Annotated in this window: 796 protein-coding genes, 16 tRNA genes and 1 riboswitch (2 of these 813 running past the window's edge); of the genes, 359 read left to right on the forward strand and 453 right to left on the reverse strand. The window is 36.0% G+C overall.

Translation table 11 applies throughout. The annotated features are described in order from the left end of the window. Together GS03_RS00260 and GS03_RS00265 are read right to left on the reverse strand one after the other, a co-directional pair. Positions 1-264: the beginning of a hypothetical protein gene (locus GS03_RS00260; RefSeq protein WP_136150582.1), read on the reverse strand. The gene continues 585 nt to the left of window position 1, outside the view; 264 of the gene's 849 nt are visible here — the first part of the coding sequence; its start codon is at positions 262-264; its stop codon lies beyond the left edge, outside the window. Between the two features lies 1 nt (position 265). After that, on the reverse strand, positions 266-2,230 hold the full coding sequence (locus GS03_RS00265; protein WP_136150583.1) for a peptidylprolyl isomerase: 1,965 nt from the start codon (positions 2,228-2,230) through the stop codon (positions 266-268). Between the two features lie 241 nt (positions 2,231-2,471). Here GS03_RS00265 and GS03_RS00270 point away from each other — a divergent pair, with 241 nt between their 5' ends. Together GS03_RS00270 and GS03_RS00275 are read left to right on the forward strand one after the other, a co-directional pair. Beyond that, positions 2,472-4,061 (forward strand): peptide chain release factor 3, encoded by a 1,590-nt coding sequence (locus tag GS03_RS00270; protein ID WP_136150584.1) that lies wholly within the window; start codon positions 2,472-2,474, stop codon positions 4,059-4,061. Positions 4,062-4,137: 76 nt separating this feature from the next. Continuing rightward, a complete protein-coding gene (locus GS03_RS00275) occupies positions 4,138-4,353 on the forward strand; it encodes a signal peptidase (protein WP_136150585.1) in 216 nt (71 codons plus the stop codon). 85 nt (positions 4,354-4,438) lie between these two features. On the opposite strand, the gene GS03_RS00280 is transcribed toward GS03_RS00275, so the two are convergent. Beyond that, positions 4,439-11,452 carry a T9SS sorting signal type C domain-containing protein gene (locus GS03_RS00280; RefSeq protein WP_136150586.1) on the reverse strand — a complete coding sequence of 2,338 codons (7,014 nt, stop codon included), beginning with the start codon at positions 11,450-11,452 and terminating at the stop codon, positions 4,439-4,441. 452 nt (positions 11,453-11,904) lie between these two features. Between GS03_RS00280 and GS03_RS00285 the strand changes: the two genes are divergently transcribed. The 9 genes from GS03_RS00285 to GS03_RS00325 all read left to right on the forward strand — a co-directional run bounded on the left by GS03_RS00285 (position 11,905) and on the right by GS03_RS00325 (position 24,190). Then, on the forward strand, positions 11,905-16,854 hold the full coding sequence (locus tag GS03_RS00285) for a PAS domain S-box protein (protein ID WP_136150587.1): 4,950 nt from the start codon (positions 11,905-11,907) through the stop codon (positions 16,852-16,854). 3 nt (positions 16,855-16,857) lie between these two features. Then, on the forward strand, positions 16,858-17,280 hold the full coding sequence (locus tag GS03_RS00290; protein ID WP_136150588.1) for a response regulator: 423 nt from the start codon (positions 16,858-16,860) through the stop codon (positions 17,278-17,280). A gap of 11 nt (positions 17,281-17,291) precedes the next feature. After that, on the forward strand, positions 17,292-18,320 hold the full coding sequence (locus tag GS03_RS00295) for a PAS domain S-box protein (RefSeq protein ID WP_136150589.1): 1,029 nt from the start codon (positions 17,292-17,294) through the stop codon (positions 18,318-18,320). Positions 18,321-18,326: 6 nt separating this feature from the next. Next, positions 18,327-18,740 carry a response regulator gene (locus tag GS03_RS00300; RefSeq protein WP_136150590.1) on the forward strand — a complete coding sequence of 138 codons (414 nt, stop codon included), beginning with the start codon at positions 18,327-18,329 and terminating at the stop codon, positions 18,738-18,740. Positions 18,741-18,771: 31 nt separating this feature from the next. Continuing rightward, on the forward strand, positions 18,772-21,474 hold the full coding sequence (locus tag GS03_RS00305) for a PAS domain-containing protein (RefSeq protein ID WP_136150591.1): 2,703 nt from the start codon (positions 18,772-18,774) through the stop codon (positions 21,472-21,474). After that, a complete protein-coding gene (locus GS03_RS00310; protein ID WP_136150592.1) occupies positions 21,461-21,778 on the forward strand; it encodes an Hpt domain-containing protein in 318 nt (105 codons plus the stop codon). The genes GS03_RS00305 and GS03_RS00310 overlap by 14 nt, the downstream gene beginning before the upstream one ends. Before the next feature lie 10 nt (positions 21,779-21,788). Further along, a complete protein-coding gene (locus GS03_RS00315; RefSeq protein ID WP_136150593.1) occupies positions 21,789-22,505 on the forward strand; it encodes a LytR/AlgR family response regulator transcription factor in 717 nt (238 codons plus the stop codon). 266 nt (positions 22,506-22,771) lie between these two features. Then, positions 22,772-23,599: a T9SS sorting signal type C domain-containing protein gene (locus tag GS03_RS00320; RefSeq protein WP_136150594.1), complete on the forward strand. Its 828-nt coding sequence runs from the start codon at positions 22,772-22,774 to the stop codon at positions 23,597-23,599. Positions 23,600-23,818: 219 nt separating this feature from the next. Further along, on the forward strand, positions 23,819-24,190 hold the full coding sequence (locus GS03_RS00325) for a hypothetical protein (protein ID WP_136150595.1): 372 nt from the start codon (positions 23,819-23,821) through the stop codon (positions 24,188-24,190). Between the two features lie 51 nt (positions 24,191-24,241). On the opposite strand, the gene GS03_RS00330 is transcribed toward GS03_RS00325, so the two are convergent. The 23 genes from GS03_RS00330 to GS03_RS00440 all read right to left on the reverse strand — a co-directional run bounded on the left by GS03_RS00330 (position 24,242) and on the right by GS03_RS00440 (position 55,753). Continuing rightward, positions 24,242-30,115, reverse strand: coding sequence for a T9SS sorting signal type C domain-containing protein (locus GS03_RS00330; protein ID WP_136150596.1), 5,874 nt, complete (start codon positions 30,113-30,115; stop codon positions 24,242-24,244). Between the two features lie 422 nt (positions 30,116-30,537). Beyond that, positions 30,538-36,201 (reverse strand): T9SS type A sorting domain-containing protein, encoded by a 5,664-nt coding sequence (locus tag GS03_RS00335; RefSeq protein WP_136150597.1) that lies wholly within the window; start codon positions 36,199-36,201, stop codon positions 30,538-30,540. A 374-nt stretch (positions 36,202-36,575) separates the two neighbouring features. Continuing rightward, entirely contained in the window at positions 36,576-36,887 is a 312-nt protein-coding gene (locus GS03_RS00340; RefSeq protein ID WP_136150598.1) for a DUF3467 domain-containing protein, read from the reverse strand. Between the two features lie 112 nt (positions 36,888-36,999). Further along, on the reverse strand, positions 37,000-41,313 hold the full coding sequence (gene rpoC, locus GS03_RS00345; RefSeq protein WP_136150599.1) for a DNA-directed RNA polymerase subunit beta': 4,314 nt from the start codon (positions 41,311-41,313) through the stop codon (positions 37,000-37,002). Between the two features lie 258 nt (positions 41,314-41,571). Continuing rightward, entirely contained in the window at positions 41,572-45,384 is a 3,813-nt protein-coding gene (rpoB, locus tag GS03_RS00350) for a DNA-directed RNA polymerase subunit beta (RefSeq protein ID WP_136150600.1), read from the reverse strand. A gap of 248 nt (positions 45,385-45,632) precedes the next feature. Then, positions 45,633-46,007 carry a 50S ribosomal protein L7/L12 gene (gene rplL, locus GS03_RS00355; RefSeq protein ID WP_136150601.1) on the reverse strand — a complete coding sequence of 125 codons (375 nt, stop codon included), beginning with the start codon at positions 46,005-46,007 and terminating at the stop codon, positions 45,633-45,635. 53 nt (positions 46,008-46,060) lie between these two features. Beyond that, complete coding sequence (gene rplJ, locus GS03_RS00360; RefSeq protein WP_136150602.1) at positions 46,061-46,561, reverse strand: 50S ribosomal protein L10; 501 nt, start codon at positions 46,559-46,561, stop codon at positions 46,061-46,063. Positions 46,562-46,582: 21 nt separating this feature from the next. After that, positions 46,583-47,272: a 50S ribosomal protein L1 gene (gene rplA / locus GS03_RS00365; RefSeq protein WP_136150603.1), complete on the reverse strand. Its 690-nt coding sequence runs from the start codon at positions 47,270-47,272 to the stop codon at positions 46,583-46,585. A gap of 3 nt (positions 47,273-47,275) precedes the next feature. Next, positions 47,276-47,722, reverse strand: coding sequence for a 50S ribosomal protein L11 (gene rplK, locus GS03_RS00370; protein ID WP_136150604.1), 447 nt, complete (start codon positions 47,720-47,722; stop codon positions 47,276-47,278). A 65-nt stretch (positions 47,723-47,787) separates the two neighbouring features. Next, positions 47,788-48,339: a transcription termination/antitermination protein NusG gene (gene nusG / locus GS03_RS00375; protein WP_136150605.1), complete on the reverse strand. Its 552-nt coding sequence runs from the start codon at positions 48,337-48,339 to the stop codon at positions 47,788-47,790. 11 nt (positions 48,340-48,350) lie between these two features. Continuing rightward, positions 48,351-48,548 (reverse strand): preprotein translocase subunit SecE, encoded by a 198-nt coding sequence (gene secE, locus GS03_RS00380; RefSeq protein WP_136150606.1) that lies wholly within the window; start codon positions 48,546-48,548, stop codon positions 48,351-48,353. A gap of 16 nt (positions 48,549-48,564) precedes the next feature. Next, positions 48,565-48,635: transfer RNA gene (locus GS03_RS00385), tRNA-Trp, on the reverse strand. Between the two features lie 65 nt (positions 48,636-48,700). Then, entirely contained in the window at positions 48,701-49,888 is a 1,188-nt protein-coding gene (gene tuf, locus GS03_RS00390; protein WP_136150607.1) for an elongation factor Tu, read from the reverse strand. A 60-nt stretch (positions 49,889-49,948) separates the two neighbouring features. After that, positions 49,949-50,020, reverse strand: a tRNA-Thr gene (locus GS03_RS00395). A gap of 218 nt (positions 50,021-50,238) precedes the next feature. Continuing rightward, positions 50,239-50,319: transfer RNA gene (locus GS03_RS00400), tRNA-Tyr, on the reverse strand. Between the two features lie 23 nt (positions 50,320-50,342). Next, positions 50,343-50,416 (reverse strand) — tRNA-Thr (locus GS03_RS00405). A 91-nt stretch (positions 50,417-50,507) separates the two neighbouring features. Further along, entirely contained in the window at positions 50,508-50,810 is a 303-nt protein-coding gene (gene hpf / locus GS03_RS00410) for a ribosome hibernation-promoting factor, HPF/YfiA family (protein WP_136150608.1), read from the reverse strand. 32 nt (positions 50,811-50,842) lie between these two features. Continuing rightward, positions 50,843-51,739 (reverse strand): tyrosine-type recombinase/integrase, encoded by an 897-nt coding sequence (locus GS03_RS00415; protein WP_136150609.1) that lies wholly within the window; start codon positions 51,737-51,739, stop codon positions 50,843-50,845. A 73-nt stretch (positions 51,740-51,812) separates the two neighbouring features. Beyond that, positions 51,813-52,007 (reverse strand): 30S ribosomal protein S21, encoded by a 195-nt coding sequence (gene rpsU, locus GS03_RS00420; RefSeq protein ID WP_136150610.1) that lies wholly within the window; start codon positions 52,005-52,007, stop codon positions 51,813-51,815. A 143-nt stretch (positions 52,008-52,150) separates the two neighbouring features. Then, entirely contained in the window at positions 52,151-53,320 is a 1,170-nt protein-coding gene (locus GS03_RS00425; RefSeq protein WP_136150611.1) for an acyl-CoA dehydrogenase family protein, read from the reverse strand. Between the two features lie 29 nt (positions 53,321-53,349). Then, on the reverse strand, positions 53,350-54,231 hold the full coding sequence (locus GS03_RS00430; protein ID WP_246034109.1) for a helix-hairpin-helix domain-containing protein: 882 nt from the start codon (positions 54,229-54,231) through the stop codon (positions 53,350-53,352). Between the two features lie 3 nt (positions 54,232-54,234). Then, positions 54,235-54,462, reverse strand: coding sequence for a PspC domain-containing protein (locus tag GS03_RS00435; RefSeq protein WP_136150612.1), 228 nt, complete (start codon positions 54,460-54,462; stop codon positions 54,235-54,237). Positions 54,463-54,484: 22 nt separating this feature from the next. Next, positions 54,485-55,753: a DUF2851 family protein gene (locus GS03_RS00440; protein ID WP_136150613.1), complete on the reverse strand. Its 1,269-nt coding sequence runs from the start codon at positions 55,751-55,753 to the stop codon at positions 54,485-54,487. Between the two features lie 56 nt (positions 55,754-55,809). Between GS03_RS00440 and GS03_RS00445 the strand changes: the two genes are divergently transcribed. Further along, a complete protein-coding gene (locus GS03_RS00445; protein WP_136150614.1) occupies positions 55,810-57,459 on the forward strand; it encodes a PNGase F N-terminal domain-containing protein in 1,650 nt (549 codons plus the stop codon). Positions 57,460-57,543: 84 nt separating this feature from the next. On the opposite strand, the gene GS03_RS00450 is transcribed toward GS03_RS00445, so the two are convergent. The 6 genes from GS03_RS00450 to GS03_RS00475 all read right to left on the reverse strand — a co-directional run bounded on the left by GS03_RS00450 (position 57,544) and on the right by GS03_RS00475 (position 68,681). Then, positions 57,544-58,905 (reverse strand): pyridoxal-phosphate dependent enzyme, encoded by a 1,362-nt coding sequence (locus GS03_RS00450; RefSeq protein ID WP_136150615.1) that lies wholly within the window; start codon positions 58,903-58,905, stop codon positions 57,544-57,546. A 51-nt stretch (positions 58,906-58,956) separates the two neighbouring features. Then, positions 58,957-60,834, reverse strand: a complete 1,878-nt coding sequence (locus tag GS03_RS00455) for a putative porin (RefSeq protein WP_246034111.1) — start codon at positions 60,832-60,834, stop codon at positions 58,957-58,959. Positions 60,835-60,973: 139 nt separating this feature from the next. Next, a complete protein-coding gene (locus GS03_RS00460) occupies positions 60,974-62,887 on the reverse strand; it encodes a S8 family serine peptidase (RefSeq protein WP_136150617.1) in 1,914 nt (637 codons plus the stop codon). 129 nt (positions 62,888-63,016) lie between these two features. Beyond that, entirely contained in the window at positions 63,017-63,856 is an 840-nt protein-coding gene (locus tag GS03_RS00465; protein ID WP_136150618.1) for a DUF1735 domain-containing protein, read from the reverse strand. Positions 63,857-63,902: 46 nt separating this feature from the next. After that, on the reverse strand, positions 63,903-65,405 hold the full coding sequence (locus GS03_RS00470) for a RagB/SusD family nutrient uptake outer membrane protein (RefSeq protein ID WP_136150619.1): 1,503 nt from the start codon (positions 65,403-65,405) through the stop codon (positions 63,903-63,905). A 12-nt stretch (positions 65,406-65,417) separates the two neighbouring features. Further along, the gene (locus GS03_RS00475; protein ID WP_136150620.1) at positions 65,418-68,681 is read right to left on the reverse strand and encodes a SusC/RagA family TonB-linked outer membrane protein; all 3,264 of its coding nucleotides are present in this window, start codon (positions 68,679-68,681) and stop codon (positions 65,418-65,420) included. Positions 68,682-68,866: 185 nt separating this feature from the next. On the opposite strand from GS03_RS00475, the gene GS03_RS00480 reads away from it, so the two are divergent. After that, a complete protein-coding gene (locus tag GS03_RS00480) occupies positions 68,867-69,466 on the forward strand; it encodes a ribonuclease HII (RefSeq protein WP_136150621.1) in 600 nt (199 codons plus the stop codon). Between the two features lie 24 nt (positions 69,467-69,490). Here the strand turns inward: GS03_RS00480 and lipB are convergent, their stop codons facing one another. Then, on the reverse strand, positions 69,491-70,210 hold the full coding sequence (gene lipB, locus GS03_RS00485; RefSeq protein ID WP_136150622.1) for a lipoyl(octanoyl) transferase LipB: 720 nt from the start codon (positions 70,208-70,210) through the stop codon (positions 69,491-69,493). A 207-nt stretch (positions 70,211-70,417) separates the two neighbouring features. Here lipB and lysS point away from each other — a divergent pair, with 207 nt between their 5' ends. The 3 genes from lysS to GS03_RS00500 all read left to right on the forward strand — a co-directional run bounded on the left by lysS (position 70,418) and on the right by GS03_RS00500 (position 73,054). Next, positions 70,418-72,109 (forward strand): lysine--tRNA ligase, encoded by a 1,692-nt coding sequence (lysS, locus tag GS03_RS00490; protein ID WP_136150623.1) that lies wholly within the window; start codon positions 70,418-70,420, stop codon positions 72,107-72,109. 108 nt (positions 72,110-72,217) lie between these two features. Beyond that, positions 72,218-72,655 (forward strand): hypothetical protein, encoded by a 438-nt coding sequence (locus GS03_RS00495; protein WP_136150624.1) that lies wholly within the window; start codon positions 72,218-72,220, stop codon positions 72,653-72,655. 69 nt (positions 72,656-72,724) lie between these two features. Then, complete coding sequence (locus GS03_RS00500) at positions 72,725-73,054, forward strand: hypothetical protein (protein ID WP_136150625.1); 330 nt, start codon at positions 72,725-72,727, stop codon at positions 73,052-73,054. Between the two features lie 60 nt (positions 73,055-73,114). Here the strand turns inward: GS03_RS00500 and hemL are convergent, their stop codons facing one another. From hemL to GS03_RS00520, 4 genes are all read right to left on the reverse strand, one after another. Next, complete coding sequence (gene hemL / locus GS03_RS00505) at positions 73,115-74,401, reverse strand: glutamate-1-semialdehyde 2,1-aminomutase (RefSeq protein WP_136150626.1); 1,287 nt, start codon at positions 74,399-74,401, stop codon at positions 73,115-73,117. A gap of 28 nt (positions 74,402-74,429) precedes the next feature. Next, the gene (locus GS03_RS00510; RefSeq protein WP_136150627.1) at positions 74,430-75,323 is read right to left on the reverse strand and encodes a glucosaminidase domain-containing protein; all 894 of its coding nucleotides are present in this window, start codon (positions 75,321-75,323) and stop codon (positions 74,430-74,432) included. Then, positions 75,316-76,218 (reverse strand): 1-aminocyclopropane-1-carboxylate deaminase/D-cysteine desulfhydrase, encoded by a 903-nt coding sequence (locus GS03_RS00515; RefSeq protein ID WP_136150628.1) that lies wholly within the window; start codon positions 76,216-76,218, stop codon positions 75,316-75,318. Before GS03_RS00515 ends, GS03_RS00510 begins: the two co-directional genes overlap by 8 nt. An 80-nt stretch (positions 76,219-76,298) precedes the next feature. After that, positions 76,299-78,119: a T9SS type A sorting domain-containing protein gene (locus GS03_RS00520; RefSeq protein ID WP_136150629.1), complete on the reverse strand. Its 1,821-nt coding sequence runs from the start codon at positions 78,117-78,119 to the stop codon at positions 76,299-76,301. Positions 78,120-78,629: 510 nt separating this feature from the next. Here GS03_RS00520 and GS03_RS00525 point away from each other — a divergent pair. Next, positions 78,630-84,908, forward strand: a complete 6,279-nt coding sequence (locus GS03_RS00525) for a fibronectin type III domain-containing protein (protein WP_136150630.1) — start codon at positions 78,630-78,632, stop codon at positions 84,906-84,908. On the opposite strand, the gene GS03_RS00530 is transcribed toward GS03_RS00525, so the two are convergent. Beyond that, complete coding sequence (locus GS03_RS00530; protein ID WP_136150631.1) at positions 84,909-85,235, reverse strand: hypothetical protein; 327 nt, start codon at positions 85,233-85,235, stop codon at positions 84,909-84,911. 27 nt (positions 85,236-85,262) lie between these two features. Here GS03_RS00530 and GS03_RS00535 point away from each other — a divergent pair, with 27 nt between their 5' ends. The 3 genes from GS03_RS00535 (at position 85,263) to GS03_RS00545 (ending at position 88,040) form a co-directional block, all read left to right on the forward strand. After that, positions 85,263-85,445 carry a DUF5522 domain-containing protein gene (locus GS03_RS00535; RefSeq protein ID WP_136150632.1) on the forward strand — a complete coding sequence of 61 codons (183 nt, stop codon included), beginning with the start codon at positions 85,263-85,265 and terminating at the stop codon, positions 85,443-85,445. A gap of 21 nt (positions 85,446-85,466) precedes the next feature. Next, the gene (locus tag GS03_RS00540; RefSeq protein ID WP_136150633.1) at positions 85,467-87,443 is read left to right on the forward strand and encodes a urocanate hydratase; all 1,977 of its coding nucleotides are present in this window, start codon (positions 85,467-85,469) and stop codon (positions 87,441-87,443) included. 63 nt (positions 87,444-87,506) lie between these two features. After that, positions 87,507-88,040, forward strand: coding sequence for a DUF4136 domain-containing protein (locus GS03_RS00545; protein ID WP_136150634.1), 534 nt, complete (start codon positions 87,507-87,509; stop codon positions 88,038-88,040). A 32-nt stretch (positions 88,041-88,072) separates the two neighbouring features. On the opposite strand, the gene GS03_RS00550 is transcribed toward GS03_RS00545, so the two are convergent. From GS03_RS00550 to GS03_RS00665, 24 genes are all read right to left on the reverse strand, one after another. Further along, positions 88,073-90,127 (reverse strand): alpha-ketoacid dehydrogenase subunit alpha/beta, encoded by a 2,055-nt coding sequence (locus GS03_RS00550; RefSeq protein WP_136150635.1) that lies wholly within the window; start codon positions 90,125-90,127, stop codon positions 88,073-88,075. A 5-nt stretch (positions 90,128-90,132) separates the two neighbouring features. Next, complete coding sequence (locus tag GS03_RS00555) at positions 90,133-91,200, reverse strand: branched-chain amino acid aminotransferase (RefSeq protein ID WP_246034113.1); 1,068 nt, start codon at positions 91,198-91,200, stop codon at positions 90,133-90,135. Between the two features lie 4 nt (positions 91,201-91,204). Next, complete coding sequence (locus tag GS03_RS00560; protein WP_246034116.1) at positions 91,205-92,455, reverse strand: dihydrolipoamide acetyltransferase family protein; 1,251 nt, start codon at positions 92,453-92,455, stop codon at positions 91,205-91,207. A 31-nt stretch (positions 92,456-92,486) separates the two neighbouring features. After that, complete coding sequence (locus tag GS03_RS00565; RefSeq protein ID WP_136150637.1) at positions 92,487-93,083, reverse strand: acyltransferase; 597 nt, start codon at positions 93,081-93,083, stop codon at positions 92,487-92,489. Between the two features lie 40 nt (positions 93,084-93,123). Further along, positions 93,124-93,873, reverse strand: coding sequence for an enoyl-CoA hydratase/isomerase family protein (locus tag GS03_RS00570; RefSeq protein ID WP_136150638.1), 750 nt, complete (start codon positions 93,871-93,873; stop codon positions 93,124-93,126). 94 nt (positions 93,874-93,967) lie between these two features. Next, positions 93,968-96,463, reverse strand: coding sequence for a phenylacetic acid degradation bifunctional protein PaaZ (gene paaZ / locus GS03_RS00575; RefSeq protein WP_136150639.1), 2,496 nt, complete (start codon positions 96,461-96,463; stop codon positions 93,968-93,970). Positions 96,464-96,489: 26 nt separating this feature from the next. Then, complete coding sequence (gene pcaF / locus GS03_RS00580; RefSeq protein WP_136150640.1) at positions 96,490-97,692, reverse strand: 3-oxoadipyl-CoA thiolase; 1,203 nt, start codon at positions 97,690-97,692, stop codon at positions 96,490-96,492. 50 nt (positions 97,693-97,742) lie between these two features. Next, the gene (locus GS03_RS00585; protein ID WP_136150641.1) at positions 97,743-98,150 is read right to left on the reverse strand and encodes a PaaI family thioesterase; all 408 of its coding nucleotides are present in this window, start codon (positions 98,148-98,150) and stop codon (positions 97,743-97,745) included. Continuing rightward, positions 98,151-99,299, reverse strand: a complete 1,149-nt coding sequence (locus GS03_RS00590) for a 3-hydroxyacyl-CoA dehydrogenase NAD-binding domain-containing protein (protein ID WP_136150642.1) — start codon at positions 99,297-99,299, stop codon at positions 98,151-98,153. After that, entirely contained in the window at positions 99,300-100,085 is a 786-nt protein-coding gene (locus GS03_RS00595; RefSeq protein WP_136150643.1) for an enoyl-CoA hydratase-related protein, read from the reverse strand. 29 nt (positions 100,086-100,114) lie between these two features. Then, a complete protein-coding gene (gene paaD, locus GS03_RS00600; RefSeq protein WP_136150644.1) occupies positions 100,115-100,615 on the reverse strand; it encodes a 1,2-phenylacetyl-CoA epoxidase subunit PaaD in 501 nt (166 codons plus the stop codon). Positions 100,616-100,679: 64 nt separating this feature from the next. Continuing rightward, on the reverse strand, positions 100,680-101,432 hold the full coding sequence (paaC, locus tag GS03_RS00605) for a 1,2-phenylacetyl-CoA epoxidase subunit PaaC (RefSeq protein WP_136150645.1): 753 nt from the start codon (positions 101,430-101,432) through the stop codon (positions 100,680-100,682). A 1-nt stretch (position 101,433) separates the two neighbouring features. Next, the gene (gene paaB / locus GS03_RS00610) at positions 101,434-101,718 is read right to left on the reverse strand and encodes a 1,2-phenylacetyl-CoA epoxidase subunit PaaB (protein ID WP_210726624.1); all 285 of its coding nucleotides are present in this window, start codon (positions 101,716-101,718) and stop codon (positions 101,434-101,436) included. 9 nt (positions 101,719-101,727) lie between these two features. Next, positions 101,728-102,684, reverse strand: coding sequence for a 1,2-phenylacetyl-CoA epoxidase subunit PaaA (paaA, locus tag GS03_RS00615; protein ID WP_136150647.1), 957 nt, complete (start codon positions 102,682-102,684; stop codon positions 101,728-101,730). A gap of 87 nt (positions 102,685-102,771) precedes the next feature. Then, a complete protein-coding gene (gene paaE, locus GS03_RS00620) occupies positions 102,772-103,845 on the reverse strand; it encodes a 1,2-phenylacetyl-CoA epoxidase subunit PaaE (protein ID WP_136150648.1) in 1,074 nt (357 codons plus the stop codon). A 115-nt stretch (positions 103,846-103,960) separates the two neighbouring features. After that, positions 103,961-104,536 (reverse strand): TetR/AcrR family transcriptional regulator, encoded by a 576-nt coding sequence (locus GS03_RS00625; RefSeq protein WP_136150649.1) that lies wholly within the window; start codon positions 104,534-104,536, stop codon positions 103,961-103,963. 55 nt (positions 104,537-104,591) lie between these two features. Next, complete coding sequence (locus tag GS03_RS00630) at positions 104,592-105,239, reverse strand: response regulator (RefSeq protein WP_136150650.1); 648 nt, start codon at positions 105,237-105,239, stop codon at positions 104,592-104,594. Positions 105,240-105,485: 246 nt separating this feature from the next. Next, a complete protein-coding gene (locus tag GS03_RS00635) occupies positions 105,486-107,438 on the reverse strand; it encodes a tetratricopeptide repeat-containing sensor histidine kinase (RefSeq protein ID WP_136150651.1) in 1,953 nt (650 codons plus the stop codon). 2 nt (positions 107,439-107,440) lie between these two features. Continuing rightward, positions 107,441-109,336 carry a tetratricopeptide repeat-containing sensor histidine kinase gene (locus tag GS03_RS00640; protein WP_136150652.1) on the reverse strand — a complete coding sequence of 632 codons (1,896 nt, stop codon included), beginning with the start codon at positions 109,334-109,336 and terminating at the stop codon, positions 107,441-107,443. A 57-nt stretch (positions 109,337-109,393) separates the two neighbouring features. Continuing rightward, the gene (locus GS03_RS00645; protein WP_136150653.1) at positions 109,394-109,669 is read right to left on the reverse strand and encodes a hypothetical protein; all 276 of its coding nucleotides are present in this window, start codon (positions 109,667-109,669) and stop codon (positions 109,394-109,396) included. A 15-nt stretch (positions 109,670-109,684) separates the two neighbouring features. Next, entirely contained in the window at positions 109,685-111,106 is a 1,422-nt protein-coding gene (locus GS03_RS00650) for a hypothetical protein (protein ID WP_136150654.1), read from the reverse strand. Between the two features lie 63 nt (positions 111,107-111,169). Continuing rightward, positions 111,170-113,008 carry an outer membrane protein assembly factor BamB family protein gene (locus GS03_RS00655; RefSeq protein ID WP_136150655.1) on the reverse strand — a complete coding sequence of 613 codons (1,839 nt, stop codon included), beginning with the start codon at positions 113,006-113,008 and terminating at the stop codon, positions 111,170-111,172. A 26-nt stretch (positions 113,009-113,034) separates the two neighbouring features. Then, complete coding sequence (locus tag GS03_RS00660) at positions 113,035-113,424, reverse strand: hypothetical protein (protein ID WP_136150656.1); 390 nt, start codon at positions 113,422-113,424, stop codon at positions 113,035-113,037. 76 nt (positions 113,425-113,500) lie between these two features. After that, entirely contained in the window at positions 113,501-114,451 is a 951-nt protein-coding gene (locus GS03_RS00665; protein WP_136150657.1) for a GSCFA domain-containing protein, read from the reverse strand. A 123-nt stretch (positions 114,452-114,574) separates the two neighbouring features. Here GS03_RS00665 and GS03_RS00670 point away from each other — a divergent pair, with 123 nt between their 5' ends. After that, the gene (locus GS03_RS00670) at positions 114,575-116,326 is read left to right on the forward strand and encodes an ABC transporter ATP-binding protein (protein WP_136150658.1); all 1,752 of its coding nucleotides are present in this window, start codon (positions 114,575-114,577) and stop codon (positions 116,324-116,326) included. 105 nt (positions 116,327-116,431) lie between these two features. Then, positions 116,432-116,860, forward strand: coding sequence for a hypothetical protein (locus GS03_RS00675; RefSeq protein WP_136150659.1), 429 nt, complete (start codon positions 116,432-116,434; stop codon positions 116,858-116,860). 82 nt (positions 116,861-116,942) lie between these two features. On the opposite strand, the gene alaS is transcribed toward GS03_RS00675, so the two are convergent. Continuing rightward, the gene (gene alaS, locus GS03_RS00680) at positions 116,943-119,579 is read right to left on the reverse strand and encodes an alanine--tRNA ligase (protein ID WP_136150660.1); all 2,637 of its coding nucleotides are present in this window, start codon (positions 119,577-119,579) and stop codon (positions 116,943-116,945) included. Positions 119,580-119,766: 187 nt separating this feature from the next. Here alaS and GS03_RS00685 point away from each other — a divergent pair, with 187 nt between their 5' ends. The 5 genes from GS03_RS00685 to GS03_RS00705 are packed head-to-tail and all read left to right on the forward strand — an operon-like array spanning position 119,767 to position 123,022. Beyond that, positions 119,767-120,747 (forward strand): M23 family metallopeptidase, encoded by a 981-nt coding sequence (locus tag GS03_RS00685; protein WP_136150661.1) that lies wholly within the window; start codon positions 119,767-119,769, stop codon positions 120,745-120,747. Then, the gene (locus GS03_RS00690) at positions 120,747-121,079 is read left to right on the forward strand and encodes a MerR family transcriptional regulator (RefSeq protein ID WP_136150662.1); all 333 of its coding nucleotides are present in this window, start codon (positions 120,747-120,749) and stop codon (positions 121,077-121,079) included. The genes GS03_RS00685 and GS03_RS00690 overlap by 1 nt, the downstream gene beginning before the upstream one ends. A 27-nt stretch (positions 121,080-121,106) precedes the next feature. Continuing rightward, complete coding sequence (locus GS03_RS00695; RefSeq protein ID WP_136150663.1) at positions 121,107-121,700, forward strand: LemA family protein; 594 nt, start codon at positions 121,107-121,109, stop codon at positions 121,698-121,700. A 9-nt stretch (positions 121,701-121,709) separates the two neighbouring features. Beyond that, on the forward strand, positions 121,710-122,150 hold the full coding sequence (locus GS03_RS00700; RefSeq protein ID WP_136150664.1) for a TPM domain-containing protein: 441 nt from the start codon (positions 121,710-121,712) through the stop codon (positions 122,148-122,150). Beyond that, entirely contained in the window at positions 122,147-123,022 is an 876-nt protein-coding gene (locus GS03_RS00705) for a TPM domain-containing protein (RefSeq protein ID WP_246034118.1), read from the forward strand. Before GS03_RS00700 ends, GS03_RS00705 begins: the two co-directional genes overlap by 4 nt. A 61-nt stretch (positions 123,023-123,083) precedes the next feature. Here GS03_RS00705 and leuB read toward each other — a convergent pair whose 3' ends face one another. Genes leuB through GS03_RS00725 form a run of 4 tightly spaced genes read right to left on the reverse strand, consistent with a single transcriptional unit; the run spans position 123,084 to position 127,375 of the window. Next, positions 123,084-124,202: a 3-isopropylmalate dehydrogenase gene (gene leuB, locus GS03_RS00710; protein ID WP_136150665.1), complete on the reverse strand. Its 1,119-nt coding sequence runs from the start codon at positions 124,200-124,202 to the stop codon at positions 123,084-123,086. A 10-nt stretch (positions 124,203-124,212) separates the two neighbouring features. Further along, a complete protein-coding gene (gene leuD, locus GS03_RS00715) occupies positions 124,213-124,818 on the reverse strand; it encodes a 3-isopropylmalate dehydratase small subunit (protein WP_136150666.1) in 606 nt (201 codons plus the stop codon). Between the two features lie 2 nt (positions 124,819-124,820). Continuing rightward, the gene (leuC, locus tag GS03_RS00720) at positions 124,821-126,206 is read right to left on the reverse strand and encodes a 3-isopropylmalate dehydratase large subunit (protein WP_136150667.1); all 1,386 of its coding nucleotides are present in this window, start codon (positions 126,204-126,206) and stop codon (positions 124,821-124,823) included. A gap of 2 nt (positions 126,207-126,208) precedes the next feature. Then, complete coding sequence (locus GS03_RS00725) at positions 126,209-127,375, reverse strand: 2-isopropylmalate synthase (RefSeq protein WP_136150668.1); 1,167 nt, start codon at positions 127,373-127,375, stop codon at positions 126,209-126,211. Positions 127,376-127,527: 152 nt separating this feature from the next. Here GS03_RS00725 and GS03_RS00730 point away from each other — a divergent pair, with 152 nt between their 5' ends. After that, on the forward strand, positions 127,528-129,072 hold the full coding sequence (locus GS03_RS00730; RefSeq protein ID WP_136150669.1) for a hypothetical protein: 1,545 nt from the start codon (positions 127,528-127,530) through the stop codon (positions 129,070-129,072). Positions 129,073-129,108: 36 nt separating this feature from the next. On the opposite strand, the gene GS03_RS00735 is transcribed toward GS03_RS00730, so the two are convergent. Continuing rightward, positions 129,109-131,889, reverse strand: coding sequence for an outer membrane beta-barrel protein (locus GS03_RS00735; protein WP_136150670.1), 2,781 nt, complete (start codon positions 131,887-131,889; stop codon positions 129,109-129,111). Positions 131,890-132,129: 240 nt separating this feature from the next. Between GS03_RS00735 and GS03_RS00740 the strand changes: the two genes are divergently transcribed. Beyond that, the gene (locus GS03_RS00740; RefSeq protein WP_136150671.1) at positions 132,130-132,363 is read left to right on the forward strand and encodes a hypothetical protein; all 234 of its coding nucleotides are present in this window, start codon (positions 132,130-132,132) and stop codon (positions 132,361-132,363) included. A 69-nt stretch (positions 132,364-132,432) separates the two neighbouring features. Here the strand turns inward: GS03_RS00740 and der are convergent, their stop codons facing one another. From der to GS03_RS00760, 4 genes are all read right to left on the reverse strand, one after another. After that, positions 132,433-133,743 carry a ribosome biogenesis GTPase Der gene (gene der, locus GS03_RS00745; protein WP_136150672.1) on the reverse strand — a complete coding sequence of 437 codons (1,311 nt, stop codon included), beginning with the start codon at positions 133,741-133,743 and terminating at the stop codon, positions 132,433-132,435. Positions 133,744-133,886: 143 nt separating this feature from the next. After that, complete coding sequence (gene era / locus GS03_RS00750) at positions 133,887-134,771, reverse strand: GTPase Era (RefSeq protein WP_136150673.1); 885 nt, start codon at positions 134,769-134,771, stop codon at positions 133,887-133,889. A 359-nt stretch (positions 134,772-135,130) separates the two neighbouring features. Then, positions 135,131-136,795 (reverse strand): T9SS type A sorting domain-containing protein, encoded by a 1,665-nt coding sequence (locus GS03_RS00755; protein WP_136150674.1) that lies wholly within the window; start codon positions 136,793-136,795, stop codon positions 135,131-135,133. 229 nt (positions 136,796-137,024) lie between these two features. After that, positions 137,025-138,101: a DUF6600 domain-containing protein gene (locus tag GS03_RS00760; protein WP_136150675.1), complete on the reverse strand. Its 1,077-nt coding sequence runs from the start codon at positions 138,099-138,101 to the stop codon at positions 137,025-137,027. Positions 138,102-138,327: 226 nt separating this feature from the next. On the opposite strand from GS03_RS00760, the gene GS03_RS00765 reads away from it, so the two are divergent. Together GS03_RS00765 and GS03_RS00770 are read left to right on the forward strand one after the other, a co-directional pair. Continuing rightward, positions 138,328-138,747: a response regulator gene (locus GS03_RS00765; protein ID WP_168710251.1), complete on the forward strand. Its 420-nt coding sequence runs from the start codon at positions 138,328-138,330 to the stop codon at positions 138,745-138,747. 207 nt (positions 138,748-138,954) lie between these two features. Next, positions 138,955-139,197, forward strand: coding sequence for a hypothetical protein (locus tag GS03_RS00770; RefSeq protein ID WP_136150677.1), 243 nt, complete (start codon positions 138,955-138,957; stop codon positions 139,195-139,197). 266 nt (positions 139,198-139,463) lie between these two features. Here GS03_RS00770 and GS03_RS00775 read toward each other — a convergent pair. After that, positions 139,464-139,536, reverse strand: a tRNA-Met gene (locus tag GS03_RS00775). A 154-nt stretch (positions 139,537-139,690) separates the two neighbouring features. On the opposite strand from GS03_RS00775, the gene GS03_RS00780 reads away from it, so the two are divergent. Next, positions 139,691-140,143, forward strand: coding sequence for a KTSC domain-containing protein (locus GS03_RS00780; RefSeq protein WP_136150678.1), 453 nt, complete (start codon positions 139,691-139,693; stop codon positions 140,141-140,143). Between the two features lie 100 nt (positions 140,144-140,243). Here the strand turns inward: GS03_RS00780 and GS03_RS00785 are convergent, their stop codons facing one another. Continuing rightward, the gene (locus GS03_RS00785) at positions 140,244-141,098 is read right to left on the reverse strand and encodes a leucine-rich repeat domain-containing protein (protein ID WP_136150679.1); all 855 of its coding nucleotides are present in this window, start codon (positions 141,096-141,098) and stop codon (positions 140,244-140,246) included. A gap of 216 nt (positions 141,099-141,314) precedes the next feature. On the opposite strand from GS03_RS00785, the gene GS03_RS00790 reads away from it, so the two are divergent. Continuing rightward, positions 141,315-141,800, forward strand: a complete 486-nt coding sequence (locus GS03_RS00790) for a DUF1761 domain-containing protein (RefSeq protein ID WP_317128580.1) — start codon at positions 141,315-141,317, stop codon at positions 141,798-141,800. A gap of 59 nt (positions 141,801-141,859) precedes the next feature. After that, complete coding sequence (locus GS03_RS00795; RefSeq protein WP_136150680.1) at positions 141,860-143,005, forward strand: GNAT family N-acetyltransferase; 1,146 nt, start codon at positions 141,860-141,862, stop codon at positions 143,003-143,005. Here GS03_RS00795 and abc-f read toward each other — a convergent pair whose 3' ends face one another. Beyond that, positions 143,006-144,913, reverse strand: a complete 1,908-nt coding sequence (abc-f, locus tag GS03_RS00800; protein WP_136150681.1) for a ribosomal protection-like ABC-F family protein — start codon at positions 144,911-144,913, stop codon at positions 143,006-143,008. A gap of 88 nt (positions 144,914-145,001) precedes the next feature. On the opposite strand from abc-f, the gene GS03_RS00805 reads away from it, so the two are divergent. Beyond that, positions 145,002-145,385 (forward strand): DUF983 domain-containing protein, encoded by a 384-nt coding sequence (locus GS03_RS00805; protein ID WP_136150682.1) that lies wholly within the window; start codon positions 145,002-145,004, stop codon positions 145,383-145,385. On the opposite strand, the gene GS03_RS00810 is transcribed toward GS03_RS00805, so the two are convergent. From GS03_RS00810 to topA, 7 genes are all read right to left on the reverse strand, one after another. Further along, entirely contained in the window at positions 145,375-146,418 is a 1,044-nt protein-coding gene (locus tag GS03_RS00810) for an NAD(P)/FAD-dependent oxidoreductase (protein WP_136153031.1), read from the reverse strand. The two genes, GS03_RS00805 and GS03_RS00810, sit on opposite strands and share 11 nt — an antisense overlap. Positions 146,419-146,484: 66 nt before the next feature. After that, positions 146,485-147,399, reverse strand: a complete 915-nt coding sequence (gene porN / locus GS03_RS00815) for a type IX secretion system ring subunit PorN/GldN (protein ID WP_136150683.1) — start codon at positions 147,397-147,399, stop codon at positions 146,485-146,487. A gap of 48 nt (positions 147,400-147,447) precedes the next feature. After that, positions 147,448-148,992 (reverse strand): type IX secretion system motor protein PorM/GldM, encoded by a 1,545-nt coding sequence (porM, locus tag GS03_RS00820; protein ID WP_136150684.1) that lies wholly within the window; start codon positions 148,990-148,992, stop codon positions 147,448-147,450. Positions 148,993-149,048: 56 nt separating this feature from the next. Next, positions 149,049-149,696, reverse strand: coding sequence for a type IX secretion system motor protein PorL/GldL (porL, locus tag GS03_RS00825; protein WP_136150685.1), 648 nt, complete (start codon positions 149,694-149,696; stop codon positions 149,049-149,051). A 54-nt stretch (positions 149,697-149,750) separates the two neighbouring features. Next, positions 149,751-151,160 carry a T9SS ring complex lipoprotein PorK/GldK gene (porK, locus tag GS03_RS00830; RefSeq protein ID WP_136150686.1) on the reverse strand — a complete coding sequence of 470 codons (1,410 nt, stop codon included), beginning with the start codon at positions 151,158-151,160 and terminating at the stop codon, positions 149,751-149,753. A 241-nt stretch (positions 151,161-151,401) separates the two neighbouring features. Continuing rightward, positions 151,402-152,556: a formimidoylglutamase gene (locus GS03_RS00835; protein ID WP_136150687.1), complete on the reverse strand. Its 1,155-nt coding sequence runs from the start codon at positions 152,554-152,556 to the stop codon at positions 151,402-151,404. A 3-nt stretch (positions 152,557-152,559) separates the two neighbouring features. Beyond that, positions 152,560-155,061 carry a type I DNA topoisomerase gene (topA, locus tag GS03_RS00840; protein WP_136150688.1) on the reverse strand — a complete coding sequence of 834 codons (2,502 nt, stop codon included), beginning with the start codon at positions 155,059-155,061 and terminating at the stop codon, positions 152,560-152,562. A 214-nt stretch (positions 155,062-155,275) separates the two neighbouring features. Here topA and miaB point away from each other — a divergent pair, with 214 nt between their 5' ends. The 9 genes from miaB (at position 155,276) to groL (ending at position 163,556) form a co-directional block, all read left to right on the forward strand. Beyond that, positions 155,276-156,730 (forward strand): tRNA (N6-isopentenyl adenosine(37)-C2)-methylthiotransferase MiaB, encoded by a 1,455-nt coding sequence (miaB, locus tag GS03_RS00845; RefSeq protein ID WP_136150689.1) that lies wholly within the window; start codon positions 155,276-155,278, stop codon positions 156,728-156,730. A 2-nt stretch (positions 156,731-156,732) separates the two neighbouring features. Then, on the forward strand, positions 156,733-157,995 hold the full coding sequence (locus GS03_RS00850; protein ID WP_136150690.1) for a sigma-54 interaction domain-containing protein: 1,263 nt from the start codon (positions 156,733-156,735) through the stop codon (positions 157,993-157,995). Positions 157,996-158,048: 53 nt separating this feature from the next. Beyond that, the gene (locus tag GS03_RS00855; RefSeq protein WP_136150691.1) at positions 158,049-158,879 is read left to right on the forward strand and encodes a hypothetical protein; all 831 of its coding nucleotides are present in this window, start codon (positions 158,049-158,051) and stop codon (positions 158,877-158,879) included. Between the two features lie 61 nt (positions 158,880-158,940). Beyond that, complete coding sequence (locus GS03_RS00860; RefSeq protein WP_136150692.1) at positions 158,941-159,774, forward strand: hypothetical protein; 834 nt, start codon at positions 158,941-158,943, stop codon at positions 159,772-159,774. A gap of 41 nt (positions 159,775-159,815) precedes the next feature. Next, the gene (locus GS03_RS00865; RefSeq protein WP_136150693.1) at positions 159,816-160,319 is read left to right on the forward strand and encodes an LptE family protein; all 504 of its coding nucleotides are present in this window, start codon (positions 159,816-159,818) and stop codon (positions 160,317-160,319) included. Between the two features lie 9 nt (positions 160,320-160,328). Continuing rightward, positions 160,329-161,171 carry a tetratricopeptide repeat protein gene (locus GS03_RS00870; protein ID WP_136150694.1) on the forward strand — a complete coding sequence of 281 codons (843 nt, stop codon included), beginning with the start codon at positions 160,329-160,331 and terminating at the stop codon, positions 161,169-161,171. A gap of 3 nt (positions 161,172-161,174) precedes the next feature. Beyond that, positions 161,175-161,507: a preprotein translocase subunit SecG gene (gene secG, locus GS03_RS00875; protein ID WP_136150695.1), complete on the forward strand. Its 333-nt coding sequence runs from the start codon at positions 161,175-161,177 to the stop codon at positions 161,505-161,507. A gap of 120 nt (positions 161,508-161,627) precedes the next feature. Then, on the forward strand, positions 161,628-161,903 hold the full coding sequence (locus GS03_RS00880) for a co-chaperone GroES (protein WP_136150696.1): 276 nt from the start codon (positions 161,628-161,630) through the stop codon (positions 161,901-161,903). A gap of 21 nt (positions 161,904-161,924) precedes the next feature. Beyond that, positions 161,925-163,556, forward strand: a complete 1,632-nt coding sequence (gene groL / locus GS03_RS00885; protein ID WP_136150697.1) for a chaperonin GroEL — start codon at positions 161,925-161,927, stop codon at positions 163,554-163,556. Between the two features lie 49 nt (positions 163,557-163,605). Here the strand turns inward: groL and GS03_RS00890 are convergent, their stop codons facing one another. The 9 genes from GS03_RS00890 to xrtF form a co-directional block, all read right to left on the reverse strand. Further along, positions 163,606-164,286 (reverse strand): DedA family protein, encoded by a 681-nt coding sequence (locus GS03_RS00890; RefSeq protein WP_136150698.1) that lies wholly within the window; start codon positions 164,284-164,286, stop codon positions 163,606-163,608. A gap of 86 nt (positions 164,287-164,372) precedes the next feature. After that, complete coding sequence (locus tag GS03_RS00895; RefSeq protein WP_136150699.1) at positions 164,373-165,092, reverse strand: DUF2490 domain-containing protein; 720 nt, start codon at positions 165,090-165,092, stop codon at positions 164,373-164,375. 62 nt (positions 165,093-165,154) lie between these two features. Continuing rightward, positions 165,155-165,496 carry a heavy-metal-associated domain-containing protein gene (locus tag GS03_RS00900; protein WP_136150700.1) on the reverse strand — a complete coding sequence of 114 codons (342 nt, stop codon included), beginning with the start codon at positions 165,494-165,496 and terminating at the stop codon, positions 165,155-165,157. A gap of 39 nt (positions 165,497-165,535) precedes the next feature. Continuing rightward, entirely contained in the window at positions 165,536-167,557 is a 2,022-nt protein-coding gene (locus tag GS03_RS00905; RefSeq protein ID WP_136150701.1) for a TonB-dependent receptor plug domain-containing protein, read from the reverse strand. A gap of 51 nt (positions 167,558-167,608) precedes the next feature. Next, the gene (locus GS03_RS00910) at positions 167,609-168,010 is read right to left on the reverse strand and encodes an HYC_CC_PP family protein (protein ID WP_136150702.1); all 402 of its coding nucleotides are present in this window, start codon (positions 168,008-168,010) and stop codon (positions 167,609-167,611) included. Positions 168,011-168,063: 53 nt separating this feature from the next. Next, positions 168,064-169,419 carry an MBL fold metallo-hydrolase RNA specificity domain-containing protein gene (locus tag GS03_RS00915; RefSeq protein ID WP_136150703.1) on the reverse strand — a complete coding sequence of 452 codons (1,356 nt, stop codon included), beginning with the start codon at positions 169,417-169,419 and terminating at the stop codon, positions 168,064-168,066. Between the two features lies 1 nt (position 169,420). After that, positions 169,421-170,251: an ATP cone domain-containing protein gene (locus GS03_RS00920; RefSeq protein WP_136150704.1), complete on the reverse strand. Its 831-nt coding sequence runs from the start codon at positions 170,249-170,251 to the stop codon at positions 169,421-169,423. A gap of 56 nt (positions 170,252-170,307) precedes the next feature. After that, complete coding sequence (locus GS03_RS00925) at positions 170,308-170,754, reverse strand: exosortase F system-associated membrane protein (protein ID WP_136150705.1); 447 nt, start codon at positions 170,752-170,754, stop codon at positions 170,308-170,310. Then, a complete protein-coding gene (gene xrtF, locus GS03_RS00930) occupies positions 170,729-171,286 on the reverse strand; it encodes an exosortase family protein XrtF (protein ID WP_136150706.1) in 558 nt (185 codons plus the stop codon). The genes GS03_RS00925 and xrtF overlap by 26 nt, the downstream gene beginning before the upstream one ends. Positions 171,287-171,356: 70 nt before the next feature. Here xrtF and GS03_RS00935 point away from each other — a divergent pair, with 70 nt between their 5' ends. The 8 genes from GS03_RS00935 to rpe all read left to right on the forward strand — a co-directional run bounded on the left by GS03_RS00935 (position 171,357) and on the right by rpe (position 181,764). Then, positions 171,357-171,812 (forward strand): GAF domain-containing protein, encoded by a 456-nt coding sequence (locus tag GS03_RS00935; protein WP_136150707.1) that lies wholly within the window; start codon positions 171,357-171,359, stop codon positions 171,810-171,812. Between the two features lie 106 nt (positions 171,813-171,918). Beyond that, positions 171,919-172,188 (forward strand): 30S ribosomal protein S15, encoded by a 270-nt coding sequence (gene rpsO, locus GS03_RS00940; protein ID WP_136150708.1) that lies wholly within the window; start codon positions 171,919-171,921, stop codon positions 172,186-172,188. A 143-nt stretch (positions 172,189-172,331) separates the two neighbouring features. Continuing rightward, on the forward strand, positions 172,332-174,476 hold the full coding sequence (locus GS03_RS00945) for a polyribonucleotide nucleotidyltransferase (RefSeq protein WP_136150709.1): 2,145 nt from the start codon (positions 172,332-172,334) through the stop codon (positions 174,474-174,476). Positions 174,477-174,636: 160 nt separating this feature from the next. Next, positions 174,637-175,314, forward strand: coding sequence for a hypothetical protein (locus GS03_RS00950; RefSeq protein ID WP_136150710.1), 678 nt, complete (start codon positions 174,637-174,639; stop codon positions 175,312-175,314). Between the two features lie 103 nt (positions 175,315-175,417). Then, complete coding sequence (locus GS03_RS00955; RefSeq protein WP_136150711.1) at positions 175,418-178,969, forward strand: DUF2339 domain-containing protein; 3,552 nt, start codon at positions 175,418-175,420, stop codon at positions 178,967-178,969. Between the two features lie 171 nt (positions 178,970-179,140). Continuing rightward, complete coding sequence (locus tag GS03_RS00960; RefSeq protein ID WP_136150712.1) at positions 179,141-179,818, forward strand: hypothetical protein; 678 nt, start codon at positions 179,141-179,143, stop codon at positions 179,816-179,818. 172 nt (positions 179,819-179,990) lie between these two features. Beyond that, a complete protein-coding gene (locus GS03_RS00965) occupies positions 179,991-180,854 on the forward strand; it encodes a sigma-70 family RNA polymerase sigma factor (RefSeq protein ID WP_026707723.1) in 864 nt (287 codons plus the stop codon). Positions 180,855-181,101: 247 nt separating this feature from the next. Further along, positions 181,102-181,764, forward strand: a complete 663-nt coding sequence (gene rpe, locus GS03_RS00970) for a ribulose-phosphate 3-epimerase (protein WP_136150713.1) — start codon at positions 181,102-181,104, stop codon at positions 181,762-181,764. A gap of 165 nt (positions 181,765-181,929) precedes the next feature. On the opposite strand, the gene GS03_RS00975 is transcribed toward rpe, so the two are convergent. From GS03_RS00975 to mraZ, 15 genes are all read right to left on the reverse strand, one after another. Continuing rightward, positions 181,930-182,003: transfer RNA gene (locus GS03_RS00975), tRNA-Arg, on the reverse strand. 11 nt (positions 182,004-182,014) lie between these two features. Beyond that, entirely contained in the window at positions 182,015-182,464 is a 450-nt protein-coding gene (locus tag GS03_RS00980) for a GatB/YqeY domain-containing protein (RefSeq protein WP_136150714.1), read from the reverse strand. A gap of 136 nt (positions 182,465-182,600) precedes the next feature. Then, positions 182,601-184,571, reverse strand: coding sequence for a cell division protein FtsZ (ftsZ, locus tag GS03_RS00985; protein ID WP_136150715.1), 1,971 nt, complete (start codon positions 184,569-184,571; stop codon positions 182,601-182,603). A 131-nt stretch (positions 184,572-184,702) separates the two neighbouring features. Beyond that, positions 184,703-186,097, reverse strand: a complete 1,395-nt coding sequence (gene ftsA, locus GS03_RS00990; RefSeq protein ID WP_136150716.1) for a cell division protein FtsA — start codon at positions 186,095-186,097, stop codon at positions 184,703-184,705. A 6-nt stretch (positions 186,098-186,103) separates the two neighbouring features. After that, positions 186,104-186,826 (reverse strand): cell division protein FtsQ/DivIB, encoded by a 723-nt coding sequence (locus GS03_RS00995; protein ID WP_136150717.1) that lies wholly within the window; start codon positions 186,824-186,826, stop codon positions 186,104-186,106. Continuing rightward, entirely contained in the window at positions 186,823-188,163 is a 1,341-nt protein-coding gene (gene murC, locus GS03_RS01000; RefSeq protein ID WP_136150718.1) for a UDP-N-acetylmuramate--L-alanine ligase, read from the reverse strand. The genes GS03_RS00995 and murC overlap by 4 nt, the downstream gene beginning before the upstream one ends. A gap of 47 nt (positions 188,164-188,210) precedes the next feature. Continuing rightward, positions 188,211-189,302, reverse strand: a complete 1,092-nt coding sequence (murG, locus tag GS03_RS01005) for an undecaprenyldiphospho-muramoylpentapeptide beta-N-acetylglucosaminyltransferase (protein ID WP_136150719.1) — start codon at positions 189,300-189,302, stop codon at positions 188,211-188,213. A 4-nt stretch (positions 189,303-189,306) separates the two neighbouring features. Further along, positions 189,307-190,593, reverse strand: a complete 1,287-nt coding sequence (locus tag GS03_RS01010) for an FtsW/RodA/SpoVE family cell cycle protein (protein WP_136150720.1) — start codon at positions 190,591-190,593, stop codon at positions 189,307-189,309. Between the two features lie 69 nt (positions 190,594-190,662). Then, a complete protein-coding gene (gene murD / locus GS03_RS01015; protein WP_136150721.1) occupies positions 190,663-191,997 on the reverse strand; it encodes a UDP-N-acetylmuramoyl-L-alanine--D-glutamate ligase in 1,335 nt (444 codons plus the stop codon). Continuing rightward, positions 191,997-193,223, reverse strand: coding sequence for a phospho-N-acetylmuramoyl-pentapeptide-transferase (mraY, locus tag GS03_RS01020; protein ID WP_136150722.1), 1,227 nt, complete (start codon positions 193,221-193,223; stop codon positions 191,997-191,999). The genes murD and mraY overlap by 1 nt, the downstream gene beginning before the upstream one ends. Positions 193,224-193,229: 6 nt before the next feature. After that, complete coding sequence (locus GS03_RS01025) at positions 193,230-194,693, reverse strand: UDP-N-acetylmuramoyl-L-alanyl-D-glutamate--2,6-diaminopimelate ligase (protein WP_168710252.1); 1,464 nt, start codon at positions 194,691-194,693, stop codon at positions 193,230-193,232. Continuing rightward, a complete protein-coding gene (locus tag GS03_RS01030) occupies positions 194,690-196,708 on the reverse strand; it encodes a penicillin-binding protein (protein WP_136150723.1) in 2,019 nt (672 codons plus the stop codon). The genes GS03_RS01025 and GS03_RS01030 overlap by 4 nt, the downstream gene beginning before the upstream one ends. Next, a complete protein-coding gene (locus GS03_RS01035) occupies positions 196,699-197,046 on the reverse strand; it encodes an FtsL-like putative cell division protein (protein WP_136150724.1) in 348 nt (115 codons plus the stop codon). The genes GS03_RS01030 and GS03_RS01035 overlap by 10 nt, the downstream gene beginning before the upstream one ends. A 3-nt stretch (positions 197,047-197,049) precedes the next feature. Next, the gene (gene rsmH, locus GS03_RS01040) at positions 197,050-197,958 is read right to left on the reverse strand and encodes a 16S rRNA (cytosine(1402)-N(4))-methyltransferase RsmH (protein ID WP_210726618.1); all 909 of its coding nucleotides are present in this window, start codon (positions 197,956-197,958) and stop codon (positions 197,050-197,052) included. After that, positions 197,933-198,406: a division/cell wall cluster transcriptional repressor MraZ gene (mraZ, locus tag GS03_RS01045; protein WP_136150726.1), complete on the reverse strand. Its 474-nt coding sequence runs from the start codon at positions 198,404-198,406 to the stop codon at positions 197,933-197,935. The genes rsmH and mraZ overlap by 26 nt, the downstream gene beginning before the upstream one ends. A gap of 384 nt (positions 198,407-198,790) precedes the next feature. On the opposite strand from mraZ, the gene GS03_RS01050 reads away from it, so the two are divergent. Next, complete coding sequence (locus GS03_RS01050) at positions 198,791-199,555, forward strand: alpha/beta fold hydrolase (RefSeq protein ID WP_136150727.1); 765 nt, start codon at positions 198,791-198,793, stop codon at positions 199,553-199,555. Position 199,556: 1 nt separating this feature from the next. Further along, positions 199,557-200,177 carry a ribosome biogenesis GTP-binding protein YihA/YsxC gene (gene yihA, locus GS03_RS01055; RefSeq protein WP_136150728.1) on the forward strand — a complete coding sequence of 207 codons (621 nt, stop codon included), beginning with the start codon at positions 199,557-199,559 and terminating at the stop codon, positions 200,175-200,177. A gap of 4 nt (positions 200,178-200,181) precedes the next feature. On the opposite strand, the gene gldC is transcribed toward yihA, so the two are convergent. Continuing rightward, positions 200,182-200,517, reverse strand: coding sequence for a gliding motility protein GldC (gene gldC / locus GS03_RS01060; protein ID WP_168710253.1), 336 nt, complete (start codon positions 200,515-200,517; stop codon positions 200,182-200,184). Continuing rightward, positions 200,510-201,478 (reverse strand): gliding motility lipoprotein GldB, encoded by a 969-nt coding sequence (gene gldB, locus GS03_RS01065; RefSeq protein WP_136150729.1) that lies wholly within the window; start codon positions 201,476-201,478, stop codon positions 200,510-200,512. Before gldB ends, gldC begins: the two co-directional genes overlap by 8 nt. A gap of 91 nt (positions 201,479-201,569) precedes the next feature. Here gldB and nadE point away from each other — a divergent pair, with 91 nt between their 5' ends. Continuing rightward, positions 201,570-202,382: an NAD(+) synthase gene (nadE, locus tag GS03_RS01070; RefSeq protein ID WP_136150730.1), complete on the forward strand. Its 813-nt coding sequence runs from the start codon at positions 201,570-201,572 to the stop codon at positions 202,380-202,382. A gap of 75 nt (positions 202,383-202,457) precedes the next feature. Beyond that, positions 202,458-203,087, forward strand: a complete 630-nt coding sequence (locus GS03_RS01075; protein WP_136150731.1) for a response regulator transcription factor — start codon at positions 202,458-202,460, stop codon at positions 203,085-203,087. 28 nt (positions 203,088-203,115) lie between these two features. Here GS03_RS01075 and dnaG read toward each other — a convergent pair whose 3' ends face one another. The 5 genes from dnaG to GS03_RS01100 form a co-directional block, all read right to left on the reverse strand. Then, on the reverse strand, positions 203,116-205,095 hold the full coding sequence (gene dnaG / locus GS03_RS01080) for a DNA primase (protein WP_136150732.1): 1,980 nt from the start codon (positions 205,093-205,095) through the stop codon (positions 203,116-203,118). 113 nt (positions 205,096-205,208) lie between these two features. After that, positions 205,209-206,267, reverse strand: a complete 1,059-nt coding sequence (locus tag GS03_RS01085; RefSeq protein ID WP_136150733.1) for a coiled-coil domain-containing protein — start codon at positions 206,265-206,267, stop codon at positions 205,209-205,211. Between the two features lie 41 nt (positions 206,268-206,308). Then, on the reverse strand, positions 206,309-207,061 hold the full coding sequence (locus GS03_RS01090; protein ID WP_136150734.1) for a hypothetical protein: 753 nt from the start codon (positions 207,059-207,061) through the stop codon (positions 206,309-206,311). Beyond that, complete coding sequence (locus GS03_RS01095; protein WP_136150735.1) at positions 207,048-207,608, reverse strand: RNA polymerase sigma factor; 561 nt, start codon at positions 207,606-207,608, stop codon at positions 207,048-207,050. The genes GS03_RS01090 and GS03_RS01095 overlap by 14 nt, the downstream gene beginning before the upstream one ends. A 115-nt stretch (positions 207,609-207,723) precedes the next feature. Further along, entirely contained in the window at positions 207,724-208,704 is a 981-nt protein-coding gene (locus GS03_RS01100; RefSeq protein WP_136150736.1) for a polyprenyl synthetase family protein, read from the reverse strand. 109 nt (positions 208,705-208,813) lie between these two features. On the opposite strand from GS03_RS01100, the gene GS03_RS01105 reads away from it, so the two are divergent. Next, positions 208,814-209,641 (forward strand): hypothetical protein, encoded by an 828-nt coding sequence (locus tag GS03_RS01105; RefSeq protein ID WP_136150737.1) that lies wholly within the window; start codon positions 208,814-208,816, stop codon positions 209,639-209,641. 60 nt (positions 209,642-209,701) lie between these two features. On the opposite strand, the gene rlmN is transcribed toward GS03_RS01105, so the two are convergent. Next, a complete protein-coding gene (gene rlmN, locus GS03_RS01110) occupies positions 209,702-210,742 on the reverse strand; it encodes a 23S rRNA (adenine(2503)-C(2))-methyltransferase RlmN (RefSeq protein WP_136150738.1) in 1,041 nt (346 codons plus the stop codon). Between the two features lie 60 nt (positions 210,743-210,802). Between rlmN and GS03_RS01115 the strand changes: the two genes are divergently transcribed. Next, entirely contained in the window at positions 210,803-211,444 is a 642-nt protein-coding gene (locus GS03_RS01115; RefSeq protein WP_136150739.1) for an O-methyltransferase, read from the forward strand. Here GS03_RS01115 and GS03_RS01120 read toward each other — a convergent pair. From GS03_RS01120 to GS03_RS01130, 3 genes are read right to left on the reverse strand one after another with little or no spacing between them, the layout of a single operon-like run. Then, positions 211,430-211,990 (reverse strand): phosphatase PAP2 family protein, encoded by a 561-nt coding sequence (locus GS03_RS01120; protein ID WP_136150740.1) that lies wholly within the window; start codon positions 211,988-211,990, stop codon positions 211,430-211,432. The genes GS03_RS01115 and GS03_RS01120 overlap by 15 nt on opposite strands. Next, positions 211,990-212,313, reverse strand: coding sequence for a twin-arginine translocase TatA/TatE family subunit (tatA, locus tag GS03_RS01125; protein ID WP_136150741.1), 324 nt, complete (start codon positions 212,311-212,313; stop codon positions 211,990-211,992). Before tatA (GS03_RS01125) ends, GS03_RS01120 begins: the two co-directional genes overlap by 1 nt. Before the next feature lie 47 nt (positions 212,314-212,360). Continuing rightward, positions 212,361-213,113, reverse strand: a complete 753-nt coding sequence (locus tag GS03_RS01130) for a hypothetical protein (protein ID WP_136150742.1) — start codon at positions 213,111-213,113, stop codon at positions 212,361-212,363. 68 nt (positions 213,114-213,181) lie between these two features. On the opposite strand from GS03_RS01130, the gene pepE reads away from it, so the two are divergent. Then, positions 213,182-213,892, forward strand: coding sequence for a dipeptidase PepE (pepE, locus tag GS03_RS01135; RefSeq protein WP_136150743.1), 711 nt, complete (start codon positions 213,182-213,184; stop codon positions 213,890-213,892). Between the two features lie 29 nt (positions 213,893-213,921). Here the strand turns inward: pepE and GS03_RS01140 are convergent. Continuing rightward, positions 213,922-213,994 (reverse strand) — tRNA-Gly (locus tag GS03_RS01140). A 136-nt stretch (positions 213,995-214,130) separates the two neighbouring features. Continuing rightward, positions 214,131-214,796 carry a murein L,D-transpeptidase catalytic domain family protein gene (locus GS03_RS01145; protein WP_317128583.1) on the reverse strand — a complete coding sequence of 222 codons (666 nt, stop codon included), beginning with the start codon at positions 214,794-214,796 and terminating at the stop codon, positions 214,131-214,133. Positions 214,797-215,083: 287 nt separating this feature from the next. On the opposite strand from GS03_RS01145, the gene GS03_RS01150 reads away from it, so the two are divergent. Both GS03_RS01150 and gpmI read left to right on the forward strand, forming a co-directional pair. Continuing rightward, a complete protein-coding gene (locus tag GS03_RS01150) occupies positions 215,084-217,477 on the forward strand; it encodes a DUF5916 domain-containing protein (RefSeq protein WP_246034119.1) in 2,394 nt (797 codons plus the stop codon). A 41-nt stretch (positions 217,478-217,518) separates the two neighbouring features. After that, positions 217,519-219,045: a 2,3-bisphosphoglycerate-independent phosphoglycerate mutase gene (gene gpmI, locus GS03_RS01155; protein WP_136150746.1), complete on the forward strand. Its 1,527-nt coding sequence runs from the start codon at positions 217,519-217,521 to the stop codon at positions 219,043-219,045. Positions 219,046-219,070: 25 nt separating this feature from the next. On the opposite strand, the gene GS03_RS01160 is transcribed toward gpmI, so the two are convergent. Next, entirely contained in the window at positions 219,071-220,339 is a 1,269-nt protein-coding gene (locus GS03_RS01160; RefSeq protein ID WP_136150747.1) for an acetyl-CoA hydrolase/transferase family protein, read from the reverse strand. Between the two features lie 125 nt (positions 220,340-220,464). On the opposite strand from GS03_RS01160, the gene map reads away from it, so the two are divergent. Further along, positions 220,465-221,283, forward strand: coding sequence for a type I methionyl aminopeptidase (map, locus tag GS03_RS01165; RefSeq protein WP_136150748.1), 819 nt, complete (start codon positions 220,465-220,467; stop codon positions 221,281-221,283). Next, a complete protein-coding gene (locus GS03_RS01170; protein WP_136150749.1) occupies positions 221,283-222,053 on the forward strand; it encodes a class I SAM-dependent methyltransferase in 771 nt (256 codons plus the stop codon). The genes map and GS03_RS01170 overlap by 1 nt, the downstream gene beginning before the upstream one ends. Before the next feature lie 52 nt (positions 222,054-222,105). Here the strand turns inward: GS03_RS01170 and GS03_RS01175 are convergent, their stop codons facing one another. Then, positions 222,106-224,910, reverse strand: a complete 2,805-nt coding sequence (locus tag GS03_RS01175; protein WP_136150750.1) for a M16 family metallopeptidase — start codon at positions 224,908-224,910, stop codon at positions 222,106-222,108. Positions 224,911-225,099: 189 nt separating this feature from the next. Here GS03_RS01175 and GS03_RS01180 point away from each other — a divergent pair, with 189 nt between their 5' ends. From GS03_RS01180 to GS03_RS01195, 4 genes are all read left to right on the forward strand, one after another. After that, a complete protein-coding gene (locus tag GS03_RS01180) occupies positions 225,100-226,353 on the forward strand; it encodes a type IX secretion system plug protein (RefSeq protein ID WP_136150751.1) in 1,254 nt (417 codons plus the stop codon). A 69-nt stretch (positions 226,354-226,422) separates the two neighbouring features. Continuing rightward, on the forward strand, positions 226,423-226,809 hold the full coding sequence (gene apaG / locus GS03_RS01185; RefSeq protein ID WP_136150752.1) for a Co2+/Mg2+ efflux protein ApaG: 387 nt from the start codon (positions 226,423-226,425) through the stop codon (positions 226,807-226,809). A 143-nt stretch (positions 226,810-226,952) separates the two neighbouring features. After that, positions 226,953-228,581, forward strand: a complete 1,629-nt coding sequence (gene pruA / locus GS03_RS01190) for an L-glutamate gamma-semialdehyde dehydrogenase (protein WP_136150753.1) — start codon at positions 226,953-226,955, stop codon at positions 228,579-228,581. A gap of 111 nt (positions 228,582-228,692) precedes the next feature. Then, the gene (locus tag GS03_RS01195; protein WP_136150754.1) at positions 228,693-230,981 is read left to right on the forward strand and encodes a T9SS type A sorting domain-containing protein; all 2,289 of its coding nucleotides are present in this window, start codon (positions 228,693-228,695) and stop codon (positions 230,979-230,981) included. A 31-nt stretch (positions 230,982-231,012) separates the two neighbouring features. Here the strand turns inward: GS03_RS01195 and rsmG are convergent, their stop codons facing one another. Next, positions 231,013-231,642, reverse strand: a complete 630-nt coding sequence (gene rsmG / locus GS03_RS01200) for a 16S rRNA (guanine(527)-N(7))-methyltransferase RsmG (protein WP_136150755.1) — start codon at positions 231,640-231,642, stop codon at positions 231,013-231,015. Positions 231,643-231,752: 110 nt separating this feature from the next. On the opposite strand from rsmG, the gene GS03_RS01205 reads away from it, so the two are divergent. The 12 genes from GS03_RS01205 to GS03_RS01260 all read left to right on the forward strand — a co-directional run bounded on the left by GS03_RS01205 (position 231,753) and on the right by GS03_RS01260 (position 239,400). Then, positions 231,753-232,847 carry a fatty acid desaturase family protein gene (locus tag GS03_RS01205; RefSeq protein ID WP_136150756.1) on the forward strand — a complete coding sequence of 365 codons (1,095 nt, stop codon included), beginning with the start codon at positions 231,753-231,755 and terminating at the stop codon, positions 232,845-232,847. Positions 232,848-232,906: 59 nt separating this feature from the next. Beyond that, complete coding sequence (locus GS03_RS01210; RefSeq protein WP_136150757.1) at positions 232,907-234,091, forward strand: pyridoxal phosphate-dependent aminotransferase; 1,185 nt, start codon at positions 232,907-232,909, stop codon at positions 234,089-234,091. 11 nt (positions 234,092-234,102) lie between these two features. Then, positions 234,103-234,444 (forward strand): DUF6370 family protein, encoded by a 342-nt coding sequence (locus GS03_RS01215; RefSeq protein ID WP_136150758.1) that lies wholly within the window; start codon positions 234,103-234,105, stop codon positions 234,442-234,444. A gap of 69 nt (positions 234,445-234,513) precedes the next feature. Continuing rightward, the gene (locus GS03_RS01220; RefSeq protein ID WP_136153034.1) at positions 234,514-235,089 is read left to right on the forward strand and encodes a Crp/Fnr family transcriptional regulator; all 576 of its coding nucleotides are present in this window, start codon (positions 234,514-234,516) and stop codon (positions 235,087-235,089) included. 78 nt (positions 235,090-235,167) lie between these two features. Then, complete coding sequence (locus GS03_RS01225) at positions 235,168-235,884, forward strand: pirin family protein (RefSeq protein ID WP_136150759.1); 717 nt, start codon at positions 235,168-235,170, stop codon at positions 235,882-235,884. An 89-nt stretch (positions 235,885-235,973) separates the two neighbouring features. Further along, on the forward strand, positions 235,974-236,255 hold the full coding sequence (locus GS03_RS01230; protein ID WP_136150760.1) for a GNAT family N-acetyltransferase: 282 nt from the start codon (positions 235,974-235,976) through the stop codon (positions 236,253-236,255). Between the two features lie 8 nt (positions 236,256-236,263). After that, positions 236,264-236,671, forward strand: coding sequence for an OsmC family protein (locus tag GS03_RS01235; RefSeq protein WP_136150761.1), 408 nt, complete (start codon positions 236,264-236,266; stop codon positions 236,669-236,671). Further along, complete coding sequence (locus tag GS03_RS01240) at positions 236,671-236,898, forward strand: (4Fe-4S)-binding protein (RefSeq protein ID WP_136150762.1); 228 nt, start codon at positions 236,671-236,673, stop codon at positions 236,896-236,898. Before GS03_RS01235 ends, GS03_RS01240 begins: the two co-directional genes overlap by 1 nt. Beyond that, complete coding sequence (locus tag GS03_RS01245; protein ID WP_136150763.1) at positions 236,895-237,422, forward strand: NADPH-dependent FMN reductase; 528 nt, start codon at positions 236,895-236,897, stop codon at positions 237,420-237,422. Before GS03_RS01240 ends, GS03_RS01245 begins: the two co-directional genes overlap by 4 nt. A 38-nt stretch (positions 237,423-237,460) precedes the next feature. Then, on the forward strand, positions 237,461-238,330 hold the full coding sequence (gene fabD / locus GS03_RS01250; RefSeq protein ID WP_136150764.1) for an ACP S-malonyltransferase: 870 nt from the start codon (positions 237,461-237,463) through the stop codon (positions 238,328-238,330). Positions 238,331-238,405: 75 nt separating this feature from the next. Then, complete coding sequence (locus tag GS03_RS01255) at positions 238,406-239,086, forward strand: peptidoglycan DD-metalloendopeptidase family protein (RefSeq protein WP_136150765.1); 681 nt, start codon at positions 238,406-238,408, stop codon at positions 239,084-239,086. Between the two features lie 5 nt (positions 239,087-239,091). Continuing rightward, on the forward strand, positions 239,092-239,400 hold the full coding sequence (locus tag GS03_RS01260; protein ID WP_136150766.1) for a hypothetical protein: 309 nt from the start codon (positions 239,092-239,094) through the stop codon (positions 239,398-239,400). Positions 239,401-239,443: 43 nt separating this feature from the next. Here the strand turns inward: GS03_RS01260 and galE are convergent, their stop codons facing one another. Both galE and GS03_RS01270 read right to left on the reverse strand, forming a co-directional pair. Beyond that, a complete protein-coding gene (gene galE / locus GS03_RS01265) occupies positions 239,444-240,457 on the reverse strand; it encodes a UDP-glucose 4-epimerase GalE (protein WP_136150767.1) in 1,014 nt (337 codons plus the stop codon). 1 nt (position 240,458) lies between these two features. Then, positions 240,459-241,589, reverse strand: coding sequence for a DegT/DnrJ/EryC1/StrS family aminotransferase (locus tag GS03_RS01270; RefSeq protein ID WP_136150768.1), 1,131 nt, complete (start codon positions 241,587-241,589; stop codon positions 240,459-240,461). A 94-nt stretch (positions 241,590-241,683) separates the two neighbouring features. On the opposite strand from GS03_RS01270, the gene GS03_RS01275 reads away from it, so the two are divergent. The 3 genes from GS03_RS01275 to GS03_RS01285 all read left to right on the forward strand — a co-directional run bounded on the left by GS03_RS01275 (position 241,684) and on the right by GS03_RS01285 (position 245,466). After that, positions 241,684-242,919 (forward strand): 3-deoxy-D-manno-octulosonic acid transferase, encoded by a 1,236-nt coding sequence (locus GS03_RS01275; protein WP_136150769.1) that lies wholly within the window; start codon positions 241,684-241,686, stop codon positions 242,917-242,919. A 38-nt stretch (positions 242,920-242,957) separates the two neighbouring features. Next, entirely contained in the window at positions 242,958-245,099 is a 2,142-nt protein-coding gene (locus GS03_RS01280) for a S46 family peptidase (RefSeq protein ID WP_136150770.1), read from the forward strand. A gap of 157 nt (positions 245,100-245,256) precedes the next feature. Further along, entirely contained in the window at positions 245,257-245,466 is a 210-nt protein-coding gene (locus GS03_RS01285; RefSeq protein WP_136150771.1) for a hypothetical protein, read from the forward strand. A gap of 130 nt (positions 245,467-245,596) precedes the next feature. Here the strand turns inward: GS03_RS01285 and GS03_RS01290 are convergent. The 3 genes from GS03_RS01290 to mutS all read right to left on the reverse strand — a co-directional run bounded on the left by GS03_RS01290 (position 245,597) and on the right by mutS (position 248,618). Then, positions 245,597-245,682, reverse strand: a tRNA-Leu gene (locus GS03_RS01290). A 112-nt stretch (positions 245,683-245,794) separates the two neighbouring features. Next, positions 245,795-245,867 (reverse strand) — tRNA-Gly (locus GS03_RS01295). Between the two features lie 144 nt (positions 245,868-246,011). Next, the gene (gene mutS / locus GS03_RS01300; RefSeq protein ID WP_136150772.1) at positions 246,012-248,618 is read right to left on the reverse strand and encodes a DNA mismatch repair protein MutS; all 2,607 of its coding nucleotides are present in this window, start codon (positions 248,616-248,618) and stop codon (positions 246,012-246,014) included. A gap of 151 nt (positions 248,619-248,769) precedes the next feature. On the opposite strand from mutS, the gene GS03_RS01305 reads away from it, so the two are divergent. Then, positions 248,770-249,243, forward strand: coding sequence for a DUF1573 domain-containing protein (locus GS03_RS01305; RefSeq protein ID WP_136150773.1), 474 nt, complete (start codon positions 248,770-248,772; stop codon positions 249,241-249,243). 83 nt (positions 249,244-249,326) lie between these two features. Beyond that, positions 249,327-249,857, forward strand: a complete 531-nt coding sequence (locus GS03_RS01310; protein WP_136150774.1) for an RNA methyltransferase — start codon at positions 249,327-249,329, stop codon at positions 249,855-249,857. Here GS03_RS01310 and folK read toward each other — a convergent pair. After that, positions 249,854-250,990 carry a 2-amino-4-hydroxy-6-hydroxymethyldihydropteridine diphosphokinase gene (gene folK / locus GS03_RS01315; RefSeq protein ID WP_136150775.1) on the reverse strand — a complete coding sequence of 379 codons (1,137 nt, stop codon included), beginning with the start codon at positions 250,988-250,990 and terminating at the stop codon, positions 249,854-249,856. The two genes, GS03_RS01310 and folK, sit on opposite strands and share 4 nt — an antisense overlap. A gap of 178 nt (positions 250,991-251,168) precedes the next feature. Here folK and GS03_RS01320 point away from each other — a divergent pair, with 178 nt between their 5' ends. Next, positions 251,169-253,784 (forward strand): AsmA-like C-terminal region-containing protein, encoded by a 2,616-nt coding sequence (locus tag GS03_RS01320; protein ID WP_136150776.1) that lies wholly within the window; start codon positions 251,169-251,171, stop codon positions 253,782-253,784. A 60-nt stretch (positions 253,785-253,844) separates the two neighbouring features. On the opposite strand, the gene GS03_RS01325 is transcribed toward GS03_RS01320, so the two are convergent. Continuing rightward, positions 253,845-254,639: a DUF2797 domain-containing protein gene (locus GS03_RS01325; protein WP_136150777.1), complete on the reverse strand. Its 795-nt coding sequence runs from the start codon at positions 254,637-254,639 to the stop codon at positions 253,845-253,847. Between the two features lie 57 nt (positions 254,640-254,696). Here GS03_RS01325 and GS03_RS01330 point away from each other — a divergent pair, with 57 nt between their 5' ends. Continuing rightward, on the forward strand, positions 254,697-256,229 hold the full coding sequence (locus tag GS03_RS01330) for a GH3 auxin-responsive promoter family protein (protein ID WP_136150778.1): 1,533 nt from the start codon (positions 254,697-254,699) through the stop codon (positions 256,227-256,229). Between the two features lie 187 nt (positions 256,230-256,416). Further along, positions 256,417-258,624, forward strand: a complete 2,208-nt coding sequence (locus GS03_RS01335) for a TonB-dependent receptor domain-containing protein (RefSeq protein WP_136150779.1) — start codon at positions 256,417-256,419, stop codon at positions 258,622-258,624. Between the two features lie 35 nt (positions 258,625-258,659). Here the strand turns inward: GS03_RS01335 and clpX are convergent, their stop codons facing one another. From clpX to GS03_RS01365, 6 genes are all read right to left on the reverse strand, one after another. Beyond that, positions 258,660-259,895, reverse strand: coding sequence for an ATP-dependent Clp protease ATP-binding subunit ClpX (gene clpX, locus GS03_RS01340; protein WP_136150780.1), 1,236 nt, complete (start codon positions 259,893-259,895; stop codon positions 258,660-258,662). Positions 259,896-259,985: 90 nt separating this feature from the next. After that, positions 259,986-260,642 (reverse strand): ATP-dependent Clp endopeptidase proteolytic subunit ClpP, encoded by a 657-nt coding sequence (gene clpP / locus GS03_RS01345; protein WP_136150781.1) that lies wholly within the window; start codon positions 260,640-260,642, stop codon positions 259,986-259,988. A 257-nt stretch (positions 260,643-260,899) separates the two neighbouring features. Continuing rightward, entirely contained in the window at positions 260,900-262,234 is a 1,335-nt protein-coding gene (tig, locus tag GS03_RS01350; protein WP_136150782.1) for a trigger factor, read from the reverse strand. 80 nt (positions 262,235-262,314) lie between these two features. Then, positions 262,315-262,662, reverse strand: a complete 348-nt coding sequence (locus tag GS03_RS01355; RefSeq protein WP_136150783.1) for a phage holin family protein — start codon at positions 262,660-262,662, stop codon at positions 262,315-262,317. Between the two features lie 24 nt (positions 262,663-262,686). Beyond that, complete coding sequence (locus GS03_RS01360) at positions 262,687-263,454, reverse strand: alpha/beta fold hydrolase (RefSeq protein ID WP_136150784.1); 768 nt, start codon at positions 263,452-263,454, stop codon at positions 262,687-262,689. After that, on the reverse strand, positions 263,454-264,167 hold the full coding sequence (locus GS03_RS01365; RefSeq protein ID WP_136150785.1) for a pyridoxine 5'-phosphate synthase: 714 nt from the start codon (positions 264,165-264,167) through the stop codon (positions 263,454-263,456). Before GS03_RS01365 ends, GS03_RS01360 begins: the two co-directional genes overlap by 1 nt. Positions 264,168-264,261: 94 nt before the next feature. Here GS03_RS01365 and GS03_RS01370 point away from each other — a divergent pair, with 94 nt between their 5' ends. The 8 genes from GS03_RS01370 to murI all read left to right on the forward strand — a co-directional run bounded on the left by GS03_RS01370 (position 264,262) and on the right by murI (position 272,533). Continuing rightward, on the forward strand, positions 264,262-264,921 hold the full coding sequence (locus GS03_RS01370) for a CBS domain-containing protein (protein WP_136150786.1): 660 nt from the start codon (positions 264,262-264,264) through the stop codon (positions 264,919-264,921). A 2-nt stretch (positions 264,922-264,923) separates the two neighbouring features. Next, on the forward strand, positions 264,924-265,793 hold the full coding sequence (locus tag GS03_RS01375; RefSeq protein ID WP_136150787.1) for an NAD kinase: 870 nt from the start codon (positions 264,924-264,926) through the stop codon (positions 265,791-265,793). A 165-nt stretch (positions 265,794-265,958) separates the two neighbouring features. Next, on the forward strand, positions 265,959-266,645 hold the full coding sequence (porG, locus tag GS03_RS01380; protein ID WP_136150788.1) for a type IX secretion system protein PorG: 687 nt from the start codon (positions 265,959-265,961) through the stop codon (positions 266,643-266,645). A gap of 3 nt (positions 266,646-266,648) precedes the next feature. Beyond that, on the forward strand, positions 266,649-267,389 hold the full coding sequence (locus tag GS03_RS01385) for an isoprenyl transferase (RefSeq protein ID WP_136150789.1): 741 nt from the start codon (positions 266,649-266,651) through the stop codon (positions 267,387-267,389). Continuing rightward, a complete protein-coding gene (locus GS03_RS01390) occupies positions 267,322-270,096 on the forward strand; it encodes a BamA/OMP85 family outer membrane protein (protein ID WP_136150790.1) in 2,775 nt (924 codons plus the stop codon). Before GS03_RS01385 ends, GS03_RS01390 begins: the two co-directional genes overlap by 68 nt. Positions 270,097-270,132: 36 nt before the next feature. Next, positions 270,133-271,149 (forward strand): OmpH family outer membrane protein, encoded by a 1,017-nt coding sequence (locus GS03_RS01395; RefSeq protein ID WP_136150791.1) that lies wholly within the window; start codon positions 270,133-270,135, stop codon positions 271,147-271,149. Between the two features lie 37 nt (positions 271,150-271,186). Then, a complete protein-coding gene (locus GS03_RS01400) occupies positions 271,187-271,687 on the forward strand; it encodes an OmpH family outer membrane protein (protein ID WP_136150792.1) in 501 nt (166 codons plus the stop codon). A 66-nt stretch (positions 271,688-271,753) separates the two neighbouring features. Further along, a complete protein-coding gene (murI, locus tag GS03_RS01405) occupies positions 271,754-272,533 on the forward strand; it encodes a glutamate racemase (protein WP_136150793.1) in 780 nt (259 codons plus the stop codon). A gap of 83 nt (positions 272,534-272,616) precedes the next feature. Here murI and GS03_RS01410 read toward each other — a convergent pair whose 3' ends face one another. Continuing rightward, a complete protein-coding gene (locus GS03_RS01410) occupies positions 272,617-273,132 on the reverse strand; it encodes a gamma carbonic anhydrase family protein (protein WP_136150794.1) in 516 nt (171 codons plus the stop codon). Between the two features lie 44 nt (positions 273,133-273,176). Further along, the gene (locus tag GS03_RS01415) at positions 273,177-274,175 is read right to left on the reverse strand and encodes a PorP/SprF family type IX secretion system membrane protein (protein WP_136150795.1); all 999 of its coding nucleotides are present in this window, start codon (positions 274,173-274,175) and stop codon (positions 273,177-273,179) included. Between the two features lie 332 nt (positions 274,176-274,507). On the opposite strand from GS03_RS01415, the gene GS03_RS01420 reads away from it, so the two are divergent. The 4 genes from GS03_RS01420 to GS03_RS01435 all read left to right on the forward strand — a co-directional run bounded on the left by GS03_RS01420 (position 274,508) and on the right by GS03_RS01435 (position 278,818). After that, positions 274,508-275,404 carry a NifU family protein gene (locus tag GS03_RS01420; RefSeq protein WP_136150796.1) on the forward strand — a complete coding sequence of 299 codons (897 nt, stop codon included), beginning with the start codon at positions 274,508-274,510 and terminating at the stop codon, positions 275,402-275,404. Between the two features lie 65 nt (positions 275,405-275,469). Next, the gene (locus tag GS03_RS01425; RefSeq protein WP_136150797.1) at positions 275,470-277,488 is read left to right on the forward strand and encodes a thioredoxin domain-containing protein; all 2,019 of its coding nucleotides are present in this window, start codon (positions 275,470-275,472) and stop codon (positions 277,486-277,488) included. A 51-nt stretch (positions 277,489-277,539) separates the two neighbouring features. After that, positions 277,540-277,920 (forward strand): YtxH domain-containing protein, encoded by a 381-nt coding sequence (locus tag GS03_RS01430; protein ID WP_136150798.1) that lies wholly within the window; start codon positions 277,540-277,542, stop codon positions 277,918-277,920. 64 nt (positions 277,921-277,984) lie between these two features. Then, positions 277,985-278,818: a mechanosensitive ion channel family protein gene (locus GS03_RS01435; protein ID WP_136150799.1), complete on the forward strand. Its 834-nt coding sequence runs from the start codon at positions 277,985-277,987 to the stop codon at positions 278,816-278,818. Position 278,819: 1 nt separating this feature from the next. Here the strand turns inward: GS03_RS01435 and tsaB are convergent, their stop codons facing one another. From tsaB to GS03_RS01450, 3 genes are read right to left on the reverse strand one after another with little or no spacing between them, the layout of a single operon-like run. Continuing rightward, a complete protein-coding gene (tsaB, locus tag GS03_RS01440) occupies positions 278,820-279,485 on the reverse strand; it encodes a tRNA (adenosine(37)-N6)-threonylcarbamoyltransferase complex dimerization subunit type 1 TsaB (RefSeq protein WP_136150800.1) in 666 nt (221 codons plus the stop codon). Between the two features lie 19 nt (positions 279,486-279,504). Beyond that, entirely contained in the window at positions 279,505-280,830 is a 1,326-nt protein-coding gene (locus tag GS03_RS01445; protein ID WP_136150801.1) for an efflux RND transporter periplasmic adaptor subunit, read from the reverse strand. Between the two features lie 3 nt (positions 280,831-280,833). Then, complete coding sequence (locus tag GS03_RS01450; RefSeq protein WP_136150802.1) at positions 280,834-282,276, reverse strand: TolC family protein; 1,443 nt, start codon at positions 282,274-282,276, stop codon at positions 280,834-280,836. Between the two features lie 162 nt (positions 282,277-282,438). Between GS03_RS01450 and GS03_RS01455 the strand changes: the two genes are divergently transcribed. Further along, complete coding sequence (locus tag GS03_RS01455; protein ID WP_136150803.1) at positions 282,439-283,830, forward strand: DUF4403 family protein; 1,392 nt, start codon at positions 282,439-282,441, stop codon at positions 283,828-283,830. A gap of 9 nt (positions 283,831-283,839) precedes the next feature. Here GS03_RS01455 and GS03_RS01460 read toward each other — a convergent pair whose 3' ends face one another. The 25 genes from GS03_RS01460 to GS03_RS01580 all read right to left on the reverse strand — a co-directional run bounded on the left by GS03_RS01460 (position 283,840) and on the right by GS03_RS01580 (position 317,565). Beyond that, on the reverse strand, positions 283,840-284,118 hold the full coding sequence (locus tag GS03_RS01460; RefSeq protein ID WP_136150804.1) for a hypothetical protein: 279 nt from the start codon (positions 284,116-284,118) through the stop codon (positions 283,840-283,842). Continuing rightward, a complete protein-coding gene (locus GS03_RS01465) occupies positions 284,108-284,701 on the reverse strand; it encodes a DUF420 domain-containing protein (RefSeq protein ID WP_136150805.1) in 594 nt (197 codons plus the stop codon). Before GS03_RS01465 ends, GS03_RS01460 begins: the two co-directional genes overlap by 11 nt. Next, positions 284,694-285,377, reverse strand: a complete 684-nt coding sequence (locus tag GS03_RS01470) for an SCO family protein (RefSeq protein ID WP_136150806.1) — start codon at positions 285,375-285,377, stop codon at positions 284,694-284,696. Before GS03_RS01470 ends, GS03_RS01465 begins: the two co-directional genes overlap by 8 nt. A gap of 11 nt (positions 285,378-285,388) precedes the next feature. Continuing rightward, positions 285,389-286,048 (reverse strand): hypothetical protein, encoded by a 660-nt coding sequence (locus GS03_RS01475; RefSeq protein WP_136150807.1) that lies wholly within the window; start codon positions 286,046-286,048, stop codon positions 285,389-285,391. 88 nt (positions 286,049-286,136) lie between these two features. After that, the gene (locus tag GS03_RS01480; protein ID WP_136150808.1) at positions 286,137-286,499 is read right to left on the reverse strand and encodes a cytochrome C oxidase subunit IV family protein; all 363 of its coding nucleotides are present in this window, start codon (positions 286,497-286,499) and stop codon (positions 286,137-286,139) included. 20 nt (positions 286,500-286,519) lie between these two features. Then, positions 286,520-287,551 (reverse strand): cytochrome c oxidase subunit 3, encoded by a 1,032-nt coding sequence (locus GS03_RS01485; protein ID WP_136150809.1) that lies wholly within the window; start codon positions 287,549-287,551, stop codon positions 286,520-286,522. 43 nt (positions 287,552-287,594) lie between these two features. Continuing rightward, positions 287,595-288,176 carry a cytochrome c oxidase subunit 3 gene (locus tag GS03_RS01490; RefSeq protein WP_136150810.1) on the reverse strand — a complete coding sequence of 194 codons (582 nt, stop codon included), beginning with the start codon at positions 288,174-288,176 and terminating at the stop codon, positions 287,595-287,597. Between the two features lie 7 nt (positions 288,177-288,183). After that, a complete protein-coding gene (gene cyoE / locus GS03_RS01495; RefSeq protein WP_136150811.1) occupies positions 288,184-289,086 on the reverse strand; it encodes a heme o synthase in 903 nt (300 codons plus the stop codon). Positions 289,087-289,207: 121 nt separating this feature from the next. Beyond that, on the reverse strand, positions 289,208-291,328 hold the full coding sequence (locus GS03_RS01500) for an energy transducer TonB (RefSeq protein WP_136150812.1): 2,121 nt from the start codon (positions 291,326-291,328) through the stop codon (positions 289,208-289,210). Positions 291,329-291,431: 103 nt separating this feature from the next. Then, entirely contained in the window at positions 291,432-291,830 is a 399-nt protein-coding gene (locus tag GS03_RS01505) for a VanZ family protein (protein WP_168710254.1), read from the reverse strand. Beyond that, positions 291,802-292,182, reverse strand: coding sequence for a glycine cleavage system protein GcvH (gene gcvH, locus GS03_RS01510; protein WP_136150813.1), 381 nt, complete (start codon positions 292,180-292,182; stop codon positions 291,802-291,804). The genes GS03_RS01505 and gcvH overlap by 29 nt, the downstream gene beginning before the upstream one ends. Before the next feature lie 64 nt (positions 292,183-292,246). After that, positions 292,247-299,584 (reverse strand): T9SS outer membrane translocon Sov/SprA, encoded by a 7,338-nt coding sequence (sov, locus tag GS03_RS01515; RefSeq protein WP_394346361.1) that lies wholly within the window; start codon positions 299,582-299,584, stop codon positions 292,247-292,249. 3 nt (positions 299,585-299,587) lie between these two features. Continuing rightward, entirely contained in the window at positions 299,588-300,169 is a 582-nt protein-coding gene (ruvA, locus tag GS03_RS01520) for a Holliday junction branch migration protein RuvA (RefSeq protein WP_136150814.1), read from the reverse strand. An 83-nt stretch (positions 300,170-300,252) separates the two neighbouring features. Beyond that, on the reverse strand, positions 300,253-302,544 hold the full coding sequence (locus tag GS03_RS01525; protein ID WP_136150815.1) for an NADP-dependent malic enzyme: 2,292 nt from the start codon (positions 302,542-302,544) through the stop codon (positions 300,253-300,255). Positions 302,545-302,623: 79 nt separating this feature from the next. After that, positions 302,624-303,553: a tRNA epoxyqueuosine(34) reductase QueG gene (gene queG, locus GS03_RS01530; protein ID WP_136150816.1), complete on the reverse strand. Its 930-nt coding sequence runs from the start codon at positions 303,551-303,553 to the stop codon at positions 302,624-302,626. Continuing rightward, entirely contained in the window at positions 303,550-304,896 is a 1,347-nt protein-coding gene (locus GS03_RS01535; RefSeq protein ID WP_136150817.1) for a cytochrome P450, read from the reverse strand. The genes queG and GS03_RS01535 overlap by 4 nt, the downstream gene beginning before the upstream one ends. A 9-nt stretch (positions 304,897-304,905) precedes the next feature. Continuing rightward, on the reverse strand, positions 304,906-305,928 hold the full coding sequence (gene ruvB, locus GS03_RS01540; RefSeq protein WP_136150818.1) for a Holliday junction branch migration DNA helicase RuvB: 1,023 nt from the start codon (positions 305,926-305,928) through the stop codon (positions 304,906-304,908). An 80-nt stretch (positions 305,929-306,008) separates the two neighbouring features. Next, entirely contained in the window at positions 306,009-307,808 is a 1,800-nt protein-coding gene (locus GS03_RS01545) for a cytochrome c oxidase subunit I (RefSeq protein ID WP_136150819.1), read from the reverse strand. A gap of 26 nt (positions 307,809-307,834) precedes the next feature. After that, positions 307,835-309,016: a cytochrome c oxidase subunit II gene (locus GS03_RS01550; protein ID WP_136150820.1), complete on the reverse strand. Its 1,182-nt coding sequence runs from the start codon at positions 309,014-309,016 to the stop codon at positions 307,835-307,837. 19 nt (positions 309,017-309,035) lie between these two features. Beyond that, positions 309,036-310,562 (reverse strand): quinol:cytochrome C oxidoreductase, encoded by a 1,527-nt coding sequence (locus tag GS03_RS01555; protein WP_136150821.1) that lies wholly within the window; start codon positions 310,560-310,562, stop codon positions 309,036-309,038. Positions 310,563-310,589: 27 nt separating this feature from the next. After that, a complete protein-coding gene (locus GS03_RS01560; RefSeq protein ID WP_136150822.1) occupies positions 310,590-311,150 on the reverse strand; it encodes a c-type cytochrome in 561 nt (186 codons plus the stop codon). A 7-nt stretch (positions 311,151-311,157) separates the two neighbouring features. Beyond that, positions 311,158-311,697 (reverse strand): DUF3341 domain-containing protein, encoded by a 540-nt coding sequence (locus GS03_RS01565; protein WP_136150823.1) that lies wholly within the window; start codon positions 311,695-311,697, stop codon positions 311,158-311,160. A gap of 8 nt (positions 311,698-311,705) precedes the next feature. After that, positions 311,706-313,115, reverse strand: a complete 1,410-nt coding sequence (nrfD, locus tag GS03_RS01570; protein WP_136150824.1) for an NrfD/PsrC family molybdoenzyme membrane anchor subunit — start codon at positions 313,113-313,115, stop codon at positions 311,706-311,708. 31 nt (positions 313,116-313,146) lie between these two features. Then, the gene (locus tag GS03_RS01575; protein ID WP_136150825.1) at positions 313,147-316,191 is read right to left on the reverse strand and encodes a TAT-variant-translocated molybdopterin oxidoreductase; all 3,045 of its coding nucleotides are present in this window, start codon (positions 316,189-316,191) and stop codon (positions 313,147-313,149) included. A gap of 33 nt (positions 316,192-316,224) precedes the next feature. Then, entirely contained in the window at positions 316,225-317,565 is a 1,341-nt protein-coding gene (locus GS03_RS01580) for a c-type cytochrome (protein WP_136150826.1), read from the reverse strand. 217 nt (positions 317,566-317,782) lie between these two features. Between GS03_RS01580 and GS03_RS01585 the strand changes: the two genes are divergently transcribed. Further along, the gene (locus GS03_RS01585) at positions 317,783-318,172 is read left to right on the forward strand and encodes an SPOR domain-containing protein (RefSeq protein WP_136150827.1); all 390 of its coding nucleotides are present in this window, start codon (positions 317,783-317,785) and stop codon (positions 318,170-318,172) included. 14 nt (positions 318,173-318,186) lie between these two features. Further along, positions 318,187-318,564 carry a hypothetical protein gene (locus GS03_RS01590; protein ID WP_136150828.1) on the forward strand — a complete coding sequence of 126 codons (378 nt, stop codon included), beginning with the start codon at positions 318,187-318,189 and terminating at the stop codon, positions 318,562-318,564. 80 nt (positions 318,565-318,644) lie between these two features. Here GS03_RS01590 and infB read toward each other — a convergent pair whose 3' ends face one another. Genes infB through rimP form a run of 3 tightly spaced genes read right to left on the reverse strand, consistent with a single transcriptional unit; the run spans position 318,645 to position 323,162 of the window. Next, positions 318,645-321,407 carry a translation initiation factor IF-2 gene (infB, locus tag GS03_RS01595; RefSeq protein WP_136150829.1) on the reverse strand — a complete coding sequence of 921 codons (2,763 nt, stop codon included), beginning with the start codon at positions 321,405-321,407 and terminating at the stop codon, positions 318,645-318,647. A 38-nt stretch (positions 321,408-321,445) separates the two neighbouring features. After that, the gene (nusA, locus tag GS03_RS01600) at positions 321,446-322,687 is read right to left on the reverse strand and encodes a transcription termination factor NusA (protein WP_136150830.1); all 1,242 of its coding nucleotides are present in this window, start codon (positions 322,685-322,687) and stop codon (positions 321,446-321,448) included. Positions 322,688-322,694: 7 nt separating this feature from the next. Continuing rightward, entirely contained in the window at positions 322,695-323,162 is a 468-nt protein-coding gene (rimP, locus tag GS03_RS01605) for a ribosome assembly cofactor RimP (protein WP_136153037.1), read from the reverse strand. A 171-nt stretch (positions 323,163-323,333) separates the two neighbouring features. Here rimP and GS03_RS01610 point away from each other — a divergent pair, with 171 nt between their 5' ends. Further along, positions 323,334-324,158 (forward strand): universal stress protein, encoded by an 825-nt coding sequence (locus GS03_RS01610; protein WP_136150831.1) that lies wholly within the window; start codon positions 323,334-323,336, stop codon positions 324,156-324,158. 58 nt (positions 324,159-324,216) lie between these two features. Here GS03_RS01610 and GS03_RS01615 read toward each other — a convergent pair. Continuing rightward, a tRNA-Gln gene (locus GS03_RS01615) sits at positions 324,217-324,287 on the reverse strand. 221 nt (positions 324,288-324,508) lie between these two features. Here GS03_RS01615 and GS03_RS01620 point away from each other — a divergent pair. After that, positions 324,509-327,787 (forward strand): glycosyltransferase family 117 protein, encoded by a 3,279-nt coding sequence (locus tag GS03_RS01620; RefSeq protein ID WP_136150832.1) that lies wholly within the window; start codon positions 324,509-324,511, stop codon positions 327,785-327,787. A gap of 71 nt (positions 327,788-327,858) precedes the next feature. Next, complete coding sequence (locus tag GS03_RS01625; RefSeq protein ID WP_136150833.1) at positions 327,859-328,512, forward strand: polysaccharide deacetylase family protein; 654 nt, start codon at positions 327,859-327,861, stop codon at positions 328,510-328,512. Here GS03_RS01625 and GS03_RS01630 read toward each other — a convergent pair. Together GS03_RS01630 and GS03_RS01635 are read right to left on the reverse strand one after the other, a co-directional pair. After that, positions 328,509-328,805 (reverse strand): thioredoxin family protein, encoded by a 297-nt coding sequence (locus GS03_RS01630; protein ID WP_136150834.1) that lies wholly within the window; start codon positions 328,803-328,805, stop codon positions 328,509-328,511. The genes GS03_RS01625 and GS03_RS01630 overlap by 4 nt on opposite strands. Before the next feature lie 74 nt (positions 328,806-328,879). Then, positions 328,880-330,112 carry a metallophosphoesterase gene (locus tag GS03_RS01635; protein ID WP_136150835.1) on the reverse strand — a complete coding sequence of 411 codons (1,233 nt, stop codon included), beginning with the start codon at positions 330,110-330,112 and terminating at the stop codon, positions 328,880-328,882. 242 nt (positions 330,113-330,354) lie between these two features. Here GS03_RS01635 and polA point away from each other — a divergent pair, with 242 nt between their 5' ends. From polA to GS03_RS01705, 14 genes are all read left to right on the forward strand, one after another. Continuing rightward, the gene (polA, locus tag GS03_RS01640; RefSeq protein WP_168710316.1) at positions 330,355-333,216 is read left to right on the forward strand and encodes a DNA polymerase I; all 2,862 of its coding nucleotides are present in this window, start codon (positions 330,355-330,357) and stop codon (positions 333,214-333,216) included. A 111-nt stretch (positions 333,217-333,327) separates the two neighbouring features. Then, a complete protein-coding gene (locus GS03_RS01645) occupies positions 333,328-333,582 on the forward strand; it encodes an autorepressor SdpR family transcription factor (RefSeq protein ID WP_136150837.1) in 255 nt (84 codons plus the stop codon). Positions 333,583-333,584: 2 nt separating this feature from the next. Next, complete coding sequence (locus GS03_RS01650) at positions 333,585-334,241, forward strand: SdpI family protein (protein ID WP_136150838.1); 657 nt, start codon at positions 333,585-333,587, stop codon at positions 334,239-334,241. Positions 334,242-334,368: 127 nt separating this feature from the next. Continuing rightward, the gene (locus tag GS03_RS01655) at positions 334,369-335,271 is read left to right on the forward strand and encodes a nucleotidyltransferase domain-containing protein (RefSeq protein ID WP_136150839.1); all 903 of its coding nucleotides are present in this window, start codon (positions 334,369-334,371) and stop codon (positions 335,269-335,271) included. Continuing rightward, positions 335,264-336,721, forward strand: a complete 1,458-nt coding sequence (locus GS03_RS01660) for a B12-binding domain-containing radical SAM protein (RefSeq protein ID WP_136150840.1) — start codon at positions 335,264-335,266, stop codon at positions 336,719-336,721. The genes GS03_RS01655 and GS03_RS01660 overlap by 8 nt, the downstream gene beginning before the upstream one ends. Positions 336,722-336,726: 5 nt before the next feature. Beyond that, positions 336,727-337,665: a methyltransferase domain-containing protein gene (locus tag GS03_RS01665; protein ID WP_136150841.1), complete on the forward strand. Its 939-nt coding sequence runs from the start codon at positions 336,727-336,729 to the stop codon at positions 337,663-337,665. Positions 337,666-337,667: 2 nt separating this feature from the next. Next, entirely contained in the window at positions 337,668-338,435 is a 768-nt protein-coding gene (locus GS03_RS01670; protein WP_136150842.1) for a class I SAM-dependent methyltransferase, read from the forward strand. After that, positions 338,432-339,802, forward strand: a complete 1,371-nt coding sequence (locus GS03_RS01675) for a B12-binding domain-containing radical SAM protein (protein WP_136150843.1) — start codon at positions 338,432-338,434, stop codon at positions 339,800-339,802. The genes GS03_RS01670 and GS03_RS01675 overlap by 4 nt, the downstream gene beginning before the upstream one ends. 3 nt (positions 339,803-339,805) lie before the next feature. Then, positions 339,806-340,927, forward strand: a complete 1,122-nt coding sequence (locus tag GS03_RS01680) for a hypothetical protein (protein ID WP_136150844.1) — start codon at positions 339,806-339,808, stop codon at positions 340,925-340,927. Then, the gene (locus GS03_RS01685) at positions 340,920-341,666 is read left to right on the forward strand and encodes a glycosyltransferase family 2 protein (RefSeq protein ID WP_136150845.1); all 747 of its coding nucleotides are present in this window, start codon (positions 340,920-340,922) and stop codon (positions 341,664-341,666) included. Before GS03_RS01680 ends, GS03_RS01685 begins: the two co-directional genes overlap by 8 nt. Then, positions 341,663-343,213 carry a glycosyltransferase family 87 protein gene (locus GS03_RS01690; protein WP_136150846.1) on the forward strand — a complete coding sequence of 517 codons (1,551 nt, stop codon included), beginning with the start codon at positions 341,663-341,665 and terminating at the stop codon, positions 343,211-343,213. Before GS03_RS01685 ends, GS03_RS01690 begins: the two co-directional genes overlap by 4 nt. Then, positions 343,210-344,382 (forward strand): polysaccharide biosynthesis protein, encoded by a 1,173-nt coding sequence (locus GS03_RS01695; RefSeq protein ID WP_136150847.1) that lies wholly within the window; start codon positions 343,210-343,212, stop codon positions 344,380-344,382. The genes GS03_RS01690 and GS03_RS01695 overlap by 4 nt, the downstream gene beginning before the upstream one ends. A 6-nt stretch (positions 344,383-344,388) precedes the next feature. Then, positions 344,389-345,087, forward strand: coding sequence for a class I SAM-dependent methyltransferase (locus tag GS03_RS01700; RefSeq protein WP_136150848.1), 699 nt, complete (start codon positions 344,389-344,391; stop codon positions 345,085-345,087). After that, positions 345,084-345,992 carry a hypothetical protein gene (locus GS03_RS01705; protein ID WP_136150849.1) on the forward strand — a complete coding sequence of 303 codons (909 nt, stop codon included), beginning with the start codon at positions 345,084-345,086 and terminating at the stop codon, positions 345,990-345,992. Before GS03_RS01700 ends, GS03_RS01705 begins: the two co-directional genes overlap by 4 nt. Here the strand turns inward: GS03_RS01705 and GS03_RS01710 are convergent. Then, on the reverse strand, positions 345,989-346,924 hold the full coding sequence (locus GS03_RS01710) for an FkbM family methyltransferase (protein WP_136150850.1): 936 nt from the start codon (positions 346,922-346,924) through the stop codon (positions 345,989-345,991). The genes GS03_RS01705 and GS03_RS01710 overlap by 4 nt on opposite strands. 156 nt (positions 346,925-347,080) lie before the next feature. Here GS03_RS01710 and GS03_RS01715 point away from each other — a divergent pair, with 156 nt between their 5' ends. The 3 genes from GS03_RS01715 to GS03_RS01725 all read left to right on the forward strand — a co-directional run bounded on the left by GS03_RS01715 (position 347,081) and on the right by GS03_RS01725 (position 350,250). Further along, positions 347,081-348,064: an acyltransferase family protein gene (locus GS03_RS01715; protein ID WP_246034211.1), complete on the forward strand. Its 984-nt coding sequence runs from the start codon at positions 347,081-347,083 to the stop codon at positions 348,062-348,064. A 2-nt stretch (positions 348,065-348,066) separates the two neighbouring features. Then, entirely contained in the window at positions 348,067-349,590 is a 1,524-nt protein-coding gene (locus tag GS03_RS01720) for a B12-binding domain-containing radical SAM protein (protein ID WP_136150852.1), read from the forward strand. Between the two features lie 132 nt (positions 349,591-349,722). After that, a complete protein-coding gene (locus GS03_RS01725; RefSeq protein WP_246034124.1) occupies positions 349,723-350,250 on the forward strand; it encodes a methyltransferase in 528 nt (175 codons plus the stop codon). On the opposite strand, the gene GS03_RS01730 is transcribed toward GS03_RS01725, so the two are convergent. Beyond that, entirely contained in the window at positions 350,231-351,256 is a 1,026-nt protein-coding gene (locus tag GS03_RS01730; protein WP_136150854.1) for a LacI family DNA-binding transcriptional regulator, read from the reverse strand. The two genes, GS03_RS01725 and GS03_RS01730, sit on opposite strands and share 20 nt — an antisense overlap. A 270-nt stretch (positions 351,257-351,526) precedes the next feature. On the opposite strand from GS03_RS01730, the gene rplM reads away from it, so the two are divergent. The 4 genes from rplM to tsf all read left to right on the forward strand — a co-directional run bounded on the left by rplM (position 351,527) and on the right by tsf (position 354,321). Continuing rightward, positions 351,527-351,982 carry a 50S ribosomal protein L13 gene (gene rplM / locus GS03_RS01735; RefSeq protein WP_136150855.1) on the forward strand — a complete coding sequence of 152 codons (456 nt, stop codon included), beginning with the start codon at positions 351,527-351,529 and terminating at the stop codon, positions 351,980-351,982. Continuing rightward, positions 351,982-352,368 (forward strand): 30S ribosomal protein S9, encoded by a 387-nt coding sequence (rpsI, locus tag GS03_RS01740; RefSeq protein WP_136150856.1) that lies wholly within the window; start codon positions 351,982-351,984, stop codon positions 352,366-352,368. The genes rplM and rpsI overlap by 1 nt, the downstream gene beginning before the upstream one ends. Positions 352,369-352,542: 174 nt before the next feature. After that, a complete protein-coding gene (rpsB, locus tag GS03_RS01745) occupies positions 352,543-353,376 on the forward strand; it encodes a 30S ribosomal protein S2 (RefSeq protein ID WP_136153038.1) in 834 nt (277 codons plus the stop codon). A gap of 117 nt (positions 353,377-353,493) precedes the next feature. Further along, positions 353,494-354,321: a translation elongation factor Ts gene (gene tsf, locus GS03_RS01750; RefSeq protein WP_136150857.1), complete on the forward strand. Its 828-nt coding sequence runs from the start codon at positions 353,494-353,496 to the stop codon at positions 354,319-354,321. Between the two features lie 85 nt (positions 354,322-354,406). Here the strand turns inward: tsf and GS03_RS01755 are convergent, their stop codons facing one another. Beyond that, positions 354,407-354,592 carry a hypothetical protein gene (locus GS03_RS01755; RefSeq protein ID WP_136150858.1) on the reverse strand — a complete coding sequence of 62 codons (186 nt, stop codon included), beginning with the start codon at positions 354,590-354,592 and terminating at the stop codon, positions 354,407-354,409. A gap of 298 nt (positions 354,593-354,890) precedes the next feature. Then, entirely contained in the window at positions 354,891-357,008 is a 2,118-nt protein-coding gene (locus tag GS03_RS01760) for a M3 family metallopeptidase (RefSeq protein ID WP_136150859.1), read from the reverse strand. A gap of 103 nt (positions 357,009-357,111) precedes the next feature. Here GS03_RS01760 and GS03_RS01765 point away from each other — a divergent pair, with 103 nt between their 5' ends. The 3 genes from GS03_RS01765 to GS03_RS01775 all read left to right on the forward strand — a co-directional run bounded on the left by GS03_RS01765 (position 357,112) and on the right by GS03_RS01775 (position 359,291). After that, on the forward strand, positions 357,112-357,756 hold the full coding sequence (locus GS03_RS01765) for a queuosine precursor transporter (protein ID WP_136150860.1): 645 nt from the start codon (positions 357,112-357,114) through the stop codon (positions 357,754-357,756). A gap of 114 nt (positions 357,757-357,870) precedes the next feature. Next, complete coding sequence (locus tag GS03_RS01770; protein WP_246034126.1) at positions 357,871-358,647, forward strand: LuxR family transcriptional regulator; 777 nt, start codon at positions 357,871-357,873, stop codon at positions 358,645-358,647. A gap of 83 nt (positions 358,648-358,730) precedes the next feature. Next, positions 358,731-359,291, forward strand: coding sequence for a DNA-3-methyladenine glycosylase I (locus tag GS03_RS01775; protein WP_136150861.1), 561 nt, complete (start codon positions 358,731-358,733; stop codon positions 359,289-359,291). Here the strand turns inward: GS03_RS01775 and aat are convergent. The 3 genes from aat to GS03_RS01790 form a co-directional block, all read right to left on the reverse strand. Next, positions 359,254-359,931, reverse strand: a complete 678-nt coding sequence (gene aat / locus GS03_RS01780) for a leucyl/phenylalanyl-tRNA--protein transferase (RefSeq protein ID WP_136150862.1) — start codon at positions 359,929-359,931, stop codon at positions 359,254-359,256. The genes GS03_RS01775 and aat overlap by 38 nt on opposite strands. 111 nt (positions 359,932-360,042) lie before the next feature. Then, positions 360,043-360,417 (reverse strand): DUF3127 domain-containing protein, encoded by a 375-nt coding sequence (locus GS03_RS01785; RefSeq protein WP_136150863.1) that lies wholly within the window; start codon positions 360,415-360,417, stop codon positions 360,043-360,045. 2 nt (positions 360,418-360,419) lie between these two features. Then, positions 360,420-361,295, reverse strand: coding sequence for a flavin reductase family protein (locus GS03_RS01790; protein WP_136150864.1), 876 nt, complete (start codon positions 361,293-361,295; stop codon positions 360,420-360,422). 76 nt (positions 361,296-361,371) lie between these two features. On the opposite strand from GS03_RS01790, the gene GS03_RS01795 reads away from it, so the two are divergent. Further along, on the forward strand, positions 361,372-362,520 hold the full coding sequence (locus GS03_RS01795; protein ID WP_136150865.1) for a sensor histidine kinase: 1,149 nt from the start codon (positions 361,372-361,374) through the stop codon (positions 362,518-362,520). Here GS03_RS01795 and GS03_RS01800 read toward each other — a convergent pair whose 3' ends face one another. The 3 genes from GS03_RS01800 to greA form a co-directional block, all read right to left on the reverse strand. Continuing rightward, positions 362,521-363,672 (reverse strand): transglutaminase domain-containing protein, encoded by a 1,152-nt coding sequence (locus GS03_RS01800; protein ID WP_136150866.1) that lies wholly within the window; start codon positions 363,670-363,672, stop codon positions 362,521-362,523. It abuts the gene before it with no gap. Positions 363,673-363,747: 75 nt separating this feature from the next. Then, complete coding sequence (locus GS03_RS01805) at positions 363,748-364,137, reverse strand: HIT family protein (protein ID WP_136150867.1); 390 nt, start codon at positions 364,135-364,137, stop codon at positions 363,748-363,750. Positions 364,138-364,139: 2 nt separating this feature from the next. After that, entirely contained in the window at positions 364,140-364,616 is a 477-nt protein-coding gene (gene greA / locus GS03_RS01810; protein WP_136150868.1) for a transcription elongation factor GreA, read from the reverse strand. A 162-nt stretch (positions 364,617-364,778) separates the two neighbouring features. Here greA and GS03_RS01815 point away from each other — a divergent pair, with 162 nt between their 5' ends. Next, complete coding sequence (locus tag GS03_RS01815) at positions 364,779-365,252, forward strand: Rieske (2Fe-2S) protein (RefSeq protein ID WP_246034129.1); 474 nt, start codon at positions 364,779-364,781, stop codon at positions 365,250-365,252. 33 nt (positions 365,253-365,285) lie between these two features. Here the strand turns inward: GS03_RS01815 and GS03_RS01820 are convergent, their stop codons facing one another. The 5 genes from GS03_RS01820 to GS03_RS01840 all read right to left on the reverse strand — a co-directional run bounded on the left by GS03_RS01820 (position 365,286) and on the right by GS03_RS01840 (position 371,052). Then, positions 365,286-367,505: a TonB-dependent receptor gene (locus GS03_RS01820; RefSeq protein ID WP_136150869.1), complete on the reverse strand. Its 2,220-nt coding sequence runs from the start codon at positions 367,503-367,505 to the stop codon at positions 365,286-365,288. Between the two features lie 263 nt (positions 367,506-367,768). Next, positions 367,769-368,170: an alternative ribosome rescue aminoacyl-tRNA hydrolase ArfB gene (gene arfB, locus GS03_RS01825; protein WP_136150870.1), complete on the reverse strand. Its 402-nt coding sequence runs from the start codon at positions 368,168-368,170 to the stop codon at positions 367,769-367,771. Further along, positions 368,160-369,761, reverse strand: a complete 1,602-nt coding sequence (locus GS03_RS01830; RefSeq protein ID WP_136150871.1) for a DUF4301 family protein — start codon at positions 369,759-369,761, stop codon at positions 368,160-368,162. Before GS03_RS01830 ends, arfB begins: the two co-directional genes overlap by 11 nt. Then, positions 369,728-370,345 carry a nicotinamide riboside transporter PnuC gene (gene pnuC / locus GS03_RS01835; protein WP_136150872.1) on the reverse strand — a complete coding sequence of 206 codons (618 nt, stop codon included), beginning with the start codon at positions 370,343-370,345 and terminating at the stop codon, positions 369,728-369,730. Before pnuC ends, GS03_RS01830 begins: the two co-directional genes overlap by 34 nt. Further along, entirely contained in the window at positions 370,345-371,052 is a 708-nt protein-coding gene (locus tag GS03_RS01840; RefSeq protein ID WP_136150873.1) for a geranylgeranylglyceryl/heptaprenylglyceryl phosphate synthase, read from the reverse strand. Before GS03_RS01840 ends, pnuC begins: the two co-directional genes overlap by 1 nt. Positions 371,053-371,193: 141 nt before the next feature. Between GS03_RS01840 and GS03_RS01845 the strand changes: the two genes are divergently transcribed. Beyond that, on the forward strand, positions 371,194-371,481 hold the full coding sequence (locus GS03_RS01845) for a hypothetical protein (protein ID WP_136150874.1): 288 nt from the start codon (positions 371,194-371,196) through the stop codon (positions 371,479-371,481). An 81-nt stretch (positions 371,482-371,562) separates the two neighbouring features. After that, entirely contained in the window at positions 371,563-371,730 is a 168-nt protein-coding gene (locus GS03_RS13335; RefSeq protein ID WP_168710249.1) for a hypothetical protein, read from the forward strand. Positions 371,731-371,755: 25 nt separating this feature from the next. Here the strand turns inward: GS03_RS13335 and GS03_RS01850 are convergent, their stop codons facing one another. Then, positions 371,756-372,403, reverse strand: a complete 648-nt coding sequence (locus GS03_RS01850; RefSeq protein ID WP_136150875.1) for a 4'-phosphopantetheinyl transferase family protein — start codon at positions 372,401-372,403, stop codon at positions 371,756-371,758. Positions 372,404-372,540: 137 nt separating this feature from the next. Here GS03_RS01850 and ahcY point away from each other — a divergent pair, with 137 nt between their 5' ends. The 3 genes from ahcY (at position 372,541) to GS03_RS01865 (ending at position 374,949) form a co-directional block, all read left to right on the forward strand. Continuing rightward, positions 372,541-373,857 carry an adenosylhomocysteinase gene (gene ahcY, locus GS03_RS01855; protein ID WP_136150876.1) on the forward strand — a complete coding sequence of 439 codons (1,317 nt, stop codon included), beginning with the start codon at positions 372,541-372,543 and terminating at the stop codon, positions 373,855-373,857. A 132-nt stretch (positions 373,858-373,989) separates the two neighbouring features. Next, positions 373,990-374,457, forward strand: coding sequence for a nuclear transport factor 2 family protein (locus tag GS03_RS01860; protein WP_136150877.1), 468 nt, complete (start codon positions 373,990-373,992; stop codon positions 374,455-374,457). Positions 374,458-374,484: 27 nt separating this feature from the next. Then, complete coding sequence (locus GS03_RS01865; protein ID WP_136150878.1) at positions 374,485-374,949, forward strand: VOC family protein; 465 nt, start codon at positions 374,485-374,487, stop codon at positions 374,947-374,949. A 164-nt stretch (positions 374,950-375,113) separates the two neighbouring features. Here the strand turns inward: GS03_RS01865 and rpmA are convergent, their stop codons facing one another. Continuing rightward, a complete protein-coding gene (gene rpmA / locus GS03_RS01870; RefSeq protein WP_129434750.1) occupies positions 375,114-375,374 on the reverse strand; it encodes a 50S ribosomal protein L27 in 261 nt (86 codons plus the stop codon). Positions 375,375-375,395: 21 nt separating this feature from the next. Next, on the reverse strand, positions 375,396-375,872 hold the full coding sequence (gene rplU / locus GS03_RS01875) for a 50S ribosomal protein L21 (protein ID WP_136150879.1): 477 nt from the start codon (positions 375,870-375,872) through the stop codon (positions 375,396-375,398). 210 nt (positions 375,873-376,082) lie between these two features. Here rplU and GS03_RS01880 point away from each other — a divergent pair, with 210 nt between their 5' ends. Both GS03_RS01880 and GS03_RS01885 read left to right on the forward strand, forming a co-directional pair. Continuing rightward, the gene (locus tag GS03_RS01880) at positions 376,083-377,411 is read left to right on the forward strand and encodes a M16 family metallopeptidase (RefSeq protein ID WP_136150880.1); all 1,329 of its coding nucleotides are present in this window, start codon (positions 376,083-376,085) and stop codon (positions 377,409-377,411) included. A 14-nt stretch (positions 377,412-377,425) separates the two neighbouring features. Next, entirely contained in the window at positions 377,426-379,480 is a 2,055-nt protein-coding gene (locus tag GS03_RS01885; protein WP_246034130.1) for a M16 family metallopeptidase, read from the forward strand. Positions 379,481-379,527: 47 nt separating this feature from the next. Here the strand turns inward: GS03_RS01885 and GS03_RS01890 are convergent, their stop codons facing one another. After that, a complete protein-coding gene (locus tag GS03_RS01890) occupies positions 379,528-380,394 on the reverse strand; it encodes a DMT family transporter (RefSeq protein ID WP_136150881.1) in 867 nt (288 codons plus the stop codon). Positions 380,395-380,504: 110 nt separating this feature from the next. Between GS03_RS01890 and GS03_RS01895 the strand changes: the two genes are divergently transcribed. Continuing rightward, entirely contained in the window at positions 380,505-380,885 is a 381-nt protein-coding gene (locus tag GS03_RS01895) for a heavy-metal-associated domain-containing protein (protein ID WP_136150882.1), read from the forward strand. Positions 380,886-380,931: 46 nt separating this feature from the next. Here GS03_RS01895 and gldD read toward each other — a convergent pair whose 3' ends face one another. Genes gldD through mutY form a run of 4 tightly spaced genes read right to left on the reverse strand, consistent with a single transcriptional unit; the run spans position 380,932 to position 384,351 of the window. Next, positions 380,932-381,495: a gliding motility lipoprotein GldD gene (gene gldD, locus GS03_RS01900; RefSeq protein ID WP_136150883.1), complete on the reverse strand. Its 564-nt coding sequence runs from the start codon at positions 381,493-381,495 to the stop codon at positions 380,932-380,934. A 7-nt stretch (positions 381,496-381,502) separates the two neighbouring features. Further along, positions 381,503-382,798, reverse strand: coding sequence for a gliding motility-associated protein GldE (locus GS03_RS01905; protein WP_136150884.1), 1,296 nt, complete (start codon positions 382,796-382,798; stop codon positions 381,503-381,505). A gap of 25 nt (positions 382,799-382,823) precedes the next feature. Next, the gene (locus tag GS03_RS01910) at positions 382,824-383,261 is read right to left on the reverse strand and encodes a single-stranded DNA-binding protein (protein WP_136150885.1); all 438 of its coding nucleotides are present in this window, start codon (positions 383,259-383,261) and stop codon (positions 382,824-382,826) included. A 49-nt stretch (positions 383,262-383,310) separates the two neighbouring features. Then, on the reverse strand, positions 383,311-384,351 hold the full coding sequence (mutY, locus tag GS03_RS01915; RefSeq protein WP_136150886.1) for an A/G-specific adenine glycosylase: 1,041 nt from the start codon (positions 384,349-384,351) through the stop codon (positions 383,311-383,313). A 135-nt stretch (positions 384,352-384,486) separates the two neighbouring features. Between mutY and GS03_RS01920 the strand changes: the two genes are divergently transcribed. From GS03_RS01920 to GS03_RS01930, 3 genes are all read left to right on the forward strand, one after another. Next, positions 384,487-384,780, forward strand: a complete 294-nt coding sequence (locus GS03_RS01920; protein ID WP_136150887.1) for an HU family DNA-binding protein — start codon at positions 384,487-384,489, stop codon at positions 384,778-384,780. Positions 384,781-385,107: 327 nt separating this feature from the next. Further along, on the forward strand, positions 385,108-386,655 hold the full coding sequence (locus tag GS03_RS01925; RefSeq protein ID WP_136150888.1) for an Rne/Rng family ribonuclease: 1,548 nt from the start codon (positions 385,108-385,110) through the stop codon (positions 386,653-386,655). 216 nt (positions 386,656-386,871) lie between these two features. After that, entirely contained in the window at positions 386,872-389,160 is a 2,289-nt protein-coding gene (locus tag GS03_RS01930) for a DUF7619 domain-containing protein (RefSeq protein WP_136150889.1), read from the forward strand. 81 nt (positions 389,161-389,241) lie between these two features. Here the strand turns inward: GS03_RS01930 and GS03_RS01935 are convergent, their stop codons facing one another. Both GS03_RS01935 and GS03_RS01940 read right to left on the reverse strand, forming a co-directional pair. After that, positions 389,242-389,994 (reverse strand): SIMPL domain-containing protein, encoded by a 753-nt coding sequence (locus GS03_RS01935; RefSeq protein ID WP_136150890.1) that lies wholly within the window; start codon positions 389,992-389,994, stop codon positions 389,242-389,244. 50 nt (positions 389,995-390,044) lie between these two features. After that, positions 390,045-390,488 carry a nucleoside deaminase gene (locus GS03_RS01940; protein ID WP_136150891.1) on the reverse strand — a complete coding sequence of 148 codons (444 nt, stop codon included), beginning with the start codon at positions 390,486-390,488 and terminating at the stop codon, positions 390,045-390,047. A 37-nt stretch (positions 390,489-390,525) separates the two neighbouring features. On the opposite strand from GS03_RS01940, the gene GS03_RS01945 reads away from it, so the two are divergent. Continuing rightward, complete coding sequence (locus GS03_RS01945; RefSeq protein ID WP_136150892.1) at positions 390,526-392,325, forward strand: 1-deoxy-D-xylulose-5-phosphate synthase; 1,800 nt, start codon at positions 390,526-390,528, stop codon at positions 392,323-392,325. On the opposite strand, the gene GS03_RS01950 is transcribed toward GS03_RS01945, so the two are convergent. From GS03_RS01950 to GS03_RS01995, 10 genes are all read right to left on the reverse strand, one after another. Further along, positions 392,322-393,656, reverse strand: coding sequence for a deoxyguanosinetriphosphate triphosphohydrolase (locus GS03_RS01950; RefSeq protein WP_136150893.1), 1,335 nt, complete (start codon positions 393,654-393,656; stop codon positions 392,322-392,324). The genes GS03_RS01945 and GS03_RS01950 overlap by 4 nt on opposite strands. Before the next feature lie 240 nt (positions 393,657-393,896). Beyond that, the gene (locus tag GS03_RS01955) at positions 393,897-394,349 is read right to left on the reverse strand and encodes a GNAT family N-acetyltransferase (protein ID WP_136150894.1); all 453 of its coding nucleotides are present in this window, start codon (positions 394,347-394,349) and stop codon (positions 393,897-393,899) included. Positions 394,350-394,351: 2 nt separating this feature from the next. Then, entirely contained in the window at positions 394,352-394,840 is a 489-nt protein-coding gene (locus tag GS03_RS01960; protein WP_136150895.1) for an RDD family protein, read from the reverse strand. Positions 394,841-394,845: 5 nt separating this feature from the next. Further along, a complete protein-coding gene (locus GS03_RS01965) occupies positions 394,846-395,070 on the reverse strand; it encodes a hypothetical protein (protein ID WP_136150896.1) in 225 nt (74 codons plus the stop codon). Positions 395,071-395,194: 124 nt separating this feature from the next. Next, positions 395,195-397,615, reverse strand: coding sequence for a ribonucleoside-diphosphate reductase subunit alpha (locus tag GS03_RS01970; RefSeq protein ID WP_136150897.1), 2,421 nt, complete (start codon positions 397,613-397,615; stop codon positions 395,195-395,197). Positions 397,616-397,875: 260 nt separating this feature from the next. Further along, positions 397,876-398,853 (reverse strand): ribonucleotide-diphosphate reductase subunit beta, encoded by a 978-nt coding sequence (locus GS03_RS01975; RefSeq protein ID WP_136150898.1) that lies wholly within the window; start codon positions 398,851-398,853, stop codon positions 397,876-397,878. A gap of 346 nt (positions 398,854-399,199) precedes the next feature. Next, complete coding sequence (locus tag GS03_RS01980) at positions 399,200-399,712, reverse strand: hypothetical protein (RefSeq protein WP_136150899.1); 513 nt, start codon at positions 399,710-399,712, stop codon at positions 399,200-399,202. A 68-nt stretch (positions 399,713-399,780) separates the two neighbouring features. Continuing rightward, positions 399,781-403,176 (reverse strand): hypothetical protein, encoded by a 3,396-nt coding sequence (locus GS03_RS01985; protein WP_136150900.1) that lies wholly within the window; start codon positions 403,174-403,176, stop codon positions 399,781-399,783. A gap of 40 nt (positions 403,177-403,216) precedes the next feature. Further along, positions 403,217-404,470, reverse strand: a complete 1,254-nt coding sequence (locus GS03_RS01990; protein ID WP_136150901.1) for an aspartate kinase — start codon at positions 404,468-404,470, stop codon at positions 403,217-403,219. Then, a complete protein-coding gene (locus GS03_RS01995) occupies positions 404,470-404,943 on the reverse strand; it encodes a GNAT family N-acetyltransferase (protein WP_136150902.1) in 474 nt (157 codons plus the stop codon). Before GS03_RS01995 ends, GS03_RS01990 begins: the two co-directional genes overlap by 1 nt. Positions 404,944-405,050: 107 nt before the next feature. Between GS03_RS01995 and fbp the strand changes: the two genes are divergently transcribed. After that, entirely contained in the window at positions 405,051-406,058 is a 1,008-nt protein-coding gene (gene fbp, locus GS03_RS02000; protein WP_136150903.1) for a class 1 fructose-bisphosphatase, read from the forward strand. Between the two features lie 123 nt (positions 406,059-406,181). On the opposite strand, the gene GS03_RS02005 is transcribed toward fbp, so the two are convergent. Then, complete coding sequence (locus GS03_RS02005; protein WP_136150904.1) at positions 406,182-406,613, reverse strand: tellurite resistance TerB family protein; 432 nt, start codon at positions 406,611-406,613, stop codon at positions 406,182-406,184. A 149-nt stretch (positions 406,614-406,762) separates the two neighbouring features. On the opposite strand from GS03_RS02005, the gene GS03_RS02010 reads away from it, so the two are divergent. From GS03_RS02010 to GS03_RS02020, 3 genes are all read left to right on the forward strand, one after another. Next, on the forward strand, positions 406,763-407,356 hold the full coding sequence (locus tag GS03_RS02010) for a HupE/UreJ family protein (protein ID WP_136150905.1): 594 nt from the start codon (positions 406,763-406,765) through the stop codon (positions 407,354-407,356). Between the two features lie 97 nt (positions 407,357-407,453). After that, a complete protein-coding gene (locus GS03_RS02015) occupies positions 407,454-407,882 on the forward strand; it encodes a deoxycytidylate deaminase (protein ID WP_136150906.1) in 429 nt (142 codons plus the stop codon). Next, a complete protein-coding gene (locus GS03_RS02020) occupies positions 407,882-409,456 on the forward strand; it encodes a S41 family peptidase (RefSeq protein WP_136150907.1) in 1,575 nt (524 codons plus the stop codon). The genes GS03_RS02015 and GS03_RS02020 overlap by 1 nt, the downstream gene beginning before the upstream one ends. 21 nt (positions 409,457-409,477) lie before the next feature. Here GS03_RS02020 and GS03_RS02025 read toward each other — a convergent pair whose 3' ends face one another. From GS03_RS02025 to GS03_RS02035, 3 genes are read right to left on the reverse strand one after another with little or no spacing between them, the layout of a single operon-like run. Next, complete coding sequence (locus GS03_RS02025) at positions 409,478-410,086, reverse strand: FAD-dependent oxidoreductase (RefSeq protein WP_136150908.1); 609 nt, start codon at positions 410,084-410,086, stop codon at positions 409,478-409,480. A gap of 5 nt (positions 410,087-410,091) precedes the next feature. Then, positions 410,092-410,289 (reverse strand): hypothetical protein, encoded by a 198-nt coding sequence (locus GS03_RS02030; protein ID WP_136150909.1) that lies wholly within the window; start codon positions 410,287-410,289, stop codon positions 410,092-410,094. 38 nt (positions 410,290-410,327) lie between these two features. After that, positions 410,328-410,903: a MarC family protein gene (locus GS03_RS02035; RefSeq protein ID WP_136150910.1), complete on the reverse strand. Its 576-nt coding sequence runs from the start codon at positions 410,901-410,903 to the stop codon at positions 410,328-410,330. A gap of 88 nt (positions 410,904-410,991) precedes the next feature. On the opposite strand from GS03_RS02035, the gene GS03_RS02040 reads away from it, so the two are divergent. The 5 genes from GS03_RS02040 (at position 410,992) to GS03_RS02060 (ending at position 413,823) form a co-directional block, all read left to right on the forward strand. After that, the gene (locus tag GS03_RS02040; RefSeq protein WP_136153042.1) at positions 410,992-411,564 is read left to right on the forward strand and encodes a DUF3109 family protein; all 573 of its coding nucleotides are present in this window, start codon (positions 410,992-410,994) and stop codon (positions 411,562-411,564) included. 80 nt (positions 411,565-411,644) lie between these two features. Further along, positions 411,645-411,718, forward strand: a tRNA-Ala gene (locus GS03_RS02045). 71 nt (positions 411,719-411,789) lie between these two features. Beyond that, positions 411,790-412,545, forward strand: coding sequence for an enoyl-CoA hydratase/isomerase family protein (locus tag GS03_RS02050; RefSeq protein WP_136150911.1), 756 nt, complete (start codon positions 411,790-411,792; stop codon positions 412,543-412,545). Between the two features lie 60 nt (positions 412,546-412,605). Next, a complete protein-coding gene (locus tag GS03_RS02055) occupies positions 412,606-413,058 on the forward strand; it encodes a 6-pyruvoyl trahydropterin synthase family protein (protein WP_136150912.1) in 453 nt (150 codons plus the stop codon). 12 nt (positions 413,059-413,070) lie between these two features. Next, on the forward strand, positions 413,071-413,823 hold the full coding sequence (locus GS03_RS02060) for a UDP-2,3-diacylglucosamine diphosphatase (RefSeq protein ID WP_136150913.1): 753 nt from the start codon (positions 413,071-413,073) through the stop codon (positions 413,821-413,823). Positions 413,824-413,827: 4 nt separating this feature from the next. On the opposite strand, the gene GS03_RS02065 is transcribed toward GS03_RS02060, so the two are convergent. Beyond that, positions 413,828-415,096: an MFS transporter gene (locus GS03_RS02065; RefSeq protein WP_136150914.1), complete on the reverse strand. Its 1,269-nt coding sequence runs from the start codon at positions 415,094-415,096 to the stop codon at positions 413,828-413,830. Then, positions 415,097-416,791: a single-stranded-DNA-specific exonuclease RecJ gene (recJ, locus tag GS03_RS02070; protein WP_136150915.1), complete on the reverse strand. Its 1,695-nt coding sequence runs from the start codon at positions 416,789-416,791 to the stop codon at positions 415,097-415,099. A gap of 129 nt (positions 416,792-416,920) precedes the next feature. On the opposite strand from recJ, the gene ade reads away from it, so the two are divergent. Then, positions 416,921-418,543: an adenine deaminase gene (gene ade / locus GS03_RS02075; RefSeq protein WP_136150916.1), complete on the forward strand. Its 1,623-nt coding sequence runs from the start codon at positions 416,921-416,923 to the stop codon at positions 418,541-418,543. A 57-nt stretch (positions 418,544-418,600) separates the two neighbouring features. On the opposite strand, the gene rsmI is transcribed toward ade, so the two are convergent. Then, complete coding sequence (rsmI, locus tag GS03_RS02080; RefSeq protein WP_136150917.1) at positions 418,601-419,317, reverse strand: 16S rRNA (cytidine(1402)-2'-O)-methyltransferase; 717 nt, start codon at positions 419,315-419,317, stop codon at positions 418,601-418,603. A 79-nt stretch (positions 419,318-419,396) separates the two neighbouring features. Next, positions 419,397-420,284, reverse strand: coding sequence for a hypothetical protein (locus GS03_RS02085; protein WP_136150918.1), 888 nt, complete (start codon positions 420,282-420,284; stop codon positions 419,397-419,399). A gap of 198 nt (positions 420,285-420,482) precedes the next feature. Between GS03_RS02085 and GS03_RS02090 the strand changes: the two genes are divergently transcribed. From GS03_RS02090 to GS03_RS02120, 7 genes are all read left to right on the forward strand, one after another. Further along, positions 420,483-421,130, forward strand: a complete 648-nt coding sequence (locus tag GS03_RS02090; RefSeq protein ID WP_136150919.1) for a thymidine kinase — start codon at positions 420,483-420,485, stop codon at positions 421,128-421,130. A 9-nt stretch (positions 421,131-421,139) separates the two neighbouring features. Then, on the forward strand, positions 421,140-423,584 hold the full coding sequence (locus GS03_RS02095) for a bifunctional UDP-N-acetylmuramoyl-tripeptide:D-alanyl-D-alanine ligase/alanine racemase (RefSeq protein ID WP_136150920.1): 2,445 nt from the start codon (positions 421,140-421,142) through the stop codon (positions 423,582-423,584). A 61-nt stretch (positions 423,585-423,645) separates the two neighbouring features. Further along, positions 423,646-424,062, forward strand: coding sequence for a large conductance mechanosensitive channel protein MscL (gene mscL / locus GS03_RS02100; RefSeq protein WP_136150921.1), 417 nt, complete (start codon positions 423,646-423,648; stop codon positions 424,060-424,062). Positions 424,063-424,228: 166 nt separating this feature from the next. Next, positions 424,229-425,218, forward strand: a complete 990-nt coding sequence (locus GS03_RS02105; protein ID WP_136150922.1) for an aspartate-semialdehyde dehydrogenase — start codon at positions 424,229-424,231, stop codon at positions 425,216-425,218. Positions 425,219-425,328: 110 nt separating this feature from the next. Next, a complete protein-coding gene (locus GS03_RS02110; protein ID WP_168710255.1) occupies positions 425,329-425,682 on the forward strand; it encodes a hypothetical protein in 354 nt (117 codons plus the stop codon). A gap of 55 nt (positions 425,683-425,737) precedes the next feature. After that, positions 425,738-427,945, forward strand: coding sequence for a TonB-dependent receptor (locus GS03_RS02115; RefSeq protein WP_136150923.1), 2,208 nt, complete (start codon positions 425,738-425,740; stop codon positions 427,943-427,945). A 108-nt stretch (positions 427,946-428,053) separates the two neighbouring features. Next, complete coding sequence (locus GS03_RS02120; protein ID WP_136150924.1) at positions 428,054-428,434, forward strand: DoxX protein; 381 nt, start codon at positions 428,054-428,056, stop codon at positions 428,432-428,434. Positions 428,435-428,485: 51 nt separating this feature from the next. Here GS03_RS02120 and mtgA read toward each other — a convergent pair whose 3' ends face one another. Continuing rightward, on the reverse strand, positions 428,486-429,166 hold the full coding sequence (gene mtgA / locus GS03_RS02125) for a monofunctional biosynthetic peptidoglycan transglycosylase (protein ID WP_136150925.1): 681 nt from the start codon (positions 429,164-429,166) through the stop codon (positions 428,486-428,488). 3 nt (positions 429,167-429,169) lie between these two features. Further along, positions 429,170-430,285, reverse strand: a complete 1,116-nt coding sequence (locus tag GS03_RS02130; RefSeq protein ID WP_136150926.1) for an NAD(P)/FAD-dependent oxidoreductase — start codon at positions 430,283-430,285, stop codon at positions 429,170-429,172. A gap of 217 nt (positions 430,286-430,502) precedes the next feature. On the opposite strand from GS03_RS02130, the gene GS03_RS02135 reads away from it, so the two are divergent. Together GS03_RS02135 and GS03_RS02140 are read left to right on the forward strand one after the other, a co-directional pair. Further along, positions 430,503-433,973: a reprolysin-like metallopeptidase gene (locus GS03_RS02135; RefSeq protein WP_136150927.1), complete on the forward strand. Its 3,471-nt coding sequence runs from the start codon at positions 430,503-430,505 to the stop codon at positions 433,971-433,973. Between the two features lie 95 nt (positions 433,974-434,068). Continuing rightward, positions 434,069-435,979 (forward strand): S9 family peptidase, encoded by a 1,911-nt coding sequence (locus tag GS03_RS02140; protein ID WP_136150928.1) that lies wholly within the window; start codon positions 434,069-434,071, stop codon positions 435,977-435,979. Between the two features lie 52 nt (positions 435,980-436,031). Here the strand turns inward: GS03_RS02140 and accC are convergent, their stop codons facing one another. The 6 genes from accC to pdxA form a co-directional block, all read right to left on the reverse strand. After that, the gene (accC, locus tag GS03_RS02145; protein ID WP_136150929.1) at positions 436,032-437,378 is read right to left on the reverse strand and encodes an acetyl-CoA carboxylase biotin carboxylase subunit; all 1,347 of its coding nucleotides are present in this window, start codon (positions 437,376-437,378) and stop codon (positions 436,032-436,034) included. Between the two features lie 95 nt (positions 437,379-437,473). Then, positions 437,474-437,953 (reverse strand): acetyl-CoA carboxylase biotin carboxyl carrier protein, encoded by a 480-nt coding sequence (gene accB / locus GS03_RS02150; protein ID WP_136150930.1) that lies wholly within the window; start codon positions 437,951-437,953, stop codon positions 437,474-437,476. Between the two features lie 83 nt (positions 437,954-438,036). Further along, a complete protein-coding gene (locus tag GS03_RS02155) occupies positions 438,037-439,026 on the reverse strand; it encodes a beta-ketoacyl-ACP synthase III (RefSeq protein ID WP_136150931.1) in 990 nt (329 codons plus the stop codon). A 157-nt stretch (positions 439,027-439,183) separates the two neighbouring features. Then, the gene (rpmF, locus tag GS03_RS02160; protein WP_121312109.1) at positions 439,184-439,378 is read right to left on the reverse strand and encodes a 50S ribosomal protein L32; all 195 of its coding nucleotides are present in this window, start codon (positions 439,376-439,378) and stop codon (positions 439,184-439,186) included. A 9-nt stretch (positions 439,379-439,387) separates the two neighbouring features. Next, positions 439,388-439,927: a YceD family protein gene (locus GS03_RS02165; RefSeq protein WP_136150932.1), complete on the reverse strand. Its 540-nt coding sequence runs from the start codon at positions 439,925-439,927 to the stop codon at positions 439,388-439,390. An 84-nt stretch (positions 439,928-440,011) separates the two neighbouring features. Beyond that, complete coding sequence (pdxA, locus tag GS03_RS02170; RefSeq protein ID WP_136150933.1) at positions 440,012-441,058, reverse strand: 4-hydroxythreonine-4-phosphate dehydrogenase PdxA; 1,047 nt, start codon at positions 441,056-441,058, stop codon at positions 440,012-440,014. Positions 441,059-441,118: 60 nt separating this feature from the next. Between pdxA and GS03_RS02175 the strand changes: the two genes are divergently transcribed. After that, a complete protein-coding gene (locus GS03_RS02175) occupies positions 441,119-441,709 on the forward strand; it encodes a riboflavin synthase (RefSeq protein ID WP_136150934.1) in 591 nt (196 codons plus the stop codon). 36 nt (positions 441,710-441,745) lie between these two features. Here GS03_RS02175 and GS03_RS02180 read toward each other — a convergent pair whose 3' ends face one another. The 3 genes from GS03_RS02180 to mce all read right to left on the reverse strand — a co-directional run bounded on the left by GS03_RS02180 (position 441,746) and on the right by mce (position 442,710). Beyond that, positions 441,746-441,964 (reverse strand): hypothetical protein, encoded by a 219-nt coding sequence (locus tag GS03_RS02180; RefSeq protein WP_246034132.1) that lies wholly within the window; start codon positions 441,962-441,964, stop codon positions 441,746-441,748. A 218-nt stretch (positions 441,965-442,182) separates the two neighbouring features. Beyond that, positions 442,183-442,256 (reverse strand) — tRNA-Ile (locus GS03_RS02185). A 52-nt stretch (positions 442,257-442,308) separates the two neighbouring features. Then, positions 442,309-442,710: a methylmalonyl-CoA epimerase gene (gene mce / locus GS03_RS02190; protein WP_136150935.1), complete on the reverse strand. Its 402-nt coding sequence runs from the start codon at positions 442,708-442,710 to the stop codon at positions 442,309-442,311. Positions 442,711-442,895: 185 nt separating this feature from the next. Here mce and rbfA point away from each other — a divergent pair, with 185 nt between their 5' ends. Then, on the forward strand, positions 442,896-443,288 hold the full coding sequence (gene rbfA / locus GS03_RS02195) for a 30S ribosome-binding factor RbfA (protein ID WP_136150936.1): 393 nt from the start codon (positions 442,896-442,898) through the stop codon (positions 443,286-443,288). 6 nt (positions 443,289-443,294) lie between these two features. Next, the gene (locus tag GS03_RS02200; RefSeq protein WP_136150937.1) at positions 443,295-444,494 is read left to right on the forward strand and encodes an ABC transporter permease; all 1,200 of its coding nucleotides are present in this window, start codon (positions 443,295-443,297) and stop codon (positions 444,492-444,494) included. Here GS03_RS02200 and GS03_RS02205 read toward each other — a convergent pair. Next, positions 444,491-444,925: a lysozyme inhibitor LprI family protein gene (locus GS03_RS02205; protein ID WP_136150938.1), complete on the reverse strand. Its 435-nt coding sequence runs from the start codon at positions 444,923-444,925 to the stop codon at positions 444,491-444,493. The genes GS03_RS02200 and GS03_RS02205 overlap by 4 nt on opposite strands. Next, positions 444,885-445,877 (reverse strand): tRNA dihydrouridine synthase DusB, encoded by a 993-nt coding sequence (gene dusB, locus GS03_RS02210; protein WP_136150939.1) that lies wholly within the window; start codon positions 445,875-445,877, stop codon positions 444,885-444,887. The genes GS03_RS02205 and dusB overlap by 41 nt, the downstream gene beginning before the upstream one ends. A gap of 146 nt (positions 445,878-446,023) precedes the next feature. Between dusB and GS03_RS02215 the strand changes: the two genes are divergently transcribed. The 3 genes from GS03_RS02215 (at position 446,024) to thiL (ending at position 450,949) form a co-directional block, all read left to right on the forward strand. Beyond that, on the forward strand, positions 446,024-447,910 hold the full coding sequence (locus GS03_RS02215) for a hypothetical protein (protein ID WP_136150940.1): 1,887 nt from the start codon (positions 446,024-446,026) through the stop codon (positions 447,908-447,910). A 63-nt stretch (positions 447,911-447,973) separates the two neighbouring features. Continuing rightward, a complete protein-coding gene (gene lepA, locus GS03_RS02220; protein WP_136150941.1) occupies positions 447,974-449,770 on the forward strand; it encodes a translation elongation factor 4 in 1,797 nt (598 codons plus the stop codon). Between the two features lie 129 nt (positions 449,771-449,899). Then, positions 449,900-450,949 carry a thiamine-phosphate kinase gene (gene thiL, locus GS03_RS02225; protein WP_136150942.1) on the forward strand — a complete coding sequence of 350 codons (1,050 nt, stop codon included), beginning with the start codon at positions 449,900-449,902 and terminating at the stop codon, positions 450,947-450,949. 172 nt (positions 450,950-451,121) lie between these two features. Here the strand turns inward: thiL and GS03_RS02230 are convergent, their stop codons facing one another. The 11 genes from GS03_RS02230 to GS03_RS02280 all read right to left on the reverse strand — a co-directional run bounded on the left by GS03_RS02230 (position 451,122) and on the right by GS03_RS02280 (position 462,899). Continuing rightward, entirely contained in the window at positions 451,122-451,775 is a 654-nt protein-coding gene (locus tag GS03_RS02230; protein ID WP_246034134.1) for a response regulator, read from the reverse strand. Between the two features lie 8 nt (positions 451,776-451,783). Continuing rightward, complete coding sequence (locus GS03_RS02235) at positions 451,784-453,823, reverse strand: tetratricopeptide repeat-containing sensor histidine kinase (protein WP_168710256.1); 2,040 nt, start codon at positions 453,821-453,823, stop codon at positions 451,784-451,786. A 99-nt stretch (positions 453,824-453,922) separates the two neighbouring features. Further along, positions 453,923-454,186 (reverse strand): hypothetical protein, encoded by a 264-nt coding sequence (locus tag GS03_RS02240; RefSeq protein WP_136150945.1) that lies wholly within the window; start codon positions 454,184-454,186, stop codon positions 453,923-453,925. Between the two features lie 371 nt (positions 454,187-454,557). Then, entirely contained in the window at positions 454,558-456,564 is a 2,007-nt protein-coding gene (locus GS03_RS02245; RefSeq protein ID WP_136150946.1) for a tetratricopeptide repeat-containing sensor histidine kinase, read from the reverse strand. A 229-nt stretch (positions 456,565-456,793) separates the two neighbouring features. Beyond that, on the reverse strand, positions 456,794-457,192 hold the full coding sequence (locus tag GS03_RS02250) for a hypothetical protein (protein WP_136150947.1): 399 nt from the start codon (positions 457,190-457,192) through the stop codon (positions 456,794-456,796). Between the two features lie 17 nt (positions 457,193-457,209). Beyond that, positions 457,210-457,593, reverse strand: a complete 384-nt coding sequence (locus tag GS03_RS02255) for a hypothetical protein (protein ID WP_136150948.1) — start codon at positions 457,591-457,593, stop codon at positions 457,210-457,212. 85 nt (positions 457,594-457,678) lie between these two features. After that, the gene (locus GS03_RS02260) at positions 457,679-458,404 is read right to left on the reverse strand and encodes a hypothetical protein (RefSeq protein ID WP_136150949.1); all 726 of its coding nucleotides are present in this window, start codon (positions 458,402-458,404) and stop codon (positions 457,679-457,681) included. A gap of 72 nt (positions 458,405-458,476) precedes the next feature. Further along, positions 458,477-459,016 (reverse strand): hypothetical protein, encoded by a 540-nt coding sequence (locus GS03_RS02265; RefSeq protein WP_136150950.1) that lies wholly within the window; start codon positions 459,014-459,016, stop codon positions 458,477-458,479. A 379-nt stretch (positions 459,017-459,395) separates the two neighbouring features. Next, the gene (locus GS03_RS02270; protein ID WP_136150951.1) at positions 459,396-460,052 is read right to left on the reverse strand and encodes a response regulator; all 657 of its coding nucleotides are present in this window, start codon (positions 460,050-460,052) and stop codon (positions 459,396-459,398) included. A gap of 33 nt (positions 460,053-460,085) precedes the next feature. Then, positions 460,086-460,997: a LytR/AlgR family response regulator transcription factor gene (locus tag GS03_RS02275; protein ID WP_136150952.1), complete on the reverse strand. Its 912-nt coding sequence runs from the start codon at positions 460,995-460,997 to the stop codon at positions 460,086-460,088. Positions 460,998-461,357: 360 nt separating this feature from the next. Next, complete coding sequence (locus GS03_RS02280; protein WP_136150953.1) at positions 461,358-462,899, reverse strand: glycine--tRNA ligase; 1,542 nt, start codon at positions 462,897-462,899, stop codon at positions 461,358-461,360. A 98-nt stretch (positions 462,900-462,997) separates the two neighbouring features. Between GS03_RS02280 and GS03_RS02285 the strand changes: the two genes are divergently transcribed. Together GS03_RS02285 and GS03_RS02290 are read left to right on the forward strand one after the other, a co-directional pair. Then, entirely contained in the window at positions 462,998-463,681 is a 684-nt protein-coding gene (locus GS03_RS02285) for a ComF family protein (RefSeq protein ID WP_136150954.1), read from the forward strand. Between the two features lie 74 nt (positions 463,682-463,755). After that, the gene (locus GS03_RS02290) at positions 463,756-465,354 is read left to right on the forward strand and encodes an Ig-like domain-containing protein (protein ID WP_136150955.1); all 1,599 of its coding nucleotides are present in this window, start codon (positions 463,756-463,758) and stop codon (positions 465,352-465,354) included. Here the strand turns inward: GS03_RS02290 and GS03_RS02295 are convergent. The 7 genes from GS03_RS02295 to GS03_RS02325 form a co-directional block, all read right to left on the reverse strand. Next, a complete protein-coding gene (locus GS03_RS02295; RefSeq protein WP_136153045.1) occupies positions 465,351-466,121 on the reverse strand; it encodes a nitrilase family protein in 771 nt (256 codons plus the stop codon). The genes GS03_RS02290 and GS03_RS02295 overlap by 4 nt on opposite strands. A gap of 2 nt (positions 466,122-466,123) precedes the next feature. Then, complete coding sequence (locus GS03_RS02300; RefSeq protein WP_246034142.1) at positions 466,124-468,991, reverse strand: GH92 family glycosyl hydrolase; 2,868 nt, start codon at positions 468,989-468,991, stop codon at positions 466,124-466,126. 79 nt (positions 468,992-469,070) lie between these two features. Beyond that, entirely contained in the window at positions 469,071-469,832 is a 762-nt protein-coding gene (locus tag GS03_RS02305) for a succinate dehydrogenase/fumarate reductase iron-sulfur subunit (RefSeq protein ID WP_136150956.1), read from the reverse strand. 6 nt (positions 469,833-469,838) lie between these two features. After that, positions 469,839-471,848 carry a fumarate reductase/succinate dehydrogenase flavoprotein subunit gene (locus tag GS03_RS02310; protein ID WP_136150957.1) on the reverse strand — a complete coding sequence of 670 codons (2,010 nt, stop codon included), beginning with the start codon at positions 471,846-471,848 and terminating at the stop codon, positions 469,839-469,841. A 66-nt stretch (positions 471,849-471,914) separates the two neighbouring features. Further along, positions 471,915-472,580 (reverse strand): succinate dehydrogenase cytochrome b subunit, encoded by a 666-nt coding sequence (locus GS03_RS02315; RefSeq protein WP_136150958.1) that lies wholly within the window; start codon positions 472,578-472,580, stop codon positions 471,915-471,917. A 150-nt stretch (positions 472,581-472,730) separates the two neighbouring features. Then, positions 472,731-473,615, reverse strand: a complete 885-nt coding sequence (locus GS03_RS02320) for a hypothetical protein (protein WP_136150959.1) — start codon at positions 473,613-473,615, stop codon at positions 472,731-472,733. Between the two features lie 18 nt (positions 473,616-473,633). Continuing rightward, the gene (locus GS03_RS02325; RefSeq protein ID WP_136150960.1) at positions 473,634-474,488 is read right to left on the reverse strand and encodes a ChaN family lipoprotein; all 855 of its coding nucleotides are present in this window, start codon (positions 474,486-474,488) and stop codon (positions 473,634-473,636) included. 59 nt (positions 474,489-474,547) lie between these two features. Here GS03_RS02325 and GS03_RS02330 point away from each other — a divergent pair, with 59 nt between their 5' ends. Beyond that, entirely contained in the window at positions 474,548-475,840 is a 1,293-nt protein-coding gene (locus GS03_RS02330) for an aminopeptidase P family protein (protein WP_136150961.1), read from the forward strand. Between the two features lie 60 nt (positions 475,841-475,900). On the opposite strand, the gene GS03_RS02335 is transcribed toward GS03_RS02330, so the two are convergent. Continuing rightward, positions 475,901-476,290, reverse strand: a complete 390-nt coding sequence (locus GS03_RS02335; protein ID WP_136150962.1) for a DUF1398 domain-containing protein — start codon at positions 476,288-476,290, stop codon at positions 475,901-475,903. A 62-nt stretch (positions 476,291-476,352) separates the two neighbouring features. Between GS03_RS02335 and GS03_RS02340 the strand changes: the two genes are divergently transcribed. Further along, entirely contained in the window at positions 476,353-477,135 is a 783-nt protein-coding gene (locus GS03_RS02340) for an alpha/beta fold hydrolase (RefSeq protein WP_136150963.1), read from the forward strand. Between the two features lie 57 nt (positions 477,136-477,192). On the opposite strand, the gene GS03_RS02345 is transcribed toward GS03_RS02340, so the two are convergent. The 5 genes from GS03_RS02345 to GS03_RS02365 all read right to left on the reverse strand — a co-directional run bounded on the left by GS03_RS02345 (position 477,193) and on the right by GS03_RS02365 (position 486,486). Beyond that, positions 477,193-479,976, reverse strand: a complete 2,784-nt coding sequence (locus GS03_RS02345) for a PD-(D/E)XK nuclease family protein (RefSeq protein ID WP_136150964.1) — start codon at positions 479,974-479,976, stop codon at positions 477,193-477,195. A 63-nt stretch (positions 479,977-480,039) separates the two neighbouring features. Then, positions 480,040-481,434 (reverse strand): OmpA family protein, encoded by a 1,395-nt coding sequence (locus tag GS03_RS02350; protein ID WP_136150965.1) that lies wholly within the window; start codon positions 481,432-481,434, stop codon positions 480,040-480,042. Positions 481,435-481,557: 123 nt separating this feature from the next. Next, positions 481,558-482,757 (reverse strand): glycine C-acetyltransferase, encoded by a 1,200-nt coding sequence (gene kbl / locus GS03_RS02355; RefSeq protein WP_136150966.1) that lies wholly within the window; start codon positions 482,755-482,757, stop codon positions 481,558-481,560. Between the two features lie 61 nt (positions 482,758-482,818). Next, on the reverse strand, positions 482,819-485,965 hold the full coding sequence (locus GS03_RS02360; RefSeq protein WP_136150967.1) for a UvrD-helicase domain-containing protein: 3,147 nt from the start codon (positions 485,963-485,965) through the stop codon (positions 482,819-482,821). Further along, entirely contained in the window at positions 485,965-486,486 is a 522-nt protein-coding gene (locus GS03_RS02365) for a GNAT family N-acetyltransferase (RefSeq protein WP_136150968.1), read from the reverse strand. The genes GS03_RS02360 and GS03_RS02365 overlap by 1 nt, the downstream gene beginning before the upstream one ends. A gap of 98 nt (positions 486,487-486,584) precedes the next feature. Here GS03_RS02365 and GS03_RS02370 point away from each other — a divergent pair, with 98 nt between their 5' ends. Then, positions 486,585-487,193: a superoxide dismutase gene (locus GS03_RS02370; protein ID WP_136150969.1), complete on the forward strand. Its 609-nt coding sequence runs from the start codon at positions 486,585-486,587 to the stop codon at positions 487,191-487,193. A gap of 429 nt (positions 487,194-487,622) precedes the next feature. On the opposite strand, the gene GS03_RS02375 is transcribed toward GS03_RS02370, so the two are convergent. The 4 genes from GS03_RS02375 to purN all read right to left on the reverse strand — a co-directional run bounded on the left by GS03_RS02375 (position 487,623) and on the right by purN (position 491,664). Further along, entirely contained in the window at positions 487,623-489,521 is a 1,899-nt protein-coding gene (locus GS03_RS02375; protein ID WP_136150970.1) for an amidophosphoribosyltransferase, read from the reverse strand. A gap of 76 nt (positions 489,522-489,597) precedes the next feature. Then, positions 489,598-490,524: a PfkB family carbohydrate kinase gene (locus tag GS03_RS02380; RefSeq protein ID WP_136150971.1), complete on the reverse strand. Its 927-nt coding sequence runs from the start codon at positions 490,522-490,524 to the stop codon at positions 489,598-489,600. Between the two features lie 96 nt (positions 490,525-490,620). Then, positions 490,621-491,100 (reverse strand): ribonuclease HI, encoded by a 480-nt coding sequence (gene rnhA, locus GS03_RS02385; RefSeq protein WP_136150972.1) that lies wholly within the window; start codon positions 491,098-491,100, stop codon positions 490,621-490,623. Then, positions 491,101-491,664 carry a phosphoribosylglycinamide formyltransferase gene (purN, locus tag GS03_RS02390; RefSeq protein WP_136150973.1) on the reverse strand — a complete coding sequence of 188 codons (564 nt, stop codon included), beginning with the start codon at positions 491,662-491,664 and terminating at the stop codon, positions 491,101-491,103. Between the two features lie 173 nt (positions 491,665-491,837). On the opposite strand from purN, the gene GS03_RS02395 reads away from it, so the two are divergent. The 6 genes from GS03_RS02395 (at position 491,838) to GS03_RS02420 (ending at position 497,062) form a co-directional block, all read left to right on the forward strand. After that, positions 491,838-492,074 carry an acyl carrier protein gene (locus tag GS03_RS02395; RefSeq protein ID WP_007137004.1) on the forward strand — a complete coding sequence of 79 codons (237 nt, stop codon included), beginning with the start codon at positions 491,838-491,840 and terminating at the stop codon, positions 492,072-492,074. A 178-nt stretch (positions 492,075-492,252) separates the two neighbouring features. Then, complete coding sequence (fabF, locus tag GS03_RS02400; protein ID WP_136150974.1) at positions 492,253-493,506, forward strand: beta-ketoacyl-ACP synthase II; 1,254 nt, start codon at positions 492,253-492,255, stop codon at positions 493,504-493,506. 7 nt (positions 493,507-493,513) lie between these two features. After that, positions 493,514-494,254 carry a ribonuclease III gene (gene rnc, locus GS03_RS02405; RefSeq protein WP_136150975.1) on the forward strand — a complete coding sequence of 247 codons (741 nt, stop codon included), beginning with the start codon at positions 493,514-493,516 and terminating at the stop codon, positions 494,252-494,254. Positions 494,255-494,368: 114 nt separating this feature from the next. Continuing rightward, entirely contained in the window at positions 494,369-494,854 is a 486-nt protein-coding gene (locus tag GS03_RS02410) for an IPExxxVDY family protein (RefSeq protein WP_136150976.1), read from the forward strand. Positions 494,855-494,859: 5 nt separating this feature from the next. After that, positions 494,860-496,290 (forward strand): pyruvate kinase, encoded by a 1,431-nt coding sequence (pyk, locus tag GS03_RS02415; protein WP_136150977.1) that lies wholly within the window; start codon positions 494,860-494,862, stop codon positions 496,288-496,290. Between the two features lie 22 nt (positions 496,291-496,312). Next, positions 496,313-497,062 carry a Bax inhibitor-1/YccA family protein gene (locus tag GS03_RS02420; protein ID WP_394346376.1) on the forward strand — a complete coding sequence of 250 codons (750 nt, stop codon included), beginning with the start codon at positions 496,313-496,315 and terminating at the stop codon, positions 497,060-497,062. Between the two features lie 50 nt (positions 497,063-497,112). Here GS03_RS02420 and dinB read toward each other — a convergent pair whose 3' ends face one another. Further along, positions 497,113-498,195 (reverse strand): DNA polymerase IV, encoded by a 1,083-nt coding sequence (gene dinB / locus GS03_RS02425; protein WP_136150979.1) that lies wholly within the window; start codon positions 498,193-498,195, stop codon positions 497,113-497,115. 41 nt (positions 498,196-498,236) lie between these two features. Between dinB and GS03_RS02430 the strand changes: the two genes are divergently transcribed. Next, the gene (locus GS03_RS02430) at positions 498,237-498,704 is read left to right on the forward strand and encodes a CYTH domain-containing protein (protein ID WP_136150980.1); all 468 of its coding nucleotides are present in this window, start codon (positions 498,237-498,239) and stop codon (positions 498,702-498,704) included. On the opposite strand, the gene GS03_RS02435 is transcribed toward GS03_RS02430, so the two are convergent. The 11 genes from GS03_RS02435 to uvrC all read right to left on the reverse strand — a co-directional run bounded on the left by GS03_RS02435 (position 498,705) and on the right by uvrC (position 513,039). Further along, entirely contained in the window at positions 498,705-499,244 is a 540-nt protein-coding gene (locus GS03_RS02435; protein WP_136150981.1) for a septal ring lytic transglycosylase RlpA family protein, read from the reverse strand. It lies immediately after the preceding gene. A gap of 85 nt (positions 499,245-499,329) precedes the next feature. Further along, positions 499,330-499,752: a hypothetical protein gene (locus GS03_RS02440; RefSeq protein ID WP_136150982.1), complete on the reverse strand. Its 423-nt coding sequence runs from the start codon at positions 499,750-499,752 to the stop codon at positions 499,330-499,332. Positions 499,753-499,838: 86 nt separating this feature from the next. Beyond that, positions 499,839-501,482 (reverse strand): glucose-6-phosphate isomerase, encoded by a 1,644-nt coding sequence (gene pgi, locus GS03_RS02445; protein WP_136150983.1) that lies wholly within the window; start codon positions 501,480-501,482, stop codon positions 499,839-499,841. An 83-nt stretch (positions 501,483-501,565) separates the two neighbouring features. Next, on the reverse strand, positions 501,566-502,801 hold the full coding sequence (locus GS03_RS02450) for a M23 family metallopeptidase (protein ID WP_136150984.1): 1,236 nt from the start codon (positions 502,799-502,801) through the stop codon (positions 501,566-501,568). 9 nt (positions 502,802-502,810) lie between these two features. Then, complete coding sequence (locus GS03_RS02455) at positions 502,811-503,743, reverse strand: tryptophan 2,3-dioxygenase family protein (RefSeq protein ID WP_136150985.1); 933 nt, start codon at positions 503,741-503,743, stop codon at positions 502,811-502,813. Between the two features lie 3 nt (positions 503,744-503,746). Beyond that, positions 503,747-504,520 carry a DUF3108 domain-containing protein gene (locus tag GS03_RS02460; RefSeq protein ID WP_136150986.1) on the reverse strand — a complete coding sequence of 258 codons (774 nt, stop codon included), beginning with the start codon at positions 504,518-504,520 and terminating at the stop codon, positions 503,747-503,749. A 291-nt stretch (positions 504,521-504,811) separates the two neighbouring features. Further along, positions 504,812-505,972 (reverse strand): 4-hydroxyphenylpyruvate dioxygenase, encoded by a 1,161-nt coding sequence (gene hppD / locus GS03_RS02465; RefSeq protein WP_136150987.1) that lies wholly within the window; start codon positions 505,970-505,972, stop codon positions 504,812-504,814. Between the two features lie 99 nt (positions 505,973-506,071). Beyond that, complete coding sequence (locus GS03_RS02470) at positions 506,072-507,229, reverse strand: homogentisate 1,2-dioxygenase (RefSeq protein ID WP_136150988.1); 1,158 nt, start codon at positions 507,227-507,229, stop codon at positions 506,072-506,074. 232 nt (positions 507,230-507,461) lie between these two features. Continuing rightward, complete coding sequence (locus GS03_RS02475; RefSeq protein WP_136150989.1) at positions 507,462-508,937, reverse strand: amino acid permease; 1,476 nt, start codon at positions 508,935-508,937, stop codon at positions 507,462-507,464. A gap of 83 nt (positions 508,938-509,020) precedes the next feature. After that, on the reverse strand, positions 509,021-511,231 hold the full coding sequence (locus GS03_RS02480) for a patatin-like phospholipase family protein (protein WP_136150990.1): 2,211 nt from the start codon (positions 511,229-511,231) through the stop codon (positions 509,021-509,023). An 8-nt stretch (positions 511,232-511,239) separates the two neighbouring features. Next, positions 511,240-513,039: an excinuclease ABC subunit UvrC gene (gene uvrC / locus GS03_RS02485; protein WP_136153046.1), complete on the reverse strand. Its 1,800-nt coding sequence runs from the start codon at positions 513,037-513,039 to the stop codon at positions 511,240-511,242. A gap of 89 nt (positions 513,040-513,128) precedes the next feature. Here uvrC and GS03_RS02490 point away from each other — a divergent pair, with 89 nt between their 5' ends. Next, positions 513,129-513,695 (forward strand): 5-formyltetrahydrofolate cyclo-ligase, encoded by a 567-nt coding sequence (locus tag GS03_RS02490; protein WP_136150991.1) that lies wholly within the window; start codon positions 513,129-513,131, stop codon positions 513,693-513,695. On the opposite strand, the gene GS03_RS02495 is transcribed toward GS03_RS02490, so the two are convergent. Beyond that, positions 513,676-514,299: a lipoprotein signal peptidase gene (locus GS03_RS02495; RefSeq protein WP_136150992.1), complete on the reverse strand. Its 624-nt coding sequence runs from the start codon at positions 514,297-514,299 to the stop codon at positions 513,676-513,678. The two genes, GS03_RS02490 and GS03_RS02495, sit on opposite strands and share 20 nt — an antisense overlap. Positions 514,300-514,483: 184 nt before the next feature. Between GS03_RS02495 and GS03_RS02500 the strand changes: the two genes are divergently transcribed. Then, positions 514,484-515,728: an LVIVD repeat-containing protein gene (locus GS03_RS02500; protein ID WP_136150993.1), complete on the forward strand. Its 1,245-nt coding sequence runs from the start codon at positions 514,484-514,486 to the stop codon at positions 515,726-515,728. 47 nt (positions 515,729-515,775) lie between these two features. On the opposite strand, the gene GS03_RS02505 is transcribed toward GS03_RS02500, so the two are convergent. The 5 genes from GS03_RS02505 to gdhA all read right to left on the reverse strand — a co-directional run bounded on the left by GS03_RS02505 (position 515,776) and on the right by gdhA (position 524,180). Further along, positions 515,776-516,156, reverse strand: coding sequence for a TraR/DksA family transcriptional regulator (locus GS03_RS02505; protein WP_136150994.1), 381 nt, complete (start codon positions 516,154-516,156; stop codon positions 515,776-515,778). 7 nt (positions 516,157-516,163) lie between these two features. Beyond that, positions 516,164-519,565 carry an isoleucine--tRNA ligase gene (gene ileS, locus GS03_RS02510; RefSeq protein ID WP_136150995.1) on the reverse strand — a complete coding sequence of 1,134 codons (3,402 nt, stop codon included), beginning with the start codon at positions 519,563-519,565 and terminating at the stop codon, positions 516,164-516,166. Positions 519,566-519,724: 159 nt separating this feature from the next. Beyond that, on the reverse strand, positions 519,725-520,438 hold the full coding sequence (gene recO, locus GS03_RS02515; protein WP_136150996.1) for a DNA repair protein RecO: 714 nt from the start codon (positions 520,436-520,438) through the stop codon (positions 519,725-519,727). Next, entirely contained in the window at positions 520,438-522,714 is a 2,277-nt protein-coding gene (porZ, locus tag GS03_RS02520) for a type IX secretion system anionic LPS delivery protein PorZ (RefSeq protein ID WP_136150997.1), read from the reverse strand. Before porZ ends, recO begins: the two co-directional genes overlap by 1 nt. 122 nt (positions 522,715-522,836) lie before the next feature. After that, positions 522,837-524,180: an NADP-specific glutamate dehydrogenase gene (gene gdhA, locus GS03_RS02530; RefSeq protein ID WP_136150999.1), complete on the reverse strand. Its 1,344-nt coding sequence runs from the start codon at positions 524,178-524,180 to the stop codon at positions 522,837-522,839. Between the two features lie 264 nt (positions 524,181-524,444). Between gdhA and GS03_RS02535 the strand changes: the two genes are divergently transcribed. Then, the gene (locus tag GS03_RS02535) at positions 524,445-525,227 is read left to right on the forward strand and encodes a THC0290_0291 family protein (protein WP_136151000.1); all 783 of its coding nucleotides are present in this window, start codon (positions 524,445-524,447) and stop codon (positions 525,225-525,227) included. Between the two features lie 10 nt (positions 525,228-525,237). Here GS03_RS02535 and hflX read toward each other — a convergent pair whose 3' ends face one another. Continuing rightward, the gene (hflX, locus tag GS03_RS02540; protein ID WP_136151001.1) at positions 525,238-526,461 is read right to left on the reverse strand and encodes a GTPase HflX; all 1,224 of its coding nucleotides are present in this window, start codon (positions 526,459-526,461) and stop codon (positions 525,238-525,240) included. 202 nt (positions 526,462-526,663) lie between these two features. Between hflX and GS03_RS02545 the strand changes: the two genes are divergently transcribed. The 4 genes from GS03_RS02545 (at position 526,664) to GS03_RS02560 (ending at position 538,966) form a co-directional block, all read left to right on the forward strand. Next, entirely contained in the window at positions 526,664-535,171 is an 8,508-nt protein-coding gene (locus tag GS03_RS02545) for a fibronectin type III domain-containing protein (RefSeq protein WP_136151002.1), read from the forward strand. A 39-nt stretch (positions 535,172-535,210) separates the two neighbouring features. Continuing rightward, positions 535,211-536,128, forward strand: a complete 918-nt coding sequence (locus GS03_RS02550) for a PorP/SprF family type IX secretion system membrane protein (RefSeq protein WP_136151003.1) — start codon at positions 535,211-535,213, stop codon at positions 536,126-536,128. A 20-nt stretch (positions 536,129-536,148) separates the two neighbouring features. Beyond that, positions 536,149-538,023 (forward strand): OmpA family protein, encoded by a 1,875-nt coding sequence (locus tag GS03_RS02555; protein WP_136151004.1) that lies wholly within the window; start codon positions 536,149-536,151, stop codon positions 538,021-538,023. A gap of 322 nt (positions 538,024-538,345) precedes the next feature. After that, a complete protein-coding gene (locus GS03_RS02560) occupies positions 538,346-538,966 on the forward strand; it encodes a dihydrofolate reductase family protein (RefSeq protein WP_136151005.1) in 621 nt (206 codons plus the stop codon). A 149-nt stretch (positions 538,967-539,115) separates the two neighbouring features. Here GS03_RS02560 and GS03_RS02565 read toward each other — a convergent pair whose 3' ends face one another. The 3 genes from GS03_RS02565 to GS03_RS02575 are packed head-to-tail and all read right to left on the reverse strand — an operon-like array spanning position 539,116 to position 544,006. Then, positions 539,116-540,528 carry a DUF5689 domain-containing protein gene (locus tag GS03_RS02565; RefSeq protein WP_136151006.1) on the reverse strand — a complete coding sequence of 471 codons (1,413 nt, stop codon included), beginning with the start codon at positions 540,526-540,528 and terminating at the stop codon, positions 539,116-539,118. A gap of 6 nt (positions 540,529-540,534) precedes the next feature. Further along, positions 540,535-541,152 carry a hypothetical protein gene (locus GS03_RS02570; protein ID WP_136151007.1) on the reverse strand — a complete coding sequence of 206 codons (618 nt, stop codon included), beginning with the start codon at positions 541,150-541,152 and terminating at the stop codon, positions 540,535-540,537. A 10-nt stretch (positions 541,153-541,162) separates the two neighbouring features. Further along, positions 541,163-544,006, reverse strand: coding sequence for a carboxypeptidase-like regulatory domain-containing protein (locus GS03_RS02575; RefSeq protein ID WP_136151008.1), 2,844 nt, complete (start codon positions 544,004-544,006; stop codon positions 541,163-541,165). A gap of 139 nt (positions 544,007-544,145) precedes the next feature. On the opposite strand from GS03_RS02575, the gene GS03_RS02580 reads away from it, so the two are divergent. The 3 genes from GS03_RS02580 (at position 544,146) to amaB (ending at position 547,593) form a co-directional block, all read left to right on the forward strand. Further along, positions 544,146-545,267 carry an endonuclease/exonuclease/phosphatase family protein gene (locus GS03_RS02580; RefSeq protein ID WP_136151009.1) on the forward strand — a complete coding sequence of 374 codons (1,122 nt, stop codon included), beginning with the start codon at positions 544,146-544,148 and terminating at the stop codon, positions 545,265-545,267. Between the two features lie 69 nt (positions 545,268-545,336). Continuing rightward, on the forward strand, positions 545,337-545,873 hold the full coding sequence (locus tag GS03_RS02585; RefSeq protein ID WP_136151010.1) for a 3-hydroxyanthranilate 3,4-dioxygenase: 537 nt from the start codon (positions 545,337-545,339) through the stop codon (positions 545,871-545,873). A gap of 151 nt (positions 545,874-546,024) precedes the next feature. Further along, positions 546,025-547,593: an L-piperidine-6-carboxylate dehydrogenase gene (gene amaB, locus GS03_RS02590; RefSeq protein ID WP_136151011.1), complete on the forward strand. Its 1,569-nt coding sequence runs from the start codon at positions 546,025-546,027 to the stop codon at positions 547,591-547,593. Positions 547,594-547,651: 58 nt separating this feature from the next. Here amaB and GS03_RS02595 read toward each other — a convergent pair whose 3' ends face one another. From GS03_RS02595 to GS03_RS02620, 6 genes are all read right to left on the reverse strand, one after another. Next, entirely contained in the window at positions 547,652-548,473 is an 822-nt protein-coding gene (locus tag GS03_RS02595; RefSeq protein ID WP_136151012.1) for a hypothetical protein, read from the reverse strand. 196 nt (positions 548,474-548,669) lie between these two features. Beyond that, a complete protein-coding gene (locus GS03_RS02600) occupies positions 548,670-549,251 on the reverse strand; it encodes a PhnA domain-containing protein (RefSeq protein ID WP_136151013.1) in 582 nt (193 codons plus the stop codon). A gap of 3 nt (positions 549,252-549,254) precedes the next feature. Continuing rightward, entirely contained in the window at positions 549,255-549,749 is a 495-nt protein-coding gene (locus tag GS03_RS02605; protein WP_136151014.1) for a DUF6646 family protein, read from the reverse strand. 71 nt (positions 549,750-549,820) lie between these two features. Further along, the gene (locus GS03_RS02610) at positions 549,821-550,558 is read right to left on the reverse strand and encodes a metallophosphoesterase (protein WP_136151015.1); all 738 of its coding nucleotides are present in this window, start codon (positions 550,556-550,558) and stop codon (positions 549,821-549,823) included. After that, positions 550,551-551,702, reverse strand: coding sequence for an ATP-binding protein (locus GS03_RS02615; RefSeq protein ID WP_136151016.1), 1,152 nt, complete (start codon positions 551,700-551,702; stop codon positions 550,551-550,553). The genes GS03_RS02610 and GS03_RS02615 overlap by 8 nt, the downstream gene beginning before the upstream one ends. 19 nt (positions 551,703-551,721) lie before the next feature. Beyond that, complete coding sequence (locus GS03_RS02620; RefSeq protein ID WP_136151017.1) at positions 551,722-552,588, reverse strand: aldo/keto reductase; 867 nt, start codon at positions 552,586-552,588, stop codon at positions 551,722-551,724. Between the two features lie 232 nt (positions 552,589-552,820). Between GS03_RS02620 and GS03_RS02625 the strand changes: the two genes are divergently transcribed. From GS03_RS02625 to GS03_RS02675, 11 genes are all read left to right on the forward strand, one after another. Next, positions 552,821-553,825, forward strand: a complete 1,005-nt coding sequence (locus GS03_RS02625; RefSeq protein WP_136151018.1) for an AAA family ATPase — start codon at positions 552,821-552,823, stop codon at positions 553,823-553,825. Positions 553,826-553,849: 24 nt separating this feature from the next. After that, positions 553,850-554,716, forward strand: coding sequence for a DUF58 domain-containing protein (locus GS03_RS02630; RefSeq protein ID WP_136151019.1), 867 nt, complete (start codon positions 553,850-553,852; stop codon positions 554,714-554,716). 4 nt (positions 554,717-554,720) lie between these two features. Next, entirely contained in the window at positions 554,721-556,352 is a 1,632-nt protein-coding gene (locus GS03_RS02635) for a protein BatD (RefSeq protein WP_136151020.1), read from the forward strand. Then, positions 556,349-557,350 carry a vWA domain-containing protein gene (locus GS03_RS02640; protein ID WP_136151021.1) on the forward strand — a complete coding sequence of 334 codons (1,002 nt, stop codon included), beginning with the start codon at positions 556,349-556,351 and terminating at the stop codon, positions 557,348-557,350. Before GS03_RS02635 ends, GS03_RS02640 begins: the two co-directional genes overlap by 4 nt. Before the next feature lie 6 nt (positions 557,351-557,356). Further along, positions 557,357-558,394, forward strand: a complete 1,038-nt coding sequence (locus tag GS03_RS02645; RefSeq protein WP_136151022.1) for a vWA domain-containing protein — start codon at positions 557,357-557,359, stop codon at positions 558,392-558,394. Then, positions 558,395-559,156 (forward strand): tetratricopeptide repeat protein, encoded by a 762-nt coding sequence (locus tag GS03_RS02650; protein ID WP_136151023.1) that lies wholly within the window; start codon positions 558,395-558,397, stop codon positions 559,154-559,156. A gap of 36 nt (positions 559,157-559,192) precedes the next feature. Next, on the forward strand, positions 559,193-560,956 hold the full coding sequence (locus GS03_RS02655; protein ID WP_136151024.1) for a BatD family protein: 1,764 nt from the start codon (positions 559,193-559,195) through the stop codon (positions 560,954-560,956). Then, positions 560,956-561,702: a tetratricopeptide repeat protein gene (locus GS03_RS02660; RefSeq protein WP_136151025.1), complete on the forward strand. Its 747-nt coding sequence runs from the start codon at positions 560,956-560,958 to the stop codon at positions 561,700-561,702. The genes GS03_RS02655 and GS03_RS02660 overlap by 1 nt, the downstream gene beginning before the upstream one ends. A 100-nt stretch (positions 561,703-561,802) precedes the next feature. Beyond that, on the forward strand, positions 561,803-562,159 hold the full coding sequence (locus tag GS03_RS02665) for a hypothetical protein (RefSeq protein WP_136151026.1): 357 nt from the start codon (positions 561,803-561,805) through the stop codon (positions 562,157-562,159). Between the two features lie 55 nt (positions 562,160-562,214). After that, positions 562,215-563,234: a phenylalanine--tRNA ligase subunit alpha gene (gene pheS, locus GS03_RS02670; protein WP_136151027.1), complete on the forward strand. Its 1,020-nt coding sequence runs from the start codon at positions 562,215-562,217 to the stop codon at positions 563,232-563,234. 84 nt (positions 563,235-563,318) lie between these two features. Then, positions 563,319-563,726, forward strand: coding sequence for a hypothetical protein (locus GS03_RS02675; RefSeq protein ID WP_136151028.1), 408 nt, complete (start codon positions 563,319-563,321; stop codon positions 563,724-563,726). Here GS03_RS02675 and GS03_RS02680 read toward each other — a convergent pair whose 3' ends face one another. The 7 genes from GS03_RS02680 to GS03_RS02710 form a co-directional block, all read right to left on the reverse strand. Further along, positions 563,727-563,948, reverse strand: a complete 222-nt coding sequence (locus tag GS03_RS02680; protein ID WP_136151029.1) for a hypothetical protein — start codon at positions 563,946-563,948, stop codon at positions 563,727-563,729. A 1-nt stretch (position 563,949) separates the two neighbouring features. Continuing rightward, complete coding sequence (locus GS03_RS02685) at positions 563,950-564,945, reverse strand: NAD(P)H-dependent glycerol-3-phosphate dehydrogenase (protein ID WP_136151030.1); 996 nt, start codon at positions 564,943-564,945, stop codon at positions 563,950-563,952. Positions 564,946-565,007: 62 nt separating this feature from the next. Beyond that, positions 565,008-565,589, reverse strand: a complete 582-nt coding sequence (gene nadD / locus GS03_RS02690) for a nicotinate (nicotinamide) nucleotide adenylyltransferase (RefSeq protein WP_136151031.1) — start codon at positions 565,587-565,589, stop codon at positions 565,008-565,010. A 71-nt stretch (positions 565,590-565,660) separates the two neighbouring features. Beyond that, positions 565,661-566,230, reverse strand: coding sequence for a guanylate kinase (gmk, locus tag GS03_RS02695; RefSeq protein WP_136151032.1), 570 nt, complete (start codon positions 566,228-566,230; stop codon positions 565,661-565,663). An 18-nt stretch (positions 566,231-566,248) separates the two neighbouring features. Beyond that, positions 566,249-567,109, reverse strand: a complete 861-nt coding sequence (locus tag GS03_RS02700) for a YicC/YloC family endoribonuclease (RefSeq protein ID WP_136151033.1) — start codon at positions 567,107-567,109, stop codon at positions 566,249-566,251. A 35-nt stretch (positions 567,110-567,144) separates the two neighbouring features. Then, entirely contained in the window at positions 567,145-568,035 is an 891-nt protein-coding gene (locus GS03_RS02705; RefSeq protein WP_136151034.1) for a DMT family transporter, read from the reverse strand. Further along, positions 568,035-568,388: an arsenate reductase family protein gene (locus tag GS03_RS02710; RefSeq protein ID WP_136151035.1), complete on the reverse strand. Its 354-nt coding sequence runs from the start codon at positions 568,386-568,388 to the stop codon at positions 568,035-568,037. The genes GS03_RS02705 and GS03_RS02710 overlap by 1 nt, the downstream gene beginning before the upstream one ends. A 69-nt stretch (positions 568,389-568,457) precedes the next feature. Here GS03_RS02710 and GS03_RS02715 point away from each other — a divergent pair, with 69 nt between their 5' ends. Together GS03_RS02715 and GS03_RS02720 are read left to right on the forward strand one after the other, a co-directional pair. Further along, positions 568,458-568,913 (forward strand): DinB family protein, encoded by a 456-nt coding sequence (locus GS03_RS02715; RefSeq protein ID WP_136151036.1) that lies wholly within the window; start codon positions 568,458-568,460, stop codon positions 568,911-568,913. Between the two features lie 58 nt (positions 568,914-568,971). Further along, on the forward strand, positions 568,972-570,114 hold the full coding sequence (locus GS03_RS02720; RefSeq protein ID WP_136151037.1) for a cystathionine gamma-synthase: 1,143 nt from the start codon (positions 568,972-568,974) through the stop codon (positions 570,112-570,114). A gap of 43 nt (positions 570,115-570,157) precedes the next feature. On the opposite strand, the gene GS03_RS02725 is transcribed toward GS03_RS02720, so the two are convergent. From GS03_RS02725 to GS03_RS02750, 6 genes are all read right to left on the reverse strand, one after another. Beyond that, complete coding sequence (locus GS03_RS02725) at positions 570,158-571,051, reverse strand: DUF3078 domain-containing protein (RefSeq protein ID WP_136151038.1); 894 nt, start codon at positions 571,049-571,051, stop codon at positions 570,158-570,160. Between the two features lie 63 nt (positions 571,052-571,114). Further along, positions 571,115-571,624 carry a DUF2480 family protein gene (locus GS03_RS02730; RefSeq protein ID WP_136151039.1) on the reverse strand — a complete coding sequence of 170 codons (510 nt, stop codon included), beginning with the start codon at positions 571,622-571,624 and terminating at the stop codon, positions 571,115-571,117. Position 571,625: 1 nt separating this feature from the next. Next, a complete protein-coding gene (locus GS03_RS02735; RefSeq protein WP_136151040.1) occupies positions 571,626-571,949 on the reverse strand; it encodes an SUF system Fe-S cluster assembly protein in 324 nt (107 codons plus the stop codon). 5 nt (positions 571,950-571,954) lie between these two features. Continuing rightward, positions 571,955-572,374 carry a SufE family protein gene (locus GS03_RS02740; RefSeq protein WP_136151041.1) on the reverse strand — a complete coding sequence of 140 codons (420 nt, stop codon included), beginning with the start codon at positions 572,372-572,374 and terminating at the stop codon, positions 571,955-571,957. Next, entirely contained in the window at positions 572,371-572,808 is a 438-nt protein-coding gene (locus GS03_RS02745; RefSeq protein WP_136151042.1) for a hypothetical protein, read from the reverse strand. Before GS03_RS02745 ends, GS03_RS02740 begins: the two co-directional genes overlap by 4 nt. 168 nt (positions 572,809-572,976) lie before the next feature. Beyond that, positions 572,977-573,768 carry an aminotransferase class V-fold PLP-dependent enzyme gene (locus GS03_RS02750; protein WP_168710257.1) on the reverse strand — a complete coding sequence of 264 codons (792 nt, stop codon included), beginning with the start codon at positions 573,766-573,768 and terminating at the stop codon, positions 572,977-572,979. After that, positions 573,743-573,825: riboswitch (cyclic di-GMP riboswitch) on the reverse strand. Its footprint overlaps the gene before it by 26 nt. 474 nt (positions 573,826-574,299) lie before the next feature. Between GS03_RS02750 and GS03_RS02755 the strand changes: the two genes are divergently transcribed. Together GS03_RS02755 and GS03_RS02760 are read left to right on the forward strand one after the other, a co-directional pair. Continuing rightward, positions 574,300-575,640: a serine hydrolase domain-containing protein gene (locus tag GS03_RS02755; RefSeq protein ID WP_136151044.1), complete on the forward strand. Its 1,341-nt coding sequence runs from the start codon at positions 574,300-574,302 to the stop codon at positions 575,638-575,640. A 5-nt stretch (positions 575,641-575,645) separates the two neighbouring features. Continuing rightward, the gene (locus GS03_RS02760) at positions 575,646-576,026 is read left to right on the forward strand and encodes a hypothetical protein (RefSeq protein ID WP_136151045.1); all 381 of its coding nucleotides are present in this window, start codon (positions 575,646-575,648) and stop codon (positions 576,024-576,026) included. Between the two features lie 33 nt (positions 576,027-576,059). Here GS03_RS02760 and sufD read toward each other — a convergent pair whose 3' ends face one another. Genes sufD through GS03_RS02780 form a run of 4 tightly spaced genes read right to left on the reverse strand, consistent with a single transcriptional unit; the run spans position 576,060 to position 579,949 of the window. Then, complete coding sequence (gene sufD, locus GS03_RS02765; protein ID WP_136151046.1) at positions 576,060-577,376, reverse strand: Fe-S cluster assembly protein SufD; 1,317 nt, start codon at positions 577,374-577,376, stop codon at positions 576,060-576,062. Beyond that, positions 577,376-578,125: a Fe-S cluster assembly ATPase SufC gene (gene sufC, locus GS03_RS02770; protein WP_136151047.1), complete on the reverse strand. Its 750-nt coding sequence runs from the start codon at positions 578,123-578,125 to the stop codon at positions 577,376-577,378. Before sufC ends, sufD begins: the two co-directional genes overlap by 1 nt. 30 nt (positions 578,126-578,155) lie before the next feature. Then, positions 578,156-579,604 carry a Fe-S cluster assembly protein SufB gene (gene sufB / locus GS03_RS02775; RefSeq protein WP_136151048.1) on the reverse strand — a complete coding sequence of 483 codons (1,449 nt, stop codon included), beginning with the start codon at positions 579,602-579,604 and terminating at the stop codon, positions 578,156-578,158. A 15-nt stretch (positions 579,605-579,619) separates the two neighbouring features. Beyond that, complete coding sequence (locus GS03_RS02780) at positions 579,620-579,949, reverse strand: HesB/IscA family protein (protein ID WP_136151049.1); 330 nt, start codon at positions 579,947-579,949, stop codon at positions 579,620-579,622. A gap of 141 nt (positions 579,950-580,090) precedes the next feature. Here GS03_RS02780 and GS03_RS02785 point away from each other — a divergent pair, with 141 nt between their 5' ends. The 8 genes from GS03_RS02785 (at position 580,091) to GS03_RS02820 (ending at position 588,779) form a co-directional block, all read left to right on the forward strand. Then, positions 580,091-580,951, forward strand: a complete 861-nt coding sequence (locus GS03_RS02785; RefSeq protein ID WP_136151050.1) for an MBL fold metallo-hydrolase — start codon at positions 580,091-580,093, stop codon at positions 580,949-580,951. Between the two features lie 74 nt (positions 580,952-581,025). After that, a complete protein-coding gene (locus tag GS03_RS02790) occupies positions 581,026-582,600 on the forward strand; it encodes a S8 family peptidase (RefSeq protein WP_136151051.1) in 1,575 nt (524 codons plus the stop codon). Between the two features lie 45 nt (positions 582,601-582,645). After that, the gene (locus GS03_RS02795) at positions 582,646-584,508 is read left to right on the forward strand and encodes a M1 family metallopeptidase (RefSeq protein ID WP_136151052.1); all 1,863 of its coding nucleotides are present in this window, start codon (positions 582,646-582,648) and stop codon (positions 584,506-584,508) included. 78 nt (positions 584,509-584,586) lie between these two features. Then, positions 584,587-584,997 carry a hypothetical protein gene (locus GS03_RS02800; protein WP_136151053.1) on the forward strand — a complete coding sequence of 137 codons (411 nt, stop codon included), beginning with the start codon at positions 584,587-584,589 and terminating at the stop codon, positions 584,995-584,997. A gap of 2 nt (positions 584,998-584,999) precedes the next feature. Beyond that, entirely contained in the window at positions 585,000-585,389 is a 390-nt protein-coding gene (gene rnpA, locus GS03_RS02805) for a ribonuclease P protein component (RefSeq protein WP_136151054.1), read from the forward strand. A gap of 61 nt (positions 585,390-585,450) precedes the next feature. Further along, entirely contained in the window at positions 585,451-586,344 is an 894-nt protein-coding gene (locus GS03_RS02810) for a DUF4349 domain-containing protein (RefSeq protein WP_136151055.1), read from the forward strand. Beyond that, positions 586,328-587,965, forward strand: a complete 1,638-nt coding sequence (locus GS03_RS02815; RefSeq protein ID WP_136151056.1) for a S41 family peptidase — start codon at positions 586,328-586,330, stop codon at positions 587,963-587,965. Before GS03_RS02810 ends, GS03_RS02815 begins: the two co-directional genes overlap by 17 nt. A gap of 1 nt (position 587,966) precedes the next feature. After that, positions 587,967-588,779 carry an OmpA family protein gene (locus GS03_RS02820; protein ID WP_136151057.1) on the forward strand — a complete coding sequence of 271 codons (813 nt, stop codon included), beginning with the start codon at positions 587,967-587,969 and terminating at the stop codon, positions 588,777-588,779. Here the strand turns inward: GS03_RS02820 and GS03_RS02825 are convergent. The 4 genes from GS03_RS02825 to GS03_RS02840 all read right to left on the reverse strand — a co-directional run bounded on the left by GS03_RS02825 (position 588,776) and on the right by GS03_RS02840 (position 593,777). Continuing rightward, positions 588,776-589,222 carry a GNAT family N-acetyltransferase gene (locus tag GS03_RS02825; RefSeq protein ID WP_136151058.1) on the reverse strand — a complete coding sequence of 149 codons (447 nt, stop codon included), beginning with the start codon at positions 589,220-589,222 and terminating at the stop codon, positions 588,776-588,778. The genes GS03_RS02820 and GS03_RS02825 overlap by 4 nt on opposite strands. A gap of 4 nt (positions 589,223-589,226) precedes the next feature. Further along, positions 589,227-590,198 carry a DUF4837 family protein gene (locus GS03_RS02830; RefSeq protein WP_136151059.1) on the reverse strand — a complete coding sequence of 324 codons (972 nt, stop codon included), beginning with the start codon at positions 590,196-590,198 and terminating at the stop codon, positions 589,227-589,229. 39 nt (positions 590,199-590,237) lie between these two features. Then, positions 590,238-592,490, reverse strand: a complete 2,253-nt coding sequence (locus GS03_RS02835) for a LysM peptidoglycan-binding domain-containing protein (RefSeq protein WP_136151060.1) — start codon at positions 592,488-592,490, stop codon at positions 590,238-590,240. A gap of 99 nt (positions 592,491-592,589) precedes the next feature. Further along, complete coding sequence (locus GS03_RS02840) at positions 592,590-593,777, reverse strand: phosphoglycerate kinase (protein ID WP_136151061.1); 1,188 nt, start codon at positions 593,775-593,777, stop codon at positions 592,590-592,592. A gap of 219 nt (positions 593,778-593,996) precedes the next feature. Between GS03_RS02840 and GS03_RS02845 the strand changes: the two genes are divergently transcribed. Further along, positions 593,997-595,145: a DNA polymerase III subunit gene (locus GS03_RS02845; RefSeq protein WP_136151062.1), complete on the forward strand. Its 1,149-nt coding sequence runs from the start codon at positions 593,997-593,999 to the stop codon at positions 595,143-595,145. Between the two features lie 5 nt (positions 595,146-595,150). Then, complete coding sequence (locus GS03_RS02850; protein ID WP_136151063.1) at positions 595,151-595,537, forward strand: DoxX family protein; 387 nt, start codon at positions 595,151-595,153, stop codon at positions 595,535-595,537. A gap of 29 nt (positions 595,538-595,566) precedes the next feature. Here GS03_RS02850 and GS03_RS02855 read toward each other — a convergent pair whose 3' ends face one another. From GS03_RS02855 to GS03_RS02880, 6 genes are all read right to left on the reverse strand, one after another. Next, positions 595,567-597,828, reverse strand: coding sequence for a helix-turn-helix domain-containing protein (locus GS03_RS02855; protein WP_136151064.1), 2,262 nt, complete (start codon positions 597,826-597,828; stop codon positions 595,567-595,569). A 98-nt stretch (positions 597,829-597,926) separates the two neighbouring features. Continuing rightward, a complete protein-coding gene (locus GS03_RS02860; RefSeq protein WP_136153047.1) occupies positions 597,927-598,496 on the reverse strand; it encodes an OmpH family outer membrane protein in 570 nt (189 codons plus the stop codon). 237 nt (positions 598,497-598,733) lie between these two features. Next, positions 598,734-599,579, reverse strand: coding sequence for a class I SAM-dependent methyltransferase (locus GS03_RS02865; RefSeq protein WP_136151065.1), 846 nt, complete (start codon positions 599,577-599,579; stop codon positions 598,734-598,736). A 54-nt stretch (positions 599,580-599,633) separates the two neighbouring features. After that, positions 599,634-601,505, reverse strand: coding sequence for a tRNA uridine-5-carboxymethylaminomethyl(34) synthesis enzyme MnmG (mnmG, locus tag GS03_RS02870; RefSeq protein ID WP_136151066.1), 1,872 nt, complete (start codon positions 601,503-601,505; stop codon positions 599,634-599,636). 1 nt (position 601,506) lies between these two features. Next, the gene (ybeY, locus tag GS03_RS02875) at positions 601,507-601,929 is read right to left on the reverse strand and encodes an rRNA maturation RNase YbeY (RefSeq protein WP_136151067.1); all 423 of its coding nucleotides are present in this window, start codon (positions 601,927-601,929) and stop codon (positions 601,507-601,509) included. After that, entirely contained in the window at positions 601,922-605,317 is a 3,396-nt protein-coding gene (locus tag GS03_RS02880; RefSeq protein ID WP_136151068.1) for a DUF4175 family protein, read from the reverse strand. The genes ybeY and GS03_RS02880 overlap by 8 nt, the downstream gene beginning before the upstream one ends. Positions 605,318-605,449: 132 nt before the next feature. Here GS03_RS02880 and gltX point away from each other — a divergent pair, with 132 nt between their 5' ends. After that, positions 605,450-606,955 (forward strand): glutamate--tRNA ligase, encoded by a 1,506-nt coding sequence (gltX, locus tag GS03_RS02885; protein ID WP_136151069.1) that lies wholly within the window; start codon positions 605,450-605,452, stop codon positions 606,953-606,955. A gap of 34 nt (positions 606,956-606,989) precedes the next feature. Here gltX and GS03_RS02890 read toward each other — a convergent pair whose 3' ends face one another. Next, positions 606,990-607,604 (reverse strand): outer membrane beta-barrel protein, encoded by a 615-nt coding sequence (locus GS03_RS02890; RefSeq protein ID WP_246034154.1) that lies wholly within the window; start codon positions 607,602-607,604, stop codon positions 606,990-606,992. A gap of 90 nt (positions 607,605-607,694) precedes the next feature. Here GS03_RS02890 and GS03_RS02895 point away from each other — a divergent pair, with 90 nt between their 5' ends. Continuing rightward, on the forward strand, positions 607,695-608,681 hold the full coding sequence (locus GS03_RS02895) for an SPFH domain-containing protein (RefSeq protein ID WP_136151071.1): 987 nt from the start codon (positions 607,695-607,697) through the stop codon (positions 608,679-608,681). Between the two features lie 28 nt (positions 608,682-608,709). Here the strand turns inward: GS03_RS02895 and GS03_RS02900 are convergent, their stop codons facing one another. The 4 genes from GS03_RS02900 to GS03_RS02915 all read right to left on the reverse strand — a co-directional run bounded on the left by GS03_RS02900 (position 608,710) and on the right by GS03_RS02915 (position 611,591). Next, positions 608,710-608,964, reverse strand: coding sequence for a DUF6327 family protein (locus GS03_RS02900; RefSeq protein WP_136151072.1), 255 nt, complete (start codon positions 608,962-608,964; stop codon positions 608,710-608,712). Between the two features lie 2 nt (positions 608,965-608,966). Then, positions 608,967-609,320, reverse strand: a complete 354-nt coding sequence (locus GS03_RS02905; RefSeq protein ID WP_136151073.1) for a phage holin family protein — start codon at positions 609,318-609,320, stop codon at positions 608,967-608,969. Further along, positions 609,320-609,616 (reverse strand): YtxH domain-containing protein, encoded by a 297-nt coding sequence (locus GS03_RS02910; protein WP_136151074.1) that lies wholly within the window; start codon positions 609,614-609,616, stop codon positions 609,320-609,322. The genes GS03_RS02905 and GS03_RS02910 overlap by 1 nt, the downstream gene beginning before the upstream one ends. A 289-nt stretch (positions 609,617-609,905) precedes the next feature. Next, positions 609,906-611,591 carry a glutamine--tRNA ligase/YqeY domain fusion protein gene (locus GS03_RS02915; RefSeq protein ID WP_136151075.1) on the reverse strand — a complete coding sequence of 562 codons (1,686 nt, stop codon included), beginning with the start codon at positions 611,589-611,591 and terminating at the stop codon, positions 609,906-609,908. Between the two features lie 133 nt (positions 611,592-611,724). Between GS03_RS02915 and folB the strand changes: the two genes are divergently transcribed. Both folB and GS03_RS02925 read left to right on the forward strand, forming a co-directional pair. Next, complete coding sequence (gene folB, locus GS03_RS02920) at positions 611,725-612,084, forward strand: dihydroneopterin aldolase (RefSeq protein WP_136151076.1); 360 nt, start codon at positions 611,725-611,727, stop codon at positions 612,082-612,084. Between the two features lie 96 nt (positions 612,085-612,180). Continuing rightward, positions 612,181-612,251, forward strand: a tRNA-Cys gene (locus GS03_RS02925). A 67-nt stretch (positions 612,252-612,318) separates the two neighbouring features. Here GS03_RS02925 and GS03_RS02930 read toward each other — a convergent pair. The 4 genes from GS03_RS02930 to rnr form a co-directional block, all read right to left on the reverse strand. After that, on the reverse strand, positions 612,319-612,741 hold the full coding sequence (locus tag GS03_RS02930) for a hypothetical protein (RefSeq protein WP_136151077.1): 423 nt from the start codon (positions 612,739-612,741) through the stop codon (positions 612,319-612,321). Positions 612,742-612,751: 10 nt separating this feature from the next. Beyond that, positions 612,752-613,447 (reverse strand): LysE family translocator, encoded by a 696-nt coding sequence (locus GS03_RS02935; RefSeq protein WP_136151078.1) that lies wholly within the window; start codon positions 613,445-613,447, stop codon positions 612,752-612,754. A 99-nt stretch (positions 613,448-613,546) separates the two neighbouring features. Continuing rightward, a complete protein-coding gene (locus tag GS03_RS02940; protein ID WP_136151079.1) occupies positions 613,547-614,212 on the reverse strand; it encodes a head GIN domain-containing protein in 666 nt (221 codons plus the stop codon). A gap of 2 nt (positions 614,213-614,214) precedes the next feature. Continuing rightward, entirely contained in the window at positions 614,215-616,395 is a 2,181-nt protein-coding gene (gene rnr, locus GS03_RS02945; protein WP_136151080.1) for a ribonuclease R, read from the reverse strand. A gap of 732 nt (positions 616,396-617,127) precedes the next feature. Between rnr and rpiB the strand changes: the two genes are divergently transcribed. Genes rpiB through GS03_RS02965 form a run of 4 tightly spaced genes read left to right on the forward strand, consistent with a single transcriptional unit; the run spans position 617,128 to position 621,422 of the window. Then, positions 617,128-617,559 (forward strand): ribose 5-phosphate isomerase B, encoded by a 432-nt coding sequence (gene rpiB / locus GS03_RS02950; protein WP_136151081.1) that lies wholly within the window; start codon positions 617,128-617,130, stop codon positions 617,557-617,559. Between the two features lie 2 nt (positions 617,560-617,561). Next, complete coding sequence (locus GS03_RS02955) at positions 617,562-618,470, forward strand: cation diffusion facilitator family transporter (RefSeq protein ID WP_136151082.1); 909 nt, start codon at positions 617,562-617,564, stop codon at positions 618,468-618,470. Positions 618,471-618,474: 4 nt separating this feature from the next. Continuing rightward, positions 618,475-619,296, forward strand: a complete 822-nt coding sequence (locus GS03_RS02960) for an NAD(P)H-hydrate dehydratase (protein ID WP_136151083.1) — start codon at positions 618,475-618,477, stop codon at positions 619,294-619,296. Positions 619,297-619,298: 2 nt separating this feature from the next. Next, on the forward strand, positions 619,299-621,422 hold the full coding sequence (locus GS03_RS02965; protein WP_136151084.1) for a Tex family protein: 2,124 nt from the start codon (positions 619,299-619,301) through the stop codon (positions 621,420-621,422). A gap of 56 nt (positions 621,423-621,478) precedes the next feature. Here the strand turns inward: GS03_RS02965 and tatA (GS03_RS02970) are convergent, their stop codons facing one another. Then, positions 621,479-621,664 (reverse strand): twin-arginine translocase TatA/TatE family subunit, encoded by a 186-nt coding sequence (gene tatA, locus GS03_RS02970; RefSeq protein WP_136151085.1) that lies wholly within the window; start codon positions 621,662-621,664, stop codon positions 621,479-621,481. A gap of 169 nt (positions 621,665-621,833) precedes the next feature. Here tatA (GS03_RS02970) and GS03_RS02975 point away from each other — a divergent pair, with 169 nt between their 5' ends. Genes GS03_RS02975 through rfbD form a run of 8 tightly spaced genes read left to right on the forward strand, consistent with a single transcriptional unit; the run spans position 621,834 to position 630,086 of the window. Further along, on the forward strand, positions 621,834-622,703 hold the full coding sequence (locus tag GS03_RS02975) for a M23 family metallopeptidase (RefSeq protein WP_136151086.1): 870 nt from the start codon (positions 621,834-621,836) through the stop codon (positions 622,701-622,703). A 1-nt stretch (position 622,704) separates the two neighbouring features. Next, positions 622,705-624,192, forward strand: coding sequence for a GH3 auxin-responsive promoter family protein (locus GS03_RS02980; RefSeq protein WP_136151087.1), 1,488 nt, complete (start codon positions 622,705-622,707; stop codon positions 624,190-624,192). Positions 624,193-624,198: 6 nt separating this feature from the next. Next, a complete protein-coding gene (locus tag GS03_RS02985; RefSeq protein WP_136151088.1) occupies positions 624,199-625,074 on the forward strand; it encodes a carboxypeptidase-like regulatory domain-containing protein in 876 nt (291 codons plus the stop codon). A 42-nt stretch (positions 625,075-625,116) separates the two neighbouring features. Then, entirely contained in the window at positions 625,117-626,811 is a 1,695-nt protein-coding gene (locus GS03_RS02990; RefSeq protein WP_136151089.1) for a DUF6909 family protein, read from the forward strand. Between the two features lie 9 nt (positions 626,812-626,820). Then, positions 626,821-627,828, forward strand: a complete 1,008-nt coding sequence (locus GS03_RS02995) for a hypothetical protein (protein WP_136151090.1) — start codon at positions 626,821-626,823, stop codon at positions 627,826-627,828. Between the two features lie 6 nt (positions 627,829-627,834). Beyond that, entirely contained in the window at positions 627,835-628,692 is an 858-nt protein-coding gene (gene rfbA / locus GS03_RS03000) for a glucose-1-phosphate thymidylyltransferase RfbA (RefSeq protein ID WP_136151091.1), read from the forward strand. Between the two features lie 3 nt (positions 628,693-628,695). Continuing rightward, positions 628,696-629,247 carry a dTDP-4-dehydrorhamnose 3,5-epimerase gene (gene rfbC / locus GS03_RS03005; RefSeq protein ID WP_136151092.1) on the forward strand — a complete coding sequence of 184 codons (552 nt, stop codon included), beginning with the start codon at positions 628,696-628,698 and terminating at the stop codon, positions 629,245-629,247. Continuing rightward, the gene (rfbD, locus tag GS03_RS03010) at positions 629,241-630,086 is read left to right on the forward strand and encodes a dTDP-4-dehydrorhamnose reductase (RefSeq protein ID WP_136151093.1); all 846 of its coding nucleotides are present in this window, start codon (positions 629,241-629,243) and stop codon (positions 630,084-630,086) included. The genes rfbC and rfbD overlap by 7 nt, the downstream gene beginning before the upstream one ends. On the opposite strand, the gene GS03_RS03015 is transcribed toward rfbD, so the two are convergent. Further along, positions 630,078-631,328, reverse strand: coding sequence for an O-antigen ligase family protein (locus GS03_RS03015; protein ID WP_136151094.1), 1,251 nt, complete (start codon positions 631,326-631,328; stop codon positions 630,078-630,080). The genes rfbD and GS03_RS03015 overlap by 9 nt on opposite strands. A 178-nt stretch (positions 631,329-631,506) precedes the next feature. On the opposite strand from GS03_RS03015, the gene GS03_RS03020 reads away from it, so the two are divergent. Further along, positions 631,507-632,028, forward strand: a complete 522-nt coding sequence (locus tag GS03_RS03020) for a hypothetical protein (RefSeq protein ID WP_136151095.1) — start codon at positions 631,507-631,509, stop codon at positions 632,026-632,028. A gap of 2 nt (positions 632,029-632,030) precedes the next feature. Here GS03_RS03020 and GS03_RS03025 read toward each other — a convergent pair whose 3' ends face one another. The 4 genes from GS03_RS03025 to GS03_RS03040 all read right to left on the reverse strand — a co-directional run bounded on the left by GS03_RS03025 (position 632,031) and on the right by GS03_RS03040 (position 636,429). Further along, positions 632,031-633,113: a glycosyltransferase gene (locus GS03_RS03025; protein WP_136151096.1), complete on the reverse strand. Its 1,083-nt coding sequence runs from the start codon at positions 633,111-633,113 to the stop codon at positions 632,031-632,033. Positions 633,114-633,134: 21 nt separating this feature from the next. Continuing rightward, on the reverse strand, positions 633,135-634,316 hold the full coding sequence (locus GS03_RS03030; RefSeq protein ID WP_136151097.1) for an O-antigen ligase family protein: 1,182 nt from the start codon (positions 634,314-634,316) through the stop codon (positions 633,135-633,137). A gap of 99 nt (positions 634,317-634,415) precedes the next feature. Beyond that, complete coding sequence (locus tag GS03_RS03035) at positions 634,416-635,153, reverse strand: FkbM family methyltransferase (RefSeq protein WP_136151098.1); 738 nt, start codon at positions 635,151-635,153, stop codon at positions 634,416-634,418. Next, on the reverse strand, positions 635,146-636,429 hold the full coding sequence (locus GS03_RS03040) for an MATE family efflux transporter (protein WP_168710258.1): 1,284 nt from the start codon (positions 636,427-636,429) through the stop codon (positions 635,146-635,148). The genes GS03_RS03035 and GS03_RS03040 overlap by 8 nt, the downstream gene beginning before the upstream one ends. A 318-nt stretch (positions 636,430-636,747) precedes the next feature. Here GS03_RS03040 and GS03_RS03045 point away from each other — a divergent pair, with 318 nt between their 5' ends. The 7 genes from GS03_RS03045 to GS03_RS03075 all read left to right on the forward strand — a co-directional run bounded on the left by GS03_RS03045 (position 636,748) and on the right by GS03_RS03075 (position 644,149). After that, positions 636,748-637,485, forward strand: coding sequence for an FkbM family methyltransferase (locus GS03_RS03045; protein WP_136151100.1), 738 nt, complete (start codon positions 636,748-636,750; stop codon positions 637,483-637,485). Between the two features lie 11 nt (positions 637,486-637,496). Continuing rightward, a complete protein-coding gene (locus GS03_RS03050) occupies positions 637,497-638,456 on the forward strand; it encodes an NAD-dependent epimerase/dehydratase family protein (RefSeq protein ID WP_136151101.1) in 960 nt (319 codons plus the stop codon). A gap of 31 nt (positions 638,457-638,487) precedes the next feature. Then, positions 638,488-639,228, forward strand: a complete 741-nt coding sequence (locus GS03_RS03055) for a WecB/TagA/CpsF family glycosyltransferase (RefSeq protein WP_136151102.1) — start codon at positions 638,488-638,490, stop codon at positions 639,226-639,228. A gap of 58 nt (positions 639,229-639,286) precedes the next feature. Then, on the forward strand, positions 639,287-640,255 hold the full coding sequence (locus tag GS03_RS03060) for an NAD-dependent epimerase/dehydratase family protein (protein ID WP_136151103.1): 969 nt from the start codon (positions 639,287-639,289) through the stop codon (positions 640,253-640,255). Positions 640,256-640,449: 194 nt separating this feature from the next. After that, the gene (locus GS03_RS03065; protein WP_136151104.1) at positions 640,450-641,784 is read left to right on the forward strand and encodes an O-antigen ligase family protein; all 1,335 of its coding nucleotides are present in this window, start codon (positions 640,450-640,452) and stop codon (positions 641,782-641,784) included. A gap of 7 nt (positions 641,785-641,791) precedes the next feature. After that, positions 641,792-642,775, forward strand: a complete 984-nt coding sequence (locus GS03_RS03070; protein WP_136151105.1) for a UDP-glucuronic acid decarboxylase family protein — start codon at positions 641,792-641,794, stop codon at positions 642,773-642,775. Between the two features lie 126 nt (positions 642,776-642,901). Continuing rightward, positions 642,902-644,149 carry an undecaprenyl-phosphate glucose phosphotransferase gene (locus GS03_RS03075; protein ID WP_317128598.1) on the forward strand — a complete coding sequence of 416 codons (1,248 nt, stop codon included), beginning with the start codon at positions 642,902-642,904 and terminating at the stop codon, positions 644,147-644,149. Here the strand turns inward: GS03_RS03075 and GS03_RS03080 are convergent. The 4 genes from GS03_RS03080 to GS03_RS03095 are packed head-to-tail and all read right to left on the reverse strand — an operon-like array spanning position 644,146 to position 649,235. Continuing rightward, positions 644,146-645,330 carry a glycosyltransferase family 4 protein gene (locus GS03_RS03080; protein WP_136151107.1) on the reverse strand — a complete coding sequence of 395 codons (1,185 nt, stop codon included), beginning with the start codon at positions 645,328-645,330 and terminating at the stop codon, positions 644,146-644,148. The genes GS03_RS03075 and GS03_RS03080 overlap by 4 nt on opposite strands. Positions 645,331-645,375: 45 nt before the next feature. Further along, on the reverse strand, positions 645,376-646,461 hold the full coding sequence (gene wecB / locus GS03_RS03085) for a non-hydrolyzing UDP-N-acetylglucosamine 2-epimerase (RefSeq protein WP_136151108.1): 1,086 nt from the start codon (positions 646,459-646,461) through the stop codon (positions 645,376-645,378). A gap of 54 nt (positions 646,462-646,515) precedes the next feature. Next, positions 646,516-647,829 (reverse strand): phenylacetate--CoA ligase family protein, encoded by a 1,314-nt coding sequence (locus GS03_RS03090; protein ID WP_136151109.1) that lies wholly within the window; start codon positions 647,827-647,829, stop codon positions 646,516-646,518. A gap of 59 nt (positions 647,830-647,888) precedes the next feature. Beyond that, the gene (locus GS03_RS03095; protein WP_136151110.1) at positions 647,889-649,235 is read right to left on the reverse strand and encodes a T9SS type A sorting domain-containing protein; all 1,347 of its coding nucleotides are present in this window, start codon (positions 649,233-649,235) and stop codon (positions 647,889-647,891) included. A 112-nt stretch (positions 649,236-649,347) separates the two neighbouring features. Between GS03_RS03095 and purD the strand changes: the two genes are divergently transcribed. Further along, positions 649,348-650,622, forward strand: a complete 1,275-nt coding sequence (purD, locus tag GS03_RS03100) for a phosphoribosylamine--glycine ligase (protein WP_136151111.1) — start codon at positions 649,348-649,350, stop codon at positions 650,620-650,622. On the opposite strand, the gene GS03_RS03105 is transcribed toward purD, so the two are convergent. Next, positions 650,614-650,844 (reverse strand): DUF6341 family protein, encoded by a 231-nt coding sequence (locus GS03_RS03105; protein ID WP_136151112.1) that lies wholly within the window; start codon positions 650,842-650,844, stop codon positions 650,614-650,616. The genes purD and GS03_RS03105 overlap by 9 nt on opposite strands. 45 nt (positions 650,845-650,889) lie before the next feature. On the opposite strand from GS03_RS03105, the gene GS03_RS03110 reads away from it, so the two are divergent. Continuing rightward, positions 650,890-651,819 carry a DUF6427 family protein gene (locus GS03_RS03110; protein WP_136151113.1) on the forward strand — a complete coding sequence of 310 codons (930 nt, stop codon included), beginning with the start codon at positions 650,890-650,892 and terminating at the stop codon, positions 651,817-651,819. Here the strand turns inward: GS03_RS03110 and upp are convergent. Then, complete coding sequence (gene upp / locus GS03_RS03115) at positions 651,814-652,467, reverse strand: uracil phosphoribosyltransferase (RefSeq protein ID WP_136151114.1); 654 nt, start codon at positions 652,465-652,467, stop codon at positions 651,814-651,816. The genes GS03_RS03110 and upp overlap by 6 nt on opposite strands. A 108-nt stretch (positions 652,468-652,575) precedes the next feature. On the opposite strand from upp, the gene GS03_RS03120 reads away from it, so the two are divergent. After that, positions 652,576-653,181, forward strand: coding sequence for a DUF4254 domain-containing protein (locus tag GS03_RS03120; RefSeq protein WP_136151115.1), 606 nt, complete (start codon positions 652,576-652,578; stop codon positions 653,179-653,181). 57 nt (positions 653,182-653,238) lie between these two features. Beyond that, a complete protein-coding gene (locus GS03_RS03125) occupies positions 653,239-654,231 on the forward strand; it encodes a glycosyltransferase family 9 protein (protein WP_136153048.1) in 993 nt (330 codons plus the stop codon). 8 nt (positions 654,232-654,239) lie between these two features. Here GS03_RS03125 and GS03_RS03130 read toward each other — a convergent pair whose 3' ends face one another. Both GS03_RS03130 and GS03_RS03135 read right to left on the reverse strand, forming a co-directional pair. Beyond that, on the reverse strand, positions 654,240-654,728 hold the full coding sequence (locus GS03_RS03130; protein ID WP_136151116.1) for a hypothetical protein: 489 nt from the start codon (positions 654,726-654,728) through the stop codon (positions 654,240-654,242). Further along, positions 654,715-655,770, reverse strand: a complete 1,056-nt coding sequence (locus GS03_RS03135; protein WP_136151117.1) for a ferredoxin--NADP reductase — start codon at positions 655,768-655,770, stop codon at positions 654,715-654,717. The genes GS03_RS03130 and GS03_RS03135 overlap by 14 nt, the downstream gene beginning before the upstream one ends. Before the next feature lie 118 nt (positions 655,771-655,888). Here GS03_RS03135 and GS03_RS03140 point away from each other — a divergent pair, with 118 nt between their 5' ends. The 19 genes from GS03_RS03140 (at position 655,889) to GS03_RS03230 (ending at position 674,412) form a co-directional block, all read left to right on the forward strand. Then, positions 655,889-657,358 (forward strand): DUF5687 family protein, encoded by a 1,470-nt coding sequence (locus GS03_RS03140; RefSeq protein WP_136151118.1) that lies wholly within the window; start codon positions 655,889-655,891, stop codon positions 657,356-657,358. 46 nt (positions 657,359-657,404) lie between these two features. Beyond that, the gene (locus GS03_RS03145) at positions 657,405-658,103 is read left to right on the forward strand and encodes an ABC transporter ATP-binding protein (protein ID WP_136151119.1); all 699 of its coding nucleotides are present in this window, start codon (positions 657,405-657,407) and stop codon (positions 658,101-658,103) included. A 256-nt stretch (positions 658,104-658,359) separates the two neighbouring features. Beyond that, positions 658,360-661,194 carry a type IX secretion system periplasmic lipoprotein PorW/SprE gene (gene porW, locus GS03_RS03150; RefSeq protein WP_246034159.1) on the forward strand — a complete coding sequence of 945 codons (2,835 nt, stop codon included), beginning with the start codon at positions 658,360-658,362 and terminating at the stop codon, positions 661,192-661,194. A gap of 5 nt (positions 661,195-661,199) precedes the next feature. After that, positions 661,200-661,604 (forward strand): bactofilin family protein, encoded by a 405-nt coding sequence (locus GS03_RS03155; RefSeq protein ID WP_136151120.1) that lies wholly within the window; start codon positions 661,200-661,202, stop codon positions 661,602-661,604. Further along, entirely contained in the window at positions 661,573-661,809 is a 237-nt protein-coding gene (locus GS03_RS03160) for an AtpZ/AtpI family protein (RefSeq protein ID WP_136151121.1), read from the forward strand. The genes GS03_RS03155 and GS03_RS03160 overlap by 32 nt, the downstream gene beginning before the upstream one ends. Continuing rightward, the gene (locus tag GS03_RS03165) at positions 661,806-662,204 is read left to right on the forward strand and encodes a hypothetical protein (protein ID WP_136151122.1); all 399 of its coding nucleotides are present in this window, start codon (positions 661,806-661,808) and stop codon (positions 662,202-662,204) included. The genes GS03_RS03160 and GS03_RS03165 overlap by 4 nt, the downstream gene beginning before the upstream one ends. A 115-nt stretch (positions 662,205-662,319) precedes the next feature. Continuing rightward, on the forward strand, positions 662,320-663,441 hold the full coding sequence (gene atpB / locus GS03_RS03170) for a F0F1 ATP synthase subunit A (protein WP_136151123.1): 1,122 nt from the start codon (positions 662,320-662,322) through the stop codon (positions 663,439-663,441). An 87-nt stretch (positions 663,442-663,528) separates the two neighbouring features. Continuing rightward, a complete protein-coding gene (gene atpE, locus GS03_RS03175; protein ID WP_136153049.1) occupies positions 663,529-663,726 on the forward strand; it encodes an ATP synthase F0 subunit C in 198 nt (65 codons plus the stop codon). Positions 663,727-663,831: 105 nt separating this feature from the next. Then, the gene (locus GS03_RS03180) at positions 663,832-664,332 is read left to right on the forward strand and encodes a F0F1 ATP synthase subunit B (RefSeq protein ID WP_136151124.1); all 501 of its coding nucleotides are present in this window, start codon (positions 663,832-663,834) and stop codon (positions 664,330-664,332) included. Continuing rightward, complete coding sequence (gene atpH, locus GS03_RS03185; RefSeq protein ID WP_136151125.1) at positions 664,332-664,865, forward strand: ATP synthase F1 subunit delta; 534 nt, start codon at positions 664,332-664,334, stop codon at positions 664,863-664,865. Before GS03_RS03180 ends, atpH begins: the two co-directional genes overlap by 1 nt. Positions 664,866-664,888: 23 nt before the next feature. Beyond that, positions 664,889-666,463, forward strand: coding sequence for a F0F1 ATP synthase subunit alpha (atpA, locus tag GS03_RS03190; protein WP_136151126.1), 1,575 nt, complete (start codon positions 664,889-664,891; stop codon positions 666,461-666,463). Positions 666,464-666,532: 69 nt separating this feature from the next. Then, complete coding sequence (gene atpG, locus GS03_RS03195; RefSeq protein ID WP_136151127.1) at positions 666,533-667,393, forward strand: ATP synthase F1 subunit gamma; 861 nt, start codon at positions 666,533-666,535, stop codon at positions 667,391-667,393. A gap of 76 nt (positions 667,394-667,469) precedes the next feature. Continuing rightward, positions 667,470-667,907, forward strand: coding sequence for a GNAT family N-acetyltransferase (locus GS03_RS03200; RefSeq protein ID WP_136151128.1), 438 nt, complete (start codon positions 667,470-667,472; stop codon positions 667,905-667,907). Between the two features lie 50 nt (positions 667,908-667,957). Then, the gene (locus GS03_RS03205; protein WP_136151129.1) at positions 667,958-669,421 is read left to right on the forward strand and encodes a lipopolysaccharide biosynthesis protein; all 1,464 of its coding nucleotides are present in this window, start codon (positions 667,958-667,960) and stop codon (positions 669,419-669,421) included. 43 nt (positions 669,422-669,464) lie between these two features. Continuing rightward, entirely contained in the window at positions 669,465-669,899 is a 435-nt protein-coding gene (gene dut, locus GS03_RS03210) for a dUTP diphosphatase (RefSeq protein ID WP_136151130.1), read from the forward strand. A 53-nt stretch (positions 669,900-669,952) separates the two neighbouring features. Beyond that, positions 669,953-670,963 carry a sugar phosphate nucleotidyltransferase gene (locus GS03_RS03215; RefSeq protein ID WP_136151131.1) on the forward strand — a complete coding sequence of 337 codons (1,011 nt, stop codon included), beginning with the start codon at positions 669,953-669,955 and terminating at the stop codon, positions 670,961-670,963. A 26-nt stretch (positions 670,964-670,989) separates the two neighbouring features. Further along, complete coding sequence (locus tag GS03_RS03220) at positions 670,990-672,345, forward strand: tetratricopeptide repeat protein (RefSeq protein ID WP_136151132.1); 1,356 nt, start codon at positions 670,990-670,992, stop codon at positions 672,343-672,345. Then, a complete protein-coding gene (locus GS03_RS03225; protein ID WP_136151133.1) occupies positions 672,345-673,133 on the forward strand; it encodes a DUF4292 domain-containing protein in 789 nt (262 codons plus the stop codon). The genes GS03_RS03220 and GS03_RS03225 overlap by 1 nt, the downstream gene beginning before the upstream one ends. A 16-nt stretch (positions 673,134-673,149) precedes the next feature. Beyond that, positions 673,150-674,412, forward strand: a complete 1,263-nt coding sequence (locus GS03_RS03230; RefSeq protein ID WP_136151134.1) for a murein hydrolase activator EnvC family protein — start codon at positions 673,150-673,152, stop codon at positions 674,410-674,412. Positions 674,413-674,472: 60 nt separating this feature from the next. Here the strand turns inward: GS03_RS03230 and GS03_RS03235 are convergent, their stop codons facing one another. From GS03_RS03235 to GS03_RS03250, 4 genes are read right to left on the reverse strand one after another with little or no spacing between them, the layout of a single operon-like run. Next, entirely contained in the window at positions 674,473-676,626 is a 2,154-nt protein-coding gene (locus tag GS03_RS03235) for a hypothetical protein (RefSeq protein WP_136151135.1), read from the reverse strand. Positions 676,627-676,639: 13 nt separating this feature from the next. After that, positions 676,640-678,553, reverse strand: coding sequence for a transglutaminase-like domain-containing protein (locus GS03_RS03240; RefSeq protein ID WP_136151136.1), 1,914 nt, complete (start codon positions 678,551-678,553; stop codon positions 676,640-676,642). Positions 678,554-678,602: 49 nt separating this feature from the next. Beyond that, the gene (locus GS03_RS03245) at positions 678,603-679,112 is read right to left on the reverse strand and encodes an acyl-CoA thioesterase (RefSeq protein ID WP_136151137.1); all 510 of its coding nucleotides are present in this window, start codon (positions 679,110-679,112) and stop codon (positions 678,603-678,605) included. 60 nt (positions 679,113-679,172) lie between these two features. Next, positions 679,173-680,111: an HU domain-containing protein gene (locus GS03_RS03250; protein WP_136151138.1), complete on the reverse strand. Its 939-nt coding sequence runs from the start codon at positions 680,109-680,111 to the stop codon at positions 679,173-679,175. A gap of 101 nt (positions 680,112-680,212) precedes the next feature. Here GS03_RS03250 and dprA point away from each other — a divergent pair, with 101 nt between their 5' ends. Both dprA and GS03_RS03260 read left to right on the forward strand, forming a co-directional pair. After that, positions 680,213-681,355 (forward strand): DNA-processing protein DprA, encoded by a 1,143-nt coding sequence (gene dprA / locus GS03_RS03255; protein ID WP_136151139.1) that lies wholly within the window; start codon positions 680,213-680,215, stop codon positions 681,353-681,355. 36 nt (positions 681,356-681,391) lie between these two features. Continuing rightward, complete coding sequence (locus tag GS03_RS03260; protein ID WP_136151140.1) at positions 681,392-682,849, forward strand: hypothetical protein; 1,458 nt, start codon at positions 681,392-681,394, stop codon at positions 682,847-682,849. Between the two features lies 1 nt (position 682,850). On the opposite strand, the gene trpS is transcribed toward GS03_RS03260, so the two are convergent. Further along, positions 682,851-683,828, reverse strand: coding sequence for a tryptophan--tRNA ligase (trpS, locus tag GS03_RS03265; RefSeq protein WP_136151141.1), 978 nt, complete (start codon positions 683,826-683,828; stop codon positions 682,851-682,853). A 73-nt stretch (positions 683,829-683,901) separates the two neighbouring features. Here trpS and GS03_RS03270 point away from each other — a divergent pair, with 73 nt between their 5' ends. Further along, positions 683,902-684,642 (forward strand): lysophospholipid acyltransferase family protein, encoded by a 741-nt coding sequence (locus tag GS03_RS03270; protein ID WP_136151142.1) that lies wholly within the window; start codon positions 683,902-683,904, stop codon positions 684,640-684,642. A 95-nt stretch (positions 684,643-684,737) separates the two neighbouring features. On the opposite strand, the gene GS03_RS03275 is transcribed toward GS03_RS03270, so the two are convergent. From GS03_RS03275 to recA, 4 genes are all read right to left on the reverse strand, one after another. Continuing rightward, positions 684,738-686,363, reverse strand: a complete 1,626-nt coding sequence (locus GS03_RS03275) for a porin family protein (RefSeq protein WP_136151143.1) — start codon at positions 686,361-686,363, stop codon at positions 684,738-684,740. Beyond that, on the reverse strand, positions 686,360-686,911 hold the full coding sequence (locus GS03_RS03280) for an RNA polymerase sigma factor (RefSeq protein ID WP_136151144.1): 552 nt from the start codon (positions 686,909-686,911) through the stop codon (positions 686,360-686,362). Before GS03_RS03280 ends, GS03_RS03275 begins: the two co-directional genes overlap by 4 nt. Positions 686,912-686,932: 21 nt before the next feature. Next, positions 686,933-687,415 carry a hypothetical protein gene (locus GS03_RS03285; protein WP_246034161.1) on the reverse strand — a complete coding sequence of 161 codons (483 nt, stop codon included), beginning with the start codon at positions 687,413-687,415 and terminating at the stop codon, positions 686,933-686,935. 103 nt (positions 687,416-687,518) lie between these two features. Then, complete coding sequence (gene recA / locus GS03_RS03290) at positions 687,519-688,523, reverse strand: recombinase RecA (protein WP_136151145.1); 1,005 nt, start codon at positions 688,521-688,523, stop codon at positions 687,519-687,521. A 237-nt stretch (positions 688,524-688,760) separates the two neighbouring features. Between recA and GS03_RS03295 the strand changes: the two genes are divergently transcribed. The 3 genes from GS03_RS03295 to GS03_RS03305 all read left to right on the forward strand — a co-directional run bounded on the left by GS03_RS03295 (position 688,761) and on the right by GS03_RS03305 (position 691,247). After that, entirely contained in the window at positions 688,761-689,495 is a 735-nt protein-coding gene (locus tag GS03_RS03295) for a lysophospholipid acyltransferase family protein (RefSeq protein WP_136151146.1), read from the forward strand. A gap of 3 nt (positions 689,496-689,498) precedes the next feature. Further along, entirely contained in the window at positions 689,499-690,488 is a 990-nt protein-coding gene (locus tag GS03_RS03300; RefSeq protein WP_136151147.1) for an acyl-ACP desaturase, read from the forward strand. Between the two features lie 105 nt (positions 690,489-690,593). Then, complete coding sequence (locus tag GS03_RS03305; RefSeq protein WP_136151148.1) at positions 690,594-691,247, forward strand: HD domain-containing protein; 654 nt, start codon at positions 690,594-690,596, stop codon at positions 691,245-691,247. Between the two features lie 30 nt (positions 691,248-691,277). Here the strand turns inward: GS03_RS03305 and GS03_RS03310 are convergent, their stop codons facing one another. The 6 genes from GS03_RS03310 to GS03_RS03335 are packed head-to-tail and all read right to left on the reverse strand — an operon-like array spanning position 691,278 to position 696,665. Next, positions 691,278-692,060 (reverse strand): enoyl-CoA hydratase/isomerase family protein, encoded by a 783-nt coding sequence (locus GS03_RS03310; protein ID WP_136151149.1) that lies wholly within the window; start codon positions 692,058-692,060, stop codon positions 691,278-691,280. 12 nt (positions 692,061-692,072) lie between these two features. Beyond that, complete coding sequence (locus GS03_RS03315; RefSeq protein WP_136153051.1) at positions 692,073-693,485, reverse strand: sensor histidine kinase; 1,413 nt, start codon at positions 693,483-693,485, stop codon at positions 692,073-692,075. Positions 693,486-693,543: 58 nt separating this feature from the next. After that, positions 693,544-694,089: a CopD family protein gene (locus GS03_RS03320; protein ID WP_136151150.1), complete on the reverse strand. Its 546-nt coding sequence runs from the start codon at positions 694,087-694,089 to the stop codon at positions 693,544-693,546. Between the two features lies 1 nt (position 694,090). Continuing rightward, complete coding sequence (locus GS03_RS03325) at positions 694,091-694,738, reverse strand: hypothetical protein (RefSeq protein ID WP_136151151.1); 648 nt, start codon at positions 694,736-694,738, stop codon at positions 694,091-694,093. A 5-nt stretch (positions 694,739-694,743) separates the two neighbouring features. Then, a complete protein-coding gene (gene hemH, locus GS03_RS03330) occupies positions 694,744-695,757 on the reverse strand; it encodes a ferrochelatase (RefSeq protein WP_136151152.1) in 1,014 nt (337 codons plus the stop codon). A 35-nt stretch (positions 695,758-695,792) separates the two neighbouring features. Next, positions 695,793-696,665 carry an AraC family transcriptional regulator gene (locus GS03_RS03335; RefSeq protein WP_136151153.1) on the reverse strand — a complete coding sequence of 291 codons (873 nt, stop codon included), beginning with the start codon at positions 696,663-696,665 and terminating at the stop codon, positions 695,793-695,795. Between the two features lie 228 nt (positions 696,666-696,893). Here GS03_RS03335 and hemA point away from each other — a divergent pair, with 228 nt between their 5' ends. From hemA to GS03_RS03380, 9 genes are all read left to right on the forward strand, one after another. Then, positions 696,894-698,153 carry a glutamyl-tRNA reductase gene (gene hemA / locus GS03_RS03340; protein ID WP_136151154.1) on the forward strand — a complete coding sequence of 420 codons (1,260 nt, stop codon included), beginning with the start codon at positions 696,894-696,896 and terminating at the stop codon, positions 698,151-698,153. A 51-nt stretch (positions 698,154-698,204) separates the two neighbouring features. Further along, complete coding sequence (gene hemC / locus GS03_RS03345) at positions 698,205-699,131, forward strand: hydroxymethylbilane synthase (protein WP_136153052.1); 927 nt, start codon at positions 698,205-698,207, stop codon at positions 699,129-699,131. After that, positions 699,131-699,799, forward strand: a complete 669-nt coding sequence (locus GS03_RS03350; protein ID WP_136151155.1) for a uroporphyrinogen-III synthase — start codon at positions 699,131-699,133, stop codon at positions 699,797-699,799. The genes hemC and GS03_RS03350 overlap by 1 nt, the downstream gene beginning before the upstream one ends. A gap of 1 nt (position 699,800) precedes the next feature. Then, a complete protein-coding gene (hemE, locus tag GS03_RS03355) occupies positions 699,801-700,826 on the forward strand; it encodes a uroporphyrinogen decarboxylase (protein WP_136151156.1) in 1,026 nt (341 codons plus the stop codon). Next, positions 700,827-701,729 carry an oxygen-dependent coproporphyrinogen oxidase gene (gene hemF, locus GS03_RS03360; protein ID WP_136151157.1) on the forward strand — a complete coding sequence of 301 codons (903 nt, stop codon included), beginning with the start codon at positions 700,827-700,829 and terminating at the stop codon, positions 701,727-701,729. Between the two features lie 58 nt (positions 701,730-701,787). Beyond that, on the forward strand, positions 701,788-702,783 hold the full coding sequence (gene hemB, locus GS03_RS03365) for a porphobilinogen synthase (protein WP_136151158.1): 996 nt from the start codon (positions 701,788-701,790) through the stop codon (positions 702,781-702,783). Beyond that, the gene (locus GS03_RS03370; RefSeq protein ID WP_136151159.1) at positions 702,784-703,152 is read left to right on the forward strand and encodes a c-type cytochrome; all 369 of its coding nucleotides are present in this window, start codon (positions 702,784-702,786) and stop codon (positions 703,150-703,152) included. 19 nt (positions 703,153-703,171) lie between these two features. Further along, positions 703,172-703,642 (forward strand): methylated-DNA--[protein]-cysteine S-methyltransferase, encoded by a 471-nt coding sequence (locus GS03_RS03375; protein ID WP_136151160.1) that lies wholly within the window; start codon positions 703,172-703,174, stop codon positions 703,640-703,642. 67 nt (positions 703,643-703,709) lie between these two features. After that, on the forward strand, positions 703,710-704,423 hold the full coding sequence (locus GS03_RS03380; RefSeq protein ID WP_136151161.1) for a 3'-5' exonuclease: 714 nt from the start codon (positions 703,710-703,712) through the stop codon (positions 704,421-704,423). A 45-nt stretch (positions 704,424-704,468) separates the two neighbouring features. Here GS03_RS03380 and GS03_RS03385 read toward each other — a convergent pair whose 3' ends face one another. After that, positions 704,469-707,414, reverse strand: coding sequence for a S8 family serine peptidase (locus tag GS03_RS03385; RefSeq protein WP_136151162.1), 2,946 nt, complete (start codon positions 707,412-707,414; stop codon positions 704,469-704,471). Positions 707,415-707,610: 196 nt separating this feature from the next. On the opposite strand from GS03_RS03385, the gene GS03_RS03390 reads away from it, so the two are divergent. The 3 genes from GS03_RS03390 to GS03_RS03400 are packed head-to-tail and all read left to right on the forward strand — an operon-like array spanning position 707,611 to position 710,209. Next, on the forward strand, positions 707,611-709,050 hold the full coding sequence (locus GS03_RS03390; RefSeq protein WP_136151163.1) for a nucleoside recognition domain-containing protein: 1,440 nt from the start codon (positions 707,611-707,613) through the stop codon (positions 709,048-709,050). 8 nt (positions 709,051-709,058) lie between these two features. Next, the gene (locus GS03_RS03395; RefSeq protein ID WP_136151164.1) at positions 709,059-709,820 is read left to right on the forward strand and encodes a hypothetical protein; all 762 of its coding nucleotides are present in this window, start codon (positions 709,059-709,061) and stop codon (positions 709,818-709,820) included. Further along, positions 709,817-710,209 carry a hypothetical protein gene (locus GS03_RS03400; RefSeq protein WP_136151165.1) on the forward strand — a complete coding sequence of 131 codons (393 nt, stop codon included), beginning with the start codon at positions 709,817-709,819 and terminating at the stop codon, positions 710,207-710,209. Before GS03_RS03395 ends, GS03_RS03400 begins: the two co-directional genes overlap by 4 nt. Here GS03_RS03400 and GS03_RS03405 read toward each other — a convergent pair. From GS03_RS03405 to GS03_RS03425, 5 genes are all read right to left on the reverse strand, one after another. Then, the gene (locus GS03_RS03405) at positions 710,199-710,855 is read right to left on the reverse strand and encodes a 3-oxoacid CoA-transferase subunit B (protein ID WP_136151166.1); all 657 of its coding nucleotides are present in this window, start codon (positions 710,853-710,855) and stop codon (positions 710,199-710,201) included. The two genes, GS03_RS03400 and GS03_RS03405, sit on opposite strands and share 11 nt — an antisense overlap. Positions 710,856-710,858: 3 nt before the next feature. Beyond that, the gene (locus tag GS03_RS03410; RefSeq protein ID WP_136151167.1) at positions 710,859-711,557 is read right to left on the reverse strand and encodes a CoA transferase subunit A; all 699 of its coding nucleotides are present in this window, start codon (positions 711,555-711,557) and stop codon (positions 710,859-710,861) included. Positions 711,558-711,721: 164 nt separating this feature from the next. After that, positions 711,722-714,034, reverse strand: a complete 2,313-nt coding sequence (locus GS03_RS03415; protein WP_168710260.1) for a penicillin-binding protein 1A — start codon at positions 714,032-714,034, stop codon at positions 711,722-711,724. 4 nt (positions 714,035-714,038) lie between these two features. Then, the gene (locus tag GS03_RS03420) at positions 714,039-714,524 is read right to left on the reverse strand and encodes a gliding motility lipoprotein GldH (protein ID WP_136151169.1); all 486 of its coding nucleotides are present in this window, start codon (positions 714,522-714,524) and stop codon (positions 714,039-714,041) included. After that, positions 714,508-715,785 (reverse strand): PSP1 domain-containing protein, encoded by a 1,278-nt coding sequence (locus GS03_RS03425; protein WP_136151170.1) that lies wholly within the window; start codon positions 715,783-715,785, stop codon positions 714,508-714,510. The genes GS03_RS03420 and GS03_RS03425 overlap by 17 nt, the downstream gene beginning before the upstream one ends. Positions 715,786-715,953: 168 nt before the next feature. Between GS03_RS03425 and GS03_RS03430 the strand changes: the two genes are divergently transcribed. Next, positions 715,954-716,370: a lipocalin-like domain-containing protein gene (locus GS03_RS03430; RefSeq protein WP_136151171.1), complete on the forward strand. Its 417-nt coding sequence runs from the start codon at positions 715,954-715,956 to the stop codon at positions 716,368-716,370. Positions 716,371-716,405: 35 nt separating this feature from the next. Here the strand turns inward: GS03_RS03430 and trhO are convergent, their stop codons facing one another. The 12 genes from trhO to GS03_RS03490 all read right to left on the reverse strand — a co-directional run bounded on the left by trhO (position 716,406) and on the right by GS03_RS03490 (position 727,471). Then, a complete protein-coding gene (gene trhO, locus GS03_RS03435; RefSeq protein ID WP_136151172.1) occupies positions 716,406-717,764 on the reverse strand; it encodes an oxygen-dependent tRNA uridine(34) hydroxylase TrhO in 1,359 nt (452 codons plus the stop codon). A 155-nt stretch (positions 717,765-717,919) separates the two neighbouring features. Next, complete coding sequence (locus GS03_RS03440; RefSeq protein WP_136151173.1) at positions 717,920-718,330, reverse strand: BrxA/BrxB family bacilliredoxin; 411 nt, start codon at positions 718,328-718,330, stop codon at positions 717,920-717,922. A 133-nt stretch (positions 718,331-718,463) separates the two neighbouring features. Further along, positions 718,464-719,057: a bifunctional phosphoribosyl-AMP cyclohydrolase/phosphoribosyl-ATP diphosphatase HisIE gene (gene hisIE, locus GS03_RS03445; RefSeq protein WP_136151174.1), complete on the reverse strand. Its 594-nt coding sequence runs from the start codon at positions 719,055-719,057 to the stop codon at positions 718,464-718,466. After that, positions 719,054-719,806, reverse strand: a complete 753-nt coding sequence (hisF, locus tag GS03_RS03450; RefSeq protein WP_136151175.1) for an imidazole glycerol phosphate synthase subunit HisF — start codon at positions 719,804-719,806, stop codon at positions 719,054-719,056. Before hisF ends, hisIE begins: the two co-directional genes overlap by 4 nt. Next, the gene (gene hisA, locus GS03_RS03455; protein ID WP_136151176.1) at positions 719,800-720,513 is read right to left on the reverse strand and encodes a 1-(5-phosphoribosyl)-5-[(5-phosphoribosylamino)methylideneamino]imidazole-4-carboxamide isomerase; all 714 of its coding nucleotides are present in this window, start codon (positions 720,511-720,513) and stop codon (positions 719,800-719,802) included. The genes hisF and hisA overlap by 7 nt, the downstream gene beginning before the upstream one ends. After that, positions 720,510-721,088, reverse strand: a complete 579-nt coding sequence (gene hisH, locus GS03_RS03460; RefSeq protein ID WP_136151177.1) for an imidazole glycerol phosphate synthase subunit HisH — start codon at positions 721,086-721,088, stop codon at positions 720,510-720,512. Before hisH ends, hisA begins: the two co-directional genes overlap by 4 nt. Then, a complete protein-coding gene (gene hisB, locus GS03_RS03465) occupies positions 721,085-722,176 on the reverse strand; it encodes a bifunctional histidinol-phosphatase/imidazoleglycerol-phosphate dehydratase HisB (protein WP_136151178.1) in 1,092 nt (363 codons plus the stop codon). The genes hisH and hisB overlap by 4 nt, the downstream gene beginning before the upstream one ends. Then, positions 722,173-723,186, reverse strand: coding sequence for a histidinol-phosphate transaminase (gene hisC, locus GS03_RS03470; RefSeq protein WP_136151179.1), 1,014 nt, complete (start codon positions 723,184-723,186; stop codon positions 722,173-722,175). The genes hisB and hisC overlap by 4 nt, the downstream gene beginning before the upstream one ends. Beyond that, positions 723,179-724,468: a histidinol dehydrogenase gene (hisD, locus tag GS03_RS03475; RefSeq protein ID WP_136151180.1), complete on the reverse strand. Its 1,290-nt coding sequence runs from the start codon at positions 724,466-724,468 to the stop codon at positions 723,179-723,181. Before hisD ends, hisC begins: the two co-directional genes overlap by 8 nt. A gap of 15 nt (positions 724,469-724,483) precedes the next feature. Next, positions 724,484-725,341 (reverse strand): ATP phosphoribosyltransferase, encoded by an 858-nt coding sequence (hisG, locus tag GS03_RS03480; protein WP_136151181.1) that lies wholly within the window; start codon positions 725,339-725,341, stop codon positions 724,484-724,486. Positions 725,342-725,581: 240 nt separating this feature from the next. Then, positions 725,582-726,727: a lycopene cyclase family protein gene (locus GS03_RS03485; protein WP_136151182.1), complete on the reverse strand. Its 1,146-nt coding sequence runs from the start codon at positions 726,725-726,727 to the stop codon at positions 725,582-725,584. Continuing rightward, complete coding sequence (locus tag GS03_RS03490) at positions 726,728-727,471, reverse strand: transporter (RefSeq protein ID WP_136151183.1); 744 nt, start codon at positions 727,469-727,471, stop codon at positions 726,728-726,730. Positions 727,472-727,548: 77 nt separating this feature from the next. Between GS03_RS03490 and GS03_RS03495 the strand changes: the two genes are divergently transcribed. Further along, positions 727,549-729,420: an Nramp family divalent metal transporter gene (locus tag GS03_RS03495; protein WP_136151184.1), complete on the forward strand. Its 1,872-nt coding sequence runs from the start codon at positions 727,549-727,551 to the stop codon at positions 729,418-729,420. Between the two features lie 63 nt (positions 729,421-729,483). Continuing rightward, positions 729,484-730,137: a metal-dependent transcriptional regulator gene (locus tag GS03_RS03500; RefSeq protein ID WP_136151185.1), complete on the forward strand. Its 654-nt coding sequence runs from the start codon at positions 729,484-729,486 to the stop codon at positions 730,135-730,137. Here the strand turns inward: GS03_RS03500 and GS03_RS03505 are convergent. The 4 genes from GS03_RS03505 to GS03_RS03520 form a co-directional block, all read right to left on the reverse strand. Next, positions 730,134-730,259, reverse strand: a complete 126-nt coding sequence (locus tag GS03_RS03505; protein ID WP_136151186.1) for a FeoB-associated Cys-rich membrane protein — start codon at positions 730,257-730,259, stop codon at positions 730,134-730,136. The genes GS03_RS03500 and GS03_RS03505 overlap by 4 nt on opposite strands. After that, the gene (gene feoB, locus GS03_RS03510; protein ID WP_136151187.1) at positions 730,260-732,365 is read right to left on the reverse strand and encodes a ferrous iron transport protein B; all 2,106 of its coding nucleotides are present in this window, start codon (positions 732,363-732,365) and stop codon (positions 730,260-730,262) included. Positions 732,366-732,371: 6 nt separating this feature from the next. Continuing rightward, positions 732,372-732,608: a FeoA family protein gene (locus tag GS03_RS03515; RefSeq protein ID WP_136151188.1), complete on the reverse strand. Its 237-nt coding sequence runs from the start codon at positions 732,606-732,608 to the stop codon at positions 732,372-732,374. A 74-nt stretch (positions 732,609-732,682) separates the two neighbouring features. Next, entirely contained in the window at positions 732,683-733,357 is a 675-nt protein-coding gene (locus GS03_RS03520; RefSeq protein WP_136151189.1) for an SCO family protein, read from the reverse strand. Positions 733,358-733,528: 171 nt separating this feature from the next. Between GS03_RS03520 and GS03_RS03525 the strand changes: the two genes are divergently transcribed. Next, positions 733,529-735,583 carry a M13 family metallopeptidase gene (locus GS03_RS03525; RefSeq protein ID WP_136151190.1) on the forward strand — a complete coding sequence of 685 codons (2,055 nt, stop codon included), beginning with the start codon at positions 733,529-733,531 and terminating at the stop codon, positions 735,581-735,583. Positions 735,584-735,609: 26 nt separating this feature from the next. Here the strand turns inward: GS03_RS03525 and GS03_RS03530 are convergent, their stop codons facing one another. The 4 genes from GS03_RS03530 to GS03_RS03545 are packed head-to-tail and all read right to left on the reverse strand — an operon-like array spanning position 735,610 to position 739,406. Then, positions 735,610-735,861: a CBU_0592 family membrane protein gene (locus GS03_RS03530; protein WP_136151191.1), complete on the reverse strand. Its 252-nt coding sequence runs from the start codon at positions 735,859-735,861 to the stop codon at positions 735,610-735,612. After that, positions 735,858-736,661: an SDR family oxidoreductase gene (locus tag GS03_RS03535; protein WP_136151192.1), complete on the reverse strand. Its 804-nt coding sequence runs from the start codon at positions 736,659-736,661 to the stop codon at positions 735,858-735,860. Before GS03_RS03535 ends, GS03_RS03530 begins: the two co-directional genes overlap by 4 nt. Beyond that, complete coding sequence (locus tag GS03_RS03540) at positions 736,658-739,045, reverse strand: M20/M25/M40 family metallo-hydrolase (protein ID WP_136151193.1); 2,388 nt, start codon at positions 739,043-739,045, stop codon at positions 736,658-736,660. The genes GS03_RS03535 and GS03_RS03540 overlap by 4 nt, the downstream gene beginning before the upstream one ends. A 10-nt stretch (positions 739,046-739,055) precedes the next feature. Then, positions 739,056-739,406: a hypothetical protein gene (locus GS03_RS03545; RefSeq protein WP_136151194.1), complete on the reverse strand. Its 351-nt coding sequence runs from the start codon at positions 739,404-739,406 to the stop codon at positions 739,056-739,058. A gap of 379 nt (positions 739,407-739,785) precedes the next feature. On the opposite strand from GS03_RS03545, the gene GS03_RS03550 reads away from it, so the two are divergent. Both GS03_RS03550 and GS03_RS03555 read left to right on the forward strand, forming a co-directional pair. Next, complete coding sequence (locus tag GS03_RS03550; RefSeq protein WP_136151195.1) at positions 739,786-740,118, forward strand: single-stranded DNA-binding protein; 333 nt, start codon at positions 739,786-739,788, stop codon at positions 740,116-740,118. Between the two features lie 191 nt (positions 740,119-740,309). After that, on the forward strand, positions 740,310-740,738 hold the full coding sequence (locus tag GS03_RS03555) for a hypothetical protein (RefSeq protein ID WP_136151196.1): 429 nt from the start codon (positions 740,310-740,312) through the stop codon (positions 740,736-740,738). A 3-nt stretch (positions 740,739-740,741) separates the two neighbouring features. On the opposite strand, the gene GS03_RS03560 is transcribed toward GS03_RS03555, so the two are convergent. The 3 genes from GS03_RS03560 to metG all read right to left on the reverse strand — a co-directional run bounded on the left by GS03_RS03560 (position 740,742) and on the right by metG (position 744,299). Then, complete coding sequence (locus GS03_RS03560) at positions 740,742-741,428, reverse strand: HAD family hydrolase (protein WP_136151197.1); 687 nt, start codon at positions 741,426-741,428, stop codon at positions 740,742-740,744. Positions 741,429-741,660: 232 nt separating this feature from the next. Further along, a complete protein-coding gene (locus GS03_RS03570; RefSeq protein WP_136151199.1) occupies positions 741,661-742,176 on the reverse strand; it encodes a ferritin in 516 nt (171 codons plus the stop codon). 65 nt (positions 742,177-742,241) lie between these two features. Beyond that, entirely contained in the window at positions 742,242-744,299 is a 2,058-nt protein-coding gene (gene metG / locus GS03_RS03575) for a methionine--tRNA ligase (RefSeq protein ID WP_136151200.1), read from the reverse strand. A gap of 278 nt (positions 744,300-744,577) precedes the next feature. On the opposite strand from metG, the gene GS03_RS03580 reads away from it, so the two are divergent. The 4 genes from GS03_RS03580 (at position 744,578) to GS03_RS03595 (ending at position 748,912) form a co-directional block, all read left to right on the forward strand. Then, positions 744,578-745,474 carry a S66 peptidase family protein gene (locus GS03_RS03580; RefSeq protein ID WP_136153053.1) on the forward strand — a complete coding sequence of 299 codons (897 nt, stop codon included), beginning with the start codon at positions 744,578-744,580 and terminating at the stop codon, positions 745,472-745,474. A 23-nt stretch (positions 745,475-745,497) separates the two neighbouring features. Beyond that, on the forward strand, positions 745,498-745,857 hold the full coding sequence (locus tag GS03_RS03585) for a YraN family protein (protein WP_136151201.1): 360 nt from the start codon (positions 745,498-745,500) through the stop codon (positions 745,855-745,857). 128 nt (positions 745,858-745,985) lie between these two features. Continuing rightward, positions 745,986-748,172 (forward strand): M12 family metallo-peptidase, encoded by a 2,187-nt coding sequence (locus GS03_RS03590; RefSeq protein WP_168710261.1) that lies wholly within the window; start codon positions 745,986-745,988, stop codon positions 748,170-748,172. A gap of 56 nt (positions 748,173-748,228) precedes the next feature. Next, the gene (locus GS03_RS03595) at positions 748,229-748,912 is read left to right on the forward strand and encodes an alpha/beta fold hydrolase (protein ID WP_136151203.1); all 684 of its coding nucleotides are present in this window, start codon (positions 748,229-748,231) and stop codon (positions 748,910-748,912) included. Here the strand turns inward: GS03_RS03595 and mfd are convergent, their stop codons facing one another. Then, positions 748,913-752,275 carry a transcription-repair coupling factor gene (gene mfd / locus GS03_RS03600; protein WP_136151204.1) on the reverse strand — a complete coding sequence of 1,121 codons (3,363 nt, stop codon included), beginning with the start codon at positions 752,273-752,275 and terminating at the stop codon, positions 748,913-748,915. A 3-nt stretch (positions 752,276-752,278) separates the two neighbouring features. Continuing rightward, the gene (locus GS03_RS03605) at positions 752,279-752,872 is read right to left on the reverse strand and encodes a hypothetical protein (protein ID WP_136151205.1); all 594 of its coding nucleotides are present in this window, start codon (positions 752,870-752,872) and stop codon (positions 752,279-752,281) included. Positions 752,873-753,031: 159 nt separating this feature from the next. Here GS03_RS03605 and GS03_RS03610 point away from each other — a divergent pair, with 159 nt between their 5' ends. Beyond that, the gene (locus GS03_RS03610) at positions 753,032-753,970 is read left to right on the forward strand and encodes an L-threonine 3-dehydrogenase (protein ID WP_136151206.1); all 939 of its coding nucleotides are present in this window, start codon (positions 753,032-753,034) and stop codon (positions 753,968-753,970) included. Between the two features lie 63 nt (positions 753,971-754,033). Here GS03_RS03610 and GS03_RS03615 read toward each other — a convergent pair whose 3' ends face one another. The 3 genes from GS03_RS03615 to GS03_RS03625 all read right to left on the reverse strand — a co-directional run bounded on the left by GS03_RS03615 (position 754,034) and on the right by GS03_RS03625 (position 755,939). Next, positions 754,034-754,624: a globin family protein gene (locus tag GS03_RS03615; RefSeq protein ID WP_136151207.1), complete on the reverse strand. Its 591-nt coding sequence runs from the start codon at positions 754,622-754,624 to the stop codon at positions 754,034-754,036. A gap of 11 nt (positions 754,625-754,635) precedes the next feature. Further along, positions 754,636-755,070 (reverse strand): hypothetical protein, encoded by a 435-nt coding sequence (locus GS03_RS03620; RefSeq protein ID WP_136151208.1) that lies wholly within the window; start codon positions 755,068-755,070, stop codon positions 754,636-754,638. A 365-nt stretch (positions 755,071-755,435) separates the two neighbouring features. After that, positions 755,436-755,939 carry a nuclear transport factor 2 family protein gene (locus GS03_RS03625; RefSeq protein WP_136151209.1) on the reverse strand — a complete coding sequence of 168 codons (504 nt, stop codon included), beginning with the start codon at positions 755,937-755,939 and terminating at the stop codon, positions 755,436-755,438. 125 nt (positions 755,940-756,064) lie between these two features. Between GS03_RS03625 and GS03_RS03630 the strand changes: the two genes are divergently transcribed. Beyond that, positions 756,065-757,645: a L,D-transpeptidase family protein gene (locus GS03_RS03630; protein WP_136151210.1), complete on the forward strand. Its 1,581-nt coding sequence runs from the start codon at positions 756,065-756,067 to the stop codon at positions 757,643-757,645. 4 nt (positions 757,646-757,649) lie between these two features. Here GS03_RS03630 and GS03_RS03635 read toward each other — a convergent pair whose 3' ends face one another. The 7 genes from GS03_RS03635 to GS03_RS03665 form a co-directional block, all read right to left on the reverse strand. After that, the gene (locus GS03_RS03635; protein ID WP_136151211.1) at positions 757,650-758,588 is read right to left on the reverse strand and encodes a hypothetical protein; all 939 of its coding nucleotides are present in this window, start codon (positions 758,586-758,588) and stop codon (positions 757,650-757,652) included. 108 nt (positions 758,589-758,696) lie between these two features. Next, entirely contained in the window at positions 758,697-760,367 is a 1,671-nt protein-coding gene (locus tag GS03_RS03640; protein WP_136151212.1) for a sodium/sugar symporter, read from the reverse strand. Between the two features lies 1 nt (position 760,368). Beyond that, entirely contained in the window at positions 760,369-761,421 is a 1,053-nt protein-coding gene (locus GS03_RS03645; protein WP_136151213.1) for a UDP-glucose--hexose-1-phosphate uridylyltransferase, read from the reverse strand. Then, positions 761,405-762,592 (reverse strand): galactokinase, encoded by a 1,188-nt coding sequence (gene galK, locus GS03_RS03650; protein ID WP_136151214.1) that lies wholly within the window; start codon positions 762,590-762,592, stop codon positions 761,405-761,407. The genes GS03_RS03645 and galK overlap by 17 nt, the downstream gene beginning before the upstream one ends. Next, the gene (gene galA, locus GS03_RS03655) at positions 762,589-765,018 is read right to left on the reverse strand and encodes a beta-galactosidase GalA (RefSeq protein ID WP_136151215.1); all 2,430 of its coding nucleotides are present in this window, start codon (positions 765,016-765,018) and stop codon (positions 762,589-762,591) included. The genes galK and galA overlap by 4 nt, the downstream gene beginning before the upstream one ends. 4 nt (positions 765,019-765,022) lie before the next feature. Continuing rightward, a complete protein-coding gene (locus GS03_RS03660) occupies positions 765,023-766,021 on the reverse strand; it encodes a glycoside hydrolase family 53 protein (RefSeq protein WP_136151216.1) in 999 nt (332 codons plus the stop codon). Between the two features lie 2 nt (positions 766,022-766,023). Then, positions 766,024-767,070, reverse strand: a complete 1,047-nt coding sequence (locus GS03_RS03665) for an aldose epimerase family protein (RefSeq protein ID WP_136151217.1) — start codon at positions 767,068-767,070, stop codon at positions 766,024-766,026. 99 nt (positions 767,071-767,169) lie between these two features. On the opposite strand from GS03_RS03665, the gene GS03_RS03670 reads away from it, so the two are divergent. Next, the gene (locus GS03_RS03670) at positions 767,170-768,168 is read left to right on the forward strand and encodes a GntR family transcriptional regulator (protein WP_136151218.1); all 999 of its coding nucleotides are present in this window, start codon (positions 767,170-767,172) and stop codon (positions 768,166-768,168) included. Between the two features lie 51 nt (positions 768,169-768,219). Here the strand turns inward: GS03_RS03670 and GS03_RS03675 are convergent, their stop codons facing one another. Then, entirely contained in the window at positions 768,220-770,238 is a 2,019-nt protein-coding gene (locus tag GS03_RS03675; protein WP_136151219.1) for a M13 family metallopeptidase, read from the reverse strand. A gap of 213 nt (positions 770,239-770,451) precedes the next feature. Here GS03_RS03675 and deoC point away from each other — a divergent pair, with 213 nt between their 5' ends. The 18 genes from deoC (at position 770,452) to GS03_RS03765 (ending at position 788,495) form a co-directional block, all read left to right on the forward strand. After that, a complete protein-coding gene (deoC, locus tag GS03_RS03680; protein ID WP_136151220.1) occupies positions 770,452-771,354 on the forward strand; it encodes a deoxyribose-phosphate aldolase in 903 nt (300 codons plus the stop codon). 5 nt (positions 771,355-771,359) lie between these two features. After that, complete coding sequence (locus GS03_RS03685) at positions 771,360-772,826, forward strand: aldehyde dehydrogenase family protein (protein ID WP_136151221.1); 1,467 nt, start codon at positions 771,360-771,362, stop codon at positions 772,824-772,826. Between the two features lie 11 nt (positions 772,827-772,837). Further along, positions 772,838-773,719 carry an aldehyde dehydrogenase family protein gene (locus GS03_RS03690; RefSeq protein ID WP_136151222.1) on the forward strand — a complete coding sequence of 294 codons (882 nt, stop codon included), beginning with the start codon at positions 772,838-772,840 and terminating at the stop codon, positions 773,717-773,719. 269 nt (positions 773,720-773,988) lie between these two features. Further along, entirely contained in the window at positions 773,989-775,446 is a 1,458-nt protein-coding gene (locus tag GS03_RS03695) for a CoA-acylating methylmalonate-semialdehyde dehydrogenase (RefSeq protein ID WP_136151223.1), read from the forward strand. Positions 775,447-775,462: 16 nt separating this feature from the next. Continuing rightward, entirely contained in the window at positions 775,463-776,815 is a 1,353-nt protein-coding gene (locus GS03_RS03700; protein ID WP_136151224.1) for an aminotransferase class III-fold pyridoxal phosphate-dependent enzyme, read from the forward strand. Positions 776,816-776,835: 20 nt separating this feature from the next. Next, complete coding sequence (locus GS03_RS03705) at positions 776,836-778,278, forward strand: NCS1 family nucleobase:cation symporter-1 (RefSeq protein ID WP_136151225.1); 1,443 nt, start codon at positions 776,836-776,838, stop codon at positions 778,276-778,278. A 49-nt stretch (positions 778,279-778,327) separates the two neighbouring features. Further along, on the forward strand, positions 778,328-779,710 hold the full coding sequence (gene hydA, locus GS03_RS03710) for a dihydropyrimidinase (protein ID WP_136151226.1): 1,383 nt from the start codon (positions 778,328-778,330) through the stop codon (positions 779,708-779,710). Positions 779,711-779,714: 4 nt separating this feature from the next. Continuing rightward, positions 779,715-780,581: a nitrilase-related carbon-nitrogen hydrolase gene (locus GS03_RS03715; RefSeq protein ID WP_210726619.1), complete on the forward strand. Its 867-nt coding sequence runs from the start codon at positions 779,715-779,717 to the stop codon at positions 780,579-780,581. Positions 780,582-780,611: 30 nt separating this feature from the next. After that, positions 780,612-781,997 carry an NAD(P)-dependent oxidoreductase gene (locus GS03_RS03720; protein ID WP_136151227.1) on the forward strand — a complete coding sequence of 462 codons (1,386 nt, stop codon included), beginning with the start codon at positions 780,612-780,614 and terminating at the stop codon, positions 781,995-781,997. Positions 781,998-782,001: 4 nt separating this feature from the next. Continuing rightward, positions 782,002-783,270 (forward strand): NAD-dependent dihydropyrimidine dehydrogenase subunit PreA, encoded by a 1,269-nt coding sequence (preA, locus tag GS03_RS03725; RefSeq protein WP_136151228.1) that lies wholly within the window; start codon positions 782,002-782,004, stop codon positions 783,268-783,270. A gap of 85 nt (positions 783,271-783,355) precedes the next feature. Next, the gene (locus GS03_RS03730; protein ID WP_136151229.1) at positions 783,356-784,591 is read left to right on the forward strand and encodes a M20 family metallo-hydrolase; all 1,236 of its coding nucleotides are present in this window, start codon (positions 783,356-783,358) and stop codon (positions 784,589-784,591) included. A gap of 132 nt (positions 784,592-784,723) precedes the next feature. Continuing rightward, complete coding sequence (locus GS03_RS03735; protein WP_136151230.1) at positions 784,724-785,683, forward strand: 2-hydroxyacid dehydrogenase; 960 nt, start codon at positions 784,724-784,726, stop codon at positions 785,681-785,683. After that, positions 785,670-786,074: a hypothetical protein gene (locus GS03_RS03740; protein ID WP_136151231.1), complete on the forward strand. Its 405-nt coding sequence runs from the start codon at positions 785,670-785,672 to the stop codon at positions 786,072-786,074. Before GS03_RS03735 ends, GS03_RS03740 begins: the two co-directional genes overlap by 14 nt. Continuing rightward, complete coding sequence (locus GS03_RS03745; protein WP_136151232.1) at positions 786,064-786,462, forward strand: VOC family protein; 399 nt, start codon at positions 786,064-786,066, stop codon at positions 786,460-786,462. Before GS03_RS03740 ends, GS03_RS03745 begins: the two co-directional genes overlap by 11 nt. A 58-nt stretch (positions 786,463-786,520) precedes the next feature. After that, entirely contained in the window at positions 786,521-786,859 is a 339-nt protein-coding gene (locus GS03_RS03750; RefSeq protein WP_136151233.1) for a TM2 domain-containing protein, read from the forward strand. A 3-nt stretch (positions 786,860-786,862) separates the two neighbouring features. Further along, positions 786,863-787,267 (forward strand): DUF2752 domain-containing protein, encoded by a 405-nt coding sequence (locus GS03_RS13450; RefSeq protein WP_136151234.1) that lies wholly within the window; start codon positions 786,863-786,865, stop codon positions 787,265-787,267. Further along, positions 787,264-787,695 (forward strand): DUF4870 domain-containing protein, encoded by a 432-nt coding sequence (locus GS03_RS03760; RefSeq protein ID WP_136151235.1) that lies wholly within the window; start codon positions 787,264-787,266, stop codon positions 787,693-787,695. Before GS03_RS13450 ends, GS03_RS03760 begins: the two co-directional genes overlap by 4 nt. Then, positions 787,692-788,495 (forward strand): M48 family metallopeptidase, encoded by an 804-nt coding sequence (locus GS03_RS03765; RefSeq protein WP_136151236.1) that lies wholly within the window; start codon positions 787,692-787,694, stop codon positions 788,493-788,495. The genes GS03_RS03760 and GS03_RS03765 overlap by 4 nt, the downstream gene beginning before the upstream one ends. 15 nt (positions 788,496-788,510) lie before the next feature. On the opposite strand, the gene GS03_RS03770 is transcribed toward GS03_RS03765, so the two are convergent. The 18 genes from GS03_RS03770 to aspS all read right to left on the reverse strand — a co-directional run bounded on the left by GS03_RS03770 (position 788,511) and on the right by aspS (position 805,521). Then, positions 788,511-788,942: a LexA family protein gene (locus GS03_RS03770; protein WP_136151237.1), complete on the reverse strand. Its 432-nt coding sequence runs from the start codon at positions 788,940-788,942 to the stop codon at positions 788,511-788,513. Then, positions 788,933-790,207, reverse strand: coding sequence for a Y-family DNA polymerase (locus GS03_RS03775; protein WP_136151238.1), 1,275 nt, complete (start codon positions 790,205-790,207; stop codon positions 788,933-788,935). Before GS03_RS03775 ends, GS03_RS03770 begins: the two co-directional genes overlap by 10 nt. A gap of 106 nt (positions 790,208-790,313) precedes the next feature. Continuing rightward, positions 790,314-791,702 carry an NADH-quinone oxidoreductase subunit N gene (locus GS03_RS03780; protein ID WP_136151239.1) on the reverse strand — a complete coding sequence of 463 codons (1,389 nt, stop codon included), beginning with the start codon at positions 791,700-791,702 and terminating at the stop codon, positions 790,314-790,316. A gap of 10 nt (positions 791,703-791,712) precedes the next feature. After that, positions 791,713-793,149, reverse strand: coding sequence for a complex I subunit 4 family protein (locus GS03_RS03785; protein ID WP_136151240.1), 1,437 nt, complete (start codon positions 793,147-793,149; stop codon positions 791,713-791,715). A 10-nt stretch (positions 793,150-793,159) separates the two neighbouring features. Further along, positions 793,160-795,046, reverse strand: a complete 1,887-nt coding sequence (gene nuoL / locus GS03_RS03790) for an NADH-quinone oxidoreductase subunit L (RefSeq protein WP_136151241.1) — start codon at positions 795,044-795,046, stop codon at positions 793,160-793,162. A gap of 6 nt (positions 795,047-795,052) precedes the next feature. Continuing rightward, on the reverse strand, positions 795,053-795,373 hold the full coding sequence (gene nuoK / locus GS03_RS03795) for an NADH-quinone oxidoreductase subunit NuoK (RefSeq protein ID WP_136151242.1): 321 nt from the start codon (positions 795,371-795,373) through the stop codon (positions 795,053-795,055). Between the two features lies 1 nt (position 795,374). After that, positions 795,375-795,887 (reverse strand): NADH-quinone oxidoreductase subunit J family protein, encoded by a 513-nt coding sequence (locus tag GS03_RS03800; protein ID WP_136151243.1) that lies wholly within the window; start codon positions 795,885-795,887, stop codon positions 795,375-795,377. Then, a complete protein-coding gene (locus tag GS03_RS03805; protein ID WP_136151244.1) occupies positions 795,887-796,438 on the reverse strand; it encodes a NuoI/complex I 23 kDa subunit family protein in 552 nt (183 codons plus the stop codon). The genes GS03_RS03800 and GS03_RS03805 overlap by 1 nt, the downstream gene beginning before the upstream one ends. 12 nt (positions 796,439-796,450) lie before the next feature. Further along, on the reverse strand, positions 796,451-797,482 hold the full coding sequence (gene nuoH, locus GS03_RS03810) for an NADH-quinone oxidoreductase subunit NuoH (protein ID WP_136151245.1): 1,032 nt from the start codon (positions 797,480-797,482) through the stop codon (positions 796,451-796,453). After that, complete coding sequence (locus tag GS03_RS03815) at positions 797,475-798,524, reverse strand: 2Fe-2S iron-sulfur cluster-binding protein (RefSeq protein ID WP_136151246.1); 1,050 nt, start codon at positions 798,522-798,524, stop codon at positions 797,475-797,477. Before GS03_RS03815 ends, nuoH begins: the two co-directional genes overlap by 8 nt. Positions 798,525-798,533: 9 nt before the next feature. Next, positions 798,534-799,901 (reverse strand): NADH-quinone oxidoreductase subunit NuoF, encoded by a 1,368-nt coding sequence (gene nuoF, locus GS03_RS03820; protein WP_136151247.1) that lies wholly within the window; start codon positions 799,899-799,901, stop codon positions 798,534-798,536. Between the two features lie 4 nt (positions 799,902-799,905). Beyond that, on the reverse strand, positions 799,906-800,436 hold the full coding sequence (locus GS03_RS03825) for a complex I 24 kDa subunit family protein (RefSeq protein WP_136151248.1): 531 nt from the start codon (positions 800,434-800,436) through the stop codon (positions 799,906-799,908). 5 nt (positions 800,437-800,441) lie between these two features. Beyond that, positions 800,442-801,677, reverse strand: a complete 1,236-nt coding sequence (locus GS03_RS03830) for an NADH-quinone oxidoreductase subunit D (protein WP_136151249.1) — start codon at positions 801,675-801,677, stop codon at positions 800,442-800,444. After that, on the reverse strand, positions 801,678-802,217 hold the full coding sequence (locus GS03_RS03835; RefSeq protein ID WP_136151250.1) for an NADH-quinone oxidoreductase subunit C: 540 nt from the start codon (positions 802,215-802,217) through the stop codon (positions 801,678-801,680). It abuts the gene before it with no gap. Position 802,218: 1 nt separating this feature from the next. Continuing rightward, entirely contained in the window at positions 802,219-802,764 is a 546-nt protein-coding gene (locus GS03_RS03840; RefSeq protein ID WP_136151251.1) for an NADH-quinone oxidoreductase subunit B, read from the reverse strand. 13 nt (positions 802,765-802,777) lie between these two features. Then, positions 802,778-803,143, reverse strand: coding sequence for an NADH-quinone oxidoreductase subunit A (locus GS03_RS03845; protein WP_136151252.1), 366 nt, complete (start codon positions 803,141-803,143; stop codon positions 802,778-802,780). Between the two features lie 205 nt (positions 803,144-803,348). After that, positions 803,349-803,549, reverse strand: a complete 201-nt coding sequence (locus GS03_RS03850; protein ID WP_136151253.1) for a cold-shock protein — start codon at positions 803,547-803,549, stop codon at positions 803,349-803,351. A gap of 223 nt (positions 803,550-803,772) precedes the next feature. Continuing rightward, complete coding sequence (aspS, locus tag GS03_RS03855; RefSeq protein WP_136151254.1) at positions 803,773-805,521, reverse strand: aspartate--tRNA ligase; 1,749 nt, start codon at positions 805,519-805,521, stop codon at positions 803,773-803,775. A gap of 136 nt (positions 805,522-805,657) precedes the next feature. Between aspS and GS03_RS03860 the strand changes: the two genes are divergently transcribed. After that, positions 805,658-806,650, forward strand: a complete 993-nt coding sequence (locus tag GS03_RS03860; RefSeq protein ID WP_136151255.1) for a TlpA family protein disulfide reductase — start codon at positions 805,658-805,660, stop codon at positions 806,648-806,650. Between the two features lie 46 nt (positions 806,651-806,696). Here GS03_RS03860 and GS03_RS03865 read toward each other — a convergent pair whose 3' ends face one another. Then, on the reverse strand, positions 806,697-808,508 hold the full coding sequence (locus GS03_RS03865; RefSeq protein ID WP_136151256.1) for a GNAT family N-acyltransferase: 1,812 nt from the start codon (positions 808,506-808,508) through the stop codon (positions 806,697-806,699). A 218-nt stretch (positions 808,509-808,726) separates the two neighbouring features. Between GS03_RS03865 and GS03_RS03870 the strand changes: the two genes are divergently transcribed. The 3 genes from GS03_RS03870 (at position 808,727) to GS03_RS03880 (ending at position 811,579) form a co-directional block, all read left to right on the forward strand. Then, positions 808,727-809,488 (forward strand): exodeoxyribonuclease III, encoded by a 762-nt coding sequence (locus GS03_RS03870; RefSeq protein ID WP_136151257.1) that lies wholly within the window; start codon positions 808,727-808,729, stop codon positions 809,486-809,488. A gap of 75 nt (positions 809,489-809,563) precedes the next feature. Then, positions 809,564-810,529, forward strand: coding sequence for an OmpA family protein (locus GS03_RS03875; protein WP_136151258.1), 966 nt, complete (start codon positions 809,564-809,566; stop codon positions 810,527-810,529). A 15-nt stretch (positions 810,530-810,544) separates the two neighbouring features. Then, positions 810,545-811,579: an NADP(H)-dependent aldo-keto reductase gene (locus GS03_RS03880; RefSeq protein ID WP_136151259.1), complete on the forward strand. Its 1,035-nt coding sequence runs from the start codon at positions 810,545-810,547 to the stop codon at positions 811,577-811,579. Here GS03_RS03880 and GS03_RS03885 read toward each other — a convergent pair whose 3' ends face one another. The 4 genes from GS03_RS03885 to GS03_RS03900 form a co-directional block, all read right to left on the reverse strand. Then, positions 811,580-812,962, reverse strand: a complete 1,383-nt coding sequence (locus GS03_RS03885; protein WP_136151260.1) for a PQQ-dependent sugar dehydrogenase — start codon at positions 812,960-812,962, stop codon at positions 811,580-811,582. Positions 812,963-813,058: 96 nt separating this feature from the next. Further along, positions 813,059-814,888 (reverse strand): DUF4139 domain-containing protein, encoded by a 1,830-nt coding sequence (locus GS03_RS03890; RefSeq protein WP_136151261.1) that lies wholly within the window; start codon positions 814,886-814,888, stop codon positions 813,059-813,061. Positions 814,889-815,000: 112 nt separating this feature from the next. After that, positions 815,001-816,158, reverse strand: a complete 1,158-nt coding sequence (locus tag GS03_RS03895) for a hypothetical protein (RefSeq protein ID WP_136151262.1) — start codon at positions 816,156-816,158, stop codon at positions 815,001-815,003. Positions 816,159-816,177: 19 nt separating this feature from the next. Then, complete coding sequence (locus GS03_RS03900) at positions 816,178-816,897, reverse strand: SIMPL domain-containing protein (RefSeq protein ID WP_136151263.1); 720 nt, start codon at positions 816,895-816,897, stop codon at positions 816,178-816,180. A 149-nt stretch (positions 816,898-817,046) separates the two neighbouring features. Between GS03_RS03900 and GS03_RS03905 the strand changes: the two genes are divergently transcribed. Together GS03_RS03905 and GS03_RS03910 are read left to right on the forward strand one after the other, a co-directional pair. Further along, positions 817,047-818,870 (forward strand): tetratricopeptide repeat-containing sensor histidine kinase, encoded by a 1,824-nt coding sequence (locus GS03_RS03905; protein WP_136151264.1) that lies wholly within the window; start codon positions 817,047-817,049, stop codon positions 818,868-818,870. Then, positions 818,867-819,613, forward strand: coding sequence for a LytR/AlgR family response regulator transcription factor (locus GS03_RS03910; RefSeq protein ID WP_136151265.1), 747 nt, complete (start codon positions 818,867-818,869; stop codon positions 819,611-819,613). Before GS03_RS03905 ends, GS03_RS03910 begins: the two co-directional genes overlap by 4 nt. A gap of 1 nt (position 819,614) precedes the next feature. Here the strand turns inward: GS03_RS03910 and GS03_RS03915 are convergent, their stop codons facing one another. Genes GS03_RS03915 through panC form a run of 7 tightly spaced genes read right to left on the reverse strand, consistent with a single transcriptional unit; the run spans position 819,615 to position 826,984 of the window. After that, complete coding sequence (locus GS03_RS03915; RefSeq protein ID WP_136151266.1) at positions 819,615-821,564, reverse strand: transglycosylase domain-containing protein; 1,950 nt, start codon at positions 821,562-821,564, stop codon at positions 819,615-819,617. After that, positions 821,561-822,025 (reverse strand): gliding motility lipoprotein GldH family protein, encoded by a 465-nt coding sequence (locus GS03_RS03920; protein ID WP_136151267.1) that lies wholly within the window; start codon positions 822,023-822,025, stop codon positions 821,561-821,563. Before GS03_RS03920 ends, GS03_RS03915 begins: the two co-directional genes overlap by 4 nt. Positions 822,026-822,082: 57 nt before the next feature. After that, positions 822,083-823,444, reverse strand: a complete 1,362-nt coding sequence (radA, locus tag GS03_RS03925) for a DNA repair protein RadA (RefSeq protein WP_136151268.1) — start codon at positions 823,442-823,444, stop codon at positions 822,083-822,085. Then, complete coding sequence (locus tag GS03_RS03930) at positions 823,444-824,739, reverse strand: alpha/beta hydrolase (protein WP_136151269.1); 1,296 nt, start codon at positions 824,737-824,739, stop codon at positions 823,444-823,446. Before GS03_RS03930 ends, radA begins: the two co-directional genes overlap by 1 nt. Positions 824,740-824,798: 59 nt before the next feature. Then, complete coding sequence (locus GS03_RS03935) at positions 824,799-825,764, reverse strand: lysylphosphatidylglycerol synthase transmembrane domain-containing protein (RefSeq protein WP_136151270.1); 966 nt, start codon at positions 825,762-825,764, stop codon at positions 824,799-824,801. A 6-nt stretch (positions 825,765-825,770) separates the two neighbouring features. Beyond that, a complete protein-coding gene (gene panD, locus GS03_RS03940) occupies positions 825,771-826,121 on the reverse strand; it encodes an aspartate 1-decarboxylase (RefSeq protein WP_136151271.1) in 351 nt (116 codons plus the stop codon). Between the two features lie 14 nt (positions 826,122-826,135). Next, complete coding sequence (gene panC, locus GS03_RS03945) at positions 826,136-826,984, reverse strand: pantoate--beta-alanine ligase (protein ID WP_136153055.1); 849 nt, start codon at positions 826,982-826,984, stop codon at positions 826,136-826,138. Positions 826,985-827,090: 106 nt separating this feature from the next. Between panC and GS03_RS03950 the strand changes: the two genes are divergently transcribed. The 12 genes from GS03_RS03950 (at position 827,091) to GS03_RS04005 (ending at position 843,058) form a co-directional block, all read left to right on the forward strand. After that, entirely contained in the window at positions 827,091-827,897 is an 807-nt protein-coding gene (locus GS03_RS03950; RefSeq protein WP_136151272.1) for a glycogen/starch synthase, read from the forward strand. 18 nt (positions 827,898-827,915) lie between these two features. Continuing rightward, entirely contained in the window at positions 827,916-829,736 is a 1,821-nt protein-coding gene (locus GS03_RS03955) for a DUF4270 domain-containing protein (RefSeq protein WP_136151273.1), read from the forward strand. Positions 829,737-829,747: 11 nt separating this feature from the next. After that, complete coding sequence (gene glmS / locus GS03_RS03960; protein ID WP_136151274.1) at positions 829,748-831,598, forward strand: glutamine--fructose-6-phosphate transaminase (isomerizing); 1,851 nt, start codon at positions 829,748-829,750, stop codon at positions 831,596-831,598. A 279-nt stretch (positions 831,599-831,877) separates the two neighbouring features. Next, entirely contained in the window at positions 831,878-834,712 is a 2,835-nt protein-coding gene (locus GS03_RS03965; RefSeq protein ID WP_136151275.1) for a TonB-dependent receptor, read from the forward strand. Between the two features lie 30 nt (positions 834,713-834,742). Then, positions 834,743-836,182 carry an SGNH/GDSL hydrolase family protein gene (locus GS03_RS03970; RefSeq protein WP_136151276.1) on the forward strand — a complete coding sequence of 480 codons (1,440 nt, stop codon included), beginning with the start codon at positions 834,743-834,745 and terminating at the stop codon, positions 836,180-836,182. Positions 836,183-836,372: 190 nt separating this feature from the next. Then, positions 836,373-837,884 carry a F0F1 ATP synthase subunit beta gene (gene atpD / locus GS03_RS03975; protein ID WP_136151277.1) on the forward strand — a complete coding sequence of 504 codons (1,512 nt, stop codon included), beginning with the start codon at positions 836,373-836,375 and terminating at the stop codon, positions 837,882-837,884. Positions 837,885-837,979: 95 nt separating this feature from the next. Then, positions 837,980-838,261, forward strand: a complete 282-nt coding sequence (locus tag GS03_RS03980) for a F0F1 ATP synthase subunit epsilon (protein WP_136151278.1) — start codon at positions 837,980-837,982, stop codon at positions 838,259-838,261. Between the two features lie 181 nt (positions 838,262-838,442). After that, positions 838,443-839,597 carry an aminotransferase class I/II-fold pyridoxal phosphate-dependent enzyme gene (locus GS03_RS03985; RefSeq protein WP_136151279.1) on the forward strand — a complete coding sequence of 385 codons (1,155 nt, stop codon included), beginning with the start codon at positions 838,443-838,445 and terminating at the stop codon, positions 839,595-839,597. 3 nt (positions 839,598-839,600) lie between these two features. After that, positions 839,601-839,849 carry a putative signal transducing protein gene (locus GS03_RS03990; protein WP_136151280.1) on the forward strand — a complete coding sequence of 83 codons (249 nt, stop codon included), beginning with the start codon at positions 839,601-839,603 and terminating at the stop codon, positions 839,847-839,849. A 16-nt stretch (positions 839,850-839,865) separates the two neighbouring features. Further along, positions 839,866-840,483 (forward strand): dethiobiotin synthase, encoded by a 618-nt coding sequence (gene bioD, locus GS03_RS03995; RefSeq protein WP_136151281.1) that lies wholly within the window; start codon positions 839,866-839,868, stop codon positions 840,481-840,483. 115 nt (positions 840,484-840,598) lie between these two features. Further along, positions 840,599-841,870, forward strand: coding sequence for an adenosylmethionine--8-amino-7-oxononanoate transaminase (bioA, locus tag GS03_RS04000; protein ID WP_136151282.1), 1,272 nt, complete (start codon positions 840,599-840,601; stop codon positions 841,868-841,870). Between the two features lie 33 nt (positions 841,871-841,903). Next, on the forward strand, positions 841,904-843,058 hold the full coding sequence (locus GS03_RS04005) for a beta-ketoacyl synthase N-terminal-like domain-containing protein (protein WP_136151283.1): 1,155 nt from the start codon (positions 841,904-841,906) through the stop codon (positions 843,056-843,058). A 111-nt stretch (positions 843,059-843,169) separates the two neighbouring features. On the opposite strand, the gene GS03_RS04010 is transcribed toward GS03_RS04005, so the two are convergent. Continuing rightward, positions 843,170-843,637 (reverse strand): regulatory protein RecX, encoded by a 468-nt coding sequence (locus GS03_RS04010; protein WP_136151284.1) that lies wholly within the window; start codon positions 843,635-843,637, stop codon positions 843,170-843,172. Between the two features lie 321 nt (positions 843,638-843,958). Between GS03_RS04010 and GS03_RS04015 the strand changes: the two genes are divergently transcribed. Beyond that, the gene (locus GS03_RS04015) at positions 843,959-850,957 is read left to right on the forward strand and encodes a choice-of-anchor D domain-containing protein (protein ID WP_136151285.1); all 6,999 of its coding nucleotides are present in this window, start codon (positions 843,959-843,961) and stop codon (positions 850,955-850,957) included. A 54-nt stretch (positions 850,958-851,011) separates the two neighbouring features. Beyond that, the gene (locus tag GS03_RS04020; protein ID WP_136151286.1) at positions 851,012-856,453 is read left to right on the forward strand and encodes a T9SS sorting signal type C domain-containing protein; all 5,442 of its coding nucleotides are present in this window, start codon (positions 851,012-851,014) and stop codon (positions 856,451-856,453) included. Between the two features lie 63 nt (positions 856,454-856,516). Here the strand turns inward: GS03_RS04020 and GS03_RS04025 are convergent, their stop codons facing one another. The 4 genes from GS03_RS04025 to GS03_RS04040 form a co-directional block, all read right to left on the reverse strand. Then, complete coding sequence (locus GS03_RS04025) at positions 856,517-857,374, reverse strand: cupin-like domain-containing protein (protein WP_136151287.1); 858 nt, start codon at positions 857,372-857,374, stop codon at positions 856,517-856,519. A gap of 94 nt (positions 857,375-857,468) precedes the next feature. After that, positions 857,469-858,554, reverse strand: a complete 1,086-nt coding sequence (gene bioB / locus GS03_RS04030; RefSeq protein ID WP_136151288.1) for a biotin synthase BioB — start codon at positions 858,552-858,554, stop codon at positions 857,469-857,471. 82 nt (positions 858,555-858,636) lie between these two features. Then, complete coding sequence (locus tag GS03_RS04035) at positions 858,637-859,077, reverse strand: hypothetical protein (protein ID WP_136151289.1); 441 nt, start codon at positions 859,075-859,077, stop codon at positions 858,637-858,639. 109 nt (positions 859,078-859,186) lie between these two features. Then, a complete protein-coding gene (locus tag GS03_RS04040; RefSeq protein WP_136151290.1) occupies positions 859,187-860,119 on the reverse strand; it encodes a bifunctional riboflavin kinase/FAD synthetase in 933 nt (310 codons plus the stop codon). Between the two features lie 181 nt (positions 860,120-860,300). On the opposite strand from GS03_RS04040, the gene GS03_RS04045 reads away from it, so the two are divergent. Continuing rightward, positions 860,301-862,976, forward strand: coding sequence for a zinc-dependent metalloprotease (locus tag GS03_RS04045; RefSeq protein ID WP_136151291.1), 2,676 nt, complete (start codon positions 860,301-860,303; stop codon positions 862,974-862,976). 53 nt (positions 862,977-863,029) lie between these two features. Here GS03_RS04045 and GS03_RS04050 read toward each other — a convergent pair whose 3' ends face one another. The 4 genes from GS03_RS04050 to GS03_RS04065 all read right to left on the reverse strand — a co-directional run bounded on the left by GS03_RS04050 (position 863,030) and on the right by GS03_RS04065 (position 865,886). Then, positions 863,030-863,548: a hypothetical protein gene (locus GS03_RS04050; protein ID WP_136151292.1), complete on the reverse strand. Its 519-nt coding sequence runs from the start codon at positions 863,546-863,548 to the stop codon at positions 863,030-863,032. A 46-nt stretch (positions 863,549-863,594) separates the two neighbouring features. Beyond that, positions 863,595-864,161: an aminoacyl-tRNA hydrolase gene (pth, locus tag GS03_RS04055; RefSeq protein ID WP_246034165.1), complete on the reverse strand. Its 567-nt coding sequence runs from the start codon at positions 864,159-864,161 to the stop codon at positions 863,595-863,597. A gap of 138 nt (positions 864,162-864,299) precedes the next feature. Next, on the reverse strand, positions 864,300-864,905 hold the full coding sequence (locus GS03_RS04060; RefSeq protein WP_136151294.1) for a 50S ribosomal protein L25/general stress protein Ctc: 606 nt from the start codon (positions 864,903-864,905) through the stop codon (positions 864,300-864,302). A 39-nt stretch (positions 864,906-864,944) separates the two neighbouring features. Further along, positions 864,945-865,886 carry a ribose-phosphate pyrophosphokinase gene (locus GS03_RS04065; RefSeq protein ID WP_136151295.1) on the reverse strand — a complete coding sequence of 314 codons (942 nt, stop codon included), beginning with the start codon at positions 865,884-865,886 and terminating at the stop codon, positions 864,945-864,947. A 245-nt stretch (positions 865,887-866,131) separates the two neighbouring features. Between GS03_RS04065 and GS03_RS04070 the strand changes: the two genes are divergently transcribed. Next, positions 866,132-866,211 (forward strand) — tRNA-Leu (locus tag GS03_RS04070). A gap of 110 nt (positions 866,212-866,321) precedes the next feature. Here GS03_RS04070 and GS03_RS04075 read toward each other — a convergent pair. The 6 genes from GS03_RS04075 to serS all read right to left on the reverse strand — a co-directional run bounded on the left by GS03_RS04075 (position 866,322) and on the right by serS (position 873,567). After that, a complete protein-coding gene (locus GS03_RS04075) occupies positions 866,322-867,812 on the reverse strand; it encodes a glycoside hydrolase family 32 protein (RefSeq protein ID WP_136151296.1) in 1,491 nt (496 codons plus the stop codon). A 59-nt stretch (positions 867,813-867,871) separates the two neighbouring features. Next, positions 867,872-869,221 carry a magnesium transporter gene (mgtE, locus tag GS03_RS04080; protein WP_136151297.1) on the reverse strand — a complete coding sequence of 450 codons (1,350 nt, stop codon included), beginning with the start codon at positions 869,219-869,221 and terminating at the stop codon, positions 867,872-867,874. Then, complete coding sequence (gene rsmA, locus GS03_RS04085) at positions 869,211-869,990, reverse strand: 16S rRNA (adenine(1518)-N(6)/adenine(1519)-N(6))-dimethyltransferase RsmA (protein ID WP_136151298.1); 780 nt, start codon at positions 869,988-869,990, stop codon at positions 869,211-869,213. Before rsmA ends, mgtE begins: the two co-directional genes overlap by 11 nt. An 88-nt stretch (positions 869,991-870,078) precedes the next feature. Then, positions 870,079-870,390: a DUF4286 family protein gene (locus GS03_RS04090; protein ID WP_136151299.1), complete on the reverse strand. Its 312-nt coding sequence runs from the start codon at positions 870,388-870,390 to the stop codon at positions 870,079-870,081. Positions 870,391-870,434: 44 nt separating this feature from the next. Further along, positions 870,435-872,213, reverse strand: coding sequence for a tetratricopeptide repeat protein (locus tag GS03_RS04095; protein ID WP_136151300.1), 1,779 nt, complete (start codon positions 872,211-872,213; stop codon positions 870,435-870,437). Between the two features lie 82 nt (positions 872,214-872,295). Continuing rightward, positions 872,296-873,567, reverse strand: a complete 1,272-nt coding sequence (gene serS, locus GS03_RS04100; RefSeq protein WP_136151301.1) for a serine--tRNA ligase — start codon at positions 873,565-873,567, stop codon at positions 872,296-872,298. 177 nt (positions 873,568-873,744) lie between these two features. On the opposite strand from serS, the gene GS03_RS04105 reads away from it, so the two are divergent. From GS03_RS04105 to GS03_RS04120, 4 genes are all read left to right on the forward strand, one after another. Next, the gene (locus GS03_RS04105) at positions 873,745-875,667 is read left to right on the forward strand and encodes a M1 family aminopeptidase (protein ID WP_136151302.1); all 1,923 of its coding nucleotides are present in this window, start codon (positions 873,745-873,747) and stop codon (positions 875,665-875,667) included. A gap of 78 nt (positions 875,668-875,745) precedes the next feature. After that, positions 875,746-877,092 carry an RIP metalloprotease RseP gene (gene rseP, locus GS03_RS04110; RefSeq protein ID WP_136151303.1) on the forward strand — a complete coding sequence of 449 codons (1,347 nt, stop codon included), beginning with the start codon at positions 875,746-875,748 and terminating at the stop codon, positions 877,090-877,092. 84 nt (positions 877,093-877,176) lie between these two features. Further along, positions 877,177-877,250 (forward strand) — tRNA-Asn (locus GS03_RS04115). A 199-nt stretch (positions 877,251-877,449) separates the two neighbouring features. Beyond that, a complete protein-coding gene (locus GS03_RS04120) occupies positions 877,450-877,881 on the forward strand; it encodes a hypothetical protein (RefSeq protein ID WP_136151304.1) in 432 nt (143 codons plus the stop codon). Between the two features lie 291 nt (positions 877,882-878,172). Here the strand turns inward: GS03_RS04120 and GS03_RS04125 are convergent, their stop codons facing one another. The 3 genes from GS03_RS04125 to GS03_RS04135 are packed head-to-tail and all read right to left on the reverse strand — an operon-like array spanning position 878,173 to position 879,965. Then, a complete protein-coding gene (locus GS03_RS04125; RefSeq protein WP_136151305.1) occupies positions 878,173-878,949 on the reverse strand; it encodes an ImmA/IrrE family metallo-endopeptidase in 777 nt (258 codons plus the stop codon). After that, entirely contained in the window at positions 878,933-879,334 is a 402-nt protein-coding gene (locus tag GS03_RS04130; RefSeq protein WP_136151306.1) for a hypothetical protein, read from the reverse strand. Before GS03_RS04130 ends, GS03_RS04125 begins: the two co-directional genes overlap by 17 nt. Then, complete coding sequence (locus GS03_RS04135) at positions 879,324-879,965, reverse strand: hypothetical protein (RefSeq protein WP_136151307.1); 642 nt, start codon at positions 879,963-879,965, stop codon at positions 879,324-879,326. The genes GS03_RS04130 and GS03_RS04135 overlap by 11 nt, the downstream gene beginning before the upstream one ends. Before the next feature lie 141 nt (positions 879,966-880,106). On the opposite strand from GS03_RS04135, the gene GS03_RS13425 reads away from it, so the two are divergent. Together GS03_RS13425 and GS03_RS04140 are read left to right on the forward strand one after the other, a co-directional pair. Beyond that, positions 880,107-880,235, forward strand: a complete 129-nt coding sequence (locus tag GS03_RS13425) for a hypothetical protein (protein ID WP_262712313.1) — start codon at positions 880,107-880,109, stop codon at positions 880,233-880,235. 67 nt (positions 880,236-880,302) lie between these two features. Further along, complete coding sequence (locus tag GS03_RS04140) at positions 880,303-881,217, forward strand: hypothetical protein (protein ID WP_136151308.1); 915 nt, start codon at positions 880,303-880,305, stop codon at positions 881,215-881,217. A 163-nt stretch (positions 881,218-881,380) separates the two neighbouring features. Here GS03_RS04140 and GS03_RS04145 read toward each other — a convergent pair whose 3' ends face one another. Next, positions 881,381-881,731, reverse strand: coding sequence for a hypothetical protein (locus tag GS03_RS04145; protein ID WP_210726620.1), 351 nt, complete (start codon positions 881,729-881,731; stop codon positions 881,381-881,383). A 432-nt stretch (positions 881,732-882,163) separates the two neighbouring features. On the opposite strand from GS03_RS04145, the gene GS03_RS04150 reads away from it, so the two are divergent. The 3 genes from GS03_RS04150 to GS03_RS04160 all read left to right on the forward strand — a co-directional run bounded on the left by GS03_RS04150 (position 882,164) and on the right by GS03_RS04160 (position 884,974). Then, entirely contained in the window at positions 882,164-882,514 is a 351-nt protein-coding gene (locus tag GS03_RS04150; protein ID WP_136151309.1) for a hypothetical protein, read from the forward strand. A gap of 83 nt (positions 882,515-882,597) precedes the next feature. After that, complete coding sequence (locus GS03_RS04155; protein ID WP_136151310.1) at positions 882,598-883,074, forward strand: hypothetical protein; 477 nt, start codon at positions 882,598-882,600, stop codon at positions 883,072-883,074. 226 nt (positions 883,075-883,300) lie between these two features. Continuing rightward, on the forward strand, positions 883,301-884,974 hold the full coding sequence (locus tag GS03_RS04160) for a T9SS-dependent choice-of-anchor J family protein (protein WP_168710262.1): 1,674 nt from the start codon (positions 883,301-883,303) through the stop codon (positions 884,972-884,974). Between the two features lie 113 nt (positions 884,975-885,087). Here GS03_RS04160 and GS03_RS04165 read toward each other — a convergent pair whose 3' ends face one another. Continuing rightward, positions 885,088-885,540 (reverse strand): Hsp20/alpha crystallin family protein, encoded by a 453-nt coding sequence (locus GS03_RS04165; protein WP_136151312.1) that lies wholly within the window; start codon positions 885,538-885,540, stop codon positions 885,088-885,090. Between the two features lie 321 nt (positions 885,541-885,861). On the opposite strand from GS03_RS04165, the gene GS03_RS04170 reads away from it, so the two are divergent. Then, positions 885,862-886,206 (forward strand): toxin-antitoxin system YwqK family antitoxin, encoded by a 345-nt coding sequence (locus GS03_RS04170; protein ID WP_136151313.1) that lies wholly within the window; start codon positions 885,862-885,864, stop codon positions 886,204-886,206. Positions 886,207-886,278: 72 nt separating this feature from the next. On the opposite strand, the gene GS03_RS04175 is transcribed toward GS03_RS04170, so the two are convergent. The 4 genes from GS03_RS04175 to GS03_RS04190 are packed head-to-tail and all read right to left on the reverse strand — an operon-like array spanning position 886,279 to position 892,862. After that, the gene (locus tag GS03_RS04175; RefSeq protein WP_136151314.1) at positions 886,279-889,749 is read right to left on the reverse strand and encodes an efflux RND transporter permease subunit; all 3,471 of its coding nucleotides are present in this window, start codon (positions 889,747-889,749) and stop codon (positions 886,279-886,281) included. Between the two features lie 9 nt (positions 889,750-889,758). Further along, on the reverse strand, positions 889,759-890,898 hold the full coding sequence (locus GS03_RS04180) for an efflux RND transporter periplasmic adaptor subunit (protein ID WP_136151315.1): 1,140 nt from the start codon (positions 890,896-890,898) through the stop codon (positions 889,759-889,761). A 10-nt stretch (positions 890,899-890,908) separates the two neighbouring features. Then, entirely contained in the window at positions 890,909-892,255 is a 1,347-nt protein-coding gene (locus tag GS03_RS04185) for a TolC family protein (RefSeq protein ID WP_136151316.1), read from the reverse strand. A 10-nt stretch (positions 892,256-892,265) separates the two neighbouring features. Then, positions 892,266-892,862: a TetR/AcrR family transcriptional regulator gene (locus tag GS03_RS04190; protein ID WP_136151317.1), complete on the reverse strand. Its 597-nt coding sequence runs from the start codon at positions 892,860-892,862 to the stop codon at positions 892,266-892,268. 146 nt (positions 892,863-893,008) lie between these two features. On the opposite strand from GS03_RS04190, the gene GS03_RS04195 reads away from it, so the two are divergent. Both GS03_RS04195 and GS03_RS04200 read left to right on the forward strand, forming a co-directional pair. After that, on the forward strand, positions 893,009-893,983 hold the full coding sequence (locus tag GS03_RS04195; RefSeq protein WP_136151318.1) for a polyprenyl synthetase family protein: 975 nt from the start codon (positions 893,009-893,011) through the stop codon (positions 893,981-893,983). Next, on the forward strand, positions 893,976-894,332 hold the full coding sequence (locus tag GS03_RS04200) for a hypothetical protein (RefSeq protein ID WP_136151319.1): 357 nt from the start codon (positions 893,976-893,978) through the stop codon (positions 894,330-894,332). The genes GS03_RS04195 and GS03_RS04200 overlap by 8 nt, the downstream gene beginning before the upstream one ends. On the opposite strand, the gene GS03_RS04205 is transcribed toward GS03_RS04200, so the two are convergent. After that, positions 894,329-894,880, reverse strand: a complete 552-nt coding sequence (locus GS03_RS04205) for a hypothetical protein (protein ID WP_136151320.1) — start codon at positions 894,878-894,880, stop codon at positions 894,329-894,331. The two genes, GS03_RS04200 and GS03_RS04205, sit on opposite strands and share 4 nt — an antisense overlap. Positions 894,881-894,997: 117 nt before the next feature. Here GS03_RS04205 and GS03_RS04210 point away from each other — a divergent pair, with 117 nt between their 5' ends. The 9 genes from GS03_RS04210 (at position 894,998) to GS03_RS04250 (ending at position 907,097) form a co-directional block, all read left to right on the forward strand. Continuing rightward, a complete protein-coding gene (locus tag GS03_RS04210; protein WP_136153057.1) occupies positions 894,998-897,769 on the forward strand; it encodes a 2-oxoglutarate dehydrogenase E1 component in 2,772 nt (923 codons plus the stop codon). A gap of 12 nt (positions 897,770-897,781) precedes the next feature. After that, the gene (locus GS03_RS04215) at positions 897,782-898,375 is read left to right on the forward strand and encodes a hypothetical protein (RefSeq protein WP_136151321.1); all 594 of its coding nucleotides are present in this window, start codon (positions 897,782-897,784) and stop codon (positions 898,373-898,375) included. Between the two features lie 87 nt (positions 898,376-898,462). Next, complete coding sequence (odhB, locus tag GS03_RS04220; RefSeq protein ID WP_136151322.1) at positions 898,463-899,692, forward strand: 2-oxoglutarate dehydrogenase complex dihydrolipoyllysine-residue succinyltransferase; 1,230 nt, start codon at positions 898,463-898,465, stop codon at positions 899,690-899,692. Between the two features lie 184 nt (positions 899,693-899,876). Beyond that, positions 899,877-901,817 (forward strand): tetratricopeptide repeat-containing sensor histidine kinase, encoded by a 1,941-nt coding sequence (locus GS03_RS04225; RefSeq protein WP_168710263.1) that lies wholly within the window; start codon positions 899,877-899,879, stop codon positions 901,815-901,817. 6 nt (positions 901,818-901,823) lie between these two features. Further along, positions 901,824-902,579 (forward strand): LytR/AlgR family response regulator transcription factor, encoded by a 756-nt coding sequence (locus GS03_RS04230; RefSeq protein WP_136151324.1) that lies wholly within the window; start codon positions 901,824-901,826, stop codon positions 902,577-902,579. Positions 902,580-902,733: 154 nt separating this feature from the next. Then, the gene (locus GS03_RS04235; RefSeq protein ID WP_136151325.1) at positions 902,734-903,840 is read left to right on the forward strand and encodes a hypothetical protein; all 1,107 of its coding nucleotides are present in this window, start codon (positions 902,734-902,736) and stop codon (positions 903,838-903,840) included. Between the two features lie 195 nt (positions 903,841-904,035). Then, positions 904,036-905,217: an autotransporter outer membrane beta-barrel domain-containing protein gene (locus GS03_RS04240; protein ID WP_136151326.1), complete on the forward strand. Its 1,182-nt coding sequence runs from the start codon at positions 904,036-904,038 to the stop codon at positions 905,215-905,217. A 16-nt stretch (positions 905,218-905,233) separates the two neighbouring features. Further along, positions 905,234-905,770: a T9SS type A sorting domain-containing protein gene (locus GS03_RS04245; RefSeq protein WP_168710264.1), complete on the forward strand. Its 537-nt coding sequence runs from the start codon at positions 905,234-905,236 to the stop codon at positions 905,768-905,770. A 79-nt stretch (positions 905,771-905,849) separates the two neighbouring features. Then, positions 905,850-907,097: a TCR/Tet family MFS transporter gene (locus GS03_RS04250; RefSeq protein ID WP_136151328.1), complete on the forward strand. Its 1,248-nt coding sequence runs from the start codon at positions 905,850-905,852 to the stop codon at positions 907,095-907,097. Here GS03_RS04250 and GS03_RS04255 read toward each other — a convergent pair. Next, the gene (locus GS03_RS04255; RefSeq protein ID WP_136151329.1) at positions 907,060-907,497 is read right to left on the reverse strand and encodes a retropepsin-like aspartic protease; all 438 of its coding nucleotides are present in this window, start codon (positions 907,495-907,497) and stop codon (positions 907,060-907,062) included. The two genes, GS03_RS04250 and GS03_RS04255, sit on opposite strands and share 38 nt — an antisense overlap. A 100-nt stretch (positions 907,498-907,597) precedes the next feature. Between GS03_RS04255 and GS03_RS04260 the strand changes: the two genes are divergently transcribed. The 3 genes from GS03_RS04260 (at position 907,598) to GS03_RS04270 (ending at position 910,587) form a co-directional block, all read left to right on the forward strand. Then, a complete protein-coding gene (locus GS03_RS04260) occupies positions 907,598-908,368 on the forward strand; it encodes a TatD family hydrolase (protein WP_136151330.1) in 771 nt (256 codons plus the stop codon). Between the two features lie 64 nt (positions 908,369-908,432). Beyond that, on the forward strand, positions 908,433-909,569 hold the full coding sequence (locus GS03_RS04265; RefSeq protein WP_136151331.1) for a 1-acyl-sn-glycerol-3-phosphate acyltransferase: 1,137 nt from the start codon (positions 908,433-908,435) through the stop codon (positions 909,567-909,569). Further along, a complete protein-coding gene (locus GS03_RS04270) occupies positions 909,559-910,587 on the forward strand; it encodes an asparaginase (protein ID WP_136151332.1) in 1,029 nt (342 codons plus the stop codon). The genes GS03_RS04265 and GS03_RS04270 overlap by 11 nt, the downstream gene beginning before the upstream one ends. A 56-nt stretch (positions 910,588-910,643) precedes the next feature. Here the strand turns inward: GS03_RS04270 and GS03_RS04275 are convergent. Continuing rightward, positions 910,644-910,730, reverse strand: a tRNA-Ser gene (locus tag GS03_RS04275). Between the two features lie 140 nt (positions 910,731-910,870). Here GS03_RS04275 and GS03_RS04280 point away from each other — a divergent pair. Then, positions 910,871-911,575 carry a porin family protein gene (locus GS03_RS04280; RefSeq protein WP_136151333.1) on the forward strand — a complete coding sequence of 235 codons (705 nt, stop codon included), beginning with the start codon at positions 910,871-910,873 and terminating at the stop codon, positions 911,573-911,575. Here the strand turns inward: GS03_RS04280 and GS03_RS04285 are convergent. The 4 genes from GS03_RS04285 to GS03_RS04300 all read right to left on the reverse strand — a co-directional run bounded on the left by GS03_RS04285 (position 911,570) and on the right by GS03_RS04300 (position 917,677). Beyond that, positions 911,570-912,175, reverse strand: a complete 606-nt coding sequence (locus GS03_RS04285) for a hypothetical protein (protein ID WP_136151334.1) — start codon at positions 912,173-912,175, stop codon at positions 911,570-911,572. The two genes, GS03_RS04280 and GS03_RS04285, sit on opposite strands and share 6 nt — an antisense overlap. A gap of 9 nt (positions 912,176-912,184) precedes the next feature. After that, on the reverse strand, positions 912,185-913,654 hold the full coding sequence (rpoN, locus tag GS03_RS04290) for an RNA polymerase factor sigma-54 (protein WP_136151335.1): 1,470 nt from the start codon (positions 913,652-913,654) through the stop codon (positions 912,185-912,187). Positions 913,655-913,765: 111 nt separating this feature from the next. Further along, on the reverse strand, positions 913,766-915,199 hold the full coding sequence (asnS, locus tag GS03_RS04295) for an asparagine--tRNA ligase (protein WP_136151336.1): 1,434 nt from the start codon (positions 915,197-915,199) through the stop codon (positions 913,766-913,768). Positions 915,200-915,262: 63 nt separating this feature from the next. After that, on the reverse strand, positions 915,263-917,677 hold the full coding sequence (locus GS03_RS04300) for an efflux RND transporter permease subunit (RefSeq protein WP_136151337.1): 2,415 nt from the start codon (positions 917,675-917,677) through the stop codon (positions 915,263-915,265). A gap of 185 nt (positions 917,678-917,862) precedes the next feature. Here GS03_RS04300 and GS03_RS04305 point away from each other — a divergent pair, with 185 nt between their 5' ends. Then, positions 917,863-920,133, forward strand: a complete 2,271-nt coding sequence (locus tag GS03_RS04305; RefSeq protein ID WP_136151338.1) for a cation:proton antiporter — start codon at positions 917,863-917,865, stop codon at positions 920,131-920,133. On the opposite strand, the gene GS03_RS04310 is transcribed toward GS03_RS04305, so the two are convergent. Further along, positions 920,134-920,940 (reverse strand): class I SAM-dependent methyltransferase, encoded by an 807-nt coding sequence (locus GS03_RS04310; protein ID WP_136151339.1) that lies wholly within the window; start codon positions 920,938-920,940, stop codon positions 920,134-920,136. Between the two features lie 62 nt (positions 920,941-921,002). Next, a protein-coding gene (locus GS03_RS04315) for a DUF5686 family protein (RefSeq protein ID WP_136151340.1) crosses the window boundary here: on the reverse strand, positions 921,003-922,746 show its 3' portion. It continues 740 nt past the right edge of the window; the window shows 1,744 of its 2,484 coding nt (coding positions 741-2,484); its start codon lies beyond the right edge, outside the window; it ends in the stop codon at positions 921,003-921,005.

Raw genomic sequence — 922,746 nt, forward strand, 5'->3', positions numbered from 1 at the left:
ATTATACTCTCTTTTTTTAGCATCGCTGAGATTTCTCTCTGCAGCTTCAATCAGCAATTTTTGACTTGCCCAACGATCAATAAAATCACGAACCAAAAGCAAACTGTCTTCTTTTGAAGTTCCGGCAGGAACTAATTTTGCAATATCGCTTTTGTACAAATAATTTTTCCCTACTCTTGCAATTGACTGAGATTTTTGTTCTGGTTTGAAATAATTACACGAACAAACCATTAAAAAAATTAGGAAAAAACTATTGCGAATCATTTTATTGATTAAGCTGTTTCTTTATGCGATCAAAAGCTGCTTGGTTGACAGTTATGGTGAATTCCTTCTTTAAATCGGACACCCAACTTTGCTCCAGGTATTGCTGATATTCATTGATAAGTTTTCCTTTGGATTCCTCTAAGGTTTTAACTCCTGCTGGTATTACTTTATCCACTTTGGTGACAAAATAATATTCTCCTTCTTTAAAAACATCTGAAACACCAATATTGTACTTCATTGTTTTGGGCAAACCATCACTTCCTTCTTCAAAAGTACCGCTATTGGTCATTACGTTAATTACATTATTAACATTCAGTTTGTCTTTAATATCTTGTGGTTTCTCATTTTTCTTTAAAAATGCTTGTGCTTTCTTAATCATGTCTTGTTTAGTCGATGAAGCAATTGTCACCTCAACTCTTTTCTTCCACATGTGCTCCATTTTATGCTCATCATAAAATTTTTGCAAACCAATAGTGTCAGTTTTAGCACGATCCCAAATTTCTTTTTCCATTAAGTCAAAAAGCAATAATCCGTCACGATATTCTTCCATAACGTTAGCAAAATCAGGAAACTCCGTTTCCAAATTTTCATCGTAGTAAGCGGTTAATTGTTCGTCCAAAAATTTATCAAACAAAGTGTCAGCTAACTTTGACAACGGCTTTACTTTTATACCTGCTTTTTGTTGTTTGTCTATAAAATCAAGGAATGCTTTTCCATCTATTTTCTTATCATTAATCGTTAATAAAGCAGCCGTGTAATCATTCGCGTTTGCAGGAAGCGCCCATTTTGCCTCATAAAAATCGTTGGTAACCAATTTTGAAATCAATCCAAACTGTTTAGCATCTTTTTTATAGGTATATTTTTTTCTGAGTTTTTCATTTAAAGAAGCTGTGATTTTTTTAGATCTATCGTCTCTGCCGATTTTAGCTTCTAACTCATTTTTCATTTCATCCAATGATTTTACCGGATGCTTTTCTATCAACTTAACAATATGCCACCCGAAAGCTGAACTAAATGGTTTTGAAATGTCTTTAGGATTGGCAAGAGAAAAAGCAACATTCTCAAATTCTTCAGAACTCAATTGTCCTGAACTAAATTTATTCAACACGCCACCTTTTGAAGCAGAGGATTTATCTTCTGAGAATTGTTCGGCTAAATCTTCAAACTTTTCTCCCTGTTGAATTTTTTGATAAATTTCGTTGATGGTTTTTTCAGCATCTTTTTCAGTTTCTTCCGGTTTTGGTTTTAAAATCATAATATGAGCCACCGTAATTTCACCACGATTTGCTCTTATATCATTAATTTTCAGGATATGATATCCAAAACGAGTTCTGACAATTTTAGAGACTTTTCCTTTTTGCGTTTTGTAAGCTGCATTTTCAAATGGGTAAACCATTCTGAAAGCTGAGAAATAACCCAAATCTCCTTTATTTTCTTTAGCAGATGGATCTTCCGAATACTGAACGGCTAAGTTTCCAAAGTCTTCCCCGGCCATAGCTTTTTTACTGATATCTTCAATTTTTTTATAGGCCTTCAAAGTGTCTTCAGGCGAAGCATTTTCATCTACTAAAATAAGAATATGTGAAGCTCTGATTTCTTTTTGAAGTCGGTTGTATCCTTCTTCTACAAGTTCCTGAGTAATTTTTGTGTCGTTAAAATAGTTTTTGGCTAATTGTGCTCTGTATGATTTTAACTCATTTTTATATTGTGCTCCATCCTGCAAATTAAGCTTATAAGCTTTGTTTACTTTTAACTTATATCCGATAAATAGTTCTAAATATTGATTTAAATCTTTTTGAGAATCATCTTTTACCAAATCTAAATTCTTCTTGTAAATTCTGGAAAACTCGTCTGTATAATAAGGTTTATCATCGATTGTAAACAAAACTTCCTTCGTGTTATTTTGGGCATTCCCTGCAAATGACAGTAAAAAGAACAACCCTAAAAAAAACTGTTTTATATTCATGCTATAAAAAATTTATATACTAAAAACTATTAAATCCTGTGTTTTATAACTTCCAAAAATTACTTTAGGAAAGCACCGTAACAATCAACAAAAATAACAATTCAAACACATTATACAACTATCGCGACTAGTATTAACAAAATTTTATTAACACGAAAAAACTATAGAAAGATTTGAAATATAAACGATGCGGAAATAATCAGTAAATAATAGTATTTTTGCAACCAATTTATCAAAAATCATGAGTTTTTTAAAAGAGATAGAACGCCGCAGAACCTTTGGAATTATTTCGCATCCCGATGCCGGAAAAACCACGCTGACAGAGAAATTATTACTATTTGGTGGTGCTATTCAGGAAGCCGGAGCGGTTAAGAATAATAAAATCAAAAAAGGAGCCACTTCCGATTTTATGGAAATTGAGCGTCAAAGAGGAATTTCGGTATCGACTTCGGTTTTGGCATTTAATTATCAAGGTAAAAAAATCAATATACTAGATACACCGGGACACAAGGATTTTGCCGAAGACACGTTTAGGACACTGACTGCTGTTGATAGTGTTATTGTGGTAATTGACGTTGCCAAAGGTGTTGAGGAACAAACTGAAAAATTAGTTGCCGTTTGTAGAATGCGTCATATTCCGATTATTGTTTTTATCAATAAATTGGATAGAGAAGGAAAAGATGCCTTTGATTTGATGGATGAAGTAGAGCAGAAATTGGGATTGAGCGTAACGCCTTTGAGTTTCCCAATTGGAATGGGTTATGATTTTCAGGGGATTTATAATATTTGGGAACAGAACATTAATTTGTTTAGTGGTGATAGCCGCAAAAATATCGAAGATACCATTGCATTCTCTGATATTGAAAGTCCGGAACTGGAAAAAATTATTGGTGAAAAACCAGCGGTTAAACTGCGTGACGAACTGGAATTGATTTCAGAAGTGTATCCGGCATTTGACAGAGAGCAATACCTTGCCGGAAATTTGCAACCTGTATTTTTTGGTTCCGCTTTGAATAATTTTGGCGTTAGGGAATTGCTGGATTGCTTTGTTGAAATTGCTCCGGCACCGAGACCAAAGGAATCTGAAACACGTTTGGTGAAACCTGAAGAACAAAAGATGGCTGGCTTTGTGTTTAAAATCCATGCTAATATGGACCCTAAACATAGAGACAGATTGGCTTTCGTAAAAATTGTTTCTGGAACTTTTGAACGAAACAAACCCTATTTACATGTTCGTCAGGGAAAAAATTTAAAGTTCTCTAGCCCAAATGCTTTCTTTGCTGAGAAAAAAGAAATTGTCGACATCTCGTATCCGGGAGACATTGTAGGTTTACATGATACCGGGAATTTTAAAATTGGCGACACCTTAACCGAAGGTGAAATAATGAGTTTCAAAGGAATTCCGAGTTTTTCACCGGAACATTTTAGATACATCAATAATGCTGACCCATTAAAGGCAAAACAACTGGACAAAGGAATTGACCAGTTAATGGATGAAGGAGTAGCGCAATTGTTCACCTTGGAAATGAATAACAGAAAAGTAATTGGAACAGTTGGTGCGCTTCAATACGAAGTTATTCAATACCGATTGGAACATGAATATGGTGCTAAATGTAGTTATGAAACTTTTCCGGTACACAAAGCGTGTTGGGTAAAACCCGATGACCCAAAAGGTGAAGAATTTAAAGAGTTCAAAAGGATTAAGCAAAAATTCTTAGCTCATGATAAATATGGTCAATTAGTGTTTTTAGCGGATTCTGAATTCACCATACAGATGACCCAAAGCAAATTTCCATCTGTAAAATTATTCTTCACTTCTGAATTTGATTAATTAACTTTAATATAGCATTTAATTTTTTTACTTTTAAAAATGATTACTATATTTACAACTTGTTTATAAAATGTCTATGAAAAAGCTTTTGAAATTATATTTATTGTCGTTTATCTTATTGTCTGATTTTGTCGCTTTTGCACAACCTGGTGATGATGATGGTGGCGGTGGCGGTGGACTTGAAGGTGGTGACCCACAACCAGCACCTATAAATGGAAAATTAATACTATTAGCAATTGCTGGTGTTTTATTTGTAATTTACACCTTCAGAAAAAACAAAAGGATAGTTTAAATATTTAAATATATTTCCTTTCCAAAATAAAAAATCCATCACTTTATGTGATGGATTTTTTATTTTAACTATATTTCTAATTCAATTATCTAATTACTTTTTTAGTAACAGTTATTCCTTCTTCTGAGGTAATTTGAACCAACAAAACTTGATTTGTTAAACCATTACCAATTGTAGTTTGACTAGCGTTAATGTCTTTTCTCTCTTCTAACAATCTACCTCTGATATCAAATACTTTGATAGAACTCATAATAGTATTACCTGAATTAACTACGAACTCATTATTTTGGCTGTAAATAATTACATTATTAGTTGTAAATACTGGGTTTCGAATTCCTAATTGCGTAGTGTATACAATTTCAAAACGGTCAGAAAACGTTCCTGCTGTTGATGCAAAACTATATGCGCCCGTATTCAAATTGTGAATGACAGCCGTCAAATTGTCTTTCAGATAAATTGATTGTGCTCCTCCTGTAAATATTCCGTCTAAATGGTCAATAGCTATCGTATAGTCACCTGCATTTGCAACTTTAAAATTTAAAGGCACAATATCATTAATATCAAATGGCAATGCTCTTCCCTGAATTGCATAGCGAGTAGTCCCTATTAATGAAGTTAAAGCAATATCCCCATCATTAATATACCTTCCATCAATTCCGGAATCAACATCCTGAGTGGCATTGGTACAATAACCAACCAAAGTTTGAGAAAATGATCCTGTGGCATTAGTCGCGTTCAACCAAATTCTGTTTCTTTCAATGGTATCCGTATCATTTGTATTTTTAAAAAACTGATTGTCATGATTATTAACACGCATGGAGTTATTAAAATTAAGCGCCGTTCCATTTCCTGATCCTTCAACAAAGAATCCTTGACCAGTTTGAATAACACCATTCAAATCAGTAACCTCTGCTTCTCCATTATCAGTAAAACCCAATGAATTCCATGAGCAATAACTTGGACTAGAAGCATTATTGGTTTTTCTCCAAAAATAGAGTGTTCCGGTTATGTTAGTGCTATTAGCAGCAACAAAATTAGTTGCATTCAAAGGTGAAGGATAAGGGTTTCCAACCAGATTGAATCGGTTTCCGACTCCACCATCAACCATAGTCAAACTATAATTGCCATTATTAGGAACTCCTGTAAAACGACCTTCCCAAATGGCTGCATTGGTGGTTGGATGATTGTTGGGTATTCTGATTAAATAACCTTTGGCCGTAGCAAAAGTAGTAACTGCAGGGTTTACAACCGTATACAGATTGGTATTGCTAGTGGTAGCTGGAGCTACTATGGCTTCATAAGTGGTATAGGTATAAAACCGATTAGTCAAAGTTAAGGGTGAAAAATTCAAAAGTGTCTGACTACCGCTAACCGGACTCGACCATAAAGTATAATCCAAGCGTTTCAATAATGAACTATTGCGTTTCATAACTATGTCACCGGTATTCGGATTAGTAGTTCCTCCTTGAATCAAGTTGGCATTATTATTAAATGTGACTAAACTTCCTGCTGCTACTGTCATTGCCCCATTCAGATTTACTGTATCTCCAGAAGAAATGATTACAGTTGCATTATTAGTAACCGTTAAGGAGCAAGCAGTAATTCCTGCACCTCCCGAAGTGAAAGCCGTGGCTATAACTGCTGTAGTTGTTGCAGTAGGCGTTCCATTATCCCAGGCCGGAGTTGTTGCCGGAGCTGTAATAGTCCACGTTGTTGTAGCAATAGTAACAGTAGTTGCGCCGGAATAGACTTCATTACACGCACCATTTTGTACAACCGCTCTAAATTGAGTAGTTGCGGTTAATGGATTTGATGTAAAAGTTGTCGCAGTATTAGTGATGGGTGTCCAGGAAGTAAAAGGACTTACCGAAGATTCCCAACGGGTGATTGTTCCGGTATGTCCTGACAAACTCAATACTCCGCTTGTCGAACCCGGACAAATGGAAGTTCCTCCTGTTACATTGCCTCCCACAGTAGTAGGAAACACCAAAACATTGGCATTATCTGTTATAGTAATTCCGTTGCTATCTTTTACAGTAACTGTATAGTTGATTGTTCCGGCTGATGAAGTTGGAGGAGAAACTATAGCCTGAGTTCCCAATCCACCACTCCACAAATAAGTGTAAGGGGCATCTCCTCCGGTTGGTGTAGCTGTAAGTGTAACGGTGTCGTTCAAACAAAATGAACCATAGCCCGAAATCAAAACACTATAAGTTCCGCCTTTAATACCTGTAAATGCCGAAATTTGTCCTGCTGTTAATGAAGCTCCGGTTGTAGTAAAGCTGTTGCTGTCTAAAGCCGTGTATTTTATCCAGGGATTAGTAGCCTGATTGAAAGTTCCGTTTAACTGACCTCCGCTAATATCTCCTTCTGTTCCTGATATATCAGCTGCCACATAATTTGCGGTTACAGTAGCTACAGCTCCGGTTATTCCCGATTGTTTTACTTTCCAGTAACGTGTTATATTGTTGGTAGTACTGGAGTTATCAGGGTGAATAGCATCTATGACTGAAATTCCGATATAGGCGCTTGAAAAGGTTCCGGCTGTTACATTTACAGTAATAGGGGAATAATCGATAGTGTCTGTCATATCCCCTATTGGGAAAGTATATGAACCTGTTCCCGTATATGTTCTGCGTAACTCTCCTGTTCCGCTTGCAAAAATCATATTGGTGGTCGAAAAACTTCCCGAAACGGCGGATGCTCCCAAAAGTAAATTATAATTTCCAATATCTAAAATACCAGAAGTAAGGGTTAAGGTTCCATTTATGGTAGCATTTGTTGCTAAAGACACACCGCCTTCAGTATTATTAATTGTTAAATTATTGAATACTGGTGCAGCATTACCGGCAATAGTTTGGTGCTCACTCCCGATCATAACTATAGTTTTGCCTGTAAAATCTACAGATTGATTCAATGTTAAATTATCAGTAATATTTAAAGAACTTGGAAAAACAGCCCCTGTTCCATTAATAATTAAATTATGATAGGCTTGTAAACCAAAATTAGGATTAACAATTGTCTGACTAGTTCCCGAATAGATTACAGTATTTTCAATTGCTCCTGAACTAAAGCTTCCACTTAATGTAAATGTCCCACCTATTTGCATAACATTATCAGTTAATGGCCGTAAAGTAGCCCCTGAATTAATGGTGATATTATTGAAATTAGTGGAACCCGCCATAGTTGCATCAGCATTGGTAAAAATAACATTACTTGTCCCTGTTCCCGGATTGTAGGTTCCGTTGTTAATCCAGGCTCCAGCTCCATTGTTAACGGTAAACTGAGAATTGGCAGGAGCATTTAAAATCCCTCCTGCATCAATATTTAAAGACCCTAATAATACTAATGGATTTAATGTCGGATCATTTGGAGTCGTTGCTGCATCCGGAATATATACTACGGTAAGGTCAGATGGTGTGGCATTAGGTGTCCAGTTCGCAGCTGTAGTCCAGGAATCACTCACAGAACCATTCCACGTAAGTGAACCTGCAGCCGATTCATCTAATGTTAACAAAACCTGACCAAAGGTACCTGTGAAATAAAGTCCAACATTTACATTAGTCAATTCTACCCAGTTTTCGGTTGTATTATAATTTGATCTTCCTTGTTCTATAGTTGTAGTTGATGGCACTATATAAGCCCAGTCCACCAATTTGTTTTCGGCATTACTGTTCAATTCCGAATCTAAATAATGGGCTTTAATTACTGCTTTTGTCCCTGAAGCTCCTGTTTGAATAAAATCATAGGTTCTGCTTATGGCTCCTGTTCTCCAGTTTGGTGTAGTACCAATAGCAATTTTCAAACTCATGGATGTTGGTAAGGTTCCAATGTTAGGAAATATGATCGAAGTATAAGTGTTTCCGAATGTATAAAGTGTATTGGAAGTGATGCTGTTTCGGGTTACAATACCGGTCACATCTCCAATTCCTGTATTGGTAGCAACTCCGCCCATGGTTAATGTATAACTTCCCATAGTCAAACTTCCAACGGTTGAAGAAGGATTGGACGTAGGCAGATTCAGCACTTCATTAACTGTAATATTCCCAGCGGCCGAAGCACCTCCGGTAGATGATGACGTTAAATTTTGATAAGTTCCCGCCACTATTGTTTGGGCAGAAGAAGTAGCATTGTAATTTATGGTGCCTCCTGTTCCACTCCATGTTTTCCCTGATGGAATTGGTAACGAGCTTATATTTTGTGTAGCTATTGTTCCATTATTCGTAATAGTGGTTAAAGTCCCTGTTAAAGCATTGGTTCCCATATTAAGCGTTTGCCCCAAAGCTGTTGTCAAAGTTCCATTGACTACAACGGGATTCAAAATCGTAACAGTATTAGAAGCTATAGTATTAATACTTAAATTATTTAATAAATTGGTAGTTCCCAAAGTTGTTTGGTCAAAACTCAAAGATGGACTAACCGCTCCACTTATAGTTAAATTACTGGAAGCACTCCCTTTTAATCCCCCTGAAGTAGTATTGGTTATCGCTCCGTTAAGGGTTAATATATTACCATTGATATCAACTTTACCTCCGTTAATTGTTAAATCACTACTAACAGTTGTTGCTCCGGATAAAGTAGTATTTCCTAAAACTATAAAGTTCTCAGCTGTCCCGTTAAAAGATGCATAATTGGTTGAAGGATTGGCTACCATAACGATATCATCCAATCCAAATTCGTCAAAATCAGTACTGCCTGAAACAGCCGAACCTGTCCATCTGAAATAGTAATAATTGTTATTGGCTATGCTCAAACTGGTTAGAGTCACTACACGATAATAAGATTTCCAAGTGGGTGAGGCATCAGCTGTTGTCGGCGATGTTACATTTAGCCCAGATATTGAAGTATAGGTGGAATTGTCGGCCGAATGACTAAAATTAAAACTACTCGATGCCGCCTGATCATTGTAGATATATATTTTATAGCCGATACTTACCGAAGTTACCGGAGCTCCTGTTTGATTCTGAAAACGCAACGTAACAGAACCCGGGACAAAATCACTAGTGGCTGGTTTAATTCCTAAGGAGTAATTATTAGTAGAGGTATCAAAAGCATAAACACCCCCAACGCTAACAGCACCGGAAGCCGTTCCTCTGTCATAATCCTGACTGTCTGTACTGGTTCCTCCAAAAGAAATAGCGCCATCACTAAATCCGGTAATAGCCCAAGCATTAGAATTTAATTCCCCGCCAGTTAGTGTAGGTGACATTCCTGCCGCCTGATAAGTTCCTTCATTTACACCATCGACTGTTGTGTCAAAAGTGATAGAATTAACCGTATTGGTATTATAAATCTGCCAACCAACAGGAGCATTTAGTGTAGTTCTGTTTCCAGTTGCCGGACTTGTAGTTAAATAACTTTCAGTTCCGCCACTACCATTGTAATCATATACGGCTACATAATAATTTGTATTGGGCTGCAATCCTGTTATGCTTACCGTATTGCTGCTTCCTGAATAAATCACAAAATTGCCGGTACCAATTTCAGAACCTGCTCCAAAGGAATTAATAGACGCATAAGTTACTCCATCAACCGGGCTTGAATTAACTGCGCTGCCACTTCTGATTAAAACAATGTGATTGGCTCCGTTACCATTGGTCCAATTTACTGTAAATGTAGTTGACGTAACAGTTGTGAAATTCACCGATGTAGCTTGTGTACTTGGCTTTGCCGCAATAACAGTCGCAGAAACTCCGATTGTTTTGGTTGAGCCTCCCGTTGTTGTATGATCTATGGTTGTTGTATATAAACCGGAAGGAGCCGTTGATTTGACACGGGCATAAACTGTTACCGGTTGGCCCACAAGAACATTTCCGGTTCGGGTAAGTGTGATCGCTGCTGAATAAGTCGTTCCATTAGGTGAAACTTCAAAATTGGTCGGAGCAGTAACAATTACATCCGCAGTTAAATTATTGCCGCTTACCGTATAGGTTTGTGCTGAAGAAACAGTACCGGTTACTGTTGTCATATTTGTTAAACTACTGGTAGAAAGGCTTATGTTTGGTACGCCTGCAGGGTCAATAGTAAATGTTTGTCCATTAGAAACGGCAGCCCCATTTGCTACCGTAATAGCAGCCGATCCTGATGAGGTAATATCAGTTGACAATATAGCAGCTGTCAATTGTGTTGCCGACACGAATGTTGTAGCTCGGGTGCTGCCATTCCATTTAACAGTGCTGGTTCCATTTACAAAACCGGTTCCGTTAACTGTAAGTGTAAAAGCTCCGGCTCCTGCTACTTTAGAGGGTGGGGATATCGACGTAATTGTTGGTACAGCTACAGTTACTTTAACATTGTCAAAGGAAGCTGTTTGGTTATTTTTGGTACTTGAATTCCAGAAAGCTCCCATAATAGGCAAAACAGTTCCTGTATAGGTACTGTTGGTTGCGGTTCCCTGTGAAGTTAAACTTCCTGTATTAGGATCCAAAAATGTTGTCCCATCACTTCTCACAAACAATTGCCATGTATTTGTACTAGGTGTATAAGTTACTTTAACACTCAGATAGGCGTTACCAAAATCGGTTAATCCTGTGGTGTTTGAAGCTAAAATTTGTGTTGTTGATTGCAATCCTGCTGAATAACTAACCAATTTCAATGGGTCAGTTTTTCCGGAGTTTCCCAAAATTACAGCGTAACCTGTTCCTGAAGAATTAGTAGTTCCCGAAGTTCCGGCTAAGATAAAAGCATTTCCATAATTTCCTGAAGCAAAACCACTCGGATTGGGTTGTTGCTGACGCATGTTAAATGTCCAGGTAACTATTCCCGGATTTGCATTCAAGGTTGTGCTGTATGGAACCGCAAATGAACCTGTAGCAGTAGAGGAAAGTACCCATCCATTACTGTTGGCTGAAGCAGTTGCGTCATTTGATAGCGACATGATTCCCGAATTAATCCGAACACCATAATCAACTCCGCTGCTGGTTAGATTCCAATTGGCACTGGAGCCTACAGCACCCGTTGATGTAGTATAAGAAGCTCCTGCGGAAATAGTAAAAGTATCGCTAAAAACGGTGGCTTGTCCATAACCTAAAAAGCAAAATCCAAAACAGATTATTGCAAATGAGATTCTGGTTGAAGTAATGTGTAATAATTTTTTCATAACTGAGACGTTAAGATTAGAGTTTTGATTTATTGACAGTAAGTATTATCTATTAAAATGTAATTAGTACTAGTGAGTAGTATCTGCTCTGTTTTTAAGGATTACCGTATGCAAACTTAACGGCAATTCAAAGCAAAATTTTAAAATTTAGACGAAAGGCTACTTTACTTTCGTTGAATGGCATTTTACCTTAGGTGAATGGAAAAATATCCCGATTAAATGCTGAAACAAGTCTGCATTTACGTTTCATCAACTCTATAACAAATAAAAAAGGTAACTCACAAGAGATGAGTAAATAAGTAAAATTTTAAATATTGCAAGTCGCTTTTTTAACATTACAACATTAAACAAATACAAAAAAAATGTTAACTTTGAAAAACAAATGCCACTAAGAATATTAAATAGACAACTTATCTTTTTAAAAAAGACGATGTGTTATATCGCGTAAAAATATGATTGGTAAAAAGGCATTATTTGAGTTCTTTAAAATATCACCCACACCTAGTTTAGTGCTGTGTCCTGATGCGCCTAAATTTACCATTGCTGATGTTAATGAAGCCTATCTTGAAGCTACCAGTTCAAAACGGGATGATTTAATTGGAAAAGGGATTTTTGAAGCCTTCCCTGACAATGACTCCGACCCAACAGCTGATGGCGTTAAAAATTTATCGCAATCGTTAGATACAGTCATTAAAACAAACAAAAAGCATAAAATGGCAATTCAAAAATATGATATCCCTATTCGTGGGACATCTGAATTTGAATTGAAGTATTGGGAGTCTGAAAACATTCCTTTGTTTGATGATGACAAACAATTAAAGTTCATAATTCATTGTGTAAGGGATGTTACCGAGAAAATAAAAACAAAAAAACTAGTTAAAGAATTTGAATATTTTTTTACCAACAGTAATGACTTTTCGGGAATTGCCAATACAGATGGCTATTTTGAAATTATTAACCCCAGCTTTAACAAGGTTTTAGGATACACTCAAAACGAATTAGCTACAAAACCATTTATTGATTTTGTGCACCCTGATGACATTGAATATACAATGGAGGCTTATGAACAGTTAAAATCAGGGGCAACGGTAATCCATTTTATAAATCGCTACCGCAAAAAATGTGGTGAATATATATGGTTGGACTGGAATGCTACGCCCAATCCGCTTACAGGAAAACTCTATTGTATTGCCCGGGATGTTACACAACAAAAAATAGCGGAACTTGAAATTTTAAAAGCCAATAACAGGTTTAGTTCCATATTTAATTTCAGCCCGGTTGCCATTGCCATTACTAGCATTCCTGATGGAAAATTTGTGCAGGTAAATGATGCTTTTTGCAAAATGACCGGTTACCAAAGAGACAACTTAATTGGAAAAAAATCCGTTGATGTAAAAATTATCGATTCGGAAGCAAGGGAAAAATTAATTGCACGCATCATGGATCCAAATAACCATGGGCAAGATATAGAAGGAACTCTTAGAAAACCTAACGGAGAAATATTAGATGTCCTTTACAGGGCTGAAAAAATCGAAATAGAAGGTCAATCTTGTTTTGTATCGGCTTTGATTGACATTACTGCGCGAAAAAAGACAGAAGAAGAACTGAATAAGTTAAATGAGGAACTGGAAAAAAGAGTAAAAGAACGAACAAATGAAGTCGTTAAAGTACTTAAGGAAAACAATAATATTCTTGAAAGTATTGGTGATGCATTTTTTGCTGTGGATACCAATTGGACAGTTACTTATTGGAATCGAATAGCGGAGAGAGACCTAAGCGTGCTAAAACAGGATATCCTTGGTAAAAATTTATGGGAAATATTTTCAGATAGTACCGATTCTGAATCTTACAGAAAATACCATGAGGCTCTTTCAACCAATCAAGTGATGCATTTTGAAGATTATTACCAAGCTTTAAGCAAGTGGTATGAAATAAGTGCCTATCCATCAGAAAATGGTTTAGCTGTTTACTTCAAGGATATTACAGAAAGTAAAAAGGCCAAAAAATTAATCGAAGAAAGCAATGAACGCTTTGAATATGTGACCAAAGCTACTTTTGATGCCATTTGGGATTGGAACCTTAAAGAAGATAAAATTTATTGGGGTGATGGTTTTGAAAAAATATTTGGTTATAAACCGTCCAAACTTGAAAATGAAAGTGCCTCCTGGACCCAAAACATACATCCGGAAGATATCAAAAAATTAACGGAGAACTATTATACTATCGTTAAAAGCAAAGAAACCAATTGGATAGAAGAATACAGGTACAAAAAAAGCAATGGGCAATATGCTTATGTAATCAATAAAGGAATTGTAATTCGGGATATTGACGGCAGGGTTATCAGAATCATCGGAGCCATGCAGGACATTACCAAGAAAAAAGAGGAAGAGTTGCGATTAAAGCTATTAGAATCTGTAATCACTAATACCAATGATTCAATTTTAATTACTGAAGCGGAACCTTTTGATGAACCAGGACCAAGAATTGTTTATGTAAATGAAGCCTTTACCAAAATGACCGGTTATGCTGCTGAAGAAGTCATTGGAAAAACACCAAGAATATTGCAAGGCCCTAAAACAGATAAAGATGAGCTAAAGAAATTAAGTGCTGCTATACGCCAATGGCAACCTTATGAAGTAACCTTATTAAATTATAAAAAAAACGGGGAAGAATTCTGGATACACCTATCTATAAATCCGGTTTCCGATGCTACGGGATGGTTTACCCACTGGGTTGCTATTGAACGAGATGTAACACAAGAAAAAAGAGAAGAGGAAAGACTGAAATTATTAGAATCGGTAATTACCAACACCAACGATGCCATAGTAATAAAAGAAGCACACCCTTCGGACGAATCAGGTCGAAAAATTGTTTATGTCAATGAGTCATTTACCCGCATGAGTGGTTATGCTCCTGATGAAATTATTGGTAAAACACACAAATTATTACATGGGGCAAATACTGATGCTAAAGAGCTTGCCCGTTTTTACAAATCATTGGATGAATGGAAACCCTGCGAAATCACAATCATTAATTACACCAAAGACGGAAAAGAATATTGGGCAAACCTATCTTTGAACCCGGTTACTAATGACAAAGGTGAATACACGCATTGGATTTCAATAGAACGCGATGTAACCGAGAAAAAGATAGTTGAAGAAGAGTTACTGAAACGATTAAAAGAAATTTCCGATTATAAATATGCCCTCGATGAATCTTCCATTGTAGCTATTACCAATCAAAAGGGTATTATAACCCACGTGAATGATAATTTTTGCAAAATTTCCAAATATTCCCGTGAAGAACTGTTAGGACAGGATCATCGTATCATTAACTCCAACTATCATCCCAAGGAATTTATCAAAGAACTCTGGACAACCATTGCTAAGGGTAAAGTTTGGAAAGGCGAATTAAAAAACAAAGCTAAAGACGGGACAGCCTATTGGGTTGACACCACCATTGTTCCTTTTTTGAATGAAAATGGAAAACCATATCAATATGTAGCCATACGCTCTGATATAACCGAAAGAAAGGTTGGTGAAGAAGAATTATTCAAACGATTAAAAGAAATATCCGATTATAAATATGCCCTCGATGAATCTTCCATTGTAGCTATTACCGATCAAAAGGGAATTATAACCCACGTAAATGATAATTTTTGCAAAATTTCCAAATATTCCCGCGAAGAATTATTAGGTCAGGATCACCGTATTATTAACTCCAGTTATCATCCAAAAGAATTTATCAAACAACTATGGACCACTATTGCTAATGGCAAAGTATGGAAAGGTGAGTTAAAAAATAAAGCCAAAGATGGTACACCTTATTGGGTAGACACCACCATTGTTCCTTTTTTGAATGAAAATGGAAAACCATATCAATATGTAGCCATACGCTCTGATATAACCGAAAGAAAGGTTGGTGAAGAAGAATTATTCAAACGATTAAAAGAAATATCCGATTATAAATATGCCCTCGATGAATCTTCCATTGTAGCTATTACCAATCAAAAGGGAATTATAACCCATGTAAATGATAATTTTTGCAAAATTTCCAAATATTCCCGCGAAGAATTATTAGGTCAGGATCACCGTATTATTAACTCCAGTTATCATCCAAAAGAATTTATCAAACAACTATGGACCACTATTGCTAATGGCAAAGTATGGAAAGGTGAGTTAAAAAATAAAGCCAAAGATGGTACACCTTATTGGGTAGACACCACCATTGTTCCTTTTTTGAATGAAAATGGGAAACCATATCAATATGTAGCCATACGCTCTGATATAACCGAAAGAAAAAATCAGGATCTAAAAATAAAAGAAGCAACACAAACTTTATCTGATACCCTTGAAAGCATTCAGGACGGATTTTACACTCTGGATAAAGATTGGAATGTAAGCTACTGGAATAAAGAAGCCGAAAGATTATCAGGAAGAAGTAAAGAAGAGATGATTGGCAAAAACTTTTGGGATTTGTATGAGGGACGCATTTCTGAAAAAATTCATGATGCCTTTTACAAAGCCAAATTTCAAAATAAGCCTGTCCGCTTAGAAATATTTTCCAAAATATTAAATTATTGGTTTGAGTTAAATGCCTTTCCTTCGCAAATGGGATTGACTGTTTATTTCAAAAACATAACTGAAAGAAAGCATACAGAGTCTAAACTCAAAAAAATGAACCGATCATTGGAAAACCATGTCAAAGAATTGGCAATTTCCAATGAAGAGCTCGAGCAGTTTGCTTATGTAGCCTCGCACGATTTACAAGAACCTCTCAGAATGGTTACTAGCTTTTTGACTCAAATTGAAAAGAAATACGAAAATGTACTTGACGAAAAAGGTAAAAAATACATCTTTTTTGCCGTTGACGGAGCCAAACGAATGCGTCAAATTATATTGGATTTATTAGAGTTTTCAAGAATTGGCAAAAATGAAACCAAACTTGAAGAAGTAGATTTAAACACCATTATTGAGGAAATCAAATTGCTGTATAAAAAGCAGATAGAAGAAAAAAATGCTGAGATAAATTATACAAAACTTCCTGTAATAAAAACACATGCCGCTCCTTTAAAGCAGGTCTTTCAAAATTTAGTAAGCAACAGTTTAAAATATTCCAAATCAAACCAAGCGCCCATCATTACCATCTCGTGTCAAGAAAGTGCTTCTTCATGGAAATTTGAAATTAAAGACAATGGCATTGGAATCAATCAGGAGTATTTTGAGAAAATATTTATTATTTTTCAGCGTTTGCACAGTAAAGAAGAATATTCGGGAACCGGCATGGGGTTAGCCATCACGAAAAAAATTATAGAAAACTTAAAAGGCCAGATTTGGTTAGAATCTAAAGCGAAAGAAGGAACTACCTTTTATTTTACCATTCCAAAAAAAATAAATATTTAAGTCATGAAAGCAATTCACATTTTATTGGTTGAGGATAACGAAGGGGATATTCTTTTAACCACCGAGGCTTTAGAAGAAGGCAAAATAATTAATAAAGTAAGTGTCGTCAAAGATGGCAAACAGGCTATCGACTTCTTAAACAAAAAAGAGCCTTTTGAAAATGCGGACTTGCCCAATTTAATTTTGCTTGACATTAATTTGCCCAAGAAAAATGGTCATGAAGTATTGCAATATATTAAAGACAGTAAACATTTGAGATATATTCCCATAATCATGCTTACCACTTCTTCTTCGGAAAATGATATTATTAAAGCCTATAACCATTACGCCAATTGCTTCATTACTAAACCGGTTGATGTAAATGAATTCATGTTGGCTGTGGCTAAAATTGAGAATTTTTGGATTAACATCGTACAACTCCCTTAAATCTTATTAAAATGAAATTCATTAAAGACGATAAACCATACCAAATTGTAGTCATAGAAGACAATCCGGGAGATTATGTTCTGATTGAAGACTATTTACAAGAACATTTTGTAGCTCAGACGATTTCTTGGGCGAAAAATTTTAAAGAGGCAAAATCCATCCTAACTGATCCTTCATTCCATTGTGACCTGTTACTGTTAGACCTTTCTTTACCGGATAAAAACGGTGAAGAACTCATTAATGAAATGTCGTTACTCTGCCATGAGATTCCTTTAATCATTTTAACCGGGTATTCCGATTTCAATTTTAGTCTTAAATCCTTATCGCTTGGGGTTTCGGATTATTTGATAAAAGATGAATTAGATCCTCATTCATTGTATAAAAGTATTATTTACAATATTGAAAGAAAAAAAACATTATTACAACTAGAAACATCCGAAAGACGCTATAGCGATTTGTTTCACTTAAGCCCTCTGCCAATGTGGGTTTACGATATTGATACTTTAAGATTTTTAGATGTAAATTTGGCAGCAGAAAAGCATTACGGTTATTCTTTACAGGAATTTTTAGGAATGACTATCAAAGACATAAGACCGGCTGAAGACATACCGGAATTGATAAAGAGAATCGACTTACTAAATGCTAAACCGGGTGCTTATTCAATTGGGAATTTCAGGCATCAGAAAAAAAACGGTGAAATCATCAATGTTGAAATTCAAAGTAATGTCATTCCGTTTCAGAATACTACTGGTAGACTTATATTAGCTAACGATATTACTGAACGGGTAACTTATGTTGAAGCCATTGAAAAGCAAAATGAAAAATTAAAAGAAATTGCCTGGATTCAATCGCATGTTGTACGTGCCCCTTTAGCGAGAATGATGAGTCTGATTGATATTATTAAAAATTATGGTATCGATGATCATGATGGCGAAAGTCTTTTAGATAATTTATTGAAATCTGCCGAAGAACTTGATAGTATTATAAAAGATATTACCCAAAAAACGGAAGGAATACAACTGGATAAAAATAAGCCCTAAAATACAATGCTAAAAACCTTAAAAATACTTTTCATCGAAGACGACACTATTGAAGTTATGAAATTCAACAGAGTAGTTTCTGCTTTAGGACTAACTCATCAAATCATTGAATCTAACAACGGTGAAAAAGCATTAGCTTATTTAGAAAGCAAAAAAGACCTTCCTGATATTATTCTTTTGGATTTAAATATGCCAAAACTTAACGGAATAGAATTCTTAACCATTTTAAAAAATGATTCTTTACTGAGGTATATACCGATTATTGTATTAACTACTTCCAGCAATTTTAAAGATGTAAAAGAATGCTATAAAATTGGCATTGCCGGATATATCCTAAAACCATTAAAATATGAAGATTATGCTTCTAAAGTTCAAAAAATACTGGATTATTGGAGCTGTAATGAATTGATTTCTGAATAAATTAAACGTCTTTTGAAAGTATTGAAATCTTATGACTGATTTACAATTTGTTTTTACAGATACCAGTTTAAATACTATTTTTCCCTTTTACATCCTAATTGATGAAAATCTGACAATTAAGAGTTTTGGAAACAGTATTGCTAAGATGATGCCTGATTTGGAAGAAGACAAACTCTTTACAGATTATTTTACAGTCATAAGACCATTTAAAGAAAATGTAAATCCTAAGAACTTTAAAACATTACTCCATAAATCAATCATATTTACCTTTAAAGGATTTAATTCATTAACATTAAAAGGCCAATTCGAACGACAGAACAGCAGTTTTCTTTTTCTGGGCTCCCCATGGTTTATGTCTTTGGAAGAAGTAAGCCAAAAAAAATTAGAACCCTCTGATTTTGCCTTTCATGATTCTTTACTGGATATACTTCATGTTCTTAAAAATCAAGAAAAAAACAACAATGAATTAAAACGCTTAATCAAGACTATTGATGAACAAAGTAAGCAACTTAAAATTGACAAAGAAGAACTAAACAGACTTTCACTTGTTGCCAGTGCCAATAAAAACGGGGTGGTTTTTACCCAACCACAGGGAGAGATTTTTTGGTGCAATGAAGCCTTTGCGAATCTAACCGGATATTCTCAGAATGAAATTATAGGAAAGTCAATTATAGAGGTTGGCCGAGGTAAATTATCCAACAAAAAAGAAATTTACAAAATGGTCGAAGCGTTTTATAAAGGAAACGCTTTTGATGTTGAATATGTTTACGTAAAAAAACAAGGAGGAACATTCCGGTCCAAAATAACAGGTCAGCCTATTTTAGATTCAAAAGGTTTTGTGTCGCAATATTTTGCCATTATTGAAGACATTACCATTGAAAAAGAACGTGAAGAACAGTTAGTACTGCTGTCTTCTATTGCTGAAAAAAACAGCAATCCGGTATTTATATCAGACAAAGATGGAAAAATTGAATGGGTGAATTCCAGTTTTCTAGAATTGACCGAGTACAATTTGGAAGAAATAATAGGAGAAAGACCTGATACCTTATTACACGGACCTGAAACTAATTTGAAAACAGTTAATTATCTCAACGAGCAAATCAAAAACGGGCTACCATTTAATTGTGAAATTATAAACTATACCAAGTTCAAACAAGAATATTGGGTACGTATTCAAGGACAAGCCCTGCATGACGAATATGGGAAAATTAAAAAGTATTTTACAATACAGGAAGATATTTCTTTAGAAAAAGAATTTAGCCAACAGTTGATAGAATCACAAAACAGATTAAATTCATTGATTGCCAACCTGCAATCCGGAATTTTGTTTGAGGATGAAAACAAAAAAATACTTTTAGCCAATTCTAAATTCTGTTCGTTATTTAAAATTGAAGCTGATCCCGATTTATTAAAAGGCTTTGATAGTGAATTGATTGCTGTTGGAATTAAAGATTTTTTTAAAGACCCAAATCAATTTAAAGATAGGCTAACCGAAATTTTAAACCAAAAAGAAATTGTCATCGCCGAAACCATCGAACTGGCTGATGGCAGGGTTTTAGAGCGCAGTTTTATCCCAATATACAAAGGGGAAAAATTAGATGGCAATCTGTGGAGTTATGAGGATGTTACCATTAAGAAAAAATATAGAGAAAGCCTTGAAGCCGAAAGAGAAAAATACAGTAATATTATTGCTAACATGAATATGGGTTTATTAGAGGTTGACAATAATGATATTATTAAATTGGCAAATCAATCCTTCTTAGAGATGAGCGGATTTAAAATGGAAGAATTAATTGGCCATAAAACTTCTGAATTATTTGTAGACCCTCAAAATAAATTACTTCTCAGAGACAAAATAAAAGACAGAACAATTGGTTTATCCAATTCATACGAAATTATTATAAACACCAAGGAAGGAAAAGAAAAATACTGGTTAATCAGTGGAGCACCAAATTATAATGTAAACGGTGAAGTAATAGGTTCAATAGGTATCCATTTGGATATAACCGAACAAAAGAAATTGGAACTTCAAAAAGAACAACTTTTAAAAAGGTTAGAAATAAAAAACGAGCGCCTTAATGAATACGCTCACATGGTATCTCACGATTTAAAATCACCTTTACGAAGTATTCACTCTTTAATTACATGGATAAAAGATGATAACAAAGACCTCTTTAACGAAACAACCGTGCAGTATTTTGAATTGATAGAGGATAAAGTAGAAAAAATGGATAATTTAATTCAAGGGATTTTAACCTATTCTAAAGTAGATTCAAGCAAAGAACTTACTGAAAAAATAGACTTAAATGAAATAATCACTAATATAATCCAAATCATTCACATCCCGGAAAATGTAACTGTAACGATAAAAAAAGAACTGCCAATACTCGAAACTGACAGATTCAGAATGCAACAATTATTTCAAAACATAATAAGCAATGCGGTTAACTATATTGATAAAAAAGAAGGTTTTGTTGAAATAGATTATGAAGAAATTGGCAATGATTTTGTATTTTCAATTAAAGATAACGGGCAGGGAATTGATACTAAGTATCAAGTCAAAATTTTTGATTTATTTCAATCCTTTTCTGAAGAAGCAAAATCAACAGGTATAGGATTAACAATAGTAAAAAGAATTGTTGACAACTACAATGGCACTATTTGGCTGGAAAGTAGCTTAGGAATCGGAACCACATTTTTTATCAAATTACCTAAAGGTCATGGAAAAACCTAATATAGAATACATCAATAAACTTTCGAGAAATGAGGAGGTAATAAAACAAAAGTTTATAGCTGTACTCAAATTCGAATTACCCATAGAAGTTGATGCTTATTATGTCAGTTTGCATCTTAAAAAGTGGCCCCAAACTATGGAGTGCATCCATAAATTAAAACACAAGATAGCTATTCTTGGTCTTGAAAATAGTTATCATTTAGCAGATGAATATGAAAAGTCCGACCCAGGCAGTAGGAAAGATTTGCAACTAGCATTTGAAAAAACACTAACTTTAATGCTTCATTTTGTAAACGGCATTTAAATTAAAATTTATGAATTGTATTATTATTGATGACGAAATGATGGCAAGAGCTGTAATAGCTCAAATGATTTCTCTACACACTAGATTAAATATCTTAGAAGAATTTTCGAATGCCATTGAAGCAATCAAATACCTAAACAGAAATGATGTAGATGTCGTTTTTCTCGATGTACACATGCCCGATTTTACAGGTTTCGATTTTATTGATACAATAAAAGACCCTCCAAAAATTGTGTTGATTACTTCTGACAAGAATTTCGCTATCAACGCATTTGAATATGACTGCATAGTAGATTATTTGGTAAAGCCAATAACTGAGGACCGTTTTGAAAAAGCAATGCAAAAATTAAATTGGAGAGTTGATACTTCAAAAAATGGCAATACCATTGATGCTGATAAAACTTCAAATGACAAAACCAATGAATTTTATATTAACATTAGCAATCGCTTAATAAAAATTGACATTCCAACAATAACTGTTATTAAAGCCCTGGGAGATTATATAAATATAAAAACGGACACCAATTCCTATAAGGTGCATACCTCCTTAAAAAAAATTGAAGACAAATTACCCAAAGATTTATTTTTGAAAATACATCGCTCCTATTTAATCAATACAAAAAAAATTATTGATATTGAGGACAACAGTGTCTTAATTGGGAAAGATGTTATTCCTGTAAGTCGGGGAAATAAACCCGAACTAATGAAGAGACTTAATTTGTTATAGTCAAAAAAATTAAATTATAAATTCTTAAAAACGAGAGTAAACCATAAGCCATAAACTTAGCGTTTACTCTTTTTTTATGGTAATTATTGGCATTGAAATCAGATAAATTTGTTTTATATCGATTAAAAAAACCTTTTACCTCTTCAAAAATGCCATTCGGCTACAGAAAAGCAACACTCAGCTAAATTCAAAAAAAGACAATAGAAGTTTGCAATAGATTTGCCATATCAAAACCAAATAAGTACCAAAAACTAATTTGTATTATTATGAAAAACAATACTTCTATCCTATCGAAATCTGCCAATTATATTGGACTTTTCTTTCTTGTCGCAATTAGTACTTTTAAAATATATGCTTCTCCACTATCAATTACTAATGTCTCAGCCAATAAATCCAAATATTTTTTCGAAACTAATCGCGTTTGGATTAACGTAACCGGTGCACAAGGGGCCTTTTCACAAACCTTAATGGGTTATCGTACTGGCGCCACTGATGGCATTGATCATGGTTTAGACGGTGCCTATATGAATGATGGGGCTATCGCTCTGGCTTCTTTAATCGGTAATGTTCGCTATGCTATACAATTTAAAGGATTACCATTTACATCAGCCGATGTAGTACCGCTAAGTTTTAGTGCTAGTTATAGTGGCACGTACACCTTCGCTATTGATCATTTGGATGGCTTTTTTACTAATTCCAGCTTGGGCATATACATTCACGATACAGTAACAAACACATATAACAACTTAAAAACAAGTGGGTATACTTTTACTTCAGAAGCAGGGATGTATAATAGTCGTTTTGAACTAACCTACACTACAGGCTCCACAGCATTGGGAATAGGTCAAAATACATTTAATGCCGAAAATCTGAATTTATCACAAAATAATGATAATATAATTATCGACTCAGGAACAACTTTATTAAAAGACATTACCTTATATTCTATTAACGGAACCTTGTTATATCAAAATCACGATATTAATTCAAGTCAAACAACAATTAGTTCACTTATTTTAAGCCAACAACCTATAATTATAAAAGTTACCACAGAGGGTGGCATAACTGTTACCAAAAAGTGGCTCTATCTGTAAAGATAAATAAAGTCTGATTTCTTAGGGGGAATTAGAATATACTTTTCTTTTTAAGTATGCATGTTTTATTTGACACCTGAAACTGTCCCGAAGAATCGGGACAGTTTTTTAAAAGACCTGAAACGACTAGGCATTTACTGTACGATACTTGCGAATTACTCTTTTTGACCCAAAAAATTACCTGCTTAAAGGAAATATTAACCATTAAAAAGAATTGAAATGTTTTTTAAATCAAACTATGGTATTATAAAAGACAACTATTTAATACTTTACAATCTAAATAATGAAATGATTGCTATAAGTGCAATTAGCGAAATAAAAATTTGTGCCAGAAAAAATACCAACTGGAATTTGGTCAACTATTTCAAAAAGAAACTGTATGATTTTATTATTATTATGGATAGCCAGGAAAAAATTACATTTACATTTAGCAAAAAACATTTGCCTAAAATTATAGCATTTAAAACTCAAATCTGGCATACCAAATTCTGTCTAAAGGATTCAACTCTAAAAAAATCAGAAGATATTTCAGATGCAAATTTCACTTTTGAAAAAACCAATCCCCTTACAAACAAAAACCTCTCAGCCTGAAGACTCAGGAATGAGAGGTTTAGTACATTAAACTCTGCAATTGGAGGCAATCTATTGTATCACTTTCTTAGTGACTACCACGCCGTCTTCTGACGTAATTTGAACTAACAAAACCTGATTTGCTAACCCTTTGCCTATTTTCGTTTGATTAGAATTAATTTCTTTTCGCTCTTGCAATAGTCTGCCTTGAATGTCAAATACTTTTATCGAAGCCATAATGATATTACCCGTATTAACAACAAATTCGTTATTATGATTATAGATAACTACACTGTTAGCTGTAAAGATTGGGTTTTCAGTTCCTAATGGTAATGCATAAATAATTTCAAAACGATCGGCAAATGTTCCTGATTCAGATGCAAAGGAATAAGCACCTGCATTTAAATTATGAATAGTAGTTGTCAGATTATCTTTCAGATAGATTGATTGTGTTCCGTCTGTAAACAAACCATCAACATGGTCAATTGCTATAGTATAATTACCTGCAGTTGTAACCTTAAAATTTAGAGGTACTATATCATTAGCATCAAAAGGCAAAGATCTTCCCTGAATAGCATACGGCACCTCATTTATTAATGAACTCAAAGCAATTGCACCATCGTTAATATACTTTCCGTCAATGGTAGTATCAACTCCCTGAGTAGCATTGGTAATATAACCAACCATAGTCTGAGAGAATAATCCGCTGGAGTTAGTAGCGTTTAGCCATATTCTGTTTCTTTCAATAGAGTTTGTAGAAGGCGTATCTGATGTTTTGAAAAATTGATTATCATTATTACCAACTCTCATTGTATTATCAAAATTAACTGCTCCACTTCCGGTTCCTTCAACAAAGAATCCTTGACCGGTTTGAATGATATCGTTAGGATCAAAAACCTGAGCTTCGCCATTCCCAACAAAACCACCCATTGTCCACGTACAATAACTTGGACTTAAAGCATTATTAGTTTTTCTCCAAAAATACAATGTTCCTGTTATTGAAGAAGTATTGTTGCTATCACTAACAAAGGCCACAGCATCTATAGGAGATGGATATGGATTACCTATCGCATTAAAACGATCTCCAGTATGAGTAATCGTTACACTTTGTGTTCCGTTATGTGGTATACCTGTGAACTGTCCATTCCAAATAGCCGGTGCGGTTGGATGGTTGAAAGGCATACGAATTAAGTATCCTTTCCCTAAGGCAAAATCAGTAGTTGCATAGGCTGTAACTGGTTCGTAGAATCCAGTAGTTGCAGGAAAATTTATAGTTGAATTATAAGTATAAAAACGAATATTAGGGGAAACTGAAGTTAATGGTGAAAAATCAAACAAATTTTGTCCTGAAACAGGCGATGACCATAAAGTATAATCCAATCGTTTTAATGCCGAACTATCACGTTTAACAATAATATTCCCTGAATTAGTGTTTGTTGTTCCGCTTTGAATCAAATTAGCATTATTATTTAATGTAAATGTACTTCCAGTATTCACTGTTATTGCACCGCTCAAAGTAACGTCAACTCCTGAAGAAACAGTTACTGTAGCATTATTTGTTAATACCAGAGAGCAACCTGCTATATCAGAGCTTACCGTTCCCGTACTACCATCATAAACAACAGCTTTTGTACTTGATGGCGAACCGTTATCCCAAGTTGTTCCTCCATCTGTTGTAGTTGTCGTAGTAATAGTAATTACTGCTGGTGAAGAATTTGCTTCAGCACAACTTCCGTATTGAACTACTGCTCTAAAGTGTGTAGTTTGTGTTAATGCGCCAGATGTATGTGTATTGGTTGTATTTACAATAGTTGTCCAAGAAGAAAAAGGGCTTACTGAATATTCCCAACGAACTACTGTACCCGTTTCTCCCGATAAGGTTAATAAACCACTTGTTGAACCTGAACAAATATTAGCCGTTCCAGAAACAGAACCTCCAACTGATGCTTCAACAACAATTGTTGTGATAGCTGAATTTACTGAGGTACAAGTACCATTCTGAACCACTGCACGATAATCCCATGTACCGGCTGAAGAAGGTACTTCGCTATAGGTTGTTGCTGTGTTTACGATATCTGAATAGCCACCACCATTAACTTGTTTCTGCCATTTCACTACGCTTCCAGTGTGTCCACTTAAGGTCATGGTACCTGTATTACTGCCTTCACATATTGGGGTTGAACCCCCTGTAACGCTTCCTCCAACTGAAGTAGCATCTACTACTATTGTTCTGATGGCTGAATTTACTGAGGTACAAGTACCATTCTGAACCACGGCACGATAATCCCATGTACCGGCTGAAGAAGGTACTTCGCTATAGGTTGTTGCTGTGTTTACGATATCTGAATAGCCACCACCATTAACTTGTTTCTGCCATTTCACTACGCTTCCTGTGTGCCCGCTTAAGGTCATGGTACCTGTATTACTGCCTTCACATATTGGGGTTAAACCTCCTGTAACGCTTCCTCCAACTGAAGTGGCGTCTACTACTATTGTTCTGATAGCTGAACTTACTAAAGTACAACTATCGTTCTGAACTATAGCACGATAAACCCATGTACCGGCTGAAGAAGGTACTTCGCTATAGGTTGCTGCTGTGTTTACGATATCTGAATAGCCACCACCATTAACTTGTTTCTGCCATTTCACTACGCTTCCTGTGTGCCCGCTTAAGGTCATGGTACCTGTATTACTGCCTTCACATATTGGGGTTGAACCTCCTGTAATGCTTCCACCAACTGATGTAGCATCAACTACTATTGTTCTAATAGCTGAATCTATTACTGTACAACTGCCATTCTGAACCACTGCACGATAATCCCATGTTCCGGCTGAAGAAGGAACTTCGCTATAGGTTGTTGCTGTATTTACGATATCTGAATAGCCACCACCATTAACTTGTTTCTGCCATTTCACTACGCTTCCCGTATGGCCGCTTAAGGTCATAGTGCCTGTATTACTGCCTTCACATATTGGGGTTGAACCTCCTGTAACGCTTCCGCCAACTGAAGTAGCATCAACTACGATTGTTCTGATGGCTGAATTTACTGAGGTACAAGTACCATTCTGAACCACGGCACGATAATCCCATGTACCGGCTGAAGAAGGTACTTCACTATAGGTTGTTGCTGTGTTTACAATATCTGAATAGCCACCACCATTAACTTGTTTCTGCCATTTCACTACGCTTCCTGTGTGTCCACTTAAGGTCATAGTGCCTGTATTACTGCCTTCACATATTGGGGTTGAACCTCCTGTAACGCTTCCGCCAACTGAAGTAGCATCAACTACGATTGTTCTGATGGCTGAATTTACTGAGGTACAAGTACCATTCTGAACCACGGCACGATAATCCCATGTTCCGGCTGAAGAAGGTACTTCACTATAGGTTGTTGCTGTATTTACGATATCTGAATAGCCACCACCATTAACTTGTTTCTGCCATTTCACTACGCTTCCCGTGTGGCCGCTTAAGGTCATAGTGCCTGTATTACTGCCTTCACATATTGGGGTTGAACCTCCTGTAACGCTTCCGCCAACTGAAGTAGCATCTATTACTATTGTTCTGATGGCTGAATTTACTGATGTACAACTGCCATTCTGAACTACGGCACGATAATCCCATGTCCCGGCTGAAGAAGGTACTTCGCTATAGGTTGTTGCTGTGTTTACAATATCTGAATAGCCGCCACCATTTACTTGTTTCTGCCATTTTACTACGCTTCCCGTGTATCCACTTAAGGTCATAGTACCTGTATTACTGCCTTCACACATTGGGGTTGAACCTCCTGTAATGCTTCCGCCATTACTAGCATCTACTACTATTGTTCTGATGGCAGAATTTACAGATGTACAAGTACCATTCTGAACTACAGCGCGATAATCCCATGTCCCTGCAGATGATGGTACTTCGCTATAGGTTGTTGCTGTATTTACAATATCTGAATAGCCACCTCCATTAACTTGTTTCTGCCATTTAACTACGCTTCCTGTATGTCCACTTAAGGTCATAGTGCCTGTATTAGTGCCTTGACATATTGGTGTTGAACCTCCTGTAATGCTTCCTCCAACTGAAGTAGCGTCTACTGTTACCGTAGGTGAACCTGATACTGATGCTGTACAACCATTAGATTCCGTAACAGAAGTAAGCGTATAATTAGTTGTAGAACCAGGACTAACACTTATATTACTTCCACTTGTATAACTGTTAACTGTACCTCCGGAGTAAACAACTGTATAAGGACTTACACCACCAGTTATCGTAACAATTAAGTTACTGCTTGAACCAAAACAAATAGTATTAGTTCCGGAAAGCACAGCTGTTACCGCAGGGCATGAACCGCTTGTTACATTGATTATCCCCGAAGTAGCTGCAAAATAGGTGTTGTTTTTATAAGTAGCCGAAGAACTTGTGCTACCGTGTGAACCTGAAGGAGTTCCTGAACCACCTAGTGTAAGTGTTCCACTATCCGTATGAGTAAATGTAGAAAGATTAGCAATAACACCGCTGGCAATACTTAGGTTATTTCCAAAAGTAGTAGCAACATTAAATGTCTTTGTTCCGCTATTCGAAAGGGTTACATTATTAAATGTTGTGGATGTTGAACCTCCTATTGATTGGGTTGTTCCGTTAAAATTAAACGTTTCTGTTCCTTTAGTAAATGTTCCTCCATTGTTAGTCCAGTTTCCTCCAACATTAACTGTAAAAGTACCTGACATGGTCAATCCACCTACACTTATATTTCCAGCTACTGTTCTTGCTGCTCCTAAGGTCCAGGTTTTTGTTTGTGTTCCTGTAATAGTAAGATTATTATAACTTCTATCGGTAACAATTTGAGTATTATCTGTTGTACGGTAATATTCTATTGTACCATTAGTATTGATACTTGTAGTTGTCCAAGCACCTCCTGATTGGGTTGAAAAAGAAGCACTTGCAACTGGTCCTAATCCGTTTGCATCTATTGTTTTGATTAATCCGGCTGAACCCATTGTTAAGGTCGAGGTTCCTGTGGTACCACTTCTTATCTCTCCACTGGCATTTGAAAAATCTAATGTTCCGTTAACTACTAATGAAGCTCCACCATTTATCGTATGAATAAATGACCCTGCGTCAAAAGATGCGCCACTATTGACAGTGATATTGGAGCCTGAATTAATCACTCTTGCAATCCCCATTGTGATTTTACCCGTATTGGCAATTACAACTCCTCCGGTAGCGACAAACGGTGTTATCCATTCGATACCTGCATTAGTTGTACCAGATATCGTTCTTGCTGTAGCTGTATTGTATTGAAGTGTTGCTGCGCTACCGTATGTTGGAGCTGCAGAAGCAGTGGCTGTACCTTCCATTGAAAGAATGCCATTAACGGTTACTCCCGTTGTTGTTTTGGAACCACTATTGGAAAGAGTAAGATTATGATATGCTGCGCCCATCGATGTAGTAGTAGCAACCGTTTGTGTTCCCGCAGCATTATATTCAATTGTTCCAGTTCCTGAGGTAAATGTATAATTGCTGGTAGTGCTTATTGTACAAGATCCACCAATTTTTAAAATACCCCCACTTGTCATATTGAGTGCGGCATTTTTATTGGAATTACCCGTAAATGTTACATTTCCAGAAACAGTAAGAATACTTGAAGCATTGAAAGTTAAAGTTCCTGTTGAATTATTATCATTGGGATTAACTTGAATTGAAGAGCATGCAGCAGTATTAACATTTACTGTTACTGTTGCCCCACCCCTTATAATAACATTATCAGCGGATGTTGGTACAACGCCTCCTACCCAAGTACCTCCGACATTCCATAAACCCCCAGTTGTTGTACTTGATATTTGACCATAAATTCCCTGTAATCCAAAAAACAAAACAAACACTAAAAGCGATTTTGCCAATGTGGTCCTTGTAGTTTTACCGCAAGTTTTTGATAAAGTAATTGTTTTATTCATAGCGCTATTTTTAAAATTATCGAAATTAGTTTGATTGATGTATTGTATTATAAAATCATCCTTTAATATTTAAACAATTGCAAAAAATTCAAAAATAGTTGAATTTAATAAAACAAAAAAACAATTATCCGACTAAACTCATTTTTTATCGATTAACAACTTAATTTTAGATGATTTGTGCTAATTTTTGGCGTATAAATGAATATGATTTTAATTAACGTCTGTTTCCAATAATGCAAAACTAATTTTTCGTAATTAAATATTTACTATTATATCGGCAAAAATAATAATATACTCGTTTAACAACGTTAATTAATAAATAAGTCTTTCCAATAGTTATGAACACAGCTTATTAATCATTTATAAAACAAAAAATCCCCGCTAAAATAGCAGGGATTAAAAAATAATTTATGTCTAAGTAATTATCGTATCACTTTCTTAGTTACAACAATTCCATCATCAGATGTTATTTGTACCAATAATACTTCATTTGATAAACCAGCACTGATCTTAGTTTGGCTTGAATTAATGTCTTTTATATCTTGTAACAATCTGCCTTGTATGTCAAATATTTTAATAGATGACATTATAATATTACCTGAATTAACAACTAAATCATTGTTCTGAGGATAAATAACAACTGCATTTGGAGTAAATGATGGATTGTCAACTCCTAATGGTAAGGCGTATACAATTTCGAAACGGTCATTAAAAGTTCCTGCTTCTGAAGCAAATGAATAAGCTCCTGTATTTAAATCATGATACGTTGCCGTCAAATCATCCTTTAGATAAATTGGTTGCATATTATCAGCAAACAAACCATCAACTGCATTAATAGAAATATTATAGGTTCCCGTTGCATTTGTTTTGAAAGATAAAGGAACTACATCAACGGTATCAAAAGGCAATGCACGATGCTGAACTGATAATTCAGTAGCATCAACCAATGAATTTAATGCAAATGAAGTAGCACTATCATTAATAAATTCCCCGTCAAAATCTTCGTCTAATCCATTTGTAGCACCCGTTTTATACCCAAGTGCCATAGAACCTATTACACCTTCTGTATTACTTAAGTTTAACCAAATTCTGCTTACATCTATTGTATCTGTAACATTTGAATCTTTAAAGAATGTACCATTACCAATTACTCTTTGATCATTATTAAATTGTAAAGCTCCAGCAGTATTAGCTTTTACAAAAAATCCTTGCCCTGATTGTATTAAATCTGCAGGTTGTGGATCCAAAGGAGAAAGACTATTGTTAGGCCCATTATTAAACGTGCCATTAGTATAAGTGATATAGGCAGGGGCGCCAGATAAATTTCTTCTTCTCCAAAACCAAAGTTTTGGATCAATCACACCACTATTATTACTTAAAAAAGTAGCTATATCAATAGCTGACGGATAAGGGTTACCGACTGCATTATACCCATTTAAATCAGTTGATAATCCAACTGTATAGTTTCCATTATTTGGCACGCCTTCAAAAGTTCCCATCCATTGAGTTCCTGTTGAAGGGTTTACATAAGTAGGCCAATCATAACGTACGCGAATCAAATAACCTTTTCCAGTTGTAAACGGAACATGGTTTGCTTCTGTTCCGCCTACTCCATTAACTTGACCTGAAAAAGTACCAAAGCTAACAGCAGTATAATAATCATTAGCCGTATCATAAGTATAAAAACGATTGGAAGCAGTGTAAGGAGAAAAAGCATACAACTCTTGCCCAGTAACTGGAGTTGACCACAAAGTGTAATCAAAACGATATAGTTCAGATGTATTTCGTTCTACTTTGATATTACCCGTATTTGCATTTGCTGTGCCTCCTTGTAATAAATTAGCATTGTTATGCAGAGTGAATGTACTTCCTGAATCTACAGTTATGGCACCACTTAAAGTGACGTTAGCATTAGAAGCAACAGTAACTATTGCACTATTTGTTAATCTCAGCGTGCAGGCTTGGAAGTTCGTATTTATACTAGCATTACTGCCGTCAAAAATAGCAGCTTTGGTACTTGAAGGAGTACCATCTGACCAATTTACCCCACCATTTGTAGTGGTTGTAGTAGAGGCAGTTATGGTTGTATTTGCTGTAGTACTTATTCCATTCCCATCTCTAATTGTAAGAGTATATGTTACTGTCGATGTTGGACTAACAACCACCGGATTAGAAATAGTAGTACTACTCAAAAAAGTAGATGGTGACCAGCTATAAACAATAGTTGAATCACCAGTTACACTAGTTACACCCAAATTGACATTTGCAGTTCCAGGACATAATGACACTCCTCCACCAGTAATAGTCCCTGTTGGGTTAGCTCCTGTAATACCTGTGAAAACAGAATCAACTCCATCTGCTAATGTAGCTCCCGTAGCAGTTAAAGTTCCAGCATTTAAAGCACTATACTTTATCCATGGATTATTAGTTTGATTAAAAGAACCGCTTAATTGAGCACTAGAAATCAAAGCATCTGTTCCGGATCCTCCATTTAAATCAAAAGATGAACCAGTGATATAGGTTCCAGTTATTGTAGTAGTAAACGGAGCAGCTGTTATCCCCGATTGTCTAACCGTCCAAAAACGCGTTAAATAATTGGTTTGGCTATTATTACTTAAAATTTTACTGTCATTAACTTTAGCAGCTATGTAAGCATTGGTAAATGTGGCTCCGGATGAAGCACTGGCTGACGTAGTAACTGGAGTATACTGTGCATTATTTGCAGAACCCGTACTGTCACCTATTGGGAAAGTAAAGTTAGCCTGAGTATTGGAGGTCGTTAATTTTCTCAATTCACCACTTCCATCAGCAATAATCATTTTAGTAGTCGAAGGACCAGAAACTGTTATAGTCCCTGCTGTTCCTATAGTTAGATTACTGCTTCCTAAATCTATAGTTCCATCAGTTAGGGTTAAGTCTGTAGAAACATTTAAATCATTCCCAAGTACAATACTTCCTGAAGTTCTGTTAAGGGTAAAGTTGCTTAATAAGTTTGAGGTTCCCGGAGTTGTTTGGTCAAAACGAACGGTTCCAAAAGCACCCGTTCCGTTGATTATCATTTTGGAAGTGCTGTTTCCTCTAAATATCCCCGTACCCGATATGGTAGAGGAATTTCCGGCAACTCCCAAGGTTAGTGTTTTTCCGTTCAAATCCAAAACATCCGAACTGCCAGTTAGAGTAATTGCATTCCCACCATTTGGTCCGGCAGTCAATAAATCAACACCCAACTGAATAGTTCCTGAAGCCTTATTGGAAACAATATAATCGATATTGAAAGGTGCAGAAGCAGAATCTGAAACTACCTGTGTTCCGGTTCCTGTAAAAAACACTGCTCTGTTATTAGCATTAAAGGTATTATTGTCGGTAAAGTTACCCGTCACCTCTAAATCCCCGCCAACTGCAGAAGATAAATTTGTTATACCTGTAGTAACGCCATTCGTAAAATTAGTTCCTTTCAGACGTTTGGTGGCTGCTGTAAAATTGATGGTTCCGTTGTTAATAATGTCACCAACCACTTCAACACAAATTCCATTACCGCCATTGTCATTCGTAATTCCGTTGATATTGAAAATCGACCCTGAAGAAACCGTTAAGTTCCCTGCCATTTTACGGAAAGCATTGGCACTATTATTCACATCTAAAGTAGTAGCAGTACCATTCCCTACCTGAACGTGATTTGGGTATCCTGCTCCACTAGTTGTACTCCATTCTAAACTACGTCCATAATTTGTTACATTATAGATTAATGTGGAAGCAGGTCCATAGGTTGGCGCGTTAGTAGCAACAAACCCACCTGAGTTAAGCTGCAACGAAGTAACAATATTTGAAGCTGAACCAAAGTTCACACCTCCGGCCATAGTTACCGTCGGGAAATTAACGGTTCCTGAAACGACAGCCGTCCCTGCAAAAGCAACCGGACCAGCAGTAGAAGTAAAATCACCATTTGTTGCAGTAATTGTTCCACCGGTTGATACGGTAAAGGTTTTTGAGTTAAGGTCAAATTTTCCTGCAGTCAATACTACAATTCCTGTAGTACAGGCATTAGTTAAAGTCACGACATTGTTAGGCGATGTACCTGTATTGTTGATAGACAAACTATTTACAGTAGCCGGTAAACCAGTTCCTGTTGTTTGATTAGCAGTTCCGTTGTAAACATAGTTAGCTCCTGTATTAAAATTTCTGGTTGTAGTTCTAATAGATCCTGTAGCTGTCGACGAATAAATACCATCCGCATTTGCTGTTTTCAATGTAGCGCCACTTACAACCGTAAATATTCCTGCGCCCGTAATAAACGAAGTCCCCATGTCTACAGTAGAGCCTGAAGCAACTGTTAAATTCCCATTTGCACCTACAGTTATTGTACCCGTTCCTGTTGTGGTAATAGTTTGGGTACCGGTTCCGTTTAAGTTGATAGCTGTAACTGAAGCAGGAGAAAAACCTAACACTGCCCCATTTGCTACTGAAATATTACCTTTAATACTTGGAGCTGCAGTCATGTTTAAATTGAAAGTCCCTTGTGTTATTGTAAAGTTATCTATAGAAGTTGCAGTACCACCCGTTATTGATTGTGATCCATTCGCATCCCATTCAAAATTTGCATAAGTCCTTCCTGTAAATCCAGGAGCCTGGTTTACCGTTATTCTAAATAAACTTCCAGTTTGGAAAGTCACTTTTGAAGCTGGCTGACCTAAACCAAAAGGCGAAGATCCTGCATTTTGTTCAAAGGTTGAACCGCTAGCAAAAACCACTAAATTGGCAGTACCTGTTGTTCCAAAAATTGCCCCAGTATTTCCTGTTGTTTGAGTAAATTTCGAACCATTATTGAAAGTAAGTGAATTTGCATCTGTTGGCGATATGGTATTCACTGACGTTGAAAAAGTCATACTCCCACTAATACTTCCTGTCGCTCCTGTCATCAAAGCTAAATTCAAAGCACTAGCACCATTCGCGTTCAAAGCACTTCCAGAAGCTACTGATAAATCGAAACCTGCAGCACCATTGGCAATGGTTAAGGTATTTGCACTTGCGGCCTGTAAATTCACTGCGGTATTTCCCGAAACACTTAAAGCTCCAATTTGTTCGGCTGGAATATTGGTAACTGTTGTTGTCGCACCGTTATTAAAAACCAAATTATCATAAGCTCCCGCTGTTCTTGTAGGCGTCCAGTTAGTTCCTGTAGCCCATGAAGCGGTTCCCGTTTGGTTCCACGTATAAGTTGGAGTAGTAGCACCTACAGTATAGGTATAGTTTGTTCCACCACCGGCTACGTTTTGTCCGGAAGCGTTGTATAAGTTTAATGTAAAATAATCAGCCTGTGCCACTGAAGGTGCAGTCGCTTGATTCGAAGAAAAAATATAATAAGAAATATTGGCACTTGGAGTGTTAAAAGCTCCAGGTATAGTAGCGGTTAACGAGGTTCCTGATGTACTAAACGGAATAATAGTAGAGTTGGCAAAACCATCATTGGAATAACGCAAGTATAAAGTCTCGTTCGTACTTAAAACAGCCGAAATGGTAGCCGTAACAACTACAGACTGACCTACTCCGACCGATGCTGCTAATGGACTCTGAGAAGCCGCTGTAATATCTTTAGGATTATACGTGGTAGACAATACCGACATAAAATTGTTGGCAGTGGAGTTTCCTCCTACTATAAAAGTGTAATAAGAACCCGAAACTACTGCTGGTAAAGTACCTGTAGCTCCTCCTGAACTAGTATTGTAACGTGCTGAACTGGTAGCTGTTGCAGGATCGATATAGGTGTTGGTTGACAATTGCTGTGAAGCAGTATATGGCCTCCAGTTAGTTGTATAATTCGCACTACCTGCAACTCCTGTAGCAAATTCCCATAATCTACCGGCAGTTCCAGCGGAAGTCGCATTAACCTTAACATATCGAACACCTCCTCCTCGGGTTACCAAATTATAGGTTGTGTAACTGCCATTTGCAACTGACGAACCTAAGACAGTTGGTTGAGCATAAGCTAAATCGCTCGCTAAAATACAGAAAAACAGACAGGCAATTACTCCAAAAGAGCTCACAGAACGTTGCTTCAATGTTAAAAAAAGATGCGCAAAAATTTTCATAAATCGAGTGGTATTAAAATCTATTTTAATTTATAATTTGGTCAATAATAGCGTTTCAAATAATCGCAAAAAAAAGAACCTGAAAAACTTTTTTTCCAAGTTCATATTCATCCGAAATCGATTTAGGGGCGATAAAACTACAATAATATCCGTTAAAACAACATTTTAAGCCAATTATTTCTACGCAAACGTTTTCGCTGTAATATTAAACCTAAATCTCTTTTATAACTGTCATAGAATATAATACCCTAAAGCATAAAAAACAAAAATTAAAGCCAATAAAAAGCAGAAAACCAAGTTGTTAAATTCAAAAAAAAAACGGCTTCATCCAAAATTTCGGAAGAAGCCGTTTTGTTTTTAACAATTTTATCAATTTATGCCTGACCCGCAGTACCAAAATTCAAAGGAATTTGTGGTTGCTCTGTGTCTTTGATTTCCCCATTAACTTGTTCATATCGATGAATATTTTCACCCAATGCCTTCAGAAACCTTTTTGCATGTTGTGGCGTTAACACTATTCTTGATTTTACTTTTGCTTTTGGCACACCCGGCATAATCGTTACAAAATCAATAACAAACTCAGAAGCTGAGTGATTGATAATGGCCAAATTGGAATAAATTCCTTCGGCTGTTTTTTCATCCAATTCTATATTGATTTGCCCTTGTTGTTGATTATTATCGCTCATTGATATTAGATTTTAAATATTTAGCTATATTTTGTTACTCATAGTATTTAAAAAGCCACTAATTTAAAATTTAAAATAGTGGCTTTTATTTATTTAACTATTAATCTACTGATTAATAAATGTACTCTTCTTTACTAGCCATAATCTCGTTATAGTCTTCTTTAGAACCTACAATAGTATGATCGTAATCTCTCATACCTGTACCTGCAGGAATTCTATGTCCAACGATAACATTTTCTTTAAGACCTTCAAGCGTATCTACTTTACCAGCAACTGCTGCTTCGTTTAATACTTTTGTAGTCTCTTGGAACGATGCCGCAGAGATAAATGATTTAGTTTGTAACGATGCTCTGGTAATACCTTGTAACACCGGAGTTGCAGTAGCCGTAATTACATCACGAGCAACAACCTGATTTTTATCATTACGTTTCAATAAAGAATTTTCATCACGCAATTCACGTGGAGAAACAATCTGACCTGGTTTTAACACTTCCGAATCACCTGCATCTTCTACCACTTTCATTCCGTACAATTTATCATTCTCAACTAAGAAATCAGCTGTATGGATTAATTGCTCTTCAAGGAATAAAGTATCTCCCGGATCTTCCACTCTTACTTTACGCATCATCTGACGGATAACAACTTCAAAGTGTTTGTCATTGATTTTTACCCCTTGTAAACGGTATACTTCTTGAATTTCATTAACCAAATACTGTTGAACAGCTGATGGTCCTTGAATTCTCAAGATATCTTCCGGTGTAATAGCTCCGTCTGATAAAGGCACACCCGCTTTTACGAAGTCATTCTCCTGAACCAGGATTTGACTTGATAATTTCACTAAGTATTTCTTAACCTCACCAAATTTAGATTCGATTACAATCTCACGGTTACCTCTTTTGATTTTTCCAAAAGAAACTACACCATCGATTTCAGAAACTACCGCTGGGTTTGAAGGATTACGAGCTTCTAATAACTCGGTAATTCTTGGTAAACCTCCTGTGATATCTCCCGCTTTTGAAGAACGACGAGGAATTTTCACAAGGATTTTACCTGCTTTAATTTTCTCTCCATCTTCAACCATAAGGTGAGCTCCAACTGGTAAGTTATAAGAACGGATTAATTCTCCGTCTTTACCGTAAACCAATAAGGTTGGGATTAATTTTTTATTTCTTCCTTCCGAAATTACTTTTTCCTGGAAACCTGTTTGCTCATCGATTTCAACTTGGAATGATTGTCCTTGCTCTAAATCTTCGTAAGCAATTTTTCCTGTAAATTCAGAAACGATTACACCATTATATGGATCCCATTTACAAATAGTAGCTCCTTTTTCAACAGTATCACCATCTTTTACATTGATAACAGAACCATAAGGAATGTTATGCGTACTCAATAAGATACCTGTTTTAGCATCAATTAATTTCAATTCAGTTGAACGAGAAACTACGATGTCAACTTTTTCTCCGTCTGCATCTTCTCCAACAACCGTTTTCAAATCTTCGATTTCAAGTCTTCCTCCAAATCTTGCTACAATAGTAGATTCTTCTGAAACTCCACCCGCAACTCCACCAACGTGGAATGTACGAAGTGTCAACTGTGTACCCGGCTCTCCAATTGACTGTGCGGCAATTACACCTACAGCTTCACCTTTTTGAGTCATTTTACCTGTTGCCAAGTTTCTTCCGTAACATTTAGCACAAATACCTTTTTTAGCTTCACAAGTTAAAGGCGAACGAACATCTACTCTTTCGATAGGTGATTCTTCAATAGCTTTAACAATAGCTTCGGTAATTTGCTCACCAGAGTGAACTAATATTTCGTTATTCAATGGATTGATTACATCTTGCAATGCAACACGTCCAAGGATTCTTTCTCCTAAAGTTTCAACGATTTCTTCGTTTTTCTTCAAGGCAGAAACATCAATTCCTCTTAACGTACCACAATCTACAGAGTTTACAATTACGTCTTGAGAAACGTCATGTAATCTACGAGTCAAATAACCAGCATCAGCTGTTTTCAAAGCGGTATCCGCTAATCCTTTACGAGCACCGTGCGTAGAGATAAAGTATTCTAAGATAGAAAGACCTTCCTTAAAGTTAGAAAGAATCGGGTTTTCAATAATTTCTCCACCACCAGCAGTTGATTTTTTTGGCTTAGCCATCAAACCACGCATACCGGTTAACTGACGGATTTGTTCTTTAGAACCCCTTGCTCCAGAGTCAAGCATCATATACACTGAGTTGAAACCTTGTTGGTCTTCTCTAATGTTTTTCATTGCTAACTCAGTCAATTGAGCATTTGCAGAAGTCCAAATATCAATAACCTGGTTGTAACGTTCGTTATTGGTAATAAGACCCATGTTATAGTTCATAGAAATTCCTTCAACCTGAACACGTGCATCAGCAATCAATTGTGTTTTTTGCTCCGGAATTCTAATATCACCTAATGAGAATGACAAACCACCTTTGAAAGCGAATTTGTATCCCATATCTTTCATTTCATCAAGGAAAGCTGCCGTTGTAGGAACATCAGTTACTGCAAGGATTTTTCCGATAATGTCACGTAAAGATTTTTTAGTCAATACTTCATTGATATATCCTGCTGCAGCTGGTACTACTTCGTTAAATAATACTCTACCCGCAGTAGTTTGGATGATTTTGTATACTAATTCTCCATTCTCATTAAAATCTTTAGCTCTGATTTTAACACGAGCGTTCAATTCTAATTTTCCTTCATTCAAAGCAATGTTTACTTCTTCAGCAGAATAGAATGTCAAACCTTCACCTAAAATTTTCATTTCAGGAGTAGTCAATCTTTCTTTGGTCATATAATAAAGACCCAAAACCATGTCCTGAGATGGAACCGTAATTGGCGCACCATTCGCAGGGTTAAGGATATTATGAGAAGCCAACATTAACAACTGACACTCAAGAATAGCTTCTGGTCCAAGTGGCAAGTGAACCGCCATCTGGTCACCATCAAAATCCGCGTTAAAAGCCGTACATACTAATGGGTGCAATTGGATTGCTTTTCCTTCAATAAGTTTTGGCTGGAACGCCTGGATTCCTAATCTGTGCAAAGTAGGAGCACGGTTAAGCATTACAGGATGTCCTTTGATTACATTTTCAAGGATATCCCAAACTACAGGCTCTTTTTTGTCAATGATTTTCTTAGCAGACTTAACTGTTTTAACGATTCCTCTTTCGATTAATTTACGAATAACGAATGGTTTGTATAGTTCAGCAGCCATATCTTTTGGCAAACCACATTCGAACAATTTCATTTCAGGTCCAACAACAATTACCGAACGAGCAGAATAATCCACACGTTTTCCTAATAAGTTTTGACGGAAACGACCTTGTTTTCCTTTCAATGAATCAGAAAGAGATTTTAATGGTCTGTTTGATTCTGTTTTAACTGCAGAAGCTTTACGTGTGTTGTCAAATAATGAATCTACTGATTCCTGCAACATACGTTTTTCGTTTCTCAAGATAACTTCAGGAGCTTTAATCTCCATAAGTCTTTTCAAACGATTGTTACGGATGATAACTCTTCTGTACAAATCATTCAAATCTGAAGTCGCGAAACGACCACCATCAAGCGGCACCAACGGACGTAATTCTGGCGGGATAACAGGAACAACCTTCATAATCATCCATTCAGGACGATTTTCTCTGTTGTTATTTGAATCACGGAATGACTCAACTACCTGTAATCTTTTTAATGCTTCAGTTTTTCTTTGCTTAGAAGTTTCATTGTTAGCAGCGTGACGCAATTCGTATGACAATTCATTTAAATCGGTTCTTGCTAATAAGTCCATAATACATTCAGCTCCCATTTTGGCAACGAATTTATTTGGATCAAAATCATCTAAATATTGATTTTCCTGTGGAAGAGAATCAAGAATGTTCAAGTATTCTTCTTCTGTTAAGAAATCTAATCTTTGTAATGGTTCGCCTTCTGCATTAGTGGCAATACCAGCTTGGATTACTACATATCTTTCGTAGTAGATAATCATATCTAATTTCTTAGATGGCAAACCAAGAATGTATCCAATTTTGTTTGGTAACGAACGGAAGTACCAGATATGAGCGATTGGCACAACAAGATTGATGTGTCCAACTCTGTCTCTACGTACTTTTTTCTCAGTAACTTCAACACCACAACGGTCACAAACAATTCCTTTATAACGGATTCTTTTGTATTTTCCACAAGCACATTCAAAATCCTTTACAGGACCAAAAATTCTTTCGCAGAAAAGACCATCACGTTCTGGTTTGTGAGTTCTATAATTGATTGTTTCCGGTTTCAGAACCTCACCTCTTGACTCCGCCAAGATAGATTCCGGAGATGCTAATCCAATTGAAATTCTGTCAAATCTCTTGATTGTGTTTTTAGGATCTCTACTATTATTTCTATTATTCATCATAGTTTTTACTATTGATTTATTTGCAATTAAAATTGAATTTTAGATTTATGATTTTCCTCTCAAAAAGAGAGTATTTCATTCAGCTACTACCTCGAATTACTTCTCTAAACCTCAAGCCTCTTTCATCTTGAAGTGCTAGTTATAAAAACCAAAAGGTTTAATAAAAAATCGGAACGGTTTACGGGTATAAATCTTTAAAAACTTATTAATAAATAAGTATTCAGCCTCAAATAAATTAAGGCTGAACACCGATTCCCTTTATTCTTCTAATCTGATGTCTAATCCAAGACCTTTCAATTCATGCATCAATACATTGAATGATTCTGGCAATCCTGGTTCCGGCATAGTTTCTCCCTTAACGATAGCTTCGTAAGTTTTAGCTCTACCAATAACGTCATCCGATTTAACAGTCAAAATTTCTCTAAGCGTACTTGATGCTCCATAAGCTTCAAGTGCCCAAACCTCCATTTCTCCAAAACGCTGACCTCCAAATTGAGCTTTACCACCCAATGGTTGTTGTGTAATAAGAGAGTATGGACCAATAGAACGTGCGTGCATTTTATCATCAACCATATGTCCAAGTTTCAACATATAGATAACTCCGACAGTTGCTGCCTGATGAAAACGCTCTCCGGTACCACCATCATACAAATATGTATGACCAAAACGTGGAATTCCGGCTTCATCAGTCAATTCATTGATTTGATCTAAAGTTGCTCCGTCAAAAATTGGTGTAGCAAATTTTCTACCCAAGTTCATTCCAGCCCAACCAAGAACCGTTTCATAAATCTGTCCGATGTTCATACGAGAAGGCACACCAAGTGGATTCAATACGATATCAACCGGCGTTCCGTCTTCAAGGAATGGCATATCTTCATGACGAACGATACGAGCTACAATACCTTTGTTTCCGTGACGTCCAGCCATTTTATCACCCACTTTCAGTTTACGTTTCTTAGCGATGTAAACTTTAGCAAGTTTCAAGATACCGGCAGGTAATTCATCTCCAACAGTGATGGTAAATTTCTCTCTTCTTAAAGCACCTTGTAAATCGTTTAATTTGATTTTGTAGTTGTGAATTAAGTCGTTTACTAACGTATTTGACTCTTCATCTGCAACCCATTGTCCTTTTGTTAAGTGAGCGAAATCTTCAACAGCGTGTAACATTTTAAGAGTGTATTTTTTACCTTTTGGTAAAACTTCTTCTCCTAAATCGTTCATTACACCTTGTGATGTTTTTCCGTTTACGATAGTGAAAAGTTTCTCTACTAATTTGTCTTTTAAATCAACAAATTTGGTTTCGAATTCCATTTCTAAAGATGTCAAATCATCTTTATCCTTGGTTCTTTTCTTTTTATCTTTTACTGCTCTTGCGAATAATTTTTTATCTAAAACTACACCGTGCAATGATGGAGAAGCTTTTAATGAAGCATCTTTTACGTCACCAGCTTTATCACCAAAGATAGCTCTTAAAAGTTTTTCTTCCGGAGTTGGATCTGATTCTCCTTTTGGTGTAATTTTTCCGATTAGGATGTCGCCAGGTTTAACTTCGGCACCAATTCTAATCATTCCGTTTTCATCTAAATCTTTAGTTGCTTCTTCAGAAACGTTAGGAATATCATTAGTTAACTCTTCGTTACCTAATTTAGTATCTCTAACTTCCAAAGAATAATCATCAACGTGGATAGAAGTGAAAATATCATCACGAACTACTTTTTCAGAAATCACAATCGCATCCTCGAAGTTATACCCTTTCCAAGGCATAAAGGCAACTTTAAGGTTTCTACCTAAAGCTAACTCTCCATTTTGCGTTGCATATCCTTCACAAAGTACTTGACCTAATTTAACTCTGTCACCTTTTCTAACGATAGGTTTCAAGTTGATAGATGTACTTTGATTCGTTTTTCTGAATTTGATTAATTGGTATGTTTTTTCATCTGGGTCAAAACTTACCATTCTTTCCGCTTCAGTTCTGTCATACTTGATAGTAATCATATTAGCATCAACGTATTCTACAGTTCCTTCTCCTTCAGCATTAATCAATACTCTTGAATCAGAAGCTACTTGTTGCTCTAAACCGGTTCCAACGATTGGTGCTTCAGGACGTAACAATGGCACAGCCTGACGCATCATGTTTGATCCCATCAACGCACGGTTCGCATCATCATGCTCCAAGAAAGGAATCAATGAAGCCGAAATCGATGCAATTTGATTAGGCGCAACGTCTGTATAGTGAACTTGATTTGGATCAACTACCGGGAAATCACCTTCTTCACGGGCAATAACTTTATCAGCAGTAATTTTTCCTTTAGCATCCATTTCGATGTTTGCCTGAGCAATCATTTTTCCTTCTTCTTCTTCAGCGCTTAAGTAAATTGGCTCAGCATTTAAATCAACTACACCATTTTTAACTTCACGATAAGGAGTTTCAATGAATCCCATTCCGTTAACTTTAGCGTAAACACCAAGTGACGAAATAAGTCCAATGTTTGGTCCCTCAGGAGTTTCAATTGGGCAAAGTCTTCCGTAGTGCGTATAGTGAACGTCACGTACCTCAAATCCTGCTCTTTCTCTTGAAAGTCCACCTGGTCCAAGTGCTGATAATCTTCTTTTGTGCGTAATCTCAGCTAGTGGATTCGTTTGATCCATGAATTGAGATAACTGGTTCGTTCCAAAGAAAGAGTTGATAACTGATGATAATGTTTTAGCATTAATCAAATCGATTGGTGTAAACACCTCGTTATCTCTAACGTTCATTCTCTCACGGATAGTACGAGCCATACGCGCTAAACCAACACCGAATTGTTGTGACAATTGTTCTCCAACTGTTCTAACACGACGGTTTGATAAGTGATCGATATCATCAATATCTGCTTTCGCATTAATTAACTCAATCAAATATTTTACAATGGTGATGATATCTTCTTTGGTAAGCACTTGCTTTTCCATTGGGATATCCAAACCAAGTTTCTTGTTCATTCTGTAACGACCAACTTCACCTAAGTTATAACGTTGGTCAGAGAAGAACAATTTATCTATAATACCACGAGCAGTTTCTTCATCAGGCGGTTCTGCATTACGCAATTGTCTGTAGATATGCTCAACGGCTTCTTTTTCAGAGTTTGTTGGATCTTTTTGTAACGTGTTATGGATGATTGCATAATCGCCTTGATTAGCATCTTCTTTATGTAACAAAATAGATTTAACGTTAGAATCGATGATTTCTTCCACATTATCTTTATCGATAATGGTATCTCTATCAAGGATAATTTCGTTACGCTCGATAGAAACTACTTCTCCTGAATCTTCATCCACGAAATCTTCGTGCCAAGTATTCAATACTCTCGCAGCTAACTTTCTACCAATATATTTTTTAAGTCCTGTTTTAGAAACTTTAATTTCCTCAGCAAGGTCGAAAATCTCAAGGATATCCTTATCTCTTTCGAAACCGATTGCACGGAATAAAGTCGTTACAGGTAATTTTTTCTTTCTATCAATGTACGCATACATTACGCTGTTGATATCCGTAGCAAATTCAATCCAAGATCCTTTAAAAGGAATTACTCTTGCTGAATATAACTTCGTACCATTGGCATGGAAACTTTGACCAAAGAAAACTCCAGGTGAACGGTGTAATTGAGAAACTACTACACGCTCAGCACCATTGATTACAAAAGTACCGCTTGGCGTCATGTAAGGAATAGTTCCTAAATAAACATCCTGTACGATAGTTTCAAAATCCTCGTGTTCCGGATCTGTACAATAAAGTTTTAGACGTGCTTTCAAAGGCACACTATATGTTAAACCTCTTTCGATACACTCTTGAATTGTGTAACGTGGTGGGTCAACAAAATAATCTAGAAATTCCAATACAAATTGGTTTCTTGTATCAGTAATTGGAAAGTTTTCCATGAAGGTGTTGTATAACCCTTCGTTGCCTCTTTCGTCTGATTTCGTTTCCAATTGGAAGAAATCTTGAAAAGATTTTACCTGAACATCCAGAAAATCCGGATACTGTGGTATGTTTTTAGTAGAGGCAAAATTCAATCTTTCGGTCTGATTTGTTATCATCAATTGACAAAATTTTGATTAAAAAAAAGTAATTTTTTGTGTAAAAACACGGATCAATCCATACTTTCTTTTTGTAATCGATACATCTTTAAAATGAACCAAGTTCGCTCAATTTTTTTCTTCGTTATCGATCAAAAATTTTTCGTATTACTAATAAAACTGGATATAATTTTATTATACGAAAAATGGTTTAGGCCCTTGGACGCGTTTGTCCAAGGCCTAAACCTAGTTCTAAAACCGGGGTTGAATTACTTTAATTCAACAACAGCTCCAGCTTCTTCTAAAGATTTTTTCAAACCTTCAGCTTCTGCTTTAGTAACTCCTTCTTTGATGTTTGATGGTGCACCGTCAACAAGATCTTTAGCTTCTTTCAAACCTAAACCTGTTAATTCTTTTACTGCTTTTACAACAGCTAATTTAGAAGCACCAGCTTCTTTAAGTACTACTGTGAATTCTGTTTGCTCTTCAGCACCAGCACCAGCATCTCCACCACCAGCAGCAACTACTACAGCTGCAGCAGCTGGTTCGATACCATACTCATCTTTTAATATTGTAGCTAAATCGTTAACTTCTTTTACTGTAAGGTTAACTAACGTTTCTGCGAATTGTTTCAAATCTGCCATTTTTTCTATCGTTTAAAATGTTCTTTAATTATTATTTTTTTAGTCTGCTCTAATTATTCTGCTGTTTCGCCTTTTTGCTCTGCATTGTTTAATAATGCTGCAATAACACGTTTTGCAGGAGATTGAAGTAATCCAATGATTTCTCCAATAACTTCTTCTTTCGATTTCAATGAAGCCAAGCTATCGATAAGGTTATCTCCGATGTAAATTTCACCATTGATGTAAGCTCCTTTGAAAGCTGGTTTATCTGATTTTTTTCTGAAATCTTTGATAATTTTTGCCGGTGCATTAGCGATATCTGCAATAAAAATTGAAGAGTTACCTTTTAATACACTTGCCAAATCACCATAATTATTACTTGAAGCTTCCATTGCTTTTTCAAGCAAAGTATTTTTAACTACTTCTAATTTGATACCTGCTTTAAAGCAAGTTCTTCTCAAGTTAGAGGTTGTTTCAGCATTCAATCCTGAAGTATCAGCAATGTAAACTACATTTGCATTAGCCAACTTTGCAGTTAAATCTTCTATCGCGATTGATTTTTCTTCTCTTGTCATAATAAAATTTGTTTAACTAAATTATACCGCTTTAGGATCTAAAGCAATAGCAGGACTCATAGTACTAGACAAGTGAATTGACTTGATGTAAGTACCTTTAGCTGCAGTTGGTTTTAATTTAAGTAGTGTTTGAATAATTTCGTGTGCGTTGTCAACAAGTTTGTCAGATTCAAAAGAGATTCTTCCAATTCCTGCGTGAACGATACCGGTTTTATCAACTTTAAAGTCGATTTTACCTGCTTTTACTTCAGCAACAGCTTTACCAATTTCCATGGTTACTGTTCCAGTTTTAGGGTTTGGCATTAAGCCTCTTGGACCTAACACACGTCCTAATGGACCTAATTTACCCATAATAGCAGGCATCGTGATGATTACATCAACATCTGTCCAACCATCTTTAATTTTTTGAAGGTAATCGTCCAATCCTACGTGGTCAGCACCAGCAGCTTTCGCTTCTGCTTCTTTATCCGGAGTTACTAAAGCTAATACTTTAATATCTTTTCCTGTACCATGAGGAAGTGTAACAACACCTCTTACCATTTGATTTGCTTTTCTTGGATCAACTCCTAAACGAACAGCAATATCTACTGACTCATCAAATTTTGCAGAAGCAACAACTTTCAATAAAGACGAAGCGTCTTTTAAAGAATATAGTTTGTTTTTCTCAATTTTTGAAGCAGCTTCTTTTTGTTTTTTTGTCAATTTTGCCATGTCTTATCCTTTGTTTAGAGGAGAATCTCCAGTTACAGTTATACCCATAGATCTAGCTGTTCCAGCAATCATGCTCATCGCAGATTCAATTGTGAAAGCATTTAAATCAACCATCTTGTCTTCAGCGATTCCTTTAATTTGATCCCAAGTTACGTTAGCAACTTTTTTTCTGTTAGGCTCGCCTGAACCAGATTTCAATTTAGCAGCATCCATTAATTGAATAGCAGCAGGTGGAGTTTTTACAACAAAATCGAACGATTTGTCTTTATACACGGTAATTTGTACCGGTAACACTTTGCCAGGTTGATCTTGTGTTCTAGCATTAAATTGCTTACAGAACTCCATGATATTAACACCAGCAGCTCCCAGAGCAGGTCCAACCGGTGGCGACGGGTTCGCAGCACCTCCCTTAACTTGTAGTTTAACTACTTTACTAATCTCTTTAGCCATTGTTTTTTAAAAATTTACAATAATCTGTGGAAGCAAATTATTGCGGTTTATAATAGTGTAACAAATTATACTTTTTCAACTTGCATAAAGCTCAATTCTAATGGTGTTTTTCTTCCGAAGATTTTCACCATCACTTCCAGCTTACGCTTTTCTTCATTGATTTTTTCAATAGTTCCGTTGAATCCATTGAAAGGTCCATCAATAACCTTAATTGTTTCATCAATTTTGAAAGGTATTGCCTGAGTATCTGTGTTAACAGCTAATTCATCAACTTTACCTAACATTCTATTCACTTCTGACATTCTTAATGGCACAGGTTCTCCACCTTTTACTTCACCTAAAAAACCAATTACACTGGTAATCGATTTGATAATATGAGGTATCTCACCAACAAGATTAGCTTCAATCATTACATAACCGGGAAAATAAACTTTATCCTTAGCTATTTTTTTACCATCTCTTACCTGAACTACTTTTTCAGTAGGAACAAGAACCTGAGATACGTAATCCGACATTCCTAATCTATTGATTTCTGTTTCGATGTAAGCTTTGACTTTATTTTCTTGTCCACTTACAGCACGAACCACATACCATTTTTTTACATTATTATCTGCCATTTCAGAGAAATTTATGATTTAATCAAATTAAAAATCCCAGCAATTGCTTTTGCACACATTTCATCAACACCCCATGTTGCCAAGGCAAAAACTACTGAAAAAACAGCCACAATAATTGTGAGACGTTGTACTTCAGCCCATTCCGGCCAAGTAACATTTGATTTTAATTCGTCAAATGCTTCTGATATATAATTAACAACTTTTGTCATTGTATTTTTATTTTTGCACGGGCGGAGGGATTCGAACCCCCATCAACGGTTTTGGAGACCGCTATTCTACCCTTGAACTACGCCCGTTGATTATTACTAAAAAACAGCAGAGAAACCAATGTTCCTCTGCTGGATTCTTATTTATTTTATAATTATGCTACTATTTCAGTTACCTGACCAGCACCAACTGTTCTACCACCTTCACGGATAGCGAAACGTAAACCTACGTTCATAGCGATTGGGCTTAATAAAGCAACATCAATAGTTAAGTTATCACCTGGCATTACCATCTCTACACCTGTTGGTAAAGAAATAACTCCAGTTACGTCAGTTGTACGTACGTAGAACTGTGGACGGTAGTTATTGTGGAATGGTGTGTGACGACCACCTTCTTCTTTTTTCAAGATATAAACCTCAGCTTTGAATTTAGCGTGTGGTTTTACTGAACCTGGCTTAATAATAACCATACCTCTTTTGATATCAGCTTTATCAACACCTCTTAACAATAAACCTACGTTATCTCCAGCTTCACCTCTGTCAAGGATTTTACGGAACATCTCAACTCCAGTAATTGTAGAAGTTAATTTGTCAGCTCCCATACCAATGATTTCAACTGGATCTCCTGTATTAGCAACTCCTGTTTCGATACGACCTGTAGCAACAGTACCACGACCAGTAATTGTAAATACGTCCTCAACTGGCATCAAGAATGGTTTTGCGTTATCACGAACTGGTTCTTCAATCCATGCATCAACAGCAGCCATTAATTCGATGATTTTTGGTACCCAAGCAGGGTCATTATTCAATCCACCTAAAGCTGAACCTTGAATAACAGGACCATTATCTCCATCATATTCGTAGAAAGACAATAAGTCTCTGATTTCCATTTCAACTAATTCTAATAATTCCGCGTCATCAACCATATCCACTTTATTCATGAATACAACGATTCTTGGAATACCAACCTGACGTCCTAAAAGGATGTGCTCACGTGTTTGTGGCATTGGTCCGTCAGTAGCAGCTACTACTAAGATAGCACCGTCCATTTGAGCAGCACCAGTAACCATGTTTTTCACGTAATCCGCGTGACCTGGACAGTCAACGTGTGCATAGTGACGGTTAGCAGTTTCGTACTCTACGTGTGATGTATTAATAGTAATACCTCTTTCTTTTTCTTCTGGAGCATTATCAATTTGATCAAATGATTTTGCTTGACAATATCCTGCATCAGACAATACTTTAGTGATTGCTGCAGTTAATGTAGTTTTTCCGTGGTCAACGTGCCCAATCGTTCCGATGTTTAAGTGGGGCTTGTTACGGTTAAAATTTTCTTTTGCCATTTTAATTAATTTTAAACTTAGTTATATATATTTATTAGTGTTCAATATTCAATTTAATTGAGCCAACTACGGGAATTGAACCCGTGACCTCTTCCTTACCAAGGAAGCACTCTACCCCTGAGCTAAGTCGGCTGATGCCTAGTCCAGAAGTTAGATATTAGAATTCAGAAAAAAACCAAATTCCTATTTCTAAATTCCAATTTTTTGGATTATCAACACGAAGTTGATTTTCCAGTTTTGGATTACCTCGCTTTGCTTCGGTGATCCTGTATCGTCATTCCGACGACACCAAGCTTTTGAAACAAATTTTTATCAAAGCAAGCTTATAAAAATTCTTATTCAAAAGTTTGTGGGGAGAGCAGGATTCGAACCTGCGAAGTTCTCACAGCAGATTTACAGTCTGCCCTCGTTGGCCGCTTGAGTATCTCCCCTAACCATATTTCAATAAAAAAAGAGCCGGCGGAGGGACTCGAACCCACGACCTGCTGATTACAAATCAGCTGCTCTAGCCAACTGAGCTACGCTGGCAATATCAATAAAAAAAGTCCGCTATTTCTAACGGACTGCAAATGTATATCTTTTTGTCTTTTAATCAAAACATTTTTTGAAAAAAATTATTTTATATATGTGTTCTGATTTTTTCTTTTCTTTTAATCAATAATCGCTCTAAAGATTCTGCCGAAATCTCTATTGCTTCCTCGAAAGTTTTGCATTGCTTTTTTACCATAAAATCGTCTCCCGGAACATGAATTTTAACCTCAACTACTTTATTTTCTTTATCACTTGTCTTTTCAACCTTCAAAAAAACGTCAGCTGAGACAACTTTATCATAAAATTTTTCAAGTTTAGTCAATCTTTCTTGAATAAAATCTACTAACTTTCTGTCAACAGTAAAGTTAACTGCATTAACACTTACCTTCATAATTTAATATTTTATTAATTAAACATTTGGAATTACTTTTTATTTCTAGGATGCGCGCCATTATAGACTTTTTGGAGTTCCGCTAAACTATTGTGCGTGTAGACTTGTGTCGAAGCTAAACTAGAATGTCCTAATAATTCCTTTACTGAATTTATGTCTGCCCCGTTATTAAGTAGGTGAGTTGCAAAAGTATGCCTTAATATATGGGGACTTTTCTTTACCTTCTCTGAGACATTACTAAAGTAATAATTTATTAGCCGATAAACAAACGAATCGTTCAATTTAACGCCATTTGTTAACAGAAAAAAATAATCCGCTTCTTTAACATCTTGTATACTTGACCTTTCAGACAAATATTTTTTTACCTGTTCTTCAATTATTGTTAAAATTGGAATAATTCTTTCTTTGTTTCTTTTCCCGATAACTTTGATTGTTTTATTTGATAAGTCTACGTTCTGGATTTTTAAATTTATAAGTTCTGTTCTACGAATTCCTGTTGTATAAAATAAATCAATAATTAATTTATCCCTAATTCCTTCAAAACCTTCTTTATAAGTTATTTGATTTAAAACTAAATCAAGTTCTTTTTCCGAAAAGGGAATTTGAATTTTCTTGGGAGATTTTAGCGCTTTGTGTTTTAATAACGGACTTACTTCTATTTGCTTTGTCTTTAGCAGAAATTTATAAAACGATTTTAAGGAAGAAATTTTTCGATTAATTGAAGTGTTTGAAATTCCATCATCAGAAAGCGAAACTATCCAGGAGCGAATCTGGTTGTAATTCACCCGAAGTAAATTATCATCATCATATTCATTGGATAAAAAAGATTCAAAAAAACCTATATCATTTATATAAGCCGTAACGGTATGTTGGGAATAGTTTTTCTCCAACAATAAATAATCATGAAACTTATTTTTAGAATTTTCCATAAAAAAAACCGTTAGCATCAAAGTTATGAAACTTTAATTACTAACGGTTAGTATATTTTTAGAAAATTAGGGACTAACTTTCTAATCCGTCTTTCATGTTCTGAATGTAAGCAGCTTTTTGAACTTGTGCTCTTCTAACAACTGAAGGTTTAATGAAAGCCTGACGCGAACGCAACTGACGAACAGTTCCTGTTTTATCAAATTTTCTTTTATAGCGCTTTAATGCTCTATCGATATTTTCTCCGTCTTTAATTGGTATAATTAACATAATATAGACACCTCCTCTCGTTAAGGGTGCAAAAGTAATAATTATTTTTAAAGAACAAAGAAAAAAGAGCAAAGAATAAAGACATAAACAACAAAGAGCCAAAAAACATCTTGCTTCTTGGCTCTTTTATCTATTTCTTAACTCTATTTCACAGCTGGCTGATAGTTTTGTTTGTCGATTATCATTTTTGATAAAATCTCTCTAAGAATTTCAGAAGTCCCGCCTCCTATAGGCCCTAAACGACTATCTCTAAACAAACGAGCTAACGGATATTCTTCCATATAGCCGTAACCACCAAGCATTTGCAAACAGCTGTAAATAGTTTCATCTGCTACTTTAGTAGATTTTAATTTGGCCATAGTAGCTTCCTTTACTACGTATTCCCCTTTATTTAATCGGGCAACAGCAGCATAATTAAATACTTTGCAATGTTCTACATCTGTGGCATGGTCAACCATTGTATGTCTTAACGCTTGAAATTTATCGATAGTTCTACCAAATGCTTCACGATTAGACATATAGTCAATAGTATATTCTATAGCATACTCCGCTCTTGCATGGGCATTGATTGCCATGATTAATCGCTCTAAGGCGAAATGCTGCATGATATACGGGAAACCTTTTCCTTCTTCTCCCATCAAATTTTCTTCGGGAATTTCTACATTATCAAATGCAATTTCTGCAGTATCTGAAGCTCTCCAGCCCAATTTATCAAGCTTTGTTGCCGAAACTCCTTTTAGATTGGTATCCATCAAAAACATACTGATTCCTTTGTTTCCTAAGTCCGGACTTGTCTTAGCAGCAACTACATAATAATCGGCATAAACACCATTTGTAATAAAGGTTTTAGAACCGTTTATGATATATTTATTTCCTCTTTTTATAGCTGTTGTTCTCATTCCCGCTACATCACTACCACCAAAAGGTTCAGTCAGACATAATGCTCCTATCTTATCTCCGGAAATACTTGGCACTAAATAATCTTGCTTGATTCGTTCATCACCTTCGGCATTTAAATGCGTCATTGCTAAATAGGCATGTGCCCAAATGGCTGCAGCAAAACCAGAAGATTTTATTTTTTGAAGTTCTTCTAATAAAATAACTGTATAAAATAAATCTAAATTCAATCCGCCATAAGATTCAGGATAGGCTAAACCGAAAAAACCCATGTCGCCAAACTTCTTCCAGATGAACCTTTCAATTGTTCCTGTTTTTTCCCATTTTTCAATATGAGGAACAACTTCTTTCTGCAAAAAATCTTGTAAACTCTTCCTAAATAATTCGTGATCTTCTGTAAAGTATAATGAATTCATATAACCAATCTATTTTTTATCTTCTTTTTTTAGAATTCCAAATATACGGCTATTATTTTGATTTTTTCAGACGGAAATCCTTTAATTTTTGGCAAATCCTCAATGGTAATGTCTCCATTCATAGTTCTGTAAATAACGATATCTTTTGCTAATTGATATCTGAAAAAAGGAAATTGTGCCAACTCTTTGACAGTAGCATTGTTGATGTTAATCTTTTTGCAATTTGAAGTAGATTTCACGACAAAAGAACCTTTCAATTTTTCAATGACTTCAGGTGATAAACCCCAAATATCATCCATTTGTTCCATTGAAACGAAAGCACCATACTTTTCTTTCTGTTCCAAAATCCTATCCGAAATTTTATCGCCAATGCCGTAAATTTTCATCAAATCTTCTTTAGTCGCCTGATTGATATCGAGAACCACAATTGTTGATGGTTTTGAAAAATCCTTTTTTGCAAATGTTTGAAAGCTACTTTTTTTGTTTTTAACCCAATCCGGAAATTTGAAATAAGGAGAAATTGCTTTTAACAAAGAATCGGAAACTTTTGTCACAGCTTGAAATTCGGCTGCCGAATTCACAAACTTATTTTGCTTTCTATACGCCAATAACCTATCTATTTCTTCAACTGACATTCCGAGTTTGTAGCCTTTGAAATCGGTTATGAAATTAGGATTGAAAGGATAAATCGTTGGTTTGTAATTTTTGTTATCGAGCTTTAAACTATCAACTGTACTTTGAAGCGCCAGCCATTTGGATTGTTCTTTGTCAATGGTTTTCTTATTCGTAAAGTCATAGAAAAAGTAAATTCCCTGAACCAAAATGATAATTCCAAAAAACAATAGGATTCCAATTCGTTGGCTTTTCGAATACGTTAAAAAAGACTTTACTATGGAATCATTTGTTTCCAAAGGTTACAAATCAAAAACAGAAGTTCGTTTGCCTCGGATTAAATCTTTTAATCGAATCCAAAAAGCTAAAGTCAGATACACGCCAAACCACAAACCTGCGGTTACGAAAGTGATGTAGATAAAAAACAAACGCACATTGGAAGCCCGCATGCCAAGCTTATCCGCCAAACGGGAAGAAACATGAAAACCGTGTTTTTCGAAGAAGTATTTTAATTGGATTACTACTGACATTGTTTTTGTTTAAAAATCAAAATTACGTTTTTAAAAGTTGAATCCCAATAGCACATTGCAAACATTTGCTCTGATTGCAATACTCATTTTTGAGTTGTAACAACGATTGGGTTTCAAAAGCATTCCTGGCTTTAATTCCAAAATTGGAAAATTTTTCTATAATTATATTTTTCTCGGCAGCAATTTCCCGAAGCAAATCCAATAAAGATTCCGACGCTTCTTTACCCTGACTTTTAGCATAAGCAAACTGAATTGGAACTATTGTATTTATTACCAACAAATCGACAAACGACTTTGAGAACTGTTTTTTCTTCTTTGGACTTTCTCTGTCAAACTGATAATGTGTTTGCCAATAATCCGAAATTGTAATATCGAATAGCTGATGTAATTCTTTTGCCGTTTTAGCGACAATCACTTTCGAAAATAAGTTTTGCTGCTTGTGATAAAGCATTGCCAATTGCGCCAATCGTATCGTCGGAAAATTATCAGGTCGGTGTTTAAAAAACTGAACGGGTTCAATAGCAATTTTTTTTAATTTGTATTTTTGAGAAATATACTCAAATCGGGTTTTCAAATCTTTAGTGTAATTATCCTGAACATCAACCGGAAATAAATCGGCTGTTCCAAAAAGCAGGCTTTCTAAATTTGCCACTTCCGCACTTTCTTTTCTAACAATTGAAAACGGAATCGATTTGGCAATTTTAAAAAACGTTTCTCCATTGGTATTCAAACCAAAATTCTTTGCCAACATACAAAACAAAACCGCTTCCCAATTATTTTCTGTTTCCTTTAGCATTTGATCAATCGGAATATATTTTCGCTCCAATCTTTCAACAAACAATCGCTCCTGCCAATTTTGAAAAACAAAAGAATCGATAGTTGCAATTTGGCTTTCACAATAAATCCATGATTTTGGCGATGCTAATGATTGATAGTTTTCTAAATCCCTTTTCGATGTATAGTTTTTAAGTTCCAAAACCGGAATTTCGGAATTGTCTTTTCTAAAAACCGGTGTGTCATGTTCCCAAACCACATGCAGAATCACATTCTCATAATTCGAATCTTTTTCGTGATGATGCAAATACCAATCAGAAGATTTGATGTGAATTTCGATGTTTCCCGCCCATTTTTGATTTCCTAAAACAATTTGGGCGTTAAAAAAATCAGGTCCGCTTTGTTGCAGATAATTTCCACAATTTATTATCGTAAGCAATTCTCCCGAAACAGTTGTTAGGTTAGAAAAGTCAAACTTCTTATATTGCCATATATAATGAAGAAAATCTTCTTTCACGATTCCTAATTTTCAACTAAAGTAAGAAAATTACTTTTATATTCAAAGTTTTTGTAATGAAAAAATTACTTTTTACGTTTTTACTGTTGGTTTCAGTAAATGTGTTTTCTCAGAAATATAAAATCACTTATCTCAAAAGTTCCAATGGAAACTTGATTGAAAACCAGGATCCGATTTGGCTTTTTACCAATGCGAATCATACTTTATTGAGTACGGAAAGTATCCGAAATCAAAAAGCTGCTTTTCCTTTTGAAGAAACTACTATGGACAGAAGTTCAAACTCTTTTTATCAAACGGCAACTTTAAATGCTTCAGAGATTATTGCTACTAAAGACAGCGTTTCTTTAGCCAAGCAGACTTTTGAATATTTAAATGACACCAAAAAAATTCTTGGCTATAATTGTAAAAAAGCTAAAACAATTGTCAATTCGAATACTATTGAATTTTGGTATACCGATGAATTAAAAGTCAAAGGTTCACCAACAGTTTTGGGACAAAATTTGGGTTTGGTATTGGAAATGGTACGCAACGGCAACTTTGTAATTACGGCGACCAAAGTGCAAAAAATCGATGCGCTTCCCTATTTTCAAAAAGTCAAAAAGATAGTCGATGGCTTGACATATAAAGATTTACTTTGGAAAAGTCGCTTCACTACTATCAATGTTTTTAAGGACCAAATCATCAACTTTTCGGATGCTTCGAAATCGAATGATACCATTCTTCGCTTTGCCAACGGGACAATTGCTGTTAGAAAAGTAAAGATTCCGGAAATAAAAGTTGGCAGCCAGATTTTTGTAGATGTTACCGAACAATCAAACGGTGATGCATATGACAGAACGGGTTCTTTTTTTATTATTCCGACTGATAAAGCAACTTCTTTTTTGGATGGTTTGAAAAACGGTACCAAAACATTGCCGATTTATACTAATGGAAACGGAAAAGAATACCAAGGTGTAGTTGCTACAGAAAACTACAATCCAGTAGTGGAATTGATGCGCTTTTATACGCCTTTTGGAGTAAAACAATATAATACGCTTCAACTGAAAGATAAAACCTGGGCAGAAAATGTTTTGTACAGACAAGATGTTTCCGATTTGAGAACGCTGTTGAGTAATCAGGAAGTTTGGATTGGCATCAACATTGGGAATTATGACAAAGGCGGACACAAAGTTTCAGCTAATATTACGATTCATGACGAAGAAGAAAGTAAAGTTATTCCAACTCAGATTGTGTCACTGTTTTGTACCAATAACATCATGGAAATGGCTGGTCAGGAATATGGAACGATGTTTAGTTCAGCTAAAGGTTTGGAAGTCACTTTCAAATTAGACAAACCTATGAAAAATTGTAAGCTTCGTTATATTACAACCGGTCATGGCGGTTGGGAAAATGGCGATGAGTTTGTGCCAAAGAAAAATACAATTCTACTAGATGGAAAAGAGACTTTTAGTTTTACGCCTTGGCGACAAGATTGTGGTTCGTATCGTTTGTCAAATCCGGCATCGGGAAATTTTCCTAACGGATTATCTTCGTCAGATTATAGCAGAGCCAATTGGTGTCCGGGAACGGTTACGAATCCTATTTTTATAGATTTTGGAAACTTAGAAGCCGGAACACATTCGATACAAATTAAGATACCACAAGGTTTACCCGAAGGAAGCAGTTTCAGTTCGTGGAATGTTTCGGGAGTTTTGATAGGAGAGTAAAAAGAGAAAAGAAGAAAGAGGCAAGAGAAAAGACAAATAAATGCCAACATCTTGCTTCTTGCTTCTTGTCTCTTGCTTCTAAAATTATTTAATAGAACTTATAATATCATGCTTAGTAATAATGTGATATTTTCCATTACCTAAATCAACTAAAACGGCTTGATTGTCTTTATTGATTAGTTTTGAAATTTCCTCAATTGGCGTATTTGCCTTAACTATTGGATAAGGTTTACCCATGATTTCGCGGATTGGCTTTTCGGCAATGTTTCTGTCTTCTACATAACTTCTGAACAAATCGGTTTCATCCAGGCTTCCCACAAAACCAGTCGTATCAATCACCGGAATCTGTGAAATATTATATTTTTTCAAACGCTCAATAGCATGTGAAACCAATTCTTCTGTGCGCACAATTACCAATGGTTTGTCTTTATGGTCTTTGATAACATCTTCAGCTTTTGTAATTTCTTCATCCAAAAATCCTCTTTCACGCATCCAATCATCATTAAACATTTTGCCAACATAACGACTTCCTGAATCGTGGAATAAAACCACAACGACATCGTCTTTAGTGAAATGTTCTTTTAATTGGTGTAAGCCTTTTACACAAGCTCCGGCTGAGTTACCAACAAAGATTCCTTCTTCCAAAGCAATCTTTCTGGTATAAACGGCAGCATCTTTATCGGTTACTTTAGTAAAACCATCGATAACCGAAAAGTCAACATTTTTTGGTAAAATATCTTCTCCAATTCCTTCGGTAATGTATGAGTAGATTTCGTTCTCATCAAAGATTCCGGTTTCGTGGTATTTTTTGAATACTGAACCGTAGGTGTCAATTCCCCAAACTTTAATATTTGGATTTTTTTCTTTTAAATATTTTCCGATTCCGGAAATAGTTCCACCAGTTCCAACTCCAACTACGAAATGAGTAACTTTTCCGTCGGTTTGTTCCCAGATTTCAGGCCCGGTTTGCTCGTAATGTGCTAGCGCATTAGATGGATTATCATATTGATTTACGTACCAGGAATTTGGAATTTCGGTGCTTAATCTTTTTGAAACAGAATAATACGAACGCGGATCTGTTGGTTCAACATCGGTTGGACATACTATAACTTTGGCACCAACGGCACGAAGGATATCCATTTTTTCTTTGGATTGTTTGTCGGTGATAACGAATATACATTTGTATCCTTTTATAATGGCCGCAAGCGCTAATCCCATTCCGGTGTTTCCTGAAGTTCCTTCGATGATGGTTCCGCCTGGTTTTAATCTTCCGTCAGCTTCGGCGTCTTCTACCATTTTAAGTGCCATCCTGTCTTTGGTAGAATTCCCCGGATTGAAGGTTTCTACTTTGGCCAAAACCAAAGCATCAATTCCTTCTACGACTTTGTTAAGCTTAACTAATGGCGTGTTTCCAATAGTTCCTAATATGTTTTCTGCGTAGTTCATTCGTTTTTAATTATGGTGTAAAGGTATTGAATATAAAAACTCTGGTAAATTTTATTGGAAGAAATTCCAAACCAAACCAAATCGAATCATGAAATCACGATACGGATAATTTGGTGCTGTGTAGAAATCATTCCCGGTCATTTTGGAGTTGAAATGTTCTAACTTAAAGAAGATTCTGGTCTGGCGAATTCTGGCATTGACAAAAAAGTCAATCATTGGGAAATCGCCAACTTTTCTTTGACTTTGCACAAAGGCTTCGGTAGTTACCGGATTGTAATCGTTGATATAATATTTGGTGAAATAATTAAGCGTAAAACCGGTTTGCAGATACAATGCTTTTTTGAAGTAATAATTGGTAAAGTAAAGTGAATTTCTGGTCGTTATTTTTGGCACATTCAAAACATCCTCTTCCTGATCAACCTGCTGATACAATACCGTATTGTCTAAAGCCAGTTTCCACCATTTGAACTCGCGGCTCACTTTTACCGACACATAATTAATGGCTTTATCGTATTGTTTTGGCGATATAATTTGTTGTCTTTCATCTGTAGCATCGTTACTAAAATACAGATGGTCTTTGATAGAACTTATTTGCAACGAAGCGTCAAGCCATTGGGTTTTGGCAGTAGCTTCGATATTATTTATTTTTTCATTTTTGAAATCATTGTACCAATTGTAGCCAACATAACTACTTTGGTATAAATTATAAATATGATCCGGAATTTTATTTACCATTTGGTATCGAAAAACAAACTCGTTTTTGTCGTTGAGTTTATAATTTAGTTTGGCATCAAAATTTGACATCGGTTGTTTTGTAATTGAATTGGAATAGGTAAACGTTCCGTTCCATTTGTTTTTTCTGTAGTCATATTGTCCGCCAACCGTACTAATTTCGTTACTTAAAGCACTTGGAATTGTACCAGAGTCTAAAATCAATATTTTATCATAATAGTAGTTAAAGCGGAAGTCTTCGACAAAGAATTGGAATTTTCCAAGCAGTGAATTTTCATAAATAGCGCCAACTTTATTATACATTCTGTTGTAACGCGTGTGGTCGTTTATATTTGATGCAACATACGAATCTCCAAAACGTTTTAAAGCTGTACCTCCAACACTTGACAGCACCGTTTTTTGATTGTACTCAAAAAATTTGTTTTCGTAATTGAATTGGTGTGTTATGTATAAATTGTTGTCGCCTTCTTTCCCGTTAATTCTGAAATTATGATCAAAGAAAGTTCTTTTCCCTTTCATAAAAGATTTAGCATCTCTTAAATATACTTCAAGCCGGGCGCGGTTTGTAAATGCTCCGTCTTCGCTTTCAAAATCTTCGATGGTGGTGATTCCACCATTTTCCCCATTCAGAAAATCCTGTCCGGTGAAATGGAAATTCAAATAATATCTTTTGTTTAAAGTATTATAGCTTGAAGTAAACCTAAAATTTCCAGTGCTTGAAAGTTGGTTGATGTATTTTCCCAAAGAGCGCAATCCTTTGAAGGCAACAGACATATTAAATCGTTCGGAAGTATTAACCGTAATAAAGGCATCAACAGATTGTCCTTGTTCCATTACAGTTTTGAAATACAACTCGGTAACCGGTGTTGCTACAGAATAGTATTTAATATCCTTAACTCCAAGATAATTAAACTGTTTCCCAGAGAAGCCAATTTCGGGAAACGAATTGAAATCTTTCAATCCAAAATCAAGAACTGCATAGGTATGTCCTTCGTTAGCAAAAGGCAAAAGTCCGAAAATGTCTTTTCTCAAATAGTTGTATTCGTATTCTTTTTTGATGGTTAAAGAAGTGTCAACATAGGTAGTATCTCTTTGCAAAGTGATAATTCTGTATTGGTCGTAGGTACCTTTCTTAACAACTGCTGCTTTATTATTCTTATTAGAATTTAAAGAATCATTAGCTGGCCCGCCGCTCATTTGCAAATTTCTACCTTGTGAAAAAAGATTAATTGAAAAAAGAAAAAAACTGTACAAAAAAAAATTTCTCATTACGCTTGCTATACTTGGCAAATGTAATGAGAAATTAAGGACAATAAAACGAATCAAAAGTAAAAGATTATTTTTTCACAATCTTTTCGACGAAACTACCATTTTCGGTAATTAAGTTTAACATATATACTCCTTTTATTAACATAAAGGTATCTATATTAATGCTGTTTTGATTAGTTAAATTTTCTGATTTTATCAATCTACCCTGAATGTCGTACAGTTCATATTTGGTAATACTACTAGCATTATTAATATGCAACAAATCGTTTACAGGGTTAGGGTAAACTAAAATTTGATCTCTTGAAAAATTATTATTAGCAAGATCTTCTTGATCAAAACCTGTAACTATCAAACTATAATTTTGAGATCCTCCATCTAAAGTTCCTTTGTGTGTAACTTCTATAGTATAAGTCCCGGTAGCATTTTCAACTTCAACTTTCTCAACGTTGTCTACGGTGTTATCCCCTTTAATAGCACCTGTGTTAAGTGAACTTAAATCAAGTTTCCATGGAAAATTAACTTCAGTATCTTTTGTTATTCTCAAATCCAAATCATTAACTAAAGCCGGACTTGGCGAATTCAATTGGTTGTTTTTAGGAGTACCAGGAACATCTGTCCAACATATCGTTGCTTTTAATGTTTGAGGAGTCGTAACAATAACTCTAACAGTATAGCTACTGCTTTGAGTAAGGTTCAGTTCATTAATAATTGCGATAGGTGTTGCACTATTTGCATTAGTAATTGCTAATGCTGCATCACGCGTGTTCAATAAACCCCATCCATAACGAACATCCGGACCAATTGAGCTTTCATCATCAAAAGCTGTATGGCAAACCAAACCTTTTAAAGTCGCAGATTTCATAAAAGAAGCATGCAAATTATTATAATGTTGTTGCAATAAAATTAGAGAACCGGCTACACTAGGAGATGCCATTGATGTACCACTTAAAGTAGCATAACTTGTGGTAGTTTCATTGCTTGAAGAGTAAAGATTAGTTCCATCAGCAGCTATATCCGGTTTAACTCTACCATCATCAGAAGGCCCTTGGCTACTTGAGCTATTAATTGCCAAATTAGTCAAAGTTCCATTAAATTGGTTAACTGTTGGATTAGCATTTGCAACAACTAAATTATTTTTACTGTTTTTTTCACCTGTTAATTTATCTATTCCAGGATACAAGCCATTTGAATAGGTTTCATTACCAGAATTTCCTGCGGACATAACCGGTAAATAGTAAGGTAAAGTATAACAAATTTGATCCCATTGAGTTGCATCAGTATTGTAACAACCCATGTACCAATCACCTACCTGCTGCTCGCCATTATCGTTAAAAATTGGGACACCGTAAGAATGATTAGAAATCAACAAACCGTTATTAGCGGCTTCACTGGAAACTTCTGACTCATCGTTTGTCCAATTATAAGAAGCTAAATTAACTTCATATGCCATTCCTCTGGCACTTGTAGCAACACCTTTTGCGCCAACAGTACCTACAACATGTGTTGCATGTTGATCAGCAGTTGGTATAGGAGTTGAAGTATCCGGGGTAGTCACTCTGGAAACTGACCCTGTCATAAACTCTTGGTGATTCTTTAAGGCATAACCGCCATCCCAAATACCAACTTTCATTCCCAGTCCGGTAAGGCTTAAACCTAAATTACCACCCGGATAAAGCGTATTGGTTTTGGAAGCCATAGCACTTAATCTATTATCTGTTGCTGTATAAACAGGTTTATTATCAATTACATCAACTAACAAATATTTTGTACCATTTGCAACATATTCTCTCTTTGCAGCTAAATTAGAATCTAAATAGTTTTTTATTTTTTCCTCACGAAGAGTTTTTAAACTTAAAATATTCTCATTTAATTGATTAAGTTTATTTATATCATATTCTTTTTTAATTAAATCTATTTCTGTTTTAGATTGAGAGAAACAAGAGATAGTGGATATTAAAAAAAACAAAATTGCTTTTTTCATAAAGTGTGTAGTTTTTATTTATATAAATTAAAATTTTTCAAAAGTAGAAAAAAAGTATCAATAACAGAGTTAATTAAATAAAAAAAACCGAAACGTAAAGTTTCGGTTTTTTATAAAACATAATTTCATTTATGGAAGAGTAAATGTGGTTTCTTGTAAGAAACCAAAATCTCCACCACCTGATGCTAATACCGTGTCACCTAATTTAACAGTATAGGTACCTGAAACAGTAGCGCTTGTATACATACCATCTCCGTAATCATCATAAATGGTAAAAGTATATTGTCCATCTGGCAAACAGAAATTAGATGTAAAAGTACTACGATCAGCAAAACCTAACGCAGCATATCCAGTGATTGCATCTCCAGCAGCATTAAAACCACCTGAAGCAACTACATTCATAGAAGCGTCACGTAAATCCCAAGCAGTTTCTTCTGGGTAATTATCAAAAGTAATGCTTACAGCCACTTTATTAAAGTCACATCTTTCTTCAATATTGAAGGTTATTTTACCTGTAGTAACAACATTAACATAATTTCTTGGTATTGATGAACCAGCTTCGTAAACAGGTGTTGTTGTAAAAGCGTTAATTCCAATATCAGTACCTTCTTGTTGTTCTAAACCAACAATAAGTTTCTTTCCATTACCAATGTTTGTACCTGTAATTCCGACAGTAAACGTACCAACCAATTCCCCGGCTGGAATAGTTACACTAGCAGGCACAGTATAATAACTAGCATTAAGTGTGCTTGCTGGATCAACTACTAAATTAAAAGTTCTATCAACACTAGATGCCATAGAAGCATATACCTTTGAATCAACCGATCCTGTCTCATCAGGATAAAGGCTAACCAATTTTGATGATGGTGCTTCTAAAGAAATATAATTATAATTCTTCAACGTACTTTCAGTCCCATCTTTCTCACAGCTTACTAACACTATTGAAAGCATTAAGAAAGCAACAAACAAAAAATTATTTTTTAAATTTTTCATAATCTATTTTTAAAATTAAAAATTAGTTCTGTCCAGTAATAGCTGGGTTATTAAGTATTTCGGATTGAGGTATTTGGAATGACATTTCATCACTGTCCCATACAAATGAGCTACCAGAACGGAACACATGGTTTGTACCACGAGTTACAGTTGCTTCATTACGCTTCATAGCTAAGTACGATTTACCCTCACCCCACATTTCAATTCGGGTATTCAAGTAAATAGCATCTTTTAAAGCTTGACCGCTCAAAGGATCTACATAGGCAGCTGCAGCTGCAGCACCACCAGCAAAACGGATAGCCATAAGGTCTTTCAATCTATTTTTTGCAGTAGCTTCATCACCCGTTTTTGCTGAAGCTTCAGCACTTAGTAAATAAAACTCATCCAATCTCATAAAAATAAGATCTGTTGTGATTACATATTGCTGACCTGCAACTCTAGCAGGGTCAAAAAACTTATTAATTGGCATTCTGTTAGTAGTCCCCGTAGTACCAAATTGAGTTCTCCTTATATCACCTGCTGGTATAGAAGCCAATAAACCTGTATCTATAGATTTTCTGTCTCCTGCCCAAGCATAACTGTAGGTAAAGTAATCAATTTGTCCCCACCAATCAACTAGCTGATGACCTAATTCTTCAGTCAAATCAAAGCCCCACATCCATGATGGTGTACTTATATCATTAAAACCTGATCCTGCACCAGGAAAAGCTAACTGACCTCTAGTTGTCAAAGCATATCCACTAGAAGTTATAATTTCTTCAGATACAGTTTTTGCTGATGCATAATTACCTTGTGCAGCATAAGCATATGCCAAAAGTCCTTTTGCTACCCATACATCCATTTTGTCTTTTGAAGGACGAGTAAAGTCACTTAGCAAATCAATTGCCTGCAACAAATCAGTTTCTATTTGAGCATAAATTTGAGATGCAGGAACTTTTGCAGCAGTATCAGCACTAGTACCATTATAAAATGGCAAAATAGGTTGTGATAAATCATGGTTACGTTGAAAAATTTGTGCCAAATAAAAATAGGCATAGGCTCTCATTGCTTTAGCTTGAGCATACTGATGACGCGTTTCAACAGATGAAGGCACGGCGTCATTACCACCCAACTGGCCAATAATTTCATTAGAAGTACTAATAACTTTATAATAGTATGTCCAAATAATAGTATTTTCTTGTCGGGTAAAATCTACAGTTGAAATTACATTAGCCACATTTTGATACCATCCATATGAGTTAGACGAAAGCGCCATATCTGAAGATAGCATATCTAACCAAATATCAACTCCTTTCTGTCCTAAATCATAATGACGACCTGTACCAGCAACTCCTCCTGGTTCTATTAAGAAATTATACAAACCATCGATACCACCTTGAATAATACCAGGATTAAACTCTGCTGCTGCAGCAATTTCTTCAGCCGTTAAAACTCTTGTATCTCTTACAGGATCAAGAAAATCTTCGCTACAACCAACTCCTAAAATTGAAGTAGCAATTAATAAGTAAACTAAACTTTTTTTCATATTTATTTTTTTTTAGAATTCTATTTTTGATCCGATGCTAAATGTAGTCATTGGAATATAACCACCTATACCACTAGTGCTTGTGAAAGTTTGAGGATTAAATCCTTTTCTTGCACTAAAAAGGGCTAAATTATCACCAGATATATACACATTGAATTTTGAAAGACCTAACCTATCAGCGTAACTTTTAGGAAGTGTATAACCCAATTTTGCATTGTTAAATGCAATATAATCTGATTTAATTAAAAAACGTGTTGAGGTTGCACTTGAATAAGTATCTTCAGTCGCAAATCCCGCAGACATACGAGGCACATTAGTTATATCGCCTGGTTGTTGCCATCTGTCACGTATATCAACATGATAGTTATTTGAGCCAATTTGGTCTCCAGTCTGCATTAATGTAGCATATCCATTATCATAAGCATAACCTCCAAAACTATAACCAAACTGAGTAGTAAGGTCAAAATTTCTATAACTTGCATTTAAACGAAACGCACCTCTTACTTTAGGTATAGCCGATTTCCCAGTAAATTTTTGTGTAGCTATAGATGAATTATTGGTTACTGTTCTCATAACATTAGCATCTGGGTGATCATTTAAGAAATTTGTATAATTCCCAATAGCCTCATCACCATTATTAAAAATACCATCATCATTAACATCATTGTAATACAAATTATACATTCCTAATCCTGTTGCCGGATCTACTCCTACCCACTCTCTCATGTAGTATTCGTATAAAGAATGTCCCTTAACTAAAGCCGCAAGACCGGTATTAGGATCAAATTGGAAAATTTTTTCTTCGCCTGTAGTATAATCTTCAGGCATATCTACCATTTTACTTTTCAACATTTCTCCATTTACTCCTAGAGATAATTTAAAATCATCCGCATTTTTTCCTTTCAATAGTTGATAGTTAATGTCAAACTCTAAACCACTGTTTTGAAGTTTACCACTATTTATCTGAATGTTGGTATAACCTGAAGAAGCAGGGAGTGCATTGTCGAAAAATAAATTTGTAGTGTTTTTAACATAATAATCTACATCTAGATTTAAACGATCAAACCATGATGATTCAAAACCAACTTGTGCAATTTTTGATGTCTCCCAAGTAAGTTCAGGATTAGGACGAGTAGCATTTGGAGTATATAAAATACCTCCTGTAAGTGGTGTAAGATTGTAAATTCTAAAACCATATTGAAGAGATGTTCCTTGATCTCCAATAATACCATAACTGGCTTTTAATTTTAAATAATCAATAGTACTTGATTTCGCTAGAAAACTTTCTTTAGAAACAACCCAGCCTAATCCAACCGATCCAAAAGTACCCCATTTGTTATTAATGAAACGAGAAGAACCATCTCTACGAGCAGATGCTGTCAAAAAATATTTTTGCTGATAGTTGTAGTTTAACTGAGCAAAATAACTTTCTAGTGTCCAACCTAATCTATAGTTTGTAGGAGTGGCATATTCTGTAGTATATTGATAAAGCGATTCAGCCATAGGAACCACCGCTCCAGTTGCTCCTGCTGATAATATATCATATCTGTACTCTGTAGATTCATGCGCCACAAAAGCTTCTACACCATGTTTTCCAGCAAAACTTTTGTTAAAACGCAACAATTGCAAAAAGTTCTGATTAGTCGTTTTAGTTTTTGTTATAAACAATGAACCTTCACTACCTGCGTTTTGCCCATAAAATGGATTACCAACACTTGTTGCATCATTTGTTTCATATTGTCCACTGTAACGTGTTTCAAAATCCAACGAATTCGTTATGTTGATTTCAGTATTAAAATTACCCAAAAATGTACTTGCGTCAGTTTGCTCTTTATTCAAAGTAGCTTCAGCAATTCCATTTGAGTTGTTTAAAAACCTTCTCACAGGGTTTCCATTATCACCATTACCAAAATCAAACTGATAGCCTCCAAAATATGGATCTGCCACTAGATTTCCAGCTGCATCTCTCAAATATGGATCATAAATTGGAGGTGCACCAACAGTGTAAGAAAATAAGTTTACAGAAGTAGATTGGTCAGCGCCGTCTGTTTGCATATATCTACCACCAGAGTAAGACATATTACCTCCTATTTTGAACCAGTCATTAACTTTGCTTTCTAAATTTAAACGAGTAGTATAACGTTTGTAGCTCGAATTTACAGCCGCACCTTTATCATCTAAATAACCAAACGAAGTTGCATATTTAGTTTTATCATTTCCACCGCTAAATTGAACGTTTGCTTCACTTCTAAATCCAGTACCAAAAGCAGTATCCTTCCATGAAGTTGGCGTGTATCTACGAGTAACTCCAGTAGCCACCCTTCCTGTTGCAGGGTCAATAACTTGGTCACCAGGAACATTCCACATATTATACGCAGGATCAAGACCAATAGCATTAGTACTATCAAACAAGTTATTGCTTGCATATGCATCTGGATTTGGATTACCACTTAAAAATGCATTTTGTCTCAACTCACTCCAAGCTAAACCAATATACTCTTCAGGCGAAGTAAGAACATCATAATTAGGCAATGAAAAACTATTAACACTTGTTTTTACATCAACCGAAATTACTGACTTACCAGCTTTACCTTGCTTTGTTGTAATCAAAATAACCCCATTAGCTCCACGAGAACCATAAATAGATGTAGCCGCAGCATCTTTCAAAACAGTAATGTTTGCAATATCCTCTGGATTAATTGCTGAAATATCACTACTATATGGAGCTCCATCCACAACATATAGAGGTGCACGGTTACCATTAATAGATCCAAAACCACGAATACGTATTGTAGCATCAGCACCCGGAGCTCCACTACCAGTAATAACGCTAACACCAGCAACCTCACCTCTTAGTGATTGAGATACGTTAGAAACTGTTTTAGCTTCTAAATTTTCAGTTTTAATTTTTGTTGCAGTTCCAGTGTAAGCTTCTTTGGTAGTTTTACCATACCCAACAACAATTACTTCCGACAATGCAGTTGATGCCTCATCTAACGATGCATTGTACGTATTAGAAGCACCTACTGAAATAGATTTCGTTGAATATCCAGTAAAAGAGACTTCCAAAACGTCTCCTGCTTTTGCTTTGATGGTAAATTTACCGTCAAAATCTGTTTGTGTGCTGTTTTTTGTTCCTTTAACAACAACATTAGCACCCGGTAATGGTCCAGTTTTATCTGAAACTACACCTGTTACAGTTTTCTCTTGTGCAAACGAAAACTGCATTGATAACGCTAACAATAGCGTAAAAATCCATTTGAACTTCGATCTCATATTATTTTTATTTGAGTTAGTTATTCTGCAAACTTCTTAATTATTTCTTAATTAACCAAATATTAACAGTAAATAATCATTTTTAAAATGTGTTAAATATTTTCCTATTTATCTAACTCTTGAGTATGATACAAATGTTTTTGATGGGTTGCGTCATTTTCTATATTTTTGTTTAAAAAAAATAAATGCTTCAATTTAAGTTCTCAGATTTTGATATGGAATGCGGGACTGACGAAGCCGGCAGAGGATGCCTTGCAGGTCCTGTCACAGCAGCTGCAATAATTCTTCCAGATGGCTTTGAATTGAAATTACTGAATGATTCAAAACAGCTTTCTGAGAAAATACGCGAAGAGCTAAAACCATTAATAGAAACTAACGCTATTTGTTTTTCGGTAACACATTTGGATTCAGGTGTCATTGACAAAATAAATATTTTAAACGCATCTATAAAAGCCATGCATGATTGCATTGACAAACTAAATCCTATACCTAATTATATTATAGTAGACGGTAACCGTTTTAAACCCATTAACAACATTCCCTATTCCACAATAATAAAAGGAGACTCAAAGTACATGAGTATTGCTGCGGCTTCTGTTTTAGCAAAAACGTATAGAGATGAATATATGGATAGAATCCATGAAGAATTTCCAATGTACAACTGGAAGAAAAATAAAGGCTACCCAACATCAGAACACAGAGAAGCAATTAGAAAATACGGCACAACCAAATACCACCGAATGAGTTTTAGGTTATTGCCGGAACAACTGAAATTGGAATTATAAATAATGATTTAAGACACGAGAGCTTTACTCGAATTGGCGAAGCATTTCTGAAGTTTTGAAATTCGCTTCAAAAAGAATTGCAAAATGACTAATGATTTTACGTTTTACTTCTTCTTCATCAACTGCCGCACCTAATTCCACGTGCATCGAAGTGACTGCCTTTCCTTTAATACCACACGGAATAATATTGTCAAAATAACCAAGATTTGCATTGACATTCAAAGCAAAGCCATGCATCGTTACCCAACGTGAAGCCCTGACACCCATTGCACAAATCTTTCTCGCAAATGGTGTTCCGACGTCCAGCCAGACTCCAGTTTCGCCTTCGCTTCTTGTACCTGTTATATTATACTCTGCTAAAGTTAATATGATTACTTCTTCCAAAAAGCGCAAATATTTATGTATATCAGTAAAGAAATTTTCTAAATCTACTATTGGATAACCTACAATTTGTCCCGGACCATGATAGGTAATATCGCCACCGCGATTGATTTTATAAAAAGTAGCACCTTTGGCTTCCAATTGTTTTTCAGAAAGCAACAGATTAGACATATCACCACTTTTGCCAAGAGTATATACATGCGGATGTTCAACAAACAGAAAATAATTAGGCGTTACCAATTCGGGATTGGTTCTTTTTTCTAATTTGATATCGACAATCTTCTTAAAAAGGACTTCCTGATAATCCCAGGTTTCCTTATAATCCTTGTTCCCTAAATCCTGAAGATGAATTTTTTTATTCATTTTGTGTGTTGCAAAGTGCAAAGTTACAAAGTTTATAAGTTAACTCGACGTTAATCTTTAGCCCCGATTGCAGCAGTTACCATGTAACGCGTAAAGCGGAAAAATGGACAACAAGTAAAACCAAAACCATTCGCTACTTACTTTGAAACTCTGTCACTTTGAAACTTTGCCACTTATCCCTATATTTGCACGCTTAAATACAATACTATGCAACTTTCAGAACAAGAAATCATTAGAAGAGACAAATTAAAATCTCTTCGCGAACTGGGAATCAACCCTTATCCTGCAGATTTATTTCCTGTAAACCATACTTCAAAACAGGTTAAGGAAAATTTTGAAGAAGGTAAGAAGGTTATTGTTGCCGGTCGTTTGATGAGTGTGAGAGATCAGGGAAAAGCCTGCTTTGCCGAATTGCAGGACAGCGAAGGCAGAATACAGTTGTATTTAAACCGTGATGTGATTTGTCCCGAAGAAGATAAAACGCTATATAATCAGGTTTTTAAAAAACTAACAGACTTAGGCGATTTTATTGGTATTGAAGGTGAATTATTCACTACACAAGTTGGCGCCAAATGTATTCGCGTTTCTAATTTTACTTTTTTAAGCAAAACATTACGCCCATTGCCTTTGCCAAAAACAGATGAAGAAGGAAATGTACATGATGCTTTTAATGATGCCGAATTGCGTTACCGAATGCGTTATGTAGATTTAGTTGTAAATCCGCATGTGAAAGAAGTTTTTATGAAAAGAACAAAACTGTTCACAGCCATGAGAACCTTCTTCAACAATGCCGGCTATATGGAAGTGGAAACTCCGGTTTTGCAATCTATTCCCGGTGGAGCAGCTGCGCGTCCGTTTATCACGCATCATAATAGTCTGGATATTCCTTTATACATGAGAATTGCAAACGAATTGTATCTGAAAAGATTAATCGTTGGTGGATTTGATGGCGTGTATGAGTTTTCTAAAAACTTCAGAAACGAAGGAATGGACAGAACGCACAATCCGGAATTTACTGCAATGGAAATATATGTAGCCTACAAAGACTACAACTGGATGATGGAAATGACCGAAAATCTTTTGGAATATTGTGCCAATGAAGTAAACGGAACAACTGAAGCTACTTTTGGCGAACACAAAGTAAACTTCAAAGCGCCGTATGCGAGAGTTACGATGACTGATGCCATCAAACAATTTACAGGTTTTGATATTTCGGGTAAAACCGAAGCTGAGCTTTTTGAAGCAGCCAAGTCAATGCACATTGAAGTGGATGAAACGATGGGTAAAGGAAAACTGATTGACGAGATTTTCGGAGCAAAATGCGAAGGAAACTTTATTCAGCCGACATTCATCACAGATTATCCAAAAGAAATGTCGCCTTTATGTAAAGAGCACAGAGATAATCCCGATTTGACTGAGCGTTTTGAATTAATGGTTTGTGGTAAAGAAATTGCAAATGCTTATTCAGAATTGAATGATCCAATTGACCAAAGAGGTCGTTTTGAAGCACAAATGGCTTTGGCAGAAAAAGGCGATGACGAAGCGAACGGAATTATAGATGAAGACTTTTTGCGTGCGTTAGAATATGGAATGCCACCAACTTCGGGGTTGGGAATTGGAATGGACAGATTAATTATGTTTTTGACCAATAACCCATCAATTCAGGAAGTATTGTTCTTCCCTCAAATGCGACCGGAGAAAAAACAAGTAGAATTAACTGATGACGAAAAACTTATCATTGGTTTATTAAAAAAAGAAAACAATCAACCGATAGCGCAACTCAAAGACAAATCGGCTTTAAGCGGAAAAAAATGGGACGCAGCCATGAAAGGTTTAGCAAAACACGGTTTAACCAAAGTAGCCGTTGACGGCGAAAACAAAACAGTCGTTTTGAATTAAAATAAAAAGGAACTCAATTGAGTTCCTTTTTTATAAAATTTTGTTAAGCATTAAACCTTTTAAAAACATCGTCGTCCTATCGGCACATTAATTTAAAAAACATATAAAATGAAAAAAGTAATTGTAGCCGCATTATTAGTTGTTGGAATAACAGCATTTGCTCAGGAAAAAGAAGGAAGAAGAGCCGGAAGAGAAAAATTAACTTCGGAACAAAAAGTTGATTATCAAGTAAAAAAACTGACTAAGGACTTGGATTTAAGCGAAAAGCAAGCCAAAGACGTTAAAGCTTTAGTGACTAAACAAGTAGCAAAAAGAGAAGCTAAAAAAGCTGAAATGCAAGAGCTTAAAGCTAAAAAAAGAGAAGAAATGAAAGCTCAAAGAGAAGCGGAACAAGCTGCAGTAAGTGCTGACATGAAAAAAATATTGACTGCTGAACAATATGCTAAATGGGAGAAAAATCGTGAAGAGAAAAAAGAAAGCATAAAAGAAAAGATGGCTGAAAGAAAAGAAAAAAGACAATTAAAAAATCTTCCTGAAAGTAAATAAAAAATAAATTTTGAGTTTACGTCAAAATAAATTAGTTTTGGAGTTATTAATTCAACTAAAATTTACACAATGAAAAAAATAATTGCTGCTTTAACATTGATGTTGGCATTTTCAATAAATGCAAATGCACAAGATAAACAAACTTCATCAGCCTATGATTTAGGAAAAAAACAAGCTGCTGAGTTATCTGAATTATTAGGATTAGACGCTACTAAAACTGAAAATTTTGCAAGACTTTTTGAACATAAAATCACTGTTCTTGAAGACATAAACTTAACACAAGAAAGAAAAGATGAGTTTTCAAGAGTTGTTGAAGCAAAAATAAGAGCTGCTTTGGAACCAAAACAAATGGAAAAATTAGAAAAAAACGAAGTGTTGTTTAAGAAATTAACACACTAATATTTTCAATATCTAAATAAAAAAAATCCTCTCGTTTAATAATGAGAGGATTTTTTTTATTTATAAACTTTTAGAAACTTTATCAATGGCGGCAATGGTAAAATCTAAATCTTCATAGGTTAAAGCATCCGTTATAAACCAGGTTTCATAAGCCGACGGCGCAATATAAACTCCCTCAAGCAATAAACCGTGGAAGAACTTTTTAAAGGTTTCGTTATCTCCGTTTTTTGCCGTGTTAAAATCATAAACAGGATTAGCATCAAAATGAACCGAAATCATTGAACCTACTCTATTGATAGTAAATACAATATTATTAGCCGTCAATACTTTTTCAATTCCTTTGTGCAGATATGCTGTTTTTTCCTCCAATCTTTTAAAAATATCCGAATCATTGTTTAAAGTCTGAAGCATAGCAAATCCTGCAGCCATCGCCAACGGATTACCCGAAAGCGTTCCTGCCTGATAAACCGGTCCAAGTGGTGATAGATAATTCATGATTTCATTTCTGGCCGCAAAGGCGCCAACAGGCAATCCGCCTCCGATAACTTTACCAAAACAAACAATATCGGCTTTGACATTGTACAATTCCTGAACACCGCCTTTTGCCAATCGGAATCCGGTCATTACTTCATCAAAAATCAATAGCGTACCATTCTCATCACAAAGTTGTCTTAACGACTGTAAAAAGCCTGCTGAAGGTGGCACACAGCCCATATTTCCGGCAACCGGTTCAATAATAATAGCGGCTATTTCATTTTTATTGGCGCTGAATAATGCTTTTACATTTTCCAAATCATTAAAACCTGCAAGCAAGGTGTCTTTTGCTGTTCCCTGAGTAACTCCGGGAGAATTTGGTGTTCCAAATGTACTCGCGCCACTTCCGGCCTGGATTAAAAAGGAATCCGAATGCCCGTGATAACAACCGGCGAATTTTATAATTTTATCTCTTTTGGTAAAACCTCTTGCCAAACGAATTGCACTCATACAAGCTTCGGTTCCCGAATTCACAAAACGGATTTTATCAATATTTGGCACCATCGAAACTGCCAGTTCAGCAATCTTTGTTTCCAATTCTGTTGGCATTCCAAATGAAGTTCCTTTTTTTGCTTTTTCAATGATGGCATCAACAACCGGTTGAAAAGCATGGCCTAAAATCATTGGTCCCCAGGAATTGATATAGTCAATTAATCGGTTATCGTCTTCATCATAAAGATAGGCACCTTTGGCACTTTTTGCAAAAATGGGTGTTCCGCCAACACCTTTAAAAGCTCTTACAGGTGAATTTACGCCGCCTGGAATAACTTTTTCGGCTTCAGCAAATAACTGACTGCTTCTTTGATAAATCATATTTGAAATGTGTATTTTATTTTGAAAATTATTTGACAATCACACTTTGACCAAGCGAAATAGTATTGTCAGTTAGGTTGTTTTTTCGCTTCAATTCGTCGATTGAAATGTTGAATTTTTTTGAAATTGAATATAACGAATCGCCTTTGACGACAGTATATTTTTGAACATCACTGTTATAGGCAATTGGCTTATTAACAACCGGCACATAGTCTTTCCCTAAAACCTCTGCATCAAATCTGCCCAATTGATATTTTTCAATTAAACCAATTAGCTTGTCCGGATATTTTGTATCGGTTGCATAACCCGCAGCTTTCAACCCATAAGCCCAGCTTTTGTAATCGTCTTTTTGAAACTCAAAAAGCTCTGCATATCTTGGTCTGCTCGTTAAGAAATAAGAATGGTCTTTGAAAGATTCGCTTGGTTGATTATACTTTCTAAAACATTCGTTTTCTTCATCATCTGTATATTTTATACTTGGCCCTGTCCATTCTTTATGGCATTTAATCCCAAAATGATTATTGGCCTGAACACTCAACGGACCAGTTCCGGCACCTGATTCTAATATGGCTTGGCCCAAAGTAATACTGGCAGGAATTCCTGTTCTAATCATATTATCTTTGGCAACACTTTTATAATTTTCGATGTAGGCTAAAACCATTTCGGTAGTTGCCTTAACTCTTGTTGTTGCTTCTAAAACTTCTGTAGCAGTTGAATAATTACCAACAGTTGGCGAATCTTTTTTAGTAATTGCCACCGGATTTTTCATTGTTGCAGGTCTGTAAATTGGCTTTCTGACTCTTTGCACAACCGGAGTTTCTGTCTTTCTGGGATCAGATTTTGTAGTTCTGACTACAGCATGATTTGCGCTACATGAAACAACAAAAATCATAAGTAGTAGTAAAGGGGCTTTCTTAATCATAAACATTAATTTGTAATTGTTTTTTTTGTTTTAATAATTTATTCATTCCGGCTATTCCTTGTAAACCGCCAGTATGTATAACCAGTATTTTTGAGTTTTCCGGGAAATAATTTTTTGTAATTAAATCCATAACTCCAAACATCATTTTCCCAGTGTAAATTGGGTCTAACGGAATTCCATGCTTTTTATAAAACTCGTTGATAAACTCTATTAATTCTTCCGAAACTTTAGCATAACCTCCAAAATGATACGCTGTAATTAAATCCCAGTTTGACTTGGAAACAAATTTACAAATATCTTCTCTTAAAAAGTCACCCATTAATGCCGGAAAACCCAAAACTTGTTGACTATTTTTTGAACAATTTATAAGTCCCGAAATGGTTCCGCCGGTTCCAATCGCGCAGCAAATATAATCGAACTTTTCATCGGTTTTTGTTAAAATTTCTTCGCAGCCTTTTACCGCTAAATCATTGGTTCCGCCTTCGGGAATTAAATAAAAATCGTCAAATTTTTCTGCTAATTGCTGAATGAATTCCGGATTGTTTTTATCTCTGTAAATTTCCCTGCCCACGAACTCAAATACCATTCCGAAATCCTGAGCTTTCTGCAAGGTTGGGTTTTCAGAAATTTTGTCTTGCAGCTCTTCACCTCTTATGATTCCGATAGTTCTAAATCCTTGCTCATTTCCTGCAGCGGCTACTGCCAAAATATGATTGGAAAAAGCGCCTCCAAAAGTCAAAAGTGTTTGCTTATTTTCTCTTTTGGCTTGCGCCAAATTGTACTTTAATTTTCTGAATTTATTCCCTGAAATATGAGGATGAAGTAAGTCTTCTCGTTTTATATAAAGCGAGATACTCGTATTTTCTAAATCGATTTTTTGATTAGTACTTTCCAAAAAAGATATTTTTTCAAAAGTAGTTTATGCAAATCATTTAACATAAAAAAAGTGATTATAAATCGCTTTTTGAAATACTGTTAGTTAGATGAAACTATGATTTTTTGTCCGATGCTTTTCCCATCGTCCGACTGAATTTTGACTAAATAAACTCCGGTACTTAAAGAAGCTGTGGAAAATTCATAACTGCTTGCCGAACCCAATTTCACTTTATTAAACAATAATTTACCGGTAATATCAAATAAGGTAACCGATTTTATGTCTAATAAATTTGGATTCGAAACGGTCATTAATTGACTGGTATTGTTTTGAAAAACAATTACATTTTCTCTTGTTGGATTAGAAGCCGACAAAGCATCATTTCTAAATGTAATTTCAAATCGATCGCTGTATGTTCCTTCCGGTAAAACAAATTCATATTCAGCATTTTTTATATCGTGATATAAATCGGTTACTTTATCATATAAATAAATGTTCTCCGCCTGATCAAAATTTATAATTTCTGCTACCGTAATTTTGAAAGAAGCATTAGTTGTAGATTTAAAAGTTACCGGTAATCTTTTGTTTTCATCAAATTGAATTACTGAAATAACATAATCTTTATCATTTAAGAAAAAATTCATGTCCAATGTTGTCTCATCAGGATTTTGTGCATCTTTTGCATGATCAACACCGTCCGTAGCTTCACTATCAAAAGCCAAAACAACTTGCTTAATTGCCTGATTATTTAACAAAGTATTAAACCTAATTTGAGGCACTTCTGCTGTTGAAACTGTTGTGTAATCAAAACCGGAAACTGACATAATAGGCGGTAAGAAATCAGCATTATCAGTGCGAGAAACCGGTACATTTCTTTCAAAAACTGAAGTTGAAACATTTTCTTTATGAAAGGCTCTGTAAGAGTTTTTCATAGTAACTGTTGTTCCCGAAGCATTACCCATAATCATAAAACCCTGCCCTACAGGGCAAAACATTCTTGCGTAACTATTGTTTGGAGAAGATTCTGTTAAAGGCAATAGATTACCTGATATGTCATAAGAATAAAATTTTGCAGGAACATATATACCTGTTCCTCCTCTTGAAACAGGAGAAAATGTTCCATAACCTCCTCTATAGGCTAGCAATGCATGTGAGGCTACCGTTTTATCATGCTCCCAAAAATAAGCAATACCTGTGCAATTAGTTGCATCAGTTAAAAATGCTGATAAATCAATAGCAGATGGATAAGGATTCCCGGTTAAGGTTAAATTATTATTAGCAACAGTAATCGTTATGTCACCATCATTAGGTTTTCCTCTAAAATCATAGCGTTGTTTACTTCCCGCATTATTAACAGCAGTTTCTCCAACATCAGTTGCATCAGAACCACTGGTTCCTTTCATAGTAAACCCTTGACCAGCGGCAATATTTGATGAACTATAAGAATGAGACCATCCTGCATAATCCGGCATCGCTAAAAATCTAAAAATCCAATAGTTAGATACTGTAAGTGCTCCCGCGGATGAAGAACCATTATAACCAGTTGTAATTGTAGCTGCATTACTTGATGAATTTGTTGTCGGCACATGTAACATTGTTATTCCAAAATCTTCATTACCAACACCGGCAGAAGCATTTCCTACTGGCGCACACCAATAATTATAAGCATAATTGTTAGATGTTCCTTCTTGAAAAACAGATAATTTACCAGCACCCGTATTAGTGGAGGTCGAAGTTGTTCCTTGTATAAACTGACCTTCATTTCTCAAATAGAAATTACTGTTAGTATCAAGTTCTAAATTTCCTTTTGCATAAACAACCGCTCCTTTGTCAAAAATATAGCTGCCATTCTTCACGTATAACTGCGCGACAACTGAGTTTACAAAAAATAAAACGCTAAGTGTAAATAGAGTTGTTTTCATTGTTAAATGTTAATTTTCAAATGTACAAATATTTTTATATCTGCCTCATTTTCAAGATAACAAAAAACAGACACAATCAGGAACAAAATACATATAAATTAAACCATTTCATTTTCTACAGATAGTTTGTGCTTTTATTGTTAATTTTTTTAATAAAAAAACGTTTAACTGATTTTCATTTAAAAAAAACATATTCTATCTTGCTTTTTATGTTTATTGCTTTTTGACAAAACAATCACTAGTAAAAATTTGTGTTTTAAAAATATGAGGGATTTTCCTAATAATTATTTTTGTTAAATCAATTATTGTGGCAGTATATTTATATTATTTTTTTATTATCCTCGTTTTTTTTAGAAAAATAACGAAACTTATGACTATTAATCTGTTAATTTATAGAATAAGATTATCTTTGTAGATTCGGATTATTAATACCATCAGGGTATTTTAAAATATTTCAGAAAATTTATATCAAATTAAAAAATGATACCAATTAAAGATTGATGATTATTTATGAGGAAGAATTACTTTGCTGTTTATGAAAAATTAAAACTCAAAACCTTACTAGTTTTGGCTATTATTTTGATTTTTAATTGTGCTGATGCGATTGCCCAATGCAGCAATTATCAGGTGTATGAGAGTATAGGAACAGCTCTTCCAACTAGTGGTGGTACTTGGGCCGATAATTCAATAACTTATGGTGTTGGAAGCGCAAGAACAGGTTATTACAGTTTAACTTTTGATGCCGCCGGTGATTATATCAGAACGCCACAAATTGCAAATCCGGGATTATTTTCTTTTTGGTACAGAAGACAAGCTACATCAACCGGGACTCCTCAATTTCAGGTTCAGACATCACCTGACGGCGTTGGTTCTTGGTCAGCGGCAGTAGCAACAACAGGTACTTTTACAACAACTTACCAACAATTAACAGTTGATTTGGGAGCTTTAGCGCTAACTAATGTATATGTTAGAATAGTTGACACAAGAGGTTCAGGAACCGCAGCTAGATATGTTGATGACATTGCATGGACTTCTGCTACAACAACTAATACGCTTATTCCGGCATTAGCGAATTGTGGTCAAACCATTGCTTGTGGCACAACCTATACTTTTACGGATTCAGGTACTGCAAACGATAATTACAATTACACAGTAACAGGAACTGCTACTGCTACAGATTACACCATTACTTTTACGCCATCAGTAGGAACAAATAAGATTCAAATGGCTTTTAGTGCCTTTGATACCCAAAGTGGAGTTGATGGAATGGTCATTTATAATGGACCTAATACTTCCTCCCCAATTTTTGATTCAGGTCTTGGTGTTGGATCCAATGCTACAAATTGTCCGGCTGGTTCCTATTATGGCACGACAAGCCCGGGAACAATAACTTCAACAGATGCAACCGGAACGATTACAATTCGTTTTAGATCTGATACTACAACTGGTGCAGCTGGAACTAATCTGGGTTGGCTATCTAGTGTAACTTGTGTAAACCCTTGTACTACACCGGCAAATCAACCAACATCACTAAACTTTTCATCTATAACCGGTACTTCATTAAGTGGCTCTTTTACGGCTGCAGCTACTGCTCCAAGTGGTTATTTAGTTGTGAGAAGTACTAGTGCTACGCCTCCAACACTTACCGACGGAACGACCTATGCAGTTGGATATACTGGTTTAACACCAGGAACTACTACTGTTATTCAGGGGAGTGCCCTTACCAGCAACGGGGTGTCTTTTTCTGACTCTGGTTTAGTGGGAAATACACAATATTACTATTATGTATTCTCATACAACAATGCTTGCGTTGGTGCGCCATACTATTTGACAACTTCACCGCTTACTAATAGTGCTGTAACTTGTCCCGCAATACCTAATACTGTAGCAACGGCTAGTTTAAGCTACAGCGGTTTTACGCTGAACTGGGCTACACCAACGGGAGGTTCTGCTTCAGCAATAACTTACACTGTTCAAGTTACTACCGATGCAGGTTATACTGCAAATATTCCTGGCTCGCCTTTTTCTATTGCAGCTCCAACGGTTACTAAAGTGATAACTGGCTTGGCTGCAAATACACCTTATTATTATAGAATTCTTGCAAGTAATGGATGTAGTAGTGCTTATGTAAGTGGAAGTGTTACAACATCATTAGCGCCTTGTACTACCCCATCAAATCAACCAACAGTCCTAACTTTTTCATCTATAACAGGGACTTCATTAAATGGTGCTTTTACTGCAGCAGCTACTCCTCCAAGCGGTTATTTAGTTGTTAGAAGCACTAGTGCAACAGCTCCAACACTTACTGATGGAGTAACTTATGCTATTGGATATACTGGTTTAGCACCGGGAACTACTTATGTTATTCAAGGTAGTGCAGTTACCAGTAATGCTGTATCTTTTTCTGACACTGGTTTAGCCGGAAATACACAATACTATTATCATGTATTCTCTTATAATAGTGGTTGTGTTGGCACACCCTATTACTTAGCAACTTCACCTCTTACTAGCAGTGCTATAACTTGCCCAGCAATACCTAATACTGTAGCTACAGCTAGTATTACTTCTACTGGTTTTACTCTGAACTGGACTGTTCCAACGGGTGGTTCTGCTTCGGCTATAACCTATACTGTTCAAGTTACTACCGATGCAGGTTATACTGCAAATATTCCTGGTTCACCTTTTTCTATTGCGGCTCCTACGGTTACTAAAGTTGTAACTGGATTATCATCAAGCACAACTTATTATTATAGGATTCTTGCAAGTAATGGGTGTAGTAGTGCTTATGTAAGTTCAAGTGTTACTACATCAGTAGGCAATCCTTGTACTAGCGCCACAACATTGGCTTGTGCAACAAGTGGTTTGGCAAGCACTACAGTTGGTAGCACGAGCTATGCTTATACTGCAGGATGTGACCCAAGTAATTATGGAAAATGGTTTACTTTCGTCGGTGATGGAAATCAAACAACCATTACATCTGTAGGAACCGGAGGTTTTGATCAGGAAATGACTATTTCAAGTGGAAGCTGTGGAAGCTTGACCAACATAAGCTGTCACGATGTAGGCTTAAGTAACGGAACAGAAACCGCTACTTTCACTGCTATTTTAGGGACAACTTATTATGTCTACGTTGCTTATTGGTACTCCGCAGGAACCAGCACGGATACGGGTACATTCACCATTTCAAGAACCTGTACTACGCCACCGCCGCCAGTAACCAATGATGAACCATGTACAGCAATCTCATTGACCGTAAATTCTTCATGTAGTTATGCCAGTTACACTAATGCCGGAGCAACTGCTACATCAGGCGTAACAGCTCCAGGATGTGCCAGTTATTCTGGTGGTGATGTTTGGTTTAGTGCTGTTGTCCCTTCAAACGGCATATTAGAAATCGACACTAACACAGGCACTATGCTTGACAGTGGAATGGCTATTTACACCGGAACCTGTAGCAGTTTGACTTTGGTTGCTTGTGATGATGACAGTAGCACAAATGGCGCTATGTCCTATTTACAAGGAAGCGGATTAACTGCCGGAAGTACCGTTTATATAAGAATCTGGGAATACAGTAATGATAATCAGGGAACTTTTGGAATTTGTGTAACTTCTCCACCGCCACCAGCAAACAATGATTGCAGCGCACCAACAACTTTAACAGTTAACACAGGAGAAACCTGCACAACAAGTACCAGCGGAAACTCTTATGGTGCAACACAATCACAAGTAGCTTGTATAGGAACTGGCGCTGATGATGACGTTTGGTATCAGTTTACAGCAACCGGAACGAGACACGCAGTAACTGTTACGCCTGGCACAATGAACAACGTAGTATTTCAAGTATTCAGCGGCTCGTGTGGAAGTTTAACAAGCATAGCTTGTATCAATAATACAACCGGAAGCACTGCTGAAACAACAACATTAACAGGTTTAACAATTGGCGCAACTTATATCGTTCGTGTGCATAGCAACAATGCAAATGTTGGAACACAAGGGACATTTTCAATTTGCGTCACAACACTTTGCACCCTAGGTAGCGGAATAGGAACAACAACCTTAGCCTGTATTAATCCTATTGCCGGAGAAGCCGGACAAAATGGCGCTGATCCTGCAGCTATGCACTGTTCATCTCCAAGCTGTGTGAATTTAGACGTTACCTATTTACCAATAAACCAAACAACAAATTATACCGTTAGTTCAATAGCCTATACACCACCGTATCAGTTTAGCTGTTTGGCTAATGCAGTGAGTGTAAATGTGGACGATGTTTGGTCTCCGGTGATAAATCTGCCTTTCAATTTTTGCTTTTATGGAAACACTTACACCTCATGTGTTATTGGATCCAATGGTACGTTGTCATTTAACACTTCCTACGCCGGAACTTCTTCAGGTTATGAATACAACAACAACTTACCTAGTACAGCTTCAGGATTATTTGCTAACACTATTTATGGTGTCTATCAAGATATTGACCCGAGTAAAGGCGGCAAAGTTGGTTATGAGTTAATCACTTTAACTTCAGGTTGTAGGGCTTTAGTAGCTTCATGGAGCGATGTTCCAATGTATTACAACAACAGTATTTTATACACAGGTATGTTAGTCCTATATGAGAACACCAATGTTATAGATGTTTACATCAAAGAAAAATACGTTGATGATTATAGTTCATCATACGGCGATGCTTGGAATTATGGAAACGGGATTGTTGGCGTCCAAAATGCTGCCGGAACAGCTGCTGTTGTTGCTCCAAACAGAAATGGTCTAAGCACCAACTGGTCTGCAACCAATGAAGCATGGAGATTTACTCCGTCAGGAGCAGCCGCGGCTACTACTATAAAATGGTTTGAAGGCTCAGGAACTACAGGAACTCAATTATCAACAAGCAGCACGTTAAACGTTTGTCCATTATCTACAACGACTTATACTGCTGAAATTACTTATACTTTATGTACCGGAACCGTTAAGTTAACAGACGAAACAACCGTAACCGTTAATGGAGGCAAAACCTGGACAGGTCTCATAGATACCGATTGGAACAAAGCCGGAAACTGGAATCCAAACACAGCGATTCCAACAGGTACTGACTGTGTTGTTATTCCAAACACCACCAACAAACCAATAGTATCTGGAACCAGTTACAAAGCTCTTGCCGGAACATTAGCTGTTTATGCCAATGCTAAACTAACCATCAATTCAAGCAACAGTATTGTTGTTACAGATTGGGTAAATGTAAATGCACCCGGAGAATTTCAAATTAATGATTCCGCAAGTTTGGTTCAAATAAATAATGTTTCAAACACCGGAAATATCGTTTATAAGAGAACTGCACCAAGCATAAAAGGTTCCGATTATGTATACTGGTCTTCACCGGTTCTCAATCAAGATATGGGAACTATATACGATGCAACTTTTGCCTACTCTTCCGGATACAAATACCAATGGAACACTACTGTAAACAATGGAAATGGAGCAAGTGGAAACATCGGACAAGGAAACTGGCAAGCTGCCAGTGGAGTTATGGCAAGAGCCAAAGGCTATATCATCCGTGGTTCAAGTAGTTTCGGTATGCCGGCAACTAGTATTCCAACTACTTTTACAGGAAATCCTTTTAACGGAAATATTTCTATCACTGTACAAAGAGGTGACTATACAGGCGGACCATACAACGGTGCTAATGGCGCTCAAATTACAAATCTGAATGATAATTATAATTTGTTGGGTAATCCGTATCCATCCGCTATGAATGCGTTACAGTTTTTACAAACCAATACTTATCATGCAACGACCAATCCGAGCGGACAATTGTTAGGAAATGTAAAACTTTGGACTCACGGACATGATCCGCTTCTTGGGGTTCCAAACCCATTCTATGGTTCGTTCCAATATAATTATGATGCGAATGATTATTTGACCATCAATTATCTTGGTTCAACAACACCCGGAGCACCGGACATTATTAAAGGCGGACAGGCATTCTTTGTACAAATGGTAGACGGAACTGCTAATACAGGAACCGTTAACTTTACCAACAGCATGCGATTAGATGCCACAAATAATCCATATAGCAATAGTGGATTCTATAAAAACGGAAATGCAACAAACGATGTCATAGCATTAGAAAAGCACAGAATTTGGCTTGACTTGGTTGACAGTAATAGAGAATCATCCGGAATACTTGTAGGCTATGCTACTGATGCAACCAATGACTATGACACGTTCTTTGATGCGCCTACAGCTGTGTCTTCGGGCTTAAAACTTTTCTCTATAATTGAGAGCCGAACCGATGTATTTGACATTCAAGGAAGAACATTACCTTTTGATGTTAATGATGAAATTCCTGTTGGAGTTAATTTGCCTACATCCGGTAACTATTCGTTTGCAATTGCTAAAGTTGACGGCTTATTCGAAACACAGAATATTTACCTAAAAGACAACCTGTTAAATATTACACATGATTTAAAAGTAAGTCCGTATCAATTTACTGCTCTAAGCGGCGTTATAAAAGACCGTTTTAAGATCGTGTATATCAACAACGCTCTAGGAAATCCGAACCATTCATTTGAAAATAACATAAAAGTAATGGTGAATAACGAAGTGGCTGTAAGTTCGAGCAATCTTCAAATGGAATCAATTGTTGTATACAATGTTTTAGGTCAAAAACTAAATACATATAAAAATATTAATTCTAATTATGTAACCCTTTCGGGACTTCATAAAAACAATACTACATTATTGTTGAAAATAAAATTACAAACAGGTGAAACTGTTATTAAGAAAATTAGTTACTAATTACAAATAGCTTAAAAATTTCCAAAAAGACCTTTGCTTCAAATAGTAAAGGTCTTTTTCATTTGCATAGGCTTCCTTCTCAAAGGAGATATTTCTGTAGGCTGTATTTTTGTCTTTATAGATAATCCATCTAATCAAAAATTCTAATCCATACCAAATAAAAAAAGGCAAAATCAGCAACTCAATTTGCTGACGAATGTGAATCTTTTCATGGTTAATCATAACCGGATTTTGCTTCAAATCATGCTCGGAAACGATGATAAATGGAAACAAAGTTATCCCTCGAAAACCTTTTGGAATTAAATATCTCGAAACGATTACAAACATTTGTTATAATGCTTTAAATTTGTAGCTATGAACGAGCAAAATAATGAAAATAAATTAATCGAAGGCGAAGATTTCTATTTTACACCCGAAGGTTATAAATGTTTCACCGAAAAATACCACCTAAAACGCGGCTATTGCTGCAAAAGTGGTTGCCGTCATTGTCCGTATGGATTCGATAAAAAAACAGGAACCATAAAGCCAAAAAAATAAACTACAGCATAAATCAAACACATGACATTTCAAGAACAAATTTTAGAAGGAATTCCATCCGTTTTACCCAATACAAAACCATATGAAACGGAAATAAATCACGCACCAAAGCGAAAAGAAATCCTTTCTGAAGAAGAAAAAAAACTAGCATTGAAAAATGCGTTGCGCTACTTTGAGCCACAACATCACACTACTTTACTGCCTGAATTCAAAGAAGAATTAGAAAAGTATGGCAGAATTTATATGTATCGCTTTCGTCCGGATTATAGAATGTACGCACGTCCAATTTCAGAATATCCGGGAAAATGCGAACAGGCAAAAGCCATCATGCTGATGATTCAAAACAATCTGGATTATGCTGTGGCGCAACATCCACACGAACTAATTACTTATGGCGGAAATGGAGCTGTTTTTCAAAACTGGGCGCAGTATCTTTTAACGATGAAGTATCTTTCTGAAATGACCGAAGAGCAAACACTAACAATATATTCCGGTCACCCAATGGGATTGTATCCTTCGCACAAAGATGCACCAAGAGTAGTAGTTACGAATGGAATGGTTATCCCAAATTATTCGCAACCGGATGATTGGGAAAAAATGAATGCCTTAGGTGTTTCACAATACGGACAAATGACCGCCGGAAGTTATATGTACATTGGTCCACAGGGAATCGTTCACGGAACTACAATCACAGTTCTTAACGGTTTCCGAAAAATTAAAAAAGTACCAAAAGGAGGTTTATTCGTGACTTCAGGTTTAGGCGGAATGTCAGGTGCTCAGCCAAAAGCCGGAAACATTGCCGGTTGTGTTACGGTTTGTGCCGAAGTAAATCCAAAAATAACACACATTCGTCACTCACAAGGCTGGATTAATGAGGTTATAGAAAACATCAACGACTTAGTTCCAAGAGTTAAAAAAGCACTTCACAATCAGGAAACCGTTTCGATTGCCTATCTGGGAAATGTGGTTGATGTCTGGGAAAGTTTTGATCAGGAAAACCTGCATATCGATTTGGGTTCAGACCAAACCTCACTTCACAATCCTTGGGCTGGTGGTTATTATCCTGTTGGAATTTCTTTTGAAGATGCCAACGAAATGATGGCAAACAATCCTGCTAAATTCAAAGAAGAAGTTCAGAACACGTTACGACGTCACGCCAAAGCAATCAATAAACACACTGCAAAAGGAACTTATTTCTTTGATTACGGAAATGCTTTTCTGTTAGAAGCTTCACGTGCAGGTGCTGATATAATGGCTCCAAACGGAATCGATTTCAAATATCCAAGTTATGTGCAGGACATTATGGGACCAATGTGTTTTGACTACGGATTTGGACCATTCCGTTGGGTTTGTGCTTCAGGAAATCCGGACGATTTAGCTAAAACCGACAAAATTGCCTGTGATGTTTTAGAAGAAATGATGAAAAATTCACCTTCCGAAATCAAGCAGCAAATGGCCGATAACATCCAATGGATAAAAGGCGCACAGGAAAATAAATTAGTAGTGGGTTCACAAGCCCGAATCTTATATGCTGATGCTGAAGGGCGAATCAAAATTGCTGAAGCATTTAATCAGGCGATTGCCCATGGTGAAATTGGTTATGTTGTTTTGGGTCGTGATCATCATGACGTTTCAGGAACCGATTCGCCTTACAGAGAAACTTCAAATATTTATGATGGTTCACGTTTTACAGCCGATATGGCGATTCACAATGTCATTGGAGACAGCTTCCGTGGTGCAACCTGGGTATCCATTCACAATGGCGGCGGCGTTGGTTGGGGTGAAGTAATTAATGGTGGTTTCGGTATGGTTCTTGATGGTTCTGCTGACGCTTCAAGGCGTTTAGAATCAATGCTTTTTTGGGATGTGAATAACGGAATTTCCAGAAGAAACTGGGCTAGAAATGAAGGTGCAATTTTTGCAATAAAAAGAGCCATGGAAACGCAACCATTATTAAAAGTCACCATCCCTAACTTAGTGGACGATTCGTTGTTTTAGTTTGGAATTAAAGTTTCTGATTCTGAACTAAAAACCTGATTAGAAACTTTAATAAATATAGCTATGAGAACATTAAAAATTTTATCGCTACTCCTACTCTTTTTGGTATCATCATGCTGTTCAGTAAGCGTGAATTCTGATTATGACAAACAAGTAGATTTTTCACCTTATAAGACTTTTGCTTTCCATAAAGCCGGAATTGACAAAGCAACCATTTCCGATTTAGATAAGAAAAGAGTTCTTCGTTCTATCGATGAAGTGATGACTTCAAAAGGTTTTACAAAAAGCGAAAATCCCGATTTATTGATTGCTTTTTTTACCAAAGAAAAAGAACAAGTGAATGTTAGCCAATACAACGCTGGTTGGGGTTATGGATGGGGTTACGGTTGGAATCCGTATTTATGGGGAGGAAATACTTCAGTCTCAAGATATACCGAAGGAACTTTGTATATCGACATTATTGATGCCAAGAAAAAAGAACTAATATGGCAAGGCGAAGGCCAAGGTGCTTTGACAAAAGACACAAATAAAAAAGATGAAGTCATCAAAGAATTTGTTTCTAAAATTTTGGAACAATATCCACCGCAGAAAAAATAAATGAAAAGCCTCCAATTTGGAGGCTTTTATATCTAATAATTCATCAACTCTTGCATCTTCGCTTTGACTTTATCTGCATTCGGAATCATGGTGAATTCCAATGTACTGTTTAAAGGGATTGCCGGCATATTTTCAGAACCGATAACCATTACCGGAGCATCCAAATATTTAAAACACTTTTCCTGTATCATTCCTGCCAGACTTCTTGCAAAGGAATTGTTCGTCGGTTCTTCGGTAACTACCAAACATTTTTTGGTCTTTTTTACTGATTTTAAGATTGCTTCTTCGTCTAATGGATACAAAGTTCGTAAGTCAATAATTTCCACCTGATTTTTCATTTTTTCGGAAGCGTTTAACGCCCAGTGAACTCCCATTCCGTATGTGATTACCGAAATTGTTTCTTCTGTTTCCTGTTCCCAGATTTCCTGAACGATATTGGCTTTGCCAAACGGTAAAATATAATCTTCACTCGGTTCGTTTACACGCGCCATTTCAGTTCCTTTCACTTTACTCCAGTATAATCCTTTATGCTCCAAAATCACCACAGGATTCGGGTCGTAATACGCAGCTTTTAGCAAGCCTTTTAAATCGGCTCCATTGCTTGGATAAGCTATTTTTATTCCGCGAATGTTTGTCAAAACACTTTCTACCGAAGAGGAATGATAAGGGCCACCGCTGCCGTATGCACCAATCGGTACACGCAAAATCATACTCACCGGCCATTTACCATTGGTCAAATAACTCGAACGGCTGACTTCAGTAAACAATTGATTCAATCCAGGCCAGATATAATCGGCGAATTGTACCTCAACAATTGGCTTCAAACCAACAGCTGACATTCCCACCGTTGAGCCTACTATAAACGCTTCCTGGATTGGCGTATTAAAAACACGTTCATCACCAAATTTTTGCGCCAAAGTCGCTGCTTCCCTGAAAACACCACCTAGTCGTCCGCCTACGTCTTGTCCGTATAGCAAACATTCCTTGTGCGACTTCATCAATTCTTCCACAGCAAACAATGCGCAATCAACCATCACAACTTTATCTTCACGTTGCGGATTTCTTTCGCCTACTTCTTCCGTTATTGGCGTTGGCGCAAAGTCGTGGGTAAACAAGTCTTCGGGTTTTGGATCTTCAGCTAATTGTGCTTTTTCAAAATCAGCTTGTACTTTGGCTACAGCCAAATTTTCTATATCTTCTATTTCTTTTGTCGTAAATCCAGCATCAAGTAATTGTTTTTGCAAAACCGGAAACGGATCACGAGAATTCGCTTCCTCCAAATCATCGCGATACCATTCCATTCGAACTCCCGAAGTATGGTGATTCAGCAACGGCACTTTAGCATGCACCAAAAAAGGACGACGTTCTTCGCGAATCGTCTTGACTACTTTCTGAACAGCTAAATAACTTTCGGTAAAATTAGCGCCATCAATTGAAATCGCTTCAATGCCGTGGAAACCTTTGGCATAGTCAAACGCATTTTGCGCACGTGTTTCTGCCGCATTCGCCGAAATATCCCAACCGTTATCCTGCACCAAATACAAAATCGGCAATTGCTTTAAAGCAGCCATTTGAAAGGCTTCGGCAATTTCACCTTCGGTCACCGAAGCATCGCCAAGCGAACAAACCACAATCGGAGCTTCCTGATTTTTATCTTCAATACCAATGTTTTCTTTATACCAAAATCCCATCGCAGCACCTGTTGCCGGAATGGCCTGCATCCCAGTCGCTGATGATTGATGAGGAATTTTAGGTTTATCAGCATCTCTTAAACTTGGGTGACAGTAATACGTTCGTCCGCCAGAAAACGGATCGTCTCTTTTGGCCATCAACTGCAACATCAAATCATAAGGCTGCATCCCAATTCCCAATAACATCGAATCATCACGATAGTAAGGGAAAGCATAATCCTGAGGTAATAAATGCATTGCCATCGCAATCTGAATGGCTTCGTGTCCTCGCGAAGTGGCGTGAACATATTTGGAAACAATCTTAAAATTATCTTCATACAAATTGGTCATTGCCTTGGCAGTGGCCATTGTTGAAAACGCTTTTTCAAGTATATTTTTATCTAAAGTATTTGTCATATATTTTATTTCGCTGCAACTAACCAGCCAAATTTATCTTCAATCTCTTGTGTTTTAATTCCTTCTAAAGTGTCTGCTATCATATCGGAAACCGGATTCTCTGATGGGAATTTAATCGACAAATCTTTGTTGCCAATTTCTTCAATTCGAGCAATCCCTACCGCAGTTCCGGCGCCAAATGCTTCTTCTAAAGTTCCGTTTTTCGAAGCTTCAATAATTTCAGTAAGGGTGATTGGACGTTCCGTAACTTCATAGCCTTTGTCGCGCAAAATATCAATTACGCTCATTCGGGTGATACCAGCGAGGATCGAACCACTCAAATCGGGTGTTATGAATTTACCTCCTATTTTGAAAAAAATATTCATCGTTCCTACTTCCTGAATATAATCAAAATGTTGAGCATCTAACCACAACACCTGGTCATATCCTTTGGTTTTGGCATGTTCCGTAGGACGAATGGCACCAGCGTAGTTTCCGGCTGCTTTTGCTTCTCCCGTTCCACCATTTACAGCGCGAACATATTTTTTCTCTGCATATAATTTAATTTTTTTATGAAAAAAAGGGCCGGCCGGCGAAGCCATAACTATAAACTTAAAGCTGGTCGCCGCACGCATTCCTATAAAAGGCTCATCGGCATACATAAACGGACGCAGATACAAGGCGCTGCCATCCTGAGTTGGAATCCATTCCTTTTCAATCGCCACAAATTGTTTCAACGCTTCTACGAATAAATCCTCCGGAAAAAATGGCATCCCCATTCGGTTTGCACTGAAATTCATTCGTTTGGCATTTTCATCGGGACGGAATAATAACGGAGTACCGTCTTTTCCCAAAGTTGCTTTCATTCCTTCAAAAATCGCCTGACCATAGTGCAATGCCATAGCCGCAGGATGCGTCGGAATCATAGCTAAAGGTTCAATTCTCGGATTTTGCCATTCGCCATTTTGATAATCGCAAATAAACATATGATCCGAAAATCTAGTTCCCATAACGATGTTGTGAAAATCAACTTCACGGGCTTTTGATTGCGCTACTTTCGTTATTTTAATTGTTTGTGTCATTAGGTCTTGCATGATATTATAGAGTTGTGTTTGTGTCAAATTGTTCTAAATAATCGCCTACTTTTCGCAAAAAAGATCCTCCTAAAAATCCGTCAACCACTCGATGGTCAAAGGATAAAGAAAGGAACATCATACTGCGAATAGCAATTTCATCGCCTTTGGAAGTCGTAATTACTTCGGGGCGTTTTTTAATAATTCCGAGTGCTAAAATTGCGACTTCGGGTTGATTGATAATTGGTGTTCCCATCAAACTGCCAAAGGTTCCCACATTAGAAATCGTGAATGTACTGCCCTGAATTTCTTCCGGCTTTAGTTTGTTGTTTCGGGAAGCATCAGCTAAATGGTTAACGTCTTTGGCCAATGCCAATAAATCTTTTTCGTTAGCATTTTTTACTACCGGAACAATTAAATTTCCGCTTGGCAAAGCTGTTGCCATTCCAACGTTGATGTCTTTGTGTACAATGATATTCTTCTCATCGACAGAAACATTAATCATTGGGAAATCCTGAATCGCTTTGGCTACAGCCTGAACAAAAACAGGTGTGAACGTTAGTTTTTCGTTGTATTTTGTTTGGAATTTATCTTTGTTTTCATTTCTCCAATTGACCAAATTCGTCACATCCACTTCGATGTAAGATGTCACGTGTGGCGATGTTTGTTTGGAGTATACCATATGATCCGCTATCATTTTTCGCATGCGGTCCATTTCTACGATATGATCTTTCCCTTCCGTAAAATTGATTTTTGGTTTTGGATAAGTAGAAGCAGGTTGTTGCGCAACTGGTTTACTTTGAACTGGATATTTTCGATTTTTTAGATAATGAAAAACATCGCTTTTCTGAACTCTGCCATCAGTTCCGGAACCCGGAATGGATTGCAACTCTTCTATCGATAAATTTTCTTTTTGCGCAATGCTGATGATTAATGGCGAAAGAAACGCATCTGGATTGCTTTGCCAGTTCGCTTCCGCTCGGGTTACTTCTGCCTTTTTGGTTTCAGCCGGCATTGATTTGGTTTCCGTTTTACCAATGGTGATTTTCTTTCCTGCAACTTTGTCGTCACAATCAATTAGTGCCAAAACTTCCCCAACGCCAACAACTGCATCCTTATGAAAACGAATTTCAGTAATCGTCCCTGAAACCGGTGATGGAACATCGCTATCGACTTTATCGGTAGCAACTTCTACAATAGTTTCTTCGGCTTCCACAAAATCGCCTACTTTTTTCAGCCAGGCAATGATGGTCGCTTCGGAAATGCTCTCGCCCATTTTGGGCATTTTAAATTCGATTATCGGCATTTTATTGTTTTCTAAATTCTTCTAATGTTTTGTAAAACGCTTCCTGTGTTGGACGGTTTTCCGGAATTTCCCGTAACGGTTCCACTGCTTTTAAAGTATCATAACATTCCTTTGGCAATTGTTGGTACAAGGCTGTTCCTTTAGTTTTCCAGTCAATCATTTCATCCGAAACATCCTTAACAATCACAGCAGGATTTCCCACAACCATTTTTCTGTTCGGAATTTCCATTCCGGCTTTAATAAAACTCAAGGCGCCAATGATACATTCATCTCCCACATTTACATCATCCATGATAACGGCATTCATTCCGACAAGGCTATTGGCTCCGATATTGGCTCCGTGGATAATTGCTCCGTGACCAATATGCGCTCCGGCTTTTAAAATCATACTCTTTCCCGGAAACATATGAATCGTACAGTTTTCCTGGACGTTGCAACCGTCTTCAATAATGATTTCGCCCCAATCACCACGAATCGCAGCACCAGGTCCGACGTAAACGTCTTTCCCAATAATCACATTACCCGTAACCGCAGCCTGCGGATGGATAAAACTGCTTTCGTGAATGACCGGAATAAATCCCTTGAATTCGTAAATCATTATATTGCTATTGCCCTTCGGGTTATGAGCCCGACGATTGTTATTTAAATTTCTTCAACGTTTCTTTAGTAAAATCAGACAACACTAATTTTCCACTGATTGCGGCTCTTTCAGCTAACATATCATCCCAATCATCAGTCCCGCGCCAGAATTTCTTTTTCATTTCCGACATCGCTTCCGGATTGTAGGTGCATAAATGTTTGGCGAAAGCGGCTACTGCAGTATCCATTGCTTCAATGCTTTCATAAACGGTGGCATACAAACCTTTTTCCCTTGCCCACGATGCTTCATAAAACGTATTGGCATCGATAGCGATTTGCGACATTGCGGAAACACCCATCTTTCTTTCGATAGCCGGTGAAACCACGAATGGTCCTATACCGACATTTAACTCACTTAATTTTATAGCAGCAAATTGTGTTGCCATACAATAATCAGTCGAAGCCGCGATTCCAACTCCGCCTCCAACAGTTTTGCCTTGTATACGCCCGATAATGAATTTTGGGCATTTTCTCATCGCGTTGATGACGTTAGCAAAACCTGAGAAAAATACTTTTCCGGTAGCAGCATCATTAATTGCCATGAGCTCCTTAAAGCTGGCTCCGGCACAAAATGTACGGTCACCACCGCTTTTCAGAATAATTACTCTTACATCGGCATGGTTACCCATATTGGTAATGGTTTCGGCTAATTGTGCCAAAATATTTCCTGGTAACGAATTTTGCTCCGGATGGAAAAATTCAATCGTGGCGATGTTGTCTTGTATGTCGTGTTTTACGTAAGCGTCCATTAAATTTATATTTTTAGCCCCGATTGTAGCAAGCTGCCATGCAGCGCGTAAAGCGGGAAATAGCTCCTTCCCTCGACTGCGCTCGGGATGACATTTATAAAATTCCGAATTGCTCGAAATGATGGTTTAGATGTTTTCTTTCCAACAAATACGATTCATATCTATTTAATTCTCCGAAGACCATATTTTTCAAAATGGCTTCCGGGTTTTCTTTGAAGAAGGTTTTATAGGCTTCTCTTGCTTCTAAAAACTTTTCTTTGGCTGTCTCAAAATCGGGATGAATTAAATCTTCTAATTCTCCTTTTCTCATTGTTGGAAACGTACTGCCTAGTGGAAACTTATCGTAATTGTATAACGAATGGTGCACCTTCTCCAAAATCTTTTCAGGTGTTGCAATTTCAAAGTCCTGAATTTGTCCTGATAGTATTTTGTAGCCTTCTTCCAAATGTTCCAATAGATGTTGTGGTGTCAAAATACCCCATTGCGGTTTTGTGCTTTCGGTCAACTTGTTTAAGCATTCAGCAATTTTTTCATCGGTCATTTCAACAAAAACTTCTTGTTTTTTCTGCACCATAGTTAAGATAGTGGCCACTGCTACTAACTCGTCTTCGACATCAAAAACTTCCACAAACCATTTCACAATACCGCTTGGATGCTCGGCAGAAGCTACATCTCTGTCAATTTTTTGCTTACACGTTAAACGTACATAAACCGTATCGTTGTGGTAAATTGGACGTAAGAAACGGCATTCCTCTAATCCATAATTTGCCGCAACCGGACCTTTATTAGGAAGTACGAACAAACCTGCCGCAGCGGCCAATATGAAATAACCGTGCGCCGTACGTTTTTTGAAAATACTTCCATCTAGTGAAGTGATATCGGTGTGAGCATAGAAATGATCCCAGGTTAAATTAGCAAAGTTGATTATATCTGTATCAGTAACTGTTCTATTGTGCGTGCGCAACGACATACCCGGTTGAATGTCCTCCCAATGGTATTGGAACGGATGCTGGGTTGCTTCTTTATATTTGGAATTTGGCTGGTAAATACCAGTGATTTCTGTTAATGTGGTTGGTGAACCTTGTACGGCACAGCGCTGCATATAATGTTTGATTCCACGAACACCTCCCATTTCTTCACCGCCTCCGGCACGACCCGGACCCCCGTGAACCAATAAAGGTAACGGCGAACCGTGACCCGTACTTTGCTTGGCGTTTTCACGATTCAACACCAAAATTCTTCCATGGTGTGATGCTGCATTGATGACATAATCTTTAGCTATTTCATCCGAATTGGTTACGATGGAAGACACTAATGAACCTTTACCCATTTGAGCTAATTCGATAGCTTCGTCTAAGTTTTTATACGGCATAATCGTCGCCACAGGCCCGAAAGCCTCGGTTTCGTGCACAGCCAAATTCGCAAACGGATTTTCTTCACGAAGTACCATCGGGCTTATAAAAGCACCTTTACCATTGGCACCGACTAAGTTTAATTTATCAAAATCGCCATAGACCATTTTGGCTGTTTTGGCAATTTCGTGTGTTCTTGCTTTTACTTCTTCCACCTGATCTTTGGAAACCAAAGATCCCATTCGGACTTCCTTCAATCGTGGATCACCAATGGTTACTTTGTCCAAGGCTTTTCCTAGTGCGGTTTGTACGTCATCCATCAAGTTGGAAGGAACGATAATTCTGCGGATGGCGGTACATTTTTGACCACATTTTACGGTCATTTCGCTACGAACCTGGTTTACGAATAAGTCAAACTCTGGTGTTCCCGGAATGGCATCTTCTCCTAAAATAGAAGAGTTTAAAGAATCCGCTTCCATATTGAATGGTACTGATTCGTTGATGATTCGGGTATGTGCTTTTAACATTCGACCCGTACTTGCCGAACCTGTAAATGTAACAACGTCCTGACTTTCAACCGTATCTAAAAGTGCATTTGCTGAACCGCAGATTAATTGCAGCGCGCCTTCGGGCAAAATATTGGAAGCTATGATTTCTCTAACTACGGCTTCTGTCAAATAAGAAGTTGATGTAGCAGGTTTAACAACTGCCGGCATTCCCGCCATCCAGTTCACGGCACATTTTTCGAGCATTCCCCAAATCGGGAAATTGAAGGCATTGATATGCACGGCTACTCCTTGTTTTGGAACCAAAATATGATGCGCCATAAAACGCCCGCCTTTGGACAAATCAATTGGGTCACCTTCAACATGATAGGGTTGGTTTGGAAATAATTTACGTAACGAAGCATTGGCAAATAAGTTTCCAAAACCTCCTTCAATGTCGATCCAGCTGTCGACGCGTGTTGCTCCGGTTCTATAGCTGATTTCGTAAAATTGTTCTTTGCGTTTGGTTAAATACAGTGCCAAGCTTTTGATCATATTCCCGCGCTCCTGAAACGTCATTTTACGGAGTTTTTCGCCGCCTTTGGTTCTTCCGTAGTGGAGAATTTCACCAAAGTTTAAGCCTTGCGTGGAAGCGTGTCCAACAATTTCTCCTGTAACCGAATCGATTAAGGGAACACCTTCGCCGGCACCTGAAGTCCAATTTCCTAAAATGTAATTTTGTATTTTACTCATACTATTTTCTTTAACCTTAATCGGTTTTATACTCTTTCAATAATGGCTGCATAGCCTTGTCCTACACCGATACACATTGTAATTAATGCATAACGCTTTCCTGTCAGTTGCAATTCTAATGCAGCAGAATAGGCAATTCTGGCACCAGTAACGCCTAATGGATGTCCGATTGCAATCGAACCCCCGTTTGGATTTAACCTTGGGTCGTTATCTGCAATTCCCCAAGCACGGGTGCAGGCTAAAACCTGAGCAGCAAATGCTTCGTTCAACTCAATAATATCGATTTGATCTAAGGTTAAACCGGCTTTGGCTAATGCTTGATTTGTTGCTTCAACCGGGCCGATTCCCATGATTTTTGGTTCTACGCCAACCACAGCTGAACTTACAATTCTTGCCAGTGGTTTTAGATTGTATTTTTTCACCGCTTCTTCCGATGCAATAATGGTCGCGGCTGCTCCATCGTTTAAGCCCGAGGCATTTCCGGCGGTTACACTTCCGTCTTTTTTGAAGGCTGGGCGCAATTTGGATAATCCTTCCAAAGATGTATTTGGTTTTACAAATTCGTCTTTAGCAAAAACTATAGCGTCACCTTTGCGTTGTGGAATTTCTACCGCTACAATTTCTTTTGCCAATCTTCCTGAAGCTTGTGCAGCGGCCGCTTTCATTTGACTGTTCAATGCAAAAGTATCTTGGTCTTCTCGAGAAATATTATATTTTTCTACCAAGTTTTCAGCCGTTTCTCCCATCGCGTCAGTACCGTACATTTGATGCAATTTCGGATTGATAAAACGCCAGCCGAAACTTGAATCATACATTTTACTATCGGTTCCATAGGCAGCTGATGGTTTGGAAACCACTAATGGTCCGCGGGTCATGTTTTCGATTCCTCCCGCAATGAACACGTGTCCGTCTCCAGCTTTAATAGCGCGATTAGCGTGGATTACTGCTGATAATCCAGAACTACACAAACGGTTTACGGTTTCTCCCGGAACAGTGTATGGTAATCCTGCCAAAAGCAACGCCATACGTGCTACGTTACGGTTATCTTCTCCAGCCTGATTGGCACAACCCATGATGACATCGTCGTAGGCTTCCTTTGGAATGTTTGGATTGTTATCGGTTACGGTTTTGATTACTAAAGCGCCTAAGTCATCGGGGCGAACCGATGCCAGTGAACCCTGATAACTTCCGATTGGAGTGCGGACTCCGTCTATGATGTATGCTTCCATTTCAATAATTATGAATTATGAGTTTTGAATTATGAGTTCATAACTTGATATTATTCTTCCCATTCTTTAGTGGTTCTATAAACGACTCCTTTGAACAGTGCAACCATTTCGTTGCCGCGTTTGACTTCGATGATGTTGAAGCCTAGTTTATTATTTACTTTTTCAATAATCGATTCTGCAACCAAATAATCGCCTTCGTTTACCGCTTCGATATGATTGATTGACGTTTCGATGGAAACGGCGAACCTACCATGTGTATTGGCGGCAAATCCAAAAGCAGTATCAGCCAAGGAATAGGTAATTCCACCATGGGCTTTATTCATACTGTTGAGCATTTCCTTGCGAACGGTCATTGCCACTCTGCAACGCCCAAGTTCACATTCGAGAATCTCAATGCCAAGCCACTGACTGTATGGGTCAAGGCTTAACATTTTGTATGGGATTTTGGTGCCTTCCATTTAGAAAAAGGTTTTATTTTCTGCACTCATTCGTCTTAAAATTGGGCTGCAACGGTAGCGGTCTTCGTGATATTCACTGTATAATGCGTCAAGTTTTTCTACACACCACTTGATTCCTAATTCGTCTGCCCAGGCCAATAATCCTTTTGGATAATTTACACCTTTCGTCATTGCATTGTCTATGTCTTTTGCAGAGGCTATATTCAGAAACAAAGCATCAGCGGCTTCGTTGATTAGCATTACTATTACACGATTGAATATGACTTGTGCCAATGCCAAATCTTCGGTTGGTTTCGGCAATTCAGTGCTGTAATCGTAATAGCCTCTTCCTGATTTTTTCCCCATAAAACCGGCTTCTGTCAGACGTTTCTGCGTGAAAGATGGTTTGAATCTTGGGTCGAAATAGAAAGCTGTGAAAACACTTTCGGTTACGGCATAATTCACATCATTCCCGATAAAATCCATTAGCTCAAAAGGTCCCATTCGGAAACCACCGATAGTTTTTAAACTCCAGTCGATGGTCGCAAAATCGGCTACACCTTCTTCATAGATTCGCAGGCTTTCACTGTAAAATGGTCTGGCGACGCGATTCACTATAAATCCCGGTGTGTCTTTTACCACTGCAACTACTTTTTTCCAATCGATTATCGTTTGTGTTATAAACTTCAATACTGCTTCGCTGGTTTGCACGGCCGGAATAATCTCAACCAATTGCATTAAAGGGGCAGGATTGAAAAAGTGAATTCCTATGACACGTTCCGGTTTTTCACAGGAAGCGGCTATGGATGCTATTGATAATGACGATGTATTGGAAGCTAAAATGGTTTCAGGTGAAACATAATTCTCGATTTCTGAGAACAATTTTCTTTTGATGTCTGCATTTTCTACTATGGCTTCAATCACTAAATCGGAATGCGACAAATCACCTAGAGCATGAGCATAAGAAATGTTTTGAGTGATTCTGGATTTTTCATTGGCATCTATTTTTCCTTTTTCCACTAACTTGGACAAGGTGTTTTCTAAAGCTGCTTTGCTTTTGGACAAGGCATCCTGATTGGTGTCGTAAATTTTTACTTCACAACCGGCTGTGGCAGCTACTTGTGCAATGCCGCTTCCCATAGTTCCCGAACCTATTACTGCTACTTTCATTTAGTTTCCTTTAAATATCGGTGCTCTTTTTTCTACGAAGGCGGTTACACCTTCGTTGTAATCATATGAAGAACTGGCTTCAATTTGTAAATCACTTTCCAATGCCAATTGTTGTTCTAAATTATTGGTCATTGATTGGTTTAATAATCTTTTGGTTAAACCCAATGCTTTTGTTGGCATTTGAGCTAAACTTACTGCTAAATTGTGAACCTCTTCTTCAAAGATTCCCGGAGCAATTATTTTGTAGATCATTCCCATATTGAAAGCTTCCAATGCAGTTATTTTGTCGCCCAACATCATTATGGCCGAAGCTTTTTGGAAGCCAATTAATCTCGGAAGGAAAAATGTTCCAGCGCTGTCAGGAATCAATCCAATTTTGCTAAACGCTTGAATAAAACTGGCATTTTCGGTAGCCACAACTATATCGCAAGCCAAAGCTATGTTGGCTCCGGCACCAGCAGCTACACCATTTACGGCAGCTAGTATTGGCTTTTCGATGGTTCTTATTTTTTGGATGATAGGATTGTAATGTTCTTCAAGAATTTTTCGGAAACCCGGATTTAATTCGGGTGAAGTAACTTCTTTTAAATCTTGTCCTGCACAAAAGGCTTTTCCGTTTCCGGTAATAACAATAGCGCGAACATTTGCATCATTAGCACAATTGTCTAAAGCGCTTTGCAATGACAAAGCCATTTCACGGTTGAAACTATTGAACACATCGGGTCTATTGAGTGCAATCCACGCAATATTTTTTTCAATTTTAATTTCAATTGAAGCGTTGCTCATACCTTATTTATTTTTAAAACCTAAACGGTTTATTTTAAACATTTGAAATAGTCAAAAGGCTCCAGACAATCTTCGCACTGAAAAAAAGCTTTGCAGGCTGTTGATCCGAACTGGCTTATTAATTTGGTGTTCAACGAACCGCATTGCGGACATTTGACTACTTTTTTGTTTCCCAATAATGCTTCTTTGTCTGCCTCGGCAGTTAACGGAGAAGCTATTCCGTATTTTTCTAATGCTGCTCTGCCTTTTGGTGTAATCCATTCGGTGGTCCAGGCTGGTGACAGAATTAAATTTACTTTGGCTTCGTAGCCTTTTTGTTTGAATGCTAACTTAATATCATCTGCAATTACATCCATTGCGGGACAACCACTGTAAGTTGGTGTAATTTCAACCTCAACTATTCCATTCACAATAACAGCAGAACGGACAACTCCCATTTCCATAATAGACAACACCGGAATTTCCGGATCGGAAACCGTTTCCAGAATTTCGAATAGTTTTTGGTCGATATGTATTAATTGTTCTGTCATAGTTTAACCACAAAGGTTTGTTTGTTCTCACAAAGGCGCAGAGGTGCAAAACTGTATTTCTAAATTACCAATTCATATTGGGATACGTTCTTTGCATATATTGCAAATCAGCTAATAAATAACCCATGTGCTCGCTGTGAATGCCTTGCTTCCCTCCTTTTTGAAAGTATTCAACGGTTGGTGTTTGCAAGGTTGCTTCTTCTAAAATAGTTCTTGCTTTTTGATAAAAACCCGCTTTTAAAAGTGTCACATCTACACCAATTCCTTCAGCAACCATAGCTTTATCAGCCTCAGTTTGATGAAACAATTCATCGGTAAAAACCCATAAATCATTTACTGCAGTTTGAATTCTGTCGTGGCTTTCTTCAGTACCATCACCTAATCTTCTTATCCAATCAGAAGAGAAGCGCGTATGATATAAAACCTCTTTGATACTTTTTTTGGCAATGGCTGAAAGCATTTCGTCTTTGCTGTTTTGCAATTCTTCCAACAACGCCAAATGATAAATATCGAACAGGAATTGTCTTGTGATGGAATAAGCAAAATCGGTATTAGGTTGTTCTACCAGCAGCACGTTTTTATATTCTCTTTCCAAACGCAAAAAAGCGATTGTATCTTCAGTCACATCTCCTCCTTGTAATTTCGCGGCGTATTGATAATAACTACGCACTTGCCCCAATAAATCCAGAGAAATATTGGTCATCGCGATATCTGTTTCAAGGCTTGGACCGTGACCGCAAAGTTCGCCCAAACGCTGACCCAAAATGAGTGCGTTATCGGCGATTCCGTAGATGTATTGCACTAAATTGTCTTTCATCTTACATGTGTTTTAATTCGTCCGGAAGTTCATAGAACGTAGGATGACGGTAGGCTTTATCTTTTGCAGGTTCAAAAAGTTCTGCGCTGTTTTCCGGATTGGATGCTGTGATTTGAGCCGATGGAACTACCCAAATGCTCACGCCTTCCATTCTGCGGGTATAAACATCGCGTGCGTTTTCTAAAGCCATTGTTGCATCACTCGCATGAAGTGAACCGCAATGACGGTGTTCTAATCCGTTTTTACTTCTGATAAATACTTCCCAAAGTGGCCAGTTTTTCATAATTCCTAACTGTTATATTGCTTGTTTTACTTCTTTGTTGGCTTGTTTTTCGGCGTAAGCCATTGCGGCATCACGAACCCATTCACCATTACTCCATGCTTTTTTACGGGCATCAATTCTGATTTTGTTGCATGGCCCGTGGCCTTTTACAACCTGCCAAAACTCATCCCAATCCAATTCTCCGAATTCGTAATGTTTGGTTTCTGCGTTCCATTTTAATGTCGGATCCGGAATGGTTAAACCAATCATATCAGCTTGTGGCACGGTTTGATCTACAAACTGCTGACGTAGTTCGTCATTGGTTTTTCTTTTTAGTTTCCATTTCATTGATTGCTCTGTGTGAACAGAAGCATCGTCTGTTGGTCCCAACATCATTAACGATGGAAACCACCAACGATTCAATGCATCTTGTGCCATCGCTTTTTGTTCCGGAGTACCTTCAGCCAAAGTCATCATAATTTGAAAACCCTGACGCTGGTGAAAACTTTCTTCTTTGCACACACGAACCATGGCGCGAGCATATGGGCCGAATGAAGTTGCACACAATGGCACCTGATTTATAATTGCAGCACCATCAACCAGCCAACCGATGGCGCCCATATCAGCCCATGTTAAGGTTGGGTAATTGAATATACTGGAATATTTGGCTTTGCCAGAATGCAGTTGTTCATACAATTCTTCGCGGGAAATCCCTAAGGTTTCGCAGGCACTGTATAGATACAAACCGTGACCGGCTTCGTCCTGAATTTTAGCCAATAAAGCTACTTTTCTTCTTAACGACGGAGCACGCGTTATCCAGTTGCCTTCGGGCAACATGCCTACAATTTCGGAATGCGCGTGTTGCGAAATCTGGCGAATGTGTGTCTGACGGTATTTTTCGGGCATCCAGTCTTTGGGCTCTATTTTTTCGTCGCGGGCAATGCGTGCATCGAATTGCTCTTCTAAACTTTTAATTTCTAATTCTGACATAATTTTCAATTTAATGTTCAGTTATATTGTATTCTTATTTTTTTTTAGCCCTCTTGTCATACTGACGAGACGGGAACCATCTCCTAATTATCCGCCAAAATCGACCACAATTTTTTTCGAAGTTGGTACGGCCTGGCAACTTAATGTATAATTTTTGGCTACTTCTGTAGCATCTAATGCGTAATTCACTTTCATTTCGGCGGTACCTTCTACGATTTTGCATCGACAAGTGCTGCAAACTCCACCTTTGCAGGCGAATGGTAAATCGGCTCCGGCGGCGATGGCGCTGTCGAGAATGTTGTCATAGGCTTCATCCATAATGAAGTGGAATTCTTTTCCGCCATCGATGATGGTGACTTCGGTTCCTTCTACTTTTTTCTCAACTATTTTGCTTATTCGTTTTTTATCTTCTTCTGATGTTCCGGTGTTGAACAGTTCGAAATGTATTTTTTCCGCTGGTAATCCTGCTGCGGTTAATTCATCGCGCAAGAGGTAAATCATTTGTTCCGGACCGCAGATGAAACAATCGTCTGTGGAAGGAATGTCGATAATTTTATCAGTTAGGATTTGGAGTTTTTCTTTGGTAAACCTGCCGTTCAAAAGTTCGATGCTTCGGTGTTCTTTGGTTAAGAAATGAAAGATTTCAAAACGCCCGAAATATTTATTTTTGAGTTGCTCAATTTCCTCTTTAAAGATAATTGATTTTACGGTTCGATTGAGATAAAACAATTTAAAAGTGCTGTTAGGCTCTGCTGCCAAATGTGTTTTGATGATGGACAATATTGGCGTTATTCCGCTACCGGCGGCAAAGGCGATATAGTTTTTGGATTGCTTCTGATTCACAGGTGTGTGGAAAGCTCCGTGAGGCGCAATTAAATCGAGCGAATCCCCTTTTTTCAAAGTATCATTTACAAAAGTAGAAAAAACACCATCACTGATTTTTTTAACCGCAACCTGCCATTTGTTTTCCATTGGGCTGGAACATAACGAATATGAACGTCTTTCATCTTTACCATTGATGTTTGCTCTTACTGTTAAATGTTGTCCTTGTGTGAATTGGAATTCTTCTTTCAAATCGACCGGAATATCAAAGGTAATCACCGAACAATCTTTGGTTGTTTTATAAATATCTGCGACTTTAATGCTATGAAATTTTGCCATAAATCTGATTTACAATAAAACTAACAACTGTTAGTTTACTATGCAAATTTAAGGAATAATTATTAAAACGTTACTATAACGATTGAAAAATTAACAACCTCTGATTATCAGCAAATTAATCTACTACAATTCCGTTTAATAAAACCTGAATCATATTGGATTTCAGGACTTTTGGGTCGGGGCTTTTTTTCTTTCCGTACCAAAGATAAAGTGTGCGTAATGTAGAAAGTGTGGAGAAAATGATTACTTCGAGATTGAGGTTTTTGATTTCACCATCGGCGATTCCCTTTTTGATGATTGTTCGAAAGTTTTCTTCGTAATCTTCCCGCATTTTGATGAAATACGTCAATTCGGCGTCTGCCAAATGCATCCAATCGTTATTTAAACACGCCAATGCATTGGCATCGCGCAAGGTAATATCGATGTGCAATTGGATGATTCTTTCAATTTTTTTGATGGTGGTTTCGTTAGAACTTACGACTTCGTTTATGGTATTGGTGAATTCTTCGGCAATTTCAATAACGATTAAAACCAGAATTTCCTGTTTGGATTTGATATGATTGTACAAACTCGCCGCTTTGATATCCATAGCCTGTGCAATGTCGCGCATGGTTACGGCACTGTATCCTTTCTCTTTGAAAAGTTGGGCAGCCACAGTAATGATTTCGGTTTTTCTGTCGGTAATTTTCATAATCAGTCCAAATATAAAATTAATTTCGAACCGATTAGCTAACAACTGTAAGTTTCTAAATCAGATTATTACTTTTAGCCTTTTGAATGGCTTCCAGTTTGTTGTGCACCTGAAGTTTGGTGTAAATATTCTCAATGTGTTTCCGAACCGTAGAAGGCGACAAAAAAAGATTATCGGAAATGATATTGTAATTCAATCCTTTGCTCAATTGCTCTAGAACTTCTATTTCTCTTGCGGTCAGTTTGATTTCATCATCACATTTTTGCTCAAAATCGATTGGATTACGCAATAGTTTCAATGTTTTTAAAGCTATTGACGGATTCATGGCTGCACCACCATTTAGCGTTTCTATGATTCCCTGATGCAACTCTTTTGGATTTACTTCTTTTAGCAAATAGCCATCGGCACCAGCTTTTATAGCATTAAAAATATTTTCATCATTATCAAAAACGGTGAGCATGATGATTTTGATTTGCGGATATTTAGTTTTGATGATTTGTGTGGCTTCAATACCATTACAATTTGGCATTTCAATATCCATGAGGATTAAATCAATGTTTTTATTTTGCTCTAGTTTGTGTTGAATTTCGTTGCCATCGATAGCGGTGAATTTTAAAACCAAATCGTCAAAAAAAGACAGCTTTTCGGCTACTGCTTTTTGCAAAAAAACGTTATCATCTACTATGGCTATTCTTACGGACATACTTAAAGGAATTATAAAGCAAATTAGCGTATTTTTTCAAGTTCGCCTACTGATTTTAAAAAAAGTCCTTTTCATACTTATGATTTAGCTTGAATAAACCACAGAATGAAAAGGACAACAATAAAAACAACCTAAGTTATTTTATAAATATCAATACCACTTGACAAATCAAATTTGATAAGATAATCTGATAAAAAAAATACGGCAAATGCCGTATTTAAATCCTTATTGTTTTTCTGCTAGTTTTTATCCTTTTACTTTTATTACGATTTCGGTTCCGGTTGTTGCATTTGTGATAAACTCAATATCACCGTTGATGTCATAAATTCTCTTTTTCATATTATTTATACCGTTACCTAATTCAATTTTATCGACATCAAATCCTTTCCCGTCATCTTTAATTGTTATAATCAGAACATCATTATTAGATTTAATATCAATTTTTATGCTCTTGGCTTCCGCATATTTAATACTATTGTTTATGGCTTCCTGAATCGTTCTGTAAATGTTCATTCCTTCTATTGAAGGAAATTTAATTTCTTTTAAATTGTCTTCGATATGAAACGAAAACTGGATTTCTTCTTTGGCTTCTTTGGCCTTATCGATAAAGTTGTGAATTCTTGTCTGCAAATCTTCCAGTGAAATTTCGCTGCTGTTCATTGCCCAAATCGTGTCCCGAAGTTCAATGATGGTTGACTTGGCAAAATTACTGATGCTCGAAATCTTATTGTCCAGTTTGGAGTTTTGTATCTCAAAAGCATATTTAATATTATCGACTGACGAAATGATAAAGGTTAGTTGCGACCCAATATTATCATGCAAATCTCTTGATATTTGAAGCCGTTGCTCCTGTAATTTGTTTTGGGTTTCGATTTTACTGATAGCCGATTTGAGCTCAAACTCTTGTTCCTGTTGCTTGTTTTTGAGTTTTTGTTGGCGATACACCAAATAGATTATTATCAGCAACGCTAAAGAAATCAATCCCAAAATCAGGAACTGCGTATTCTTATTTTTGATTTCTAATTCGCGTGTGGCGATTTCAGCTTTTGACTTTTGAAGCAGTTTTTCTTTTTTCTCCGTTTGGTATTTCGTTTCCAATTCGGCGGTTTGTTTAACCGTATTGTCAACGAGTAATTGCTCATTTACGATTGCCCATTTATTGACATAAAAACTCACGCTGTCAGGCTGATTCAGATTCGAACAAACAACGATTAATGAATTGTAATTTATCTGTAATTTATCGTTGAGCTCTTCTTTTTCGTATACTTTTTTTGTGGACAGCAATAAACTTTTTGCCTTATCGTATTTTTTGTCTGCTATGTATTCCTTTGCCAGGTTTAAATCAAAATTTGTTTTATCTAAATTTGAATTTAAAGCTTCTCTTGCCTCTTTAGATTTCTCATAAAGAGCTAACGCATCTTTAGATTTTTTCTGAGCAGTTTTGATAGTAGCTATATTATTAAATCCGCTTGAAATTCCTTTTTGATTGCCAACTGTTGTGCAGGCTTTAACGCTTTTATTGTAGTAATTTAAAGCATGCAGCGTATCATTCATCTGAAGATATACATTACCTAGATTCAGGCAGGAAACACACAACTCTTCGGTGAAATTATTTTTTTCCTGATACTTTACGACAGCACTTATGTATTGCAATGCCTTTGGATAGTTCTTTAGTTTGAGGAGAATTAACCCGATATTTCCTTTTGTAATACTGGTGTTTTTCTCGTCTTTTATACTTTCAAAATAATGCAACGCTTCTAAAAACGAACTCATCGCCTCTTTATAGTGCTGCGTTTTTTCATAGATGTTGGCCAAATTATTATTGATTTTGGCCAAACCTCTGCTGTCATTTCTCAGCTTTCTGATTTTATATGCTTTGAGGTAATTTGCTTTGGAATTTTGAAAATCTCCTTTCATAAAATATACAGCACCAATGTCGCTATAAACTTGAGCCATCAAGGTTGAATCCGATAATTTTACGGATTCCCGAATTGCTTTTTCACCATAATTCAACGCCGAATCGGTAGCGATTTTTGAGTAATACCAAGTTAAATCAGAATAAATAACTGCAGTTCTCTTGGCGTCAGGATTATTTTTTAATTCTTTTTTTAAATTGTCGATTAACTCCTGGGCATTTTGAGCAAAACCAAAATTAAATCCAAGCAGACAAAACAGCATTAATCCAATAACTCTTTTCATGTTTATTTATTAAAAAACAAATTAATTTTGGTTCCGTTACTGTTGCTTTGCAGTTCAAATTTCCCGCCGATTTCGGCAATTCTTTTTTGCATATTCATCAATCCGTAGCCACTTTCTACAGCTTTTTCATCAAATCCTTTTCCGTCATCTTTGACAGTGATTTTGACAGCTTCATTCTCCCGTTTTGCATCGATGGCAATACTTTTAGCCGCTGCATATTTGATACTGTTATTGATGGCTTCCTGTATGGTTCTGTAAATATTCATTCCTTCAATTGAAGTAAAGATTACATTTTTTAAACTTTTTTCTATGGTAAAATTAAAGCTGATTTCTGCCTTGGCTTCTTTGGCTTTTTCAATAAAATTATGAATTCTTGTTTGTAAATCTTCGAGTGAAATTTCACTGTTATTCATCGCCCAAATGGTGTCGCGAAGTTCTACTATAGTCGACTTGGCAAAATTGCTGATGCTGGAAAGCTTGTTGTCAAGTTTTGAATTTTTGAGTTCAAAAGCATATTTAATATTATCGACAGACGAAATTATAAAGGTGAGTTGCGACCCAATATTATCATGCAAATCTCTTGATATTTGAAGTCGTTGTTCCTGCAGTTTGCTTTGATTTTCAATTTTTACAATAGCCGATTTGAGTTCAAATTCCTGTTCCTGTTGCTTGTTTTTTAGTTTTTGTTGGCGATAAACCAAATAGATTATTATTAGCAATGCCAATGAAATCATTCCTAAAATCAGGAACTGCATATTCTTCTTTTTGATTTCTAATTCCCGGGTTGCGATTTCAGCTTTTGACTTTTGGAGCAATTTTTCTTTCTTTTCATTTTGATATTTTGCTTCCAGTTCTGAAAATATTTTGGCTCTGTCTTTCTCAAAAACAGAATCTCTTATTTTTATATAATTCTCCTGATCCTCAACCGTTTTTTGAAGGTTATTTCTTTTCTTGTTGAACAAACTTCGGCTCATATAAAAATCCCGAAGTTTTTCTGCACTCATGCTTTTTTTAGCAGCATCATGAGCTATTTCAAACATTTTTTCTGCCTTGGTAAAATCATCCGTTTCATAGGCTATTCGGGCTAAATTGGTATAACAGGTGGCAAGGTCATAATAATAAAGTGCATCTTTTTTTTGTCCGGATTTTTTAAAATTTATTTCATTAATCACCCTCGAAGATTCAATCCATCGTTTCGCTTCCTTGTATTTTTTCTGTTTTATTAAAGTGTTCCCAATATTATTATAAGTATCGGGAATCTCCAGCGTATCTTTTCCTTTAAAATATTTAAAAACCTTTTTATGGTAATATAATGCACTATCGGGTTTTTCCCAGTCATCATAATTTATCGCAATTGCGTTTAAAGCATGCCAAATACTTTCTTTGCTGCTTTTTTTTTTGCTTAGCCAATAATTCAGGGATTTTTTTCCGTAATAAATTCCTTTTTTATAACTCTCAAAATCATGATAATTTAATGACAGATTTGTATACCAATAGCCAACCCATTTTTCCTTGTTTTCTTTTTCAGCTATTTTTAACCCATTAAAACTGTAGCTGATTGCTTTGTCATACTGTCCTTGTTTATTGTAAACCTTGGCTATATTATTATAGACCGTCATAAGCGAATTAAAATCCCCACCGTTTTGCAGCAATTTTATCGCCTTTTCCCCATACACAACTGAACTGTCTAACTTGTTGTAGTCGCAGCAGCGTGCATTTTTACAGAAATAATATTGGGCTTCATCCGCAGTTGTTTTGATGCTTTTTTTTGCTACTTTAAAGTAGTAATCCGAAGAATCCTGAGATTGAAATGCTTTGATTAATATCTTCTGAATCTCCTGAGAAAATCCATTTGAGAAACATAATAAGGTGAAGATAAGAATATACTGTTTGGTCATTTGAAGAAATTATATGATAAATATATTAAAAATGTTAAAATAAAAAGTTTAACATATTCATTTTCTTGGATATAAACCTTCAATCAGGTCAACATTGAGTTCATAAATTTCTTTGTTGAGTGTGGAATTAATATAGTTTAGTTTTTGCTTTAATTCTTCTGACAATTGTAGTTGATTATTTTGAAGTTGCTGCTCGTTGCTTAACTGCACAATAAAGTCTTCCAAAAATTTTACCCTGGAACGGAATTTCTGTCTGTCTAATTGGATTTTATTGATTAAATAAATAATAAATATCAAAAACAAAATGGTCATTAGGGCTAAAAAATTTGTCATATTTTTAAAAATAAATTATTTATACAGGTTCTTTTTTGCAATAGCAATACTCTTCAAAACATTCTTCCCATCGGTAATTGAAATGAAGTATAAAATTTCATTTTTTTCATCATAATAAGGCAAACTGTCAAATTCATTTGTATTGACTTTGCTTCCAAGATTTATAGGTTCTGACCAGTTTTTCCAGGTATCATCCAATCGATAGGAAACATAGATATCAAGATCTCCAAAACCACTGAATCCGTTGCTGCTGAACAGCAATGTTTTTTGATCAGCCAATAACTGAGGTGCCCCTTCATCATTAGCGGAATTGATTGCTTTACCCATGCTTTGCAGGAAACTATAGGTGCCGTCTTCTTTTTGTTGTGCAAAATATAGATCGGTTCCGCCTTGCGTAAAATCGGTTTCTATAGCCATAATAAAAACTTTCGCATCTGCAGTTATCGTCGCCTCTGAAGTATCCTCATAGTTATTATAAGCGGTAACTTTTACCGGCCCGGCTTTTTCATAATTTCCATTCTTAATTGAAAAAAGAGTATAACCTGTTTCATTGGTTCCATTGCTATAACCATCTCCGCCTTTTAACAGAAAATCAGCACCGACATATTCCATATAGTTATATGTTGCGCCAGTATTTAAGGCTGTTTCTAAAGTTCTATTCCCCCAGCTGCCATCTGGTTTTTTTGAAAAAGAATAAATCAATTCTGTGTCATTATCAACTGCTGAGATATACATTTTCTTGCCTTCACTAGTTATTGTTGGGCTTGTTAGTATTTCTCCCTCTAACGCTACAGTTGTTGACGGAGACAATTTCTCGAAAGCTTCGTTTGTATTTATTTGAGCCTCAAGCGGTGTTTCTGAATCTGAAATACCAATGGCATCAATTTGTTTTTGTCCCGGAAGCAATGCAAAATTGAATTCTACTCTAACGGCAACAACTCCCGAAACAGCATTTTCAAGAATCGCATTTTCAATTCCCGGATTCAGAACATCTGGAGCTTCCTGCACTTTTCTTCTTTTTCGCTTGAAATAATATTTACGATCAGCCGGAATAGTTGCTTTAAACGTTGGTGTTTTATAATTCAGTTTTCGCGACCAAACGGTTTCATATTTTCCTGAACCTGTATCAACTCCGATTTTTACCACACAACCGGCATTTAAGTTTTCAAAAATGGCTACCTGTTTAACGGTTTGTGGTTTTTCAAAACTTACTTGCACCCATTCGTAACCATTAAGTGCATTTTTTGGTGTCCAGGCATTTGGACTGCTTCCGGCTTGTGGAAAAGCGTCTGGTTTTCCTAATATTCTTTTAATTCCAAATTGTTTTCCGCCCAAATCTGAAGAATATTTTATCAGTTTATTGGCCCATTGCACTTGTTGCGCATTCACAGAAAAAAGAAGAAAGAGAAAAGAGAAAAGAGAAAAAAATGTTTTCATAATGTTATAATTAAAAAGGACTGTAAGTCTCAAGTTACAGCCCTTTTTGTCCAAACTAAAATCCTAATTATTTACTTTTATTTTCTCTACTTTTTTACCTTTGAAAGCAAAGATATATTCACCATCATCGGTAATGTCGATTCCGGAGCCATATTTTGGACTACCGCCTTTTCCTTTGGATTGAACAGAACCTTTGGTATCACCATTGGCCATATCAATTCCGTAGATAATGTTTTTACTGTTTCTTTGATCTCTCAGGAAATAATTATCGCCGATATGATAGAAATAATCTACTCCTTTTATTTTATCAGAAGCATAAGCACGAGTACCATCTTTTTTGTTATAGGCAGCCAAACCTTTTTCTGAAAGTACCACTACTCTGTCTCCAAAATCGATAACATCACTGGCTTTACCTACTTTAGCATCGTTGTGTTTTACATCAAACAATTGATTTCCTGAAGCAATGTCATAACCATAGAATTCGTCTCCATCACCAACAAAAACCGTTTTATCATTATCAATAATTAAATCGGTAATTCTTTTGTCGAATTTTTCAGAACGCCAGGCTGTTGTTCCTGTTTTGTCATCCAATGCTAATACACTATTTTTTTGTGCTTTATAATCCCAATAAATATAAGGAACCCATTGCTTCATAGTTCCTCCACCAAAACCGCCCAGAGCCATTCCTGCAGATAATCCATTTGAGGTTTCTTCTAATCTATATTCCTGTACTTGCACTTTTCCGCCAACCTGTACCATGATTTTGTCTCCGGTTTTATAGATGTTTGGCATACAAAAAGCACCTGTTATTTTTTCTGAAGCCCAAAGTAATTTCCCCGAAGCCAAATCATGTTTTTCTACATATTTAGTTCTGTCTCTTGTTCCCAACATAACCAAATAAACCGCATCTTCAGTAAACAAAGGATCAGCTAATGTTCTGTATATTTTTGAACGTCTTCCACCGCTGAATAAACCACCATTGGCTCCGCCCATATCATTTTCATAAGTTGCGCTCCATAATTTTTGTCCAGTGTTGTAATCATACACATTCATTCCATCCAAATACATGAAAATTTTATCCCCTTTTATCCACAAATCAATAATTGCTCTTCGGGTAACCAATTCTTTTTCGATAGTTCCTGTAAATGTTGCATCCCAAAGAATGTCACCATTAACCGCATTAATTCGAACCAATTGGTTTTTGAATCCTGAAAATAATGCTCCCAAAGCAGTCGGCTTGAAATTCACCATGATGATTTCATTCCTTTTGGCATCATAAATATATTTCCCAACACCACCTTTAAAACGATTGGTTTCCCAAACTTTCTCTCCCGTATTGGCTTTCACTAAAATCACCGAATTTCTTTGAGAAATTAAAAACGAATCCAGTTCATAGATGTATTTCACGGTTTCCAATTCACCGTCATCCGTACCTTCCTCTTTTTTTGCACCGCCTTTTGGAATAAGATCTTGGTATAATTCCGAATTCCATAATTCTCTTCCGGATTCCAAATCCAAAACGGCAACTCTGTCGGTTCCTAATTTTCGGGCATCAAACAAAAATAAATAACCTCCTTTTTCTTTCCAAATAGTGTATTGGTATTCAGAATTATTGGTTTTATTGGTCGTCAGTTTTTTATAATCACCACTCCAAATTGTTTTCCCGCTTTCATCTATTACGCTTGCTGAATTGTCGTCGGTACCAATAATAAATTGTCCGTTTCCGTCACACAAAGCCAATCGTGAAGCTTTGTTGTCAAACTCTGATTCCCAAACGGTGGCAAAACTTCCCGATTTTTTTCCGGCACCTTTGCCTTTGCCTAATAACTTCCCAAACTGGGCAGTTGCTGGTAATGTGACTGCTAAACTTAGCACCATCATTACTAAAATACTTTTTTTCATTGTTTATTGCTTTTATTGTAGGGTTATTAAAATGTCACGGTATAACGAATCTTATAACGTTGTTGTTTTTGAAGTTTAAATTGAAATTTGTGCTGTAGAATATAGTCCGACATGAAATTGATAAAATCAATATTCTTGATGTCGCTGTCTACTTTGAAAAAGGAAGAAACCTTTCCGTTTTGTACCACACCAATGTCAACAACCATAGTTCCTTTGACATCAGCATATTTTTTGTTTTTCTTTTTTGTAAAATCTGAGGATTGAAAAACTTCGTCGATTTCTTTTGTTACTGTTGCCGAAACTTCTTCCTCATCTGTCAGCACAGGTCTTTGGGTAAAGAGGTTACTTTGCCCAAATGCATTGGCAGTACACAGCATAAAAAATGCAAATACTAGTGTAGTTTTTAAAATTTTCATGGTTTTAGGTTGTTAATTACATAGCAAACCTATGATTAAAACCTAAAGAAGGAAATACGACAAATGTCGTATTTTGTTAAAATTGAAAGTGCGGAAATTTTTCTTGAAGCCTGATAATCTTATCGTTAAGATTGCTTAGGAATTTTTGATGGCTATCAGAATTGGGATTAAAAGGTCGGTGTGCTAATGCTTTTTGGATGCTGCAAACTTCTTCCATTGTTGCATGGTTTTCTTCTGAAATATAGTTTTCGAAAAAGCGAATCCAAATATAATCTATCGCGGTTTGGTTTGGATGCAGCATATCTTCAGCATAAAAACGATAGTCGCGTAATTCATCCATTAGGATTTCGTAGGAAGGGAAATAGTTGCACTTCAACAAGCTCAGTGTGACAACATTGTGCAAAGCAGAAATCAAATTCGCTTTGCTTCGTTGGTTTTCCACAAAACCATCTTTGATATGTCGAACCGGTGAAACCGTGAAGATGAAATAGCAATTCGTATTGACTTTTTGAATTAAGTCAATAGTGTTTTTAATAGACTTCTCGATAGTTGTAACCGATAGAATTTCTTTATCAAATTGGCTTTGCGGCACTTTATGACAATTGGCTACAATTTTTTCAGCTGCTTTGTTTCGGTAAACCCAGGATGTTCCGTAGGTAATAATGATGTGTGTTGATGCGGTTATTTGGTTATTCGTTTGCTCCAGAATTTGATTCAGATTTTGCAAAAAAATTTCCTTATCCGGATGACTCAACTCCGAATGCACTTCGAAACAATGCCACAAATCGTTATGGAATAAAATATCGTTTTCCGTAAACTTTTGATTCGTTACCGCTCTCGAAATCAGCTTTTCAATAGAAACCGGATTAAAAATTATCCCAAATGGATTAGTCTCATTTTGGAATTTAAAATAGCTAAACTTCTCGCCCATGTTTTCGGCAAAACACGAACCTAATGATACAATTTTAGAATCATAGTTTATCGGATTGTTCGATTTAGCTATTGGTACTTTAGTAGTGAAATCCATTCTTCAAAAATACAAAATGATTCTGAACCTAAAACTCTCTATCGCGTCATAAAGTAATATAATTCCATTAACAATTGTCTGACCTTTTATTTTCTACTTTTGCTACACAAAATTTTATACTTCATGAAACTACTATACGCTTATCTCAAAAAACATAAACTGCTCTTGTTTTTTGCGCTGTTGATGGCTGCAATAAACATTTGCTTTAGCTTATCCGATTCGGTAATCACCGGTAAATTGATGCAGGATTGCGGTGTTGGCATCTCAAAATACAAAGGCAACGAAATTGGTTTCATTAAGTCACTTTCTTTTTGGCTTGGCTTATCACTTGGTGCAGCTATGATTTCCAGAATTACCAAAAACTTCCAGGATTATTTTACCAATATCGTAATCCAAAGAACTGGTGCCGAAATGTACACTGACGGAATTAAAAAATCATTGGATTTGCCTTATGAAGAATTTGAAGACCAACGAAGTGGCGAAACTTTAAGTAAGTTAACCAAAGTACGTTCCGATTCCGAAAAGCTGATTACACTTTCTATTTCATTGATATTTCAAACGGTAATCGGATTCATTTTTGTGATTGTTTATGTTGGAAATATTGATTACAGAATCTCGATTATCTTTTTGATTACGGCTCCGATTATTGCACTTATTAGTTCGTATTTGGGTAAAAAGATAAAAATCGTTTCCCGAAAAATCGTCACACAAACCAATTCGTTAGCGGGTTCAACAACCGAAAGTTTGCGAAATATTGAATTGGTAAAAAGTTTGGGATTAACCTATCAGGAAGAAAAACGTCTGAATTTAAACACGTTGAAAATCCTGCAACTCGAATTACAAAAAATTCGTTTTATCAGAAGTTTAAGTTTCATACAAGGAACTACGGTTCATTTTTTACGAACGTGTGTAGTGTTTACGCTGTATTATTTCTTGTTTGGTGACAAAATAATTGTTGGTGATTTATTGACGATGGTATTTTTTACCTTCTTTATTTTTGGGCCTTTACAGGAATTGGGTTCGTTTATTATTGCATTGAATGAAACCAAAGTTTCTATGGAAAATTTCAAAGAATTATTGAATGCACCAAAAGAATTTCGTCCTAAAAATGCCAAGCATGTTGGCGACATTCAAGCGTTACATTTCTCCAATGTTAGTTTCAAACACAAAACGGCAAAACATCCCGCAGTGGAAGACATTACTTTCGATATCAAGCAAGGCGAAACAGTTGCTTTTGTTGGTCCGTCAGGAGCAGGAAAAACAACTTTGGTAAAACTTTTGGTTGGATTGTATCCGCCGGCAAAAGGCCATGTGAAATACAACTCAATTGATTCTTCTGAAATAGATTTATTGGATTTGAGAAAACAACTCGGATTCGTAACTCAGGATGCACAATTGTTTTCGGGAACAATCAGGGAAAATTTATTGTTTGTAAAACCATCAGCAACCGATGAAGAATTATTGGAAGTCTTGCACAAAGCCAGCTGTGACAAATTATTAGCGCGTGCCGAAGACGGTTTGAATTCAACCATTGGCGAAGGTGGAATCAAAGTTTCCGGTGGCGAAAAGCAACGTTTATCTATTGCACGCGCCATTTTAAGAAACCCTAATTTATTGATATTTGATGAAGCAACCTCAGCTTTAGATTCGATTACAGAAGAAGAAATTAATGCTACGATTAGAAATATTTCAGACAAAAACAGAATCACCGTTTTAATTGCCCACCGATTGTCAACGGTAATGCACGCAGATAAGATATTTGTATTGGAACAAGGCCGAATCATCGAGCAAGGTAAACACGAAGCTTTGATAGAAGAAAAAGGTCTCTACTACGCGATGTGGCGTCAGCAGATTGGAGAGCGTAAAAAAGAATAAATATCAAAACCGAAATGAAATTTTAATCTATTTTTAAGTATCTTTTTATTATCATGATATGATTATTAGATATATTTGATTCAATATAATTTAAAAAAACAAAAAATGAAACATCTATTAACAACTCTTTTTGCAGTATTCATCACTTTTACAGCTACAAATGCGCAAGAAACCAAGAGTGCAGCGCAACCGGAAAAAATACTTACTAAAGAAGAAAAAGCGGCTCAAAAGGCACAAAAAGAAGCTAATCTTCAAGAAGCTTTTAAAATTGCAGGTTTGACTGCTGAAGAACAACAAATAGTAAGAACTTCATTAGAAGCTCGTTCTGCTTATAAAAAAGAGTTAAAAGCGAACACTTCATTAAGTGAAGAAGATTTTAATACAAAATACAGAGATTTTAGTAAATCTGAAGACGAAAAATACAAAGCAGCTTTTGGAGAAGCAAAATATAAAGCTTTTAAAGATGCTCAAAAAGCACAAAAAGAAGCACAAAAAGAAGCACAAAAAGAAGCACAAAAACAAGCTGAAAAATAATTATATTGTTGTTTCTAAATTTAAAAACAGGGCATAACTTTATAAGTTATGCCCTGTTTTTTTGAATAATATTTTTGATTTTTTATTTCACAAAATCAACCGCTTTCTCCAAAGCTTCTTTGATTCCAGCTACATTTTTCCCTCCAGCAGTTGCAAAGAAAGGCTGTCCGCCGCCGCCGCCTTGAATGTATTTTCCAAGTTCACGAACTACGGTTCCGGCATTTAGGTTTTTATCGGCAACCAGTTCTTTTGAAATATAGCAGCTTAACATTGGTTTGTCTTCTTCGGCTGTAGCCAAGACTAAAAACAAATTGGTTCCTAAAGTTCCCAATTCATAAGCCAAATCTTTTGCGCCTTCCGGACTCAAATCAACTTGCGCTGCCAGGAATTTAACTCCGTTAATGTCTTGCAGTTTAGAAGCCAATTCACCTTTTAAACCTTTTGCCTTTTCTTTTAAAAGCTGCTCAATTTGTTTCTTTAGTTTGGCATTATCATCCTGCAATGAAACAACAGCTTTTAAAGTATCCTGCGGATTTTTCAACGTTTCTTTGATCGCATCCAAATCGCTTTCCTGTTGCGTAAAATAATCCTTTACGGCATCACCTGTAATCGCTTCAACACGACGAATTCCGGCAGCAACTGCTCCTTCAGAAAGAATTTTGAAATGCCATATTTCAGCTGTGTTTTTTACATGAATTCCACCGCAAAGTTCCCGGCTTTCGCCAAATTCAATCATACGGACAGTATCACCATATTTTTCGCCAAACAAAGCCATAGCACCTTTTGCCATTGCTTCCTGAATTGGAATATTTCTGTATTCAGCCAATTGCAATTGTTCTTCAATTCTTTGGTTGACAAAATCCTCAACCTTGCGAATTTCTTCATCGGTTACTTTGGCAAAATGCGAAAAATCGAAACGCAGGTGATTCGGATTTACCAACGACCCTTTTTGCTCCACGTGAGTTCCTAAAATCGTTCTCAATCCCAAATGCATTAAATGTGTAGCCGAGTGATTTTTGGACGTTGAAGTTCTTAAATCAGTGTTGACTTTTGCCACAAAATTGGCTTCAATATTTTCAGGAAGCTGTTTTGCAAAATGTAAGATTAAGTTATTTTCTTTCTTTGTATCAATGATATCAATAGTTTCATTAGCCGAAACCAAAGTTCCTTTGTCGCCAACTTGTCCTCCACCTTCAGGATAAAATGGTGTATTGTCTAAAACAATTTGGTATAAAACGCCATCTTTTTTAGAATCTACTTTACGGATGCGGGTAATCTTTACTTCGTTTTCGGTTTGGTCGTAACCCACGAATGTTTCCACATTTCCAGGTATTAAAACCTTCCAGTCTTCCGTCGAAACTTCAGAAGCCGCACGTGAACGGTCTTTCTGTGCTTTCATTGAGGCATCAAATTCAGACTCTTTGAAAGACATTCCTTTTTCCTTTAAAATTAAAGCTGTCAAATCTTTTGGGAAACCGAAAGTATCATACAATTCAAATGCTTTTTCTCCGGAAACTTCATTGCCTTTTGTTTTAGCCACAACATTATCCAACAACTGCAATCCTTGATCTAAAGTTCTTAAAAACGATGCTTCTTCTTCACGAATTACGTTAGTAACCAACTGTTGCTGCGATTTGATTTCAGGGAAAAACTCGCCCATTTGATCCGCTAAAACTTCTACCAACTTATTGATAAAAGGTTCTTTGGTATTCAAAAAGGTAAAACCATAACGAATCGCGCGACGCAAAATTCGGCGGATTACATAACCTGCTCCGGTGTTTGATGGCAACTGTCCGTCTGCAATAGCGAAGGCTACGGCGCGAACGTGGTCGACAATTACACGGATGGCAATGTTGGTTTTATTTTGTTCTTCGCTGATATTTTTAACTTCGTTGGAAGTATATTTTAGTCCTGTTATTTGTTCCACTTTTTCGATAAGCGGCGTAAAAACATCGGTGTCGTAGTTGGATGTTTTTCCTTGTAATGCCATGCACAAACGCTCGAATCCCATTCCGGTATCAACGTGTTGTGCAGGAAGTTTTTCGAGACTTCCATCGGCTTTACGGTTGAATTCCATGAATACGTTATTCCAGATTTCAACTACTTGTGGATGGTCATTGTTTACCAAACTTTTACCGGATACTTTTGCTTTTTCTTCGGCAGAACGAATGTCAACATGAATTTCGGAGCATGGGCCACACGGACCTTGATCTCCCATTTCCCAGAAGTTGTCTTTTTTATTTCCAAGGATGATTCGGTCTTCATCGATTAGCGTTTTCCAGATATCCCAAGCTTCCTGGTCAAAAGGAACATTCTCATCCGGATTTCCTTCAAAAACGGAAACGTATAAATTCTCTTTCGGAATTTTATACACTTCCGTCAATAATTCCCAAGCCCAGTTGATGGCGTCTTTTTTGAAATAATCGCCAAAAGACCAATTCCCCAACATCTCAAACATGGTGTGGTGATAAGTATCAAAGCCTACATCTTCAAGGTCATTATGCTTTCCTGAAACACGAAGACATTTTTGCGTATCGGCTATTCTTGGGCTTTTTGGAGTTCCGTTGCCTAAGAAAAATTCTTTGAATTGCGCCATTCCCGAGTTGTTGAACATTAGGGTTGGATCATCTTTGAGTACGATTGGCGCCGAAGGAACGATTAAGTGTCCTTTGGATTCGAAGAATTGTAAAAACTGTTTACGAATGTCTTGTGATTTCATTTTTTGTGTTAATTCGGTTATCTGGTTATCTGGTTATTTGGAATGTTGTAATTTTCGAATAACCGAATAACCGCATAACCAAATCCACTTCCTAAAATAATTTAGGCATTGACTGAAACATTTGTTAAATTTGTTCGTATAACCATTGTTTCTTAAAAACTTCCACAAAAATAGTATAAAATAAAAAATGGCGAAGAAAGTAAAGTATTATTTCGATACCGAAAGTTTGGCTTACCGCAAAATAAAACCGAAACTGTCTAAAAAGCTCGGATTTATTGGTTTGTTTTTACTCGCTTCTTCTCTTTTTGGCTTTTTATGTTTTGTGGCCTTATTGAATTCCTCTTATTTAGAAACTCCAAAAGACAGATTGCAGGCGCGTGAAATTGAAACAATGAAGCTGCGTTATTCCATATTGAATAAAAAAATGGATGAAATTGCCAATGTTTTGGACGATGTTGCCGACAGGGATAATAATATTTACCGTGCCTATTTTAATACATCTCCCATTCCGAATGAACAGCGCAAAGCCGGTTTTGGTGGTGTAAACCGATACAAAGAATTGGAAGGATTTAACAATTCCGAGTTGATTATCAAAACCTCAAAACGTGTTGATGTTATTTCGAAGGAATTAGCGATTCAATCCAAATCGTTAGACGAGATTTTGAAATTGGCCAAAGAAAAAAATAAATTACTTGCCGCTATTCCTGCAATACAACCTTTGAAAAATGAACAATTAAAACGTATTGCTTCCGGTTTTGGTTATAGAAGTGATCCGTTTACGAAAGTGAGGAAAATGCACGAAGGCATGGATTTTACGGCAAGTACCGGAACGCCAATTTTTGCTACCGGTGATGGTGTCGTTAAGGCTGCAGACAACTCAAAATCAGGTTATGGCAATCATATTGAAATCAATCACGGTTTTGGTTATTTAACCTTGTATGGTCATTTAAGCAAATACAAATGCCGCGCCGGGCAACGAATAAAACGTGGCGATATTATTGGTTATGTAGGAAGCACCGGAAGAAGCGAAGCACCACATTTGCACTATGAAGTTCATAAAGACGGCAAAGTGGTAAACCCAATAAATTTTTATTACGGAAATATATCGGCAGCAGAATATACTGCCATTTCAAAACTAGCTAACCAAGAAAATCAATCACTAGACTAATGCATATAGAACTAAATCCAGACAAAAGATATTATAGCATTGGAGAAGTTTCCAAAGCTTTTAATGTAAACACTTCACTGATACGTTTTTGGGACAAAGAATTCGACATACTGAAACCAAAGAAAAATGCGAAAGGCAACCGAATGTTCACACCCGAAGACGTGAAGAACTTACAACTGATTTATCATTTGGTTAAAGAGCGTGGCTTTACACTTGACGGTGCTAAAACGCATTTGAAAGAAGGCCAAAAGAAAACGCTGGACAAGTACGAAATCATCAGCAAACTGGAAACGGTGAAAGCACAATTAGTAAATATTAAAAATCAATTATAAATAAATTAAACCTTAAATTAAATAAACATGAACTTTAGAAAATTTTTACCTTGGATTATCGCAGTAGTTGTAATATTTGGAATATACAGCTATGTAAAGGGAATTAATAACACGGCAGTGACATTAGGACAATCCGTAGAGCAATCTTGGGGTGATGTTCAAACTTCTTATCAAAGAAGAAATGATTTGATTGGCAACTTGGTTAATACGGTAAAAGGCTATGCAGAACACGAAAAAACTACTTTAACTGCGGTTATTGAAGCGCGTGCCAAAGCAACTGCTGTAACGGTTGACCCAACCAATATTACGCCTGAACAATTGGCTGCGTTTAATTCGGCACAATCTGGGGTTTCTTCTTCTCTATCAAGATTATTGGTAAGTGTTGAACAATATCCAAACTTAAAGGCAGATGCAAGCTTCCTGAAATTACAAGACGAATTAGCAAGTACAGAAAACCAAATTTTAACGGCCAGAACTCGTTTTAACGAAGCGGTTAAACCATACAATACTCATATCAAAACGTTCCCAAATTCTTTATTTGCAGGAATGTTTGGCTTCAAAGAAAAAGCCTATTTCCAATCGGTTGCCGGTGCTGAAAAGCCTGTTGAAGTAAAATTCTAATTTAGCGCAATGTCTAAAGTAGAAGAGTTTTTAACGAAAGCCGAAGAACAGGAAATTGTTGAAGCTATTGGCAAAGCCGAAAAAAATACTTCCGGAGAAATCAGGGTACATATAGAAAAAGAAACTTCCATAGCTGCTATTGACAGGGCTATGGAAGTATTCCGTACGCTTAACATGGAAAATACAAAAGAGCGCAACGGTGTTATCATCTATGTTGCCGTAAAAAGTCACCAATTTGCCATTTATGGCGATAAAGGAATCAACGAAAAAGTAGCCGCCGATTTTTGGAATTGCACTAGAGACGCTATGCAAAATCATTTCAAAAATGGAAATTTCAAGCAAGGTCTAATTGATGGAATTCTGAATGCCGGAGAGCAGCTTAAGAAACATTTTCCTTATGCTGATGGTGATACTGATGAATTGTCAAACGAAATATCTATAGGAGAATGATGGAAATTACGAATTACGAATTACGACCCGAGCGCAAAGCGCGAATTGTTTGGAGCGTAGTGGAAAAAATTACGAATTCCATAGGTGCTTTAAAAATCCTATTGTTAGTAGTTACCTTATTTAGTATTTTGCCAACTTTTGGGCAATACACTATTCCCGAAAAACCTTCGTTCCAGACTTCGGTTTATGATTATGCGAATGTACTTAGTGCTTCTGAAAAGTCGCAATTAGAAGAAAAACTGATTAGGTATTCCGATTCGACTACTACCCAAATTGTTGTCATTACCATAGAAAGTTTAAAAGGCGAAGACATTGGAATCCTTACGCCAAAATGGGGACACACCTGGGGAATTGGCGGAACCGAGAAAAACGACAATGGAGTTATTATTCTTTTGGCGAAAGCCGAGAGAAAAATATGGATTTCTGCCGGCTATGGATTAGAAGACAGACTAACCGCGGGAATTGGTGGAGAGATAACCCGAAACATAATTATTCCTGAGTTCAAAGCTGGAAGTTATTACAATGGTTTAGACAAAGGGACAGACGCACTTTTTGATGTTTTTAAAGGCAAATACAAAGGTGAACGCAAGCAATCTAAAAAAGATGGAGGCTTTCCAATTCTTCCCATCATCATTATCATTATTGTCATTATAATCATTATTTCTAAAAGCAAAAATAATGGTGGAAACTCTGGCTCTAGCGGTGGTGGAATGAGCCTTACTGATATCATTTTGCTAAGTAGCCTCGGAAGAAGTTCCGGCGGTGGATTTGGCGGCGGTGGAGGCAGCTTCGGCGGTGGCGGTGGCGGCGGATTCGGTGGTGGATTTGGCGGTGGCGGATTTTCCGGTGGTGGTTCTGGTGGAAGCTGGTAATAAAAAAAGCTAGATTGTGTGAGAGCAATCTAGCTTTAAAAATTAACCAACTCAACTTTCTTTAAATAATTATCGATTTTCCAATTCGGATATTTTCATAATTAACATAATTACTATCATCCGTATTTAGGATATAATTTGCTATAACACTTCCCACATAGTCCGTTCCGAAGCTTCTCACCGAATTTAAATCGGGTGTAACGATGTTGTTTTCTAACGATTGTTCGACTGCTTTATGTATGGCTTTTGCTTCTTCTTTTAAGCCAAAATGTTCTAACAACATCGCTGCACACAAAATTGCAGCAATAGGATTGGCAATGTTTTTCCCTTTGGCCTGAGGATATGAACCGTGAATTGGTTCAAATAATGCATTCTCATTTCCAACTGATGCCGAAGCTAACAATCCAATCGAACCACCAATTACGCTACCTTCATCTGAAATGATATCGCCAAACATATTTTCGGTAAGAATAACATCAAACTGTCTTGGGTTAAGAATCATTTGCATCGCTGCGTTATCAACAAAAAGGAAATCCAAAGTAACATCAGGATATTCTTTAGCCAATTGAGTGACGACTCTTCTCCACAATCTTGACGTTTCTAAAACATTCGCTTTATCAACTAGAGTAACTCTTTTATTTCTAGTCTGCGCTGCTTTAAAAGCCAAATGAGCAATGCGCTCAATTTCAAATTGTGAATATTCACATAAATCAGAAGCTGTTGTTCCATCATCGCTTAACTTCCTTTCGCCAAAATAAATTCCACCCGTAAGCTCCCTATAAATAACCATATTTGTTCCTTCTATGATTGAAGTTTTCAAAGGAGATTTTTCTATAAGCGAATCAAAAGCTTTGATTGGTCTTATGTTGGCAAACAAACCCAATTCTTTTCTCAACTTTAATAATCCTTGTTCCGGACGCACTTTTGCATCTGGATTATTATCGTATTTTGGATCGCCAATAGCGCCAAAAAGTACGGCATCTGATTTTTTACAAAGTTCTAATGTAGCTTCCGGTAAAGGATCATTCGTTTTATCGATAGCGATTGCACCAACTAAAGCTTCCTCAAACTCAAAACTGTGATGGTAAACTTCTCCAATCACTTTTAAGATTGCCACAGCCTGCTTCGTTACTTCCGGACCTATTCCATCTCCTGGTAAAACAGCTATTTTCAATTTCATAATTTCTCTTTTATATAGTAGTTATTATTTGCAAACTGGCTTTTTCAAATGCTTCAATAGCGTTTTTATTATTCACTAAAAAATCAATATCATCATAGCCATTAATCATGCATATTTTTTTATAAGAATCAATTTCAAAAGACTCGATATAGTTAGTGTTTTCTATTGAAATGGTTTGGTTTTCTAAATCGACAATCAAATTTGTCTTTGGTTCAGCTTGTATTTTTTTTAAAATAATTGCCAAAAAATCAGAGGAAACAACAATTGGCAACAATCCGTTATTGAGTGCGTTTCCTTTAAAAATATCCGCAAAATAACTGGATACAATTACTTTAAACCCATAATCGGTTAGCGCCCATGCGGCATGTTCCCGGCTGCTTCCACAGCCAAAATTATCTCCGGCTACCAAAATACTTCCGGCATAAGTAGCATCATTCAAAGCAAAAGTAGGAATAGGTTGGTTCGTCTCATCAAAACGCCAATCTTTAAACAAATGATTTCCAAACCCTATTTTATCGGTAACTTTTAAAAACCGTGCAGGGATGATTTGATCCGTGTCAATATTCTCAATTGGTAATGGAACCGCTGTTGATTTTAGTTGTATAAACTTTTCCATAATTAATTTAATTGTTTTGTAATGTCAATAATTTTTCCTTCAATGGCTGTTGCTGCAGCTACTAACGGACTTGCTAAAAGTGTTCTTGCTCCCTGCCCTTGTCTTCCTTCAAAATTTCTATTGGATGTAGAAACACAATATTCTCCGGCAGGAACTTTATCATCATTCATAGCCAGACAAGCTGAACAACCCGGTTGACGGATCTCAAAACCGGCAGCTTCAAAAACCGCAGTCAAACCTTCTTCCTGAATTTGTTTCGCCACTTGTTGTGAGCCCGGAACTATTAACGCATTGACATTGGAAGCTTTTTGTTTTCCTTTAATATATTGGGCAACCGCTCTAAAATCTTCAATTCTGGAATTGGTACAACTGCCTATAAAAACATAATTTATGGGTTTATTGATTAGGCTTTCTCCTTTTTTAAAGCCCATATAGTCTAAAGATTTATCAAAAGAAGCATCTTCAACAACAGGAATTGTATCGGTGATTTTAATTCCCATACCAGGATTTGTACCATACGTAATCATTGGGGCAATGTCTTCCGCATCAAAATGATATTCTTTATCAAAAATGGCATCGTCGTCAGATGTCAATGTCTTCCAATATTCTATTTTTTGAATTAATTCTTCTCCAACCGGAGCAAATTTTCTTCCTTTGATATAGTCAAAAGTGGTTTCGTCCGGAGCAATCATTCCGCCTCTTGCTCCCATTTCAATACTCATATTGCAAACCGTCATTCGACCTTCCATGCTCATTTCGCGGAAAACATTTCCGGCATATTCACAAAAATATCCTGTTCCCGAGTTGGTTCCGATTTTAGAAATAACATACAAAATCACATCTTTTGGCGATACATTTTTGGCTAATTTTCCATTGACATTAACACGCAGACTTTTAGGTTTATTAAGTAACAAACATTGACTTGCAAAAACCTGAGCAACCTGACTGGTTCCTATTCCAAAAGCAATACTGCCAAACGCACCGTGAGTTGACGTGTGGCTATCACCACAAACCAAAGTCATTCCGGGTTGCGTAATTCCAAGTTCAGGCGCAATGACATGAACAATTCCCTGATATTGATGACCTAAACCGTATAATGTGATTCCGTTTTTGGCGCAATTTTTAGTAAGCATTTCGACTTGGTTTCTGGCCAAATCATCTACTATAGGCAGGTGCTGATTTTTTGTTGCCACATTATGATCTGCGGTAGCCACAATTTGTTGTGGACGAAAAACCGGAATGGAGCGTTCCTCTAATTCGGCGAAAGCCTGTGGACTTGTTACTTCGTGAATTAAATGCTGATCGATATATAATATTTGTGGACCATTTGGTACTTCTAATACCACATGGCTATCCCAAACTTTATCAAATAATGTTTTCTTTTCCATGATTATACTAAAATACCGATGTTACTATTTTGAATAATTTGATGCACATCGTGATCTATGATTTCTTTTTTTCTGTCGGCTAATTTTACAAATTCCACATAGACAACATCCAATTGAAGTTTGGTAAGTTCATATCCGATTTTTTTGGCACGATAGGCCAATGCAGCTCTACCACTACGTGCCGTAAGTATAATTGAAGAATCTGTAACACCAACTTCTCTTGGGTCGATTATTTCATAAGTTGATTTGTTTTTAATCATTCCATCCTGATGAATTCCGGAGCTATGAGAAAAAGCATTTGAACCTACAATGGCTTTGTTTGGCTGCACCAACATTCCCATATGATCGGAAACCATTTGACTCGTACTATTCAATAATTTAGAATTGATGTTCGTATCTAAACCCAAACGAGGATGCTGTCTTAAAATCATGACAACCTCCTCGAGTGATGTGTTTCCGGCTCTTTCACCTATTCCGTTGATGGTACATTCAATTTGTCGCGCACCATTTATGACTCCTGCAATTGAATTTGCCGTAGCCAAACCTAAATCATTATGACAATGACAGGAAAGAATAGCATTTTCAATTCCGATGACATTTTCTTTAAGATATTTTATTTTTGCGCCATATTCGTCCGGAAGGCAATATCCTGTTGTGTCAGGAATATTTAATACTGTTGCTCCGGCTTTAATGGCTTCACTACATATTTTGGCTAAAAAAGCATTATCAGTTCTTCCGGCATCTTCTGCATAAAACTCGACATCATCAACAAATGATTTTGCATAATAAACCGCTTCAGCGGCGCGATTAATTATTTCGTCCTGCGATGCATTGAATTTATATTTGATATGCGATTCGGAAGTCCCAATTCCAGTATGAATTCTGGGTTTTTTGGCAAATTGAATGGCTCGAGCTGCAGCATCAATGTCTTCTTTGACGGCACGTGTTAAAGCACAAACTGTGGCATTTTTAACCGTTTTTGAAATGGCTTCTACCGAATTAAAATCACCTGGACTTGATATAGGAAAACCAGCTTCAATAACATCTACACCTAATTCATCCAAACGTTGTGCAATTATTAACTTCTGTTCTGTATTTAATTTACAGCCAGGCACTTGCTCTCCGTCACGCAATGTGGTGTCAAATATTTGAATTTTTTGATTTTCCATATTAATATTTAAACTTAAATTAGTTTCTTTATACGAATATATATTTTGCATTACTGAAATGAAACCTGATTTTTAAATACATTACAGTATTAAACAAAATGATTATTTACTTAAAACATTGATTTACTTTATGTTACAATCCTAATTTTACGATGGCAAACCCAACAAAAGATAATTTATTTGTACTAATTTCATCACTTTCAAAATCAGAGAAGAGGCAATTCAAATTGTATGTCAATCGATTAGGAGATAATGAAGATGCCAAATTTTTGCAGCTTTTTACCTTGTTGGATAAAATGAAAAGTTATGATGAAGATGAAATTCTAAAGAGTAAAATCGTAACCAAACAGCAGCTTTCCAATTTAAAAGCGCATTTATACAAACAAATTCTCATTAGTCTGCGGATGAATCCTATCAATCAAAACATTCGGATTCAAATTCGGGAGCAATTGGATTTTGCTACTATTTTATATCAAAAGGGATTATACAAACAGAGTTTAAAAATTCTGGATAAAGCCAAAGGAATTGCGCTTGAACACGACGAAAAAAATATAGCGTTTGAAATAGTAGAGTTAGAAAAAATAATCGAATCACAATATATTACCCGAAGCATTTCCACTCGTGCTGATGAACTCACCATTGAGGCAATGCTGTTAAGCAAGCATAATGTAATTGCCAGCAAGCTTTCTAACTTATCATTGCAACTGTATAGCATTATGCTCAAAAGCGGCTATGCCAAAAGTGATGCTGAGATGCAGGAAATCACGACCTATTTTAACAATAAAATGCCAAAATATCAATATGAAAATTTGGGATTCAGAGAAAAATTATGGTTGTATAAAGCGCATCTGTGGTATAGTTTTTTAATTCAGGATTTCCTTTCCTGTTATAAATATTCGAGCAAATGGGTTGCCCTTTTTGAAGAAAATCCACAAATGATTTCTTTAAATCCGGTTTGGTATATCAAGGGAAACAGCTATTTATTGGAGTGCTTGTATCTGATAAAACACAAATCCTATATGAAAGAAGTTTTGGAGCGTTTGAAACAAACTATCGCTTTAGATTCTTTTCCGAAAAATGATAATTTAAGTTCGTTGTATTTTCTTTGCTATTATAACAGCAAGTTCAATTTGCATTTCTTAGAAGGAGATTTCGAAGGTGGATTATACCTGGTAGATGAAGTTATAAAAAACATCAAGAAAAACGAAGACCGAATTGACGAGCATCACATCATGGTTTTTTACTATAAAATTGCCTGTCTTTATTTTGGAACAGGTAACCATAAAAAATGCATCGAATATTTGAAGAAAATTATCGAAAATAAAAACCTAACCATGCGTGAAGATTTACTCTGTTTCGCACGTGTTTTGAGCGTCATTGCCCACTTTGATGCCGGAATGGATTACCGTCTAGAAGCCCAATTGAAAAGCACTTATGACTTTCTAATCAAAATGAACGAACTTCATGAGGTGCAACGGGAAATGATTAAATTTCTAAAAAACTTAGAAACCATTTATCCAAATCAACTCAAAGCAGAATTCATAAAATTGCATGAAAGACTGCTTATTTATGAAAATCATCCTTATGAAAAAAGGGCATTTCTATATCTGGACCTTATTTCCTGGCTGGAAAGTAAAATCCAGAACAAACCAGTCGCACTGATAATTCAGGAAAAAGCAAAAAAATTGGTTCGATAAAAAAAGCCCCGTTCATTAAAACGAAGCTTTTGCTTTTTACCAATTGAATCTTCCGCTTGATTTCTTTTCTTTTCCTGCGAATTTCTCAATTTTATACGTCAGTGAAAACATCGCGTAACGCTTTAAAACGATGTTCTCTTCGTCTCTAATTGTTGTTGGCGTAATTGTTCTTGTCGCATTTTGATTTTGATTCAGCAAATCATATACTTTAACTTTCACAGTAAATTTTTTATTGTAAAAGCTGTACGCCAAACTCGTATTCCACAAATAGAAATCTTTCTTGAAACCATCCGCTATATTTGAATTGTAAGTATATCCAAAATCATTTCCGAATACCCAGTTTTTAGGCCAGTAATTGGTGACCTGCATATTAAATTTATGCACAAAACTTGAAGCCGAACTTACTACATAATTCGAATATTTGGTATCATTAACGGTATATCTGTACGATGGGTTTATAGAAAACAATTCGCCATAATCGTAGGTAAAATTCACTCTTGGCGTTATGTCAAAAACCTTTGCTTCATACAATTCGGCATTAGCATAGCCTTTTATTAAATCGTAACCTGCATTAAATCCTCCTCCAAATTTAAAACTATGCACGCCTTTTTTGATTGTCTTACTCCAGTGAAAACCAAACCAGCTTTCATACGTTCCTGAAATGTTTTCATAAGTTGTGGTTCTTCTTCTGTTTTCATCATAAGTCGTTGAAGAGACAATTTGATTATCATATAAACTTCCTCCCATATAAATGCTGTAACCCGAACGTGTAGCATAATCATAATCTCTGAAACTAAAATAACCCTGATGGCTTTTATTTGGATCCAGATTTGGGTTTCCTATATAAGTATTCAATGGATTGGCTAAATTTTCAACCGGTAAAATCTGGCTGGCTTCGGGATAATAAACACTGTAATTGTAATTTACCCAGATTCCCATTGACTTTGTGAAATTATAGCCCCCATAAATATCGGCTACAGGTAGAATATAATCCTTTTTCAAATCAACAACGTTTCCAAGATATTGCGAATGGTTATCAAACCTTGTAATCTCCTGACCCAGTCTTACATTTAAATTGTATTTCTTTTTTGAAATAGTAAAACCTGATTTGGCCCAAATGGTGTTTCTGTTTGATGTCAGATAGTTTGACAAAACATCATTCTCAACCGTGTAAGTTCCCAAAGTCGAATCGAAATCGAATGCTTTTCTGCTTTCAAGCTTTTTTTCACGTTCCACATCAAGACTTACATTTATGCTAAGCGAATCAAGAATTGGCTCATTATACTGAACGCCCACGGAATATTTATCCGCTATATTCCTGGTGTTTTTAATTTGGTTCCGAATATCATCAGGCGCTGTTCCCTGATAAAAAATGGTACTCGAATTCGTTAAATTGTCTATTTCCGTTTTTCTGTTTTCATTTTGAATCGAAGCACTTATGTTTCTGCCTTTTCTGCGGAACGATTTATTGAAATCAATTGCATTATTAAAACTACTGATGTCATTTTCATTGGTTACAAATGAAGAGCTTTCGTTCAGTAGTTGATTGGCTTCATCAACCGATTCTTCATGAGCATTTTTGGTTGACCGGTTATTTGATTTGGCAAACTTTGGAACAACCACAATGGAAGCGGTAGAATCAATTTTATATTCTAATTCCGTGTTGAGATTATGGCTGTACTTGTTTTCTTTAGTATCCGAAATAGAATTCGTCGTGAAATTCCCGTCGGGTAAAAAGTTGATTTGATTGGTTTTATTCTTGTTTTTGGTATCGGCACTGGCAAAAAAGTAACTTGCGGTTGATTCAAAATCTTTAGCCAATTCATCTGAATAATTTATCCCAACAAGATTCGAATGCGTGATTCCTTTATTCCCACCAAAGGTCATTCCGTTCAATCCAAACGAACCATCGGAGCTGGTGTAGAAAGAATTATTCCTGCTTCCACCCATATTGTCAAAAATCTCATCCATAGAAAAACCCGTCGCATTGATATTATTAGACGAAGCCAAAACACTTATTTTCTGCTTATCCTTAAAATAATTGACGAGTGCACTGCTTTCGTATCGCTTGTCAGTTCCGGCACCAGCCATGAATTTACCAAAGAAACCTTTATTCTTATCTTCATCAATTGTCAGGTTAATGCTGGCATTGTTGGAGCTTGCTGCCTGCCCAGTGATTTCTTCTTTTTTGGTTTTGGTATCCGTAACCTGCACTTTATTAATAATATCCGAAGGCAGATTTTGCAATGCTATCTTTCCGTCTTTGTCAAAAAATGGTTTGCCATTTACTAAAATCTGATTTACTTCCTTTCCGTTGACCGTAATTTTTCCTTCGGCATCAATTTCGACTCCGGGCAACTGTTTTAGTAAGGTTTCTACGTTGGCATCGGGACGCAGTTTAAACGAAGAAGCGTTAAACTCTAATGTATCTTTCTTTATCCTGATTGGTGGCGTTTCATTTTTAATAACAACTTCATCCAACTGATTTGTGGATTCTTTTATTTCAATAGTGCCAAAATCTTTATCTTCAGAAACGGATTCCAATCGAATTTTAGTTTCACGATAACTCACATAAGAAACTTTCAGAACAATTGGCTGAGCAATTTTCTTAATCTTAAAATCGAAATTTCCGAGTTTGTTGGTAATGGTATAATCTACAACGGCGGAATCTTTGACAGAAGAAAGATAAACGGTAGCAGATTCAATGGGTAGTTTTGTGGTTTCATCGATTACTTTTCCTTTTAAGGAAATTGTTTTTTGGGCGAACGCAAAGGTGCTTATAAGAATAAAGCAGATTAGGGCGAGAGATTTTGGCATAAAAAAATTAGTGGTTAGTATTAAATTGTAATAAAACGGCTAATTTCTTATTTTATTGTTTAGCGTTAAAAATTCTTACGAAAATTTAACATATTATTATTTTTCTTTAATGCAAACATCAATCGAATAGCCACCTTTCAATTTTTTAAACTGAATAAAATAAAATAAAAACACTTGATTAACAGTGTGTTAACTTTATTTTTTGATTATTAGCTGTACCTTTAAGCAAATGATTGAGCCATGAAAAATTTTGCAATTAAAGTGGTTTGGTTTACCACTATTTACGTTTTCGCTTTTGCCTGCATATCTCAAACTAACATACCGGTGCCGGTGGCGATTGGTTTATATATTTTAGGCAATTTTCTGATTCTGTTTATGGTTTATACCGTTCTGCATGACAAATACAAAACCTCTAAAACATTTGAAGACTGGTACGGTGACCATGTGATAAAAAATATGGGCAAAAAGGAATAAGAGTTTATTTTCCATCTTTTAAAATCGATTGAACCTATAAAAAAAGTTCCAATTTCTTGGAACTTTTTTTTATTTTTCTCTAATATAAATATCAATCGGGACACCCGAGAAATCCCAGTTTTCACGGATTTTATTTTCTAAGAAACGTTTGTACGCTTCCTGAACATACTGCGGCAAGTTCGCAAAAAACACAAACTGTGGCGTTGGTGTTGGCAACTGCATGCAATATTTAATTTTTACATATTTCCCTTTTAAGGCCGGTGGCGGATAAGCTTCAATTAGTTTCAACATATAATCGTTGAATTTTGAAGTCTGGATACGTTGTTTTCTGTTTTCAAAAACCTGAACTGTAGTTTCCAATGCTTTTAGTAAACGTTGTTTGGTCAATGCCGACACAAACAAAATTGGCACATCGGTAAATGGTTTTAATTCTTCTTTTATTTTGTTTTCATAATCACGTGTTGACATGGTGTCTTTTTCAACCAAATCCCATTTGTTTACCAAAATCACAACTCCTTTTCTATTCTTTTCGGCCAACCAAAAAATACTTTGATCCTGTCCTTCAAAACCGCGCGTAGCATCGATTAATAAAACACAAACATCTGAGTGCTCAATCGCACGAACCGAACGCATTACCGAATAAAATTCTAAATCTTCTTTTACTTTGGCTTTTCTACGGATTCCGGCAGTATCAACCAAGTTGAATTCAAAACCAAAACGATTGTATTTGGTGTCAATCGCATCACGTGTTGTTCCTGCAATATCGGTAACCACAAATCTATCTTCTCCGATTAACGCATTGATGAAAGAGGACTTTCCTGCATTTGGTCTTCCCACGACACAAAATCTTGGTAAGGCTAATTCTTCCTCGGTTACTTCAGGCAATTCAGGTAACACTTCTACCAGTTTGTCCAAAAGTTCACCGGTTCCGCTTCCGCTGATGCTGGCAATGGTAAAATATTCTCCTAAACCTAAGTTATAAAACTCAACTGCGTCTTTTTCACGCATGGCGTTATCGACTTTGTTTACGGCTAATAAAATGGGTTTGGTCACTTTTCTAAGTAATTTGGCAACCTCAGCATCCATAGGTGTAATGCCTTCTTCTACATCAACCACAAAAATGATTGCATCGGCTTCATCAATGGCCAATTCCACCTGACGGCGGATTTCACCTTCAAAAACATCATCTGAACCTTTGATATAACCACCGGTATCAATTACTGAAAACTCTTTTCCATTCCATTCACTCTTTCCATAATTACGGTCACGGGTAACACCACTAACTGAGTCAACAATAGCTTCTCTTCTCTTGATTAATCGGTTAAAAAAAGTAGATTTCCCTACGTTTGGTCTTCCTACTATGGCTACGATATTGTTCATGCGTTTTTAAATTTGGTGCAAAGGTAGTTTAATTAAGTTGAAAATCAAGGGATAAGTAGAACGGGAATGTACTAAAAGATGCCACCCCGCCTCCTGGCTCCTTCGCTAAAACAGTCCACTGGACTGTTTCTTAACGCTCGGCCCTACTTCTGATTATATCCAAATCGACGTAACTGAAACGCATTGCTTCGCCAGTCTTTGTTGACTTTTACATATAACTCGATGTGGATTTGTTTTCCGAAGAACTTTTCTAAGTCTTCACGGGATTGCATTCCGACTTTTTTCAAAGCGGCGCCTTTGTGCCCGATGATGATTCCTTTTTGGGTATCGCGCTCGACCATTATTACGGAACGGATGCGGATGATTTTCTCGTCTTCCAGAAATTCTTCTGTTTCGATTTCTACGGCGTATGGGATTTCTTTGTCGTAGTTTAATAATATTTTTTCACGGATGGTTTCGTTTACAAAGAAACGCTCCGGCTTATCGGTTAAGGCATCTTTTGGATAATAGGCAGGTGAAGCCGGTAGTAATTCTAATATACGGGCAAAGACTTCTTTTACATTAAAGTTTTCCAGAGCCGAAATTGGATATATCTCTGCGTTCGGAACTTTCTCCTTCCATAAGGCGATTTGTTCTTCTAATTGTTCCTGATTTGATTTGTCAATTTTATTCAACAGCAGTAGAACAGGAATCTTGGCGTGAATGATTTTATTAAAAAAGTCTTCGTCTTTTAATTCCTTCTCTCCTATCTCGACCATATAAATCAACACATCAGCATCTTCGAAAGCGGACTTTACAAAATCCATCATCGATTTCTGCATTTCGTAGGCAGGTTTGATGATTCCCGGAGTATCAGATAGGATGACTTGAAAGTCATCTCCGTTTACTATCCCCAATATCCTGTGGCGGGTTGTCTGTGCCTTAGAGGTAATAATAGACAAACGCTCCCCAACGAATGCGTTCATTAAGGTTGATTTTCCAACGTTTGGGTTTCCGATGATGTTAACGAAGCCTGCTTTGTGTTCCATGATAATGTATTTGCTGGGCAAAGGTAAGGCTTTTTCCCTTTTGTCTTTCCCGCGAAAGCGGGAATCTATACCTTAACATCTCTAGGGTTTTAAATCCTTGCTATCGGGTTGTTACCTTCTTTTGTCTTGACACAAAAGAAGCAAAAGGTCAAGGCTTGGAATCTTCGGTGGTCAATTTTAATTTCAAATCCTAAAAGAAAAGAACTCGCTTCAATCAAACAGCTTTTCTTTTTACGGATTTTTCAATTAATTGACACTCGCCTGCCAGATTATTTCATTCGTTTGCCTGCGGCTCGGGTCTAATGCCGAACAAAATACAAAACAAAAAAATGGGTCATTGTCGACCCATTTTTGTGATGTTATTTCTTTATGGTTTTGGTATGCTGTATACTGCCATCCTGCATGGTCATAGTAAGAATATAGAGTCCCGAATTTAAATTCCCTAAATAGATATCTTGCTGAGGCTGTTGGATAGTTTGCATTAACTTTCCGGTAGTATCTGTAACGAAAATAGTGGCTACTTCTTGAGCATTATCAAGGTGAATGCTATCTGTAAATGGAATTGGATATACTTTAATTTTATTCGGTGTTACCTCAACGTTAGATAGCTCTTGTGTAAGTGTAACTGTTATTCTCCAGGAGTTGTTATTCACTCTGTTATAGTCAGCATTGCAACCTGAACCTCCATAGGTTCTCCAGGCTCTAAGGTCGAAAGTAACATTCCCCGTAAGGCCATTGGCTATGTTTAAACCGGTTCTGTTATAAGAATACGTTCCTGTCGTGCCACCAACTCCCGAAGTGATTGCAGCTTCAGTGGTATTGTTAGTCGTACATACTAAAAGCGTTCTTTGCTCACTCATCCAACCATTAAGGGCTGTGGTCATAGTATAAGAGACATCAGTTGAAGCAATTTGGAAGCCAGCCGGAATGCTTAAGGTTAAAGTCCCCGGACAGGCAGTTGTACTGGTAATGGTAGGTCCGGTAGAATACTCTGTATTGATATCTCCAAGAGTGTAAGTAGCTTCCATTTGCCCGGTGGTGAACATTTTCATTTGCCAAAAGCCTTGTTCAGTATCACAATTTGATCTAACCCAAAAGTAATAGGTGCTTCCCATAGTAAGTCCGGTAAGCGTAACTGTAGTCACCCCTGCAGCGACACTACCGCTTGGGGTCGTTGAAGCTATCGGTGCTACCGAAGAGCTACTGTAGTAATACTGATATCCCATGGAAGGGGCACTTGCCGGTGCAGTCCAGTTAAAAGTTCCACCATCATTAGAAGAGGTGAACGTAATATTTGAAGGTCCGGGACAGCTTGTATAAGCATCCGCCGAAAAAGCAAAGATGTTAGGAATACCACCTGATACTTTTGTTATAGTAACACTCTCTATAGGCTTAGATTGATTAGCAACATTTATGGCTAACGGAATTTGATAGAGTCTTGGATTTGTACCGCCTCCGGTTTCTAAAACATCATTCGTTCGATTGATTCTTCCGATACCTTGTATGGCAAAATTAGCTCCATTATACCAATCAGAAATGGCAAGTCCTGTAAATGTTTCGGTTGTAGTATCGGTAAAGTTAACGGTTACGTTGACTGTACATGCACCGCTGCCTCCGGTAGCCAACATGTATAAATTGACTGCCGGTATAGGATTAGTAAATACTAAAGTCCCTGCGTCACTAACGTTTTGAAGCCGCAATGAATTATCGCCACTATAAGAAGCCAGTTGATAGCTAAGTCCTGCTGGTGCAGCAACCACACTAGTAATAAGTCCGTTTGTTGGCAGTCCATAGGTTAATGGCGTACTACCAGACGTCAGCTGATAGTCTCTCGAAATAAAGTTGAAGTTCACACCATCAACATCATTAGTGGTCGAAGTGATAGATGATCCCACTCCATTAGCAATAACATCGGCATTAAAACCACTTTGAATTGCAATGGGTTGTAGATTTTGTGCTGCTGTTTTCTGAGTAACCAACAAAAAAGAGGCAATAACTGTAGTAAATAGTAGTGTTTTTTTCATAAAAAGTGTAGTTAGATTATTTTGCTACTAAATTACAATATATCCGTAAATAAACCCAAATATCTTTTACTAAGGTACTAAGGGGTAATGTTTTTTATCTATGCGGGACATGTTCTTTGTATTTGCTGGGCAAAGATTAGCTTTTTGGATGGTTAGATTCTTAGACAGTCAGATAAACAACACCCTCCCTTTTCAAGCAGGGTGGTTATAACAAGCTGTTTTAGTAATATTACAAAACCTTTTCTATTGGCAGGTTCTGATGTCCACGCGGTAGGTTACGCGGCAAATCAGGACGGTGCGGTATGTTTTGTCTTTGCGGAATATTCACGGGACCACTGTTATCCAGTGGATTCACACGCGGTTGTGGTTTAGAAGGCGCGTTTCGCCTTGAATTTTCCATATTCCGTTGCTGAATTACTCCCTTAGACGGGTTTGCTATTGGAGCGTTATCCACTCGATTATTACGTGGCAGCGCTGGCTGTTTGTCGGGTCTGTTACGCTTTGCCGGATCCAGATTGTTAGCGGCTTTGATATCCCTGCCTTCGGTAATACGGCTTGGTTTGGCGTTGCCTCTTCTTACCTCAGGACGGTAGAGATTCATTTCGCTTCTGCTACTTTGTTGACCTGGAGCAGTACGCTCACGGATAGTCATAGCAGCAACATTCCTACCAGTTCTTTTTTGTACGTCCCCGCGGTCAGGTCCAGCTGCGTAACGCACATTGTGCCTGTTGTCGCTACGGACGTTGTTGATGATGGTAGTATTTCGGATGATAGTATTATTTCGGGTGTTTGCCACATAATAGTTGCTAACGTTGTTACGTCCGAAGTCACGGTGGCGGACAAAGGTCCAATGGTTATAAGGTACCGAATAACCACTACTGTAAGCCACACTTATAGTCACTCCCGGGCCCATTGGTGCCCAACCATAATAATCGGGCGAGGTTCGCCAGCATACCCAGGCAGGACCCCATTCGTCATCGGGTACCCAAACCCATCCATAGTAAGGGTCATAGTACCAACGGCCATAGTGGAACGGTGCCCATCCCCACGCATAATTGGAATACCAGGTCCAACCGTAATCGGTATAGACCCAATACCCACCGGTGTGGTAAGGACTAAAACCCACGGCTACACGTGGTATCCAGACATAGCCATAGGCAGATGTCTGCATCCAACTGCCATAGGGGCTCAGGTTGTCATAAAACACCTGAAAACTTACGGATGTTTGTGCTGTATTCCTTTGGGGTAGCAAAAGGGTAAAATGTAGTAATAGCAGGAAAAGGCTGATTTTATAAAACGTTTTCATGATACTGAGTTTTTTAGGTCTTTTATACTCAGTTAGGGTAAGGTAAAGTTCCGAATTAACAGGTAAAAAGGCTTTACAGGATTGTCATGAAATGTTGCAGGATTTGCAGATGGGGTTCTCGATAAGTTTTATAATATTAAAATTATATAAACCGCTAACAAATTTTTATAATAGTCTATGCAAAAATATTCGTAACTTTAATGTCCCTATTTTAAATCCGTTAACTATGGAACCCCTTACCCCTTTTACCCTTATGGTTGCCGACGACGACAACGAGGACAGAGAACTTTTCAAAGAAATATTTGAGCACGACCCACATTTTACCCTTATGGGGTGTCTTTCTTCCGGAACGGAAGTGTTGGATGAGATTAGCCGCAAAAAGAACGTTCCCGATGTTTTGCTGGTGGATATGTATATGCCTTTCTTTAGCGGAATTGATTTGGTAAAGGCACTCGAGGAACTACATGCCGCCCCGAACACCTACAAGTTTGTAATCTCGACTACGGTGAATATAGCCGAAAACGAAGCACCAATTCACAGTCCTTATATCATCTTCCTCAAAAAACCAGTCAGTTGGCAGGAGATTAATGCGCTACCAAGCGTTTTAATGGGTTATCTCGAACAAAAGTTTGAAGGGGTGTCGTAGCCCCTTTGACACTTCGGCAAAATCAGTATAGGCTTATCTCAGGGTGACAATTAAAAATAAACTTCGCTAAAAAATAGGCGTTTTGCTTGTTTTATTGCTTTTCGATGAACGGCTCTTTTTTTTAACACCGGCATAGTGTTCTTTAACATAATAGGAGCAATGGTTTGTCTACCTTTGTAGTCCCAAAACAACTTAACATTACCTACTATGCCTATTTCGACTGTTTTTGAATATTGTCAAAGCATCAATGCTCACTTAATGTTAGAGTATTTTTACAAAGGAGAAAAGATAGATGACCCTGCGCTTTTTTTTGACTTGAATCAAGGTCTCTTTGAATTTGCCTATCCGTCTCCGGAAGAAACACAGTTGATGATTGACAAATACCTGCTTTTCAGCAGTACCCATAAACTTGTTATTTCAGAATATGGGTTTCATTTGATTCATTTGTAAATGGTATTGGTGACCTTAGTGGGTGACCTTTTTTTATTTGGTTGTTATAACAAAAGTACTGAGGGTTTCCTCGCTATAAGGTCAGGTTGTATAAGCATGGATTGCATACGAGCAAAGCGACTGACAAAGGAAATCCGCGCTATCAGGTAAATTCATAACTATAAATTCCCGCTTGCGTGGGACAAGAACTTTAGTGAACTGGCGAAACAATGACAAAATAGTGAGAATAAAAAAACTCCAACATTACTGTTGGAGTTTTTACTTAGTAGCGGGAACAGGACTCGAACCTGTGACCTTCGGGTTATGAGCCCGACGAGCTGCCTACTGCTCTATCCCGCGCTGTTTCGAGTGCAAATATACAACGAAAATTGACACACACAAGATATTTAAAGTAAAAAATAAGTTAATTTTCAAATGAGTGCTTATATATCTAAAGTAAAGAACTACTTTTGCACGAAATTTAAAAAGCCCTAATCGGTTATATTCCAGCAAAATGAATACAAAAAAAATTATCGAATACAGAGCGTTACTTGGCGTAACCAAAACAGCTACTTTGAAAGAGCTAAAAACCATTTACAGAAACTGTATGAAGGATAGTCATCCGGATACTATTCAGGATGATGCCGAACGTTTGGCAGCAGAAGAGAAAAGTACGGAGATTATTGCGGCTTATCATTTTTTAGTAAGTATTGCGCCGGAAACTTTGGAAAAAGACAAAGCAGAATATACAAGAATCACTTCAACTATAAACCTTGCTGATTTTTATTATGAGAAAGGCGTACTCTATGTTACCTTTTTAGATGGAAGTTCGTTTGAGTATTTTGGTGTTTTAAGACCAATGTATATCAAAATGGTGAATGCTGAATCTCCGAGTCGTTTCGCCAGAAGACATATTTACAATGACTATATTTATAGAAGCGCTTCTAAATTAGTAGCTGCTGAATAAAAGGTTATAAAGTTTATAAAATAAAAAAGGTCTTGAAAATTCAAGACCTTTTTTACTTACTTATCTAACAAAATTTTATTTTATATAAAACCAAGAGTTCTTATTCATCATTAGCAACTGCTGAATTTTTATCGATACTCACTTTTAGCGTCGTAGCAACACCTTGCTCATTTACCATTGTCATATTTAAAGTATCCAATTTAGCAAGATTTCTTGAAACCAATCCGTTGAACATATTATAAGAAATATTCATTTCTTTTAAGTTACCTAATTTCTCTAAGTCAAAAGGAACCTGACCATCCATTTTATTTTCAAATAAACTTAGGGTTTCCAATGAAGTTAGACCTGAAACTTCTTTATCTAATTTACCTGTAAGTTTGTTGCTGTTTAACAATAAAACTTTTAGCGATTTCAATTGATAATAAGAAGCGGGGATTTGACCTTCGATTTCGTTGTTGAACAAAGAAAGTGTTTCCAAATTTGTTAAATTTCCAACAGCTACAGGCAATTGACCTGTTAGTCTGTTCATGTGCATTTCAATTGATTTCAATTGTGTAGCATTTCCTAAAGCTTCCGGTAAAGCACCTGATACCTGGTTGAATGCAATATTCAGTTTGGTCAGGTTTTTCAAGTTACCAATAGATGCCGGCAAAACTCCGGTAATATTGTTTCTGAAAAGATTCAAAACTTGTAGTGACGTTAAATCACCAATTTCTTTTGGAAGTTCACCATTAAGGTTATTGTTAACCAATTTAATGGCTACCACTTTATCATTTTGGATTTCTACACCATACCAGGTTGATACGGGTGATTTTAAATCCCATTTGTTAATCCATTGCGATCCTTTAGTAGCTTTGTTAAGTTTAACTAAAGCGTTTTTTTCTGTTGCCGATATTTCTGCGAAAACAGAAACTGAGACAAACAGTAACATGATATAGGTAAAAATAGTTTTCATAACATTTATGATTTGAGGTTAAGACGAAGTAAAACTATAAGTATTATCGTTTAAAAACAAATAAAATCGACGAAATGCATAGTCGCTTTATTTTTTCATTACTTTATCTTACAAAAATCTATAAAATTCCTATTAAAATTGATTAGTTGTCAAAAAAAAATAGATTTAAAAAATATTTTTTACATTTGGTACACTAACCAATTAAACCTAAACAATATGGAGAACATGCCATTTAATTTTTTAGCAGTTATTGCCGCTACATTTGTGACTTTAGTTATTGGATTCATCTGGTACAGCCCGGCTGTTTTCGGAACCATCTGGATGAAGGAAACCGGAATGACCGAAGAAAAAGCCAAACAATCCAATATGCTAAAAGTATTCGGATTGACCATCATTTATTCTTTTATGCTTGCGTTTATCCTGCCAGCTATTGTAAACCACCAAATGGGTGCACTGGGTTTGTTTGACGGAAATCCGGAAAACCCAGGCTTTATCGAATTAATGAAAACTCATGGTGATGTCTACAGGTCTTTTAAACACGGAGCATTACATGGTTGTTTTGCCGGTGTATTTATTGCCCTGCCGATAACTGCAATCAATGCTTTATTTGAGCAAAAATCATGGAAATACATCTTAGTCAACGCCGGATACTGGATAGTATCGCTGACTATTATGGGTGCTATCATCTGTGGCTGGAAATAGTTTAACATTTAATTATAAACATATCGCTCTACCTTTGTAGGGCGATTTTTTTTAGCTTTTTGGAAACAACCACCTATAAAATATATTCGGCCATTTCACAACTTCCTGATTCCTGGGATGAAGTTGCCTATGACAATGCTTTTTTGCAAACGTATTATCTGAAAGTTTTAGAAGAATCGGCGCCCACAAACATGCAGTGCTTTTATATTGGCATTTTTAAAAAATCGGAACTTATTGGTGTAGCATTGGCGCAATATCTTAATTTGAATAAGTTAGAATCATTTGGCGAAAGAGATAAATGTTTTAAAACCTATGCACGAAATTTTGTTTTCAAAAACTTTGCTTCCCATGCTTTGTTTCTTGGCAACAATATGATAACCGGGCAAAACGGCTATGTTTTCAATAAAAAAATTGATTTAAAAACAGTCGCCGAATTACTAAATGAATGTGCTAAAGAAATTACGGCTTACTTCAAAAAGCAAAACATAAAAATCCACATCGTTTCCTTTAAAGACTTTTATCAGAATTGCGCTGTTGAACTCAAGAAGTCCTCTTTTTCTGAGATGTATGAGTTCAATACGCAACCCAATATGATTTTTGAATTGGATAAAAATTGGAAAACAAATGACGATTATGTTGCCTCATTTTCTAAAAAATACCGTGACCAATACAAACGCGCTCATAAAAAATTTGAAGGAATCACAACACGGGAATTATCATTGGAAGAAATCCTGTCTAATGAAGAACGCATTTACGAATTGTATCATCACGTAGCCAGAAATGCACCTTTCAACACTTTCTTTTTAGCCAAAAATCATTTCTCATCCTTTAAAAAACAATGTGGCAACCGATTTATACTAATTGGTTATTTTTTAAATAATGAGCTGGTTGGTTTCCATACCTTGTTGCTCAACGGAACAACTTTAGAAACGTATTTTCTGGGGTATGATGAACAAATTCAAAAAGAAAAAATGCTTTATTTGAATATGCTGTACAACATGACAAAATATGGCATTGAGAATCAATTCAAAGAAATAATCTTCGGAAGAACTGCGCTGGAAATCAAAAGTTCTATTGGTGCTGAACCTGTTCTAATGTCCGGATTTATTTATCACAACAACAAATTGATTGACAAGTATTTTGATAAGATATTTCCAAAACTGGAGCCAACATTAGTTTGGCAACAACGACATCCGTTTAAATAGTTACATCGAGTCAATTTCTCCCTGAACAACTTCCCATTCTTCAAGCAGTTTATCCAGTTCCTGTTTTTTCTTATTGTATGCCATAAAGAAATTGGCGTCTTCAACATGTTTGTCATAGTTTGAAGCTAAAGCTTTGTCATCAGCCTGAATATCGATTTCCAATTGTTTGATTTGGCTTTCTACTTTACTCAAGCGGTTTTGAAGTGATTTGCTTTTCTTTTGGTCTTCATAGGAAACTTTGGCTGTTTCTTTTGGAGCTTCTTTTTTGGCAACATCCTTCTTCTCTACTTCGCGCATGTTTTCCAAATTGCGCTGTTCAAGGAAAAAGTTGATGTCACCCAAATATTCCTTGATTTTTTGATCTTTGAATTCGTATACGATATTAGACATTCCCTGTAGAAAATCCCTGTCGTGAGAAACCAGCAATAAGGTTCCTTCATATTTTTTCAATGCCGCTTTCAGGACATTCTTTGATTTGATATCCAGGTGATTCGTTGGCTCATCCATCACCAAAACGTTGATAGGCTGCAACAATAGTTTACACAATGCCAAACGATTTCGTTCGCCACCTGAAAGTACTTTTACTTTTTTCTCTACATCATCACCACGAAACAGGAACGAACCCAACATATCTCTAACTTTAGAACGATTCGTGTCGGTTGCCGCATTCGTCATGGTTTCCAATAAGGTAATTTCGCCGTCTAAATATTCTGCCTGATTTTGGGCAAAATAACCCAACTGCACATTGTGTCCGAGTTTTATCGAACCCTGATATTTAAACTCATTGACAATGGCTTTCATAAAGGTCGATTTCCCCTGACCATTTTGACCTACGAAAGCGATTTTGCTTCCGCGTTCTACCAGAAGTGAAATGTCTTTTAAAATCGTTTTATCGCCATACGCTTTGGTTACGTGTTCTGCTTCTATAACAACCCGCCCCGGAGTTTGCGATACCGGAAACGAAATATTCATCACAGAAGTATCATCTTCATCCACTTCGATACGCTCTACTTTGTCCAACTTCTTGATAAGCGATTGTGCCATTGAGGCTTTTGATGCTTTGGCTCTGAACTTTTCGATTAACTTCTCGGTTTCCTCTATTTTCTTGGCTTGATTTTTTTGGGTAGCCAATTGCTTTTCTCTGATTTCTTCACGCAAAACTAAGTATTGTGAATACGGTTTGTTGTAATCATAAGCTTTGCCCAATGAGATTTCAATGGTACGATTGGTCACATTATCCAAAAACATTTTATCGTGGGAAACAATTACCACAACTCCCGGAAAGTTTCGAAGAAATCCTTCCAGCCAAATGATACTCTCGATATCCAAGTGATTCGTTGGCTCATCCAACAATAAAATATCATTCGATTGTAATAATAATTTGGCTAACTCAATACGCATTCTCCATCCACCGGAAAAAGTATCAGTTTGGTTGTTGAAATCTTCTCTTTTAAAACCTAAGCCCAATAATATTTTCTCGGTATCACCAACATAATTATAACCGCCAAGCAATTCAAAACGATGCGTGTAATCGGATAAATCTTCAATGATTTGACTATAAGCCTCGCTTTCATAATCGGTTCTTGAAACCAATTGGTGGTTTATTTTTTCAAGCTTTTTTTCAACCGCTTTTATTTCAGTAAACGCTTCATACGCTTCTTCAAGTACGGTTCTTCCGTGGTCAAAATCGATATCCTGACGAAGAAAACCCATTTTAATTTCCTTCTCGGTGGCAATCTGACCTGAATCGGGTTTGAAATCGCCGGCAAGAATTTTTAGCATCGTTGATTTTCCGGCGCCGTTTTTTCCAACAAGCCCTACTCTGTCTCCGGAACCTAAACGAAAAGTTACCTCTTCAAAAAGGTATGTGCCGCCAAAAGAAACCGATAAGTTATGGATATTTAACATAGAGAAAAAGAATAGTATATTAGTATTGAAGCCTTCCTTTGGGTTTACCTTTGTATACCAAACGGAATTAAATTAAAATTTTTTGCAAATGTTAAAAAAAGGATCCAAACTAAATAGCATTTTAACAGGAACTTGTCCAAGATGTCAGGAAGAAAGCATGTATGTTGATAAAAATCCATACAACTTACCAAAGATTTTTGAAATGCACGAGAATTGCAGTCATTGTGGCTTACAATATCAGTTAGAGCCTTCGTTTTTTTATGGGGCGATGTATGTAAATTATGGATTGACGGTTGCTGTTGGAGTGGCGGCGTTTATCATTTCAAAATTTCTTTTGGGATTAGCATTAACACCATCATTTATTGCCATCATTATAGCTCTGGTTGTTTTGATGCCACTTAACACAAGATTAGCCCGGAATATTTACATCAATATGTTTGTGAGTTTCGATAAAGATGCTGCTACCAAATAGCATATCTTTTTATATCGATTGTCTTATCTAATGGTTTTCCATTTTCGATAAAGTCGTATAAATCTTTGGCCAACGTTGGCGCCAGCATCACACCACGAGTTCCGAGACCGTTTAAAATATGAAGATTTGCATGTTTCGGATGCGTGCCAAGCAATGGTCTTCTGTCTTTGACTGTTGGTCTTACGCCGGCAAAATGTTCTACAATTTCAAAATCACAGTTTAGAATTTCCTTTATTCTATCAATCAATTCCTGTTTTCCTTCTGCAGTTGGCGTGTTTGTTTTGTCTTCCCAATTATAGGTTGCGCCTACTTTAAAAAGATTATCGCCCAAAGGCAAAATAAAAACACTGGTATTTATAATCACATCCAAATCTAAATCAGCTGCTCTAATAATGAATAATTCTCCTTTAGTTCCGTCAAGCGGTAACTGATTAAAAAATGGATTAGAATGCATCCCAAATCCTTCTGCGAAGACAATGTGTTTGGCTTTTCTATTTTGGTATTCGATATGGTCGTCAAATGTTTTCACAGCTGTATAATCAAAAGTGTCTGAAACAAATAAATTTAAACTTTTTAAATACTCGTGATAATGGGTAAGCAAAGTAATCGTATCAACATAGCCAGTATGCAGGACTTCGCCATATCCAAAAGGTGAATCAATCCCATTGTATTTTTTGTGAACGATAGTAGTAGAAAGAAATGGTGCCAGATTAGGCTTATCGGAAGCTGTGAACCAATTATTTTGTTCTTCTACAGAAAAGAACTTTCTGTAAATAGGAATTTTAAAATCGAATTGAGTTGCAAGTTTTTTTTCAATTACAGCGTAAAAACTATTTGCCAACTCAAGTTGTTTATTAGCATTCCAAACCTGGCTAAATCTTTTTAAGATTACCGGATTATACAATCCGCCGGCAATGCTGCTTGAACTTTGTGAGTTATTATCAAAAACTATAAATGATTTATTGTGCTGCAAAAGTGTTTCTGCAAAAGCGATGCCTGCTAATCCTGAACCAACAATAATATAATCTGTCATCATTTATAGCTAAAAAAAACTCTCACCATAAAGATGAGAGTTTTATATTGTATTATGAAATATTTCTTAGTAATTCCACATGTCAGACTCAAAACTACGAATCTTCTCTTTTACTCTTTCAGATTCCAAAAGCTGTGCCTGTGAATTGTCCTTCATGTATTGTTGAATTTCTCTATCACCATAAACATTTTCTTCTTTGTAAATCTCACCGTTAAATCTTCGGGAGTTTAACAAATGGTCAAACGTGATTGGCATTGCAGAATTCTTATCGTTAAAGGCCTTCGACTCATGCAGTATATCTCTTACTGTAGGGAAGTAAACCCAGAACAAATCAATTACATCGGCTTTTTCATTCCCGGCGTCTCTTGCCTCAGGAGTAACCGGACACAAAGCTAACAGTCTGTATTTCAACTCACCTTGACGTTTGTCAAAATACCAATAACCTTTGATTTTGTAGCCTGAAATATAACTGGCATCCAATTCTTTTTTATTGATATACTGTGGGTCTAAAACTTTAGCTCCGCTTTTATAATCATCATAGTAGTTGTTTATTTCGTCCTTACCTGCATCAGTTGTATCGATGTAAGTAAATGAAGACTCCATATCTTTAAACGTTTTCTTAATATTGAAATAATCATCAGTATATACTTCTGTTATTTTACCACTTTTGATGTTTTTTACAAGTACGTCGAAAAGTGATCTTCTTTCTTTACCAACGTAAGCCGTATCAATTGGATAATACAAAGGGAAATTAATTCTCTCATCAACGTCAATAAACTCCCAAATGGTTTTACCCATTAAGACATCCCTGTCGTGAACATAACCATAAGGTAATGGTTTGTCGTTGTCAGAAATTAACTGTGCAGGTGTTTTCTTTCCAATCTCATCCGGAGTTTTGGAATTCAACAAGTTTGCCTGAGCATAAGTTGAAGCACTCATTGCTACTGCAAAAATTACTGATAAAAGATTTTTAATTTTCATAATTTATAATATAAGTTATTTAAGTAGGTTTCTCTTCAACTTAAATTATTATTGTATTTCGTAAATAACCGGTGCAGCATCTTTAGGGACAATTCCTGAAGCTCCAACAATTCTTGTTTTAATATCAAAGATAGATATTTGGTCACCTTTTGATGCTCTTGCTAAAGCTGCTTTACATTTTGCATCAACTCTATTACCGCTAACAATAACAGCTGCCTGTCCAGGAACTTTGAAACTAAAACGAGTAACCTCATATTTTAAATCATAAACGAAGTCAAGAAGATCAGCAGTAACTGTAGAAACCTCTAAACGAGATTTAGCTCCTTTTTGAACTCCTGTCACACCACCAATTGCACCAGCCGGAGCAGGGATGTTTTTGATTCTAAATACTTTCTTATCTGACACTTTAGATTTGTCTGGTAATTCACCCGTTACACTAACGGTAACTTCAGTCCCTGAACCAGGGCTTAGATTATATTGACCAGGCTTAGCACCTCTAGTCATACCCGGAGCAGAAGCAGTAACTTTATTGTCAGTGATACCAGCAAATGATATTGTCATTGGATTTGCTAATCCTCTGTACACTACATTCATTTTATCAGCAGATATATTTGCTGATTGCGGTTTAGGAACTACAACATAGTTTCCTTTGATTGGTAAACTTACTATCTTTCCACCTTCATCGAAATTAAAAGAACCTGTAATTTCATGCTCACCTACAGCACCCGCTCCGAATGAGAAATCTGCTTGTCCAGCAGTAGCTTTAACAGATTGACCGTTTACGACAACTGATTTTGCAACCAAATCCGGGTCAAATTTACCAAGAATGATTTTTCCTTTAACTGCTTCTCCTTGGAAGAAAGCTGTTTTTTCAGGAACAACAATTGGTTGGTATTTCGTTAAAGATGCAGCAGAGATCAAACTTGTTTGGAACATACCAGCGATAATGTCGCTTTCTGTAGTTTTGATATCGGCTTGTAATTGTGATAATTTTGTAATAGATGCAATTAATGGGAATCCTTTGTAATTGTAATCAATCCAAGAAACCGTAGCACCTGCATTTTTAGATTTAACAGGATTTGTAGCAAATCTGTCCTCAATTTTTTTCATTTCAGTAGCAGCGATGGCACTTCCACCAATTTGCTTTACCTGATTTGTATAATTTTGAATTCTATCTAAAAACTCCTGACCTTCTTTAGATACTTTATCTCCTTTGAAGAACAAGTTATCAAAGAAATCTCCTTTATCCATTTTCTCATAAACCCCTTCTTCATTCAAGTCGAATTTCTCAGATGATTTGTTTTTTAAATCTTCTATATAAGAGTAAAATTCTTTTGATAAAGCTCTGATTTTTTCAACCTTGATTTTTTTGTCACCAAACTGCTTTCCTTGCTCTGATGCTTTTTGAGCCAATTGCGCAAATGCATCATCATTTCGAGCTGTAGTAAGCGCGTTAGATTCAACAATCTTTTTATTTAAAATTCCAAAAGCCGATAATACTTCTTTTGACATGTTCAATGCCAACATCGCGATGAATACCAAGTACATCAGGTTAATCATCTTCTGTCTAGGGGTTAATTTTCCTCCTGCCATTTTTTCTAATTAGTTTAAATTATTATTTTGTTTAAAATATATAGTTATATAACTAATTATCCTTTGTTACTCATTGCAGAAAGCATTCCACCGTATACATTATTCAATGTAGAAAGGTTAGAAGTCAAGCTTTGCATTTGATCTTTTAATTTTAAATTGTTTTCAGCAACCTCATCGTTAATTTTTGCGTTTCTTTCAGCGCTTTGTAATTGAACTTGGTATAAACCGTTCAAAGTTTCTAATTGAGTAGCTGCTTTAGTCATTTCTTCAGCATATTTTTTAGTTGAAGCAACAGAATCAACTGTTGGAGATATAGCTTTTGCTGCACCTTCAAAGTTTTTGATGCTATTTCCTAAGCTTTCCATCAACGCACTGTCAACTTTAGCTTCTTTCAACATAGCGTCTAATTTTTGAGACAATAAACCTTGCGCGTCAGTAGCATCTTCTGTTTTTACTTTTTTAGCTTTTGCTTCACCACCAGCTAATTCTGGATAAACTAGCGACCAGTCTAATTCGTTGTCAACAGGTTCAAAAGCAGACAAACCAAAGATTAAAGCTTCCGTTACAAGACCAATAGTTAACATTAAGTTACCCGTAATAAATCCAAATTCAAGGTGAGTAATTTTGAATAATGCTCCAAGGATTACAACTGCTGCTCCCATCCCGTATGCGAAATTCATTGCTTTTTTGCTTAATAATGCCATAATAATAAAATTTTAGTTAGTTAGTTTTAATTTATATTTAAGTTAGTTTTGAAATTACTTTTTAGGTGCAGCATTCTTGGTAACCTGAGTTCCCATATAATCCTGAACTGTACGGAAACCAATGTAGCTTCTTGCTGAATCTGCATATTCAAAATCTCTGGTTCCTACTTGTAAGAAGTAAGCAACATCTTTCCATGAACCACCGCGAACAGCTTTTCTCATGTTTTTTAAATCAGAAACATTTGGATTTATTGAAGATACATACTCGTAAGCCGCTGCATCATATGCTGTATCTGTCCATTCAGCCACATTTCCTGACATATTGTACAAATTATAGCCATTTGGCTCATATGATTTTGCTTCTACTGTATATAAAGCCTGATCGGCAGCATAATCTCCTCTGTTAGGTTTGAAATTAGCTAAGAAACAACCTCTGTCATTTTTAGCATAAGGTCCACCCCATGGGAAAGTTGCTGATTCTAATCCACCTCTGGCAGCGTATTCCCATTCTGATTCAATAGGAAGACGGAAGGAGTTTATTAAATCCTGCTTCTTCTTCTTTGATTTGATGTAAGAATTTTTGTTTAACGTTCTCCAAGCACAAAATGCTTTTGCCTGTTTCCAGCTAACACCAACTACAGGATATTCGCCATACGCTTGGTGCCAAAAATAATCATTGTGCATTGGCTCATTATAGGAGTAAGCAAAATCTTTTATCCAAACTGTAGTGTCAGGATAAACAAGTTGCTGTTCAGTTCTGATGAAATCACTTCTTTTACCTTTTTTAGCTTTTGCAGCTGCCTGAATATCCATCCAAGAGTATCTGAATTTTAATTTACGAACATCTATAGTTCTTAAACCATTAAAAGATTCTGCCATTGGCAAATACATAGTATCCATAACTTCAGTGTAATACTCGTCCGGATATTTCTTAGTATCTTTTATAAGTTTAATTTTTTTATTCAATCTTCTTCCTGCATAAGGATCATCATCAGTTCCTACACTATAATAATTCTCATACATATACTTATCGTATGGAGTCATTTTAGCAGGATCGGTATCGTTAAAAGCAAAATCTCCGATGCTTCCACCTTTTCCTCCGCCTTTTCCTCCTTTACCGGTAGAAGTTTGTCCAACTTCATCAGCAAGAATAGCTAAACGTACTCTTATTGTAGAGTCTTTTACCCATTCCACAAACTGACGGTACTCACTATTTGTGATTTCGGTTTCATCCATATAGAATGATCTAACGGTAACCGTTTTAGTAGGCGAATCTTGAATATTAGCTGGGTCATCATCAGATTTACCCATAATGTAAGATCCACCAGGTATCAAAGTCATTCCAAATGGCTTTTCTGGGCGCCATTTTTTTCCTTTAACTCCTACCAACTCACCTTTATCACTTGATCCACCACAACTGGTTAATAAAGCTAAAAATGACGCAAATGTTATGAACTTCTTCATATGTATATATTGGGGTTAATTTGAACTATTTTTTTAAGGGCGTAAACCTATTTATTATTTTTCAAAAAAGCAATTAATTAATATTAAATTTCATCATACAATTTTCCACAATAGTAAATCACATTCCAAAAATAGAATTTATCTTGTAATTAAAAAAATATTTTATCGATTAAATGCACTTTTTAACGATAAAACGTTACTTTTATGTGTTATTTGTAAGTTTTTTATGTTTTTATTTTTATTATATTGAATTTTTCCTTTGCGCTTTCCACCATCTTTCCGGTATTTCATTATTGCAAGCAGCTAAATATTCATCATGCGAACAAGATAATAACGTATTTTTTTTTAGTTTATTGTGTTGTCCTGCAAAAAAATTTATTTCTATCCACCATCTCCCGGTTTTATTACTCTTATAGAATACTAATTCATCGTTTTCTAATGGAACAATGTATTTTAAGTAATTTTCTTTTGTTCCAAATGGATACTCATTAGAACGATAATTAACACCTTCGATAAAATACCATATTATTTGGGCAATGAGCACTGAGCCTTCTTTCTTATTATTATAATTAAAAATTCCCAGAGAACTCACCTTGTCACTTATACCTGAATATCTTGATAGACTACAAATTTCTTTTCCATCAAAACCATTTGGTGTAAAAGTAGCAAAATTTCCTGAATATGAAGACTTTACAGCATTTAAATCTATGCTTACTATATCTGCATCGCGTAATGTTGGTTCAGACAATTCAATATTGTTAGAAATTTCGCCTAATCTGTAAGCATCAAAAAATAATTTTTCTATTAAATCAATCTCTTCCTGAGAATTATAATAGGTTTGATATCCTATATTGGTATAATTAAAAAGGTTATTAGGCTCGTCCAAAATTATTTTAGACAAATACGAATTGGCTGTTATTCCTTCTTCCTGTTTGCCAAAATCAAATTTACTGTCTATAGAAACCAGGTTAACCATTTGTTCCTGCTTATCGTATGCTCTGTATAAAGGATAAGTCAAATCCTGCGAACCACCAATAACAATCGGAATAATTCCTTTTCGGATTAATTTAGCCGCCACTTTTTGTAAAGCAAAAAAAGTATCTTCTAATGAATTTCCCGGAATAATATCTCCCAAATCGGCAATGGAGCTTTGCCAGTTTCCAGGAAACAAACCATATAATTCTTTTCGAACGGCATCCAGATTTACTTCGTCATCAACGTAGTTTACTGCACCACGGTTTTCTAAAACACCAATGATGGCAATTTTTACTTTGTCGATATCAGGAAAGTCTTTATCCGTATGAAACGCAACTTTGCTCCCCAAATGCTGTGACGACAATCCGTTTATGTATTGAATAATTTCGTTATCAACTGGTGACAGAAAATCAAATTCCATAGATTATTTCTTTTTAGCAGGTGCTTTTTTGGTTGTTGCTTTTTTAGCAGCTGGTTTTTTTGCCGGTGTTTTCTTCTCTATCAACTCTTTCACTTGTTCCAAAGTCAATTTTGAAGCATCAACATCTTTATTTAATTCAATCTTGATTTTGCCTTTGGTGATTACTGATTTTCCCCAACGTGCTTTTTCAACCAGGATTCCTTCTTCTTTCCAATTGTGGATTACCTTATCGATATTCTTTTGTAATTTCTCTTCTATCAATTCTTCTACATCAGCTTGCGATAGGTTATCAAAGTTGTATTTTTTACTTACATTGATAAAAATCCCGTTCCATTTCAAGAATGGACCAAAACGACCAACCCCTTTTTGAACCGGCTCATTCTTATAAGTCGCAATTGGTGCATCAGCCTGAGCTTTTTCATTTATCAACTCTTGCGCTCTATCCATAGTAACATCTAATGGATCTTCGCCTTTTGGTAACGAGATGAATTGTTTTCCGAAACGAACATAAGGTCCAAAACGACCATTGCTTACTTCAACTTCTTCTCCTTTATATATACCAAGGTTTTTTGGCAACAAAAATAAATTCAATGCTTCTTCTAAAGTGATGCTGCCAATATTTTGCTCCTGACGCAAACTTGCGAATTGTTTTTCTTCATCGTCAGCTTCTCCAATTTGGGCCACCGGACCAAATTTTCCTAAACGAACCAAAACCTGTTTACCTGTTTTTGGATCTTTACCTAATATTCTTTCGCCGCTTTCACGTTCAGCATTTTCGCCTACTTCAAGAACATTTGGATGAAACTTATCGTAGAAATCCTGCATCATCTTCGCCCAATCAATATTTCCTTCGGCGATTTCGTCAAAGTCCTGCTCTACTTTAGCCGTAAAATTATAATCTAAAATCGCAGCAAAATTCTTTACCAAAAAGTCATTCACAATTGTTCCAATATCTGTTGGGACTAATTTCCCTTTATCAGAACCTGTATTTTCTTTTAAAATCTTTTCGTCAACTTTATTTGCCTGAAGCATAAGCTGCGTATATTTTCTTTCTACACCTTCTAGGTTTCCTTTTTCAACATACGTTCTAGCTATGATAGTAGAAATCGTTGGCGCGTAAGTCGATGGACGACCAATTCCTAATTCTTCTAATTTCTTTACCAAAGAAGCTTCTGTATATCTTGAAGCTGCTCTTGTATATCTTTCGGTTGCAGTGATGTTGTTGTTTAATAATCTTTCATTCACTTTTAATGCAGGCAACATTCCTTCTTGTTCTTCATCGTCATCATCATTACCTTCTAAATAAACTTTTAAGAAACCTTCAAATTTGATTACTTCTCCCGATGCCTGAAAAACTTCTGAATGATTATTAGCTTCAATTTTTACGTTGGTTCTTTCCAATTCAGCATCGCTCATTTGTGAGGCCAAAGTTCTTTTCCAAATCAAATCGTATAAACGCGCCTGATCTCTTTCAACATTCACAGAACTGCGTGACATATCTGTTGGACGAATCGCTTCGTGTGCCTCTTGTGCACCTTTACTTTTATTACTGAACGTTCTCGGTTTTGAGAACTCTCTTCCGTATGATTTGGTAATTTCAGCTTCAGCAGCAGCCATCGCTTCTTGTGACAAGTTTACACTATCCGTTCTCATATACGTAATCAAACCGGCTTCGTATAAACGTTGCGCGACTTGCATCGTAATTCCAACCGGCAAATACAATTTACGTGCGGCTTCCTGTTGCAAGGTTGATGTTGTAAACGGCGCTGCTGGTGATTTCTTTGTTGGCTTGGTTTCTAAATCGGCTACTTTATATGTAGAACCTATATTTTTATTTAAAAAATCTTCTGCTTCCTTTTTGGTTGCGAAGTTTTTTGGCAATTTAGCTTTTACTACTTTTCCGGCTTCGTTGGTGAATTCTGCAGTCACCGAATAAGAAGCTACTGGTTTGAATTCCTGAATTTCTCTTTCACGTTCAACAATTAAACGCACTGAAACCGATTGCACACGACCGGCAGATAATCCGCCTTTTACTTTTTTCCATAATACAGGCGAAAGTTCGTATCCAACCAATCTGTCTAAAACTCTACGTGCTTGTTGAGCATTAACTAAATTATAATCGATTTCTCTTGGATTATCAATCGCTTTTAGGATGGCGTTTTTGGTAATTTCGTGGAAAACAATTCTTTTGGTTTTGCTTTTATCTAATTTTAATTCTTCCGCTAAATGCCAGGAAATGGCTTCTCCCTCGCGGTCCTCATCGGAAGCTAACCAAACCATATCGGCGTTTTTAGCTAGTCCTTTTAGTTTGGTAACCAAAGCTTTTTTATCTGATGAGACTTCGTATTTTGGCTTAAAACCATTCGCAACATCTACCCCTATTTCTTTGGAAGGCAAGTCGGCAATGTGACCATAACTTGACTCCACTTGGTAATCGCTTCCTAGAAATTTCTCGATTGTTTTTGCCTTTGCTGGTGACTCAACGATAACTAAATTCTTTGCCATATCCCGATTGTTTGTGTCGGCAAAAGTAATTGTTTTTTTTAAAAAACCGTTTTATTGCTATTTTTTAACGATTAAATGCAAAATAATTTTCAGAATTATACCTTAATATAGTATCTCTTTTCTCTTTCCAAATCTTTTGTTAAACCTCAACTGCCATCTTGTCATATTTTATAATTTAGTATTATCTTTGCTGTCGCGAAAGTGATTTATTATTATGGAAAAGGAAATTGACGAGAAAAAACAAGGCACCAGTCTTGTTTTGGAACATAAAAAAGAAAACACCAAAAAACTATTTATAGAAAGCTATGGCTGTGCGATGAATTTTTCGGACAGTGAAGTGGTAGCTTCCATATTGACCAACGAAGGTTATAACACTACAACTATATTAGAAGAAGCCGACTTGGTTTTGGTAAACACCTGTTCTATTCGCGATAAAGCAGAACAAACCGTTAGAAAACGTCTGGAGAAATACAATGCCGTCAAGCGCGAAGTAAACCCTGGAATGAAAGTAGGTGTTTTGGGCTGTATGGCAGAACGTTTGAAAGAGAAATTTCTTGATGAAGAGAAAATCGTCGACATGGTTGTTGGTCCGGATGCTTATAAGGATTTACCCAATTTGTTAAAAGAAGTCGAAGACGGCAGAGATGCTATCAATGTAATTTTATCGAAGGAAGAAACCTATGGCGATATATCGCCGGTGCGTTTAATGAGCAATGGCGTTACCGCTCTTGTTTCTATTACTCGCGGTTGTGATAATATGTGTACATTTTGTGTAGTTCCTTTCACCCGCGGACGTGAACGCAGTCGTGAACCTCAAAGTATTCTTGAAGAAATCAAAGATTTATGGAATAACGGATTTAAAGAAGTGACGCTTCTTGGTCAGAATGTAGATAGCTATCTTTGGTATGGCGGCGGTTTGAAAAAAGATTTTGATAAAGCTTCCGAAATGCAAAAGGCGACAGCGGTTGGTTTTGATCAATTATTAGAAATGGTTGCGGTACAATTTCCGAAAATGCGCATTCGTTTTTCAACTTCAAATCCACAGGATATGCACGAAGAAGTGCTGCATGTCATTGCCAAATATCCAAATGTTTGTAAACATGTTCATTTACCTGTTCAAAGTGGAAGCGACAGAATTCTAAAAGAAATGAATCGTTTGCACACGCGTGCAGAATATTTACAATTGATTGATAAAATTCATCAAATCATTCCTGATGCTAGTGTTACACAAGATATGATTGCCGGTTTCCCAACAGAAACGGAAGCAGATCATCAGGACACTTTGAGTTTGATGGAAGCTGTGAAATATGGTTTTGGCTATATGTATTCGTATTCCGAACGTCCGGGAACATTAGCCGGTAGAAAAATGGAAGACGATGTAGCAGAAGAAACAAAGTTGCGCAGACTACAGGAAATCGTGGATTTACAACGTATTCACAGCGGAATCAGAACCAAAGAATTTTTAGGCAAAACTGTAGAAGTTTTGGTAGAAAAAGTTTCTAAAAAATCAGATAAAGATTTATCAGGGCGAAATTCACAAAGTTTTATGGTTGTTTTCCCAAGGGAAAATTATAAAATCGGTGATTTTGTCAATGTGAAAATTACCAACTGTACCAGCGGAACCTTGATTGGTAAGGCTGTTGGATACAGTGAAATGCAAATTAGCTAATCATGGAAACCGTTCAAAGCATAAAACAACGATTTGAGATTATTGGGAACGACCCAAAACTGAATCGTGCCATAGAAAAAGCCATACAGGTTGCTCCTACTGATATTTCGGTATTGGTTGTGGGTGAAAGTGGTGTCGGTAAAGAAAGTATTCCTCGAATTATTCATTCGCTTTCGCACAGAAAACACGGAAAATATATAGCAGTAAACTGTGGTGCTATTCCGGAAGGAACCATTGACAGTGAGCTTTTTGGACATGAAAAAGGTTCGTTTACCGGAGCCAACGCCGAACGTCAAGGTTATTTTGAAGTGGCTGATGGCGGAACAATTTTCCTGGATGAAGTAGGCGAATTGCCCTTGTCAACACAGGTGCGTTTACTTCGTGTTTTGGAAAACGGCGAATTCCTAAAAGTGGGTTCATCAAAAGTCCAAAAAACCAATGTTCGTATCGTTGCAGCTACTAATGTGAATTTATTTGAAGCGATTGAAAAAGGAAAATTCCGTGAAGATTTATACTATCGTTTGAGCACTGTTGACATCCCTTTGCCGCCATTGCGTGACCGAAAAGATGATATTCATTTATTGTTTCGAAAATTTGCTGCCGATTTTGCGCATAAATATAAAATGCCGCCCATTAAATTGAGTGATGAAGCTATCCAATTTTTGCAAAAATACCGCTGGAGCGGAAACATCCGTCAGCTTAGAAATTTTGCCGAACAGCTTTCGGTTTTGGAAACCAATCGCGATATTTCATTGGCAACTATACAATCGTATTTACCGGTTGAAGGTAGTAATTTGCCTTCGGTTATTGGCGGAAAAAAATCGGAAAATGATTTTTCTACCGAAAGAGATATTTTATACAAAGTCCTTTTTGACATGAAAAGCGATTTGCATGATTTGAAAAAGCTGACTCTAGAATTAATGCAAAACGGAAGTTCCAAAGTGCAGGAAATGAATAAGAACTTGATTCAGAAGGTTTTTGGCCAAAAAGAGGAAAGTGTTTCTAACTTTACGGATGAACCGAGATTGAATTCCATTTCTTCACAGAATGAAGTAGAACAAGAAGAATTTGACGATGACGATGATACTAATTACCTAATGGCAGAAACCATTGATGAGGAAGAAGTATTGAAATTAGAACAAAAAGAAATTGAACTTATCAAGAAGTCTTTGGACCGTCATAAAGGCAAAAGAAAAGCCGCTGCAGATGAATTAGGCATCTCTGAAAGAACACTTTATCGAAAAATTAAGCAGTACGACCTATAAATTTTTTATTTGTCAAATACCTTTTTACGTTTACGCCACCCAAATTTATAGTCATGAAAAAATATGTATTCCTTTTTGTTTTAGCTATTACCTTATTCTCATGCAGCAGCGATGACACCTCTTCTATACTTGTCAATCCTGAATTGCTTCAAAGAGTCGATTTCTATCCTAATACTGCCAACGAAACACGTTGGAATTTTAATGATTCTGGTATATTGGATCACATTACAAAAGCTGACGGAACGCTGATTGAAAAGTTTATTTATGACAGCAACAACAATGTTATCAGGGACACCAAATATAATAACGGCTCAATTGTAGCTGATTATGTAGTTACCTATAATTCTTCAAACATCATAACCACCATCAACGGTCAAGCCTATAATTACATCTATAGTGCTGCAGGTTTCAGATATTTCTATAGCAATGCAACTGAAAATTTCAATTGTGAAATTAATAATGATTTGTTGCTAACAGAATATACATATAGTAATTCCGTTTCTCCTGAAAAAAAATATGAAGCGGTTTACACCAACAGCAATATGATTTCTTTTCAGAGAACAACTAACGGAAGTGTTGATTTAGTTCGAAATTACAGTTTTTTAAATGTAATCAATGGAAACCCTCTTCGTAATGCCTGTTTAGGAGTTTTAAAATTAAAATCTTTGACTGATCCGGAGTTTTTCAAGGATGGAATTTTTTCAAGATCAGTACTTTCATCATTGAGTTTTGAAAGCGGCAACTCCGCTCATTACAACTTCGGTTTGTTAATTAATTCTCATAATTATTTATCACAGCACGACATTGAAGTCTATGATGGCGATACGTTTGTTGAATATATCAATTATTCGAAATACTACTATCAAGGCGATGATCTTCCATAATTAAGAAAAAAATATTTTCTTACTTTTATTTTCTTACTTTTATAGAACTAAAGTACTCGCTATGAAAAAGTTCTATTTTCTAATCAGTTTTGTTATTATTTCTATTTCATGTAGTTCTGACTCATCAGAAGTTACTGTTAACCCAAATTTATTGCAAAGAGTTGACTTCTATCCGGGAACTTCTATGGAAACAAGATGGTTTTTTAATTCCGATGGTTTGCTATATGAAATAACAAAAGCAGACGGAACCATTGTTCAGACTTTTACTTATGACTCCGATAACCGATTGGCTGGTTACACAGTTTTTAACGCGGATGCAACTAGCAGTACCCATACTTTTAGTTATGACAGTGATGATTCTGTTATCTCAATTGACGGTGAATCATTGAATTATGATTCTTCTTTGAATGCCTATATCTTCGGTGACTTAACCAATTATTATACTTCTATTACTATTAACATTGATAAATTATTGACTTATACCAAAACTGTATGGGTAGATTATGATTGGGATGGAACACCTGTTGAAATAATAAATTCTGAATTGGGTATACAGTATTCAGACAATAACATGGTATCCTATTTCCCTAATGAAAGCTGTAATTATTTCACTTACGATAACAAAACCAATCCATTAAGAAATGCAACACTAGCGATTTGTAAAGCATTTAGTTTTTCTACTACTATGCCTTGGCCGGATAACAACTGTATTTCAGCTAACAATGTACTTACTCATGACTATTGTTCAGAAGATCCGGAAAGTGAAGTATTTCATTATACATTCAACGCAAATGATTTACCTTTAACACAAACCAGAGACAATTATTATCTGGGAACTTATGAGAATACAACAACCTCCATTAATTACTATTACCAAGGCGATGCTCTTCCATAATTCAAAATAAAGAATTACTTTAGCGGTCTTTAATTGTTTCCATGAAGTTTTTTAAATTGCTTTCTATTTTTATTCTTGCTGTCAGCATAAACAGTTGCTCTGTATATAACTTTACAGGTGCAAAGCCAGTCGATGGGAAGACATTTCAGGTGAATTATTTTCAGAATAATGCCGACTTAATTGAGCCCGGAATTGAACGAAGATTTACCATCAGACTTCAGGAAATTATTCAGAACCAAACTAACCTGGATTTGACCAATTCCAATGGCGATTTGCTTTATGAAGGCGAAATTGTAGAATATAGAATAACACCTATGCAGGCCACAGCTTCTCAAACTGCGGCTCAAAGCAGATTGACTATTTCGGTTAATGTTCGTTTTAGCAATAAAAATAAAGAAGCCGACAATTTTGAGAGACGCTTTTCTTTTTACAGAGATTATGAAGGAAGTTCACTTCCAACCGGCTCAGTATTAAACGACTATATCGATGAGATTTTTGAGCGTATAACACAAGATGTTTTTAATGAGTCGTTGGCCAAATGGTAAATTCATAAGATGAACTTAACAGATTACACATATTTACTCAACAAACCTGAAGCTATAAATGACAGGTACGCTGAAACATTGGACAATGTTTTGACTGCGTTTCCTTATTTTCAAAGTGCCCGTGTGTTGAAGTTAAAACATCTGTATAATCAGGACAGTTTTAATTATAATTACGCTCTGAAAGTTTCTGCTGCTTATACTACGGACAGAAGTATTTTATTCGATTTTATCACTTCCGATTCTTTTGTATCTGTACAAAAAGGCTTGTACGAAAAGAAGTTGGAAGAACTAATGAACATGAGTGTCATTGGAAGCGAACATATCATTGTAGAAGCCAATCAGCCTATTGTTGATGCTTTAGAACAATCTATTTTAACTTCTATCAAAGAAGCTACGGCCACAGAAGAACAAAAAGCAGAAGAAAAATTAGCTATCGGAAAACCATTAGAGTTTTCTAAAAACGAGAAACATTCGTTTCAGGAATGGTTGCAATTATCACGATTAAAACCAATTGTCAGAGAAGACTCGAGCGATAGCGAACAGACGCAGCAAATTAAATCTTCATTTGCTGATGACAAGAAGAAAAAATTAGATTTAATCGACAAATTCATCGAGAACAATCCGAAGATAACTCCAATAGCAAAAGACGCTACAGTTCCGGTAATAGAAGTCATTCCGGAAGATACTTCCCACTTGATGACCGAGACTTTAGCCCGAGTATATTTAGAACAAAAAAAATATTCAAAAGCAATTCAAGCCTATGAAATATTAATTTTGAAATATCCGGAAAAAAGTAGTTTCTTTGCAAACCGAATTTCGGATATTAAAATTTTACAACAAAATAATAATTAAGTAATGAGCACATTTTCAATCTTTTTAGTATTAATAACAATAGTTTGTTTTTTATTGATCATAGTAGTTATGGTACAAAACCCTAAAGGCGGCGGTTTATCATCTTCATTAGGTGGTTCAACACAAATGGGTGGTGTTCAAAAAACAACTGACTTTTTAGATAAAAGTACTTGGACATTAGCAACTATATTAATTGTTTTGATATTATTATCAAGCTTAAGTTTCACAGGAAGCACAAGTGATGCTAATTCAAAAATCATTGATGATACAGAAGCTGCTGCTCCAAAAACAGCAACTCCGGCTCCGGCTAAACCAGTTGAGACTCCAAAAAAATAATTTGCATTCAAAAAATATAATGCCAGCACTGACATGCTGGCATTTTTTTTAGAAAAAATGCCGCTTGGCACAATTTCTGACTAGCGGTAACCAACATTAAAATAACATAAAAACATAATTATGGCATTAAATATCAAACCTCTTTCAGACAGAGTTATCATTGAACCTGCAGCCGCTGAAACGCAAACAGCTTCCGGAATCATTATTCCTGATACGGCAAAAGAAAAACCGCAAAAAGGAACTGTTGTAGCTGTTGGAAACGGTAAAAAAGACGAACCTTTAACAGTTAAAGTTGGCGATGTTGTTCTTTATGGAAAATATGCCGGAACTGATTTAAAGTTCAATGGAAAAGATTACCTAATCATGCGTGAGGATGACATCTTAGCAATTATATAATTCAAAAAAAACTAACATAAAATGGCAAAAGATATAAAATTCGATATTGAGGCTCGCGACGGTTTAAAACGTGGTGTTGATGCTTTAGCAAATGCAGTAAAAGTAACTCTTGGACCAAAAGGTCGTAATGTAATTATTGGAAAATCATTTGGAGGACCAACCGTTACCAAAGATGGTGTTACCGTTGCAAAAGAAATTGAATTGAAAGACGCATTAGAAAATATGGGTGCGCAAATGGTAAAAGAAGTAGCATCAAAAACCAATGATTTAGCTGGTGACGGAACTACGACTGCAACTGTTTTGGCTCAGGCTATCGTTAAAGAAGGTTTGAAAAACGTTGCTGCCGGCGCGAATCCAATGGATTTAAAGCGTGGAATTGATAAAGCAGTTGAAGCTATTGTGGCTGACCTTGCAAAACAAGCTCAGGTTGTTGGAAGTGATTCTGAAAAAATAAAACAAATTGCTTCTATTTCCGCAAATAATGATGAAGTTATTGGTGATTTGATTGCAACTGCTTTTGGAAAAGTAGGTAAAGAAGGTGTTATCACTGTCGAAGAAGCAAAAGGAACTGATACTTATGTTGATGTTGTGGAAGGAATGCAGTTTGACAGAGGTTATTTGTCTCCGTATTTTGTTACCAATCCAGAGAAAATGGAAGTAGAATTAGAAAGACCATACATTCTTTTATATGACAAAAAAGTATCTTCTCTAAAAGAGTTATTACCAATATTAGAACCAGTAGCACAATCCGGGAAACCATTATTAATTATTGCGGAAGATGTTGATGGCGAAGCGTTATCGACATTGGTGGTAAACAAATTACGTGGTGCATTGAAAATTGCTGCTGTAAAAGCTCCTGGTTTTGGTGACAGAAGAAAAGCAATGTTGGAAGATATTGCCATACTAACCGGAGGAACTGTCATTGCTGAAGAAAGTGGTTATACTTTAGAAAACACTACTTTAGAAATGTTGGGTACCGCTGAAAAAGTAACTATTGATAAAGACAATACAACTTTGGTAAATGGTGCCGGAACGGCTGACATGATTAAAAATCGTGTAAACCAAATCAAAGGTCAAATGGAGTCAACGACTTCTGACTATGATAAAGAAAAACTACAGGAACGTTTGGCTAAATTAGCTGGCGGTGTTGCTGTACTATATGTTGGTGCTGCTTCTGAAGTAGAAATGAAAGAGAAAAAAGATCGTGTAGACGATGCGCTTCATGCGACTCGCGCTGCGGTTGAAGAAGGAATTGTAGCTGGTGGTGGTGTTGCTTTATTAAGAGCAAAATCAGTTTTGGATAAGCTAAAAGCTGACAATGCTGATGAAGCTACAGGAATCCAAATTGTATCACGTGCTGTTGAAGCTCCGTTAAGAACTATTGTTGAGAATGCAGGATTAGAAGGTTCTGTTGTCGTTGCAAAAGTTTCGGAAGGGAAAGCCAATTTTGGTTACAACGCCAAAACAGACGAATATGTTGATATGCTAAAAGCCGGAATCATTGATCCTAAAAAAGTAACGCGTGTAGCCCTTGAAAATGCTGCCTCAGTTTCAGGAATGATTTTAACTACCGAATGTGCATTGGTGGAAATCAAAGAAGAAAATGCTGGTGGCGGAATGCCAATGGGCGGTGGAATGCCGGGAATGATGTAATTCACATTCTTTAGAATAAAAAAAAGCCTCAATTTCTTGAGGCTTTTTTTTATTCTTGCTTTGGTGTTTTCTTAATCATCTTCAGGAAAACCGGAAACGTAGAAACTAATATTATTCCGATAACGATTTTCTCAATGTGATGTTTTAAATCGATATCAAATTTCTCTAAAAACATTCCATATAAGTAATGCCCGGAGAAAATAAGAGTAAATGACCAAAGGAATGAGCTTACAATGTTGTAAAACATAAACTTCTTTTTATCCATAGTCACAATTCCGGCAACTATAGGCGCAAATGTTCTGACGATTGGTAAAAAACGCGCGAAGATTATCGCTTTTCCACCATATCTTTCAAAGAAATCTTTAGACTGAATCAGGTATTTTTTCTTGAACCAAAAGCTATCTTCTTTTTTATATAAATAATATCCGCTTCTTTCACCAAACCAATATCCCATCATATTTCCTAAGATTCCTGCAACAGCAACCAATACTGACAACAGTGTCACATTAGCAATATCTGATGGTATGACAGCAAAGTTCTCAACTAAATCCCGACTGTATATTCCTGCTAAAAAAAGTAAGCTATCACCAGGCAAAAAGAAACCGGCAAACAAACCTGTTTCGGCAAAAACAATAAACAACACAATCCACAAACCAACTTTTACACCACCAATAGACATGGTTATGTAAAATTCGGGATTTAGTAATTGCATCCAGTCAAAATCACTCATGGATTATAAAATTAAGTGGGTAAAAATTTCGAGCGTGAAAGTACTCCTTTTTTTTGGGATATTGCTATATTTTCACATATCGATAACTAATGCTTTTGCAAATCTAAATTTTGAAGTAACGATACCGAAACGGTATGATTCATTACATCATTACCAGAACTGGATGTAACAAACTGATTCATATAACCCAATTCTAATCGAATGTTGTTATTGTAATTCAATCCAAGTCCAATTAGAAACCTGTTTTGATCGATAACTTTTGAATTAATTTTATTGTCGCCTAAATTCAGAAAAACTTCATCCTGAACAACAGCATAAATTTCTTCGTTACTTGATCTTATATTTGCGATGTGAAATAAATTTCTATTCAAATAACGGAATCTGTTCTGATAATTCGTAGTGTTTTCAGTTGCTAATTGCTCAACCCATCGTTGCTCTAATCGAAATCTGTGAATGATCGTGTTCTTATTCTCATTCCATTTTTTATTGAACTGGTATTGTTGCCAAAACCTGTTTTCTCTGTAAAATTTATCCAACGAAGCACTATAAGTATTGACTAAAGCATAGCCGCCACTTATGTTTTTATATGGTGACAAATAATAGATCCCGCCTATTCTAAATAAATTTTGAAGATTTTGTTGCAGCTCATTGTCAAGCCTGAATTGCGCTTCAATATGATAACCCCATTTTTCAGAAACCTTATATTGCCCGGTGTAAGCAAACCAAACTCTTTGGTCCTCAACTGTTTTTTGAGCTAAACAATTGCTATAAATTAGCAATAACAAAACGATTCCTAGCTTTTTCAATTTCTTTTTTTGGTAAAAATAAGAATAAAAAAAACTCCTTAAAAATTAAGGAGTTTTTAAAATTATTTTCTTTCATATTTACAACAGCTATGAAGATTTTCATAAACCTCATCTGTTGCTTTAACATCTTCAGTATCATGACCAACTTTGGCAACGGCCTTTTTTACATCAAGTAATGAACATTTTTCTTCATTTATAATTACATGCAGCATATGGTCATCAATATGCCAATCGGCACTTTTCACACCTGCAACAGAAAATGCTGCTTTCTGAATTCGCTTTTTACATTGTTCGCAATTGCCATTTACTTCAAACTCATATTTGGCATTTTTGTTTTTATTGTCTTGTGCTTGTGTTGAAAATGCTACAAACAGTAACATCATTCCTAAAATTATATTTTTCATTTATGTTGAATTTAGTTCAACATCTTTCGATGCTGAAAGTTATTTTATTTTAAATCGCAATCCTGCGTAATACATCTGACCAAATACCGGCGCATATACAATTGAAGTGTCAAAATTTGGGCCAAACGGATTATCACTGCCTAAAATGGCTTTGTCCTGACGATAATTTCCAATATTTTCTCCACCAATATACATTTCAAAGGTACTCGAAAAAGTTCGGGTAATTTGCGCATTCATTACCGCAAAAGAAGGGGAAAACTCAGGCAATCTGTCTTGCTCCGGATTGCTAGCTGTGTTTGGCAATTGCTGTTTCCCCAACCAATTGGTAGTGAAATCGAATTTCCATTGCTTGCCTTTTTCAACGATGTGTGTTTCATATTCCAAATTCACAAAGAAACGATGCTTTGCCTGCAATGGTCTTTGAAAAGTTCCCGAAAGATAATCCGTCGAAATGTCATAATATTTATAAGCCGTTCTCAAATTCAAATGCTTGATGATTTCCAAATTGAAGTCAAGCTGCAAACTATTAGCATACGATTTACCTTTTAGGTTATAAAACAAAACCTGTTGCGGCGAATTCATAACATCTATAACTGCCTGGTTTTGAAAATCGGTTCTGTAGAAATCAACAGTTGTATCAGCATTCATTCCAAATAGTTTGAAATTTTGAGTAAAACTCAGACCGTAATTCCATGCAATTTCCGGATCTAAACCATACACTTTCCCATTCGTATCCAAAACAGAAAACGTCCTTGAGCTGGCAAATAAGTTTTGGTTTTCAGCAAATATATTCGCAGCACGTTTTCCTCTTCCGGCAGAAAATCGAATCACAGCTTTTTCCCAAGGATTGTATTTTACATGCAGTCTTGGTGTGAAAAATGCGCCTAACCTATTGTGATAATCCATTCGTCCGCCAAGAATATAGCTAAACTTATCGTCGTCGTCATAAGTATATTCAAAGAAAGCACCGACCGAATTATCGATTCTGCTTACATCTGAAAGATTTACAAACTCAGCATATTTATCATAGGTAAAGTTCAATCCTGTGGCAAATTTATTCTTTGTATTGCTGATAATCGAATTGAAAATCAGATTCGAATAATAGCTTTGCTGCTTGATATTGTATTGGTTCAAACCAAAATACGATTCCTGATTATGACTGGTAAAAGCATTTTGAAATCCGACACTTTGATACAGCATATCTTTCCAAACATATCCTATTTTTGATGAAAAATCCAGTCTTTCGGTATTGATTTCTGAACCCCAATAATTGGTTGTCAATCTATCTCTGTCAGCATCAAAATCGAGTTCTCCCGTTTGCTTTTCATCATTCATATAACGAAGATTCAAAAACGAAACCCAACCTGTATTCGGATTGGAATATTGCCAACGATTGGCGATGTTGAATTGTTTTCCCAATGGATTATCCAGAAAACCGTCTTCGTTCATATCGTTTTTGGCGACTCTTGCATTACCGTGTAAAAACAAACTCGTTGCCCAATAATCCGAGACTTTACGATTGAAATGAGTATTCAATTCAAAACGGGAATCGGTCGAACCATAAGCATTCAGAAAAAACGGAATATCTTTTAGAGGTTTGATTAATTCGGTATTGATTTGTCCCGAAATACTTTCGTAACCATTAACAACGCTTCCTGCACCTTTGTTGATTTGGATACTCTCCACCCAAGTTCCCGGCGTAAAAGACAAACCATACGCCTGAGAAGCGCCACGAACCGATGGAATATTTTCTTCGGTAATCATGATATAAGGACTTGTCAAACCCAACATTTTGATTTGTTTGGTTCCTGTCAAAGCATCCGAAAAATTGACATCGATGGATGGATTGGTTTCAAAGCTTTCGGCCAGATTACAACAAGCTGCTTTAAGCAATTCTTTACTTGTTACCAATGTCATATTGGCCGTTCCTGAAATTGATTTTTTTAGTCCTTTTTTACTGGCTTGAACGTTTACCGTTTTCAGAGTGTCTTTTTTGACATCTTCTTGTGAAAAAGTAACGGTAGAAACCAACAATGTAAGGAACAACATTGTATTTTTCATTTTTTAAATTTTAATATTCGTGATTAAGTGAGTACTTATCGAATACTAAAATCAGGCATAAAAAGTATATTGGCTGTATAAGAGATACAATGGCGGTGTATGCGCATCGCTGTAGTAAGTAAGATTATCTCTTTGTTTGAAGTTGTTTTTTGAAACAAAAATTGCAGGTTTCCAGTCATGTGTAACCGGAATAAAATCAGCGTCAAATGATACCGATTTTACGATAATCTGGTCTGATTTAATTTCAGCTTTAATAACTTTATCATTGCAGCATTCCGAATCTTCCTCAACAATTCCGCAGCATTCGTCTAGAGTTTGTTCAACGGCTGGAGCTGCATTTATAGTTATAGAAGCGATTTCATCATCACAATAATGTACATTGAAAGCTAATCCCAAATTGGAAACCAACAGGAGAGCTGTCAATAAAATACTAATGTGTTTTCTGAAAATCATGGGGCAAAGTTAGTAAAAACCATTGGGCAAAAACTTAAAATTAAATTAAAACTTTACAATTCAAACTCTTGTCCCATCAACGGAACAGCGCAATCAAAACCGTATTTTTCCTGAATTTTGATTCGCAACTCGTCTGCCGGTTGGTTTTCACCATGTACTAAAAAAACTTTTTTAGGTTTGTTTTTTAATTCTGATAACCAATTGAGCAAATCATTTTGGTCACCATGCGCTGACAATCCTTGTATTTCAAGAATTTTGGCCAAAACCGGATAATATTTCCCATGAATTTTTATTTCTGTTGCTCCTTCTAAAAGCTTTCTGCCACGCGTTCCTTCGCCTTGATAGCCAACCATAATTATTGCTGTTTCAGGCAATCCAATGTATTCTTCTAAATAACTCAAAACCCTTCCTCCGGTAACCATTCCGCTTGCTGCTATGACAACTTTTGGCCGTTTATCAAAAATTGTATCTATAGTTTCCTGATATTCTGTATTCATGGTGAATGTTTTGCACATTTCAACGCAATCATTTTCGGAAAGTTTATGCCAATTTTTATTATCTGTAAAAACATCCAAAACGTTTATTCCCATTGGAGTATCAATTACGTATGGAATATTTGGAATTCTATCTTCCTCTTTTAGCTTCCAAATCAAATACATAATGGTTTGGGCGCGTTCTACAGCGAAACTCGGAATAATAACAGTTCCACCATTTTGATACGTGTTGTTGATGTAGGTTTCTAACAGCAATTTGACGTCCTCATCAGGATGTATTCTATTACCATAAGTACTTTCTAAAAAAACATAATCCGCTTCTTTGGGTTTTACCGGCGAATACATCAGCACATCATTATCCCGACCAATATCTCCGGAAAAAACGAGCGTTTCCCCTTCTAATTTCAGCTCGATAGAACAAGCGCCAATGATGTGACCGGCGTTTCTAAAAACAGCTGATATTTCAGCATCAAGCGATACTTTCTGATTTGGTTTTATCACTCTAAATAATGGAAAAACTTCTTCGGTTTGCTCAATATTATACAACGGTTCTGCTTTTTCATGCTTGGAAAAATGCTCTTCGTTGGCTTTATTGGCTTCTTCTTCCTGAATTTTGGCGCTGTCTAACAAAATTAATTTGGTAACTGCCGCTGTTGGACTTGTGCAATATATTTTTCCTTCAAATCCTTGATTGACCAATCTTGGCAACCAACCGCAATGATCTAAATGGCCATGTGTAAGCAAAACAAAATCAATTGTGTTGGGCAAAATCGGTAATGGTTCCCAATTGAGTTCTCGTAATGGTTTTATCCCTTGAAATTGTCCGCAATCAATTAGGATTCTGAGTCCGTTACTTTCAATTAAAGTTTTTGAACCCGTTACTGTTCCTGCTCCTCCAAGAAATTTAATTTTCATATCACAAATATTTACACAGTTCTGACGCTTCTTTAGTCACGTTTTTTATTCTGATTGGACTAAGTCCGATTTTTTCAAGAACTTCAACTTTATCAATAATTTCCCTAGCCAAGATGATATCCGACACCAACAATTTATCTTTTTCGGCCAAAGTCAAAGTCGTTAAACAAGTAATCGGATACAATTGCTCATTATCAATTTTTTTTCGCAAACAAAATTTTGGTGGATAATCCCAACTCAATAATTTTAATCCGGAACAATTGGCAAAACTCATTGCATCGGTAGTAAATCGGTTATTGGTTGCAATCCAACAGCTTGAAATTTTATCGCTTTTGGAAAATATCGGATGGTTTCTGTCTTTCAAATCATTAAATCTGGAAAGTATATACATTGGGACTTTTACATCAGAATTGGTTTCGCTTCTTGGATGAAATTTGCATTCTATCATTTCGATATAATTGTTTTTTTTGATAACGACATCTATTTCGTGACTCACACATTTGCCTTGTAAAAAAAGATTGTTTTTTGTTGTATAGCCTTCAGAAATAAATAGCCGTGAAATGAATTTTTCAAAGAAAAAACCGGCTGGACCAAGCATTTGAATAGCAACTCTCAGATTATATCTCGCCGCATTGGAGTTAGAAGATTTTTTGAGTAAATTAAAAGCTAGTTTGTAGATTTTTTTGGTAGTAATACCTTCGTAAATTTGATTGTCGATAGCTTGCAGAATACCATCAACAACCAATATACTTGCACCCGATTTTAATAAAGAACTTTTAAGTTTGTCTCGATTAAACTCAACAACACTGCCAGAATGCTTTACTATTTTCATAAGACCCAAAATTAAATTTCAGCATATACTATACGAGTAAAGTTACGAAAAAATGCTTATTTTTTAATTTGCTTCTGATAATAAAATCCGGGAATGAAAAGCAAAATAAAAATCGGTTGAATCAAAAAACGTCTGATGTAAAAAAGCGTCATTTTGCTTTCTTCTCCAAAAGAAATAAGCGTAAAAATGAAACTAATCATCAAAACCGAACCCAAAATCATAAAAAGCAAGGCCGAAAATTTTACAATCTGCTTGTCTTTAAAAATCACATACAGCAGTAATAATGAAATCACTGAATTGAGATAGAACCTTATTCCCAAACTAAAAAACAATTTAAAAATGTTGATTTGTGGAAACGGCAAATGCGCGTATTCGTCTTTGAAATAATTTAAAAACGGATCGTAGAATAGCGTGTCTTCAAATACTCTGATTAAAATCAGAAGCAATATCAAAAACAATGACCAGCCTACTTTTTCTTTATTTCTTATCAACTTCTGTAGCATAGAACGAATATTTATTAATCCAAATTACCCATAACAAAAATACAACTCCATAAATCACTAATGGAAAAATTACACCGTGTAGTAAATGCTCATATTGAGGAAAATGATACAACGCAACGCACAAAAGCGCAATCCGAGCAATGTTCAAAACGTGAATCAAAAATATTCCGAAAACTATAAACAAAACCGTTTTCTTGAATTTTCCAGTGAATGCAATTACGAATGAGATGAATAAAATCATTACACTTAAAGCATTGCATCCTTCAATAATTCGGGAAATGTATTTGCCTTTATAAAACAATTTTACTGTCGGTTCCGTCTGATGCGGCATGGTGTAAGAATTGGAATCAATCCAGGACAAAACCGTTGCAGATTGATCGGCTACAGCTTGTGTAAAAAAATCCACATCAAAATCTTTGACATTATAACGACTTAGATAGCTTTGATAAATAAAGGTCAAAACCAAATAACTCAAGATAAATTTTCCAAGAAAAAGCAAGAAAGGTTTGTATTGCAGCAGCAGATTCTTCAAAATAGAATTTTTAACAAATTTATATAAAATAAAAAAAGTGCAGTCGTTACTTTTGCATAAAAAATTGAAAATGAATTTCGAAAACTTAAAACCACAAGTAATTGCATTACTTTCTGAAGCGAATGCTGAAAGAGATATCAAATTAAAAAACCTTTGCCAATTGCTTACTGACAATGTTGATTATTACAATTGGGTTGGATTTTATTTTGCCAATCATGAAAACAAAACGTTGCATCTAGGACCTTATGTTGGTGCTGAAACAGATCATATTGTCATTCCATTCGGAAAAGGAATTTGTGGGCAGGTAGCAGAATCAAACCAAAATTTTGTCGTTCCCGATGTTACTGCTCAGGATAATTATATTGCCTGCAGCTTTACCGTTAAGTCGGAAATTGTAGTACCGCTTTTTGTAAATGGAAAAAATATTGGGCAGATAGACATCGACAGTCACGTGATTGATCCTTTCACAGAAGCCGACGAACGGTTTTTAGAATTTGTAAATCAGGAAGTTGCCAAACTTTTTTAAGTTAAGGCTATCTTTTTATTTGCCTAATCGAAAAAGAAGATTATCTTTGCACACGAATTGAGAAAACCTCTATTCATACATAATAATCATTTAAATAAATATTGGAATGTATCTAAGTAAAGACACAAAAGCAGAAATCTTCGCTAAACACGGAGGAAAAGCAGAAAACACAGGATCTGCAGAAGGACAAATCGCATTGTTCACATTTAGAATCTCTCACTTAACTGAGCACTTGAAAAAAAATCGTCACGATTACAACACTGAGCGTTCGTTAGTACTTTTGGTAGGTAAAAGAAGAAGTCTTCTTGACTACTTGAAGAAAAAAGATATCAACAGATATCGTGAGATCATCAAAGAATTGAATATTAGAAAATAGTCAATAAAAAAGAGGTGCCCACGCGCCTCTTTTTATTTTTAGATTAAAAAGAAGAAAAGTTTCGGTTTTTCATTGGGTTACAAACAACTACTACAACAACTACAACACAACTAACCTAATTGTTTAAAAACGAATTAAATTTTATGATTCCAAAAGTAACCCAAGAAACAATCGATTTAGGTGATGGAAGAAGCATCACAATCGAAACAGGTAAATTAGCAAAACAGGCAGACGGTTCTGTAGTTGTACGTTGTGGAGACACTATGTTGTTAGCAACAGCCGTATCAGCAAGAACATCAAATCCTGGTGTTGACTTTTTACCTTTGACGGTAGATTACCGTGAAAAATTTGCAGCAGCAGGACGTTTTCCTGGTGGATTTTTCAAAAGAGAAGCACGTCCAAGTGACAGCGAAGTATTAACAATGCGTCTTGTTGACCGTGTTTTACGTCCGCTTTTCCCAGATGATTATCACGCTGAAACTCAAGTGATGATCCAATTAATGTCTCACGACGAAAATGTTATGCCGGATTCTTTGGCAGGATTAGCAGCTTCGGCAGCTTTAGCGGTTTCAGACATTCCATTTTACAACCTGATTTCTGAAGTACGTGTTGCACGTATCGACGGAAAGTTTGTAATCAATCCAAGTAAAGCGCAATTAGACTTATCAGATATTGATATGATGATTGGAGCTTCAATGGATTCTGTTGCGATGGTTGAAGGAGAAATGAAAGAAATCTCAGAAGCAGAAATGGTAGAGGCTATCAAATTTGCTCATGAGGCTATCAAAGTTCAAATTCAGGCGCAATTAAGATTACAGGAAGCTTTTGGTAAAAAAGAAATCCGTACGTATGAAGGTGAAGTTGAAGACGAAGCAGTTTACAAAAAAGTAAAAGCGGCTGGATATGACAAATGTTATGCAATAGCTCAGGAAGCTTCAGGTAAAAGTGAAAGAGGCGAAAAATTCGCTGCAGTAAAAGAAGAGTGCAAAGCATTATTTACTGAAGAAGAATATGCTGAAAATGCAGACTTAGCCGGTTTAGTTGGAAAATATTTCTACAAAACCAATAAAGAAGCAGTTCGTAACGTAATCCTTGAAAAAGGAATTCGTTTGGACGGAAGAAAAACTACCGAAATCAGACCAATCTGGTGTGAAACTGATTACTTACCAAGAGTTCACGGTTCTTCATTGTTTACACGTGGAGAAACTCAGGCATTGGCAACAGTAACTTTGGGAACTTCAAGAGAAGCAAACCAAATCGACTCACCATCTGAACAAGGAGAAGAAAAATTCTATTTACACTACAATTTCCCACCATTCTCAACTGGAGAAGCAAAACCTTTAAGAGGAACTTCAAGAAGAGAAGTTGGTCACGGAAACTTAGCACAACGTGCTTTGAAAAATATGATTCCAGCAGATTGTCCTTATACAATTCGTATTGTTTCTGAAGTTTTAGAATCTAACGGTTCTTCTTCTATGGCAACAGTTTGTGCCGGTACAATGGCCTTGATGGATGCAGGAGTTCAAATGGTAAAACCGGTTTCAGGTATTGCTATGGGATTGATTACAGATGGTCAAAAATTTGCGGTTCTTTCAGATATCTTAGGTGATGAAGATCATTTAGGTGACATGGACTTTAAAGTAACCGGAACAAAAGATGGAATCACAGCTTGTCAAATGGACATCAAGATTGATGGATTGCGTTATGACATTATGGAACAAGCTTTGAATCAGGCACGTGATGGACGTATGCATATATTAGGGAAATTGGTGGAAACAATTGCTACACCAAGACCTGATGTTAAAGCGTATGCTCCAAAAATCATCACCAGAACAATTCCAGGAAATTTCATTGGAGCCTTAATCGGACCTGGTGGAAAAGTGATTCAGGAATTACAAAAAGCTACGGGAACTACAATCGTTATCAACGAAGTGGATGAGCAAGGTGTTGTTGAAATCCTTGGAACTGACCCAGACGGAATTGCAGCAGTATTGGCGAAAATCGATTCTATCATTTTCAAACCTGCAGTTGGTGAAGCTTATGAAGTGAAAGTAATTAAAATGTTAGACTTTGGTGCTGTTGTAGAATATACCGCTGCTCCTGGAAACGAAGTTTTATTACACGTTTCAGAATTGGCTTGGGAAAGAACAGAAAACGTTTCTGATGTTGTAAAAATGGGTGATGTTTTCCAAGTAAAATATCTTGGTGTTGATCCAAAAACAAGAAAAGAAAAAGTGTCAAGAAAAGCACTTTTACCAAGACCTCCAAGAGAAGAGAAAAAAGAGTAATCACTTTTTTTAGTTTATAAAAAACCCCAATTCAAAATTTTGAGTTGGGGTTTTTATTTTTCATATGCTTACACAACACGCCTAAAGTTTATTATTTAAAAATAAATATGTTAAATATATATTTTGTAATTTTAATCAACTAACTATAAATATAAGTATTATGAAAAAACTTATTTTAACATTCATTTTCGGAGCAGTGGCTCTTTCCTGCTCTAGTGACTCTTCAGGCACTAGTTTGTCTGACACGCCTGATGCCAAAGCACAGTATGACGACAGTAGCTTTGGAATCTACAAAGGTGTTTTTGTAGGCTCAACAGGAACAGTTGAAGTTAATGTTTACAATAGTGGCGAAGCAGTTGCTACTTTAACAATTAATGGTTCTTCAAAAACGTATACAGCAGCCGAAAAGGTTGCCGAAGATTTTGCCATTACAGGATTGACATTTGTAAATGGGAGCAACTCTTTTGATTTTAACGTAAATGGAAATGGAACTTCTCCATCAGTCAGCAGTATAAATATCAGTGGACACGCTAATGCCAAAATTGATGTTATAAAAGAACTTTCCAATAGCCTAGTAAAATGTTATTTAGGTTCCTTTAACGGAGACAGTTCCGGAACGTTCAATATAATAATACAAGGAAGTTTCCTTTATGGCTTGGCTAAACCAAGCGACGATGATAGCTCTTTATTTTTAGATGGTGATATAACCGGAAATAACATTCTCGGTGAATTTGATAACGGAGCTTTTGTTGGTACCGTCGATGGAAACCGTATTAGCGGAACTTGGACCAATACTCTTTCAGAATCAGGAAGCTGGTCAGGAAATCGAAAACTTTAAAGGACTACCCTTTTTTATTTAACCCCAATTCAAAATTTTGAATTGGGGTTTTTGATTTCTAATACCTAGAATAGTTATATTTGAAATAATCAAACCAAAAACCATGTCTTTCATCCTTTTCGTATTTGCCATTTGCATCGTTATACTTTTCATCAAATTATCGAATTTAAAAGATGAAACCAGTTTCTTAAAAAACATTCTAAAAAGACATGGTGAAGAAAATGATTCACTCAAAAAAGAAATTGAAGCCATCAAAAATAGTATTGAAGGAAAAACTATTCAGACAGAAAAAATAATTTCGCCAATAGCAGAAGAAGCTAAACCTATTGTAGAACCTATAGAAGAGATTGTTGAAGAGACCAAACCATACTTCACCCCTATTGCCGACGCCGATTTACCAGAGGAAGAACAGTCAATTGAAATCCCAATTTTAAATTACGAAAGTCATCCGCTTCCTGTTTATGATAAACCAAAAGCGGAAAAAGCATACGAAGAAAGTGCCTTTTCAATATTTTTAAAGAAAGCCGAAAAACAATTTGCTGACAATTGGACCGGAATTTTGGGAACAGCGATTATGGTTCTTGGTATTGGATATTTGAGCATTTATACTGCGCTGAAAGTTTCACCGCTTTTTAGAATTTTGATATTATGGGCTTATGCCGGATTGCTGATTGGTTCTTATTATATTTTAAAGAAAAAGGAAAAATGGGAGAAAACAGGATTATGGCTTCGAAGTGCCGGCGCGAGTTTGTTCTTGTTTGGTTGTTTTGGTGCGTCTCAAATTCCCGCGCTTTCATTTATAACCAATGATGTTGCAGGTTATTCTTTAATTGGAATTGGAATTGGACTCAATTTATTCATTGGATACATAATACGGCAACAGACATTTCTATCGTTGCATGTTATTTTGAGCATGTTAATTTTATGTGTTATTCCCGAAAAGGTTTTGGCTACTTTTCTTTTAGCAGCCATAACAAGCGCCATTGGAATAGTTCTTTCCTATAAAGAAAAATGGGAGTATCACCTACTTGTGGTTATTATCGCTTTTATCATTTTTGACATTTGGTTCAACGCTCAGGGAACGGCTTTAACTGCTGCCGAAAATATATTTGCCATAATCGGAATCATAACCGTTGCGGCAAGCTGTATGTTTATGCAATACCGAAGCGTTTATGAAAACACGCGTTTTGACAAAGCCGCTTTTATTACACATTTAACCAACTGGATTTTGTTTGCAACCGGCTTGATTTTACATTCAACCGGAAGTCATTTTAAGACTTTTGTTCTCTTTGGCGGAGCTGTTATTTGCTTCTTTATGGCATTGAAAGCACGAAAGAAAAATGTTTTCTGGTTGTATCATTTAGACGGAATGGTTTCGTTTGTTTTGTGTGCGTTGAGCAGCATTATGTTAGTTGATTGGAGCATAGGCGTTGATATTATTGCCTGTGTTTTATATATTCTTACGGTAGTTTGCTTATTTGTGGTTTACAAAGAAAAAGAAGTTTTGCTGCATAAAATTTTCCTTGGAATTAATCATGTTGTTGCTGTTGGATTGGTTTTCTTTTTGGCATTATTAAACAGCTATTCAATAGAAGCTGCCTATGTTACAAACGCAACATTATCTATTTCGATTATTTCAATTACTGCTTTGCTTGTTACTGTTTACTCTAATATTAAAAAAGAATATATAGATGTCGATACCTTTTACTTAGACAAAACATTGAGCTTAAACGGATTGTTCTCGATAATCTCTTTTGCCATTTTGTTTTTAAATTGTAATAATAAGTTGCCAAATAATACTTTCTACTATCTTGTCATTTTTACAGCATTGCTTTGGTGCTTTTTGAGAAAAAAGTTCGAATCAAATACGTTTGACATTGGACGAATAATCTTTTTCGTTTCAAGTATTATAGTCGGAATTATTTTAATTGCAACCCAAAAAGAAACCTATTCCGATTGGACTTTTGCTTTGGGATTATCTGTAGTCATAGCTTTTAACTGGACTGAAAAACAATTTTACGAAGACATGGTTGCCATCCGATTTATTTCTATAGTAGGAATGAACGCTTTATTACTATTTGTTTCTTATAAATATTTACTCGATCACGAAATCGTCTATACGTTTACTTTGTTAGTGTTTGCCATTTTGAATCACGAATTTTTATGGTTTAATTTCAAAAGGAAATCACTTATAGCGGATAATCAAATTATGCTTTATGTAGCGTATTTTTTCTTTGTTATCACCGCAAGTATATTGCTCTTATTCAATAGCCCTTACTTAACCAATCCGGAAATTGGATTAAGCTGTTTGGGAATTTCGGTTGTTGAAACTTATGTATTGTTTGCCAAAAGAATAAAAAGCAAATCCGACGAAACTATTATTGGCTGGGGGAATTTCAATTTGCTGAATTCAGAGTTTTTGATTTTTAACGCTTTAGTTTTTGGCTTTTCTTGTCTGCAAATTGAATTTACCGCCATTTATTTAACTGCAATCGCTGTGCTAATGTTCATCGGATTTCAAAAGCTGGAAGAATTCAAACGTTATAATAATTATTCGTTTTTACTGCTAATTGGAAGCATTGTTTTGACAATCTATATTGCTATTGATAAGGTTGACTTAGTTAATAAAAATATGCTTTATATAACACAGGTTATAAGCATTTTGGTTTCTATAGTTTATGGCTATTTACAGTCCAAACCTCAGGATAAAAAAGGTAAAAAGTTCAGTATTGCATTGCCTTATGTTCAAAATGCTTGGATAATAATTTTACTCTTTATCCAAGTTCAATTAAGTTATTTGCCATTATTATTTATGATTTTGGCCTTAATCAATTTTTGGCTGGTTGCTGCTGAAAAAATCAAGATCAAATTCCATTTTGCACCAAAGGTTGCCCTATTAGCCATTATAATTTCCGTTTATTACAGCCTTGACAAATTGAATAATTTCGGTTGGTTAGATTGGATTTTACAACTTGGAAGCGTTATTTTAGGATTGGTATTAGTCATTCTTTTAAACAAAAAAGAAACTATAGATTCATTGAAATCAAACTACCAAATTGTATTAAATGTTTGGTTGTCTATCATCATGTTTTCGCAATTGGAACACAAATGGCTGCCAATATACTGGGCTTCGATTGCCATTGTAAATCTGTATTTATATCACAAAAAAATCAGCAAGGAAAAGAACATCAGCATCGTTTATTATTTGTTAGCCAATTTGCATTTGGGCTTTTTGAGTTTTAATTTTTATGAATCAAAATTCCTGGCGGTTTATATTTTAATATTTTCGCTTTTGGCGGTTTATATTTATTTGGCTTACAAATGGCTCGAAGAATATAAACTCAAAAACAGTTTGCTGATTTATCCGGCAACACTAAGTATTGGCTTTTTCTTATATTTAACTTTCGATAAAGGAATTCTAACTTTCTTCTGGATTTTAGAAGCATTAGGATTATTGATTTTAGGGATTTTGCTAAAAGAGAAATACTTTAGATATGTTTCACTTTCATTGGTTGGATTGTGCGTCGTTCGTTTAATGTTCTTCGATTTATCAAATACTGATTTTCTAATCAGAGCCTTGGTCTTACTCGGTGTTGGAGTGGTTCTAATTATAATGAACAGTTTATTCAAAAAATACAAAGACCGATTTGATTAAAAAACAAACCCCAATTCAAGATTTTGAGTTGGGGTTTTTTATTCCTGAACAGAATATAAAATATCGTCTTACTATTAAACGATTTTTTTGACTTTTAAACGGCATTGATAATTATTTTGAATAAAAAATAAATATCTTTAAGTTAACTAACCCAATTAAAACCAATTTATTATGAAAAAATTATTTTTTATCCTTTTCGTGGGAGTATTTACATTTTCGTGTTCAAGTGACGATTCTTCCGGACCAGCATTATCAGACACACCACAAGCCAAAGTAGAATTTGACAACAGTAATTTTGGTATCTATAAAGGTGTATTTATAGGTTCATCAGGAACCGTTCTGATTAATATTAATAATGACGGATTTTTGGAGGCAATTTTAAAAATTGGTGGATCTACTTCAATCTATACTTCGACCGAAACTGCTACTTTAAATTCTGCTATGGCAGGATTGACATTCACCAATGGAAGTAATTCTTTCGATTTTAGCGTCACTGCTAATGGCGGAGACCCGACAGTCAGCAATATAAGCATAAGCGGACACCCTAATGCCACAATAAAAGTGCTAAAAGAATTTCATAACGTTTTAGCCAAAGTATATTTAGGTAGTTATAGCGGTGACGATTCAGGCACATTCAATGTCGTTATAGTGGACGATGTTATTAATGGGTGTGCGGGGTCAAGTGAAAGTGGTACCGTTAATGTAAATGGCTCATACATAGGCACTTCTTTAACAGGGACATTTGAGGGTGGCGGCTTCTCCGGAACAAGTAGCGGTAATCGCATAAGTGGATCTTGGGTAAACGATCTTGGTGAAAGCGGCAGCTGGTCAGGTACAAGAAAGTTATAATTTTATAAATCACTCATAATAATAATAAATCTACTTCAAGCTTGAAGTAGATTTTTTTATGTTATTTCCTTGTCTGATTATAGATAAATTTAAAAAATGTTATTAAATTGTAACTTTTTTAAAATTGTAACGTACAACCACTTGAACACTTTAAAGTAAAGGAGACAAATTAATGAGACAGCTCAAAATCACCAAGCAGGTAACTAATCGTGAAACTGCTTCCCTAGACAAGTACCTACAAGAAATTGGAAAAGTTGACTTAATTACTGCAGATGAAGAAGTAGAGTTAGCACAAAAGATTAAAGCCGGAGATCAAAGAGCGTTAGAAAAATTGACAAAAGCCAATTTACGTTTCGTGGTTTCTGTTGCTAAACAATACCAAAATCAAGGTTTGACGCTTCCCGATTTGATTAACGAAGGAAATTTAGGTTTGATTAAAGCGGCACAACGTTTTGATGAAACTCGTGGTTTCAAATTCATTTCATATGCCGTTTGGTGGATTCGTCAATCTATTCTTCAGGCTTTAGCAGAACAATCTCGTATCGTTCGATTGCCTTTGAATAAAATTGGTTCTATCAATAAAATCAACAAGATGTACGCTTTGTTAGAGCAATCTAACGAACGTCCGCCAAGTGCTGAAGAAATTGCAAAAGAACTTGATATGACTGTAAATGATGTAAAAGAGTCTATGAAAAACTCTGGTCGTCATTTGTCAATGGATGCACCTCTTGTAGAAGGAGAAGATTCTAACCTTTATGACGTTTTACGTTCTGGTGAATCTCCAAACCCGGATAGAGAATTAATACACGAATCATTGCGTACCGAAATTGAGCGTTCTTTAGAAACATTAACACCAAGAGAAGCAGATGTTGTACGTTTGTACTTTGGTTTAGGTGACCAACATCCAATGACTTTAGAAGAAATTGGAGAAACTTTCGATTTAACTCGTGAGCGTGTTCGTCAAATTAAAGAAAAAGCAATCCGTAGATTAAAACATACTTCCAGAAGTAAAATATTAAAAACATATTTAGGTTAATCCTAATAACGACAACAACAGTCTGATTAACTGTTCGTTTTTTGATTGATGATTGAAACTCCGGCTGATTACCGGAGTTTTACTTTTTATGTCATTGCGAAGAACGAAGCAATCTCATCACCTGTTTTGGGCGTGCCCCTTTGGGTCAGGCTTTCTGCAGTGCATGGCACTGCTGCCAATCCTTCACGCAATCTCCGGTAAAACGGAAACTTTTTCTATCTTTGCACCAACAACACAAAACTACAAAATGAAGAATACTATTATTGCACCTTCTGTTCTTGCTGCTGATTTTGCCAATCTGCAACGCGATATCGAAATGATTAATGCAAGCCAAGCCGACTGGTTTCATATTGATATTATGGATGGTGTTTTTGTTCCGAATATTTCGTTCGGAATGCCAGTTCTAGAAGCAATAACAAAGCATGCAAAAAAAACCATCGATGTCCATTTGATGATTGTTGATCCTGACAGATACATCAAGACTTTTGCGGCATTAGGTTCAAATGTTTTAACAGTTCACTACGAAGCCTGCACGCATTTACACAGAACTTTACAAGCAATAAAAGCAGAAGGCATGAAAGCCGGTGTCGCGCTTAATCCCCATACCAGTATTGATTTATTAGAAGACGTGATAAATGATATTGATATGGTTTGCATAATGAGCGTTAATCCTGGTTTTGGTGGGCAATCTTTTATTGAAAATACCTATTCCAAAATTGAAAAACTAAAAGCATTGATCAATAGAAAAAACGCTTCAACATTAATTGAAATTGATGGTGGCGTTACCGATAAAAATGCTGCCCAATTGGTAAAAGCCGGTGCAGATGTACTTGTGGCTGGGAATTTTGTTTTTAAAGCTGCAAATCCAACACAAACGATTAGTGATTTAAAGCAGTTGACAAGTTTCTAATCCGAAAAATAATTAAATAAATAAGCCAGAATTTCTTCTGGCTTATTTATGTGACCCCGGCAGGGTTGACTCCGTCTTCCCTGACAAAGCTCCGCTTTGAAAATAAGAAAGTAAAGAAAATGCTCAAATGAGTTTGGACATTTTCTTTACTCTCTTGTTTATTCGTGACCCCGGCAGGGTTCGAACCTGCAACCATCAGAGCCGAAATCTGATATTCTATCCAGTTGAACTACGGAGCCTTTTTAGATTGTTATACTAAAAGTTTTTTAACGATAGTCGAAATGGTTTTCCCTTCTGCACTTCCACCAATTTGCGCTGAAGCCAATCCCATAACTTTTCCCATTGAAGCAATTCCGGATGCTCCGGTTTCTGCAATGATTTTAGCAATGACTGCTTCAACTTCTGCTTCTGAAAGTTGGGCCGGAAGGAATTTTTCGATTACGGCAATTTGTGCCAATTCAGGTTCTGCTAAATCAGGACGATTTTGTGTAGTGAAAATCGAAGCGCTGTCTTTACGCATCTTTACCAATTTCTGTAATATTTTGATTTCGTCAGCTTCTGTAATTTCTTCTTTAGAACCTGTAGCGGTTTGCGCTAATAAAAGTTCTGATTTGATGGCTCTCAATGCTTCTAACGCAACGGTGTCTTTGGCACGCATTGCATTTTTCATTTCGTCCATTATTTTGGTTGATAAACTCATATTCCGGATTTTTAGATTATTAGACTTCTTATATTTTTAGATGAATTTGCTTCCCTAAAAAGTTTCGCGAAGTTAAAAAAAATAACCCGAAAATCATAAAGACTTTCGGGCTAAAGATCAAGGGGTTATCTGTAGACTAGTCTACATTATCGTGCAAGAATGAGTTGTTTGAACGCAACTGTGTATCATCGTTGCTATCTGTTCCTATCGACATTCTTGAGTTTGTATCAGCTTGAGTATTATTTGACAGATCTACTCCATTACGTTTGTATGCCGGTTCTTTTTCCATTTCCTCAATTTTTGAAGGGTTGTTATGGAATTTATAATTGAACTCTTTTAATTTTTTTCTTCTATCGTCAGCTCTGTGTTTCAAAGTTTCTTCGATAGTCATTTCAACTGGTGAAATGTCTTCAAAATGACTTACAATGGCACTTGGCTTTTCAGTAGTTTCTACTTTCATTGTAATGTTTAACTCTTCTGCAACTGGCTCTTCAACTACAGCTGTAGCAGCTGGTTTTGAATTCAACAAGTCGTTTTCCAACTCCATGTATTCTTCCAAAGAATATTTGATTACACCTTCTTCGTTTAGTTCCGTCATCGGCACAAATTGTACCGGCTCGTTTACCACAATTTCATTTACTGATTCAGACGATAAATCGAAAACAATTTTGCTTTCTTCAACCGCTTCGATTGGCTTCACTTCTTCAACTCTTTCGAATGTTGGCATTGCCGGCATATCAAAAGTAAAAGTGATTTGCTCTTCTTCTTTTTCAATCGTTTCCGGCTCGATAACTTTCATTTCCTTAACTTCAGGAGTAGTTACTTTGAAATCGATATCATTTATTGGCGAAACAATTTCAAAAGTTACATCCAGATTTCTGATGAAATGATTCATAGCAATCAATTCGTTTTCGTCGATAACAGCTTCAACAGTAGCAGGCGTCTCAATTTCGTCTTCGATTAATTCAAAAACAATTTTTTCTTCCTTCACTTCTGTTACCGGAGTATCAATCGCCTGAAAAACTTCAACTGATTTCTGAGTTAAATCACGCTCTAATTTATGTTCGCCATCTAATGAGTGAATAATTTTCTTTGCTTCGGTATTTACAATTCCGTTTTGCTGCTCCACATTAAAACCTGTAGCAATAATAGTAACTGCAATAGCTTCACCTAAAGTTTCATCCTCACCGACACCCATGATAATATTAGCATTGTGTCCGGCTTCTGATTGAATATGGTCATTGATTTCTCCAATTTCGTCAATAGTAATTTCGCTAGAACCCGAAACGATAAGCAACAATACGTTTTTGGCACCCGAAATTTTATTATCATTCAATAAAGGAGAATCTAAAGCAGAAATAATGGCTTCTTTTGCACGGTTATCACCAGCAGCAGTAGAAGAACCCATAATGGCTGTTCCGCTGTTTGACAAAACTGTTTTGGCGTCTTTTAAATCGATGTTTTGCGTGTAGTGGTGCGTAATTACTTCCGCAATTCCGCGAGAAGCTGTAGCCAACACTTCGTCAGCTTTAGAGAATCCTGCTTTGAAACCAAGATTTCCATATACTTCTCTCAATTTATTGTTATTGATAACAATCAAAGAATCTACTTGTTTTCTTAACTTTTCAACACCTAACAGCGCTTGCTCAGAACGCACTTTACCTTCAAACTGGAAAGGAATAGTTACGATTCCAACAGTAAGAATGTCTCTTTCTTTAGCCAATTGAGCGATTACAGGTGCAGCACCGGTTCCGGTTCCACCACCCATTCCTGCTGTTATGAATACCATTTTAGTATTGGTATCCAACATTTTTTCAATGTCGCCAATACTTTCGATGGCTGATTGTTGACCAACATCAGGATTTGCTCCTGCACCAAGTCCTTCAGTAAGGTTTACACCTAATTGAATTTTATTTGGCACCGGACTGTTTTGAAGTGCTTGTGAGTCTGTGTTACATACAATGAAATCTACGCCTTTGATTCCCTGCTGGAACATGTGATTGATAGCGTTGCTTCCGCCGCCACCAACTCCGATTACTTTAATCACATTTGATTGATTTTTTGGTAAATCAAATGAGATGTTTCCAAATTCTGAGTTGCTTATCATACTATTTTGGTATTAGGTATTATATTTTGTATTCTGTTTTGTCTTTTTCAATGCTTTGTACTTGAGGCTTCGTTCGTTTCGCTAAAGCGAAATTACCTGAAGCCCACTGGGCTTCCTCCTCTATATATCATTTATTCAGCGTTATCTAAAAAGTCCTTAATTTTTTCAACATAACGGTCAAAAAATGATCTTTTTATTTTATTTTCAGTTGTTTCAGTTTCAAGGTTGATTTCTTCTTCGATTGCATCAGATACATTCTCAACTTTTTCTTCTACTACCTGAGCCTGAGCTACAGGTTGAAAAGCTACTTGTCTTGGTGCTTCGACTGCAACTTCTTTTAGTTCAATTTTATAAGCACTGTTCGAATTGTTTTCAATGCTGTTCATTACCAATCCAACTGCTGTTGCAAATAATGGACTTGAAATCTCTTCACTTGAATTTCCTGCCAAATGCTCGTTTGGATAGCCAATTCTGGTGTCCATTCCCGTAATGTATTCAACCAATTGCTTGATGTGCTTCAATTGTGAACCACCACCAGTCAATACAATTCCGGCAATCAGTTTCTTGCGTGGATCTTCATGTCCGTAAGCTTTGATTTCGGTGAAAACCTGCTCAATAATTTCAACAACTCTTGCATGAATTATTTTAGACAAGTTTTTCAAAGAAATTTCTTTTGGATCTCTTCCTCTTAGTCCCGGAATCGAAACAATTTCATTGTCTTTATTTTCACCTGGCCACGCTGAACCAAATTTTGTCTTTAATAATTCAGCTTGTTTTTCAATGATTGAACAACCTTCCTTTATGTCATCTGTAATTACATTTCCACCAAAAGGAACTACTGCCGTGTGACGAATGATTCCATCTTTAAAAATGGCTAAATCCGTTGTTCCACCACCAATATCAATTAATGCAACACCGGCTTCTTTTTCTTCCTGACTCAAAACTGCATCAGCCGAAGCCAATGGCTCTAATGTCAATCCGGATAATTCTATTCCAGAACTTTGGATACATCTTCCCACATTTCTGATAGATGATGCCTGACCGACTACTACGTGAAAGCTTGCTTCCAGTCTTCCTCCGTACATTCCGATTGGTTCTTTGATTTCAGATTGTCCATCAATTTTGAATTCCTGTGGCAATACGTGGATAATTTCTTCTCCAGGAAGCATCGCTAATTTATTCACCTGATCAATCAACAACTGAATATCTCTTCCGCTGATTACTTCTTCAGGGTTTGTTCTGATTACATAATCCGTATGTTGAATGCTGCGAATGTGTTGTCCGGCAATACCAACAACCACATCGTTAATTTTATATCCTGAATTTGCTTCTGCTTCAATAACTGCCTGCTGAATAGATTGGATGGTTTGGGTAATGTTATTTACAACACCACGAGCCACACCAAGACTTTTGGATTTTCCAACACCCAAAATCTCTAACTTCCCATACTCATTTTTCTTGCCAATCATGGCAACAATCTTGGTTGTTCCAATGTCTAATCCGACTGCAATATTCTCTTTTTCCATAATCTTCTATTTAATGCACACAACTTGCTTGGTAAACTTCAGGTTAATCCTTTTGTATTTATTCAAAGTGCTGTCTGAAACTGCCTTCTGAAAAAACGCTTTATAATTTTTAAATTTCTTTTCAATGTTAATAGTTCGTCCAAAATCAATTTGAAAATCATAATTTCTATTGGCCATAATAAGGCTGCCGTTAGGCAAAACCTGCACACCAATGATATTTTTTTTCAAAAACTCATCTTCATTAATCATCCTTAAAACTTCAGATAATTTTTCTTTTTTTACTACTGTAATTTCCCCCGATAGTAGCGGAACTCTGGCTGTATAATTATCTGATAACGGCATTCTATTTCCTTCATAATCAATATAAAAAGAACCCGACTCGTCAAACACTCTTCCTACTGGTGTTTTTTGTTTCACCACCGCTTTTAAAACACCATCAACACTGACAAACACATCCGCTTTTTGGATCATTTGCTGTTTGTTGATAGAAGCTTCCAATTTCTTCAAATCTAAATCAACTTTATTGATTGTTTTTAGGTCTTGATTTTTTTCTATTAACAATTTATTAACCATTTCAGGCTTCAAAAAAAGTGTGTTTTCACCCACAAAAACGACTTCAGTTTTCTTTACTTTTCGCATGGCATTTCTATGCGAAGTGAACGAAAACAGGGCGATTATAGCTATAATCATCAACACTAATCGAATATTTGTCCAAGTGAAAATTTTCATAATAATGCTTGTTTAATTTTCGGAACTAATTCACCAATATCTCCGGCGCCAATTGTTACAATTATTTTAGCGTCACTTTTTAAAATTGACGGAATTAAATCGGTTTTTGAAATCAATTTTTTCTTCGGATTATCTATTTTGGAAAGCAGCCAAGCTGACGTAATTCCTTCCATTGGTAATTCGCGTGCCGGATAAATATCTAACAACAAAATTTCATCGAATTGCGATAAGCTTTTGGCAAAATCATCGGCAAAATCTTTGGTTCTGCTAAACAAATGCGGTTGGAAAATTGCCAGAACTTTTTCGTTTGGATACAATTCGCGAACTGCCTGATGCACCGCATTAATTTCGGTTGGATGATGTGCATAATCATCAATATAAACGAGATTTTCATTCTTAATCTGATACGAAAACCGGCGTTGGATTCCTTTAAATGAAGCCATAGCTTTAGCAATGGTTTTGGTTGGGGAACCAAAAGTTTTAGCCATTGCTAAAGCCATCATGGCATTCATCAAATTATGTCTTCCGGGTAAACCGAACTGTATATTTTCGATAGTTTCGGATGGCGTTTGCACATCAAAAACATAATAACCATTTTCAATTCTGATGTTAAATGCCTTGAAAGTTGCATCTTCATCAATTCCGACGGTAAATCCTTCTAATGGCAACCCTTTTGGAACAAATATTTTAGTTTTGTCTTCTACTTTATCGGCAAATTCTCTGAAAGAATCTTCAATCGCATTTTTATCACCATAAATATCCAAATGGTCGGCATCCATTGAAGTTACACAAGCAATATTGGGATGCAGATGCAGGAACGAACGATCGAATTCATCGGCTTCGACCACGGTTACTGTTTTACCATTTCCAATTAAATTGGAGTGATAGTTTTCTACAATACCACCTATAAAAGCTGTAACATCCGCACCACTTTCATACAAAAGATGACCCAGTATACTCGATGTTGTTGTCTTTCCGTGCGTTCCTGCAACGGCAAAACAAAAGGTGTCTTTGGTAATGATTCCTAAAACTTCCGCACGCTTTTTTACCGTATACTCTCTTTCGATAAAATAATTCCATTCCGAATGTGAAATGGGAACGGCCGGAGTGATAATAACCAAAGTGTTTTCAACGTAATAATCGGTTGGAATCAAGCTGATGTTGTCTTCAAAATGAATCGACATTCCGCCAGCAATCAGTTCATCCGTAAGCATGGTCGGAGTCTTGTCGTAACCCGAAACGTTTTTCCCAATGTTTTGGAAATAACGAGCCAAAGCACTCATTCCGATGCCACCGATTCCGATGAAATAGACGTTATGTATTTGGTTTAGATTCATTTTAAAGGCGCTAAGGTTCTGAGCAACTAAGGCTCTAGGTTTAGCTATTATTTTATTAATTTGACAATCTGTTCTACAATATCTTTTGTGGCATTTGGCTTTGCCAACTTTTTAATGTTTTCGCTCAATTCTCTTTGCAAATTTTCATTGAAAATCAAATTCGAAAAAATCGGTTCGAAGGTGAAATCCAATTCACTTTCTTTAATCAAAATGGCACCGTTTTTATCTACAATAGCTTTGGCATTTTTTGTTTGATGGTCTTCGGCCACATTTGGTGACGGAATAAAAATTACCGGTTTTCCAACCAAACACAACTCCGAAACCGATGATGCTCCGGCGCGGGAAATCACAAAATCTGCGGCAGCGTAAACCAAATCCATTCGATCAATAAATGACACCACCTGAACCAGCTGCCCATCTGAAAAATGATTGTAATCGTGATAATACAATTTGCCGCATTGCCAGATAATCTGAATATCTTTTGAAACCAAATTGTAGATTTCTTTTTCAATCAATTGATTTAATCTTCTTGCACCAAGACTTCCGCCAAGCACTAAAAGTGTTTTTTTATTCGGATTTAAATTGAAATGTTTAAGTGCTTCTTTTCGTTTCGAATCTATTTCCAATAAATCCTGGCGAACCGGATTTCCTGTGAAAACAATTTTTTCTTTTGGAAAAAACCGCTCTAAATTTTCATAGGCCACACAAATTACATTAGCCTTTTTACTTAACAATTTATTTGTAATTCCCGGATAAGAATTTTGTTCCTGAATCACCGTTGGAATCTTCATCATATTTGCCATCTGTAATAATGGGCCACTGGCAAAACCGCCTGTTCCAATTACGACATCAGGTTTGAATGCTTTTAATATTTTTCGCGATGTCAACAAACTGCTGGTAACTTTCAATGGGAACATCAGGTTTTGCAAGGTTAGTTTTCGTTGCAACCCGGAAATCCAAAGTCCTTCAATCTCATAACCTGCCTGCGGCACCTTTTGCATTTCCATTTTGTCTTCGGCACCAACGAAAAGAAATTCGGCATCGGGAAAACGCAACTTTAATTCATTGGCAATTGCAATCGCCGGGTAGATATGTCCACCGGTTCCGCCACCACTTAATATGAATTTTAATTTCCCCAATTTATTATTTATTTAGCACAGCACTCATTGGATTTGCTTTGTCAACAATTGAAAAATCTTCCAATTCTGCTGCTTCGTCTTCCTGTAATTGTTTATCGATTAGCTTTTGTAAAGCATCTTCACGTTTTTGTTTTTCAGCTTGTTCTTCGGCAATTTCTTCTTCTTTTTTAGTCACGCTCAAAATAATTCCGAGTGCGATACAAGTCATCCAAATAGAACTTCCTCCACTACTAATCAGTGGCAATGTTTGTCCGGTTACCGGCAACAATTCTACCGCAACCGCCATATTGGTCATCGCCTGAAAAATTATAGGAAAACCTAAGCCAACGACGACGAGTTTTCCAAAAAGCGAATTGGCTTTGTGTGCTGCTACTACGAATCGGAATAGCAATAACAGATACAATCCCAGAACACATAATCCTCCAAACATTCCATATTCTTCAACAATGATGGCATAGATAAAATCGGAAGAAGATTGCGGCAGGAAATTTTTTTGCACACTTTTCCCAGGTCCAAGTCCGTAAACACCGCCTGAAGCAATGGCAATTTTTGCCTTTTCGATTTGATAATCATCTTCATCTGGTTTGTCACTTGTGAAGTTATCAATTCGGGCAATCCAAGTATCCACACGATTAGGGAAAGCATCCGGAAAAGCTTTGGCAACCAATATGAAAAATGTCAATCCAATGATTCCGGCACCGACTATGATTCCGATATATTTCAGCGGATATTTTCCAATAAAAACCAACATCAAAACCATCGAAAATATCAAGGCCGCGGTGGAAAAATTCGCCGGAAGAATAAAAATTAACGTAATAAAAACGGGCGTCCACAATTCCCAAAGTGAGTTTTGGAACGTGATTGGTGTTTCTCTTTTCTTGGATAAATAGCGCGCCACAAAAACATACAGTACGATTGAAGCCAATGTTGATGTTTGAAACGTGATGCCAATAAACGGAATCTGTATCCATCGACTGGCGTTGGCACCTTCAATGATAGTTCCTTTGAGCAAGGTGTAAATCAGCAAAATCCAAACGACCGGCAATAGGATTTTGGATATTGTTCTGAAATAATGATACGGAACTTTATGAACTTTGTATAGAATAAAAAACCCAACCAAAACCTGTGCTGCGTGTTTCAGCAAATAGGTAAAGGCATTTCCGGAACCATGACGCATATAGGCCAAATTGCTACTCGCGCTAAAAACAGGCATAAACGAAAACAACGCCAACAAGGCAACGAATGCCCAGATGACTTTATCTCCTTTTAAGCTGTTTACTAGTTCTTTCATTGTGTGGATTTGTTGATTTAGTTATTTGGTTATTCGGGTTTCAAATAACCAAATAACCGCATAACCAAATTATAAATTCTTAACCGCTGCTTTAAATTGATTTCCTCTGTCTTCGTAGTTTTGAAATAAGTCGAAACTCGCACAAGCCGGAGATAATAAAACTGCATCTCCTTTTTCAGCTATATGCATCGCAGTTACTACGGCATCACGCATATTATCAACTTCAACCATCATATCTACAACATTTCCAAAAGCATCAATTATTTTTTTGTTGTCGACACCAAGGCAAATGATTGCTTTTACTTTTTCGCGAACTAACGACATAATTTCGCTGTAATCATTTCCTTTATCAACACCACCGACTATCCAAACGGTTGGCACAGTCATGCTGTCTAAAGCAAAGAAAGTTGCATTCACATTGGTCGCTTTGCTATCGTTGATGTATTGCACATTGTGAATTTTGAGTACTTTTTCCAAACGATGTTCTACGCCTTGAAAATTGGATAGACTTTCACGAATAGTTTCCTTTCTGATTTTCATCAGTGCAGCTACTGACGTTGCTGCCATGGCGTTTTTCATGTTGTGCTTTCCTTCCAGAGAAACTTCTCCGGTTTTCATTTCAAATTCTTCGTTGTTGATGATGATGTCCATAGTGTCGTTTTTTATAAATGCTCCGTTTTCAAATGTTTTTGTTAATGAAAAAGGAACTAATTTGGCTTTTGTTTTGTTTGTTTTGAACCATTCTTCGATTGCTTCGTCATCTGCGTCATAGATGAGATAATCGTTCTCTGTTTGGTTCATTGTTATTCTAAATTTTGATGCGATATAGTTTTCATATTTATATTCATATCGGTCCAAATGATCCGGACTAATGTTTGTTATTATGGCTATGTCCGGTCTGTATTTTACAATTCCATCCAACTGAAAACTGCTCAATTCCAACACATAACAATCATAATTTTCTTCGGCTACCTGCCAGGCGAAACTCTTACCAATGTTCCCTCCTAATCCAACATTCAATCCGCCTTGTTTCAGCAAATGATAGGCTAACATTGTCGTTGTTGTTTTGCCATTGCTTCCTGTGATTCCGATGGTTTTCGCATTGGTAAACTGAACTGTAAACTCAATTTCAGAAATCACCGGAATTCCTTTTTCCAAAAGCTTTTTTACTATTGGCGCTTTTTCCGGAATTCCCGGACTTTTCATTACCACATCAGCATTCAGAATCAGGTTTTCGGTATGGGTTTCGTCTTCCCACTTAATTTCATATTGTTTAAGAACTTCTCTGTAATTGTCTTTTATTTCTCCAAAGTCAGAAACAAAAACATCGTATCCTTGTTTCTTACCCAAAATGGCCGTTCCAACACCACTTTCTCCACCGCCAAGTATGACCAATCGTTTCATTATCTCAATTTTAATGTCACAATAGAAACTATGGCTAACAGAATTGCCACAATCCAAAAACGGGTTACAATTTTACTCTCGTGATATCCTTTCTTTTGATAGTGATGGTGCAATGGCGACATGAGGAAAATCCGTCTTCCTTCGCCAAATCGTTTCTTGGTGTATTTGAAATAAGAAACCTGAAGGATTACGGATAAATTTTCGGCAAAAAAGATGGCACACAATACCGGCAGTAACATTTCTTTTCGAACCGAAATAGCTAAAACCGCGATGATTCCACCAATGGTTAAACTTCCTGTATCACCCATAAATACTGTTGCCGGAAACGAATTGTACCAAAGAAATCCGATTAATGCTCCTACGAATGCCGAAATAAAGACTGTCATTTCACCCGAATTTGGGATGTACATGATGTTTAGGTAGCTGGAAAGAATAACGTTACCTGAAACGAAAGCAAAAATTCCTAGTGCGAGTACGGAAATAGCAGACGTTCCGGCGGCTAAGCCATCTATTCCATCAGTTAAATTGGCTCCGTTTGAAACAGCAGTAATGATGAAAATTACAATTGGAATAAACACCAACCATGCCCAGTTTTCATAGCCTTCGCCTGTCCATTCTATGATTTTGGCATAATCCAATTCGTTGTTTTTTGTGAATGGAATTGTAGTTACCGTAGATTTAATCTCAGCTGGTGTTTGTTGAATAACATTCTCCGTTTGATTGAAGGAAATTGGTGTTGTTGATCTTTCTCTAACCGTTACACTTGGATTAAAATATAACACAGAGCCAACAACTAAACCTAAACCAACCTGACCAACAACTTTGAAAATTCCTTTTAAACCTTGTTTGTCTTTTTTGAAGATTTTGATGTAATCATCAATAAACCCAATAGTTCCCATCCAAAGTGTGGTTACCACCAAAAGGATGATGTAGATATTATTCAGTTTGGTTAACAACAAAACCGGAATCAATGTTGCAATGATGATGATTAATCCACCCATTGTTGGTGTTCCTGCTTTTTGAGTTTGACCTTCAAGACCAAGTTCTCTAACAGTTTCACCTACTTGCTGATTTCTCAGGAAAGTGATGATTTTTTTTCCGTAGATGGTTGAAATCATTAACGAAAGAATCAACGCTAAAGCAGAACGGAATGTGATGTACTGGAAAACTCCTGCTCCGGGAATGTCCATTGTTTTGTCTAGGTATTCAAATAAATAATATAGCATATCGTTTTATTTATCGAGTTGTTCTAAAATTTCTTTTACAATTTCCATATCGTCAAAATCGTGACGAACACCATTAATTTCCTGATAGGTTTCGTGTCCTTTTCCGGCAATTAGAATAATATCATTTGGACCTGCCAATTGACAAGCCGTCTTAATAGCTTGTTTTCTATCAACAATCGACAACGTTTTTCTTTGATTTTGAGGTTGCACACCTTCTTCCATGTCGGCAATAATGTCGATTGGATCTTCGGTTCTCGGATTGTCAGAGGTGATGATTACTTTATTGCTCATGGTTGAAGCAATGTTTGCCATGATTGGTCTTTTCGCTTTATCTCTATCGCCTCCACAACCTACAACAGTTATCAATTGTTCGTTATTAGAGCGAATATCATTGATGGTTTTCAAGACATTTTCCAAAGCATCCGGCGTATGTGCATAATCAACAATTGCGGTAATTTGGAAATTGGAAACAATAAATTGAAAACGTCCGGAAACACTTTCCAATTCTGATAATAATCGCAATGCTTCTAATTTGTCTAATCCTAATTCGATTGCAGTTCCATAGATAGCCAATAGATTATAAGCATTGAATGTTCCGATTAATCGAACCCAAACTTCGCTTTCATTTATCTTCAATAACAATCCTGATAATTGGTTTTCCAGAATCTGCGCTTTATAATCGGCGTACGATTTCAAAGCGTACGTCAGTTTTCTGGCAGCCGTATTTTGAATCATCACCAAACCGTTTTTGTCATCAATGTTGGTCAATGCAAAAGCCGATTTTGGCAAATGGTCAAAAAATGATTTTTTCACATCGCGGTATTCCGCAAATGTTGGATGATAATCTAAATGATCGTGAGACAGATTTGTAAAAACGCCACCTTCAAAATGCAAGGCTTCGGTACGTTTTTGATGAATTCCGTGTGAACTCACTTCCATAAAGCAGTATTCAACACCCATTTCGCTCATTTCTGCCAAATAATAATTGATAGTTAATGAATCCGGTGTAGTGTGCGTTGCTTTGTATTCTTTATCATCAACCATGATTTTTACGGTAGAAAGCAAGCCAACTTTGTAACCTGCTTTTTGGAATAATTGGTATAATAAAGAAGCGATGGTTGTTTTACCATTCGTTCCGGTGATGCCAACTAATTTTAGATTTTGTGATGGATTTCCATAAAAGTTTGCCGCCAAAAATGCCAAAGCCGAATTGGTATCTTTCACCTGGATATAAGTAACTCCCGTAACAATTACTTCAGGTAACGTATCACAAACAATTACGGTTGCTCCAAGGTTTATGGCTTTTTCGATAAAATCATGACCATTGGAAACAGTACCGCGAATGGCAATAAAAACATCATTCTCTACTACTTTTCTTGAATCGAATTCAATTTTATTGATGCACATTTCCGTCGAACCTTTTACTGATTCGATGGCAACTTTATATAATATGTCTTTTAAAATAATCACGATAATTCGAGTATGATTGTTTTGTTTTTATCTAAAGATTGTCCCGCCGGAATTGATTGTTTTTTTACTTTTCCGATGCCAATAACTTTTACTTTCAGCTTTAAATTTCCCAAAAGCGCTACCGCATCCATTCCGCTCATTCCTTTTAAATTTGGAATAACTTTGATTTCAGAATTTGATTTGATTTTATAATCGTTGTAAGCCACTTCCTGTCTGCTGATTTTTTTATTCAGATTTTTGATTTCATTTGTTGATGGCGAATCCGTAAAAATCTTTTGCGCAATACGCTTGAAAACTGGCCCTGCAACATCGGCACCATAGTAATTATTAAGTGATGTATTTGGCTTGTGAACCACTACTATACAAGAATATTTTGGACTTTCGGCAGGGAAGAATCCAACAAATGAAGAAATATAATGTTTGTCATTTCCACCGTTTTTCCCATAATTGGCTTGTGCTGTTCCCGTTTTACCAGCCATAGAAAAATCTTTGGAATACAACTTCGAACCTGTTCCTTTTTTTACCACATTCTGCATTACGGCTTTTAATTTCTTGATAGTTTCATCAGAGCAGATTTTCGGATTGATAATCTGCTTGTCGTATTTTTTGATGACTTTATTCCATTCCTTGATTTCAGAAACAAATTGTGGTTTTACCATTTCGCCATTATTGGCAACTGCATTGTACAATGTCAATGTTTGTAATGGCGTCACAGAAACTCCATAACCGTAAGCCATCCAAGGCAATGACAACGCGCTCCAGTGTTTGTCGCCTGGCTGTGGAATATAAGGCTTCCCTTCACCCTGAAACGGAAGCCCTAATGGTTTATTCAATCCCATTCTGTCAATTCTGTCTACAAATTCCTGTGGGTTGTTTTTATAATTTTCATACACTGCCTGAACCATGATTGTATTTGAAGAAACTTCAAAACCACGAGCCAAAGAAATTCTTCCGTAACCACCTTCGTGGGAATCGCGGACTTTTTCGCCTTTAAAAGAAGGGTAAGTTATGATTCCGCCTTTGCTGTCATACACAGCGCTTGTGTCTATTTTATTATCATCAAGCAGGGCAATCATGTCAACCAGTTTGAAAGTTGAACCAGGTTCGTGTGATTCAGCTATGGCATAGTTGGTAGTTTCGAAGTAGGTAGAATCTGTTGGGTTTAATTTTCCAAGATTGGAAATGGCCTTGACTTTACCCGTCTTCGTTTCCATTACGACAACGCAGCCGTGTTCTGCTTTGTATTCCTTCAATTGCTTCAATAAGGCGTGGTGTGCAATATCCTGAATATAAACATCAATAGTAGAAATCACATCATAGCCATCCTGCGGATCTTCTTCGTTCACATCGCGAATCGGTTTCCATTGTCCTTTGGCAATTTTTTGTTTAAGAACTTTGCCGTCTTTTCCGTTTAGATATTTTCTGAAAGACCATTCAATTCCTTTACCAACGCGGGTTCCGTTTTCATCGATTCGATCATAGCCAATAGTTCTTTCAGCAATTTTCCCGATTGGATGTTCGCGAACGGTTTCCTGTTCCGTAATCATTCCGCCTTTGTTAGCTCCTAAATTGAAAAGAGGAAAACCTTTAATTTTTATATATTCTGTATAGCTTAAATCACGAGCAATCAATAAATATCTGTTCTTGTTGTCACGAGCCATTCTTAATTGCGTATGATAAAAAGAACTTGGTTTGCCCAACATTTTTGCCAATGAATCAGACAATGGCTTTACGCTTTTTTCAAAATCAATACTTTTTGGAGCCACAGCATCAAACCGGATGTTATAGTTTGGGATTGATGTTGCCAATAAACTTCCGTCTGCAGAATAAATATTTCCTTTATTCGCCGGAATCACAAAGTTTCTAACGGTTCTTTCTTTCGCTAATTTTCTGTAGTAATCACCTTCGGACCATTGTATTTTGGTCAACTTGAAGGTAACTAGTACAGCCATTATGAAGATGCTGAACGCAACTAAATAAATTCGGTAAGAGATATGTTTATCTTCTACTGCCATAGTTTTTGAAAGAAACTTTTTTCTACTGGTTTTTTAACTTTTATCTTTTGTGGCGGAACTGACGATGGAAAAATTTTTCTTTCTTCCATTTTTTCTGAAACTGTCGATTCCATTTTTAACTTCATTAATTCGGAGCGTTTGTCAACAAACTCGGAGCGCAATTCTTTTACTTCATTTGTCAATTCGGTGATGCGGAAAACCTTTTGCTCAAATCGGTGTGTATTACCTATCATCAAAAGCGCTAAGAGGAACAGAAACACAATGAATCGCCAATTTCTCGTAGCATCTTCATTGACTAAAAATCGAGCTTTTAATATGCTGTAAACTCCTTTTTTCATTTCTTATTTCTTTTCGGCTACTCTTAGCTTCGCGCTTCTTGCTCTGTTATTCTCTTTTATTTCTTCGTCCGTTGGAACGATTAATTTTTCTATGCTTTTAAACGGAACTGAAAAGTTTCCGAAAAAGTCGCGTTCCGGTTCGCCTTCAAACAGACCGTTTTTGATAAAACGTTTTACCAATCTGTCTTCTAGTGAATGGTATGAAATCACGCTTAATCTTCCTTGGGGTTTCAATATTTCAAGTGATTGTTCCAAAAACTCTTTTAAAACATCCATTTCCTGATTCACTTCAATTCGGATGGCCTGATAGATTTGAGCCAGGATTTTATTTTTGTGTTGTTCCGGTAAAAACCTTGATAAAACAACTTTTAATTCGTCTGTAGTGTTGATGCTTTTCTTCTCTCTGGCTTCAATAATTGTTCTGGCTAAAGCTGGAGCTACTTTCAATTCTCCGTAATCCAAAAACACTCTTTTTAAATTGGCTTCGTCATATTCATTCACCACTTTGAACGCATCCAAGTCATTTTTTTTACTCATTCGCATATCCAAATCAGCATCAAAGCGAGTAGAAAATCCTCTTTCCGGAACATCAAACTGATGTGATGAAACGCCTAAATCTGCTAAAATTCCATCCACGCTTTTTACACCGTGAAATCTCAAAAAACGTTTTATGTATCTAAAATTTTCAGGTATCAGTGTAAATCTCTCGTCTGGCAAAGCATTGGCAAAAGCATCTTCATCCTGGTCAAATCCAAATAGTTTTCCGTTTGGTCCTAATCGTTTCAAAATCTCTTTAGAATGACCGCCGCCGCCAAAAGTCACATCCACATAAATTCCATCCGGTTTGATATTTAGTCCGTCAACAGTTTCCTTTAATAAAACCGGGTTATGATATTCCATCTCCATCATCATTTACATTTCCCATAACATCTTCGGCTAAATCAGCAAAATCTATATCATCGCCAGCAATCGACTTTTCATATAAATCTTTATCCCAAATCTCCACTATGTTCACAGCAGAAGACAAGACGATATCTTTTGAAATTTTACTAAACGCAACTAAATCTTTCGGAATTAACAATCTGCCCAAATCGTCAACTTCTACCACTTTTACTCCGGCAGTAAATCGACGAATGAAATCGTTATTTTTCTTTACAAAGCGATTCAATTTGTTGATTTTTTGCATCATCAAATTCCACTCTGTCATTGGATATAATTCTAAACAAGGTTGAAAAACGGAGCGCTTCAAGACAAAGCCATCTTGAAGAGAATTAGCAAGTTGCTTCTTCAACGCCGAAGGAATCATGAGTCTTCCCTTGGCATCAACCTTGCATTCGTATGTTCCGATTATGGTATTCAATTTGGTTTTGTTCTGGTTACCAGCAAAAATATAAAAATATTTACCACAATTTACCACAAAATACCACTTTGTTAATAAGTTTTACCACTTTAATCCCATTTCAGTAGAAAACTTAGAAAAAACTGTCAGTTTAATTTTTAAAAAAAACATCCAAAGACGTCGAAAAACTGAGAAAAGGTGGTTTTAAAAATTGATTTTTAGCATCTTTCAACTTCTTCATTTTGGCTTAATTTATTTTCGTAATTGTTGACAATTAATACTTTATTAGTTTCTGATGAAGTCTTAACGAAATTGTCAATTTTAGTAGTAAATAATCCTTATATAAATGGGTTTTAATCTATAAAATCATATATTTGTTGCCGAGGCAAAACTCAAAAAAATCACATGGAAGGAAAATTTAAAAAAGAGGGCAGATATTCCTATTTTGAAGCTGGAGAAGGAACGCCGATAGTCGTTTTACACGGATTAATGGGTGGATTAAGTAACTTTAATGGAGTTGCTGACTATTTCTCGTCTAATGGCTATAAAGTTGTCATTCCCGAGTTGCCCATTTATACCCAAAACATTTTAAAAACCAATGTAAAAGCCTTTGCAAAATATGTAAAAGACTTTATCAATTTTAAAGGTTTTGACCGGGTAATTCTTTTGGGAAATTCTCTTGGTGGGCATATTGCATTGTATCATGCGAAAGTATATCCTGAAAAAGTTGCCGGACTTGTACTTACAGGAAGTTCAGGACTTTACGAGAGCGCTATGGGTGATAGTTATCCTAAACGTGGTGATTACGAATATATCAAGAAAAAAGCTGAAGCGGTTTTTTTTGATCCTGCAATTGCGTCAAAAGAAATCGTTGACGAAGTCTTTGCTGTAGTGAATGACAGAATAAAAGTGATTAAGACATTGACAATTGCCAAAAGTGCGATTCGTCATAATATGGCTAAAGATTTACCAAAAATGCACATAAAAACTTGTCTTATTTGGGGTAAAAATGATCAGGTTACACCACCGGAAGTTGCCGAAGAATTTCATAAATTAATGCCTAATTCATCATTGTATTGGATTGACAAATGTGGTCATGCCGCTATGATGGAGCATCCTGACGAATTCAATCGTTTGCTTGATGAATGGTTAAAAGAAGTTCACCTATAACATGAAAATTAATACCGCCGAATTTATAATCAGCAATTCTGATGTAAGTAAATGTCCGCTGGAACGTTTGCCTGAATATGCTTTTATTGGTCGCTCCAATGTTGGAAAATCATCCTTGATTAACATGTTGACCAATCATAAAAATTTGGCAAAAACATCCGGAAAACCAGGAAAAACACAGCTTATAAATCATTTTAAAATCAATTCCAATTGGTTTTTGGTCGATTTGCCCGGTTATGGTTATGCCAGAGTTTCTAAAAGAACAAAAGAAGTTTTTCAGGAATTCATCACTGATTATTTCGAAAAAAGAGAACAATTGGTTTGTGCTTTTGTACTAATTGATATTCGTTTAGAAGCACAAAAAATCGACTTGGAATTCATCAATTATTTAGGTGAAATTGAAGTGCCATTCTGCATCATTTTTACTAAAGCGGATAAGATAAGCCGAGGAAAAATTGACGGACACATTGCTGCTTACCGTAAAGCCCTTTTGGCAAACAACTGGGAAGAAATGCCACAACACTTTGTAACCTCAGCTACTGAAAATACTGGTAGAGAAACTGTTTTGCAATATATTGACGATATAAATGCTGAAGTTTTTAAAGACTTGAATCAGTTTTAAAATACTATTTTTTCAACTCTAATTTTTCGGCAAAATAATCGCAAAAATCTTTCATGGTATCCGCCATTTTTTCATCTTGAGTAGCACGCTGAAAAGTATCAGCCATAGCAACCAAAGTTTGATGAAAAAACAATTTCATTTCGTCAACAGGCATGTCTTTTGTCCACAAATCGATACGAAGTGTTTCCTGCACTTTGCTATCCCAAATTGATAGCATCATGGCTTTTGCTTCTTCTTGTTCAACGCCACCGTCTTGTGCTGACCATGTTAACTTTTCGGGTACACGGTTTTCATCTAATTCAACAAGAAATTTAATTTCGGAAGTGATGTTTTTACTCATCTGTCTTTTTTGGTTTATATTTTGATTTTTCAAATATTTCTTTGACATCCATTTTAAGCATGTCTTGTGTACTAACTTCATTATTTTGCATAAACGAACGGACTATCTGCCATCCAATCCATTGTCCAACTCTTCCCGGAGATTCGTTGTCTATCTCTAAATAAAATTTAGAAAAAGGCGCCAAATTTGTAAAGCGTCCCGGCAATTTAGAATCGGCGCTATACAGCAATTCTTTTTCGATAAAATAGCGCCAAATATAACTCTCATTCTCCTGGCACCAAGTAATTTGTTCCGGTAGATAGCCAATTTTTTCAGCATCAGTATAGGTTGGCAATAACTGATCTTTTAGATACAATTGCTTTCCATAATATATCATTTCGGAAAGTAATGTTTTTTCTGCTGGTGGCGGAATTTTTCCTAACGAAAAACTCGTAACGATATCAGGCATCATTTGTCTTTCTTCAAAATTTTGCTCTAAATATGCCGGAAATTCGTAGAATCTATGTTTCGCGCCTAGGTATAATTCCAAAGAAATCACAAGTTTATCATTGGCATAAATGGCCTTATTGTTGTAATCCATATCCGCAATAACAGTGTACACTTTTGGCATTGTAGCTGTTGGGAAAAAATATTTTATATGTTTAAACAAATCCTCAATTTCAGAAGTTTGCTCTCCAAAATTGGAGTACTTCTTCTCCACTTCCTGATACAATTCCCGCCATTGTGGATTTTGCATTTTGTCCGTCCAAACTTTATCAGGTGTTCCTTCGGGAAAGAAAAAAGGATATTCGTCTTTTAGGTTTTGTAACTCATTTGGTGGTGTTTCAAAAAATGCTTTGTCAAATCGATATACCTTAAGTGAAACCGGCGGAGTTTCCTCTATTGCCTTTTCAACTTTTGATTTTTTATCACAAGAGATTAATCCAGCTAAAAGGGCTAATGCAATTACGTATTTTTTCATTTTAAAATTAACGAGTGTTAAACCGATTAAAAACTTTTGATTTTTTACATTTGCAAATATACAGTGCAGTTTCTAAAAATTTTCATAACAAATGGCAAAAAAAAGTACTATTAAGGTAGGGGAAATCAACACCTTTATTGTTACATGGTTGAAGGATTATGCAACAAATGCGAATTTGAATGGTTTTGTCGTTGGAATTTCAGGCGGAGTTGATTCGGCTGTGACTTCAACGCTTTGTGCTCAAACGGGTTTAACCACTTTGTGTGTTGAAATGCCAATTCATCAGGATAGCTCACAAGTAAGCCGCGGAAGGGAACATATTGAGCAATTAAAAAAGCGATTCCCGAATGTGAAAAATGTTGAAACAGATTTGACATCCGTTTTTGAAACATTTAAAAATGAAGTGCCAGGTTCAGAAAATGAAGCAAAGCTAAATTTGTCTTTAGCTAATACCAGAGCGAGATTGCGAATGACAACCTTGTATTATCTAGGTGGCATTCATGGTTTACTGGTGGCCGGAACGGGAAATAAAGTTGAGGATTTTGGCGTTGGTTTTTATACCAAATACGGAGATGGTGGTGTTGATTTGAGTCCGATTGCGGATTTGATGAAAAGTGATGTTTATGCTTTGGGTAAGTATTTAGAAATCCCGGAATCTATTCAAAATGCGGCACCAACAGACGGATTATTTGGCGATTCAAGAACTGATGAAGATCAACTTGGCGCGAGTTATGACGAATTAGAATGGGCAATGCTAGAAGCTGAAAAGAATGGAGAAAATGAAAATTTCACCAAAAGAGAAAAAGAAGTTTTTGATATTTACAAGAAGTTAAACACAATAAATCAACATAAAATGAAACCCATTCCTGTATGTATAATCCCATCGAAATATAAAATTTGTTAAGAATTTTAACATTTTTTCAATATGTTTTCTTACCTTTACTTGTAGTTTTATTAACTTTTATCAAATACCACAATTATGATAAATTTATGCGTCGCGGATAACTTTCCAGTTGTACACTTTGGAATGAAGGCTTATTTTAAGGATCATCCTGAAATAAATGTCGTTTCAAACGTGGGTAACTTTTTTATGGTTCCAGATGCATTAAGAAACAAAGAAATTGACGTCTTAATCATCGATTTAGAGCTTGAAGGATTAAAGAGTATTTATGAAGTCAAGTCAATCATCAAAAATTTTCCAAAAACAAAAGTTATCGTCTTTAGTAGTTTGTCGGAACACATCTACGCACCAAATGCTATAAAAGCTGGTTGCGCGGGTTATGTTCATAAGACATCAAAGCTTGAAAATTTAGGAATTGCTATTGTTAAAGTAAACCAAGGGCAAATTATTCTAAATGATGAAATCAAGAAAAGTTTGGCATTGATTGCCAAGCAAAACAAATCGGAACGTTTGTATCGCAAACTTTCTAATCGAGAAATCGAAGTGCTTCGTTTTTTAAGCGATGGTAAAAAGAACAATGAGATTGCTAAGATTTTAGCACTTAATGAGAAAACCATTAGTACTTACAAACTTCGTCTGTTGACGAAACTCAATGTAACGAATTTGGTTGATCTTGTCAACAAAGCAAAAACGTTAGAAATCGTTTAAAAACTGAACCTCGCAAGTGCGGGGTTTTTTATAAGTAAGTCGAGCGTATTCTTCCTATTTTATTGGTCAGATTAACTTTGAGTTTGTTATAATCGTTGATGGTTGATTTTAGCTCTTCTAAATCATTTTCTTCTTCATTACCATAACTGTTCATCAAATCCATAATCAATTTATTGATAAGGTATTCCCGAAGTGACACAATGGTTTCTGAAACGTATTGTGACACATTTTGATTTTTAGTTTTCACATAAATGTGTTTGGCTTCCCAATTGTGAAGTAATTCTTTTTCTTCGGTCATCAAAATATCAGTAACCATTTGTGAATGCTCAACGGACAATTGCATTAAATACTGCTCAATATTGAATTGCTCATTTTGGTTATAGTATGCAATTAAATCTGTGTAGATTTCTTTAAACAAAGGATTTGCCAATTCAACCTCGTCTTCCTGCAAACTCAAATAGATTCGTTGGTGAACCTTAACTGTACTGGTTTCTTTCTCTTCTATCATTTCACCTTCTTCATTGGCTTTCAGAATAAAATCATCAAAATCTGCTTCCTGTGAACCATAAAGCAATAGCATTTCGATAATCTTGCGCTCTAATTCGTAAACGATATTGACTTTCTCTTGTGCAGATTGCGTTTCGGTTTTAACAACTTCTAACGCTTTGTATTCTTGCTTGAGTTTTTTTCCGGCTTCCGAAATGTCTTTCTGAACCAATTGAGCCAAAGTATTCAGTAATATCTGTTCGGAAATATCCATAATCCGTGAGGTTTCCTGAATATAGATTTGTCTTTTAATACTATCCGGAATTTTGGAAATACTAACAACCATATCTCGAATCAAATCAGCTTTCTTAATTGGATCGTTCTTGGCTTCATCCATCAAAAGTGACGCTTTGAACTGGATAAAATCTTTGGCGTTATTTTCTAAATACGAAACTAAATCTTCATACGAATTCTTTCTGGCAAAACTATCTGGATCATCTCCGTCAGGAAACGTGCAAACCTTTACGTTCATTCCTTCTTCGAGAATTAAATCAATTCCACGAACAGAAGCGCGAAGTCCGGCCGCATCACCATCAAAAAGAACGGTAATGTTTTTGGTCAATCGGTTGATTAATCGGATTTGGTCCGGAGTTAAAGCCGTTCCTGATGAAGCTACCACATTTTCAATTCCGGCCTGATGCAATTGAATCACATCGGTATAACCTTCTACCAAATAGCAATTATTCTGTTTGGCAATCGCTTGCTTAGCATGGAAAATTCCGTAAAGCACTTTACTCTTATGGTAAATTTCACTTTCTGGTGAATTGAGATATTTGGCTGCTTTTTTATCATTGGTCAAAATTCTTCCGCCAAAACCTAAATTTCTTCCTGACAAACTCTGAATCGGAAACATGACTCTTCCTTTAAAACGATCGAAATGTTTTCCGTCTTCTCTGAGAATAGTCAAGCCAACTTTTTCAAGATAATCCAATTGATATCCTTTTGCCAGGGCTTCTTTGGTAAACGCATCCCACGTTTCGGGTGAATATCCAAGGCCAAATTTGGCGATGGTTTCATTGGTAAAACCTCTTTCTTTGAAGTATGACAAACCTATTGCTTTTCCTTCTTCTGAATTTAAAAGCGTTTCGTGAAAATAGGTTTTGGCAAATTCAGAAACCAAATACATGCTTTCTTTTTCGTTGGCTTCTATTTTATCTTCCTGAGAAACTTCGGTTTCTTCAATTTCAATATTGTATTTGTTGGCCAAAAAACGAATGGCTTCCGGATAGGTAAAATGTTCGTGTTCCATAAGGAAAGTCACAACACTTCCGCCTTTACCCGAACTAAAATCTTTCCAAATTTGCTTCACAGGAGAAACCATGAACGAAGGCGAACGCTCATCCGAAAACGGACTCAATCCTTTGTAATTGCTACCGGCACGTTTGAGTTGGACAAAATCACCTATGACTTCTTCCACACGTGCGGTTTCAAAAACTTTGTCTATGGTTTCGCGGGTAATCAAAATGAATTGAAAGATTTAAAATTTGAAAGATGGTAAAAATACATAAAAATAAAAAAAGATGCTCCATCGCTGAAACATCTTTTCGAAGTATAAACTAACCTAAACAAATTATTTTAATTCAAGTCAAAACGAACACCAAGTGAAATGTTGTTTTGTTTAACGGCATTGTCTTTAAACAGTGGATTTAAATCATATTTCAGATATAAACTTGTTGCGCCATAACCAAGATAAGTACTAACTCCATAAATGAAATCATTGGTGTTGAAACCTCCTTTTTCTTTTACTGTTACATCGTGACCTTCGTCGCTGAATTTTAAAATCTGTTTTGATTTTACTCTGAATCCTGCGTAACCACCTATTCCAAAACGAACACCTTCATGAGTTCGGAATATTTTTTTACCTTCAGCATTGGTTTTAGTTTTTGTAAAATCAAACTCTAAATGTACGGGCAAGGTTACATATACATTTCTGAAACGGGAATCTTTAAGATTTACCGAACTTGTCTCCAGATTGGTTTGGTCACCATTTACTACAAATAATCGGTTGTCGGTTGGGCGAAGATTATTATACATTACTGAAAATCCGTATTTCAAATGAAGTAAATTGTCATTTTTGAAAAGTCTGGTGTTCGATGTAAATCCCCATTCGTAGAAGTGTGAACCCCAATATCTATAATCAGAATGTGCAACAGCTTTATCGGTAACTAAATTATTGACACCGGCAGCGAACACAAATTGTGTAGTCGTTCTTCTTTCTGATGCATTACGAATAGAATCTTTCCATCTTTTGTATTTTTCAGTGGTTTTGTGTTTTGAAAAGGAAATCACAAATCTATCATGATTGTAACTTTCCGCAATTTTTCCGTCTACTTTTTGTTTTACCAGATCTTTTAACTCTTCCTGAGCTTGACTTATTCTTGTTTCAATGTTTTTGGAGCGTATTTCGGCTAATTCCAATTTTTTTTGATCAGCCTGCGCTTTTGTAATTACGTTGTTTTCCAAGTCTTTGTTTACAGTTTCCAATTCTACTTTCAAAGCAGCTTTTTCCTCTTTAGTAATGTTTTCAATTTTGACAGCGATGGCTTTTGCTTTGTCTTCAAAAGTTTCTTGTGCTGATAGCTTACTTGCTACCAGGCATGCTGCTACTGCTAAATAAAGGGTAAAATTTTTCATGATGTTTGATTTAATTTTTGATTAATGATTTTTGTTATTGCTTATTCGTTATTTCTGTTGGCCAAAGCCACTTTAACTTCTTTGTAGTTTTTGGCTACTCTATTGATTACTTTTTCTCTGAAGGTCAATTCTAATTCACCGTCAACCTGAGAAAGCAGGCTTTTTGCATCTACTTTTATGGTTGCCTTTTTGTTTGTTGATTGTTTTGCCAAATTATCAAGATCCGCTAATAATGCTTCATCTGATTTAACTTCTTTATTACCTCCGATTATAACTTGACTTCCCGTTCTTATTTTGGGTAAATCTTTAATAGCAACATCTGATGAGTTGATTAAATATTCGATTTCTTTGTCACGATTGATAAGTGGATTTTGATAAGTGGATTGTTGATTCTTGATTGCTGGTTTTTGATTGTTGATTGAAACTCGTTGATTATTATTTGTTGTTTGTGATTCAGGATTCTGTGTTTCAGTTGAAACTACTACTTGTTTTTGTTCTACAATTGGAGTTGGCATTTCGCTTGCAGGTTTTTGAACAGTATCTTTAGGTTCTGTAGTAACTACATCATCTTTAGGTTGAATTTCGGCACCATTTTGTGTGAAGAAATACATACCAACAGTTAGCAAAACCGTGATACTGGCAGCAATAAATAAAAAGCCAAAAGGTCGTCTTGTTTTTTTTTCTTCAGCTACCGAAAGCATAGCATCTAATCTGTCCCAAGCCTGAGCTGAAGGCTGAATTTCTCTCGAATTCAACTTTTCTTTTATCTGATTTTCTAATTTATTCGGTTCCATTTTCATAATTTTTTAGCTTTTTAACATTCTCCTGCAGCATTCTTCTAGCGTGTGATAATTGTGATTTTGATGTGCCTTCATTGATTCCGAGCATCGTTGCAATTTCCTGATGTTTGAACCCTTCGATGCAATACAGATTGAAAACCATTCTGTAACCGTCAGGCAAATTGTCAATCAAAAACTGAATGTCTTCTACCGAAAATTGGCTTTCAATATTGTTATATCGTTCTTCGGAAAAATTCTCGTCTTCAATGAACTTTACTTTTTTCTGAACTCTGATAAAAGAAATACATTCGTTAATCATAATTCTTCTAATCCAACCTTCAAAACTTCCTTTGTGTTCAAAATGCTGAAGATTGGTAAACACTTTCATAAAAGCCGTAATCATAATGTCTTCTGCCTGCTGTATATCTTTTATATATTGGCGGCAAACGCTTAACATTTTTGGAGAAAATTTAGAATATAATCTATGTTGCGCATGACGGTTATTTTCGACAGCCAATTCGATTAATTCTTTTTCTTCCTGATGTAAATTGATTACTTTCAAAACTATTGGTTAGTGTTCTATTAGCATAGACGGGGATGGTTGAAAAATAGTTGCATGACGATTTAAAAAAAATTAAAATATCAGTAAAATCAATGCTTTACGAATGAAAATATTTTTATTTTTTTCTTTCGATAACGTAATTTACCATAAGAGAAAGCGCATCTCTATAGTCAGATTGGGGAAATTTTTCAAGAATTTGAAGTGCTTCCTGCTGGAATGCTACCATTTTTTGTTCGGCATAAGTCAATCCGTTTTTGTCTTTTACAAATTGGATAACTTCTTTAACACGTTTTTTGTCCTTGTTGTGATTTTTAATCGAATTGATGCACCAACTTTTTTCTTTAGGTGTACAATTATTCAAAGCATAAATCAAAGGCAAGGTCATTTTTTGTTCTTTGATGTCGATTCCGGTTGGTTTTCCAATCGCATCATCCGTATAATCAAACAAATCGTCTTTGATTTGAAATGCCATTCCGATGAGTTCGCCAAATTTTCGCATTGCTTCCACCTGAGATTCATCTTCAGAAACCGATTTGGCGCCAAGTGCACAACAGGAAGCAATTAAGGTCGCAGTTTTTTTTCGGATGATTTCATAATAGACATCTTCAACAATATCTAATCTGCGTGCTTTTTCAATTTGAAGTAATTCGCCTTCGCTCATTTCCCTCACGGCTACTGATATTATTCGGAGCAAATCAAAATCGCCATTGTCTATCGAAAGCAGCAATCCTTTAGACAATAAATAATCACCAACAAGAACCGCAATTTTATTTTTCCACAAAGCATTAATAGAGAAAAATCCCCGACGACGATTGCTGTCGTCAACCACATCATCATGAACCAAAGTTGCTGTATGAATTAACTCAATAACTGAAGCGCCGCGATAAGTCCTTTCATTGACTTCATTTTTTTCGGAAAGCATTTTGGCAACCAGAAAAACAAACATTGGGCGCATTTGTTTTCCTTTCCTGTTTACGATGTAATAGGTGATTCTGTTGAGTAAGGCAATTTTGGAAGTCATCGATTCATAGAACTTTTTTTCAAAAAGTTCCATTTCCTGCTGAATGGGTTTTTTTATTTGTGAGGTGATGTTCATCGCATTCAAATATACAATAATGCAGTCGTCTGAAAAAAAAATATTAATTTTGATTAAACCTTTTTTAAGAAAGTAGCTCTTACCAAACGAACCATAAAAAAATAGAAATATGAAAACAACAAAATTTATTTTAGGATTGGCATTAGCTTTTTCTATTTTTAGTTGCAGCAAAGATGACAGCAACAGCTCATCTGAATTAAATGAAGCCAAAGTAAGTGCCAAAATTGATATGGCTACTGAAGATGTGGCGAAAATTGTAGAAGATCAATATGCCCTTCAGGTTAATCCTGGTGCGGGAAAAAACAACCTTGAAACACAGGATCTTCCATCTTGTGCTACAGTTACTGTTGAATTGACAGCAAGCACTTGGACCAGAACAGTAGTTTTTGACAACTGTACTTTACCAAACGGAAACGTTTTAGACGGAACTATTATCGTGAGCGGAAGCCTAAACTTTGATACACCATCACACACTATTAGCTATACTTTTATTGATTTCCACCACAATAATATTTTGATTGAAGGTAACAGAACTGTAGTAAGATCTATGCAAAGCACTGCCGCACAAGGCACTGTTCATCCGGTAGCCAATATGTCTATCGATATGACGGTTACTTTCCCCAATGGAAATGTTTACCACAGAGTTGGTAACCGAGTGAGAGAATTAATTGAAGGTTTTGATACCCCAATGATATGGGCTGATAATGTGTTTTCAATTACCGGAAGCTGGACAACTACTTTCCCAGCCGGAACTCAAACATCAACCATCACTACACCTTTGAGAGTTAGAGCCAATTGCCCTAATATTGTTCGTGGTGTTGTAGAAATTGTTAGAAACGACAATACCGCAATTTTAGATTATGGAAACGGTGAATGCGATAACCAAGCGACTTTAACCATTAATGGGACAACCACAACGATTACTTTAGGACACTAAAAAGCAGTTTTTCATCTTACTAAAAATCCCGTCTCGTTCCAAAAAGCAAGACGGGATTTTTTATGACTTATTGGCTAATTGTCCGCAAGCCGCATCAATGTCTTTTCCACGGCTTCGGCGAACTTTGGCTACGATATCATTTTTTGCCAACGCTTTGATATAATTATCGATTGCTTCATCTGATGCTTGTTGGAATTCACCATCATCAATTGGGTTGTATTCAATCAAATTGACTTTACATGGAACATATTTACAAAATTTGACCAAAGCGTCAATAGAAGATTTATCGTCATTAATGCCTTTCCAAACTACATATTCGTATGTTACTTTGCTTTTGGTCTTTTGATACCAATACTGCAAAGCTTCTTTCAATTCGGGCAACTGAAAGTTTTTGGTAAAAGGCATAATATGGTTTCTGGTTTCTTCAATAGCGGAATGCAATGAAACGGCCAACTTGAATTTGACATCATCATCTGCCATTTTTTTAATCATCTTTGAAACTCCGGAAGTGGAAACTGTAATTCGTTTTGGCGACATTCCTAAACCTTCTTCTGATGTAATCATGGTAATTGCTTTCATAACATTGTTGTAATTCATCAATGGTTCACCCATTCCCATAAAAACAATATTGGAAAGCGGTCGGTTGTAATACAAACGACTTTCTTTGTCAATAGCAACAACCTGGTCGTAGATTTCTCCCGGTTCCAGATTCCGCATTCTCTTTAAACGCGCTGTGGCGCAAAAATTACAATCCAAACTACAACCAACCTGGCTCGAAACACAAGCTGTTGTTCTGGTTTCTGTCGGAATCAAAACGCTTTCAACAATCAACCCATCGTGTAAACGAACTGCATTTTTTACTGTGCCGTCTTCGCTACGCTGCATTTGGTCAACCTTGATGTGATTTATCACAAAGTTATTTTCGAGCATGGTTCGCGTTTCTTTTGAAACATTAGTCATGTCTTCAAAATTGTGCGACGCTTTGCTCCAAAGCCATTCATAAACCTGATTGCCACGAAATGCTTTGTCACCATTGGCCACAAAAAAATCGCGTAATTGTTCTTTGGTTAAACTTCGGATGTCTTTCTTCTCGATTTCCATGGCGCAAATTTAGGGTATTTTGGTTAGTTGTTAATTTGTATTTTTGTAAAAAATAAAACCATGCATTTCCTTTCCGAAGAATTAGATATTTATGTAACCCAACATTCAGAAAACGAACCTGAATTATTGGCGCAACTAAATAAAGAAACACATCAAAAAATCCTGCAGCCGCGAATGTTGAGCGGGCATTTTCAAGGAAGGGTTTTGAGTATGCTTTCTAAAATCATTCATCCAACAAACATTCTTGAAGTCGGAACGTATACAGGTTATGCCACACTTTGCCTGGCAGAAGGTTTAGCAGAAAACGGCACGATTGATACTTTGGACAACGAAGAAGAGTTATTCGATTTTCAGAGAAAATATTTCGACAAAACCATTTGGGCAAACCAAATAACACAGCACCTTGGCGACGCCATAGATATTATCCCGACGCTGACTAAAAAATACGATTTGGTTTTTATTGATGCCGATAAGGAAAACTATATTAATTATTTCCATTTGATTGTTCCAATGATGAACAAAGGTGGAATCATACTTTCGGACAACGTTTTGTGGAGCGGAAAAGTTTTGGAAGAAGTAAAACCAAACGACATTACAACCAAAATCCTTTTGGAATATAATCAATTATTGAAAGAAGACCCAAGAGTAGAAACTGTTTTATTGCCTATTCGTGATGGATTAACCGTTTCAAGAATTCTTTAGAATATACTTCTGGTATAGTTTGTAACAAATAAATCCGAATGTTGCTCCAAATGCATAACCCGTTAAAATATCTGACGGAAAATGCAACCCAAGATAAATTCGGCTGTAGGCAAAAATCAATGGAAACAGGAACAGCAAATAAGCGTGTTTGTAATATTTCTTTAAAATCATAAATGTCAAAACTGTTGTCGCCATTGAGTTGGCCGCATGACCTGAGAAGAAACTAAACGACTTGCTTTTTTTCCAATATAATCTTAACATATCCTGGATTTCCGGATCATTACAAGGTCGTAAACGCTCAAAATACCATTTGAAAAGATTTGACGTTTGGTCGCAAACCAATATTAAAACTGCTGTGAAAAGAATGTAGTAACCAAAATTTTTCCAGCCTAGTTTCTTTTGCAACAGATAAAAAACAATTAGAAATATTGGTGCCCAATTAATCTGTTTGGTAATTACTAACCACAAACTATCAAACGCTGGCGAACCTAATCCGTTTAAGAAAATCAGCAATTCTTTATCTAATTGGATGATTTTTTCCAGCACTACCGTTGTCTTTTTATTGGTCCGGTTAAATCCTCAATATCTTCTTTTGTTTTGGTAACTTCAGGTAGTATATTCGAATCCAAATTTGATTTTACTTTTTCAACCTCATCGGTAAATGTTGAAGTCAATTGTTTCATAGAAGTATCTATTCCATTGGCTTCAGCACCTTTTTGGATTTCGCTTTTTATTTCGTTTGTAGCGTTTTTTAACTGCGCCATTCCTTTCCCCATTGCTCTTGCAATTTCAGGTATTTTATCTGAACCAAAAAGCATTAAGGCAATTAAAATAATAAGGATTAATTCGCCACCACCAATTCCAAACATAGTTTCTGATTTTTTCTAAATGAGTTGCAAAGTTACTTAAATTGCTATTAGTTTTTTAAAAATTCCAAATATTTAGTCGCTAAATCCGAGAAGATAAAACGAGCCATTATTTTATTTTTTGCATTCAAAGCATCAACCAATTTTTGGTCTTCAACCGCATAATACCAAAATCCTCTGAGGTATTCTTTTGGTATTTTCAGGTTTTCTAAAAAATATTCCTCTTTGAAGAGATATTCTATTTTCAGCAATAATTTTTCTTTTTTCTCTATTGCTAATTCTTTCTTCAACATGGCGGTACGACCACTAATTGAATTTATCAATCCATCGGCAGGCATTCCTCCAAATGGAATTAATAATGGACTGTACCAATGAAATTCTCCCGCTGTTCTTAATTTTCTTTCTGCCGGAGTGTAAACTTTTGCAGGTTTTTGTAATATCCCCAATGAAACTGCGTTGATGTTTGGGTATTGCTTGATTTCAACTTCATCCAACGCATTAACTTTTGCCTCTAAACTTTGTACATAAAGTTGTTTAGCAATATCATTTTCGGTTATTACTGCTTTTTTAGTCACTATCTGTAAACCTGAAAATTGCAAGGTGTCGCCCACTTTTACAAACATTGAAAAGTTTCCACTTTTATCTGTTGTCGTGGTTGATTCCGAACGTAAATTAGCCACATTCACATCATTCAGTTCTTTGATTTGGGAAGTAATTTTTCCTTTCAACAAAGTTAAGGTTGGTGTTTGAGCAAAAGTCTGAGCAAAAAATAAAAATATAATTATACTTTTAAATAACTTCATTATTCTAATTTTACGATGTAAAAATATCTTTTAGAATACTAAAAGTATATAATCTTTTGTTAAAACCTATGAAGAAAATGATTATTGCCAGCACGTCAACCATTCATGGTAGTGGCTATTTAGAATACTTGTTACCAACCTTAGAAATTCATTTCAAGGGATGTGACGAAATACTATTTATTCCGTATGCTCGTCCCGGGGGAATCTCGCATGATGATTATACAACTACTGTTCGTTCGGCTTTCGCCAAAATAAATAAAACCGTAAAAGGTTTGCATGAATTTGCTAATCCGATGGAAGCGATTCAAAATGCAAAGGGAATTTTCACCGGCGGCGGAAATACTTTTTTATTGGTAACTCAGTTATATCAAAACAAGGTGATGGAAGTTTTGGTAAAAGTTGTCGAAAACGGAACACCATATCTTGGTTCGAGTGCCGGAAGCAACATCACCGGATTGACGATGCAAACCACGAATGATATGCCGATTATTTATCCTCCGAGTTTTAAAACCTTGGGATTAATTCCTTTTAATCTGAATCCGCATTATCTTGATGCTGATTTGCAGAGCAAACACATGGGTGAAACTCGGGAAACCAGAATTAAAGAATTCCATGCTTTTAATGATTCGCCCGTTTTAGGATTACGTGAAGGAAGCTGGCTGGAAGTAAGCGGCTCAACCATTTTATTGAAAGGAAATTTAAGTGCCCGATTGTTTAATCAAAATAAAGCACCCGAAGAATTAGCACCCGAAACCGATTTAGCATTTTTAGGAAAATAAAAAAGCCTCAACTTTCGTTAAGGCTTTTGAGCGGAAGACGAGGCTCGAACTCGCGACAACCAGCTTGGAAGGCTGGAGCTCTACCAACTGAGCTACTTCCGCAATGCGACTGCAAATATATAGAATAACATTCTTTCGATGCAACTTTTTTTTAAAAAAAATATTGCCTCATTTAATTACACTTGTAAGTCATTTGTAATGAAAATGTTGTGAAAACATTTTCTTATGCACAAAAAATTTAAGACGCCAATCTCGACATTATTTCGTTGGCTGCAGATGGATGATAAATGAATAAACACGATTTATCTTTTATCACATTGATAATTTTGGCATTCATTTCAACAGGAAGTGCTGGACAGCCTTGACTTCTTCCTAATCTCTTGTTTTGTTTTATAAACGATTCCGAAACATAATCTGCTCCGTGAACTACAACAGCTCTTTCTCTTGCCTTGTCGTTTAATCCTTTTTCAAGTCCGTCTAATTTTAAAGACATTCCGTGCTTACCGTCATAAATTTCACCTGTGGCATAAAATCCTACACTGCTTTGGAAAGATTCAGCCTGATTTGAAAATTGCTTAGCAAATTCTTCTCCGGTATTTCTTCCGTGCGCTACCAAAGTTTGGAACAATATAATTTTTTTATCCAAATCGATTACCCAAAGACGTTTCTTGTTTGAAGACAAACTAAAATCAACTAAGGTTAAGATGTTTTTTTGAACAAGACCTTTATCTTTTAGCAAATTAAAACCACTCAATGCTAAATTGAAACTCTCAAAACTTGGCAATACAAAAGAGTTTGCATCTAATTGATTATAAATAGATACATTTTCTAAAACAGTAGTAGTTTCTGTTTCTGCGCTAATTTTTTTGGAATTTGATTTGCTAGGAAGACTTGTAAAAGACATTAGCAAAATAACAAAAAACAAAGGAAAAAACTTATAATTCATTGATTAATACTAGGTTTAAAAATTAGACTTGGTGTTGCAAACATAAACTAAATTTTGAAAAACAAAAATATTTTGACTTTTATTAAGCTAAACTTAAGGGATTAACTCGTTGTTTATGAATGATTTTATTAATTTCAAAAGTTGCAAATATGAATTAATTATTTACTTTTGTTCGACTAATCAAACCACCAATGCCCAAATATTCATGCTATTCCATTTGCATAATTTTGCTTTTTGCAAGCAAAATGTTTGGTCAAAAAAAGACACTTCAAACCCAATTTACCGACGAAAAAATCTCAATTGACGGCAAGTTTGATGAGAAAGCATGGAAATCTGCTCAGATTGCAACCGATTTTGTCATGTATGCACCTTATAACGGAGTGCCCATTCCACCTGAAAAAAAAACGGAAGTAAAAATCGTATACACCAATGAAGCTATTTATGTTGCCGCATCACTTTATGATGATCAGCCAAGTGAAATTTCACGTGAATTAACCGAAAGAGACAACTTCGCTACAGCAGATCATTTTGGCGTACAACTCAACGGTTACAATGACGGGCAACAAGAGTTTCGTTTTTTTGTTAGTGCAGCCGGAGTTCAGATAGATGTTTTTTATACTGAAGCAAATGGCGAAGATGTTTCCTGGAATGCCATTTGGGAGAGTAAAACACAGCTTACCAATTTTGGTTGGGTCGTTGAAATGAGAATACCATATGCTGCTTTGCGTTTTTCGACAGAAAAGAAACAAACATGGGGGCTGAATTTTTACAGGGAAATTAGACGCGATAATCAGCAATATAACTGGAACTTAATCCGAAATGAAATAAGTTCAGAAAGTAACCAGGCCGGAATTCTGGAAGGCATCGAAAACATAAAAACACCTACCCGATTGTTTCTAATTCCTTTTTCTTCTTATTACTTACATGCCAATAAGAATCAAAAAACGTATGGCGAATTGAAAGGCGGTTTGGATATTAAGTACGGAATCAATGATGCATTTACGCTTGATGCCATTTTAATCCCTGATTTTGGGCAAACCAAATTCGACAATGTAGAATTAAACCTTAGTGCTTTTGAACAGCAATTTGCTGAAAACAGACCTTTCTTTACTGAAGGAACCGATTTGTTTAATAAAGGCGACTTACTTTACACCAGAAGAATCGGTGAAAGTCCATCAATTGCATTAGCAGACAACGAAACTGTTGATGTCTATCCAAATACTATAAAATTAATCAATGCCCTGAAAGTTTCGGGAAGAACAAAAGGCGGTTTGGGAATTGGTGTTTTGAATGCCGTTACTGAGCAAACAAGCGTTGAAGTCAAAAATACCGATACCAATCAAACCCGATTAGAAACTTTAGCGCCGGTAACCAATTATAATGTTTTTGTTCTTGATCAACGTTTTAATAAGAATTCATCGGTTTCATTGACAAATACAAACGTAACCCGTAACGGTGATTTTAGAGACGCAAATGTTGCTGCTTTAGCCTGGGATTTAAAAACTACAGCTAATACATTTCAGATGCTGGGTAATTTTCAATACAGCCTAATTAATGATGTTGAAGACACCAATGGTTTCAAATCTTATCTCGAATTCAATAAAACAAAAGGGAAGTATCGATATGGTATTGGTGGGTCTTATGTTTCCAGAGACTACGACAATAATGATTTGGGAATTAATTTTCAAACCCATTATCATTCATTTTATGGAAATGTAAGTTACCGGATTTTAAAACCAAACAAAACGTTTAACTCTTTTAAATTGAGTTTGAATGCGGCTTCAGATTATGAGAATGATACTGGGAAAACTCAAAACAATTACTTAAATATAGGCCTAAATACATATAATACAAAAAATGATTATTTCGGATATGGTGTCAATTCAAGACCGTTTAAAGTGTACGATTTCTATGAACCTCGTTCCGCCGATGATTCAAAGTTTGTGATTTATCCAGAATTTTATGAAACCTGGTTCTTTTATTCATCTAATTATATTCGAAAATTTGCGATAGATTTTAATCCAACCATAACTTTTTTAAACGAAAAAGACAGAATGAATTATGGAGTTTTTATAAGTCCGAGATATCGTTTCAGTGATCATTTATCTTTGATTTATAGTTTCAAATTTTCAAGACAAAACAGAAATATCGGTTGGGTAGACTTTGATGACGATGGCAACACTATTTTTGCAAGAAGAAACAGAATTACCTATATCAATACTCTGCAAGGTAAATACTCTCTCAATGCCAACATGAACCTGAACTTAACCGTTCGTCATTATTGGTCCTATGCGGTAAATCATGACTATTTGACCTTACAGGATGATGGAACTCTTACCGATAATTTAATTTACAACACTAATAAAAACTCCAATCTTAATACCTGGAATCTGGATTTATCCTATTCCTGGTGGTTTGCTCCGGGAAGTCAGGTTTCTGTTTTGTATCGAAATAGTTCTTCTTTATTTAGTCGCGAATACAGTCGCCAATTCGGAAGTAATTTCAGAGATGCTATTAACAATGAGAACCTGAGCCATGTCTTATCAATAAGCGTTCGATATTTTATTGATTACAATACACTGAAAAATTCTAAGTTTTCCAAATCATTTACAAAACCAAAGGAAAGAATACATTTCTAAAACTGGTTTTTTAGAATTATCTTTGTTTAAAATACTACGCCATGAACAAAAAAGTAATTCTAATGATATTGGACGGTTGGGGAAAATCTCCAGACCCAAAAGTCTCCGCCATCGATAATGCCAATGTTCCGTTTATAAATAGTTTGTACCAAAAATATCCAAATGCCCAACTCAGAACCGATGGATTGAACGTTGGTTTACCCGAAGGACAAATGGGAAACAGCGAAGTGGGTCACATGAATCTTGGCGCCGGAAGAATTGTCTATCAGGATTTGGCAAAAATCAATTTGGCCGTTAGAGACAAAACTATGAGCCAGGAAAAGCCTTTGATTGATGCGTTTAATTATGCCAAAGCCAATAACAAAGCGGTTCACTTTTTAGGATTGGTTTCTGATGGCGGCGTTCATTCACACACTTCACATCTTCGCAGTTTAATCGATGTTTCGCAGGATTTTGGTTTGGAAAAAGTTTTTGTTCATGCCTTTACGGATGGTCGCGATGTTGACCCAAAATCAGGAAAAAAATACATTCAGGATTTAGAAAAGTATATTAAAAATTCTACCGTTAAAATAGCTAGTGTTGTAGGTCGTTATTACGCTATGGACAGGGACAAACGATGGGAACGCGTGAAGTTAGCTTATGATTTACTAGTTAACGGAACTGGAAAACACACCACAAATTTGGTTGACAGCATCGCCGAAAGTTATGCCAATAATGTTACCGATGAATTCATTCTTCCGTTGACAGTTGTTGATGCTAATGACAAACCAATAGCCACTATTCAAAATGACGATGTGTTGGTATTCTTCAATTTCAGAACAGACCGTGGACGTGAATTGACCGAAGCGCTTTCGCAAAAAGATTTTCACGAACAAAACATGCACAAACTGAATTTGTACTATGTTACGATGACCAATTATAATGATACCTATCAAAATGTTCATGTAATTTACGATAAAGACAACATCACTCAAACGCTTGGCGAAGTCTTAGAAAAACACAATAAAACGCAGATTCGTATTGCCGAAACCGAAAAATACCCGCATGTTACTTTCTTTTTCTCAGGCGGAAGAGAACAGCCTTTTCATGGTGAAACCCGAATTCTGAGAAATTCACCAAAAGTAGCCACCTACGATTTGCAACCCGAAATGAGCGCTTTTGAATTGAAAGATGCCTTGATTCCCGAACTTAAAGAAGGAAGAGTAGATTTCGTTTGTTTGAACTTTGCCAATGGCGATATGGTTGGGCATACCGGCGTTATGGCTGCTGCGATTAAAGCCTGTGAAGCGGTTGACATTTGTGTAAAAGAAGTAGTTGAAACAGCACTTGAAAACAATTATACAACCATTATCATTGCCGACCACGGAAACTGCGAAACGATGATAAATCCGGATGGTTCACCCAATACTGCACACACGACTAATCCGGTGCCGATTATTTTAGTTGATAAAGATCACATCAGAATACAAGATGGTGTTTTGGGCGATTTAGCGCCGACTATTTTAGAACTGATGGGTATTCAAAAACCCGAAGTCATGACCGGAAAGTCTCTTTTAGTACGATTGTAAAAAAGCCCTCGATTGAGGGCTTTTTTTATTGCAACATTTCAAAATAACTTCTTTCAATGCTTTCCTGATGGGTTGGATGTGCAATTCGTACCATTTCGTTGAGGCGTTGTTTCAAAGTTTTACCGTACAAATCAGCAATACCATTTTCGGTAATAATATATTGCACGTGGGAACGAGTAGAAACTACACCAGCCCCTTGCTTTAAGTAAGGTACAATTCTGCTTTCGCCTCTTTTAGTAATGGAAGGCAAGGCAATAATCGCTTTTCCGCCATCACTTAAAGAAGCGCCACGAATAAAATCCATTTGGCCTCCTACACCCGAATACATTTTGGCACCAATAGAATCAGCACAAACCTGTCCGGTTACATCAACTTCTATAGCCGAATTAATTGCAACCATTTTTGGGTTTTTACGAATTCGGGCGGTATCATTAACCATTGATGATTCTTTCATTTCGATAAACGGATTGTCATTAACAAAGTCATACAACCGTTTGGAACCTATTAAAAAAGTAGCCAAAACTCTTCCTCGCAACGTGCCTTTGTAATTGCAATTGATAACATCGCTTTCAATCAAATCAATAACGCCATCAGAAAACATTTCGGTGTGCAAGCCTAAATCTTTATGATTTTTGAGTTTACTCAAAGCTGCATTCGGAATAGAACCAATTCCCATTTGCAGTGTGCTTCTGTCTTCAATTAAGGATGCAACATACTCACCAATCTTTTCTTCTTCTTTGGTAAACGAATTCATTTCATACCCATAAATTGGCGTGTCAACCTCAACCAAATAATCAATTTCGGACACGTGAATAATTCCATCCCCAAAAGTTCTTGGCATTTGCGGATTAACCTGGGCTATAACCGTTTTAGCATTTTCGATAGCAGCAACTGTTGCTTCAACTGAAACGCCAAGCGAACAATAACCATGTTTATCGGGTGGCGAAACATGAATGAATGCAACATCAATCAGCAATACTTTTTTGCGAAACAAATGCGGTAACTCACTTAAAAATACCGGTGTATATGAACCATTACCTGCTGATAAAGTATTGCGTACATTGGCCCCAATAAAAAAAGAATTCACATGAAAACTATCGGCTAATTCAGGATTGGCATAAGGTGCCGGTCCTTCGGTGTGTAAATGACAAACCTCAACATTGCGAAGTTCCGAAGCTCTATCTGCTAAGGCTTTGGTTAAAATGGTTGGTGCGGCGGCGGCGGCTTGAACATAGACCCTATCATTAGACTTCACGACTTTGATGGCTTCTTCAGCGGTGACATATTTGCTCATAACTAAAATAATTTAGACAAAGTTAGGAAGCAATATTTGTCAAAAACATGATAAAACTCATTTGCATTTTACATAGTCTGAATTCGGTATAAAATAATTACTTTTGCCAACTTAAGTTTAAGCATATGATTATTCCAAAAACAGCCGAAGAAATTGAATTAATGCGCGAAAGTGCTTTATTGGTTTCCAAAACCTTAGGTGAAGTTGCGAAAGTGATTAAACCTGGTGTGACGACTTTACAGTTAGACAAAATTGCCGAAGAATTCATCAGAGATAATGGTGGAGTTCCTGGTTTTCTTGGCTTATATGGTTTTCCAAATTCGCTTTGTATGAGTCCGAATGCACAGGTTGTACACGGAATTCCGAATAATCTTCCTTTGCAGGAAGGCGATGTGATTTCGGTAGATTGCGGCGTGTTGAAAAATGGATTTTATGGTGATCATGCCTATTCTTTCGAAATTGGAGAAGTGGCTGCAGAAACCAAAAAACTTTTAAAAGTTACCAAAGAATCTTTATACGTTGGCATCAGAGAATTCAGAGCCGGAAATCGTGTGGAAGATGTTGGAAATGCTATTCAGAAATACTGTGAAGGCCATGGTTATGGTGTGGTTCGGGAATTAGTTGGTCACGGATTAGGAACCAAAATGCACGAAGACCCTGAAATGCCAAACTACGGAAAACGCGGTCGCGGAAAATTATTTGTTGAAGGAATGGTTGTTGCCATCGAACCGATGATTAATATGGGAACCAAAAACATCAAACAACTCAAAGATGGCTGGACAATCCTGACAGCTGACGGAAAACCAAGCGCCCATTTTGAGCACAATGTAGCTTTAATAAATGGAAAACCCGAATTGCTTTCAACTTTCGGATATATCTATAAAGCATTGGGAATTGTGAGTAATGAAGAAGATGAGTTTCGTAAAAATCCTTTAGTGTTGTAATGAAAAAGATTTTCAAATTCATACTAAATACCATTCCAAGACCAATCCTTATTCGGTTGAGTATTGTGATTCGACCAATATTGGCTTTTTTGTTAAAAGGAAGTCGATTTACCGACCCAATTGACGGAAAAAGTTTCCGCATGTTTTTGCCTTACGGTTACGGAAATCAACGAAACAATGTGCTTTCTCCAAGTACGCTTTCGTTAGAAAGACATCGATTACTTTGGCTGTATTTGCAAAACGAAACGGACTTCTTTACTTCTACAGCAAAGAAAAAAGTGTTGCATTTTGCACCGGAACAGGAATTTTATAAACGTTTTAAAAAGCAAACTAATATTGACTACACTACAACCGATTTGCTTTCGCCTTTAGCAGATGTAAAAGCAGATATTTGTAATTTACCTTTTGAAGACAATGCGTATGACTTAATCCTTTGCAATCACGTTTTAGAACACATACCTGATGACACTAAAGCCATGCAAGAATTGTATCGTGTGTTAAAACCAGGCGGCATGGGCATTTTTCAAATCCCACAAGACTTGTCAAGAGCCACAACTTTCTCAGACGATACTATTGTTGACCAAAAAGAACGCGCAAAAATCTTTGGTCAATACGATCATGTTCGCGTTTATGGCAGAGATTATTTTGACAAACTGAGAAGCATTGGTTTTACCGTAATCGAAGAAGATTACACCAACAAAATTGCTCCTGAATTGGTAGAAAAATATTGTTTGGCGAAAGGCGAAATTATCCCGGTTTGTTTCAAATAAAAAACCACCATACTTTTCAGCATGATGGTTTTTACCTTTTATAATTAAGAATCTATTCCGGCATTAAAACCCCAATGGTTTTTTCTTTGGCTAAATATTTTTTGGCTACGTCCTGCACTTGCTTCAGTGTAACCGAATTAATTTTGGCTTCCATCTCTAAAATCTCTTCCGGTTTTGAAGCGTTTGTATAACTTCTTGTAAAATTGCTCATCCAATACCTGTTTTCTTTCATTTGCTTTTTATACTCTAAAAGCTCGGCTTGTTTGAATTTATCCAAATCGATTTGAGTTGGTCCGTTAGCAATGATTTTATCCAATTCACCTAAAGATGCGGTGATTAACTTCTCTGTATTTTCTGGTCCACAAGGGAACGAAATTGTGAAATTAAAAGAACCATAAGGCACTTTACTCATGCTTCCGCGAGAACCTATAGTGTAAACACCACTTTCTTTTTCTCTGATTACTTCAGTTAATTTTATATTCAAAATATCTCCGGTTGCTTTCAATAAATAAGCTTCATCAGCATTATAAGTAGCATCGCCATAAATCATAATCGTTACATTACTTTTTGGGTCTTTTCCTTTATTGACTACTTTTTTAATGTCGCCTTTCAGGAATCGATAGCCTAAATCTTTTGTGCTTTCTTTGGTTCCGTTTGACGGCAATGAAGCAATATATTTTTTGGCAAAATCTTCCATAACTGCGTCATCTACGTTTCCAACAAAGAAGAATTCAAAATCACCGGCATTGGCAAAACGCTCTTTGTATTTGTTGTAAGCCAATTGATAATCGGTTGCTGCCCATTTTTCTGCTGTTGGCACGATGCCGTTCCATCTTGGGTTTTCTTTGTTCAAATAAGTATAAAACTCTTGTTGGAAATAGAAATTAGGTTGCGAAATCATATTTTCAGTAAAGTTTGATTGCTTTTGTTTGTAACCATCAAAAGCGGCAGCATCAAAGTTCAAATCGGTAAAATACGCATTTATCATTTGGAAGGCATATTCTAAATCTTTTGGCGTTGTACTTCCTCTTAAACCTTCGGTAGTGTTACTGATATAAGGTGTTACATTAGCAATTTTTCCAGCCATGAATTTGTCAATGTCATTTTGGTTTAAACCTGAAAAACCGGCTTCTGCCAAACCATTATTGGCAAATTGCGTTTTTTTCATTTCCTCGTTAGAGTACAAATTGGTTCCACCAAAACTTACTGCTTCCAACAAAATTTCGTCGTTTTTGAAATCGGTTTTCTTGTAAGTTACTTTAGCTCCGTTTGATAAAGTTAAAGTAGTTGCACCTATTTTATCATTGGTTTCTTTTTTTACAACAGTACCTGCTTTTAAAGGATTGCGCAACAAACTTGAAGCAATCGCTTTGTCTTCGTAAGGTTTCAAATCGTTGGTGTTAACCGTAATCGCAGCTAATACTTCTTTTTCCGTTACTTTTTTCAATCCTTCTTTTTCCGGCGAAGTAATGACAACTACTCTGTTATCGTCTTTGATGAAATCTTTGATAAATCCATTAACCTGCTCTAATTTGATGTCTGACAACATTTTTTGGATGTTGGCATATTCCCATTCAATTCCGGGCATTGGACTTTGCTCTAAGAAGTTGGATTGGCATTCCCAAACGAAATTTTCCGAATTGCTTTTGTCTTTGTCTTTGAATTGATTTTCTGATCTGGATAGAATTTCGCTTTTAGCTCGTTCAAATTCTCCGGCGGTGAAACCAAATTTTTTAACTCTTTCATTTTCTGAAACCAATACTGTCAAAGCTTCCAATTGTTTCTTTTCGTCTATCATAGCAAAAGACTGGAAGGCTTCTTTGTCACGGGCAAAAGTTCCGCCGTGGTAGGTATATCCGAATGTAAAAGGTGGCGTTGGCGAATTGGTTAATTCATTCAATCGGTTGTTTAGCATGGTTGCGAATAAACCTTCAACCACAGTTTCTTTTAAGTCATTGATGGTTTTTTTGACTTTTCGTACACCATAATCTTTGTAAAGCAATTGAACTTGTGTTTGCGCTGCTTCTTTATCGCTTTCAATGGCTACAAAAGTTTCTTTGTGATTAGGCACTTCGAAAGTTTTTCTTGGCTTTTCGTTTTTTGGATTTTGATAACCTTCAAAATGGTCTTTGATTTTTTTCTCCATCGCAGCCACGTCAATATCACCAACTACAATTACACTCATCAAATTCGGTCGGTACCAATCTTTATAAAAACTGATTACTTTATCATATTTGAAGTTCTCTAAAATCTCTTTTTTTCCGATTGGAAGACGATTAGCATATTGCGAATTGTACATCATTTTCGGGATGTATTTGTCTTCCATTCTTTTATCGGCACCTAATCCGAGACGGTATTCTTCGAGAACAACGCCTCTTTCTTTATCGATTTCTTCCGGCGTTAAGTTGGCGTTGAAAGCCCAGTCTTCAATAATTTGAAATCCTTTTTCCAATTTTTCAGGATTATCAGAAGGAATAGGAAGGAAATAAACGGTTTCGTCAAAACTAGTGTAAGCATTTAAATGCTGCCCAAATTTTACACCGATACTTTGCAGATAATCGACCAATTGATTTTTAGGAAAACGTTTGGTCCCATTGAAACACATGTGTTCCATAAAGTGTGCTAAACCTTGTTGGTCATCGTTTTCAAGAATAGAACCTGCGTTGATTACCAGTCTTAAATCGACTTTGTTTTCGGGTTTCGCGTTTTTCCTGATGTAGTAGGTCAATCCATTTTTCAAGATTCCTTTTTTAACATTAGGATCAAAAGGGATTGCGTCTGTTCCTTTTAAATCTTGCGCAAAACTTGCCGCCGGAAATAGTAAAAGAACCAGCACCGATTTTAAAATTTGTTTCATAAATAAGTTGGGTTTTTGTTATTGATAAAAATTATAACGGATAAATATTACATTTATTGTGAAACTATAAAAAAATCCTCTTACAAAAATATATTTAACGTAAAATTAGCGTTACTATATCTTAGTCAAATAAACGGCACAATTCATGTGCTAATAATTATTATATTTACCATTCGAAAAATGAAAATTATGTTTAAAAAGAGCGTACTCACTTTTGCATTTATCCTTCTTTCAGGAAATATATTTTCTCAGGCCGAAAAAGAAATACCGCCACCCTATAACATCAAAACTGTAAGCTTTGTTCAAAATGGACAAAATGCGGTCCCTTTATTCCGATTAGGTGATAGCTTTCAAGTTCAGTTTGATGACTTGTATGGCAATGAAGCCAATTATTATTACACTATAACCCATTGTGATTACGACTGGAAACCGTCTCAGTTAGCAAAAGCAGAATACCTAAACGGTTTTGATGATCAAAGAATTCAGGATTACTCTAACTCCCTAAATTGTTTACAATTATATTCACATTATAGACTTTCATTTCCTAACAGATTTACCCAATTCAGAGTTAGCGGAAATTATGTAATTAAGATTTTAAACGATGACAAAGAAGTCGTTTTTACCAAAAGGTTCATTCTCTATGAAGAATTGGTTACCGTACCATTGCAAATAAAAAGAGCCCGAAACTTAAGTGTTGTTGAACAAAAACACAATCTGGATTTTGCCATAAAATCAGCAACCATAAATTTCCAAAGTCCGTTGCAAAATGTAAAAGTAATGTTGTTACAAAATGGTAGAATTGACAATGCAATAACTAACATCAAACCACAATATACCATTGGCAATGATTTGATTTATAAATATGATGCCGAAACCCAATTCTGGGCGGGAAATGAATTTCATTTTTTTGAAAACAAAGATATTCGCGCTGCTAATAACAGCATAGCAACCGTAGATTCTAAAGGCGGCGTTTACAATGCGCATCTTTATTTAGACCAATCAAAAGCAAATTTTCCATATACTTATTTCCCTGATATTAACGGAAACTTTATCGTAAAAAACATTGGTGCTCAAAACAATGAAATTGAAGCCGATTATGCCTGGGTTTTCTTCTCTCTTTCGGCTCCAAGCTTATATGGTACAAAATCAATTTATGTTAACGGCATGTTCAACAATTTTGCCATGAGTGATGAAAACAAAATGGATTATAATGCCGAAAAAGGAATCTATGAAAAAGCTCTTATGATAAAACAAGGTTTCACCAATTACCAATATGTGATTTCAGACAATAAAGGAAAAATTGATCAGGAAAATGCTATTGATGGTAATTTTTTCCAAACAGAGAACAATTATTTTGTATTAGTTTATTATAAAGAAAATAACCAACGATATGACAGAATTATTGGAAAAGGAATAGCAAGTTCCGTTGATATAACTAACTAAAAATTAACACTAATTTATTTTACCGAGCAGTATTTTTTGTAATTTTGACATCGTTTTAGAATCTAATTTATGGTTACTCAAATAACAAGAGGCATAAAAATTTCAGTTTTGACTAGTTTTGAAGGCACTTACTTCAAGAACTACAAGCTTCATTTTGCCTTTAGTTATGAAATCACCATCGAAAATCATAGCAAGGATTCCGTTCAGTTAAACACGCGTCATTGGGAAATCCTGGATTCTCTTAACAATATTGAAATTGTTGACGGCGAAGGTGTAATTGGCAAAAAACCAGTACTGAAACCAGGCGAAAAACACACTTACAATTCAGGTTGTTTACTTTCATCTCCATTTGGAGCAATGAGTGGTTATTTCAATATGATTAATTTTACTACTACCAAAACTTTCAAAGTTATAGTGCCAACTTTTAAATTAAGTGCGCCTTTTGCATTGAATTAAAAGTCTTGTTAAAAGCAAATTAATCTTTGTCCTCTCTTATTAAAAATTCAAAATTTCCTTTGTACTTTTGTGTCGCGTTTAGAAATTCTTAAAAAAGAATCTTTTAAACCATTCAATTGTCAAATTTTTAATCTTTTCCTATTATGCCAAAAGGTTTTTTTCATGTTCCAAAAGCGGTCAACGAACCCGTAAAATCATACGCTCCAAATTCTCCTGAAAAAGCAGCAGTTTTAGCAGCTTATAAAAAAATGTGGAACGAAACTATAGATGTTCCAAACTATATCGGTAACGAGGAAATTCGCACCGGAAATACCAGAAACATGTCTGCACCTCATGACCACCAACATATAGTTGGAACGTATCATTTGGCAGAAAAAAAACATATTGAAAAAGCCATTGCATCTGCTCTTGAAGCAAGAAAGAATTGGGCAAACATGGCTTGGGAACAACGTGCGGCCATCTTTTTAAAAGCTGCCGAATTAATTGCCGGACCATACAGAGCTAGAATAAATGCCGCAACGATGATTGCACAATCGAAAACTATTTATCAGGCAGAGATTGATGCGTCTTGTGAGTTGATTGACTTTTTACGTTACAACGTAGAATTCATGACACAGATTTATAACGACCAGCCAAAATCGATTTCTGATGTTTGGAACCGCGTTGAATATCGCCCGTTAGAAGGATTTGTTTATGCAATTACACCGTTTAACTTTACGGCTATTGCAGCAAATTTACCTGCAAGTGCTGCGCTCATGGGAAATACTGTTGTTTGGAAACCAAGCGATAGTCAAGTATTCTCAGCAAAAATCATCATTGATGTTTTCAAAGAAGCTGGTGTTCCTGATGGTGTTATTAACGTAGTGTTTGGTGACCCAGTTATGATTACAGATACTATTTTAGCACATCCGGATTTTGCAGGTGTTCATTATACAGGTTCAACATTTGTATTCAAGGAAATCTGGAAAAAAATAGGAAACAATATTCATACTTATAAAACCTACCCAAGAATTGTTGGAGAAACGGGTGGAAAAGATTTCGTTTTGGCGCATCCAAGTGCGAATGTGAAACAAGTCGTTACCGGAATCACACGTGGCGCTTTTGAATTTCAAGGGCAAAAATGTTCAGCAGCTTCAAGAGGTTACATTCCGCAAAGTTTGTGGCCAGCAGTGAAAGAACAATTGATTACCGATGTGAAATCGATGAAAATGGGTTCGCCTGAAGATTTTGGAAACTTTATTACTGCCGTAATTCACGAAGGTTCGTTTGATAAACTGGCGAAAGCAATTGATCAGGCGAAAGCTGATTCAGATGCCGAAATCATCGTTGGTGGAAACTATGATAAATCAAAAGGATATTTCATTGAACCAACGGTAATTGTTACTACGAATCCAAAATATGCTACGATGGAAACCGAACTTTTCGGACCTGTAATGACGATTTATGTTTATGATGACAAGAAATGGGCTGAAACATTAGCATTGGTTGACGGAACTTCAGAATATGCTTTGACAGGAGCCATTTTCAGTCAGGACAGATACGCTATTGAAGAAGCCACTTTAGCTTTACAAAATAGCGCCGGAAACTTTTATATTAATGACAAACCAACCGGAGCTGTTGTAGGAATGCAACCTTTTGGTGGCGCCAGAGCTTCGGGAACAAATGACAAAGCGGGGTCAATGCAAAACTTATTGCGTTGGGTTTCGCCACGAACTATCAAAGAAACTTTTGTAACTCCGGAAGATTATCGTTATCCGTTTTTGGGAGAATAATTTTATAACGGTTTATAATTATAAAAGTCTGGGTATATGCCCGGACTTTTTTTATGTGCTTGATTCTTAATTTTTTGTATATTCGGGAGTCAAAACCAAAACCATCCACAAATGAAGTCAAAAATTACTCTATTATTTTTCGGATTATTTTCTGCATTGGGTTTAGCTCAGGATAAAGCCTATGATTTATTAAAAGATAAAACCCAGACAAATATACTTTACGACCGAATTTTTGGTGTGTCTAATGCCACAGAATTGCGGAAGACAGCTATTACATCAGGCTATTTCAATCAGGTATATCACGAAATACAACGTGCCGATTTTTCACAATCGTTGCCAAAATACGAAACGCTTAAAGATGCAGCTAAATTAGGATTTGTAAACAACCAAATTCCACTTGCGATTTTAATTTCTGAATTCGAAACCATTAAAAAAACGGCACTCGAAAACGGCGATGTATTTTCAAACAGCAATAATAAGATGGAGCTAAAACCTGATGCTAACAATGTGTTTGAAAAACATTCAATTACTGTTATGGCACCACTAATTGCTAAATCGACAAAAGCATCGTTTGTTCTGAAGGACGATTTCATCTTCAATACTACGGCTAAAGTTATTGCAGCTATTTATATCAAATCGGAAGAAACATCCGGTTGGAAACAAATCACAACAAACAGTCCTTTTACGCTACCTATGAGTGAAAACGGTAAGCACGTTGTAAAATGCAAAATTGTATTCAATAATCGAGAAACGATAACACAATCCTTTGAAATAGAAATCAGTAATTCTGAATCAGTAGCTAACAAAAATACGCTGCCTTTAGCACCGAATGTAGTAAATACGATTAGTTCTACAATTCCATATCAAGGTTATGGAGAAAGTGCTGCCTTTGTTGGACAAGGACAATACGAAGTTTTCCTTGACAACGTGGATAGCGTTCTTGACAAACCGATATTTCTTTTGGATGGTTTTGATCCTGGTGATACCCGAAATACCACAGCTATCTACAGCTTTTTAAATTATGGAACCGGCCAAAATTTAGCTACTGATTTAAGAGCTCAGGGGTTTGACATTATCATTTTGAATTTTCCAACCTATACGCGTCCTTCTACAACAACTGTTATAGATGGCGGTGCAGATTACATTCAAAGAAACGCAATGATATTTGTGGAGCTTCTCAACCAAATCAATGCTCAAAAAGTAGGCACCGAAAAGAATGTGGTTATCGGACCAAGTATGGGCGGATTAATCGCCCGATATGCTTTGCGCTATATGGAAATGAACAGCCTGAATCACGATACAAGATTGTATATTTCATTTGATTCTCCGCATCAGGGAGCTAATGTCCCAATAGGATTCCAACATCTGTTTAATTATATGGCTTACGGTCCGGCTGCGATTACTGCGGTTCAACCTATTGTTGATGGTATGATGAAAAGTCCGGCCGCAAGAGAAATGTTAATCGACCAGTTTGAAGGTCATTTGCAGGCAGGAAGTGCTTTTGAATTTAATACAACAACTACATCCTTATTACCAACAGGTTGTCCAAATTACAGAACACCATTTCAAAACGAATTGAACGCAATGGGTTTCCCAACAACAGTTCGTAACGTCTCTATTGCCAATGGAGCCGGAGATGGAACGATGAATTACACTCCCGATTTTGAAGTAATGAATCACACTTTTAATATAACATCAACACAAAGAGCGATTATTAATTTGCGTTATACTCCCAACACCAATACAACCAATCAGGTTAGCCGCTTTAGAGGACAAGCATTTATAGTAATCGCTTGGGTAACCGCTTATGAAAGCATGGCCAATTCAAAAGCGCCCACTTATACCGCTGGTCTAGATACCGCGCCTGGAGGACGATTTGATTTGTCTGGTTTGGAGGCAGGTTTAGGAACAGATCCTTTACTAACAGAATTTTTTGCTAACCTAAATGCCGATTATTTTACTTTTATACCAACATGGAGTTCAATGGCAATATCAAATACTCAAAATTTGTACAGTCCGGTAACCGGAAGTTCCGTTACTCCTTTTGTGGCATCATCTATCCCAACAGTAAATGAAAATCACGTTACGTTAAATGCTCAGAATACCGCTTTTGCTTTAAATGAAATTTTAAATCCACCGTTGTCTGTAAATGACAATGCTGCCTTAAATGCTATTTGGATACAAAATCCAATTCAAAATTCAATCCTGATTAATACATCAACTACACTTGAAAATGCTGCCATTTCGGTAACGGATATGCTGGGAAAAACAATTTATCAAACAAAAAACAAAACTATAAACGGAACATTTGAAATTCCTGTCTTGTTATCCAAAGGGATGTATCTTATCACTATCGGCAATGAAAAAGGAAGTGTAACAAAGAAAATCGTTAAAAGTTAATACTAAAAAAGCCCCTAAATCGGGGCTATTTTTATGCTTTAAACTTTAGTGGCAAGTGCACAACCTTTTTGGTTTCGAAGAATTCGTCTTTAAAAAATTCGGCAATGTTATATTCTGTTGCTTTTGGGAAATCCTTTAACTCTTCGGTCAAATCACCACCTTTTAAATAAAGAATCCCGTTAGGTAATTTATGCTTGTTCTGCTTTTTGATTTTGTCTTTTATCCAGGAAACAAAATCGGGCATATTGGTCACAGCACGACTCACAATAAAATCATAATCGCCTTTAACTTCCGAAGCTCTTATTTGTTCGGCTTTTACATTTCTTAATTCCAATGCTTCGGCAACAGCTTTTACCACATTGATTTTTTTCAGTATAACATCTATCAGATAAAAACGCGTTTCCGGAAACAAAATCGCCAATGGAATTCCGGGAAATCCGCCGCCAGTTCCAACGTCAAGAATATAAGTTCCTGCTTCAAAAGGCTGAATTTTGGCTATAGCCAACGAATGCAAAACGTGTTTTGTATATAACTCATCAATATCCTTTCGGGAAATTACATTGATTTTAGCATTCCAATCCTGATACAGGGCTTCTAGTTTTTGAAACTGTACTATTTGATTTTCAGTAAGATTAGGAAATTGCCTCTTAATTTCTTCCATTAGTTAAATTTTCCACAAAAATACTGTTTTAGTTGATAAAAAATGATTTATATCAGTTGCAAAAAAATTATAATAAGTACATTTGGGAAAAATTTTGAATATCAAAAAACATGAATTCTACTGCACCTATATTTTCTAAAACAGATAGTTTAAAATTCTTTAGAACACTTAACTCTAGAGTAAATAACTATTTCAAAGAAAACAACCTTGACAGAACCGGAAACTGGAAACTGCATCTAAAAACGATTGTAATGTTTTCCATCTTCCTGACACCATATTTCTTTTTATTAGCTATGGATATGCCATTTTGGGTTTATCTTTTGCTTAATGTTGTTATCGGAATTGGAATGGCCGGAGTAGGTATGAATGTGATGCACGACGGAAATCATGGGGCTTATTCTTCTAAATCGTGGGTAAATAAATTCATGGGCGGAAGCATTTATATTTTGGCCGGAAATGTTTACAATTGGCAAGTACAACACAATGTTTTGCACCATACTTATACCAATATATTAGGTCATGATGAAGATTTAGAAGCAGGAAGAATTATGCGTTTTACCAAAGACGCAAAATGGTATAGACTGCATAAATTTCAGCATTTGTATTCTGTTTTCCTGTATGGATTGTTAACTTTTAACTGGGCAATCACTACTGATTTTCTTCAAATGAAACGCTATTTGAAAAGAAATTTATCGTATGGTGAATTCAAAAAACCAGCAATTCGTTGGACCACTTTAATCATCACTAAAATTATTTATTTCTCTATTTGGATAGTAGCACCGATGGTTATGGGAATAACGTGGTGGAAAGTAGTTTTAGGTTTTTTGGTAATGCATTACACTGCCGGAGTTATCTTGAGCGTAGTTTTCCAATTGGCTCACGTTGTTGAAGAAACTGAAAACCCAATTCCGGATGACAATGGCGAAATAGAAAATACCTGGGCAATTCACCAATTATTTACCACGGCGAATTTCGCGCCAAAAAACTGGTTGGTAAACTATTATACAGGCGGATTAAATCATCAGGTAGAGCATCATTTGTTTCCAAATATCAGCCATATTCATTATGGAAAAATTGCTGAAATCGTAAAACAAACCGCTAAAGAATGTGAGTTGCCATACTACGAATTCAAAACAACCAGAGCTGCAATTATTTCGCACTTCAGACATTTAAGGGAACTGGGAAGACAGCCACAATTAGCCTAATTTATATCAAAAGACGCCTTAATTGGCGTTTCTTTATTTAACATAATTAACAACACACAATGAGTATTTTATCGGACAGAATTAACAATTTAGCTACATCACAAACCCTTGCTATGGCTGCATTAGCAAGAGAATTAAAATCACAAGGAAAAGACATCATCAGTTTAAGTTTGGGTGAACCGGATTTCAACACGCCCGATTTCATAAAAGAAGCCGCTAAAAAAGCAATCGATGAAAATTACAGTACTTACACACCTGTTGACGGTTATGGAGAACTGAAAGATGCGATTTGCAGAAAATTCAAACGCGATAATAACTTAGATTACAAACCGGCAAACATTGTAGTTTCAACAGGTGCGAAACAATCGTTATACAACATTGCACAAGTGATGCTTAACGACGGTGACGAAGTAATTCTTCCAGCTCCTTATTGGGTTTCGTATTTTGAAATTATCAAATTATCTGGTGGCGTTCCGGTTGAAGTGCCAACTTCTGTAGAAACCGATTTTAAAATAACAGCCGAGCAATTGGAAACAGCGATTACGCCAAAAACCAAAATGATGTGGTTCAGTTCGCCATGTAATCCGAGTGGTTCGGTTTATAATCGTGAAGAGTTGACTGCTATTGGAAAAGTATTGGAAAAATATCCAAACGTTTATATCGTTTCTGACGAAATCTACGAACACATCAATTTCTCCGGAACTTTTTGCAGCATCGGTTCCATTCCGGGATTGTTTGAAAGAACCATTACGGTGAATGGCGTTGCCAAAGCTTTTGCGATGACAGGTTGGAGAATTGGTTATATTGGCGCACCTGAATTTATTGCTAAAGCCTGTACAAAAATGCAGGGACAAGTTACTTCCGGAGCGAATTCAATTGCGCAGAGAGCAACAATTACAGCTGTTGATGCAGATCCAAGTGTTTTAAACGAAATGGTTTCTGCTTTTAAAAATCGTAGAGATTTGGTTGTTGGTTTAACCAAAAGTATTCCGGGTTTAAAAATCAATACGCCTGAAGGAGCATTTTATGTTTTTCCTGATGTATCTTCGTATTTCGGAAAAACATTGCGCGGAAAATTAATTAAGAACGCAGACGATTTTTCGATGTATTTATTGTCGGAAGCTAATGTAGCAACAGTTACAGGTGACGCTTTTGGTAATCCAAATTGCATCCGAATATCTTATGCAACCAGTGAAGAATTATTAACCGAAGCTTTCAAAAGAATTAAGGAAGCTTTATCTTAAATTATATCATTATGAAAAAAGTCATTTCAATTCTTGTTCTTTTTGTTTGCATTTCTGTAAATGCGCAAGACAAACCAAAAACCCAAATCGTTGAAGCGTCTTGCGGTCAATGCCAATTCGGAATGAAAGGCAAAGGCGGTTGTGATTTAGCGGTTCGTATTGAAGGAAAAACGTATTTTGTTGACGGTACCGACATTCACAAACATGGCGATGCTCATGCTGAAGATGGGTTTTGTTCAACAATCAGAAAAGCCGAAGTGGTTGGCGAAATAAAAGGCGACCGTTTTGTAGCTTCAAGCTTTAAATTGCTTCCAGCGACAGCTCCTGATCCACATGCAGGACACAAACATTAAAAAGCATAAGCGTCCCAATTAAAACGGGACGCTTTTTTTATGTATTCCTTTTATTGTACTTTTGGGAATATGAATCTGATTTTACAAAACATTTCAAAACACATCTCGTTAACTCCTGAAGAAGAGTTGCTGTTTTTATCCAAAACTGAAACCAAAAAAGTTAAAGCTAAAACCATTCTACAAAATGCCGGTCATGTTTGTAAGGAAGGCTATTTTGTGAATTCAGGTTTGCTCAGAAGTTTTAATATCAATGACAATATAGTCGAACACGTTATGAGTTTTGCATGCGAAGGCTGGTGGATTAGCGATATGTACAGTTTACTTTCTCAAAAACCCGGTAATCTTTTTATAGAAGTTTTAGAAGATGCCGAAGTAGTTGTTTTAACCAAAGAAAATCAGGACCAACTGTATCTCGAAATTCCAAAACTCGAGCGTTTTTTCAGAATCCTTATCGAAAATTCTTTGGTGGCCAATCAGGAGCGGTTGATGGATAATCTTAGCTTAACCGCAGAAGAACGCTTTGAAAAATTCTGTAGAAAATACCCAACGCTGATTCAGAAAGTTCCTCAAAAACAAATTGCTTCTTATATTGGTGTTACGCCGGAGTTTTTTAGCAAAATGAAAGCGAGAATGCTGAAGAAATAATTTCTTAATCTACATTAAGTGCCCGCAGGAAGTTGTCGCTGTAAATTTGTATTATAATAATTAGTAAATTTAAACATTATGAAAAATACCGTTTTACACAAGGCAAATACAAGAGGACACGCCGATCACGGTTGGTTAAATGCACATCATACTTTTAGTTTCGCAAGTTACTATGAGCCAGAAAGAGTTCAGTTTGGTGTTCTTAGAGTTTTAAACGATGATATTGTAGCATCAGGAATGGGTTTCGGAACACATCCACACGATAATATGGAAATTATTACCATTCCGCTTGAAGGCGATTTAGCACACAAAGACAGCATGGGAAATACTGAGGTTATCAAATTTGGTGACGTTCAGGTAATGAGTGCCGGAACCGGGATTCAACATTCTGAATTCAATCCGAATCACGATAAAAGAACGAATCTGTTGCAGATTTGGGTGTTCCCAAAAGTGAGAAATGTAGAACCTCGTTACCAACAAATTACATTAGATACAACTGACAGACATAACAAATTACAACAAATTTTATCTCCAAATGCTGATGATTCTGGCGTATGGATTCACCAGGATGCTTGGTTTCACATGGGAAATTTGGATAAAGGAATTACTATTGATTACAATCGCAAAAAAGAAGGCAATGGTTTGTATGTTTTTGTAATTAAAGGAAGCGTAAAAGTGGACGGACAAGAACTGGAACAACGTGACGGTTTGGGCATCACCGACTTTGACAAAGTAACTTTTGAAGCTACTTCAGATGCTGAAATTTTATTAATGGAAGTTCCAATGAATCAATAATAATCCCTTTGCAACTCTGCGCCTTTGCGTGAAATGAATCTCGCAAAGACGCAGAGCCGCAAAGCATAAAATCTTTAGTTTTAAATATTATGAGCGAAGTAAAATTAAAAATCGATGGCAATAAAGGCTTTTTTTATATTGATGTTGACGGAAAACACGAAGCCATGATGACTTTTGTTTTTGCAGGCGATAAGCAAATCATCATCGACCACACGGAAGTAAATCCTGGAAATGAAGGCAAAGGTTTTGGTAAACAAATGGTTTCCAAAGCTGTTGAATATGCTCGTGAAAATGGCATCAAAATCATTCCGCTTTGTCCGTTTGCAAAAAGTGTTTTTAATAAAGTTCAAGAATTTAGAGACGTTTTATAAACATAATTATGGCAAATCTTTTAGAAAATAACGTTGAAGGAAAAATTGGTACACAGAAATATTTGTGTACCATTTCCTGGCGTAATGGCACCTTGTTGATGGATGAACCCGAAAATGTGGGCGGAAAAAATATTGGGCCTGACCCTTTTTCAACTTTTCTGGCATCATTAGCGGGTTGCACCTTATCTACTTTACGAATGTATATTGACCACAAAGGCTGGGACATTCCCGAAATCAATATTTCCTTAAATTTAGCTCAGGAATTAAATCCCGAACTGGAAACCACGATTTCAAGAATCATAACTTTTCCAACGAACATTCCTAACGAACAAAGAGAGCGTTTGCTTTTAATTGCGGAAAAATGTCCAATTTCTAAAATTCTGAAAAACAAAATAACTATTAACACCACTATATAATGGATCCGAAAGACCTAACCAAAGAATACACCAATGGCGAAGTGACCATAGTGTGGCAATCGGGAAAATGCATTCATTCTGCCAATTGCGTAAAAAACAATCCTGATGTTTTCAAGCCAAAAGAAAAACCATGGATTACTCCTGAAGGTTCAACTACAGACAAAATTATTGAAACGGTAAATAAATGCCCATCAGGAGCGCTAACCTATTACTTAAATAAAAAATGAAAAAATTACTTGCCTTTGGAGCATCCAACAGCAGCGATTCCATCAACAAACAACTGGCAAAATATGCATCAGGCCTTTTCAAAGATGTAACTGTTGACCTTTTGGATTTGAATGATTACGAAATGCCTATTTATTCCAAAGACCGCGAAAAGGCAGCTGGCATTCCACAATTGGCTCATGATTTTTATCAAAAAATTGGTGATGCTGATTTCGTACTGATTTCTTTTGCCGAAAATAACGGAAACTATACAACCGCTTTCAAAAACATCCTCGACTGGATGTCGCGAATTAATGGCAAAACTTTTCAGGAAAAACCAATGCTATTACTGGCTACTTCTCCCGGCGCACGAGGCGGAAGTTCGGTGCTTGACATTGCCGTGAAAAGAATGCCGTTTCAAGGCGGTGTTGTTAAAGGTAGTTTTTCACTGCCGAGTTTCAATGAAAATTTTGATGCTGGCAATGGAATTATCAATCCGGACTTAAAAAATCAGTTGACCGAAATCGTAAATTCGATTGAAATATAATTAGTATTTTTGCTATTCAAAACAATAAACAAATTAGGATGAAAGCATACGTTTTTCCAGGACAAGGAGCACAATTTACCGGAATGGGTAAAGAATTATATGAGAATTCGGCTTTAGCCAAAGAGCTTTTCGAAAAAGCCAATGATATTTTAGGTTTCCGTATTACCGATATCATGTTTGAAGGAACTGCTGAAGAATTAAAAGAAACCAAAGTGACACAACCTGCGGTTTTTTTACATTCGGTAATATTGGCAAAAACGTTAAACATTAAACCTGATATGGTTGCAGGACATTCATTAGGCGAATTTTCAGCATTGGTTGCCAACGGCGCTTTGTCTTTTGAAGACGGATTAAAATTAGTTTCACAACGTGCGATTGCCATGCAGAAAGCCTGTGAAATTACACCTTCTACAATGGCTGCGGTTTTAAATTTAGATGATAAAATCGTAGAAGATATTTGTGCTTCTATTGATGGTGTTGTGGTTGCTGCAAATTACAATTGTCCCGGACAATTAGTAATTTCGGGAGAATACAAAGCCGTAGAGTTAGCCTGCGAAAAAATGAAAGAAGCCGGTGCAAAACGAGCGTTGATTTTGCCTGTTGGTGGTGCGTTTCACTCGCCAATGATGGAACCGGCCAGAGAAGAATTGGCTGCAGCCATAGAAGCAACAACGTTTTCAACTCCGAGTTGCCCGGTATATCAAAATGTGACGGCAACTGCTGTTTCTGATGCTAACGAAATCAAGAAAAACTTAATCATCCAATTGACTGCTCCGGTAAGATGGACACAATCAGTACAACAAATGATAAAAGACGGAGCGACAAGTTTTACAGAAGTTGGACCAGGAAAAGTATTGGTTGGATTAGTTGGAAAAATCAACAACGAAGTCGAAACGATTTCAGCTTAATTTTCATTATAAAAAAGTAAAATCCTTATAAACAAACGTTTGTGAGGATTTTTTTGTTGAACACAAATTATTTTTATGAAAAAATTTCTTGAACTCTTGAGCAATACCGAATCAGCTAAAGTTATTTCTAAAAAAATAGATTATGCTGATTATGTGGCTCTGGATTTGTCTGTTACGAATGTAAATTTGTCCAAACAAAAACTGGAAACCTCCAAAGATTACGAGCATTATATTCAGGAGTATTTAGACAATCATCAGGCTAAAATTGCTTTTGGAGGTTATCATGAACATCGAAATTTATATCAAAGAAGCACCGTTTTCAAGAATCAAGATAGCGATGAACGCAATATTCACATTGGTTTGGATTTATGGATTAACGAATCTGCGCCTATTTATGCGGCTTTGGATGGCACTATTCACAGTTTTCAAAACAACGACTCTCTTGGCGATTATGGTCCGACACTTATTTTGAAACATCAAATAGAAAATTTTACGTTTCATACTTTGTACGGTCATTTGAGTTTGAATAGTTTAGAAGACAAAAAAATAGGTAACTTTGTAAAGAAAGGCCAACAGATAGCCAATTTAGGTTTGCCACCAATCAATGGGGATTATGCGCCGCATTTGCATTTCCAAATCATTATCGACATGGAAAATAAAGTTGGTGATTATCCCGGAGTGTGCAGTACAAAAAAGCTAGCATTTTATTTGGCGAATTGCCCTGACCCGAATCTATTATTAAAAATTAAAGTATAAATATCATGAAATCGAAGATTCACGAACACCAAAAAAACAATTTTTACCTAGTGAGTAAAAAAATAATTTTATCACTAGCATTTGTAGCAGTTTTAGGTAGCTGCCAAGACAAAACCAAAGAAAAACTGGACGAAGCCACAGATGCCGTAACCGAAGAAGTAACAGCAGCTGTTGATACTGCTAAAATTAAGGCTGAAGCAAAACTGGATACACTAAAAGAGAAAGCCAATGCCAAAATTGACACCGTAAAAGTAAAAACTGCAGATAAGCTGGAAGAAGCTGCAAAAAAACTAAAAGAATCTGTAAAGAAATAAAACACAAAAAAGCCCTGAGAAATCAGGGCTTTGTTATTTAAATTTAACTTCTAATTTTCTGTTCCCATTTCCAGGCGGAAGCTAATCCGTCTTCTAACGAAAGTTCTGCCTTCCATCCTAAAACTTCATTTGCTTTATCGGTATTGGCATAAGCGGATATCACATCTCCTTCTCTTCTTCCGACAATTTTGTATGGTAACTTTTGTCCTGAAACTTTTTCAAAAGCGTTGATAACTTCCAAAACAGAACTCCCTTTTCCTGTTCCTAAATTGAACGTTTCCACTTTTTCCGGATTTTGTTTCTTCAATAATCTTTGGAGTGCAACAACATGGGCTTTCGCCAAATCAACTACATGGATATAATCGCGAATACAAGTTCCGTCAAGTGTTGGATAATCATTGCCATAAACCGAAAGTTCTTTTCGCAAACCAAAGGCAGTTTGGGTAATAAATGGCACTAAATTTTGTGGAATTCCTATTGGTAATTCGCCAATTTCTGCACTTGAATGCGCACCAATTGGATTAAAATAACGCAATAAAACAGCATTGATATTGCTAACTTTTGCCACATCAATGATGATTTCTTCACCTATTTGCTTGGTATTCCCATAAGGTGAATTTGCCGGTTGCACGGAAGCATCTTCTGTAATTGGCATTTTTTCGGCCTGACCGTAAACCGTACAAGACGAACTAAAAATAAAATTAGCTTGTGGCAGAATAGTCAATTCCTGCAGAAGGTAAACTAACGAATTAATATTGTTTTCATAATACAACAACGGATTTTCAACACTTTCACCAACTGCTTTTGAAGCTGCAAAATGAATTACACCCAAAACATCGCTATGCTTTTTGAAGAAATTTTGGACTGCTGATTTATCTCTTAAATCAATATTTTCAAAAATTGGTTTTTTGCCTGTAATTTTTTCAATTCCGTCAAGAACTTCAATAGAAGAATTGGAAAGATTGTCAATCGCCACGACTTCAAAACCTTCATTTTGCAATTCAACAACAGTGTGTGAACCTATGAATCCTAAACCACCAGTTACCAGTATTTTCATTTTATTTTAAAAACTCTAAAACGCTATCCGTAATAAATTTGATTTGCTCGTCATCAAGCTCGGTGTGCATTGGCAACGATATTACTTCTTTTACCAATTGATTTGTTACCGGGAAATCTTCTTCTTTATATCTTGAATCTACATAGGCTTTTTGTGAATGCAGCGGAATTGGATAATAAATTGCACAAGGAATTCCTTTCGCCAATAAATGTTCCATCAAAGCATCTCTATCAGCATCAATGATGCGCAAAGTGTATTGATGAAAAACATGGCAATCACAATTATCACAAATAGTTGGTGCAATAATATTTTTGTGCCCTTCAAAAGCAGCTGTATACTTTCGTGCCGCATTTTGTCTTGCTTCGTTATAACTATCCAACAATGGTAATTTCGCATTTAAAACTGCTGCCTGAATGCTATCCAAACGTGAATTTACTCCGACCACATCATGGTGATAGCGAACGTACATTCCGTGATTTACAATTCCGCGGATAGTATGTGCCAAAGCATCGTCATTGGTAAAAATCGCGCCACCATCACCATAACAACCTAGATTTTTAGATGGGAAAAACGATGTTGATGACACGTGACCAATCGTTCCTGCTTTCTTTTTAGTTCCGTCAGAGAATTTACAATTGGCTCCAATGGCTTGTGCGTTATCTTCGATTACGTATAAATTATGCTCTTTTGCAATCGCCATAATCGCTTCCATATTTGCAGCTCTTCCGAACAAATGTACCGGAACGATTGCTTTAGTTTTTGGCGTAATCGCTTTCTTTATTGCATCAATCGAAATGTTCATATTCACCAAATCAACATCAACCAAAACCGGAGTTAGTTGTAGCAACGCAATCACTTCAACTGTGGCGGCAAACGTAAAGTCGGCAGTGATAACTTCATCGCCTGGCTTTAATCCTAATCCCATCATGGCGATTTGCAACGCATCGGTTCCATTCGCACATGGAATTACATGTTTTACATCTAAATATTCCTCAAGATTCTTTTGGAATTCGTGAACTTTTGGTCCGTTGATATAAGTTGTAGTGTCTAAAACTTCCTGAATAGAAGCATCAACCGTAGCTTTTATTTTTTCGTATTGACTTTTTAAGTCAACCATTTGAATTTTTCTCATGATTCTGAAATTTGTGATGCAAAAGTAAGAAATTCTGAAGTAGAATATCCTATTCCGCAAAAGAAACGTATTTTTGCCCAACAAATTTTTGGAGATGCTTTTTCTATATAATTTATTGTTGCTTTTTGCTTCACAAATAGTGAAAGTAGCGGCGCTTTTCAGCCCAAAAATAAAGCTGTTTGTTGCTGGAAGAAAAACTGTTTTTGAAACATTGGAGAGCAAAATCAGTTTGTCAGACAAAACGATTTGGTTTCATGCGGCTTCGCTAGGCGAATTTGAACAAGGTTTGCCTGTCATGGAAAAAATCAAAGAAGAATTCCCAAATCATAAAATTGTTGTAACCTTCTTTTCGCCTTCGGGCTATGAAATTCGTAAAAATAATACTATCGCAGATGTTACTGTTTATCTGCCTTTGGATACAAAATCAAACGCTCAAAAATTCTTAAAACTGGTTCATCCCGATTTGGTTTTCTTTATCAAATATGAATATTGGCCAAATTATTTGAACGAATTAAAAAAGCTCAATATCAATACGTATTTGATTTCAGGAATTTTCAGGGAAAATCAGGCGTTTTTCAAATGGTACGGTGGCTTTTACCGAAGCGCTTTAAAAACATTTGATTACTTTTTTGTTCAGAATGAAAGCTCGAAATTGTTGCTTCAGAAACTTGGTTTCAATAATGTAAAAATATCTGGTGATACGCGTTTTGACCGAGTAGTTGCTATTTTAGAAAGAGATAATTCTTTGGATTTTATCAAGCAATTTAAAAACAACACAACGACAATTGTCATTGGAAGTTCCTGGCCAAAAGACGAAAGTTTATTGGTAAACTACATCAATCAAACGAATGAAAAAGTAAAATTCATCATTGCGCCACACAATATCAAATCGGAACAAATTCAGGAATTGAAAAACTCCATTTCTAAGAAAGTAATTTTATTTTCAGAAAAAGAAAACACTGATTTATCTGATTACGATGTTTTAATCGTTGACACCATTGGCATACTGACCAAAATATACAGCTATGCTGATATTGCTTATGTTGGCGGTGGTTTTGGAAATCCTGGTGTTCATAATATTTTGGAACCTGCCACTTTTGGGATTCCGATTATTGTCGGGCCAAACTTTTCGCATTTTGCCGAAGCTGTGGCTTTGGTTCATCAGGAAGGTTGTGTTTCTATTGCTAATCAAAATGAATTGAATGATGCCTTTTCCAATTTGATTTCCAATGAAGATATTCGACATGAAAAAGGGCATATTTGCTCAACTTTTGTGCAAATGAATAAAGGTGCGACGGATGTTATTTTAAAGCATATTTGTAACAAATAAAACAAACAGCAAACTCATTTCTATCAATAATTTAAACTATGAAATTTTTTAAAATCCTACTCTTATTTGTTTTTATCCAGGTTTCTGCGCAACAAGGCGGCATGTGGATTCCCTCTTTGTTAAAAGGAATGAACGAAGACGAAATGAAAAACCTTGGCATGAAAATCACTGCCGATCAGATTTATTCCATTAATAAGTCGAGTATAAAAGATGGTGTTCCGCATTTTGACAAAAAATGTACTGCAGCCGTTATTTCGGACAAAGGTTTGATTTTAACCAATCACCATTGTGGCTTTGATGCGGTTCAGAATCATTCTACCGTTGAACACGATTATCTGGCCGATGGTTATTGGGCATACAAAATGGAAGATGAATTACCTAATAAAGGAATGATTGTGTCATTTGTAGTGCGAATTGAAGATGTTACTACAAAAGTTTTGGAAGGTGTTGTGTCAATTGAATCTGAAGCCGACAAACAGAAAAAAATTCTCGAAAACATTGCTACGCTAACCAAGACATTACCAAAAGAAAGTTGGGAAGAAAACGTTATTAAAACATTTTATAACGGAAATCAATATTTACTTTTTGTAACCGAAACGTTTAAAGATATTCGATTGGTTGGAGCGCCTCCGATTTCAATCGGTAAATTTGGAGATCCAACAGACAATTGGGTTTGGCCAAGACACACCGCGGATTTTGCCTTGTTCAGGATTTATTCCGGGAAAGACAATCATGCTGCTGAATATTCTACAGAGAATGTTCCTTATAAACCAAAATATTATTTCCCAATTTCTCTGAAAGGTTTAAAAGAAAATGATTTTACTATGGTGTTGGGTTATCCGGGTACGACACAGGAATACCTTCCTTCGTATGCTGTGGAGCAAATTATGTATACTTTGGATCCAGCCAAAATTGAAATACGTGATGTTACTTTGAAAATACAAAATGAATTTATGCGAAGAGATAAGGCTATCAAAATTCAATACGCTACAAAAAATCAATCACTTGCTAACTACTGGAAAAAATGGCAAGGCGAAATCAAAGGTTTAAAAAAATCGAATGCTATTGTAGCCAAACAAATATTTGAAGAGCATTTTCAAGAAAAAGTTAATGCCACAGGGAAAAAGGAATATATAAACTTGCTTTCTGATTTTGAGAAAAATTATGGCGAAATCGAAGATTATGCTTTAGCCAAAGATATGTTTGATGAAATCGTTGGAAAAAATGCTGAAATTCTAACAGCTGGTTATAAGTTATACCAACTGGAACAATTATACAGTTCCAAAGGTGAAAAGTCTTTCAATGAGAGAAGAACAACCTTAATTAACGGTTGGGAAGAGTTTTATAATGAATATAATCCAGCGGTTGATCAAAAAGTTTTCGAAGAGTTGATTGCTATTTACAGTTCAAAATACCCAAAACAATTTTTACCAAGTTCATTGGAAAATAGCAATGCAGAAAGTTTAGCCAACACTATTTTTACAAAATCACAATTGGTAAGTTATGATAAAGTCAAAGAATTATTAACCGGAGACGCGAAAACTGTTTTAGAAAAATTAAATAATGATGAGGGTTATAAAGTAATTAAAGCTATTGCTGATACGCATTTAAAAAATGTAATGCCAAAGTATGACGAAATAAATTTAAGAAATACCGCTGCCCAGAGAACCTATATGAAAGCCATCTTGGAGTTATTTCCAAAAAACAGAAATTTCCCGGATGCCAATAGCACACTTCGTGTAACGTATGGAAAAATAAAAGGTTACAAACCAAATGATGGTGTGTTTTATGAGCCATTCACTTATCTTGATGGAGTAATTGAAAAATACATTCCCAACGATTATGAATACAATGTTCCCAAAAAACTGATTGATTTATACAATACAAAAGATTATGGCATTTATGGTGTAAACGGTAGAATGCCATTAGACTTCATCGCTACAAACCATACTACTGGTGGAAATTCCGGAAGCCCAGCCTTGGATTCCAAAGGAAATTTAATTGGTTTGAATTTTGACAGGGTTTGGGAAGGGACAATGAGCGATATTTATTATTCTCCTGAAATTTGCAGGAATATTATGGTAGATATTCGTTATGTTTTGTTCATTATTGATAAGTTTGCAGGAGCTGATAATTTAATTAAAGAGTTAAAAATCATTGCTCCAGGAAAGAAAAAGTAATTTTTTTAACATTAATTTAAGTTTTGGCACGATTCTTGTTAACCAAAAGCCGAAGTAAAATATAGGTTTTTTAAAAAAAATTAAAAAATTATTTTAACCTATTAAAAAATTTATATCTTTGCCTCGAATTAATAATTAACCTTTTATATTAAGTAAGATGAAAAAAGTATTTTTAAGTTTAGCTGTTATTGCTGCATTAACTGTAGTATCTTGTAAGCAAGCTGATGCTGCTGCTACTGAAGCTGTTGACACAACTGCTGTTGAAGCTGTTGACACAACTGCTGCTCCAGCTGCTGACACAACTGCTGTTGACACAACTGCTGCTGCTGCACCTGCAGAAGCTGCTGCTCCAGCTGAAAAAAAATAATTAGAAACTAATTATTTTTTAAAGATTTAAAGCCACGCTAAGCGTGGCTTTCTTATTTTCTATACTTTCCAAATTTATTTTGCAAACCATATAAACAAAAAAAGCTTCAAACTATGTTTGAAGCTTTTTGTACTCAGAGCGGGACTTGAACCCGCACGAACATTGCTGTTCACTGGATTTTAAGTCCAGCGTGTCTACCAATTTCACCATCCGAGCAGAATGATTTTTTTGATGGTTTAATTTTTAGAAAAAATTAATTAAATATACTCACCATCCGAGCGTTATAGTTTATGATGATTAACATCATAATCAAAACGTTTATATCTTGAGCGAAAAACGGGGCTCGAACCCGCGACCTCGACCTTGGCAAGGTCGCGCTCTACCAACTGAGCTATTTTCGCATTCACATTATTTATCAGAACAGCAATACTTATGCTATATTGCGGATGCAAATGTAATATTAAAAATGAATAATACAAACGTTTTTTTTGAAAAAAACTTTGTCAAACCCTAACCAATTGATAAACACAATTCATTGGTAGCATTTATTTTTTCTGCAGCATCCGTTTTAATTCATTTAGTTTCATCAAAGCTTCAATTGGCGTCAAAGTATTGATATCTAAATTCATTATATCTTCTCTTATTTCTTCCAATAAAGGATCATCCAGATTGAAAATATTCAATTGCATTTCGTCTTTGGCGGACTTTATTCCACTTAGCGATTCACTGGAATGGTTTTTTTCTAGTTTCTTTAAAAGCTTTTGCGCTTTTTGAATGACTGTTTGCGGCATTCCGGCCATTTTTGCCACATGGATACCAAAACTATGTGCGCTTCCTCCGGCAACCAGTTTTCTAATAAAAAGAACGGTGTCTTTTAACTCTTTTACCGAAACGTTATAATTTTTAATTCTTGGCAACAACTCACTCATTTCATTCAATTCGTGATAATGCGTCGCGAAAAGCGTTTTTGGTCTGGCTGGATTTTCATGCAAAAACTCAGCAATTGCCCACGCTATAGAAATTCCGTCATACGTACTTGTTCCGCGACCGATTTCGTCTAACAAAACCAAACTTCTATCCGAAATATTATTCAAAATGGAAGCAGTTTCATTCATCTCGACCATAAAAGTAGATTCGCCCATCGAAATATTATCGCTTGCTCCTACTCGTGTAAAAATTTTGTCTACAATTCCCATTCTGACTTTTTCAGCTGGAACAAAACTTCCCATTTGGGCCAAAAGCACAATCAACGCCGTTTGTCTCAAAATTGCCGACTTCCCAGACATATTTGGCCCGGTAATCATAATAAGCTGTTGCGATTCTCTATCCAGAAAAACATCATTTGGGACATAGGGAACACCAACAGGCAATTGCTTTTCTATAACCGGATGACGACCATTTATAATTTCTAATTCAAATGTTTCATCAAGAAGTGGACACACATAATCATTTTCAATGGCCAATTGCGCGAATGAAATCAGGCAATCCAACTGACCAATTAAATTGGCATTCAATTGAACTTGTTTAATATAAGTCGCAATCCAACTGACCAATTGTTCGAATAACTGACTTTCTATTTGATGGATTTTTTCTTCCGCACCAAGAATTTTAGTTTCGTATTCTTTTAATTCTTCTGTAATGTATCTTTCAGCATTTACTAAAGTCTGCTTTCTAATCCATTCCGTCGGAACTTTATCTTTATGTGTATTTCGGACTTCTATATAATAGCCAAAAACATTATTAAAAGAAATCTTCAAAGAAGAAATTCCTGTTAGCTCTGATTCTCGCTTTTCAATGCCGTCCAAATATTCTTTTCCTGAAAAGGCAATACTTCGCAATTCGTCTAATTCGGAATGAACTCCGCTAGCAATCGCATTTCCTTTGGCAATAGCCACTGGTGCATCCTGATTTAAAGTCGTTTTTATTTTTTCGCGAAGCAAATCACACGAATGCAGACTATCGCCAATAACCCGAACTGCTTCCTGTTTACTTTCTAAAGCAATTGTTTTTATTGGAATGATCGCATCTAAGGATTCTTTGAGATAAATAACTTCCCGCGGAGAAATTTTCCCGGTTGCCACTTTAGAAATCAAACGTTCCAAATCGGAAATTTGCTTGATTTGGTATTGCATTTTCTGAAGAATTTCTAAATTTTCCTTTAAATAAGAAACAACTTCATGGCGGCTTCTAATTTTGTGAATGTCTTTCAAAGGTAAGGCCAACCAACGCTTCAACAATCTTGAACCCATTGGTGAAAGCGTTTTATCAATCACATCCAAAAGGGTAACCGCATTTTGAGAATGGCTATGATATAATTCTAAATTCCGAATGGTAAATCTATCCATCCAAACATAAGCATCTTCTGCAATTCTTTGAATATTGGTGATATGCTGGACTTTATTATGCTGCGTTTCAGATAAATAAAATAAAATTGCACCTGAAGCTATAATGCCATCGAGCAACTCTTCAATTCCAAAACCTTTTAAGGATTTGGTTTGAAAATGATTGTTTAATGTCTCTAAAGCGTAATCTTCTTTGTAAACCCAATCTTCGAGATAAAAAACATTGAATCTTTCTCCGAATATTTCCTTGAATTGATTTCGGTTGTTTTTTTGAATTAAAACCTCACTCGGACTAAAATTCTGCAGCAACTTATCAATATACTCTTCGTTGCCTTGTGCTGTTAAAAATTCACCCGTAGAAACATCAAGAAACGAAACACCTAATTGCTTTTTACCAAAATAAACCGAAGCCAAAAAGTTATTAGACCTGGATTGTAAAACCTCATCGTTCATTGAAACTCCGGGCGTAATCAATTCTGTAACGCCACGTTTAACAATCGTTTTGGTCATCTTTGGATCTTCGAGCTGGTCGCAAATCGCTACACGAAGTCCGGCTTTTACCAATTTTGGCAAATAGGTATTTAAAGAATGATGTGGAAAACCCGCTAAAGCCGTTTCGGTTTCGCTTCCCGCACCACGCTTGGTTAAAACAATTCCAAGAATTTTAGAAGCCCGAATAGCATCTTCTCCAAAAGTTTCGTAAAAATCTCCTACTCTAAATAACAAACACGCATCGGGATACTTTCTTTTTATCTCGTTGTATTGCTTCATTAATGGAGTTTCTTTCGTCGAAGTTTCTTTGGCCGCCAATGGATTTGAATTAATTTTAGTGAAAGCGAATTTAAATATTTTAGAATGATTTAGCCTTCCTAAAAAAAATTAATTTAACCTTAAGACAAAAAAAAGAGTCGCATTCTAAAATTACAATACATTTGTCTCAGAAACTTAAATACTATATAAAATGAAAAGAATTATCTTATTAGCTGCGATTACTGTTTTTGGTGTTGCAACTAGCAATGCTCAAACTGCAAAAAAAACTGCTAAGAAAGCTGACACTCCGGCTAAAGTTGAAACTCCAAAAGTTGACGGCGCTGGAATGCTTTTCGAAAACGAAACTATCGATTACGGAACAATTCCTCACAATTCTGATGGGAAAAGAGAATTTGTTTTTGTTAACAACGGAAACAAACCATTAACTATTGAAAGCACACAAGGTTCTTGTGGTTGTACAGTTCCTTCAAAACCAGAAGGTTCAATTGCTCCTGGAGCTAAAGGAGTTATTGGTGTAAAATATGCGACTGACAGAGTTGGTCCATTTACAAAAACGGTAACAATTAAATCAAATGCTGCCGGACAAGAAACAAAAGTAGTTACTATCAAAGGAACTGTTTTACCAGATGCTCCTGCTGACGGTGCTACTCCAACAAAAAGCTAAATTTTACTTAATTATAATTCAAGAAAGTCTCGGTAATCTCGGGACTTTTTTTTTGAATATCTTTGCCAAAAAAGAAAAAGAAAATGCGTAAGCTTGAAAATAGTGAGTTAGAAAGAAAATCAGTTGAGGATTTCAAAGAAGCCGAAAAAACACCAATAATAATTATATTAGATGACATCCGAAGTCTTCATAATATTGGTTCTGTATTTCGAACTGCCGATGCCTTCTTAATCGAAAAAATATATTTGTGTGGCATAACTGCAATTCCGCCCAACAAAGAAATCCACAAAACCGCACTTGGCGCCACTGAAACCGTTACCTGGGAATATCAGGAAAATGTTTTAGACGTAATTGAAAATCTGAAAAAAGAAAAGGTTTCCGTTTTTGCTATTGAACAAGTTGAAAATGCCATCTTTCTTCAGGATTTTAAAGTGGATAAAACTAAAAAATATGCCTTAGTTTTTGGCAATGAAGTGTATGGCGTTGCTCAAAAAGCCATTGAACTTTGCGACGGAACAATTGAAATTCCGCAGTTAGGAACAAAACATTCTTTAAATATTTCGGTGAGTACCGGAATTGTAGTTTGGGATTTATTTCAGAAAATGAACTATTAATTCGAAACCTTATTCTGGATTTCGTTTAAAATAAAAACATAATCTTCCTGATTATTCTGAAAATCTCTATTGGTCACATCGATAATCAAAACATTCAAATCGGTTTGCGATTTGATGTAATCTAAATAACCATTGTTGATTTTTTCAAGATATTCAGCCGGAATTTCCTGCTCATAACTTCTTCCTCTTTCTCTGATATTTTCCAAAAGACGTTCAGTGCTCTGATACAAATAAATATACAAATCTGGCTTTGGCATTTCTTTGTATATGATGTCAAACATCGTCTTATACAAACGAAATTCATCTTCGGCAAGCGTAACTTTGGCAAAAATCAACGATTTGAAAATATGATAATCGGCAACGATAAAATCTTTAAACAAATCAAACTGCGCCAAATCATCCGAAATTTGCTGGTATCTATCGGCCAGAAAAGACATTTCCAACGGAAAAGCATAACGGTTTTGGTCTTCATAGAATTTTGGTAAAAACGGATTATCCGCAAAACGTTCCAAAACTGATTTGGCATTAAAATCTTCCGCTAATTTGTTAGTCAACGTCGTTTTTCCGGCACCAATATTTCCTTCAATAGCGATGTAATTGAAATGGTCTAGCTTTAATTTTGAAATAGGAATTTCCAGATTCTGAATGACTTTGCAATTGCTTTTATCTTCCGAAAGCACTAATAATTCATGCAGATATTTTTGTAAAATTGGATGACGCCAATCTAAATGTAAATCCTGCATCGGCAACAACACAAACAAGCGGTTTTGCATTTCAGGATGTGGCACTTGTAGTTTTTCGGAAGCAATGATTTCTTCGTCAAAAGTAATCACATCAATATCGATAATTCGCGCCTGATAACCGTCAACATCTTCACGGACTCTTCCTAAAACTTCTTCGAGCAAAAGACATTCTTCAAGAATTTGGTGCGCCGATTTGTATGTATTCATAATCACAGCACAATTGTAGAATTTCTCACTTTCAAATCCCCAAGCAGGCGTTTCATAAAGCTTGGAGACTCTAATAATTGTTCCAATTTCATTATGCAAATTATCAATGCAACGCACAATGTTTTCGAGACGATTGCCCTGATTACTACCTAAAGATAAAATGACTTGATGCTGCTTTTCCATGGAAGCACAAATTAACTAAAACTATTTCAGAATAACGCCAAAAAATAGCCGACTGTTAATAACAATTTCTCAACAATTGCCTTTTGATAAAATCATAAAACTTCCATAAATAGTTAGCACTTTATAGGGAAAAGGCTTTATTTTTGTTAAGTAAATGCGTAACTAAATCTATCACATCATGTTAAAGAAAATCTTAAAAATAGTTGGAATTGTTTTGTTACTGTTAGTCATTTCAGCATTTGCAATTCCGTATTTCTTTAAAGATCAAATTAAAGCCAAAATTTTGTCGTCAATCAATGAAAAAGTAGATGCAAAAGTAGCTTTTGACGATGCCGATTTGAGTTTGTTTAGAAATTTCCCTAACGCAAGTGTTTCGATAGAAAAATTATCCATCATCAACAAAGCGCCATTTGAAGGCGATACTTTGGTGTCTTTTGAAGAATTAAACCTAAAAATGTCTATCAAAGAATTATTCAATGATGATAACGAACCTATGAATATTGATGGGATTTCATCTAAAAATGGTTTGATAAACATCATTTTCAACAAAGACGGAATTGGCAATTATGATATCGCGTTAAAAGATAAAAGCAAAACTGATGATGAAAAAAGCAAACCGCTTTCTTTAAAGATAAAGGAATATTCTGTCGAGAATTTTAGATTCAAATATTATGATGAAAAGTCAAAAATCAAAATGGTTTTAGACAGCATCAATCATGAAGGAACAGGTGATTTTGCTTCGTCAAAATTGGATTTGGTAACCAAAACCACGACCAAGGTTTCGCTTGACATGGACAAAGTGAATTATATGAAGAATGTTGCGATTTCTCTTGATGCCATACTCGGAATTGATTTGGATAAAAGCAAATATACTTTCAAAGAAAACAAAGCCAAAATCAATGAATTGCCTTTAGAATTTGATGGTTTCATCCAGTTAGTTGATGCCGGACAACAATATGATTTGAAATTCAAAACACCAACTTCTTCGTTCAAAAACTTCCTTGGATTAATTCCGGCGCAATATTCGAGCAATTTAAAAGATGTAAAAACCAGTGGTGATTTTACCGTTGCCGGTTTTGCAAAAGGTTTGTATTCGGATAAATCTGTTCCAAAATTCAATATCGAAATCGCATCAAACAACGCGTCATTTCAATATCCGAACCTGCCAAAATCTGTTCAGAATATTGTTATAGACACCAAAATCATCAACGAAACTGGTGTGATGAATGACACTTATGTGAATCTGGATAAATTATCATTCCAAATAGACCAGGATGTTTTCAATGCCAAAGCGAATATTAAAAACATAGCCGAAAATGCTTTGGTGAATGCCGCTCTGAAAGGGACCATTAATTTGGCAAATCTTACGAAAGCCTATCCTGTAAAATTGGACAAACCTTTAACCGGAATTTTAAAAGCAGATGTTACCACAGCCTTCGATATGCAATCCGTTGAGAAAAGTGATTATGCACGAATCCGAAACGCCGGAACTATTGATTTGACTGGTTTTAATTATACCGATGAAAATGGAAAAACTATGAAAATCAGCAGAGCTTTAGTCTCTTTTGACCCAAGCCGTGTTAATTTGAAACAATTCAATGCCACTACAGGAAACACTGATTTGGCTGTAACTGGGGTTTTGGAAAATTTCTACGGTTTTATATTTAAAAATCAGGAGTTGAAAGGAAACTTTAATTTGAATTCGAATCAATTGGCGGTAAGCGATTTTATTACTACGGAAACGGATGCCAAAAAACAAACCAAAGAAAATGAAGCGATGAAAATACCAGCGTTTTTAAATTGTTCTTTGACAGCTAAAGCTAACACGGTTTTGTATGATAATTTGGTTTTGAAAAATGTATCCGGAAAAATAATTATCAAAGACCAGAAAGCCACATTGGAAAATGGTAAAACTGATATTTTTGGAGGTTTGATTACTTTCAATGGAGATGTTTCTACCAAAGAAAAAACTTCAAAATTCAATATGGATTTAGGGTTAAATGGTGTTGACATCGCTCAAACCTTCACCCAATTGGAAATGATGAAAAAAATTGCGCCTATTGCCGGAATCATTAATGGAAAACTAAATTCAAAAATCAAGCTTTCCGGAAATTTGAAGGACAAAGAAATGACGCCTGATTTAAAAAGCATCACAGGAGATTTACTCGGACAATTGCTTTCCACAACAGTAAATTCAAACAATTCAACTTTGTTAACCGCTTTGGATGACAAGCTGGGTTTTGTAGATTTGAAAAAATTAAATCTTAATGATTTGAAAGCTGCATTAACTTTTAAAGACGGGAAAGTAAACGTAAAACCATTCGATATCAAATACCAAGACATAAAAGCCACGGTTGGCGGATCACATGGTTTCGATCAATTGATGAACTACAATGTGAAATTGGATGTTCCTTCTAAATATTTGGGAACAGAAATCAACAATTTAATTGGGAAATTAACGCCGGCTGATGCTAAAAAGTTTGAAACGATTCCGATAAATGCTATTCTTAGCGGTAACTTTAAAAATCCAAATATCACTACCGATGTTAAACAAGCTACGACCACTTTGGTCACTAACTTGGTGAAACAACAAAAAGACAAGCTAATTCAGCAAGGCACTTCGGCACTTGGTACAATGATCCAAAACAACACGAAACCTAAGGATACTTCGAAAACGGCCACGCCAAAACCGGATGTAAAAACTCAGGCGACAGATTTACTCAACGGTTTGTTCAACAAAAAGAAAAAAGCAGCTCCAAAACCTGCTGAGACAACGCCAACGACTACAAAATAAAAAGGCACGAGCGAAGTGAACTGACAAAGTAAACCCTTTCGTAACAGAAAGGGTTTTTATTTAAATAACGATTTTCACAACATAACCTTCAAAAGTCCGGACGTTAAAAACCGTTCCGTCTTCAAACATCAAATATTGTCCTTTGATACCGGTTAATTTCCCTGAAAAATTTGGTGATTTGTCTAAATTCAAGCTGTTGATTTTGGTTGGAAATTCCAAAACAGGATAATGCAATTCATATAAATTTTCCTTTTCTGGATAATAAAAGTCTTGAACTTCTTTTGGTATCAAGTATTTTAAAGAAGCTTTTTCTTTGAGCAAATCAACTTTTGGCACTTCGTTTTTCAACATTTTTTGCCAATTGGTTTTATCGGCATAATGATTCTTTAAAGCGACTTCGGTAATTCCGGCTAAATATCTATTCGGAACCTCAACAATTGGAATTGCCTGCACGGCTCCTTGATCTATCCAACGCGTTGGTACTTGTGTTTGTCTGGTAACACCAACTTTTACTTCACTCGACAATGCTAAATACACTATATGCGGTTGTAGCTGCACTTTCTTTTCGTAATCCAAATCGCGGTCTTCAATATCTAGATGCGCTGTGCTTAATTCGGGTTTCATAATCCAATCGCCTGCAGCTGCTGAACTCATAAAACAATCATAGCAAAATCCCTGACGGAAAATCTTTTTCTTTTTACCGCAATTCAAACATTGGTAACCAACGAAATCTATCTCCATCGATTTTCCCAGCAACTGATTCAAACTCAAAAAACTATTCTCAAAAACCAGATAATACTGAATCGGATTTGAGAATTCGGTTTGCATTTTGGTTAATACACCTTCGTAAGTCATGGCTTATTCTTAAGATTATTTTCTATATTTGGTAAAGTTATACATCATAAATCAAATATGCCAATACCATTAATAAATTCTATTGCTTCCTGGGTTTTGAAACAGCGTATTCATCAGATTGAGTTGTTTCTAAAATATCCACACGAAGTACAGGAAGAGCTGATGATGAATCTGATTCGTTCATCAGAAGAGACGGTGATTGGTCAGAAATATGATTTTGGAAGTGTCAAATCCTACCAGACTTTTGCAGAAAGAGTTCCGGTTTCGACTTATGAAGATTTGGAACCGATGATAGAACTTACCCGAAAAGGAGCGCAAAATGTTTTTTGGAACACACCAATAAAATGGTTTGCGAAATCGAGCGGAACCACCAATGCGAAAAGCAAATTCATTCCCGTAAGCAACGAAGCTTTGGAAGATTGTCATTACAAAGGTAGCAAGGATTTGTTGTGTATGTATTTGAACAATAATGAAAGCTCCGAAATGTTTTTAGGCAAAAGTTTACGACTTGGCGGAAGTTCACAGATTTACGAAAACAACAATACCTATTTTGGAGATTTGTCCGCGATCCTGATTGAGAATATGCCAATTTGGGCGGAATTCAGCAGCACTCCGAGCAGTAAAATTTCGTTGATGAGCGAATGGGAAACCAAACTTACTGCGATTATCAACGAAACTAAAAACGAAAACGTGACCAGTTTTGCCGGAGTTCCTTCGTGGATGTTGGTTTTGTTAAACCGAATTATGACTGAAACCGGAAAAGATAATTTAATGGAATTGTGGCCAAATCTGGAAGTTTATTTTCATGGCGGTGTGAGTTTTGAACCTTACAGAGAGCAGTACAAAAAGATACTGCCTCAAAATAATTTCAAATACTACGAAATATACAACGCTTCGGAAGGGTTTTTTGCGATCCAGGATTTGAATTATTCCAAAGATTTATTGCTGATGCTGGATTATGGAATTTTCTACGAATTCATTCCGATGGATACTTTTGGCACCGAAAATCAGAAAGTAATTCGGCTTTCGGATGTGGAATTGTTTAAGAATTATGCCGTAGTGATTACTACCAACGCCGGACTTTGGCGTTATTTGATTGGTGATACCGTTCGCTTTACTTCTTTGTCACCATACAGAATTAGGGTTTCGGGAAGAACCAAACATCACATAAACGTTTTTGGTGAAGAACTAATGGTTGAAAATACCGATATGGCTATTGCCAAAACCTGTTCCGCATTGAATTGTGAAGTTAAAGATTATACAGTTGCACCGATTTTTATGCACGACAGAGAAAAAGGCGCACACGAATGGATAGTTGAATTTAAGAAACATCCGGAAGACATTAACCTTTTCGAAAAAACACTGGACGAAAATTTGCAGGCATTAAACTCTGATTACGAAGCCAAACGTTACAATAACATGACGCTAAATCCCTTAGTCATTAATGTTGCGCGGGAAAATTTATTTTATGATTGGCTGGCGGCAAATAACAAACTAGGCGGACAACACAAAATTCCCCGACTTTCTAACGAAAGAGATTATTTGGAACAGTTGAAAAGTATGCAGGTTGGTCAATCCTGGACGAAATAATTACAAGTCAAATTATTCCCGAAACCATACTGATTATCAACGATGTTGTAATCATAAATTATAAAAAATCAAAATAAATTTATTTGTGTTGTAACAATTGATGGTTAAGAAAGTCTTATGGGCAATCATCAATCACCCGAGGCGCGGCTGAACTGTTTGGAGCGCAGCGGAAAAAAATCAATCACAAATGAAATCAATCATTATGGCTGCGCTATTAATGGCAGCAACTGGTGCTTTTGCACAGGAAAATCCGGCAGGAAGCAAGGAAACCTCAAAGACCAACACAACAGACAAGACCAATGAACTTTCAGAAGTTACTGTGTATGGCAACAAAAAACAATACATAAAAGTAGAATCAGACAAAACTACAATTAACGTCAGAGATAACGCTATGCTTAACAGCGGTAGTAGTCTTGAAGCGGTGAAAAAAATCCCCGGTGTTATTACATCGCCAACAGGAAATATTACGCTAAACAGTAAAGGTGTGAGTATTTATATTGATGGCACACCAACTACACTTAGTGGCACTGATTTGCAAAATTATCTGGCCACTTTGCCGGCGAATGCCATTGAAAAAATCGAATTGATTTATAATCCCGGAGCTTCTTTTGATGCCAATGCTAGTGGTTCAATCATTAATATCATCACAAGCACCAAAAGAAAAAAAGGCATCAATGCCAGTTTTAATATCAATTATAATTTTAATAAATATCAAAAGCCAAGTCCACAGATTTTGTTGAACGGAAAAACAAAAGATTTGAGCTGGCAAACTATGATTGGCTACAATTATATTGACAGTGAAAGCTTGAATAAAACTGACCAAATCTTTACTTCTTTTACTCCGGACGAACATCTTCTTCAAAGGAATATGGCAAAGTTTACCAATAGAAATTTTTATTTCAGAACGGGAACGAATTATAAGCTGAACGAAAAATCAAATTTATTGTTCAACTATAATTTAAATATGGCGAATGACCGAATTACGAACGAAGCCACAACCACCGGAACCGGAATTGATTATTCGAATTTTGGTTATGCCAAAAACAAAAACAACAATCACGAGTTGAGTTTGCAATACAAAACCAAGTTGGACACTATTGGAAGAACGCTTGATGTTACTGCCTTTAGCAACTTCTTTGATAAAAATCCAACGACAATTTCAGAAGGTCAAAGCAATGGCGATGCAACTTATTATAATGGTGCTGCCGATTTTAAACTGGCTAATCATTATTTAAAATATGATTTTACGATTCCTTTCAACAAGATTAATTTTTCATTGAATACCGGTGGAAAATACAATACCATTAAAGTAACTGATAAAGGAATTTACAACTTGAATTCGGCATCTAATTCGGTTACCGATTTTGATTACACCGAAAATAATTTGGCGTTTTATGTTGAAGCCAGACAGAAAATCAAGAAGTTTAACTTCACAGCAGGTCTTCGTTTTGAGGATTATAAAGTCGACAGAACGGCGGTACAAAATAGTACTGAAACCAAAATCAATTTCAAAAACACTAACTTTTTTCCAAATGTAAGTGCGCTTTATGAAATGAATGAAAATGTAAATTTTTCTGCTTCATACTCTAAAAAAATCCGACAGGCTGATTACAATACATTAGACCCAAATAATTTCTCAAATTTTGATCAATACAATACTTCGGAAGGAAATCCGTTTTTAAAACCAACCTTTTTTGACAATTTTGAGTTTAAAATGACAGCTTTTCAGTTTTTGAGTTTGGGTGGAAATTACTCTATTGCCAAAGACAAAAACTTCTTCATATTCAATGCTGAACCGGGAGAATTAGTAAGCACATCAACTTTTCAACAGTTTGATAAAGTAAAGACCTTAAGCTTGTTTGCTTCGATTCCTTTGCCTTTGGATTATTTCCTTAAAGGAAAAGAAGAGTTCCAAAAAAGGATGAATAATATGGAAAAAATGAATTACATCTTTTTCAATTTCAATTACATCAAAGTGCAAACGGAAGGTTATGATTTTTCGTTTAAAAACAAACCGATCTTTAATTATGCTGCGGAAGCACAATTCATTTTACCTTGGAGTATCAAGAATAACATGTCTTACTATATTTTGCCAAAAGGAACTTGGGAAATCTATAATATTACCAAGCCAATTCAGCAGTTTGACATTTCGTTCAGCAAGGATTTTATGAATAAAAATTTAAAAATAGGAGTGCATTGTTTTGATGTTTTCAATTCGAATGAAGTGAATGCTATAGTTTCATCCACTAATTTGCAAACGCAATTCTATCAAAAACAAGATTCGAGAACTTTTAGACTTTCGCTGGTTTACAACTTTGGAAACTTAAGCCTGAAAAAAGACAACACCAATATCGATGTTGACAAAACCAATTCCGGCGGTGGTTTTATGAAATAAGGAAAAACAAAAAATCCCTCAATTGAGGGATTTTTTTATGATGCTATTTCTAAGCGTTTTAATAAATTCTTGGTCAATGCATCTCGCGTGTAATCAACAGTAACATGCAATTCTTTTTCGTCCGAACTTGGCAAATCATACATCGCATCGGTTAGAATTGCTTCACAAAGTGAACGCAAACCTCTTGCTCCTAATTTGTATTCCAAAGCTTTATCAACTATATAATCCAAAGCATTGTCATCGATGGTGAATTTCACATCATCCATAGCGAACAATTTTTTATATTGCTTGATTAAGGCATTTTTTGGTTCGGTTAAAATAGCGCGAAGCGTTTCTCTATCCAAAGGATCCATATGTGTCAATACCGGAAGTCGGCCAATGATTTCGGGAATCAATCCAAAATCTTTGATGTCTTTTGGAATAATATATTGAAGCAGATTGTCTTTATCAATATTGTCAACATTTTTGGAAGTGCTGTAACCAACGGCAGTTCGATTCAATCGTTTAGAAATAATTCTTTCGATACCATCAAAAGCGCCACCGGCAATAAACAAAATGTCTTTGGTATTAACTTCAATAAATTTTTGGTCCGGATGTTTTCTTCCTCCTTTTGGCGGAACATTTACCACCGTTCCTTCTAGTAATTTCAACAAAGCCTGTTGCACACCTTCACCGGAAACATCTCGGGTTATTGATGGATTGTCACTTTTACGCGCAATTTTATCAATCTCGTCAATGAAAACGATTCCTCTTTCGGCTTTCGCCAAATCATAATCTGCCGCTTGTAATAATCGGGTTAAGATGCTTTCTACATCTTCTCCAACATAACCGGCTTCGGTTAAAACCGTTGCATCAACAATAGCCAACGGAACTTCAAGCATTCGTGCAATGGTTTTTGCTACCAATGTTTTTCCCGTTCCGGTTTGACCAACCATGATGATGTTGCTTTTTTCGATTTCAACATCTTCTTCGTGCTGCAACTGCATCAATCTTTTGTAGTGATTGTAAACTGCAACTGACATTACTTTTTTTGTTTGCTCTTGTCCAATAACATATTGATCTAAGAAACCGCGGATTTCTTTTGGTTTTTTCAGAATCAAATCAGAAGCCGATTTCAAAGCAGCTCCGCCTGATTTCAATTCTTCTAAAACTATTCCGTGAGCCTGTTCAATACATCTGTCGCAAACGTGCGCATTTATTCCGGCTATCAATAAATTGGTTTCCGGTTTTTTCCTTCCGCAAAAAGAACATTCTAAAACTTGTTTTGCCATTTTCTTATGGTTCTAAGATTCTAAGGTTCTAAGGTTCTAAGGTTTCTGATTACTCAGTGCCTTAAAGCCTCAGTGCCTTAGAGCCTCAATTTATCTTCTTAAAACTTCATCAATCATTCCGTATTCTTTAGCCTCATCAGCAATCATCCAATAATCGCGTTCTGAATCTTTGTGCACTTTATCAAATGTTTGTCCTGAATGATGCGAAATGATTTGGTATAACTCATCTTTCAGTTTCAACATTTCTTTTAAGTTGATTTCCATATCGGTTGCAACACCTTGTGCACCACCAGATGGTTGGTGAATCATTACTCTTGAATGTGGTAAAGCTGAACGTTTTCCAGCTGCACCGGCACACAATAAAACCGCGCCCATTGAAGCTGCCATTCCGGTACAAATTGTTGCTACGTCTGGTTTTATGTATTGCATGGTATCATAAATTCCAAGTCCGGCATAAACGCTTCCGCCCGGAGAATTGATATAGATTTGGATGTCTTTTGAAGCATCAACACTTTCCAAAAACAACAACTGCGCTTGGATGATGTTGGCCATATAATCGTCAACTCCGGTTCCCATGAAGATGATTCTATCCATCATCAAACGTGAGAAAACGTCTAGTTGCGACACATTCAATTGGCGCTCTTCAATAATATAAGGCGTCATGCTACCTACGATTTTATCGTAATATAAACTGTTTACGCCATGTTTTTTGGTAGCAAATTTTTTAAATTCTTTTCCGTAGTCCATTTAGTTATGAATTATGAGTTATAAGTTATGAATTGTGTTTTAGTCAAAGTTCGTGCCTTGTTATTTAAAGTGACATAGTGTCGGTAAACCGAAACCCTAGCCCCGATTACCTCACCTAGCTCTTATTTTTAATAAGTGTTCGGTGAATGCTTCGCATTTGCAGTAAGCTGCCGTGCAGTGCGGAAAGCGGGAAATAGCTTCTAATAAAAAAGCGCCAAATTACTTTGACGCTCAAATATAATAATTATTAGATAATCTTAGTGTTTTAATTCACCATACATTGCTTTGATGAACTCATCATAAGAAACCTCTTTTGACTTTGCTTTTACCTTGTCTTTGAACAAGTTTAGCATTTTTTCATTCATTACCTGCTCTGACAAACGCTTTACTTCGTCTTGGTTTGACATCACACGAGCTACAATTCCCTGAACATCTTCATCTGTTGGCTTCATTTGTCCGAACTGCGCCATTTGTTTTTTGATAACTTCTGTAGTGTACGATTTCAAATCTTCAAAAGTGATTTGCAAATTGTTTTCTGCCATTACTTTACCTTCGATTAGTTGGTAACGCAAACCGTTTTCAGATCTTGTGTATTCTTCTTCTGCCTGTTCAGGAGTCATTGGGTTTTCACCTGCAGTTTGTATCCATTTTTTTAGGAAAGAAGCCGGTAAATCAAATTTTGTGGTTGCGATTAAAGATTCTGTAACGTCGTTTAAGAATTTTTGATCTGCTTGTTGTTTGAACTGTTGTTCTGCGTCTTCTTTGATTTTTGCTTTTAGTTCAGCTACCGAAGTGATTACTTTTGGTCCAAATAATTTATCGAATAATTCCTGATCTAAGTTTGCTAATTCGTGACCAACAACTTCATCAATCGTGAATGTTACTTCGATATCCAAACCGTGAACATCATCGTGACCAATTGCCAAAACGTCCATTAATTTGTGATCATCATCGAATAAACCTTTTGTTTTCAGCGTCACAACATCGCCAACTTTTTTACCAATGAATGCTTTTGCCGTTTTCTTGTCAGCGAAAGTATCTAATGATAAAGTCGTTCTGTTGTTGATTCCTTTTTCTTCGTTAGCAAAAATTCCAGAAACATCATTTCCTTCTTCCACTGTATCTTTTGCGATAAGTTTTCCGTATTGTTTTTGGATACGCGCTACTTGGTCGTTCAACATTTTATCATCGGCAACGATTTTGTATTGTACCAAATCATTTTTTGCAGCTAAATCAACTGTGAATTCCGGCGCCAAACCTAATTCGAATTCAAATTTATAATCTTCTAAATCCCAGTTGAAATCTTCAGTTACTTTTGGCAACGGATTTCCAAGGATGTCTAATTTTTCTTCAACTAAATATTTGTTCAGATTGTCCTGTAGCAATTTGTTTACTTCTTCTAATAATACTGCTTTTCCGTATTGTTTTTGGATTAAACTCATTGGAACAGCACCTTTTCTAAAGCCAGGAATACTAGCATTTTTACGGTAGTCTGCTAATACTTTTTCAACCTTTTCTGCATAATCATTTTTTGCTACTTCAACAGTAACAACTGCATTTAATGCATCTACGTTATTTCTTGTAATATTCATTTTTATATATACTAAAATTGGGTTGCAAAATTAAAACATTTCTGCAACCCAACCAAGTTTTTATTTTATTGATTTACAAGCTATTTTTTGGCATCTCCAGTAATTTGATAAACCAATGATTGTGAAAGTGATAAAACGATGCTGAATAACATGGCTGTCCAAAACGAACTAATTGTAAAACCATCTATAAAATAGTCGCATAACAAAACCATAATCGCATTGATCACCAGCAGAAATAAGCCCAGAGTAAAAATGGTTACCGGTAACGTAAACAACACCAAAATAGGTTTTACAAAAAAGTTAAGCAATCCCAAAACTATGGCTACAGTTAAGGCAGTTGTAAATTCGTCAACGATTACGCCTTTCATGATTTTGGCCAATCCTAATACTAAAAGTCCGGTGATAAGTATTCTAAATAGTAGTTTCATAAGTTTATTTTTAATTTTAAAATTTCATTTTGTCAAAAACCTTGCTGTCTCCTCAAAAAATCCTTTTGGGTTTTCAGCGTGAAGCCAATGCCCAACATTTGGAATTGTAGCTAATTCAAAAATAGGAAAATGCTTTTTTATTTCGGGTAAATCGCTGTCTAAAATATAGCTTGAATTTCCACCGCGGATAAATAGTGTTGGTTTATCGAAATGATTCCCGTCGGGTAACACTTCGCCAATGGTTTCAATTTTGGCATTGAAAACCGGAAGATTGAATCGGAAAGCAAGTTGCCCAGGTTCAACCCAATACAAATTCTTCATCAAAAACTGGCGTGTTCCAAAATCGGGAATAAAGGGATATAAAATTTCTTCAACTTCTGCTCTGTCCGGTTTTGTGGAGAAATCAACGGCATTCAATCCGGCTAAAATATCCTGATGATGTGGCGCATAATATTTCGGACCGATATCAGCAACGATTAATTTGTCAACCATTTCAGGATAAGTCGTTGCAAAAAGCATCGCTACTTTTCCGCCCATCGAATGACCAATTATTGAAACTTTTGACAAATTATAATGTTGGCAATACTCTAATAAATCATTCGACATCACACTATAATTGAATTCATCGGAATGAAAACTTTTACCGTGATTTCTCAAATCAATCATGTGAACCTGAAAACCTTCGGCAGCATAAAGCGAACCAAAAGATTTCCAATTGTCGGACATTCCGATAAAGCCGTGAATGATTAGTAATGGCTTGCCTTCGCCTTCGATTCGGGAGTGTAATACCATTATTTCAGTTTTTGCAAATACATATTAACGACATTGTCTAAACCAAGATATAACGCTTCTGAAATCAAGGCGTGACCAATAGAAACCTCTAATAATCCCGGAATATTTTCTTTGAAAAACTTGATATTATCCAAACTTAAATCGTGACCAGCATTAATTCCCAAACCTAATTCATTGCACAAAACAGCCGATTTTGTATAAGGCTCAATGGCACTTTGATTTCCCAAACCGTATTGATGTGCAAAGGCTTCGGTATATAATTCGATTCGGTCAGTTCCTGTTTTTTTGGCACCTTCAATCATTTCTAAAATCGGATCCACAAAAATCGAAGTCCGGATCCCGTTGCGTTGAAATTCCTGAATTACTTCCGTTAAATACGATTGGTTTTTAACCGTATTCCAGCCAGCAGAAGACGTAATGGCACCAATTGCATCCGGAACCAAAGTCACTTGCTCGGGTTTACATTCGAGAACCAAATCGATAAAATTGTGCTGTGGATTACCTTCGATATTGAATTCGGTATAGACAATTGGCTTTAAATCGCGCGCATCCTGATAGCGAATATGTCTTTCGTCCGGTCTTGGATGAATCGTTATTCCTTGTGCACCAAATTTCTGAATGTCTTTGGCAACCTGCAATAAATCGGGAACATTTCCGCCACGAGCGTTTCGCAAAGTGGCTATTTTATTGATGTTTACGCTTAGTTTTGTCATGTGATAAAAATTTCATTACAAAAATACAAAGTAAAACTAAGTCAACATGTCCCAAAATTTGATTATTTTGCAGTCGCTAAAAGATACAGTATACATGAGACAACTTTCCGAGTATATCAATAACGATTTTAAACCTTTCCAAAGTGCGGAAACAGTGGCTGAAATTCAGGATTTCTTTGCCGATGTTACTTATTCTCATTTTCCTGTTATGGACAACGGAGTTTATTTAGGTTGTATATCAGCTGTTGATGCGGAAACTTTTGAAACCGGCAAAACAATAATTGATTTTAAATATTCTTTCGAAGGTTTTTTTGTGCGTCAATCGATGATTTGGTTAGATGTATTGGAAGTTTTCGCCAGAAATAATTCGAATATTGTTCCTATTTTGGATGAAACCAACAAATATATTGGTTATTACGAGATTACGGATGTCATTAAGTTTTTAAACGAAACTCCTTTCCTTAAAGAAACCGGTGGAATTATCGTAGTTGAAAAACCAACTGCTGATTATTCGATGAGTCAGATTACTCAAATTGTAGAAAGCAATAATGGAAAGCTTCTTGGCGTTTTTGTTTCGGAAGCTGATGCAGAAAAAGTGCAGGTAACCATAAAAACAACTCTTGGCGGAATGAATGAAATCATTCAATCGTTTCGCAGGTATAATTATGAAATTGTATCTGAACATCACGAAGACAACTACTTGAATACTTTGAAAGAACGCTCTGAATATTTGGATAAATATTTAAATATGTAAATATGAAAGTTGCCATCTTCGGACAATATTATCAAAACGACACACGACCAATCATTAAGGATATTTTTGTTTTTTTCAACAGAAACAATGTCGAGTTGGTTATTGAGGAAAATTTTTTAAAGATATTATACGAAGAAAAGATACTCGAAAGACAGTATAAAACGTTCGCTTCACACAAAGATTTAGACAGCAGTTTTGACATTCTTATCAGTATTGGCGGCGATGGAACCATTTTAAGAGCGACTACTTATGTTCGTGATTCCGGAATTCCGATTCTTGGTGTCAATGCAGGAAGGCTGGGGTTTTTGGCCAAAGTTCAGAAAGAAAAAATTGAATTATTTCTTCAGATTGTTTTAGAAAAAAAATACACTCTTTCCGAAAGAACGTTGTTGAGTATTGAATCTCCAGATATTGACATTAATTTTGCTATGAATGAAATAGCGGTTAGCAGAAAGGCAACGACTTCGATGATTACGATTGAAACCTCACTGAACGGTGAATATTTAAATTCATATTGGGCAGACGGATTAATTATTGCTACTCCAACAGGCTCCACAGGTTATTCCCTGAGTTGTGGTGGTCCGATTTTAACACCCGATGTAAAAGGATTGGTTATCACACCAATTGCGCCGCACAATCTTAACGCAAGACCGCTTGTGATTCCGGATGACACCGAAATAAAACTCAAAGTTTCGGGAAGAGAAGAGCAATATTTGGTTGCTTTAGACTCCAGAATTACCTCCATCAGTAATAATTCTGAATTAACAATTAGAAAAACGCCATTCAAAATTAAGATGGTTGAAATTCCGGAAGAAACATTTCTTAAAACACTTCGAACCAAATTGCTTTGGGGAGAAGACAAGAGAAATTAGAAAAAATACGCTTCTGTTTATACTACAATTCTAAAAATACCGTTTTAGAATAGAAACCATTGCAAGACCAATAATAATCAGCACTTTATTTAATTTAACAGAAATATAAAATTCATGTTAAATAAGTACTGAGAATTGTTATATTTGCACGCTATTTTCAATTTGATGAAAAGGATTTTAGTATTATTTTTTTGTTTGATTTTCCAGAATGTTTTGACTGCACAAATTAATGAAATTGGTGTTTTCTTAGGCGGGAGTAATTTCATAGGAGACGTAGGTAAAACCACTTATGTTTCTCCTGAAAAATTAGCCATAGGTATTTTATACAAATGGAATAAAAGCCCAAGACATTCCTATAGATTTTCCTATACACAGTCGACTATTATCGGAAATGATTTAGATTCTGATGTAAAAGGAAGAGTTGAAAGAGGCTATACATTTAAAAATGAGATAAAAGAGTTTTCAGCAGGATTAGAATTCAATTTTTTTGATTTTAACCTACATGAAGTGCTGACAAGAAAAGTGACTCCATATGTCTACACAGGTCTTACTTATACTTTTTACGATGAATTGTATGTAATTAATGGAGAAACAAAAAAAGATGATAGAGCCGGTACGCTCGTCATTCCAATGATAGTTGGCGTTAAAAGTAATGTGTTTGAAAATATAGTTTTAGGATTTGAAGTTGGGGCGAGATATACTTTCACTGATAATTTAGATGGAAGTTTGCCAAAAAACGGAAATTTTGAACCATTGAAATTTGGTAATTTAAACAGTAAGGATTGGTATGTGTTCAGCGGATTTACGATTACATACACTTTTACTGAGAAACCTTGTTATTGCAAAGAATAAAAAATGAGCTTATTAGAAACCATTAATAAAGACAACTTACCAAAACATCTGGCCATAATTATGGATGGAAATGGTCGTTGGGCGAAACAACAAGGTTTACTAAGGGCATTTGGTCACGAAAAAGGAACAAAATCAGTCAGAATTACGGTTGAAACCTGTGCCAAACTAGGAATTGAAAATCTAACATTATATGCCTTTTCTACCGAAAACTGGAACAGACCAAAGTTGGAGGTTGATACCTTGATGAAGTTATTGGTCAATTCACTAAAAAAAGAACTGGCAACTTTAGAAAAAAACAACATTCGGTTAAACTGTATCGGGAACATTGAATTGCTTCCAACAAAAGCTAAAAATGAGCTTTTATCTGTCATCGAAAAAACAAAAAACAACACAAGAATGACGCTGACATTGGCGTTAAGCTATGGTTCCAGAGAGGAATTGTTAAATGTTGTTAAAATTATAAGTGAGAAAGTTAAAAATAATATAATTTCTATAGACACTCTTGATGAATCAATTATAAATGAGCATCTTTACACGCACAATTTACCCGATGTAGATTTAGTGATTAGAACCAGCGGCGAGCACCGTATTAGTAATTTTTTGTTATGGCAGATAGCCTATGCAGAATTTTATTTTACCGATGTTTTATGGCCCGATTTTAAAGAAGATGATTTATATGCAGCCATTATTAGCTATCAAAAAAGAGAAAGAAGATTTGGAAAAACAAGTGAACAAATTAAATAAAATTTCAGTGCAGATTAACCCTTCAAAAATATTCCTATTCATTTTATTATTTGGAACTATTTTTCAATTACAAGCCCAAGACAGAATCCCATTCGAACAAGGCAAAAAATATATTCTAGCTAATGTAAAAGTTAACGGTAAAATCAGCTACAACGAGCAAACGGTTGTCACATTTGCCAGTTTAGAAAAAGGACAACAACTGACAGTTCCGGGAGAAGAATTAAGCAACGCCATTAAAAAACTAGGAAAACTTGGTCTTTTTAGCGACATTGATTTTTATGTAAATAAGGTGGAAGCGGATAGCATTTGGTTAGACTTAGATATTGTTGAACTTCCTAAACTTAGCGAAGCTAAAATTCAAGGTGTTAAAAAATCAAAAGTAGAAGGCCTTATTAAAGATAATTCATTGACAAAAGGAAAAATTGTAAATGAAAACCTGATTACAACGACTAAAAATTACATTGAAAACAAATACAAAAAAGACGGTTATTTTAATACCAAAGTTTTTATAAAAACTATTCCGGATACAACCGAAGGTAATAATGTTAAAATGCTTGTCAATATTGATAAAGGCGATAAGCTGAAGATTTCCCGAATAACTTTTGATGGCAATGAAAAATTCTCTGATGCCAAATTGAGGAAGGCAATGAAAAACACGAAACAGATTAATCCGATTCGTATTTTCAAAGCATCAAAATACATCAAAGACAAATACAAAGAAGACCTTGCTTCTATCATTGATAAGTATAAAGAAAAAGGATACAGAGATGCGCGTGTTACAAGCGATTCTGTGTTTTTAAATGCCAAAAAATCAAAGTTAGCAATCAATGTAAAAGTTGAAGAAGGCAGAAAATACTATTTTGGAAACATGAAATTCCTTGGAAATTCTGTTTATTCAGATCAAACGCTTGGAAGAGTTCTGGGAATCAAAAAAGGAGATACTTATAATGGTGTTTTACTTGAAAAAAGAATTGCCGATAAATCAAAACCTGACGGAGATGATCTTACCAACTTATATCAAAACAATGGTTATTTATTTTCGAACATTAACGCCGTTGAAGTAAAAACGGCTAACGACACTATTGATTTTGAAATTAGAGTTACCGAAGGTCCGATTGCCTACTTTAACAATATTACGGTTGTTGGAAATGACAAAACAAATGACCGAGTAATTTACAGAGAATTAAGAACGCAGCCAGGTCAAAAATACAGCAAAGAAGATTTGGTTAGAACTATTAGAGAAATTGGACAATTAGGGTTCTTTGACCCTGAAGCGATTGACCCAAAATTCAAAAACGTTGATCCTGCTGCCGGAACAGTTGACATTGAGTACAATGTTGTTGAAAAAGGATCCAGCCAAATTGAACTTCAAGGTGGTTATGGCGGTGGCGGATTTATTGGGACTTTAGGATTGTCTTTCAATAATTTCTCAGCAAGAAATATGTTTAAAAAAGAAGCATACAAACCGCTTCCAATGGGTGACGGACAAAAAGTTGCCTTGCGTTTACAGGCAAGTTCGTTTTTCCAGACCTATAGTTTATCGTTTTCTGAACCATGGCTTGGCGGAAAAAAACCAATTCAATTTTCAAGTTCATTGTCGCATAGTAAACAATTTCTTTACTCAGGAAGATCAACTAACGTAGATAGAGATAAGAGTTTTAACATCACTTCATTGTCTGTTGGTATTGCAAAAAGACTGACTATTCCGGATGATTTCTTTGTGTTTTCAAGTTCTGTGAGTTTTCAGTATTATGATTTGAACAACTATAACACCGGATTGTTTACTTTCGGAGACGGTTCTTCAAGAAACTTAGCATATACGCTTGGTTTGAGTAGAAATAATAAAGGAGTAAATCCAATTTTCCCAACATCCGGTTCTGAATTTAGTGTTTCAGCAAAGTTCACTTTGCCATATTCATTATTTAACGGAATAGATTATGCCAATTTAGAAAAACAAAAGGATTATAAGCTTACCTATAGAGAAAACGCAGGTATAAATTATATACAAACAGATAACGGAGCTATTCCAGCTATTGGAGATTACTTGCAGGAAACTACTCCTGGTTCCGGAATTTATCAGACTCTTGGTAGTGATTATACGGCAGCAGGCGTTGCACAAAATGCTGCTGCAGACAGATCAAAGGTTGATCAGCAAAAATTTAACTGGCTCGAATATTACAAAATAAAGTTTAAAGCCGATTGGTATACAAGATTAGCAGGATCACAATCAAAAGCATTAGTATTAAGAGCCTTAGGCGAATTTGGTTATTTAGGCGCTTATAATAGTGGTCGTGGATTAGTGCCTTTTGAGAGATTCTTTGTTGGTGGTGATGGACTGGCTAACTTTTCATTAGACGGAAGAGAAGTTGTTCAATTAAGAGGTTATCCAAACCAATCATTATCTTCACAAGATGGCGCAACTGTTTACAATAAATTCTCACTAGAATTAAGATATCCATTGACATTAAAAGCAGCTGCATCAATTTATGCACTGACTTTCTTAGAAGCCGGATCATCTTATGACACTTTCAAAGAATACAACCCATTTGTGCTACAACGTTCTGCCGGATTTGGTTTGAGAGTATTTATGCCTGCATTTGGATTATTAGGAATTGACTTTGCCCATGGCTTTGATGCGCTTCCTAATACTGGCAGTACAAAACCTAATGGTTGGGAAACACATTTTATAATTGGTCAACAATTTTAATTATATTTGATACAATATTTCTAAATCATATTAAGAATGAAAAAATACATTTTAATATCAATTATAACTTTATCTACTGTATATCAGACAAATGCACAATCTAAGGGTGTTAAAATTGGCTATATAGACATGGAATATATTCTACAAAATGTCCCTGATTATAGTGAAGCAAAAAGTCAATTAGAGCAAAAAGCACAAAAGTGGAAACAAGATATTGAAGCCAAAAAAATTGAAATTGCAAAATTAAAAGATGCCTTAAAAACAGAAAGAGCCTTATTGACCAAAGAGTTAATAGACGAACGTGAAGAGGAAATAAAATTTCAGGAAACGGAACTTTTAGACTTTCAACAAAAAAAGTTTGGACCAAATGGCGATTTAATTACCCAAAAAGCGGTTTTGGTAAAACCAATTCAAGATCAGGTTTTTACTGCTGTTCAAGATATTGCTGAAGCTAAAAAATTTGACTTTGTTTTTGATAAAGCTTCTGATTTAACCATGCTTTTCGCTGCTAAGAGATATGACATAAGTGACCAGGTTATCAGAGTTATTACACGAGCAGAGAAAAGAGAGCAAATGAGCGCAAAACAAGTTAAGCAGCAAGAAGCAAAAGATGCGCTTGAAGATGCTGCCCTAGATGCAAACCCAACCTTAGAAGCTCGTAAAAAAGCATTGGAAGACAAAAAGAAAGCAAGAGAACAACTAGTAGCTGATAGAAAAGCAGCTGCCGAAACTAAAAAAGCGGAACAAGCAGCAAAGAGAGCTGAATTATTAGAGGCCAAAAATGCTAAAAAAACTGGCACGGTTCCTGCTAAAGACAAACCTGTTGATGATAAAACAACAACGCCAACTGAAGCAAACAAAACAGCTGATTCAACAGTCGTAGATCCTAAAGCCGTTAAAGCTGCTGAAAGAGCTAAACTTTTAGAAGATAGAAAAAAGGCTTTGGAAGACAAAAAGAAAAAAATTCTGGAAGATAGAGAAGCTGCAAAAAAAGCAAAAGAAGACGCGAAGAAAGCAAAAGAAGAAGAAAAGAATAAACCAAAAACAGAATAAAATAATAATAACAAATAATTAATTAATACTTTTTAAAATGAAACGATTGAAATCATTATTACTAGCTACAGTGTTATGTTTAGGAGCAAGCTTTACAATGAATGCACAAGCTAAAGTTGCACACGTAGATGTAAATGAACTAATTTCTAAAATGCCGGCGATGCTTGATGCTCAAAAACAATTAGAAAAATTGAGCGGAACTTACGATGCGGAATACAAAACGATGGCTGAGGAATACCAAAACAAAATCAAAAAATACGACCAGGAAGCTGCAACTGTTGGAGACGCTGTAAATGCAACACGTCAAACTGAAGTTCAAGACTTAGTTAAACGTATTACTGATTACAGAGACAATGCTCAAAAAGAATTGCAAAAGAAAGAAGCAGATATGGTAAAACCATTAATGGATAAAATCAAAGCTTCGATTGCAAAAGTTGGTAAAGCAAAAGGATACCAATACGTTTTAAACCTTGCTGATTTACTTTTAGCTGATGGTCCGGATTTAACCGCTGACATTAAAAAAGATTTAGGATTTTAATATAAAATCATAATACTATTAAAAACTGCTCAACTAATTGAGCAGTTTTTTTTTACTTTTGTTTCTATGCAAAACAACAATCCTATAGGGCTTTTTGATTCGGGAATTGGAGGCACTTCCATTTGGACAGCAATTCACAATTTGCTTCCAAATGAAGATACCATTTATCTTGCCGATAGCAAAAATGCGCCTTATGGTCAAAAATCAAAAGAAGAAATTATTGCGCTAAGTATTAAAAATACCGAGTTTCTTCTGAATCAAAACGCCAAAATAATAGTTGTGGCTTGTAATACGGCAACGACCAACGCTATCAAAGAATTACGTGCAAAATACGATGTCCCATTCATCGGCATTGAACCAGCCATTAAACCGGCAGCCATAAATTCTCAAAAACATGTAATTGGTATTCTTGCCACTCAGGGAACACTGAATAGTGAATTGTTTCACCAAACTGCTGAGAAATTCCATGACACCAAAATCATTGAACAAATTGGACACGGTTTAGTTCCGCTAATTGAAAATGGCGAGATGAATTCGCCAAAAATGAACGAACTGCTTCATCTCTATTTGGAACCTATGATAGCTGCCAATATTGATTATTTGGTATTAGGCTGCAGCCATTATCCTTATTTGATTCCACAGATAAAAAAAATACTTCCAAAAGAAATCAAAATCATCGATTCCGGCGAAGCAGTTGCGCGTCAAACTAAAAATGTTTTATTGGAAAGAAACGGATTGAATAATGAAAAGAATGTTGCAAAGGCAATTTTCTATTCCAATTCAGACCCAAAAGTATTGAAGGATATTTTAAATAATAAATACGAAGTAATTACTAAAGATTTTTAGGAGCCAAACTTGTGGGAATTTTTTTAACCATGTTCCCGTCTCGTCATTCTGACGAGAGGCTAGACTCAAACTAAAGGCATTCTTTATTCGTCTTTAAACCAACTTGAATACATCACGTAGTTATTAGAAATACGCTCAATTTCGCCGGCAAAATCAGATTGATCAATGTCTTTTACTTTCTTAGCAGGAACACCTGCCCAAATCGTCCCCGATTCAACTACCGTATTTTGAGTAACCACTGCTCCGGCTGCAATAATAGAATTGCTTTCCACAACACAATTATCCATCACAATAGCACCCATTCCGATTAATACATTGTCATGAACTTTGCATCCATGTACAATTGCATTATGACCAATTGAAACATTGTTACCAATTTCGGTCGGATGCTTTTGATACGTACAATGAATAATTGCCCCATCCTGAATGTTTACCTTATCTCCTATTTTTATATAGTGAACATCGCCACGAATAACGGCATTGAACCAAACACTGCAGGATTTTCCCAAAACAACATCACCAACAATTGTTGCATTTTCAGCAACAAAACAATCTTCGGGAATTTGTGGGCTTTTACCGTTTACAGCTTTTAGTATCATGGTTAAAAAAAAATTGTCCCGATAAATCGGGACAGTTATTTGTATTAATTAATGGCAGGACAATTACAGTGATATTTCTCTGGTTTGCAGAATAAATTAAGTCCTAAAGTTATTTGGTGAAATCCACCTGCATCAAATTTAACATCACCTAACAAATGAGAATAGGTATACGAAAACACATAATTTTTAAAATTAACGCCAATTATTGGTGTTATATATTGCAGCTTTTGATCAGCAACACTGTTACCTTGTACATATTGCGCCCCATCAAGACTTCTTCTATATGATAATCCACCCCATAGTCTTCCGAAATTTAAGTCTTTATAGGCTTTAATGTTAAAGTCAACCGTTTTCTCCTGGGTTAGCGTAACAAGTTGAAACATAAAAGATGGTTCCCATAGAATTTGTTCAGCATCACCAAAAGTATAACCGGCGTTTAAAATGAATCTTCTCAAATTTACCGGCTCGCTATCAGTATATAACTTTCTGTCACTTGCCAATGCATTTTTAACTGTTCCATGAACATAGAAATCAAGAAAGTTATATGACGCTCCAATATCAACATTAAAATAAGTCGACTTTTGAATTGAACCAAAAATCAAAGGATCAAAAGAAGGATTGTTGTCATAAAATGTTGTTTCATCCAAATTACTTTGAATAAAACCAGCACTCATACCAAACGAAAGTTGGTTTAAATCAACATTATCACGTGAAAACATAATATGGTGTGCATAGGTCAATTTCATACCTGTCTGAGAGTGATAACCGTTTTTATCGTTAAAAACAATAATTCCACCTCCGGATCTTTCACCTAATGCGCCATTGAAACTCAATGTTTGCAACGCTGGCGCGTCCTTTTGTCCCAACCATTGTTGTCTTGCTGTTAGTCTTAATTTGGCGCAATTTGCAGCTCCGGCCATTGAAGGGTGAAGCAAATAATAATTATCAGATAAATAATCCGAATACACGGGTAATCCTTCCTGTGAATGTGCAAATTGTGCTACTACTAGTAGTGCTAATAAATAAATCTTTCTAAAATTCATTGTTAACTATATTTATTAATAAGAAATGGGTTCTAAATGTTATGCTGCAAGATTTTCTATGTGCTTAATGTTAAACCAATTCACCTTTCTTTACTGCTTTTCAACTGATTTGGTGCATTAATTCAACACGGCGCTCAAATATATAAATTTTTGTAATAAGTTTTCTATCTATTACAACAATATTCAAATATCATTGCTCCCTTTTCCTGTTGGGAAAGGAATAATGCACACAGGTTTTTACCTGCAATATGTTAATTAATTGTTTAATTGTCCAAATATAGCCATTCACAGAAAATAACTTTGTTAAATTTGCATAAAAATATACTTTCCCAATGAAAATCAACATAAAAGAAACTCAAAACCCAACTATATTAAAATTTGAATTTCCCGAATTTATAACGCAAAACGAAAGCTTTGAGTTCAAAAATATTGATGAGGCTAAAAATTCCCCTCTAGCGCAACAATTGTTTTATCTCCCTTTTGTAAAAACTGTTTATATCTCAGGGAATTTTATTGCAATAGAAAGATACAGCATTGTTGAATGGTCTGATGTTCAAGAAGATGTTGCTGAACAAATTGAAAATTTTGTCAATAACGACGGCGTGATTGTGTTGCCAAATGACAATCCAACCAAAAAGCAACCCATAACTGTTTATGGTGAAACCACACCAAATCCGGCTTCATTGAAATTCGTAGTGAATAAAGCATTGACCAAAACAGCAGCCGAATTCAAAAATATTGACGAAGCAAAACCATCGCCATTAGCACAGGAATTATTCAAATTCCATTATGTGAAAGAAATTTTTATAGCCGAAAATTATATTTCGGTTACCAAGTATGATAGCATTTCATGGGATGAAATCACATTGGAATTGCGCACCTTCATCAAACAGTTTATCGAAAATGGCGGAACTGTGATTGACGAAAGTCAAATTGTAAATTCAGAAAAACAGGAAAAACAACAAATCAAAAACTTCGATAATCTTGATACTACTTCACAGCAAATTATCAATATTTTGGAAGAATATGTAAAACCAGCCGTTGCTGCTGATGGCGGAAATATCCTTTTTGATTCGTATGATGAAACTGAAAAACGTGTAAAAGTAGTGCTTCAAGGCGCCTGCAACGGTTGTCCTTCTTCTACATTTACCTTAAAAAGTGGCATCGAAAATATGCTGAAAGACATGCTCAACGATAAAGATATTGTGGTTGAAGCACTTAACGGATAAGCAATTATTCAAAATAAAAAACTAACTTTAAGCGTCCTATTTTGGGCGCTTTTTTAATGTCAAAAATGAACGAACTACATCTCGAAACGAGTCCATATTTATTGCAACACGCCAATAATCCTGTTCATTGGAAAGCATGGAATGCCAATTCTTTGGCTTTAGCCAAAAAAGAAAACAAACTGATAATCATCAGCATCGGTTACTCAGCTTGCCATTGGTGCCACGTAATGGAACACGAAAGTTTCGAAGATGACGAAGTGGCTTCTACAATGAATGCAAATTTTATCAGCATCAAAATTGACCGCGAAGAACGCCCTGATATTGATGCCGTGTATATGAAAGCGGTTCAAATTATGACCGGACATGGAGGCTGGCCAATGAATGTCGTGACTTTGCCCGACGGAAGACCCATTTGGGGCGGAACCTATTTCAGAAAAAACGACTGGATAAATTCGTTAGAAAGACTTCAGGAAATTTATATCGAAAAACCGGAAGTCATTTTGGATTATGCCAAAAAACTAAATGACGGCTTACAATCGTTGAGTATCATTTCAAAAAACGATTCGGAAACGAATTTTAATTTTGAAATTCTTGAATCTTTGGTTTCCAAATGGCAAAAAAGTTTCGATTGGGATTTTGGCGGAATGGCTCGTGCACCAAAATTTATGATGCCAACCAATTATGAATTTCTATTGCGATTTGGTTATCAAACCAAAAACCAAACGATACTGGATTTTGTAAATCTAACGTTGACAAAAATGGCTCATGGCGGATTGTTCGACACTGTTGACGGCGGATTTTCGCGCTATTCTGTCGATATGAAATGGCATGTGCCACACTTTGAAAAAATGCTTTATGACAACGGGCAATTAATTTCGCTTTATGCCAATGCTTATAAATTGACCGGAAATAAACTCTATAAGGAAGTCATTGAAAAAACATTACAATTTGTCGAAAAAGAATGGCTCACAAAAGACGGAAGTTTTTATTCCGCGCTTGACGCCGATAGTTTAAACGCAAAAAATCATCTTGAAGAAGGCGCTTTTTATGTTTGGACAAAGTCAGAATTACAAGAGTTACTTCAAGACGATTTCGAATTATTTTCGGTGGTTTTCAACATCAACGAATTCGGATTTTGGGAACATGAAAATTATGTTTTAATCCAAAATCAATCATTGGAAGAAATCGCTTTTCGACAAAATATCGATTTAGAAAGTTTGGTCCAAAAGAAAAAAGATTGGGAACAAATTCTTTATATCGAAAGAGAGAAACGCAGCAAACCAAGATTGGATGATAAGTGTTTAACCTCATGGAATGCCATTATGCTCAAAGGTTTTGTAGAAGCGTATAAAGCATTGGGCAACCAAAACTATTTAAACATTGCTTTACAAAATGCTGATTTTATTATCAAAAATATTTGGAGTTCAGAAGGAAATTTAAAACACAGTTACAAAGACGGAAAGGCCACCATCAATGGTTTTCTGGAAGATTACGCTCATGTCATTCAGGCGCTTATTTCTTTATACGAAGTAACGTTTGATGAGAAATGGCTGCAAAATGCCAAGCAATTAACGGATTATGTTTTTGATAATTTTTATGATGAGAAAGCCCAATTTTTCTCGTTTACTTCACATCAGGATGAAGCATTAATCACAAACCATTTTGAAGTGGAAGACAATGTGATTCCTGCTTCGAATTCGGTAATGGCCGATGCTTTATTCAAATTGAGCATTTATTTCGAGAATAATTACTATGAAAAAATCTGCCGGCAAATGGTTCAGAATATTATTCCAACGGTTACTTATCCTTCGGCATTTTCGAATTGGCTGAACGTACTTTTACATTTTTCGGAACAAAATAAAGAACTTGCAATTTGTGGAAATAATGCTTTAGAACATTTACAAAAAATAAATCAAGCTTATTTACCAAACATCATTATTGCAGGAAGTTCGACAGTTTCTAAACTCCCATTTCTGGAAAATCGCTTTTCAGATAACGAAACCTTATTTTATTTATGTCAGAACAAAACTTGCCAACAACCAACCAATGATAGTAAAGAAATCCATGATACTATAAGAATTTAATCGCAGAAAAATCGTAATATTGTTATTATTAACAAACTAAAAACTACAGTCATGGCATTAGGAGATTTTTTTAAAAAGTTGTTTGGTTCATCGCCAAAAGAAGTATCAGATAAAGCAGAAACTTTTGCTGAAGAAACATTAGAAAAAGCAAAAGTAGCCGCAGCTCCATTAGTAGACAAAGTGGAAGATTTTGTGGATACCGCAAGAGAAAAAGTAAGCGAACATATTCCGGCTGCTAAAGAAACGCTTGAAAATGCGGTAGAAACGGTAAAAGAAAAGGCAAGTGAATATGCTGAAAAAGCAGAAGAAATGGCAGAAAATGCTGTGGCAAGTGTAAAAAATGCCTTTGCAAATGATGCTTCCGAAGATGCTGAAGAAATAAGAACAAAAGCAGAAGACGTCATAAAACCGGCTGATGAAAATGCCGATTAATTTTTAAAATTACTATTTTTGCCAAAATAATTTATCCCGATACTTCGGGATTTTTTATCAAATTATGGAAAAGAAAGAACTGCACTATATTCATTCCTTCGCGGAATATGTTGATCAATTTATCAAACTTTTAATTGATTATTCTCCTAAGCTGATTTCGGCTTTAATCATTCTTTTCATCGGACTTTATGTTATCCGACTTGTCAATCGTTTGGTGAGAAAGATTATGGTTAAGCGGGAAATAGACGCTACATTATCCGCTTTTTTGGCCGATAGTTTGCTTTGGGCAATGCGCTTTTTACTTTTCATAACCTTTATTTCCAAACTCGGAATTGAAACTTCTTCGTTTGTCGCTATTCTTGGAGCTATTGGGTTGGCTGTTGGTTTGTCTTTACAAGGTTCGTTATCCAATTTTGCTGGTGGCGTGCTGATTATTTTATTTAAGCCTTTCAAAGTTGGAGATTCGATAGAAGCGCAAGGTGTAGCCGGAACGGTAAGTGAAATTCAGATTTTTGTAACCAAATTAGTTACCGGAAACAATCAAACTATTTTTGTGCCTAACGGTATTTTATCCAATGGTGTTATCACAAATTTTTCTTTAGGAAAAAACAGAAGAGCCAACCTGCTTTTTAATATTTCGTATGACACCAATATTAAAACTGCCAAAGAAATTGTGATGCAGGTTTTGGAAAATCATCCCAAAGTACTCAAAACTCCGGCACCAAATGTAGCTGTCAATCTTTTAACCGATGCTGCAATTCAGTTGGCAATACAACCATGGTCAAAGAATGCTGATTTTGGACAAATGTGTTCGGATGTTTTAGAAGAATGTAAAGAAGCATTTGATAAGGCCGGAATTGTGATTCAGCCTTTTGTAAAAGAAGCTTCGAAGAACTAATTTACTTTGGTTTTGCTATCAAAAAATCCTTGAGATAAAAAGGTTCAAAGTACGCCACATCTTCAAACTCGTTTTTTACGAATTTTTCATAGCTCAAAGAACTCATTTCATTTGCTGAAGGAAAAACTATTTCGGGAAGAAAGTTGAAATTGTTTTTTACTAAAACGGTTTTACATTTTTCCTGGCAATCACCAATAAAATAAACAGCTTCTGTTATTTCGGCATAACTGTTTTCAGTAAGAACTTCAGCCTGCACTTCCATTATTTTGTTATGATTTGCATCAAAAACGGCACTGTAAACTTCCATTCTGCGCGCATCCAGCATTGGAACGATTAAACCGTTTTCAACAACAACCTGCTTGGCTAAAACCTGCAAAGTGTCAACAGAAATCAACGGAATTCCAAGTGCATAGCACAAGCCTTTTGCGGTGGAAACTCCAATACGCAAACCGGTATAAGAACCCGGACCTTTACTTACGGCAATGGCTTTCAAGTCTTGAACAGAAACACCTGTTTCTTTTAGAATATCTTCAATAAAAACATGTAGTTTCTCGGCATGAGAATAACCTTGTTCAGCGATTTCTTTGCATAAAACAGTTTCTCCATTTTTAGCCAAAGAAACCGAACAATTTTTGGTTGCCGTTTCTATATTCAGAATGTAATTCAAGATTTAGGATTTAATAATTTTAATTAGCAGAAACCTTAACCGAAGTTTCCTTTTTATCTTTTTCATCAGAATCCTTTCCCGAAGTAACTCTATCACCAGAGTTCAGGTCTTTTGTAACTGTTGTATAAGGCCCAACAATGACTATGTCGCCTTTCTTTAAACCGGAAGTAACCTCAATATTAGTATCATCCTGAATTCCTGTTTTTACAATTCTGATTTTGGCTTTATTCCCAACTTTTACAAAAACACATTCAAATTTCTTGTCGCTTTTTGCGGTAACTTTTTTGTCGTCGCCTTCCTCTTTTACCTCATAGCTTTTGGTTGCAGCCGTATCTGATTTTACAACAACAGCACTAATTGGCACACCAATAACTTTTTCTTTTCGTTTGGTAATAATATCAACGGTTGCTGTCATTCCTGGTCTGAATGGCGAATAAGTTGCCGGTTTTCCTTCCAATAAATCCTGGTATGATTCTTTTAAAATTCTAACTTTTACTTTAAAATTTGTAACCTGATCAGCCGTTGTTGCTGTGCTGGCCGAGTTGGAAATGCTGGTTACAATTCCTTTAAATTCTTTTTTCAAATAAGCATCAACCTGTATTTTGGTGCTGTCGCCAATGCTGATTTTTACAATGTCATTTTCATTCACATCTACTTCAACTTCCATATTATTAAGGTTGGCAACGCGAAGAATTTCAGTTCCTGTCATTTGCTGTGTTCCTAAAACACGTTCTCCTAATTCAACCCCAAGTGAAGAAATAGTTCCGTCAGCCGGAGCATAAATCGTTGTTCTCCCAAGGTTATCTTTTGCTTCCTTTACAGTTGCGTTGGCACTTTGTACATTGTAATAAGCCGATTCTTTGTTTGCCTTTGCTCCTTCAAATGTAGCTACGGCTTTATCCCAATCTGATTTTGAAATAATTCCTTTATCATACAAAGTTTTACTTCTGTCATAACTTGCTTTTGCTTCTTTAAATGTTGCATCTGCCTGACTTAATCCTGCTTTAGTCCCAGATAAATTAGAAATAGTTCTGTTATAACCCGAAGTGTATAAATCGGGATTTATTTTAACCAATAAATCTCCTTTTTTTACCACTTGTCCTTCTTTTACAGGCAAGGCAATAATTTCTCCTGAAACTTCCGAAGATATTTTTACTTCAATTTCCGGTTGGATTTTTCCGGTAGCTGAAACGGTTTCAACAATTGTAATTTCATCAACTTTGGCTGTTTCTATTTGTTTTGAATCATCATTAGCGCCAATAATTCCTTTTGACTTTAAGGTAACAAGCACTATTAATAATACGACAACAACTCCAACTAGTATATAAATTTTCTTTTTTGACATGATTTATTGTTTTTGAATGATTGGGATTCCAAAATATAATTCTACTACTTTCATTTTAAAAATATAATCGTATTTCGCACGAATAACATCCGATTGAGAATTGATATACAATGTTTGTGCTTGATTATAGTCGAAGGCATTCATCATACCAACAGCATATTTTTCCTTAGCATAATTAAACGCTTCTTGTCGGGCTTCAGTAGTAGCAATCGAAGCTTCATAAGTATTGAGCGCGCCTTTAGTATCGGTTATGGCTTTATAAACATTGGTTTCTAAGTCAATTTTAGCCTGGTCAAAAGCGTTTTTAGATTTTTCATAAGCCACTTTCGAACGTTCTACATTATTCCTGCCTGAAAAACCATTAAATATCGGCACATTTAATTGTAATCCGAAATTGTGCCCTTTGTTGTCACTAAATTGATCAGATATCGGTGCTGGCTTACCGAATGTTGGGATATAATTGGGCTGTATTACATTTTGTCCTGTTCCTTCTACCTGTCCTATTACTGTTGTAGGGTTTGCTGTATCTAAGATAAATCCTGAAACCCTGTCCGAATAGCTGGCATTGGTTCCGAAGTTATAACCAAAGGAAAGACTTGGTTGTAGGGCACCTTTAGCAATTTTAATATCGCGTTGAGCAATATCCAGATTAGCTTTGGCAATTTTGATTTCCACACGAACTTCATTGGCCTTGGCTACAATCGCTTCAGGTGTTTCAGCCATCACCGGACTTGGTGTTGGTTCGATTTCTACATCGGCTATATCAAAATCCTTAAAGTCTTCCAAACGCAGTAATTGTGCCAGGCTCAATCTTGAAATCAACAAGGCATTTTCAGCGGCAACCAACCTTTGATTGTCGGCGGCAACTGTCGCTTTCATGTCTAACAAATCTCCTCGTGGCACCATTCCGGCATCCACTAATTCCTGCGAACGTTTTAACTGCTTTTCATCATTCGCTAATTGGCTTTGTTGTACTTTCAGGTTTTCTCTGTTGAATAAGATATCCAAATATGCATTGGCCACATACAACGAAATATCATCCTGCATTTTAGTCAATTGGTATTGTGCAGCTAGTTGTGCAATTTTGGCTCGGCGCAAACGGTTTTGGTTTTGCAAACCGTTGTAGATATCAACACTTGAACTTAAACCAACTTGGGTAAATTGAGTCGTTTGATTTTCACGCGCATTGGTCACCGGGTTGATATTGGCTCCAATACTCCATGAATGCGAACCACTGGCATTTAGATTAGGGAAAAAACTACCAATAGCAGCTTTTTTATCAATATCCGCCAATTTAACATCCAATTCAGATTGTTTGATGGATATGTTGTTTTTCAAAGCATATTCAACACATTCCTGAATAGTCCATTTTTTTTGCTGCGCGACGGAAGTAAATCCGAAAAGAAGAATAAAAATTAGTGTGAATGATTGTAGATTGTTTTTCATAGTAAAGGGGTTGCCGTCCTTAAATTTTCTAATAAACAAAGATATAATTTTTGCCTTTTGATTGCTTATTTAATAACATACAACTTTAGACTTACCTTTTTTAATAATGTTACAATGTTTTACATTTTTTACTTTTATTTTTGCCAAAAATTAATCGCACTCATGTCAAGAATAAAAGCAACACTTTCAATCCTATTTCTTTCCCTTATTTATACTGGTTGTTCGACTACTCAAAAAATTGAAGCCTTAAAACCACTTCCTTCGGATAATACTCCAATGGTTTTCAACACCAAAACATCTTTTGTCAATATGCCGTTGGAAATTTCATTAAAAGAAATAGAAACCCAATTGAACAAAACGCTGATCGGTGAGATTTACAACGATTCCAATTTGGAAGATGATAAAACCGAAATGAAAATCACGAAAACAGCACCTATTCGTCTGATTGAGAAAAATGGTAAAATCCAAACCGTACTGCCTTTAAAAATTTGGTCCCGATTCAAATACGGAACCGATTTTATGGGTTTAAATGATACCAGAGAAATTAACCTGAATGGTACAATTACACTGCTTAGCGATGTGAGATTGTCCAATTGGAAAATGTCTACTACCTCTAAAATTGAGGATTTTGAATGGTCAGAAAGCCCGTCAATACTAGTCGCAGGGAGAAATGTTCCGATTACATATATCATCAATCCAACGCTTTCTATTTTCAAATCAAAAATTGCTAAAAAAATTGACGAAGCCATTGAAAACTCCTGTGATTTTAAGCCTTATGTGCTTGATGTTTTAGAAAAAATGAGCACACCATTTATCACCAGCGAACAATACCAATCCTGGTTTAAACTTATTCCGATTGAAGTGTATGTTACCGATGCGGTTTTGGGAAAGAAGGAAATAAAAATGGATTTAGGGCTGAAATGTAATATGCAAACGATGGTTGGCTCAAAACCAAAAAGCAGCTTTGACCGAGATGGCATTCAGTTTAAAGCGGTGACAAAAATTCCGGAAAAACTAACTGCAAACGTTGCTGCCATTTCTACTTATGAAAGCGCATCTAGGATTATTTCGAGTAATTTTAAAGGAAAAGAATTCGCTGCCGGCAGCAGAAAAATAGTAGTTCAAAATGTGGCGCTTTGGCAAAAAGACAGCAAAATTATTATTGCGCTTGATATGACCGGAAGCATCAACGGAACTATATATCTTTCGGGAAGTCCAAATTATAATGCAGTGACCAAAGAGATTTACTTTGAACAGATGGATTATGTTTTAAACACTAAAGGCTTATTAACCCGAACAGCCAATTGGTTGTTACAAGGTGTTATTTTGAAAAAGATTCAGGAAAACTGCCGTTATTCAATAAAAGAAAATTTGGATGAAGGCAAGAAAAGTTTACTGCCTTATCTGAATAATTATTCGCCTATGAAAGGTGTTTTCGTAAACGGAACCATGAATGATTTTGATTTTGAAAAAGTAGAAGTAACCGATAAAGCCATCATCGCATTTATAACCACTACCGGAAAAATGAATGTGAAAATTGACGGAATGGATTAAATCTGAAAATTATTCTTTGGAAACTGTTTTCTTAAAGTACATTTTGTATATCGCAAAACCAATTACCGCTACAATAATATAAGGAACAGCCATAAGGAATACGATACCGTCGTTTACTGCTTCTACTTTGGTTTTATTGCCTTCACTTTCTAGAGAAGCACGGCACATGGCGCATTGTGCTGTCGCAGAAAGAGAAAAGAAGCAAGAAACAAGAAGCAAGAAAAAATTACTTTTCAAACTAAATCGTCTTGGCTCTTGATTCTTTTTTCTTTGTTCTTTAATTAGCATAATAAGGCGAAATCATTAAATACACTACAACTCCGGTAACAGCAACATACAACCACAATGGAAAAGTGATTTTAGCAATCTTTCTATGTTTGTCAAATCGTGCTGCCAGTGCTCTGACATAGGTAATCAATACCAGTGGGATAATCATAATTGATAACGCAATATGGGTAAGCAAAATGAATAAATAGACATCGCGTCCAATACCTGCATTTGTTTTTTCTGTTGCATCTAAAATTTTGTTTCCGTCTATATCACCATAAACCGTTGAATCTGCGGTCATGTGATACGCCACATACATTACCAAAAAAACTACCGAACAAGCAATCGCTGTAGTCATGAATCTTTCATGTACTTTTTGGTTTCCGTTTTTAATTGCCATTACACCCATTATTAAAAGCAATGCGGTAAGACCATTTATAGAAGCATAAATTGGCGGTAAAAACGAAAGTGGTTCTACTTCAATGCCAAAATCTTTTAGCTTGACCGTAAATAAAACAGCCACAACTACCGGTATTAGTATTGAAACTAGAATTATTGGAAATCTAAATCGTTGTTCTAGTGTTTTGTTGTCTGATTTATTCATTTAATAGTTTTTTTATGTCCTCTGTAATGGCTTTTACACCTTTTTTCTCCAAACCATCGTAGTATAAAATTGGGTTCCCAAAATTATCTCTTCTGCAACGGATGTTTCCTTTTTTATCAATTAATGCAAACGTACCTGAATGTTCGAATCCGCCGTCAACATTTTTATTTTCTCCTGCATAGGTGTTGAAACCTTTATTCGCAATTCCAAAAATATAATCCTTGTCGCCTGTAAGCAAATGCCAGTTGGATGATTTTACGCCAATCTGATCAGCATGCTCTTTCAATACTTTTGAAGTATCGTGCTCAGGATTGATGGAAATTGAAGCAATTCCAAAGTTTGGGTTACCAAAAAATTTATTTTGAATATCAACCATGTTTCTATTCATAATGGGGCAAATGGAAGGACAAGTTGAAAAGAAAAATTCCACCACGTATACTTTGCCTAAATAGGTTTTGTCGCTAATCTTTGTTCCGTTTTGATCTGTTAATTCAAATTTTGGTACCGGTCCAATTGTAACCAAACCTGTCTCTCCGCTTTTATGATTGGAAATAGCATCTATTCTGTCGCCCTGAACTACAGTGCCGCTTTTTATTCTGTTGATAATTTTCGGAATAAAGATGATTCCGAAAATTAAAACAACAAATGATACTCCGATGTATGCTTTATTCTTCATTTGATAAAAATCTAGAGTTCTTTGGTTGCATTATTATTTTTTTTGAGTGCAGCACGATATTCATAAATGATGATTTTCATATCGTCCATCATCTTATTATAAAGCTCTGCAACAAAAATTGTGTTGTATCCTTCTTTATACTCCGGCGTTCCTTTTTGGTCTTCGCCTTTTCTGCCTCTTAAGTTTCTTTTTTTGTCGATGATAAAAACATTAGGTGTTGCCATTGTACTATCTAATTTACCGACTAATTGAAGTTTGTCATAGAAAGCATTTATTTCATCAGGCGAAGCAAAAACAAAACTCCATCCTTTATGTGTGCCTAATTTCTTTATGTCTAATTTTAATAATTCTTCAACCTGTTTCTGAGTTCCGTCAGGCAATACCATAACAACCTGAAAATCCTTGAAGTCTTTATATTTATCATAAATGATTTCATAAAGGTTAAAAAAGTTTCCTTTATGTTTCATGACATCACTTCCTATAAAGCCAAGTATGGTTATTTTATTGGTTAAAGCGACTGGTTTATTATCTAGTGTTTTCCAGGTATTAACTTCGGGAATGTTTTTGGTAATCGTTGGCAACGAAATAAAACTATTTACTCCTGAAGCAAAGAAAAGATAGGCAACTATGGGTAAAATAAACAAGACAAAAAGGACGATATTTTTTTTCATTTGGATTGTGAAAAGCGGCTGTGCAAAAATAAAAAAATCCCGTCTGTTTCAATAGAATAGACGGGACTTTTTTTGAATTAATATAGTATTAAAAATTCCACTTTATAGTGCCGCTTTCAAAAATTCCAAAGATATAATCAGCTTCAACAAGAAGGATGAATAATAAATATAGGGCAAGGAAAATTACGGTAGCAACAACTGCCCAACGCAGACTGCTTCTCTCACCTTCCATGTGCATGAAAGCCCAAACAATATAATATGCTTTATAAAGCGTTAATATGATGAATACCCAGTTTAATAAATTCATACTAATGAAGTTATTCATGTATAAGAAATCCGGTCTTGAAATTCCTAAATACACCTCAACTGTAGTTACTACAGACAAAAGTGCGAAAACCATCCAGATTCTTTTTGTATTTGATACGTGTTCGTGTGCGTGATCGTGTGACATAATATAAATTTTCTAAAAAATTAAACTAAGTAGAAGAATGTAAATACAAATACCCAAACTAAATCGACAAAGTGCCAGTAAAGTCCAACTTTTTCTACCATTTCATAGGTTCTTCTTTTCTCATACGTTCCTAAAACTACGTTTAAGAAAATAATAAAATTGATAACAACTCCAGAGAATACGTGGAAACCGTGAAAACCTGTAATGAAGAAGAAGAAATCAGCGAATAATTTACTTCCGTATTCGTTGTGTTTCAAGTTAGCACCTTCTACTACAATAGCAGCATTGGCAACCATTACTTCAGATTCAGCTCTTGTTAAGATTTCTCTTTTTTTGTTGTGATTTAAACCTGGTTCAAGCTTTTTGTTAGCTTTATCTTGAGGAGTGTCTCTATAAATTTTTTCTGTTCTGACTAACAATTCAGGATGTGCTTTGAAACCAGCTTGTACTTCTGCAACAGAATAGGTTGTTAGGGTTTCTTCATCTTTCATGAACCATTTCCCTTTGTCTCTTGATAAGGCTTCTCTTTGTCCAGGAAGATGAACAGCAAAGTCTTCTAGTTTAACTCTTTCGCCTTTATTGTTTACGAATTGAATGATACTTCCACCTTTAGTTTCTACAGCACCATATTCACCTTTGATAAAGTTTTTCCATTCCCAGGCTTGTGAACCTACGAAGATTAAACCTCCAAGAATAGTCAATAGCATATAGAACGCTACCTTTTTTTGTTTCATGTGATGACCCGCGTCAACGGCCAACACCATCGTTACAGAAGAGAAGATTAAGATAAAAGTCATCAATGCCACATAATACATTGGTGCTTCTACACCATGCATAAACGGAAAGTGAGTAAACACTTCGTCGGCAATAGGCCAATTATCAATAAATTTAAATCTAGAAAAACCGTAAGCCGCAAGAAAACCGGTAAAAGTCAAGGCATCTGATACGATAAAAAACCACATCATCAATTTGCCATAACTTGCTCCCATTGGCTCATTTCCGCCGCCCCAAGTATTTTCAGTATTATTTCCAGTAGTAACTGTAGCTCCCATAAAAGTTATAAGTTAAAAAGTTTCCAAATTTAGATTTTTTTTCTTATTTAAAGAAATATAAAAAGAAAAACAAACAAATCCATAAGAAATCAAGAAAGTGCCAATACATTGCACCTAGCTCAATTCCAAGTGTTTGACTTGAATTGTATTTTTGTTTAAAATGATTATAAATTATGATTAAAAGACAAATTAATCCTCCAGCAAGATGCGCCAGGTGAACAGTCGCAATTACGTATAGAAAAGTAGTGGCGATATTACTCTCCGGTCCGGCAAAAAAATAGCCGCTATCCATCATTTGTCCAAAGCCTTTAAATTGGAAAAATACAAAGGAAATTCCCAAGGCTAAAGTCAGTAAAAGTAAATTTGTCGTAGCTGCTCTGTTGTCTTTTTGAATGGCTTTTTTTGCCAAATGAAACGTAACGCTGCACAAGATAATTGCAAGTGTACTAAAGTAAAAAGCAGTTGGCAACTGGAAATCTTTCATCCAGTCTTCTCTCGATTTACTTACCACAAATGCACTTACAATTCCGGCAAACATCATCGTCATACTTCCCATGGCAAACAACAACAATAGTTTTGCTGATCTTGCATTTCTTTCTTTATGTTCCTGAGCAGTCATTGTCATAAGTAAACTATCTTAAAAATTTATCAATAATATAAACTAATTGCAGCAAAGATATATAAGAAACACTTACCAGCATTAATGTTCGGGCTGCTTTTGAAGTTCTTTCCTGATATAATTTTACAGCATAAAAAATCATCCAAAGGCCAAGCAAAAATACGATTACCGCTGCAATTGGCGAAAGAAATAATCTTCCCGTATAACCCAAACACGGCAACATCGAAGCTACTAAAAGCCAAACACTATACAATATGGTTTGCAACGCAGTGGATGTATCTTTTTTCCCTGTTGGCAACATAAAGAATCCGGCCTTTTCATAGTCTTCAAATAAGAACCAGCCAATGGCCCAAAAATGAGGAAACTGCCAAAAAAACTGGATCAGAAAAAGTGTTCCGGCTTCAATGCCAAAATTATCTGTCGCCGCAACCCAACCCAACATGAATGGAATGGCACCCGGAAAAGCTCCGACAAAAACCGAAAGCGGTGTGTATTGCTTTAATGGTGTATAAACGCTGGTGTATAAAAAAATAGAAATCGCGCCAAACATGGCCGACTTTGGATTGATAAGATACAACAAAATCAAACCAATAATGGTCAGTAAACTGGCAACAAACAACGCATGATTTGGAGACATTCTTCCTGAAGCCACCGGACGATTTTTGGTTCTGTCCATCAAGGCGTCCAGGTCTTTTTCTATAACTTGATTAAACGCATTAGAAGCACCAACCATACAGTAACCACCAATGGCCAACATCAGTAAAGTTGTCACTTTTAAATCATGAAAGTCAAGCACGCCAAGCAAATAACCCGCAATGGAAGAAAACACCACACTGATAGCTAAACCTGCTTTGGTGATTTCTTTGAAATCAATCGCAATTTGTTTGAAGGAAAATGTGTTAGCGGTAGCGTTCATCAAAGTTTTTAAAACTGCCGCAAAGGTACTTTATAGAAAACGATTTGACAAAAAAAATTCGTTTTATTCCAATAAAAAAAACCGCCTATTTGACGGTTTTTTATTTCTATTTATTCAACTATTAATAATCAAAATACCAATTGAAAATATCACATCTTAATCCAACAGAAAACCAAGTCGTACTTTCTTTAATGGCGTTTGTTGTTTCTGTTGCAGGATTAAAGTTTCTATAGATAAAACTACCAAACAGTTTCATGTTTGTTGACGGATTTATCAAATAACCCGCTTGCAAATCGGCTATGAAAATGCTTGTTTTGTTTCCTTGTCCAATATTTACACCTGTATCAAAAGGTCTGCTATCGTTATAACTCAAATAGATATTGCTTCCGTAATTAAAATTGTCGGTAGCGTTATTAAAATCCAATCCGCGTTCGCCAAAAGTAACCTTAGCGTCTGCGAAATATCTTCCTTTATGATAACGGGCAATAGCTATAAATTCCTTGAAATTTCCGCCCCATTGATGTCCTAAACTTTGGTTGTTGTGACCATAATTAGTAATGGCTTCGCTATGCGCATACACATAAGGACGCACATGATTATATTCTAGCTGCAGTAATAAATTTTTGATATTGAAGGCATTGTAGTATTTGGCGCCTAATTGGTAACCAAACTTATTTTTCCAGCTTTTATTACCGTCTTTTACTGCTTGCAACGAAAACTCATCTAACAAAAACTGTCCGTAAAAATTGATTTGATTGTTCCATTTTACTTTGGTTGTCAAGCCTAACAAAGCATTCCCGCTTCGTGCCGAAGAAGTAAATTCGACAGTACGATAAAATATAATTGGGTTTACAAAACTCATATCAAAACCACGATTGTTTTTATTGGTCCAAATCACCGATTCAAATAAACCAATATTCCAGCGATTGGTAATATTCAAACTCAAATAGTGACTGGCAGCGAACTTGGTCGCATAGGTTCTGTCTTCGGTAACTTCGGGACGCACATCTTTGAGCCACGTATAAATATTGGTGTATTTTATTTTCCAAAAACTAGTATTCAATTTGAAATAAGGATACGGACTCGCACCATCACCTAACAATAAAGAACGATAACCATCACCAATAAAATTCTTGCCATAACCCAAATTCAAATTGATGAATTTACTTGGTGTATAAGACAAATTGGCTTCAGCCATAGGGAAATCAAAAGCATCCGTTTTGAATTCTTTTGCTATTCCAATACCCGGAATAATTGCCGGATTTCCACCATCGGGTTTTATCGATACAGCATAATTATTGAAATAATCTGCAAATCGCCCTTGGCTTTCGTATATGGTTGTTGTAAAATTTAATTCCTTGCCCAAACCACCATTAAACTGAATTCCTCTAGTGTTTATATAAGTATAATCAGCAACGCTTGGATCGCTTTTCCCCATTTGGATATCAAAAATTGGATTCAGTGTAAACCAATAACCATCGCCTTGAATTTCGACTAGATTTTCGTTCCAGAGTTTTCTTCCCCACCATTCTTTTGAACTTTTTAACAACTTTTGGTTTTCTTCCTTTAAGTTATAATATTTAGAAACATCCGCATAAGAAAAAGGTTTTGAACCTGTATGATTATTGGCACCAACCTGATTCAACGCTGAATCAAACTGCGAATAGTAACTGTGTGAAAACGGAATATTAATATGGCTTTCAAACTGCGGGCTTTCAAATTTTTTATACTTGATGCTGTCTAATTCTGTAAGCTGTTTGTTGTTTGGTTTGTATATGTTTGACGCTTTTTCGGCCAAAGCATTCGCTTCTTTTTGTGCCTGTAAGTCGGCCGCACTTTGCAACGGAATTGCAATTTTGATAGTATATTTGGCATAGGTTGGGTTTCCGTTATACGTTGCCGGAGAAATCTTTGGTATTGTTGCAAAAACTCTTTTGCTTTCGGCTACCAAAGCTTCATCGTTACTATCAACATATTGCACTTTAAAACTTCCGGTATCATCTACTTCAAAAAGTACAATTACACTTCCTTTGAAATTGTTTTGTTTCAGATTTTCGGGCACTTTAAAATTATTGTATACAAAATCCTGCACCTGATTGTAAAAACAAGTTTCTAATGCCTGATACTGTAAGCTTTCGCATGACGGAAAAACAGGAAATCTTTCGGCTGCTTTTTGGGTAACCTGAGCCTTAATTGTGCCCGTTAAAAAAAGCAGTACTAAAAACGGTAGTGTCTTCTTCATATTGTTTAAATATATCGATTCAAGATAGGATTTGTATTCATGCGATAAAAGTATAAAAAAAATCCCGTCTCGTACGATAACGAGACGGGACAATCTTTATTATCTATTTGTTTGCTAATTTCTGTCTTTTAATTAAAACAAATAAAACTAAGGCTACTACTGCTCCACTAAAATTTGCCAACACATCAAATACATCTGCATGTCGCGTTGTGGTAAATTTTTCCTGTAAAAATTCAATCAGTATTCCGTAGCAAAGTGAACTTATAGCAACGTACACTATTTTTGTTAGTGCTATTTCATTTAGCTTCAGCCAAAAATAATATCCCCAAAGCATTGTAAAAACAAAATGAAACGTAAAGTGAACGTATTTGTCAGCTTCGGAAACTCCAATGGAAGGCAAGTCGGTGAACTTGACTAAACATAAAACAGCAATTAAAAGAGTCCAGCCAACGGCTAAACTGAACGTTGCTTTTTTAAGCACCAATGAGTTGTTTGTAAGCATCACTCGAAAGTAATTCTTCTACTTCAGCAGCATTTGAAATTTTGATTTTCACCATCCATCCTTTTCCATAAGGATCTGAATTAACATCTTCCGGATTTCTTTCCAATTCATCATTGAATTCAATAATTTCTCCGGACAATGGTAAAAATAAATCGGAAACAGTTTTCACCGCTTCAACGGTTCCAAAAACTTCATCTTTGTCTAATGTCTGGTCCAATGTTTCTACTTCAACATAAACAATGTCGCCCAATTCTTTTTGTGCAAAATCGGTGATGCCAACAGTGGCGGTATCGCCATCAATTAAAACCCATTCGTGGTCTTTAGTATACTTTAAATTGCTTGGTATATTCATTTGATATTAAATTTAGACCGTAAAGATACCATTTGAAATTGTAATTTTTATTGAAAATTAACTCTTAGTTTCCAAAATTGTATCGCATGGTAAATCCAGCTCTAATATTCGTTAATGGGAACGATGTAGAAATCACTGGTTTTGAGAATGAATGGTCATAGAAGAAAATCGCCGTCAGGTTTTTACTAAACGAATAATCGGCTGTTAATTTTGCTGACCAAATATTTTGTCCGCCACCTAATTGGTTGTTATCATAATCTAAATAACGTACAATAGTTTTATTGTTTCTATATGAGAAATCAATTTTTACATTGATATCACTTTTAATAATTCCGGTTGGATTATCCGCTAATTGCGAAGAGAAAATAACGTCTTTAAAGCGGTATCCAAAACCAACAATGTATTCTTTCCCCTGAACCTCTGTCAATAAATTGTTGTCAAAACTCATCGATAAACTTCTGTCTTTTTTAACTTCTGCCAAAATTTTGAAAGCATTTTTCATTTCAAAATCGATACGAATAAGTGGATTAAATTGCTCCACTAAGTTTATGTTGGCAATAATTGTTTTGTTGTAGAAGTTACCAATACCACTATTGTCCTGAGTTGGCACATTAGGATTGTAATCAAGATTTGAACGGAAAGAGTTTATCGTATAGGAAGCTCTGTAAGCATGTTGAATAGAGAAACGTTTGAACTTTTCTTTAAAGAATTTGTAACGCATCAATCCGCTGTACTTAATCGTCCAGTTCGGAATTGGAATATCTCTAAATGCACCTAATGAAATTCCATTGGCTCTATCACCTGCTTTATGATCGGCAATACCTAATCCTGTATATGCTGCTAAGAAAGATGGTATCAAAACAGCCTGATTGTTTTTACCAAAACCAACCGGATAACCAAAGTTATTGGTAATAAAATTATAGTTAGGATCCGATGGTAACGGCACAGGCAAATCAAAACCATATCTTGGGTAGTTTGGTCCTCCATAATATTGTTGTGCCAATCTGTCGGCAATAATGGCTCTGTTTTCTCTAAAATCCTGAAAAGAGGAAGAGCTATTTTCATCACTCGTCTTAAAGGATGTTTTTAGCATCACTGTAGAAATAGAGAAGTTTCCAAAATTGTATGGCGATTGCGGATGATAACCAGTTGCATCGGTATTAAATTGTTCTGAGTAATTATCAGCATAGGTTCTGTCTGCATTTAAATCAATTTTAAAGTCAGGAAATAAATCAACATTAGCCGTAAAATTTAATGTTTTGGTTACAACCTGTGTATAGTTTTGATTAAAATCCGGATACGTTGTTAACCAACCTCTTTTTGCAGCTTCATAACGAACATCATCTTGTCCTCCAAAAACGAAACCTAGTGATGGTTTTGCCGAGCCAAAGAAACCTAATCCCGGCAAGAATCCCGGAAGCACTGTTCCTTCGTTTTGCGTATAGTTAATCTGAATGTTTTTTACACTTGTTAAAACACCTTTCAGTCCGTCTAAAAACACATTCGTCGTTTTGGCTGGTTGCGCTTTGATGCTGGTTATTTTTTCTCCCGGTTTTGGTAACGCAGCCGGTTTCTGGGCTGGTGCAGCGGGTTTTTTACCTAATCCAATATATTTATAAAAAGTTTCCATATTGAATGCAGTGTTCAAACGATGTGAACCTGCATTTTGAATGGTGTTTCCTAAATCATATCCATCAACTGAATCCATAGCTAATGAAGCTCTTTGCCAACTATAATCTCCCGTATATGAATAGGTCGATTTTACAAACGCTAAGAATGGAATTTTATTGATTGGTAATTCATAGTTAACTACAAGTTGTTGGTTATGCTGATTTGGTGTTCCAATGTTCCAAAAATCTGTCCATATCGTATTGCTATTATCCGGAACATCATTTTCATCCATATAGTTGCGGACAATATTGTGCGATGCTGCTGTAAAGTTTATTTTTAATGCCTTTGTGAGGTTATAATTAAATCCATATTGATAGTTGAACATATAATTTCTTCTAAACAAAGGATCTAAAGCAATTCCGGCAACATCAACTTGTCTAAACTGCTGTTTGTTGTATTGTCTGATGATGTTACTGCTAAACGAAATACTTGCCGGCAGATAGTTGAAATTGAAATCACTAAGCATTTTCCAATACGAACTTTTCTTAAAGAGCTTGGTTTTCTTAAATGGCTCAATTGCTTTATTTTTGAATGTATAGGTATAATCAACACTGGTATTTACCTGCTGATCGATATAATTTTCAATTTCGTAATTGTGCTTTTCAACTTGATTATAGGAATACGAAAGCGTTAAATTCTCAGGATCATAGATGTGCTGCTTTTGTTCCGGAGCTCTGTCTTTTTTGACACCAATAAAGTTGATGCTTTTTCTTTTTGTAAAATCAATCGCTCTGTCCCTCATGTTTTTCCTCTCAGCAGGATCCGTTGTGTTGTCAATCAACTGTTGCAAACGAATATCCTGATTGAACGGATCATATTCAGGCGTAATTAATTCTTCGCCAACAGCATAATTGAATGGCAAATTAATCCCCCATTTTTTTGGCAATAATTTCCCCAAACTAAGATTAGTAACAATATTATACTGTTGCATATCTTCTCTGCTTCTTTCTTGTGGTGCTTGCTCTAAAGCTCCAAAGCCAATGGTACTCATTCTTCCTGTAGCAGAAACTGTAGCAAAATCGGCTAAGTTCGTATCCATATTTAAAACCGCTGCCATACCGCCTTTGTTGTTCAAATCAGCAAGACGCAATTCGTTAAACCAAACTTCCCCACGAACAGGATCTGTATGATTATTTTTAATACCAACCATTAAGGTTCTTACCAAACCAAAGTTTGGAGTTCCTTTTATTCCCAAACGCAGGTTTGGATCACCGTCACCATCAGGAAGCGTGATGTCATCATCAGGATAGTAAACACCATCAGGGAATGTCGTCAAATCAAGGCCTAAAGATTTAACTTTCATTCTGGTTAACAATGACAAATTTAAATTAATCTCATTTGCATCAGGCCAAATAACATCCGCATCGGTAGCTCCACCCGGAGTTACTTTTAGTGGAATTTCAACCTGATAATAGTTATTGGTAAAGTCATTTCCGAAACGGATAAATGCCTTCATTTGATCGTCCTGCAATGGTGTTGTGTCTGATGGCAATGCTTCGGCATGTAAAAACATTTTTAGCTTATTGTACTGACGCATGTCAACTTCAACATTTTTAAACACTGCTCTTGAGTCGCCAACTTCTAGTCCTCCTGTTCCGGCTGGTGTTCCGTTTGCTCTTAACGAAAGTGATTGCTCATTTTGATTGATAACCTGCTGTCCATTTTGAAGTTGCTCTCTAACAACTCCCGGTGGCGTTACATAAGGAATAGGAACTCGTTGTGAGTTTTCCTGAATATTAACTGACAATACATCAAAATTTGTATTGTCATCTGTTGGGTCAGTATCGGTTAATTGAAACGAGTTATCATAGCGTCTCCATTCGCCACGAACTAAATCTAAAGCACCAAAACGAAGTGTAACCGGTGATGAAAATCCGGTCATAAACATTCTCATGAAACGAATAGAACGGAAATCAGAAATACTACCAACAACAGAAGTTGGCTGTGTTACCGGAATTTTAAATTGATACCATCTTGCTCGAGTTGGAGTCCCATTAGGGATATCAGTATTACTTAAGGTAGTTACAACTTTATCCGTAATAAAGTTTTGTCCTACCGGCATTCCATCCGCGCCACCAGGATAGATTTCAATTTTGTACTCATAATAGGCATTAGCCGTATTCATCGTGTTATCACGATTTATATCTTCTACATCCGGAATCGTTGTTGAGCCTCTATTGTTATCTGAAACTCCAACAGGTGAGTTGCCCTCAACTCCATTATAATTTTTATAACGGTCAAATACGGTTGACCCTGTAGCGCTTAAAAAATATTGATAATCATCAGCTGCCGGGTCAGCTAAAGCAGCATAACCTCCAATTCCGGGAAGACTTTGTTCAGCAGTATTATTAATCCCATCAAAACCAACATCCTGTGCCGCTCTATTGGCTCCATCAACATCAAAAGCATAGATTAGTGACTGTGAAGATGGCACTTTACCCCAAACGGTAGTATTTGTTAAAGCTTGTGAAGAACTGCTGGATGGCAATCCATTTTCATATTGTTTTCGTTCGTCTTTTAAAACGTCTTCTGATATTTCTCCAAGATTAAAATATAATTGTCCTGTGTTTGCCGGATCAGCAACTGCAGTTGGATTTCCTTCATCAAAATATGGATCTAAAACCCAAAACTGAATATATTCTACGTTGCTTTGTTCAAAGTTTGTAGAATTTATGGAACGCATAATTCCACCAAAGTTGTCTTTTGCATCAATGGCGTTAAATCCGGATGGAAGCGCTTGAGGATTAAAATTATACGGACCTCTTTCTTGTGGATAATAGGTTAAATCCAAAGTATTAATTACAGTAGTTTGTCCAATCTGAATATCGGTGTTAGGAAATAATTCACGGCTATAAATTCTTCTTGTACTATTGAAAGAAATTCCGTCGTTACCAATATCACCTGGTGTTTGCACATACATAGTTGGGTCAATACTGTACCAGTTTAATTTGGCTCTTTTGTATCCATAACTCAAGTCTACTGCACTAGAGCCAAAATCATTATAGTCTGCCATCGTTGGCCGTTTTGGAGTAGAAGATAAACTCCAAGACTGAGCCGAACGCATATCGATAGTAGTTTGTGATCCTTCAAAATCATCTACATAAACGGTTGGTTCCCCTTCAAACTGATCTGCTTTTGAAGCATCGGGTTTCAAAAAAGCAATCTCGCCTCGTAATGAAAAATTAGATGGAACATCCGTATCTATATTTGGTAATTTATTAACCATTCGGGTTAAAAAAGGAACTTCGGTAGAATAATTAGCATTGAATCCAAAAATGGTATTGTTAACTGATTCCTGACCATAATTCGATTTACTCGTAAGTGGTCTTTCTGTCATTTTTATGTAGGTCGCACCAACTAATAATTTATCTGAGAATTTGTGCTCTACGTTAATCCCCATAAATCTTCTGGTTTGTTGCCCAAAAGTGGAGTTGTTTTCCACAGAAACCTGAATTGGCGTATTAGATGCTTGTAACGAAGGATCCAAAATTTGAACTCTTCCGGCCTGATAATTCACACTATAATCAATACCTTCCTGCAATACTCTTCCTCCTGCCGTTACCACAACGGAACCTCTTGGGACATTATAAGCTCCAATCGGAATTCCGTCTCCTCCAGACGATTTAAACCTTCCTTTTAATTGGAATTTATTCTTTTCAGCATCCTGCAAAGCAGCGGCTTGGGTGCCGGTATACATATTTCTAAAAACATACTTTCGCTGATTGTCGTTATAATCTAAAGTGGTTGGATCACCATAATAATTTTCGCTCGATGTTGGTGTTGTTCTTAATTTTTCAAATAAAAGATTACCAAAAGGTTCAACAGAAGTAAAGATTAATCTACCATTTTGTTGGTCGACTGTTAATCCCGGTAAAAAATCAAAAAACCCATCACCACCTGCTTGTGGGTCATTATTGTAATTTAATTTGTCGACATTGAATACCTTTAATAAAGGAGTTTCGGCCACGCCCGCTGGTAATGGAGAAGCAGTATTGGCCGGCGTAATATAATTCAATGGTGACGGATCACTATATAAGATGTTAAACCTGAAATCTTCCTGCTGTAATTGGTATCCGCCTTGAATTTGATAGATGTTTTTCATCATCAAATTCCAAATTGGTTTCTCAACATTTGTTAAATTACTTTTTAACATTTTCAGAATCAAACTCTGAGTAGAAACTGATGCGTCATCAGGAGTTGTACCTGTAAGTACTGTGGAATCAACACCATCTGTACCAAACTCTCCAACCTGATAAACATCATCACCAATAGTATATTGATAGGCAACCGCCAAAACTTCGTCATTAGCTAAACGTTGTTGCAACGAAATATAACCCAATTGTGGGTTAAGCGTGTACTCATTAGGCGCCAACTTTCTGGCATTCTCTAATTTGGAATAATCTGTTCCTTCATCAACCGGATTAAGATTGTTAAAGCCTGCACTTGAGGTTACAATATCCCTAATACTTGTGTTTAATAATCCCGTACCAGTAGTAATTAATTCGGGATCATATTTGTTATTACTGTTATCTGATGGTAAGTCAGTAGCCGTAGGTGATAAGAAGAAGTTGTTGATATTATATTCTTGTGGATTTACTGCAACCACTCGACTATTATCTGTGAAATTAGACAATCTGGATTCTCCCAAATCCTGTAATGCCAAAATATTTCTTAAGTTATTATTCGTGGTACTTACACGATTTTGTCTGTTGGTTACCCAAACTTCAATTCTTGTAATTTGAACTCTGCTTCTAATTACAGGATAATCTTTTAAGGCTTCATCATACTTATTTCTAAAATATTGAGATAAGAAAAAGTGTCTGTCGGAATCATAATCTAAAGCAAACATTTCAAAATCCTGAATGGTTCCGCCACCTTGCGCTGTAACTGATTTGGTTTGCGATTTTTGTTCTGAAAAAACACCCGTTATTGTGGTTTTACCAAATTGCAATTGGGCTTTTACTCCAAACAAACTTTGCGCTCCACGAATCAATGAATTTGAAAGTGGCATACTTACGTTTCCGACTTCTATTTTCTGAATGATATCATCTTCAGTTGGTGCATACTCTAACTTGATAAGATTTTGAAAAGCAAACGTTGACTCGGTATCATAATTGGCATTCACGCTTAATCGTGTTCCCACTTTTCCATTCAAACTCATGCTGATTCTTTGGTCAAAATCAAAAGAAGTTTGTGATCTGTTTCTTGGCGAAAAGGCCGGATTATCTTGTTTCGTATAACGAACTCCTAAATCCATTTCAACAGAACCTGTAGGTTTAACGTCGATTGTATTAGACCCGAAAATGGTTTCGAAGAAACTGGAATTGACATAATATCGAGGTAATAAATCTTTTTTCTTTGCCTCGGCACCATCTTTTTTACCATCAATTGCATCTGATTTCTCTTTGAAGTATTCGCGCATCGATTCACGAAGCACTAATTCCTCGTACTCTTGTGGTGTTAAAATAATTGGATAATTAATGTTAAAGCCATCCATCGTACTGGTATAAATATACCTGTTTGTAGCTGGATCGTATGTATAAGCATTGACAATGCTATTTGGATTTTTTATTTCAACTTTACCTGTTGAATAACCTGTTGGCTCTTGTTCTTCTGGTTTTGGTTCGGTTGGAGTTACTTGAGCAAAAACGGTAGCACTTAGCAACAAAATTAATCCTAAGATTAATTTTTTAAAGTTTAATATTGATTTTGTAAAGTATATTGTTTCCAAGAATTATAAATTTTTTAACGCTTGTTTGATAATTGTTTCAACTCCGGCTTCAGGGTTTTCTCTGATGATTTTATCCACCACTTTTTCTGCATTTTTCCTAACGTAACCCAAAACCTCCAAAGCAGATAACGATTCTTCTCTACTAATATTGTGTTGCGAAGTAGAAATTTCGCTTAAATCATAGATTTTTAACACTTTTTCTTTCAAATCCAAGATAACACGCTGTGCTGTTTTGCTTCCAATTCCCTTTATCGATTGGATTGTAACAACATCTGCACTGGCAATAGCATGTATTATTTGTTTTGGATCTAATGATGACAACATTGTTCTGGCGATGCTGGCTCCAATTCCGGATACAGATAATAATAACTTAAACAATTCTCGCTCTGATTTTTCTACAAAACCAAACAAAGAATGTGCATCTTCCTTAATTTGAAGAAACGTAAACAATTTGACAAAATCGGCATTGGGAAGTAAGGAGAAAGTATGCAACGAAATATTAATATGATAACCTACTCCATTGCAGTCAATTACTACTTCAGTAGGCGATTTTTCAATTAACTTTCCTTGAATATGTGCAATCATTTTTTACTAAAATCTATTTCAAATATAGCAAAATTCTTTAATTGAAAGAATCTCATTGCAATATCTCTACAATAATACAAAAACTATTTGGCAGACATCTTTTTTCTTTTCTCTTTTTCTTGCGCATCAACTACTGCAACGGCAACCATATTGACCATTTCTTCAACGCTTGCGCCAAGTTGGAATATATGAACTGCTTTTTCCATTCCCAACATTATTGGTCCGACAGAATCCACTTTATCCAATTCTTTTAAAAGTTTATAGGTAATATTTGCCGCCTCTAAATTAGGAAAAATCAAGGTGTTGACTTTCTTTCCGGCCAGTTTTGAAAAAGGGAATTTAGCTTTCAGCATCTCCGCATTTAAGGCAAAATCAGATTGTATTTCACCATCAACAACTAAATCAGGATAATATTTATGTAAATAAGCCACCGCTTCTCTCACTTTGTTAGCACTTTCATGTGATGATGATCCAAAATTTGAAAAAGAAACCATTGCAATTACGGGTTCCATTCCAAACATTTTAACCGTTTTAGCAGTCATTAAAGCAATTTTTGCCAGTTCATCTGCGGTCGGATTTGGATTGATTGCGGTATCAGATAAAAACATCGGTCCGCGATTGGTCATCATCATATTGGCAGTTGCAATTAGAGTAATTCCCGGTGCTTTGCCAATCAATTGCATTAATGGTTTTACTGTTGACGGATAACTTCTGGAATAACCTGAAACCATGGCATCAGCATCGCCTTCATTGACCATCATTGCCGCAAAATAGTTACGCTCACGCATCCATTTTTGAGCATCGAGTAACGAAATTCCTCTTCGTTGTCTCGACTTCCAGTAAATGTCAGCATACTTTAATCTTCGCTTGTCTTCCTCTTTGTCTTTTGGATCAAAGATAGGCACATCAGCATCAAAACCTAATTCATCTTTGAGTTCCAGAATCACATCTTTATTTCCTAAAAGTATTGGATGTGCAATGCCTTCTTCGTATGCAATTTGAGCTGCCTTCAATACATCTAAATGATCTGCTTCGGCAAAAACAACACGCTTTGGTTCTGTTCTCGCACGATTGGTTAACAAACGAACCATTTTATTATCAGAACCTAAACGCTCTAATAATTCTTCTTCGTATTTCTCCCAATCGGTAATTGGATGAAGCGAAACTCCTGAATCTATTGCTGCTTTTGCAACCGCTAATGGAACTCTTGCAATCAATCTTGGATCGAATGGTTTCGGGATAATATATTCTTTACCAAAATTTAGTTTGGTTTCACCATAAGCAATATTAACTTGTTCAGGAACCGATTCTTTGGCTAATTCCGCTAAAGCAACTACCGCTGCTTTTTTCATTTCTTCATTAATCTTGGTCGCTCTGACATCTAAAGCACCACGGAAAATATAAGGGAAACCAAGTACATTATTCACCTGATTCGGATGGTCTGAACGACCGGTTGCCATGATAATATCTCTTCTGGTTTTGATAGCCAAATCGTAGTTTATCTCCGGATTTGGATTTGCCATTGCGAAAACAATTGGATTTTTTGCCATTCCCAATAACATGTCTGGTGTTACTATATCTCCGGTTGACAATCCGACAAAAACGTCAATTCCAACCATGGCTTCAAGCAACGATGGATAGTCTTTGTCTGTAGCATATTTCCTTTGGTCTTCCGAAATTTTTGGATCGTCTTTTTTGAGTGCTCCTTTGCTATTAAACATGACTATGTTTTCCTGCTTCACGCCAAAAGAAACATACAGATTCGCACAAGCAATTGCTGCCGAACCAGCTCCTGAAATAACCATTTTCACTTCGTCCATTTTCTTTCCAGCCAACTCAACAGCATTCAATAAAGCTGCTGCCGAAATGATAGCGGTTCCGTGCTGGTCGTCGTGCATCACGGGAATATTCAGTTCTTCAACCAAACGTCTTTCTATTTCAAAAGATTCCGGTGCCTTAATATCTTCAAGGTTGATTCCGCCAAAAGTCGGCGCTATATTTTTTACCGTTTCAATAAACGCATCAACATCTTTTGTTCCAACTTCGATATCAAAAACATCAATATCAGCAAAGATTTTGAAGAGCAATGCTTTTCCTTCCATCACGGGTTTTGACGCTTCAGGACCAATATCACCCAATCCTAAAACGGCGGTTCCATTACTGATTACGGCAACCAAATTTCCTTTGGAAGTATATTTATAAACATTGTTTACATCTTTGGCAATTTCCAAACAAGGCTCGGCAACACCGGGAGAATAAGCCAATGACAAATCTCTTTGGGTTGCATATTTTTTGGTTGGGACAACTTTAATTTTCCCCGGAGTTGGTTTGGCGTGGTATAAAAGTGCTTCTCTTCGTTTACTATCTTTATGCATGGTCTTTATTTTGATACTTACAAAGGTAGAAGACTGGACGTAAAAAGGAAACTTTTAGCGGTTTCTTTTGTAAAGAAATTTATTTTATGAATTTTATGTTTCGCTGTATTCCTTCGAATTTTGTTCTTTTCACTGCCGAGTTTTTGAATACTTTTTTAAAAGTGTCTTCTGTGATTTCCTCCCAGTCTTTTTTGGTAAAAGAAAGCAGTTCAGGATTTGGATTAAAAAGCGGTTCGCTGTGTGATTTAGAAAACCGATTCCACGGACAAACATCCTGGCAAACATCGCAGCCAAACATCCAGTCATCCATTTTGGCTTTCATTTCTAATGGAATATTTTCTTTGAGTTCGATAGTGAAATACGAAATGCATTTGCTTCCGTCAACGACATAAGGTGCAACTATGGCTTCAGTTGGACAGGCATCAATACAAGCGGTACAGGTTCCGCAATGGTCAGTTGTTACGTGGTCATATTCCAAATCTAAATCGACTACCAATTCGGCAATGAAATAAAAAGAACCGATTTGCTGCGTCAATAAATTGCTGTTTTTCCCAATCCAGCCCAAACCACTTTTGGCTGCCCAGGCTTTGTCTAAAACCGGTGCCGAATCGACAAAAGCCCTTCCGGAAACTTCACCAATTTCAGTTTGAATGGTATGCAATAATTCTTTTAGTTTTTCCTTGATAACAAAATGATAATCCTGTCCGTAAGCATATTTTGAAATCTTGTAACTGTCCGAGTTCTGTGATTCCGATGGATAATAATTCAGCAACAATGAAATCACGCTTTTGGCATCATCAACCAACAAGGTTGGATTCAGTCGCTTATCGAAATGATTTTCCATATACTTCATTTCGCCGTGATGATTCTTATTCAGCCAGCTTTCCAATCTCGGTGCTTCTTCTTCCAAAAAACCAGCTTTGGAAATTCCACACGATAAAAAACCCAAGCGTTTGGCTTCGGTTTTTATGAGTTGGGAATACTCGCTTTTTTTAGAATCTGGTGTCATCTTTTTGAGAAAGTTACGGCTGCACCGACTGGTTTTAAAGTAACCAAAGGATTCACTTGTATGTCTTTTTGATGCGAAATTATTTTATATTTCTTTACAATATAAGAAAGCGTCAGGCTCATTTCATACATGGCAAAACCAAGACCGATGCACATTCTTGGTCCTGCTCCAAACGGATAAAAAAATTTGTATGATTCCTTTTTCTGTTCGCCAAGAAATCGTTCAGGATTGAAATCTTCAGGGTTCTTCCAATATTTCGGATTGCGGTGTAATTCATAAAAGGAAACACCAATCAATGTTTTCTCTTTTATGTGATATCCTAAAAGTTCGTCGTCTTCTATATTTTCCCTGTCGGTTATCCACGCCGGCGGATACAAACGCATTGACTCATTGATGACCGCATTGGTGTAAGTCATTTTTTGAAGCTGCTCAACAACATCGGTTGTTTGTGATTGGATTTCGATTAATTCCTCAAAAACCTTATGTTGTATGTCAGGATAATTCCCTAAAAGATGCAGTGTAAAAGTCATCGCATTTGCCGAAGTTTCGTGACCGGCAATAAACAGAATTTTAATTTCGTCTATCAATTGCTGTGTTGACATTCCTTCGCCAGTGTCTTCATATCGGGTTTCGAGAAGCATGTCGAGTAGATCATTTTGCCTGGTTCCGGATTTGATTCGCTCTTCTACAATTTCCTTAATAATGGCATCACTTTCTAATGCTAATTCCTGATGTTTTTTTATCTGTCCGCTAATTTTAAACCAAAATGCTTTGTATGGTAATCGGATTTCTTTGATTAGAAATTCCTGGACTTCATATATAATTACTTTTAGCCGATTTAATTTTTCTTCACTCGCAGATATGTGAAACAGCGATTTTGCTACCACATTAAAGGCAAGCTGATTCATTATCGGAAATAATGCAACTGATTTTTCTTCCGGAAGATTTTGCAATTCAGAAGCAATGGTTTGCTGCATATTCTCAACCAACTGATTCATCTTTTGCTTGTGAAAAGCCGGTTGGATTAAACGTCGTTGCTTTAACCAAAAATCGCCGTTGGCTGTTAATAATCCTTTGCCGAGATATTTGGATATGAATTTGGTTTGCAGTTCCGATTTTTGGAAATTCTTTTGATTTTTTTGAAGAATATATTCAGCTACTTCATTGTCTCTTGAGAGAATCACATGCTTTGTTTTGCCAATTTTCAGCGAAAAAGAATCCCCAAATTGGTCAAAGTATTTTTTGTGAAACGGAATTGGATTTTTACGGATGCTTTCTGCATTTAATAGAAACCTAACTATCGAAAGCTGTTTTGGATAATTGTATTTCTTATTTTCAGACATAAGTATGTTTTAAAAAAGTCCGCCCTGAATATTAGTTTTAATTTTTCCCAAATGCTTATACGCTTTCTCGGTAACTTCTCTTCCTCGTGGTGTTCTTATGATAAAACCTTCCTGAATCAAAAATGGTTCGTATACTTCTTCGATGGTTTCTCCGCTTTCGGAAACGGCTGTCGCCAATGTGGACAATCCAACCGGCCCGCCTTTGAATTTATCTATAATAGTAGTTAAGATTTTATTATCCATTTCGTCCAAACCATGCGCATCAACATGCAGCGCTTTCAAAGAAAAACGTGCAATTTCGATATCAATTTTTCCGTTGCCTTTTATTTGGGCAAAATCACGAACACGGCGTAACAATGCATTCGCTATACGAGGCGTTCCTCTGCTTCTTCCTGCAATTTCTATCGCCGCTTCCATGGTGATTGGCATTTTTAAAATGCTTGAACTACGTTGCACAATTGTAGTCAAAAGTTCGGTGTTATAATATTGCAAACGACTTTGAATTCCGAAACGCGCACGCATTGGCGCTGTCAATAATCCGGAACGTGTCGTTGCGCCAACAAGTGTAAACGGATTTAAATTGATTTGAACCGTTCGTGCATTTGGCCCGGATTCAATCATAATATCAATTTTGAAGTCTTCCATGGCGGAATATAAATACTCTTCCACAACAGGGCTTAAACGATGAATTTCATCAATAAACAGTACATCTCTTTCTTCGAGATTGGTAAGTAACCCAGCTAAATCGCCTGGCTTGTCTAAAACCGGTCCTGACGTAATTTTGATTCCAACACCTAATTCGTTAGCCAAAATATTTGCCAAAGTAGTTTTTCCTAATCCCGGTGGGCCGTGAAACAAAGTATGGTCAAGCGCTTCACTTCTTTGATTGGCAGCTTCTACAAATACTTTTAGATTATCCAACACTTGTTCTTGTCCTGTAAAATCGTCAAACGACAATGGTCTCAACTTTTTTTCAAGGTCAAGTTCTTCGGGATTAAAATTGGAATTGGTTGGGTCGAGATTTTCGTTCATATTACAAATATATAACAAAGTTGTATGCAAATAAAAATGCCTTTCGATAGGAAAGGCATTTATTATATTTTATTCAATGATTAGTGGTGTAGTTGCTCTTCACCCGGCTTCATTGGAACAGTCTGAGGAACGAAATCATCATCATGCCCAGGTTTGCTATAATCATATGGCCATCTGTGTACGTGAGGAATTTCACCTTCCCAGTTTCCGTGAATATGTTTAATTGGCGCTGTCCATTCTAGCGTAGTTGATTTCCATGGGTTTTGAACTGTTTTCTTACCATAGAAAATGCTGCTAAAGAAGTTATATAAGAATACCAATTGGAAAACTCCTCCAACTAAAGCAAAACAAGTAATGATTACATTCACATTTTGCAAATCGTCAAACAATGGGAAGTTTGTATTAGTATAATATCTTCTTGGTAAACCAGCCATTCCGATAAAGTGCATTGGAAAGAAAACTCCGTAAGCACAAGTGGCAGTTACCCAAAAGTGTACATATCCTAAATTTTTGTTCAACATTCTTCCGAACATTTTTGGGAACCAGTGATAGATTCCGGCGAACATTCCGTAAAGAGCAGAAATACCCATTACTAAGTGGAAGTGCGCTACAACGAAATAGGTATCGTGAACGTTAATATCCAATGTACTGTCTCCAAGGATAATTCCTGTCAAACCTCCGGTTATGAAAGTAGAAACCAATCCAATAGAGAACAACATGGCAGGATTTAACTGCAGGTTACCTTTCCATAATGTCGTGATGTAGTTAAATGCTTTTACCGCAGATGGAATCGCAATCAATAAGGTTGTGAAAGTAAACACAGAACCTAGGAACGGATTCATTCCTGAGATAAACATGTGGTGACCCCAAACGATAGTTGATAAGAATGCAATTGCAATAATCGACATAATCATCGCTCTGTAACCAAAGATTGGTTTACGAGAGTTGGTTGCGATAACTTCAGATGTAATACCTAATGCAGGTAATAATACGATATAAACTTCAGGGTGACCTAAGAACCAGAATAAGTGTTCGAACAATACCGGAGAACCACCTTGATAATGTAAAACTTCACCAGCAATATAGATATCAGACAAGAAGAATGACGTTCCAAAACTTCTATCCATAATCAACATCAACGCTGCAGAAAGTAATACCGGGAAAGAAATAACTCCGATGATAGCAGTAATAAAGAAAGCCCAAATTGTTAACGGCAATCTTGTCATTGACATTCCTTTTGTTCTTAAATTAATTACGGTTACGATATAATTCAAAGATCCTAATAAAGAAGCTGCGATGAAAATAGCCATTGAAACTAACCACAAAGTCATTCCTGTTCCAGAACCTGGTATAGCCTGTGGTAATGCGCTTAATGGTGGATAGATAGTCCATCCTGCACTAGCAGGTCCTGATTCAACAAATAAAGAGCATACCATTACAACACTTGAAATGAAAAACAACCAGTAGGAAATCATGTTCAAGACACCGGATGCCATATCTCTTGCTCCAATTTGTAATGGAATCAATAAGTTACTAAACGTACCGCTCAATGCCGCCGTAAGTACAAAGAATACCATTATGGTTCCGTGTATCGTAACTAAAGACAAGTAAACTTCGTTTGACATTACTCCGTTTGGAGCAAACTTATCTCCTAAAAGGAAATTAAATATCTTGAATGATTCTTCAGGCCAAGCTATTTGCATTCTGAAAAGCATTGACATTCCAACACCAATAATACCCATAATGATACCAGTAATCAAATATTGTTTGGCAATCATTTTGTGGTCAATACTAAAAATGTATTTAGTAATGAACGTGTCTTTATGGTGGTGTTCGTGTTCGTCGTGACCGTGATCGTGATCGTGAGCTTCTGCTGACATATTTAGGTAACTTTAAATTTTATATATTATTTCGTTTCTGCATGAGCAACTACAGTAGTGTCTTTGCTTGTTACAGTGGTTGTATCTTTTGTTTGTGCTGGAGCTTCTGCTGCTTTCGCTTCTTCTGCTGCTGCTTTTACTGCTAATACAATAGTTTTAGATGAATTTTCTTTTAACCAGGCTTTATATTCTTCCGGTGTATCAACAACAATTTTCATTTGCATATTGTAATGAGAAGCACCACAAATTTTGTTACACAACAATAAATAATCAAATGTGTAAGGATCAAGTGCAGGCTCACCTTTGGCAACTAAATCAGCACTTTTCTTAGCTCTGATGTTATTGATATTGGCAACCTTTTCAATCATATCTTTATTTTCTCTCATTTCAGCAGTTGTAAGTGTTGGAACGAATGAGAAGTTAGTCACCATACCAGGAACACAGTTCATTTGTGCTCTAAAGTGTGGCATATAAGCTGAGTGCAATACGTCTTGTGAACGCAATTTGAAAATAACTCTTGTTCCTTTCGGGATGTGCAACTCTGTAGATGTAAAGTCATCTTGTGCATTTGGATCTGATAAATCAACTCCTAAATTATTTACACCTTCAATATATCTTACGTTAGCTTTTCCTAATACTTGATCTTCACCGGAATATCTTGCTTCCCATTTAAATTGTTGTGCATACAATTCGATTACAATTGCATCTTTATGATCTTTTTCATCCACGAACATAATGTTTGTCCAAGCGTACAATCCGTAAAGAATTAATACTGCTAAAACGATAGCCGGAATGATACTCCAGATAAATTCTAATTTGTTGCTATCTGCAAAATAAAGTGCTTGTTGTCCTTGTCTTCCTCTGTATTTGAAAGCAAAGTAATGCAATAAGGCTTGTGTAATAGTTTGCACTATGAAGATAAGAACCATAGTGATAACCATAAGATTATCAAGTTCTGGTCCGTGTTCTGAAGCTGAATCACCAATTAAAGGGAATTTTCCATAATACACCAAACACCAGATTGTTGTCAGGTAAATGAAAACAAGAAAACCAAACATCAAGTAACCGTTAACTTTATTATCATTATCATTTGCGACTTGTGTGTCATTAACGTTTGCGCCAACTTGTGTTAAGTCGAATATCTTAGTTAACTGCCACAAGGCAACTGCCAATAAAACTACAACTATAAGTACCAAAAGAGTTGTCATTTGTAATTTACTTTAAATATTAATAATGAAAATGTTTACTTTCTTCAATGAAAGGATTTCGTTTTGGAACTAACGGTGCTTTTGTTAGAGCGTTGAATACCACATAAATGAATAATCCAAAGAAAAATAATAGTGCTGATATTTCAGGAACTCCGATAAACCATCTGTCACCAACTGTTCCAGGCATAATCATATTGAAGAAATCAATGTAATGTCCTGCTAAAATTACGATACCACCCATAACTACAATCCAATAAATACGTTTGAAATCGCTATTGATTAAAAGTAAAATCGGGAATACGAAATTCATAAAGAATGCACCAAAGAATGGTAAGTTGTACACTTCAATTCTTGTTTTGAAATACGTAACTTCCTCAGGAATGTTAGCATACCAAATCAACATAAATTGAGAGAACCATAAGTACGTCCAGAAAACGCTGATACCAAACATGAATTTTGATAAATCATGAATATGGCTTGAATTTACATTTTCTAGATATCCTTTAGATTTTAGATAGATTGTTACCAATTGAATTACTGTAATACCACTTACAAAGAAGCTTGCAAATACATACCATCCAAAAAGTGTACTGAACCAGTGTGGGTCGATTGACATAATCCAATCCCAAGCCATAATAGATTCAGAAACGATAAAGAATACTAAAAATGCCGCTGACATTTTGAAGTTCTTTTTGTAGAAAACATCATCACTAGCTTCGTCCTGAGCTAAACAATTTTTTCTTGATAAATAACGGTAAACATTCCAACCTAATAAGAATATCGCTGCTCTTGAAATCCAAAAAGCAAAATTCAAATAGCCTGATTTACCTGCAATTATTTCGTCGTAATTTGGGCTAGTTGGGTCTGTAACTCCCTCTTTCATCCACACAAATAAATGGTTAAGATGGAATCCTGACAACAATAAAAATACAAAGAAGATTACTGATATTACCGGTAAGAAAGAGGTAATTCCCTGCATTACTCTAAACAATACCGGAGACCAACCTGCTTGTGCCACTTGTTGAATACCATAGAATGCTAACACACCCATTGTAATTAACAAGAAGAATATAAGTGCAACATATAATGCTGCCCATGGTTTATTTTGTAATTGATGAAAAACGTGTTCAACATGTTCTGCGTGCTCATCAGCATGTGCTTCTGTATGTGCTTCAGCAGTATTTTCAGCGTGTTCTGCATGAGCTGGTTCAGCTACTGCTACAGCTGCTAGAGTATCTTTAGCAATTGTATCATGAGTAGTTTCAGCTACAGCTTCCTCGTGCTCAACAGCCGTAGAATGTTCAGCTGTTTTAGCAGTTTCTTCATGAGTTGCTGCTGCTGCTTCGTGAGATTCTGCTCCTGCCGCTTCGTGAGTTGCTGCTGCTTCATGTCCACCTCCGTGGTGAGCTGCTTCTTCTTCTTTCAGAATCTTCTCAACATCCTGGATAGTTTTTGGCGCAGTTAAAAAACCATAACCAATCCCAAGAATACCGACGATCATTAGGACAAAAGAAAAGGTTTTTAATTTACTTGAAAATGTATACATATCTATAACAATCTGTTTGTTCTACAATTATAATTTGCTTTTAAGTTCAAGAACATAAGCTGCAATCATCCAACGTTCTTTTTGACTCAATTGGTTTGAATACGAACCCATTGAATTTAATCCATATGTTTGAACATGGAAAATACTACCTATAGTAACCTGTCTCTCTTTGTAACTTGGTACACCTAAGAATTTTTCCTGTTTAACCAATTTACCTTTACCGTCTCCGGCAGTTCCGTGACAAATGGCACAATAGATACCGTATAATTCTTCCGCTTTTTTCATATCAACCGCAGTTGAATCAAGTGGTGAAGTTGTAATTGTCTTAGAGAAATTATATCCTTCTGTAGTATTTGGAACTCCGTAAGGAACAAATCCTCTTTTGATTGATCCGTCCGGTGGAAGTTGTCCCACTTTACCTTTTAATCCTGTTGGCGAATTGAAAGCATCCGATTCTGAATTGGTTTCATAAGCTACCGATTCATACATATTTGGCATATATTGGTAGTTAGGATTCTTATCATTTTTACAAGATGATACCGAAGCTACAATACCTAATACAAATGCTATTTTAAGTAAACTTTTCATATCTATATTAATGCTTATCATTTTCAACTTCAACAACTTTAACTTCTACTGCACCAGTGCTTTTGAAGAACTTCACCAATTCGTCTTCGTTATTATTAACAGAAACTTCCATTAGGAAATGGTCATCAGTTGTTCTAACATCCGGGTTTTCAGCTTTTTTGAATGGCCATAATCTACTTCTCATATAGAAAGTAATAACCATTAAATGGGCAGCGTGGAAAACTGTCATCTCAAACATAACCGGAACAAAGGCTGGCATATTTTGGTAGAAAGCAAAACTTGGTTTACCTCCGATATCCTGAGGCCAATCCTGAATCATAATATAATTCAACATGGTTGTTGCAACAGATAAACCAATACATCCATAAATGAATGCACAAATTGCTAATCGTGTTGGCGCTAGCCCCATTGCCTTGTCCAAACCGTGAACCGGGAACGGCGTAAAAACTTCTTCAATATGATGATGAGCAGCTCTCGTTTTGTGAACTGCATCCATCAATACATCATCATCATTGTATATTGCGTGTATAACTTTATTACTACTCATAGCAATTATTAATGTTTATCTGAATGATTGTGACCTTTTGCTTCTCTTTCTCTTTTGTAATTCTCTCCTGAAGATTTCAAGATTGTTTTAACCTCTGCCTGAGCAATCACTGGGAAAGTTCGAGCATATAAAAGGAATAATACAAAGAAGAAACCTATTGTTCCAATAAAAATTCCAATATCTACAAATGTTGGTTGGAACATCGTCCATGATGATGGAAGATAATCTCTGTGTAATGAGGTTACGATAATTACGAAACGCTCAAACCACATACCGATGTTTACTACAATCGAGATAATGAAAGAGAACATAATACTTGTTCTTAATTTCTTGAACCACATAAATTGTGGAGAAAACACATTACATGTCATCATCGACCAATAAGCCCACCAGTAAGGTCCGGTTGCTCTGTTCAAGAATGCATATTGTTCAAATTCAACTCCTGAGTACCAAGCGATAAATAGCTCAGTAATATAAGCAACACCAACAATAGAACCTGTAATCATGATTACAATGTTCATTAATTCGATATGTTGAATTGTGATATAAGCTTCAAGATTTGATACTTTTCTCATAATGATAAGCAAGGTATTTACCATCGCGAATCCTGAGAATACCGCTCCTGCAACGAAGTAAGGCGGGAAAATCGTAGTATGCCAACCAGGAACTACTGAAGTAGCAAAGTCCATAGATACGATTGTGTGTACAGAAAGTACAAGTGGTGTTGCTAAACCTGCAAGTACCAAAGATACTTCTTCAAAACGTTGCCAGTCTTTTGCTCTACCGCTCCATCCAAAACTTAATATAGAGTATATTTTTTTGCTAAAAGGTGTTACCGCTCTGTCTCTAAGCATTGCAAAGTCAGGTAATAATCCTGTCCACCAGAAAACCAATGATACAGAAAGATAAGTAGAGATTGCAAATACGTCCCAAAGTAACGGTGAGTTAAAGTTTACCCAAAGTGATCCAAATTGATTTGGAATTGGTAATACCCAATATGCCAACCATGGACGACCCATGTGAATAACCGGAAATATTGCCGCCTGGATTACAGAGAATATGGTCATCGCTTCCGCAGAACGGTTAATCGCCATTCTCCATCTTTGACGGAATAATAATAACACGGCAGAGATAAGTGTTCCGGCGTGCCCAATACCTACCCACCAAACGAAGTTAGTAATATCCCAAGCCCAACCAACGGTTTTATTTAAACCCCAGGTTCCAATACCGGTTGAAATGGTATAAATGATACAGCCAATTCCCCAAAGGAAAGCTATTAATGAAATGCTAAATACAGTCCACCATTGTTTGTTAGCTCTTCCTTCAATTGGAGCAGCTATGTCTACAGTTATATCGTGATATGATTTTTCACCTATAACTAATGGTTTTCTAATGGGTGCTTCGTAATGAGACGACATATTCCTTTATTTCTTAATTAATATTTTTATACTACGTATTTCTAACTTTAACGTGATAAAACACATTTGGTTTTGTACCAACACTTTCTAATAAATGGTACATTCTTTTATCTTCGGCTAGTTTTGCAACTTGATCTTCTTTGTTGTTAACATCTCCAAATACCATAGCACCACTTGAACAAGCTGCCGAACAAGCAGTTTGGAATTCATCTACTCCTACTTCTCTTCCTTCGCGTTTTGCTGTTAAAATAGTCAATTGTGTCATTTGGATACACATAGAACATTTTTCCATAACTCCACGTGAACGAACGTTTACATCCGGATTAAGAACCATACGTCCTAAATCATTATTCATGTGGAAATCAAATTCGTCGTTACCGTTATATAAGAACCAGTTAAAACGACGTACTTTATACGGACAGTTGTTAGCACAGTAACGAGTACCAACACATCTGTTATAAGCCATGTGGTTTTGACCTTGACGACCGTGTGAAGTTGCTGCCACAGGACAAACTGTTTCACAAGGCGCATGATTACAATGCTGACACATTACCGGTTGGAAAGATACTTGTGGATTATCCGCAGGATTTTCCATATCTCCAAATCCGCCTAATGATCCTTTTTTACCAAATAAACCATCAAAGTTTTCTTTTTTCTCGTTGTCTTCAGCAAAAGTTTCTTCAGATGAATAGTATCTGTCAATACGCAACCAGTGCATATCACGACTTCTTCTGATTTCTGATTTTCCAACAACAGGAACGTTGTTTTCAGCATGACAAGCAATAACACAAGCACCACAACCGGTACAAGCATTTAAGTCAATTGAAAGATTAAAATGATGCCCAACTGAACGGTCAAATGAATCCCATAAATCAACTGATGTTGCTTCAACTTCTTTGTGATCCAAAGATACCATAGGAACCTTATTCCATTCTTTAGCATCTTTAGTATTGAAAATAGTTAAGTTTGTTTCTTTGATAATATCGCCTCTACCCATCAAAGTTTTTTGTGACTGAACACAAGAAAATTCATGTTCTCCACTTGCTGCAGCGATAGTAGCAGACTGCACATTATTGAATCCGGCGTAGAATGCATAGGCATTAAGACCAACCTGCATTTCTTCTTTTAGTCCAACTTTTTTACCATAACCTAAAGCCATTCCTAAAGTTCCTTTAGCCTGACCTGGTTGAACTATAACCGGAACATTTTCCAGTTTTACTCCGTTTACCGTAAGTGTTGCATAACTTCCGTTAAGTCCACCGTTAGCAACGATTTTGTTTTCTAATTTTAATGCATCAGCATCCGCTTTTGAAACTGTTACATAGTTATCCCAAGCTACTCTTGTAATTGGATCAGGAAACTCTTGCAACCATGGATTGTTAGCTTGTTGTCCATCACCCAAACCTGTTTTAGTATACAATACCAATTCAAATCCGTTTGCCGGTTTTGATTTTGCCAAAGCATTAGCAGCGCCAGCATAATCAGCTGACCCTGAAATTGAAGCAGAAGCTATACCTAATGCAACACCATCATGAACCGTTTGGTTCCATGATTTTCCATTAGTATAAGCTGCTGAATTTGCTTTTATGTAATCGTAGTAGTCTGCGCTATTTCCATTCCATGATAACAATCCTTCCTGGAATTGTTTAGAGCTGAATAATGGACGGATTGTTGGCTGAGTCAAAGAGTAAGTACCTTTAGTCAACATCAAATCATTCCATGACTCTAAATAATGAGGAGCCGGAATAGCAATATTTGTGATAGATGCTGTTTCATCTTCTCTTAAAGAGAAAGCAGCTGATAATTTTACTTTTTTCAATCCGCTTACAAAGTTAGCACTGTCTGCTAAAGTGTAAACCGGATTAACACCACTCATAATTAAAGTATGAACATTTCCTTTATTCATATCAACAATTAACTGAGCTACTTTTTCGTTAGAACCTTTTCTGATTTGACGGGTTGCTGCAGTTGAAAATGCTTCACTGGTTAGAGCTGCATTGATAGCTAAAACTAGCAATTGTGCATTTTTATCCTGAATACCTGAAACCAAAACTCCTTTACTTCCGGCAGCTTTTAATTGTTGAGCAGCCTTTCCAACTTCATCTGTTCCTGCTGCGGCTCCTCCAACAATTACATTATATATTTTAACTAATGCTTGTTTTTGATTGGCAACTGTCATTGGAACACGCTTATCTGCTGCTGCTCCGGATAAAGTCATATTAGCTTCAAACTGGAAGTGTTTTGACATTTTTCCTGCCTGTGGAACTCTTCCTTTTGCATAACCAGCATCAAAACCTCCACCTTGCCAATCTCCTAAGAAGTCAGCACCGATAGAAACAATAGTATTTGCTTTTGAGAAATCATAATCAGCCAAAGCTCTTTCGCCATAAGCTGCTTCGAAAGCATCTAATGCAGCTGATTCAGAAACAGCATCGTAAACAACGTGTTTTGCTGTTGGGTTTTTAGCAATAAATTCAGCGATTAGTTTTTCAGTAGATGGACTTGCTAATGTATTTGTCAATAAAACAACTTGTCCGCCTTTTGCTTTTGCATCAGCTAGACTTGCTTTTATTTTTAGATCGGCTTCCTGCCAAGACGCCTCTTTTTGAGCAACCTTGGTTATTTTCAAACGCGTATTATCATATAATGACAATACAGAAGCGTGAACTCTTGCATTGGCAGCGAACTTCGCACCGGCAATAGTGTTGTTTTCTATTTTAATTGGACGCCCTTCACGTGTTTTTACTAATAAATTAGCAAAATCAAAACCATCAAACATAGAGGTTGCATAGAAATCTGCAACTCCCGGGATGACTTGTTCCGGTTGTAAAACATAAGGGATTGATTTGTGTACCGGACCTTCACAAGCTGCTAATGTTGCAGCTGCAGTTGTAAATCCAACGTATTTCAAGAAATCACGACGAGTAGTTGAAGAAGATGATAATGCTTCTTTGTCAGATAAAAATTCGTCTGTTGGAATTTCCTCTGCAAATTCATTATTTCTAAGCGCCTCAACAATAGAACTATTTTCGTTTAGTTCCTCAACACTTTTCCAGTATTTTTTGTTCGATGACATCGTATATAAATATTAGCTTCTTAAATTATTTTATTAATAGTGGCACTTACCACATTCAGTTCCTCCCATTTGTGCAGCAGTCAATTTGTCTACTCCATATCGTTTAGAAAGTTCTTCGTGAATTTTAGTGTAATAAGCATTTCCTTCCATTTTCACATCTGTCTCGCGGTGACATTTAATACACCAACCCATAGTCAATGGAGCAAATTGTTTTTGGATTTCATACTCTTGAACCGGACCGTGACATTTTTGACATTCAATACCAGCAACCGTTACGTGTTGTGAGTGATTGAAATAAGCAAAGTCAGGTAAGTTGTGAATTCTAACCCATTTCACAGGACTGGTTTTTCCGGTATATTTTGCACCATCCCAACCAACAGCTGCGTATAATTTTTTGATTTCTCCGTCGTAGAATGCTTTTGAATGCTCAGGAGTAGCAGTTGTATCCGATACTTCAGAAATATTTTTGTGGCAGTTCATACAAACATTCAAAGAAGGAATACCTGCATTTTTACTAACACGTGCTGCCGAGTGGCAATATTTACAATCGATACCGTTGCTTCCGGCGTGAATTCTGTGAGAGTAATGGATTGGCTGAATTGGAGCGTAATCCTGATCAATACCAATTTGCATTAAGTAACCATACACAAAGAATCCACTCGCTAATAATAAGAATATAGAAGAAACTAAAACCAAAAATTGGTTTTTAGCAAATGCTTTCCAGATTGGCAATCTTTCTTCTTTTGCAGCAACTTCAATACCGTTTGCTTTAGCTACTTTGGTCAACACATTGTTTACAAAGAACAACATAATAACCAACATCAATAACACTAAGCATAAAGCTCCAAGGATAACGTTGTTTGAAATTCCTCCAGCGTTATCTGGTTTTAAGCCGCCATCATCAGTGGTAACTAGTCCTTTTGGCGCTTCCGGTTTTGGCTCATCTGTATACGCTAAGATATTATCAACATCTTGTTTAGACAATTGAGGAAACGCAGTCATTACTGACTTGTTGTTTTCATTAAACAATTTAACAGCATCAGCATCGCCAGCCTTAATCATGGCAGAGCTATTGGCAATCCAAGGATAGAACCAATCTTTGGCATGACGTGCTGTAACACCTCTTAGTGCCGGACCGGTCATCTTCTTGTCTAAAGCGTGACAAGCTGCACAATTAGCGTTAAACAATGCTTTTCCAGCTACTGCGTCACCTCCAGCGGCTGCAGCTGGTGCTGCCGTTGCTGTAGCAGCTGCTGGTGTAGCTTCTGCTGGCGGAGTTGCTTGTGAAAATGAAGTGAAGGAGAAAGTTAGCATTAAAGCTAAGCTGTAGATTATTTTCCTTGAAATCGAATTATGGTTACCCACTTTTTTCATATAATAAGTAATTATCGGCTAATGTTGGCATGATTTTTCCTGAGAGATGTTCAGTCAAAATTCGACGCTTTATTAAAAACTTGCACAAAAATACGACTTATGAACTATTCTCAAAACCTTAAATATATCTTAAATATCAATTTATATTAATTCTAAATAATGTTTTGGCTGCAGTTTAATTCTATAAGTTTTACATTTGTATAAAAATCAAACAATTATGACCTTTTTAAAAGAAATAAAAATCGCTTTTGCCATTGTAACTCTTGTGTTTATATCTCAAAAAAGCTATAGTCAAGAGGCTAAAGTAAGTGTAAGTCAAGATCCAAAGTTTGAGCAGCTCTTGAACGAAAAAAGAAAAATAAACAGTTCTATTACGATAAACGACCGTTATAAAATTCAGATTTTTAACGGTGATACCGAAAATTCTAAAAAAACTTTGCTTGATTTTAAAAGAGAAAACAAGAATATAGATGCGACCATTGTTTTTAGCACGCCATTATATAAAGTTTGGGTCGGGAATTACAAAACCCGAATTGAAGCCGAAAAAAACCTCAACGATTTAAAGAAAAAATATCCGAATGCGTTTTTGATAAAGCCGAATAAATAAATCTTAAATTAATTTTGAAAAAATATCTAATCTTATTAGTAATTTTTACAGCGTGTGATTCTAAGAAAATTCCCGATGACAAAGAGAATGTAACCTTAGATTGTAATGATAAATGGAATTTTGAAGGCTCAAATGTTATTGAAAAACAAATTAATGACACCGTTACGCAGGAAATAATTGATGGTAAGATTTGGTTTGAAATAATATCTCCAAAAGATATTGGAAAAGGAATCACAAAAGCCTACATAAAGAATTACAGAATGGATGGCACTTTACTTTCGGAAGGTTTCGCAGAATACAACGAACATCCAGTCGCTAATTCTAAGGAAAGCGGAAAGTGGAAATTTTATGATTGTAAAGGAAACTTAATAAGAATTAACGAGTTCAAGTAGTTAAAGTAAACAACAGCTGGTTTTATCTTTCTTGCCAACCCTAAAAACAAAAAATCCCGATTGCTCGGGATTTTTATTTATTACTTCATCTTTTTCTTTACTTCCACTTCCTGGAAAGCTTCGATTAAATCAAGTTGTTCAATATCGTTGTAATTTTTAATCTGCATACCACAATCGTATCCTTTGGCAACTTCTTTTACATCGTCTTTAAAACGTTTCAGCGTAGCCAATTCACCTGTGAAGATAACAACGCCTTCACGGATAATTCTGATTTTAGAATTTCTGTAGATTTTACCATCGGTTACCATACATCCTGCAATAGTTCCCACTTTAGATACTTTGAAAATCTCTCTGATTTCTGCTGTACCGGTAACTTCTTCCTTCATTTCCGGAGAAAGCATTCCTTCCATCGCGTCTTTCAAATCGTTGATAGCATCGTAAATAATAGAATAACTTCTGATATCGATTTCTTCTTTTTGTGCTATCTGACGTGCATTTCCGGCAGGACGAACATTAAATCCAATAATGATAGCATCAGAAGCTGAAGCCAACATTACGTCAGTTTCGGTAATCGCACCAACACCTTTATGGATAATATTGATTTGGATTTCATCCGTAGACAATTTAGAGAACTCACTCGAAAGTGCTTCTACCGAACCATCCACGTCTCCTTTAAGGATAATGTTCAATTCTTTAAACTGACCTAATGCAATACGACGACCAATTTCCGCCAAGGTAATATGACGTTGTGTTCTAACCGATTGCTCACGCATTAATTGTAAACGTTTTGTTGCAATTTGTTTTGCTTCTCTTTCGTCTTCGAATACGTTGAATTTATCTCCGGCAGTTGACGCACCATCCAAACCTAAAATAGATATTGGCGTTGATGGTCCGGCCGTAGTAACACTATGTCCTCTTTCGTCATGCATGGCTTTCACTTTTCCGTGATTTTTTCCTGCCAATACATAATCTCCCACTTTCAAAGTTCCGGATTGTACCAATATCGTTGACACATAACCTCTTCCTTTGTCCAACTGTGCTTCCACAACAGTACCAACAGCAGGTTTATTAGGATTTGCTTTTAAGTCTAAAATTTCAGCTTCAAGCAATACTTTTTCTAACAATTCTTTTACGCCAGTTCCTTTTTTAGCAGAGATATCATGCGATTGGTATTTTCCACCCCAATCTTCTACTAATAAATTCATAGCGGCTAATTTCTCCTTAATCTTTTCAGGATTAGCGCCTTGTTTATCAATCTTGTTAATCGCAAATATCATCGGAACATTAGCAGCCTGCGCGTGGCTAATAGCTTCTTTGGTTTGTGGCATGATGTCATCATCCGCAGCCACCACAATGATAGCGATATCGGTAACCTGAGCTCCACGGGCACGCATCGCGGTAAACGCTTCGTGACCTGGTGTATCAAGGAAAGTGATTTTTTGTCCGCCTTCAAGCGTAACAGCATAAGCACCGATGTGCTGTGTAATTCCACCTGATTCTCCTGCGATTACATTTTCTTTACGGATATAATCCAGCAAGGAGGTTTTACCGTGATCCACGTGACCCATTACGGTTACGATTGGCGCACGAGATACTAAATCTTCTTCTTTATCTTCAATAATTTCTATCGAATCTTCGATATCTGTTGTGATAAATTCAACATCAAAACCAAACTCATCAGCAACGATTGATAAAGTTTCTGCATCCAATCTTTGGTTCATGGTTACCATGATTCCAAGTGACATACATGTTCCGATTACTTTTGTAATAGGCACATCCATCATGGTTGCAACTTCTCCAACAGTAACAAATTCTGTTACTTTGATAGTTTTGCTTCCTTCTTCAAGAGCCTGCATTTCGTCCTCACTTCTTTGACGGTGAGTGTCACGCTTGTCTCTTCTGTATTTTGCCGCTTTAGATTTGTTTCCTTTTCCTTGAAGACGCTCTAAAGTTTCTTTAATTTGGTTTTTAACTTCCTCTTCCGTTGGCTCTACTTTTTGAACTATCGCAGGACGATTTCCTTTTTGGAATCCACCGCCACCTGGTTTTGCTCCACCCGGTTTGTTTGGTCCAAAAGCATTTCCTCCGCCACCACCACCAACAACAGGTTTGCCTGGTTCTGGTTTGCCCGGAATTCTTTTTCTTTTATTCTTGTTTGCATTTGCATTTGCAGCTTGTTGGGCAGTTTGCCCAGGCGCAGCAGCAGCCGGTTTATTAGCATCTTTTTTAAACTCCTCTTTTTTCTTTTTGGGTTTATTAAATTGTGCTAAATCTATTTTTTGACCCGTTAATACCGGACCGGTAAGAGCTTGGTATTGTGTTGTATGCGTTTCGTCTACTGGTTCTTCAGCAACTGGCGCAGCTAATTTTTCTTCTTTCGGAGTAACAACTGGCGCTTCTTCTTTAACTTCTTTTTTCTCAACAACTGGTTTTGCTTCCTGAACCGGTTTTGCCGGTTGAACAGGAGCTGCTGGTGCTTTTGGTTCTAAATCGATTTTGCCAACTTGCTTTGGAGCAGTAATGGTTGCTTTCGCCTTAATCAACTCTTGTTGTTGCTGACGTTCTTCGTCTTGCTTGCGTTTGTCTTCGATTTCTTTTTCTCTTTCAATTCGAAGTGCTTCTTTTTCTTTTCTAATTTCTTCACTTACACCTTTTGAAGCTTCTTTATTCCCTTTGTCGCCGGCAAACTGTCCGCAAAGAATAGAATATACATCATCGGAAACTTTTGTGTTTGGGTTTGCCTCAATGACAATACCCTTATCCTTAAGATAATCCACAGCTCTTTCCAAAGAAATATTTAATTCCCTTAAAACTTTATTAATTCTAATATTTCCTTCAGACATAAAATTTTATTAATGTTAATCTATTTTGCGTTAAAAGACTAGTCCTGAAACTCTTCTTTCAATATTCTTATTACTTCTAAAATGGTTTCTTCTTCTAAATCGGTTCTTCTCACTAAATCGGCAACATCCTGATTCAAGATACTTCTTGCCGTATCCAATCCGATTTTTGCAAATTCGTCAATTACCCAACCATCGATTTCGTCTGAGAACTCTGTTAATTCAACATCATCTTCTTCAATAGCAGCACCTTCTCTGATTACGTCTAATTCGTAACCCGTTAAAAGTCCGGCCAATTTGATGTTGTGTCCTCCACGACCAATAGCTTTTGAAACTTCTTCTAATTTCAAGAAAACTTCCGCTCTTTTTTTCTCTTCGTCAATTTTAACTGAAGATACTTTTGCAGGGCTTAATGCTCTTGTGATATACAATTGCAAGTTGGTTGTATAGTTGATTACGTCGATATTTTCGTTTCCTAATTCGCGAACAATTCCGTGAATTCTTGAACCTTTCATACCAACACATGCTCCAACAGGATCAATTCTGTCATCATAAGAATCCACCGCTACTTTTGCTTTTTCACCCGGAATTCTCACTACGTTTTTAATCATAATCAAACCATCAAAAACTTCCGGAATTTCTTGCTCGAATAATTTTTCCAGGAATTTATCTGCCGTTCTCGACATGATAATTTGAGGTTTATTTCCTTTCAATTCAACGCTTTCAATGATTCCGCGAACGTTATCACCTTTACGGAAAAAGTCAGATGGAATTTGTTTTTCTTTTGGCAAAACAATTTCATTTCCTTCGTCATCAATCAAAATTACTACTCTTGGACGCACGTGATGTACTTCCGCAGTATAAATTTCGCCAATTAAATCTTTAAATTGTTTGTAAAGATTTGTGTTATCGTGCTCGTGAATTTTAGAAATCAAGTTTTGACGCAAAGCTAAGATAGCTCTTCTTCCCAAATCAATCAATTTTACTTCTTCGGAAACTTCTTCTCCGATTTCAAAATCGGCTTCAATTTTTCTTGCTTCTGTTAATGTAATTTCCTCATTTTCCAAATCCAAATCATCATCAGCAACGATAACTCTTCTTCTCCAGATTTCCATATCTCCTTTATCAGGATTGATGATAATATCAAAATTATCATCAGAACCGTATTTCTTTTTCAATGCGTTTCTAAATACATCTTCCAAAATCGCCATAAGCGTTACTCTGTCAATAAGCTTATCGTCTTTAAACTCTGAAAACGAATCGATTAATGCAATATTCTCCATGCCTAATTTAATTAAATATTATTGTAACAATTGCTTCTTTTATATCTGAATAAGGAATCTCGCGTTTGTGCTCAACCGTTTCTTTTCCTTTTCCAATTTTCTTTGGTTCTCTTGCCGTCCAGGAAAGCGTAATGCTTTCATCGGAAACCTGCTCTAATAACGCTTCTATAGTTTCGGTGGCGGTTTTTACTTTTAAAGTTCTTCCAATATTTTTTCGATATTGTCTAACCATTTTTAATGGTGTAGAAACTCCGGCCGAAGCTACTTCCAATGCGTAATCTTGTTCTTCACGGTCTAAATTATTATCGACTGCCCGACTTATATCGATACAATCCTGCAAATTTACACCATTATCTCCATCTAAAGTTACAATTACTTTGAATGTTTCGGTAACTGTCAAATCTACCAAAAACAAAGAAGGTTTTTCCTTTAATGCTTCTTCCAGTAAATCCGAAATTTTATCTTTAAATGCCATAGTTGTATAAAAAGAGGGAAGCATTGCTTCCCTCATTATTTAGTTTTGAATAGTAAATAACGGTGCAAATATAGTTATTTTTTTATAAACCAAAAATGATTGTCGAATCAAAAAAAAATAATACCTTTATTGTGTTAATTAATTTACAATCCAAAATTTACTTTTTATATCATGAAAAAAATCTTAGTACCTACGGACTTCTCAGATCACGCTTACTACGCCTTAAAAGTTGCTTCACAAATTGCTAAAAAAAATGGCGGTGAAATCATATTACTACATATGTTGGAAATACCTCATCAAGGTAGCGATGCTATTGGAACCGGTCACGATTTACCAGAAATAATGCTTTTTAAAAATGCTGCAATTAGCAGGCTCGAAGATTTGATGGATGATGAATGTTTAGACGGGTTAAAGGTTTCTGAAATTATTCAATTTGAATTGGCTTTCGAAGGAATACTTAAAGTTAGCGAAAAAAATGATATCGATTTAATTGTAATGGGTTCGCATGGAGCAAGTGGTTTTAAAGAAATGTTCATTGGATCTAACGCAGAGAAAGTAGTTCGTTATTCACCGGTACCTGTTTTAATCATTAAAAAAGATGTTGAAGAATTTAGTGTAGATAAATTTGTTTTTGCTTCTGACTTTACAGATGAAATAAAAAAACCTTTTGCCAAAGTAGTTGAGTTCGCTAACAAATTTGATGCAGAATTAGAATTGGCCATGATTAATACGCCAAGTACTTTTAAACCTACTCATGTTGCTAAAGAAATAATGAAGAATTTTGTTTCTAATTTTACTGTAAATAAATATACTATCAATATTTACAACGATGTGAATGTTGAAAACGGAATTTTACATTTCGCTGACCATATTAATGCAGATTTAATTGGAGTTAGCACGCACGGCAGAAAAGGACTTTCACACTTTTTTAATGGAAGTATTAGCGAAGATTTAGTAAATCATGCGTTACGCCCTGTAGTTACTTTCAAAATATAATTGCCATTTCTAAAGTTATAAAAACAAAAAAGCCTCTCAAATTGAGAGGCTTTTTCTGTTGGTCTACTAGGACTCGAACCTAGAAAGACTGCACCAAAAACAGTTGTGTTACCATTACACCATAGACCAGCTTTGCTTAACGCGAGTGCAAATTTAATACAAATTTTATTTTACACAAATAAATAACTATAAAAATAAAAACTAAACCTAAAATCAATCCAATATAAATCACAATAAACTTGATAGTAGTACGTTATCCTATTTGAGAAATTTTTGTTAAGGAGCGTTTCCTTGCGTTAAAAAAAATAGTTTCTTTGTACATTAAATAAAAACCTTCATTTCATATCTATATGATGAACTTTAACTTCAATAAGTGGAATACCATTTTAGGATGGACAACATTTACAATTGCCTTAATTACTTACTCGCTAACCGTTGAACCGACCATGAGCTTTTGGGATTGTGGTGAATATATCTCAACAGCCGCGAAATTAGAAGTTGGTCATCCACCCGGAGCACCATTGTTCCAAATTCTGGGAGCTTTCTTCGCCATGTTTGCCACAAGCAAAGAAACCGTTGCCCTGATGGTAAATATGTTGTCCGTGTTTTCAAGTGCATTTACTATTTTGTTTATGTTTTGGTCATCAACCATATTATTGCGAAAAATAGTTTCTCAATACACCGAAATTGATAAAAGCAAAGCAATTGTCATTTTGGGGAGTTCTTTGGTTGGTTCATTAGCCTTTACTTTTTCAGATAGTTTTTGGTCAAGTGCGGTTGAAGCCGAAGTATATGCTATGGCTTCATTATTTATCGCAATATTGTTTTGGCTTGGATTGCGATGGGAACAAGACATGCATACGCCAAGAGGCAATCGTTGGCTACTTTTAATTTCATTACTTGTCGGACTTTCATTTGGGGTTCACTTTATGGCATTATTGACCATTCCTGCTATTGGGTTTTTGTATTTCTTTAAAAATTTCAAAACCATCACCATCAAGAATTTCATCATTGCTAACATTATAATCGTTGCCATTTTATTATTCATTTTCAAATTGTTATTGCCTTACACTTTGGCTTTCTTTGGAAAAATGGAAATCTTTATGGTTAACAGTTTCGGATTGCCATTCAACTCAGGAACTATAATTGCACTGCTGTTGATTGTTGCGTTCTTCTATTTTGGATTAAAATACACCCGTGAAAAAGGGCATCCTTTTTATAATACAGGCTTATTATGCGTTCTTTTTGTATTAATCGGTTTTTCTGTTTGGATGATGTTGCCGATTCGTGCCAATGCCAATGTAGTTATCAATGAAAACAAACCTTCAGATGCTGCCGAAGTTTTAGCGTATTATAACAGAGAACAATATGGCGTGAACCCATTATTTTACGGGCCACAATACACCGATACTTTTGCGGGTTTAGATAAAGACGAACCTTATTTAGACAAAGCGCCCAACTATGAAAGAGATTATAAAACCGGAAAATATGTTATTGTAAACAATTACAAAAATGCCGAACAAAATAGTGATAATGCCCAAAAAGCAATTCTTCCGCGACTTTGGAGCACAGAACATATCGACAATTATATTCAGTTTACTGACGTTCCAAAAGTGGAGCTAAATCAAAATTACCCATACGAAGAAGACCTGTCTCAATATGGTGTTAACATCGACAGCTTAAGCGAAGAGCAAGTTGCCATGGCAGTTGGTCAGTTAAAAGACGAAATGAGCAAAACTATTGCTGAATTTAAATCGGCTTACGCTCAGAAAAAAATCGACAACGAAGATTATGTTTCGTTCCTGAAAAAATACAGCGACTATATAATTGTAGAAAAACCATCAACCTGGGACAATTTAAGTTTCATGGTTGAATACCAATTTGGTTATATGTATGGAAGGTATTTGCTTTGGAATTTTGTAGGAAGACAAAATGATATTCAGGGAAAATATGACAATCTTGATGGCAATTGGTTAAGTGGAATTAAGTTTATTGACGAAATTCATCTTGGCAAGGGAACACAGGAAAACCTACCTGATGATGTTAAAAATAATAAAGGCAGAAACGTGTATTACTTCTTGCCATTCTTAATTGGTTTGATAGGATTAATGTATCATGCCCAAAAAGATTTAAAGAGTTTTTATGTGCTGTTAGCCTTGTTTTTATTCACCAGCATCGCACTAAAAATATTCCTAAACGAAAGACCTTTTGAGCCTCGTGAACGCGATTATGCCTTGGTTGGTTCGTTCTATGTTTTTGCTATCTGGCTTGGCTTTGGAGTTTATGCTATTTATGAAATCATAGCCGAGAAATTAAAATCAAAATTAGTTGGGCCAATTGTAATTGGAGCCTGTCTTTTGGCGGCGCCAATTTTAATGGCATCTCAAAACTGGGATGATCATACGCGTGCTAAAAAATATACGGCTATTGCCATGGCAAAAAATTACCTCGAGTCTTGTGATCAAAACGCTATACTATATACTATTGGTGATAATGATACTTTCCCGCTTTGGTACGCTCAGGAAATCGAAGGTGTCAGAACCGATATTAAAATCGTGAATACGCAATTATTCATGACCGATTGGTATATTGACCAAATGAAATTCAAAACCTATAAATCGGATGGTTTACCAATATCATTCAAACACAGTGAGTATGTTGGAGATAAATTGGATTATGTTGCCCACATTCCGAAAACGGACGCACGCTGGGATATAAAAGCCTGGATTGATTTTATAAAAGATCCAAGATCTACGGTTGAAATGTCCAACGGACAGACAATTCATTATTATCCAACGGATAAAATCAGAATTCCAATTGACAAAAACAACATCATCAAAAACAAGGTAGTTAATCCGAAGTATTATGATTCCATCGTTCCTTACATCGACGTAGATATCAAAGGAACTGCTATGTATAAAAACCGTTTGATGGCTTTTGATGTGTTAGCTAATAACGATTGGAAGCGCCCAATATATTTTACCGGTGGAAGCTTTGGCGATGACGATTATCTTTGGATGAAAGACTATCTTCAATTGGATGGATTGGTTTATAAATTAGTTCCGATTAAAACACCTATCGACAAAGAAAATCCATACGACATGGGCAGTATTGACAGTGATAAAATGTATGATTTAGTTATGAAATGGAATTGGGGTAACGGAGACCTTACCACAATCTACCACGATCCTGAAACTCGTAAAAACAGCATTTCGTACAGAACCAACATGGCGCGATTAACGGAACAGTTAATTAACGAAGGTAAAACAGCCAAAGCCAAAAAAATAATCGATTTGGCTTTAACCAAAATGCCAATGGATTATTATGGTTATTATACGATGGTAGAACCATTTGCCGGTGGTTATTATGAACTTGGCGAAAAAGCAAAAGCCAGAGAATTATTAGAACGATTAATGACGAAATACAAACAAAATTTAACCTATTATTCCAATATTCAGCCGTCTATTCAAAACGGAATTGCCTCTGATATTATTACGGATATTGAACGTTACAGAAGTTTGTTACTGGTGATGAAAGAACGTGGTGATGTAGAATTTTACAACAAAAATAAACCTGTCTTTAATTCTTTCGTACAAAGATTTACCCGTTTCGGAAGGGATTTGGAATAATCTAAATTAAAAATTTGAAGATGTGTCAATTTGAAAATTTCTTATTGGCACATTTTTTTTATATTTAGCGTATGAGTTTCTGGGTAAAAACAAATTATTTTATCAAAAAGATTTTCCCGAATTATGTTTGGGACATTCCTAATCATGAAAACAAAGTATACCTGACTTTTGATGATGGTCCAACACCTGAAATTACCGAATGGACATTGGAACAGCTAAAAAAATACGATGCCAAAGCCACTTTCTTCTGCATCGGAAACAACATTGAAAAACATCCGAAAATTTTTCAAAAAATAATTCAGGAAGAACACGCAATTGGCAATCACACTTTTAATCACTTAAAAGGTTGGGAAACTGATACTGACGAGTATGTTGAAAATACGAAGAAGTGTTCCTTATTTATCAGAGATAAGGGAAAAGAGATAAGGGATAAGGGTGATGCTTTTGAGTTGTTTCGCCCTCCATATGGCAAAATCAAACCATCTCAATCAAAAGCTTTGCGTCGATTAGGTTACAAAATAATAATGTGGGATGTGTTGAGCTGTGATTTTGACCAAACCATTAGTCCGGAAGAATGCCTGGATAATGTTTTAAAAAATGTAGAAAGCGGAAGTATTATCGTTTTTCACGACAGTATAAAAGCGGAGCGAAACCTAAAATATGCTTTGCCTAAGACTTTAGTATTTCTAAAAGAAAAAGGATTTGTTTGTGCGAAAATTGATTAAAGCTGTTCCTGAACAAGTCCAATAATCGTGTTGGCATCCAGTTCTCCGGATTGTCTCCAAACCATTTGACCTTCTTTGTAAATCATCAGAGTTGGCAATCCTTTGATGCGAAGTGCATCGGCCAATTCCTGATTTTTATCTACATCAATTTTTATCACTTTTGCTCTATCACCAAGCGCAGCTGCTACATCTCTGATAACAGGATGCATAGAAACTGAAGATTCATTCCACTCTGTGTAAAAGTCGATTAACACAGGTACTTGAGCATTGATTAATTCTCCAAATTTTGACATAAAACCAAAATATTTTTAATTCTTTTTATAGCTTAAAAGAAATAGTAAAGCACAAATGTAGCATTTTTAACTAATTATGCTACTTTTTCCCCTTTTTTTAGTTCAAAAACAGTTATCTCGGGCATAATACCAACTCTTCCGGGATAAGCATGAAATCCAAAACCGCGATTTACATACACATATCTTCCAAATTCTTCATACAATCCTGCCCATTGTTTGTACATGTATTGCGCCAGACTCCATTTAAAAAAACCTGGGATTTCAATTCCAAACTGCATTCCGTGTGTGTGCCCCGAAAGTGTCAGCTGGATATTTTTTGGATGCTTTTTTATAATATACTCCCAATGACTTGGGTCGTGACTCATCAGGATTTTAAAATCTGTTGCTGTTAAATTTTCAGTTGCTTTGTTGATATCTCCATTTGAACCAAAATGCCTTCCCCAATTCTCTACGCCAACCAAGGCTATTTCATCATTCCCCTTTTTGATTTTTACATGCTCGTTCAGCATCAGTTTAAAATCAATCTGACGGTGCAAATCTTTTATCGCTACAAAATTATCTTCTTTTGCTTTTTCAGACTTCCAATCTAAATAAGCTCCGTAATCGTGGTTCCCCAAAATGGAAAATTTCCCGTGTTCGTATTTTTTTAATCCTTTAAAAATATCAATCCACGGATGCATTTCATCGGCTTTGGCATTTACTATATCTCCCGTAAACAATAGCAAATCGGATTCCTGCTCGTTGATTAAATCAATAGCATATCTTATTTTTTCTTCGTTATCAAAACTACCGCTATGAATATCCGAAATCTGAGTGACTTTAAAACCGTCAAAGGCTTCCGGTAAATCCGGGAAAAACAAGGTTTGTCGAATTACTTTGTAATTGTATTTTCCAATCGTCATTCCGTAAATCAAAGAAAGAAACGGAACCGCAGCCAATCCGAGTGCAACCTGACTGACAAACTTTCGCCTTTGGGGTAAAAAACTATCCGTATTGTGACCCATGAAATGAGTAACTGTTCCCATTAAAAAACGAAAAACATCTTCCAAAAGCATTACAAATGTCAACACTATTTTTGGAAGCAAAACCAAAAGCAACAATCCTAAAGTAATCAAAGTCGTCTTGGTTTGCCCAACACTTCTATCAAACTTTAGTAATTCATACGTAATAAATACTATGGCTGCGAGTGAAACTACCGCATAACCAATTAAAATCCATTTAGATTTAGTAACTGTTTTTATAACTTGAAAAGCATACAGCTCAACTATGGCGATGATTACGAAAAGAATTAAAAAGCGAAAACCCATTTTTAAATTTTTAACAAATTAACAAAGAATGTTGTTTTGAATTTTTGTTTTTGGATAAATTTTAACTATCGCATAAATAAAAAGAGCAATGGAAAATTCCGTCAGCTTTTCAATAAATAACAATTTGCTTTAACTACTTTTTTCCAAAAGTTTTTTTGTTGTTTTTTTTGCCAAAAAGTAAACTTCAAATTCCTATTTTTACAACTCGATCCGAATTTAGTTCGGATTCTAATCCTATTTAAATTATGTCACAAAAACGCCTTTTCCTTCTTGATGCTTACGCCTTAATTTTTCGTGGGTATTATGCTTTTATAAAAAATCCGCGTATCAATTCAAAAGGAATGGATACATCAGCCATTATGGGATTTATGAACGCCTTAATGGATGTCATCAAACGTGAAAAACCAGACCATTTAGCCGTTGCTTTTGATAAAGGCGGAAGCGATTATCGTTATGAAATGTACAAGGAATACAAAGCGCATCGTGATGAAACGCCGGAAGCTATCAAAATTGCCGTTCCGTATATTCAGGAATTGTTGAAAGCGATGCATATACCAATTATTGAAAAAGCAGGTTTTGAAGCCGATGATTTAATTGGAACCTTGGCCAAACAAGCCGAAAAAGAAAATTTTCTGGTGTTTATGGTCACGCCGGATAAGGATTTTGCGCAATTGGTTTCCGAAAATATTTTTATGTACAAGCCAGCTCGAATGGGTAACGACATCGAAATTTGGGGAATTCCTGAAGTCTTAGCCAAATTCGAAATTGATCATCCGGAGCAAGTAATTGATTTCCTCGGAATGATGGGCGATACTGCCGATAATATTCCGGGATTGCCCGGCGTTGGTGAAGTTACAGCGAAAAAGTTGCTAAAAGAATTTGGTTCGATGGAAAATCTTTTGGCGAATACCGATAAGCTGAAAGGCGCGATGAAAGACAAAATTGAAGCCAATGCCGAACTCGGAATTTTATCCAAAAAGTTAGCCCGAATTCTATTGGATTGTCCTGTGACTTTTGATGCTGCCGATTTTGAAGTATCCAAACCTGATGTAGAAAAAACAGATGCTTTGTTCATGGAATTAGAATTCCGTCAAATGAAAGCACAATTCGATAAATGGTTCGGAACCGGAAAAGAATTCGATGAAATTGAAACCAACGGGAACGAGACTGAGGTTGCTAACGGAACGCCGAAGCCAGCAAAAAAAGCCGCTCCTAAAAACGAAAACCAATTCGATTTGTTTGGTTTTTCAGATGATGACAGCGACGAACCAAAACCACATTCGTATTACGCTACACTCGAAACTACTGAGCATGTATACCAAATTGTTCAGGGTGAATTAGGCACAAAATTGTTTTTACAAAATCTGATGAACCAAACTTCGGTTTGCTTTGACACTGAAACGACCGGAATTGATGCTTTGAATGCCGAACTAGTTGGAATGTCATTTTCTTTTGAAAAAGGAAAAGCATTTTATGTCCCATTTCCGGAAAATCAGGACGAAGCTCAAGCTTTGGTAGAAAAATTCAAACCATTTTTTGAAAGTGAATCCATCGAAAAGATTGGGCAAAACGTCAAATACGATTTGAAAGTGTTGTCGAAATACGGAATTCATATCAAAGGAAAATTATTCGATACGATGATTGCGCATTATCTGATTAATCCGGATATGCGTCATAATATGGATGTTTTATCGGAAACGTATTTGAAATATTCGCCAAAATCGATTGAAACATTAATTGGCAAAAAAGGAAAAAACCAATTGTCAATGCGCGATGTACCGTTAGAAGACATTAAAGAATACGCTGCCGAAGATGCTGATATTACGCTACAATTAAAAGAAGTTTTTAGCCCGATTTTAGACAAAGCCGAAACCAAAAAACTGTTTGAAGAAATTGAAATTCCACTGATTCCGGTTCTTGCCGCAATGGAAATGGAAGGCATCAATTTGGATAAAGAGTATCTAAAGAAAATGTCGGTTGACATGCAAAAAGACATCAACGAATTTGAACAGAAAATCTACGAAACTGCCGGTGAAAAATTCAATTTAGCTTCACCTAAACAACTCGGAGAGATTCTATTCGACAAACTAAAAATCGGTGGTGCCAAACAAAAGAAAACCAAAACCGGTCAATATGCCACTGGCGAAGAAGTGTTGTCTTATTTAGCAAATGATAATCCGATTGTAAAAGACATATTGGAATGGCGTCAAATGGTAAAATTACAGAGTACTTATATTGAAGCATTGCCAACACAAGTCGATGCCAAAACCAATCGTGTTCACACTGATTATATGCAAACAGTTGCAGCAACAGGTCGTTTGAGTTCGAATAATCCAAACCTGCAAAACATTCCGATTCGTACCGAACGCGGAAGATTAATCAGAAAAGCATTTATTGCGCGAGACGAAAATTACACCTTACTTTCTGCCGATTATTCGCAGATAGAACTTCGGATTATCGCAGCCTTATCTGGCGAAGAAAATATGATTAAGGCATTCCAAAACAATGAAGATATTCATAAAAGTACAGCCGCAAAAGTCTTTAATGTTCCATTGGAAGAAGTTACCAAAGAGCAACGAAGCAATGCCAAAACGGTAAACTTCGGAATCATCTATGGTGTTTCTGCTTTTGGTTTGAGTAATCAAACTTCGTTATCCCGTTCTGAAAGCGCCGCTTTGATTGATGCCTATTACAAAACCTATCCAAAGCTAAAATCCTATATGTCGGAGCAAGTCGATTTTGCCCGTCAAAATGGTTATGTGCAAACCGTTTTAGGAAGACGCCGTTATCTAAAAGATATCAATTCGGCCAATGCCATTGTTCGTGGTGCTGCTGAACGAAATGCAGTGAACGCTCCGATTCAGGGTTCGGCTGCTGATATCATCAAAATCGCGATGATTAATATCTACAAAAAACTTAATTCCGAAAACTGGAAATCAAAAATGCTACTGCAGGTTCATGACGAACTTGTTTTTGATGTGCACCAATCGGAATTAGAAAAAATCCAGCCTATGATTAAACACGAAATGGAAAACGCTTTCAAAATGGCAGTTCCGTTAGATGTAGAACTTGGTTTAGGAAAAGATTGGCTGGAAGCACATTAGTAGTAAACAAACATTTTATTTTATCGTTTAGAGATAGTAGAAAATATTTTTCTGCAAAATGTTTGTTTGTTTAAAATAATATTTAGACATTTGTCTAAATATATAATTAATATGAACGATATCTTCAAAGCATTAAACGATGGAACCAGACGTGACATCCTTGAAATGCTCCGCAAACAGGAAATGACTGCGGGAGATATTGCCGACCAATTTAATATTTCAAAACCCAGTATTTCGCATCATTTGGACATTTTAAAACGTGCCGATTTGGTCACAAGCGAAAAAAAAGGACAATTTGTTGTCTATTCTTTAAACACAACCATCGTAGACGACATTATTAAATGGATTATAACCTTAAAAAAATAACCATGGAAAAAATTAAAAAAGAAATCCCGTTTATTGGTATTGCAGTATTACCTTTTCTTTATTTAGCGTACATCTGGAACCATTTGCCGGAAAAAGTGCCAATGCATTGGAATGCTTCAGGTGAAATTGATGATTATGGAAATAAAAGTGAATTATTTTTCGTCCTTCTCCTACTTGTTGGTCTTCCGTATCTTATCTTCTTGGTTATTCCACGTATAGATCCAAAACAAAAATTGCAAAACATGGGTAACAAATTAAACAATTTGCGTTTTATTCTCAGCCTGTTTATGTCGGCTCTTGCTATTTTTATTTTATATAGTGTGCAACAAAAAACCAGCAGTCCAGGATTAATAATTGTTATAATAGGTTTAATGATTGCTTTCTTAGGTAATTATTTCAAAACCATTAAACCCAATTATTTTATTGGAATAAAAACTCCTTGGACATTAGAAAATGAAGAAGTTTGGAAAAAAACTCATTTATTGGCAGGCAAAATGTGGTTTGTTGGTGGGCTAATAATGACACTAACTTTTGTAATGCCAGATCCATTTCAGGTATATACAGTTTTAGGCATTATTGCCATTATTTCAGTAATCCCAATGATATATTCCTATTTGGAATTTAAAAAGATTAAAAACCAGCAACAGCACACTTCGTAAGCCATTAATGAAATTAAAACCCTTGTTTTAAAATCCCTTTTAGGTAGACAAAGGGTAAACATAGCAACCAATCGAAATTTTGCATCAAAATTTTTATTACTTTTAAGATGTAAAAAATGCTATGACTTTGGAAACACTAAAGACCATTTTGTATTTTTCTATTTTTAGATATCCTCTTAAAATTGAAGAAATACATGGTTACACAAACTATGTAGATATCTCAGAAACAGAAAAAGAACTACAGCACTTGATAGATGAAAAAATTCTAATCAGGGTGGATGAATTTTATGTGTATGGAAGCGATTTGGATTCCGTTATCAAAAGACTAAGAGGAAACCTCCACGCTAAAAAAGCAATCGTAAAAGCGCAACAAAGAGCGAAATTGATTGCCAAATTTCCTTATGTTGAAGCGGTTGGGATTTCGGGTTCGTTGTCAAAAGAATATTATGATAACGAAAGTGATATTGACTTTTTTGTCATTACAAAACCAAATAAATTGTGGATTTGCAGAACCTTATTAATGCTTTACAAAAAGATATTCCTGCTCAACTCCCGAAAATATTTTTGCGTTAATTACTTCATCTCATCCAATCAAATGGAAATTCAAGAGAAAAATAGGTTTACTGCTACCGAATTAAAGACTTTGATTCCGATGCATGGCAAGACTATTTTCGAAGAATTTTATCAAAATAACAAATGGGTAAATGACTATTTTTCAAAGTTTGAACCTCAAATTGACACTATTACAAACACAAACAAACCGGGTTTTTCACGTTTAATTGAATTCGCTTTTGATACTAAAATTGGGACTATAACTGATGGTGTATTCAAAATGATTACTTTAAAAAAATGGAAGTCCAAATTTCATTACATGAATGAAGAAGATTTCAAAATCGCACTCAAAACAACCAAATCAGTTTCAAAACACCATCCATCAAACTTTCAAAAAAAAGTTATCTTATCTTTGAATACAAAACTTGAAGAAGTTCAGTCAAAGTATAATGTAGTTTTACAAAGAGAGCATGTCTAATATTCTTTTTTCGCATTCCTATTATTACAAACTTGACCCAAAACAATGGAAAAACAAAAACCCTTTTCCTCCTTTGGGAACTTTGTATGCGGCTTCTTTATTGCGAAAAAATGGTTTTGAAGTTTCCCTTTTTGACACCAATTTATTGGATTCACCAAAATCAATCCAACCTATTTTACACAAAACAAAACCGAATTATCTTGTAATTTTTGACGATGGGTTTAATTATCTGACCAAAATGTGCCTGACGAATATGCGTGAAGCCTGTTTTGAAATGATACGATATGGCAAAAACCACAATTGCACCGTTATTGTCTGCAGTTCAGATTCTACCGATCATTACAAAGAGTATATTGAAAAAGGCGCTGATTTTATTTTGCAGGGCGAAGGCGAAATCACACTTTTAGAGCTTCTAAAATCAATTGAAGAAAACAAGAACTTTGATGACCTACAAGGAATAGTTTTCCAAAAAAATGATGCTATTCAGGTCAATAAAAAAAGAGACGTTCAGCAAGTTTTAGATGAATTTCCTTTACCGGCTTGGGATTTGGTTGATATCGAAAGTTATCGCAAAATCTGGAAACAAAGCGGACAGGAATTCACATTAAATATTGCCACCACTCGCGGTTGTCCGTATAAATGTAACTGGTGCGCCAAACCCATTTATGGCAATCGTTACAACGCACATTCACCGGAATATATTGTTAGTGAAATTGCTTTTTTGAAAGCCAATTTTGGTGTGACACGTTTTTGGATGTGTGATGATATTTTTGGCTTAAAGCCAAATTGGGTTCAGGAATTCAACGCCAAATTAAAAGAACAAAATCTAAAAATAAGCTATTATATCCAAAGCCGCGTTGATTTATTATTGAAAGAAGATACCATTGATTGCCTGGCTGAATCCGGTTTGGAAGAAGTTTGGGTTGGTGCCGAAAGTGCTTCGCAGAAAATTCTGGATGCTATGGATAAAGGCACAACGGTTGAACAAATTTATCAGGCAACTGCTATTTTAAAATCTAAAAAAATCAGGGTTGCTTTCTTTTTGCAATTTGGTTATTTAGACGAAAATCAGGAAGACATTGCCAAAACCATTGCAATGGTTAAAGAGCTAATGCCGGATAATATTGGGATTTCTGTTTCCTATCCGTTGCCGGGAACCAAGTTTTACGATAAAGTCAAAGACGATTTAAAACTAAAATCGAATTGGACCGATTCTGACGATTTTGACATGATGTTTAACGGAACTTACAACTCCAATTACTACCGAAAACTACAACGCTTCGTTCATAAAGAATTCAGAAAACAACAAGGATTTCAGAATTTGAAACTGGCAATTTCGAATCCGTTAAATTTTTCTGTTGCTCACTTAAAATCCGTTGCCAAATTAGGTTATTACATTCCGAGTGCATTTTTTGATCGCTTTTTTTTAAAATTTCTAATGACTAAATAAATAGTATGAATTGGAAAATAAAGGCTGGATTGCAAAAACTACTGGCGCTGACAAAAATTGGCGACCGCTTGAATCATATTCCAGCTACACTTGACAAAAAATACCATTCAAATGTTGTTTTGTATCAAACCCATGAATGCATCAGACAATTCAGTTATAGTAATATTGATTTATCAAGCCCTAAAACCGCTCTGGAAATTGGGACGGGATATTCATTAATTTCTACAGTTGTTTTATCATTATTAGGTTTCCAAAAAATAATTACCGTTGACATCACTAATGATTTAAAATTTTCGACTTTTAAAAAACAAGTTCAACATCTTGAAAACCCGGAAAACTTAGAAAAAATTGTTGCCAAAAGTATTTTCCCCGTGGATGTTATTAAACATAAAATCAAACTGATTAAAGAGGCAAAATCATTCTCAGCGCTTTTTGATTTGTTAAATATAACTTATGTCGCTCCCTATACTTTTGAAGCCATTGAAAACGAATCGGCTGCATTTGATTATATAACTTCTTTGGTTGTGCTTGAACATGTTCCACCAAAAATTTTGGAAACCCTATTTGAAAAGACTAAGAAATGGCTGTCCAAAGATGGATTTTGCGTACACACCATAAATTTTATTGACCATTTTGCCAATCCGGGATTTTTTCAGGACAGAAGCATTTCTGAATTTAATTTTTTAAAATATTCCGATAGTTACTGGAATTCCTGGTCTGGGAATCCTATAGCATACACTAATAGACTTTCTTATCTGTTTTATTTAGAACTTTGTGATAAACACGAATTGAATGTTGTCGATTTTATTGGAGAAAATTATCGAGAAAGGAAAGATTTAGATTTGAATCTGATTCACAACGATATCCTGAGAAAATATCGAACATTACCTCAAAAAGAGGATTTGGTAAAATTTCAAAGAGGCACTTTAATTAGCAAGGCATAAATATGGAGAACCGTTTTGACAAAGCAGCACTCAATTATGACGCAACATTTACCAATTCTGAAATTGGGAAAATGCAACGAAACTTGGTGTACAATCAGCTTTCAAAACAGTTAGATTCAATTCAAAATGTTTTAGAAATCAATTGCGGAACTGGTGAAGATGCGATTTGGTTTGCCAAACAAAATTACAAAATTACAGCTACAGATATTTCGCCAAAAATGATTGAAGTCGCTAAAAGTAAAGCAAACCTCAACTTCAAAACGGCCGATATAAATTCAATTTCTTCCATTTTTGAAGGCGAAAAATTTGATTTGATTTTTTCCAATTTTGGTGGTTTGAATTGTTTGTCGAAATCGGAATTGGAAAAATTCTTTGCGAATAGCAATTCGATACTTTCTGAAAAAGGAAAATTGGCTTTGGTAATTATGCCGAAGCATACTCTTTGGGAGCAATTTTACTTTTTGGCGAAAGCCCAATTTTCATCAATATTCAGACGAAAAAAAGAATTCGTTTTAGCCGATGTCGATGGAGAAAAAGTACCAACATATTACTACAACCCAAAAGATATCGTAAATTTAGCAAAGCATTATTTTGAACTGGTTGACCAAAAACCAATTGGTTTTTTTGTACCGCCATCCTATTTGGAGTTATTTTTCAAAAACAAAAAAGGATTATTAGGGTTTTTAAATTCATTTGAAAATAGAATTAAAAACTGGTCTTTCCTGTCAAAATATGCCGATCATTACATCATAATATTGCAAAAAAGATGAGTTTGCTTTTTACACATGCCTATTATTTATCTGATGATCCAAAGGAGCAAAAGATAATGAAACCCTATCCACCGTTAGGGTTACTTTATGTTTCGGGCTATTTGAAAAGCAAAAATATTGCTAATGATGTTTTTGACACGACATTTTCTTCCCAAAAAGAACAACTCGATTTTATAGCTGAAAAAAATCCAAAAGTCATTTGCATTTACACCAATCTGATGACTAAAATTGAAGTCATCAAACTGATTAAAATTCTGAAAAGCGAAACTTTTGGTTTCCCAAAAATCATTCTTGGCGGACCGGATGTTACATACAATATTGCCAATTATTTAAAAGCCGGTGCTGATTTTTTAGTCATTGGCGAAGGCGAAGAAACCACGTTTGAATTGTATGATGCGATTATGGCAAATGCCGCTTTTCATCAGGTTGACGGCATCGCTTTTTTGGAAAACAATCAAATCATACAAACTACAGCGCGAACCAAATTCAAAGAACTGGATGAATTGCCGTTGCCAAATCGCGAAGCCATTAACATGCACAACTATTTGGAAACCTGGAAAACCAATCACGGACAAAGTTCGATGACAATTTCTACCCAGCGTGGTTGTCCTTATACCTGCAAATGGTGCAGCACGGCGGTTTATGGACAAAGTTATCGCCGTCGCCCTGCAAATCAAGTGGCGGAAGAAATGAAAATGCTGAAAGAACAATACAATCCTGATGCGCTTTGGTTTGTGGATGATGTTTTTACAGTAAGTCATAAATGGTTAATCGCTTTCAGAGACGAAGTGTTGAAACAGGATGCTGTGATTCCTTTTGAATGTATCACAAGAGCCGAACGGTTGAATGAAGAAATTCTGCAACTGCTAAAAGATATTGGTTGTTTCCGAATCTGGATTGGTGCCGAAAGCGGTTCACAAACCATCATTGATGCAATGGACAGACGTGTTGATGTAAATCAGGTGAAGAAAATAATTCAGGACACGAATGCTATGGGAATTGAAACAGGAACATTCATCATGCTTGGTTATCCGGGAGAAACCGAAGAAGACATTACAGAAACGATTCAGTATTTAAAAGATGCTAATCCGACTTTGTATACGATAACAGTGGCATATCCTATTAAAGGAACTTCATTATATGATGAAATTGAATCTAAAATTACAAGCCAGCCGGAATGGGAAACTTCCACCGACCGCGACATCGATTTTGAGCGAACGTATTCCCGAAAATATTACAAATATGCCGTGAGCAAAGTGGTGAATGAAGTCGAATTTCATAAAACCATTTCGAAAACGAGTTTAAAAGCTTTGAAGTTAAAAACCAAATCTATTTTAGCAACAGGGTTAATGAAATTAAACAAATAAATCATGAAAAAAATACTTTTGTTTTTCTTTTTCATATTGTCCGTTTCCTGTGAAAGAGATTCTTATTCTGATTTAATCGAAACCAAAACCACCATCAATCTCAAATGGAACAAAGCCTATTCTGATGACACGATTGACAAATCTTTAATCGGTTTGAAATGGGCACTTTCTTATGTTGGCGCTACCTTACCAAGCTCTAACAGCGGATTTTCAAATACTGAAACTACGATTACAATTAATATTAAAAAATTAGGTTTTACCGAAATCGCACAACAAAATCTTTTAAGATTAGCAGAAAAAATAAAAGCCTCTCCCGAGTATCAAACCAATAATGCTGTTGATTTAGGAAGATTTGTCACGCAGCTGATTGGCGCTTCCGAGCATTATTACAAAATCATTGGAACGCCAAAAACACTTACGGAAGTTATGAATCAATACACGCTTTTACCTCAAAAAGGCTATGTTAACAATTCGGGCGTTTCATTGGAACACCGCATCATTCAGTTTTCGGAGCAAAATGGTTTCAATCAAGTGTTTCTTTCCGAAGAAGTTGATCCGGTTACGGGTGAGATTTATGAATACGAAACCATCGAATTACTGCCAAATGGTCAATTGCGGTTTGGTATTTTTGACATTGAAGGCAACCGAAAAAACAATGCTGATTCATCTCATTCTAACGCCGGAAAACCAGCCAAATGTATGTGGTGCCATGAGTCAACCATTCAGCCGTTATTTTATCCGAACAATGATTATGCAGGATTTTTGAGCGCTGCCGATTTGGGAACTACATTATTGGGTTACCGGGAAAGCCATCGGAACCAAAAATTAGCCTTAACCAATGGTGTTGATTTTTCACAAACTCAACAACACACCTTAACCGAGTTACTCTATATTTCATTTATGGAACCATCGGCAGAACGGTTGAGTTTAGAATGGAATTTATCCATAGTACAAGTTCAAAATTTGCTTTCCGGATTGCCAACGCATGTATATGCTGAATTTCCGTTTTTGGGAACTTTATACAATCGGGAAGATGTCGAAACTTTAGCGCCTTTTCAGGGATTATCCGTTTCGAGTCATGTTAGAGAAGAATCAACTATAGAGGTAAACCATTTAAATGATTAACAACAAAAAAATAATCGTTGTACTTCCTGCTTACAACGCCGGGAAAACACTTCAAAAAACCTTTGAAGAAATTCCGTTTGACGTTGTTGATGATTTGATTTTGACTGATGATTTTAGTAATGACGAAACGATAGAAGTTGCGAAAAAAATCGGCATCAAAAACATCATTGCCCATGATAAAAACAAAGGCTATGGCGCGAATCAGAAATCGTGTTACCAAAAAGCGTTTGAACTCAATGCCGATATTATCGTAATGCTTCATCCGGATTATCAATATACACCAAAGCTAATTCCGGCGATGTGCTCGTTGGTTGCAAACGATTTGTACGATGTTGTTTTGGGTTCCCGAATTTTAAGTAAAGGAGCGCTGAAAGGCGGAATGCCTTTGTATAAATACATTTCGAATAGGATTTTGACTTTCATTCAGAATGTTTTGATGAATCAAAAACTATCCGAATATCATACGGGTTATCGCTGTTTCGATGCGCAATTGTTACAGAAAATTGACTTCGAAAACAACTCGGATGATTTTGTTTTTGACAATGAAATCATTGCACAATGTTGCTTTTTGAATGCAAAAATTGGTGAGATATCCTGCCCGGCAAATTATTTTGAAGAAGCTAGTTCTATTAATTTTAGTAGAAGTATAACCTATGGCTTAGGCGTTTTGAGAGTTTCTATTTCATATTTTTTACAGAAAATTAAATTGGGTTCGTTTCCTGTTTTTAAGAATTTATGAAAAATGTCATTCTGAAATATTATCCTTTGCTTCCTTTGCTTTTGCTTTGTGTTTTCTATGGATATAAATCTTTGGAATTTCCAATTCACGATTTTAGCAATTATTACTTTGGCGGAAAGTTTTTGGCTGAAGGACATTTCACTTCCGATATTTATTTTCCATACGAATTCAACAAAGCCATTTCTGATTTAGGACATCACAATATTTTTGCGAGTTATGCTCCGAACACACCATTTTTGGCATTCTTTTTTTCGCCTTTGTCCTTTATTTATGTCGAAGCTGCGAAACTGTTTTTCAATTGTATTTCGATAAGTTTGTTTGTATTTAGCATTTACAGATTGTTTTCGCATTATAAAATAAATCTGAAATATGCGTTGCTGATTCCAGTCTTATTTTTGGTTCCGATAAAAAACAATTTGCTGTTTGGGCAAGTTTATTTCTTATTGTTTTTCCTGTTGACAGAAGGTTGGTTTTCGTATGAAAAAAAGCGTTGGAAATCGATGGCATTCTTTTGGAGTTTGGCAGTTTTACTCAAGGTCTTTCCCGTATTGCTTATTGTTCTTTTTGTGTTTAAAAAACAATGGAAAGCCTTACTCTATTTAGCGGGTTCCTGTATTTTACTTTTTGGAATTTCTTTACTCTTTACTGGAACTGATATTTGGATTTTTTATCTCAAAGAAGTTTTGCCAAAAGCTTCCAACGGAGAGATTGCTACGGCTTTTGTGCCCAATTATCAGTCGGTTTTTATGTTCCTGAAAGAACTTTTGGTGTTCGATGCTACGGATAATCAGTACTCCAGTTTTAATTATCCTGTTTTATTTTCTGCTCTGATGCTGGCTTTCAAAATAGGAATTTTAGGTATTGGTTATTTTATTTCCAAAAAAACTTCAAATGCGTTATTTGCTTTTTCCTATTGGATTTTGGCAATGATTTTACTTTCGCCATACGGAAGTACTTATACAATTATTTTGCTGATATTCCCTTTTCTGGCTTTGCTAAAAAGCGAGATTTCAAATGTCAAAAAAATTATCCTATTTATCGTCTTGTTTTTAATAAGCAATCTTTCTTTATCATTTTTTATTGAGAAAGCGTTTCCTTTTTCATATCCAAGATTGTTCTTGTTGTTGCTGCTGTTTGCCTTGTTTTTGTTCGAATTTCAGCAAAAAATCAATTGGAAAATTGTGGTTGCCTGTTCTTTACTTCCAATGATTTTAGTGTTGATTTTCAAAAAGAATAACGTTGTTAAATCGACTATACTGCTTAAAGACGGACCAATATTAGTATATGATTACGAAATCGAAAACAAACAGCTAACCGGTTATTTTTGGGATGGACAAGATAAGGTAGTATTATGGAACACTCCTATTCAAAATGTTGAATCGCTGAGTTTGAAAAACAATCAGGTTTTTTACCGTAACCAACAGCTTACGTTTGACAAAAGCCATAAGTTGAAACCAATGTTAATTGACAATAAAACAGTGTTATATCTTTCAGATTATGGTAGAGGCATTGGGTTTTATACCTTAAGAAAAATGGAATTGAAATGAATCTAAAAAAGACATTCGACAGGATAAAACTTGTTTTGATCAACATCCTCAAGCAAGTATTGGGTCAGGTGCTAACCCTGATTCTGTCGGTCATTATATTCAAATGGGATTCAAAAGAATTATGGGGCGAATTTGCCGCCTATTTTATTTATGTCAATATCCTAATTACAATCATCAGCTGGGGAAATAAGGAATTCTTGATTCGGGAATTCAGTAAAGCGCCAAACAAAATAATAGAGAATTTCTATCTGGTTTTTAATTCGCGCTTGCCGCTATTAGTCCTTGCCGTTGTAGCGGCTTTGTTTGTTTTCCCAATCAGCTGTTTCTGGTTTTTTGCCCTTTGGATAATCAGCGTTTATATTTCACAATCACTTGAAGTTTTTTGGATTTACAAAAGAGATTATGCCAAATCAATTCTCCTGGAAATACTGTCGTTTTCAGGGCTGGTTTTGTTGCTTTTTTATAATAAAATAAATAGTGACAAGCTTATCGAATATTATTCCTATTACCAATTGATGCGTGCTATTTTATATATCATTCTTTATGCTTCGGAATTAAAAAAACTTCATTTTGCCATAGACAAAAAATATTTTGTCACTGCTGTTTCCTTCTTTTTGCTGGGTTTGGTTGGATTTCTTCAATCGCGAATGGATTTTGTAATAATCACTTTTTTCGAATCTGATCAGAACGTAGCGGTTTACCAAATCATCACCACTTTTTTCATATTGATTCATGCTTTGGGAACCTTTTTAATTTTTCCTTATATGAAGAACATCTATCGATTGCAAAAGAGTTCAGTGAGTGTTTTTCAACGGTTTATTGCTGTCATCTCGCCTTTGGTAGTGTGCTTCTGTTTGGCGGTTTTGTTTTTGATTATGCATTATGTTTATAACATTAGCCTTGATTACCATTACTATTTATTGGGGTTTTTAATCACTTTCCCACCCTATTTATACACGGTCAAAATATTGATTTTATATAAAGAAAACAAGCAGGGTTTTATTCTAAAGACCGGAATTATAGCCATCGTAATTAACAGTTTAGCTTCTATTCTTTTGCTTTATCTTGGTTATGGATTAAAAGGTGCTTTGATGGGTTCGGCTATTGCTCATCTATTTACAGCCTATCAATATCTCACCCATTTTTCAACTCAAACTCAAAAAGCATAACGCGAAATGAAGCCCAATCAAAAACATATCAGCAAACAAAATAACCGCTATTATGATAAAATAGCAGCGGATTATGATGCCATGCTGAGCCATAATACCCAAGAGGATTTTCTGCGTAAAAAAGTAGCTGAGAAATTAACTTCCTTTTTGAAAGAAGGCACTGTTTTAGATTTTGGAGGAGGAACGGGAGAAGATTTAAAATGGTTATTGGAACATCATTACAAAGTGATTTTTTGCGAACCTTCATCCGGTATGCGAAAGATGGCGATGGACAAATTCCCGGAAGCCGGAATTGTGTTTTTGGAAAACAGTCAAACCGATTTTACAAGTTGGGATGAAACGCTTCCGTTTCAAGAGAAAGTCAATGGTGTAATAGCCAATTTTGCTGTGCTGAATTGTATTTTAGATCTGGATTTATTCTTTAAGAAATTGACTTTGATAACCGCTGAAAAGGCTGAAATTGTGTTGCTGGTTTTACATTACAATCTGAAAAAAAGAATGCAAATGAACTTTTTCGGAGCACTAAAATCGCTAAACGGAGCTAAGCCTATGAACGTAAAAGTGGCTTTTCAGGGTGAAAAACAATTGGTTTATCTTCATTCGGTGAAATCAATTCGGAAAGCGACTGCAGAATATTTTGAATTCCAAAGTTGTGAGTTGTTAAAAGAAGAAGGTTTTTCATTAATCCATTTGACAAAAAAATGAAAAAACTGCTCAACATATTACTATTTGGAAATACTTTCTTTAAAGAATATCCGGCTGTCTCGATTGATGAAAATGAGATAAAAGAAAGGGTATTCTTTGAGGTTGACGGAAAACAAATCGATGTTTCCCAAAGGCATTGGTTGCTCTCATTGGAACCTATGGTTTTTGGAATTTGGTTTGAAAATGTACCAAATTTTGATAAAAAAACCAAGGGAAAATTGTATTTCAAGTCGGGTCAAAATAAAACACTAGCAATCGTAGAATTAAATCTAACCGAAAGCATCACTGAAAAAGAAGGCATTTTGCTTTTGTTTACCGTTGAAGAAAGCAACTTGTTTTATATAAGTCCGTTTAAAACAAAACTGATTTACGAACTGTATTATAAAAAGCCAAACCTGTCGTACATTCTATTCAAAAACCTTGCGGCTGCTTTTAGTTATCCGCGAAAAGTGCGGTTGGTTTCCTTTAAAAAAGACGATTATTTCAATATTTTCCCGATGGATTTGGCTGGCAATATTCCGAACACGAATTATTTTGTTTTTGGATTACGGCATACCAACAACACACTCGATAAAATTATAGAAGAAAAGAAAATCGTTGTGGCGGAATTTCCATCGACTTTAAAGGAGGAAATTTATCAATTGGCCAAGCATCATTCCGGAAATCCGCCAAGTGTTGACGCCTTGCCCTTTTCAATTTTGGAAACTAATTCATATCAATTTCCTATTCCCGAATCGGTCATACAATATGACGAAATCGAAATTTTAAAAACGCTGAATTTAGGAAGCCATATGTTGCTCTTTGGGAAAACCATCAACACGATTGTTGTAAATGAAAATGCGGCCAATTTGTATCACATCCATTTTTTAAACCATCTAAATCAAAACCAATATGAACCAACTTAAAGTTTTTTAACCCATTGCAACACCATTGGCGGACACAGATTGATGATGAGTTGTTTAATTTTTTTTCTAAAAGAAATAAAATTATGATTCGTAAAAACCTTTTGCTCTTCCATTGATAAACTGGAAGTATTGAGTAAGTAGGAACCTAAACTATAGTAACCTAACCAAAGTAAGAGAAAACCTGATTTTATTTTGTTTTCATTGCTTAAAAATTCAGAATCCAGAACATAAATAGCATCGCCGCAAGGTGCATAATGACAATTTTTATCATGACTATTAGCCAAAACCGGAGTGTAATTTTCTCTGTAAGTAATAAAATCAACCAGTACATAACCTTTATCCCTTAAATAGATGTCGATATCCGAAAACAACACCTGATTTTGATAAACTGCTATGGTTGACACTTCAACTTTTAGAATATTTATTCGTTTTTCGTTGAGCAACTTTTCTGCACCATGCAAAATTTTCAATTCTGAACCTTGCGTGTCAATTTTTAAATAATCAATTGTCTCATCTTTGTCTTTTATGAAATTATCCAGTGTAACCGCCGAAGTCTTAATTACATTTTCAATGGCAATGTTTGACTTCCAATTGTCAAAGTTTTTATATAAACCAAAATGCTTTTGATAGTTGCCCAAATCTGTTTCAAGCAGACTGCTCATAGAGCTGTGCTTTGTAACATTAAAGGAAACTTCGCCTTCACAATCCGACAAACAATCACCAATTAAAGCTAATGACTTAAAATTATGTTGAATGTATTTTTCTTTAAGTATTTCCAATTCGATTGGATTGGGTTCGAAGCCGATAATATTGGTTATTGTCGACAAGTCTTCCAAAAAATCAAGCTTGTCTTTGGCGCCAACATCGATAAAAAACAAAGATTCAATGTTTTTCCTCTTTAAGATTTGAACTAAATCGTTTGTTTTATTCATTGTACAAAAGAAGTGATTGGATTAATTATCAAATTTATAAATTTATAGCTTACAAAAAACGAAACCCTGATGGACACCACGATGCATAAAAGAATTCCCGGACTCGATGTACTTCGAACCCTGTGCCTTTTCTTCGTGTTAACGCAGCATTCTTTTATGTTTACGGATGCCTATTTTCCTGAGTTTCGGATAATGTGGATAATGTCTCATTACGCACTTGATTTGTTCTGTATCTTAAGTGGTTTTTTGATTGCGGGAATAATTGAAAAACGGTACCGTGAAACCAACAAAATAACTTTTTCGGACATGCTCACTTTTTACAAAAGAAGGAGTTTTAAGATCCTTCCGATGTATTATATAGTCATTGCTATCTGCTTGTTTTTATCAAACATTGGATGGTATTACCCAAAGGATTTTTCCTGGAAATTTCTGGTGTTTCTTCAAAATTTGCATCGTGGTGATTTTCATTTTTTGCCCCATACCCATTCGTTAACTATTCAGGAATGGTTTTGCCTGCTTTTCCCTTTAACCATTTTATTTTTATTTAAGTTTTTGCCGAAGTCCGAATACAATCCCATTCTTATTGGCGCATTTATTTGGATGGCTGTTGGATTTGTCAATCGTTGGATTGTGCACTCTCATGGAGTCGAAAGTTGGGATATTGAAATCCGTAAAACAATACTAACCCGAATAGATGCGGTCATTTATGGCGTTTTGTTTTACTTCATTCAATTGCATTTTTCGGAGTTTTTGAAAAAGAACAAATTGAAATTATTGCTCGTTAGTTTTACTCTTTATCTGTTGGCTACATATATTCTGGCGCAAAAATATTCGCCTTTTTTCAATAATGTGGTTTATTATTCGTTGGTCACTTTTATTGTCAGTTTCGCGTTGCCGTATTTTATACATTTAAAGCTTCCTGAGCAGCCACAAAAAATCTTTACTTTTATTGGATTGTCATCTTATTCGATTTATCTGATTCACTTACCTTTACTCTACATTATTTTTGATCGCATTCAGGCAACCAACAAATGCGAATCATTATTGTTTTTGGTTGGAATGCTGTTGCTTACGAATATTGTTGGAATGCTGTTTTATATATTCGTAGAAAACCCAATTATGAAATTAAGAGATAAATAAAAATGCCAACGAACAAAATAATCATATTCAATCCAAAAAGTGCTAACGGAAAACATCGGATTCCCAATTCGATATTGCAGGTTGGAGCCGCTGTTCATGGCAAATATGAGTATGTTTTTGTGGATGGCAATTTGGAGAAAAATCCCTGGGAAACCATTGAAAATTATTTAAAATCGGGTGATTATAAATACTTTGGTTCAACCGTGATGCCTGGTCCGCAACTGCGTCAGGCGATTCCGTTTACCAAAAAAATAAAAGAATTATTTCCCGAAACCGTTACGGTTTGGGGCGGTTATTTTGCGGCCAATCAGTATAAAGTTTCCTTGGAATCTGGTGTTGTTGATTATGTTATTAACGGTCCGGGCGATGTAGCTTTTCCTTCTTTAATTGAGGCTTTGGAAAATAATGAAAAAGAAAAAATCTTCTTAATCAAAAACTTAATTTATAAAAACGATAAAGGAGAAATCGTTAAAACCGCTGTCGAAGCTTTACTCGACCAAGATACGCTGCCTAAGTTTCCTTATGAGTATTTGAATTCGTTTTATCCAGTCAAAAATTATTTGGCCAAAACCTTTATGGGTAACAAAACCCTATCATATCATTCGAGTATGGGCTGTCCTTTTTCATGTTCGTTTTGCGCTGTGGTTCCAATTTATAATGCCAAATGGAAAGGAATGTCAGCCACCAGAATTTATGAAGATGTCAAATATTTTAAAGACAAATACAACATTGACGCAGTCGAATTCCACGATAATAATTTCTTTACTTCCAAAAAAAGAGTTTTAGAATTTTCGGAATTAATAATGAATGATGGAATCAGTTATTGGGGCGAAGGCCGCATCGATACTATTAATATGTATAGTGATGATGAACTAAAACTGATGCGAAAAGCCGGTTGCAAAATGATTTTTCTTGGTGCTGAAACCGGAAATGATGCCGTCCTGAAACAAATGAACAAAGGCGGAACGCAAACCGGACAAATGATTAAAGATTTTGTCCTGCGGATGAAAAATGCCGATATCATTCCGGAATTGTCTTTTGTTCTTGGAATGCCTGCCAAAACTGAGAAGGAAGTCTATGAGCAAATTTTGTGGGACATCAATTTCATCAAAGAAATAAAAGAAATCAATCCGAATGCGGAGATTATCATTTATCTTTTTAGTCCCGTGCCAACAGAAGGTTCCGACTTATACAAGCAAATTCTCGATGCCGGTTTTTCGTTTCCTAAACATTTGGAAAACTGGATTTCACCGAGTTGGGAAAACTTCGATTTGCGGAAAAATCCACTAACGCCTTGGTTAAAACCTTACATGATTGACACCATTAAAAATTTTGAAACCGTTTTGAATGGTTATTATCCAACGGTTTCCGATTTCAGGGTTCGTGGTTTTAAAAGAACCGTTTTGACAACAGTCGCAAGTTGGCGTTATAAAACCGGAGTTTATAATTATCCATATGAAATAAAGGCTTTACATAAACTTTGGAAGTATCGCCAACCGGAGATTGAAGGATTCTATTCAGAATAGATGAGAAATTTTATTAAAAAAATATCGCATCCTTTTTTGAAACTTGGTTTACGATTTTATTATTGGAAGCCGAGGACTTTTTGCTACGACAATATTTGCATCAAAGTGCATTCTGAAGTCTTTCCGCCTAAAATGACATTCAGCACTAATATTCTTTTGGACTTTGTCAAAAAATTAGATTTACAAAACAAATCCTTTTTGGAGCTTGGCTGTGGTAGTGGCATTATTTCGCTTTTGGCAGCAAAAAATGGCGCAGCTGTAACTGCTTCGGATGTGAATCAAATTGCTTTGGATTTTCTGGAAACCAATGCTTCAAAAAATAAGCTGAAGCTAAAAATCATTTATTCTGATTTGTTTGACAATCTGAAAAATCAAACTTTTGATTATATAATTATCAATCCACCATATTATCCAAAAACTCCAAAAAACATAAAAGAACATGCTTGGTTTTGTGGTGAAAACTTTGAGTATTTTGAAAAACTATTTGTTCAGCTACCCAATTATTTGGCAGCGGGTGATTGTTATATGATTTTGTCACAAGATTGTGATATTGAAAAAATAAAAGCCATAGCATTGAGGAACGCTCTGGCTTTTGAACTTGTTTTCGAAAAGAAAAATTTGGTTGAAACCAATTATCTATTTAAAGTAGCTTCCTTGTAGAATCTCTTTGACGCAATTCTGTTTTGATTGTTGTGGTTGAAAAAACCAGCGCTTCTTCATTGCTTTCCAATTTATCTATCAGCAGTTGCGTTGCTACTTCACCTATTTCAGGTCCGTGCTGGCTAACCGTTGACAAACTCGGTGTCAATCGACGCGACCAAACTCCATCTGCAAAACCAATTACAGAAAGTTCTTCCGGGATTTTCATTCCTTTTTTCAATCCCATTTTCATAGCTATAGTCGCTGCGTGTTCATCTAAAGCAAAAACAGCATCTACATCATTTTTATCAAAAAAATCTTTAACCAAGATATCAAACTCATCAATATTATCTGTCTGGATTATTAGTTTCTCATTAACCTTTAGTCCTTTTTGTTCAAATGCTTTATAAAAACCCTGGGCACGCAAATTTGCAACGCTTAATTGTTTAATGGTTGTAAACAAAGCAATGTTTTTGCATCCTGTATTTATTAAATGATTTGTAGCATTGATGGCACTTTCATAATCGTCAACAATTACCTTATCGCATTGAACTTCATCGGCAATACGATCAAACATTACCATTGGAGTTCCATCATTAATGATTGCCTTAAAATGATCAAATTGCTGTAGTTTTTGGGCTTCTTTTGAAATTGAAAGAATAAAACCGTCTATAGTTCCGTTGCTTAACATTTCGAGTATGTTAATTTCTTTTTCAAGACTTTCATTGGATATACAGGTAATAACCTTGTACCCTTTTGCATCGGCCACTTTTTCAATTCCGGTAAAAACTTTGGCAAAAAAAGAATTCAATATATTAGGAATAACAACACCAATCGTTTTTGTTCTTCTGTTTTTTAAATTTAATCCAATAACATTTGGTTTGTAATTTTTCAGCTTGGCATATTCCTGGACACGTTGCTTTGTTGGTTCGCTTATTTCAGGGCTTCCATTCAATGCTTTAGAAACTGTAGAAACAGAAACTCCTAACTCTTTTGCAATTTGTTTTAATGTGGCTTTCGATCTCATTTTTGTTGTCTTAAGATGTAAAAATAGTGAAATTTATTCTGCTACATAATATTGACGGACCAAAGTTATCCATAAAATATAGGAAATGCTATGTTTTTTTATCCGATGATTCGATTCTGTTTTGCTTGTTAAGTCCATTCATTAAAAGGATTTTACACAAAAAATCGCGTTTTATAAAAATATTTAAAAAATGCTATTTGCTTTATTAATAAATAATTGTACTTTTGCACTCCCTTTATTGGGAATGGAATGTTTAATTAAAATAAAATTATGGACGCATTAAGCTACAAGACACAATCTACAACCAAAGCCACTGCTCAAAAAGAGTGGATCATTGTAGATGCTGATGGTCATAACTTAGGTCGTTTTGCTTCAAAAGTTGCGATGCTTTTAAGAGGTAAATACAAGCCAAGTTACACACCTCACGTCGACTGTGGAGATAACGTAATTGTTATCAACGCAGAGAAAATCAACCTTACAGGAAACAAACTTGACGAGAAAACGTACATCCGTCACACAGGTTACCCAGGAGGACAAAGAAGTTTGACTGCTAAAGTTATGCAACAAAAGAATCCTGCATTACTAGTAGAAAAAGCTGTTAAAGGAATGTTACCTAAAAATAAATTAGGTGCTGAACTTTTCAGAAATTTAAATGTTGTTGTAGGTACAGAGCACAAACAAGGCGCTCAAAAACCTAAAACAGTTAACCTTAACGATCTTAAATAATGGGAGTTATTCACAAAATCGGTAGAAGAAAATGTGCAGTAGCACGTGTTTATGTTTCAGAAGGAACTGGAAAAATTACCGTAAACAAAAGAGAATTTAACAACTACTTCCCAACAGCTACTTTACAGTACAAAGTATTGCAACCAATGTCTATGACAGAAAACGCAACTAACTTTGACGTAAAAGTAAATGTATATGGTGGTGGTTCTACAGGGCAGGCAGAAGCTGTGAGAATGGCAATTGCAAGAGCAATGTGTGAAGTGGAAGCTGAAAACAGAGCTATCCTAAAACCAGAAGGATTACTAACAAGAGATCCAAGAATGGTAGAACGTAAAAAATTCGGTCAGAAAAAAGCACGTAAGAGATTCCAATTCTCGAAACGTTAATATTTTCAGATTATTTTTTACAATTAAATTAGAATTTAAAACACAGTTGTCGATATTCCTTTTAAAAAGGGAATTAGTTTAGCATCGAAATGCAGTCCAAAGTCTAAAAGTCAGAAGACTTAAAGCGAAAAAGGTGACGCATTGCTAATCAAACGGAACGTAAACTATTACACAATGGCAAACAAAATTGAAGTTAAAGATTTATTAGAAGCAGGTGTTCACTTCGGACACATGACTCGTAAGTGGGATCCAAACATGGCTCCTTACATATATATGGAGCGTAATGGAATTCACATTATCAACCTATATAAAACTGCTGCAAAAATTGAAGAAGCTAACGAAGCTTTGAAAAAAATCGCAGCATCAGGTAGAAAAATACTTTTCGTAGCTACCAAAAAACAAGCAAAAGATATCGTTGCAGAAAAAGCTGTAGCTTGTAACATGCCGTACATCACTGAAAGATGGCCAGGTGGTATGTTAACAAACTTCGTTACTATCCGTAAAGCCGTTAAAAAAATGGCTACTATTGATAAAATGAAGAAAGACGGAACTTTTATGACATTGTCTAAAAAAGAGCGTCTTCAGGTAGATCGTCTTCGTGCAAAATTAGAGAAGAACTTAGGTTCTATCGCTGATATGTCAAGATTACCTGCTGCATTATTTGTTGTAGATATCAAAGCTGAACACATCGCAATAAAAGAAGCACAAAAATTAAACATTCCAGTTTTCGCAATGGTTGATACTAACTCTGATCCACGTGAAGTAGATTACGTTATCCCAGCCAATGATGATGCTTCAAAATCAATTGAGAAAATTTTATCTTTAGTAACTGCTGCAGTTATTGACGGATTGGCTAACAGAACTTCTGATAAAGAAGATGTTGACGCTCCGGAAGTAGAAGAAGAAGTAGTTGCTGTAGAAGCTGCTCCAGAAGTGGAAGCAGTTGTAGAAGTAGAAGCTGCTCCTGAAGTAGAAGCTGAAGCTACAGAAACTAAGACTGAAGAGTAAAACAAAATAATTACGAATTATGAATTAAGAATTACGAATTGTTTTCACTCGTAATTTCAAATTTGTAATTCGTAATTTCTTTTAAAAGAATTTTTAAACTTAAAATAAAAAAACATTATGTCAACAATCACAATTACTGCTGCAGACGTAAATAAATTAAGAACAATTACCGGTGCAGGAATGATGGACTGTAAAAAAGCTTTAGTAGAAGCTGAAGGAGATTTTGATTTAGCAATTGAAAACCTTAGAAAAAAAGGTCAAAAAGTTGCTGCAAACCGTTCAGACAGAGAATCTACTGAAGGAGCTGCTGTTGCTGCTGTTAATGCTGACAAGACTTCTGGTGTTGTTATTACATTAAACTGCGAAACTGACTTCGTTGGGAAAAATGAAGGTTTCGTAAAATTGGCTAACGATTTCGCTAATCAGGCATTAAACTATGCTACTAAAGAAGAATTTTTAGCTTCTGACTTCAACGGAATTACTGTTGCTGAGAAATTAATCGAGCAAACTGGAGTTATCGGAGAAAAAATTGAAATCGCTTCTTTTGAGAAATTGAGTGGAGCTTTCGTTGGTTCTTATGTTCACTCTGGAAAAATTGCCGTTCTTGTTGCACTTTCTGCTAACGTTGCCGGAGCTGATGAAGCTGCTAAAAACGTAGCAATGCAAGCTGCTGCTATGTCTCCAATTGCTTTGGACGAAGCTGGAGTTGATGCAGACATCATCGCTAAAGAAATTGAAATCGCTAAAGATTTATTACGTCAGGAAGGAAAACCAGAGGCAATGATTGAAAATATCGCTAAAGGTAAACTTGGTCGTTTCTTTAAAGACAATACTTTGGTAAACCAAGATTATATTAAAGATAGCTCTATGAGCGTTGCTGCTTACATTAAATCTGTTGATGCAGGTTTGACTGTAACTGGTTTCAGAAGAGTCGCTTTAGGATAATCCTTATTTTATAAAGCTTATAAAGAAACCCGAGCCATTTGGTTCGGGTTTCTTTTTTTTTAGGAGCACACGTTTAGTTTTCTTCTCACTTCTCTTCCCGCTGTCCGTTGCAATCTGTCATTGCGAGGAACGAAGCAATCTCATCATAATTGTTCAACGCAATGTCAGGATTTCCACTTCCATCGGGGCTAGAATAGACTTCTGCAAAATACCTGACAGCCACTGGCTGTCCTCCTCTTAATATCAAATCATCGGGGCTAAAGACACGCAAGGTTTTCACAAGAAAAATCCCGGTAGGGATTTGATATTGGTAGAAAAATTTAGCAAAGCAATAAAATCCCTTTAGGGATGATATAATTTTCATTGGTTCAACGAAATCAAAACATTCTTCTGGCAAGATATCATCCCTAAAGGGATTGCTTTAATTACGCCATCCAATTTCTACCCGAATTTAATCCCTAACGGGATCTGACTGGTTACATTATACCAAGTTGAAAACAAAAAACCCGATTCAAATGAATCGGGTTTTTTGTTTAGCTTCGCTCCGTTCGCCTTCGGCTCGGGTTTTATTATTTCTTCTGAACTTCAAATCCTCTTGCACGCATCAAAGCATCCGTATTCACATCTCTGCCGCGGAATTTTTTATACGCAATGGCAGGATCAATCGTGTTTCCAATACTGAACACATAATCATGTAATCTTTTGGCAACTGCTTTATCATACAAACCGTCTTTGGTTTCGGTAAAGGCTTCTGTCGCATCCGCACTGATAGCATCAGCCCACAAATAACCATAATAACCAGCAGCATAAGCATCGTCAGAAAAGATATGGCCAAACTGTGGAATACGGTGACGCATCACTATTTCTTTTGGCATCTTGAGTTCTGTCAAGGTTATTTTTTCAAATTCTTTTGGATTAATATCCGGGTTTTCTAACAAGTGTAATTTCATATCAACCAAAGCACTTGCAATCGTTTCTACAGTAGAAAACGCTTCGTTAAAAGTTGAAGCTCTGTCATTTCTTTCTACCAAAGCCATTGGCATTGGTTCGCCAGTTTTGTAATGCAAAGCAAATTGATTCAATACTTGTGGTGTACTCAACCAACGTTCCATAACCTGTGAAGGAAACTCAACATAATCTCTCGGCGTGTTGGTTCCCGATAAACTTGGATACGTCACATCCGAATTCAACCCGTGTAAAGCATGCCCGAATTCATGGAATAAGGTACTGGCATCTTCCCATGAAATCAATATTGGCTCGCCATCTTTTCCTTTAATGAAATTGCAGTTGTTGGATACAATTGTAATCACATCTCCATTCACTCTGCTTTGCTCTCTGGTAGCATTCATCCATGCGCCGGAACGTTTTCCTTTACGCGCATAAGGGTCGAAGTACCAAAGACCAACAATTTTTTTGGTGTCCTTATTATAAACTTCCCAAACTCTCACATCTGAATGGAAAACAGGAACATTGCTAATTTGTTTAAATCCTAAATGAAAAATCTCTCCGGCAACCCAAAACATTCCTTCACGCAATTTCTCCAATTGCAAATAAGGTTTTAAATCATTTTGGTCTAAATCGTATTTTGCTTTTCTAACTTTTTCTGAATAATAACGATAATCCCAGGCAGCAATTTTGAAATTTCCTCCTTCGATATCAACCATGTTTTGCATATCGGCAACATCCGTATGCACTTTTTCAACTGCCGGTGTCCAAACAGACATCATTAAATCTAGCGTTTTTTGAGGTTTCTGCGCCATAGTGTTTGACAAACTCCAATCAGCAAAAGTTTTAAAGCCCAATAATTTGGTTTTCTCTGCACGCAGTTTTAAAATTTGAACTAAAGTAGCATTATTATTATTGGCATTATCATTATCGCCACGACTGGTAAATATCTGAAACGCTTTTTGTCTTAAATCTCTACGGTTTGAAAACGTCAAAAACGGCTCTATAGACGAACGCGTATTTGCAATACAACCCATAACGTTAAGCTTTCTGTCTTTAGCATCAGCTATCGCAGCATTTTTCAATTCTTCCGGCAAACCATCAAAATCAGCTTCAGTTTTTAATTCCAAATAATAATTGCTCTCGTCTGCCAATTGATTTTGGCTAAATTTGGTAAACAAACCAGCTAATTCCTGATTGATTGCAGCAATTCTTGTTTTGCTTTTTGCAGTTGCTTTGGCACCTTCGCGAACAAAATTGGAGTAATAAAACCAAACCAATCGTTGTTGTTCTTTGGTTAGTTTTTTCTTATTTGGAGAATTGTAAACTTTTGATATTCTGTCGAACAATTTCGCGTTTTGATAAATTTTATTGTTGAGTTCATACATCTTAGGCGTCATTTCGGTTTCGATAGGCTCAAATTCCGGACTGTTCATATTGGAACTGTAAATTCCAAAAACAGCATAAATCTGACTATACCTTTTACCTGCTTTTTCCAATGCCACAATGGTGTTAGTAAACGTTGCCGGTTTTGGATTGTTGGCGATTTTTTTAATTTCATTCAATTTATCCTGAATGGCAAATTCAAGTGCAGGCTTTAAATCCTGTAGTTTATAATCTGTAAATGCAGGAACACCACCATAAGGTCCGGTCCAATCGTTTAAAAAGGAATTTCGATTTGTTTGTGCATTTACCATAACTGTCGGGGCAATCATAATCAATGTTAAAATTATTTTTTTCATTATTTATTTGTTTGTTTCCACCAAAAGTAGTGAAAAAACAATTCATCTCTTTACATAATAATCATTAACCAAAATTGCATAAATTTGAGAAAAAAGCAAGCCTATGTTTCAATCCAGAAAAGACATTGTGTATGTCATTCTTGCCGGAATATTTATTACCAATGCTGTCGTGGCCGAACTTATAGGCGGAAAGCTAATTGATGTTGGGCCAGCCGTAATGAGTATCGGCATTTTACCGTGGCCAATTGTTTTTGTCACTACCGATTTAATCAATGAATATTTTGGTGAAAAAGGCGTTCGCAAACTTTCGATAATCACGGCCTGTTTGATTGCCTATACTTTTATCGTTTTGTTTTTTGCGATGAAAATTCCATCAACAGGCATAAGTACGGTTTCAACTTCACAGTTTAATGCCGTTTTTGGACAAAGCCAATTGATAATTGTGGGAAGCATTACAGCCTTTTTGATTTCACAATTGATTGACGTCAGCATTTTTCATTTTTTCAAAAGGAAAACGGGACAAAAAATGATTTGGCTGCGAAGTACCGGTTCAACAGTGATTTCACAATTGTTTGATAGTTTTATTGTTTTGGGAATTGCGTTTTGGTTACCAGGAATTATGGATACAAAAACATTTTTCCTTTCGGCAATGACGGGCTATAGTGTAAAATTGGCGATTGCAGTTTTAATGACACCGATGATTTATTTAGGACATTCACTGATTGAAAAATACATACGCGAAAAATAAACAATATTGTAATTTGTCAGATTTATGAACTATTTATCGAGTGTCTGTTTTTGATAAACAATTTTAAACTAGATTTATACAATATTAGACTGAGCCAAAATCTACTCTTGTGACATGAAAAAACCTGCTTCCGACTTCTACCTCACTGCTAAAAAAATATGGGGAACCGTTGTAAAAACAGATAGCCCCAACACAAAAGAGCTAGAACTGTCACTTGAACTTCATAAAAGACTACTAAATATTTTTCAGGCTGGCCGGCATTATTACATGGTTTTTAACGTTTTTGACTTGGAGCTGGAATTTGTAAGTCCCGAAATATTGAGTGTTTTAGAATATGAACCTCACGAGATAAATACTATGTTTTTTCTGGATAGGATTCATCCTGACGACAAGATTTATTTTTTGAATTTTGAGAATAGATTAGCTGAGTTTTTCAACCAATTACCTGTAGAAAAAAGAGGCAACTACAAGTACCAGCATGATTATAGAGTAAAAACTAAAAGCAATAAATATGTACGGCTGTTGCATCAAATTGTCCCTTTAGAATACGATGAGAACAATTATTACAGAAGCCTTGTACTGCATACTGACATATCCCACATCAAACGTGATGGCATTCCCAGCTTTTCAATCATAGGTCTGGATGACGAACCTTCTTATTATAACATTCAGGATACGGAAGTCTTCACTAAATCATACAGCCTATTTACAAAAAGGGAGCGTGAGATTATGAAGCTTATCATTGAAGGCAAGACAACCAAGGAGATTGCCCTGGAATTATATATAAGTCCATACACTGTAAATTCTCACCGAAAAAACATCCTCCGGAAGGCTGATGCCAAAACGACACTCGATCTGGCGGGAAAAGTCATTAAAGAAGGTTGGATATAAATCTTATTTTTTAGTTTTAAGCGCTCGCTATGTTCAAACAGTGGAAGCGTTTTTTTTATAAATTTGAAAAGAAAATTAACAGCATGGAAAATAAAATACGTTGCGCCTGGTGCGAAAAAGACGATTTATATAGAGATTACCACGATAACGAATGGGGAAATCCGGTTTATGACGATGACAAACTGTTTGAATTTTTGGTTTTAGAGACTTTTCAGGCTGGACTGAGTTGGTATACGATTTTGAAAAAAAGAGATAACTTTCGTAACGCTTTTGATCATTTCGATTATAAGAAAGTTGCCCAATATGGTGATAAAGAAGTTGAAAAATTAATGCAGGATGCAGGCATAATTCGCAACGGCTTAAAAATAAAAGCGACGATTTCTAATGCTGTTGCTTTTATGGAAGTGCAGAAAGAATTTGGAAGTTTCTCCAAATACATTTGGGGTTTTACAGGCGGAAAACCTATTGATAATAACATCCAAAAAATGAGTGATATTAAAGCTACGACGCCACTTTCGGATGAAATTAGCAAAGATTTAAAAAAACGCGGATTTAAATTTGTGGGCTCAACTGTTGTTTATGCACATATGCAGGCAACCGGAATGGTTAATGACCATGTTTCAGCTTGTTGGAAGCGAAATTAATTTCCTCAGATTTCAATACCTTCATAAACGTTTCTCTCGAAACCTCAAAAGCACCAAGTTTTTCAAGATGGTCATTGTGAACCTGGCAATCCAAGAGTTTATAATTGTTTTCTTTTAAATAATTAATCAACGTTACAAACGCAACTTTACTCGCATTAGGTACTTTGGAGAACATGCTTTCCCCACAGAAAATATGTCCTAAATCAACACCGTATAAACCGCCAACGAGTTCTTCATTTTGCCAAACCTCAACCGATTTTGCGATTCCCATTTCATGGAGTTTGGAATACGATTCCACAAAATCATCAGAAAGCCATGTTCCTTCCTGACCTGGACGTTCAATTTGCTGACAGCCTAGAATTACTTCATTGAAGTTTTGATTAAAAGTAACCTGAAATTTATTTTGATTGAGCAGATTCCGGATGCTTTTCGAAACTTTATAAATAGACGGAGCAACCACCATTCTTTCCGGAGGCGACCACCACAATATGGGATCATCTTCATTAAACCAAGGGAAAATTCCACTTCGGTAAGCAAGTAACAATCGCTCAACAGACAAATCGCCACCAATAGCAAGAACGCCTTCTATGGAAGTTTCGTCAACAGATGGGAAATAGAGTTCTTTAGTTAAAAAATACATTTTTAGAAAATTAGAGAAAAGAAGCAAGAAGCAAGAGAAAAGATTAAATGAAAAAACCATTCATACAATTAAATGTTAGAATGGTCTTTCTTCTTTTTCTTTCTTCTTTTTCTAGAAAGGTAAATCGTCGTGCTCTTCTTCGTTGAAGTTGGTTGCCGGTGCAAATGCTTCAGCTGGTGGCATTGGAGCCATTCCTGCTGCTGGTGCTTCTGCTTGTAGTTTTTCAACTCTCCAGCCCTGAATATCGTTGAAATATTTGGTTTCTCCTTGTGGGTTTACCCATTCTCTTCCTCTTAAATTGATTGACACTTTTACTGTATCACCCACATTGTAATTGTTCAACAAATCACATTTATCCTGCACAAAGTTGATGCTGATAAATTGTGGATACTGCTCTTCTGTTGCTACAACCAATTCTCTTTTTTTGAATGAAGCCGAAACTTGTTGCTCTGCATTGATTACCTTAATTTTTCCTGTAACTTCCATAATTATTGTTTTGCTAAAAGCACTTTCCAAGCCGAAAGTGCGTCATTATTGTTTAAATATTCTTTTGCTTTTTGGTGGATTTTCATTTCATCATCCGAACTCAAAACACCTTTGACCGCAAAATTTTGCTTTACAAATATAGTAATTTCTTCTTGTGTTGGCAATGCTTCTACGTTACCTAATTTACCCAAATCATTCCCATCAAAAACAGGACTTTTTTTGATAAATTCGGGAATTTCATCTACTCCGATTCCCAGTGTTGTCAAGGGTTTTTCGACTTCAAACAAACCTTGATTGGAACGCGAATACCAATTACCGCCCAGACGGGAAACCAAATCAATTTTGCTTTGGTCTATCATATTTTTGTCATCCAATATGTTTTCGTGAATGTGAATTTTTAAGACTTCACAAATAATTAAATTTCCGGCACCGCCTTGATTTCCGAGAGCAATAATTTCGTTGACTTTGCATTCTAATTGCACCGGACTTTCAGCCACACGATAAGGCTTTACCATATCCGAAGGCAACATCGTCAAACCTGATTTCAGAAATTCATTTACTCCATCCGGATATTCGGTACTCGATAATGAGGCTTGTTGCACTATGTCATAATTCACCACATTTATGACAACCTGTTTGGTTGCCTGGCAGTTTTCGAGTGTATGTTTAGTTGTATTATTTCTAACGCGTCGTGCAGGCGAAAAAACCAAAATTGGCGGATTAGAACTAAACACATTAAAGAAACTAAAAGGCGACAAATTGGGCTTTCCATGCTTATCCATCGTACTCGCAAAAGCAATTGGTCTTGGTGCTACCGCGCTTTGTAAATAGCTTTGTAATTGCACGGGAGAAAGTGTGTGAGGTTCGAAACTGAGCATTGTGTTTTGCTGTTTTTTACAAATGTAATAAGTTTAATCTTTAATAGTTTTAATTATATTTATAAAAAATTTGTCAATGCAGTTTTCCGAAAAACGAAACCTTACCCGTTGGATTATCATTATGGCTTCCTTTGTCATTGTGATTTTAATATTGTGGAATACCTATTCTTTTTTTCAAATCTTTAAAAACGATGAACGTGTAAAAATGGAAGTTTGGGCTGAAAGCTTAAAGACTTTGCTCAACGCTGATCCTTTACAGGATGATGTAGAACTTCCCAGACAAGTGATCAGTAATAACAAAACCATTCCTATCATCTTAACCGAAAAAAATGTCATTATCAATACCGCCAATATTGATGAGAGCATTATAAAGGAGAAAGCTAAACTGGCTGATTTTTTGGAAAAATTAAAAAAACAGAATGATCCTATTGTTATAAGAATTGGACCTGAACAAGTTCAGTATTTATACTATGGCAACTCATCGTTACTCAATAAACTAAAATATTATCCTATAGCCTTACTATTGATTATTTTCCTCTTTGGCGCTTTGGTTTACAACTTTTACCGTAGCACCAAAATGGCAACCCAAAACAAACTTTGGGCTGGAATGGCGAAAGAAACCGCACACCAGATTGGGACGCCATTATCATCCTTAATTGGTTGGTTGGAAATCATGAAAGCCGATAACGTAGACGAAACAACTATAGCCGAAATTGAAAAAGACGTCAACCGATTGCAGACCATCACGGATCGATTTTCAAAAATTGGCTCTGAACCTATTTTGGAACGCCTGAATATTATTGCTGAAACAGAACAATCTTTTGATTATCTAAAATCGCGGTTTTCAAAACAAGTCGAATTTTCCTTTAATGCTCCCAAAAGACCTATTATGGTTTCTGTAAATCCGGCACTTCATAGTTGGACCGTAGAAAACTTAGTCAAAAACGCTATTGATGCTATGAAAGGCAAAGGCAAAATATCGGTAGTGATTGAAAATGAAAATAATTTGGTTAAAATTTTAGTTTCCGATACCGGAAAAGGCATTCCGAAAAACCAATTCAAACGCATCTTTGAACCTGGATTTACTACAAAAAAGCGTGGTTGGGGATTGGGTTTGTCTCTGACGAAACGTATCGTGGAAGAATACCACAAAGGAAAAATAAAAGTCCTGCATTCTGAAATTGGAAAAGGAACAACGATACAGATTTCTTTTAAAAAAGGATAACTATTTGAAGTTCGTAAACATCATTTTTCTTCCCAAAGAGCCTTTACTCAAATACTCTTTAAGGAAATCTTCATTTTCTTTGGTTTTTTCCAGTCCAGCCAAAATAGCTCTTTTCAGGCTGTTCAAATTGTTCGCGTTTTCGGGACTTACTGAACCAACTTTGTAAACATCGTCTTGGCATTTGTTCATTTTGTCCCGGACATCCTGCATCATTTTTTTTAGTGTCTCATCGGATTGAGTTGGTTTAAATCTTTTATTTCTAAAATATATAAAATCATTTAAATCCCGTATTGCTTCATTAAAATTAGCCGTAATTTCAATCAGTTTTTCGACACTTTTATTTTGGTTTAAAACAGTGAACTCTTTCTTTTTTAAATCGTAATAATCCCGAATCACACTGTTTAAAAGACCATTTTTTTCTACTCTTTTGTAGGTTTCAAAAGCTTTATCAGTATCAGATAGTTTTTCGTATTTTTCAATTTCCGCGTTGTAATCAAAATTTATCTTAGGCTTTCCGGCATCTGATTTTCCGCTTATAAATTCACTATTAGTCAAAGGCTCATTCAGAAGCTGCCATAAATAATCAAACGGCATGTGATTAACAATCATTCTGTCAGGAGTTTTTTTAAAATACGTGTTGCTTTGTTTCTTTGCGAATTTTTTGCCCTCAATAAATCCGGCGCCCCAAGTTGCATCAAACAAAAACCATTTCCCATCTATTTGCGATACATTCCATGCGTGGGATATACTTACGACTTCGTCAAGCTGTTTAGTGTAGCCACCTACGATATAGCTTTTGATACCAACTTTAGTAGCAATCTCATTAAAAACTTCGGCATAATGAATACAGACTCCTTTTCGGGTTTTTAAGGTGTTGGCAATTTTTACCTCTGGTGAATCCAAATTATTTGGCGCATACATATTCGGAACATCATAACTTATGTTTGTTGTTATCCAATAATATATAGCTCTTATTTTTTCATCCTGAGCGGTAAAATTTGAATTAATATAATCAGCAATTCCGGATGTCGTTGCGGTTAAATTTTCCGGAATAGCTGCCATTTTGTTGTCAACATTGGAATAGTTTGGAGCAGTTTGCCCAATCGAAATTTGTGCAAGGAAAAACAGTATGAGAAATAAATATTTTTTCATGGTTTTTTTACCTATAAAAAACCCTGCCAAATTTTAAAAAGTCGCAGGGTTCTCTTATTTTTATGTGAATTTTGACTACAAATTAGCACTTATGTCCGAAGCCAATTGCTCAAATTCTTCTTTGGTTAGCGATACTTTTCTTTGAAAACGCATATCGTCCATATCGTGTAACGGAATTAAATGCACGTGTGTATGGGGTACTTCAAGTCCGACAACAGCAACACCAATGCGTTTACAAGCCACAGTTTTTTCAACCGCTTTGGCAACGTTTCTGGAAAATTTCATTAAGCCCAAATACAATGCCTCATCCATATCAAAAATCTTATCGATTTCCTGTTTCGGAATACAAAGCGTGTGTCCTTTCGCATTCGGATTTACATCCAAAAAAGCCAAATAGTTTTCATCCTCTGCTATTTTATAACAAGGTATTTCTCCGTTAACTATTTTGGTGAAAATGCTACTCATCCTTAATCTCGTGAAATCTCCAAAACTTCAAAGTTTAATTTCCCGTTTGGAACGGTAATTTCAGCAACCTGTCCAACCGATTTTCCTAATAATCCTTTACCAATTGGTGAGGTAACAGAAATTTTTCCGGATTTTAAATCCGCTTCGCTTTCTGCAACTAAAGTATATTTCAACTCCATTCCATTAGCCTGGTTTTTAATTTTTACATTAGATAAAACCAAAACTTTTGAAACATCAAGATGTGTTTCGTCTATTAATCTGGCGTTTGAATGTACTTCTTCCAGCTTAGCAATTCTCATTTCAAGCATTCCCTGCGCTTCTTTTGCTGCGTCATATTCTGCATTTTCAGACAAGTCGCCTTTGTCTCTTGCCTCTGCAATAGCCTGTGAAGCTTTAGGTCTTTCTATGCTTTTTAATTGATCTAATTCTTCTCTTAATTTCTTTAATCCTTCTGCTGTGTAATACGATACTGTACTCATGATTTCCTTTTTTATATAAACAGAAAAAATCCCATCGCAACGGGATTTCATCTTGCAAAGATATTATTTTAATTTTATTTCAAAATTGTTGGCGTTTTTTTAACGCTTGTCAAAGTTAATTAATTTAAATTTGTTTCGCTATGTATTTTAAATAATTTTAATATGAAATCGAAGATTCACGAATTCCAAAAAAACAAACTACTGCGCATGAGTAATAAGATTTTAGTTTTGTTGGCGTTTTTCCCTTTTATCTTCGCTTGTGATGGTGGAAGCATCAATAACAACAATCCAAATATCCCAAATTATCAGGTGAATTTAATACTGAATTTGAGCTTACCTGCTTATAGCAATTTACAATTTGCCAGCAATCATATCGTAGATTATTCACCGGGTTCAGGCGCAAGAGGCGTTGTAGTTTTTAATGCCGGCGGTAACTTTCTTGCTTTTGATTTGGCTTGTCCGAACCAACCCTATAACACTTGCACTTCGCCAATGACTATTACAGGCATTGAAGCAAAATGTTTGTGTGATAATACAACTTACAATTTATTTTCAGGGCAATCTCCTGGACAGCATTATCCAATGAAACAATACCGTGTAGAAGTTAGCGGCGGTTATTTATATGTAACCAATTAATAAAAAGCCCCGATAAATCAGGGCTTTTTTGTTTTAAAACTTCAGTGTTGCTCCGGCTAAAAAATTAATTCCTGCCTGTGGATAATATCCTGTTCCTTCAATAGTTGTTATAACTCCGGGCGTTGAAAAATCATCATCATAGGTATAGAAATACCCATTCGATTCGTATTTGTAATCAAAAATATTGTTTACCAATCCTGAAAAAAGAATCGATTTTATTCCCTTATTGATATTCCATAAATAAGTTACATTCAAATCGTGCACATTGTAAGCTTTCAAAACAGATGCCTGTGAATCAATATTTCCCATGAATTGTTTTCCTACAAACTTATTCAACAAAGTCAGATTCAGATTTTTTATAGGCGAATAGGTTGTGGCATTTCCAAAAACAATATCCGGAGAAAATGCAATGTTGGTATTTCCTAAATTCTGCAAAACGCCATCACGCTGAAAATAAAAATCTTTATTCTTATTCTGACTTAAAGTAATATTCGGCTGAAAAGTCAGTTTTTTTATTGCTTTAATTACCGATTCGATTTCGATTCCGTAACGATAACTGTGACCGCTATTAGTGAAAATAGGCGAACCTACATCGTTTAATGCGCCGGTTAAAACCAACTGATTTTTGTACTGCATATAAAACGCGTTCGTATTTACCGTTACTTTTTTAGCATTGTATTTCCATCCCAATTCATAATCGAACAGACGCTCAGGCTTGATGCTTCCGTTTTCGTAATCATCGCGTCGTGGTTCTTTATTGGCAATTCCGGCGTAAACATAAATTGCATTTTTGGAATTTAATTGATACGTTGCACCCGCTTTTGGATTAAAAAATCGGAACGTATCGTTTACATCGGCAAAGTCTTCACTGATTGCTTTGTAAAAGACCATTCGATACTGCAAATCTGCAAAGAAGTTTATCTTTCCGAATGTTTGCGATGCTTTTGCATAGAAATTTACATCGTCCTTATTTCCGTAATTGTCATAATACTTATTTGCGTTTGGAACATAAAACTGTGTCCAAACCACTTCTCCAAAATGCTTTCCTAAGTATCGGTTAGCTGCACCTCCAAACAAAATATCGGTTTTGTTATGCTTATAATTCAAAGAAAATGTTGTCCCGAAAAAGTCATTCTTCAACCATTTCTGTCTTACTAAATCCGCAACGGAATTTCCCTCAAAATCAGGTAAATTATAATCGGCTAAATCGGCATCTTCTCTGTATTGTTCGTAATATCCTTTTCCTAAAGTATAATGAAGTGCTACATTCGACGTCCATTTTTCAGACCATTTTTCAGACCAATGCAATTGAAAATGATGTTGCCAATAATTATCGGTTTCATCGTCATAGAATTTTGTATTTCCGTTTTCATCCGTATACATTCCGACCGAATTAAATGTTCGATTATTTTCTAATAGATAAGGATCTTCTAGCCCGTTCCAGGCTTGATAGGTTTTTTCCTTTCCACCAAAAGTGATAAACTGTAATGAGGTTGATTTTTTTACATAATTAATATTGAAAAAGTAACCAAACATATTTGTTGAAGCTCTGTCGATATAACCATCAGATGCGATTTGTGAAATTCTACCGTTGATTTCGAGGTTATCGTGCAAGCCGGTTCCGAAAGCTAAAGTGTGTTTTCGGGTTCCGAAACTTCCGCCTGAACTTGAGATTTCCGCATACGCTTTTTCCTGAAATGATTTGGTCTGCATATTTAAACTCGCGCCAAAAGCACCAGCGCCATTTGTTGAAGTTCCAACGCCTCGCTGCAACTGAACACTTTCTAAAGAACTGGCAAAATCGGGCAAATCGACAAAATAAGTTCCCTGACTTTCACTGTCATTAAACGGAACTCCGTTCAGCGTTACGTTAATTCTCGAACCATCAGCGCCACGAACACGCATATAGGTGTAACCAACGCCATTTCCGGCATCCGTTGTGGTCACAACCGAAGGCAAATAGTTTAATAAAATTGGAATGTCCTGCCCCAGATTTCGCGGAGCGATTTCTTCTTTGGTCACATTGGTATACGTAACCGGATTTTTTTTGTTGGCCCGAACTCCGGAAACCAAAACTTCATCGAGTTGGTTGACTTTTGTTGTGTCTTGTACTTTTTCCTGTGAATAAGAGGCATGAGAAAAGAGAAAAGAGAAAAGACAATAGAATGCAATCTTGTTTAGCTTCGCTCCGTTCGGCTTCGCCTCGGGTCTTGCTTCTTGCTTCTTGTTTCTCTTGTTGAATAAAATTTCCATTCGTAAATTGTTTACGAATAAAAAGAGGTAATTATTCTTTGTTAAAAATTAAATGATACTCTTGCTTAACGTTGAAAAAGTCCGCGGCGCCTGCTCGCTCTTTCGCTAAAAATGTCCACTGGACATTTTCTTAACGCTCAGCCGTCCTTAAACAGCATTACCTGTTCTAAGTTCATTGGGTATAATCTCAGCTCGTTATTTAGAGCACCCCTTTTGAGACGAGGCAAAAATAATTATAAATTATGAGTTATGAGTTATGAATTTTAAAGTTTTGGCTTTTTTCTGTTTTCTTTAATTTCTGAAACAGCAGATTTGTCTTTCAGCCTTTTTTCTACAACCGCTTTTGGAACTTTGGTTGCCTTTCTTTTTTTAGGAATAATCAAAGCTTTTTCTATTAAGTCTAAAAAACGCTTTGTGACGATAGCTTTGTTTTTAAGTTGACTTCTGTCTTCGTCGCAGTTTAAAATCAACAGATTTTCGGAAGTTAGTTTGGCCGCTAATTTGGTTTCAATCAATGTTTTTTCTTCATCGTTTAACGCTTGAGAAGCATTCAAATCAAAAGTGAGCACTATTTTGGAAGAAACTTTATTTACATTTTGTCCGCCTGGGCCAGAGCTTCTGACAGCTTTAAAATTTAGTTCCGCTACGATTTTTTCAGTTTCCATTTTGGGGTTGATGTGCAGGTTTTAGCAAATCGTTTACGGTTTTCACTGGATTAAAAGTAACCAACGGAACTTCAACAAAAACGGTAATCCATTTTGCCATGGCGCCATTCCAAAGTCCGGGTAATTCATAGCCTTTTAAGTCTTTTCCTTTATTGTTTTTATGAACTATAAAGCCAGTACTCGTGTCGATAAATTGCGTTAAATCAAATTTTTGCCCTCGATAATTTTTAGTCGCACAAACCAAATCCACCGGGTTAAAATGAGTGGCTTTTGCCAAAATTGCTGCCTGCTCGGCATTATGAGTATCAACCTGCGAACTTTCAACAATTTGCAGCGAAACATTGCCTTTATAACTTCTCACCCAAAATGGTCCGCCACCAGGTTCGCCTTCGTTTTTCACCATGCCGCAAACTCTAATCGGACGGTTTAATTTGTTTTTTATAAACTCTAATTTGTTCTCAATAGTATATTTATGGAAATCTTCCAGAACATCAATGTTCAGTTTTTGCTCCATGAACACAATGATTTCAGGGATGTGTCTCTCAGCTATTTCATCATTTTCCACTGCTTTCAGAATTTTGAAAATCTGCTGCTGCAAATCGAGTAAAATGCCCGCCAATCCTTTTTTATACAAGGTTATTTCCTGAATATGATTCTGAATTACATTGTCTATATTTTTGATAAAAAGCACATCAGCGTCAAGATTATTCAGATTATTAATCAAGGCGCCATGACCTCCGGGACGAAAGACCAACTCATTATTTTCATTGCGAAATGGCTCATTGCCTGGTGTAACCGCAATAGTATCTGTGCTTTTATCCTGATACGAATAGCTTACGTTAAGTTTTGTATTTGATTTATTTTCAACTTTCTGTTTAACATCATTTATTATTTTTTGGAATAAATTTTCATGGTTTTCAGAAACCGTAAAATGCAAATGCGAAACTGAATTGGCACTGGCATAAAAAGCACATTCGTTCAAATGTTCTTCAACCGGCGTTACAATTTCTGTTTCGTATTTGTGAAAATCTAAAACGCCTTTGGGTTTATTCGCAAAATCGAAATAGTTGGATGACAACATGGCTTTGATAAAAAGATAACTTTTCTCATGACTTTCCAAAGAATAGTAATCTTTGTATAATTCTTTTAATTTGGTTTTTACTGCTTCATAAAATGGGAATTTTTCAATTCCGGCAAGAAATATTGGTAAATTTTTGTCCTTTTTTCTGTTGATATAAGCGTTTATTGTTTCGTTTTCATGGTCAAAATCAATCAAAAACTCACTTAAAAATTTAAACATTCTACTTGCTGCACCTGAAGCGGGAACAAACTTTTTGAGCTTTAACGTATCCTTTTTTGTATCAAAAAAATTGGCATAGTGTTGAAATTCTTCATTTGATAATTTTACAATTCCATCATTTATCGTTGCCGGTTTTTCGAGTGTAATCTTTGGAATTCCCAATTGAAACAACAAAAGTTCGCCTTCGATTTTATCCAAAGAAATACCCAAGGCTCTGATTTGTGCAAAATCAGCTTCCGTAAAACCGTGTTGTTTTACTAAACTATCTTCTGTTGTAACGTTTTCTTCCATTCTAAATAACCAAAAATGGCAATTATTGTAAAAATTAAATATTGAATACTCGTAAACGAATATCCTTTGACAAAATACATCGGAATGGATATGATATCACCAATAATCCATAAAATCCAGTTCTCAATTTTCCTTCTTGCCATCAGCCACATTCCAACAAAGAAAATTCCGGTAACCAAAGTATCGACGTAGGATGTCCAGTGGGTAAATTTACCAAAAAATCTATAAACCGCGACCACAAAAACTATCGTTAACACAAAAATGAGCACTGATACTTTCTTTTCATAAGCATTCATTCTCGAAATCGGGAATTCGACTACATCATCTTTCTTTCGTGTCCAATGATACCAGCCATAAATGCTCATCACCACATAGTAAAAATTAATCATCATGTCGCCCAGTAACGTCCATTTCCAGAGCAAATACACATAAATCGCCGTGTTGATTATTCCTGTTGGAAAAACCCAAATGTTATCTTTTTTGGCATACCAAACACTTAGCAATCCAAAAATTATCGCAGTAATTTCCAGTACGATTTCGTAGGTTGGATAATCTTTATATTGATTGAATAAGAATTCGAACATTAGTCAAAAAAGTTTATATCATTTTCAAACGCCGTTCCGATAACAACTAAATCGGCACCGGAAGTATAAGCTTCATCGATTTGTTTTTTGGAACGGATTCCGCCACCAACAATTAATGGGACAGCTATTCTATTCGAAACTTCTTTTATGATTTCCATCGGAACTGCATTTTGTGCGCCGCTTCCCGCTTCGAGATAAAGCATTTTGTTACCAATTAACTCGCCGGCTTTTGCAGTTTGAGCAACATATTCGGCATTGGCTTTTGACAATGGTTTGGTTTTGCTCACGCGTTCAACGGCTGTTTCGCCACCGCTTTCTATTAAAATATAACCTGTAGAAATGATTTCGAGATTGGTTTTTTCCAATATCGGAACCGCATTAATTTGATGCTCCACCAAATAATCCGGATTTCTTCCCGAGAGCAGCATCAGAAATAAAATACCATCAGCTGCAGCCGAAATCTGTGATGGATTTCCCGGGAAAAGCAAAATTGGTAAATCTGTTTTTGATTTTAATTCAATAATAATCTCATCCAAATGATGACCATCAAACGAACTTCCTCCAACAAAAATATGAGTAGCCGGTGATTGCTTTATTTTTTTTGCCAAAACCGAAATGCTTTCCACAGCTACTTTATCAGGATCGATTAAAATGGCGAGTAGTTTTTTGCTTTCTTTTTTTGCCGATAAAATTTGGTCATACAACATAAACGTTGTTTTTGGTTTAAGGTTCGTAAATGTAAGCCTTTTTTAAAATACGGAAAACTTTCCAAAACATGATTTATATCATTTTTTACCGATAAGAAGCGGAGTAATTTTGTACTATAAAATCATAAATATCATAATATCATGACACTATATCAAAAAACACTTGGAGATTTTCAACAAAGTTATGTAGGTTTTGCAGCCTTGGTTATTATTGGGCAAAGCTGTTTGGGCGGAGCCGCAGCAATGTATATTCTTGAAAACGGCAACTCAATTCCACAAATGATTCAATTGGGAATGGTTGTAATAACATGTACATTGGTAAACGTTGGGATTTTGGCTCAGCTTACACCAAAAACGGTTTTTAACATGACCATTTTCAGCGTAATATTGAGTCTGCTGGCAATTGTACTGAATGTGTTGGTTATTTAAGACTTACATAACGATTTAATAATGTGCTGTTTATAAGAAATCCATAAATTTATCTTAACTTCAATTAAAAATATTTAAGAGATGGAAACAAATTGGATTATTATTGGTGTAGTGGTTATTATTGGATTGGCTTTAGTTATCTATTTAATTTGGAAAAATCAAAAAGATGAAGAAGATGTGGTTGAATATTTCAATAATGAATCTTCAAATTTTCATGAAGAAGAATCGGAATTGAATGACGAAAAGTAAAATTAGTTAGTATTTCCTGCCTTCTTTATTTTTTACTCTTATCCAATGTAGAGTTAAACGCACAAACAAAAACATAATTTTCAATAAAGTCGAATACAATATCAAAGTATTCGACTTTGTTGTTAAATCGCAGTTCGACTCCGCATTTTTTATCTGCCAAATTAAAATCATCCTCAAAAATGTGATCTTTAAAACTAATACCGATTTCGTTTTTGATTTTAAAAACCGATTCCTTTACGCCCCAAACTACGGTGGCTTTTATCAATTCGTCTTCCTTTGAGAGATTTTCCAAATGCGAAACATCCATAAAACGCGGCGCCAGTTTTAAGGTTTTGTCTTTTAGGATTTCTAAATCGGCACCAATATTAACATTGCTCAACACAATCACCGAAAAGTCATTCGAATGTGATATTGAAATGTGTTTGCCATCTTTTAAATGTGGTTTACCAAACTCATCATAGTACAAATCAAAATCGGTGTAACCGGCTTCCATCAATAATCTTCTGACACTCAAAAAACCATTTTGATGGCTTTCGGCTTTCATGCCTTCAACTCTTGCCAGCGAAACATCTTTCAACGCAACACTCTGAAAAAGTTCGTCAAAGGTTTCGGTTATTTTCCAAACCAACAATTGAGTGTAATCATTTAACGCTATGATTTTTAGTAATGGCATTCGGGTTTTAAATTATCTGTTTGTATTTCAGAAAATTAAGTGCTTCAACAATTCATAAAAAAACAGAAAACGCTTTTTTAATTCTAACCTATGTTGTAATTTTGCACCGAAATTAAAAAAACAAATATACATAATAGATGAGTACACAAACATTACCTTATGTAGCTTTTAAAGTGAAAGATATTTCACTTGCAGCTTGGGGAAGAAAAGAAATTGAATTGGCAGAAGCTGAAATGCCGGGATTAATGGCGCTTCGTGCTGAATATGGTGCAAGCCAACCTTTAAAAGGAGCTCGTATTGCAGGATGTCTTCACATGACAATTCAAACGGCTGTTCTTATTGAAACATTAATTGCTCTTGGAGCTGAAGTTACCTGGTCTTCTTGTAACATTTTCTCTACTCAGGATCAGGCTGCTGCTGCTATTGCTGCTGCAGGAATTCAGGTTTATGCTTGGAAAGGTCTTGACGAAGAGTCTTTTGACTGGTGTATTGAGCAAACATTATTCTTTGGTGAAGACAGAAAACCATTGAACATGATATTAGATGATGGTGGTGATTTGACAAATATGGTATTCGACCGTTACCCTGAATTGATTCCTGGAATCAAAGGTCTTTCAGAAGAAACTACAACTGGTGTTCACCGTTTATACGAAAGAATGAAAAACGGAACTTTATTCATGCCGGCTATCAACGTAAACGACTCAGTTACTAAATCTAAATTCGATAACAAATACGGTTGTAAAGAATCAGCTGTTGATGCTATCAGAAGAGCTACCGATGTAATGTTGGCTGGTAAAAGAGTAGTAGTTTGCGGATATGGTGACGTTGGTAAAGGAACTGCGGCTTCTTTCCGTGGTGCCGGTTCTATCGTAACGGTAACTGAAATCGATCCAATCTGTGCTTTACAAGCTGCTATGGATGGTTTTGAAGTTAAAAAATTAAACACTGTTGTTGGAAATGCTGATATCATCATCACAACTACAGGAAACAAAGATATCGTTATGGGAAGCCACTTCGAGCAAATGAAAGATAAAACTATCGTTTGTAACATTGGTCACTTTGATAACGAAATCGACATGGCTTGGTTAAACAAAAACCATGGTGCTTCTAAAATAGAAATCAAACCACAAGTTGATAAATATACTATCGCAGGAAAAGACATCCTTATCCTTGCCGAAGGTCGTTTGGTTAACTTAGGTTGTGCTACTGGTCACCCAAGTTTTGTAATGAGTAACTCATTTACAAACCAAACTTTAGCTCAATTAGAATTGTGGACTAACTCTGCAGCTTACAAAAACGAAGTGTATATGTTACCAAAACACTTAGATGAAAAAGTAGCAGCTTTACACTTAGCTAAATTAGGTGTTGAATTAGAAACATTAAATGATGAGCAGGCTGCTTACATTGGTGTAGAAGTTCAAGGGCCATTTAAGCCTGAGTATTACAGATACTAATCGTTTGAACGATTTAAATATAAAAACCCTTACAGTGATGTGAGGGTTTTTTGTTTGGCCCTTATTCATGTATTTTGAGTTATGATGTTTCGTAACTTAGCAAAACGCTTACTCAATTAAAAAACCAATACAATGACTAAAAACACCATCTTCCAAATACTACTACTTCTAATTATTCTTGAACCTTCGATAACTGCTCAAAATGTTTATGAGAGTCCGGACTTAAAAGAGCAAATAAAAAAATTGGATCTTGCTCATGCCCGTGCCATATTCGAAAGTGATGTAATTGCACTCGACAGTTTGATGAATGATGATGTAATGGTCAACCATCCCACCAACAGGATTCTTAAAGAGAAAAAGGAATTACTTGATTTAATCAAAAAAGGCACTATCAAATACACTTCATTTGAAAGGACTCCCGAACAATTCATATTTTTCAAGGATATGGTAGTAGTAATGGGAAGTGAGATTGTGATTCCCGCCAATGGAGCTCCAAATGCCAACAAAAAACTTAACCGCAGGTATACTAATGTATGGATGAAACAGGAGAATGGCAAATGGCAATTGATGGTTCGGCATGCAAATAATGTATGTCCCTAGTAATAATTACATTAAATAGATAATACTATGGCAAAAAGTAAAGTAACACGAATGGACAATGTCGGTATCGTGGTAGAATCCCTTGATAATGCTATTGCCTTTTTTGAAGAACTTGGACTAACCCTTGAAGGACGCGCCACAATTGAAGGAGAATGGGCAGGACGTGTCACCGGATTGGGAAATCAGAATGTCGAGATTGCCATGATGGTCACTCCGGATGGTCATAGCCGACTCGAAATCTCAAAATTCAACAGTCCAGCTGTAATAGCCGACCATCGTACTGCGCCTGTGAATGCTCTTGGTTATCTTCGCGTCATGTTTGCCGTAGAAGACCTTGACGAAACCCTTGCGGGATTGAAGAAACACAAGGCTGAACTAGTTGGCGATGTTGTTAATTATCAGGACTTGTATAGACTCTGTTATATTCGTGGGCCGGAAGGAATCCTAATTGGATTGGCTGAGCAGCTTACTAGTAAAAGGAGTACATTGTAGAAGTATCATCCCTAAAGGGATTTCCCCTTTTGAATTTGTTTTTCTACCTGTATAGAATCCCCACGGGATTCTATACTGATGCAATCCCGTAGGGATGGAATATTGGTAACAAAAAAACCCGACTCATTACTGAATCGGGTTTTGTATATAATAAGAGTTTGTTCTTATGCTTCGAATGGAACTACAGATACAAATGATTTGTTATCACCTTTTTTCTGGAATTTCACTACACCAGCAACCTTTGCATGTAAAGTATGATCTTTACCCATGTAAACGTTTTCTCCTGGATTGTGTTTAGAACCTCTTTGTCTAACGATAATGTTCCCAGCAATTGCAGCTTGACCACCATAAATCTTAACGCCTAAACGTTTTGATTCTGATTCTCTACCATTCTTCGAACTACCGACACCTTTTTTGTGAGCCATGACGTATGAGTTATATTGTTATTATTCTTGAGTATCTTCTTTTTTTGCTTTAGGAGCTGCTTTTTTTGGAGCTGCTTCTGCTGTTTTTTCTGCTTTAGGAGCTTTTGCTTTTTTAGGAGCTTCTACTTCTTCAGTTGCTGCTACCGCTTTTGGAGCTGCTTCTGCTTTTGCTGCTTTCTTTCCACCTGTCGCTGAAATTCCTTCTACAAGAATTTGAGTTAAGTACTGACGGTGACCGTTTCTCTTTTTGAATCCTTTTCTTCTTTTCTTCTTGAAAACGATTACTTTATCTCCTTTTAAGTGTGATAACACTTTGGCTTCTACTGAAGCACCTTCTATAGCTGGGGCGCCTAAAGTAATGTTACCATTATCATCTAATAAAAGAACTTTGTCAAAAGAAACTTTTGAACCTTCTTCATTAGCCAAACGGTGAACATAAACCTTTAAGTCTTTGCTTACTTTGAATTGTTGCCCTGCTATCTCTACGATTGCATACATATTGTTATTATTTAATTTTTTAAGTGTGCAAATATACGACTATTTTCCACACACACAACCCTTATGCAAAAAAAGTTTAGCATTTAAAATCAAGCCTTTATGACTTGGAAATATTTTTATGGAAATAAATAAAAAAAGATACCTTTGGTGTAACAAATTAAACGGTTAGGCAACTAACTGAACAATCAACTGAAAAAATTTAAATTTTTTATGAAAAATTCATTAATCGCTTTAAGTTCAATGCTTATGCTTGGAGGAACAGCTCAGGCCCAAAAGGTCACTTTTGAGGAGTACGATTTGCCAAATGGTCTTCATGTAATTCTACACAATGATCCATCGGCACCTGTTGTAATTACCTCTGTTATGTATCACGTAGGTGCAAAAGACGAAAATCCGGAAAGAACAGGATTTGCTCACTTTTTTGAACATTTATTGTTCGAAGGAACCGAAAACATCAAACGTGGTGAATGGTTTAAAATGGTAACTTCAAACGGAGGAACTAACAACGCTAACACTACAGAAGACAGAACCTATTATTTCGAAGTTTTCCCTTCGAACAATACAGAATTAGGTTTGTGGATGGAATCAGAAAGATTGATGCATCCGGTTATCAACCAAATTGGTGTTGATACGCAAAACGAAGTAGTAAAAGAAGAAAAAAGACTTCGTGTTGACAATCAGCCTTATGGTCAATTGATTGCCGAAGTAAAGAAAAACATGTTTAAAGTGCACCCTTACCGTTGGGCAACTATCGGTTCTATGGAGCATTTAGATGCTGCAACTTTAAAAGAGTTTCAGGATTTTAACAAAAAATTCTATTCTCCAAACAATGCGGTTTTAGTAGTTGCGGGTCAAATTGACATTGCACAAACTAAGGCGTGGATTCAAAAATATTTTGGGCCAATTCCAAGAGGTGTTGAAATCAAAAAACAAACTTTCACAGAAGCCCCGATTACAGAAACAATCAGAGCAACTTACGAAGATCCAAACATCCAAAAACCAATGGTAGTTGCTGCATATAGAATTCCATCTATGAAAACTCGTGATGCGAGAGTTTTAGATATGATTTCTACATATTTAAGCAACGGTAAAAGTTCTAAATTGTACAAAAAAATCGTTGACGATAAGAAAATGGCTTTGCAAGTCGGAGCGTTCAATTATGCACAAGAAGATTACGGACAATACATTCTTTACGGAATGCCACAAGGTGATTTTACTTCAGCTGACTTAATCAAAGAAGTTGATGAAGAAATTGTGAAATTACAAACTGATTTAATTTCTGAAAAAGATTTCCAAAAATTGCAAAACATCAACGAAAGCAATTATGTAAACGAAAATTCAGGGATTGAAGGTGTTGCCGAAAACTTAGCTACATACTATTTATTGTATGGAGATGTTAATTTGGTTAATACAAATATCGACATCTTACGCTCTGTAACTCGTGAGGAAATGAGAGAGGCTGCTAAAAAATACCTTAATCCAAACCAACGTTTGATTTTGGATTATGTACCTGCAAAAGACAAAGCTGAAAATAAATAATAAACCGTAAGACAATGAAAAAATCAATTATACTATTATCAAGCTTGTTTTTAACTTTAACTATGCAAGCACAAGACAGATCACAGCCAAAACCTGGTCCATCGCCAGTTTTAAACATAAAAAAACCTGAAACTTTTGCGTTACCAAACGGATTAAAAGTTTTGGTAGTTGAAAACCACAAACTTCCAAGAGTTTCATTCAATTTAACTATTGACAATGCTCCTTATGCTGAAGGAAACAAAAAAGGTGTTGATGATTTAACCAGCAGCTTAATCGGAAACGGTTCAACAAAAACTACAAAAGATGCTTTTAACGAAGAAGTAGATTTCCTTGGAGCTGATATCAGTTTCTTTTCTTCAGGAGCTGCTGCCAACGGATTGTCTAAGTATTCCAAAAGAATTTTAGAGTTGATGGCTGAAGGTGCTTTATCACCAAACTTCACTCAGGAAGAATTTGATAAAGAAAAAGAAAAACTTATCGACGGATTAAAAGCACAGGAAAAAAGTGTTACTGTAGTTGCCGGAAGAGTTGAAAATGTTTTGGCTTATGGTAAAAATCATCCTGCCGGAGAATATTTGTCTGAAGAAACTATTAATAACGTTACTCTGGCTGATGTAAAAGCAAATTATGCAACTTACTTCGTTCCTGAACGTGCTTATTTAGTTATCGTTGGTGATGTGAAAACAAAAGATGTGAAAAAAATGGTTGAGAAACTATTTGGTTCATGGGTAAAAGCTACAGCACCAAGATTAACATATTCTAATCCAAGCAACGTTCAGTATACACAAATCAATTTTGTGGATATGCCAAATGCGGTTCAGTCTGAAATCTCATTGATTAATACTGTAAATCTAAAAATGTCAGATGCTGATTATTTCCCTGTGATTTTAGCTAATCAGGTTTTTGGTGGCGATTTCAACAGTTATTTGAATATGAATTTGAGAGAAGCTCACGGTTGGACTTATGGAGCACGTTCAAGCATTGGTTTTGACAAAAACATCTACAGCAAATTCAAAGCAAATGCTCAGGTAAGAAATGCCGTTACAGATAGTTCTGTGGTAGAATCTTTAAAAGAGCTAAACAAAATCAGAACTGAAAAAGTTACAGACGAAATGCTAAACAGCGTGAAAGCTGGTTACATTGGTCGTTTTGTAATGCAAGTTGAAAAACCGGCAACTGTTGCCCGTTATGCTTTAAATATTGAAACCGAAAGTTTGCCTGCAGATTTTTATGAAAACTATATCAAAAACATCAATGCCGTTACACCGGAAGATGTTATGAGAGTTGCCAACAAATATTTCTTAGCTGATAATTTACGTATCGTAATTACCGGAAAAGGTTCAGAAGTTATTTCAGGATTGGAAAAACTAAAAATTCCAATGTTCTATTTCGACAAATTCGGTAATCCTACTGAGAAACCAGCTATGAAAAAACCAGTTCCTGCCGGAGTTACTGTAAAATCAGTAATCGATGCTTATGTAGCAGCGATTGGTGGTGACAAAGCAGTGAAAGCGGTTAAATCTATTGCTTATACTGGTTCTACAACTATACCACAGGCTCCAATGCCTTTGTCTTATTCATCAAAAACGGATAACAAAGGAAGAATGGCTGTTGAGCTTTCTATGGCCGGAATGGGTTCTATAATGAAGCAGGTTGTAAACGGAAATACCGCATACATGATGCAACAAGGTCAGAAAAAAGTTATGGAAGGTGATGATCTTGCAAAAATGAAAGAAAGCGCAGTATTATTCAACGAAACTTTATTGGGAACCAAAACCGGAGTAACAATTTCAGGAGTTGAGCCAATGAATGGTTCTGATGCTTATGCTGTTGTTGATGGTGACACTACTTATTATTTTGATGTGAAGTCAGGTTTAAAAACTGCCGAAGCTACTACTGAAGAACAAGGTGGACAAAAAATGACCCGAGTAACAAACTTCAACGATTATAGAGCTGTAAAAGGAGTTAAAGTACCTTTCAACACTATTATGAATGTTGGTTTTGAATTGGACATCAAAATGAGTGATGTGAAAATCAACGAAGGTGTTTCTGATGCCGATTTTCTATAATTGAAATTTAAATAGATACTAAAAAGACCGTTAGCAATAGCGGTCTTTTATTTTTTACTTGATAAGTAAACGCCAATCAAAATAATAAAAGCACCAACAAACTGCAAAGGTGTGAGCATTTCATTATCGAGAAGTCCCCAAAAGAATGCCACCACCGGAATCAAATAAGTAACCGAAGTAGCAAAAACCGGAGACGAAATTTGTATCAGTTTGTAAAAAAGCACATTGGCAATACCTGTTCCTATTATTCCCAAAACCGCCACAAAAATCATGGCATGCTGTATTTTTTCTAAATGAACCACTTGAAAGAAATCGGTAAAAGACAAAACAATTAAAGCCGGAAACAACATCACTAAAAAGTTACCAACTGTTATGGTTAATGGCTTTATATCGGACAAATATTTTTTTATGAAATTCACATTCATCGCATAACAAATCGACGCAATCAATACCAGTATGGTGTACCAATAATTCTGATTCGGGTTGTGAACTGCTCCGTTGAAAATCAATAACATCGTCCCGATTAACCCGACGATTACACCAAAAATTTGTGATCGTTTAAAATCCAAACCAAAAACAATCGCGCCTAAAATTAAGGTGTTCAATGGCGTTAAAGAATTGAGTATCGAACTCACCGAACTGTTAATCTCTGTTTGGGCAATTGCAAAAAGATATGCCGGAATAAATGTTCCAAACAAAGAAGTCAGTGCAATATACTTCCACTTGTTTAACGGAATTGTGGTGATGTTTTTAAAACCAATGATCAAAAGAAAAATGGCACAAAAAATTATCCGCAACGAACCCAGCTGAAACGGATTTAAACCATCTAATCCTTTTTTAATTAGTATAAAAGAACTTCCCCAAATCAAGGCAAGTGCTATAAGAATAACCCATTTTAATTGTAGTGATTTCATATACGTTTTTCAAGACATCAAATTTTGTAATTATTTTAAGAATAATCACTTTTATTTTTTACTAATTTTGTCCATGATTAAAATAATCACAATTAATAAATTCTAAAATTATGAATTTCACCAAATCGCTATTAACTTTTGGACTTGCTTCAACCCTTCTGTTTAGCTGTAAAGATACTGCCGGGAAACCTGTTGCTGGAACAGATGAGACGAGCACTAAGAAAGAAGTTACCGTTGCTGCAAAACCGGAAACTGCAAGTTTCAAAATCGAAGGAATGACTTGCGCCATGGGTTGTGCTAAAACAATTGAATCCAAATTATCTGGACTGGAAGGCGTTCAGAAAGTAACCGTTGATTTTGACAAAAAAGAAGCAACTGTTGATTTTGATGCTGCGGTTCTAAGTCCGGAAAAATTAGCAAAAACTGTTGAAGCTACCGGTGATGGTGAAACTTACAAGGTTTCGGGAATGCAGACAAAAGGAAAAGTATAATTCCAAAAAAAATATAATAAAAAAGTCCCGTTTAATCGGGACTTTTTTATTTCCATTTTATTGTTTCCATCAAACGCTGCATGTCATTTTTGATATAATCAGCGGCAGGCATAATCGAATCAAATTTGGGCTTTGCATAAAAATATACCGAACCTGTTACAAAATGTTTGATGCTGTCCGTAGCGTAAAATTGGGCGTTTGTAGCCGCATTTCCATCGACGCGATAGAACATCCCGTATACTTTATTGTCATTGTTTATGTATGGTTGTTCCAAAATATCATCCGCTTTTATGACGTGTTTATACGTCAGTGTTTGCGCATCTCGCAACAACGAATCAATATTTTTATTTACCGTTTTATAGGTCAAATAAATCGTCGCTTTCATTTTTGGATAATGAATGGAAAAACCACACTTTTTATCTTCTTTGATAATAGCATCTTCATTCATCTCAAATTCAAACGGACAATGATTGCTAAACAAAGCATATTTGGCAACAGGATAATCCAATCGCAGCTGGCTGGCAGGTTTTGGCAACACTTCATCTTTACAACTGAAAACCAAAATCAACAGCATTGTTACCACAATAAAACCCAATGTTCTTTTTATCATTTTTAACTTATTCGAGAGTTACTTTTAATTGTTTTATTCTTTTCTTATCGACAGCTTCAATGGTGAAACGCACATTTGAAAAATGGATTTTCTGTCCTTTTTTGGGGAAATTACCTAAAATTTCTAATATAAATCCGGCCAATGTTTCAGCTTCACCTTTACTGCTTTCAAATACTTCTTCATCAACATCAACTATTCTGTAAAAATCCTTGAGGTTTATTTTTCCTTCAAACAGGAAATTCTTGTCGTCAATTTGGGAGAAATTCAAATTTTCATCATCAAACTCATCCGAAATATCGCCAACAATTTCTTCGATTACATCTTCCAACGAAACCAAACCCGAAGTCCCACCATATTCATCAACCACAATGGCTAAGTGACTTTTTTTACTTTGGAATTCTTTTAACAAATCGTCCAGCTTTTTGTTCTCAGGAACAAAAAAGGGTTCTCGTATCAATTTGTTCCAGTCGAATTCCTTTTTATTGATATGCGGAATCAAATCTTTTACAAACAAAACGCCTTCAATATGATCAATGCTTTCTCTGTAAACCGGAATCCTGGAATAGCCTTTGTCGACTATCTTTTGATAAATCTCGGCAAAAGTTTCTTCCATTTCGAGTGCAAAAATATCAATTCTCGGACTCATTACCTGCTTTGTGTCTGTATTTCCAAACGAAACTATGCCTTCTAGTATTTTTTGTTCTTCGGTAGTCGTGTCTTCTGTTGACGTTAACCCTAATGCCTGCGACAATTGATCTACCGAAATGTTTGATTTTTGCTTTCCTAATTTCTCATGCAAATAGATGCTCACAGCTCGCATAGGCAAACTAATTGGCGAAAGCAGTTTGTCTAGTATCGACATCGGATTGGCAACAAACTTTGAGAATCGGACATTGTTTCGGCTGGCGTAAATTTTTGGCAACACTTCGCCAAATAAAAGAATAAGAAAGGTTATGAGTATTACCTCAACAATAAACTTTAGGATTGGAGAAGTAATAGCTTCAAAAAGGGAATTCCCAATAAAAGAGAAAATTATCACGACGCCAATGTGACTGAAATTATTTGCTACCAATATGGTTGCTAAAAGTTTCTTTGGTCGTTGCAGTAATTTCGAAATTAGGTTTGCTTTTGAAGCATCTTTCTCTGATAAAGTGTTTAGGTCTTGTTGTGTAAGCGAAAAAAGTGCTACTTCTGCAGCAGAAACCATGGCAGAGCAAAATAAAAAAAATGCAATAGCTATAGTTCCAAAAAGCAAGTTGGTGTCAATAGTTGCTAAGAAATTAGTACTGGGCTCCGGGTCCAATGAAGTAGAGATTAGTTAAACAATATCAGAACGGCAAATCGTTTTCGGGAGCTGCCGGACTTGGTGCTTCAAAATTACTTCCTTTTGGTTCTGCATTTTGTGTTGTTTTTAGTCCGTCAACTTCTTTTTTGGTAGTCAAAAATGTAAATTCGGTAACTTGTATTTCGGTAGTATATTTTGTTGTCCCGTCTTCGGCTTGCCATTGGCGCGATTTTATTCTGCCTTCCACATATATTTTATCACCTTTTGATAAATACTTTTCGCAAATTTCGGCGGCTTTATTTCGCACTACTAAATTGTGCCACTCGGTAGAGGTGATTTTTTCGTTAGTTTGTTTGTTGATATAGACTTCGTTGGTTGCCAAAGGAAAGCGGCCAATGCAATTCCCGCCATCAAAATAATGCATCTTTACTTCGTCACCAAGATGACCAATTAACATTACTTTATTTAAGGTACCATTCATTTCTCAACTAAATTTAGTTTCACCCAAATTTACTACTTTTTTTTGAAAGTCAAAGCCATTCTTTTTCAATAAAATTATAAATCACAATTGGAAAAGGGAATTTAGAAGCTGATTCACAATCCATTCCGCTATCAAGCGTTCCTGCTACCTTAATTTGCCAGAATTTTATTGTCAGATGTTGGTGCGAAAGTTTGTGAACAATACCTTCCGAATTGCATAATTGTATTTCAAGAATTTGGTTTTTTACAAAATTTTGATTTTGAATCAACTCCAAAATTGCGATATCGCTTTCTGCTGTTTCTGTTTCAAGCAATGGAAACTCATATAGATTGTGCCAAATGCCTTTTTGCGTTCGCTTGCTAATAATGGTTTTGTTATGCTCATCCGAAAAAACCAAATAATTAAAATAGCGTTTGCTTACTTTAGTTTTTTTAGATTTTACCGGAAGCTGCGTTACTTTTTTCTTTTGCAGAGCCAAACAACTACCATTAAAAACGCAATTGCCACAATCCGGATTTTTGGGCACACATTGCAAAGCACCAAATTCCATTATAGCTTGGTTGAATAAATTAGCTTGTCCTTTTGGCAATAATGCTACTGCTAATTGCGTAAACTCTTTTTTGGCTCCAGCCGAAGCTATATCGGTTTCCACATCAAAATAGCGCGACAAGACTCTATACACATTTCCATCAACTACAGGAACATTTTCGTTATAAGCAAATGATGCGATTGCGCCCGCGGTGTATTCACCAATTCCTTTTAAATGTAATAAGGCTGAATAAGTTTTTGGAAATTCTCCGTTAAGTTCAAAGGCAATTTGTTTGGCTGTTTTATGCAGATTCCTGGCTCTTGAATAATAGCCCAAACCCTGCCACAATTTTAGCACATCTTCTTCATCGGCATTAGCCAAATCAAAAACCGTTGGAAATGATTCTGTAAAACGCAAAAAATAAGGCAATCCTTGCGCAACCCTTGTTTGTTGAAGCATAATTTCTGAAAGCCAAATCGTGTACGGATTCGTGTCATTGCGCCATGGCAAATCACGTTTGTTTTGTAAATACCATTGAATAAGTACTTTAGGAAAATTCATAGCTAAATTGTGGATTACAAAAATAAATCTTTATGTGATTAAATTTTAATAGATTATGCTTGAAATATTGTTTTTATTATTCATATATTTGCAACCTCAAAAAAATTACATAATTAATAATAAATACGAAAGAAAATGACGAAAGCAGATATCGTAGCAAAGATTTCAGAAAGAAAAGGACTTGAAAAAGGAGATGTTCAAGCAGTAGTTGAAGCGTTTATGGAAGAAGTAAAATCTTCTTTAGAAACTGGAGACAATGTTTATTTAAGAGGTTTTGGTAGCTTCATTATCAAAACTAGAGCTGAAAAAACTGGAAGAAACATTTCAAAAAATACGACAATCAAAATTCCAGCACACAACATACCTGCATTCAAACCTGCAAAAGTATTTGTAGAATCAATAAAAACCAATACTGAAGTAGCAGTATAAAAAATATTTATTAATCAAAAAATAACCAGCTTATGCCAAGTGGTAAAAAAAGAAAGAGACATAAGGTAGCAACGCACAAACGTAAAAAACGTGCGAGAGCTAACCGACACAAAAAGAAAAAGTAGTTTATAACTACTTTTCTTTTTTTGGAAAACGTTCATTGAAATTGGAATTGAAAAATTCCGCCGGGTAAAAACAATACCTGTTTAAAATGTTTAATCCATCCTTACAATTCAGTTATGAGTTATAAGTTATGAGTTATGAGTTGTAAAACTCTTGACTTCGACTTTTGATTTTTGACTAATAGTCTGGATAAAAATTTACAAAGTGAATAAAGAACTAATCATTAGATCTAGTGATGACGCTGTAGATTTTGCCTTATTAAAAGATGGAAAACTAATTGAATTACACAAAGAAAAAGAAACAAGCAACTTCCAGGTTGGCGATATTTTTATTGCCAAAATAAGGAAACCCGTTGCCGGATTAAACGCTGCTTTTGTAAATGTAGGCTATGAAAAAGACGCCTTTTTACATTATCACGATTTGGGTCCAAGTTTCGCTTCTTATTTGAAATTCATAAAACTTGTAAGCGCAGGTAAACTAAAAGATTTCTCCCTAAAAAACTTCCAGTTTGAGAAAGAAATTGACAAGGATGGTGCAGTAGCAGACATACTAAATGCCAATCAGTCAATATTAGTACAAGTAGTAAAAGAACCTATTTCTACAAAAGGTCCGAGAATAAGCTGTGAGCTTTCATTCGCGGGTCGATTTTTAGTTTTAGTGCCTTTTTCAGATCGCGTTTCTGTTTCACAAAAAATAGAATCCAAAGAAGAAAAAGACCGTCTTAAAAAACTAGTACAATCTATCAAACAAAGAGGTTTTGGTGTTATTGTGAGAACAGTAGCAGAAGGCAAAAACATCGCCGAATTAGAAAAAGACTTGCAGAACTTAATGAATAGATGGACTGCAATGAGTAAAAAATTACCAACCGCACATCATCCATCCAAAGTGTTAGGAGAGCTTAACAAAGCTTCTTCGATACTTAGAGATGTATTCAACGATACTTTTACCAGTATTCAAATTGATGATGAAGAGTTGTACCAAGAAACAAAGGACTATTTAGCCGAAATAGCTCCGGAGAAACAAAAAATTGTTAAATTTTATCAATCGAAAGACACGCCATTGTTTGAAAAATACCATATCGAAAGACAAATAAAAACCTCTTTCGGACGAACAGTATCCATGAGTAAAGGCGCTTATTTGATTATAGAACACACTGAAGCTTTACACGTTATCGACGTGAACAGCGGAAACCGTTCTAACAAAGCCAACAATCAGGAAGATACTGCTCTGGAAGTAAATATGATCGCCGCAGCAGAAATCGCAAGACAATTACGTCTTCGTGATATGGGCGGAATCATCGTAGTCGATTTTATCGACATGAAAGATCCAGACAATCGCCAAGTGTTGTTCAACTTCCTTAGAGAAGAAATGAGCGATGATAAAGCCAAACACAAAATCTTACCGCCAAGTAAATTTGGATTAGTCCAAATTACAAGACAAAGAGTAAGACCAGAAGTAAATATTGAAACAAGAGAAGAAAATCCAAATAATCTGGCAGGCGATATAGATGCGCCGATTCAAATTATAGATAAAATTGGTTTCTCTCTTGAAAAAATTATCAAAGGCCATAAAAAAGTAACACTTAATGTGCATCCTTTTGTGGCAGCATACCTTAAAAAAGGTTTTCCATCATTACGTTCAAAATGGTTTTTTGAACATAAAAAGTGGGTGAAAATCATACCTCGTGACGCTTACACGTATTTGGAATATCATTTCTTTGATGAAAAAGGAAAAGAGATTTCAGAAAAATAAAAAAAACCGCCTCTCGTAAGACTGGCGGTTTTTTTGTGATTTTTTTCGAAGCTATTCCGGCTTTCCACTGCAATCTTTTTGTCCAAAAACAAAAAGGATTTTCGCTCCAATCCGGGCTAGGGGTTTTGACTAAACTCTGAATCTTTATAAAAATTTGAAGTAGATTTTATTTTACCTCTTTATTATATATATATATTTGACTCTCAAACTTTTCTTATGAAGAAACTATACTCTCTTTTGATTTTAGTGTTTACGGTAGTAGTTGGTAATGCGCAAATTGTGACTATACCGGATGCGAATTTTAAGGCGAAGTTGATTGATCTTGGTGTAGACTCCAATAATGACGGAAATATTCAAACGCTCGAAGCTGAAGCGATTTCAAATTTAAACTTGTTTAATTCAAATATTTCAGATTTAACCGGCATATCATCTTTTATTAATCTTCAAACTTTAAATTGTATACAGAATCAGTTAATAACACTTGAAATCAGCAACATGTATAGTCTACAAAGTTTAAGTTGTGGTTCAAATTCAATTGTTTCATTGAACTTAACAGGTTTACCGAGTCTTACTTTTTTTAGTTGTACTGACAATACCTCTTTAACCAGTCTAACAATAAATAGTATGCTTAACTTACAAACAGTAAATGCTTATAATTGTTCTCTCACATCAGTATCTATTATAAATGTCCCAAATTTAAATGATGTTTACTTATACAATAACCAGTTATCATCAATCAATATCAATAGTCCTAGTTTAATTATACTATCGTTGAACAATAACAATTTTACTAATTTTACATCCACCAATCTTCCAAATTTAAAAACACTACATATTACGAATAATCCTTTAGTTTCTTTTGATATCATCAATAAGGCTATCTTCAATAATTTTGCCTGTGATAACACTTACTTAACTGCTTTAGATTTTTATGAATTTCCTCAATTAGGTTCCTTACGGTGTGAAAATATTTCGTCACTAACTTCAATCAATATCAAAAATGGGAGAAATGAAACAACTTTTCAGTTTTCTAATTGTCCTAATCTGGAATATATTTGTGCTGATAATGGTCAAATTACTAGCATTACAAATCGAATAGCACTTTATGGCTATACCAACTGTCATGTAAATGCATACTGTAGCTTTGTTCCAGGCGGAACTTTTTATACTATTCAGGGAAATAACCGTTTTGACAGTAATAACAATGGTTGTGATGCGGATGATATTAATTATCCTAATTTAAGATTATCTTTCACAAGCGGAAGTATATTTTCTGCTTTAATACCAGATACTTCAGGAGCTTATCATTATGATGTTCAAGCTGGCACGCAGACCTTTACGCCTGTTTTGGAAAACCCAACTTATTTTACAGTTTCACCAATATCGGCAAACGTAACTTTTCCAACATCGGCAAGTCCATTTACCCAAAACTTCTGCGTTAGTGCGAATGGTACACACAATGATTTAGAGATTACATTATTTCCAATCGGTCCTGCTAGACCTGGTGCTGATGCGAAATATAAAATCATTTATAAAAATAAAGGGACAACAACTCAGAGCGGTGTTGTATCGCTTGATTACTATGACCCTATTGAAGATTTAGTCATTTCGAGTCCAAATTTTGACAGTCAGTCGACTAATACTCTAAACTGGAATTTCAGTAATTTACTCCCATTTGAGAGAAGGGAAATCTTAGTGATTTTCAATCTTAATTCACCTACTGACACCCCACCTGTAAATGCAGGAAATGGAATCGGGTATACTGCTACCATTACCGGAGCTACCGATGAAACTCCTAATGATAATACCTCATTCCTAGATCAAACGGTAGTGAATTCTTTAGACCCGAATGACAAGACTTGTATAGAAGGTGCCTGGCTCCCTTATTATGAAGTTGGAAAGTATTTACATTACATTATCCGTTTTGAAAATTCAGGAACGGCTAATGCTGAGAATATTGTCGTCAAAGATATAATCGACACCTCAAAACTAGACATCGGTACTTTAATTCCTTTGAGTGGCAGCCATCGTTTCGAAACTAAAATTTCATCAACAAACAAGGTTGAATTTATCTTCCAAAATATTAATCTGCCTTTTGATGATGCTAACAATGACGGTTATATTGCATTCAAAATCAAATCACTACCAGCAGTCGTGAGTGGAGATCTAATCATTAATTCAGCAAACATTTATTTTGATTATAATGCCCCAATTACAACAAATACAAATACCATAAATATTTACAATCCATTGTCAACTCCTGATTTTGAATTTAGCAGTGTTTATACTCTTGCTCCAATTCCAGCCAAAAACTATTTAACTCTTACAACCAAACAAAAAGTTGTAATAACTTCAGTAAATATTTATAACACCCTTGGCCAATTAGTTCAAGTAATCACCAACCCAACGGAAACATTTGATATTTCAAATTTAAAAACAGGAAGCTACTTTATTAAGATTATAAGCGATAAAGGAATAGTAAGTTCAAAATTTATTAAGGAATAATTTTCTGAAAGAAATTCGAAAAAAAACTGTCCTGTTAGTGATGACGCAGACAGTTTTTTTGTGCTTACTATTTTATACAATTTAGTCTAATTCATATTCGAGCCTTACTGTAATTCTAGCCGTCTTATTCTTACTATACGTATCGTTAATTCCACCATAGCTGTCATCTTCTGTAGAACCTTGTCCTGTAATTTGGAAAACGCCCATACTGGCTCTTTTTAATTTTCCTAAATCACCATCTGCCGTTTTTACAATTTTAGCCGCTCGTTCATTAGCGTCTTTAGTAGCTTTTTCAATCAGGCTTTGCTTTAAACTTGGCAAATCTGAAAAGGTGTACTGAATACTGTTTGATGATAATTCAATTCCCGAATTTACTAATTCAGACGTTTTGCTCGACACTTCTTCTATTCGTTTCATTAAATCGAGATTCTTTTTTGCCGAAAATGAAATCGTCTGTGTCGCTACATAACCATCAAAAACTTGCTCGTAACGCGTTTGACTATCAGCTCCTTCACTTCGCACTTCTCTAAATTTTTTCTGAAAATTTACTGCTCCAAAACTAAATTCTCCTTCCTTAAAACCTTTACTCAAAAAGAATTCTGAAACTATTTTCTGGTCAGAAACAATCTTGTTATACGCAGTTTTGATATCAAAACTAGTCGTCGTAAAACTTCCCGACCAAAGAATTTCATCCGAAACAAAATCTTTTGTCCCCAATCCAATTACACTGATTGAATCTAAATTTTTGTTTCTGTCCTGAAATGATTTTCCTAAAATCCAAGCGGTGATAATTATAGCAACACCAATAATTATCGAAGATTTAATTTTTTCCATATGGTTATTCGTTTAGTATATAACGTAAAAAAACTACTATTAGTATAAATTTATTTTCTTTTGGCAGCAAAAAACCGAAGCATTAAATCCGAACATTCCTTTGCTAAAACACCTTGAATTACCTGAGTTTTTGGATGAATAGTCGTGCCTAAATTCTGGTAACCGCGTTGGTCATCGGAAGCACCAAAAACAATTTTTGAAATCTGACTCCAATACAACGCGCCGGCGCACATTTGGCAAGGTTCCAAAGTCACATAAAGTGTGCATCCTTTTAGGTATTTCCCACCGATGAAATTCGCAGCCGAAGTAATGGCCTGCATTTCGGCATGAGCCGTAACATCATTGAGCATTTCGGTAAGATTATGGGTTCTCGCTATGATTTTATTATCGATTACTATCACGGCACCAACGGGAATTTCACCTTTTTCAAAAGCGAGTTCAGCTTCCTGCAAAGCTTTCTTCATAAAGTATTCGTCGGTGAAAGGGTTTTCCATAAAACAAAAATACAATTTCAATTCGTACATTTGTCGCATGTCAAAAAAATTGCTCGAACATATTGTCAATCCAACTGATTTACGAAAATTAGACGTCTCGCAATTGCCACAACTGGCAAAAGAATTGCGTGACTTTATCATTGATATCGTTTCTGTAAAAGAAGGCCATCTTGGCGCATCGCTTGGTGTTGTCGAATTGACGATTGCATTGCATTATGTTTTTGACACGCCAAATGATTTGCTCGTTTGGGATGTTGGTCATCAGGCATACGGACATAAAATCTTAACCGAGCGCAGAAAAAAGTTTGACACCAACAGACAGCTTGGAGGAATTTCGGGATTTCCGAAACGCAGCGAAAGTGTTTATGATACTTTCGGAGTTGGACATTCTTCTACCGCTATTTCGGCTGCATTGGGAATGGCGATTGCGTCACAGCTCAAAGGCGAAAATAAACATCATATTGCGGTCGTTGGTGATGCATCTATTGCGAGCGGAATGGCGTTTGAAGGTTTGAATCATGCCGGTGTTACCGATGCTAATTTGTTAATCATTTTAAATGATAACGCTATCGGAATTGACCCAAGTGTTGGTGCGTTGAAAAACTATCTGACGGCTGTAAAAGACGGAAAAAATCCAAAACAAAACAATATAATTAAGTCGTTGAATATTGATTATTCAGGACCAATTGACGGTCATGATGTTAATGGTTTGATTGCGGAATTAGAGCGTTTGAAAAAAGTAAAAGGCCCAAAGTTTCTCCACATAGTTACCACTAAAGGTAAAGGGTTGCAACAAGCAGAAGCTGATCAGGTGAAATACCACGCGCCGGGAAAATTTGACGCGGCGACTGGTGAAATTCATAAAAAATCAGAAGAGAATTTACCTCCGAAATTTCAGGATGTTTTTGGTTTGACTTTGGTCGAATTGGCTAAAAATAATCCAAAGATTATTGGTATTACACCAGCGATGCCTAGCGGAAGTTCGATGAAATTTATGATGGACGCTTTCCCGAAAAGAGCTATTGACGTTGGTATTGCCGAGCAACATGCAGTAACACTTTCTGCTGGAATGGCAACGCAGGGAATGGTTGTTTTCTGTAACATTTATTCGACGTTTTTGCAGCGTGCGTTTGACCAAGTGATACACGATGTAGCATTACAAAACTTACCGGTAATTTTCTGTTTGGACAGAGCCGGATTAGTTGGAGAAGATGGTGCAACACATCACGGTGTTTTTGATTTGGCGTATTTACGCTGTATTCCGAATATGATTATTTATGCACCAAAAGATGAAACGGAATTACAGAATATTTTATACACAGCTTCCTTAGGATTGAAAAATCCAATTGCGATTCGTTACCCGCGTGGTAGAGGAAAAAATGCGGATTGGAAATTTCCTTCAGATTTCCAGAAAATCGATATCGGGAAATCCAAAAAACTCAAAAAAGGTAAAAATGTAGCCATTCTTTCTACGGGAACTATAGCCGATAATGTAACCCAGGCGTTAAACGGCATTGAAGATGATGGCCATTTTGCGCACTATCATTTTGGCTTCGTAAAACCTTTAGACGAAAAGAAACTCCACAAAATCTGTGATAAATTTTCGACCATTATTACGGTTGAAGATGGCGTAACTACCGGTGGTTTTGGAAGTGCGGTTTTAGAATTTTCGGCTAAAAATGATTACGTAAACGAAATCTTCCTTTGCGGTGTTCCCGATTATTTTATTGAGCATGGAACCGTTGATGAACTACAGCAATTTTGCAATATCGATGTGGATGGATTGCGTTCGCTTTTCTCAGGTTTGCTTGAGGAAGAAGAGCAAGATGAAGATTAAGCCGTTACAATTTTATTATACAGCACCGCTTTCCCATCAGTCAACATTGAGATAAAGTGACAGATATGAAGCAATCTGTCATACAAGGTTTCCTTTTCCAAATGATGTTTTTCAGGCAGGATTTTTAATAATAACTTATCGTAATTCGTAGCTTTCCCTTCGTGATTATTGTTGTAAGCTGTGATGAATTTGTCTAATAAATTATTGATGATTTGGTAACCCGAAAGTTCTTTTTCGATGACTTCCCGACTTTGATAAATGTTCTTAACGCTCAACTTGATGATGTCATCCATCTGCGCTTTGTACTTACTTTTATCGGTCAACGCAAAATGGAATTGTCCTTTTAGAATTGCTTCTTCGTTTTCAATAAAAACTCTTACTGCATCATTGATTAGGTTACCAATAGCCAAGGCACGTAGATAACTAATTCGGTCTTCTTTGGTTGTTAAGGTTTGGTATTTGGAAGTATCAATCGTGTCTTTTACCAATTTGATTAAATATTCCAACGCAAAATCTTCGGAAACCAAACCGAGATTTATTCCGTCTTCAAAGTCGATAATCGTATAGCAAATATCATCCGCTGCTTCGACTAAAAAAGCCAAAGGATGACGCTCAAAGCCAATGTCGTTTCCGGTTTTATTCGGAATCATTCCCAATTCGGTAGCAACTTCTTTAAAGAAATCCTTGTCCGATTGGAAGAAACCATATTTTTTGTCTGAGATGTTCTTTGTTGGTTTTTTCGGCAGACTTTCTTTTGGATATTTCATAAACGCTCCCAAAACCGCATAGGTCAAACGCAGGCTTCCTTCAATTCCGGGGCGCGAACTTGAAAGTACCGAAAAACCATTGGCATTACCTTCAAAATCGATTAAATCCTGCCATTGTTTATCGGTTAGTTGGTTTTTATATTGTTGTCCTTTCCCGATAGAAAAATATTCCCCAATTGCTTTTTCACCTGAATGCCCGAATGGTGGATTTCCAATATCGTGTGCTAACGAAGCCGCTGCTACGATCGCTCCAAAATCGTTCATATGATAACCATGGATTTCCTGCAGATGCGGATATTTCTCAAGGATTTTTTTCCCCACCAATCTTCCGATGGAACGCCCAACAACGGAAACTTCCAAACTATGCGTCAATCGCGTGTGTACAAAATCGGTTTTAGAAAGCGGAATTACCTGGGTTTTATCCTGTAAACTTCGAAAAGCTGACGAGAAAATAATACGGTCATAATCGACTTCAAAGCCGAGACGCGTGTCATCTTGCTCAATTCTCAGTCTTTTGCTGGTATCGCCTTGGCGTTTTAAAGATAAAAGTTGTTCCCAGGTCATAGTTTTGATATTGATTTTTGGGGATTAATATAAAAATATAAAGTAACAAATCACCCAAACAGATATAAAGAAAACTCCTGGGTAGACCACCGTTTGCATATTCTTTTTTAAATCTTTTTTAATAAAAGCTAGATACAGCACATACAACACAAAAATTATGGTCATAAAAAAAGGTAAAATAAGTCTCATACTACAACGTTTAAATTTGTTTTACTTAATTTTTATTACACGAATATACAGTTATTTTAAATCTTTCCTCATACAAACGCTATTCGCTACACCAACATATTGCCCAAAGTTTTCAGTGATTTGATACCCTAATTTTTGATACAATCCGATCGCATCCACCTGCATAAATCCGGTTTCGAGGATTGCTGCAGTATAGTTTTCTTCTTTTGCCCAAGCTTCCAATTCGGTTAAAATGGCTTTCGCGATTCCTTTTCCACGACATTCCGGTAAAGTGTACATGCGTTTGATTTCGGCGACTTTTGGTTCAAATTCTTTATACGCTCCAATGCCAACAGCTTTATCATTTTCATAGCAAATGACTGCATTTTTGAGCAAACTAGTCTTATTAAACTGCGCGTAAAAAGCATAATCTTCGCCATCGAGAACTGCCAGATACGAATCCAATTGGTCGACTAAATTGCCAAAATCTGCATTGTCGGAAGTGGTTCTTTGAATCGTAATCATAATTATTTTAAAGCATAAAACTGTTTCTTTCTTTCGGCTAATAAATCCTTATTGACCACATAGGTTTTTGAAATGCTGTCGTGCCAACCACGAGCCGGCATTCCCAAAAAAGAAAGCATTTCAAACGGAATCAATCGGCATAGCGAACGCACTAAAATCCTTTCGTGATTTGGTTTTTCTCCATTTTCATCCACCACTATCGTCTGCGTTATAAATTTGCCAATTGTTCTTGCGGTAAAAATCTCAAAAACATTGTAATAAAAAAGCGTAACACAGGTAGCAAAAGTATATTGGGCAATATCATTTTTTACAAAATTAGCCATGAAATCTTTATTCCCATTCGCTTGCGCAATCGTTCCGGCAATTACAAAAGCAATAATGTACAGGAATATCTGCCCAACGTAGTCCATTAATAAATTTAGAAAACGCTCTCTGTGTGAGGCTAAAATATCATCAGTTACGATGAATTGTTTTTTGTTGTTTTCTTCCATAATGGCTATTCCTTTTGGTTTGCCAAAAAGAAGTTTCTTGATTTTTTTGGGTATTGGTTATAGCTTTTATCACTCGGATTGGCAATCACCGTTTTGATGTTGATTTCGTCACCAATTTTAAAACTGGCTTCGGTATATTTATAATCCAAAAGGTATTCGCCGCAAAAATAATTGCCGTCTTTGTCCTTTTCGATGATTCCTGTATAAACTCCTTTTTTTTCTTTTGACATGGTTTTATTTTTTTAGCCCTCTCGTCATGCAGACGAGACAGGAAATAGATCCTAAATTTAATAAAAAACAGCCATCAATGACAGCTGTTTTTCTTTATTCTTTGTTCTTTATTCTATTCTCTTTTTAAGACCCACACATTTCGCAATCATCCGGACCAGCGTTTCTTGCCTGTTCTATCATTGCTTTGAAATCTTCGGCGGTCATTTCTCCTGTTTCATTCGGAGCTACTACTTCAACTGCTACCGGTTCTGCAACTTGTGCTGTTGGTTCTGCTTTTTTATCGTTGTTCAAAGTGAACTTGATAGCATCAACCGCTGCTTTGGTTCTCAAATAGTACATTCCGGTTTTCAAGCCACTTTGCCATGCGTAGAAATGCATCGATGTAAGTTTCGCGTAATTCGCATCCTGCATGAACAAGTTTAGCGATTGCGATTGATCAATGAAATAACCTCTGTGACGCGACATATCGATAATGTCTTTCATAGACATTTCCCAAACGGTTTTGTACAAATCTTTCAAGTCTTGTGGAATATCCAAATCCTGAACCGAACCGTTGTTACGCATCAATTGTTGTTTCAAATCTTCGGTCCAAAGTCCGCGTTTTACTAAATCTTCCAGTAAATGTTTGTTCACTACGATGAATTCTCCAGACAATACACGACGTGTGTAAATGTTTGAAGTGTATGGTTCGAATGCTTCGTTGTTTCCTAAAATTTGTGATGTCGAAGCGGTTGGCATTGGCGCTACCAATAATGAGTTTCTCACACCATGTTTCATCACGTCTTTTCTCAATGCTGCCCAATCCCAACGACCTGAAAGTTCCTCGTCTTTGATATTCCAAAGATTGTGTTGGAATTCTCCTTGTGAAATTGGCGAACCTTTGAAAGTAGAATACGGTCCTTCTACTTTAGCTTCTTCCATCGATGCAGTAACTGCTGCGAAGTATAAGGTTTCAAAAATTTCCTGATTTAATTTCTTCGCTTCATCGCTGGTGAAAGGCATTCTCAACAAAATGAAAGCATCAGCCAATCCTTGTACACCCAATCCAACCGGACGGTGACGCATGTTTGAGTTTTCCGCTTCCGGAACCGGATAGTAATTTCTGTCGATTACCCTGTTTAAGTTTCTGGTTACACGTTTTGTTACGTTGAATAACAATTGGTGGTTGAATTCTCCGTTTTCAACAAACATTGGTAACGAAATCGAAGCCAAATTACAAACTGCAATTTCATCTGCAGCAGTGTATTCCATGATTTCGGTACAAAGGTTTGACGAACGGATAGTTCCCAAATTCTTTTGATTCGATTTACGGTTTGCTGCATCTTTGTACAACATGTATGGTGTTCCGGTTTCGATTTGTGATTCGAGGATTTTTTCCCAAAGTTCACGAGCCTTAACTGTTTTTCTTCCTTTGTTTTGTGCTTCATAAGAAGTGTATAATGCTTCAAATTCTTCTCCGTAAACATCACATAATCCCGGACACTCATTCGGACACATTAAGGTCCAATGCGTATCTTCCTGTACGCGTTTCATGAATAAATCGGATGTCCACATCGCGAAGAATAAATCTCTTGCACGCATTTCTTCTTTTCCGGTATTCTTTTTCAAATCCAAAAATTCGAAAATATCAGCATGCCAAGTCTCTAAATAAATAGCAAAACTTCCTTTACGTTTTCCTCCGCCTTGATCTACATAACGTGCCGTGTCATTGAACACTCTCAACATCGGAACAATTCCGTTTGAAGTTCCGTTAGTCCCACGAATATAAGAACCCGTTGCACGAACATTGTGGATTGACAATCCAATTCCACCTGCCGATTGCGATATTTTTGCGGTTTGTTTTAGCGTATCGTAAATTCCGTCGATGCTGTCGTCTTTCATGGTCAACAAGAAGCAAGAAGACATTTGTGGTTTTGGCGTTCCGGCGTTGAACAACGTTGGCGTGGCATGCGTAAAGAATTTTTTCGACATTAAATCGTAGGTTTCAATTACGGATTCCATATCGTTTAAGTGAATTCCAACAGCCACACGCATCAACATATGTTGTGGACGCTCTACGATTTTTCCGTTGATTTTCAACAAATACGAACGCTCTAAAGTTTTGAAACCAAAGTAATCGTAGTTGAAATCACGGTTATAAATAATGTGAGAATTTAGAAATTCAGCATTTGCCTGAATAGCTTCGTGCACCTCATCAGAAAGTAATGGTGCTTTTTGGTTTGTTCTTGGATTTACATAAAAGTACATTTCTTTCATGGTTTCCGAGAAGGATTTATTGGTGTTTTTATGCAAGTTAGAAATCGCAATACGCGCTGCTAATTGTGCATAATCCGGATGTGCAATAGTCATGGAAGCGGCAGTTTCTGCTGCTAGGTTGTCAAGTTCTGATGTTGTAACTCCGTCATACAATCCTTCGATTACTCTCATGGTCACTTTTACAGCGTCGACCAAATCGTTCAATCCGTAACATAATTTTTTAATTCTGTCCGTGATTTTGTCGAACATTACCGGCTCTTTGTGACCGTCTCTCTTTACTACATACATAAGCTTGTCAGTTTTGTGAAAACAGGAATCCCTTCACTGCTTTCGGGGTTATTTGTTAAGGTTTTGTTTTGTACTGATTTATGAAAAAGTTCAGTTTCTTTTTTAGGAGCTGTTTCCAGCTTTCCGTTTCAATCTTTTTACTTGTTCTCGATACTTTGCTCCGCAAAACTCGAACTGACGTAAAAAGGATTTCCACTGCAATCTGGGCTAGATACTCTTATTATCGTTACTTTAGTCCAACGCGCCTTCTGGCTCCTTCGCTAAAAATCAGCGTCGAAACTAATTTTTCCTGATTCTGAATCGGTGTTCATTACACCTGCTTTTTGGTATTCGGCAACTCGTTTTTCGAAGAAATTGGTTTTTCCCTGCAACGAAATCATGTCCATAAAATCGAACGGATTGGTTGAGTTATACACTCTTTTGCAACCCAATTCTACCAATAATCTATCGGCAACGAATTCTAAATATTGTGTCATTAACGTAGCGTTCATCCCAATCAAACTCACAGGAAGCGACTCGGTAATAAACTCACGCTCGATGTCTAACGCATCGGTAATGATTTCTGTAATTCTGGTTTTAGAAACTTTGTGAACCAAATGGTGGTTGTGCAAATGCACCGCAAAATCGCAGTGAACACCTTCGTCACGTGAAATTAATTCATTTGAGAAAGTTAAGCCCGGCATTAAACCACGTTTTTTCAACCAGTAAATTGAGCAAAATGCACCTGAGAAAAAGATTCCTTCCACAGCTGCAAAAGCGATTAATCTTTCGGCAAACGAATCAGAACCAATCCATTTTAAAGCCCAATCTGCTTTCTTTCTAATTGCCGGAAACACTTCCAATGCATTGAAAAGTTGTGCTTTTTCGGCTTCATCTTTTACATAGGTGTCAATCAAAAGCGAATAGGTTTCGCTGTGGATGTTTTCCATCATGATTTGGAAACCGTAGAAAAACTTAGCTTCCGGATATTGTACTTCGTTAACAAAATTCTCTGCTAAATTTTCATTTACGATTCCGTCTGAAGCCGCGAAAAAAGCCAAAATATGTTTAACGAAATATTTTTCATCAGCATTTAATTTGTTGTTCCAATCGGACAAATCCTGGTGCAAATCGATTTCTTCTGCAGTCCAGAAACTGGCTTCCATTTTTTTATACCAATCCCATATATCGTGATGTTTTATTGGGAAAATCACGAAACGGTTTTTGTTTTCTTGTAAAATTGGTTCTATGCTAGCCATTTTGAATTTGTCTTTTTATTATTTTGAGGTAATTTTTATTGAAATCTGTCTGTTACAAAGATTATCAAATGAAACGTAAAAAGAAAGTCAAACTTATTCACAATACGCTCTAGTTTTTAACATTTTTAACATTTAGCTGTTTATAATGCGTTTTTTATATTTTATTGATTTACAGTTAATTAAAAAATATAAATTTTTCAAAAAGCCCTAAAACAAAGACAATTACGAATTTTCTGATAGTAAAATTTTAACATTTCAGACATTCTGAAAATGCAATTTTTTGGTTCAAAAAAAGAGCGGTTTTCCAGTAGAAAAACCGCTCTTCGAAAAGTGTTTACATTATTTCTTATTTATCATCCGAAATATAGGTTTTATTACCATTAGAGTTGATGTAATATCTTCCTCCTCTTGGCCCAGTGTACACTTTTTTACCTTTATACATTCCGGTTACTTTATCCGGAGTCTTTGGTGCTTTTTCGTTAGACGCTCTTTCTTTAACTTCTTTCTTAACTTTTGCTTCTGCTTTATTAGTAGCTGCTTTTGCTTTTCCTTCTGCAGAATTTTTTTGACCGCTTACTGAAGCACTGTTGTCTTTGGCTCCTTTATAACGTTTGTCTATTGTCCCGTCTTTTTTAAGTTTAGGTGCATCTTTTGCTGCATCTTTAAAACGCTTGTCCGGCGTACCGTCTTTTTTTAGTTTAGGCGCTTTTTCTTTAGCTTCAGCCGCTTCTTTTTTTGCTTTTGTTGTCTCTTTAACTGCCTTTTCTGTTTTAGCTTTAGCTTTCTTTACACTTGTTTCCTGAGCATTCGTATTGGCTATAAAAATCAAAAGGAAACACAATAAAAATAATTTTTTCATGACATTTTGTTTATTGGATTATATGGATAAAATTAAGAAAAAAATAAATGCTATCACATTCAAAAGTGTTAAAAATACGCTCTTAATTGTATATTTCCTGTGTGAATAGTTTGGCTGGTTTCTGTTTTTCTGCCTTGATAGTTAATATTGACATCTAAAAACTGTGTTAGGTTTTTTTGAAGCAACAATCGCCACGTCATATTTTTCCCAGGCTGCAATCCTTCCAGCATTTGAAATGCCACAGCGGATTGCGCATCGCCTTCAAATTTGTTTTGGTACAAAGAAAATTCTCCATTCATCGTAACCTTCTTTTCACTGGCATATGAAAACGAAGTTCCGAAACGGTTTTGCAATAATTTTTCGGAATTGCCTATCTGATTTTCTTTGCTTTGGTATTCATAAAAAATATCCCAGCTCGCATTTTTATTAAACAAATAAGAAATCTTAGGATTGATTTGATAACCATCGACTTTATAATTTTTACTGCTGTAATTCTCAGAAGTTAAAGCCGATTCAGACGTTTCAGTTCCGAAAGTAAACAACCATGTTTTTTGAACTAAATGGGCATATTGCAATTGATGTGTGGTGCTTTCATTTTCCTGTGAACCGACAGAAAGTAGATTTTTTATTCGATTAGTTATAAATGTATAGGTTACAGAATGTTTTTGTTTTCCGCGATTGTAAAACAAACTATTCCTAAAACTGGTGTTCAATCCCAATAAATCTTGGTCTGAAGTTGAAAACGGATTTAAATCGAAATTATCTCCATTTCTTTGAATTTTTCTTTCAATTAAGAAAGAGGTTTGGTTATAAAAATTTGATAATCCCTTTAGGAAGCCTGTTTTATTTTGCCACTGACTCATATTTAAAGTCACCGCTTGCGAAAATTTATTCTGATGGGTTTTGACAAAAATCTGATTTGGCAAAAACACACGAACATATTTCGCCTGATCCGGAAAAGCCGCAATTTCAAACTCTTCCAATTCCTGAATGCTGTTGCCGTTGTAGTCAATCCAGGTGTAAACACCTTGTCCTGGTTCGACTTCTAAATAAGTGAATTCCTGTTGCGCAATCGTTCCTGAAGTGGTTTCATACGCCGTTGTAACAAGCATCAATTGGTTAAAATATTTGTCGTTATACAACATTCTGGAATTCAGTGAAGGCTCATTTTTTCTCGCAGTATCAACATATTTCAGGTTTCTGTAATTGACAAACAAAGACAAATCGCTTTTCTTGGTTTGCAATAATTTTGATTTCAAATAATACGATTGTGAAGTATTTACTCTTTGCAGAAAGCCATTTTGCAAACTATCATTCACACGTTGCAAATAACCCAATTCTACAAAAACTTTGGTACTGTCACCACGACCAACAAAAGCACCGTATTCCGTAAAGCGCTGACTCAAGGATGACAATTGTTGGGTTGCTACTATTTTCTCTTTGTTGTTTTCAAACCGCAAACTACTGCCAATCCAATTCTTTTTAAAATTATAGCGAACCTGAGATTGGTTTCGAATAAAGGTTGAATTGGAATAGGTTCCATCGCTATTCAGGTAACTGCTGTTTTGAAGAATATTCCAGTTGTTGAGTTTGAAAAATCCATTAATGATATGTCGATTTCCCGAAAAGCTTTTGGAGAAATCCAGCTTTTCAAACTGATAGGTTAACTTTCCTTTTTCGGGCAAAGTAAAATCCAAGCCGTTAATCAACAAACTCTGATTGCCTTCCAACGTGGTTAAATTCCAATCGCGGTTGAACTCAATATTAAACAAACGCTCTATAGTTTTGAAATTTTCCTGTACATATTGGTAATTCCCAAAAGCATCAATCTGCCATTTTTTGGAAAACAACCGTTGCTTGAAATTCAGTTTTCCGGCAACACCTTTATTATTGTTATCATCAAGCGCCGAATACAAATTCAAATCGTTATTGCTCAAACCAACTTCAAAATCAACCGTTGTTTTTTCACTCGGATTATATTTTCCTAAAACGGTCGCAATCTGAATTTTGGTTGGTGCCACCAATCGCGTTATCGGTTCATAATTTCCCTGCGGAATGCCTGCAATTGGTTCAACATATTGGTAAATTTTGCCAATCGCTGATGAATTTGTCAAAATATAATTCCCAAGATTATTGCCAACCAACGTAAACCTTACATTGTATAATTCATCTGCCGGATTGTTTGAATATTCAAAAGCTTCACCGCCGGTAACCGTTATTTTTTTGTACAGAATTTTATTTTCTGAATACGAATCCAAATAAGCTGACGGTGCATTCATCAGATTAATGTTATCTCCGGCGTTACTCAAAATTGCCACTTGCTCCGTGCTTAAATTTTGCTGCAACGGTTGATTTTTTACATCACTTTCAGAATACAAATAACCGCCCAGGCTCCATTTCTTTGCCTCGTGATTAACGCCGCCATACGTCACAAAGCGCGTATAATTTCTATCCGAATATTGATATTCTATAACAATCCGCATCTCGGAAGTTATTGGAAACAATGAGGTAAACGTGATTTCCCCAGCGTTATAATCGATAATATAATCATTGTTTTCGCCACGTTTTTTTAAAATTCCGTTGACATAAACCCGTTCCGAACCCGAAATCACCAATACATACAATTCACCATTGTTGCCCCGCAATTTATAAGGGCCTTGATTTCCTTCCTGACCAGTGAATGCGCTTTTGGCATATTGCCCACGAACCAATGCTGCCGAAGCAAAAATTTCAGTCTTATTTTCTTCGCCGCCAAAGGTGAAACGCGTAGAAAGTCCTTGCACTTTTTTGTTAAAATTCAGAAAACGCGATTGCCTGTTTTCGAGAAATAAATCGCCGGCACGAATGTTCCATTTATCGGTAAATAATTCAATGAAGATTTGGTCAAATTCATCCAATTTCTGTGAATACCCATTATCCTGAAGTGGAATGTTGCTATCCTGAATAGATGCGCGAAGTGAAACTTTATCCGAAATTTTTCCTGTAATCTGTAAATCGAGATTGGAAGTTACGGATGCATTTTGGTTGTTCCCAATCGTAACACCGCGCGTGATGCTTCCGGAAGTGTTTAGTCCGTCAAACGGCACAAACTTTTTAACCGAACGGTTGACTTTGTACAAACCACCATCGTTAGCAACAACTCTGTCCTGATCGTAAATGCTGTAGGTTTTGGTTAATTGCTCGGGATATTTGAAGTAGCGAACTGTCAAACTATCTTGAAAAGTGTAACCGTTTTTAAAAACCAGCTTTCCTTTTTTGAAATCGATTTTATAAAAACTGGTATCAATTTCTTTTCCTTCTGAAGTTTGTAATTTGAAGAAACTTGGACTGATGCTTACTTTTTCAATTTCGATGGTATCGTTTGAAACGGCTACTTTTTTACTGTTGTATAAGGTCTTGATTTCCTGAGCCGAAAGCTTGGAAAAGCCTATGATGACCAACAATAAAAAAAGTTTTTTTAACATACATAGTATAAACGTAAAAAAGCTGTTTTGAGTATAAAATTTACTCCTTCGTCACAATCTGCATTGTCTCTCTTGAGATTTGTTTTAGCAAAACGGTTTTCCCTTTTTCGACCATTTCTGCTGCTTCTTTGTTAAAGTGACGAATGGTATATAAGGATACGTTTTCGTTATAAGATACTTTGAATTTTTTGGACAAAATAGCTTTCAGTTCGTTGAAGTTACCAAATTTATCTTCCACACTTACTGAAAAACTAATCGCAGAGTTCTGAATCAAACTCACTTTCATTTTGTATTGGTGAAATAAGGCGAAAATTTCGCTGATGTTTTCTTCCATAATAAAAGAGAAATCGATAGACGATAACGAAATCAACAATTGGTCTCTTTTAACGATATAACATGGTGCTTGTGGCTCTAAATCTTTCCCTTTGGAAACACTTGTTCCCGGTAATAATGGATTGATAAATGATTTTACATGCAATGGGATTTCTTTTTTCTGTAGCGGTTGTAATGTTTTCGGGTGAATAACGGTTGCGCCATAAAACGCCAACTCAATCGCTTCACGATACGAAATTTGGTTTAACAAAATTGCATTTTCAAAAACCCTCGGATCGGCATTCATTACTCCCGGAACGTCTTTCCAAATGGTTACACTTTCGGCATTTAAGCAATAAGCAAAAATAGCTGCCGTATAATCAGAACCTTCACGGCCAAGTGTTGTCGTGAAATTATTTTCATCAGAACCTAAAAATCCTTGGGTAATATTGAGTGCTTTTTTCTTTACTCCTTTCGAAATGAGTTGCTGTGTTTTTTCCCAATTCACTTCTGCATCACGATACGTAGCATCGGTTTTGATGAAATTTCTAACGTCAATCCAGTTGTTTTTTAAACCCGCATGATTGAAATAATGGCTTACAATCGTGGTCGAAACAATTTCTCCAAAACTCACGACCTGGTCATACACAAAATTATAATTCGGTGATTTATTGCTTCGGATAAAATATTCCAAATCGGCAAAATGACTGTTCACTGCATAAAAAACATCGTGCTCTTCGTCATCGAATAAATCTAATAAAATTTGGTTGTGGTACTTTCGGACATCCTGCAAAGAAGAATTCAGTTCACCTGATTTTTCAAAATAATGCTTGATTACCAATTCTAATGCGTTCGTGGTTTTTCCCATTGCGGAAATTACCAAAAGTGTGTCTTCGTGACCTACTTTTTCCAATACACTAAATACATTTTTTATTCCATCAGCATCTTTTACCGATGCACCACCAAATTTAAAAATTCTCATTATAACTTACTTAAAAATTCATTTATTCCGTTTTCGTCCATTTGCGCTACGCGCCAATCTTCCAATATTTTTGCTCCTGATTTGATATAGAAATCTATCGCTGGTGTATTCCAATCCAAAACTGCCCATTCAATGCGTCTAACCTTGTCAATTTTTCCCTGCTCTATGATTTTGGAATACAATTCAAATCCTACACCGGCTCCACGCATATCTTCTTTTACGATCAAATCTTCGAGATGAATCGTTTTCCCTTTCCAGGTCGAGTAACGGTAATAATAAAGTGCAATTCCAACAATACGTCCATTAACCTCGGCAACGAAAGTATGAAACAAAGGATAGTCACCAAAACCATCGCGCTCCAAATCGGCAACAGTTACCACAACAGCATCTGGTTCTTTTTCGAAAGTGGCCAATTCCTGAATCAAATCAAGAACCGCTTTCATATCTTTTTTTTCTCCTTTTCGGATGTTCATTTGGCTCAAATTTTGGACAAAAATACAATTATTAATTTCTTCTCGAAATAGATTTTTTCTTTGCCAAATTTATCGATATTTGCATAAACAACCTCAACGGTTCCAATATGGAAGAACGCAACAAAACCTTAGGTGAATTTATCATCGAAAAACAAGAAGAATTCAAATATTCTTCGGGAGAATTATCGCGAATTATCAATTCCATTCGATTAGCTGCCAAAGTAGTAAGCTACAAAGTAAACAAAGCCGGTTTGGTTGATATTGTTGGCGCGGCCGGAGAACAAAATGTTCAGGGAGAAGACCAACAAAAACTGGATGTTTATGCCAATGAGGTTTTTATCCAAACTTTAATCAATCGTGAGATTGTTTGCGGAATTGCTTCCGAAGAAAACGATGATTTCATAACCGTTGAAGGTTCGGACAACAGTCACAGCAATAAATATGTTGTTTTAATGGATCCTCTTGATGGTTCGTCAAATATTGATGTAAACGTTTCTGTAGGAACTATTTTTTCAGTGTATAGACGCGTTACTCCAATTGGTACACCGGTAAAGACAGAAGATTTTTTACAACCTGGCACGCAACAAGTTGCTGCCGGTTATGTAATTTATGGCACTTCAACCATGTTAGTTTACACAACGGGACATGGCGTTAATGGTTTTACGTTGAATCCGGCCATTGGAACTTTTTATTTGTCTCACCCGAATATGCAGTTTTCAAAAGACGGAAACATTTATTCTATCAACGAAGGAAACTATGTGCATTTTCCGCAAGGCGTAAAAGATTATATCAAATATTGCCAATTGGAAGAAGATGACAGACCTTATACTTCGCGTTATATTGGAAGTTTGGTTTCCGACATTCACAGAAATATGATTAAAGGCGGAATATATATTTATCCAACAAGTTCCAAAGCACCAAAAGGGAAATTGCGTTTATTATACGAATGCAATCCAATGGCATTTATTGCAGAACAAGCAGGCGGAAAAGCTTCTGACGGTTTTGGAAGAATTATGGAAATCCAACCAACAGAGTTACACCAACGTGTTCCATTCTTCTGCGGAAGTTTTAATATGGTAAAAAAAGCCGAAGAATTTATGGCAAAACATAGTTAGAGAAAAGAAGAAAGAGGCAAGAGCAAAGAAAAAAGGCAGGAGTAATTAAACTTCTGCCTTTTTATATTATGTGAAATCTTGCAGCGCAGCGATCTTATTTCTTGCAGCGCAGCGGTCTTTCTCCTATTTATTCATATGCGTCATTTCGTAAACAAACGTATCTAAATCTACATGCAGTAACAACAATGACATCGCTTTGTCAACAATAAAAGGAACGTTACCCGGAGTAAATCCTAATGCCAAGGCAAACTTGGTTAAAACTTCTTTTTGTTTTGGCCCAAGAACGTGGTCAACATAAACCATTCTTGACAAATCATACAAACGCTCTAAACGTTGTGAATGTAAATAAGGCGGATTGATTGGGTATTTCGAAGGGTTTTCTAAAATCTCTTCATATTCAGCTGCCGAAATTTCTAAGCGAACAGCCAGTTTATCCAAGAATGCTTTTTCTTCTTTGCTCAAATCTCCATCGGCAATGGCTACACGCACAATGGCTGAAAAATGAGCTTTATTTCTACTTTTAAATTCGCTATCAAATAAATCTGAAAATGACATAATTTTATTGGTTTTAAGATGCAAATATAATTCAATTTAACCTTTTTAGGAAATGCAAATCAAAAATGTTTTTCATCGATTTTAGGGTTTATTTTTTATAGCAAAACAAAATAAATTGTAAGTTTACCATACCAAACAACCTAAATGCTATGTCTGATTTCTGGATTTACTTCTCTATGGGATTAAAACATATGTGGAATATTCATGCCTACATTGATGTTTTATTTCTTTTAGTCCTCACGGTTCCTTACGAATTCAAATCATGGAAAAGAATTCTGATTCTTGTCTCACTATTTACTGCCGGACACACTTTGGCACTCATGCTTTCCGTTTTTAATGTAATAACGATTAAAGTCAATATTGTCTCTTTTATAATTCCGATAATTATTCTTATAGCTGCTTTATACAACATACTTTCTTCGGGAAAATTCGGCAAAAAAGACAGCATTACGTTTATTGCCATTGTCACCTCATTATTTGGTCTCATTCACGGCTTAGGATTTGCCAATTATTTCAACAGCCATATTTCCGGTAAACCAACCGATAAATTATTACCGCTTTTTGAATCGTCACTTGGCTTTGGCGTGTCACAAATCATCGTGATTCTTGTGGCTTTGCTACTCGCTTATGTGGTTCAAACTTTACTCAAACTCTCAAAACGCGACTGGATTTTAATCGTTTCGGCCTTTGTAGCCGGTGTCGTAATCCCAATGATTATCAGAAGTGAAATTTGGGTTAAATAATTGTTTATAAGCGAAAGGTTTGGGTATATTTGCTATCCATTTTCCTGTCTCGTCGGCACGACGAGAGGCTAAATGAAAAACCATTTTACTTTTTGTAATGAAAGAAAAAAAACAACTCAAATACGATATTGCTTACTTAAGAATTGCTTCCGAATGGAGTAAACTTTCCTATTGCAAACGCAAGCAGGTTGGTGCTATAATTGTGCGCGACCGAATGATTATTTCTGATGGTTACAACGGAACACCAACAGGTTTTGAAAATTGCTGTGAAGACGAAGAAGGGTTGACTAAGTGGTTTGTGCTTCATGCCGAAGCCAATGCTATTTCTAAAGTAGCGCGTTCAACACAAACTTGTGAAAATGCTACCTTATACATTACGCTTTCACCCTGCAAAGAATGCAGCAAACTTATTCATCAATCGGGAATAAAACGTGTAGTATTTCAATATGGTTACCGTGATACAACCGGTTTAGAATTTTTGGAAAAAGCAGGTGTTGTTGTCAATCAAATTGAAGATTTAGGATAATGAAATCAAAGGAGAAATATTTACCAATACTATTATTTGCCTGTGTTGCCTTGGGCATTGTCATTGGTGGTATGCTAAATTTTCCGCAACGAACACTTTCAAAACAAAATGCCCGAAAAGTCAAGCTTGAACGTCTGATGGACTTTATCAATGAAGAATATGTTGATGATGTCAATTCGGATTCCATTGTCGAGATGACGGTAAACAGCATTTTGGCAAATCTTGATCCGCATTCGGTTTATCTTCCGCCAAGCGAACAATCGTCGGAAGCCGAAATCATGAAAGGTGATTTTGTTGGCATTGGTGTTAATTTTTATATGTTTAATGATACGGTTACTGTGGTTAGACCTTTAGAAAATGGTCCGGCTGCAAAAGCGGGAATCCTTTCCGGAGACCGAATTCTATACGCAGATAAAAGCAAACTTTTTGGACGAAAATTACCAACCGACAGCTTGTACAACAAACTAAAAGGTGAAGAAGGTTCAAAAGTTTTACTGACAATTTTCAGAAAAAGCACCAACAAAAAACTAAAGCTTATAGTTGAACGCGAAGTCGTTCCGATAAAAAGTGTCGACACCTATTTGATGCTCAATAAAACTTCGGGCTATATTAAAATAAATCGTTTTGCTGAGAATACTCATGACGAATTCAGAACCGGATTAGAGCAATTGAAAAAACAAGGAATGACCACTTTAGTCATTGACCTACGCGACAATGGCGGCGGTTATTTGGAAAAAGCCGTTGAAGTTGCCGACGAGTTATTAAAAGATAAAGAGCTTGTCGTTTTTACCAAAAACAGAAAAGGAACGGTCGATAAAACGTATGCTACTGAAGAAGGTATTTTTGAAACCGGAAAAGTCTTTGTGCTAATTGATGAAAACTCCGCTTCGGCAAGCGAAATTCTGGCTGGTGCAATTCAGGATAATGATAGAGGAACCATCGTAGGTCGCCGTTCATTCGGAAAAGGATTGGTGCAACGCGAAATGGGTTTTGAAGACGGTTCGGCTGTTCGTTTGACGACTTCAAGATATTACACACCAAGTGGACGATCTATTCAAAAACCTTATACAAAAGGCGAAGGCGAAAAATACAGCCACGATGCCGAAACTCGTTTTGCAAGCGGTGAACTTTATGAAAAAGATAAAATGAAAATCGCGGATTCTCTGAAATTTAAAACCAAAAAAGGTCGAATCGTTTATGGCGGTGGCGGAATTGTTCCCGATATTTTCGTGCCTCTTGAAGTAAAAAAAGGAGAAGAAAATTTGGCTTATATTTTAAATTCAGGAGTTGTGGGACATTTTGTTTTTGAGCAATTGGACAAAAACCGAAACGCATTTAAAGGATTGAAATTCGAACAATTTTTAACCAAAATGCAAAATGATTACAGCTATGTTCCAAAACTGGAAAGCTATCTCAAAGACGCTGGTTTGGACATGAAATTGGACAGCAATAAAACGTTGGTCAAAAAATATATCTCTGCTGAATTTGCCCGACAGTTATTTGGAGAAAGCCAATACTACCATATCATTCTCAAAGATGATACAATGCTGAATGTGGTTTTGACAAGAGCGTAGCGAACTAGCGCAGTAAACAAACTATTTTTTTATCGAATCATGGCTTTGCGAAGAAATTCCGTTATTCCATAAAGTCAGAATATCAGTCGCAACTGCTGCGCCACTTCCGGCTGCAATCGCTAACTGACTGCGCCAACCGGCAAGCGTTCCCACTACATAAATTCCTTCGGTTACTTTGTGATCTTCGTTTTTTAGTTGGATGCGTTGTTTTTCGGCTAGTGCTTTTTTGTGGGTTTCAACATAGTTCATCAAACCTTCAATATCAAAGGTGTTAGAATAACCTATCGCAACAACAATGCTTTTTGTTTGATACGAATTCTTATTGGTTGTAACCGTAAAATTTGGAAAATTGCCTGCAACCTTCAGTACTTTTTCGCCTTCAATTTGGGTAACATGCGGATATAATTCCTTTAAATGTTCGGTGCTTTCGGTCAATAGTTCTGAACCTAATTTCCCGGAAGGGACACCATAAGCATTAAAAAATATAGCTTCCTGAAGCGATGATGTTTTTTGGTGTGTAATAATTCCAATTTTTTTATCCTGTACAAATGCTTTTTTATGAGCCGACCCCAAAACTAAAGCACATGACATTCCTGAAACGCCACCACCAATTATTAAAACATCAAACATGATTTTTAGTTTTTAAGTTTTTCTTCGATTTTTTTAGACATTCTAAAAATCAAAAGAATAAGAACGGCGCAAAAAGAAGCCGCAATGCCAATCAAAGCAATCATGCTGTTTCCTTCAAGTGGTTTATTGAAATCAACGAGGAAGACATTTACTATTATCAGCGCAATAGCAATAAGAAGAAGTATGTTGGTGAAAATTTTCATGAATTACATTTAGACGACAAAAATACTAAAATTTGGCTTTATGCAAATAGACCTTTAACATTAGCGGCAAATAATTTAACAGCAATCGCTAAAAGTACGATGCCAAAAACTTTTCGAATGATACTTAATCCATTTTCGCCAAGCATTTTTTCGATTTTACCAGAAGATTTCAAAACCAAATACACCAAAATAATATTCAGAAGAATGGCGACGATTATATTTACAGATTGAAATTCAGCACGAAGCGAAAGTAAAGTTGTCATCGTTCCGGCACCAGCAACCAAAGGAAATGCAATCGGAACTATCGAAGCTGAAGTTGCTTTATCATCTTTGTACAACCGAATTCCGAGTATCATTTCTAAAGCTAAAAAGAACAGCACAAACGAACCGGCAACAGCAAACGAATTTGCGTCGATGCCAATCAATTTTAGAATTTCTTCACCCACAAAAAGAAACGCAATCATAATTCCCGCCGAAACCAACGATGCTTTTCCCGATTGAATATGACCAAACTTTGCACGCAAACCAATAATCACAGGAATACTTCCAACGATATCAATCACGGCAAAAAGCACCATTGTGGCTGTCGCTATTTCTCTAAAATCGAAGTTCATTACTTTAATTTTTTTTACAAAAATACCTTTTTAATCGTTTATAATGACTTTTGATTTTACCTTTGCGGTTGCAAATCATAAATGTATCATGTTCCAATTAGGCAAAACCATAGTTTCTGAAGACATCCTTGAAAAAGATTTTGTGTGCAATCTTTCCGCTTGCCATGGCGCTTGCTGTGTCGATGGAGATGCCGGCGCACCTTTGACCAAAGAAGAAACTGAAATTTTGGAAAAAATCTATCCGAAAGTAAAACCCTTTTTGCGTAAAGAAGGAATTGAAGCTATTGAAAGATTAGGGACTTGGGTTGTGGGAACCGACCAGGATTTGGAAACACCACTAATTGACAACAAAGATTGCGCTTATGTGATTTTTGATGGAAAAACAGCACTTTGTGGCATTGAGCAAGCATATAATCAAGGAATAATTGATTGGAAAAAACCGGTTTCCTGTCATTTGTATCCGATTCGTGTAAAAGATTTTACCGAATTTGCCGCAGTCAATTACGACCGTTGGGACATTTGCAATCCGGCGTGTTCTTTGGGAAAAGAACTTGAAGTTCCGGTTTATAAATTCGTAAAAGAAGCTTTGATTCGAAAATTTGGTGCAGATTGGTATGCTGAATTAGAGAAAGTTGCTGAAGATTTAAAGAATGGGAAGTAATTAAACTTCAAACAAAAAATAAAGATTCACTTGATTTGTCTTTTGTTTCTATAAAATTATATATTTGTCGGACAAATTTTGGGGATGTAGCTCAGCTGGTTAGAGTGCTTGCCTGGCAGGCAAGAAGTCGTGGGTTCGAGTCCCATCTTCTCCACAAAAGCCGTCTGGTTAAAAAACCAGATGGCTTTTTTTTATTTCTTATCTTTACATTAAATAAAACTATTTATGTCTGATAATGGCTCACTTTACGTTTCTGTAGAAAATAAAATTGCCACGGTAACCTTTGAACATCCGGCAAGCAATTCATTTCCAAGTGAATTATTGCAAAAACTTACGGATGAATTAAATAGAATTTCGAGCAATTCAGAAGTCAATGTGGTTGTTTTACAAAGCGAAGGTACAGCGTTTTGTGCTGGCGCTTCTTTTGACGAATTACTTTCTATAACCGATTTTGAAACCGGGAAAAAATTCTTTTCGGGTTTTGCGAATGTGATTAACGCTATGCGAAAGTGTTCCAAAATCATCATCGGAAAAATACAAGGCAAAGCTGTCGGTGGTGGCGTTGGTCTTATTGCAGCCTGTGATTTTGCTTTTGCCTATCAGGATGCAGGTATTAAATTATCTGAAATTGCAATCGGTATTGGACCGTTCGTAATTGAACCGGCAGTTTCCAGAAAAATTGGTAAAATTGCCATGTCTGAAATGACATTACAACCCAATTTATGGCAAACGGCTGATTGGGCAAAGGAAAAAGGATTGTATGTAGATATTTTTGACAGTCAGAACGAAGTAACCGAAGCCACATTAAAACTTGCCGGAAAATTAGCATCCTACAATCCGGAAGCTTTAGCCGAAATAAAAAAAATTTTTTGGCAAGGCACTGAAAATTGGGACGAACTATTATATGAAAGGGCTTCAATTTCAGGAAAATTAGTGCTTTCTGATTTTACCAAAGAAGCCTTGAGCCAATTTAAAAAGTAATTACCTTTGCAAACCCGAGACCTTTAGGTCGAATTGTTATGAAATAAAAAATTCAAAAGCATGAGTAACATCAGAATCACAAAACAATTTTCTTTCGAAACCGGACACGCGCTCTATGGCTATGATGGCAAATGCAAAAATGTACACGGGCACAGTTATAAACTTTCGGTGACGGTTATTGGGCAACCTATTTCGGATACCTCCAATGTAAAATTTGGTATGGTGATTGACTTTTCGGATTTGAAAACAATTGTCAAAGAAGAGGTTGTTGATGCTTTTGACCATGCTACTGTTTTTAATAAAAACACACCACATGTTGAATTGGCTGCCGAATTAAAAAGCCGTGGACATCATGTGATTTTGGTGGATTACCAGCCTACGAGTGAAAATATGGTAACCGATTTTGCTCAAAAAATAAAAAGTCGTTTGCCGAATGACATCAAATTACATTCGCTGAAATTGCAGGAAACGGAAACGTCTTTTGCCGAATGGTTTGCCTCAGATAACGAATAACCTCAACTATTGATGACTATTTCTCCAAACAAAAAAATATATTTTGCTTCTGACCAACACTTTGGTGCACCAACGCCTGAGTTGAGTTTTCCGCGTGAACAAAAATTTGTCGCTTGGCTTGACGAAGTAAAAAAAGATGCTGAATGCATTTTTCTGCTAGGCGATTTATTTGATTTTTGGTTTGAATATAAAACTGTTGTTCCTAAAGGTTTCGTAAGAGTTCTGGGCAAATTGGCCGAAATTCGCGACAGTGGAATTCCGATTTATTTCTTTGTGGGCAACCACGATTTATGGATGAACGATTATTTTCAGAAAGAGTTGAACATTCCGGTTTATCACGATAATCAGGAATATGAATTCAACGGAAAAACCTTTTTAATTGGACATGGTGACGGAAAAGGCCCGGGAGACAAAGGTTACAAGCGCATGAAAAAAGTGTTTACCAGCCCGTTTTCAAAATGGCTGTATCGTTGGTTGCATCCTGATTTGGGCATGAAACTAGCACAATATCTTTCGGTAAAAAACAAACTCATTTCGGGCGATGCCGATGTGAAATTCCTAGGCGAAGAAAAAGAATGGCTGGTTCAATATTCCAAACGCAAACTCGAAACCAAACATTATAACTACCTTGTTTTTGGACACCGTCATTTGCCGATGGTGATTACTGTTGGCGAAAATGCTCAATACGTCAACCTTGGTGATTGGATTGGTTACTTTACTTATGGTGTTTTTGATGGCGAGAAATTTGAGTTGAAGGAATATTAGAATTTTAGTGACTATTCTTCAAAGCTTCCACATCTTTTGCTAAATCCAAATTCCTAAACGAAGGCGAAATAAATCCGGTAAAAGTAACCGTAATCAATGTCATTGTTCCACCAAAAACTACGGCGGGAACTGTGCCCATGATTTTGGCGGTAAGCCCACTTTCAAAAGCACCCAATTCATTTGAAGAACCCACAAAAATTGAATTTACGGAAGCAACACGACCACGCATATTATCCGGTGTATGCAATTGCAGAATCGTGTTCCGGATAACGACTGAAACGCCATCAAAAATGCCGCTAAAGAACATCGCTATCACCGAGACCCAAAACCATTTTGACAATCCAAAAACGATAATACAAACTCCGAAAAGAAAAATAGCCGACAGTAATTTGATTCCCGCTTTTTTATTCAACGGAATATAAGCCGACAACACCATCGTAATGAAAGAACCTACCGCTGGTGCAGCACGCAAAACTCCAAATCCTTCAGAACCAACTTTGAGAATATCCTGTGCAAAAATCGGCAGTAATGCCATAGCTCCACCAAATAACACCGCAATCATATCAAGCGAAATGGCGCCTAAAATAGTCTTGTTTTGAAAGACAAACTTGACTCCTTCTTTTAAGCTTTGCATAATTGGTTCGCCAATTTTTGGATTTAAAATTGGTTTACTTTCGATTTTGGTTAAAAAAAGTAAGGAAAAAACGGAGAAGGCAAATACCACACACATCGACCAATGCACTCCGATTAAACTAATCGAAAAACCGGCTAAACCCGGACCAAGCATGGCTCCCATTTGCCATACGGAACTGCTCCAGGTAGAAGCATTTGCATACGCTTTTTTAGGTACAATTAAGGATAACAATGAAAAGATAGTTGGCGAAATAAACGCACGCACCAAGCCGCCTGCAAAGACTAAAGCGTAAATAATATATAGAATACTATGGAGTTCTAAATTCTTATTGATACTCGGAACCGTAATTAAAAAAAGCCCGAGACTAACAATTGAAAAACCAAGTATGCATTTAAAAAGCAATCTTTTTTTCTCACTTTGATCAACGATATGACCCGCAAAAAGTGCCATTCCAATCGCCGGAATAATTTCCATTAAACCAATAATTCCGAGTGATAATGGGTCTTTGGTCAACCGATAAACTTCCCATTCTATAATTACAAATTGCATCGCCCAGGCAAAAACCATGGCAAATCGCAATAACAAAAAGAAATTAAATTCTTTATACCGAAGTGCTTCGTAAGGGTCGTTTTTCGTCATTTAATCAGGCTTAATATCTTTCAGTCTCAATTGCAAAGATACAGTTCCATTAAATTCATTCTCATCAATACAATAACAAATTGCAATTGGCTGATGGTTTTTAGTTATTTCTAATTTATCACCTAAGCCAAAACCTATGGCTCCAATACCATTAGAATTAGATTGCTTTACGAATAGTTTTAAATGTTCTCTGTTTTGTCCTAATGTTTTGGCATAACCCGTGTCTATTATGTTTTTGGTCATAAAAGTAGGCGTCATATTCTGTGGCCCAAAAGGTTCAAACTGGTTTAATAATCGCACCAATCTATCATCAATATCGGTTAGATTAATTTCAGCATCAATAGCAATTTCCGGAGTTAACAAATCGGGGTGAATGGTTTCTGAAACCACTTTTTCAAACGCATTTTTAAAATTCTGATAATTCTCCTCTTTTAATGTCATTCCGGCTGCATACATGTGACCACCAAATTGTTCGAGATGTTTGGAACTCGCTTCTAATGCATTATAAATATCAAAATCTTTTACAGAACGAGCCGAAGCTGCTAGTTTGTCACCACTTTTGGTAAAGACAATTGTCGGGCGATAATAGGTTTCTATCAAGCGTGAGGCTACAATTCCGATTACGCCTTTGTGCCAGTTTTCATCATAAACAACAGTAGTAAACCTATCTGTTTCCTCATTTATTTCAATCTGGTCTAAGGCTTCAATCGTGATTTGTTTGTCTAAATCTTTTCGGTCAGTATTGTGCTGCTCAATTTCTGCAGCAAATTGTCCTGCTTGGTCTAAATCATATTCCGTCAATAAAGAAACTGCAGCGTTTCCATGTTTTATTCTTCCGGCAGCGTTAATTCTTGGCGCGATAATAAAAACGACATCCGTAATTGTCAACACTTTTTTCTTTACGTTTTGGATTAAAGCTTTAATTCCCGGACGCGGATTGGTATTGATAACTTCCAATCCAAATTTGGCTAAAACTCGATTCTCGCCTGTCATCGGAACAATATCGGCAGCAATTGCGGTCGCCACCAAATCGAGATAAATCAGTAAATCGTCAATCGTTTGATTTCTGTTTTTGCCCAAAGCCTGAATCAGTTTGAAGCCAACGCCACAACCACACAATTCATCATACGGATACGAACAATCTTCTCTTTTTGGGTCGAGAACCGCAACAGCATTTGGCAAAGTATCGCCCGGACGATGGTGATCACAAATGATAAAATCGATGTTTCTTTCATTCGCGTAAGCGATATGTTCAATCGATTTTATGCCACAATCCAATGCAATAATCAGAGAAACTCCGTTGTCGTCTGCAAAATCAATTCCTTTATACGAAATTCCGTAGCCTTCATCATAACGATCCGGAATGTAAGTCGCGACATTTGGATAATAACTTTTCAGATAAGACGAAACCAGCGAAACTGCCGTTGTTCCATCGACATCATAATCGCCAAAAACCAAAATATTTTCACCCTTGGCAATCGCTGATTCAATTCGGGAAACCGCTTTATCCATATCTTTCATCAGATACGGATTATGCAAATCATCTAAACTAGGACGGAAAAATTGGCGTGCCTGTTCAAACGTTTCAATACCACGCTGCACCAAAAGCGTAGCGACAAGTTCCTCAATTTTTAATTGAGAAGCTAAAGCTTTTACTTTTTCAGAAGATGGTTTAGGTTTGAGTGTCCAGCGCATGTTGAATTACGAATGATTGCAAACAAAAATACGTGAAAGGCTATAACAAATGATATAGTTTTTCTGTATATTTTATAAATAACAACCAAAATAATATTTGCTACTTTTGAACTATAAAAGAAATTCAAAATGCAAATTCAAGGTCAGATTGTCGACATTCCAAATCGCAAAATATATTCGGGTGAAATTACTGTGGAAAAAGGTAAAATCACATCAATAACGGAAGCAGCACACAACGTCAAAACCTATATTCTTCCCGGTTTTGTTGATGCGCACATTCATATTGAAAGCTCGATGTTGGTGCCTTCTGAATTTGCGAAGCTTGCGGTTTTACACGGAACGGTTGGAACCATTTCAGACCCGCATGAAATTGCAAATGTGCTTGGAAAAGATGGTGTTCATTATATGATTGAAAATGGTAAAAAAGTGCCGTTGAAGTTTCATTTTGGCGCGCCTTCCTGTGTTCCTGCTACCTTTTTTGAAACGGCCGGAGCCGTGATTGATTCGGAACAAATCAAGGAATTGATGGGGTCGCCCGATATTTATTATTTATCCGAAATGATGAATTATCCGGGCGTTTTGTTTGATGATGAAGAAGTTTTGAAAAAAATTGCCTGGGCGAAACATTTCAACAAACCGGTTGATGGACACGCTCCGGGATTACGAGGAGCGCCTATTGAAAAATATATTGCTGCCGGAATTTCTACCGATCATGAGTGTTTTACTTATGATGAAGCGGCAGAAAAATTATCGCTTGGAATGAAAGTCCTTATCCGTGAAGGAAGCGCGGCGAAAAACTTTGAAGCTTTGATTGATTTATTGCCGGACAATTTCGAAAACATGATGTTTTGTTCTGACGATAAACATCCGGATGATTTAATTGTTGGGCACATTAATTTGCTTTGCGCAAGAGCAGTTGCCAAAGGTTTTGACGTTTTCAAAATATTGCAAATGGCTTGCGTCAATCCAGTGAAACATTACAAAATGAACATTGGTTTATTGCAAAAAAACGATGCCGCTGATTTTATTGTAGTTGAAGATTTAACCAATTTCAAAGTGTTGCAAACCTATATCGATGGCGAACTCGTTGCCGAAAACGGGAAATCATTTGTAAAACACGTCGACTTTGAAAAACCTAATAATTTCAATACTTCTAAAAAGCAGGTTATTGAGTTTGATATCAGCAGTTCAGCTTCAAAAATTAGAGTTATCGAAGCTTTAGAAGGACAATTAATTACCAATGAAATTCACCACAAACCCAAAATAGAAAACGGAAAAATCGTTTCTGATATAGAAAATGACATTCTGAAAATGGTGGTTGTCAACCGCTACGAAAATGCTCCACCAGCGATTGCTTTCATCAAAAACTTTGGCTTGAAAAAAGGTGCGATTGCCAGTTCGGTGGCGCACGACTGTCATAATATTGTTGTTGTTGGAACTTCGGATGAAGAAATCTGCAAAGCAGTCAATATACTGATTGAAAATAATGGCGGCGTTTGTGCTGTGAATGGTGCTGAAACCAAATCGTTAGCACTTCCTGTAGCCGGAATCATGAGCGACAAAGATGGTTGGGAAACCGGTAAATTGTATCAGGAAATCGATGCTATGTCAAAACAATTGGGAAGCAATTTGAAAGCCCCGTTTATGACTTTATCATTCATGGCGTTATTGGTAATTCCCGATTTGAAATTGTCTGACAAAGGTTTATTTAGCGGGAATTCGTTCTCGTTTGTGGATTTGGAAGTGTCTTAAGAAGAAAGATTGCTTCGCTGAAAGATGTAAGACCGCTTCGCTGAAAGAAAAAAGATTTTATTCTTCGGAATCTCTTGCTTCTTGTTTCTTGCTTCTTACTTCTAAAACTTTCCCGCCAACCACAGCTACAATTTCTCCTTTTGGCGGTTTTGCCTCAAAATGTTTTAGCACTTCTGCCGCAGTTCCGCGAATGGTTTCTTCGTGTAGTTTAGATAATTCGCGCGAAACAGAAACCGGTCTGTCGGCTCCAAAATACTGCACAAATTCCGCCAAGGTTTTTACTAATTTATGTGGCGAAACATAGAAAATCATCGTTCTGTATTCTTCAGCTAATGCCAAATATCGGGTTTGTCTTCCTTTCTTTTCGGGCAAAAAACCTTCGAAAACAAATCGGTCATTGGGCAAACCGCTATTCACCAAAGCCGGAACAAAAGCCGTCGCGCCAGGCAAACAATCGACTTCAATATTGTTTTCGACACAGGCACGCGTTAGCAAAAAACCAGGATCAGAAATCGCTGGAGTTCCTGCATCAGAAATCAACGCAATGTTTTCGCCAGCCTGCAACCGCTTAATCAAATTCTCAACTGTTTTGTGCTCGTTGTGCATGTGATGGCTGTGCATGTGCGTAGAAATCTCAAAATGTTTTAGGAGTTTACCGCTGGTTCGCGTGTCTTCGGCCAAAATCAAATCGACTTCTTTCAAAACGCGAATGGCTCTGAAAGTCATGTCTTCAAGGTTGCCAATTGGCGTTGGAACAATGTATAATTTTGACATAGAAATAAAATAAACACAGATTTCACAGATTAGCACAGATTTAATTCGTGAAAATTTGTGAAATCTGTGTTATATAATTTTAAGAGAATTTTTTCTCAACGATTTCCATAAATCGTTCGATATAATCTTCTTCGCCAACCCAATAATTATAATCAGGAATCACCATTTCGTTGATGAAATTCTTGGCTTCTTCAAAGGTGTCAAAAGTGTTCAATTGGGAAATCACACGATTAAAATCTTCGTTGCTGTCGTTAAAAAGATGCTGCACAAAACCTATACGGTCATTCAATCCAATGGCGATTGATTTTGATACTCCATCATATGACGTTGGAGCTTTTGGAGTTTCAGCTATTGGTTCGGGTTTTGCTTCTTCTTTTGCCTCCGAAGGAAATAAGGAAACTTCATTTATCTTCTCAAAGATCGGATCAGCGTATTTTCCAATATGATCTTCTAATTTTTCTTCCGGTTGCGACTCGAAAGCAACTTCAGCCGGAGTATCATCCTCTTCCGCTTCTAATTCAAAAATAGGTTCAAAGGAAGGTTTAGCTTCAACAACTTCTTCTTCCTCCAAAGTTGGTTCTTCTTCCAATATTGCTTCCACAGTTTGCTCAACTTCTTCAGAAACCATTGATTCTTCGGCAAGCGCTTCTTCAATTTGCTCTTCAGTCTCAGGAACTGCTTCCACAATTTGCTTCGCCTGTTCGCTATCGCTCGAGCCTTCTTTAACTTCCGCTATCGGTTCCGGTAAAGCTTCCACTTCAAGTGATTGCCCAAGCTTCTCTTCTAAAACATCTTCTGACACATCTGATTTTACCGATTCAAAATTGTCCTGATAGAACTTTAAAACAGACAGTGTTTCGTATAATTTTTGTGTTTCTTTATACAATTGGTCGACTTCCGACTTGTTTTTTAGCTTTAAAATTCGGTGTGCAATGCTGATTAATTCGGCTTCTAATCTTTTTTTCATACCTTTTGAAATATTATGGAATATGGTCGTCTTTTTTAATAAATTTCTTCCGAAGCATTTATTTTGCCTATGGAAGAAGTAACCTTGGTTAAAATTTTTTACATTTGAATCGACGTAAAACTAAGAAAATTTTAAGTCGGTTTGTTTCCGTGACAAAGTAATAAAAACTATTCATTTTTAGCACAAGAAAAATACAAAATGTTTCTCGAAAATACAGTAAATCATAAAGAACAATTTGGTTGGATTGAAGTCATCTGCGGTTCGATGTTTTCGGGTAAAACTGAAGAGCTCATCCGAAGATTGAAAAGAGCACAATTTGCCAAACAAAAAGTGGAAATTTTCAAACCTTCCATCGATACGCGATATGATGAGGAAATGGTAGTTTCGCACAACAAAAACGAAATCCGCTCATCACCTGTTCCGGCTGCAGCCAATATTAGAATATTAGCGCAAGGTTGCGATGTGGTTGGTATAGATGAAGCGCAGTTTTTTGATGATGAAATTGTGGCGGTTTGCAATGACTTGGCAAACTCCGGCATTCGGGTAATTGTAGCAGGATTAGATATGGATTTTAAGGGAAATCCTTTCGGACCAATGCCTGCCTTAATGGCAACTGCCGAATATGTGACCAAAGTTCATGCGGTTTGTACCCGCACCGGAAACTTAGCACATTATAGTTTTAGAAAAAATGACAATGACAAATTGGTTATGCTTGGTGAAACCGAAGAATATGAACCGTTAAGCCGGGCAGCCTACTTTAATGCCATTCGTCAGAATATGATTGTAAAAGATCCCGAACATTTATCAGACGACCCGAGCGCCAGCGAATTGGCGAAGCAAAAATAAACCCTACTCTTGATACTAACCATTCGAAATATTGTCCCAATCATCAAAGCCCAATGGGTTGGACAAAATAATACCGCTATTATTGAATATATTTCTATTGATAGTCGCTCGCTGCAAAACGATGAAAACACCTTGTTTTTTGCTATTTCAGGACCAAATCACGATGGGCATTCTTATATAGAAGAACTTATTCAGAAAGGTGTACAACACTTTGTGGTAACTAAAATTCCTTCAACTGTTACTGGTAAAGCTAATTTTTTAGTTGTTGAAAATACGCTTGATGCACTTCAGAAATTCGCCGCCTTTTATCGCAGTCAATTTGACTTTCCTGTTATCGGAATTACCGGAAGCAATGGCAAAACCATCATCAAAGAATGGCTGAATTTTCTTTTAAGCCCGGATTACAATATTATCCGAAGTCCAAAAAGTTACAACTCACAAGTTGGTGTGCCGCTTTCGATTTTAGGCATCAACGAAAAACACAATTTGGGCATATTTGAAGCCGGAATTTCCATGACTCTTGAAATGGAAAAGCTGCAGAAAATCATTCAGCCAACAATTGGAATTTTATCCAACATTGGTTCGGCTCATGATGAAGGATTTTCGAGTGTTGCTGAAAAAATCAAAGAAAAACTAAAACTTTTTGTTTCGGTAAATGTGTTGATTTTGAATAAAAACAAAACCATCTGCGCTTTTGTTAATCCGAAAATAAAGATCTTTAGTTGGTGTTCTGACGATAAAAGCGCTGATGTTTTTATTACCAAAAAAAACATAGGTGAACTAACCGAATTACAAGTTACTTATAGAGAAGACACTTTCCCGATTACGATTCCCTTTCAGGATCAGGCTTCGGTGGAAAATGCCATTCATTGCATGATGGTGATGCTGTATTTTGGATACAATCACAACGTTATTCAAACGAGAATGGCGCATTTGTATCCGGTGGAAATGCGCTTAAAAGTGAAGAACGGAATTTACAATTGTACACTTATCGACGACAGTTACAGCTCCGATTTTCAATCGCTGAAAATTGCTTTGGACTTTTTGGAAAATCAAAAACAACACAAAAAGAAAACGATTATTCTTTCGGATATTTTTCAGAGCGGCTTGAGCAATGAGGCCTTATATTCTCAGGTTTCGCAGTTGATTATTTCGAATAAAATTACGCGTGTGATTGGCATTGGTGAAACCATTTCGCAGTTTAAAAATAAATTCATCAATTGTGATACGTTTCAAAATGTAGCCGAATTTACGAATGCATTTGAGAATCTGAATTTTGAAAACGAAACCATATTAATCAAAGGCGCACGTGATTTTAATTTTGAGAAAATTGTGTCGTTGCTTGAAGAAAAGACACATGAAACTGTTTTGGAAATTAACCTCAATGCGATTGGTCATAATCTGAGTTTCTACAAATCGAAGTTAAAACCAAAAACCAAAATGATGGTAATGGTCAAAGCTTTTGGCTATGGAAATGGCGGTTTTGAAATTGCACAATTACTCGAACATCACAAAGTAGATTATCTTGGTGTGGCTTTCGCCGATGAAGGAATTTCGTTGAAAAATGCCGGAATCACGGTTCCGATTATGGTTTTAAATCCGGAAACGACAAGTTTTTCTGCGATTATTCAGCATCATTTAGAACCGGAAATTTATTCTGTAAAAGGATTGAAAGCTTTTTTGAAAATTGCCGAACAAAAAAAATTAAAGCATTTTCCAATTCATATTAAAATCGATACCGGAATGCACCGCCTGGGTTTTGAAGAAGAAAATCTACAAGATTTAATTGCCATTCTAAAAGGAAACGAAACGGTACAAATCAAAAGTATCTTATCACACATGGCAACAAGTGACGATTTGAAACACGATGCGTTTTCGAAATCGCAAATTGCCTTATTTGAAAAATTGTCTTCACAACTGCAAACGGAATTAAACATAAAACCTATTCGACATATTTTGAACACTTCCGGGATTACCAATTATCCCGAAGCACAATACGATATGGTTCGTTTAGGAATTGGATTATACGGAATTTCCAATGATGCGGAAGAACAAAAAGAACTTGAAAATGTGGGTACTTTAAAATCGGTAATTTCCCAAATCAGAACCATCGATGCAAACGAAAGCGTTGGTTACGGCCGAAGATTTATCGCCGAAAAGGAAACCAAAATTGCCACGATTCCAATTGGTTACGCCGATGGCATTAGAAGAAGTTGGGGAAATGGTGTTGGTTATGTCGTGATTAATCATAAACAAGCCAAAATTGTAGGCAGCGTTTGTATGGACATGCTGATGGTTGATGTGACTGACATTGATTGCAAGGAAGGAAATACCGTAATTATTTTTGGTGAAAACCCAACTGTGAATTTTATGGCGAAGCAATTAAACACGATTCCGTATGAAATTTTGACCAGCATCTCACAACGTGTCAAGAGAGTTTTTTTTAGAGAATAATTTAAAGCTGTTAAAAATTTAGCTAACTTAGTTTTCTATTAACCAATAAATCAAAATAATTATGGGATTTTTTAGCGATTTCAAAGCCTCTTTAATGAAAGGCGACGTGTTAAGTTTAGCTACAGCGGTAGTAATCGGTGGAGCTTTTGGAAAAATTGTAGGATCTGCCGTTGATGATCTTATTATGCCATTAGTAGGTTTAATTACGGGTGGAATTGATTTTACATCGAAATTTATTTCCTTAAATGGTCAGACTTATGAAAACTTAGAAACTGCCAAAAAAGCCGGTGCTTCGGTAATGACTTATGGAAATTTCGTTCAGGCTGTGATTAATTTTGTGATTATCGCTTTGTTTATTTTCATTGTATTAAGAGCCGCTGAAAAAGCTAAAAAGAAAGAAGAAGCTGCGCCTGCTGCTCCGGCCGGACCAACACAAGAAGAATTGCTTACACAAATTAGAGATTTGTTGAAAAAATAATACCGCTACATTATATATTCTAATCAAACCGCTTCTTAATTGAGGCGGTTTTTCTTTTTAATTCAACTTTCTGAATTCAGTAATTTTTATACTAAAAAGTAAAAGTAAAAGTATTTTTCTACATACTTTTGTACTTCAAAAATTATAAATCGATAAAAATAGAAATATGAAAGTTGCTGTTGTAGGCGCAACCGGAATGGTTGGTGAAGTAATGCTTAAAGTTTTAGCTGAAAGAAATTTTCCGATAACGGAATTAATTCCTGTTGCCTCTGAGAAATCGGTTGGAAAGGAAATTGAATTCAAAGGAAAAAAATATAAAGTAGTTGGTCTTCAAACCGCTGTTGATATGAAAGCTGATATCGCTTTATTTTCGGCTGGTGGAGAAACATCTTTGGCATGGGCTCCAAAATTCGCAGAAGCCGGAACAACCGTTATCGATAACTCTTCAGCATGGAGAATGGATCCAACAAAAAAATTGGTAGTTCCTGAAATCAACGCAGCTGAATTGACTAAGGAGGATAAAATCATCGCTAATCCAAACTGTTCAACCATTCAAATGGTGATGGTTTTAGCGCCATTACATAAAAAATACAACATCAAACGTGTGATTGTTTCTACTTACCAATCCATTACTGGAACCGGAGTAAAAGCTGTACGTCAATTAGAAAATGAGTACGCAGGCGTTCAAGGTGAAATGGCTTATAAATACCAAATTCACAGAAATGCTATTCCACAATGCGATAGTTTTGAAGATAACGGTTACACCAAAGAAGAAATGAAATTGGTTCGTGAAACTCAAAAAATTATTGGTGATAAATCAATTGCAGTTACTGCAACTGCAATTAGAATTCCGGTAGTTGGCGGTCATAGTGAGGCCGTGAATGTTGAGTTTTCAAATGATTTTGACGTGAATGAAATTCGCAGTATCCTTAGCAAAACTGATGGTGTTACTGTTCAGGATAACAATGATACTTACACGTATCCGATGCCTTTGTATGCACAAGGAAAAGATGATGTTTTTGTAGGCAGAATTCGTCGTGATGAGAGTCAGCCAAATTCTCTGAACATTTGGATTGTTTCTGATAACTTGAGAAAAGGCGCTGCTACAAATACGATTCAGATTGCTGAATATTTAGTGGCGAATAAATTAGTGTAGTTCCCACCTTCTCGGGAATGACAGAATATAGATAACCGTTTGATTTTACAAATCATAAAATTTGTTAAAATCAGACGGTTTTTCTTTTGCCCTACTTACATTTGTACCTGATGAAAAAAAGGTTTCTCATAGTAAACTCAATCATGGGATTGGTTGTATTGTTGGCAATACTGCTTCAGTCTTTTGATGCTATAGGCCATTTGGAAAAACAATTTTCAGAAAAACACTGTTACCACAACTACCATCATCACAAAACCGAAATCACTCACGCGCACGAAGGATTTGATCATTGTTTTACCTGTGAATTTACTTTTAGCAGTTTTATTTCACCTTCTAAACTAACTTTTACTTCCCAAAAAGTTGAGGTTGTTACCAAATATTCCACTTATTATTCCAAAGAAATAACCCAATTTTTCCGAGGAAGTCTTTTCGCACTTCGGGCACCACCTAGTTTTATTGCATAACTGAATTATCAGACCGAAATAATATCGGTCAATTTATTTATCAATAAAATTAATCATGAAATCAATCTATATTGCCCTATTGATGGGCTTTTCGTTAGTCGCAACTGCGCAAAACAAAATCGTTGGAACTGTTTCCGACAAAGACAATAAAGCATTACCCAACGTTATCGTTTCCATTCCGGAAATACATAAGGAAACCATCACCGATGTTGATGGGAACTATGTTTTAAGCAATTTACCAAATGGTACTTTTAAACTTTCTTTTTCATTTGTTGGTTACGCTACAAAACTAATTTCTGTAACTATTTCCGAAAAAGAAGTTGTCCAAAACATGACGCTGGAAGACAATATAATCCATATGGATGAAGTGATTGTTTCAACTGCTTTCAACAAATTACAATCGCAAAACGTTATGAAAGTGGAACACGAAAGTGTAAAATCATTGCAGCAAAAAGGAGCCGCAACACTCGTTGAAGGTTTGGCTAAAATTCCCGGAGTTTCTCAGGTTTCTACAGGAACTTCTATTGGAAAACCAGTAATTCGAGGATTAAGTGGCAATCGTGTTTTGGTGTATTCCCAAGGCGTTCGATTGGAAAATCAACAATTTGGTGAAGAGCACGGTTTGGGTTTAAACGACGCCGGTGTTGAAAGCGTTGAAGTCATCAAAGGTCCGGCTTCGTTGCTTTATGGTTCTGATGCTTTGGGTGGCGTTTTGTATTTCAATCCTGAAAAATTTGCAAATCCAAAAGAATTCAAAGCCGATTTTAGTCAGCGTGTATTTTCGAATACTTTGGGAAGCAATACTTCTTTGGGCTTAAAAAGTTCGACTGAAAACTGGAAGTTTTTAGTGCGCGGAAGTTTCAATACGCATGCCGATTATCAAATTCCGGATGGTGATCGAGTGACAAATACACGATTTAATGAAACCGATTTAAAAACCGGAATTGGTTACAGCAATTCGAAGTTTTCAAGTGTGTTTCGTTACAATTTTAACAAGCTCGATTTGGGAATTCCGGAAAACGGAATAGGTAAACAATCTACTAGTCATTCTACTATTTATCCTAAACAAGCGGTTGACAATCACATTTTGAGTCTGCACAATAATTTCTATTTCAAGAACTCAAAACTGGATGCTGATTTGGGTTATATCTTTAATGATCGAAGCGAGTTTGAAGACAGTAATGCAGCTTCATTGCATATGAAATTGAGAACATTCAATTATGATTTGAAGTATTATTTGCCAAAATTTGGAAAACTAGAAACCATCGTTGGCGTTCAGGGAATGCATCAAACTAATACTAATTCAGGAGAAGAATTATTAATTCCGGATGCTGCAACCAATGATTTTGGAGTTTTCGGAACGGTTAACTATGAATTTGGAAAGAATGTTCTTCAAGCCGGACTTCGTTTCGACAATAGACAAGTAAGCAGCGAAGCCCACGGAATTCCAGGAAATGAAGGTTACTTTGAAGCCGTTGATAAAAGTTTTGATAGCTTCAATGCGTCGTTGGGTTACAAAATGCATTTGGCTGATGATTTTACATTGCGTTTAAATATTGCTTCGGGATTTCGTGCTCCGAATTTAGCTGAGCTTACTTCAAATGGTGTACACGAAGGCAGCAACCGCTATGAAATTGGGAATTCCGCACTTGACAATGAGCAAAATCTGCAAACCGATTTGAATCTGGAATATAAAAGTTCGCATTTTGAATTGTTTGCCAATGGTTTTTACAATCATATTAATAATTACATTTTTATTTCTCCGAATGGAAACGTGATTGACGGGAACAATGTTTACGATTATGTTCAGGCTAATGCCAAATTATATGGTGGTGAAACTGGGATTCACTTCCATCCACATCCTGTAGATTGGTTACATTATACAAGTAGTTTTGAAACAGTTATTGGCAAAAAAGATAACGGAAGCAATTTGCCTTTGATTCCGGCCAACAAGTGGAACAATACTTTTAAAGGAGAATTTGAAGTGAAAAATTGGTGGAAAGAAGGTTTTGCAACGCTAAACATTGAAAGCACTTTTGCACAAAACAATAACAGTGAATTTGAAACCAGAACCAACGATTATACTCTGTTAAATTTAGGTTTAGGCGGAAAGATTACTTTCCGTAAAACTACCTTCAACTTCAATTTAAATGCTAATAATTTATTTGACAAGACTTATGTTTCGCATTTATCCCGATTAAAGACAGACGGGATTCCAAATATTGGCAGAAACATCGTCCTTGGAATTAATTTTATGATTTAAGATTTTAACTAAATAACAACAATGTGTTAATAATTTGATTTTTAGTGTACAAAATGTTTAAATTTTTAATGTTATTTTTACATTATAACTAATCTAAATACCGTCTTTATGAATTCAATGTTTACTAAAATCGTTAGAATTACTTTAGGTTTGGCACTTGTGCTTTTTGGCGCGAATATGATATTCCCTTTCCTTCCTATGGATCAACCGGACACTCATACAGCCGCTGGACAATTCATAAATTCACTTGGCGCAACTGGTTATATTTTTCCGGTTGTAGGTTTTTTAGAAGTTATTATCGGAGCAATGCTTTTGTTAAAAAAATGGGTGGCTTTTTCATTAATATTGTTAGCCCCGATATCGATTAACATTTTGTTGTTCCATTTGTTTTTGGATATACCCGGAATATCTATTGCTGTTTTGGTTGTTGTTTTCAATACCGTTTTAATTTTCAAAAATTGGCAACAATACAAACCTTTGTTTTACTAAAAGTATTTCGATATAAAATAAAAAGCGTCCCGATTAATCGGGACGCTTTTTTTAATAGTCAATCTTTCCAATATGTCGCATGACTCTCATGATTTTATCTTTTCGCCTATCTATATAGGAAGAAGAATTTGTTGCTTTGTATTTTCTGGGATTGGGTAAAATTGCCGCAATTCCGGCTGCTTCCCTCGATGTCAAATTTATTGCTGGTTTTCTATACCAATGTTTTGCTGCTTCTTGGGCACCATAAACGCCATTACCCATTTCTATACTATTAAGGTAGACTTCCATGATACGTTCTTTTCCCCAAATTAATTCGATGAGAACCGTAAAATAAGCTTCCAATCCTTTGCGAACATAACTTCGGCCTTGCCATAGAAAAACATTTTTGGCGGTTTGTTGTGATATAGTACTTCCACCTTTTAGCCTTCTTCCTTTACTATTATTTTTAAAAGCCTTCTGCATCGCTTTAAAATCGAAACCACTATGCTTTAAAAAATTTCCGTCTTCGCTGGCTATTACTGCTTTTTGAAGATTGGGAGAAATCTCTTCTAACGGAACCCATTTGTGACTATAAATAGCGTCATTTCCATCCAACTTAAATTCAATAATCCTGGTAATCATCAATGGTGTAAACGGAATTGGAACCCATTTAAATATAATGACTGATAAAATGGAAAGTCCAAAAAACCAAAGCATCATTTTCCAAATCCAACGAAAAATTTTTCTTATCATATTTTATTTTACTAAATCCGCTAATTCCTGACCTATTAAACTTCCAATGGCAACTCCCATTCCGCCTAATCTTACGCCGCAATATACATGTTCTGATAATTGTTCGACAATCGGTTTTTTGGTCGAGCCTAATCCCATAATGCCACTCCAGCGATGCGCAATTTTATATTCGGTGTTTGGTAAAATTACTTCTTTTAATAATTCTTCCAAGCGATTTTGAATTAATTCTGTCTGACCAAGTTCTGTCGTAGTTTCTGTTTCAAATGCTAAATTTCTTCCTCCGCCAAGCAAAATCCTATTGTCAATATTTCGGAAATAATAATAGCCTTTATCCAAATGAAAAGTTCCTTTGATATCCAAATTTGGAATTGGTTCCGTAATCAAAACCTGTGCTCTCGCAGGCTTTACCTGATTGTTGGTTAATTGCGCTGCAAAACCATTGGTAGCAAATAATAGCTTTTTGGTTGTAAAACTAAAATCTCCTAAGGCTACTTCAACTTCATTATTTTTTTCCTGATAAGACGTGACTTCAACTTGATTCAGAATTAAAATATTGTTTGCAATTGCCTTTTGTAGTAAAGCATTCATCATTTTTCCGGTATCAATTTGGGCTTCAAACGGATTGAAAACAACATATTCCTGTATGCCTTGAAAAGCAAAACGGTCAACCTCTTTGGCAAAAACATCATTCCTAAAAAGTGGTTTTAATAAGTCATTAATAAAAGGTAGTTTTTGCAAACAATCAATATAAGTGTCTTCATCATTTTTAAGAAACAATTCATAGCCACCATAAGGTTTGAAATCTATAGTTTGGTCACCCAGATTTTTACGCAACAATTGCAATCCGTTCCATCTTTTTGAAATAAGCTGAATAACTTCTTCTTCGCTATGCGATTTCAAATCGTCAATAATTTCCGAAAGGCTTCCGAAACAGGCAAATCCTGCGTTTTTTGTACTTGCTCCTTGAGGTAAAATCCCTTTTTCTAAAATCAATATTTTACTTTTAGGGAATTTTTCGCGCATTGCCAAAGCGCAATGTAAACCTACGATTCCACTGCCAACAATCGTGAAGTCTATATTTGTGAACCAGGTTTTGAGTTCCCAATAGCTAAGATTCATTCTTTATTTTTTTCTAAAATTAAATTTTTTGAATAAACCCTAAAGCAAAATCCTGAAAAATTTATCATTTATATACGAATTTCTTTCATTTTTTACTTATCTGACAATAATATAGCGCGTAGCTTGTCGATTTGTTAATAGATTTATTAAATAATGCTTCTATTTATTAAAAATAATTTTACTTTTGGAGCGCTATTTTTAATAAACCTATTGAATTATGAAATTTAAATTACTCTTTACTGCATTATTGGCAATTACCTCTGTGGCTTTTTCTCAAAACAAAAGCACGATATGGAATGTAACCACTAAGAAAAATGACATGGTTGCACTTGATTCAAAAATGCGACTACCTGAAAACAACCTTTTCAACTTGAATCTATCAAGTCTGAAAACAAATTTGAACAATGCGCCAGCAAGAATGGCAAATAGTAAAGATTCGAGTACCATTTTATCTATTCCGAATGCGGATGGCATTTTAGAAAGATATCGTGTTTACGAAAATTCAAATATGGATCCTGCATTAGCTGCAAGATATCCTGAAATTAAATCCTATATGGGAATTGGAATTGACAATCCTGCTGCGACGGCTTATTTCAGTGTTTCGCCATTAGGATTTAAATCAATGGTACTTTCTCCTGATAAATCTGCTGTATTTATTGAGCCTATTTCAGCTGATTTAGGTACCTATACCGTTTATAGAAAATCAGATAAAGCGCAATCCCTTTCTCGTTTCGAGTGTAGTGTTATTGACGAAGTTGCTCCACAAATGGATGGTGCAATGGCACGACCTAATGCTGATGATGCTGTACTAAGAACATTCCGTTTGGCTATGTCTTGTACAGGAGAATACACTGCTTATTTTGGCGGTACAAAAGCCTTGGCGTTGGCTGCTATAAATGCCTCTATCACTAGATGTAATGGTGTTTTTGAAAAAGATTTCGGTGCACGTTTGATTATAATTGCAAATACTGATGCTGTGATATACACCAGCGCGTCAACTGATCCATATTCTGCTGCTTCAAGTATGTCGCAATGGAATTCACAATTACAGTCAACATTAACCTCTGTTATCGGTGAAGCTAATTATGACATCGGTCACTTATTTGGTGCTACTGGTGGTGGTGGAAACGCAGGTTGTATAGGTTGTATTTGCACCAATGGTTCAAAAGGAAGTGGTATCACTTCTCCGGCAGATGGAATCCCATCAGGAGATAATTTTGATATTGATTATGTAGCTCATGAAATTGGGCACCAAATGGGAGCAAATCACACATGGACACATGGTGGTAACGAAGGAACTGGTGTTCAGGTAGAACCAGGTTCGGGCTCAACTATTATGGGCTATGCCGGAATTACATCACTTGATGTTCAACCACATTCTGATGCATTTTTTCATGCGGTTAGTATCCAACAAGTAACTAATAATATTAAAGCAAAAACTTGTTCCGTCAATACTGCTACAGGAAATTCAGTTCCAACAGCAAGCGCAGGATTAGATTATACAATTCCAAAAAGCACTCCGTTTATGTTAACGGCTACAGCTACTGATGCCAATGGCGATGCGCTTACCTATAACTGGGAAGAAATGGATTCTCAAACGACTACTGCTGTGCCAAGTGCTACAAAAACTAGCGGAGTAAATTTCAGATCTTATAATTCTACTACTTCTCCAACAAGATATTTCCCTAGAATGGCTTCTGTTTTAACTGGCGCAACAACAACTGCAGGAAGTGAACTTACTGTAGAAGCATTGTCTTCTGTAGCAAGAACATTAAACTTCAGAGTAACTGTTCGTGATAACAGAGCTGGCGGACCGGCAAATAATAGTGATGACATGATTGTTACTGTTAACGCAACCGCTGGACCATTTAGCGTTAGTTCTCCAAACACTGCCGTTTCTTATGTTGGTGGAAGTACACAAACTATAACATGGAATGTTGCCGGCACAACAGCAAATAATGTAAACTGTGCCAATGTTGACATCTTAATTTCAACTAATGCCGGAACAACTTGGACAACTTTATTAGCGGCCACGCCAAATGACGGTTCAGAAGCAGTTACGATTCCAAATACAGCAGGAACAACTAATAGAATTATGGTAAAGGGAACAAATCATATTTTCTTTGATGTATCCAATACTAATTTTACTATTACTGCAGGTTCTACAGACACTGTTGCACCAACCGCTCCAACTTTATCAGCTTCAGGAACAACTCAAACTACATCAAGTTTATCTTGGTCAGGTGCTACGGACAACGTAGGCGTTACCGGATATGATGTTTATAAAGACGGTGTTTTATTAGGTTCAACTACTTCAACTTCTTATGCTGTTTCCGGTTTAACAAATTCAACAACTTATGTATTTACTGTAAAAGCTAAAGATGCTGCAGGAAATGCTTCTGTAGCCAGCAATGCAGTAAGTGTAACAACTTTAGCTCCGGCTCCGGATACAACGGCTCCAACAGCTCCAACATTATCAGCTTCCGGAACAACTTTGACATCGACTAATTTATCTTGGTCTGGTGCCACTGACAATGTTGCTGTGACCGGATATGATGTATATAAAGACGGTGTGTTCTTAGCTTCAACTGCAGCTACAACTTATGCCGCAACTGGTTTATCGTCTTCAACTGCTTATGCTTTTTATGTTCAGGCAAAAGATGCTGCAGGAAATGTTTCTGTCGCTAGTAACACTGTTAACGTAACTACATTAACACCGGATACTACTGCTCCAACAGCTCCAACATTAACAGCTTCCGGAACTACAACTACAACAACAAATTTATCCTGGTCTGGCGCCACTGATAACGTTGCCGTAACAGGTTATAATGTTTATAAAGGAGGTGTGTTTTTAGCATCAACTACTTCGGCTACGACTTATACTGCGACTGGATTGACTGCTTCAACTTCATATACATTCACTGTTAGAGCTAAAGATGCCGCAGGAAATATTTCTGTTGACAGTAATGTGGCGAGTGTTACAACTCTTGCTAATTCGGTTACTTATTGCAGTTCACTTGGAAGCAATACTGCTGACGAAAGAATTGGAAGAGTAGTATTCGGAACTATCAACAATCCTTCTACAGGAACTGCCGGTTACGAAAACTTTACAGCACTTTCTACCAATGTAACAAGAGGAACAGCCAATACAATAACCATTACTCCAACTTGGACTGGTTCCAGCTACAACGAAGGTTATGCTGTATTTATTGATTATAACCAGGATGGTGACTTCTCTGATTCCGGCGAAACTGTTTTCACAAGATCAAAAACCCGAACAACTCCGGTTTCAGGTTCGTTTACCATTCCGGCTTCAGCTACACTTGGAGCGACAAGAATGAGAGTTTCTATGAAATACAATGCTGTTCCAACGGCCTGTGAAACATTCACATATGGACAAGTGGAAGATTATACCGTAAACATTACTTCAGCTGCAAGAATAGATGAAACTAGCAGTGCTAGAATTTCATTTAACCTGTATCCAAATCCTGTAAAAGGAGATATTCTAAACATTGCTAATCTTGAATCTCCATCAACTTACAGAATTTTCAATATGATGGGACAAGAATTAGGAAGTGGTAAAGTTGAAAACGAAAGTATTTATGTTGGTTCATTGAAAACCGGGACTTTCTTAATTGAAGTTTCTAACGGAACTTCAACTATGACAAAACGTTTTATCAAAGAATAATTCTCTATAAAAAAAGACAAAGCCATACTGAAAAGTGTGGCTTTTTTTATTGATTTATTTTGCTACTTTTGGCGCTTTAAAAATCATCAATAAAAATGAAGAAAATAGTTTTTTTAATCGTTATCACAATGAGCATAACAGCAACAGCGCAACAAGTTTTATCTCCGGAAACCTTATGGAAACTTGGAAGAGTATCAGCTCTTGGCATTTCTAAAGACGGAAAATCGATCGTCTATAAAGTGTCGACACCAGCTGTAGCAGAAAACAAATCCAATTCCAAATTCTACATAGTTCCTGTAACTGGAGGAAATCCAGTTGAAGTTCAGGAAACTGAAACCAAGGATTTAGTAGCTGACAAAAATGTTTCTCCTGACGGCAACTATATTTTGTCTTCACAAGAAGTTAAAACCGAAAATGTTTTAGGTAAAGATTTCTATCCTGAATTAGACAAATCGGAAGCACAGATTTATGATGGCTTAGATTATCGTCATTGGGATACCTGGAATATCGGAACGCACAATCATGTTTTTTATACTTCAAATAAAGGAAATAAAGTAACTCCGATTGATATCATGAAAGGTGAGCCATACGATTCGCCACAAAAACCATCTGGTGGAGACGAAGATTATATTTGGTCGCCAGACAGTAAAAATATTATTTATGTTTCCAAAAAGAAATTTGGAACTGCTTATGCAATGTCTACCAATACTGATTTGTATGAGTATAATATCGATACAAAAACCACAAAAAACTTAACGGAAAACAATCCTGGTTACGATACTTATCCGGCCTTTTCTCCAAATGGAGATTTGACTTGGCTGCAAATGAAGCATGATGGTTACGAAGCTGATAAAAACGATATTATTGTTAGTTTCAAAGGAATGAAAATGAATTTGACTGCCAATTGGGATGGTTCTGTTGAAAGTTTTAAATGGAGTGTTGATGGAAAAAAAATCTATTTTACGGCAGCAGTTGATGGTACGATACAATTGTTTGAAGTTAATTTCCCAGGTTTAACCAAAATTGCTGTGACTGTAAAACAAGTTACTTCGGGCGATTTTGATGTTCACGCTATAGTTGGCCTTTCCGGTGATAACATAATAGTTTCAAGAACAGATATGAATCATGCTGATGAAATCTATTCTTATAACCTTAAGAAAAAAACGTTTACACAGCTTACCAAAACCAATGACGAAACCTATTCTAAATTGGCTTTGCCAAAATTCGAAAGAAGATATGTAACGACTACTGATGGCAAAAAAATGTTGGTTTGGGTAATACTTCCTCCAAATTTTGATAAAACTAAAAAATATCCAACACTACTTTATTGTCAAGGTGGACCACAATCTCCCTTAACACAGTTTTATTCTTTCCGTTGGAATTTTTCTTTGATGGCTTCACAAGGTTATGTTGTTGTGGCACCAAACAGAAGAGGAATGTATGGTCACGGACAAGCCTGGAATGAACAAATTTCAAAAGATTGGGGCGGACAATCAATACAAGATTACCTTTCGGCTATTGATGATGTGGCTAAAGAAAGTTATGTTGACAAAGCCCGTTTAGGTTGTGTTGGCGCAAGTTATGGCGGTTATTCTGCTTACTTTCTAGCCGGAATTCACAACAATCGTTTTAAATCTTTTATTGCTCATGATGGTGTTTTCAATACACAAAGTATGTTTGGCACAACAGAGGAAGTGTTCTTTAACAACTGGGATTTTGGCGGACCATATTGGGATAAAAATAATGCCGTTGCCCAAAAAGCATACAATGAATTCAATCCGATAAACTATGTTGATAAATGGAATACTCCAATTCTTATTATTCAAGGAGGAAAAGATTACCGTGTGTGTATTGGACAAGCGCAGGAAGCATTTCAGGCAGCACAGCTTCGTGGAATAAAAAGTCGTTTCCTATATTTACCCGAAGAAAATCACTGGGTTTTGAAACCACAAAATGGAATGGTTTGGCAACGTGAATTCTTTAAATGGTTGAAAGAGACATTATAAAATCAATTGATATAAAAACAGAAAACCCAACTTAAAAGTTGGGTTTTTTTATTTATTCAGGATCGTTCATTTTAAAACTTTCCATAAACTTGGTCGTATAATTTCCGGCAACATAATCCGGTTCGTCCATCAATTGTCTGTGGAAAGGAATTGTTGTTTTAATTCCTTCAATATAAAACTCATCCAAAGCACGTTTCATTTTGTTGATGGCTTCTTCTCTTGTTTGAGCCGTTGTAATCAACTTTGCAATCATCGAATCATAGTTTGGCGGAATAGTATATCCTGCGTAAACGTGTGTATCTAAACGTACTCCGTGTCCGCCTGGCGCATGTAAAACCGTAATTTTCCCCGGTGAAGGTCTGAAGTCATTATATGGATCTTCAGCATTGATACGACATTCTATTGAGTGCAATTGTGGCAAATAATTTTTACCTGAAATTGGCACACCGGCAGCTACTAAAATCTGCTCACGAATCAAATCGTAATCAATAACCTGCTCCGTAATTGGATGTTCCACCTGGATACGTGTGTTCATTTCCATAAAATAGAAATTTCTGTGCTTATCTACCAAGAACTCAACCGTTCCTGCACCTTCATATTTAATAAACTCGGCAGCTTTCACAGCAGCTTCACCCATTTTGTTACGCAATTCATCGGTCATAAATGGTGACGGAGTTTCCTCAGTCAATTTTTGATGACGACGTTGTACCGAACAATCTCTTTCCGATAAGTGACATGCTTTTCCGTATGAATCTCCAACAACCTGTATTTCGATATGACGTGGTTCTTCAATCAATTTCTCCAAATACATTCCGTCATTTCCAAAAGCTGCAGCCGATTCCTGACGTGCGCCTTCCCAAGCTTTTAATAATTCGTCTTCTTTCCAAACAGCACGCATTCCTTTTCCACCACCACCGGCTGTTGCTTTCAACATCACCGGGAAACCCATTCCTCTGGACAATTCTAGTGCTTGCTCATACGATTCTAACAAACCATCAGAACCAGGAACACATGGAACTCCGGCTGCTTTCATCGTAGCTTTAGCAGAAGCTTTGTCTCCCATTCTGTCAATCATTTCAGGTGAAGCACCAATGAATTTGATTCCGTGCTCCTGACAAATTTTAGAAAATTTAGCATTTTCAGAAAGGAAACCGTATCCCGGATGAATTGCATCTGCATTTGTAATTTCTGCAGCGGCAATAATATTGGACATTTTTAAATAGGATAAATTACTTGGCGGAGGACCAATACAGACCGCTTCATCAGCAAATTTAACGTGCAGACTTTCAGCATCAGCAGTAGAATAAACCGCTACAGTCTTGATGCCCATTTCACGGCAAGTTCTAATTACACGAAGTGCAATTTCTCCTCTATTGGCAATTAATATTTTTTTAAACATCTTGTGATTATTTTAAATTATAAATTATAAATTTTAAATGATTTTGTTTGAATGATGAAGAAAATTCATAATTCAAAATTTAAAATTTAAAATAACTAGGATGGGTCAACTAAGAATAATGGTTGGTCAAATTCAACTGGTGACATATCATCAACAAGAATTTTAACAATTTTTCCTGAAACCTCAGCTTCGATTTCGTTAAATAATTTCATGGCTTCTACAACACAAAGCACATCGCCTTTACCTATTGAACTTCCCACTTCAACAAAAACCGGTTTGTCCGGTGAAGGTTTGCGGTAGAATGTTCCAATCATCGGAGACTTTATAGTTATGTATTTTGAATTATCATCCGATGAAGCCGCTGGTGCAGCAGGTGCAGCCGGGGCTGCAGCCGGAGCTGACGGTGCAGCAATTGCTTGTTGCATCGGTGCTTGTTGTACATAAGTAATATCTGGTGAGTTCCCTTCTAATGTAGTTCTGATAGTAATTTTAATTTCTCCTGTTTCCAGTTTTACTTCAGCAACTCCAGAATTGGATACAAATTTGATTAGGTTTTGAATTTCTTTTAAATCCATGGTTAGTGTTTTTAGTTAGTTTATTGTTTTTTTCCGCTGCGCTCCGATTAATTAATTTTTCTTAATATCAAATGCCTCGAGTGTTAGTATGCCCATTTCAAGTAGATAGAACCCCAAGTGAATCCACCACCAAATGCTGCAAAAATTAAATTATCTCCTTTTTTAAATTTATCTTCAAAGTCGCTCAATAACAAAGGCAAGGTTGCTGAAGTTGTATTTCCGTATCGGTGAATATTTACCAATACTTTTTCCTCATCAACTCCCATTCTGTTTGCTGTAGCATCAATGATTCTTTTGTTAGCCTGATGCGCGATTAACCAATTCACATCGTCTTTGGTTAAGTTATTACGTTCCATAATTTTCTCACTTACATCGGCCATTCCCGATACAGCATATTTGAAAACCGTTTTACCATCCTGAAAAACAAAATGTTGACTGTTTTCCACAGTTTCTTTTGATGGAGGAAGAATAGATCCACCAGCATCAATTTTTAGATACTCTCTACCAATGCCATCGCTTTTTAAGAACTCATCCTGCAAACCAAGACCTTCAAAATTAGGCTCAAATAAAACTGCTCCAGCACCATCTCCAAAGATAATACAAGTCGCTCTATCTGTATAGTCAATAATTGAAGACATTTTATCAGCACCAATTAAAAGTACTTTTTTATATCTGCCCGACTCAATATATGCCGCGGCATTTGACATTCCGTATAAAAAACTTGAGCAGGCTGCTTGTAAATCGTAGGCAAAAGCATTAACTGCTCCTATTTGTGTTGCAACATAAACTCCCGTTGCTGCCACTGGCATATCAGGTGTTGTCGTTGCCATAATAACTAAATCTATTTCTTCTGGGTTGATTTTAGATTTAGAAATTAAATCTTGTGCCGCTTTTATAGCCATGAAGGAAGTTCCTTTTCCTTTTTCTTTTAAAAGTCTTCTTTCTTTAATTCCTGTGCGTGTAGTAATCCATTCATCATTGGTTTCTACCATTGATTCCAGTACTTGATTTGAGAGTACAAAGTCTGGTACATATGCTCCAACTGCGGTTATTGCGGCTGTAATTTTATTCATAAATTGGATGTTTTTCTTTTCAATTTTTAAATGCGAAAAGTTGTTGAAATTACAAAAAAAAATTATACCTAAGGTGTTTTAGGATGGGATATTTATTAATTTTCTTTAAAACAAAAAACTCCCACAAAGTGAGAGTTAGTTTTGTAAAAAACTTTACTTATGCAACAGCTACTGATTTGTCAATAACTACTTGCCCTCTGTAATACATTTTACCTTCATGCCAGTAAGCTCTGTGGTATAAATGTGCTTCTCCAGTTACTGGACAAGTTGCGATTTGAGCAACAGTTGCTTTATAATGTGTTCTTCTCTTATCTCTTCTTGTTTTGGAGATTTTTCTCTTTGGATGTGCCATTTTACTATATTATTTATCCGTTAATAGTTTCTTTAATTCGTCCCAACGCGGGTCACTTTCTTCTTCTCTTTTTATTACTTCTTCGTCTTTAACCTGCAACTCGTTTAATCTTTTCAATGCTTCTGTTTGTAAAGTTCCATCTTTAACTCCAGGATGAACCCTTTTTGGAGGAATAGAAAGTACAATCATTTCATAAATGTATTGTGCCAAATCTATTTGATGTTCACCATGAGGCAGAATTAACAATTCATCATTATCATTGTTGAATTCTTCACCGAACTGGACAACCAATTTAATTTTTCCTTTGATAGGCAAGTCAAATTGTTCTCCTGTCAAATCACAAGGAACATTAACGGTTCCTTTGTGTGCAAAGCTTACTTCCAGCATTGTTGCCTTTTTTTCTAAAACAACATTTACCTTTACAGCACAGCTTTCAAATTCATCAAAATTAAATTCGTCAAAGAACTTTTTCTCGATATTATATTCAAAGTGATGCTTCCCTATTTTTAACCCTATGAAAGGAATTAAATATTCATTCGTACTTTTCATCTAGACAACAATTTGAACCCTAATTCGGGAGTGCAAAGATATAAAATTATTGCAATTCCAAAAGCGTTATAAACATTTTTTTGTTTATAACTGCTTTTCCTTTGTTTTCATAGGATTTTTGCTTATTTCCTGGTATTGATTTCTCGAATTATAGATATCAATAGCAGTATAAACTGCTTCTTTAAACGAATTATAGTCGGCAATTCCTTTTCCGGCAATTTCGTAAGCTGTTCCGTGATCGGGAGACGTTCTGATTTTATTCAGACCTGCTGTATAATTTACACCACCCCCAAACGACAATGTTTTAAACGGAATCAAGCCTTGATCGTGGTAGATTGCAATTACTGCATCATATTTTTCATATTGGCTGCTGCCAAAAAAACCATCTGCAGCAAAAGGGCCAAAAACCAGCGTTCCTTTTTCGAATAGTTTTTTTATAACCGGTTTTACTATTTCATCATCTTCTTTCCCAATTACACCATTGTCTCCGGCATGTGGATTCAATGCTAAAACTGCAATTTTTGGTTTATTGATTCCGAAATCCTGTACCAATGTTTGTCTTATAGTTTCAATTTTTTGAACTATTAGTTTTTCGGTTAAATGTTTTGCCACATCATTTACAGGGATATGATCGGTTAATAAACCAACTCTTAAATTATCCTGAACCATCAGCATTAAAGCATTTCCTTCTAACTCTTTGTCCAAATAATCGGTGTGTCCCGGAAATTTGAACTCTTCCGATTGGATGTTGTATTTATTAATTGGCGCCGTGACCAGCACATCTATTTGATTTTCTTTCAAGGCTTTTGTTGCGGCAACGAATGATTTGATAGCGTATTTCCCGACAACAGGATCATTTGTCCCAAAATTTAAATCAACACCTTCACGCCAGATATTGAGCACATTTACTTTACCCAAAACAATTTGATCTAATTGGTCAATACCGTGAAGTGGTGTTTCTAATTCTAATGTTTTCTTAATAAAAGACATCACTTTTACGTTAGCAAAAATTACAGGCGTGCAAAGTTCTAACATTCTTGAGTCGTCAAAAGTCTTAAGAACTACTTCGCTTCCAATACCGTTTAAATCTCCGATTGAAATTCCAACGATTATATTTTCTGCTTTTTTCATAAGAAGTACTAGTTATTTATTGCTAATTTTGAAGTGCAAATTTAGTAAAATAAAACCATAATGTTTACAGGAATAATCGAAACCCTTGGAATAATAAAAGATTTAAAAAAAGACAATGATAATTTAAACATCACTGTTTACTCTACTATAACACCTGAATTAAAAATAGACCAAAGTGTTTCTCATAATGGTGTTTGCCTCACTGTAGTAGCAATCAACAATGACGAGTATACTGTAACTGCTATTAGAGAAACCATTGAAAAGACAAATTTAGCAGATTGGGAAATAGGCAATTTAATCAATTTAGAGCGCGGAATGAAATTGGGAGACAGGCTAGACGGGCATATCGTTCAAGGGCATGTTGACCAAACCGGGGTTTGTAAATCTATTGAAGAAGCTGGTGGAAGTTGGTATTTTACCTTTGAATACGATAGTACTTTAAACAATATTACCATTGAAAAAGGGTCGATAACTGTAAATGGTGTGAGTCTGACTGTTGTAAATTCTAAAGCGAATGAATTTAGTGTGGCGATTATCCCTTATACTTTTGAACATACGAATTTTAAAAATGTTAAAATTGGCACAAAGATTAATCTTGAGTTCGATGTTGTGGGAAAATACGTTGCTCGATTACATGCGTTAAACCGATAAACTATAAAAACCTGCGTAAAATAAAAAAGCTTCAAATTAATTTGAAGCTTTTTTTATATTTTTTATTTTATTCAATTTATAAATTCCAAAACACATTGAAAGTAGTGCCAAAAAGAATATTCCACCATCCAAAGGCAGTCCTGGTGGCGGTGGCGGTGTCGATGGCGGTGGTGGTCCTGGGTCAGCAAACACGCTTGTTACTGACAAGAAAAACACAGCCAGAATAATGATAATTCTATTCGGGACAATTTTCATAGTGCGTAAAAGTATAAAAAAAATCTATTTACCAAAATAAATTAAATATTTAATCGACAAAGATAATCAAAATTTAAACTGCAAAGTCCTTGATTCAATGTAAGGAACGAAGCTTTTGATTAAAAAAGCGAAATAATTTTATATCTATATGAACGATATTTCCACCTTATTGGTTTTCATATTAAACAAAAAAAGACCCCGTAACGAAGTCTTTTTTGTGGTCCCACTTGGGCTCGAACCAAGGACCACCTGATTATGAGTCAGGTGCTCTAACCAACTGAGCTATAGGACCCGCATAAAGCGGTTGCAATATTACTACTATTTTTGTTTCGACGCAAGTGTTTTTAACTGATTTCTTGACAAAGTTCAATCAGGACACCATTTGTTCCTTTTGGGTGTAAAAAAGCAACCAACTTATTATCGGCTCCTTTTTTTGGCGTTTCATTCAGAACAACAAAACCTTCCTTTTTTAAACGCTCTATTTCTTCAACTATATTTTCGACATCAAAAGCAATATGATGGATTCCTTCTCCTTTCTTTTCTAAGAATTTGGCAATCGGGCTTTCCGGATTTGTGGCTTCTAATAATTCTATTTTATTGGGGCCATTCATAAAGAAGGATGTTTTTACGCCTTCGCTTTCAACTTCTTCCTGTTTATATGGTGGATTGCCAAATAGTTTTTCGAAAAGTAAATTGGAAGTTTCTAAACTATTGACGGCAATTCCGATGTGCTCAATTTTACGCATTTTGGTTTTGTTTTTTTGCTAAACAAAGATAACAAAAATTCAAATGGCTTTTCCTTTAGCCCCGATTGGAGTGGCATCTCGTCTTTTGGGACGAGATATAGCGGAAAGCGGGTAAATGGATGGCTGATAATACCAAAACTTTCGCTTCTGGTGCTTATAAAATTTAAAAATTGTACTTTTGCAGCATGGAAACGAATAGACAGAAGAAAATTGGCAGTGTGTTGCAAAAGGATTTAGTAGATATTTTGCAGGGTGAAGTACGCAAAAACGGAATTTCAAATTTGGTTATTTCGGTATCTAAAGTAAGCGTAACTACTGATTTATCTATTGCTAAAGTGTATTTGAGTGTTTTCCCTCAGGATAAAGCAGCCGAGTTAATGGCGGCAATAAAAACCAATTCTCCTTTGATTAAGCATGATTTATCGCAGCGTGTAAAATTACAATTGCGAAAAGTGCCTAATCTTTCTTTTTATATTGACGACTCGTTGGATTATATCGAAAAAATTGACAATGCTTTGTCAGGAAAAGAAAATCCGATTGAAAACCGAGACCTTTTAGAAAAACGCAAGAAATTTTAATTTCACTTGAACTTCCCGCTATACATAGCCAAAAGATATCTTTTTAGCAAAAGTAAAAACAATGCTATCAATATTATTACAGGCATTGCATCGATAGGAATTATTGTTGGAACTCTCGCTTTGTTTGTTGTCCTTTCGGTTTTTAGCGGCTTGCGCGATTTTAGTTTGTCTTTTTCGAATACTATTGATCCCGATTTAAAAATTAATCCGCTTAAGGGCAAAACTTTTTTTATTTCTCCAAAACAAGAAAAAGAAATCGCAGCTATTGAAGGCGTTGCTTACTATAGTAAAACAGTGGAAGAACGCGTGCTTTTCTTTTTTGACGGAAAAGAACAAGTGACTTATCTAAAAGGTGTCGATGCAAATTACACTAAAATCAATGATGTTTCTAAAAGTCTTTTTAACGGAAAATGGCTTCGGTACAATACTGCCGAAGTAGTTGTTGGTTACGGAATTACAGAAAAATTATCGCTTGGGCTTTTTGATTTTAATAATGATTTTGAGGTTTATGTGCCACGAAAAGGTAAAGCTGTAATTGAAAGTGAAGCTGAAGCTTTTAATAAATCCGTTTTGATTCCGGTTGGAATTTATGCCATAAGTGAGGATTTGGATTCCAAATATGTTTTTGCAGATTTGAGATTGGCTCAGGATTTATTGGAATACAAACCGAACCAAATTTCGGGCGTTGAAATCAAAATAAAACCCAATGCCAACGAAGCCGAAATTATGGAGAAACTTAATACAGTTTTCCAAAATAAAGTAGAAGTAAAAAATAGAGCGCAACTCAATGCTACATTATATAAGATGTTAAATACTGAGAATATTGCCGTCTATCTTATCTTCACGCTGGTCATTATTATTGCGTTATTCAATTTAATTGGCGCGCTAATCATGATGATTTTGGACAAGAAAAGTAATCTGAAAACACTTTTCAATCTGGGTTCCGAAGTCAAAGATTTAAAGAAAATATTCCTGCTTCAGGGAAGTTTGCTGACGATTATTGGCGGAATTATTGGTTTGATTTTGGGAATAATCATCGTGCTGATTCAACAGCATTTCAAATTAGTCATGATTACCGAATCCTTGGCGTATCCGGTGGTTTTCACTATTCAGAATGTGTTGATTGTTTTCGGAACTATAGTCGCGCTTGGTTTTATTTCCAGTTGGATTGCGAGTAGTCAGGTGACTAAAAAGTTGCTGGATTAAAGTCTTTTTATTAATTCTTCTACCCTATCAAATACGAAATCTGCCTCTTTATCTGTGATAATCATCCTCAAATCACTACCTATAATATCACCTACTTCATTTTTAGTGTTTTTTTCAACTTTTCTAAAATATGAATCTTTCTTTTTAAGCCAACCTAATTGTTCATTTTTGAACTTTCTTTTCTCAGTAGTGTTAAGTTTTAGTCTGATTTTATTGTAAACTACATTAAGTAGGCTGTCTGTTTTTTTATAATAATCTAATGAACATCCCAACATGTAATCTCCTTTGTCAAGGCAACTTTGATGGTCTGTTTTTATTTTATTTAAAGTTTTAATTGTTTGCGATTGGCAAAAACCAAAACACAAAACAGTAATACTTATGTAAGCGAACTTAAACAAACTGATAATCTGCGTAAACTTCCTGAATTTCATCCAAGGCTTTGAATAAAGCTTCAGCCGATTCGAGCGTTACTAATTTTAATCTGTGCTCTTTGAAGTTGGAAACACCTTTGAAGTAATTCGTGTAATGTCGGCGCATTTCTACAATTCCAACGCGTTCGCCTTTCCAATCCATTGACCAGGTTAAGTGATTTCGTGTCGCTTCGATTCGGTCAGCCATTGTTGGTTGTGCCAAATGTTCTCCGGTTTTGAAGTAATGTTTGATTTCGTTAAAAATCCATGGATAACCAATCGCAGCACGACCAATCATCATACCGTCAAGGCCATACTTATTTTTGTATTCCAATGCTTTTTCGGGAGAATCTATATCGCCATTTCCAAAAATTGGCATGGTAAGTCTTGGGTTTTCTTTGATTCTTTGAATATGCGACCAATCTGAATGACCTTTATACATTTGAGCACGAGTTCTGGCATGAACTGTCAAAGCCTGCACACCTATATCTTGCAAACGTTCCGCAACCTCATCAATATTGATAGAACTTTCGTCCCAGCCCAAACGTGTTTTTACCGTTACCGGAAGATTGGTTCCTTTAATCACGGCTTTGGTCAGACGCACCATCAAATCAACATCTTTCAAAACGCCGGCACCAGCACCTTTGCATACTACTTTTTTTACCGGACAACCAAAATTAATATCCACCAAATCTGGGTGAACAGCGTCAACAATTTTGGCCGACATTTCCATCGCTTCTTCATCACCACCAAAAATCTGAATTCCGACCGGTCTTTCGTAATCGAAAATATCCAATTTCATTCGGCTTTTTATGGCATCACGAATCAACCCTTCCGAAGAGATAAATTCCGAGTACATCAAATCGGCACCGTGCAATTTGCACAGTCTGCGAAATGGCGGATCACTCACGTCTTCCATAGGCGCAAGTAATAGCGGAAAGTCAGGTAATTCTATGTTGCCGATTTTTGGCATTTTTTAATACTTTTTTGCAAAAGTACGATTTTTTAATTTTTCACAAAAAAGGCACTTTTGGTCCTGTCAGGAAATCTTTTGCTAACACGAGATTAATTTGGCTAATATCATTAGCTTTGCAGTCAAATATTTAATAGGTGAATTTTATGAAAAAGATTTTTGTGTGTGTTTTGTTATTAATGACGGCATTTGTTAATGCCCAGCGTCAAGCTGATAATTCGGTTGCTTTAGAAAATAATTTAAAAGAAGTATATTTCAATGCTTTTTCAGGAATTCCTGTAGTTCAGTCAAACAAAGAATTAATAGGAGTAGACCCTTACCAAGGAAAAGTGATTTGGAAACAGCCAATGGGTTCACTTGGTTCGCTTTCAACACTAAATGGTGAAGGTGATGCTGTTGTGAATAATATCAACAATACTCCTTTTATCATTTTGGAAAATAAAACCTTGTTGGACACCCGAAACGGAAATGTGCTTTTGAAAGGAAATAAAATAGAAGGATTTCAGTTGTTGCCCGAAATTTTCTCGGTTTTGGTTGCTACCAAAGGTGAAAAAGGAGAAAAAACCTTTTCAATGATTGACATGAAATCATCAAAAGTAAAGTGGTCATCACCTGTAAAAGTAAAAACAAGTCTTTTAGACAAAGCAATGGCTTTGGGTTCAACCGAAGGAACTCCGGAAAGTTTCAGAAATCTAATCCATACCAAAAACAATAAAATTGCTTTAATGTATGGTAAATCAATAATGATATTGGACGGTAACAACGGAAATGTCATTCTGAATGATAATATTAAGACCGGAATGCTGTTCACCGATAGTAATGAAAAAAATCTTTTTGTAGTTGAAGGGAGCCCGGGATTAGTAGCGGAGTTGAGAAGTTTTGACGATAGTGTTATCGTATTTGATTTCAATACAGGAAAAGAAATTGAAAAAATCAAACTGGAAGATAAATTTGGTTGGTACAATGATATTGATGGTCAAATTTTTATTAAATCCAAAGCAGACGGGATGATGTATGACTATTCAGGTAAAGAAGTTTGGAAAAGAAGATTCGACGAAAAAAGAATTTACAAGATTGAAAAAGATCCTCAAGGTTATGTAGTTTTTTATAAAAACGAAAAGATGTTGGTAGACAAACAAGGAAAGAAAGTTTGGAAAAAAGCAGAGAAAGTAGCACTTAACTTTGAAGATGACGATTATGATTGGTTAGAAGAAGATGGATATACAAAATATGAATACAAAGCCGGGACAATATATGTAACCAGTAATGTTTTAAGATATTTTGACAATAAGGACAAAACCAAAAACATAAAAAAGACTCTTAGTTACAAAACAAACCTGACTTCTTTTGACGAAGAAACAAAATCTCTTTTGGTTATTGAATGTGGCGTTGGTAGCGAAGCTTTATTTTTCTTTAATCCTGACAAAGGGCTATTGCCAAAAACAGGACAGTCTATTTCTATCAAAAAACCAGGGTTTTTAAATATTTTTGAAAAGACTGCGACTGGTTTTTTTGTTTCCAGTCCATGGGAGTTTATTGTGTTAGATGACAAAGGAAAGATTGTTACACAAAAATACTATTCTACGCCGGGTGAAACAGGAAGAAAATTACTAAATGTTGCCTCTGGAATCTTAGATACTGCCGGAGCCGTTTCAGAAGTAGAAGGTATCACGAATATGGTTGGTGGTACACCGGAAGCCTTAGGAAATTCAATGGGTGTTCCTGGAGCTACTACAGACCAAGCCGACAAAGGAGTGAAACAATTTAATAGAGGAGAATATTACACAGAAGCCGCCGACATGCTATATAATCCTAATCGATTGAACGCATTTACTCAAACAAACGATTACGCTTTCTTTTTCACCAAAGATAAAACCGGAAATAAATTCTTAGTTCAGGTTGAAAAAAAGTCAGGGAAAGAATTGGACAAACTTAAATTTGAAAGCAATACACCTAAATATGTAGTTGATGAAGTTGAAAAAAGAGTTTTCTACATCAACAAAAACAATTTAGACATTTTTTTAATTAAATAAATAACTTAGGTTATAACAGTATAAAATATAATTTAACGACAGTTGAATTACAGCTAAAAGAAGATGAAGCATATTAGAAATTTTTGCATTATTGCACATATTGACCACGGAAAAAGTACGTTGGCTGACCGATTGCTTGGTGCTACACAAACCGTTACCGCTCGTGAAGAGAAAGCCCAATTGCTTGACAATATGGACTTGGAGCGCGAACGTGGTATTACGATTAAGAGTCACGCCATTCAAATGGAATACAAATATAAAGGTGAAGATTATATACTAAACCTTATTGATACTCCGGGACACGTTGATTTCTCGTATGAAGTTTCGCGTTCAATTGCAGCCTGCGAAGGTGCGCTTTTGATTGTTGATGCGGCTCAAAGTATTCAGGCACAAACAATTTCTAACTTGTATTTGGCTTTAGAAAATGACTTGGAAATTATTCCGGTTTTAAATAAGGTTGATTTACCAAGTGCTAATCCGGAAGAAGTTAGCGACGATATTATTGATTTATTAGGTTGTAAACTTGAGGATATTATTCACGCTTCTGGGAAAACCGGTTTGGGTGTAGAAAATATTCTTGCAGCGATAATCGAAAAAATTCCAGCACCGAAAGGTGTAAAAGACGAACCTTTACAAGCTTTGATTTTTGATTCACACTATAATCCGTTTCGTGGAATCGAAGTTATTTTCCGTGTGAAAAACGGAGAAATCAGAAAAGGGCAGAAAATCAAATTCATGGCTACCGGCAACGAATATTTTGCTGATGAAGTTGGAACCTTGAAGTTAAATCAAGTGCCAAAAGATGTGATTTCTACAGGTGATGTTGGGTATTTGATATCCGGAATTAAAGAAGCAAAAGAAGTAAAAGTTGGTGACACTTTAACAGATGCAAAAACGCCAACAACGAATATGATTACGGGATTTGAAGATGTAAAACCAATGGTTTTCGCCGGAATTTATCCTGTTGACACGGAAGATTACGAAGATTTGCGTGCTTCGATGGAGAAACTGCAATTGAATGATGCAAGTTTAGTTTTTACTCCTGAAAGTTCAGCCGCTTTAGGTTTTGGTTTCCGTTGCGGATTCTTAGGAATGCTGCATTTGGAAATCATACAGGAACGTTTGGAGCGCGAATACGATATGACTGTAATTACTACGGTTCCTAACGTTTCGTATTTGGCTTATACCAAAAAAGAACCAGAAGTTGGTTTCGTGGTAAACAATCCATCGGATTTACCGGAACCTTCAAGACTAGACAGAGTTGAAGAGCCGTTTATCAAAGCGACAATCATTACCAAAGCTGATTATGTTGGTAACGTAATGAGTTTATGTATTGAAAAACGTGGAGTTATTACCAATCAAACGTATCTGACTACCGAAAGAGTAGAATTGAATTTTGATATGCCTTTGGCGGAAATTGTATTCGATTTTTATGATAGATTAAAAACCGTTTCTAAAGGATATGCGTCGTTTGACTACTCACCAATTGGTATGCGAGCGTCTAAGTTAGTGAAATTAGATGTTTTATTGAATGGTCAATCTGTCGATGCGCTTTCGGCTTTAATTCACGAAAGTAATGCTTATAACATTGGTAAAAAAATGTGTGAAAAGCTGCGCGAATTAATCCCAAGACAACAATTTGACATTCCGATTCAGGCTGCTATTGGTGCTAAAATCATTGCGCGTGAAACGATAAAAGCGTTGCGAAAAGACGTTACCGCCAAATGTTATGGTGGCGATATTTCGCGTAAGCGTAAACTTCTTGAAAAACAGAAAAAAGGAAAGAAAAGAATGCGTTTGGTAGGAAATGTTGAAATTCCGCAGGAAGCTTTTATGGCGGTATTGAAATTGAATGATTAAAAGGTGCTAAGGTACTGAGGTGCTAAGGCAGCATAATAAATGAGAACCTGATTGTGAAAGCAATCGGGTTTTTTGTTGGAATAAACCTTAGAACCTTAGTATCTTTGCACCTTAGAACCTTAGAAAAAAATGTTAGAAGATAAAACTCCGCAACGCACTTCACTTTCTCAATTGGGCGAATTTGGTTTGATTGACCATTTGACAAAAAACTTTGATGTAAAACAACCATCGACTTTAAAAAGTATAGGTGATGATGCTGCTGTTTTGGATTTTAAGGACAAAAAAGTTGTTGTTTCTACAGATTTATTGATTGAAGGTGTTCACTTTGATTTGTCCTATATGCCTTTGCGTCATTTGGGTTACAAGGCTGTTGTTGTAAATGTGTCTGATATTTGCGCGATGAATGCAAAGCCAACACAGATAACGGTTTCGGTGGCGGTTTCTAATCGTTTTCCGCTGGAAGCTTTAGAAGAATTATTTGATGGAATTGCTTTAGCAGCTAAATTTTATAATGTAGATGTTATTGGTGGTGATACAACTTCGTCCCAAAAAGGATTGATTATTTCAATTACTGCAATTGGAGAAGCAAATGAGGTAGACATTGTATACCGTGATGGTGCAAATAACGGGGATTTGTTGGTTGTCACAGGCGATTTAGGTTCGGCCTATATGGGATTACAAGTTTTGGAACGTGAAAAACAAGTCTTTCAGGTAAATCCGAACAACCAACCTGATTTAGATGCTTATACTTATTTAATTGAGCGTCAATTAAAACCTGAAGCGCGTCACGATATTAAAGATTTGTTGGAAAAACTCGAAGTAAAACCAACATCGATGATTGATATTTCGGATGGTTTGTCTTCGGAGATTATCCATATTTGTAAACAAAGCAAAGTTGGGTGTAATTTATATGAAGAAAAAATCCCGGTTGATCCTCAGTTTATCAATGTTTGTGAAGAATTCAATATAGATTCGACAACCGTTGCTATTAATGGTGGTGAAGATTATGAATTGCTGTTTACTATTGCTTTAGAAGATTTTGACAAGATAAAAGCCAATCCAAATTTTACTGTAATTGGCCATTTAACACAAGAAAGTGAAGGCATTCATTTGGTTACGAGAGCTAACACCAAAATCCCTTTAAAAGCACGTGGTTGGGATGCCTTGAGTGAAGAGTAACCTTCCTGATAAACCAAAAAAGCGATACCTTTTACAGTATCGCTTTCCCCCTAAATCATGTAAATAGAGTAGCTTTTTGAGATTACTACTCTAGTCTACAGGTAACCCTAAAATCATGCAGCTAAGTTACACTATGTAGACAAAATCGTTGTTACGGTTTCCCGTATAATCGTTAAATGACACCTTTTGTTTTGGCTTCATTAATCAAATCTACATCAGTTGATCCTTTTACTTCAAGAATTTCTCTGATGTTGAGTTTGCGTTTCTCAATAGCACTAAGGGATAGCGGTATATATTGTGGCAAATCTTTAGTTTTTACTCCTTTTGACAAATGAAATAAAATTTGTTTATCAAAAGCGTCTAATTCTATATTGTTATATTGGGCTTGACCCACTAGTTTAATAACCGTTTGGCTGTAGTAACTTTCATTGTTAATGATTTTATCAAAAGCAAAAATCAATTCGTCAAAAGTCAAGTCATTTTTAATAATCAATCCGTTCGGATTAATGTTTTTGATAATGTTATTAATTTTAAGCAGTTCAGTGTGCATCGTTAATAGTATGACTTTGCAACCCGGCATTTCCTTTTTTATTAAAGTTGCTAAGTCTTCGCCTGAGTAAATTCCTTTTTCTGCATATTCAGGCATACTGATATCAAAAAAAGCTACATCAAACTTTTTCTTGCCATCGACGATATTTTCATATCCCGATTTACAATTGTTTGCCTGGGTAACATCAAACTCATATCCTTGTTGGCTATACTTTTCTAATGCATTTTTATACGCCTGAATTATAAAAGGATGATCATCTACTATTAATATGTTCATTGATTTTATCATGCTTGTTCTTCAATTAGTTGTTTGGTTTCTGTTGGTATTGTGATTATAATAGTTGTCCCGTGATCTTTTTTAGAAGTAATGTCTATAATTCCCTGACAGTCGTTGGTTCTGGAAATCATGTTTTGCATTCCGATTCCTTTACTTTTTTTGTTAACATCAAAGCCGATTCCGTCATCTTGTATTTTCAGGAAGACATTTTCTGAATCTCCGCTAATGTCAACCTTAATTTCCTTTGCATTCGCGTACTTGTTGATGTTTTGTAACCCTTCCTGCAAAATCCGGTACATGTTAATTTTGATAGCATTGCCTATTTTATCCCAGTTAATAGAGGTGTCAATATGATAGATTACCTCGGCTTCATGTGAGGACTTCTGCTCTTCCAATAAATTATGAACGATTGACACAAAGTTATTAATTAAAACTAATTTCTCTCTATTCAGGTCGTGTGAAATTTCACGAATATCCTGTTCGATAGTTTTTAATTCATTTAATAATTCATTTCTTTTTTGCGGTGCATCAGGATCGGTACTTGAATTCAAACTATCCAGATTTAAACGCAATCCAAACATCCTCCCTAAAACACCATCGTGGAGATCTTGCGCCAAGCGTTTCTTTTCTTTGTTTCTGCTTTCATCAATGATAGACTGCTGCGACATCATGAGATTAAAAATTTCCTCATTTGCTTTTTGTTGGGCTTGTTTAAATAACAACTCTCGTGTTCTGGCGCGTTGCGCTCTTACTATAAATAATAATGCCACTAAAATGAAAGTTACTACAAAAATTAAAAGCAGGTTTCTATTTCTATTTTCAAGGACATCGTTTTGCTGAATGATTTCCTTTGTTTCGAATTGAATTCTACTAAAACGATCTTTAGAATTTCGTTCTGCAATTTGTAGACTATCACTAATTCTAATGTATTCATCAGAATATTGAACAGATCTTTTTTTGTCAACATTCGCTGCTTGTTTTAAAGATGCAATTCTAAAAATTGGTATATTAGATTTTTTAGAACCATTTATTGCTTGCTTTGAAAACTCAATCGCCTTTAAAGTATCTTTAACTTGCGAAAAATATTCGGATAAGTGAATGTATACTACAACTTTTGAACTCTGATTTTTGAGGTTATTTTTATATTTAAGTGAGTTATAAAAGAGTTCTGGAAGATTAGCAAAGTTGTTTGATTTTAATTCAGAATACGCCAGATTATCAATAATTATAGAATACAATTCTGGATTTTGGACTTTGAGTTTATCATTAGACAGCGCTTTTCTATAGGAAGCGATTGCTTTCTTATAATCTTTTAAATCACTATATACCAGTCCAAGATTATTTAAACTATTTGCTTCCTGATGTTCACTCGTCTGAAGCTTACCGGTTTTAATGGTTTCCAAGGCTTTTTGATAATAAAAAATTGCCCTACTATATTCCTTTAATTCTGATGAAACTGAACCGAGGCTACTTAAAGTCGCATAAATTCTTTGATAATCCTCTGTCTTTTTTAAAATACTATATGCTTTTCTTAGCGAAAGATCGGCTCCCAAAAAATCGTTCGCGTCTAATTGAACGACACCCTTTTTTAGTAGAACAACTCCATAATCTATATCATTAAAATTTTTGTATATTTTTTCAGATTTAAGATAATGATAGAAGGAACTATCAAGAACGTGTTCATTATAGTAATAATTGCCAAGGCATCTATGAGATCTGGCAATAAGGACACTATCACCCGATGATTCAGAAAGTTTAAGCAATTTTTGAGAAGAAGCCTTATATTTATTCCATTCTCCTAAACCAAAATAATTGTCTATTATTTGATTTAAGTTTTTCCTTTTATCTGAAGAGTTTTTTGCTTTAACAAGAATTATATATGCAGTATCATTTAATTTTAAAGCTTCTTTATCCGAATTAGAAGTCTCTATTTTTTTTAAATAAATCTCCGTCTTTTGAATATAATTGTCTTTTGAAGTTTTATCTTCATGATTATTACAATTAAATAAAAAGACGGTTAAGAATATTAAAAGATGAATTTTTCTCAAAGCAAAAAAAAGTTTTAACAAATATATATAAAAAAAACTAGTGAAAATTTTCACTAGTTTTCTTTAAAATTTATTAAAAATTATTTCCTTATTTTAGAATTAATTTCCTGTTCCTACTGTACCTCTTCCTCCTAGGTCAAAATCACCTGTTCCTACACCACCTCTTCCTCCAATGTCGAAACCACCTGTTCCAACTGTACCTCTTCCACCGATGTTGAAATCACCTGTTCCTACACCACCTCTTCCACCGATATTGAAATCACCTGTTCCTACACCACCTCTTCCTCCAATGGTTGGAGTTGTAAATGACGTGACAATAAGCATTAAAGCTAATAATCCGAATGTTGTTGCTAATTTTTTCATAATTTGAGACTTTTATGTGTTAATGTTTTATTTCGTTTTTTGTTGTGTGTCCTAACAATTGATTTGAGGCAATGTGACACTTACACGGTGTAAAACTAAAAAGGATGCCTCTGTGAATACCTATGAATATTGGTGTTTATGGTAGAATGATGCCGTTTGATAGTGGATGATAGCCAAATCTTGGTGGATGGTTTTTGAGAATTTTTGGTTTTTGACCAAAAAGCTTGTCATTATTGGCTTTGACAAAATTCATTTTGAAGTAGCGAGCATGAAATTTGGGTAGATGTACTCCTAAAACTATAGATTATATATAAAATAAAAACAAAACCTTACAGCTTTGTCTCTATCAAGAAAATGTATAGATGACAAAACTAAATTGTAAATGGGATAGTAATGTTTATGGAAGTGCTTATAGTATTTGATTCAATAAAGACTTCTCCTTTAAGAGATTTGACACGATGGTTTATATTATTCAAACCAATCCCTGCAAAGTTAACATTAGTGTCAAATCCTTTTCCGTTATCGGTAATACAAAGGCAAATATTGTTCTTATTTAAAGCCAGGCTAATAATGACATTAGAAGCTCTAGCATATTTGTTAATGTTGTGACTTGCTTCCTGGATAATTCGGTATAAATTCATTTTTATCCCGCTTGAAATATGATTCCAATCAATATTTTTAGATATCTCAAGTATGTATTGTGAACTAGTTGTAGTGTTTTGTGTAATTATAAACTCATTTAAAATCACTACAAAACTATTACTTTCCTTAAAAACATCTAAATTCAAATTGTGGGCAATATTTCGTATTTCTTGTTCTATTTTATAAATTTCTTGGACATGGATTAAGCACTTATTTATAGTTTCTTTGTCTTTTTGGTATGATAACATATTGAGATTAAGACGTGTGCTGGCCAATCTGTTCATTACACCATCATGCAATTCAATCGCTATTCTTTTTTTCTCACTTTGCCTTGCTTCTTCTTCTTTTCTTTTTTGGTTTAGCATCAAATCATAGATTTCTTCATTGGCTTTTTGCTGCTCTTGTAGTAATTGTAACTCTTTTTGTTTAGATTGTTGACGCGTTATGATAAGGATTAAAAGCACAAATAAAACAATAACTGTAGCTATTGTAGCTACAATCCATTTTTGATTAACTGCTTTGTCCTTTTCTTGAGTAATCTCTTCGGTTTCATAGGCTATTCGAGCAAATTTATCTCTAAAGTTCCGTTCCGAAATTTGCAGACTATTATTAACCCGAATATATTCTTGCGCATTGGTTGAGGCGTTTTTTTTGTCAACTTTTATGAGTTGTTCTAAAGTAACTAGAATATCCGAGGGATTGTTATAACTTTTTGAAAGGAAAAGTGCTTTTTTAGCAGCTCTTATAGCATTTGCAGTATCATTTATTTTCTCATAATACATGGAAAGATACATCTGATTGTAATTACTGCCATTTATTGTTTTACTATTTTTATAAATATTATCTGCTATAAAAAACACCTTAGGCAATTCTTTTAAATTATTCATTTTAAGTTTGGAATACCCTAAAAGACTTACAGCAGTAGCATAATTGCTTGGGTTTATTTCTTTAAAGTCTTTATTTTTTATAATTGAATCTAACTCATTATAAGCTTTTTTATATTCCCCTATTTCAATATAAGATGTAGAAATGTTATTAGCAATGATGTTTTTCATTTTTAAATTGCACCTTTTTCTGTTAATTTTTAGGTAATATTCAATCGCTTTATTGTCTTGTTTGAGACCTCCTAAATTATTACCTATTTGATTAAGGATAACTCCGTATGGAATATTACTTCTATATTTTTTTTGTATTTTTAATACTTCGAAAGCTGTTTTATTACTACCTAATAAGTCTCCCGCATAATATTGAGTAAGGCTAATATTAAATAGCAAACTCATAATTTCTTTGTGTTCACTAAGTTGAAATAAATGCTTTTTTGCTTTAAAAAAATAATATAACGCTTTTTCGTTTTCTGAGTTATTCATATAGTATAATCCTAATACTTTATAGCTCAAACTAATCCAATAATCATCTTTTAATAATAATGCTTTTTTTAGCATTAAAGCAGAATTAAACTTCAATTCTTTTAATTGATTAAATCGATGAAAGTTCATAGTTGTTTTATACAACGATGAAATTGATACCGTATCATTCATATTCATATTAATCATAGAATATGCCTTATTATTATACCCTTTTCTTTTTCCATAGGACATGTTGTCATTACCCGCCAAATCAAGATATTTCTGAATAGAATCATTCCTGGCCTGAGCGTCTTTATCTACAGTTTTAGAAGTACAACCATATAAAGATGTCAACAAAATAATAACCCAATAAGAGAGTAGTCTATTCATAAAGCCAATATAGTAAAAACGAATTGAGTCCCGGTTTAAAAAACCGGAACCCAATTCTACCACAATTTAATTTATCTTCATCAAACTTGTATTGTTAGTTATTGCAAATTTCTTTCAATAAGAAAAATACGCTCTTGATTTTGACATTGTAAAAGTAAATCGCGATTTTCACATTTTGGTACACTAAAAGTGTACATTTTATAAATTTTCAAATTAATTGTAAAATATCTTATTCTTCCTTTACCGTAATTACAACATCATCCTCAAACTTGTACTCGCCTTTCTTATAAATTTCTTTATTAGTCAGTACAATTTCATACGTATAAATACCTTTAGGAAATTGAAATAGACATTCCTTCCCATCTTTTGGGATAATGAGTTCTTTTTTAAAACTGTCTCCGTCTTCTTTTTTACCTGTAATTATAAAAGTAATCCTTTCGTTAAGTTTGTTTTTTACGCATACACTTTCAATTACTTTACTGTCCTTTTTAGCTCCTGATTTGCTTGTCTTCAGTACCGACAAGCCACTTAATAAAAGTTCGCCTCCCTTGATTACATTGTTAAGATCCGTTTGGGGAAATAATGATTGGCTCATAAATAATACCAAAAGCAGTATTTTGTGTTTCATTTTTTTATTGTTTTCAATTAACCCATTACTGCGGCAAGTATCATTGCTTTGAGCCTTTTTGTAGCTGTTGTAGTATCAACACAATTGACATTAATCAATCCGGACATTAATCCTCTTCCAGCTCCAATCGCTACTTCAACCTTGATTTCTATTGTTATCTCACAAGTGTTTTGCTTGCTGTTTTCAGAGTTGCTAAAATCTAATCCATCGATAATTTGTTCAGCTTCTTCATTGAGTTCCTCTAGAGACAGAAACTTATATTCTATAACCTCTTTTTCATATTTCGTTATTAATGACGCACTTTTGAAATCAGCTTTTTGATTTACATCGTTTTTCTCTTGTGCAATTCCATTAAATACAAATGAGACTATGGCTATTAAGCCAAATAATGGTTTTTTCATTTCGTATAATTTTAATTATTGCAGTCCGGCTTTGTGTCGTCAAACATTATAAAGATGCACTGCTTTTGTGCTTAAAAAGTAACCTTTATTTAAATCCGTGTTTTAACAATTCTTCCCGAATTCCTATAAAATGTTTAGCTCCATATATAATTGCCACTTTCTTATGACTATCATTTAAAAGCGTTTTTATAACATTTTTATTTCTAAAATTTACATAAACATCATCTGTGATTTTTTTACCCGCTGGCTTATATTTACAGTTAGGTTTTTCATAAAAACTTTTCTCAAAATCACACGGTTCTAATTTTATTTCACCATACTTACTTTCGTAATAATCAATCATTTCTTTTAAAGTAACATCGACAGTTTTACTGTTTGATTCGTCTAAGCCAAATTTACCTGAAGAAGGTTGATCCAATATTTCCTTCTTAAACTTCACTTTTCCTTTATAAATAGAGTCAAAAAAATGTTTGTAACCAATATTATTTCTGCTAAATGGAATTCCGGATATTTTAATTGATTTCCTAACAGTTATAGAATCCTTTTTATTCCCTTTAACCTCTTCTGTATAAAAAAAGTAACCAATCCTTTTAAGAGAATCTATTTTAGCTTTAACATCATCATAAAAAAGTTTCGTCCCTAAATGATGCATCGGGATAAAAATTACTTCTTTTTCTACATTACTAACTTTAGATAGTTTTACATTGTCATCGTATACTCCCGTGAGTTTAAATGCCAGATTAATTTTATAAGAAGTGCAGCATATTAAACTAAATGAGGTTAAATAAATTAGAATCTTAATTTTTTTCATAACAATTTCGAATTAAATCAACGGTGCATACTTTATGCATACACCATTGATTACTTATTTTAAATTTGATAATTAAAGGCCTGCTATTAGTATAGTTAATACTGTTACAATTGTATCCATAATTTTTCCGCCTCCTTCATCTCCAAAAATCTCTTTAATCCAGCAACTCAACTGATACCATCTGCATTTTGCACTAACAGCATTAGCAGCATAAGGATTGAAATCTCCTGTGGTACCACCAAATAATTCGCTGCCATCTGTTTTTACCCCTTTTACGGAAAGATTGTGAATATATAATAGAGCAACTGCCATTTCTTTCCCATTATAACTTTTTAATATTTCTGCTTGAGAAGTTTTACTAATGAGTAATTTGTATGAAGCGTTTAATAAATCATTCCCCTCTTTGGGTATTTTAGAATACCAGGAACCTGTAATTGTTTTCTTGAAATCTTCAACATTGGTGGTTTTGTCAAATGCTGGTTTTAATGAAATTGTAAAATCTGACATTCCTTGTGCCAATTGTAATCTTACACTTTCTTGAGTTATTTTTTGTGCATTCCCATTGAACGCAAATAAAACTGTGGCAATTAAGCCAAATAATAAATTTTTCATAAATTTGTGTATAATTTTAATTATTGCAGTCCAGCTTTGTGTCGTCAAAACATTATAAAGGTTGGGCTGCTTTTTTTGGTTGGTTTAGTCTTTCTACTATTTAATAACAAACCTCTAAAATAAATAGTGCGTTTCTGTGTTCATTTTCTCTACAAAAAACTAGAAAAGCATTCTTTGCATCGTGTCACCAATGTGGTGGTAAGCCACTTATAACTACCTAATAATCAAGTTAAATTATTATTATTTGATTTTGATATAGTAAAAGTAGATTGTTAATTTCACAATCAAATACACTAAAAGTGTACATTTCATGAAATCTCAAATTAGTGCTAAATATTATGAAATACGGCGCTTTTTTCTGAAGGCTGAGTGGTGGATTCTATATCAATCCTTGCTTTCTTGCTTCTTTAAGAATATCTTCATCGTTTCCTTTGTCAATTCCTAAAAGCTGCTTGAGAATAGCTTTTCTTTTATCAATTGCGCTTTTCGAAAGATGTAGCAAATCAGGAAAGTTTTTGGTTTTAACACCTTGTGCAAGCAAAGAAAGAATTTGGCGGTTATAACTATCCATAACTTTATTCTTTTCTCCCCAAGATTTTTGGTGATGAAGGACCGTTTCGCTAAAATAAGTTCCTCCTTTGACAACTACATCGAATGCTTTAATTAATTCTTGGGCCTGAAAATCACTTTTTACTAAAATCCCATCCGGATTGTGTTCTTTTATAATTTTAAAAAGAACTATCGACTCATAGTGTGAAGTAAGAATGACAATTTTAGCATTGGGATGCTGTTTTCTCACAACCGGAATCAAATCATCTCCTGTATTAAGGTTTTTTTCTAAAAAGGGAGGTAAAGTCAAATCTAAAAACACAATATCAAAAGGATATTTTACCTGAAAAATTGTGTTATAAGCCTCTTCACAAGAATGTGCAGCTATAGTATTTAATGTATATCCATAAGAATTGTAGGCCAGAATAGATCTATACCCTTCAATAATTGGTGGATGATCGTCAACCATTAAAACTTGTAGTTCCATGACAAGATTTTTATCGAAACTACGAATTTTCTTCTAAATCTCCAAATAATTTCCGGACGCTATTCTGCTGATAATCAAATCGACGTTCTCTTTATAAGATTTTGAGAATGGAAGTTTGGTGGTCGAATTTTTAATATAGCAAACGGTATTTCCGGTATGAATACGCGATACCTGGTTTACATTTATGATGTAACTATTGTGAATTCGAAGGAATTGCGTTGGTGGTAAAACGGTTTCAAAATGCTTAAGGGTTTTAAATGCCGTTATCATTTCACCATTGTTCAAATGGATATCAGTAGAGTTGTTGTCAGCTTCAAAATAAAGCACATCTTCCGAGTCTATATAACGATAATCACCATAGGATTTCACACAAATGACCAGCGACTGCTGCTGCGCCTGAACGGTGCTTACGACGGCAGTTGGATTTTCGGCTGCCGGGATAATTTTTACTTCTCCCTCATTTTCATCTGTCTCAACTGCTGCTGTTTCCAAATCTTCGGTAAGTGTTTCGTCTAATACCTCAAAGGTTGCCACAGGATTTTTTTCCTCAAAATACGGCAAGTCCGATTGTATTGCGCGGTCAAATTTTAGAATCGCTTTTCTAAAATCATTTATATTCAAAGGTTTTAGCAAATAATCAATGACTTCATACTGCAAGGCATCATACGCCAAATCCTTTTTTGATGTTGTTATAATGATTTTTGGAACTACACGTAAATAACGATAAAGTTCATTAATCAGCGCTAAAGACAGATTGCTCTTTTTATCGGTTGGATCAATTTCAAGAAAAACTAAGCGGGGTTGGTGTTCCAAAATCAAATTCACACCATCATCATAGTTATTGGCAGAGGCGACAAAGCTAAGGTTCCTAAAACGCTCGGCAATTGCCTGTGTTTTAAGGACGCTGTCTTTATCATCGTCTATAATGATGTACGTTTGACTCATTAATGCTTTTCCGTTTTTGATTTAGGGAAAGCATTAGATTCGGTAAAAATAACTGGTAGTTTTGGGGAAACTATTTGTTAGCGCTAAAGATTACATTTAATATTTAACTACAAAAATAAATTCGTTTAAACGTATCCATTTTCGTTGTAACGAAAGTAAGATTTCGGGGTTTTAGTTTTGGAAAATGTTGACAGATAACGCTAAACTGTTAATATGTGGGTTTTTAACAGGGTAAATACTTACAAAATGTGAAAAAAATTACGGGAAACCGTAATTGCGTTTTATAACCAATAAAGTCGTTCAATAAAAAAATCCAAACCCTTTTCGGAGTTTGGATTCATCTATAATTGAAAAATAAAATTACATTTTCATCAACCAATTTCTAACAGAAACTTCATCATTAATGATTTGGCGTAAGTCAGAAATTTTTACTCTGTCCTGAGCCATTGAATCTCTGTGACGGATTGTAACCGTGTCGTCTTCTAACGTTTGGTGGTCAACCGTTATACAAAAAGGTGTTCCCAAAGCATCCTGTCTTCTGTAACGTCTTCCAACAGCATCTTTTTCATCATAGGCCACATTGAAATCCCATTTTAAGTCTTCAATGATTTTTTGAGCCACTTCCGGCAAACCGTCTTTCTTTACCAATGGTAAAACGGCTGCTTTTGTTGGTGCCAAAACGGATGGCAAACGTAAAACGGTACGTGTTGAACCATCTTCTAAGGTTTCTTCCTGTAATGAAGTAGCAAAAACGGCTAAGAACATTCTATCCAAGCCAACCGAAGTTTCTACTACATAAGGAACGTAGTTCGAATTGGTTTCGGTATCAAAATATTGCAATTTTTTACCTGAATACTGTTCGTGTGCTTTTAAATCGAAGTCGGTTCTTGAGTGAATACCTTCTAATTCTTTGAAACCAAAAGGGAAATTAAACTCAATATCAGCAGCTGCATTAGCATAATGAGCTAATTTTTCGTGATCGTGAAAACGATAATTTTGTCTTCCTAAACCAAGTGACAAATGCCAGTTCAAACGAGTTTCTTTCCAGTATTCGTACCATTTCATTTCTTCGCCCGGCTTTACAAAAAACTGCATTTCCATTTGTTCAAATTCACGCATACGGAAAATGAATTGTCTTGCTACAATCTCATTTCTGAAGGCTTTTCCGGTTTGCGCAATTCCAAACGGAACTTTCATTCTTCCGGTTTTCTGAACATTTAAAAAGTTCACAAAAATTCCCTGTGCTGTTTCCGGACGTAAATATAAATCCATCGCATTTTCTGCAGAAGCACCTAATTTTGTTCCAAACATCAGGTTGAATTGCTTTACATCTGTCCAGTTTCTTGAACCAGTTTCAGGATCGGCAATTTCTAATTCTTCGATAAGATTTTTTACATCTTCCAAATCTCCTGAACCTAATGAACGTCCCATTCTTTCAAGGATTTCTCTTTCTTTCGAAAGATATTCCATCACTCTTGGGTTCGTAGTTTTGTATTGTTCTTCGTCAAAAGAAGCTCCAAAACGCTCGCGGGCTTTTTCGATTTCTTTTTTTGCTTTCAGATTTAATTTTTCGGCATAATCCTCAATTAAAACATCGGCACGATATCTTTTTTTAGAATCTTTGTTGTCAATCAACGGGTCGTTAAACGCATCAACGTGTCCCGAAGCTTTCCATGTGGTTGGATGCATCAAGATTGCGGCATCAAGACCAACAATATTTTCATGCATTTGCACCATGGCTTTCCACCAATATTCTCTAATATTCTTTTTTAATTCTACTCCGTTTTGCGCATAATCATATACTGCGCTCAAACCATCATAAATTTCGCTTGACGGAAAAATAAATCCGTACTCTTTTGCATGCGAAACTACGTTCTTAAATAAATCTTCTTGTTTTGCCATAATGCTGCAAAAATATAAAAACCGATTATAAAAAAAGGTTTAAAAATCAATTAGAATACAATTTTTTTATACTTTTATGTAAGAAAATTATCTTTTTTATGTGGAATCATCTTCTAAATCTATTTTTTCCAAAGTCTTGTGCTGGTTGCCATTCGTTTTTATTGCGTGATGAAAAAGTGATTTGTACGCAATGCCGCCATGAAATTCCGCTCACCAATCATCATAAAATCGAAGAAAACGAAGTCATTCAAAAATTTTATGGAAGAATTCCGTTGGAATTTGGAGCTTCTCTATTCTATTTCCATAAAAAAGGAATTGTTCAGGAAATGATACACAAATTGAAATATAAAGGACACGAAGAAATTAGTGAAACTATTGGCAATTGGTATGCTGAAGAATTGAAAGATTTGAAACAAATGGCAGCTATCGATTATATTATTCCGGTTCCGTTGCACAAAAAAAGACTGCGGGAACGAGGCTATAATCAAATAGAAGGTTTTGGAAAAGCGTTGTCGGCAAACCTGAATATTCCATACGAAAGTCAACTTTTATATCGAAAACTATACACTAAAACGCAAACCAAAAAGAACCTTTTAGGAAGAACTGATGTTATTGACAATGTATTTGACATTTCGTTTTCGGAAGAGCATCACGGCAAACATTTTCTAGTCATTGATGACGTAATTACAACAGGTTCAACCTTAGAATCCTGCAGTCGCGCTTTGTTAAAAATTCCCGACGCTAAAATTAGTGTTGTCTGCATGGCGATGTCGCACAGTTAAATGTTAAGTTTCCCAAAAAACATTTCATTCACACTAAATATAATTGTTATTTTGTGCTTTGATAAAACAGCAGTATGCCAAAATCTATATTCAAGTTAATTTGCTTTCTTTTTGTACTGTCAATGGCTAGTTGTGCCAAACGTGGTTCGATTACCGGTGGTGATAAAGACACGATTGCTCCTGTTTTAAAAGCAAGTTTTCCCAAAAATTTCTCAACTAATTTTAATGGAAAGGAAATTAAATTGGTTTTTGATGAATATGTCAAATTGAAAAACATCAACAAACAGTTGATTATTTCACCACCAATGAAAAATCAACCTGATATTTTGCCGCAAACTGCAAGTAAAATATTGACTATTAAATTAAAAGACACACTTCAGCCAAACACTACGTATAGCTTCAATTTTGGACAAAGTATCGAAGATTATAACGAAGGAAATCCGTATCAACAATTCAAATATGTATTCTCAACCGGAGCTTATATTGATTCGTTGAAAATAAATGTGAAAGTGAAAGATGCATTGGAAAAGAAAGTAGATAATTTCGTTTCGGTGATGTTGTATGAAATCAATGAAAAGTATAATGATTCGACGATATACAAAGAATCTCCGAGATATATCACGAATACTTTAGACAGTCTGGAAGTCGTTACCCTTGAAAACATCAAAGCCGGAAAATATCTTTTGGTCGCTTTAAAAGACAATGGGAATAATAAGTTTGACCCAAAAAAAGATAAAATTGGTTTCCAAAAACAATATATTACCATTCCAAATGACACTGTTTTTGAAGTAGAATTGTTTAAAGAAAAGCTTCCTTTCAAAGCTATAAAGCCAACACAGGATTCCGGAAATAAATTAATAATGGGTTATGAAGGTGATCCAAAAAACATAAAAGTTACCGTTAAAAATGGTTCCGAAATTATTCCGAGTTTGATTACTCAAATTCAGAAAAAGGATTCCGTTCAGGTTTGGTTTAAACCCATAAAAGCCGATTCGCTGACTGTTGCCGTTGAAAAAGACAACTTCAAAAAAGATTTTATCGTAAAATTGAAAAAGCAAAAAGCAGACACGCTAAGGATAAGTGCGGATTTTGCCGGTGCGCTTTTAAGAGAGCGTTTTGCATTGAACAGTTCGATTCCTTTAGTGAAGTTTGATAAATCGAAAATTTCGATTTTTAATAAAGATTCCATTGCTGTGCCTTTTGAAACAGAATATGATGATTTTAACCAAAAACTGTATTTCAATTTCAAAAGAGAGCCTTTAGACCAATATAAAATTAAATTATTGCCGAATGCTTTGACTGATTTTTATGAAAAAACACACGATACTTTAAACTTTAAAATTGCAACTAAAAACGCATCTGATTATGGTAATTTAAGAGTGATTTTAGAAAACGCAAAAAGATTTCCAATCCTTGTTGAACTCACTGATAAAACCGGAAAGGTAAAAGCAACAGCATACACCGAGAGTAATCCAACGATTGAATTTTTGACACTTGAGCCCGATAAATATACGCTACGTATTATTTATGATGACAATAAAAATAAGGTTTGGGACACGGGAAGTTTCCTGGAAAAACGCCAATCAGAAGAAGTAATTTATTTCCCAAAAGAAATTGATGTTCGAACCAATTGGGATGTTGAACAGCCTTTTAATTTGAAAATTACGAATTAGAAATTACGAATTTCAAAATTATCCCTATCGTCTAAAAAAGCCATTTTGCTTCTGGTTTCCAAAAGTTTTTCTTTATCTAAACTTACAATAAAAATCCCCTCTGTTTCTTGCGGTTCAAGCAAATAATTTCCAAGAAAATCAACCGCTTGTGAATGTCCAATGTATTCCAGATTGTTGTTGTCGGTGCCAATTCGGTTGACTCCAATCGTGTAACACATATTTTCAACCGCTCGTGCTTTTAGTAAAATATCCCAGGCACTGATTCGAAGTTTTGGCCAGTTTGCGACATAAAGCAAAACATCATAATTTTCTACATTTCTGGAAAAAACCGGGAAACGCAAATCATAGCAAACCAGCGGACAAATTCTGAAACCTTTATATTCGACAATCAATTTTTCTGTTCCGGCCGAATATGATTTATCTTCTCCAGCCAACGAAAACAAATGTCTTTTGTCATAGGTTTTGATATCCCCATTTGGAAAAACAAAAACCAACCGATTGTAATAATTCCCTTTTTCTTCGATAACCAAACTTCCGGTTATAGCGCAGTTTTTGGCTTTCGCCAAATGTTGAAGCCATGAAACCGTTTCACCTTGCATGGTTTCAGCAACCGCTTTTGGATTCATTGTAAATCCTGTAGAAAACATTTCGGGAAGAACAATCAAATCGACTTCTTCTATAAAACCATTGATTTTTTGAACCAAATGACTACGGTTTTCCATTGGGTTTTCCCAAGCTAAAGTGGTTTGTATAAGTGCTATTTTCATCATTATTTGATTATTATCTCGTCAATAAATATAAAAGCATCACCACCTGCGCCTTGATGCCATTCGGGTAATTTTCCATAATTATACGCTTTGACTTTTACATATTGTGCTGTCATTCCTTTTACGAAAGGGAAGTTTTTGATAATGTTTTCACCTTCATTTGCATCAATATCGTTTGTAATTGTCCCTACTAATGTAAAGTTACTATTATCTTTCGAAATATAATACTCAACTTTGGTTGGCATCAAAATCCAGGAACGTGAATCCTGCAGAAATAAGCTGGCTATATAATTAATCGGAATTTCTTTCTGCAAATCAATTACGGCTTCAAAATCCTGTCCCTGATAACCTTGCCAGTCACCTTTACGCCAGTTTGTTGTGCCATAAATCCCATCTATCAACCCTTCTGGTCCGCCGGCATGATACTGCGGATTGTATTTGGATTTGATATCAATGGTGTAATTATTCGGTTTTTTGAAGAAAGTAGCGGAAACAATGTTGCTTCTTGAAGCTTCTTTGTCAATCATCTCGGCAAATCTTGCATCTATTCTGGCAGTTTCTTTCAATACGATTTTTTCACCTTCGTATTGTTTAAAAGGAACACCTTTTTCAGAATTATAAACAATTCTATAGAAATGACTACCAAAATAATCCGGATGTTCTAATTCAATTTCTAAAGAATCCTTAAACGACTTGCTTTCCGCTTGAATAACCGGAACAGGAATTATTAGTTGATGAGCAAATCCATATGTTCTTTCCTCGTGGTTTAATCCAAAATATTTTTTGTGATTGTCAGCTGTTTCAGCACTGATTTCTTCCGAATTTCCATTTTCAAAATTAACTTTAACTTTATTAAAATAAGGTGTCGTCAAACTCCATTCAGGGTTTCCGGGCGTTACCGCATAAATTCCCATCGAACTCAAAACATACCACGCACTCATCTGCCCACAGTCTTCGTTTCCAATCAAACCATCAGGTGAATTTTTGTAGAAATTATCCAAAATGAAATGCACTTTCTCAGTAGTTTTTTCGGGCTTTTCGACATAATTATACAGATAAGCCATGTGATGACTTGGCTCATTTCCGTGCGCGTATTGCCCAATCAAGCCGGTAACGTCTGCCTGTTCACGTCCTGTTGTTTTGCTTTCGCTGTTGAACATTTCGTCAAGTTTGGCTTCAAATTTATCGGCTCCTCCATAGGCTTTAATCATTCCCGGAATATCCTGTGGCACAAAAAACGAATACTGCCAACTGTTGCCTTCAGTAAAATTGTTGTTGATTTCCTTTGCATCAAAAGGTTTGTCCCAACCGCCATTCTTTTTCGGGCGCATAAAGCCGGTATTCCAATCAAAAATATTCTTCCAACTTTGAGAACGTTTCATGAAATAATCATAGTCATCTTGTTTGTTCAGAATCAAAGCCATTTGCGCAATACACCAGTCATCATAAGCATACTCCAAAGTTTTGGAAACGCTTTCATGTTCATCATCCATCGATATGAAACCTTGTTTTTTATAAGCATCCAAACCTAAATGGTCGAGCATAGCAGAATGTTTTGCCGCTTCAAATGCTTTTTCATAATCAAAACCTTTGATACCTTTTGCCATCGCATCAGCCATCACAGAAACGGAGTGATACCCAATCATACAATCGGTTTCATTGGACGCCAATTCCCAAACGGGTAATCTGCCGCCTTGCTCGTATTGTTTTAAAAATGTATTGATAAAATCAGCGGTGCGTTTCTTTTCTATCAAAGTATAAAGTGGATGCGCCGCTCGAAACGTATCCCAAAGTGAGAAAACCGAATAGTAATCAAACCCTTCCGCCTTGTGGATTTGGTTATCTCTTCCGCGGTATTTTCCGTCGATATCCTGAGCAATATTTGGCTGAACCATCGTGTGATATAAAGCCGTGTAGAAAATCGCCAGCTTGTCTTTATTACTTTCAGTTACTTCAATTTTAGAAAGTTGTTTGTCCCAAAGTTGCTCGGCATTTAGCTTTACTTTTTCAAAATCCCAATCAACGATTTCACTCATGTTAAGCCTTGTCCCTTGATAAGCTGTTGGCGAAAGCGATACTTTCAATAGAATTTTTTCTCCTTTTTTTACTTTTTTTGAAAAGCTCAACGCCAATTGGGTTCCGGCAAAGAATTTATCAGTGTTTCTCGCTGGCGCAAATCCATTATTTCTAACGTTATTGATTTGCATAGGAACACTGAATTCAATTCGGGCAAAAACGTATTGGTCTCGAGCCCAGGCCTCACTCCGGCGTAGGATTTCAATTGTTTTATTGTTAATGATTCTTACTTCGCCTTGTAATAGTTTATCACGGTGATTTAAGTCCAGAATGATATTGGCTTGACCGTCATTGTTGAAAGTATATTCATGAAATCCAACTCTCGTTGATGCTGTCAATTTCACATCAATATTGTGCTTATCCAATTTCACAGCATAAAATCCGGCAGTTGCTTTTTCATTCGAATGAGAAAATGTTGAGCTGTATTCCTTTGGGTTTAATGTTGGTTCACCCATCGTTGGCATCAGCATAATATCGCCATAATCGGTGCAACCTGTTCCGTTTAAATGTGTGTGCGAAAAGCCATAAATTATAGTGTCATCATAGTGATAACCCGAACAGCCATCCCAACTTCCGTCAATTCGAGTATCTGGCGAAAGCTGTACCATTCCAAACGGAACTGTTGCTCCGGGATAGGTGTGTCCGTGACCACCGGTTCCAATCATCGGATTGACATATTGGTGATAGTTTTGACCGAAAATGGAAAATGAGAAAAATAAAAGTAGGCCTGAAAGTTGTAGTTTACTCACGTGTGAATATTTTTTTTTGTGTTCGTGAATCTGCGATTTCATCATGTTATTTGTTGCATCTCAAAGATAAAAAAAACGCACCCAAATTGGATGCGCTTTTGTATAATTTAGGCAAGAATAAAAATTATTTCAAACTTGCTGCTAAGTACTCCCTGTTCATACGAGCAATGTTTTCCAATGAAATTCCTTTTGGACATTCCACTTCGCAGGCACCGGTATTAGTACAGTTCCCGAATCCTTCTTCATCCATTTGACGCACCATGTTTAATACACGCGCTGTCGCTTCCACTTTTCCTTGTGGTAACAACGCATATTGCGAAACTTTGGCTCCAACGAATAACATAGCCGAACCGTTTTTACAAGTCGCCACACAAGCGCCACAACCGATACAGGCAGCCGCTTCAAATGCTCTGTCGGCATCGTGTTTTGGAACCGGAGTTGCATTCGCATCAATTGTTCTTCCTGAAGTATTTACTGAAACGAAACCACCAGCTTGTTGAATTCTGTCGAAAGAACTACGATCAACAACTAAATCCTTAACGACTGGAAATGCTTTGCTTCTGAATGGTTCGATGAAAATGGTATCACCATCCTTGAATTTACGCATGTGCAATTGACAGGTTGTTGTTCCGGTTTCCGGACCGTGTGCTCTACCGTTTATGTATAACGAACACATCCCACAAATTCCTTCCCGACAATCGTGGTCGAAAGCAACAGGCGATTTTTTATCGTTGATTAGTTGCTCGTTTAATTGGTCTAACATTTCCAAAAACGAACTTGCTGTAGAAACATTATCTAATTTATAAGTTTCCATGCTACCTTTAGCCTGAGCGTTTTTTTGACGCCAAATTTTAAGGTTTATATTGATGTTTTTTGCTGAAGACATAATCTGTTATTTATAATTTCTAGCTGCAATTTTGATAAACTCGTATTTCAATTCTTCCTTGTTCAGGATTTCTTTGCTGATGTCGTAACCCATATATTCCCAAGCTCCAACGAATGAGAAGTTTTCGTCGTCACGAAGCGTTTCTCCTTCTGAATCCTGATACTCTTCGCGGAAGTGACCACCACAAGATTCTTTACGTTGCAATGCATCCATCGCCATTAACTGACCTAAATCGATGAAGTCAGCCACACGTAATGCTTTTTCCAACTCAGGATTTAATTCGTCCGAACTTCCTGGAACGTAAACATCTTTGTAGAATTCTTCTTTTAAAGCAGCGATTTCAGAAATAGCTTCGGTTAAGCCTTTTTCATTTCTTCCCATTCCAACTTTATTCCACATAATCAAACCAAGTCTTTTATGGAAATGGTCAACCGATTTAGAACCGTTGTTGTTTAGGAATTTATCGATAGCATCTTTTACACTTTTTTCTGCTTCTGCAAATTCAGGCAAATCAGTCGAGATTTTTCCGGTTCTGATTTCGTCTGCCAAATAATTGGAAACCGTGTATGGCAATACAAAATAACCATCTGCCAAACCTTGCATCAAGGCTGAAGCTCCCAATCTGTTCGCTCCGTGATCCGAGAAATTAGCTTCTCCGGCAACGAAACAACCAGGAATTGTTGACTGTAAATTATAATCAACCCAAACGCCGCCCATAGTGTAATGAACCGCAGGATAAATCTTCATCGGTGTTTCGTATGGATTTTCGTCAGTGATTTTTTCATACATCGCGAAAAGGTTACCATATTTTTCTTCCAACCATTGTTTCCCTAAAGAAGTGATTTCATCCGGAGTTGGATTGTGATTTCCTTTAGCGTAAGCGGCTTGTTTTCCTTTGCTTTGAATCTCAGTAGAGAAATCTAAATAAACTCCTTCATTGGTATCATTGGCCTCAATTCCGAAACCTTCGTCGCAACGCTCTTTGGCAGCTCTTGAAGCTACGTCACGTGGCACTAAGTTTCCAAAAGCAGGATATCTTCTTTCTAAGAAATAATCTCTATCGTCTTCGTTTAATTGGGTTGGTTTTAACTTTCCGGCGCGAATAGCTTCTGCATCTTCTTTTCTTTTTGGCACCCAAATTCTACCAGAGTTACGCAATGATTCCGACATCAATGTCAATTTCGATTGGTTAACTCCGTGAACCGGAATACACGTTGGGTGAATCTGAACAAAACAAGGATTTGCGAACAAGGCCCCTTTTTTGTGGATTTTCCAACCCGCTGTAACGTTACTTCCCATGGCGTTTGTAGAAAGGAAATACACATTTCCGTATCCGCCAGTCGCAATAACAACAGCATGCGCCGAATGTCTTTCTAATTCTCCTGTAACCAAATTACGAGCAATGATTCCACGAGCTTTTCCGTCAACTTTTACTAAATCTAACATCTCGTGACGGTTGAACATCTTAACACGGCCTAAACCTATTTGTCTTGATAAAGCAGAATATGCTCCAAGTAACAATTGTTGTCCTGTTTGTCCGGCAGCGTAAAAGGTACGTTGCAATTGTGTTCCGCCAAACGAACGGTTATCTAACATTCCGCCATAATCACGGGCAAAAGGAACACCTTGCGCCACACATTGGTCGATGATGTTAGCCGACACTTCAGCCAAACGGTGAACGTTTGCTTCACGTGCTCTATAATCGCCACCTTTTATTGTGTCGTAAAATAATCTGTAGGTACTGTCACCATCATTTTGGTAATTTTTGGCAGCATTAATTCCACCTTGTGCCGCAATTGAGTGCGCTCTTCTTGGTGAATCCTGGAAACAAAATGCTTTAACATTGTATCCCATTTCTCCTAAAGATGCTGCAGCAGAAGCTCCAGCCAAACCGGTTCCAACAACGATAACATCAATTTTTGGTCGGTTGTTAGGCGCAACTAATTTTAAATGATCTTTATAATCTGTCCATTTGTCCGAAATTGGACCTTCAGGTATTTTTGAATCTAGTTTCATCTGTTTTTTATATTGTTTTTTATAGGTCAGATGGAACGCTTAACAGCGTTTCATTTAAAACTGAAATTAATGATTAAAATGATGGAACAATGCAATGAATACGAATCCGAATGGGACAATTATTGCAAATGCATATCCTAGTTTGTGAAGTGCTCTTGAGAATTTATTATTGAATCCAACTGATTGCATCGATGAATTGAAACCATGCCATAAGTGTAAAAACAATAACACAAAAGCCAGGCAATACAAACCTGTTCTTATCGGACTTTCAAATTTGTGAACCAATTCACCATAATATCTTGTTGGATCTTGTGGAAGTGCTTCAACATATTTGTAATTCATTTCAGGAAACCAAAAATCGTAGAAGTGTAATCCCAAAAATGCTAATACAACCAATCCTGAAATAATCATATTTCTTGATGCCCAGGAAGAGTTTGCCGCACCATTATTTTTAGCATAACCAATTGGTCTTGCCGCTCTGTTTTGAAGTTCCAAAACAAAACCCATTACAAAGTGGAATACAACACCAAAAGCTAAAATTGGCTGCATTACGTATTGAATTAATGGATTATATCCCATAAAATGAGAACATTCATTGAATACTTCTTCGCTGAAAACTGATGTTAAATTAATCGAAAAATGAAGTGCTAAAAATGAAATTAAGAAAAGCCCGGAAAGTGCCATAGCAACTTTTTTTGCAATGGACGAGCCCAAAACGGAAGATTTTGCCATAAGATTGTGTAATTTATTTAAAAAAATCACACAAAAATACAGCTATTTGCTAATAACTACAACCTTTTCGTTGTAATTTATAATCAATTTAAAGTGAGATTATCAGTTGTTGATTATTTGTAGGCAATCGATTGCATTAAGTAAGACTATCTACTTCACATAAGTCGGAATTAAACCACGTAATCCCATATCGACAACCTCCTCACCGGCAGCAGGTTCATACTTCCCATCAGCATTTACTTCGTGCCATTCAAAACTATTGTTGCTAGACAATGATAAAGTAATCACCACATCATTAGTTTCTGTTCCATCAATTACTAAATTACTGGCAAATCTTCCTGTCACTACGCAGGTATTTAAGTTTCGCGGGATTGGAGAAGTTGCTTCGATAGGGTTTGGAACAGTAGTCGCTCCTGGAAGTGCTTGTCCCGAAGTGGAATAAGGATGATCATTCAAGGCAAAAGCCCAATATCCTTGTGCTCTGTTTGCGTTTACAGGAAAAGTAGTATTCTCGATATCAAAAGAAGTTATATAAGTATTAAAACCAACAAAACTGGCTAAAGTTCCGTCGTAATCATTCCCGTTAGCGGCACGAACACTGATTTGGTAATTCTGATACGATAACGATACGCGCATCCATTCATAACTTCCAGCTGCAACCTGACTTAAAGGTATTCTCAGAAAAGTTTCTCCTTCCGAAACTATTTTTGATTTACTAAAATCTATGGCATTGCTTCCTCCAAGTGTCGTTTCCGGAGCGTGATATAAAATAGTTCCATTTCCAAGTTGGGTGTTGGCGTTTGGCGCTAATTCTACATAATGTGACGAAATCAAATTAAAAATAGGTGATTGCGCAGCATTTCCGGCGGCAACTGTTGAAGGTTGACCTAAATTATTCAACCTCGCTTGAGTTGGATCAAATTTGAATTTGATAATCAACATCGGTTCCTCTACTAGGTCATCTGCATCTTTCGAGCAGGAAACAAAAGGAATTGCCGCGGCTACTAATAAAAGGATTACATATATCTTTTTCATTTTTTGATTTTATTGGAGTTAGTGCGTTTTTGTAACGTCTTCATCTATAACGAGAATATAGTCTGCTTTATTGTATTCTTCCTTCATTATTTTTTCTAAATCGTTTTGCTCTACTGTCGCAATGGTTATTATTTCTATGCCGGAAACATATTTTTTTAGGTACCAACCAATGCCTTCAAAGTTGTCAGAATGATAGGTTCCATTGTAGTGAATGAATACGGTATCTGCTTTTAAATTCTTTTGAATAAAATAAGCCATCGTTGCATCTTTTATTGCCTGAGCTTTTGGCATATTAGGGCTGGCGTGATCTCCCATCATTTTCATCATATTGACATAGCCTGGTAAATTGGCGTCAAAAGCGATAGGCAGCGGAGCAATCCACATTTTTTCTTCAGGAGTCAGATTCTCTAACCCTTCAAATCCTTTTTTAGAAACGATTGAAGCATATCTTCTTGGAATATTTGTAGCTATAAAAGACAATTTATTTTCCCTGGCAAAATCAACTAAAGGCTTGTAATCCGTTTTGTAATTAGGCCAAAGTCGCGCTGCTGAATCCAATTGCTTTTGATTAATCTCTTCTTTTAAATATTGGTCAAGCTGTTTTTGATTGTCGGCTTCAAGCATTTCGGCACCTAAAATTACTTTCTTTTTCTGTGACAAATCTTTGGTTAATTCCAATTCCAACCAATGCGCAATTGCGTTGTTGTGGTATTCTCCAAATAAAACAACTTGTGTATTCCCGGCAGCTTTCAATAATTTGGCATAAGAAACCTTCTTGCCTTTTTTGTCAAACAACTGATAGGCTTTCTTTTCCTGAGCCAAACCAACTAATGAAATTAATAAAACAATAACAACAAAAAATAATCGTTTCATAGCAGTCTGTTTTAATCCATTGTTTTAACTTTGGGACATACAATATTAATCATTTCATCATGAAATATCATCAAATAGACCGCAATTTGTTCATTAAAAACAGAGCAAAATTCACGTCACAAATGAAACCTAACAGCGTTGCTGTTTTTAATTCCAACGATATTTATCCGGTTTCTGCCGATAGCTCGCTGCCATTTGAACAACACCGCGATATTTTTTATTTATCCGGAGTTGATCAGGAAGAAAGCATACTGTTGCTTTTCCCGGATGCGCCTTATGAGCATTTGAAACAAATATTATTTCTAAAAGAAACCAACGAGCATATTGCGATTTGGGAAGGCGAAAAACTTACGAAAGACAGAGCTTTTGAAGTCTCCGGAATTAAATCGGTGATTTGGTTACAGGATTTTCACAAGACGTTGAAAGAAGTTATGGCTTACGCCGAAACGATGTATATCAACACCAACGAACATTATCGTGCCTCGATTGAAACCGAAACCCGTGAAGCGCGTTTTGTAAAATGGTGGAAAGAAAACTATCCTGCACATAAAGTGGAAAAGTCGAATCCTATTTTGCAACGCATTCGCTCTATCAAAGAAAGCGAAGAACTTGACTTGATTCAGGAAGCGTGCAATATTACTGAAAAAGGATATCGTCGTGTATTGCAGTTTGTAAAACCAAACGTAATGGAATATGAAATCGAAGCCGAGTTTGCTCACGAATTCCTGAGAAATCGTTCCAAAGGTTTTGCCTACACGCCAATCATTGCTTCGGGAAATAACGCTAATGTTTTGCACTATATTGAAAACAACCAACAATGTAAAGCCGGTGATTTGATACTGCTTGATGTTGGTGCCGAATACGCTAATTATTCCAGCGACATGACCCGAATGGTTCCGGTTTCAGGAAAATTTACCGACAGACAAAAACAGGTTTACAATGCGGTTTTACGTGTAAAAAACGAAGCAACCAAAATGCTGACCGTTGGTAATTTATGGAAACAATATCATGTAGAAGTTGGTAAAGTAATGACTTCCGAATTACTTGGTTTGGGACTGATTGACAAAGCCGATGTGCAAAACGAAAACCCGGATTGGCCGGCATATAAAAAATATTTCATGCACGGAACGTCCCATCATATGGGATTAGACACGCACGATTACGGTCTTTTACACGAACCAATGAAAGCCAATATGGTTTTCACTGTGGAACCTGGAATTTATATTCCGGCGGAAGGTTTTGGAATCCGTATTGAAGATGATGTAGTGATTCAGGAAAAAGGAGAACCTTTTAACTTGATGAGAAACATTCCGATTGAAGCGGATGAGATTGAATCGATAATGAATTCTTAGTAAGAGAAAAGAAGAAAGAGAAAAGAAAAAAGACGGCTCACGGAAGTGGGTCGTTTTTATTTAAGTTGGAATGGTTTCCACCAAAACCACATTTCCTGCTTTGTCATAGTAAGTGCAGGTCATTTTATCCATAACAACAATCCATTTTTCCACACCTGATTTGGCACAATCCAGCAGAAAGGTTTTATAATCTGTTTTGCCTTGCTGATGTATTTTTAAATCGGATTTGAATTGTTCAATCTTGGTTTCATCTGCTATGGAAAGTGTTTCTGAAAAACCTTCAGATGAAACTTTAAAATTATCTTTCCCATAATAATTGGTGTGGTTGTCAAAAACAAAAGTTTCAAAAGACGTTACGCCAAGCGCAATAATATCTTGCATGTATTTTGGGAAATCGGCTCCGCTTTTTACTTTGGAATGTGCTTCTTTGATTTGTTGGATGGTGAACATAATTATTTATAATTTAAAATTCAAAAGTACTTTTTTAATTTCTAAAATCTATTTTTGCATCTATGAAAACCATCATCTATAAAAACACAAAAATCTCCTTTACCGAACAAGGCAAAGGAACTGCTGTGGTTTTATTGCACGGTTTTCTCGAGAATAAAACCATGTGGAGTGCGTTCATTCCTGAACTCAGCAAGAAACACAGAATCATCACCATCGATTTATTAGGTCATGGCGAAACCGAATGTTTGGGTTATGTTCATTCTATGGAAGATCAAGCCGATATGGTTCATGCCATTTTGCAAGATTTGAAAATCAGAAAAGCGGTATTTGTCGGTCATTCTATGGGCGGTTATGTGGCGTTGGCTTTCGCCGAATTATATCCGGATTATATGAAAGGTTTGTTTCTTTTAAATTCTACTTCGCGAGCTGATAGTGATGAACGAAAAATCAATCGTGATAGAGCTATCAAAGCCGTGAAACAAAACTATACCAACTTTGTGCGCTTGTCTATTGCTAATTTGTTTAGTGAAGACAATCGTGAAAAATTAGAAACTGAAATTGAAAAAGTAAAATTAGAAGCTTTAAAAACGCCGTTACAAGGCATCGTTGCTGCGCTCGAAGGAATGAAAATCAGAAAAGATCGCGAAGTGTTATTACATTTTGCACCTTATCCTATTCAGCTGGTTTTAGGGAAAAAAGATGGCGTCTTAATCTATGATGAAAACGTTGACCAAATTGAAGAAACCAAAGTTGAAATCACCACTTTTCCTGACGGACATATGTCGCACATCGAAAACGAAAAAGAATTGAAAAAAGTATTGGTAGATTTTTTGAAGAAAGTTTAAACACAGATTTCACAAATTAACACAAATCCATTTGTGAAAATCTGTGAAATCTGTGTTCTAATTCGTTTTCTCCTCAAAAGGAATTTCCATATTCAGTATTTCCTGCAGTAGAATTACAATTTGTTCCAGATAGTTTTCCATGATTTCGCTTGAAATTATTTCTACAACATCTTTAGCTTCGCTCCGTTCGGCTATGCCTCGGGTGTCCTGCTTAAACTGAAATGGTAAAAATCCTGTTTTTAAATTTTTAAACGATACAATTCCGGCTTCCATTTCCTGGCCTTTTACCTGTTCTTCATACATAAAAGCATACGCCAAAACCTGAATTATTTTATCGTTTTTGATGTCTTCAGTTAAACCATTCCAATCTTTTAAAACAACATTGTTTTTATCAACTTTTCCCGTTTTGTAATCGATGATTCTAATCTTTCCGTTGCGAAGTTCGATTCGGTCCACATTTCCTTTTATCAGCACCGGAAAAGGCAAGCAGGCATCGGTTAAAACTCTTTCATACGTAGTTTCTAAAGATACTATCTGAATTTCATCACCCTTTTCAATAGCTTCTAATTCTGTTTTTAGAAAGTTCAGCACATTTCGCTTGGCAACTTCAAAAGCCAACAGGTTTCTGCCTTTTTTGATTTCACCTTCTTTGTATACTTTTTTAAATTGATTTAAAACTTCGTCGTCAATTTTAGAAATGCAACTTTTGATATCTTCACTAGTTAAAAGTCGTCCGATAGTTGGTTTATACAATTCTTCTAAAGTTCCGTGAATAATGGTTCCTAACGTATTAACCGCAATATTCTCTTCGACTTCATCCGTTTCTGAAATGCGTAAAATCCTTTGGAAATAAAACTGTATCGGATTGCGGATATAGGTTGTCAAAGATGAAGGTGAAAATCCTTTTTCTGCAATTTCGCGCAAGCGTGTCATAACGCTTTCTGTTTTTGGAACAACAATCGGTTGGTGCGCAATATTAGGCACATCCGGATTGTAATATTGAAATGTCAGGTTGTGATTGGGCTGCTTTTCGATTTCCAATTGCGTGATGAAACGACTCTTTTCGCCGGCATCAAAACCCTGGCTATCGGAATTATAAATCAAATAAACGTTTTTGGCACGTTGCAACAAATGATAGAAATGATAGGTGTAAATCGCATCTTTTTCTTTATAGGTTGGCAAACCATATTGCAATTTCACATCATACGGAATAAAAGAATTAGTGCTTTTACCAGCCGGAAATTTGCCTTCGTTTACTGAGGTAATGATTACGGTTTCAAAATCCAAAACGCGACTTTCTAAAACTCCCATAAGCTGTAAACCACTCAAAGGCTCACCTTCAAAAGAAACCTCAGCCACTTCAATGACTTGCTTGTAAATAGCTTGTAATGTCTTAAGGGCGTTTATGGATTGATGTTCCGAGAAATACGAAATCATTTTGTTGATGACTTTAAAAATCGAATACACAAAAGCATTCGTTATCTTTTCTTCTTCATTTTCATAACTCAGATTGGCTTTAATTTTCAGCAGAATTTGAGCAATATTTCCTAAAACAGTGACAGAATCAGCTTCCCATTTTTGAAACAATAAAGAAAACAACGCATTGTCTTTGGCATAAAGCTCTTCGAGTTTTTTATGGGTAATAAACGAATAGTTGTTTTTATTAATTATTGAAACCAAATCATTGGCCAAAACATAAGGTTCAATAAGCGGATGCGTTAATACATCAAGCACATCTTTGTAGTACATCACATAACTTGACGGATTTCTGGTCAAAGCGTTGGTGTGCAATTTGAACAATTTGGCTATCAGCAATTGCGCCGGATTGTTTTTGCTTGAAAAACCCATAGTAATATTCAACGCATCAACATTCGACGGCAGCGAATACAACATTGGCAACAATAAACTTTCTTCTCCGAGCACCAACGCCACATTCTGTAGATTTCCTTTCTCTGCTTCTTTTTCTATGATACTGCCTGCTATTTTAGCTTGCCCAATGGATTTTGAAGTAGCAATGACATGAATATTCTTTTCGGCTTTAAAATCGTTCGAAATCCATTCATAAGGATGTGTTTTATAATAAATCCATTCCGATTTAAACTTTCGTTGAAAATGTCCGGCGTCGTGAAATGAATCGTTAAGTAAGGTTTCATCAATATCCCAATAGATTTTGGCAACATCAAGCGCTAAAAGATGCTGAATAATCTTTTCTTCGGCTTGATTAAGGGCATTGAAACCTGCAAAAACAAATTGTTTTCCGTTATTGTTTTCAGAAAAGTGATTTAGGTTTTCAACGGCTTCGCGATAAATCAAGCCTTGATAGCCAATACCTTTATTTACTAAATGCTGATACAATGAATGATAATAGTCCGGCAGTTTTTTCCAAAAAAGCAGGTGCTTTTCTATCAAATCTGTTCTTTTATCTACATCAACTGCCCAGTGTTCAATTTCTTTTATGTCTTCAAGATATTTTAAAATCTTGTCCGGGTCTAAAAGATAGCGGTCGATTTCATTAAAATCCTGTAATAATGTTTTGGCCCAATTGGCGAAGTTTTCAAAGGAATCGGGATTGTCTTTTGTTAATGAAAGATACACTTCATAAAACTCAAACAGCAATTCAACGCTATCAATGGAACGAATGCCGGCAATATCCTGAATAAACTCTTCGATGCTTATTATCTCAGGCGCAAAAACATTGTTGGAAACTAACTTTTTAAATTCCTCAAGCAAAAAGACTTTGGCTCTTTTGTTGGGTAACACGATGATCAATTCCGATAAATTGTCGGAATTATTTTTTAGAATTTCTTGTACTAGTTGGTGAAGAAAAATTGGTTTTGACATTCTATAAAAATAAAAAAACGCCCCGAATATCGGGGCGTTTTCTTGAAATTATTTTGGAAGAAATTATTTTACTAATTTCACTTCAACTCTTCTGTTGTTAGCTTTACCAGCTTTAGTTTTGTTAGAATCAATTGGTTTAGATTCACCGAAACCAGCTGAAGCTAATCTTGAACTAGCAATACCGCTTTCAATTAAGTAATTTTTAACTGCTGCCGCTCTGTCTTCAGACAATTTTTGGTTAGCAGCATCAGTACCATCGCTATCTGTGTGACCTTCTATAGAGAAGTTAGAGTTTGGATACTCTTTCAAGATAGCTGTAATAGCTTGTAATACTGGGTAAGTTTGTTGTTTGAATGAAGCTTTACCACTATCGAATAAGATAGTTTTAGCATAGTCATTTAATCTTTTGATAGCTTCTTCAGTAACTTCTGGACAACCATTGTTAGCTACAGTTCCAGCTACGTCTGGACATTTATCATCTTTATCTAAAACTTTATCTCCGTCTCTGTCTGGCCAAGGACAACCACCGTTTTCTTTTGGACCTTTAACATCTGGACATTTGTCTGATTTATCAGTAACACCGTCACCGTCAGTATCAGGACAACCACCTAAAGATTTTAAACCAGCAACATCTGGACAAGCATCATCTTTATCAGCAATTCCGTCACCGTCAGTATCAGGACATCCGTTAAATTCAGCTGGACCAGCAACTTCAGGACAAGCATCAGCAGCATCAGTAATACCGTCAGCATCTGTATCAGGACATCCGTTAAATTGTTTTAAACCAGCAACTTCCGGACAAGCATCATCTTTATCATAGATTCCGTCACCGTCAGTATCTTTTCCTCCAAATTTGAAAGTAAGACCTGCGAAGTGTTGCATGTGTGATGGCATATCCTCACGTACATCTTCGAAAGATTGTTTGTAAGTTGAACGCCAAGACAAACCTATCATTTCAGTAAACCAATACGTTAAGCCTAAACCTCCGTTTAATGTACCTGCATGTAACTCATCACCAATCCAAGTGTAACCTCCACCAATATGGATAGATGGTTCAATTGTTTTAGATTTGATTAAGTTCATCAAACTATAATTGATTACCGCATCAGCTGCATAATAGTTTTTATCTCCAGGATTAACTACTGTATATGGCCCTTCACCAACTCTAGGCAATACATACCTTGTTATTCTGTTAACAGATCCTGTAACTCCAAAAGAGAAATTACTTCCTACGTATTTAGATACGCTTAAATAAGACACTGAATTAGTGATGTTCCAGTTATCTTTAGCATTAAAGAACTGAGATAATTGGTCTTCCAATTTAGAAGCAGCACTTATCCTAGTATCTACTGCATTAGCCCCAAACGAAATCGCCCAAGGGTTGTTACTGTCTTGAGCTTGTGAGCTGAACCCAGCTAACATTACCAAAGCAACGAATAATTTGTTAAGATGTTTCATACTTAATTTGATTAGATTATAAGAATTATAATAAGACAAAAGTAATACCTTAAATTCTAATAACAAAATCAAAATGTTAAAATGTGTGAATTATATAATGAATCAATACCAATTATGAAAGTTTTAGTGTTTTTTTTCAATGTTTAACATTTTTCCAACCTCCGTAAAGGCTTCAATTGCTTTGTCTAAATGTTCTTTGGTATGAGCGGCAGATAATTGAACCCGAATCCTTGCTTTATCTCTTGGGACTACGGGGAAAAAGAAACCAATAACATAAATTCCTTTCTTTAAAAGTTCGTCTGCCATGACTTGGGATAACTTTGCATCGTATAACATAACCGGAACAATTGCCGAATCGCCATCAATAAAGTCAATTCCGGCTTTGCGCAAACCATCTTTGAAATAATTGGTATTCCATTCTACTTTATCACGCAGTGTTGTGTCTTTTTCTAATAATTCGAAAACCTTAATAGAAGCACCAACTATAGCCGGCGCCAATGAATTGGAAAACAAATAAGGACGTGAACGTTGACGCAAAATTTCAATCACTTCTTTTTTGGCTGTAGTATAACCACCCATTGCACCGCCTAATGCTTTCCCTAAAGTTCCTGTGATGATGTCAACTCTTCCCATAACTCCTTTGGCTTCGAGTGTTCCTTTACCGGTTGCTCCGATGAAACCGGCAGCGTGACATTCGTCAACCATTACCAACGCATCGTATTTATCGGCCAAGTCGCAAATTTTATCTAATGGCGCAACCAGTCCATCCATAGAAAAAACGCCATCGGTTACAATAAGTTTAAAACGATGTCCGGCTTCAACTGCTTTTTTTAGTTGGTTTTCCAAATCTTCCATATTGGAATTTTCATAACGATAACGCGCCGCTTTACATAAACGAACACCATCAATGATAGAAGCGTGGTTCAGACTATCAGATATAATACAATCTTCTTCTCCTAATAAAGGTTCGAAAACGCCGCCATTGGCATCAAAAGCTGCAGCGTATAATATAGTGTCTTCTGTGCCGTAGAAATCGGCTATCTTTTTTTCAAGGGTTTTGTGAATATCCTGCGTTCCGCAAATGAAACGCACCGATGACATTCCGAAACCATGCGAATCCAAAGTGTCTTTGGCCGCCTGAACTACTTCAGGATGCGATGACAATCCAAGATAGTTATTGGCACAAAAGTTTAAAACCGTTTCGCCGTTTACTGTAATTTCTGCGCCTTGTGGTGATGTGATAATGCGTTCTTTTTTGAAAATTCCATTTTGTTCAATGGTATTCAATTCGTTTTGTAAGTGTTGCTGAATTTTTCCGTACATGTTGTTTAGTTTTTTCTCGCGAAGACGCTAAGCCGCGAAGAGTTCATTTTTATAGTTGTGGCTACAAATTTACTATTTCCAAAGTTTCTCCAATATAAACCAACGCTTTTTTAGTGACTTTAAAACCCATTTTTTCAATGGCGCTTTGGTAATTTTCTAACTGCAATTGGTATTTGGTTTGGTGTGAACCTGTTTTATAATCCAATAAGTAGATTTCGTTTTGCTTATTAAGCACCATTCTGTCTGGCTTTACAAGATTTCCTTCTTTTTGGATGATGGTTTTTTCGTTTAAGATTTTATGCTCGTTCGAGAAATACAATTGTAAATCCTGATGGTTTACAATTTCGCGAATGGTTTTTAAAACTTCCTCTTTTTGCGAAGAAACTATCAATCCGTTTTCGATGGCTTTGGTCAATGCCAAATCAATATCCTCTTTGGTTTTGATAAATGACAGGATTTCGTGCAGTATGTTTCCGTATTCAATGGCTTTTTGCTGTTTTGTATTCCACATCAAACTTTCACGTTGCGCAATTTTGATATTCTTCGGATTTAATGTTGCTGAAAGTTGCGGAATTGTTTCGGTTTCGTCTTTTGCTTCTTTGGTTACCGATAATTTTTCGGCTTTGCCAAATTCATATTCCAATTTATTTTCATCAAAGCCTTTGTCTTCCAAAAATTTGATAAAAAACGTCGCCATATTATTTGGATATTCGCCCGAAGTTTTGCTTCTGCTTTGCATCCCGGAAATGACATGCAATTGTTCTTCGGCACGCGTCATTGCTACGTATAAAACATTGATATCATCTAATAATTCTTCCTGCTTTTTCTGATTGTAAATTAGTGCTGATTCCTCGCCGTAAGTGGAAACGTTGTTGTTTTTATCCACTAAAACTTTGGGCAGACCAACTTGTTCTTCATCGGCGTTAAGCCAAATCTTCTCTCTTGGTCCTTTGCTGTAATCTTCTTCGGCAAACGGAAAAATAACGACCGGAAATTCCAAGCCTTTTGAAGTGTGAATGGTCATGATGCGCACAGCTTCTTTACCTTCGGGCGACGGAATGCTCAACTTCCCGGAATTAATATCCCAATACGACAGAAAATCTGAAATTCCGGCCTGCTTTTTTAAATCCTGTTCCAGAACAATATCTAAAAAATATTGAACGTAAGCATTTCGTTTTTCAATTGGGATAATTTTGGAAATGATGCTTTCTGTCGCTTCGTATAATGATTTTTTTCTGGTGTTTTTAAACGAAAAATGAATATCAAAACCAGCTAACCATTGCTCAAAATCGGCTTCGGTATTTTGTTCCATTCCAAGCGCAATAAAATCATGAACAGCCATTTTTGGTTGCCCGTTTTTAGCAATATAATACAGAAAATTTGCTTTGGATTCGCGATCATTATTGTTTTTTAAATAATATAAAACATTAACGATGCACTGCACTTCGGAAGAAGAACCAATCAGCAAACTCTCCGAAGACAAAATCGGAATGCCTTGTTGCGTCAAATAATTGGCAATCGCAATTCCGTTGTCTTTTTTTCGGGTTAGAATGGCGATGTCTTTATAGCTAAACCCGTTGGCTCTTACTTTTTGGATGGTGTTTAATGTTGCTAATAAATACAACTCTTCTTTTGCGGGATTTTCTTCTTCGCCATATTCTGATTTCGGAACAAAAGAAATGTTGACATAACCGCCTTTTTTGGCATTTTCTTCCTGATGACTATGGTATTTGTATAAATCTTTATAATCTTCATGCGCAAACTCATCGGCTATAAAACCAAAGAAATTGTTGTTGAAGTCAATCACTTCCGAATAACTCCTCCAATTCGTTTTTAATGGAAACAGTTCCTTTTCCGGGTTGTTAAACGGATTTTTGTCTTTGCTTAATTCGATAAATTGCTCTGCTTTTCCGCCACGCCAACGATAAATGGATTGCTTTGGATCACCAACAATCAGCAAGCTTCCTCTTTCACCTAATAAATCTTCGCTCGAAGTCGCATTATCTATCAGCGGAATCAGGTTTTGCCATTGCATTTCGGAAGTGTCCTGAAATTCATCTATGAAAAAATGTTTATACTTTTCGCCCAAACGCTCATAAATAAAAGGCGCGGGTTGATTTTGAATTTGCTCGTGAATCAATTTATTGAATTCCGTTATGGATAAAATTCCCTGCTCTTTTTGAATGTCAGTTAGTTTATTGCTCAACGTATTTAGCAAGGAAAGCGGCGTGATGTTTTTTAGGAATGCTTCGTAGAAATTCTTGGTTTCAAATTTTTTATAAATCGATACCAAAATCTCGAGCAATTGCGGAATTATTGCTTCAATAATTTCTTTGTCGACAGCATTTTTATTGATGGCTATGTCTTCAAATTGGTGAAAGGTTTTGTTTTTCGGATTGAATCTTTTTTCCTGAATGCTTAACAAATGATTCGGGAAAGTTTGTCGCGAAAACGAATTCAAATCGATGCCTTTGTTTTCAATCAGCAAGAGCATTTCTGTTGCCAATGCTACGGTTTCGGATTCTAATTGCTCACAAAGTTCTACGAGCTTATTTTTGATAACAATAAAATCTTCAATTTTCTTTTTATCAAAATGTCCAATTTCCTCGCGATTGTTTTCGTTTAAAATCAATTTCCCGGTTTCCATAATTTCACGTGAAATGTCCCAGGATTTATCATCATCTGTTTTCTCCATGGTGAAATCAACTAACAATTTTGTCAATTCGGCATCATTTCCAGCTTCAGCAATAATGGCATCAACGGCTTCGGTCAACAAACTTTCGGTATCCAACGAAACTTCAAAAGTGATTGGCAAACCCAAATCGTGAGCAAAAGAGCGAATAACTTTGTGGGTGAATTTATCAATGGTCGAAATGTCAAAAGCGGCGTAATTATGAATTAAGTTTTTGATAATGCCTTTGGCTTTTTCGGTAATCGCATTCAAACTCAAACCTGTATCTGAACTAATAACCTGCATCAATTGCAATGCTTTTTCGGATGGATTTTCTTTGCTGAATTCGGAAAGATTTTCCAAAACACGGCTTTTCATTTCGTGCACCGCTTTGTTGGTAAACGTAATGGCTAGTATGTTGCGATAAGCATCAGGCCTTTTGGACAGCAGAATAATTTTCAGATATTCCTTTACCAAAGTATAGGTTTTACCCGAACCTGCCGATGCGTCGTATATGGAAAAAGCTGGTTTTTGCATTAGTTTTTAGTAATCAGATAAACAAAATTCAACTTGCTGGGTTCGCCGTAATACTCGACTTGATATTCGTCCACTTTGACAGCACCTATTTTTCCGATGGCTTTTTGAGAACGAATATTAAATGCTCCAATATGGAAATAGACTTTATCCACAAACTGAAACGCATAATCAAGCATTAGTTTTTTCAACGCTTTGTTATAACCAGTGCCCCAAAATTTTGTTCCAATAAAAGTATAGCCAATCAAAACCGAACTGTCGTTTTCGTTATAATCATAATATCGGCTACACCCAACGGTTTCATTGGTCGCAGCGTCAACAATTAGAAAAGCCCCTTTTGATTCTATTGCTCCTTTAAAATAATTGGTGAAATCTTCTAATTTATATCGGTTCGGATTTGGATGCTGTTCCCATACTAACGGATCAGAACCTACATTGTATAATTTTTCAAAATCAGATTCTTTGAGTGGAGCTAATTTTATCAGGTCATCCTGAAGAAACTTTGGCTGTAAATCAAACTGCATTATAGCTCTATATTAAATATTTATTAAGGCACTTCCTTTTCCGAAGTTAAATGTATAAATTTGAATTCATTTTAATACTAACTTAATTTAAAAATATCATGGCTTTCGAATTACCGCAGTTACCTTATGCATATGATGCATTAGAACCACATATTGATGCCAGAACGATGGAAATTCATCATTCAAAACATCACAATGCATATACGACCAATCTAAATGCTGCTGTTACAGGTACCGATTTAGAAGGAAAAACAATAGAAAATATTTTGATAAATTTGGATATGAAAAATGCTGCTGTTAGAAATAATGGTGGTGGATTTTATAATCACAATTTGTTTTGGAGAGTAATGTCGCCAACCGGTGGCGGAAAACCTTCGGGAGATTTAGCAGACGCCATCGATGCTGCATTTGGCTCGTTTGACGAATTTAAAGCGCAATTTTCAAAAGCCGGTGCCACACGTTTTGGTTCAGGTTGGGCTTGGCTTTGTGTTCACAAAGGCGGAAAAGTTGAAGTTTGTTCAACGCCTAATCAGGACAATCCGTTAATGCCGGAAGTTGGTTGTAGCGGTTTTCCAATTCTTGGAATGGATGTCTGGGAACATGCTTATTATTTAAACTATCAAAATCGTCGACCGGATTATATTGAAGCATTTTTTAATGTAATTAACTGGACAGAAGTAGCAAGATTATACGCTATAGAAAAATAAAATTTACTTTTTTAAACTCCCAAAACCGATTGTGAAAGCAGTCGGTTTTTTTATTTGGGACAAGTATAAAAAATAAACAGGCGGAATTTCTTCCACCTGTTTGCCCCAAATCTACCATAACTTACTTAACCTACTAAATACTATGGTAAAGCAAAGCTAATAACTAGATTTAAATAAATGTGATTTTTGTTAAAATATATTGGGATGATAGGCAAATGAGAGGTTAAATACCTTTTTTTTAATGATTTTCAGACAATTATAAAAATAAAAAAGGTGAAAATTTCTTTTCACCCTTTTTGCCCCAAATCTACCATAAACTTAACCTACTAATGCTATGGTAGACCAAATATAAAGTGATTATAAATGTTAAAACAAAAAATATAGATGAAATGCACCAATAATCGTTTAAGTTCAGAAAATGTTAAAATTTTAGTAAGCACGAGCATTTTTTCCCTCGTAAAAATTCATAAATGCCTTATTAGCAACACGGTTACCTCCAGGAGTTGGATACTCGCCTGTGAAGTACCAATCACCTAGGTTTTTTGGGCAGGCAAGATGTAAATTTTCTACCGTTTGGAAAATGATTTTTACTTCTGCATTTATATCTTCAGAAGTCAATAATTGCGCTATTTTATCTGAGATTTCCTTATCTGTAAAAGGCTTGTAGATTTCAGTTACATAATTAATAACATCGTTATCTTTATAATTAGCCTGTGCTTTGCATTTGGCATAAACTTCATCCACTATATGATATAAATTGCGTTCTTTCAATAAGGCTAATGTCGCCTGAAAAGCAACTAATCCTTCCAATCTTGCCATATCGATACCATAACAATCCGGAAAACGAATTTGTGGTGCCGATGAAACTACAACAATTCTTTTTGGATGTAGTCTGTCCATCATTTTGATAATTGACATTTTCAAGGTTGTTCCCCGAACGATACTATCATCAATAATGACCAAATTATCGGTTGGCTGAATAACACCATAGGTAACATCATAAACGTGTGCGACCAAATCATCCCTACTGCTGTCTTCTGTAATGAATGTTCTTAGCTTGGCATCTTTTATCGCAATTTTTTCGGTTCTGATTTTTACCGAAAGGATTTGTTCCAATTTTTCTTTGGTTAATGTTTTTCTGTTATCCAAAATGAACTGATTCTTTCTTTGATTCAGAAAATCATTCGCCGCTTCCACCATTCCGTAAAACGAAGTTTCTGCGGTATTTGGAATATAAGAGAAAACGGTGTTGTCGGTATCATTTTCAATTGCATCCAAAACTGCAGGAAGAATTAATTTACCCAATTCTTTTCGTTCCTGATAAATTTCGGCATCACTTCCGCGGGAAAAATAAATACGCTCAAAAGAACAGGCTTTCTTTATTGTTGGTTCAATAATTTCTTCTTCGCTTATGAATCCGTTTTTCTTGATGATTAGAGCATGTCCCGGTTGCAACTCCTGTACTTTTTCAAAAGGAACATTAAAAACCGTTTGAATTACCGGTCTTTCAGAAGCCACAACGGCAATCTCATCATCCTGATAAAAATATGCCGGGCGAATTCCCGCAGGATCACGGAAAACAAATGCATCGCCATGACCTAAAAGTCCGGCCATCGCATAACCGCCATCCCAACCTTTAGAAGCGCGTTTTAAAATTTTAGTAATGTCTAATTTCTCAGCAATAACCGGAGATGCTTCTCTTTTAGATAAACCGTTGTTTTTACATTCCTGATACAAATCGGTAACGGCATCATCCAGAAAATGACCTATTTTTTCCATTACGGTAACGGTATCTGTCATTTCTTTTGGATGTTGTCCCAATTCTACCAAACTATTAAAAAGCTCGGTAACATTAGTCATATTAAAGTTTCCTGCCAAAATCAGGTTACGATGCATCCAGTTATTTTGACGCAAAAATGGATGAACACTTTCTATGCTGTTTTTACCAAAGGTTCCGTAACGAACGTGTCCCAAAAACAATTCACCGATGTACGGGATATTTTCTTTCTGCAACGCCACATTATCCTGATATTCCGGGTGCGATGTCAATTCTTCATTTATTCTTTCATTGATTTGAGCAAAAACATCCTGAATCGCCTGCGCTTTGTTAGAGCGAACCCGGCTTATGTATCTTTCGCCGGGATCAACATCTAATTTTATTGAGGCAAATCCTGCTCCGTCCTGACCCCGGTTGTGCTGCTTTTCCATTAGCAAATACATTTTTTGTATGCCATAGAAAGCGGTGCCGTATTTTTCTTTGTAGAATTCTAACGGCTTTTTTAATCGTAAAAGTGCAATTCCACATTCGTGTTTTAATGCGTCGCTCATTGTAGTTGTTGTGTTGTAAGTGGTTTAATCTTTTGTTATTGTAAATAAAAATGCCCCGAAATTTCGAGGCATAAATTTATGATAATTCTATTTCAAATTGTGTTAACGCTTTGAATTGTTTTAGTCGCTCGTTAACTTCGTGTTTTGTCAAACTCAACATTCTTTCAGTTCCGAATTTCTCAACGCAGAACGAAGCCAAGTTTGAACCTTGTATGATTGCCGTTTTCATGGTATCGAATGAAATGTCTCCTTGTTGCGTAATGAATCCTGCAAATCCACCTGCGAAAGTATCACCGGCGCCTGTTGGATCAAAAACATCTGCTAAAGGCAAAGCCGGAGCAAAGAAGATTTCATGGTCATGGAAAATCAACGCACCGTGTTCTCCTTTTTTAATCACTACATATTTTGGCCCCATAGTGTGAATTTTTTTTGCCGCTTTCACCAATGAATATTCTCCCGACAATTGACGCGCTTCTTCATCGTTGATTGTAATTACATCAACACGTTTGATTACATCTAATAATTCAGGTAAAGCACAATCCATCCAGAAGTTCATTGTATCCAATACAACTAGTTTTGGTTTTTGTGTCATTTGGTTCAAAACGCCGGTTTGTACAATTGGATGTAAGTTCCCTAACATCACAACATCAGCATCTTTAAAATTTTCAGGAACAATCGGATTGAAATCTGCTAACACATTTAATTCTGTAGCCAATGTATCTCTCGAGTTCATATCGTTATGATAACGACCGCTCCAAAAGAAAGTTTTTCCGCCCTTAACAACTTCTAATCCTGAAATATCAATGTTTCTTGACGTTAATAAATCTAAATATTCTTGTGGAAAATCATCCCCAACAACCGAAACAATAGCTGACTGAAGTTTAAAATGAGAAGCTGAAAGTCCGATAAACGTTCCTGCTCCACCTAAAATTTTATCTGTTTTTCCAAAAGGCGTTTCGATAGCGTCAAAAGCAACTGTTCCTACTATTAAAAGTTTGTTCATTAAATTGTCATTGCGAGATTTCGAAGTAATCTCAAATTAAAGGCGCAAAGATAAACTTTAGTTTCAGAGTTACAAAGTTTCAAAGCCGCAAAGTTTTTACAACAACTTTTGCTCTTCCTTTTCATAAAAAGTATCGACAGATAAATTGGGTAAACCTGAAGCCATTACGGCCAATTCATCACAACGCTCGTTTTGCGGATGATTGTTATGTCCTTTAATCCATTTAAAATCGACTTGATGCTGACGGTAAATTTTTAGAAAACGCATCCATAAGTCAGGATTCTTTTTGTCTTTGAACCCTTTTTTCTCCCAGCCAAAAACCCATTTTTTCTCTACAGCATCAACCACATATTTCGAATCGGAAATAACCAAGACTTTCATGTTGGGTTTTGTTATTTTTTCCAAGCCAACGATTACGGCAAGTAATTCCATTCGGTTATTTGTCGTATACCGAAAACCTTCGTAAAATTCTTTTTTATAAGTTGTCCCGACCAATTCCATCACAACGCCATAACCTCCGTTTCCGGGATTCCCTTTGGCTGCGCCGTCTGTGTATATGTGGACTTGGTGTGACAATTATTTAGTTAAAAGTTTTTCAATAATTTCCGGGAAATGCTTGTGTTCTAATTCGTGAATTTTGTTGGCTATTTCATCTGCAGAAGCGCAATCTTCGATGTTTATCTTTTGCTGAAAAATGAATTCGCCTTCATCATAATGTTCGTTGACATAATGAATGGTGATTCCGGTTTCTTTTTCTTTATTATCCAAAACGGTTTGATGCACTTTCATACCATACATTCCTTTTCCACCATATTTTGGCAACAATGCCGGATGAATATTGATAATTTTATTTGGATAAGCTGCCACAATTTCTTCGGGCATTTTCCAAAGAAAACCTGCCAGCACAATCAAGTCGGGTTTGATTCCTATAATTTTATCCAAAACAAATCCTTCTGAAAGTTCTTCTCTATTGAAGATAAGTGTTGGGACATTATGCTTTTTTGCTTTGTCTAAAACTTTGGCATGTGGATTGTTAGTGAAGACGCCGACTACGATAATATCATGGTGGTTTTTGAAGTATTGAATAATATTTTCCACATTGGAACCAGTGCCTGAAGCAAAAAGCAAAATCTTTCTCATTTGAAAATAAAATTACAGCACAAAAAAAAGAATAAATACTCGAATTAAAACCATGATATGACAAGATAATGAAATAAATTTTTTATTTTCGTGGTACATTTACTAACAAAAATGTTGTTTTAAGATAAAGTTTTTTATTTTTGCCAACAAATTAAAAATTAAAATTAGAAATTATGTCAGACATTGCATCAAGAGTTAAAGCGATTATTGTAGACAAATTAGGCGTTGATGAAAACGAAGTTGTAACAGAAGCTAGCTTCACAAATGATTTAGGAGCTGATTCATTAGACACTGTTGAATTGATTATGGAGTTCGAAAAAGAATTTGATATTCAGATTCCAGACGACCAAGCTGAAAACATTGCTACTGTAGGTCAAGCCATTTCTTACATCGAAGAAGCAAAAAAATAATAATTACTAATCCGTGAGACTTGAACTAGTTTCACGGATTTTTATTATTTTTACTGAAAAGAGTAAAACTGATTGACATCCAATCTCAAAAATATTGAAATACCCTTGTCTCTTTAATGATTATATTTGAAGAAAACATGGGTATTATTTGTTTAAATACAATTGTAAAAAATAAATTATGACATTAAAACGAGTTGTAGTAACCGGTTTGGGCGCAATAACACCAATTGGGAATTCCATCGAAGAATACTGGAAAGCCTTGATAAATGGCGTTAGTGGTGCTGCTCCAATTACTTATTACGATACCGAAAAGCATAAGACTAAATTTGCCTGCGAAGTCAAAAACTTCAACATTGAAGATTATATGGATCGCAAAGAGGCAAGAAGAATGGACAAATTTGCCCAATATGCTGTTGCAGCAAGTCAGGAAGCCATTGCAGATGCCGGAATTACGGATACTAATGTCGACAAACAAAGAGTTGGTGTGATTTGGGGTGCGGGAATTGGCGGATTAGAAACTTTTCAGGAAGAAGTAATCAGCTATGCACAAGGCGACGGAACGCCGCGTTTCAATCCTTTCTTTATTCCAAAAATGATTGCCGACATTGCTCCTGCTCACATTTCGATGCGAAATGGTTTTATGGGTCCAAATTATACTACTGTTTCTGCTTGTGCTTCTTCTGCCAATGCCATGATTGATGCGTTCAATTACATCCGTTTAGGAATGTGTGACGTCATTATTTCCGGTGGTTCAGAAGCTGCAGTTACTATTGCCGGAATGGGTGGATTTAATTCGATGCAAGCCTTATCAACAAGAAACGATAGTCCGGAAACTGCTTCAAGACCTTTTGATGCAACCCGTGACGGATTTGTGCTTGGTGAAGGTGCCGGCGCATTAGTTTTAGAAGAATACGAACACGCAAAAGCACGTGGTGCTAATATCTATTGTGAAATTGGTGGCGGCGGAATGTCATCTGATGCATATCACTTAACTGCTCCACATCCGGAAGGAATTGGCGTTATCGCAGTTATGAATAATACGCTTCGCGATGCCGGAATGAAACCGGAGCAAGTTGACCACATCAATACACACGGAACCTCAACGCCACTTGGTGATGTTGCCGAATTAAAAGCGATAAGTGCTGTTTTTGGAGATCACGCTAAAACTATCAATATCAATTCTACCAAATCAATGACTGGTCATTTACTTGGTGCAGCTGGTGCGATTGAAGCGATTGCTTCTATTTTGGCAATGAAACACAGCATTGTTCCTCCAACAATTAACCACACTGTTGTGGATGAGAATATTGATCCAAGTTTGAATTTAACATTGAACAAAGCTCAAAAAAGAGAAATCAATGTAGCGATGAGTAATACTTTTGGATTTGGTGGGCACAACGCTTGCGTTTTATTCAAAAAAATTGAAGCTTAATTACTAGATGAAAATTCTAAAAAATATATTTCAAAAATCCCGTTCAAAAGAGGACGGGATTTTTTTTAACGAAATTCAAACTATAATAGGTTTCAAACCCCAATCTATTATTTATTACCAAAAAGCCTTCACCCATCGCTCCACAAATCAAATGGATTTAAAAGGAAATCCGATGAATTATGAGCGCTTGGAATTTTTGGGCGATGCTATGTTAAGTGCCGTAATTGCTGCACATCTTTACAATAAAGCTCCTGCCGGCGATGAAGGTTATTTGACCAAAATGCGCTCCAAAATTGTGAGTCGGGAACATTTAAATGAATTGGGAAGGGACTTAAACTTAATCCGATTTGTCGAAAGTAAAGTGCCTACACAACACTTTGGCGAAAACATACACGGAAATATTTTTGAAGCATTGGTTGGTGCCATTTTCCTTGATAAAGGCTATGATTATTGCGAAAAGTTTATCCAAAAAAGCGTCATCATTCCGTATGTTGACATTGCCAAACTCGAAGGAAAAGTTATTAGTTACAAAAGCCTGCTGATTGAATGGTGTCAAAAAGAAAAAAAATCATTCTTTTTTGATGTTTTTGATGACAACGGAAACGATGGGCAAAAATATTTTGGCGTTAAGCTTAGTATTGATAATAAAGTAATTGCCAAAGCCAGAGCAACATCAAAAAAGAAAGCCGAAGAAAAAGCAGCACAACGCGCTTATTTTGCATTTCAGGAAAAAATTGACAATAAATAATGCAGATTCTTAAAAAGCTACAACGTTAGAGTTCATAAAATATCGTTAAGCTAAACTTTTGTGTGTGGAAATCTGTTACAGATAAACTATATTTACATCTAATTTTGCTAATTTATGGCTGTTCACAAATTGCATCTTGAAGAGTTTGACGAAATAGATTATCAGTTAATTGCGATACATTCCACTTTAGAAGATTATCGATTGGCATATTATATCAATCAAAATTTGCCAATTAATCTCAAAAAAGGCAATTGTAATATTCAAATTAGCAATAAAGAAGGTGAAACACAGTTTACGAGATTTGTTTTTGAAGATTCAAAAGATATTTCGTGGAATTTAGTTCAAAATCAAAATGATGTTTTTGTCCCTTCACAAAATAGCAATCAAGGGTTATTTGCCGAAAGCAACAACAAATTTTCGACAAAAATTTATTTGATTCCCGAGTTTAAAAAAGTAGATTATTTTTTAAAAATCGAAAATGGTGAAGTCAAAATAGATGTGGCAAAAATTACAAATAGTATTAAAAAAATAGATAGGGTAAGCACTGTTTACGCTGTAGAAGTAGAAAAAATAAAATCAAAAAATAATTTAATTTTTTAAGTATAATGCCAACTAGAAAAAAAACCAAAATCGTTGCCACACTTGGTCCCGCATGTAGTTCGAAGGAAGTGATTAAGAAAATGATTGACGCTGGAGTAAATGTGTTTCGTGTTAATTTTTCTCACGCCGATTACGCCGATGTAAAAGAAAGAATAGATATCATTAGAGGTTTGAACGATGAATTTGGATACACCACTGCAATTTTAGCCGATTTACAAGGTCCAAAACTTCGCGTTGGTGTGATGAAAGAAGATGTGGTCGTTAACCCAGGTGATATCATCACTTTTCAAACTGCCGAAGATGTTCCGGGAACAAAAGAACGTGTTTACATGAATTATAAAGAATTTCCACGTGATGTAAATCCGGGTGAATTTATTCTTTTAGATGATGGAAAACTAATGTTTGAAGCCTTGGAAACAAATGGTGAAACAGAAGTTGTTTGTAAAGTAATTCAAGGCGGACCGTTAAAATCAAAAAAAGGAGTTAATCTTCCAAACACAAAAGTGTCGCTTCCGGCTTTGACCAAAAAAGACATCAAAGATGCGCTGTTTGCCATCGAACAACAAGTAGATTGGATTGCACTTTCCTTTGTTAGAACTCCAAAAGATTTGGAAGAATTACAGGATTTGATTGCGAAAAATTCTTCATATAAAATTCCGATTGTTGCCAAAATTGAAAAACCGGAAGCTGTAGAAAACATTGATAAAATCGTTGCGTTTTGTGACGGATTGATGGTTGCCCGTGGTGATTTGGGTGTGGAAATTCCGGCACATGAAGTTCCGTTAATTCAAAAAAAATTAATTCACAGAGCAAAAACTGCCCGTATTCCGGTAATTGTGGCAACACAAATGATGGAAACGATGATTACGAGTTTAACGCCAACGCGTGCCGAAGTAAATGACGTAGCGAATTCTGTTATGGATGGTGCTGACGCGGTGATGCTTTCGGGAGAAACATCGGTTGGAAATTATCCCGTAGAAGTAATCGAAAAAATGACGCAAATTATTGAAGCTGTTGAAGATTCTCCATTGATAATTGTACCTCAAAATCCGCCTCATGTTAGAACAAAACGTTTTATCACAAAATCGATTTGTTATCACGCGGCGATTATGGCTAATGAGATTAAGGCAAAAGCAATTTCTACGTTGACTAATAGTGGTTATACTGCTTTCCAAATTTCGGCCTGGAGACCAAAATCACATATTTTAGTGTACACTTCTAACAGGAGAATTTTGACGCAATTGAGTCTACTTTGGGGCGTTAATGCGTTCTTTTATGACAAATTTGTAAGCACCGATGATACTGTTGGTGATGTGAATGAAATTGCAAAAGAAAAAGGATACGTAAAAAAAGGCGACATGCTTATCAACCTTGCAGCTATGCCGGTTGTCGCTAAAGGAATGGTAAATACGCTGCGTGTATCTGAAATAGAATAGTTAAATTTACTTTTTTAAAAATATTATTATGAATTCAAACAATCCGTTTTTTAAAACAAAATCGTTTAAAGAAAATGACGATGTTGTTACACATGATGCTGTTATTATTGACCGTAATGAAACGATGACAGTTTCAGGAACTATCAATAAAAGTTTCCTAATGTTGATTTTATTAATTGCAAGTGCTGCAATAACATGGTCAATGGCAAATCCAATTGTTTTTGCAATTGGCGGCGCTATTGTTGGTTTTATTTTAGTGCTTATTGCTGTATTCAAACCACAATATTCAGGATTTTTAGCGCCTGGTTATGCAATTTTTGAAGGCCTTTTTATTGGTGGAATTTCAGCCATTTTTGAAGTAATGCATCCGGGAATTGTGATACAGGCTGTTAGTTGCACTTTCGTAACGTTTATGGTTTGTTTTGGACTTTATAAATATGAAATTGTAAAAGTTACCGAGAAATTTAAATCGGTAGTTTTTGCCGCTACATTGGCAATTGCAACTTATTATTTGTTCTCATGGTTGTTATCTATGTTTACAAGTTTCCAACCGGTTCATTATGGAAATTCAATGATGAGTATCGGAATTAGTGCTTTTGTGATTGTTATTGCGGCATTAAATTTATTCCTGGACTTTGACCAAATTGAAAAAGGTGTACAACAAAAAATGCCGAAATACATGGAATGGTATGGCGCTATGGGATTAATGATTACTCTTGTTTGGTTATATATAGAATTCTTACGATTGCTTTCTAAACTTAACAGAAAATAATCTCATCTGATAAAAACAAAAAAGCTGCCGTTTGGCAGCTTTTTTTATGCTTAAAACTCAAACCGCAATTGTACCACAACCGTTTTTTTAATTTCAGTATTTAAATTGTTTAACGAAATTCCGAGCAACCGAACGGATTCTTTCATTCGTTCCTGATACAATAGCTCTTTTGCAGTCTCCAGAATCAACCCTTTATCAGAAATAAAGTAAGGCAGGGTTTTACTTCTGGTTTGTGTTGTAAAATCGCTGTATTTGATTTTGAGCGTTATCGTTTTCCCTGAAATGTTATATTTCTTCAAGCGGTTTTCGAGTTCCGAAGCAATGCGTTCCAGCTTTTCAATCATAAAGATTTCCGAAGTGAGGTTTTCATTAAACGTATGTTCGGCAGCAACCGATTTTGTAATTCGATTGGGTTTTACCTGACTGTTATGGATACCGCGGACAATATTATAATAATACAACCCACTTTTATTGAAGTGTTCCTCTAAAAATTCGGCTGATTTTGATTTCAAATCTTTCCCTGTAAAAATACCCAAATGATACATCCTGTCAGCCGTTACCTTACCAACTCCATAGAATTTTTTAATGTCTAAATTTTCCAGAAAAGGTTCTACTTCTTCCGGGTTTACCGTTTTTTGTCCGTTGGGTTTGTTATAATCGCTCGCTACTTTTGCTACGAATTTATTGACTGAAATTCCGGCAGAAGCGGTAATTCCGACTTCTTCAAATATTCGCTTTCTGATTTCCTGTGCAATTAATGACGCGCTTGGATTTCCTTTTTTGTTTTGGGTAACATCGAGATAGGCTTCATCTAAAGATAAGGGTTCAACCAAATCGGTATAATCATGAAATATCTTTCGAATTTGTTTTGAAATTTCTTTGTAACGGTCAAATCTTGGTCGGACGAAAATCAGGTCTGGACAATTTCTTTTGGCCTGAACACCGCTCATCGCACTTCTCACACCAAATTTCCGGGCTTCATAACTTGCTGCCGAAACAACGCCTCTCGTTTCGCTTCCACCAACAGCCAAAGGCTTTCCTTTCAACTCGGGATTATCCATTTGCTCAACAGAAGCATAAAAAGCGTCCATGTCGATATGAATAATTTTTCTGTATGAAATTGGTTCAGCCATATCACAAATTTATAATATCTTTAGCTACTTATTCATTACAAATGATAGAAATAGAGCGTAAATTTTTAGTGCTTTCGGATGATTTTATAAATGAGGCTTTCGCCAAAAAAAGAATCGTTCAGGCGTATTTGAATTCGAATCCTGAGCGAACCGTTCGCATCAGAATTAAAGAAGAAAAAGGGTTCCTAACAATCAAAGGAAAAGGAAACGCAACAGGCACAACCCGCTTGGAATGGGAAACTGAGATTCCGTTACAAGATGCTGAAAAGCTATTGACTATTTGCGAAAGCGGCACTATTGACAAGATTCGCCACGAAGTAAAAGTGGGAAATCACATGTATGAAGTTGATGTTTTTGCCGGAGAAAATGAAGGTTTGATTGTTGCCGAAATCGAATTGCAATCCGAAGATGAAATTTTTAAAAAACCAAGTTGGCTAGGTAAAGAAGTCACTAATGACGAACGTTTTTATAACGCCTATTTAAGTGTAAAACCCTTTAAAAGCTGGTAATTATTTTGGCTGAATCACTTCTTCTATAGTTACGATTACGACTCCTGAATTTTTGTTAGAAGTGATGTCCATAAAGGCTCTTCTGCTTAAATCTATTTCACGTGCTTTTGAAAAAGGTCCGCGGTCAGTAACCTCAACTATTACTGATTTTCCATTGGCTTCATTGGTCACTTTTAGCCTTGTTCCAAAAGGTAGTTTTTTATGAGCTGCTGTGTAACCGTCATTGTCAAATTTCTTTCCGCTTGCGGTTCGCCTTCCGTTAAATTTATTGTGATAATAAGAAGCGTGTGCATTTTTCTTGAGTAGCTTTAACTTTGAATTGGCAAGGTAAAAGTCTAAAGAATCTATTTCTAAAATTGTTTTAAATTTAGAGGTGTCAACTTTGACAGCGGCGGCAACTTTTTCCGGCTCTTTGGTTTCAGTAATTTTGGCTGTTTTTGCTTTGCTTTTAGCTTTTTTGTGATGCTTGCTTTGGGCTGAAATACTTGTAAATAAAGAAGTAAACAGTACAAAAAACAGTATAAATATCTTTTTATTCATAAGTGGCATTTTAATTTGAGGGCTTGATTACAAAAAGCGTACCTTGATAAAAAAAGTCCTTTTCAGGACTTTTAGTTTTACTTTTTTAAAACCACAACTTCCATGGTATTCTACTCAGAATAAGCAATAATCCTAAACCGTAGAATATGAAAATACTATTAAATTTTGCTTCGCTGGTGGCTGCTTTTTTATGTTTTGACCAACCAACAGTTATTAAGATAATCGCGATAATATTAATTAATGGGTGTTCCAACCAAGTCAGTCTTACATCTGATTCTGCCATTTGTCCAATTGAGGCTGAGCCAAGCGGTGACACAAAATATAAAATCAAACCAACAACTAATTGTATGTGTGTTGCAATAAGTCCAAACAAGGCAATTCTTCTGTCTTTAGCTGTAAATTCTCTTTTAGAAGATTTTCCAAGGAATGAATTTACCACTGCAAAAACTAATAATAACAAAGCTAAATAAGCCCAGCCTGAATGGAATTTTTGAACAAAAGTGTACATCGTTTTATTTTTTAGAGTAACAAATATAACGAAAAAGGCATAAAAAAACGGTCTAGTTATAAATAACGAGACCGTTTTTTTGATAATTATTTGTTTTTCAGGAAGTGGCTGAGCAAAAATTCGGTGGAACTGTCGTGCTGTTTCACTTTTAAATCATGTATTTCATCCAAAATAGAATTGGCTAATTGTTTCCCTAATTCAACGCCCCATTGATCATAACTAAAAATGTTCCAGATAATTCCCTGAACAAATATTTTATGCTCATACAGCGCGATTAAAGAACCCAAAGTTTTTGGCGTGAGTTTTTCTATTAAAAAAGTATTTGTTGGCTTATTGCCTGTAAAAACCTTGAATGGAAGCAAGAATGCCGCTTTTTCTCCACTTATGTTTTGCTTTTCGAATTCGGCTTTGACTTGGGCTTCGGTTTTACCGTTTAACAACGCTTCTGTTTGTGCAAAAAAATTAGACATCAACTTGTCGTGATGATCTTGGTTTCCGTAAAGTGGTTTTACAAATCCAATAAAATCAGTTGGAATTAATTTTGTTCCTTGGTGAATTAATTGAAAGAATGCGTGTTGTGAATTGGTTCCAGGTTCGCCCCAAATGATTGTTCCTGTTTGATAATTTACCGGTTTCCCATCACGTCCAACGCTTTTCCCGTTGCTTTCCATAATACCTTGCTGCAAGTATGGCGCAAGCTTTTGTAAATATTGTGTGTATGGAATTAAGGCTTCGCTTTCGGCTCCAAAAAAGTTGTTATACCAAATGCTTAACAAAGCTAAAACAACCGGAATATTTTCTTCGAAATCAGTCGTTTTGAAATGTTCATCCATTTCGTTTGCTCCTTTCAGCAAGTCATCAAAATTGTCAAATCCAACCGCTAAACTGATAGACAAACCAACAGCACTCCAAAGTGAAAATCGTCCGCCAACCCAATCCCACATTGGGAAAATGTTATTTGGGTTAATTCCGAAATCAGTAACTTTTTGAATATTTGTTGAAACAGCCACAAAGTGTTTGGCGACATCTTCATGCTTTGCCGATTTCAAAAACCAGGTTCTGATGGTTTCTGAATTGGTTAACGTTTCCTGAGTTGTAAAAGTCTTGGAAACGATTACAAAAAGTGTCGTTTCGGGATTTAATTTTTTAATGATTTCGTTTACGTGATCGCCATCAACATTAGAAACAAAATGAACATTCAAATGGTTTTTATAGAATTGCAACGCTTCTACAACCATAGCCGGACCAAGATCTGAACCGCCAATTCCGATATTGACAACATCAGTAAATGCTTTGCCTGTAAATCCTTTTCTTGCTCCAGAGATGACTTCGTTACTGAAACCTTTTATTTTATTTTTTACTTCAAAAATTTCGGGAAGTACATTTTGACCATTAACCAAAACCGTTGCGTTTTGTGGTGCACGCAAAGCGGTGTGAAGTACTGCTCTATCTTCTGTTTGGTTTATGTTTTCTCCAGAAAAACAACTATCAATTGCTGATTTTAAATTTACTTCTTTAGCTAAATCCTGAAGTAACGTCAGCGTTTCCTGATTGATAATATTTTTAGAATAATCAACTAAGAAATCATTCCATTGGATGTGGAACTTCTCTGCTCTTGATGTATCAATGGCAAACATTTCCGTCATGGAAACATGCTTCAGTTGAGCGTAGTGCTGATTGAGTTTTTCCCAGGCTTTTGTGCTTGTCGGATTTATATTTGGTAAAGTCATTTTAAAGATTTTAAATGACAAATTTACAAATATGATTGGTATAAAATTTAGTAATCTTTTACGCTAACGTTGTAGTTGGAAAATTATTTTATGGAAGCGTCGGAAACACTATCTAATTCTCTTTTTAGCGGATTCATGTATTCCATATATTTTTGTCTATACTTTGAATCCATTGGAGTAGATGTTGGCAATTTCAATCGTAAGGCATCAACCTGCACACCATTTTTCCAAAAACGATAGCAAACATGTGGACCGGTTGCTAAGCCTGTGCTTCCTACTTTTCCAATAACCTGACCTTGCGTTACTCTTTGACCACGTCTGACTAATATTTTTGACATGTGTAAATATTGCGTTGCATAGGTTCTGTCGTGTTTTACTTTGACAAAATTTCCATTCCCTGTAGTGTAACCTGCCTGCTCAACAAATCCGGCGGCGGTTGACATAATTGGCGTTCCTGTTGGTGCCGCATAATCTGTTCCGTTGTGAGCTTTCCATCTTTTTTGAACAGGATGGAATCTGTTTTTAGTGTATCTGGAAGTGATGTTTACGAATTTCAATGGTGCTTTTAGAAAAAAGTTTTTCAATGTTTTCCCTTCTTCATCAAAGTATTGCTGCTTTTTGGTATTGGTATCCGGAGCAAAAGGGAAAGCATATACTTTCTTTCCTTTGTATTCAAAAAAGGAAGCTTTCAAACTATCTACACCATCATAAATCGTATCATTGATGTATCTTTCTGTAAACTTTAAGGCAAACTTATCTCCTTTTTTTAATTTGAAAAAGTCAATCGACCAGGCATAAATTTTTGCAATCCTTGAAGCCAATGCTGGATCAACTTTAAGATTTCCAAGAGTTTCAGAAAGCGAACCGTTTAATGCCCCTGCAATTGTCCGTGTTTTATAGGTTAATGGTCTTGCTTTTTTATGAGCTACTATTGAATCTCTGAAATCAATCACATAAAAATTCAATCGGTCCGGTTGGTATATAAAAACCTGAATTTTATTGGTTTTGTCTTTGCTTCTGAGAATGGTAAATGGTTTTCCTTTTCGGATGCTTCTAACATCAAAAGTGTCTTTTACTTTGGCTACAATATCGTAAACTTCCTTTCCGTTTAGGTTTTGTTTTTCTAACAAACTTCCAAAAGTATCACCTGATTTTATAGTGTCATTCACTATGTTAAAATCGTGTATATTGAATCCGAATTCAACCAATTTTGGTTTGGCTTTTGGAACCGTAATTTCTTCTTCTTTGGCTTTATTACATGAGATTATAAATGTTGAAAGAAGAAAAACGAGAAATACTTTTTGAAATATTTTTGACATCATACTTACCTATGCACCTTCGCCCCAGTTTTTTAATTCTTCTTCGCTCCATAATTCAGGGAAAAATATTCTGCGTTGGTATTTTGGATGCATGTATTTTTTCCAATCGCTTCCTCCGGTTGCTTCGCCCGAACCTTTTCCGCTGTCAATATATTTTCTGGCAGCATTCAAATGTCCCATTACCCAAGTGATGTTTACTGTATGGTCATAATGACGCATCGCTTTTACAAGTTCGCTATCTTTTTGGTCTTTTTCAGGCAATTGCTTGAATTTTTGCCAAATATTAATAGTGTTGTACTCTTCCATATAGCGAAGAAATTCTTCACGATATTTTCTTTCGAATTCTAAAATCAAAAATGATTTTTCACCTGTTGTGTGGTCTTTCCCGGCAGCTTGCCAATACAAATGTTCAAGTGCGTGAGAATAAGGTGTATTTCTGTCGATGTTTGCTCTGAAACGATAATCAATTAGGTTTATCAAATCTGTTGATGAAAATTCGATTAGTCTGTATTGAGCGCTTTGAAATCCACTTGCCGGAGTTAAAGTATTTCTGAATTTCATGTATTGTTCTACTTCCATTCCGTCACCCATGATGTCGAAAGAAGTCGTCAACATATCAAAATAGCGGCTGATTCGGCGTAGTTTTTCAGTAAAGAAATCTGTTTTGGGTTTATCGGTATGACACAGTTGGTTGATTTCCCAAAGTATCATTTTGAACAGCAATTCATTAACCTGATGATACATGATAAAAACCATTTCATCGGGAAGAACGGTTCTTTGTGTTTGCAAATTCAGTAAAGCATCCGTTTGAATATAATCCCAGTAGGTTATTGGCTTTGCCCAGAGTAAACCTTCAAGATGTGTCTCGGTTTTTTGATTTATGGCATCAAATTTTTGTTCTAATGCTTCTAATATTGCGTCTGAATTTGTTTTAGTATTCATTAATTATTTTAATTTAACCATAAATGGATTTTTTAATCCTTTATAACTTTCTAAATCTGCTTTTATAGATCCAACGGCTAAGCTGGCTTTTATTCGCAACGGAATTTTGTTTTCATCATCTGAAATCCAAACTGTAAGACTTTCTTCTTCTTTGAACACTCTTCCCGACTGTACAATAGGTCTAAACATCATGGTTGATGCGGTTCCAAATTTAGTTTTTAAATTTTCTCTGCCTATGAATTTTAACTTAAACTTAAATACTTCATCATCAAAAAACATATCTACTACAATCGATTCTCCAACTTTGAGTTTATCAATGTTTGGATGGTTTCTTAAAAAGTAAAATGTTGAAATTATATCCTGAACGTTTTCGGTAACTGAAAAGGTCTTCTCTGTATTTTTTTTATAATCTTTTACCAAAACCTTATTGACATCCTGATTAAAAAAACCTTCCTGATTTTTAGTGTAACCTCCTTCATCAATTTTTCTAATAAATTGAAAAGGTTTGTTAGTAACTTTATCAAAATAACTTTCATAGTTGTCATCTACCTTAAAGAAAAAACGTGACATTCCGACTGTATATCCTTTACCGATGGCATGGTATATTTTTTTATTGCCTTTGAGAGCTTCCTTTACTTCTAGAGTAGCATAGCCCGCATTTACAAACCCGTAATGGATTCTGAATTTAAACCATTCCCCTGAATCATAGGCATCGGGCTTTTGAGAATCGAAACTTACAGTTATAAAAACCAATAATAATAGAAAATACTTTTTCATGTTTGGGGTTATTTTTATACTGCGATTGCAATTTCTGTTCCAAATGTATTAAAACAAAAAAACCCAGTCAAATTAATGACCGAGTTTTTATGCTATTAACCAACCAAAAAACTATAAATTATGAAAATTTATCCAAAAATTAGAGGAAACCACTCCTCGTTTTTTTGATGGTGCAAATATAACTCAATTCATTGCAGAATTCCAAGTGATTTGTCAACTTTAACAATTAATTAATAAGGAATAGCTATTTTGCTGGTTATTTTTTAAATAAAATTCAAAGAAATTTGACTTTTACAAAGTTCCTCGTAGCATTTGTTCTCTTTCGATTGATTCAAATAATGCTTTGAAATTTCCGGCACCAAAACCTCTGGCTCCCATTCTTTGAATGATTTCAAAAAATAGTGTTGGTCTGTCTTCGATAGGTTTGGTGAATATTTGTAGCAAATAACCTTCGTCATCAGCGTCAATCATAATCCCTAATTTTTGAAGTTCTTTGATATCTTCTTTGAACTTATGCATATGATCTTTTAAACGTTCCGGAATAGCATCATAATAAGCTTGTGGTGGCGTGCTAAGGAATTCAATACCTCTTGAACGCATGTCGGCAATTGTTTTAATGATGTCATCAGTGGCAACTGCGATGTGTTGCACGCCAGAACCTTCATAGAAATCTAAATATTCTTCAATTTGGGAACGTTTCTTTCCTTCTGCGGGTTCGTTGATTGGGAATTTAATTCTTCCGTTGCCGTTGCTCATTACTTTTGACATCAATGCCGAATATTCGGTAGTGATTTGTTTGTCATCAAACGAAAGGAAGTTTACAAATCCCATCACATCTTCGTACCATTTTACCCAAATGTTCATTTCATTCCAGCCTACATTTCCAACCATGTGGTCCACATATTTTAAACCAACGGGTGCCGGATTATAATCAGACTTCCATTCTTTGTAGCCTGGTAAAAAGGCTCCTTTGTAATTTATACGCTCCACAAACATGTGAACCGTTTCGCCATAAGTGAAAATTCCTGCTCGAACTACTTCACCGTGTTCGTCTGTTTCAACCGTTGGTTCCATAAATACTCTGGCGCCACGTTTTGTAGTTTCTTCAAATGCCGAACGCGCATCTTCAACCCAAAGCGCTACAATTTTCACACCATCTCCATGTTTTTTAACGTGTTCCCCAATAGGTGAATCGCTTTTCAAAGCTGTTGTTAGTACCAAACGGATTTTATCCTGCTTCAAAACATAAGACGCTCTGTCTTTCATTCCGGTTTCTAATCCTGCGTAGGCATGTGATTGAAATCCGAAAGCTGTTTTGTAAAAGTGTGCTGCCTGTTTGGCGTTGCCAACGTAAAATTCTACGTAATCTGTTCCTAAAAGCGGAAGGAAATCCTGTGCCCCTTCAAATATTTTTTCGAGTCCGTAATCAACGGATTTTATTTCTTTTGACATAATGTTTCTATTTTAAGAAAAGTTGTGTTTATGTTTGTTTTTTTAGCCCCGATTGAAGCAAGCTACCGTGTAGCGCGGAAAGCGGGAAATAGCTCCTAATTACTCTACCCAAGATTTATAATATTGTCCATCGTCTAATCCCATGGCTTCTTCGGTTACCATCAATGGGCGGAACGTATCCACCATCACGGCTAATTCTTGTGTTACGGTTTGACCAATGCTTCGTTCCATTGCGCCGGGTGCTGGACCATGTGGAATTCCTTTTGGATGCAACGTAATATGACCTTGCTCGATATTGTTTCTCGACATAAAATCGCCATCAACATAATACAAAACCTCATCGCTGTCAATATTGCTGTGATTGTATGGCGCCGGAATTGCTTTTGGATGGTAATCATAAACTCTTGGACAAAACGAACAAACTACAAAAGTTGCCGTTTCAAATGTTTGATGCACTGGTGGCGGCTGATGTACGCGACCTGTTATTGGTTCAAAATTATGGATGCTGAATCCGTATGGAAAATTGTATCCATCCCAACCAACAACGTCAAAAGGATGCGTAGCATAAACCATTTCGTGTATCATGCCTTCCTTTTTGATTTTGATTAAGAAATCTCCTTTTTCATCGTGTGTTTCTAACTCGGTTGGCAATTTGAAATCGCGTTCGCAAAAAGGTGAATGTTCCAAATGTTGTCCCGATGCATTTTTATATCTTTTTGGTGTATAAAAGGGCGTATAAGACTCGACATAAAACAAGCGATTGTCAGAGCTTTCGAATTCGATTTGGTAAATCATTCCGCGTGGTATAATAAGATAATCTCCGTATTCAAATGAGATATTTCCCATCATCGTGCGAAGTTTTCCTTTTCCTTTGTGGATGAAAATCATTTCATCGGCATCAGCATTTTTATAGAAATAAGATGTCAATGAATTTTTTGGTGCTGCCAATCCGATAATACAATCACGATTGACGAGCATGGCTTTTCGGCTATCCAGGAAATCATCTTCGGGCTTTAATTCAAAGCCTTTCAGTAATAATGATTTTATGTTTTTGCCAATAGCAATTTTTGGTTCTACTGAATATGATTTGGTTATTTCCTTGACTTGTGTTGGTCTGTGGACATGATATAGTAGCGAAGCATGTCCGTGAAAACCTTCGGTGCCAAAAAGCTGTTCGTAGTAGAAACCGCCGTTTGGTTTTTCAAACTGTGTGTGTCTTTTTTGTGGAAAATCGCCAAGTTTATGATATAGTGGCATAACTTAATTTTTAGATTTATAATTTGTTTACGATTTACAAACCATTAAATCATTCCGGATTTCTTTTAATCAGGAATTTTAAATGTGACAATAAGTTGTTCCAAGTAGTTTTCATGTACACAAATATCGGAAAAATATAACTTTTAGAAATGATAATTATCAATTTTTAATGCAACAAAAAAGGATTAAAGAGCGAACCCTTTAATCCTTCTGTAATTTATTTTAAACTAAATTATTCTTTAGGATTATTCAAACGGCTATTTTTCTTGCTATAGCCAAAATAAACAACAAAACCGATAGCCAACCAACCGATAAGTCTTAACCAGTTTGTCCAACCTAATCCATAAATCATGGCAAGACAAACAACAATACCTAGAATTGGCACTAAAGGCACAAAAGGTGTTTTGAATTCACGCTTCATATCCGGTTCTGTTTTTCTTAAAACAATAACTGAAATACAAACTAATATGAATGCAAACAAAGTTCCGATACTGGTCATATCACCTACGATGTCACCAGGAACAAAGGCAGCGAAGAGACCAACAATAACTAAGATTACTAAGTTAGCTTTATAAGGTGTTTTGAATTTTGGATGTACATCGCTAAATGCTTTTGGCAACAAACCATCTTTACCCATAGAGTAGAAAACTCTGGATTGGCCTAATAGCATTACTAAAATTACTGAAGAGAAACCGGCCAAAATAGCCACCGTTACAAACTGACCTAACCATTCGTATCCTGGCATCGCTGAAGCAATAGCATTGGCTACAGAAGCTTCTTTTCCGCCGGTTCTAAAAAATTCTACATCTTCAAGACCTGTTAACACATGTGCAAAAAGAATATATAAAACGGTACAAATAGCTAATGACCCTAAGATCCCAATTGGCATGTCACGTTTAGGGTTTTTAGTTTCCTGTGCGGCTGTACTCACGGCATCAAATCCGATGAAAGCAAAGAAAACTGTTCCGGCGGCACCAAGAATTCCCAAAATACCACCATAACTATGTCCTACACCATGTTCATCAGTAAAAATCCCCGGTTCCGGAATATATGGAGTGTGATTGGCATCGTCTATAAAACTCCAGCCAAAAACAATAATCATTACTACGATAGCCACTTTTACCACTACAATGATTCCGTTTACAAAAGCAGATTCCTGGGTTCCTTTGATTAAAAGTAAACTGATTACGGCAACAATAAACAAAGCCGGTAGGTTGATAATTCCGTTAACGCCATCTAATGATGTTTGGAAAGGTGAATGACAATATTCATACGGAATTGGGCTCACATGGAGCACATTGACCAGCAGATTATTGAGATATTCACTCCACGCAATTCCAACAGTTGCGGCTCCAACGGCATATTCTAATATTAAATCCCAACCAATAATCCATGCAAGGAATTCACCCATAGTTGCATAAGTATAAGTATAAGCGCTTCCGGCAATAGGAATAGAAGAAGATAATTCTGCATAGCATAATCCTGCCAAAGCACATCCAACAGCTGCTACAATAAATCCTATTGTAACTGATGGCCCGGCATTTTGAGCTGCGGCTGTTGCTGTTCTAACAAAAAGTCCAGCGCCGATGATTGCTCCAATTCCTAAGGCAACAAGTGACCAGGCGGTCAGTGTTCTTTTTAATCCTTTTTCAGATTCAGACGCTTCAGCAAGTAATAGCGTCATGGGTTTTCTTTTCCAAATAGACATATTGTGGTTTTTTAGTTAAAAAATAATAGCTTTCAAATATAGTTTTTTATGTGTGAAATATATAAAAAATGTTTTTCGGTTTTTTAAAACCAAAAGCCAACGCTAAAATAAGTAAATCCTTTTGTCAGCTCCGGCGACCATGAATATTTAATTTCGATTGGTCCGACAACTGATTCTAAAGCATAGCCAATTGCATAACCGGTATATGTTGGTTTCGACAGCCAATTCCCGTTTTCGAACAATTTGTCTTCAACATTTGCATAGTTTGCTGCAAAATTTATGTGGTTCTTTTTGTAAATCTCATAATCCAAAGTGAAGCATGATTTAATATAACTATCCGCTGATATACTTAAAAAGTCATAACCATAAAAATGTTTGAAATTATTAATTGTATTAAAACCATAACCTCCTAAAACAAAGTCGAAAAAGTGAACGCTATCTTTACCAATTAAAAAACCGGCATCGGACTGCACTTTTAATGTTACCTTGTTATAAAAAGATTTTACAATTCCAATTTCGCCTTTGGCAATAGAATAGCGATTGAATTCGTTAGTATAATCAGAGGAATAAAAATAGGATTGAATATCTCCACAAAACAGCCATCCTTTTTTTGGAAATAGTTTGTTATCAAAAGAGTCGTATTTCATATAACCAAAAACACTTGCATAGCTGCTTTTTTCAAAAATGGGATTAATTTGTCCGAGATTTTCCGATTCTATTCTCAAATATTTATGTTCTACTCCGGCTCCAATTAAAAACTTTTGGATAAAAACCGTTTGCAAATAGGCTTGATTGGTTAAATCTGAAAAATCAATATTTATGCTGTTTAAACCCAATTGCGTCAACAATTCTCCATCTCTAAAATCGGTAGTTACATTTTTGTTGAAAGCATTATAGCGCGATTTGAAGCCAAAGCTCCAATAGAAACCATTGTCAATATAGTAATCAAAATTGTATCGAATATTATCTCCAAGTCCAACATCCAGTGATGCCACATCATTTTTAAATAGTGATTTTTTTTGAGTGATATTCGCCAAAACAGCACTTTTGTACAAGCCATCATAATGGAGTCCAAACTTCAAAAAGGTTTTCGTCGGATTCTCAGTCAAACTCAGTTTTAATTCATCCTCGTCTTGATTTGCCCCAATGGTGTAACTAATTCTGCTAAAATTTTGAGTTGCATTTATGTTATTGATTCCCGTTTTCAAATCTTCATAACTTATTTTACTTCCGTTTTTAAAATGCAGTTTCCCTATCACATAGGCTCTGGTATAATTGTCCAATTTGTTTATCGAAATATTTTTAATTTGTAAAAAATCCTTTTTAACTTTTTCTGAATTGACGTGGTAATTGGCGGTGTCGCCAAGTTTTTTAATTTGTTCATAAACCCCAAATGCCGCAACTTCGCCTTTCTTAATAATTTCTCTGCCTTCGTCAAAAGAAATTACGCCATAATCAGAAACATCAGGTTTGATATAAATATCGGTTAGTTTTATTTTATCTTTCATCACCTTTATCATGTCCAGATTCGTTATCTGAACCAAAATCCGGGTAGCATCTTTCAGCGAATTTCTGTCTTTTAAATCGTCTTGTACATCAACGCCAATGATAATATCCGCTCCCATTTTCCGAATTTCTTCTACAGGATAATTATTAACAACACCTCCGTCAATCAAAAGTTTACCGTCAATTTCAACAGGAGAAAATAAAGAAGGAAAAGCCGAACTGGCTAACATAGCCTGCGCCAAATAACCATTTTGCAAAACCACTTGCTCGCCTTTTTCGATATCCGTAGCAACGCATAAAAACGGAATGGGAAGTTTATTAAAATCGTTAACGTTCCTTACATTATGCGTAAGTTTTGACAACAAATTATAATTATACATTCCTTTAGAAAGCGCTATAGGAATACCTATTTTGAGTTTATTAAAAGGAAGCGTAATCGCATACATTTCATCGTTGCGCTTTTCATAAAAGTTTTTGGATGAACGGGGAATATAGTCCTGAAGCAATTGATCAAAGTCGGTATTGTAAAAAATAGAATCTATTTGAGTAGCATTATAACCTGAAGCATATAACCCACCAACAACAGCGCCCATACTTGTACCGCCAATATAATCGATTTTTACGCCTGCCTGTTCTAATACTTTTAAGACGCCAATATGTGCAAATCCTTTGGCACCACCACCGCTAAGCACCAAACCAATTTTTGGCCGGGTCTTTTTAATAGTGTCTTGCGCAACAACAGTCTGAAGGAAAAGAATACCAATAAAAACAAGTATTATTTTTTTCATAAAACGGTTTAGGGTTTACTTATGTTGTAAAAGTCGGAAATTTTTTTTGCTTTTGATACTCCAACAACATCCGAAATTTCTTTTTCTGTGGCTAATTTCAATCTTTTAACACTTTTGAAATGTTTTAGTAACGTGAGCATCGTCTTTTCGCCAATTCCCGGAATCAGTTCTATGGTCGAATTTAATGCCGATTTACTTCGCTTATCGCGATGATGTGTAATTCCAAAACGGTGTGCTTCGTTTCGCAATTGCTGAATGATTTTTAATGTTTCCGATTTTTTATCCAAATACAGCGGAACAGAATCGCCAGGATAAAACAATTCTTCCAATCGTTTGGCTATTCCGATAATGGCTATTTTTCCACGTAATCCCAAATCATCTATGCTTTTCAATGCCGATGACAATTGTCCTTTCCCGCCATCAATAATAATCAATTGTGGCAATGACTGGTTTTCATCCAAAAGTCGTTTGTATCTTCTGTACACCACTTCTTCCATCGAAGCAAAATCATTTGGCCCTTCAACAGTTTTGATATTAAAATGACGGTAATCTTTTTTGCTCGGTTTCCCATCTTTAAAAACCACACAGGCCGAAACCGGATTCGTTCCCTGAATGTTCGAGTTGTCAAAACATTCTATATGCCTTGGCTCAACCGAAAGTCTTAAATCCTTTTGCATTTGCGCCATAATCCTGTTGGTGTGGCGTTCCGGATCTACAATCTGGATTTGCTTCAGTTGCTCTAATCGTTGGTATTTTGCATTTCTTTCAGAAAGGTCTAATATCTGTTTTTTGTCTCCGAGTTGCGGAACCGTAACTTTTATTGTAGAACCAAAATCTAAAGCAAACGGCAGGATAATTTCTTTTGACGTCAGGTTAAAACGTTCCCGAAGTTCAACAACCGCAAGTTCTAATAATTCTTCATCGGTTTCGTCCAGTTTCTTTTTGAGTTCTAAAGTAAACGACCTGATAATCGCGCCATGTGAAATCTGTAAAAAATTTACATACGCCATCGTCTCATCGGAAACAATTGAAAACACATCAATATTCGAAATTTTTGGATTCAAGACTTGAGAATAAGATTGGTAATTCTCAAGCACATTAATTTTCTCCTTGATTTTTTGTGCCGCTTCAAATTTCATTTCAGATGCATAATCGTTCATCTGTTTCTTGAAATCGCGCATGCTGTCTTTAAAGTTTCCTTTCAGAATTTGACGAATCGCATCGACTTGTTTCTGATAGTTTTCTAAGGTTTCCAATCCTTCACATGGGCCTTTGCAATTTCCGATATGATATTCCAAACACACTTTGAATTTTCCCGCTTTGATGTTGCTTTCGCTCAAATCGTAATTACAGGTTCGCAACGGATACAATTCTTTAATCAAATCCAAAATAGTATTTACCGTTTTGAAATTGGTATACGGACCAAAATATTCCGAGCCGTCTTTGGTCATTCTCCGCGTTGGGAATATTCGGGAAAAGGGTTCTTTTTTGATGCAAATCCAAGGATAGGTTTTATCATCGCGGAGCAAAACATTATAGCGTGGCTGAAGTTTTTTTATCAGATTGTTTTCCAGTAAAAGGGCATCTTGCTCCGAAGAAACGACGATGTGTTTAATGGTAACGATCTTCCTGACTAAGACATTCGTTTTGGCATTGTCATGAAGTTTGTTGAAATAGGAAGCAACTCTTTTTTTGAGGTTTTTGGCTTTGCCAACATACAGGATTTTGCCTTCTTTATCATAATACTGATACACGCCGGGATTGTCCGGAAGCGTTTGTATTTGAAGTTCGATAGAAGGAGTTTCCATAGTCATTGCAAGGCACGAAGCAATCTCATTATAATTTGAATTGGAGACCGCAGATTTCAAAGTTATAAAAATTAAAGTACTTTTGAAGTATGAACAAAAAAGAACTCAGAGCTAAGTATAAAGCCTTGCGTCAGGAATTATCGGCTGACGAAATTGAAGACAAGAGTTTGGCAATAGCCAATAAGATGTTGCAGCTAGACATTTGGGAGAAAACTTATTTTCATTTATTCCTGACAATCGAAGAACAAAAGGAAGTAGAAACAGAATTCGTTCTTCAAATATTGGCAGGAAAAGACAAGGAAATTGTAGTGGCCAAAAGCAATTTTGACACGCTTGAAATGACCAATTATTTGTTGACCGACAATACTAAATTTCAAAAAAACGAATACAATATCTACGAACCTGTTGATGGAATTGAAGTTCCGAACGCTAAGATTGAAGTGGTTTTTGTTCCGCTTTTAGCGTATGACAAACTGGGGAATAGAGTAGGATATGGCAAAGGATTTTACGACAACTTTCTTTCGAAATGTCCTGAAGATGTAATAAAAGTTGGGTTGTCCTTTTTTGAACCGGAAGAAACTATTGACGATGTTTCTCCAACCGATATTCGGTTAGATTATTGCGTAACGCCTACAACTAGCTATTCGTTCCAATAGATGTCTTTTTAGCAAATGCTCTTTTGTTAAACACTATCAAAATTCCAACACCTGTTGAAATCGCCATATCGGCAATGTTAAAAATAGCATTAAAAAACTTGAATGGCTGTCCGCCCCAAATAGGCAGCCATTCCGGAAAATGACCTTCTAAAATTGGGAAATATAACATGTCGACCACTTTACCATGAAACCAAGTTCCGTATGGGTTTTCGGCAAATAAAGTTGCTAAGTTATTGTAGCTGTTGTCGAAAATAACACCGTAAAAAACAGAGTCTATAATGTTCCCAACAGCACCGGCAAAAATTAAAGAAATGGCCACCATTAAATAATTAGAACTGTGTTTTGTGCTCGCGTCATACAACCAATAACCAATTCCAAAAACTGCTAAGATTCTAAATACAGTTAGTGTTAATTTGCCATATGCTCCCGGGATTTTTGTTCCCCAAGCCATTCCTTCATTTTCAATCAGTAATATTTTAAACCAACTGGTAACATCAATTTGTCCAGGTTCGCCATAAACGAAATTGGTTTTGATATAAATTTTGACGAATTGGTCAACCAATAAAATAATGGCAATGATTAAAATGGAATTTCTTAAGGACATTTATAGGGTTTTAATGGCGCAAAAATAGTAATATTATTATACAAAAGACAGAATATTTTTTAGTTATAAATCTCATTCTATACATTTTATGAATGTTAGTAAAAGATTTGTTAACTTCACCATCAAAAGCAACCAATTTCGTTTTTTTACATCCAAAAGAAACCAACCAATAAAATAACAGATTATGAAAAAAATTTATTTAATCGCTGCTTGTGTTTTTTCTATTCTTATCTCTTCATGTGATTCTGATGATTCTCAGAAAGAACAGGCAAAATTCGCGGTTCCGACTTTAAAATCGTTAGCGGAAATTAGAGGGAATGTCTCTGTGACCTCAGCTAGACAAACCAATTCTGACGGTAAAATTTATGTTGCAGAAAACTATCTTTTCTACATTGCAAAAGAACATGGCGTTCATGTTTTTAACAACACCAATCCATCTGCACCTGTAAATATTGCATTTATAAATATTGAAGGCGTTCATGATATTTCTGTAAAAGGAGATTATCTTTTTGCAGACAACTTTGTCGATTTATTGGTTTTTGACATAAGTAATATTCAAGATATCACCTTAGTAAGAACGGTTGAAAATTCTATTGGTTTTAGTCCGGTTTTTCCTGATGATGCAGAGTTTTATGATTATACCGTTGTTGCTACCGGAGACGAAATAATTACAGGTTTTGCGATTGAAATGAGAGACAGACCTGAAGCACCGGAAATAGTTATGTCAGAAGGTGCTTTGGCATCATTTGATGCGTCCAACGGGAATGTTGGCCTTGGAGGTTCTTATGCCCGTTTCCAAATAAGAAACAATGCGCTTTATACTATTGACTCTTATAAATTGAATGTTTTCAACATTACGAACCCTCTTACTACTTTTTTTGACAAAGAAATTTATATGACGATGTGGTTTGGAGGCGGAGAATTTGAAACACTGTTTATCCAGAAAAATATATTATTTGTAGGTTCAACTACCGGAATGTATACGGTTGATGCCACCGATGAGTTCAATCCTTATTTTGTTTCTGGATTTTCTCATGCAACAGCCTGCGATCCTGTGGTTGTATATGAAGACACTGCTTATATTACAGTTCGTGGCGGTTCCAGCTGTGGGGCAATCGAAGATCAGATTAATGTTATCGATGTTACAGACATCGCTGCTCCAACATTACTATCAACGTATCTGATTGACGAACCTTATGGCTTAGGAATTAAAAATGGTGCACTGTATGTTGGTTGCGGGAATAATGGCTTAAAAGTATTTAATGCGGCTAATAGCGCTGGTCTTACTTTAGAAAATACCTATGAAGGAAATGTAAAAGACATTATTCCTTTAGACAGCCATTTAATTGTTATTGGTGATAATAAAATAACGCAATACAGTTATGGTCCTAATTTTACGCTGACTCAATTAAGTCAAATTAATTTATAAATAAAAAAGCCCCGATAATTCGGGGCTTTTTTATTAAAGTAAAGTTGTTATCGTTGCAGGTTTTTTGCTTCAATACTCATCGTAGCGTGAGGAACAACGCGCAGTCTTTCTTTCGAAATTAGCTTTCCTGTAACTTTACAAACGCCATATGTTTTATTTTCAACACGGAAAAGTGCATTCTTCAAATCGCGGATAAACTTCTCCTGACGAATAGCTAACTGTGAGTTCGCCTCTTTAGACATTGTTTCGCTGCCTTCTTCAAATGCTTTAAACGTTGGTGACGTATCGTCAGTTCCGTTGTTTAAATCATTCATATAGGCACTCTTTATCAACTCTAAGTCAACTTTTGCCTTTTCCATTTTGTTTATAATAATTTCTTTGAACTCTGCTAAATCTGCATCTGAGTATCTCATTTTTTCTTCTACCATCTTTATGCTATTTTGAGATTAATATTCTTGTTTTTATGTCGTCAAATTCTATTTCTGTTCCGTTGTTCAAATCATCCACAAAAACTAGGGTTTCTGTTAGTGTTTCCGATTTGATATAATTCTCATTGGCAGCTACTGCTTTTTCTAAACCATTGCTTGTCTGCAAATGAACCTTAATTTTATCCGTTACTTCAAATCCTGAATCTTTTCTAAGGTTTTGAATTCGGTTAACCAATTCTCTTGCGATTCCTTCTTTTACCAATTCCTCCGTTAAGGTAATGTCTAACGCAACAGTTATGCCATTTGCATTTGCCACTAACCAACCCGGAATATCCTGAGAGGAAATCTCAACGTCATCGGATGTTAAAATTATACTATTTCCTGAAATAACAAGCGTTAGGCTTCCTTTGCTGTCTAATTCGTTAATTTGTTCTGCCGATAAATTTTGTATCTCTTTGGCAATCAACCCCATGTCTTTACCAAAACGTGGTCCAAGTGCTTTGAAATTTGGCTTAATTTGCTTCACTAAAACACCTGATGCATCGTCTAAAAGTTCTATTTCTTTAACGTTAACTTCGGCTTTTATCAGGTCTGAAACTGCCTCAATTTCAGCACGCTGATTGTCGTCAAGTATAGGAATCATAACCTTTTGCAACGGTTGGCGCACCTTTATCATTTCCTTTTTTCGAAGGGATAAAACCAGTGATGAAACCGTTTGTGCTTTCATCATTTTGCTCTCGAGTGATTTATCAACAAAGTTTTCAACTATTACAGGAAATTTTGCCAAGTGAACGCTGGTAAATTCCTCACTATTAGTAGTGTTAACTAAATCGCGGTATAATTTATCCATAAAGAACGGAGCGATTGGTGCCGATAGTTTTGCAACTGTAATCAAACAAGTATACAGTGTTTGATAAGCCGCAATTTTATCTTTTTCGTATTCGCCTTTCCAGAATCTCCTTCTGCACAAACGAACGTACCAGTTACTCAAATTCTCCTGAACGAAATCAGAAATCGCTCGAGCTGCTTTTGTCGGTTCGTAATCGGCGTAAGCTTCATCAACCACTTTTATCAAAGTGTGTAATTCTGATAAAATCCAACGGTCAATTTCCGGTCTTTCTTCTATCGGAATTTCCGCCTCAGCGTATTTAAAACCATCTATATTAGCATATAACGAGAAAAACGAATACGTATTATATAAAGTACCGAAGAATTTACGACGAACCTCAGCAACACCTTCAATATCAAATTTCAAATTGTCCCAAGGATTGGCATTTGAAATCATATACCAACGTGTGGCATCTGGTCCATATTCTGCCAATGTTGTAAACGGATCAACGGCGTTTCCTAAACGTTTGGACATTTTTTGCCCATTTTTGTCTAAAACCAAACCGTTTGATACTACATTTTTATAGGCAATTTTATCAAAAACCAAAGTTCCGATGGCGTGCAACGTATAGAACCAACCACGAGTTTGGTCGACACCTTCCGCAATGAAATCGGCCGGAAAATCTTTATTCTGATCAATTTTATCTTTGTTTTCAAACGGATAATGCCATTGCGCATAAGGCATCGCGCCCGAATCAAACCAAACATCAATCAAATCAGCTTCGCGTTTCATTGGTTTTCCTGAAGCCGAAACTAACGTAATAGCGTCAACTACATTTTTGTGCAAATCAACCAAATCATAATTGGCTTCGCTCATGTTTCCAATTTCAAAACCTTTGAACGGATTCTCTTTTTGGAAACCTGCCGCAATAGCTTTTTCGATGGCGTTGAATAATTCTTCTACTGAACCAATCAATACTTCTTCTGTTCCGTCTTCAGTTCTCCAGATTGGCAATGGAATTCCCCAATAACGTGAACGCGATAAATTCCAGTCGTTGGCATTTTTCAACCAGTTTCCGAAACGACCTTCACCAGTTGCTTTTGGTTTCCAGTTGATGGTTTCGTTTAGGTCGAACATTCTGTCTTTGACTTCGGTTACTTTGATAAACCAGGAATCTAAAGGATAATATAATAATGGTTCATCTGTTCTCCAACTGTGTGGGTAACTGTGAACATATTTTTCAACTTTAAAAGCTTTGTTTTCTTCTTTTAATTGGATAGCGATTTCAACATCAACTGAACGTTCCGGTGCTTGTCCCGCATCGTAATATTCGTTCTTTACATATTTTCCGGACAAATCACCCAAACCTTGGATAAACTTCCCTTGTAAATCAACCAACGGCACTGGATTTCCATTCGCATCCAAAACCAACATTGGTGGCACTTCGGGTTTTGCTTCTTTCGCAACCTTGGCATCATCAGCACCAAAAGTCGGCGCAGTATGCACAATTCCGGTTCCGTCCTCTGTAGTAACAAAGTCTCCTGAGATTACCCTAAAGGCATTTTCCGGAGTTTGATATGGCAATGCCAATGACATCAATTGCTCGTATCGAATTCCGACTAAATCCTTTCCTTTGAATTCAGTTAAAACTTTGAACGGAATGTTCTTATCACCAGCTTTGAAATTAGCGAAATCATCGCCGCTTTCACTTGCAAAAAATCCTTTTCCGAATTGTTTTCCGACTAAGTTTTTAGCCAAAATAACTTTTACAGGATGGAACGTATATTGGTTAAAAGTGTCAACCAAAACATAATCGATTTTTGGCCCGACTGTCAATGCTGTATTACTTGGTAACGTCCAAGGTGTGGTCGTCCATGCCAAAATATGAACATCTCCAAAGCCTTGCAAAAAGCTTGGTAAGGTTTCTGCTAAAGTCTTGAATTGCGCTACAACCGTTGTATCCGTAACATCTCTATAACTTCCCGGTTGGTTTACTTCGTGTGAAGACAAACCTGTTCCGGCTTTTGGAGAATAAGGTTGAATTGTGTAGCCTTTGTATAGTAAATCCTTATCGTAAATCTGTTTTAGTAACCACCAAACGCTTTCCATGTATTTGGATTTGTAGGTTACATACGGATCTTCCATATCAACCCAATACCCCATTTTTTCGGTCAGGTCATTCCACACATCGGTATAACGCATAACGGTTCGTTTACACGCTTCGTTGTATTCTTCGATGGAAATTGTTTTTCCGATATCTTCTTTGGTGATGCCTAATTCTTTTTCGGTACCTAATTCAACAGGCAAACCGTGGGTATCCCATCCTGCTTTACGCTTAACCTGGAAACCTTTTTGCGTTTTATAACGACAGAAAATATCTTTGATAGCACGCGCCATCACGTGGTGAATTCCGGGTAAACCATTTGCAGACGGTGGCCCTTCAAAAAACACATAAGGTGTAGCGCCTTCGCGAGACGTCACGCTTTCTTCAAAGATGTTGTTTTCTTTCCAAAAATCAAGAACATCTGAGGCCACTTTTGGCAAATCAAGTCCTTTATATTCAGTAAACTTAGTACTCATTTTTGTCGTTTTCTTTAATCAAGTCTGCGAAAGTAATAAATAGTTATGAGTTACAAGTTATGTGTACGGTTTTTTTGCGTTAGTGATTGAAACGGAAATCCTTTTTTTAAAAAGATTGAAGTGAAAAGCACGGCCCGAAGGGAAACGCCCAAAAGAAATTTAAGCAAAAACCTCTTTTAAAACCTCGAGAGATTTTGGCTTTTTGAAACCATCGAGATGAATGGCGTAATAGTCGAGGAGAATTTTTAATAGGATTTGACGCTCCACCCCGGCGAAGACTTTTTGGTCGGAGTCAAACTTTAAATCGATAAGTTTTTTGAACAGAAACGTTTCGTGTTCGGATAGGCAATTGGTTCCCTGAAAGGCTGAAAAGTTGCCCTCTTTGCAATCGAAAAATTTAAAAACAGCCTCCGAATTGTCGGGATAAAAGCCAAAAAACTTGGTCATTTCCAACATCAGAATCAGATGAAAATTGGCCATTTCATCGTGAGCATCAAGCCAAAGCAAAGCGGATTCTAAAAACTCAAACAGGTTTTCGTTTTTCTCTTCTTCGTGTATGCTGTGATGGATGATTTCGGAGAGAAACATCACTATAGTGCTTTTGACAATATCGGTCGAAATCGTTTGATATGCGTGCGCAAGTTTTATTTCTTTGAAATGCTCGAGTGTGCCTTTGTTCTTGTGATTGGCTTCGATTTCGAGTAAAGACAAAGGCTGGAAATACGCAATCTTTTGATTTGATTTTTTAGCTGCAAAAGCATTGGGTACAAAGTAACTTTTCAAGCCGTCACTTTTGGTAAGGCATTTTACTATCAGGCTTTTTTCCTGATATTTTAGAGAAGAAATTACGATGGCTTTTGTTTTGACAAGCATTATCTGATAATCATCACTTTTTTAACAGCAGTTTCGGAAGCGTCTTCTGCGGCGATAAAAATCATATAAACTCCTGAAGCTACGCTGTATTTCCCAAAAGCCTTGGTATCCCATTCAACCGTTCCACCTTCGGAAGTGGTTTCGTAAACCAAATTTCCTTCGATATCAGTTATTTTGATATTGGCTTTCGAAATTAATCCGGCAATTTTTACTGTCCCTACAAATTCGGGGCGAACCGGATTTGGATACACATAGACTGCATCTAAATTATCTGCTGGTTTTGTCGCTGTGCCTTGAAAAGAAACCATTCCTCTATCGGTAGCAAAAAAGATTTCACCGGTAACTGAATTAATATCGATATCATTTATAACATTGCTTGGTAAGGGCGAATTGTCTTTTGTGAAATGATAAATCGTTTCCTGACCATTGGAAGAAAACAGAAAAACTCCTGAATCGGCAGTTCCAATCCATTTTTGATTCGAACCATTCACGGCAATATCGGTAATAAATTGTTCGTATAAAAGTTCTTGTGCAAGGCCATCTTCCAAAATTATAATTGCATTGGCTTTCATTTGATCGGAACTATTGTAGCTTCCGGCACTTGGCAATACGCGTAATCCTTTGTTTGTTCCAATCCAAACTTGGTTTCGATTGTCTACCGCAATAGCTCGTACATCTATTGAGGGAAGATTCCCGGAATCAACTCCTTCTGTTATTTTTTTAAATCCTACACTCGTATTTTCATTAAAGGCCACAACTCCGTTTTTATATGAAGCGATCCATTTTGTGCCGTTCTTATCAATAGCTATTTTACAAAAATCATTGCTTGCATAATCGGTTAAAATGGTTTGCATAGAAAAAGTCTGCCATGTTCCGTCTGATTTTAAAACATGCAATCCTTTTTCTACCCTGCTTTCAGTCATCCATAAATTGCCGGATTTATCATATGTACTACTGTTTACCCTTGGCGCGCCACCTTCCATTGTACTGTTTGCTGCATTGTATAAAGTCGTTGGAACATTGCCTACTACTTTTAAGAGTCCATCATTATACGAAGTAATGCAAACCTCATTTTCATTGTTAGGGTTTACGGCAATTCTGACCAAGGATGTTGCGCCAAGAACATCGCTATAAGGAATGTTTAGCCAGCCGTTGGTTTCATTGTACTTACTTATTCCAAATTGAGCCAGTCCATTTGGAACATAGGTATATGGGTTATAGAAAATATCATATCCGCCATAAACTACCCATAAGTTGGACGAGGAACTGTTTATAGAAAACATATTGTTCATCTTCGGGCCATTTGGCATAATAAATTCGAAATTGGTTGGCGAACTAATAGGTGAGGAAACGATTCCATTTTCATTTGTTCCGATATAGATAATTGAATTGATGACCGTTGCACAGGTGAATGTTACCGGAATAGCAGTTATCTGGGAATTCTGAATCGAAACAATTTGAATTAATGCCGGATCAAAAATTAAAACTCTTCCTGCTCCGGTAACTATTAAATTATCTGTAGTTGCCCTTATATCCAGACCAATTTGTCCAAGACTACCAATTTGCAGAAAACCACCGTTTAACTTGTAAATATTGGTGTTGGCATTCATTCCAATCAATTGGTTATTAAATGTCGCCAATCCTGTCCAAAAGCCCCCATCAAAAACCTGCCATTGGGCATAATCAATAAGATTTGGATTGGCTATACTCGCTTTCCTAATACCATAATTTTGTGTAGCGGCATAAATGTCACCATTAAAAATAGCTGTTTGGTATACCTTAATTTCCTGTCCGGCCGGGCCAATAAAATAAGTGTCGCCAAATTCTAAGGTTGCCAATTTATATTGCACAATTCCAAAATCGCAGGATACATATACAATGCCATCATATTCCATGAAATGATTTACCCTTTTGATATTCGATGGAATGTTTTTATTGATGATATCTACAACATTTAACATGCTTCCATCGGCATCATTAATGACAATCATTAATCCATCTTCATAACCTACAATTGTTTTATTAAAAGTATCGCTGTGATAAATCGCGGAAATGGTTTGTCCCGAAAGACCATCAACTGTATTTACAGTTTTTACATCGTTAGAAGCAAGGTTTTTGGTAAACAGCGCATTTTCGGCAGCAGCGTAAATTTTGGTGGTTGATTCTGAGATATCTTTAATTTGATTGTATGAAAAATAACCCTTCCAGTTTTGAAATGGCTGTGATAAGCAAATTTGAAAAAAAAGAAATAAAACCCCGAAAAAGCACTTTTTCATCTGAAAAGAATTAGCATACAAATATAGTATAAACGTAAAAATTATCTAATTGTTGTATTTGAAACAAAAAATGCCATCATTTCTGATGGCATTTCAAGGGTCTATTGGTTGGTTTATTTTAATTATACTATTCCTTGTGCTAACATGGCATCGGCTACTTTTACGAAACCGGCGATGTTTGCTCCTTTTACGTAATCTGTATATCCCGTTGCGTCTGTACCATATTTTACACAAGCTTCGTGGATGTTTGCCATGATGTTTTTCAATCGTTGGTCAACTTCTTCAGACGTCCAGCTTAAACGCAAAGAGTTTTGCGACATTTCAAGACCTGAAGTAGCAACTCCACCCGCATTTGAAGCTTTACCAGGAGCGAAAAGAATTTTTGCATTTAAGAATTCGGTAACTGCTTCCGGAGTTGATGGCATGTTTGCACCTTCAGCAACACAAATACATCCGTTTGCGATAAGTGCTTTTGCTTCGTCACCGTTTAATTCGTTTTGAGTAGCACATGGCAATGCGATATCGCATTTAACTTCCCATGGACGTTTTCCGGCTACAAATTTTGCAGAAGGATATTTAGCCACATAATCAGATATTCTTCCGTAGTTTACGTTTTTGATTTCCATGATGTATGCTAATTTCTCAGCACTGATACCATCTGCGTCATAAATATATCCTGAAGAGTCAGAAGCGGTAACTACTTTTCCGCCAAGCTCAGTTGCTTTTTGGATAGCGTATTGTGCTACGTTTCCAGAACCGGAAACCACAACAGTTTTCCCATCAAAGCTTTGACCTTTGGTTGCTAACATGTTTTGAGCGAAATAAACATCACCATAACCTGTAGCTTCCGGGCGAATTAATGAACCTCCGAAAGTAATCCCTTTTCCGGTTAAAACTCCGGTAAATTCGTTTCTTAATCTTTTATATTGACCAAACATATAGCCAACTTCTCTTCCTCCAACACCGATATCTCCGGCAGGAACGTCAGTATCAGCCCCAATATGTTTAGATAATTCCGTCATGAATGCCTGGCAGAATTTCATGATTTCGATATCTGATTTTCCTTTTGGATCGAAATCAGAACCTCCTTTTCCACCACCCATTGGTAATGTTGTCAAACTGTTTTTGAACGTTTGTTCAAAAGCAAGGAATTTCAAAATACTCAAGTTAACTGAAGGATGAAAACGAATTCCGCCTTTGTATGGTCCGATAGCAGAGTTCATTTGGATTCTGTAACCACGGTTTACCTGTGTATTTCCCGCATCGTCAATCCAGGTTACACGAAACATGATTACTCTTTCCGGCTCCACCATTCTTTCCAAAAGCATTTTGTTTTGGTATTTTTTATTTTGTTCGATAAACGGAATTACTGTTTCAGCAACTTCCATAACTGCTTGCATAAATTCCGGTTCATGGCCGTTTCTTTTTGCAACCAAGTCCATAAATGCGTTGATACTTTGTGACATAAAATTAGCTAATTTATATTTTTAAGAAATCGATTTCGTAAAATCGGACAAATATACATTTTATTCAAATAATGACATCTTTTTTTTTAAATTCTCATTGCTTTTATTGTTATCCCAAGAAAACTTGAATAAACCTATTAAAGTAGTAGCTTTTAAAACTTTTTGTTTATTTCTTCGTATATAAATCAAGTATTTTTTATTTATTTTTTATAACTGATTGATGTTTTTATATATTTGTCGAGATTTGAACTAATTAGTATGCAAATGCCCAAAAATTTTATCATAACCTTACTGCTGTTATTTGGCTTGTCAAATAACATAAATGCTCAATTTGGATTTTCACATGAAGTTGGTGCAATCCTCGGTCCTGTTGCTTTTCAATCGGATTATGGCGAGCGTCATGATTTTTCTACAAATGCCGGTAATACCGGATATGGTATTGGAATAATTCATTATTTGAATTTTTCCTATAAAGCTGAGTGTAACTGTTATACTCCTGAAACTTATTTTAACGACCACTTTAAATTAAGAAGTGAGTTATCATACAATAAAACCGAATTGCAACATTTCGGGCAATGGGTTGATCCTGACAAAACGAGTTTAATGGCCAATCAATTAAGAGCTATGAGAGGTAGCACGGCTGTTACCAATGTTGGTATGCAACTGGAATTTTTCCCGTTAAGTATTAGAGAATTTACGGCTACTTTAGGTTCGTTTGCTCCATTTATTAGTTTAGGTGGACAATTTAGTTTTTACAGTCCCAAAGCATGGTCAGAACTTGGACCTATAGGAACACCGCTTACTACGCCGGATAAATATTTAGATGGCTGGAGAGACGAAGGCGGAACCGTTTGGTCTATTGTTTCCAGTATTGGTTGTAGATATAAATTAACTGAGTTATCAGACTTAATGGTTGATTTAAGATGGCAGTATTACTTTTCCAATTGGGTTGACGGTTTAAATCCTGACCCAACCAGATATACAGAAAATAGAGCAAACGATTGGAATGTTTGGTTAAATGTTGGATATATTTACTACCTTCAATAGGAATTAAAAGCTATTCTTTTTCGACCGCGTCTTTATAATCCGGATATAGAAATTTATTATACGGGAATCTTGTGATGTGAATTTTTCTCACTGATTCATATACTTTTTCTCTGAATTCTTCGAAATTCTCTTTGTTAGTAGCCGAAATAAACAAGGTGTGTTTTTCTCCGACATTATTCATCCAAGTCGTTTTCCACTCTTCCAAAGTATAATGCTTTGTTGTTTTTTCGGTAATTAAATCATCCGCATCAATTTCCTGATTTTTGAAAGCGTCAATTTTATTAAAAACCATTATTGTGGGTTTGTCATTGCTCTTTATATCCTGCAAAATCTGATTCACTGAGCTTATGTGTTCTTCAAAATCAGGGTGCGAAATATCAACAACATGCAATAACAAATCAGCTTCGCGAACTTCATCTAAAGTGCTTTTGAAAGAATCTACCAATTGTGTTGGCAATTTTCTAATAAACCCAACGGTATCTGAAAGCAGAAAAGGCAGATTTTTGATGACTACTTTACGAACAGTAGTATCTAACGTAGCAAATAATTTGTTTTCGACAAAGACTTCACTTTTGCTGATGACGTTCATTAAAGTCGACTTCCCAACATTAGTATAACCAACCAAAGCCACTCTAACCATGGCACCACGATTCCCTCTTTGAACCGACATTTGTTTGTCAATGGTTTTTATTTTTTCTTTTAACAAAGCTATCCTATCACGAACAATCCTTCTATCGGTTTCAATCTCTGTTTCCCCGGGACCACGAAGACCAATTCCCCCTTTTTGACGTTCTAAGTGCGTCCACATTCCGGAAAGCCTTGGTAATAAATATTGACATTGGGCTAATTCTACCTGAGTTCTTGCATAAGAAGTTTCTGCTCTTTGTGCAAAAATATCTAAAATTAAATTTGTTCTGTCAAGAACCTTACAATCAAGAATTTTAGAGATGTTTTTTTGTTGAGATGGCGATAACTCGTCATCAAAAATTACTGTCGAAATGTTTTTTTCTTTGATGAACAAACTAATTTCATCCATCTTACCAGTTCCTAAAAAAGTTTTAGGGTTAGGCCTTTCCAATTTTTGAGAAAATCTTTTAATAACTTCACCACCAGCTGTATAAGTTAAAAATTCCAACTCATCCAGATACTCTGTTAATTTTTCTTCGCTTTGATTTTGCGTAATTATTCCAACAATTACGGTTCTTTCAAAATTAATAACTTCTTTTTCTAACATTTTTTTTGATTCTATGGCAAAATTAGACATTTGAGAATTAAAAAATCACATAAATTATTAATGATTCTTAACAATAGCTTCAATTGTTTTTGTTAAATGTGTGTTTTTCAAAAACAAATCATAAATAATTCATAAATTTTACTAAATTTGGACTTCAAAATTTTTAAAAAAAAATTAACAAACAACTCAAAATTTTCATTTTATGAAAAAAACTACTTTACTACTACTGTTTTTATTCTTCTCTATAAGCGGACATTCCCAGCTGCCTTTAGAAGGTTTTGAAAACACTACAGGTCCTGATGCCTTTCCATCAACCAACTGGACTTTAGGAACAGGAAACTGGGCCGTATTTGATACTAGCGGGTCTAGTTTGAACTGGGAAGTTAATAGCAACATAACCACTCCGCCTAGTGTATACAATGGAGTTAACGCTGCTTATGTCAACAGGGAAAATATTGGTGCCGGAAATACTTCCGAAGAATATTTAGCAACTCCACCTGTGCAAATCCCAACGAATGGGGTATTACATTTTTACACAAGAATGTTTACCAGTGGAAATCAAGGGACTATTTATCAAATAAAAATCGCTCTGGCTGATGGAAGTGTTTCACAAACTGATCCTAATGCCTACATATTAGTGCGACAATGGACAGAGGATGAATTAATTACACCAACCTCTAACTTTAACGTGTATACAGAAATAACGGAATCTTTAGCTGCTTTTGCTGGTGAATTCGTTTATGTTGCTTTTGTAAAAGTATTTACCCAACCAGATGGTAATATCGGTGGTGATAGATGGTTAATAGATGATGTCAGTATTGATGCGCCGTGTTTAGCCCCAACAGGATTAACAGTTTCGGGAATTACATCCAATAGTGCCTCCTTAAACTGGACAGATACTAATGGTGCTAGTACTTGGGAAGTAATCGTTACTCCATCTGTTGGTGCTCCTATTACATATCCTGCATACAGTGGAGCCTTACCATTTATTGCTACGGGATTATCGCCAAATACAACTTATTCCTATCAGGTCAGAGCAATATGTCCCACCGGATTCTCGAGTCCCTGGTCTGTAGCTTCTGCCAACTTTACAACTTTAGTAGCTCCACCTGTTTGTGGGGGTAATTTTGTAGATTCTGGTGGCACCGGAGCAAATTATGCTAATAATGAAAATATTACTACTACTATATGCCCTGTCAATGCCGGAGATTTAGTAACTGTTACTTTTACTGCATTCAATGTTCAAAACAATACAGACTTTTTAAGAGTTTATGATGGTAATAGCGCAGCTGCTCCATTGTTAGCAAATTTAACCGGAACTGCTTTACCTCCGGCATTTACTGCATCTTCAGCTTCAGGATGTTTAACATTTGTATTTACCTCAAATGCTACTACAACTGCTACAGGTTGGGCAAGTAATGTAACTTGTAACCCACCTCCTGCGTGTAGAATTCCTACTGCTTTAACTAATAACACTGTTACAACCAATTCTGTTAATTTGAGTTGGACACAACTTGCAAATCCGGATACTAGTGTAGCAACTGCTTGGGAGGTTATTGCTTTACCTTGTGGTTCGCTTCCTCCAACAGCCAGTTCAACAGGTGTTGCTGCCGGAACAAATCCATTTACACTAACCGGACTAACTCCTGCAACATGTTATGATGTATATGTAAGAGCGGTATGTGGTGGACCAACAACTAGTGGATGGACTGGAGTACCAACAACATTTACAACACAATTAGCGCCACCTGTTTGTGGAGGTAATTTTGTTGATACTGGTGGGACGACAGCTAATTATCCAAATAATGCGAATCAAACCACAACTATCTGTCCTACTAACCCAGGAGATGTTGTTACAGTAACTTTTACTGCGTTTAATACGCAACTTAATACTGACTTTTTAAAAATATATGATGGTGATAATACCTCTGCTACTTTATTAGCTAACCTATCTGGTACAGCTTTACCACCTTCATTCACATCTTCCGCAGCTTCAGGATGTTTAACATTTGTGTTTACCTCAAATGCAACTACAACTGCCGCTGGTTGGGTAAGTAACATAACCTGCGCCGCACCTCCAACGTGTAGACCTCCTGTAGCTCTTGCGGCTTCAGCTGTTCTTTCAACTTCAGTTATATTAAACTGGGTGCAGCCTGCAAATCCTGATACTAGTGTTTCAACTGCTTGGGAAGTTTTAGCATTGCCTTGTGGTTCACCTGCTCCAACTGCTGCTGCAACAGGGTTTGTGTCTGCAACAACAAATCCATTTACCCTTACAGGATTATCCCCTACGACATGTTATGACATATACATAAGAGCTGTTTGTACTCCACTTCCAAGTACTTGGACTGGTCCGGCAACAATAACGACTCAAATTGCTCCGCCTGTTTGTGGTGGTACTTTTGTGGATCCGGGTGGAACTGGAAATTACGCAAACAATTTGGATTCAACTGTAACCATATGTCCTGTAAATGCAGGAGATGTTGTAACAGTGACTTTTACATCCTTTGCAACAGAAACAAACTGGGATGGATTATACGTTTTTAACGGTAATTCAATCGCTGCTCCACAAATTGCCAGTGCTAATGGCCCTGGAAATGTACCAGGAGGTTTGGCGGGGTCTTATTGGGGAACAGCAATTCCAGGTCCTTTTACATCTACAAGTCCAACTGGTTGTTTAACTTTTAGATTTAGAAGTGACACAAGTGGTGTATTTGCCGGATGGGTTGCCAACGTAACTTGTGCACCACCACCTACTTGTATAGCACCAACTGCAATAACAAATAACACTATTACTTCCAACTCGGTTATATTAAACTGGACACAACCGGTTAATCCTGATACTACTGTTGCATCTGCTTGGGAAGTTTTAGCATTACCTTGTGGTTCGCCTGCACCAACTGCAGCTTCAACAGGTTTTTTTAGCGCATCAACAAATCCTTTTACCCTTACAGGATTAACTCCTGGAACATGTTATGACATCTACATCAGAGCTGTTTGTAGTCCAACTGACAGTAGTTCTTGGGGAGGGCCAACTACTATAACAACACAAGCTGCACCACCAGTATGTGGAGGTAACTTTGTTGATCCGGGAGGAATTGCGGCAAATTATGCAAATAATTTAGACTCAACCGTAACCATTTGTCCTGTAAATACTGGAGATGTTGTAACAGTAAGTTTTACATCCTTTGCTACAGAAACAAACTGGGATGGATTATACGTTTTTAACGGTAATTCAATCGCTGCACCACAAATTGCCAGTGCTAACCCTCCTGGAAATGTACCAGGAGGTTTAGCGGGATCTTATTGGGGAACAGCAATTCCGGGTCCTTTTACTTCAACAAGCGTTGATGGTTGTTTGACATTTAGATTTAGAAGTGATGCAAGTGGTGTATTTGCCGGATGGGTTGCTAACGTAACTTGTGCACCACCACCAACTTGTATAGCACCATCTGCAATAACAACCAATACTGTTACTTCGAACTCACTCATATTGAACTGGACACAACCAGTTAATCCCGATTCTACTGTTGCATCAGCATGGGAAGTTTTAGCATTACCTTGTGGTTCACCAGCACCAACTGCGGCTTCAACAGGTTTTGTTAGTGCATCTACAAATCCTTTTACGCTTACAGGATTAAGTTCTGCAACATGCTATAACATTTATATAAGAGCGGTTTGCTCTCCTACAGATAGTAGTAGTTGGGGAGGTCCTGCCATCGTAACAACTCAGGATGCTCCACCAGTTTGTGGAGGTAACTTTGTTGATAACGGGGGGACAGCAGCACCTTACCTAGCAAGTTCAAATGTGACAACCACTATTTGTCCTACGAATCCCGGAGATATAGTAACGGTAACTTTTACCTCATTCAATACAGAAACAAACTGGGATGCACTATATGTTTATAACGGAACTGGAACTGGAGGAGTAATGTTTAATAGTGGAAACCCTGCAAATAACGTTCCTGGAGGTTTAGCAGGCGGATATTGGGGAACTACAATTCCATGTGCCTTTACTTCTTCTGCAGCAGATGGCTGTCTGACTTTTGTTTTCAGAAGTGATACCTCAGTACAAAATGCTGGATGGGTAGCCAATATAACCTGTGCACCTCCACCAACTTGTAATGTTCCTGCAGGTCTAGTTGCCACTGATGTTAGGCATAATAGTGCTGTATTTAACTGGACACAACCAGCTAATGCTGACGGTAGCTTTGCAACTGCTTGGGATATTTATTATGTAGCCTGTGGGTCACCTGCTCCAACAACAGGGACAGTGCCGAATGCAACTGTTACAACACCTCCTCCATACACTTTAACAGGGTTAACTGCTGCAACATGTTATGATGTTTATATAAGAGCTAATTGTGGCACTTCTGTAAGTGACTGGACCTGTAGCCCGGTTACTATAACTACTTTGGTAACCCCACCAACTTGTAACGAGGTCTTTACTGACGCTGGAGGAGCCGCTGGCCCTTATGCAAATAATTCAAATATTCCAACCTATATTTGCCCACAAAACCCTGGAGATGTAGTAACCGTAACGTTTACATCATTTAATACGGATGCAACTAATGATGGTCTATATGTTTATGATGGAAATAATATTGGAGTAAATCCAGTTCTGAGCACCAATGGTGCAGGAAATGTACCAGGTGGTTTGCCTGGAGCTTTTTGGGGTAACTTAACTGGCGGGAATTTGCCAGGACCATTTACATCAAGTACTGCTGACGGATGTCTGACATTTGTATTTAGAAGTAATGGGTTTACAACTGCAGCTGGTTGGGTAGCCAATGTGACCTGTATACCAGCGCCAACTTGTGCAAGACCACTTTCTTTAACTGCGAATCCAATAACTCAAACCTCGGCCACTCTCTCTTGGACGCAACCTTTAAATCCTAATGGATCTCAAGCAACAGCCTGGGAAGTTTTAGTATTACCGGCAGGTTCACCTATTCCGAGCGGTCCTGGTATTCCAGTTACTAGTACGACCTACGTGGCTAATGGGTTAATCCCGGGAACGCCGTATGTCTTTTACGTAAGAGCTATTTGCTCACCAACAGATTCAAGTTTATGGTCACCTCTTAATTTTGCATCATTACCTGTTAATGATGAATGTGCTAATGCAACATTTGCTATTGTTAATCAAAACTTGAACTGTGTTCAAAGTACATCGGGAACTTTAGCTGGTGCAACCGCATCTCTTCCTGCTACAACTTGTGGAGGAGCAGGTGCTGCTAATGATGATGTTTGGTTTACTTTCACAGCTACTGCTGCAACACATATCATATCGTTTAATAACGTAACTCCTGCAACAGCTTTGAGTTATGCTATTTACCAAGGTACTTGTGACGGCTTAACACAAGTTGGCTGTAATTCAGGAGCGGGCTTAGTTGGTGGAACAACTTACTATATTAGAGTTTTTTCAACAAGTACCAGTCCGGTATTTACAAATTTCAATATGTGTATAGGTACGTTACCTTGTACTGAGGCGCCTGCTTTTTGTACTGGTCAGACCGTAACATACGCAAATGCAACGAATGTACCTAGTTTAGGAACTATAGGATGTTTGGGAACTTCTCCAAATCCGGCATTTTTCTTTTTACAAGTAAATCAAGCTGGTCCGTTAAGTTATTCAATCTCTCAAGTTGATACTGGTGGTGTTCCAAGAGATGTTGATTATGTGGCATGGGGTCCGTTTACGGATTTAAATACTGCTTGTTCTGGTGTGCCTGCAAATCCACTTCCTGGTCTTATACCAGCTTTAACTCCTGCGGGTGGTTGTACTGGGACCCTACATGCATGCAGTTATGACCCGAGACCTGATGAAATCATGTGTATCCCTAACGCTCAGTTATGTCAAGTTTATGTTATTATGATAACGAACTTTTCAAACCAAGCCGGAACGGTAACGTTTACTCAAACCAATACAGGTGGAGGAACAACAGCTTGTTTCCCTATAAACACATTTAATTATCCTTCCACCTATTATTGTCAAACCGCCGCTAATCCAACTCCTGTTTTAGCACCTGGCGCAACTGCTGGTGTATATTCATCTACTGCAGGATTAGTAATTGATCCGGTAACCGGAACTATTGATTTGTTAGCGAGTACACCTGGGGCTTATATAGTTACAAGTACTTCTGCAACGACAATTGGCGGAACTTGTTCAACAATACCATTTATAACAACTACAAGAACTGTTATCATCACCGCGGCTGCAAATGCTACTATTTCATATCCATCCGCAACGTATTGTAACAATATAACTTCAACTCAAAGTGTTATAAGAACTGGTGCAGGTGTAGGAACATATTCATCATCACCTAGTGGTTTATTACTAAATGCAAATACTGGTGAGATTTTGCCTATTGCAAGTGCGCCAGGATTGTATACCGTAACTTACACTGTTGCTGCAACTGGTGGTTGTCCGGTTTATACAACACAAACACAGGTGGAAATATTAGCATCACCTATCGTTATACAAGCTTCAGTAGCTGCATGTGATACATATACATTACCAACATTAGGAGTCGGTAATTATTACGCTTCAGCTGGTGGAGTTGGGACGCCAATAGATCCAAGTATTCCGATTACTACTTCTCAACCTGTATATATATATGCAGTTGGAACAAACGGTTGTATCACAGAAAGATCATTTAACGTGACTATCAACACTGTTCCGGCACCAGATTATACTGTTACTCACACTAGCTGTAATACACCGGGATCGATTAATGTTACATCACCGGTTTCTGCTGGTAATGCACCGCCTGCTAATTTATTTATCTCTGAAGTTACTGATGCCGATACAGGTTCTTTATCATATGTCGAGATTTATAATGGAACAGGTAGTACTGTAAGTTTGAGCAATTATAAATTGAAGTTTTATACTTGGGGAACACCTCCAACATCAGAAAACGCCTCATGTGATTTACAATTGGCTGGAAGTTTACCAAACAATGGTGTTCATGTTGTAGCCGTTGGAAGCAATACTAATCAAGGAGGTGTAATTCCAGATCAAGTTTTTGCTACTTGTGGTGGAGTTAATATTAATGATAACATTAGATTAACAACTACGTCGGGTACAGAAATTGATTTATGGGGAGCAACAGATGGTTCTACCTATACACCAAGCAATCAAACCGGTTATACCTACAGAAGGCTAAACACCTCAACTGTTCCTAGCTTGTCATGGAATCCTGCTGATTGGACTGCCTTAGATCCGGAAGATTATACCGATGTTAATCAATACTCTTATACGGTTTCCAATTATCAATATAGTGTTGATAATGGAACATACCAAACCGGAACACTATTTGGTAATTTGTCTCCAGGAGATCACACGCTTGTTGTTAAGGATTTAGCTACTGGCTGTTTTTCAGCTCCTGTAACTTTTACTATTAACCCTTTTACTCCTACTCAAGCAGTTACAACATTTGACTATTCAACTCCTGTTTGTCAAAACGCAACACCTAATCCTATTCCACAGAACTTTGGTGCAGGATTTACTGCCGGAGGTACATATTCTGAGAATAGTGCAACTACCGGATTAGTGTTTGTAAACACAGCTACAGGAGAAATAGATTTGGCAAACTCAACACCTGGATCACATACAGTTAATTATACTGTTGCAGATCAGCCTGGTATATGTCTTGTAGGTGGGCAAAGTTCTGCTACTATCGTTATTAATCCGATTATAACTCCAGTCTCTGGATTTAGTTATACAAGTCCTATTTGTAAAAATGCACAAGCGACTTTATCACCAACTTTAGCTGCTGGCTTTACAGCTGGTGGAGTATTTAGCTCAACAGCTGGTTTAGTAATTAATAGTACTACTGGTGTGATTGATTTGGCTAATAGTACCGTTGGAACTTATACTGTTACTTGTTTCTTTGCGCCAATTCCTTCAACTTGCCAGGTTACCGCTACTAGTACAGCTACTATAATTATCAATCCGGTAGTTACATTAGTGACAGGTTTCAATTATGATACACCATTCTGTGCTAACGTTGGTTCTGAATTACCAAATCTTGATCCTGGATTTACAACAGGTGGTACATTTAGTTCTACAACTGGTTTGATAATAAATCCTTCAACTGGAGCTATCGATTTAACCAGTACGCCTGGAACATACACGGTGACATATACAGCTACACCAAATGTTAGTAATTGTGAGGTTTCAACACCAGGTACTACTCAGGTTACAATAGTTCCTCCGGTAACAATTGAACTTACTGGTGGATGTCAAAGTGTAAGTTATATTTTAACTGCATCTCCGGTAAATGGTTCGTTTGATCCTGATACAGCAACTTATTCCTGGCATAATGCCGCTGGTGCTGAAGTAGGGACTACACAAAGCATAACCGTAACAGCAACTGGGGTTTATACTGTAACCATAACTGTGGATGGATGCTCTACTGTGTCGCTTCCTTTTGATGTAGATTCGGTATTCTGTCTTATACAAAAAGGTATCTCTGTTAACAATGATGGATTAAATGATACTTTTGACCTGACAGGTTATGATGTTAAAAAATTAACTATATTTAACCGATTGGGAATGAAAGTTTATTCACGCAATAATTATGTTGATGAATGGGGTGGAAAATCAGATGACGGAGACGAACTCCCTGATGGAACCTATTATTTCATTATTGACAGAAATAATGGTGATACCAAAACCGGATGGATTTACATCAATAGAGCACAATAACATAATATATAATTTACATTCAAAATAAAACAAAACAAAATGAAGAAAGTATATTTCATTGCGATATTGGCTTTAGCGATTACAGAGTTAAGAGCACAGCAAGACCCGCATTACACACAGTATATGTACAATATGAGTGTGATGAATCCAGCTTATGCTGGTTCAAAAGAGAGTGTGTCAGGGGGATTCCTCTACAGAAAACAATGGGTTGAGATTGAAGATGCTCCTACAACTGGAACATTCTTTATCCACAGCCCAGTTGGAAGAAACGTAGGTTTGGGTCTTTCGGTAATCAACGATAAGATTGGACCAGTAGAAGAGACTAATATTTATGGCGATTTCTCTTATACTCTTAATTTAGGTGGCGAACGTAGATTAGCTTTTGGTTTAAAAGCCGGTGCAACCATGCACAAAATCGATTTCAATACTATTTATCCAACATTACCAGATGTAGGCGATGATGTTTTTGGATCTGGAAATCCAAATAACACCTTCTTAAATATTGGTTCCGGAGTTTTCTATTATACTGACAAATATTATGTTGCTTTTTCGGTGCCAAATATGTTAAAATCTAAATACTTAGATTTTGATGGGAGGCAATACGGAACTGATGTAATCCATTATTTCTTAACCGGAGGTTATGTATTTGACATCAACCCTAATTTAAAATTCAAACCTTTTGCGATGATTAAATCATCGGTAGATGCACCAACATCTTTGGATGTTTCCGCTAACTTTATGCTTTATGATAAGTTAGAATTAGGAGCAACTTATAGATTGGAAGACTCTTTTGGAGCAATGGTAAATTTTGCCATTACACCAAGCTTGAGAATCGGATATGCGTATGATCACATTGTTTCAGATTTAAATGTTGTAACACCTGCTTCTCACGAAGTAATGTTGTTATTTGATTTGAACTTCCCGAAAAAAGTATCACGTTCACCAAGATATTTCTAACCTATAAAGTAATTCTAAAAATGAAAAATTTATATATAGTATTGAGTTTTGTTGCCATCACTTTTACAATGTCGGCGCAAAATAAAAACACCAAGATAGCAGATAAATTATTCGCAAGATTTGAATATGTCAACGCTGCCAAAGAATATCAGAAATTGGTTGAAGACGGAAAAGCTGATCCTTATGTTTATAAGCAATTAGCAGATGCCAATTATAATATGTTCAATTCTTCCGAAGCAGTTAAATGGTATGCCAAAGCTACCGAAACACAACAAGATGCAGAAACGTATTACCGTTATGCTCAAATGTTGAAAGCTGAAGGAAAATACGAAGATGCAAACAAGCAAATGCGAAAATTTGCGGCTGCTGCTCCGAATGATTTAAGAGCCAAAGCATTTAATGAAAATCCAAATTATATTCCAAGATTATTAGATAAAGCCAAGCTGTTTGATATTAAATCTTCTGATATCAGTAGCGACAAATCTGATTTTGGTGCTGTGTTATATGACAACAGTTTGTATTTTGCCAGTGCCCGAAATGGTGCCCGTAAAAACTATGGATGGACAGATGAACCATTCCTAGACATTTATAAAGCGGATTACAACACAGATGGAACGATCACAAATGCTTCTACTGTGACTGAATTAAATTCAAGATGGCATGATGGCCCAATAACTATTAGTTCGGACGGGAAAACGGCTTATTTTGCTAGTGAAAGCTACAAAGAGAAAGAGTCTACTCCTAAGGATAAAAAAGCAAATGCCAAATTTAGTCAAGTGTATCTTTTTAGCGTAAGCAAAAATGGAGACTCTTGGGGAACTCCTTCTTCGTTGCCTTTTAATGACGAGACGTTTTCAAACAGTAATCCAAGTTTGAGCAGAGATGGTAAAACCTTATATTTCTCTTCTAACAGACCTGGAAGTTTAGGTACCGGAACTACTGATATCTGGAAAGTGGCTGTTAATGCAGACGGAACTTATGGAGATCCACAAAACTTAGGTAACAAAGTAAATACCGAAGGAAATGAAAGTTTCCCTTTTATTGCTGACGACAACAAAACCTTATATTTTGCTTCGGCAGGAAAACAAGGTCTTGGTGGATTGGACGTATACCAAATTGATTTATCAAATGGTTCTGAAGCATCTAATTTAGCTAAACCGGTAAATAGTGAAAAAGATGATTTTGCTTTTACATTTAACGAAAGTAAAAAAATTGGTTTCCTGTCGAGTAACCGAAGCGGAAACGATGATATCTATATCGTTAATCCAATTTGTGCTGTTGATGTGTTAATTGTTGTTACAGACGCAAAAACGGGTGCTATTTTAGCTAATGCAAGCGTTTCTATACTTGATGACAAGAAAAATGTTATCGCTACTGAAATGTCAAATGCTAAAGGCGAAGTAAGTTATAGAGTTGAATGCGACAGAGCTTACGTGGTTCAGGCTTCAAAAGATGGTTATGAAGGAAATACTTTTGCTGTAGCTAAAAGCAAAGGGCCAAAAGCCAAAGTGGATGCGCCATTACAACCAATAGATGTTATCGTAACTGAAAAAGAAATTATATTGAACCCTATTTACTTTGAATTTGACAAAAGCAACATCACACAAGAAGCTGCTTTTGAGCTAGATAAATTGGTTCAGGTAATGAAAAATAATCCAAAAATGGTTATCATGGCTAAATCTCATACCGATAGCAGAGGAGCTGATAACTACAATTTACCTTTATCTGACAGAAGAGCAAAATCAACAGTTCAATACGTAATTTCTAAAGGAATTGATGCCAGCAGAATTTCCGGAAAAGGATTTGGAGAATCAGAACCAAAAGAAATTTGCAAACCTTGTTCAGAAGCGCAATATGCTTTAAACAGACGTTCAGAGTTCTTGATTGTAAAGTAATTTAAAGAGTTTCTTTATTAGAATAAAAAACCGGGCTATTTGCCCGGTTTTTATTTTTATATACTTTACTTGTGTTTATAACAAAAGGGCGTTAAAATGAGCGTATATTAGCGTTGCTGTTGTTTATCTGCATATCGTTGTGGAAGTTAATTACAACTAAAGTAATAACTAAGCTTTAATTCAATAATACAAACATCTAAATAATCAAACGTTAAGGACAAGTAATTAGAATTTATAATGATTAGATTAAGATAATAGTTAGCAGGATTTTATGCGAAGTTTTTCAAACAATTACAAGGAGGAACAAAAATAAAAGTAGAATATGAGCAAAATTATTTTCGATAGTGGAATATCTCTTGATGGTTTTTTCGCAGGAGATAACAGAAGTCCTAAAAATCCTATGGGCGGTGTTTCAGGACAAATTCACTCGTGGATGTTTAATCAAAAAGCTTTCTGGGAATACTTGGGATTCGAAGGAGGTAAAGAAGATGGCCTTGACGGGAAATTTATTAGAGAGACAATTGAAAGAACTGGTGCATTCATTATGGGAAAACGTATGTTTGAGGAAGGTGAAATCGTTTGGCCAAATGACCTATATAAAGCTGACGTTTATGTATTAACACACGAAAAGAGAGAACCTTGGGTTCAAGATGGAACGACAACTTTTTATTTCATAAATGACGGAATAGAAAGTGCATTAGACAAAGCAAGACAATCAGCAAAAGGAAAGGACATAAGAATACAAGGCGGGGCTAATACTATTCAACAATTTCTAAATGCAGGACTTGTGGACGAGTTTTTTATTCACATTGCACCCGTTTTTTTAGGAAGCGGTATCAGGCTCTTTGACGGTATTTATAAAGATAAATATGACATACAAATTGAAGAAGTAATTCCGTCAGATTTAACAACTCATTTAAGATATAAATTGACCAAGAGATAAAACAACTAACACTAACAAAAGTTTGTATGATATGTAAAACATAATACTAGCAATGATTTTATTGAAAACGCTTGCTTTTTTAACCATATTCATCATAAAAAAAGAGTCCCAAAATTGGGACTCCTTTTATTTTAAACTGTAGTATAAACTTAGTTTATTATAATGTCGTCTATTTGAACAGTTGTTGTAATTGTCTCTGTTCCAATATATTCAAAAACAAAGTATCCGTTACCCGCTAAACTTGCAGGAATATTATACGTTCCGGGAGAACTGAAAGCATTTTCTGAAGACCCAACTGCAGGATATCCAATATTAAAGCTTGATGTAATATCTACAAAATTACTCATGTTAACCGGTGTTCCTAATGTATAATTAGCGGCAGTTACATAGTAAACCTTTAACGCTATCCCTCCTGAATTAAACCTGATTTCCTTTTTAAAAGTAAATGTATTTGCAGCAGTAAAATCTACTGGCACAAGGAACAATGTTCTAGCTGGAACTCCAGGGTTTCCGGAACCATTAAAAGAACTCATCTCTATATACTTATTACCACTGAAGGTTTTAAGCTGCCATAGTCTGCTGCCTACCACAGGATCATTGATATATTTAGGGAAAACCGATTGATTAGTTATTGTATACGAAGTAAATGGCTCATTCATTGTTCCACCAAAAACCATTGCAGTACCACCAACAGCCGGAGTTGCGTCAAAACGAGGCAACGTTAACTGAATGTCTTTCTCATATCTAACAATGAATTGGAAATCACTTTGGTATTTCGTTAAAACTCCTCTAATCTTACCACTTCCTGTTTTAACCATTTTACCTGTAAAAGGTGCAAAACTACTGAAACGGATAATACGCTCTGTACCACCAGCTGTTGATGTCAACATATGGTTTGTAGCTCCTCCTCCTGAATCAACATCATAGTATGTTCTGTTTATTGAACTGTCTGAAAACTCAACACCATCCAAATCAACCAAGGTATTTTGATTAGCATCTGAATAAGCTTGTGCTAAGGTCATTGTTCTTAACATTGCGCTTTCAGGCTCTACGGTTGCTGATGGGAATAAATGGTTTTTCCATTCAAATTCCGATATCCTGCCAACAGTTCCTTCATATAAAGAACCGATTTGTAAGGATCCATAAACAATTCCTGTGTACAATCCCTTCAATTTGATATAGACCTTTCTTCCAGGTGTAAATCCTTTTCCGAATAAGGTTGTGGCATTAAGAGGTACACTAAATCCAATTGGGTTCGAACCATCTGTTGGGATAGTCTGGAATGAAATTGATTTATAAAATGTTCCCTGTGCATCACTCGAAGTCACATAGGCTTCAATAATGTCTTCTGCTGTATATTCAATTGGTGGGGTTAACGAAGGTGGTGTATCATCTACGGTAGGTGCTGCAGCTTTCACTGCTGCTACTGTTGTAGTGGTCGTTAACTCGTAAGTAGTCAAAGTATCTTCCGGAGTAGTGTAGTGATCATCTGATGCACAACCAGAAAAAAGTCCTATGGCTAACAGCGATAGTAAACCCGATTTTAAAAATATCTTTTTCATATACTATTAATTGTTATAAATTCTAATGTTGTCAATTTGATAACCTCCATCTAAAGCTGTATTAGTTCCTGAGCCTTTTACCTTAAATGCAATATTGATACTTCCTGTATAAGCAGACAAGTCAATTATACCCGATTCGATAAATAGGAAGTACTCAGAGCTCGTTGATGGCAGCGTAGCTCCCGCTATTGGTTGCCAGTTTGCTGTGGTTAAATTAGTACCGTCGTAATCCGTAGCGATTAAAGCCTCTAATGAATTGGCAGAGTTGCTTACATAACTTTGTGAAGCAATAAATTGCAATTTTTCACCTTCCTGAGCATCCATATTGATTTTTGGAGAAACCAACCAACCAATATTTGTCAATTCACCTGATTGGTATGATGTGAATTCAGCATAAGCGTTTCCGCTGTAAACCTGTGCTTTCCATCTAGCTGTTCCAACTTCGGCAATATTCTCCCAACCCGGAGTAACCAAAGTGATATCGTCCATTGCGCCAACCGAAAAATCTTCCATGAAAATCATCGGTCTTAAATAAGGTGTTTTGATATCATCTTCCGGAGAGCATCCAGACAATGACAAAAATGCAATCAATCCCAAGATTGATAAAATTTTATTTCTTTTCATAGCTGTAATATTAAAAATTAACATAAAGATTCAAAAAATACGTTCTACCATAACCATAGAAATATTTAGGTGCAAACGCTGGAGTTCCGCTTGAAACGTCCTGATTTACTTCCCTAAAATTAGCATTTCTGGTTTGTTCGAAACCTCCTGTTTTGTAATCAACATCAAGAACGTTGTTGATGGTAGCAAACAACCCAAAGGTAGTGTTTTTTATTTTCCAAGACTTTCCTCCAGTCAAATTAACTAGGTAGAAGTCATCAAATTTTTCCTGTTTCAATAATTCTGCTGCTCTTTCAGGTGTAGCTTCCGGGAATGGAAAACCATCTGGATCCAGAGGATTTCTAAAGAAATTGTCAGTTCTCAATAAAGATGATATATCTAAATAATTATCTGCAAGATAGTTTGCGTTAGCTCCAATCCACCAGAATTTTGGATCTCTATATTCAATACCGAATGAGGCAGCAGTTTGTGGTCCACCAGAAAGTCTGTACCCTTTTAAAGACGCTTGTCCATAATCTGTAACCGGATTTGTATTCGTTTCCGAAGCTAAATCATCATTGTTTAGAGAAACGTTTGGATTGTTGTTGTATGTGTACTCTCCATAAGCTCCACTAAGCGTTAATTTAATTGTGGAAGTTATTTGGTATTCCATTCCTAATTCCAAACCGATATTTTGCTTTTCGATACCTTTTACCGTTTCTGCCACGAACGCATCTCCACCATCACCATCGTTATCTTCAAAAATTCCTTCACCAAAGTAGAATGAAGTTTCTGTTGCGTTTTTAATATTTGAATAGAAAGCAGTAAGTCTTGATTTGAATTTTGGCGCTTTGATAATGTAACTTACATCTCCACTCGTAATATTTTCTGATTTCAAATCTCCAACTACATTATCATTGATACGTGCATTAGGGAAAAGGTTTCGTAATGTTGGCGCTTTTGTCATATAAGCTGCGTTTACAGCTAAGAATTGTTTACCTGTAATTTTATAAGTCAAACCACCTTTAAATCCAAAGTTTTCGAAGATATATTTGTTGCTTTTACCAAATGAGTTGGTTGGATATAAACCATTTTTGTATAATCCTTCTCTCTGGTATTCTGTTCTTGTAAAAGATTCAGCCAAATAAAAATCAATTTTTTTGTAAGTGAACTTAAATTGTGTAAAAGCATCAAAAGTGTTTGCCAGCAAATTATAGTTATAAGAGAATTTGCCATCGCCAGATTGAACCTGCAATTGAGTGATTTCTCTTTGTGGATTATTCAAATCTGCTTCGGCTCTGTCTCCAGCTTGGAAATTATCAGTATCTCTGAAGTAATTTGCACCCAATAAATCTAAAATGTTCGCAAAGTTGTGTGATTTCAATTTTCTAAACGTTACACCAGCATTCATATTGATATTGTCTGCCAATTGTGAATTTAATATAGAGTTAGCTGTCCAAATTTTATCATCTGTTCTGTCTTCGTATAACATATAAGCTGCACTTAGTCCTTCTAGGTTATTAGCTCTATTAGCCTCATATAAACTTCCGTCACCTTCCCATCTAATTTGTCTGTTTGCCAAGAAAGTATCTCTTGCATTTTGCCCAGCTGCAATGTTTGCCGGATCATCTCCTAAGAAATTAGTATAATCTGTCTGGTCATATGCTGATGTATAATAACTTGGAAGGTTTCTGTAATACGTTGGATCCGGATTATCAGCACCATTATAATCTAAACGACTGTTGCCAATTTTTCCAAACTGATATGCAACACTTGTATTTATGTTAGTCTTATCAGTCACTTTCCAATAATGAGTCAACATTAAGATTGGTTCGTCAACAACTTTATCTCTTGAATTACGTTTTTTACCATCTTGCCAACCCCAGTATGAATTATACGTTTCACCTGCTAGGTTTCTAACTTCTTCCGTATTTGGTGAACTTTTCCCTCTGCTGTTTTCAGAGTATATTGACGTAAATCCTAAGGAATGGTGCTTGTTGAATCTTTTTTCAACACTTGCAAATAATGCTTTTGCATCATAGTCCGTTCCTTCGTAAAAGCCTTCTTTTGCCCAACGTCCTGAAGCCGAAACCACGAATGCCCAACCATTTGTCCCCATACCGGAAGCATGTGTTGCCATGGTTCTCCAGCTATAGTTTGTGTTAGTGCCAGAGAATGATAATCTGGAACCTTTTCTATATATGGATGCTCTTGTATTAATTTCCTGTGTTCCAAGAATTCCTCCAAAAGTATAATCTGACGGAGCTAATCCTGTTGTGAATTCCTGATTTCTTGTAGCATCATTTAATCCACCCCAGTTTGACCATTGTGGTCTTCCGTCGTAAATTTTATTCATGATAACACCATTAATCATGGTTGTTCCGTACTCATTGTCAAGACCTCTTATTCTAAAACGGGCTTGTCCCCAATTAAACGCTGCAGTTTGTTGAAAAACATCTCTTGAAGCTTGTAATAATCCTGCTGTACTTTCAGAACCACTGTTGTCATCACCCAAATCATTTTCGGTAATGGTAATCAAACTTAATTGTTGCTCAGAAGTAATATCTTCTTCAAGGGCTACAACCCCTAAATCTAATATTTTTCCTTCTTCAACCTCAACGGCCAACAACTGATCTTTTAATCCGGCACTTTTAATCTGAATTAATTGGCTTCCTTTAGGAACGTTTTTGAAAGTAAAAACACCCATCGCATCTGTAAGAACTGTTAAGCTCGTATTCTGAATAGAAGCTACAACGTTTTGTAATGGTTTTTGCGTTTTAGAATCTACAACTTTTCCAGTTACCCCAGTTGTAGTTTGTGCAAAACTAAAAAGCACTTGCATTACTAATAATGTACTAAAAACAAGTTTTTTCATAAATAAAATTAAGTTAATTTCTCTCTAACTGTAAGCTTAATAAAAACTTAACAGCCGACAAATGTACATCTTTTAATAATATTATCTACTTTTGGCTCGAAGTTTGTAAAAAACTTGACATTAAATTAATATACATATTATGAGGATTAGAAAGTTTATACCCGTTTTCTTTGTTTTATTCGCAATTTTAGGGGCGAATGCACAAGCTAAAAAATACATAGTGCATACAGTTGCGTTCTACAATTTTGAGAATTTGTTTGATACAATTAATGAAGCAAATAATGATGAAGAATGGTTGCCAAACGGAGCTCAGAACTGGACTTCAGAAAAATACAAACAAAAACTACACAATTTAGCCAGAGTTTTATCTGAAATTGGAGTTGGGCCTGCAGAAGAACAGAAAAATCCAAATTCCCCAACATTAATTGGTGGTGTGGAAATCGAAAACAGACTCGTTTTGGAAGACCTGGTAAAAGAACCGGCTCTTATTGGTAAAGATTATGGGATTGTTCATTTTGATTCTCCGGATAAAAGAGGAATTGATGTAGCATTATTATATCAAAAGAAACATTTCAGACCTACAAGTTTCAAGAACATCCCTTTATTGATTTATAAAAATCAACTGAATAATAATGCTAAAGATAAGAATGCTTCCGATGATGCTTCTGATGACAAATCAGAAATAGACAAAAATTTAGACCGGGTTTACACAAGGGATATTTTATTGGTAACCGGTTTCCTTGATGGTGAAGAAGTTAACGTTATGGTAAATCACTGGCCTTCGCGCTCTGGTGGTGAGAAAAAAAGTTCGCCTTTCCGTGAAGCTGCAGGGAGATTAAACAGAAAAATAATGGATTCTATTTATAAAATAAACCCTAATGCGAAAATAATTACTATGGGTGATTTGAATGACGGGACCTATAATAAAAGTGTGAAAGAAGGGATCGGAGCCAAACGCAAAAAAGAAGAAGTAAAACAATTCGGTATATACAATCCTTTTGAAGAAATGTTCTACAAAGGAAACGCAACGCTTTTCTATCGTGATGCAGGAGATATTTTTGATCAAATCATGGTTTCTGAAACTTTTATTCAAAAAGATCTTTCTTCTTACCGCTACTGGAAAGCCGGAATATACAATAAACCCTATATGATAACAACTGTCGGACAGTATAAAGGATATCCGCTAAGGCATGGCGCGACCGAAATCGGATTTAGTGACCACTTCCCGGTTTATGTGTATCTGATTAAGGAAGTCAAATAAAAACATTAATAAAGGTTAGTTCGCGCTAACCTTTTTTATTTTTAGTAACTTCGTAAAAACATTTTTTCCATGGCAATACCAAAACCATTCAACCTAAATAAATGGATAGACGAAAACCGTCATTTATTAAAACCTCCTGTTGGCAACAAGAACATCTATGTTGATTCCGAAGATTATATCGTAATGATTGTGGCCGGTCCAAATGCCCGAAAAGATTATCACTACAACGAAACCGAAGAATTATTCTACCAGCTCGAAGGCGATATCACCGTTTATGTTCAGGACAATGGCGAAAAGAAAGCAATGAAACTTTCGGCTGGCGATATGTATTTGCATCCGGCAAAAACGCCACACTCTCCCAACAGAAGCGAGGGTTCCATTGGATTGGTAATCGAGCAAAAACGTGCCGGCACAAATGCAAAAGATGGCTTACTTTGGTTCTGTGACAACTGCAACCACAAACTCTATGACGTCTATTTTCCGCTTACCGATATCGAAAAAGATTTTCTGCATCATTTTGAACATTTCTATAACTCAAAAGAACTGCGAACATGTGATAAATGTGGAACCGTAATGGAAAGTGATCCTCGATTTACAGCCAAATAATTGTTAGGAGCTATTTCCAGCTGTCCACTATATCTTTTATAAATTGCCACGGGTTTAAACCCGTGGCAATTTATAAAAGGATGCCGTTCCCATCTGGGCTAAAATTCAAAATAAAGATTTACTTTTGTCAAAATTTATAACACACATAATAATGTCAACACTAACACAATCAACAATTGCACAACAATTCGGCATGACCGAAGCCTTGGAAGCTCTTGGAGTAAAAGCTATAAACGAAGGAACTTCTACAGGAAATAACTGGTTTTCAAACGGAGACGTTTTCGAATCTTATTCACCTGTAGACGGTCAATTAATAGGAAAAGTAAAAGCATCAACCGCTGCCGATTATGAAAAAGTAATGCAATCAGCAACCGAAGCTTTCAAAACTTTTAAACTAATGCCGGCACCGCAACGTGGTGAAATCGTGCGTCAGTTTGGAGAAAAATTACGTAAAAACAAAGAAGCTTTAGGAAAACTGGTTTCTTATGAAATGGGGAAATCTTTGCAGGAAGGTTACGGAGAAGTTCAGGAAATGATTGACATCTGCGATTTTGCTGTTGGTTTGTCACGTCAATTACACGGACTAACAATGCACTCCGAACGTCCTGGCCACAGAATGTACGAGCAATACCATCCGATGGGAATCGTTGGAATCATTTCAGCATTTAACTTCCCTGTTGCTGTTTGGGCTTGGAACACAGCTTTAGCATGGATTTGCGGTGATGTTTGCGTTTGGAAACCATCTGAAAAAACTCCCTTATGTGGAATCGCATGTCAAAATATCATAGCCGAAGTATTGAAAGAAAACAATCTTCCTGAAGGAATTTCATGTTTGATTAACGGCGATTATAAAGTGGGCGAATTGATGACGCATGACAAAAGAATTCCTTTAGTTTCTGCAACAGGTTCTACTCGTATGGGTAAAATTGTAGCGCAGGCTTGTGCGGCTCGTTTAGGAAAATCGTTATTGGAACTTGGCGGAAACAACGCCATCATTGTAACTCCGGATGCTGATATCAAAATGACGGTTATCGGAGCCGTATTTGGAGCTGTTGGAACCGCAGGTCAACGTTGTACTTCTACACGTAGATTAATCATTCACGAAAGTATTTATGACAAAGTAAGAGATGCCATTGTTGGTGCTTATGGTCAGTTACGAATCGGAAATCCATTAGACCAAAACAATCATGTTGGTCCGCTTATAGACAAGCACGCAGTTGAAATGTATAACAATGCACTAACAAAAGTTGTTGAAGAAGGTGGAAAAATATTAGTTGAAGGCGGCGTGCTGAATGGTGCAGGTTACGAAAGTGGCTGTTACGTTAAACCAGCAATTGCAGAAGCTAAAAATTCATTTGAAATTGTACAGCACGAAACGTTTGCGCCAGTTTTATATTTACTAAAATATTCCGGTGATGTTACCAATGCCATCGATGTTCAAAATGGCGTTGCTCAAGGTTTATCATCTGCTATCATGACAAACAATCTTCGCGAAGCAGAAGCATTTTTATCGGCTGCAGGTTCAGATTGCGGAATTGCCAATGTAAACATTGGAACTTCCGGAGCTGAAATTGGTGGTGCTTTTGGTGGTGAAAAAGAGACAGGCGGTGGTCGTGAATCAGGTTCTGATGCTTGGAAAGTATATATGAGAAGACAAACAAATACAATCAATTATACTACTAGTTTGCCATTGGCACAGGGAATTAAATTTGATTTGTAATAAAATCTAAACATAAAAAAGTCCCGAATCTTCGGGACTTTTTTTTAATCACACCAAATTATTCATTAATATCTTTAAAAAATTTAGGCCCCACTTGATTCTGATTAAATCCAGTCATTACTCGTCCATATAGCAATTCACTGTTTTTCGCACAGATAAAGAGTACAAATTTTAAATTTCTATAATTAATTACTTTTATAAATACGGCATCCTCATTTTGATCTTCGATAGCTTTTTCTATATTTTCAGTAGTTGTGAAAATAAATTTATGATTGTATATTTTTTTTAAACCCTCTTCGTGGTCAATATCATCTTTAAGATCGTTACGGGTTACATAAAGTGTTTTGCTTTGTATTCTTTTTATGTTTCTTTCAGTCACTTCATCCAGATAATCTTTTAAATCAAGATCCTTTTTTTTATTCAAATCGAAAACAAAATTAATTTCGCTTTGCATCATCTGTATTGAAAAAAGCATTTCCACAGGAGATATTTTATCCAGCTGTACCAACGACAACACATCTTTCGGGGTGTTTTTTTTATATTCTTTAAACATTGCAAGTTTTGTCACTCCGTATGCCATATTTAGTGCTCCTGTAGTACCTGCGGTTCTCGAAAAACTGTACTCAACCTGATCCACAAAAAAAGAACCATCTCCTGTTAATTTTTCAACTTGATTTGGTTTGATCATTTCAAATTTATTGACTGTCCAATATTTTATTAAAATGTCATTAATAATCTTATTGTACTTTTTATCACCAGACATTATAAAGTAAGTTGTTCCTTGTTTAAAAGATGCATACTCTCTAATATCCGTATTTACTTCCTGGCTATAGCAATAGGAAGATAGTAGCAATAGAATAACGCTCAGTTTTTTGATCATAATATTTATCAAGTTTAGTTAATTTGAATTTTTGATTTGTCTTACGCCAAATTCATACAAGTATATACAAATTTGATTGAAAAATCAATTTTAGGGTATTAATTAAAAAAAGCATCCCGATTTTCGGGACGCTTTTTAATTTGTGACAATTTGTTAAATCTGTGACTCGAGACCAAAGGTCGAACAGACGAAGTATTTACTTCGTCTTCTTCACATACTGCGTTAAAATGACAATATGCTGTCCTTCAACTCTGCCTTCAATTTGGTCGGCATTGTCCCAAACTAATTTGATGTTGTGTACAGCTGCACCACGTTTTGCGGTAAAGTTGGCGCCTTTCACATCTAAATCTTTAATCAAAACAACAGAATCGCCGTCTTTTAAAATGTTTCCATTACCATCTTTATGCACAATCTTGCCATCTTCATCTTCGCCTTCTCCCGTTGCGCCAGCCCAAACTAAGGTTTCATCATCAAGATACATCATGTCGAGCAAATCCTGAGGCCAGCCTTCTCCACGTAATCTGTTAAGCATACGCCATGCCACAACCTGTACGGGTTTGTTTTCATTCCACATACTATCACTAAGGCATCGCCAATGATTTGGGTCTGTTGGTGTCGTGTTTTCTATTTGGTTTTTGCAGGTTGTACATACCAATACAGAATTGTCAAGTGATATGGCTTCTTCTTTGGTTAAATGAATTCTTAAGTCTTCGGTTGAACCACACAATTCACATTTGGAACCGCTTCTGTCGTTTAATCTTTGGTCGATAACGCTCATTCTTTATAAGTTAAAAGATGCTCCTATTTGAAACACGAATTGATTATTGTATTCTTCAAATCCCTGAATGTTTGAATCGTATTTTGCCAATGGAATTCCGGCCTCGGTATAAACGCCAAAACCTTCTGTAAAGAAATACCTGAAACCCAAATGCGCTCCGAAATTCCTTGTCCCTAAATTCAATCCGGGATAGATATCCATCTTTTTATCCAATTTGAATACGTTTCCTAAATTGGCATTGAAACGCACTTTTGCATCAGCTCTATCGCCAAAATCAGGCTTAACACCTCCTGCTTCATCAACTGAAAGTAAGTAGGATGCAACAAATCCGTAGGACATATTTTCCCCAATACCAAAATCGGCAGAAAGATTAATTCCGGTTCCGTGATCCTGTACATTCAATCCAACTTGTGCTTTGATATCTCCTTTTCCTTTGTATGCTTGTGCATTTGCGAAACCTACCATAACGATTGCCGCTATTGTGATTATTTTCTTCATTTTAAAATCTATTTATTTTAACTTCGTTCAGTTCGGTCATTCTGACCTCGGGTGCTACAAAAGTAGTTAATTTAATTTCTTCCTTTCTCATTAAAATACAACACATTCAATGGTTCGCTTTGCCAAAATTCTTTAGTCTCAACATCCAAAATAGTTAATGGTCCTTTGAAAGCTGCTCCGGTGTCAATATTCCACACGCAGGCTTTTTGAATTGGAACAGTTTCCCCTATTCGCGTAACCGGAGTATGACCTATGTAAATTTCATCATATAATGTTAGTCGTTTTGGATAATTAAGACTGTGTTTAGCAAGCGATTGATCTAATGACAAAGCGGTTTCCCATAGCGTTCTGTCCCAATAAAACAATTTTGGAAAATATTCATAATGAATGCCGTTCATATTTGTAAAACCAGCATGAATAAACAAACGGTTTTGATCATCCAAAAAATAATTTTTAAGTGATTTCAGAAAGTCAACATGAAGTTGCTTTGTTGCTTCAGAAACATTGGCATAAGCCAAAACTGTTGCTTCTCCGCCGTGATGGAACCACATACTTTCGTCAATATCTTTAGTGTTGCCATCCAGCCAATCCAACAATAAATCGTCGTGATTTCCGCGGATGAAAATGCATTCCTGCTTCGAGTCCAAATCAATTAAATAATCTATCACTTGTGGCGATTCGCTCCAGCCATCAACATAATCACCAAGAAAAATCAAGGTATCATCTTTAGTGACATTTGCCCGTTCCATGATTTGATGCAATGCCCTCAATCCTCCATGGATATCACCTATTACTAATTTTCTATGCATTGTTGGTATCGTATTTCATTTTTCTTAATATTCGCATCGCTTCTTTAAAACTCAAATATACGGTTGGATTCTTTTGAGCCTTTAAAAAAAGTTTGCAGTCGATCAGCTTTTGTTTTGCGTCATCAAAACCATTGAGATAACAAATCATCAAAATTGAAGGTAAGCTTTCCAAATCTTTTTCTTCGCGTTCGCTAAGCGACAATCCTTTTTCTAATTTATTAATTACTGCAATAGTAGCATTATAAATATGATGCAGCATTTTTTTGTTATAAGCCGGTGGCTCAAAAAGCAGTTTGGTTTCCATTTTATAATAACCATTATCAAAAAAATGAATGGTCAATTGTTCCAACGGATAATAACTGGTTTTGTCGTTTAGCCCAAGTGCCACATGCTCAATAATGGTAAAACTTTGCTCATCATAACTAATAGAAACTACATCAAGCGCTGAATAGAAAAGCTTCACCTGTTCGTTTATCAATTCAATATCAACACGGGAAAGATAAGTTGTGTCTCTGATTTTTTTTGGAACTCCTGCCCAACAAATCACAAACAATTCTTTAAAAACATTATACTTTGACGTCATGTCTTTGTGGCGATTATTCATAAAATCAATTACGCCGTCCAACGTATAAGCGATGCTGTTTCGCGAACTGTTTTCGATGCTGATAACCGTTTCAATATTCTGTTTCGAATACGGGATTTTTTCTTCCGTAGGCATCGTGTTGCTTCCTACTCTGACAAAAACAGTATTCGCCAAAATCGTATGAATATTTTTCTTGAAAAACGATGCCTTGTGTTTTGGTTTAATCGTCACCAAACCCACAACTTTGTCTTTTGGCAAATTGGGAAAAGGCACATTTTCGTATTGAATTTTAGGCGGATTTTCCAAATAAGCATTCACCAAATTCTGAATACGGCTATCATCAAAAAAGTCATCACCTACGATTTCATTGTCTTGGTCTTCTACGCCAACAACAATATAAGAATTATTGGAAGGATTGGAATTTGATAAAGCACAAATATGTTTCAAAAACTTGCCTTTTCCTTCTTTGGTGTGCAAGTTCAACTGGCGTTTTTTATCATAAAAACTGCACTCATCATTGTGAGCTAAAAGGTTTTTAATCAAAAGACGCTTATTAATCATTTGGCTAAATTACAATCTTTTAAGGAACTTTATTCCCCATGCTCTCTGTCCAAATCGCAAACCAATCAAGCTGATCTAAATCCATTTCAACCGCTTTCATCAAGGCTTGAATTCGGGCAATGTTTACTGTTCCTGCAACCGGAATCACATTCGCCGGATGCTTTAAAATCCATGCTAGCAAAATCGTATCCGAACCAAAATGATATTTATCAACCAATTGTGCTAATAGTTTTTTCAACCTTCTTGTTTGTTCGATATCTTCTCTAAAAACAGTTCCAAGTGGATTCCATGACATTGGACGAATGTTGTGCAACTGCATATAATCTAAACTCCCATCTAACATTGCATCATGATGCGTTGCCGAAAACTGTATTTGATTGCAATTGATTTCTGTTTTTTGACGCAATAATTCGGTTTGCCAGGTCGTAAAATTGGAAACGCCAAAATCAATAATTTTGCCTTCTTTTTTCAATTTGGCAACCGCTTCCGCAACTTCATCAGCAACCATTAACGGACTTGGACGATGCAACAACAACACATCCAAATAATCCGTTTGCAGATTTTTTAGTGAATTCTCAACAGACCAAATGATATAATCTTTGGAGTAATCGTAATGTTTAATAGCATTATTTCTGCCATTCACATGTTGGATGCCACACTTTGAAATAAACTGAATTTTGTTTCTGTCGATTTTACTTTGTCCAAATGCTTTTCCAAAATCGGCTTCGGTAGTGTAATTTCCATAAATATCAGCGTGATCAAAACTGCTAATTTGATTTTCGACACAAATATGCATCAGATGCTCCATTTCTGAAGTCGATAAGTTTTTATCCCAAACTCCCCAATTCATAGTTCCGGCAACGATGGGCGATAATTTTGTTTTCATTTTATGTGTTTAAAGTAGGTTTTTGTATTTCGAAAAATTTACTATTTTGCCGCCAAAAATTTTCGAAAACAGATTAGGTCTTAAAATTATAAAAAGAAAATCATAAATCATCCTTAAAATCGGGATGTTTTGTAAAGTTTTAACGCATTATTAACATCTGGTAAGGGATTAAATTTTCACTTTTGAAATGTTAAAATTATAACCGTCACACATTAGAATAAATAGAGTAACTATGGAAGAAAATGGTACTGCTTTAGACATTAGAGCAATTAATGAAAAAATAGAAAGAGAAAGTGCTTTTATTGACTTGTTGACTATGGAAATGAACAAAGTCATCGTTGGTCAGAAACACATGGTAGAACGATTGTTAATTGGACTTTTAGGTCAGGGACATATTCTACTGGAAGGTGTTCCGGGTTTGGCAAAAACCTTAGCCATAAATACTTTATCACAAGCAGTTCACGGAAGTTTCAGCCGTATTCAGTTTACGCCCGATTTATTACCAGCTGACGTTATTGGAACGATGATTTATAACATCAAAGCCAATGAGTTTTCGATAAAAAAAGGACCAATTTTCGCCAACTTCGTTTTAGCTGATGAGATTAACCGTGCGCCGGCTAAAGTGCAATCGGCTTTGCTTGAAGCGATGCAGGAAAAACAAGTGACGATTGGCGATACAACTTTCAAATTAGACAAGCCGTTTTTAGTTTTAGCTACACAAAATCCAATTGAGCAGGAAGGAACCTATCCGTTACCGGAAGCGCAAGTCGATCGTTTTATGCTGAAAACCGTTATCGATTATCCGAAAATGGATGAAGAAAGATTGGTTATCCGTCAGAATTTAAAAGGTTCTTATGAAAAAGTAAATCCTGTGGTTACTGTTGACCAAATCCTAAAAGCTCAGGAAGCGGTTCGCGAAGTTTACATGGATGAAAAAATCGAAAAATATATTTTAGATATCGTTTTTGCTACTCGTAATCCAGAAAAATACAAACTCGAAAGCTTAAAACCACTTATCGGTTTTGGCGCTTCACCTCGTGGAAGCATCAACTTGGCAAATGCAGCCAAATGTTATGCTTTCATCAAACGCCGTGGTTATGTAATTCCCGAAGACGTTCGTGCCGTAGTTCACGATGTATTGCGTCACAGAATTGGCGTTACCTACGAAGCGGAAGCGGAAAACATTACTTCTGTTGACATCATCAACAAAATCGTAAACGAAATAGAAGTTCCTTAGTAGAAACTCACAACTGTTTGCGAAATGGAAACTAAAGACTTACTCAAAAAAGTTCGTAAAATCGAAATCAAAACCCGAAGACTGAGTGATCATATCTTCTCGGGCGAATACCACACGTCGTTTAAAGGTCGTGGGATGACGTTTTCGGAAGTGCGTCAGTACCAGTTTGGCGACGATATTCGTGCCATCGACTGGAATGTGACGGCACGTTACAACGAACCTTACGTAAAAGTTTTTGAAGAAGAACGCGAATTAACCATGATGTTGATGGTTGATATTTCGGGTTCGGAAAGTTTTGGCACCAAAAACCAACTAAAAAGTGAAATCGTAACCGAGATTGCGGCAACTATGGCTTTTTCAGCTACTCAAAATAATGATAAAATCGGTCTGATTTTATTCACTGATCAAATCGAATTATACATTCCGCCTAAAAAAGGAAAATCACACGTGTTGAGAATCATCCGTGAGTTAATCGAATTCCAACCAAAAAGCAAAAAAACTGATTTATCGCAAGCATTGAAATTCCTGTCGGGAACACAGAAAAAGAAAGCGATTGTCTTTGTGATTTCTGATTTTATGGTGGAAGATGATTACGAGAAAACCTTAAAGATTGCCGGAAAGAAACATGATATAACCGGAGTTCGTGTTTACGACATCCGCGAAGCCAAAATGCCAAACATCGGAATGGTAGAAATGGAAGATGCTGAAACCGGAGAAGTTTTGGTAGTAAATACAGGTTCAAAAAAAGCGCGTTTGAGTTATGAAAAACAATATCAGGACAAAGTAAATTACTTTAAAGATATCTTTTCAAAATGTGGTTCGGGAACTGTTAATACACGTGTTGACGAAAGTTATGTGACAAAATTATTGGGTTATTTTAAATCCAGATAAGACAATGAAATTCAAATTATATATACTATTCTTTCTGTTATCGACTTCACTTTTTGCACAAAAAGTGACGACTTCTGTTGACGTTACCAAAAACAAAATCGGAGCCGAATTCAAGCTGACTTTAAAAACCGATGTTGATACATTGTCAAAAGTAAAATTCCCGGAAGCCAAGAATTTTGGTGCTTTGGAAGTAATTCAGTCGTATAAAATTGACACGATTAGGAATGGTGCACGATATGAACTAATCAAAAGATATGGCTTAACGCAATTCGATTCAGGGAAATATGTTATCTCAAGAGTTCCGGTTTTGATTAACGGGAAACCTGTCTTTTCAGACAGCATCAAAGTAGAAGTCAACGATGTAAAAGTCGATACGCTAAAGCAAAAGATGTACGACATCAAAAACATCGCGCAAGTTGAAAGTCCTTTAGGGACTTGGTGGATTTATCTTTTAATCTTGTTAGCTATCGCAGCTGCAGGTTATTTCATTTATCAATTCATCAAGAAAAGACAAAATCAACCAAAAGCTGAAGTCATTGTTTTCAAATCGCCTATCGAAAAAGCAACAACTTTATTGCAACAATTGGAAGTTAAAGAGCTTTGGCAAAAAGGTGAAATCAAACATTATTATTCGGAACTGACAGATATTGCACGTAATTATATCGAAGAAGAAATTCATATTCCGGCCATGGAAAGCACGACTTCGGAACTGATTGATGGATTGCGAAGAGCTGCCAAACAGAAGAAATTAAAACTCTCAAACGAAACGGTAGAAAATCTGGAAAAGGTTTTAATGCAGGCCGATTTGGTAAAATTTGCCAAAGTAAAACCGCTTGATTATGAAATTGAAGAAGATAAAAAACGTATTTCAAGTTCTATCGTAATCATTCATAAATCGATTCCTGAAGTTGTAGAAGACGATGATGAACTGGCATTATGGAACGAACAACAGAAAGAATTGGCACGTTTGCAAAAATTGAAAAAACAAAAACGCGTCCGAATTATTTCGACCATCGGAATCGTATTGGGAATGCTGCTGCTTTTTGTTTTAGGCTTGATTTATTTCAAAGGATTTGATTATGTGAAAGACAATTTCCTCGGTCATCCGACCAAAGATTTAGTAGAAGGTAAATGGGTTTATAGTGAATACGGAAATCCCGGCGTAAGAGTCGAAACACCAAAAGTGTTGAAGCGAATTGATGCCACAAAAACACTTCCAAAAGATGCTATGGCGTTGATTAAGGAAATGCAGACTTTTGGTTACGGAAGCTTGTTGGAAGATTTTTATATCGCAGTTTCGACAGTAACATACAAACAGCCAATGCAAATGGATTTGGATAAAACAGCCGAAGGTTACCTTAAAATTATGGAAGCTCAGGGCGCACAAAACATCATCGTAAAAACAGAAGATTTTGATACGCAGAAAGGCATTTCGGGTAAGAAAGCTTATGGCACGATGACTGTTTTAGACAAGATTAAAGGCAGGTCAACCAAAATGTATTATGAAGTATTGCTTTTCAGTCAAAATAGCGGCTTGCAGACTATTTTGGTAATGCATCGTGAAGATGATAAATACGGGCAGCAAATTGCCGAAAGAATGTTGAACTCGGTTGAACTACAAACAGCACAAGAATGAAAGAGATAAGTTTTTTAAATCCTGAGTTTTTCTGGTTGTTTTTATTACTTCCAGTGGCTGTTTTGTGGCAAATTTGGAAAAGAAAGCAGCAATCGGCAACCTTGAAAATAAGTTCGGTTAAAGGTTTCAAAGCGCAAAAATCATTGTTAGCCAAATTAAAACCGTTCTTATTTGTATTGCGTTTACTAGCGTTGAGTTCATTGATTATTGCCATGGCGCGACCAAGAAAGGTAGATATCAGCAGCCAAACCAAATCGACAAAAGGAATTGACATTGTAATGGCAATTGACGTTTCGGGAAGTATGCTGGCCAAAGATTTAAAGCCAAACCGAATGGAAGCTTTGAAAAAAGTGGCTGAGAACTTCGCCGAAGGAAGACCAAATGACAGAATCGGAATTGTAGTTTATGCTTCAGAAGCGTATACAAAAACGCCAGTTACGAGCGACAAAGCGATTGTTCAGCAAGCTATTCAAAGTATAAAATACGATAATATTTTGCAGGATGGAACCGGAATCGGAATGGGATTAACAACGGCGGTCAATCGTTTAAAAGACAGCAAAGCGAAAAGCAAAGTGATTATACTGTTGACAGATGGAGTAAATAATGCCGGTTTTATTGAACCTGAAACAGCTTCTCAAATTGCAAAAGAATACGGAATTAAAGTTTATACCATCGGAATTGGAACCAATGGAAACGCAATGTTCCCATATGCTTACGCTCCAAATGGCGGCTTTTTATTCCGAATGATGCCTGTTGAAATTGACGTGAATTTATTGCAGACGATTGCCCGAAATACTGGTGGAAAATATTTCAGAGCAAGTAGTAATAGCAAATTGGAATCGATTTATAAGGAAATCAACAAACTGGAAACAACGGAAATTCAAGAGCTGAAATTCTATGATTATGATGAAAAATACAGGCTGTTTGTCTGGATTGCAGGGATTTTAGTTTTGCTAGAGTTTGGTTTACGAAATACAATTTATAGAAGTTTTATATAGCGAATTATGTACGAGTTAGAAGAAAAATGGTATTTATACTTTTTGTTTGTCATTCCGGCGATGGCAATGCTTTTCCTGTACATTCAATTCTGGAAAAGAAAGAAACAACGCGAGTTTGGCGATTTGGATTTAATCAAAAAATTAAGCCCTGAAAAATCAGCTTTCAAGCCTGCTTTGAAATTGGGAGTGATTTTATTAGCATTAACCTGTTTGATAATTGGATTGGTTAATCCAAAAATCGGAACCAAAATGGAAACCGTAAAACGCGAAGGAATTGATATTATTTTTGCGATTGACGTTTCTAAAAGTATGTTGGCCGAAGACGTGGCACCAAGCCGTTTGGAAAAAAGCAAGCAATTGGTTTCACAGATCATCAATAATTTGGGCAGCGACCGAATCGGAATCATAGCCTATTCCGGAAGTGCTTTTCCGGTTTTACCAATTACTTCGGATTATAGTGTTGGAAAAATGTTTTTGCAAACCATGAATCCCGGAATGATTTCGGCGCAGGGAACATCAATTGATCAGGCGATTAATTTGGCGTTGACTTACATCGATAAAAAAGATAAAACCAACAAACTTTTAATCATCATAACCGACGGTGAAGATCATTCTGATGCAGCTGTTGCTGCTGCCGAAGAAGCTAAAAAAGTTGGCTTAAAAATAATGACTATTGGTGTTGGAACCGAAAAAGGCGGAACCATTCCGTTAAAAAGAAACGGTGTAGTGGAGAGTTTTCAACGCGACCAAAACGGCGAAGTGGTAATTACCAAAAGAAACGCAGAAGTTTTGAGAACCATTGCCAAAAGTGCCAGTGGCGGATATGTTGACGGTAATTCTACCAGAGAAGTTTTGGATTATGTGAAACACGCTTTGGACAATATCCAAAAAACAGAATTTGAAAGTACACAAATGGCCGATTTCAAATCGCAGTTTCAGTGGTTTTTAGGATTTGGTTTTTTCTTGTTGCTTTTGGATGTTTTCCTTTTGGAGAAAAAGACAAAATGGGTGAAAAAGATGAATTTATTTAATGAAAAAGAATAAATGAAAAAGATACTTTTATACAGTTTGATTCTGATTCCCTTTTTGGCGAAAGCCCAAGAGAAGGAAAAAGATAAAGATTTGCCAAAAGGAAACGATTCTTTTGCCGAAAAAAAATATGATGAAGCCGAAGCTGAATACAGAATTTCGGAATCTAAATACCCGAAAAAAGCGATTGCATCCTACAATTTAGGAAACGCTATTTACAGACAAAATCAGACTGGCGAAGCCAAATATCATTACGCAAAAGCAATAAAAACAGCAAAAACCAGAACAGAAAAGCATCAGGCGTTTCACAATATTGGAAATACGCTGATGAAAGATAAGGATTATGGCGGAGCGGTGGAAGCTTATAAAAATGCATTGCGTAACAATCCGGCTGATGAAGAAACCCGTTATAATTATGCTTTGGCCAAAAAGATGCTAAAAGAAAATCCACCTAAGAAAGACGACAAAAAGGATAAGGATAAGAAAGACAAGAATAAAGATAAAAACAAAGACCAGAATAAAGACAAGGATAAAAAGGACGACAAGAAAGACGGAAAAGATAAAGATAAGGATAAAAAAGACGGCGATAAGGATAAAGATAAAAAGGACAATAAAGATCAAAATCAAGGGAAACCAAAACCTCAACCTGGGGGAATTTCGAAACAACGTTTAGAGAATTTATTGGATGCTGTAAACAATGAAGAGAAAAAAATTCAGGATAAAGTAAACAAACAAAAAGTACAAGCCAATCCTAAAAAAGCTGAAAAAGATTGGTAACTAATTTTGAAAATTGTGTAATTTGAAGATTTGAAAATGAAAAGGATAATTTTAATACTGTTTTTAATCACCAATTCACTTTTTGCCCAAGTACAATTTGAGGCAAAAGTGAGCAAGAATTCTTTGGGATTAAACGAACGTCTTCGCGTTGATTTTACAATGAATGCCGATGGCGATAATTTTGTGCCACCTAATTTTGAAGCTTCCGGTTTTAAAGTTGTTGGAGGGCCAAGCCAATCCGTAAGTCAATCCTGGATAAACGGGAAAAGTTCGTTTAATAAATCGTATATCTATATTTTATTGCCAACACAAAAAGGCTCATTGACACTTAGACAAGCTTCGATTGAAATCAATGGTCAGATTTACAAAACGTCTCCGGTAAAGATTAATGTGACCAATGCGGTTGAGATTCCAAAAGATCCCAACGAAGCGCCGGCAATCAGCGCAGACGATAACTTGTATTTGGTTGCAGATATTTCAAAAACCAATCCATATCTCAACGAACCGATTACCGTAGTTTACAAATTGTATTTCAGTTACAATATCGGAATTACCAATTGGCGCGAACTAAACAAGCCAAAATACAATGATTTTTGGAGCCAGAATATCGATATCAAACAATTGGTTGCCCAAGACGGAACGTTTAAAGGCGAACGCTATCGTTATGTAGTGTTACGAAAAACCGTCTTGTATCCACAAAAATCAGGTAAACTGGAAATCGAACCGCTTTCGTTGGATATCGATTGCCAAGTGCCAACAAACAGACGAAACTTTTGGGGACAAGCTTTAATGACCGAAGACAGCAAACGCGTTTCAGCAGGAAGCAAAGTCATCAACGTAAAAGCATTGCCTGAAAAAGGAAGACCTGAAGATTTTTCGGGAGCTGTTGGCCGTATGGATTTCAAAGTAAAACCATCCAAAACCATTTTGAAAAACGGCGAATCTTTGGATTTAGATGTCAGCGTTGTTGGAACCGGAAACATGAAATTGTTTACATTGCCAAAACCGGTTTTGCCTTCTGCTTTAGAAATGTATGATCCGGTTCACGACGAAAATGTGTCAACGCCATTAACAGGAATGACCGGTAGGATTTCGGATAAATACACGATAATTCCACAATACAAAGGCAATTACCAAATCAAAGCGCTGCGTTTTACGTACTTTGATTTGGGTTCGAATAGTTATAAAACCATCACTTCCCAACCAATAACAATCAATGTTTTGGATGGTCCAAGTATTGCAAGTTCAGAAAAAACAAATCCGAATGATGTTGCCAAAACCAAACTGGAAGCTGCCAAATCGTTTGCGTATATCAAACAAAAAACAGCTTTACAGCCAATGGCAAAAGATGACTTTTTGGGTTCAGGATTATTTTATTCATTAGTGTTTTTGCCATTTTTAGCGATTCCGCTTTTGATTGTCGGTAAACGAAGAAAAGATGCTTCAGACAATGATGTTGTGGGCAACAAAATCAAAAAATCGAATGCATTGGCGAAGAAATATTTGGGCGATGCCAAAAAACATTTGGGCAACAAAGAACCGTTTTATATTGCACTTGAAAAAGCCATGCACAATTTCCTAAAAGCGAAACTACATATCGAGACTTCGGAAATGACCAAAGAAAAGATAACCGAGTTGTTGCTTTCGCGTAAAGCAAATGCGGAAACGGTTTCAGAGTTTATTCAGTTAACCGAAAACTGCGAATTAGCGCGTTATGCTTTTTCTTCTGAATCGTCAATCCAAAACGATTATGATAAAGCGGTGGTAATTATTTCTGAACTTGAAAAACAATTGAAATAATGAGAAAGATATTGATTTTACTACTATTTGTTTCTCAGGTTTTTTGGGCGCAAACCGCTTTTGAACAAGGAAACAAATTCTACGAAAAAGAAAATTACGAAGCTGCCATTTCAAGTTATGAAAGCGTAGTAAATTCAGGAAAACAATCGGCTGAACTGTATTTTAATTTAGGAAATTCCTATTACAAATTGCACAAGGTGGCACCTGCGATTTACAATTATGAAAAAGCCTTATTGCTGAGTCCAAACGATACTGAAATAAAAACCAACTTAGAATTCGCCCGAAAAATGACGATTGATGATATTAAAGTCATTCCAAAAGTAGGCTTTAATAAACTCATTCAGGATTTCACCGCCAAATATTATTATGATACCTGGGCTTGGATTGCGGTGGCTTTTGCATTCCTGTTTTTACTGTTTTTTGTGGGTTATTACTTTTCTCATTCAACCGCTTTGAAACGTGTTTTCTTTTTTGGAATGTTTCTGTGGCTCATCGGAATTGGTCTTAGTACAGCTTCCGGTTTTTATGAAAAAGGGCGAATGGATAATGAAAGACCTGCTATCGTTTTTGCCGAAACTGCATCCGTAAAAAGCGAACCAAAAAGTACTGCGACAGACGCATTTGTGCTTCACGAAGGAACCAAAGTGTACATACTGGAAAGCATCGCCAACTGGAAAAAAGTTGAACTCACCGACGAAACTACCGGCTGGATTGAAGACAGCGCGATTAAGGAAATTAAGAATTAGTGTTCAGTCGCAGTCTCAGTTTTCAGTTTACTATCTTTGTTGACTTATTTGATTTTTGGATTAACTTATAATTCAAAACTCATAACTCATAACTCAAAAAATGTCAAGAGACGAACAATTAAAAAACCGCTGGGACAAAGTCGTTCAAATCCTTTCCAATCAGTTTGCTGAAGGAGATATTCTGGATTTAGACGCTATCATATACTTAATCGGAGTGCAGGAATTGGGGCAATTCAAGCAAGCTTTCAAAAAAGATGAAAAAGTAAATCTGATGCACATTGCCATTTGCCGCTTACTCGAGCCTTATGGTTTCTATGAATTTGATTTTGTAGATAAAGACGGTTGGCCACATTATAAAATCAAAGAGGAATTACCGCCATTAAAAGCTGGTGAACAATCGGTTTTGATGAAAGAAGCCATTGTAAATTATTTTCTGGAAAAAGAGGTTATTGAGTAAATTAGTAACGGCTAATCGTTAAAAAACCCTATTTTTGCACCTTTACAAAATGACCATGATAGACAAGATTAAAGAACATATTGAAGAAGCTAAAGCATTCAACACCAAAAACAAAGAAGCTTTAGAGCATTTCCGTATCAAATATTTGGGTAGTAAAGGTTTGTTGAAAGAGCTTTTTGTTGAGTTCAAAAACATTCCAAACGACCAGAAAAAGGACTTCGGGCAGGTAATCAATACGTTGAAAACCGTTGCCGAAGAAAAGGTAAAAGCCATTCAGGAAGAATTAGAAAGCAAAGAAGAAGTAAAAGGTTTCTATGGCGATTTATCGCGGCCGGCCGAGCCTGTTGTAATTGGTTCACGTCATCCTATTTCATTGGTGAAAAACCAAATCATTGATATTTTCTCTACTATCGGATTCAATGTTTCAGAAGGTCCGGAAATTGAAGATGACTGGCATAATTTTACCGCCTTGAACTTACCGGAATACCATCCGGCGAGAGATATGCAGGATACGTTTTTCATCCAGACCAATCCTGATGTGTTGTTGAGAACGCACACTTCATCAGTTCAGGTGCGTTATATGGAAAACAACAAACCGCCAATCCGTACGATTTCACCGGGAAGAGTTTTCAGAAACGAAGCTGTTTCTTCGCGTTCGCATTGTATTTTCCATCAGGTGGAAGGTTTGTATATTGACAAAGATGTTTCGTTTGCCGATTTGAAGCAAACGCTTTTATATTTCACCAAAGAAATGTTTGGCAAGTCCAAAATTCGTTTGAGACCAAGCTATTTCCCATTCACCGAGCCAAGTGCTGAGGTTGATATTTATTGGGGTTTAAAAACCGAAACCGATTACCGTATCACCAAAGGAACCGGTTGGTTAGAAATCATGGGCTGCGGAATGGTAGATCCAAACGTTCTGAAAAACTGTGGCATCAATCCGGATGAATACAATGGATTCGCATTCGGAATGGGAATTGAGCGTATTGCGATGTTGTTGTACCAAATTGGCGACATCAGAATGTTCTATGAAAACGATGTGCGTTTCTTGGAGCAGTTTAAGTCAAGCATTTAAAAAGAAAATAGATAATAGACGGATAGATGAGAGACGCTATCTTCTGGTCTATTATCTTTTAGTCTATCATCTATTATCTCAAAAATGAAATCAGACATTTCCATACCCGAAGTAGAAAACGTTTTCCTTGCTGCTGTTCAGGAATGGAGTGACGATTTTATGGAAAAGGTTTGGTATGTATATCTAATCAACGATTCTGACTTCGATTTAGACAGCGTAATGGTCGTTTCTAAAGCTTTTGGTACTCTTGATGGCGAAATGAAAAAAACGTCGCTCCTACGTCACGCATTTGTACAAGTTCCGGCAGTATCGGTTGTAAAGATTGAAATGATTGAGCAAAGCGTTCTGCAACTGAACAATGAGTTTATGGTAACTTACTTTATCGGAAGCACACTTTATGATAAAAAATTCACTTTCCGGGCACAATCTATAACTCCGGATTATGTTGAAGAAGTTCCGATTTTGTTTGTTGACGGTGTAATCGTAAGGTAATTATTTTTTATTTTCTTCTGCTTTTTTCTTTGCTTTCCAATTGAAATAACCCAAAATAAATGTCCCGGCCAAAAGATAAACCAAAGAACGGATATAAAAATTAGGGCTGGTCAGTTGTACCTCCAAAGGCTTTTCTTTTAGCGTAAAAAGTATTGAGAATACTATCATTAAAACGCCCCAAAGACCTCCGGTCTTAAGCTGGTATTTCCATCTTTCGTTCATGCTAATCTAATTTTTCGGTTAATTTCTTAAATACTTTTTTGGCTTCTTTTCCTTCATACAAAATCTCATAAACCGCATCTATAATTGGTGTTTTCGCTTTGTATTCCTGGTTTAGTTTATACGCACTTTTTACGGCATAATATCCTTCTGCAACCATTGACATTTCCATCATAGCTGATTTTACCGTGTAGCCTTTTCCAATCATGTTTCCGAACATTCTGTTTCTCGAAAACACCGAATAACCCGTTACCAATAAATCGCCTAAATAAGCAGAATCATTAATATTTCGTTTCATCTTGTGTACTTTCTTGATGAATTTTTTCATCTCACGAATGGAATTACTCATTATAACCGATTGAAAGTTATCACCATAACCCAAGCCATGTGCAATTCCGGCTGCAATAGCGTAGATGTTTTTTAGCATTGCGGCATATTCTGTTCCGATGATGTCGTCTGAGATTTTGGTTTTGATATAATTCCCCGAGAGAATATCAGCTACAACTTTAGCTTTATCTGAATCGCCGCAAGCAATCGTCAGATAAGAAAGACGTTCAAGCGCCACTTCTTCTGCGTGACATGGACCCGTAATTACACCAATATTATCAAAAGGAATATCGTATTTTTTATTGAAATGTTCTCCAACTATCAGGAATGTTTCTGGCACAATTCCTTTGATGGCAGAGAAAATCACTTTATCCTTCAAACTCACAGTTAATTTTTCCAATTCGGCATTTAAGAATGCTGACGGAATCGCAAAAATGATATAATCTGCGTAAGCAACAGCTTCGTTAATATCTGAAGTTAATCTGAGTTTTTTAATATCAAACTCAACCGAACTCAAGTAATTTGGATTGTGCCTTTGGGTTTTTATATGGTCAATTGCCGATTCATTTCGCATGTACCAGGCAATTTCGTCCAGATTGACACACAACATTTTTGCAATTGCGGTAGCCCAACTTCCGCCGCCGATTACTGCAAATTTTGGAGATTTATTCATGTAAATAAACATTTATATCTATCAAAAATACTCATTTTAAAATGATATTTTTAGAAAAAAAACTACTTCTTATAAAACGCACTGCTATCAATATATTCCCAAACTTTTTGAGGCAACATAGGCGCTACATTTTTTTTGTTTTTGATGCTTTCGCGGATAAAAGTAGATGAAAGCTCAATCACCGGAGCTCCAATGCGATGGATTTTATCGTGGTTTACAAACTGCTCATCAATTTCGCCGGAGTTTAATCTTGGATACACATAAATGTGATGATTTTCCAGAATCACTTCGTAGTTTTTCCATTTGTGAAGCGAATTCAGATTGTCTTCTCCCATGATTAAGGCAAACTCATGCTTTGGATATTTTTCTTCCAAATGCGCCAAGGTATTTACGGTATAATTGGGCTGCGGTAATTTAAATTCGATATCGGAAGGCTTGATTTTGGTAAAATCTTCAGTGGCTAACGTTACCATGTGCAAACGCTGGTAATCATCGAGCAAAGTGGTTTTTTGTTTGTGTGGATTATGTGGCGTCACCACCATCCAAATCTGATCCAAATCGGAATGTTCAGCCATATGATTTGCGATAATCATGTGCCCAATGTGGATTGGGTTGAACGTTCCGAAGTATAATCCTATTTTCATTTTTGAGGGATAAGGGATAAGGGATAAGGCATAAGAGTTCTACTTATCCCTTTTCCCTAATCTCTTTTAACTTATTTAATAAACTCTTTAACTAATTCGTATGCCTCTTTTTTAGCAATATCCAAATCATAATTCTTGATGATGGTGTCAAACTGCGGGGCAGTTGCTAATTCAACGTGGGCTTTAGCAATACGCATATTGATTTTGTCATCACTTTCAGTAGAACGTTCTTTTAAGCGGCGTTTTAGTTCGTCAACACTTGGTGGTTTTACAAAAACGGCTAAGGTTTCAACCGGAAATTTATGTTTTATTCGCAATCCGCCTGAAACATCAATATCGAAAATTACGTTTTTACCTTTTGCCCAAATCCGCTCGACTTCACTTTTTAATGTCCCGTAAAAATTATCGCGATAGACTTCTTCCCATTCGATAAAATCATCCGCTTTAATATGTTTTTTGAATTCTTCAATCGACATAAAATAATAATCTTTACCATCCACTTCTTCGCCACGAAGTTCACGTGTTGCCGCCGAAATGGAAAATTCCAGATTCAACTCAGGTTGTGCTAATAAATGTCTGACTATAGTGGTTTTTCCCGATCCTGATGGCGCTGAGAATACTAATAATTTTCCTTTGTTCATTGTGTTGTTGCTTTAGGCTTATAAAACGTTCAAAACCTGCTCTTTGATTTTCTCCAATTCATCTTTCATCATCACGACCAGTTTTTGCATTTCGGTATGATTGGATTTAGAGCCCATAGTGTTTATCTCTCTTCCCATTTCCTGCGTGATGAAACCTAGTTTTCTTCCGTTAGCTTCTGTTCCTGCTATGGTTTCGATGAAATAATTTAAATGGTTTTCCAAACGGACTTTTTCTTCGGTGATATCGTATTTCTCCAGATAAAAAATCAATTCCTGTTCGAAACGATTTTCATCTACGTTTTCTTTTAGTTCATCCAAAGCGGTGCGTAATCTGGTTTTTACCGTTTCAACGCGTTCGGCATCATAAGAAACAGCATTATTCATCAATGTCATGATATTGGCAATACGATGCAGGAATTCTTTTTCCAGTGAAACGCCTTCATCTTTTCTGAATTGGGCAATATTTTCCAACGCTTCGTCAATTACGGTTTGGATTTTTTTCCAATCGTTTTCGTCAATTTCATCGCGCTCCGTTTTTAAAGCATCGGGCATTCTGACTGCCATTTTCATTAATTCGGTTTCATCCGCATTCGGAATTACTGCTTTCATTTGGTTGATATAACCTCTAACAATCGGCACATTTATTTTTGACGAAGTTTCTTCACCGGTAATTTCAACATACAAGGAAAAATCTATTTTTCCGCGCTCCAATCTCGACGAAAGCTGGTTGCGTAAACCCAATTCCATTTCTCTGAAAACAGAAGGCATTCTGGTATTTAAATCCAAACCTTTAGAGTTTAACGATTTGATTTCTACGGTAATTTTTTTTGTTGGTAATTGCAAGGTTGCTTTGCCAAAACCAGTCATTGATTGTATCATTGGTGTATTTTAATAGACTTCAAATATAAGGAAAATTAGTAGTTTGTTTTCACTTTTTGTGTTACCAGATAAACGCCGACAAATATCAAAACTGCTGAAACGATTTTAACCAATGTTAATTCGTCTTTTCCTAAACCGATAGCAAAAACAGTAGCAAAAAGCGGTTGCAGATAAATAAAAACAGCAACCGTTGTTGGCTTCAATTCACGCATGGAAACAAGGTTAAATAAATACGTGAAAAAGGTTGTAAAGACTACGACAAAACCTATTTCCCAAAGAATAGGCATCGGAATTGTTGCCCATTGGATTTCCTGATATTCACTCCAACCAAATGGCAAAACCATCAACAACCCAAAACTGTAAATCCATTTAACGAATGTGAACGCATTATATTTATCCATTAGTTTTTTGACCACAATCAGATAAAAAGCATAGGAAACTGCATTGATAAAAACCAGTAAATTGCCAAGCGAAGCATTCGTTGCATTGCCAATTGATTTTCCATACAGAATTAAAAATCCGGTGCCAAAAAGTCCGAGTAAAATCCCCAGAATTTTTCGAAGTTTTATCTTTTCTTTGATAATAATTGCCGAAAGAATTAAGACGATTATTGGTGTTGTAACCATAATCACAGCTGCCGAAATAGGAGATGTAAAACTCAACCCTTTGAAGAAAGTCAGCATATTTAAAGCCACGCCAAAAAAAGCCGCAGCAATTATTCGGGGAAAATCCTTGAGTTGTATTTTCTCTTTTGGCCCCATAAAAGCAATTGCCCAAAACAAAATTGTAGCTCCAAGAACACGCAATATGATAAACCCGTACGGTTTGACGTAGGTTGGCATTACATCTTTGGCAATCGTAAACGAAACACCGTAAATTAGTGAAACCAGCAAGGCGGCAATTAGTGCCCAAGTTCTTTTTGACATTACGACAATGCTTTTATAACTTCAATGATATTTTTCTGCCCATTGCCAATGTATATTTTATCGTCGATAATAAAAACCGGGCGGCTTAAAAACGTGTAATGTTCCAGGATATACTTCTTGAAATCAGCTTCGGTCAACGATTTGTTTTTCAAATCCATTGATTTATAAAGCTGTGCTTTTTTGCTAAACAAAGCTTCATAGCTTCCGGAAAGCGAATGCATTTCTTCCAATTCTTTTTCTGTAATTGGGTTTTGACGAATGTCTTGGAATTCCAATTTATCAGAATTTGGCAATGATTTTATAATTTTTCTGCAGGTATCGCAGGAAGCTAAATAGTAAATTTTATTGGTCATGAAATTTCTTTTTACAAAGGAAATCCATTTAAAATTTATAATCTGTATTTTTGATAAAAATTTAAAATCATGGATGCAACTTTCAAAATATGGGAAACCAACAGAAAACTTTATCTATCTCTTTTAGAAAATTATTCGTTGGAACAATTGAACAAAATTCCGGAAGGTTTTAGCAATAATCTGGCTTGGAATTTAGGCCATATAATCGTCGCGCAACAAGGATTGGTGTACCGTCTTTCGGGTTTGCCAACTTATGTTTCTGACGAAATGACAAACACTTATAAAAACGGGACGAAACCAACAGGGAAAACTACCCAAGCCGAAATTGACGAATTAAAAGGGCTTCTTTTTTCATTGATGGAAAAGACAAAAGAAGATTATGCCAACGGCAAATTTGTTACCTATACCGAATATACAACCGGAACCGGATTTCATTTGGCTACGACCATGGAAGCTATGAATTTCAATAATTATCACGAGGCCATGCACTTTGGTTTTATGATGAATATTAGAAAGTTTATATAACGTTAAACTCACTCTGGCATCCAAAAAATTAAAATATCTTTGCCAAAATTTTTATACAATGAAATTCAATACTAAAGTTATACATGGTGGTCAACACCATGAAGAAGTTACCGGAGCAGTAATGCCACCCGTATTTCAAACCTCAACATATGCTCAAACTTCGCCGGGAAAACCTGTTGGTGATTATGAATATTCAAGAGCTGCAAACCCAACCCGACAAGCATTAGAAGATGCTTTGGCTTCGATAGAAAATGGTGCTCGTGGTTTAGCCTTTTCATCAGGATTAGCGGCAACCGATTGCTTATTACGTTTGTTTAAAGCCGGTGACGAAATCATCGCGATGGATGATTTATACGGTGGAACTTACAGAATGTTTACCCGTATTTACAAAGACAGCGGTCTTAAATTCCACTTTGTGGATATGAATGATATGGCTAAATTCCAATCATTAATCAATGAAAATACAAAGTTGGTTTGGGTGGAAACTCCGACCAATCCATTGATGAAATTAGCCGACATTCAGGAAATCGCGAAAATTACTAAAGCTAAAAATATTCTATTTGCTGTAGACAATACGTTTGCAACTCCATACCTTCAAAAACCTTTGGATTTGGGTGCTGATATCGTAATGCATTCGGCTACCAAATATCTTGGCGGACATTCTGATGTTATTGCCGGAGCTTTGATCATAAAAGACAAAGCATTAGGCGATGAATTACATTTCAAACAATTTGCCACAGGCGCAACGCTTGGACCAATGGATAGTTTCTTAGTTCTACGTGGCATAAAAACATTGCATTTACGTGTGCAACGTCATTGTGAAAATGGCGAAAAAATAGCGGCATTTTTAAGCAATCATCCGGAAGTGGAAACGGTTTATTATCCGGGATTGCCGAGTCATCCGTTTCATGATGTTGCCAAAAAACAAATGAGTGGTTTTGGCGGAATGGTTTCGTTTACTTTCAAATCAGGCAAAAAAGAAGATGCTGTTTCGTTTTTAGAAAAATTAAAAGTGTTCACTTTGGCGGAATCGCTTGGTGGTGTTGAGAGTTTGGCGAATCATCCGGCTTTAATGACACACGCTTCGATTCCGGAAGACAAGCGAAAAGAAATTGGAATTACCGATGATTTGGTTCGATTGAGTACCGGCGTTGAAGATATAGACGATTTATTAGCCGATATAGAACAAGCGTTTAGATAAAAAAAGCCTCGATAATTCGAGGCTTTTTTGTTTTATTGTTTGTTTAGAAACCGTAATTCACGCCAATCCCGATAACTTCTCTTGTTTGAAATCCGCGAAAAGCGTTGTCGTCATAAATCGTTTGAAACGATATATTGGTTGACAAATATTTATTGACTTTCATTACGATGTTTAATGTATAATCAATGTCAACATTTTGACCGTCTTCCAAGTAATTGGTATATAAATTCAGGATGTTCTCTGCGGTTACATTTTCTATCATGTTGAATTTATAGTAACCGTTAAGAGCAGCTCCAAATTCGCAACGAGAACTATCGCCTTGCGCCACACCAAAAGATGGCCCTAAATCGGTGAAGTGTTTGTGAACCAAAATTAATTTAGAGGTTGCCGGTGCAATGTTTATTTTCAAATTATCGTTTTTCTTCCACAACATACCAATCCCCAATTGGAAATAAGCCGGAGAGAAAAAATGGGAAATTTTCATTGTATTGTCTGCAGGATCAAAACCCGAATCGAATTGCGTTTTGAAGTTGAAAAAAGCGGAATAATACCATTCTCCGGTAGCTTTTTTACCAAGTAGCGAATTGAATTCCACACGATCATCCGTTTTTTGAAGATCCTGTCCTTGAAGTTTCGTCAAACCATAGTTAGCGAATGCTTTGTTATCCCATGTCCAGGTATCGCTTTTATAATTGAAATCATATTTCACCCCTGCGTTTCCCGAAACACTGCTTTGTCCACCGGCTAACCAGTTGTTGAAATTTGCTTGGTTAAGCAAGAATGTAAACATTCCTTTTTTCTCCCAACCTTTAGGCTTTTCCTCTTGGATTTTAGCAACTGTTTCTTCTGTTTTCTTTAGCAATTCTTTTTCATTCACCTGCGCAAAAACACTGGTAAAAGCTAATGCCAAAACTATCGTAAGTATAAATTTCTTCATTCCGTTTAGATTAAAATTTTATGGCGCAAAGATACTAATCCATTTAACCTAATGCAAACGGAATTATTTCCCTTTCTTGAACAACGGAACAGCCGAACAGGCTTCGCCGTACATTATGCTTTTAGCAAATGACTGTAGTTTTTGAATCGCCATGATATAAGCACTTTCGGGAACAGGTTTTTTGGAACATCCTTTTAAAATGACCGGTTTGTCTTGGTATTTTGAGTAATCCAAGGTTGGAAGAATTTCCTGGTAAAGTGCGGTTTCTAAATCGGATAGATTTCCCATAACCACTTTTTTGGCAAATGGAGAAAGATAAACTGTAACCAAAATGCTTGCCCAAGCCGGAATTATAGCATCCGTTGAACAATAAATAGCAACATACTGATTTTCATATTGCTTCCAATCGTGATTTTTCAGCGCTTCGCGAAAGTCTTTTTCTTTTAATAAAAAGCCTTCGAAAAGCCATTGCGAAATATCAATCTGCGTTCGAATGCCGTTTGGATAATAATCTTCCAAATCGAACACTTCGAGTACAGAGTTGGCAACTTTATTTACAATTTCATCTTGCATACTACAGCATTCCCAGTTCTAACTTAGCTTCTTCGCTCATTAAATCTTTGCTCCAAGGCGGATCAAAAGTAATTTCAACTTCGCAGGCTTTAACGGTATCTATTTTTTTTATTTTTTCTTCTACTTCTCGAGGCAACGTTTCTGCCACAGGACAATTTGGCGAAGTCAGTGTCATCAAAACTTTTACTTCATTATCTTCATTAATCATCACATCGTAGATTAATCCTAATTCGTAAATATCAACAGGAATTTCAGGATCGTAAATGCCTTTCAGCGTTTTCACCACATTTTCTCCTAAATTGATATCGTCTTTAAATTCTTCCATGTCTTTTAATTTTTTGCATTGAATGCCAATGCATACATTTTTATTTTTTTAATCATTGAAACCAAACCATTGGCACGTGTTGGTGATAAGTGTTCTTTTAGCCCAATTTCATCTATAAAATCAGTATTGGCATCCAGAATATCAGCTGCTTTCTGATTGGAAAAAGTCCGAATCAAAATCGCGATAATTCCTTTGGTCAGAATCGCATCGCTATCGGCAGTAAAAACTACTTTGTCTCCAATTTGCTCTGCATGAACCCAAACCTTCGACTGACAGCCTTTGATAATATTATCTTCGGTTTTGTATTGTTCATCAATCAGCGGTAATGATTTCCCTAAATCGATGATATATTCGTAGCGTTGCATCCAATCGTCAAACATTGAAAACTCGTCAACGATTTCGTTTTGTATTTCTTGTATTGTCATTCTTTTTCTTTAGCTAATGAAACTATTTTGTTAACTAATTTTTCAATTTCCGCTGGCGGAAATCCGTGATCAAACTCAGTTGTTTCATAGTTTTTATCCTGGTATCTTATTTTCAGATTGGCAATCGCAGCACCATCATAAAATCTCTTTTGAGTTGGGTCTTTTAAAGTTGGTACTTTTTCTAAATCAATCTTTTCAAAATAGCCAATGATTTCTTTCCAGTCTTTATCAGAAATGGTGATTTCTTCGGGAGATTTTTCGCCTTCTCTATCTCTTGAAATAGTCGCTTTTTGATTGGTAACAACAATTTTTTGAAAAAAACCACGTGTATTGGCTGTGTATTGCAATGTTGCATTGGCAATATCATTTTGTGCTTCGTTGCCGCAACCTTTCGCAAGGAAAATAGTTAGAAAAATTAAACTAAATGTCTTCATAATTTTTGTTTTTTTAGCCCGGATTATCTCACTGTTTTTTATTTTTAATTGGTGTTCGATGAACACTTCGTGTTTGCAACGGCATCCTTTTTTGTTTTAGAAAAAGCCCTTCGACTGCGCTCAGGGTGACAAAACAAAAAAGATACAGTGGAAAGCCGGAAATAGCTTCTAACCCAACATCATTTGTGCTTTTTTCAATGCTTCAATCATCAAATCTATTTCTTCCTTGGTATTATAAAAAGCAAAACTTGCTCTTATCGTTCCTGGGATTTTATAAAAATCCATAATCGGCTGTGCGCAATGATGTCCGGTTCGTACAGCAATGCCCAGTTTATCGATAATCGTGCCAACATCATACGGGTGAATTCCTTTGAAATTAAACGAAATTACCGATGCTTTCTTATTCAAATCCTTTGTTCCATAAATCTCAATGCCTTCTAATTCCAATAACTTTTTTGTTCCATATTCCAACAATTCTCTTTCATAGGAAGCGATGTTGTCAAACCCAACTTCATTCATATAATCGATGGCAGTTCCAAAGGCAATTCCGCCACAAATATTTGGTGTTCCTGCTTCAAACTTATGAGGTAAATCGGCATAGGTTGTTTTTTCAAAAGTCACTGTTGCAATCATTTCGCCACCGCCTTTGTATGGTGGTAATTTTCGCAGCCATTCTTCTTTTCCGTACAACATTCCAACGCCGGTTGGACCGCACATTTTGTGAGCCGAAGTTACATAAAAATCTACATTCAATGCCTGAACATCCGGTTTTAAATGCGGACAAGCTTGTGCTCCATCAATTAAAACAGCAGCTCCGGCCTTATGCGCTTTTTCGATTATAAATTCAATTGGATTGATTGTTCCCAAACCATTTGAAATGTGATTACAAACCACCAATTTGGTTTTATCCGAAAGCAATTTTTCGTATTCATCCATCAGCAATTCGCCATCATAATTCATCGGAATGACCAATAACTTTGCGCCTGTATGTTCACACAACATCTGCCAAGGCACAATATTGCTGTGATGTTCCAATGCAGAAACAATGATTTCATCATCCTTTTTTAACAAGGCCGCAAAACCATTGGCAACCAAATTGATACCTTCGGTGGTTCCTGAAGTAAAGATAATTTCATAATTATGCTTCGCATTAAAGTGTCGCTGAATTTTAAGTCGGGCTTCCTCATAAGCATCCGTTGCCAGTTGGCTCAAGGTATGAACACCACGATGAATATTGGCGTTATATCGTGAATAATAATCTACTATGGCATCAATTACAACTTGCGGTTTTTGCGAAGTCGCGCCATTATCAAAATAGACAAGCGGTTTTCCGTTTACCTTCTGATTAAGAATCGGGAATTCGGCTCTGATTTTATTTATATCTAACATTTCTTTATTTAGAAAAATTCTAAATACAAAAGTAGAGAATTAAGCGCTTTTGACCACTATATTTTTTTACTTTTACTTATCTGCGTATAATTCTAATTTATAATGAAAAAATTCCTCAAAGTTTTTGCTGTTTTATTGCTTATTCTTCTTGTTTATTTACGTATTGAAATTTATCCTCAACTCGATTTGATTTCGGGATTTTCAGCTAAAAGCGTGGCTTCCGGACATTTTATTGATGGTAGAAGTTTGTTAACTATTGAACAAGGCGACAATGATATTGATAAGATAGATTGGGCAACTAATAAAATTGATGACAGCCAATATTATGTCACTTCAGCTGTTTATGGCTTGAAAAAAAGAAAAGCAATTTATCGCGAAGGTTTAGGGGCGACCTTAATCAATGATGATTTTGATGTTACAAAACCATATGACGTTCCTAAACGAACTAAAATCAATAACAATCTTCCTTATCCTTTTGGAAATCTGGAAGCAAAAGACACCGTCTTTGACAATGTTGATTATAAAAAATTAAAAGCGGCTGTCAACAATGCTTTTGATGCGAAAGAAGAGAAATTGAAACGAACGCGTTCTGTAATTGTAATTTACAAAGACAAAATCATTGCTGAAAGTTATGCCTTTGGTTTCAACAAAAACTCTAAAATTTTAGGCTGGTCGATGACTAAAAGTTTGACAGCTACTTACTTCGGAATTCTTCAAAAACAGGGCAAAATAGATATTATGAAGCCTGCACCAATTGTCGAATGGAAGAATGATGAGCGTTCCAAAATTACCCTCAATGATTTATTACATATGAATTCGGGATTGGAATGGGAAGAAGATTATAGCAAGATTTCGGATGTGACTAAAATGCTTTTTCAAGCCGAGGATATGACTAAATCGCAAGCTGAAAAACCAGCGAAATACAAACCAAATACACATTGGAATTACTCTTCTGGAACGACAAATCTGTTATCCGGAATCTTGCGAAAACAATTCAAAACGCATCAGGAATATTTAGACTTTTGGTATTCATCTTTGTTTGATAAAATCGGTATGAGCTCGGCTTTAACAGAAACCGATATGGCCGGCAATTTTGTCGGTTCCTCTTATGGTTGGGCAACAACAAGAGATTGGGCGAAGTTTGGTTTGTTGTATTTACATAAAGGAAACTGGAACGGCGAACAGCTTTTTGATGAAAGTTGGGCGAAATATGTTGCCACACCAACCGCCAGTTCAAACGGAAGATATGGCGCACAGTTTTGGCTAAACGCTGGCGGCTATTTCCCGGATGTGCCAAAGGATATGTTTTACTGCAGTGGTTACCAAGGTCAAATGGTAGCGATTTTTCCATCACAGAATTTGGTGATTGTCAGAATGGGTTTAAGCGAGGATTTTGATTTTAACAAATTTTTGAGAGATGTAATTGGGAGTTTCAAGAAGTAATTAATATGAAAAAGAATCTAACAAACGGCTGGAGTACTTTATATTATTGCGTTGACATAATATTCTTTATCTTTTCAATCGGGCTTTTTATTTACAGCCTTTATGTGGGCGAAAAAAAGCTGATTTTATTCTGTTTGCTTTACCTTTTTTGGAATTATTGGTTCTTTTTCCGAAAGCGGAATAAATTCAAGGAAATTACCTTTGACGAAGAAAATATTTATTTTGATCAAAAGGTTATAAGTTACACAGACATTGTCAGAATCAAATTTGGCAAAATTGAATTTACAGATTCGGCCGAAGAAAAATTCATCCTTTTTATGACAATTCCAGTCTTCAATAATCTTGATGACCTGATTGAAAACCATGAAAAAGCAGTAACTCTATAAAACAAAAAAGGCTGTCATTCGACAACCTTTATTTTATAAATCAAATCCTAAATTCACACCGAGTTTTGTCGCGATGATTTTGGTAATTCGTTGTTTTAGTTCAGGGATTTTGATGCTTTCGATAACTTCATTGCTGAAAGCATACATCAATAAAGCTTTGGCTTCTTTCTTCGGAATTCCGCGTTGCTGCATATAGAACATCGCGTTTTCATCTAATTGCCCAATCGTGCAACCGTGGGAACATTTTACATCATCAGCAAAGATTTCCAATTGTGGTTTGGCGTTGATTGTGGCTTTGTCGCCCAATAAAATATTGTTGTTTTGCTGAAAAGCATCTGTTTTCTGCGCTTCTTTTTCTACGTAAATCTTTCCGTTGAAAACTCCGGTTGAGCTACCGGCCAAAATAGTTTTGTAATTCTGGTGGCTTTCGCAGTTTGGCGTCGCGTGATTCACCAATGTGTAATGATCAACGTGTTGCTTATCGCCAATAATGGTAATTCCCTTTAAAGTCGAATCGATTCTTTCTCCAAAATGGTAGAAATTCAGATTGTTTCTTGTGATGTTTCCACCAAAAGAAAAGGTGTGAACCGAAACCCGGCTTTCTTGTTTTTGAGAAATGTACGTGTTGTCAATCAGGTTTGCCGATTGCAAATCGTTTTGGATTTTATAATAATCAACAATCGCTCTTTTTTGCGCAAAAATCTCAGTAACCGAATTGGTCAATACTGGATTTTCGTTTAATGACTGATGTCTTTCGATAATATGAACATGTGCGTTTTCCCCAACAATCACTAAGTTTCTTGGCTGAACCATCAAAGCACTTTCAACTCCGGTAGAGAAATAAATAATTTCAATTGGTTTTTCTACAACCTTACTTTTCGGGATATTGATATACGCTCCTTCATTGGCGAAAGCCGTATTTAGCGTAGTCAGACTTTCATCTTTGCTGGCTATTTTGTTGAAATACTCATCAATGATCATTTTGTATTTCGGTTTGTTCAACGCTGATGACATCAAGCAAACATCCAATCCGTCATGAGTCGTTGCCGATAAAAATGAACTGAATTTACCATCTACAAAAATGACTTTGTGCGTGTCGATTTCGTGTAGAAAATATTTCTTTACATCCTTAAATTCTACTACATTTTCATGCTTTGGAAACACTGAATAATCATTTTTTAAAATAGCACTCAGCGATGTATATTTCCAGGCTTCCTCTTTTTTAGTTGGGAAACCTTTATTTTCGAAGTTTTTTATAGCCGAAGTACGAACATCGTGCAACTCATTGTGCACATCGATGCTTTCTTCGAACGCCATAAAAGACGAGATTAATTTATCTTTCAATTCCATTATACCATTTCCGCTTTAATCCAGTCGTATCCTTTTTCCTCTAATTCGTAAGCTAGTTCTTTTCCGCCCGATTTTACTATTTTTCCATCCATCAAAACGTGAACAAAATCCGGAATAATATAATCCAACAACCGTTGGTAATGCGTAATTACAACCACAGCATTGTCCTGGCTTTTCAATTTGTTTACGCCATTGGCAACAATTCTCAACGCATCGATATCCAAACCTGAATCCGTTTCATCAAGAATTGCCAATTTTGGCTGCATCATTGCCATTTGGAAAATCTCGTTACGTTTCTTTTCTCCACCCGAAAAACCTTCGTTTAACGAACGCGACAAGAACTTACGGTCGATTTCCAATAATTCGGATTTCTCACGGATTAATTTCAGCATTTCGTTCGCCGGCATTTCTTCAATTCCGTTGGCTTTACGACTTTCATTGATAGCTGTTTTCATGAAGTTCGTAACCGAAACTCCCGGAATTTCTACAGGATATTGAAACGAAAGAAAAACACCTTTGTGTGCTCTCTCTTCCGGAGCCAATTCTGAAATATCTTCACCTTCCAAAAGAATTTCTCCTTCTGAAACTTCGTAATTTTCATTTCCGGCAATGATGGAAGCGAGCGTGCTTTTTCCGGCACCATTTGGTCCCATGATTGCGTGAACTTCTCCGGCATTAACGGTTAGGTTGATTCCTTTTAAAATATCTTTGTCTTCAACACTTGCGTGTAAATTTTTTATCTGCAACATTTTGTGAATGTGTTTTATTCTGATTTATGATTATCCTACTGAACCTTCAAGTGAAATTTCAAGTAATTTTTGTGCTTCTACAGCGAACTCCATTGGTAATTTATTCAATACATCTTTACTGAAACCGTTTACGATTAAAGCTATGGCTTTTTCGGTTGGAATTCCACGCTGATTGCAATAGAAAACCTGATCTTCTCCAATTTTTGAAGTCGTTGCTTCGTGTTCAATTATAGCGGATGAATTTTTGCTTTCGATATACGGAAAAGTGTGAGCTCCACAATTATTTCCCATCAACAGCGAGTCGCATTGCGAAAAGTTACGCGCATTGTCTGCTCTGGCACTTATCTGAACCAAACCTCTATAACTGTTTTGTGATTTTCCTGCAGAAATTCCTTTTGAAATGATAGTCGATTTGGTGTTTTTGCCCAAATGAACCATCTTCGTTCCGGTATCGGCCTGTTGGAAATTATTGGTAACTGCTATCGAATAGAATTCGCCAATTGAATTATCGCCTTTCAAAATAACCGAAGGATATTTCCAGGTAATGGCCGAACCTGTTTCAACCTGCGTCCATGAAATTTTTGCTTTTTTCTCGCACAAACCTCTTTTGGTCACAAAATTGAATACACCACCCTTACCTTCTTTGTTTCCAGGATACCAGTTTTGAACCGTAGAATATTTAATTTCGGCATCTTCCATTGCGATTAGTTCTACAACTGCAGCATGCAATTGATTTTCATCACGACTTGGCGCGGTACAACCTTCCAGATACGAAACATAACTGCCTTCATCGGCAATCAATAACGTTCTTTCAAATTGTCCGGTTCCGGCCTGATTGATTCGGAAATAGGTTGAAAGTTCCATTGGGCAACGAACACCTTTTGGAATATAACAGAATGAACCGTCCGAAAAAACAGCCGAATTCAAAGCGGCATAGAAATTATCTTTTTGAGGAACAACGGTTCCTAAATGTTTTCTAACTAATTCAGGATGTTCTTTAATTGCTTCTGATATCGAGCAGAAAATAATCCCTTTTTCGTTTAGCGTTTTCTTGAAAGTCGTTGCCACAGAAACCGAATCGAGCACGATATCCATTGCGATATTGTTCATCTTTTTCTGTTCGTCTAATGAGATTCCGAGCTTTTTGTACATTTCTAAAAGTTCCGGATCTACATCATCCAAGGTTTTATTTGGATCCACTTTTTTTGGTGCCGAATAATAGGAAATTGCCTGAAAGTCTGGTTTTTCATAATTCACATTTGCCCAGTTTGGCTCAATCATTTCCTGCCAGGCACGAAAAGCTTCTATACGCCAATCGGTCATCCATTGAGGTTCTTCTTTTTTCAAAGAAATGGCACGAACGATATCTTCGTTTAAACCAATAGGAAACGTCTCCGACTCAATGTCAGTATAGAACCCATACTCGTATTCCTTGTTTTCGAGTTCAATTTTTAAATCGTCTTCAGTATATTTTGACATATTGATTTTTTAATTTTATAGAGAAAAACTCTCTCCGCATCCGCAGGTTCTTGATGCGTTTGGATTGTTAAATACAAATCCTTTTCCGTTTAATCCGCCCGAAAATTCTAAAATTGTTCCTGCCAAATACAGAAACGATTTTTTCTCCACGGCTATTTTTACGTGATTATCTTCAAAAACTTTATCGTTTTCACCCAGCTCTTTATCGAATTTCAATTCATACGACAAGCCCGAGCAACCGCCACTTTTTACGCCTACTCGAACGTAATCTTTGGCAGCGTCAAAACCGTCTTCCTGCATCATCGAAACGATTTTTTTACTAGCATCATCAGAAACTTTAATCATGGCTTATTTTAATTTTGTCTAAATAATGGGCAAAGTTACTATAAATATCCTTTTTTTCAAGCTTCTATAACATTTTTATAACCAATTAGCGAATAGAGAAAAATGATTTTTAATTCTATAAATTTGTAAAAACATTAAAAAATGAAAATTTACCCAATAGAAGCCGGAAATTTTAAGCTCGATGGCGGCGCTATGTTTGGCGTTGTGCCCAAAACCATTTGGAACAAAACCAATCCGGCCGACGAGAATAATTTGATTGATATTGCGGCAAGATGCATGCTGATTGAAGATGGAAACCGACTGATTTTGATTGATACCGGAATGGGAAACAAACAATCGGAGAAATTTTTTGGTTATTATTCACTTTGGGGAAGTCATTCTTTGGACAAATCGTTGGCAAAATATGGCTTTCATCGCGATGATGTGACCGATGTTTTTATGACGCATTTGCATTTTGATCATTGTGGAGGAAGTGTGAATTGGAATTCAGACAAAACCGGTTACGAAGTAGCTTTCAAAAATGCTACCTTTTGGACAAATGAAAACCATTGGGAATGGGCAACCAAACCAAATGCTCGTGAAAAGGCTTCTTTTCTGTCAGAAAATATTTTACCAATGCAGGAAAGCAGACAACTTAATTTTATCAAAAAACCAGAAGGTGATTATGGGATTTCAAAAGAAATGGATTTTGGAATTTTTTATGTTGATGGCCATACCGAAAAAATGATGTTGCCTCACATTCAATATCAAGGAAAAACTATCGTTTTTTGCGCCGATTTGATTCCGACCGCAGGGCATTTGCCCTTGCCTTATGTTATGGGTTACGACACAAGGCCCCTTTTAACCTTACCTGAAAAATCTAAATTCCTACATTCCGCAGTTGAAAATAATTATTATTTGTGGTTGGAACACGATGCACATAACGAAATTATCACTGTTGAAAACACCGAAAAAGGTATCCGTTTGAAAGAAGTTTTCCGTTGTGAACATATCTTAACATAGTGTTAATCCTTCCTTTAACTGTAACAAAACAATTTACTTTTACACCAATTCATAAATCAAAAATAAAATAGAATATGAAAGTTTTAAATTTTTTACTGATTTCAATGTTTTCATTGACAATCTTTGCACAAGAATCTACTCAACCCTTTGCTAAAAAAACTCCTTTAACAGAACAACAATTACAACGCTGGAGTCATCTTGATTTAGAAAAAGATACTATTCCGGGAATGAGCGTTGATAAAGCTTATGCCGAACTTTTAAAAAACAAAAAAGGCGTAAAAGTTATCGTTGCAGTTGTCGATTCAGGAGTTGATACTAAACACGAAGATTTGAAATCTGTTATTTGGACCAATAAAAAAGAAATTCCGAATAACGGAAAAGACGATGATAAAAACGGATATGTGGATGATGTTCAGGGATGGAATTTTCTAGGCGATTCAAATGATGAAAATCTGGAAATGGTTCGTATTCTGAAAAAAGGCGATGATGGTTCTGAAATCTACAAAAATGCCTTGGCTGATTACACCGAAAAACTTCAAGAAGCAAATGAAGCAAAAGAAACTGTAGATGTTTTATTAAAAGCCGATAAAACTGTTGCTGAATTTCTAAAAAATGAAAATTATACGCTTTCTGAATTAAAAGATATGTCTTCGGTTAAATTTGAATTATATGACAGCAAAAGAATAATGTTGTCTTATGCCACACAAAAAGGCGCTACTTTTCATGATGATTTAAAATCATACAAAACAGCTGTTTATGATCAATTAGATTATAATCTCAACAAAGATTTTGATGCAAGAAAATTGGTTGGTGATAACCCGGAAGATATTAATGATAGAAAGTATGGTAATAATGTAGTCTATTCTAAAGACAGAAAAGATTCTTTGCACGGAACGCACGTTGCCGGAATAATTGCTCAGGTTAGAAACAATAGTCTTGGTGGTGATGGTGTAGCGAATAATGTAGAAATTATGGCTGTTCGTGCTGTGCCAAATGGTGATGAGTATGACAAAGATATTGCTTTGGCTATTCGATATGCTGTGGATAATGGAGCCAAAGTTATTAATGGAAGTTTTGGAAAAGATTATTCTCCACATGCTCAGTGGGTTTATGATGCTATCAAATATGCCGCGAGTAAAGACGTTTTAATTGTTCACGCAGCAGGCAATGATTCCAAAAACATTGATACAGAACCTAACTTCCCAACTGACGAAGTAAACGGTGCTGAAATCGCAGACAACCTAATTACGATTGGTGCTTTAAAAAATGAAATTGGCGAAAAAGTGGTAGCTAGATTTTCAAATTATGGAAAAATGAATGTCGATGTTTTTGCGCCTGGCGTTAAAATTTACGCAACGGTTCCAAGCAACAAATACAAATACTTACAAGGAACATCAATGGCTTCACCAAATGCGGCCGGAGTTGCTGCTTTAATTCGTTCTTACTATCCAAATTTAAAAGCGTCTCAGGTAAAACAGATTTTAATGCAATCGGGAACACCTTTGGCTTTTGATGTGAAAGTTGGCGAGAAACAAGAAAAAATTCCTTTCTCAGAAGCAAGTGCTTCCGGAAAAATTGTCAATGCCTATAACGCCTTGAAAATGGCCGAGGAAATGTCGAACACAATTAAGAAAGAACCTAAATTGTAAATCTAAAGGAAGTGTAAAACCTTCCTTTTTTTATTTTATTTCAGCATGAACAATAAATTTTTATTTGGTTTTATTTTACTAAGTATCTCTTCTTCTTTTGCGCAATCCAAAGGATATTGGCAGCAAAAAGCAGATTACACTATGGATGTGTCGATGGATGTAAAAAACTACCAATACAAAGGAAAACAAAAACTGGTTTATACTAATAATTCTGCTGACACGCTGAGCCGTGTTTACTATCATTTATTCAATAATGCTTTTCAGCCTGGAAGTGAAATGGACATGCGTGCTCAAACTATTGCCAATCCGGACGCAAGGTTTGTTACTAAAAATAAGGAAAGCCGAATAGCTAAATTACAGCCTAATGAAATTGGTTATTTGAAAATTTCTAACTTCAGGCAGGATGGCGTTTCTGCCGTGACTAAAGAAGTTAGTACTATTCTCGAAGTGACCTTGGCAAAACCGATTCTTCCAGGGAAATCAACAACTTTGACTTTAGACTTTGATGGTCAGGTTCCGGTTCAGATTCGTCGTTCAGGCAGAAATAATTCGGTTGGTGTTGAACTTTCGATGTCGCAATGGTATCCAAAAATGGCGGAATTTGATTTTGAAGGTTGGCATGCTGACCCTTATATTGCAAGAGAATTTCATGGTGTTTGGGGCGATTTTGATGTTAGCATTACCATTGACAAAAATTACATTCTTGGTGGAACGGGTTATTTAAAAAACAATAACGAGATTGGTTTTGGTTACGAAGACCAAGGCAAAAAAGTAAAAAAAGATCCGAAAGCCAAAACACTAACCTGGCATTTTACTGCGCCAAATGTTCACGACTTTACCTGGGCTGCTGACAAAGATTATCTTCACGATGTGATCAAAGGACCAAATAACGTTGACTTGCATTTTCTTTATAAAAACAATCCAAAATACATTCAGAATTGGAAAGAACTTGAGCCATTGATGGTCCGAGTAATGGATTTTTATAATAAAACTGTTGGTGATTATCCATACAAACAATACTCTTTTATTCAGGGCGGCGATGGCGGAATGGAATATGCCATGTGCACCTTGATGCTTGGAACCGGAACCGCACAAGACATGTTGGATGCAGCGCCACACGAATTAGCGCATTCCTGGTTTCAACATGTTTTAGCTTCCAATGAATCCAAACATCCATGGATGGACGAAGGCTTTTCAACCTATATTGAATATTTGGCGTTGAATGAAATTCCGGTTAAAAAAGCTGAAAATCCTTTTAAATCAATCTATCCGACTTATTACGCTTTGGTAGAGTCCGGAAAAGAACAACCAATGTCAACGCATGGTGACAGGTATGATATCAACAAGGCTTATACTGTTGGCACTTATTACAAAGGCGCGCTTTTCCTGACACAATTAGAATACCTCATCGGAACAGAAAATACCAGAAAAGCTTTGAAACGTTTTTATAACGAATTCAAATTCAAACATCCTACGCCGAATGATATTAAGCGAACTGCCGAACGTGTTTCGGGTGCGAATTTAGATTGGTATCTAACCGATTGGACCCAAACACTGAACACGATTGATTACGGAATTAAAAATATCGAAAGCGCAACGGACGGTGTACAAAGAACAGGTGTTTCTTTAGTAAGAATTGGCAGAATACCAATGCCGATGGATATTTTAGTAGAATATACCGATGGTACAAAAGAGAGTTTTTACATTCCGTTGCGAATGATGAATTTTGAAAAAGAAAACCCAACTCCTGAAATTAAGCGAACTGTTTTGTCAGATTGGACTTGGGCGAATCCAAATTATTTCTTTGAAATTCCAAAAGCAAAATCTTCTATTAAAAAAATCACGATTGATCCGAGCGGTTTAATGGCCGATGTGAAACGGGATAATAATGTTTATGAAGTGAAATAAACAGAAAGCGAACTTTTAAGGTTCGCTTTTTTTATGGAATAGAATTTGTAGATTTACCGCGATAAAAAAATTCACAAAATGAAAGCTATTCAACTTCTTATCGTTTGCCTTTTTTTAAGTTTTGGAAGCATTGCTTCGGCTCAACCTATTCTTTTTCAAACCAGCAGCGTAAGTTTTACAGATAAAAAAGACAACGGTGAATGGAACGAATGGTCCGATTTTGTTGATGCCAAAGTTTTGATAACACTTAGTCCCAAAAAAGATTTAATTACGATTAATTCTTCTGAAGTACAGTCATTCAAAATAAAAGCTTATGGTGAAATTACAGATAATGATGAAGTAAATATTGTTCCTTTTGAATGCGTCGACAATAAGTTTTCAAAGTGTAATATCTTAATCATTACCAAGAAAAAAGAAAACAACAGAGTGCAGTTTTACATCACTTACTCTGAAGTTAAATTTGTTTACAATATTTACCCTGTCAAGTAGCAATGGATTTCTCCTATCCAAAAATCGAAAAACTTAAAAGCAAAAAAATTATCGATTTACTTTTTTCCGAAGGCAAATCGGTGAGTAAATATCCGTTGCGTCTGGTTTATGTAAAACATGATTTTGAAGAAGATGTGCCTTTAAAAATTGGCGTTTCGGTATCCAAAAAATATTTTAAAAATGCCGTTGACCGGAATTATTTCAAGCGCGTTTTACGAGAAACTTATCGGTTAAACAAACAACTTTTGATTGAAAACCTTGAGGCTAAATATTGCTTTATGTTTTTTTATCAAACCAATGAAAGGTTATCTTATCAGGAAATAAATCAAAAGACTGTTCAGCTTTTCGAGAAGTTTGTCAAAGTTATTCAAGAAGAGAATAATGGGAACTAAAACACTCACACACAATAAATAAGTCCTTTTTTACGTTTTATTACTACTAAACTTATTTATTATGAAAACTCTCTCTCTAATTTGTTCCTTTTTTATTTTATTGTTTACGGCTTGCAAACAGTCTAATGCTGAAGCTAGTGCCAATAAAGACATGATGAGGTATGCCGCAGTTGATTCTGTTGCGGTTGAAGCTGATGATACTGCTGCTTATGATTCTTATAGCGATACCAAGGTTGCCGCAGTAAGCCTAAACATGCCTCCAAAAGAAATAGAAGAAACTATTGAAACCAAAATCATCAAATCGGGGAATTTGCGATTTCAAACGGATGATTTAGAACAAACTTATAGTCAGATTCAAAGTGCTGTAAAAAAATACAAGGCTTTGGTAAAAAATGATTCACAGGAGAATAACGATTATCAGTTTTCGAGAAGTATCAACATCAGAATCCCAAATCAGCATTTTGATGCTTTTATTGCTGATATTTCAAAAGGCGTAAAATATTTTGACACTAAAGAAATTTCTTCACAAGATGTGACAGAGGAATATATTGATGTTGCGTCCAGAATTAAGACAAAAAAAATATTGGAACAACGCTATTTGGAGTTATTGAAAAAGGCCAATAAAGTTTCGGAAATGCTCGAAATTGAAGGCGAGCTTTCTGATATCAGAGAAGAGATTGAAGCCAAGGAAGGAAGATTGAGATATCTTCAAAACAAAGTGTCCATGAGCACTTTAGACATAACTTTTTATAAACCTGTAGCGCAAGGCGGCAAAGCAACTGTTTCCTATGGCGGAAGAATTGGCAACGCCATTGTCTCGGGCTTTAATAGTATTTCAAATTTCTTTATTGGGTTGTTAGGAATTTGGCCAGTAATTGTTACATTAGTTGTCGTATTCATACTAATCAGAAAACGATTTAAAAGAAAAAATAAAAAAGATGTTATCGAAAATTAAAAAAAGATATTTTATTCCGGCCATCCTGAGCATTTTTCTCTTGGTTGGCGTTAGTTTTAAAGACGATTTCTTCGAAATTTCAAAGCAAATTGAAATCTTCACCACGCTTTTTAAGACTATTAATCAAAACTATGTAGACGAAACAAATCCCGCAGAATTGATGGACAAAGCCATCAAAAGCATGTTGGCCGATTTGGATCCATACACCAATTATTTCAACGAACAGGATGTTATCAAATTCAAAATAAATAACACCGGCGAGTACACTGGAATTGGCGCCATGATTACCCGAAAAGAAGACAAAATCATCATAAAAGAACCATACAAAGGATTTCCTGCGGACAAAGCCGGATTAAAAGCCGGTGATGAAATTATACAAATTGGCGATGTGCTTTTAGCCGATTTTAAAGACGATGCATCGCAATTGGTGAAAGGTGCGAAAGGCACTAAAATTAACATCAAATATTTACGCCAGGGAAAAGCAATGACAACCGATTTAATCCTTGATGAAGTTGCTGTAAAAGCAGTTCCTTTTTACGGAATGGTTGATGCTAAAACGGGGTATATTGTGTTGTCGCAATTCAACCAAAAAACTTCGTTTGAAACCAAAGAAGCATTGGAAAAACTAAAAGGGGATGGTGCCACGCAAATTATTTTAGACCTACGCGGAAATCCGGGTGGATTATTGAATGAAGCTGTAAATGTTTGCAATCTTTTTGTACCAAAAAATGAAATCATTGTAACAACAAAGTCAAAAAATTCCAAATACAACAACACCTATAAAACTTCGCGTGAGCCAATTGACACTGAAATCCCATTGGTGGTTATTGTTGATGGGAAAAGTGCTTCCGCTTCGGAAATTGTTTCCGGTGCTTTGCAGGATTTAGACAGAGCCGTAATTGTTGGAAGCAGAAGTTATGGCAAAGGATTGGTGCAACGTCCAATTGATATGACTTATGGAACGCAGGTTAAAGTAACTATTTCCAAATATTATACACCATCAGGAAGATGTATTCAGGCATTGAATTATTCACATAAAGACAAAAACGGAAAAGCTATCCGAACTGAAGAGAAAAATTATAACGCTTTCAAAACCAAAAAAGGAAGAACGGTTTATGATGGTGGCGGAATTTTACCGGACGTAGTTTTGGAAAATACCAAAACAAGCACGATAGCTGAAGCCTTGCAGAAAAATGATGGGATTTTTAATTATGTAACGTATTACTATTACAAAAACCCAACGCTTGGCGATAAAATTCCAACGATTACGGATGCAGATTTAGCTGATTTTAAAGCCTTCCTAAAAAGAGAAAAAATAGCATTTGATACCGAAACCGAAGTGGCTTTAAGAAACACTTTAGAAAAAGCGAAGAAAGAAAATGTTGATACTGCCATTGCGGCTGAATACCAACAATTGCTAACGGCTTTGGAAAAAAGTGAGGAAACATTGATAGACAAAAATCAAAAAGAAATCAAGAATTTGATTTTGGATGAGATTATAAAAAGATACCAATACAAAGAAGGATTGTATCAGTATTATGTCAAAAGCAATTTTGAAATTAAGAAGTCTATCGAAGTCTTAAACGACAAATCACAGTATAATTCGATTTTGAAAATTTAGTATGAAGTTCTTAAAGTTTTTACCCTTATTGTTTTGTTATTTTCTTCAGGCACAAGAAGAAGTAGTTCATTCTGTTTATTTTGAATTTGACAAATTTACTTTGAATGAAAAAGAAGTAAATGAAGCCATCGATTTTATCAAAAAAACCGATTCTACCCGAATTGAAGACATTCAGATTTTTGGTTACACCGATGATGTTGGAAAAGATGCTTATAATTTTAAGCTTTCTACAAAACGTGCTACTGCCATTAGGGACAAATTCGTCGAAAGCGGCATTAAAAGTAAAATCATTGTAACCATTGAAGGCAAAGGACGAATTTTGATTGAGGATGATATCGTAGAAAATCTTCCTGAAAAACGTTCTAAAAATCGTCGTGTCGATGTAGTGGCTCACTTAAAACCTTTGCCGAAAATTGTAATTCCCGGATTTTACAATACGATTCAAAAAAACCACATTATTGGCGATCACGTTTATTTGAATAATATTTTATTTGAAAGAGGAAGCAGCAAATTACCTTTTAAATCGAAAACAGAATTGGACAGAATTGCCCGTTTGCTTATGAAATACAAGAACCTTCAATTTGAAATTCAGGGACATGTGTGCTGCACGCCGCCATATCAAAAAGAAGCTATTGATTTAGACACCAGAAAACGCCAACTTTCCATCAACAGAGCCGAATCGGTTTATAAATATTTACTATTTAAAAAAATAGCCAAAGACCGCATGACTTTCAAAGGTTATGGAAACACCGTTCCGCTTGGCAAAGGTGCAGATTACGATAGAAGAGTAGAGTTGGTTATCACAAAAATCTAACTTCTTTTCATTTCGATATGCGGAATATCGTCTTCGAGATACATTTCGCTGGTTTGGATAAATCCGTGACTTTCGTAGAAACTCTTCAAGTATAATTGTGCCGAAATCGTAATTTTAGTTTCGCGAATCTGATGCTTCACATAATAAATTGCTTCACGCATTAAGATGTGACCAAGTTTTTTATCGCGATAACTTGGCTTAACGACAACTCTTCCGATGGAAGCTTCCTCAAAATAATCTTTAGGCTTAAACAATCTTGCATAAGCAACTATTTGTCCATTATCTTCACCGATTAGATGCAATGCCTTTTGATCTTTGTGATCAATGTCCTGATAGACGCAATTTTGCTCCACTATAAAGACTTCACTTCGCAACTGGAGCAAATTATATAACTCCGTAATAGTTAACGCCTCAAATAGTCTTATTTTCCATTCTAAGTTCATGGTGCTATTTTTTAATTTGTATAGATTTAATAATCGATTCTAATTCAAACATCAGATCGCGCTTTTCTTTTGATGGCGCGTAACAAAATCCTTCCAAAACCAGAATGCGCCTATGAGCTTTATCAAAAATGACATAATTAATAAATGGCCCGGACATGAAGTCGTTTTTCATTTGCCAGGTTCCCTTGGTTTCATAACATTTGTTCCCCGCAAGTTCTGTTTTTGAAAAATAAGGAGAATAAGCCTCGTCCGAAACCATTTCGGTTCCACGATCAGAGCCATGAATATAAGCCCTCCCAATAGAATCCCTAGTTATTACAATATCGGTTACCGCATGATTCGGACGAATATTTCTCCATGGAATCTGGTAAATTATCAAACTATTGTTGCCACTGGTAATTTCACTTTTGAGCCAAATGAAATTTTTTCTTCGCATTACATATTCGTATTTCGAAGGAATCAATAAATCGATGTTGAATTTCTTTTGGATTTTTTTGGTATCAAGTAACGAATCCTTAAAGATTTTTTGATTGTGGCCAATTTCAATTTCCCGCATTTTTTTAATAATCTCCGGCGCATTTTTTTCAAGAATTTCTAATATTTCAAAAGATGTTTTCCCCGAAATATGAAAGGCGTTTTGAGGTGCAGCAAATTCGTTTTTTTTGAATTCATATTTATTCTCATTATCTTTTTTGATGATAAGAATATTGCGGCTACCAGTTGAAAATCCTTCAAAAAGTTTTACCGGATATTGATTGATGCTGAATAATGGTTCTTCTTGTGGCAAGCCCAAAACAGGTGAAGCAAATTTGTTTCTGATACTGTCACCAACTTCTCCGTTCCAAAGCTGGTCGTCAATAATTACTGCAATGGTATTTATAGCCGCTGAAGAATCGTCGGGTAACTTGTCTTTTTTTAATGAACAAGAGCTCACAAGACAGGCAACAAAAAGCCATAAAAAAAGGGTCTTATTCATAACTGAAATAAAACCCAAATTTATAGAAGATTTTCGGAATTAACCGTTAATTTTTAATTTCATACCGGCTTTTAAACTTTCATTTTTAATTCCGTTCCATTTTTTCAAATCTGAAATCGAAACGCCAGGATATTTTTTGGCAATGCTAAATAATGAATCGCCTTTTTTAACGTAATATAATTTTACTTCGTCTCTATCATTAGCAGCTATATTTTCCTTTTTAGCCGTTGTGTTTTTGATGTCTGATGAAACTACATATCTTTTGCCAACGATTATTTTTGCTCCAAGTTGAACCGTATTATCTTCAATCTTGTTCCAGTCTTTTATGTCTGAAATTGAAACATCAAATTTTCTGGCAATGCTTCCTAAAGTTTCACCTCTGTCAACAACGTGTTCAGTGATTTTAACTTCGGTTTTATATGTTGTTTCTTTTACAGGTTCTGCATCATTATTAACCAATGCCAATTTCGAACCTTGCTCAACATTCAAATCGTCCAGATTATTCCATTTTTTTAGATCCTCTAAACTAACATTGAATTTTTTGGCAATGCTGAATAAATTATCACCTCTTTGAACTTCATAAAAATCACTTGGGTTTTCATTTGCTTCATTAGATGCAACTGCAGTTTCAACAGCATTTTTATCTGCTTTTATTTCTTTTCTAACTGTAGTTACAACTCTTTCGTTTTTAATTATTTTTAAACTTTTACCCGGAATTATATTGCTTCCTTTTAAGCGATTCCATTTTTTTACTTCAGCAACAGAAACTCCGTATTTATCTGAGATTTCTCCAAGATTGTCGCCTCTTCTTACTTTGTGATATTTTACAACATCTTTATACGAAACCACTTTTTCTTCCTTGAAAGTTTTAGCTACGTTTGATGCAATAGCTGAAGTCGTTTCATTTACAGCAGTTGTATCCTGTTTTATGATTTTTTTGTCATTGGTTGCAACCGCTTCTGTAGTAATGATTTTTAATCTTCTGCCCAATGGCGCTTTGTTGCTTCGCAAATGATTCCATTTTTTTAGTTCTGACATAGTGATGCCATATCTGTCTGAAATCTCACTTAGACTATCGCCTCTTCTAACTTTATGGTATTTAACTCTTGAAACCGTTCCGTCGTTATCCGAGAAATTCGAATTGCTTGCCAACCTTTCGTATGGTCTTTCTCTTTTGCTTGATTCATATTGAACAAAGGCATAAATCTTATCTTCGTTGGAAGTAAAAACAGCCACTTTATTAAGCGGTAATGTTAAATAATGGTTTTCACCGGTGATAAATGGAATTACTTCTCGCTTATATGATGGGTTTAGAAACTGCAATTCCGCCACCGGAACATCTAACAAATCTGAAACTTGTTTGAACGTCATGGCATTTTTAATCATTACCGTATCTGTAGCAAAAAGATTTGCAACCGCTTTATCAGGTTTTATTCCGTGTTCTTTGTGGTATTCAAAGATGTACATTGTTGCTAAAAAAGCAGGTAAATATCCTTGTGTTTCTTTGTGAAGATATGGTCGTATGTTCCAGTAATTTTGTTTTCCTCCTGAACGTCGGATAGCTTTAGCAACATTTCCCGGACCAGTATTATAAGAGGCTAAAACTAAATCCCAGTCGCCAAATATAGCATACATGTTTTTCATATACTGAGTAGCGGCTTTACTTGCTTTCAATGGATCGCTTCTTTCATCAACATAAGTATCAACCTTTAGTCCGTATTGTTTTCCGGTTTGATACATAAACTGCCATAAACCAGTTGCGCCTACTCTTGAAACCGCTCTCGGATTCAAAGCTGACTCAACAACAGATAAATACTTTATTTCTAATGGAATATTTTGTGCCGCTAACGACTCTTCAAACATTGGGAAGTAGTATTGGGAAATACCTATTAATCTCTCAAAAGATCTTTTTCTATTCTTTAGGAATGATTTGATTACATTTTCTAAACCAACATTGTACTCAATATTAAATGGTGATTTCTCGTCAAGTTTCTTAAGTCTCTCTTTCAAAAGCTCCGTTGGCAATTCGTAATCAACTTTTTCATCAACATTAATGTTCTGGATGTCAAAAGCCAATTCATCATACAAGTCCAAACTTGCCAATTCCTTCATCCACAGACTGTCAATGCAGGAGGCAATGTTGTCTCGAACAAAAGTGGCTTTGATTGAATCTAACACTTCCCTTCTCGTCAGTGGCTCTTTTTTTACTGCTTTAGCAACGATAGTATCTTGCGCAAAAATTGCCGAAGATGCCATCAATAATGCTAATGAGGTTAAGTTTTTTATAGTCATAACTTTATTTATAAAGTGGTATATTTCAATTCTGTAAGTTATTAATTAAGTATAATTAATAACGCCTTTTATTATTTTTTATTGTGCTGCTTTAAAATTTTAACTTAAAATGGCAGCAATTCCCGGTAATACTCTTCCTTCTAACATCTCCAACATCGCTCCGCCGCCTGTTGACACGTAACTCATTTTATCTTCCAGTCCAAATTGTTTTACCGCCGCCACTGAATCTCCGCCGCCAACAAGTGAAAATGCTCCTTTTTCAGTTGACTCTGCAATATAATTTCCTAATTCTATTGTTCCGTTGGCAAAATTTTCCATTTCAAAAACACCTAATGGGCCATTCCAAAGAATTGTTTTTGAACTCATAATTACGTCACGGAAATTGGCTAATGATTTTGGCCCGGCATCTAAACCCTGCCATCCATCAGGAATTTCTCTAACGTCAACAACCTGCCTTTTTGCATCATTTGAAAAAGCATCTGCTGCAACAACATCAACCGGAATATGTATCTGAACGTTTTTTTCTTTAGCCAAGCGTAAAATTTCTAAAGCCAATTCTTGTTTGTCATCTTCACAAATTGAATCTCCAATTTTTCCGCCCAATGCTTTTACAAAAGTGAATGTCATTCCGCCACCGATAATCATGTGATCCACTTTGTCTAAAATATTCTCAATAACTGTAATTTTTGAAGAGACTTTTGAACCTCCAAGAACTGCGGTTACGGGTTTCACCGAATTATTTAAAACTCTGTTTAAACTTTCTATTTCTTTAGCCAAAAGCATCCCAAAACATTTGTGATTTGGAAAAAATTTAGCAATTATTGTTGTAGATGCGTGCGCTCTGTGCGCTGTTCCAAAAGCATCATTCACATAAATATCACCTAATGAAGCTAGTTCTTTTGCGAAATTTTCATCTCCTGCTTCTTCTTCAGCATAAAAACGAAGGTTCTCTAACAATAAAACTTCGCCTGATTTTAAATTTTTAGCGGCATTAGTCGCTATTTCTCCTCTACAATCTGAAGCAAATTGAACATTTACTCCTAAAACTTCAGCACATTTTGCAACAATATGTCGTAACGAATATTGGTCTTCTTTTCCTTTTGGTCTTCCTAAATGTGACATCAAAATTACACTTCCGCCATCAGCTAGAATCTTATCTATAGTTGGCTTTGCAGCTTCAATTCTGTTGGCATCGGTAACCTTGAAATTCTCGTCTAAAGGCACGTTGAAATCAACTCTTATTATGGCTTTTTTGGCGTTGAAATTAAAATCTTGAAGCGTTTTCATTTAGTAATTTAAAAGGTATGAATCATTGCAAATATAATAAAAATTAGTTTCATCGGGTTTTTTTGTGCTTTTATCGATGTTTTTTAAGGAAATTTTAAGTGTTAAAATGGTTGTTTTCAAATAAATAACAATTTGTTTCCTTGTCTTTCATTCCGGGATTCGTTTTGAATATCATGGCCTGATTTACTGATAGCAAAATATTTCTTCTATATTTGCTTTATGCAGTTTTCAGATATTCTTGGTCAGGATTACATAAAAAATCATCTCGTAAAAAGCGCGTTGTCGGGAAGAATTCCGCACGCACAATTGTTTGTTGGCCCAGAAGGTTGTGGCACTTTAGCCATGGCAATTGCTTATGCACAATTTGTTTTATGTAATAATCAAGGACAGGAAAATAGCGGCGGAAACGAAAGTTGCAATCTAAAGTTTCAATCGCTTTCACATCCTGATTTGCATTTTGTATATCCAAATGTGACTAATGACGATGTGAAAACAAAACCAAAAAGTGCCGATTTTATTATGGATTGGCGTGAGTTTGTTTTGAAAAATCCGTATGGAAGTTTGTTTGATTGGTACAAACATTTGGGCGTTCAGAACAAACAAGGTGAAATTCGTGTGGAGGATGCGCAGGATATTTTAAAATCTTTAGCCTTGAAATCATACGAAGGCGGTTATAAAATTATGATCGTTTGGATGGCGGACAAAATGAACATTGCTGCGTCCAATAAATTATTAAAATTGTTGGAAGAACCGCCTGAAAAAACATTGTTCCTGCTGATTTCTGAAAACGAAGAAGATATTATTCAAACCATTCGTTCACGATGTCAAGTGCTTCATTTTGGTGCATTGCCCGAAGCCGAAATTTCGAAAGCGTTAAAAGCCAACTATTTTTTAGACGATTCTTCAGCAACAAAGGTAGCACATCAGGCACAGGGAAATTATAATAAAGCGCTTCACATTGTGAAAAATGACACTGAAGATTTTCCTTTTGAAAAATGGTTTGTTGCCTGGGTCCGAGCTGCTTTCAGCGCAAAAAAAAATGCCTCAGCTATTCAGGATTTAATTTTATGGAGTGAAGAAATTGCTGGTTTGGGTCGCGAAGGACAAAAGCAGTTTTTGAATTATTGTATAGTGATGTTCCGTCAGGCTTTGATGCATAATTATGAAACCAAAAACCTGGTTTATGTTGAGCCGCAAGTGGAAAATTTTACTTTTGATAAATTTGCTCCATTTGTAAATGGCAATAATATTAATGCGATTTTCAATGAGCTTTCAGATGCGATTTATCATATTGAACGCAACGGAAATGCCAAAATTATATTAACTGATTTATCTATAAAACTTACTCGATTAATCCATAAAACTTAACCATCATGACTAATACAGCTTCGATACTTGTTTTACTTTTTCTTGCGGTAACTTTTGTACAGTCGGCCTATGATAAAATTTTTGGCTGGCAAGGAAATATTGACTGGCTCAAAGGACATTTTGCTAATACTTCCTTATTAAAAAATAATGTTGCTCTTGCTCTTGGAACTATTTTAATTCTTGAACTAATAACCGGTGTTTTAACTTTGGTTGGTTGTGTCGAATTATTGATTAATGGCGGGAGAACATTTGGTTTTTATGGCGCTGTTTTTTCGTGTATTACTTTGATATTATTGCTCTTAGGACAACGCTTAGCCAAGGATTATGATGGTGCGCGAACGATTGCTATTTATTTTGTTCCGGCAGTTTTGGCTGTTTTTTGGTTGAGCTAATTACCGATATATCATCCCTAAAGGGATTATTACAAACTCGCTTTAAACATTTTTAGTTCATCCCAAGTGAATTTATCTCCATATTGTTCTTTCAATCCGTTGAGGGTTTCTTCTTTATAACCTTTAAAAGCTTTGGCTAATTCCTGGATTTTTTCTTCCGGCAAAACATCCGTAATTGCAATAGTTTCTGTTTCTATAAGTTTGGCAATATGCCCGCCAATTGTTTGGGTTGTAAGTTTTCGAATTGCGGCAATTTCTTTAATTGAATTCTTTTCCAACCACAATTCATAAGTTTCCTGAACAGTTGATTTTTTGGGTTCCTTGACTGTTTTTTTCTTTTTAGTATAGCGTTCTAAATCGACTTCATCTTCAATTAAAGTCACGTTTAGATTTTTAAATTCTTCCCGAATGGTTTCCAGTTTTCTGATTTTATAGAATTTAATCGCTTCGGAAGACAGCTTTTCTTTAGAGATTGTTTCGCCTTTCACGACTGTTTCTATTAGCAATTTGGCTTTCATTAATTGTAAAACTGCTTTGACTTGCAGCGCTTCCAAAACCACTAATTCATCATAAAATGCTTTGACTTTTTTTATCCGTATTACTTCTTCTATTTTCCAAAGAATTTCATAAACCAAATTATCCAACGGTTGTAAAAAATAAGAATAAGCGGCTTGAATTCTTTCGTAAACAAATTCAAAATCGACTTCACCGTCTTTGAAAAGCGTATTCAATTGCGCAATAAATTTTCGGGATGGATCTAAAAGACTCTCAATAAATTCGGTTTGCTTTTTCGCCCAAACAGCATGTTTTGATTTGGCCGATAGTTCTGAATTTTCGTTATAACTAAACTGATGATTGCGCCATTCCTGAGCCAAATCTGTCCAATCGAAACTGGATTTTAGATAGTTATGAATAAAATTTCTGGTTTCCTGCTTCAAGGAATTTTCCAAAAGTGCTTCGGTAGCTTTATTTTCGGCATATTCCATCACGTCTTGGTCGCTTGAAATACCATTCATCTGCAACGGAGAAAGCAAAACCAAGCCATTTAAAGAGCGTAATCGCGAAAGTGCTACATAGGCTTGTCCGGGAAGAAAAACCTGCGAAACATCGAGTGCTGCTTTGTCAAATGTCAATCCCTGACTTTTATGGACGGTTATTGCCCAGGCTAATTTTATCGGATAATGCGTAAATGTTCCGAGTACTTCTTCATTGATTTCTTTGGTGTTTTCATCTACATAATAGCGAATGTTTTGCCATTCGTATCGTTCCACTTCTATAGTTTTGTTTTCTTCTGGAAAGTGAACCATGATTTCTTCATCAGATAGCGATTTGATAACGCCCATTTTTCCGTTGAAATAATTTTTATCAAAAGACAAATCGTTTTTGATAAACATGACTTGTGCTCCGACTTTTAGTTCTAATTTTTCTTCTAATGGATAAATTTTATCCGGAAAATCACCAACAATTAATGCTTCATAGACTTTAGATTTTCCTTTTAAATCGAGTAATGATTGCGAATTTATAGAATCAGCTTTGACATTGTGCGTCGTTAAAGTGATATAGCCTTTATTGGCTTTTAAATCAAAATTTGGTTGCACAAATTGATTCAGAATTTGAATATCGCTTTGCGAAATCTGATTGTTTCTTAAATTATTCAAAACCGAAATAAACTGCTCATCGGTTTGACGAAAAATTTTAGACAATTCGATATACAATGGTGGGTTTTGTTGAATGACATGCGAATGAAAAAAGAATTTGCCTTTGTAATAAGTTCGCAATGTTCTCCATTCTTCGTCACGAATTATGGGCGGTAATTGCAATAAATCGCCAATAAAAAGAACCTGAACTCCACCAAAAGGAAGGTTTTTTCTTCGGACGGATTGCAACATAAAATCGATGGCATCCATCAAATCGGAACGCAACATACTGACTTCGTCAATGATCAGCAATTCCATATTTTGAATGACCGATTTCTTCAATCCGCTCATTTTGAAATGTCTGCGTAGCGTTGCTTTGGTTTCAAATTTAGAATTCTCTAAAAACTGAGGTGTAGAATTATCGGGAATAAATCCGCCGAAAGGCAATTGAAACATTGAGTGAATGGTAACTCCGCCAGCGTTTAATGCGGCAATTCCTGTTGGGGCAACGACCACACAGTTTTTGTGTGTTGATTTAATTATCTCTTTAAGAAGCGTAGTTTTTCCTGTTCCAGCTTTTCCAGTAAGGAAAATAGAGCGATTGGTTTGGTTAATAAATCGTAAAACATAGTTTGCTTCGGCAGAGAGTTCCATAACGTATGAATTAGAAAACAAATATACGGCATTATCTTACAAAAATAACAAAAAAACGCCTCTAAATTGAGGCGTTCATTATCTATATGAGAGGTTTATTATTTCTTCTCTTCTTTTGGTGCTTCTTCTTTTTTCCCGGCAGCTTTATATTTATCATTAACCATTTTGACTATTTCTTTAGTAATATCATAGTTGTCTTTTGCATATAAAATTGATGGTGAAGCTTCGCCTGATCCATAAATATAATCGTATCCTTTTTCTTTACCGTATTCTTTCAGCATTTTTCTGTAACCAATAACTAAAGAATCCATTTCTGCACCACTTTCTTGTTGCAATTGTTGAAGCATTGCTTGTTGGGCATAGCTTAATTGTTGTTCTCTTTGCGACAATTCAGCACCTTTTTGTTGTGCCCAAGCTTGTCCATTTGCCTGTGCATTTTTCTTAAAATTTGCTGCTTCCGATTTAAAACGAGTCACTTCAGCTTCTAACTGATTCCCCATTACTTTGGATTTATCTTTGTATTTAGCTTCGATGTCTTTCGCTTCTATAGATTCTTCCATTAATTTTGAAGTATCGACGTATGCGGTTTTAAATTCTTTTACTTCTGTTGTTTTATTGCAGGAGATGATTGCAATTGCAATTGCAAAAAGGATAACTGTTTTTTTAATCATGATTTGATAAATTTTATTTCGGTTTCAAAAGTATAAAAATAAAATTCAATTAGCTAAAGTTGAATTTCCGTGTTTTTTTGTGTTATAAATTTTAGTTATTCTAAAAAAATTACCCATAATGTCTAGCTATTGATTTTGGCTTTAAATAAAGCCGTTTAAAAGCATTTCTTGTTTTAGGCAACTTGTCGCGCATTCTTGCTTTGTTCGACTAAATAGCGCTCTTTAAATTAGTTTTTACTTGCTTTTTATGATGTAAATGTGTGACGAATGCTCTTTTGTTTGTTTGGCGCTAAGATTTGATTTCAATCCAACAAAAAAAGCTTTGATGAAATTCATTTTTCCGGTTTTGTATTTTTCGGATAATAAGCTCACATAAAAACTATCAAATTTCATTGGAAGTACTTCAACTAATTTCATTTCTTTTTCTGCAAACAATTTATCAATTGCTGTTTTTGAAAAATGCCAAATGTGTCTTGGCACATCAAAAGCTGCCCAAAATTTTCCGTAATAATTTGCATCAAAAGATTTAAAATTTGGAACTGCTATCAAAATAGTTCCGGTTGGTTTTACTAATCTTTTTAATTCTAAAATATATTCATCAAGATTTGGAACGTGTTCTAAAACATGCCACATCGTAATTACATCAAAAGAATGGCTTTCTAAATCGGAAAGATTGTCAACAAAATTCACTCCTTTATTTATAGCAATTGCTTTTGCTTTTGCACTTGGTTCGATTCCGGTTGTTTCCCAGCCATCATTTTTGGCCACAACTAAAAAATCTCCCGTTCCTGCTCCAATGTCTAAAAGTCTTCCTTTTTCAGATTGCACATTGATTAATTTTACCTTGTTTTTAAGCGCAATGTTTTTTATCAAATGATACATTCTTTCAAACAAGGAGCGCTTACCATCTGTATGAGAAATATAATCTTCACTTTCGTAATAGCTTGGTAATTTCTCTAAAGATGGTTTTGGAAATGTGATCAATAAATCATATTCCGGATTGTGGTGCAATTCAAAAATTTCTTTTGAAACAGAATAGTCTCTAACTTTTTGAAAAAAAATATTGTTTTGAAAACTCATATAAAGGCTGTATTGATAAGGCTTTGCAAACTTGGTTTCACGTGGAACGCAAAACTATCTGCCCATGTAAATTAATAAAACAGAAATGTCTGCCGGAGAAACTCCGCTGATTCTTGACGCTTGTGAAATGGTTACAGGACGAATGTTGCTCAACTTTTGCTTTGCTTCTATTGACATTGATTTGATTTTGTGATAATCGAAATTTTCCGGAATTTTAATATCTTCTAATCGGATTAGTTTCTCCGCATTGTTTCTTTCCTTTTCAATATAACCTGAATATTTAACCTGGATTTCTGCCTGTTCGATAATCTCTTTATCTAAATCATTTTCGGCAACATAATCTTTAACTTTATCAAACTTCAGGAAATCATTCAATTCAATTTGCGGACGTGAAAACACTTTAAACATTTTGTCTGACTGAACCATTGCCGAACTTTCTTTTGCTTCCAGAATTGGATTTGCTTCTTCAGGTGTAACGCTTGTTTCTTTGAAAAAATTTACCATTTTTTCACTTTCGTTAAACTTATGCTCCATCCTGCGCAATCTTTTTTCAGACGCCAAACCAATTTCATATGACTTTGGCGTTAGTCTAAAATCGGCATTATCCTGACGTAATAAAGTTCTGTATTCAGCACGTGAAGTAAACATTCTGTATGGTTCTTCCGTTCCTTTGGTAATCAAATCATCTATCAAAACTCCGATATAAGCTTCATCACGACGCAAAATCATTGGTTCTTGTTCTTTTACTTTTAAAGCTGCATTAATTCCGGCCATCATCCCTTGAGATGCAGCTTCTTCATATCCTGTAGTTCCGTTAATTTGTCCTGCAAAATACAAACCTTCTACAAGCTTCGTTTCAAGCGTATGCTTTAATTGCGTTGGTGGGAAATAATCATATTCTATGGCATAACCCGGACGGAAAAACTTAACCTTTTCAAATCCTTCAACCGAACGCAATGCTTTGAATTGAATGTCTTCCGGTAACGAAGTTGAAAAACCATTTACATAAACTTCGACTGTGTTCCAACCTTCCGGTTCGACAAATAATTGGTGTCTTTCTTTATCCGCGAAACGATTAATCTTATCTTCAATAGACGGACAATATCTTGGTCCGATACTTTTAATTCTACCATTAAACATTGGCGAACGATCAAAACCTTCACGAAGAATATTATGCACTTCATTTGAAGTATAGGTCATGTGACAAAGCATTTGATGTGTCAAAGGTTTTGTTTCATCTGAATAAGAAAATTTATTCGGAACCTCATCTCCGGGTTCTTCTCTCATTTTAGAATAATCTAAAGAGCGACCATCAACTCTTGGTGGTGTTCCTGTTTTCATTCTTCCTGCTTCAAAACCAACTTTGACTAAGTCATCCGTAATTCCAAAAGCAGCACTTTCACCAGCTCTTCCTCCACCAAATTGTTTGTCACCTATATGGATTAATCCGTTAAGAAAAGTTCCGTTTGTAAGCACAACTGTTTTGGCTTTGATTTCAATTCCGAGTGACGTTACAATTCCTTCAATCTTGTTATTCTTAATCAAAAGACCTTTGACCATTTCCTGATAAAAGTCGAGATTTGGTGTTCGTTCCAATCGCAATCTCCATTCTTCAGCAAAACGCATTCGGTCTGACTGTACTCTTGGCGACCACATTGCCGGTCCTTTTGATTTGTTCAACATCTTAAACTGCACCGCTGTATTGTCTGAAACAATTCCGGAATAACCGCCAAGCGCATCAATCTCCCGTACAATTTGTCCTTTGGCAATTCCACCCATAGCAGGATTACATGACATTTGCGCTATATTCTGCAGGCTCATTGTAACCAACAATGTACTACAGCCCAAATTAGCTGATGCTGCTGCAGCTTCACAACCCGCGTGTCCTGCGCCTACTACTATTGTATCGTATTTTTCTAAAAACATTTTAGTTGTGTTTCACGTGGAACATCTTCATTTTTTCTTCCTCTTTTTGACGCATAAGTTTTTCGTCATCCTCGCTTTTGTCTTTGTAGCCACAGTAATGTAAAACGCCGTGTACTAAAACCCGTTTTAGTTCTTCTTCAAAATCAACTCTGAAATCTATGGCATTTTCGCGAACCCTTTCTATAGAAATAAAAATATCCCCATGTAGTTCGTTTCCTATAGAATAATCAAAGCTGATAATGTCTGTTAAGGTGTCGTGGTCTAAATACTGCTGGTTAATTTCTACTAAATAGTCGTCGTCGCAGAAGATATAATTAATCTCTCCTTCGCTCTTCATTTCAGAGCCAATGACTTTGGAAAGCCAGTCCGAATAAAGCGTTTCGTCTTCTAGTTTGAAATCTAACTCGTAATTAAAACTAATCATTGGTTTTGAAATATTCTTGAACCTTTTGGTTAAAATTGGAGCGCAAAGGTAAGCTTTGTCTATTTAAAATTTCAATACTATTCAAATATTCTTGCAGCTTGGTCGGTAATGCAGTAGCTTGATTATTAAATTCTTTCTTATTTGTTTCCGATTGACGCTTACTATCTTGTCCTTGTTGTTGGACAGCTTTTTCCAATTTCAACAACTCATATTTAACATTCAAAATCTTTTGAAGTGTTTCGTTATTAAATCCTTTGTTTAATAATTGCTTTTCGATTTGCTTCATCTGATCCATAGCATTCTGACCATTCCCACCAACGCCTTGCTTCTTTAATTCTTTTTCTAAAGCTTCACGCAGTTGCTGCTGTTCTTTATAAATTTCCATAATAGCTTTGGCGTCACCTTCGCCATCTTGTCCATTTTCTCCGCCTTGTTGGTTCCCTTTTCCTTTTCCGTTATTCCCTTTTCCGTCACCACTGTCTCCTTTTCCGTCACCTTTCCCATTACTCCCTTTTTGTCCTTCCTGTCCCTGACCTTCTTTCTCTCCTTGATTACCATCCTGACCATCGCCCGGCTTGTCACCTTTCTTCATTCCCTTTTTCATTTTTTCACCCAAACCTTCTTGCTTTTTGATAATATCAGGCAATTGCATTCCGGAACCTTGTCCTGGTTTTGGTTTTCCTTTTCCAGAACCTGGCATCGCCATTTGCATTTGCATACCGTTTAGAATATCGCTTAGTAAATCCGCAAGTTTGTTGGAAGACGAAACCGCATATTGTTGGTGTGAATTCCCTTTTGGAACATTGGCTTCCGCCAAAGTCTCTATTGCTTTATCAACATTGTATTGAACATTTCCTATTTCCTTGGTAATACCTTCTCCTATTTTCGGGTTACGTAATGACATCGCAAACAAACTATCATCAACATGTTTGAATTGTTGCTTTAAATCCTGCTGAATTTTCAAGTTTTTATTGAATGATGGGGCACCACGTTTTAGGTTCTTAAATTGTTTCATCACATCTTCCTGAGAAAACGAATAAGCCAGAAGATTATCCAAAATCTGACGCAGCATGGCAACATCCTCTTCCATTTGCTCCGCTTCTGATGACTCCATTTGCTCTTGCATTTGTTGACTCATTTGCTTCATTTTTTTGGAAGCACTTTTTTGTTTTGGCTTGGCTTTGTCTTTTTGCTGCTTTTGCAATTGGTCTTTAGCGTCTTTTAAATCTTCGTCTATGCTTTTCTCTTTTTCTTCTGACTTAGGCAAATCCATCGGAGCTTTTAATTCCTTATTGTCTTTTTCTAAATCCTTTAATTCTTCCTTATTTTTGTCAAATTCCTTATTTATTTCATCCTGTTTCTCAGCATTATTTTCATCCGTTTTATCGGCAAGCTTATCTTGCTTTTCAGCAAGTTTATTTATCTTATCAGCTATTTGTTGCGCTTTTTTCTCTACATAATAACGTTTCGTCAACTCAACCAATTGCTCTAAACTCTTTGTCTGATTTTTACTGGCTTGTTGGAATTTCTCCATTTTCTCAAACAACTCTTCTTTACTGATTTTGTCATTCAACTTTTGAAGTTCTTCTAATAGCTTTTTATTTTTCTCGATTTCTTCTTTAGTTTTTTCTAATCTATCCTGAAGCAATTCTTTTTTCTCATCTTTTTTCTCTGATTTGAACTGCTCTAAATTGTCCTTCATCTTTTCTGAAAACTCTTTCATCATTTCGTCCTGTTGCTTTTGACGCTGAATAAAATCGTTTACTTTTTGTTGATCTTTATATTCTAAATTATCCTTTTCCTTACCCATTTTTTGCAATTTGTCCAACTCCGAAAGTTGCTTGTCTTGCGCTTTCAGGGATTTTGCCAACGAATTGATGTTTTCATTTTGCTGTTGCATCTGTTCATCCTGTTTTTCGGTTTCAGTTGCAATTCGGTTGCTAAAAACAGAAGATTTCGTGCTTTTATAATTATGAATAGCATCGTTATCAAAAATCTCAAAATAATATTCATACGAAACACCTTCTTCTACAGGAAGATTACTCGGGAACGAAAACACAAACTGATCGTAAACGTCTCTCTTAACTGAAATAGCGGCTTTTTTTGCTGTGTTTGGAGTGTCTTTAGGATAATACACAATTTGTAACTTAGACAACCCATAGTCGTCCGAAACCTGCCCTAAAACGAAGTTCTTATTAACCTTTAAACTATCCGGCGCATTGTTTACATTAATCGTTGGATATTGATCTTTGATTACAGAAATCTGATAGTTCAGTTTTTCATAATTTTGAACTTTATTATTCGAAGTTAAAATTTGGTAATCAACATTCTGAAGAATGCTTTTTGACAACGAAAACAGATTCCCATTTTTAACAAAAGTGTAATGTGCATTTTCGTTAACCCAATCCACTTTTTGTGTAGCCAATGTATTCATTCTCCAGGTAACCTGAGTTCCTTCGGGAATTATAGCATTTCCAGTTCCTTTAATAACTTCAGATTTTTTATTCAAATAATTTGGGAAATTCAAGACCATTTCGAAATTGGCAATCGAAGGAACGGTCACCACTTTCAATTCATAATCGTGTGACGAAACATCGTTAGCTTCTATGTGAAATTCTAAATCTTCTGAAGGTTTCGGAATCACAAACTCAAATTCTCCAGGCTTGCTGCTTTCCATAAAATAACTTTCATCACCAATGAAAATCATTGCGTTTTCGGGAACAACTTTACCAATCGTTTTTACTTTTAAAAGAAAATCTTTGTTTTGTTCCGTTTGTAAATCTTTATTCAAAACCTCAAATTCAAAAGGTGCTGGTGGCAAAAATTGCTGCTTAAAATGAACCACGCGATTCAAACTTTGTGAAATCAGATTGCTGTTTCCGGAAAGATAAAAGAAGGCAAAAAACAATATTGGGATAATCGCCAAAGGCAAATATTTTTTATTGCTTCCAAAGTTTATGGCGTTTCCAAAAGGAATCGGTTGCAGTGTATTTGCTTTTTGATCTATCGATGCCGCTAGTAATTCCGATTTGTTCTTGTCATAAGAAAGCTGTAAAAAGTTAGTCAGTTTATCTTCTATTTCACTGAAATGATTTCCAATAATAATCGAAGCTTCCTCGTAATCAATACCTTTTTGAAGTTTGGATAATTTAAACAACGGAAAACAAATAAATCTAAAAAAAAGAATGAGTTCAACAAGAACAAAGGTGTAAAACAAGACCGTTCTCGCTGCTGGCTTAAGCCAAAGAAAGTATTCTACGAACAAGGTGAATATAAAATACAACAAGCCAATTCCGACAAAGAAAATAATTCCCTTCAGCAATTGATTAGTATAGTACTTATTAATAAAGCCTTCTAACTTTTGATATATGATCTTTGAATTGTCCAATTTTTGCAATTTCTTTTTATAACCGATAAATGTACAATTTTTAGCGAATATCAAAGCGTTAAAAATTTGCCAAAGAAAATTCGTGATTTCGTGGCTAATTAAATTTTATCTTTGCACCAAATTTCAATAACAATGTCAAAAGCTGTCAGAGTTCGTTTTGCTCCAAGTCCAACCGGACCGTTACATATTGGAGGTGTTAGAACTGCCTTATTTAATTACTTATTTGCAAAAAAAAATAATGGTGTTTTTTATCTTAGGATTGAAGATACCGATCAAAACCGTTTCGTTCCAGGAGCGGAACAATATATTTTCGAAGCTCTTGAATGGTTGGGAATTGCACCAAGTGAAACTGTTGGAAAGAACGAAAAATTTGGACCTTACCGTCAATCAGAACGAAAAGAGTTGTACAAACAATATGCTGACAAATTGATAAATTCAGGTTGGGCTTATTATGCATTTGATACTGCGGAAGCATTAGATTTTCACAGAAAACAGCATGAAGAACAAGGAAAAACATTTATCTACAACTGGCACAATCGTGAAAAGCTAGATACATCTTTGGTACTTTCAAAAGAAGAAACCGATAATAGAATAGCAGCTGGCGAAGCTTATGTTGTACGTTTTAAAACACCGGTAAATGAGACTTTGCATTTGCATGACATCATTCGTGGTGATATTAGTTTTGAAACAAATTTGTTAGACGATAAAGTTTTATTCAAATCTGATGGAATGCCGACTTATCATTTGGCTAATATCGTTGATGACCATTTAATGGAAACTTCACATGTAATTCGTGGTGAAGAATGGCTGCCATCAATGCCTTTACACTCATTATTATACAAAGCCTTTAATTGGGAAGCGCCTGAATTCGCACATTTACCATTAATTTTAAAACCAATTGGAAACGGAAAATTATCAAAACGTGATGGCGATAAATTAGGATTTCCGGTATTCCCTTTGGAATGGAAGTCGGAAGAAGGTGTTTCATCCGGTTATAGAGAAAACGGATTTTTTCCTGAAGCTGTGATTAACTTTTTAGCGTTGTTGGGCTGGAATGACGGTACCGATCAAGAGTTATTTTCGTTAGAAGAATTAGTAGAAAAGTTTGATTTAAACCGAGTTCATAAAGCCGGAGCTAAATTCGACCCGGACAAAAACAAATGGTTCAATCACCAATATTTGCAAAAGCAAAGTGATGAAAGTTTGGCGAAAGCCTATGCTCCTTTGCTTACCGAAAAAGGAATTACTGTAGAAAATGGCAAATTAGTTAGGATAGTTTCTTTAATAAAAGAGCGTGCAAACTTTGTTTCAGAGTTCTGGGAAATGAGTAATTTCTTTTTTGAAGCTCCAACATCTTATGATGAAAAAGCAGCCAAAAACTGGAAAGAAGATACGCCAAGAACTATGCAGGAATTAATTTCTGTGTTAGAAAATATCAGTGATTTTACTTCTGTAAATATCGAAACTGTTGTCAAAGACTGGATGACACAAAACGAAATCGGAATGGGAAAAGTAATGCAGCCGTTTCGCTTGAGTTTGGTTGGCGCCTTAAAAGGACCACATCTATTTGACATTGTTGAATTAATCGGAAAAGAAGAAACCATCAAACGATTACAAAAAGCAATCGTAAGTTTATAAAAAAGAAAAGTCCCGATTAATCGGGACTTTTTTATTAGAAATAGAAAATAATATTCCCATTGATAACAGAAGCATGACCGCTATAACCGGCATCATTTTTTCCAAGTATATTATTTATTCCGTATTGATACGAAACATTCAGTCTCACATTTCTAACTCCGGCTGTAACACCAACAAGTGGATAAAAACTAACATGGCTGATATTGGTCATATCCTTTGCGGTAGTCTCTTCATCGCCTATAATCAGGTTGTCTTCTTCTGTTTTTTCTACCTGTAATTTTCCATTGATTTGAACCATTGGGCCAAATTCAAAACTCAAATGGTTTTCAATAAGTTTATAACTCAACTGAAAAGTTATGTTGGCACAAGGCAATTTAAAATTGGTTTCTCTATCTTGAAGCGTTTGGTTTAAAGTTGCCACTTTGAAATTGTATTCGCTAAACTGAATTCCATATAGCGCATCCCAATCGTTATAGAAATTTCCCCGCATCGAAAGCCCAACATTCCAACCTGTTCCTGGCTTTGCTTCAAAATCTGAAGTGCTTACACTAAATTGATTTAATCCTAAAGTAACTCCAATCATATTGGAATCTCTTCGTCCGTATTGTGCAAATCCTATTGTTGATATCAACAATAAAAGGATTGTCATTTTTTTATTCATGAATTCGTAACTTTTAATTTGTAACAAACATACATTTTTTTCGTACAACAACTTTACTAACTTAAATATTTAAAAATTATGCCAATTATCGCTATTATTATTTTTCTTGGTGTTATCATTTTGTTCTCTTCATTTTTTACGGTAAAACAACAGACTGCCGTTGTTGTTGAACGATTCGGTAAGTTCTTAAGTATCCGAAATTCCGGTTTACAGCTTAAGATTCCAATCATTGATCGTATTGCCGGTCGTGTGAATTTAAGAATTCAACAATTGGACGTTATCATCGAAACACAAACCAAAGACAATGTGTTTATCAAAATGAAAGTCTCTGTTCAGTTTAAAGTAATTCAGGAACACGTTTACGAAGCTTTTTATAAATTGGAATATCCACATGATCAAATCACCGCTTATGTTTTTGACGTAGTTCGTGCTGAAGTTCCAAAGTTAATTTTGGATGATGTTTTCGTTAGAAAAGATGACATCGCAATTGCCGTTAAACGTGAATTAAACGAAGCCATGACAACCTATGGTTACGATATTATCAATACTTTGGTAACCGATATTGACCCTGATATTCAAGTGAAAAATGCAATGAACAGAATCAACGCTGCCGAAAGGGAAAAAACAGCAGCCATGTTCGAATCGGATGCACAACGAATCAGAATTGTTGCCAAAGCAAAAGCGGAAGCAGAAAGCAAAAAATTGCAAGGACAAGGTATTGCGGATCAGCGTAGAGAAATTGCAAAAGGGTTGGTAGAAAGTGTTGATGTTTTAAACAAAGTTGGTATCAATTCACAAGAAGCTTCAGCTTTGATTGTAATTACACAACATTATGACACGCTTCAGGCAATTGGTGCTGATACTAATTCGAACTTGATTTTATTACCAAATTCACCACAAGCCGCAAGTGACATGTTGAACAATATGGTAACTAGTTTTACGGCTTCGAGCATTATGGGAGAACAGATGAAAAATCAACCTAAAAGAGTTAAGAAAACAGGAAATCATTCTTCGTTAGATTATAATCCATCTGATACTTCTAACCCCGAAGAACCGGCAAAATAATCGAATCAGAAAACAATAAAAAAGAGGCTTAATCGCCTCTTTTTCTGTTTATATACCAATTGATTGCATACGGAATAGCAATCTTTAAAATCGTTCCAAGCGAACCTGAAAATATCTTTTTATACAAATCGTTTACAAACAAAACCGGTTTTGAAGGAAGGAAACTTTCTTTTGTCTTGTCAATACTCAACAGCATTTTTTTATAATGAATTTCTTTTTCCAGTTTCAGAATTTCTAAATCGTGATTGATTTCGGCGTAAGAGGAATATTTTTTAGTTTCCATAATTAATCTTCGTTAAAAAATATTTCTGAGAATTTTTCCAAAATTGGTCCTTCCACTATTTTGTCTTTCACCAAAAATAAAAGAAATGCCAACACCAAATAAATTCCGGCTACAATCAAAAAACCAAGCGGATAACTACCGAATAAATTACCCAAAGCCAAAGCTCCGGCAACCGATATAAAAAGTAAAACTATGACAAGGCAAATAGCTATAAGGAAAAATTTGAGCGCCAAAGTCGTTGATTTCATCGCAACTTTAAAACCCCATAGTTTATAATAAGCTATGCTGGTTTCTATATACGCTTTGGCATTCTCCTGAATGTCTTCAACGTTTTCTTTTATTTCTTCTAATGCCATTATTTCTGAAGTTTGGCGTTTTGTTTTTTAAGCTCGGCTAATTTCTCTTCCAAAAAGGTAATTGCTTCTTCGGCTTTATAACTCGAATTAGAAAGTAAATCTTCAACCGTTTCTTTTAACTCATCTTTTGTTTTTGAAAATTTCTCTTTGGTTTCGTCTTTTAAATCATCCAAGCCTTCTTTTATTTTTTCTCTGGTTTTTGAACCTTTATCCGGAGCAAATAAAATTCCGATTGCAGCTCCAATTGCCGCACCTGCTAAAAGTGCTAAAAGTCCATTTCCGTTTTTAGTTGACATGATTTCTAAAATTTAATTTGAATAAAATTACAAAATTTATATCGCACAGACGTTAAATTGTGGTTAAACAGTCAAAACTTCATTTAAAGCGAAATAATGAAAGTTCTCAACAGTAATAGTGATTTGGGCTTTCTGATTTCTAAAAATGTCATAAAATCAATTTATGAAAGCCGATTTTAATTGCTAAAAGTTATATGGTTTTTAATTATTATAAATTTTATAAATAATAAAAAAGCCCATCTCGTTTTATGACGAGATGAGCTTCCCATTTGTAAAATCTATTTTGAAATTATTCTTTACTTTCCACTTTTGCCCAAGTATCTCTTAAGCCAACCGTTTTATTAAAAACCAATTTTTCGGAAGAAGAATCTTTATCAACACAATAATATCCCAAACGTTGAAATTGGAATCGCTCTCCATTTTTGACTGTAGCCAAACTTGGCTCTAAATATCCTGTAATTACTTCAAGTGAATTTGGGTTTATGTATTCTTTGAAATCTACATCTTTATCACCATCCGGATTTTCATGCGTAAAAAGACGGTCATAAATACGAACTTCCGCTTCAATCGCGTGATTGATAGAAACCCAGTGAATCGTTCCTTTTACTTTTCGTTGAGAAGCTTCTGTTCCGCTTCCGCTGCGTGAATCTTCATCGTAAGTACAATGAATTTCGGTTATATTTCCGGCAGCATCTTTTATAACGCTTTCGCCTTTAATGATGTAGGCATTTTTCAAACGAACCTCTGTTCCTAATGTCAATCGGAAAAACTTCTTGTTTGCTTCTTCCTGAAAATCTTCTCTTTCGATATATAATTCTCTTGAAAAAGGAACTTTTCTAAAACCTAAGCTTTCGTCTTCCTGACTGTTTTCGGCATCTAAAATTTCTTCTTTTCCTTCGGGATAATTGGTAATAACCAACTTAACCGGATTTAAAACAGCCATTACCCTTGGTGCTGTTTTATTCAAAATATCCCGTACACAAAATTCCAAAAGTGAAACATCAATCAGATTCTCACGTTTTGCAATCCCAATTGTATTGGCAAAATTTCGAATCGCCATTGGCGGATAACCGCGTCTTCTCATTCCTGAAATTGTACTCATTCTCGGATCATCCCAAGCCTTAACATGCTTTTCTTCTACTAATTGCAACAGCTTTCTTTTAGAAACTACTGTATGCGACAAATTTCTACGGGCAAACTCTCTTTGCTTCGGACGCACTTTAGTATCATCATAAACCTGGTCTAAAAACCAATCGTATAACTCACGGTGAGGCAAAAATTCAAGCGTACAAAATGAATGTGAAATTTGTTCCAAGTAATCACTTTCGCCATGCGCCCAGTCATACATTGGATAAATACACCAATCATTTCCGGTTCTGTGATGATGTGCGTGCAGAATTCGGTACATAATTGGGTCACGCATCAACATATTGTTGGCGCCCATACTTATTTTGGCACGAAGAATATGCGTTCCGTTTGGAAATTCTCCGTTTTTCATTCGTGTAAACAAATCTAAATTCTCTTCAACCGAACGATCTCTATAAGGCGAATTTGTTCCGGGAGTTGTTGGTGTTCCTTTTTGGATTGCCATGTCTTCAGAAGACTGACTGTCAACATAGGCTTTTCCTTTCTTAATAAACTCAATTGCCCAATCGTATAATTGCTGAAAATAATCAGAAGCATAACATTCGTTACTCCATTCGTAGCCAAGCCATTCGATATCCTTTTTGATAGCATCTACATATTCCTGCTCTTCTTTCGCCGGATTTGTATCATCAAAGCGCAGGTTAACTGGCGCCTGATAATCAATTCCTAAACCAAAGTTTAAACAAATCGCACTGGCATGACCAACGTGTAAATAACCGTTTGGCTCAGGCGGAAAACGAAAACGCAATTTGTCGTTGGACAAACCTTTTTTCAAATCCTCTTCGATAATTTGTTCAATGAAATTGAGGGACTTCTCTTCTGTTGACATTATTTTTGTAATTTTAGCAAAGATAAATAAATGTTTGGTTATTCGTTTATCTGGTTATTTGATAAAGCTTTAATACTTTTTAAATTATTCAAAATCGAATCACCGAATTACCAAATCACCAAATTAACATTAAATGGGAACCATAAAACTTCAAAATATAAGAACTTTTTCCTTTCACGGCTGCTTAGAAGAAGAAGGCAGAATTGGTTCGGATTATCGTGTGGATTTGGAAATCAAAACCGATTTGAGGAAATCTTCTGTTTCTGATGAGCTCAAAGACACCGTTGATTATGTGCTTTTAAACAAAATTGTTGTAGAAGAAATGGCCATTCGTTCCAAATTATTAGAGCATGTGGCACACCGGATTATAACCAGAGTCTTTAAAGAAATTCCGGCTGTATCCCGAATTCTTTTAGCGGTTTCAAAACTCAATCCTCCTATTGGTGGTGATGTTGAAGCGGTTACTATTGAAATGGAAGAATATAGAAGTTAAAAATAATTGCGAATTGCGAATTTCAAATTACGAAAAGAAAACTTTTTAGCTTTTGCCTTTTGCCTTTTAACTTTTTTAGTATATTTGCCGACCAACGGCATCTTGGCCGAGCGGCTAGGCACCGGTCTGCAAAACCGTCTACTCCGGTTCGAATCCGGAAGATGCCTCAAAAGAGTTACTAGAAATAGTAGCTCTTTTTTTATGGAATAATTTCTCAAAAGAATAAGAAGAGAACTAGTAAATTTCTATAACCAATGGAGCGGCTCCATCACAAATTATCCCATTGAATTTGGAATTTTTCCAGTTCCGTTTTATGTCGAAAAAGGTTATTTTATCACCTCTTGAGGCGGTTCTTAAAATCTTCTGGTACATATGTTCATCAATCTTTCCTCCTTTTATCTGCTCAGCCTGAACCCCTGGAATTTTGATACTGAAACTAATAGCCTTATCCGAAACTGTTTGATTTTGGAGATTAATGTAGTAACCAATCACCATATTTTTGAACTGCTCTTTCTTCATTTTCACAATCCCTTTTTGCACTATTCCATTGATTGTTACATAGCAACCTTCTTTAGTCTGCTGTTTTTCAGATTGGTCATTCTGTCCATAAAATGAAAGTGAAAAAAATAACGAAAATAACAATAGTAATCTTTTCATGATAATGATTTTACTGTTTATGCTCCAGTTCTTCAAAAGCTTTATTTACGATTTTTTGCTCTTTTGGAAACCAGCCTTGACTAAGTAGAAATAAACCCGAAACAATCAAAACAATGCTGATGAACTTCTTAATTAAAAGTATGTTTTTTTGATTGAGTTGGTTACGTAATTGTTTGGCTAAAAGTATTTTGAAAATATCGGTTACAAAATAAGTAACAATTAATGTGGAGAAAAAAGTCAGCATTCTGGAGGTTTTTAATTCCAGTTGCGGACCAATAGTTATAAGAATTGCTAACCAAAATCCGAGTACGCCAATATTGATAAAATTGAGGAAAAAACCTTTGATGAACAAAGAAAGATAATTGGTTTTAGCCAACTCTTTTGGGTCAATTTCGTCAATCTTAATTTTTTTGGATTCTTTTTGGTTATTCACAAAAGAAATAATGCCATATGTCAACATTACTAATCCACCAAAAATAAACAAAGCCGGATCATCTTTAATACTCTGGATTAATCGATAACTACTAAAAAAAGCAATGGTAATAAAGACAATATCCGCTAAAACCACACCTGCATCAAAAACAATTGCGGCTCTAAATCCTTTAACAACGCTGGTTTCGAGTAATACAAAGAATACTGGTCCAATCATAAAACTTAGAAAGAAACCAAGCGGAATGGCAGATAAAATATCTTGAAGTAAAATCATTGTTAAAATTTTGACACTGCAATTTAGAATTTAAAATCCAAAAAGGAAAATCGAAGATTCACGAATTCAAAAAAAATATTGCGCGTGAGTAAATTAAATCTACTTTGCCTGTTCAATTGTTCCGCCGGCTACAATCTTTTTGGTGATTTGTTTTGGCTTCCCAAAAATAGTAATCTCGCCACCGGCTCTAACTTTAGCATCAACAATATTTGTTGCAAAAACAGCTGCTTCACCACCGGCATTGCATGCAACAGTAGTTATTTGTGATTCTAATTTTTCAGCTTCATAAATTCCACCCGAATTAACCAAAACATCCTGAATATCAGCGTTTCCTTCCAATGAAACCTTTGAGCCATTTGCTGTTCTGACATTCAATTTTTCAACATCTAAAATCAACTTTACTTCAGAACCTTCTTTAGCAATTACATCAAATACAACCGAATTAATTTTATCGCCACAAGCAATTCTGGAACCTTCATTAGCTTCGACTCGAGTTATTTTTTTATAATAAACCGTTACCGAAATGTTATCACCTTCCAATAACTTAGTCAATGGCATTCTAATTTTTAATTCCCCATTTTTATTGACTAATTCTACTTCATCAGCTTCTTTTCCATCGAGCTGCACTTTGTTTTCATCACTTTGAACAAGAAAAACATCAATGCGGTCAAAGGAAGTTACTTTATTAAAATCTCCCGCGTTTTTTGTTTCCTGAGCAAAAGCAACTGTACTGATTAACAATAAACTAAAAACTATTTTTTTCATACTTATTCATTTCTTCTAATAAAATGGAAATCCAATTGTTTCTTAACTAAATCGGCATTTTTTACTTTCACAAAAACCTCGTCACCAAGTTGTAAAATACTCTGCGTTGCCTGACCAACCAAAGCGTATTGCTTTTCGTCAAACGTATAATAATCTTCTTTTATTTCACGTATTCGAACCATGCCTTCGCATTTATTTTCGATGATTTCAACATAAATTCCCCATTCGGTAACTCCGGAAATCACGCCAAGAAACTCCTGATCCTGATGATCCTGCATGTATTTTACCTGCATGTATTTCACCGAATCTCTTTCGGCTTGTGCTGCCAAACCTTCCATATCGCTCGAATGCGCACATTTTTCTTCGTAATCATCCTGATTTACACTTTTTCCTCCATCTAAATAATATTGCAATAATCGGTGTGCCATCACATCAGGATATCTTCGAATTGGCGAAGTAAAATGACTGTAATAATCAAACGCCAAACCATAATGCCCAATATTTTCTGTGGAATATTTGGCTTTGCTCATACTTCGAATCGTCAACGTATCTACCAAATTCTGCTCTTTTTTTCCATTGACATCATTCAATAATTTATTCAATGATTTTGAAATATCTTGTTTGGATTTCATGTTTATCGCATAACCAAACTTAGAAATAACCGTTTGCAGATTGATTAATTTGTCTTCGTTTGGTTCATCGTGAATTCGATAAATGAATGTTTTCTTTTGTTTCCCAATGAATTCCGCTACTTTTCTATTGGCTAACAACATGAATTCTTCAATCAGATGATTAGCATCTTTTGATATTTTGAAGAAAACACCAACTGGTTCTGATTCTGCATTCAAATTGAATTTTACTTCAACTTTATCAAACGAAATCGCGCCATCAGCCATTCTTTTTCTACGTAGAATTTTAGCTAATTCATCTTGTTTTAAAGTCGCTGCTACAATTTCTGCCGGAACTTTATATTCTTTTCCGGTCAAAGAAATTTCCGCCGGAATTATATCCGATTTTGTTTCAATAATACTTTGTGCTTCTTCATAAGCAAAACGCTGGTCGGAATAAATTATTGTTCTTCCAAACCAGGAATCTAAAACTTCGGCTTTAGCATTCAATTGAAAAATCGCTGAGAACGTATATTTTTCTTCATGCGGACGAAGTGAACACGCAAAATTTGATAACACTTCAGGCAACATTGGTACAACTCTGTCAACCAAATAAACCGAAGTTGCTCGTTTGTATGCTTCATCATCTAAGATTGTTCCTTCCTTTAGATAATGCGAAACATCAGCAATATGAACACCAATTTCATAGTTTCCGTTTTCTAAGACCTGAAAAGATAAAGCATCATCAAAATCTTTTGCATCTTTTGGATCAATCGTAAACGTCAATACTTTTCGCATATCGCGACGTTTATCAATTTCATTTTGCGTTATCGAAGTGTCTAATTTATTTGCATAAGCTTCTACTTCAATAGGGAAATCATAAGGCAATCCATATTCAGCTAAAATGGCGTGAATTTCAGTATTGTGTTCGCCTGGTTTTCCAAGCACTTTTATCACTGAACCAAAAGGCGAATCTGCTTTTACAGGCCAATCTTCTAATTTTACTAAAACCACATCACCATGTTCGGCATCGGCTAATTTATTTTTTGGAATAAAAATATCCGTGTACATTTTGGCATTCGCTGTAGTTACAAATCCGAAATTCTTCTGAATATCAACTACACCAACAAATTCCGTTTTGTGTCTTTCGATGATTTCAATTACTTCTGCTTCTGGCTTTCTGGAGCTTCTTCGGTTATAAACATAAGCTTTTACTTTGTCGCCATCTAAAGCATGATTCAGATTTATAAACGGAATAAAGACATCGTTTTCTAATTCATCGCAAACAAAATATCCGGTTTTTCTGGAAGTCATATCCACAACGCCTTCATAATATTGCTGGCTTGAAGCTTTAACTAAATACTTTCCGGGTTCCGATTCAATAATCAGTTTTTGAGCGGCCAGGATTTTTAAATCTTTTATAATTTCGTTCCTGCTTTTGGTATCATCCAATTCTAAAATAGCAGCGATCTGTTTGTAGTTAAAAGGTTTATTTGCGTTTTTTGAAAGTATCTTAAATATCTTTTCGGAAAAGGTCTTTTCATTTTTTCCGAACTTTTTGTGTTTCTTACTCATTGTATCTTTTTCAATTAATGCTGAAAATTACGAAGAAGTATTAAGATATTAGAATTAAGTATTAAGATTTATCTAAAAAATAACTTTTATCTTTTAAAAGAAGAATGTTATCAACACTTATTAAAAACAACAAAAAGAAAAGATTTAAAAATTTAAATTTATGATGGTTATTATAGCATGTTGATTTGTACAATAACTTTATTTTTTAAAATTAGATTTTGTAGTTATCCTTTTTTATACCGATTTATCAACATAGTTTTTAGAAATTAAATCGCTCATTTTAAACCTTTTTTAAGATTTAGTTAACAGTTGTTCACAACTAAAAAAAGACACTTTTTGTAGATAACTTTAATTGGTATTTTCTGTTCAAAAAGTATCTTTTTGTATTGATAACTTTTCCAAAAATTTCGCAAACTAAATTTGTTTTTTCCAGTTGGGTTTTTGATTACAATTTTTAACCGCACAACCAAAAAAAACTTCTAAAATTCTATCCAAAGTTGTTAACAATTTGTGTTAATTTAAGGTTAACTGATTATCAATGAATTGCGAAATCCTATCAACAATGTGCAATTTTAACATTTATGTTGCATATTTTTTAATGATTTTTAAATAGTTATAAAAAATACTCAAACACAGAAAATGTTTATCTTTTAAAAATCAAACACTTACAATAAACTAAAATACAAGCAATACTTTCCGTAAATTTGCGATACTAATTACATACACAACATCATGAAAATATCAATTGGAAACGATCACGCAGGTCCGGATTACAAGAAAGCAATTGTTGACTTTTTAAAACAAAAAGGATACGAAATATTAAACCATGGAACCGATACTTTTGACAGTGTTGATTATCCCGATTTTGGTCATCCTGTTGCAATAGATGTAGAAACGGGAAAGGCAGATTTTGGTGTGGTGATTTGTGGTTCCGGAAACGGAATTAATATGACAGTGAATAAGCATCAAGGTATTCGTTCCGCATTATGCTGGACAAAAGAAATTGCAGCTTTAGCACGCCAACATAACGATGCCAATATTATCAGTATTCCGGCTAGATTTACTTCAATACAACAAGCAGTTGAAATGGTTGACACTTTTTTAAACACTAATTTTGAAGGAGGAAGACACGCAAACAGAGTGAATAAAATCGCCTGTCAATAGAAATGGAACACAATCACGTTCACATCCACAAACACGAAGTCAAAGGAAAGAATTTGGTTTATTCCATTTTGCTCAACTTATTGATTACTGTTGCTCAGATTGTGGGTGGAATTATTTCGGGAAGTTTGGCTCTAATTTCGGATGCGCTTCATAATTTTTCAGATGTTTTGTCATTGATTTTTAGCTTATTAGCACATAAATTATCACGAAGAAAAGCGTCAATTGACCATACTTTCGGATACAAAAGAGCCGAACTTATAGCTGCTTTTATTAATGCAATAACATTAATTGTTGTAGCGTTGTTTTTAGTTTATGAAGCAGCAACAAGGTTATTTCATCCCGAACCAATTAAGTCTGGTTTGGTTATTTGGTTAGCGCTTTTAGGAATTATTGTCAACGGCGGTTCGGTTTTATTACTCAAAAAAGATTCAGAGCATAATCTAAATATGAAATCGGCTTATTTGCACTTATTGACCGATATGCTGGCTTCGGTTGCGGTTTTAGTTGGCGGTTTATTAATGAAATTTTATGGTTGGTTTTGGGTTGATAGCGTGATGACCTTATTGATCGCATTGTATCTGATTTATGTAAGTTACGATTTGATAAAATCAGCAACCAAAATGCTAATGCTTTTCACGCCCGATTTTATCGATATAAAAGAAGTAGTTCGTGAAGTGCATAAAATCAAAGGCGTTAATAAACTGCATCACATCCATGTTTGGCATTTGAATGATGAAGAATTGCATCTTGAAGCACATCTCGATTGTTCGAATGATATTAAGATGAGCGAATTCAATGTTTTATTAGAGCAGGTTGAAATCGTTTTGTTCGAAAAATTCAACATCAATCACATTAATATCCAACCCGAATTTAAAAAAGAAGATCCAAAAGATTTTATCGTTCAGGACTAATTTTATGACAAAGCTTGACATCAATATCATCCAAAAATTATTTCAAAAAAGATTGCCGGATTCACACAAAGGCAGTCATGGACATGCTTTGATAATAGCCGGAAGCAAATCTAAAATGGGCGCAGCAATTATTTGTGCCAAAGCTTGCCTAAGAACCGGAGCCGGTTTGGTTACTTTAAATATTCCAAAGAAAGAACGACTTGCTGTTTTTACAGCAATTCCCGAAGCTATGATTGAATTTAGAGAAGATAAAAATAATTTTGGAAAATATAATGCGGTATCGATTGGTCCGGGAATCGGAACGGATAAATCAGCAGAAAACATTCTGAAATTATTAATATCAAATATCAAATCACCTATAGTTTTTGATGCCGATGCGTTGAATATTTCAGCAAAAAATTACGATTTAGTATATAGACTTCCGGAAAATTCCATCATAACGCCTCATATAAAAGAGTTTGATAGATTATTTGGAAACCACGATTCTGAAACCGAAAGAAGACAAACCGCTACCACAAAAGCAAAAGAATTACAGCTGATTATTGTTCTAAAAGGATACAAGACTTTTATCACCGACGGAGAAAAAAGTTTTGAAAATTCTACAGGAAATTCAGGTTTGGCTAAAGGCGGTTCAGGCGATGCATTAACCGGAATCATTACCGCTTTTTTGGCACAAGGATACGAACCTTTACAGGCAGCAATTTTGGGAGTTTATCTCCACGGATTGGCTGCAGACATTACATTAGAAACGCAAAGCACAGAAAGCATGCTTATCACAGATGTGATTGAAAACCTTGGAAAAGCTTTCAAAAAAATTCAAAACTAAATATGACCAGCATACAATTTATTCAAAGTCAAGTTACAGCTTCGCCAAAAAGCATTGAAGCAACTTTAAAATTACTTTCCGAAGATTGCACCATACCGTTTATTTCGCGTTACCGAAAAGACCAAACCGGAAACTTGGACGAAGTTGTTATTGAAGCGATTGCCAAACTTTCGAAACAGTACGATGAAATCGTAAAACGAAAAGAATCTATTCTAAAAACCATTGATGAACAAGGTCAGCTTTCACCTGAATTGGCCAAAAAAATCAAAGAAAGTTTCGATTTACAGGAAATAGAAGATTTGTATTTGCCTTATAAAAAGAAGAAAAAAACCCGAGCCGATGTCGCCCGCGAAAACGGATTGGAACCTTTGGCAAAAATCATCTTTAGTCAAAGAAATGAAGATGTTGATTTTATTTCGACTCAATATCTTAATGACAAAGTCAAAAATGAAGACGAAGCATTGCAAGGTGCGCGCGATATTATTGCCGAATGGATTAATGAAAATATTTACATCCGAAAAAATCTTCGTCGTTTGTTTCAACGAAAAGCAATTGTAGAAACTAAAGTTGTAAAGAAAAAGGAAAATGAAGATGATGCACAGAAATTCAAACAATATTTTGACTGGGCAGAGCCGATTTCCAAAGCGCCATCACATAGATTATTGGCGATGCTTCGGGCAGAATCAGAAGGTTTCGTAAAATTAAATGTTGATTTCGAAACAGATGAAGCACTGGATTTTATCGAAAACGAAATCATAAAAGCCAACAACGATACAACAGCACATATCGAATTAGCGATAAAAGACAGTTACAAACGTTTGCTCGAACCGGCAATTTCAAACGAAACATTGCAAGACGCCAAAGCCAAAGCCGACACCAAAGCGATTGATGTTTTTGCCGGGAATTTGAGTCAGCTTTTGTTAGCGCCGCCTTTGGGTGAAAAGCGAATTCTCGCAATTGATCCCGGATTTCGTTCAGGTTGCAAAGTCGTTTGTCTGGATGAAAAAGGCGATTTGTTATACAACGAAACCATTTATCCGCATCAGCCACAAAATGAAAGTGCGATGGCGATGAAGAAAATCCGTTCGATGGTCAATGCCTATAACATTGAAGCGATTTCCATCGGAAACGGAACGGCAAGCCGCGAAACAGAATTTTTCATTAAGAAAATAGCTTTCGATAAACCGGTTCAGGTTTTTGTTGTTTCAGAAGCTGGTGCTTCGGTGTATTCTGCTTCCAAAATTGCGCGTGATGAATTTCCGAAATATGATGTCACCGTTCGTGGTTCGGTTTCTATCGGAAGAAGACTTTCAGATCCATTGGCGGAATTGGTAAAAATTGATCCAAAATCAATTGGCGTTGGGCAATACCAACACGATGTTGACCAAACGAAATTAAAAGAAGAATTAGACACTGTTGTCGTGCGTTGTGTGAATTCAGTAGGGATAAATATCAACACAGCAAGTAAATCGCTGTTGAGTTATGTTTCCGGAATTGGAGAAAAAATGGCTGAAAATATAGTCGCATTTCGTTCCGAAAATGGTCCGTTTGAAGACAGAAAGCAAATCAAAAAAGTGCCGCGTTTAGGCGACAAAGCTTATCAACAAGCGGCTGCTTTTGTTCGAATCCACAATGGTAAAAATCCGTTGGATAATTCGGCCGTGCATCCTGAAGCGTATCCAATTGTGGAAAAAATGGCAAAGGATTTGGGTTTAAAAACCAATGATTTGATTGCCAATAAAGATAAAATCAAACTTATAAAACTTGAAAATTACATAACTCCTGAAATCGGAATTCTGAGCTTAAAAGATATTGTAAAAGAGCTTGAAAAACCTGGACTTGACCCAAGAAAAGCGGCAAAAGTTTTCGAATTTGACCCAACAGTAACAACCATAAAAAATGTCAGAACCGGAATGATTTTACCCGGAATTGTCAATAATATTACAGCATTCGGCTGCTTTGTTGATATCGGAATAAAAGAAAGCGGATTGGTTCACATTTCGCAACTCAAAGCAGGTTTTGTTTCGGATGTGAATGAAGTGGTAAAATTACACCAACACGTTCAGGTAAAAGTCGTTGAGGTTGATGAAGAAAGAAAACGAATTCAGTTGACGATGATACTTTAAAAACAAAAATCCCAAACTCAATAAAGAATTTGGGATTTATATTTTGGTAAAGAAAATTATTTTTTAGTCTCTTCTTCTTTTTTAGATGCAGCATTAGCTTCGTCTTCTCCTTTGGCTGCTTTTTTGAATTCATTTATTCCAGAGCCTAACCCTTTCATTAATTCCGGAATTTTTCTACCTCCAAAAAGTAATAAAACAACAACTAGAATAATTAATATTTCAGGCATTCCTATTCTTCCCATGATTTATAATTTTATGCTTTCGCAGATTATATTTTTAAAAACTTGGACAAAGGTAAAAAGAAAATAACATTCTTTTGAATTTCACTATAATAAATATGCGTTAAACATCGTTAGTAGTAAAAAGCCAAAGCCAACTTATTTTCTATATTTGTAAATCATTCAAACAATCATGTCCGAAAAACGGCTCAAACGAAAAATAATCAAGAAAAAACTCTTCACAAAAAACCGCTTGGTTATTTTGAACGAAGACACTTTTGAAGAAATTTTTTCACTACGGTTAACGTTGATGAATGTTTTTGTGGTAGCTACAATTGGCGCCTTGTTAATCATTTTTGTCACCACTTATATCATTGCTTTTACACCGCTTCGCGAATATATTCCGGGTTATGCTTCGACAAAATTGAAAAGAGACGCCACCGAATTGGCACTGAAATCGGATTCCTTAAATCATGCTTTGAAAAAAAATGAAGCCTATATCGCATCGATTAAAAAGGTTTTAACAGGCGATTTAGAATATGCAAAATTCAATAAAGATTCCATTTTGGCTGCTGTTTCAGAACCGGTTTCTGAAGAAGAATTGAAACCTTCCAACGCCGATTTAAAGTTTAGGGAGGAGGTCGAAAGAGAAGATAAATACAATCTTTTTGAAAAGGCAAAGCCAAAAGTTACAGCGGTTTTATTTCCCCCTGTAAAAGGAATGGTAACCGAAAAATTCAATCCAAAAGAAAAACATTACGCAGTGGATATCGCTTTGGCGAAAAACACTCCTATAAAATCAATCATGAGCGGAAGAGTAATCTTTGCCGATTGGACACCAAACACAGGAAACGTTGTAATCATAAGACACAACAACGGATTTATTTCGGTTTACAAACACGCCGCTTCGTTGACAGTTTCGCAAGGTGATGTGGTAAAGACAGGTGAAGTCATCGCTTTAGCTGGTTCAACCGGACAAGAGTCTACCGGAGTTCACCTGCATTTTGAATTATGGAAAGATGGTTATCCAATCGATCCAACTATTTTTATTGAATTTGAATAATATGTCTGTAAAATCGGTCGCGGCCAAAATATTTGCGAATATAATCCACAGAAAAACCCAAAAATGGGTTCAGAATCCTATTGAAACGCAGCAGAAAGTTTTTCAAAATCTTATCGCTTCCGCAGATTTTACTCAGTTTGGAAGAGACCATCATTTTTCTAAAATCAAAACCTTTGAAGACTTTGCAAAGCAAGTTCCTATTAGAGATTATGAAGAATTACGACCTTATGTTGACCGCGTTGTAAAAGGAGAACAAGACATTCTCTGGAAAGGAAAACCGATTTATTTTGCCAAAACATCAGGCACCACTTCGGGCGCAAAATACATTCCGTTGACTAAGGAATCGATGCCGTTTCATATCGAAGCTGCCCGAAATGCGATACTAAGTTATATTCATGAAACCGGGAAAACAGCTTTTGTTGATGGTAAGATGATTTTCCTGCAGGGAAGTCCAATTTTGGAAGAAAAAAACGGAATTAAACTCGGAAGACTTTCCGGAATTGTGGCGCATTTTGTTCCGAAGTATTTGCAAAAAAACCGAATGCCAAGTTGGGAAACCAATTGCATTGAAGATTGGGAAACCAAAGTTGATGCGATTGTTGAAGAAACTTTCAACGAAAATATGACTGTGATTTCGGGAATTCCGTCTTGGGTTCAGATGTATTTTGAGAAGTTGGAACAAAAGGGAAATAAATCCGTTGGCGACATTTTCAAAAACTTCAATTTGTTTATTTATGGAGGCGTCAATTATGAACCGTATCGCGCCAAATTCGAAAATCTAATCGGAAGAAAAGTAGATTCCATCGAATTGTTTCCGGCATCGGAAGGCTTTTTTGCATATCAGGATTCGCAGAAAGACAAAGGAATGTTGCTGCTTTTGAATTCGGGAATTTTCTATGAATTTGTAAAATCGGAAGAATTTTTTACAGAAAATCCAAGACGCTATACAATTGGCGAAGTTGAATTGAATGTCAATTATGTTTTAATTATTTCTACGAATGCCGGACTTTGGGCATACAATATTGGCGACACGATTCAGTTCACGAGCTTAAAACCGTATCGCTTGATTGTTTCGGGCAGAATCAAACATTATATTTCTGCTTTTGGTGAACACGTTATTGGCAAAGAAGTCGAATGTGCTTTGAAAGAAGCGATGGAAAATTCCAATATTCGTGTAAACGAATTTACCGTTGCGCCACAGATTGCGCCTGCTTCAGGATTGCCATATCACGAATGGTTTATAGAATTTGAAAATGAACCCGAAAATCTTGAAGAGTTTGCCTTGAAAATCGACAACGAAATGCGCAAACAAAATACCTATTACTATGATTTAATTGTTGGTAAAGTGTTGCGAACTGTAGTTATTTCAAAAGTTTCAAAAAACGGTTTCCAGGATTATATGAAGTCAATAGGAAAATTAGGAGGACAAAACAAAATTCCAAGATTGAGTAACGACAGAAAGATTGCTGATTTGTTAAAAAGAGCATAGAAAAACATGAAAGAAAAAAGATTGTTGTGGTTGGTATTGTTGTTTGGTTTTTCAGTTTCTGCACAAGTTAAAGGAATCGTTGTCGATGAATTTAACAAACCCATTTCGTATGTGAATATTTGGGTTGAACATGAAAATAACAGCACCACTTCTGAGGAAAATGGAGAGTATAACATTAACTGTTTGCCAAATAAGAATCTGATTTTTTCAGCTTTGGGCTATGAAAAGAAAACAGTTAAAGCATCCGAAGCAGAAAAGGTAGTTTTGAAAGTAAATGCGTTTCAATTATCAGAAGTTGTTATTGCCAAAAGATTTGAAACCAGAGAAATTGAAATCGGAAAAGTAAAAAACGAAACCTATCAGGCTTTTGAAAACGGACCACGAATTGACGCTAAATTTTTCCCATATCTTGCAAAATATAAACGGACGCGATACATCAAGCAAGTAAACTTTTTTACCGACAATCAATTAGAAAGTGCGTCATTCAAAGTACATTTTTTTATGGTTAATGCAGATGGTTCGCCCGGCGATGAATTGTTGAGCAAAGACTTTATAGTTTCCGTAAAAAAAGGGGTAAAAAAAACGTTTTTTAACGTGACTGATTTTGGCTTAAAAATGCCAAAGACAGGAATCTTTGTGGGCTTTGAAAAGTTGATAATTGAAAGGAACAAGTTGGAAAAAGAAGTTGTAGATTCGAATACAAAAGCAATCACAATTCAAAAATTGTATTTCCCATACGTGCTTTATAATTATGTCGAAAGAGAGTTTATCTACACTTTCTCTAAAGGAAAATGGAACCGTCAAACGAAGGAAGACATCAATAATCCATCAGATAAAATGTCGGTGTACGAACCCGCAATAAACCTAATTCTAACGAACTAAACGACAAAAAGCCTATATTTGCAGGTTAGAAAAAACAATTTAATGAAAGAAATTAAAAACATTTCGCGCTCAAGAGCGCAAGAATCGTCGGCAGCTATCGAACGATTGTACATTACCATGAGACATTTATTCAACAGAGGTTTCTATAAACCAATGGGTGTTTCAGGAGAAACTTTAAGAGAAGCTTTGCTTTCTTTAAGACCAGAAATTTACGGAAGTATTGCAGAAGAAAAAGTAGAACTAAGTGGTTTACTTTATGTAATAGAGAGACTTCCGGTAGGCATTGAAGAATGTCGTTTTATCAATTTAACTTCAGACGAAGGCTATTCAAAATCACATTTTACAGCAATTGTTCCGCCAAAAAGAAGAAGAAATTGCTACCGAATAGATGACGAACAAATGAATGTGGAAATCACACGCGGACGTTCGGATATTTATGATATTTTGACGCATTTGACTTTTATTTTTATTGAATCACATAAAATTAAAGACAGAGTTTTACTAGATGAACTTGAAGTTGAACTAACCCGTGATTGGGAAAAACTTGAAGAAGCCGTTTTGCAGAACAAAAAAATGTCACTCAAAGAAAAGGAAATTGCGATTTCGCATGCAGCGAATGTTTTGGGGAGAAGCTTTTCTGAAGTACTAGCCATTTACGATGATTTTGGAACCAAAGAAAAACCAGATCGCTTTTTGCACGTTATCTATTGGTTAGGAAAATTAGCAATTGATGAGGTTATCAATAACAATAAAAGAACAATTACGTTTAGCCCGATTTTAAGAGAAAGATTAGGACATCATATTCACGGAGAAATTTGGGCGAATAACATCAAGGAAGCGCTGAAGGCTAATAACCTTTTGGAAAGACCAATTCATATCATCAGCGCAAATATGCATAGTGTAATGAATTCGATTTTTGCAACGACAGTTTTAAAAACTAAGTTCAAAGACAAATCAGATTTCTTTATTTATGAAGAATTGAGCAAATCCGGAGCCAATGATGTTAGAAATAAAGTGCAGGAAGTCGCCTTAAAACAGGGAATGATTTCTTTGCCAGATGACGCTTCGGGAACTAATATTGATGTTCAGTTATTTGACACGGCCAAAATAGATTGGGCTAAATCCAGCTTTCCAAAAGCAAAAGTTGGCAAAGAAGCACCAGTACTAATTGTAATGGATTATGCTTTTGGCGAACAGGCATTTGAAACGATTGATGAGTTATTAAAACCATACAAAGAAGGCAAAAACAGAACTTTTCTGAATGTAGCATCGGTTTCGATAATGGGAAAAGCCGGAATTTTGGAAGGCGGAAAAGGCGACATCATGATTCCGTCTGCACACATCAATGAAGGAACGGCAGATAATTATCCTTTTGAAAATGAATTAACAGCCGAAATGTTTGAAGGAAACGGAATTCCGGTTTGTTCAGGACCAATGGTTACGGTTTTGGGAACATCGCTTCAAAATAAAGATTTATTGAAGTTTTTCCATGAGTCAACCTGGGAAGTTATCGGACTGGAAATGGAAGGTGCTTATTATCAGAAAGCCATTCAATCAGCTTCAAAAATCAGAAAAAGTATTCCACAAGATGTGAAAGTAAGATATGCATATTACGCTTCGGATAATCCTTTAGAAACAGGAAGCACATTGGCTTCAGGAGGATTGGGAACAACAGGAGTGAAGCCTACTTATTTGATTACTATTAAAATATTAGAACAAATTTTTAACGTAAAATAATTATTTTTTATGAGCGCAACACCTCAAAACAATGACAATCAGGAAATAGATTTGTCACAAATCTCAAAGAAAATTGGTAGCTTTTTTGAAGGAATTTCCAATTCTATTTTTGAAGGTATTTTATTTATAAAAAGGAATATAGTTATTTTTATTTCTTTGTTTATCATTGGTGTAGGGGCGGGTTATTACCTTGATAAAACATCTAATTCTTATGATCATGAGATAATAGTAGCTCCTAATTTTGGGAGTACTGATTATTTATATGGTAAAATTGACCTACTTGAATCTAAAATTAAAGTGCAGGATACTGTTTTCCTGAAATCAATTGGAATCCAAAATCCAAAATCTTTGGGGCAAATAGAAATAGAGCCTATCATAGACATATATAACTTTGTGAATAGTGCCACGAGTATGGCTAATAGTGCTCAAAACACTCAAAATTTTGAGTTAGTAAAATTGCTTTCAGAAGATGGCGACATAAATAAAGTAATTAAGGAAAAGACAACTAGTAAAAATTATGGGCGCCACATTATTCATATCAGCACAAAAGGGTTGGTTGGTAATAAAAACTTTATTGACCCTTTAATGGCTTATTTAAACCGCAACGAATATTATCAAAATGTTCAAAAGGTGTATGTAAATAACATTAAAACAAAAATGAAACAAAATGAGGCAATTATTTTACAGATAGATAATTTGTTAAATGAATTTTCTTCAACAACAACGAACAATCAAAAAAGTGATAAGTTGGTGTACTATAATGAAAACACACAACTAAACGAAATCATTAAGACTAAAAATAATCTTATTGGTGAATTGGGTGGACAAAGAATGGACTTGGTGAACAATGAACAAATCATAATGAAAAACAGTAGTGTAATTAATGTTAAGAATACTAAAGGAGTAAATGGGAAAATGAAACTGGTAATTCCATTATTCCTGTTTTTTGCTTTTATTGGTATTAATATGTTCAAGAATTTTTACAGAAAACAATCTGCAAAACTGGCATCAAAATAGTTTGCTATGAAAGGAATAATATTAGCCGGAGGATCAGGCACACGATTGCATCCGTTAACGTTAGCGGTAAGTAAGCAACTCATGCCGATTTACGACAAACCGATGATTTATTATCCATTGTCAACTTTGATGTGGTCCGGAATAAGTGAAATTTTGATTATATCAACACCACATGATTTGCCATTATTCAGACAATTGTTAGGTGACGGAAAAAGTTTGGGTTGCCGATTTGAATATGCTGTTCAGGAACATCCAAACGGACTGGCGGAAGCCTTTATCATTGGTAAAGAATTCATAGGTAAAGATAAAGTGGCTTTGGTTCTTGGCGACAATATTTTTTACGGAACAGGCCTTTCAGATTTGTTGTTAGCAAATAATAATCCTGATGGCGGAATCATTTATGCATATCATGTTCAAGATCCCGAGCGATATGGTGTTGTAGATTTTGATAAAGACGGAAAAGTACTTTCAATCGAGGAAAAACCCGAGCATCCTAAATCAAATTTTGCTGTACCGGGGATTTATTTTTACGACAATGATGTTGTTGAAATAGCAGAGAATATTAAACCAAGCCATAGAGGGGAATTGGAGATTACCGATGTTAATAAAGAATATTTAAAAAGAGGAAAACTCAAAGTAAGTATTCTTGACAGAGGAACAGCTTGGCTTGACACCGGAACATTTCAATCGTTGATGCAAGCCGGACAATTTGTTCAGGTAATAGAAGAACGTCAGGGATTAAAAATTGGCGCCATTGAAGAAGCTGCTTACAGAATGGGATTCATCGATGCAAAACAGTTAGAAAAATTAGCCCAGCCACTTTTAAAAAGCGGTTATGGCAAACACTTACTTAGTTTGATTTAAGATATGAATTTTATTCCAACCAAACTTGAAGGCTGTTTTATTATTGAACCAAAAATAATCCTCGATGAACGAGGTTATTTTATGGAAAGTTTCAACGAAAACACATTTCAAAAGAACATTAACCAACAAGTTCACTTTGTTCAGGACAATCAATCGTTTTCATCGAAAGGAGTTTTGCGAGGCTTACACTATCAAACCGGAGAACATGCTCAGGCCAAATTAGTAAGAGTTTTGCAAGGAGAAGTTCTGGACGTTGCGGTTGATATCAGACCCAATTCACCAACATTCGGGCAGTATGAAGCCGTTGTTTTATCAGCAGAAAATAAAAAACAGGTTTTTGTTCCAAGAGGTTTCGCCCATGGATTTTTAGTATTGAGTGAAACTGCCACTTTCTTCTATAAATGTGACAATTTTTATAATAAAGAATCAGAAGGCGGGATTAGCTATAATGATAAAACCATCAATATTGATTGGGGTTTTGCAACGGAAGACTTAATTATTTCGGAAAAGGATAAAGTACAACCCAATATAGAAAACGCCAAAAAAGCATGGTAGTTTTAGTCACAGGAGCAAATGGACAATTAGGACAAAGTTTGCAATTTATTGCGACAAATTACCCTGAAATTGATTTTGTTTTTTGCTCTTCGACCGACTTAGACATTTCAAATATAGAAAAATGCCAAGCAGTTTTTTCTAAAATAAAACCCAATTATTGCATAAATGCGGCAGCTTATACAGCCGTTGACAAAGCTGAAAGTGAGCCGGAAAAAGCGCATTTAATCAATGTTATCGGTGCCCAAAATTTAGCTGAGGTCTGTAAACAATATTCAACTGTTTTACTTCATGTTTCTACCGATTTTGTTTTTGACGGTAATGCTTCAAAACCTTATACGGAAAATGATATTCCAAATCCAACGGGCGTTTACGGACAAACCAAATTAGATGGAGAAAAAGCCATTCAGGCCATTTTTGAAAACTATTACATCATCAGAACTTCATGGGTTTATTCACAATTTGGAAATAATTTCATGAAAACCATGTTGCGCTTGGCTTCCGAAAGAGATTCAATTTCTATAGTGAATGACCAAATAGGAACACCAACAAATGCAGTTGATTTAGCGAGTGCTTTAGCTAAAATTATAATCAGCAATAAAAATGCTTTTGGCATTTACAACTTCAGTAACGAAGGACAATGCAGCTGGTATGATTTTGCCAAAAAAATATTTGAAATCAACAATATAAGCATCGATTTGAAATCAATTCCAACTACCAGTTTTCCAACACCGGCGAAAAGACCGCTATACAGTGTTCTGGAAAAAGCCAAGATTAAAAAAATATTCGACTTAGAAATAAAGTCTTGGGAACAAAGCTTAGAAGAAATCAGCTCAATTTAAATTACTATTCAACTTATTTTCTTTCGATAGGTTCTCTGAATATCGAATAAAACAGATAAGGAATAAATTAAAATATAATATCCCATAATGTCGATAAAAGAAGTCTTCTATACAACAAAGAATCAATACGTTAAATAAAAATACTTTAAAGAGAAAGACATTTGATTTTAGGCAGATTTTGATGATATTAAAAAGATAAAACAAATAAAACAGTAGCCCGATGATTCCTGACGACAGGAAAATATAAAAATAATAATTATGAGTCATGTAATTTTGATTTGCATAAAATGATGAGTCATAGTTTTCTTTATAAGTATCATTTAATTTGTTTTGTAGATTTTCAAATCCCACACCAGACTCCCAATTTTCTTTCGCAATGGCAATAGAGCTATCAAAGATTGCTTTTCGGATGTTTGTTGAATCATAAGAAACATTTTCGGGTTTTACATTAAAGCTTTGGAAAAGCTCTACGAATCGATACTTAATACCAGGGGTTAAGACTGCAAGAGCGGTCAATAAAATAATCATTGATGAAGAAACGACTATCATTTGCTTTACTTTTAAGCCACTTCTTAAAAAGATCATCAAAATCAAAGTTGAAATAAGTAAAACGATGTTTAGCCTGGTTAGCAATAGAAATGATATGAGTAAAAAACTAACTATAAATACAGACTCCCAGTATTTTTTTTGTTTCAAAATTAAATCAAATGAATGTGCAGAGCATATAACAAGAAGCGCTGTGTAATAAGTAGGATGTATTACAAACATCTTAAATTCATAATATATATAACTTCTAAAACTAGAAACATTTTGAAATACAATAAAAAATTCTGCTACGGAGTAATCATAAAAGAAGCTAATTATATATATGATTGCTATAAGCAAACAGGTTAACTTCAAAATCAGCATATATAAATTAAGCTTTTGCTTATCAAAAAACTGAGAAGGTATTAATGAGAAAAAAACAGGTATTATTAAAAAGAAAAGAGCATGTTGAATATGTACTATACTAATTGCATAGTTGTCTGAAAATAAAGAGCGGAAAAATATAATCCAAAAAGGAATGGTAAGAAGCAATGTTTTGGATTCAAAAAAAGAAAAATCTTTGGCAGAAACCTTATAAATAATAACGTTAACACATATAATGATGACAATAAAACTTGATAAACTTTCTTTTAAAATTGGAAAAACAAATAATATTGAAATTAATAAGGGAAATAATTTTAACGAAATTTTTTTCATTTTTGATGATGGTAAAAGAAGTAGTTTATATGGTTAAATGATTTTTGAAATGCTTTTAAAAAATATTTTTCCTCAATTCGGGAGGCAAAAAAACCAATAAAAACGGGTTCACATTTTTGAAATCAAATATATGATATAATATAATTTATAATATATTTGCTCAATAAATTTTTATAAAATGAAAAAGTTAATTGTATTGTTTTTAGGCGGATCTTTATTATTATCTTCTTGTGGAAAAGACAAGAAAAATGATTCCGATGTTCCTGCAGAAGAAGTTGTAGCGAAAGATAATTTTTCGGTTGTAATGAATGCAATCTATGAAAAAGATGACGAGCTTTCATTTGTTTACAAAAAAAATGGGTATTGGGATTATGATCATCCAACAAAGTACGCAGTAAAAGGGCAGCCTAACTCACAAATGTTAAATATTCCATTTCCATTAGGAGAAAAATGCGATAATGTTCAAATAGATGTAAGTACTAACAAAGAGCAGAAGGTATTAAAGCTTACAGACATTTCTATATTAAACAATGGAAAAGAGATTGTGAACGGAAGGAATATGGCTTTTATAAAGTATTTCAACTTTGGAACAGCCTTTACTTGGGATGAAAAGAATTTGAGATATAATTTATTATTTGACCAAGAATATCCACCAAGAATAGTTGGTAGTGATGCTTTAGAGGCACTTTTAGCAAAATAAAATTACAACGAGGAATAAAGATCGTTCCATAAATAACCTCTTTTTTCCCAGCTGTATTTATTTAATACAAAATTTGAAAGATTTTCTCCACGAGAAAATCTTTCTTCGTTTGACCAATTTGTTACCGAATTGATAGCATGAGTCAGTTCTTCTAAAGTTGGATTTATCATAATTCCGCCATTTGTGTTCCACTCTGGGCTTATACCGGTATTAAAAGTAGTAATTACAGGCGTTTTACATGCTGCCGCTTCTAAATTTACCATACCTATTGCTTCAGAATAAGAAGGTGCGACAAATACTTTTGCGTTTGCAAATAGTTCAAACTTTTTATCACCAAAAACGCCGCCTAAAAATTCAATACGGTTTTCGAGCCCAGCTTTTTGAACTATTTTTTTCAAAGCATCTGAGTAACTATTTTCAGACCCGACAATTTTTAGTTTTATTTTTTTGTCTTCAATCTTACCCATAGACTCGATTAAGATATCTAGTCCTTTTTTAGGATGCAGCCTGCTTAAAAAGAGAAGGTATTCCTCATCTGGATTATAAGCTTTAATTTTAGGTAAATCAGAATATTTGATGAAATTAGGAATTTCAATTATATTCTTGTGCTTGGTCAGTTTATAGAGATTTTCTTTTTCAAAAGGCGTAATGGCATGGATTATTTTTGCCTTAGCTAAGATTGAATTGAGAAGTAAAGCCATATACACTTTCTTCTTGACTTGCTTGTCTTTCAGGTGCCAAGGCTCTAACATTCCGTGCGGGGTAATCACATATGGCATATTGCTTTTATTAGCAAACTTGCTCGTAGCATATTGAGCATGCATAAATACGCCGTGTAAATGAATTAAATCTTCAGGTTTTATGTTAGACTTTAGGAAAGATTCCAAGTCGGATGAATATCCCCAGAACTTAAATTTATTTGAAGGAAAATGATGGTGAGGATCTGCATCTTCAATTTGATTTGCCAAAATATTTGAGGAGAATTTTCCATTGGCATTGAGATAGTTATTAAGATTTTCCAAAACGGTTCTGACACCACCGCTTTCCAATGTTACACTTTCTGCAATATGATATATTTTCTTCACAGCTTTTTTTAATAAATTTAGTTAGGATTGATTGTCACTATTAAGTTTCTGGGCTTTATATTCCTTAAAAGAAAAATAAAAAAGCCAGATGAAAAAGAATAATTCCGGCGGGAAATAATGCCCGTCCCGGAATAATTTTAACAGGAAGTAAATATATATTCCCTGAGCCATATACAAGGTGGGGGATTCGTAGCATTTTACGCCAATTAAAAGAACGTAAATAATCAATATAAATCCGATGAGCCCAAATTCTGAAACAATCCTTGTGAATAATGAGTTAGCATCAAAAGAATTATCAACGTGGCGCCCTTGTTTTCTTAAATATTCAGGAGGCCTCATTTCTTTTAGATAGCGCTGGGTATGCATATAGTGATGACTTCCAATTCCACTACCTAAAGGATGATCCGTTACATTTTCTTTGGCAATGAAAATGTTACTAATCAAAACATAAGAACTTAAGTTCGTGTCTTTGTCAAACTTTCCTGTATTGATAACATTCAACGAACGATATGTGTCATCAACCCTTAGCTTAAAAAATGGCAATTCATTATATGCAAAATAAAATAACAGAACTACAATTGGGAGCATGCCAAAAAGATATCTGATCCTTTTTGGGGTTAAATTCGGAATTATTAATAAAAGCCCGCAACCTACATAACCAAGGGAAGAACCAGACAAAATAACGGTTCCGAAAATTAATAGAAAAGGGATATATTTTTTTTCTTTAAAATAATAATAAAAGGCTGGTATTACAACTATAACGTAATGTGCAGGTTCTTTAAAAATGCTGTTTAATCTGCCGTCAGCATAATTTAATCCCATGAAGTAAAAGACATATCCGATGATTGCCACATACAGACACATTTTAACATACACCTTAACTATTTCAGCAGGCTTGTATAAAGATGTAAAGTTGTAATAGTAAACACCTACTATACCTATTCCCAGAATTTGAGAAAGCATGTAATTATAAGGAATCCAGATAATAGTATAAGTAATAAGTCCGTGAAGGAAAAAGAACAGCAGTAAAAGAGCAAAGTACTTATTTAAAACTACTTGTTTAATCTTAAATAATAAAATATAATTAACGAAAATAATTAGATATAATAATTTCCAATCAATAATAAAATTGAAAAAGAAAGCTTCGGTAAATATTGCAAATACAGAGGAATATAAAAGATAGTCTTTTATTGAAATTTTCATTGATTTGTTTTTTGTAAAGCCAAATATACGAATGATTACGATTTCGGTTGGTATATTTTATTCCGTCATACACAAACCAGTATTATTAAAGAATTAAGTTTATTTATAAAAAACACCGTCCACTTCCATTAGTTTTCCTGAAACATTTTCATAGACGCCACTTTCAATAGTTGCAAGCTTAAAATCAAGACTGTTTAATTTTGATGTCATCTCCAGAAAAGTCATTGCGCCTTCATAGGAAGGAATTAGTGACATTTCCAGTTGAATCCCTAAGATTTTTTTAAGGGACTCTTTAGCACCATCCAAAATATAGCTTTCATAACCCTGGGTATCCATTTTCAGATAAATATTTTGACCCTCAACGTTCAGAGTGTCGAAGATTGAGTCTAGTTTTTTAATATCAACTTCCTCTTTTTTTATAAAAGAAGTGTTTGGCCCCCCTTGTTTTAATTCAGGTAAACTTTCCAATAAAGAACTACTCACGGAGTTTTTAGAAATATTGATAGTTGCTTTTCCATCGCGCTCGCCTAATGAACAATGGTGAATTTCCCAGTTAGGATCGTTTTTTGAAGTTTTACACAGTTTTTCAAACGCTTCATATGTTGGCTCGAAGGAAATAATACGGCCTTTGTATCCAATGTTCCTCATATCGCTTCCATATTGACCAATATTGGCACCCACATCTATAATTACATTGATATTATAGTGTTTTAGTAATTTTATTCTTCGATCCAACTCAGGAGTTGGGTATTTGATAATTTCTAACCCTATGAAAGCATTAAATTTACGTTTAATTATAAGTAAAAAACGCTTGTTTTTGTATAAGAAATTATTCATCTGAGGGTATTTTTTTAATTATGTTGTAACATTCAAGAGGTATAAAGACTACCCAAATTAGTAATATAATAACCGTAGAGATAACAACGCTATTAATACCAAAATTAAGATGTATAAAAAGATAGGATAACGGAATTTTTAAAAACACACTTAAAAGTAGAAGTATAATATACTTGTTTAATTTACCAATTCCATTTAAGAAGAATGTATAAAAGGTAACAAAAACCCGAAAAAGGGTTGCTATTGCAGTATATAATATCAATCCACTCGGCAACGTAATTTTATCTTTTATCCAAATTGAAATGACAAAGGGACATATCAGTGAGATGAGCGCAATAAACAAAAACATGATTATGAATAAAAGATTAAATCTTTTGAATGAAGCAAGTAATACTGCTTTCTTATTCTGCACATAATTTTTAGCAAACATTGACCATAATGGGGAAAGTGTTGCAAGCATAATCATTATCGGAAACTGGAAATACTTATTCACGATCTCATAAGGCACAATATCTTTTGGCCCAAAAACACTGGAAAGAATATAATTATCTGAAGAAAAAACAAACAGCAAACCAACTTGAATTATCATGTATTTTGTTCCAAGAACAATAATTTCTTTTAAAAATTCTTTCGAAGTTTTAACCGTAGTCTTTAAGTTTAGTTCCTCTTTGTAAAAGAAAAATAAAGTATATAAAAAGTTTACTAAAAAACAGGATAAACCATTCAATAAAGTAATAATCATCAGTTTGTCTTCGCTGGGAATATTTGGAGCGATTAGTATTAAAACCCCAAGTGAAGCTAAAAACAAGATTTGATTTACAGCAATGGACTGTTCTGCATATTTTCCTTTTAAGAAAGCCACAAACAATGATTTATGGACATTGAATAAAAAGTTTAAACAAAAAAAGAACATGTTAATCACAAATAGCTTTTTGACAAACATTGAGGAGTGAACGGGTATTTTCAGAAAAGTCTTTAAATCAATGATAAAAATCAATACCAAAAAAAAGACAAATAAAAACAGAGCAATGTAAGCGGTTATTTTATAGGTTGACTTTAAATAGCTTTTAAGCAAATCCTGCCTGTTTTCATGAATTAGAATTGGCACCTTAGTTTTTAAAACACTTGCCAGCCCAAAATCCATTAATAAAACCCATTGAAAAAGTGCAAAAACCAATACCCATAAACCATAGTCGGTATCTCCCAGATAACTGATTAAAATTGGTATCGAAATAAATAAGGAAAGACCGGAAACACCCTTGTATAAGCCACTCATTACGAGGTGGTTGCTGGTAATTTTCCTAATTAATGTAGTTAGCATTAGGTGATTATTATATAATTTGAGGTTAGAATAATATTTCCTGAAAAAATTAAGTGGTAAATGTAATCATAAATACTTGAAAACTTTTCAAGTCAGCTTATTAATACATTTCAATTTGTGTTGAATTTTGCCAGATTTTTTAAATGAAAAAGGCAGTAGAATTTAGTGTTTTCTGCTAAAAAATTATCTATAAAAGAGGTAATATTCAGGTTTTATTATATCTTGCACCGGTTTTAAAATACAGACAATTTAAAGCTTCAAATAATAATAAAAATGAAATACCAGACCTTAATAAAACAGATATTCATTGTTGGAAAATCAAAATGGTTTCTCTATTTTCTTAGAGGAAAAATATTTTCTTTTTCATCATTTGAAATCGTTACTAATTTAAAGAGAACGGTACCTAATTTAGATTATATTATTGATGTAGGGGCTAATTCAGGACAATTCTCAAAGGTGGCCAGTTTTCATTTTCCAAATGCAATAATGCATGTTTTTGAACCGCTTCCAAACCTTTATCCAAAAATTGAAAAGATGTTTAAAGGGAAAGAAAATATAACCACTCACAATTTAGCATTAGGCAACGAATCGGGAACAATAAAGTTCAACCAAAATGAGTTTGGCCACATCAGTTCTGTATTAAATATTAGTACAGATAACGTTCATTATCCAAAAGGGAATGGTTTGAGTCAGATAGATGTTGAGATAAAAACCTTAGATTCACTTTCATTGTTTGATGAGATGGAGAAAGGAACGTCGCTGTTAAAATTGGATGTTCAGGGTTATGAACTGGAAGTTCTGAAAGGAGGAGAAAAAACGCTTAATAATCTCGATTACATTTTGATTGAAGCCAATTTGGAACAGCTTTATGTCAATCAGCCTACATTTACTCAGGTCAATAATTATCTAAACAGTAAAGGTTTTGAGCTGTCTGACATGCTTGATTTTAACTTGGGAGCAAAAAACAAGTATATCGAAATTGATTTATTGTATAAAAAAGTTCAAGGATAAGAATTAAAAAGATGGCGAGAATAATTGTTACTGGAGGATCAGGTTTTATAGGAACTAATTTAGTTGAGTATTTTTGTTCAAAAAACCACGAAGTAATTAATTTTGACATTAAAGAGCCAAAAAACAGACAGTTTATCAAAAATTGGATAAAAGGAGATGTTTTAAATAAGGATCAGGTTTTATCCTGTTTTACTGAGTTTAATCCTGAATACGTTGTTCATTTAGCTGCGAGAACTGATTTAGATGAGAATAAATCAATAGCCGGTTATGCAGCCAATACAGATGGTGTTCAAAACATAATTGATATCATTAATACGTTTCCAAATATTAAAAGAACAATTTATGCATCCAGCAGAATGGTTTGCAAAATAGACTACATTCCTGAAAACTTTGATGATTATTGTCCCCCAAATTTGTATGGTGAAAGCAAAGTTATAGGTGAAAAAAAGGTAAAAGCTTATGCAAACCACGATTATGTTTTGGTTAGGCCGACATCTATTTGGGGACCCTATTTTGAAATCCCATATCGTACTTTTTTTGATACCGTGAGAAAAGGATTGTTCTTTCTGCCTAAAGGCAATTACCCAAAAAAATCATTCGGATTTGTATTAAATACCGTTTTTCAACTTGAAAAAATACTATTTGAACCTAAAGAAAATTTAGAGTTAACCTATTATCTTACGGATTATCCACCGCTCGATTTAAAAGAATGGGCCGATATGGTTTCTAATGAATTTGGGATAAAAAAAACCAGGGAATTGCCAATGCCAATTCTTAAAATCGTATCAAAGGCAGGAGATTTACTGCAAAAAATAGGCTGGCAAAATCCACCTTTAACTACTTTCAGGTTAAATAATTTAATTACAAATATGGTTTACGATACCAAAAGTCTGGAAAAGCTTTGCGGTAAATTACCTTATTCTTTAGATGAAGGAGTTTCAATGACTGCTTCCTGGTTAAAGAAAAATTAAAATATTTGATATAGATAAAAACATACTTTCAATGACAATTCAAATTTTAGGAATTCAATTCTTTAAAGGAAAAACAGAAGAGGTATTTACATTTTTAAAAAACAAAGGCGGTCTGCTTACAGTACCAGCTGCTCCGGCTCTTGTAACTATTGCTCACGATAAAGAATATTATGATGCTTTGCTCGAGTCCGATATAGTAATTCCGGATAGTGGTTATATGATATTAATTTGGAATACATTTTTTAAAAGTAAAATAAACAAAATTTCAGGTTTGGAATTCATCAATTTTTTTGTCGAAAACATAAACAAATTTAAAGACGACACTTTTTTTCTAGTGAACCCTTCGGATGTTGATGGTAAAATAAATAAGGATTTTTTAAATAGTAAAGGGTTAAAAATAGAAGAAAAAGATATTTATACCGCGCCATTTTATAATGGAGATGTCAGAGACACTAAACTTTTGACATTAATAGAAGCTCAAAAGCCAAAATGGATTTTTATCAACATTGGTGGCGGAACCCAAGAAAAGCTTGGTTTGTTTTTAAAGCACAAGCTGTCTTATTCTCCGGCAATTTTGTGTACAGGAGCAGCATTGGCTTTTAAAACAGGCAGACAGGTAAACATGCCAGGTTGGGTAGATTATATTTATATGGGTTGGTTATTGCGATGTATTTCAAATCCAAAGGTGTTTATCCCCAGATATTTTAGTGGCTTTAAGCTTTTAAACATGATTTTAATTAATAAATCGAATAAGGTAACTGTTAATAACTAATAACTTATAAAAATAATTCATAAATTCGCACCTTGAAAAAAGAATAATTCAATTAAAAATGAAGAAAATACTAGTATGTGGCGCAGGGGGGTTTATTGGAGGACACCTTGTAAATAGATTAAAATCAGAAGGACATTGGGTAAGAGGAGTCGATTTAAAAGAAAACGAATACGGTAACAATAATTCGGATGAATTCATACTAGGAGATTTAAGAGATCCGGTTGTTGCCCAAAAAGCAGTAAAAGGAATTGATGAAGTTTATCAATTAGCAGCAGATATGGGCGGTGCCGGTTATATTTTTACCGGCGATCATGATGCTGATGTAATGAATAACTCTGCACTATGTAATCTTAATGTACTGGGCGCTTCACAAAAAGAAGGAGTTAAGAAAATATTCTATTCTTCCTCTGCTTGTATGTATCCTGAGTATAACCAAATGGATCCGGACAACCCTAAATGTTCTGAAGATTCAGCATATCCTGCAGCTCCTGATAGTGAATATGGCTGGGAAAAGCTATTCAGCGAAAGACTTTATTTATCGTATCATAGAAACTACGGAATAGAAGTTAGAATAGCAAGATTTCACAATATTTTTGGGCCTCAGGGAACCTGGAATGGAGGGAAGGAAAAAGCACCGGCAGCTATGTGCAGAAAAGCAGCCGAAGCAGAAGACGGAACAAGCATAGAGGTATGGGGAGACGGAAAACAAACACGTTCTTTCTTATATATTGATGAATGTGTTGAAGCAGTTATGAGATTAATGAATTCGGATTTTACAGGACCTGTTAATATTGGTTCAGAAGAGATGATTTCCATCAATGACTTTGCACAGATGGCGATTGATATTTCCGGAAAAAAATTAAAAATCAACAACATTCCCGGACCAACAGGAGTAAGAGGAAGAAATTCAGATAATAAATTATTGTTCGAAAAACTGCAATGGGCACCTTCTTTATCTTTGATTGACGGAATGAAAAAAACGTATTCCTGGATAGACAGTCAAATTCAGGTTGAAGTAAAAAAATAAAAAGCAGGATAGCATAATTAATGCCTCAAAACCCGAAGGGTTTTGGGGCTTTTTTTTGAGGTTTAATTCGTTAAATTCATTTGACACATATTTGTTTGTCAAATATTTTTAATAACAGAATAAAAAATCATAACTTGCCATTGATACAAAAATAGTGGACACTGCTATTAATGATTTTGACAAGAATAAAATAAATGAAGAATAACTATCCATTTTTTAAGTTTTTTTCTCTGAAAACAAATCAAGAGCTTAACAAAGAGACACCACTTTATTTATTAATTTTTGTGTTGCTCTCCATCCCGCTGCCACATTCGGTAAACAGTATCGCTATTGGCTTATTGGTTTTTTCAACCTTCTTTTTTTTCAAAAAGCAGAATTTTAAGATAGACTATACATTATTATTTCCCATACTGCTGTATCTTTTGATGCTGCTTTCCTATTTTTGGACCATAGATAAAAGTTTAACATTACCGGCATTATCAAAAGAATTACCCTTTCTCCTCATACCTTTATGTTTCATTATTTTCGGAGGAATATCTAAATATCAAAAGCAACTTATTCTGCAGGTATACAGTTATGGGATATTGGTGTATGCCTTATTTTATCTTGTCAAAGCAACAATACGTTATTTTTCCTCGCACGATAGCAGTGTTTTCTTTTACCACGAATTGGTAACCAAAGATGTGAATGCCATACATGTTTCGGTCTACATGGCCATTTCATTTTTTTACTTCTACACAAAACCGATAAAAAAAATCATTGATTTCCTATGCATTGGTATTTTGCTGTTGATGGTTATTCTACTCTCTTCCCAAAACATTATTATAGCATTTATTGGTTTGATAATAGTATATCATTTGTTCTACTCCAAACTTTCTAAGCAATTGCGTTTGAAAAATCTGATAGTATTCTTGATCCTGGTTCTATCATTAGGGTTTATAGGAAGTATAAAAGATAAATTACATCATGAGTATGAAACAATAATGACAGATAGTACTGTAAATGATGTTATTTCAAAAGAAAACAAAACAACATTTTACAATGTCAGCATAAAACAGGCCTGGACAAATACAGTCTTCAATCAAAATGATTTTTTCCCAGGAACAGCCTTCAGGGTATACCAGTTTAGAATATTTTTAGAAATGATGAATGAAGACAACATTTTTTGGAAAGGTTATGGACTGAACGCATCTTATCCCAAAATTGAAGCTAAAGGCGTGGCTTATCATGTATATCAGGGTGATGATTCCAGTGATGGATATCAAAAGATGAATTTTCACAATCAATATGTTCAGAATTTTGCAGATTTGGGAGTTTTTGGCTTTTTATTGATAGTAATAATGCTTTTTATTAACGTTAAAAATGCAATCAAAACAAAAGATTTTGTGAATTTTGCTTTCGCATTTCTAATGATAAGTTTATTTTTGACCGAATCATTTTTATGGAGGCAACGAGGCGTGGTTTTTTTCACTATGATGTATTGTCTTTTTAATTCAGGGATTAATCAAAAGAATCCTAGTGTAGAATAAATTTTATATGAAAAAAATATTAATTACTGGTGCGGCTGGGTTTTTGGGTTCTCATCTTTGTGACCGTTTTATCGCAGAAGGATACTTCGTCATAGGAATGGATAACCTGATTACAGGAGATTTAAAAAACATAGAACATTTATTTAAACATAAGAATTTTGAGTTTTATCATCATGATGTTACCAAATTTGTTCACGTACCGGGTGATTTAGATTATATTCTTCATTTTGCATCACCCGCAAGTCCGATAGATTATTTAAAAATCCCAATCCAAACCCTAAAGGTTGGTTCACTTGGAACCCACAATCTTTTAGGTCTGGCTCGGGTAAAAAAGGCCAGGATTCTTATTGCTTCAACTTCTGAAATTTATGGTGATCCATTGGTACATCCACAAACAGAAGATTACTATGGTAATGTAAATACTATTGGACCAAGAGGTGTCTATGATGAAGCCAAACGTTTTCAGGAATCAATTACAATGGCTTACCACACTTTTCACGGGGTAGAAACAAGAATCGTTAGAATATTCAATACCTATGGACCAAGAATGCGACTAAATGACGGGCGTGTTATTCCGGCATTCATTGGTCAGGCATTACGCGGAGAAGATTTGACGATTTTTGGAGATGGAAGTCAAACGCGGTCATTTTGTTATGTAACAGATCAGGTTGAAGGCATTTTCAGATTATTGCATTCAGATTACGAGCAGCCTGTAAACATTGGAAATCCAAACGAAATTACCATTAAGGATTTCGCTGAAGAAATTATTAAATTAACAGGCACAAACCAAAAAGTAGTTTATCATCCGTTGCCAATTAACGATCCGATGCAGAGACAGCCTGACACAACACGAGCTAAAAACATTTTAGGCTGGGAAGCAAAAGTTTCAAGAGAAGAAGGAATGAAATTAACGTATGAATACTTTAAATCACTTTCTTCAGAAGAACTTTTAAAAGAAGAACATAAAAACTTCAAAAGTTATATCCACTAGTATTTTATGGTTGCACAGCATACAGGGAGGTATTCAAAATACATTAGACCGATTAGTATATTATTCGATTTAATTGTCATAACTATATTTAGTCTTTATTTCTTTAGGGATTTAAGACTAAATAAGGTGTATTATTTGGCTTACCAAACTATCACCTGGATTTCCATAGCGGTTATAGTAAGATATTATGAAATTTTCAGGTTTACTACTCCGGTAGATATTCTGACTAAACTGATGAAGCAATTCAGTGTGTTTCTATTGATTGTCATTGCTTTCTTTCCTTTTGCAAAGACGTCAATTTTTAGCGGTTCAGCTGTGGCGCTTTTTATGTCTGTGACCTTCATTATTGTTGTTGCCTTTAAAACCTTTTTATTTATTTATTTAAAAAGGTATAGGATTGTTACAGGAAGTAATTACAGAAATGCAATTATCATCGGATATACACCTGAAGCAATTCGGTTAAAGGAAGTTTTTGAAACAAGGATAGATTACGGGTATAGGTTTGCGGGATATTTCTCGGACAAAAAGCAGAATCCAAATATTGTTGGGAAAATAGACGATATTAAAAGTTTTACCATAGAAAATAAAATAGATGAGATTTATTGTTCTTTAAATGAAATTTCAAATGAAAAACTGAAAGAGTTAGTCGAATTTGCCGACGATAATAAAAAGGCAATTAAATTCATTCCTGATACTAAAGAAATTTTTTCTAAAAATTTAAAAGTTGATTATTACGAATTGTTTCCGGTACTATCTCTTCAAAAAACACAACTGCATAATCCCTATATAAAAAGAGTTAAAAGGGCTTTTGATATTATTTTTTCATTATTTGTGATAATTTTTTTGTTATCGTGGCTGATTCCTATTTTGACTATTTTAATAAAATTGGAATCAAAAGGGCCTGTATTTTTTAAGCAGGGAAGACCGGGAATGGATGAAAAAGAATTTTTTTGTTATAAATTCCGTTCTATGCAGGTAAATGGATTTACCGAAAAGGAAGCCTCTAAAAATGACCCGAGAGTTACCAAGATGGGGAAATTTATGCGAAAAACAAGTATGGACGAATTACCACAGTTTTTCAATGTTTTACTCGGAGATATGTCGGTTGTTGGACCAAGACCACACTTATGGTCACAAAACAAAGCTTACGCCAGTAAAATAAAAAAATATATGGTACGTCATTATGTTAAACCCGGCATTACAGGTTTGGCACAAGTGAAAGGATTTAGAGGCGAAATTGAAACTGAAGAAGACATGGTAAACCGTATAAAACTTGATGTCTTTTATATCGAAAACTGGTCACTAATTATGGATATCAAAATCATTTTTCAAACAGTATTTAATATCTTCAAAGGAGAAGACAAAGCGTATTAGAAAACCTCTTTTTCAATTAGGATTTTCATTTGATTATCTAAATCGAATACTTTTAGGGATTCGTCAAAAATCTGTTTTTTCATCACATCCAATTCCGATTTTTTTACTCTCGAAATAGCCTTAAGTTTTTCGTTTAAATCGTCATAATTTCCAACGGATGCAACCCAACCCAAATTATTCTCATTAACAATAGTTTCACCTTCGCCACCACCAAAATATAGTATTGGAAAACCAAGTGAACCATATTCAAAAATCTTAGAAGGAACAGAACCATAAATCCTGGTTTTTAACGGAACAATGGCAATGTCAAACGATTTTAGTTTATTATGTAATTCCTTTCTATCTAACATTCCGTGAAAGAATAGCTGTTGTTCTTTTTGAGATGAAATCAGCCCTTCTATTTGCGTTTTTTCGGCGCCATCACCAAAGATGTGAAATTCTACATTTAGTCCTTTTAAATCGATTTTCTGGCACAATTCAAATACGCCTTGCGCAATTCCGAGAAGTCCGGCATAGAAAATTTTTATAGGTTGATTTTCTTCCGTTTTTAATTCCATTTCAGAAATACTATGATCGGGGAAATTGCGATATAAAAAGCATTTTTTATCCGGAAATAAAGTATGAACGTGTGTGATAATTTCGTTGGATTGCCCTAAAATCAAAGTCGCTTTTTTATAAATGTAGCGTTCAAAAAACAACGAGAATTTATGCGATAATGAACCTTTTTTCAAAGCACCCAATTCGATAGCGGCTAATGGCCATAAATCGGAAATGTTCAAAATTATTTTTTTGTTTTTTAGCGAAAGCACAAAAACCGAAATAAAAGACAATAATAAAGGTGGCGATTGAATCACTACTTTCTTTGGTATTTTTTTGAATAACAAATAGAAAAATAAGGTTACCGAAAATGACAAAACAGAAATAATTCGAACCAATAAATTTTTGCTGACACTTGGATAAATCCAAAGACGTTTAACCGTAATACCATCACGATTTTCAGTTACCGAAAACTTACCTCTATATTCCGGAAATAATGCTCCTTTTGGGTAATTTCCAAGTGGGCAGATAACCGAAACTTTATAATTATTTTGATTTAATTTCAAAGCCAACTGCTCAATTCTATTGGCAGCTGCGCCTTTTTCCGGCGGATAATAATTGGATATGATTAGAATTTCTTTCATGTAAGCACAATATTAAACTTTGCGCCTTTGCGCCTTTGCGAGAGATTATTTGGTTAGTAAAACAGCAATTATTCTTTCGGAAGCTTTACCATCCCAAAGCTCTGGAATTCCCGCTTTTCTTGGGCCATTTGCCAGAAATTCTCCAAATACTTTTTTTAAATTTTCAATCGAAGTCCCCACTAATGTATTTGTACCGATGTTCTGTGTTTCGGGTCTTTCGGTATTGTTCCGCATCGTAAAACACGGAATTCCCAAAACGGTAGTTTCTTCCGAAATGCCACCTGAATCGGTAATGACAGCAAAACTGTTTTTGATTAAATACATGAAGTTCAGATAACCTTGTGGTTCAACAAAAAGGATGTTTTTCAAATTCAGATTTTGTTCACCTAAGATCGCTTTAGTTCTGGGATGAATTGGGAAAATAATTTTTTTATCACCAACCATTTTGTCAATGCCAGCTAATAAATTCACTAACGATTTTTCTTCATCAACATTTGCCGGACGATGCAATGTTAAGACTATATAATTACCGGCTTCTAAATCAAATTTGTTCCAAAAACTTGGCGCAGAAATTCTGTCTAAATTTTGGTATAAAGTATCAATCATCACGTTGCCCACAAAATGAATTGCAGAAGGTTCGGCACCATACTTTAAGAGATTTTCTCCTGCCCAAGTTGAGGTTGTAAAAAAATAATCGGTAATGCTATCCGTTACAATTCTGTTGATTTCTTCGGGCATTGTCATGTCTCCGGAACGAATTCCGGCTTCAACGTGTGTGACTTTTATGTTTAATTTTTTGGCAACAATAGCACACGCCATAGTCGAATTGACATCACCAACTACCAAAACCAAATCACATGGATTTTGCAACAACTCTTCTTCAAAGGCAATCATGATGGCAGCAGTTTGCACCGATTGGGAACCGCTTTTGACTTCGAGATTTGCATTTGGATGTGGAATGTTCAATTCCTCAAAAAACGTATCGCTGAGGTTTTTATCGTAGTGTTGGCCTGTGTGAACTAAACGATAGGAAAGTTTAGCTCCTTCGTTTTGCTTTTTTTCTATCGCTTTGATAATGGGCGCGATTTTTATAAAGTTAGGTCTTGCTCCTGCGACTATTGTGATTTTCATTTTTTTTGTCATTGCGAGGAACGAAGCAATCTCACTCTTCGTTCTTTCGTTAATTTATTTTATCAATGAAACAAACTGTTTCAATTTTCCACTTTTGCTGCGTTCTAGTTTTTCTTTACGGTTAAATGAAAAAGTCAGACCACTTTCTAAATAAGTTGTAATGGCTTTTTCAATTTGTTGAATTTGAGCTTCGGTTAATTCTAATTCACTTACATATTCGATGTCAAAAGTATCGATTTTGGTTTGTTTTATCACAAATTCTTTGACATTTCCATCGTCTTCGATGATGCTTTTGGTAACATAATAAAAGGTTAATCCCGGGGATTTTTTTCCGCTTGGCAAAACAGCAATATCGTTGGTTCGACCAATTAGTTTCTTAAGAATCGGTTTTTTAGAAGTACTTTTTTCGTCTAAAATTCCAACATCGCCAATATCATATCGGATAAACGGATGCGCTTTATTATATAATGATGTTATCACAATTCGGCCTTCTTTGCCATTTGGTAAAACGTTGTTTTCCTCATCTAAAATTTCTACAAAAATGGTTTCAGAATTCACCTGCCATTCGCCTTCCGGGTTTTGGAACGCAATCAAATCAAGTTCAGAGGCGCCATATTCATTGACAACCGGAACGCCAAATTGTTTTTCGAGCAGTATTTTATCATCATCAAAAAGCATTTCAGAGGTTACAATGCAACATTTTAGTGTTGGGCAAACCGATGTTAAAACAATATTTTTCTTTTGTAAAAATTTGGCAAATAAAACTATCGAACTGGTATAGCCATTGATATAATCGAATTTTTTATTTTGAAATTTGGTTAAGACTTTTTCTAAAACAACATCAGATAAATCAAAAATGGTAAAACGATAACGATGGCTCAACAAGTCTTTGATACGCTCTTTTTTATTTCCGATAAAATCTAATGGGATTCCATAAAAACGGGCTTGTAAGGACGAATTAAAATCAATTCCAAACCAACCGAAACGATAAATGATATTAGACCAGGTCAAGGCATGACAAAATTTATCTTTGGCAAAAATAAAAGGATCACCACTTGAGCCAGAGGTTTTGTTTACATAAACAGTTGATGGAGTATATCCTTCGGAAAGCCTTTCTGACAAAGGTTTTTGAAATTCTTTTTTAGTCATTATCGGAAGCTCATTCCAATTGTCAAAAGAACTTTTTCCAACAAAGTCCTGATACGATTTGTTGTGTTTTAAATGATACTCAACGATTGCAGCCTTCTTTTGATTTACATAATTTTCATACTCAATTTCCGAAACAGCCAGAATTTTTTCCAATTCGACAGACGCTTCCTTCATAGGAAAGCCATTTAGTAAAAGCGAAAAATTGAAAAAGTTGAACATAAAGACAATAAAAAAGGGCTAACGAATGTCAGCCCTTAAAAATACTATTTTATTTGTAATTAATTTTTAAGAATTTTAATCACGTCTTTTGTGTTATCTGAGCTTAATTCGAAGAAATAAGCACCAGTTGAAAGAGAAGAAATATCCAATGTGTTTTCAATTCCGTTTAATGATTTAGTCATAACGATTTTACCTGTTACATCTGTAACGGATAAATTATATGAATCTGCATTTTCAGCAGCGATTGTAACTGTTGAAATTGCAGGATTTGGGAATACTTTAAATTTAGCAGCATTAAAACTTGGAGTTCCTAAAGTATTATTAAATTTAAATGCACCTCCTACACCAGTCGTAGCAAAACCTCCACCCCAACCAAGAGTATCGCTTTTTAAAGCTAAGCACGTGTGTGACAACCCGTCAATAGCTGTCCAGGTAAGACCATTATTCAAACTGTAAGAAGATCCGAAATTCCCATCTGATGAACCTCCGGTTACAAGCATTCCGGGACCTGCAAAAGCAAGTGCTCCATGAAATATTCCTGTCCCAAATGTAACAGGTGTCCAGGTTGCACCACCATCAGCTGTACGAAATAATTCTGTTTCTAAAAAAGTTGGAGTTGGTAAACCGTCATAAGTTTCTTTTAAAATAAAACCATTGTTATTATCAGAAAAAGCAAATTCAGCAATAGATGTTGTATCAGTACCACCGCCAAAATCAGGAATAGGGGTAGTAATTTTTGTCCAATTTAAACCTTTGTCGGTAGAACGCATTAATTCACCGCCATCAGTTCCGAACCAAACAGTATTTCCGTTCGCATAATATTTACCAGTATAACCATAATCAGTAGCTGAAGCAGCGATGTTAGCTGATGGAGTTCTTGTCCAATTAGTTCCTCCATTTGTAGTGGTATAAATTTCAAAATAACCACCTCTTTTATCACCCATACAAACACCATTGTTAGCATCAAAGAAATAAACAAAATTGCAAAATGAAAGACTTGGGGACGAAGAGAATGCTGCAGTCGTTTGTCTGGTCCAAGTTGTACCACCATCAATTGTTTTGTATACACCTTGTTGTGCTGATGTTGAACCTGTTGGAAATGTAGAAACCCAAGCAGTACTCGCATCAACTGCAGTTATGTTTCCGATACCTAAACCTGTTGTATTACCAACACCAATAGAACCGGTTGTCCAGTTTGTACCACCATTAATGGTTTTTGAAAATGTTTGATGATTTGTTGCGGTAACTCTTTGAACTAATGCCCATGCAATATTAGCATCAACCACAGCAATATCTCCTGTGTATGAACCGTCAACAGGGAAATTAGTGTTTTGTGTTGTCCACGAAACCTGAGCATTTGAAGTAAATGCAAATACTAATAAAGAGAAAAGTAATAATTTTTTCATAAGTTCAATTTTATATATTAAAAAACAAAAATAATCTTTTTTTCCAAGCAAGATGAAAATTTAATAAACCATTAATATTTAAAAGTTATTTTTGCAATCAAAATAAATAATGATGGTTATTTTACTACTTGGTTCAGGCGGAAGAGAACATGCTTTGGCATTTAAAATGCTTCAAAGTCCAATTTGCTCAACACTTTTTGTTGCACCAGGAAATGCGGGAACTGCTTCAATAGCAACAAATGTTTCTATTAATCCAAATGATTTTAATGCAATAAAATCGTTCTCGATTCAGGAAAAAGTCGACATGGTTGTCGTTGGTCCTGAAGATCCATTAGTGCTAGGGATTTATGATTTCTTTAAAAATGATTCAGAGCTAAATCATATTCCGGTTATTGGGCCATCAAAACTCGGAGCTCAATTAGAAGGAAGTAAAGAGTTTGCCAAAGAATTTCTAGTTAAACACAAGATACCGACAGCAGCCTATGATAGTTTTACGGCAGCAACTGTCGAAAAAGGATGCAAATTTTTAGAAACATTGCAACCACCATACGTATTAAAAGCCGATGGATTAGCAGCAGGGAAAGGTGTTTTAATTCTTAACGATTTAGAAGAAGCGAAAACAGAATTACGAAATATGCTGGTTCATGCCAAATTCGGAAATGCAAGTGCCAAAGTGGTTATCGAAGAATTTCTTGACGGAATTGAATTGAGTTGTTTTGTATTGACAGACGGGAAAAGCTATAAAGTTCTGCCAACAGCCAAAGATTATAAACGAATTGGAGAAGGCGATACAGGTTTAAATACAGGCGGCATGGGAGCAATTTCCCCGGTGCCATTTGCAGATGCCGTTTTGCTTGAAAAAATAGAAACCCGAATTGTAAAACCAACAGTTGAAGGTTTACAAAAAGACGGAATTGAGTACAAAGGTTTTGTTTTTATTGGACTAATCATTGTTAAAGGCGAGCCAATAGTTATTGAATACAACGTCAGAATGGGTGATCCCGAAACGGAAGTTGTAATTCCGAGAATTAAATCCGATTTAGTCGAATTATTTCAAGCTGTTGCCAATGAGAAACTGAATGAAGTCTCGTTAGAAATTGACGAAAGAAGTGCCACAACAGTAATGGTAGTTTCCGGCGGTTATCCTGAAGATTATGATAGAGGCTTTGAAATTTCAGGAATAGAAAACATTCAGGATTCACTTGTTTTTCACGCAGGGACAAAACTTGAAAATGGAAAAGTCGTAACCAATGGAGGAAGAGTCATAGCCATCACTTCTTTTGGGAATGATTTCAAAGAAGCCATAAAAAAATCTTACCAAAATATAGACAAGCTAAATTTTGATAAGATGTATTTTAGAAAAGATATTGGCTTCGACTTACTTTAAGAAAGAATGAGCCGTTGTATCTTGGTCTTCTTCGTTGTTGGCTCTGTGTTTTGCTAATTCCTGACACCAGTAAACAGTGTAGTATGCACAAACTATTATTAGTGTCCAGCTAACAATGTTAGCCAACCACCAGTTGCTTAACTCTAAAGAGCGTAAAAAATCTAGTGGTTTGAATAAAAAGTCTACAAATAAAGATTGAATGCCTTCAAAAAATGCTCTCATTTTATAAAATGTTATATTTACAGCACAAATGTATAAAATATCCTTATGATAACAAGCGTTTTTAAAAAATCTACTTTGCTAAATAATGCTTTGGTGGTAGTTTTGTTGCTGCTTTTCTTTTTTATGTATCAGTCAAGCGATTTGTTGTCAACAATTTCGTCCCATGGATTTTCAAAAACAGCAACACTTGTCTTGTTATTATTGACTTCTTTTTTTCTGGTGAATTTTACAGTAAAAAAGAATAACCTGACCAAAAACAGTAGTTATACCATTTTATTTTTCTTATTGTTTCTGCTCATTTTCCCATCCATATTCAATAATTCTAATTTATTGTTTGCCAATTTTTTTCTGCTTATGGCTGTTCGAAGATTGATTTCTTTGCAAACATTAAAAGCGCCAAAAGAAAAGATTTTTGATGCTTCGATGTGGATTTTTATTGCCAGCTTGTTTCATTTTTGGTGTATCCTTTTTATTATTCTGGTCTATATTTCGATATTTTTTCACGTTTCAAGAGATTTCAGAAACTGGCTTTTGCCATTTGTGGCGTTTTTTGCAACAGCAGTTATATTCATGGTTTCTGCTTTGGCGTTCGATAAAACATGGATTACACATATCATAACTCAGACGCAAACTAATTTTGAACTGGATTATTTTACAAATAATTATCAAAATATAGCGCTCTCGTTTTTTGTTGTGATTGCCCTGTATTTTTTATTCTCACTAATTTTTTCTTTGACAAATAAACCACTGATTTTGCAGGCTTCTTATAAGAAAATGATTTTTGGATTTTTAATCGGAGTAACGATTTTTTTGATTTCGCCCGATAAAAACAACGAAATGTTGATCTTTACATTTATGCCATTATCAGTGATGTGTACCACAAACATTGAATATTCACAAAGCAAAATGTATCAGGAAATCGTGTTGTTGTTGCTTATTTTGGGATGCTCGTTTAGCTATTTCTCCCAACTATAATTTACTTCCATAAGCCAAATCACCGGCATCACCAAGACCGGGAACTATATAGTTTTTCTCGTTAAGTTTTTCATCAATCGCAGCTATCCAAAGATGACAGTTGTCAGGAAGATTTTTTTGAAGATAGGCGATGCCTTCCGGTGCCGCAATTACAACCGCAATATGAATTTCTTTTGGTTTTTGTTCCAAATGCAATTTGTGTAAAACTGCCACAATCGATTGTCCTGTGGCCAACATAGGATCAATCAAAATCAGATTTTTATTTTCGAAAGATGGTGCAGCTTGGTATTCAACCAAAATATCAAACTTATCATCGTTGTCATAATGATGGCGGTACGCCGAAACAAAACCGTTTTCAGCATTGTCAAAAATATTCATAAAGCCTGTATGCAATGCCAATCCGGCACGAAGAATCGAACATAAAACCACGTGATCAGCAATGGTTGTGGTGTGTTTGATGCCAAGCGGCGTTTGAACGTCAATAGCTTTATATTCCAGAGTTTTACTCAGTTCATACGCCATAATTTCACCAATTCGTTCAATGTTCTTTCGGAAACGCATGCTGTCTTTCTGAATATTGACATCGCGAATTTGCGCCAAAAAATGATTAAGAATACTGCTGTTTTCCGAAATATTGTGAATATGCATGAATGTGGAATTTGTATGTTTAGGTAAAAGTATAAAAACTATCTTTGCACTCGAGACCTTTTCAGAAAAAAGGTCGAACAGTACGGAGTAAAAATAAAATTTATAATTATGTTTTCAAAATTTGCCTATTCTATATTTGAACAAAGTATCAAGGATTATCATGTTCACGATAACGTAGACCAACCCGTTAACAATCCTTATCCAAAAGATAAGATTGAGCATTTATTGTATTTTAAAAATTGGATTGACACTGTTCAGTGGCATTTTGAAGATATTATTCGCGACCCTAATATTGATCCGGTTGCGGCTTTGGTTTTGAAAAGAAGAATTGATGCATCCAACCAGGAACGTACGGATATGGTAGAATATATCGACAGTTATTTTCTTCAGAAATACCACAATGTTAAGGTAAAAGATAACGCAAAAATAAACTCTGAAAGTCCAGCCTGGACGATTGACAGATTGTCAATTTTGGCATTAAAAATTTATCATATGAGTGAAGAAGCCAATCGTGCCGAAGCTTCACAAGAACACAGAGATAAATGTCAGGCGAAATTAAATGTGTTATTAGAGCAAAAATCAGATTTGTCAACGGCCATTGATGATTTGATTACCGATATTGAAAACGGAGATAAATTCATGAAAGTGTACAAACAAATGAAAATGTACAACGATGATGATTTGAATCCGGTTTTGTACCAAAACAAAAAATAAAAGCGACAACTTTTGTCAAACCCAATCCAACATATAGCTGTCATTCGAATGTCTGCCATGGGCGATGTTGCGATGACAGTTCCTGTTATAAGAGCTTTTGTTTCTCAAAATCCAGACGTAAAAATTACGGTTGTTTCCCGACCATTTTTCAAACCTTTTTTTGATGGAATTGAGAATGTGAATTTCTTCGCCGTTGATGTAAAAGAAAGACACAAAGGGTTGAAGGGGCTATTGAAATTATATTCCGATTTAAAGCAATTGAACATTGATGCTGTCGCCGATTTGCATAATGTTTTGCGTTCCCAAATAATCCGAACTTTATTCGCGTTAAGCGGAAAAAAAGTAGCGTTTACAGATAAAGGAAGAGCCGAAAAAAGAGCATTAACCCGTGCCGAAAACAAAGTCTTCAAGCCGATTAAAACCATGGTTGAAAGGCATGTTGAGACTTTTAAAAAACTAGGTTTCAACGTTGATTTGTCAAATCCAAAGTTTCCACAAAAAGCGAATTTGTCAAATGAAATTTTAAAAGTTTCAGGCGAAAAAGCAACTCAAAAATGGATAGGCATCGCGCCATTTGCACAATACGACAGCAAAGTATATCCGCAGGATTTGATACAACAAGTCATCGATGAATTGGCATCAGATGCAAACAATAAAATCTTTCTTTTTGGTGGCGGAAACAAAGAAATTGAAATACTGAATTCCTTAGCTAACGGAAAAGTAAATGTGATAAATGTTGCAGGAAAGTTAAAGCTTCCACAAGAATTAGATTTGATTTCCAGCTTAGACGTAATGCTTTCTATGGATTCCGGAAACTCGCACATTGCTGCTATGCTAGGGACAAAAGTAATTACACTTTGGGGCGCCACACATCCTTTTGCCGGGTTTGCACCATTTAATCAACCACTTGAAAATTGTTTGGTTTCTGACAGAGAAAAGTTTCCACTATTGCCAACTTCAGTTTACGGAAATAAAAAAGTGGAAGGTTATGAAGAAGCAATGCGAACGATTCCCGTTGAAAAAGTCATAGAAAAAGTTTTATCAACCTGAATTTATTATTAAGGGACAGGGTTATCCGGCGGAGTAACGCCTTCGACATCCCAGAAATCGTCTACCTTTTTGCAGGGTTTCATTTTGAAAGACACATCCCTGAACATCCCAAGAATTTTTTTTATGTTGCGTGACGGAATAGAATAGTTTGCCTCATAAAACCTTACTGCATCTGACACTACTATGAATGTGCCGCTATCAGGGCGCAATTCAAATTTTGGAATACTCTTTTCTAACTTAAGACTTATGATTAGTTTTTTTAATTCCTCATTTTCCTGTTTTGACAGTGGAGCGTAGTAATATATTGTCGAATCCTGAAATCGGTTTTCGTAGAAAATGGTATCGTTAAACGTACTTTTTGCCGAACAGATAATACCGTTCTCGTCTGAAGATATAATAAACCGTTCCTTAGCTTTTGTACAGCCTGTAAGAAGTAATCCGGATATAAATAACAGCGACAATAGGGCAATCCCCTTTTGGTTTTTAAACATCATCATAATCCACATAAATTTCTGCGGAAGTTGGATGTGCCTGACATGTTAAAATCAATCCTTCGGCAATTTCGCCATCAGTTAAAATCGAATTCTTTTTCATTTCGGCAGTACCATTTGTAATTCGCGCCAAGCAGGAACTACAAATTCCACCCTGACAAGAATACGGAGCGTCAAGCCCTTGTTTTAAGGCAGCTTCGAGAACCGTTTGTTTTTGAGACATTTCAAAAGTGGTTTCTTCGTCGTCAACCATTATGGTAATTTTGGTGTGACCGGTATGACTTTCGGCAGCCGGATTTTCATTAGCAGATGAAGTCGAAAACAATTCGAATTTGATGTTTTTTTCGGCAACATTATGCTCCTTTAAAACATCAGAAACCAGATTAATCATGGCTTCCGGACCACATAAATAGAATTTATCAAACTCCTTTTCTTTGTGTTTATTGTTCAAAATAAAATTCACAGTTGATTTGTCAATTCGGCCAAAAAGTTCGCCTTCAGTTTTAGCCCGACTAAAAACATAATGCACAAAAAAGCGCCCAACATATTTTAGCTGTAATTCATGTAATTCGTTGAGGAAAATAGTTTCATCCGAAGTTTTGTTTCCGTAAACCAAAACAAAAGTGCTTTTTGGTTCGCTTTCTAAAACCGATTTCAGAATTGACATAACCGGCGTAATTCCGCTGCCTGCAACAAATCCGGCATAGTTTTTCAAGTTAGAAAATGAAGGTTCAAAAGTAAACTTTCCTTCCGGTTGACCAACTTCTAAGATGTCTCCAACTTTTAAATTATCATTCGCAAATTTTGAAAAATGACCTTCTTTAACAGATTTTATCGCGATGCGCAATTCACCGCTATTAGGCGAAGAACAAACCGAATACGCACGACGAATTTCCTGTCCGTCTAAAGTTAATTTTAGATTTACGTATTGACCGGCTGTAAATTTGTAAGCAGATTTTAATTCGGCAGGAATATTAAAAGCAACAGAAATGGCATTGGCGGTTTCGTGTTTTACTTCTTTGATCTGTAATTTATAAAATGAAGACATGAAAAATAATTTTTGCAAAGGTAAGAAATAGCAACGATTTGAAAAGGAAAGAAACTTTGAAAGTATGTAACAAATATTTACTTTTAAGAACTAATTTCAAAAACCTAAACAACTAACCATGTTCAAACACTTCATTTCCCTCGAATGGAAAGCTTTTTCCCGTTCGGCTTCTTTTGGAGCCAACATTGCATTTAAAATCATAATGGGTTTTGTTGCGTTAATAATAATACTTGAGTTTTCGTTATTAGGATTTTTTGGCTATAAGATTCTTAAAGAATTTAATTTAGAACCATTAGAAACGGTCAATAAATTTTTGATTTATTATTTGGTTGGCGATTTGGTAATTCGCTATTTTCTTCAAAAAATGCCGGTTACCAATATAAAGCCATTGTTGAATTTACCGATAACCAGGAATGTGATTGTGCATTTTTCTTTAGGAAAAACCGCCATTTCATTTTTTAATGTGATGCATGCTTTTTTCTTTATTCCGTTTACTATTGCATTGTTGACTAAAGGTCATGGATTTCAGTCAGTTTTGTGGAGTTTGGCAATGATGGGAATGATTTATTCTAATAATTTTATTAATATCCTGATTAATAATAAGAATATTGTTTTCTACCCATTATTAGCCATAGTTGGGATTTTAGGAGTTGCACAATATTATCGCTTTTTTGATGTGACGAATTATACGCAGCCATTTTTCCAGGCAATGTATACAACGAATTATATGTTTTTAATTCCGATACTTTTAGCCATTGTTACCTATTATTTTTCATTTGATTATTTCAAAAAGAATCTAAATCTGGATACAGGCTTGGCGAAAAAAAGCGATGAGGCCAAAACCGAAAACTTTAGTTGGTTAAACCAATTTGGTACTTTGGGAACATTTCTAAAAAATGACATTAAACTTTTGAAAAGAAACAAGCGTTCCCGAACCACGGTTATCATGAGTTTTCTGTTTATTTTTTATGGATTACTGTTTTATACAAAATCCATAGAAGCCTATAACAATCCGGCGATGCAGGTTTTTGCGGGGATTTTTGTTACCGGTGGTTTTTTATTCACTTTTGGGCAATTCATTCCAAGTTGGGACAGTTCTTATTATCAATTGATGATGAGCCAAAACATTCAGTACCGCGAATACATCAGTTCAAAATGGTGGCTGATGGTTATAGGCACGGCGATTTCGACAATAATTGCTTCTTTTTATTGGGTATTTTTTGGATGGGAAATTTATTTGCTAATTGTCGTTGGAGCGATATATAATATTGGTGTTAACTCTCATTTGGTAATGCTTGGAGGTGCTTTTGTTAAAACTCCAATTGATTTGACTATGGCAAATAAAGCTTTTGGTGACAAACAGGCTTTTAATTTCAAAACGGTAATAATGTTAATACCAAAACTATTGGTACCAATGCTTTTGTATTCACTTGGATATTATCTTTTTTCTCCAAATATTGGATATCTCTTTGTGGCTTTAGCTGGAGTTTTTGGATTTGCCTTTAGAAATATGGTTTTTACCAAGATTGAAAAAGTATATAAAACCGAAAAATACGAAACCATAGCAGCTTACAAACAGAAGAATTAAAAACAAAAGAGTCTAATACACTCATAAACCTCATAAATTTTTTAAAATGATACAAGTAAATAATTTAACCAAAAGATACAATCTGGGAACTATGGTTTTAAACATGCCAGACCTTGAAATTCCAAAAGGACAAAGCTTTGGATTGGTTGGAAATAACGGTGCGGGGAAAACTACTTTTTTCAGTTTGTTGTTGGATTTAATTCAGCCAAGTTCCGGACATATAATAAACAACGAAGTGCAAGTCGACAAAAGTGAAGCATGGAAGCCTTTTACTTCGGCATTTATTGATGAAAGCTTTTTGATAGGTTATTTAACTGCCGAAGAATATTTTTATTTCATTGGCGATTTGCGCGGACAAAATAAGGCCGATGTTGATGACTTACTAAAAAAGCATGAAGAATTTTTCAACGGTGAAATTCTAAACAGCAAAAAATATTTAAGAGATTTATCCAAAGGGAATATGAAAAAAGTAGGGATTATCGCGACTTTAATCGGAAACCCGGAAGTGATTATTTTGGATGAACCTTTCGCTAATTTGGATCCAACAACAGTTAACAGATTAAAAAAAATCATCAAAGAACTAGCAGAAAACCCTAATGTTACAGTTTTGGTTTCTTCGCATGATTTGGTTCATACGGTTGAAGTTTGCAACAGAATTGTTGCACTGCATTTGGGCGAAGTGGTAAAAGACATCAAAACATCACCGGAAACTCTGAAGGAATTAGAAGCCTTTTTCGCGGTTTAATCTCTTTTCTTTAACAAAGATTACACAAATTAACACGGATTTTTCTGTGACAATTTGTGTAATCTGTATTTTAACCCTACCTCTGGAGCTTTCTTAAGATACGTTATTAAACGTATTTATAAAATAAGAAGTCAGTATTTAGGGATAATGCAAAAACTTACCGCTTATTTTTTTGCCATATCAAAAAGAAACGTATTTTTACCAGTTAGTTATACTATTTATGACTTTTTTGCGTTATAACATTAAACGTTTTGCTTTGAAAACCAATACAATTAAATATTTCATCTTCTCGGGATTATTACTTTTTTTAATAGCCTGTTCAACCAAAAGAAACACATGGCTTTCAAGAAATTCACATGCACTTAGCACGAAAGATAACATTTTATACAATGGTGGAATTGCCTTAGACAAAGGAATTGAAGAAGTAAAAGCCCAAAACACTGATAATTTTTGGGAGATACTTCCAGTAGAAAGAATGCAGGTTTCCGAAGACAATCTCATGCCTGGCAATACTAAGAACGCCAATTTTGAGAAAGCAGAAACCAAAGCTACCAAAGCGATTCAGAAACATTCGATGAACATCGGTGGTTCAGAAAAAAACCCGCAAATGGACGAAGCATACATGATGCTCGGACAAGCAAGATACTATGATCAGCGATTTGTACCGGCTTTGGACGCGTTCAATTATGTGTTAAATAAATCTCCAAATAGTGATAAAATATACGAAGTAAAAATTTGGAGAGAAAAAACCAATATGCGTCTGGATAACGACGCTTTGGCGGTAAATAATCTTCGAAGACTGCTAAAGGAGATCAAATTTAAAGATCAGATTTTTGCTGATGCCAACGCTACTTTGGCTCAGGCATTTTTGAATTTACAGGAAAAAGATAGTGCTGTTGCCAAACTTAAAATCGCTAAAGAATATACCAAATCAAAAGAAGAAATATCGAGATACAATTATATTTTAGGTCAGGTTTATGAACAACTAGGCTATAAAGACAGCGCTTATGCCAGCTATCAAACCGTAATCGATATGCATAGAAAAGCGGCAAAATCTTATGTAATTCATGCGCATGCAAGACAAGCAGCGCAGTTTGATTATGAAAAAGGAGATACTGTTGCCTTTCTAAAAAAATACAAAGACTTGTTGAAAGACAGAGAAAACAGACCTTTTCTAGATGTTTTACACCATCAATTGGGGTTGTTTTATGAAAAAACGAATAATAAGGAAAAGGGCAAAAAACAATACAATCTTTCCTTAAAAAAGAAAACACAAGACACATACCTTATCGCTTCCAACTACAGAAATTTGGCCGATTTATATTTTATTGAATCCAAATTTGTTAAAGCCGGAAACTATTATGACAGCACTTTGGTTCAGTTAAAACCAAGAACAAGAGAGTTTAATTTGATAAAAAAGAAAAGAGAAAATCTTGAAGACGTTATCAAATATGAAGCGATTTCACATACCAATGACAGTATTATATCGCTTTATAAAATGTCGAGCTCAGAGAGAACAGCTTATTTTGAAACACATATTGTAAAGCTTAAAAAAGAAGAGGAAGCACAAAAAAAGGCCGCAGAAAAATTAGCTAGAATTAAAGAAAATCAGGAAAGAAACGATGGTAAAATCGATTCAGAGGACGGTTCTGATTCTAAAAAACCAAAATCGATAATCCCAAAAACACCTAATCCATCAGCAGCAGGAAACGAAAGCGTTTTCTATTTTTACAACCCTACAACTGTGGCTTATGGTAAAGTGGAGTTTGCCAAAAAATGGGGCAAAAGAAAGCTGCAGGACAATTGGCGTGTTTCATCACTAGCAGAAAAGGAAAATTCAGGAAAAGATAATGACGGCAAAGAAGTTGATGGCGATAAAGAGGGTAAAGATGTTGCAGCTGTCGATGAAAGATTTACACCGGATTTCTACATAAAACAAATTCCGGAATCACAAACAACCATAGACAGTCTGAGCAAAGAAAGAAACTTTGCGAACTACCAACTTGGAATTATTTATAAAGAAAAATTCAAGGAGTACAAATTAGCCGCAAACAAATTTGAGAAGTTGTTAAGTGACAATCCTGAAGAAAGATTAGTGCTTCCATCGATGTATCATTTGTATAAACTTTATGAAATTTTAGACAAATCAAAAGCTGCTGCAATGAAGGAAAGTATCGTTGCAAATTATCCAAATTCGCGATATGCACAGATTTTACTAAATCCTTCAAGCGATATGGAAGAGTCTAGTGATTCGCCAAACGTAGTTTACGCAAACATCTATAAACAATATCAAAACGGGGAATTCAAAACAGTTTTAACCGCTACAGAAAATGCTATTAACCGATTCACAGGAGATGAAATTGTTCCCAAATTCGAATTGTTAAAAGCAAATATAGTTGGTAAACTTGGCGGACTTGGTGAATTTAGCACAGCCTTAAATTTTGTTGCCTTAAATTATCCAAATAGTGAAGAAGGTAAAAAAGCGGAAAAATTATTATCAGTTGATTTACCAAAATTAGAAGCGTTACAACTATCTAAAGCACCTTCCAGAAACTGGAAAATTCTTTACCAAACTAAAGATTTTGAAGACGCCGGAACAAAAGCGCTACGTGAAAAAATCAAAAAATTCATTGCCGACAGAAGTTTGAATAAACTAACCGTTTCTCTGGATATATATACGATGACTGATAATTTTGTGGTACTGCACGGTATAAATACAGAGGATTTAGCAATTGGTATTACATCAATTTTGAAAGACTATAAAGATTATAAAGTGCAACAAACACCTATAATTATTTCTGCAGAAAATTATACGATAGTTCAGATTAAAAAGAATTTAGACGAATTCTTAGCCGGAAATCTTCCCGAAACTGCACCGCAACCAAACTGGGACGGAACTTTAGAAAGAGCGCCTGAGCCAGTTCAGCCAAAACCTGTAGCCAATAATAATCAAAAAGGGCAGCCATCGGAAGAAGACCCAAAAGAGATTATAAAAGGGAGAAATCAAAAAGGAGGAGAACAAAAATCCGGAGAACAGGAATTTTCGTTGCCACCATCACCACAAATGGATAAATCTGGTAAAAAAGGATAGAAATCATGTTTGAAAAAAGTCCAAAATCGTACACCGATTTATTGGGAAAAACCAATAGAATTGTTGAAGGAACTACTATTCATGGTGATATAATTTCACCGGCAGATTTCCGTTTGGACGGACATTTGGTTGGCAATTTTCAATCCAAAGGGAAAATAGTAATCGGTCCTGCAGGCAGTGTGAAAGGCGATATCATTTGTAAAAACGCCGACATCGAAGGGAATTTTGACGGAAAAATCCAGGTTCAGGAAATCCTTAATGTAAAATCCAAAGCCCATATTCACGGAGAAGTTGTCTGCGGAAAACTTTCGGTTGAACCCGGAGCCGAATTCAGCGCATCATGTATAATGAAACCTCATGTAAAAAACATGATTACCGATGGAAAATCAGCAGAAGAAAAAACAGCGTAATAAATGGTTAGCCCTTATTAATATTCCAATCCAAATGGGAATCATTGTTTTTCTGTTTGCAAAACTTGGTCAATGGCTCGATGACAAATACATAAACAAACATAATTTATACGTAAAGATTTTAACGATGATTGGTGTTGCAATTGCGTTCTATAACATCGCCCGACAGTTAAAAGAGATAAACAAATCCGAAGAAGAAAAATGATTTTAAAAAAATACAATTCCCTTTTTACAGTCTTTATTGCGGCCATAATCGGTCTTATCGCCCATAAAACCATATCACATTTCATTATTCCAAAAGAATTTGAAGACAGTTTTGTTTATTCAACACTTTTGCTCTACGTATTGTTTGCCTTGCTTTCGGCGGTTATTATATCCTTATTAATAATGGTAAAAAATACAGCTGAAAACTCTGTTGGTTTTGCTTTCTTAGCATTCACAACTTTAAAGATGGGAATAGCATATGCTTTTTTAAGACCAATTATCCACACTCAGCTTCCAAAAACACCAACAGAAAAGATGAATTTTTTCATTGTCTTTATTTACTTTTTGATAATAGAAACCTATGTAACCATCAGAATTTTAAACAATAAGCAATAAATTGTTTTAGAATCGATAATTCCATCAAAAAAAATAAAACTTATACTTTTTAATATTAATTAAAAGTGTACTTTTGCACCAAATTTCAGAAATAAAATTTAGACAAATCATAGTTATGGTGTTTTCGAAAAAATCATTCCTTTATAGTATAGTAGCTTTAATTGCTTTTTTGCCTTCGGTTTTATTAGCAAATTCACCTGAACCAACACATCATGAAGAGGCGGCTACAGAAAATCTGGATCCGGAAGCTAAAACCAGAGCTCAGATTGATGAAGTAAAAAGTCACCACGTTTTAGATTCGCACAGCTTTAATTTCTTCGCTGACGAAGAAACAGGAAAACATTATGGTTTCCCGTTACCAATTATTCTTTGGGATACTGACGGACTTCACGTTTTCTCTTCTTCAAAATTCCATGATGGAGAATCGGTTGCAGAAGATGGTGGAAACTATTACGTTTTACACCACGAAAGAATCTACAAAACAGATGCTGCCGGAACTTTAACCGAGCACGATGGACATCCAACAAATGCAAAACCTCTCGATTTTTCAATCACTAAAGGTGTTTTCTCAATGTTGATTATAGCACTTTTAATGTTCTTATTATTTAGAGGTTTAGGAAAATCATATTCAAAAAATGGAGGCGTTGCAGCAGGAGTAGGAAGATTTTTCGAGCCAATCGTATTATTTGTTCGTGACGAAATCGCAATCCCAAACATCGGTGAAAAGCATTATAAAAAATACATGAGTCATTTATTGACGGTATTCTTTTTTATCTGGTTTTTAAATGTTGTTGGTATGTTGCCATTCGGAGTAAACGTTACGGGTAATATCTCGGTAACTTTCGGATTGGCAGTTTTAACGTTCATCATCACAACGTTTACCGCTAAAAAAGATTATTGGTTGCATATTTTCTGGATGCCTGGCGTTCCGGTTCCAATGAAAATTATTTTGGCGCCAATCGAATTGATGGGAGCAATCATCAAGCCTTTCTCATTAATGATTCGTTTGTACGCTAATATGTTTGCAGGTCACATCGTTATAATGAGTTTGATTGGAATGATGTTCATTTTCAAAAGCTGGATAGGAAGCCCGTTAGCATTCGGACTTTCATTCATCATCTCATTAATTGAAATATTGGTAACGCTTTTACAAGCGTATATCTTTACTATGTTGACCGCTTTATATTTTGGTGCCGCTGTTGAAGAGCATCATCATGAAGGGGCCGAGCATCATTAAAAAATGTCCGGCGGACATTTTATGCGAGGAGCCAGATGGCGCATTGGCATTAATAAATTTGAATGTTTAATTAAATATATATACATTATGGAAGGTACTCTTAATTTAGTAGGAGCAGGATTAGTAGTTATTGGAGTAGGAATTGGTATCGGTAGAATCGGTGGTTCTGCATTAGATGCAATTGCTCGTCAACCAGAAGCTACAGCAAAAATTCAAACAGTGATGCTTATTGCAGCGGCACTTGTTGAAGGAATCGGTTTTGCGGCATTATTCGCTGTAAAATAATAAAAAAAATAAACCAAAAGCTGCAACGGTTGGTTGTAGCTTTGGTTTATCTTTAAAAGAATTAAAAATTACAATATACATTACATAATATATACACATTAAATTATGGAAAAGTTAATAAATGATTTCTCGTTTGGTTTGTTCTTCTGGCAAACATTAATTTTCTTGTTGTTAGTTTTCTTGTTGAGAAAATTCGCCTGGAAACCAATTCTTGATGCCGTTAACGAAAGAGAAGAAGGAATCAAAAACGCATTGCTTTCTGCAGAAATTGCAAAAAGAGATATGCAAAATCTTAAATCGGATAACGAAAAACTATTAGCTGAAGCTAGAGTTGAAAGAGATGTTATTCTAAAAGAAGCAAGAGAAATTAAAGATAAAATTGTTTCTGAAGCTAAAGAAGAAGCACAAGTTCAGGCAGGTAAAATGATTGAACAGGCAAAAGCAGCAATCAACAGCGAAAAAAATGCAGCTATGGCAGATTTGAAAAATCAAGTTTCTTCTTTGTCAATTGAAATTGCAGAAAAAGTATTAAGAAGTGAATTAGCTGACAAAGCTTCTCAAACCAAATTGGTTGAGAAAATGTTAGGTGACGTTAAATTAAATTAATCGTTATGTCAAGAGCTGCGATTAGATACGCGAAAGCAATTTTAGAAACTGCGGTTTCAAGCGGAAAAACCAGTCAGGTAAATGATGATATGAAGTCTATCATTGCTGCGGTTGATTCAAGTGCTGATTTACAAGATTTTTTGGCTAGTCCAATTATCAAATCAGATTTGAAGATGAACGCTTTGACAGAAGTTTTTGGTTCGGTTCAGGCTGAAACCAAATCGCTTTTCAGATTGCTACAAGAAAACAAAAGATTTGAAATATTAGTGGCGATTGCTACACAATACAACACTCAATTTGATGAAATGAATGGTGTTGAAGTGGCAAAAGTAACTACAGCTTTTCCTATTACAGCAGAATTAGAAGCTCAGATTTTGGCAAAAGCAGCAACAATTTCGACTAAAAAATTAACTATTCAAAATACTATCGATCCTTCAATAATTGGCGGATTTATTTTGAGAATAGGAGACAAACAATATAACGCTTCTGTGTCAAACAGATTGCAGGAATTAAAAAGAGAATTTAGTAACTAGATTACCATTAAAGATATATCAAAATGGCAGAAATCAATCCAGCTGAAATTTCAGCAATATTAAAGAAACAATTATCTGGTTTTGAATCAGGTGCAACATTAGAAGAAGTAGGAACTGTTCTTCAGGTAGGTGATGGTATTGCTCGTGTTTACGGGTTATCAAACGCTCAATACGGTGAGTTAGTACAATTCGACAACGGATTGGAAGCTATCGTTTTGAACTTAGAAGAAGACAATGTAGGAGTTGTACTTTTAGGACCATCTACAGGAATTAAAGAAGGTTCTACAGTAAAAAGAACACAACGTATTGCATCGCTTAAAGTTGGTGAGCAAATCGTAGGACGTGTTGTTGATACATTGGGTAATCCAATCGACGGTAAAGGACCAATCGGTGGTGATTTATACGAAATGCCATTGGAAAGAAAAGCTCCTGGAGTTATCTTCCGTCAACCGGTAACTGAGCCATTACAAACAGGAATCAAATCTATCGATGCGATGATTCCGGTTGGAAGAGGACAACGTGAGCTTGTTATTGGTGACCGTCAAACTGGAAAAACTACAGTTTGTATCGATACCATCCTAAACCAAAAAGAATTTTACGATGCTGGTCAACCAGTATTTTGTATCTATGTTGCTGTTGGACAAAAAGCGTCAACAGTAGCTGGAATTGCTAAAACATTAGAAGAAAAAGGTGCAATGGCTTATACCGTTATTGTTGCTGCTAATGCTTCTGATCCTGCACCGATGCAGGTTTATGCGCCAATGGCCGGAGCTGCAATCGGAGAATATTTCAGAGATTCAGGTCGTCCTGCTTTGATTATCTATGATGATTTATCAAAACAAGCGGTAGCTTACCGTGAGGTTTCTCTTTTGTTAAGAAGACCACCGGGACGTGAGGCATATCCTGGAGACGTATTCTACTTACACTCTCGTTTATTAGAAAGAGCTTGTAAAGTAATTGCGGATGATGATATCGCAAAAAACATGAACGATTTACCGGATTCATTGAAACCAATCGTAAAGGGTGGTGGTTCATTAACAGCTTTACCAATTATCGAAACACAAGCGGGTGACGTTTCTGCTTATATTCCAACTAACGTAATTTCGATTACTGACGGACAGATTTTCCTTGATGGAGATTTGTTTAACTCAGGAGTTCGTCCAGCGATTAACGTAGGTATTTCGGTATCTCGTGTTGGAGGTAACGCTCAGATTAAATCGATGAAAAAAGTAGCCGGAACATTAAAATTAGACCAGGCACAATTCCGTGAATTGGAAGCGTTTGCAAAATTTGGTTCTGATTTGGATGCTGTTACTTTAAACGTAATCGAAAAAGGAAGAAGAAACGTTGAAATCTTGAAACAAGCGGTTAACGATCCTTACACTGTTGAAGATCAGGTTGCTATTATCTATGCGGGTTCTAAAAACTTGTTGAGAAACGTTCCTGTTACCAAAGTAAAAGAATTCGAAAGAAGCTTTATCGATTATTTAAACAGCAAACATAAAGACACTTTAAATGCTTTGAAAGCTGGTAAATTGGATGACAATATTACTGACGTTTTAGAAAAAGTAGCTAAAGAACTTTCAGCGAAATATTAATAAAAAAGTATTAAGTATCAAGTATTAAGACGTCTTAATACTTGGTGCTTAAATCTTAATACTCATAAAATGGCAAACTTAAAGGAAATACGTAATCGGATTAGTTCAGTTTCATCTACGATGCAAATTACATCGGCGATGAAAATGGTTTCTGCTGCAAAGCTGAAAAAAGCTCAGGATGCTATTACAGCGATGCGACCTTATGCCGAAAAATTAACCGAACTTCTTCAAAATGTAAGTGCTACTTTAGACGGTGATGCAGGTGGCGAATTCACAGCACAACGTGAAGTAAACAAAGTTTTGATTGTTGTTATAACTTCAAACAGAGGTTTGGCTGGAGCATTCAACTCTAACGTTATCAAACAAGCCACAATTCTTGCAGATACTTACGCTGGGAAACAAGTTGACTTTCTTGCAATAGGTAAAAAAGGGAACGATTTTTTCAGAAAGGCAAGTAATGTTATTGATAACAAAAGCGATGTATTTGATAATTTAACTTTTGAAAACGTTGCTGCAATTGCAGATGTTTTGACTGAAAAATTTGTTGCTGGTGAGTATGACAAAATCGAATTGGTATACAACCAGTTTAAAAATGCCGCAACACAAATCGTTCAAACCGAACAATTTTTACCGTTAGCACCAGTACAATCAGACGTACCGGCTTCAACTGGTGATTATATCTTTGAACCTTCAAAAGAAGAAATTGTATTGACATTGATTCCAAAATCATTGAAAACGCAATTGTATAAAGCCATCAGAGATTCATTTGCTTCTGAACACGGAGCGCGTATGACAGCAATGCACAAAGCAACTGACAACGCAACCGAGTTAAGAAACCAATTGAAATTAACTTACAACAAAGCGCGTCAGGCAGCGATTACCAACGAGATATTAGAGATTGTTGGTGGAGCGGAAGCGTTAAAAGGGTAATTAATAGTTCACAATATTTTCAAAAAGAGTCAACAAACGTTGGCTCTTTTTTTATACATTTAAATAAAAATTCACAATGGAAATCAAAGAACTTACTTCATTAGAAGAAATGTTACCCCAATTTGATTTAATGCATTTAATGTACAAAAAGATGACTCCTGAGATGTACAAATCCTTTCTCGAAGTTATGATTCCGAATAATTATTCCCAGGTTGCCGTTTTTGAAAATAACGAATGTATTGGCGTTACCGGAATCTGGTTTGGCACCAAACTTTGGTGCGGAAAGTACATGGAAATAGATAATTTTATTGTGCATCCCGAACACCGCTCTAAAGGAATTGGCAAGATAATTTGTGATTTTGTCGAAGCCAAAGCGAAGACATTAGGATGCGTCACCATTACGCTTGATGCATACACAGCCAATTTTTCGGCTCACCGTTTTTACTACAATCAGGGCTTTGGACCAAAAGGTTTTCATTTCGTTAAAATTTTAGACGAAAACGGCCTGACATAAACCAAAGAATTGGTTACTTTTGTTACAATTCCAAAGCAATATTCAACACCTTGAGTTTATATAAAAATCTCTTTAAACAAACCTTAATTTACGGATTAGCGACCGTTATCCCTAGGCTAATCAGTTTTGTGCTGAATCCGATTTATGTGCTTTACCTGCCGGATAAAAGCAAAATGGGTGAAGTCTCGGTGATTTTTGCGTATTTGGTTTTTTTCAATGTGGTGCTGTCTTACGGAATGGAAACTTCTTTTTTCCGATTCTATAATGCAGAAGAAAATGACAAGAAAAGCGTTATTTCTACCTCTACAATTTCACTCTTTTGGTCGTCCATAGGATTCTTAGTATTGGGATTACTTTTCCGAAATACTTTGGCAAATTGGTCCGATATCAAAGTTGAATATATCACGTATACGATATGGATTTTAACGTTGGATGCTTTGGCTATAATTCCATTTTCCAAACTTCGCGCAGAACGTAAACCCATAAAATATGCCGCCATAAAAATCGGAAATGTTTCCATAAGCTTAGTATTGACACTTTTCTTTTTGGCTATTTTACCCAAATTGGCAGCCGAGAATCCGGATGGAATTTTCAGCATGATTTATTTCAGAAATTATGAGATTGGCTATATTTTTATTTCGTTTATCGCTGCAAGTTTAGGCACATTCCTGGTGTTGATTCCAAATTATACTAAAATCTCATGGCACTTTGACGCCGCTCTTTGGAAACGAATGATGAAGTATGGATTTCCAATTTTATTTGCCGGAATTGCCTTTGCTGTTAACGAACACTTTGATAAAATCCTTTTGGATTGGCTGCATGTTCCTATGTCTGAAATTGGAGCCTATTCTGCCTGTTACAAAATCGGAATGTTTATGGTGCTTTTCAGAACGGCCTATACTTTGGGAATTGAACCGTTTTTCTTTAGTCATGCCAGCAATGAAAATGCTCAGCAAACTTATGCTACCATCACTAAATATTTTGTGATTTTTGGTTCGTTTATTTGTTTGTTTGTAATTGTCTTTGCCGATTTACTGAAACAGGTTTTAGTACCGAATGCTAATTATTGGGATGCGATGAAAGTCGTTCCACTGATTGTTTTAGCCAATTTCTTCCTCGGAATTTACACCAATCTTTCGGTTTGGTACAAACTGATAGACAAGACCAAAATTGGCGCTTATATTTCATTAATTGGCGCCGCCATCACTTTGATTCTGAATTGGCTTTTAATTCCGACAATGAGTTATTACGGTTCAGCTATTGCAACCATTGCAGCTTATGGAAGCATGATGATTATTTCATATAAATTAGGACAAAAATATTATCCAATTCCATATGATTTTAATAGAATATTCAGCTACTTGGGATTGACAATTTTGCTCTCGGCTATATCATTTTATATTCCGTATCTAAGAGAAAATTATCTTGTAAAAATAGTTTTGTTAGCCCTATTTTTATACTTCATTTATTATAGTGAAAAGGAAACATTACTTCGAATCATAAAACGTAAATAATTAGAGTGACGAGATTGCTTCGTTTCTCGCAATGACTAATAAAATGACCATAAAAATCATCAATAAATCACAACATGATTTGCCAAATTATGAAACCATTGCTTCAGCAGGAATGGATTTAAGAGCAAATTTGGTTGAACCAATTACACTAAAACCTTTAGAAAGAGCCATTGTAAAAACAGGACTTTTTATTGAATTGCCAATTGGTTACGAAGCACAAGTTCGGCCAAGAAGCGGATTGGCAGCCAAAAAAGGAATAACCGTTCTCAATTCTCCCGGAACAGTTGATGCTGATTATCGCGGAGAAATCGGTGTGATTTTAGTAAATTTATCCAATGAAAATTTTGTCGTAGAAAACGGTGAAAGAATAGCCCAATTAATCATTGCCAAACACGAAAGAGCGGAATGGAATGAAGTTCAGGAACTTTCTGAAACCACGCGAGGCGAAGGCGGATTTGGAAGTACAGGAGTAAAATAAAAATTAAATCAACTTGAGGACGAGATTGCTTCGTTCCTCGCAATGACAAGAAAATGAAAATAATAGTTCCCATGGCTGGTCGTGGTTCACGTCTTCGCCCACATACATTAACAATCCCAAAACCATTAATTCCTGTTGCCGGAAAACCAATCGTTCATCGTTTGGTAGAAGATATAGCTGGAGTTTTGAATCAGGATATTGACGAAGTTGCCTTTATCATTCACGAAAGTTTTGGTAAAAAAGTAGAAGAAGATTTGATTGCAATTGCTCAAAAATTAGGAGCAAAAGGAACTATTTACTATCAAAATGAAGCGCTTGGGACAGGTCACGCAATTATGTGTGCTAAAGATTCGCTGAGCGGTCCAGCCGTAATTGCCTATGCAGATACTTTGATCCGAGCCGATTTTGATTTGGACAAAACTGCCGACAGCGTTATTTGGGTAAAACAAGTAGATCATCCGGAAGCTTTTGGTGTAATCAATCTGAATGCTAACAACGAAATTGTTGAGTTGGTAGAAAAACCAAAGGAGTTTGTTTCAGATTTAGCCGTGATTGGAATATACTATTTCAAGAATGTTTCCGTTCTAAGAGATGAGCTTCAGTCTGTTTTAGATAACAACATCATTCACGGTGGCGAATACCAAATTAATGACGGAATTAAACAAATGATGGCAAAGGGCATGAAATTTGTGCCGGGCAAGGTCGATGAGTGGATGGATTGCGGTAACAAAGATGTAACTGTGGAGACCAATTCAAGAATGTTAGGATTTTTGCACAACGACGGCGAGCATTTGATTGACTACGGAGTAAAACAAGAGAATTCTACCATCATTCCACCATGTTTTATAGGTGAAGATGTAGTTTTGATAAATTCAACGGTTGGACCAAATGTGTCATTAGGAAGAGGAACACATGTTATCGATTCGACAATTAAAAATAGCCTGATTCAAACACATGCTCATATCAAAAATGCAAAATTGGATAATGCGATGATTGGAAACCATGCGAATTTTGATGGTAATTTTACAAGCATTAGTATTGGAGATTACTCGGTTTTAGAATAAATAATACTGAAATGAATTCAGCATAAATGAAAAATTTAAAAATCTATTGTCTGTTATTTTTTGGAATGCTTTGTGCTCCCAATATCACTTTGGCTCAGGATGAACCACAGAATGATGTCGTGACTATAGACGATGGATTTCAGGATTTATTTTATGAAGCAATCCAGCAACGAAGTATCGAAAACTATGACAAAGCTATTGCAGCCTTGGAAAAAGGAAAGGTAATCCAACCTGAAAATGCAGTGATTTATTTTGAATTGGGTAAGAATTATTTAGCTCAGAAAAAGTATAATGAAGCCTATGAAAACTTTGAAAAAGTTAGCAAAATGGATCCCAAAAACCGTTGGGCTTGGGTTGGAATGTACGATGTTTGTTATGCCGTGCGGGATTATAATAAAGCGATTCCGATAGTTGAAAAATTGGTAACATTCAAGGAAGACTACAAAGAAGACCTGACTTCGTTGTACATGAATACAAATCAGTTTGACAAAGCCTTGGAACTCATTAACGAATTGAACGAAAAATTTGGGAAATCCGATAAACGAGAATTGTATAAGGCAGACATTATGAAAGATGCCAAATACCAATCGGCTGAAAAGTTCCATTTGTTAGAGCAGATTAAGAAATTTCCAAAAGAAGAATCCAATTATATTTCCTTGATTTATATGTATTCACAGAGCAATCAGGAAGAAAAAGCTTTGGAAATTGCGCAGAAATTAGAGAAGGAAATTCCAACTTCCGATTGGGCGCAAGTGAGTTTATTCAAGTTTCATTTGAATAATAATGATGGTGACAATGCGGTGAAAGCCATGAATATTGTGTTTCCTAGCAAAAAAATAGATTCTAAAATCAAACACAGAATGCTCAATGAGTTTATGATTTTTGCCAAAAACAATCCAAAATACGAACCCGATTTAGACAAAGCCATTTCCTATTTTGATAATGATAAAGAAGTAAGAGTTGCTAAAGAAATAGGCAAATTTTATTATTCAAAATCCAATTTTGGGAAAGCCATTAAGTATTTAAATATGCATTTAATAAGTGATCAGGACGATGTTGAAACGCAGCTTTTATTGTTACAGGCATATACAGAAAATCAACAGTTTAATGATTTGGCAAAAAAGGCAGATGACCTGACACAGCTTTTCCCAACACAACCACAGTTTTATTATTATGCCGGTCTTGCCAATAATCAACTGAAAAACTTTAAAAAAGCAGCGACCATTTTAGATTCCGGTTTAGATTTTGTTATTGACGACGCGACATTGGAAATCAATTTCAATATACAATTGGGAGAAGCATATAGCGGTTTGGGAGACACAAATAAGAAAGAGAAGTATTTTGCCAAAGCGGATGAACTCATAAAAAAACAAAAAAAATAATGAAAAAAGGATTGTTTATTCTGGCGATTATTTTTTTGAGTTCCTGTAAATCGAAAGCGGTTTTTGTTGATACAAAGACTCCAACAGCGGTTGTAAAAGATGAGAACGCTTTAACTTCCGAAAAAATAATTCAAAATCATTACAATAATAAAAATGATTTTTCGACGTTATACATTAGGGCTAGCGCCAAGTACAAGCACGAAGATGATTCGCAAAGTGTTTCTGCCGAAATCAAAATAAAGAAAGACGAGAAGATTTTAGTAAGCATCCGTGTATTGGGAATCACTATGGCAAAAGCGTTGATTACGCCAAAGGAAGTAAAGTATTATGAAAAGATAAACGGGAATTATTTTGAAGGAAATTACGAAGCCTTGAGCCAATGGCTGGGAACCGATTTAGATTTTAATAAAATACAAAGTATGCTTATTGGGCAACCAATTGACGATTTGACAAAAGGGAAATATTCATTTATAATAACGGACAAATTCTATAAATTGAATGCTGTTGAAGACAATACCGAAAAATCTTTTTTCTTTGAAGCGGAGCATTTTTTACTAAAAAAACAAGAAATTAGTCAACCGGAAAAGGAAAGAAAATTTGAAGTGAATTATCCCAATTTTCAGGATTTTGCTTCGGGGATTTTCCCGGCAGCTTTGACGATAAATGCGTTTCAAAAGAATGGGAAAACAACTATTATAGTAGATTATAATTCGATAACGTTCAACGAAGATTTGTCTTTTCCTTACAGTGTTCCTGATGGATATGATAGAATTTTTATAAAAGATTAGCCAAAATAAAATAACGATGCCAAAATTATTTCTCTCTTTATTATTCTTCTGTTTCACAATTCAAATGTGGAGCCAACCGCCAACGCAGGAACAACTCGAAGAACGCAAAGCTAAAATTCAGTTAGAGATTCAGGAGAAAGAGCAATTATTACAATCGGTAAAAAGCAAAGAAAAATCGGTTGTTACTCAGCTAATGCTTCAAAAAGAAAAGATTGGATTAAAAGAAAAACTGATAAAAACAACCGAGAAGCAAACCAAGCTTTTAGGGAATGATATTTATATAAATCAAATAAAAATCAACCAACTCAACCGGGAATTAGAGCAACTCAGAAAGGATTATGCTGCGATGATTATGAAGTCATATAAAAGCCGATCTGAACAAAGCCGAGCGATGTTTTTATTGTCTTCAGAAAACTTTTTGCAAGCCTACAAAAGAGCACAGTATATGAAGCAATATGCAAGCTACAGAAAAATGCAAGGCCAGGAAATAGAAGGAAAAACAAAGCAATTGGTTGGTTATACCAATAAAATTGTTGTCCAAAAAACAGAAAAGGAAAAGCTAATTGAAGAAAACGAAAACGAAAAAAAAGAGTTAGAAAAAGAGAAAAAGGAGCAGGAAAAAATAGCGCTTCAAATACAAAAGGATAAGGGTAAAATCATAGCTGAAATCAAGAAAAAGCAACAGGAAACAAGAAAGATTGATGCTCAGATTCAAAAATTAATCCGCCAGGCAATTGCCGAAGCCAATAAGAAAACAGCTGCCGAAAAAGCCAGAGCTAATCCAAAGACAACTACAGCAGCATCAACGAAAGCGGTGGAATCTTCAACAAAAATTGTACTGACTTCCGAAGGGCAATTGGTTGCCAATAACTTCAGAGCCAACAAAGGGAAACTGCCTTGGCCTGTTGAAAAAGGAGCAGTTTCTTTACCGTACGGAGATCAGCCACATCCGATTTATAAAACACTTACAGTTCACAATAGCGGTGTTGAAATTACCACAGAAAACGGAGCTTCAGCCAGAGCAGTTTTTGGCGGTGAAGTGACTAAAGTAATTAAATTATCGCCTTTAAACATTGCGGTTTTTATACAACACGGAGATTATTTTACGGTATATCAAAACTTGAGTAGCGTAAACGTGAGCGTTGGCGATAAAGTTTCTACTAAACAAACCTTAGGGAGAATCAGAACTAATGGCGATACCGGGAAAACGATTGTGAAATTCCTGATACTTCAAAATACGACTTATAATAATCCGGCAAGTTGGCTGTTTAATATGTAATAAAAAAGTCCTCTCGTTCTTAAAACGAGAGGACTTTTTATTTTTACAATAGAAACGAAATTAAACTTTCTTAAGCAATACCTTTTCCTGCGTAAACTGATAAGAAGCATCCAGAAACTGAATCATTTTGTTCCAATTGGCATTCGGTTCGTTATAGTTTTTGTAATACTTAAACGTTTTAATAATAAGCTTATTGCCGACAACTTCTGCAGATGATGTAAATCCACCTGTTTCATTTTCTACTTTTTTGTTGAGTTTTTCCAAACCTGAAACGGCATATCCGGCTGGAATTTCCAAAATTATTTCATTGTCAAAAGAACGGGGATAGACCATATAGATGTTGTTCTTTCTGTCTTTTTCCTTTTGCGTGATTTCGATTTGAGAGGTTAGGAACTTTCCTAATTCCATCAAATATTTATCACCGGCTTTTTTGATCCAGTTGTTCTTGATGGTAAATTCTTCGTCATATTCAAATGCCGATTTTTTACCAAAACGCCCGGCACTTTTAATATTGAATTTATAATCATCAACAGTTACTTCATAATCTTTTTCGGTTGAATCCTTAAAGTAATCCTTTTGCTTGTCTTTTTGCTTATTGATTATGGCATTCAACTCATTGGTATATTGTTCTTTTTTCTTCTTGTTTTTTACATATTCCATAAGCTGTGTTGAGCCATATTTAGCATAATCTTCATATACATAATCGTAAAAATTAAGTTTGTCTCTTTGTTCATTTTCTTTTAAATGCCCCAAAAATGAAGACTCTTTTTTAACCTTAAAACCTGAAAAATCATCAAGTGTTAATGTGGTTTTTGTTTTGGTGTTGTTTTCCTGATATGTGCTCGAAGGTAACGTCACAACAGAAGCATCGGTTACACGCTTCCCTTTTGACACTTCAAGAACATAAGCTTTAGAATTTTCTACACCATCATCAAATTGGTCAGCACTAGTGTATGGAGAAAAATATTCCAGGTAAATAGGCGTTTTTGTGTTGACCCTCAAAAGTTTTTTTACATTCGACTGTATGAGTAAATCATTAATAGAACCATTTACTCTATCGGTCGCAACGATAATATCGTAATCAATACTGTTCTTTTTCAGAAAGTACATGAAATAGTTAATGAACGAAACTTCATCTCTAAGGAATACGGCTTTTTGATAATATTCAAAAGGATAAAAAATCTTAGCATCATTAACGACAAAAGCTTCAATGTATTTTGTAAAAAAGTCATGACGGCAGAAATAATAAACTTCCCTGATTTTTTCTTCATCGCTGGCAAACGTCTTCCCTTTTAGGAAATCTTTTATTGGATCTAAATCTCCCGAAGGAACGAATTTGGCATTGTAGTAATCAAAAATATCATCCTTTGAAACGGTTTTCTTAACTTCTTTTTCCGAATTCGATAAAAAGCCATCAGCCAATTTTTCAAATTTACCGGAACGTGCAAAAATCACCTGAAACTTATAGCAGGGCATTTCCGCCAATGGGTAAAACCAACGTGGAAACTCATTCTTGCTGATATTTTGCTGCGAAAGTTCATAGCGTCTTTCACCACCTTTGTTGGTCGGGATTTCCTTTAAATCAGGAGCTCCGTTGTAGGTGTTGAAATTAACAAAAAAATCATTTTCTGTTTCCAAAACAATCTTTAAATCCATGGTTGGATACACATCACCAAGTGGTGTTTCAACGGGATCAAAACTATAATCCATTGCCGATTTAAATGGCTCTACACTATAAAAGTAATAATCGATAATGTCTCCGATTTCAAGATTTGGAATGGCTACTTTTTGTTCTCCGTTAACTTCTTTCGATTCTTTTTCAACATTGATTTCGACTTCTTTACCATCAGATTTAACGACTTTTATACCAACAAATGTTGTTCCTCTGCGCCAAAAATTACCCATCGCTTTATTGGAGTAAAATTTGCTTTTATAAGAGAATTGAGAAAACTCGGTAACAGCAGCCTGATCCTGTAATTTAACTCTTTTCCGGATGCCCGAAGTATAGGTTACATTAACACCAAATTTATGATAGTTATAGTATTCTTTTTTGTGGATTATTACTGCCGACTCATCTTTCCATTTGTCGGGAACAGAATTAGACTTTTTGAATTCATCATTTTTGCCCCAGAAAAATTCCTTGATTTCATTTTTATCCTGAGCGGAAGCTATTTGTAAAACAAAAAGCAATAATACTACTAGTTTGGTTTTCATTTAGTTTGGTTTATTATTTGGTAATAGTAATTTGTTGGTTGTAATTTTCTATCATTTTTTTATTGAAATCATTCCATTTATCTATTTCACTTGCTTTGATGCAGCCGTTTTTGAAGATGAATGACTTTTTATAAATAATCTCTTTATCGGTTTTGTCAAATGTGATGTTTATGTCAAAATTATTTTCTTTGATAGAAAGGTTTGACGGCATGCGGGTTACTTTATAACCATCCGGAATTACCAGATTGATTTGCGACTCGTAATCGGTTTTATAATCCATTTCATAATCAACTTTCCTGTCTTTCATTGCAAAGCCTTTGAACTCATTCATGAATTCCAAATCGATGTATATTTCATTGTCAAAAGAAGAAACCTTATTGGCAATATTAATTTTATAATCAAGGTTTAGTTTGGCATCTCTGTTTTGAAAATCAGAAGTTTTTATATCACTGGCTAAAATATTTTTATCCTGCTTTGACAGATATCCTTCCAATCGTTCCTTTTTCTTATTGGTTTCAAAACTGTTGTAAATGTTTAGGAATTGGGCTCTGCTTTCGCCTATATAGTTGTGATTACAGTTGCCGGTCAGACGCTCATTTACTATAGATAAAGTCGCTTTAAATTGCTCTTTGTTGGCTGCATAAGTAACTGTCGGAATCTTGTCTATTATACACTTGTCGCCATCTTCAATCATGACTTCCTTATTTTGGATACGCTCGGCATATTCGCCCAAAGAATTGAATTTTTCTGTTCCGTCAAGGAAATATTTTTTGCCTTTATACATTAGCGTACAAATCATATGATTGTCTACGGCCAATGAAGGTGTTTTATAATCGTAAGCGATATGTTTGGTGCCAATCCATGAAAGACGTGCGTCAAAACCGGCAAGCTTTAGCATTTGCTTTATAAGATTTGCCATTCCTTTACAATCACCGTAACGTTTTTCAAAAACATTATTGGATTCATCAGGCTTGAATCCGGCAATTCCATCTTCAAAAGCGATGTATCGGATGTTGTCCTGAACCCAATAATAAATATTCTTGATTTTTTCGTCATCTGTTTTGGCATTTGCCGTAAGCTCTGCAACTTTTGCTTTCATTACGGTTGTGTCATCGGTCATCATTGCCAATAATGATTTGTACCATTTATATAAATCATCACTGGTTTTAAACAAAGTAGTCTGAGCACCATCTTTGGTAAACGATTTTGCCAATACTAAAATATGCGGATAAGTATAACTTCTTCCCGGAGCATCTTCGTCTTTATAAACAGCCGGAATGTCTTCCATTGTATAAGTTACATAGGTGATGTTGTTTTCCTGGCGTGATGTTTTGTTAATCTTATAACCCTCAAAGTTGAATTCTTTTAGTTCAACTTCAAGCCAACTTGGTATACTGAATGAAATGGTTTTTTTTAAAATCGGATATTCGTCATTGAAATACAGAGTAGTAAAATACTTTACATCATCATATTTTTTCTGCATTTCATAACGGTAAGTATAGCCCTGAACCGGAAAATCGACAGTCATATACTTAACTTTTGCGTCGTTATAAAATAAATCTTTGTCCTTATAAAACTCATCTTTTACAAAAAAGGAAGTCGACTTGTCATTACGGTATTTCATTGAAAAGGATTCAATGCTGCTCTCGCTATCATAAAACTCATATTTGTGAATATCAGCGCGATAGTTGATGTTCATCAAATGTTCTTTGGAGTTATGGTTTACGGTTACCTTACTTCCTTTTTTATTAAAATCGAAACTAATATTGTCGGTGCTTTCTAAGACAGCAATATCATCTTTGGAATATTTTTCGCGTAATTGCTTTGCCCGTTGTACATCTTCAGGCGTTGGATCAATGTTTTTTTGTGAGAAAGCAGTAGTCGCAAAAAAACACAACAAAGCCATCCATTTCAAAGTGGTTTTCATTGGTGTTGATTTTTTGGGAATATACTACTTTTTTAAAAACAAAAAAATATTAAATAAACAATGCTTTTAATTCTGTCGCATCGTGAGGTTTCATTTTTCCGGCCAAGACCAAACTCAATTGTTTTCTGCGTAAAGCTGCATCATAGCGTTCTTTCTCCAGTTCTGTTTCGGGAACGATAGGAGGAACACTTACAGGATTTCCGGTTTCATTTACAGCTACAAAAGTATAAATAGCTTCATTCGCTTTGGTTCTGATGCCAGATTCTCTGTCTTCTAACCAAACATCCAAAAAAATTTCCATCGAAGAATTGAATGCTCGTGATACTTTAGCTTCAACAGTTACGACACTTCCTAAAGGAATGGAACGATTAAAAGCTACGTGATTTACAGAAGCAGTAACAGTAATTCTTCGCGAATGTCTTCTGGCAGCAATACTGGCAGCTCTGTCCATTCGGGCTAATAATTCGCCTCCAAAAAGATTATTTAAAGGATTGGTTTCGCTTGGTAAAACTAAGTCAGTTAAGATGGTTAACGATTCGGAAGGATGTTTTGGACTCATACTGTTTTTTTTGCAAAGGTACTTACTGAAAACAAAAAATCCCGAGAAATCGGGATAATTTTATTGTTCTTCTATCAAAAGCCACGCGTCTTTATTGTCTAGTTTCTGAATGTCTTTCATCGCTTGATGCGCTTCAGTGTAAGTCGAATAACTTCCGTAAAGCACAGGAAATAATCCATGCTTGTTTGGCGCTAATCTTTTGGCCTTTTTAAAACCTAATTTAAGCAGCCTTTGATATTGATCTTCTGCATTGCTTTCTATTCTAAAAGCACCGGCAACTACACAATAAGGCATTTTTTCTGAAGCAACCGTTAGTGTAACTGCGGGTAATGGATTTGAAATATAAAAAGTAGCTTCCTGAATTTTTTGATTTACTTTTTTCTGAACATTGGCTTGCACGACAAGCGTTTCCTGCGCTATTTGGTTTTCGTAATATTTGTAACCAAAAGTTCCTGTGATTCCGGCTGACAACAAGAAAACAGCAGCATATTTTAAAACGGAATAATTTCTCTTTTTCTCCGGTGTGAAAATAATCGGAGCTTTTTCTTCCAGTTGCTCAATTTGTTCTTTATAAACTTCACGTTTTACAGAAGGCGAAACAAATGAACTCAATCCGAAAGATGCTGTAAGATAATTGATTTGGTCTACGGGAACAAAAACAATATTTTTTTCCGAATTCAATGAAAAATCACCAACATTTCTTACTGAAAAACTACCGAATTCCTGAATTTTAGTCTTCCAATGTGATACTTCGTTTTGAATAATATTTACCGCAATTTCATAAGATATTTTCTCAGCTTCAGCCAAATGATTTGCCAACAATCCATCATTGTTTTTAATGAACGGATTGAATGAAACCATCTTTTTTGGAGGATAAAACGAATGCGAGTTTTCGTCTAATTGTGCCGACTGAAATTCAGTCAGAAACGCACCAAATCCTGGTACGGTAACACATTGATAACGATATAATAATTGGGAAATGTATTGTTCAATCTTCATATCAACAAATTTAGATAAACAATAATACTATCAAAAAATTATTCACAATATTTATTAACAATCCAAAGAAAAAATAATTATTTTTGTAGTAAAATAAGCACATGAATTCGACTGAACTTTTTAACCTTTTAGCACTTTTAAAAGTAGAAGGCGTTGGAGATATTGTTGCCAAAAAACTCATAAATCATTGCGGTTCAGCTGAAAATGTATTTAATTCCAGAGCACAATCATTAAAATCAATTGATGGAATCGGAGCTTTTTTGATTAAAAACCTCAAGAATAAAACCATTTTTGAAAAAGCCGAACAGGAATTACGGTTTATTGAAAAGGAAAAACCAACCCTTTTGTATTTCCAAAATGATGATTATCCGAATAGATTAAAACACTGCATCGATGGACCGGTTTTGCTTTTTGGTTCGGGAAATATAAACTTCGAAAACAGAAAAATAATCAGCATCGTCGGTACACGCGAAGTCACTTCTCATGGCGCAGATTTTTGCAAAAGGCTTATAGAAGATTTAGCTGCTTTCAATCCAATAATTGTTAGCGGTTTTGCCTATGGCGTTGATATTGTTGCGCATCAGGCAGCAATGGAAAATAACTTGCAAACCATCGGAGTTTTGGCTCATGGCTTAAATCAGGTTTATCCAAAACCACACAAGAAATACGTTGCCAAAATGGAAAATAATGGCGGATTTCTAACGGAATTTTGGAGCAGTTCTAATCCCGAAAAAGAGAATTTTGTAAAAAGAAACCGTATCGTAGCCGGTATAAGCGAAGCAACTGTTGTAATTGAAAGTGCCGAAAAAGGAGGTTCGTTAATTACGGCAATAATGGCAAATGAGTACAATCGCGATGTGTTTGCTGTACCGGGACGAATTTCGGATAAATTTAGTCAGGGATGCAATAATCTAATCAAAACACAGCGGGCAAATTTGATGACTTCCGCAGCTGATTTGGTTTACATACTGAATTGGGAGATTCATTCGCAAGCTCAGACCCGAGGCAAAGCCGAACAGAGCGGAGCTAATGACAATAAGGTTATTCAAAAACAACTGTTTGTTTCCCTTGATAATGAGGAACAAAAAGTCTACAATTATCTTCAACAAAACGGGAAACAATTGTTAGACATTATTGCTCTCGACTGTGATTTCCCAATTTTTAGGATTTCGTCTTTACTATTAAATATGGAATTAAAAGGAGTTGTCAGACCTTTGCCAGGGAAATTGTTTGAAGCAATTTAAATTGCTACATTTGTTTTTATACACTACGCGCTGCAGATGAATATTATAGCTTTATTAGAATTGATTTCGCTTGATAAATCAAAGATTGGGAAATTTTCGAGGGTAGAATTTACGCAAATTAAAAAGCAATTAGTTGCTGAAAAGGAAACCAATCAGGAAATCCGGGATTCTGACACTGCTAAACTTTTAAAAGCGTTAAAAAGTGATCCAGAATCTTTTTTGGCAGTTTTAAATAATAGAATTCTCTTTAATTTTTTTACCAAGAAAGATTATCCGAGAACCTATTTTCTCAACGAATTAGATGCTATTGATACCGAAAAAGTAAAGACGTTTGTACAGCTTTTTTTGAGTGAAGAATTGGCAGCATTCTTTTATCAAAATCTGGGAGCAGATAAATTTAATGAAATAAGTCATCTGGCTGCAGCCATAAATTATTTTCCTGACAGTTTAAATTTTGTTCTAAGTCAGCACGCATTAGATAAATTGGATAATGCAATTGCGATTTTAAAGCCACCTTACGGAAATTTTTATAAGGTTTTATATATCAAAGACGGTCATTTTTTCTCTTTTTTAAATCATATAAAAAATCAGGAAATTGAGCAAAAAATAAAGGATTTGTTAGATTCGGTTACTACTATTTATAATCAGGATCAGAATTCTGAACTTGTCAGTAAAACCTATTTAGCAATGAATAATTATACTGCTTTGGATGATGATTTTTCTCAAAAAATTAAAAGAAATAAAGACATTGCAGAAACAAAATTTGAAGCCTATATACCCAAAAAGAAAAACCTAACATGGGTTTACTTAGTAGTTGGATTTTTTGTTTTTATTCGAATTATTGTTTTTTTCAACAGCTTCAATTTCGATAATTACAGTAATGATGATGTAACTTATGATGACGAAACAGTATACAAACCTGAACCACGAAAAATAGATAGATATTATGCCAACATGCATTTTATCATTGACAGTTTCCAGGTTTTCTTAGCGGATTTCAAACCATCAGAAATTAGGCAAATGTCACAGGATATTATTTTAAAAACGGGAGAAAATCCGTTTCAGACTTTTTATCAAAACGAACCTGCAGGTGAAAGTAGTAACTTCATTAAAGTGAAAAACAATACAGGCTATGATATGGTTTTGCTGGAAAACGCGGTTTTGTATGACACTATAAAAATACCCCGAACGGCTCATTTTATTAAGGCTGGCGATGCTTTAGAAATCAATTTTAATCGCGCTGATGCCAAAACAATTTTCAATATGTATCTCGGAAAAAAATGGGCAACTTTTCAAACTGACAGCAATCATCTTTTCATCAGAAATCATTCGATTGTTGAATACCGTTTCAGCGAATTAATTCCGACAGCTAAAGAAATTCTAAAAACAGATTACAGTCTCGTTAACGATGCTGTGATTTCGTATTCAAATGGCGGTTTAGATATAGATTCAGAAAATGCCAGGATAAATCCGATTAACGAATTCAAAGAATAATTTATTCAAATCCCAATTTCACTCTGACTTTTTTCAAAACAACATCGGCAATTGCTCCGGCTTTTGCAGCACCTTGTTTTAGCAACGCATCAACTTCCGGTAAATTATTCATGTAGTAATTGTATTTTTCCCGCTCGGTTTTGAAGTTGGTAACGATTAACTCAAACAATTCCTGTTTGGCGTGACCATAACCAAAATCTCTATTGACATTGGCATACTTTATTTTCATTTGAGCAATCTGTTGATCGTTTGCCAATAATTTATAAAGGCCAAATATTTTACAGGTATCAGGATTTTTCGGTTCTTCCAAAAGCGTGCTATCGGTTTCAATGCTCATGATTTGCTTACGCAATGCTTTATCATCCAGAAAAATATTGATGATGTTTCCACGCGATTTGCTCATTTTTTGGCCATCCGTTCCGGGAACATACATGGTGTCTTTTTCAATTTTTGCTTCCGGAATTACAAAGGTTTCTCCCATTTGATGATTAAAACGGGAAGCAACATCACGCGTAATTTCAATATGCTGCAATTGGTCTTTTCCAACAGGAACAAAATTGGCGTCATACAATAAAATATCAGCAGCCATCAGCATTGGATACGAAAACAAACCAGCATTTACGTCTTCTAATCTATCTGCTTTGTCTTTAAAAGAATGGGCTAATGTCAAACGTTGAAAGGGGAAAAAGCAACTCAAATACCAAGATAATTCAGCCGTTTGAGCCACATCGCTCTGACGATAAAAAACAACTTTATTGACATCTAATCCACAAGCAAGCCAAACCGAAGCTGTGCTATATGTATTCTGACGAAGTTCGTCTCCGTTTTTAATTTGAGTAATCGAATGCAAATCGGCAATAAATAAATACGATTCGTTGCTTGGATTTTTTGACAGTTCAATGGCGGGTAGAATGGCACCCAATAGATTTCCTAAATGTGGTGTTCCTGTGCTTTGAATTCCGGTTAGTATTTTTGACATCTTCAATTTTTTTCTAATCGCAAAGTTAAACCTTTGTATTAAAAATTGCATACCTTTCATTACATTTGACAATATGAGAGCATTGAAAATTGTTTTTTGGATACTTTATCGCGTTTGGTTCTATGTTTTAATGGCGATTCCCATAATTGTCATGTTCCCGTTTCTTTTTATTTCGATCCTCAAAGAAAAATGGTATCCTTATTTTTTTGTGATGGCCAGAATTTGGGCCAAAGTCATATTATTTGGCATGGGTTTCAGAGTTGAATTGGAGAAAGAGGAAGAAATCATAGAAGGTAAAAGTTATATGTTTGTTGCCAATCACACTTCGATGACCGATATTATGCTGATGCTTTCGGTGGTAAAAAATCCTTTTGTTTTTGTGGGAAAAAAAGAATTGACCAAGATTCCACTTTTTGGATTTTTCTATAAACGGACATGTATTTTGGTAGACAGAAAAAGTTCAAAAAGCAGGATGGCAGTTTTTGAAAGAGCGCAGAAAAAAATTGACCAAGGATTTAGTATTTGTATTTTTCCCGAAGGCGGTGTTCCTGATGACGAATCAATTGTATTGGATGAATTTAAAGACGGCGCTTTCCGATTAGCGATTGACCATCACATTCCGATTGTCCCGCTCACTTTAGCCGATAACAAAAAACGCTTTTCCTATACTTTTTTCAGTGGAAGTCCGGGTTTGATGCGTGTAAAAATCCATCATTTTTTTGATACAAAAGATAAATCTTCAGAATATAAAAAAACAATAAAAGCCCAGGTTCGTCAAGTTATTTTAAACCAACTTCAGGATTATAATCCATGAAAAAAGAGTCCGTTCCAAAACTTCAGGACCGAACTCTTTTCCGTTATTACTCGGAAGCAATAACACCTTCTAACTAATTTTAAAACAAACCTTAACTAAAATCGATAGCTAAACCCGCTGTAAATCCCAAAGATATAAGGCTTGAAATTACCAGCATTTGAGCTAAAGGTATTCAATTGATATTTTACTGTTGGTTCTAAATTGAATTCAAAAGATTTCATAAAACCATATTTTATTCCCAATCCCAAATTGGTACTGAAGTGGACATCGCTTAAATTATTTGCTTTCCCGAGCAATACATTTCTATCTTCTGAAACAATTGAAATACTATTGTCTTGTAAAAAAAGTGTGCTGAATCCGCCAATAATCTTTAGACCGAATTTTTTATCAAAAAGAGAATAAGTCATTTCGACCGGCATTTCTAAATAGCCAATTTCCTGTTTCAGATAGCCACTGTTTTCATGTACAATCGAACTCTCAAAAGGCAACAATCCATCTTCTGATGCTGTACCCATTGCTCTACTGCTAGGTGTTTCTACGTGTATCATCGAACTCGAAGCTGTTGGCGAAACATTGGCTAACATCTTAGCCTGAAGTCCGGTAAAGAACACGATGTCATTAGTATTATAACTTATGTTGACTTTGTTTAAGCCGGTTCTAACGGATAATTTTTTATTTACAACATAACTTACACCAAGTCCGAAACCGACATTTGTATTATACGATTTTGAATTTTTGGTAAGCGTTGAATCAATTGGCGAACCATTTGAAATTGAACCCAAAAAAATAGGGGCAACATTTGAGGTAAGTTGCCACCTATTTCTTTTAGATTCCTGCTTTAATTTGCTTTCTTTTTCATTAAGCAATTCTTCCAATTCATTATTAGCGACACTATTTTTGGAAGCTGTGTCGTTTACTTTCTTTTCAATTTCTTTTGTTGCAATATTTGAATTAACGCTTCCTTTTAAATCATCAAGATTGATGTTTTTATTTTCAATTGACGTTTTATTTTTTTGGTCAATAGCTGTTAGTCCATTTTGTTTATCTTGTTCGTCTTGTTTCAAAACAAGATTTTGATTTGTTTCAGCTTTAGATCTATTGCTGTTGGTTTTTTGAGCCACTTGGTTTTGAGAATTTTCAAAAACAGATTCAGCCTTAGTGCTTTTATTTTTATCAGGATTTGATTTGTTTTTCAAAGAACGATGATTGAATGGCTTTTTATCGGCAACGGCAGATTTTGGAGAATAGATAGTTTTTTTAGTTTTGTTTTCTGAAGCGGTATTGTTTTTCACTTTTTCATCAGTATTCGCGACAGCATCAGAAACGGGACTGTTATTTTTTAATTCCTTTTTATTTACATCTTCTGTGTTTGTATTGTTAGAATTATTTTCATTTACAATAGCATCATCTCCGGCTTTAATTTCACCAGCATTTTTATTTATATCATTCGAAGTTGGGCGCTCTGTTTTGTTTGGATTACTTCCATTTACAACTGAATTTTCGGAGCTGATTCCCGGATTGTAAATAGATTTCGTGATTAGAAACCCAAGTAAAAACACTGCAGCAACACCTGATAATTTCCACCAGAATGGAATTACTCTTCTTTTCTTTTTTTGATTGAGTTTTGCTTCAATATTTCCCCAAATTTCTTCCGAAGGAGTTACTTCGAAGTCTTTGAATTTTTCTTGAAAAAGGCGATCTATGTTCTTTCTTTCACTCATTTTGCAGAAGGAAGCGTTTTGTTTGAAACGTTTTTATGTTGTTCTATTTTTTCTTTTAAAATCATTCGCGCACGAGATAAATTTGATTTTGATGTTCCAATATTAATGGAAAGCATTTCGGCAATTTCAGCATGCGAATAATCATCATTTACATAAAGATTGAAAACCAATCTGTACCTGTCGGGCAACTCCTGAATAATCTTTAGCAAATAATCTAATGATATATTCTCGTCATCAATATCAAGTTCAACATCATCGGGAACATCTTCATTTACTAAACTTAAAAAAGTCTGAGTTCTATATTGTTGTAAAACATTGTTAATCATAACCCGTTTTAGCCAGCCGTCAAAAGAACCTTTAAACGAATATTGTTCTATTTTATTAAAAATTAATATAAATCCATCTTGTAAATTGTCTTGAGCCTCAGTATAATTACGTGAATATTTTAAGCAAGCCGCAAACAGTTTTGGTGAATACAATTTGTATAACTGTTCTTGTGCTTTTCTATCATTGTTTTTGCAATCATTTATGAGCTGATTTAAATCCAATTTTCAAAAATTGATTGTTATTTAATTCGTCACAGGCACTTCATATTCTAGAAAAATATCATTTCCCAGATCATCCTTTCCTTGATAAAATTTAAAAATATAGCTGCCATTACTTGTTACATGGAAATCAAATGTATGGGTAGAAGCACCATCCTCAACGCTCAAATCCAGACAATTATTTCTTTGCTCTACAATAGTTTCAACCGCTATAGTCCTTACGTTTAAATTTTTTTCATAATACAATGAACTAAAGTAATGGCAACTTGTTGGCAATGTATAATGAACAGTTATTGGATAGGTTTGCCCTAATGTAAATTCGGTAGGAATCTCAACACTTTCTATTGGTAATAATCCAAAAGAATATTGGGTATCGTCACCGGGAGAACAAGAATTTAATATAAAAAACAGAGCTAAAAGAGAAACTATTTTTTTACTCATTATATAATATTTTTGGTATTGTTTTACCAGTTCGCTGGTGCTTGTGTCGTGAATCTTCGATTTCATAAATATCTTCGATTTTGTTGTTATGATACTTTTTTATAAAAAGGGTTGCGTTAAGGTACTAAAAAAATCATCCCGTTAAAATTTAACGGGATGGTTTAGTTTACTATGAATTACTTTCTTTAATATAATCTTTAATTTTTTGTTCTAGTTCATCGGCTAATTCCGGATTGTCTTTTATCAGGACTTTCACAGCATCTCTTCCTTGTCCTAGTTTTGTATCGCCATAGCTAAACCATGAACCTGCTTTTTTGATGATTTCAAATTCAACAGCCAAATCCAGAATTTCTCCTGTTTTTGAAACACCTTCTCCATACATAATATCAAATTCTGCAGTTTTAAAAGGCGGCGCGACTTTATTTTTTACCACTTTTACTTTAGTTCTGTTTCCGATTACGTTTTCACCATCTTTGATTTGTGATGAACGACGAATGTCTAAACGAACTGAAGCATAGAATTTCAAAGCATTTCCACCGGTTGTAGTTTCCGGATTTCCAAACATAACACCAATTTTTTCTCTCAACTGATTGATGAAAAAGACGGTACAATTTGTTTTGCTTATAGTTCCTGTTAATTTTCTCAACGCCTGCGACATCAAACGAGCGTGTAATCCCATTTTAGAATCACCCATTTCGCCTTCGATTTCACTTTTCGGAGTTAACGCAGCAACCGAGTCGATAACAACGATGTCAATAGCACCGGAACGAATTAAGTTCTCTGCAATTTCCAAAGCCTGCTCTCCATTGTCAGGTTGTGAAATGATTAAATTTTCAATATCTACGCCTAATTTTTCCGCATAATTTCTATCGAAAGCATGTTCCGCATCAATAAAGGCTGCAATTCCACCCGCTTTTTGTGCTTCGGCAATGGCATGCAATGTTAAGGTTGTTTTTCCCGAAGATTCGGGACCATATATTTCAATAACTCTTCCTCTTGGATAACCATTTACTCCCAAAGCCAAATCTAAACCAAGCGAACCGGAAGGAATAGTTTCCACTTCTTCCACGGCTTTATCGCCCATTTTCATTACGGTTCCTTTTCCGTATGCTTTGTCTAATTTATCTAACGTTAATTGTAATGCTTTTAATTTGGCTTCTTTTTCTGAACTCATTTTTTCTAAATTTTGTGGCATAAAAATAATGCTTTTTTTAATGTTATAGGATACAAATCAGAGGAGTTTTGAACAAATTATTTTGACACTTTGATTATCAATAAAGATACATGGGTTTGATTTTAAACAGGTATACTAAAAGTGTATATTTTCTTAAAATTTTAAAAAGTGTTTTTTAACCTCTTTTTATATTTCATCCCCTTGATTTTTTATATTTTTGTTCTCTATTTTTAAATCATGGAAAAGCTTATTTCATATCCAATTTCAGTCGTATACTATCTTTGTTTTGGATTGTGCCTGGTTATTTTTCATCCTATTCAATGGATTTGTTTGAATGTTTTTGGCTATCAGGCGCATAAAAAAAGTGTAGATTGTTTGAACTTTTTTTTGACCAAATGCACCAACATTTTAGGGACAAGATATACTTTTGAAAACAGAGATACTATTCCAAAAGATGTCCCAATTATATTTGTTTCCAACCATCAGAGCCTGTATGATATCGTTGGAATTATTTGGTATTTGCGACGTTTTCACGCCAAGTTTGTCAGTAAAAAAGAATTAGGGAAAGGCATTCCGAGTGTTTCTTATAATCTTCGTCATGGCGGTTCTATTCTTATTGACAGAAAAGATCCAAAGCAAGCCATTCCGCTGATAAAAGAAATGTCAGAATACATTGAAAAATATAAACGCTCTGCTGTCATTTTTCCGGAAGGAACCAGAAGTAAAAACGGAAAACCTAAAGAATTTGCCCAAAGTGGCTTAAAAATCTTATGTAAATACGCGCCTTCTGCATATGTTGTGCCAATAACTATAAATAATTCGTGGAAAATGGTTAAATTTGGAGCTTTCCCAATGGGTTTGGGAAATCATTTGCAATTTATAATTCACGAAGCCATTGCTGTAAAAGACTTTCCTTTTGATGTATTGATGGAGAAAACAGAAAAAGCAGTAATACAATCTATTAAAAACTAAACAATGTCAACACATAATATTCGTCTGGAAGTAATGCAATTTCTGGAAAATAAAGTAGAAGGATTCATGGACGAGTTCTTGATTCCAATCGAAAAAATTTGGCAGCCATCAGATTTTTTACCTAATTCTGAAGATGAAAATTTCTTTGAAGAGGTAAAAGAGTTACGTGAAATAGCGAAAGACTTACCCTATGATTTTTGGGTGACACTTGTTGGTGATACCATTACCGAAGAAGCTTTGCCAACCTACGAATCCTGGTTGATGGATGTTGACGGTGTTGGTCAGGTTGAAAATAATCCTTGGAGTAAATGGGTTCGTCAATGGACAGGTGAAGAAAACCGTCATGGTGATTTGTTGAACAAATACTTGTACTTATCAGGTCGTGTAAATATGCGCGAAGTTGAAATCACAACACAACATTTAATTGCTGATGGATTCGATATCGGAACTGGACGCGATCCATATAAGAACTTTGTTTATACTAGTTTTCAGGAATTAGCAACTTACATTTCACACAATAGAGTTTCACAAATAGCAAAACAATACGGCGATAAGAAATTATCAAAAATATGTAAAATGATTGCCGGTGACGAAATGCGTCATCATCATGCTTACAGCGAATTTGTAACTCAGATTTTTAAAGTTGATCCAAGCGAAATGTTATTGGCATTCAACTATATGATGAAGCAAAAAATTGTTATGCCAGCTCAATTCTTAAGAGAATCAGGCGAGAAAATAAGTTCTGCTTTTTTAAATTTTTCAGATTCAGCTCAACGAATAGGTGTTTACACCGCTTCAGATTATGTTGATATTATGCAAAAGCTAATCGAAAAATGGGAAATAGATAAGCTTTCCGGCTTGACAGATGAAGCCGAAAAAGCCAGAGATTATCTAATGAAATTACCAGCCAGAATGGCAAAAGTTTCCGAAAGATTAGTGATTCCGGCTGAATCTACCATTTTTAAATGGGTTGAACCGGCAATGATAAAATAATAGAAAACAGCCCTTCGACTGCGCTCAGGGTGACAAGAGAGAAAAGAAAATAGAGAATAGATGTTGTCTTGTTGTATTTCAAGGCAACATTTTTTAATTAAAATAATGGATTCAGCTCAATTAATAAATACTACCATTGCGTTTGTAAAAGAAAAATTGGAAAATGCCGAAGGCGGACACGATTGGTTTCACATTGAACGCGTTTACAAAAATTCACTTTTAATTGCCCAGGAAGAAGATTGCGATATAACCGTTGTCAAACTAGGTGCGCTGCTTCACGATATTGCCGACAGTAAATTCCACGATGGTGATGAAACCGTTGGTCCAAGAACCGCCCGGGCTTTTCTGGAAGCTGAAAATGTTTCCGAAGAAACAATCGTTCATGTCATCAACATTATTGAAAATATTTCGTTTAAAGGCGGAAATTTTGGGCAGCAGTTTAACTCAAAAGAATTGCAGATTGTTCAGGATGCCGATAGATTAGATGCCATTGGTGCCATCGGAATTGCAAGATGTTTCAATTATGGAGGCTTTAAAAACAGAGCGTTATACAATCCGGCAATTGCACCAAAATTCAATATGAGCAAGGAAGAATACAAAGCTTCCGAATCGCCAACATTGAATCATTTCTATGAAAAACTACTTTTGTTAAAAGACAAGATGAATACGCCGACAGGTAAAAAAATAGCTGAAGCACGTCACAAATACATGGAAAATTTCCTTTCGCAGTTTTATGCCGAATGGGAAGGGGAGAAATAACAAGGAGAACATTTAGTTCTCCTTTTTTGTTTATTTCCCTTTAAACTCAGCTTTTCTCTTTTCCAAAAATGCAGTTGTTCCTTCCTTAAAATCTTCGGTGCCAAAACATTTACCAAAGTTTCTGATTTCGGTTTCATAACCATTTATACCTTCTTTGAAGTTGGCATTGACACATTTTATGGCTCTACCGATGGCGAAAGGAGAATTTCTCATAATTCGGGTTGCGATGCCTTTTGTAAAATCTAAAAGTTCAGCCTGTGGCACAACATGGTTGACTAAACCGGCACGAAAAGCATCTTCAGCAGAAACCATTCCTGCAGTCATTATCATTTCCATTGCACGTCCTTTACCGATTAATTGTGGCAAACGTTGCGTTCCGCCATAACCCGGAATTACGCCAAGAGAAACTTCCGGCAAACCCATTTTGGCATTATCGGAAGCAATTCTGAAATGACATGCCATCGCTAATTCTAGTCCACCACCAAGTGCAAAACCATTAACGGCAGCAATGGTTGGTTTTTTTAAATTCTCAACAAAATCAAAAAGCAATTCTTGACCCTGAGCGGCTAATTGCGCACCTTCTTCAATAGAAAAGTTAGCAAATTCTGAAATATCAGCACCAGCTACAAAAGCCTTTTCACCTTCTCCGGTAATGATTATAACTCTGACATCAGTATTGCTTTCCAGACTTTCGAAAGCATCGTGCAATTCCTGAATTGTCGCTACATTGAGCGCATTTAATTTTGACGGGCGATTGATGGTGATTTGTCCAATGCCGTTTTCTACCGCAACGAGTATGTTTTCGAAGTTCATGGTTATGATGTTTTATTTAACAATAGGCAGCGAAACAAAAAACGTTGTTCCTTTACCGAGTTCTGTTTCAAAAGTAATAGTTCCTTTGTAATTTTCTATAATGTTTTTTATAATTCCTAAACCTAAACCCATTCCGCTGGTTTTTGTGGTAAATTTAGGTTCAAAAACATGATCAATATTTTCAGAATCTATACCAATTCCATTGTCTTCAACAGTGATGATAACATCGTTTTCCACTTCGTTAACCGAAACCAAAACTTTCTTTTCTTCCTGTTCATCCGGAATGGATTGAATGGCGTTTTTAACCAAATTGGTGATAATCCGAATCAATTGTGTTCTGTCCAATTTCGAAATCACATATTCTTTATTGCTTTTAAAAACAATAAAATCTTCATTGAAAATATCCAAAGCCAATTCCACAACCTGAACCACATTTAGCGTTTCATTTTGTTGCGCCGGCATCGAAGCAAAGTTTGAAAACGCAGAAGCCACAGCACTCATCGTATCAATCTGCTGAATTAAAGTCTTGGAATAATCGTTGAGTTTTTGTTTTAATTCGGGATCATTGGCATCAAATTTTCGCTGGAAACTTTGTACTGTCAAACGCATTGGCGTCAACGGATTTTTGATTTCGTGTGCTACTTGTTTTGCCATTTCGCGCCAAGCCTGTTCCCGTTCGCTTTGGGCAAGCATCGTGGCACTATCTTCCAGTTTGTCCACCATTTGATTATAGGCGTTTATCAATGAATTGATTTCTCTGCTGTTAGCTTCAATAACGATTTTCTCGTTCTTTTGGTTCAGGCTTGTTTCATTTATTTTATCCGAAATAGTCTTTAACGATTTGGTAATATAACTCGCAAGGAAATACGCCAAAGCAAATGCGATAATTAACATAAAGGAATAAACCTGGCTCAAACGCAGTAGAAATTGCTGTAATTCCGTTTCATAAAAACCATCATCTTCTACATAAGGAATGTTTAAAATGCCCAACGGTTTAAACTTGTCATCTTTGATTTGGCTATACGAAGATCGGTTTTTGACACCGTTGACACTTTTGATATCAACGTATCTTTTTTCTACAGAAGACTGAACCAATTTCAGAACATAATTCGGAATTGGCGGCGCTACTTTGTCAACAGAAAAGGAAGCTTTGGATGATTTTAATAACATCCCGTTCAGGCCATAAATATTGATTTCAAGGTTGTGGATGTCTGCTAATTCGTGAATTTTATCCTTAAAAATTAAAGGAAGATTTTTTTCCGTAAGCGGATAAGTGGTATTAGCCAGCACATAATTGATATGCTCTTTTATAGCGAATTCTTTTTGGTCTAAACGTTTCTGATGGTAATCTTTGGCTTCATTTTTAAACTGAATAATCGAGATGGAAGCCATCAAAATGGAAGCAATTAATATCAATATAATCATCGATAGGAAAATCCTAATTCGAAGTGAAAGCATTGACATTTTTAAGCCGTTGAGCATTTTAAGATTTGTTTTTCTCGCGAATACGTTTGTAAAATTTAAACCCAAGCATTATCAAAACTGAAAATAAAACGATTCCGATGACGCCATAAATCCAGTTGAAAGCATTTTTTAAAATTACTAAAAAAACAACGGCAAACAGAATAATCGTTGCGCCTTCATTCCACAATCGCATGAAATTGGAGCTGTGTTTAAATATATCGTTTTGTAACTCTTTATAAATAAGATGACATTTTATCTGGTAGGCAATTAGTAAAACTACAAATACCAATTTGATCTGCATCCATGGCATTTGCAACCAAACCGGCATTATCAATAACAACCAAATGGCAAAAAACACTGCCAAAAAAGCACTTGGCCAGGTGATGATGTACCACAAACGATACGCCATTATTTTGTATTGTTTTTGCAGAATTTCTTTCTCGGGCGAAGGTTTGTCGTTGGCTTCAATTTGGTAAACAAACAACCGAACGATGTAAAACAAACCCGCAAACCAAGTGATGACAAAGATGAGGTGAAGCGATTTTATGTAGTTGTAGAGTTCCATATTAATCTAAATTACTTTTGTTTGGAAAACAATCTAAAGCGAATTTAGTAATTCTCTTTTTCAAATCTTTATTACTGTTTTTAACCATAGTTGATATCAATTGTTTTCTGATTGCTTCCGGGTTTTTATAATCATCAGTATCATAAAATCCGCTATACTGTATGGATTCCGTCCAAAAATTATATTTTTCATTGGACTTATCGATTTCCATATACTCAAAAAACTCTTCGGGGAATTTCTCAGCATATTCTCTTGCCGGAACTCCTGTGTATTCGCCAAGAGCACCATCGGCAATTAAAATGGTCTTATTCAAAATCCATCGGTAAAATGGCCTCAAATCATTGTCTTCCGAAACAGCTAAAGAAAGTAGCGTGTCTGTTCGTTCTTCATCGGTAGGACGATATTTTCCATAATAGAAATCAATTGCAAGCTGATGACATTTTTTATTTTTCACATAAAAGCGGACAGGTTTTCCATTGATTGAATCAACATCAATATCATGGGTTAAATTAAATCCAGCCTGCCAATCAGAGTTTTGTTTATCAACCGAAACGGTTTCATGCGTACCCGTTTCCGTATTATCAGAAGTTGACTTTTTTGTACATGAAAAAAACAAAACAGCAATCAAAAACAAACTACCTATTTTCATAAAAGTTATTTATTCCATTCTTTTATCCAATTGGCCACAACACCACACCATTCGTCTTCATCATTCATACATGGAACGGCAAAAAATTCTTCGCCGCCGTGGGATTTAAATTCTTCGTTGGCACGCATGGCAATTTCTTCCAAGGTTTCCAAACAATCAGCAACGAAAGCCGGAGTTACAACGGCCAATTTCTTAATTCCTTTTTCGGGCATTTTGTTTATTTCAACATCAGTATAAGGCGTTAACCATTTGTCTCCTGCTAAGCGCGATTGAAAAGTTTGGCTGTATTTTCCTTCCGGAATTCCCAATAATTCCACTACTTGTCTTGTTGTTTCATAACATTGGTGGCGATAACAAAATTCATGAGCAGGCGAATCTGTTACACAGCATTTTCCATCAATAGTGCAATGCGATTTCGTCACATCAGTTTTACGGATATGTCTTTTTGGAATTCCGTGATACGAAAACAATAAATGATCGTATTCAAAGTTGCTCAAATGCTTTTTGATAGAATTGGCCAAAGCCTGAATAAAATCGGGTTTGTTATAAAATGCCGGAACTTTGGTGATGGTCATTTCCGGGAAATGCGATTTTTGTAATTCATCGGCTAAAGCCCAAATGGTAGTAGTTGATGCCATTGCATACTGCGGATATAAAGCCAACAACATTACTTCGGTAACGCCTTTGTCTTTCAGTTCCTGCAATCCCTTTTGAATGGTCATCGTGCCGTAACGCATGGCTAAAGCCACTGGAACATCAACCAATTTTTCAACTTTTTGATGCATTTTTTTTGAAAACACAATCAGTGGCGAACCTTCCGGTGTCCATATTTGGCTATACGCATGAGCGGAATTTTTAGGACGCGTTTGCAGAATAATTCCTCTGACTAATAAAGCGCGCAATAAATACGGAACATCTATTACGTATTTATCCATCAAAAATTCATCTAAATAAGGCTTTACGTCTTTTGGTGTTGGGCTTTCGGGTGAACCTAGGTTTACTAATAATACTCCTTTCATTTGGCAATTTTATATAAAATAATACTCTTTTTGTGTTATGCGTTTTGGTTTAATGACATCAAATATTTCTTTGGTGTTGTGGCAAACTTTTTCTTGAAAGCCGCAATAAAATGGCTTCCGGTGCTGTAACCAATTTTTAGCCCAACTTCATTTACGTTATAAGAACCGGAATCCAATAATTGTCGGGCATAATCCATTTTATGATCGAATAAATAACCATAAACCGTATCGCCATAAATCTGTTTGAAACCCATTTTTAGTTTTTTCAGACTCAAACCAACTTTATCTGCCAGTTCTTCCAAACCTGGAGGTTCGGCCATATTGGTGATGATAATTTCTTTTGCTTTTCTGATTTTTAAAACGTTTTCTTCATCAACTAAAAACGGACATTGTTCTGCATTTGGATCTTCAGAACGATTGAAATACAAGCTCAATAATTCGTATCCTTTTCCTTTGTAATACAGGTTTTTAATCTGTGGATTTAAGTTGTAATGAAAGAGTTGGCTAAGAACAATTGCCATTGACGGACTTATATCGTTCTCTTTATAATATTTCCGGTCTTTATTTTCTTCGCTCAAAAACGGAATATGATTGGCATCATTTGAAAACAATCCGTGGAATTTTTGAATCGAAATTATCACGGAAATCACCCATGAATTTGGTGCTAATTCTAAATTTAGCGGCAATTCTTTTTGTGGATTATAGAACAAAAGTGACTTTTCATCTTTTAATTCTAAGGCATAAGTTCCTTCATTGAAAACAAATTTTGCCTTTCCTTTTATGCCAAAGTGAAATTGAATAAGCCCTTGTGTAATAGGCCTTTTTACATAAAAATTTTCATTTCCATCATTCTGAAATCGAATTAAAATAAAATCATTTTCAATTTTTATTTCCTCTTGAGAACCCATAGCGATATTTTTTCGTATATGTTTTTGAAGTCAAGCAAAAATATTATTTAGAACGAGTCTACATAAAGAAGTTACGAGCACTTGATTTCAGTACAAATTTAATAGAATTTACGTTGTATATAGCATTTTGGTTTAAAATATCTCACAGCGATACAAAAAGTCCTTACAGCGTTACTTTTATAAATTGGTTAGTAATATTTTTGTTGAACTTTTTAAGGAAAGTATAATATGGAAAATTTTAATATGACGAAGCACACTTCATTTTACGCCATCGGGTTGAGTTATAAGAAAGCAGATGCTAAGGTAAGAGGGAAATTTAGTTTGGATGCCAAAGCTAAATCGACCTTGCTGATGCAAGCCGAAGCTGAAGGAATTGAATCGCTAATCGTTACTTCAACTTGCAATAGAACCGAAATTTATGGTTTTGCCAATCATCCATATCAGTTAATCAAATTGCTTTGCGAAAACAGTCAAGGAACAGTTGAAGAATTTCAGGAAGTGGCTTATATCTACAAAAATCAAGATGCTGTTAGTCATATGTTCCGTGTTGGAACTGGTTTAGACAGCCAAATTCTTGGAGATTTCGAGATTATCAGTCAATTAAAAATTGCATTTATCCAAAGTAAATCAAACGGATTAGTAAATTCTTTCATGGAAAGACTACTAAATTCAGTTATCCAGGCCAGCAAAAAAATTAAAACGGATACGGAGATTTCAACTGGCGCAACTTCGGTTTCATTTGCTTCGGTACAATATATTATTAGAAACGTAGAAGACATTGCGAATAAAAACATCCTACTTTTCGGAACCGGAAAAATTGGCAGAAACACTTGCGAAAATTTGGTTAAACATACCAAACACGACCATATAACCTTAATCAACAGAACAAAAGATAAAGCGGAGAAACTTGCTCAAAAGCTGGATCTAATCGTAAAAGATTATGCCGATTTGCAGTTAGAATTACAAAAGGCAGATATAGTTGTCGTGGCAACCGGTGCTCAAAACCCAACAATTGACAAAGCAATTTTGAATCTGAAAAAACCATTGTTGATTTTAGATTTATCGATTCCGAAAAATGTAAACGAAAATGTTCAGGATATAGAAGGCGTGACGTTGATTCACCTGGATCATCTTTCCCAAATTACAGATGAAACATTAGAGAATAGAAAACTACACATACCGGCAGCTGAAGCCATCATTGATGAAATCAAAGAAGAATTTACAGCTTGGACAAAAAACAGAAAGTTTGCCCCAACCATTCAGGCGTTGAAAGAAAAATTAAATGCCATTAAAGAAAGTGAGTTGAATGCGCAACGTAAAAAGAATTCCAATTTTGACGAAGAGCAAGCCGAATTAATCAGCAATAAAATCATCCAAAAAATCACAAATCATTTTGTAAATCACCTAAAAGATGGCGATTCAATGGATGAAGGAATTGAGTGGATTGAAAAAGTATTTCAATTGGAACAAGAGAAATCATTTTTTTAAAACTTAGCGTCTCTGCGCCTCTGCGAGAATAATAAAAAAATAATGCTCAAAGTGAAAGAAAAAACAATACGAATAGGAACGCGCGATAGCGAACTAGCACTTTGGCAAGCCCACACGGTTCAAAAACAACTTCAAGATTTAGGCTATAAAACAGAAATTGTCGCGGTTAAATCAGATGGTGATATCATTCTTGACAAACCACTTTACGAACTCGGAATCACCGGAATTTTTACCAAAACCTTAGACATTGCCATGATAAATGGGCAAGTCGATATTGCAGTGCATTCGATGAAAGATGTGCCAACAGCTTTACCAAAAGGAATCGTGCAGGCAGCAGTTTTAGAACGTGCGAATGTGTTGGACATTTTGGTACATAAAGGTGATTTAAGCTTTCTTGAAAATAACGGAACAATCGCAACCGGAAGTTTACGTCGTCAGGCACAATGGTGGAATAAATACCCAAATCATACCGTTGTCGATTTACGCGGAAACGTGAATACCAGAATGCAAAAACTGAAAGATAACGATTGGAACGGAGCAGTATTTGCCGCAGCAGGTTTGGAACGAATTAATCTAAAACCGGATAGTTTTACCAATTTAGATTGGATGATTCCGGCATCGGCACAAGGAGCAATGGTTATCGTCGCGATGGAAAATGATGGGTTTACTATTGATGCTGTTTCACAACTCAATGATATCGAAACCGAAATTTGCACGTATATCGAAAGGCAATTTTTGCGAACTCTCGAGGGCGGTTGTACAGCGCCAATTGGAGCTTTAGCAAAGTATAACGAACATGACGATACTATAGATTTCAAAGGGGTTTTGTTATCTATTGACGGGAAGCAAAAACTGGAAATTGAAAAGGCGGTCGACATTTCGGAGTGGAAAAAATTAGGATTTAATTCGGCTCAGGAAATTTTAGAAAATGGAGGAGCAGAACTGATGAAGAAAATCAAAAACGAATTGAAAAAGTAATGCAAAATCAAATTCGCATAGTATCAACCAAGAAGCTTTCTGATAAACAAAAGCAAACCTTGTTGAGTGCGGATTTTTCAGTTTTTGATGAAGATTTTATTCGTATTCAAAACAAGGATTTTGAGATTGAAACAATAAACGACTATCTGATTTTTACAAGTCAAAATGCAGTCGAAAGTGTTCTTAGAAATAAAAGGTTAGCTGAAATAAAAAGCAGAAAATGTTTTTGTGTTGGTGAAAAGACCAAAGCACTGTTGGAAGAAAATGATTTTGAAGTGGTAGCCGATTCTGATTATGCTGCCGAATTAGCGTCACTTATTTGTAACCAATATGCGAAAAACAGTTTTACCTTTTTTTGTGGAAATATCCGTAGAGACTTTTTGCCAGACGCGTTGCGATTAGTTGAAATTACGTTAGATGAGATTGAAGTTTATGAAACGATTCTAACAACACATAAAATTACTTTCACACCAAGTGGGATACTATTTTTTAGTCCATCCGGAGTTAAAAGTTATTTGCAGGAAAATAAAATTGAAAATGAAGATTGCTTTTGCATTGGCAACACAACAGCTGAAGCATTAAAATATGTAACACCAAACAGAATTATCGCCAATCAGCCAACGGTTGAAAGCGTAATTATGAAGACAATAGAATATTATAGACAATAAAATGATTAAAAACGACCTTTTTTTAAGAGCCTTAAATAACGAAACCGTTGAACGCCCACCAGTTTGGATGATGCGTCAGGCAGGAAGATATTTACCGGAATTCCGTGCGTTGCGCGATAAATATGATTTCTTTACACGTTGTGAAACTCCTGAATTAGCAGCTGAAATCACCGTTCAGCCAATCAGAATTGTAAAACCGGATGCAGCGATTTTGTTTTCGGATATTTTGGTTGTGCCTCGCGCGATGGGAATTCACGTGGAACTAAAAGACAATTTGGGACCAATTATTCCAAACCCAATCCGAACGATGGAAGATGTGAATAAAACCTTTGTTCCGGATGTTCACGAGACTTTGGGTTACGTTTTTGATGCCATAAAATTGACAAAAGAAATGCTAAACGATGAGGTTCCGTTAATTGGTTTCGCAGGTTCACCATGGACAATTTTTTGTTATGCTGTAGAAGGGAAAGGTTCCAAAAGTTTTGACACAGCCAAAGGATTTTGCTTTTCAAATCCGGTAGCGGCTCATACTTTATTGCAAAAAATAACCGACACTACAATTTTATATTTAAAAGAAAAAGTAAAAGCAGGCTGCAACGCTATTCAGATTTTTGATTCGTGGGGCGGAATGTTATCGCCAGTTGATTATAACGAATTTTCATGGCCGTACATCAACCAAATTGTAGATGCATTAGCCGAAGACACCAAGGTTATCGTATTCGGGAAAGGATGCTGGTTTGCCTTAAATGACATGGCAAAATCAAAAGCCTCAGCGCTAGGTGTTGACTGGACATGCTCAGCTAGAAATGCACGTTATTTATCTGGCGGAAGAATCACATTGCAAGGAAATTTTGATCCAAGTCGTTTGCTTTCTCCAATTCCAACCATCAAAAAAATGGTTCACGAAATGATAAACGAATTCGGGAAAGACAATTATATCGTAAACCTTGGTCACGGAATTTTACCAAATATTCCGGTAGATCATGCGAAAGCTTTTATTGAAGCGGTTAAGGAATATAAATCATAAATGAAAGATAAGTTTTTTTCATACATACAAAATTTACAGGACCAAATCTGTTCAGGTCTTGAATCCGTTGATGGTGTTGCCAAATTCCGTGAAGATATTTGGGAACGACCAGAAGGCGGTGGAGGAAGAACACGTGTGATTGAGAATGGGGAAGTTTTTGAAAAAGGTGGTGTAAACATTTCTGCTGTTCACGGAAAATTACCCGAAGCAATGCAAAAGATGTTCAACGTTGGCGAAGCCGATTTTTTTGCCTGCGGATTGAGTTTGGTGATTCATCCAAAAAGTCCGATGGTGCCAACCGTTCATGCCAATTGGAGATATTTCGAAATGTATGATGATAGTGGAAATATAATTAACTCATGGTTTGGTGGCGGACAGGATTTAACGCCTTATTATCTGTTTGAAGAAGATGCGAAACATTTTCACCAAACCTGTAAAACGGCCTGTGATAAACATAATTCCGAGTTTTATCCAAAATATAAAAAACAATGTGATGGGTATTTTTGGAACGCACACCGAAATGAAGCACGCGGAATAGGTGGTTTGTTTTTCGATTATTGTAAAGAATCTGAAGCTATGAAAATGGAAGATTGGTTTAACTTTGTTTCAGAAGTTGGCAATAGTTTCCTCGAAGCTTACGTTCCAATTGTAGAAAGAAGAAAAGATTTAAACTATACAGAAGCACAAAAAACCTGGCAGGAAATCCGTCGTGGCCGTTATGTCGAATTCAATTTGGTACACGATAAAGGAACTCTATTTGGATTAAAAACCAACGGTCGAATCGAATCGATTTTGATGAGTTTACCACCACATGTGCAATGGGTTTATGATCATCATCCTGAAGCCGGAAGCGCAGAAGAAAAATTAATTAAAGTATTAGAAAATCCTATAGATTGGATATAAAATAGTCAAAAAACATTCGCTTTGTGCCTTTCCGCCTTTGCGAGAAAAATAAAATAATATGTTCCCACTACAAAGAGGCAGAAGATTACGCGTTAACGAAAGCATTCGTTCCTTAGTGCGTGAAACCAGTTTAAGTCCGGCTGATTTTATGTTCCCAATGTTCATCACAGAAGGTGAAAATTATCAGTCTGAAATTCCATCGATGCCAGGTATTTTCCGTCGTTCGATTGATTTGACAGTTAAAGAAGTAAAGGAAATATATGCTCTCGGAATTCGCGCTGTAAACATCTATGTGAAAGTTGACGAAAGCCTGAAAGACAACACGGGAAAAGAAGCATGGAATCCAAACGGATTGATGCAGCAAGCTATTAAAGCTATCAAAACAGCTTGTCCGGAAATGATTGTAATGCCTGATGTAGCTTTAGATCCATATTCTATTTACGGTCACGATGGCATCATTGAAAACGGAGATATTGCAAACGATGCAACGAACGAAGCTTTGGTAAAAATGGCAGTTTCTCATGCCCAGGCCGGAGCCGATTTTGTAGCGCCAAGCGATATGATGGACGGAAGAGTTTTACGATTACGCCAAGGATTAGATGCAGCCGGATTTCCAAATGTTGGCATTATGAGTTATTCGGCCAAATATGCTTCTGCGTTTTACGGTCCGTTTCGAGATGCTTTGGATAGTGCGCCAAGAGAAGCCGATGTCGAAGTGCCAAAAGATAAAAAAACTTATCAAATGGATTATGCTAACAGAATTGAAGCAGTAAAAGAAGCTTTGATGGATGTTGAAGAAGGCGCTGATATGGTAATGGTAAAACCAGGAATTGCGTATTTAGATATTGTTCGCGAAGTCAAAAATGCAGTCAATGTTCCGGTAACGGTTTTCCACGTTTCGGGAGAATATGCTATGATTAAGGCAGCTTCCGAAAGAGGTTGGCTTGACCATGACAAAATCATGATGGAGCAATTAATGTGCATCAAAAGAGCAGGAGCAAGTTTGATTTCGACTTATTTTGCTAAAGAGGCAGCTATTTTATTAAAGAAATAGATGAAGAAGTTAGTATTTCTTATTGCATTGTTCACATTTATTGGCTGTCAAAATAAAGATGAAAAGACAGATACATCAATTGACGAAACAGCAATTAAAATTTCAGGCAAAGAACTTTTTGAAGGAGAAGGAAATTGTATCGCCTGTCATAAACCCGATCAAAAAATAATCGGACCAAGTTTGCAGGACATTGCAAAAATCTACAAAGAGAAAAATGCAAGCATTGTTCTATTCTTAAAAGAAGAAAGCGAACCAATCATTGACCCAAGTCAGTACGACATTATGAAAACCAATTTCGCCATCACCAAAAGTATGAGCGACGAGCAATTGAAAGCACTCGAAGATTATATTTATAGCTTTTCAAAATAATATTTGATAACTTTATCAAATGGAAACAGCCTTCATAGAATCGCCACTTGGAATCACCAAAATCGTTGGAGACGAAAATGGCATTTCTGAAATTTCTGTTTTAAGTGAAGGTGCGATTACTACTAAAATTCCAAAGAATCTTAAGGAATGCGTTTCCCAACTTCACGAATATTTTAATGGCCAGCGAAACCATTTTGATTTCAAACTAAATCCACAAGGAACCGATTTTCAGCAAAAAGTCTGGCAGGAATTATTGAATATTCCTTTTGGAAAAACCATGTCTTATCTCGATTTGTCTAAAAAGCTGGGCGATGTAAAAGCGATTCGCGCTGTGGCTTCCGCCAATGGTAGAAATCCACTTTGGATTGTCGTTCCATGTCACCGCGTAATTGGAACTGACGGTTCGTTAACCGGTTATGCCGGCGGTTTGTGGCGCAAAAAATGGTTGTTAGAACACGAAAGTCCGTCAAAGCAGCAATCACTTTTTTAAACTTTTTCTTTCATATTTGAATTACATTACTTAATTTTAAGTCGGTAAATTCCTAAATTTATTTGTGATGATAGAAAAGATAAACCTCAATAATATCCTTTTTCTCGATATTGAAACTGTTCCCGAAGAAGAAAACTTTCTTTCTTTGGATGACGATATGAAACAGCTTTGGGAACAAAAAACGCAGTACCAAAGATGCGATGAATTTACTCCGGAAGATTTTTACGACCGCGCCGGAATTTGGGCTGAGTTTGGAAAAATTGTCTGTATTTCGGTTGGGTATTTTGTCAATAAAGGAGACATTCGAAATTTTAGGGTTACCTCTTTTTTTGGTGAAGAGAAAAAGATTTTAAAGGATTTTTCTAATTTACTAGAGAATCACTTTAACCAGGCGCAGCATGTTTTGTGTGGCCATAACGCCAAAGAATTTGACATTCCGTTTATTGCCCGACGAATGATAATTAACCAAATTGCTATTCCGAACAAACTGAATTTATTTGGTAAAAAGCCATGGGAAATTCCACATTTGGACACATTGGAGTTGTGGAAATTTGGCGACTATAAACATTTCACATCCTTAAAACTATTGACTAAAATTCTCGGAATTCCATCTCCAAAAGGCGATATCGACGGGAGTCAGGTTGCACACGTTTATTATGTCGAAAAAGACATTGACCGAATTGTAATCTATTGCGAGAAAGATGTAATTGCTGTGGCACAAATCTTTCTTCGACTGCGAAGAGAAGAGTTATTGATAGAAGACGAAATTATTCATGTATAAAAAAAGTCCTCTCGTTTTTTGGAACGAGAGGACTTTTTATTAGTTTTAGTTTCTTCTCAAGACTATCTTTTTAGTGATTGAGCCTAAATCATTTTGGATATTAACCAAATAAATTCCGTCCTGAAGATTTTCAATTCCAAATGAAGTATTCACTTGATTGGTTTCTTTTGAAAGAATTTGTCTTCCTTGTAAGTCGTATAAATTTATAGTTGCTTTATCTGTCAATTCAGGAATCGAAACATTAACAAGACCTTTAGTTGGGTTTGGATAAACACTACTATTTAAAATAGGATTCGTAGCGACACCTAACGCAACTTGAACGCGGCATAAGTTAATACTGAAGCTATCAATAGTTCCGCCATCTTCATTATTGTGATCTAAAACTCTTAAAACCCATACACCATCAGCCGGCAAAGTGTTCAAAGCATTTAAAGGACTAACAGGCTTAATATTTCCCGACACAGCCGGAATTCCGCTACAAGCAGGAACCTCACCATCATCATCCATCGTACAATTGATGTCTTGATTATCACCACAAGGAATGTCCAATAAAGTAAAAACTGGACTTCCAATGGAAGCCGGACCTTCAAGGGTTACCGTTATATCGCCAATCCATGTATGTGTAATGACCATATTTACATTAATATCTCCAATGGTATATCCACCAGTAATTGTTAATGGAACAGTGGCTTCTGAGTTTGGTCTGGAATCAATAAAATTATTTGAAAAATCAGTTGCAGTGAAAGTTTGGTCGCAAGATAATATTCCGGTGTCAAATGAATAAACAGTCGCATTAGCTGATACACCTGAGCCACAATCATTAGAAGGAATTACTCTCCAATAATATCTTGATGCCTGACTTAGTCCGGAAAGATGGTATTCATTATCAGTTACAAAATCGTCAGTTAATAAAGTTGTAAAGTTTGGTGATGTTGAAACTTGTACTCTATAAATTTGGGCATTGGTTTGACTATTCCACGTTAAATTAGTAGTAGTTGACAATCCGTTTTGAGTATTTGTTGGACTTTGCAAAGTTATTGGTTGGAAAGTTTCATTGAAAACACGTAACGACTTATATCTGGTTTCAGTTTCAGTAGCGTTTGTTCCTCTGATACCAACAAAATACTCATCAGGAGTAATATTTGTTAGACCAGAAATTGTCATAGTGACTGTTCCATTAGCGGTTAAAGTTGCCGGAGAAAAGGAAGCGGAAGCCCCACTTGGCAAATCAACTGCTGAAAATGTTGTTGTACCCGAACCTGATTGAGAATAATTAAAAGTATATACGGCATTTTGACTAGCACAAACCGTTAAGTTATCTGAAGTTGAATTGATTGCAAAAGCGGAGCTTATACCGGTAATAACCAGTGAATATTTTTGACTTCCGGTCACTAAGGCTCCTTTAGAAGTAACAGTAATGGTATATTCTCCCGCGGTTGGAGCGTCAATTTTTACCTGCTCAACATTATCAACCGCATTATCACCTGTTCTTATTGCCGGTAAGCTTGGATCAGAATTTAATTTCCAAGGGTAATAAGTTGTGGTGTTTCTTGTAATTCTAATATCTAAATCATTTACTAAGGCTGGAGTTGGATCATTTGCAGGTAAAGAGCCATTATTTACCTGACCAGGCAAATCTGTCCAGGTAATGGAAGCTATTAAAGGAGTAGTTCCATTTGAATTTACATTCATTGTAAAAACCTGACCCGTGGTTAAATTCTCTTCCGAAATCCAGGAAGTTAATCCGTTAGAAGTAATAGTTTCTGCTGCCTTTTTAGCATTTAATAATCCCCATCCAAAATTAGCGTCAGGGCCTACATTTCCTGCATCATCAGCCGTATGACAAGCTAAACCTTTTAGTGTGGCAGCAAGCATAAAGCTATTGTTTACATTTTTATAATGCTGTTGTACTAAAACTAAAGTTCCGGCAACATTTGGCGAAGCCATTGATGTACCCGACATAGGTGCTGTAGCAGTATTACTTCCGTTTGATGTTGAGGTCACATTTGCCCCATTTCCTGTAATATCCGGTTTTACTCTTAAATCATCTGTTGGACCTTGGCTGCTAAATGAACTGATGATTACGGTCGATGGATCAACTGTTCCATTGCTTTGTGGAGAAACATCTCCGCAACTGGCTACAACTAAATTGTTTTTTGCTGTTTTATTAGAAGTTAGTTTATCATATTCAAATAAAATTGGATCTGGATTATTTTCATTTTGACCATCATTTCCGGCCGACATTACAGGCAGGAAATAAGGAGCATTATAAGCAAGTTCATCCCAAACATAAGCTTCAGATGTATATGCGCCTATGAACCACGAAGGCAGAGTTGTTCCATCACTTGTAATAGGAACACCATAAGAGTGATTGGAGATAAGCATTCCAAGTTGCGCTTCTGATATAGCTTCTGAATCGTCCGAATTCCAGTCGAATGTTCTGGCATTCGCTTGATACGCCATACCTTTTACAGCAGCTGGACTAGCAGCGGCAACCATAGTTCCGCAAACGTGCGTTCCATGCGCGGCAGTTGTCGTGCTTGACGGATTGTCAATTACGGCAACCCTTCCGCCAAAAGCAGTATGGCTAGCTCTAACATTTCCACCGTCCCATACTCTGGCAACCATTCCCTGGCCGTTTAAAGTTAAGCCTAAAGAACCGCCTGTATTTAAGTGATTTGCTCTGGTAGTTCTTGCTGCATTTACATTTTGTGTAGAATAATAAAGAGGGAAACCATCTGCAGTAAGTCTCATTAATTCAGAAAAATTACCATCTGCATCTTTGATAATAACCGGCCAATTTTTAGTTAAAGCAACGGCAATTGCTTTTCTTTTATCAGCCTGTTCTTTTTTTCTATAAAAGTCTTCGGTTTTTTTCAGTTTTGCCAAATCATAGTTTGCAATAATTTTTTTGACATCAGCCTGTGATTGCCCAAAAACTGTACACGAAATAAAAATAATTGTTAGCAATAAGAAGTAATTCTTTTTCATAATTTTATTGAAACGGTTGTTGTGTTTTAACGAAAGTCAGCAAATATATAAACACTAGCTTAAAATCCGCATTTTATTAACAAATATTCATCAAAATTCACCTTTTGTTTACTACTTCATAAATGCTGTAAATAAAAAACGACTTTAATTTTTTAATTCAAAATCGATAAATGCTATATTTACAAAAAAACAACTTATGGTTTTAAGTAGATTTTGGCTGGCTATTTTTGTTTCGTCCATAGCTTTTGTAATATTCAGTTTGTGCATCGGAAGCAGCTATACTATTGATAATGTTCTCAATGGGAAAAAAGATGATCCGATTTTAATTTCCGAAAAGTATTTGGAACAGCTGCCAAAATTTATCATGGACAGCATCAAAAAAGCGCCTGAACAAACCATGATTATCAACAGAGATACACTGAATGCAGATACTACTTATGTTTATAAAGCAAAGACTGTTAAAATTTATTCAGGCATTCAAAAATCGGATGGATTATTGCCAACGTGTAAAAACACTTTACTTGATATAATTCTTCCTCTTATTGCGTATTTGGCTTTTTTCTGTGGATTGATGCAACTCTTAATCATTTCCGGAGCCTCAGAAAAATTAGCTAAAGCATTGAGTCCGGTTTTTGTAAAAGTTTTTCCAACGGTTCCAAGAAACCATCCGTCTATATCCTACATGACCTTAAATTTCGCAGCAAATTTCCTTGGATTAGATTCCGCTGCTACACCATTTGGATTAAAAGCCATGGAAAGTTTACAAGAAATAAATCCAGAAAAAGACAAAGCAAGTGATGCACAAATTATGTTTATGTGTTTGCATGCTTCGGGACTTACCTTAATAGCAACTTCAATTATTGGCTACAGGGCTGCGGCCAATGCAACTAACCCTGCGGATGTAATGCTGCCGTGTATTATTACCTCTTTTATCGGTACGATTGCTGCGTTTCTTATTGTTGGAATCAAGCAAAAAATTAATTTCAAAAGCGCTTCTTTAATTGTGGTCTTGATGGGATTAATTGCTGGTATAGTTGGTTTGTTAATGTACGTTAACCAATTGGATTTAATCGGAAAAAATTATTTTACCTCTAATCTTTCGGCTTTGATATTAGTGGTGATTATTGCTTTTACGTTGATATTTTCCTTTGTTAAAGAGAAGAAATTTGTTGAAGCTAAAACTACTGTTTTTGAGGCTTTTGTTTCCGGAGCAAATAATGGCATTAAAACGGGAGTTACTATTTTTCCTTATGTATTGGGAATGTTAGTTGCCATATCTTTATTTAGAAATAGCGGTTTATTTGAAATTATTAGTAATTGGATAGCGTTTGGTTTTTCTAGTATGGGAGTAAGTAAGGGAATTACGGATGCGTTACCCGTTGCCATACTTCGTCCTTTTAGTTCCGCAGGATCAAGAGGCTTTTTGATTGATTCGATGAATACATTTGGAGCCGATTCCTTAACGGGAAGATTAAGCAGTATTTTTCAATGTAGTGCCGAAAGCACTTTTTATGTGATTGCAGTTTACTTTGGAAGTATCAATGTGAAGAATACACGCTACACGCTTGGAACGATGCTTTTGGTAGATTTGATTTGTGTGATTACAGCAATTTTCGTAGCGAGCTGGTTTTTTTAAAATTGAAAATGAAAAAACTGCTGCTCATAGCACTTCCAATACTTTTGTTTTCTTGTAAGGAAGAAAGAATCGGTGGACTTCCTGATTCGTTTAATGGTCAAGATAAAATTGTCAATACAGATACTTTGGTTAATAACCAAAAGCCACTAAAAACAGACACTCTAATTTTTCAAAAATTAAGTAAGTCAAGTGTATTTGACACCGTTTTAGCTTCAACCTTGAAAAAAGGGTTTAATAAAGAAAATGTTGAAATTACATTCTGCCGCTTGGATTTTTACCTTAAAGGCAAAAAATTATTCTCCTTTCCAGTGACAGCTGACACATCAGAAGAAGGAGATTGGTCTTTGTATGAAGATCTTTTCCCTGATGGAAAAAGGAAAGTCTTTGACAACCGATTCTTTGAAATCTCATATGGAGTTCCGGCTTGCGGATATGCTCAAACTAACTTTTTATTTTTCATAGAAAATAACAATTTGCAATTAATCAGTAGAAATATTTCCGGAGTTGATGGCCCTTATGGAGATTGGACTGAGTTTGAGCCTAATTTTGTGGAAAACAAAATAGTTTCTCTTTCTTCCAAAAAAGTTACAATCAACAGCGACGAATCAAAACCTTATAATGATGAAAATGAAGCCTTGATTAGAACCTTTTCAGATTCTATCGTTTATAAATACAATGGTAAAAAATGGTCAGAAAAACTAGAAACACCCAAAAGCAAAATCTTTAGGACGGAATACAAAACCTTTAATGAATTATACAAACAAGAATGACAGTCTTTACCGAAACCTTTTCCGATTTTTATAGCAATGTCAAAGCGAGTTTAGCTGATGGAACTTTTGCGAAATTAACCTTAGCAAAAACTATTGGAAACACTGATTTGATGAATATTTATGTTCGCCCAATTGTAGAAGACGACATTTTAAAAATGGAACTTAAATATAAATTCCAACAGGAAGAAGTAGTCGAAATTCACACGATTGATGCAGCTCGTGACAAGCTGGTTACCTATATCAACAACCCGTTTATGTCGGCAATATTGTTCACTACCGAATTTGATTTGACCTATAAACTGAATAAAAAACGAGCGGTCAGCATCACTGAAAAAGTGAATACTTTTGGAAATGCTTCAGAAGTTTTATTGGATTATCTTAATCGATAACCATCTCGGGGATTTCTCCTTCAATGATTAAATCGGCTTCAGTTGAAGCGATAATGTGTTCTACAGAAACGCCAGGTGCGCGTTCTAAAAGTTTGAAACCTTTTGGCGTTATTTCTAAAACGGCAAGTTCAGTAACCACTTTTTTAACACAGCCAACGCCAGTTAATGGCAGCGTACATTTCTTTAAAATTTTACTTTCGCCGGCTTTATTCACATGCATCATGGCAACGATTATGTTTTCGGCAGAAGCTACTAAATCCATTGCGCCACCCATTCCTTTGACCATTTTCCCCGGGATTTTCCAGTTGGCAATATCACCGTTTTCGGCAACTTCCATCGCGCCAAGAATGGTTAAGTCTACTTTTTGACTGCGAATCATTCCGAAGCTAAACGCCGAATCAAAGAAGCTTGCTCCGGGCAAAGTTGTTATTGTTTGTTTTCCGGCATTGATGATATCGGCATCTTCTTCACCTTCAAACGGAAATGGTCCCATTCCGAGTACGCCATTTTCACTTTGAAATTCCACTGAAATATCATTGCGGACATAGTTAGCGACCAAGGTTGGAATTCCGATTCCTAAGTTTACATAATAGCGGTCTTTTACTTCTTTGGCTATTCTTTTTGCTATTTCTTCTTTTCCTAACATGGTTTATTTTTTTCTAACGGTGCGTTGCTCAATTCTTTTCTCAAACTTCTCGCCTTTGAATATGCGTTGTACCAAGATTCCGGGAATGTGTATTTGATTTGGATCTAATGAACCAACAGGTAATAATTCTTCTACTTCGGCTATCGTAATTTTTCCGGCGCCAGCCATACAAGCGTTAAAGTTTCGGGCTGTTCCTTTAAAAATCAGGTTTCCTGCTTCGTCACCTTTCCATGCTTTTACGATTGAGAAATCAGCTTTATAGGCCAATTCCATTACATGCATTTTCCCGTTGAATTCGCGTGTTTCTTTTCCTTCAGCTACCTCTGTTCCGTAACCTGCAGGCGTGAAGAATGCCGGAATTCCGGCTTGAGCAGCACGACATTTTTCGGCTAAAGTTCCTTGTGGCGTTAGCTCAACATCTAATTCTCCTGAAAGCATCTGGCGCTCAAACTCGGCGTTTTCTCCAACATAGGAAGAAATCATTTTTTTGATTTGTCTTTTTTGCAAAAGCAATCCAAGTCCAAAATCATCGACACCGGCATTGTTTGAAATGCAGGTCAAACCTGTAGTTTCTTTTTTTACTAATTCAGCAATACTGTTTTCGGGAATACCGCAAAGACCAAAGCCACCAAGCATGATAGTCATGTTGTTTTCGATGCCTTGAAGTGCTTCTGTAACGGAATTTACTTTTTTGTTAATCATGTTTAGTTATATTCTATTTTTTCTAGCCCTGATAGAAGTGAAAATCCTGACATTGCGTTCGCCGATCGTGATGGGATTAGCTTACGCTCAGTTCGCTTCGCTCGTGTGTCTTCGTTCCTCGCAATGACAGATTGAAACGGATAGCAGGAAATAGCTTCTAAAAATTACAGTCCAAATTCTTCCGGGTTTTGTTCTTCTTCTTCCGTTGGAACTGCAGTCGAGTCGACTTCAACTTTTCTCGGTGTCCAGCAGTCTACTTTTATCGAAAGATTATCAGGTCTTTCAAACGGATCTTTTGATACGAGCAAATCTTTATCTTCATAACATTTCTTCATCATATAACCCCAAATTGGTAAGGCTGCCGTTGCGCCCTGACCATAAGTAATTCCTTTGAAACGAGCCGATCGGTCTTCGCAGCCAACCCAAACTCCGGTAACTAAATTGGGCACCATTCCGATAAACCAACCATCAGATTGATTTTGGGATGTTCCTGTTTTTCCGGCAATTGGATTTGTAAACATATATGGATAGCCTGTCCAGCGATTGTCGCCGCTTCCGCCACCTTGTGTTCTAAGACGAACTCCTGAACCTTCTTCGGTTACACCTTCTAAAAGTTTGATAACGGCATAAGCGATGTCTTTGTTCAAAACATCATGCGTTTCGGGAACCGGTTCGTAAAGCACGACACCATTTTTATCTTCGATTCTACTGATGAACTGCGGTTTGATATAAACGCCCTGATTGGCAAAAGTGCTGTAAGCCGCAACCATATCTTCCACCGTAATTTCAACTGCACCAAGTGCAATGGATGGCTGAGTAGGAATATCTGCTTTTACGCCTAATTTTTTGGTTAAGGAAACTACAGCTTCCGGTCCAACTTTATCCATCAGTTTTGCTGAAACCGTATTGATAGAATTAGCCAAAGCTTTTTTCAAAGTAACCATTCCGCGGTATTTGTTATCCGAGTTTTTTGGTGTCCAGGATTCGGTAACATGATGTCTTCCAACCGGAATTGTAAACGGAGAATCAATAATCGAATCGCATGGTGACATTCCTAATTGTTCGATGGCGGTTGCATAAACAAATGGTTTGAAAGTCGAGCCTACTTGTCTTGCGCCTTGACCAACGTGGTCATATTGAAAATATTTGTAATCGATTCCGCCAACCCAAGCCTTGATATGACCAGTTTTAGGTTCCATTGACATTAAACCAGCCTGAAGAAAATGTTTGTAATATCTGATGGAGTCCGTAGGTGTCATCAAGGTGTCAATTTCGCCTTTCCATGAAAAGACTTTCATTTTTGTTTTGACCTCAAACGACGCTATAATTTCCTCTTCAGATTTGTCCAAATCTTTCATAACTCGCCAACGCTCTGATGTTTTCATGGCATTATCCATGATTTTTTTGGTTTCTTCCGGAGTGATTTTTAAGAAAGGTGCATTCCTGTTGTCTTTTTGCTCATCAAAGAATTGCTTTTGCAAATTTTTCATGTGAGCCTGAACAGCTTCTTCGGCATGTTCCTGAATTTTTGAATCTATAGTTGTATAGATTTTTAAGCCATCACTATAAATATCCCAATCGCTTCCGTCAGGTTTTTTATTTTCTTTCGCCCAATTTTTCATGTATTCACGAAGGAATTCTCTAAAATAAGTAGCCGTTCCTTCTTTGTGACTTTCCGGATGAAAGTGTAAAACGATAGGTTGGGCAGCCAATTTATCTTTGGTTGCTTTATCCAAAATACCGTTTCTAAGCATTTGACCCAAAACGGTATTTCTTCGCAAACGCACTTTTTCCAATCTGCGTAACGGATTGTATAAAGACGGATTTTTAAGCATACCGACAAACATTGCTGCTTCGTCTACGGTCAAATCGCGTGGTTCTTTTCCGAAATAAACTTTGGCAGCTGAACGAATTCCGACTGCTGTATTCACAAAATCGGCTTTGTTAAGATACATTGCGATGATTTCGTTTTTGGTATATTGACGTTCCAATTTAACCGCAATAATCCATTCTTTCACTTTTTGGATAACACGGAAAAGTTTGAATGTTGAGCCTTCACCATGGAATAACAATTTGGCTAATTGCTGGGTAAGCGTACTTGCGCCACCATCGGAACCTAATTTTAAAACGGCACCCAAAGTTCTTTTGGCGTCAATTCCCGAGTGGTCATAAAAACGCTCATCTTCGGTAGCGACTAATGCTTTTACTAAATGTGGTGGTAAATCTTCGTATTTTATTGGCGTTCTGTTTTCGTTGTAAAATTTTCCAATCGTTACACCATCAGAAGAAATAACTTCGGTTGCCAAATTTGACTCCGGGTTTTCTAAATCTTCAAAAGAAGGCATGCTTCCAAAAAATCCCCAGGATGCCAAAGTGAAAAACAAAGCCATTACTCCAAGACCATAAAAAAACAACTTCCAAAATTTCTTTTGATAGTACTTAATGTCTTTGACCGTAGTATTATTTTTTTGTGCCATAATTTTATTCTGTAGATTCTATTCTGAAACCAACATCAGAAATTCCCGGAAGTGCTGTTACACCTTCAATTCTTCCGGTTTGTCTTGTTGCCTGTTGTATGTGAATTTTATAAATTCCTTTTTGAGTAAAGTTTACTTTGTCTTTATAAAAAAGCTTACTTTCCTTAACGTCCGAAAAGCCATCTCCAAGAAGTGTTCCGTCCGGATTTGTCATTTGGTATTCCAGTGTGTCGACTTTTACCTTTCTGTTAGGTTGTTCCAAAGAAACAATCAGAAACAAATTATTGAATGGATAATCGTCGTTATCTCTAATATTTACATACAAATTAAAGAACTTTTTCGGGTCCAGTTTCGGCAATTCAAAAGTCACGATGCTGTCTTTATGCCAAGCTTTTCCAACCGATTTATATTCGTCAAAAACTCTTTTTTTATCGCAGGAAATAACCAAAAGCAGTAGTAAAATAAAAAGGATGCTATTCTTTATTTTCATTCTTTTTTATGATTATAGGTTTTTTGTCTGCTGGCTTTTGATGTTGCTTTTGTCCTTGACCGTGCTCCTTTTTCTGATTTTGGTTCGGATTTGACTGCGTCCTGTTCGGCTTTACATCTGGTGAAACCTTGTTTTTATTCTTATTTCTGTTTTTGTTTTTGCTCTTTTTGGGTTGGTCAAATCGGGTTAGACTTTCTTGTCCCATAGCATTATTAAAATCTTTTTCAGGTTCAGAAACTGTTTCAATAGCAAAATCTTCAAGAGAACTTACTTTTTTACCTTGCTTGTTTTCGGCGATTATCTCTTTGACTTGCTCAATATTCAACACATGCCAATTCGCAAAGTTTTCAGTATAAGCAAACCACATCAAGCCTTTGAAAATATCTTGTTTTTGGCAAATGGCATCGCCTTTTTCTGTTTTTAGTTTGGTTTCAAAATCAGGAAAGCCTTTTAAAGCATCTAAATACGTATCCAATTCGTAGTTCAGACAGCATTTTAATTTACCGCATTGTCCGGCTAATTTTTGTGGATTTAAAGACAATTGTTGGTAACGTGCTGCCGAAGTATTTACGCTACGGAAATCGGTTAGCCAAGTAGAACAACACAATTCTCTACCGCAGGAACCAATGCCGCCAAGACGAGCTGCTTCCTGGCGCAAGCCAACTTGTTTCATCTCAATTCTGGTGTTGAATACCCGAGAATAGTCTTTGATTAAAAGTCTGAAGTCAACTCTGTCGTTTGCAGTGTAATAAAAAATTACTTTGGAACCATCACCTTGGTATTCTACATCCGAAATTTTCATTTCCAGTTTGTGAACAATGGCTAATTCACGTGCTTTTACCTGCATTGCAGCTTCCTTATCACGTGCGTCGCTCCATATATCAATGTCTTTTTGGGAAGCTTTTCGGTATACTTTCGGAATATCAGGGCTGGTGTGATTCACACCTTTTTTCTTCATTTGAATCTTTACCAATTCTCCGGTTAGCGTTACTATTCCAACATCGTGTCCGGGAGAAGCTTCAGTAGCGACAATATCGCCAATGCCAAGCGTAAGTTTTTCGGTATTGCGGAAAAATTCTTTTCTTCCATTTTTGAAGCGAACTTCAACACAATCAAAAGCAGTCTCTCCATTTGGCAGACTCATATTGGCCAACCAATCAAAAACTGTTAATTTGTTGCAGCTATCGGTGCCGCAAGTCCCATTATTTTTGCATCCTTTAGGTGCACCACCATCAGATGTTGAACAACTTTGACAAGCCATAATTATATATGTAGTGTTGCAAAAAGCAACTTATAATTCATTAAAACGTTAAAAGTGTAAAGATAGTATTTTTTGAAGTTTTAAAAATTCTTTTCTCAGAATTTGATTTCATTTGTTTTGACAGGGAAAAAAGGTTTATTTTGGCATGAAACTTAAAAATCTTTTTAAATGAAAAAAATTAAATTAATAGCAATGACCGTTCTCTCAGGACTTGTATTTTCCTGCTCTTCTTCAGATGATGGCGCGACTACTTCCGGAGAACTTACAGGTAAATGGTACTACAAAGAGTACAAAGTTGCAGGAGAAACAATTCCTTATGGTGGTCATGAAGCATGCGGAAAAGATTATATTCAACTCAATGCCGACGGAACAGGTGCTAATGTAGATGTTTTTAGTTGTGTAGAGGATCCGGCATTGTTTACTTATACTAGATCAGGTAATAGCGTTACCATTACTTCTGATGGGCAATCAGATACTGCACAAATTACTGAACTTTCGTCAACTACTTTAAAAGTAAAAAGAAGCTATGATTTTGATGGTGATGGTAATGATGAATTTGTAATAGAAGTATATACCAGAAGCTAAAAAATAAAAAAACGCCGATTTTAATCGGCGTTTTTTTATTCTAAAATTTTATATAATTTATCAGACAAACGAATTCTGAAAGGTAAATTCATCGTGACTTTATCACCGGCTTTTGCCAAAGTACTTTCACTTCCGTTGACAAACATTTTCTCAACAACAATTTCCTGATTTCCTGTGGTTGGTCCCGAAATTAAAATTTTATCGCCAATAGCTAATTCCTGATTTTCGATACTAAAAAGCCCGACTTCCGCTTTGGCGTAATAATGTTCTGCTTTGCCAATCAAGGTTTTTTTGATTTTGATTTTTTGACGAATGTCTTTAGCTTTTTCTATTGTTGCCAAAGGTTTGTCTGAAAGTTCACCCGAATGTTTGAACAATAATTTATCCGATTTCCCTTTTCTGAAAATCATATTTCCGTTTTTCACGCCACGACGCAATTTTACCTGATCAACCAATGACATATGAATGATTTCCTGACATTCAGCTGAGCAACAGTTTTCCATGGCGGCTTTACATTCATCACATTGAATGAATAATAAATGACAACCTTCATTTTCACAGTTGGTGTGATTGTCGCAAGGTTTTCCACATTGATGGCATTGCGAAACGATATCATCGGTAATTCTTTCGCCAAGACGATGATCAAAAACAAAATTTTTACCAATAAATTTACTTTCCAAACCTTCCTCTTTGATTTGTTTGGCATAATTGATAATGCCGCCCTCAAGCTGAAATACATTTTTAAAACCTTGGTGTTTGAAATAAGCTGAAGCTTTTTCGCAACGGATTCCGCCGGTGCAATACATTACCAGGTTTTTATCTTCTTTGTGATTTTGAAGTTGCTCATTGATGATTGGTAAACTTTCTCTGAAAGTCTCGACATCCGGAGTTATGGCGCCTTTGAAATGCCCAATTTCGCTTTCGTAATGATTTCTAAAATCGACTACAATTGTATTTGGATCATCTAAAATTTGGTTGAATTCCTTTGCTTTTAAGTGAACGCCGATATTGGTAACATCAAAAGTTTCATCGTTTAATCCGTCGGCTACAATTTTGTCACGAACTTTTACGGTCAGTTTCAAAAAGGAATGGTCGTCTTGTTCGACAGCCACATTCAAACGGATGTTTTTCATGAAGTCATACACTTCTAAAGTTTCGCGAAAAGCTTCAATATTTTCTGCCGGAACCGACATTTGAGCGTTGATTCCTTCTTTGGCCACATAGGTTCGGCCAAGCGCATCGAGCTTGTTCCATTCGATAAATAAGTTGTCGCGAAATTGTTTTGGGTCTTCAATTTTGGCATACGCATAGAAAGACAAAGTAAGTCTTTGTTTGCCGGCTTGGTCAATAAGTTCGGCTCTTTCTTCTGCGCTTAAGGTGTTATACAGTTGCATGCTATAAACGTTTAAGTGAGAAATATTTGTGAGTCCTAAATGGAAGGATTCGGGTGCAAAGATAATATTAATTTGAAAAGTAAAAAGAGATAAGGGAAAAGGCATAAGATTTTCACTTATCCCTTTTCCCTTATTTCTTATCCCTTAATTTCTGATTAACAGAATTCCGCGTAAGCGTCTCTCAGGTTCTCAGCAATCATTTCTGCAGGACGACCTTCAATATGGTGACGTTCTAACATGTGTACTAATTCACCATTTTTGAACAAAGCCATGCTTGGTGATGATGGAGGAAAAGGAAACATATGCTGACGTGCTGCATCAACAGCTTCTTTGTCAACACCTGCAAAAACCGTTACCAAATGGTCTGGTTTTTTGGTGCCATCTAAACTCATTTTTGCTCCCGGACGGGCATTTCTGGCAGCACATCCACAAACAGAATTAACAACAACCAATGTTGTTCCTTCTTCTTTTAAGGCATTTTCTACTGCTTCAGCACTATATAAATCTTGAAAACCTGCGGCAGTTAATTCAGCGCGCATTGGGTTTACCATTTCTTCTGGATACATATTTTTAGATTTTAATTTTAACTATTTAATTTTAGATTTGAAAAAATCTACTGCAAAGATAACGAGATTTTACTTTTTAAATTTTAAAGAAATGATAAAGATTTGTTATTGTCTGATAGTCTTAAAACCTATTTTATTTATCCTTAATTCTGTCTTTTAAAATGGTTTCCACATTTACTAATCCAAAACCTTTTACTTTTAGCAAAACCAAATAATGAAATAGTAAATCAGCGGCTTCATTTAGAAACAACTCGGAATTATTATCCTTGGCTTCTATCACCAATTCTACAGCTTCTTCACCAACTTTTTGAGCCACTTTATTAATGCCTTTTTGACAAAGTGACGCCACATAGGAATCCGTTTTTGGGTTTGAAATCCGTTCTTCAATTACGTTTTCCAATTGTTTTAGAAAAGAAAGAGAAGCTTCATTTGCAAAACAAGAAGTGGTTCCACTGTGACATGTTGGACCGTTTGGAATGACTTGAATAAGTAAAGAATCATTGTCGCAATCTTCTTTTATAGAAACTACTTTTAGAAAATTACCCGAAGTTTCGCCTTTGGTCCACAATCGATTTTTGCTTCGACTGAAAAAAGTCACTATGTTTTCTTTTTGTGTTTTTTGGAAGGCTTCTTCGTTCATATAGCCTAACATTAACACTTGTTGCGTTTCGCTATTTTGAATAATTACTGGAATTAATCCATTATTTTTTGAAAAATCTAAATTCATCTGATGGGAATTTGTTGTGTTTTTAAAATATTTTTTAATTCGGATATAGGCACTTCATTAAAATGAAAAATACTGGCTGCTAATCCTGCGCTGACTTCGGTTTTGGTAAATAATTCTACAAAATGATTAGTGTTTCCTGCGCCACCGGAAGCAATTACAGGAATGGAAATAGCTTTACTAATCGAGTTTGTGATTTCTAATGCAAATCCGGTTTTAGAACCATCATTGTTCATAGAAGTTAACAAAATTTCTCCCGCCCCTAATTGCGCTACTTTTTTTGACCAATCGACAGCTAAAATTCCAGTAGATTCGGTTCCGCCTTTGATGAAAACATACCAATCATTTGTGGTTTTTTTGATGTCAATGGCAACTACTAAACTTTGGCTTCCAAAAGCATCTGAAATCTGGGTAATCAAACCCGGATTTAAAACGGCAGCCGAATTAAGACTCACTTTATCTGCACCCGATTGCAACAACAATCTTGCATCTTCAACGGATTGAATGCCGCCGCCAACGGTAAACGGAATATTGATTTCTTTAGACAATTGTGTCACCATTTCGGCTAAGGTCTTTCGTTTTTCCAAAGTCGCACTAATGTCTAAAAACACCAATTCGTCTGCTCCATTTTTAGAATAATAGGAAGCTAATTCAACCGGATTTCCTGCATCTTTAAGTTCTAAAAACTGAACACCTTTTACTACCCGACCGTTTTTAATATCCAAACACGGAATGATTCTTTTCTTTAACATAATTCACGTAGATTTTCGATTTTAATCGTGCCTTCATATAGTGCTTTTCCGATGATTGCGCCTTCACACCCAATGGCTTTCAAAAGTTCTAAATCGGAAATTGTAGTAACGCCACCACTTGCAATCAAATTCACTTTTGTTTTCTCTAAAATATTTTGATACAATTCGTTAGAGGTTCCCTGCAACATGCCGTCTTTATCAATATCAGTACAGATAACGGTTGAAATTCCTTTAAAAACATAGTCAGAAATATAATCAACTACATCACGTTCAGAAGTTTCCAACCAACCTTGAGTTGCAATTTTTAGATTCAGACAATCAGCACCTAAAATGATTTTTTCGCTTCCAAATTCTTTCAACCATTGTAAAAATTCTGTCGGATTATTTGCTGCAATGCTTCCGCCGGTAATTTGATTTGCGCCGTTTTCAAATGCGATTTCAAGATCTTTCCTTTGCTTTAATCCGCCGCCAAAATCGATTTTCAAATTGGTTTTGGTTGCAATTTGATACAATACTTTATGGTTGATAATTTGGTGTGATTTTGCTCCATCCAAATCGACTAAATGCAAATATTTGATACCGTTATCTTCAAAATATTTAGCAACTTCCAATGGGTTTTCGTTATAAATTTTTTGCGTAGCATAATCGCCTTTGGTCAATCGGACACATTTTCCGTTGATGATGTCTATGGCTGGAATGATTCTCATAATTTCAAAAAGTTTAGTAAAAGTTGTTCGCCAACATCCGAGGATTTTTCGGGATGAAATTGTGTGGCGTAAAAATTATTCTTTTGCATGGAAGCGCTAAATGGAACGATGTAATCACAAATGGCTGTAGTTTCTTTACAGATTTCGGCATAATAACTGTGCACAAAATAGAAATCATCTTCGGATGAAATTCCGTTGAACAATTCTGATTCTATATTAGAAATTGTATTCCAACCCATGTGCGGCACTTTTAATTTTGGGTCGAATTTCTTTACAATCGTATCAAAAATCCCCAAGCATTTTGTCTCACCTTCTTGCGAAAATTGACAAAGCAATTGTTGTCCAAGACAAATTCCTAAAACAGGTTGTGTTAGATTTTTTATGACTTTATCCAAACCTTTTTCTTTTAGATAAACCATAGCCGAACTTGCTTCGCCAACACCAGGAAAAATTACTTTTTCTGCTTGTTTCAAAAGATTTTCATCATCTGTTACAAGGCACGAATAACCCAATCTTTCAATAGCATTTTTCACCGAAGTGATGTTGCCTGCGTTATATTTTACAATGGCTATCATAGAATTCCTTTGGTGCTTGGGATGTTATTAGTTCCGTCTTTTTGAACTGCCATTTTTATTGCTTTTGCAAAAGCTTTAAATATGGATTCTATTTTGTGGTGCTCGTTTTCGCCTTCCGATTTAATATTTAAATTGCATTTGGCACCATCACAAAACGATTTAAAAAAGTGGGAGAACATTTCAGTTGGCATTTCACCAATTTTTTCTCTGCTAAATTTAGCTTCCCAAACTAACCAGGAGCGACCTCCAAAATCTAATGCCACTTGTGATAAACAATCATCCATTGGTAATAAAAAACCATAACGATTAATTCCTTTTTTTGAACCTAATGCATGCGAAAAAACTTCACCTAAAGCAATACCAACATCTTCAATCGTGTGATGTTCATCGACATACAAATCACCTTTGACGTTAATGTTTAAATCGATATTTCCGTGTTTTGCAATTTGGTCTAACATGTGATCAAAAAAACCTAACCCTGTATTAATGTTGCTTTTTCCGTTTCCATCCAAATTAATCTGAACTGAAATTTCGGTTTCTTTTGTGGTTCGGGTAAGTTCGGAAACTCTTGGCTGTTCTTTCAAAAACTGATAGATAGTTTCCCATGATGTGGTTGATAAAATTGCGCGTTCATTGGCTGCATTCGAAATAAAAATCGCTTGACTTCCTAAATTTTCTGCCAATTGGATATCCGTGATTCTATCACCAATGACGAAAGAATTTTTTAAATCGTAATTGCCTTTTATATATTGTTGCAGCAAAGCCGTTCCGGGCTTTCTGGTTGGCAAATTTTGCTCCGGAAATGACACATCAATAATCACATCTGAAAATAAAATTCCTTCGTTTTCAAAAGCTTTCATCATTTTGTTTTGAGCAGGCCAAAAGGTATTTTCCGGAAAAGAATCAGTTCCCATTCCGTCTTGATTGGTAACCATCACCAATTCATAATCGAGTTCTTTTGCGATGCGTGATAAATACTGAAAAACCTGCGGATAAAACTCTAATTTTTCTAAACTATCGACTTGAAAATCGATTGGAGGCTCGATGATTAAGGTTCCGTCGCGGTCTATAAATAATACTTTTTTCATGATGTAACTAATTGTAGTGCGGACACTAATTTTTGATTTTCACTTGGTGTTCCAATGGTAATTCGAATCGTGTTTTCAACCACAGAACTTCGGTTTCTGGTGATGATTTGTTGTTCGATTAAACTGTTGTAAATGGCTGTTGCATTTTCCATTTCAACCAATAAAAAATTGGCTTCTGATGGATAAATTTTCAATACAAAATCTAATGTCAAAAGTGATTCTTTTAGCAATTCACGTTCTGATTGTATCAATTGAATAATGGCTTTGAAATTACTTTCATCTGCAAGTGATTGTATTGCCGCTTGTTGATTCAATTCGCTCACGTTGTATGGCGGTTTTACTTTATTCATTACTGAAATTATAGTTTCATTTGCATAGGCAATTCCGACACGAACTGCTGCCAAACCTCGAGCTTTACTAAACGTTTGCGATACAATTAAATTTGGATAGTTATTGATTTTTGAAACCAATGAAAGTTGTTCGCTAAAGTCGATATAGGCTTCGTCTAAAAACACAATTCCATTGAAGTTTTTGATAATATATTCTAGATTTTCTAATGAATTTCCTGTCGGATTATTTGGCGAACACAAGTATAAAATTTTGGCATTTTGAGCTAAAATAGCTTCTGAATTCAGTTGAAAATCTTTGGTTAATGGAATTGAAATTATTTCCAAATTATTGATATTCGCATACACTTCGTACATGCCATACGTTGGTGGGCAAATGATTATTTTATCTTCTTTTGGTTCACAAAAAACACGTTGCACCAAATCGATAATTTCGTCACTTCCGTTTCCGATTAAGATGTTTTCAACAGCTATTTTCTTTTGATTGCTCAACATTTGTTTCAATCGCCATTGGTATGGATCGGGATAACGATTCAAATCGCCAAACGGATTTTCATTGGCATCTAAAAAGATACCTTGATTGCTTTTATACTCATCTCGTGCGCTTGAATAAGGTTTGAGCGAGAGAATATTTTTTCGAATTAAATTAGTGATATTATCCATTTTGTAATTTTTTTAATCGGATGGAAACGGCATTTTTGTGAGCATCTAATTGTTCGGCTGCAGCCATAATTTCTATCGCTGGCCCAAGATTTTGAATGCCTTGCGAAGTCAGTTTTTGAAACGTAATTTTCTTTACAAAACTGTCTAACGAAACGCCACTATAACTCTTTGCATAACCGTTTGTTGGAAGTGTATGATTCGTTCCGCTGGCATAATCTCCGGCACTTTCACAACTGTAATTTCCAATAAAAACGGAACCTGCATTTTGTATTAAATCAATTTTATTTTCAGCATCTTTAATTGCTAAAATCAAATGTTCCGGAGCATAAAAATTACTAAATTCAATGGCAGTTTGAATGTCTTTAAAGACTAAAGCCCGGCTGTTTTGCAATGCTTTTTCTACCGTTGATTTTCTTGGCAAAACAGTTTTTTGAGTTTCAATCGCCAATACAACTTTTGAAACAATTTCTTCCGAATTAGTAACCAAAATTACCTGACTATCTTCACCGTGTTCCGCTTGAGAAAGTAAATCGGAAGCCACAAAATCAGCATCACAAGTTGCATCTGCAATAACTAACAATTCACTTGGTCCAGCAGGCAAGTCAATAGCAATTCCGAGTTGTTGTGCGTATTGTTTTGCAGCCGTTACGTATTGATTTCCGGGGCCGAATATTTTAGAAACTTTTGGGATCGTTTCGGTTCCAAAAGTTAAAGCTGCAATGGCTTGAATACCACCAATTTTGAAAATTTCTGTAACTCCAGTCAATTTCGCAGCGGATAAAATCGCTGGATTTATTTGTCCGTTTTTATCTGGCGGAGAACACAAAATAATATTCTTGCAACCTGCAATTTTAGCCGGAATTGCTAACATTAAAACGGTTGAAAAAAGGGGTGCCGTTCCGCCTGGAATATAAATTCCAATTGTGTCAATCGCACGATTTTCTCTCCAACAAAAAACACCAGCTGTTGTTTCAATTTTGGTTGGAATTTCTTTTTGAGAATAGTGGAATTTGGTAATATTATCAGCAGCAGTTTGAATGGCATTTTTTAAATCTTCAGAAACTAATTTGTTTGCATTTTGAATTTCTTCATTTGAAACTTTAAAATCAGCAATAGTTACGCCATCAAAAATTGAAGTGTATTTTGAAACTGATTTATCACCATTCTTTTGAATATCATTAAAAATTACTTTCACGGTTTCGTTTAAATCGGCCGTAGGAACTGTTTTGCGTTTGGCCAATTCTGACCATTCTTCTGAGTTTGGGTTTATGTATGTTTTCATATTATTTAAATGGAATTATCGAATCATTTTTTCTATCGGAATAATTAAAATTCCTTCGGCACCAAGATTTTTGAGTTGCTCTATAATTTCCCAATAATCGTCTTCTTTGATGACGGAATGTAAACTGCTCCACTCTTTATTTACTAAGGGTAAAATGGTTGGTGATTTCATTCCGGGCAACAAAGAACAAATGCATTCAATAGCTGAATTTGGAGCGTTCAACAAAATATATTTGTTTTGTTTTCCATCTCTAACCGATTGTATTCGAAATAATAATTTGTTTAAAATAGCTTGGTTTTCTTCCGTCAAATTTGGATTTGAAATCAATACGGCTTCACTTTTGTTAACGGTTGCTACTTCTTTCAATCCGTTCATTAAAAGTGTGCTTCCGGTACTAACGATATCAAAAACGGCATCGGCAAGACCAATGCTTGTGGCAATTTCAACGCTTCCGCTAATCTCTTCTAGAAAAACAGTGATGTTCTTTTCAGTAAAAAAACTCGTTAGAATTTTAGGATAACTTGTAGCAATTCGCTTTCCTTCAAAATAATTTAAATCGGTATAGATTTCGTCTTTTGGAATTGCCAATGACATTCGGCAACCAGCAAAACCCAATTGTTGAATAATAGTAACTTGTTTATCTTTTTCCCAGACTTCATTTTCACCAAGAATTCCAATATCTGCAACGCCTTGTTCTACATATTGCGGAATATCATCGTCACGTAAGAATAGAATTTCAACAGGAAAATTTTGCGCAACGGCTTTTAGTTTTCGTTCACCGTTAGAAATTTTGATGCCACATTCTTCAAGAAGTTGTAGTGATTTTTCACTTAATCGGCCACTTTTTTGAACCGCAATTTTTAAAGTATTCATTTTTGATTTGGATAAAATCTGAATGTACTGCGGAGGGCTGAAAAACAAAAAACCGTCTAAGTACACTCAGACGGTTTTTAATTATAAGTATATACAATACATCATTAACTCGCCTGTTTGCAAGAATGATGATGATGTAATTGTGAGATAATCGTATTCATTTTTTAATTTTGATAAAACAAACCTAACGATAAATTTTGAATTAATACAATCTTTTTTAAAATTTAATATTTTCGGACTTTAATTTATTTGGAATAATCTGCCGAATAATGCTTTGATAAAGAGCCTTTTGGGGCATTTCCAAATCACTTGTAGATCTTCCAAAAAAGAAGTTTCTTCATCAAGGAATTTGAAGATTAAAGTTGGATTTCCTTTTTTGAAAAGTGCTGAAAAAACTTCGGAACCCAAATCATTTCTTTTATTCAATACATCCAAAAAAAGCAAATCATAGAACCAGAATTTATCTTTTTTGTGGAATTTTGTGAAGTCAGTTTCGGTCAATAGTAATTGTACCAAAGCTTTTGATTTCTTCGTAGCATTTTTAAAAGTAAAGCCTGTACTTGCTTTTGTCCAACCTCCGGCAGAGCCTATATTGATGATGTTTTTCGAATTGTGTTTCCAGAATTTATATGAAGTCATCGGAATGTTTCCCTGCTCTTTTTCGATTATTTTGTATTCGGTGATTCCTAATTTTTCAATGTAATTCTGGATTTCGGTCTCGTATTCGGCTGCCGAAAGTAAATCTTTAGAGAACAAAGTGTATTCTATTAAAGCTTCGGTTTCCAATGTCGGAAGCACATACATAAATCGTGTATTGCCTTTTTGTTCAACTGAAAAATCCATAAAGGTAGCGCAATCCGGATTGAAAACCGCTTGGTTACTTTTGATAAACCAACCAATAAAGTGTTGGTGCAGAAAAGGATATTTGGTTTGATTTTTTACAATTTCAGGATTGAAAATAGAATTGAAAACTTTGTTACAGGTATAACTTTCGGCAGCTGTTTTTACCACACAATGATTTCCCAATTCCTGAAAATCGATTACTTTTTGATTGACAAAATGAATGTTTTCTTGTTTGGAAATTGTGTCGAAAACCAACTTGTAAAAATCCAAACCCTTTACCATTTTGTATTGATAAGGCTTTAGATTTAATTCTCTTTTGAAGTTCTTGTCAGCAAAAATCGCAGCCTTCCATTTTTTAGAAACGACTTCTTCAAACAAGTTGTTTTCATCCCAAAAGCACCAGGTTCTATCATTAGATTTTTTGGAATTTTCATCAATCAGCAAAATCGTTTTATCTTCAAATTTGCCTGAAAGCACCATTTCATATACGGTCATTAAAGCCGATAAACCGGAACCCGTAAAAATGTAATGGTAGTGTTTCATTTATATTCGGAACGAAAAACCAAACGCAATATAATGCTCTGGCGCATTGTCTGTAATGCCAATTCCTGAAGACAAATCTACCATAAAATTGTTGTTTATCAAATAGGTAAATCCACCATCAAAATTGTGATTTGCTTTGTCTTTTTCCGGTGCAAAGCCAAACAATTCAGCATAACAGCCTAGCTTTTTGTTTATAGAATATCCAGTTGTCAGGGTATAAATAAAAGAGGTTTCCGGTGTCAATCCATCCCATTCACAACCTAAATTATAACTCAAAGAAAGCTTTTCTGAAAGCGTATGCTGCATCGTAAATCTGAATTCAGGAGCCACAAAATCGTTTTTGTATTTTGATGAAGCGGCATTTGGCAAACCAATATGTCCAATGAAAGAAGTCTTTGGGATTATCCCTTTTTCTTCGCAAAGCCTGACTTTAAAACCAATCAAAATCGGAGTGAAACCAGAACTTTTTTCATCATTTATTTTTTCAGAAACAAATTCGGTAATCAATCGCAATTCAAAATTTTCATTTACACCATACTTCCATAAAACGGCAGGCAAACTATTGCTTTTACTTATTTCATCATTCTTTTGAAAAGTGAAACCTGTCTCAACTTGGAACATTCCTTTGGGAACAATAGCCGGAGTTTCGGTTTGATCCGGTCTGTCACATTGTATGGGTTCAGTAGTTTGCGCTTGAATTGTAAAGCAACCTAGAATGCTAAGTAAGAGGATTATCTTCTTCATGATTAATTTTTAGACAAAACTAAAAAAATATTTACCTTAACCAAATTTATTTTTATATTTGTGCAAAAGTTTATAAAATGAGCAAATCTTTAGAGGAAGTAAATGAGTCGGTTTCGACCCAAAATAAAACTACTGTTTTTAGAAAAATACTGGCATTTTTTGGTCCGGCCTATTTAATCAGCGTTGGTTATATGGATCCGGGAAACTGGGCAACCGATATTGCCGGTGGAAGTCAGTTTGGGTATGCCTTACTTTGGGTTTTATTGATGAGTAATATCATGGCGTTGCTCCTACAAAGTTTGAGCGCACGTTTAGGAATTGTTACACAACGTGATTTGGCGCAGGCATCACGAGAAACCTATTCAAAATTCATAAATTATATTTTATATTTTCTTGCCGAAATTGCTATTGCGGCATGTGATTTGGCCGAAGTACTCGGAATGGCAATTGGACTAAATTTATTATTTGGAATTCCGCTACTTGAAGGTGTACTCATTACAGTTTTAGACACTTTTTTGTTGCTGTTTCTAATTAATAAAGGCATTCGAAAAATGGAAGCTTTTATCATCGCATTGGTAGCTATTATCGGGTTTTCATTTGTTTTTGAAATGATTTTTGCACAGCCCGAAGTAGGAAGCGTTCTTAAAGGATTAATTCCAAGTATGCCAAGCGAAGAAGCACTTTATATTGCCATTGGAATCATTGGAGCAACTGTAATGCCGCACAATTTATACTTGCATTCGTCCTTAGTGCAAACCCGAAAATTTGACCGAAGCAAAGCTGGAATCAAGCAAGCATTGAAGTATAATTTTATAGATTCTACCATTGCATTAAATCTGGCATTTTTTGTAAATGCAGCAATTTTAATTTTAGCAGCGGCTACTTTTTACAAAAACGGATTATTTGAAATTGCCGAAATTCAAGATGCGCATCGACTTTTAGAACCTATGTTGGGAACACAATGGGCGCCAATTTTATTTGCCGTAGCACTAATTGCAGCGGGACAAAGCTCCACAATTACGGGAACATTGGCGGGTCAAATTATCATGGAAGGGTATTTAAATTTACGAATTCAACCTTGGGTTCGACGCATCATTACCCGATTAATTGCTATTGTTCCGGCTGTAATTGTCATTTCAATTTTTGGCGAAAGCGTAACCGGAAAAATGCTGATTTTAAGTCAGGTGATTTTGAGTTTACAATTGGGTTTTGCCATCATTCCATTGATTCATTTTGTGAGCGATAAAACCAAAATGAAAGGATTTCAAATAAGTACAATTACACAAATTGCCTCATGGATTGTAGCCATTGTAATTGTTTCATTGAATGCCAAATTGGTCTTTAACGAAATTCAGGGCTGGCTCGAAACTTCTGAAAATCCTATTGTTTTATGGCTTACGGTTGTTCCGTTAGCATTTGGGTTCCTGATTTTGCTTTTATACATTATATTCAAACCATTTGTAACAGATGCAAAAGACGTAATCGGAAATCATTCGCCTCACAACATGATTGTAAAACTTAGTCCGGAACGAAATTATGAAAAGAAAAACATAGCCATTTCGGTTGATTTTTCAGATGCCGATGAAAAGGCATTAAATCATGCTTTCGATATAGGGAACAAAGAAACAAAATACACCTTGATACATGTTGTAGAAACGGTAGGCGCTATGATTTATGGGAATAATACCAGCGATCTCGAGACAACAATAGACGAAAAATTATTATTGGATTATAAAAGGCTTTTAGAAGAAAAAGGATTTCAAATAGAAATCAAATTAGGGTTTGGTAAGCCAGGAAAAGTCATTCCGAAAATCATTAACGAAGGCAATTATGATTTGTTGATTATGGGAACTCATGGGCACACCGGTTTCAAAGATTTGATATTTGGCACAACCGTTGACAACGTCCGACATAAGATTAGCATACCTTTGTTTATTGTAAAAAATTAATTTTTGAAGCTATTTCCAGTTTCGTCCCAAAAGACGAGAGGCTAAATCAGATTACATAATACTATGACTTTTTCAGAAGAGAATTATTTAAAAACAATATATCATATTACGGCTGCTTCAGGTGTTGAGGTAAGTACCAATGCTATTGCTGAAAAAATGGAAACTAAAGCGTCTTCAGTAACTGACATGCTGAAGAAGTTGGCCGAAAAAGAATTAATAGTTTACAAAAAATACCAAGGCGTTTTATTGACAGAAAAAGGGAAACTCTCAGCCAAAATGATTGTTAGAAAACACCGTTTGTGGGAAGTTTTTTTGGTAGATAAATTGCAGTTTTCCTGGGACGAAGTTCATGATATTGCAGAACAATTGGAGCACATAAAATCAGAAAAGCTTATCAATAAACTGGATAATTTTTTGGGCAATCCAACCGAAGATCCACACGGAGATCCGATTCCGGATGCAAATGGAAAAATCAATAAAGTAGAAAAATTAGTATTGGCCGAACTCAATGAAAACCAAACCGGAATTTGCATTGGTGTCAAAGATTCGTCCACACAGTTTTTGAAATATTTGGATAAAAATCAAATTACATTAGGTTCTAAAATCGAGGTTTTAGCCAAAGAAGAATTCGATTTGTCATTGCGAATAAAAGTGGAAGAAAAAGCGGTTACCGTTTCAAATATGATAGCCAACAATCTTTACGTAAAAATTGTTTAGTGACAGCCACAATCATCATCGCCACAGTTTTTCTTTGACTTCTTTTTCCAAAAAAACTTCCGGATTATAAAAATCAAAGCTACTGCAAGAGTAAGATAAACTAAGATTTGTTGCGTTTCCATTTATTTCAGGATTTGGTAAGCAATCAATGCGGTTATATAAGCAAATCCACTCATAAAAATCAACTGGACTAATGGCCATTTCCAGGAATTGGTTTCCTTCTTTGTTATGGCAAGCGTACTGGCACACTGCATCGCGAAAGCATAAAATAACAGCAACGAAACGCCGGTCGCAAAGTTGAATACTTTTCTGCCGTCATCATGAACTTCAGATTCCATTCGGTTTTTTATTGTTGAGTCATCATCACTTTTACTTCCAACACTGTAAATGGTTGCCAGTGTTCCGACAAAAACTTCACGAGCCGCAAAAGAAGTAACCACAGCAATACCGATTTTCCAATCATAACCCAAAGGTTGAATTACAGGTTCAATAGATTTCCCGATGATTCCAATATAGGAATGCTCTAATTTATATTCAGAAACCCTGTCCGAAATCACAGATGGATTTATCTTCATTGGAGAAGAATAAACTTCTTTTTCAACTATGTTTTGAGCGTTTTTAAAATCATTTCCAGGACCATGTGAACCCAAAAACCATAGGATTATTGAGATTGCCAAAATAATTTTCCCGGCTCCAAAAACAAATGATTTTGTTTTTTCAATTACGTTAATCGCCACATTTTTAAAAAGCGGCAATTTGTAATTTGGCATTTCAACAACGAAGTACGATTTGGTTTTAACCTTTAAAATTTTATTTAAAATGTAGGCCGAAAAAATCGCCATTCCAAAACCCAAAAGATATAATATCATCAGTGTTGCGCCTTGCAAACTGAAAACACCAAATAAGCGTTTGTTTGGAATTATCAAAGCAATCAAAATGGCATAAACCGGTAAACGTGCTGAGCATGTTATAAATGGTGTAACCAAAATGGTAATTAGTCGTTCTTTCCAGTTTTCAATATTTCTTGCACTCATAATCGCTGGAATCGCACAAGCTGTGCCCGAAATTAACGGCACCACACTTTTGCCCGAAAGTCCGTAACGTCTCATGATTTTATCCATCAAAAAGACAACACGGCTCATATAGCCACTTTCTTCAAGTACAGAAATAAAGAGAAAAAGAAACGCAATTTGCGGAATGAAAATTACTATTCCGCCAATTCCCGGAATGATTCCTTCGCTAATTAAATTGGTAAATTCTCCAGCCGGAAGATGCGTTTTAGCATAATTTGCCAAATCGGCAAAAGAGGCATCGATAAAATCCATCGGATAACTCGACCAATCAAAAATAGATTGGAAAATCAAAAGTAAAATACCAAAGAAAATAGCGTAACCAAAAATTTTATGCGTTAGTACTTTGTCTAATTTGGAGCGCAAATCGGTGGCGTTTGTTGAGTCGATGGTTTGCCCAACTTTCAAAGTGTCATTGATAAATTGGTATCGTTTGATAGTTTCCTTTTGCTGTAACCGTTTTAAATCGGAATGCGATTTTGTGAAAGTATTTCGGATTTCATTTCGTTCCAAATTCAAAAAATTCACATCCTGCGTAATCACCAGCCAAAGTTTGTACAACAACTGATTTGGAAAAGCATGACGGAGTTTATTGAAATATTCAACGTCAATAATCGAAGCATTAAGACAAGGTTCGCTGGAAAGATTTTTATAATCGACAATCGTGTTCTTAAGCTCATCAATTCCAATGCCTTTTCGGGTACTAACCAAAACAATTCTGGTTTTTAGCTGAACCTCCAAAAAGGAAATATCCAGTGAAATCCCTTTTGATTTCATTCTATCAGTCATGTTAATGACAAGAATGGTCGGAATTTCCAAATCTTTTATTTGGGTAAAAAGTAAAAGGTTTCTTTTTAAATTTTCAACATCTGTAATTACAACGGCAACATCGGGAAAGAGTTTGTCGTTTTTATTAAGCAATAATTCGATGACAACATTCTCGTCAATCGAACTTGCATTCAGGCTATAAGTTCCGGGTAAATCAAGAATATTGGCTTTGATTGTATTGGTTAATTTGCAAAAACCCAATTTTTTTTCAACGGTAATACCGGGATAATTTCCAACCTGTTGCTTCAATCCTGTCAATTGGTTGAAAACCGAAGTTTTTCCGGTATTTGGATTTCCAATTAAGGCAACATTGATGTTCTGGATGCTCATGCTTGATTATTTCTCATGGATTTCAACTTCAATCTCACGAGCAGTTTCCTTTCTGATAGCCAAATGAGAACCATTATTTACATTCAGATAAATGGGATCGCCAAGCGGTGCAATTTGGATAATTTCCAAAGTGTTGTCAGGGAAGCAACCCATTTCTAAAAGCTTTAGCGGAATTTTATCCAAATCAACATAAGTGATTGTGGCGATGTCTCCAATTTGTAATAAATCAACAGTGGTTTTCAATGCTTATTTAGATTGAATTAAGATTACAAAAGTAAGCATAAATTGAGAATATTAAGTGATAAATGTCAGTTTAACTACTTTTTATCATTTTCGCAAAGCCAATTGATATCGTCAATCAGGCGATTGATTTCTTCTTTTTTAGTTCCGTCATAAAAGCCACGAACTCTTCTATGCGCATCGACTAAGACAAAATTTTCGGTGTGCACCATATCATACAATTCATTTGGCTTGCCCAATTTTACTGCCAGATATGATTTTCGCGCCAAGCTGTAGATATCTTTTTTGTCGCCCGTAACCAAGTTCCATTTGGAGTCAATAACACCTTTTTCGAGAGCATATTTTTTCAAAACAGGAACACTGTCAATTTCCGGAGTTACCGTATGCGAAAGCAGCATCACTTTTGGGTTATTTAAAATGGCTTTTTGAACATCAACCATATTGGTGGTCATAATTGGGCAAATGGACTGACAAGTAGTGAAGAAAAAATCGGCTACATAAATTTTGCCTTCATAGTCTTTTTGCGTAATTACTTTTCCGTTTTGATTGATAAACGAGAAGTCGGCAATTTTATGTTCCCGGGCAATATACTGAACAGTTGAATCGACTAATTCAGGATTGACGGCTGAAGGATTGTAGATGGGAAGTGTTTTACTTGGTTTTAAAACATTGTAAAACAATGTAATGGTTATGATGGAAAAAATCACAAAAGTTCCAATAAAAATCCTATATTTCTTTATGGTATCGAGCATTCTTTTTTTTACTTAATAACAGTTTGACCTGCGGTATTGGGTGCAAAAGTACAAAAGCAAGTCCTTTCTTTGTAACATTTTGAAAGCAATTAAGACATATAATTCTGTTAAAAAATCTTTTCTTTCATCAGAAAGAATAAATTTGTACCACTAAAAATAAACCAACTATTTATGAAGTTCACTATTCTTTCAAAAACATTGTTGACAGCAGCTGTATTTACAAGTGCTTTTCAAATCAATGCACAGCAAAAAACACCTGGAATTAATTTGTCTTTGATGGACAAAAAGGTAAGTCCAAAAAACGATTTTTTTAAGTTTGTTAATGGGACATGGTTAAAAAATACAGAAATCCCGGCAGATAAAACCCGTTGGGGAAGTTTTGATGAATTGCGTCAAAACACAGATAAAGATGCATTGGCTATCTTAAAAGAGGCGACTAAAAATCCAAAGTATGGTTCAAATACCGATCAAGGGAAAGCCATAAACATGTATAAAGCAGCTATGGATACCGTGGCAAGAAACAAGCACGGAATTGATCCGATACGTCCTTATTTAGCAAAAATTGACGCAGTTAAAAACATGGTCGATTTGCAAAAATTGATGATGGAGACAGAAGCTAAAGGTGGTGGTGTTGGATTTTTTGGCGTTGGAATTGGGGCTGATGACAAAAACAGTAACCGAAATGTGGTAAGTTTAGGAGTTGGCGGATTAGGATTGCCAGATAGAGATTACTATGTTTCAGAGGATAAAGATTCTCAGGAAAAAAGGGCTAAATATGTACTGCACGTAGCAAGAATGTTACAGTTCTTAGGAGAAAAACCAGAGCAGGCAAAAGCAAATGCGGATAAGATTTTGGCTTTAGAAACAGCAATGTCAAGTCCAAGATTAGACAGAGTTGAAAGAAGAGATGCCAGAAAGCAATACAATCCAACAGCGATTTCTGATTTGCAAAAAATGGTTCCGGCTATTGATTGGAACACCTATTTAGCTCAAGTTGGCTTCAAAAAATTAGACACTATTATCGTAAGCCAACCTCGTTATATGACAGCCTTACAAAAGATTTTTACTGAGAACAAAGTTGAAGATTGGAAAGCGTACATGCGTTGGATGTTGTTAAGAGGTTCTGCATCGACATTATCAACTGATATTGAAACGGCTAACTGGGAGTTTTACGGGAAAACATTGACTGGTGCTTTGAAACAAAGACCGCGTCATGAGAAAGCGCTTCAGGTGGTTAACGGAACCGTTGGAGAGGCTCTAGGAAAATTATATGTTGAGCAAAAGTTTCCTGAAGAAGCAAAAGGAAAAGCAGCCAAAATGATTAAAAATATCATGCGTGCTTATGAAAACAGAATCAACAATTTAGCTTGGATGTCTGCAGAAACCAAAACAAAAGCGATTCAAAAATTAAATAGTTTAACGATTAAAATTGGATATCCTGACAGATGGAAAGACTATTCCGCTTTAACGATTAAAAGCCCGGACGAAGGCGGAAGCTTTTTTGAAAACGGAAGAAATGTAGCGGAATGGAATTGGAAAAAAGATTTAGAAAAACAAGGTAAACCAGTAGACAAGACAGAATGGGGAATGTCTCCTCAAACCGTTAATGCGTATTACAATCCATCATATAATGAGATTGTTTTCCCGGCAGCAATTTTACAACCGCCTTTTTATAATTATCAAGCAGACGAAGCGGTAAATTATGGTGGAATCGGAGCGGTTATCGGTCACGAAATTTCACATGGTTTTGACGATGAAGGTTCAAGATATAATGCAGAAGGGAATCTTGTAGATTGGTGGACTGAAGATGATTTAAAACAATTCACAGCATTAGGTGGCGCATTGGCAGACCAATATTCAGCTTTAGAACCATTGCCTGGAGCTCATGTTGACGGGAAATTTACTTTGGGTGAAAACATCGGAGATTTAGGTGGAATTAACGCCGCTTATGATGGTTTGCAATTATATCTAAAGGAAAATGGAAACCCTGGATTAATCGATGGATATACACCAGAGCAACGTTTGTTTATTTCATGGGCAACTGTTTGGAGAAGCAAAATGCGTGATGAAGCTTTGAAAAATCAACTAAAAACTGATCCACATTCACCTGGAATGTACAGAGCTTACGTACCATTGTTAAACCTGGATACTTTCTATAAAGCGTTTGATATCAAACAAGGAGACGGAATGTATCTTGAACCAAACAAACGAGTTAAAATTTGGTAATCAAATTCCAATTATAAATAAAAACCTCAAGGTAATACTTGAGGTTTTTTTATGCTTTTTAGTAAGCCAATTACACTGATTATCGCCCAGGTTCCTTCGAGAACCACGAAAGGCCAAAACCGAATAAGATAGGAAGAAAAACAGGCAATGGCGCCACCAAGAATATTCAAAGTATAGAATAGAATTCCATCTTTTTTTATCAGTGAAAATATATTCAGAAAATAAGCTATCAGGATTAATCCAACACCGATTGTTCCGATGATGTCTGTTGTATTCATAGTGTCATTTTTTTAAATTTATAACCTAAAGTGTTTTCCAGTTTATTACTCAAAATTGTTTTTCCGACCGAGATTTTAGTTTCGTCAAATTCCGGTAACGGTAAATTTAGTTCTAAAGCTTTTTGGATGTAATAGTCTTTTCGTGTCGGATGAAATGGAGCGACAGCATTGAAAGTTTCTCCGAAAGAATTTTGTTCGATTATTGTTTTGATGATTCCAATGCAATCCGTTTGATGAATTAAATTGATTGGAGCCTCCGGATTTTCGATATCTTTTCGTCCCGCCAAAAAATGTACTGGATGTCGTTCTTCGCCGATTAATCCGCCAAAACGAACAACTGTAGTTTTGAAATTTGCATTGTTTTGCAAAAGGTTTTCTGCTTGTAATAATTGTTTTCCGCTTTCCGAATTGGGATTTGGTTTTGTTGATTCGGCAGCAATAGAATTATCATCAGCATAAACCGAAGTTGAACTTATAAAAACAACTTTTTTAATCTTCGATTTTTCGATACACGGAATCAGATTCTGAATTTTTTTGACAAAGTTTTCGCTGGTAACACTTCGCAATTTGGGCGGAATATCAATAATCAGGATTTCTGAAGTTGCAAGAAACGAATCGATTTCTCCTTTTATTTTATCTTCAGAAACTTCAATTTGAAACGCTTCAATTCCGGCATCTTTTAAAACCGGAATTTTATCCAAAGAAGTAGTCGAACCTTTTACTGAAAATCCTTTTTCCAATAATGATTTTGCCAAAGGCAAACCAAGCCAACCACAACCTAAAATAGAGATTTGCTTCATCGTTTCAAGCTGTCAACTGCAACATTCAAAGTATCTCTTCGTTCGTAATAATTCCTCATAGCAGGAGTTTTAACCAGAGTTTTTGGCGATGGTTTTAGCTTCTGTTTGATAATCACGGCATCGTTTAAAACAAAAGGCGTTGGAATCATTCCCAGTTTTCTTCGAGTCATTTTTATCGAAGGATTTGCCAATAAATCAAACGAGCTTTCCACTAAATCTAAATCCAGTTTTTGTGAATTTGAAATGGAGAATTCCAATTCTAACGGAAGATTGCCCACAACATAATAGGTTAACAATTTGCCCAAAGTTTTGGAAGCAATATTGCTTTTAAAATCAATCGGTTTTACACCATTGGCTTTTAAATTATTGATTTGACTATTGTTGTTTACAAAAACATCATAACGATTTACGCCTCGGTTTGGCGTGATTTTTATTTTGTACAGATGCTGATTTCCTTTAATGGTATCACGAAGAAATTCAATGGTTGGTTTCTGAATATTCTTCAGTGGAGCGTCAGCCATAAAAGTATATTGTGAACCATATTTGCTATATAGTTTATTCGAGTTTAAAGTGGTCGCTGCTTTTGGTTTTTCACCCAAATAGGTTTTTGTCCATTCGTCTAGATTGTTGTCATAGGTTGCCCAATTCGTTTTGTTTGCATCAGCATCTAAAATGTAGACCAAACTGTTTGGCTTTGCTTTTTCATTGGTATAATCCGAAGTTTGATGCGCTTTGATAAAAAATCCAATTGAAACTAAAATAAAGAAGATGGCCCAAATTCCTTTTTTGACATACGAACCAAAAATGGGTAACAATAAAGTAAAACTTAAAACTGTCAGCACTGCACTTCCAAACAAAATTTTTAATCCCAAACCAATTGGAAACATCTGAATAAAAGGCACCAAAATTATCAGCGTTGGAATAGCCAAAAGACAATTCAATATCCAACCCGATTTTTGCGTAAGCACATAAAAGCCTAACATCAACGAACTGGCAATAACCGGAATTATCAAAAATCCGGCGCCTTGAAGTTTAAAAGCAATGCCAAGATTGATAAGCAGCCAAACAAATAATGGCGCCACCATTTGACTCATTTCCGGATTTCGTTTGCCGTCATTTTGATAAAACAAAAAGCAAATCGCTAATGTCAAACTCACAAAAGCATAAATATAATCGTGACCATTATAGGTAAATCCGTGAAGAATGTCGTTGTATTGCGGATAGAAATTCAACAGCAATTTCCAACCTACATAAGTCAATACACCTGCCGTAACAAGTGAACCTAAAAGCGGCACAAATCCTTTTATGATTTCGTCCAAACGAAGTGCACGTTTCCCCAAACCAACAAAAACAAATAGTAAAAACAATCCAAAAGCTACAATCAGCATTGGTAAAATCCATCCAAAAGGATAACTCACAAAACTAAAGGGCACATTGAAATAGACTTTGTTATCGGCCGAATTAAAATCAGTCAAATCAGCATTTGAAAAATAATTCAGCAACGGAAACAAATAACTTCCCTGATGCGCCAAGGTTTTCGGATCAAGATTTTCATATTTATCTTGTGCCGTGTGATAATTAAAATGACTGTCGATAAAAGCGAAATTAAACCCTTGAATTTTTCCCCTTTCTCTGAAAACAGTCAAATCGGTATCGTTTGGCAACATTTTATAAATGCTGTACATCAACGAATTCGAAACAGGATAACTCACATTTCCTGCTTTGAACGCATCAACCATTTTGGCATTTCCGTCATTGGTTTCCATCAGCATATAACTTGGTCCGGAACTTCCGCGCGCTTCAAAATTCAAAACCAAACCAACTTCTTTGGACAATTTATGTTCTGTGACAAAAAGCGCTGCACCATTCAAACCCAATTCTTCAGCATCGGTAAAAAGAATAATGATGTCGTTTTTGTGTGGCGTTTTATTGTGTAGAAAAGCACGAACGTTTTCCAAAATTGCAGCAATGCCCGAAGCGTCATCACTCGCGCCTTTGGAGTACGAATGTGGCGCCGAATCATAATGCGAAAGCAATAGTAATGCTTTGGTGTTTTTGGAACCTTTTATTGTAGTAACAATGTTTTTTGATTTGACCAAGGTTCCTTTTTCGGTCATAGTAAAACCTTCCTGAACTGAGGTTTCTAAACCTAAATTTTGTAATTCTTTTTGGAGATAATTGGCAACAACTTCGTGGTTTTTGGAACCAATAAAATGAGGTTTTTTCGAAATTTCTTTTACGGTTGCTAGAGCTCTTTTGGTAGAAAACTCCGAAAGCGGCGCTTCCGTTTGGTCATAACTTTGTGGCATCATAAAGAAGAAAATACCGAACAGCAATGCCACAAGAACTAATAGGGAATAAATCGAAGTATTATTTTTTCTCATTAAGACAAAATTAATGTTCTTTTTTTACTAACATATAAAAATCGTTATCCAAAAATCGATAACCTTGGTCATACACAAAATAATAAGTGTTACCAGTTCCCGTATTTAGTATGTTGGTAAAAAAATCAAAGTCGAAACCTTTGCTTAACAGCTTGGATTTCGTGGTTTTTGATTTCCCTTCCAGATTGAGGTCTGACAAAATTCGGTAATTTTTGCGTAACTTGTTGTTGATGTTACGCATATAATTTGTGCTGTCTTTGTTTATTTTGTTGTTGTAAGCATTGCGACAGCCATCGCTGCAGAACTTTTTGTCCTCGCGACCTACAATTTTTTCACCACATTCTAAACAGACTTTACTCATTTTTTTGTCATTGCGAGGAACGAAGACAATCGAGCGCAGCGACAGATCGCAAGCTAATCTCATCATCCCTAATAATAATTTCTTCTAGGAGCGAAAGGCTTGGGCATTTTTGGATTCCGTTTTCCCGCTGTCCGCTCTACTTCGTGCCGCTTCCATCGGGGCTAAACCGGAATTATCTTTTGTATTTGTCAGCCTTTTCTCATTCAAATATAATAAAAATATTTCCGTTTACAAACGTTTACAAACAATTACAACCGAAAGTAAATGCTTATTTACCGAATAATTTTCGCAAACCGTCACAACTTTGCCTCGTTGATTTGACACAACAATCTCAAACAACAAAACTATTTTTAACAATAACATTTAAATTTTAAACGCCATGAATGCAATGAAAAACAAAGTACAGTTAATCGGTCACGTAGGACAAGAACCAGAAATCAAAGCCTTTGACGGAGGAAAAAAAGTAGCCAACATCACCATCGCTACTAATGAGTATTACACCAATGACAAAGGTGAAAAAGTAGAAGAAACCCAATGGCACAGAGTATCAGCCTGGGGCAAAGTAGCTGACATCATCGAAAAGTATGTAACCAAAGGAAAAGAAATCGCCATCGAAGGAAAACTTACACACAGAAGTTATGACGACAAAGAAGGAAACAAAAAATATGTTACAGAAGTAGTTGCCAATGACATTCTTTTGTTGGGGAAATAGTTTTTTCAAATACCAATGGAAAACGGCAAAGTTCAACTTTTGCCGTTTTTTTATTGCCAAAATCGTAATCTTTTAACGCAAAAAATATAAAGTTGTCAACACGCAAACGTTTTCGGTGTCGATTTGAAAATGGTTAAGTAACGTTTATTCAACAATTTAGTTACATTTAAAATGTCAAAACAACCAAAACCATGAATAAATTAAAATTAATACTGATTTTAATTGCAGTCGTTTGCACTGCAAATTATGGTTTTGCCCAAGTTGGGATTAATACTGTAAATCCACAAAGCACTTTAGATATTAATGGGAATCTTTCAGTTAAAGTTATTACATTAAACGGAAGTGGTTCCATAACTCCGATTAGTGATGGCGTATACATTTCAATAAACCCACAAGCAACGGATCAGGAATTTCAGTTACCGAGTGCAGTTGCTTTTCCCGGAAGGATGTATTTTATAAGAAATATTAATAATGCTTATACGGCTAAACTTATTTCTGCAGCCGGAATGTTATTTCCAAAAAATTCTACAACAGGAAGTACACAGATCTATATGTATGAGGGAAATTTGCGCACTGTAACAGTTGTCAGCGATGGAATTAATTGGACTTATATTAATTAAGATTTAGAGTAAAATTTCCAAAACATCCGATATTTTATCCAATGTTCTAAAATTAGGATGATTTACTTTATGACTGATTATTTCGTGTTCCCAAGTCGTGTGAAACGGAATATGAACAGCATAACCACCAATGCCTAATACCGGCAAAACATCCGACTTCAATGAATTTCCAATCATAAAAAATTCTTTTGACTCAATTTCCAATCGCTTCAAGAGTTTCTCGTAATTCACTTCTTGTTTATCGGCCATCACTTCAATATGATGAAAGTAAGGGCCAAGTCCGGAGTCGTGAAGTTTTCTTTGTTGGTCTTTCAAATCGCCTTTGGTTGCCACAATCAGTTTGTATTTCCCCTGAAGTGCTTTCAGCGTTTCTTCAACGCCATCTAAAAGTTCGATAGGTCTTTGTAATAATGCTTTCCCCAATTCAATAATTTCTCCAATAACTTCAATAGACAAAGTGTTGTTAGAGATTTTCATTGCGGCTTCAATCATTGACAATGTATAGCCTTTAATACCGTAACCATATAAGTCCAGATTGCCAATTTCGGTTTTAAACAATTCCTGTGACAAACTGTGATGTGACAAATAACTACTCATCAAAGCGCAGAATTTTTGCTCTGTTTCCTGGAAATAAGGTTCATTGACAAATAAGGTATCGTCAGCATCGAAGGCAATTACTTTTAAATTCATAGTCGTTGTTTTAGTAAAAAAAACTCCATCAAGAAGAAGGAGTTTTATATTTTTTCAGCAAGTCAAACATTGGACAACGTTTGCAGCGTTTGCTTTCTTTTTTTTTATATTTCTCACAACATTCTGACTTGCAATTTTCAGCAATCTTGTGGAGTTTGAGAAGTACTTTTTCTGACTTCTTTTTGGATTTATGTTTTTCTTTATTACTCAAAATGAGTGGATTTCGGATTAATTATTGGGTAATTCCGATTGAGCTTTTAACGACTATTTGTTGAATATCTCTATCAAATAAATACAATCCGCCTTTGTCATCTCCAATCAAATTAATTTTATCTAAAATGGTTTTTGCCTGAGCTTCTTCTTCAATTTGTTCAGCAACATACCATTGTAAAAAGTTGTGTGTGGCATAATCTTTTTCTTCAAAAGTCACATGAACCAATTTATTAATTGAGTCTGAAACAAATAATTCATGATTATACAGTTCTTCAAACATTTCTTTCATAGCTCCGAAAGAAGTTTTAGGCGCTTTCAAGTCAGTTACTATTGCGTGTCCGCCGCGTTCGTTAACATACTTCACCAACTTTAACATGTGCATACGTTCTTCATCAGATTGGGTATACATAAATTGCGCAACACCTTCTAAACCTTGTATCTCTGCCCAGCAAGCCATTGACAGATAAACCTGTGAAGATTCTGCTTCGATTCGGATTTGCTTGTTTAATGCAGCTTCTATATTTTTTGATAACATAATTCGCTATTTTTTTATAAAGTTAAAAAATAAATCGCTTAGTCTAAGTATGTCTGAATTGTTTTTTAGCTAATCAAAGCACCATTATCAACACCGTCAGCATCCGGATTTACAAAAACTAATTTGCCTTCAGCATTATTGGTCATCAAAATCATGCCTTTACTTTCTACACCACGCAAGGCTCTTGGAGCCAAATTGATTAAAACCGTAACGCGTTTTCCAATTACTTCTTCAGGCGAAAAATGTTCTGCAATTCCCGAAACGATGGTTCTAACATCTAAACCGGTATCTACTTTCAATACTAAAAGCTTGTTGGCTTTTGGCATTTTTTCGGCTTCAACTATGGTTCCAACGCGCAAATCTAATTTGGCAAAATCGTCAAATGTTGCTGTTGGTTTTTGAGGTTCGGTTGCTTTATTTTCCATCGCGTTTGATGTTTTGGTAGCTTCTAGTTTGTCTATTTGTTTTTGAATTTCGGCATCTTCAATTTGGGCAAATAAAATTTGCGCTTCACCAATTTGATGTCCGGCAGGAAGTAAATCAGATGTTTCTGAAACCGAACTCCAACTTAGATTTTTACTATTCAAAATGGTTGCTAATTTGTTTGCAGTAAACGGTAAAAAAGGTTCACATAAAACCTGTAATGCAGCTGCAATCTGAAGTGCCACATACATTTGTGTTTGTACTCGTTCCGGATTGGTTTTTACCATTTTCCACGGTTCTTCGTCGGCTAAATATTTATTCCCCAAACGAGCCACATTCATTAATTCGCCTTGCGCTTCTCTAAATCTATATCTTTCAATCGAAGAAGAAATCACAGAAGGATAAGCCTTTAATTCGGCTAAGGTTTGGGTGTCAACTTCATTAAATTCATTAGGCGTTGGAATGATTCCGGTGTAATATTTATTGGTTAAAACCACCACACGATTTATGAAATTTCCAAAAACTGCTGCCAGTTCGTTATTATTTCTTGCCTGAAAATCTTTCCAGGTAAAGTCGTTGTCTTTTGTTTCCGGCGCATTTGCTGTCAAAGCGTAACGCAAAACATCTTGCTTCTCCGGGAAATCCTGCAAATATTCATGCAGCCAAACTGCCCAGTTTTTTGAAGTCGAAAGTTTGTTTCCTTCCAAATTCAAAAATTCATTTGCCGGAACGTTATCAGGTAAAACATAAGTTCCTTCCGCTTTTAACATCGCCGGGAAAATGATACAGTGAAAAACAATATTGTCTTTCCCAATGAAGTGAATCAGTTTTGTATCGTCTTTTTTCCAGTAATCTTCCCAATTTTTTCCTTCTCTTGCTGCCCATTCTTTGGTCGAAGAAATATAACCAATTGGCGCATCGAACCAAACGTATAATTTTTTCCCTTCCGCACCTTCAACCGGAACGTCAATACCCCAATCCAAATCACGGGTTACCGCACGAGGTTTTAATCCATCGTCTAACCAAGATTTCACTTGCCCCAAAACATTTACTTTCCAGTCTTTTGCATGGTCTTGTAAAATCCACTTTTGTAAAAAATCTTGGTATCTGTCTAATGGCAAAAACCAGTGTTTTGTTGATTTTAAAATTGGCGTATCACCTGTAATTGTTGATTTTGGATTAATCAAATCCGTTGCATTCAAAGTGGAGCCACAACGTTCGCATTGATCTCCATAAGCTTCAGGGTTGTCACATTTCGGACAAGTTCCGGTTACGAATCTGTCGGCCAAAAACTGATCAGCTTTGGCATCATACAATTGTTCGGTAACTTCTTCAATGAAATCGCCATTATCATATAATTTTCTAAAAAATTCCTGAGCCGTATCGTGATGAATTTTGGAAGATGTTCTCGAATAATTATCAAATGAAATTCCGAAATCGATAAACGACTGACGAATAATTCCGTGGTATTTGTCAATAACCTGTTGTGGTGTAATGCCTTCTTTTTTGGCTTTCATTGAAATGGCAACGCCGTGTTCATCGCTTCCACAGATGAAGGCAACATCTTTCCCCTGCAATCTTAAATAACGGGCATATATATCGGATGGCACATAAACGCCCGCCAAATGCCCAATATGAATTGGACCGTTGGTATAAGGCAACGCGGCTGTGATGGTATATCTTTTTGGATTTTCTAACATGATAAAATTCAGTATGTAATTTGCAAAAATAAGCAATACCTTTTTTATTTGAAGCTATTTCCTGCTATCCGTTTCAATCTTTTTTGAAATGTAACACTTCGACAAGCTCAGTGTGACATTTCAAAAAAGGATTTTCACTACTATCAGGGCTAGGGCATTGGTTTTCTTAAACCAGAATTTGATTATATTTGCTCATATCATTTTCAAAAATGAACAAAAAATCTATATTCTTTATTCTATTATCTTTATTCTTTTTAAATCTTCATTCTCAAAAAAAGATGATTACACCACCTTACCTGCAAAAAGGCGACACCGTTGCCATCGTTTCTACCGCAAGAAAAAATATTGATGACAATTTAAAACCAACTATAGATTTACTTCAAGGCTGGGGATTAAATGTAAAAATCGGAAATACCATTGGTTTAGATTATTACCAATTAGCCGGAACAGAAGAACAGCGTGCGGCAGATTTTCAGGAGCAAATGGACAATCCAAACATCAAAGCGATTTGGTGTGTTCGTGGCGGTTATGGAACGGTAAAAATTATCGACAAATTGGATTTTACCAAATTCAAACAAAACCCAAAATGGATAATTGGTTTTAGCGATGTCACTGTTTTGCATAGTCATTTGAACCGAATGGGAATTGAATCCTTACACGCAACGATGCCGGTTGCCATTCCGAGAGCGACGGATGAAGCTAAAAATTCTTTGTGCGCCGCTTTGTTTGGAGACAAATTGCAATACACTTTAGATTGTGACGCCTTGAATCATAATGGTAAAGCCAAAGGTGAATTGGTTGGTGGAAATCTATCTATTTTATACAGCTTATTAGGTTCTGAATCGGCAATTGATTGCAACGATAAAATATTGTTTATTGAAGATTTGGATGAATATTTATACCATGTTGACCGAATGATGATGAACCTGAAACGCAACGGCTGTTTGAGTAGTTTGAAAGGAATTATTGTTGGTGCCATGACCGAAATGAAAGACAACGATATTCCGTGGGGAAGAAATGCGCTGGAAATTATTGAAGATACTGTTAAAGGATTAGACATACCAATCATTTACAATTTCCCGGCTGGACATATCAGAGACAATCGCGCCTTGATTTTTGGAAGGCAGGTTTCTATGGAAGTCAATGCTAAAGAAAGCAAAGTGATATTTGATTGATTGCTTCGTAAACTCGCAATGACATGGCAGAACACAACGAATTAGGGAAGTTAGGTGAAGAATTGGCGGAGGGTTTTTTGAAACAAAATGGTTATACTATATTGGAAACCAATTGGACATTTCAAAAAGCAGAGATTGATATCATCGCTCAAAAAGATAACATAGTTGCCGTTGTTGAAGTCAAAACCCGTTCGAGTATTGACTTTGGTCTGCCTCAGGATTTTGTAAAACCAAAGAAAATCCAATTGTTAGTCAAAGCCGTAAATGAATACATAGTTTCTAATGATTTAGATGCCGAAGTACGCTTTGACATTATCGCAATATACAAGGAAGAAGGAATATACAAAATAGAACATATTGAGGATGCTTTCTTCCATTTTTGAGCGATTAATTTTTACTAACTGTTTTTAAAATTCTATCATTTTTGAATAGTAAAATTTTAAAATATGGGATTATAATTTGTCGTGTTCTGAATTTCAATAACTTTACAAAAAAAATGCAACTTCAAGCTATGAAAAAAACCTTACTAGTAACCGTCTTATTTTGTTTAACCAATTTGGTAGCGCAAAATAAAATTGCCGAAAGAGTATCTGAATTACAGAGCTTAAAGGCCAGCTTCAGACCAATTTCTGTTTTGTCTGCAACTCAAAACACTATTGACAGCGATGTAAACAAAGTTGTTTCTGACGCCACTTTAGCAACAATAAATGTTGAAAGAATCAATGAAATTGTTGCCAACCGATATGAAACTATTGAATTAGAAATACCATATCAAAACCTGAATATTGCTGTGCTTTTGTATAAAGTAAATCCATTTGCAGAAGGTTTTCATGTCGATACGGATAAAGTAAAAAACATCAGCTATCAAAAAGGAGTTTACTACCGCGGAATCATAAATGGAGAAACGAATTCGGTTTCGGCATTCAACTTTTTTAATGGAGAATTCAACGGAATCATTTCCAGTTCTGAATTAGGAAACCTTGTTGTTGGAAAGTTAGATAAAGTAAACAATCAAACAGATTATATTGTTTATTCTGATGCTAAAATGAAAGTGTTAAATGGCTTTGATTGTCATACAAAAGATGGAGATAACGCGACTGAAAGTAGTGGTGACTTTAACAGAGACATCACTAGTACCAAATGTGTTTCAATGTATTTTGAAGTTGATAATAATTTGTTTGTCCTAAACGGAAATGACATCACTGCTACAACCAACTGGATGACATCCGTTTTTAATGAGGTTCAAACATTATACAACAATAGCGGAATTACAGTTAGTTTAAAGTCAATGTATATTTGGACAACTCCTGATCCTTATGAAGGAATCGGAACAAGTTCGGGAGATTATTTGAATGCTTTTGGAAATACTACTCCGGTATTTGATGGCGATGTTGGTCAATTAGTCGGGATTGACCCTGAAGGACTAGGCGGTGTTGCCTCCACCATAAATGGAATTTGTACTCAAAATAATTATAGTTATTCCGATGTCAATTTTAGTTATAGTTCTGTCCCAACCTTTTCTTGGACTGTTCAGGTTATCACACATGAATTTGGACACCTTTTAGGCTCAAGACATACGCATTCCTGCGCATGGAACGGAAATAATACCGCAATAGATAATTGCGGTCCTTATGCTTTAGGTTCTGGCTCTGAAGGGTATTCTTGTATGACCACACCAGCAACTTTACCATCAGGATCAGTAAAAGGGACAATAATGAGTTATTGCCATTTAGTATCTGGAGTAGGGATAAGCTTTAATAATGGTTTTGGCCCACAACCAACAACAGTAATTTTAAATACTGTTAATAACAAGTCATGTTTAAGTACAGACTGTGTAACCAGCTGCCCAAATACGGTTACCAATATAACCACGTCAAATATTACTTCAGATTCTGTACAAATAGCATGGACAGATATTGGTTCTGCAACTTCCTGGCAAGTTTCGGTTAGACCAGTTGGATCAAATTCTGTTTGGAATACGGCTACAACCAATTCATATACAGCAACGGGGTTAAATCCAAATGTTTATTATAATGTAAGAGTTAGACCTTTATGTGCCGGTTTACAGCCAGCTTCAAGGGAGAAAATAGCTGCCACTGCCGCAGTTAATTACTGTTTAGACACGCCGTTTACAGATACAGGTGGCACAACCGGAAATTATACCGATATGCAGTCCTGGACAAGAACCATGACACCATATAATCCAGGGTTAAAACTAAGGGTTACTTTCGCAAGTTTCGAGCTTGAAGAAAATTGGGACTTTTTATTCATCTATAATGGTCCGGATGTCTCTTCGGAAGATTTAACATTAGGTGGTTTAACAGGAAGTATAGATGCGGGAACTTTTGATTCAACAGCTGCCGATGGTTCATTGACTTTTAAGTTTACTTCTGATCAAAATACTGTTGCTGCCGGATGGGATGCTACTATAACATGCACAGGAACCTTAGGTGAAGTAAGCAATAATTTCTTAGATTATAGTTATTATCCAAATCCAACTACCGGAAAAGTAACCATTAGTTCTAAAGATTCCATTTCCGAAGTTACCGTTTATAATGTTCAGGGACAATTGTTATATAACCAAAAGATGAATGAGTTAATTACCAATGTTGACATCTCTAAATTTGCAACAGGAACGTATTTCTTTAAATTGAAAATTAAAGATAAAGAAGCTAATTTTAAAGTATTGAAGAATTAAACATTTACTACTTATCAAAACCACTCGGTAACGGGTGGTTTTTCATTTATACCAATATGCAAAAACTCTTATTACTTCATGGTGCACTGGGAAGTGCAGAAAATTTTAACCAACTGATAACGCTTTTGCAACGAGATTTCGAAATTTACACACTCGATTTTGAAGGTCATGGTCAACAGAAAACTTCAGAAACACAATTAACCATTGCTGGATTTGCCAATCAGGTTTTGGATTTTTTGAATGAAAATAAGATAGAGAAAATAAATATTTTCGGTTATAGTATGGGTGGATATGTTGGACTTTACTTGGCCAAAAACCATCCGGAGAGAATCGAAAAATTATTCACTTTGGCCACAAAATTGAATTGGACTATTGAAGGTTCACAGAAAGAAACTTCTTTTTTAAATCCCGAAATCATCAAAGAGAAAGTACCTAAATATGCAGCCGCTTTAGAGAAACTTCATGGGCAGAACTGGGAAAAGTTAATGTACAAAACTGCTGAAATGATGTTGGAACTAGGGAAATCTCCAGCTCTTAAAAATGATGATTTTGCTGTAATTACTACACCGACATTGATTGCTGTAGGTGATAAAGATGTGATGGTAAGCATTGAAGAAAGTAGTGCAGCCTATCGACAATTGCCAAACGGACAGTTTTTAGTCTTACCCAATACGCAACATCCGATTGAAAGAGTATATAAAGTGGAATTGGCACATCAGATTAAAAACTATTTTAGTTGATTATTTCTTCATCATTTCCATAAACTCTAATGCTTTGTTTATGGATTTTACGTTTTCGAAAGTGAGTAATAGACGCAATCCGTTTTTGGTTTCCTTCTCTTTCATTTTGCAGATGTTTCCATGTTGCTGAACAAACTGAAGCATTTGTCTGAATTGCTTTGAATTATAATAATCCGATTGTTGGTCGCCCACAAAATAACCAATCAATTTGCCCTGCTTCATGATGATTTTTTCAATTCCCATTTGCGTTGCAATCCATTTGATTCGGATGCTGTTCAAGAGTGCTTTTGCTTCTTTTGGCAATGCCCCAAAACGGTCAATTAGTTTGGCTTCGTAGGCCAACAATCCAGCTTCATCTTTGATAGTTCCCAGTTCGTTATACAGATTTAAACGTTCTGTAATGTTGTTGATGTATTCATCCGGGAACAGTAATTCGAAGTCGGTATCAATCTGCAATTCTTTTACATATTCTTTGGTATCGATATCATTTTCTGATTCATAAAGCTCTTTGAATTCATTTTCTTTCAACTCTTCAATGGCTTCGTTCATGATTTTCTGATAGGTTTCAAAACCAATTTCATTGATGAAACCACTTTGCTCGCCACCCAATAAATCTCCGGCACCACGAATTTCCAAATCTTTCATCGCGATATTAAAACCACTTCCCAATTCGCTGAATTGTTCTAATGCCTGAATACGTTTTCGGGCATCATCCGTCATCACAGAATAAGGCGGACAAATAAAATAACAGAATGCTTTTTTATTGCTTCGACCAACGCGACCACGCATTTGATGCAAATCAGAAAGCCCAAAATTATTAGCATTGTTGATGAAAATCGTATTCGCATTTGGCACATCCAATCCACTTTCGATAATTGTGGTTGCCACCAAAACATCGAATTCACCATTCATAAATCCTAGCATTAATTCTTCAAGTTTGTTGCCTTCCATTTGGCCGTGACCGATTCCGACACGAGCATCGGGAACCAATCGTTGAATCATTCCGGCAATTTCTTTGATGTTTTCGATTCGATTATTGATAAAGAAAACCTGTCCGTTTCTTTGAATTTCATACGAAACCGCATCACGAATCAACTCTTCACTAAAACCAACAACCTTTGATTCTATCGGATACCGATTTGGCGGAGCTGTAGTAATTACCGATAAATCCCGAGCTGCCATCAATGAAAATTGCAAGGTTCTCGGAATTGGCGTTGCGGTTAAAGTTAAAGTATCAACATTCGCTGCAATGGTTTTCAGTTTGTCTTTTACGTTGACGCCAAACTTTTGTTCTTCGTCAACAATCAGCAAACCTAAATCTTTAAAGACTACATTTTTATTCACCAATTGATGTGTGCCAATAAGAATATCCAATTTCCCCGAAGCCAAATCTTCTATGGTTTTTGCTTTCTGTTTGGCGGTTCGGAAACGGTTGAGGTAACCAATATTGACAGGCATATCTTTTAACCTTTCGGTAAAAGTTCGGTAATGTTGGTACGCCAAAATTGTAGTCGGAACCAAAATCGCGACTTGTTTACTATTGTCAACAGCCTTAAAAGCGGCACGAATAGCGACTTCTGTTTTCCCGAAACCAACATCGCCACAAACCAATCGGTCCATCGGGCGGTCTTTTTCCATGTCGGCTTTGACGTCTTGTGTGGCCGTAATTTGGTCTGGTGTATCTTCGTAAATGAATGAACTTTCTAATTCTTTCTGTAAATAACTGTCAGGTGCGCAGGCAAACCCTTTTTCCAAACGGCGCTTTGCATATAGCTGAATTAAGTTAAAAGCAATGTGTTTGACACGCGCTTTGGTTTTTTGTTTTAAGGTTTTCCAGGCATTCGAACCAAGCTTGTAAATCTTTGGTGGCGTTCCGTCTTTTCCGGTGTATTTCGAAATTTTGTGCAGCGAATGAATGCTCACATACACGATGTCATTATCGGCGTAAGCGAGTTTTATTGCTTCCTGTGTTTTGCCTTCGACCTGAATTTTCTGCAAGCCACCAAACTTTCCTATTCCATGATCGATGTGAGTTACATAATCGCCAACAGATAATGAATTCAGTTCTTTTAGCGTAAGTGTTTGCTTTTTAGAATAGCCATTTTTGATGTTGAATTTGTGATAACGTTCAAAAATCTGATGGTCAGTATAGCAGGCAATTTGGTTTTCTTCGTCAATGAAACCTTGGTACAAAGAAGCTACAATTGTATGGTATTGTTTGCGGATATTCTCGTGGTTTTCTTCATCAATGCTTTCAAAAATATCATGAAAACGATTGGCTTGCCCTTCATTCGAACAGAACAAATAATTGGTATAACCATTAAAATGATTGTCGCTCAAATTGTTCAATAACAAATCAAATTGTTTGTTGAAAGATGGCTGAGGTTGTATGTGGAATTCAAAAGATTTGGTCGTTTGGAACAACGGTTTGTTCGATAATTCAATGATAGAAAAATCCAAAGCCTTGCGTAAAAAACCTTCCTGATTCAGGAATAAATGTTTGGGTTCAGCGTGTTTGACGTCTTTCGAAAGTTTGTCAAAAGTTTCTATCGCTTTGCCAAAAAGTTTGTCTAATTGTGAAGTCAGGAACTCTGTGTTTTCAATACATAAAACAGTTTTGTCGCTGATATAATCTAAAAAGCTTTCGCGATTTTCCTGAACGAATTTATTTTCCAGATTTGGGATAATCGTAATCTTGGTTTGTTTTTCGAGTGAAAGCTGCGTTTCGACATCAAAGGTTCGGATACTGTCAACTTCATTTCCAAAAAACTCAATACGATACGGATTGTCATTGGAAAAAGAAAACACATCTAGGATTCCGCCACGAACAGAAAATTCTCCTGGTTCGGTAATAAAATCGACACGTTTGAATTCGTATTCAAACAACACTTCGTTGATAAAATCGATGGTAACCGTTTCGCCAACAGCAATTTTCAAGGTGTTTTTTTCGAGTTCTTTTCGGGTAACTACTTTTTCAAAAAGCGCTTCGGGATACGTAACAATAACGGCTGGTTTCTTTCTCGAATTGATTCGGTTTAAAACTTCGGAACGCAATAAAACATTAGCGTTGTCGGTTTCTTCAATTTGGTATGGACGACGATAGGAACTTGGATAAAACAACACATCATTGGCACCAATCATTTGTTCCAAATCGTTTAAATAATAGGCCGCTTCTTCTTTTTCGTTAAAAATTAACAGAAACGGTTTGTCGCTTTGCTTAAAAATAGCCTGAAATACAAACGAGAAAGACGAGCCCAAAAGTCCTTTTAACTGAATTTTGGTCAAAGGATTTTCGAGTACATCCGTTATTTGTTTGACTTTCGTCGAATGGAGATAACCGTTATATAATGAAGTTAAACTCAAAACTTATTTTATAATTTTTGGAACAGGATTGGTCGGAACCGCTCTGGCAGTATCTAACATTCGTAACATATCGCCTTCGCCATCTTCTGTTTTGATTTCGCTTTTACGCTTGATTTCGTCCAATTGCCATTGCATAGACGCCACTTCGGTATTAATTTCCTGAACTAATTGTACAATCTTTTGATCGGGAATCTGATTCAGATGAATGTATAAATTTATAGCATTGACTTTGGTCGTAAGAACGGCAATTCGGCTTTTTACTTCCGGGATACTATATTTAATGGGTATGTTGATGTTTAATTCAGCCGCTCTTTTAGAAAGCGTTTTGGCTTTTTGCTGAAAAGCACCAATACTGCTTTTTGGTTTTTGTCCTAACTCATTTAGAAACACGCGCCATTCTGCCCAATTGGTTGTCAGCTCTCTTGAAGTTTGGTTTAAAGGTTGTGAATTAAAGTTCCAACCTTTATTGATATTGGAAAATATAACTTCTCTTTTCTGCGTTTCTTTTTCCTGTTGCAAGGCACGAACTTTTGGATCTTCCTGGCAGGAAGAAAGCAATACCAATATCAATAGTAATGAAGAAAAAGATAATTTCATGGGTAGGCGTTAAAGACACAAAGGTACAAAGGTAAAAGGAAACTTCAGTATGAAGTAGTTAAAGGGATTATAATTTTATTAAAAAGAAAACAGCCTTTTTACAGAAGTTACATTTCCCAAAAAAGGTATCTTTGCTGTATAAACAAACAACACTACTACATGAGTACAAAAATCCTAATCATTGGCGCTTGCGGACAAATCGGAACCGAGCTTACCCAAAAGCTGAGAAGCATTTATGGCAATGACAATGTCATTGCTTCCGATATCAGAAAACTGAATAATGACATAGTTAACAACGGTATTTTCGAAGTTGTCAATGCTTTAGATTACAATCAAATTGAGCATTTAATTGAGCAATATCAAATTACAGATGTTTATCTGATGGCAGCTTTGCTATCGGCAACGGCAGAAAAAAATCCTGCATTTGCATGGGATTTGAATATGAATTCGTTGTTTCACGTTTTGAATCTGGCGAAAGCCAAAAAAATAAAAAAGATATTCTGGCCCTCGAGTATTGCTGTTTTTGGACCAACAACTCCACGACATAATACGCCACAATATACCATTATGGAACCGACAACTGTTTATGGAATCAGTAAACAAACTGGTGAAAGATGGTGTGAATATTACCATAATATTTATGGTGTTGATGTACGCAGCATTCGGTATCCAGGCTTGATAAGTTGGTCAACGGAGCCTGGTGGCGGAACGACAGATTATGCGGTTGATATTTATCACAAAGCGTTGAAAGATGGGAAGTATGAATGTTTTCTTTCGGAAGATACAGCTTTGCCAATGATGTATATGGATGATGCGATTAGAGCTACGGTAGAAATTATGCAGGCATCAAGTGAACAAATCAAGATTCGTTCTTCTTATAATTTGTCCGGGATAAGTTTTACACCAGCTGAAATCGCAACTGAGATTAAGAAACACATTCCGGATTTTACAATTTCATACAAACCTGATTTCCGTCAGAAGATTGCAGACAGTTGGCCGGCTTCAATTGATGATAGCAGTGCAAGAGAAGACTGGAATTGGAAGCACGAATTTGATTTAGCTTCGATGACTCAGGAAATGTTAGACCATTTGAAATAAACAAAAAACGCTACCCAAAATTGGAGTAGCGTTTTTCACTAAACAAAACAAAAACCATATTTCTTATTGAACAATAGGATCTCTTAACGATTCTAAAACGGCAACGATATCTGCATAAAGTTGGGTATCAGCTGCAACACCATTTTGCACAGCTGCTGCACCAACATAACCTTCAAATTTTGTGTAGTTAGCATCGGTTGAAGTAGTTCCCATTCTTGGATTCATAGCCGGATTGTGAGCCGATACCATATCCAAACCTGAATAAGTGTTTACAGCGTTTGTACCACCGGTGTTGAAAGAGAAAAAGTCGGTTAGATTATCAACCAGTATAGCCAAATTAGTAGTATTTCCGGCAGTTACTTCTCCTAATAACGGGGCAAAGTGTGCGCTTAAATTACCCGAAGCGCCTGCTTGTACGTCAGCTACGATTAAACCAACGGTTGAGTTTACCACTTTTCTGTAAGCCAAACGTCCGGCTTCAATTGTTACTGCCGGATCAGAACTGTCCGGATCATCAACCAATGTTGAACCTCCTAATCTTTCATAGATAGAGGCTGGTGCAGGAGGAGTATCATCACTATCGCTACTGCACGATGTGAAAGTAAAACCTCCAATTACTAATGCACATAGTGCAAATTTTGAATTCTTTGTCATAGTTTTTATATTTAAGATTTATTGAAAATTCCTTGTATGAACTTGGTAAACTTATAGCTCATGCCATCTTTCTTTATCACGGGACAAACTTGTTTGTTGGCTAGACCTTCCGGCAATACAAAACGTTCTGCTTTATAATTTCCTTTAGTCATTAATTCATTGTAAACTTTTTTGGAGTCGGCTATGCGGTTATCGTGAAAATAGACAACGACATTTCTTTTTACGATGATGTCACTTTTTACGCCGGCAATACTGTGTAATTTTTGCTTGATTTCAATAGTGCTTAACGAATCAAAAGGTTTGTCGAAATCTATTCGGCTCACTTGTATTGTAGCATTTTCGATAGGTCTTGCATTAGCAATGTGGTACACCAGTATCACAAACATCAAAAGGAAAAATCCTAATATGCTTAGTAATGCGATTTTTATTTTCTTATTAATTTTCATGATGTTTCTTTTTGTTTGTAAATTGATTTACGTTAAAAGAACAGTTTTGGTTTTTTACAGTGAAAAAAAACAGAAAAGGAGAATGATTATGAATCGAAAAGCGCTGCTTTTGACACGAAGCAGCGCTTTTCTTTCCAACCAAAACTAACCAAAACATCTTAAGTAATTTAAGCGCAACTATTTGTTTTAAACCGGAGCAAACAGGGTTAAATAAAAAACAAGAAATAACACCGCAAGCATTGCTATAAAAGCAGTGGTTCCAAATAATTTATTAATTTTTTTGTTGATATCCATAATCGTAGAATTTGGGGTTCTTAACTCAATTACGAGAAAAGAAAGATTATGGTTTTCCGAAACTAAAAGTTTTACTTTTTCTTGTTTTTCAAATTGCTAAGTAAAGCGTCTTCAATTGGAGATTTTATTTTTATGATTTCGTCAGTGCTGTCATTTGGAATAGTCATCGACAGTACGTAGTGTTTTATTTTCCACTGGTTATTTACAAAGACAAGTACTCCCGAACCGCGACAGATTTTCATTCGGGTATCGAGTAATTCATTAAACCAGGCTATTTTTTTGTCTTGGCTAAAGTAGATATGTCTTTCTAAAGCGGTAAAACTCCATGCTTTTCCTTTATCAAAATGAGGTTTGGCATACGCCTGAAAAGCAGATTTGGTCCAGTTTTCTGTAGCGTCAGTTCCGATAAAGACAGCATCATCCGTTAAGGCATCAAAGTAATTATTGTAGTTAGCTTCAGCAGCAGCCTTGTGCCAGCCATCAAGCGTCATATTAATTTGTGCCTTGAGGTTATCCTGCGCATTGACATTGGTAACCCAAAATGGGAATAGTATAAAAAGAAGTATTTTTTTCATAAGGATTGCCTTATTGGTTTTGTTTATCATTGTAATTCGAAAACTGTGAAGTAAATATAGTATTTACGATTGTCATACTATGCTGTTAGTTTTTGTATTTTTATAAAATGAATAAACAAAAGTAAATGAACAGAACGAAGATATACAGGCTTTTACTAATACTTTTTGTGGTGAGTATTTCTTTGACCAGTTGGTATTGTATTAACAAAGAGAGTAAAGAAATTGCCGCGAACAAAAAGAAGAAGGAATCTTTTTCGCTTTCTTTTGACAGTACTTTGGTGGAAACTTTTTATGCTAAATATCCCAAATTGATTTTGTACAAAAAGCAAGTGCTTTCCCTGTATCAAAAAAATAAGTATGATTTTATTTGGTATGATACTAAAGGCAGAAAAGAAACCGCAGATGTCATCTTCAATAAAATAAACAATCTGTTTGAAGACGGAGTAATCAGCAAAGTGCCTTATAAAGAAACGCTTGATGGTTTGTTTCAAAAAACTTCTGAAAAGCCCGATGTTGAAGTTGAATTGTTTTTATCCAACTATTATTTCTACTATACAAATAAAGTACTACAGGGAATTGACGACACAAAATCCAATGAGTTAGAATGGTATTTACCCCGAGAAAAGCAATCTTATGTTGCGTATTTAGATTCTTTGTTGGTTGACCCAAAACTCATAGATAAAAAAGAACAACATATTGAGCAATATTACAAACTCAAAGCAGTTTTAAAAAAGTATAGAGACATCGAACAAAAAGGCGGTTGGGATTCTATTGCGGTTCCCAAAGATTTTGTATCAATAAAGCCCGGCGACAGTTCTGATGTTGTGGCAAAAATTAGAACCAGATTATTTCTTACCGGAGATATTGATGTTGATTCCGGCAGAAAATTATATGGATTTGCGCTTCAACAAGCGGTTTTGAAATACAAGAAACGCAATGGATTTACTTTGGATAAAATCATTTTGCCAAAGCATATTGATGAGATGAACGTGCCCATTAGCAGTCGTGTAAAAACCATTATCGTCAATATGGAACGTTGCCGATGGATTTCTCCCGATGTGGCAAAAGCCAAAGAATTTATCGTGGTAAATATTCCGTCGTATCGTTTGAGGTATTTCAAAGAAGGACAAGTGGTTTTGAGTTCAAATGTTGTGGTGGGAAGCATGATGAACAAGACAGTTATTTTTAGCGGTCTGATGAGTTATATAGTGTTTAGCCCTTATTGGAATGTGCCTACAAGTATAAAAGAAAAGGAAATTCTTCCCGGAATTGCGAAGAATAAAAACTATTTGGCAAAACATAATATGGAATGGAACGGAGCAAACATCAGGCAAAAACCCGGGAAAAATAATTCCTTAGGTTTGGTTAAATTCCTGTTTCCAAATTCGAATAATATTTATTTACACGACTCACCAGCCAAAGAATTGTTTACTCAGGAAAAAAGGGCTTTTAGTCATGGTTGCATCCGAGTGGAAAAACCAAAAGAATTGGCCAATTTAATTTTGGAAGATGATGCTAATTGGACACCGGAAAAAATAGATGCTGCTATGAATAAAGGGAAAGAATCATGGTATACGCTAAAAAATAAAATTCCGGTTTACATAGGTTATTTTACCGCTTGGGTTGATGATGACGGCAACATCAATTTCTATAAAGATATTTATGAAAGAGACGAGCGATTGGCGGCTATGTTGGTTGAAGAATAATGTTTTATTTTTTCTGAATCGCTTTCTGCAATTCTTTCAAATCGCTTGATTTAAAGTTCGAAGGCGAACCAGAATACTCGGTATAAATAATTTCACCCGTTTTAGAATTGGTTACGGTAACGAACTTCCCGTCCTTGGTTTTGATGAACAGCAAGTAATAGAACGGTGTCGGATTGCTCAGAATTTTATCATTAAGTTCCTCCAAAGAAAGCAGTTTGTATGTCAGATTGTAGCCTTCAAAGATTTCTTTAGTTTCAAATTTTTTGCTTTCGTCATCTGCATTTTTCGAAAACTTAGTCATTACATAATCGGGAATGAACAGCGTTTCTGATGCTAGTTTTTTTAGTTCGTCTTTGTTGTAAAAGACTGTTTTGGCTTCGCGAATTTCACCTTTATTAAGCAGGATTGTCATTTGCTGAATATAATTAGCAACAATGCCGGCACTCCAATTTTCAAGATGTCCGCTGGCATCATAGTCCATTTTGTAAAGACTGCTTGGATAGTTTTGTGCTGTGAAATCGGCGAAAAGTTCTATAGTGGCGAGTGAGATTTTATCGGCTTGGTTGAAATGCTTTCTCTTTTTTGGGTCGTAAGTATAATTCCCGTTGGTCGTCCAAAGTTCTAAATAAATGTGTGATTCCGTGTTCTCCATAGTGCTGTTCGAACTGGTCATATTCGCAGTAATGGTAACAAAGCTATTATTAGGAGCAATGTTTTTTTCTACCTCTGTATATTTTATGCATTCTACTTTTGAAAGTGTCCAGTTTTTTTTGATAGCCTCAACATAGGCTGCTGCTTTTGGTGATGCCGGATTACTCATAGCGAAGAACGTAGTGCCGTTTTTTATTTTAGCTATTTCACTAACATTTGTAATGGCGATTTGACCGAAGCTAATTGCCGGAAGTATTAGTATGAAATGTAAAAAAGAAGTTTTTAGTTTCATTTTTTTGGAAGTTATCGTTAACTATTCCAAACTTACTAAAAAAACCAATCTCGTTTTTGAACAAGACTGGTTTTTATTTATAATTTGAACGAGTACAAATGTTTATTTCTACCAGAAAACAGTATACAATGCAGCTAAAATAGCCGTAATAATCAACATTCCTACTGTGAAACCAGGCGACATTTTGAACATCGTTTTATCTACTTCTAAGCCGTTAGGTTGAACGCCTTTTTTGTTTTCATAGATACTGATGAAATACATGCCAATTACGCAAATCAGGAATACAAATCCCATACGGTCAATAAACGGAATTTCATAAAGACCATCAGCATTAGGAACAGCAAATCCCATCGGATTCAGGAATGACAAGTCTACAAAGGCAGGCATGAATTTGAAAATAATTGAAAATAAGAAACCGCCAATAGTTGCAAACAAAGCAGCGTTGGAAGTTGTTTTTTTCCAGAAGAATCCAAGGATAAACATCGCAAAAACCCCAGGACTAACAAAACCTGTATATTCCTGTATGTATTGGAATCCGCCCTTTTTATCAATGCCTAAAAATGGCGCTACAATCACTGCAATAATCATAGCAGTTATGATAGTTGTTTTCCCGATTTTAACCAATTTCTTTTCATCTGCTTCGACATTCAGTTTGGTTTTATAAATATCCAAAGTAAAAATAGTTGCGATACTATTGGCCTTTCCTGCTAACGAAGCCACTATCGCCGCAGTCAACGCAGCAAATGATAATCCTTTTAATCCAACAGGTAATAAGTTCAATAAGATTGGATAAGCTCGGTCAGGATTTACGCTTCCGTCCTGCAACATCTCCGTTTGAAAATGACCATTTTGATATAAAACAAAAGCTGCAATTCCGGGAAGGACCACAATAACAGGCATTAATAATTTCAAGAAAGCTGCGAATAAGATTCCGCCTCGCGCCGTTTTTAAATCAGCGCCCAAAGCTCTTTGTGTGATGTATTGGTTGCAACCCCAATAATTCAAGTTGATAATTAACATACCACCAATCAAAACAGACAATCCGGGCAAGTCCATATAATTCGGATTCGATTTATCAAAAATCATATGAAAATGGTCATTGGCATGTGTGGTCATCAGGTTAAATCCATTGATAACTCCGTTTGAACCAAATTCGGTTGCCACTAAATTCAGAGCTAAATAAGTCGTTACCAATCCACCTAAAATCAAAAAGAAAACCTGAATCACATCCGTATAACCAATTACTTTCATTCCGCCAAGCGTAATCATCACTGCGAAAAAAGCCAAGAATATCATGCAAAAAGTAATATTCAAACCTGAAATACTGCTTATCGCCAAAGCGCCCAAATATAAAATCGAAGTCAGATTCACCAGGACATAAAGCAAGAGCCAAAATACCGCCATAATCATTGCCACATTGCTGTTGTAACGTTTGTTGAGGTATTGTGGCATCGTAAAGATTTTGTTTTTCAGATAAACCGGCATGAAGAAAACCGCAACAATAACAAGTGTTGCTGCTGCCATCCATTCATAAGTGGCAATTGCCAATCCCATTTTGAAACCGCTGCCACTCATTCCGATAAATTGTTCGGCACTAATGTTACTAGCAATTAATGACGCGCCAATCGCCCACCAGGTCAGCGAACCTTCGGCTAAGAAATAGTCATTACTGCTGGTTTGTGCTTTCTTTTTTCGGTTGTAAATCCAAAATCCGTATCCTACGATAATGACGAAATACAAGAAGAAAACAATATAATCCTGGGTGGCTAAGGTTTGCATATTAATAGGTTTTGGTTTTATAATGTTGGTTTGGTAAGCCTCTTAAAATTTTGGCACTTTGCTCGGGCGAAATATCGCGTTGTGCTTCACCCAGCATTTCGTAACCTACCATGAATTTTTTCACAGTAGCGCTTCGCAATAATGGTGGATAAAAGTGCATGTGAAAATGCCATTCGGGATGCGAAACCCTGTCGGTTGGTGCTTGATGAATTCCCGCTGAATACGGAAAAGAAGTTTCAAAAAGGTTGTCGTATTTCACCGTAATTCCTTTGATTATTTCGGCAAATGCTAAAGTTTCGGCTGCCGTCATCGCGATGATATTCCCAAAATGCCTTTTGCTGATAATCATCGTTTCGTAAGGCCAGGTTGCCCAAAACGGAACTACGACAGCAAAATGATTGTTTTCTAAAACGATGCGTTCTTCCTTTTTTAATTCGGCTTCCAAATAGTCTTTCAGTAAGCTCGAATTGTTTTTTTCGAAATAGGCGCGAAGGCTTTTTTGTGTTTTTTCCACCTGCGTTGGCAAAGAGGATTGTGCCCAAATTTGTCCATGCGGATGCGGATTGCTGCAACCCATTACGCTGCCTTTGTTTTCAAAAATCTGAACGTAATTGATATAGTCATGACTTCCCAATTCGATGTATTGTTCGGCCCATGTTTGCACCACTTTTTCAATATCGGCAACTTCCATTTCAGGCAAAGTGAGATTGTGTTTTGGCGAAAAGCAAACTACTTTGTTGATGCCTCTTTCGGGTTTTAACTGGAATAAAGTATTGTTTTTATTTTCATAATTAACTTCATCTTTTAGTAAAGCTGAAAAGTCATTTTCAAATACATAACAATCAGTATAATCAGGATTTTTTACGCCATTCGCACGCACATTCCCGGCGCATAAATAACAAGTTTCATCGTGTTCAGGGCGATTGTCTTCGTGTACTTTTTCGTTTTGCCCTTGCCACGGACGTTTATTGCGATGTGGCGAAACCAATATCCATTCGTCAAGCAAAGGATTGTAGCGGCGGTGCGGATGTTCGTTGTTATTGAATGGTTGCATGATTGTCTTTGTAAAGCGTTGTGCCTTTTGAAATTTTTACTTTATATGCTTTTAGTTCGATACCAAAAGTGTCTGCATAGCGTTCAGAAATAGTTTTGATTAGTGCTTCTTCAGTTCCTTTTTCAACCAAATTTATAGAACATCCGCCAAAACCACCGCCCATCATTCGGGAACCTAAAACGGTTTTTTCATGTTGCACGGCATCAACTAAAAAATCAATTTCTTCACAACTCACTTCATATTCTTTGGACAAACCTTCATGTGTTTCCGACATCAGTTTACCTAATGTTGCAAAATCCGAATCAGTCAAAGCTTTCGCAGCATCACTCACACGTTGGATTTCTTTCACTACAAAATGACAGCGTTTGAAAATGGTTCTTCCTAATTGTTCATTTAGTTCCAAAACCATTTCTTCAGTGCAATCTCTAAATGTTTTTACAGTTGGGAAGTTCTTTTTTATGATAGCTAATCCTTTTTCGACTTCCTTTCTTCTTACATTATAACCCGAAGTCAAATGTGTGTGTTTTACATTGCTGTCCAATAAAAGTAACGAATATTTTTTGAAGTCGGCATTGTAATATTCATATTCCAAAGTGTTGCAATCGAGTTTGATGACTTTATTTTTTTTGCCAAAAACCGAAGCAAACTGATCCATAATACCACAATTCACGCCCACAAAAGTATGTTCCGATTTTTGTCCGACAAGTGCGATTTGTTCTTTGGTTAAACCCAAATCAAACAAAGTATTCATGGCATAACCAATGCCACATTCAAGAGCTGCTGAAGAAGAAAGTCCGGCGCCCATCGGAATCGTACTACTGAAAACAATATTAAAACCTTGTGCCAATCCGTGCGCGTTTTTTAACTGACTTAACACGCCCAAAATATAATTCACCCACATTTTATCGACAGGCTTCAGTTCATCTTTCAGGTCAAACTTATAAGCTTCGTTTAAGTCTTTGGCAATAAGAGCGCACTCACTGTTTTCGTTTTTTGAAATCGCAAAACAAATGTATTTGTTGATGGCAGCCGGCATTACAAAACCGTCGTTGTAGTCAACATGCTCGCCAATAATATTGATTCTTCCCGGAGAAAGAAAAATGTATTCGGGCTTGTTGTGAAACAACTTTTCAAAATGCCCGGAAGTATGCTGAATTAATTTCTTCTTCATTTGATTTGTATTGTTGTTGAAGCGGAAACTAATCCGTTTGCTTTTGCTTCTAATTTTATAATGCCTGGTGTCTTTCCGGCTTGGATGATAACCTGGCATTTTCCGCTGAAAGCACTACGTTGCCACATGCCATCCCCACATTTATCTGCTTCATGCGAACTTGGATCGCCATTGCCCACGCCAATGATTTTGGCATCGCCTGAAATAGAAAAGTAAATCTTGTTGTTCGCGTCAGGAATTTCTTTTCCGTTTGCGTCTTGGAAAGAAACATTGATTACCGTTCCGTCTTTACCATCGGCAAGCATCACAGTTTTGTCTGGGGAAACAATAACTTTTGACGCCTGACCTGTGGTTTCTACTTTAGTAGTTAATTTTTTTCCTTTTTTGTATGCAATGGCTTCCAATGTTCCTGGCTCGTAAGTAACCTGCCATTGCAAATGAGAGTTTCTAGGCATTACTTTTTTACCAAGGCTTTTTCCGTTTAAAAATAACTCCACATCATCTGCATTGGTATTTACCCAAACATCGATAGGCTTTCCAATTTTATCCGGCCAGTTCCAATGCGGAGAAATGTGAAGAATATCTTCGTTTGTCCACCAACTTTTATAATAGTAATAAATGTTTTTCGGGAAACCGCAAACATCTAAGATGCCAAAATGCGAATTGATATTTGGCCATTTATAAGGCGTTGGTTCACCGCGATAATCAAAACCTGTCCATACAAAACCGCCTAACCAATACTTGTTTTCGGCAGCCAGTTTCCACCAATCTTCGGCTTTGCTTGCCCACCAAGGTGCAGTAATATCCTGGTCGGGAACGTAAGCACGGATACTGTCTTTTTCATAAATTCCTCTTGTCGTTACGGTGCTTCCCATTTCGGTTCCAAGCAAAGGTTGATTTGGATGGTCACGATGATAATCGGCTACGGCAAATTGGCGGTAATTGAATCCACGAATCGGAATCACTTCGTTTACGCCTTTAAAATCATTGCCCATATCGGCAGCATACGTACTGGTTCGCGTAGGATCTAATTCCTTTTGAATAGCCAATAACGATTGTGCGATTCGTTTACCGTATTCATTTCCCTGAATGTTTTGTTCTTCGTTTCCAATCGACCATAAAAAAACGGAAGCATGATTTCGGTCACGACGAAGTAATCGTTGGAATTGGTCAATATATTCCGGACTACTATTCAATAATCGTTGTTCGTCTAAAACCAGCATTCCTAAACTGTCACAAGCATCTAAAAGCTCCGGAGTTGGAGCATTATGACTCGTTCTGTAGGCATTAGAACCCATTTCTTTTAATAATTTTATACGGTAATATTGCATAAAATCGGGCAACGCACTTCCGATTCCAGCGTGGTCTTGATGGTTGTTGGTGCCTTGAATTTTGATGTGTTTTCCGTTGAGGAAGAAACCTTCATTGGCATCAAACCGTACCGTTTTGATTCCGAAATTGACTTTCTTTTTATCGACAATCTGATTATTTTGCTTTATAACAGAAACAACTTTGTACAAATACGGATTTTCTAACGACCATAAAGTGGCATTATTCAGAGCAATTTTTTGTTTGACCGTAGTTTTTCCGTTGACTGATAATGTAAAATTTTGTTCCGATGTTTTGGCAATTTGTTTTCCGTTTCTATCAGTTACATAAGAATAAATTGTTCCTTTTGATGAAGTCAAGTTTTTGTTTTCGACTTCGGTTTCAATAGTTACGGAAGCATTTTTACCATTTACAGTTGAATGAACAAAAACACCATCTTCGGGAATATGAACATTGTTGCGAATGTTTAGCCAAACGTGACGATAAATTCCGGCACCTTCATAAAACCAACCTTCGCTTTGCGTTGCATCCACACGAACAACGATTACGTTTCCACTTTCAAAATTCATATAGTCAGTTATGTCGTATGATTTGCCAACATAACCACTAAAATTGGTGCCAACGTAAAAACCATTTACCCAAATAGCAGCATTTCTATAAACGCCATCAAATTGAATTTCGAAACGCTTTCCTTCGTCTTTTTTATCTATTGAAAAACGCTTTCGATACCAACCAATACTCGTTTCGGGATACAATCCGCCAACAGGTTTGTAACCATGACTATCCATTTCATGTGTTGCTGATTTTACAAAAGGAAGCTCAACAACCCAATCGTGAGGAACATCAACTTTTGTCCAGGTGGAATCAACAAATTTGGGACTAACAATCGTTGCTTCAAACACATTTGATTTGTGAAATAACAACTTATTTCCGTAATTGAAATCTTTTTCAGAATTGGCTGAATTCCCAAAATGGAACTTCCAGCCTTCATCTAAGTTTATTTTAGCTTCGCTCAGTTCGGCTTTGCCTCGGGTCTTTTGCGCATTTGTGATGGCAAAGAAAAAGAGTAGTAGTAGGAGTAGTGTTTTTTTTAGCATTGTTTTATTCTTTAAAAGCATCCAAAGCAGGAGAAGGTTTTCCGTCAGCCTGCCAAGCGCTTAAGTTGTAATGACTCCAGCTTCTTGCGCCTTGAGGTTCCCAATAGAATACACCAAGACCTTTGTTGTTTGGAACATTTTTCACAGCTTTAATGGCTGTCGCCAATAGTTGGTAAGTGTTTTCAACTTTATCGTCTTCGCCACCAATTTCAACTATCATCACTTCTTTACCATAACGTTTTACCATATCATTCAAATTGAATTCTAAATCGGCAATCACTTCGGTGTAATCTTTCTTAATCCAAAACGGATAATAGGATAAACCGATTACATCATAACGCACTTTTTGTCTGGTAGCATTATCAAAAAAAGTTCTGAATTTGGCATTGTTATTTCCTTCATCAACATGCACAATGACCTTGATGTTTTTGTCTACTGCTTTCACCGCATCATAGCCTTTATTTAATAATTGTCCGAGTTGATCCCAATGATTTGTGCTGCCATCAGGCCAAAGCATTCCGCCCGGAATTTCATTCCCAATTTGCACCCATTCCGGAGTTACGCCGGCAACTTTCAGCGCATTGATTACATCAAAAGTATGATTGTAAACATCGTTTAATAATTCCGGGAATGAATGGTTGCTCCATGCTTTTGGCTTGAATTGTTTTGCCGGATCAGCCCAGGAATCAGAATAATGAAAGTCAATCATAATACGGAAACCCATTTTTTGCGCACGCAATGCCATTATGATGGTTTCTTCTTTACTGCAATGCCCGCTGGCTTTATCATTATTTGGATTTACCCAAACACGCAATCGAATGGAGTTCATCCCTCGGTCTTTTAGCAATTGCAGGCAATCTTTTTCTTTGCCATCGGTATCATAAAATTTATAACCTGTGGCTTCCATTTGAGGCAGCCAACCAACATCGGCGCCTTTTGCAAAAGGTTTATTTTGGCTAAAGCCAATTGTCGAAACAAGTAATGCTAAAAGAATTTTTCTCATGATTATAAATTTTCAAATTTAAATGTTGTGTTATGATTGTATTGTGCTCCTTTTTTCAAAATTGAACTTGGAAAATGAGCGTGATTTGGAGCGTCCGGAAAGTTTTGAGTTTCGAAACAAATGCCGCTTTTTGGATGATAATTGGCATTTTCTTTTCCTTTTATTTTATCGAAACAGTTTCCGCCAACATAAATGTGAACTGCAGGCTGATTGGTTGTAACCGATAGTTGCAGTTTGTTTATTTCACTGATAAGTGTGGCTGCATTTTTATCCTCCAATACAAAAGTGTTGTCGATGGAAGTTGGACAAATTTTGGCTTCAGCAAAATCAAAAGGGTGATTTTTTAAAGAAATAAATTTTCCTGTCGGAATGAGCTCATCATTCGTTTCCAGTATTTTTTCTGAATTAATTATAAGTTTTTGATTTGAAACAGCATTCGAATGTCCGTCTAAATTAAAATAACTGTGCTGTGTTAAATTGACAATCGTGTCTTCCGATGTTGTGGCGGTAAAACTTACTTTGAGTTCGTTTGCTGAAGTCAAAGTATAAGTCACCTGAACGGTCAATTCTCCCGGAAAATTCTCTTCATTATTTTTACTAGTATATTCTAAAGTAATAGATGGGTTTTCTTCTGATGAAGTTGCTATAACTTTCCAAAGCTTTCTGCTAAATCCTAAAATTCCGCCATGCAGATTGTGTTCGCCATGATTTTTGTTTAGAAAGTTACGCTCTCCATTTAATGAAAACTCGGCATTGTTTATTCGTCCCGCAAACCGTCCAACGGTTGTTCCAAAATAAGGAGGACTTGGTAAATAATATGAATTGATATAATCTTCCAAAGTATCAAAACCCAAAACAACATCGATTTTTTCGCCATTAACAACTGGAATTTTTAAGGATGTTATCGTTGCGCCATAAGTCATTATGCTTACTTCAGTTCCTTTCGAATTGGTTATCGCATAGCAAAAAACTTCTTTGCCGTCGGGTGTAAAACCGAATAATTTCGCATTTATCGAAGAAGTAATTTGTGAAATATTATTTTTTATCATGGGATTTTTATAAATCTGGCAATAAAAGTATAAAACATTCGTGTTTAACCATACCAGTACCTACCAGTTTTTTTGTATCTTACCACCAGTTTTTATGTTATGAAATTAATTACGATAGAAAACCAATCGGGAACACCCAAATACAAACAAATCGTTTGGTCGATAGAAGTTGCTATTGCTGAAAACAGATTAAAGAAAGGCGACAAATTACCATCGGTAAACAAAGTCAGTTTGGAGTTTTCGATTTCGAGAGACACCGTTTTATTGGCTTATGATGAACTTAAAAAACGAGGGATTGTTTTCGCCATTTTGGGCAAAGGTTATTATATAAAAAGTGTGGAGTTTAGCTTTGAACAAAGAATTTTTTTATTGTTTGATGAACTGAATTCTTTTAAAGAAGACATCTATAATTCCTTTATGCAAGAGATAAATAATGTGGCTCAAATTGATATTTTCTTTCATCATTTTAATATTGAAATGTTAAAAAAACTGGTGTATGAGAGCAATGGGAATTATTCAAAATACATCATAATGCCAACCAACTTGTCAGGCGCAGCTTCCATAATTAAGACATTGCCGAAACAAGATGTTTACATTTTGGACCAAACCAACAATGATTTAAATGACTTTCCATCGGTTCATCAAAGTTTTTCAAAAGACATTTATGCTGGCTTAGAGAAAGGTAAATCACTTTTGTCAAAATACAAAAAACTGATATTGATTTTCCCGGGAAATAAAGAGCCTTTAGGAATGGTTGACGGATTTGATAAATTCTGTAGCGATAACTTATTTGAAAAAGAAATCATAACCGGTTTCGAAGAAAATACAATTCATAAAGGCGATGTTTTTATTATTCCGACAGACCGGCATTTGGTAAACGTAATTGAGCAGGCAAAAAGACAGGATTTGACAATTGGTAAAGATTTCGGAATTATATCTTATAACGATACACCATTAAAAAAGGTTGTTGAGAATGGTATAACAACCATATCAACTGACTTCAAAGTAATGGGAAAAACACTGGCTTCAATGGTGCTAAATTCAAGGAAAGAGCAAATTGAAAACCCTTCTGATTTAATAATCAGAAACTCGCTTTAAATAAAAAAGCCCAACATAACTCTGTCAGGCTTTAATTTATTTTTTAAAAGATTACCAAATCTTAACTCGTTTTTCAGGAGCAAGATATAATGAATCTGTTGGTTTAATATCGAACGCTTCATAGAATTCAGGTACGTTTCTAACAACACCATTAATTCTGAATTTAGCTGGTGAATGTGGGTCGCTGGCAATCTGACTTCTCAAAGCCTCATCACGTGTTTTTTCTCCCCAAACTTGTCCCCAGCCTAAGAAAACACGCTGCATGCCGGTGAAGCCATCCATAACCGGAGCTTCTTTTCCGCCAAGACTTGCTTTGTAAGCTTTTATAGCAATGCTTAATCCGCCAAGGTCACCAATATTTTCTCCTAAAGTAAATGCTCCATTCACATTCAAATCTGGGAAAGCTTTGAAGCCGTTATACTGAGTTTCCAGAGCAGCAGTTTTTGCTTTGAATGCTTTTAAATCGGCATCAGTCCACCAGTTTTTCATGACACCGTCACCATCATAAGCACTTCCCTGGTCGTCAAATCCGTGACCAATTTCGTGACCAATTACAGCGCCAATTCCACCATAATTTACGGCATCGTCAGCATTTAAATCAAAGAAAGGTGGTTGCAAAATAGCGGCCGGGAAAACAATCTCGTTAAGCGATGGATTGTAGTAGGCATTTACGGTTTGTGGTGTCATGCCCCATTCGGTTCTGTCAACAGGTTTTCCTAATTTGTTTATATTTCTTTGGTATTCGAATTCGTTAGCTCTCAATGAATTTCCATACAAGTCGTTTTTGGCAATTTTCAAAGTAGAGTAATCTCTCCAGTTATCAGGATAACCAATTTTAATCATGAATTTATCAACCTTTGCTAATGCTTGTTTTTTGGTTTCAGCACCCATCCAATCTAATTTTTTGATGCTTTCAGCATACGCTTTCAATAGGTTTTTAACCAAAGTTACCATACGCTCTTTAGCTTCAGGAGAGAAGTGTTTCTTAACATAGACCTTTCCTACCATTTCTCCCATGGCACCATTAACAGCATTAACGCCACGTTTCCAATCTTCCTGTTGCTTCTCTGTCCCGTTTAGTGTTTTGCTGTAAAACTCAAAGTTTTGATTGTCTAATGCAGAGTTCAGTCTGCCAGCATTTCTGCTAATTAAACCCCATTTAAGATACATTTTCCATGTATCTAGAGGCGTGTTTTTAATAATATTGTTTAGACTTTTGGTGTAGTCAATTTGCGAAATTATAATTGTTTTTTCTTTATCCATACCAGCTGTTTTAAGCATGGCAGTCCAATCAAAATCAGGCATTAAAGTTTTTAAATCAGCCGTATTGTATTTATTGTAAAGTTTTACAACATCGCGGGTATCTTCTTTTTTCATGTGACTTGAAGCGATAGTGGTTTCAAGAGCCATGATTTTAGCAGCGCTTTCAGCAGCATTATCAACACCACCTAATTGTAGCATTTTTTCAACATGGGCAACATATTTTTTTCGAATATCAGCCATCTTTGAATCGGTTGATGTATAGTATTCCCTTTCAGGAAGACCAAGTCCTGTCTGCCATGTGGTTAGTGCATATTCATTAGGATTTTTTGAATCTTGATTAACAAATATGGCAAACGGAATCGTAACGCCTATTCTGTTTGCTTTGCCAAAATAACTTGCCAAATCGGAATAATTAGCAATGCCATCGATAACTTTTAATTCGGGTTGAATAGGTGTTACTCCTTTAGCATCTCTGTCTTTTCGATTCATAAAAGAAGCAAAGTAATCGCCAATTTTTTGCTCGTCACTACCATCAGCGTTATTGCCTTTTGCAGCATCTTCAATAATTGCTCTTACATCTACTAGTGATTGATCATAAAGCATATCAAACGCACCATAAGATGCTTTATCAGCCGGAATTTTAGTGTTTTTATACCAAGTTCCGTTTACGTAATCGGCAAAATTATCGCCAGGTTTTACTTTGGCATCCATGTTTTTTTTATTGATACCCGAAGTGAGTTCTTCTTTTTTAGCGCAGGAAGCTACCAGAACAACCGCAGCAAGAAGTGATAGTTTTAAGTTTTTCATTGATTGGTTTGTTGATTAATCCGCTAAAGATAATAAATTATAAATAGTGAATATTAGTTAAATAAATATTAGACTTCAGCGTTTGATAATTTGTTACACGAAAAGGAATAAATTATCAATAATGAGTTTTAGTCGTTAAGATATTTATATCTTTGTTTGTTCGTGTTGATTTGAAATCAATAATCTACACGGATTTTTAATTAAAATTAGTAAATGAAACAGATAGATTTTTCAAATTCCCCTCGCATTGATCAAGTTGGGATTGAGGATAGAATTGCCAGAATTACTGCCCGAAGTATCAAAAAAGAATCAAAAATGCAAGGCCTGCTTATGGCTCTAAACATGATTGATTTAACTACTTTAGAAGGTGCTGATACCGATGAAAAAGTAAAACAACTTTGCTTTAAAGCACATCATTTACACGATGAATTGCCAGGACTGCCAACTACTGCGGCAGTTTGTGTGTATCCAAATTTTGTCAAACTTGCGGTTAATGAACTTAAAGGAACTGGCGTAAAAGTAGCTTCGGTTGCTACAGCTTTTCCTAGCGGACAATCAAGCGCTGAAATCAAATTATTAGATACCAAAATCGCTGTTGACGGTGGTGCTGATGAAGTGGATATGGTAATCAGCCGTGGAAAATTCCACAGCGGTGAATACAATTTTGTTTTCGATGAAATAGCAATGATAAAAGAAGCCTGCGGGAAAAATGTGCGATTGAAAGTTATCTTAGAAACAGGCGAAATCGGAACATTAGATAAAGTGCGTCAGGCAAGCGATATCGCGATGTATGCAGGAGCAGATTTTATCAAAACGTCAACCGGAAAAATAAAACCAGCGGCGACTTTACCAGTAACTTTAGTGATGCTTGAAGCCATCCGTGATTATTATTACAAAACGGGAATTATGATTGGGATGAAACCTGCAGGTGGAATTTCAAACTCAAAATTAGCACTCCAATATTTATTAATGGTAAAAGAAACGCTAGGCGGAAAATGGTTAACCAACGAGTATTTCCGTTTTGGAGCCAGTAGTTTAGCCAACGATGTTTTGCTGCAAATCGTAAAACAAAAATCAGGCATTTACCAATCAAATGATTATTTTTCTAAAGTTTAATTCGAATGAAAAAAACACATAAAATAGATTTTAGTTCCGACTGGAATTTAGCACCAGCACCGGAAAGCACAACGCATTTCAAATTAAAGGATACTTACGATTTGTTTATCAATGGCAAATTTGTAGCGCCTAAATCAGGGAAATATTTTGACACTATAAATCCGGCAAACGAGAAAGTTTTAGCCAAAGTTGCTGAAGCCAATGAAGCCGATATTGATTTAGCTGTAAAAGCAGCGCGAAAAGCATACGATACCATTTGGTCAAAATTATCCGGAAAAGAACGCGGAAAATACATTTACCGAATTGCCAGAATCATACAGGAACGCGCTCGTGAATTTGCAGTGGTAGAAACCTTAAATGGTGGAAAAGCTATCCGCGAATCTCGTGATGTGGATGTTCCTTTGGCAGCAGCACATTTCTTTTATTATGCCGGATGGGCTGATAAATTGGAGTATGCTTTCCCAAACAGAAAGCCAAAAGCACTTGGTGTTGCAGGACAGATTATTCCATGGAATTTCCCATTATTGATGGGTGCCTGGAAAATTGCTCCGGCTTTAGCTGCTGGAAATACGGTCGTTATCAAATCTTCTGAAACGACACCTTTGACTTTATATTTACTAGCCGAAGTGATTCAGGAAGCAGGTTTGCCTGCCGGAGTTGTGAATATCGTTTCGGGTGCTGGACTTACAGGTTCTCATATAGTAAATCATCCTGATGTAAATAAAATTGCCTTTACAGGTTCGACTGCTGTTGGTAAAATTATCATGAAAGCCATTGCAGGAACACCTAAAAAATCAACGATGGAATTGGGTGGAAAAGCAGCCAACATCATTTTTGAAGATGCCGCTTTAGACCAAGCTGTGGAAGGAATCGTAAACGGAATCTTCTTCAACCAAGGACACGTTTGTTGTGCGGGTTCTCGTTTGTATGTTCAGGAATCAGTGTTTGATGTTGTCGTTCAAAAACTGAAAGACAGAATGAATTCATTAAACGTTGGCGATCCATTAGATAAAAATACAGACATTGGAGCCATCAATTCCAAAAAACAATTAGATACCATCAGTAAATATATTGAAATCGGGAAAAGTGAAGGTGCCGAAATGTACCAACCAACTTGCGACTTACCATCAAAAGGATTTTGGTGCAGACCAACAATTTTCACGAAAGTGAGCCAGTCGAATAGAATTTCGCAGGAAGAAATCTTCGGGCCGGTTTTAGCAATTCAAACGTTTAGAACGGTTGATGAAGTTATCGAAAAAGCAAACAATACACCTTACGGATTATCTGCGGGTGTTTGGACAGATAAAGGTTCCAAAATCTTCAACATGACATCACAGTTGCGTGCCGGAGTGGTTTGGGCGAATACCTTTAACAAGTTTGATCCGGCGTCTCCTTTTGGAGGTTATAAAGAAAGCGGTTTCGGTAGAGAAGGCGGTTTACACGGATTGGAACCTTATTTAAAATTTGAATAAAAACTAACATCATGTCAAGAATAGAAGTTTTGAAAACCTATAAAATATATATCGGCGGAAGTTTTCCAAGAACCGAATCGGGGCGTTATTATCCGCTTATCGTTAACAAAAAAACGGTGGCTAACATGTGTTTATCATCTGTAAAAGATTTCAGAAATGCGGTAGTCGCAGCTCGAAATGCTCAGGGCGGATGGTCGCACAAAACAGCTTACAACCGCAATCAGATTTTGTATCGAATTGCAGAAGTTCTGGAAGGAAGAAAAGCGCAGTTTGTAGAAGAATTAGAATTGCAGGGAATCAGTAAAGCCAAAGCGCAGCAAGAAGTTGATTTGAGTATCGACCGACTGATTTATTATGCCGGTTGGTGTGATAAATACACGCAATTATTCAGCACAGTAAATCCGGTTTCGGGAAGTTTCTTTAACTTTTCAGCGCCGGAACCAACCGGAGTTGTAGCAGTATTTGCGCCGCAACAAAGTAGCTTACTTGGATTGGTAACTCAAATTGCCTCTATCATTGCCGGTGGAAATACCTGCGTAGTATTAGCATCTGAACAATTAGCTTTATGTGCGGTTACTTTTGCCGAAGTGTTAGCAACTTCAGATGTTCCTGGTGGTGTGGTTAATATCCTTACGGGAAATCAAACCGAATTACTAACGCAGTTTGCCGCTCACAAAGACGTGAATGCGATTTTGTATTGCGGAAAAGATGCTGATATGATTGCCAAAATTCAGGATTTAGCTATCGAGAATTTAAAGCGTGTAGTGCTTCGTGAAGACGGTGATTATTTTGATGACAAACACGAATCTCCTTACTTGATTTTTGACTTCCAGGAAACCAAAACAACCTGGCATCCAATTGAAGTTATTGCCGGAGCCGGATCCGGTTATTAGAATAAAATCTTTAGAAATAAATAGTAAAACCCGAGAAGAAATTCTCGGGTTTTTTGTTGGGTTTTTATATTGATTCAACCTTTCAAAATAAAGATATATCAACTATTTAACAAGCAAATTATGAATTTACAAGTAGGCAAATTATTAAAAATGAAAATAAATAAGGTCTTTTAACAAAAAAATGAAATAAATATTTTTTTTATTACAATTAATTAAGCAAATTAGATGTTCCGAATTTTTTAAAATAACTAAAAACAATACCAATTTCAATGAAATACAAAGCAATTCAGAATTACATCGGAGGCAAATTTGTCGATGCTTCTACCACAAAAACAATGGATGTAATTTCACCTTTAGACGGGAATTATTTATCAACCGTTCCAATGTCAAACTCAAAAGATTTAGACGATGCTGTCAAAGCAGCACAAGCAGCATTTCCTGCTTGGAGCAAAACACCAATAAAAGAAAGAGTTCAGGTATTTTTTAGATACAAAACCTTGTTAGAGAAAAACCTAAAAGAACTAGCTGAACTTTGCAGCGAAGAAAACGGAAAAACCTATGGCGAATCCGTAGCCGAAATAGAAAAATGTATCGAGCTTACCGAGTTCGCAACATCTTTACCACAATTAATTACAGGTGAATTATTAGAAGTAAGCAAAGGAGTTGAATGTAGAACTGAACACGTTCCGTTGGGCGTTGTAGCTTCTATCGTACCTTTTAACTTTCCATCGATGGTTCCAAACTGGACGATTCCAAATGCAATCGCTCTTGGGAATTGTATGATTATAAAGCCTTCTGAAAAAGTGCCGTTGAGCTGCGGAAGATTAGCTGAACTTTTAAAAGAAGCAGGTTTACCAGATGGTGTTTTTAACGTAGTTCATGGCGATGTAGATATTGTAAATGCCATTTGTGATCATCCAAAAATTGAAGCAGTTTCATTTGTTGGTTCTACCAAAGTGGCGAAGATTGTTTACCAACGCGCGACATCTAATTACAAAAGATGTTTATCTCTTGGTGGTGCCAAAAATCACTTGATGGTTTTACCGGATGCAATTCCGGAAATGACGGCTCAAAATGTGGCAGCTTCGATGTCTGGTTGCGCTGGTCAGCGTTGTATGGCAGCTTCAGCCATGATTGGCGTTGGAAACGTTGATGCGATTGTTTCTAAAATTTGTGATGAAGCACGCAAAATAGTTCCGGGACAAAATCTAGGAGCAGTTATCAATAAAGAATCGCAGGACAGAATCGAAAGTTATATCAGTCAGGCTGAAAAAGACGGGGCTAAAATCTTAGTCGATGGTAGAAATTTCAAAGTTGCCGGAAAAGAAAAAGGAACTTATGTTGGTCCAACCGTAATCGACTTTGTAACGCCGGAAATGAGTGTTGCCACAGAAGAAATCTTCGGACCTGTAATTTCAATCATCAGAACCAAAACTGTCGATGAAGCTTTAGCTATCGAAAACAAAAACCCATACGGAAATGCGGCGAGTGTATTCACCCAAAACGGTGGAATGGCACGTTACATCATCGATAAGGCAAGCGCCGGAATGATTGGTGTGAACGTTGGGGTTCCGGTTCCGAGAGAACCTTTCAGCTTTGGAGGTTGGAACGAAAGTAAATTCGGAGTTGGCGATATCACCGGAAAAAGCTCAATTGAGTTTTGGACAAAATTGAAAAAAAGCACCATAAAATGGAATGCCGAAGCAGGCGTAAACTGGATGAGTTAATAAAACACATATAGAAATGATTACGAAAGAACAAGAAATGACGAAAGAACAAATCATAAACGACAGCAAAAAGTATAGTTTATTTTCATGGTCAGCACAAGCTCCCGTAAACCCTATTGCAATAGAAAGAGCCGAAGGCGTGTATTTATACGATTATGATGGCAACAGAATAATAGATTTTTCTTCTGGCTTGATGTCGGTAAATATTGGTCATGGTGACCAACGTGTGACAGATGCAGTGGTGGAACAAATGCAAAAAGTGAGTTATGTAACACCAAGTTGTACCACCGAAGTTAGAGCTAAATTATCCAAAAAATTAGCTGAAATCTGTCCGGGCGATTTGAACAAAGCGTTCTATACGTTATGCGGAACTTCGTCTATCGATAATGCTATTAAACTGGCAAGATTGTATACCGGAAGACACAAAATCATCGGAAGATACAGAGCTTTTCACGGAGGTTCAATCGGCGGAATGACCGCTGGTGGAGATCCAAGAAAACTGGCTAACGATTCCCAACAAATGCCAAATGCGGTTCATTTAGATGATCCCTATTATTTCTTCGGAATGAAAGATTTGGATGAAACTACAAAGTTGAATTTAAGTCTGGAATATGTCGAAAGAGTAATTCATCTCGAAGGTAAAACCAATATAGCGGCTTTTATTTTTGAAGGTGAAAGTGGTTCTTCAGGCTGTCTTCATTATCCAAAAGGATACTTAAAAGGTGTAAAAGCGCTTTGTGAAAAATACGGAATCTTGTTCGTTGCCGATGAGGTAATGAGCGGTTTTGGTCGTACCGGAAAATGGTTCGGATTCGAAAATCATGACATCGTTCCCGATATGGTTTGCATGGCGAAAGGATTGACTTCTTCTTATCTGCCTTTAGGATGCCTAATGGTTTCAGATAGAATTGCCGAAAAATTTGAAAATACTCCAATGATGATTGGCTTGACCTATAACGGACATCCGGTAGCTTTGGCTGCGGCTTTGGCAGTAATCAACATCTACGAAAGTGATAAACTGATTGAAAATACCCGAGCAATGAGCGCTTATCTTGAATCAAGAATTGAAGAAATGCGAAGCCAGCATCCAAGCATGGGAGCTTTCAGAAACACTGGACTTTTAGGTTGTCTTGATGTTTTGAAAAATAAAGCTACAGGCGAATTAATGGCACCTTATAACGCTGCCGCAGATGATATGAAAGTATCAAATCAAATCGCTGCTAAGATTCGACAATTAGGAATGTACACGTTCGTACGTTGGGGTTATATTTTTATCGCACCGCCATTGTGTGTTACCAAAGACCAAATCGATGAAGGTTTAGCAATTATTAGTGAAGCCTTAAAAATTTCAGACGAAGCATTAGTCTAATCACCAACTTTTAAAAACCAATGAATACAAATTCCTCTTTGTATAGCGAAGACTTGGCTCCAATTTCGGCTGAAAAGCGAACTTGGACGACATGGAATTATGCAGCTTTATGGATAAGCATGAGTCTTTGTATTCCAACGTATATGCTGTCAAGTTCTTTGATAGAAGGCGGAATGAATTGGTGGCAGGCAATCCTAACGATATTTCTAGGAAACACGGTTGTTTTGATTCCGATGATCTTAAATGGTCATGCCGGAGCCAAATATGGAATCCCGTTTCCGGTTTTTGCGAGAGCGAGTTTCGGAACGGCTGGTGCCAATATTCCGGCATTGCTTCGTGCAATTGTAGCCTGTGGTTGGTTCGGAATTCAAACGTGGATTGGCGGTTTTGCGATTTTTCAAATGGTGCGTTTATGGATTCCGTCAATAGAAACCTTACCACAAGTTTTTCCGGATTCCTGGGGATTACAAACCGGACCGGCAATTTGTTTCATTTTGTTCTGGTTGTTAAATATGTATGTGGTTTATCTTGGTGTAGACAGCATTCGAAAATTATTGGTTTTCAAAGCGATTTTTTTACCTGTTGCTGCTTTGGCTCTTTTGTTTTGGGCGTTAAGCGCAGCTAATGGTTTAGGACCAATATTGAACACACCTTCAAAATTTACAAACACTACCGATTTCTTTCATTTCTTCTTTCCAGCCTTGACTGGAATGGTAGGTTTTTGGGCAACATTGTCGTTAAATATTCCTGACTTTACACGTTATGCGACTTCACAAAAAGCACAAATCAAAGGACAAATTTATGGTTTGCCAACATCGATGACCTTGTTTGCTTTTGTAGGCGTTGTAGTTACATCAGCAACGACAATCGTATTCGGAACAATGATTTGGGATCCTGTAGTTTTAGCTGGAAAATTTGACAGTAAATTATTGGTAAGCATCGCGATGATTGCGGTTGCTATTTCTACATTGGCGACAAATATTGCCGCAAATATTGTAAGCCCGGCGAATGATTTTGCCAATTTATCGCCGTCAAAAATTGATTTCAGAAAAGGCGGTTATATCACAGGAATTATCGGGATATTGATTTTTCCATGGAAGTTAATCGCTGACCCAACAGGCTATATTTTCACTTGGCTAGTTGGCTATTCAAGTTTACTCGGACCAGTGGGTGGAATCATGATTGTCGATTATTATTTCATCCGAAAACAAACATTGGAAGTTGAAGATTTATACAACACTAAAGGAATTTATGCATTTTCAAACGGATTTAATTTCAAAGCGATTATCGCTTTATTGATTGGAATTGCACCTAACGTTCCCGGATTTTTTACAACTATAAAAGTATTTCCCACAGACATGTTTCCAAATTGGATAATCGGATTATACAGTTATGCCTGGTTTGTTGGCTTTGCCTTAAGTGGTTTTGTTTATTGGTTATTAATGAAAAAGAAAGCAACTTAGCTTTAGTGCCTCAGCGCCCTAGAACCTAAGTACCTAATAAAAATAGATTATGAGTATTTTAATTAAAAACGGAAGAATTATTACCGCTGCCGATGATTATGTAGCGGACATTTTTATAGAAGGAGAATCGATTTCAAGAATTGGCAAAAACCTGGATGTTCAGGCCGATACCGTTATCGATGCTTCCGGAAAGTTAGTTATGCCCGGCGGAATCGATCCTCACGTGCATTTGGATATGCCATTTATGGGAACGTATTCCAGCGACAATTATGAAACCGGAACGCGTGCCGCACTATTTGGCGGAACAACAACAGTTATTGATTTTATCCTGCAAACACAAGGTAAAAGCCTTGGATCAGCTTTGAAGGATTGGAAAGGAAGAAGCGATAATAATGCTGTGGGCGATTATAGTTTCCACATGGCGGTGACCGACTTCAATGAAGAAACCAAAAAGGAAATTCAGCATTTTATAGAAGTAGAAGGAATCACTTCTTTCAAAACATTTATGGCCTACAAAGGTGCTCTGATGATTGACGACCGTCAAATGATTGGTCTTCAGGAAGAAGTCAAAAAGCATGGTGGTTTAATTAATGTACACGCTACAAATGGTGATATGATTGATTACCTAATCCAAAAACATAAAGAAGAAGGGAAATTGTCTCCATTATATCATTACTTATCTCAACCCGAAGTTACTGAGGCGGAAGCCAGCGAACGTTTTGTAGATATGATAAATTACACTGGTTGCCCAGGTTACATTGTACACTTAACTTGTGAAGGAGCGCTGAATGCTGTGCGTAATGCCACAAGAAGAAATCAAAATGTTTTTGTAGAAACCTGTATCCAGTATTTGCTTTTGGATGCGAGTCTGTATGAGAAGAATTTTGAAGGTGCCAAATGGGTAATGTCGCCACCATTGCGTGAGAAAAAAGATCAGGAAACGCTTTGGGCAGGATTAAATCAGGGAATGGTGCAGGTTGTAGCAACTGATCATTGTCCGTTTATGTGGGAACAAAAACTAATGGGTAAGGACGATTTTTCTAAAATCCCAAATGGTCATCCGGCAATCGAAAACCGTATGGAATTACTTTTCAGCGAAGGCGTAAACAAAGGCAGAATTACTTTGAATAAATATGTGGAAGTTGCTTCAACGAATGCGGCAAAAATCTTTGGAATGTTCCCTAAAAAAGGAACAATTGCTGTTGGTAGCGATGCCGATATTGTATTATTTGATGCGAATGAAAAACATACACTTTCGGCAAAAACACATCATATGAATGTTGATTACAGCGGTTATGAAGGCTGGGAATTGACAGGAAAAGTAAAAACCGTTTTGCTTCGTGGTCAGATTGCAATTGACAACAACGAATGTAAAGTGCAAAAAGGCTACGGCCAATTTGTAAAACGAAATAAAGTACAAGGAAAAATATAATCCTATGGCAAGAATAGTAAAATCAGGCTTGATTCAATTGAGTTTAGCCAAAACAGAAGGCGAAGGAACGATTCCCGAGATCATGGAAGCGATGCTGCAAAAGCACATTCCGTACATTGAAGAAGCCGGAAGACAAGGCGTTCAGATTTTGTGTTTTCAGGAAATCTTCAACACACCTTATTTCTGTCCGGGACAAGACAGCGCCTGGTATGCGTCGGCAGAATCAGTGCCCGGACCTACAACGGAAAGAATGCAGGTTTACGCCAAAAAATACGACATGGTAATCATAGTTCCGGTCTATGAAAAAGATCAAGCCGGAGTTTTATACAACACCGCTGCAGTCATCGATGCTGATGGAACGTATCTCGGTAAATATCGAAAAAATCACATTCCGCAAACAGGTGGTTTCTGGGAAAAATATTTCTTCAAACCCGGGAATTTAGGGTATCCCGTTTTTCAAACTAAGTATGCTAAAGTTGGCGTTTACATTTGCTACGACAGGCATTTCCCTGATGGCGCAAGATGCCTTGGTTTAAACGGTGCCGAAATCGTTTACAATCCATCAGCCACAACCGTTGGGCAATCCCAAAATTTATGGAAACTCGAGCAACCGGCACATGCCGTGGCCAATGGCTATTTCATGGGTTGCATCAACCGTGTCGGAATTGAAAAGCCATGGAATCTCGGACGCTTTTACGGAACGTCATATTTCGTAAATCCACTTGGCGAAATATTTGCCTGCGCTTCCGAAGATAAAGATGAACTATTGGTAGCCGAATTCGATTTGGATTTAATCGAACAAATCAGAGGCAAATGGCAATTCTATCGAGACAGAAGACCAGAAACCTATGGAGAAATTACTGCACCTTAAAATTTTTAAAGACTTAAAACCAACCAAAATATGAGTATCAAAAATAACCGATTAACCACTGCTGAATATCAGGAAAACTTTGCTGATATACATCCGCCATTTGAAACTTCGGATGCAGCTTTGACAGAAGCCAATCGCTGCCTGTTTTGTTATGATCCGCCTTGTATGAAGTCGTGTCCAACATCCATCAACGTTCCAAAATTCATTAAACAAATCGCCACCGAAAACCTTAAAGGTTCGGCACACACCATTTTTGCTTCCAATATTATGGGAGCAGGATGCAGTAAAGTGTGTCCGGTAGAAAAACTTTGTGAAGGCGCTTGCGTCTATAACATGATGCACGAAGAACCAATCAATATTGCACGTTTGCAGCGTTATTCTACCGAAAAAGCAATGGCAAACAAATGGCAATTATTCGACAGAAAACCATCCAAAGGAAAGAAAGTTGCGATTGTTGGTGCAGGTCCGGCCGGATTGAGTTGCGCGCATACATTGAGCCGAGAAGGAATTGATGTAACCATTTATGAAAAAGAAGCCAAAGGCGGTGGACTAATGACCTACGGAATTGCAGCTTATAAAGTAACACCTGAATTCTGCGAAGATGAGGTAAATTATATCACATCTATTGGCGGAATTGAAATCAAATACAATCAGGAATTTGGAAAAGATGTGACGTTAGAATATTTACAACAAAACTACGATGCGGTTTATATGGCATTTGGAGTTGGATTGGCACGTCAGTTAGACATTCCGGGCGAACATTTAGAAGGTGTAGAAGATGCAATCAAATTCATTTATGAATTGCGTGATAACGATTATTCTAAAATTGCAGTGGGCGATAAAGTAGCCGTAATCGGAATGGGAATGACCGCTATTGATGCAGCGACTCAGGCAAAAAGATTAGGTGCTTCTGATGTGACTTTGGTTTACCGAAGAACACAAGCCGAAATGCCGTGTACCCAAAAAGAATTAGACATTGCCAAATTAGATGGCTGTAAAATCACTTGGTTAGCTTCTCCAAAAGAAATCATTGGAAATAACGGAAAAGTATCTCAATTGGTTTGTGATGTAATGAAACTTGGTGAACCGGATGCAAGCGGAAGAAGAAGCCCAATAGTTTCAGGCGAAACCTTTACGATTGATGTGGATATGGTAATCAAAGCGGCAGGGCAAATGCCTTTCCAATCTTTAGTCAATGCCAATAACATCGAAAACAATAACGGGAAAATTGCCGTAAGCGGAAAATCGGCTACTAAATTGGCCAAAGTTTTTGCCGGAGGTGATTGCGTAAACGGCGGAAAAGAAGTTGTAGATGCGGTTCAGGCTGGAAAAGACGGAGCAGCAGCTATTTTGAAAACCATTGTTTCACCGGATTACATCATCGAATCCGAATTAAAACCAACCTTTAACAATTAAGATTATGGCAGATATATCAACAGATTTTTTAGGCATAAAATCTCCCAATCCATTTTGGTTAGCCAGCGCGCCGCCAACAGATAAATTAATCAACGTGGTTCGTGCTTTTGAAGCAGGTTGGGGTGGAGTCGTATGGAAAACCTTAGGCTCGCAAGTTAAAAACGTTTCTTCGCGTTATTCTTCTGTGAATTATGGTGGAAAACGAATGATGGGTTTCAACAACATTGAATTAATCAGCGACCGACCTTTGGATATCAATCTAAAAGAAATTACACAGGTCGTAAAAATGTTCCCGGACAGAGCGATGATTGTTTCGCTTATGGCGGACAACGATCGTAAATCATGGCATGATTTAATCATGAAAGCGGAAGATGCCGGAGCAATGGGATTCGAATTAAACTTTGGCTGCCCACACGGAATGACAGAAAGAGGCATGGGAGCAGCTGTTGGACAAGATCCGGAAATTGCCAAAATGGTAGTTGAATGGGTAATGGAAAAAGCAACAATTCCCGTAATTACAAAGCTTACGCCAAATGTTCATTCGGTTGTACCAACAGCTCAGGCCGCAGTTCAGGGCGGAACAAGTGCGTTGAGTTTAATCAACACGATTCAAAGTGTAACCGGAATTGACTTGGATACTTTGGTTCCAAATCCATACGTAGCCGGGCAAAGCGTTTTCGGTGGTTATTGCGGTCCGGCCGTAAAACCTATCGCCTTAAAAATGTTAACTACAGTGGCGCAGGATCCAATTGCTTCCCGAGTTCCAGTTTCCGGAATTGGTGGCGTTAGCACCTGGAAAGACGCTGTGGAGTTTATGCTTTTAGGCGCGACTTCAGTACAGGTTTGTACCGCAGCAATGAATCATGGTTTCCGAATAGTGGAAGATATGTGCGAAGGGTTGAACAACTGGATGGACGAAAAAGGATTTGAAAAAACCACGGATTTCATCGGAAAATCAGTAGAAAAAATCACCCATTGGGAAGATTTGGATATTAACTATCACCATATTGCGAAAATCGACCAGGACAAATGCATCCACTGCGGATTGTGTTATATCGCCTGCGAAGACACTTCACACCAATCAATCAATGTTGAAAGAGGAAATCCGTATAATAATTACACCGTAAAAGAAGAGGAATGTGTGGGCTGTAATTTGTGCAAATTGGTTTGCCCGGTAGATGCCTGCATCACAATGGAAGAGCACCGCGTTGCACCTGAATATGTGAACTGGAAAGACTGGCAAAGAGAAGGTCGTCCGTTGAATGATCATTAAAAAAGAAAATAGAAGAAAGAAGCAAGAGAAAAGATATTAGTAATAAATCTTTCTTCTTGCTTCTTTGCTCTTTACTCTAAAACATATGAAAATAAATAATGCTAGGCTTCAATCTTATTTTGAAGCCATGTCTGAAATAGGTAAAATAGGTGAAACAGGAACCTGTCGACCGGCACATACAGCACTGGAAAAACAAGGTTTTGAAATTGCTGCTTCCTGGATGGAGGAAGCCGGAATGTCAACACACATTGATAATTTCGGGAACCTGATCGGTAGACTGGAAGGTAAAAATCCAGACTTACCCGTTTTGATGATGGGTTCACATCTTGATTCGCAACCTTATGGTGGACGATTTGATGGTGTTGCCGGAGTTTTGTGCGCGATAGAAGTAGTTCGGACATTGCACGAAAATGGAGTTGTTCCCGAAAGACCAATCGAAGTTATTTCGTTTGCCGATGAAGAAGGCTGGCGTTTTAATAAAGGACTTTTCGGCTCACGCGGAATCTTAGGTAAACTCGAGGAAGGCGAATTACAACGAAAAGACCAGGACGGAATCACACGTGAACAAGCATTAAAAGATTTTGGCTGCGACATTACCAAATTCAAAGAATCAGAATACAAACCGGGAAGCATTTTTTGCTTTTTGGAATTGCACATTGAGCAAGGACCGGTTTTGGATATGGCGAACAAACCAATCGGCGTTGTTTCCGGAATTTCGGGACCATTGTGGTGGACAGTCAAACTCAAAGGAATGGCTGGTCATGCTGGGTCTGTTCCGATGCCAATCCGAAAAGATGCAATGGTTGGCGCTGCTGAAATCATTGTTGCTTTAAACGAAATCGCAACTCAGATTCCCGGAAATCCAACAGTTGGAACGGTAGGAACGTTAAATGTTTTTCCAGCATCAAGAAACATTATTGCTGAAGAAGTTACGATGACTGTCGATTTACGAGACATTGATTTGGACAGAAGGAATCGTTATGAAAAACAACTTCGCGACAAAATCGAATCAATTACAAAAAAGCATAGCCTGACGTATTCCATTTCAGAAGATACCAAAAGCGATCCGCGTTATTGCGCTGATTGGATAAAAGAAATCATTCATGCCGAATGTCAAAAACTAGATTTGGATGAAATCGAATTAATGAGCGGTCCGTTTCACGATGCGCTCGCATTGTCTTATGTCTGTGATTACGGAATGATATTCGTGCGTTGCAAAGACGGCATCAGTCACAATCCGCTGGAGTATTCTTCGTATGAAGATTTGGCTATTGGTGCTAATGTTTTATTAGGTACAGTTACTGAAGTTTTAAGGAAATAAACAAATCAATTACGCGCCATACAGACTCCAACTTTGCCGTCTTGTTGAAAAACAAGATGGCTTTTTTTTACCCTGAACTTGCTTCAGGGTCTTTTAATAAAAATGCTATCTTTACTTTTTCAATACAATACTATGTCCAATAAAGACGTTAAAATACTTCATATCGATAGCAATCATCCTTTGTTGTGGGAACAATTGGAACAAGCGGGTTTTCAAAATGAAGCCGACTTCACTTCATCCAAATCGGAAATTGAAGCCAAAATCCATAACTATCATGGCGTTGTTATCCGCAGCCGATTTAAAATTGACCCAGCCTTTATCGATAAAGCTACGAACCTGAAATTCATTGCCCGTGTTGGTGCCGGTTTGGAAAGCATCGATTGTGATTATGCAGCATCCAAAAACATTCATTTAATAGCTGCTCCGGAAGGCAATAGAAATGCCGTTGGCGAACATGCTTTGGGGATGCTTTTGTCATTGATGAACAAGCTAAACCGCGCTGATAAATTAGTTCGGGAAGGACATTGGATTCGTGAAGGAAATCGCGGTTATGAACTCGAAGGCAAAACCGTCGGGCTGATTGGTTATGGTAATATGGGAAAATCATTTGCTAAAAAACTTCGCGGCTTTGATGTTGACGTTTTGTGTTATGATATTCTGCCAAATGTTGGTGATGAAAATGCGAAGCAAGTTTCGTTACAGGAATTACAACAGAAAGCGGATGTTTTAAGTTTACACATTCCATGGACAGAGCAAACCGATAAGATGATTAACACCAATTTTATCAATGCCTTTGCCAAACCGTTTTGGTTTATCAATACCTCACGCGGAAAGAATGTAGTAACCGATGATTTAGTTTCAGCATTAGAATCCGGAAAAATTCTGGGAGCCGGATTAGATGTATTGGAGTATGAAAAATTATCTTTCGAAAATCTTTTTATTGATACCGAAAAGCCAAAAGCTTTCGAGTATTTATTACAAGCTGAAAACGTTTTATTAACCCCACATATTGCGGGCTGGACATTTGAAAGCCATCAAAAACTGGCGCAGACAATCGTGGATAAAATCATTAAATTATATGAACAAGATTAGCTACTTTTTAGTTTTGATTGTAGGCATCTTGACGTGTTTGCAATTTATCCCGCATGCCTTTATGGGCTTTCCGGCAGTGTTGGATCACATCCAAAAAGGCGAAATCAATGGAGATGCAACTCAGGGAATGCAGATGATTTGGCTGTATTCTTCGATTATGATGTTGCTTTCCGGAATCTGGATGTTGTTTCTGGCAAAGCCAATTAAAAACCAAAGCCATTCCGCGAGGCTTCAGGGCTTATTCCTGAGTTTGGGATTAATTGCTTTTGGGATATGCAACAGCTACATTACTAAAGAAGTTTTCAATCACTTATTTTTCTTTACAGTAGAAGGGATTTTGATTTTATTAGCGGTAACAATTTTTTATAAAAAAGAGAAAAATGAGCAATAAGGATATCAAAAGAGTAACAGGTTTGGGTGGATTTTTCTTCAAATGTGAAGACCCAAATGCAATAAAAGAATGGTACAAAACGCATCTCGGAATTCCGGTGGATTCTTATGGTTGGACATTTTGGTGGAAAGACAAAGAAGGAAACGAATGTTCTACACAATGGTCGCCTTTTGAAGCCAAGACGAATTATTTCGCGCCAAGCGAAAAACCATTTATGATGAATTACAGAGTACACGATTTGGAAGCACTTCTAAACGTTTTAAAAGATGAAGGCGTAACCATTGTTGGCGAAATGGAATCGTATGATTACGGGAAGTTTGGCTGGATTTTAGACCCGGAAGGAAATAAAATTGAACTTTGGGAACCAATTGATAGTGCTTTCTTATAATTTTTTATATTTTAGTCGAATAAATAAAAACAAAACCATTTAAAAAACCAAACGTATTATGGACGCACAAAAAGTTGACATGTTTATGATGACTAATGCCAAATATTTTGAAGGGCATCATTTAAACGCAATCAGAGAGAAATTATTAAGTTTAGACGAATCAAAATGGGGATTAGTTCAAACCATGCAATTTAAAGAACCAACAACATCATTAATCGTATCCCTACTTGGTGGACAATTAGGAATTGACCGTTTTATGATTGGAGATACCGGAATGGGAGTTGGAAAACTGTTAACTTGTGGCGGTTTAGGAATCTGGGCAATTATTGACTGGTTCTTAATCATGGGTGCTACCCGTGAAAAAAACATGGAAACTTTCCAAAACGCATTCTATTAATAAATGACCAGAAATAAGTTATATTCCTTGTTGCTTATAGCTTGTTTAGCTGGATTTATTTATCTTTTTTACAATATTTGCACTTTACAAAGTCAAACATTCCGAGTTTGTATCATTAAAAATGTGACAGGTTATGCTTGTCCATCTTGTGGAACAACTCGGGCTGTAACTTTGCTTTTAGATGGAAAAATTACAGAATCGTTACTTCTAAATCCGTTTGGAATAGTAGTTGCTATAGCGATGACAATCTTTCCTTTTTGGGTATTGATAGATATCATCCTCAAAAAGGAAAGTTTTTTCAGAATGTATAAAAAAGCAGAAACTATCATCAGAAAACCTTGGCTTGCCTCGATTTTAATACTATTGGCACTTCTTAATTGGATTTGGAATATATACAAACACTTATGATACAGGAAACCACCTTTGCCTATAACCCGGGCGAGCACGAACGCGAAAAAGCATCCAATAGTTATTTGATGTCTTTGGTTGCACTTATCGCCGGATTGCCTTTACCGATTATTAATTTATTGGCCACGTTCTTTTTCTTTTTAGCCAATAGAAAAGGAACTTATTTTGTGCGTTGGCATTGTACTCAATCTTTGTTTTCACAACTAGCTTTGTTGGGAATTAACAGCGCTAGTTTTTGGTGGACCGTTTCAATTATTTTTACAGAGGAAAAAGTGAGTAATCAATACTTTGCTTATATTTTCACTGTGATTTTATTTAATCTTTTAGAGATTTTCTCAACCATTTATGCTGCTGTACAAGTCCGCAAAGGGAAACATGTTCAGTTTTTGTTCTTTGGAAATCTTACTAACTTAATTTGCAGAAAATGATTCAGAAAACATTTCTTCAGGCACTACTTATAGTATCAGCATTTTTTCTGATATGGTTTGGACTTTCACAAGTTGATTTTATGAAGTTGTTCAAAGTAAAAGAACGAACTACAACTATGGAACAGAAACTTGGCGATATGATTTGGAATCAAATAGAAGATACCGAAGATATTGTATACAACGATTCCATTACAAAATCATTGGACAAATTGCTAAAACCTTTGTGCGACGCTAATGATATTGAGCAGGATTCATTAAAAGTTCATATAATAATAAAGGATCAAATCAATGCTTTTGCTTTGCCAAATAATCATTTGGTTGTCTACACTGGATTGATAGAAGATTGCAAAAGACAGGAAGCTTTGCAAGGAGTTTTAGGTCACGAGATAGCGCATATCGAAAAGAATCATGTGATGAAAAAATTGTCCAAAGAAATTGGCTATTCGGTATTGTTAACAGCTGCAGGCGGTTCAAAAGGCGGGGAAATGGCAAGAGAAATCCTGAAAACACTCAGCTCTTCTGCTTATGACAGATCACTCGAAAAGGAAGCTGATATTAGCAGCGTGAAGTATATGATGGAAGCCGGTATCAATCCGAAACCAATGGCTGATTTTATGTATCAGATGGCACAAGACAGTAACATTGATAAAGCGATGTATTGGATTGCGGATCATCCGGAATCGGAAGAACGAGCCAAGTATATTTTGGAATATATCAAAGGCAAGAAAATAAAAAACAAACAAACACTTTCCGAAAAAGACTGGAAAACGTTTCAGGAAAAAGTTGGAAATCAAGACTAGCGATACCTTTTATTCTCAGACACTTTTTATAACATAAGTAACAATTCCCCAAACGATAAGTTCATTGTCTTCGGTGACTTTTATGGGTTGAAAATCCGCATTTTCGGGCATTAGATAAATACAGTCTTTTTCCGTTTTGATACGCTTTACGGTAAACTCACCATCAATATAGCACACTGCAATTTTATTATCCGAAGGTTCCAGACTTCTATCAATAACCATAATATCGCCATCATCAATACCGGCACCAATCATAGAAGTGCCATCCGCTTTGGCATAAAAAGTGGCCAAATGATTTTTCACCAAAACTTTGTCCAGACTTATTGTATCGCCTTCAAAATCGGCAGCCGGTGAAGGGAAACCAGCTTTAATGCCACCAAAAAAAGGAAGCTCCGGCGTATTTTCTGAATCGGGAACGAAAAAGGAAAGTTTCTTTTTTACCTGCATTTGACTTTTATTATTTCTTTAAAATCGGTTGTGTATTTTGGCGACAGATGCTCTTGCTTCATTTTCCAGGTATGCTGTAAATCCTGATTGCCTAAACGTATTTTTCGCTCTCCGGTTTTTGCATGGAATTTATCAATCACCTTCATCAGTTTTAGGTGTTTTGGATTTTCTTCCTCAAAAAGATGAAACTGTTTTTGGTTTTCGGGAATGATTCCGGTAACAATGACACCAGCTTTTGAATAACGCTCACCTTCCTGATAGACTTTTTTCAAAATCGAAATAGCCGCATTACTTATGGTCAAACTTGAATTGCTGGCAAAAGGCAAAGTTTCCATTTGGCTGAAATAAATTCGGCTTCCATCATTTTTATGATGTTTGTCTTTTATAAGCATCACAATAATACTGTGGCAGCAGGAATGTTGCTTTCGCAGTTTTTCGGCGCAGACCGCAGCAAACGTAGAAACACGTTCTTTGATTTCGTCAAAATTGCTAAGCTTGGTTTTGAACATTCTGGTAATTGCAATGCTTTTTTTGTCTTCGGTTGGATCGTCGAGTGTCAGTACCGATTTGCCTTCCAATTCGCTTTTTAATCGAAGTCCGGTTACACCCATTATGGTTTTTATAAAATTTTCGTATTGCGGTAAGGTAAAATCATAAGCAGTGTTAATGCCTTTGGTTTTCATTTTCTTTTTGAGTCGGAAACCAATGCCCCAAACATCTTCAATTTTGGTCCATTTGAGTGCCTTGATGCGTTTTTCTTCGGTATCAATAACATAAACTCCTTTGGTTTGATTTGGAAACTTTCGGGCAATTTTATTAGCGACTTTGGATAAAGCTTTGGTTTCGGCAAAACCAATAGAAACCGGAATGCTAATCCATTTCATAATGCGGCGTTTCATTTGAAGGCCATAATCATTAAAGTCAAAATCACTCTTAAAACCATCAAAGTTTAAGAATGCTTCGTCAATGCTATACGGTTCTACATGTGGAGTAAATCCTTCCAATATTTTCATCACACGATTACTCAAATCGCCATACAAAGGATAATTGGAGGAAAAGACAAGGATGTTTTTTTCTTTTAATTCCTGCCGTACTTGAAACTCAGGCGCGCCCATCGGAATGCCTAAGGCTTTGGCTTCATCGCTGCGCGAAATAATACAGCCATCGTTATTGGATAAAATAACAATGGGTTTTCCGTTCAGCTGTGGCTGGAAAACACGTTCGCAGGAAGCGTAAAAATTATTACAATCGACTAAAGCATACATGATGTAAATTTACGCAATCGTCAAGTAAATTTTGACGCTGTTGATAACTAAAAAATCCATCAAAATGACTCTTGATGGATTTTTGTATAGTTTAAAAACGTTTCTTTTAGTTTAGCAAATTCATTACTAATGACGGATAAATTCCCATTATGATATTTAACAAAATAGCAACAACAGCTACAGCATGATATACAAAAGGAACAGCTTGTTTTTCTTCAGAAGCTTCTTTGGTGTACATCGCCAAAATCAGTTTGAAGTAATAACCCACACTGATGATAGAGTTGATTACAGCAGCAATCACAACTACTAAATAACCAGCTGTTATTGTTTGGGTAAATAGAATGAATTTGGCAAAGAATCCGGAGAAAATCGGAATTCCCGCCATGGATAAAAGCGATGCTGTTAAAATAGCAGCCAACAACGGATTTGTTTTTCCTAAGCCATTGAAGTTGATAATATCTTCGTTGTCTTTGTCTTTAGTCACATAAATGATTACGGCAAACGAAGCGATACCGGCCAAAGCATAAGCCGCAGTATAATACAATAATGTAGAAGCTGCAGTTGACATGCTAAGCAAAGCCATAAGCATAAATCCGGCATGTGAAATACCCGAAAAAGCCAACATACGTTTTACATTCTTCTGACGCAATGCCATAATATTTCCGACAGTCATAGAAAGTATAGAAACTACAACCACAACGATTTGGAATTTATAATCGATATCAGCGTTCAGTACATCTAATAATTTGAATAAGGTAGCCATTGCAACAACTTTAGCCAAGGTACTCATCGTTGCTGTTGTGATTGAAGGTGATCCTTCATAAACATCAGGAGCCCAAAAATGGAATGGTGCTGCAGCAATTTTGAAAAGCATACCAATAAGTAACAGTACTATTCCGATAGTGTACCAAATCGGTAATTCAGCGGAACGCGACATTTCTTTGATCGTTACTACATCAAAACTAATCATCGCACCATAAATCAAGCAAATTCCAAACAAGATAATACCGGAGGCAAAGGAACCCATTAAGAAATATTTCATTCCGGCTTCGTTACTTTTTACATCTAATCGTTTGCTTGCCGCCAAAACATATAATGAGATAGACAGCACTTCAATACCAAGGAAGAACATGGATAAGTTTCCAAAAGAAACCATGGCAACAGCACCGGCTAAAAGGAAAATTTTGATGGCAATATAATCTGAAATCTTTGTTGGATGGTCTTTATAAAAATCGCCGCTCAAAGTCACTAAGAAGATGGTCAGCACAATAAACAAGCTTGTAAACGCTACCGAGAACTTATCTACTATAATCATATTGTTTAAATTCTCCATATGATTGAAGTAAGCAGTCGGTGCATTGTATTCAGAAACGTTAAGTCCAAGAATAGCTAACAATCCAATTAAAGTCACCGGAACTAATAGCTTTCTTAAATTAAAGATTTCAGCGATAAGGCAAAAAACACCTAAACCTGATATGGCAATTAATGTATTCATTTCTGGACTTTTATCTATTTATAGTTTCTAAAATTTGATGTAAACTCGGCGTTATCAAATCCACTATCGGTTTTGGATACAATCCGAAGAATAATAAAAAGCCAATGATAACGACTAATGTTATCGCTTCATTGGTGGTAACGTCTGCAAAAACCTTGGTATTGGTTTCGCCCAACATCGTATTTTGGAACATTTTCAACATATAGTAACCGCCCAAAATAATGGTTGTTCCACCTAAGATAGCAAACCAAATATTGATTTGGATTAAACTATATAAAACGGTAAACTCTCCAACAAAGTTGAATGTTCCAGGCAAAGCAACTGACGCCAAAACCAAAATCATAAACATCGAAGTGAATCTTGGTGTTTGTGCTCTGATTCCGCCCATTTCAGCAATAGTGCGGGTTTCGTATCTTCTATAGATAATTTCAGCGGTGAAGAATAATCCAACGATAACAAAACCGTGGGCAATCATTTGTAAAACTGCTCCGCTTAATCCGTCAATTGTTAATGTATAACAACCAGCAGCGATTAAGCCAACGTGTGCTAATGACGAATAAGCCAATAATTTTTTCAAATCTTTTTGACGTAAGGCTACGATTGAACCATAGATAACTCCGGCAATACTCAATCCGATTAGCACCGGCATATAGGTTTTTGCAGCCGAAGGCGCGATTGGTAACTGCCAACGAATAACGCTGTACAATCCCATTTTTAGCATAATACCTGATAAAAGCATCGTTCCAACGGTTGGTGCTTTTTGGTACACTTTTGCCTGCCAAGTATGGAAAGGAATAATCGGAATTTTGATAGCATACGCTAAGAAGAAAGCAAAGAAAATATAACATTGTTCTGTAGCCGATAAATCTAATTTGTATAAATCTTCCAATAGGAAACTATCTGCTTTTGTATATAAATAAGCAAAACCGATCAACATGAATAATGAACCGGCAAGTGTGTAGATGAAGAATTTCACTACTGCTTTTTTGCGTTCTTCGGCATCGCCATTACCCCAAATTAAAGCGATGAAGTAAATAGGAATCAAAGCTAATTCCCAGAAGATATAGTATAATAAACCATCAGCGGCTAAGAAAGTTCCGGTCATAGCAAACGCCATGAATAAAACTAAAGCGTAGAAATTTTTACTGTTGTTAAAGCTGTTCCCGAATGATGAAAAAATAATCAATGGCGTTAAAGCGGTTGTCAATAAAACCATTGCCAAAGAAAGTCCGTCTGCTTTAAAAGCTACCGCTACTTTTGGAGCATCAATCCAATTGGCATAGAAACTTAAATCACTTAATTGTGCACTAGAGTTTAATAAATACAAAGTAACAGCCAGTGTTCCCAAGCTAAAAACCAGCGCCACTTTGGAAGCTAATTTATCTCCGGAAAAATAGGTGACTAAGGCACCAACCAACAGTAATAATAATATAGTAGTTACATCCATTATGTAAAAATTATTTTGCTATAAATAAATAAGTTATGATGGCTCCAACACCAATCACAAAGGCGAACAGATACAATCCAACACTACCGGTTTGTAATTTTTTACCTTGTGTTCCAATGCCATTGGCAACAGTTCCAAAACTGAAAACTACTTTTCCTAAAGCAGGTTCCAAAGTCGTTCTAAAGAAATTAGACAAACTGTTCAAAGGTCTTACAATTAGGAATGTATAGAATTCGTCAACATAATATTTGTTGTATATCGTTTTAGAAAAGCCAACAATTTCGGCATCTTCTTTCGGAACAAAAGCTTGCTTGATGTATTTTGAATACGCCCAAAGAATTCCAAAAACAGCACCGGCTAAAGCAATTCCCATTAACATAAATTCTTGGGTTCCTAAATGGTGCTCTTCGTGTTTTGTGACTAAAACCGGTTCAAGGAAATGCTTTAACCAAGCACTTCCCGGTAAGTTAATAGCTCCACCAATAGCGGCCAAAATAGCTAATATCACTAACGGAATTGTAATCAGACTTGGACTTTCATGTAAATGATGTTTTTGTTCATCTGTTCCTCTGAATTCTTTGAAGAACGTCAAATACATTAATCTAAACATATAGAAAGCGGTCATGATAGAAGCGATAGAAGCGACAACCCATAATACTTTGTTGTGTTCGAAAGCGACCATTAAGATTTCGTCTTTTGACCAAAACCCTGCGAATGGAAATATTCCGGCAATCGCTAAAGTTGAAATCATCATTGTCCAAAACGTGATTGGCATCGCTTTGCGTAGACCGCCCATTTTACGCATGTCTTGTTCGCCGTGTAATCCGTGAATTACCGAACCTGAACCCAGGAATAAACACGCCTTGAAGAAAGCATGTGTGATTACGTGGAATACGGCAACGTTATAAGCTCCCAATCCTAATGCTAAAAACATTAATCCCAATTGAGAAACCGTAGAATATGCCAATACTTTTTTGATATCGTTTTGTAGCAAACCAATGGAAGCAGCAACTAAAGCGGTTGCAGCACCAACAATGGCAATGATATTTTGAACATACGGAGTTAAGTCAAACAAGAAGTTCATTCGGGTAACCATAAAGATACCGGCAGTTACCATCGTCGCCGCGTGGATTAAGGCAGAAACCGGAGTTGGACCAGCCATCGCATCAGGTAACCAAGTATATAATGGCAATTGTGCTGATTTTCCGCAAGCTCCGATGAATAAGCATAAAGCAGCAATTCCTGCAATAAAGAGATTATTTTGGGTGCTGGATCCAGTCATAATTTCATGATGCATTTGCGTGAAATTTAATGTCGAAAACATCATTCCTAAAATAAAAATTCCAATTAAGAAACCTAAATCTCCAACTCTGTTCATGATGAAAGCTTTCTTTGCGGCATCGTTATAATCTTGGTTTTTATACCAAAATCCGATTAGTAAATACGAGCACAATCCAACGCCTTCCCAACCGATAAACATTACCAATAAGTTGTTTCCGATGACCAATGTAATCATGAAAAAAACGAACAGATTCAAGTAGGCAAAAAACTTGTGCATGTTCTCGTCATCGTGCATATAGCTGATAGAATACAAGTGAATTAACGAACCAATTCCGGTAACGAATAACAACCAAAGCAAAGACAATTGGTCTAATAAAAGTCCGAAATCTAATTTGAAATTATGAACTGAAATCCAATCAAATAATGAGATTTCAAATGGTTCTCCGTTTTGATTTAATTGTGCAAAAAAGCAAATGCTCAACAGGAAAGAAACCAAAACAGTAATCGTTCCGATGGCACCTGAAAGTCCTTTGCTTACTTTTTTTCCAAAGAAAACATTGAAAAGAAATCCAGCGAATGGAGATAAGAGTAATACTAAAGCTAAAGTTTTGTCCATTTTAGATTATCCTTTTAAGTTCTTTAAATTAGCGATATCAATCGAACCAACATTTCTGTAAACCGAAACTAAAATCGCCAAACCAACGGCAACTTCGGCAGCGGCAACCGCCATGGAGAAGAATACAAATACTTGTCCTTCGGCATCCTGACGAAAAGTTGAAAAAGCAACAAACAATAAGTTTACAGCATTCAGCATAATTTCAATCGACATGAATACGATAATAGCATTTCTTCTGTACAACACTCCAAAAACACCAATACAAAATAGCAATGACGCAAGGAAAATGTAGTTTTCGATACCTATTTCATTTATAACATTATTCATCTTACTTTTCTGTTTTTTCTTTTTTAGACAATAAAACAACGCCAATCATAGCGACTAACAATAGGATAGAAGCAAATTCAAATGGCACCATATATTCGTTTAACAATAAGGTTCCCAATTTTTTTATGGATTGATAATCTTCAGTTGGAGGTAATTCTTCACCCACAATTGGGTTTGAATTGATGAAAATAGTCACCAAAACCACACTCATTAAAATACAAATGGTAATCGCACCAAGTCTTGTGATTCGGGGTTTGTGTACTTCGTCTTCTTTATTCAAATTCATTAACATGATAGTAAACAGGAAGAGTACCATAATGGCTCCGGAGTAAACAATAATATGAACTATCGCTAAGAACTGAGAATTAAATAATAAATAATGACCTGCAATGGTGAAAAAACAAATCACCAGATAAATTGCACTGTGAATAGGGTTTTTACTATAAATCGTTAAAAACGCCGAAGCCAACGTAATGGCTGATAAAAAATAGAAAGTAATTAATATAGGCGACATTAGTTAGCGTTTTTAAGTTGAGCGTTTTTCATTGCCATTTCTAAAGGCATTACCAATCTGTCTTTTCCAAAAATGAAATCTTCTCTGTCGTAACTGGCAGGAACCAACTCTTTTGAAATGGTCAAATAAATAGCGTCTTTTGGACAAGCTTCTTCACATAAACCACAGAAAATACAACGCAGCATATTGATTTCATAAATTTCTGCATATTTTTCTTCGCGGTACAAATGTTCTTCTCCCGGTTTTCTTTCAGCAGCTTTCATCGTAATGGCTTCTGCCGGACATGCAAGTGCACACAAACCACAAGCGGTGCAGTTTTCCCTGCCAAGTTCATCACGTTTTAACATATGTTGTCCACGATATACTGGGCTAAACTCACGTGTTTGTTCCGGATAATGAATAGTGGCTTTTTTTCTGAAAAAGTGTTTGATGGTAATTGCCAATCCTTTTACGATGGCTATTAGATATAGTCTTTCCCAAAAAGTCATTTCCTTATTGGAAACTTGTTTTTTTCTGCCGGAAAGCGATATACTTTGTATTGATGCTGACATAATTGCTGTATCTTAGTTAAAAGCTAGAATGCAAATTCCTGTTATTACTATATTGATGATAGAAAGCGGGATTAAAATCTTCCAACCTAAATTCATCAATTGATCATATCTAAAACGTGGTATTGTCCAACGAACCCACATATAGAAGAAAATGAAAAAGCATATTTTAATGAATAAAACTCCTATTCCTAAAATATTAGCTGTGTTTACGCCTACATTATCCACCATCCATTGCATTCCAGGGTAATTGTAACCTCCAAAATAAAGGACGGCTAAGATGGTTGATGAAATAAACATATTCGCGTATTCGGCAAACAAATAGAATCCCATTTTCATGGATGAGTATTCGGTGTGATAACCACCAATCAACTCCGATTCACATTCTGCTAAGTCAAAAGGGGTTCTGTTTGTTTCCGCGAAAGCGCAAATCAAAAAGATTAAAAATCCAACTGGCTGATAGAAAACATTCCAGTTCATTCCGGCTTGTTGTACCGAAATTTCCTTTAAGCTTAAGGTTCCGGTCATCATGATTAAAGCGATAACAGATAATCCCATTGCCACTTCATAAGAAACCATTTGTGATGCTGCACGAACAGCACCCATTAAGGAGAACTTATTGTTGGATGCCCAACCACCAATCATAATTCCGTATACTCCGATAGAAACGATGGCGAAAATGTAAAGTAACGAACCGTCAATATCTGTAGCCTGTAAAACAACATCACGTCCAAAAATGTGCAATTTATCGCCCCACGGAATTACGGCACTTGTCATCAAAGCGGTGCTCATCGCGATTGCTGGTCCAACAAAGAATAAAAATCTGTTTTTAGTATCTGGCTCGAATTCTTCTTTGGCAAACAATTTCATTCCATCGGCAAGTGGTTGTAATAATCCGCCCCAACCGGCACGATTTGGACCGACCCTGTCTTGCAAAAATGCGGCAACTTTACGTTCTGCCCAAGTAGAATACATCGCCATAATCATCGTTATAGCAAACACTACCACAATCAAAACGCTTTTTTCTATAATAAAGGCACTATCCATTTTTCTTTGAATTTACTGGGTTACCATCTATTTTTTCGTTGTAATCAATCTCCGCCATACTGATTTTTTTACGGTCGATATCTCTACCTTGTAAAATTCCTTTTTCAGTATCAATAACCACTTTATCTGTTTTTCCGAAATATTTATTTTGATTGATAACAGAATCTTTTTCAAATTTTCTTGGCCCTTCAATTACCCAGTCAGCAACATCTTTTTTATCAAAACGACATGTATTACAAATGAATTCTTCTACTTCGTGGAATTCGTCTTTACGGGCAGTTACTCTTTGAATTTCGTTTCCGAACATCCAAACAGTCGTTTTTCCGCAACATTTGTCACAATCTCTGTGCGCATCAAAAGGTTTGTTGAACCAAACTCTCGATTTGAAACGGAAAGTCTTATCTGTCAACGCGCCAACGGGACAAACATCAATCATATTTCCGGAGAATTCATTGTCAATTGCAGCCGAAACACAAGTCGAAATTTGGGAATGATCACCACGATTTAAAACGCCGTGAACTCTTCCGTCTGTTAATTGGTCAGCCACTTCTACACAACGTTGGCAAACAATGCAACGGTTCATGTGCAATTGAATTTTGTCTCCGATATCTTCCGGTTCAAAAGTTCTTTTATCTTCAATAAAACGCTGTTGTAATTTTCCGTGCTCGAAGCTTAAATTCTGCAAATCACATTCTCCTGCCTGATCACAAACCGGACAATCTAATGGGTGATTGATTAAAAGGAATTCGGTCACCGCATTTCTAGCTTCTTTTACTCTTTCAGAAGCTTTGCTGGCTACCACCATTCCATCCTGACAACCTGTTACACACGATGCCATTAATTTTGGCATTGGTCTTGGGTCGGCTTCGCTTCCTTTGGTAACATCCACCAAACAACAACGGCATTTTCCTCCAGTTCCTTTTAGTTTAGAATAATAACACATGGCTGGTGGAACAACTTCTCCACCAATCATACGAGCCGCCTGCAGGATTGTTGTTCCTGGAGCTACTTCAATTTCATGACCGTCTATAGTTACTTTCATATCTAGTCTTTATACTGTTTGCTTTGTGATTAAATGCTTTACTTTTTCAAAAGGTTCAGCCACAAAGTGATTTCTGTTTTTTATTTTTTCCGGGAAACGGATATGGTACTCAAACTCATCTTTAAAATGACGAATCGCAGCAGCCACTGGCCATGCAGCAGCATCACCTAAAGGACAAATCGTGTTTCCTTCAATTTTTGCCTGAATGCTCCATAACAATTCGATATCCTCTTCACGGCCTTGACCGTTTTCGATTCTCCATAATACTTTTTCCATCCAACCAGTTCCTTCACGGCATGGCGTACATTGTCCGCAACTTTCGTGGTGGTAAAATCTTGAGAAATTCCAAGTATTACGAACGATACAAGCTCGGTCATCATAAACGATGAATCCACCTGAACCTAACATTGAACCTGATGCAAATCCACCATCAGCCAAACTTTCGTAAGTCATCAAACGATCTTCGCCTGCAGCGGTTTTATAGATTAAATGAGCCGGTAAAACTGGGACTGAACTTCCCCCAGGAACCAATGCTTTTAAGGGTCTGTCAGTTTGCATTCCGCCACAATATTCATCCGAATTTATGAATTCATATACTGATAATCCCAAGTCAATTTCATAAACTCCTTGATTTTTGATATTTCCCGAAGCCGAAATTAATTTGGTTCCTGTGGAACGACCGATTCCAATTCCGGCATAATCAGCACCCGAATTGTTTACAATCCATGGCACAGCGGCAATCGTTTCAACGTTATTTACTACGGTTGGATTTTGCCAAAGCCCCATAACTGCAGGGAATGGTGGTTTAATTCTAGGATTTCCACGTTTTCCTTCCAGGCTTTCAATCAGCGCCGTTTCTTCACCACAGATGTAAGCTCCGCCACCAATTTGAACGTATAATTCCAAATCATAACCTGAACCCAATATGTTTTTTCCTAACCAACCGGCAGCTTTAGCTTCAGCGATGGCGTTTTCTAAAATTTTGTAAATCCACATGTATTCTCCACGAATGTAGATGTAGGATAGGTTGGCACCCAATGCATAACTTGAAGTAATCATTCCTTCAATCAATAAATGAGGAATAAATTCCATCAAATATCTGTCTTTGAAAGTTCCCGGTTCCGATTCGTCAGCATTGCAAACCAAATGACGTGGTTTTCCTGATTTCTTATCGATAAAACTCCATTTCATTCCGCATGGAAATCCAGCACCACCACGACCACGGAGTCCAGAAGTCTTTACTTCTTCGACTACTTCATCCGGAGTCATTTTTTTCAGGGCTTTTTCAACCGAAGCATAACCGCCTTCTTTGCGGTATACTTCATAGGTTCTGATTCCCGGAACGTTTATTTTGTCTAATAATATTTTTCTTCCCATGATATTATTTATCGTGTAAAGTGATTTTTCCGTCTTTGCAATCGGCGATTAATTGGTCGATTTTTGCTTCTGTTAAATGTTCCTGAAAGAAATCACCCAACTGCATCATTGGCGCATAACCACAAGCACCAAGACATTCAACGCCACGTACTTCAAAAAGTCCGTCTGCTGTTGGTTCGCCTACGCCTACGCCTAATTTGTTACAAGTGTAATCCATCAAATTTTCCACGCCGTTTAAACAACAGGCAGAAGTTTGGCAGAATTCAAACATGTATTTTCCGATTGGTCTTTGATTGTACATCGTATAAAATGTCACGACTTCATAGACTTCAATCGGTTGTATTTCTAAAATCTCGGCAACTTTGTTTTGCAGTTCAATGCTTAACCAATTGTCGTGAGCATCCTGAACTTCATGCAAAACCGGCAATAAAGCCGATTTCTTTTTGTCTGCAGGATAATGACTGATTAGCTCATTGATGCGATTCATCAAAGTATCAGTGATGTTTATTTCTTGTTTAATGTGTGATCTTTCCATAATTATTAAGCGTCTAATTCGCCGGCAATTACATTTAAACTTGATAATATTACGATAGCATCGGATAACATTCCGCCTTTAATCATTTCAGTGTAGGCTTGGTAATAGATATAACAAGGTCTTCTGAATTTCAATCGGTATGGCGTTCTGCTTCCATCTGTTATTAGATAAAATCCTAATTCTCCGTTTCCGCCTTCCACAGCATGATAAATTTCATCAACAGGAACCGGAACTTCACCCATCACAATTTTGAAGTGATAAATTAACGCTTCCATATTGGTGTAAACATCTTCTTTCGGAGGTAAATAATAATCGGGAACATCAGCGTGGATTGGGCCTTCCGGTAATTTAGCTAAGGCTTGTCTGATAATGCTCAAACTTTCCCAAACTTCGGCATTACGAACGCAAAAACGGTCATAAGTATCTCCAGATTTTCCAACCGGAACAGTAAATTCAAAATCTTCATAAGAAGAATAAGGTTGAGCCACACGGACATCATAATCAATTCCGGCCGCACGTAAATTTGGACCTGTTAATCCGTATTGCATTGCTTTTTCAGCAGTAATCGGACCAACGTTAACGGTTCTGTCTATAAAGATTCTGTTTCTTTCAAAAAGGTTTTCGAATTCTTTCCAGGCAACCGGAAATTCTTCAAGGAAAGTGTTTAGCAATTCAAACGCTTTTGGTGACCAATCTCTTTCGAAACCGCCAATTCTTCCCATGTTAGTTGTTAAACGGGCACCACAAATTTCTTCGTAGATTTCATATACTTTTTCCCTGAATTGAAAAACATAAAGGAAACCAGTGTAAGCACCAGTATCAACTCCAAGGATAGAATTACAAATCAAGTGGTCTGTAATTCGGGCTAATTCCATTACGATAACTCTCAAATATTGCGCGCGTTTTGGCACTTCAATATTCAATAATTTTTCTACAGTCATCCACCAAGCCATGTTGTTGATTGGCGACGAACAATAGTTCATACGGTCTGTCAACACATTGATTTGGTAAAACGGACGGTTTTCTGCAATTTTTTCAAAAGCTCTGTGAATGTAACCAACGGTTGGTTCGGCATCTAAAATACGCTCACCATCCATCAATAAAATATTCTGAAAAATCCCGTGAGTAGCCGGATGCGTTGGGCCTAAATTTAAGATAGAAAATTCACTTCCGTCTTCATTTCGGCTTTGTTCTATGATTTTAGCATAGCGATGCTCTGGTGGTAATAATAAATCTGACATTTATAATGTTGAATTATCCATTTGACTTTTTACTGGCGTTCTTCCGAAGAAACGGTCGTCTTTATCTGTTCTTCCGCTGTCTTCTAATGGGAATTCCTTTCGCATTGGGAAAGAAACCATTTCATCCATGTTTAAGATTCGCTTCAATTGCGGATGCCCTTTGAAATTGATTCCGAAGAAATCCCAAGCTTCTCTTTCCATCCAATTGGCGCAGAGAAACAAATCGGTTATCGTTGCTACTTCTGCAGGATCAGGCAAATAAGTTTTTACGCGGATTCTAACATTTTCAATCCAATTGTGCAATTGATACACCACGGCAAACTGATGATCATCATCATTGTCGGGGAAATGAATTCCGGTCAAATCGGTTAAAAAATGGAAGTTTAAGCTTTCGTCTTCTTTCAACGTTTGAATTACTTCATGTATCGTTTCTGAAGTAGCTTCGAAGGAAAAAATATCTCTTTTCATTTCAAAATTCAGCACATTATTGCCAAATTTTTTAGATAAATTTTCTTGTATGTATGCAGTTTCTAAAGCCATATTATAGGTTATAAGAAGCTAATAATTCTTTGTATTCCGGTGAATTTCTTCTGCGGACAGATTCGTTTTTCACCAATTCCTGTAATTGCATTACGCCATCCACAATTTGTTCCGGTCTAGGAGGACAGCCCGGAACGTAAACGTCTACCGGAATTACTTTGTCAATTCCCTGTAAAACAGAATACGTATCAAAAACACCACCTGAAGAAGCGCAAGCCCCAACAGCAATTACCCAACGAGGTTCTGACATTTGTTCGTAAACCTGACGTAAAATTGGCGCCATTTTTTTAGAAATCGTTCCCATTACCATTAGCATGTCGGCTTGGCGTGGAGAGAAACTAACTCTTTCTGAACCAAAACGCGCTAAGTCATAATGAGAAGCCATTGTTGCCATAAATTCAATTCCACAACAAGACGTGGCGAAAGGCAATGGCCAAAGTGAATTGGCACGTGCTAAACCAACGACATCGTTTAGTTTTGTAGCGAAGTAACCTTCACCAACAACTCCTTCCGGCGGAGCAACCATATTTGTTTTTGTATCGCTCATTGCAATTATATTTTTATTCCCATTCTAGTGCTTTCTTCTTGATAATATAGAAGAATCCAACTAAAAGCAACATCATAAAAATCACCATTTTAATCATTCCTTCAATTCCCAATGCTTTGAAATTGATAGCCCATGGATATAAGAAAATTACTTCGACATCAAACAGGACAAATAAAATTGCCACTAGGAAATATTTTACAGAGAAAGGAATCCTTGCATTACCAACAGATTCTATTCCGCATTCGAAGTTTTTGTCTTTGTTTTTTGAGTGTCTTTTTGGCCCTAAATAGCCTGAGCCAATGATGGTCATAACCACAAATCCTACTGCTAAACCTGCTTGCATGAGGATTGGTAAATAATCTAATTGATTAGATTGCATAATGGGTAAAATTTGAAGTAATTTAAATAGGCACAAATATACATCGCATTATTTAATTGGCAAAAATCAAGCGATAAACGTTTGGTTTTTACTTCTTAAAAAACCTTATTTAAATTCATTTTAAATAATGAATTTTAAAACATAAAAAAACGTCCCGAATTATTCGGGACGTCTTTTAATCTAGGTAATCAAAAAATAATATATATTAGTCTTCGATAGCTACTACTTGAGCTGCTACTTTACCTTTTCTACCTTCTTCTTCTTCGTAAGATACTTTATCTCCTTCGTTTAAACCTTCAGATTTAACTCCAGTAGCATGTACGAAAATGTCTTTTCCTGTTTCATCATCTGTGATAAAACCGTAACCTTTTGATTCGTTGAAAAATTTTACTGTTCCTGTGCGCATTTTGTATTGTAAAAATTATTAATAATGGTCAAAGATAAATTTTTTGACGACATAACAAGCATTTCAATGTTAAATAATTAAAAATTTGTTAAATTTTTTTCCGTTCTCTAAAAACTTGATAGAGAAATACTTGAGACATTTTAAATTAAAGTATAAAAAAAGCAACTGTTTTTAATTATTTGAACAGTTGCTTCTTAAAATTCTGTGAATTTGATATAAATTACTACAAATCAAGTTTTATGTATAATTCTTTCAATTGAGTTTCATCAATTGCCGATGGTGCGTCAATCATAACATCTCTTCCCGAATTGTTTTTTGGGAAAGCAATGAAGTCCCGAATTGTTTCCTGACCGCCCAAAATTGCTACTAATCTGTCCAATCCAAAAGCCAATCCACCGTGTGGTGGCGCACCAAATTGGAACGCATTCATCAGGAAACCAAACTGTTCTTCAGCCTGTTCCGGAGTGAATCCTAAAAGTGAGAACATTCTGCTTTGCAAGTCTTTATCGTGGATTCTGATTGAACCACCTCCGATTTCATTTCCGTTCAAAACCATATCGTAAGCATTGGCACGAACTTTTCCCGGTTCGGTTTCAATCAGTTTCATGTCTTCCGGTTTTGGAGACGTAAACGGATGATGCATCGCATGATAACGGCCACTTTCTTCATCAAATTCCAACAAAGGAAAATCGACAACCCAAAGCGGCGCGAAAACTTCCGGATTTCTTAATCCCAAACGTGTTGCCAATTCCATACGAAGAGCCGAAAGTTGCGAACGCGTTTTATCAGCCGGACCGGAAAGGACAAAAATCATATCACCAGCTTTGGCATTGGTTACTTCTGCCCACTTTTTCAAATCGTCCTGGTCGTAGAATTTATCAACAGATGATTTGAATGTTCCGTCTTCTTCACATTTTACATATACCATTCCGGATGCTCCAACCTGAGGGCGTTTCACCCAGTCAATCAAAGCGTCAATTTCTTTTCTTGTATATGAAGCACAATTTGGAGCAGCAATTCCAACTACCAATTCAGCCGAGTTGAAAACGCCAAAATCTTTATGCTGGGCAACCGAATTTAACTCGCCAAACTTCATATCAAAACGAATATCCGGTTTGTCATTTCCGTAGGTTTTCATGGCATAATCGTAGGTGATTCTCGGGAATTTATCTACTTCGATGCCTTTCAGTTCTTTTAGCAAATGACGTGTCAATCCTTCAAAAACATTTAAAATATCTTCCTGTTCAACGAATGCCATTTCGCAATCGATTTGGGTGAATTCAGGTTGTCTGTCGGCACGTAAATCTTCATCACGGAAACATTTTACAATTTGGAAATATTTATCCATTCCGCCAACCATCAGTAATTGTTTGAAAGTTTGCGGCGATTGTGGTAAGGCATAAAATTGGCCTTGATTCATTCGGCTTGGCACCACAAAATCTCTTGCGCCTTCCGGAGTTGACTTAATTAAATATGGTGTTTCTACTTCACAAAAATCCAAATCAGATAAATATTTACGCACTTCCATCGCCACTTTGTGACGGAAAAGCAGTGAATTTTTAACCGGATTTCTACGAATATCCAGATAACGGTATTTCATTCTGATATCTTCGCCACCATCGGTTTCGTCTTCAATTGTGAAAGGCGGAGTTAAGGCAGTATTTAGAATATTTAATTCAGAAACCAGAATTTCAACATCACCAGTCGACATATTAGCGTTTTTTGACTCACGTTCAATAACAGTTCCTTTTACCTGAATTACAAATTCTCTTCCAAGTGATTTTGCTTTTTCAAAAACGGTTTTGTCTGTTCGTTGTTCGTCAAAAATTAATTGGGTAAGACCATAACGGTCGCGTAAATCAACCCAAATCATAAATCCTTTATCACGAGATTTTTGAACCCAACCGGCAAGCGTTACTTCTTTGTTAATGTGTGAGGCGTTTAATTCACCATTATTATGACTTCTGTACATTGAGAATAATTTTTGCAAAAGTAAAAAACAAATATCAATTAGCTATGGTAAACTTTGAAACAAGTTTTGTTAAAGTGTTTGGGGTAGAATTTAGAAAAAACTATATTTGGCTTCACTTAAAATTAAAATTTATTTTATGAAAAAATTGTATTTCATTTTAGTTGCATTTGTTTTCTCAAGCATTGGTTTTGCTCAAAAAAACACTATGACTTTTCAGGCTGATATTGCCAATAGAAATGGTGATGTTATTTATATTAAAGAAAATAAAAACACGATTCAGGAGATAAAAATTGATAAAGACAATCTATTCAAAGCCACTTTTGAAGTTAAAGAAGGACTGTATTTACTATTTGACGGTGTAGAATACACTCAGTTGTTTTTGAAAAACGGGTATAATTTGAAGTTAACAATGGATGCTAAAAATTTTGATGCATCAATCAAATATACCGGCAAAGGAGAAGCGGAAAACAATTTTTTAGCCCAATCAACAATTGAGGAAAGCACAATTAATTATAATGAATTACTTGCTGCGGATGAAGCCAACTTCAATAAAATGGTTGATGCTAAAAAGAATTCAGATTTCCAGAAATTAGATTCAGGTAAATTGGATCCAAACTTTGTTGTCTTGCAAAAACAAAATATTGAATCGTCATTGTTTGGCTTGAAACAATATTACAATCAGAAGCTTGCGGGCAAAAAAATGAACAATTCAAAAGCACCAAATTTTGATTATGAAAATCATGCCGGTGGAAAAACAACCTTGGAAAGTTTAAAAGGTAAATATGTTTACATTGATCTTTGGGCAACCTGGTGCGGACCATGTCGTGCTGAAATTCCGTTTTTGAAAGAATTAGAGAAAGGCTTACACGGTAAGAATATTGCTTTCGTAAGCATTTCTACAGATTCTGAAAAAGACCATGAAAAATGGAGAACATTTGTAAAAGAGAAAGAACTTACAGGCATTCAGTTGTATGCAGACAGAGCGAATATGGATTTTATTAAAGCATTTAATGTAAATTCAATTCCAAGATTTATTTTGATTGATCCGACAGGAACTGTTGTAGATGCGGATGCAGCAAGACCTTCAGACCCAAAACTAAAAGAGCAATTAGCAGGTTTACTTCAATAAAAAAGCTAAATTATAAATAAAAAAGCCCTGAGAAATCAGGGCTTTTTTATTTATAATTTTTCTCTTTGCGTTCAAGTTCAGCCTGAAATTCTTCCATGACAGGTTTTACCGTGCTTTCGGGTAAATCTGCGATTCGGATGTACATCAATCCGTCAACGGCATTGTTGAATAATGGGTCAACATTAAAGGCAACAACCCGCGCATTTTGCTTGATGTATTTTTTAATCAATACGGGAAGCCTCAAACTTCCAGGTTCTACTTCGTCAATGATTTTGTCGAATTTATTCAAATCTGATTCGGTTTCATTAAAGACAAAATCCTTGTCGGCATCTTTTAGTTTTACCTTGAATTCTTTTTTAGGGTGAATGTATTGCGCCACATAAGGATCATAATAATGCGACTTCATAAATTCAATCATCAACGATTTCGAAAACTCGGTAAATTGGTTACTGATACTCACACCGCCAATCAAATATTTGTGTTCAGGATAACGCAAAGTCGTGTGCACAATTCCTTTCCAAAGCAGGAATAAAGGCATTGGTTTTTGCTGGTATTCATTGATAATAAACGCTCTTCCCATTTCGATAGATTGTTCCATCATGCCATACAGTTCCGGCTCAAATCGGAATAAATCCTGAAGATAAAAACCTTCGATACCATATTTTGGAAAAATCTCCGAACCCAATCCCATTCGGTAAGCTCCTGCTATAAGTTGGGCATCATCATCCCATAAAAACATATGGTGATAATAGTTGTCGAATCGGTCTAAATCAATCGACTCATTTGTTCCCTCTCCAACGGCTCTAAAAGTAATTTCACGTAAACGACCAATTTCGTGAAGAATGTTCGGAATTTTATCTGCGGCAACCAGAAAAACTATATAGTTTTTACTTTGTAACAAACGATGGTCGCTATCTCTTAAAGCTGCAATTTCCTCTAATATCTTATCTTGATTCGCTGGCAGGGCAATCTGCTTTGGACTTTTAGGCGTTTTTAAATTCAGGTTTAGGTTTTGCGGGTCAAAAATTTTGCTTTCCTTGTTGAAAGAATTGGACAGCATATAAGTCTTTTTTCTCAGGAATTCAGAGTATTCTTCGATGCTTTTATGTTCATTTTGCTCGGCAACCGAAATGGCTTTACCAATACGAACTTTAATCACACGGTCTTTTTGAGTTAACAGTTCTGAAGGTAATTTTGCGGTTCTGAGTGTTGGATTTATTTTGGATAACAGATAGAAAAAGCGACTGTTTTTGGCATGAAAATAAATAGGAACAACAGGAACCTGCGCTTTTCGAATTACTTTTATAGCGCCTTCTTCCCAAGCTTTATCAACTACTAATTGTCCGTCTTTATAAGTAGAAACTTCTCCGGCAGGAAACATTCCCAAAGGTTTTCCATCGCTCAAATGACGCAAAGTTTCCTTAATTCCAATCACGCTCGACTTAGCATCCTTGTGGGTTTCAAAAGGATTTACCGGCATGATATATTGTTTCATTGGCTCAATGCGATGCAAGAGGAAGTTGGCTATAATCTTGAAGTCAGGTTCTTTTTCGAGCATCAATTTCAATAACAAAATACCATCAATTCCACCTAAAGGATGATTGGAAATGGTAATGTAGGCACCGTCTTTTGGTAATCGTTTAAAGTCTTCTTCCGGAATTTCAAATTTGATTTGGAACTCATCCAAAATAGCATTCAGGAATTCTACTTCGCTTAAGTGTTTATTTCGGTCATAAATTTTATTTAAGGTCGAAATTTTTAAAGCTTTCATTAGTAACCAGCCGCAAAAAGTTCCGAAAACTCCGTACTTATCTACGTTTATTGCTTTTGCAACTTCTTTTGCGGTAACTAAACCCATGTATAGCTTTGATTTTTGAGTAGGAAACAAAGATAACAATTCTACTCAAATAGCAGAATGAAATTGAAGATTGTTGATTAACGATTTGTGATTTTCGAAGTGAAAAAAAAATCTGTAATCTTATATCGTTAATCTTAAATCACAAATCAATTTTATTTACATTTGACCCAAGGCCTTTTTGCCGAACTAAACGAAGTTAAAAACTCTTATTACTACTCATGAGAATTATTTCTTATAACGTTAATGGCATTCGGGCAGCCATTGCCAAAGGATTTTTAAACTGGCTGCAACAGGCAAATCCGGATGTAATTTGCCTTCAGGAAATAAAAGCTACTGAAGACCAAATTCCAACAGAAGAAATTACAGCAGCAGGTTATCCCTATCAATATTATTTTTCGGCACAAAAAAAAGGCTATAGCGGTGTGGCTATTTTATCCAAAATAAAACCCAACAGAGTTGTTCATGGAACCGAAGTGACACATATGGATTTTGAAGGAAGAAATCTCAGAGCTGATTTTGATGATATTTCGGTGATGAGTTTGTATTTGCCTTCGGGAACTAACTTAGACCGTCTGGATCACAAGTTCAAATACATGGACGATTTTCAGAATTATATTGATGCTTTGAAAAAGCAAATTCCAAATCTTGTCATTTGTGGCGATTATAATATTTGCCATGAGGAAATTGATATTCACGACCCAATTCGCAATAAAACCGTTTCCGGATTTTTACCTGAAGAGCGTGCCTGGTTGGATAAATTTATGAAAAGCGGTTTCATTGACAGCTTCCGTCATTTTAATAAAGAACCCCACAATTACAGTTGGTGGAGTTATCGCGCCGGAGCCAGAGGCAATAATAAAGGCTGGCGTATTGATTATAATTTGGTTAGCGAAAATTTAAAAGACAGAATGAGCAGAGCGGTTATTTTACCCGAAGCCAAACATTCTGACCATTGCCCGGTTTTAGTTGAAATTGATTAAGGAATTACGAATTACGAATTACGAATTACGAATTACGAAAATTGTATTAAAAACACATTTGATAAATATATAGAAATGATAAAAAGAATAGTTTTTTGCCTGACAGTAATGATTTTGATGAGTTCCTGTGTTTCCAAAAAAATCTACAACGATTTGGAAAACAAATACACCGATTTAAAGAAGGAAAACCGATTTATTTCGGATGAAAATGATGAACTTCATAAAGCTAACGCCGAATTTGATTCGGTTAACAGAGCGTTGACAGCGGAGCGTGACCAACTTAAAGCCGACAGAGATAAACTCCAGGCGGATTATACAGCAGCAAGTAACAATCTGAAAGCGTTACAGGATTCTTATGCAGCGTTGGAAAAAAACAGCAACGATGCCTTAGAAACCAATATGGCAAAAAACCGTGAGTTGTTAGCACAGCTTGACGCCAAAGAAAAAACACTGGCAGCAGAGCAAGACCGATTGAATAAATTAAGCAACGAATTGGCATCTAACACAAAAAGGCTAAACGAATTAGAAAGCATGATAGCCGCGAAAGACGCAGCCATGAAAAAACTAAAAGACACCTTGTCAAAAGCATTGAATGCCTTTGAAGGAAGAGGCTTGACCGTTCAAATGAAAAACGGAAAAGTGTATGTTTCTATGGAAAACAAGTTGTTGTTCCAAACCGGAAGTTGGGCTGTTGGTTCTGAAGGAAGAAGCGCCGTAGTTGAAGTAGGAAAAGTACTGGCTCAAAATCCGGATATTACCGTTTTGATTGAAGGTCATACGGATAACGATAAAATTTTAGGAAATATTGGTGGCGGCATAGAAAACAACTGGGATTTGTCAACCAAAAGAGCTACAGCTATTGTGAATATTTTATCTGAAAACAGCGGAATCAGGAAACAAAATTTAACGGCTGCAGGTCGAGGTGAATTTGCACCAATAATGAGCAATGACACCAACGAAGGCAAAGCTAAAAATCGTAGAATTGAAGTTATTCTAACGCCAAAATTAGACGAGATTTCTAAAATGCTGAATGAGTTTTAACAGCACTGCATCAAAATGAACTACACCACTTTACCCAATACTGCCATAAAAGTCAGCAAAGTTTGTCTGGGCACGATGACTTTTGGCGAACAAAATTCTGAAAGCGATGCGCATTCCCAATTGGATTATGCTATTGAACAAGGCATTAATTTTATTGATACTGCCGAAATGTATCCGATTGCCGCGAGGCAAGAAACTCTTGGACTTACCGAAAAATATATTGGAACTTGGTTAAAGAAATCAGGGAAAAGAGAAAACGTGGTTATTGCCACAAAAATTTCCGGGCCAAACAGAGGCATGGGTTATATTAGAAACCCGTTAGATTTTTCAAAGAAAAGCATACACGAAGCGGTTGATTTGAGTTTAAAAAACCTTCAGACAGAATATATCGATTTGTATCAAATGCACTGGCCGGAGCGTGTTATGAATATGTTTGGGCAACGTGGTCTAGCAAAAATTGACACCCAATGGCAGGAAAATTTCTTCGAAGTGTTGAGCGTTTTTGACGGTTTAATCAAAGAAGGAAAGATAAAACATATTGGTGTTTCGAATGAAAACCCATATGGTGTAATGAAATTTATCAGCGAAAGCGAGAAACATAATTTACCCAGAATCGTTACGATTCAAAATCCCTTTTCGCTGTTGAACCGTTTGTATGAAGTTGGGCTTTCCGAAATTGGAATGCGCGAAAATGTTGGTTTGTTGGCTTATTCTCCGTTGGGATTCAGCTTTTTGACAGGCAAACATTTGAACGGAATTTTACCAACATCACGTTTGGGATTGTTCCCGCAGTTTTCAAGATATTCGAATGCGAATTGTCATAAAGCAACAAAATTATACAAGGAGTTAGCCGAATCAAATGGCTTGACTTTAACCCAAATGGCTTTGGCTTTTGTAAACCGACAGGATTTTGTGACTTCAACAATTATTGGCGCGACAACTATGGAACAACTTCGTGAAAACATTGCGGCATTTGAAACCGTTCTGTCTCCGGAAGTTATAAGTGAAATCAATAAAATTCAGGAATTAATTCCGAATCCTGCGCCTTAATTATTCAACAATCAACTTAGACTGATAAAGATTTCCGGTTAAATCTTCAACCGTAATCATATACAATCCGGCAGCTAAAGCGGCAATATTTACAGCAGGCGTTGTATCGTTATTCTCAACGGCTTTGGTCAAGACCAATTTGCCTGTTAAATCAAAAATTTTCACTTTTGAAAGTGCTATTTCAGAACTGTTTTTAATAAAAACTTCTGTCTCCGCCGGATTTGGATATAAGCTTAAGCCGGCTTTAGTAAAGTCATTTACACCCATCGAAGTGTCGATAATTTTGTAAATCGTATTGGTCACCGCAACATAAAGTTCGCCATTCATATCTTCGCCAAAAGTATAAATCGAATAAGTATCACTAGTATTGTAACTCCACGTTATAGTTCCCGTATTGCTCAAGAAAGCAATCTCACCCGAACAATAATCGCCAAAGATATACTTACCTGAAAAATTTGGGTAAGCACTTCCCGTATAAGCATAACCACCGGTAATAGAACATCTGCCGGAAGCCTGAACGTATTGTGTAAACGGCGCTACGGTTGAGGCATAAGGAGGACAAGGGCCTTGAGCACCGGGATAACTTGTATTGGCTTCGTAGCAATTCCATCCAAAATTCAATCCTGTATTTGGTAATGGGGAGGTAATTTTATTAAGCTCTTCAATCGCATTCTGACCTACATCGGCAATCCATAAATCACCATTCAGACGATTAAAAGAAAACTTCCAAGGGTTTCGCATACCGATAGCCCAAATTTCATCATTTCCGGCTACGCCCACATAAGGATTGGTCGGAGGTATGCCATAAGGTGAACCCGAATCAACATCGAGACGGAGCATTTTCCCTAAGTTTTCATTGATGTTTTGAGCTCTGTTACCAGGATCGCCACCGCTTCCACCATCTCCCATTCCGATATAGAGATAACCATCAGGGCCAAATTTTAAAGTACCTCCATTGTGATTTGAATAAGGTTGCGGGATTGTCAGTAAAATGCTTGCGCTCGCGGCATTAGCCACATTAGGGTCGGCAGAAACTGAATAGCGGGCAATAACGGTTGCACCATCACCAGCACGAGTATAATTTACATAAAAATAACCATTGGTAGCATAATTAGGATGAAACGCCAAACCCAACAATCCTCTTTCACCACCTGAAAGAATAGTAGCTGAGGTTAAGGTCAAAAACGGCGTGCTATTTACCGTTCCGTTGGTGTTTACAATTTTGATAATACCACCTTGCTGAACCACAAACAGTCGGGCATCATTTGCAGGATGGGTGATTTCTACCGGAGAGGAAAAGCCGGTGGCAAAACTTTGTAAACCGATGACTTGGGCATTCGCAGAAAATGTAAAAAAGGAAACAATAAGTAATAACTTTTTCATAGTAGGATTTTTTAATTTTCGTAAAGTTAGAAATAAAAAGTTTATAATCATACTGTTGCAGAAAAAACGCAACCGGTTAGGATTGCGTTTCTGATTTTATAGATTGTCTATGATTTTGTCTTTGGGATATTTGACTTTATAACTTATCCTGATTTTTTTGGTTTCATTCGGATTGAGTTTTAAATCCCAGGTTAATATTCCTGTTTCTTTGTTTTCTTTGGCATTACTGTTTTCCAATAATTCAATTTCAATTTCTTTATCTGTGCTTAATGGATATTGGTCTTTTAGCATAATGTCTGCGGCTTCTTTTTTATTATTTCTAACAGTGATATCATACGTAAAGGTTTGTTCTTTTTTAGAAGATAAAAATCGTGTTCCCGATTTGTCCACTACTTTTTCGCGTTTGATGGAGATTTTTTTATCTCTTCCCATACTCAGATTCAAGGTGTCTGAAGTTTGATTTGGATTGATCATTGTCTTACCTACATACAATCCTTCAAAGATAATATTGGCTTCGCCCGGCAATAAATTATATTTCGAATAATCATTGATTTCTGCCAAAAGAAATGCTTCTTTTTCAACTCTTGGTGCAGCATAATATTTATAAGTTGCCGGCAATTTGATTTCTTTTAGCGCAACACTGTGCGGTTTACCATTAGACAAAACATCATAAGGAATATCGATATCAAAAGAAACGTTGAGCTGGTTTTCGTTGATTTCGGTATAATCATCCATACCTTGTTTGGTCGTAACAAGAATAACTCCATTGCTTCCTCTACTTCCATAAATAGCCGTAGCAGAAGCATCCTTTAAAACATTCATTTTTTTAATAGTTTGAGGCGGAATTTGTCCAAATGTTTCTGCATCTGTTGGAACTCCATCAACAATATACAAAGGATTACTATTTCCATTAACAGAACCAAATCCACGAATACGAATTGTCTCATCGCTACCCGGAGCTCCAGAACCCTTAGCTACATTAACACCTGCCATTTGTCCTTGCAAGGAATTCAATACGGAATTTTTATCTCCATTCCTATACGAATATCCGTAGTTTGGATTTCCATATCTCAAAAACCAAGAGCTCAACAAAGGTGCCTGATTGTTCTGATTTGGATTTCCTGATGATAAGGTTAGATTTACTTTTTTCCAATCAATTCCTGTGTTTTGTGTTACTTGTGCTTTGTACATCATATTAATTGGCGATGTAATATTTTCGGCACGCAAATCATAAAACGGTGCCCATGAAGCATTGTTGGTAATATAATTGATGTCCAAATTCACTACGCCTGCGATTTCATTCATCACCTGAATAATCAGTTTTCCTTTGGAACTTTTCTCTTCTTTTTTGGTGTTGATTTCCAGTTTTTCGTTAAGGCTTATAAATTTTTTATTGAGCTTGGCTTCTTTTTCCTGTAATGCAACGACCGCATTATCGAGTTCGCTTCGTTTAGTTTTGTAGAAATCTACCAATTTCATCAATTCGGTTACATTCAAACCCGTATTGGCTCCACCGACCGTTTGATTAGCATCTAATAGTGCAATTGCTTGTTGGTTAGAATAGGTTTCAATCTGAACTTTTTTGATTTCCTTTTGAACAATTGAAATACTGTCACGCACCTTTTTAATCGCTGGATTGGTTTCATCAATTTCGTATTCCGAAATATAATTTTGTGTAAACTGTACCGATAAAACGGTTACCGAATTCGGTGCTCCAATTTGCACAGTGCTTTCGTTCAAATAGTCGGCGACATTTTTTATCACGATTTCACTCGTTCCCGAAGGAAGATTTACAGTAGCGGTTTGCGATAATTCGGCAGCATTAAAATATACCGTTGCGGCTTTGACTTTGGCTGTGGTAAAAATTGGTTTCTGGGCAAAACTTATTGCTGAAATCAAAAATAAAAGAAAGGTTAATTGTTTCATGGTTTATGATTTAATGTTTAAATATATAACAAAAAGTTGGAAAAGATTCGTGTTAAAATTGGAAAAGCCATGGTATAAAACCATAGCCTTCCCACAATCACAATCAACCTCATTACTCAATTGTATATCCTTTTGCTTTTGCCAAAGTAACTATTGATGAACTGATGGCGTTGCCTAAATCGTCTTGTGATTTTGTTTTTTTGGCTTCGGCATCAATAAATTCCTGACGCTTTTTGGCTAATTCGCTGATTTCTTTTTGGATTTTTTCTCTTTCGACAGCTTTTTCAGCGACTATTTGTTTGATTTCTTCTTTGCTTTTGTTTTGATATTCTTTTGGCAATTCTTCTTTTTTAAGCTTGGTAATAGCATCTTTGTCCTGTTTTACTTTGTCAACCAAGTCCCAGCTTTCGTTTTTATAAACCGCTTTAGATTTACTTACTGCACGTTCTGTTTTGTTGGATTTGGAAACACTTTCTGCATTTTGATCCTGCACAGCCTGACTCATTTTTTTCGATTCACCAAGATATCCGTAACCTACATAAGTGGTGTTGATTTTGTCATTGCATTTAGAAATCTGGTCATCATAAGGCGTTGCGATATATTGAACTACTTGGTTGGAATCGATATTAAAATACTTTCCTTTTCCGGCGTCTGCACCATCTTTCCATAATAATTGTACACCTGTAGATTGGTTTCCACAAAAGATGGTATTCACATAAATATTGTTTTGCAACGCTTTGTTTATGGATTCTTTGTAATTAACTCCGCCCTGATTAAAACCTTCATTTCCGGCTATGTAAACGAGTTTCATATTTGAAGTTCCATCATCCCATTTGAGTTGCTTTGTTGCATCCTGAATTACAGCACCACAATATTCGTTGCCACCATTGGTTCTTAATGAAAACAGCTTTTCTGATATCAAATCCAAATCGGTTGTGAGTGGTGTTACCTGTCTGATGAAATTGACATCTGGTGATAAATTATCATTTCCATATTCATAAAGTGCAATCTCAATATTTGGCGTTTTACCATCATATTTTAATGTCGTCAAAGTATTTACAATATTCCAAAGTCGGGATTTTGCCTGGTCAATTAAACCATCCATACTGTTAGAGGTATCAAGTAATAATGCTACCTGAATTTTGGTGTCGCTTGTTGTTACTGGCTTTTCTACTGGTTTTACAGCTAAAGGTTTTGCATTAGAATTGTTGCAGCTGGCAAAGGTTAAAACGGATGTCAGCAAGCTTGCTAAAAAAAGTGTTGATTTCATGATTTCTGTTATTTAAAGGTTATTTGATTTTGAATTTTGCTTTTACTTCATAGCGGAGTTTTATCTGACCCGCGTTATCAATAGCACCATCGTCATAGGATGAATTATTGGATACAACCGAGTTGCTCACATTACTGGTGAAACTTTGCCTGCCATACCAAAAATTATTGTAGTTTGTATTGACTTCCGGCAATTCTTCTGCCGAAAGTAAACCGTCGATTTCTTCGCCAACGCTTTCCAGCAGATAAGTAGCTTTGGCTTTCGCCGCTTTCATCGCTTCTATTTTTACTTCTTTGCGTAAACGCTGAATTTCATTATGAGTGGTTTTTGAAATGCGGATACTCTGCGTATATTTATCATTTAAATCTTCTACCAGTTGCAGGAAATTGGTTTTGCTGTTCAGCTTTAGTGTAATGGTTTTGGTTCGGTAGCTTGCGTTTCGGTAATTCCACCAGTACCACCAGTACCAATTGTTGTTGGTGCTATCTAAAGACAGTGTTTTGGTATCGATTTTGTTTTTCTTCAGTATTTTATAAAAGTCGTTTTGAATGTCATCCAGCTTTACTTTCTTTCCGCCATCGTCATATTCGCCAAGGACAATTTCAAGTTCAATTTCATCTGGATTAATGCTCATTTCTGCGCTGCCTGTTACTTCAATAAATTTTCGGGTATCGAGATTTTGTGCGTTAGCAACAGACAAAGTTACCGTTAGGAATAAAGCTAAAAAGTATGTTTTCATATTAGTATTTTTGATGATTACAGCACAAACTTAATACTAGAAAAAACTGCTTTTTCAGCCAAAGTGTGAAATGGCTTTTTGACTTGGTGAAACCATTTGTACAGCGATTTTAAATTGATTTACTTTACATTATTAATAGTATTGATAGGATGCGTTCGATTTCATATGTTTTTAGTTTGGGCTTATTGCTGTTTTTGTTTCCGTTGGAGATGAAATCACAGGATACTATTCCCCCAAAAAAGCAAATGTTATATGAGTCTAAAACCAGTAAAAAAGCTAAAGAATTAACCACTGCTTTAGATAAAAATGATGAAGCACAAATTGCTAAAAACTATGAAGATTTAGCAAAGCAATTCATAGACAAAGGCGACAATGTAAAAGGGGAATTATATCTAAAAAGAGCACTTCTCAGTTACACAAAACTGAAACAAAATGATGATAAAGCCAGAGTCAGCAGAAACTTAGCCAAAATTCAGGAAAGCCAGAAAAAATTTGTAGAAGCATCCGGTAATTATAAAGAAGCAAGCGAAGTTGCAGAAGATAAAAAAGACGAGGAACTAAACAAAAATGATTTTAAACGATTAAACAGTTCTTCCAATTCTGAAGCTCAAAAAGGCTATCTGAATTCCAATATCAAGATTTTAGAAAAGTCAGATAAAAAAGAAGAACTGTCCGACGCATATGTCCAAAAAGCGGAAACCAGTTTAAAATCTAACGACACAGACGACGCCATTCAAAGTTATAATCAGGCTCTGACATTTGCCAAGGACAAACCTAGTAAAGTAATAGAGATTAAAAATAAAATCGCTACGGTTTATGCATCAAAGAACGAGTTTGATAAAGCGATTTCCATCAACGAAACTATCTTAGAAGAAGCTCAAAAAAGCAATGATTTCGAAACCCAAATCAAGCAAAAGCAATTATTGGCGACCATTTACTTCAAGAAAAGCGAACCCGAAAAAGCAGTTACTTCATTAAAAGAAGCCTATCTTTTAGCATCCAAAAAAGGAAATACAGCCGAAGTTAAAAAGAGTTTGTCCGCATTATTATCGTATTATAAAAGTCAGGGAAACGAAAAAGAAAGCATTGCTTTATACAACGATTTTTTTCAAAATTTTGACAACATCATTCAATCGGACACGACATTAATTGATGCTAAATCGTTTCAAATCACCGAGGACAAAATCAAGCAGCTGGAGAAAGAAAAAACCCTGAAAGACGAATTGATTACGAGAAAAAACAGCTTTAATTATATGTTGATTGTCGCTGTGTTTTTACTACTGATCTTCTTCGGATTTATCGCCAAAGCTTTATATGCGATTAAGAAAAAGAACAAAGAAATCGCTTTGCAATCGTTGCGCAGAGAAATGAATCCACACTTTATTTTCAACAGCCTCAATAGCGTCAACCAATTTATTTCGCAAAACAAAGAGCTGGAAGCCAATAAATACCTGACCAATTACTCCAATCTGATGCGTAATATGATGGAGAATTCTAACAAAGATTTTGTCACGCTGAGCAACGAAATTGAGCAGTTAAAAAAGTATCTCGACTTGGAACATCTTAGGTTTCATGACAAATTTGATTTCAAGATTGAAGTCGGTGAAACTTTAGATACCGATGCTGTTTTTGTCCCGAATATGATTATTCAGCCTCATTTAGAAAACGCCATCTGGCATGGATTGCGCTATAAGGAAACCAAAGGATTACTGCTGCTGAAATTTGAATTGAAGAAAGATAAAATTGTCGCAATTATTGACGATAACGGCATCGGTTTAACCAAAAGCAACGAACTCAAAACACAAAACCAAAAAGTGCATCAGTCACGCGGTTTGACTAATACAAAAGAGCGTATTGAACTGTTGAATGATTTGTACAAAAAAGAAATTACCTTTCAAATCAAAGAAAAAGAGTTGCCACAAACCGGAACTGTAGTCGAAATTATTTTTCCACACATCAACAAAATGTTATGACAACAGCCAAAATTAAAAGCGTCATTGTTGAAGATGAAAAAGCGGCAAGAGAAGTACTCAAAAACTATTTGAGCAAATATTGTCCGCAGGTTGAAGTCATTGGCGAAGCAAAGAACATAAAAGAAGCAGTGCCGCTATTGCACGAAGTACAACCGCAATTGGTTTTTTTGGATGTAGAAATGCCTTTTGGAAATGCTTTTGACGTTTTAGAAGCCTGTAAAGATTTGCGGTTTGAAACCATTTTTGTCACCGCTTTTTCGGAATATTCGCTGAAAGCATTGAACCAAAGTGCAGCTTATTACTTGCTGAAACCCATAAGCATTGAAGAGCTGATTGTGGCTGTAAACAAAGTCCAGCAGCAAATTGCCAATCATGAAATATTCGACCGAAATAAAATCATTGTGGAAAATTTCAGGGAAACCCAACCCGAAAAAAAGCAAGTGATTTTACCAACATTAGAAGGTTTTGAAGTGGTGAAAATGGAAGACATTGTTCGTCTTCGCGGAAACGGAAACTTCACCGATATTTATCTTTCTAACGGAAGCAAAAAAATGGTCTGTCGTTTTTTAAAACACTTTTCCGAGATTCTGCCTTACCCTTTTATGCGTGTTCATAAATCGCATATCATTAATGTGAACTTTGTAAAATCATATAATAAAGGCGGTTTTGTGACTTTGTTTGATGGAAGTGAAATTGAAATTTCGAGTACTTATAAAGAAGAATTCCTGAAAAAGTTTAAGTAGGCTAAAATTCAAATTCTTCTACAGGGGTTTTGTCCGAATCAATACTCGTCGGTTTTTGTTTCAGAAAAAATTTGGCCCGACCTGAAATTTCCAATGGAAAATTTCCAATGGTGTCATTAGCCATCAGAATATTGCGTTTGAACATTAGGTTGGTTAGGAATTTTTCGGTTTGTTTTGCCGCCGGTTTTAATTTGTTGTTAGCATCAAACTTTGCCATAAAACCTTTCGGATTCGGAATTATTGTTGCCAAAAACAAGCATTGGTTTACGTTTAAATCCCACGGTCTTTTTTGAAAATAAAACTCAGATGCTTCGGCAATTCCGTATACGTTTGGTCCCCATTCTATGATATTAAAATACACTTCCAGCATTCGGTCTTTAGAACTGATTCGGTTGTTTTCCAAAATATAAACCAACAGTATCTCTTCGAGCTTTCTTGACAATGTTTTTTCACGCGTCAGAAAAACATTTTTTACCAACTGCATGCTAATCGTACTGGCTCCACGGGAGAATTTTTTGGTTCGGATGTTTTTGGTAATCGATTCTCGGAATGCTTCGTTTATAAATCCGCGATGTGTCATGAAAGAAGGGTCTTCACTTGTCAACACACATTTTTTCAGATAAGGTGACATCAGACTTAAAGGCGTATAATTACCATTTCCGGGACCAACATTAATCGGGCGTTGCAAAACACCTTTATCAACAGCGCGATAAACAAAATTGCCATTGATTTTATTCAAATCGGCTTCGCCATATTTCGTAATTTTTATGCCATCGGGCTTAAGTTTACTTGTAAAAATTACATCCTTTGGTTTGTGATTGTTGTATTCAAAATTCAACGCATAACTAAAATTTCCCTGTGCTTCCATACCTTCAAAGTGACGGAATAATCCTTTTGGCAATGACGAAATAAAATCCTGCGCCTTCATTTTTGGAATCTTCAATTTGAGCGCATAAACTTTATCCTTTTCGTTGGTATACGATATATACGGTTGGCATTTGATGTTATTCAATTGGACTGTAGAAGTGCTGTCCAATGCCATAAAACGTTCGCCAACTATCCAGTGATAATCAAAACGGGCGCTTTTTATAATCACGTCTTTATTGGCAATCTTTGGGTTATTTACAACCAAATCCTGAATCGAAGAATAGCCTTCAATATGCAGTTCGCCACTATTCATTGCTAAATTCTCCAGATTGAAATGAATGGATTTAAAACCACTTTTCAGATTAAATTTTTTATCGATATATGGAATTATGATAGTGTCGTTTTTGGCATTGGCAAATGTCAAATCGGCTTTTCTGTCTCTTGGATCGGCAAAACCGTTGATGCTCCATTGTTGTGAAAATTTATCCGAAGTTACCTGAATTATTGTGGTGAGTTTTTTATTGGCTAAAGCCAATTCATTAAAATCAAAAACCACTTTGTTGCCTTTGTCGTCTATTCTGAAAGCAAAGCCTTTGACCTGCATGTCTGTCGGAACCAAATCCATCAACTTAGAAGAAATGCGATTTAAAAGTTTGGCATAATTCACTTCGGCTTTTTCGTCTTTCTCTTTTTTGGAATGTAGAAAAGCATCGAAATTGCTACCGTTTTTGGTTTTCACCAATTGGATAAATCCTTTGTTTATTTCGAGTTTTCCCAATTGAATATCGCCGACCAAAAGCTTCCAGAAGCTAACGCTGGTTTTCAATTCACCTATGCTTACCAAAGTGTCTTTTTGATGTGGAACCAGAGAAATGTCATGAAATTCCAAATTGGTCAAGTCATGAAATTCGGCTTTTTGTATAGTAAAATTACATTGGTAATCGCGTTCAAGTTTGGCATCAATGCGATGAATGACTTTGTCTAAAATCGTATTACGAAAAGCAAAAAGCAACACCAAACCCAACAGCAGAAGAACGCTGATTATTTTGAGAGAAAGGATTGCTTTTTGTCTTGTTTTTTTCATTTTACGCTTTCAACATTCAATCCAATTCCAATTACATTTGGAAGGTATGGTCCTTCAAAACTATGCGAAAAGGTAATTTTATATTTCCCTTTTTGGAGTTTAAAATTTTCCTCAACTTTATAATTTAAATCGCAAACATCGCCTGCGCATTCTCCCAATTCTTTGCCGTTATCATCTTTTATAGCTAGATTGATTGTGTGATCTTCTTTTTCACCAGCGGGATTTTCAATACTGAAATTTATCGGAACACTGGCAAACTGATAGTCATAAACGTGGCTAAACCGAAAAGTAAGATTGTATAGTTTAGAATCATCAGTTATATCAAATTCAAAGGTTTTTGCGTCTGATTTTTGCCAACGGTTTTCTTCGCCAAAAGTGTCAAATTGGCTAAATTGACCTTGCTTGGAACAGGAAGTTAAAATCGCAAATAAGGACAGCAAGAGTAAAGTTTTTGTTTTCATAAGAGAATATTAATCTATATAAAACGATTTTTTTTTGCTTTTATTGTGTCAAAAAAATTAGCCAAACAACTGTTCGACAACTTCTTCAATTTTGGACACCAAAACGATTTTTATTCCGGGAAACTTGGTCGCAATCTTATTGTATTTGGAAACAAAAATCGTTGAAAAACCTAATTTTTCTGCTTCCTGAATACGTTGCTCAACACGGTTTATTGGACGGATTTCGCCCGAAAGTCCAACCTCGCCTGCAAAACAAACATCTTTGCCCACAGCGATATCTTCATTAGAAGACAAGATTGCAGCAACAACAGCCAAATCAATCGCCGGATCATCAACAGAAATTCCGCCGGTTACATTTAGGAAAACATCTTTTGTTCCCAAACGGAAGCCGGCACGTTTTTCTAATACGGCCAAAATCATATTCAGTCGTTTGGCATTATAACCTGTGGTGCTTCGTTGTGGCGTTCCATAAACTGCGGTCGATACCAACGCCTGAATTTCTATCATCAAAGGACGCATGCCTTCCAGTGTTGAGGCAATTGCCGTTCCCGAAAGCTCTTCTTCGCGATGCGAAATTAATATCTCTGATGGATTGGAAACTTCGCGCAAACCTGAACCTTGCATTTCGTAAATTCCCAATTCGGCAGTAGAACCAAAACGGTTTTTGAGGGAACGGAGTATTCGGTAGACATGATTTCTGTCGCCTTCAAATTGGAGCACTGTGTCGACCATGTGTTCCAAAATTTTTGGTCCGGCAATGTTTCCGTCTTTGGTGATATGGCCAATTAGTATAACCGGAATATTGGTTTCTTTGGCAAACTTTATTAACTCTGCTGTAGTTTCCCTAATCTGCGAAATGCTTCCCGCTGTGGATTCTATATAATCGGTGTGTAATGTTTGTATCGAATCGATGATGACAATATCGGGTTCGGTTTCTACAATATGCCGAAAGATATTTTGGGTTTTGGTTTCGGTTAAAATGTAGCAATTGTCACTATTCGGATTAATCCTTTCTGCACGCATTTTGATTTGTTTCTGACTTTCTTCGCCCGAAACATATAAGGTTTTATAAGGTAATTTTAAAGAAATCTGCAGCAGCAAGGTGCTTTTTCCAATGCCTGGTTCTCCGCCTAAAAGGATTAGTGAACCCGGAACAATTCCGCCGCCAAGCACACGATTTAATTCGCCGTCAGTGCTGTCCATTCGCACTTCCTGAGTGGAATCGATTTCTTTAATACGAAGTGGTTTTGAAACTCTTTTAGAATCGGTACTCGAAGGTTTCCAACTTGTTTTTTCTTCCTTTTGAATAATCTCTTCGGCAATGGTATTCCATTCTTTGCACGAATTGCATTGGCCTTGCCATTTGGCATATTGAGCACCGCAATTTTGGCAAAAAAAAGTAGTTTTTACTTTAGACATTATTCTTTCTTTTTCTCTTCGGTTGCCGGTGCGTCAGTTGGAGGTGTATCCGTTGGAACAGCTTCTGTCGGCGTATCGGTTGTTGGTGTTTCTTCCACAACAGGTTCTTCTGCAGCAGTTTCTTTCTTTCCAGGTTTTCCTTTTTTAGGCAATGATTTTTTTAACTCATCCGCTCTTTCAATCATCATGTCTTTTGTCAAATCGCCAATTTCTTCGCGTTGAAACGCGGTCATATAGGATTTAACCGCTTTAGCCATTTCCCCTGTTTTTTCATACATCTGTCCCATTTGATAATCGGCAAGCATTGATTTTGGATAATTTTTTCTGGCTAATTGCGCCAATTTTTCAAACTCAGGATAGGCTTTGTTTTTTAATATGGCGGCTTCTATTGCTTTAAAATCATTTAAACGAATTGGTAACTTTAGTGCAAAAGACTTTTCAATCACATCGTATTTTTGAGCTAAATAATCGACGTATCCTGATGGAAGCACAGCGATTTTTTCGTTAAATTCTGTGGTTGAAATTGGTTGGTACACAGAAAATATCTGATACAAAGCACTTGGAATAGAATTCAAAACCAATGAATAATGCGATGCGCCTTTGAAATCGTCAAATCTGTAATTGAGTGTCGGCTTGTTTATTTTTTTGGCAACTTCATCCAAAGCAATAATTCGGTTACGCATTTTTTTCACATCGCCATCGGCAGAAGAATGATAGTAAAAAATAGGTTTTTGAATGGCTGCTAATCTCTCAGGAAGTTGTTCTTCCATTCCGGTTGGAAGTTCCGGGCTCATTGAAATATAGGCATCAAAAGTTGGAATGTCTTTGTAGAGATAGCAGTTCAAAAAGCCGGCTGTTGTGTCTAATCCACCAATCATTTTAAATGGTGCTGCTCTGTATTTTTTTTCTATATATGGTAATAATTCCAGTCCGATAAACTCAAAGAACGCTTCTCCTTTTTCTGTTGGCAGGCCATTTTCAGTGTCTACTGCACAGTCAGCTTCGCGTTCGTTATTTTTGTTTTGAGAAATTCCAACGATAATAACTTCAGGCAAATCATCCCAGTAGTTTCCATAACTCAATGCGCCCTGAAAAGCATCAAAAAGAAAATCACCATCCAATAATACTAAAACAGGATATTTTTGATTCTGATGTCTATCGTATGATGGCGGTAAACCAATCGTAATTTCGCGGTCTTCATTTAGTCTTTTAGACGATATGGTATCGGTAACTTTTTTTTGCGAAAAAACAGCGTTGGTACAAATGAAAAATAAAAGCAGGATAGTTTTTTTCATGACAGTAGGATTGGTGGATTAAATAGCACTTTGTTAAATTGACTGGCAATATAACAAAATTATTTATTTCTATTTAAAAGAGGAAGCAAAACATAGGAAATCAATCCGAGAAGAATTGCTAAAACGGTTTGTGAAGTCCAGGCCAGCCATCCAAAAGCGGTACCGACATCTTTTGGAATTCCGTAAAGGGAAAAAATTAATGCAATAGAAAAAGGATACGCACCTAATCCGCCGTTTGAAAAACCAACAGCCAGGCTGCCAAAAATGAAGCCCATGATTACAATGTCAAAACTGATTTCCGAAGTTTCGGGCAGCGCGAAGATGGCTACATAAAACATCATCAAATAGGAAAACCATATAAAGAACGAATGAAAAATGTATTTCCATTTGTCTTTCATTTTATATACTGTAGTAATGCCTTCCACCAATCCTGATAATTTTTTCTTTAGTTTTAGGATTATTTCCCATTCGGCATAAATCCAAATCAAGATAAAAATAAAGAACATTATTATACCGGCACATCCGGTAATAATTAGGGATTGCAACGAAACATGCTGACTCAAAAGGAACTGATAAATTTTATCAAACTGAGAAACAAAACCAATAAAAACAAAAAGAAAAAAGATGAGTAAATCGACTATTCTTTCGGCAACGATGGTTCCGAATGCCTTGTCAAAAGGGACGTTTTCATATTTTTTTAATAAAGCAGCACGTGAAATTTCGCCAGAACGGGGAACGGTCAGGTTAACCAAATAAGAAACACAAACGGTAAAGAAATTATTGTAGAATTTGGTTTCGTAACCCAAATGATTTAGTGCAAATTTCCAACGATAAGCTCTTGACCAATAACCCACGCAGGCAATTAACAACGACAATAAAATATAGTAGTAATTTGCCTTTTCAAAACTGATTTTTATCTTCTCAATTTCATCAGGTGTCAAAGTTGTATATTGATAATATATGATTCCGATTCCTATAAAAAGAGGAATGAGAATCGTCAACCATTTACCGATTTGTTTTTTCAAGAGATTTTAGGTCAGGGAATTATTAGTTTCGTTTGGAAAAACCAACCAAGGTTTGAATTTTTTTGCTTCTTCAAAATCCATTAAAGCATACGACATAATAATGATAATGTCGCCTTTGTGAACTTTTCTTGCTGCCGGACCATTAAGTGTAATATCACCCGAATTTTTTGTGCCTTTTATAACATAGGTATCAAAACGTTCTCCGTTATTGACATTTACAATGGAAACTTTTTCGCCTTCAATTAAATTTGCCGCTTCCATTAAGGTTTCGTCAATAGTGATACTGCCAATATAATTTAAATCGGCACCGGTAACTTTTACCCTGTGAATTTTAGATTTTACTACTTCAATTTGCATGGCGCAAAAGTAAATTAATTTAATGAAATCGTATCAATCAATCTGATTTTGTTAACAAAAACTGCGATGAAAGCGCGATATTTTTTGGATTTACTTTTTCTGATACAAGGCAATAAAGTTGCTTCATCGGCAATTTGAAAATATTCTAATTCAAAACGACTCTGCTTCCCGAATGTTTTTACAACATATTCTGTTACTGCTGTGGCCGATTTGGTTTTGAATAAATCCTTGGCCTGCGAAATAGTTTTATAGATGATGGCTGCTTCTTTTCGTTCATCAGCTGATAACCTTTCGTTACGGGAACTCATGGCCAAACCATTGGATTCTCTGAAAATTGGGCAACCAATTACGTTAACCTGCAGCTTGGCTTTTTTAACCATTTTTTTGACAATCTGCAATTGCTGAAAATCTTTTTCGCCAAAGTAGGCATTAGTAGGTTTTACTATTTCAAAAAGACGCTTTACGATAGTTCCGACACCGTCAAAATGTCCGGGACGAAACTTGCCCTCCATCTGATTTTCTAATCCGTCAAAATTGAAATGTTGTGAAACCGTTTTCCCTTCATAAATATCATCTACACTTGGCGCAAAGACGATAACATCCTTGGAAATCTTATTTATTTTTTCGATGTCTTTGTCTAATGTTTTAGGATATTTTGCCAAATCCTCAGCATTGTTAAACTGTGTCGGATTGACAAAAATACTTACGACAACCAATGAGTTATGTTGGAGCGCTTCTGCCAATAATGAAAGATGTCCTTCGTGAAGCGCACCCATTGTAGGGACAAAACCAATAGAAGTTTCTTTGTTTGAAACAGAATTAAGATGAGATACTAATTCGTTTTGAGTGTTAAAAAGGAGCATTGGCTTTCGGTAAATGAGTTGCAAACTTACCATTTTCATAAATAACTGCATAAATTTTTGTACTTTTGCCTGTTTTTTATTGCCAATAAATAAAGTAGATTAGATTATGGAAGATAAGAGGATATTGTATGTATCATCTGAAGTGGTGCCGTATTTGGCTGAAAATGAGGTTTCTTTACTGTCGTATGATGTTCCCAAAATGATAAATGATCAAGGAGGACAGATTAGAATTTTTATGCCAAGATATGGCAATATTAATGAAAGAAGACATCAATTACACGAGGTAATTCGCTTGTCGGGAATGAATTTAGTAGTTAACGATTTGGATATGCCTTTGATAATCAAAGTAGCCTCTATCCCAAAAGAAAGAATTCAGGTTTATTTTATAGATAATGATGAGTATTTCAAGAGAAAAGCCACTTTTAGTGATGAAGATGGTGTGCTTTATCCTGATAATGATGAAAGAGCAATATTCTTTGCTAAAGGTGTTGTCGAAACCGTTAAGAAATTAAATTGGGTTCCGGATATTATTCATGTTCACGGCTGGTTGGCGAGTTTGTTGCCTATCTACATGAAACATTATTATAAAGACGAAGCCTTGTTTTCTGAAACTAAAATAGTTACTTCGGTATACAGCCAGTCTTTTGATGGAAGTTTAGATACAGAAATGATAAACAAAATAAAGTTTGACGGCGTGCCTCAAGATGCTATTCAGGAATTAGAATTACCTAATTACGAAAACCTTATAAAAGCTGCTGTAAACCACTCAGACGCGGTTGTTATTGCCTCTGAAAATGTGTCGTCAAGTTTAACAAAATTTATAGAATCTTCAGGAAAACCTTTTTTACCTTTCGCCTCGAAAGACAAAATGACCGAAGCATATACCAACTTTTATAAAGGTATGCTTTCTTAAAAAAAACAGATATTTTTTATGTACAAAAAATCAATTTTACGCCCAATTTTAATTGTTGGATTAATAACTATAATTTTCGCCTCTTGCGATAAAGATTTTAATGAATTAGGAACTGACATAGTGGGTGATGACCACTTCGGGTTTGATGTTGACAGTACTACTTGGACCGTTAAAGCATACAATCAAAAACTTGGTGCTATTGCCTCAAATAATTTACCTATAAGCCCTCTTGGATTTTATTCAAATCCTGCTTTCGGAACTACACAAGCCAACTATGTAACTCAGGTAGAATTATCGAATATTAATCCTGTTTTTAACAATACTGATCCAACACTTTATGAAGATCTTCCGGTTATTGATAGTGTGATTATGGATATTCCGTATTTCAAAACCTTAGATAAAACGAATTCTGATGGCACAAAAGATTATGTGTTAGATTCAATTTTTGGAGCAAAACCATATGATAAAGATACCAATCTGCCTGATTCAAAGTTTAAGTTGAGCGTTTATCAATCTAATTATTTTTTAAGAGATTTAGATCCAGCTCAATCTTTAGCAGAGCAACAGTTGTTTTATACCGATCAAAACAGTCTGATTGATAATAATAAAATTCCGGTTTTGTTAAATAATGCCCCTCTCACTAATCCGCCTACTGGTTCAGAAGGGACACACAATGCTGACGGCCGTGAAAACGAGAACTTTTATTTTGACAAAAGAGAGCACAAATTAACAACCTATGAAGAAGATGGAGTTACTAAAAAATACACGCGTTACTTGCCATCAATGAGATTGCATTTGAGAACCGATGTTTTTTATGATAAAATTTTAAATGCACCAGCGGGTCAATTAGCTTCTCTAGCCAATTTTAAAAATTATTTCAGAGGGATTTATTTTAAAGTTGAAAACGGAAATCCTGGTAACATGGCTATGATTAATTTCAAAGCAGGAAAAATTACGATATATTACAAAGAAGATCAAATTACTCCTGATAATGTAACCACGCCAGATGTAAATGAATACAGAAAGGAAAGAGTAAGTAAAACATTCCCGTTAAACCTTACAGGAAATTCTATTAGTTTGTTGCAAAATTCTAATGAAAACATTGATTATCTGAATGCTGCCAATAGCTCACAAGAAGCATCGCGACTATATTTAAAAGGAGGAGAAGGCGCAATGGCTTTTATAGATTTATTTGGCACAACCGATTTGAAAGGATATGTGCTTAATGAAAATTATAACGAAAGTCTTCCAATTAGTGCTGCCAATCCCAAATATAACCTCACAGGACCAAATGGTATTTCAGATGAGATAGATGATATTAAATTTAACGGTTGGTTAATTAACGAAGCAAATCTAACTTTTTACGTAGATAAAGCAGCAATGTCAAACAATTTCCCGGCAACTAATCTGCCTGTTGAACCGAACCGTATTTTTTTATATGACCTGACAAATAAAAATATCTTGGTTGATTATACGTATGATTATACAAGTAACGGAAGTAACCCTAAATTTAATAAATTTATCCACGACGGAATTATTCAAACCGAAGATGTAAACGATGGAAGAGGAGACAGAGGTAAAAGATATAGAATAAGAATAACGAACTATGTTAGGAATTTAATTAAAAATGATTCTACCAATGTTCGTTTGGGATTGTCGGTTACTGAAAACATCAACAGTATTGGTCTTTCTAAACTAAGAACTCCAAATGCCAACTTCGATAGAGCACCGTCAATGTCGGTGTTGAATCAGTTGGGAACTGTTTTATACGGGACAAGCCCTGCAGTTCCGGAGGATAAAAAAATGAGACTAAAAATTTATTATACAAAACCTAATTAATATTCAATGTTATGTGTGGAATTGTTGGTTATATCGGATTTAGAGAAGCATACCCAATTGTAATAAAAGGGTTAAAAAGATTAGAGTATAGAGGCTATGACAGTGCGGGAGTAATGTTATGCGATGGCAATGAACTTAAAATTGCTAAAACCAAAGGAAAAGTTTCTGACCTCGAAGAGAAGTCGAAAGCCATTGCTTCCTCTAAAGCTTCCATTGGAATGGGACACACACGTTGGGCAACTCACGGTGTTCCAAATGATATCAATTCACATCCGCATGTATCCAATTCAGGGAACATAGTAATTATCCACAATGGAATCATCGAAAATTACGAGCCGTTAAAAAAGGAATTACTAAAAAGAGGCTATACTTTTACTTCAGATACAGATACCGAGGTCTTGGTTAACTTAATTGAAGACGTAAAAAAGAAAGAAAAAATTAAACTCGGAAAAGCGGTTCAAATTGCTTTAAACCAAGTTGTCGGAGCATATGCCATCTGTGTTTTTGACAAAGAAAATCCGGACGAAATTATCGTAGCAAGATTAGGAAGCCCAATAGCGATTGGAGTTGGAGAAGATGAATTTTTCATTGCTTCTGATGCTTCTCCTTTCATTGAATACACTTCGAATGCTATTTATTTAGAAGATGAGGAAATGGCTATCGTAAGATTGCACAAACCATTGAAGATTAGAAAAATTAAAGATGATTCTTTGGTTGACCCTTATATTCAGGAACTTCAAATGAATTTGGAGCAAATTGAAAAAGGCGGTTACGACCATTTCATGCTGAAAGAAATCTACGAACAGCCTAATGTTATAAAGGATACTTACAGAGGAAGACTTTTGGCTAATCAAGGTATTATTCAAATGGCGGGTGTAGAAGACAATCTTGAAAAATTCCTTCATGCCGACAGAATCCTAATCGTAGCTTGCGGTACATCATGGCATGCCGGATTAGTTGCCGAATATGTTATAGAAGAGTTTGCAAGAATACCTGTTGAGGTTGAATATGCATCGGAATTTAGATATAGAAATCCGATAATCAATAAGAATGATGTGGTGATTGCCATATCACAATCCGGAGAAACAGCCGATACTTTGGCCGCCATTAAGTTAGCCAAAGAAAAAGGAGCTTTTGTATTTGGAGTATGCAACGTGGTTGGTTCTTCTATTTCAAGAGAAACAAACGCAGGTGCCTATACGCATGCCGGACCTGAAATTGGCGTAGCATCAACCAAAGCCTTTACAACTCAGATAACGGTATTGACAATGATAGCTTTGCGTTTGGCCAAAGCCAAAGGAACATTATCAAATTCTGATTTCCATCGTTATTTACAAGAATTAGAAGTTATCCCTGAAAAAGTAGCTGAAGCATTAACATCAACGAATGAAAAAGCAAAAGAAATAGCAACTAAATTTAAAGCCGCAACCAACTGTTTATATCTAGGCAGAGGTTATAATTTCCCGGTTGCTTTGGAAGGTGCATTGAAACTTAAAGAGATATCATATATTCACGCTGAAGGTTATCCTGCTGCTGAAATGAAGCACGGGCCAATTGCCTTAATAGATGAGCAAATGCCTGTAATTGTTATTGCTCCAAAACAAGGGCATTATGATAAAGTAGTAAGTAATATCCAGGAGATTAAATCAAGAAGTGGTAAAATCATTGCTATAGTTACCAAAGGTGATACACAAGTAAAAGGATTAGCCGATCACGTTATTGAAATCCCTGAAACTTCGGATGCACTATCACCACTAATTACAACAATTCCATTGCAATTATTATCTTACCATATTGCGGTAATGAGAGGATGCAATGTGGATCAACCAAGAAACTTGGCAAAATCGGTTACTGTAGAATAGTTATCAACATAAAACAACCAAAAAGCGAGACATAGTCTCGCTTTTTTTTGCTCAAAATTTTAGGATTAATTTAATGAAAGTTTCATTTTGTATGTGCGCATAGTATTTTTTTTAGTAATAATGCCAAATCGTTAATAAAAACTTAAAAAAGCGCCCAAATGCCATATTATCACTAAGGAAACTTTAAAATAAATTATTAATAAAAATACCCAAGGTTTTTTAATAATGTAAAAAAAATATTTGTACTTTGGCTTCTTAAACCAACAAAATTATAACCAAATGAAGATCTATTTATTTATCGTTTCATTGTTTTTTTGCGGCATTACCTTTGCGCAAACTTCAATATCGGGTTCGGTAAAAGACAGTAAGAACCAACCAGTTCCCGGAGCTAATGTTAAGGTGGCTGGTGAAAGTTCCGGAACTGTAACCGACAGTGATGGAAATTTTAAATTAACAACCACTAAAAAGCCTCCTTTTGACATCGAAATTTCGAGTGTAGGCTACGGAAGTAAAAAGGTTAGCGTTACATCAAATAATCAAAATGTTAGTGTAGCTTTAAATGATGAAGAAAATAAACTAGATGAAATCGTTGTCTCTGCATCGAGAACACCTGAGAGAGTTTTAGAATCTCCGGTGACTATCGAAAGAATGAGTTTGAGAGAAATCAAAAACACTACAGCAGCGACTTATTACGATGGTCTTGAAAATCTAAAAGAAGTTCACTTCAATACAAGTAGTTTCTCTTTTAAATCAATCAATACGCGTGGATTTGCCACAGTTGCTAATACCCGATTTTTACAATTGGTTGATGGTATGGACAATTCATCTCCAGCCCTAAACTTTGTGTTAGGAAACTTAATTGGAGTTTCTGAATTGGATGTTGCCAATGTTGAACTTCTTCCCGGAGCATCTTCTGCATTATATGGTGCAAATGCTTTCAACGGAATCATGTTTATGAATAGCAAAAGCCCGTTTACAAATCAAGGGCTGAGCTTCTATTTCAAATACGGTCAAACCACACAGGAAGTTGCAGGAACCAATGATTATTGGGATTTTGGAATTAGAGCAGCACATGCTTTTACCAAACATTTTGCAGCTAAAGCCAATTTTACTTTTATGAAAGCAACCGAATGGATTGCTGATGACAGAAAAGATCTAACGGTTAATAACGTAGGTTCAGATCCAAATCCAAATTATGATGGATTAAACGTATATGGTGATGAGGTGTCAACAAATATTAAAAGTGTTGGAATATCATTGGCTAATTTAGGTTTAATACCGGCATCAGCAGTTAACTTGTTACCAAACTATAATGTGGCCAGAACCGGTTATGCAGAAAAAGACTTAAATGATAACGGTATTAAAAGTGTCAAAGCCGATTTCTCATTACACTTTAAACCATGGGCTGATGATAATGAAATTATTTTCCAACATAAATTAGGTTTAGGAAATACCATTTATCAAGGAGCTAATAGATATGCTTTGAAAAACTTCTTTATAAATCAAACCAGACTTGAGTTTAAAGGGAAAAATTATTTTGTCAGAGGATATATAACTGATGAAAATGCAGGAGATTCATATGATATGCGTTTTGCAGCATGGAATGTTAACCGTGCGTGGAAAGATGACCAAACGTGGTTCGGACAATATGCCGGAGCATATATCCAATCAACTTTAGGTGGAGCAACGCCTCAACAAGCGCATGCAATTGCAAGAACAACAGCAGATACAGGAAGATTTTTACCAGGTACGCCTGAGTATGCAAGTGCATTAGCTTCAGTGTCAGCAGACCCGAATTTAGTTACAGGTTCTAAATTTCAAGACCAATCTAAATTATATCATGCCGATGTGAATTATAATTTTAAAGACATTATCAAGGTAGCTGAAATTCAATTAGGAGGTTCTTACAGACAATATGAAATGAATTCAAGCGGAACAATTTTTACAGATTATGATGGTCCACTTAGATATGATGAATATGGTGCGTATGCACAATTGCAAAAGAAATTAATGAAAGAAGGTCGTTTGAAATTTACGGGTTCTGTGCGTTATGATAAATCACAAAACTTCGATGGTTTCGTCTCCCCAAGAGTTTCCTTTGTATATGCTGCAGGAGCTAATAAACAACACAACTTCAGAGCATCTTACCAAACAGGATTTAGAAATCCAACTACGCAGGATCAATACATTGGTTTGAATTTAGGGCCATTCGCTTTGATTGGATCAGCACCGGACAACTTAACAAGATATGTGGAAACATTTGATGTAAGTGCCGCTGGACAAGTAGTTAACGGTGGTGAAGCTACTGCTACATTATCAGGAGTTAATGCTTATGGCAATTCCTTTACTTTAACTTCTGTACAAGCATTTTCTGCCGCTGTTGCCGCTGGACAACCTTTGCCAACAGCAGCAGCAATTCTGGATGTTGCCGATATTGATTTAGTTAAACCGGAAAGAGTACAAGCATTTGATGTTGGTTATCGTTCGGTTATTAAAAATGATTTAACAGTTGATATCACAGGATATTACAATATTTACAATGACTTTTTAAATCAATCAAGAGTTGTCGCACCTTACTATGGAGATGTAAACACATTTGATCCAACAAACTTAGCAACCTATGCTCCGGTAGCCGCTCTTTCAAACGGAGACAGAAGAGTTTACCAAGTGTACAACAACTCTAAAGCGGAAGTTACTTCAATGGGATTCGGGATTGGTTTGTCTAAAAAAGTGTATAAAGACTTTGAGTTAAGCGCAAATTATAATTATGCCGAGTATACTTTTGACCAAGCTAAAGATCCAAGTTTTATCCCAAGTTTTAACACGCCAAAACACAGAGTGAAAGCGTCTTTGGGTAACCAAAAATTATTTAAAAACTTTGGATTTAATACCAACGTAAGATGGAATACTGAATACTTATGGCAATCTTCTTTTGCCGATGGTATGGTTCCGGAGAACGTGGTTTTTGATGCCCAAATTAATTATGCAATTCCAAAATTGAAATCAGTTTTAAAAGTTGGAGCTAATAACTTATTCGGAGAAGACTACATTCAAGTAATTGGAGCAGGAGCTATTGGACAACAATGGTTTGCTTCTATAACAATTAATCCATAATAATCAATAACAATATATAATTTAAAAGTTATGATAAAAAATTTCAAATGGCTATTATTGGTTTCGTTAACCTTTGTAGCATGTAGTAGTGATGATGAAACAGTTGTTAATCCGGATTCATCAGACGGTTTGCCTTTAACAGCTGGCTTAGCAGATTTTTCTAAATATGTTGCTCTAGGAGATTCATTTGCGGCAGGTTTTTCAGACAATGCTTTATTCATCGCAGGTCAGCAAAACTCCTATCCAAGTATCTTATCGCAACAGTTTGCTTTAGTTGGCGGAGGTGAATTTGTAATTCCGTTTATGAATGATAATATTGGAGGTTTTTCATTGGGAGGAACTCAAATTCCACAATTTGGCCCGAGATTGTATTTAGCTCCCGGAAATGTTCCAACACCAGTTGCAGGAACTTCTTCAACGGATATTACAACCCACTTAACAGGACCATTTAACAATTTCGGAATTCCGGGAGCTAAGGTTGTTACCTTAGATTTAGCGGGTTATGGAAGCTCAGCAGGAAATCCTTATTTTGCAAGAATTGCATCTTCTCCTATGGCTACTGTAGTAGATGATGCTGTTGCCACTAATCCTACTTTCTTCTCTTTGTGGATTGGCGGAAATGATGTGTTGGGTTATGCTACCTCAGGAGGTGTAAGCACTAGTCCAATTACGCCACCGGCAACTTTTGATCTTGCTTATAATGGTTTGATTACTAAATTAACTGCCGGAGGTAGAAAAGGAGTTATAGCTAATTTACCATACGTTAATGCATTGCCATATTTTACAACAGTTCCTTACAATCCGGTTCCTTTAGACGCAGGAACAGCTTCTCTATTGAATTCAGGCTATACTACATATAATAATGGATTATTATATGCTCAGTCATTAGGATACTTAACGGCAGCTGAAGTAGCTCAAAGAACTATTTCTTTCTCAGCATCAAGCACAAACAGAGTGGTTATTGTAGATGAATATTTAACCGATTTAACAGCGGTTGGAATTCCATCTTACCGTCAGGCAACTAGCGAAGATTTAATTATTTTACCAGCAAGAAGTTTTATTGGAACTACAGTAGGAGGTAATCCTTTACAGGTAAATGGGGTTTCTGTTCCATTGGCTGACAATTGGGTTTTATCTAAAAGAGAAATCGATGAAGTAAAAATAGCAACAGATGCTTACAATACAACGATTCAAAATGCAGCTACTGACCACAGTGACCAAATAGCACTAGTTGATGCTAAAACAATAATGGCTTCATTAAGCACCGTGGGTATTGTACAAAATGGGTACACTATGACATCAGCTTATGTAACAGGAAACACCTTCTCATTAGATGGAGTTCATCCAAGCTCAAAAGGTTATGCTTTGATTGCTAATAAATTTTTAGAAGCGATTAATGAAAAATTTGGATCTAATTTAAAAGGAGTGAATTTGGGACAATACCAGATTTTATTTCCTCCAGTCTTATAAAAAAAGGGTTTTTATTAAATCAAACCATCCCGTTTAATTGGGATGGTTTTTTGTTTTTAGGACGATTCAAAAAATCTTCTTTTTTTTATAAAATAATTATTGATTATTCGATTTATAAAAATTATCTTTGCGCTCTGAAAAAAGAATGTTTTATTCAAACCTAAACAGCTATTTAATAAATACATAAACAATGTCAAAAGCAATAGGAAAAGTTTCCCAAATCATTGGCCCAGTAGTAGACGTAGTATTTGATACTAAAGATGTTGAACTACCAAAAATCTATGACTCATTAGAAATCGTTAACAAAAATGGTTCAATTTTAGTACTTGAAGTGCAATCACATATTGGTGAAAACACAGTACGTACTATCTCTATGGAAGCAACTGACGGATTGAGCAGAGGAACAGCTGTAAATGCTACAGGAGCTCCAATTCAAATGCCAATCGGAGCAGATGTTTACGGACGTTTGTTCAATGTTATTGGAGATGCTATCGATGGATTAGGTGATTTGCCTAAAGCTGGTGAAAATGGTGTTTCTATTCACCGTCCGGCTCCAAAATTTGAAGATTTATCAACTTCTACAGAAGTATTATTCACAGGTATCAAAGTAATCGATTTGATTGAGCCTTATGCAAAAGGTGGTAAAATTGGATTGTTCGGTGGTGCCGGAGTTGGTAAAACAGTATTGATTCAGGAATTGATTAACAATATCGCTAAAGGTCACGGTGGACTTTCTGTATTCGCAGGAGTTGGTGAAAGAACACGTGAAGGAAACGATTTACTTCGTGAGATGTTGGAATCAGGAATTATAAAATATGGAGAAGATTTCATGCACTCTATGGAAAATGGAGGATGGGATTTATCTAAAGTTGATAAACCAGGAATGAGAGAGTCTAAAGCTACTTTCGTTTTCGGACAAATGAATGAGCCACCTGGAGCAAGAGCACGTGTTGCCCTTTCAGGATTATCTATCGCTGAGTATTTCCGTGATGGTGCTGGTTCAGACCAAGGTAAAGACGTACTTTTCTTCGTTGACAATATCTTCCGTTTTACACAGGCAGGTTCTGAGGTATCGGCTCTTTTAGGCCGTATGCCATCTGCTGTAGGTTACCAACCAACATTGGCAACTGAGATGGGTGCGATGCAGGAAAGAATTACATCTACAAACAAAGGTTCGATTACATCTGTACAAGCGGTTTACGTTCCTGCGGATGACTTAACTGACCCTGCACCGGCAACAACATTTGCCCACTTAGATGCAACAACAGTATTGTCTCGTAAAATTGCTGAGCTTGGTATTTATCCTGCGGTGGATCCACTAGATTCAACTTCAAGAATCCTTACAGCTCAAATCTTAGGTGATGATCACTACAACTGTGCACAAAGAGTAAAAGAGATACTTCAAAAATACAAACAACTTCAGGATATCATCGCCATCCTTGGATTGGAAGAGTTATCAGAAGATGATAAATTAGCTGTATCAAGAGCACGTAGAGTGCAACGTTTCTTATCTCAACCTTTCCACGTAGCGGAACAATTTACAGGTATTCCTGGAGTATTGGTTGATATTAAAGAAACAATCAAAGGATTCAACATGATTATTGATGGTGAATTAGATCACTTGCCTGAAGCTGCATTCAACCTTAAAGGAACAATCGAAGAAGCTATCGAAGCAGGACAAAAAATGTTAGCGGAAGCTTAATATAATTATGAATTATGAGTTATAAATTATGAGTTCAATCTCTAACTTATAACTCATAACTCAAAACTCATAACTCAAAACTCATAACTAATCATATGATTTTAGAAATAGTATCACCGGAAGCTACATTATTCAAAGGCGAAGTCACTTCAGTTTCTTTACCTGGCGTATTGGGTTCGTTCCAAATTTTGAATAACCACGCGCCTATAGTTTCTACCTTGAAACACGGTACCATCAAAATTGAGGCACCAAGTTTTCACATCCACAAAGAGGTTGCTGATAAGTTTACCAAAGTAAACGATCAAAACTACCTTTTGGAAATCAATTCAGGAACTATTGAAATGAAAGACAATAAAGTAATTGTATTAGCTGACTAATACGATTTAAAATAAAAGAAGAAAGCTCAACATTATTGTTGGGCTTTTTTTATTTGAAGCTTTTCCGGCTGTTCGCTATATCTTTTTCTTCCAAAAAAGAAAAAGGATACCGCTGCCATCCGGGCTATTTACTATATTTGACACGAGCCTTGCATAAGCAAGGTGAATTGACTAAGTAAATATGAAGCATTTCCCAAAATCACTCCAACAAAAAATCGAACAACGTAAAGCCAATAACGCCTTGCGTCAATTGCCTGTTGCTAATGATTTAATCGATTTTGCGTCCAATGATTATATCGGCTTTGCCAAAAACGAAATCCTCTTTCACGACACACATCAGTTTCTTTTAGATAAAAATATAAAAGTAAACGGCGCAACCGGTTCGCGTTTGCTTTCGGGAAATCATTCTTTATATAATGAAGCTGAAGACTATATTGCTCAATTTCATAAAACTGAAGCCGCACTGATTTTCAATTCGGGTTATGATGCCAATGTTGGTTTTTTCAGTTCCGTGCCACAACGAAATGATATTATTTTATACGACGAATTGTGTCATGCTTCCATTCGTGATGGCATCCAAATGAGCAATGCTAAAAGTTATAAGTTTTCACATAATGACTTGGAAGATTTGGAACGCTTATTACAAAAACTCATAACTTATAACTCTGAACTCATAACTGTTTACATCGTCACCGAAAGCGTTTTTTCTATGGATGGCGATTGCCCAAATATGGAAGAACTTACAAATCTTTCTGAAAAACATGGTGCTTATTTAGTCGTAGACGAAGCGCATGCACTCGGAGTTTTTGGCGAATGCGGACAAGGATTGGTTCAAAGTTTAGGATTGCAGGACAAAGTTTTTGCCCGAATCATGACTTTCGGAAAAGGAATGGGTTGCCATGGTGCAGCCATTTTAGGAAGTCAGGAATTGAAAAGTTATTTGGTCAACTTTGCCCGAAGTTTTGTATACACCACAGGCCTTTCTCCTCATTCAGTTGCTACTATTTTGCAATCGTACAAACATTTGACAAAAGGGAAAGAAGCTCTTGAACAATTAAAGGCCAACATCATTTTCTTTAATCAGGAGAAAATGCGTTTAGGTATGAAACCGATGTTTGTCTATAGCAAATCGGCAATTCAATGTGCTATCATTCCGGGAAATGAAAATGTAAAAAAGATTGCAAACCAACTCCAGCAAAAAGGTTTTGATGTTCGTCCAATAGTATCTCCAACAGTTCCCGAAGGTCAGGAACGTTTGCGTTTTTGTCTGCACTCTTATAATTCGGAAAGTGAAATCTCCAATGTGTTGGAATTGTTAGCTACCTTTGTTTTTTAAGTTATGGAAGAAGAAAAATTCAAAATGCTACGTCGCTTTCAGTATTCAAGCGAAGCTATTATTTACCAAGGTAAATTAGAAAGCCAGGGAATTGAAGTGTTTATGAGAGACCAAAATCTTATTGATTCGACGATGTACAGCAATCTTTTTGGAGGTATCAAAATGTTTGTCAAAACCGAAGATTTCGAAAGAGCGAATGATATTTTAAATGATGTGAATTTGTTTTCTGTAGATGATGATGAACAACTCTAATTACGAATTTGATTAAATGAAGCTATTCATCACAGGAATCGGTACCGATGTTGGTAAAACTATTGCTTCCGCTATCGTCGTCGAAGCTTTAGAAGCCGATTATTGGAAACCCATTCAGGCCGGAGATTTAGACAATTCAGACAGTCATAAAGTCAAGTCTTTGATTTCGAATGACAAGTCTCAATTTCACGAAAATAGCTATAAACTCAACACGCCGGCAAGTCCACATTTGGCTGCACAGCTTGACGGAATCACAATCGATTTAAAAAAAATAACAGAGCCAAAAACCGATAATCATTTGGTTATTGAAGGCGCAGGTGGAATTCTCGTTCCGCTAAACGACAACGATTGTGTAGTAGATTTAATCAAAAATGACTGTAAAGTTATAGTGGTTTCACGTCATTATTTGGGAAGTATCAATCATACATTGCTCACGATTGAAGCTTTAAAAAACAGAAAAATTAGCGTTGCAGGAATCATCTTTTCTGGTGATGAAAACAAAGCCACAGAAGAAATTATCCTAAAGAAAACCGGCATAAAATTCATTGGCAGAATTGACAACGAACCTTATTTTGACCAAAATGTAATTGGGTATTACGCTGATAAATTCCGCGAGAATCTTTTAAATTTATAAGAAACAAGAGCAAAGAAGCAAGAAGAAAGAAAAGTTCTTAATGTATCTTTGCAATTATAATTTCGAAAGAGCTTCAGTCTTTTCTCTTGCTTCTTTCTTCTATTTTCTTTAAAAAATGAACCTTTCCGAAAGAGACAAATTATACAACTGGCATCCTTATACGCAGCATAAAACAGCTGCTGATTTTCCGGCGATTGTCAAAGGCGAAGGAGCTTTGCTTTGGGACGAAAATGGCAAGGAATATGTTGATGCGATTGCCTCTTGGTGGGTGAATCCGTACGGACATTCTAACAAAGTTATTGCGGATGCGATTTACGAACAGTTAACCACTTTGGAGCATGTTTTGTTTGGTGGTTTTACGCATGACAAAGCCGTTTTATTGGCCGAAAAGCTGATGACCATTTTGCCAAAAAACCAAAAGAAACTGTTCTATTCTGACAACGGTTCAACAGCTGTTGAAGTCGCTTTGAAATGTGCATTGCAATACAATTATAACAAAGGAATTAAAAAGACGAAAATCATAGCCTTTGAAGATGCCTTTCATGGCGATACTTTTGGAGCGATGGCGAGTAGCGGCATTTCCTTTTTTACCAAAGCATTCAAAGGTTCGTTGCTCGAAGTAATCCGGATTCCGGTGCCAACAAAAGGCAATGAAGAAAAGAGTTTGCAGGCATTACAGAATTTGGTTGTAACCAATGAATATGCAGCATTCATTTTTGAACCTTTGGTACAAGGTGCAGCCGGAATGGTAATGTATTCTTACGAAGTTTTAGATAAAATGATTAGTATCTGTAACCAAAATAATGTATTCACCATTGCCGATGAAGTGATGACAGGTTTTGGGAAAACGGGAAAAACTTTTGCCACTGATTATTTGGTCAACAAACCCGACATGATGTGTTTGTCAAAAGCGTTAACAGGCGGAACAATTCCGATGGCGATAACCACTTTTACTCAGGAAGTCTTTGATGGTTTTTATGATGATGACACTAACAAAGCACTCTTTCACGGACATACTTTTACCGCAAATCCAACCGGTTGTGCGGCAGCTTTGGCAAGTATCAATTTGTTGCAAACGTATGCAATGCAATATAATATTGCCCAAATAAATAAACTGCATTTGGCATTTGAGGCCAAAATAAAATCACACCCAAAAGTAAAAACAACGCGTGTTCTCGGAGTCATCTTTGCTTTAGAAATTAAGACCGAAAGCCAGGAAAGTTATTATGGCACAATGCGCAACAAACTCTATAATTTCTTTGTTGAAAATGGTGTAATTCTCCGTCCTGTTGGAAACATCGTTTACATTTTACCGCCCTATGTTATTACCAATACCCAACTGGAAAAAGTCTATACTACTGTCGAAAAAGCGCTTGAAATAGTGTAGTTTTGCACTATTAATTCCAATACTAATATTCTTTTGAAAAGACCTATTGCCATAACTTCCATTGCTTCCTTTTCTCCTTTAGGAAAAATGACTGCTGATGTTTGGAAGGAATACCTGAACCCAAAATCATTGATTGTTGAGGCGCCAATAGGCAATACTACTGCTCTGGCTGCTCCATTATCTGAAACTTTAGCTAAAGAGGTTCAGGCATTGCGAAACTCGGATGTGAAGTATAAGTCGCTTGACAATTCAGTGCTTTATGCTATACTCGCATCAAGAGAAGCGGTAAAAAAAGCAGGTTGGAAGGATTCAAAATTTGGCGTTAACATTGGTTCTTCGCGTGGTGCTACCCAGCTTTTTGAAAAGCATCATCAGGAGTTTTTAGAAACCGGAAAGACACCAACTCTGGCATCGCCAAGTACAACTTTAGGAAACATTTCCACTTGGGTGGCACACGATTTAAAATCAAATGGTCCTGAATTGTCACATTCGATAACCTGCTCCACAGCACTTCATGCTTTGTTAAACGGTATCGCCTGGCTGCAGGCCGGCATGGCAGACAGCTTTTTGGTAGGCGGAAGTGAAGCGCCTTTAACGCCGTTTACGATTGCTCAAATGCAGGCATTAAAGATTTATGCTAAGACGAATGATGAATTCCCATGTAAAGCTTTAGATTTGGATAAAATCAAAAATTCAATGGTGTTGGGCGAAGGCGCAGCAATGGCGTGTTTGGAAATTGGCGTGCACAATAATGCCCTGGGTTACGTTACCGGATTTGGTTATGCCACCGACGATTTACAACACAGCATATCAATTACAGATGAAGCGGAATGCTTTCAGAAATCGATGAAAATGGCGTTGCAAAATGTATCCTTAGACGAGGTTGATGTTGTAGTGATGCACGCGCCGGGAACTTTAAAAGGCGACAAATCAGAATACAAAGCGATACAAAAAGTCTTCGGGAAAACACTTCCGATGCTGACGACCAACAAATGGAAAGTTGGCCACACTTTTGGCGCTTCGGGAATGCTGAATATTGAATTGGCGCTTTTGATGATGCAACACCAAGAGTTTATTGGCGTTCCATTTGTTACGGAACAAAATCCGCGTAAAGCGATTCGAAACGTATTGATAAATTCGGTTGGATTTGGGGGTAATGCGGTGAGTATTTTGTTAAGTAAGTTATGAGTTATAAGTTATGAATTATAAGTTAAAAAGCTTTGTGAAATCTATATCTTCACTTATAAGTTGTAGTTTTCGATAAAACCCAACTCATAACTCATAACTTATAATTCATAACTATTTCTCAAACTCCTTCAATTTCCCATAAACCAAATTACTTTCCCAACCTTTACGCAGCAAGTAATCACAAAACTTTTTTTTCTTTTTCTGAACATTGGTTTCTCTGATGGTTTCCCAATGCCTTTCGGCTAGTTTGTCAAACGTATCCTGGTATTCTTCCTCTGTGATTTCGGTTAAAGCGCATTTGATATTGGGTGCAGAAATATGTCGCTGTTTGAGTTCGTTAACAATGCGGTTTTTGCCCCACCCTTTGATACGGTGTTTTCCGCGTGCAAAACTTCGGGCGAAGCGTTCTTCGTTTAGAAAATTATGCTGGATTAAATGAACAACAATAGCATCCGTTTCATGGGATTTCATTCCCAAATCGCCGGCTTTCTGAACCACTTCCTGATGACAGCGTTCCTGATAAGAACAATAATATTCCAGCTTGAGTTGGGCTTCCTTTAACGTTAGTGCTTCGTTCATTTTTTGGGTTCAAATTTCAAAAACAAAGTTAGGGAATTGTTCGAAACCAAACGGTCTTTAGGATTAAACGCACGAAAAACAATCAAAAAAATCCGCAATTATTCCCGATAACGCATATAAAAACACTGTTTTATAAGTTATTAATAGAAAATGTTCATAAACATAGCGATTTATTGATAATTTATTAATCCAAACTGCTTGTATTTTAGTAATTTAGATGTAGATTTGTTGTCCCATTTTCTACTCAATACAGCTTGACCCTTTTTTGTGCGTACAAAAGAGACGCTATTGCTTTGGAAATAAATACGATATATCATAATTATGAATTATAAAAAATTACTTGTTGCTTTTGTTTTCTTAGCATTTCTTCCATTGACTTCTTATGGGCAGACGTTTTATACAATGTCATCTGGAAATTACACTCAAGATTTTGCCAACATAAGCGGATGGACAAACAATTATGCTTCGGGAACAGGTGCTGCAAATTGGAGAGTAGCATCAAGTGTAGCTACATCAACCGTTAGCACAACCACAGTTTTTTCATCTGGGACCTCTGGTGGTGTTCAGATAGGAACCACGAGTATGGTGATTTTAGCTACAGGAAATTTATCAACTGCTACAGATTTATTGTTGGATTTCACTGGACGCACAGCAGGAACAATTTCATTAGATTGGTTAAAAGTAACTAACACAGTAAATGCGTCTCCTAAAAGTTCCGATTTAAAAATTCAATATAGTGTTGATAACGGTGTAACTTTTGCAGATTTAACAGGATATACGATTCCAAGAATAAATAATAATGCAACTGGAGAATCTGGTAGTTTGTCTTCAATAACTTTACCTGCAGCTCTTGATAATAAATCCCAAGTCGTTATAAGATTATACGTTTGGAATAATGGTCAAACAGGAGGTTCTGGTAATAGGCCTAAGTATAATATTGATAACATTAATGTAACATCAACCGGCTCATGCACAGCTCCAACAACTCAAGCATCTAATATTACTTTTAGTAATGTTGCTGCAACTACCATGGATGTTAACTGGACCAACGGTAACGGTGCGGGAAGAGTGGTAAAAATGAATACTTCAAATAGTTTTACTGCACCAACAAATGGTTCTGTTCCTTCCGCTTCTACAACTTATGGCTCAGGAGAGCAAGTAGTTTATGCAGGAACTGGTAGTGGCGCCATAAGTATTTCGGGTCTTGCTGCTTCTACAACCTACTGGTACAGAGTTTATGAATATTGTACAACGGGTAATATATATCAAACCGCAACCGCAACAAATAATCCACTTAGTCAGGCTACAACTTCGCCAACTCCGGCAGTAACTTTAGCGAATAATGGTACGCAAATAACGGCAGCCAATGTGCCTCAGGGAACAACGAATCATATTCTTTCCAGTTTTCAGCTTACAGTGGCGAATGCTACGACCAACCTAACTCAAGCTAGTTTTTTAGCTTTGGGGAATTATCAGGCAGCTGATATTAATGGTGCTGGTTTTACACTTTGGTATAAGTCAACTAATAATTTTGGCACAGCTGCTACATTAGGAACTGCCTTGAGTTCTACATCAACTGGAAGTGGAGATGTTTTAACTTTCACTGGGTTTTCGCAAGCATTAGCAGTTGGAACAAGTTATTTTTGGGTAACCGCTAATATTTCATCAACCGCCACAACAACACGATATATCAATATTGACACAATTGCCAATGCGGACTTGATATTTAGTTCGGGAACAAAATCAGGAAGTGCTTCTGCAGCGGGGAATCAAACTATTACGCCTTTAACTAAAACAACTATTGCCGACGGAGACTGGGCAAATGCTGCTATATGGTCACCGGCAGGTGTTCCGACCTCGTCTCAAAATGTTGTAATAAATCATATTGTAACCTCAATTGCAGTAATAACAAGAGATTCAGGAACCACTACAACCATTAACGCAAACAAGTCTTTGGCAGTAAGTGCTACCTATACGAATAATGGAACAACAACTGTAAACGGAACGTTTCAGTTAGACTCAGGAGGTTGGGCAACAGGATCTAATTTCACTTATGGTGTGAGCGGGACTTTAGTTTTCAATAGTTCTACTAATTACGGAGTAAACAGCACAGATGTTTTTTGGCCAAGCAGCAACTCCCCATTTAATGTTACGATTCTTCAGGGAGGTATGACCATGAATGCCACTACCATTAGAAGTGTGGCAGGAACCTTTAGTGTAGGAGGTGCGGGAGTGACGATTACATCCCCTTCGACGCTTACTATTACAGGAACGTGTCTCATTAATGCAGGAGGATTTTTTAATAACTCACCTATTTATGGTGCTTCTTCATTGTTGAAATACAACAGTACAGGAACCTATAGAAGAGGCTTTGAATGGCTGGCTAACGGTGTAGGTACGATTGGAACTACAGCGGGTTATCCAAACAACGTTCAGCTAAGCAACAATACTACTCTTGATTATAACAATGGGAATCCGGCTAATAAGGCTATGAATGGTAGTTTGACTATTGATGCAGGTTCTACGTTTACCATGGCTGATACCACTATGGGAGCGCCAAGCGCAGGAACATTAACCATTGCCGGTTCGGTAACCAATAACGGTACTTTTACTTTTGCCGATGTGGCGACACCGGTTGTCGTTGCCGGAAACTACACCAATGCAGGAGCTACGACAATGGGAGCTGTAGCCGCGACAGAACTAAGAATTACAGGAAATTTTATTAATTCAGGGACTACAACTTTAGGTACTTTTTCAGGGTCAGACTTGAGAGTAGGAGGAGATTTTACAAACAGCGGTACTTTTACAGCCAATGCAAGAGCCGTTTATTTTACTAAAACAGGAACTCAGTTGGTTACCTCTCCCGGTACATTGACCATTCCCTATTTACGTACAACAGGAACAGGAACTACAGTACAGTTGGCAGTGGGAACCAGTCTTATAATATCAGCACCAAATACAGGTAATGCTATTATTTTTGGAGATTCATCGGATGTCATTGATATTAATGCAGGAAACACACTAACCATCGGAACTGCAGCTACGGCTAATGTTATTAGTGGTTCAGGAAGTTTCAAAGGAAGTGCCACTTCAGACTTAAAGTTGTTTGGAACCGGAAGTGTTGGTACATTGAACTTTACTACTGGTTTTCAAAATTTAGGCACTTTTACTATGGATCGTCAGGCAGCAACAGTTGGTTGTGTATTGGGGACTCCTGTAACCATAAATACTTCTTTGGTGTTAACCAACGGCTTAATTGATTTGGTAGCTAACACTATGACATTAGCTTCTACGTGTAGCAATACTTTTACGGCTACAGGCAATAGTTATGTTATTGCCGATGCTACTGTTGGAGGTGTTTTAAGTAAAGCAATAACCGCAACGAGCACCGTTTATGTTTTTCCGATTGGAGACAAAGTTGCTTCAACGGATGGTTCACAATACTCGCCGGCTTCGGTTAATTTTACGGCAGGTTCTTTTACCACAGCTTTTTTTGGAGTTGCCGTAGAAGACGCTAAACATCCAAACATGACAGCTACAACTAATTTTATTTCAAGATATTGGGCAGTGACTACCTCGGGAACATTTACTACTCCAACCTATACTTTTGGAGGAACCTATCTTCCGGTTGATGTTAATGGAACAGAATCATTAAGTAAGGCCAATCAATGGAATGGGACAATATGGTCAAATGCCGGAGGAAGTATAGGTAGTAATACCTTATCACTTCCGAACTGTTCGAATCTAACGCCACCAAATCATTTCACTGCGGGTCAAAGAGATAAAGATATAAATATAGTTCAGGGAAGTACAACCTATCTAACAACGAGCATCTACAACTTTGGTAGTGTTACGACAGGCTCTCCATTAGATGTAACGTTTACTATTCAAAACTTAGGACAGCAACTATTGACCTTGGGTAGTTCGGGGGGGAATTTGCCAAGTATAACCGGTAATCCACCGTATTCCTTATTAACGCCTTACAGTTATGCTTCTCCAACGATTTTGGGGATGATTAGTACAACACCAAGTACACAAACTTTTGTCATCAGATTTAATCCTGCTACGGCAGGGACATTTACGGGGAGTATTACTATAAAAAGTGATGACCCTGATGAAGGTTCTTATGTTATTAATTTTACAGGAATTGGGATATTGCCAGCGCCGGAGATAAATGTTAAAGGAGTTATAGCATCTAATCCGACGATTGTTTCGGGGGATACTACTCCGGATTCTCTGGACAATACACAGTTTGCGGCTACTAACATTGGTTCAACACAAACTAAAATATTTAGAATAGAAAACATTGGTTACTTAGGTTTAAATGTACCTACTATTACCACATCAAATACAACTGATTTCACGGTAACATCATCGGCACCATATACCAACATTCCTTTTAGTGGAACAAATTATGTAGATTTCACCATTACTTTTAATCCACAGGTTTCGGGTTTAAGAACTTCTACTATATCTATTGCGAATGATGATGCCACTGGCAGCGAAAACCCATATACTTTTGCTGTTGAAGGAAACGGAGTTTGTGTGGCCGCTACTATTTCTTCGGTGACACCGGCTTCAGGGCCAGTAGGAACACATGTTACTATAACTGCAAGCGGTGTAAGTTTAGCAGGCGCTACCGTAACCTTTAATTCAGTTTCCGCTACAGTACTTTCGAGTTCGGCAACCCAATTGGTAGTGGTTGTTCCACCAACGGCAACTACAGGTAATATTAATATTGCCCATGCGGTTTCAGGTTGTGTTACTTCAATTGCTTATACCGTTACTAAAGTTACCGGTACTTGTTCAGGATTGAACGAACTTATTATGACCGAAGTTTATGATAGTACATTAGGTAGTTTAGGATATATAGAAGTTTATAATGGTACAGGTAGCACTATAGATTTAACGCCTTATTTTATAAGAAGGTTTGGAGATGCTGCAGCATTAGTTTCCAACACTTATACCGATTATGCATTTAGCCCGGGAATTACATCGATAGCTACCGGAACAGTAAGATATGGAAGAATAAGCGCAGACACCAATACAGCTTCGCCTAACTTTGATTTTGCACCACTGGCAGGTGGAATTAACGGAGATGATATTTTGTATCTATATCATGGAACCACCATAGTAGATGTGTATGTTGTACCGAATGGAACTGCAGGATATACAGCCAAGCGTAATGTGACCACATCCGGACCAAATACGACTAGCAACCCAAGTGATTGGACTCATACAAACACCCCTTCAATAGCTGATTTAGGAACGTTTGCCTACAGTCCGCCGGCTTCAACTATTCCGTCAACTACCAATCCGGCTGATGTAAGTACATGTCAGTCTACGGCTAGTTTTAGTGTTACCGGAACTCTTGCTCCGGGTCCAGGTGCCTTAACCTATCAATGGTACTATAATTCGGGTGTAGCAGCAACTTGGACAGCACTAGTAGCGGCAAATTCTTTAGCAGGAGTTGTAGCTTCTGGTTTTACATCAAATACCTTAACGCTTGATGGTGCCATAGGAACTTATAATGGCTATCAATTTTATTGCAATGTCATTCAAAATACAACTTGCGGAACTGCATCAAATGCTGCACAATTAGCGGTAAGTGCTTCTACATGGGATGGTACAACCTGGGTTGGCGGAACACCTTCGTTAACGGTTGGTGCAATTATTAATGGTAATTATGATACTTCAGTTAATGGAAATATTGAAGCTTGTAGTGTTGTTGTTAATAATACATTTACACTTTCGGTTAAGGCAAATAACTATGTTTTAATTCAAAACAGCCTAACTGTTAGTACCGGTGGAACAGCAACTTTCGAAAACAATTCGAGTTTAGTTCAAATAAATAATGTTGCCAATTCCGGGAATATAACCTACAAAAGAATTGCGCAACAAAGAAAATCAGATTACGTTTATTGGTCTTCACCAGTTAGCGGATTTAATTTAAGCAGTCATCCATCTGACGGATACAAATTTTTATGGAATACTACGCTTAATAATGCTAATGGTACACAAGGAAACTGGCAAACAGCATCAGGTGTAATGAATGCTGGTCAAGGCTATATAGTGAGCGGACCAAGTACTTTTAATAATACGGCCAATCAAAACTTAGAAGTGCCTTTTTTGGGAGTCCCAAGAAATGGAGATTATTCGGTTACTATATACAGAGGAACTTATACAGGGGCAAATTATACACTTCCTGCGCCTAATAATCATGTAGTTACTAATTTAGATGACAATTGGAATTTATTAGGTAATCCATATCCATCCGCTATAAGTTGCAGAGGCTTTTTAACTAATAATAACACTCCTTTAACTGGAGCATTATATATTTGGACTCATGGTACGCTTCCATCAACTTCTACAAGCAATCCATTTTATAATACGTTCTTTTCTAATTATAATGCGGCTACTGATTATGTGCCTTTTAATTTGACTGGGAATTTAGCGAATCCTAACCCTGATTATTATATTGGAGCAGGACAGGGATTCTTTGTTACTATGAAGGATGGTGCAGCCGGAAGCGCAACCGTTAATTTCGACAATAGTTTGAGAGATAAGACTTATGTGAACGCAACGGGAACTAATTTCTTTAGGACATCACCAGTTTCAACCCACGCCGATATTGAAGGACCTGAATTCAATAGGATTTGGATAGATTTGGTAAAAGATAACCAACCACCGGTTAGAACAATGTTTGGGTATGTAAGTGGCGCCACTATGCAAAGAGACAATTTATATGATGCTATATCAAAAAGAGATGGTTCATTAAAGATATATTCATTACAAAGTGATGAAAGCTTTGTAATACAAGGGCGGTCAATCCCTTTTGAAGAGAATGATATAGTGCCATTAGGAATGGACATCATTCAAAGTGGCGATTATAAAATAGCTTTAGCAATTGTAGACGGAGTGTTTTCTAATGTATCTCAAAATATCTATTTAGAAGATAAGTACTTAAACATCATATATGATTTAAGACAAAACCCATATAGCTTTTCTTCGGTTGCCGGTACATTTGATGATAGATTTGTAATACGCTATACTAATAGCGCTCTTGGCACACCTGATTTCGGAACCACAGACAATAATGTTGTGGTAGCTGCTAACCATGGCGAAATGACCATTAAGTCTTTTGTTGAAAACATACAAGAAGTAACAGTGTATGATATGTTAGGAAGAAAATTATATTTTGCAAAAGCAATAAATAATGCTAACTTCGTAACTTCTAATATTTCAATGAGTTACCAAACATTGATTGTCAAAATTAAGTTGGAAAGCGGCGTGACGATTTCAAGAAAAATTATTCTTTAGGAAAGAGTAATTTATTGTTAGTAAACTATAGATTCTATAAAAGGGGAGTTGAAAATGAATGTATTGAATAAATATAGTTTATCACTTTTTAAAATAATGCTATTCCTGATTTTAGTGAATAGCACTCCTGCTTTTGCCCAAGATCCATACATAAAAACAAATAGTGGTATCGGCCAATATGGTTATCTTGAAAAAGATGCTTCAACAACCATGTTACTCAATTCAAATTCACACAGTAATATTTACCAGCTTTTTGGAAGAACGTGGTTAAATAGTACCAATATATTAACTTATCCAACTACAGCGGTAAATAATTGTACTCCAGCGACCAATATTGATCAAAGCACCACCGTTGATTATGTTTTTGGTGCCAATGCTATAGCAGGTTTAATTGCTTATACTTCGGTGCATGCTGATTATTGTGGTGGTTCAAACTCTTATGGTGGTAATCCTAATCAAACAGGGTATAATGAAAGACAACACTATCTTTTTGATTTATCAGACAGACCTTCGGATGTAACATCAAGTGTTATTCAGTTAAATCCCGGAGCGATAACGTCTCCCTATAATGTGGTTATGTCTGTAAAGATAGATTTTGGCGCTGTTTCTTCAAGGGTATTGCAGCGTTTTTGGATACAAAATACGGGTACGTTAGCGGAGAACAGTGAAATTGCAAATGATGGATTTAAAATCTATTACGAACCGGCAACAGGCTCTGAAACCTTTAACGGAACCGAAAGCAATGCAACGATTTACGGAGATTATAACAGTAATCCAACCAATAATAATTTGTATGGGCATGATGCTTTAAATATTGCTGTACCAGCGGGTGGATTGAGAGTTTATGTGGTATTAAGTAAGTTTGCGGCTTGTTTATCAACGGCAAAAACTGTTCAGGTAAGTTTGATAAATGATGGTATGAGTTTTAGCCCGGCTATGGATACTTCATTTACATTGGCCCGTGTTGGACAAACTCCTGCTGCGCCTGCATCAATTAATGTTTCTTATGCCAATATAACTTCCGGTCCTTTGGGAGGAACATATTATATTCCATCTGCCTGTTTCCCAACTGTTGCGAGTGCTGTTACAGCATTGAATGCAAACGGTGTTAATGCGGCAGTTACATTCAATGTTTTGGCAGGTTATACAGAAACCACACCGAATGGAGGATTTAATATAACCGGCACAGGAACAGCTACCAATACAATAACGTTTCAAAAATTCAGCACGGGAACTAATCCAACATTTACAGCATTTAACCCTCATACAGCAGGAAGTTATTCAGATGGTATTTTTAAAATTGTTGGATGTGATTATATTACCCTTGATGGCTTTACATTATTAGAAAATAATTTGAATACAACGACAACTGCTGCTTCAAATAATATGACTGAATTTGGTGTCGGAATATTTTTTTCAGGAGCAACCGCAGCAACCGCTAATGGCTCTCAAAATGTTACGATAAAAAACTGTACGATTGATTTAGACCGAACCTATACCAATACTATGGGTGTTTATAGTAGTTCAAGTCATACTGCAACGGGTCCAACAGGAACTGTTAGTGCCAGTTTAGCAGCAGGATCAAATAGTAATTTAACCATTACCGGCAATGCTGTTACTGATGTAAATTGTGGTATTGTTGTAATAGGCTCTTCCACTGCTGCCGCATTCAATGATGGATTAGTAATTGGTGGGTCTTTAGCTAATGCTAATACAATAACCAACTATGGAACAGCCAGCAGCGCCACAACTTTTAATTTAAGGACGAGTACTGTTAATGGAATTGTTGTTAGAAACACTAAAAATTATAATGTTTCCTATAATAGTCTTACCAGTTCAACAGCAACAACTGTAACTAGCGTTAGAGGGATTTCTGTTGAGGATTATTCTGCAACTCCAACAGGAACCATCACTAATAGCGTCACTTATAACAATATATCTGTTAGAAGTGCTAACACAAGTGGAGCTATATTGGGGATTCAATTAGACGGAACTAATGGTAGTAATAATGCAACCACTACTTCAATCAGTAATAATAACTTCTCAAATTTCGGCTACACGGCAAATTCGTCAGGAGCAGTTACTTTCATATACTATAATCAGACAGCATTAAATTTAAACATCAACAGTAATACCTTTACCAATAACACTGTTAATACTTCAGGAACTGTAGTGTTTATAAGAAATTATAGTTCTGCACTTTCCGGTGGTACTGAAAATGTGAATAGTAACAGTATCGTTACTGGTTTTACTAAATCGGTTGCGGGCAATGGAGTTTGGTTTTATGATTGCGGTACAAATAATCCACATATAGCAGCAGTAATCAATCATAACAGTAATAATTTTTCAAATGTAACCGTTACCGGAGCCACAACAATTACGGGTTGGTATAATGTGGGTGCAGCAGGTACCGGTACTTCAAAAACATATCAATATAATACGTTTTCAAATATTACCGGAGGTTCAAGTACAGTGATTGTAATGGATATTGATAAAGGCAATAATAATATAGATACGAATACAATAAGTAATGTTTCCGGAGGTAGTACTGTTATTGGAATAAATTGTGGCTCTAACTCAGGAGCAAAAAAGGTTAATGCAAATATAATTTCAGGACTATCAAGTACAACAACTACTTCTGATGTAGTAGCAATATGGGTCGCTGGTGGTGCAACACAAACGATTACCAATAATGTTATTTCCACACTGACGTCTTCTACGAATGCGGGTTCGTTTAAAGGAATTTACATGGCTATTCCGGGATCATCATCCAATTCGATAACCGGTAATACAATTAGCGGACTGACAAATAGTAGCACTGGGACTTCTTCTGCTATCAGGGGTATTCACGTTGCTCCGGCTTCCGCTTCTAATCCTGTTACCATTTCATCAAATGTTATTTATGATTTAAATGGAGCTACAACGAATACTGGCACAGGAATTTCATCTGCGATTGTTGGGATTTTGATTTCAGCTTCTACCTCAAATTCCTATACCGTTAACTTAAATACAATTTATAACCTAAATGCAACTACAACTGCAAATGCTAATATTGGTGTAGCTGCTATTGCTGCCGGAGGGGTATCATCTGGTGGGACTATGATCAGAAACAGGATTTATGGTCTTACGAACACTGCTACAGGAGCCACACCTTTTATTGTTGGGTTTTGGCCAGTTGGCGGTAGCTGGACTTTTGCAAACAACATGATATCCTTAAGTAATGGTGCCAATACTAATGGGATGCAATGTATGGGAGTCTATGATCCGGGAGGAACAAATACAAGAAATTATTATTATAATAGTATTACAATTGGAGGAAGTTCAACCGGGACACAAAATAGTGTAGCCTTGCAATTTAATACGGCGACCAGCCCTGTTGCTACCGCCAATATTTATAATAACATTTTAAATATGACAAGAACCGGGAATGGTAAGAATTATGCGTTAGCTAATTTAACTTCCGGATTGCCTAATATGAATAGTAATTACAACATCCTAAATGCAACTAATGCAGCCACAATAGTCGCGACAAATGGAATTACAGATAATAGCTTTACAACATGGCAGGCAACAGGTAAAGATGCAAACAGCCTTACGGAAGCCGTTGTATCTTTTGTAGATATTCCAACAGCAGATTTACACATAAATAACGCTACTTGTAATAGTGGTGAAGGTGGTGCATTAGTATTAGCTTCACCCAACATAATAGATTATGACAATGACGCAAGAGATGCAACAGCACCTGATATTGGCGCCGATGAATTTTCTACCTATACTTCAATATGGGACGGAACAGCATGGTCAACATGGAATGGTGTTAGCTTTTCCTCAGCAATACCAACAGGAAATACCAACTTAGAATTTACAGGAAGTTATTCTTCACCGGCAAGTTTGGAAGGCTGCGCTTGTACGGTCACCAGTGGAAATGTGGTGTTCAATTCCTCGCATAGTTTGACTTTATTAAAAAAGCTCACAGTAGCAGCTGCGCCTACAGCTACCATGACGTTTGAAAATAATTCCAGTTTAGTTCAGATCAACAATAATGTCAACAATTCCGGAAATATTACTTATAAAAGAACTACGACACCTTATGAGCGTTATGATTACGTTTATTGGTCAAGACCTGTAGCAGATGCAAGAGCTTTATCTACTATATTCAGCGGTTGGCGAACAGATTATTCGTTTACTTTCAACACTCAAAATTTTGCAGATTTAGTAACTGCTGCAACAGGCATGGCTCCGGCAGATAGTTTTGATGACAATGGAGATGCGTGGGTTTATGCTGGTCCAAGTGCAACAATGACATCAGGGAAAGGCTATGCAGTCATGGCGCCAACTTCGGTAACGTTTAGTCCACAAGCACTGCCTACAACAGTATCTTTTTTAGGAGTGCCAAACAATGGAGTTATTCCTATAAAAATTTATGAAAGCGCAAATGCAGCGAGCACAACTGATGATTTTAATTTGGTAGGGAATCCGTATCCATCAGCTATTTTGGCAGATGAATTCATAGCAGATAATGGAGCAAATACATCTGGGACACTTTATTTTTGGACGCATGTTGCAGATGTTTCGGTTTCTAATCCGGGTCCGAGTGCCTCTAATTTTGTTACAGCGGACTATGCTTTATACAATCTTACAGGCGGAACACGAGCTAGTCTGACAGGAAGCACAGTGCCTACAGGTAAAGTAGCTTCAGGGCAGGGATTTTTTATTGAAGCTCAAGCCAATAATGTTGACGTAGTGTTTAATAATTCGATGAGAGACAAAACGTATTTAAACAATGATTTTTTTAAAACAACCAACACTACTCTTGAAACCGAAAGAGATAGACTTTGGCTAAATCTTCAAAATCCTGACGGATTGTTTAGCCAACTTCTTGTCGGATATTTTGAGCAAACAACCTTAGGATTTGATTGGGCTTATGATGGCAGGGTAAATACCTCCAATACGCAGCTTACTTTTTATTCGCTTTCTCAGAATGAAAAATACAAAATTCAGGCTAGACCTTCATTTTCAGATACAGACTTAGTGACATTAGGTTATTTCAGCATAGCAAATGGTCAGTTTACCATTAGTTTAGATCAAAAAGAAGGCATTTTCAATACAGATCAAAATATTTATTTAGAAGATAGAGAGATGAATATTATTCATGATTTAAAACAATCTCCGTATACCTTCACTACCAATTATGGTAAATATGAAAATAGATTTATTTTAAGATATACCAATGAAGCTCTTGGCACACCTGATTTCGAAACACTAAATAATAGTGTTGTGGTATCTACTAAGCATGGTGAAATGACTATCAACTCATATATTGAAAAAATACAAGAAGTAACAGTATATGATGTGTTAGGCAGACAATTGTTCTTTGCAAAAGCAATAAGCAATAACAACTTTGTAACATCTAATATTACGTCGAGTCATCAAACATTAATCGTCAAAATTAAGTTGGAAAACGGCGTTATGATTTCAAGAAAAATTATTCTGTAAAAAGAACAAAGAATATAAAAAAGGTCTCGTCTCGTTACTAATAACGAGACGAGACCTTTTTATTTAATATGTTTTTGTATTTGAAACAGCTTTTTGATTTTTATAATCAATCCATTGCTGTCCTCTCCATTTTCGCATCATATTATCAAGGTTTCGCATGATGAAAACATTGTAAGCTGCTTTCGATAAATTAGTGATACTTCTTGGGAAAGCTCTTAAACTCATAGAAAATCCGGGAGTGACATATTTCATATAATGCCAATAGCCTTCAGGCATGTATAGCATTTCACCATGTTTTAATTCGGTGACCAACCCTTTGGCTTTTTTTAAGGCCGGCCATTTTTCAAAATCAGGATGGTCAAAATCTATGTCTTCCCTGGAAATTAAGGAATGTGGTACTTTATATAAATACGGGCTTTGATCCGGCGCAAACAAAATACATCTTTTTGTACCGTGAAAATGAAAGTGTAAAATATTGGAATAATCAATATCATAATGCATAAAAACCTTAGCGTTTTCTCCGCCAAAAAACAGCATTGGTAATTGTTTTACCAATCGCAACCCAATATCCGGCCATTTAAAATCCTCCTTTAAAATGGGAACTTCCTTGATTAGATTATAGAGAAATATTCGATAGTTGGTTGGTTTTGATTGGAGTAAATCAATATAATCTGCCATTTTCATTTTGGCATGAGCTTCGTTAAAACCGTCTTTATGCGAAACAGGCCTGTCGTCATAAAGTGGTACTGTTTTATCTCCTGCTACCTTTTTAATGTAATCTAAATTCCATTTTTCGTAGGCTGGCCAATCTTGAATTAATTGCTCAACAACTACCGGTTTTTGTTTCTTAACATAATTGTTATAGAAATCTTTTTTGCTAATGGTCTTTACGCGTTCAATTTCTGTTAATGCTAACGTCATATAAAGTCTTTTATAAAAAAATGCTCTAAGTCACGAGACAAAGAGCAAATTTATAAAAGCTTTCCGAAAAGAAAGACAAGATAAGTTAAAAATCTTATTTCCCTTTTGTGGATGATTGCAAATTCCTTTCGATAGTGTGTCCGGGACGCGACCATTTTGGCTTTTCTCCCAACGCCTGATATTGTGAATCGACAGCTTCAACTGTTGTAGGCTGCATTGCTTTGATGAATGGTTTTTGAGCAACTAATCCAAGTGTTTCAAACATTTTCATGTCTTCATTCACGTCCGGATTTGGAGTAGTTAATAATTTATCACCGGCAAAAATCGAATTTGCTCCGGCAAAGAAACACATAGCTTGACCTTCTCTGGACATTTCCATTCTTCCCGCAGAAAGACGAACCTGAGTTTCAGGCATCACAATTCGGGTAGTAGCTACCATTCGAATCATTTCCCAAATTTCAACAGGTTTTTCATTTTCCATTGGAGTTCCTTCTACAGCAACCAAAGCATTAATTGGCACCGACTCCGGTTGTGGATTTAAAGTAGAAAGCGCTACGAGCATTCCGGCTCTGTCTTCTATGCTTTCTCCCATCCCAATAATCCCACCACTGCAAACGGTAACATTGGTTTTACGAACATTTTCGATTGTTTCCAATCTGTCTTCAAAACCTCGTGTAGAAATTACTTCTTTATAATAATCTTCGGATGTGTCTAAGTTGTGATTGTAAGCATATAAACCTGCTTCAGCAAGACGTTGAGCCTGATTTTCGGTAATCATTCCCAAAGTACAACATACTTCCATATCCAGTTTGTTGATGGTACGAACCATTTCTAACACCTGGTCAAATTCTTCACCGTCTTTTACATTACGCCATGCAGCACCCATACAAACACGAGATGAGCCATTTGATTTGGCACGCAAAGCCTGAGCTTTTACCTGGTTTACGGTCATTAAATCATTGCCTTCAATATCGGTATGATAACGGGCAGCTTGTGGGCAATAACCGCAATCTTCAGGACAACCACCGGTTTTTATAGATAGTAAAGTAGAAACCTGAACAACGTTTGGGTCGTGTTGTTCTCTGTGGATTGTTGCTGCTTCATACAGCAAATCCATCATGGGTTTGTTATAAATAGCAATAATTTCTTCCTTAGTCCAATTGTGTTTTGTGATGCTCATAGATGCAATTTTATCGTGCACCAAAAGTAGTTAAATTGTATGTAAGTTACAATTTTGTTTCACATTAATAGGATTGTATCTTTTAGTCTTGAGCAGACATTTTTCTTCTCCAATATTGTACAGAGACAAAAACAACCATTAAGGCAGAAGCAATACCTTCAAACAAGATTCCGATACAGTATTGATTGGCTGTTGGATCTCCGCCAAATAAAAGATCTGCTGAAAGATTACTAACGTACTCATCACCGCCTCTTATATGTACATAAGCAACTAAGCTTATGATGCTTAATAAAACGCCTCCAAATGCTGTTGTAGCGGCCGAAAGTAAGTTGGAGACATATCCTGTTTTTCCTTCATCTATGTTAGAACTCAGGGTTCGGTTAACTCCATAAAATACAAAAAGGATGTTTACCATTCTCAACCAAAGTACGTCTGATAATCCTAAGAAATCTATAACTAAGAAATAGATAGAAATTCCGGCAAATATTATAATTGCATTTATAAGTTCTTTTGGCAGTTTCATGTTGATAGCGTTTAAGTGAATACTAAAGGAGTCTACCAAATTTAAGAAATTATCTTTAAAAAGTCAATTATTTAACAGAAAAGGAAAGAAAATAAAAACTAAAATAGAATTATCGCAATTGGTTAATGTAATTTTCTGCCATCACTTTATCTTTACCCAGCTGGGTTTTTAATGCGTCAATAGTTTCGAATTTTTGTTCTGAGCGCATTCTGTGCAAAAGCGAAACCGTAATTTTTTGACCATACAAATCTTGTTTGAAATCAAAAAGATTGATTTCAATGGTTTGAGTCGTTCCGTCTACAGTTGGACGCGTACCAATATTCATCATGCCAAAAACAGTTTCCCCGTTTAGGATACTTTTGGCTACGTAAACACCATTTAGTGGAATGAGTTTGTAATCTTCTTCTATTTTGATGTTTGCCGTCGGATAACCAATAGTTCTTCCCAATTGTTTGCCTTTAGAAATGATTCCGCTTAGCGAATAATTGTAGCCTAAATAAGTTGTAGCCAATTCGATATTTCCTTCTAAAAGCGCATTTCTTATTTTGGTAGAACTAATAGAAACTTCGTTGATTTCTGCTGCCGAAATTTGCTCTACTTGAAAGCCATAGGTTTCACCAAAACCAATTAAATCATCTATGTTAGCGGTTCTGTTTCTGCCAAAGCGATGGTCATGACCGATAATTATTTTTTTGATTTTGAAAACATCAACTAAAACTTCTTTGACAAATTCTTCAGCAGTTAGTCTGGAAAATTCTTTGTCAAACGGATGCACAACGAGGTTGTCAATCCCTAAGTTATCAAGTAGTTCAATTTTTTCATTTAAGGTGTTGAGTTGTTTCATCTCAGTGCCTTCCTGAAGTACCATTCTGGGATGTGGAAAAAAAGTAAGTACCAAACTTTCACAATTTAAATCATGAGCGCTTTGGGTAATTTGTGCTAAGATTTTTTTGTGTCCAAGATGTACACCATCAAAAGTACCAATAGTTACAATTGTTGGCTTAACGGTATTGAATGACTTTATGGAATTGAATATTTTCAAAGATAAAATGTATTCCGCAAAAATATGTTTTAGAAATTTAATATAATAATTTTCATTAAAAAAACACGAATAAATAGGAATTTGTTAAAGTTTTGAGGTATTAACCTAAAAAACAGAATCGTTACTTGTAAATAATTAAAAGATAACTATCTTTGAACGCTTATAACAAACCTAATATATTATGAAAAAAACACTACTACTAACGTTTATTGCTGTTTTATTTTTCACAAACAGTAATGGGCAAAATTCACTTTGGGAAAAAGTATCACAAAGTAAGATAAATAATTTGCCAAAAATGGATCGGGCTTCTATCCCAAGCAAATACGATTTATATTCTTTAAATTTTAATGCATTAAAAACACAGTTGCAAAATGCTCCTTTAGCATCGAGCAACATCCAGTCAAACGTAATTGTTACTTTTCCAAATTCAAATGGGGAAATGCAAAATTACAGAATTTATGAAGCACCAATAATGGAAGCTGGATTGTCTGTAAAATTCCCGGATATAAAATCGTATTCAGGAAAAGGTGTTGAAGACCCAACGGCTTCTATCCGTTTTAGTACGACGATTTTTGGACTACATGTAATGTCTCTTTCAGGAAATTCAGGTACTTTTTATATAGATACTTATACTAAAGATCTAAATAATTATATCGTTTATAACAGAAACAGTGTCACTGGCAGCAAAACTTTTAGCTGTTTAGTAGAAGATGATGCCGAAGCGATTGCTGCTAAAACTACTCCAAATGTAACATTGGTTAACGATGGTTTGTTCAGAGTTTATAGATTAGCTATGGCTTGTACCATTGAATATGCTGCATATCATATTACAGCAGCAGGTGTTGGAGGCGGTACATTAGCACAGAGAAAAGCAGCGGTACTTGCTGCAATGAATGTAACAATGACAAGAGTGAATGGCTTATATGAAAGAGATATGTCTTTGCGTATGAATTTAGTAGCCAATAATGATTTGATTATTTTTGTTACTAGTGATAACTTTACTAATGACAGTTCTACTAATTTGATTGCAGAAAGTCAAAGCGAAATTGACACCTACATTGGTTCTGCCAATTATGATATTGGCCATACTGTAAGTACCGGTGGTGGTGGATTAGCAGGCTTAGGTGTTGTTTGTATAGCAGGCAGCAAAGGAAGAGGGATTACTGGTTCTCCGGCACCTGTTGGCGATCCTTATGATATAGATTATGTAGCTCATGAAATGGGTCATCAATTTGGAGGGCAACATACTTTTAATAATGATTGTGGAGGTAACAGATCAACTTCTTCTTCAGTAGAGCCGGGAAGCGGTACTACTATTATGGGTTATGCCGGAATTTGTGCACCGGATATTCAATCAAATAGTGATGTGTATTTTCATGCTATCAGCATTGCGCAAATGACAACTGTTGTTACAACTACTGCAACGTGTTCTGTGAATACTGCTAGTGGGAATACTGCACCGGTTGTTGATGCAGGGCTAAATTATACCATTCCAAACGGAACAGCCTTTATCTTAAAAGGAACCGCTTCTGATGCTAATGGAGATGCATTAACCTATTGCTGGGAGCAAACAAATACACAGGTTTCTACTCAACCACCAACACAAACAGCAACTACAGGACCAAATTTCAGATCACGTCCACCTTCAACTTCTCCAAATCGTTATATGCCTGTTTTTTCAGAAGTATTAGCTGGTAACTTGGCTCCAACATGGGAAGTTATTCCAACTGTTGCAAGATCATTCACTTTTGCCTTAACAGTTAGAGATAACAGAACGCCAAACGGAGGACAAACGAATAGAGACAATATGATTGTAACATGTGCTGCTGTTGGGCCATTTACGATTACAAATCCTAGTGTTGAGAATGTTTCATGGGGCTTAGGCTCTTCACAAACGATTACTTGGAATGTTGCCGGCACTACAGCAAATAACATTAATACAGCAAACGTAAACATCTTATTGTCAACGGATGGTGGAGCTACTTTCCCAACGGTTTTAGCAGCTAACACTCCTAATGACGGGACACAAACTGTAACAATGCCAACTACCGCTGCTCCTTACTGTCGTATCATGATTGAAGCAGTTGGTAATATATTTTATGCTGTTTCTAAAAGTGTAGCGCTTGGTTATACAATAGCAACTACATGTAATACTTATACAAATACTACTCCTTTGGTGGTTCCTGATGGAGTTGGGGCTAATTCACCGGGAGCAATTGTTTCAAATTCAATAAATGTGCCTATAACAGGTACAATATCTGATGTTAATATTGGATTAAACGTATCACATACTTATCCGCAAGACTTAATAATTGCAATAAATAACCCTGGAAATACAACTCAGGTTCCTGTTTGGAGTAGAGCGTGTGCAGGGAACGATAATTTTAATGTCACTTTAAGTGATGGTGCTGCAGCATTTAGTTGTGCAGCTAATATGACAGGAACATTCGCTCCTTCATCACCTTTAGCTCCTTTCAACGGTGGAAGTACTCTTGGGACATGGTCTTTATTAGCCGGAGATTTTTATAATGATGATACCGGAACAATTAACTCTTGGTCTATTGAAGTGTGTGCCCAAACGCTAACCTTACTTACGGAAGACTTTGGTTTAGATCAGTTTGTACTTTATCCGAATCCGGGGAATGGAAATTTCAACATCCGATTTAATTCTTCATCAAGTAATGAAATTGGCGTTGTTGTTCACGACATCAGAGGTAGAGAAATTTTCAGTAGAAACTATCAAAATACAGGAACATTTGAACAAAACGTTCAGTTGACTTCAGTTCAAGCCGGAGTATATCTTGTAACGGTTAAAGATGGAAATAGAAAAGAAGTAAAAAAACTTATAATAGAATAATCAATTTATAAGTTGAATAAAAAATGTCCTCTTGATTATTCAAGAGGACATTTTTATTTTACAGTAGCCTTAATCGGGTTTATAAGTAGAGGTACTTGACCGACTTTAAAATTTAAATCAAATCGAACAGTATCACCTTCTCGTTTCAAATTTAAGTTTCCTTCTTGTACTTTATAGTTTCCGGTTTGCCCTTTGCCAAAACCAAAACGACCATAAATCATTTTGGATTGCTGTAAATCTTTTCCGCTAAGGATTAAGGTTTGCGTTTTATTATTGATTTCGAAAATAATTTCTTCCCTGTAATTTGCATCCTGAAGGTCTTTTGGAACATTTTTGTCATATCTGTAAATCAATACTGAAGTTTCATTTGACTCCGAAATTTGATAATAGAGACTGCCAAATTCATCAGCTTTGACATCCAAACTTTTATTCTTTAAAAGTTCAACAGTACATTTTCCTTCTTCAGGACAAACAGATTCTATTACACTTTTATTTGATTCTGAAATGGCCGCTTTTGGACATTTACAAAATGACATCATAAATGCCAGTGGGATAAAAAAAAGTCTTTTCATTTTAATAAAATTTATTTCTTGACGATACTCAAAAAGAGTACCGTTTTTATTTACCATTAAAGTTGTTCATGGTTTCGTTTAATCCGGCTAAAGCAAAAGATTCAACTATTTGTTTAGCTATTTCAAATCGTTCAGGAAGCTTTTCTTTTTCAGTATCATTCCATTCACCAAGAACATAATCTACTTGTTGCCCTTTTTTGAATTCATCACTTATGCCAAAACGAAAACGAGGATACTCAGAAGTATTTAAAATAAGCTGAATGTTTTTTAAACCATTATGGCCGCCATCGGTACCTTTTGCTTTTATGCGAATAGTGCCAAAAGCCAGATTCAAATCATCGGTGATTACCAAAACATTTTCTTTGGCAATGTTTTCTTTTTGCATCCAATATTGAACCGCTTTGCCACTTAGATTCATGTATGTATTAGGCTTTAGAAGAATAAGTTTCCTTCCTTTGATACTGAATTCTGTGACAGCGCCAAGCTTAGCCGTTTCAAAAGAAACAGCATGTTTTGAAGCCACATAATCTACTATTTTGAAACCTATATTATGGCGAGTATTTACATATTCGGCACCAATGTTTCCAAGACCGACGATTAGGAATTTTTTCATTTCTTCTGAGTTTTCAGAGATTATATTTTTTCTAAACAGATTTTTAATCCAATTCATTTAACAAAAGTAAACTAATTTGATTGCATAAAAAAAGCACCAGTAAAACTGATGCTTTTCTATAATCGAAAAATAAATTAATTATTTTTTCTTTTTTGCTGCTCCTTTTTCTGCTTTTGCTGCTTCCTGTGCTGCTTTCATAGCCGCACGAGAAATCTTAACTTGAGCTACAACAGTGTTGTCAGGGTGCATCAATTTAAAGTTTGGTGTAGGTAATTTTGTTACATACAATTTGTTACCCATTTGTAATTCAGCAATGTTTGCTTCAACATAATCAGGTAGATTTTTTGGTAAAGCTTTCACTTTTAATCTACGTTGATTCAAGTTCAAAACACCTCCTAAAAGTACACCAGGAGAAGTTCCTGTTACTTTAACCGGTACTTCCATAATGATTTCTTTGTTGTCATCCAATTGAAAGAAGTCAATGTGGTTGATTCTGTCCGAAACCGGGTGAAACTGAATGTCCTGCAATACTGCATTGGTAGTTTTACCATCCAAATCTATCACAACTGTGTGTGCGTTTGGAGTGTAAACCAAGCTTTTGAATGCTTTTTCTTCTGCTGCAAAATGCACTGGTGTTTTTCCTCCGTAAATAACGCAAGGAACCATTCCAGCATTACGTACCGCCTTAGTCGCAACTTTGCCCACGCTTTCTCTTTGTGATCCTTTAATCGTAATCGATTTCATTGTAAAATATATTAATTAATAAAAAAATACTTGTTTGAATTACATCAGGAATTTACCGCTGATGGAATTGTTGTGCTGAACCATGTTCATTACTTCTGCAAAAAGAGGCGCACAACTCACCACTTTTATCTTATTTGATTCCCTCTTTAACGGAATAGAATCGGTAACTATCAATTCCAGTAATTTGGAATTTTCTATTTTTTCATATGCCTCGCCCGAAAGGATAGGATGTGTACAAATAGCTCTTACGCTCAAAGCGCCTTTTTCCATCATCAAATCTGCCGCTTTGGCTAACGTTCCTCCGGTATCGATCATATCATCAACCAAAATCACGTTTCTTCCTTTTACTTCACCAATCAACTCCATAGTGTCAATCACGTTGGCAGCTTTTCGTTGTTTGTAACAAATTACCACATCCGATTCTAAAAACTTAGAATACGCATACGCTCTTTTTGAACCACCCATATCCGGAGATGCGATTGTTAAATTGTCTAACTGCAAACTCTTAACATAAGGCAAAAAGATAGTCGATGCAAACAAATGATCTACCGGCATTTCAAAGAAACCCTGAATCTGATCGGCGTGTAAATCCATTGTCATAATTCGGGTCGCTCCTGCAGTTTCCAATAGTTTTGCTATCAGTTTTGCTCCAATTGGAACTCTTGGTTTGTCTTTTCTGTCTTGTCTTGCGTAACCAAAATACGGAATTACGGGAGTAATGTGTCGGGCTGATGCTCTTTTAGCAGCATCAATCATTAACAAAAGTTCCATTAAATTGTCGGCACTCGGAAATGTAGAGCAAACAATAAAAACACGCAATCCTCTTATTGATTCTTCAAAAGAAGGTTGAAATTCACCATCACTAAATTTTGAGAACGTTACTTTACCAAGCGGAACACCATAGTTTTCGGCTATTTGTTCAGCAAGGTAGACGCTTTGCGAACACGCAAATATCTTTGCTTCTGGTTCTAAATGCGACATTATAATTTGTTGTTTTTGTCCGATTAATTCCTTGCGGAAGTGCCTCGAATGTAGTTAGTTAGTTGTTGTTCGTTTTACCGAGGTGCAAATTTAGAAATTAAATCCAACTCTGAAAGGATATTTTAGAGTATTTTTTTTAGAATATGATATTTTATTTTTTACATTTGCACCGTGTTTAAAAGCAAGCAGTCATTTTGGCTTTTGTTTTTCGCGATAAACCAACTGTTGTTGGTTTTGTCTGTCAAGCCCGGATGGCGGAATTGGTAGACGCGCTGGTCTCAAACACCTGTGGGAAACCGTGCCGGTTCGACTCCGGCTCCGGGTACAAAAAGCTCTTCGAAAGAAGGGCTTTTTCTTTTAGGAGCGAGTCAAACATTTTTGTTTGATTGGCTCCGGGTACAAAAAGCTCTCCTTTTTAGGGGAGCTTTTTCTTTTTTACCAAATCCTTTTCACAGAACTAATTTTTAAATTCTGAATAGGTTTATTCTCATTCGTTATAATACTTAAGACGGAATAGTCTTCATTAGGAAAAAATAAATTGGTCATTGAGTATTTCCCGTTATTCAATAAAATCTCAATTGAAGATTTATCTAAAATGAGTTGAACATTTGTTATTTTATCTCCTGCTAAAGGCATTACTTGTGGTTTATTGGCAAAGTTTTCATTGAAATCTATTTTACCCGAATTGCTTCTGTCTGTAACCAAATTACCGCCGGATAATGTAATCGTAAACACTTCTCCGTTGTTATTGGATAACGAAATTATTGCATCAGAAACTCCGTTTGTTTCAAATGTAATTTGGGCTTGGGATAAATTTAGTGCTTCCTTTTCGAATGGGGTTTTGACTTCCTTACTTTCAAAAACCGGAGACAGTAAACTAGAAAACTGCGGTATCATTTTTTGATTTAAAAAGTAGAAATAACCATTTGTAGTCAGTTCCAACTCTCGTGGTAAAGTCATAGCACTGCGCCAAACTTCGGTTGGCACCTTAGTCGCATATAGCCAATTACTCATCCAGCCCAAAAGAATTTTTTTGTCATTAGGAACATTTGAAAAAGTAACAGCCGCATAAAAATCAGTACCACTGTCCATCCAAAGAGACTTTTGACTGTTTATAAACTTTTTTCCATCAAAATTTCCAATAAAATAACGTGTTCCAGAACCGCCATTTGGTGCTTTGTCTCCGTGATTTACAATCATTACCCATTTGGTTTCGGCAGAACCTTTTACTTTCATTGGGAACAAATCAGGACATTCCCAAACGCCTAAATTTTGTACATCATCATCCGGCTTAAAATCGCTTTCAAACTGCCATTCTTTTAAATTAGCTGATGAAAAGATTTTAATTTTATCTCCAACCGCCAAGACCATATTCCACTTTGAAATAGTTTCATTCCAAAATACTTTTGGGTCTCTAAAATCCTGTTCACCCGAATTATTCAACACTGGATTTCCATTGTGTTTTGTCCATGTTTTTCCTTCGTCTACACTATAGGCTAATCCTTGGCTTTCGGTGTTTTTCTTTCCGGCTTTCCAGATTTCGTCATCGTGATAAGTGAAAATTGCGACCATAGCATTTTTCCCAAAACCAGCTGTGTTTTCTTTATCAATTACAGCACTTCCTGAAAATATCATTCCTAATTTATCCGGATACAAGGCAATTGGTAAGTGTTTCCAATGCAATAAATCAGTGCTTTCCGCGTGTCCCCAATGCATTGGTCCCCAAACTGTTCCTTCGGGATAATATTGGTAAAACAAATGGTATTTGCCATTCAGATAGACCAATCCATTTGGATCATTCATCCAATGGGCTTCGGGCGTAAAATGAAACTGTGGGCGATAAGGTTCATTATAATAGGCAGCAGATTTTTGGGCCTGACCCAAATAAAAAAAGCAACAAAATAAGAATAAGAGTTTAGATTTCATCGTATGAAATTTACGTGATAAAAGTCTAAAGTTAGAAAATAATTAGAAATGAATATGATTTAAAACCCGAGAATCAACCGCGCAATTGCAAAATAAATCATAATCCCGAAAACGTCATTGGTTGTAGTGATAAATGGCCCGGTTGCGATTGCCGGGTCAATTTTGTTTTTGTGAAGAAACAACGGAACCAGAGTTCCAAGCATAGCGGCAAAAAGGATTACTACTATCATCGAAATCGAAATGGCTATTCCTACATGGTATTGTTGATAGACAACGGAATGAAAAATCAGTAAAAAGACAGAAATGACAGTTCCGGATAACATGGCTACAAAAAGTTCTTTTTTGAAGTAATTGCTGCTGAATTCTTTTAGTGAACCGTTGGCCAATCCCTGTACCACAATAGCCGAAGCCTGAACACCAATATTTCCTGCAGTTGCCGAAAGCAAAGGGACAAAAATAATAAGGGTTTTGTATTTGTCAAAAGCTGATTCGTTTCCTTTTAAAACAAACGACGCTACGATTTCAATTGCCATTCCAATCAAAAGCCAGGGTAAACGTGCTTTTATCATTTCGAAAACGCTGTCGCCCGCTTCAACGTCCTGCGTGATACCAGCCGCCATTTGGTAATCCTTGTCGGCTTCTTCCTTGATTACGTCAACGATATCATCGATGGTCACACGACCCACCAATCTTCCCATTTCATCTACAACAGGAATCGCTTCCAGGTCATACTTTTGCATTACTCGTGCAACTTCGGTATTTGGCGTGTCTACATTTACGTAATCTACTTTTTTGATATATACTTCGCTGATTGGCGTTTTGGTAGAAGTCGTCAATAAATCTTTTAGCGATAATCTTCCTTTCAAACGATTTTCATCATCCACTACATAAATAGAATGAACGCGGGTAACGTGTTCGGCCTGCATTCGCATTTCTTTGACGCAGGTTAGAACGTTCCAGTTTTCATTAACTTTCACCATCTCTTTCCCCATCAAACCACCGGCAGTAGCTTCGCTATAGCGCAACAAGTCGACAATGTCTTTGGCGTGTTCAACGTCTTCAAGTTCCGAGATTACTTCTTCTTTTTTGCTTTGCGAAAGTTCGGCGATGATATCGGCAGCGTCATCGGTATCCAATTCATCTAATTCTTCTGCAATTTCTTTGGCAGAAAGGCCTTGAAGAATTTTTTCACGAATGTCATCTTCCAGTTCGGGAAGGATTTCAGCGGTGATTTCACTGTCTAAAATTCTAAAAATATAAGTCGCTTCGTCAATGTCTAATTCATCAAAAATCTCAGCAATATCGGCATGGTGCAAGTCATTCAACAAAACAGCCAATTCCTGGTCATTTTTTTGATGAATGAGCTGCTCGATTTGCTCTAAGAGTTCTTTGCTGATTTTAAACTGCATTGGCTTCTATTTTTTGAGTGAGTTCTATGAACTGTTCAACGCTTAATTGCTCCGGACGGAGGTCAAAGATAGTATCTTCTTTTAAATTATCCGAAAGGTTGAATGATTTTAAGCTATTCCGCAATGTTTTGCGGCGTTGCTGGAAACCGGTTTTTACTACCGAAAAGAATAATTTTTCATTACAAGGTAAAGTGAAATTCTCTTTTCTGCGTAAGCGCAAAACACCCGAATTTACTTTTGGTGGTGGATTAAAAACATCAGGTGAAACCGTAAACAGGTATTCGGCATCATAAAAAGCCTGAACCAAAACAGAAAGGATTCCGTAGGTTTTGGTTCCTTTTTTTTCACAGATGCGTTCAGCTACTTCTTTTTGAAACATACCCGAAAACTCAGGAACCTGATGACGTAATTCCAAACATTTGAACACAATCTGTGACGAAATATTATACGGGAAATTACCAATGATAGCAAATGGCTTTCCTTCGAAAACTTCGTTGATATTGTATTTCAGGAAATCTTTAGAAATGATTTTGCCGTGCAGTTTTGGATAATGCGTATCCAAATACGTTACCGATTCAGTGTCGATTTCAATGACATAGGTTTCGGTAGGTTTTTCCAAAAGATATTTGGTTAAAACTCCCATTCCGGGGCCAATTTCCAAAGTAATATCATAGCCTTCAAAATTCAAAGTGTTGGCTATGTTTTGGGCAATAGATTCATCCGTTAGGAAGTGTTGTCCGAGATGTTTTTTGGCTCTTACGTCGTTCATATTGTCTTTGTGAGGGTACAAACCACCGCACTATTTTTATTTCTCGCAAAGTCACAAAGGCGCAAAGTCACGATGTTATTTTTATTTCTTAATGTTCAGAAATCAACTCCAATTCTGTTCTAAAAGCCAGCATTTTGTCTCCAAACAACAAAGCACTTTCAGCTCTGAGTTTAGGTGCATCTTCATCATAATAACGCTGCAATGTTTCTTTGGAATCAGTTGTGAATTGAATAGAATATGTTGTTCCGCCCATTTCTTCCTCGACCAAAACCTTTACCATGCGGGCAGAAGAAAATTTTCCGGTAGCCAGCATATCGTTGATGTGTTTTTCCTGCATCCATTTCATCCATTGGTCGTGAACGCTTTCGTGGATGTTTATTGTTACGTTATAAAGTATCATTTTGAAAATGGTTATTCGGTTATTTGTGTATTCGGTTATTCGAATTAAAGATTAGTGTCACCGCGTAGTTTTCTGTACTTGTTCCGCGAATCAACGTAGTAAATACTGTCTTCATGTTTGGTGAGCATTTCTTCATAAAGCGGTTTTGCTTTTTCTACATCTTTCAGTTGGTTGTTATATATTTCAGCTGAAAAATAAAGTGCTTCATCAATATAAATGCAGTCTTTGTGTTTTGTAATTATGGCGTCATAGTTAGCTAATGCATTCGTATAATCACCTAATTTTTCATAGATTTTCCCAATGCGTAAAAGCGTTATCGGTTCAATATCTTCGCCTTTGTGTTCTTTTAAAATCAGTTGAAATGCTGCCAACGATTCCTTCTTTTTATTCTGATATAAAAGAAAATCTGCACGCGCAAATTTCTTCAAAGCCACCTGTAAAGAATCTTCGACCGTGTTGTCACTGATTAGTAAAAATAAATCCAATGCATCATTGGCAATCAGTTGTGACGAAGCCGATTTCAAGACTTTTAATTGGTGTGATGCCCATTCAAAATCGGTTTTAAAATAACTGGTTCTGGCGGTTTTTAAACTGGCTTCCTGACCAACCACATCGCCACTCATGTCTTCATCAATTTGGGAATAATAAATCAACGCCTGATTAAACTTTTCTTCAAATAAATAAATGTCGGCCAATTCCATTTTTACTTCAGCCAATTGATATCTGTTAATCGGCATTTCCATGGCGCTTTTCAAAATTGCTTTGCCTTTTTCTACATTGTTCAAATGAAAAGCGTTGAAATTAGCCTCTAATTTTAAAAGCGAAAGGGTGTATGGGCTTACGCCAAATTCCTTAATCAGTGCATCCAGTTCAGCTGTTATGGCCGGATAATCTTTCTCTGTGGCGTGGTCAATTTTCATTTCTATCAAATAGGAATGTGACTGGATGAGCATTTCTAAATCCTTGGTATTTTCAATTACAAAACTCATAATCTCTTTGGCCGAATCCTGATCATTGTCTTCAATGGCCATTTGACCCAAATTCACAATATTGAAAAAAGAATCAGGATTTCGTTTGTAAATTGCTTTTTGCTGAATAAAGGCTTTGCCGTATTCTTTTTGTTGAATAAAAAGCCAGCTTAAGAAATCATTCCAAAAAACATCCTGCGTTTTTTGTGCTCTGAGCAAGAGTGCTTTTTTAAGCGAATCGTTAAAACTGGTATCCACTTCTTCTGTCATAAATCGGGATAACTGATTTTGAATCAGCGGCAGATTTTGTGGATTTTGATAGGATTCCTGCAGGAACATATCAATCATCAAATCGGTATTGCCCTTTTGCCCATAAAGCGTAGCCATTTGAAAATTAACAGGCAGTTTAGGGTCTTTTTCCAAGGCAGTTTGGTAAGCCAAAAGTGCATAATCTACCAAGGCCTTTCTTTCGAAAACATAGGCAATTCCGTATACCTCATTAGCATTTTTCTTGATTTTATCAATCGCCTGATTGTAATATTTATTGGCTTTCTCCTGGTTTTTTTGCAACTGATAATTGAATCCCAATTCGACCAAAAGATTGCTTTGCTTGTATTTGTCTATTCGGCTTTCCAACAGTTTTTCAGCTTTGTCAAATTGCTGTAATTGTTGGTAACACTCAATCGTCCGCTGGAAATAAATAAAAACACCCTCCTGCGATTTTAATAGGTCTTCATAAATCACCAATGCTTTTTCAAATTCGCCACGGTCAAAATAATTATTCGCCAATTGCTCACTTTGGGCATTTGCCAAAAGCGAAACGAATAAAACCAGTATGGTGAGAATTTTTTTCATGGGTTTTTTATAGAAACGAACAATGTACTAAAGTAACACTTTTGTGTCCAATTAGTACATTGTTTGCGAAAGATTAACTTTTTTAGTTTATGATGTCAAATCCGGTGTACTTGCGCAATACTTCCGGGATTACGATACCTTCCGGCGTTTGATAATTTTCAATGATTCCGGCTAAAACTCTTGGCAATGCCAATGAACTTCCGTTCAGGGTATGTGCTAATTGTGTTTTGCCTTCTTTTCCTTTGAAACGCAATTTCAGACGATTCGCCTGGAACGTTTCGAAATTGGAAACCGAACTAATTTCCAACCATTTATCCTGTGCTGTAGAAAACACTTCAAAATCATAAGTCAAAGCCGAAGCAAAACCCATATCGCCACCACAAAGACGCAGAATTCGGTACGGTAATTTTAATTCCTGCAATATTGTTTTCACATGTTCCACCATACCGTCTAAAGCTTCATACGATTTATCAGGATGTTCGATGCGCACTATTTCTACTTTGTCAAATTGATGCAAACGATTCAAACCACGAACATGTGCGCCATAAGAACCTGCTTCACGACGGAAACATGGCGTATATCCTGTACATAAAATTGGCAGTTCGCTTTCCTGTAAAATCACATCGCGGAAAATATTCGTTACCGGAACTTCAGCAGTTGGAATTAAATATAAATCGTCGGTTGCATCATGGTACATTTGTCCTTCTTTGTCCGGCAATTGTCCGGTTCCGTAAGCAGAAGCTTCGTTAACCAAATGTGGCACTTGAAACTCCTGATAACCGGCTTCGGTATTTTTATCTAAGAAATAAGAAATCAGCGCGCGTTGTAGTTTGGCTCCTTTTCCTTTATAAACAGGAAATCCAGCGCCAGTGATTTTTACGCCCAATTCAAAATCGATGATGTCGTATTTTTTTACCAATTCCCAGTGAGGTTGTGCTCCTTCGTGCAAAACAGGAACTTCACCTTCTTCAAAAACGTTTAGATTTTCTTCGGGAGTTTTTCCAACCGGAACAATATCTGCAGGAAGATTTGGCAACTGATACATTTTTTCTAAAAGTTCATTCGCCAGCGCCTCTGATTTTTCACCAAGTTCTTTGCTGGTTTCTTTTAGCTGAACCGTTTTTAGTTTTAAAATATCGGCTTTTGCTTTTTCACCACTTTTCATCAAATCGCCAATGGCTGATGATAGTTTGTTGGCTTCCGCCAAAGTATTGTCTAAGGCAACTTGTGTGCTTCTTCTGTTTTCATCTAATGCGATTACTTCTTCCACAAGTGTCTTCACATCCATGTTTCTTTTGGCCAAAGCCGCAATCACTTTTTCTTTATTATCTCTGATGTAACTTATCTGTAACATGATATTTTTATATATGGACGCAAATTTAATGAAATGTTTGATATAACGTTTCCGATATACAAAAACTTAGGCTTCGGGTTCTACGTATTTAAAGTGTTATCAATATATTAGTTTATAGAATATTTAAGATTAATTCGTATTGATTATTAGTATATTCGCAAAAATTTTCACAATGCTATGAAGAAAACCTACTTACTATTACTTTGCCTTTCGATATCTACTGTTTTTGCGCAAAGAAACTTAAACAAAACCAATTCGATTGCTGAAGCTGAAATGAAATCTGCGGAGCAACAAATGAATATTGAAGTCAACCCAAATACGGCTAACTACAATGTTACCTACCACAGATTGGAATTTACAGTTAATCCAACGGTGAAGTTTATCACAGGAAAAGTGTATACGACCTACACAGCATTGGCAAACATGACTACGGTAACATTTGATTTTGCTAATGAACTAACCGCGAGTTCGGTTAAAATAGGAGCAACCAATTTGACTTTTGTCGAAAACACCAATAATGAGTTGATTATTACGTTACCTGCGACTCAAACTACTGGAACTTCAGCTACGGTTGAGATTAATTATTCGGGTGTTCCGCCGCAGAATGGTTTTGATTCGTTTGTTCAGTCAACGCATAACGGCAGTCCAATTATTTGGACACTTTCAGAGCCATTTGGAGCCAGAGACTGGTGGCCTTGTAAGCAGGATTTGAATGATAAAATTGATACTATAGATGTTTATGTTACTGCACCATCACAATATATTGCCGTTTCTAACGGAGTTGAACCCGAAGCACCTGTAATCAATGGTGCCAACAAGACAACGCATTTTCATCACGGTTACCCGATTCCGGCTTATTTGATTTGTATGGCGGTTACAAATTACCAAGTATACAACCAAACCGCTGGAACGGCGCCAAATACATTTCCTGTTGTAAATTATGTTTATCCTGAAAATTATAGTTCTGCTGTTTCGGATTTAAATGAAACATTAGGAATAATGAATTTATATGAAACACTGTTTGAGCCATATCCTTTTCGCAACGAAAAATATGGGCATGCTCAGTTTAGTTGGGGCGGCGGAATGGAGCATACGACGGTTTCGTTTATGGCTAATTTTAGCAGACAATTGATTGCTCACGAAATGGGGCACCAATGGTTTGGGGATAAAGTGACTTGTGGTTCGTGGAAAGACATTTGGTTAAATGAAGGATTTGCAACTTATTTGGCGACTTTAGTGATTGAAAATTTTGATGGCGCTGATGCTTTTGTAACCGAAAAGGAAGGTATGATAGAATATATTACTTCAAGTCCGGCCGGGAATGTTTATTTAACTGATTTACAAGCCACCAATGTAAACAGAATTTTCAGCAGCCGATTGAGTTATAACAAAGGCGCTATGGTTTTGGAAATGCTGCGTTTTAAATTGGGTGATGCTTTGTTCTTTCAAGGAGTTAGAAACTATTTAGCCGATCCAAATTTGGCTTATAAATATGCCGTAACTACCGATTTCAAAACCCATATGGAAACGGTTTACGGACAAAGTTTAACAGAGTTCTTTAACGATTGGATATACAATCAAGGCTATCCGACTTATACGATTACGGCTCAAAATTGGGGCGCAGGACAAGCCAGATTTGTGATTAACCAAACCCAATCGGATGCTTCGGTTTCTTATTTTGAAATGCCGGTTCCGGTTAGAGTTTATGGTTCCGGTGGACAACAAGCGGATATCGTATTGAACAATACGGTTAACGGCGAAGTAATTATCACTAGTGTTCCTTTTTCAATTACGGGTGTTGAATTTGATCCTAAACGACATTTAATAGCTGATGCCAATTCTACAGTTACCTTAGGAAATCAAAACTTTGATTTAGACAGCGCGGTTTCGATTTATCCTAATCCAAGTTCGGATGTAGTGCATATTCAAATGCCGAGTACATCAACACTGGAAAAAGTAATTGTTTACAACAATCTGGGACAAAAAGTTATGGAAAATTCGACTTTAGATTTTTTGGTAAGCAGTCTGTCAACGGGCGTTCATTATGTGGATATTCAGACGACAGAAGGCACTTATCATAAAAAATTCATAAAAAAATAACCTTATACAAACTATTATGTGCAAGAGTAAGGTGGAAACCTTACTTTTGTGCGTTTAAAAGAAATCGATACATAAGAAATGGAAATTGCAATCAAATTATCTCAATTTTTACTGAGTTTATCAATACTAATTATACTTCACGAATTAGGACATTTTATTCCTGCCAAATTATTTAAGACACGAGTAGAGAAATTCTATTTGTTTTTTGACATCAAATATTCTTTATTGAAAAAGAAAATCGGCGAAACCGAATACGGTATCGGATGGTTGCCACTTGGAGGCTATGTAAAAATATCAGGAATGATAGATGAAAGCATGGACAAAGAACAAATGGCATTGCCACCACAACCATGGGAATTTCGTTCTAAACCAGCCTGGCAACGATTAATCATCATGCTTGGTGGTGTTACGGTGAATTTTATTTTGGCGTTTATCATTTATATTGGGATGAGCTTTTTCTATGGCGAGCAATATATTGCTAATAGTGAAGTGAAAGATGGTATTTGGATTGCCAATCCGGTAGTGGAGAAAGCTGGTTTAAAGACAGGAGATAAATTGGTTTCTATTGATGGTGAAAAAATAGAACGTTTTTATGAAGCTAATGAAAAGGCATTTTTGTCTAAAGAAATAATAGTGCTTCGTGATGGTCAGGAAGTAAAAGTGCATTTTCCGGGGAACTTTATTGATCAATTGATGCAGGGCAAAAGAGCATCGTTATTAGAACTGCGCCTTCCTTTTATTGTTAGAGAAGTTCAGGATGATTCGCAAAACAAAGCCGTACTGCAGCCAAAAGATATTATAACCAGCCTCAATGGAAAACCCGTAAAATTTGCAGATGAAGTCTTAGCATCACTAGATACTTTGAAAGGCAAAACAGTTCCGGTAGGTATCAAAAGAGACGGTAAAGAAATTGCTGCGAATATAAAAGTCAGTGATAGTGCCAAACTTGGAGTTGCCTATGCTGCTAAAATCCCGTATGATGATTTAGAAAAGTTGGGATTGTATAAAGTAAGCAAAGAAGAATATGGTTTTTTTGAATCAATTCCGGTTGGAATTAACAAAGGTTTTGACCAACTTAGCAGTTATGGAAAACAACTAAAAGCTATTTTCACTCCTAGCACAGGTGCTTACAAAGGCGTTGGTGGTTTTGCTGCCATATTCAATATATTTCCACAAACCTGGAGTTGGGAAGCGTTTTGGAATATCACGGCATTGTTATCAATCATGCTTGGTGTAATGAATTTATTGCCTATACCAGCATTGGATGGTGGCCATGTAATGTTTTTATTATACGAATTGATTAGCGGTAGAAAACCTAGCGATAAGTTCTTGGAAAATGCCCAAATGGTTGGCTTTGTTTTACTTATTTCGTTATTGCTGTTTGCCAACGGGAATGATATTTATAAGGCGATTTTTAACAAATAATATTTTTTAAAATTTTCTTGATTTTTTATTTGTAAAAAATAAAAATCGTTCTATATTTGCAACCGCTTAAAAGATAAACTATCTTCCTCCTTAGCTCAGTTGGTTAGAGCATCTGACTGTTAATCAGAGGGTCCTTGGTTCGAGCCCAAGAGGGGGAGCTTAAAAGCCCGATACGAAAGTATCGGGCTTTTTTAATTTGCTGGTTTTTGAAAATAATTGACAAAAAATGAATGCTTGTTAATTTTATTCTTACTTTAGCACTAGTTCCAAGAACAAATACCACGCACTTTATTGGAAATTACAACCTTGTATACAACTACAGGGTAAAGTTGTAGTATTAATTTAGAGGAATAATTTATGCCAGAGTATAAGATTTCCATAAACCAATTAGCGAGCTTTTCTAATAGTTCTGACTATAAAAAAAGAAGTATTGTCAAGCAGCAAAAGAATCCTCCAAAGGTCTTAATTGCCAGATATAGTCTTGCAAAAGCTCGTATCAGAAAAGCAATAGCTAACTATGGTAACATCCAACCAATCTTAGACGGAATTCAGGAATTAAAAAACAAGACTCCTGAAAAGCCATTGGCGATTATCGACAAAGCTGTTTCTATTGAAGCTTTGGAGAGATTTATTAAAATGAAATTGCCATCATTTCTCCAAGAAAATGTGTACGAAGTTTTAAAAAAACCCGCGATAAATTCTTTTGTAGTTTCAGATGTTGAAATCATTGTTTCAGCGGATTTAATTATTAAAGTCTTTATTGATGGTCAGCCATTTTTAGGGGCGTGAAAATACATATTGCGAAAGGAAATATTTTTGATAGAGACCAAGCAAAATATGTCTCTACTTGTTTATATCAATATCTCGACTTAGTGTACGACGATACAGGTATTATTGTATTGCCTGAATTGTGTTTATCTGTCGATGTTTTTGCAGAGAGTTTTTTTACGGCACCAACAAAAATTGAAAAGACACTGGAAGATATTGAAACAATGTGTATAGAAATTAAAAGAATATGGCCTAATGTTTAGGTGCCGATATCTATCAAAAAGTATTGCAAATTTATATTAGATGGATAAATTATTTACACCATAGACAGCATAGTATTGATGTTTCACTTATTTTAAAGCATTGCTCATAAAATTCCAAATCTAAGTAATCATCAATATTAAAATCTTCTGGAAACCAATCTAAAGCATCAATCAATATTGGCTCATCCTCAATTGACTTTCCTTTAAAAAAGTCACCGCAATTTGATTGTTCTGGAGCTGAAAATCCCTTGGATATAAATTTTAATGGGAAGTCCTTCGATTCTTGTTTCCAAACAACTCGTCCATTTTCTAAATAAATTATACATACGGGAAAATCGCCATAATCTTTATATTTTAGAAATGTTGCAGTTTGGGAGGCCCCAAAATAGTTAGAGGTTTCTTTAATTAAATCTAAATTTAACTTCTTGCCTTTTACTCTTCTTATAAATAATTCACTTGGCATTAAAAGTTCAGAAGCAAATTCATTAGCCTCATTTTCATGTATGCCATTTGCAAGCCATTGTTGAAGAGTTTTTTTTGTGTCAGAAAACAAATAAGAAATGTCCTTATGCATCACTAGATGTCCAATTTCATGTGCAATTACAAAATTTAACTTTGGAAGATATTTAATTTTCGAATTAATTGTTATTATGGCATTTTCCTTACTCATAAGAATACGCCCTTCTACTTTATTCATTTCAGAATACTTTATATAACCGCCTAGCGACCAAACAAGTTCTTCTAAGGATAAGTCTCCTGGTTGTTTCCACCCCACTGAATCTAATACATTATTTGCATGTCTTTGAGGATTACTTAGTCTCATCATTTAATTTGTCTTTCAAAACGGAAATGAAATTTATAAAATCACTATCATCAATTATTTCCATTTCATCACTTTCTGATAAATCTTCAAACTTCCTGAACAATGGCTGTAATTGTAATCTTTCTTTATTACCTAATAGCTTTTTTAATTCTTCAACCCCGTATTTTTTTAATTTTTCAAATTCTGATTTAAGCTCTTCATATCTTTTTTTATTGTAGAGTGCTTTGGATTTAGCTTGTTTAAGTTTAATTTTATTTAAATGTAAATTTACAAACTCACTTACATTATCCATCTTATCAAAATAATCTTCTGCAGGAGTATGATAATTTAATTCGAGCATTAAACCGAAGTAATTATTCAATATTTCAATTGCGTTGCTAGATTTCATGATTAATTATTTTTTTTGTAATTGAGACTAACTTTTCTTTTATTTTATCCACTTGCTTAGGAGTCATATTCATTAATTCTGATATTTGATTCCTTTTTTTGCCTTCCTTAATGCATTCCCATAAAAACCCAACATTTTCATCATTACTTGAATTAATTTCTTTTTCAATTTCTTTTATTTTCTCTTCAAACAATTCAGCTTTTTCGTAATCGAAATTTATGTCAGACGATAATTTATAAAAATCTAATTCAACATCTCGATAGTCAATCTCAACAGTTTCAGGAAAAAATCCATCTTCAATTTTTTTGTTGTTCTTCTCTTTTTGTAATTTGTATGATTTGACTACAGTTGAAATTCTACTGTCTATGATTCTTATCAGTTGTTGTGGCAAGTCAAATTCATCTTTCCACTCCCAATGACCAAACAATAAAGCATCAGTAGCAAAATTCATGTAATAATTTTTTGCATCGACACCCAAGTTTTTTGCTGTATGGGCACCATATAAAGTTTTCATTTTTAATCTATAATCTAAATGTTCTTCACACTTAATTAAAGCTATCTTCCATTCAACAGAAGAAATCTCACTAATCTTTTTTGAATTGGTTTCAAAAAAACTCCCAATCTCTTCCATACTTTACTATTTACTGTAAAAAAAAATTCTCCCCTTTTGGGGGACTTTTATAAAATACGATTAATGTACTGTTATAAGGTCTAACAAACTTATAACAAAATACTTAATAAATTTAAAATAATGGAAAGGAGGTGTAAAATAATGGCAAAAGATTCAGAAGGAAAAAAGTTTAACAGAATTCCAGCGCATACGAAAGTAGTTGATGGGAAGAAAGTAGAAGTAAAGGAACATATTAGAAGTAACAGAAGCGACAGTAAAGGTAAAAAATAGTGCGCTTAAATTGACAGGAATAATAATCAACCCCAACTTAGGTTGGGGTTTTAAAAAAATTAAAAAAATGAGAAAACTAGATTTTAATCGACATTTTAATGTCGCAGGTAATCCGGAGCATACAAATATTTTGTTGCTAAGTGATTTAGAATTATTTATAGATCCTTATAATATTGCAAATAATTTAAAGGATAGCATTGCAAAACAAGTATACATAAGAAGCAAGGCATTTTTAGAAGTTTTAAATAGGACCTACATAGTTCCTAACGATGCTACTAACGGCTTAGCCTTTCTTTCCCATCTTCAGGAAGCTAATGAATATGGATTTGGGTATTCAAAAACCAATAAAGGGAAAGGAATAGGTCCAACAAAGGCTGAGATTATCTTTGGTTCTTTAAGCAGTAATCTTTTTGCTAGAGCTGGCGTTTCAATAACTAATGAGGCGCATAATGTTCTTTTATTAGTTAAAGGGATTGGACCAGATAATATGTCAGATACACTAGCAAACGTTTGTAGAGACATATTTGCAGAATTTACATATCGGCAATGTTTGAAATATGGAATTCCGACATCTAAATTTGAAATTGAATATTTTGATGCAAAATCAAATTGTTGGATGAGTAAGGAAGTTGAATTGCCATCATACAAAGGGAAACGAATTATACTTGTACCTAAATTTATGATTGGTGGAAAGCGCGCTTACACGAGTGCCTATAATTGGTTTATTTCAAGTAATTACTTATCAAAGGAAATTTTAAGTGGTACCTTAAAAGTAGCAAATCCCAAAGGTTTCATTAATAAACTAAAAGATGGAACAAGAAAAGCTATTATCAAGAACATCAATAAACATTTCAGAAAGCCTAAGGGTGAATTAGTTGATTTTGTAAAAAGATATAATGGATCTTTGTTAGAGTTTCAAACTCATGTAAAAAACAATTTTCCAAATCTTAGTGATGATCAACTTTCTTTAATGTTGGGTTAAAAAAAATTTAATTGTATAGCTTATGGCAAAAAATTACTAAAAAAATCCTGTAAATTTTACAGGATTTTTTTATTTATATATATTTAAAATAGCATAGAAGGAGTTTAGCTTCAACAAAAAAACCCAGTCTCTCAACTGGGCTTTTACTTAAAGTAATTTTCTATCATAATTGTTTTTTTCCTGGTTTTTTTCGTTCACTTTTTTTTACGCCACCAGCCATTTCGTATTCCGAGCTATTCTTACCAAATCGGGTAGCTACTCCGGCTAGGATGCGTTCGTTCCAGTCTTTTATAACAGCGAGTTGTGCTATACAAACATTGTATAAATTATCTACTGTACTAAGGGCTGTGTTGTAAGCTTCAAGATTTGAAGTTAAGGTGCCTACTTGTGTTTCGTAGTTTGCAACAGTAATTCCGTTGCTTAGGTCTAACGCAGGGTCTATACTTTTTACCGCTGCCAATCGGGTTCTTGCTTTGTCAAGATCCATCACTCGCATTAACTTTTGTCGTGCCATGATTTCTAAAATTTAGTGATTAATAATTATTTTTTTTTGCTCAATTATCGAAAACCAAACTAAATGCCAAAGAAGAAAAAGACTGTTAATTTTAAGCGTTTCTTAAGAAAGGGATTTCCTATACTAAATAAATAGTACGCTAAATTAAAGTAAGTGTTTACCAAACAAAGAAAGGGGTTCATGAAACTAAATAAGTAGTACTCCAAACTAAATTGGGAGTTCCCAAAACTAAATTCAGCGTTCTCATTACAAAGAAAATAGTTCACTAAACTAAATTCAGCGTACTCAAAACTTAATTAATAGTTCACTGAACAAAGAAAGTAGTTCACCAAACTAAAGTAAGCGTACTCTAAACTAAATTGAGAGTAAAAGAAATAGGCCTTTAACTTTCCTTTACCACTCTCCACAGCAAATAAACCTTACTTTTGTCCCATGTCTACAAAGAAATTCATAGGGTTTGTGTCGTTACTGTTGCTTTTTAGCTTTTCAGTAACTGCCCGTACCGTCATTACTGTCAATGAATCTTCAGACAACCGAAAGGAAACCTTCCACAAGGCAGACCATTCCTTGCATAAAAACATGCTGCAGCCTCAGGTAATGCAGATTACTGTGCTGCCTGAACATTCGGCAAAACCGTTACCCTTTGCCTACAGTGCGCTGTGCTGCAGTGAAAGTATAAACCTGTCGTTACAACCTACAAGACAGGCCAATGTATTTATTCAGGATGTGAATCGCTGTGAAAGTGTATCGCGGCTCCTGTTTCCCTTTCATTATTTTTGGTAAAGACTTCCTTTTTTAGCAACTAAAAATCGAATACCGTCGCATCCTTCCGGATAGCGGCACTAACTTTATTAAAAACAATTATCATGGATACACCAGTTATCATTATAGGCCTTGTGCTTATAGCCATCGTGGTTTTCCCACTTTATTTTGTATTGAGGGCAAACCAATTAGACAAGAACCAAATCAAGACCCTTTTTGCCCAAAATAGTCAGGATAATAAATACCAATTCGAGCTTATAGCAACTCACAACAGAAAGGCTTTAGGCATAGATTCAAAAAAGAAAGGCCTCCTTTTTATTGATTTCAACCTTAAGGAACCGTATGTGTCCTTTCAGGATTTAAAACAAAGTGAAAGCTGTAAAGTGGCAACCTCAAGTCCGCAGGGAAAATCGAATGTGCTGAAAAAAGTGGAATGGTTTTTTATGTCAAAAAAAGGCATACCGCAAAGCAACACCGTACTTTTTCACGATGCCGACAACGATTATATTGTCCCTGTGTACGCGCAGGAAGAGCTCAAACTGGCACAGCAGTGGCAGGAAGTCATTCAGAAACATCTTTAAATAAGCAAAAGTCCAAAAGCCTGATACTAAACTATCAGGCTTTTTTGATTTAAAAAGATAAAGACACTCTCTGAAAAGTATCGGCAGGTGTTGTATCCTGATGGTTTTTTGGATTAACAGCAAACAACATAATAGTTTTATTTGTATGTTTACCATACACAATTTAATTTACTGAATGCTTCTGTTGGAAAATTCGCAGGACCATTCAGGGCTATTTTTTACCACAATGAAAAAATGCATCCGACTTAGTCTTGTACTTATCCTTTCCGCATTTGGCTCAGGCCAATTAAATGCACAAATTACAATCCTTGACCAGAGCATGCTTACCCAGGCAAGCTTTAATACGTTTACACCAGTGAGTGTTATTGGTGCTCAAGACTGGTATTTTGGGTCTTCTACTTATGGTGCGGTTTGCAGTGGCTATTATAGTGCACAAAACCACGAAAACGAAGACTGGCTTATTAGCCCTAATTTGAATCTGGCAGGAACAAACAATACAAAACTTACTTTTAGCCATACCCGTGGGAGCACTCCGTTTGTTAATGTAGGTGTTGCCGAAGGTTGGTATAAAGTTTTTGCAACGGCTAACTACAGTGGTGATCCTGCTACGACTGCATGGATAGAACTGACAGGCGTGAATCAAGCTATTACTGTGGGATGGCAGTTTGTTTCTTCGGGTGAACTTATCATTCCGGAAGCGGCTAAGTCAGCAAATTCACGTATTGCTTTCCGCTACCAGAGCAGCGCTACCCAAAGTGCAACCTGGGAAATAAAGAATGTCAAGGTTACGGCTGATGCGCCTGTAAACCCCAATACGAGTGAGTTCAAAATCACCAACTGGAACACCGAATGGCTGGGATGTACGGCTTTTGGACCTACAGATGAAAACCTGCAGTTTAGCAATGTTGCGGCTGCAATGCTGGCGATGGACTCGGATATCTATTGTATTCAGGAAGTTTCCAACTTGTTGACTAACCCATCTATCCCGGCACTTGTAGCTATTATGGGCAGTGATGTATGGGAAGGCAGAATTGTATATCCGAACGCTTATGACTGCGAACAAAGACAGGGTATCATATATAAAAAAGCACGAGTGCAGTATGTTTATTCGGCTATGTTAAGCAGTGGAAGTCCAGCTCAAGGCAATTCCTATTATTACAATTGGTCAAGTGGGCGCTATCCTGCGCGATACGATGTAAACCTTGTTTCGGGTGCTAATCTCATCCCTTTGTCTATCATAAATATCCATGCCAAGGCCGAAGATGGCGATGCTGGGAGCTATACACGCAGGCTGGGTGGTTCGGAGGCACTAAAAACCATTCTTGACGGAACCGGTTACAACACCAGAAACCTCGTTCTTATTGGAGATTTCAATGATTACCTTGTCGGAACTACAAGCAGTAACTGTAGCTGTACGGACTCGCCCTATAAAAATTTTATGGATGACGTAACAAATTATATTCCCACTACCCAGTATCTCAATGATGCGCATTGGAATCATCCGCTTATTGAGAATATCATATTATCTAATGAACTGTCATCAAACTACGTCATGAACAGTAGTGCCCAGGAAGTAGCCGCAGCCCAAAGCATAAGTGATTATTACAATACGACTTCCGATCATTTGCCTGTAAGCGCCCGTTTTCAGTTTTCAACATTGGCCACTCCTTCTTATTCCGTTCCAACTTCATTTACCATTTATCCCAATCCGGTTGCAGCCGAGTTAACATTTGAAGGAACTGCGCCCGAGGATGATGCAGCCATCATCTTATATGACCTAGCCGGCAGGAAGATGCGTTTTGAAAAAACAAATACGCATTCGCTTAATGTTGCCACACTGCCTTCGGGAATTTACATCTTAAAAGTAGGGAATAAGTTTGGACGTTTTGTGAAGAATTAGGGATTTTGTAATTGGGTACTTTCTGAAAAATATGCGCAGGGAGTTATTCAGAAACATCTTTAAATAAACAAGCGGGTCAAAAGCCCGCTTGTTATAATTTGTTTGTTTACCCATTAAGAAATTTCAATAAGTTTTGCCGGTTTCGGTAAAGCTTCTTCTTTTTTCGGAATGGTTAGATAAAGAATACCTTCGGTATACTGTGCATTTATCTTATCTACATCTACAATGTTTTCAGGTAAGGTGAAGGTTCTTCTCAACGACTCAAAGCTGAATTCTTTTCTGTGGTAGTTATCCAAATCGGTTTCCGATTGGGATTGTTTTTGGGCAGAAATGGTAAGTTGGTTTTTATCCACCTCTACTTTAAAATCTGCTTTGGTCATTCCCGGTGCCAATAGTTCGATGGCGAAGCTTTCGGTAGTTTCCTTAATGTTTACTGCAGGAATTACCGCATTGTTTTGGTCAAAAAAATTAAGATTCCCTTCATTAAAAGAATCACGATTAAAAAGGTTGTTTAAAAGCATCGGCCAGCTGTTGTTAATCATTGGCAGTCTTTTTAAAGTTTCCATAATAATTTAGATTTAAAATTAGACAATAATTATTTTTTTCTCTCCACAAACAAGTTTTGTGCCGACACTGTTTTCGGTGAAAAAATGACAGAATTTCGAAATGTTATAGTAATAAAAATGACAATTTTTCAGAAAATGGTGAGTATGCCCTGACTTTTAGTTTGGTTATAGTCAAAAGGCTAATACTAAAGTATCTGGCTTTTTTTATTTTCCAATGTTAAGTTTTCACTCAATGTTACCAAATTGTTAAGTAAAAGTTTTTTTAATGTAAAATAATGTATACATTTGTTATGTAATTATGAATACTTAAAACCTACAACTATGAAAAAGATAATGATTTTAGGCGCTTTAGCAATCTCAGCATTGACTTTTGCGCAAACAGGAAAACCATTTTTGGAACAAGAAGGGAACTTGGTAAAAGCTACTTACTACTATGATAATGGACAAATCCAACAACAAGGTCATTTTAAAGATGGCAAATTAGAAGGAAGTTGGGTTTCTTATGATACTAATGGAAATAAAAAATCTATAGGTGAATATACTAACGGAGAAAAAACCGGAAAATGGTTTTTCTGGAATGATAAATCACTAAGCGAAGTTGATTATTCAAACAGCAGAGTTGCCAAAGTGAAATCCTGGAGACAAGAAGCTCTTGCTAAAAATTAAAAAGTTAATTGTTTATAATGTAAAAAGGGAACCCAATTTGAGTTCCCTTTTTTTATTTATAGTTATCGGAAATTAAGCTTCTTCCAATTCTTTTCCTGCGTTTCTTTTGTCGCGTAACCAATATTTTACTCGTTTCACCAAGTAGAACATTACCGGAACCATTACTAAAGTTAGTACTGTAGCATAAGTCAATCCGAAGATAATGGTCCAAGCCAATGGTGACCAGAAAATAACGTTATCACCACCCATATATAAGTGCGGATTCAAATCAGTTATTAATCCGAAGAAGTCAAAGTTCAAACCAATCGCTAACGGAATTAATCCGAGAACTGCTGTCAAAGCCGTTAATAAAACGGGACGCAAACGCGATTTTCCACTTTCGATGATTACGGCTTTAATTTCGTCAAGAGATAAATCGTTATGCGATTCAACTCCTTTGTCGGCGACTTTTTTATCTAATAATAAGACAAAGAAATCCATTAATACGATTCCGTTTTTCACCACAATTCCCGCCAGCGAAATAATTCCCATCATGGTCATCAGCACAACGAAATCCATTCCCGCAATTACATAGCCGTAGAAAACACCACTGAAACTCAACAATACGGTAAACAAAATAACCAGTGATTTGGAAACCGAATTAAATTGCAGCACGATGATTATGGTAATTCCGGCCAAAGCCAAAAACAACGCATAAAACAAGAAACTTTGATTTTTTCCTTGCTCTTCCTGTACGCCGGAGAACGAATAGGTCACATCCTTTGGCATTTTGTAGCCGCTTAATTCGGTCGCAATTTGCTTGGTAATTTCGTCTCCGTTAAAACCAGTCAACACATTGGAATAAACCGTCAAAATACGTTTGTAGTTCTTTCTTTTGATTTGGTTATAGGTATCCGTTTTCTCTGTTTGTGATACTGCCGAAATCGGAACCTGCACAATTTGTCCGTTACTCTGATTTCTGAAAGTCAACGACTGATTGAAAAGTATATTTTCGCTTTTGCGTTGGTCTTCCTGCATACGAACCACAATATTATAATCATCATCGCCTTCTTTGTAAGTCGAGATTTCCTGACCATAAACCGAACGACGCAGGTTAAAACCTAACTGACCTGTAGAAACACCAACACTTCCGGCATTTACTCTGTCTACTTTTACTTCCAGTTCCGGACTTTCTTTATTTACATCAACATTCAGTTTTTCAATTCCGGGAATGTTTTTAGAGTCGATAAAAGCAATCAGTTTGTCAGCTTCCTTAAGCATCACATCATAATCAGTTCCGGTTAACTGAACACTAATCGGATAACCGGCTGGCGGTCCATTCGCGTCTTTTTCAACCGTCACATTCGCACCTGCAATACCTTTTACTTTCGCTCTGATTTCTTCTAAAACATCGGAAGTATTGTAACCTCTTCTGAATTTGTACTCGGAGAAATTCACCGTTACTTTCCCTTTAAAAGGCGTTTCCGAAGCAGAACCGGCATCAACATTTGGATTTCCTGCACCAACACCAACCTGAGAAACAATACTCTCGGCAAGGAAATTTTCATTGGTTTTTGGATCGATGTATTTACTCAAAATGCCAATCACTTGTTTTTCTACAAATAAGGTAGCTTTGTTTGTTTTTTCGATATCGGTTCCTTGCGGATATTCGATATAAACTATCGCCTGATTCGGGATATTATCCGGGAAGAACAATACTTTTCTCGGGAAAATCCCCAATAGCATGAAAGAGAAAAATAACATTCCGATAATAGTTCCTAATGCAATCCAGGCATTTCTTCCGGTTAATATTTTAGCTAAAAAGCTTTGGTATTTTTTCTCCATTCTTGGGAAAAAGTTATGCTGAAAATCCTGTGTCCATTGGTATAATTTGATTTTGTACAACCACATTAATCCAAGTGATATTATGGCTAAATGTCCAATCGCTCGGGCAAATTTCGAATCATAAATATTACCAAGCAACACAAATATCACCGCGATAATGGTAAAAATTATAGAATAAGTTTTAGCCGATTTTTTACTAACGTTTTTATCCTCAATATCCATCGAACCACCAGTCATGGCAGCATTTACAACCATCGCCACAAATAATGAAGCACTTAATGTTATCGTCAGTGTAATTGGGAAATATTTCATGAATTTCCCCATGGTTCCAGGCCAAAGCGCGAATGGTAAAAACGCCATCAAGGTTGTTGCCGTAGAAGAAATAACCGGCCAGGCAATTTCACCAATACCAATTTTCGACGCCTGAATTCGCGGCATTCCTTTTTTCATATTGGCAAAAACGTTATCGACAACTACAATTCCGTCGTCAACAAGCATTCCCAATCCCATTACTAATCCGAATAAAACCATCGTGTTTAGCGTTAGACCAAAGGCAGAAAGTATCGTAAACGCCATCATCATTGACAGTGGAATTGCCGCTCCAACAAACAAGGAGTTTCGCAATCCCATCGTGAACATCAATACAATCATTACCAGTACAATTCCGAAAATGATATGGTTTGATAATTCATCAACCTGATGTTCGACACGAGAAGATTGGTCGTTAGTAAGCTTTAGTTTTAAATCTTTTGGCAAATAATTTTCCTGTGCCAACTTGATTTTTTCTTTCACCTGCTCAATGGCAGAAATCATGTTTTGATTCGAACGTTTTTTTACATTCAGCATCACAACTTCTTCTCCTTTTTCACGGGCATAAGTTGTTTTCTCTTTTTCTTTGAAAGAAACAGTAGCGATATCTTTTAGGTAAACAGCTCCGCCATTGTGTTTTACAATAACATTCTCAAGTTCTTTCGGATCTTTGATTTCACCCACAATTCGGATGTTATTTCTCGAACCTTGCGAAATCAAATTCCCGCCTGAAAGCGTCATGTTTTCATACTTCACGGCATTTTGAATGTCGTCAAACGAAACCTGGGCTGCGGACATTTTGAAAATATCAACAGCAATTTCTACTTCTTTATCATCAACACCAAGAATGTCTACTTTCTTAACTTCCGGAATTTCCTCAATGTCATCCTGCAGTTTTTTACCATAGTCTTTCAACTGTTGTGTGGTATAATTTCCCTGCATGTTGATATTCAAAATCGGCACTTCTTCCGAAATGTTCAATTCGAAAACACTAGGTTCAACTTTACTTCCGTTGTCAAGATTTGGCCAATCGGTATCGGCTTTTACAAGATCAACTTTGTCTTTGATTTTGACTTTTGCTTCTTCAATTCCGATTTTATCAGCAAACTCGACTATAATCATTCCGTAATCCTGAAAGGAACTTGCCGTTACTTTCTCAACACCACTAATGTTTTTGATTTCTTTTTCGAGTGGTTTTACAATCAATTTCTCTACATCTTCGGCAGAATTTCCAGGAAAAACAGACGAGATATATACTTTGTTTTCGATGATTTCAGGGAAATCCTCACGTGGCATCGTAACATAGGCAATAACACCTGTGATTACGATTAAAAGGGTCAAGATATAAACCGTGACACGATTGTCAACAGCCCAACTTGATATACCGAATTCTTTACTTTGATGTGACATAGTTTAAGTTTAGAAATTAAGTTTCATTCCTTCTGAAATAGTATTCACACCTTCAGTTACTATAATATCGTTAGCAGACAAACCGCTTAAAATTTCAGTAACGTTATCAGATGATTTGCCAACGGTAACCACTACTTTTTTAGCCGTTCCGGTTTTTCCATTACTTCCTTCTACAACGTAAACATATTGGTTGCCTTTTCCGTCTTCCTGAATTACAGCAGTTGGAACAACAATGGCATTTTTGCTAGTATAATCTGTGATTTTTAATTTGGCAACTTGGTTTGGACGCAATAAGTTTTCCGGATTTGGCACACTAACTTCTATACCAAAAGTTCTGTTGTTTGGATTGATGTAACTTCCAACCTGACGTACTTTTCCTTTATAGGTTTTTCCAAGTGAGGCCAAATAAACATCAACCTGATCGCCAAGTTTCAATTTTCCGATATACGTTTCAGGAACCGAAGTCGAAACATACATGTTCCCAAGATTTACAATACGTAACAAACCGGTAACACTTGGCGCTACAACCTGACCTTTTTCGGCAAAAACTTCATCGATTGTTCCTGAAAATGGAGCACGAATAACTGTTTTAGCCAATTGTGCGTTGATTTGGGCAACCGCTTTTTGAGCAGAAACCATTTGCGTTTGCGCTTGTAAATACTGAATTTCAGAACCAATTTTTTTGTCCCACAGATTTTTTTGTCTGTCGAAAGTTGTTTTGGCTAAACTGTATTGATTTTGCGCACTTGCCAATTGGGAACTCATTCCGGCGTCATCAACTCGACCAAGAATTTGTCCTTTAGAAACCCGGTCACCGGCTTTAACGGTAAGTGATGTCAATGTTCCGCTGAATTCCGGTTGCACCAAGATGTTTTCTTTAGTGTTAACATTTCCCTGAATGTCAAGATAGTGATTGAAAACAGTATCTTTTACAGTTAAAACAGAAACCAAAGCTTCTTCTTTTTTAACATCCAAAGTTGCTAATGCAGCTTCTATTTTAGCAATATCAGCCTGAAGCGCTGTTTTCTTTTCGTTTAATGCTTTTACGTTTTTAGCGCTGATTAAATCGTCAATGTTTTCTGTTTTCGCTGCATTTGAGCAGGAAAGAAGAACGATTGATAATGCCGATAGATATAATAATTTCTTCATTTGTAATGGATTAGTTTTTATTTAATAGTTTTTCTAAAGTTGCTTTTTTGTTGATGACTTCCACCATTGATTTTAGGTAGTCTTGTTGTTTTGAATACAATTGTTGTTGGGCTTCGGTAAAATCAAAACTTGAAGAAAGCCCTTCACGGAATTTAATTTGCTGTTTGTTTTCGATGCGTTCAGCCAAACTCAAATTGTCTTTTGCAGTAGCATATTGATCCAAGCTGTATTCGTAGTCGCTTTTGGCGCTTTCGAACTGAAGTTTTAATTTTTGTTCAGTTTCTTTTAATTGTGTTTTCGATTGTTCCAAAGCAATTTTGGCTTGTTGTGTTTTGGCACTTCTTCCAAAGCTGCTGAATATTGGCACATTCAAACTCACACCAAGATTTGAAAAATTATTCCATTTCTGATCACCGTTTGCAAAAGTAAATTCGTTAGCAAAGGAATTGTAACCAAAGTTAAACGCAGCGCCAAGTGATGGTAAGGCTTTGCTTTTTTCGTACAGCATCATTAACCTTTTCGATTCCTGCATGTTTTGACCAATTTGATAATCAATGTTATTGGTAACATTAAAATCTTCTTTCAATAGTGCCAGGTCAAAATTGTTTTGAGTTAACGAGTTTAGATTATCGGTCAATGTTAATTGCTCTTCTAAATCAATGCCTAATACAAGTTTCAGCATATTTGACGAAATGGTTTTCATACGGTTAGAATATTGCAAAGCACTATTTATAGAAGACAATGTTAGTTGCAATTGCTCTACATTTTCTTCTTCAATAAGACCATTTTTATAAACTTCTTTGGTGTCGTTAAGTGTTTTCTCTAAAATAGCTTTGTTTTTTTCCAAAATCAAAACACTTTCCTGTGCTAACAATACGTTACCATAGGAATTAGTGACAATTTCTTTTAACTCCTGATTGGTTTTTATTTTGGCATTTTCAGAAATTTTTAAATAGGTTTTAGCCGATTGTAATCCAACCAAATAAGAGCCGTCAAAAATCAATTGACTCAATGTCAAGCCCGAATTCATTGTATGTTTTGTGCCAAACGCAATGGTTGAAACGCCACTTTGATCAGCAGCAGGATTGAAAGGATTTCCGGTAATCCCTTGTCTGGTAAACACAAAATTGTTTTGGTAACCAACGCTACCATTTATCTGTGGCAGACCTATAGTGGTAGTTTCCCATTTTTTCTTTTTAGCCGCTTCAATATCGCGATTCGCATTGATGGCCGAATAATTATGTTCGAGAGCGTGGTTAATAGCTTGTTGCAGACTAAAAGAATATGTTTCTTTTTTGTCCTGCGCTTGTAAAACACTTACAAGCATTACAAAGGTTATGATTAATTTGTTTTTCATAGATTGGTGATTATGTATGGTGAATTTTTATTTGTTTTTCTAATTCTAAAATTCCTTTCGGAGTTGCAATTGCTCGTGTATGATATTCTAGTGCTTTGGCTTCGAGTTCGTAGGCGTCTTTTTCCATTTTGGTAGTTTCATTGATTGAAAAAATCAAGGTGTAATAAAATTTTACGGCTGCTTCAACATCAGTTTCTTTTCTGTATAAACCCTCTGATATTCCTTTTTCAATATTGCCGCGAAAGAATCGACTGCAATCTTCTATTTCGTTAGCCATCATTTTTTCATAAATCTCAGGGTAATGTTTTTTGAGCTGATAGGCTGGAGATTGGTCAAACGACTGAAACATTTGTTTGAACATTTCACGCATTTGAAAATTTTCGGCAATGGCATTGTGGTTTTGAGAAATCACTTCTTCCATAAGTGCATGAATATTTTGATGTACCACTTCGGTTCCTTCTTCAATCAACGTTTCTTTGTTGCTGAAATATTTGTATATCGTTTTTTTGGAAATACACATCTCACCCGCAATATCATCCATAGTGACACTCTTGAACCCAAGTTTCAGGAACATGTCGGTTGCTTTTTTGATGATTTTATCTTTCATGATATGTTAAAAATTATGGTGCAAATGTAATATGGAAACTTTAAACACTAAAATAGTTTCCAAAGTATTAACGTAAATTTAACATTGGCAAAAAGCACACTTTTGTAATCGGGCAGAATAACCTAAATTAGCCGAAAATAATTTTCATGCACGCGATATCGCATTATCAGGACATAGTCACAGCACATTTTAAATCGTTAGCTTTAAAGAAAGAGCCAAAAAACTTATACGAACCTATTCAGTATATTCTTTCGCTTGGCGGAAAAAGATTGCGTCCGGTTTTGACATTAATGAGCGCCGAAGTTTTTGATGTAGATTGCCAAAAAGCATTACAGGCAGCCACAGCGGTTGAGGTTTTTCATAATTTTTCTTTAATTCATGATGACATTATGGATGACGCGCCATTGCGAAGAGGGAATGAAACCGTACATGAAAAATGGAATATCAATACCGGAATTCTTTCCGGTGATGCGATGCTGATTTTAGCCTATCAATATTTTGAAGAATACGAGCCAACAATTTTCAGGGAATTAGCCAAATTATTCAGCAAAACGGCTTTAGAAGTTTGCGAAGGACAACAATACGACGTCGATTTTGAAACACGCGATGATGTTACGATTGCTGAATATTTGAAAATGATTGAATATAAAACTGCCGTTTTGGTTGGCGCTTCCATGAAAATGGGTGCGATTGTAGCCCAAACATCAGTCGAAAATGCAAATGCTATTTATGATTTTGGACTGAATTTAGGAATTGCATTCCAGTTGCAGGACGATTATTTAGATGCTTTTGGTAATCCGGAAACCTTCGGAAAGCAGGTTGGCGGCGATATCATCGAAAACAAAAAAACCTATTTGTATCTAAAGGCAATGGAATTTGCATCGGCAAATGAGAAAGAACAATTACTGCATTTATTCTCCATTCAACCAAGCGATAATACGGATAAAATTAGTTCGGTTAAGGAAATTTTTAATCAAACCGGAGCTTCAGAAGCCACTCAAAATGCTATTCAAAATTATACTTTCAAAGCATTTGAAACCTTAGAAAAAATGAATATTGGCAATGATAAGAAAGCGATTCTGAAAGCGTTTGGCGAAAAATTAATGAGTAGAAATGTCTAGTTTTATTGCACCATCAACAACTGAAGATTTACTTTCGGAAGCTGAAAAAGAAAACCTGTATTCCAAATTGATTGAGCAAATCAATAAAGATTTCAACTTTGCCAATGAAGCTGTTGATTTTCCGCAAAGCACCACTCCGCATGAACTTAAAGTACAGCTGCACGAAAAAATTTATCGCTTGATTCAGTATAAATACGCCGAATTGCTCAACTTGCTTTACATCATCGACGTGCCGGAAGATAACGTCAAACAGTTAGATGGTTCAGATACAGTAGAACTTTCGGAACAAATTGCCTTTTTAGTTTTAAAACGAGAATGGATGAAAGTTTGGTATAGAAGTAAGTTTTAAAAAAACACTCTGACAAACGGCATAAAGGCACTGCCGTAAATATCTTCTTTTTTGTCATAAAGCAAGTTGACACGCGCACCAATCGTAACGTCGCCTTCCTGATAACCTCCGCCAAAAAACAAACCGGTATTCCAAAAACTGCGTTTGTAATCTCCGCCTAATTCCATGTATTTGTTGTTGACGCTTACTTCTGCTAACTCCAGTGAAAATTGAATTTCTTCTATCGGACTGTATATTCCAATCAAATTTCCGCCATAAACATTAGAAGAATAATAATGCTTTTGCTTCAAATTACTGTATTGCAATCCGACTCCAAAAGCAAAATGGTCATTAAAATTATAAATAGCACTTGGCGCAACAGTAATATCTGTGTAATCGTTGCCAAAGGAAGCACCAAGACCGCCTCCAAATTGAACATGTTCCCAAAATTGACCGGTTTTTGCTTTTGGCAATGGCTTTTCTTCTTGGGCATAAAATGAACAGGAAAATGTTAAAAAAACAAATAGAAAAACAGTTTTAGTGCAATCGATTAACTTAAAGTTGTTCATGAATGTTTTTAATTAAAATTTTAAAAGATAAAAGTATCTAAAATAATTAATAATATTATGCATTTATCGTACTTTTGCCAAACTTATTATACAAATCAGGACATTCAATTATATTTTATGGATAGGTTTTCCTTTTTAAACGCAGCACATACAGAATTTTTCGCCGATTTATACGAACAATACCTTCAAAACCCAGATAGCGTTGAGCCAAGTTGGAGAGCTTTTTTTCAAGGCTTCGACTTTGGAATAACGACTTTTAATGAAGAAAACGCAGTAGCTGAATTGGCTAATTATGCTGCCAATGTTCCGGCAAACGGACAGGTTTCAGACAAACTTCAGAAAGAGTTTAACGTATTGAAATTAATCGACGGATACAGAACTCGTGGGCATCTTTTTACAGAAACAAATCCGGTTCGTACCCGAAGAACTTCTTCACCAACATTAGATATAGAAAATTTTGGTTTGTCAGCTGCTGATCTGAATACGGTTTTTGATGCCGCCAAAGTTTTGGGACACAAACCAGCTACGCTTCAGGAAATCCTGAATCATCTTAAAAACGTGTATTGCCAACACATTGGTATCGAATATATGTACATGAGAAATCCAAAGATTATTCAATGGATTCAGGACAGAATTAACGTCAACGATAATCTTCCAAACTTCGATAACGACCAAAAGAAACATATCTTAGGAAAATTGAATGAGGCGGTTTCTTTTGAGAACTTTTTACACACAAAATATGTAGGTCAAAAACGTTTCTCACTTGAAGGTGGCGAAAGCATTATCCCGGCATTAGATGCACTTATTGAATCCGCTGCCGAAAAAGGTGTGGAGCAATTCGTAATGGGAATGGCACACCGTGGAAGGTTGAATATCTTAGCTAATATTTTTGGCAAAGCCACTCAGGATATCTTCTCTGAGTTTGACGGAAAAGATTATGATAAAGAATATTTCGATGGTGATGTTAAATACCATTTGGGTTTAACATCGGAACGAAAAACAAAATCAGGCAAAAAAATCAATATCAATTTGGCACCAAATCCTTCGCACTTAGAAACGGTTGGAGCCGTTATTGAAGGAATTACCCGTGCCAAACAAGACAAATATTTCCCAGACGATTTCTCAAAAGTATTGCCAATTGCCGTTCACGGTGATGCCGCAGTTGCGGGACAGGGAATTGTATACGAAATTGTGCAAATGGCGCAACTTGACGGATACAAAACTGGTGGAACGATTCATATTGTAATCAACAACCAGGTTGGATTTACGACCAATTATTTAGATGCGCGTTCATCAACCTATTGTACGGATGTTGCCAAAGTGACTTTGTCGCCCGTACTTCACGTCAATTCGGATGATGCCGAAGCGGTTGTTCACGCGATGCTTTTTGCATTGGATTTCAGAATGCAGTTTGGTCGTGATGTATTTATCGATTTGTTAGGTTACAGAAAGTATGGTCACAACGAAGGCGATGAGCCACGTTTTACCCAGCCGGTTTTATACAAAATCATTGCAAAGCATAGAAATCCAAGAGACATTTATTCGGAGAAATTAATCACTGCCGGAATTATTGATGCGGCCTATGTGACAAAAATAGAGAACGAATACAAAGACAATCTTGATGTAAATCTGCAAGCGTCACGTAAAAAAGATTTGACGATTATCAAGCCATTTTTGCAGGACGAATGGAAAGGCTATGTTCAGGTTTCTGATGATGAAATGTTGAAAAAAGTAGACACAACTTTCGACAAAAAGAAATTAGATGAAATCATCGTTTCGGTTTCGACATTGCCATCGGATAAAAAATTCATCAGCAAAATTTCGAAAATTGTTACCGACAGAAAAACCGGATATGATAACGATACTATCGATTGGGGAACAGCCGAAACCTTAGCTTATGGTTCATTATTGACCGAAGGTTATGACATTCGTGTGTCAGGACAAGACGTTGAAAGAGGAACATTTTCTCATCGCCACGCCGTTGTAAAAGTAGAAGACAGCGAAGAAGAAGTGGTGCTGCTGGATACTTTAAAAGACAAAAAAGGGAAGTTCAATATTTTCAATTCCTTCCTTTCTGAATATGGCGTTTTAGGATTTGATTACGGCTATGCTTTGACAAATCCAAATGCATTGACGATTTGGGAAGCACAGTTTGGGGATTTCTCCAATGGCGCCCAAATCATGATCGATCAATATATTTCGTGTGGTGAAGACAAATGGAACAACCAAAATGGTATTGTACTGTTGTTGCCTCATGGATACGAAGGACAAGGTGCAGAGCACTCTTCAGCACGTATGGAAAGATATTTACAACTTTGTGCACGTCACAATATGTATGTAGCCGATTGTACAACACCGGCGAATTTCTTCCACCTGTTGCGTCGCCAAATGAAAACAAAATTCCGTAAACCGCTGGTTGTGTTTACTCCGAAAAGTTTGCTACGTCATCCGTTATGTGTTTCTACTCGTGAGGAATTGTACAAAGGCAGTTTCCAGGAAACCATTGATGACAATTCAGTTGACAAGAAAAAAGTAAAATCGGTAGTTTTCTGTACCGGAAAATTCTATTACGAGATTCTTGCAGAAAGAGAAAACTTAGGCAGAAATGATGTAGCTTTGGTTCGTATCGAGCAATTATTCCCGTTGCCAACAGAACAACTGAAAGCGATAATCAAAAGTTATCCAAATGCTGACGATTTTGTTTGGGCACAGGAAGAACCAAAGAATATGGGAGCTTACAGCTATATGCTGATGAATTTCGATTTAGTGCCATGGAGATTGGCTTCGCTTAAAGCGTATTCAGCTCCGGCGGCAGGAAGTCATACCAGAGACAGAAGACGTCATGCCGATGCTATCAGAATGGTATTTGATAAAAATTTATTTAGATAATCCAAAACCAGTATGAAAAGATTTTTATTACTGTTAGTATTTACAAGCTTTTATAGCTTTGGCCAGCAAATAGATAAACCAAAAGAAGATAAGGCTTTAGTTTACTTCACCCGATTTGATGCTGCAGGGTTTTTAATTAACTTTAAGTATTTTGATGGAGAGAAGTATTTAGGAAAATTCAATTATGGTAAGTATTTGGTTTATGAATGTGAACCGGGGAAACATATATTTTGGTCTAAAGCCGAGAACTTTGATTTTGTTGATGCTAATTTAGAAGCAGGAAAGGTTTATATTATTGACGCAAGACCCAAAATGGGAGCCTTTAAAGCCGGAGTCGAATTAGTGGTTTTTAATAAAGAGCTCGATAATTACGACAGGTATAAAAAAAGAATTTTCAAATCAATTGAAAAAGGTGAACGTTACATAGCCAATGACGAAGAGTTAAAGAGTGAAGAGGTTGAAATAAAAGACCTTATCCAAAAAGGAATGGAAAAATATACTAAATTGAAAAATGAAAATTCCGATAAAATAGCAGTTTTAATTGATGGAATGTTCTTCGATGACAGCTATTTCGTTGAAAAAGATTTTACAAAAAAGATTAATTAGGAGCTAATCCCGCTGTCCGCGCTACATGGTAGCTTGCTTCCATCGGGGCTAGTAAAAGTATAAACAACACTATAAAATTATAAAAGGATGATTTTAGAAATGAAAGTCCCTTCACCGGGAGAATCGATAAAAGAAGTTGAAATTGCAACTTGGTTAGTAAAAGACGGCGATTATGTAGAAAAAGACCAAGCCATTGCTGAGGTTGATTCGGACAAAGCTACTTTGGAATTACCAGCTGAAGCAAGTGGAATTATCACACTTAAAGCAGAAGAAGGCGATGCCGTTGCAGTTGGTTCTGTCGTTTGCTTAATTGATACCAGTGCGGCAAAACCAAGTGGTTCTGCTCCAGTTGCGGCAGAGGTTAAAGCTGCACCTGTGGTTGCTGAAGCACCTAAAAAAGAAGAAGTAAAAGTTGCTGCACCAGTAGCCACTAAAACATATGCTGCTCAGGCTCCATCGCCGGCTGCAAAAAAAATATTAGACGAGAAAAGCATTCAGCCTTCAGATGTAATCGGAACCGGAAGAGAGGGAAGAATTACCAAAGATGATGCGGTAAATGCTGTGCCATCCATGGGAACGCCAACAGGTGGAAACCGTGGTTCAGAAAGAACAAAATTATCCATGTTGCGTCGTAAAGTAGCTGAAAGATTGGTTTCTGCGAAAAACGAAACAGCTATGTTGACTACGTTCAACGAAGTGGATATGACTGCAATCTACGCTTTGCGTGAACAATACAAAGAAGAATTCAAAACCAAACACGGTTTAGGATTGGGCTTTATGTCGTTCTTTACAAAAGCAGTTACTCGTGCTTTACAATTATATCCTGATGTTAACTCAATGATTGACGGACAAGAGAAAATCTCATACAATTTCTGTGATATTTCTGTTGCGGTTTCTGGCCCAAAAGGATTAATGGTTCCGGTAATGCGAAATGCAGAATTATTATCTTTCCGTGGTGTTGAAGCTGAAATCAAAAGATTAGCTATTCGTGCCAGAGACGGTCAAATCACGGTTGATGAAATGACTGGCGGAACATTCACCATTTCAAACGGAGGCGTTTTCGGAAGTATGTTGAGTACGCCAATCATCAATCCACCACAATCAGGAATTCTTGGAATGCACAATGTGGTAGAAAGAGCGATTGTAAAAAATGGACAAATCGTTATCGCACCGGTAATGTTTGTAGCTTTGTCCTATGACCACAGAATCATTGATGGACGTGAGTCTGTTGGGTTCTTAGTGGCTGTGAAAGAAGCACTAGAAAAACCGGAAGAATTATTAATGGATAACAATGTTAAGAGAGCATTGGAACTTTAAAATAGAGTCGATATAAATAAAATCCCCTTAGTTTTCTGAGTGGGATTTTTTTTTGAGTAATAAAATGGAATAGTCCAAAATACACCAAAATCTGAAAGTGTTTTTTTGTATAAAAGTTTTTTTTTATTACTTAATTTTAGCCACGTGTTTTATAATCATAATGTCACAATCGAAATTTTATCCCATGCATAAATTTGCCCGAATCACCGCTTTCATTGCTTTTTTATTTCTCTTTTCAAATGCTTATGCGCAGGACAATATTGACTCGCTTAAAATTGCCTTCAAGAATTCCAAACAAGATACCCTTCGAGTAAAGACGGTTTACCGTTTATTGGTAAATCTGCCCCCCGATGAAAAAGAATTTGATTATTATTTGGGGCAAATCAAGGTTCTGGCAGATAAAAATCTGGCCAAAGAATCTACTTCAGAAAAAGGAAAATTATTTTGGAAAAAGGCATTGGGTAAATATTATGTCAATAAATCCGAAATCACATTTTATACAAATAACGATGCTGCGATGCAATTGCTTGATAAGGGAATTCAGATTTTTTCGGAAGTCAAAGACATTTCCCAAATGGCAGACGCAATCGTAGGCAAAGGAATTTTCCTGAGAAGGATGGGACGAACTCCCGAAGCTGTAGAGTGTTATTACAAAGGGCTTAAATATTTTGAACAGATTAAGGATAAAGACGGAATTGCCTACGCCCAAATGTCGATAGCTGCAGTTTATAAAGATCAAAAAAAAGATGCCGAAGCTATTGCCTTGAATAAAAAAGCACTGGCTTATTTTGAGTCAATTAAAAAACCGACTATGGAAGATATTGGTACCCAAGCCGAGTTAAATCATACCATTGGGCACGGATATTTTAACAATCAAAAATATGATATAGCGGAACAATATTTCAATAAAGCAATGACGCAGGCAAAACAAATCGGATACACCTCATTAATGAGTACCGTTTTGGACAAAATAGGACGGATTCATTACCAGCGTGGTGAAAATGACATTGCCTACCAAAAATATCAGGAGGCTTTAAATCTTCCGCAACCCGAATTGTACAAAGCAAATTTATACATCAGTATAGGAGAATTATGTATAGCCGAAAAAAAATATGCTGAGGCAGAAAGCTATTTAACTCAAGCCAATACAATCGGTAAAAAACTCAATGATTTAAATATGCAGATGTATGCCGTAAGGTATTTAAACGCACTTTATAAAGACACTAAAAATTATGAGAAGGCTTTATCAATGTTTGAATTGTATAAAACTTTTCAGGATTCGATAAAAGTTAGCGACTCACGCAATACCCTAAAAGAGCAACAGCTTAAATACGATTTTGAAAAGAAGGAATTAAACTCAAAGCTTCTCAACCAAAAAGAAACTGCAGTTAAAAACAATTGGCTTATCGGGCTTTCAGCGATTTTGTTACTGGTTTTGCTCGGCGGTTATTTTTATTACCGGAACAACAAACAAAAGCAGGCAATTACTGTTCTGGAAAAAGAGCAAATCAAACAAAAGCTTTTGGTTACCCAAATGAACCCGCATTTTATTTTTAATTCTATCGATAACATTCAGGGATTGATTCACAGCAACAAAGATGAGGAAGCTGTAAATTATCTGACCAAGTTCTCAAAACTAACCCGACAAATCCTGGAGAATTCCAACGAAAATTATATTTCGCTGGAAGAAGAAGTTGAGATGACTAAAAATTATCTTTCAATTCAGCAGCTTCTATACGATAACAAGTTCAGTTTCAACATTACCATTGAAAAAGAGATTAATCAGGAAGCTATCTTTTTGCCGCCCATGCTGACGCAGCCTTTTATTGAAAATGCCATCAAGCACGGTTTGAGCAATACTTCAGAAAACGGAAAAATCAACATTCACTTTTATCTCAGGGAAAGCAAATTATTTTTTGAAGTGACCGACAACGGCAAAGGATTCGATGCGGCACAAAAATCAACCAGCCATAAATCATTGGCCATGACCATCACCAAAGAACGCTTGGTCAGCTATACCAAAAACCAGGATTTTGTGGTTCAGGCGGATAATATAAAAGACAACAATGAGAATGTTGTTGGTGCCAAAGTTAGTTTTGAAATCCCTTATATTTACGAAAACTAAAATCCTATGTTGCGAGCGGTAGTCATTGACGATATTGAAAATATAAGAAAGAAGAATATAGCGATTATTAAATCGAGTTGTCCTAGCATAGCTGTCATTGGCCAGGCCGATTCAGTAGAATCGGGTGCGAAGATAGTCAAACAGTTGTCACCCGATTTGGTTTTTCTGGATGTAGAAATGCCCGATGGTACTGGTTTTGACATGCTTCAGAAATTGGCGCCGATTAATTTTAAGGTCATTTTTATAACAGGTTACGAAGATTTTGCCATCAAGGCATTTCGTTTTTCGGCTATTGATTATCTCTTAAAACCGTTGGATGCCAATGATTTGGTTGAAGCCGTAAAAAAAGCCGAGGATTCGCTTAACAAAGAGGTGTTTGAAATGAAACTCAACAATTTGTTCACCAATCTGGAGCGACCTAAAAACCTTCAGAAGCTTATACTGAAAACAGCCGACAGGATTTATTCGGTCAATATTCAGGATATTGTAAACTGTGAGTCTGATAAAAACTATACGACTTTTCACTTTATCAACGCCCCGAAACTCATCGTATCTACTAACCTCAAAGAGTACGAAACTTTACTCACGCCGTATAATTTTTTCAGAACGCATCAGTCGCATCTCATAAACATGGCCTACTTTGACCATTTTATCAAATCAGAAGGTGGCAATACCATTGTGATGAAAAACAAAATCGCTATTCCACTTTCGGTTCGTAAAAAAGAAGAGTTCCTGATTTTGCTGGAAAATCTTCAGGTATAAATTATCCAAAAACGAATTTCCTCTAAATCCCAACGAATTTATTCCAAACCTTAACGGATATTCATTGGTCAAAATTGGTGTTTTTCTTTGATTTATCATTGCAGTGTAAATCCATTATATGATGGTTTACGCTTAACTGTAATACAATAAACAAATGAAAAAACATGTCTTACTTGTTGGATTGTTACTATTATCTTTTAGTAATACCAACGCACAATTATTGAACAAAATTGTTAAAGCAAAAAATCAAGCTTCTCAAGCCTCGGAGGTAGTGGAAAAAGGAAAAGAAGTCATCGGCAAAGTTGACAAAAAAAGAAAAGGGAGTAGTGGTTCGGCCGGATTGAAACTGGATTGGACTACATTTAAACAAACCCCGGCCATCACTTTCAATTCACTTCTTTATGGTACAACAGCCGGAACGATTAATAGTTATACGGCAACTTTTATTCCGAATAAAACGGTTGACGGAAGAACAGTTCATCCCTTTGCGGATCAGTCGGAGTATTTAAGAATCAAGGTGTTCAAAGACAACCAATACATGAACTATTTTGAATATGCCGGAGACCAAGTTTTTGACGATGGTAAAAAGACCAAGTTCAATGAGCCAAGCAGCCGTTACCAACGTGATGGTGAATGGGTAGGACATGGAGAATCTTTTATTACGCAATGGGGACCGGGAAACTACAGATTGGATTTTTATGCCGGTGATAAAATGTTTTATTCATTCGATTTTGAATTGGTAAAACTAATCAACAATGATCCTTACGCCACAATGAATGAAATGTACGTTACTCGTGGTCCATGGAATAATTTTGCCTACATGCAATATGCCGATACCGGTAATTTGGTATTTGGATATTACATCACCCACGAAGAGTTTAAGCCAAATCCTGCTAACAGCGCCAAGACCACTAAGAGTGTAAAGTGGAGTGTGAAGATGTTTAAAGACAACAAATTGTTTGCTCAAAATTATGGTAACGGACCAAGTACAGCTCAGGTACAACAAGCCAAATGGAATGAGGTTTCGTGTGCATTTAAAAGAGTGGACAAACCGGGCGAAATTAAATTTGCAGACCTAGCAGATGGTGCTTACAAAGTTGAACTTACTATTGAAGGTGAAGCCAAACCTAGAATCTACAAGTTTGACGTAAAGGATAAAAGAATCGTTCAAATTCCGGAACAAGACAGAACCAAAAACACCGATCCAACGCGATTAATTGAAGGATGGAACGACTTCTTTTGGTTAAAACTGGAGAAATAATCACTAGTTCAATCATTCTGTTTGTTACTAAAAAACTGATATCCAAAAGAGTACTAAAAATCCCAAACAATACACCAAAAATAGGACGTTTGGGATTTTTATTTATAATCAAAGTTATTATATATTTGGCGATTTTGTTCCAAAAAATAAGCGGAACCGAAAAGCTTTACGAGTAGAAAATTTAATATTTTAAAAATGAAAAAAAAATTACTGTTTATTACGTTAACCAGCCTGTTTACCTCATTGGTTTCTGCTGCCGATTTGTATGTTAGGAATTTAGGAGCCGGAGGAGCTTATTCCTCTGTAAGCGCCGCCATTACAGCTGCCGCTAATGGAGATCGGATTATCATTCAACCAAAAACAAGCGGTGCAGCTTATGTTGAAAACCTCACCATCAACAAGTCACTTACATTTGTGTCGGAAACCATTTACAACAAATATTTTATACAAGGGACTATAACCATTACCCCAGCTGTGGGAAGAGTGGTTACAATAAGCAATTTAAGTTCCGGAAATTTCACTATTTATGGTGTAAGCGTTTCCGGCGCAACTACTGGCGGAAGAACTACCGTAAACCTGCTCAACAGTTTTTTAAATAGTGTCGATACTACGCAACCTAATACTACACTAAACATGTCTGGATGCATTGTTACGGGAAGCGTTTATTTTTCGCACGGCAGATGCACCGGAAATAAAGCACTATTAATTAATGCTTATGCTGTAAGTCCGGATACCAATCTTGCAACGGAAGCTGTTGAAATTATAGGAAATGCAACTGATTCTGGCATTACCAACTTTCAAAACGACTATCCATTTAAGTTTAGCAACAATTTTGTTTCCTCTATAAATGTCTATAGGATAAAAACGGCTAGTGCTAATGAAATTACCAACAATACTGTTTATAATCCTAACGCAGGGGATTTGGCACCGATACACATCGACTTAGCTAATTCCATTACTACAGGAAACATTACAATTATGAACAATGCGGTTTCTTTTGTAGTAGGTCAAACCAATACTTGTATTTACAACGGAGGGAATTCTACTGTAGCCGCTACCTACAATGTATTCACCAATGCATTTGTAACCGAAGGAACTATGACGCAAAACAACAATTCAGGGGCTGTTAATATGAATTTTAATGCTGCAGCCTACACCGTAACAGGAGGTAATGTAAATGCAGGAAGCCCTGCTGTCACCTATACCGATTTAGATTTAACAAGAAATGATGCAGGACATTACGGAGGTTCGAATAGCTGGGCAAATTATTTTCCATCAGATTCAGGAGCCATGCCTCAAATTAACTATTTAGTTACTCCAAGAGCCATACTAAATACTAGTACTTTGAATGTTACGGGTTCAGGTTATTCTAAATAATTTTAAAATTCTTATGATGAAAAAAAATATATATACACTAGTAGCTTTTTTAACGATAACGCTTTGTTCTGCTCAGTCAACTGTACTACAAGCAGAATATTTTTGGGATACCGATCCCGGATATGGATTGGGGACTCCGGTTTTAGCAACCGACGGAAATTTCAACAGTGCCTTTGAACAACTCTCAAAAACAGGAATTGTATTACCACCTGTAGGGCTGCATGTCTTTAATATACGCATAAGAGACAACGTAAATGGATGGGGACCTGTTTTCAGAAATGTAATAAGTGTTCAAACGACTTTAGGAACATCCGATTTCGATTTGCAGCATGTTGTACTATATCCAAATCCGGTAAAAGAGGTTCTAACTATTGCCGGAAGTACAAAAATCAACGCAGTCTCGATGTATAACTTCTTAGGTCAGGAAGTACTTGCAAAAAACCTAAATTATAATGAAGGTACTATCGATGTTTCCAACTTATCACCAGGAACCTATTTGGTTAAAGTTACTGCTGACGATGTGGTTAAAACTTTAAAAGTGATTAAAGAATAATAATTAATTTCCAACTTAACTATCCCAAATTCGTAAAGAGTTTGGGATTTTTCGTTTATTTGTTTTTCATTTATATGCTATGAAAAAAAGCCAAAAGCCGGCGGCCATCGGATTTATCTTTATCACAATGCTTATCGATATTACAGGCTGGGGAATTATTATTCCGGTAATCCCAAAGCTGATAGCAGAACTCATTAACGGTGATATTAGCGAAGCTGCAAAATATGGTGGTTGGCTGACTTTTGCCTATGCGATTACACAGTTTGTTTGCGCACCATTAATTGGAAACCTGAGCGATAAGTTTGGACGACGACCAATTATCTTAATTTCGCTTTTTGCCTTTGCGTTGGATTATCTTCTGCTTGCTTTTTCACCAACAATTACCTGGCTGTTTATTGGAAGAATTATTGCAGGTTTAACAGGCGCCAGTATTACAACGGCTTCAGCCTATATTGCCGATGTAAGCACACCAGAAAACAGAGCGAAGAACTTCGGAATGATTGGTGCAGCGTTTGGATTGGGCTTTATAATTGGGCCGGTTATTGGAGGTTTGTTAGGACAGTTTGGTTCGAGAGTTCCGTTTTATGCCGCTGCGATTTTGTGTATGCTGAATTTCCTTTATGGCTATTTTATTTTACCAGAGTCTTTATCGAAAAAGAACAGAAGAGAATTTGAATGGAAACGCGCCAATCCAATTACGGCTTTGACAAGATTAAAAAAATATCCGTCATTAATTGGTTTGATATTAGCCATTTTTCTTTTGTATGTTGGTTCACACGCGGTTCACAGTAACTGGAGTTTCTTTACAATGTACCGTTTCAATTGGGATGAAAAAATGGTTGGAATTTCACTTGGAGTAGTCGGACTTTTAGTTGGCCTCGTGCAAGGTGGATTAATTCGTTGGACAAGCCCGAGATTGGGAAACCAAAAAAGTATTTATATTGGTTTAGGCTTATATACAGCCGGAATGTTACTTTTTGCTTTTGCGACACAAAGCTGGATGATGTTTGTGTTTTTGATTCCGTATTGTCTTGGTGGAATTGCGGGACCAGCTTTGCAATCAGAAATATCAGGTCATATACCAGCGAATGAACAAGGCGAAATTCAGGGAACCTTAGCAAGTTTGATGAGTGCTTCAGCTATTATTGGACCACCAATGATGACTAATACGTTCTACTTTTTTACACATAAAGAAGCACCTTTTCAATTACCCGGAGCACCATTTCTTTTAGGAGGATTTTTGATGTTATTGAGTACGGTTATCGCTTTTTATTCGATGAAGAAACATTTTACTTCAGGTACAGGCAATGATTATAATAATCAATAATCGCTTTCCCTTCCAATAAAATATCCGCACCAATAATGCCATGAACCGGTTTGGCCTTGTATTGTTGCAGCGCCTCATTGACATGTGACAAATCAAAAATAACTAAATGTAACTCGGCAGTTTTCCAACGACCAATTTGGAGCGAATTGTTTTTTGCCAATTGTGTAAACATTCCGGTTGCGCCCGCGCCCGAAGCTTTGGTTTTTGATTTTCCTGCTTTGAGATTAAAACGGTCAATACTTTCAAAACCAACACAACTATTGCTGGCTCCGGTATCTAAAATAAAATTTCCAGAAATTTTATTAATAGTAGCTTTAACCAACAAATGCTGGGTTTTTGAAACTTTAAAATTTATTTTCTTGTATTTTTCTTTTTTAAGTAAGTCCTGAAGATGTTTCATATAATTAAATGAATTTCAAATGTAATCTAAAAATTCAACACCATAAAAATCTGTAGAAACTTAGTACCTTAGCGCCTTAGAACCTTAGTGCTTTTACCCAATGATTTTAACCGATACACATACACATCTTTATTCTGAAGAATTTCAAAACGACAGAACCGAAATGATTCAACGTGCCATTGATGCCGGAGTTTCCCGCTTTTTTGTTCCGTCGATTGATTCCGGTTATACCCAAAAAATGTATGATTTAGAGAACCAATTTCCTCAAAATATTTTTCTGATGATGGGTTTGCATCCTTGCTATGTAAAGCCTGAAACCTATAAAGAAGAATTAGCTCACGTAGAAACCCAATTGGCAAAAAGAAAGTTTTATGCGATTGGCGAAATCGGAGTTGATATGTATTGGGACAAAACCACTTTGAAAATTCAACAGGAAGCTTTTAAACATCAAATTAGACTAGCCAAAAAATATAAATTAGCTATAAACATCCATTGTCGTGAGGCTTTTGATGAGGTTTTTGAAGTTTTAGACAGCGAAAAAGCGACCGATTTATTTGGAATTTTCCATTGCTTTGCCGGCGATTTCGGTCAGGCCAAAAGAGCAATCAATTTGAATATGAAATTGGGAATAGGTGGAGTCGCCACGTTTAAAAACGGAAAGATTGATCAATTTTTAAACGATATCGATTTGAAACACATCGTTCTCGAAACCGATTCACCTTATTTAGCGCCGGTTCCATTTCGCGGCAAACGAAACGAAAGCAGTTATACCAAATTGGTAGCCGAAAAATTAGCATCCATATATGAATTGCCAATAGAAGAAATTGCCCGGATTACAACCGAAAATTCTAAACAAGTTTTTGGGATTTAACCCAAAATCTAGCAAAAATTGACTTTTTTTTTGTTCATTTGTTCCTGCTAAATTGTAAGCCAAGATGCAAAGATTTGATCCGATTCGACCGTTTTATGATACCGAAGTCAATGAAGCCATTCACTCGGCTGTAAATCATCCGATGATGAAGGCGTTGATGAGCTTTACTTTCCCTGATGTGGAAGAAGAAGTTTGGAAAAATCAACTCAAAAAAACACATTCGATACGCGATTTCCAATGCAATTTTATCTATCAGTCCATTCAAAAAGTATTAGAAAAAAGCTCGGAAGGATTAACAACTTCTGGTTTTGAAAAATTAGAACCTAATACGTCTTATCTTTTTATTTCAAATCACAGAGATATTATTTTAGATACTTCATTGCTGAATGTTGCGCTATTTGATCACGGATTAGTGATGACAGCCTCAGCTATTGGTGATAATTTGGTTAAAAAATCATTTATAAAAACGCTGTCAAAACTCAACAGAAACTTTTTAGTACAACGTGGTTTGCCACCAAGAGAATTGCTGGAAAGTTCAAAATTAATGTCGGAATATATTGGACAATTATTGCTCCGTGAAAATCGTTCGGTTTGGATTGCACAACGCGAAGGACGAACAAAAGATGGTAACGATGCAACACATTCGGGCGTTTTAAAAATGTTGGCAATGGGTTCAGATGAAGCTAATTTAATCGACTATTTTAAGAAGATAAAAATTGTTCCGGTTTCGATTTCGTATGAATATGATCCAACTGATGCTTTGAAAATGCCGCAGCTCATTGCTGAAGCCAATGACGAGATTTACATCAAAGAAAAAAATGAAGATTTCATTACGCTCTTAAGCGGAATCATTGGTCAAAAGAAGCACATCCACATTCATGTTGGTGATATTTTGGATACCGAATTAGATAAAATTGCACAAGAATTTGACAATAATAACAAACAGGTTCAGGCTTTGGCACAAACTATTGACGACTCTATTTTGCAGAGTTACAAATTGTGGCCAACCAATTATATCGCTTACGATTTACTGAACAAATCCAATACCTATAGCAACTTCTACACAGAAAACGAAAAGTCATTGTTTGAAAGACGTTTGGAAATGCGAATAGACGAAAACAATCCGCAAATGGTAGAAAGCTTTTTAGCCATGTATGCCAATCCTGTAGTGAATAAATCAAAATATTTGAATGCAAACTAAACCCAACATACTTTTAATTTATACTGGTGGAACTATTGGTATGATAAAAGATTTTGAAACTGGTGTTTTGAAAGCATTCAACTTTAAAAAGCTATTGCAGAAAATTCCGGAACTCAAACATTTGGATTGCAATATTGAAACGATTTCCTTTAAAAAACCGATCGATTCTTCGAATATAAATCCTGAAAAGTGGATTGAAATTGCAGAAATCATAGAAAGCAATTACGCCAACTTTGACGGATTTGTAGTGCTTCATGGTTCCGATACGATGTCGTATTCGGCTTCGGCATTGAGTTTTATGTTGGAAAATTTAAGCAAACCGGTTGTATTTACGGGCTCGCAATTGCCAATTGGGGATTTAAGAACTGACGCCAAAGAAAACCTGATTACGGCGATACAAATTGCATCGTTGCAACAAAAAGGGAAATCAGTAATACATGAGGTCTGCTTGTATTTTGAATACAAATTATACCGCGGAAACCGAACCACCAAAATAAATGCGGAACATTTTAAAGCGTTTGCTTCGCCCAATTTTCAAGAGTTGGCAGAATCAGGCGTTCATTTGAATGTTAATTATAATTTGGTTTTGCCAAAACAATCTGCCAAAAAATTAGTAGTTCATAAAAAGTTAGATGGCAATGTGGTGATTGTAAAAATGTTCCCGGGCATTAATGAATCTGTTTTGTCTGCACTATTTTCCATCCCAAATTTAAAAGGAATAATACTTGAAACCTATGGCTCGGGCAATGCGCCAACAGAAGAATGGTTTATACAAACCTTGAAAAAAGCCATTAAGAACGGATTGCACATCATCAATGTTACCCAATGTTCCGGTGGGAGTGTCAATATGGGACAATATGAAACCAGTTCACAGTTGAAGAAAATAGGCGTAATTTCCGGAAAAGACATTACTACAGAAGCTGCCATTACAAAACTGATGTATTTGTTGGGACAAAATGTAGCGCCGGCTGTTTTTAAAACTATTTTTGAAACGTCTCTTCGTGGCGAAATGCAGTAATTCTCAAGACAGTTTTGGAAATAAAAAATGCGTTTCCTGACGAAAACGCATTGATGCAGAGGAGATGGGATTCGAACCCACGATGCAGTTACCCACATACAAACTTTCCAGGCTTGCTCCTTCAACCACTCGGACACCCCTCTTTTTTGTGGTGCAAATAACAGCATTTTTTTTCAGTAAAAAAAGCGCGATAGGAATTTGTTATTGTATATTGAGTGCTATTTACTCCCTTTTGTTTATTAAATCGAAATGACGTACTTTCGCTTAAGATAATATTACTTCCATGCGAATCAAACTTTTCATCTTAACATTCTTTATTTCACTTGGCATTTCAGCCCAAGAAAAAGAAATTAAAGATGAAATCGATTTTGATGCCATCGATTCGTTATACCGGGAAGACCAATTTTATTTAAACATTACCTATAACGCTTTACAGAAGCGTCCTGATGGAATTGCCCAAAACAAACTTTCACCCGGAATTGCGTTTGGTTTTTTGAGAGATATGCCAATTAATAAAAAACGAACCGTTTCTATAGCGGCTGGTTTGGGTTATACATTGGCGATTTACAATCAGAATTTAGGAATTACAGAAACAAACGGGATTTACGCCTATCAGGTTTTGGATTCGGAGGTTTCATTTTCCAAAAACAAATTGTCTTTTCATTATGTTGATTTGCCAATAGAATTCAGGTGGAGAAACTCAACTCCTGAAAGTCATATATTTTGGCGCGTTCATACCGGAGTAAAATTGAGTTATCTTTTTTATGACCAATACAAATCGGTTTCATCAAATGGGACAGTTGCCATTTCTAACAATAAGGATTTGAATCAATTTCAATATGGAGTTTATCTGGCTTTTGGATGGAATACATGGAATTTCTCAGCCTATTATGGGTTGAATCCATTGTTTAAATCTTCAGCTAAAATTGACAATCAACCCATTGATATGAATACAATCAATTTCGGTCTGATGTTCTATATTCTATAACCAAAAATAGAGTAAAGCACTTTGTGGAACAAGACCACACAAAAATCCAACTAACAATTCTTTATTTGAATGTGCATTCATAACTAAGCGTGAAGAAGCAACAAGTCCATTCATCACTACAAAAAAAGTAACGGTGTTGATGGTGTTGATTTGATTATGAATGCTCAAGCCAATTATAAAAACGGTTAGTGAACTAATGCCAATCATGTGAATGCTCGCTTTGAATTTGGCATACAACAATAGAAATGCAAAAGCAGTGCTTAAAAATCCTCCAACAAAAAAGAAATACAAGCTTGGGAAGCGGTCAACCGTGATGCTTTTTTCAATCAAAACGCCAAATAGCATTAGCTGCATTAACAAAGGAATTTTACGTTGCGAAATATCAGAAAGCATGACACTTTCTATTTTCCCGAAGGTTCTCAGCAGATAAAAAAACGCAATTGGTAATAGGAAAGTAATGATGATTATTTGCAGAAAAAGAATGAAGTATTGCGGAAAAGTAAAATACCGGGCTTCGAGCAAAACATAAAAAACAGTTCCTAATAACGGAATGAAAATAGGGTGAAAGAGATACGAAAAAAAAGGAAGGATTTTTTTCAAAGTGTATTTTTATATCTTTTTCCTCATTCTTGCTACAGGAATATCAAGCAAGTCTCTGTATTTTGCAATCGTTCTTCGGGCAATTGGATAACCTTTTTCTTTTAGGATTTCAGCTAATTGATCGTCAGGTAAAGGTTTGCTTTTGTCTTCTTCTTCGATAATGTTTTTCAGAATTTTTTTGATTTCCAAAGTAGAAACATCTTCACCCTGATCGTTTTTCATGGATTCTGAAAAATACTCTTTTATCAATTTGGTTCCGTAAGGCGTGTCGACATATTTACTATTAGCCACACGGGAAACCGTAGAAATATCAAGCCCAACCATATCGGCAATGTCTTTCAAAATCATCGGTTTCAACTTGGTTTCTTCACCATCGAGGAAATATTCCTGCTGGAAGTGCATAATAGCATTCATCGTCACAAAAAGCGTTTCCTGACGTTGACGAATCGCATCGATAAACCATTTGGCCGAATCCAACTTTTGCTTAATAAACTGCACAGCATCTTTTTGCTGATTCGATTTATCTTTAGAAACTTTATAGGTTTGCAGCATTTCCTGATAATCTTTGGAAACATGCAAGGTTGGAGCATTTCTGCCGTTCAACGTAAGTTCTAATTCGCCATCAACAATTCGAATCGCAAAATCGGGAACAATTTGTTCTACCGTTCTGCTGTTGCTGTCAAAAGAACCACCAGGTTTTGGGTTTAACTTTTCAATTTCCTCAATCGCTTTTTTGAGTTGCTCTTTCGAAATTTCGTAGGTAGTTAAAAGCTTCTCGTAATGTTTTTTGGTAAAAGCATCAAAATTATTCTCTATAATATTGATTGCCAAATCAACATATTCTGTTGGTGTTTTGTGTCGGAGTTGCAGTAACAAACATTCGTGTAAATCTCTTGCGCCAACACCGGAAGGCTCTAAATCATGGATAATGTGCAGGATTTTTTCAACGGTTTTCTCATCCGTATAAATGCCTTGCGTAAACGCCATATCGTCAACAATATCGGGAACACTTCGGCGTAAATAACCATCGTCGTCAATGCTTCCAACCAGAAACTCAGCAATATCGCGCTGTTCATCCGTTAAGATAAAAGTATTTAACTGATTGATTAAATCCTGATGGAAACTGGTTGATGCAGCAAACGGCATTTGGCGTTCTTCATCATCATCACTATAATTATTGGCCTGAAGCTTGTAATCAGGCGTTTCGTCGTTGCTTAAATATTCGTCAATGTTGATTTCGTCAGTGTCAATGTTGTCGCTGCCTTCATAATCATCATAATCATCTTCATTGTTGTCGAACTCATCTTTCTCATACAATTCTTCCTCTTCTTTACCACTTTCCAAAGCCGGATTTTCTACCATTTCCTCTTTAAGTCGTTGTTCAAAAGCCTGCGTAGGCAATTGTATCAACTTCATCAACTGAATTTGCTGAGGTGATAGTTTTTGTGATAATTTTAGATTTAGAAACTGCTTTAACATTTTATGTTTATTTGGTTATTTGTGGATTTACTTTGTCCGTTCGCTTTCGCTCGGGTGGTTATCTGTAAAGTTAAAAACAAATAACCGAATTACCGAATCAACAAATTAACTTTAAAACTCTGCGTTTTGTGGCGTTCTTGGAAACGGAATTACGTCACGGATGTTTGTCATTCCGGTTACAAATAATACCAATCTTTCAAACCCTAATCCGAAACCTGAATGTACTGCCGAACCAAATCTTCGGGTATCTAAATACCACCAAAGTTCTTCTTCGTCAATGCCTAAGGCTTTCATTTTTTCAACTAGAACATCGTAACGTTCTTCTCTTTGTGAACCTCCAACGATTTCTCCAATTCCCGGAAAAAGAATATCCATGGCGCGAACCGTTTTTCCGTCTTCGTTCAAACGCATGTAAAACGCTTTGATGTTTGCCGGATAATCAAACAAAATCACCGGACATTTGAAGTGTTTTTCAACTAAATATCTTTCGTGTTCTGATTGTAAATCTGCGCCCCATTCGTTGATGATATAGCTGAACTTTTTCTTTTTATTCGGAGTAGAATCTCTTAAGATATCAATAGCTTCGGTATAAGAAACACGTTTGAAATTGTTTTCTAAAACGAAGTTTAACTTCTCTAACAAACTCATTTCACTTCTTTCCGCCTGTGGTTTTTGTTTTTCTTCATCCGCTAAACGACCTTCCAAAAACTTTAAATCTTCAGAACATTTATCCATCGTGTATTTAATCACATACTGAATAAAATCTTCAGCCAAATCCATATTGTCATTCAAATCATTGAAAGCAACTTCAGGTTCAATCATCCAGAATTCAGCCAAGTGACGTGACGTATTTGAATTCTCTGCTCTAAAAGTTGGTCCGAAAGTATAAATCTGACCCAAAGCCATAGCGAAAGTTTCACCTTCCAATTGTCCCGAAACCGTTAGGTTAGTGTGTTTTCCGAAGAAATCTTTTTTGTAATCGATGTTTCCTCCTTCATTTTTTGGCAAATTGTCCAATGGCAATGACGTTACCTGAAACATTTCTCCGGCACCTTCAGCATCAGCACCCGTAATTACAGGCGTATTAACATACACAAAACCTTTTTCCTGAAAATACTGATGTACCGCAAAAGCCAAGACCGAACGCACTCTCATAATCGCCCCAAAAGCATTGGTTCTAACTCTTAAATGCGCATTTTCTCTAAGGAATTCCAACGAGTGTTTCTTTGGCTGCATCGGGAATTTCTCTGCATCAGAATCGCCCAAAATTTCTAATTTAGAAACCTGGATTTCATATTTCTGACCAGCACCTTTGCTTTCTACCAATGCTCCGGTTACCGAAACAGCAGCTCCGGTTGTAATTCTTTTTAAAGTTTCTTCAGGCGTGTTTTCAAAATCGACAACACACTGAATATTATTAATGGTCGAACCATCGTTCAACGCTATAAATTGATTGTTTCTAAAAGTTCTTACCCAACCTTTTGCATTTACTTCCGAAATCGTTGTTTCACTGTTTAGTAAGCTTTTAACTTTTGTATGTCTCATTTAAATATCAGATATTAAATTTTAAATATTAGATGTTATAATCTAAACGCAAATATAAATTATTTATTGTTCTTTTAATTCATCAATATCTTCATCTGTTGGTTCTAAAATATTGATGATTGGTTCCGGTAATTCCTGTTGGTTAGCCAAAGCTTTGTTTAAGGTCAGCACCAGCGAAGGCAGCAAAACCAGATTGGATAGCATTCCAAAGAACAAGGTCAATGCAACCAATCCTCCTAAGGCAACCGTTCCGCCAAAGCTCGACAACATAAACACCGAGAATCCAAAAAACAAAATTATCGAAGTGTAGAACATACTGATTCCGGCATCGTCAAACGTGGCGAATACTGATTTCTTGATTTTCCAGTCGTTTCGTGACAATTCCAAACGGTATTGTGCCAAAAAGCGCAAGGTATCATCGACCGACATTCCGAAAGCAATTCCGAAAACTAACAACGTTGATGGCTTTAACGGAATACCTAAGAATCCCATCAATCCGGCGGTCATCAATAATGGTAATAGATTTGGAATTATAGAAACCAAAACCATCTTGAACGATCGGAACATAATGGCAACCAAAGCTCCGGTTAGGAAAAAGGCGAACAATAATGACGACAGTAAATTGTCAAGCAAATATTTAGTTCCTTTTTGGAACACTGAAGGCTTTCCGGTGATGATGACTTCGTATCTTGGCTCTGGGAATAATTTATTCACTTTGTTCCGAATGTGGGCTTCAATAGCTTCCATTCGTTCCCCGTTTTCGTCTTTGATAAATGTTGTTATTCTCGCGATACTTCCGTCTGAAGTTATATAACTTTTCAGTTGATTGTCTTTGTCGTTTTTAAGCGAATTTTTGATGTACGGCAACAGGAATATTTCTTCCTGTGATGATGGCAAGGTGTAAAAATCCGGATTACCATTATAATACGCCTGATTAAAACTTTTGGCAATATTTACGATGGACAATGGTTTTGAAAGTTCAGGAATATCGGTAATCGTATGTTCCAATTCTTCCATTTTTCTCAGATTGGAAAGCTTCATTGCGCCATTTTTTCTTTTGGTATCAATCATGATTTCCAAAGGCAGCACGCCGTCAAATTCCTTTTCGAAGAAACGGATATCATCAAAAAACACTGTCTTTTTCGGCATGTCTTCCAATATACTTCCCGAAACCTTGATTTTTCCAATCCCAATAATTCCAAAAACAAGCAAACAAATTGCTGTAATATAAACGCCAATGCGGTTGTATTTTACCGTGCTGACAATCCATTTCAAAAAGGAAGTCAGAGATTCTCTTTCTAAATGCCCAAGATGTCTCGGAATCGGCGATGGAATATAACTGAAGAAGATTGGAATAATCAGCAAACTCAGTAAATAAATAGCCAAAATATTGATGGTAGTCACTACGCCAAATTCTCTCAACAATACATTATTGGTTGCAATGAATGTTGCAAAACCAACTGCAGTTGTAATATTGGTCATCAATGTTGCTGTTCCGGTTTTGGTAATTACGCGCTGTAAGGCTTTGGCCTTATTGGAATGTTTGTGGTATTCCTGATGGTATTTATTGATAAAGAAAATACAATTCGGGATTCCGATTACGATAACTAATGTTGGTACCAATGCAGTCAATACCGTAATCTCGTAACCCAATGCGCCAATGATTCCGAATGACCATACGACGCCAACAATCACAACAATTAGTGACGCCATTGTTGCTCTGAACGAACGGAAAAAGTAAAAGAAAATCAGCGAAGTGATTAGCAAAGCAGCACCAATAAACAAGCCAATTTCGTCGATAATGGTTTTGGCATTCAGCGTTCGGATATAAGGCATGCCCGAAGTATGTAATTCGATTCCGGTTGCTTTTTTAAATTTGTTCAGCGCCGGAATTAAATTGTTTAAAACGTATTCCTTTCTGGCTTTGGTATTGACAATTTTTTTGTCTAAGTAAATTGCAGAGCGGATTGCGCCCGTTTTTTTGTTGAATAACAAACCTTCATAAAAAGGCAGTTTGGTATATAATTCTTTTTGAATCTGTTTCAGATACTGTTCGTTCTGAATTTTGCGGTCATCCACTAAAGGTTTTAATTCGAATTTTTCAAGTGAATCATTTTTGATAAGCTTTTGCAGATTATCTACTGAAACTACCAGACTCACTTCTTTACTCGACTTGATCGTATTCATCAAATCGCGCCATTCGCCATAAATTTTTGGTGTAAATAGTTTTTTGTCTTTGGTCGCAATGACAATCAAATTGCCTTCTTCACCAAAATGACTCAGAAATTTATCGTAATCAACATTTACTTTGTCGTCAGCTGGAATTAAATTGGCTTCTGTTTGTGTAAACCGTATGTGTTCGAATTGCGTTATCAGCATTCCTGTAACGACAAGAATACCGATTATAATAGCAATACGATTTCTTAAGATTACCCGAGCGATAAATTCCCAAAAACCAATACCTAACAACTTTTTCATAAATCCTAAAATGGGTTGCAAAGGTAATCAAAACCTCAAAAAAAGCAGCCGATTTGCATAAAGTTTTCCTTAATTTATGCGAGAATAAACGGCTAATTTTAAATAATTGTTAATAGCATAAAAAAAACTAAAAAAATTAGCTTGTTTTTAGCATCTTTGTATGCACAAGCAGCAACTATTTTTGGATGAGAAATTTTAAAAACTCTTTATTTTATATTTTCATTACAGGGGGATTTACCTATTTGATGTATAGAATTGTTGAACAGGGGAAACTACTGGAAGTCGGTAGAAAAATTGTTTCTCCAACATCGGAAGATAGTCAATGGGTTCAGTTTCTGTCTTCATTATTTCACAATTTACAGCATCCATTAGCCTTATTGCTATTCCAAATTATTACGATTGTTGTTGTCGCCAGAATTTTCGGTTGGATTTTTAGAAAAATTGGACAGCCTTCCGTTATTGGTGAAATCATTGCCGGAATTGTTCTTGGTCCATCACTTTTTGGACAGTATTTCCCGGATATGAAAGAAGCACTTTTCCCAGTGGATTCTCTTGGAAATCTTCAATTGTTGAGTCAGATAGGTTTGATACTTTTCATGTTTGTGATAGGCATGGAATTAGACCTGAAAGTCTTAAAAAACAAAGCCAACGAAGCAGTAGTAATAAGCCATGCGAGTATTGTAATTCCGTTTGCTTTGGGTATTGGATTATCCTACTATATCTATCATCAATTTGCGCCACCAGGCATAGAATTTTTATCGTTTAGTTTGTTTATGGGAATTGCCATGAGCATCACAGCATTTCCGGTTTTGGCCAGGATTGTCCAGGAACGAGGTATTCATAAAACCCGATTAGGAACCATTGTTATTACTTGTGCTGCTGCAGATGATATTACAGCCTGGTGTATTTTGGCTGTGGTTATTGCCATCGTAAAAGCCGGAAGTTTTGTGAGTTCTTTATATGTCATTGGCCTTGCACTCCTATATGTTTTGACTATGCTTTTTGTGGTTAAACCTTTTTTGAAACGTGTTGGGGATTTATATGCCAAAAAAGAGAATATCAAAAAATCTGTCGTTGCTATTTTTTTTATGACGCTTATCGTTTCGTCTTATTTGACCGAAATCATTGGAATTCATGCCTTATTTGGAGCTTTTATGATGGGAGCGATTATGCCTGACATTGCCAAGTTTAGAAATGTTTTTATAGACAAGGTAGAAGATGTCTCTGTGATCTTGTTACTACCATTGTTCTTTGTTTTCACAGGATTGCGAACAGAAATCGGCTTAATCAACGAACCTTATTTATGGAAAGTTACAGGTTGTATTATTGCAGTGGCTGTAGCGGGAAAATTTATTGGAAGTGCTTTGGCAGCAAAATTTGTTGGACAAAGTTGGCGCGATAGTTTAACCATTGGCGCTTTGATGAACACGCGTGGTTTGATGGAATTGGTAGTGTTGAACATTGGATACGAATTGGGTGTGCTTTCGCCAAAGGTCTTTACGATGATGGTTATCATGGCCTTGGTGACGACATTTATGACTGGTCCGGCATTGGATATCATCAATTTTATTTTTAAAACCAAAGATGCCATTATTCCTTCCGAGGTTAAAAAGAGTTCAGATTTTAATATTCTTATTTCGTTTGGTAACAATCAGAAAGGTAAATCATTATTGCGTTTGGCAAACAGTCTTATCAAAAAGCAAAAAGATTCAGCCAATGTTACGGCTATGCATTTGACCGCAAGTGATGAAATGCATGCGTATAATTTGGAAGAATATGAAACCCAGACTTTTGAGCCTATTGTAAAAGAGTCCCGAAAACTAGAGCAACGTATCACCACTATTTTCAAAGCAACCAACGATATGGAAACCGATATTGCCGATATTGCCCAAGAAGGGAAATATGATTTGGTATTGGTCGGTTTGGGAAAATCTATTTTTGAAGGAACCATATTGGGGAAAGTGCTCGGATTTACCACACGCATCATCAATCCGGATAGATTATTGGATAAGTTTAAAGGAAAAGAAGGATTGTTTGAAAATTCACCTTTTGATGACAGAACACGTTTGATAATTTCGAAAACCAAAACACCTCTTGGCGTTTTGATTGATAAGGATTTGCATCAAATAGATAAAGTATTCGTTGGAATTTATAGTGTTGGCGATGTTTTTCTGATTGATTATGCCCAAAAATTAATATACAACAACAATTCGCATGTTACTATTTTGGATAGTAACGGACATACTAAAAACAACTTTATTGTTGAAAATGCGTTAGCAGTTTTAGAACAAAATTATCCTGATAACATCGAAGTTCTTCATCCGGACAAACTCAACAAACCATTTTTGGCTCAGCAGGATTTAATCGTTTTTAGTTTAGAAACCTGGAAAAAACTGGTTGATGAGGAAACTTCCTGGTTAACTGATATTCCATCGGTTCTGATTATTAAGCCGTAATTATTTCTTTCTTATAATCCAAACGTCTTGTGGAATCCAATTGCCCGTTTCCGGAATTGGCTCAGCATAATGCTCTAAAATTTCAGCATTATGGAATAGTTTTTTCATGAATTCAGTAGGATGAAATGCCGAAAACATCCGATGCCCTTCTTTCACTTTGTCACGGATAATTAATTCATTAGCATCATATCGTGCAACTTCGGAAGGAATTAGTTTTACTTTAAAATTATCACCTTGAGTAGTCAGGAATAATATTCCATTTGGTTTCAATATTCGATGCAATTCAGTATACCAATCATAATGCAATTGCTCTGAAAGATGCGTAAAAATTGAAATTCCATATATAGCATCAAATGTATCGTCAGGATAAGGAAGTTTTGCATCCAAAGTGTTGCAATTAAAACTAATTCCGGGAAGATTTTTTGAACACCAGTCAATGGATTGCCTATTATAGTCTGTCCCATAATATTTGCATTCATTGCCAACGACATTAGGCAAATGACGAATTACCCTGCCAGGACCACAACCCCAATCAAGTATCTTTTTGTCTTTTAAATCTAAATATTTGCTAAAATAATCTGCAACCCATTTAGCAGTATTAATACTCTCCGTATAATATTTTGTGTAGTCAATCTGAAATGATTCGTATATAAGATAATCAGGAGGTAATTTTACGTCGGGATTATTCTTTTTAAAGGCTAAATTATTCTTCTGATTTTTATAGCGCTCAACATAAAAATGTGCCCAGTCTGCCAAATAAATCAATCGAATTTTTCTTAAGATATTGGAAATTTGTCCTTTAGTCATAAATGTTATTTGCTGTTATTTGGTAAATATATGTTTTATAATTCTGGCGTGACTTAAAAAGCTTAAAACCCAATATCAAATACAAAGCTCAATTTTACGGCTAAGTTATCTTCAAATCTCGGCAATTGGTTTGGGCCATATCTGTAAAAGCCTGTTAATCCAAAACCTTTGTAAATCTGGTTCAATTCGATACCCGATTCGAAAAAACCTTCGTTTAAAGTTTTGTATGAAATGCCTATGTGTCGTTCCTGATGTTGCAGGTTTCCCCAAGCCATTCGTGTTACCAAAACCAACGATGGCTTTACCTTTTTGAACAATTCGACTCTTTTAAATCCGTGTTTGAATTGAAGCATCACAAATTCACTCGAAAAGAATTCATTGAAATACATGGTTTCAAAACTGTTTTTTCCGGCAATTGTTATTCTTTGCAAAAGATTGTCTTTGGTCAGATTATTCGGCGAAGTATTATACAAATGCGTAATCGGAAGCGCACCAAAAGCATAACCGGCTTGAAGTAAAACAGCCGATTTCTGTCCGTTTAAATATTTTTTTTCATACTCAATTCGGGCATCAACCTTTCCGAAATTAAAATCATTGGCAAAGAAATTGGGCAACGATTTAGTAAACTGAAAACTAAATTTAGGGAAACGTTTTTCATATTCGATTTTTCCATTTGGGGTTTGCATAAAATCACTAAAAGGATTCCATTGTATCGAAAACATAGCTGTTGACATTGTGAACTCACGATACAAATGGTTGTCGTATGTGAAAGTATAATTAAACAACGGACTTATTTCGCTATGTGTAAACTGCCAAACGGTTTCTGTTTTCGGGATAATTTTGGTCTCAATATAACCACGCCATGTTTTGTGATTATAGAAAGTACTGATGTTGATTGGCCGTGGATCATAGAGTTTAAAAACCCTTTTGTCCGTAGCAAAAGTGGTACTCGCAATCTCCCGAACATCATCAGTATACGAACCGCCAATCCAGCTGTTGGAAAAATTACCAATTCTGAATGCCATTCCTAAATTGTACTTTATGGTTTCATCTTTCAAACCATAGGCTGTATAACCTTCAACACGAAGCTTTTTAGAAAAGGAGTCATTAGTAATACCGCCAATTCCAACGCGAAAACCTTCATAATTATTATAACTCAAAAGATAACGTAAATCAAAATCAAACGGACCAAATGGGACATAACCATTGATGATTTTTCGTCCAAATTTGATTTTTTTCTCAATGTTTTCCTTGGTGATGATACTATCTAAAACGACATAAGTTTTCTCGCTTCGCTTGTCCAGACTATCCGTTCTGTTTTGTTTCCAAAAAGTTTCGTCTCTTTTGTTGGCATTATCTTTAACTTCAATGGCGACAAAAGATTTTTTGATTTTCAGATTGCTATTCACTGCGATGTCAAATGCATGCATTTCGGAAGAAAGATAGGTGAAATCGGAAGCCGCTTTTTTCGAATTACTGTCATCATCTTCGGCAGCAAACTCGATTCGTCCACCCAAAATTTTGGTAGGTTCTTTGCTTTTTCCTTTGACGATTTTAAAGTTTTTCCGAATAGGAAACCAAATTTTTTCTCCGGTTAAATACGTAAATTCATGAATTCCGGTAATGTTTAAAACGCCACGAATACGCATTATCGCTTTGGCAATAGCGTGATTTTCCGGATCAATATAGAGTAAGCCTTCCAAGCCTTTCTTGTTTTTATTTTTAAAATATAAAACAATCAGCTGTCGATTATCAATTGAAGTTGTGTCAAGAATTTTATAACGGTATTCCTTGAGCGCATCTTTG

Origin of the sequence: Flavobacterium sangjuense, assembly GCF_004797125.1 — a bacterium.
In the GTDB taxonomy this organism is placed as follows: domain Bacteria; phylum Bacteroidota; class Bacteroidia; order Flavobacteriales; family Flavobacteriaceae; genus Flavobacterium; species Flavobacterium sangjuense.

Coding starts and splice junctions, on each gene's coding strand:
- GS03_RS00265 (WP_136150583.1), bottom strand. CDS start 2,230: ATGAATATAAAACAGTTTTTTTTAGGGTTGTTCTTTTTACTGTCATTT.
- GS03_RS00270 (WP_136150584.1), top strand. CDS start 2,472: ATGAGTTTTTTAAAAGAGATAGAACGCCGCAGAACCTTTGGAATTATT.
- GS03_RS00275 (WP_136150585.1), top strand. CDS start 4,138: ATGAAAAAGCTTTTGAAATTATATTTATTGTCGTTTATCTTATTGTCT.
- GS03_RS00280 (WP_136150586.1), bottom strand. CDS start 11,452: ATGAAAAAATTATTACACATTACTTCAACCAGAATCTCATTTGCAATA.
- GS03_RS00285 (WP_136150587.1), top strand. CDS start 11,905: ATGATTGGTAAAAAGGCATTATTTGAGTTCTTTAAAATATCACCCACA.
- GS03_RS00290 (WP_136150588.1), top strand. CDS start 16,858: ATGAAAGCAATTCACATTTTATTGGTTGAGGATAACGAAGGGGATATT.
- GS03_RS00295 (WP_136150589.1), top strand. CDS start 17,292: ATGAAATTCATTAAAGACGATAAACCATACCAAATTGTAGTCATAGAA.
- GS03_RS00300 (WP_136150590.1), top strand. CDS start 18,327: ATGCTAAAAACCTTAAAAATACTTTTCATCGAAGACGACACTATTGAA.
- GS03_RS00305 (WP_136150591.1), top strand. CDS start 18,772: ATGACTGATTTACAATTTGTTTTTACAGATACCAGTTTAAATACTATT.
- GS03_RS00310 (WP_136150592.1), top strand. CDS start 21,461: ATGGAAAAACCTAATATAGAATACATCAATAAACTTTCGAGAAATGAG.
- GS03_RS00315 (WP_136150593.1), top strand. CDS start 21,789: ATGAATTGTATTATTATTGATGACGAAATGATGGCAAGAGCTGTAATA.
- GS03_RS00320 (WP_136150594.1), top strand. CDS start 22,772: ATGAAAAACAATACTTCTATCCTATCGAAATCTGCCAATTATATTGGA.
- GS03_RS00325 (WP_136150595.1), top strand. CDS start 23,819: ATGTTTTTTAAATCAAACTATGGTATTATAAAAGACAACTATTTAATA.
- GS03_RS00330 (WP_136150596.1), bottom strand. CDS start 30,115: ATGAATAAAACAATTACTTTATCAAAAACTTGCGGTAAAACTACAAGG.
- GS03_RS00335 (WP_136150597.1), bottom strand. CDS start 36,201: ATGAAAATTTTTGCGCATCTTTTTTTAACATTGAAGCAACGTTCTGTG.
- GS03_RS00340 (WP_136150598.1), bottom strand. CDS start 36,887: ATGAGCGATAATAATCAACAACAAGGGCAAATCAATATAGAATTGGAT.
- rpoC (WP_136150599.1), bottom strand. CDS start 41,313: ATGATGAATAATAGAAATAATAGTAGAGATCCTAAAAACACAATCAAG.
- rpoB (WP_136150600.1), bottom strand. CDS start 45,384: ATGATAACAAATCAGACCGAAAGATTGAATTTTGCCTCTACTAAAAAC.
- rplL (WP_136150601.1), bottom strand. CDS start 46,007: ATGGCAGATTTGAAACAATTCGCAGAAACGTTAGTTAACCTTACAGTA.
- rplJ (WP_136150602.1), bottom strand. CDS start 46,561: ATGACAAGAGAAGAAAAATCAATCGCGATAGAAGATTTAACTGCAAAG.
- rplA (WP_136150603.1), bottom strand. CDS start 47,272: ATGGCAAAATTGACAAAAAAACAAAAAGAAGCTGCTTCAAAAATTGAG.
- rplK (WP_136150604.1), bottom strand. CDS start 47,722: ATGGCTAAAGAGATTAGTAAAGTAGTTAAACTACAAGTTAAGGGAGGT.
- nusG (WP_136150605.1), bottom strand. CDS start 48,339: ATGGCAGATAATAATGTAAAAAAATGGTATGTGGTTCGTGCTGTAAGT.
- secE (WP_136150606.1), bottom strand. CDS start 48,548: ATGACAAAAGTTGTTAATTATATATCAGAAGCATTTGACGAATTAAAA.
- tuf (WP_136150607.1), bottom strand. CDS start 49,888: ATGGCAAAAGAAAATTTTAACCGTAACAAGCCCCACTTAAACATCGGA.
- hpf (WP_136150608.1), bottom strand. CDS start 50,810: ATGAAGGTAAGTGTTAATGCAGTTAACTTTACTGTTGACAGAAAGTTA.
- GS03_RS00415 (WP_136150609.1), bottom strand. CDS start 51,739: ATGGAAAATTCTAAAAATAAGTTTCATGATTATTTATTGTTGGAGAAA.
- rpsU (WP_136150610.1), bottom strand. CDS start 52,007: ATGTTAATTATACCAATTAAAGACGGAGAAAATATCGATAGAGCATTA.
- GS03_RS00425 (WP_136150611.1), bottom strand. CDS start 53,320: ATGAATTCATTATACTTTACAGAAGATCACGAATTATTTAGGAAGAGT.
- GS03_RS00435 (WP_136150612.1), bottom strand. CDS start 54,462: ATGTCAGTAGTAATCCAATTAAAATACTTCTTCGAAAAACACGGTTTT.
- GS03_RS00445 (WP_136150614.1), top strand. CDS start 55,810: ATGAAAAAATTACTTTTTACGTTTTTACTGTTGGTTTCAGTAAATGTG.
- GS03_RS00450 (WP_136150615.1), bottom strand. CDS start 58,905: ATGAACTACGCAGAAAACATATTAGGAACTATTGGAAACACGCCATTA.
- GS03_RS00455 (WP_246034111.1), bottom strand. CDS start 60,834: ATGAGCGGCGGGCCAGCTAATGATTCTTTAAATTCTAATAAGAATAAT.
- GS03_RS00460 (WP_136150617.1), bottom strand. CDS start 62,887: ATGAAAAAAGCAATTTTGTTTTTTTTAATATCCACTATCTCTTGTTTC.
- GS03_RS00470 (WP_136150619.1), bottom strand. CDS start 65,405: ATGAAAAAAAGTTTAGTTTACTTATTAATTGCTACTTCAATTTTAGGA.
- GS03_RS00475 (WP_136150620.1), bottom strand. CDS start 68,681: ATGAGATCGAAGTTCAAATGGATTTTTACGCTATTGTTAGCGTTATCA.
- GS03_RS00480 (WP_136150621.1), top strand. CDS start 68,867: ATGCTTCAATTTAAGTTCTCAGATTTTGATATGGAATGCGGGACTGAC.
- lipB (WP_136150622.1), bottom strand. CDS start 70,210: ATGAATAAAAAAATTCATCTTCAGGATTTAGGGAACAAGGATTATAAG.
- lysS (WP_136150623.1), top strand. CDS start 70,418: ATGCAACTTTCAGAACAAGAAATCATTAGAAGAGACAAATTAAAATCT.
- GS03_RS00495 (WP_136150624.1), top strand. CDS start 72,218: ATGAAAAAAGTAATTGTAGCCGCATTATTAGTTGTTGGAATAACAGCA.
- GS03_RS00500 (WP_136150625.1), top strand. CDS start 72,725: ATGAAAAAAATAATTGCTGCTTTAACATTGATGTTGGCATTTTCAATA.
- hemL (WP_136150626.1), bottom strand. CDS start 74,401: ATGATTTATCAAAGAAGCAGTCAGTTATTTGCTGAAGCCGAAAAAGTT.
- GS03_RS00510 (WP_136150627.1), bottom strand. CDS start 75,323: ATGATTAAGAAAGCCCCTTTACTACTACTTATGATTTTTGTTGTTTCA.
- GS03_RS00520 (WP_136150629.1), bottom strand. CDS start 78,119: ATGAAAACAACTCTATTTACACTTAGCGTTTTATTTTTTGTAAACTCA.
- GS03_RS00525 (WP_136150630.1), top strand. CDS start 78,630: ATGAGGAAGAATTACTTTGCTGTTTATGAAAAATTAAAACTCAAAACC.
- GS03_RS00530 (WP_136150631.1), bottom strand. CDS start 85,235: ATGTTTGTAATCGTTTCGAGATATTTAATTCCAAAAGGTTTTCGAGGG.
- GS03_RS00535 (WP_136150632.1), top strand. CDS start 85,263: ATGAACGAGCAAAATAATGAAAATAAATTAATCGAAGGCGAAGATTTC.
- GS03_RS00540 (WP_136150633.1), top strand. CDS start 85,467: ATGACATTTCAAGAACAAATTTTAGAAGGAATTCCATCCGTTTTACCC.
- GS03_RS00545 (WP_136150634.1), top strand. CDS start 87,507: ATGAGAACATTAAAAATTTTATCGCTACTCCTACTCTTTTTGGTATCA.
- GS03_RS00550 (WP_136150635.1), bottom strand. CDS start 90,127: ATGACAAATACTTTAGATAAAAATATACTTGAAAAAGCGTTTTCAACA.
- GS03_RS00555 (WP_246034113.1), bottom strand. CDS start 91,200: ATGCAAGACCTAATGACACAAACAATTAAAATAACGAAAGTAGCGCAA.
- GS03_RS00560 (WP_246034116.1), bottom strand. CDS start 92,455: ATGGGCGAGAGCATTTCCGAAGCGACCATCATTGCCTGGCTGAAAAAA.
- GS03_RS00565 (WP_136150637.1), bottom strand. CDS start 93,083: ATGATTTACGAATTCAAGGGATTTATTCCGGTCATTCACGAAAGCAGT.
- GS03_RS00570 (WP_136150638.1), bottom strand. CDS start 93,873: ATGGACGCTTACGTAAAACACGACATACAAGACAACATCGCCACGATT.
- paaZ (WP_136150639.1), bottom strand. CDS start 96,463: ATGAGTAAAATACAAAATTACATTTTAGGAAATTGGACTTCAGGTGCC.
- pcaF (WP_136150640.1), bottom strand. CDS start 97,692: ATGGAAGCATACATCATAGACGGAGTCCGCACTCCAATCGGAAGTTAT.
- GS03_RS00585 (WP_136150641.1), bottom strand. CDS start 98,150: ATGGAAGGCACCAAAATCCCATACAAAATGTTAAGCCTTGACCCATAC.
- GS03_RS00590 (WP_136150642.1), bottom strand. CDS start 99,299: ATGAAAGTAGCAGTAATAGGTTCGGGAACTATGGGAAGCGGCATTGCA.
- GS03_RS00595 (WP_136150643.1), bottom strand. CDS start 100,085: ATGAGCAACGCTTCAATTGAAATTAAAATTGAAAAAAATATTGCGTGG.
- paaD (WP_136150644.1), bottom strand. CDS start 100,615: ATGACAGAACAATTAATACATATCGACCAAAAACTATTCGAAATTCTG.
- paaC (WP_136150645.1), bottom strand. CDS start 101,432: ATGAAAGACAATTTAGTGCAATACATCTACGGAATCGCCGATAACGCA.
- paaA (WP_136150647.1), bottom strand. CDS start 102,684: ATGTCAGAATTAGAAATTAAAAGTTTAGAAGAGCAATTCGATGCACGC.
- paaE (WP_136150648.1), bottom strand. CDS start 103,845: ATGGCAAAATTTCATAGCATTAAAGTCGCAGATATTTATAAAACAACC.
- GS03_RS00625 (WP_136150649.1), bottom strand. CDS start 104,536: ATGAAAATTACCGACAGAAAAACCGAAATCATTACTGTGGCTGCCCAA.
- GS03_RS00630 (WP_136150650.1), bottom strand. CDS start 105,239: ATGTCCGTAAGAATAGCCATAGTAGATGATAACGTTTTTTTGCAAAAA.
- GS03_RS00635 (WP_136150651.1), bottom strand. CDS start 107,438: ATGAAAAGAGTTATTGGATTAATGCTGTTTTGTCTGCTTGGATTTAAT.
- GS03_RS00640 (WP_136150652.1), bottom strand. CDS start 109,336: ATGACCAAACAGTATATTCTTATCTTCACCTTATTATGTTTCTCAAAT.
- GS03_RS00645 (WP_136150653.1), bottom strand. CDS start 109,669: ATGACAAATTTTTTAGCCCTAATGACCATTTTGTTTTTGATATTTATT.
- GS03_RS00650 (WP_136150654.1), bottom strand. CDS start 111,106: ATGAAAACATTTTTTTCTCTTTTCTCTTTTCTCTTTCTTCTTTTTTCT.
- GS03_RS00655 (WP_136150655.1), bottom strand. CDS start 113,008: ATGAAAAAAAGTATTTTAGTAATGATGGTGCTAAGTTTAGCAGTCACA.
- GS03_RS00660 (WP_136150656.1), bottom strand. CDS start 113,424: ATGAAAATTTTAAAAACTACACTAGTATTTGCATTTTTTATGCTGTGT.
- GS03_RS00665 (WP_136150657.1), bottom strand. CDS start 114,451: ATGGATTTCACTACTAAAGTACCAATAGCTAAATCGAACAATCCGATA.
- GS03_RS00670 (WP_136150658.1), top strand. CDS start 114,575: ATGAAACTACTATACGCTTATCTCAAAAAACATAAACTGCTCTTGTTT.
- GS03_RS00675 (WP_136150659.1), top strand. CDS start 116,432: ATGAAACATCTATTAACAACTCTTTTTGCAGTATTCATCACTTTTACA.
- alaS (WP_136150660.1), bottom strand. CDS start 119,579: ATGAAATCACAAGACATTCGTAAACAGTTTTTACAATTCTTCGAATCC.
- GS03_RS00685 (WP_136150661.1), top strand. CDS start 119,767: ATGGCGAAGAAAGTAAAGTATTATTTCGATACCGAAAGTTTGGCTTAC.
- GS03_RS00690 (WP_136150662.1), top strand. CDS start 120,747: ATGCATATAGAACTAAATCCAGACAAAAGATATTATAGCATTGGAGAA.
- GS03_RS00695 (WP_136150663.1), top strand. CDS start 121,107: ATGAACTTTAGAAAATTTTTACCTTGGATTATCGCAGTAGTTGTAATA.
- GS03_RS00700 (WP_136150664.1), top strand. CDS start 121,710: ATGTCTAAAGTAGAAGAGTTTTTAACGAAAGCCGAAGAACAGGAAATT.
- GS03_RS00705 (WP_246034118.1), top strand. CDS start 122,147: ATGATGGAAATTACGAATTACGAATTACGACCCGAGCGCAAAGCGCGA.
- leuB (WP_136150665.1), bottom strand. CDS start 124,202: ATGAAATTGAAAATAGCTGTTTTACCAGGAGATGGAATAGGTCCGGAA.
- leuD (WP_136150666.1), bottom strand. CDS start 124,818: ATGGAAAAGTTTATACAACTAAAATCAACAGCGGTTCCATTACCAATT.
- leuC (WP_136150667.1), bottom strand. CDS start 126,206: ATGGAAAAGAAAACATTATTTGATAAAGTTTGGGATAGCCATGTGGTA.
- GS03_RS00725 (WP_136150668.1), bottom strand. CDS start 127,375: ATGGAAAATCAAAAAATTCAAATATTTGACACCACATTGCGTGACGGA.
- GS03_RS00730 (WP_136150669.1), top strand. CDS start 127,528: ATGGCAAACCCAACAAAAGATAATTTATTTGTACTAATTTCATCACTT.
- GS03_RS00735 (WP_136150670.1), bottom strand. CDS start 131,889: ATGCCAAAATCTCTCGCCCTAATCTGCTTTATTCTTATAAGCACCTTT.
- GS03_RS00740 (WP_136150671.1), top strand. CDS start 132,130: ATGAAAAATTTTGCAATTAAAGTGGTTTGGTTTACCACTATTTACGTT.
- der (WP_136150672.1), bottom strand. CDS start 133,743: ATGAACAATATCGTAGCCATAGTAGGAAGACCAAACGTAGGGAAATCT.
- era (WP_136150673.1), bottom strand. CDS start 134,771: ATGGAACACAAAGCAGGCTTCGTTAACATCATCGGAAACCCAAACGTT.
- GS03_RS00755 (WP_136150674.1), bottom strand. CDS start 136,795: ATGAAAAAAACACTACTATTTACTACAGTTATTGCCTCTTTTTTGTTG.
- GS03_RS00760 (WP_136150675.1), bottom strand. CDS start 138,101: ATGAAAACGTTTTATAAAATCAGCCTTTTCCTGCTATTACTACATTTT.
- GS03_RS00765 (WP_168710251.1), top strand. CDS start 138,328: ATGGAACCCCTTACCCCTTTTACCCTTATGGTTGCCGACGACGACAAC.
- GS03_RS00770 (WP_136150677.1), top strand. CDS start 138,955: ATGCCTATTTCGACTGTTTTTGAATATTGTCAAAGCATCAATGCTCAC.
- GS03_RS00780 (WP_136150678.1), top strand. CDS start 139,691: ATGAATACAAAAAAAATTATCGAATACAGAGCGTTACTTGGCGTAACC.
- GS03_RS00785 (WP_136150679.1), bottom strand. CDS start 141,098: ATGAAAACTATTTTTACCTATATCATGTTACTGTTTGTCTCAGTTTCT.
- GS03_RS00790 (WP_317128580.1), top strand. CDS start 141,315: ATGGAGAACATGCCATTTAATTTTTTAGCAGTTATTGCCGCTACATTT.
- abc-f (WP_136150681.1), bottom strand. CDS start 144,913: ATGTTAAATATCCATAACTTATCGGTTTCTTTTGGCGGCACATACCTT.
- GS03_RS00805 (WP_136150682.1), top strand. CDS start 145,002: ATGTTAAAAAAAGGATCCAAACTAAATAGCATTTTAACAGGAACTTGT.
- GS03_RS00810 (WP_136153031.1), bottom strand. CDS start 146,418: ATGACAGATTATATTATTGTTGGTTCAGGATTAGCAGGCATCGCTTTT.
- porN (WP_136150683.1), bottom strand. CDS start 147,399: ATGAAAATTAAAAATCTTTTATCAGTAATTTTTGCAGTAGCAATGAGT.
- porM (WP_136150684.1), bottom strand. CDS start 148,992: ATGGCAGGAGGAAAATTAACCCCTAGACAGAAGATGATTAACCTGATG.
- porL (WP_136150685.1), bottom strand. CDS start 149,696: ATGGCATTATTAAGCAAAAAAGCAATGAATTTCGCATACGGGATGGGA.
- porK (WP_136150686.1), bottom strand. CDS start 151,160: ATGAAGAAGTTCATAACATTTGCGTCATTTTTAGCTTTATTAACCAGT.
- GS03_RS00835 (WP_136150687.1), bottom strand. CDS start 152,556: ATGGAATTTGATTTTCTGTCACCAGTTGATAACGAAATTATTCAATAC.
- topA (WP_136150688.1), bottom strand. CDS start 155,061: ATGGCAAAGAATTTAGTTATCGTTGAGTCACCAGCAAAGGCAAAAACA.
- miaB (WP_136150689.1), top strand. CDS start 155,276: ATGGAAAAGGAAATTGACGAGAAAAAACAAGGCACCAGTCTTGTTTTG.
- GS03_RS00850 (WP_136150690.1), top strand. CDS start 156,733: ATGGAAACCGTTCAAAGCATAAAACAACGATTTGAGATTATTGGGAAC.
- GS03_RS00855 (WP_136150691.1), top strand. CDS start 158,049: ATGAAAAAATATGTATTCCTTTTTGTTTTAGCTATTACCTTATTCTCA.
- GS03_RS00860 (WP_136150692.1), top strand. CDS start 158,941: ATGAAAAAGTTCTATTTTCTAATCAGTTTTGTTATTATTTCTATTTCA.
- GS03_RS00865 (WP_136150693.1), top strand. CDS start 159,816: ATGAAGTTTTTTAAATTGCTTTCTATTTTTATTCTTGCTGTCAGCATA.
- GS03_RS00870 (WP_136150694.1), top strand. CDS start 160,329: ATGAACTTAACAGATTACACATATTTACTCAACAAACCTGAAGCTATA.
- secG (WP_136150695.1), top strand. CDS start 161,175: ATGAGCACATTTTCAATCTTTTTAGTATTAATAACAATAGTTTGTTTT.
- GS03_RS00880 (WP_136150696.1), top strand. CDS start 161,628: ATGGCATTAAATATCAAACCTCTTTCAGACAGAGTTATCATTGAACCT.
- groL (WP_136150697.1), top strand. CDS start 161,925: ATGGCAAAAGATATAAAATTCGATATTGAGGCTCGCGACGGTTTAAAA.
- GS03_RS00890 (WP_136150698.1), bottom strand. CDS start 164,286: ATGAGTGATTTTGACTGGATGCAATTACTAAATCCCGAATTTTACATA.
- GS03_RS00900 (WP_136150700.1), bottom strand. CDS start 165,496: ATGAAAAATATAATTTTAGGAATGATGTTACTGTTTGTAGCATTTTCA.
- GS03_RS00905 (WP_136150701.1), bottom strand. CDS start 167,557: ATGAAAAATACAATGTTGTTCCTTACATTGTTGGTTTCTACCGTTACT.
- GS03_RS00910 (WP_136150702.1), bottom strand. CDS start 168,010: ATGATTTTCAGAAAACACATTAGTATTTTATTGACAGCTCTCCTGTTG.
- GS03_RS00915 (WP_136150703.1), bottom strand. CDS start 169,419: ATGAAAATTAAATTTCTTGGAGGAGCAGGAACAGTAACGGGTTCAAAA.
- GS03_RS00920 (WP_136150704.1), bottom strand. CDS start 170,251: ATGAAAATAGTAAAGCATTCTGGCAGTGTTGTTGAGTTTAATCGAGAC.
- GS03_RS00925 (WP_136150705.1), bottom strand. CDS start 170,754: ATGCTACAGAAGTTGATAAGAAATAAAGAAAAAGTAGGCTGGTCATTG.
- GS03_RS00935 (WP_136150707.1), top strand. CDS start 171,357: ATGAATTTCGAAAACTTAAAACCACAAGTAATTGCATTACTTTCTGAA.
- rpsO (WP_136150708.1), top strand. CDS start 171,919: ATGTATCTAAGTAAAGACACAAAAGCAGAAATCTTCGCTAAACACGGA.
- GS03_RS00945 (WP_136150709.1), top strand. CDS start 172,332: ATGATTCCAAAAGTAACCCAAGAAACAATCGATTTAGGTGATGGAAGA.
- GS03_RS00950 (WP_136150710.1), top strand. CDS start 174,637: ATGAAAAAACTTATTTTAACATTCATTTTCGGAGCAGTGGCTCTTTCC.
- GS03_RS00955 (WP_136150711.1), top strand. CDS start 175,418: ATGTCTTTCATCCTTTTCGTATTTGCCATTTGCATCGTTATACTTTTC.
- GS03_RS00960 (WP_136150712.1), top strand. CDS start 179,141: ATGAAAAAATTATTTTTTATCCTTTTCGTGGGAGTATTTACATTTTCG.
- GS03_RS00965 (WP_026707723.1), top strand. CDS start 179,991: ATGAGACAGCTCAAAATCACCAAGCAGGTAACTAATCGTGAAACTGCT.
- rpe (WP_136150713.1), top strand. CDS start 181,102: ATGAAGAATACTATTATTGCACCTTCTGTTCTTGCTGCTGATTTTGCC.
- GS03_RS00980 (WP_136150714.1), bottom strand. CDS start 182,464: ATGAGTTTATCAACCAAAATAATGGACGAAATGAAAAATGCAATGCGT.
- ftsZ (WP_136150715.1), bottom strand. CDS start 184,571: ATGATAAGCAACTCAGAATTTGGAAACATCTCATTTGATTTACCAAAA.
- ftsA (WP_136150716.1), bottom strand. CDS start 186,097: ATGGAAAAAGAGAATATTGCAGTCGGATTAGACATTGGAACAACCAAG.
- GS03_RS00995 (WP_136150717.1), bottom strand. CDS start 186,826: ATGAAAATTTTCACTTGGACAAATATTCGATTAGTGTTGATGATTATA.
- murC (WP_136150718.1), bottom strand. CDS start 188,163: ATGAATCTAAACCAAATACATAACGTCTATTTCATCGGAATCGGTGGC.
- GS03_RS01010 (WP_136150720.1), bottom strand. CDS start 190,593: ATGAAAGAACTAGTAAACAGCTTAAAAGGAGATAAAGTCATCTGGGCA.
- murD (WP_136150721.1), bottom strand. CDS start 191,997: ATGAAACGATTGGTCATACTTGGCGGTGGAGAAAGTGGTGTTGGAACG.
- mraY (WP_136150722.1), bottom strand. CDS start 193,223: ATGCTATATTATTTATTTGAATACCTAGACAAAACAATGGACATTCCC.
- GS03_RS01030 (WP_136150723.1), bottom strand. CDS start 196,708: ATGGCAGTAGAAGATAAACATATCTCTTACCGAATTTATTTAGTTGCG.
- GS03_RS01035 (WP_136150724.1), bottom strand. CDS start 197,046: ATGAAAAAAGGAGTTTACAGCATATTAAAAGCTCGATTTTTAGTCAAT.
- rsmH (WP_210726618.1), bottom strand. CDS start 197,958: ATGATGATGGAGATGGAATATCATAACCCGGTTTTATTAAAGGAAACT.
- GS03_RS01050 (WP_136150727.1), top strand. CDS start 198,791: ATGGAAGGAAAATTTAAAAAAGAGGGCAGATATTCCTATTTTGAAGCT.
- yihA (WP_136150728.1), top strand. CDS start 199,557: ATGAAAATTAATACCGCCGAATTTATAATCAGCAATTCTGATGTAAGT.
- gldC (WP_168710253.1), bottom strand. CDS start 200,517: ATGAGTAAAAACATCACTTCCGAAATTAAATTTCTTGTTGAATTAGAT.
- gldB (WP_136150729.1), bottom strand. CDS start 201,478: ATGAAAAAATACGTAATTGCATTAGCCCTTTTAGCTGGATTAATCTCT.
- nadE (WP_136150730.1), top strand. CDS start 201,570: ATGGCAAAAAAAAGTACTATTAAGGTAGGGGAAATCAACACCTTTATT.
- GS03_RS01075 (WP_136150731.1), top strand. CDS start 202,458: ATGATAAATTTATGCGTCGCGGATAACTTTCCAGTTGTACACTTTGGA.
- GS03_RS01085 (WP_136150733.1), bottom strand. CDS start 206,267: ATGAAAAATTTTACCCTTTATTTAGCAGTAGCAGCATGCCTGGTAGCA.
- GS03_RS01090 (WP_136150734.1), bottom strand. CDS start 207,061: ATGGAACCGAATAAATTAGAAAATCAGATAAAAGAAAAGTTGAATTCG.
- GS03_RS01100 (WP_136150736.1), bottom strand. CDS start 208,704: ATGAACATCACCTCACAAATAAAAAAACCCATTCAGCAGGAAATGGAA.
- GS03_RS01105 (WP_136150737.1), top strand. CDS start 208,814: ATGAAAACAACAAAATTTATTTTAGGATTGGCATTAGCTTTTTCTATT.
- rlmN (WP_136150738.1), bottom strand. CDS start 210,742: ATGGAAATCGAGAAGAAAGACATCCGAAGTTTAACCAAAGAACAATTA.
- GS03_RS01115 (WP_136150739.1), top strand. CDS start 210,803: ATGCATTTCCTTTCCGAAGAATTAGATATTTATGTAACCCAACATTCA.
- tatA (WP_136150741.1), bottom strand. CDS start 212,313: ATGTTTGGAATTGGTGGTGGCGAATTAATCCTTATTATTTTAATTGCC.
- GS03_RS01130 (WP_136150742.1), bottom strand. CDS start 213,113: ATGAAGTTATTTAAAAGTATAATTATATTTTTATTTTTTGCTCAGACT.
- pepE (WP_136150743.1), top strand. CDS start 213,182: ATGAAGAAAATGATTATTGCCAGCACGTCAACCATTCATGGTAGTGGC.
- GS03_RS01145 (WP_317128583.1), bottom strand. CDS start 214,796: ATGTCTTTTACAAGTCTTCCTAGCAAATCAAATTCCAAAAAAATTAGC.
- GS03_RS01150 (WP_246034119.1), top strand. CDS start 215,084: ATGTTTGGTCAAAAAAAGACACTTCAAACCCAATTTACCGACGAAAAA.
- gpmI (WP_136150746.1), top strand. CDS start 217,519: ATGAACAAAAAAGTAATTCTAATGATATTGGACGGTTGGGGAAAATCT.
- GS03_RS01160 (WP_136150747.1), bottom strand. CDS start 220,339: ATGAGCAAATATGTCACCGCTGAAGAAGCCATCAAAGTCGTGAAGTCT.
- map (WP_136150748.1), top strand. CDS start 220,465: ATGATTATTCCAAAAACAGCCGAAGAAATTGAATTAATGCGCGAAAGT.
- GS03_RS01170 (WP_136150749.1), top strand. CDS start 221,283: ATGAAAAAGATTTTCAAATTCATACTAAATACCATTCCAAGACCAATC.
- GS03_RS01175 (WP_136150750.1), bottom strand. CDS start 224,910: ATGAAACAAATTTTAAAATCGGTGCTGGTTCTTTTACTATTTCCGGCG.
- GS03_RS01180 (WP_136150751.1), top strand. CDS start 225,100: ATGTTTAAAAAGAGCGTACTCACTTTTGCATTTATCCTTCTTTCAGGA.
- apaG (WP_136150752.1), top strand. CDS start 226,423: ATGGTTACTCAAATAACAAGAGGCATAAAAATTTCAGTTTTGACTAGT.
- pruA (WP_136150753.1), top strand. CDS start 226,953: ATGCCAAAAGGTTTTTTTCATGTTCCAAAAGCGGTCAACGAACCCGTA.
- GS03_RS01195 (WP_136150754.1), top strand. CDS start 228,693: ATGAAGTCAAAAATTACTCTATTATTTTTCGGATTATTTTCTGCATTG.
- rsmG (WP_136150755.1), bottom strand. CDS start 231,642: ATGGAAGAAATTAAGAGGCAATTTCCTAATCTTACTGAAAATCAAATA.
- GS03_RS01205 (WP_136150756.1), top strand. CDS start 231,753: ATGAATTCTACTGCACCTATATTTTCTAAAACAGATAGTTTAAAATTC.
- GS03_RS01210 (WP_136150757.1), top strand. CDS start 232,907: ATGAGTATTTTATCGGACAGAATTAACAATTTAGCTACATCACAAACC.
- GS03_RS01215 (WP_136150758.1), top strand. CDS start 234,103: ATGAAAAAAGTCATTTCAATTCTTGTTCTTTTTGTTTGCATTTCTGTA.
- GS03_RS01220 (WP_136153034.1), top strand. CDS start 234,514: ATGAATCTGATTTTACAAAACATTTCAAAACACATCTCGTTAACTCCT.
- GS03_RS01225 (WP_136150759.1), top strand. CDS start 235,168: ATGAAAAATACCGTTTTACACAAGGCAAATACAAGAGGACACGCCGAT.
- GS03_RS01230 (WP_136150760.1), top strand. CDS start 235,974: ATGAGCGAAGTAAAATTAAAAATCGATGGCAATAAAGGCTTTTTTTAT.
- GS03_RS01235 (WP_136150761.1), top strand. CDS start 236,264: ATGGCAAATCTTTTAGAAAATAACGTTGAAGGAAAAATTGGTACACAG.
- GS03_RS01240 (WP_136150762.1), top strand. CDS start 236,671: ATGGATCCGAAAGACCTAACCAAAGAATACACCAATGGCGAAGTGACC.
- GS03_RS01245 (WP_136150763.1), top strand. CDS start 236,895: ATGAAAAAATTACTTGCCTTTGGAGCATCCAACAGCAGCGATTCCATC.
- fabD (WP_136150764.1), top strand. CDS start 237,461: ATGAAAGCATACGTTTTTCCAGGACAAGGAGCACAATTTACCGGAATG.
- GS03_RS01255 (WP_136150765.1), top strand. CDS start 238,406: ATGAAAAAATTTCTTGAACTCTTGAGCAATACCGAATCAGCTAAAGTT.
- GS03_RS01260 (WP_136150766.1), top strand. CDS start 239,092: ATGAAATCGAAGATTCACGAACACCAAAAAAACAATTTTTACCTAGTG.
- galE (WP_136150767.1), bottom strand. CDS start 240,457: ATGAAAATACTGGTAACTGGTGGTTTAGGATTCATAGGTTCACACACT.
- GS03_RS01270 (WP_136150768.1), bottom strand. CDS start 241,589: ATGAGAAAAATTCAAATGGTTGACTTAAAAAGTCAATACGAAAAAATA.
- GS03_RS01275 (WP_136150769.1), top strand. CDS start 241,684: ATGCTTTTTCTATATAATTTATTGTTGCTTTTTGCTTCACAAATAGTG.
- GS03_RS01280 (WP_136150770.1), top strand. CDS start 242,958: ATGAAATTTTTTAAAATCCTACTCTTATTTGTTTTTATCCAGGTTTCT.
- GS03_RS01285 (WP_136150771.1), top strand. CDS start 245,257: ATGAAAAAAGTATTTTTAAGTTTAGCTGTTATTGCTGCATTAACTGTA.
- GS03_RS01305 (WP_136150773.1), top strand. CDS start 248,770: ATGAAAAGAATTATCTTATTAGCTGCGATTACTGTTTTTGGTGTTGCA.
- GS03_RS01310 (WP_136150774.1), top strand. CDS start 249,327: ATGCGTAAGCTTGAAAATAGTGAGTTAGAAAGAAAATCAGTTGAGGAT.
- folK (WP_136150775.1), bottom strand. CDS start 250,990: ATGGAAAAGCAGCATCAAGTCATTTTATCTTTAGGTAGTAATCAGGGC.
- GS03_RS01320 (WP_136150776.1), top strand. CDS start 251,169: ATGTTAAAGAAAATCTTAAAAATAGTTGGAATTGTTTTGTTACTGTTA.
- GS03_RS01325 (WP_136150777.1), bottom strand. CDS start 254,639: ATGACTTACGAAGGTGTATTAACCAAAATGCAAACCGAATTCTCAAAT.
- GS03_RS01330 (WP_136150778.1), top strand. CDS start 254,697: ATGCCAATACCATTAATAAATTCTATTGCTTCCTGGGTTTTGAAACAG.
- GS03_RS01335 (WP_136150779.1), top strand. CDS start 256,417: ATGAAATCAATCATTATGGCTGCGCTATTAATGGCAGCAACTGGTGCT.
- clpX (WP_136150780.1), bottom strand. CDS start 259,895: ATGGCAAAACAAGTTTTAGAATGTTCTTTTTGCGGAAGGAAAAAACCG.
- clpP (WP_136150781.1), bottom strand. CDS start 260,642: ATGGACTACGGAAAAGAATTTAAAAAATTTGCTACCAAAAAACATGGC.
- tig (WP_136150782.1), bottom strand. CDS start 262,234: ATGAATATTACAAGAAATAACGTAGATGCATTAAATGCAGTTGTTACT.
- GS03_RS01355 (WP_136150783.1), bottom strand. CDS start 262,662: ATGAAACTACTATTTAGAATACTTATCACCGGACTTTTAGTATTAGGA.
- GS03_RS01360 (WP_136150784.1), bottom strand. CDS start 263,454: ATGGTATTACACTCCCGAATCGAAGGCGAAGGCAAGCCATTACTAATC.
- GS03_RS01365 (WP_136150785.1), bottom strand. CDS start 264,167: ATGACAAAACTAAGCGTAAACATCAATAAAATAGCCACTTTGCGAAAC.
- GS03_RS01370 (WP_136150786.1), top strand. CDS start 264,262: ATGAGACAACTTTCCGAGTATATCAATAACGATTTTAAACCTTTCCAA.
- GS03_RS01375 (WP_136150787.1), top strand. CDS start 264,924: ATGAAAGTTGCCATCTTCGGACAATATTATCAAAACGACACACGACCA.
- porG (WP_136150788.1), top strand. CDS start 265,959: ATGAAAAGGATTTTAGTATTATTTTTTTGTTTGATTTTCCAGAATGTT.
- GS03_RS01385 (WP_136150789.1), top strand. CDS start 266,649: ATGAGCTTATTAGAAACCATTAATAAAGACAACTTACCAAAACATCTG.
- GS03_RS01390 (WP_136150790.1), top strand. CDS start 267,322: ATGCAGCCATTATTAGCTATCAAAAAAGAGAAAGAAGATTTGGAAAAA.
- GS03_RS01395 (WP_136150791.1), top strand. CDS start 270,133: ATGAAAAAATACATTTTAATATCAATTATAACTTTATCTACTGTATAT.
- GS03_RS01400 (WP_136150792.1), top strand. CDS start 271,187: ATGAAACGATTGAAATCATTATTACTAGCTACAGTGTTATGTTTAGGA.
- murI (WP_136150793.1), top strand. CDS start 271,754: ATGCAAAACAACAATCCTATAGGGCTTTTTGATTCGGGAATTGGAGGC.
- GS03_RS01410 (WP_136150794.1), bottom strand. CDS start 273,132: ATGATACTAAAAGCTGTAAACGGTAAAAGCCCACAAATTCCCGAAGAT.
- GS03_RS01415 (WP_136150795.1), bottom strand. CDS start 274,175: ATGAATTTTAGAAAGATTTATTTATTAGCACTACTAGTAGTAGCACAA.
- GS03_RS01420 (WP_136150796.1), top strand. CDS start 274,508: ATGAAAATCAACATAAAAGAAACTCAAAACCCAACTATATTAAAATTT.
- GS03_RS01425 (WP_136150797.1), top strand. CDS start 275,470: ATGAACGAACTACATCTCGAAACGAGTCCATATTTATTGCAACACGCC.
- GS03_RS01430 (WP_136150798.1), top strand. CDS start 277,540: ATGGCATTAGGAGATTTTTTTAAAAAGTTGTTTGGTTCATCGCCAAAA.
- GS03_RS01435 (WP_136150799.1), top strand. CDS start 277,985: ATGGAAAAGAAAGAACTGCACTATATTCATTCCTTCGCGGAATATGTT.
- GS03_RS01445 (WP_136150801.1), bottom strand. CDS start 280,830: ATGTCAAAAAAGAAAATTTATATACTAGTTGGAGTTGTTGTCGTATTA.
- GS03_RS01450 (WP_136150802.1), bottom strand. CDS start 282,276: ATGAAAAACAATCTACAATCATTCACACTAATTTTTATTCTTCTTTTC.
- GS03_RS01455 (WP_136150803.1), top strand. CDS start 282,439: ATGTCAAGAATAAAAGCAACACTTTCAATCCTATTTCTTTCCCTTATT.
- GS03_RS01460 (WP_136150804.1), bottom strand. CDS start 284,118: ATGCTAATTAAAGAACAAAGAAAAAAGAATCAAGAGCCAAGACGATTT.
- GS03_RS01465 (WP_136150805.1), bottom strand. CDS start 284,701: ATGAATAAATCAGACAACAAAACACTAGAACAACGATTTAGATTTCCA.
- GS03_RS01470 (WP_136150806.1), bottom strand. CDS start 285,377: ATGAAGAATAAAGCATACATCGGAGTATCATTTGTTGTTTTAATTTTC.
- GS03_RS01475 (WP_136150807.1), bottom strand. CDS start 286,048: ATGAAAAAAAATATCGTCCTTTTTGTCTTGTTTATTTTACCCATAGTT.
- GS03_RS01480 (WP_136150808.1), bottom strand. CDS start 286,499: ATGTCACACGATCACGCACACGAACACGTATCAAATACAAAAAGAATC.
- GS03_RS01485 (WP_136150809.1), bottom strand. CDS start 287,551: ATGGGAGCTACAGTTACTACTGGAAATAATACTGAAAATACTTGGGGC.
- GS03_RS01490 (WP_136150810.1), bottom strand. CDS start 288,176: ATGACAATGACTGCTCAGGAACATAAAGAAAGAAATGCAAGATCAGCA.
- cyoE (WP_136150811.1), bottom strand. CDS start 289,086: ATGAACGCTACCGCTAACACATTTTCCTTCAAACAAATTGCGATTGAT.
- GS03_RS01500 (WP_136150812.1), bottom strand. CDS start 291,328: ATGAAGAAGACACTACCGTTTTTAGTACTGCTTTTTTTAACGGGCACA.
- GS03_RS01505 (WP_168710254.1), bottom strand. CDS start 291,830: ATGCTTACAAACAACTCATTGGTGCTTAAAAAAGCAACGTTCAGTTTA.
- gcvH (WP_136150813.1), bottom strand. CDS start 292,182: ATGAATATACCAAGCAATTTAAAGTATACTAAAGACCACGAATGGGTT.
- ruvA (WP_136150814.1), bottom strand. CDS start 300,169: ATGATTGCACATATTCAAGGAAAGTTAATTGAAAAATCGCCTACTGAA.
- GS03_RS01525 (WP_136150815.1), bottom strand. CDS start 302,544: ATGCATAAAGATAGTAAACGAAGAGAAGCACTTTTATACCACGCCAAA.
- queG (WP_136150816.1), bottom strand. CDS start 303,553: ATGACACCAGATTCTAAAAAAAGCGAGTATTCCCAACTCATAAAAACC.
- GS03_RS01535 (WP_136150817.1), bottom strand. CDS start 304,896: ATGTCTGAAAATAAGAAATACAATTATCCAAAACAGCTTTCGATAGTT.
- ruvB (WP_136150818.1), bottom strand. CDS start 305,928: ATGAACGAAAATCTCGACCCAACCAATTCCAATTTTAATCCCGAAGAA.
- GS03_RS01545 (WP_136150819.1), bottom strand. CDS start 307,808: ATGTCAGCAGAAGCTCACGATCACGATCACGGTCACGACGAACACGAA.
- GS03_RS01550 (WP_136150820.1), bottom strand. CDS start 309,016: ATGACAACTCTTTTGGTACTTATAGTTGTAGTTTTATTGGCAGTTGCC.
- GS03_RS01555 (WP_136150821.1), bottom strand. CDS start 310,562: ATGTATACATTTTCAAGTAAATTAAAAACCTTTTCTTTTGTCCTAATG.
- GS03_RS01560 (WP_136150822.1), bottom strand. CDS start 311,150: ATGAAAAGTTTACTTAAAATAGCATTTGTATTAGGTATTGTAGCTTCG.
- GS03_RS01565 (WP_136150823.1), bottom strand. CDS start 311,697: ATGAGTAGTAATAAAGTTATACACGCAATATACAATGATGATGATGTA.
- nrfD (WP_136150824.1), bottom strand. CDS start 313,115: ATGTCGTCTCATTACGAAGCACCCATTAGAAAACCATTAGTTATAGGT.
- GS03_RS01575 (WP_136150825.1), bottom strand. CDS start 316,191: ATGTCATCGAACAAAAAATACTGGAAAAGTGTTGAGGAACTAAACGAA.
- GS03_RS01580 (WP_136150826.1), bottom strand. CDS start 317,565: ATGAAAAAAGTGGGTAACCATAATTCGATTTCAAGGAAAATAATCTAC.
- GS03_RS01585 (WP_136150827.1), top strand. CDS start 317,783: ATGACCTTTTTAAAAGAAATAAAAATCGCTTTTGCCATTGTAACTCTT.
- infB (WP_136150829.1), bottom strand. CDS start 321,407: ATGTCTGAAGGAAATATTAGAATTAATAAAGTTTTAAGGGAATTAAAT.
- nusA (WP_136150830.1), bottom strand. CDS start 322,687: ATGGAGAATATTGCATTAATCGATTCGTTTTCAGAGTTTAAAGACGAT.
- rimP (WP_136153037.1), bottom strand. CDS start 323,162: ATGGCATTTAAAGATAAAATTTCGGATTTACTGGAAGAAGCATTAAAG.
- GS03_RS01610 (WP_136150831.1), top strand. CDS start 323,334: ATGAAAAAAATCTTAGTACCTACGGACTTCTCAGATCACGCTTACTAC.
- GS03_RS01620 (WP_136150832.1), top strand. CDS start 324,509: ATGATGAACTTTAACTTCAATAAGTGGAATACCATTTTAGGATGGACA.
- GS03_RS01625 (WP_136150833.1), top strand. CDS start 327,859: ATGAGTTTCTGGGTAAAAACAAATTATTTTATCAAAAAGATTTTCCCG.
- GS03_RS01630 (WP_136150834.1), bottom strand. CDS start 328,805: ATGTCAAAATTTGGAGAATTAATCAATGCTCAAGTACCTGTGTTAATC.
- GS03_RS01635 (WP_136150835.1), bottom strand. CDS start 330,112: ATGGGTTTTCGCTTTTTAATTCTTTTCGTAATCATCGCCATAGTTGAG.
- GS03_RS01645 (WP_136150837.1), top strand. CDS start 333,328: ATGAACGATATCTTCAAAGCATTAAACGATGGAACCAGACGTGACATC.
- GS03_RS01650 (WP_136150838.1), top strand. CDS start 333,585: ATGGAAAAAATTAAAAAAGAAATCCCGTTTATTGGTATTGCAGTATTA.
- GS03_RS01660 (WP_136150840.1), top strand. CDS start 335,264: ATGTCTAATATTCTTTTTTCGCATTCCTATTATTACAAACTTGACCCA.
- GS03_RS01665 (WP_136150841.1), top strand. CDS start 336,727: ATGAATTGGAAAATAAAGGCTGGATTGCAAAAACTACTGGCGCTGACA.
- GS03_RS01670 (WP_136150842.1), top strand. CDS start 337,668: ATGGAGAACCGTTTTGACAAAGCAGCACTCAATTATGACGCAACATTT.
- GS03_RS01675 (WP_136150843.1), top strand. CDS start 338,432: ATGAGTTTGCTTTTTACACATGCCTATTATTTATCTGATGATCCAAAG.
- GS03_RS01680 (WP_136150844.1), top strand. CDS start 339,806: ATGAAAAAAATACTTTTGTTTTTCTTTTTCATATTGTCCGTTTCCTGT.
- GS03_RS01685 (WP_136150845.1), top strand. CDS start 340,920: ATGATTAACAACAAAAAAATAATCGTTGTACTTCCTGCTTACAACGCC.
- GS03_RS01690 (WP_136150846.1), top strand. CDS start 341,663: ATGAAAAATGTCATTCTGAAATATTATCCTTTGCTTCCTTTGCTTTTG.
- GS03_RS01695 (WP_136150847.1), top strand. CDS start 343,210: ATGAATCTAAAAAAGACATTCGACAGGATAAAACTTGTTTTGATCAAC.
- GS03_RS01700 (WP_136150848.1), top strand. CDS start 344,389: ATGAAGCCCAATCAAAAACATATCAGCAAACAAAATAACCGCTATTAT.
- GS03_RS01705 (WP_136150849.1), top strand. CDS start 345,084: ATGAAAAAACTGCTCAACATATTACTATTTGGAAATACTTTCTTTAAA.
- GS03_RS01710 (WP_136150850.1), bottom strand. CDS start 346,924: ATGAATAAAACAAACGATTTAGTTCAAATCTTAAAGAGGAAAAACATT.
- GS03_RS01715 (WP_246034211.1), top strand. CDS start 347,081: ATGTTTACGGATGCCTATTTTCCTGAGTTTCGGATAATGTGGATAATG.
- GS03_RS01720 (WP_136150852.1), top strand. CDS start 348,067: ATGCCAACGAACAAAATAATCATATTCAATCCAAAAAGTGCTAACGGA.
- GS03_RS01725 (WP_246034124.1), top strand. CDS start 349,723: ATGACATTCAGCACTAATATTCTTTTGGACTTTGTCAAAAAATTAGAT.
- GS03_RS01730 (WP_136150854.1), bottom strand. CDS start 351,256: ATGAGATCGAAAGCCACATTAAAACAAATTGCAAAAGAGTTAGGAGTT.
- rplM (WP_136150855.1), top strand. CDS start 351,527: ATGGACGCATTAAGCTACAAGACACAATCTACAACCAAAGCCACTGCT.
- rpsI (WP_136150856.1), top strand. CDS start 351,982: ATGGGAGTTATTCACAAAATCGGTAGAAGAAAATGTGCAGTAGCACGT.
- rpsB (WP_136153038.1), top strand. CDS start 352,543: ATGGCAAACAAAATTGAAGTTAAAGATTTATTAGAAGCAGGTGTTCAC.
- tsf (WP_136150857.1), top strand. CDS start 353,494: ATGTCAACAATCACAATTACTGCTGCAGACGTAAATAAATTAAGAACA.
- GS03_RS01760 (WP_136150859.1), bottom strand. CDS start 357,008: ATGAAAAAAATAATTTTAACATTGATTATGATTGCCCCGACAGTTATG.
- GS03_RS01765 (WP_136150860.1), top strand. CDS start 357,112: ATGTTTCAATCCAGAAAAGACATTGTGTATGTCATTCTTGCCGGAATA.
- GS03_RS01770 (WP_246034126.1), top strand. CDS start 357,871: ATGAAAAAACCTGCTTCCGACTTCTACCTCACTGCTAAAAAAATATGG.
- GS03_RS01775 (WP_136150861.1), top strand. CDS start 358,731: ATGGAAAATAAAATACGTTGCGCCTGGTGCGAAAAAGACGATTTATAT.
- aat (WP_136150862.1), bottom strand. CDS start 359,931: ATGTATTTTTTAACTAAAGAACTCTATTTCCCATCTGTTGACGAAACT.
- GS03_RS01785 (WP_136150863.1), bottom strand. CDS start 360,417: ATGGAAGTTACAGGAAAAATTAAGGTAATCAATGCAGAGCAACAAGTT.
- GS03_RS01790 (WP_136150864.1), bottom strand. CDS start 361,295: ATGCTCAGTTTCGAACCTCACACACTTTCTCCCGTGCAATTACAAAGC.
- GS03_RS01795 (WP_136150865.1), top strand. CDS start 361,372: ATGCAGTTTTCCGAAAAACGAAACCTTACCCGTTGGATTATCATTATG.
- GS03_RS01800 (WP_136150866.1), bottom strand. CDS start 363,672: ATGAAAAAATATTTATTTCTCATACTGTTTTTCCTTGCACAAATTTCG.
- GS03_RS01805 (WP_136150867.1), bottom strand. CDS start 364,137: ATGAGTAGCATTTTCACCAAAATAGTTAACGGAGAAATACCTTGTTAT.
- greA (WP_136150868.1), bottom strand. CDS start 364,616: ATGAGTACAGTATCGTATTACACAGCAGAAGGATTAAAGAAATTAAGA.
- GS03_RS01815 (WP_246034129.1), top strand. CDS start 364,779: ATGAAATCGAAGATTCACGAATTCCAAAAAAACAAACTACTGCGCATG.
- GS03_RS01820 (WP_136150869.1), bottom strand. CDS start 367,505: ATGGAAATTTTATTCAACAAGAGAAACAAGAAGCAAGAAGCAAGACCC.
- arfB (WP_136150870.1), bottom strand. CDS start 368,170: ATGGAAACTGAAAAAATCGTAGCGGAACTAAATTTTAAAGCTGTCAGA.
- GS03_RS01830 (WP_136150871.1), bottom strand. CDS start 369,761: ATGGAAGAAAACGTTACAACAGAAGATAGTTTAGTAAAACAACACGGT.
- pnuC (WP_136150872.1), bottom strand. CDS start 370,345: ATGTTCGAATTCTTATTCAATCAATATAAAGATTATCCAACCTACGAA.
- GS03_RS01840 (WP_136150873.1), bottom strand. CDS start 371,052: ATGTTGTATGACCAAATTTTATCGGCAAAAAAAGAAAGCAAAAAACTA.
- GS03_RS01845 (WP_136150874.1), top strand. CDS start 371,194: ATGACACTATATCAAAAAACACTTGGAGATTTTCAACAAAGTTATGTA.
- GS03_RS13335 (WP_168710249.1), top strand. CDS start 371,563: ATGGAAACAAATTGGATTATTATTGGTGTAGTGGTTATTATTGGATTG.
- GS03_RS01850 (WP_136150875.1), bottom strand. CDS start 372,403: ATGCCATTACTAAAAATCATAGCGTTAAATGATTACACTCAATTGTTG.
- ahcY (WP_136150876.1), top strand. CDS start 372,541: ATGAGTACACAAACATTACCTTATGTAGCTTTTAAAGTGAAAGATATT.
- GS03_RS01860 (WP_136150877.1), top strand. CDS start 373,990: ATGACTAAAAACACCATCTTCCAAATACTACTACTTCTAATTATTCTT.
- GS03_RS01865 (WP_136150878.1), top strand. CDS start 374,485: ATGGCAAAAAGTAAAGTAACACGAATGGACAATGTCGGTATCGTGGTA.
- rpmA (WP_129434750.1), bottom strand. CDS start 375,374: ATGGCTCACAAAAAAGGTGTCGGTAGTTCGAAGAATGGTAGAGAATCA.
- rplU (WP_136150879.1), bottom strand. CDS start 375,872: ATGTATGCAATCGTAGAGATAGCAGGGCAACAATTCAAAGTAAGCAAA.
- GS03_RS01880 (WP_136150880.1), top strand. CDS start 376,083: ATGAAAAATTCATTAATCGCTTTAAGTTCAATGCTTATGCTTGGAGGA.
- GS03_RS01885 (WP_246034130.1), top strand. CDS start 377,426: ATGAAAAAATCAATTATACTATTATCAAGCTTGTTTTTAACTTTAACT.
- GS03_RS01890 (WP_136150881.1), bottom strand. CDS start 380,394: ATGAAATCACTACAATTAAAATGGGTTATTCTTATAGCACTTGCCTTG.
- GS03_RS01895 (WP_136150882.1), top strand. CDS start 380,505: ATGAATTTCACCAAATCGCTATTAACTTTTGGACTTGCTTCAACCCTT.
- gldD (WP_136150883.1), bottom strand. CDS start 381,495: ATGATAAAAAGAACATTGGGTTTTATTGTGGTAACAATGCTGTTGATT.
- GS03_RS01910 (WP_136150885.1), bottom strand. CDS start 383,261: ATGAATGGTACCTTAAATAAAGTAATGTTAATTGGTCATCTTGGTGAC.
- mutY (WP_136150886.1), bottom strand. CDS start 384,351: ATGAATTTTCCTAAAGTACTTATTCAATGGTATTTACAAAACAAACGT.
- GS03_RS01920 (WP_136150887.1), top strand. CDS start 384,487: ATGACGAAAGCAGATATCGTAGCAAAGATTTCAGAAAGAAAAGGACTT.
- GS03_RS01930 (WP_136150889.1), top strand. CDS start 386,872: ATGAAGAAACTATACTCTCTTTTGATTTTAGTGTTTACGGTAGTAGTT.
- GS03_RS01935 (WP_136150890.1), bottom strand. CDS start 389,994: ATGGAAAAAATTAAATCTTCGATAATTATTGGTGTTGCTATAATTATC.
- GS03_RS01940 (WP_136150891.1), bottom strand. CDS start 390,488: ATGGAAAACCCTTTCACCGACGAATACTTTATGAAGAAAGCTTTGCAG.
- GS03_RS01945 (WP_136150892.1), top strand. CDS start 390,526: ATGTCAAAAAAATTGCTCGAACATATTGTCAATCCAACTGATTTACGA.
- GS03_RS01950 (WP_136150893.1), bottom strand. CDS start 393,656: ATGACCTGGGAACAACTTTTATCTTTAAAACGCCAAGGCGATACCAGC.
- GS03_RS01955 (WP_136150894.1), bottom strand. CDS start 394,349: ATGATTACGATTCAAAGAACCACTTCCGACAATGCAGATTTTGGCAAT.
- GS03_RS01960 (WP_136150895.1), bottom strand. CDS start 394,840: ATGGAAGAAAACAACAAAAAACAATTCATCGTAACTGATGATATTTTA.
- GS03_RS01965 (WP_136150896.1), bottom strand. CDS start 395,070: ATGTCAAAAGAAAAAAAAGGAGTTTATACAGGAATCATCGAAAAGGAC.
- GS03_RS01970 (WP_136150897.1), bottom strand. CDS start 397,615: ATGTATGTAGTAAAGAGAGACGGTCACAAAGAGCCGGTAATGTTCGAC.
- GS03_RS01975 (WP_136150898.1), bottom strand. CDS start 398,853: ATGGCTAGCATAGAACCAATTTTACAAGAAAACAAAAACCGTTTCGTG.
- GS03_RS01980 (WP_136150899.1), bottom strand. CDS start 399,712: ATGAAAAAATTATTTTTATTGTGTTTCCTTTTGATTTTTATAGCCAAT.
- GS03_RS01985 (WP_136150900.1), bottom strand. CDS start 403,176: ATGTTAAAAAAACTTTTTTTATTGTTGGTCATCATAGGCTTTTCCAAG.
- GS03_RS01990 (WP_136150901.1), bottom strand. CDS start 404,470: ATGAGAATTTTTAAATTTGGTGGTGCATCGGTAAAAGATGCTGATGGA.
- GS03_RS01995 (WP_136150902.1), bottom strand. CDS start 404,943: ATGAACATCCGAAAAGGAGAAAAAAAAGATATGAAAGCGGTTCTTGAT.
- fbp (WP_136150903.1), top strand. CDS start 405,051: ATGGAAGAACGCAACAAAACCTTAGGTGAATTTATCATCGAAAAACAA.
- GS03_RS02005 (WP_136150904.1), bottom strand. CDS start 406,613: ATGTCATTTTCAGATTTATTTGATAGCGAATTTAAAAGTAGAAATAAA.
- GS03_RS02010 (WP_136150905.1), top strand. CDS start 406,763: ATGTCTGATTTCTGGATTTACTTCTCTATGGGATTAAAACATATGTGG.
- GS03_RS02015 (WP_136150906.1), top strand. CDS start 407,454: ATGAAAGAAAAAAAACAACTCAAATACGATATTGCTTACTTAAGAATT.
- GS03_RS02020 (WP_136150907.1), top strand. CDS start 407,882: ATGAAATCAAAGGAGAAATATTTACCAATACTATTATTTGCCTGTGTT.
- GS03_RS02025 (WP_136150908.1), bottom strand. CDS start 410,086: ATGTTTGATGTTTTAATAATTGGTGGTGGCGTTTCAGGAATGTCATGT.
- GS03_RS02030 (WP_136150909.1), bottom strand. CDS start 410,289: ATGAAAATTTTCACCAACATACTTCTTCTTATTGCTATTGCGCTGATA.
- GS03_RS02035 (WP_136150910.1), bottom strand. CDS start 410,903: ATGAACTTCGATTTTAGAGAAATAGCGACAGCCACAATGGTGCTTTTT.
- GS03_RS02040 (WP_136153042.1), top strand. CDS start 410,992: ATGTTCCAATTAGGCAAAACCATAGTTTCTGAAGACATCCTTGAAAAA.
- GS03_RS02050 (WP_136150911.1), top strand. CDS start 411,790: ATGTCTGATAATGGCTCACTTTACGTTTCTGTAGAAAATAAAATTGCC.
- GS03_RS02055 (WP_136150912.1), top strand. CDS start 412,606: ATGAGTAACATCAGAATCACAAAACAATTTTCTTTCGAAACCGGACAC.
- GS03_RS02060 (WP_136150913.1), top strand. CDS start 413,071: ATGACTATTTCTCCAAACAAAAAAATATATTTTGCTTCTGACCAACAC.
- GS03_RS02065 (WP_136150914.1), bottom strand. CDS start 415,096: ATGACGAAAAACGACCCTTACGAAGCACTTCGGTATAAAGAATTTAAT.
- recJ (WP_136150915.1), bottom strand. CDS start 416,791: ATGCGCTGGACACTCAAACCTAAACCATCTTCTGAAAAAGTAAAAGCT.
- ade (WP_136150916.1), top strand. CDS start 416,921: ATGCAAATTCAAGGTCAGATTGTCGACATTCCAAATCGCAAAATATAT.
- rsmI (WP_136150917.1), bottom strand. CDS start 419,317: ATGTCAAAATTATACATTGTTCCAACGCCAATTGGCAACCTTGAAGAC.
- GS03_RS02085 (WP_136150918.1), bottom strand. CDS start 420,284: ATGAAAAAAAGATTAGAAGCCGAATTAATCAGCATTGCACACCGAATT.
- GS03_RS02090 (WP_136150919.1), top strand. CDS start 420,483: ATGTTTCTCGAAAATACAGTAAATCATAAAGAACAATTTGGTTGGATT.
- mscL (WP_136150921.1), top strand. CDS start 423,646: ATGGGATTTTTTAGCGATTTCAAAGCCTCTTTAATGAAAGGCGACGTG.
- GS03_RS02105 (WP_136150922.1), top strand. CDS start 424,229: ATGAAAGTTGCTGTTGTAGGCGCAACCGGAATGGTTGGTGAAGTAATG.
- GS03_RS02110 (WP_168710255.1), top strand. CDS start 425,329: ATGAAAAAAAGGTTTCTCATAGTAAACTCAATCATGGGATTGGTTGTA.
- GS03_RS02115 (WP_136150923.1), top strand. CDS start 425,738: ATGAAATCAATCTATATTGCCCTATTGATGGGCTTTTCGTTAGTCGCA.
- GS03_RS02120 (WP_136150924.1), top strand. CDS start 428,054: ATGAATTCAATGTTTACTAAAATCGTTAGAATTACTTTAGGTTTGGCA.
- mtgA (WP_136150925.1), bottom strand. CDS start 429,166: ATGATAAGAAAAATTTTTCGTTGGATTTGGAAAATGATGCTTTGGTTT.
- GS03_RS02130 (WP_136150926.1), bottom strand. CDS start 430,285: ATGAATCTTAGCTATTGGGAACTCAAAACCTGGTTCACAAATATAGAC.
- GS03_RS02135 (WP_136150927.1), top strand. CDS start 430,503: ATGAAATTTAAATTACTCTTTACTGCATTATTGGCAATTACCTCTGTG.
- GS03_RS02140 (WP_136150928.1), top strand. CDS start 434,069: ATGAAGAAAATAGTTTTTTTAATCGTTATCACAATGAGCATAACAGCA.
- accC (WP_136150929.1), bottom strand. CDS start 437,378: ATGTTTAAAAAAATATTAATTGCCAATAGAGGAGAAATTGCACTTCGT.
- accB (WP_136150930.1), bottom strand. CDS start 437,953: ATGGATTTAAAAGAAATTCAAAACCTAATCAAATTTGTATCCAATTCT.
- GS03_RS02155 (WP_136150931.1), bottom strand. CDS start 439,026: ATGAATAAAATTACAGCCGCAATAACCGCAGTTGGAGCATATGTACCA.
- rpmF (WP_121312109.1), bottom strand. CDS start 439,378: ATGGCACATCCAAAGAGAAAAATCTCCAAAACAAGAAGAGATAAGAGA.
- GS03_RS02165 (WP_136150932.1), bottom strand. CDS start 439,927: ATGAAAAGTACGAATGAATATTTAATTCCTTTCATAGGGTTAAAAATA.
- pdxA (WP_136150933.1), bottom strand. CDS start 441,058: ATGAAAAAAGCAGAAAATATAATCGTTGGAATTTCAATCGGAGATTTA.
- GS03_RS02175 (WP_136150934.1), top strand. CDS start 441,119: ATGTTTACAGGAATAATCGAAACCCTTGGAATAATAAAAGATTTAAAA.
- GS03_RS02180 (WP_246034132.1), bottom strand. CDS start 441,964: ATGAAAATTGTCCCGAATAGAATTATCATTATTCTGGCTGTGTTTTTC.
- mce (WP_136150935.1), bottom strand. CDS start 442,710: ATGCGTAAAATTGAGCACATCGGAATTGCCGTCAATAGTTTAGAAACT.
- rbfA (WP_136150936.1), top strand. CDS start 442,896: ATGGAAACGAATAGACAGAAGAAAATTGGCAGTGTGTTGCAAAAGGAT.
- GS03_RS02205 (WP_136150938.1), bottom strand. CDS start 444,925: ATGAAATTCAGGAAGTTTACGCAGATTATCAGTTTGTTTAAGTTCGCT.
- dusB (WP_136150939.1), bottom strand. CDS start 445,877: ATGCCAAAAATCGGCAACATAGAATTACCTGACTTTCCGCTATTACTT.
- GS03_RS02215 (WP_136150940.1), top strand. CDS start 446,024: ATGAAAAAGATTTTTGTGTGTGTTTTGTTATTAATGACGGCATTTGTT.
- lepA (WP_136150941.1), top strand. CDS start 447,974: ATGAAGCATATTAGAAATTTTTGCATTATTGCACATATTGACCACGGA.
- thiL (WP_136150942.1), top strand. CDS start 449,900: ATGTTAGAAGATAAAACTCCGCAACGCACTTCACTTTCTCAATTGGGC.
- GS03_RS02230 (WP_246034134.1), bottom strand. CDS start 451,775: ATGAACATATTAATAGTAGATGATCATCCTTTTATAATTCAGGCGTAT.
- GS03_RS02240 (WP_136150945.1), bottom strand. CDS start 454,186: ATGAAAAAATTAGCAACAACATTCGGATTATTAGCTTTAATGCTTATT.
- GS03_RS02245 (WP_136150946.1), bottom strand. CDS start 456,564: ATGAATAGACTACTCTCTTATTGGGTTATTATTTTGTTGACATCTTTA.
- GS03_RS02250 (WP_136150947.1), bottom strand. CDS start 457,192: ATGAAACACAAAATACTGCTTTTGGTATTATTTATGAGCCAATCATTA.
- GS03_RS02255 (WP_136150948.1), bottom strand. CDS start 457,593: ATGAAAAAACCATTATTTGGCTTAATAGCCATAGTCTCATTTGTATTT.
- GS03_RS02260 (WP_136150949.1), bottom strand. CDS start 458,404: ATGAAAAAAATTAAGATTCTAATTTATTTAACCTCATTTAGTTTAATA.
- GS03_RS02265 (WP_136150950.1), bottom strand. CDS start 459,016: ATGAAAAATTTATTATTTGGCTTAATTGCCACAGTTTTATTTGCGTTC.
- GS03_RS02270 (WP_136150951.1), bottom strand. CDS start 460,052: ATGGAACTACAAGTTTTAATGGTTGACGATCATCCACCAATTATTGAA.
- GS03_RS02275 (WP_136150952.1), bottom strand. CDS start 460,997: ATGAGTCAAACGTACATCATTATAGACGATGATAAAGACAGCGTCCTT.
- GS03_RS02280 (WP_136150953.1), bottom strand. CDS start 462,899: ATGGCAAAACAAGAAGATTTATTTAAGAACGTAGTTTCGCATGCAAAA.
- GS03_RS02285 (WP_136150954.1), top strand. CDS start 462,998: ATGTGGAATCATCTTCTAAATCTATTTTTTCCAAAGTCTTGTGCTGGT.
- GS03_RS02290 (WP_136150955.1), top strand. CDS start 463,756: ATGCCAAAATCTATATTCAAGTTAATTTGCTTTCTTTTTGTACTGTCA.
- GS03_RS02295 (WP_136153045.1), bottom strand. CDS start 466,121: ATGAAAATAGCACTTATACAAACCACTTTAGCTTGGGAAAACCCAATG.
- GS03_RS02300 (WP_246034142.1), bottom strand. CDS start 468,991: ATGATGAAATCGCAGATTCACGAACACAAAAAAAAATATTCACACGTG.
- GS03_RS02305 (WP_136150956.1), bottom strand. CDS start 469,832: ATGTCTTCAGCAAAAAACATCAATATAAACCTTAAAATTTGGCGTCAA.
- GS03_RS02310 (WP_136150957.1), bottom strand. CDS start 471,848: ATGAAACTAGATTCAAAAATACCTGAAGGTCCAATTTCGGACAAATGG.
- GS03_RS02315 (WP_136150958.1), bottom strand. CDS start 472,580: ATGGCAAAATCTTCCGTTTTGGGCTCGTCCATTGCAAAAAAAGTTGCT.
- GS03_RS02320 (WP_136150959.1), bottom strand. CDS start 473,615: ATGAAAAAGATATATGTAATCCTTTTATTAGTAGCCGCGGCAATTCCT.
- GS03_RS02325 (WP_136150960.1), bottom strand. CDS start 474,488: ATGAAACGATTATTTTTTGTTGTTATTGTTTTATTAATTTCATTAGTT.
- GS03_RS02330 (WP_136150961.1), top strand. CDS start 474,548: ATGAAATATCATCAAATAGACCGCAATTTGTTCATTAAAAACAGAGCA.
- GS03_RS02335 (WP_136150962.1), bottom strand. CDS start 476,290: ATGTTCACCATCCAACAAATCAAAGAAGCACATTCCAAAGTAAAAAGC.
- GS03_RS02340 (WP_136150963.1), top strand. CDS start 476,353: ATGAAAACCATCATCTATAAAAACACAAAAATCTCCTTTACCGAACAA.
- GS03_RS02345 (WP_136150964.1), bottom strand. CDS start 479,976: ATGTCAAAACCAATTTTTCTTCACCAACTAGTACAAGAAATTCTAAAA.
- GS03_RS02350 (WP_136150965.1), bottom strand. CDS start 481,434: ATGAAACATCTTAACAAATTATTCGTTGCTTTGGTAATGTTAGCTGGG.
- kbl (WP_136150966.1), bottom strand. CDS start 482,757: ATGTACGGAAAAATTCAGCAACACTTACAAAACGAATTGAATACCATT.
- GS03_RS02360 (WP_136150967.1), bottom strand. CDS start 485,965: ATGCAAAAACCAGCTTTTTCCATATACGACGCATCGGCAGGTTCGGGT.
- GS03_RS02365 (WP_136150968.1), bottom strand. CDS start 486,486: ATGCAGTTTGATTTACAGCCAAAGTTTCTTCAGGATGACCTGATAAAA.
- GS03_RS02370 (WP_136150969.1), top strand. CDS start 486,585: ATGGCTTTCGAATTACCGCAGTTACCTTATGCATATGATGCATTAGAA.
- GS03_RS02375 (WP_136150970.1), bottom strand. CDS start 489,521: ATGAGCGACGCATTAAAACACGAATGTGGAATTGCACTTTTACGATTA.
- GS03_RS02380 (WP_136150971.1), bottom strand. CDS start 490,524: ATGAACAAACTTTTAATAGTAGGAACAGTTGCTTTTGACGCTATCGAA.
- purN (WP_136150973.1), bottom strand. CDS start 491,664: ATGAGAAAGATTTTGCTTTTTGCTTCAGGCACTGGTTCCAATGTGGAA.
- GS03_RS02395 (WP_007137004.1), top strand. CDS start 491,838: ATGTCAGACATTGCATCAAGAGTTAAAGCGATTATTGTAGACAAATTA.
- fabF (WP_136150974.1), top strand. CDS start 492,253: ATGACATTAAAACGAGTTGTAGTAACCGGTTTGGGCGCAATAACACCA.
- rnc (WP_136150975.1), top strand. CDS start 493,514: ATGAAAATTCTAAAAAATATATTTCAAAAATCCCGTTCAAAAGAGGAC.
- GS03_RS02410 (WP_136150976.1), top strand. CDS start 494,369: ATGGCTGTTCACAAATTGCATCTTGAAGAGTTTGACGAAATAGATTAT.
- pyk (WP_136150977.1), top strand. CDS start 494,860: ATGCCAACTAGAAAAAAAACCAAAATCGTTGCCACACTTGGTCCCGCA.
- dinB (WP_136150979.1), bottom strand. CDS start 498,195: ATGGCTGAACCAATTTCATACAGAAAAATTATTCATATCGACATGGAC.
- GS03_RS02430 (WP_136150980.1), top strand. CDS start 498,237: ATGATAGAAATAGAGCGTAAATTTTTAGTGCTTTCGGATGATTTTATA.
- GS03_RS02435 (WP_136150981.1), bottom strand. CDS start 499,244: ATGAATAAAAAGATATTTATACTGTTTTTTGTACTGTTTACTTCTTTA.
- GS03_RS02440 (WP_136150982.1), bottom strand. CDS start 499,752: ATGTACACTTTTGTTCAAAAATTCCATTCAGGCTGGGCTTATTTAGCT.
- pgi (WP_136150983.1), bottom strand. CDS start 501,482: ATGACTTTACCAAATATAAATCCGACAAGCACAAAAGCCTGGGAAAAA.
- GS03_RS02450 (WP_136150984.1), bottom strand. CDS start 502,801: ATGTCAAAAATATTTCAAAAAGTATTTCTCGTTTTTCTTCTTTCAACA.
- GS03_RS02455 (WP_136150985.1), bottom strand. CDS start 503,743: ATGAATACTAAAACAAATTCAGACGCAATATTAGAAGCATTAGAACAA.
- GS03_RS02460 (WP_136150986.1), bottom strand. CDS start 504,520: ATGAAAAAGTATTTTCTATTATTATTGGTTTTTATAACTGTAAGTTTC.
- hppD (WP_136150987.1), bottom strand. CDS start 505,972: ATGTCAAAAGAAATAAAATCCGTTGATTACGGACTCGAAAAAATATTT.
- GS03_RS02470 (WP_136150988.1), bottom strand. CDS start 507,229: ATGCCACTATATCATAAACTTGGCGATTTTCCACAAAAAAGACACACA.
- GS03_RS02475 (WP_136150989.1), bottom strand. CDS start 508,937: ATGTCTATTTGGAAAAGAAAACCCATGACGCTATTACTTGCTGAAGCG.
- GS03_RS02480 (WP_136150990.1), bottom strand. CDS start 511,231: ATGAAAAAAATAATACTTGTTTTTATTGGTATTCTTTTCCTTCAGACT.
- uvrC (WP_136153046.1), bottom strand. CDS start 513,039: ATGGAAACTCCTTCTATCGAACTTCAAATACAAACGCTTCCGGACAAT.
- GS03_RS02490 (WP_136150991.1), top strand. CDS start 513,129: ATGAACAAAAAAGAACTCAGAGCTAAGTATAAAGCCTTGCGTCAGGAA.
- GS03_RS02495 (WP_136150992.1), bottom strand. CDS start 514,299: ATGTCCTTAAGAAATTCCATTTTAATCATTGCCATTATTTTATTGGTT.
- GS03_RS02500 (WP_136150993.1), top strand. CDS start 514,484: ATGAAAAAAATTTATTTAATCGCTGCTTGTGTTTTTTCTATTCTTATC.
- GS03_RS02505 (WP_136150994.1), bottom strand. CDS start 516,156: ATGGTAGAAGAAAAAATGAGATACTCAGATGCAGATTTAGCAGAGTTC.
- ileS (WP_136150995.1), bottom strand. CDS start 519,565: ATGAGTACTAAGTTTACTGAATATAAAGGACTTGATTTGCCAAAAGTG.
- recO (WP_136150996.1), bottom strand. CDS start 520,438: ATGCTTGTCAAAACAAAAGCCATCGTAATTTCTTCTCTAAAATATCAG.
- porZ (WP_136150997.1), bottom strand. CDS start 522,714: ATGAAAAAGTGCTTTTTCGGGGTTTTATTTCTTTTTTTTCAAATTTGC.
- gdhA (WP_136150999.1), bottom strand. CDS start 524,180: ATGTCACAAAGTATCAACGCATTTATGGACTTGGTTGCAAAAAGAAAC.
- GS03_RS02535 (WP_136151000.1), top strand. CDS start 524,445: ATGCCCAAAAATTTTATCATAACCTTACTGCTGTTATTTGGCTTGTCA.
- hflX (WP_136151001.1), bottom strand. CDS start 526,461: ATGTTAGAAAAAGAAGTTATTAATTTTGAAAGAACCGTAATTGTTGGA.
- GS03_RS02545 (WP_136151002.1), top strand. CDS start 526,664: ATGAAAAAAACTACTTTACTACTACTGTTTTTATTCTTCTCTATAAGC.
- GS03_RS02550 (WP_136151003.1), top strand. CDS start 535,211: ATGAAGAAAGTATATTTCATTGCGATATTGGCTTTAGCGATTACAGAG.
- GS03_RS02555 (WP_136151004.1), top strand. CDS start 536,149: ATGAAAAATTTATATATAGTATTGAGTTTTGTTGCCATCACTTTTACA.
- GS03_RS02560 (WP_136151005.1), top strand. CDS start 538,346: ATGAGCAAAATTATTTTCGATAGTGGAATATCTCTTGATGGTTTTTTC.
- GS03_RS02565 (WP_136151006.1), bottom strand. CDS start 540,528: ATGAAAAAGATATTTTTAAAATCGGGTTTACTATCGCTGTTAGCCATA.
- GS03_RS02570 (WP_136151007.1), bottom strand. CDS start 541,152: ATGAAAAGAAATAAAATTTTATCAATCTTGGGATTGATTGCATTTTTG.
- GS03_RS02575 (WP_136151008.1), bottom strand. CDS start 544,006: ATGAAAAAACTTGTTTTTAGTACATTATTAGTAATGCAAGTGCTTTTT.
- GS03_RS02580 (WP_136151009.1), top strand. CDS start 544,146: ATGAGGATTAGAAAGTTTATACCCGTTTTCTTTGTTTTATTCGCAATT.
- GS03_RS02585 (WP_136151010.1), top strand. CDS start 545,337: ATGGCAATACCAAAACCATTCAACCTAAATAAATGGATAGACGAAAAC.
- amaB (WP_136151011.1), top strand. CDS start 546,025: ATGTCAACACTAACACAATCAACAATTGCACAACAATTCGGCATGACC.
- GS03_RS02595 (WP_136151012.1), bottom strand. CDS start 548,473: ATGATCAAAAAACTGAGCGTTATTCTATTGCTACTATCTTCCTATTGC.
- GS03_RS02600 (WP_136151013.1), bottom strand. CDS start 549,251: ATGAGCGTTATCGACCAAAGATTAAACGACAGAAGCGGTTCCAAATGT.
- GS03_RS02605 (WP_136151014.1), bottom strand. CDS start 549,749: ATGAAGAAAATAATCACAATAGCGGCAATCGTTATGGTAGGTTTCGCA.
- GS03_RS02610 (WP_136151015.1), bottom strand. CDS start 550,558: ATGCATAGAAAATTAGTAATAGGTGATATCCATGGAGGATTGAGGGCA.
- GS03_RS02615 (WP_136151016.1), bottom strand. CDS start 551,702: ATGATTAATAAGCGTCTTTTGATTAAAAACCTTTTAGCTCACAATGAT.
- GS03_RS02620 (WP_136151017.1), bottom strand. CDS start 552,588: ATGAAAACAAAATTATCGCCCATCGTTGCCGGAACTATGAATTGGGGA.
- GS03_RS02625 (WP_136151018.1), top strand. CDS start 552,821: ATGGAAGAAAATGGTACTGCTTTAGACATTAGAGCAATTAATGAAAAA.
- GS03_RS02630 (WP_136151019.1), top strand. CDS start 553,850: ATGGAAACTAAAGACTTACTCAAAAAAGTTCGTAAAATCGAAATCAAA.
- GS03_RS02635 (WP_136151020.1), top strand. CDS start 554,721: ATGAAATTCAAATTATATATACTATTCTTTCTGTTATCGACTTCACTT.
- GS03_RS02640 (WP_136151021.1), top strand. CDS start 556,349: ATGAAAGAGATAAGTTTTTTAAATCCTGAGTTTTTCTGGTTGTTTTTA.
- GS03_RS02645 (WP_136151022.1), top strand. CDS start 557,357: ATGTACGAGTTAGAAGAAAAATGGTATTTATACTTTTTGTTTGTCATT.
- GS03_RS02650 (WP_136151023.1), top strand. CDS start 558,395: ATGAAAAAGATACTTTTATACAGTTTGATTCTGATTCCCTTTTTGGCG.
- GS03_RS02655 (WP_136151024.1), top strand. CDS start 559,193: ATGAAAAGGATAATTTTAATACTGTTTTTAATCACCAATTCACTTTTT.
- GS03_RS02660 (WP_136151025.1), top strand. CDS start 560,956: ATGAGAAAGATATTGATTTTACTACTATTTGTTTCTCAGGTTTTTTGG.
- GS03_RS02665 (WP_136151026.1), top strand. CDS start 561,803: ATGTCAAGAGACGAACAATTAAAAAACCGCTGGGACAAAGTCGTTCAA.
- pheS (WP_136151027.1), top strand. CDS start 562,215: ATGATAGACAAGATTAAAGAACATATTGAAGAAGCTAAAGCATTCAAC.
- GS03_RS02675 (WP_136151028.1), top strand. CDS start 563,319: ATGAAATCAGACATTTCCATACCCGAAGTAGAAAACGTTTTCCTTGCT.
- GS03_RS02680 (WP_136151029.1), bottom strand. CDS start 563,948: ATGAACGAAAGATGGAAATACCAGCTTAAGACCGGAGGTCTTTGGGGC.
- GS03_RS02685 (WP_136151030.1), bottom strand. CDS start 564,945: ATGAATAAATCTCCAAAATTTGCAGTAATCGGCGGCGGAAGTTGGGCT.
- nadD (WP_136151031.1), bottom strand. CDS start 565,589: ATGAAAATAGGATTATACTTCGGAACGTTCAACCCAATCCACATTGGG.
- gmk (WP_136151032.1), bottom strand. CDS start 566,230: ATGAACAAAGGAAAATTATTAGTATTCTCAGCGCCATCAGGATCGGGA.
- GS03_RS02700 (WP_136151033.1), bottom strand. CDS start 567,109: ATGATACAATCAATGACTGGTTTTGGCAAAGCAACCTTGCAATTACCA.
- GS03_RS02705 (WP_136151034.1), bottom strand. CDS start 568,035: ATGTCAAAAAGAACTTGGGCACTAATTGCCGCCTTGCTGGTTTCACTA.
- GS03_RS02710 (WP_136151035.1), bottom strand. CDS start 568,388: ATGACCAATAAAATTTACTATTTAGCTTCCTGCGATACCTGCAGAAAA.
- GS03_RS02715 (WP_136151036.1), top strand. CDS start 568,458: ATGGATGCAACTTTCAAAATATGGGAAACCAACAGAAAACTTTATCTA.
- GS03_RS02720 (WP_136151037.1), top strand. CDS start 568,972: ATGAAATTCAATACTAAAGTTATACATGGTGGTCAACACCATGAAGAA.
- GS03_RS02725 (WP_136151038.1), bottom strand. CDS start 571,051: ATGAAGAAATTTATACTTACGATAGTTTTGGCATTAGCTTTTACCAGT.
- GS03_RS02730 (WP_136151039.1), bottom strand. CDS start 571,624: ATGCAAGATGAAATTGTAAATAAAGTTGCCAACTCTGTACTCGAAGTG.
- GS03_RS02735 (WP_136151040.1), bottom strand. CDS start 571,949: ATGGAAGAATTTAAAGACGATATCAATTTAGGAGAAAATGTGGTGAAA.
- GS03_RS02740 (WP_136151041.1), bottom strand. CDS start 572,374: ATGACAATACAAGAAATACAAAACGAAATCGTTGACGAGTTTTCAATG.
- GS03_RS02745 (WP_136151042.1), bottom strand. CDS start 572,808: ATGAAGACATTTAGTTTAATTTTTCTAACTATTTTCCTTGCGAAAGGT.
- GS03_RS02750 (WP_168710257.1), bottom strand. CDS start 573,768: ATGAATTATGATGGCGAATTGCTGATGGATGAATACGAAAAATTGCTT.
- GS03_RS02755 (WP_136151044.1), top strand. CDS start 574,300: ATGAAAAAATTCCTCAAAGTTTTTGCTGTTTTATTGCTTATTCTTCTT.
- GS03_RS02760 (WP_136151045.1), top strand. CDS start 575,646: ATGAAAAAGAATCTAACAAACGGCTGGAGTACTTTATATTATTGCGTT.
- sufD (WP_136151046.1), bottom strand. CDS start 577,376: ATGGAATTGAAAGATAAATTAATCTCGTCTTTTATGGCGTTCGAAGAA.
- sufC (WP_136151047.1), bottom strand. CDS start 578,125: ATGTTGCAGATAAAAAATTTACACGCAAGTGTTGAAGACAAAGATATT.
- sufB (WP_136151048.1), bottom strand. CDS start 579,604: ATGTCAAAATATACTGAAGACGATTTAAAAATTGAACTCGAAAACAAG.
- GS03_RS02780 (WP_136151049.1), bottom strand. CDS start 579,949: ATGATTAAAGTTTCTGATGATGCTAGTAAAAAAATCGTTTCGATGATG.
- GS03_RS02785 (WP_136151050.1), top strand. CDS start 580,091: ATGAAAATTTACCCAATAGAAGCCGGAAATTTTAAGCTCGATGGCGGC.
- GS03_RS02790 (WP_136151051.1), top strand. CDS start 581,026: ATGAAAGTTTTAAATTTTTTACTGATTTCAATGTTTTCATTGACAATC.
- GS03_RS02795 (WP_136151052.1), top strand. CDS start 582,646: ATGAACAATAAATTTTTATTTGGTTTTATTTTACTAAGTATCTCTTCT.
- GS03_RS02800 (WP_136151053.1), top strand. CDS start 584,587: ATGAAAGCTATTCAACTTCTTATCGTTTGCCTTTTTTTAAGTTTTGGA.
- rnpA (WP_136151054.1), top strand. CDS start 585,000: ATGGATTTCTCCTATCCAAAAATCGAAAAACTTAAAAGCAAAAAAATT.
- GS03_RS02810 (WP_136151055.1), top strand. CDS start 585,451: ATGAAAACTCTCTCTCTAATTTGTTCCTTTTTTATTTTATTGTTTACG.
- GS03_RS02815 (WP_136151056.1), top strand. CDS start 586,328: ATGTTATCGAAAATTAAAAAAAGATATTTTATTCCGGCCATCCTGAGC.
- GS03_RS02820 (WP_136151057.1), top strand. CDS start 587,967: ATGAAGTTCTTAAAGTTTTTACCCTTATTGTTTTGTTATTTTCTTCAG.
- GS03_RS02825 (WP_136151058.1), bottom strand. CDS start 589,222: ATGAACTTAGAATGGAAAATAAGACTATTTGAGGCGTTAACTATTACG.
- GS03_RS02830 (WP_136151059.1), bottom strand. CDS start 590,198: ATGAATAAGACCCTTTTTTTATGGCTTTTTGTTGCCTGTCTTGTGAGC.
- GS03_RS02835 (WP_136151060.1), bottom strand. CDS start 592,490: ATGACTATAAAAAACTTAACCTCATTAGCATTATTGATGGCATCTTCG.
- GS03_RS02840 (WP_136151061.1), bottom strand. CDS start 593,777: ATGAAAACGCTTCAAGATTTTAATTTCAACGCCAAAAAAGCCATAATA.
- GS03_RS02845 (WP_136151062.1), top strand. CDS start 593,997: ATGCAGTTTTCAGATATTCTTGGTCAGGATTACATAAAAAATCATCTC.
- GS03_RS02850 (WP_136151063.1), top strand. CDS start 595,151: ATGACTAATACAGCTTCGATACTTGTTTTACTTTTTCTTGCGGTAACT.
- GS03_RS02855 (WP_136151064.1), bottom strand. CDS start 597,828: ATGGAACTCTCTGCCGAAGCAAACTATGTTTTACGATTTATTAACCAA.
- GS03_RS02865 (WP_136151065.1), bottom strand. CDS start 599,579: ATGAGTTTTCAAAACAATATTTTTTTTCAAAAAGTTAGAGACTATTCT.
- mnmG (WP_136151066.1), bottom strand. CDS start 601,505: ATGTTTTTAGAAAAATACGATACAATAGTAGTAGGCGCAGGACACGCG.
- ybeY (WP_136151067.1), bottom strand. CDS start 601,929: ATGATTAGTTTTAATTACGAGTTAGATTTCAAACTAGAAGACGAAACG.
- gltX (WP_136151069.1), top strand. CDS start 605,450: ATGTCAAAAGCTGTCAGAGTTCGTTTTGCTCCAAGTCCAACCGGACCG.
- GS03_RS02890 (WP_246034154.1), bottom strand. CDS start 607,604: ATGACAATCCTTTTATTGTTGATATCAACAATAGGATTTGCACAATAC.
- GS03_RS02895 (WP_136151071.1), top strand. CDS start 607,695: ATGCCAATTATCGCTATTATTATTTTTCTTGGTGTTATCATTTTGTTC.
- GS03_RS02900 (WP_136151072.1), bottom strand. CDS start 608,964: ATGGAAACTAAAAAATATTCCTCTTACGCCGAAATCAATCACGATTTA.
- GS03_RS02905 (WP_136151073.1), bottom strand. CDS start 609,320: ATGGCATTAGAAGAAATAAAAGAAAACGTTGAAGACATTCAGGAGAAT.
- GS03_RS02910 (WP_136151074.1), bottom strand. CDS start 609,616: ATGTCAACTAAAAACGGAAATGGACTTTTAGCACTTTTAGCAGGTGCG.
- GS03_RS02915 (WP_136151075.1), bottom strand. CDS start 611,591: ATGTCAACAGAAGAGAAGTCCCTCAATTTCATTGAACAAATTATCGAA.
- folB (WP_136151076.1), top strand. CDS start 611,725: ATGGGAACCATAAAACTTCAAAATATAAGAACTTTTTCCTTTCACGGC.
- GS03_RS02930 (WP_136151077.1), bottom strand. CDS start 612,741: ATGAAAAGATTACTATTGTTATTTTCGTTATTTTTTTCACTTTCATTT.
- GS03_RS02935 (WP_136151078.1), bottom strand. CDS start 613,447: ATGATTTTACTTCAAGATATTTTATCTGCCATTCCGCTTGGTTTCTTT.
- GS03_RS02940 (WP_136151079.1), bottom strand. CDS start 614,212: ATGAAAAAAATAGTTTTTAGTTTATTGTTAATCAGTACAGTTGCTTTT.
- rnr (WP_136151080.1), bottom strand. CDS start 616,395: ATGAGTAAGAAACACAAAAAGTTCGGAAAAAATGAAAAGACCTTTTCC.
- rpiB (WP_136151081.1), top strand. CDS start 617,128: ATGAAAATATCAATTGGAAACGATCACGCAGGTCCGGATTACAAGAAA.
- GS03_RS02955 (WP_136151082.1), top strand. CDS start 617,562: ATGGAACACAATCACGTTCACATCCACAAACACGAAGTCAAAGGAAAG.
- GS03_RS02960 (WP_136151083.1), top strand. CDS start 618,475: ATGACAAAGCTTGACATCAATATCATCCAAAAATTATTTCAAAAAAGA.
- GS03_RS02965 (WP_136151084.1), top strand. CDS start 619,299: ATGACCAGCATACAATTTATTCAAAGTCAAGTTACAGCTTCGCCAAAA.
- tatA (WP_136151085.1), bottom strand. CDS start 621,664: ATGGGAAGAATAGGAATGCCTGAAATATTAATTATTCTAGTTGTTGTT.
- GS03_RS02975 (WP_136151086.1), top strand. CDS start 621,834: ATGTCCGAAAAACGGCTCAAACGAAAAATAATCAAGAAAAAACTCTTC.
- GS03_RS02980 (WP_136151087.1), top strand. CDS start 622,705: ATGTCTGTAAAATCGGTCGCGGCCAAAATATTTGCGAATATAATCCAC.
- GS03_RS02985 (WP_136151088.1), top strand. CDS start 624,199: ATGAAAGAAAAAAGATTGTTGTGGTTGGTATTGTTGTTTGGTTTTTCA.
- GS03_RS02990 (WP_136151089.1), top strand. CDS start 625,117: ATGAAAGAAATTAAAAACATTTCGCGCTCAAGAGCGCAAGAATCGTCG.
- GS03_RS02995 (WP_136151090.1), top strand. CDS start 626,821: ATGAGCGCAACACCTCAAAACAATGACAATCAGGAAATAGATTTGTCA.
- rfbA (WP_136151091.1), top strand. CDS start 627,835: ATGAAAGGAATAATATTAGCCGGAGGATCAGGCACACGATTGCATCCG.
- rfbC (WP_136151092.1), top strand. CDS start 628,696: ATGAATTTTATTCCAACCAAACTTGAAGGCTGTTTTATTATTGAACCA.
- rfbD (WP_136151093.1), top strand. CDS start 629,241: ATGGTAGTTTTAGTCACAGGAGCAAATGGACAATTAGGACAAAGTTTG.
- GS03_RS03015 (WP_136151094.1), bottom strand. CDS start 631,328: ATGAAAAAAATTTCGTTAAAATTATTTCCCTTATTAATTTCAATATTA.
- GS03_RS03020 (WP_136151095.1), top strand. CDS start 631,507: ATGAAAAAGTTAATTGTATTGTTTTTAGGCGGATCTTTATTATTATCT.
- GS03_RS03030 (WP_136151097.1), bottom strand. CDS start 634,316: ATGAAAATTTCAATAAAAGACTATCTTTTATATTCCTCTGTATTTGCA.
- GS03_RS03035 (WP_136151098.1), bottom strand. CDS start 635,153: ATGAATAATTTCTTATACAAAAACAAGCGTTTTTTACTTATAATTAAA.
- GS03_RS03040 (WP_168710258.1), bottom strand. CDS start 636,429: ATGAGTGGCTTATACAAGGGTGTTTCCGGTCTTTCCTTATTTATTTCG.
- GS03_RS03045 (WP_136151100.1), top strand. CDS start 636,748: ATGAAATACCAGACCTTAATAAAACAGATATTCATTGTTGGAAAATCA.
- GS03_RS03050 (WP_136151101.1), top strand. CDS start 637,497: ATGGCGAGAATAATTGTTACTGGAGGATCAGGTTTTATAGGAACTAAT.
- GS03_RS03055 (WP_136151102.1), top strand. CDS start 638,488: ATGACAATTCAAATTTTAGGAATTCAATTCTTTAAAGGAAAAACAGAA.
- GS03_RS03060 (WP_136151103.1), top strand. CDS start 639,287: ATGAAGAAAATACTAGTATGTGGCGCAGGGGGGTTTATTGGAGGACAC.
- GS03_RS03065 (WP_136151104.1), top strand. CDS start 640,450: ATGAAGAATAACTATCCATTTTTTAAGTTTTTTTCTCTGAAAACAAAT.
- GS03_RS03070 (WP_136151105.1), top strand. CDS start 641,792: ATGAAAAAAATATTAATTACTGGTGCGGCTGGGTTTTTGGGTTCTCAT.
- GS03_RS03080 (WP_136151107.1), bottom strand. CDS start 645,330: ATGAAAGAAATTCTAATCATATCCAATTATTATCCGCCGGAAAAAGGC.
- wecB (WP_136151108.1), bottom strand. CDS start 646,461: ATGAAAATCACAATAGTCGCAGGAGCAAGACCTAACTTTATAAAAATC.
- GS03_RS03090 (WP_136151109.1), bottom strand. CDS start 647,829: ATGTTCAACTTTTTCAATTTTTCGCTTTTACTAAATGGCTTTCCTATG.
- GS03_RS03095 (WP_136151110.1), bottom strand. CDS start 649,235: ATGAAAAAATTATTACTTTTCTCTTTATTAGTATTTGCATTTACTTCA.
- purD (WP_136151111.1), top strand. CDS start 649,348: ATGGTTATTTTACTACTTGGTTCAGGCGGAAGAGAACATGCTTTGGCA.
- GS03_RS03105 (WP_136151112.1), bottom strand. CDS start 650,844: ATGAGAGCATTTTTTGAAGGCATTCAATCTTTATTTGTAGACTTTTTA.
- GS03_RS03110 (WP_136151113.1), top strand. CDS start 650,890: ATGATAACAAGCGTTTTTAAAAAATCTACTTTGCTAAATAATGCTTTG.
- upp (WP_136151114.1), bottom strand. CDS start 652,467: ATGCATATTCACAATATTTCGGAAAACAGCAGTATTCTTAATCATTTT.
- GS03_RS03120 (WP_136151115.1), top strand. CDS start 652,576: ATGTTTTCAAAATTTGCCTATTCTATATTTGAACAAAGTATCAAGGAT.
- GS03_RS03125 (WP_136153048.1), top strand. CDS start 653,239: ATGGGCGATGTTGCGATGACAGTTCCTGTTATAAGAGCTTTTGTTTCT.
- GS03_RS03130 (WP_136151116.1), bottom strand. CDS start 654,728: ATGATGATGTTTAAAAACCAAAAGGGGATTGCCCTATTGTCGCTGTTA.
- GS03_RS03135 (WP_136151117.1), bottom strand. CDS start 655,770: ATGTCTTCATTTTATAAATTACAGATCAAAGAAGTAAAACACGAAACC.
- GS03_RS03140 (WP_136151118.1), top strand. CDS start 655,889: ATGTTCAAACACTTCATTTCCCTCGAATGGAAAGCTTTTTCCCGTTCG.
- GS03_RS03145 (WP_136151119.1), top strand. CDS start 657,405: ATGATACAAGTAAATAATTTAACCAAAAGATACAATCTGGGAACTATG.
- GS03_RS03155 (WP_136151120.1), top strand. CDS start 661,200: ATGTTTGAAAAAAGTCCAAAATCGTACACCGATTTATTGGGAAAAACC.
- GS03_RS03160 (WP_136151121.1), top strand. CDS start 661,573: ATGGAAAATCAGCAGAAGAAAAAACAGCGTAATAAATGGTTAGCCCTT.
- GS03_RS03165 (WP_136151122.1), top strand. CDS start 661,806: ATGATTTTAAAAAAATACAATTCCCTTTTTACAGTCTTTATTGCGGCC.
- atpB (WP_136151123.1), top strand. CDS start 662,320: ATGGTGTTTTCGAAAAAATCATTCCTTTATAGTATAGTAGCTTTAATT.
- atpE (WP_136153049.1), top strand. CDS start 663,529: ATGGAAGGTACTCTTAATTTAGTAGGAGCAGGATTAGTAGTTATTGGA.
- GS03_RS03180 (WP_136151124.1), top strand. CDS start 663,832: ATGGAAAAGTTAATAAATGATTTCTCGTTTGGTTTGTTCTTCTGGCAA.
- atpA (WP_136151126.1), top strand. CDS start 664,889: ATGGCAGAAATCAATCCAGCTGAAATTTCAGCAATATTAAAGAAACAA.
- atpG (WP_136151127.1), top strand. CDS start 666,533: ATGGCAAACTTAAAGGAAATACGTAATCGGATTAGTTCAGTTTCATCT.
- GS03_RS03200 (WP_136151128.1), top strand. CDS start 667,470: ATGGAAATCAAAGAACTTACTTCATTAGAAGAAATGTTACCCCAATTT.
- dut (WP_136151130.1), top strand. CDS start 669,465: ATGACCATAAAAATCATCAATAAATCACAACATGATTTGCCAAATTAT.
- GS03_RS03215 (WP_136151131.1), top strand. CDS start 669,953: ATGAAAATAATAGTTCCCATGGCTGGTCGTGGTTCACGTCTTCGCCCA.
- GS03_RS03220 (WP_136151132.1), top strand. CDS start 670,990: ATGAAAAATTTAAAAATCTATTGTCTGTTATTTTTTGGAATGCTTTGT.
- GS03_RS03225 (WP_136151133.1), top strand. CDS start 672,345: ATGAAAAAAGGATTGTTTATTCTGGCGATTATTTTTTTGAGTTCCTGT.
- GS03_RS03230 (WP_136151134.1), top strand. CDS start 673,150: ATGCCAAAATTATTTCTCTCTTTATTATTCTTCTGTTTCACAATTCAA.
- GS03_RS03235 (WP_136151135.1), bottom strand. CDS start 676,626: ATGAAAACCAAACTAGTAGTATTATTGCTTTTTGTTTTACAAATAGCT.
- GS03_RS03240 (WP_136151136.1), bottom strand. CDS start 678,553: ATGAAAACCACTTTGAAATGGATGGCTTTGTTGTGTTTTTTTGCGACT.
- GS03_RS03245 (WP_136151137.1), bottom strand. CDS start 679,112: ATGAGTCCAAAACATCCTTCCGAATCGTTAACCATCTTAACTGACTTA.
- GS03_RS03250 (WP_136151138.1), bottom strand. CDS start 680,111: ATGAAGATTGAACAATACATTTCCCAATTATTATATCGTTATCAATGT.
- dprA (WP_136151139.1), top strand. CDS start 680,213: ATGAATTCGACTGAACTTTTTAACCTTTTAGCACTTTTAAAAGTAGAA.
- GS03_RS03260 (WP_136151140.1), top strand. CDS start 681,392: ATGAATATTATAGCTTTATTAGAATTGATTTCGCTTGATAAATCAAAG.
- trpS (WP_136151141.1), bottom strand. CDS start 683,828: ATGTCAAAAATACTAACCGGAATTCAAAGCACAGGAACACCACATTTA.
- GS03_RS03270 (WP_136151142.1), top strand. CDS start 683,902: ATGAGAGCATTGAAAATTGTTTTTTGGATACTTTATCGCGTTTGGTTC.
- GS03_RS03275 (WP_136151143.1), bottom strand. CDS start 686,363: ATGAGTGAAAGAAAGAACATAGATCGCCTTTTTCAAGAAAAATTCAAA.
- GS03_RS03285 (WP_246034161.1), bottom strand. CDS start 687,415: ATGAAATCGAAGATTCACGACACAAGCACCAGCGAACTGGTAAAACAA.
- recA (WP_136151145.1), bottom strand. CDS start 688,523: ATGAGTTCAGAAAAAGAAGCCAAATTAAAAGCATTACAATTAACGTTA.
- GS03_RS03295 (WP_136151146.1), top strand. CDS start 688,761: ATGGAAAAGCTTATTTCATATCCAATTTCAGTCGTATACTATCTTTGT.
- GS03_RS03300 (WP_136151147.1), top strand. CDS start 689,499: ATGTCAACACATAATATTCGTCTGGAAGTAATGCAATTTCTGGAAAAT.
- GS03_RS03305 (WP_136151148.1), top strand. CDS start 690,594: ATGGATTCAGCTCAATTAATAAATACTACCATTGCGTTTGTAAAAGAA.
- GS03_RS03310 (WP_136151149.1), bottom strand. CDS start 692,060: ATGAACTTCGAAAACATACTCGTTGCGGTAGAAAACGGCATTGGACAA.
- GS03_RS03315 (WP_136153051.1), bottom strand. CDS start 693,485: ATGATTATATTGATATTAATTGCTTCCATTTTGATGGCTTCCATCTCG.
- GS03_RS03320 (WP_136151150.1), bottom strand. CDS start 694,089: ATGGAACTCTACAACTACATAAAATCGCTTCACCTCATCTTTGTCATC.
- GS03_RS03325 (WP_136151151.1), bottom strand. CDS start 694,738: ATGAAAATAGGTAGTTTGTTTTTGATTGCTGTTTTGTTTTTTTCATGT.
- hemH (WP_136151152.1), bottom strand. CDS start 695,757: ATGAAAGGAGTATTATTAGTAAACCTAGGTTCACCCGAAAGCCCAACA.
- GS03_RS03335 (WP_136151153.1), bottom strand. CDS start 696,665: ATGGGTTCTCAAGAGGAAATAAAAATTGAAAATGATTTTATTTTAATT.
- hemA (WP_136151154.1), top strand. CDS start 696,894: ATGGAAAATTTTAATATGACGAAGCACACTTCATTTTACGCCATCGGG.
- GS03_RS03350 (WP_136151155.1), top strand. CDS start 699,131: ATGCAAAATCAAATTCGCATAGTATCAACCAAGAAGCTTTCTGATAAA.
- hemE (WP_136151156.1), top strand. CDS start 699,801: ATGATTAAAAACGACCTTTTTTTAAGAGCCTTAAATAACGAAACCGTT.
- hemF (WP_136151157.1), top strand. CDS start 700,827: ATGAAAGATAAGTTTTTTTCATACATACAAAATTTACAGGACCAAATC.
- hemB (WP_136151158.1), top strand. CDS start 701,788: ATGTTCCCACTACAAAGAGGCAGAAGATTACGCGTTAACGAAAGCATT.
- GS03_RS03370 (WP_136151159.1), top strand. CDS start 702,784: ATGAAGAAGTTAGTATTTCTTATTGCATTGTTCACATTTATTGGCTGT.
- GS03_RS03375 (WP_136151160.1), top strand. CDS start 703,172: ATGGAAACAGCCTTCATAGAATCGCCACTTGGAATCACCAAAATCGTT.
- GS03_RS03380 (WP_136151161.1), top strand. CDS start 703,710: ATGATAGAAAAGATAAACCTCAATAATATCCTTTTTCTCGATATTGAA.
- GS03_RS03385 (WP_136151162.1), bottom strand. CDS start 707,414: ATGAAAAAGAATTACTTCTTATTGCTAACAATTATTTTTATTTCGTGT.
- GS03_RS03390 (WP_136151163.1), top strand. CDS start 707,611: ATGGTTTTAAGTAGATTTTGGCTGGCTATTTTTGTTTCGTCCATAGCT.
- GS03_RS03395 (WP_136151164.1), top strand. CDS start 709,059: ATGAAAAAACTGCTGCTCATAGCACTTCCAATACTTTTGTTTTCTTGT.
- GS03_RS03400 (WP_136151165.1), top strand. CDS start 709,817: ATGACAGTCTTTACCGAAACCTTTTCCGATTTTTATAGCAATGTCAAA.
- GS03_RS03405 (WP_136151166.1), bottom strand. CDS start 710,855: ATGTTAGGAAAAGAAGAAATAGCAAAAAGAATAGCCAAAGAAGTAAAA.
- GS03_RS03410 (WP_136151167.1), bottom strand. CDS start 711,557: ATGATTAACAAAAAAGTAAATTCCGTTACAGAAGCACTTCAAGGCATC.
- GS03_RS03415 (WP_168710260.1), bottom strand. CDS start 714,034: ATGGCACAAAAAAATAATACTACGGTCAAAGACATTAAGTACTATCAA.
- GS03_RS03420 (WP_136151169.1), bottom strand. CDS start 714,524: ATGAAAATAAAGAATAGCATCCTTTTTATTTTACTACTGCTTTTGGTT.
- GS03_RS03425 (WP_136151170.1), bottom strand. CDS start 715,785: ATGGCTTGTCAAAGTTGTTCAACATCTGATGGTGGTGCACCTAAAGGA.
- GS03_RS03430 (WP_136151171.1), top strand. CDS start 715,954: ATGAAAAAAATTAAATTAATAGCAATGACCGTTCTCTCAGGACTTGTA.
- trhO (WP_136151172.1), bottom strand. CDS start 717,764: ATGCAACTGTATAACACCTTAAGCGCAGAAGAAAGAGCCGAACTTATT.
- GS03_RS03440 (WP_136151173.1), bottom strand. CDS start 718,330: ATGTATCCAGAAGAAATGGTAAACCCAATGCGCGCTGAATTAACTGCC.
- hisIE (WP_136151174.1), bottom strand. CDS start 719,057: ATGAATTTAGATTTTTCAAAAAATAATGGATTAATTCCAGTAATTATT.
- hisF (WP_136151175.1), bottom strand. CDS start 719,806: ATGTTAAAGAAAAGAATCATTCCGTGTTTGGATATTAAAAACGGTCGG.
- hisA (WP_136151176.1), bottom strand. CDS start 720,513: ATGAGAATCATTCCAGCCATAGACATCATCAACGGAAAATGTGTCCGA.
- hisH (WP_136151177.1), bottom strand. CDS start 721,088: ATGATAGCCATTGTAAAATATAACGCAGGCAACATCACTTCGGTGAAA.
- hisB (WP_136151178.1), bottom strand. CDS start 722,176: ATGAAAAAAGTATTATTTATAGACCGCGACGGAACCTTAATCATCGAG.
- hisC (WP_136151179.1), bottom strand. CDS start 723,186: ATGGATAATATCACTAATTTAATTCGAAAAAATATTCTCTCGCTCAAA.
- hisD (WP_136151180.1), bottom strand. CDS start 724,468: ATGAAAACATACATAAACCCAAACTCAGAAGAATGGTCAGAATTGGCC.
- hisG (WP_136151181.1), bottom strand. CDS start 725,341: ATGAATACTTTAAAAATTGCGGTTCAAAAAAGTGGCCGATTAAGTGAA.
- GS03_RS03485 (WP_136151182.1), bottom strand. CDS start 726,727: ATGAAACACTACCATTACATTTTTACGGGTTCCGGTTTATCGGCTTTA.
- GS03_RS03490 (WP_136151183.1), bottom strand. CDS start 727,471: ATGAAGAAGATAATCCTCTTACTTAGCATTCTAGGTTGCTTTACAATT.
- GS03_RS03495 (WP_136151184.1), top strand. CDS start 727,549: ATGAGCAAATCTTTAGAGGAAGTAAATGAGTCGGTTTCGACCCAAAAT.
- GS03_RS03500 (WP_136151185.1), top strand. CDS start 729,484: ATGACTTTTTCAGAAGAGAATTATTTAAAAACAATATATCATATTACG.
- GS03_RS03505 (WP_136151186.1), bottom strand. CDS start 730,259: ATGGAAACGCAACAAATCTTAGTTTATCTTACTCTTGCAGTAGCTTTG.
- feoB (WP_136151187.1), bottom strand. CDS start 732,365: ATGAGCATCCAGAACATCAATGTTGCCTTAATTGGAAATCCAAATACC.
- GS03_RS03520 (WP_136151189.1), bottom strand. CDS start 733,357: ATGCTCGATACCATAAAGAAATATAGGATTTTTATTGGAACTTTTGTG.
- GS03_RS03525 (WP_136151190.1), top strand. CDS start 733,529: ATGAAGTTCACTATTCTTTCAAAAACATTGTTGACAGCAGCTGTATTT.
- GS03_RS03530 (WP_136151191.1), bottom strand. CDS start 735,861: ATGAATACAACAGACATCATCGGAACAATCGGTGTTGGATTAATCCTG.
- GS03_RS03535 (WP_136151192.1), bottom strand. CDS start 736,661: ATGAAGCAAATCTCTATTTTAGGTTGTGGTTGGCTTGGTTTGCCTTTG.
- GS03_RS03540 (WP_136151193.1), bottom strand. CDS start 739,045: ATGAGAAAAAATAATACTTCGATTTATTCCCTATTAGTTCTTGTGGCA.
- GS03_RS03545 (WP_136151194.1), bottom strand. CDS start 739,406: ATGAGTAAAGTCTGTTTAGAATGTGGTGAAAAAATTGTAGGTCGCGAG.
- GS03_RS03550 (WP_136151195.1), top strand. CDS start 739,786: ATGAATGCAATGAAAAACAAAGTACAGTTAATCGGTCACGTAGGACAA.
- GS03_RS03555 (WP_136151196.1), top strand. CDS start 740,310: ATGAATAAATTAAAATTAATACTGATTTTAATTGCAGTCGTTTGCACT.
- GS03_RS03560 (WP_136151197.1), bottom strand. CDS start 741,428: ATGAATTTAAAAGTAATTGCCTTCGATGCTGACGATACCTTATTTGTC.
- GS03_RS03570 (WP_136151199.1), bottom strand. CDS start 742,176: ATGTTATCAAAAAATATAGAAGCTGCATTAAACAAGCAAATCCGAATC.
- metG (WP_136151200.1), bottom strand. CDS start 744,299: ATGTTAGAAAATCCAAAAAGATATACCATCACAGCCGCGTTGCCTTAT.
- GS03_RS03580 (WP_136153053.1), top strand. CDS start 744,578: ATGATTACACCACCTTACCTGCAAAAAGGCGACACCGTTGCCATCGTT.
- GS03_RS03585 (WP_136151201.1), top strand. CDS start 745,498: ATGGCAGAACACAACGAATTAGGGAAGTTAGGTGAAGAATTGGCGGAG.
- GS03_RS03590 (WP_168710261.1), top strand. CDS start 745,986: ATGAAAAAAACCTTACTAGTAACCGTCTTATTTTGTTTAACCAATTTG.
- GS03_RS03595 (WP_136151203.1), top strand. CDS start 748,229: ATGCAAAAACTCTTATTACTTCATGGTGCACTGGGAAGTGCAGAAAAT.
- GS03_RS03605 (WP_136151205.1), bottom strand. CDS start 752,872: ATGAAATTATCTTTTTCTTCATTACTATTGATATTGGTATTGCTTTCT.
- GS03_RS03610 (WP_136151206.1), top strand. CDS start 753,032: ATGAGTACAAAAATCCTAATCATTGGCGCTTGCGGACAAATCGGAACC.
- GS03_RS03615 (WP_136151207.1), bottom strand. CDS start 754,624: ATGACAAAGAATTCAAAATTTGCACTATGTGCATTAGTAATTGGAGGT.
- GS03_RS03620 (WP_136151208.1), bottom strand. CDS start 755,070: ATGAAAATTAATAAGAAAATAAAAATCGCATTACTAAGCATATTAGGA.
- GS03_RS03625 (WP_136151209.1), bottom strand. CDS start 755,939: ATGAAAAAAATACTTCTTTTTATACTATTCCCATTTTGGGTTACCAAT.
- GS03_RS03630 (WP_136151210.1), top strand. CDS start 756,065: ATGAACAGAACGAAGATATACAGGCTTTTACTAATACTTTTTGTGGTG.
- GS03_RS03635 (WP_136151211.1), bottom strand. CDS start 758,588: ATGAAACTAAAAACTTCTTTTTTACATTTCATACTAATACTTCCGGCA.
- GS03_RS03640 (WP_136151212.1), bottom strand. CDS start 760,367: ATGCAAACCTTAGCCACCCAGGATTATATTGTTTTCTTCTTGTATTTC.
- GS03_RS03645 (WP_136151213.1), bottom strand. CDS start 761,421: ATGCAACCATTCAATAACAACGAACATCCGCACCGCCGCTACAATCCT.
- galK (WP_136151214.1), bottom strand. CDS start 762,592: ATGAAGAAGAAATTAATTCAGCATACTTCCGGGCATTTTGAAAAGTTG.
- galA (WP_136151215.1), bottom strand. CDS start 765,018: ATGCTAAAAAAAACACTACTCCTACTACTACTCTTTTTCTTTGCCATC.
- GS03_RS03660 (WP_136151216.1), bottom strand. CDS start 766,021: ATGAGAAAAATTCTTTTAGCATTACTTGTTTCGACAATTGGCTTTAGC.
- GS03_RS03665 (WP_136151217.1), bottom strand. CDS start 767,070: ATGATAAAAAATAATATTTCACAAATTACTTCTTCGATAAATGCGAAA.
- GS03_RS03670 (WP_136151218.1), top strand. CDS start 767,170: ATGAAATTAATTACGATAGAAAACCAATCGGGAACACCCAAATACAAA.
- GS03_RS03675 (WP_136151219.1), bottom strand. CDS start 770,238: ATGAAAAACTTAAAACTATCACTTCTTGCTGCGGTTGTTCTGGTAGCT.
- deoC (WP_136151220.1), top strand. CDS start 770,452: ATGAAACAGATAGATTTTTCAAATTCCCCTCGCATTGATCAAGTTGGG.
- GS03_RS03685 (WP_136151221.1), top strand. CDS start 771,360: ATGAAAAAAACACATAAAATAGATTTTAGTTCCGACTGGAATTTAGCA.
- GS03_RS03690 (WP_136151222.1), top strand. CDS start 772,838: ATGTCAAGAATAGAAGTTTTGAAAACCTATAAAATATATATCGGCGGA.
- GS03_RS03695 (WP_136151223.1), top strand. CDS start 773,989: ATGAAATACAAAGCAATTCAGAATTACATCGGAGGCAAATTTGTCGAT.
- GS03_RS03700 (WP_136151224.1), top strand. CDS start 775,463: ATGATTACGAAAGAACAAGAAATGACGAAAGAACAAATCATAAACGAC.
- GS03_RS03705 (WP_136151225.1), top strand. CDS start 776,836: ATGAATACAAATTCCTCTTTGTATAGCGAAGACTTGGCTCCAATTTCG.
- hydA (WP_136151226.1), top strand. CDS start 778,328: ATGAGTATTTTAATTAAAAACGGAAGAATTATTACCGCTGCCGATGAT.
- GS03_RS03715 (WP_210726619.1), top strand. CDS start 779,715: ATGGCAAGAATAGTAAAATCAGGCTTGATTCAATTGAGTTTAGCCAAA.
- GS03_RS03720 (WP_136151227.1), top strand. CDS start 780,612: ATGAGTATCAAAAATAACCGATTAACCACTGCTGAATATCAGGAAAAC.
- preA (WP_136151228.1), top strand. CDS start 782,002: ATGGCAGATATATCAACAGATTTTTTAGGCATAAAATCTCCCAATCCA.
- GS03_RS03730 (WP_136151229.1), top strand. CDS start 783,356: ATGAAAATAAATAATGCTAGGCTTCAATCTTATTTTGAAGCCATGTCT.
- GS03_RS03735 (WP_136151230.1), top strand. CDS start 784,724: ATGTCCAATAAAGACGTTAAAATACTTCATATCGATAGCAATCATCCT.
- GS03_RS03740 (WP_136151231.1), top strand. CDS start 785,670: ATGAACAAGATTAGCTACTTTTTAGTTTTGATTGTAGGCATCTTGACG.
- GS03_RS03745 (WP_136151232.1), top strand. CDS start 786,064: ATGAGCAATAAGGATATCAAAAGAGTAACAGGTTTGGGTGGATTTTTC.
- GS03_RS03750 (WP_136151233.1), top strand. CDS start 786,521: ATGGACGCACAAAAAGTTGACATGTTTATGATGACTAATGCCAAATAT.
- GS03_RS13450 (WP_136151234.1), top strand. CDS start 786,863: ATGACCAGAAATAAGTTATATTCCTTGTTGCTTATAGCTTGTTTAGCT.
- GS03_RS03760 (WP_136151235.1), top strand. CDS start 787,264: ATGATACAGGAAACCACCTTTGCCTATAACCCGGGCGAGCACGAACGC.
- GS03_RS03765 (WP_136151236.1), top strand. CDS start 787,692: ATGATTCAGAAAACATTTCTTCAGGCACTACTTATAGTATCAGCATTT.
- GS03_RS03770 (WP_136151237.1), bottom strand. CDS start 788,942: ATGCAGGTAAAAAAGAAACTTTCCTTTTTCGTTCCCGATTCAGAAAAT.
- GS03_RS03775 (WP_136151238.1), bottom strand. CDS start 790,207: ATGTATGCTTTAGTCGATTGTAATAATTTTTACGCTTCCTGCGAACGT.
- GS03_RS03780 (WP_136151239.1), bottom strand. CDS start 791,702: ATGAATACATTAATTGCCATATCAGGTTTAGGTGTTTTTTGCCTTATC.
- GS03_RS03785 (WP_136151240.1), bottom strand. CDS start 793,149: ATGGATGTAACTACTATATTATTATTACTGTTGGTTGGTGCCTTAGTC.
- nuoL (WP_136151241.1), bottom strand. CDS start 795,046: ATGGACAAAACTTTAGCTTTAGTATTACTCTTATCTCCATTCGCTGGA.
- nuoK (WP_136151242.1), bottom strand. CDS start 795,373: ATGAATAATGTTATAAATGAAATAGGTATCGAAAACTACATTTTCCTT.
- GS03_RS03800 (WP_136151243.1), bottom strand. CDS start 795,887: ATGTCGCCTATATTAATTACTTTCTATTTTTTATCAGCCATTACGTTG.
- GS03_RS03805 (WP_136151244.1), bottom strand. CDS start 796,438: ATGTCAGCATCAATACAAAGTATATCGCTTTCCGGCAGAAAAAAACAA.
- nuoH (WP_136151245.1), bottom strand. CDS start 797,482: ATGGATAGTGCCTTTATTATAGAAAAAAGCGTTTTGATTGTGGTAGTG.
- GS03_RS03815 (WP_136151246.1), bottom strand. CDS start 798,524: ATGAAAGTAACTATAGACGGTCATGAAATTGAAGTAGCTCCAGGAACA.
- nuoF (WP_136151247.1), bottom strand. CDS start 799,901: ATGGGAAGAAAAATATTATTAGACAAAATAAACGTTCCGGGAATCAGA.
- GS03_RS03825 (WP_136151248.1), bottom strand. CDS start 800,436: ATGGAAAGATCACACATTAAACAAGAAATAAACATCACTGATACTTTG.
- GS03_RS03830 (WP_136151249.1), bottom strand. CDS start 801,677: ATGTCAGATTTATTATTACCACCAGAGCATCGCTATGCTAAAATCATA.
- GS03_RS03835 (WP_136151250.1), bottom strand. CDS start 802,217: ATGGCTTTAGAAACTGCATACATACAAGAAAATTTATCTAAAAAATTT.
- GS03_RS03840 (WP_136151251.1), bottom strand. CDS start 802,764: ATGAGCGATACAAAAACAAATATGGTTGCTCCGCCGGAAGGAGTTGTT.
- GS03_RS03845 (WP_136151252.1), bottom strand. CDS start 803,143: ATGCAATCTAATCAATTAGATTATTTACCAATCCTCATGCAAGCAGGT.
- GS03_RS03850 (WP_136151253.1), bottom strand. CDS start 803,549: ATGCGCACAGGAACAGTAAAATTTTTCAACGAATCAAAAGGTTACGGT.
- aspS (WP_136151254.1), bottom strand. CDS start 805,521: ATGTACAGAAGTCATAATAATGGTGAATTAAACGCCTCACACATTAAC.
- GS03_RS03860 (WP_136151255.1), top strand. CDS start 805,658: ATGAAAAAATTGTATTTCATTTTAGTTGCATTTGTTTTCTCAAGCATT.
- GS03_RS03865 (WP_136151256.1), bottom strand. CDS start 808,508: ATGGGTTTAGTTACCGCAAAAGAAGTTGCAAAAGCAATAAACGTAGAT.
- GS03_RS03870 (WP_136151257.1), top strand. CDS start 808,727: ATGAGAATTATTTCTTATAACGTTAATGGCATTCGGGCAGCCATTGCC.
- GS03_RS03875 (WP_136151258.1), top strand. CDS start 809,564: ATGATAAAAAGAATAGTTTTTTGCCTGACAGTAATGATTTTGATGAGT.
- GS03_RS03880 (WP_136151259.1), top strand. CDS start 810,545: ATGAACTACACCACTTTACCCAATACTGCCATAAAAGTCAGCAAAGTT.
- GS03_RS03885 (WP_136151260.1), bottom strand. CDS start 812,962: ATGAAAAAGTTATTACTTATTGTTTCCTTTTTTACATTTTCTGCGAAT.
- GS03_RS03890 (WP_136151261.1), bottom strand. CDS start 814,888: ATGAAACAATTAACCTTTCTTTTATTTTTGATTTCAGCAATAAGTTTT.
- GS03_RS03895 (WP_136151262.1), bottom strand. CDS start 816,158: ATGAAATCAACACTTTTTTTAGCAAGCTTGCTGACATCCGTTTTAACC.
- GS03_RS03900 (WP_136151263.1), bottom strand. CDS start 816,897: ATGAAAACATACTTTTTAGCTTTATTCCTAACGGTAACTTTGTCTGTT.
- GS03_RS03905 (WP_136151264.1), top strand. CDS start 817,047: ATGCGTTCGATTTCATATGTTTTTAGTTTGGGCTTATTGCTGTTTTTG.
- GS03_RS03910 (WP_136151265.1), top strand. CDS start 818,867: ATGACAACAGCCAAAATTAAAAGCGTCATTGTTGAAGATGAAAAAGCG.
- GS03_RS03915 (WP_136151266.1), bottom strand. CDS start 821,564: ATGAAAAAAACAAGACAAAAAGCAATCCTTTCTCTCAAAATAATCAGC.
- GS03_RS03920 (WP_136151267.1), bottom strand. CDS start 822,025: ATGAAAACAAAAACTTTACTCTTGCTGTCCTTATTTGCGATTTTAACT.
- radA (WP_136151268.1), bottom strand. CDS start 823,444: ATGTCTAAAGTAAAAACTACTTTTTTTTGCCAAAATTGCGGTGCTCAA.
- GS03_RS03930 (WP_136151269.1), bottom strand. CDS start 824,739: ATGAAAAAAACTATCCTGCTTTTATTTTTCATTTGTACCAACGCTGTT.
- panD (WP_136151271.1), bottom strand. CDS start 826,121: ATGCAAATTGAAGTAGTAAAATCTAAAATTCACAGGGTAAAAGTTACC.
- panC (WP_136153055.1), bottom strand. CDS start 826,984: ATGCTCCTTTTTAACACTCAAAACGAATTAGTATCTCATCTTAATTCT.
- GS03_RS03950 (WP_136151272.1), top strand. CDS start 827,091: ATGGAAGATAAGAGGATATTGTATGTATCATCTGAAGTGGTGCCGTAT.
- GS03_RS03955 (WP_136151273.1), top strand. CDS start 827,916: ATGTACAAAAAATCAATTTTACGCCCAATTTTAATTGTTGGATTAATA.
- glmS (WP_136151274.1), top strand. CDS start 829,748: ATGTGTGGAATTGTTGGTTATATCGGATTTAGAGAAGCATACCCAATT.
- GS03_RS03965 (WP_136151275.1), top strand. CDS start 831,878: ATGAAGATCTATTTATTTATCGTTTCATTGTTTTTTTGCGGCATTACC.
- GS03_RS03970 (WP_136151276.1), top strand. CDS start 834,743: ATGATAAAAAATTTCAAATGGCTATTATTGGTTTCGTTAACCTTTGTA.
- atpD (WP_136151277.1), top strand. CDS start 836,373: ATGTCAAAAGCAATAGGAAAAGTTTCCCAAATCATTGGCCCAGTAGTA.
- GS03_RS03980 (WP_136151278.1), top strand. CDS start 837,980: ATGATTTTAGAAATAGTATCACCGGAAGCTACATTATTCAAAGGCGAA.
- GS03_RS03985 (WP_136151279.1), top strand. CDS start 838,443: ATGAAGCATTTCCCAAAATCACTCCAACAAAAAATCGAACAACGTAAA.
- GS03_RS03990 (WP_136151280.1), top strand. CDS start 839,601: ATGGAAGAAGAAAAATTCAAAATGCTACGTCGCTTTCAGTATTCAAGC.
- bioD (WP_136151281.1), top strand. CDS start 839,866: ATGAAGCTATTCATCACAGGAATCGGTACCGATGTTGGTAAAACTATT.
- bioA (WP_136151282.1), top strand. CDS start 840,599: ATGAACCTTTCCGAAAGAGACAAATTATACAACTGGCATCCTTATACG.
- GS03_RS04010 (WP_136151284.1), bottom strand. CDS start 843,637: ATGAACGAAGCACTAACGTTAAAGGAAGCCCAACTCAAGCTGGAATAT.
- GS03_RS04015 (WP_136151285.1), top strand. CDS start 843,959: ATGAATTATAAAAAATTACTTGTTGCTTTTGTTTTCTTAGCATTTCTT.
- GS03_RS04020 (WP_136151286.1), top strand. CDS start 851,012: ATGAATGTATTGAATAAATATAGTTTATCACTTTTTAAAATAATGCTA.
- GS03_RS04025 (WP_136151287.1), bottom strand. CDS start 857,374: ATGACGTTAGCATTAACAGAAATTGAACGCGTAAAGACCATTAGCAAA.
- bioB (WP_136151288.1), bottom strand. CDS start 858,554: ATGAGCATCACAAAACACAATTGGACTAAGGAAGAAATTATTGCTATT.
- GS03_RS04035 (WP_136151289.1), bottom strand. CDS start 859,077: ATGAAACTGCCAAAAGAACTTATAAATGCAATTATAATATTTGCCGGA.
- GS03_RS04045 (WP_136151291.1), top strand. CDS start 860,301: ATGAAAAAAACACTACTACTAACGTTTATTGCTGTTTTATTTTTCACA.
- GS03_RS04050 (WP_136151292.1), bottom strand. CDS start 863,548: ATGAAAAGACTTTTTTTTATCCCACTGGCATTTATGATGTCATTTTGT.
- pth (WP_246034165.1), bottom strand. CDS start 864,161: ATGAAAAAATTCCTAATCGTCGGTCTTGGAAACATTGGTGCCGAATAT.
- GS03_RS04060 (WP_136151294.1), bottom strand. CDS start 864,905: ATGAAATCGATTACGATTAAAGGATCACAAAGAGAAAGCGTGGGCAAA.
- GS03_RS04065 (WP_136151295.1), bottom strand. CDS start 865,886: ATGTCGCATTTAGAACCAGAAGCAAAGATATTTGCGTGTTCGCAAAGC.
- GS03_RS04075 (WP_136151296.1), bottom strand. CDS start 867,812: ATGAAATCTAAACTCTTATTCTTATTTTGTTGCTTTTTTTATTTGGGT.
- mgtE (WP_136151297.1), bottom strand. CDS start 869,221: ATGCAGTTTAAAATCAGCAAAGAACTCTTAGAGCAAATCGAGCAGCTC.
- rsmA (WP_136151298.1), bottom strand. CDS start 869,990: ATGAACGACGTAAGAGCCAAAAAACATCTCGGACAACACTTCCTAACG.
- GS03_RS04090 (WP_136151299.1), bottom strand. CDS start 870,390: ATGATACTTTATAACGTAACAATAAACATCCACGAAAGCGTTCACGAC.
- GS03_RS04095 (WP_136151300.1), bottom strand. CDS start 872,213: ATGAAAAAAATTCTCACCATACTGGTTTTATTCGTTTCGCTTTTGGCA.
- serS (WP_136151301.1), bottom strand. CDS start 873,567: ATGTTACAGATAAGTTACATCAGAGATAATAAAGAAAAAGTGATTGCG.
- GS03_RS04105 (WP_136151302.1), top strand. CDS start 873,745: ATGAAGAAAACCTACTTACTATTACTTTGCCTTTCGATATCTACTGTT.
- rseP (WP_136151303.1), top strand. CDS start 875,746: ATGGAAATTGCAATCAAATTATCTCAATTTTTACTGAGTTTATCAATA.
- GS03_RS04120 (WP_136151304.1), top strand. CDS start 877,450: ATGCCAGAGTATAAGATTTCCATAAACCAATTAGCGAGCTTTTCTAAT.
- GS03_RS04125 (WP_136151305.1), bottom strand. CDS start 878,949: ATGATGAGACTAAGTAATCCTCAAAGACATGCAAATAATGTATTAGAT.
- GS03_RS04130 (WP_136151306.1), bottom strand. CDS start 879,334: ATGAAATCTAGCAACGCAATTGAAATATTGAATAATTACTTCGGTTTA.
- GS03_RS04135 (WP_136151307.1), bottom strand. CDS start 879,965: ATGGAAGAGATTGGGAGTTTTTTTGAAACCAATTCAAAAAAGATTAGT.
- GS03_RS13425 (WP_262712313.1), top strand. CDS start 880,107: ATGGCAAAAGATTCAGAAGGAAAAAAGTTTAACAGAATTCCAGCGCAT.
- GS03_RS04140 (WP_136151308.1), top strand. CDS start 880,303: ATGAGAAAACTAGATTTTAATCGACATTTTAATGTCGCAGGTAATCCG.
- GS03_RS04145 (WP_210726620.1), bottom strand. CDS start 881,731: ATGGCACGACAAAAGTTAATGCGAGTGATGGATCTTGACAAAGCAAGA.
- GS03_RS04150 (WP_136151309.1), top strand. CDS start 882,164: ATGTCTACAAAGAAATTCATAGGGTTTGTGTCGTTACTGTTGCTTTTT.
- GS03_RS04155 (WP_136151310.1), top strand. CDS start 882,598: ATGGATACACCAGTTATCATTATAGGCCTTGTGCTTATAGCCATCGTG.
- GS03_RS04160 (WP_168710262.1), top strand. CDS start 883,301: ATGAAAAAATGCATCCGACTTAGTCTTGTACTTATCCTTTCCGCATTT.
- GS03_RS04165 (WP_136151312.1), bottom strand. CDS start 885,540: ATGGAAACTTTAAAAAGACTGCCAATGATTAACAACAGCTGGCCGATG.
- GS03_RS04170 (WP_136151313.1), top strand. CDS start 885,862: ATGAAAAAGATAATGATTTTAGGCGCTTTAGCAATCTCAGCATTGACT.
- GS03_RS04175 (WP_136151314.1), bottom strand. CDS start 889,749: ATGTCACATCAAAGTAAAGAATTCGGTATATCAAGTTGGGCTGTTGAC.
- GS03_RS04180 (WP_136151315.1), bottom strand. CDS start 890,898: ATGAAGAAATTATTATATCTATCGGCATTATCAATCGTTCTTCTTTCC.
- GS03_RS04185 (WP_136151316.1), bottom strand. CDS start 892,255: ATGAAAAACAAATTAATCATAACCTTTGTAATGCTTGTAAGTGTTTTA.
- GS03_RS04190 (WP_136151317.1), bottom strand. CDS start 892,862: ATGAAAGATAAAATCATCAAAAAAGCAACCGACATGTTCCTGAAACTT.
- GS03_RS04195 (WP_136151318.1), top strand. CDS start 893,009: ATGCACGCGATATCGCATTATCAGGACATAGTCACAGCACATTTTAAA.
- GS03_RS04200 (WP_136151319.1), top strand. CDS start 893,976: ATGTCTAGTTTTATTGCACCATCAACAACTGAAGATTTACTTTCGGAA.
- GS03_RS04205 (WP_136151320.1), bottom strand. CDS start 894,880: ATGAACAACTTTAAGTTAATCGATTGCACTAAAACTGTTTTTCTATTT.
- GS03_RS04210 (WP_136153057.1), top strand. CDS start 894,998: ATGGATAGGTTTTCCTTTTTAAACGCAGCACATACAGAATTTTTCGCC.
- GS03_RS04215 (WP_136151321.1), top strand. CDS start 897,782: ATGAAAAGATTTTTATTACTGTTAGTATTTACAAGCTTTTATAGCTTT.
- odhB (WP_136151322.1), top strand. CDS start 898,463: ATGATTTTAGAAATGAAAGTCCCTTCACCGGGAGAATCGATAAAAGAA.
- GS03_RS04225 (WP_168710263.1), top strand. CDS start 899,877: ATGCATAAATTTGCCCGAATCACCGCTTTCATTGCTTTTTTATTTCTC.
- GS03_RS04230 (WP_136151324.1), top strand. CDS start 901,824: ATGTTGCGAGCGGTAGTCATTGACGATATTGAAAATATAAGAAAGAAG.
- GS03_RS04235 (WP_136151325.1), top strand. CDS start 902,734: ATGAAAAAACATGTCTTACTTGTTGGATTGTTACTATTATCTTTTAGT.
- GS03_RS04240 (WP_136151326.1), top strand. CDS start 904,036: ATGAAAAAAAAATTACTGTTTATTACGTTAACCAGCCTGTTTACCTCA.
- GS03_RS04245 (WP_168710264.1), top strand. CDS start 905,234: ATGAAAAAAAATATATATACACTAGTAGCTTTTTTAACGATAACGCTT.
- GS03_RS04250 (WP_136151328.1), top strand. CDS start 905,850: ATGAAAAAAAGCCAAAAGCCGGCGGCCATCGGATTTATCTTTATCACA.
- GS03_RS04255 (WP_136151329.1), bottom strand. CDS start 907,497: ATGAAACATCTTCAGGACTTACTTAAAAAAGAAAAATACAAGAAAATA.
- GS03_RS04260 (WP_136151330.1), top strand. CDS start 907,598: ATGATTTTAACCGATACACATACACATCTTTATTCTGAAGAATTTCAA.
- GS03_RS04265 (WP_136151331.1), top strand. CDS start 908,433: ATGCAAAGATTTGATCCGATTCGACCGTTTTATGATACCGAAGTCAAT.
- GS03_RS04270 (WP_136151332.1), top strand. CDS start 909,559: ATGCAAACTAAACCCAACATACTTTTAATTTATACTGGTGGAACTATT.
- GS03_RS04280 (WP_136151333.1), top strand. CDS start 910,871: ATGCGAATCAAACTTTTCATCTTAACATTCTTTATTTCACTTGGCATT.
- rpoN (WP_136151335.1), bottom strand. CDS start 913,654: ATGTTAAAGCAGTTTCTAAATCTAAAATTATCACAAAAACTATCACCT.
- asnS (WP_136151336.1), bottom strand. CDS start 915,199: ATGAGACATACAAAAGTTAAAAGCTTACTAAACAGTGAAACAACGATT.
- GS03_RS04300 (WP_136151337.1), bottom strand. CDS start 917,677: ATGAAAAAGTTGTTAGGTATTGGTTTTTGGGAATTTATCGCTCGGGTA.
- GS03_RS04305 (WP_136151338.1), top strand. CDS start 917,863: ATGAGAAATTTTAAAAACTCTTTATTTTATATTTTCATTACAGGGGGA.
- GS03_RS04310 (WP_136151339.1), bottom strand. CDS start 920,940: ATGACTAAAGGACAAATTTCCAATATCTTAAGAAAAATTCGATTGATT.